Origin of the sequence: Sphaerisporangium rubeum (assembly GCF_014207705.1) — a bacterium.
GTDB lineage: Bacteria > Actinomycetota > Actinomycetes > Streptosporangiales > Streptosporangiaceae > Sphaerisporangium > Sphaerisporangium rubeum.
In genome coordinates this window covers 5,377,879-6,300,624 of record NZ_JACHIU010000001.1, presented here as the reverse complement: position 1 = coordinate 6,300,624, position 922,746 = coordinate 5,377,879, and the positions used below count along the sequence as shown (strand labels likewise).

General features: G+C 70.7%; 722 protein-coding genes, 6 tRNA genes, 3 rRNA genes, 1 pseudogene and 2 riboswitches (1 of these 734 only partly in view). Of the genes and pseudogenes, 389 read left to right on the top strand and 343 right to left on the bottom strand.

The window, feature by feature from the left end; translation table 11 throughout:
* Window positions 1–120: 120 nt before the first annotated feature.
* The 4 genes from BJ992_RS26555 (at window position 121) to coaD (ending at window position 7,199) form a co-directional block, all read left to right on the top strand.
* The gene (locus tag BJ992_RS26555) at window positions 121–1,854 is read left to right on the top strand and encodes a DAK2 domain-containing protein (protein ID WP_184985551.1); all 1,734 of its coding nucleotides are present in this window, start codon (window positions 121–123) and stop codon (window positions 1,852–1,854) included.
* A 452-nt stretch (window positions 1,855–2,306) separates the two neighbouring features.
* Window positions 2,307–4,634: an ATP-dependent DNA helicase RecG gene (gene recG, locus BJ992_RS26550; RefSeq protein WP_184985549.1), complete on the top strand. Its 2,328-nt coding sequence runs from the start codon at window positions 2,307–2,309 to the stop codon at window positions 4,632–4,634.
* A 1,064-nt stretch (window positions 4,635–5,698) separates the two neighbouring features.
* The gene (rsmD, locus tag BJ992_RS26545) at window positions 5,699–6,259 is read left to right on the top strand and encodes a 16S rRNA (guanine(966)-N(2))-methyltransferase RsmD (RefSeq protein ID WP_184985547.1); all 561 of its coding nucleotides are present in this window, start codon (window positions 5,699–5,701) and stop codon (window positions 6,257–6,259) included.
* 463 nt (window positions 6,260–6,722) lie between these two features.
* On the top strand, window positions 6,723–7,199 hold the full coding sequence (coaD, locus tag BJ992_RS26540; protein ID WP_184985545.1) for a pantetheine-phosphate adenylyltransferase: 477 nt from the start codon (window positions 6,723–6,725) through the stop codon (window positions 7,197–7,199).
* A 53-nt stretch (window positions 7,200–7,252) separates the two neighbouring features.
* On the opposite strand, the gene BJ992_RS33330 is transcribed toward coaD, so the two are convergent.
* Window positions 7,253–7,393, bottom strand: a complete 141-nt coding sequence (locus tag BJ992_RS33330) for a hypothetical protein (protein WP_246497733.1) — start codon at window positions 7,391–7,393, stop codon at window positions 7,253–7,255.
* On the opposite strand from BJ992_RS33330, the gene BJ992_RS26535 reads away from it, so the two are divergent.
* From BJ992_RS26535 to ftsY, 8 genes are all read left to right on the top strand, one after another.
* Window positions 7,341–7,823 carry a YceD family protein gene (locus BJ992_RS26535; RefSeq protein WP_246496777.1) on the top strand — a complete coding sequence of 161 codons (483 nt, stop codon included), beginning with the start codon at window positions 7,341–7,343 and terminating at the stop codon, window positions 7,821–7,823. The two genes, BJ992_RS33330 and BJ992_RS26535, sit on opposite strands and share 53 nt — an antisense overlap.
* A 1-nt stretch (window position 7,824) precedes the next feature.
* A complete protein-coding gene (gene rpmF, locus BJ992_RS26530; protein ID WP_184985541.1) occupies window positions 7,825–8,004 on the top strand; it encodes a 50S ribosomal protein L32 in 180 nt (59 codons plus the stop codon).
* 230 nt (window positions 8,005–8,234) lie between these two features.
* On the top strand, window positions 8,235–8,981 hold the full coding sequence (gene rnc, locus BJ992_RS26525) for a ribonuclease III (RefSeq protein WP_425503706.1): 747 nt from the start codon (window positions 8,235–8,237) through the stop codon (window positions 8,979–8,981).
* 4 nt (window positions 8,982–8,985) lie between these two features.
* Window positions 8,986–9,861 (top strand): bifunctional DNA-formamidopyrimidine glycosylase/DNA-(apurinic or apyrimidinic site) lyase, encoded by an 876-nt coding sequence (gene mutM, locus BJ992_RS26520; RefSeq protein ID WP_184985539.1) that lies wholly within the window; start codon window positions 8,986–8,988, stop codon window positions 9,859–9,861.
* Window positions 9,858–10,145 (top strand): acylphosphatase, encoded by a 288-nt coding sequence (locus tag BJ992_RS26515; RefSeq protein ID WP_184989042.1) that lies wholly within the window; start codon window positions 9,858–9,860, stop codon window positions 10,143–10,145. The genes mutM and BJ992_RS26515 overlap by 4 nt, the downstream gene beginning before the upstream one ends.
* A gap of 189 nt (window positions 10,146–10,334) precedes the next feature.
* Window positions 10,335–10,529 carry a hypothetical protein gene (locus BJ992_RS26510; RefSeq protein WP_184985537.1) on the top strand — a complete coding sequence of 65 codons (195 nt, stop codon included), beginning with the start codon at window positions 10,335–10,337 and terminating at the stop codon, window positions 10,527–10,529.
* 243 nt (window positions 10,530–10,772) lie between these two features.
* Window positions 10,773–14,453: a chromosome segregation protein SMC gene (gene smc, locus BJ992_RS26505; protein WP_184985535.1), complete on the top strand. Its 3,681-nt coding sequence runs from the start codon at window positions 10,773–10,775 to the stop codon at window positions 14,451–14,453.
* A gap of 248 nt (window positions 14,454–14,701) precedes the next feature.
* Window positions 14,702–15,814, top strand: coding sequence for a signal recognition particle-docking protein FtsY (gene ftsY / locus BJ992_RS26500; protein ID WP_221475751.1), 1,113 nt, complete (start codon window positions 14,702–14,704; stop codon window positions 15,812–15,814).
* 117 nt (window positions 15,815–15,931) lie between these two features.
* On the opposite strand, the gene BJ992_RS26495 is transcribed toward ftsY, so the two are convergent.
* Window positions 15,932–17,002: a PLP-dependent cysteine synthase family protein gene (locus BJ992_RS26495; RefSeq protein WP_184985531.1), complete on the bottom strand. Its 1,071-nt coding sequence runs from the start codon at window positions 17,000–17,002 to the stop codon at window positions 15,932–15,934.
* A gap of 285 nt (window positions 17,003–17,287) precedes the next feature.
* Between BJ992_RS26495 and BJ992_RS26490 the strand changes: the two genes are divergently transcribed.
* Entirely contained in the window at window positions 17,288–17,881 is a 594-nt protein-coding gene (locus BJ992_RS26490) for a sigma-70 family RNA polymerase sigma factor (protein ID WP_184985529.1), read from the top strand.
* 114 nt (window positions 17,882–17,995) lie between these two features.
* Here BJ992_RS26490 and BJ992_RS26485 read toward each other — a convergent pair whose 3' ends face one another.
* Entirely contained in the window at window positions 17,996–18,850 is an 855-nt protein-coding gene (locus BJ992_RS26485; protein ID WP_343072861.1) for an EamA family transporter, read from the bottom strand.
* Window positions 18,851–18,931: 81 nt separating this feature from the next.
* Between BJ992_RS26485 and BJ992_RS26480 the strand changes: the two genes are divergently transcribed.
* The 3 genes from BJ992_RS26480 (at window position 18,932) to BJ992_RS26470 (ending at window position 20,852) form a co-directional block, all read left to right on the top strand.
* Window positions 18,932–19,513 carry a helix-turn-helix domain-containing protein gene (locus BJ992_RS26480; protein WP_184985527.1) on the top strand — a complete coding sequence of 194 codons (582 nt, stop codon included), beginning with the start codon at window positions 18,932–18,934 and terminating at the stop codon, window positions 19,511–19,513.
* A 136-nt stretch (window positions 19,514–19,649) separates the two neighbouring features.
* Window positions 19,650–19,952: a hypothetical protein gene (locus tag BJ992_RS26475; protein WP_184985525.1), complete on the top strand. Its 303-nt coding sequence runs from the start codon at window positions 19,650–19,652 to the stop codon at window positions 19,950–19,952.
* A 24-nt stretch (window positions 19,953–19,976) separates the two neighbouring features.
* Entirely contained in the window at window positions 19,977–20,852 is an 876-nt protein-coding gene (locus BJ992_RS26470; protein WP_184985523.1) for a polysaccharide deacetylase family protein, read from the top strand.
* A gap of 39 nt (window positions 20,853–20,891) precedes the next feature.
* Here the strand turns inward: BJ992_RS26470 and typA are convergent, their stop codons facing one another.
* The gene (gene typA / locus BJ992_RS26465) at window positions 20,892–22,745 is read right to left on the bottom strand and encodes a translational GTPase TypA (RefSeq protein WP_184985521.1); all 1,854 of its coding nucleotides are present in this window, start codon (window positions 22,743–22,745) and stop codon (window positions 20,892–20,894) included.
* Between the two features lie 441 nt (window positions 22,746–23,186).
* Here typA and BJ992_RS26460 point away from each other — a divergent pair, with 441 nt between their 5' ends.
* Window positions 23,187–23,969 (top strand): alpha/beta hydrolase, encoded by a 783-nt coding sequence (locus tag BJ992_RS26460; RefSeq protein ID WP_184985519.1) that lies wholly within the window; start codon window positions 23,187–23,189, stop codon window positions 23,967–23,969.
* 95 nt (window positions 23,970–24,064) lie between these two features.
* The gene (locus BJ992_RS26455; RefSeq protein WP_343072860.1) at window positions 24,065–25,189 is read left to right on the top strand and encodes an acetate/propionate family kinase; all 1,125 of its coding nucleotides are present in this window, start codon (window positions 24,065–24,067) and stop codon (window positions 25,187–25,189) included.
* A 273-nt stretch (window positions 25,190–25,462) separates the two neighbouring features.
* On the opposite strand, the gene BJ992_RS26450 is transcribed toward BJ992_RS26455, so the two are convergent.
* Entirely contained in the window at window positions 25,463–26,899 is a 1,437-nt protein-coding gene (locus BJ992_RS26450; RefSeq protein ID WP_184985515.1) for an aldehyde dehydrogenase, read from the bottom strand.
* A gap of 518 nt (window positions 26,900–27,417) precedes the next feature.
* Between BJ992_RS26450 and BJ992_RS26445 the strand changes: the two genes are divergently transcribed.
* On the top strand, window positions 27,418–28,317 hold the full coding sequence (locus BJ992_RS26445; RefSeq protein ID WP_184985514.1) for a coiled-coil domain-containing protein: 900 nt from the start codon (window positions 27,418–27,420) through the stop codon (window positions 28,315–28,317).
* Window positions 28,318–29,045: 728 nt separating this feature from the next.
* Here BJ992_RS26445 and BJ992_RS26440 read toward each other — a convergent pair.
* Entirely contained in the window at window positions 29,046–30,371 is a 1,326-nt protein-coding gene (locus tag BJ992_RS26440) for a GH1 family beta-glucosidase (protein WP_184985512.1), read from the bottom strand.
* A gap of 71 nt (window positions 30,372–30,442) precedes the next feature.
* Between BJ992_RS26440 and BJ992_RS26435 the strand changes: the two genes are divergently transcribed.
* Window positions 30,443–31,099, top strand: coding sequence for a TetR/AcrR family transcriptional regulator (locus tag BJ992_RS26435; RefSeq protein ID WP_184985510.1), 657 nt, complete (start codon window positions 30,443–30,445; stop codon window positions 31,097–31,099).
* A 220-nt stretch (window positions 31,100–31,319) separates the two neighbouring features.
* Here BJ992_RS26435 and BJ992_RS26430 read toward each other — a convergent pair whose 3' ends face one another.
* Window positions 31,320–32,252 (bottom strand): aldo/keto reductase, encoded by a 933-nt coding sequence (locus BJ992_RS26430; RefSeq protein ID WP_184985508.1) that lies wholly within the window; start codon window positions 32,250–32,252, stop codon window positions 31,320–31,322.
* Between the two features lie 423 nt (window positions 32,253–32,675).
* Here BJ992_RS26430 and BJ992_RS26425 point away from each other — a divergent pair, with 423 nt between their 5' ends.
* Window positions 32,676–33,092, top strand: coding sequence for a MerR family transcriptional regulator (locus BJ992_RS26425; RefSeq protein WP_246497588.1), 417 nt, complete (start codon window positions 32,676–32,678; stop codon window positions 33,090–33,092).
* A gap of 246 nt (window positions 33,093–33,338) precedes the next feature.
* On the opposite strand, the gene BJ992_RS26420 is transcribed toward BJ992_RS26425, so the two are convergent.
* The 3 genes from BJ992_RS26420 to BJ992_RS26410 all read right to left on the bottom strand — a co-directional run bounded on the left by BJ992_RS26420 (window position 33,339) and on the right by BJ992_RS26410 (window position 37,347).
* Window positions 33,339–35,720: an ABC transporter ATP-binding protein gene (locus BJ992_RS26420; RefSeq protein ID WP_221474991.1), complete on the bottom strand. Its 2,382-nt coding sequence runs from the start codon at window positions 35,718–35,720 to the stop codon at window positions 33,339–33,341.
* Window positions 35,721–35,854: 134 nt separating this feature from the next.
* A complete protein-coding gene (locus BJ992_RS26415) occupies window positions 35,855–35,998 on the bottom strand; it encodes a hypothetical protein (RefSeq protein ID WP_184985504.1) in 144 nt (47 codons plus the stop codon).
* A gap of 557 nt (window positions 35,999–36,555) precedes the next feature.
* The gene (locus BJ992_RS26410; protein WP_184985502.1) at window positions 36,556–37,347 is read right to left on the bottom strand and encodes an IclR family transcriptional regulator domain-containing protein; all 792 of its coding nucleotides are present in this window, start codon (window positions 37,345–37,347) and stop codon (window positions 36,556–36,558) included.
* 421 nt (window positions 37,348–37,768) lie between these two features.
* On the opposite strand from BJ992_RS26410, the gene BJ992_RS26405 reads away from it, so the two are divergent.
* Both BJ992_RS26405 and BJ992_RS26400 read left to right on the top strand, forming a co-directional pair.
* Window positions 37,769–39,283: a thiamine pyrophosphate-dependent enzyme gene (locus tag BJ992_RS26405; protein ID WP_184985500.1), complete on the top strand. Its 1,515-nt coding sequence runs from the start codon at window positions 37,769–37,771 to the stop codon at window positions 39,281–39,283.
* Window positions 39,284–39,531: 248 nt separating this feature from the next.
* Window positions 39,532–40,704, top strand: a complete 1,173-nt coding sequence (locus tag BJ992_RS26400; protein ID WP_343072859.1) for an MFS transporter — start codon at window positions 39,532–39,534, stop codon at window positions 40,702–40,704.
* Between the two features lie 104 nt (window positions 40,705–40,808).
* Here BJ992_RS26400 and BJ992_RS26395 read toward each other — a convergent pair whose 3' ends face one another.
* Window positions 40,809–41,318 (bottom strand): cysteine dioxygenase, encoded by a 510-nt coding sequence (locus BJ992_RS26395; RefSeq protein WP_184985498.1) that lies wholly within the window; start codon window positions 41,316–41,318, stop codon window positions 40,809–40,811.
* 14 nt (window positions 41,319–41,332) lie between these two features.
* Window positions 41,333–42,241 carry an amidohydrolase family protein gene (locus BJ992_RS26390; RefSeq protein ID WP_184985497.1) on the bottom strand — a complete coding sequence of 303 codons (909 nt, stop codon included), beginning with the start codon at window positions 42,239–42,241 and terminating at the stop codon, window positions 41,333–41,335.
* Between the two features lie 252 nt (window positions 42,242–42,493).
* On the opposite strand from BJ992_RS26390, the gene BJ992_RS26385 reads away from it, so the two are divergent.
* Entirely contained in the window at window positions 42,494–43,462 is a 969-nt protein-coding gene (locus BJ992_RS26385; RefSeq protein ID WP_184985495.1) for a substrate-binding domain-containing protein, read from the top strand.
* A gap of 17 nt (window positions 43,463–43,479) precedes the next feature.
* Here BJ992_RS26385 and BJ992_RS26380 read toward each other — a convergent pair whose 3' ends face one another.
* Complete coding sequence (locus BJ992_RS26380; protein ID WP_184985493.1) at window positions 43,480–43,857, bottom strand: phage holin family protein; 378 nt, start codon at window positions 43,855–43,857, stop codon at window positions 43,480–43,482.
* Window positions 43,858–43,995: 138 nt separating this feature from the next.
* On the opposite strand from BJ992_RS26380, the gene BJ992_RS26375 reads away from it, so the two are divergent.
* The 4 genes from BJ992_RS26375 to BJ992_RS26360 all read left to right on the top strand — a co-directional run bounded on the left by BJ992_RS26375 (window position 43,996) and on the right by BJ992_RS26360 (window position 46,920).
* Window positions 43,996–44,271 carry a hypothetical protein gene (locus BJ992_RS26375; protein WP_184985491.1) on the top strand — a complete coding sequence of 92 codons (276 nt, stop codon included), beginning with the start codon at window positions 43,996–43,998 and terminating at the stop codon, window positions 44,269–44,271.
* Between the two features lie 94 nt (window positions 44,272–44,365).
* A complete protein-coding gene (locus BJ992_RS26370; protein ID WP_184985489.1) occupies window positions 44,366–44,764 on the top strand; it encodes an OsmC family protein in 399 nt (132 codons plus the stop codon).
* 961 nt (window positions 44,765–45,725) lie between these two features.
* A riboswitch (cyclic di-AMP (ydaO/yuaA leader) is annotated at window positions 45,726–45,875 on the top strand.
* Between the two features lie 349 nt (window positions 45,876–46,224).
* Window positions 46,225–46,785, top strand: a complete 561-nt coding sequence (locus tag BJ992_RS26365; protein ID WP_343072858.1) for a hypothetical protein — start codon at window positions 46,225–46,227, stop codon at window positions 46,783–46,785.
* Between the two features lie 58 nt (window positions 46,786–46,843).
* Window positions 46,844–46,920, top strand: a tRNA-Lys gene (locus BJ992_RS26360).
* 126 nt (window positions 46,921–47,046) lie between these two features.
* Here the strand turns inward: BJ992_RS26360 and BJ992_RS26355 are convergent.
* From BJ992_RS26355 to BJ992_RS26325, 7 genes are all read right to left on the bottom strand, one after another.
* Entirely contained in the window at window positions 47,047–48,435 is a 1,389-nt protein-coding gene (locus tag BJ992_RS26355) for a ricin-type beta-trefoil lectin domain protein (protein ID WP_184985487.1), read from the bottom strand.
* A gap of 488 nt (window positions 48,436–48,923) precedes the next feature.
* Window positions 48,924–50,738, bottom strand: coding sequence for a hypothetical protein (locus BJ992_RS26350; protein ID WP_184985486.1), 1,815 nt, complete (start codon window positions 50,736–50,738; stop codon window positions 48,924–48,926).
* Window positions 50,731–55,101 carry a DUF6603 domain-containing protein gene (locus BJ992_RS26345; RefSeq protein WP_184985484.1) on the bottom strand — a complete coding sequence of 1,457 codons (4,371 nt, stop codon included), beginning with the start codon at window positions 55,099–55,101 and terminating at the stop codon, window positions 50,731–50,733. The genes BJ992_RS26350 and BJ992_RS26345 overlap by 8 nt, the downstream gene beginning before the upstream one ends.
* A gap of 14 nt (window positions 55,102–55,115) precedes the next feature.
* Complete coding sequence (locus BJ992_RS26340; protein ID WP_184985482.1) at window positions 55,116–56,759, bottom strand: ComEC/Rec2 family competence protein; 1,644 nt, start codon at window positions 56,757–56,759, stop codon at window positions 55,116–55,118.
* Between the two features lie 12 nt (window positions 56,760–56,771).
* Complete coding sequence (locus BJ992_RS26335) at window positions 56,772–59,444, bottom strand: LamG domain-containing protein (protein WP_184985480.1); 2,673 nt, start codon at window positions 59,442–59,444, stop codon at window positions 56,772–56,774.
* The gene (locus BJ992_RS26330) at window positions 59,441–59,620 is read right to left on the bottom strand and encodes a hypothetical protein (RefSeq protein ID WP_184985478.1); all 180 of its coding nucleotides are present in this window, start codon (window positions 59,618–59,620) and stop codon (window positions 59,441–59,443) included. The genes BJ992_RS26335 and BJ992_RS26330 overlap by 4 nt, the downstream gene beginning before the upstream one ends.
* Window positions 59,617–63,144 carry a hypothetical protein gene (locus tag BJ992_RS26325; RefSeq protein ID WP_184985476.1) on the bottom strand — a complete coding sequence of 1,176 codons (3,528 nt, stop codon included), beginning with the start codon at window positions 63,142–63,144 and terminating at the stop codon, window positions 59,617–59,619. The genes BJ992_RS26330 and BJ992_RS26325 overlap by 4 nt, the downstream gene beginning before the upstream one ends.
* Before the next feature lie 395 nt (window positions 63,145–63,539).
* On the opposite strand from BJ992_RS26325, the gene BJ992_RS26320 reads away from it, so the two are divergent.
* Window positions 63,540–65,045 carry a S1 family peptidase gene (locus tag BJ992_RS26320; protein WP_184985474.1) on the top strand — a complete coding sequence of 502 codons (1,506 nt, stop codon included), beginning with the start codon at window positions 63,540–63,542 and terminating at the stop codon, window positions 65,043–65,045.
* 86 nt (window positions 65,046–65,131) lie between these two features.
* On the opposite strand, the gene BJ992_RS26315 is transcribed toward BJ992_RS26320, so the two are convergent.
* On the bottom strand, window positions 65,132–65,344 hold the full coding sequence (locus BJ992_RS26315) for a hypothetical protein (RefSeq protein ID WP_184989490.1): 213 nt from the start codon (window positions 65,342–65,344) through the stop codon (window positions 65,132–65,134).
* Window positions 65,345–65,685: 341 nt separating this feature from the next.
* Here BJ992_RS26315 and BJ992_RS32330 point away from each other — a divergent pair, with 341 nt between their 5' ends.
* Window positions 65,686–66,192, top strand: a complete 507-nt coding sequence (locus BJ992_RS32330) for a hypothetical protein (RefSeq protein WP_221474989.1) — start codon at window positions 65,686–65,688, stop codon at window positions 66,190–66,192.
* Window positions 66,193–66,868: 676 nt separating this feature from the next.
* Here the strand turns inward: BJ992_RS32330 and BJ992_RS26305 are convergent.
* From BJ992_RS26305 to BJ992_RS26285, 5 genes are all read right to left on the bottom strand, one after another.
* Window positions 66,869–67,015, bottom strand: coding sequence for a hypothetical protein (locus BJ992_RS26305; protein ID WP_184985471.1), 147 nt, complete (start codon window positions 67,013–67,015; stop codon window positions 66,869–66,871).
* A 269-nt stretch (window positions 67,016–67,284) separates the two neighbouring features.
* On the bottom strand, window positions 67,285–67,650 hold the full coding sequence (locus BJ992_RS26300; RefSeq protein ID WP_184985469.1) for a hypothetical protein: 366 nt from the start codon (window positions 67,648–67,650) through the stop codon (window positions 67,285–67,287).
* Between the two features lie 495 nt (window positions 67,651–68,145).
* The gene (locus BJ992_RS26295) at window positions 68,146–69,030 is read right to left on the bottom strand and encodes a carbohydrate ABC transporter permease (protein ID WP_184985467.1); all 885 of its coding nucleotides are present in this window, start codon (window positions 69,028–69,030) and stop codon (window positions 68,146–68,148) included.
* Window positions 69,031–69,034: 4 nt separating this feature from the next.
* The gene (locus BJ992_RS26290; protein ID WP_184985465.1) at window positions 69,035–69,970 is read right to left on the bottom strand and encodes an ABC transporter permease subunit; all 936 of its coding nucleotides are present in this window, start codon (window positions 69,968–69,970) and stop codon (window positions 69,035–69,037) included.
* Complete coding sequence (locus BJ992_RS26285) at window positions 69,967–71,325, bottom strand: extracellular solute-binding protein (protein ID WP_343072857.1); 1,359 nt, start codon at window positions 71,323–71,325, stop codon at window positions 69,967–69,969. Before BJ992_RS26285 ends, BJ992_RS26290 begins: the two co-directional genes overlap by 4 nt.
* 349 nt (window positions 71,326–71,674) lie before the next feature.
* On the opposite strand from BJ992_RS26285, the gene BJ992_RS26280 reads away from it, so the two are divergent.
* The 5 genes and pseudogenes from BJ992_RS26280 to BJ992_RS26260 all read left to right on the top strand — a co-directional run bounded on the left by BJ992_RS26280 (window position 71,675) and on the right by BJ992_RS26260 (window position 77,248).
* Window positions 71,675–74,098, top strand: a complete 2,424-nt coding sequence (locus tag BJ992_RS26280; RefSeq protein WP_184985463.1) for a glycoside hydrolase family 3 N-terminal domain-containing protein — start codon at window positions 71,675–71,677, stop codon at window positions 74,096–74,098.
* 223 nt (window positions 74,099–74,321) lie between these two features.
* Entirely contained in the window at window positions 74,322–75,446 is a 1,125-nt protein-coding gene (gene hppD, locus BJ992_RS26275; protein ID WP_221474988.1) for a 4-hydroxyphenylpyruvate dioxygenase, read from the top strand.
* Window positions 75,447–75,626: 180 nt separating this feature from the next.
* Window positions 75,627–75,893: pseudogene (locus BJ992_RS34590) on the top strand (histidine kinase dimerization/phospho-acceptor domain-containing protein); the annotation flags it as partial.
* 202 nt (window positions 75,894–76,095) lie between these two features.
* A complete protein-coding gene (locus BJ992_RS34585; RefSeq protein WP_425503704.1) occupies window positions 76,096–76,356 on the top strand; it encodes an ATP-binding protein in 261 nt (86 codons plus the stop codon).
* A gap of 88 nt (window positions 76,357–76,444) precedes the next feature.
* Window positions 76,445–77,248: a hypothetical protein gene (locus tag BJ992_RS26260; RefSeq protein WP_184985459.1), complete on the top strand. Its 804-nt coding sequence runs from the start codon at window positions 76,445–76,447 to the stop codon at window positions 77,246–77,248.
* Here BJ992_RS26260 and BJ992_RS26255 read toward each other — a convergent pair.
* Together BJ992_RS26255 and BJ992_RS26250 are read right to left on the bottom strand one after the other, a co-directional pair.
* Entirely contained in the window at window positions 77,184–79,130 is a 1,947-nt protein-coding gene (locus BJ992_RS26255; protein ID WP_184985457.1) for a tetratricopeptide repeat protein, read from the bottom strand. The genes BJ992_RS26260 and BJ992_RS26255 overlap by 65 nt on opposite strands.
* A 116-nt stretch (window positions 79,131–79,246) precedes the next feature.
* Window positions 79,247–79,402, bottom strand: a complete 156-nt coding sequence (locus BJ992_RS26250) for an FXSXX-COOH protein (RefSeq protein ID WP_184985455.1) — start codon at window positions 79,400–79,402, stop codon at window positions 79,247–79,249.
* 205 nt (window positions 79,403–79,607) lie between these two features.
* Here BJ992_RS26250 and fxsT point away from each other — a divergent pair, with 205 nt between their 5' ends.
* The gene (fxsT, locus tag BJ992_RS26245; RefSeq protein WP_184985453.1) at window positions 79,608–82,136 is read left to right on the top strand and encodes an FxSxx-COOH system tetratricopeptide repeat protein; all 2,529 of its coding nucleotides are present in this window, start codon (window positions 79,608–79,610) and stop codon (window positions 82,134–82,136) included.
* Here fxsT and BJ992_RS26240 read toward each other — a convergent pair whose 3' ends face one another.
* From BJ992_RS26240 to BJ992_RS32325, 5 genes are all read right to left on the bottom strand, one after another.
* Window positions 82,137–84,665 carry an FxsB family cyclophane-forming radical SAM/SPASM peptide maturase gene (locus BJ992_RS26240; protein WP_184985451.1) on the bottom strand — a complete coding sequence of 843 codons (2,529 nt, stop codon included), beginning with the start codon at window positions 84,663–84,665 and terminating at the stop codon, window positions 82,137–82,139.
* A 619-nt stretch (window positions 84,666–85,284) separates the two neighbouring features.
* Window positions 85,285–86,190, bottom strand: a complete 906-nt coding sequence (locus BJ992_RS26235; protein ID WP_184985449.1) for an SIR2 family protein — start codon at window positions 86,188–86,190, stop codon at window positions 85,285–85,287.
* Window positions 86,191–86,676: 486 nt separating this feature from the next.
* On the bottom strand, window positions 86,677–87,372 hold the full coding sequence (locus BJ992_RS26230) for a response regulator (RefSeq protein ID WP_184985448.1): 696 nt from the start codon (window positions 87,370–87,372) through the stop codon (window positions 86,677–86,679).
* Window positions 87,373–87,446: 74 nt separating this feature from the next.
* A complete protein-coding gene (locus tag BJ992_RS34420; RefSeq protein WP_221474987.1) occupies window positions 87,447–88,553 on the bottom strand; it encodes a histidine kinase in 1,107 nt (368 codons plus the stop codon).
* A complete protein-coding gene (locus tag BJ992_RS32325; RefSeq protein WP_221474986.1) occupies window positions 88,550–88,726 on the bottom strand; it encodes a hypothetical protein in 177 nt (58 codons plus the stop codon). Before BJ992_RS32325 ends, BJ992_RS34420 begins: the two co-directional genes overlap by 4 nt.
* A 169-nt stretch (window positions 88,727–88,895) precedes the next feature.
* Here BJ992_RS32325 and BJ992_RS26220 point away from each other — a divergent pair, with 169 nt between their 5' ends.
* From BJ992_RS26220 to BJ992_RS26205, 4 genes are all read left to right on the top strand, one after another.
* Complete coding sequence (locus BJ992_RS26220; RefSeq protein WP_184985444.1) at window positions 88,896–89,834, top strand: ABC transporter ATP-binding protein; 939 nt, start codon at window positions 88,896–88,898, stop codon at window positions 89,832–89,834.
* The gene (locus BJ992_RS26215) at window positions 89,828–91,240 is read left to right on the top strand and encodes an ABC transporter permease subunit (protein ID WP_184985442.1); all 1,413 of its coding nucleotides are present in this window, start codon (window positions 89,828–89,830) and stop codon (window positions 91,238–91,240) included. Before BJ992_RS26220 ends, BJ992_RS26215 begins: the two co-directional genes overlap by 7 nt.
* Entirely contained in the window at window positions 91,237–92,025 is a 789-nt protein-coding gene (locus tag BJ992_RS26210; protein ID WP_184985440.1) for an ABC transporter permease, read from the top strand. Before BJ992_RS26215 ends, BJ992_RS26210 begins: the two co-directional genes overlap by 4 nt.
* Window positions 92,026–92,486: 461 nt before the next feature.
* Window positions 92,487–93,320, top strand: a complete 834-nt coding sequence (locus tag BJ992_RS26205; RefSeq protein ID WP_184985438.1) for a ParB/RepB/Spo0J family partition protein — start codon at window positions 92,487–92,489, stop codon at window positions 93,318–93,320.
* A gap of 699 nt (window positions 93,321–94,019) precedes the next feature.
* Here BJ992_RS26205 and BJ992_RS26200 read toward each other — a convergent pair.
* Complete coding sequence (locus tag BJ992_RS26200) at window positions 94,020–95,678, bottom strand: AfsR/SARP family transcriptional regulator (RefSeq protein ID WP_184985436.1); 1,659 nt, start codon at window positions 95,676–95,678, stop codon at window positions 94,020–94,022.
* 533 nt (window positions 95,679–96,211) lie between these two features.
* On the opposite strand from BJ992_RS26200, the gene BJ992_RS26195 reads away from it, so the two are divergent.
* Window positions 96,212–109,762, top strand: a complete 13,551-nt coding sequence (locus BJ992_RS26195; RefSeq protein WP_184985434.1) for a non-ribosomal peptide synthetase — start codon at window positions 96,212–96,214, stop codon at window positions 109,760–109,762.
* A gap of 214 nt (window positions 109,763–109,976) precedes the next feature.
* On the top strand, window positions 109,977–119,162 hold the full coding sequence (locus BJ992_RS26190; protein WP_184985432.1) for a non-ribosomal peptide synthetase: 9,186 nt from the start codon (window positions 109,977–109,979) through the stop codon (window positions 119,160–119,162).
* A 49-nt stretch (window positions 119,163–119,211) separates the two neighbouring features.
* On the opposite strand, the gene BJ992_RS26185 is transcribed toward BJ992_RS26190, so the two are convergent.
* Entirely contained in the window at window positions 119,212–119,589 is a 378-nt protein-coding gene (locus tag BJ992_RS26185) for an ATP-binding protein (RefSeq protein WP_184985430.1), read from the bottom strand.
* Between the two features lie 332 nt (window positions 119,590–119,921).
* On the opposite strand from BJ992_RS26185, the gene BJ992_RS26180 reads away from it, so the two are divergent.
* Window positions 119,922–121,139, top strand: a complete 1,218-nt coding sequence (locus tag BJ992_RS26180) for a helix-turn-helix domain-containing protein (RefSeq protein ID WP_484592959.1) — start codon at window positions 119,922–119,924, stop codon at window positions 121,137–121,139.
* Between the two features lie 17 nt (window positions 121,140–121,156).
* The gene (locus tag BJ992_RS26175) at window positions 121,157–121,468 is read left to right on the top strand and encodes a 4a-hydroxytetrahydrobiopterin dehydratase (protein ID WP_184985428.1); all 312 of its coding nucleotides are present in this window, start codon (window positions 121,157–121,159) and stop codon (window positions 121,466–121,468) included.
* 57 nt (window positions 121,469–121,525) lie between these two features.
* On the opposite strand, the gene BJ992_RS26170 is transcribed toward BJ992_RS26175, so the two are convergent.
* Window positions 121,526–122,059 carry a hypothetical protein gene (locus tag BJ992_RS26170; RefSeq protein WP_184985426.1) on the bottom strand — a complete coding sequence of 178 codons (534 nt, stop codon included), beginning with the start codon at window positions 122,057–122,059 and terminating at the stop codon, window positions 121,526–121,528.
* Between the two features lie 664 nt (window positions 122,060–122,723).
* On the opposite strand from BJ992_RS26170, the gene BJ992_RS26165 reads away from it, so the two are divergent.
* Window positions 122,724–150,308: a non-ribosomal peptide synthase/polyketide synthase gene (locus BJ992_RS26165; RefSeq protein ID WP_343072856.1), complete on the top strand. Its 27,585-nt coding sequence runs from the start codon at window positions 122,724–122,726 to the stop codon at window positions 150,306–150,308.
* Between the two features lie 265 nt (window positions 150,309–150,573).
* On the opposite strand, the gene BJ992_RS26160 is transcribed toward BJ992_RS26165, so the two are convergent.
* The 4 genes from BJ992_RS26160 to BJ992_RS26145 form a co-directional block, all read right to left on the bottom strand.
* Window positions 150,574–151,401 (bottom strand): M55 family metallopeptidase, encoded by an 828-nt coding sequence (locus BJ992_RS26160; protein ID WP_184985422.1) that lies wholly within the window; start codon window positions 151,399–151,401, stop codon window positions 150,574–150,576.
* 251 nt (window positions 151,402–151,652) lie between these two features.
* Window positions 151,653–151,955: a hypothetical protein gene (locus BJ992_RS26155; RefSeq protein WP_184985420.1), complete on the bottom strand. Its 303-nt coding sequence runs from the start codon at window positions 151,953–151,955 to the stop codon at window positions 151,653–151,655.
* The gene (locus BJ992_RS26150; protein WP_184985419.1) at window positions 151,952–152,239 is read right to left on the bottom strand and encodes a hypothetical protein; all 288 of its coding nucleotides are present in this window, start codon (window positions 152,237–152,239) and stop codon (window positions 151,952–151,954) included. Before BJ992_RS26150 ends, BJ992_RS26155 begins: the two co-directional genes overlap by 4 nt.
* 322 nt (window positions 152,240–152,561) lie before the next feature.
* Entirely contained in the window at window positions 152,562–153,752 is a 1,191-nt protein-coding gene (locus tag BJ992_RS26145; protein WP_184985417.1) for a helix-turn-helix domain-containing protein, read from the bottom strand.
* A gap of 202 nt (window positions 153,753–153,954) precedes the next feature.
* Here BJ992_RS26145 and BJ992_RS26140 point away from each other — a divergent pair, with 202 nt between their 5' ends.
* Window positions 153,955–154,992, top strand: a complete 1,038-nt coding sequence (locus tag BJ992_RS26140) for an NsdA family TPR-like regulatory protein (RefSeq protein WP_184985415.1) — start codon at window positions 153,955–153,957, stop codon at window positions 154,990–154,992.
* Window positions 154,993–155,306: 314 nt separating this feature from the next.
* Window positions 155,307–156,593 carry an MFS transporter gene (locus BJ992_RS26135; protein WP_184985413.1) on the top strand — a complete coding sequence of 429 codons (1,287 nt, stop codon included), beginning with the start codon at window positions 155,307–155,309 and terminating at the stop codon, window positions 156,591–156,593.
* On the opposite strand, the gene BJ992_RS26130 is transcribed toward BJ992_RS26135, so the two are convergent.
* Entirely contained in the window at window positions 156,586–156,954 is a 369-nt protein-coding gene (locus tag BJ992_RS26130; RefSeq protein WP_184985411.1) for a DoxX family protein, read from the bottom strand. The genes BJ992_RS26135 and BJ992_RS26130 overlap by 8 nt on opposite strands.
* Window positions 156,955–157,045: 91 nt before the next feature.
* On the opposite strand from BJ992_RS26130, the gene BJ992_RS26125 reads away from it, so the two are divergent.
* Entirely contained in the window at window positions 157,046–157,453 is a 408-nt protein-coding gene (locus BJ992_RS26125; protein ID WP_246496775.1) for a winged helix-turn-helix transcriptional regulator, read from the top strand.
* Between the two features lie 100 nt (window positions 157,454–157,553).
* Here the strand turns inward: BJ992_RS26125 and BJ992_RS26120 are convergent, their stop codons facing one another.
* From BJ992_RS26120 to BJ992_RS26105, 4 genes are all read right to left on the bottom strand, one after another.
* On the bottom strand, window positions 157,554–159,269 hold the full coding sequence (locus tag BJ992_RS26120; protein WP_343072855.1) for a SulP family inorganic anion transporter: 1,716 nt from the start codon (window positions 159,267–159,269) through the stop codon (window positions 157,554–157,556).
* Window positions 159,266–159,595: an ArsR/SmtB family transcription factor gene (locus BJ992_RS26115; protein WP_184985409.1), complete on the bottom strand. Its 330-nt coding sequence runs from the start codon at window positions 159,593–159,595 to the stop codon at window positions 159,266–159,268. The genes BJ992_RS26120 and BJ992_RS26115 overlap by 4 nt, the downstream gene beginning before the upstream one ends.
* Window positions 159,595–159,792 (bottom strand): DUF3073 family protein, encoded by a 198-nt coding sequence (locus BJ992_RS26110; RefSeq protein ID WP_184985407.1) that lies wholly within the window; start codon window positions 159,790–159,792, stop codon window positions 159,595–159,597. Before BJ992_RS26110 ends, BJ992_RS26115 begins: the two co-directional genes overlap by 1 nt.
* 233 nt (window positions 159,793–160,025) lie before the next feature.
* Entirely contained in the window at window positions 160,026–161,207 is a 1,182-nt protein-coding gene (locus BJ992_RS26105) for a DUF418 domain-containing protein (protein ID WP_184985405.1), read from the bottom strand.
* A 257-nt stretch (window positions 161,208–161,464) separates the two neighbouring features.
* Between BJ992_RS26105 and vioD the strand changes: the two genes are divergently transcribed.
* Together vioD and gntD (BJ992_RS26095) are read left to right on the top strand one after the other, a co-directional pair.
* On the top strand, window positions 161,465–162,592 hold the full coding sequence (vioD, locus tag BJ992_RS26100) for a capreomycidine synthase (protein WP_184985403.1): 1,128 nt from the start codon (window positions 161,465–161,467) through the stop codon (window positions 162,590–162,592).
* Entirely contained in the window at window positions 162,585–163,616 is a 1,032-nt protein-coding gene (gene gntD, locus BJ992_RS26095; RefSeq protein ID WP_184985401.1) for a guanitoxin biosynthesis L-enduracididine beta-hydroxylase GntD, read from the top strand. The genes vioD and gntD (BJ992_RS26095) overlap by 8 nt, the downstream gene beginning before the upstream one ends.
* An 80-nt stretch (window positions 163,617–163,696) precedes the next feature.
* Here gntD (BJ992_RS26095) and BJ992_RS26090 read toward each other — a convergent pair whose 3' ends face one another.
* The 7 genes from BJ992_RS26090 to hppD (BJ992_RS26060) form a co-directional block, all read right to left on the bottom strand.
* On the bottom strand, window positions 163,697–163,903 hold the full coding sequence (locus BJ992_RS26090; protein ID WP_184985398.1) for an MbtH family protein: 207 nt from the start codon (window positions 163,901–163,903) through the stop codon (window positions 163,697–163,699).
* 48 nt (window positions 163,904–163,951) lie between these two features.
* Window positions 163,952–165,736: an ABC transporter ATP-binding protein gene (locus BJ992_RS26085; protein WP_184985397.1), complete on the bottom strand. Its 1,785-nt coding sequence runs from the start codon at window positions 165,734–165,736 to the stop codon at window positions 163,952–163,954.
* The gene (locus BJ992_RS26080; RefSeq protein WP_184985395.1) at window positions 165,729–167,645 is read right to left on the bottom strand and encodes an ATP-binding cassette domain-containing protein; all 1,917 of its coding nucleotides are present in this window, start codon (window positions 167,643–167,645) and stop codon (window positions 165,729–165,731) included. The genes BJ992_RS26085 and BJ992_RS26080 overlap by 8 nt, the downstream gene beginning before the upstream one ends.
* A gap of 45 nt (window positions 167,646–167,690) precedes the next feature.
* Window positions 167,691–168,710, bottom strand: coding sequence for a guanitoxin biosynthesis L-enduracididine beta-hydroxylase GntD (gene gntD, locus BJ992_RS26075; protein WP_221474984.1), 1,020 nt, complete (start codon window positions 168,708–168,710; stop codon window positions 167,691–167,693).
* Window positions 168,711–168,917: 207 nt separating this feature from the next.
* Window positions 168,918–170,237, bottom strand: coding sequence for an aminotransferase-like domain-containing protein (locus tag BJ992_RS26070; protein ID WP_184985393.1), 1,320 nt, complete (start codon window positions 170,235–170,237; stop codon window positions 168,918–168,920).
* Complete coding sequence (locus BJ992_RS26065) at window positions 170,231–171,334, bottom strand: alpha-hydroxy acid oxidase (protein ID WP_184985391.1); 1,104 nt, start codon at window positions 171,332–171,334, stop codon at window positions 170,231–170,233. The genes BJ992_RS26070 and BJ992_RS26065 overlap by 7 nt, the downstream gene beginning before the upstream one ends.
* A gap of 2 nt (window positions 171,335–171,336) precedes the next feature.
* Window positions 171,337–172,380 (bottom strand): 4-hydroxyphenylpyruvate dioxygenase, encoded by a 1,044-nt coding sequence (gene hppD, locus BJ992_RS26060; protein WP_221474983.1) that lies wholly within the window; start codon window positions 172,378–172,380, stop codon window positions 171,337–171,339.
* 470 nt (window positions 172,381–172,850) lie between these two features.
* Here hppD (BJ992_RS26060) and BJ992_RS26055 point away from each other — a divergent pair, with 470 nt between their 5' ends.
* Genes BJ992_RS26055 through BJ992_RS26025 form a run of 7 tightly spaced genes read left to right on the top strand, consistent with a single transcriptional unit; the run spans window position 172,851 to window position 179,270 of the window.
* Window positions 172,851–173,105: an acyl carrier protein gene (locus BJ992_RS26055; protein ID WP_184985387.1), complete on the top strand. Its 255-nt coding sequence runs from the start codon at window positions 172,851–172,853 to the stop codon at window positions 173,103–173,105.
* On the top strand, window positions 173,102–173,692 hold the full coding sequence (locus tag BJ992_RS26050) for a ferritin-like domain-containing protein (protein ID WP_184985385.1): 591 nt from the start codon (window positions 173,102–173,104) through the stop codon (window positions 173,690–173,692). Before BJ992_RS26055 ends, BJ992_RS26050 begins: the two co-directional genes overlap by 4 nt.
* The gene (locus BJ992_RS26045; protein ID WP_184985383.1) at window positions 173,689–175,341 is read left to right on the top strand and encodes an AMP-binding protein; all 1,653 of its coding nucleotides are present in this window, start codon (window positions 173,689–173,691) and stop codon (window positions 175,339–175,341) included. The genes BJ992_RS26050 and BJ992_RS26045 overlap by 4 nt, the downstream gene beginning before the upstream one ends.
* Before the next feature lie 38 nt (window positions 175,342–175,379).
* Window positions 175,380–176,273, top strand: a complete 894-nt coding sequence (locus tag BJ992_RS26040; protein ID WP_184985381.1) for a branched-chain amino acid transaminase — start codon at window positions 175,380–175,382, stop codon at window positions 176,271–176,273.
* Window positions 176,270–177,487, top strand: coding sequence for an acyl-CoA dehydrogenase family protein (locus BJ992_RS26035; protein ID WP_184985379.1), 1,218 nt, complete (start codon window positions 176,270–176,272; stop codon window positions 177,485–177,487). The genes BJ992_RS26040 and BJ992_RS26035 overlap by 4 nt, the downstream gene beginning before the upstream one ends.
* Before the next feature lies 1 nt (window position 177,488).
* Window positions 177,489–178,745 (top strand): DUF418 domain-containing protein, encoded by a 1,257-nt coding sequence (locus BJ992_RS26030; protein WP_184985377.1) that lies wholly within the window; start codon window positions 177,489–177,491, stop codon window positions 178,743–178,745.
* A gap of 12 nt (window positions 178,746–178,757) precedes the next feature.
* Window positions 178,758–179,270 carry a hypothetical protein gene (locus BJ992_RS26025; protein WP_184985375.1) on the top strand — a complete coding sequence of 171 codons (513 nt, stop codon included), beginning with the start codon at window positions 178,758–178,760 and terminating at the stop codon, window positions 179,268–179,270.
* Between the two features lie 90 nt (window positions 179,271–179,360).
* Here the strand turns inward: BJ992_RS26025 and BJ992_RS26020 are convergent, their stop codons facing one another.
* From BJ992_RS26020 to BJ992_RS26005, 4 genes are all read right to left on the bottom strand, one after another.
* Window positions 179,361–180,698 (bottom strand): SpoIIE family protein phosphatase, encoded by a 1,338-nt coding sequence (locus BJ992_RS26020; protein WP_184985373.1) that lies wholly within the window; start codon window positions 180,696–180,698, stop codon window positions 179,361–179,363.
* Between the two features lie 161 nt (window positions 180,699–180,859).
* A complete protein-coding gene (locus BJ992_RS26015; protein WP_184985371.1) occupies window positions 180,860–181,576 on the bottom strand; it encodes a thioesterase II family protein in 717 nt (238 codons plus the stop codon).
* A gap of 171 nt (window positions 181,577–181,747) precedes the next feature.
* Window positions 181,748–183,445, bottom strand: coding sequence for a serine/threonine-protein kinase (locus BJ992_RS33310; RefSeq protein ID WP_281390718.1), 1,698 nt, complete (start codon window positions 183,443–183,445; stop codon window positions 181,748–181,750).
* Between the two features lie 149 nt (window positions 183,446–183,594).
* The gene (locus tag BJ992_RS26005; protein WP_184985367.1) at window positions 183,595–184,776 is read right to left on the bottom strand and encodes an MFS transporter; all 1,182 of its coding nucleotides are present in this window, start codon (window positions 184,774–184,776) and stop codon (window positions 183,595–183,597) included.
* A 165-nt stretch (window positions 184,777–184,941) separates the two neighbouring features.
* Here BJ992_RS26005 and BJ992_RS26000 point away from each other — a divergent pair, with 165 nt between their 5' ends.
* From BJ992_RS26000 to BJ992_RS25975, 6 genes are all read left to right on the top strand, one after another.
* The gene (locus tag BJ992_RS26000) at window positions 184,942–185,439 is read left to right on the top strand and encodes a GNAT family N-acetyltransferase (RefSeq protein WP_184985365.1); all 498 of its coding nucleotides are present in this window, start codon (window positions 184,942–184,944) and stop codon (window positions 185,437–185,439) included.
* A gap of 73 nt (window positions 185,440–185,512) precedes the next feature.
* A complete protein-coding gene (locus BJ992_RS25995) occupies window positions 185,513–186,484 on the top strand; it encodes an ArsR/SmtB family transcription factor (RefSeq protein WP_184985363.1) in 972 nt (323 codons plus the stop codon).
* Between the two features lie 46 nt (window positions 186,485–186,530).
* Window positions 186,531–187,856, top strand: coding sequence for a DUF3696 domain-containing protein (locus BJ992_RS25990; RefSeq protein WP_184985361.1), 1,326 nt, complete (start codon window positions 186,531–186,533; stop codon window positions 187,854–187,856).
* Window positions 187,846–188,790, top strand: a complete 945-nt coding sequence (locus BJ992_RS25985) for a hypothetical protein (RefSeq protein ID WP_184985360.1) — start codon at window positions 187,846–187,848, stop codon at window positions 188,788–188,790. The genes BJ992_RS25990 and BJ992_RS25985 overlap by 11 nt, the downstream gene beginning before the upstream one ends.
* 14 nt (window positions 188,791–188,804) lie before the next feature.
* Window positions 188,805–190,469 carry a GmrSD restriction endonuclease domain-containing protein gene (locus tag BJ992_RS25980; RefSeq protein WP_221474982.1) on the top strand — a complete coding sequence of 555 codons (1,665 nt, stop codon included), beginning with the start codon at window positions 188,805–188,807 and terminating at the stop codon, window positions 190,467–190,469.
* 185 nt (window positions 190,470–190,654) lie between these two features.
* On the top strand, window positions 190,655–191,530 hold the full coding sequence (locus tag BJ992_RS25975; protein ID WP_184985358.1) for a bile acid:sodium symporter family protein: 876 nt from the start codon (window positions 190,655–190,657) through the stop codon (window positions 191,528–191,530).
* 78 nt (window positions 191,531–191,608) lie between these two features.
* Here the strand turns inward: BJ992_RS25975 and BJ992_RS25970 are convergent, their stop codons facing one another.
* Together BJ992_RS25970 and BJ992_RS25965 are read right to left on the bottom strand one after the other, a co-directional pair.
* Window positions 191,609–194,740: an ATP-binding protein gene (locus BJ992_RS25970; RefSeq protein ID WP_184985356.1), complete on the bottom strand. Its 3,132-nt coding sequence runs from the start codon at window positions 194,738–194,740 to the stop codon at window positions 191,609–191,611.
* 264 nt (window positions 194,741–195,004) lie between these two features.
* Window positions 195,005–195,220 carry a 2TM domain-containing protein gene (locus tag BJ992_RS25965; protein ID WP_184985354.1) on the bottom strand — a complete coding sequence of 72 codons (216 nt, stop codon included), beginning with the start codon at window positions 195,218–195,220 and terminating at the stop codon, window positions 195,005–195,007.
* 120 nt (window positions 195,221–195,340) lie between these two features.
* Here BJ992_RS25965 and BJ992_RS25960 point away from each other — a divergent pair, with 120 nt between their 5' ends.
* From BJ992_RS25960 to BJ992_RS25950, 3 genes are read left to right on the top strand one after another with little or no spacing between them, the layout of a single operon-like run.
* Window positions 195,341–196,138, top strand: coding sequence for an alpha/beta fold hydrolase (locus BJ992_RS25960; protein WP_184985352.1), 798 nt, complete (start codon window positions 195,341–195,343; stop codon window positions 196,136–196,138).
* 39 nt (window positions 196,139–196,177) lie between these two features.
* Window positions 196,178–197,455, top strand: coding sequence for an MFS transporter (locus BJ992_RS25955; protein ID WP_184985350.1), 1,278 nt, complete (start codon window positions 196,178–196,180; stop codon window positions 197,453–197,455).
* Entirely contained in the window at window positions 197,452–199,071 is a 1,620-nt protein-coding gene (locus tag BJ992_RS25950) for an FAD-dependent oxidoreductase (protein WP_221474981.1), read from the top strand. The genes BJ992_RS25955 and BJ992_RS25950 overlap by 4 nt, the downstream gene beginning before the upstream one ends.
* Before the next feature lie 27 nt (window positions 199,072–199,098).
* Here BJ992_RS25950 and BJ992_RS25945 read toward each other — a convergent pair whose 3' ends face one another.
* Window positions 199,099–199,605 carry a monooxygenase family protein gene (locus BJ992_RS25945; RefSeq protein ID WP_184985348.1) on the bottom strand — a complete coding sequence of 169 codons (507 nt, stop codon included), beginning with the start codon at window positions 199,603–199,605 and terminating at the stop codon, window positions 199,099–199,101.
* Window positions 199,606–199,855: 250 nt separating this feature from the next.
* Between BJ992_RS25945 and BJ992_RS25940 the strand changes: the two genes are divergently transcribed.
* Window positions 199,856–200,977, top strand: coding sequence for an MBL fold metallo-hydrolase (locus BJ992_RS25940; RefSeq protein ID WP_343072854.1), 1,122 nt, complete (start codon window positions 199,856–199,858; stop codon window positions 200,975–200,977).
* Between the two features lie 13 nt (window positions 200,978–200,990).
* Here BJ992_RS25940 and BJ992_RS25935 read toward each other — a convergent pair whose 3' ends face one another.
* Window positions 200,991–201,245, bottom strand: a complete 255-nt coding sequence (locus tag BJ992_RS25935) for a hypothetical protein (RefSeq protein WP_184985346.1) — start codon at window positions 201,243–201,245, stop codon at window positions 200,991–200,993.
* Between the two features lie 471 nt (window positions 201,246–201,716).
* On the opposite strand from BJ992_RS25935, the gene BJ992_RS25930 reads away from it, so the two are divergent.
* Complete coding sequence (locus tag BJ992_RS25930) at window positions 201,717–201,860, top strand: hypothetical protein (RefSeq protein WP_184985344.1); 144 nt, start codon at window positions 201,717–201,719, stop codon at window positions 201,858–201,860.
* A gap of 149 nt (window positions 201,861–202,009) precedes the next feature.
* Window positions 202,010–203,068 carry an alkaline phosphatase family protein gene (locus BJ992_RS25925; protein WP_184985342.1) on the top strand — a complete coding sequence of 353 codons (1,059 nt, stop codon included), beginning with the start codon at window positions 202,010–202,012 and terminating at the stop codon, window positions 203,066–203,068.
* Here the strand turns inward: BJ992_RS25925 and BJ992_RS25920 are convergent.
* The 4 genes from BJ992_RS25920 to BJ992_RS33300 are packed head-to-tail and all read right to left on the bottom strand — an operon-like array spanning window position 203,065 to window position 209,262.
* Window positions 203,065–204,309, bottom strand: a complete 1,245-nt coding sequence (locus BJ992_RS25920) for an MFS transporter (RefSeq protein WP_184985340.1) — start codon at window positions 204,307–204,309, stop codon at window positions 203,065–203,067. The genes BJ992_RS25925 and BJ992_RS25920 overlap by 4 nt on opposite strands.
* On the bottom strand, window positions 204,306–206,162 hold the full coding sequence (locus tag BJ992_RS25915) for a DUF4910 domain-containing protein (protein ID WP_184985338.1): 1,857 nt from the start codon (window positions 206,160–206,162) through the stop codon (window positions 204,306–204,308). The genes BJ992_RS25920 and BJ992_RS25915 overlap by 4 nt, the downstream gene beginning before the upstream one ends.
* Window positions 206,159–208,060: an aminotransferase class I/II-fold pyridoxal phosphate-dependent enzyme gene (locus BJ992_RS33305; protein WP_184985336.1), complete on the bottom strand. Its 1,902-nt coding sequence runs from the start codon at window positions 208,058–208,060 to the stop codon at window positions 206,159–206,161. Before BJ992_RS33305 ends, BJ992_RS25915 begins: the two co-directional genes overlap by 4 nt.
* Window positions 208,057–209,262: a hypothetical protein gene (locus BJ992_RS33300; RefSeq protein ID WP_184985334.1), complete on the bottom strand. Its 1,206-nt coding sequence runs from the start codon at window positions 209,260–209,262 to the stop codon at window positions 208,057–208,059. Before BJ992_RS33300 ends, BJ992_RS33305 begins: the two co-directional genes overlap by 4 nt.
* 228 nt (window positions 209,263–209,490) lie before the next feature.
* On the opposite strand from BJ992_RS33300, the gene BJ992_RS25900 reads away from it, so the two are divergent.
* Complete coding sequence (locus tag BJ992_RS25900) at window positions 209,491–210,402, top strand: GNAT family N-acetyltransferase (protein WP_184985332.1); 912 nt, start codon at window positions 209,491–209,493, stop codon at window positions 210,400–210,402.
* Window positions 210,399–211,511 (top strand): GNAT family N-acetyltransferase, encoded by a 1,113-nt coding sequence (locus tag BJ992_RS25895; RefSeq protein WP_184985331.1) that lies wholly within the window; start codon window positions 210,399–210,401, stop codon window positions 211,509–211,511. The genes BJ992_RS25900 and BJ992_RS25895 overlap by 4 nt, the downstream gene beginning before the upstream one ends.
* 3 nt (window positions 211,512–211,514) lie before the next feature.
* On the opposite strand, the gene BJ992_RS25890 is transcribed toward BJ992_RS25895, so the two are convergent.
* The 3 genes from BJ992_RS25890 to BJ992_RS25880 form a co-directional block, all read right to left on the bottom strand.
* The gene (locus BJ992_RS25890) at window positions 211,515–212,372 is read right to left on the bottom strand and encodes a nucleoside-diphosphate kinase (protein ID WP_184985329.1); all 858 of its coding nucleotides are present in this window, start codon (window positions 212,370–212,372) and stop codon (window positions 211,515–211,517) included.
* 681 nt (window positions 212,373–213,053) lie between these two features.
* Window positions 213,054–214,274: a M16 family metallopeptidase gene (locus BJ992_RS25885; protein WP_184985327.1), complete on the bottom strand. Its 1,221-nt coding sequence runs from the start codon at window positions 214,272–214,274 to the stop codon at window positions 213,054–213,056.
* Window positions 214,271–215,482, bottom strand: a complete 1,212-nt coding sequence (locus BJ992_RS25880) for a nucleotidyltransferase family protein (protein WP_184985324.1) — start codon at window positions 215,480–215,482, stop codon at window positions 214,271–214,273. Before BJ992_RS25880 ends, BJ992_RS25885 begins: the two co-directional genes overlap by 4 nt.
* 143 nt (window positions 215,483–215,625) lie before the next feature.
* Here BJ992_RS25880 and BJ992_RS25875 point away from each other — a divergent pair, with 143 nt between their 5' ends.
* Both BJ992_RS25875 and BJ992_RS25870 read left to right on the top strand, forming a co-directional pair.
* The gene (locus tag BJ992_RS25875; protein ID WP_184985322.1) at window positions 215,626–216,276 is read left to right on the top strand and encodes a pentapeptide repeat-containing protein; all 651 of its coding nucleotides are present in this window, start codon (window positions 215,626–215,628) and stop codon (window positions 216,274–216,276) included.
* A 132-nt stretch (window positions 216,277–216,408) separates the two neighbouring features.
* Window positions 216,409–216,855 (top strand): SPW repeat protein, encoded by a 447-nt coding sequence (locus tag BJ992_RS25870; protein WP_221474980.1) that lies wholly within the window; start codon window positions 216,409–216,411, stop codon window positions 216,853–216,855.
* A gap of 66 nt (window positions 216,856–216,921) precedes the next feature.
* Here BJ992_RS25870 and BJ992_RS25865 read toward each other — a convergent pair whose 3' ends face one another.
* Window positions 216,922–217,266, bottom strand: a complete 345-nt coding sequence (locus tag BJ992_RS25865) for a helix-turn-helix transcriptional regulator (protein WP_184985321.1) — start codon at window positions 217,264–217,266, stop codon at window positions 216,922–216,924.
* A gap of 97 nt (window positions 217,267–217,363) precedes the next feature.
* On the opposite strand from BJ992_RS25865, the gene BJ992_RS25860 reads away from it, so the two are divergent.
* Complete coding sequence (locus BJ992_RS25860; protein WP_184985318.1) at window positions 217,364–217,777, top strand: STAS domain-containing protein; 414 nt, start codon at window positions 217,364–217,366, stop codon at window positions 217,775–217,777.
* 74 nt (window positions 217,778–217,851) lie between these two features.
* Window positions 217,852–218,880 (top strand): alpha/beta hydrolase, encoded by a 1,029-nt coding sequence (locus BJ992_RS25855; protein ID WP_184985316.1) that lies wholly within the window; start codon window positions 217,852–217,854, stop codon window positions 218,878–218,880.
* A 46-nt stretch (window positions 218,881–218,926) separates the two neighbouring features.
* Here BJ992_RS25855 and BJ992_RS25850 read toward each other — a convergent pair whose 3' ends face one another.
* The 3 genes from BJ992_RS25850 to BJ992_RS25840 form a co-directional block, all read right to left on the bottom strand.
* Window positions 218,927–219,241 carry a putative quinol monooxygenase gene (locus BJ992_RS25850; RefSeq protein ID WP_184985314.1) on the bottom strand — a complete coding sequence of 105 codons (315 nt, stop codon included), beginning with the start codon at window positions 219,239–219,241 and terminating at the stop codon, window positions 218,927–218,929.
* Window positions 219,242–219,344: 103 nt separating this feature from the next.
* On the bottom strand, window positions 219,345–220,007 hold the full coding sequence (locus BJ992_RS25845) for a 4'-phosphopantetheinyl transferase superfamily protein (protein ID WP_184985312.1): 663 nt from the start codon (window positions 220,005–220,007) through the stop codon (window positions 219,345–219,347).
* A complete protein-coding gene (locus BJ992_RS25840) occupies window positions 220,004–220,834 on the bottom strand; it encodes a metallophosphoesterase family protein (protein ID WP_184988994.1) in 831 nt (276 codons plus the stop codon). Before BJ992_RS25840 ends, BJ992_RS25845 begins: the two co-directional genes overlap by 4 nt.
* Window positions 220,835–220,941: 107 nt before the next feature.
* Here BJ992_RS25840 and BJ992_RS25835 point away from each other — a divergent pair, with 107 nt between their 5' ends.
* Window positions 220,942–222,588, top strand: a complete 1,647-nt coding sequence (locus BJ992_RS25835) for an ABC-F family ATP-binding cassette domain-containing protein (RefSeq protein ID WP_184985310.1) — start codon at window positions 220,942–220,944, stop codon at window positions 222,586–222,588.
* A 120-nt stretch (window positions 222,589–222,708) separates the two neighbouring features.
* On the opposite strand, the gene BJ992_RS25830 is transcribed toward BJ992_RS25835, so the two are convergent.
* Complete coding sequence (locus BJ992_RS25830) at window positions 222,709–223,683, bottom strand: sporulation protein (protein ID WP_184985308.1); 975 nt, start codon at window positions 223,681–223,683, stop codon at window positions 222,709–222,711.
* A 162-nt stretch (window positions 223,684–223,845) separates the two neighbouring features.
* Between BJ992_RS25830 and BJ992_RS25825 the strand changes: the two genes are divergently transcribed.
* The 9 genes from BJ992_RS25825 (at window position 223,846) to BJ992_RS25785 (ending at window position 229,350) form a co-directional block, all read left to right on the top strand.
* Entirely contained in the window at window positions 223,846–224,829 is a 984-nt protein-coding gene (locus BJ992_RS25825) for a C40 family peptidase (RefSeq protein WP_343072853.1), read from the top strand.
* Window positions 224,830–225,056: 227 nt separating this feature from the next.
* Window positions 225,057–225,221 (top strand): hypothetical protein, encoded by a 165-nt coding sequence (locus BJ992_RS25820; protein WP_184985306.1) that lies wholly within the window; start codon window positions 225,057–225,059, stop codon window positions 225,219–225,221.
* Window positions 225,218–226,282, top strand: coding sequence for a winged helix DNA-binding domain-containing protein (locus BJ992_RS25815; RefSeq protein ID WP_184985304.1), 1,065 nt, complete (start codon window positions 225,218–225,220; stop codon window positions 226,280–226,282). Before BJ992_RS25820 ends, BJ992_RS25815 begins: the two co-directional genes overlap by 4 nt.
* A 70-nt stretch (window positions 226,283–226,352) precedes the next feature.
* Window positions 226,353–226,970, top strand: coding sequence for a TetR/AcrR family transcriptional regulator (locus tag BJ992_RS25810; RefSeq protein ID WP_221474979.1), 618 nt, complete (start codon window positions 226,353–226,355; stop codon window positions 226,968–226,970).
* On the top strand, window positions 226,967–227,635 hold the full coding sequence (locus tag BJ992_RS25805; protein ID WP_184985302.1) for a VC0807 family protein: 669 nt from the start codon (window positions 226,967–226,969) through the stop codon (window positions 227,633–227,635). The genes BJ992_RS25810 and BJ992_RS25805 overlap by 4 nt, the downstream gene beginning before the upstream one ends.
* A 92-nt stretch (window positions 227,636–227,727) precedes the next feature.
* Window positions 227,728–228,009: a DUF6458 family protein gene (locus BJ992_RS25800; protein ID WP_184989487.1), complete on the top strand. Its 282-nt coding sequence runs from the start codon at window positions 227,728–227,730 to the stop codon at window positions 228,007–228,009.
* Window positions 228,010–228,124: 115 nt separating this feature from the next.
* Entirely contained in the window at window positions 228,125–228,517 is a 393-nt protein-coding gene (locus BJ992_RS25795) for a ChaB family protein (RefSeq protein ID WP_184985300.1), read from the top strand.
* A 135-nt stretch (window positions 228,518–228,652) separates the two neighbouring features.
* The gene (locus BJ992_RS25790) at window positions 228,653–229,090 is read left to right on the top strand and encodes a hypothetical protein (RefSeq protein ID WP_184985298.1); all 438 of its coding nucleotides are present in this window, start codon (window positions 228,653–228,655) and stop codon (window positions 229,088–229,090) included.
* The gene (locus BJ992_RS25785) at window positions 229,087–229,350 is read left to right on the top strand and encodes a DUF4235 domain-containing protein (protein ID WP_184985296.1); all 264 of its coding nucleotides are present in this window, start codon (window positions 229,087–229,089) and stop codon (window positions 229,348–229,350) included. Before BJ992_RS25790 ends, BJ992_RS25785 begins: the two co-directional genes overlap by 4 nt.
* Window positions 229,351–229,520: 170 nt before the next feature.
* Here the strand turns inward: BJ992_RS25785 and BJ992_RS25780 are convergent, their stop codons facing one another.
* From BJ992_RS25780 to BJ992_RS25765, 4 genes are all read right to left on the bottom strand, one after another.
* Window positions 229,521–230,519 carry an SDR family oxidoreductase gene (locus BJ992_RS25780; protein ID WP_184985294.1) on the bottom strand — a complete coding sequence of 333 codons (999 nt, stop codon included), beginning with the start codon at window positions 230,517–230,519 and terminating at the stop codon, window positions 229,521–229,523.
* 11 nt (window positions 230,520–230,530) lie between these two features.
* The gene (locus tag BJ992_RS25775; protein ID WP_184985292.1) at window positions 230,531–230,785 is read right to left on the bottom strand and encodes a hypothetical protein; all 255 of its coding nucleotides are present in this window, start codon (window positions 230,783–230,785) and stop codon (window positions 230,531–230,533) included.
* Window positions 230,786–230,849: 64 nt separating this feature from the next.
* Window positions 230,850–231,725 carry a glycosyltransferase family 9 protein gene (locus tag BJ992_RS25770; protein ID WP_221474978.1) on the bottom strand — a complete coding sequence of 292 codons (876 nt, stop codon included), beginning with the start codon at window positions 231,723–231,725 and terminating at the stop codon, window positions 230,850–230,852.
* Window positions 231,722–233,011: a glycosyltransferase gene (locus BJ992_RS25765; RefSeq protein ID WP_184985290.1), complete on the bottom strand. Its 1,290-nt coding sequence runs from the start codon at window positions 233,009–233,011 to the stop codon at window positions 231,722–231,724. Before BJ992_RS25765 ends, BJ992_RS25770 begins: the two co-directional genes overlap by 4 nt.
* A gap of 332 nt (window positions 233,012–233,343) precedes the next feature.
* Here BJ992_RS25765 and BJ992_RS25760 point away from each other — a divergent pair, with 332 nt between their 5' ends.
* On the top strand, window positions 233,344–233,622 hold the full coding sequence (locus tag BJ992_RS25760) for a BON domain-containing protein (RefSeq protein WP_184985287.1): 279 nt from the start codon (window positions 233,344–233,346) through the stop codon (window positions 233,620–233,622).
* Window positions 233,619–234,347, top strand: a complete 729-nt coding sequence (locus BJ992_RS25755; protein ID WP_184985284.1) for a metallophosphoesterase — start codon at window positions 233,619–233,621, stop codon at window positions 234,345–234,347. Before BJ992_RS25760 ends, BJ992_RS25755 begins: the two co-directional genes overlap by 4 nt.
* A 125-nt stretch (window positions 234,348–234,472) precedes the next feature.
* On the opposite strand, the gene BJ992_RS25750 is transcribed toward BJ992_RS25755, so the two are convergent.
* The 4 genes from BJ992_RS25750 to BJ992_RS25735 all read right to left on the bottom strand — a co-directional run bounded on the left by BJ992_RS25750 (window position 234,473) and on the right by BJ992_RS25735 (window position 236,171).
* Window positions 234,473–234,622, bottom strand: a complete 150-nt coding sequence (locus BJ992_RS25750; protein WP_184985282.1) for a GPGG-motif small membrane protein — start codon at window positions 234,620–234,622, stop codon at window positions 234,473–234,475.
* A gap of 165 nt (window positions 234,623–234,787) precedes the next feature.
* On the bottom strand, window positions 234,788–235,408 hold the full coding sequence (locus tag BJ992_RS25745) for a DUF6328 family protein (RefSeq protein ID WP_246496773.1): 621 nt from the start codon (window positions 235,406–235,408) through the stop codon (window positions 234,788–234,790).
* Window positions 235,405–235,653: a hypothetical protein gene (locus tag BJ992_RS25740; protein ID WP_184985280.1), complete on the bottom strand. Its 249-nt coding sequence runs from the start codon at window positions 235,651–235,653 to the stop codon at window positions 235,405–235,407. Before BJ992_RS25740 ends, BJ992_RS25745 begins: the two co-directional genes overlap by 4 nt.
* Window positions 235,650–236,171 carry a DUF1360 domain-containing protein gene (locus tag BJ992_RS25735; protein ID WP_184985278.1) on the bottom strand — a complete coding sequence of 174 codons (522 nt, stop codon included), beginning with the start codon at window positions 236,169–236,171 and terminating at the stop codon, window positions 235,650–235,652. The genes BJ992_RS25740 and BJ992_RS25735 overlap by 4 nt, the downstream gene beginning before the upstream one ends.
* A gap of 93 nt (window positions 236,172–236,264) precedes the next feature.
* Between BJ992_RS25735 and BJ992_RS25730 the strand changes: the two genes are divergently transcribed.
* Window positions 236,265–236,867 carry a nucleotidyltransferase family protein gene (locus tag BJ992_RS25730; RefSeq protein ID WP_184985276.1) on the top strand — a complete coding sequence of 201 codons (603 nt, stop codon included), beginning with the start codon at window positions 236,265–236,267 and terminating at the stop codon, window positions 236,865–236,867.
* A gap of 519 nt (window positions 236,868–237,386) precedes the next feature.
* On the opposite strand, the gene BJ992_RS25725 is transcribed toward BJ992_RS25730, so the two are convergent.
* The gene (locus BJ992_RS25725; protein WP_343072852.1) at window positions 237,387–237,692 is read right to left on the bottom strand and encodes a PRC-barrel domain containing protein; all 306 of its coding nucleotides are present in this window, start codon (window positions 237,690–237,692) and stop codon (window positions 237,387–237,389) included.
* 266 nt (window positions 237,693–237,958) lie between these two features.
* On the opposite strand from BJ992_RS25725, the gene BJ992_RS25720 reads away from it, so the two are divergent.
* The 4 genes from BJ992_RS25720 to BJ992_RS25705 all read left to right on the top strand — a co-directional run bounded on the left by BJ992_RS25720 (window position 237,959) and on the right by BJ992_RS25705 (window position 240,642).
* Window positions 237,959–238,032 (top strand) — tRNA-Lys (locus tag BJ992_RS25720).
* Window positions 238,033–238,277: 245 nt separating this feature from the next.
* Window positions 238,278–239,054 (top strand): methyltransferase domain-containing protein, encoded by a 777-nt coding sequence (locus tag BJ992_RS25715; RefSeq protein ID WP_184985272.1) that lies wholly within the window; start codon window positions 238,278–238,280, stop codon window positions 239,052–239,054.
* Window positions 239,055–239,067: 13 nt separating this feature from the next.
* Window positions 239,068–239,841, top strand: a complete 774-nt coding sequence (locus tag BJ992_RS25710) for an HAD family hydrolase (RefSeq protein ID WP_184985270.1) — start codon at window positions 239,068–239,070, stop codon at window positions 239,839–239,841.
* Window positions 239,842–240,024: 183 nt separating this feature from the next.
* Window positions 240,025–240,642, top strand: coding sequence for a bifunctional 4-hydroxy-2-oxoglutarate aldolase/2-dehydro-3-deoxy-phosphogluconate aldolase (locus BJ992_RS25705; RefSeq protein WP_184985268.1), 618 nt, complete (start codon window positions 240,025–240,027; stop codon window positions 240,640–240,642).
* 165 nt (window positions 240,643–240,807) lie between these two features.
* On the opposite strand, the gene BJ992_RS25700 is transcribed toward BJ992_RS25705, so the two are convergent.
* On the bottom strand, window positions 240,808–241,626 hold the full coding sequence (locus tag BJ992_RS25700; protein ID WP_184985266.1) for an SDR family NAD(P)-dependent oxidoreductase: 819 nt from the start codon (window positions 241,624–241,626) through the stop codon (window positions 240,808–240,810).
* 221 nt (window positions 241,627–241,847) lie between these two features.
* Here BJ992_RS25700 and BJ992_RS25695 point away from each other — a divergent pair, with 221 nt between their 5' ends.
* The 9 genes from BJ992_RS25695 to BJ992_RS25655 all read left to right on the top strand — a co-directional run bounded on the left by BJ992_RS25695 (window position 241,848) and on the right by BJ992_RS25655 (window position 251,525).
* The gene (locus tag BJ992_RS25695; RefSeq protein WP_343072851.1) at window positions 241,848–243,344 is read left to right on the top strand and encodes a xylulokinase; all 1,497 of its coding nucleotides are present in this window, start codon (window positions 241,848–241,850) and stop codon (window positions 243,342–243,344) included.
* A gap of 335 nt (window positions 243,345–243,679) precedes the next feature.
* The gene (locus BJ992_RS25690) at window positions 243,680–244,834 is read left to right on the top strand and encodes an ABC transporter substrate-binding protein (RefSeq protein WP_184985262.1); all 1,155 of its coding nucleotides are present in this window, start codon (window positions 243,680–243,682) and stop codon (window positions 244,832–244,834) included.
* 86 nt (window positions 244,835–244,920) lie between these two features.
* Window positions 244,921–245,796, top strand: coding sequence for an ABC transporter permease subunit (locus BJ992_RS25685; RefSeq protein ID WP_184985260.1), 876 nt, complete (start codon window positions 244,921–244,923; stop codon window positions 245,794–245,796).
* A complete protein-coding gene (locus BJ992_RS25680; RefSeq protein ID WP_184985258.1) occupies window positions 245,796–246,659 on the top strand; it encodes a carbohydrate ABC transporter permease in 864 nt (287 codons plus the stop codon). The genes BJ992_RS25685 and BJ992_RS25680 overlap by 1 nt, the downstream gene beginning before the upstream one ends.
* 25 nt (window positions 246,660–246,684) lie before the next feature.
* Window positions 246,685–247,509 carry an MBL fold metallo-hydrolase gene (locus BJ992_RS25675; RefSeq protein ID WP_184985256.1) on the top strand — a complete coding sequence of 275 codons (825 nt, stop codon included), beginning with the start codon at window positions 246,685–246,687 and terminating at the stop codon, window positions 247,507–247,509.
* A gap of 39 nt (window positions 247,510–247,548) precedes the next feature.
* The gene (locus BJ992_RS25670; RefSeq protein WP_184985254.1) at window positions 247,549–248,814 is read left to right on the top strand and encodes an MFS transporter; all 1,266 of its coding nucleotides are present in this window, start codon (window positions 247,549–247,551) and stop codon (window positions 248,812–248,814) included.
* Window positions 248,815–248,902: 88 nt separating this feature from the next.
* On the top strand, window positions 248,903–249,886 hold the full coding sequence (locus tag BJ992_RS25665) for an NAD(P)-dependent oxidoreductase (RefSeq protein WP_246497560.1): 984 nt from the start codon (window positions 248,903–248,905) through the stop codon (window positions 249,884–249,886).
* 31 nt (window positions 249,887–249,917) lie between these two features.
* Window positions 249,918–250,739, top strand: coding sequence for an SDR family NAD(P)-dependent oxidoreductase (locus tag BJ992_RS25660; RefSeq protein WP_184985250.1), 822 nt, complete (start codon window positions 249,918–249,920; stop codon window positions 250,737–250,739).
* Window positions 250,740–250,787: 48 nt separating this feature from the next.
* Complete coding sequence (locus BJ992_RS25655; protein ID WP_184985248.1) at window positions 250,788–251,525, top strand: GntR family transcriptional regulator; 738 nt, start codon at window positions 250,788–250,790, stop codon at window positions 251,523–251,525.
* A 121-nt stretch (window positions 251,526–251,646) separates the two neighbouring features.
* Here the strand turns inward: BJ992_RS25655 and BJ992_RS25650 are convergent, their stop codons facing one another.
* Both BJ992_RS25650 and BJ992_RS25645 read right to left on the bottom strand, forming a co-directional pair.
* A complete protein-coding gene (locus tag BJ992_RS25650; protein ID WP_221474976.1) occupies window positions 251,647–252,381 on the bottom strand; it encodes an SDR family oxidoreductase in 735 nt (244 codons plus the stop codon).
* 152 nt (window positions 252,382–252,533) lie between these two features.
* Window positions 252,534–253,310 (bottom strand): FadR/GntR family transcriptional regulator, encoded by a 777-nt coding sequence (locus tag BJ992_RS25645; RefSeq protein ID WP_221474975.1) that lies wholly within the window; start codon window positions 253,308–253,310, stop codon window positions 252,534–252,536.
* Window positions 253,311–253,637: 327 nt separating this feature from the next.
* Here BJ992_RS25645 and BJ992_RS25640 point away from each other — a divergent pair, with 327 nt between their 5' ends.
* From BJ992_RS25640 to BJ992_RS25615, 6 genes are read left to right on the top strand one after another with little or no spacing between them, the layout of a single operon-like run.
* Window positions 253,638–255,065: a 2-oxo acid dehydrogenase subunit E2 gene (locus BJ992_RS25640; protein ID WP_184985246.1), complete on the top strand. Its 1,428-nt coding sequence runs from the start codon at window positions 253,638–253,640 to the stop codon at window positions 255,063–255,065.
* The gene (locus BJ992_RS25635) at window positions 255,062–256,072 is read left to right on the top strand and encodes a thiamine pyrophosphate-dependent dehydrogenase E1 component subunit alpha (protein ID WP_184985244.1); all 1,011 of its coding nucleotides are present in this window, start codon (window positions 255,062–255,064) and stop codon (window positions 256,070–256,072) included. The genes BJ992_RS25640 and BJ992_RS25635 overlap by 4 nt, the downstream gene beginning before the upstream one ends.
* Window positions 256,012–257,058: an alpha-ketoacid dehydrogenase subunit beta gene (locus BJ992_RS25630; RefSeq protein WP_221474974.1), complete on the top strand. Its 1,047-nt coding sequence runs from the start codon at window positions 256,012–256,014 to the stop codon at window positions 257,056–257,058. The genes BJ992_RS25635 and BJ992_RS25630 overlap by 61 nt, the downstream gene beginning before the upstream one ends.
* Window positions 257,055–257,918 (top strand): fumarylacetoacetate hydrolase family protein, encoded by an 864-nt coding sequence (locus BJ992_RS25625; RefSeq protein ID WP_184985242.1) that lies wholly within the window; start codon window positions 257,055–257,057, stop codon window positions 257,916–257,918. The genes BJ992_RS25630 and BJ992_RS25625 overlap by 4 nt, the downstream gene beginning before the upstream one ends.
* Window positions 257,915–258,796, top strand: coding sequence for a glucose 1-dehydrogenase (locus BJ992_RS25620; protein WP_184985240.1), 882 nt, complete (start codon window positions 257,915–257,917; stop codon window positions 258,794–258,796). The genes BJ992_RS25625 and BJ992_RS25620 overlap by 4 nt, the downstream gene beginning before the upstream one ends.
* Window positions 258,797–258,827: 31 nt before the next feature.
* Window positions 258,828–259,919 (top strand): Ldh family oxidoreductase, encoded by a 1,092-nt coding sequence (locus BJ992_RS25615; protein WP_184985238.1) that lies wholly within the window; start codon window positions 258,828–258,830, stop codon window positions 259,917–259,919.
* Between the two features lie 72 nt (window positions 259,920–259,991).
* Here BJ992_RS25615 and BJ992_RS25610 read toward each other — a convergent pair whose 3' ends face one another.
* Window positions 259,992–260,855, bottom strand: coding sequence for an amidohydrolase family protein (locus tag BJ992_RS25610; protein ID WP_184985236.1), 864 nt, complete (start codon window positions 260,853–260,855; stop codon window positions 259,992–259,994).
* 124 nt (window positions 260,856–260,979) lie between these two features.
* Between BJ992_RS25610 and BJ992_RS25605 the strand changes: the two genes are divergently transcribed.
* Complete coding sequence (locus BJ992_RS25605) at window positions 260,980–262,947, top strand: ATP-binding protein (RefSeq protein WP_184985233.1); 1,968 nt, start codon at window positions 260,980–260,982, stop codon at window positions 262,945–262,947.
* Window positions 262,948–263,011: 64 nt separating this feature from the next.
* On the opposite strand, the gene BJ992_RS25600 is transcribed toward BJ992_RS25605, so the two are convergent.
* The gene (locus BJ992_RS25600) at window positions 263,012–263,527 is read right to left on the bottom strand and encodes a winged helix-turn-helix transcriptional regulator (protein ID WP_184985231.1); all 516 of its coding nucleotides are present in this window, start codon (window positions 263,525–263,527) and stop codon (window positions 263,012–263,014) included.
* 87 nt (window positions 263,528–263,614) lie between these two features.
* Here BJ992_RS25600 and BJ992_RS25595 point away from each other — a divergent pair, with 87 nt between their 5' ends.
* Window positions 263,615–264,175, top strand: coding sequence for a dihydrofolate reductase family protein (locus tag BJ992_RS25595; RefSeq protein ID WP_184985229.1), 561 nt, complete (start codon window positions 263,615–263,617; stop codon window positions 264,173–264,175).
* Window positions 264,176–264,263: 88 nt separating this feature from the next.
* Here the strand turns inward: BJ992_RS25595 and BJ992_RS25590 are convergent, their stop codons facing one another.
* Window positions 264,264–265,667, bottom strand: coding sequence for a helix-turn-helix transcriptional regulator (locus BJ992_RS25590; RefSeq protein WP_484592958.1), 1,404 nt, complete (start codon window positions 265,665–265,667; stop codon window positions 264,264–264,266).
* A 434-nt stretch (window positions 265,668–266,101) separates the two neighbouring features.
* Between BJ992_RS25590 and BJ992_RS25585 the strand changes: the two genes are divergently transcribed.
* The 5 genes from BJ992_RS25585 (at window position 266,102) to fabD (ending at window position 273,609) form a co-directional block, all read left to right on the top strand.
* Complete coding sequence (locus BJ992_RS25585; RefSeq protein ID WP_184985225.1) at window positions 266,102–268,318, top strand: SNF2-related protein; 2,217 nt, start codon at window positions 266,102–266,104, stop codon at window positions 268,316–268,318.
* A 94-nt stretch (window positions 268,319–268,412) separates the two neighbouring features.
* Window positions 268,413–269,318: a DUF6039 family protein gene (locus tag BJ992_RS25580; RefSeq protein WP_184985223.1), complete on the top strand. Its 906-nt coding sequence runs from the start codon at window positions 268,413–268,415 to the stop codon at window positions 269,316–269,318.
* Between the two features lie 4 nt (window positions 269,319–269,322).
* Window positions 269,323–270,546 carry a hydroxymethylglutaryl-CoA synthase family protein gene (locus BJ992_RS25575; protein WP_343072850.1) on the top strand — a complete coding sequence of 408 codons (1,224 nt, stop codon included), beginning with the start codon at window positions 269,323–269,325 and terminating at the stop codon, window positions 270,544–270,546.
* A gap of 2 nt (window positions 270,547–270,548) precedes the next feature.
* On the top strand, window positions 270,549–271,262 hold the full coding sequence (locus tag BJ992_RS25570; RefSeq protein WP_184985221.1) for an enoyl-CoA hydratase-related protein: 714 nt from the start codon (window positions 270,549–270,551) through the stop codon (window positions 271,260–271,262).
* A gap of 16 nt (window positions 271,263–271,278) precedes the next feature.
* Window positions 271,279–273,609 carry an ACP S-malonyltransferase gene (gene fabD / locus BJ992_RS25565; protein ID WP_184985219.1) on the top strand — a complete coding sequence of 777 codons (2,331 nt, stop codon included), beginning with the start codon at window positions 271,279–271,281 and terminating at the stop codon, window positions 273,607–273,609.
* 12 nt (window positions 273,610–273,621) lie between these two features.
* Here fabD and BJ992_RS25560 read toward each other — a convergent pair whose 3' ends face one another.
* A complete protein-coding gene (locus tag BJ992_RS25560; protein WP_184985217.1) occupies window positions 273,622–274,419 on the bottom strand; it encodes a thioesterase II family protein in 798 nt (265 codons plus the stop codon).
* A 246-nt stretch (window positions 274,420–274,665) separates the two neighbouring features.
* Here BJ992_RS25560 and BJ992_RS32310 point away from each other — a divergent pair, with 246 nt between their 5' ends.
* The 10 genes from BJ992_RS32310 (at window position 274,666) to BJ992_RS25490 (ending at window position 316,436) form a co-directional block, all read left to right on the top strand.
* Window positions 274,666–287,991 carry an amino acid adenylation domain-containing protein gene (locus BJ992_RS32310; protein ID WP_221474973.1) on the top strand — a complete coding sequence of 4,442 codons (13,326 nt, stop codon included), beginning with the start codon at window positions 274,666–274,668 and terminating at the stop codon, window positions 287,989–287,991.
* Between the two features lie 4 nt (window positions 287,992–287,995).
* A complete protein-coding gene (locus tag BJ992_RS25530) occupies window positions 287,996–310,300 on the top strand; it encodes an SDR family NAD(P)-dependent oxidoreductase (protein ID WP_184985215.1) in 22,305 nt (7,434 codons plus the stop codon).
* Window positions 310,297–311,250, top strand: coding sequence for an LnmK family bifunctional acyltransferase/decarboxylase (locus tag BJ992_RS25525; protein ID WP_184985213.1), 954 nt, complete (start codon window positions 310,297–310,299; stop codon window positions 311,248–311,250). Before BJ992_RS25530 ends, BJ992_RS25525 begins: the two co-directional genes overlap by 4 nt.
* Window positions 311,237–311,473 (top strand): phosphopantetheine-binding protein, encoded by a 237-nt coding sequence (locus BJ992_RS25520; protein WP_184985211.1) that lies wholly within the window; start codon window positions 311,237–311,239, stop codon window positions 311,471–311,473. The genes BJ992_RS25525 and BJ992_RS25520 overlap by 14 nt, the downstream gene beginning before the upstream one ends.
* Window positions 311,470–312,717 carry a hydroxymethylglutaryl-CoA synthase family protein gene (locus BJ992_RS25515; RefSeq protein WP_184985209.1) on the top strand — a complete coding sequence of 416 codons (1,248 nt, stop codon included), beginning with the start codon at window positions 311,470–311,472 and terminating at the stop codon, window positions 312,715–312,717. The genes BJ992_RS25520 and BJ992_RS25515 overlap by 4 nt, the downstream gene beginning before the upstream one ends.
* Entirely contained in the window at window positions 312,714–312,959 is a 246-nt protein-coding gene (locus BJ992_RS25510) for a phosphopantetheine-binding protein (protein ID WP_221474972.1), read from the top strand. The genes BJ992_RS25515 and BJ992_RS25510 overlap by 4 nt, the downstream gene beginning before the upstream one ends.
* Window positions 312,956–314,236, top strand: a complete 1,281-nt coding sequence (locus BJ992_RS25505; RefSeq protein ID WP_221474971.1) for a beta-ketoacyl synthase N-terminal-like domain-containing protein — start codon at window positions 312,956–312,958, stop codon at window positions 314,234–314,236. Before BJ992_RS25510 ends, BJ992_RS25505 begins: the two co-directional genes overlap by 4 nt.
* Window positions 314,237–314,269: 33 nt before the next feature.
* Entirely contained in the window at window positions 314,270–314,671 is a 402-nt protein-coding gene (locus tag BJ992_RS25500) for a DUF3224 domain-containing protein (RefSeq protein ID WP_184985205.1), read from the top strand.
* Between the two features lie 137 nt (window positions 314,672–314,808).
* The gene (locus BJ992_RS25495) at window positions 314,809–315,891 is read left to right on the top strand and encodes a flavin-containing monooxygenase (protein WP_184985203.1); all 1,083 of its coding nucleotides are present in this window, start codon (window positions 314,809–314,811) and stop codon (window positions 315,889–315,891) included.
* A 2-nt stretch (window positions 315,892–315,893) separates the two neighbouring features.
* Window positions 315,894–316,436: a DUF1697 domain-containing protein gene (locus BJ992_RS25490; protein WP_184985201.1), complete on the top strand. Its 543-nt coding sequence runs from the start codon at window positions 315,894–315,896 to the stop codon at window positions 316,434–316,436.
* 14 nt (window positions 316,437–316,450) lie between these two features.
* Here the strand turns inward: BJ992_RS25490 and BJ992_RS25485 are convergent, their stop codons facing one another.
* From BJ992_RS25485 to BJ992_RS25475, 3 genes are all read right to left on the bottom strand, one after another.
* On the bottom strand, window positions 316,451–317,098 hold the full coding sequence (locus BJ992_RS25485) for a pyridoxamine 5'-phosphate oxidase family protein (RefSeq protein WP_184985199.1): 648 nt from the start codon (window positions 317,096–317,098) through the stop codon (window positions 316,451–316,453).
* Window positions 317,099–317,166: 68 nt separating this feature from the next.
* Window positions 317,167–317,877: an alpha/beta fold hydrolase gene (locus tag BJ992_RS25480; protein ID WP_184985197.1), complete on the bottom strand. Its 711-nt coding sequence runs from the start codon at window positions 317,875–317,877 to the stop codon at window positions 317,167–317,169.
* Window positions 317,878–318,040: 163 nt separating this feature from the next.
* Complete coding sequence (locus tag BJ992_RS25475) at window positions 318,041–318,556, bottom strand: P-loop NTPase family protein (RefSeq protein ID WP_184985195.1); 516 nt, start codon at window positions 318,554–318,556, stop codon at window positions 318,041–318,043.
* A gap of 281 nt (window positions 318,557–318,837) precedes the next feature.
* Between BJ992_RS25475 and BJ992_RS25470 the strand changes: the two genes are divergently transcribed.
* Window positions 318,838–320,178 (top strand): NsdA family TPR-like regulatory protein, encoded by a 1,341-nt coding sequence (locus BJ992_RS25470; protein WP_184985193.1) that lies wholly within the window; start codon window positions 318,838–318,840, stop codon window positions 320,176–320,178.
* Between the two features lie 598 nt (window positions 320,179–320,776).
* On the opposite strand, the gene BJ992_RS25465 is transcribed toward BJ992_RS25470, so the two are convergent.
* The 4 genes from BJ992_RS25465 to BJ992_RS25450 form a co-directional block, all read right to left on the bottom strand.
* Entirely contained in the window at window positions 320,777–322,702 is a 1,926-nt protein-coding gene (locus tag BJ992_RS25465; protein WP_184985190.1) for a DUF6571 family protein, read from the bottom strand.
* A gap of 236 nt (window positions 322,703–322,938) precedes the next feature.
* Window positions 322,939–324,369: a class I adenylate-forming enzyme family protein gene (locus BJ992_RS25460; RefSeq protein ID WP_184985188.1), complete on the bottom strand. Its 1,431-nt coding sequence runs from the start codon at window positions 324,367–324,369 to the stop codon at window positions 322,939–322,941.
* 229 nt (window positions 324,370–324,598) lie between these two features.
* Entirely contained in the window at window positions 324,599–325,501 is a 903-nt protein-coding gene (locus BJ992_RS25455; RefSeq protein ID WP_184985186.1) for an alpha/beta fold hydrolase, read from the bottom strand.
* On the bottom strand, window positions 325,498–326,196 hold the full coding sequence (locus BJ992_RS25450; protein ID WP_221474970.1) for a TetR/AcrR family transcriptional regulator C-terminal ligand-binding domain-containing protein: 699 nt from the start codon (window positions 326,194–326,196) through the stop codon (window positions 325,498–325,500). The genes BJ992_RS25455 and BJ992_RS25450 overlap by 4 nt, the downstream gene beginning before the upstream one ends.
* Before the next feature lie 289 nt (window positions 326,197–326,485).
* On the opposite strand from BJ992_RS25450, the gene BJ992_RS25445 reads away from it, so the two are divergent.
* The 8 genes from BJ992_RS25445 to BJ992_RS25410 all read left to right on the top strand — a co-directional run bounded on the left by BJ992_RS25445 (window position 326,486) and on the right by BJ992_RS25410 (window position 336,367).
* Entirely contained in the window at window positions 326,486–327,988 is a 1,503-nt protein-coding gene (locus BJ992_RS25445; RefSeq protein ID WP_184985182.1) for an MFS transporter, read from the top strand.
* A gap of 141 nt (window positions 327,989–328,129) precedes the next feature.
* Window positions 328,130–329,341 carry a cytochrome P450 gene (locus BJ992_RS25440; RefSeq protein ID WP_184985179.1) on the top strand — a complete coding sequence of 404 codons (1,212 nt, stop codon included), beginning with the start codon at window positions 328,130–328,132 and terminating at the stop codon, window positions 329,339–329,341.
* Between the two features lie 6 nt (window positions 329,342–329,347).
* Complete coding sequence (locus tag BJ992_RS25435) at window positions 329,348–330,721, top strand: acyl-CoA carboxylase subunit beta (protein ID WP_184985177.1); 1,374 nt, start codon at window positions 329,348–329,350, stop codon at window positions 330,719–330,721.
* Window positions 330,722–330,803: 82 nt separating this feature from the next.
* A complete protein-coding gene (locus tag BJ992_RS25430; RefSeq protein WP_184985175.1) occupies window positions 330,804–331,721 on the top strand; it encodes a DUF6039 family protein in 918 nt (305 codons plus the stop codon).
* A complete protein-coding gene (locus BJ992_RS25425; RefSeq protein WP_184985173.1) occupies window positions 331,718–333,472 on the top strand; it encodes an amino acid adenylation domain-containing protein in 1,755 nt (584 codons plus the stop codon). The genes BJ992_RS25430 and BJ992_RS25425 overlap by 4 nt, the downstream gene beginning before the upstream one ends.
* A 14-nt stretch (window positions 333,473–333,486) precedes the next feature.
* Entirely contained in the window at window positions 333,487–334,434 is a 948-nt protein-coding gene (locus tag BJ992_RS25420) for a chlorinating enzyme (protein ID WP_184985171.1), read from the top strand.
* Window positions 334,435–334,439: 5 nt separating this feature from the next.
* The gene (locus tag BJ992_RS25415; RefSeq protein ID WP_184985169.1) at window positions 334,440–335,603 is read left to right on the top strand and encodes an alpha/beta fold hydrolase; all 1,164 of its coding nucleotides are present in this window, start codon (window positions 334,440–334,442) and stop codon (window positions 335,601–335,603) included.
* Between the two features lie 80 nt (window positions 335,604–335,683).
* The gene (locus tag BJ992_RS25410) at window positions 335,684–336,367 is read left to right on the top strand and encodes a Crp/Fnr family transcriptional regulator (RefSeq protein ID WP_184985167.1); all 684 of its coding nucleotides are present in this window, start codon (window positions 335,684–335,686) and stop codon (window positions 336,365–336,367) included.
* Between the two features lie 69 nt (window positions 336,368–336,436).
* Here BJ992_RS25410 and BJ992_RS25405 read toward each other — a convergent pair whose 3' ends face one another.
* The 3 genes from BJ992_RS25405 to BJ992_RS25395 all read right to left on the bottom strand — a co-directional run bounded on the left by BJ992_RS25405 (window position 336,437) and on the right by BJ992_RS25395 (window position 341,650).
* On the bottom strand, window positions 336,437–337,150 hold the full coding sequence (locus BJ992_RS25405; protein ID WP_184985165.1) for a PIG-L deacetylase family protein: 714 nt from the start codon (window positions 337,148–337,150) through the stop codon (window positions 336,437–336,439).
* 291 nt (window positions 337,151–337,441) lie between these two features.
* Window positions 337,442–340,306, bottom strand: coding sequence for a helix-turn-helix transcriptional regulator (locus BJ992_RS33990; protein ID WP_184985163.1), 2,865 nt, complete (start codon window positions 340,304–340,306; stop codon window positions 337,442–337,444).
* A 138-nt stretch (window positions 340,307–340,444) separates the two neighbouring features.
* Entirely contained in the window at window positions 340,445–341,650 is a 1,206-nt protein-coding gene (locus tag BJ992_RS25395) for a S1 family peptidase (RefSeq protein ID WP_184985161.1), read from the bottom strand.
* 220 nt (window positions 341,651–341,870) lie between these two features.
* Here BJ992_RS25395 and BJ992_RS33985 point away from each other — a divergent pair, with 220 nt between their 5' ends.
* The 6 genes from BJ992_RS33985 (at window position 341,871) to BJ992_RS25365 (ending at window position 352,081) form a co-directional block, all read left to right on the top strand.
* On the top strand, window positions 341,871–346,259 hold the full coding sequence (locus BJ992_RS33985) for a M48 family metalloprotease (RefSeq protein ID WP_184985160.1): 4,389 nt from the start codon (window positions 341,871–341,873) through the stop codon (window positions 346,257–346,259).
* A gap of 53 nt (window positions 346,260–346,312) precedes the next feature.
* Window positions 346,313–346,855: an RNA 2'-phosphotransferase gene (locus BJ992_RS25385; RefSeq protein ID WP_184985158.1), complete on the top strand. Its 543-nt coding sequence runs from the start codon at window positions 346,313–346,315 to the stop codon at window positions 346,853–346,855.
* 186 nt (window positions 346,856–347,041) lie between these two features.
* Entirely contained in the window at window positions 347,042–348,868 is a 1,827-nt protein-coding gene (locus tag BJ992_RS25380; protein ID WP_425503702.1) for an IlvD/Edd family dehydratase, read from the top strand.
* 128 nt (window positions 348,869–348,996) lie between these two features.
* Window positions 348,997–350,040, top strand: coding sequence for a substrate-binding domain-containing protein (locus tag BJ992_RS25375; protein ID WP_184985156.1), 1,044 nt, complete (start codon window positions 348,997–348,999; stop codon window positions 350,038–350,040).
* 152 nt (window positions 350,041–350,192) lie between these two features.
* The gene (locus BJ992_RS25370; RefSeq protein WP_184985154.1) at window positions 350,193–351,089 is read left to right on the top strand and encodes a fumarylacetoacetate hydrolase family protein; all 897 of its coding nucleotides are present in this window, start codon (window positions 350,193–350,195) and stop codon (window positions 351,087–351,089) included.
* Window positions 351,086–352,081, top strand: coding sequence for a Gfo/Idh/MocA family protein (locus BJ992_RS25365; protein ID WP_184985152.1), 996 nt, complete (start codon window positions 351,086–351,088; stop codon window positions 352,079–352,081). Before BJ992_RS25370 ends, BJ992_RS25365 begins: the two co-directional genes overlap by 4 nt.
* A gap of 90 nt (window positions 352,082–352,171) precedes the next feature.
* Here BJ992_RS25365 and BJ992_RS25360 read toward each other — a convergent pair whose 3' ends face one another.
* The 3 genes from BJ992_RS25360 to BJ992_RS25350 form a co-directional block, all read right to left on the bottom strand.
* Window positions 352,172–354,487 carry a beta-glucosidase gene (locus BJ992_RS25360; protein WP_184985150.1) on the bottom strand — a complete coding sequence of 772 codons (2,316 nt, stop codon included), beginning with the start codon at window positions 354,485–354,487 and terminating at the stop codon, window positions 352,172–352,174.
* 13 nt (window positions 354,488–354,500) lie between these two features.
* Window positions 354,501–355,382: an SMP-30/gluconolactonase/LRE family protein gene (locus BJ992_RS25355; protein WP_184985148.1), complete on the bottom strand. Its 882-nt coding sequence runs from the start codon at window positions 355,380–355,382 to the stop codon at window positions 354,501–354,503.
* Window positions 355,383–355,773: 391 nt separating this feature from the next.
* On the bottom strand, window positions 355,774–357,291 hold the full coding sequence (locus BJ992_RS25350) for an alpha/beta hydrolase family protein (RefSeq protein WP_184985146.1): 1,518 nt from the start codon (window positions 357,289–357,291) through the stop codon (window positions 355,774–355,776).
* Window positions 357,292–357,715: 424 nt separating this feature from the next.
* On the opposite strand from BJ992_RS25350, the gene BJ992_RS25345 reads away from it, so the two are divergent.
* From BJ992_RS25345 to BJ992_RS25325, 5 genes are all read left to right on the top strand, one after another.
* Window positions 357,716–358,576, top strand: a complete 861-nt coding sequence (locus BJ992_RS25345; RefSeq protein ID WP_184985144.1) for an aldo/keto reductase — start codon at window positions 357,716–357,718, stop codon at window positions 358,574–358,576.
* 204 nt (window positions 358,577–358,780) lie between these two features.
* Window positions 358,781–360,538 carry a fatty acyl-AMP ligase gene (locus tag BJ992_RS25340; RefSeq protein WP_184985142.1) on the top strand — a complete coding sequence of 586 codons (1,758 nt, stop codon included), beginning with the start codon at window positions 358,781–358,783 and terminating at the stop codon, window positions 360,536–360,538.
* Window positions 360,538–363,402 carry an FAD-dependent oxidoreductase gene (locus BJ992_RS25335; protein WP_184985140.1) on the top strand — a complete coding sequence of 955 codons (2,865 nt, stop codon included), beginning with the start codon at window positions 360,538–360,540 and terminating at the stop codon, window positions 363,400–363,402. The genes BJ992_RS25340 and BJ992_RS25335 overlap by 1 nt, the downstream gene beginning before the upstream one ends.
* 81 nt (window positions 363,403–363,483) lie before the next feature.
* Window positions 363,484–363,843 (top strand): YciI family protein, encoded by a 360-nt coding sequence (locus BJ992_RS25330; protein ID WP_343072849.1) that lies wholly within the window; start codon window positions 363,484–363,486, stop codon window positions 363,841–363,843.
* Window positions 363,844–365,064 (top strand): sigma-70 family RNA polymerase sigma factor, encoded by a 1,221-nt coding sequence (locus tag BJ992_RS25325; RefSeq protein WP_184985136.1) that lies wholly within the window; start codon window positions 363,844–363,846, stop codon window positions 365,062–365,064.
* A 44-nt stretch (window positions 365,065–365,108) separates the two neighbouring features.
* Here the strand turns inward: BJ992_RS25325 and BJ992_RS25320 are convergent, their stop codons facing one another.
* The 6 genes from BJ992_RS25320 to BJ992_RS25295 form a co-directional block, all read right to left on the bottom strand.
* Entirely contained in the window at window positions 365,109–366,083 is a 975-nt protein-coding gene (locus tag BJ992_RS25320; protein WP_184985134.1) for a zinc-binding dehydrogenase, read from the bottom strand.
* Between the two features lie 10 nt (window positions 366,084–366,093).
* Window positions 366,094–366,456: a hypothetical protein gene (locus tag BJ992_RS25315; protein WP_184985132.1), complete on the bottom strand. Its 363-nt coding sequence runs from the start codon at window positions 366,454–366,456 to the stop codon at window positions 366,094–366,096.
* Complete coding sequence (locus BJ992_RS25310) at window positions 366,453–367,316, bottom strand: DODA-type extradiol aromatic ring-opening family dioxygenase (RefSeq protein WP_184985130.1); 864 nt, start codon at window positions 367,314–367,316, stop codon at window positions 366,453–366,455. The genes BJ992_RS25315 and BJ992_RS25310 overlap by 4 nt, the downstream gene beginning before the upstream one ends.
* A 90-nt stretch (window positions 367,317–367,406) precedes the next feature.
* Window positions 367,407–368,225 carry a citryl-CoA lyase gene (locus tag BJ992_RS25305; protein ID WP_184985128.1) on the bottom strand — a complete coding sequence of 273 codons (819 nt, stop codon included), beginning with the start codon at window positions 368,223–368,225 and terminating at the stop codon, window positions 367,407–367,409.
* A complete protein-coding gene (locus BJ992_RS25300; RefSeq protein WP_184985126.1) occupies window positions 368,222–369,409 on the bottom strand; it encodes a CaiB/BaiF CoA transferase family protein in 1,188 nt (395 codons plus the stop codon). Before BJ992_RS25300 ends, BJ992_RS25305 begins: the two co-directional genes overlap by 4 nt.
* 114 nt (window positions 369,410–369,523) lie before the next feature.
* Window positions 369,524–370,351 (bottom strand): IclR family transcriptional regulator domain-containing protein, encoded by an 828-nt coding sequence (locus tag BJ992_RS25295; protein ID WP_343072848.1) that lies wholly within the window; start codon window positions 370,349–370,351, stop codon window positions 369,524–369,526.
* Between the two features lie 166 nt (window positions 370,352–370,517).
* On the opposite strand from BJ992_RS25295, the gene BJ992_RS25290 reads away from it, so the two are divergent.
* Together BJ992_RS25290 and tsaA are read left to right on the top strand one after the other, a co-directional pair.
* Complete coding sequence (locus BJ992_RS25290; protein ID WP_184985124.1) at window positions 370,518–371,978, top strand: amidohydrolase family protein; 1,461 nt, start codon at window positions 370,518–370,520, stop codon at window positions 371,976–371,978.
* A gap of 97 nt (window positions 371,979–372,075) precedes the next feature.
* Window positions 372,076–372,486, top strand: a complete 411-nt coding sequence (tsaA, locus tag BJ992_RS25285; protein ID WP_343072847.1) for a tRNA (N6-threonylcarbamoyladenosine(37)-N6)-methyltransferase TrmO — start codon at window positions 372,076–372,078, stop codon at window positions 372,484–372,486.
* 29 nt (window positions 372,487–372,515) lie between these two features.
* Here the strand turns inward: tsaA and BJ992_RS25280 are convergent, their stop codons facing one another.
* A complete protein-coding gene (locus BJ992_RS25280; RefSeq protein ID WP_184985120.1) occupies window positions 372,516–373,235 on the bottom strand; it encodes a CDP-alcohol phosphatidyltransferase family protein in 720 nt (239 codons plus the stop codon).
* A 110-nt stretch (window positions 373,236–373,345) separates the two neighbouring features.
* On the opposite strand from BJ992_RS25280, the gene BJ992_RS25275 reads away from it, so the two are divergent.
* From BJ992_RS25275 to BJ992_RS25255, 5 genes are all read left to right on the top strand, one after another.
* Window positions 373,346–374,326 carry a zinc-dependent alcohol dehydrogenase gene (locus tag BJ992_RS25275; protein ID WP_184985118.1) on the top strand — a complete coding sequence of 327 codons (981 nt, stop codon included), beginning with the start codon at window positions 373,346–373,348 and terminating at the stop codon, window positions 374,324–374,326.
* Between the two features lie 6 nt (window positions 374,327–374,332).
* Window positions 374,333–374,731, top strand: a complete 399-nt coding sequence (locus BJ992_RS25270; RefSeq protein WP_184985116.1) for a 6-pyruvoyl trahydropterin synthase family protein — start codon at window positions 374,333–374,335, stop codon at window positions 374,729–374,731.
* Entirely contained in the window at window positions 374,728–375,801 is a 1,074-nt protein-coding gene (locus tag BJ992_RS25265; RefSeq protein WP_343072846.1) for a glycosyltransferase family 4 protein, read from the top strand. The genes BJ992_RS25270 and BJ992_RS25265 overlap by 4 nt, the downstream gene beginning before the upstream one ends.
* A 73-nt stretch (window positions 375,802–375,874) precedes the next feature.
* Window positions 375,875–376,684 (top strand): class I SAM-dependent methyltransferase, encoded by an 810-nt coding sequence (locus BJ992_RS25260; protein WP_184985114.1) that lies wholly within the window; start codon window positions 375,875–375,877, stop codon window positions 376,682–376,684.
* Window positions 376,681–377,748, top strand: a complete 1,068-nt coding sequence (locus tag BJ992_RS25255; RefSeq protein WP_246496771.1) for a lysylphosphatidylglycerol synthase transmembrane domain-containing protein — start codon at window positions 376,681–376,683, stop codon at window positions 377,746–377,748. The genes BJ992_RS25260 and BJ992_RS25255 overlap by 4 nt, the downstream gene beginning before the upstream one ends.
* Here the strand turns inward: BJ992_RS25255 and BJ992_RS25250 are convergent.
* Complete coding sequence (locus tag BJ992_RS25250) at window positions 377,662–378,390, bottom strand: creatininase family protein (protein WP_184985112.1); 729 nt, start codon at window positions 378,388–378,390, stop codon at window positions 377,662–377,664. The genes BJ992_RS25255 and BJ992_RS25250 overlap by 87 nt on opposite strands.
* Before the next feature lie 137 nt (window positions 378,391–378,527).
* Here BJ992_RS25250 and ribA point away from each other — a divergent pair, with 137 nt between their 5' ends.
* Both ribA and BJ992_RS25240 read left to right on the top strand, forming a co-directional pair.
* Window positions 378,528–379,148, top strand: a complete 621-nt coding sequence (ribA, locus tag BJ992_RS25245) for a GTP cyclohydrolase II (protein ID WP_184988951.1) — start codon at window positions 378,528–378,530, stop codon at window positions 379,146–379,148.
* On the top strand, window positions 379,141–379,938 hold the full coding sequence (locus BJ992_RS25240; protein ID WP_184985110.1) for an inositol monophosphatase family protein: 798 nt from the start codon (window positions 379,141–379,143) through the stop codon (window positions 379,936–379,938). The genes ribA and BJ992_RS25240 overlap by 8 nt, the downstream gene beginning before the upstream one ends.
* Here the strand turns inward: BJ992_RS25240 and BJ992_RS34415 are convergent.
* The 3 genes from BJ992_RS34415 to BJ992_RS25225 all read right to left on the bottom strand — a co-directional run bounded on the left by BJ992_RS34415 (window position 379,935) and on the right by BJ992_RS25225 (window position 384,038).
* A complete protein-coding gene (locus BJ992_RS34415) occupies window positions 379,935–381,983 on the bottom strand; it encodes an AAA family ATPase (protein WP_184985108.1) in 2,049 nt (682 codons plus the stop codon). The two genes, BJ992_RS25240 and BJ992_RS34415, sit on opposite strands and share 4 nt — an antisense overlap.
* A gap of 117 nt (window positions 381,984–382,100) precedes the next feature.
* Window positions 382,101–382,541: a hypothetical protein gene (locus BJ992_RS25230; protein WP_184985106.1), complete on the bottom strand. Its 441-nt coding sequence runs from the start codon at window positions 382,539–382,541 to the stop codon at window positions 382,101–382,103.
* 108 nt (window positions 382,542–382,649) lie between these two features.
* A complete protein-coding gene (locus tag BJ992_RS25225; protein ID WP_184985104.1) occupies window positions 382,650–384,038 on the bottom strand; it encodes a S8 family peptidase in 1,389 nt (462 codons plus the stop codon).
* Window positions 384,039–384,144: 106 nt separating this feature from the next.
* Here BJ992_RS25225 and BJ992_RS34410 point away from each other — a divergent pair, with 106 nt between their 5' ends.
* From BJ992_RS34410 to BJ992_RS25210, 3 genes are all read left to right on the top strand, one after another.
* Window positions 384,145–386,754, top strand: coding sequence for a CHAT domain-containing protein (locus BJ992_RS34410; protein WP_221474968.1), 2,610 nt, complete (start codon window positions 384,145–384,147; stop codon window positions 386,752–386,754).
* A 132-nt stretch (window positions 386,755–386,886) separates the two neighbouring features.
* On the top strand, window positions 386,887–387,561 hold the full coding sequence (locus BJ992_RS25215; RefSeq protein ID WP_246497544.1) for an RNA polymerase sigma factor: 675 nt from the start codon (window positions 386,887–386,889) through the stop codon (window positions 387,559–387,561).
* A complete protein-coding gene (locus BJ992_RS25210; RefSeq protein ID WP_184985100.1) occupies window positions 387,558–388,142 on the top strand; it encodes a hypothetical protein in 585 nt (194 codons plus the stop codon). The genes BJ992_RS25215 and BJ992_RS25210 overlap by 4 nt, the downstream gene beginning before the upstream one ends.
* Before the next feature lie 36 nt (window positions 388,143–388,178).
* Here the strand turns inward: BJ992_RS25210 and BJ992_RS25205 are convergent, their stop codons facing one another.
* On the bottom strand, window positions 388,179–388,904 hold the full coding sequence (locus BJ992_RS25205; protein WP_184985097.1) for a hypothetical protein: 726 nt from the start codon (window positions 388,902–388,904) through the stop codon (window positions 388,179–388,181).
* Between the two features lie 142 nt (window positions 388,905–389,046).
* Between BJ992_RS25205 and BJ992_RS25200 the strand changes: the two genes are divergently transcribed.
* From BJ992_RS25200 to BJ992_RS25170, 7 genes are all read left to right on the top strand, one after another.
* Entirely contained in the window at window positions 389,047–389,409 is a 363-nt protein-coding gene (locus BJ992_RS25200) for a VOC family protein (protein WP_184985095.1), read from the top strand.
* Window positions 389,410–389,433: 24 nt separating this feature from the next.
* Window positions 389,434–389,556 carry a CBS domain-containing protein gene (locus tag BJ992_RS25195; protein ID WP_343072845.1) on the top strand — a complete coding sequence of 41 codons (123 nt, stop codon included), beginning with the start codon at window positions 389,434–389,436 and terminating at the stop codon, window positions 389,554–389,556.
* A gap of 80 nt (window positions 389,557–389,636) precedes the next feature.
* Entirely contained in the window at window positions 389,637–390,191 is a 555-nt protein-coding gene (locus tag BJ992_RS25190; RefSeq protein ID WP_184985093.1) for a cysteine hydrolase family protein, read from the top strand.
* 58 nt (window positions 390,192–390,249) lie between these two features.
* Window positions 390,250–390,828, top strand: coding sequence for a GNAT family N-acetyltransferase (locus BJ992_RS25185; protein WP_221474966.1), 579 nt, complete (start codon window positions 390,250–390,252; stop codon window positions 390,826–390,828).
* 4 nt (window positions 390,829–390,832) lie between these two features.
* Window positions 390,833–391,306, top strand: a complete 474-nt coding sequence (locus BJ992_RS25180; RefSeq protein WP_184985091.1) for a low molecular weight protein-tyrosine-phosphatase — start codon at window positions 390,833–390,835, stop codon at window positions 391,304–391,306.
* A gap of 110 nt (window positions 391,307–391,416) precedes the next feature.
* The gene (locus BJ992_RS25175; protein ID WP_184985089.1) at window positions 391,417–391,626 is read left to right on the top strand and encodes a heavy-metal-associated domain-containing protein; all 210 of its coding nucleotides are present in this window, start codon (window positions 391,417–391,419) and stop codon (window positions 391,624–391,626) included.
* Window positions 391,623–393,878: a heavy metal translocating P-type ATPase gene (locus BJ992_RS25170; protein ID WP_246496770.1), complete on the top strand. Its 2,256-nt coding sequence runs from the start codon at window positions 391,623–391,625 to the stop codon at window positions 393,876–393,878. The genes BJ992_RS25175 and BJ992_RS25170 overlap by 4 nt, the downstream gene beginning before the upstream one ends.
* Before the next feature lie 3 nt (window positions 393,879–393,881).
* Here the strand turns inward: BJ992_RS25170 and BJ992_RS25165 are convergent, their stop codons facing one another.
* From BJ992_RS25165 to metE, 3 genes are read right to left on the bottom strand one after another with little or no spacing between them, the layout of a single operon-like run.
* Window positions 393,882–394,280 (bottom strand): PIN domain-containing protein, encoded by a 399-nt coding sequence (locus BJ992_RS25165; protein ID WP_184985087.1) that lies wholly within the window; start codon window positions 394,278–394,280, stop codon window positions 393,882–393,884.
* Window positions 394,277–394,525 carry a hypothetical protein gene (locus BJ992_RS25160; protein WP_184985085.1) on the bottom strand — a complete coding sequence of 83 codons (249 nt, stop codon included), beginning with the start codon at window positions 394,523–394,525 and terminating at the stop codon, window positions 394,277–394,279. Before BJ992_RS25160 ends, BJ992_RS25165 begins: the two co-directional genes overlap by 4 nt.
* Before the next feature lie 47 nt (window positions 394,526–394,572).
* Window positions 394,573–396,813, bottom strand: a complete 2,241-nt coding sequence (gene metE / locus BJ992_RS25155) for a 5-methyltetrahydropteroyltriglutamate--homocysteine S-methyltransferase (protein WP_184985083.1) — start codon at window positions 396,811–396,813, stop codon at window positions 394,573–394,575.
* A gap of 92 nt (window positions 396,814–396,905) precedes the next feature.
* Between metE and BJ992_RS25150 the strand changes: the two genes are divergently transcribed.
* The 3 genes from BJ992_RS25150 to BJ992_RS25140 all read left to right on the top strand — a co-directional run bounded on the left by BJ992_RS25150 (window position 396,906) and on the right by BJ992_RS25140 (window position 399,176).
* A complete protein-coding gene (locus BJ992_RS25150) occupies window positions 396,906–397,820 on the top strand; it encodes a LysR family transcriptional regulator (protein ID WP_184985081.1) in 915 nt (304 codons plus the stop codon).
* Between the two features lie 129 nt (window positions 397,821–397,949).
* A complete protein-coding gene (locus BJ992_RS25145; RefSeq protein WP_184985079.1) occupies window positions 397,950–398,546 on the top strand; it encodes an Rv1733c family protein in 597 nt (198 codons plus the stop codon).
* An 81-nt stretch (window positions 398,547–398,627) separates the two neighbouring features.
* Entirely contained in the window at window positions 398,628–399,176 is a 549-nt protein-coding gene (locus tag BJ992_RS25140) for a hypothetical protein (protein ID WP_184985077.1), read from the top strand.
* Window positions 399,177–399,180: 4 nt separating this feature from the next.
* Here the strand turns inward: BJ992_RS25140 and BJ992_RS25135 are convergent, their stop codons facing one another.
* Window positions 399,181–400,377, bottom strand: a complete 1,197-nt coding sequence (locus BJ992_RS25135) for a sensor histidine kinase (RefSeq protein WP_184985075.1) — start codon at window positions 400,375–400,377, stop codon at window positions 399,181–399,183.
* A complete protein-coding gene (locus tag BJ992_RS25130; RefSeq protein WP_184985073.1) occupies window positions 400,374–401,039 on the bottom strand; it encodes a response regulator transcription factor in 666 nt (221 codons plus the stop codon). The genes BJ992_RS25135 and BJ992_RS25130 overlap by 4 nt, the downstream gene beginning before the upstream one ends.
* Window positions 401,040–401,192: 153 nt before the next feature.
* Between BJ992_RS25130 and BJ992_RS25125 the strand changes: the two genes are divergently transcribed.
* Genes BJ992_RS25125 through BJ992_RS25115 form a run of 3 tightly spaced genes read left to right on the top strand, consistent with a single transcriptional unit; the run spans window position 401,193 to window position 404,232 of the window.
* Window positions 401,193–402,272 carry an efflux RND transporter periplasmic adaptor subunit gene (locus tag BJ992_RS25125; RefSeq protein ID WP_184988939.1) on the top strand — a complete coding sequence of 360 codons (1,080 nt, stop codon included), beginning with the start codon at window positions 401,193–401,195 and terminating at the stop codon, window positions 402,270–402,272.
* 5 nt (window positions 402,273–402,277) lie between these two features.
* Window positions 402,278–402,988, top strand: coding sequence for an ABC transporter ATP-binding protein (locus tag BJ992_RS25120; protein WP_184988933.1), 711 nt, complete (start codon window positions 402,278–402,280; stop codon window positions 402,986–402,988).
* Window positions 402,985–404,232, top strand: coding sequence for an ABC transporter permease (locus tag BJ992_RS25115; RefSeq protein ID WP_425503701.1), 1,248 nt, complete (start codon window positions 402,985–402,987; stop codon window positions 404,230–404,232). Before BJ992_RS25120 ends, BJ992_RS25115 begins: the two co-directional genes overlap by 4 nt.
* 6 nt (window positions 404,233–404,238) lie before the next feature.
* Here the strand turns inward: BJ992_RS25115 and BJ992_RS25110 are convergent, their stop codons facing one another.
* From BJ992_RS25110 to BJ992_RS25100, 3 genes are all read right to left on the bottom strand, one after another.
* Window positions 404,239–404,571: a cupin domain-containing protein gene (locus BJ992_RS25110; RefSeq protein ID WP_184985071.1), complete on the bottom strand. Its 333-nt coding sequence runs from the start codon at window positions 404,569–404,571 to the stop codon at window positions 404,239–404,241.
* A 61-nt stretch (window positions 404,572–404,632) separates the two neighbouring features.
* Window positions 404,633–405,736, bottom strand: a complete 1,104-nt coding sequence (locus BJ992_RS25105; protein ID WP_184985069.1) for a Gfo/Idh/MocA family oxidoreductase — start codon at window positions 405,734–405,736, stop codon at window positions 404,633–404,635.
* Window positions 405,733–406,479 carry a sugar phosphate isomerase/epimerase family protein gene (locus BJ992_RS25100; RefSeq protein ID WP_184985067.1) on the bottom strand — a complete coding sequence of 249 codons (747 nt, stop codon included), beginning with the start codon at window positions 406,477–406,479 and terminating at the stop codon, window positions 405,733–405,735. The genes BJ992_RS25105 and BJ992_RS25100 overlap by 4 nt, the downstream gene beginning before the upstream one ends.
* A 185-nt stretch (window positions 406,480–406,664) precedes the next feature.
* Between BJ992_RS25100 and glpK the strand changes: the two genes are divergently transcribed.
* A complete protein-coding gene (gene glpK / locus BJ992_RS25095; protein WP_184988931.1) occupies window positions 406,665–408,182 on the top strand; it encodes a glycerol kinase GlpK in 1,518 nt (505 codons plus the stop codon).
* A gap of 143 nt (window positions 408,183–408,325) precedes the next feature.
* Here the strand turns inward: glpK and BJ992_RS25090 are convergent, their stop codons facing one another.
* The gene (locus BJ992_RS25090) at window positions 408,326–408,901 is read right to left on the bottom strand and encodes a hemerythrin domain-containing protein (RefSeq protein WP_184985065.1); all 576 of its coding nucleotides are present in this window, start codon (window positions 408,899–408,901) and stop codon (window positions 408,326–408,328) included.
* 196 nt (window positions 408,902–409,097) lie between these two features.
* Here BJ992_RS25090 and BJ992_RS25085 point away from each other — a divergent pair, with 196 nt between their 5' ends.
* On the top strand, window positions 409,098–409,949 hold the full coding sequence (locus tag BJ992_RS25085) for a DUF4253 domain-containing protein (RefSeq protein ID WP_343072843.1): 852 nt from the start codon (window positions 409,098–409,100) through the stop codon (window positions 409,947–409,949).
* Between the two features lie 21 nt (window positions 409,950–409,970).
* Here BJ992_RS25085 and BJ992_RS25080 read toward each other — a convergent pair whose 3' ends face one another.
* Window positions 409,971–410,312 (bottom strand): ATP-binding protein, encoded by a 342-nt coding sequence (locus BJ992_RS25080; protein ID WP_184985063.1) that lies wholly within the window; start codon window positions 410,310–410,312, stop codon window positions 409,971–409,973.
* A gap of 218 nt (window positions 410,313–410,530) precedes the next feature.
* Here BJ992_RS25080 and BJ992_RS25075 point away from each other — a divergent pair, with 218 nt between their 5' ends.
* Both BJ992_RS25075 and BJ992_RS25070 read left to right on the top strand, forming a co-directional pair.
* A complete protein-coding gene (locus BJ992_RS25075) occupies window positions 410,531–411,382 on the top strand; it encodes a helix-turn-helix domain-containing protein (RefSeq protein WP_184985061.1) in 852 nt (283 codons plus the stop codon).
* A 25-nt stretch (window positions 411,383–411,407) separates the two neighbouring features.
* A complete protein-coding gene (locus tag BJ992_RS25070) occupies window positions 411,408–411,611 on the top strand; it encodes a DUF397 domain-containing protein (protein WP_184985058.1) in 204 nt (67 codons plus the stop codon).
* A gap of 96 nt (window positions 411,612–411,707) precedes the next feature.
* Here BJ992_RS25070 and BJ992_RS25065 read toward each other — a convergent pair whose 3' ends face one another.
* On the bottom strand, window positions 411,708–412,289 hold the full coding sequence (locus BJ992_RS25065; RefSeq protein ID WP_184985056.1) for an HD domain-containing protein: 582 nt from the start codon (window positions 412,287–412,289) through the stop codon (window positions 411,708–411,710).
* A 24-nt stretch (window positions 412,290–412,313) separates the two neighbouring features.
* A complete protein-coding gene (locus tag BJ992_RS25060; protein ID WP_184985054.1) occupies window positions 412,314–412,478 on the bottom strand; it encodes a hypothetical protein in 165 nt (54 codons plus the stop codon).
* A 219-nt stretch (window positions 412,479–412,697) separates the two neighbouring features.
* On the opposite strand from BJ992_RS25060, the gene BJ992_RS25055 reads away from it, so the two are divergent.
* Window positions 412,698–412,898: a DUF5302 domain-containing protein gene (locus BJ992_RS25055; RefSeq protein ID WP_184985052.1), complete on the top strand. Its 201-nt coding sequence runs from the start codon at window positions 412,698–412,700 to the stop codon at window positions 412,896–412,898.
* Between the two features lie 22 nt (window positions 412,899–412,920).
* Here BJ992_RS25055 and BJ992_RS25050 read toward each other — a convergent pair whose 3' ends face one another.
* From BJ992_RS25050 to BJ992_RS25040, 3 genes are all read right to left on the bottom strand, one after another.
* The gene (locus tag BJ992_RS25050) at window positions 412,921–413,892 is read right to left on the bottom strand and encodes a hypothetical protein (RefSeq protein ID WP_184985050.1); all 972 of its coding nucleotides are present in this window, start codon (window positions 413,890–413,892) and stop codon (window positions 412,921–412,923) included.
* Between the two features lies 1 nt (window position 413,893).
* Complete coding sequence (locus BJ992_RS25045) at window positions 413,894–415,156, bottom strand: hypothetical protein (RefSeq protein WP_184985048.1); 1,263 nt, start codon at window positions 415,154–415,156, stop codon at window positions 413,894–413,896.
* A gap of 186 nt (window positions 415,157–415,342) precedes the next feature.
* On the bottom strand, window positions 415,343–415,651 hold the full coding sequence (locus tag BJ992_RS25040; protein ID WP_184985046.1) for a helix-turn-helix domain-containing protein: 309 nt from the start codon (window positions 415,649–415,651) through the stop codon (window positions 415,343–415,345).
* A 481-nt stretch (window positions 415,652–416,132) separates the two neighbouring features.
* On the opposite strand from BJ992_RS25040, the gene BJ992_RS25035 reads away from it, so the two are divergent.
* Complete coding sequence (locus BJ992_RS25035; protein ID WP_184985044.1) at window positions 416,133–416,579, top strand: ATP-binding protein; 447 nt, start codon at window positions 416,133–416,135, stop codon at window positions 416,577–416,579.
* Window positions 416,580–416,850: 271 nt separating this feature from the next.
* Here the strand turns inward: BJ992_RS25035 and BJ992_RS25030 are convergent, their stop codons facing one another.
* From BJ992_RS25030 to BJ992_RS25020, 3 genes are all read right to left on the bottom strand, one after another.
* On the bottom strand, window positions 416,851–418,014 hold the full coding sequence (locus BJ992_RS25030) for an acyl-CoA dehydrogenase family protein (protein ID WP_184985042.1): 1,164 nt from the start codon (window positions 418,012–418,014) through the stop codon (window positions 416,851–416,853).
* A gap of 71 nt (window positions 418,015–418,085) precedes the next feature.
* The gene (gene secA2 / locus BJ992_RS25025; protein ID WP_343072842.1) at window positions 418,086–420,317 is read right to left on the bottom strand and encodes an accessory Sec system translocase SecA2; all 2,232 of its coding nucleotides are present in this window, start codon (window positions 420,315–420,317) and stop codon (window positions 418,086–418,088) included.
* A 92-nt stretch (window positions 420,318–420,409) separates the two neighbouring features.
* Window positions 420,410–421,939 carry an MDR family MFS transporter gene (locus tag BJ992_RS25020; protein ID WP_184985040.1) on the bottom strand — a complete coding sequence of 510 codons (1,530 nt, stop codon included), beginning with the start codon at window positions 421,937–421,939 and terminating at the stop codon, window positions 420,410–420,412.
* Window positions 421,940–422,062: 123 nt separating this feature from the next.
* On the opposite strand from BJ992_RS25020, the gene BJ992_RS25015 reads away from it, so the two are divergent.
* Together BJ992_RS25015 and BJ992_RS25010 are read left to right on the top strand one after the other, a co-directional pair.
* The gene (locus tag BJ992_RS25015) at window positions 422,063–423,655 is read left to right on the top strand and encodes a phytoene desaturase family protein (RefSeq protein ID WP_184985038.1); all 1,593 of its coding nucleotides are present in this window, start codon (window positions 422,063–422,065) and stop codon (window positions 423,653–423,655) included.
* 89 nt (window positions 423,656–423,744) lie between these two features.
* Window positions 423,745–424,626 (top strand): DMT family transporter, encoded by an 882-nt coding sequence (locus tag BJ992_RS25010; protein ID WP_184985036.1) that lies wholly within the window; start codon window positions 423,745–423,747, stop codon window positions 424,624–424,626.
* Here the strand turns inward: BJ992_RS25010 and BJ992_RS25005 are convergent.
* Window positions 424,623–425,741: an FAD-dependent oxidoreductase gene (locus tag BJ992_RS25005; protein ID WP_184985034.1), complete on the bottom strand. Its 1,119-nt coding sequence runs from the start codon at window positions 425,739–425,741 to the stop codon at window positions 424,623–424,625. The genes BJ992_RS25010 and BJ992_RS25005 overlap by 4 nt on opposite strands.
* 130 nt (window positions 425,742–425,871) lie before the next feature.
* Here BJ992_RS25005 and BJ992_RS25000 point away from each other — a divergent pair, with 130 nt between their 5' ends.
* The 4 genes from BJ992_RS25000 to BJ992_RS24985 are packed head-to-tail and all read left to right on the top strand — an operon-like array spanning window position 425,872 to window position 430,346.
* Window positions 425,872–426,843: a phosphotransferase family protein gene (locus tag BJ992_RS25000; protein WP_184985031.1), complete on the top strand. Its 972-nt coding sequence runs from the start codon at window positions 425,872–425,874 to the stop codon at window positions 426,841–426,843.
* A 1-nt stretch (window position 426,844) separates the two neighbouring features.
* Entirely contained in the window at window positions 426,845–428,062 is a 1,218-nt protein-coding gene (locus BJ992_RS24995; RefSeq protein ID WP_184985029.1) for an acyl-CoA dehydrogenase family protein, read from the top strand.
* Window positions 428,059–429,237: an acyl-CoA dehydrogenase family protein gene (locus tag BJ992_RS24990; protein ID WP_184985027.1), complete on the top strand. Its 1,179-nt coding sequence runs from the start codon at window positions 428,059–428,061 to the stop codon at window positions 429,235–429,237. Before BJ992_RS24995 ends, BJ992_RS24990 begins: the two co-directional genes overlap by 4 nt.
* Window positions 429,234–430,346, top strand: a complete 1,113-nt coding sequence (locus BJ992_RS24985; protein WP_184988922.1) for an acyl-CoA dehydrogenase family protein — start codon at window positions 429,234–429,236, stop codon at window positions 430,344–430,346. The genes BJ992_RS24990 and BJ992_RS24985 overlap by 4 nt, the downstream gene beginning before the upstream one ends.
* Window positions 430,347–430,372: 26 nt before the next feature.
* Here BJ992_RS24985 and BJ992_RS24980 read toward each other — a convergent pair whose 3' ends face one another.
* On the bottom strand, window positions 430,373–430,987 hold the full coding sequence (locus BJ992_RS24980) for a TetR/AcrR family transcriptional regulator (protein ID WP_246497538.1): 615 nt from the start codon (window positions 430,985–430,987) through the stop codon (window positions 430,373–430,375).
* A gap of 217 nt (window positions 430,988–431,204) precedes the next feature.
* On the opposite strand from BJ992_RS24980, the gene BJ992_RS24975 reads away from it, so the two are divergent.
* Window positions 431,205–431,975 carry an NERD domain-containing protein gene (locus BJ992_RS24975; protein ID WP_184985023.1) on the top strand — a complete coding sequence of 257 codons (771 nt, stop codon included), beginning with the start codon at window positions 431,205–431,207 and terminating at the stop codon, window positions 431,973–431,975.
* Between the two features lie 174 nt (window positions 431,976–432,149).
* Window positions 432,150–432,734, top strand: a complete 585-nt coding sequence (locus BJ992_RS24970) for a hypothetical protein (protein WP_184985021.1) — start codon at window positions 432,150–432,152, stop codon at window positions 432,732–432,734.
* 106 nt (window positions 432,735–432,840) lie between these two features.
* On the opposite strand, the gene BJ992_RS24965 is transcribed toward BJ992_RS24970, so the two are convergent.
* From BJ992_RS24965 to BJ992_RS24935, 7 genes are all read right to left on the bottom strand, one after another.
* The gene (locus BJ992_RS24965; RefSeq protein WP_184985019.1) at window positions 432,841–433,425 is read right to left on the bottom strand and encodes a tellurium resistance protein; all 585 of its coding nucleotides are present in this window, start codon (window positions 433,423–433,425) and stop codon (window positions 432,841–432,843) included.
* 14 nt (window positions 433,426–433,439) lie between these two features.
* Complete coding sequence (locus BJ992_RS24960; RefSeq protein ID WP_184985017.1) at window positions 433,440–434,597, bottom strand: DUF475 domain-containing protein; 1,158 nt, start codon at window positions 434,595–434,597, stop codon at window positions 433,440–433,442.
* The gene (locus tag BJ992_RS24955) at window positions 434,594–435,175 is read right to left on the bottom strand and encodes a TerD family protein (protein ID WP_184985015.1); all 582 of its coding nucleotides are present in this window, start codon (window positions 435,173–435,175) and stop codon (window positions 434,594–434,596) included. The genes BJ992_RS24960 and BJ992_RS24955 overlap by 4 nt, the downstream gene beginning before the upstream one ends.
* A gap of 10 nt (window positions 435,176–435,185) precedes the next feature.
* A complete protein-coding gene (locus BJ992_RS24950) occupies window positions 435,186–436,514 on the bottom strand; it encodes a hypothetical protein (protein WP_184985012.1) in 1,329 nt (442 codons plus the stop codon).
* A 31-nt stretch (window positions 436,515–436,545) separates the two neighbouring features.
* On the bottom strand, window positions 436,546–437,418 hold the full coding sequence (locus tag BJ992_RS24945) for a hypothetical protein (protein WP_184985010.1): 873 nt from the start codon (window positions 437,416–437,418) through the stop codon (window positions 436,546–436,548).
* Entirely contained in the window at window positions 437,415–438,071 is a 657-nt protein-coding gene (locus BJ992_RS24940; protein WP_184985008.1) for a hypothetical protein, read from the bottom strand. Before BJ992_RS24940 ends, BJ992_RS24945 begins: the two co-directional genes overlap by 4 nt.
* Before the next feature lie 323 nt (window positions 438,072–438,394).
* Window positions 438,395–440,647 carry a terpene synthase family protein gene (locus tag BJ992_RS24935; RefSeq protein ID WP_184985007.1) on the bottom strand — a complete coding sequence of 751 codons (2,253 nt, stop codon included), beginning with the start codon at window positions 440,645–440,647 and terminating at the stop codon, window positions 438,395–438,397.
* A gap of 350 nt (window positions 440,648–440,997) precedes the next feature.
* Here BJ992_RS24935 and BJ992_RS24930 point away from each other — a divergent pair, with 350 nt between their 5' ends.
* Window positions 440,998–441,216: a hypothetical protein gene (locus BJ992_RS24930; RefSeq protein WP_184985005.1), complete on the top strand. Its 219-nt coding sequence runs from the start codon at window positions 440,998–441,000 to the stop codon at window positions 441,214–441,216.
* Window positions 441,217–441,365: 149 nt separating this feature from the next.
* Window positions 441,366–442,097: a PIG-L deacetylase family protein gene (locus BJ992_RS24925; RefSeq protein ID WP_184985002.1), complete on the top strand. Its 732-nt coding sequence runs from the start codon at window positions 441,366–441,368 to the stop codon at window positions 442,095–442,097.
* 7 nt (window positions 442,098–442,104) lie between these two features.
* Here the strand turns inward: BJ992_RS24925 and BJ992_RS24920 are convergent, their stop codons facing one another.
* From BJ992_RS24920 to BJ992_RS24890, 7 genes are all read right to left on the bottom strand, one after another.
* The gene (locus BJ992_RS24920; RefSeq protein WP_184985000.1) at window positions 442,105–443,388 is read right to left on the bottom strand and encodes an MFS transporter; all 1,284 of its coding nucleotides are present in this window, start codon (window positions 443,386–443,388) and stop codon (window positions 442,105–442,107) included.
* Complete coding sequence (locus BJ992_RS24915; protein ID WP_184984998.1) at window positions 443,373–444,476, bottom strand: GNAT family N-acetyltransferase; 1,104 nt, start codon at window positions 444,474–444,476, stop codon at window positions 443,373–443,375. The genes BJ992_RS24920 and BJ992_RS24915 overlap by 16 nt, the downstream gene beginning before the upstream one ends.
* 86 nt (window positions 444,477–444,562) lie before the next feature.
* Entirely contained in the window at window positions 444,563–446,206 is a 1,644-nt protein-coding gene (locus BJ992_RS24910) for an FAD-dependent monooxygenase (protein WP_184984996.1), read from the bottom strand.
* A complete protein-coding gene (locus BJ992_RS24905; protein WP_184984994.1) occupies window positions 446,203–446,724 on the bottom strand; it encodes a truncated hemoglobin in 522 nt (173 codons plus the stop codon). Before BJ992_RS24905 ends, BJ992_RS24910 begins: the two co-directional genes overlap by 4 nt.
* A gap of 25 nt (window positions 446,725–446,749) precedes the next feature.
* Entirely contained in the window at window positions 446,750–447,271 is a 522-nt protein-coding gene (locus BJ992_RS24900; RefSeq protein WP_184984992.1) for a DUF6879 family protein, read from the bottom strand.
* 206 nt (window positions 447,272–447,477) lie between these two features.
* The gene (locus tag BJ992_RS24895; protein WP_184984990.1) at window positions 447,478–448,035 is read right to left on the bottom strand and encodes a hypothetical protein; all 558 of its coding nucleotides are present in this window, start codon (window positions 448,033–448,035) and stop codon (window positions 447,478–447,480) included.
* Window positions 448,032–449,759: a PHP domain-containing protein gene (locus BJ992_RS24890; RefSeq protein ID WP_184984988.1), complete on the bottom strand. Its 1,728-nt coding sequence runs from the start codon at window positions 449,757–449,759 to the stop codon at window positions 448,032–448,034. The genes BJ992_RS24895 and BJ992_RS24890 overlap by 4 nt, the downstream gene beginning before the upstream one ends.
* A gap of 423 nt (window positions 449,760–450,182) precedes the next feature.
* Here BJ992_RS24890 and BJ992_RS34405 point away from each other — a divergent pair, with 423 nt between their 5' ends.
* A complete protein-coding gene (locus BJ992_RS34405) occupies window positions 450,183–452,840 on the top strand; it encodes a glycoside hydrolase family 6 protein (RefSeq protein WP_184984986.1) in 2,658 nt (885 codons plus the stop codon).
* Between the two features lie 193 nt (window positions 452,841–453,033).
* On the opposite strand, the gene BJ992_RS24880 is transcribed toward BJ992_RS34405, so the two are convergent.
* Both BJ992_RS24880 and BJ992_RS24875 read right to left on the bottom strand, forming a co-directional pair.
* On the bottom strand, window positions 453,034–454,068 hold the full coding sequence (locus BJ992_RS24880) for a family 2 encapsulin nanocompartment cargo protein polyprenyl transferase (protein ID WP_184984984.1): 1,035 nt from the start codon (window positions 454,066–454,068) through the stop codon (window positions 453,034–453,036).
* Between the two features lie 63 nt (window positions 454,069–454,131).
* Window positions 454,132–455,541, bottom strand: coding sequence for a family 2B encapsulin nanocompartment shell protein (locus BJ992_RS24875; protein WP_343072841.1), 1,410 nt, complete (start codon window positions 455,539–455,541; stop codon window positions 454,132–454,134).
* A 596-nt stretch (window positions 455,542–456,137) separates the two neighbouring features.
* Between BJ992_RS24875 and BJ992_RS24870 the strand changes: the two genes are divergently transcribed.
* From BJ992_RS24870 to BJ992_RS24790, 18 genes are all read left to right on the top strand, one after another.
* Entirely contained in the window at window positions 456,138–458,081 is a 1,944-nt protein-coding gene (locus BJ992_RS24870; RefSeq protein ID WP_184984982.1) for an erythromycin esterase family protein, read from the top strand.
* A gap of 20 nt (window positions 458,082–458,101) precedes the next feature.
* Complete coding sequence (locus BJ992_RS24865; protein ID WP_184984980.1) at window positions 458,102–458,755, top strand: dienelactone hydrolase family protein; 654 nt, start codon at window positions 458,102–458,104, stop codon at window positions 458,753–458,755.
* Between the two features lie 113 nt (window positions 458,756–458,868).
* Entirely contained in the window at window positions 458,869–459,495 is a 627-nt protein-coding gene (locus tag BJ992_RS24860; protein WP_184984978.1) for a D-sedoheptulose-7-phosphate isomerase, read from the top strand.
* On the top strand, window positions 459,482–460,180 hold the full coding sequence (locus BJ992_RS24855; RefSeq protein ID WP_184984976.1) for a D-sedoheptulose-7-phosphate isomerase: 699 nt from the start codon (window positions 459,482–459,484) through the stop codon (window positions 460,178–460,180). The genes BJ992_RS24860 and BJ992_RS24855 overlap by 14 nt, the downstream gene beginning before the upstream one ends.
* A 16-nt stretch (window positions 460,181–460,196) precedes the next feature.
* The gene (locus BJ992_RS24850; protein ID WP_184984974.1) at window positions 460,197–461,264 is read left to right on the top strand and encodes an NADH-quinone oxidoreductase subunit B family protein; all 1,068 of its coding nucleotides are present in this window, start codon (window positions 460,197–460,199) and stop codon (window positions 461,262–461,264) included.
* 27 nt (window positions 461,265–461,291) lie between these two features.
* Complete coding sequence (locus BJ992_RS24845; protein WP_184984972.1) at window positions 461,292–463,085, top strand: nickel-dependent hydrogenase large subunit; 1,794 nt, start codon at window positions 461,292–461,294, stop codon at window positions 463,083–463,085.
* Window positions 463,066–463,707, top strand: a complete 642-nt coding sequence (locus BJ992_RS24840; RefSeq protein ID WP_184984970.1) for a NifU family protein — start codon at window positions 463,066–463,068, stop codon at window positions 463,705–463,707. The genes BJ992_RS24845 and BJ992_RS24840 overlap by 20 nt, the downstream gene beginning before the upstream one ends.
* Window positions 463,704–464,372, top strand: a complete 669-nt coding sequence (locus BJ992_RS24835; protein ID WP_221474965.1) for a DUF5947 family protein — start codon at window positions 463,704–463,706, stop codon at window positions 464,370–464,372. Before BJ992_RS24840 ends, BJ992_RS24835 begins: the two co-directional genes overlap by 4 nt.
* Window positions 464,365–464,994: a DUF6084 family protein gene (locus tag BJ992_RS24830; protein ID WP_184984968.1), complete on the top strand. Its 630-nt coding sequence runs from the start codon at window positions 464,365–464,367 to the stop codon at window positions 464,992–464,994. The genes BJ992_RS24835 and BJ992_RS24830 overlap by 8 nt, the downstream gene beginning before the upstream one ends.
* Window positions 464,991–466,346 (top strand): hypothetical protein, encoded by a 1,356-nt coding sequence (locus BJ992_RS24825; RefSeq protein WP_343072840.1) that lies wholly within the window; start codon window positions 464,991–464,993, stop codon window positions 466,344–466,346. The genes BJ992_RS24830 and BJ992_RS24825 overlap by 4 nt, the downstream gene beginning before the upstream one ends.
* Window positions 466,343–466,834 carry a hydrogenase maturation protease gene (locus BJ992_RS24820; protein ID WP_184984966.1) on the top strand — a complete coding sequence of 164 codons (492 nt, stop codon included), beginning with the start codon at window positions 466,343–466,345 and terminating at the stop codon, window positions 466,832–466,834. The genes BJ992_RS24825 and BJ992_RS24820 overlap by 4 nt, the downstream gene beginning before the upstream one ends.
* A complete protein-coding gene (locus BJ992_RS34580; RefSeq protein WP_425503700.1) occupies window positions 466,816–466,920 on the top strand; it encodes a DUF6893 family small protein in 105 nt (34 codons plus the stop codon). Before BJ992_RS24820 ends, BJ992_RS34580 begins: the two co-directional genes overlap by 19 nt.
* Window positions 466,921–466,969: 49 nt before the next feature.
* Entirely contained in the window at window positions 466,970–467,353 is a 384-nt protein-coding gene (locus BJ992_RS24815) for a hydrogenase/urease maturation nickel metallochaperone HypA (protein ID WP_184984964.1), read from the top strand.
* A complete protein-coding gene (locus tag BJ992_RS24810) occupies window positions 467,343–467,588 on the top strand; it encodes a HypC/HybG/HupF family hydrogenase formation chaperone (protein WP_343072839.1) in 246 nt (81 codons plus the stop codon). Before BJ992_RS24815 ends, BJ992_RS24810 begins: the two co-directional genes overlap by 11 nt.
* Window positions 467,589–467,596: 8 nt before the next feature.
* Window positions 467,597–468,724, top strand: coding sequence for a hydrogenase formation protein HypD (gene hypD, locus BJ992_RS24805; protein WP_184984960.1), 1,128 nt, complete (start codon window positions 467,597–467,599; stop codon window positions 468,722–468,724).
* A 55-nt stretch (window positions 468,725–468,779) separates the two neighbouring features.
* Window positions 468,780–469,880, top strand: coding sequence for a hydrogenase expression/formation protein HypE (hypE, locus tag BJ992_RS24800; RefSeq protein WP_184984958.1), 1,101 nt, complete (start codon window positions 468,780–468,782; stop codon window positions 469,878–469,880).
* Between the two features lie 63 nt (window positions 469,881–469,943).
* Window positions 469,944–470,303 carry a hypothetical protein gene (locus tag BJ992_RS24795; protein WP_184984956.1) on the top strand — a complete coding sequence of 120 codons (360 nt, stop codon included), beginning with the start codon at window positions 469,944–469,946 and terminating at the stop codon, window positions 470,301–470,303.
* An 86-nt stretch (window positions 470,304–470,389) separates the two neighbouring features.
* Complete coding sequence (locus tag BJ992_RS24790) at window positions 470,390–471,265, top strand: alpha/beta fold hydrolase (RefSeq protein WP_184984954.1); 876 nt, start codon at window positions 470,390–470,392, stop codon at window positions 471,263–471,265.
* 63 nt (window positions 471,266–471,328) lie between these two features.
* Here BJ992_RS24790 and BJ992_RS24785 read toward each other — a convergent pair whose 3' ends face one another.
* The gene (locus BJ992_RS24785) at window positions 471,329–471,700 is read right to left on the bottom strand and encodes a hypothetical protein (protein ID WP_184984952.1); all 372 of its coding nucleotides are present in this window, start codon (window positions 471,698–471,700) and stop codon (window positions 471,329–471,331) included.
* Between the two features lie 40 nt (window positions 471,701–471,740).
* A complete protein-coding gene (locus BJ992_RS24780; protein WP_184984950.1) occupies window positions 471,741–472,268 on the bottom strand; it encodes a hypothetical protein in 528 nt (175 codons plus the stop codon).
* Between the two features lie 262 nt (window positions 472,269–472,530).
* Here BJ992_RS24780 and BJ992_RS24775 point away from each other — a divergent pair, with 262 nt between their 5' ends.
* Entirely contained in the window at window positions 472,531–473,034 is a 504-nt protein-coding gene (locus BJ992_RS24775) for a 2-thiouracil desulfurase family protein (protein WP_184984948.1), read from the top strand.
* 50 nt (window positions 473,035–473,084) lie between these two features.
* On the opposite strand, the gene BJ992_RS24770 is transcribed toward BJ992_RS24775, so the two are convergent.
* Entirely contained in the window at window positions 473,085–474,335 is a 1,251-nt protein-coding gene (locus BJ992_RS24770; protein ID WP_184984946.1) for a DUF4032 domain-containing protein, read from the bottom strand.
* 368 nt (window positions 474,336–474,703) lie between these two features.
* Here BJ992_RS24770 and ngcE point away from each other — a divergent pair, with 368 nt between their 5' ends.
* From ngcE to BJ992_RS24740, 6 genes are all read left to right on the top strand, one after another.
* Complete coding sequence (gene ngcE, locus BJ992_RS24765) at window positions 474,704–476,155, top strand: N-acetylglucosamine/diacetylchitobiose ABC transporter substrate-binding protein (RefSeq protein WP_184984944.1); 1,452 nt, start codon at window positions 474,704–474,706, stop codon at window positions 476,153–476,155.
* 33 nt (window positions 476,156–476,188) lie between these two features.
* Window positions 476,189–477,112, top strand: a complete 924-nt coding sequence (locus BJ992_RS24760) for a carbohydrate ABC transporter permease (protein WP_184984942.1) — start codon at window positions 476,189–476,191, stop codon at window positions 477,110–477,112.
* A complete protein-coding gene (locus BJ992_RS24755; RefSeq protein ID WP_184984940.1) occupies window positions 477,113–478,018 on the top strand; it encodes a carbohydrate ABC transporter permease in 906 nt (301 codons plus the stop codon).
* A 48-nt stretch (window positions 478,019–478,066) separates the two neighbouring features.
* The gene (locus BJ992_RS24750) at window positions 478,067–478,363 is read left to right on the top strand and encodes a 4a-hydroxytetrahydrobiopterin dehydratase (protein WP_184984938.1); all 297 of its coding nucleotides are present in this window, start codon (window positions 478,067–478,069) and stop codon (window positions 478,361–478,363) included.
* A 333-nt stretch (window positions 478,364–478,696) separates the two neighbouring features.
* The gene (locus tag BJ992_RS24745; protein ID WP_184984936.1) at window positions 478,697–479,989 is read left to right on the top strand and encodes a Fic family protein; all 1,293 of its coding nucleotides are present in this window, start codon (window positions 478,697–478,699) and stop codon (window positions 479,987–479,989) included.
* 293 nt (window positions 479,990–480,282) lie between these two features.
* On the top strand, window positions 480,283–481,317 hold the full coding sequence (locus BJ992_RS24740) for a glycoside hydrolase family 10 protein (protein WP_184984934.1): 1,035 nt from the start codon (window positions 480,283–480,285) through the stop codon (window positions 481,315–481,317).
* A 263-nt stretch (window positions 481,318–481,580) separates the two neighbouring features.
* Here BJ992_RS24740 and BJ992_RS24735 read toward each other — a convergent pair whose 3' ends face one another.
* The 3 genes from BJ992_RS24735 to BJ992_RS24725 form a co-directional block, all read right to left on the bottom strand.
* Entirely contained in the window at window positions 481,581–482,189 is a 609-nt protein-coding gene (locus tag BJ992_RS24735; protein WP_184984932.1) for a hypothetical protein, read from the bottom strand.
* A 529-nt stretch (window positions 482,190–482,718) separates the two neighbouring features.
* Window positions 482,719–483,189, bottom strand: a complete 471-nt coding sequence (locus BJ992_RS24730; protein ID WP_184984930.1) for a hypothetical protein — start codon at window positions 483,187–483,189, stop codon at window positions 482,719–482,721.
* Between the two features lie 39 nt (window positions 483,190–483,228).
* Window positions 483,229–483,372 carry a hypothetical protein gene (locus BJ992_RS24725; RefSeq protein ID WP_184984928.1) on the bottom strand — a complete coding sequence of 48 codons (144 nt, stop codon included), beginning with the start codon at window positions 483,370–483,372 and terminating at the stop codon, window positions 483,229–483,231.
* 114 nt (window positions 483,373–483,486) lie between these two features.
* Between BJ992_RS24725 and BJ992_RS24720 the strand changes: the two genes are divergently transcribed.
* Together BJ992_RS24720 and BJ992_RS24715 are read left to right on the top strand one after the other, a co-directional pair.
* Entirely contained in the window at window positions 483,487–483,849 is a 363-nt protein-coding gene (locus BJ992_RS24720; RefSeq protein WP_184984926.1) for an NYN domain-containing protein, read from the top strand.
* Window positions 483,850–483,926: 77 nt separating this feature from the next.
* Window positions 483,927–484,334, top strand: a complete 408-nt coding sequence (locus BJ992_RS24715; protein WP_184984924.1) for a PASTA domain-containing protein — start codon at window positions 483,927–483,929, stop codon at window positions 484,332–484,334.
* Window positions 484,335–484,454: 120 nt separating this feature from the next.
* Here the strand turns inward: BJ992_RS24715 and BJ992_RS24710 are convergent, their stop codons facing one another.
* The 3 genes from BJ992_RS24710 to BJ992_RS24700 all read right to left on the bottom strand — a co-directional run bounded on the left by BJ992_RS24710 (window position 484,455) and on the right by BJ992_RS24700 (window position 485,768).
* Complete coding sequence (locus BJ992_RS24710) at window positions 484,455–484,655, bottom strand: DUF397 domain-containing protein (RefSeq protein ID WP_184984922.1); 201 nt, start codon at window positions 484,653–484,655, stop codon at window positions 484,455–484,457.
* A gap of 103 nt (window positions 484,656–484,758) precedes the next feature.
* Window positions 484,759–484,959: a DUF397 domain-containing protein gene (locus BJ992_RS24705; RefSeq protein WP_184984920.1), complete on the bottom strand. Its 201-nt coding sequence runs from the start codon at window positions 484,957–484,959 to the stop codon at window positions 484,759–484,761.
* On the bottom strand, window positions 484,947–485,768 hold the full coding sequence (locus BJ992_RS24700) for a helix-turn-helix domain-containing protein (RefSeq protein ID WP_184984918.1): 822 nt from the start codon (window positions 485,766–485,768) through the stop codon (window positions 484,947–484,949). Before BJ992_RS24700 ends, BJ992_RS24705 begins: the two co-directional genes overlap by 13 nt.
* Window positions 485,769–485,902: 134 nt before the next feature.
* Here BJ992_RS24700 and BJ992_RS24695 point away from each other — a divergent pair, with 134 nt between their 5' ends.
* From BJ992_RS24695 to BJ992_RS24680, 4 genes are read left to right on the top strand one after another with little or no spacing between them, the layout of a single operon-like run.
* Window positions 485,903–486,349, top strand: coding sequence for a hypothetical protein (locus BJ992_RS24695; protein WP_184984916.1), 447 nt, complete (start codon window positions 485,903–485,905; stop codon window positions 486,347–486,349).
* Window positions 486,337–486,720, top strand: a complete 384-nt coding sequence (locus BJ992_RS24690; protein ID WP_184984914.1) for a hypothetical protein — start codon at window positions 486,337–486,339, stop codon at window positions 486,718–486,720. Before BJ992_RS24695 ends, BJ992_RS24690 begins: the two co-directional genes overlap by 13 nt.
* A 34-nt stretch (window positions 486,721–486,754) precedes the next feature.
* Window positions 486,755–487,876 (top strand): helix-turn-helix domain-containing protein, encoded by a 1,122-nt coding sequence (locus BJ992_RS24685; protein ID WP_184984912.1) that lies wholly within the window; start codon window positions 486,755–486,757, stop codon window positions 487,874–487,876.
* Window positions 487,873–488,424 (top strand): PIN domain-containing protein, encoded by a 552-nt coding sequence (locus BJ992_RS24680; protein ID WP_184984910.1) that lies wholly within the window; start codon window positions 487,873–487,875, stop codon window positions 488,422–488,424. The genes BJ992_RS24685 and BJ992_RS24680 overlap by 4 nt, the downstream gene beginning before the upstream one ends.
* A gap of 71 nt (window positions 488,425–488,495) precedes the next feature.
* On the opposite strand, the gene BJ992_RS24675 is transcribed toward BJ992_RS24680, so the two are convergent.
* Complete coding sequence (locus BJ992_RS24675) at window positions 488,496–489,620, bottom strand: HIRAN domain-containing protein (protein ID WP_184984908.1); 1,125 nt, start codon at window positions 489,618–489,620, stop codon at window positions 488,496–488,498.
* Window positions 489,621–489,626: 6 nt separating this feature from the next.
* On the opposite strand from BJ992_RS24675, the gene BJ992_RS24670 reads away from it, so the two are divergent.
* From BJ992_RS24670 to BJ992_RS24660, 3 genes are all read left to right on the top strand, one after another.
* Complete coding sequence (locus BJ992_RS24670) at window positions 489,627–489,785, top strand: hypothetical protein (RefSeq protein ID WP_184984906.1); 159 nt, start codon at window positions 489,627–489,629, stop codon at window positions 489,783–489,785.
* Window positions 489,786–490,023: 238 nt separating this feature from the next.
* Window positions 490,024–490,449, top strand: a complete 426-nt coding sequence (locus tag BJ992_RS24665; RefSeq protein WP_184984904.1) for a hypothetical protein — start codon at window positions 490,024–490,026, stop codon at window positions 490,447–490,449.
* A 41-nt stretch (window positions 490,450–490,490) separates the two neighbouring features.
* Complete coding sequence (locus tag BJ992_RS24660; RefSeq protein ID WP_184984902.1) at window positions 490,491–490,919, top strand: hypothetical protein; 429 nt, start codon at window positions 490,491–490,493, stop codon at window positions 490,917–490,919.
* 108 nt (window positions 490,920–491,027) lie between these two features.
* Here BJ992_RS24660 and BJ992_RS24655 read toward each other — a convergent pair whose 3' ends face one another.
* Window positions 491,028–491,318 (bottom strand): hypothetical protein, encoded by a 291-nt coding sequence (locus BJ992_RS24655; RefSeq protein ID WP_184984900.1) that lies wholly within the window; start codon window positions 491,316–491,318, stop codon window positions 491,028–491,030.
* Window positions 491,319–491,389: 71 nt separating this feature from the next.
* On the opposite strand from BJ992_RS24655, the gene BJ992_RS24650 reads away from it, so the two are divergent.
* Window positions 491,390–492,615, top strand: a protein-coding gene (locus BJ992_RS24650; RefSeq protein ID WP_184987567.1) for an IS3 family transposase whose coding sequence is annotated in 2 segments (ribosomal slippage) — window positions 491,390–491,702 and window positions 491,702–492,615 — 1,227 coding nt in all. Because the reading frame shifts where the segments join, the coding sequence is not laid out codon by codon here.
* Window positions 492,616–492,778: 163 nt separating this feature from the next.
* Here the strand turns inward: BJ992_RS24650 and BJ992_RS24645 are convergent.
* Both BJ992_RS24645 and BJ992_RS24640 read right to left on the bottom strand, forming a co-directional pair.
* Entirely contained in the window at window positions 492,779–493,195 is a 417-nt protein-coding gene (locus tag BJ992_RS24645; RefSeq protein ID WP_184984898.1) for a helix-turn-helix domain-containing protein, read from the bottom strand.
* A gap of 122 nt (window positions 493,196–493,317) precedes the next feature.
* The gene (locus BJ992_RS24640) at window positions 493,318–494,508 is read right to left on the bottom strand and encodes a methyltransferase domain-containing protein (RefSeq protein ID WP_343072838.1); all 1,191 of its coding nucleotides are present in this window, start codon (window positions 494,506–494,508) and stop codon (window positions 493,318–493,320) included.
* A 352-nt stretch (window positions 494,509–494,860) separates the two neighbouring features.
* Between BJ992_RS24640 and BJ992_RS24635 the strand changes: the two genes are divergently transcribed.
* Together BJ992_RS24635 and BJ992_RS24630 are read left to right on the top strand one after the other, a co-directional pair.
* Window positions 494,861–495,652, top strand: coding sequence for a class II aldolase/adducin family protein (locus tag BJ992_RS24635; protein WP_184984895.1), 792 nt, complete (start codon window positions 494,861–494,863; stop codon window positions 495,650–495,652).
* Between the two features lie 297 nt (window positions 495,653–495,949).
* On the top strand, window positions 495,950–497,437 hold the full coding sequence (locus BJ992_RS24630) for an endo-1,4-beta-xylanase (protein WP_184984893.1): 1,488 nt from the start codon (window positions 495,950–495,952) through the stop codon (window positions 497,435–497,437).
* Window positions 497,438–497,494: 57 nt separating this feature from the next.
* Here BJ992_RS24630 and BJ992_RS24625 read toward each other — a convergent pair whose 3' ends face one another.
* Window positions 497,495–498,346 carry a spermidine synthase gene (locus BJ992_RS24625; protein ID WP_343072837.1) on the bottom strand — a complete coding sequence of 284 codons (852 nt, stop codon included), beginning with the start codon at window positions 498,344–498,346 and terminating at the stop codon, window positions 497,495–497,497.
* A gap of 63 nt (window positions 498,347–498,409) precedes the next feature.
* On the opposite strand from BJ992_RS24625, the gene BJ992_RS24620 reads away from it, so the two are divergent.
* A complete protein-coding gene (locus BJ992_RS24620) occupies window positions 498,410–499,699 on the top strand; it encodes an NTF2-like N-terminal transpeptidase domain-containing protein (RefSeq protein WP_184984889.1) in 1,290 nt (429 codons plus the stop codon).
* Window positions 499,700–499,705: 6 nt separating this feature from the next.
* Here BJ992_RS24620 and BJ992_RS24615 read toward each other — a convergent pair whose 3' ends face one another.
* The 4 genes from BJ992_RS24615 to BJ992_RS24600 all read right to left on the bottom strand — a co-directional run bounded on the left by BJ992_RS24615 (window position 499,706) and on the right by BJ992_RS24600 (window position 504,259).
* A complete protein-coding gene (locus BJ992_RS24615) occupies window positions 499,706–500,698 on the bottom strand; it encodes a hypothetical protein (RefSeq protein WP_184984887.1) in 993 nt (330 codons plus the stop codon).
* Window positions 500,699–500,727: 29 nt separating this feature from the next.
* Entirely contained in the window at window positions 500,728–501,750 is a 1,023-nt protein-coding gene (locus tag BJ992_RS24610; protein WP_184984885.1) for a transporter substrate-binding domain-containing protein, read from the bottom strand.
* 320 nt (window positions 501,751–502,070) lie between these two features.
* Window positions 502,071–502,919, bottom strand: coding sequence for a TauD/TfdA family dioxygenase (locus tag BJ992_RS24605; protein ID WP_184984883.1), 849 nt, complete (start codon window positions 502,917–502,919; stop codon window positions 502,071–502,073).
* Between the two features lie 137 nt (window positions 502,920–503,056).
* Window positions 503,057–504,259, bottom strand: a complete 1,203-nt coding sequence (locus tag BJ992_RS24600) for a M20 metallopeptidase family protein (RefSeq protein ID WP_184984881.1) — start codon at window positions 504,257–504,259, stop codon at window positions 503,057–503,059.
* Window positions 504,260–504,453: 194 nt separating this feature from the next.
* Here BJ992_RS24600 and BJ992_RS24595 point away from each other — a divergent pair, with 194 nt between their 5' ends.
* Complete coding sequence (locus BJ992_RS24595; RefSeq protein ID WP_184984879.1) at window positions 504,454–505,032, top strand: HdeD family acid-resistance protein; 579 nt, start codon at window positions 504,454–504,456, stop codon at window positions 505,030–505,032.
* Window positions 505,033–505,145: 113 nt separating this feature from the next.
* A complete protein-coding gene (gene lat, locus BJ992_RS24590) occupies window positions 505,146–506,444 on the top strand; it encodes an L-lysine 6-transaminase (protein ID WP_184984877.1) in 1,299 nt (432 codons plus the stop codon).
* Between the two features lie 82 nt (window positions 506,445–506,526).
* Here lat and BJ992_RS24585 read toward each other — a convergent pair whose 3' ends face one another.
* The 7 genes from BJ992_RS24585 to BJ992_RS24555 form a co-directional block, all read right to left on the bottom strand.
* A complete protein-coding gene (locus BJ992_RS24585) occupies window positions 506,527–506,769 on the bottom strand; it encodes a helix-turn-helix domain-containing protein (RefSeq protein ID WP_184984875.1) in 243 nt (80 codons plus the stop codon).
* Window positions 506,770–506,953: 184 nt separating this feature from the next.
* A tRNA-His gene (locus BJ992_RS24580) sits at window positions 506,954–507,029 on the bottom strand.
* Between the two features lie 72 nt (window positions 507,030–507,101).
* Window positions 507,102–507,698 (bottom strand): oligoribonuclease, encoded by a 597-nt coding sequence (gene orn, locus BJ992_RS24575; RefSeq protein ID WP_184984873.1) that lies wholly within the window; start codon window positions 507,696–507,698, stop codon window positions 507,102–507,104.
* Between the two features lie 21 nt (window positions 507,699–507,719).
* Entirely contained in the window at window positions 507,720–509,144 is a 1,425-nt protein-coding gene (locus tag BJ992_RS33970; protein WP_184984870.1) for a DUF2510 domain-containing protein, read from the bottom strand.
* A gap of 215 nt (window positions 509,145–509,359) precedes the next feature.
* Entirely contained in the window at window positions 509,360–510,850 is a 1,491-nt protein-coding gene (locus BJ992_RS24565; protein ID WP_184984868.1) for a protein kinase family protein, read from the bottom strand.
* A complete protein-coding gene (locus BJ992_RS24560) occupies window positions 510,851–512,575 on the bottom strand; it encodes a serine/threonine-protein kinase (RefSeq protein WP_221474964.1) in 1,725 nt (574 codons plus the stop codon).
* Window positions 512,576–512,694: 119 nt separating this feature from the next.
* Entirely contained in the window at window positions 512,695–513,324 is a 630-nt protein-coding gene (locus BJ992_RS24555) for a pyridoxamine 5'-phosphate oxidase family protein (protein WP_184984866.1), read from the bottom strand.
* Between the two features lie 68 nt (window positions 513,325–513,392).
* On the opposite strand from BJ992_RS24555, the gene pdxR reads away from it, so the two are divergent.
* Window positions 513,393–514,856: a MocR-like pyridoxine biosynthesis transcription factor PdxR gene (pdxR, locus tag BJ992_RS24550; protein ID WP_184988902.1), complete on the top strand. Its 1,464-nt coding sequence runs from the start codon at window positions 513,393–513,395 to the stop codon at window positions 514,854–514,856.
* 5 nt (window positions 514,857–514,861) lie between these two features.
* On the opposite strand, the gene BJ992_RS24545 is transcribed toward pdxR, so the two are convergent.
* The 3 genes from BJ992_RS24545 to BJ992_RS24535 form a co-directional block, all read right to left on the bottom strand.
* A complete protein-coding gene (locus tag BJ992_RS24545; RefSeq protein ID WP_221474963.1) occupies window positions 514,862–516,034 on the bottom strand; it encodes a DegT/DnrJ/EryC1/StrS family aminotransferase in 1,173 nt (390 codons plus the stop codon).
* A 108-nt stretch (window positions 516,035–516,142) separates the two neighbouring features.
* Complete coding sequence (locus BJ992_RS24540; protein ID WP_184984864.1) at window positions 516,143–517,225, bottom strand: GNAT family N-acetyltransferase; 1,083 nt, start codon at window positions 517,223–517,225, stop codon at window positions 516,143–516,145.
* Between the two features lie 118 nt (window positions 517,226–517,343).
* A complete protein-coding gene (locus BJ992_RS24535; RefSeq protein WP_184984863.1) occupies window positions 517,344–517,889 on the bottom strand; it encodes a hypothetical protein in 546 nt (181 codons plus the stop codon).
* Window positions 517,890–518,191: 302 nt separating this feature from the next.
* Between BJ992_RS24535 and BJ992_RS24530 the strand changes: the two genes are divergently transcribed.
* Window positions 518,192–519,574 (top strand): GH39 family glycosyl hydrolase, encoded by a 1,383-nt coding sequence (locus BJ992_RS24530; RefSeq protein ID WP_184984861.1) that lies wholly within the window; start codon window positions 518,192–518,194, stop codon window positions 519,572–519,574.
* 125 nt (window positions 519,575–519,699) lie between these two features.
* Here the strand turns inward: BJ992_RS24530 and BJ992_RS24525 are convergent, their stop codons facing one another.
* The 11 genes from BJ992_RS24525 to BJ992_RS24475 all read right to left on the bottom strand — a co-directional run bounded on the left by BJ992_RS24525 (window position 519,700) and on the right by BJ992_RS24475 (window position 534,421).
* Entirely contained in the window at window positions 519,700–522,444 is a 2,745-nt protein-coding gene (locus BJ992_RS24525) for a hypothetical protein (protein ID WP_184984859.1), read from the bottom strand.
* Window positions 522,441–523,862 (bottom strand): lipopolysaccharide biosynthesis protein, encoded by a 1,422-nt coding sequence (locus tag BJ992_RS24520; RefSeq protein WP_184984856.1) that lies wholly within the window; start codon window positions 523,860–523,862, stop codon window positions 522,441–522,443. The genes BJ992_RS24525 and BJ992_RS24520 overlap by 4 nt, the downstream gene beginning before the upstream one ends.
* 23 nt (window positions 523,863–523,885) lie before the next feature.
* Window positions 523,886–524,686: a polysaccharide deacetylase family protein gene (locus BJ992_RS24515; RefSeq protein WP_184984854.1), complete on the bottom strand. Its 801-nt coding sequence runs from the start codon at window positions 524,684–524,686 to the stop codon at window positions 523,886–523,888.
* 4 nt (window positions 524,687–524,690) lie between these two features.
* Window positions 524,691–525,677: a glycosyltransferase family 2 protein gene (locus BJ992_RS24510; RefSeq protein ID WP_184984852.1), complete on the bottom strand. Its 987-nt coding sequence runs from the start codon at window positions 525,675–525,677 to the stop codon at window positions 524,691–524,693.
* A gap of 5 nt (window positions 525,678–525,682) precedes the next feature.
* Window positions 525,683–526,522 (bottom strand): glycosyltransferase family 2 protein, encoded by an 840-nt coding sequence (locus BJ992_RS24505; RefSeq protein ID WP_184984850.1) that lies wholly within the window; start codon window positions 526,520–526,522, stop codon window positions 525,683–525,685.
* A 138-nt stretch (window positions 526,523–526,660) separates the two neighbouring features.
* Window positions 526,661–527,773, bottom strand: coding sequence for a GNAT family N-acetyltransferase (locus tag BJ992_RS24500; RefSeq protein ID WP_221474962.1), 1,113 nt, complete (start codon window positions 527,771–527,773; stop codon window positions 526,661–526,663).
* A gap of 2 nt (window positions 527,774–527,775) precedes the next feature.
* A complete protein-coding gene (locus BJ992_RS24495; RefSeq protein WP_184984844.1) occupies window positions 527,776–528,147 on the bottom strand; it encodes a hypothetical protein in 372 nt (123 codons plus the stop codon).
* A gap of 441 nt (window positions 528,148–528,588) precedes the next feature.
* Window positions 528,589–530,934: a sigma-70 family RNA polymerase sigma factor gene (locus BJ992_RS24490; protein WP_246496768.1), complete on the bottom strand. Its 2,346-nt coding sequence runs from the start codon at window positions 530,932–530,934 to the stop codon at window positions 528,589–528,591.
* 482 nt (window positions 530,935–531,416) lie between these two features.
* The gene (locus BJ992_RS24485; protein WP_343072836.1) at window positions 531,417–533,123 is read right to left on the bottom strand and encodes a substrate-binding and VWA domain-containing protein; all 1,707 of its coding nucleotides are present in this window, start codon (window positions 533,121–533,123) and stop codon (window positions 531,417–531,419) included.
* Window positions 533,124–533,381: 258 nt separating this feature from the next.
* Window positions 533,382–533,783: a hypothetical protein gene (locus BJ992_RS24480; protein ID WP_184984838.1), complete on the bottom strand. Its 402-nt coding sequence runs from the start codon at window positions 533,781–533,783 to the stop codon at window positions 533,382–533,384.
* A complete protein-coding gene (locus BJ992_RS24475; RefSeq protein WP_184984836.1) occupies window positions 533,771–534,421 on the bottom strand; it encodes a cation diffusion facilitator family transporter in 651 nt (216 codons plus the stop codon). The genes BJ992_RS24480 and BJ992_RS24475 overlap by 13 nt, the downstream gene beginning before the upstream one ends.
* 123 nt (window positions 534,422–534,544) lie before the next feature.
* Here BJ992_RS24475 and BJ992_RS24470 point away from each other — a divergent pair, with 123 nt between their 5' ends.
* The gene (locus BJ992_RS24470; RefSeq protein ID WP_184984834.1) at window positions 534,545–535,399 is read left to right on the top strand and encodes a DUF4184 family protein; all 855 of its coding nucleotides are present in this window, start codon (window positions 534,545–534,547) and stop codon (window positions 535,397–535,399) included.
* Window positions 535,400–535,591: 192 nt separating this feature from the next.
* Window positions 535,592–536,407 carry a TrmH family RNA methyltransferase gene (locus tag BJ992_RS24465; RefSeq protein WP_184984832.1) on the top strand — a complete coding sequence of 272 codons (816 nt, stop codon included), beginning with the start codon at window positions 535,592–535,594 and terminating at the stop codon, window positions 536,405–536,407.
* 128 nt (window positions 536,408–536,535) lie between these two features.
* Here the strand turns inward: BJ992_RS24465 and atzF are convergent, their stop codons facing one another.
* The 5 genes from atzF to BJ992_RS24440 all read right to left on the bottom strand — a co-directional run bounded on the left by atzF (window position 536,536) and on the right by BJ992_RS24440 (window position 542,371).
* Complete coding sequence (atzF, locus tag BJ992_RS24460) at window positions 536,536–538,377, bottom strand: allophanate hydrolase (protein ID WP_184984830.1); 1,842 nt, start codon at window positions 538,375–538,377, stop codon at window positions 536,536–536,538.
* 25 nt (window positions 538,378–538,402) lie between these two features.
* Window positions 538,403–540,007 (bottom strand): SulP family inorganic anion transporter, encoded by a 1,605-nt coding sequence (locus tag BJ992_RS24455; RefSeq protein WP_221474961.1) that lies wholly within the window; start codon window positions 540,005–540,007, stop codon window positions 538,403–538,405.
* A gap of 4 nt (window positions 540,008–540,011) precedes the next feature.
* On the bottom strand, window positions 540,012–540,692 hold the full coding sequence (locus tag BJ992_RS24450) for an isochorismatase family protein (protein ID WP_184984828.1): 681 nt from the start codon (window positions 540,690–540,692) through the stop codon (window positions 540,012–540,014).
* Window positions 540,693–540,838: 146 nt separating this feature from the next.
* Window positions 540,839–541,480, bottom strand: coding sequence for an FCD domain-containing protein (locus BJ992_RS24445; protein ID WP_221474960.1), 642 nt, complete (start codon window positions 541,478–541,480; stop codon window positions 540,839–540,841).
* Window positions 541,481–541,549: 69 nt separating this feature from the next.
* Entirely contained in the window at window positions 541,550–542,371 is an 822-nt protein-coding gene (locus BJ992_RS24440; protein WP_184984826.1) for a D-alanyl-D-alanine carboxypeptidase family protein, read from the bottom strand.
* A gap of 134 nt (window positions 542,372–542,505) precedes the next feature.
* Between BJ992_RS24440 and BJ992_RS24435 the strand changes: the two genes are divergently transcribed.
* The gene (locus BJ992_RS24435; RefSeq protein ID WP_184984824.1) at window positions 542,506–543,015 is read left to right on the top strand and encodes a hypothetical protein; all 510 of its coding nucleotides are present in this window, start codon (window positions 542,506–542,508) and stop codon (window positions 543,013–543,015) included.
* On the opposite strand, the gene BJ992_RS24430 is transcribed toward BJ992_RS24435, so the two are convergent.
* The 6 genes from BJ992_RS24430 to BJ992_RS32300 all read right to left on the bottom strand — a co-directional run bounded on the left by BJ992_RS24430 (window position 542,987) and on the right by BJ992_RS32300 (window position 550,145).
* Window positions 542,987–546,373, bottom strand: coding sequence for an ATP-binding protein (locus BJ992_RS24430; RefSeq protein WP_343072835.1), 3,387 nt, complete (start codon window positions 546,371–546,373; stop codon window positions 542,987–542,989). The two genes, BJ992_RS24435 and BJ992_RS24430, sit on opposite strands and share 29 nt — an antisense overlap.
* 372 nt (window positions 546,374–546,745) lie before the next feature.
* Window positions 546,746–547,861, bottom strand: a complete 1,116-nt coding sequence (locus BJ992_RS24425) for an ImmA/IrrE family metallo-endopeptidase (RefSeq protein ID WP_184984822.1) — start codon at window positions 547,859–547,861, stop codon at window positions 546,746–546,748.
* A 25-nt stretch (window positions 547,862–547,886) separates the two neighbouring features.
* Entirely contained in the window at window positions 547,887–548,213 is a 327-nt protein-coding gene (locus BJ992_RS24420) for a type II toxin-antitoxin system RelE/ParE family toxin (RefSeq protein WP_184984820.1), read from the bottom strand.
* A gap of 177 nt (window positions 548,214–548,390) precedes the next feature.
* Window positions 548,391–549,455, bottom strand: coding sequence for a lysylphosphatidylglycerol synthase transmembrane domain-containing protein (locus BJ992_RS24415; protein WP_184984818.1), 1,065 nt, complete (start codon window positions 549,453–549,455; stop codon window positions 548,391–548,393).
* 115 nt (window positions 549,456–549,570) lie between these two features.
* Complete coding sequence (locus tag BJ992_RS32305; protein WP_221474959.1) at window positions 549,571–549,969, bottom strand: ATP-binding protein; 399 nt, start codon at window positions 549,967–549,969, stop codon at window positions 549,571–549,573.
* Entirely contained in the window at window positions 549,966–550,145 is a 180-nt protein-coding gene (locus BJ992_RS32300) for a hypothetical protein (RefSeq protein WP_221474958.1), read from the bottom strand. Before BJ992_RS32300 ends, BJ992_RS32305 begins: the two co-directional genes overlap by 4 nt.
* Before the next feature lie 243 nt (window positions 550,146–550,388).
* Between BJ992_RS32300 and BJ992_RS24405 the strand changes: the two genes are divergently transcribed.
* The 3 genes from BJ992_RS24405 to BJ992_RS24395 are packed head-to-tail and all read left to right on the top strand — an operon-like array spanning window position 550,389 to window position 551,585.
* Complete coding sequence (locus BJ992_RS24405) at window positions 550,389–551,210, top strand: helix-turn-helix domain-containing protein (RefSeq protein WP_184984816.1); 822 nt, start codon at window positions 550,389–550,391, stop codon at window positions 551,208–551,210.
* Complete coding sequence (locus BJ992_RS24400; protein ID WP_184984814.1) at window positions 551,201–551,395, top strand: DUF397 domain-containing protein; 195 nt, start codon at window positions 551,201–551,203, stop codon at window positions 551,393–551,395. Before BJ992_RS24405 ends, BJ992_RS24400 begins: the two co-directional genes overlap by 10 nt.
* Before the next feature lies 1 nt (window position 551,396).
* Window positions 551,397–551,585: a DUF397 domain-containing protein gene (locus BJ992_RS24395; RefSeq protein WP_184984812.1), complete on the top strand. Its 189-nt coding sequence runs from the start codon at window positions 551,397–551,399 to the stop codon at window positions 551,583–551,585.
* 118 nt (window positions 551,586–551,703) lie between these two features.
* Here BJ992_RS24395 and BJ992_RS24390 read toward each other — a convergent pair whose 3' ends face one another.
* Both BJ992_RS24390 and BJ992_RS24385 read right to left on the bottom strand, forming a co-directional pair.
* Entirely contained in the window at window positions 551,704–552,069 is a 366-nt protein-coding gene (locus tag BJ992_RS24390; RefSeq protein ID WP_184984810.1) for a hypothetical protein, read from the bottom strand.
* A 214-nt stretch (window positions 552,070–552,283) separates the two neighbouring features.
* The gene (locus BJ992_RS24385; RefSeq protein WP_184984808.1) at window positions 552,284–553,108 is read right to left on the bottom strand and encodes a PIG-L deacetylase family protein; all 825 of its coding nucleotides are present in this window, start codon (window positions 553,106–553,108) and stop codon (window positions 552,284–552,286) included.
* A gap of 169 nt (window positions 553,109–553,277) precedes the next feature.
* On the opposite strand from BJ992_RS24385, the gene BJ992_RS24380 reads away from it, so the two are divergent.
* Window positions 553,278–554,384, top strand: coding sequence for a glycosyltransferase (locus BJ992_RS24380; RefSeq protein ID WP_184984805.1), 1,107 nt, complete (start codon window positions 553,278–553,280; stop codon window positions 554,382–554,384).
* Between the two features lie 132 nt (window positions 554,385–554,516).
* On the opposite strand, the gene nrfD is transcribed toward BJ992_RS24380, so the two are convergent.
* The 3 genes from nrfD to fdh are packed head-to-tail and all read right to left on the bottom strand — an operon-like array spanning window position 554,517 to window position 559,691.
* A complete protein-coding gene (gene nrfD / locus BJ992_RS24375; protein ID WP_425503735.1) occupies window positions 554,517–555,545 on the bottom strand; it encodes an NrfD/PsrC family molybdoenzyme membrane anchor subunit in 1,029 nt (342 codons plus the stop codon).
* A gap of 43 nt (window positions 555,546–555,588) precedes the next feature.
* A complete protein-coding gene (locus BJ992_RS24370) occupies window positions 555,589–556,425 on the bottom strand; it encodes a 4Fe-4S dicluster domain-containing protein (protein ID WP_184984801.1) in 837 nt (278 codons plus the stop codon).
* A complete protein-coding gene (gene fdh / locus BJ992_RS24365) occupies window positions 556,425–559,691 on the bottom strand; it encodes a formate dehydrogenase (protein WP_184984799.1) in 3,267 nt (1,088 codons plus the stop codon). The genes BJ992_RS24370 and fdh overlap by 1 nt, the downstream gene beginning before the upstream one ends.
* 161 nt (window positions 559,692–559,852) lie before the next feature.
* On the opposite strand from fdh, the gene BJ992_RS24360 reads away from it, so the two are divergent.
* The gene (locus BJ992_RS24360; protein ID WP_184984797.1) at window positions 559,853–560,464 is read left to right on the top strand and encodes a methyltransferase domain-containing protein; all 612 of its coding nucleotides are present in this window, start codon (window positions 559,853–559,855) and stop codon (window positions 560,462–560,464) included.
* A gap of 505 nt (window positions 560,465–560,969) precedes the next feature.
* On the opposite strand, the gene BJ992_RS34400 is transcribed toward BJ992_RS24360, so the two are convergent.
* From BJ992_RS34400 to BJ992_RS24340, 4 genes are all read right to left on the bottom strand, one after another.
* Window positions 560,970–561,527 (bottom strand): Pycsar system effector family protein, encoded by a 558-nt coding sequence (locus tag BJ992_RS34400; protein ID WP_184984795.1) that lies wholly within the window; start codon window positions 561,525–561,527, stop codon window positions 560,970–560,972.
* 85 nt (window positions 561,528–561,612) lie between these two features.
* Window positions 561,613–562,632 carry a TerC/Alx family metal homeostasis membrane protein gene (locus BJ992_RS24350; RefSeq protein ID WP_184984793.1) on the bottom strand — a complete coding sequence of 340 codons (1,020 nt, stop codon included), beginning with the start codon at window positions 562,630–562,632 and terminating at the stop codon, window positions 561,613–561,615.
* Between the two features lie 90 nt (window positions 562,633–562,722).
* Window positions 562,723–563,901, bottom strand: a complete 1,179-nt coding sequence (locus BJ992_RS24345) for a hypothetical protein (RefSeq protein ID WP_184984782.1) — start codon at window positions 563,899–563,901, stop codon at window positions 562,723–562,725.
* Between the two features lie 115 nt (window positions 563,902–564,016).
* A complete protein-coding gene (locus BJ992_RS24340) occupies window positions 564,017–564,316 on the bottom strand; it encodes a hypothetical protein (protein WP_184984775.1) in 300 nt (99 codons plus the stop codon).
* A 240-nt stretch (window positions 564,317–564,556) separates the two neighbouring features.
* Here BJ992_RS24340 and BJ992_RS24335 point away from each other — a divergent pair, with 240 nt between their 5' ends.
* A complete protein-coding gene (locus tag BJ992_RS24335; RefSeq protein WP_184984773.1) occupies window positions 564,557–566,071 on the top strand; it encodes a helix-turn-helix domain-containing protein in 1,515 nt (504 codons plus the stop codon).
* A 5-nt stretch (window positions 566,072–566,076) separates the two neighbouring features.
* Window positions 566,077–566,967, top strand: coding sequence for a phosphotransferase enzyme family protein (locus BJ992_RS24330; RefSeq protein WP_246496766.1), 891 nt, complete (start codon window positions 566,077–566,079; stop codon window positions 566,965–566,967).
* A 70-nt stretch (window positions 566,968–567,037) separates the two neighbouring features.
* On the opposite strand, the gene mnhG is transcribed toward BJ992_RS24330, so the two are convergent.
* The 6 genes from mnhG to mbhE all read right to left on the bottom strand — a co-directional run bounded on the left by mnhG (window position 567,038) and on the right by mbhE (window position 572,580).
* Window positions 567,038–567,385, bottom strand: coding sequence for a monovalent cation/H(+) antiporter subunit G (gene mnhG, locus BJ992_RS24325; protein WP_184984769.1), 348 nt, complete (start codon window positions 567,383–567,385; stop codon window positions 567,038–567,040).
* Window positions 567,382–567,639, bottom strand: a complete 258-nt coding sequence (locus BJ992_RS24320; RefSeq protein ID WP_184984767.1) for a monovalent cation/H+ antiporter complex subunit F — start codon at window positions 567,637–567,639, stop codon at window positions 567,382–567,384. Before BJ992_RS24320 ends, mnhG begins: the two co-directional genes overlap by 4 nt.
* Entirely contained in the window at window positions 567,636–568,016 is a 381-nt protein-coding gene (locus BJ992_RS24315; RefSeq protein WP_184984765.1) for a Na+/H+ antiporter subunit E, read from the bottom strand. Before BJ992_RS24315 ends, BJ992_RS24320 begins: the two co-directional genes overlap by 4 nt.
* 72 nt (window positions 568,017–568,088) lie before the next feature.
* Complete coding sequence (locus BJ992_RS24310) at window positions 568,089–569,546, bottom strand: monovalent cation/H+ antiporter subunit D family protein (RefSeq protein ID WP_343072834.1); 1,458 nt, start codon at window positions 569,544–569,546, stop codon at window positions 568,089–568,091.
* The gene (locus tag BJ992_RS24305) at window positions 569,543–569,863 is read right to left on the bottom strand and encodes an NADH-quinone oxidoreductase subunit K (protein WP_184984763.1); all 321 of its coding nucleotides are present in this window, start codon (window positions 569,861–569,863) and stop codon (window positions 569,543–569,545) included. Before BJ992_RS24305 ends, BJ992_RS24310 begins: the two co-directional genes overlap by 4 nt.
* Window positions 569,860–572,580: a hydrogen gas-evolving membrane-bound hydrogenase subunit E gene (gene mbhE, locus BJ992_RS24300; RefSeq protein WP_221474956.1), complete on the bottom strand. Its 2,721-nt coding sequence runs from the start codon at window positions 572,578–572,580 to the stop codon at window positions 569,860–569,862. Before mbhE ends, BJ992_RS24305 begins: the two co-directional genes overlap by 4 nt.
* A gap of 143 nt (window positions 572,581–572,723) precedes the next feature.
* On the opposite strand from mbhE, the gene pcaB reads away from it, so the two are divergent.
* The 5 genes from pcaB to BJ992_RS24275 all read left to right on the top strand — a co-directional run bounded on the left by pcaB (window position 572,724) and on the right by BJ992_RS24275 (window position 578,324).
* Window positions 572,724–573,893, top strand: a complete 1,170-nt coding sequence (pcaB, locus tag BJ992_RS24295) for a 3-carboxy-cis,cis-muconate cycloisomerase (RefSeq protein WP_184984761.1) — start codon at window positions 572,724–572,726, stop codon at window positions 573,891–573,893.
* Between the two features lie 53 nt (window positions 573,894–573,946).
* Window positions 573,947–575,068, top strand: a complete 1,122-nt coding sequence (gene pcaDC / locus BJ992_RS24290; protein ID WP_343072833.1) for a bifunctional 3-oxoadipate enol-lactonase/4-carboxymuconolactone decarboxylase PcaDC — start codon at window positions 573,947–573,949, stop codon at window positions 575,066–575,068.
* A 312-nt stretch (window positions 575,069–575,380) separates the two neighbouring features.
* Window positions 575,381–575,584 carry a cold-shock protein gene (locus tag BJ992_RS24285; RefSeq protein ID WP_184984759.1) on the top strand — a complete coding sequence of 68 codons (204 nt, stop codon included), beginning with the start codon at window positions 575,381–575,383 and terminating at the stop codon, window positions 575,582–575,584.
* Window positions 575,585–575,702: 118 nt separating this feature from the next.
* A complete protein-coding gene (locus BJ992_RS24280) occupies window positions 575,703–577,412 on the top strand; it encodes an alpha-amylase family protein (protein ID WP_184984757.1) in 1,710 nt (569 codons plus the stop codon).
* 270 nt (window positions 577,413–577,682) lie between these two features.
* Window positions 577,683–578,324 (top strand): DUF998 domain-containing protein, encoded by a 642-nt coding sequence (locus tag BJ992_RS24275; RefSeq protein ID WP_184984755.1) that lies wholly within the window; start codon window positions 577,683–577,685, stop codon window positions 578,322–578,324.
* Window positions 578,325–578,488: 164 nt separating this feature from the next.
* On the opposite strand, the gene BJ992_RS24270 is transcribed toward BJ992_RS24275, so the two are convergent.
* On the bottom strand, window positions 578,489–579,493 hold the full coding sequence (locus BJ992_RS24270) for a malate dehydrogenase (RefSeq protein ID WP_425503697.1): 1,005 nt from the start codon (window positions 579,491–579,493) through the stop codon (window positions 578,489–578,491).
* 199 nt (window positions 579,494–579,692) lie between these two features.
* On the opposite strand from BJ992_RS24270, the gene BJ992_RS24265 reads away from it, so the two are divergent.
* Window positions 579,693–580,667, top strand: coding sequence for a phosphotriesterase family protein (locus BJ992_RS24265; RefSeq protein ID WP_184984753.1), 975 nt, complete (start codon window positions 579,693–579,695; stop codon window positions 580,665–580,667).
* Between the two features lie 231 nt (window positions 580,668–580,898).
* Here BJ992_RS24265 and BJ992_RS24260 read toward each other — a convergent pair whose 3' ends face one another.
* Window positions 580,899–583,253 (bottom strand): Tex-like N-terminal domain-containing protein, encoded by a 2,355-nt coding sequence (locus BJ992_RS24260; protein ID WP_184984751.1) that lies wholly within the window; start codon window positions 583,251–583,253, stop codon window positions 580,899–580,901.
* Between the two features lie 180 nt (window positions 583,254–583,433).
* On the opposite strand from BJ992_RS24260, the gene BJ992_RS24255 reads away from it, so the two are divergent.
* Window positions 583,434–583,637, top strand: a complete 204-nt coding sequence (locus tag BJ992_RS24255; RefSeq protein WP_221474955.1) for an SHOCT domain-containing protein — start codon at window positions 583,434–583,436, stop codon at window positions 583,635–583,637.
* A 150-nt stretch (window positions 583,638–583,787) separates the two neighbouring features.
* On the opposite strand, the gene BJ992_RS33240 is transcribed toward BJ992_RS24255, so the two are convergent.
* A complete protein-coding gene (locus tag BJ992_RS33240) occupies window positions 583,788–586,061 on the bottom strand; it encodes a glycosyl hydrolase family 18 protein (RefSeq protein WP_184984747.1) in 2,274 nt (757 codons plus the stop codon).
* A gap of 204 nt (window positions 586,062–586,265) precedes the next feature.
* On the opposite strand from BJ992_RS33240, the gene BJ992_RS24245 reads away from it, so the two are divergent.
* Window positions 586,266–587,024, top strand: a complete 759-nt coding sequence (locus BJ992_RS24245; RefSeq protein ID WP_184984745.1) for a maleylpyruvate isomerase family mycothiol-dependent enzyme — start codon at window positions 586,266–586,268, stop codon at window positions 587,022–587,024.
* 7 nt (window positions 587,025–587,031) lie between these two features.
* Here BJ992_RS24245 and BJ992_RS24240 read toward each other — a convergent pair whose 3' ends face one another.
* From BJ992_RS24240 to BJ992_RS24205, 8 genes are all read right to left on the bottom strand, one after another.
* Window positions 587,032–588,723: a SpoIIE family protein phosphatase gene (locus tag BJ992_RS24240; protein WP_184984743.1), complete on the bottom strand. Its 1,692-nt coding sequence runs from the start codon at window positions 588,721–588,723 to the stop codon at window positions 587,032–587,034.
* A 273-nt stretch (window positions 588,724–588,996) separates the two neighbouring features.
* Entirely contained in the window at window positions 588,997–590,049 is a 1,053-nt protein-coding gene (locus BJ992_RS24235; protein WP_184984741.1) for a cation diffusion facilitator family transporter, read from the bottom strand.
* Window positions 590,042–590,446 (bottom strand): ArsR/SmtB family transcription factor, encoded by a 405-nt coding sequence (locus BJ992_RS24230; RefSeq protein WP_184984739.1) that lies wholly within the window; start codon window positions 590,444–590,446, stop codon window positions 590,042–590,044. Before BJ992_RS24230 ends, BJ992_RS24235 begins: the two co-directional genes overlap by 8 nt.
* A gap of 132 nt (window positions 590,447–590,578) precedes the next feature.
* Window positions 590,579–591,163 (bottom strand): carbonic anhydrase, encoded by a 585-nt coding sequence (locus tag BJ992_RS24225; protein ID WP_184984737.1) that lies wholly within the window; start codon window positions 591,161–591,163, stop codon window positions 590,579–590,581.
* Between the two features lie 63 nt (window positions 591,164–591,226).
* Window positions 591,227–591,613, bottom strand: coding sequence for a hypothetical protein (locus BJ992_RS24220; RefSeq protein ID WP_184984734.1), 387 nt, complete (start codon window positions 591,611–591,613; stop codon window positions 591,227–591,229).
* 270 nt (window positions 591,614–591,883) lie between these two features.
* Window positions 591,884–594,229 (bottom strand): sialidase family protein, encoded by a 2,346-nt coding sequence (locus tag BJ992_RS24215; RefSeq protein WP_184984732.1) that lies wholly within the window; start codon window positions 594,227–594,229, stop codon window positions 591,884–591,886.
* Between the two features lie 285 nt (window positions 594,230–594,514).
* Window positions 594,515–595,627, bottom strand: a complete 1,113-nt coding sequence (locus BJ992_RS24210; RefSeq protein WP_184984730.1) for a lytic polysaccharide monooxygenase auxiliary activity family 9 protein — start codon at window positions 595,625–595,627, stop codon at window positions 594,515–594,517.
* Between the two features lie 403 nt (window positions 595,628–596,030).
* Window positions 596,031–596,660, bottom strand: coding sequence for a nucleoside/nucleotide kinase family protein (locus BJ992_RS24205; protein WP_184984728.1), 630 nt, complete (start codon window positions 596,658–596,660; stop codon window positions 596,031–596,033).
* A 108-nt stretch (window positions 596,661–596,768) separates the two neighbouring features.
* Between BJ992_RS24205 and asnB the strand changes: the two genes are divergently transcribed.
* The 13 genes from asnB (at window position 596,769) to BJ992_RS24140 (ending at window position 612,878) form a co-directional block, all read left to right on the top strand.
* On the top strand, window positions 596,769–598,661 hold the full coding sequence (asnB, locus tag BJ992_RS24200) for an asparagine synthase (glutamine-hydrolyzing) (RefSeq protein ID WP_343072832.1): 1,893 nt from the start codon (window positions 596,769–596,771) through the stop codon (window positions 598,659–598,661).
* 134 nt (window positions 598,662–598,795) lie between these two features.
* Window positions 598,796–599,218 (top strand): Fur family transcriptional regulator, encoded by a 423-nt coding sequence (locus tag BJ992_RS24195; protein ID WP_184984724.1) that lies wholly within the window; start codon window positions 598,796–598,798, stop codon window positions 599,216–599,218.
* Between the two features lie 89 nt (window positions 599,219–599,307).
* Window positions 599,308–601,038 carry a lysine--tRNA ligase gene (gene lysS / locus BJ992_RS24190; RefSeq protein ID WP_184988877.1) on the top strand — a complete coding sequence of 577 codons (1,731 nt, stop codon included), beginning with the start codon at window positions 599,308–599,310 and terminating at the stop codon, window positions 601,036–601,038.
* Window positions 601,039–601,258: 220 nt separating this feature from the next.
* The gene (locus BJ992_RS24185; RefSeq protein WP_246496763.1) at window positions 601,259–603,046 is read left to right on the top strand and encodes an ABC transporter substrate-binding protein; all 1,788 of its coding nucleotides are present in this window, start codon (window positions 601,259–601,261) and stop codon (window positions 603,044–603,046) included.
* Window positions 603,047–603,049: 3 nt separating this feature from the next.
* Window positions 603,050–604,081 carry an ABC transporter permease gene (locus BJ992_RS24180; RefSeq protein ID WP_184984719.1) on the top strand — a complete coding sequence of 344 codons (1,032 nt, stop codon included), beginning with the start codon at window positions 603,050–603,052 and terminating at the stop codon, window positions 604,079–604,081.
* A 22-nt stretch (window positions 604,082–604,103) separates the two neighbouring features.
* Window positions 604,104–605,006: an ABC transporter permease subunit gene (locus BJ992_RS24175; RefSeq protein ID WP_184984718.1), complete on the top strand. Its 903-nt coding sequence runs from the start codon at window positions 604,104–604,106 to the stop codon at window positions 605,004–605,006.
* Between the two features lie 4 nt (window positions 605,007–605,010).
* Window positions 605,011–606,093 (top strand): ABC transporter ATP-binding protein, encoded by a 1,083-nt coding sequence (locus tag BJ992_RS24170; protein WP_184984715.1) that lies wholly within the window; start codon window positions 605,011–605,013, stop codon window positions 606,091–606,093.
* Window positions 606,090–607,205 carry an oligopeptide/dipeptide ABC transporter ATP-binding protein gene (locus tag BJ992_RS24165; RefSeq protein WP_184984713.1) on the top strand — a complete coding sequence of 372 codons (1,116 nt, stop codon included), beginning with the start codon at window positions 606,090–606,092 and terminating at the stop codon, window positions 607,203–607,205. Before BJ992_RS24170 ends, BJ992_RS24165 begins: the two co-directional genes overlap by 4 nt.
* Window positions 607,202–608,107: a GNAT family N-acetyltransferase gene (locus tag BJ992_RS24160; protein WP_343072831.1), complete on the top strand. Its 906-nt coding sequence runs from the start codon at window positions 607,202–607,204 to the stop codon at window positions 608,105–608,107. Before BJ992_RS24165 ends, BJ992_RS24160 begins: the two co-directional genes overlap by 4 nt.
* Window positions 608,104–609,072 (top strand): N-acetylmuramic acid 6-phosphate etherase, encoded by a 969-nt coding sequence (murQ, locus tag BJ992_RS24155; protein WP_184984711.1) that lies wholly within the window; start codon window positions 608,104–608,106, stop codon window positions 609,070–609,072. Before BJ992_RS24160 ends, murQ begins: the two co-directional genes overlap by 4 nt.
* 77 nt (window positions 609,073–609,149) lie before the next feature.
* On the top strand, window positions 609,150–610,148 hold the full coding sequence (locus BJ992_RS24150) for a pyridoxal-phosphate dependent enzyme (protein WP_184984709.1): 999 nt from the start codon (window positions 609,150–609,152) through the stop codon (window positions 610,146–610,148).
* 89 nt (window positions 610,149–610,237) lie between these two features.
* Window positions 610,238–611,512 carry a cytochrome P450 gene (locus BJ992_RS24145; RefSeq protein ID WP_184984707.1) on the top strand — a complete coding sequence of 425 codons (1,275 nt, stop codon included), beginning with the start codon at window positions 610,238–610,240 and terminating at the stop codon, window positions 611,510–611,512.
* Between the two features lie 418 nt (window positions 611,513–611,930).
* The gene (locus BJ992_RS24140; protein WP_184984705.1) at window positions 611,931–612,878 is read left to right on the top strand and encodes a hypothetical protein; all 948 of its coding nucleotides are present in this window, start codon (window positions 611,931–611,933) and stop codon (window positions 612,876–612,878) included.
* A gap of 99 nt (window positions 612,879–612,977) precedes the next feature.
* Here BJ992_RS24140 and BJ992_RS24135 read toward each other — a convergent pair whose 3' ends face one another.
* Window positions 612,978–613,757, bottom strand: a complete 780-nt coding sequence (locus BJ992_RS24135) for a WHG domain-containing protein (RefSeq protein WP_184984704.1) — start codon at window positions 613,755–613,757, stop codon at window positions 612,978–612,980.
* A 61-nt stretch (window positions 613,758–613,818) separates the two neighbouring features.
* Here BJ992_RS24135 and BJ992_RS24130 point away from each other — a divergent pair, with 61 nt between their 5' ends.
* The 3 genes from BJ992_RS24130 (at window position 613,819) to BJ992_RS24120 (ending at window position 615,646) form a co-directional block, all read left to right on the top strand.
* Complete coding sequence (locus tag BJ992_RS24130) at window positions 613,819–614,406, top strand: hypothetical protein (protein WP_184984702.1); 588 nt, start codon at window positions 613,819–613,821, stop codon at window positions 614,404–614,406.
* Window positions 614,407–614,622: 216 nt separating this feature from the next.
* Window positions 614,623–615,237, top strand: a complete 615-nt coding sequence (locus tag BJ992_RS24125) for a helix-turn-helix domain-containing protein (RefSeq protein ID WP_184984700.1) — start codon at window positions 614,623–614,625, stop codon at window positions 615,235–615,237.
* Window positions 615,218–615,646: a hypothetical protein gene (locus tag BJ992_RS24120; protein ID WP_184984698.1), complete on the top strand. Its 429-nt coding sequence runs from the start codon at window positions 615,218–615,220 to the stop codon at window positions 615,644–615,646. The genes BJ992_RS24125 and BJ992_RS24120 overlap by 20 nt, the downstream gene beginning before the upstream one ends.
* Window positions 615,647–615,806: 160 nt before the next feature.
* On the opposite strand, the gene BJ992_RS24115 is transcribed toward BJ992_RS24120, so the two are convergent.
* Both BJ992_RS24115 and BJ992_RS24110 read right to left on the bottom strand, forming a co-directional pair.
* On the bottom strand, window positions 615,807–616,019 hold the full coding sequence (locus BJ992_RS24115; protein WP_184984696.1) for a DUF397 domain-containing protein: 213 nt from the start codon (window positions 616,017–616,019) through the stop codon (window positions 615,807–615,809).
* Window positions 616,010–616,831, bottom strand: a complete 822-nt coding sequence (locus BJ992_RS24110) for a helix-turn-helix domain-containing protein (protein WP_184984694.1) — start codon at window positions 616,829–616,831, stop codon at window positions 616,010–616,012. Before BJ992_RS24110 ends, BJ992_RS24115 begins: the two co-directional genes overlap by 10 nt.
* Before the next feature lie 781 nt (window positions 616,832–617,612).
* Between BJ992_RS24110 and BJ992_RS24105 the strand changes: the two genes are divergently transcribed.
* Complete coding sequence (locus BJ992_RS24105) at window positions 617,613–618,044, top strand: ATP-binding protein (RefSeq protein WP_184984692.1); 432 nt, start codon at window positions 617,613–617,615, stop codon at window positions 618,042–618,044.
* A gap of 51 nt (window positions 618,045–618,095) precedes the next feature.
* Here the strand turns inward: BJ992_RS24105 and rox are convergent, their stop codons facing one another.
* The 3 genes from rox to BJ992_RS24090 form a co-directional block, all read right to left on the bottom strand.
* A complete protein-coding gene (gene rox, locus BJ992_RS24100; protein WP_184988870.1) occupies window positions 618,096–619,523 on the bottom strand; it encodes a rifampin monooxygenase in 1,428 nt (475 codons plus the stop codon).
* A 394-nt stretch (window positions 619,524–619,917) separates the two neighbouring features.
* Window positions 619,918–620,598: a response regulator gene (locus tag BJ992_RS24095; protein ID WP_184984690.1), complete on the bottom strand. Its 681-nt coding sequence runs from the start codon at window positions 620,596–620,598 to the stop codon at window positions 619,918–619,920.
* Between the two features lies 1 nt (window position 620,599).
* On the bottom strand, window positions 620,600–621,850 hold the full coding sequence (locus BJ992_RS24090) for a histidine kinase (RefSeq protein ID WP_184984688.1): 1,251 nt from the start codon (window positions 621,848–621,850) through the stop codon (window positions 620,600–620,602).
* 238 nt (window positions 621,851–622,088) lie between these two features.
* On the opposite strand from BJ992_RS24090, the gene BJ992_RS24085 reads away from it, so the two are divergent.
* On the top strand, window positions 622,089–623,198 hold the full coding sequence (locus BJ992_RS24085) for a hypothetical protein (protein ID WP_184984686.1): 1,110 nt from the start codon (window positions 622,089–622,091) through the stop codon (window positions 623,196–623,198).
* A gap of 147 nt (window positions 623,199–623,345) precedes the next feature.
* Complete coding sequence (locus BJ992_RS24080; RefSeq protein ID WP_184984684.1) at window positions 623,346–623,906, top strand: dihydrofolate reductase family protein; 561 nt, start codon at window positions 623,346–623,348, stop codon at window positions 623,904–623,906.
* Between the two features lie 221 nt (window positions 623,907–624,127).
* Here BJ992_RS24080 and BJ992_RS24075 read toward each other — a convergent pair whose 3' ends face one another.
* Entirely contained in the window at window positions 624,128–625,093 is a 966-nt protein-coding gene (locus BJ992_RS24075) for a 1-aminocyclopropane-1-carboxylate deaminase/D-cysteine desulfhydrase (RefSeq protein WP_343072829.1), read from the bottom strand.
* A gap of 134 nt (window positions 625,094–625,227) precedes the next feature.
* Here BJ992_RS24075 and BJ992_RS24070 point away from each other — a divergent pair, with 134 nt between their 5' ends.
* The 3 genes from BJ992_RS24070 to BJ992_RS24060 all read left to right on the top strand — a co-directional run bounded on the left by BJ992_RS24070 (window position 625,228) and on the right by BJ992_RS24060 (window position 627,511).
* Window positions 625,228–625,953, top strand: a complete 726-nt coding sequence (locus BJ992_RS24070; protein WP_184984682.1) for a Sir2 family NAD-dependent protein deacetylase — start codon at window positions 625,228–625,230, stop codon at window positions 625,951–625,953.
* 126 nt (window positions 625,954–626,079) lie between these two features.
* Window positions 626,080–626,412: a WhiB family transcriptional regulator gene (locus BJ992_RS24065; RefSeq protein WP_184988865.1), complete on the top strand. Its 333-nt coding sequence runs from the start codon at window positions 626,080–626,082 to the stop codon at window positions 626,410–626,412.
* 142 nt (window positions 626,413–626,554) lie between these two features.
* Window positions 626,555–627,511, top strand: a complete 957-nt coding sequence (locus tag BJ992_RS24060; protein ID WP_343072828.1) for an NAD-dependent epimerase/dehydratase family protein — start codon at window positions 626,555–626,557, stop codon at window positions 627,509–627,511.
* A gap of 81 nt (window positions 627,512–627,592) precedes the next feature.
* On the opposite strand, the gene BJ992_RS24055 is transcribed toward BJ992_RS24060, so the two are convergent.
* Together BJ992_RS24055 and BJ992_RS24050 are read right to left on the bottom strand one after the other, a co-directional pair.
* Entirely contained in the window at window positions 627,593–627,889 is a 297-nt protein-coding gene (locus BJ992_RS24055) for a MoaD/ThiS family protein (protein WP_343072827.1), read from the bottom strand.
* Window positions 627,890–627,894: 5 nt separating this feature from the next.
* Window positions 627,895–628,989, bottom strand: coding sequence for a WD40/YVTN/BNR-like repeat-containing protein (locus BJ992_RS24050; protein ID WP_184984680.1), 1,095 nt, complete (start codon window positions 628,987–628,989; stop codon window positions 627,895–627,897).
* 251 nt (window positions 628,990–629,240) lie between these two features.
* Here BJ992_RS24050 and BJ992_RS24045 point away from each other — a divergent pair, with 251 nt between their 5' ends.
* Genes BJ992_RS24045 through plsX form a run of 4 tightly spaced genes read left to right on the top strand, consistent with a single transcriptional unit; the run spans window position 629,241 to window position 633,631 of the window.
* Window positions 629,241–630,281 carry a polyprenyl synthetase family protein gene (locus tag BJ992_RS24045; protein ID WP_221474954.1) on the top strand — a complete coding sequence of 347 codons (1,041 nt, stop codon included), beginning with the start codon at window positions 629,241–629,243 and terminating at the stop codon, window positions 630,279–630,281.
* On the top strand, window positions 630,281–631,750 hold the full coding sequence (locus tag BJ992_RS24040; RefSeq protein WP_184984676.1) for a phytoene desaturase family protein: 1,470 nt from the start codon (window positions 630,281–630,283) through the stop codon (window positions 631,748–631,750). The genes BJ992_RS24045 and BJ992_RS24040 overlap by 1 nt, the downstream gene beginning before the upstream one ends.
* Window positions 631,751–631,784: 34 nt before the next feature.
* Window positions 631,785–632,687, top strand: coding sequence for a phytoene/squalene synthase family protein (locus tag BJ992_RS24035; RefSeq protein WP_184984674.1), 903 nt, complete (start codon window positions 631,785–631,787; stop codon window positions 632,685–632,687).
* Window positions 632,684–633,631: a phosphate acyltransferase PlsX gene (gene plsX, locus BJ992_RS24030; RefSeq protein ID WP_184984672.1), complete on the top strand. Its 948-nt coding sequence runs from the start codon at window positions 632,684–632,686 to the stop codon at window positions 633,629–633,631. Before BJ992_RS24035 ends, plsX begins: the two co-directional genes overlap by 4 nt.
* A 12-nt stretch (window positions 633,632–633,643) precedes the next feature.
* On the opposite strand, the gene BJ992_RS24025 is transcribed toward plsX, so the two are convergent.
* A complete protein-coding gene (locus BJ992_RS24025; RefSeq protein ID WP_343072826.1) occupies window positions 633,644–634,348 on the bottom strand; it encodes a spheroidene monooxygenase in 705 nt (234 codons plus the stop codon).
* Between BJ992_RS24025 and BJ992_RS24020 the strand changes: the two genes are divergently transcribed.
* Window positions 634,323–634,925 carry a glycerol-3-phosphate acyltransferase gene (locus BJ992_RS24020; RefSeq protein ID WP_184984669.1) on the top strand — a complete coding sequence of 201 codons (603 nt, stop codon included), beginning with the start codon at window positions 634,323–634,325 and terminating at the stop codon, window positions 634,923–634,925. The genes BJ992_RS24025 and BJ992_RS24020 overlap by 26 nt on opposite strands.
* Here the strand turns inward: BJ992_RS24020 and BJ992_RS24015 are convergent.
* The 4 genes from BJ992_RS24015 to ligD form a co-directional block, all read right to left on the bottom strand.
* Complete coding sequence (locus BJ992_RS24015; protein WP_184984667.1) at window positions 634,870–636,006, bottom strand: glycosyltransferase; 1,137 nt, start codon at window positions 636,004–636,006, stop codon at window positions 634,870–634,872. The genes BJ992_RS24020 and BJ992_RS24015 overlap by 56 nt on opposite strands.
* Window positions 636,003–637,472 (bottom strand): phytoene desaturase family protein, encoded by a 1,470-nt coding sequence (locus BJ992_RS24010; RefSeq protein ID WP_184984665.1) that lies wholly within the window; start codon window positions 637,470–637,472, stop codon window positions 636,003–636,005. Before BJ992_RS24010 ends, BJ992_RS24015 begins: the two co-directional genes overlap by 4 nt.
* Window positions 637,460–638,449, bottom strand: coding sequence for a carotenoid biosynthesis protein (locus BJ992_RS24005; protein WP_343072825.1), 990 nt, complete (start codon window positions 638,447–638,449; stop codon window positions 637,460–637,462). Before BJ992_RS24005 ends, BJ992_RS24010 begins: the two co-directional genes overlap by 13 nt.
* A gap of 147 nt (window positions 638,450–638,596) precedes the next feature.
* A complete protein-coding gene (gene ligD, locus BJ992_RS24000; RefSeq protein WP_184984663.1) occupies window positions 638,597–639,547 on the bottom strand; it encodes a non-homologous end-joining DNA ligase in 951 nt (316 codons plus the stop codon).
* A 115-nt stretch (window positions 639,548–639,662) separates the two neighbouring features.
* On the opposite strand from ligD, the gene BJ992_RS23995 reads away from it, so the two are divergent.
* Window positions 639,663–640,865 carry a cytochrome P450 gene (locus BJ992_RS23995; RefSeq protein WP_221474953.1) on the top strand — a complete coding sequence of 401 codons (1,203 nt, stop codon included), beginning with the start codon at window positions 639,663–639,665 and terminating at the stop codon, window positions 640,863–640,865.
* Window positions 640,866–640,941: 76 nt separating this feature from the next.
* On the opposite strand, the gene BJ992_RS34395 is transcribed toward BJ992_RS23995, so the two are convergent.
* The 13 genes from BJ992_RS34395 to BJ992_RS23930 form a co-directional block, all read right to left on the bottom strand.
* Complete coding sequence (locus tag BJ992_RS34395; RefSeq protein ID WP_184984661.1) at window positions 640,942–644,154, bottom strand: type I polyketide synthase; 3,213 nt, start codon at window positions 644,152–644,154, stop codon at window positions 640,942–640,944.
* Window positions 644,155–644,240: 86 nt separating this feature from the next.
* A complete protein-coding gene (locus BJ992_RS23985; protein WP_184984659.1) occupies window positions 644,241–655,847 on the bottom strand; it encodes a type I polyketide synthase in 11,607 nt (3,868 codons plus the stop codon).
* Window positions 655,848–655,881: 34 nt separating this feature from the next.
* On the bottom strand, window positions 655,882–674,697 hold the full coding sequence (locus BJ992_RS23980; RefSeq protein ID WP_184984656.1) for a type I polyketide synthase: 18,816 nt from the start codon (window positions 674,695–674,697) through the stop codon (window positions 655,882–655,884).
* Window positions 674,698–674,896: 199 nt separating this feature from the next.
* Window positions 674,897–675,787 (bottom strand): alpha/beta hydrolase, encoded by an 891-nt coding sequence (locus tag BJ992_RS23975; RefSeq protein WP_184984654.1) that lies wholly within the window; start codon window positions 675,785–675,787, stop codon window positions 674,897–674,899.
* Window positions 675,788–675,790: 3 nt separating this feature from the next.
* Window positions 675,791–675,982 carry a ferredoxin gene (locus BJ992_RS23970; RefSeq protein WP_184984652.1) on the bottom strand — a complete coding sequence of 64 codons (192 nt, stop codon included), beginning with the start codon at window positions 675,980–675,982 and terminating at the stop codon, window positions 675,791–675,793.
* Window positions 675,983–676,055: 73 nt separating this feature from the next.
* Window positions 676,056–677,261, bottom strand: coding sequence for a cytochrome P450 (locus tag BJ992_RS23965; RefSeq protein WP_184984650.1), 1,206 nt, complete (start codon window positions 677,259–677,261; stop codon window positions 676,056–676,058).
* A complete protein-coding gene (locus BJ992_RS23960; protein ID WP_184984648.1) occupies window positions 677,258–678,424 on the bottom strand; it encodes an acyltransferase family protein in 1,167 nt (388 codons plus the stop codon). The genes BJ992_RS23965 and BJ992_RS23960 overlap by 4 nt, the downstream gene beginning before the upstream one ends.
* An 88-nt stretch (window positions 678,425–678,512) precedes the next feature.
* Window positions 678,513–680,177 carry a dipeptide ABC transporter ATP-binding protein gene (locus BJ992_RS23955; protein ID WP_184984646.1) on the bottom strand — a complete coding sequence of 555 codons (1,665 nt, stop codon included), beginning with the start codon at window positions 680,175–680,177 and terminating at the stop codon, window positions 678,513–678,515.
* Entirely contained in the window at window positions 680,174–681,025 is an 852-nt protein-coding gene (locus BJ992_RS23950; RefSeq protein ID WP_184984644.1) for an ABC transporter permease, read from the bottom strand. Before BJ992_RS23950 ends, BJ992_RS23955 begins: the two co-directional genes overlap by 4 nt.
* Window positions 681,022–681,972 carry an ABC transporter permease gene (locus BJ992_RS23945; RefSeq protein ID WP_184984641.1) on the bottom strand — a complete coding sequence of 317 codons (951 nt, stop codon included), beginning with the start codon at window positions 681,970–681,972 and terminating at the stop codon, window positions 681,022–681,024. The genes BJ992_RS23950 and BJ992_RS23945 overlap by 4 nt, the downstream gene beginning before the upstream one ends.
* Window positions 681,972–683,621 carry an ABC transporter substrate-binding protein gene (locus BJ992_RS23940; protein ID WP_184984639.1) on the bottom strand — a complete coding sequence of 550 codons (1,650 nt, stop codon included), beginning with the start codon at window positions 683,619–683,621 and terminating at the stop codon, window positions 681,972–681,974. Before BJ992_RS23940 ends, BJ992_RS23945 begins: the two co-directional genes overlap by 1 nt.
* Window positions 683,622–683,678: 57 nt before the next feature.
* The gene (locus BJ992_RS23935; RefSeq protein WP_184984637.1) at window positions 683,679–684,707 is read right to left on the bottom strand and encodes an LLM class flavin-dependent oxidoreductase; all 1,029 of its coding nucleotides are present in this window, start codon (window positions 684,705–684,707) and stop codon (window positions 683,679–683,681) included.
* A 67-nt stretch (window positions 684,708–684,774) separates the two neighbouring features.
* Window positions 684,775–686,232, bottom strand: a complete 1,458-nt coding sequence (locus BJ992_RS23930) for a DHA2 family efflux MFS transporter permease subunit (protein WP_184984634.1) — start codon at window positions 686,230–686,232, stop codon at window positions 684,775–684,777.
* 79 nt (window positions 686,233–686,311) lie between these two features.
* On the opposite strand from BJ992_RS23930, the gene BJ992_RS23925 reads away from it, so the two are divergent.
* The gene (locus BJ992_RS23925; protein WP_184984632.1) at window positions 686,312–686,980 is read left to right on the top strand and encodes a TetR/AcrR family transcriptional regulator; all 669 of its coding nucleotides are present in this window, start codon (window positions 686,312–686,314) and stop codon (window positions 686,978–686,980) included.
* Window positions 686,981–687,006: 26 nt separating this feature from the next.
* On the opposite strand, the gene BJ992_RS23920 is transcribed toward BJ992_RS23925, so the two are convergent.
* Genes BJ992_RS23920 through BJ992_RS23885 form a run of 8 tightly spaced genes read right to left on the bottom strand, consistent with a single transcriptional unit; the run spans window position 687,007 to window position 695,646 of the window.
* Window positions 687,007–687,507: a flavin reductase gene (locus BJ992_RS23920; RefSeq protein WP_184984630.1), complete on the bottom strand. Its 501-nt coding sequence runs from the start codon at window positions 687,505–687,507 to the stop codon at window positions 687,007–687,009.
* On the bottom strand, window positions 687,504–688,580 hold the full coding sequence (locus BJ992_RS23915; RefSeq protein ID WP_184984628.1) for an alpha/beta hydrolase family protein: 1,077 nt from the start codon (window positions 688,578–688,580) through the stop codon (window positions 687,504–687,506). The genes BJ992_RS23920 and BJ992_RS23915 overlap by 4 nt, the downstream gene beginning before the upstream one ends.
* Window positions 688,577–689,389 (bottom strand): 2-oxo acid dehydrogenase subunit E2, encoded by an 813-nt coding sequence (locus tag BJ992_RS23910; protein ID WP_184984626.1) that lies wholly within the window; start codon window positions 689,387–689,389, stop codon window positions 688,577–688,579. The genes BJ992_RS23915 and BJ992_RS23910 overlap by 4 nt, the downstream gene beginning before the upstream one ends.
* Entirely contained in the window at window positions 689,386–689,613 is a 228-nt protein-coding gene (locus tag BJ992_RS23905; protein ID WP_184984624.1) for an acyl carrier protein, read from the bottom strand. The genes BJ992_RS23910 and BJ992_RS23905 overlap by 4 nt, the downstream gene beginning before the upstream one ends.
* Entirely contained in the window at window positions 689,610–691,523 is a 1,914-nt protein-coding gene (locus BJ992_RS23900; protein WP_221474952.1) for an HAD-IIIC family phosphatase, read from the bottom strand. The genes BJ992_RS23905 and BJ992_RS23900 overlap by 4 nt, the downstream gene beginning before the upstream one ends.
* A complete protein-coding gene (locus BJ992_RS23895) occupies window positions 691,520–692,563 on the bottom strand; it encodes a 3-oxoacyl-ACP synthase III family protein (RefSeq protein WP_184984622.1) in 1,044 nt (347 codons plus the stop codon). Before BJ992_RS23895 ends, BJ992_RS23900 begins: the two co-directional genes overlap by 4 nt.
* Window positions 692,564–692,592: 29 nt before the next feature.
* Complete coding sequence (locus BJ992_RS23890; protein WP_184984620.1) at window positions 692,593–692,997, bottom strand: allene oxide cyclase barrel-like domain-containing protein; 405 nt, start codon at window positions 692,995–692,997, stop codon at window positions 692,593–692,595.
* A gap of 24 nt (window positions 692,998–693,021) precedes the next feature.
* Window positions 693,022–695,646 (bottom strand): RHS repeat protein, encoded by a 2,625-nt coding sequence (locus BJ992_RS23885; protein WP_184984618.1) that lies wholly within the window; start codon window positions 695,644–695,646, stop codon window positions 693,022–693,024.
* A gap of 232 nt (window positions 695,647–695,878) precedes the next feature.
* Here BJ992_RS23885 and BJ992_RS23880 point away from each other — a divergent pair, with 232 nt between their 5' ends.
* Window positions 695,879–698,602, top strand: a complete 2,724-nt coding sequence (locus BJ992_RS23880) for an ATP-binding protein (protein ID WP_184984616.1) — start codon at window positions 695,879–695,881, stop codon at window positions 698,600–698,602.
* Here the strand turns inward: BJ992_RS23880 and BJ992_RS23875 are convergent.
* From BJ992_RS23875 to BJ992_RS23845, 7 genes are all read right to left on the bottom strand, one after another.
* On the bottom strand, window positions 698,546–699,265 hold the full coding sequence (locus tag BJ992_RS23875) for a 4'-phosphopantetheinyl transferase superfamily protein (RefSeq protein WP_184984614.1): 720 nt from the start codon (window positions 699,263–699,265) through the stop codon (window positions 698,546–698,548). The two genes, BJ992_RS23880 and BJ992_RS23875, sit on opposite strands and share 57 nt — an antisense overlap.
* The gene (locus tag BJ992_RS23870; RefSeq protein ID WP_343072824.1) at window positions 699,262–699,987 is read right to left on the bottom strand and encodes a thioesterase II family protein; all 726 of its coding nucleotides are present in this window, start codon (window positions 699,985–699,987) and stop codon (window positions 699,262–699,264) included. Before BJ992_RS23870 ends, BJ992_RS23875 begins: the two co-directional genes overlap by 4 nt.
* A 2-nt stretch (window positions 699,988–699,989) precedes the next feature.
* Window positions 699,990–700,757 (bottom strand): AfsR/SARP family transcriptional regulator, encoded by a 768-nt coding sequence (locus tag BJ992_RS23865; protein ID WP_184984612.1) that lies wholly within the window; start codon window positions 700,755–700,757, stop codon window positions 699,990–699,992.
* A gap of 164 nt (window positions 700,758–700,921) precedes the next feature.
* Window positions 700,922–701,578: a M15 family metallopeptidase gene (locus BJ992_RS23860; protein ID WP_184984609.1), complete on the bottom strand. Its 657-nt coding sequence runs from the start codon at window positions 701,576–701,578 to the stop codon at window positions 700,922–700,924.
* Between the two features lie 78 nt (window positions 701,579–701,656).
* Entirely contained in the window at window positions 701,657–704,659 is a 3,003-nt protein-coding gene (locus BJ992_RS23855) for an AfsR/SARP family transcriptional regulator (protein WP_184984607.1), read from the bottom strand.
* An 84-nt stretch (window positions 704,660–704,743) separates the two neighbouring features.
* Entirely contained in the window at window positions 704,744–705,691 is a 948-nt protein-coding gene (locus BJ992_RS33955; RefSeq protein WP_184984605.1) for an RDD family protein, read from the bottom strand.
* A 104-nt stretch (window positions 705,692–705,795) separates the two neighbouring features.
* On the bottom strand, window positions 705,796–706,227 hold the full coding sequence (locus BJ992_RS23845; protein ID WP_184984603.1) for a PPOX class F420-dependent oxidoreductase: 432 nt from the start codon (window positions 706,225–706,227) through the stop codon (window positions 705,796–705,798).
* A gap of 258 nt (window positions 706,228–706,485) precedes the next feature.
* Between BJ992_RS23845 and BJ992_RS23840 the strand changes: the two genes are divergently transcribed.
* Window positions 706,486–707,361: a M23 family metallopeptidase gene (locus tag BJ992_RS23840; RefSeq protein ID WP_184988839.1), complete on the top strand. Its 876-nt coding sequence runs from the start codon at window positions 706,486–706,488 to the stop codon at window positions 707,359–707,361.
* Between the two features lie 122 nt (window positions 707,362–707,483).
* Here the strand turns inward: BJ992_RS23840 and BJ992_RS23835 are convergent, their stop codons facing one another.
* The 3 genes from BJ992_RS23835 to BJ992_RS23825 form a co-directional block, all read right to left on the bottom strand.
* On the bottom strand, window positions 707,484–708,761 hold the full coding sequence (locus BJ992_RS23835) for a glycosyltransferase (RefSeq protein WP_184984601.1): 1,278 nt from the start codon (window positions 708,759–708,761) through the stop codon (window positions 707,484–707,486).
* Complete coding sequence (locus BJ992_RS23830) at window positions 708,758–710,974, bottom strand: GH92 family glycosyl hydrolase (RefSeq protein ID WP_343072990.1); 2,217 nt, start codon at window positions 710,972–710,974, stop codon at window positions 708,758–708,760. The genes BJ992_RS23835 and BJ992_RS23830 overlap by 4 nt, the downstream gene beginning before the upstream one ends.
* Before the next feature lie 172 nt (window positions 710,975–711,146).
* Window positions 711,147–711,752 (bottom strand): TetR/AcrR family transcriptional regulator, encoded by a 606-nt coding sequence (locus BJ992_RS23825; protein WP_184984599.1) that lies wholly within the window; start codon window positions 711,750–711,752, stop codon window positions 711,147–711,149.
* Window positions 711,753–711,852: 100 nt separating this feature from the next.
* On the opposite strand from BJ992_RS23825, the gene BJ992_RS32280 reads away from it, so the two are divergent.
* Together BJ992_RS32280 and BJ992_RS33945 are read left to right on the top strand one after the other, a co-directional pair.
* Window positions 711,853–712,662, top strand: a complete 810-nt coding sequence (locus BJ992_RS32280) for a nuclear transport factor 2 family protein (RefSeq protein ID WP_221474951.1) — start codon at window positions 711,853–711,855, stop codon at window positions 712,660–712,662.
* Between the two features lie 272 nt (window positions 712,663–712,934).
* Window positions 712,935–713,060 (top strand): hypothetical protein, encoded by a 126-nt coding sequence (locus tag BJ992_RS33945; protein WP_281390450.1) that lies wholly within the window; start codon window positions 712,935–712,937, stop codon window positions 713,058–713,060.
* A gap of 36 nt (window positions 713,061–713,096) precedes the next feature.
* On the opposite strand, the gene BJ992_RS23805 is transcribed toward BJ992_RS33945, so the two are convergent.
* Window positions 713,097–715,895, bottom strand: a complete 2,799-nt coding sequence (locus BJ992_RS23805; RefSeq protein ID WP_184984596.1) for an ATP-binding protein — start codon at window positions 715,893–715,895, stop codon at window positions 713,097–713,099.
* A 169-nt stretch (window positions 715,896–716,064) separates the two neighbouring features.
* Here BJ992_RS23805 and BJ992_RS23800 point away from each other — a divergent pair, with 169 nt between their 5' ends.
* Both BJ992_RS23800 and BJ992_RS23795 read left to right on the top strand, forming a co-directional pair.
* Entirely contained in the window at window positions 716,065–716,418 is a 354-nt protein-coding gene (locus BJ992_RS23800; protein ID WP_184984593.1) for a VOC family protein, read from the top strand.
* Window positions 716,419–716,643: 225 nt separating this feature from the next.
* Window positions 716,644–717,276 carry a VOC family protein gene (locus tag BJ992_RS23795; RefSeq protein ID WP_184984590.1) on the top strand — a complete coding sequence of 211 codons (633 nt, stop codon included), beginning with the start codon at window positions 716,644–716,646 and terminating at the stop codon, window positions 717,274–717,276.
* 345 nt (window positions 717,277–717,621) lie between these two features.
* On the opposite strand, the gene BJ992_RS23790 is transcribed toward BJ992_RS23795, so the two are convergent.
* The 4 genes from BJ992_RS23790 to BJ992_RS23775 all read right to left on the bottom strand — a co-directional run bounded on the left by BJ992_RS23790 (window position 717,622) and on the right by BJ992_RS23775 (window position 721,771).
* Entirely contained in the window at window positions 717,622–719,013 is a 1,392-nt protein-coding gene (locus BJ992_RS23790) for a DUF4062 domain-containing protein (RefSeq protein ID WP_184984588.1), read from the bottom strand.
* A 13-nt stretch (window positions 719,014–719,026) separates the two neighbouring features.
* Window positions 719,027–719,716, bottom strand: a complete 690-nt coding sequence (locus BJ992_RS23785; RefSeq protein ID WP_184984586.1) for a RibD family protein — start codon at window positions 719,714–719,716, stop codon at window positions 719,027–719,029.
* A gap of 38 nt (window positions 719,717–719,754) precedes the next feature.
* Entirely contained in the window at window positions 719,755–721,164 is a 1,410-nt protein-coding gene (locus BJ992_RS23780; RefSeq protein WP_184984584.1) for an NsdA family TPR-like regulatory protein, read from the bottom strand.
* Window positions 721,165–721,387: 223 nt separating this feature from the next.
* Entirely contained in the window at window positions 721,388–721,771 is a 384-nt protein-coding gene (locus BJ992_RS23775; RefSeq protein WP_184984583.1) for a GntR family transcriptional regulator, read from the bottom strand.
* A gap of 112 nt (window positions 721,772–721,883) precedes the next feature.
* Here BJ992_RS23775 and BJ992_RS23770 point away from each other — a divergent pair, with 112 nt between their 5' ends.
* From BJ992_RS23770 to BJ992_RS23720, 11 genes are all read left to right on the top strand, one after another.
* The gene (locus BJ992_RS23770) at window positions 721,884–722,051 is read left to right on the top strand and encodes a hypothetical protein (protein ID WP_184984581.1); all 168 of its coding nucleotides are present in this window, start codon (window positions 721,884–721,886) and stop codon (window positions 722,049–722,051) included.
* A 204-nt stretch (window positions 722,052–722,255) separates the two neighbouring features.
* On the top strand, window positions 722,256–722,612 hold the full coding sequence (locus tag BJ992_RS23765; protein WP_184984579.1) for a WhiB family transcriptional regulator: 357 nt from the start codon (window positions 722,256–722,258) through the stop codon (window positions 722,610–722,612).
* Between the two features lie 344 nt (window positions 722,613–722,956).
* Entirely contained in the window at window positions 722,957–723,859 is a 903-nt protein-coding gene (locus tag BJ992_RS23760) for a DUF4097 family beta strand repeat-containing protein (RefSeq protein ID WP_184984577.1), read from the top strand.
* Between the two features lie 14 nt (window positions 723,860–723,873).
* On the top strand, window positions 723,874–724,965 hold the full coding sequence (locus tag BJ992_RS23755; protein WP_184984575.1) for a RapZ C-terminal domain-containing protein: 1,092 nt from the start codon (window positions 723,874–723,876) through the stop codon (window positions 724,963–724,965).
* Complete coding sequence (locus tag BJ992_RS23750; RefSeq protein WP_184984573.1) at window positions 724,962–725,354, top strand: RRQRL motif-containing zinc-binding protein; 393 nt, start codon at window positions 724,962–724,964, stop codon at window positions 725,352–725,354. Before BJ992_RS23755 ends, BJ992_RS23750 begins: the two co-directional genes overlap by 4 nt.
* Window positions 725,351–726,331 carry a conjugal transfer protein TraI gene (locus tag BJ992_RS23745; protein ID WP_184984571.1) on the top strand — a complete coding sequence of 327 codons (981 nt, stop codon included), beginning with the start codon at window positions 725,351–725,353 and terminating at the stop codon, window positions 726,329–726,331. Before BJ992_RS23750 ends, BJ992_RS23745 begins: the two co-directional genes overlap by 4 nt.
* Before the next feature lie 133 nt (window positions 726,332–726,464).
* The gene (locus tag BJ992_RS23740; protein WP_246496761.1) at window positions 726,465–728,675 is read left to right on the top strand and encodes an FtsK/SpoIIIE domain-containing protein; all 2,211 of its coding nucleotides are present in this window, start codon (window positions 726,465–726,467) and stop codon (window positions 728,673–728,675) included.
* A gap of 187 nt (window positions 728,676–728,862) precedes the next feature.
* Complete coding sequence (locus BJ992_RS23735) at window positions 728,863–729,030, top strand: hypothetical protein (RefSeq protein WP_221474950.1); 168 nt, start codon at window positions 728,863–728,865, stop codon at window positions 729,028–729,030.
* A gap of 27 nt (window positions 729,031–729,057) precedes the next feature.
* Window positions 729,058–729,558: a hypothetical protein gene (locus BJ992_RS23730; protein ID WP_184984569.1), complete on the top strand. Its 501-nt coding sequence runs from the start codon at window positions 729,058–729,060 to the stop codon at window positions 729,556–729,558.
* A gap of 53 nt (window positions 729,559–729,611) precedes the next feature.
* Window positions 729,612–730,520: a bifunctional DNA primase/polymerase gene (locus BJ992_RS23725; protein WP_184984567.1), complete on the top strand. Its 909-nt coding sequence runs from the start codon at window positions 729,612–729,614 to the stop codon at window positions 730,518–730,520.
* Window positions 730,517–731,746, top strand: a complete 1,230-nt coding sequence (locus BJ992_RS23720; RefSeq protein ID WP_246496760.1) for a DUF3631 domain-containing protein — start codon at window positions 730,517–730,519, stop codon at window positions 731,744–731,746. Before BJ992_RS23725 ends, BJ992_RS23720 begins: the two co-directional genes overlap by 4 nt.
* A 40-nt stretch (window positions 731,747–731,786) precedes the next feature.
* Here the strand turns inward: BJ992_RS23720 and BJ992_RS23715 are convergent.
* Window positions 731,787–732,592, bottom strand: a protein-coding gene (locus tag BJ992_RS23715; RefSeq protein WP_425503720.1) for an IS5 family transposase whose coding sequence is annotated in 2 segments (ribosomal slippage) — window positions 731,787–732,244 and window positions 732,244–732,592 — 807 coding nt in all. Because the reading frame shifts where the segments join, the coding sequence is not laid out codon by codon here.
* A 186-nt stretch (window positions 732,593–732,778) separates the two neighbouring features.
* Here BJ992_RS23715 and BJ992_RS34390 point away from each other — a divergent pair.
* The 4 genes from BJ992_RS34390 to BJ992_RS23695 all read left to right on the top strand — a co-directional run bounded on the left by BJ992_RS34390 (window position 732,779) and on the right by BJ992_RS23695 (window position 736,015).
* The gene (locus tag BJ992_RS34390) at window positions 732,779–732,967 is read left to right on the top strand and encodes a helix-turn-helix transcriptional regulator (RefSeq protein WP_343072823.1); all 189 of its coding nucleotides are present in this window, start codon (window positions 732,779–732,781) and stop codon (window positions 732,965–732,967) included.
* On the top strand, window positions 732,964–734,376 hold the full coding sequence (locus BJ992_RS23705; RefSeq protein ID WP_184984563.1) for a tyrosine-type recombinase/integrase: 1,413 nt from the start codon (window positions 732,964–732,966) through the stop codon (window positions 734,374–734,376). The genes BJ992_RS34390 and BJ992_RS23705 overlap by 4 nt, the downstream gene beginning before the upstream one ends.
* Window positions 734,377–734,640: 264 nt before the next feature.
* Window positions 734,641–735,363 carry a hypothetical protein gene (locus tag BJ992_RS23700; RefSeq protein ID WP_184984561.1) on the top strand — a complete coding sequence of 241 codons (723 nt, stop codon included), beginning with the start codon at window positions 734,641–734,643 and terminating at the stop codon, window positions 735,361–735,363.
* A gap of 241 nt (window positions 735,364–735,604) precedes the next feature.
* A complete protein-coding gene (locus tag BJ992_RS23695) occupies window positions 735,605–736,015 on the top strand; it encodes a hypothetical protein (RefSeq protein ID WP_184984559.1) in 411 nt (136 codons plus the stop codon).
* A gap of 328 nt (window positions 736,016–736,343) precedes the next feature.
* Here the strand turns inward: BJ992_RS23695 and BJ992_RS23690 are convergent.
* Window positions 736,344–736,417, bottom strand: a tRNA-Arg gene (locus BJ992_RS23690).
* A gap of 126 nt (window positions 736,418–736,543) precedes the next feature.
* Here BJ992_RS23690 and BJ992_RS33940 point away from each other — a divergent pair.
* The 10 genes from BJ992_RS33940 to BJ992_RS23640 all read left to right on the top strand — a co-directional run bounded on the left by BJ992_RS33940 (window position 736,544) and on the right by BJ992_RS23640 (window position 745,448).
* Window positions 736,544–737,464 carry a tyrosine-type recombinase/integrase gene (locus tag BJ992_RS33940; protein ID WP_184984557.1) on the top strand — a complete coding sequence of 307 codons (921 nt, stop codon included), beginning with the start codon at window positions 736,544–736,546 and terminating at the stop codon, window positions 737,462–737,464.
* Between the two features lie 166 nt (window positions 737,465–737,630).
* Complete coding sequence (locus tag BJ992_RS23680) at window positions 737,631–738,431, top strand: phosphotransferase (protein WP_184984555.1); 801 nt, start codon at window positions 737,631–737,633, stop codon at window positions 738,429–738,431.
* Window positions 738,394–739,425 carry a cobalamin biosynthesis protein gene (locus BJ992_RS23675; protein WP_425503695.1) on the top strand — a complete coding sequence of 344 codons (1,032 nt, stop codon included), beginning with the start codon at window positions 738,394–738,396 and terminating at the stop codon, window positions 739,423–739,425. The genes BJ992_RS23680 and BJ992_RS23675 overlap by 38 nt, the downstream gene beginning before the upstream one ends.
* 382 nt (window positions 739,426–739,807) lie before the next feature.
* Window positions 739,808–740,179, top strand: a complete 372-nt coding sequence (locus tag BJ992_RS23670) for a thiol-disulfide oxidoreductase DCC family protein (protein WP_184984551.1) — start codon at window positions 739,808–739,810, stop codon at window positions 740,177–740,179.
* Between the two features lie 458 nt (window positions 740,180–740,637).
* Window positions 740,638–740,820 carry a hypothetical protein gene (locus tag BJ992_RS23665; RefSeq protein ID WP_184984548.1) on the top strand — a complete coding sequence of 61 codons (183 nt, stop codon included), beginning with the start codon at window positions 740,638–740,640 and terminating at the stop codon, window positions 740,818–740,820.
* A gap of 57 nt (window positions 740,821–740,877) precedes the next feature.
* Window positions 740,878–741,666 carry an MOSC domain-containing protein gene (locus BJ992_RS23660; RefSeq protein WP_184984546.1) on the top strand — a complete coding sequence of 263 codons (789 nt, stop codon included), beginning with the start codon at window positions 740,878–740,880 and terminating at the stop codon, window positions 741,664–741,666.
* Window positions 741,667–741,867: 201 nt separating this feature from the next.
* Complete coding sequence (locus tag BJ992_RS23655) at window positions 741,868–742,773, top strand: ABC transporter ATP-binding protein (protein WP_184984543.1); 906 nt, start codon at window positions 741,868–741,870, stop codon at window positions 742,771–742,773.
* The gene (locus tag BJ992_RS23650; RefSeq protein WP_184984541.1) at window positions 742,754–743,554 is read left to right on the top strand and encodes an ABC transporter permease subunit; all 801 of its coding nucleotides are present in this window, start codon (window positions 742,754–742,756) and stop codon (window positions 743,552–743,554) included. Before BJ992_RS23655 ends, BJ992_RS23650 begins: the two co-directional genes overlap by 20 nt.
* On the top strand, window positions 743,554–744,621 hold the full coding sequence (locus BJ992_RS23645) for a PucR family transcriptional regulator (protein WP_184984539.1): 1,068 nt from the start codon (window positions 743,554–743,556) through the stop codon (window positions 744,619–744,621). Before BJ992_RS23650 ends, BJ992_RS23645 begins: the two co-directional genes overlap by 1 nt.
* 104 nt (window positions 744,622–744,725) lie before the next feature.
* Entirely contained in the window at window positions 744,726–745,448 is a 723-nt protein-coding gene (locus BJ992_RS23640) for an SHOCT domain-containing protein (protein WP_184984537.1), read from the top strand.
* A gap of 133 nt (window positions 745,449–745,581) precedes the next feature.
* Here BJ992_RS23640 and BJ992_RS23635 read toward each other — a convergent pair whose 3' ends face one another.
* The gene (locus tag BJ992_RS23635) at window positions 745,582–746,544 is read right to left on the bottom strand and encodes a quinone oxidoreductase family protein (protein ID WP_184984535.1); all 963 of its coding nucleotides are present in this window, start codon (window positions 746,542–746,544) and stop codon (window positions 745,582–745,584) included.
* A 251-nt stretch (window positions 746,545–746,795) separates the two neighbouring features.
* Here BJ992_RS23635 and BJ992_RS34385 point away from each other — a divergent pair, with 251 nt between their 5' ends.
* Window positions 746,796–749,204 (top strand): GH1 family beta-glucosidase, encoded by a 2,409-nt coding sequence (locus BJ992_RS34385; RefSeq protein ID WP_184984533.1) that lies wholly within the window; start codon window positions 746,796–746,798, stop codon window positions 749,202–749,204.
* Window positions 749,205–749,217: 13 nt separating this feature from the next.
* Here the strand turns inward: BJ992_RS34385 and BJ992_RS23625 are convergent, their stop codons facing one another.
* From BJ992_RS23625 to BJ992_RS23605, 5 genes are all read right to left on the bottom strand, one after another.
* A complete protein-coding gene (locus tag BJ992_RS23625) occupies window positions 749,218–751,206 on the bottom strand; it encodes a serine/threonine-protein kinase (RefSeq protein ID WP_343072822.1) in 1,989 nt (662 codons plus the stop codon).
* Window positions 751,207–751,274: 68 nt separating this feature from the next.
* Window positions 751,275–752,345, bottom strand: a complete 1,071-nt coding sequence (locus tag BJ992_RS23620) for an ABC transporter ATP-binding protein (RefSeq protein WP_343072821.1) — start codon at window positions 752,343–752,345, stop codon at window positions 751,275–751,277.
* Window positions 752,342–753,211: an ABC transporter permease gene (locus BJ992_RS23615; protein WP_184984530.1), complete on the bottom strand. Its 870-nt coding sequence runs from the start codon at window positions 753,209–753,211 to the stop codon at window positions 752,342–752,344. The genes BJ992_RS23620 and BJ992_RS23615 overlap by 4 nt, the downstream gene beginning before the upstream one ends.
* Entirely contained in the window at window positions 753,199–754,080 is an 882-nt protein-coding gene (locus tag BJ992_RS23610; RefSeq protein WP_246496759.1) for an ABC transporter permease, read from the bottom strand. Before BJ992_RS23610 ends, BJ992_RS23615 begins: the two co-directional genes overlap by 13 nt.
* Window positions 754,081–754,085: 5 nt before the next feature.
* Entirely contained in the window at window positions 754,086–755,240 is a 1,155-nt protein-coding gene (locus tag BJ992_RS23605; protein WP_343072820.1) for an ABC transporter substrate-binding protein, read from the bottom strand.
* A gap of 255 nt (window positions 755,241–755,495) precedes the next feature.
* Between BJ992_RS23605 and BJ992_RS23600 the strand changes: the two genes are divergently transcribed.
* Genes BJ992_RS23600 through BJ992_RS33935 form a run of 3 tightly spaced genes read left to right on the top strand, consistent with a single transcriptional unit; the run spans window position 755,496 to window position 761,178 of the window.
* Window positions 755,496–755,762: a DUF6504 family protein gene (locus tag BJ992_RS23600; protein ID WP_184984528.1), complete on the top strand. Its 267-nt coding sequence runs from the start codon at window positions 755,496–755,498 to the stop codon at window positions 755,760–755,762.
* Entirely contained in the window at window positions 755,762–759,172 is a 3,411-nt protein-coding gene (locus BJ992_RS23595; RefSeq protein ID WP_184988810.1) for a DNA polymerase III subunit alpha, read from the top strand. The genes BJ992_RS23600 and BJ992_RS23595 overlap by 1 nt, the downstream gene beginning before the upstream one ends.
* A gap of 47 nt (window positions 759,173–759,219) precedes the next feature.
* Window positions 759,220–761,178 (top strand): WD40 repeat domain-containing serine/threonine protein kinase, encoded by a 1,959-nt coding sequence (locus BJ992_RS33935; protein WP_221474949.1) that lies wholly within the window; start codon window positions 759,220–759,222, stop codon window positions 761,176–761,178.
* Between the two features lie 8 nt (window positions 761,179–761,186).
* On the opposite strand, the gene BJ992_RS23575 is transcribed toward BJ992_RS33935, so the two are convergent.
* Entirely contained in the window at window positions 761,187–761,867 is a 681-nt protein-coding gene (locus BJ992_RS23575; RefSeq protein WP_184984526.1) for a hypothetical protein, read from the bottom strand.
* A 231-nt stretch (window positions 761,868–762,098) separates the two neighbouring features.
* Between BJ992_RS23575 and BJ992_RS23570 the strand changes: the two genes are divergently transcribed.
* Entirely contained in the window at window positions 762,099–762,761 is a 663-nt protein-coding gene (locus BJ992_RS23570) for an alpha/beta fold hydrolase (protein WP_184984524.1), read from the top strand.
* Between the two features lie 63 nt (window positions 762,762–762,824).
* Here the strand turns inward: BJ992_RS23570 and BJ992_RS23565 are convergent, their stop codons facing one another.
* Window positions 762,825–763,844, bottom strand: coding sequence for an LLM class F420-dependent oxidoreductase (locus BJ992_RS23565; protein ID WP_184984522.1), 1,020 nt, complete (start codon window positions 763,842–763,844; stop codon window positions 762,825–762,827).
* Window positions 763,845–764,058: 214 nt separating this feature from the next.
* Between BJ992_RS23565 and BJ992_RS23560 the strand changes: the two genes are divergently transcribed.
* The 15 genes from BJ992_RS23560 to BJ992_RS23490 all read left to right on the top strand — a co-directional run bounded on the left by BJ992_RS23560 (window position 764,059) and on the right by BJ992_RS23490 (window position 780,771).
* On the top strand, window positions 764,059–764,844 hold the full coding sequence (locus BJ992_RS23560) for a (Fe-S)-binding protein (protein ID WP_184984520.1): 786 nt from the start codon (window positions 764,059–764,061) through the stop codon (window positions 764,842–764,844).
* Window positions 764,841–766,241 carry a lactate utilization protein B gene (locus BJ992_RS23555; RefSeq protein ID WP_343072819.1) on the top strand — a complete coding sequence of 467 codons (1,401 nt, stop codon included), beginning with the start codon at window positions 764,841–764,843 and terminating at the stop codon, window positions 766,239–766,241. The genes BJ992_RS23560 and BJ992_RS23555 overlap by 4 nt, the downstream gene beginning before the upstream one ends.
* Entirely contained in the window at window positions 766,238–766,861 is a 624-nt protein-coding gene (locus BJ992_RS23550; protein ID WP_184984516.1) for a LutC/YkgG family protein, read from the top strand. The genes BJ992_RS23555 and BJ992_RS23550 overlap by 4 nt, the downstream gene beginning before the upstream one ends.
* A 305-nt stretch (window positions 766,862–767,166) precedes the next feature.
* Window positions 767,167–767,610, top strand: coding sequence for a hypothetical protein (locus BJ992_RS23545; RefSeq protein WP_184989484.1), 444 nt, complete (start codon window positions 767,167–767,169; stop codon window positions 767,608–767,610).
* Window positions 767,607–767,918, top strand: coding sequence for a winged helix-turn-helix domain-containing protein (locus BJ992_RS23540; RefSeq protein ID WP_343072818.1), 312 nt, complete (start codon window positions 767,607–767,609; stop codon window positions 767,916–767,918). The genes BJ992_RS23545 and BJ992_RS23540 overlap by 4 nt, the downstream gene beginning before the upstream one ends.
* A complete protein-coding gene (locus tag BJ992_RS23535) occupies window positions 767,911–768,804 on the top strand; it encodes an ABC transporter ATP-binding protein (protein ID WP_184984514.1) in 894 nt (297 codons plus the stop codon). The genes BJ992_RS23540 and BJ992_RS23535 overlap by 8 nt, the downstream gene beginning before the upstream one ends.
* On the top strand, window positions 768,801–769,970 hold the full coding sequence (locus BJ992_RS23530) for an ABC transporter permease (protein WP_184984512.1): 1,170 nt from the start codon (window positions 768,801–768,803) through the stop codon (window positions 769,968–769,970). Before BJ992_RS23535 ends, BJ992_RS23530 begins: the two co-directional genes overlap by 4 nt.
* A gap of 90 nt (window positions 769,971–770,060) precedes the next feature.
* On the top strand, window positions 770,061–771,173 hold the full coding sequence (locus tag BJ992_RS23525) for a GNAT family N-acetyltransferase (protein ID WP_184984510.1): 1,113 nt from the start codon (window positions 770,061–770,063) through the stop codon (window positions 771,171–771,173).
* 153 nt (window positions 771,174–771,326) lie between these two features.
* Window positions 771,327–772,226, top strand: coding sequence for a sirohydrochlorin chelatase (locus tag BJ992_RS23520; protein ID WP_184984508.1), 900 nt, complete (start codon window positions 771,327–771,329; stop codon window positions 772,224–772,226).
* Between the two features lie 108 nt (window positions 772,227–772,334).
* A complete protein-coding gene (gene cobT, locus BJ992_RS23515) occupies window positions 772,335–773,435 on the top strand; it encodes a nicotinate-nucleotide--dimethylbenzimidazole phosphoribosyltransferase (RefSeq protein WP_184984505.1) in 1,101 nt (366 codons plus the stop codon).
* An 87-nt stretch (window positions 773,436–773,522) separates the two neighbouring features.
* Window positions 773,523–774,563 (top strand): agmatinase, encoded by a 1,041-nt coding sequence (gene speB, locus BJ992_RS23510; protein ID WP_246496758.1) that lies wholly within the window; start codon window positions 773,523–773,525, stop codon window positions 774,561–774,563.
* Window positions 774,564–774,609: 46 nt separating this feature from the next.
* Window positions 774,610–775,845, top strand: coding sequence for a uroporphyrinogen-III C-methyltransferase (gene cobA, locus BJ992_RS23505; protein WP_184984503.1), 1,236 nt, complete (start codon window positions 774,610–774,612; stop codon window positions 775,843–775,845).
* Window positions 775,842–778,067: a GTPase gene (locus tag BJ992_RS23500; RefSeq protein ID WP_343072817.1), complete on the top strand. Its 2,226-nt coding sequence runs from the start codon at window positions 775,842–775,844 to the stop codon at window positions 778,065–778,067. The genes cobA and BJ992_RS23500 overlap by 4 nt, the downstream gene beginning before the upstream one ends.
* Window positions 778,064–779,713, top strand: a complete 1,650-nt coding sequence (locus BJ992_RS23495; RefSeq protein ID WP_246496757.1) for a GTPase — start codon at window positions 778,064–778,066, stop codon at window positions 779,711–779,713. Before BJ992_RS23500 ends, BJ992_RS23495 begins: the two co-directional genes overlap by 4 nt.
* 551 nt (window positions 779,714–780,264) lie before the next feature.
* Window positions 780,265–780,771: a single-stranded DNA-binding protein gene (locus BJ992_RS23490; RefSeq protein WP_184984501.1), complete on the top strand. Its 507-nt coding sequence runs from the start codon at window positions 780,265–780,267 to the stop codon at window positions 780,769–780,771.
* A gap of 9 nt (window positions 780,772–780,780) precedes the next feature.
* Here the strand turns inward: BJ992_RS23490 and BJ992_RS23485 are convergent, their stop codons facing one another.
* Window positions 780,781–782,424 carry an MFS transporter gene (locus BJ992_RS23485; RefSeq protein ID WP_184984499.1) on the bottom strand — a complete coding sequence of 548 codons (1,644 nt, stop codon included), beginning with the start codon at window positions 782,422–782,424 and terminating at the stop codon, window positions 780,781–780,783.
* 444 nt (window positions 782,425–782,868) lie between these two features.
* Window positions 782,869–783,462: a winged helix-turn-helix domain-containing protein gene (locus BJ992_RS23480; protein ID WP_184984497.1), complete on the bottom strand. Its 594-nt coding sequence runs from the start codon at window positions 783,460–783,462 to the stop codon at window positions 782,869–782,871.
* A gap of 314 nt (window positions 783,463–783,776) precedes the next feature.
* Between BJ992_RS23480 and BJ992_RS23475 the strand changes: the two genes are divergently transcribed.
* Together BJ992_RS23475 and ettA are read left to right on the top strand one after the other, a co-directional pair.
* The gene (locus tag BJ992_RS23475; RefSeq protein WP_184984495.1) at window positions 783,777–785,072 is read left to right on the top strand and encodes a GGDEF domain-containing protein; all 1,296 of its coding nucleotides are present in this window, start codon (window positions 783,777–783,779) and stop codon (window positions 785,070–785,072) included.
* 10 nt (window positions 785,073–785,082) lie between these two features.
* Entirely contained in the window at window positions 785,083–786,747 is a 1,665-nt protein-coding gene (ettA, locus tag BJ992_RS23470; protein ID WP_184984493.1) for an energy-dependent translational throttle protein EttA, read from the top strand.
* A gap of 57 nt (window positions 786,748–786,804) precedes the next feature.
* Here the strand turns inward: ettA and BJ992_RS23465 are convergent, their stop codons facing one another.
* The 4 genes from BJ992_RS23465 to BJ992_RS23450 all read right to left on the bottom strand — a co-directional run bounded on the left by BJ992_RS23465 (window position 786,805) and on the right by BJ992_RS23450 (window position 790,593).
* Window positions 786,805–788,370 carry a glycoside hydrolase family 13 protein gene (locus BJ992_RS23465; RefSeq protein ID WP_184984491.1) on the bottom strand — a complete coding sequence of 522 codons (1,566 nt, stop codon included), beginning with the start codon at window positions 788,368–788,370 and terminating at the stop codon, window positions 786,805–786,807.
* Between the two features lie 47 nt (window positions 788,371–788,417).
* A complete protein-coding gene (locus BJ992_RS23460) occupies window positions 788,418–788,807 on the bottom strand; it encodes a globin domain-containing protein (protein WP_184984489.1) in 390 nt (129 codons plus the stop codon).
* Window positions 788,808–788,841: 34 nt separating this feature from the next.
* A complete protein-coding gene (locus tag BJ992_RS33160; RefSeq protein WP_184984487.1) occupies window positions 788,842–789,843 on the bottom strand; it encodes a mechanosensitive ion channel domain-containing protein in 1,002 nt (333 codons plus the stop codon).
* A 456-nt stretch (window positions 789,844–790,299) separates the two neighbouring features.
* The gene (locus tag BJ992_RS23450) at window positions 790,300–790,593 is read right to left on the bottom strand and encodes a hypothetical protein (RefSeq protein ID WP_184984485.1); all 294 of its coding nucleotides are present in this window, start codon (window positions 790,591–790,593) and stop codon (window positions 790,300–790,302) included.
* Between the two features lie 293 nt (window positions 790,594–790,886).
* On the opposite strand from BJ992_RS23450, the gene BJ992_RS23445 reads away from it, so the two are divergent.
* From BJ992_RS23445 to BJ992_RS23435, 3 genes are all read left to right on the top strand, one after another.
* Window positions 790,887–792,452, top strand: a complete 1,566-nt coding sequence (locus tag BJ992_RS23445) for a helix-turn-helix transcriptional regulator (protein WP_184984483.1) — start codon at window positions 790,887–790,889, stop codon at window positions 792,450–792,452.
* Window positions 792,452–792,952 (top strand): GNAT family N-acetyltransferase, encoded by a 501-nt coding sequence (locus BJ992_RS23440; RefSeq protein WP_184984481.1) that lies wholly within the window; start codon window positions 792,452–792,454, stop codon window positions 792,950–792,952. Before BJ992_RS23445 ends, BJ992_RS23440 begins: the two co-directional genes overlap by 1 nt.
* A 176-nt stretch (window positions 792,953–793,128) precedes the next feature.
* Window positions 793,129–795,210, top strand: coding sequence for a tetratricopeptide repeat protein (locus BJ992_RS23435; RefSeq protein WP_343072815.1), 2,082 nt, complete (start codon window positions 793,129–793,131; stop codon window positions 795,208–795,210).
* 44 nt (window positions 795,211–795,254) lie between these two features.
* Here BJ992_RS23435 and BJ992_RS23430 read toward each other — a convergent pair whose 3' ends face one another.
* The gene (locus tag BJ992_RS23430; protein WP_281390448.1) at window positions 795,255–795,707 is read right to left on the bottom strand and encodes an NUDIX hydrolase; all 453 of its coding nucleotides are present in this window, start codon (window positions 795,705–795,707) and stop codon (window positions 795,255–795,257) included.
* Complete coding sequence (locus tag BJ992_RS23425; RefSeq protein ID WP_184984477.1) at window positions 795,697–796,104, bottom strand: hypothetical protein; 408 nt, start codon at window positions 796,102–796,104, stop codon at window positions 795,697–795,699. The genes BJ992_RS23430 and BJ992_RS23425 overlap by 11 nt, the downstream gene beginning before the upstream one ends.
* Before the next feature lie 143 nt (window positions 796,105–796,247).
* Here BJ992_RS23425 and purU point away from each other — a divergent pair, with 143 nt between their 5' ends.
* Window positions 796,248–797,096, top strand: coding sequence for a formyltetrahydrofolate deformylase (gene purU / locus BJ992_RS23420; RefSeq protein ID WP_184984475.1), 849 nt, complete (start codon window positions 796,248–796,250; stop codon window positions 797,094–797,096).
* Between the two features lie 12 nt (window positions 797,097–797,108).
* On the opposite strand, the gene BJ992_RS23415 is transcribed toward purU, so the two are convergent.
* Entirely contained in the window at window positions 797,109–799,181 is a 2,073-nt protein-coding gene (locus tag BJ992_RS23415) for a prolyl oligopeptidase family serine peptidase (RefSeq protein ID WP_184984473.1), read from the bottom strand.
* Window positions 799,182–799,535: 354 nt separating this feature from the next.
* Here BJ992_RS23415 and BJ992_RS23410 point away from each other — a divergent pair, with 354 nt between their 5' ends.
* Both BJ992_RS23410 and BJ992_RS23405 read left to right on the top strand, forming a co-directional pair.
* Entirely contained in the window at window positions 799,536–800,045 is a 510-nt protein-coding gene (locus BJ992_RS23410; protein WP_184984471.1) for an HNH endonuclease, read from the top strand.
* Between the two features lie 410 nt (window positions 800,046–800,455).
* Window positions 800,456–800,938, top strand: coding sequence for a helix-turn-helix transcriptional regulator (locus tag BJ992_RS23405; protein WP_184984469.1), 483 nt, complete (start codon window positions 800,456–800,458; stop codon window positions 800,936–800,938).
* Between the two features lie 228 nt (window positions 800,939–801,166).
* Here the strand turns inward: BJ992_RS23405 and BJ992_RS23400 are convergent, their stop codons facing one another.
* The 3 genes from BJ992_RS23400 to BJ992_RS33155 all read right to left on the bottom strand — a co-directional run bounded on the left by BJ992_RS23400 (window position 801,167) and on the right by BJ992_RS33155 (window position 804,400).
* Window positions 801,167–801,373, bottom strand: a complete 207-nt coding sequence (locus BJ992_RS23400) for an FmdB family zinc ribbon protein (protein WP_184984467.1) — start codon at window positions 801,371–801,373, stop codon at window positions 801,167–801,169.
* Window positions 801,374–801,570: 197 nt separating this feature from the next.
* Entirely contained in the window at window positions 801,571–803,412 is a 1,842-nt protein-coding gene (gene ilvD, locus BJ992_RS23395; RefSeq protein ID WP_184984465.1) for a dihydroxy-acid dehydratase, read from the bottom strand.
* Between the two features lie 169 nt (window positions 803,413–803,581).
* Window positions 803,582–804,400 carry a nuclease-related domain-containing protein gene (locus BJ992_RS33155; RefSeq protein ID WP_343072814.1) on the bottom strand — a complete coding sequence of 273 codons (819 nt, stop codon included), beginning with the start codon at window positions 804,398–804,400 and terminating at the stop codon, window positions 803,582–803,584.
* 153 nt (window positions 804,401–804,553) lie between these two features.
* Here BJ992_RS33155 and BJ992_RS23385 point away from each other — a divergent pair, with 153 nt between their 5' ends.
* Window positions 804,554–805,972: an amidase family protein gene (locus BJ992_RS23385; RefSeq protein ID WP_184984461.1), complete on the top strand. Its 1,419-nt coding sequence runs from the start codon at window positions 804,554–804,556 to the stop codon at window positions 805,970–805,972.
* 3 nt (window positions 805,973–805,975) lie between these two features.
* On the opposite strand, the gene BJ992_RS23380 is transcribed toward BJ992_RS23385, so the two are convergent.
* The 4 genes from BJ992_RS23380 to pepN form a co-directional block, all read right to left on the bottom strand.
* Window positions 805,976–806,947 carry a hypothetical protein gene (locus BJ992_RS23380; protein WP_184984459.1) on the bottom strand — a complete coding sequence of 324 codons (972 nt, stop codon included), beginning with the start codon at window positions 806,945–806,947 and terminating at the stop codon, window positions 805,976–805,978.
* Window positions 806,948–806,959: 12 nt separating this feature from the next.
* Window positions 806,960–808,834 (bottom strand): DUF2207 family protein, encoded by a 1,875-nt coding sequence (locus BJ992_RS23375; RefSeq protein WP_184984457.1) that lies wholly within the window; start codon window positions 808,832–808,834, stop codon window positions 806,960–806,962.
* Window positions 808,835–808,853: 19 nt separating this feature from the next.
* A complete protein-coding gene (locus BJ992_RS23370; protein ID WP_343072813.1) occupies window positions 808,854–809,414 on the bottom strand; it encodes a LemA family protein in 561 nt (186 codons plus the stop codon).
* A gap of 205 nt (window positions 809,415–809,619) precedes the next feature.
* Window positions 809,620–812,187 (bottom strand): aminopeptidase N, encoded by a 2,568-nt coding sequence (pepN, locus tag BJ992_RS23365; protein WP_184984455.1) that lies wholly within the window; start codon window positions 812,185–812,187, stop codon window positions 809,620–809,622.
* 222 nt (window positions 812,188–812,409) lie between these two features.
* Here pepN and BJ992_RS23360 point away from each other — a divergent pair, with 222 nt between their 5' ends.
* Entirely contained in the window at window positions 812,410–813,048 is a 639-nt protein-coding gene (locus BJ992_RS23360; RefSeq protein WP_184984453.1) for a mycothiol-dependent nitroreductase Rv2466c family protein, read from the top strand.
* A gap of 153 nt (window positions 813,049–813,201) precedes the next feature.
* Window positions 813,202–814,608 (top strand): aldehyde dehydrogenase family protein, encoded by a 1,407-nt coding sequence (locus tag BJ992_RS23355; RefSeq protein ID WP_184984451.1) that lies wholly within the window; start codon window positions 813,202–813,204, stop codon window positions 814,606–814,608.
* 21 nt (window positions 814,609–814,629) lie between these two features.
* Here the strand turns inward: BJ992_RS23355 and def are convergent, their stop codons facing one another.
* Window positions 814,630–815,118: a peptide deformylase gene (gene def, locus BJ992_RS23350; protein ID WP_184984449.1), complete on the bottom strand. Its 489-nt coding sequence runs from the start codon at window positions 815,116–815,118 to the stop codon at window positions 814,630–814,632.
* Between the two features lie 132 nt (window positions 815,119–815,250).
* On the opposite strand from def, the gene BJ992_RS23345 reads away from it, so the two are divergent.
* Entirely contained in the window at window positions 815,251–815,727 is a 477-nt protein-coding gene (locus BJ992_RS23345) for a ribose-5-phosphate isomerase (RefSeq protein ID WP_184984447.1), read from the top strand.
* 11 nt (window positions 815,728–815,738) lie between these two features.
* On the opposite strand, the gene BJ992_RS23340 is transcribed toward BJ992_RS23345, so the two are convergent.
* Window positions 815,739–815,939, bottom strand: coding sequence for a hypothetical protein (locus tag BJ992_RS23340; RefSeq protein ID WP_184984445.1), 201 nt, complete (start codon window positions 815,937–815,939; stop codon window positions 815,739–815,741).
* A gap of 13 nt (window positions 815,940–815,952) precedes the next feature.
* Window positions 815,953–817,206 carry a GNAT family N-acetyltransferase gene (locus BJ992_RS23335; RefSeq protein ID WP_343072812.1) on the bottom strand — a complete coding sequence of 418 codons (1,254 nt, stop codon included), beginning with the start codon at window positions 817,204–817,206 and terminating at the stop codon, window positions 815,953–815,955.
* Between the two features lie 118 nt (window positions 817,207–817,324).
* Between BJ992_RS23335 and BJ992_RS23330 the strand changes: the two genes are divergently transcribed.
* The gene (locus BJ992_RS23330; protein ID WP_184984443.1) at window positions 817,325–818,440 is read left to right on the top strand and encodes a PP2C family protein-serine/threonine phosphatase; all 1,116 of its coding nucleotides are present in this window, start codon (window positions 817,325–817,327) and stop codon (window positions 818,438–818,440) included.
* A gap of 16 nt (window positions 818,441–818,456) precedes the next feature.
* Here the strand turns inward: BJ992_RS23330 and BJ992_RS23325 are convergent, their stop codons facing one another.
* Window positions 818,457–819,062 carry a response regulator transcription factor gene (locus BJ992_RS23325; protein WP_184984441.1) on the bottom strand — a complete coding sequence of 202 codons (606 nt, stop codon included), beginning with the start codon at window positions 819,060–819,062 and terminating at the stop codon, window positions 818,457–818,459.
* A gap of 251 nt (window positions 819,063–819,313) precedes the next feature.
* On the opposite strand from BJ992_RS23325, the gene BJ992_RS23320 reads away from it, so the two are divergent.
* Window positions 819,314–820,618: a M50 family metallopeptidase gene (locus tag BJ992_RS23320; RefSeq protein ID WP_184984439.1), complete on the top strand. Its 1,305-nt coding sequence runs from the start codon at window positions 819,314–819,316 to the stop codon at window positions 820,616–820,618.
* Window positions 820,619–820,665: 47 nt separating this feature from the next.
* Here the strand turns inward: BJ992_RS23320 and BJ992_RS23315 are convergent, their stop codons facing one another.
* The 3 genes from BJ992_RS23315 to BJ992_RS23305 form a co-directional block, all read right to left on the bottom strand.
* On the bottom strand, window positions 820,666–821,601 hold the full coding sequence (locus BJ992_RS23315; RefSeq protein WP_343072811.1) for a VldE C-terminal domain-containing protein: 936 nt from the start codon (window positions 821,599–821,601) through the stop codon (window positions 820,666–820,668).
* 29 nt (window positions 821,602–821,630) lie between these two features.
* Window positions 821,631–821,771, bottom strand: a riboswitch (cyclic di-AMP (ydaO/yuaA leader).
* 72 nt (window positions 821,772–821,843) lie between these two features.
* Window positions 821,844–822,914: a galactose-1-phosphate uridylyltransferase gene (galT, locus tag BJ992_RS23310; RefSeq protein WP_184984437.1), complete on the bottom strand. Its 1,071-nt coding sequence runs from the start codon at window positions 822,912–822,914 to the stop codon at window positions 821,844–821,846.
* Window positions 822,911–823,717, bottom strand: coding sequence for a DeoR/GlpR family DNA-binding transcription regulator (locus BJ992_RS23305; protein ID WP_184984435.1), 807 nt, complete (start codon window positions 823,715–823,717; stop codon window positions 822,911–822,913). The genes galT and BJ992_RS23305 overlap by 4 nt, the downstream gene beginning before the upstream one ends.
* A gap of 171 nt (window positions 823,718–823,888) precedes the next feature.
* Between BJ992_RS23305 and BJ992_RS34570 the strand changes: the two genes are divergently transcribed.
* Window positions 823,889–823,963: a 50S ribosomal protein bL37 gene (locus BJ992_RS34570; protein WP_425503734.1), complete on the top strand. Its 75-nt coding sequence runs from the start codon at window positions 823,889–823,891 to the stop codon at window positions 823,961–823,963.
* A gap of 82 nt (window positions 823,964–824,045) precedes the next feature.
* Here BJ992_RS34570 and BJ992_RS23300 read toward each other — a convergent pair whose 3' ends face one another.
* The 3 genes from BJ992_RS23300 to BJ992_RS23290 all read right to left on the bottom strand — a co-directional run bounded on the left by BJ992_RS23300 (window position 824,046) and on the right by BJ992_RS23290 (window position 826,385).
* Entirely contained in the window at window positions 824,046–824,597 is a 552-nt protein-coding gene (locus tag BJ992_RS23300) for a TIGR03086 family metal-binding protein (RefSeq protein WP_184984433.1), read from the bottom strand.
* A gap of 104 nt (window positions 824,598–824,701) precedes the next feature.
* The gene (locus tag BJ992_RS23295; RefSeq protein WP_184984431.1) at window positions 824,702–826,093 is read right to left on the bottom strand and encodes a dihydrolipoyl dehydrogenase family protein; all 1,392 of its coding nucleotides are present in this window, start codon (window positions 826,091–826,093) and stop codon (window positions 824,702–824,704) included.
* Between the two features lie 221 nt (window positions 826,094–826,314).
* Window positions 826,315–826,385 (bottom strand) — tRNA-Gly (locus tag BJ992_RS23290).
* A gap of 91 nt (window positions 826,386–826,476) precedes the next feature.
* Between BJ992_RS23290 and BJ992_RS23285 the strand changes: the two genes are divergently transcribed.
* Window positions 826,477–826,550, top strand: a tRNA-Pro gene (locus BJ992_RS23285).
* A gap of 163 nt (window positions 826,551–826,713) precedes the next feature.
* Here BJ992_RS23285 and BJ992_RS23280 read toward each other — a convergent pair.
* The gene (locus BJ992_RS23280) at window positions 826,714–827,223 is read right to left on the bottom strand and encodes an ATP-binding protein (protein WP_246496754.1); all 510 of its coding nucleotides are present in this window, start codon (window positions 827,221–827,223) and stop codon (window positions 826,714–826,716) included.
* Window positions 827,224–827,473: 250 nt separating this feature from the next.
* On the opposite strand from BJ992_RS23280, the gene BJ992_RS23275 reads away from it, so the two are divergent.
* The 10 genes from BJ992_RS23275 (at window position 827,474) to rrf (ending at window position 843,405) form a co-directional block, all read left to right on the top strand.
* Window positions 827,474–828,343: a helix-turn-helix domain-containing protein gene (locus tag BJ992_RS23275; protein ID WP_184984429.1), complete on the top strand. Its 870-nt coding sequence runs from the start codon at window positions 827,474–827,476 to the stop codon at window positions 828,341–828,343.
* Window positions 828,344–828,551: 208 nt separating this feature from the next.
* Window positions 828,552–829,931 carry a trigger factor gene (gene tig / locus BJ992_RS23270; RefSeq protein WP_184984427.1) on the top strand — a complete coding sequence of 460 codons (1,380 nt, stop codon included), beginning with the start codon at window positions 828,552–828,554 and terminating at the stop codon, window positions 829,929–829,931.
* Window positions 829,932–830,124: 193 nt separating this feature from the next.
* Complete coding sequence (locus tag BJ992_RS23265) at window positions 830,125–831,681, top strand: Na+/H+ antiporter (protein ID WP_184984425.1); 1,557 nt, start codon at window positions 830,125–830,127, stop codon at window positions 831,679–831,681.
* A 118-nt stretch (window positions 831,682–831,799) separates the two neighbouring features.
* A complete protein-coding gene (locus BJ992_RS23260) occupies window positions 831,800–832,444 on the top strand; it encodes an ATP-dependent Clp protease proteolytic subunit (protein WP_184984423.1) in 645 nt (214 codons plus the stop codon).
* Window positions 832,445–832,453: 9 nt separating this feature from the next.
* On the top strand, window positions 832,454–833,098 hold the full coding sequence (locus BJ992_RS23255) for an ATP-dependent Clp protease proteolytic subunit (protein ID WP_184984421.1): 645 nt from the start codon (window positions 832,454–832,456) through the stop codon (window positions 833,096–833,098).
* 180 nt (window positions 833,099–833,278) lie between these two features.
* Window positions 833,279–834,565 carry an ATP-dependent Clp protease ATP-binding subunit ClpX gene (clpX, locus tag BJ992_RS23250; protein WP_184984419.1) on the top strand — a complete coding sequence of 429 codons (1,287 nt, stop codon included), beginning with the start codon at window positions 833,279–833,281 and terminating at the stop codon, window positions 834,563–834,565.
* Between the two features lie 247 nt (window positions 834,566–834,812).
* Entirely contained in the window at window positions 834,813–837,401 is a 2,589-nt protein-coding gene (locus BJ992_RS23245; RefSeq protein WP_184984417.1) for a valine--tRNA ligase, read from the top strand.
* 581 nt (window positions 837,402–837,982) lie between these two features.
* Window positions 837,983–839,506, top strand: a 16S ribosomal RNA gene (locus BJ992_RS23240).
* A gap of 535 nt (window positions 839,507–840,041) precedes the next feature.
* Window positions 840,042–843,162: ribosomal RNA gene (locus tag BJ992_RS23235) — 23S ribosomal RNA — on the top strand.
* Between the two features lie 126 nt (window positions 843,163–843,288).
* Window positions 843,289–843,405, top strand: a 5S ribosomal RNA gene (gene rrf, locus BJ992_RS23230).
* Together the 16S, 23S and 5S rRNA genes form the textbook arrangement of a ribosomal RNA operon.
* Window positions 843,406–844,364: 959 nt before the next feature.
* Here rrf and BJ992_RS23225 read toward each other — a convergent pair.
* The 3 genes from BJ992_RS23225 to BJ992_RS23215 form a co-directional block, all read right to left on the bottom strand.
* On the bottom strand, window positions 844,365–845,840 hold the full coding sequence (locus tag BJ992_RS23225; protein ID WP_184984415.1) for a phosphodiester glycosidase family protein: 1,476 nt from the start codon (window positions 845,838–845,840) through the stop codon (window positions 844,365–844,367).
* Between the two features lie 170 nt (window positions 845,841–846,010).
* The gene (locus BJ992_RS23220; RefSeq protein WP_184984413.1) at window positions 846,011–847,129 is read right to left on the bottom strand and encodes a DmpA family aminopeptidase; all 1,119 of its coding nucleotides are present in this window, start codon (window positions 847,127–847,129) and stop codon (window positions 846,011–846,013) included.
* A gap of 9 nt (window positions 847,130–847,138) precedes the next feature.
* Window positions 847,139–848,749 (bottom strand): PucR family transcriptional regulator ligand-binding domain-containing protein, encoded by a 1,611-nt coding sequence (locus BJ992_RS23215; RefSeq protein ID WP_184984412.1) that lies wholly within the window; start codon window positions 848,747–848,749, stop codon window positions 847,139–847,141.
* A gap of 249 nt (window positions 848,750–848,998) precedes the next feature.
* On the opposite strand from BJ992_RS23215, the gene BJ992_RS23210 reads away from it, so the two are divergent.
* The 3 genes from BJ992_RS23210 to BJ992_RS23200 all read left to right on the top strand — a co-directional run bounded on the left by BJ992_RS23210 (window position 848,999) and on the right by BJ992_RS23200 (window position 853,143).
* On the top strand, window positions 848,999–850,297 hold the full coding sequence (locus tag BJ992_RS23210; RefSeq protein WP_184984410.1) for an aspartate aminotransferase family protein: 1,299 nt from the start codon (window positions 848,999–849,001) through the stop codon (window positions 850,295–850,297).
* Window positions 850,294–851,799, top strand: a complete 1,506-nt coding sequence (locus BJ992_RS23205) for a CoA-acylating methylmalonate-semialdehyde dehydrogenase (protein WP_184984407.1) — start codon at window positions 850,294–850,296, stop codon at window positions 851,797–851,799. Before BJ992_RS23210 ends, BJ992_RS23205 begins: the two co-directional genes overlap by 4 nt.
* Window positions 851,800–851,868: 69 nt before the next feature.
* Window positions 851,869–853,143 (top strand): extracellular solute-binding protein, encoded by a 1,275-nt coding sequence (locus BJ992_RS23200; RefSeq protein WP_184984405.1) that lies wholly within the window; start codon window positions 851,869–851,871, stop codon window positions 853,141–853,143.
* A 4-nt stretch (window positions 853,144–853,147) separates the two neighbouring features.
* Here BJ992_RS23200 and BJ992_RS23195 read toward each other — a convergent pair whose 3' ends face one another.
* Both BJ992_RS23195 and gabT read right to left on the bottom strand, forming a co-directional pair.
* The gene (locus tag BJ992_RS23195) at window positions 853,148–853,393 is read right to left on the bottom strand and encodes a hypothetical protein (RefSeq protein ID WP_184984404.1); all 246 of its coding nucleotides are present in this window, start codon (window positions 853,391–853,393) and stop codon (window positions 853,148–853,150) included.
* 167 nt (window positions 853,394–853,560) lie between these two features.
* The gene (gene gabT, locus BJ992_RS23190) at window positions 853,561–854,922 is read right to left on the bottom strand and encodes a 4-aminobutyrate--2-oxoglutarate transaminase (protein WP_184984402.1); all 1,362 of its coding nucleotides are present in this window, start codon (window positions 854,920–854,922) and stop codon (window positions 853,561–853,563) included.
* 105 nt (window positions 854,923–855,027) lie between these two features.
* Here gabT and BJ992_RS23185 point away from each other — a divergent pair, with 105 nt between their 5' ends.
* Window positions 855,028–856,509, top strand: a complete 1,482-nt coding sequence (locus BJ992_RS23185; RefSeq protein ID WP_184984400.1) for a PucR family transcriptional regulator — start codon at window positions 855,028–855,030, stop codon at window positions 856,507–856,509.
* Here BJ992_RS23185 and BJ992_RS23180 read toward each other — a convergent pair.
* Window positions 856,479–857,126 (bottom strand): TetR/AcrR family transcriptional regulator, encoded by a 648-nt coding sequence (locus BJ992_RS23180; RefSeq protein ID WP_184984398.1) that lies wholly within the window; start codon window positions 857,124–857,126, stop codon window positions 856,479–856,481. The genes BJ992_RS23185 and BJ992_RS23180 overlap by 31 nt on opposite strands.
* A gap of 226 nt (window positions 857,127–857,352) precedes the next feature.
* Between BJ992_RS23180 and BJ992_RS23175 the strand changes: the two genes are divergently transcribed.
* Window positions 857,353–858,780 carry an aldehyde dehydrogenase family protein gene (locus BJ992_RS23175; protein ID WP_184984396.1) on the top strand — a complete coding sequence of 476 codons (1,428 nt, stop codon included), beginning with the start codon at window positions 857,353–857,355 and terminating at the stop codon, window positions 858,778–858,780.
* Window positions 858,781–858,865: 85 nt separating this feature from the next.
* Here the strand turns inward: BJ992_RS23175 and BJ992_RS23170 are convergent, their stop codons facing one another.
* Window positions 858,866–859,846: a trypsin-like serine peptidase gene (locus BJ992_RS23170; RefSeq protein ID WP_246496753.1), complete on the bottom strand. Its 981-nt coding sequence runs from the start codon at window positions 859,844–859,846 to the stop codon at window positions 858,866–858,868.
* A gap of 60 nt (window positions 859,847–859,906) precedes the next feature.
* Window positions 859,907–861,019, bottom strand: a complete 1,113-nt coding sequence (locus BJ992_RS23165) for a trypsin-like serine peptidase (RefSeq protein ID WP_221474947.1) — start codon at window positions 861,017–861,019, stop codon at window positions 859,907–859,909.
* 331 nt (window positions 861,020–861,350) lie between these two features.
* Between BJ992_RS23165 and dxr the strand changes: the two genes are divergently transcribed.
* From dxr to BJ992_RS23140, 5 genes are all read left to right on the top strand, one after another.
* Window positions 861,351–862,562: a 1-deoxy-D-xylulose-5-phosphate reductoisomerase gene (gene dxr, locus BJ992_RS23160; RefSeq protein ID WP_221474946.1), complete on the top strand. Its 1,212-nt coding sequence runs from the start codon at window positions 861,351–861,353 to the stop codon at window positions 862,560–862,562.
* Between the two features lie 144 nt (window positions 862,563–862,706).
* Window positions 862,707–863,870, top strand: coding sequence for a flavodoxin-dependent (E)-4-hydroxy-3-methylbut-2-enyl-diphosphate synthase (ispG, locus tag BJ992_RS23155; protein ID WP_184984391.1), 1,164 nt, complete (start codon window positions 862,707–862,709; stop codon window positions 863,868–863,870).
* A gap of 304 nt (window positions 863,871–864,174) precedes the next feature.
* Window positions 864,175–865,284: a SpoIIE family protein phosphatase gene (locus BJ992_RS33150; RefSeq protein ID WP_221474945.1), complete on the top strand. Its 1,110-nt coding sequence runs from the start codon at window positions 864,175–864,177 to the stop codon at window positions 865,282–865,284.
* 219 nt (window positions 865,285–865,503) lie between these two features.
* Complete coding sequence (locus BJ992_RS23145) at window positions 865,504–867,099, top strand: alpha/beta fold hydrolase (RefSeq protein WP_184984389.1); 1,596 nt, start codon at window positions 865,504–865,506, stop codon at window positions 867,097–867,099.
* Window positions 867,100–867,325: 226 nt separating this feature from the next.
* Window positions 867,326–868,168, top strand: a complete 843-nt coding sequence (locus BJ992_RS23140; protein ID WP_184988766.1) for a GNAT family N-acetyltransferase — start codon at window positions 867,326–867,328, stop codon at window positions 868,166–868,168.
* Window positions 868,169–868,204: 36 nt separating this feature from the next.
* Here the strand turns inward: BJ992_RS23140 and BJ992_RS23135 are convergent, their stop codons facing one another.
* The 3 genes from BJ992_RS23135 to BJ992_RS23125 form a co-directional block, all read right to left on the bottom strand.
* A complete protein-coding gene (locus BJ992_RS23135; protein ID WP_246496752.1) occupies window positions 868,205–869,527 on the bottom strand; it encodes an alkyl sulfatase dimerization domain-containing protein in 1,323 nt (440 codons plus the stop codon).
* Window positions 869,528–869,639: 112 nt separating this feature from the next.
* A complete protein-coding gene (locus BJ992_RS23130) occupies window positions 869,640–872,267 on the bottom strand; it encodes an AAA family ATPase (protein WP_184984387.1) in 2,628 nt (875 codons plus the stop codon).
* 257 nt (window positions 872,268–872,524) lie between these two features.
* Window positions 872,525–872,944: an ATP-binding protein gene (locus BJ992_RS23125; RefSeq protein WP_184984385.1), complete on the bottom strand. Its 420-nt coding sequence runs from the start codon at window positions 872,942–872,944 to the stop codon at window positions 872,525–872,527.
* A 195-nt stretch (window positions 872,945–873,139) separates the two neighbouring features.
* On the opposite strand from BJ992_RS23125, the gene BJ992_RS23120 reads away from it, so the two are divergent.
* Window positions 873,140–873,997 carry a helix-turn-helix domain-containing protein gene (locus BJ992_RS23120; RefSeq protein WP_184984383.1) on the top strand — a complete coding sequence of 286 codons (858 nt, stop codon included), beginning with the start codon at window positions 873,140–873,142 and terminating at the stop codon, window positions 873,995–873,997.
* An 81-nt stretch (window positions 873,998–874,078) separates the two neighbouring features.
* On the opposite strand, the gene BJ992_RS23115 is transcribed toward BJ992_RS23120, so the two are convergent.
* From BJ992_RS23115 to BJ992_RS23105, 3 genes are all read right to left on the bottom strand, one after another.
* The gene (locus tag BJ992_RS23115; RefSeq protein ID WP_184984380.1) at window positions 874,079–874,759 is read right to left on the bottom strand and encodes a CHAP domain-containing protein; all 681 of its coding nucleotides are present in this window, start codon (window positions 874,757–874,759) and stop codon (window positions 874,079–874,081) included.
* Between the two features lie 318 nt (window positions 874,760–875,077).
* Window positions 875,078–876,343, bottom strand: a complete 1,266-nt coding sequence (locus BJ992_RS23110) for an alpha/beta hydrolase (protein ID WP_184984378.1) — start codon at window positions 876,341–876,343, stop codon at window positions 875,078–875,080.
* Between the two features lie 126 nt (window positions 876,344–876,469).
* Window positions 876,470–878,059 carry an NsdA family TPR-like regulatory protein gene (locus tag BJ992_RS23105; protein WP_184984376.1) on the bottom strand — a complete coding sequence of 530 codons (1,590 nt, stop codon included), beginning with the start codon at window positions 878,057–878,059 and terminating at the stop codon, window positions 876,470–876,472.
* Window positions 878,060–878,361: 302 nt separating this feature from the next.
* Here BJ992_RS23105 and BJ992_RS23100 point away from each other — a divergent pair, with 302 nt between their 5' ends.
* Window positions 878,362–878,826: an ATP-binding protein gene (locus tag BJ992_RS23100; RefSeq protein WP_184984374.1), complete on the top strand. Its 465-nt coding sequence runs from the start codon at window positions 878,362–878,364 to the stop codon at window positions 878,824–878,826.
* 62 nt (window positions 878,827–878,888) lie between these two features.
* Here the strand turns inward: BJ992_RS23100 and BJ992_RS23095 are convergent, their stop codons facing one another.
* From BJ992_RS23095 to BJ992_RS23085, 3 genes are all read right to left on the bottom strand, one after another.
* Window positions 878,889–879,251: a VOC family protein gene (locus BJ992_RS23095; protein ID WP_184984372.1), complete on the bottom strand. Its 363-nt coding sequence runs from the start codon at window positions 879,249–879,251 to the stop codon at window positions 878,889–878,891.
* Window positions 879,252–879,308: 57 nt separating this feature from the next.
* Complete coding sequence (locus BJ992_RS32270; RefSeq protein ID WP_221474944.1) at window positions 879,309–881,690, bottom strand: serine/threonine-protein kinase; 2,382 nt, start codon at window positions 881,688–881,690, stop codon at window positions 879,309–879,311.
* Window positions 881,691–881,849: 159 nt separating this feature from the next.
* Window positions 881,850–883,094, bottom strand: a complete 1,245-nt coding sequence (locus BJ992_RS23085) for a serine hydrolase domain-containing protein (protein ID WP_184984370.1) — start codon at window positions 883,092–883,094, stop codon at window positions 881,850–881,852.
* Window positions 883,095–883,217: 123 nt separating this feature from the next.
* Between BJ992_RS23085 and BJ992_RS23080 the strand changes: the two genes are divergently transcribed.
* Window positions 883,218–883,889: a ThuA domain-containing protein gene (locus BJ992_RS23080; protein WP_184984368.1), complete on the top strand. Its 672-nt coding sequence runs from the start codon at window positions 883,218–883,220 to the stop codon at window positions 883,887–883,889.
* A gap of 76 nt (window positions 883,890–883,965) precedes the next feature.
* Here BJ992_RS23080 and BJ992_RS23075 read toward each other — a convergent pair whose 3' ends face one another.
* The 4 genes from BJ992_RS23075 to BJ992_RS23060 all read right to left on the bottom strand — a co-directional run bounded on the left by BJ992_RS23075 (window position 883,966) and on the right by BJ992_RS23060 (window position 886,447).
* On the bottom strand, window positions 883,966–884,316 hold the full coding sequence (locus BJ992_RS23075; RefSeq protein WP_221474943.1) for a hypothetical protein: 351 nt from the start codon (window positions 884,314–884,316) through the stop codon (window positions 883,966–883,968).
* Complete coding sequence (locus BJ992_RS23070) at window positions 884,313–884,816, bottom strand: DUF6232 family protein (RefSeq protein WP_184984366.1); 504 nt, start codon at window positions 884,814–884,816, stop codon at window positions 884,313–884,315. The genes BJ992_RS23075 and BJ992_RS23070 overlap by 4 nt, the downstream gene beginning before the upstream one ends.
* A 245-nt stretch (window positions 884,817–885,061) precedes the next feature.
* Entirely contained in the window at window positions 885,062–885,694 is a 633-nt protein-coding gene (locus BJ992_RS23065; RefSeq protein ID WP_184984364.1) for a MerR family transcriptional regulator, read from the bottom strand.
* Between the two features lie 39 nt (window positions 885,695–885,733).
* Entirely contained in the window at window positions 885,734–886,447 is a 714-nt protein-coding gene (locus BJ992_RS23060; protein WP_343072810.1) for a TetR/AcrR family transcriptional regulator, read from the bottom strand.
* 165 nt (window positions 886,448–886,612) lie between these two features.
* Between BJ992_RS23060 and BJ992_RS23055 the strand changes: the two genes are divergently transcribed.
* From BJ992_RS23055 to BJ992_RS23045, 3 genes are all read left to right on the top strand, one after another.
* Window positions 886,613–887,740, top strand: coding sequence for an acetyl-CoA C-acyltransferase (locus BJ992_RS23055; protein ID WP_184984359.1), 1,128 nt, complete (start codon window positions 886,613–886,615; stop codon window positions 887,738–887,740).
* A gap of 118 nt (window positions 887,741–887,858) precedes the next feature.
* The gene (locus tag BJ992_RS23050; protein WP_184984357.1) at window positions 887,859–889,361 is read left to right on the top strand and encodes a glycoside hydrolase family 3 protein; all 1,503 of its coding nucleotides are present in this window, start codon (window positions 887,859–887,861) and stop codon (window positions 889,359–889,361) included.
* Between the two features lie 127 nt (window positions 889,362–889,488).
* On the top strand, window positions 889,489–890,397 hold the full coding sequence (locus BJ992_RS23045; RefSeq protein WP_184984355.1) for an SDR family oxidoreductase: 909 nt from the start codon (window positions 889,489–889,491) through the stop codon (window positions 890,395–890,397).
* Window positions 890,398–890,421: 24 nt separating this feature from the next.
* Here the strand turns inward: BJ992_RS23045 and BJ992_RS23040 are convergent, their stop codons facing one another.
* Window positions 890,422–890,796, bottom strand: a complete 375-nt coding sequence (locus BJ992_RS23040; protein ID WP_221474942.1) for a hypothetical protein — start codon at window positions 890,794–890,796, stop codon at window positions 890,422–890,424.
* Between the two features lie 148 nt (window positions 890,797–890,944).
* On the opposite strand from BJ992_RS23040, the gene BJ992_RS23035 reads away from it, so the two are divergent.
* Window positions 890,945–891,763, top strand: a complete 819-nt coding sequence (locus BJ992_RS23035; protein WP_184984353.1) for an ATP-grasp domain-containing protein — start codon at window positions 890,945–890,947, stop codon at window positions 891,761–891,763.
* 212 nt (window positions 891,764–891,975) lie between these two features.
* Here BJ992_RS23035 and BJ992_RS23030 read toward each other — a convergent pair whose 3' ends face one another.
* The gene (locus BJ992_RS23030; protein WP_184984351.1) at window positions 891,976–892,320 is read right to left on the bottom strand and encodes a hypothetical protein; all 345 of its coding nucleotides are present in this window, start codon (window positions 892,318–892,320) and stop codon (window positions 891,976–891,978) included.
* A gap of 152 nt (window positions 892,321–892,472) precedes the next feature.
* On the opposite strand from BJ992_RS23030, the gene BJ992_RS23025 reads away from it, so the two are divergent.
* The 4 genes from BJ992_RS23025 to BJ992_RS23010 all read left to right on the top strand — a co-directional run bounded on the left by BJ992_RS23025 (window position 892,473) and on the right by BJ992_RS23010 (window position 896,043).
* Window positions 892,473–893,222: a GntR family transcriptional regulator gene (locus BJ992_RS23025; RefSeq protein WP_184984349.1), complete on the top strand. Its 750-nt coding sequence runs from the start codon at window positions 892,473–892,475 to the stop codon at window positions 893,220–893,222.
* A 200-nt stretch (window positions 893,223–893,422) separates the two neighbouring features.
* Window positions 893,423–894,052: a GNAT family N-acetyltransferase gene (locus BJ992_RS23020; protein ID WP_184984347.1), complete on the top strand. Its 630-nt coding sequence runs from the start codon at window positions 893,423–893,425 to the stop codon at window positions 894,050–894,052.
* A gap of 108 nt (window positions 894,053–894,160) precedes the next feature.
* Window positions 894,161–894,841, top strand: a complete 681-nt coding sequence (locus BJ992_RS23015; RefSeq protein WP_184984346.1) for a copper homeostasis protein CutC — start codon at window positions 894,161–894,163, stop codon at window positions 894,839–894,841.
* A 2-nt stretch (window positions 894,842–894,843) separates the two neighbouring features.
* On the top strand, window positions 894,844–896,043 hold the full coding sequence (locus tag BJ992_RS23010) for a DUF6986 family protein (protein ID WP_184984344.1): 1,200 nt from the start codon (window positions 894,844–894,846) through the stop codon (window positions 896,041–896,043).
* 29 nt (window positions 896,044–896,072) lie between these two features.
* Here the strand turns inward: BJ992_RS23010 and BJ992_RS23005 are convergent, their stop codons facing one another.
* A complete protein-coding gene (locus BJ992_RS23005) occupies window positions 896,073–897,404 on the bottom strand; it encodes an FAD-dependent oxidoreductase (RefSeq protein ID WP_184984341.1) in 1,332 nt (443 codons plus the stop codon).
* 277 nt (window positions 897,405–897,681) lie between these two features.
* On the opposite strand from BJ992_RS23005, the gene BJ992_RS23000 reads away from it, so the two are divergent.
* On the top strand, window positions 897,682–899,424 hold the full coding sequence (locus BJ992_RS23000; RefSeq protein WP_184984339.1) for a proline--tRNA ligase: 1,743 nt from the start codon (window positions 897,682–897,684) through the stop codon (window positions 899,422–899,424).
* A 105-nt stretch (window positions 899,425–899,529) separates the two neighbouring features.
* Here the strand turns inward: BJ992_RS23000 and BJ992_RS22995 are convergent, their stop codons facing one another.
* The 3 genes from BJ992_RS22995 to BJ992_RS22985 form a co-directional block, all read right to left on the bottom strand.
* Window positions 899,530–899,721, bottom strand: a complete 192-nt coding sequence (locus BJ992_RS22995; protein WP_184984337.1) for a DUF4236 domain-containing protein — start codon at window positions 899,719–899,721, stop codon at window positions 899,530–899,532.
* A 135-nt stretch (window positions 899,722–899,856) separates the two neighbouring features.
* Entirely contained in the window at window positions 899,857–900,330 is a 474-nt protein-coding gene (locus tag BJ992_RS22990) for a ferritin-like domain-containing protein (RefSeq protein WP_184984335.1), read from the bottom strand.
* On the bottom strand, window positions 900,327–900,848 hold the full coding sequence (locus BJ992_RS22985; protein ID WP_184984333.1) for a hypothetical protein: 522 nt from the start codon (window positions 900,846–900,848) through the stop codon (window positions 900,327–900,329). The genes BJ992_RS22990 and BJ992_RS22985 overlap by 4 nt, the downstream gene beginning before the upstream one ends.
* 187 nt (window positions 900,849–901,035) lie before the next feature.
* On the opposite strand from BJ992_RS22985, the gene rimP reads away from it, so the two are divergent.
* From rimP to truB, 8 genes are all read left to right on the top strand, one after another.
* A complete protein-coding gene (gene rimP, locus BJ992_RS22980; RefSeq protein ID WP_184984331.1) occupies window positions 901,036–901,551 on the top strand; it encodes a ribosome maturation factor RimP in 516 nt (171 codons plus the stop codon).
* Between the two features lie 23 nt (window positions 901,552–901,574).
* The gene (nusA, locus tag BJ992_RS22975) at window positions 901,575–902,576 is read left to right on the top strand and encodes a transcription termination factor NusA (protein WP_221474941.1); all 1,002 of its coding nucleotides are present in this window, start codon (window positions 901,575–901,577) and stop codon (window positions 902,574–902,576) included.
* Window positions 902,560–902,853: a YlxR family protein gene (locus BJ992_RS22970; RefSeq protein ID WP_184984327.1), complete on the top strand. Its 294-nt coding sequence runs from the start codon at window positions 902,560–902,562 to the stop codon at window positions 902,851–902,853. Before nusA ends, BJ992_RS22970 begins: the two co-directional genes overlap by 17 nt.
* Window positions 902,854–903,005: 152 nt before the next feature.
* The gene (gene infB / locus BJ992_RS22965; RefSeq protein WP_184984325.1) at window positions 903,006–906,281 is read left to right on the top strand and encodes a translation initiation factor IF-2; all 3,276 of its coding nucleotides are present in this window, start codon (window positions 903,006–903,008) and stop codon (window positions 906,279–906,281) included.
* A gap of 85 nt (window positions 906,282–906,366) precedes the next feature.
* Entirely contained in the window at window positions 906,367–906,666 is a 300-nt protein-coding gene (locus BJ992_RS22960; protein ID WP_184988755.1) for a DUF503 domain-containing protein, read from the top strand.
* A gap of 107 nt (window positions 906,667–906,773) precedes the next feature.
* Window positions 906,774–907,265: a 30S ribosome-binding factor RbfA gene (gene rbfA / locus BJ992_RS22955; RefSeq protein ID WP_184988752.1), complete on the top strand. Its 492-nt coding sequence runs from the start codon at window positions 906,774–906,776 to the stop codon at window positions 907,263–907,265.
* Window positions 907,265–908,302 (top strand): DHH family phosphoesterase, encoded by a 1,038-nt coding sequence (locus BJ992_RS22950; protein ID WP_184984323.1) that lies wholly within the window; start codon window positions 907,265–907,267, stop codon window positions 908,300–908,302. The genes rbfA and BJ992_RS22950 overlap by 1 nt, the downstream gene beginning before the upstream one ends.
* Window positions 908,303–908,480: 178 nt before the next feature.
* The gene (gene truB, locus BJ992_RS22945; protein ID WP_184984321.1) at window positions 908,481–909,368 is read left to right on the top strand and encodes a tRNA pseudouridine(55) synthase TruB; all 888 of its coding nucleotides are present in this window, start codon (window positions 908,481–908,483) and stop codon (window positions 909,366–909,368) included.
* 368 nt (window positions 909,369–909,736) lie between these two features.
* On the opposite strand, the gene BJ992_RS22940 is transcribed toward truB, so the two are convergent.
* Complete coding sequence (locus tag BJ992_RS22940; RefSeq protein WP_184984319.1) at window positions 909,737–911,605, bottom strand: acyl-CoA dehydrogenase family protein; 1,869 nt, start codon at window positions 911,603–911,605, stop codon at window positions 909,737–909,739.
* A 149-nt stretch (window positions 911,606–911,754) separates the two neighbouring features.
* On the opposite strand from BJ992_RS22940, the gene BJ992_RS22935 reads away from it, so the two are divergent.
* The 6 genes from BJ992_RS22935 (at window position 911,755) to dapB (ending at window position 919,276) form a co-directional block, all read left to right on the top strand.
* Window positions 911,755–912,849, top strand: a complete 1,095-nt coding sequence (locus BJ992_RS22935) for a pyridoxal-phosphate dependent enzyme (protein ID WP_184984317.1) — start codon at window positions 911,755–911,757, stop codon at window positions 912,847–912,849.
* A 135-nt stretch (window positions 912,850–912,984) separates the two neighbouring features.
* Entirely contained in the window at window positions 912,985–913,941 is a 957-nt protein-coding gene (locus BJ992_RS22930) for a bifunctional riboflavin kinase/FAD synthetase (RefSeq protein ID WP_184984315.1), read from the top strand.
* 217 nt (window positions 913,942–914,158) lie between these two features.
* Entirely contained in the window at window positions 914,159–914,428 is a 270-nt protein-coding gene (rpsO, locus tag BJ992_RS33145) for a 30S ribosomal protein S15 (RefSeq protein WP_184984313.1), read from the top strand.
* Window positions 914,429–914,852: 424 nt separating this feature from the next.
* On the top strand, window positions 914,853–917,171 hold the full coding sequence (locus BJ992_RS22920; protein ID WP_184984311.1) for a polyribonucleotide nucleotidyltransferase: 2,319 nt from the start codon (window positions 914,853–914,855) through the stop codon (window positions 917,169–917,171).
* A complete protein-coding gene (locus BJ992_RS22915; protein WP_184988749.1) occupies window positions 917,171–918,478 on the top strand; it encodes an insulinase family protein in 1,308 nt (435 codons plus the stop codon). The genes BJ992_RS22920 and BJ992_RS22915 overlap by 1 nt, the downstream gene beginning before the upstream one ends.
* 60 nt (window positions 918,479–918,538) lie before the next feature.
* A complete protein-coding gene (gene dapB / locus BJ992_RS22910; protein ID WP_184984309.1) occupies window positions 918,539–919,276 on the top strand; it encodes a 4-hydroxy-tetrahydrodipicolinate reductase in 738 nt (245 codons plus the stop codon).
* A 9-nt stretch (window positions 919,277–919,285) separates the two neighbouring features.
* Here dapB and BJ992_RS22905 read toward each other — a convergent pair whose 3' ends face one another.
* From BJ992_RS22905 to BJ992_RS22895, 3 genes are all read right to left on the bottom strand, one after another.
* A complete protein-coding gene (locus BJ992_RS22905; RefSeq protein WP_184984307.1) occupies window positions 919,286–920,155 on the bottom strand; it encodes a 1,4-dihydroxy-2-naphthoate polyprenyltransferase in 870 nt (289 codons plus the stop codon).
* An 85-nt stretch (window positions 920,156–920,240) separates the two neighbouring features.
* Window positions 920,241–920,861 (bottom strand): GNAT family N-acetyltransferase, encoded by a 621-nt coding sequence (locus BJ992_RS22900; RefSeq protein WP_184984306.1) that lies wholly within the window; start codon window positions 920,859–920,861, stop codon window positions 920,241–920,243.
* A gap of 165 nt (window positions 920,862–921,026) precedes the next feature.
* A complete protein-coding gene (locus tag BJ992_RS22895; RefSeq protein ID WP_184984304.1) occupies window positions 921,027–922,451 on the bottom strand; it encodes an aminotransferase-like domain-containing protein in 1,425 nt (474 codons plus the stop codon).
* Between BJ992_RS22895 and BJ992_RS22890 the strand changes: the two genes are divergently transcribed.
* A protein-coding gene (locus BJ992_RS22890) for a DMT family transporter (protein ID WP_184984302.1) crosses the window boundary here: on the top strand, window positions 922,450–922,746 show its beginning. Its footprint extends 642 nt past the window's final position; the window shows 297 of its 939 coding nt (coding positions 1–297); its start codon is at window positions 922,450–922,452; its stop codon lies off the right edge, out of view. The genes BJ992_RS22895 and BJ992_RS22890 overlap by 2 nt on opposite strands.

Genomic DNA, 922,746 nt, shown 5'->3' with positions numbered 1-922,746 from the left:
CCTGCCTGGCACCACCGCGGACGAGCCGAGGCGGTCGTCGGACACACGGTGGAGGGTCGGTGTCGGTGAGTCGAGGGACGTACGTGGCTGAGTCCGGGTGCGGCCACCAGGGGAGTGTCCATGGCTTCTGAGTCCGTCGGATCGCAGGCGTCCGAGCCCGAGGGCACGGGGACCGGTCCCTGGTCCGCCGGGGACGGAACGGCCGGTGTCGCGGATGCGGAGACAGCGGCCGGGCCAGGCGCGACGGGGTCCTGGCCCGGTACGGCCGGGGTCGCGGAGACGGCGCTCAAGGTCCTGGACGCGGCGGCCGTGCGGCGGTGGTCGCGACTGTGCGCGGACGCGCTCGGACGGGCCAGAGCCGAGATCGACGCGTTGAACGTGTTCCCGGTGCCGGACGGCGACACCGGGACGAACCTCCACCTGACGATGCTCTCGGCGGCCGAGGCACTCGACGGGCTCCCCGAGGACGCCGACATCGAGGTCACCTGGCGCACCTTCGCGCACGGCGCGCTGCTCGGCGCGCGCGGCAACTCGGGGGTCATCCTCAGCCAGGCGCTGCGCGGCATGGCCGAGGTGCTCAGGCGCGCCGAAGGCGGCGGTGGCGACCTGCGGGACGGCCTGGTCAGGGCCGCCGAGCTGGCGAGGAGCGCCGTCGCGAGACCCGTCGAGGGCACGGTGCTGAGTGTGCTCGCCGCCGTGGCGGGAGCCGTGCGGAACACCTCGGGGGAACTGGCGGAGGTCGCGGGCCGCGCCGCTTCGGCCGCGCGCGCGGCGCTCACCCGGACGACCGAGCAGCTCGACGTCCTCGCGCGCAACGGCGTCGTGGACGCCGGCGCCGCCGGGCTCACCGTGATCGTGGAAAGCCTCGCCGCCGTGATCACCCGGACGTACGCGGACCGGTACGACGTCCCCAGGGCCGCCGCGAAGCTCGTGCCGGCCGGGGAGGACGGCGGCCCCGGCTACGAGGTCATGTACCTGCTGGAGGCCGAGGACGCCGCCGTGGAGTCGCTGCGCCGCGAGCTGGACGCGCTCGGGGACTCCCTGGTGGTCGTCGGCGGCGAGGGCCTGTGGAACGTCCACGTGCATGTGGACGACGCCGGCGCCGCCGTCGAGGCCGGCATGCGCGCCGGCCGGCCGTACCGTGTGAAGATCACCTACCTGGCCGCCGCGGCCCGCACCCACCGTCCGGCCGGCACCGGCCGCGGCGTCGTGGCGGTGGCCGCCGGGCCCGAGATCGCGGCCCTGTTCGAGAGCGCCGGCGCCGTGACCGTACGCCGCACCCCCGGCTCGGCCCCCGCGCTGGCCGCCGTCCTGGACGCCGTGCGCGCCGCCGGCACAGAGGTCGCCGTCCTCCCCAACGACGACGGCGCGCGCGCCGTGGCGATCGCCGCCGCCGAGATCGCTCGTGAGGAAGGCGTCGTCGTGGCCGTCCTCCCCACCAAGGCCACCGTGCAGGGCCTGTCCGCTCTGGCCGTACACGACCCCCTGCGCCGCTTCGACGACGACGTGGTGGCCATGACAGGCGCCGCCGTCCACACCCGCCACGGCCACGTCTGGATCGCCGACCGAGAGGCCATGACCAGCGCCGGCCTCTGCCACCCCGGCGACGTGGTCGGCGTCATCGAGGGAGACGTGGCCCTGATCGGCATCTCCGCCGAAAAGGTGGCTCTGGACGTCGCGTCCCGCATGCTCTCCGGAAGCAGCGAACTGATCACCTTGATCGCCGGCTCCGGCCCCGGCCCCACCCTGGCCGACACCCTCCACACCCACCTCACCACCCGCCGCCCCGACCTGGAGGTGACCATCTACAACGGCGGCCAGGGCGGCTATCCCCTCCTGATCGGAGTCGAGTGACCCCCGAGCCTGACCGCAGATATGCCGGACACTTCACTCCCTGTTCGGCCGGGGCCGGCTGTCCTCTCTTGAACGGAGTGGAGTGATCCCGAGCCTGACCGCAGCTGTCCCGGACATTCACTCCCCGTTCGGCCGGGGGACGGTTGGTCCATCCTGATCGGAGGGAGTGACTCCTGACCCCGACCGGCCACAGCCGACCGCAGGGATGGTTCAGACCCTCCACCCTCCCGGCCGGAACGGAGTGACCACGGTCCCCGAGGACCCCTGTCGATCAAAACCCGAAGGACCCACGGTACGGTCCGCACCCCTTCGAAGCTCACGCCGCTCGACCACGGCCCGCTCGCCGCAGACGGCGCCTGTTCTCGGTTCTCGGGCCTCTGAGCCCTGGAGTTGTCCACAGGTGGTGCGTTGGCGGGTGTGGTTGTCGGGTGTGGACGGTAGAACTGGGTGGCGTGACGCGTTTTGAGGAGCCGCTCGGGAAGGCGCTCGATCCGAAGACGGCCAAGCCGCTGGAGAGTTCGCTCAACCTCACCACGGTGGGGGAGCTGCTGCGGCACTACCCCCGGCGGTATGCCGAGCGTGGTGAGCTGACCGAGCTCGACGCGCTGCAGGTGGACGAGTACGTCACGGTGGTCGGCGAAGTGTCCAGGCTGATGCGCAAGCCGATGCGCAACAGAGGCGGCACCTGGCTGGAGGTCGAGGTCGTCGACGGACGGCGTAACAAGATCTATCTGTCGTTCTTCGGCAAGGTGTCCCATGTGGTGGAGACTCGCCTGAAACCGGGCACCCGCGCCATGTTCTCCGGCAAGGCGGGCCGGTTCGGTCGCGGCACGGGAGGGCGGTGGCAGCTCAACCAACCCGAGTTCGAGCTGTTCGAGGAGAGCGACTCCAGCGCCGTCGAGTTCGCCGCGGCCCCCGTCCCCATCTACCCCGCCGCGGCGGGGGTGTCCTCGTGGGTCATCCGCCGCGCCATCGGCGTCGTGCTCGACACGCTCGGCCCCCTGCCGGACCCTCTCCCGGCCGACGTCCGGTCGAGACACCAGCTCACCGGCCTGGCCGAGGCGCTTGAGGCCGTGCACCGGCCCCGTGATCACGCCGACATCGGCAAGGCGCGGAAGAGGCTCAAGTTCGACGAGGCCTTCGTCCTGCAGGCCGTCCTCGCTCAGCGCCGTCAGGCCGCGGCGGCCTGGCCCGCGACCCCCCGTCCCCGCCGGGACGACGGCCTGCTCGCGCGGTTCGACGAGCGCCTGCCGTTCAGCCTCACCGAGGGCCAGCTCGAAGTAGGGGAGCGCGTAGCGGCGGAGCTCAGCCGTGATCACCCGATGCACCGCCTGCTCCAAGGCGAGGTCGGCGCCGGCAAGACCGTGGTGGCGCTGCGGGCCATGCTCCAGGTCGTGGACGCCGGGGGCCAGGCGGCGCTGCTCGCCCCCACCGAGGTCCTGGCGCAGCAGCACCACCGTTCCATCACCCGCATGCTCGGCGACCTCGCAGGCGGCGGCATCCTGGGCGGCACCGGTGTCACCCTGCTCACCGGCTCCATGGGAGCCGCGGCCCGACGCCAGGCCCTCCTGGATGCCGCCTCCGGCGCCGCCGGCATCGTGGTCGGCACTCACGCCTTGCTCCAGGAGTACGTGCAGTTCGCCGACCTCGGCCTGGTGGTCGTGGACGAGCAGCACCGCTTCGGCGTGGAGCAGCGCGACGCTCTCCGCGAGAAGGCCGGCGGTGGCCGTCCCCACGTCCTGGTGATGACCGCCACCCCCATCCCCCGCACGGTCGCCATGACCGTCTTCGGCGACCTGGAGGTCTCCACCCTCAGCCAACTCCCCGCCGGCCGGGCCCCCATCACCACCCACGTCGTCCCCGCCGCCGACAAACCCCACTACCTGGAACGCGCCTGGGAACGCGTCCGCGAGGAAGTCGGCCTCGGCCGCCAGGCGTACGTCGTCTGCCCCCGCATCGGCGACAACGAGACCGACGACGACACCGTGTCCTCCCGGCCGAGCGGCAAGGATGCGATCTCTTCCCGGCCGTCCCACAAGGACACCACGTCATCCCGACCGTCCGGCAAGGATGCGATCTCCTCCAGGCCGTCCGGCAAGGATGCGATCTCCTCCCGGCTGTCCGATGAGGACGCCATGTTCGCTCCACCATCCGACGAGGACCGCCGACCTCCCCTGTCCGTCGCCGAGGTGGCCGCCACCCTGACCGCCGGCCCTCTCGCCGGCCTGCGTGTCGAGATCCTCCACGGCCGCATGCCCCCCGAGGAGAAGGACGCCGTGATGCACTCTTTCACCAAGGGAGAGATCGACGTGCTCGTCTCCACGACCGTCATCGAGGTCGGCGTGGACGTCCCCAACTCCTCCGTCATGGTCATCATGGACGCCGACCGCTTCGGCGTCTCCCAGCTCCACCAGCTACGCGGCCGAGTAGGCCGCGGCGGCCTCCCCGGCCTCTGCCTCCTGGTCACCGACTCCCCAGAAGGCACCCCCGCCAGAGAACGCCTGGCCGCCGTCGCCGCCACCGTCGACGGCTTCGAACTCTCCCGAGTAGACCTGGAACAACGCCGAGAAGGCGACGTCCTAGGCGCAGCCCAGTCCGGCCGCAGATCAAGCCTGAAACTGCTCCAACTCCTCCGCGACGAAGACGTCATCCACCAAGCCAGAGAAGAAGCCCAAACCCTCCTCACCACCGACCCCGACCTGACCACTCACCCCGACCTGAGAGCCGAGATCGACCGCCTTCTAGGCGACTCCAAAGCCGAATACCTCGAAAAAACCTGACCACCCACGAACCGACCGACACCGGCCACGGTGTCCTGGCCCTTCGCGAGTGAACGTGCAGACCGTGCGGTGTCGTGCCGTGCCGTGTGGTGCCGTGCCGTGTGGTGCCGTGCAGTGTGGTGCCGTGCAGTGTGGTGCCGTGCCGTGTGGTGCCGTGCCGTGTGGTGCCGTGCCGTGTGGTGCCGTGCCGTGTGGTGCCGTGCCGTGTGGTGCCGTGCCGTGTGGTGCCGTGCCGTGTGGTGCCGTGCCGTGTGGTGCCGTGCCGTGTGGTGCCGTGCCGTGTGGTGCCGTGCCGTGTGGTGCCGTGCCGTGCCGTGCCGTGTGGTGCCGTGCCGTGTGGTGCCGTGCAGTGTTGGTCGTGTCGGTCGTACTGTGCGTCGACGGGCCCTCTTTTCCGGCGCCGGTACGGCGGGAAGCGGTGTGGTGAATCCGGCGCCGTCGTACGGTGGCCGGCCCAAAGAACCAGACGGCCTGACGGCATCCGACGTGACCGAGGTGGCTGGGTGCGTCGTTGCGCTGTGACCGTGGGTTCTACGTTCTGGTGCCGTCCCTGGGTCGTGGTGTTGTGGCTCGACCGCCGAGGTGATCGGGTGTAGGGGTCTCCCATTGGGTGGGTTGACAACCACTTGAGTCGACGGGCCACCCTTTCCGGCGCCGGTAACGGCGGGAGGTGGTGCGGAGGATTCGGTGCCGCTGTACGGCGGCCGACTCAACCGGAAGCTGCGGGTGGGTCGGCGGGTTGAGGTTCCGGGGTGAGTGGGGGTCGTTCGGGCCGCCGGGGGGGTGGGGGAGTGAAATGACCCAGGGCCCAGCCGCGGGACGGCCTCCCCCCGAATGCCGTCCCTGGCTGGGCCCACCCTCGGGTCAGGTGCCGAGGGCACCGGCGCGCGGAAGGGCTCACGATCACGCCGGTCGGCCTTCCCCTGGGTCACCATGAAGGCCGCAGAACTCATCATGTGGGTTCGGGCGGCCCGGGGGAATCACCCTTGCTCATTCCTCGACGACACTTGGGGACTCTTGACCTTGGGGGACGCGGAGGGCCGGGGAGCGGTGAGAATGGGACGGTGACCAGGCTGATCGCGGGGAGTGCGGGAGGGCGGCGGATCGCGGTGCCGCCGGGGCGGGGGACGCGTCCCACCAGTGATCGTGCGCGGGAGGGGGTGTTCTCCACGGTGGGGTCGCTGCTCGGGCCGCTGGACGGGGCCCGGGTGCTGGATCTTTATGCGGGGTCGGGGGCGGTGGGGCTGGAGGCGCTGTCCCGGGGTGCCTCGCACGCTTTGCTGGTGGAGGCGGACGGGAGGGCGGCGCGGACGATCCGCGGCAATGTGGGGTCGCTGGGGCTGGACGGGGCCGTAGTGGTGTCCGACAAGGTGGAGCGGGTGGTGGCGGGGCCGTGCGAGGAGCCGTACGACTTCGTGTTCGCCGATCCGCCGTACGCGGTGGGGGACGAGGCCGTGATCCGGGTGCTCGGGTCGCTCAGGGACAACGGGTGGCTGGCTGAGGACGCGCTGGTGGCGGTGGAACGTGAATCCCGCGGCGCGGACCTGGAATGGCCGCCGGGGTACGAGGCGGAGAAGGTCCGCCGCTACGGCGAAGCCGCCGTCTGGTACGCACGCGCGCTCTGAACCTCCCACGGGTTCCCCGCCGTACGACGGCGCCGGCTTTCGCCGACCTGCTTCCCGCCGACGCGGCGCCGGTCGGGTGATCTGGGGGTGTGGGTGGTGGGGGGTCGGGGGTGGTGCCGGTCTGGTCGGCTCGGTCTCGGTGTTGTCGACTTGTGTTCCGGCGACGCGGCGTCGGTTGGGTGATCTCGGTGTGGTGCCGGTCTGGTCGGGCCGGTGTCGGTGTCGTCGATCGGTGGTTAGGTGGTGGCTGTTGGGTGATCTGGGGTGGTGTCGGTCTCTAAGTTCGAGTCTCGGCGGTTTGGTGTTGTCGGTGTGGGGTCTGGTGATGTGGTGTTGGAGAGGTGGTTTGTGGTGGGGCGGGTGGGGTGGTCGGGGGTTGGGGGTGAGGGGAGGGGGGAGGGTGAGGGAAGCTAGTGTTTGGTACGTTCGCGGCGCCGGGAACCACGGATTGTGGGGGTAGGACTTGCGTCGGGTTGTGTGTCCGGGGTCGTTCGATCCTGTTACCAATGGGCATCTGGACATCATTGGGCGGACGTCTCGGTTGTATGACGAGGTCGTGGTCGCCGTTCTGATCAACGTGGAGAAGAAGAGTCTCTTCACGGTGGACGAGCGGGTCGAGACGTTGCACGCCGTGACCAAGGAGTACGGGAACGTGCGGGTGGAGAAGTTCCACGGGCTGCTCGTCGACTTCTGCAAGCAGCAGGGCATTCCGGCGATCGTCAAGGGGCTCCGCGCGGTCAGCGACTTCGACTACGAGTTGCAGATGGCCCAGCTCAACTACCGCATGTCGGGGGTGGAGACGCTGTTCATGTCGACCAACCCGGAGTACTCGTTCCTGTCGTCGAGCAGGCTGAAGGAGATCGCCAGGTACGGCGGGGACGTCTCGGGCCTGGTGCCCGATCTGGTGCATCGCATGCTGGTCGAGCGGTTGCGCGGCTGAGTCCTGGTATTGTTTCTATTCGGCCTTGTACGACGGCGGTGATTCGCCATGCCTCATGAGAGCAGGAAGACGCTGCGCAGCCTCGACCCCCGAGCCCCCTGGGTGTTGTCCACCCATGATCTGGGCCGGCGGCCCGGGTCCATGCGGCGGATCTCACCTGTGCTCCCGGCTCCGGCGAATCTCACCGTCGGCATGATCGGCGTCCTTGAGGGTGTCGATGTCGAGCTGGAGATCCGGCTCGAGGCGGTGATGGAGGGTGTGCTCGTCACGGGCACGGCGCGGGTGCCGCTCAGCGGCGAGTGCTCGCGTTGCCTGGATCCGCTGGCCTCGGTGATCGAGGTCGGCTTCCAGGAGCTCTATTTCTACTCGGCGGAGGACGCCGCGGAGGACGATTCACTCCTCGACGGTGAACTGCTCGATCTCGAGCCGGTGTTCCGCGACGCGGTGGTGCTCGCACTGCCGTTGAGCCCGGTGTGCAGCGAAGACTGCCCCGGGTTGTGCGTGGAGTGCGGTACGAAGCTGGCTGACGCCGGCCCGGACCACCGGCACGAAAAGATCGACGCCCGCTGGGCGGCGCTGCAGGGCCTGAGAACCGATACGAACACCAACGACCAGGAGGGTTGACGTGGCCGTCCCCAAGCGGAAGATGTCGCGGAGCAACACCCGCTCCCGCCGCGCGCAGTGGAAGACCGCCGCGCCGGTGCTCGCGAAGTGCAACCAGTGCCGCTCGCCGAAGCTGCCTCACGTCGCCTGCCCGACCTGCGGCACCTACAACCGCCGTCAGGTCATCGAGCCGTCGGCCTGACGCTCTCGATCGGCCGGTGTCCCGGCCGGATGCGAGGCGTCCGGCCGGCCGGGACCGGCCCGTCGAAAGCGTGCGGTGGCGGTTCGCCCGCGGCCGTGGTGGACGCCGGGGCTGCCGCAATCTCCCGGCGTCCACCACGTTTTCGGGCCCGTGTTCCATCCGCCATCGCGAACAGTGGTCGTGACGTGCTCATTTCACGTGACGGCCGTAGATTCGTCCGAGGAGGAGACGTGGCCGCAGGTGGCAAGCCGATCGATGTGACCATCGCGAGAGACGAGCTCGACCGCGAGATCGGTGTCCGTCTGAACGAAGCACTTCTGGAGCGGGCTTTGACGCACCGTTCCTACGCGTACGAGAACGGTGGTCTGCCGACCAACGAGCGCCTTGAGTTCCTCGGTGACTCGGTGCTCGGCCTGGTGGTCACCGACACCCTGTTCCGCGGTCACCCCGACCTGCCGGAGGGTCAGCTCGCCAAGCTCCGCGCGGCGGTGGTGAACATGCGTGCGCTCGCCGACGTGGCGCGTGACCTCGGCCTCGGCCGGTTCATGCGTCTCGGCCGCGGCGAGGAGGGCACCGGGGGCCGTGACAAGTCGTCGATCCTCGCCGACACCCTTGAGGCGCTGATCGGCGCGGTGTACGTCGACAAGGGCCTCGACGAGGCGTTCCGCGTGGTCCATCTGCTGTTCGACCCGCTGATCAAGCGGTCGGCGTCGCTCGGCGCGGGCCTGGACTGGAAGACGTCCCTGCAGGAGCTGACGGCGTCCGAGATGCTCGGTGTCCCCGAGTACCACGTGGACGAGAGCGGGCCCGACCACGCCAAGTCGTTCACGGCCGTGGTGCGTGTCGGCGGCCAGGAGTACGGCTCGGGTGCGGGCCGCAGCAAGAAGGAAGCCGAGCAGCAGGCCGCGGAGGCCGCCTGGAACGCCATCCGGGCCCGCCGCCAGGCCGCGGAGAGCCTGGAGAAGGCGGCCACCTGACGTCATGCCCGAGTTGCCGGAGGTCGAGGTCGTCCGGGACGGCCTGTCGCGCTGGGTGGCGGGACGCACGGTCCTCGGGGCCGATGTGCTGCACGCGCGCGCGGTGCGCAGGCATCTGCCTGGCCCGGTGGAGTTCGCGGCCCGCCTGAGGGGCCGGGTGATCCGCTCGGCGGAGCGCCGCGGCAAGTACCTGTGGATGCCGCTCGGTGAGCCTGAGGCGGGTGGGGACGCTCTGCTGGCGCATCTCGGCATGAGCGGCCAGCTTCTGGTCACCGGCGCGGACTCCCCGGCGGAGAAGCACCTGCGGGTCCGGCTCGGTTTCACCGATGCCGCCGGCGAACTGCGTTTCGTGGACCAGCGGACGTTCGGCCATCTCATGGTCGCCACGCTGGTGCCGGCGAAGGCCGGCGGCCGGCCGGTGCCTGAGCCGATCGCGCACATCGCGGCCGACCCGTTCGAGGATGGGTTCGACGACGAGGTGTTCGCGACCCGCCTGGCGCTCCGGCAGACCGAGATCAAAAGAGCGCTGCTCGACCAGTCGCTGATCAGCGGTGTCGGCAACATCTACGCCGACGAGGCGTTGTGGCGGGCCCGCCTGCACGGGAGCGTGCCGACCCGGTCGCTGAGCCGCGCCAAGGTGGCCGAGTTGCTCGCGGCCGTGCGCGCGGTGATGTCGGAGGCGCTCGGCCAGGGTGGCACGTCGTTCGACAGCCTGTACGTCAACGTGAACGGTGAGAGCGGCTATTTCGACCGTTCGCTGAACGTCTACGGACGCGAAGGCGAGCCGTGCGGCCGGTGCGGCGCTCCGGTGCTGCGGGAGGCCTTCATGAACAGGTCCTCCTACAGTTGTCCCCGTTGTCAGCCCCGGGTGGCCGGGTGACGGGCCCCGCCGAGCGGGTCAGGCTCAACGCGTGGGTACGCGGCCGGGTCCAGGGGGTGGGTTTCCGCTGGTGGACGCGGTCGCGCGCTCTGGAGCTCGGCTTGGTCGGGTCGGCGTCCAACCTCGCGGACGGCCGGGTGGAGGTCGTCGCGGAAGGGCCGCGTGAGGCCTGTGAGCGCCTTCTCGCGCTGCTCAGAGGCGGTGACACTCCCGGACGCGTGGACGTGGTCGTGGAACGCTGGTCCCGGCCCCGTGGGGGTTTCGGCGGATTTGTAGAGCGCTAGCCGCTTCCCTGAAACCCTACAAATGCGGTATATTTGCATGTCGGGAGTGCCCATTGGCGTATTCATGGGGAGCGTTCAACTTGACCGCCTCCATCGCCGGTGCGACTCTTGAGAGGAAACACGCGCACCCCTCCCGCGGCAAGAAGTGCGCGAACCAGTTTGGTCACTCAGCGTGGAGGACCCTTAACCATGGCGAAGGCTCTACTCGGCCACGTCGGCGGTCTCGACCCTCGAATGGTCTCGGAAATGCGCCGTCTCCAGCAGCGAATCCGGGATCTGGAGGCGGAGCTCACCAGGCTCCAGGCGCAGAACGACGCTCTCGCCGCGCAGTCGCGCGATGAGGCGTTCACGCGTTTGCAGGATCGCGAGCCGGCCCTCACCTGAGGCTCGGTACGGCAGTACATCATGTCAGGGACGCCCCCCAAAGGCGTCCCTAGTCATTTGTCTTCCCTCGCGCAGGTCGTTACCCCGGTCCAGCCCTAACCAACCCTCATGAGCGGCGGTCGTCAGGCCGAATCGGCACCGCCGCTCCACAGGTTGGCCGCCTGGAGCCCCTTGACCCGATAGTCTGCCCCGCAGGGTCGCCCTGATCGGCGTCACCCGAGCATCACGGGGGGAGGCCGCGGGTTGTATCTCAAGAACCTCACCCTGCGCGGCTTCAAGTCCTTCGCGTCGGCCACCGCGTTGCGGTTCGAGCCCGGCATCACCTGTGTGGTCGGCCCCAACGGCTCCGGCAAGTCCAACGTCGTGGACGCTCTGGCGTGGGTCATGGGGGAGCACAGCGCCAAGTCGCTGCGCGGCGGCAAGATGGAGGACGTCATCTTCGCCGGCACCTCCTCACGGCCCCCGCTCGGCCGCGCCGAGGTGACGCTCACCATCGACAACAGCGACGGCGCGCTGCCGATCGACTACACCGAGGTCACCATCAGCCGGCTGATGTTCCGGTCCGGCCAGAGCGAGTACGCCATCAACGGCGACACCTGCCGCCTCCTCGACATCCAGGAGCTGCTGTCGGACTCCGGCATCGGCCGCGAGATGCACGTCATCGTCGGCCAGGGTCAGCTCGACACGGTGCTGCACGCGGGTCCCGAGGAGCGCCGCGCGTTCATCGAGGAAGCCGCCGGTGTGCTCAAGCATCGCAAGCGCAAAGAGAAGGCCTTGCGCAAGCTCGACGCCATGCAGGCCAACCTCACCCGCGTGCAGGACCTCGCCAACGAGCTGCGGCGCCAGCTCAAGCCGCTCGGCCGTCAGGCCGAGATCGCGCGCAAGGCCGCCGTCATCCAGGCCGACCTGCGTGACGCACGGCTGCGCCTGCTCGCCGACGACGTCGTGCGGCTGCGTGAGCACCTCGACCGTGAGGCCGCCGACGAGTCGGCCGTGCTCGCGCGGCGCGCTCAGGTCGAGACCGAGCTCGGCCGGGGCCAGGCCAGGGAGACCGAGCTGGAGGCCGCCGAGGCCGCGGCCCAGCCGCGTCTCGCCTCGGCCCAGGAGACCTACTACCGCCTCGCGGGCCTGAAGGAACGGCTGCACAGCGTCGAGACCCTCGCCGCCGAGCGCCATCGGCACGCGCTGGAGGCCGCCACGATCGAGCGGCGCGGCCGTGACCCCGAGGACTACGAACGCGAGGCCGGCGAGGTGCGTGAGCGCGAGCAGGCGCTCAAGGCCGAGCTCGACATCGCCGAGGAGATCCTCGATCAGGCGGTGACGCGTCGCGAGGACGCCGAGAGCGCGCTGGGGGCCGAGGAACGGCGGCTCGCCGCCGCGGCCCGCGCGGCGGCCGACCGTCGTGAGGGCCTGGCCCGGCTGCGCGGCGAGGTCGCGGCGGTGCGGGGCAGGGCCAGGGCCGCCGAGGAGGAGATCGGCCGGCTGACCAAGGCGCTGGACGACGCCGAGCGGCGCAGCGCCGCCGCGCAGGAGGAGCACGACGAGCTGGAGCGGGCCGAGCCCGCCGCCGATCCCGAGCTGCTGGCCGAGCTGGCCCGCGCCGAGGCCGGCGTCGAGGAGGCCAAGGCCGTGGCCGGCGAGGCGAAGGCCGCCGCCGACGAGGCGAGAGCCGCCGCCGAGGTTCCGCGCAAGGCCCTCACCGACGCGCGCGCCGCGCTCGGCACCGCGCGCACGGCCGACCAGGAGGCCCAGCGTGCCGTCGCGGCCCTCGAGGCCAGGCGCGAGGCACTGGAGCTCAGCCTTTCCGGCGGCGCCGACGGCGGCGCGACGCTGCTCGCGGCCGGGCTGACCGGTGTGCTCGGGCCGCTGGCCGCGATGATGACCGTGGAGACCGGGGCCGAGATCGCGGTGGCGGCGGTGCTCGGCGCCGCCGCCGAAGCGGTCGCGGTCCAGTCGCTGTCCGCGGTGGTGGACGCCGCGGAGCTGCTGCGCGCGGAGAAGTCCGGCCGCGCGTCCCTGGTGATCGCCTCCGACGCGGCCCCGGCGAGGCCCGTCCCACTGGACGGCGCACGCTGGGCCGCCGACCTGGTGCGCGTCACGGCCCCCTTCCACGCCTCCGTCGAGGCGCTGCTGCGCGGCGTGGTCGTCGTGGACGACGTGACCGTGGCGCGCAAGGTCGTGGAGGAGCGTCCCGACCTGCGCGCGGTCACCTGGACAGGTGACCTCGTCGGCATTCACCACGCCGAGGCGGGCCCCGGTGGCGGCACGTCGGTGCTCCAGGTGCGCACGGCGCTCGACCAGGCCACCGCCGACCTCCACCAGGCCCACGCCGCCGCGGCCGGCACGACGGAGGCGCTGGAGCTGGCCGCCGAGGCCGAGCGCACGGCGCAGGCCGCCGTGGAGGCCGCGCAGGCCCACGCCGCGCAGGCCCGCACGGTGGTCGACGCCGCACAGACCGGGGTGAACACCGCGCAGGCCATCCTGGACGGTGTGCGCCGCCGCCAGCGCGAGGCCGACCAGCGGGTCGCGGCGTCGGCCAGGCGGCTCGCTCAGCTCGGGGCCGCCGCGCAGGCCGCCAGAGGTGAGTGCGATCGCCTCACCGCGAGCGTCACCGCGGCCCGTGAGGCACGCGACCGGCACCTGGCCGGGGTCACCGAGATGGAGGAGAGCCTCGCCGAAGCCGAGTACGCCGACGAGCTGACCGCCGAGCCCACCACCGAGACCCGTGACGGGCTGGCCGCGGAGTGCGCGGTGACCCGCCAGGCCGAGATGGAGGCCCGTCTCGCCGTCCGCACCGCCGAGGAGCGCGTACGCGGCATCGCCGGCCGCGCCGACCAGCTCATGCGGGCCGCGCGGCGCGAGCGTGAGGAGCGTGCCGGGGCCGCGGCCCTGCGCGCGCGGCGCCGCGCGCAGGCCGAGGTCGCCGAGTCGGTGCTGCGTGGCGCTCGGCGCGCGCTCGGCGCGCTCGACTACTCTCTGGGGCTGGCCGAGACCGAGCGGGTGGCGGCCGAGACGGCACGCGGCGAGATCGACACCGAGCTCAAGGCCGTGCGCGTCCGGGTCCGCGAGCTGTCGGCCGAGCTGGACCGCCTGGTCAACCGCGCGCACGGCAACGAGGTGGCCCGCACCGAGCGCCGCCTGCGCCTTGAGCAGATGGAGACCCGGGCCCTTGAGGAGTTCGGCGTCGAGCCCGAGGCGCTGGTCCGCGAGTACGGCCCCGACCAGCCGGTGCCGCTCGCCGAGGGCGACCCCGTGCCGTACGTCCGCGAGGAGCAGGAGAAACGGGCCCGTGTCGCCGAGCGCCAGATGACCCAGCTCGGCAAGGTCAACCCGCTGGCCCTTGAGGAGTTCGCCGCTCTGGAGGAACGCCACACGTTCCTCAACTCACAGCTCGAAGACCTCCGCAAGACCCGCCGCGACCTGCTGTTGGTGGTCAAGGAGGTCGACGAGCGGGTGGAGCAGGTCTTCACCGCGGCCTACGAGGACGTCGCACGCGAGTTCGAGACCATCTTCACCCGCGTCTTCCCCGGCGGCGAGGGCCGCCTGGTCCTCACCGACCCCACCGACATGCTGACCACCGGTGTCGACGTGGAGGCCCGACCCCCCGGCAAGAAGGTCAAGCGCCTGTCGCTGCTCTCCGGCGGCGAGCGCTCCCTGACCGCCGTCGCCTTCCTGATCTCCATCTTCAAGGCCCGGCCGTCCCCGTTCTACGTGATGGACGAGGTCGAGGCGGCCCTGGACGACACCAACACCCAGCGCCTGCTCACCCTCTTCGAGGAGCTGCGCCAGAGCTCACAGCTCATCGTCATCACCCATCAGAAACGCACCATGGAGATCGCCGACGCGCTGTACGGCGTCAGCATGCGCGGCGACGGCGTCACCCAGGTCGTCAGCCAGCGCCTCAGGGACCGCGAGATCGCCTAGCGCCTGTGCGGGCCCGTCGCGCCGGCGCACACCACGGTCTCGACGGACGGGACCATGACGGGGTCGGCGGAGACGACCGGACCGGCCGGCCGTGCCGTCCGGTCCACCCGGACTTCCCGTGAGTTGTCCACAACGGTGTGGGGCGGGGAGTGACCATGGCCGGTCGTCTGGGAAACTGACGTCTTGTGGACGGGTACATCGGCATCTTTCTGATCGTCATCGCGATCGCGGTCTTCGCGGTCGGCGGCATGCTGCTGTTGTTGCGGCCGAGGCGGCGGCAGGCGCCGCCGGTGGTGCCGCCGCAGGCGCCGGAGGTCACCGACCAGCGGCCTGGTGGTACGGCCGTCGTGGAGGAGGACGCCGCGACGACCACCATCCCGCCGCCGGTGCGGCCCGCGGAGCCGGTGGCGCCGCCTGCGCCGGTCATCGAGATCCCGCCGCCGTCGGCGGGCCGCATGGTGCGGCTGCGGGCCAGGCTGGCGCGGTCGCAGACGTCGCTCGGCCGGGGCCTGCTGGACCTGCTGTCCAGGGACCGGCTCGACGACGACGCGTGGGACGACATCGAGGACGCGCTGATCACGGCCGATGTCGGTGTGACGCCGACCCAGATGATGACCGAAGAGCTGCGCACCCGGGTGAAGGTGCTCGGTTCGCGTGACCGCGCCGAGGTGCGGGGGCTGCTGCGTGAGCAGTTGCTGGCGCAGATCAATCCTGATCTCGACCGCACCCTGCACACGAGCCCCCATGGTGACCGGCCGGCTGTCGTCCTGGTCGTCGGGGTCAACGGCACCGGCAAGACCACCACCACCGGCAAGCTGGCCCGTGCGCTGATCGGCGACGGCCGCAAGGTCCTGCTCGGTGCGGCCGACACCTTCCGCGCCGCCGCCGCCGACCAGCTCCAGACGTGGGGGGAGCGTGTCGGCGCCGAGGTGGTCCGCAAGGACGAGGGGGCCGACCCCGCGTCGGTGGCGTTCGACGCCGTGAGCAAAGGCATCACCGACAAGGTCGACACCGTGATCGTCGACACCGCCGGCCGGCTCCACACCAAGACCGGGCTCATGGACGAGCTCGGCAAGGTCAAGCGCGTCATCGAGAAGAAGGCCACCGTCGACGAGGTCCTGCTGGTCCTCGACGCCACCACCGGCCAGAACGGCATGCGCCAGGCCCAGGTCTTCGCCGAGGCCGTCAACGTCACCGGCATCGTCCTCACCAAGCTGGACGGCACCGCCAAGGGTGGCATCGTGATCTCGGTGCAGCGCGAGCTCGGTGTCCCGGTGAAGCTCGTCGGCCTCGGTGAGGGCCCCGACGACCTGGCCCCCTTCGACCCCGAGGTCTTCGTCGACGCGATCCTCGGCGACTGATCCCGCGCCGGCCCGCGGTCTCACGTCACGGTGAGGTCGCGGCCGTGCGGCGGGGGCCGGTGGTCAGGAGGTCGCACCGGTCTCACGTCACGGTGAGGTCGCGGCGCGCGGCCGAGGTCAGGTGGCCAGGAAGTCGCGCAGGCTTCGCAGGCAGGGTTCGATGTCGATGTCCCGCGCCGCCAGCCAGGTGTCGTCGTCGTAGGTCTGGGTGTAGCGGTCGCCGCTGTCGCAGATCAGGGTGACGATGCTGCCGTGTTCGCCGCGGTCGCGCATCTCGCGCACCAGGTGCGTCGCGGCGGCGACGTTGGTGCCGGTCGACGGTCCCACGTGGCGGCCGGTGACCTCGCGGACCCAGCGCATGGCCGCGATGGAGTGCGCGTCGGGGATCTGGAGCATGCGGTCGATCACCGTCGGCAGGAAGGACGGCTCCACGCGGGGCCGGCCGATGCCTTCGATGCGGGAGCCGGGTGCGGTGGCCGCGGCGCCGCCGGTCCAGTACGGGTAGAAGGCGGAGCCTTCGGGGTCCACCACGGCGAGACGGGTGGTGTGGCGGCGGTACCGGATGTAGCGGCCGATGGTGGCGGAGGTGCCGCCGGTGCCGGCGCCGACCACGATCCACGTGGGCTCGGGGTGGCGTTCCAGGGACATCTGCTGGTAGATGCTCTCGGCGATGTTGTTGTTGCCGCGCCAGTCGGTGGCCCGTTCGGCGTAGGTGAACTGGTCCATGAAGTGGCCGCCGGTCTCCTCGGCCAGGCGGTGCGACTCGGCGTAGATCGCGGTGGGGTCGTCCACGAGGCGGCACTTGCCGCCGTAGAACTCGATCAGAGCGATCTTGTCGGGGGACGTCGAGGCCGGCATCACCGCGACGAACGGCAGGTCGAGCATGCGAGCGAAGTACGCCTCGCTGACCGCGGTGGAGCCGCTGGAGGCCTCGATGACGGTGGTCCTCGGGCCGATCCAGCCGTTGGCGAGGCCGTACAGGAACAACGAGCGGGCCAGGCGGTGTTTCAGGGACCCGGTGGGGTGGACCGACTCGTCCTTCAGGTAGAGGTCGACGCCGAAACGCGGCGGCAGGGGGAAGACGTGCAGGTGGGTGTCGCAGCTCCGGTTGGCGTCCGCCTCGACCCGGCGTATCGCCTCGCTCACCCAGGCCCGTGCTCCTGGGTCGTGCCGGTCCGCCTGTATCATGCCGCCTAGCACAACGTCTGTCCGTTCTGTGTGACGTTCATCACATTTTCCCAATTTTGGGTCTTTTCTGTTATTCTAGGGGGACTTGTCCGGCCTGAGGTGTGATGATGCCACCCCGGGCCAAGTCGCTTCCACGAGGTCCTGACCTGCCAAAACCCTTAACGTGGTCCTTATGGGTGAACCATGACCATGGCAGTGGCCGTCTATGGAGTAAAGCGATTACCGACCCTGCATGGGTTCATGCCGGATGGGTAGCGGGGGCAAGGCCGGATGAGGGGGGACGACATGATCTCGATGACAGACCAGCAGCGCCAGGCATGGTTCGAGTGCGACGTCATGCCTGTGGCGAGCCAGCTTTACGCGTCCGCCATGCGACTCACCCGCAACTCCGCCGACGCGGAGGACCTGGTGCAGGAGACCGTCGCCAAGGCGTTCACGTCGTACCACCAGTTCCGGCCCGGCACCAACCTGCGCGCCTGGCTCCACCGGATCCTCACCAACAACTTCATCAACGACTACCGCAAGAAGCAGCGTTCGCCGAAGCTTTCCGCCGCCGAGGACATCGAGGACTGGCAGCTGGCCGCCGCGGAGTCGCACAGCTCCACCGGGCTGCGCTCGGCGGAGACCGAGGCGCTCGAGCAGCTTCCCGACGGCGTCGTGATGAACGCTCTGCGGTCCCTGCCTGAGGACTTCCGGGTGGCGGTGTACCTCGCCGACGTCGAGGGCTTCGCCTACAAGGAGATCGCCGAGCGCATGGGGACGCCGATCGGCACCGTCATGTCGCGCCTGCACCGGGGCCGCCGCCAGCTGCGCACCATGCTTGAGGGCTACGCGCACGAGGAAGGCGCTCTGCGTTCCCAGCAGTTCCAGGCCGCCTGACCGGCGACCGGATCGGGGCCGTCCAGCCGTACGGCCCCTTCTCATCGGCCGTACGGCCGCGCGATCAGCTCTCGTCGAGCCGTGCGGCCGCCGCGATCAGCTCTCGTGCGGCCGTCAGGCCCCCGCGATCAGCGCCACCGCGCCGAGCGCCAGCCCCACGCCGGCCGTCTGCACCATGTTGAGGCGTTCGCCGAGCACGAAGCGGGCCAGCAGCAGCGTGCTCGCCGGGTACAGCGACGCGAGCACCGAGACCAGCACCAGCATGCCGCGCTGGGAGGCCAGCAGGAACAGCACGTTGGCCGCCATGTCGAGCACTCCGGCCGTCATGATCGCCGGCATGCCTCCGCCGCCGCCGGGCCGCAGCGTGCGGCGCAGGGCCAGCGCGAGCACCAGGACGAGGACGGCCGACATGAACCGCGCGCCGGCCAGCGGCCACAGCCCCGCGTCGGCCGGCACATGCTTGAGCAGCACGAAGAACGCGCCGAACCCGGCACCGGAGGCCAGAGCCCGCAGCACGGTACCGAGACCGGCCCGGCCGGTCTCCTCGCCGCCGGTGGCCCGGCTGACCAGGAGCACCGCGAGGAGCGCGAGTGCCACCCCGCCGAGCGCCAGCGGTTCGGGACGCTCACCCATCACCAGCCCGGCCGCCACCGGCAGCACCGCCGACGTGGTGGCCGTCGTCGGCGCCACCACCGACATCACGCCGTCGGCCAGGGCCCGGTAGAACAGGATGACCGCGGCCCCGCCGGCGAGCCCCGCCGCCATGCCCCAGGCCAGCCCGGCGACGCTCGGAGCGCCGGGTAGCAGCGGGAGGAGCGGCAGCACACAGACCAGTCCGGTGACCTGGGTGAGGAACACGACGGCCAGCACGCGGGATCGCCGGGTGGCGAGGCCACCGAAGAAGTCCGCGGTGCCGTACACGACGGCACAGGTCGTCGCGAGCAGGATGGCCGTCATCAAGCTTCTCACTTTCCACAGACTGTTCTGTTAGCACAATATAGTGCATTATCCGGCCAATCCATTGCATCCTCTTTTCACTACACTGCACTCATGGCGGATGCGGAGACGATCACGGCGGCCATCGCCAACAACGTCCGCGCGCAGCGCGCGCACCGGGGCCTGACGCTCGACGCGCTGGCGGCGCGGTCCGGGGTGAGCCGCGGCATGCTCGTCCAGATCGAGCAGTGCCGCACCAACCCCAGCGTCTCCACGCTGACCCGCATCGCCGACGCGCTCGGCGTGACCGTGGCCCGGCTGGTCGAGGTCTCCGACACCCCTGTCGTGCGGGTGGTCCACTCGGCCGACGTCGTCACGTTGTGGCGCGGCGACAAGGGAGGCTCGGCCCGTCTGCTGGTCGGCTCGGACGCGCCGGCGATCCTGGAGCTGTGGGACTGGCGCCTCGGCCCGGGGGAGCACCACGACGGCGACGCGCACCCGGCGGGGACCCGCGAGATGCTCACCGTGCTGGAGGGTGAGCTCAGCCTGTCGGTGTACGGCAAGCGCCACGTGGTGGGCCGGGACGAGGCCGTGCTGTTCAGCGCGGACCGGCCGCACCGCTACGCCAACGAGGGTGAGGGGCCGCTGCGCTTCATGATGGTCGTCACCGAGCCCCGCGAGGCCCTCGATTCATGACATGTCCTGGCATGACGTCGCGCGCCGGAATCACGGAAGGCTGACAGCAAAAGTCTGGTAAATGCGGGTACAACGTCAATGTGAACGTTGACATGGTGCACGTACCCGTCGGCGCGCCGCCGGCGGAGGTGAGCGCGTGACCGACGCCCGCGCGGCCATCGCCAAGCTCCGGGTGGAGCTCGAGGGCCTGGGTGTGACCGATGCCTACGAAGTATGTGAGGAAGCAATCCTTTCCGTGTGGATTGGGTTAGTTATCAGCTATAAAGATGGCTTCTACCACTGGAGGGAGGGAGTGCGAGAAACACGGCATTTGGGTACCGATGCGGTTGGATGCGCCATTCGGGTGGCGCGTCGTCACGCGGAGTTGCGAACCGACGTCCCCGCCTGGTGGGACGACCTCACCGCGACGCTGCGCGGGGACGCGGCCGACTACCCGTGACCGCGATTCGGGGGGAGTGCGCCGATGCCGCATGCTCGCAGACCCGTCCGGAGAGACGTTCTCTCCCGACCCATCGCGCTCCTGCTGCTGCTCGGCCTCACGGCCTGCGGTCACGTCGCGGCGCCGCTCGTCCGGCGCGAGAACACGTCCCGCGTCAGGTCCACCCCGCCGGTACGGCCCGCCGACCCCGCGCTGATGGCGCTGCGTCTCACGCTGGCCCAGCCGGGCTGGCGCGGACGCAGGCCGCTGGTGGCCCCCGCGCCGCGGACGCTTCCCTGTCCGCGGGTCAAGTGCGTGGCGCTGACCTTCGACGACGGGCCGTTCGACCACACCGGTGCCGTGCTCGACAATCTTGCCGCCTACAACGCGCGCGCGACGTTCTTCGTCGTCGGCCAGATGGTCACCGACCGGACCGCGCCGCTGCTGCGCCGCATGGTCTCAGAGGGCCACGAGCTCGGCAATCACTCCTACGACCACCCCGCACTGCCGGGCCTGTCCGCGGACGGCGTGCGCCGGCAACTGTCGCGCACCCAGGACGCGGTGCGGGCCGCCACCGGCGTCACGATGCACCTGTTCCGGCCGCCGTACGGAGCCACCGACGGCAAGGTGGCCGGCGAGACCCGGCGTGAAGGACTCGCGCAGATCCTCTGGGACGTGGACACCCTGGACTGGCGTGACCGCAACACCCCGCTCGTGGTCCGCCGCGCGGCCGGCGCGCCGGCCGGGTCGGTGGTGCTGATGCACGACATCCACAAGACCACCGCCGACGCCGTGCCGGCCCTGCTGCGCGACCTGCGCGCCAAGGGGTATGCGTTCGTCACCGTCTCCGAGCTGTACGGCACCCGTCCGCTGCTCCCCGGCGAACGCTACGCCGGGGAGTCCGCATCCGGACGACGCTGAGACGGCCTGAGGGGTCGAGGGACCTCGGCGGCCGGGACGTCAGCCGCCGCGCTTGGCCCTGGCGGCCGTGCGCGCGCGGGAGGCGGAGTCCAGCACGACCTTGCGGAGCCGCACGGTCTGCGGGGTGATCTCGACGCACTCGTCCTCGCGGCAGAACTCCAGCGCCTGCTCCAGCGACAGCGCGCGCGGCGGGATGAGCTTCTCGGTCTCCTCGCTGGTGGAGGAGCGCATGTTGGTGAGCTTCTTCTCCTTGGTGATGTTCACGTCCATGTCGTCGGACCTGGAGTTCTCCCCGACGATCATCCCCATGTACACCTCGGTGGTCGGCGACACGAACAGCGTGCCGCGCTCCTGGAGGTTCATCATGGCGAACGCGGTGACCACGCCGGCGCGGTCGGCGACCAGCGACCCGGTGTTGCGGGTGCGCAGCTCGCCGTGCCACGGCTCGTACGCCTCGAAGACGTGGTGCACGAGACCCGTGCCGCGCGTCTCGGTGAGGAACTCGGTGCGGAAGCCGATCAGGCCTCGGGCCGGCACCACGAACTCCATGCGGATCCAGCCGGTGCCGTGGTTGGTCATGTGCTCCATGCGGCCCTTGCGCACCGCCAGGAGCTGCGTGATCGCACCGAGGTACTCCTCAGGCGCGTCCACGGTGAGGCGCTCCACCGGCTCGTGCACCGCGCCGTCGATCACGCGGGTGACGACCTGCGGCTTGCCGACGGTCAGCTCGTATCCCTCGCGGCGCATCTGCTCCACCAGGATGGCGAGCGCCAGCTCACCGCGGCCCTGCACCTCCCAGGCGTCGGGACGGTCGGTCGGCAGCACGCGCAGCGACACGTTGCCGACCAGCTCCTTGTCGAGGCGGTCCTTCACCATGCGCGCGGTGACCTTGGAGCCCTTGACCTTGCCGACCAGCGGGCTGGTGTTGGTGCCGATCGTCATCGAGATCGCCGGCTCGTCCACGGTGATCAGCGGCAGCGGCCGGGGGTCCTCGGGGTCGGCCAGCGTCTCGCCGATCATGATGTCCGGGATGCCGGCGATGGCGATGATGTCGCCGGGGCCGGCCGACTCGGCGGGCTTGCGCTCCAGCGCCTCGGTCATCAGCAGCTCACTGATCTTGACCCGCTGGATGGTGCCGTCGGTGCGGCACCAGGCGACCTGCTGGCCCTTGGTGATGGTGCCCTGGTGCACGCGGCACAGCGCGATGCGGCCGAGGTAGCTGGAGGCGTCCAGGTTGGTGACGTGGGCCTGGAGCGGCGCGGCCGGGTCGTAGGTCGGCGCGGGGATGGTGCTCGCGATCGTCTCGAACAGCGGCTCCAGGTCCGCCGAGTCCGGCATGCCGCCGTCCTCCGGACGGGTCAGCGAGGCGCGGCCGGCCTTGGCCGAGGCGTACACGATCGGGAAGTCGATCTGCTCCTCGGTGGCGTCGAGGTCCATGAACAGCTCGTAGACCTCGTCCACGACCTCCTTGATGCGGGAGTCGGGACGGTCGACCTTGTTGATGCAGAGGATCACCGGCATCTTGGCGGCCAGCGCCTTGCGCAGCACGAACCGGGTCTGCGGCAGCGGCCCCTCGGAGGCGTCGACCAGCAGCACCACGCCGTCCACCATGGACAGGCCGCGCTCGACCTCGCCGCCGAAGTCGGCGTGGCCGGGGGTGTCGATGATGTTGAGCGTCATGTCGCCGTGACGGACGGCGGTGTTCTTGGCGAGAATGGTGATGCCCTTCTCGCGTTCGAGGTCATTGGAGTCCATGACCCGCTCGTCGATGTCCTGGTTGGCGCGGAAGGCCCCGGACTGCCACAGCATGGCGTCGACTAGGGTCGTCTTGCCGTGGTCGACGTGCGCGATGATCGCGATGTTCCGCAGGTCGTCGCGGCTGTTCAAAGGCATGATGGAGTCTCGCTCTGGGGTCGTGGAGGCGCGCCGCGGACATCGCGGCCCCACCATTTTAGGCGATCGGTGTTACCCCCGGATGCCTTCACTTCGCAAATCACCACATATCCCCTAAGAACCGGCTGGGTACCGACCCCTATGGACTAAGGCGGCACGACTCGGGCAGACAGCCAACATGGTGGACGAAGGAATCACACAACTCGCCGCCTCCGCACGCCGGGCCGTCGAGCCACTCATGCCGCACCCCTGCAGGCGCTACGCGGGGGAACGCTGCCGCCTCGCCGTCTGGACGCTCGTCGTCGGCGCGTTCGCCGTCGGGTGCGTCACCCCCATGGCCGCGAACGGGGGCCGTCTCACGGCCGGTGGCCCAGGCGTAACAGGAGTAACAGGCGGCCACACGGCCGTGTGCGCGAGGCCGTCGGAGAATAAGCTCGACGCATGCCACTCGCCACAGCTTTCCCCGCGACGCTGATGACCAAGGACGGTGTCCGGATCGACGCCGCGCACACCCCCGCGCGCGGACACGGGGACCTCGGCATCGTGCTCGCGCACGGCTTCACCGGCTCATGGCGTGACAAGACCACACGGCGCATCGCGCACGTGCTCAGCGGGTACGGCGGGGTGCTGGCGTTCGACTTCCGCGGCCACGGCAGGTCCGGCGGCAGGTCCACCGTGGGGGACGCCGAGGTGCTCGACCTCGACGCCGCCGTCGCGCACACACGCTCCATCGGCTACACCCGGGTGGTGAGCGTGGGCTTCTCCATGGGGGCCGCGGTCGCCGTCCGCCACGCCGCGCTGCACCGCGGCACCGACGCCGTGGTGGCGGTCAGCGGCCCCGCCAGGTGGTACTACCGGGACACCCGTCCCATGCGACAGGTCCACTGGGCCATCGAGCGACCCGCGGGCCGTCTCGTGGCCCGCGTCGCCAAACGCACCCGCATCAGCAACGGCCGCTGGGACCCGGTGCCGCTCGCGCCGCACGAGGCGGTGTCCAGGGTCGCCCCCACCCCGCTGCTCGTCGTCCACGGCGACGCCGACACGTTCTTCCCCCTCGACCACGCACACCAGCTCTACGACAACGCACGCGAGCCCAAGGAGCTGTGGATCGAGCGTGGCTTCGGCCACGCCGAGTCGGCCGCCACGCCGGCCCTCATCCACCGCATCGGCGCCTGGGCCGCCGCCGTGCCGGCCGGGGCCCGCACGGCCACCGCGACCGGCTAGACCCCCGCAGACCACCGACAGCATCCCCGCGCATCCGAGCGACATCGTTCCCTGCGGTGACCCCCACCGCGATTCCCGGCCGGGAGGTGGATTCAGTGATCCTGGTGATCAATTCGGGATCCTCGTCAGTCAAGTACAAACTCTTCGATACAGACGGCCTCACCAGGCTCCAGGCAGGCAAGATCGAGCGCATCGGGGAACCGGGGTCCGGCGTCCCCGACCACGAGGCGGCGCTCGCACAGGTGGCCGAGGAGACCGGCATGGAGACCGGCGACCTGACCGCCGTCGGCCACCGCGTCGTCCACGGCGGCCCGCTGTTCACCGAGCCCGTCCTCATCGACGACGAGGTGTTCAAACAGCTCTGCGACATCACGCCGCTCGCGCCGCTGCACAACCCGGCCAACCTGGCCGGCATCGAGGTGGCCCGCCGCATGCGGCCCGACGTCCCCCAGGTCGCGGTGTTCGACACCGCGTTCCACGCCACCATGCCGGCCGCGGCCCGCACGTACGCCATCGACGCGGCCCTCGCCGAGCGGTACGGCGTGCGCCGCTACGGCTTCCATGGCACCTCCACCGCGTACGTCTGGCGGGTCGCGCGCGGCCTCATCCGCAGACCCGACGCCAAAGGCATCGTGCTGCATCTCGGCAACGGCGCCAGCGCGACGGCCGTGCACGGCGACCGCTGCGTGGACACCTCCATGGGGATGACGCCGCTGGAGGGCCTGGTCATGGGAACCCGTTCCGGTGACGTGGACCCCGCGGTGATCTTCCACCTGATCCGGGCCGGCATGTCACCCGACGAGGTCGAGTCGATGCTGGAGCACCGGGCCGGCCTGCTCGGCCTGTGCGGCGACAACGACATGCGCGCGGTCGTCGAACGGGCCCACGCCGGGGACGCCGAGGCGACGCTCGCGTACGAGGTGTACTGCCACCGCCTGCGCAAGTACATCGGCGCCTACTACGCGCTGCTCGGCCGGGTGGACGGCATCGTCTTCACCGGCGGGGTGGGGGAGAACTCCGCGCTGGTGCGCCGCACCGTGCTGTCGGGACTCGGCGCACTCGGCGTGCGGCTCGACCCGCTGCGCAACGCGGCTGCCGACGGGGCCCGAGTGGTGTCCACCGAGGACTCCGCCGTGACCGTCATGGTCGTGCCGACCGACGAGGAGCTCGAGATCGCACAGGAAACTTCCGCTCTGGTGGAGCGAACCTTTTCCGGATAAAAGTCGTCTACATACGCGGAGGTAGGAGACCCCGCCAGGGCCACCGCCGCTCCTGCGGCGGCTGTGGTTCCCTGAGACGGGGGCGGTCTCCCGCGTCCATGGGGCCGGTCAAGGCCGCCACCCAGCGACGCGGGGGCTCGCTGGGTGGCGGCCTGACACCGGCCTCACGTCGGGCTCGGAGTGGGCTCACATCGCGCTCGCCCCGACCTCGCACGGGCCTCGTGCCGGCCTCGCTCCGGCTCACATCGGGCTCGCTCCGGCCTCGTACCCGGCTCAGCCGAGCCGCGCGATCGACTTGTACTCGAGGTAGGCCGACATGCCTTCCGGGCCGAGTTCGCGGCCGATGCCGCTGGCCTTGAAGCCGCCGAACGGCGCGGAGGGCTCCATAGTGTTCATGATGTTCACGCCGTAGGTGCCGGTGCGCACGCGGCGCGCGACGTCCATGCCGCGCTCGGTGTCGCCGGTCCAGACGGTGCCGGACAGGCCGTAGTCGCTGTCGTTGGCGATGCGCACCGCGTCCGCCTCGTCGTCGTACGGGATCACCGACAGGACGGGGCCGAAGATCTCCTCGCGCGCGATCCGCATGTCGTTGGACACCCCGGCGAAGACGGTCGGCGCGACGTACCAGCCCCGGTCACGCGGCCGGTCCAGGCCGCCGACGACCGGCTTGGCACCCTCGTCGATGCCGACCCGGATGTACCCCTCGACGCGGTCCTGCTGCCGCTTGGCCACCATCGGCCCGATCCCGGTGGCGGGGTCGGCCGGGTCGCCGACCACCTGGCCCGACACCATGTCGGCCACGGCCTGCACCACCTCGTCGTACCGGGACCTGGACGCGAGGATGCGGGTCTGCGCCACGCACGCCTGGCCGTTGTTCATCAGCGACGCGATGGACAAAAAGCCCATGGCGGCCCCGAGGTCGCAGTCGTCCAGGATGATCGCCGCCGACTTGCCGCCGAGTTCCAGGCTGCACCGCTTGAGCTGCTCGCCGCAGATGGCCGCGATGCGACGGCCCGCGGCGGTCGACCCGGTGAACGCGACCTTGTCCACGCCGGGGTGCGACACCAGGTGCTCGCCGGCCTCCCGACCCGCGGCCACGATGTTGACGACACCGTCCGGGACGCCGGCCTCTTTGATCATCTCGGCGAGCAGATAGGAGTCGAGCGGGGTCTCCGGCGCGGGCTTGACCACGACCGTGCAGCCGGCGACCAGCGCCGGCGCGAGCTTGGTCATGATCACGAACTGCGGGACGTTCCACGGCACCACGGCGGCCACCACACCGACCGGCTCCCGGCGCACCGTCACCGGGCCGAACAGCCCCGGACGTTCGTCCTCGACCGCGAAGGTCCTACCGAGCTCGGCGAAGTACTGCAGCATGCCGAGCGGCTGCGGGGCCTGCGCGAGCTGCGAGAACGTGATGGGGGAACCCATCTCCATGGTGATCAGCTCGGCCATCTCGGCCTGACGCGCCGCGTACAGCCCGGCCAGCCGGCCGACGACGTCCGCGCGCTCCGCCATGGTCATCCGCGGCCACGGCCCCTCGTCGAACGCCTGCCGCGCGGCGGCGACGGCGCGGTCCATGTCGGCCGGGGTGCCGTCCGGTACCCTGCCGACCGTTTCCTCGGTGTGCGGGGAGATGACGTCGATGGTCGCGGTACCCGCGGGGGTCACCCAGTCGCCACCGATGAAAAGACGGTCGTGCTGAAGCATGGTCTCGTGCCTCCTGGTCGCAGCGGGTCCTGAAGTGACCGAATGCTTGCTTGCCCAGTCTTGCCGTTCCGGACGCGTATCGCTGTGACAGAACCATGTTCTGCCCCCGATGGCAAGAGCCGGCGGCCGGCGACCGGCCCCGCCGATGAGATCGGTGTCGTCGGCCCGGCCGTTCCACCGTGATTGTGCCTGCGATGGCAGGAGCCGGAGACCGGTGAGGGTCCGCACCGATAAGATCGGCGCGCGTGGCCGGACCGTTGCCAGATGGCTGTGACTGCGATCCCAAGAGCTGGAGACCGGTGAGCGGCCTCGCCGGCAGGAATTCGGTGTCCGGTGCAGGGCCGTCCGCTACGGCTATGCCTGGTGGGTCTGGTGGGCCCAAATATGCGGAAACCGGTCTCGGTCAACTGTGTCAAGTGGTAAATAGTTCGCGTACCGGTAGATAGCTTCTTCCGATCGTGTGGCGGCTCCGAAGATCGCCTTCTATAGTTTCGGGGCGTCCGAAGTGGGGAGGGCTGATGCGTCCAGGCCGGATGGCCGCGCTGGTGGCGGGGCTGCTCGGGCTGTTCTCTCTGTTCGCCGTGCCTGCGGCAGGGGCCGAGCCGAGCCCGCAGTCCCGGCTGAACCGCCTCACCAAACAGGCGGCCGACCTGCAGAAGGCGTACCGCGGCCAGATCCAGAGCCTTGAGGACGCGCAGGAGGCCGCCAAGAAGGCCCGCCGCAAGGTCGGCGACCTGCGGGCCGAGTTGGCCGACGCGGAACAGGAGATGGGTCAGTTCTACCGGAACTCCTACATGTCCGGCACAGTGGACGGCCCACGCGTCTTCTCCTACACCGGCGACCCCGACGCCATCCTCGGCCAGGTGGCCACCGTCACCTACTTCGCCGAAGAGAAGAACCAGCGCATCAAGCGCATCAGCACCTTGATCAAGGAGTCCAAGGAAGCCAGGAAGGAAGTCGAGGCCAAGATCGCCGACCTCCGCGACGAGATCAAGAGCCTCCAGGCCAAGAAGAAGGACGTCGAGGCCCTCCTGCGCAAGTTCGGCTTCCAGTCCCCCGGCTCCTCCACCGGCCTCACCGGCCGCATGGTCGCCATCCGCGCCGCCATCATGCAGAACTTCCCCATGCCGTACGGCGTCGGCTGCCTCCGCGCCGGCGACCCCGGCGAACACGGCAAAGGCCGCGCCTGCGACTTCATGATGAGCACCGGCGGCCGCCTCCCCGACGCCGCCTCCCAGGCCCGCGGCGACGCCTTGGCCCAATGGTGCATAGAAAACGGCCGCGCCATGGGCATCATGTACATCATCTGGCGCCAGCGCTACTACGACATCCGCACCGGCGCCGGCTGGCGCACCATGTCCGACCGAGGCGGCACAACCGCCAACCACTACGACCACGTCCACGTCTCGGTCTTCTGACCCCACCAGCCGTGCGGGACCTTCCAGTCGTGCCAGATCCCGTCCCCGCGTGCCAGATCCCGTCCCGTCGTGCCGGATCCCGTCCCCGCGTGCCGGATCCCGTCCCGTCGTGTCGGTCATCACCAGTCGTGCCGTGGCCCTCATACCCCCGTCCTGTGCTGCCTTTCCCCTCGGCGCCGAGGCGGCGGGACGTGGTGCGGCGAATCCGGCGCCTCCTTACGCACGCCAACCGGCAGTACGGGGAGATGGGTCACCGTCCCCACCGTGGTCCTCACCTCCAGGCGCTGAGGCGCCTTCCGGCGCGGGCTGTGTTCCCCAGGGGCTTGGCCCTTCATGGGAAACCCCACCTGGGCTGCTGCGTCCCCAGCCCACCCATCAGAGTCACCCCACTCCAACTCGGCCACCCACCCAACCCCACCCCCCCGACCGGAACAGACATCGTCAAGCCGCCGAAGTCGTCCAACTCCTACCTGGCCACCCACCCGACCCCACCCACCCGACCCCACCCACCCGACCCCACCCACCCGACCCCACCCACCCGACCCCACCCCCCCGACCGGCACAGACATCGTCAAGCCGCCGAAGTCGTCCAACTCCAACCCGGCCATCCACCCCGACCCCCACCCCCTCCCGACCGGCAAACAGCAGGTCGCGTCTGTCTTTTCCGGCGTCGAAGCGGCCGGACGTGGTGCTGCGGATTCGGTGCCGCCGTATGGTGGCTCGCCGGGTCAGGTGGTCGGCCAGGGCTCGGAGTGGGTGGTGAGTTGGGTTCGGAGCCAGTGGTAGGAGGCTTTGGGGGTGCGGGTCTGGGTGGGGAAGTCCACGTGGACGAGGCCGAAGCGTTGGGTGTAGCCCTCGGACCACTCGAAGTTGTCCAGGAGGGACCAGACGTAGTAGCCGCGGACGTCCACGCCTTCGTTCATCGCGGCGCGTACGGCCCCGATGTGGCCGTCGAGGTAGTCGATGCGGGCCTGGTCGTCCACGGTGCCGTGGGGGGTGAGTTCGTCGGGTTGTGAGCAGCCGTTCTCGGTGATGTACACGGGGGGGAGCGCGTCGCCGTATCTGGCGGCCAGGCCGGTGAGGAGTTCGCGCAGGCCGTCGGGGACGACGGGCCAGCCGAAGGCGGTGGTGGGGTAGCCGGTGATGCCGGCGTCCTCGAAGGGGAGGTCGGCGGGGTCGGCAGGGGCCGAGATCCGGGTGGGGTTGTAGTAGTTGATACCGATGCCGTCCAACGGCTGGGAGATGGCCGAGAGGTCGCCGTCCTGGACCACGTCCAGGTCCACCCCGTAGGCCGACAGATCCGGATACTCGCCGAGCAGCACAGGGTCGTTGAACAGGCGGTTGTGCAGTGTGTCGTACGCGTCGGCGGCCCGGACGTCCGCCTCGGAGTCCGACGCGGCCCATACCGGGGTGCAGTTGTTGGTGATGAGGACCTGCCGCGCACCTTCGGCCCGCAGGGCCTGGACGGCGAGTCCGTGGCCGAGGAGCTGGTGGTGCGCCACCGGAAGCGCGTCCAGCAGGAGGGCCTGTCCGGGAGCGTGGGTCCCGAGACCGTGACCGAGGACCATGTGGACGAAGGGCTCGTTCAAGGTGATCCACAACGGCACGCGGTCCGCCAGCCGGGCCGCGACGATGCCGGCGTAGTCGGCGAGGCGGGCCGAGGTGTCGCGCGACAGCCACCCCCCTTGGTCCTGGAGGGCCTGCGGCAGGTCCCAGTGGAACAGCGTCGCGGCAGGCACGATGCCACGCGCGCACAGCCCGTCCACCAGGCGGTCGTAGAAGTCGAGCCCGGCGGCCGTCGGGGCCCCTGCGCCGGTCGGCTGGATCCGTGACCAGGAGATGGAGAAACGGTAGGAGTTCACCCCGAGACCGGACATCAACGCGATGTCCTCCTCGAAGCGGTGATAGTGATCGCAGGCGTCGTCCCCGGTGTGTCCTTCGCGTACACGGCCGGGTTCGTGGGAGAAGGTGTCCCAGATGGACGGCCCGCGGCCGTCCGCCGTGACGGCGCCTTCGATCTGGTAGGACGCCGTGGCCGTGCCCCAAAGAAACATTCGACCCTCCGCTGATATGAGTAATCCTCAGATTAGGCCGCGCACCTCGGGCTGGGGAGGATGATGGAGGCATGAGCAACGTCTCCGCAGGGACGCTCCGCCGCCGACCCGCACAGCGCCGCAGCGTGGAGCGGGTCGAGCGAATGCTGGACGAATGTGCCCGGCTCCTGGACGAGGTCGGCTACGAGGCCCTGACCACCAAAGAGGTCGCCCGCAGAGCGGGGGTCCCCATCGGCACGTTCTACCAGTTCTTCTCCGACAAACAGGCCCTGGTCCGTGCGCTGGCGCTGCGCAACCTCGACGCCTTCCTCGCCCGCCTGGCCACGCGGTACGGCTCGGCCGGCGTCGCCGACTGGACCGAGGCCGTGAACCTCACCGTGGACGAGTTCGTCGCGATGAAGCGCACCACTCCGGGCTTCGCCATCGTCGACTTCGGCGAGATCTTCCACACCCCCGGCGGCCCCCCGATCGAAGGCACGAACCGCCTGCTCGACGCCGCTCTGGAGAACAACGTCATCGTCGCCGACCGCCTCCGTGCGCTCGTCGTCGACTTCCTCGGCGCTCCACCCGGGCCGGACCTCGACCGAGCGCTCATCGTCGCCGTGGAGGCGGCCGACGCCGTGCTCAAGCTGGCTTTTCGCACCCGCCCCGGTGGCGACCCCGAACTGATCGCCGAGTGCAAAGAGCTTCTCCGCCGCTACCTGACGGAGCACATGCCGGCACAGTGACGGCCGCCACAGGGCCGCGCCGACGCCACCGGACGCGGTGCGGTGACGGAGACGCGGCCCGACGTTGTACGGCGAAGGCGGCGCGGTCCGATGTGGTGCGGTGACGGAGACGCGGTCCGATGTGGTGCGGTGACGGAGACGCGGTCCGGCGCTGTACGGCGAAGGCGGCGCGGTCCGATGTGGTGCGGTGACGGCGGCGCGGTCCGGCGGCCCGGTGTGGCTACGCCAGCGCCGGGTCGTCCAGGCGGGACCGCAGCTCGTCGTCCAGCTTCAGGTCCGCCGCGCCGAGGGTCTCCTCGACCTGCGCGAGGGTGCTCGCGCCGACGATCGGCACGATGCCCTGCGCGATGAGCCACGCCAGCACCACCTGGTTCACGGTGGCACCGAGGTCGCCCGCGACCGAACGCAGCGCCGCGAGCCGCCGCGTCGTGCCGGGATGGTCGTACGCCGGCGGGATGGGCCGGTCCTCACGGGTATAGGCGCCGGCGAGCAGGGACGTGTAGGCCCACAACCGGAGCCCCTCCGCGCGCAGGTAGTCGAAGGTCTCCTCCGAGGCCTGCACATGGCCCCCCTCAGGCATGCGCGTGCCGGGGCGAGGACGCAGGTAGGAGTGGCGCAGTTGCAGCAGGGAGTAGCCGGGACGACCGGCGGCGCGTGCGATGCTCCGTGCGCGCTCCACCCGCCAGGTGGCGTGATTGGACGCGCCGAGCTCACGGACCTTACCCGTCTCCACCAGCTTGGCCATCGTCGCCACCTGGTCCTCGAGCGGAGTGGCGCGGTCCTCGACGTGGGCCCAGTACACGTCCACGTGCTCGGTGCCGAGGCGCCGCAGGCTGCCGTCGATCGCCGCGCGGATCATGGGTTTGGCCAGCCCTTCCGGCCGGTCCAGCGTGCGGTCACCGGGTACGGCCGGGAAGGCGCCGCACTTGGTGCTCAGCACGATGCGGTCGCGCATACCCGGACGCGCCGCCAGCCACCTTCCGATGGTGGCCTCACTCTCCCTCCCTGTGGCGCCTTCCAACCAGAACGGATAGTTGTTCGAGGTGTCGATCACAGTGCCGCCGCCTTCGACGAAGCGGTCGAGAATGGCGAACGACGTCGCCTCGTCCACAGTGGTGCCGAACGGAATGGCCCCGAGCGCGATGTGAGTCATGCCGCAAACCCTGCACGCTGGAGCGCGCTCCAGGTCAAGACCATCGTTTTCGAGTCACTCGGAGAGAGCCGCCGGTTCGGGCCGCCGGTTCGGGCCGCCGGTTCGGAGTCGCCGGTTCGAGCCGCCGGTTCGGAGTCCTGTGCCATGTCACCGGTTCGGAGTCCCCGGTTCGGAGTTTCGTGCCGGAGTCCTCGGTTCGGAGTCCTGTGCCGGAGCCTCCGCTTCGGAGTTCCGTGCCGAGTCTCCGGTTCGGAACCCCCCGTTCGGAGTCGCCGGTTCGGGGCCGCCGGTTCGGAGTCGCCGGTTCGGGGCCGCCGGTTCGGAGTCGCCGGTTCGGAGTCGCCGGTTCGGAGTCCTGGATTTCCGGCTGAGCTGTCGGTCCGCATTGCGCGCATTGACCTGGAGTGTGCTCCAGGTGTCATGATGCGACCTGTGAGCGTCTACACCCCTGGAGAGGCCGCGGAGGAGTCAGGGTTCAGTCTGGACACCCTGCGGTACTACGAGCGCATCGGCCTGCTGGAGCCCGTGCAACGCAATTCCGCGGGCCAGCGGCGTTTCAGTGACGGCGACATCGGGTGGCTCGGCATGCTCCGCTGCCTGCGTGGCACCGGCATGCCGATCTCCGAGATGCTTCGCTTCGCCGAGCTGACCCGCGCGGGAGACCACACCGTGGCCGACCGCATCGCCCTGCTGGAGGCGCACGACCGCGCCGTCGAAGCGAAGATCGCCGAGCTGCGCGAGAAGCAGTCGGCCATCCAGTACAAGATCGGCTATTACCGCGACGTCCTCGCGTTGGACGACCTCGACCGCGTCCCCGACGAGGCCGACGCGAGCACCTAGACGGGGGTCGCGGGCACGGTGGTGGCGTCGCCCGTCGCATGACCCCTCAGGCGGCGCCGGCCCTCCGATCCGGCGGTCCGGCGCCGCCTGGCACAAGGTCCTCGGCCCAGGTTCGCAACAGTGCTCGGCCCAGGTCGCAATGGCTCCGGCGTAAGTCGTTACGGTGGTGCCGGCCCGGGCCGCAATGGTGTTCGGCCGAGGTCGCCACGGGTCGCCATGGTCCCGGCCAGGTCGCCATGGTCCCGGTCAGGTCGCCAGAGTGCCGGTCTCGGTCGACACGGTGTCGGTCTCGGCTTCGGTGGTGCGGTATGCCTCGGCCTGCAAGGTGTACAGCTCGGCGTAGATGCCGTCGAGACGCATCAGGTCGTCGTGGGTGCCTTGTTCGGCCACGCGGCCGTGGTCCAGGACGTAGATGCGGTCGGCGTAGCGGACGCTGGCGAGGCGGTGGGTGATCAGCAGGACGGTGCGGCCGTCGGCGTGGTCGCGGATGCGTTCGAACAATGCGTGCTCGGCGCGTGCGTCGAGCGCGGCGGTGGGCTCGTCGCAGATGAGCAGGGGAGCGTCGCGGTAGAAGCCGCGGGCCACGGCGATGCGCTGCCACTGGCCGCCGGACGGCTCCTGGCCGTCCTTGAAGCGGCGGTCGAGCAGGGTGCGGTAGCCGTGCGGCATCTCCGCGACCACGGCGTCGGCTCCGGCCACCCGGGCCGCGTCGTGCAGGGCCTGCTCGCCCTTGTCCAGGCCCATGGCGATGTTCTCGCGCACGGTCAGCGGCCACCGGGTGTGGTCCTGGGCGATGACGGCTATGTGGCGCCGCAGATCATGCTGGTCGACGTCTGCTATGTCGGTGTCGTCCCACCGCACCCGGCCGGTCTCCGGCTCGTACAGACCGGCGAGGATCTTGGACAGGGTCGTCTTGCCTGAGCCGTTCTCGCCGACCAGAGCGACCACCTCGCCGTGGTTCAGATGGATCGAGACGTGGTCGAGCACCGCGTCCTCCTTGCCGGGGTAGCGGAACGTCACGTCCTCGGCGGTGATCCGTGTGAACGACGACGGCGCGGGGCCGCGTGGCTCGCGGTCGACGGCCTCGCGCGCACGCCGGCAGAAGTCCAGGAAGTCGGTGAAGTACAACCCCTGCTCGTACAGCCGGTTGGTGGCGAACATGAAGTTGGCCAGCGACGACTGCCCGGTGCGGATCGCCAGCACGGCGGTGCCGGCCACGGCGAGGGCCACCGAGCCCACGGCCAGCAGCAGCCCGAGCGCGGCGTACACGATGGCGGTGCCGACTCCGCCGAGCGCCTCGCCGATGATCCGCGCGACGGTCTGCTTCCGCGCCGTACGCAGCACCGCGTCCTGCTCGGCCCCCGCGACCCGGTCGTACAGCCGGATGAGGAACTCGCGCATGGTGAACGACCGCACCTCGGCCGCGGTGTTCTTGTCGGCCATCAGGTCGGTCAGGATCCACTTGCGGCGGCTCACGGGGATGAGCGCGTACATCGTCGTGTACCGCAGGCGGGCCGACCGCACCGCGGCCCAGGCGTCGGGGAGGACGGCGAGCACCAGCAGCGGCAGCAGCACCGGGTGGAGGATGCCGAGCACACCCGCCGCGGCGGCGATGCCGATCAGCGCGGTCAGCACGTCGATGGTCGCGTCGACCACGCTGTCCGCCACCGCGACCCCGCGCAGGCGGGCCCGTTGGAGCGAGTCGTGGAACTCGGGGTCGTCGTAGCGGATGAGATCGACCTGACTGGTCAGCTCGTACAGCTGCCGCTCCGCGATGCGAGCGACCTGGGGCTCCAGCCGCGACTGGGCCCAGCCCGCGCCGGCCTGCAGCGCGGTGCGCAGTGTCGCGGCGGCACCGACGAGCAGCAGTGCCGGCAGCGCGGCGCGGACACGGTCAGGTGTCGGTCCCGCGGCGAACAGCGCCTGCAGCACGCCGGTCGTGGCGAGCAGCCCGAAGGCGGTGAACACCCCGCCGAGCATGCTCAGCGTGACGGCCGCGACGGTGTCACGCGGACCGGCGAGCCACGCGATGCGCACGGCCTGGGTGACGAGCGCCGGCAGCCTGCGCGCGATGGTCAGGAACCCCACCCCCGTCATCGTCCCCAGGTGGGCCTGCCAGTCGCCGAAGGTGACCTCACCGAGGTCGGCGTCGTCCTCACCGCTGCCACCCGGAGCCGGCCGCGACGTGAGCGGAGGCGACGCGGCGGCCAGGGAGACCGGCGGCGGCGCGGGAGGGGACGGCAGAGGAGGGGGAAGGTCGGACGAACCGTCCGGGGTGGAGGACGCGGCCCCGGACGAAGGAGAGGTCGGGGACGAGGACGTCTGCTCGGACGGGGACGAGGTGGTCGTCTCGGACGGGGACGAGGACGTTGTCTCGGACGGGGACGAGGACGTCTGCTCGGACAGGGTCGCGGCCGCGGCCTCGGACGGAGGCGGGGACGTCGGGCCGGACGGAGGGGAGGACGTCGGGCCGGACGGAGGGGAGGACGTCGGGCCGGACGGAGGGGAGGATGTCGGCTCAGGCGGTGGCGAGGCGGTGATCTCGGAGGGGTGGGATGACGTCGACCCGGGCCGGGGGGAGGAGGCCGGCCCGGAGTGGGGCTCGGAATCCTGGGGAAGGTCTGCCATACAGGCAGTGTGACGACCGTCACCGACAGTTTTAACCGGAGTCGGTAAAGAGCCGCATTAAGTTGAAAGTCCAATTATCGCTATTGGTGGCTTTGCTGAGGTCGCCCGGCGATGTTCACGGGGTATTCATCGCCTCACTCTCCGCGCAAGTCGATCTCCCGCGCGAACCCCGGTGCGCGGGACGGGCCGGACATGGCGAGGAGGCGTTCGGCCTCCTCGTGCAGTACGGCGATGAGGAGCAGTTCGACGTGGAGGTCCTCCAGATCGACCGTTTCCATCAATGTCTCCCGATGTGAGGTGCCTGCCAGGCCCGTCGGGTGCCTGGGACGGCGATGTTCATCGGATCTTACCTTCAGTGACGACCACTGGGGGATCTCACCGGTGCTGATCACCGCACGTATATATCGGTCGAGCCGTAACCGGACCATCGGTCGGCTCCCTCGGGTGCGCCGCTCGCCCGGCGGGGGTGTGATGCGGATTCGTCCTCGCCGCACTTCGTTCTCCCATCGCCGGACCGCACGGCTGGCGTGGCGCTCGCCGCGGGAACGTGCCATGTTTCGGACCCTCTCCCGGCGTCTCCGCCTGGCGTGGGACGTGATCTGATCAGAGTAACCAATGTGATCTTATTTACGGAAGGTGGTATTCGTGGTTAGAGCAAGATGAGTAGTGCATCTGATAACGGACGCCTGTGTTGACCGGAAGGTTCACACTCAGGCCGGTTACGTCCAACGATGCCGCTATATGAAGCGCTATTGGCGCGGCCCGCGGCGTGCGTGAGGACCCTCCCTGTCGAGCGGCACGACCATGGCCGACGCCGACAGGACGGGTACGCGGCTCAGGTCGCGAGGAGCGGCAGCCTGCGCGTGGCGCCGGTGCTGTGCAGGTCGGCCTCGATGCGGGCCGCGGTGGCGAGCAGCGGCGGGAGCAGATCGCGGCGCGCGGACTCGACGGATGTGCGGCTGGCGTGGGTGGAGACGTTGACCGCGGCGACCACCTCGCCGGTGCGGTCCCTGATCGGCGCGGCGATCGAGCGCAGCCCTTCCTCCAGCTCCTGGTCCACCAGGGCCCAGCCCTGCGCGCGCACCCGGGCCAGCTCGGCGTCGAGACGGGCCCGTGTGGTGACGGTACGGGAAGTGTGCCGCTCCAGCGTGGCCCGCGCGTAGTACGCCTCCAGGCCGGCGGCCGGCAGCCACGCGAGCAGCACCCGGCCCATCGAGGCCGAGTGCGCCGGGAACCTCGTGCCGATGCTGATCGTCACCCGCATGATGCGCGTGGCGGGGACCCGGGCCACGTACACGATGTCCGGCGGGTCGAGCACGGAGACCGACGCCGACTCGTGCACCTCGGCCACCAGGCGCTCCAGGTGCGGCAGCGCGACCTCCGGCAGGGTGAGGCCGGACAGGTAGGCGTACCCGAGTTCGAGCACGCGAGGCGACAGCGCGAAGAGCCGACCGTCGGTGCGCACGTACCCGAGCTCCACCAAGGTCAGCAGGAACCGCCGGGCCGCCGCTCTGGTCAGCCCGGTGGCCCGTGCCACCTCGCTGAGGGTGAGCTCGGGTGCGCCGGAGTCGAAGGCTTTGATGACCGCGAGCCCCCGAGCCAGCGATCGCACGAATTCCTCGGCCATATCCCCTCTCTTCGCGGGTGACCGTTCGTTTCGCGGGTGACCGTTATATCAGGGCGTGGCGTGGCCGCAACTCCCCGTCGTCAAGGCCGTCTCGCCGCACGTTCCGGCGATCGGCGCATAACGGTCGATAGGCGAACAATCATGCTTGAATTCGACGCTACTGATCGAAACAGGGGAGGTCAACGGCGGGCCGGTGTCCCTGGAGAGTCAGATTGTTGACTCCCCGTGGTCGGAGGCGTAGCTTGCACCAATACTGTTCAGCTGAAGAACTTCCGTTCGACAGCCGAACACAGTCCTCCTCTGGGGTGCTCATGCGTCGCTCCACGGCTCGGCCGTCCGCCATGCTCTCCGGTGATCCCGCTCCCGGCCGTGTGACCCCCGAGGCACGACGGTGACCGACGCGGGTGAGGATCCCGGAGCCGTGAGCGGCCCGGGGGACGTACGCGACGCCGTGTTCGACGCGGTGCGGCATGCCGGGATCACCGCCGTCTTCGGCGACCCCGGCGTGGCGGACACCCACCCGCTCGGCGGGTTACCCGGCGACCTCTCGCTCATCGCGGGAGCCAACGAGTGCATCGCCGCCGCCATGGCCACCGGCTGGGCCCTCGGTCACGACGGGCCCGCGCTGGTGCTGCCGCGCACCTCCGCCGGGCTCGGCGCGCTCGCCGCGGCACGGGCCAACCACGCGCCGCTCGTCGTGCTGGCCGTACGCCACGACCACGGCCGGCCCGCGCTCGACCCGGCCGGTGAGCACCTGGTCTGGTCGGCCAGGCCCGCGCACGCGCGTGACGTCCCCGCGGCCGTCGCGCGGGCCGCGCTCGAAGCCGTCACCGGCCGCGGCCCGGCCGTCGTCCTCGCTCCGATGGACGGCTGGGACGAGCCGTACGGCACGCGACCTCCCGTCCCCATGGACGTCCGCCGGCCCTGCCGTGTGTCCGCCGAGGACGTCGCACCTCTGGCGGCCCTGCTCGCCGCCGCGCGCTCGCCGGTGCTCGTCACCGGCGCGCTCACGGGGAACGGCCGCGCCTGGACGGCACTCGCCTCCCTGGCCGACCGCCTGAGCTGTCCCGTCTGGCAGGAACCGTCCGCCGGCCGTCCCGGCTTCCCCCAGGACCACCCGAGATTCGCCGGGGTCCTCCCCACGGACAGGGACGGCGGCGGCCGTCCGGTGCTCGACGGACACGACGTGGTGGTGGTCGTCGGGGCCCCTGCCTTCAGGGCCGCCGACCACGACGCGCTGCTACCCGACGGCGCCACCGTGGCGGTGGTCGGCGACGATCCCGGTGCGATGCACCGGGGACCGGCGGCGCTCGCGCTGCTCGCCTCGCCTGCCGCGGTGTGCGAGCGGCTCGCGGTCACGCTTCCCCAGCGGGACGACGGCCGGTCCGCACCCGCCGGCCGGCCCGGCCTCCTCGGCCGCGCCGCCGAAGGGGAGTCGTTACGGGCCGGTGTCGTGCTGGAGGAGCTCGCCGCGCGCCTGGCGCCAGAGGCGATCGTGGTGGAGGAGGCCCCCGCCGTCCGGGGAGCCCTGCACCGGTTCGTCCCGGCCCGCCGGCCGCTCGGTCATCTGTCCGCGGTGTCGTCGGGCCCGGGTTTCGCGCTGCCGGCCGCGATCGGCCTGCGGCTCGCGAGGCCGGACCGGCCCGTGGTGGCCCTGCTCGACGGAGCGGCCACCCTGTCGGCGGCGCAGGCCCTGTGGACGGCGTCCTGCCACCGGGTGGGTGCGCTGTTCGTCGTCCTCACACCGACCGGTGGAGCCGCGTGGCCGGGGTTCGCGGGGGTCGATCCGGCGTCGCTGGCGCGGTGCCTCGGTTGTCCCGCCGTACGGGTGGACGCGCGCGCGGCGCTGGCCGAGGTCTTCGACGAGGTGGTCCCGGCCCTGTGGGCCCGCGAGGAGCCGCTCCTGGTGGACGTGCTGGTCGACCCGGACACCTGACGGGTGTCACCTGACGCTTTCTTCTGGGCCCCGCGAGGAACCGCTCCCCGTGGACGAGCCGGTCGACCCCGGCATCTGAGCGGTGTCATGAGCCATCCCGCCTGACGCTCCTTTCTGATCACGGGATAACTTCTGGTGCTGTGAACAGCCCCACCCCCTCCCTGGTTCCCCCGTCGTCCGGACATCCCTCCCGTGGAACGCGAGATCTTCGCTTCTGGGCCGGGGTGTTACTGGTCGCGGGATTCGTGGTGGCGTCACTGAACCTGCGGCCGGCCCTCGCCGGGGTCTCGCCGCTGCTCGGCCAGATCATGGCGGACCTCGGGCTCGGCGCCGCCGCCGGCGGCGCGATCACCACGGTCATGGTGCTCTGCCTCGGCCTCGCGGGCCCCGCGGCCCCGGCGCTGGCCGGCCGGATCGGGCTCGACCGCACGCTGCTGGTCGGCCTGATCGTCCTCGCGGCCGGTGTGGCGCTGCGGGTGAGCGGCGGGGTGATCGCGGTGTACGCGGGCTCGGCGGTCGTCGGCATCGCGATCGCCGTCATGAACGTGTCCATGCCTGGTGTGGTCAAGGAGCACTTCCCGCGCCACGTCGGCGCGTTCACCGGCATCTACGTGTCCGGCCTGGTCGTGGGGGCCGCCGGCGCCTCGGCCGTCATGGTGCCGCTCGCGGAGGAAGGCGGCTGGCGCTTCGCGGCGCTGACCCCGGCCGCGCTCGCCGCGTTCGCCGCCGTCCTGTGGGTCCCCCAGGCGGTGCGCCGCGCGGGCCGCGCCGGCCGGAGCACGGCGGTGCCGAGGCGGTACGCCGTGCTGCTGCGGGACCGCGCGACGTGGTACATCACCGGCTTCATGGGTGTGCAGTCGCTGACCTTCTACGTGATGCTGGCGTGGCTGCCGACGATCTTCCACGACGCCGGGCTCCCGGAGGACGAGGCCGGATATCTGCTCGCGCTCACCAACCTCGCGCAGCTCGCCGCCACCCTCACCGTGCCGTGGCACGCGGGCCGCGCCTCCACACAGGCGCCGCACGTCACGGTCGCCGCCGCGCTGTCCATCGCCGGCTACCTCGGCGTGCTGCTCGCGCCGGTCACCGTCCCCTGGGTGTGGATGATCCTGCTCGGCGCGGGACAAGGCGCCTCGCTGGCGCTCGCGCTGCTCCTCATCACACTGCGCGCACCCGACCCGGCGTCGGTCACCGCGCTGTCCGCCGTGGCCCAGACGGCCGGCTACGTCATCGCCGCGCTCGGCCCGCTGCTCGTCGGTGTGGTCCACCAGATCACCGGCGGATGGACGGTGCCGCTGGTCGCCGGCACGGTCGCGTGCGGCGGTCAGCTGCTGCTCGGCCTGCTCGCCGCCAGGCCGGTGACCGCATCCGGCCACACCGCCGCGCGTGTCACACCGGACCCCGCCACCGAAGGCCCCTAACATCCCAGCGTGGCTCATCACTCCCTGGCTCGGGACCCCCAAGTCCCCGGCGCCTCCGTGCGCCGTCCCCTGCGGAGCCCCGGGCCAGGGAACCACCCGGCAGGCTAGACCAGCGCCTCCTGCGGCTCCTGCCGCAGCTCGTCGGCGTAGCTCACCGACGAGCGGCGCATCACGCCGTCGTCGCTGATGGTGTACTGACCGAGGCGCCACAGCGGCGGCGAGTACGCGTGGATCGACACGCTCGTCTCGGCGTGGCCGTTGACACGGTGGATGTGCTCGGGACCGAACGACAGCGTGTCCCCGGTGCGCACCAGGGTCTCCCTGTGCTCGCCGCCGATCCGCGGGTTCGACTCCTTCAGGGTGCCGTCGACCACGCGCAGCGCTCCGGAGGAGACGTCGTGGTCGTGCCAGCCGGTGTCGTCCTCGGGCCGCCAGCAGATCAGCCAGACGTCCACGTACGAGTCGCGGTACAGCGAGGCGTAGTGGCGGGCCTCGCCGTTCGCGCCGAAGGCGACCTGGTGCGACCACAGTTCGGGACGGTCCGCGATGTCGTCCACGAGCGACCGCAGCTCGCGCGGATCAAGGAAGCGGTCGGGCAGTGACTCCCAGCTCATCTGGGTTCGGCTCCTTAGTTCACGACGGATGTGGTGGCGGGGGTCCCGGCCGCGCCGAGGAGGCGGGCCGGGTTGGTACACCGCATCTGCTGCTCGGCGGCGGCTCCGAGCAGTGTCTTCGCGGGGGAGGCGTAGGGACGGTCGGAGCCGAGGACGACGACCTCGATGCCGGTCACCCGGGTGATCGCGTCGATGGCCTGGTGGCCGTAGGAGGAGGTCTCGAGGAACACGTCGGGGTCGACGACGCCTCTGGTGGAGCCGCCTCGTGCGATCAGGCGCTCGGTGTGCAGCGGCGCGAGGCCCGCGAGCAGCGCGAAGCACACGCGCAGGCGGGGGTGGCGCGGCCGGCCGAACGCGTGGAAGGCGTACCAGGCGGCGTGCATCTGCTGCACGTACGGCACGACCGCGGCCCACCAGGCGGGAGCGCCTGGCGCGCTCGCGGGGCCGGGGTGGACGAACAGGGGAAGGTCGCGCTCCTCCAGCAGGTCGAGCAGCGGCGCGGCGCGCTCCAGCCCTGCCGCGTCGCCGACGGCGGTGGCGGGGAGCTGGAGGCCGGCGAAGCCGCGGTCCAGTGCCGCGGCGGTACGCGCGGGGTCGATCTCGCTGACGCAGGCGCCGGCCCAGGCGCCGAACGGCGCGGGGAGCGCGAGCGCGCCGTCGTGGTAGGCGTCGATCAGGGGCCAGGCCTCGTCAGGCGGCAGGTGCTCGATCCCGAGAGGGCTGGACAGGGAGACCAGGGCCAGGTCGAGGTCCGCGTCGAGCGCGCGGCGCCGCTCGGCGTCGTGGTCGCGCGGGTCGGTCGCGAACGGCTGCTCGCCGTGCAGGTGGAGCGTCCAGCCGTCCAGGAACGGCGGGGTGTCGCGCCGGCGCAGCGCCTCTGCGAAGCCGGGGGTCCAGATGTGCTGGTGCACGTCCGTGGCCATGGTCACCTCCTGCCTCACAGTGTAACCTATAAAACCTACTCACTTAGTAGGCATTGTGCGTCTTCGCCGGTGGACCTGACGGCGTAGTGGTGAAGCGGTTCACTGATACGTTTCAGTGAACCGCTTCACATGGCATACGTCAATACGGAGGACACATGCCGGAGGTGACGCATGCCCGTCCCGCGCGGTGATTGGGCATAGGCTGGACCGGTGCCGCGCTCCCAGCCGCGTAAGCGGGCGACCATCCGTGAGGTGGCTCAGGCGACCGGCCTTTCTCCCGCGGCGGTCTCCTACGCTCTGCGTGGCATGCAGGTCTCCGAGGAGACCATCGAGCGCGTGCGCCGGGCCGCGGCCGAGCTCGGCTACGAGGCCGATCCCATCGCGCGGGCCCTCGCCAGCGGACGTACCGGCATGATCGGGCTGTTGTGCGGCTCCTTGGAGGACCTCTGGCAGCAGTCGCTCGCGGTCGGCATCGGCCGCGCGCTGCGCGACAAGGACCGTTACGCGCTGATCCTGGACGCGGCCGGCGATCCCGCGCGGGAGCGCACCCTCGCGCACCAGCTCCGCGACCAGCGTGTCGACGGCATGATCGTGCAGCCGGTGGACCCCGCCGCGGCCCTGTGGGCCGAGCTGGCCGAGACGCTGCCGGTGGTCGCGATCGGCGACGCGCTCACCGGGGCCCGCACGGCCGGGGAGGTGGTGTTCGACAACCGCCGCGGCGTGACGATGGCTCTGGAGTACCTCAAGGAGAACGGCCACCACCACATCGCCGTGCTCACGTCGACCCGGCCGAGCACCCCCGACCGGCCCGCCGACGTGTACGTCACCGCCGAGGCCGAGCGGCTCGGCCTGCGCATCGACGTGGTGACCGCGCCGCAGGGCCTCACCGCCACCACCGAGGCGGCGTGCGCTCTGCTGAGCTCCGCCGACCGTCCCACCGCGGCGTTCTGCTTCTCCGACTCCATCGCCTACGGCGTCTACGCCGCGGCGTCCGAGCTCGGCCTCGCCGTCCCCGGCGACATCTCGGTCATGGGGTACGACGACCATCCGATGTCCGGCCTGCTCACCCCCGCGCTCACCACCGTCGACTGGGACATCGACGGCATCGTGCGGGCCGCGGTGCGCCTGGTCGTGGCGGCGGCCGACGGCCGGGCCCGCAGGCGCCGCGTCATCCAGGAACCCGCGCTGCGCGAGCGCGGCTCGGTCGGCGCCCCGTCCTAGTCCTGGCTTTCGCGGCTTCAGTCCTCGCCGAGGCCGAGGAGCATGTCGAGCACCCAGGTGATGATCCCGACCAGCAGCGCTCCCCAGAAGGCGGCCCAGAAACCGTCCACGTGGAACGGCAGGTCGACCTGGTCGGCGATCCAGCTCGTCAGCAGGAGCAGCAGCGCGTTCACCACCAGGGCGAACAGGCCGAGGGTCAGCACGTAGAACGCGCAGCCGATGGTCTTGATGATGGGTTTGAGCACGGCGTTCACCACGCCGAAGATGAGCGCGACGGCGAGCAGCGTGCCGGCGGTCACGGCGGTGGTGCCGCCGGTGACGGTGATCCCCGGGATCAGCCGGGTGGCGGCCCACAGGGCCGCCGCGACGATTATGATCTTGACAATGATCTTCACGCCCTTGATGGTGGCACGTCGCACCGGTTGATCGGTAGGGCGGAAGGCCAGGTGGACGCCGGAAAACGGCACCTGTGCCACTAAGATCTGCATATCCCTCAGATCACTGGGAAAGTGGTGAAAGAGGGGTGATCCTTAATGGACCAGGATGAACTGCAGGCGCTGCCGCCGAGGGAACTGCACGACCGCGCGGTCCGCTACGCCGTCGCGCACGGTGATGTCGGCTTCCTGTGGGAACTCCTGAAAGCCATCCCCGTCGCCGAGGCCACCACCGGCCACACCGAAGAGGCCGCCAACGACCTCAGCCGCTTCTCCGCGCTGCTCAGCGACGCCATGGGAGCCGGCGAAGGCGAACTCGGCGAGGCCCTCCGCCCCGTGTACGTCGACTACCTGTCCAAACACCCCGAAGCCTGAGACCTGCCGCGGGTCACCGCCTCCCCCGGCGACCCGCACGGCACCCGGCCGGCGGCTGCCCCGGCTCGTACGCGACGGCCCTAGGCTCTGCCGTATGGCATCGGTCAATGTGGAACGCACCGACGACGGCTTCGTCGCCCGCAACGCACGCGGCGCGACCGTCCAGATCGGCAGCAGCGACACCGAAGGCGTCTTCACCCCCGTGGAGCTCCTCCTCGCCGCCGTCGGCGGCTGCAACATCGTCACCGTGGAACCTCTCACCGCCAAACGCGGCCACCGCATGGCCCGCCTGCAGATGACGGTCCAAGCCGACAAGGCCGCCTCCAACATCCTCGGCCCGGTGACCATCACCTACGAGGTCGAACTCCCCGAAGGCGACGAGAAGGCCGAGGAGGTCTTCCGCAACGTCGCGGCCCGCGTCCACGCCAACTACTGCACCGTGAGCAACACCCTGCAGAAAGGTGTCCCCGTCCACCTGGCCTTCGAGGACTGACCCCCGTCATCGTCCCGGCCCCCGCACTCCCGGCCCTTCCCCTCCGGTCGCGCCGCCATCCCCCCGGGACGAGGCCGTGAAGCCTCGCGGGTTAGACGGAATCTATACCTTCCGATGACGAGCGCCTCAGGCCCCGGTATGTAGTGTTAAGGCAGGTCAAGGGGGATGCGCCGGCGCCAGGAATGGCGCATTGGAGCTTTCTGCCACAAGGACGCGGTGGGGGACCGTGTCCGTACTGCGGGACTCGCCCCGGTGCCTTTGGGGGAAGACACCGGCGCAGGACCGTACCAGGGGCCGGGCAGGCGGGGGACTGCCCGGCCCCGACCTGTCTCCACCTCCCGGCCGCCGCCTCGCGATGTCGCGGCAGAGCGGTCCCGATGAGGCGATTTCGTCGGCCCGAAGCCGATCGGGTCCTCGGCGCCGGCCTCGCACCCGGTGTCCCGTGTCAGGGTGGTTCTGGGGAGTGTGCCGGCTTCGAATCCTGTCTACTTCCGACCTCGACCCTCCAGCGACGATCTTCCGGCCTCGACGGTCGGCCCCGGCCGCCGGCGCGGGTCCCGGGGGCTGCGGCTTTCCGGCTCTCGACCTTTTCGCGCTGGTCGGCTCGTGTCCGTCGCTTGGGTATCGTGTGGCCTTGGCCCTGGTGAGAGGCCAACGATCTCTGGTGGGGTCTCTTCTCGTCGTTCGATCGGCCGGGGATCGTGCCGTGGGGACGGGGAAGCGATGTCACCTGTACCGGCCCAGCGCTCCGGACGATCGAACCGGTGGAGGGTGGGGTGGGTGTCGCGCACCTAGGGGAGTGTCCGGTAATGCCGGAAATGTAGGTGTTTGTGGGGTTTGGGTAGATCTAATACTACTTTGTGCATACTTCGTTTGCTTTGTCCTGACTTGGGGGGTAAGGTTTTACACACAACGGATGGTGACCTGGTCTTCAGCCTGAAGGCCGCCATCCGGCGTCGAGTCCCAGATCGGGCCCTTGCGGGGCCTGTGGGAGCCGGGGACCCAAGCAACCCTGGGGTGAATCGGCGGGAAAGCGTTGCGGACCCGCGGTAGGGCGACTCTCTAGCCCGAACCCGTCAGCTAACCCGGTAGGCGTCACAGGAGAGGAGACCCGAGTGGAACAGGCCACTCCCCCCAAGCTCGTCGCCCGGGCGACCTGACCCCGGATCTCGCCGTCAGAAGCGGCGGAAGAAAGCGGCTTCAAGCAGCCGTCCACGAGGCGAGCAGTACCTCGCCCGCAGTGTGACGTGGTGGCGCATCCCGCCACCGCTGACCGGCATCACGTGACAACGCGTCTTTGTGCCGCGACCTCAAGCCAGGCCCACGAACGCCACGGTCTGAGAGCGCTGTCCCATGCCCGCACCGGTGACCCCATGCACCACCGGCTCAGCGGCTCCGTGTCTTCTGATGAAAGATCCTGTCACCCCATGACCTTTCTTCGTCGCTGTATCAACAAACGCATGGCCTGTAGCGCCGCCGGCGCCACTTTGGCCCTCAGTACCGTCTTCTGCGCGGGAGCCGTGGCCGCGCACGCACAGAAGCTCCCCCCGCCTGGGGTGTCCACCCGCATCGTCCCCCCGATGCTGCTCAAGGGTTCCACCAAAGCCTCCTACTTCTGGGACGACGCCTCCGGCCGCGCGGGCGACACCGGTCTCCCCGCCATCGGCAAGCCCATGCAGAAGGGCCTGTTCGCCAGCCCGAGCTGGCCGCTCGGCACCGAGGGCTTCATCGTCTACAAGGACAAGGAAGCCCCGTTCTTCATCGGCGACCGCGGCCCCGGCATCCCCTCGGACAACGGCGTCATGCTCGACATCGACGCCAAGACCTTCGCCGAGCTCACCGGCGGCACCTTCAACTCCACGACCCTGATGGTCCAGGGCTTCGACTCAGGTCACATCGAGGTCAGCTACATCATCACCAAGTGGGGCGAAGGACCCGGCACCAAGAACCACCCCGTCCCCTTCAGCGACGGCGCCTGGCGCCGCGTCGACAACAACCCCGCCCCCGCTCCCGCGAGCTGACCCCCGTCCGCACGATGTGCGCACATCCGCCACTACTGCTAAAGTCGGCGTAGCCGATGCGCCGCTAGCTCAGTTGGTTAGAGCAGCTGACTCTTAATCAGCGGGTCCGGGGTTCGAGTCCCTGGCGGCGCACCAAGCAGTACACCACTGGGCATCCTCCATCTGATGGAGGGTGCCCAGTGGTGTTTTCCCAGGCGGCCGAGTGCGTCAGGTCCAGGCGGCCTCGCCTGGACCTGACGTCTGTCATCGGCCAGAGGGTGGTCAGGCCCTGGTCCACCGCTGGGTGGCCTGGCCGTTGCAGGAGGCGACGGTCACGCCGGAGGTGTTGCCGGTGCCGGTGACGCTGAGGCACAGGTTGTTGGCCTGGCTGGTCACGGTGCCGTTGGAGTTGAACGTCCAGCGCTGGTTGGAGTTGCCGTGGCAGTCGTAGAGCTGGATGCGGGTGCCGGAGCCGCCGCCGGTCGGGACGTCGAGGCACTTGCCGAGCGTCACCAGGCGGCTGGAGCTGTCGTAGGTGAAGCTCTGGTTGGGGTTGGTGTGGCAGTCGTAGATCTGCAGCTGCGTGCCGTTGGCGGTGGCGCTGTTCGGCGAGTCCACACAGCGTCCGGCGCCTTCGTTACGCAGGCGGAACGTACCGCCGGGGGTCGGCGTCGCGGTGGGGGTCACCGTCGGGGTCACGGTCGGCGTCGCGGTGGGGGTCGGGTTGGGGCCCGAGGTGCTCTGGAACTGGGAGACGAACCGCCAGACCTCGTTCTTGGTCCAGGTCTGTGCGCCGTTGTCGCCGCCGCTGCCGTCGACCGGAGCGGGTCCGTGGCCGCCGTCGAAGGCGGCCCAGACGACCGGGTAGCCGGCGCGGCAGCCGGAGTACTCGGTGGTGATGTGCGTGCGGCTGCCGGCGGAGGGCTCACGCGGGTTCTGCGGCGTACAGCCGTTGTTCTGCACGAACTTGTCGCGCAGTGCGCGTCCCTGGGAGATGTTCAGGACGTTGTCGGAGATTCCGTGGAGCCCCATGTACGCGATGGGCTGGGTGCCGCCGCTGCATCCGCTGAGCTGCGCGCCGGAGAACACCGCGACCGCGCGGAACACGTTGGCGCGGCTGCAGGCGAGCGAGAAGCTCATGCCGCCGCCGTAGCTGAAGCCCATGGCGAAACGCAGCGAGGGGTCGACACAAAGGTCGGCCTCGACCTGCCGCAGGATGTCGTCCATGAAGACGACGTCCTCACCGCCGTTGTTGGCCCACCCGTTGTTGAAGCCCTGCGGCGAGATGAAGATGGTGGAGTTGTTGGAAAGCTGCCGCTGGCCGTAGTAGGCCCACGAGGCGCCTGCGCTGCCGCCGGTGTCGACGTCGTTCATGTTGCCGTTCAGCCAGTGCAGGCCGATGATCAGGCGGTAGGGATTGTTGTTGTTGTAATTCGCGGGAATCCGCAGGATGTACTGGCGGTTCTTTCCGCTGGTGGTGATGTTGCGTGTTCCGCTGGTGAGTGTGGGGTTCTTGCCACAGCCGGCGGTTCCGGCGAGCGCGGCGGCCGAGGCGGCCTTCGCGGTCCCGGTCGTGGCGGCGCTACCGCTGCTCAATGCCGCCTGGCTCGTGGCCAGGACGGCGACCGCGGCCAGCGCCACGGCACCGAGGACGGACCTATGCTTCAACATTCGCGATTCCCTTTGCTGGCCGAACAGACCGGGCCGATGGTGAAAACATTTCTGCGTTCCTCTCCATTCGCGGCATCGAATGCCCGGTGCTGTGAACCGGAGGGAGGTGTGAACGTTAACATTCAGCAAGGGTTATCAGGTGCCGCTCACGTGCTGTAGAGGGGTAATGTGAGGGAGCAAATACGACCCGATTGTGGATGTCAAGTTGCTTGACATCCGGTCCGAAGTGCCGGGGACGCGAAGACCCACTTCCACAGGTGCTGGCCAGGGACTGTTCACATCCGGCCCCGGCGCACAGGAGTGAAAGTTTCGCAGTGAACAGCTCGATCGAGGGCCGCGAGAAGTGGCGGTTCTCGGCGAGGATCATGGATTACCGCCGTCACGTGCTCGGGTACGGCACCTGGAAGTTTTGATCGTATTCCGATACTTTCGGCGCGCCGGCTCTGCTTCTGGTGCGGCGAAGAGCACGTCCGCGCCGGACATCGCCGTCACGCCAGGAACGTGACGCGTTCCGACGTCTCCACCATCTGCACGGCGAAGTCCCCCGCGGTGAACTCCTCCATGACCACGCCGAGCGCGTCGCACATGGCGGACACCAGGCCGCCGACGGGAACGGTGCGCAGGGGGCCGAGAGGCAGCCGCCGCGTACGGGACGTGGCGGGGGCATCGTCGTCACCGGCCGGCCGCAGGGCCTTGGTGAAGCTCTTCTCGTCCTCCGACAGCTCGACGGCGAAGTGCCGCGACTCGGGGGACCGGTGCAGGTCGAGCCGGGCCAGCACTCCGTCGAACAGGCACAACAGGATGTCGGGGGTGAGCCTCGCCGTGCGCGGTGACGGCAGGGGACGCGTTCCCGCCGCGTCGGCGTAGGCGTCCACGAGCAGGCCGGGGTAGCCGGACACGATGTCGGAACGGATCAGCGCACCGGTCACGGGGGTGTAGGCAAGCGGAAGGGGGTCGGCCGCGTCGAGCTCGGCGTCGGCCCGGCTCAGGCGGCCGACGCTGTAGGCGCCGTCCACCAGGTGCCGCACCCACTGCTGGTCCACCCCGAAGAACCTGATCGTCTCCACCGGCAGCAACCGCTCGTCGGGGACGAGATACGCCAGCGGCACGCCTTCCAGGCGCGCGAGCGCCGCCAGCCAGTCCAGCACCCCACGGGGAAGAGCGTCGTCGATGTCGGGGACGGCGAGCGGGTAGTCGTCGCGCTCACGCCGCCTCCGGCTCTGCGCGCGGCGGCGGCGCCACCGGTACAGGCCGGTGGCGGTGTCGCCGCTGGACAGGACGAGCAGCCGTCCCAGTTGCCACGCGGCGGCGTACCCCACATCGAACATGCCGACTTCGGGGTGGAAACGCAGCAACGCGTCCGGGTCGCGCACGGGGGTGACCGGACCGCCGTCCATCGGGCCCGTGGTGAGCGGGCCGCGGTACCACGCGACGCCGCGGGCCCCCTGGCGCAGGTGGTGCCTGGCCGGCACGAAACCCTGGTCGAGGAACGCGTCGGCGCGCGGCTCCCCGCTGCGCGGCAGCCGGAACGTCCCCCTGTCCGAACCGAGGTCGTACACCATGCGGGAGAACGTCTGGGACTCGTCGACGCACGCGAACCGCCAGTTGGCCAGCGTCACCAGGCGCACCAGCGAACCGGGGTCCCCGAAGCCGAACTCCGTCCGTCCGTCCGCCGTCACCGAGAACCGTCCCTCCAGCGAGACGAGGTGGACGACGGTCGACACCCCCGGCGCCGGCAGCCGTCCCGCGACGACGAGCGCGGCGTCGGGGCCGTCGCCGGAGCGCACGTGCGCCAGGTGACGCAGCTCGTCGTAGGACGGCAGGAGGGTGCGCAGCAGCTCGGAGGGGACGTCGATGACGGTCGCCTGGTCCCCGGCGGCCTGGTGCCGTTCCAGCGTGACGGCGGGGAACAGCGCGGGGCCCGCGCCGAGCGCGCCGAGGGTCACGACGGCGGGGACGGGACTCTCGTCGGCGGAGAACACCAGCAGCGCCAGCCACGGCGGCCGGTCGCCGGACGAGCCGCCGTGCGGCAGGACGTCACGTTCCCACGGCAACGTCGGCCGGTCCAGCACGATGTGCGGCAGCACGTCGGAATGGTCACCGAGGCTCCCGGCGGGAGGGAACACCTCGCGGATCGCCGAAGGCGGCAGGGTGAACCGGTCGCCTGACACGGTGAAGGCGCGGGTGACGCCGAACGGCACGCCGTCCAGGCTGACCTGCTGGCTGACACCGATCTCGTAGTCGCCGCTCTCCAGCGACGGCCGCCGGTACCCGGAGAAGATGACGCGATCGGACTCAGACATGGGCCGCCACCTGCGGGATCTCGACCAGGCCCGCGACGTCCAGCGCGTACGGGCCGGCCGGCGCGCCGTCCAGCACGGCGCGCGCCACGGCGGCCCGTGCCGCCAGGACCTCCGGGTCCGCCAGTGCGCGCGCGATGGCCGCCTCCCGGGGCACCGGGCCGTCCGCGCTCGCGGTGAACGGCGGCGGTGGTTCCAGGCGGATCACCCCCGGCCGTTCCGCCAGGGACGTCGAGGCCAGCAACGCGGACCTGTGCACCCAGGGCCGACGCGCGGGCTCGACCGGCGGCAGGGGCCGGATCTCGTACCCGGTGAGCATGCCGGTGACGAGCCTCGGGTCGGTCGTCGCCGGGGTGAGTTTGTCCCCCCACAGCGCGAACGGCAGGTTCTTGCGCACCGGTGTGTAGGTGAACGCCGCCTCGGCGGGGCCGTCCGGTCCGCTGATCGTGATCTGCTGCACCGACGTCACCCCGCCGGTGGGGACCCCCACGGGACCGACGCCGAACGTGGTCGCGGCGCCGTTCACCGGCAGCGCGTCGCCGCTCGCTCCGCGCGTGCCGGCGGTGCTCGGGATGGCCGAGTCGGTGACCAGCACCAGACCCGCGGCGTCCACCACCCCGAGGTCGCCGGGCCTCGGTGCCGGTCCGGGTACGGTGCCGCGCGGGGTCAGCGTGACGATCGTGTCGCGGCCCGGCAGCATGGCGGCGAGGAAACGGTCCCACGGCACGGGCTCCGGCGCCGACCGGTCGCCGGCGCCGAACGTGACGGTGAACGACGTGACCGTCAGGTCGACGGTGGCGACGCCGGTGAAGTCCGGTCCCCACAGCGTCACGTCCGCGCCGGCGTGCGCGCTCACGGTGTTGTTGCCGAAACCGGGGAGCGTGTACGTCGCACCGACGCTGACGTGCAGCGTCGCCTCGTAGTGGTACGGCTGCCAGGCGACGAGGAAGTCCATGGAGGCGTCGAACCACGCGTGCAGCGAGTCGTCCTGCCACGAGGCGTTCACCGCGCCTCCGGCCATGAGCGCGCCGGGGGTCAGCGCGAAGTACGCGGAACCGCTGAGCGACAACTGCGGCGACACCTGCCACGAGAACCCGAGCCGCGGCACGGACGGGTAGTGCGCCGGCACGGGGAACCCCGGGTGGTACCCGCCGGCGGTGACGACGAAGTCGCCGTCGTGACCGTTGTCCTTCTCGGCCGGGAACCACGTCGAGAACGCGAACCCACCGGTGAGGTGGCAGTCGCGCGACAACACGAAGGAGTCTCGCGTGAGCTGCGCGGCGACGGCCAGGTAGCCCTCTTCCGGCACGAACGTGGCACGGAGCGCGAGCTGCACCTCGGCGATGGGGGTCACCCCGGCGGCACCCGCGCCGGGGGCCGGCAGGACCAGCGTCGACAGGCCGAGGACGTCCACCTCGAACCGGTGGCCGAACACCACGGCGAGCAGCACGAACGAGTCGATCATCTCGAACGAGGTGAACCGGACGCCGAGCGCGAGGAAGTAATCGCCGGCCGACACCGGCAGGTACGGGGCGAGCGCGGCCAGCTCGTCCGCCAGGGTCGTGCCGGCACGTCCCTGACCCGACGCCTCCGCGACCAGCGGGAACGCGGCGACCGCCTCGATCGGCGGTGCGACCAGCCGCCGGTTGTAGCCGAACCCCGCCGCGAGGCCGCGCACGAAGAAGACCGGTGGGCCGCCGATGGGGTAGTCGAGGACCGCGTACACGAACAGTGACGGCTCGCCAGGCAACTGGACGTACGAGCCGATCGCGGACAGGCCGAGCGTCTTCAGCTTGACCTGAGCGCCGCCGCTGTACGCGGGGTAGGTGTGGCCTTCGTAGACGATCTCGCCGGTGAGGAACGCGCCGCCGATCTCGGTGGGACCCGACACGTAGGACAGGCCGAGCCCTCTGAGCGAGAACACCGGCACCGCGGCGGGACGCGACAACGACACCTCGGCCGCCAGTCCGTCCAGGGAGAGCGTCATCCCGGCCAGGCTGATCGAGGCGTCCAGCAGCACCTTCAGCTTGCCGTCCCGGTAGGTCATGCCGATCCGCGCGATCCGCACCGGACCGAACCCCCGCTGGACCTTCACCCACGTCACGTCGTCGGTGGTCCGCGCCTGCGTCCCCGACACCCCGGCCGTGGCCGGCACGGCAGGCGGCGCGGTACTCGGCCGCGTCCCCGGTGTCCCCGGTGTGCTCGGCGTTCCCGGAGAGCCGGGTGCTCCGGTGGTCCCCGATGTGCCGGTGGTGCCGGGGGCCGGGGCCCCCGCGCCGCCGATGCGCAGCGAGACCGGCACACTGAGGTCGCCGGCCTTCAGCGTCGCCTCGAAGGCGACCCCCGCCGGGATGTCGCGCTCCGGCAGAGGGGCCACGGTGTCCGGCAGCAGCGCGTTGAGCTTCCTGACCTGTTCCACGCCGATCGGCCCCGACGCCGCGACGAGCCGCAACGGGTCCACCCCCGCCGTGCCGAGGTGCTCTCCGGCGACCGGCAACCCGGACAGGTCCACCGTGGCGCCGAGGTCCGCCACGAACAGGTACGCCGTCGTGGTGGTGCGGTCGGCCGCGAACACCACGTCGCGCACGTCCACCGCGATCCCTTCGGGGATCACCTCGGCCGCCGACGGCCAGAACGCCGCGACGACGCTCCGCACGTCGGGGGTGGCCGCGCCTGGTACATGCGAGTAGGCCGCCGTGAACAGCTTGGCGTCGGCGCCGGTGGCGATCCCCGTGTCGAACCGCAGCGGCACGCCACCGGCGTCCACGTCGATCCGGCCGCGGAACGACACCGGACGCGGCCCGCCGGGGGTCGCGGGACGCGCCACCGCGACGTCCACGGCGAGCGTCACCGGGGCCTCGGCGATGGTCAGCCCGCCACGGCAGGCGAAGGTGAACCCTCCGTCCCCCGTCCGGTAGGCGACCCGGAGCCCGGTCAGCGCCAGGCTGGTCACCGCCTCCGGCAGGTCCCGCACCCCGAACCGGTCGCCGAGCTCGGCCACCAGGTCCCCGATCGCGAGGCGTGACCCCGGCGCGGTCTCCCCGGCGAACGACCACCCCTCCACGGGGTCGTACGCGGCGACCAGGCCCAGGCGGATCGACGCGCCGAGCGCGATCACGCCGTGCACGGCGCCGCCGAACCCCCTGCCTTCGCGGTAGGACACGACGACGCCGACCTCGTCGATGCCGATCGGCCCCGCCTGCCACACGTCGTCGGCGTCCAGCTCGGCCAGGTAGGACCCGCGCCGGGGCCGCGCCGTCAGCCCCGCCTTGTGGATCTTCAAGGTGGACGGCACCCCCGCCGTCGGCAGGCCGTACGAGGCCAGCACCTCGGTCAGCGGCACCGGGCCGCCACGCAGCGAGCCGCGGACCTCGATGTCCGGCAGCCGCAGCACGACGTCGAACTCCAGCGCGCCGAGCGTCAGCCTGCTCGCGACCTCGACGTAGTCGATCGCCGGCGCCTTCCAGTCGAACCCGGTCTCGATCCTCTCGACGGCGAGGTCGAACGCGGCGCCGTCGAACCCGGCCGCCTGGAACGCCGCCGTCACCGACGGCCCGCCGATCCACGACGCCAGCGCCGCCACCCCGGGGAAGGCACGGCCAGGCGCGGGCCTCAGGTACGCGTACCAGTGCGTCCCCGGCCGCAGGCCGACACCGACCTCCAGGGGGACGCCGTCCACGACGACCTGACCGGCGACCACGGCGGCGAACGACACCGTGGACAACTCGGCACGCACCTCCAGCCCGTCGAGCTCCAGGATCTCCGGCACGATCGGCCACCGCACGCCGGGAAGCGGCACGGTCACGGTGGAGTACGCCTCGAAGGAGGTGCCGGGGTGGAACGTCACGGCGTACCCGGTGGCCGGCACCGTACGCGCGGTGGTGAGAGCGGCGAGCCCCGACGGGACCGGCACGAGCGACGCGCCACCGGGCCGGCCGAGGGACAGCAGGTCCGTCGGTGCCACCCCTGGTACGTCACCGGCGAGCGTGAGCCGCCACGCGCCGGGCCCTTCCGCCGCGCCTCGGGTGAGCGTCACCGGCGCCGTGACCGTGGCCGTCAGCGGCAGGACGCCGGTCGCGGTCCCGGTCACCGGCGGGGTGCCGCCTTCGGTCAGCGTCAGCGTCACCCGGCTGAGGGTGACCCGCACACCGGGAAGGCCCTGCACGGGCCACACGTCACCCGAAGGCCCCGCGATGACGAGCGCCGCGCCGCCGGGGGTGACCTCGGCCGAGGTGAGCGTGATCCGCTTGCCGGGGGTGGTGACGAGCAGGTCCCGCAGCTCGGCAGGCAGCCGGGTGTCGCCGGCGTCCAGCACGACGGGGCCGGTCGTCCCGGAGACGTACGCGGCGAGCGCGGTCAGGTCCATGAGGTCTCCCGCCGTCAGAGGTGGAACTGGTCCATGACCGGGCCGCCGGTCGCGTCGCGGTGGACGACCAGGAACGACACCGGGTTCATGGAGTTGTTCTGCGAGATGATGAGCGTCACGTTTCCCCTCACACGGTTGTCGCCGTCCACCGCGGCGTTGTCGCCGCACACACGTGACTTGTTGCCGAGGACCGCCTGCGGGTTCCCGGTGCTCGCCGGGACGTGGGCCCTCGGGAAGCTGCAGTTGGTCAGGTAGAACCGTTCGACGTTCGGGTCGTTGTGCAGCCGGTCCACGACGGCCTGCGACGGCGACCGGTCGAGCGGCCCCGTCCTCCCGGCGGAGATGTACGCCACCGCCGGGGCCGCGGTGTTCAGGAAGGTCGCGCCGGTGCCGGCGTCGTCGCCGTGGACGTCGCACTTGACGGACGCGATCCTGGCCGCCGGCGGCAGCACCGGACCTCCCTGGGGGTTGGGGAGCCCGGCGCCGGTCAGGGCCGCTGCGACCCGCTCGGAACCGTCACGCGGCAGGTCACCCCCGCTGTAGTGGAAGAAGTCGTTGAACCGCACCACGACGCCGAGTCCTTCGGCCTGGGGGATCGACACGCCACCCGGTGTGACGGCCTGCGTGGTGTTCCAGACCCTGCCTTCGGCCGCCACCAGGAAGACGCCGGGTGCGCCTGCGGGTGCGGGGACGGCGGCGGGCCCGGAGTTCCACAGGATCTCGGTGCCGAGCGCCTGCGGTCCGAGCGTGGTGAGCGTGCGTGCGACACCGGGGGCCCATGCCACTCTGCCGTTGATGTCGATGGCACCGGCCGCGGCGTCCGCCAGCCACGCCGCGTTCCTCGCCGCGGCCTGCCGGGGACCGGCCTGCCCCGGGTCACCCGCCACCGGGGGGACGATGACCTGGGTCGTGGCGTAGACGCCGCCGGTGTCGAACCGGCCCCCCGGCGGCGCGGCGGGGAACAACTCGTCCAGGACGTCCTCGCGGATGGCGGTCCGCAGAGCGTTCAGCGCCGCCGGTGTCGCGTTGCCGTTGGGGAAGCCGCCTTGAGCGAGCAGCAGGTCGGCGTCGTTGGCCGCGACGAGCGCGATCTGCTCCGCGAAGGCCTGCGCGGTCGTCAGCGCCGGGTTGAGCGGTGCCACCACGGGCAGCGCGACCTGGGCTCCTGTGTACCCGAGCAGGATGGCCGTGGGGACGTCCGGCGCGTTGGCCGCGCCGTTGCGGATCGCCGTCGTCACCGGCGCCAGCCGCGCCGCCACCCCGCCGACGCCGCCGGGTGTGTCGTACCCGCCGAAGCACGCGGCGTACGCGCCGGCCGCCGCCGCGGCGGCCTGTTCCCGGTCGCTGTTCCCGAGCGCCGCCTCACGGGTCGCGACCTCGGCGATCACATCGGCGATCCGGTGGAGGTTGTCGGCGCCGAGCAGCCGCATCACGCCTTCGTAGTGCTCACCCGCATAACTGCTGACCAGCACGTGGTCCAGCGACTCCCCGGGGTTCAGCCTGGCCTCCACGGCGTCGTGCGCCGTGACGGCATGGTCCACGGACCCTCCGTCGATCAGCATTCTGCGCACCTGGCCGGTCGTCGCGTTCTCCGCGACGACGAGCGAGCTGTCCCCCTGCCGGACGTCCAGGGTGAAGATGGTCAGGTCCCACGGCATGGTCGCGCCTCCTCAGCTCGGGAAGGTGAGGCGCCAGCGGCCCTGGCTGACCCGCTGGTTCTTCTCACCCCAGGTGAAGACGTAGCGGCGGTTGTCGGTGAAGGTGTACGTCCCGGCGAAGGCGTACTCGCTCTGCGCGATGTTGTAGAGGTCGAACTCCAGCGCGCCGGCGGCCAGCCGCCGCAGGATCTTCAGCTCGTTCTCGCCGATGGTGGTGGCGCCGATGGTCAGCGAGCCGAGGGTCGCGCCTGAGGCGACCAGCGGGACCAGCGTGTCGGCGTCCATCGCGCCGGTCTTCAGGTGGAAGCCGTCGGGACGGGCCTCGACGCGGTGCCAGAACTTGTTCGAGTGGTGGAACCGGATGGCGGGGTACGTCAGGACGTTCGCGGCGGTGTCGGCCTGGTACAGCTCAAGGAACAGCACCTTGCCGGCCGTGGTCGCGTCCCTGCGCAGTTGCAGGTGCTCCGACGCCGAGCCGACCGTCAGCCGCGCGGGGACCGTCGTCGTGCCGATCCCCACGTTGTTGCCGAGCGGGTTGACGGCCAGCGGTTTGCTGTTGTGCGACTGGATCCAGCCGTACTGGTCGTGGTACCCGAGGCGCAGGTTCGTTCTCTCGGTGGGGCCGAGCACCAGCGTCGTGCCGTTGGCGTCCTCACCGGTCCCGGCGACCCGCAGGGCCGTCACCGAAGCGCGTCCGGCGGTCAGGTCGGCCGGGGTGTCGGACGCGAGGTCGCCGGACCTGAGGTGGAAGCCGTCGGCCCTGGCCTCCACACGGTGCGCGAAGCGGCCGGCGTGGGTGAAGCGGACGGCGGGGTGCACCGTCTCCAGTTCGCCGTCCGTGGCGTCCTGGTACAGGTCCAGGAACAGGAGCCTGCCGCCGCCTCCCGCGTCGGACTCGCGCCGTAGCTGCAGATGGCCGTCGGCGGCGCTGACCGTCAGCCGCGCCGACGGGGTCGCCGTGCCGATCACGACCTCGCTCGCCGTGAACAGCAGCGGCGCGCGCTCGGCCACCACGGTGCGGAAACCGTCCTGGTACCCGGGAATGTTGCGGTACGCCACGACGACAGGTGCGTGACCGGGGGAGTCGAGCGCGTACACGCCGGTGAGCGTCAGGTCCAGGAAGCCGCCTGGCGGCAGCGACGTGCCGTCGCGCGGCTTCAGCGTCCACCGCACGCGCTGACCGAGGTCCTCCCGCGTGACGTCCCAGCTCACCGCGGTCGCGCCGAGCGTGAGGTGGACGTTCCCCGCGCGGCCGGACTCCGTCAGGGCCCAGGGCCTGGCCTCCCCCTGGTGCTGGACGTCGAAGCCGACGGTGAACGCGGACGCCGCGTCACCGGCGGTGGCCTCGCCGGTGAGTGCCACCGCCGTGTCGTGGGACACGTTGACGACACGCAGCCGCAGCGACCCCGGTGTCACGCCGTCGCTGAGCACCCGGTCCCCGCCGGCGAACCCCACGTCCAGCGGGATGTCCGGCCGGCCCCGGTGGTTGACGACGTCGAGGTACCGCCGGCGTGTCCCGGTCAGCTCGCCGGGTTCGTTCGCGTACCCGAGCAGCCGGTAGGCCAGCTCCACACGCGTGCCGCGCGTGCCACCCGCGCCGTCGGCCTTCAGCCCCCGCAGGTCCACCGGCAGAGCGGCACCCGGCTTGATCACGGCCGCGGTGTCGTGCAGCAGGTACAGCGTGGCGCCGTCCGGCGCGGCGGCCATCGACCAGCCCGGGGTGACGACACCCGGCGTCGCCGAGGCGGCCAACGTGCCGGGCCGGAAGGCCAGCGCCACATGGTGGTCGGCCGCCGAGACCCGTACCGCGCCGGGGGCCCGCAGCTCCAGGTCCTGCCGTGAGGAGTTGACCAGCCGCAGCGTCATCGGCTGTCCGGCCGGGTCGTCGTCGATGTACAGCACCGGTTGCTCGCCGGCGCCGGTCAGCTCGAAGTCGAGAGGATGCGCGCGGACGAACGCGGCGAGCGCGGCCTCGTCGGCGGCCATGTCCCGCCGGATCTCCTGCTCGCTCAGCGCCGCGTCGTAGATCCGCAGGTGCGCCGTGGCGCCGTTCAGGTAGGCGCGCCGTGCCGCAGGGTCCCGTCCCACGGTCAGCGCCGCACGGCCCGGAAGCGGATCGCCGGGAAGGGTGTACCGCGCCGCCTGAACCCCGTCCAGGTAGACGGCCGCGACCTTCCCGTCGCAGGTCACCGCGACGTGCCGCCACCGGTTCCAGTCGAACGACCCCGGCTCGGTGGCGTACGCCGCCGACCGGTCGCCGTCGACCGGTACGGCGTGCCGCACGACACCGCGCGCGTCCAGCGACAACGCGAAGCCGTCGGCCTTCCCCGCGACGAAGACCGCGTCTCTCGCCAGGACCGGCGCGACGGCGCCTTTCGCGTTCTTCGGCGGGTCCGCCTTCGCGTCCCTCGGCGGCACGTCCCCCTTCGCCGGCGCGGCCATCGGCTGCGCCATGTGGACCCATACCGACACGGTGTACGCGGTGAGGCGCAGCGCCGGGTCGTCCGGCACGGTCAGCGCGTCGGCCCTGCCGTCCAGGACCAGGCAGCTGCCGAACCGCTCGTCGGCCCGCACGCCGGGGTCGCCTTCGACGTTCCCGTTGAGCCGGTTCCCCGAGGAGTCGACCGCGCGGTTCTCCGGTGTGAGGTCGTCGAGCCGCCAGTACAGCACCAGGCCGGCCGTCATGACACGCCGTCCTCGGCGCGCGCCTGCCGTCCCCCGTCGTCGCCGAGCTGTCCGGCGGCCTGCCGGTGGATGGTGTCCACCAGTTCGTAGACCCGTGCGTACGCCATCTGTCCGAGCGCCTCCAGGATCAGGTTGGTCTGCGGTATCGACAACGTCAGGGTGATCTGCTGCGTCACGGGGTTCCTTGTCCTCGGGGCCGCAAGGTGAGCCGCCCCTCTCGTACGGTCAGGCCGCTCGGGAACCGCTCCTGCGGCCGCGGCGGATCGGTGACACCGGTCCACCCCTCGGGGGTGCGCTCCAGCCACGACCACACCGAGCCGGGCTCGGCCGGCAGCGGCAGCGCGACCTGCTCGGCGTCGGTCAGGACCGGCGCGGCCGGCAGGCCGATCGCAAGGCGCGTGAGCGCGTCCCGGTAGTGCTCGGCGGCGAGCGCCGCCGACTCGGTCGGCAGCACGCCGCTGGTCGCGTGGATCGCGCCGTGCGGGTCGAGCAGCACCGTGAGACGGCGGGGCGGCAGGTCGAGACCCACCAGCACGGGGCTCGGCGCGTCGGCGTCGCCGAGGGCCTGCACGTCGTGGTAGTCCGGGCCGAGGTCGCCGGGGGACCGCTCCACCCAGTAGCCGAGCACGCCGTCGGACAGCCGGCCGTGCTCGCCGATCCGCACGGGGAACCGGACCAGGGTGAACTCGTTGGTCTCCCGTCCGGCGCGTGCCATGTCCTGCCGGAACACGTTCCAGTCCTGGTGCACGGCCGGCGGTTCCAGCGGATCGAGCGCGACCTCCGCGCGCACCACGGCGACCGGCCGGCCGAGCAGCAGCGCCACGCCGCGCAGCCCGCCGGGGTCCTCGGGCTCCACCGAGGCCTGCGCCTCGTCGAGCGCCGACAGCATCGCGCCGACCCCGTCCGCGCCGGACCGCAGCAGCCACCCGGCTACGTCCCGCAGATGAGGGTTCGCCAGATCCGTCTCGGGGTCGGTCACGTCCGACTCCGGGGCCGGCCGCCACAGCGCTGCGTCCGGTCTGCGCGGGTCGGGAAGCGCGTGGATCGACCCGGCCCAGGCTCCGTCGGCGGTGTGGACGCGCACGGCGTCCTCCAGCACGGCAGGCAGCAGCCATCCGCACACAGGGGTGCACGTAGGCAGACCGGTCAGCGGCGCCGTCTCGCCTGCGGCGTCGAGCAGTCGCAGGGCCACGCGGGCCGGCTGGGCCAGGCGCGGCGCCATCGCCACCCACCGGGGCCGGTCCTTCACGGTGAGCCGGGTCGTGGTGCGCAGCGTGCCGACGTCCACGTCGTGCGTGGTGCCGAAGTTGTCCACGATCCGCAGCCTGCGCACCCGCAGCGCTCCGGCGCGTATCGGGTTGAAGTCGCTGAGCGGCTGCGGAGCGTGCCGGTTCTCGTCCCCGATCCGTGCCGCCACCCGCGCCGTGAAGGCCCGGTCGCCGGGGAAGCCGAGCGGGTCGTCCACGGGGAGCTGCCTGGCGAGCCGCAACATGAGCAGCGCGTCGTTGAAACCGCCGAGGCTCTGGGACAGGTTGTTGTCCTGGTTGGCCGCCAGGTGCCGGTACACCATGGCGAGCGTCTTGTTCCGTTCGTCGTCGCCGTTCGCGTCGTACCAGTCCAGGACGGCCGCCGGGGAGGCACGGAAGTCCTCGGCGGACAGCGGCGCACGGCCCGCCTTCATCAAAGCCTTGTTGTACGCGGCCAGCGCGCCGCCGGACAGGTAACGCAGGACGCGTTCGGTCAGCACCGGCCGCGCCGACGGGGACAGCACCGTCGTGCCTGAGTACACGTTGGCGGCCTTGCCGGGGAAGCCGCCGCGGGGCCGCAGCTCGACGTCGGCGGCGGTCAGCGCGTAGTTCGCGGTGACGAAGTCCGGGTCGTAGTCCCGGTGGCCGGAGCCGATGTTGCCGCCGGCGGCGGTGGGGAAGAACTCGGCCTCCCACTGCAGGAGCACCGGATGCCACGGCGCGTGCGTCCACACGCGCACCGCCGGGTGCGGCGGCGCGACGCCGCGCGCCACCGCCGTCCACAGCGCGACGGCGCCTTCGGGGTCCACCGGCTCCGCCGCGGGGATCACGTCGCACGGCAGCAGCCCGTCCGGCTCCGCCGCGCCGTCCTCGCCGTACCGGTCGGACGGTGTGGCGGCCGACCCGGTGAGCAGCACCACCGGCTCGTTCGGCCGGTAGTGGCGGGGACCCGGCACCTCGCGCAGGACGTACGTCGTGCGCGCCGCTCTGGCCGTCGTCGCGTTGACGGCGGCGAGCGACGCGTCCACCGCCTCACGGGCCTTCGCCAGACGATGGGCCAGGGTGTCGCCTTCTCCCACGGCGGGGTGGACCCCGGTGCGGGCCGCCAGCCGGTCCAGCTCGTCCATGCTCCTTTCGAGGAAGAACCTCACCTCGTCGGGGGAGGGGTAGCTGTCGAGGCCCGGGTCGCTCGGGTAGGCGCAGAGCATGTACTTGTACCAGTCGGCGTACAGCCGCCTGCGCAGCCCCGTCAGCGTGCGCCGCGCCTGGTCGTGACGTTCCTGGGCCTCGTTGAGCGCGGCCAGCAGGCCGTCCAGCTCAGGCGGAGGGGTCAGCCGCTCACGGTTCAGCTTCTCCTCCGGGGTGAGCGGCGGCGTGTCCGGGGTCGCGGTGTCGTCGCGCGCGTAGACGTTCCACCGCACCCCCGCCGTGATCGGGGTGAACGCGGCGGTGTGCCGCGCCTCGTCCAGGCCGATGGACAGGTCGAGCGTGGCGTTCTCCAGGTCGCCGGCGTACGCCAGCGCCTCGAGCAGGTCCTCGAGCGACTCGGGGGTGACCCCCGGCAGCGTGGCGCCGAGGTGCGCCGCCAGCGCTCCGGTGGGGTTCTCGCCGACACACACCCCGGTCTCGGCGTCCGCGAGCAGCGGATTGACGGTGTCACGCGCCGGAGCGAAGCTCAGCCGGCCGAAGCACACCATGCGCGCCGGCCGCGCCGCGTCCGCCGGCGCGCGCCACCCGAGGCGGTCCGCGAGGGCCGCGCGCCAGCCGTCCCCGGCCGTGGCGAGGACCCGCGCCGACTCGTCCTGCGTCGTGTCGCCGTACCAGCCGAGCACGTCGTAGCTCAGGCCCGCCGGGGGAGTGCCGGTGTACGCCGGATCGTGGAAGCCGAACACGCTGTGGCAGTTCGGGTAGAACGCGGCGAACGCCGGGTCGCCGTGACCGGCGGCGGTGAGCTCCGGCAGGCGGTCCAGCGGCTCACGCGGGTCCCACCGCCGCAGCGGCACCGTGCGTCCGAGGAACCGGTAGGGCCGTCCCGCCGTCCCGGCGGGGACGTCGCCGGACACCGGGTAGGCGACCCCTCCGGTGTCGTCGTCGGACAACACGTCGCTCAGCACCAGCCACCGGCCCTCGACCGCGCCGTCCCGCGAGCGGGTCACCAGCCACCGGTTCGGCACCACGGGGACATGGGTCCCCCGCTCGCCTTTGACCACGCGGGTGAGCGCGTCGGGGAGGGCCCAGTGCAGGTGCACACCGGCCCCGAGGCGCAGGCCGGCGTCCTCGAACGGAGCGGGGAGCACGACCTCGCCGACATAGGGGAGGTCCGCTCGGACGTCGCGTCCCGTGACGGGGTCGACGTACGGCAGGCGGGTGAAGTCCGCCAGGGGACCGGCGACGTCCGCGTCGGTGGCGAGACACAGAGCGTCGACGTGAACGGGAACACAGAGCACGCTCATGGCACCATCCGCATCAGCAGGGGCCAATGGTGTGAAACTCATCGCATATTAGAACTGATCCCGGCCGAATACGACGGTACGCATGATATTGGTCCAATAAATTACGGACGGTGGCTGAGGCCCTACTGTGGCGGCTCTGACGTGGACATATGTGCTGTCGAGCGCCTTCTCAATTTGTTTATCCACTGGAATAGGGATAAGCCGGTTAACGCGAATGATGTCCGTCTCGACTGGTGAGCTCCAGGGGCGGCCGAGCTCCCCGGCCAGGACCTGAAGATCCACACGGCGTGGCGCTTCGCCGAAGGCCGGCCGGGCCGGGTTACTCTGCTGTGCGTCGCATGATCGATCAGCATGTGGCGCTCTCCCCTCACGTTGTGATTCCCGAGGGGAGAACCATGTCGTCCCGCAGGCGTGTCGTCACCGCAGGATGCGTGCTTGCGCTCGCCGTGCTGAGCCTCATGGGTCCCGTCGCCGAGGCGAAGCGCACTCCGCCGGCCGGCACCGTCGCCGTGAGCCAGTCGCCACCGCCTGGTGTCATGGAAGCACTGACGCGGGACCTCCATCTCGCGCCGGGCCAGATCATGGAGCGCCTGCGCAACGAGGCCCGGCTGACACCGGTCGCGATCGAGCTCCGCAAGAAGCTCGGCGTCCGCTTCGGCGGTTCCTACTTCTCGGGTCCCACCTCGGCCACCCTCACGGTGGCCAGTACCAGCACCGCCGATGTACCCCTGATCGCCGCCGCCGGCGCGCAGCCGAGGGTCGTCGACAAGTCGTTGGCCGAACTCCTCGGGCTCCTTGCCGTGCTCGCCAAGAAAGCGCCGTCTCCGACCGCCGACTCGATCGTCGTGCGTTTCCCCGAGGTACGGGTGAACAAGGTCGTCGTCCTCAGCCCTAGGCCCGCGATCGTGGACGACCACATCAAGGATGTCGGCTTGGACGGCGACGTGCTCGTGAGACCGTCCGACGAAAGACCGAAACCCCTGTACGACCTGGTCGGCGGCGATGCCTACTACATCCAGGGCAGGGTCCGCTGCTCCGTCGGCTTCTCCGTCCGGCGCGGCACGCAGAACGCCTTCGTCAGCGCCGGCCACTGCGGTAATGCCGGGAACGTCACCACGGGACACAACGGGATCGGCCAGGGGGTGTTCCAGAACTCGGTCTTCCCCGTCCACGACCACGCGTGGATCGCGGTGAACTCCAACTGGACACCCCAGCCTTGGGTCAGGAGCCAGATAGACGGCTCCGTGAACGTCACCAGCTCCGCAGAGGCCGTCGAAGGTGCGGTGGTCTGCCGGACCGGTTCCACCAGCGGCTGGCACTGCGGCACCGTCCAGCAGCGCGGCGCCTCCGTCCAGTACCCCGAGGGCACCGTCTCCGGGCTGACCCGCACCAGCGCCTGTGCGGAACGCGGCGACTCCGGCGGCCCCTTCATCTCCGGCCCGCAGGCACAAGGCGTCACGTCCGGCGGCACAGGTAACTGCAGTTCAGGTGGGACGACGTACTTCCAGCCGCTCACACCGATCCTCAGCGCCTACGGCCTCACCTTGACCACCGCGGCGGCCACCCCGCCTCCCCAGGAGACCGAGCCATGTACCGGCTACGCGCGGACGGTGAGAGGCTCGCTCCGCGACGGTCAGGCCCACTACCAGCCAGGCAATCTCTACTACAGGTCGGCCACGCAGGGAGTGCACAGCGGGTGCCTGTACTCCCCTGCCGGCACCGAGTTCTACCTCTACCTGCAGAGGTGGATCGGCTGGACATGGCTCACCGTGGCCACCTCGGAGAGCTCCACCAACCGTCAGACCGTCACCTACACAGGTACCCCGGGCTACTACCGGTACCGCGTCGTCTCCCATACCGGCACCGGGACCTACACCCTCGGGTTCAGCGCACCCTCATGACCGGCCGGCCGTCCCACCGGGCCTCGCCGCCGGGACGGTCACCGGGATCTCGTTCCTGCCGCCTCACCAGAGCCGTCCGTCCCACCTCATGCCGCGACAGCCTTCACCGGCTTCGCGGTGCCGATTCCCGATCCGGTGCGGGGGGCCGGCTCGAACACCGATAACCATTCGATAAACCCTTCCGGGAGAGAATGAATAGTGGCTACCTCGATGAAACGAACCCTCATGGGCGGTGCCCTGACGGGGATCGTGCTCGTCTGCGCACCGGCCGCCGCCGTCGCAGAGGCGAGCACGTCCATGTCACCTGACCAAGGTGCCTTCACCGACGCGGTGTTCCGGACAGGCCACGAGTCGGCTGCGCGCCATACCTTGTACGGCGCGGCGATCCGGGACTGCTTTTACCCGGCCGTCACCGTCCTGTGCTCGTCGCCGATCCCGCAACTGATCCCTCTGACGAGGATCCCGCTACCGATCCTCATTCCGAGTCGGCTGCCAAGCGTCGAGGCCGCTCAGCCCAACGCCATCCCACTGTGCAGATACCTGAACATCCCTCAGGCGCTCTGCAGGGTTCCGCCGGGGCCACAGGGCCCCGCCGGTCCTCAAGGCCCTCCTGGTCCTGCGGGTCCGCCTGGGTTCGACGGTGCTCCTGGTCCCGCGGGTCCTGCGGGTCTTGACGGTGCTCCTGGTCCCGCCGGTCCTCAGGGCCCTCCTGGTCCTGCGGGTCCGCCTGGGTTCGACGGTGCTCCTGGTCCCGCGGGTCCTGCGGGTCTTGACGGTGCTCCTGGTCCCGCCGGTCCTCAGGGCCCTCCTGGTCCTGCGGGTCCGCCTGGGTTCGACGGTGCTCCTGGTCCCGCGGGTCCTGCGGGTCTTGACGGTGCTCCTGGTCCCGCCGGTCCCCAAGGCCCTCCTGGTCCTGCGGGTCCGCCTGGGTTCGACGGTGCTCCCGGTCCCGCGGGTCCTGCGGGCCTTGACGGTCCTCCTGGTCCCGCCGGTCCGCAGGGTCCGCCTGGGTTCGACGGTGCTCCCGGGCCCGCAGGTCCTCCTGGGATGGACGGTCCTCCTGGCCCCGCCGGTCCGCAGGGGCCGCCTGGACCTCAGGGTCCCCCTGGTCCGGCCGGGACCAACGGTATCGCCGTCTCGCCGGTGACCACTGCTCCGTATTCGCCGCAACCGGTGCTGTACCCCTTGTGCACAGGGGTTTTCGTCACACCGGTGTGCGAGTAGCGACGAGGAAGACGAAAAGGGGTGGGCCGGCTCACGGCTCACCCCCTTTCCATTGCCGTGGCCTGCGGGAGAGTGGACCAGGCGCACGTGAGCAAGCATCGGAGCCTCCGTCAGGCAGGCGACAGCAAACCCGCCGCGGGAGAAAACGATGTGCGTACTCGCGACCTCTCGGGAGACCGCGTCCCTTTACTCTTTTCTGGCCGAGGCCACGGTGCACGCTCCGGTGAACGCCGGTCATTGAATGCGATGATCGGATCAAGTCAAGGAATCTATGTACGAGACCTCGGTATTCGATGGGCCGCAGGTCCCGAGAGTGGTATCGATCGTTGGATCAGAAGGGAATTCGGGGGATTCGTTATGGTCCGAACCGCTTTTGTCATCGCGGCCGCTGTGGCCGGTCTGACTTTCTCCACGGCCGCCGCGTCGGCCGACATGGCACGACCGGTACCGGGAGCGCCGAAGGCGCCGTCCATCTCACGGACCGCCGAACTGGCGAACCGGCCGGCTTCCTGTGACGGGTGCGCGCTGACCCAGTGTCCGCCTGGGTACACCTGCGTGTACTCACCCAGGCAGTGCTTCACCGTGCCGTGTCCGCAGTATCAGTGCGTCCCCGTGACCGGGTATCCGCCGTACCCGCCGTACCCGGCTCCGTACCCGCCGTACCCGCCGTACCGGCCGCGGCCGTACCCGCCGGTGGGCCGGCCCGGTGTCCCCGCCATCCCGGTGCCACCGCGCGCACAACTCATCCCCGCCGGTCCTGCGATAGCCGTGGCACCTGGGCAGGCGCGGGGGAGCGGCGCGGTGACCTACCCGGCCGGCCGCTAGTCGTACGCGGCCTCCTGGCGCCGGCACCGAGCGGCCTCGACGGTTGCCGGCGCCGGCGCCAGGAGAACTGGCGTGTGACACGGCCTGACTCGCACCTGGACCGGCCTTCGGCTCGTACGAGCGGGACAACAAAAGGCGGCGCCTCGCGGACCGAAGCCCGCGAGGCGCCGCCTTCGCTGTGTGGTGCGGGTCAGAGGCCGATGCCGAGGCCGAGGCCGAGACCCACGCCGAGGAGGCCACCACGGCCGTAGCCGACGCCGTAGCCGACGCCGCCGCCGCTGCCGTAGCCGGCCCCGTAGCCGACGCCGTAACCGGCGCCGTAGCCGATACCCGCGCCGTAGCCGGCGCCGTAGCCGATCCCCGCGCCGTAGCCGATCCCCGCGCCGTAGGCGCCGTAGCAACCGGCGGCCACCGGCACGCCGACGGGGACCGGCACGGTCACCGGAATGGCGGTGGTGCAGGCGGTGGTGCAGCAGGCGGCCTTGGCCGACTTGGCGCGGGTGGAGTGCCCCGCCGCGTCGGCGGACGCCATCGTCGCGGGGGCGACGACGGCCATCCCGATGCACGCCGTGGTAACCAGAAGGCGGCGAATCATATGCGAATTCTCCCTAGAGTCAACCACCGGAAAACAGATTCTTCTCTGCGAATCCTGCTGATCGGTGATTACCGACTGTGTCCGCTCAGACATTACCCAATGGCCGAACGGGTGTAAGGGTGATGAGTGGTCGGCCGCCGGTAATGATTAAAGCCCTTTGTTCTGGGGAGCGTGTGGCGTCGGTAAAGCGATTGTATTTACTCGCATAATGGACATGTCAAATATTTCTTCAATGTCTGCGGCGGCCTGCCCTTTTCCCCGGCTCGGCCGGTGGCGGCGGCGGCGGAGGCGCCGGCTCCGCGAGGCATCGGCAGGTGATCCCGCGAGCGGTGACGTCCCGTACGGGAGGAGAAGAAACCGGTGGCTGTCGGAAACGACACTGACACTCCCGTTTTCTACGGGAGTGTCAGTGAAATGGGGGATCGCCGTGGTGGCGGAGCCGCGGGTGCCGCCGGCTTACTTGCTGAACCCGGCGGTGAGCCCGCTGAGGATCTGGCGGCGGCCGACGACGTACAGCAGCAGGATCGGCAGCGTGGTGAGGACGACGGACGCGAGGACCGCCGGCACGTTGACGCTGTACTGACCCTGGAAGGTCCACAGCGCCAGCGGCAGGGTGCGCCTGCTCGGGTCCTGGGTGAGGATCAGGGGGAGCAGGAAGCCGTTCCAGATCTGCAGCGCGTTGTAGATGACGACGGTGACCACGGCGGGCCGGGTCAGCGGGAGCGCGAGGCGCCACAGCATGCTCTGCTCGGTCGCGCCGTCGATGCGCATCGACTCGAACAGTTCCTTCGGCACGTCCCTGAGGAAGTTGGACAGCACGAGCACGGTCAGCGGGATCGCGAACGCGATCGACGGCAGGATCATCCCCGTGAGGCTGTCGTACAGCCGCAGCTTGATGATGATCAGGTAGACCGGGATGATCGTCGCCTGGAGCGGGATGGCGAGACCCATCAGGAACAGTGAGTTCACCGACCGCAGGAACCGGCTCCGGCCGGCGCTGCGCACGATCGCGTAGGCCGCCATGAACGACACCGCGACCGCGGGCACGACGGCGCCGACGGTCACGATGAGGCTGTTGATGAAGTACTGGATGAAGTCCGACTCGATGACCAGCTGATAGTTGGCCAGCGTGGGTTCGCCAGGCGGCGCCAGCGGGTTGGTCGCGTAGTAGTTGCTCTGCGTCTTGAGGCTGGTGATCACGATCCAGTAGATCGGGATGATCACGACCAGCATCCACAGCAGCGAGACGAGGCCGGCGAACCAGTTGGGACGGCTCGCGACGGTGTGGTTCTCGCGGCCCCGCGCGGCACGGCGCGGCGGTGACACGGTGGTGGTGGTCATGGCGTCAGGCCCCTTCCTGCTGGCTGGCGCCGGCGTTGGCCGAGCCGCCGCCGACCCGGCGCAGCAGCAGCGCCACGGCGAGACCGACGAGGACCAGGATCAGCGCGATGGCACTCGCCGGGCCCATGAGGCTGGCCTGCCAGCCGCGCTTCCACATGTCCACCGCGAGCACACGGGTCGCGTCCGCCGGACCACCCGCGGTGAGCACGAAGATGAGGTCGAAGAACGTCAGCGAGCCGGCGATCATGAGGGTCGAGGACGTGATGATGGTGTACTTCAGCTGCGGCAGCGTGATGCTGAAGAACTGCCGTATCCGGCCCGCGCCGTCCATCTGCGCGGCCTCGAACATCGAGCGCGGGATCTGACGCACCCCGCCTTGGTAGATGAGCGAGTGGAACGGGATGAACTGCCAGGACACCACGAAGATGACGACGCCGAACGCGAGCACCGGGTCACCCAGCCAGTCCTGCACGAGGATCGGGATGTTCAGCCCGGCGCCGAGCCCGAAGTTCGGGTCGAGCAGCGCCTTGTAGGTGATGGCGATGGCGGCCGAGCTCAGCAGCAGCGGGATGAAGTACAGCACCGAGAGCACGGCGCGGTAGCGCTGCCGTCCGGCGAGGAACACGCCGAGCAGGATGCTCGCCGGCGTCTGCACCACCCAGGACAGTGCGATGACCAGGAACGTCACCCAGAGCGCGTGCGGCAGGCCCGGGTCGGCGAGCACGGTGCGCCAGCTCGTCAGGCCGCTGAAGGAGATCTCGCCGATCCCGTCCCACGTGCTGAAGCTCAGCAGCAGGACCCCGATGAGCGGGATCACCGCGAACGCGATGAAGAACAGCAGTGCCGGTACGGCAAGCCACGCGAGGCCGACACTGCGTCCGCCTCGCGTGGTGGCCGCCGGCGCCCTCCGCGTGGCGGAGGGCGCGAGCGTCGTACTCACTTGCCGATGACCGCGTTCATGTTGCTGGCGAACTGCTGCGGCGAGATGGAGAGCTGGAACAACTTGGCGATGTTGTCGAGCAGCTTCTCGGCCGCGGTCGGGCTGAGGGCCTGGTCCCACGACTGCGCGAACGACTTGGCGTTGCTGGAGATGCCGTACACGAACTGCTGCCAGGCCGCGTCCTTGACGGTCGCGTACTGCGAGTCGACACCCTTGACGATCGGCACGGCGCCGGTGTCGATCCACTCCTTGATCTCGGCGTCGCTGAGGATCGCGGTCGCGAAGTACTTCTTGGCGACCTCCTTCTGCTCGGGGGTCGCCTTGGAGGAGATCGACAGGTACTGGCCGGGGTTGCCGACGGTGTTGCTCGGGTCGCCCTTGCCGCCGTCCACCGGCGGGAAGTTCATGTAGCCGAGGTGGCCGCCGGAGACGAAGTCGCCGCCGTCCTGCGCCATGCTGCCGTAGGTCCAGCTGCCGTGCAGCATCATGGCGGCCTTGCCGGTGTACAGCAGCGCCTGGTCGGCGTTGGAGTCGGCGGTGATGGACGAGAAGCCCTTGATGAAGCCGTTGGCCTTGATGAGTTCCTGCATCTTGGTGAGGCCCTCGATGGAGGCCGGGTTGTTCCAGGCGTCCTTCTCACCGTCGAACACGGCCTGGAACACCTCGGGGCCGCCGATGCGGTCGAAGAGGAACTCCAGCCACATCATGTTGGTCCACCGGGACTGGCCGCCGAGCGAGAACGGCGCGATGCCCTTGGCGTTGAACTTCGGCACCAGGTCCATGATGTCGCCCCACGTCTCGGGGGGCTCGGCGCCGATCTTCTCGAAGGCGCGCTTGTCGTAGTACATGACGATCGGCTGCACGCCTTCGCACGGCATCGCGTAGATCTTGCCGTCGATGGTGGCCGCGCCGAACGCCGATTCGAACAGCCGGTCCTTCACCTGCGGGTTCTGCTCGAACCACGGGGTGAGGTCCTCGACCTGGTTGGCCTGCACGTAGCTGCGCAGGGTGCCGCCGCCCCAGCCGAAGATGATGGTGGGGGCCTGGTCGGCGCCGATCGCCGTCTTGATCTTCGTCTTGTAGGCGTCGTTCTGGAAGGTCGTCGCCTTGATCTTCTCGTTCGGGTTCGCGTCGTTGAAGCGCTTGAGGGTGTTGCCGCGGATGCCTTCCTGCGGCTGACCGGTGATGTACCAGTAGGTGGTGTTCGCGCCGCCGGCGCCGCCACCACCGCCGCCGGTGGCGCCGCCACCGGGGCTGGACGGCCCGGAGGTGCCGCAGGCGGCGAGCGCGGCTCCCAGGGGCAGGCCCATCGAAAGGGCGAGGAAGTTGCGGCGAGAGGTTGTCCTGGGCTCCACGCTTTTCTCCGTATTCCAGTGCCGGGGGCTGGCCGCGGCTCGTCCATCACGGTGGCCGGCGGTCCAGGATCAACTACCTCCCGTTGCCGCTACGTCCGGTCCTCTCAAAAGTTGATTTGTCGAAACATTTGCGACATGACCGCGCGGGACGCAATCTAGATTTCGACCGTGAGCGTGTCAAGACCTCTGACGGCTCTGGGGCCATGCGTGACCGATGTGCAGGTAGGAGTACGTTTGCACCGAGCTCCTTTCACCATGGTGATGGAGGAAAGGTCGCGCTCGGGTCGCTCAACGGCACCGAAATGTTTCGGAAACTCGTGCTGGATTCGTTCCTAAGGAGAGCAGCAAGATGACGGCTCTAGACCGGACACCCGCGGCGGACGAGGTCCTCCGTCCGTGGCAGGACCCCGCGCTCCCCGTGGCCGACCGGGTCGCCGCTCTGCTCGCGGAGATGACCCTGGAGGAGAAGGTCGCCCAGCTCGGGAGCCGTTGGCCTGGCAACGCGATGCAGCACGACGAGGAGCAGGAACAGCCCGCCGCACCCGCCGGCGATGATACGACGGCGATGAACGTCGCCCCCATGCAGGACGTTTTCGCGGCCTCCGGCACGGTGCCGTTCGAGGAGTCCATCCGCCATGGGCTCGGACATTTGACCCGTGTGCACGGCAGCGCGCCGGTGACCCCCGTGGAAGGCGCCGCCGAGGTCGTACGTCTCCAGCGGCAGATCGTGGCCGCCTCACGGCTCGGCATCCCCGCTCTGGTGCACGAGGAATGCCTCACCGGGTTCACGGCGTACGGCGCCACCGTCTACCCCGCCGCCATCGCCTGGGGTGCGACCTTCGACCCCGAACTGGTACGGCGCATGGCCGCCGCCATCGGCAGGGACATGCGCGCCGTCGGCGTGCACCAGGGTCTGTCGCCGGTGCTCGACGTGGTGCGCGACTACCGCTGGGGCAGGGTAGAGGAGACCATCGGCGAGGACCCCTACCTCGTCGCGACACTCGGCGCGGCGTACGTGCGCGGCCTGGAAAGCACCGGGATCATCGCCACGCTCAAACACTTCGCCGGGTACTCGGCCTCACGCGCCGCACGCAACCACGGCCCGGTCCCGATGGGCCGCCGCGAGCTGATGGACATGATCCTGCCGCCGTTCGAGGCGGCTCTGACCGTCGGCGGCGCGCGCTCGGTGATGAACTCCTACTGCGACCTGGACGGCGTCCCCGCCGTGGCCGACACATGGCTGCTGACCGACCTGCTGCGCGACGAGTGGGGCTTCACCGGCACCGTCGTGTCCGACTACTGGGCCGTCCCGTTCCTCGCCACGATGCACAAAGTGGCGGCCGACACCGACGACGCCGGTGTGCAGGCGCTCGCCGCCGGCGTCGACGTCGAACTCCCCGACACCCTGGGGTTCGGCCCCCACCTGGTGGAGCGCGTACGTTCCGGCGAGGTCCCCGAGTCCCTGATCGACCGAGCCGCCGGCCGGCTGCTCACCCAGAAGGTGGAGCTCGGCCTGCTCGACCCGGACTGGACCCCGGAGGGCTCGGTGGCTGCGGCCGGCGGCACCGACCTCGACTCGCCGGCCAACCGCGAACTGGCCCGTGAGATGGCCGAACGGTCCGTCATCCTGCTCGACGCCGGCACCGCGCTGCCGTTGCTCGGCGAGGGCCGCGAAGCGCCGGCCCGCGTCGCCGTCGTGGGCCCGGTCGCCGACGACCCGCGCACCATGATGGGCTGCTACGCGTTCCCCAACCACGTGCTGCCCCGTCACCCCGAACTCGGTCTCGGCGTCGAGGCCCCGAGTGTGCTCGCCGCGCTTCGTGCCGAGCTGCCGGACACCGAGTTCACCTACGAGAAGGGCTGCGACGTCCGCGAACCCGGCCGCTCCGGTTTCGCCGCGGCGGCGCGGGCCGCGCGCGCCGCGGACCTGTGCGTCGCCGTCGTCGGCGACCTCGCCGGACTGTTCGGCCACGGCACCTCAGGTGAGGGCTGCGACGCCGACGACCTTCGCCTGCCGGGGGTACAGGCGGAACTGCTCGCCGAACTGGCCGCCACCGGCACGCCGGTCGTCGTGGTCGTCGTCTCCGGCCGTCCCTACGCGCTCGGCGACGCGCACGCCGTGAGCGCCGGCCTCGTACAGGCGTTCATGCCGGGCCAGGAAGGCGCCGCGGCGGTCGCCGGCGTGCTGTCCGGCCGGTTGCAGCCCGAAGGCCGGCTGCCGGTCCAGATCCCCCGCGGCATCGGCGGCCAGCCCGGCACGTACCTGCAGCCGCCCCTCGGCGCGGACAGCGGCGACATCAGCAACCTCGACCCGACACCGCTCTTCCCCTTCGGCTACGGAGCCTCCTACACGACCTTCGAGGTCGGCGACCTCACCATCAGCGACACCGAGGTCCCCACCGACGGCGAGTTCACCGTGTCGGTCCACGTACGCAACACCGGCGGCCGCGCCGGCGGCGAAGTCGTACAGCTCTACCTGCACGACGCCGTCGCACAGGTCACACGTCCGGTACGCCAACTCACCGGCTTCGCACGCATCCACCTGAACCCCGGCGAGACCAAGCGGGTCCACTTCCACGTACACGCCGACCGCACCGCCTTCACCGGCCGCGACCTGCGACGCATCGTCGAACCCGGCGACATCGAGATCCTCGTAGGAACCTCCGCCGGCCACCTGCCCTGCCACGGCACCATCCGACTCACCGGCCCTCTCCGCGAGGTCGGCCACGACCGCAGGCTCAGCACCCCTGTCGAGGTGGTCGCCGCCGGCTGATCCGCCACCTGCTCACCCGCGTATCGTTACCGGCCCTCTTCTCATCAGAGAAGAGGGCCGGACCTGCATGGACGGCCGCCGTCCCTCAAGTTGGTGACGGCCGCTGTTCTGGCCCTCGTCACGGCCGTTGTTGTGAACTTCTTCTGAGGACGCGGTCACGCACACCGCCGTCCCGATGCCGGAACCGAACGGCCGGACGGCCGCGGACAGCTCCATCGATCAGATGACCACGGCCACGTACGAACGCTCCACCGCACAGAACGTGTCCAGGGAGGGCAACGCAATGGACATCACCTCGATCGACCATCTCGAGTTGTACGTGGAGGACGGCGAACAGGTGGCCGCACGCCTCCAGCAGGCGTACGGCTTCACGGTCCAGGGCCGCGGCGGGCCGGAGACCGGCCTGACGGGTCGCCGTTCGATCCTGCTGCGCCAGCGCGGCATCACACTTGTGGTCACCACCGCGGTGGACGGCCACCACGGCGCCGCCGAGTACGTGCGACGGCACGGCGACGGGGTCGCCGTCGTCGGTGTCGCGGTCGCCGACGCGCGCGCCGCCTTCACCGAGGCGGTCGAGCGCGGCGCGTACCCGATGGCCCCGCCGGTCGTCCACGGCCGGCGAGGCGCGAGCGCGACCTTCGCCTCCGTGCGCGGCTTCGGTGACGTCGAGCTGCGCTTCACCTCGCGCGACACACCGGACACGCCGTTCGACCCCGGCGTCGTCGAGGAGACGGCCGTAGCGTCACCCGGCGGCCTGCTGGAGGCGGTGGACCACCTCGCGGTCCTGGTGCCGGCGGGAGACCTCGACAAGACCGTGCGCCGGTACGTGGAGGTTTTCGGCCTCACGCAGACCTTCGAGGAGCGTATCCAGGTCGGCAAGCAGGCCATGGACTCCAAGGTGGTGGCCAACGAGTCCGGCACCGTGACGTTCACCCTCATCGAGCCGGACACCACAAGGGACCCCGGCCAGATCGACGCGTTCCTCGACGCGCACGGCGGGGCCGGCGTGCAGCACATCGCGTTCCGCACCGGCGACATCACGCGGTCGGTGTGCGACGTCTCCGCCGCGGGGGTGCGGTTCCTGGACACACCGTCGCGCTACTACGACGCGCTGGACGACCGCCTCGGCGCCGTGGGGGTGCCGCTCGCGACGCTCCGCGAACTCAACGTGCTCGCCGACCGCGACCACTGGGGTGTCATGCTCCAGATCTTCACCCGGTCCGAGCACCCGCGGCGCACCCTGTTCTACGAGCTGATCGACCGGCGCGGCGCGCGGACCTTCGGCAGCAACAACATCAAGGCGCTGTACGAGGCGGTCGACCGGTCGGCGCCTCGCGAGGACCTCTGAGGACGCGGCACTACGCGGGCCTCGCGACCCACCTGGCCGGCTGGTTCGGCGTGCTGAGCCAGGCGACGAGATGGTGCTGCGCATCCAGGGGGGGTCCGGAACCACCGGCCCCCGGGGAGGCGACGTCGGCCGTCCAGCGGGTCGTGGACAACAACATGCGGCTCGTGCAGGAATCCACCCCTGCGGTGGTCGACGGCGACCTGCTGCCAACTGAGAGAACTCGGCGACATCTTCGACGATCTCCTGGCCCGCCTGGAATCCTCCTTCCAGGCCCACCGCCAGTTCATCGCCAACGTCTCCCACGAACTCCGCACCCCCTTGGCCCGCCAAAGAGTCCTCAGCCAACTCGCCGTCACCGACCCCGACTCCCTCAAGGAGGCCCACCACCGCGTCCTGGCAGCCGGCACCCAACAGGAACGCCTGATAGAAGCCCTTCTCACGCCGGCCCGCGGCCAGAAAGGTCTCGAAACCCACACCTGTTTCGATCTGGCGGCCCTGACCGCTCAGGTCCTCAGAACGAAAATCCAAGAAGCCGATTCACGATCCCTCACTCTCACCATCACCCCGGCTCCTGCCTCCGGCGACCCGGTTCTGGCCGAACGCCTCATCACCAACCTCATCGACAACGCACTCCGCCACAACCACTCCGATGGCACTAATCACCCGCACCGCGCCGGACGGCCATCCGGTGATCGAGGTGACCAACACCGGAACGGAAGTACCGGCCGGCGCTGTGGAACGCCTCTTCAAGCCCTTCCAACGCCTGGAACCCGAACGCACCGGCCGAGCGGAAGGCCTGGGCCTCGGCCTCTCCATAGTCCAGGCCATGGCCGAGGCACACCACGCCACCATTGAGGCCCGTCCGCGAACAACCGGCAGCCGGTCCGTCCGGATCACATTCCACTATTGAATGCGATACAGACCGGGCACAGATGAGGAAGTCGAGCCCGAGGTTCTCGGCTGTGGTGAACGGTTCATTGAGGGATGAGGTGGCGATCATGAGAGCGTTGCGCAGAATCGCGTCGGACGTGAAGGCGCGCAAGAACATCGAGGCGTATGTCATAACGTGCGTGGCTGGAGCGTTCGCCGTTGTCTCGGTTGTGGAAGATGTGGTGCCGATAAGTCTTAAATGGGCTGCGCTGTTATCCGGAGTCGGATTATTGGTGTACCGGCTCACGATCCCCGACGAGCGGGATCAGAAAGCCGACTTCTTGCATGACAGGGCTGCTTTCGACTCGGTCCCGATCCCGGTGGCCTTCGCGAACGCCAGAGACGTACGGATCTTCGCGCCGTCCGCCGTCAATCTGTTGTCCGCGCATACCTGTGAGGTCCTGCGCACGAGCGTGCTCACCCGTAAAGGTGGCTCTGTGCGGGTGATAATCCTGGATGCTCGCGAGCGGGAAGCCGTGAGCATCGCCTCACGCCAGCTCGACGAGTCGGTCCGGTTCCAGGTGCAGCGGTTGCCTGCCGCTCTGGAGACCATGAGCGAGCGCCTGAAGACGATGCTCGGATGGCAGGTGTCCGGCAGCTTCGACTACCGCCTTTTTCCCTACAATCCTGGATTCAGCCTCGTGATCATCGATCCGGAGACGACGCACGGCCGGGTGATCATGGAGATACACGGTTACCGGAACCAGTCCACTTTCGCACGCATGCACCTGGAACTGACGCCGGAGCGGAGCGAGCGCTGGTACAGCCACTGGATCGAGCAGTTCGAGCACCTGTGGGAGGCGGCGGTCACGCCGAACTCCGGGCCAGTTCTCCGGCGAGCGTCCGGAGATGCGGGGGAAGCGCGGGATTGACGGCACGGAGGGCACGCCTGGCCAGTTCCTCCGCGCGCGCGCGCCGGCCGAGGTACGCGTAGACGCGGGCCGACCGCACCAGCACGGGCCCGCTGTCGGCGCCGACCGCGAGCGCGTCCAGCACCTCCTGTTCCGCGGCGTCGAGTCGTCCGTCGGCCGCGAGCGCGAGCCCACGCGCCGCGAGAGTCCCCGGCTGCTGGTGGTGCCGCACACGATTGAGATCGCGCAGGGCCTCTCCGGAGCGTCCCAGGTCGGCGAGGATCTGTCCGCGCAGCTCCAGTGCGTCCGGCGCCGGCCCCTTGGACAGGGCCACGGCGCCGTTGAGCAGCGCGAGGGCCGCGCCTGGCTGTCCGGAGCGCCACAGGGCCTGTCCCAGCGCGAGATGCGCCATCGGATGGTTCGGCATCCAGTTCAGTGCCGAGGTCAACTGGTCCATTCCCCGGCGGTAATCTCCCTGCGCCATGCACGTCCGGCCGTCGGCGACGAGCGCGTCCGCGACCTTGTCGAACTGCTGGAGGCCGGCGAAGGCCTCCGCCGCCTGCTCGAAGTCGCTCCTCGCGGCGGCGAAGTCCTTGTGCGCCACCGCGACCTCACCCTGGATGAGGTGCGCCTCTCCCTCGACCCTGGCGTCACCGAGGACGGTTCCCCGCACCGCCTCGTCGGCAAGTCTGCGAGCGGTCTCGAAGTCCGCTCGCGCCAGTGCCTGACGCGCGTCCTCCAGGATTTCCGCCGGCGGAGCTATGGTGCGGATCGCGCTGATCAGCCGGTCGTGCTGGAGTTCGTACCAGCGGATTCCGAGCCGGTACTCGCCGCGCAGGATGTGACGGCTCTCCAGAGCCGCGGCGATCTCGTTCGGCATCCCCGCGGTCTCGTGCAGTCCCTGGTACACGCTGTTGCGGGTGCCGTGCTCGGTGATGAAGGAACTGCGTAGCCAGTGCCGGATCTCACCAGGGGTGCGCTCGAACTCGGTGGCGACCTGTTCCAGCATCCGCCGGCAGAAGCCGACGAGAAAACGATCGACATCGACCCGCAGGCGCACGTGCTCGACGCTGATCTCGCGCAGGTCCGGCTCGAGCGAACTCCACAAGGCGGAGCAGACGACCTGGACCTGCACCGGTTCGACGGTCTTGGTCTCGACGCGCGAGATGGTCCCCTCGTCGTTGACGAACGTGGCCGAGCGGAGATCGTCGATGAGCAGTTCGGCCGCACCCGGCGCGAAGAACCGAGTGGTTCTCTCAAGGGGCCGCGTCACCGCGTCCAGCGCCGCCGTCCGGGTCAACGGCGGCAGATGGAACCGCGAACGTGAACCGGGGCCGAGGCTCCGCTCGTGCGGCAGGACGTTCGCGAGGTGCTCCTCCCGGAGCGCGAGAAGCAGGTGGAGCCCGTCGTTCTCCGCCACCGCCTTCGCGAGTTCCCCAAGGAACGCGTCGCGGTCGTTCTCGTGGTGCGGCGGCACGACCAGGAACTCCTCCGCCTGGTCGATGGCGATGAGCACCGGCATGGGGTCCCCGTACCGGTCCCGGCGCTCGGGCCGCGCCTTGAGGAACTCCGAGATCGTCCAGCCGGCGAGCGCTTCCATGGGCTGCTCCGGCGCGAGCCCGGACAGCAGGCCCAGCACGTACGGATTGCCCTGCGCGGTCCTGTACGGCCTGACCCTGGTGAGCGGCAGAAGATCGGCTCGGGTGGTCTCGATCCTCGGGACGACGCCGGCCTGGAGCAGCGAGGTCTTCCCGCTCCCCGACGCGCCGTACAGAACCGTCAGCCCGGTGGCCTGCCACATGATGGCCAGTTCCCGAGCCTCCCGATCACGTCCGAAAAAGAGGTCGTGGTCGGCTTCCTGATAGGGACGCAACCCGACATACGGCGCAATTGGTGGGGTCATCGGCGTCTCCTGAGGAGTGCTGCACAGGGTCAGCGCATGCGGCCGACATGGTGCCGATCGGTATGAAGTGCTTTTATGACAACCTTTTCCCGCAAAAGTGACGGAACGGTGGAGATCTATATGCTCGCGGTGAACCCTGCGACGGGGCCGCTGTCACTGCCTTTGAAGACGTGCCGCAAGGCCTGATCCACGACGGAGTCGTCCAGGACGTCGAGTTCGATGAGCGGTGAACGGTGCACGTCGATGAGGGCCTCGCCCAGCTCTTCGCCCACCTTGGAAAGATGCTCTCTCATGGGATTCTCTCGTCTTGCTAATATCTTCACACGGGATGGACGTGGCTCTAGCATCAAGGGATCTGTGAACTCGGGTCCAGATTACTGAGACTCAGAGAGACTGTCTACTTGCAGTAGTTCGCCTGGTTCATTTGGCTGGATCAAGTTAACGTCGTACCGATCAGTGAAGTGGAGGCGGTCTCACGTGTCGACCCCACAATCGACCGGACACGCGCCTGAGCCCAGGGTCTGGGGTCGCGTCCCGCAGCGGAACAAGAACTTCACTGGACGTGAGGACCTGCTCGACAAGTTGCACGAGTCGGTCACCTCCGACGTCACCGCGGTCGTCCCGCATGCGCTCCACGGGTTCGGCGGTGTCGGAAAGACACATGTCGCGATGGAGTACGCATGGCGGTTCCGCCATGAGTACGACCTGGTCTGGTGGGTTCCGGCGGACCAGATCAACCTGATCCGGTCGTCCCTGGCCGGCCTCGCGCCTCATCTCGGCCTTCCGGCGTCCATGACGCGAACCGTGTCGGACGCCTCAGATGCCGTTCTGGACGCTTTGCGGCGCGGTGACCCTTATTCGCGATGGTTGTTGATTTTCGACAACGCCGACGAACCCGAGGACATCAACGAATTGGTGCCGAGGGGCCGCGGACATGTCCTGATCACCTCTCGCAACTATCGGTGGGAAGGGGTGGTGGACACGGTCGCCGTCGACGTCTTCAGCCGTGAGGAGAGCATCCAGTTCCTGCGCAAGCGCCTGCCCGGCACGACGACCGACGAAGATGCCGACAGGCTCGCGGAGGAGCTGGGAGATCTGCCACTGGCCCTGGAGCAGGCCGGCGCGCTGCAGGTCGAGACAGGCATGTCCGTGGAGACGTATCTCGGCCTGCTCGCCCGGCAGACGGCCCGGCTGCTCGACGCCAACAAGCCGGCGGACTATCCGCTCTCGATGACCGCCGCGTGGTCCATCTCCCTGGCCCAGCTGGCGTCCCGGCTCCCGGAAGCGGTCGAGCTGCTGAGATGCTGCGCGTTCTTCGGACCGGACCCCATCCCGCGTGATGTGTTCGAAGAGCTCCCCGCCGAGCTGGCCGAGCAATCCCGGCTGAAGACGATCCTCGGCGACACGATCCTGCTGAGCAAGGCCATCCGAGTGCTGGGACGGTACGCGCTCATCCGGATCGACTCCGACAACAGGACAATCCAGTTGCACCGTCTCGTCCAGGCCCTGCTCCGCGAGGAGCTGTCGGAGGACGATCGCGAAGAGTTCCGGCACGAGGTCCACCTGCTGCTGGCCGCCTTCGCGCCGAAACACCCCGACGACCCCGCCGCCTGGCCGCGGTACGCGGCGCTGCTGTCGCACATGTCGCCTGCCAAGGTGGAACTGTGCCCGCACCCGCTCATCAGAGAGTTCGCCATCGACGTGACGCGCTACCTCTACACCTCTGGCGATTTGCAACTCGCCGGCATCCTGGCCCAGAGGTTCGAAGACCGGTGGCGAACGGACAACGGGGAGGACCATCGAGATGTCATGGTGATGCGGCGGCACCTCGGAGCGATCCTGTGGGCCCTCGGGAGTTTTCCGGACGCCTACCGCCTGAACAAGCAGAATCTCGCGCGGATGAGGGAGAAGCTCGGGCCCGACCACGCCGAGACCCTGGCGCTCGCGAACGTCCATGGGGCCGACCTGCGGGCACGAGGCCAGTTCACCGAGGCCCTCCATCATGACCAGGAGCTGCTGCAGCAGCACACCCACATGTACGGCCCCCATCACCGCCGCACGCTGCGGGTGAAGAACAACCTTTCCGTCGACTACCTTCTCCTGGCCGACTACGCGCGAGCGCAGGAGCTGCTGGAGGAGACGTTCCGGCAGTGGCGTAACAATCCGGTGGCCGGGTCCAGCCAGCTGAACGTGCTGGCGGCCTGGAACGGCCTGGCTCGCGTGCTCAGGCTCAGCGGCAACTACCTCGAAGCGTGCGACGTCGGCGAGGACGCCTACGAGTACGGGGTCAGCGAGCTCGGGGCCGATCACGTGTGGACCTTGAAGACCGCGAAAGATCTGTCGATCGCCAAACGTCGCGCCGGATTCACCGACGAGGCGCTCGACATCGCGAGGCATACGTTCGAGCGGGAGCAGCGGTTGTTCGGCCGCGACCATCCCGACACGCTCGCCGGAGCGCTGTGCCTGGCCAACGCCTTGCGGACCACCAACGCAGGCGAGGAGGCCCTGGACCTGCTGATGGACGCGGTGGAGCGCTACCCGAGGGCCTACGGCGACACCCATCCCTTCAGATACGGGTGCGACATGAATCTCGCCCTGCTGCTCCGCGTGACCGGCGACACGGCGGCGGCGCTCACCAGGGACCGCGCGGCGCTCGACGGGTTCGACGCGCAACTCGGCCGTGAGCACCACTACTCGCTGACCTGCGCCATCAATCTGGCCAGCGACCTGGCCACCATGGACGACGTGGAATCGGCACGGCGACTGGGGGAAAGCACACTGGGCCGGTTGCGCGCACTCCTCGGCGAGGATCACCCGCTCACCCTCGCGGGTGCCTCGAACCTGGTGATCGACCTGCGGCGCAGCGGTGAGAGCGAACGGGCCGACGCGCTGGCCGCCGACACCTTTGAGCGGTACCGCCGGGTGCTCGGCACCGAGCACCCGGACGTCGTGGTGGCGACCAGCGGTGAGCGTCTCGACTTCGACTTCGATCCGCCTGCCCTCTGATCACCTGTTGCGGTCGTTCCACGCCGTCAGATGCCGCTCCGCTCGCCGCATGGCGAGAGCACTGGCCGCGTCGGCGACGCTTTCGTCACGCCACGCCTCCAGTCTCTCCGCCATCAGCGACGTGAAGTGCTCGCCGGGTGCGGTGAGCCGTCCACTGCCGAGCAGCGTGCGCGTGACCGCGTGCGCCGACGCACGCCAGCGCGAGAACTCCGCCGCGGCGTGGACTTCACTCTCACCTGTCTCGACGCGACGCTGTCTGCGCCAGAAATCGGTCACCCCCAGGTACGCGTAGGCGCCTTGGAGAAGCCCGGACACCGGACGGGGGTCGTCCCGCCATGGCGCGTAGAACCGGGACCCGTCGTCGGGCTTGGTCATCGGCACCAGGTCGAGCAGCGCCGAGAGCTTCGCGTGCTGTGTCTCGTGCGCCAGCGTCACGGCCATGGTGGTGGGGTCGGGCGGGGTGGACAGCGCGATGCATCCGAACGTCTCACGCGACGTGGCACTCGACTGACCCCGCGCCGGTGGCTTGAGCGGGGTGAACACGGTGATCGCGCCGGCCACTTCCTCCGCCACTTCGTGATGGTGGTGGACGAGGATTCTCCAGGCGTCGTCGAGCAGCGTCTGCCACTGCCGCACCTCCGCCGATGTGAGCCGTCCGCCGAGATTGGCCACCCCCGGCATGCGGTACGGGTCCAGGTCGTCGATCACGATGCGCATGGCGTGGCCGTCCGCGGTGGCCGACAGGTCACGCAGCCCCGTCCATCCGGGGCCGTCGGTGTGCGGGTCCTCGGGTACGGTCACCACCATGTGGCCGCCGGTGACTTCGGCGCCGTGAGCATGGCATTGGACGGTGGCCGTGGTGACCGTGGGGGAGAGGCTGGCCTGGCCGAGTCCGGGGAGTGTCACGACGCCGTGGACCGCCGGTACGTCGATGTCGCACACCGTGCCGGACAGAATCGCCGCGGAGGCGGCGAGCCCGGCCAGTTGCGCCGGCGCGGCCGACGGGTCGTTGCCGCGTACGCCGATGATGGTCTGACGAGCCCAGGCGCCGGCCGCGGGGTGCCGCAGCACGCGATCCACCACATCGGGATGATGCCGCTGGATGGTGGCGAGAAGGTCGTAGGCCCGGCGGGTCAGGGCCGCGTCGGGGTGATCGCTCGCTCTGGCGGCGGCCATCACGGCACGGACCAGCAGGATGTGCTTGCTGTGCTGGACGTCACGGAGATGGGATATCGCGGCCGTTCCTCCGCCTCCGGTGGCGATGGCGGAGAACATCCCGGCTGAGATCCGATGTTCGGCGACTTTCATCGTGCTCCCTTTCTCTGATCGGCGGTGGTGTTCCGACCCTGCCGGGGGGTCGGCCTCGATCGTCTTCCGCACATGTCCGATGAGGTGAAGCAGGTCGGGGCAGTAGACGGACGGGTTGGCGAACCCCTGGCCCTCGCGGTAGCGGTGCGCGTACAGGCCGCCACCGCAGACGCTTTTGACAGAGCAGGCCGCACACGCCGGGCTCAGCGCCTGTTCGCCGATCTGGCGAGCGGCGAAACCCGGCAGGAGCAGTACCTCGTCGAGTGAGTTGCCGAAGATGGTGAGCCCGGTGTCGGTCGCACCCTCGTAGGCGGATCTGAGGAAATCGGACTGCTCGATGGCGCCGTCGGTCTCTATCACCACCATGGCGGCCGGGGAGAGCCCCAGCTGTTCGGTGGACGACTCGCCGCCGAGCAGCAGGTTGATGAGTTCGGTGAGCATCCTGACGCTCGTCCGCCGGGGACGGGTGCGGTGCCAGTGGTCGAAGACGGCGGTGAGCCAGTCACCATAGGGCCTCAGCTCCTGATCGGCGGCCCGGCCCGGGGGTGGTGCCGACCAGTTGCCGTGCGGGAGCAGGAAATCGATGCTCGGCGGATCGAACGCGAGAAGCGCCTCGTAGGTGGCGATCGGATCGTTGCGAAGGTCGATGGTGCACAGCAGTCCGCCGAACAGGTGGCGGTACTCGGCGCCGGTGAGCAGTCGAAGCGCCTGCGTCACGGCGGCATGGCTGCCACGGCCGCCGGCGAAACGACGGTTCCGGTCGTGCATGTCCCGATCACCGTCCAGGCTCACTCCCACCCGGATCCCGAGTTCGTCGAACAGCCGCAGATAGGCGGGACCGAGCAGTGTGCCGTTCGTCTGCACGGTGAAGTCGACGCGCGTTCGTGTGCCGTTCGCGGCCCGGACGCGGGTGACGATGTCCCGGATGGCATCTGTTCCGGCGAGGAGCGGCTCCCCGCCGTGCAGGACCACCTCGACGGAGGACAGGCCGTGTGTGCGGGTGTGCTCGGCGATTCTCGCCGCCGCCGCGGCCACGACCTCCGTCGGCATTCGCTTGGGACGGCGTTTCCAGCTGGTGTCCGCCATTTCGTACATGTAGCAGTAACTGCATGCGAGGTCGCAACGGCTGTGGATCTTGAGGATGAACTGCTGGAAAGGCGTCGGACGCCAGCCCGAGGCCATGAGTTCGCCGACGTTCAGATCGGCGGGCCATTCCGGCATGGTCGGTCACTCTCCATTACAGATGGCCCAGGACGGTCGCACGGTGAGTCCGAGTAGGCAGCCGGATCATGGGCACGCGAAGGAACGGTGGACAGCCGGAATTGTCCGGATTCTTTGAGGCCGGTGGTCATGGTGGATAGATAGACCGTTCGCCGGACCGTCGCAACATGAGTGATCGCAAAATCCTGGCAAGGCGGCGGCCGGATGACAGGGGCTCGCCGCGAAGGGGCTTCGACGGCGGGCCCTCGGCCGGAGGCGGCCTGACGCGGCGCCGATGGCGGGACTGTCCGGCGCCTGATCGCGACCGGTGCGCGGCAGGCCTGTGCTCAGAAGGCCGGGGTCAACCCGGAGCGCTCGCGTGGCCGTCGAGACGGTCGAACGTGGTCTGAGGGGTGGGGTGCGGCCCTTCAGGGAGCACCGGACAGGCGCACGGCATGGGGAAAATTTAGTGAACGACGCCTTCCGGCTGGCCGGTTTGGCGAAAAAAACACCGTGCTGTTCAGCATGTGAACGTCTCCAGTGGTCCGGAGAGCGGATACGGGGTAGTGAGGCCATAAAATACGCAGTTGATGGCGCATGACGCTTTTGTCTGTTGTGACCGATTCTTGGGAGGCATCTCCTACCCCATCCGTCGCCGCAACTCGGACACGAACTCATCGAGCGTGCCCCAATAAATGGAGATACGCCATCTCCCGTAGAACTTCGAGAAGTAATCGATGGTCGCCTGTTCGAGTTTCTGCGGTGTGCCGTCGTGCCAGGGACGTCGCTGGACACTGAGGTGTGCTCGCTGGTTGATCACCGGGACCGCGCTCTGGAGGCCTTTGAACAGGTAGCGAAAGGTGGCGTCACGCAGGCCGTAGCCGATGAAGAGAAGTGGTCTCGCGGTGAGCGCCTCGTGGATCGCCGTCGGGAGGATTTCGCGGTCCGCGGCCAGCCTGGTGATGAACTCCAGGTAGTCGTCCTCGGTCACGACCATGGACCAGGGGTGCTCGAGGCTGCCGTGGAGATGATAAACCAGCGGTTGCTCGGGTTGTGGATTCCAGTCCACGCTCGCGGCGAATGATCCGTTGACTCGATCCGGCCCCGTGTTCCACCGGCAGATGGCGTGCTGTGGCCGCTTACCGGCCTGTGTGAGCGCGCGCACGAGGAAGTCGTCGTAATTCGTCGTGAGATAGGTCGTGATGGGAAAGTCGGCCAAGAGAGCATGGGGTTCGAGCGGATCGGTGAAGTCGGGATCTTCGCCGGCCATTTCCTCAAGCTCCCTGCGCACGCGCTTCTTCACGTAGACCGCGTCGTTGCTGTTCTCCATGACCATGTACTGCGTCACGCGTGCGAGGTCGTCACGGCCGTCGGGAAAGGGATAGCCGTACTTGTCGGCGAGCCGTCGGCTGAGCTCAGAGCCGGTCGGTAGGCTCCGGCCGCATGCCCCCGCGCCGATGAACGGCGTGCAGTCGCCCTGCTGCAGCTGATCGAGGAGCCGATCCCAGTCAGCGTCGTTGAGCCCACCGGGCCCCGTGCCGCTCACGTATGCGCTCCCAAGGGGTCAACCCGGAAGTCGGGGAAGAGTGCGTGCAGGCAGCTTTGTCGCAGCGAAGTTCACGTCGTCGTCTCGCCGGTGATCGAACGAGGAATCCGATGCTTTTCCGGCGGCGGATGTGAACCGGCCACCGAGGAGGCCTCGCACGACAGATGACGTGCGGTTGATTGCTTTGTGTCGTATATGTCCTACTCGCTTGCCGTGGTGAACTCCCCTGTTCCGGAAGTCTCGATCACTGTTTAACGCCTCTCCAAATGTATTGCTCGCTTCTGTAGCGATTCTGGAGGGTGATGCCATATGTGGCAAGCGTAAACGTTAAATGCCGCATCGGTCACGTCGGAGACCGGCCGGCATGGCGGAGCGCGTTATCGGCCACGGCTTAGGCGAGACGTGAAGATCGTTCATAGCCGGCCGGCGGTGGGCCATCGGCATCGTCGGCGGCTCGCCGTCGCGGGCCGCGGCGAAACCGTGGGTTCAGCGGGTGCCGGTGTGGTTCTCCGAGCGGGGGGTGACGAGGCCGGATTCGTAGGCGGTGACCACGGCTTGGACGCGGTCGCGGAGGCCTAGTTTGCGGAGGACTCGGCTTACGTGGGTTTTGACGGTTTCTTCGCTGACCACCAGGCGGGGGGCTATTTCGGCGTTGGTGAGGCCTTCGGCCATCAGGCGGAGGACGTCGATTTCTCTTGGGGTGAGTTCGGCGAGCAGGGGGGAGGTGATGCGGGGGCGGAGGCGGGCGAACTCGCTGATTAGGCGGCGGGTGATGCCGGGGGCGAGCAGGGCGCCGCCGGAGGCGACTATTCGGACGGCGTCGAAGAGGCGTTCCGCGGTGACGTCTTTGAGGAGGAAGCCGCTGGCGCCTGCGACCAAGGCGTCGTAGACGTGCTCGTCGAGGTCGAAGGTCGTGAGGATGAGGATGCGTGGGGGGTTCTCTGTGGTGGTGTCGGTGGTGATGAGGCGGGTGGCCTCGATGCCGTCCATGGTCGGCATGCGGACGTCCATCAGGACGACGTCGGGGTGGTGTTCGCGGCACAGGGCAACGGCTTCCGCGCCGTCGGCGGCGGTGCCGACCACGGTGAGGTCGGGCTGGATGTCCAGCAGCGCGGCGAAGCCGGCGCGGACGACCTCCTGGTCGTCGGCGACCACTACGCGTACCTGGCGGTCCCTGGTCACGGCGCGACCTCCGCGCCGAGGCGGTCGTCATGGCGGGGGGTGGTGGGTCGGGGCATCGGGGTCCTTGGTGTGGGTCAGTCGTGGCCGGCTCGGGTGGTGGGGAGGGCCGCCTCCACCAGGAAGCCGGAGCCGGGGGCGGGGCCGGTGTGGAGTCTGCCGCCGACGGCGGCCACGCGTTCGCGCATGCCGAGGAGGCCGTAGCCGTTGGTCTTCTTCCTGGCGGTGGAGGGGCCGGGGCCGATGTCGCGTACGCGGACGTGCAGCCAGTCGGGGGTGTAGCGGACCTCCACGTCTATGGCGGCGCCTGGTGCGTGTTTGCGTGCGTTGGTCAGGGCTTCCTGGACGATGCGGTACGCGGTGAGTTCGACGCCGGGGTCGAGGGGGACGATCTCGCCGCGGACGATGAGCCGGGTGTTGACCTTGGCGGCGGCTCGGGTCTGGTCGATGAGGTCGAGCAGTTGCTGGAGGCCGGGCTGGGGACGGCGGGTGGGGGGTTCGTCCTCGGTGTCCTCGCGGAGCACGCCGAGCAGGCGGCGCATCTCGGTGAGCGCGGTGCGTGCGGTGTCGCCGATGGCACGCAGGCGCATCGCGCCTTCCTCCGGCATGCCGGGGGACGTCAGGCGGGCCGCCTCGGCCTGCACCGAGATCATGGAGATGTGGTGCGCGACCACGTCGTGCAGCTCGCGTGCGATACGTGCGCGTTCGCTGCGCGCGGTCAGTTCGAGGAGCCGGGTCTCCATCAGTTCGCGTTCGGTGTCGCGTTCGGCGGCTTCGGCCCGGCGGCGCAGGGCCCGGCGGCGCAGCAGGGGGAGCCACAGTGCGAGCAGCGCCGCGACGCCGGTCACGGCGGGGCCGAAGCGGTACACCAGTGCGGTGAGCAGAGTCGCGGTGGTGATGGTGGCGGCGGCCGGTGCGACGTACCGTGTGGCGAAGACCAGGGGGACGGTGGCGGCGAGGCCGAGCAGCATGGCGATGGGACGGATCACCACGTCGGTGCGGATGACGGTCTCGACGGTCGACAGCAGACCGAGCGCCACCCCGGCCACCAGCGGCCGGTCCGGCTCGTCGACGAGACCGCGGCCGATGAGAGCGAGCCGCCGTGGACCGGCCAGGAGAAGCCGCAGCGGACCGCCGGTGAGGTACCGGCGTGGCCCGGCCGCGAGACGTCCGGCCGGCTTCACGTGGTCCGTTCTCGCCGCGGCGACGGCTCGGCGTCCCCGGTGCGGGTCAGGGTCGCGGGGTGCGGCTCGGTGTCCCCGGTGCGGGCCAGGGTCGAGCGGTGTGGTTCGGTGTCCCCCTGGCGGGGTGGGGTCGCGTGGTCCGGCTTGGCATCCCCCGTGCTGGTCGGCTTCACGGGGTCCATTGTCGTCACTTCGGTGAGGGGTTGGCATCCCCCGCGCGGAGAACGGACGGCATCCCCCGTCAGGGGGACGCGGGGGCCGGGGGTCACCTCGGGCCGGGACGTGGAAGACGGTTCCGCGGCGGGACGACCGGGAGGGGGTGGGTCCGTAGCGTTCTGTGTCATGGAGGCAACCATCGAGATCAACGGGCTGCGCAAGAGCTACGGGGGCACCGTGGCCGTCGACGGCCTGTCCTTCACCGTGCGGCCTGGTCAGGTCACCGGTTTCGTCGGGCCGAACGGCGCCGGCAAGTCCACCACGATCCGCCTGTTACTCGGTCTCGACCGGCCGGACGAGGGGACGGCGCTGGTCGGCGGGAAGCGTTACCAGGATCTGCGGACCCCGCTGTGCCAGGTCGGCGCGCTGCTCGACGCGTCCGCGCTGCACCCGGGCCGTAGCGCTCGCGACCATCTGCTGTGGCAGGCCCACTCCAACGGCCTGCCGGGCCGCCGGGTGGACGAGGTGCTGGAGCTCGTCGGGCTGGCGACGGTGGCGAAGCGTGCCGCGGGGGGGTTCTCGCTCGGCATGCGGCAGCGCCTCGGCATCGCGGGTGCGCTGCTCGGCGACCCGCCTGTGCTGATCTTCGACGAGCCGGTCAACGGCCTGGACCCCGAGGGGGTGATCTGGATACGCAATCTGCTGCGGCGCCTCGGGGAGCAGGGCCGGGCCGTGCTGGTGTCCAGCCACCTGATGGGGGAGCTGGAGGGAAGCGCCGACCACCTGCTGGTCATCGGCAGGGGACGGCTCATCGCGGACACCAGTGTGCGCGAGCTGCTCGCCAAGGCGTCCGACGGCCGGGTGACGCTGCGCACCGGCCAGGTCCGCGAGGCCATCACGGTGCTCAACCAGGAAGGCGCGACGGTGGCCGCGACCGACCACGACGAGGTCACCGTCACCGGGCTGCCGGTCGCGAAGATCGTGTCGCTGCTGACCGACGCCGGAGTGTCGTTCTCCGGTGTGGCCGAGCGCCGGCCGACGCTTGAGGAGGCCTACCTGGAGCTCACTCACGGTTCTGTCGAGTTCCAGGCCACCCCCGCCGGTCAGGGGGCCCCGTCGTGGTGACGATGACGCCGTACCGCAGCACCGTGGAGAGCGCGCGGGACGGGTTCCCGCAGTTGCTGCTCGCCGAGTGGACCAAGCTGAGGTCGGTCCCCCGCTGGGGCCTGACGATGCTGGCCGCGGCGGCGGCGACCGTCCTGGTCGGCATGCTGCTCGCTTCGGGGGCAGGCGCGCAGAGCGCCGGCGGGGACGGCTCGACCGCCGGCATCTCGCCGCAGTTCCGCGACGCGGGGAGCTACGTGCATCGGCCGCTGACCGGCGACGGCAGCCTCGTCGCGCGGGTGGCGACGCAGGAGCGCAACGACCCGTGGGCCAAGGCCGGCCTGATGATGCGGGTCAGCGCGCAGCCGGGGTCGCCGTACGCGGCCCTGATGATCACGCCGGGCCACGGGGTGCGGCTGCAGTCCAACTTCGTCACCGACCTGCCGGGGACCGACAGCGGCGCGCCGCGCTGGCTGAAGCTCACCCGCACGGGGAGCTCGGTCACCGGGTACGAGTCGGCGGACGGCGCGTCGTGGTCCAAGGTCGGTACGGTCACGCTCGAAGGCATGGGGTCGACCGTGGAGACCGGTGTGTTCGTCGCCTCGCCTGACGCGCTGAAGCTGCTGCGGCAGTTCGGCGGCGAGGACATCAGCGAGACCACCAACCTCGGCAAGGCGTCGTTCGACAACGTGAAGGTCGAGCCGGCGAGGCCGCAGCAGCTCGCGCCGTGGAAGAGCAACGGCAACACCGCGGTCGACCCGAACGCCACGACGTTCTCGCTGGTCGGCGCCGGTGACATCGGCTTCTACCAGTTCGCGACCGACAAGACCAAGACGATCCTGTCCGGCGCGATGATCGGCGTGATGGCGCTGGTGGCGCTCGGCGTGCTGTTCGTCACCACCGAGTACCAGCAGGGCCTGATCTGGACGACGTTCACGGCGAGCCCGCGGCGTGGCCGGGTGCTGGCCGCGCGTGCGATCGTGCTCGGCGGTGCGGCGTTCGTGGTGGGGCTGGTGGCGTCGTTCGCGGTGTTCCTCATCGCCGCGCCGATGATCAACCAGGGGAAGGCCGCGGCGGCGTCGCTGTCGGATCCGCAGGTGCTGCGCGGGGTCGTCGGCACCGCGGCGCTGATGGGGGTGGTCGCGGTGTTCAGCCTGGCGGTCGCCGCCATCGTGCGCCGCAGCACGGTCGCGATCACCACCGTGCTCCTGCTCCTGCTCGTGCCGCTGGTGGCGAGCACCGCGCTGCCGCTGACGGTGGCCAAGTGGCTGGAGGCCGTGACACCGGCGGCCGGCTTCGCGATCCAGCAGACCATCATGCGGTACGACACGGCGATCGGGCCGTGGTCCGGGTTCGCGGTGCTGTGCGCGTACACGGCGGTCGCGCTCGGGGTCGCGATCTGGCGCGTGGGACGGCAGGAGGCATGAGGCATTCCCTGCGCGCCGAGTGGACGAAGGTCCGCACGCTGCGCGGCAACACGTGGCTGGCCGTGGGGATCGCCGTGTGCACGGTGCTGGCGGCGGCGGGAGCGACCGCCGCCGTCAGCACCGCGCAGTGCCCGACGGTCACCACCTGCTACGAGGACACGGCCCGGCTCGCTCTGCGCGGTGTGTGGCTGGGCCAGGCGCTGGTGGTGGTGTTCGCGGTCCTCATGATGAGCAACGAGTACGGCACCGGCATGATCCGCACGACGCTGGCGGTGATGCCGCGGCGGGTCGAGGTGCTGTTCACCAAGGCGGCCGTGATCCTCGGGATCGTGCTGGCCACCGGCGCGATGGGTGTGCTCGGTTCGCTGCTCGTCGGGAACGTGATCATGCCGGCGAACGGTTTCACCCCGGCCAACGGGTATCCGCCGCTGTCGCTCGCGGACGGTCCCACGTTCCGCGCCACCTTCGGCACGGTGCTCTACCTGGCACTGATCGCTCTGCTCGCGCTCGGCGTCACGACGGTGCTGCGCGACACGGCGGTGAGCATCACCGCCATCCTCGGCCTGCTGTACGTGGTGCCGGTGATGAGCACGTTCGTCACCGACCCCGAGTGGCTGGACCGGTTGCGCAGGATCTCGCCGATGACGGCGGGCCTCGCGATCCAGGCGACCAGAGATCTGGACCGGCTGCCGATCGGGCCGTGGCCCGGCCTCGGGGTGCTCGCCGCGTACGCGGCCGTGGCGATGATCATCGGAGGCGTGATCTTCGTGGTACGGGAGGCGTGAACCGGTTCGGACAGGGCAGAGGGACCGCCACCTGGTATCCCCGACCAGGGTTCCTAGCATATTGTAAGTAAGTTATTACAACTTGTAACTATTAGCAGCGAATCCTATAACCCGTATTGGGCCCGCCAGAACAACAGAGAGTGAACACCGCAGGTCGGAGGTGGTTGTCAAGACTCAGACGCATTCCCAGCAGCGGAGGAAACCCGATTCGGGCCCTGACCGGGGTGGACACCCGGCAGGCCGCGGAGGGGTACCCCCTACGAGGTTTCGGGTGGACTGTCCCTTTCGTTACGGTGGTCGGTCCGGCGGACGGCGGTCCGGCCCCGGTTTCCACAGGCCGGAGGGGGTATGGCCGTCGTCCAGCAGCCTTGAACTGGCTTTGATGGATATGTGAAGATGGCCCAGTACTCTCCCAAGATCAACGGTACGTCCCGTGATCAACGCTGCTGGGAAGGGGACTGATGCCAGCTATTCGGGCGATTCGTGAGATTCCTATTAAAAGCCTGGTACTCAGTGAGGGCCAGGCCCGTGTACGGGGGGCGGATAAGGGGATAGAGGAATTAGCGGAGAGTATCCGACGGCATGGCATGCTGGAGCCGATCGTTGTATGCCCGCATGCGCAGGACGCGCAGAAACTGGAAGTTCTCATGGGGCAGCGACGCGTGCACGCGCATCGCATCCTCGGCCGGAGCCGCATTCTGGCGGCGATCATCGACGAGGCGGTCGATCTGACGACCGCCAGAGTTCTGTCGCTCACCGAGAACCTCGTGCGGGTCGATCTCGACAGCAGGGACATCATCGACGGGTGCACCGCTCTCTACCGCAGGTACGGGAGCGCGCGGATGGTGGCTGAAGAGACCGGGCTGCCTTATAACGAGGTGCGGAAGCACATCAAATACGACCGGCTGACGCCGGTCCTGCAGAACATGGTCGATTCCGGCGAGGCGAGCCTCGACGTCGCACTGAAGGTCCAGGACCTCACCGACTCGTCGGTGCCGATGGCCCAGGACGAGGTGAAGGCGCTGGCCGCGGGCCTGTCCAACATGACGGCCGTGCAGCGGCGCAGCGTGCTGAAGTCGAAGGTCCAGAATCCGGAGACGCCGGTCACGGTGTTGCTGAAAGAGGCGTCGACGGAGAAGAAACCGCGGCAGATCATCGTAACACTGAGCCCGGAGGAACACAGAACCCTGCAACTATATGCGAAGCAGGAAAAAATGACACAAGATGTGGCGGCCCAACGTCTGCTCAGTGATGCCTTGCGGCATCTCGTGGGTTCCGAGTTGTCACACAGGTAACCCGCCGCGAAAGCGGCGCGTCGCCCCGGAAACGCCGGCGGCCGGAACGATCCGGACGCCGGCCGTGCGAGGGAAACAAGGCGTGGCGGCGTCAACGGGGCGAGACAGCACGGCCTGAAACCGGCGGCCTTTCGAAGCGGCCGGACGGCGAGGGCCACTTTCTCCGGAGCACGACGGTTGTGCGGTGCCGGAGAAATACGGGGGCAAGCAGGCTACGAGCATCGGTCAAATACTGTGCTGTCCGAAATGATTTTCCCGTGGCCGGACAGGGCCGGACGTCGCGCGCGTCCGGCCGCCGGTCACCGTCCACGACGCCGCGTGCCGCTCCGCGCGGACGGCCGGTCGGCCGGTCCGGCGGAGGTCACGTACCCGGCACGAGACCCGGCGGCTCGAAGCCGCCGGGCCGTGGGGTCCCCGTCCGCTCCGGGAAGCCTCGCGCCGGTGTCGCCGGCGGATGTGAAAGGCTTCCCGTGCAGGTGGGAGGCCCGGCGCGACGGCCGGGCCGTAATTTTAAGACAACTGCGCCGACTCATCGGCGAAACGCTCGCGGCCACCGGCCATGCCGTGCCGAGTGTTTTTAAAATCACTCCTGAGCCCCTGCGACGGCATCGTGTGCATCGGTCGCGCTTCCCCGTCTCCCCGTCGTCCCCGTTGTCCCCGTTGTGTGGGACCCGCGCCGGAGGCGCAGGGTCCCGGCGTTCACCTGCTGAGCAGCGCGCGTCCGCACTCCTCACCGGAGAACGGGAAGCCCCTGTTCGCCGCGTCCGCCAGCACGGCCGGATCGTCCTCGTCCAGCGCGCGTTCCCGGCCGAAGGCCAGGATCAGGTCGTGGCAGTAGTAGACGTTCCGATCCCCGTCCAGCTCCGCGCGGAGCAGGTGTGCGTCGGTCAGTTCGTCGAGCCTCCGCATGGCCTCGGCTTCGGACACGTCCTCCACCTCGGCGGCCATCCAGACGTCGATCACCTTGGCCCCCAGGTAACCGATCTTCCGCAGCGTCGAGCGCGCCGCGGTGCTCAGCGTCTCGTAGTCCCCCGCGAGGACCGGCCGCATGGCCCGGTCGTCGTGGCTGAGCGTGTCGAGCATCGTGGTGTGGTCGGCGAGCAGATCGGCGAGCTGCTTCATCGTCCAGTGCGGCTTGGCGGCGAGCTTGGCGGCGGCGATGTCCATGGCCAGGGGGATCCCGGCGCAGAACTCCACCACCTTTCTCGCCGCCTCGTGCTCCTGCCAGGGGTCCCCGTTGCGCACCCCTCGCGCGAGCAGTCCACGCGCGGCGTCCGCCGGCAGCGGACCGAGCGTGGTGCGGAAGGACCGCAGCGACGTGAGCGGCGAACGGCTGGTCACGACGACCGCGCTGCCGGGGTCTCCGGGCATGAGCGGCCGCACCTGCTGCACCCCCGTCACGTTGTCCATGACGATGAGCACCCGGCGTCCGGTCAGCAGGGACCGGAACAGGGCACTGCGCTCGCTGATCCCCGCGGGGATGTCCGCCGCACCCATGGCGCGCAGGAACCGTTCGAGGACGGTCGCCGGGTTCTCCGGCTCGTCGGTGAACAGCACGCCGCCGGAGAACTCGCCGGAGATTTGGTGCGCCGCCTCCAGCGCCAGCGTCGTCTTGCCGATGCCGCCGGGCCCGGTGATGACGACGAGCGGCTCACGCTGCTCAAGCGCCATGCGGACCTCCTTCAGCTCGGCGGTACGGCCCGCGATGGCACGCGGACGCGCCGGCAGCTGCCGGGGTGTCTGCGACGCGGGGGTGACGACGCCGAGCGACGGCGCCTGGCGCAGGATCTGCTCGTGCAGCGCCTGCAACGCCGGGCTCGGGTCGGTGCCGAGCTTGTCGACCAGTTCCTCACGCAGGTCGGCGAACACCTGCAGCGCCTCGCCGCTGTACCCGGCGCGGTGCCGCGCGAGCATCAGTTGCCCGTAGAACCGCTCGTTCAGCGGGTGGTCCCTGATGAGCTCGTGGAGCTCCTCGGTGACCTGAGCGTGATGCCCGAGCGCGAGCGCCGCCTCGATGCGATCGGCGATGGTATCCACCCGGAGCTGCTCCAGATGGTCGGCCTCCGCCTGGAAGTACCGGCCGGAGAAGCCCGTCAGCGCGGATCCCCGCCACGTCTGATCGGCGATCTTGAGCAGTTTGGCCGTCTCGTGGTGCCGGCCACCCTGTAACGCCGCTCGTCCCTGACGCGCCAGCCGCTTGAACTCGGTCACGTCCACGACCGTCTCAGGCGGAAGGCGGAGCACGTATCCACCGTCGACCGAGGTGATCGACACCTTGCACGGCTCCAGCGTGGCGCGGAGCCGTGATATGTGAATGCGTACCCGGTTGAGCAGTCGTCCCTCATTTATGTCGCTCATTTCTGAGTCGAAGAGGGAGTCGATAATGCGGGTCGTCGATAACACGGTGTCCGGTTTAAGGAGTAGGAGCGCGAGCACCGCTTTCGGGCCGCGGCCTGGTATCGGGACCACCTTGTTGTCGAGCTTGACTGTGAACGGTCCGAGAAGACCGAACTCCAGCATGCCACCTCCAATGAGCTGCCGGTTTCCTTCGTTGACACATCTGCCGTGTCTCCCATGGTGTGCGAATGTGTCGTGGACGGGCTTACTGTAACGCCGAGCGCGGCCGTCGCAACAGACATCACACTGAAATCAAGTTGAAATATGAACGACGTAATTTATCGTCGCGGCGCATGTGCCGTGACGTGCGGGACGACGTCACCGGGAGGGGTGGCTCCGTTCACTCGCCGCGTAATGGATGGCACACCGGCAATGGCGGTCAAGCAAAGTCAGAATCACCTGTCAGGCAAACAATCAAGTTTTTGACCATCCTGGCCGGGTGCCTCTCTCGCGGCCCGCCGTCGCTCGTCCGACCGACCCCGGGGAAGAACATCGTGTCTGAGAATTCGTATCCTGTGACGCCGGTGCAGCAGGCGATGGCGGCGGCGCTCGACGGCGCACCCGCCGGTGCCAGGGGCGCGTTCTGGGCTCAGGGGGTCCGCGAGTTCGCCGGCGGTCCGGACGCGGCGGCGTTCCGGCGGGCCTTCGAGATCGTCACAGCGCGTCACGCCGCGCTGCGGGCCGGGTTCGGCGCCGACGGGTCCGTCCTCCGTGTGCGTGACCGTGCCGAGGTCCCCGTCGAGACCCTGGACTGGCGCGACGGCGACCACGAGGCACGGCTGGCGGACCTGCTGCGCGCCGACACCGCACGCGGTTTCGACCCGGCGTGTCCGCCGCTGCTGCGCGCGTACGTGGCCGACCTCGGCGACCGGTGCCTGCTGCTGCTCGGCGCGTACCGGGGGGTGTGCGACGGGCCGAGCCTGCGGGTGGTGCTCGACGAGGTGGCCCTGACGTACGCCGCGCTGCGCCGCGACGCGATCTCGGCGCTGTCCCCGGTGTGGCCCTATCACGACGTGGTCGCCTGGCAGGTGGGCCGTGACCGCGCCGCCGACGAGCCGTTCTGGCGCGGCCACCTGGCCGGTTTCGACGCGCCGACGCCGCTGCCGGTGGACCGGCAGCACGACGGCCCCGCCGAGCGGGACCGGCGCCGCGTCGAGCTGACCCCCGAGCTGACCTCCGCGCTGGCCGGCCTCGCGCGCCGCGCGGAGGTGCCGCTCGCCACCGTGGCGCACGCCGCGTGGGCCCTGCTGCTGTCGCGGCACGCCGGTGAGAGCGACGTCGTGTTCGGCCTGACGCTGCCGTGCCGTCCCGCCGGCATGGAACCGCTGGTCGGCAGCTTCACCACCACCGTGCCGCTGCGCGTCCAGGTGCCGTCCGGCCTGCCGGTCGCGCAGTGGCTGCGCTCCTTGCGCGAACAGGAGAAGGCGGTGCGGCGCCACGGGTTCGCGCCGCTCGCCGAGATCCAGGCGTACTCGGAGATCGAGCCGGGGACCCCGCTGTTCGCCGCCGTCCTCACCGACCTGCCGGACGGCGTGACGGGCCTCGCCGCGCTGCCGTACGCCGCCACCGACCCCGTCCCGCTGCACCTGACGATCTCCGGTGGCCGGCGCCTGACCGTCGAGGCCGACTTCTCCACCGGCGCCTTCGACGCCGCGACCGTGGAGAACCTGCTGGCCCGCCTCGCCGGCCTGCTGGAGAACCTCGACGGTGAGGCGCCGGCCGGCTCGCTCGGCCTCGCGGGTGCCGCCGAGGCGGACGGCCTGCGTGCCCTCGGGGTCTCCGGCGTCGAGGTGGACGAGACGTCGCTGATCGGGCTGTTCGCGCGCGGGGTCGCCGCCGGCCGCGACGTGACCGCGGTGCGCGGCGGTGGCGCGGAACTGACGTACGGCGAGCTGGACGCGCGCGCCGGCGGCGTGACGGCGCTGCTGCGCGACGCCGGGGTGCGGCCCGGCGACCGGGTCGGCGTGTTCGTGGAACGCGGCGTGGACTTCGTCACCGCGATCCTCGGCGCCGCGGCGGCCGGCGCGTCCTATGTGCCGCTCGACCCCTCGTGGCCGCTGTCCCGGTTGCGCTTCGTGATCGACGACTCCGGCGCCGCCGTCGTGCTGACCGCCGGTCAGCCCCTTCCCGACGGCGCAGGCGACGCACGCGTGGTCGCGCTCGCCGACATGCCGCCGGGTCGGCCGGTGAGCGAGGACGCCGTGGGGACCGGCGGGGACGGCGCGCTTTATGTGATGTACACGTCCGGTTCCACCGGCGTTCCAAAAGGTGTGGAAGTAACGCAAGGCGGTGTGGTAAGGCTCTGTGTCGATCCGGTGCTCGGAATCGGCCCCGGCGATGTGGTGGCGCAATTGGCGCCGGTGTCCTTCGACGCGTCGACTTTCGAGATCTATGGCGCTCTGCTTAACGGCGCCACGCTCGTGGTCGCGACCGGCGGCCGGGTGGAAAGCCTCGACGTCGGTGCTTTCCTGAGTGAACACGCGGTCACTGTGGCGCACGTTACCGCCGGATTGTTCCATCAGGTCGTGGAGTCGGCTCCCGAGTCCTTCGACGGCTTACGGCTGTTGCTGACCGGTGGTGACGCGTTGTCGGCCGCGCATTGCGACCGGGTACGCCGCCGGCTGCCGGATCTTCGGTTCGTGGCCTGTTATGGACCGACCGAGTGCACGACGTTCAGCTCGATATTCGATTTCGGCGCCGGATTCCCCGCAGGCGACGCGGTGGTGCCGATCGGCCGTCCCGTCGTGTCCACTTCCCTGTTCGTGGTGGACCAGTGGATGAACCTCGTCCCCCCGGGAGTTCCCGGCGAGTTGCTGGTCGGCGGCGTCGGCGTCGGCCGGGGCTATGTGGGCCGTCCGGGACTGACCGCGGAGCGGTTCGTGGCCGACCATCTGAGCGGCCGTGCGGGGGAGCGGTTGTACCGGACGGGTGACCGGGTGCGGTGGCGCGCGGACGGCGTCCTTGAGTTCCTGGGCCGTACCGACGCTCAGGTGAAGATCCGAGGGTTCCGCATCGAGCCCGGTGAGGTCGAGGCCGTGCTGGCCGACCACCCCCGCGTGCGGGACGCCGTGGTGGTGGCCCGCGCCGACGGCCCGTCCGGAAAGTGGCTGGTCGGCTACGTCGTCCCCGAGGACCCCGGCGGCGTCGACGTCGCCGACCTGCGCGCCTACATGCACGGCCGGCTGCCGGAGTACATGGTGCCGTCGGTGTTCATGGTGGTGGAGGGCTTCTCGCTGACCGCCAACGACAAGATCGACCGCCGCGCGCTCCCCGACCCCGACATCCGCCTCGCCGTCGAGACCACGTTCGTGGCACCCGCCACCCCGACCGAGATCACCCTGGCCGGCATCTGGTCCGAGGTGCTCGGCGTGGCGACCGTCGGCGCGCACGACAACTTCTTCGAGCTCGGCGGCGACTCCATCCTCAGCCTCCAGATCGTGGCCCGTGCGCGCGCCGCCGGCCTCCGACTGGAGGTCGCCGACGTCTTCGCACGCCAGAGCGTCGCCGAACTGGCCCTGGCCGTACGCGACACCCCCGCCGAGGTGCTCGCCGAGCAAGGCACCGTCGCAGGACCACTGCCGCTCACCCCGATCCAGCACCGATTCGCCGCCGAGGACATCGCGCACAGGGACCACTGGAACTGGTCAGGCGTGTTCGAGCTGACCCCGGGTGTGGACGCCGCCACGCTGACCCGCGCGCTCGACGCCGTGGTCGCGCACCACGACGCGCTGCGCCTGCGGTTCCGGCACGATCAGGGGGAGTGGACCCAGGAGATCGTCCCCGCCGAGCACGCCGAACTGCTCACCGTGGCGGTCACCGCGGGCCACGACCTGGAGACCCTGGTCACCGGCCGCATGACCGAGGCACAGCACCGGTTGTCGCTGGCCCACGGCCCCGTGCTGCGCGCCGTGCTGTTCGACCGGGGCGACGACCCCGCGTGGCTCGGTCTCACCGTGCACCACCTGGTCATGGACGCGGTGTCGTGGAACGTCCTGCTCGGCGACCTCGGCGCCGCCTGCCACGCGATCGCCGCCACCGGCACCGCCGACGGCGCGTTGCCGCCGAAGACCACGTCGCTGCGCCAGTGGTCGCACGTCCTGCGCGAGTACGCCGCGTCCCCCGAGGCCCACGCCGAGCTGGACCACTGGCTGGAGCAGTCCGCGACCGGCTTCCACCCCCCGGTGGACGGCCCGCCGACCGGCGAGAACGCCGTGGCGCGCGTCTGGCTGGACGCCGGCACCACCGCGGCCCTGTTGACCCGCGTCCACCGCGCGTACCGCACGCAGATCAACGACGTGCTGCTCGCCGCGCTGCTGCAGACCCTCGGCCGCTGGGCCGGCACGAACGCCGTCACCATCGCACTGGAGAGCCACGGCCGCGAGTCCGTCGCAGAAGGCGTGGACCTGTCGCGCACCGTCGGCTGGTTCACCTCCATCTTCCCCGTCGCGCTGTCGGCCCCCGACCTTTCCGACCCCGCCGGTGTCCTGAAGTCCGTCAAGGAACTGCTGCGCCGCAGCCCGCGCCGCGGCGTCGGCCACGGCGCGCTGCGGTACCTCGGCGACCGGTCCGACCCCCGCGTGCGCGCGCTCGCCGACACCCCCGAGCCGTACGTCGGCTTCAACTACCTCGGCGGCCTCGACAGCTCCACCGGCGGCATCGTCGCGAGGCGGCTCCCCGCCGCGCTCACCGGCCCCGACGGCCAGACCAGGGCCCACGCGCTGCAGATCGAGGTCTTCCAGGACGACGACGGCCGCATGGCCTTCGAGTGGCACTACGGCGCCGGAGCGCACCGCGCGGAGACCGTCGAGCACACCGCGCGCGCCTACGTGGAAGCGCTGCGCGAACTCGTCGAGCACTGCCTGGACCCCAAGGCCGGCGGCCACACCCCGTCGGACTTCCCCCTGGCCGCGCTGGACCAGGCGGCCGTGGACACACTGACGGCCGCCGCGCGGCGGGCCGGTGGCGAGCTGGCCGACGTGTACCCGCTCACCCCGGTGCAGCAAGGCATCCTGTTCCACGCGCTCCAGGCCCCCGAGGGCTCAGGTGTGTACCTCGCGCAGGGCCTGTACGAGCTGACCGGCCGGCGCGTCGACACCGTGTTGTTCCAGCGCGCCTGGGACGTCGTCGTGGACCGGCATCCCGCGCTGCGCACCGCGTTCGTCTGGGAAGGCGTCACCGAGCCCGTGCAGGTGGTGCGCGACCACGTCACCGTGCCGTTCGAGGCGCTCGACTGGTCCACGCTTCCCGACGACGAGCAGCAGGAACGGTTCGCCGAACTGCTCGAGGCCGACCGGGCCCGCGGGTTCGACCTGGCGGTGCCGCCGCTGATGCGCGTCCACCTGATCGACCGCGGCGCGGGCCGGTCCTGGCTGGTGTGGACCATGCACCACATCTCCACCGACGGCTGGAGCCTGCCGATCCTGCTGGCCGAGGTGAGCCGCGTGTACGACGCGCTGTCCCTCGGCGAGCAGATCACGCTGCCTCCGGTGCGGCCGTACCGCGACTTCATCGCCTGGCTCGCCGAGCGCGACCTCGGCGAGGCCGAGCGGTTCTGGCGCGGATACCTCGCCGGTTTCGAGGCCCCGACGCCGCTTCCGGTGGACCGCCAGGTCACCGAGCACTGGGCCCAGGACCGCCGCCGCGTGGAGCTGTCCCCCGAGGTCACCGCCGGGCTCACCGAGCTGGCCCGCCGCGCCAGGGTGACGGTCGGTACGGTGGCGCAGGCCGCGTGGGCCCTGCTGCTGTCCCGCTACAGCGGCGAGCGTGACGTGGTGTTCGGCGTCACCGTGGCGGGCCGTCCGGCCGAGCTGGCCGGCATGGAGTCGATCGTCGGCCTGTTCATCAACACGCTGCCGCTGCGCACCGAGGTCCCCGCGGACGTGCCGTTCGCCGAGTGGCTGCGGCGGCTCCAGGAGACCCAGCTCGCGGCCCAGCGGTACGAGTACACGCCGTTGGTGGACATCCAGCGCTGCTCGCAGGTGCGCGGCGGGGTGTCGCTGTTCGACAGCATCTTCGTCGTGCAGATGACCGAGGGCCTGTCCGGCGGCATGGAGCTGCTCGACTACGTGGAACTCGGCAACTACCCGCTGAACGTGGCGATGTTCGCCGGCGGCGAGCGCCTCGGCTTCGAGGTGACGTACTCGACCGGCGCGTTCGACACCGCCACCGTGGACGGCCTGCTCGACCGGCTCGCCGGGGTGCTCGGCGCGGTGGCAGGCGACGCCGGCACCCCCGTCGGAGCGGTCGGCCTGGTCGGCGCCGCCGAGCTGGAAGGCGTACGCGGCCTCGGTGTCTCCGGCGCCGGGGTGGAGCGCACGTCCCTGACCGCCATGTTCTCCCGCAGGGCCGCCACGGGCCGGGACGTGCCGGCCGTGCGCGGCGGCGGGACCGAGCTGACGTACGGGGAACTGGAGGACCGCGCCGCCGGGGTGGCGCGGGTGCTGCGCGAGGCGCGGGCCGGTGCGCGGGTCGGTGTGTTCGTGGAACGCGGCGTGGACTTCGTCACCGCGATCCTCGGAGCGGCGGGGGCCGGCGCCTCCTATGTGCCGCTGGACCCGTCGTGGCCGCTGAACCGGCTGCGTTTCGTGATCGAGGACTCCGGCATCGGTGTCGTGCTGACCGCCGCACAGCCGATGCCGGACCAGCTGGACGGGGTGCGCGTCATCGACGTCCGCGACATCGAGCCCGCCGCGGGCGGACTCGGCCACGCGGACGCCGATGACCCCCTGTACGTGATGTACACCTCCGGCTCCACCGGTGTGCCGAAGGGGGTCGAGGTGACGCACGGCGGCGTGGTGCGGCTGTGCGTGGACCCGGTGCTGAGCATCGCACCCGGCGACGTCGTGGCGCAGCTCGCGCCGGTGACGTTCGACGCCTCGACGTTCGAGATCTGGGCCGCGCTGCTGAACGGCGCGACGCTGGTCGTCGCCACCGGCGGCCGGGTAGAAGGGGTGGACGTCGGCGCGTTCCTGCGTGAGCACGAGGTGACGGTGGCGCACGTCACGGCCGGCTTGTTCCACCAGGTCGTGGAGGCGGCCCCCGAGTCGTTCGACGGCCTGCGGCTGCTGCTCACCGGCGGCGACGCGCTGTCGCCGGCGCACTGCGACCAGGTACGCGACCGCCTGCCGGGCCTGCGGTTCGTCGCCTGCTACGGCCCCACCGAGTGCACGACGTTCAGCTCGCTGTTCGACCTCGGCGCGGGCCACGGCACCGGCGACGGCGTGGTGCCGATCGGCCGTCCCCTGGTCGCCACGTCGCTGTTCGTGGTGGACCAGTGGATGAACCTCGTCCCCCCAGGTGTCCCCGGTGAGCTGCTGGTCGGCGGCGTCGGCGTCGGCCAGGGGTACGTGGGCCGGGCCGATCTGACGGCCGAGCGGTTCGTGGCCGACCATCTGAGCGGCCGTCCGGGGGAGCGGTTGTACCGGACGGGTGACCGGGTGCGGTGGCGCGCGGACGGCGTCCTGGAGTTCCTGGGCCGTACCGACGCTCAGGTGAAGATCCGAGGGTTCCGCATCGAACCCGGCGAGGTCGAGGCCGTGCTGGCCGACCACCCCCGCGTGCGGGACGCCGTGGTGGTGGCCCGCGCCGACGGACCGTCCGGCAAGCGCCTCGTCGGCTACGTCACCGGTGACGCCGACGTCGCCGACCTGCGCGCGTACATGCATGAACGGCTGCCGGAGTACATGGTGCCGTCGGTGTTCATGGTGCTGGACGCGTTCACGCTCACCGCCAACGACAAGATCGACCGCCGCGCGCTACCGGAACCCGACGCGGCCGCCTCCGGCGGCGCCGAGTACGTGCCGCCGCGCACCGACGCCGAAGTCGTGCTCGCCGGCATCTGGTCCCAGGTGCTCGGCGTGGAACGGGTCGGCGCGCACGACAACTTCTTCGAGCTCGGCGGCGACTCCATCCTCAGCCTCCAGATCGTGGCCCGTGCGCGCGCCGCCGGCCTGCGCCTGGAAGTGGCCGACGTCTTCGCACGCCAGAGCGTCGCCGAACTGGCCCTGGCCGCCGGGGACGACCCCGTCGAGGTGCTCGCCGAGCAGGACACCGTCACCGGACCGGTGCCGCTGACCCCGGTGCAGCGCTGGTTCACCCGCCAGCCGATCGCCGACCGCGACCGCTGGAACTGGTCCGGGGTGTTCGACCTGGCCGGACCCGTGGACGCCGGCACGCTGGCCCGCGCCGTGGACGCGCTCGTCGCGCACCACGACGCGCTGCGCATGCGCCTGACGTACGACTCCACGCGCGGCGCCTGGACCCAGGAGAACGCCGCCGACGAACCCGCCGACCTGTTCTCGGTCGTGGACGCCGTCGGCCTCGACGAGCGGCGCCTCGACGAGCTGGTCACCGAGCGCATGAGCCTGCTCCAGCGGTCGCTGTCCCTCAGCGGCGGCCCGCTGCTGCGCGTCGCGTACTTCGAACGCGGCGACCGTCCCGGCCGGCTCGGCATCACCGTGCACCACCTGGTGATGGACGGCGTCTCGTGGACCATCCTCCTTGAGGACCTGCACCTGCTGTACGAGGCAGGCGGCGACCGCGCGGCCCTGCCGCGCAAGACCACGTCGTTCCGCCAGTGGGCCGAACTGCTGCGCGAGTACGCCGCGTCACCGCAGGTTAAGGCCGAGATCCCGTACTGGATCCAGCAGCTGGAGCCACGCTTCACCGTGCCGCTGGACGGCCCCGGCGCCACCGGCAAGGGCGACCAGCTGGTGGTGCGCACCTGGCTGGACGCCGGCACCACCGCCGCGCTGCTGACCCGCGTCCACCGCGCGTACCGCACGCAGATCAACGACGTGCTGCTCGCCGGCCTGCTCCAGGCGCTCGGCCGCTGGGCCGGTACCGACACGGTGACGATCGACCTGGAGAGCCACGGCCGCGAACCCATCGCCGACGGCGTCGACCTGTCGCGCACCATCGGCTGGTTCACCTCGGTCTTCCCCGTCGCGCTGTCGGCCCCCGACCTGTCCGACCCGGCCGGTGTGCTCAAATCCGTCAAGGAACTGCTGCGCCGCAGCCCGCGACGCGGCGTCGGCTACGGCGCGCTGCGCCACCTCGGCGACACCCGGCGGCTCGGCGACAAGCCCGAGCCGTACATCGGGTTCAACTACATCGGCGCCGCCGGCGACACACCCGGCGGCCTGGTCGCGCGGCGCCTCCCCGCCGCGCTCGCCGGACCCGACGGCCAGACCCGCGCGCACGGCCTGCAGATCGAGGTGTACCAGGACGCCGACGGCCGCATGGCCGTCGAGTGGCAGTTCAGCGCCGGCCTGCACCGCGAAGGCACCATCGAGCGGGTCGCGCAGAGCTACATCGACGCGCTGCGCGACCTCGTCGAGCACTGCCTGTCCCCCCGCGCCGGCGGCCACACCCCGTCGGACTTCCCGCTGGCCACGCTCGACCAGGACACCGTGGACCGGCTCACCGCCGCCGTCCGCGACACCGGCGCGGAACCGGTCGACGTGTACCCGCTGAGCCCCGTCCAGCAAGGCATCCTGGTGCACGCGCTCCAGGCCCCCGAAGGCTCAGGCGTCTACCTCGCGCAGGGCCTGTACGAGCACACCGGGCCGCTGGACGCGGACGCGCTCCACGCCGCCTTCGACGCCGTCGTGGCCCGGCATCCCGCGCTGCGCACCGGCCTGGTCTGGGAAGGTGTCGCCGAGCCGGTGCAGGTGGTGCAGGACACGGCGCGGGTGCCGTTCGAGTTCCACGACTGGTCAGGCGACGGCGGCGACCACCGCGCGCGGCTGCGCGACCTGCTCGACGCCGACCGCGACCGCGGCTTCGACCTGGCGCGGCCCCCGCTGATGCGGGTCACCCTGGTCGGCAGAGGCGGCGACCGGTACTGGCTCGTGCTGACGTTCCACCACATCTGCACCGACGGCTGGAGCCTGCCGATCCTCGTGGACGAGGCCACCCGGCTGTACGAGGCGCGCGATCTTCCCGCGGCGCGGCCGTACCGCGACTTCATCGCCTGGCTGGCCGGCCGCGCCGACGACGCCGAGGACTTCTGGCGCGGTCACCTCGCCGGTTTCGAGGCGCCGACGCCGCTGCCGGTGGACCGGCAGGTCACCGACCACTGGGACCAGGACCGCCGCCGCGTCGAGCTGTCCCCGGAGGTCACCGCCGGCCTGGTGGAGCTGGCGCGGCGTGCTCGTGTCACCCCCGGCACGGTGGTGCAGGCCGCGTGGGCCCTGCTGCTGTCGCGGCTCAGCGGTGAGCGTGACGTGGTGTTCGGCCTGACCGTTTCCGGCCGGCCCGCCGAGCTGGCCGGCATGGAGTCCATCGTCGGCCTGTTCATCAACACGCTGCCGCTGCGCGCGCGGGTCCCGGCGGACACGCCGTTCGCCGAGTGGCTGCCACGTGTGCAGGACGGCCAGGTGGCGGTGCAGCGGCACGAGTACACGCCGCTCGTGGACATCCAGCGGTGCTCGGAGGTGCCGCGCGGCAGCGCGCTGTTCGACAGCGTCATGGTGTTCGGCAACTACCCGCAGGCGCAGGGGGCCGCGCTGTTCGAGTACGCCGAGTCGTTCGAGCAGGGGAACACACCGCTGATGCTCGCGGTCAACCTGCGCGACCGGCTGGAGGTCGAGGCGGAGTTCTCCACCGCGGCCTTCGACGGCGTGACGATCGACCGCCTGCTCGGCCGGTTCGCCGGTGTGCTCGGCGCGGTCACGGCCGACCCCACACTTCGGGTGCGGGACGTGCCGGTCACGCTGCCGGGTGAACCCGAGCTGCTCAGCGGCCCCTGGGCCCGTTCGGCCGGCGCCGGCGCGCTGTCCCAGGCGCACACGCTGGTGGCGGACTGGGCCCGGCGCACCCCGGACGCGGTCGCCGTGGTGTGCGGCACCGAACGGCTGACGTTCGCCGAGCTGGACTCCCGCGCCGGCGCGATGGCCGCGTGGCTGCGCTCGGCCGGGGTGACGGCCGAGGTGCCGGTCGGCGTGGTCCTCGGCCGCGGTGCGGACCTGGTCGTCGCGTTCATGGCGGTGCTCAAGGCCGGTGGCGTGTACGTGCCGCTGAACGCCGGCCAGCCGGTGGAACGCCTCGGCTTCATGCTGGAGGACTGCGGCGCGAAGGTGCTGATCGGCACGACCGCGCTGGAGCAGGACCTGCCGCCGTTCGACGGCCCTGTGCTCATGGCCGACCGCTTCCACGGTGCGGGTGCCGCGCCGGACCCGGCGGACGTGCCGCTCGACGGCCTGGCGTACATGGCGTTCACCTCCGGCTCCACCGGCCGGCCGAAGGCCGTCGGCGTCACCCACCGGGGCCTCGCCGGGTACGTCGCCGGGTGGGGTGACGCGTTCACGCGGCTCGGCGGGCCGGGGTCGATGCTGTCGATGGCCGGCGCCGGGTTCGACGTGTCGGTCGGCGACATCGTGCGCGCGTTGTGCTTCGGCAAGGCCGTGGTGTTCACCCCGCAGAGCGACTTCGTGTCGGTGGCCGAACTGCACCAGGTGCTCGACGACAACGACATCGAGGTCGCCGAGATCGTCCCCGGCACGCTCCTGCGCGAACTCGCCGGGTACTGCCGCGAGAACGGCGGCCTGGACAAGCTGCGCCTGGTGATCTCCGGTACCGACATCTGGCGGCACGAGGCCCTGGTGGCGGCCGTCGCGGACGTCGCGCCGCAGGCGGTCCCGGCCAACGTGTACGGCGTCACCGAGGCCGCGATCGACTCGCTGCTCATGCCGCTCACCCCCGGCGGCCTCCCCGCCACCGGCCCCGCGCCTGGCGGCTTCGCCGAGGCGCCGGTGGACGGCGCCGGGCTGATGGTGCCGGTGGGCCGTCCGCTGGCCGGCGCGCGGGTCCACGTGGTGGACGAGTGGCTGAACCTCGTCCCCGTCGGGGTGGCCGGTGAACTGCTGATCGGCGGCGTCGGCGTCGCACGCGGCTACGCCGGACGGCCGGGCCTGACCTCTGAGCGGTTCGTCGCGGACCACCTGAGCGGTCTGCCGGGGGAGCGGTTGTACCGGACCGGTGACCGGGTGCGGTGGCGCGCGGACGGGGTCCTGGAGTTCCTCGGCCGTACCGACGAGCAGGTCAAGATCCGTGGGTTCCGGGTGGAGCCCGGGGAGATCGAGAACGTGCTGGCCGAGCACCCGTCCGTGCAGGACGCCGTGGTCGTGGCCCGCGAGGACGGCCCCAACGGCAAACGCCTGGTCGGCTATGTCGTCGCCGTCCCCGGCGCCGTGGCCGACGTGCCGGAACTGCGGGTCTTCCTGCGGACCCGGCTGCCGGAGTACATGGTCCCGGCCGTGCTCATGGTCGTCGAGGCGTTCACCCTCACCGCCAACGGCAAGATCGACCGGAGAGCGCTGCCTGAGCCGGAACTCGGCACGACGGTCGGCGCGGCGTACGTGCCGCCGAGCACCGAGGCCGAGCTGGTGCTCGCCGAGATCTGGTCGCAGGTGCTCGGCGTCGAACGCGTCGGCCTGCTGGACAACTTCTTCGAGCTCGGCGGCGACTCGATCCTGAGCCTGCAGATCGTGGCCCGTGCGCGCGCCGCCGGCCTCCAGCTCGACGTGGCCGACGTGTTCGCACGCCAGAGCGTCGGCGAACTGGCCATGGCCGTACGCGACGCACCCGCAGGCGTCCTCGCCGAACAGGGGGTCGTCACCGGTCCGGTGCCGCTCACCCCGATCCAGCACTGGTTCACCGAGCAGGACATCGCCGACCGCGACCACTGGAACTGGTCCGGCGTGCTGGAGCTGTCCGCCGCCGTGGACACCAAGGTCCTCGGCCAGGCCGTCGGCGCGCTCGTCGCGCATCACGACGCGCTGCGGATGCGCTTCTCGCACGACGGCGGCGCGTGGGTCCAGGAGAACGCCGCCGACGAACCCGCCGAAATCGTCTCGGTGGTCGACGCGGCCGGCCTCGACCGGCCGGAGCTGGAGCGGCTCGTCACCGAACGCATGACAGCGCTGCAGCACTCGCTCTCTCTGGCTCGCGGCCCGCTGCTGCGCGTGGCGTACTTCGACCGCGGCGACGAACCGGGCTGGCTCGGCGTCACCGTGCACCACCTGGTGATGGACGGCGTCTCGTGGAACGTCCTGATCGAGGACCTGGAGCAGGCGTACCAGGCCGTCATCGCCGCCGGCACCGCGAAAGGCGCGCTGCCGGCCAAGTCCACGTCGTTCCGCCAGTGGGCCGGCCTGCTGCGTTCCTTCGCCGCCTCCGCCGAGGTCCGCGCCGAGCTCGGCTACTGGCTGGACCAGCTCGGCTCCGGCTTCCAGGTGCCGCTGGACGGCGCCGGGGACGACAGCGAGGCGTCCACCCGTTCGGTGCGCGTCACCCTGGACGCCGAGACGGCCGCCGCGCTGCTCGGCCGCGCGCACAAGGCGTACCGCACGCAGATCAACGACCTGCTGCTCGCCGCGCTGCTCCAGGCGCTCGGCCGGTGGGCCGGGACCGGCGAGGTGACGATCGACCTGGAGAGCCACGGCCGCGAGGCGATCGACGACCGGATCGACCTGTCGCGCACCGTCGGCTGGTTCACCTCGATCTTCCCCGTCACCCTGTCGGCCACCAGCCTCGACGACCCCTCGGCCATCGTGAAGGCCGTCAAGGAGCAACTGCGCCGCACCCCGCGCCGCGGCGTCGGCTACGGCGCGCTGCGCCACCTCACCGACGATCCCACCGACCCGAGGCTGGAGCGGCTGCGTGCGCTTCCCGCGCCGCAGGTGCTGTTCAACTACATGGGCCAGATGGGGGACGCCGGTGGCGACGGCCTCGTCAAGGCGACCCTGCCGGCGCGGCTGGCCGGGCCGGCCGAGGGGAAGGACCAGGCGCGGTCCCACGTGCTGCAGATCGAGGCGGCGCAGGCCCCCGGCGGCGGCATGGTGTTCGACTGGTACTACAGCGCCGGCCTGCACGACGCGGCGACCGTGGAGCGGGTCGCGCGGGACTACGTGGCGGCGCTGACGGGCCTCGTCGAGCACTGCCTGTCCCCGGACGCCGGGGGGCTCACGCCGTCGGACTTCCCGCTCGCGGGCCTCAACGACGCGACCCTCGCGGCGATCATGAAGCAGATGGGGGGCCGCTGAGCGGCATTTGTCGTAAAAGGAAAAGCGGCCGAGTCGTTCGGTCGCTTTTCTGTTTTCTCCGCTATTTATAAAGGTATGCGGACATCGCACTGAAAACACCTTGAAATGCGATAACCGTAGCCTGGACGGTGGGGTCGAATAGGCGGCAGATACGCGGGCTGGCATCACATCTCTCCATGTGAGAGCCCTGCGACGACGATATTTGGGGCGAGCCGTGATCGAAGACGTTTATCCGCTGGCGCCGATGCAGCAGGGCATGCTCTTCCAGGTGCTCGAAGCGCCGGCGGACATCGGGGCCTACTGGGCCCAGAACCTCTACGAGTTCGCAGGCGGCCTCGACGTCGCGGCCCTTCGCGGGGCCTTCGAGCTGGTGGTACGGCGGCACGCCGCGCTGCGCACCGGCTTCGTCTGGCAGGGGGTGGACGAGCCGCTGCAGGTCGTCATGGGTGGCGTCACCCCGCCGTTCGAGGAGCACGACTGGTCCGGCACCACCGACGACGACCGGCGCGCCAGGCTGGACGACCTGCTGCGCGCCGACCGGGACCGCGGGCTCGACCTCACCGCGCCGCCGCTGATGCGGCTCTACCTGATCCACCGCGGCGGCGGCGCGTACTGGCTGGTGTGGGGCATGTACCAGGGGCTGTGCGACGGGTGGAGCCTGCCGGTCGTCACCGACGAGATCTCCCTGGCGTACGAGGCGCTGCGCCGCGGCGCCGAACCCGCGCTGCCTGCCGTACGGCCGTACCGCGACTTCATCGCCTGGCTCGGCCGCCGCGACCTCGGGGACGTCGAGGACTTCTGGCGCGGCTACCTCGACGGCCTTGAGGCGCCGACCCCCCTGCCGGTCGACCGGCACGCCACCGGCCACTGGGACCAGGCCCGGCGCCGGGTCGAACTCGGCCCCGAGGCCACCGCCGGGCTCGAACGGCTGGCGCGCCAGGCCCGCGTGACGCTCGGCACGGTCGTGCAGGCCGCCTGGGCTCTGCTGCTCGCCAAATGCTCAGGTGAGTCCGACGTGACGTTCGGCCGCACCGTGTCCGGCCGTCCGGCCGAGTTGACCGGCATGGAGTCCATGGTCGGGCTGTTCATCAACACGCTGCCGATGCGGGTGCGCGTGCCGTGGGACGTGACCTTCACCGAGTGGCTGCGGTCGTTGCAGGACGACGTGGTGCGGCTGCAGAAGTACGAGCACACGGCGCTGCACGACATCCAGCGGCATTCGTCCATCCCCCGGGGGACGGCGCTCTTCGGCAGCCTGGTGAGTTTCCAGAACTACCCGGGGCTCGACGAGGGGGCCGGGCTTTTCCAGCCGTCCGGGTTGCTGGACTCCATCGAGCTCGGCAACTTCCCCATCAGCGTCGCGTGCCTGCCGGGTGAGCGCATGGCGTTCGAGGTGGAGTTCTCCACGGCGGCGTTCGACGGGGTCACCGTGGACCGGCTGCTCGGACGCTTCACCGGGGTGCTCACCGCGGTCGCGGCCGGTGGTGACGTGGTGGTCCGCGACGTGCCGGTCACCCTTCCCGGCGAACGCGAACTGATCGTGAACGAGTGGGCCGCCTCCGACGTCCCGGTCGAAGGGGACGTCGTCGGGGGCCGGCGGCTGACCCCGGCTCATCTCCAGGTGGCCGAGTGGGCCAGGCGCGCGCCGGGGGAGCTCGCCGTGGTGTGCGGGACGGAGCGGCTGACGTTCGCCGAGCTGGACGCGCGGGCCGGGTCGCTGGCGCGGTGGCTGCGGTCCGCGGGGGTCACGGCCGAGGTGCCGGTGGGGGTGGTGCTCGGCCGTGGCGTGGATCTCGTGGTCGCGTTCATGGCGGTGCTCAAGGCCGGTGGCGTGTACGTGCCGCTGAACGCCGGCCAGCCCGCCGAGCGGCTCGGGTTCATGCTGGCGGACTGCGGGGCCCGCGTGCTGGTCAGCAGTACGGCCCTCGCGGCGGGGTTGCCGGCGTTCGACGGCGCCGTGCTGATGGTGGACGAACAGGGGGACGCGCCTTCGGCGGAGCTGCCGGAGACGTCGCTGGACGCGCTGGCGTACGTGTGCTTCACCTCGGGTTCCACCGGCCGGCCGAAGGGTGTGGCGGTCACGCACCGAGGGCTGGCCGGGTACGTCAGCGGGTGGAGCGAGGTGTTCGAACGGCTCGGTGGCGCCGGGTCGATGTTGTCGATGGCCGGTGCCGGGTTCGACGTCTCCGTCGGTGACATCGTGCGGGCCCTGTGCTTCGGCCGGGCCGTGGTGTTCACCCCGCAGAGCGACTTCGTGTCGGTGGCCGAGCTGCACCAGGTGCTCGACGAGCATCAGGTGGAGGTCGCGGAGATCGTGCCTGGCACGTTGCTGCGTGAGCTGGCCGGGTACTGCCGGGACGCCGGCGGGTTGAAGCACCTGCGGCTGGTGATCTCCGGGACCGACATCTGGCGGCACGACGCGCTGGTGGCGAGTGTCGCCGACGTGGCGCCGGTGGCCGTCCCCGCCAACGTGTACGGCGTCACCGAGGCGGCGATCGACTCGCTGCTCATGCCGCTCGTCCCCGACCAGGGGCCGGTCGGCGAGACCGCCGGGGACGGGTTCGGCGCGGTCGCGGTGGACGGCGGCGGGCTCATGGTGCCGGTCGGCCGGCCGCTCGCCGGGGTGCGGGTGTACGTCGTGGACGACCGGCTGAACGTCGTCCCCGTCGGGGTGGCCGGTGAGCTGCTGATCGGCGGCGTCGGAGTCGCGCGCGGGTACGTCGGTCGTGCCGGGCTGACGGCTGAGCGGTTCGTCGCGGACCACCTGAGCGGACGGCCGGGGGAGCGGCTGTACCGGACGGGTGACCGGGTGCGGTGGCGCGCGGACGGGATGCTGGAGTTCCTCGGCCGTACCGACGAGCAGGTCAAGATCCGTGGGTTCCGGGTGGAGCCCGGCGAGATCGAGAACGTGCTGGCCGAGCACCCGTCCGTGCAGGACGCCGTGGTCGTGGCCCGCGAGGACGGCCCGAACGGCAAGCGGCTCGTCGGGTACGTGGTGCCGGTGCCGGGGATCTCGGCCGACGTGGCGGAACTGCGGACGTTCCTGCGGGCCCGGCTGCCGGAGTACATGGTCCCGGCCGTGCTCATGGTCGTCGAGGCGTTCGCGCTGACCGCCAACGGCAAGGTGGACCGGCGCGCGCTTCCGGAGCCGGACGTGGACGTGCTGGCCGCGGGGGTCGAGTACGTGCCGCCGCGCACCGACGCGGAGATCACGCTGGCCGGCATCTGGTCCCAGGTCCTCGGCGTCGAGCGGGTCGGCCTGCGGGACAACTTCTTCGAACTCGGCGGCGACTCGATCCTCAGCCTGCAGATCGTGGCGCGTGCGCGCGCCGCCGGTCTCCAGCTCGACGTGGCCGACGTGTTCGCACGGCAGAGCGTCGGCGAGCTGGCGCTCGCCGTCCGCGACGTCCCCGTCGTGGTGCTCGCCGAGCAGGGGACCGTGACCGGGCCGGTGGACCTCACCCCGATCCAGCACTGGTTCACCCGGCAGGACGTGCCGGACCGCGACCACTGGAACTGGTCCGGCGTGTTCGAGCTGATCCCCGGCGTCGACGCCGGCCGCCTGGCCCGCGCACTGGACGGCGTGATCGCGCACCACGACGCGCTGCGCCTGCGCCTCACCCACGACGACGGTGTCTGGACGCAGGAGAACGCCGCCGACGAGCCGGCCGAGGTCCTCACGGTGGTCGACGCCACAGCGGGACGGCTTGAGGCGCTGGTCACCGAGCGGATGACCGCCGCGCAGCGGTCCCTGTCGCTGGCGCGCGGGCCGCTGCTGCGTGCCGTGTACTTCGACCGAGGCGACCAGCCGTCCTGGCTCGGCGTCGCCGTCCACCACCTGGTGATGGACGGCGTCTCGTGGAACGTCCTGCTCGAAGACCTGCACCGGCTGTACGACGGCGCGACGCTGCCGGACAAGACGACCTCGTACCGGCAGTGGTCCACCGCGCTGCGCGAGTTCGCCGCCTCCGACGAGGTGCGCGACCAGGCCGGTTTCTGGCTGGACCAGCTCACCCCCGGTTTCACCGTCCCCGTGGACCGGCCCGGCCGGTTCGGCGACGCGCCGGTGCGTTCCGTACGAGCCGAACTCGACGCCGACACGACCTCGGCACTGCTCACCCGCGCGCACCGCGCGTACCGCACACAGATCAACGACGTGCTGCTCGCCGCGCTGCTCCAGGCGCTCGGCCGCTGGGCCGGCACCGACACGGTGACCATCGACCTGGAGAGCCACGGCCGCGAAGCCGTCGCCGACGGCGTCGACCTGTCCCGCACCGTCGGCTGGTTCACCTCGATCTTCCCGGTGGCACTCTCGGCCGCCGACCTCTCCGACCCGGCCGGTGTCCTGAAGTCGGTGAAGGAACGGCTGCGGGCCGTGCCGCGTCGCGGCGTCGGCTACGGCGCGCTGCGGTACCTCACCGACGCCGGCGACGACACCGCTCTCGCCGCCACCCTGGAACGGCTGCGGGCCGCCGAGGGGCCACAGGTGCTGTTCAACTACACCGGCGGCGCCGACGCCGGGGGACCCGACGGCCTGCTCGGCCGCGAACTGCCGCACGAGCTGTGCGGCCCGACCGGGGAGACCGGCGCGCACCCCCTGCACGTCGAGGCGTACCAGACGCCGGACGGCCGCATGGCGTTCGACTGGTACCACAGCCCTGACCTGCACGATCTCGCGACCGTCGAACGTGTCGCACGTAACTACGTCCAGGCGCTGCGTGACCTGGTCGAGCACTGCCTGTCGCCGGACGCCGGCGGCTACACGCCGTCGGACTTCCCTCTCGCGCGGCTCGACCAGGCCGCCGTGGACCTGCTCGCCGACGGCCTCCCCGCAGGACGCGTCCAGGACGTCTACCCGCTGGCCCCCGTGCAGCAAGGCATGCTGTTCCACGTCCTTGAGGCCCCCGCCGACGGCGCCGGCGTGTACTGGGCCCAGGGTCTCTACGAACTCGGCGGCCACCGGGTCGACCCCGACGTGATGCGCCGCGCCTGGGACACCGTGGTCGAACGGCACGTGGTCCTGCGTACCGGCTTCGTGTGGGAAGGCGTCGCCGAGCCGGTGCAGGTGGTGCACGACGGGCTGCGTGCGCCGTTCGAGCACCTCGACTGGTCCGGCCTGGCCGACGACGACGCGCGGCAGGCGGCCCTCGACGACCTGATGCGCGAGGACAGGCGCCAGGGCTTCGACCTGGCCCGGCCGCCGCTCACCCGCGTGTACCTCATCGACCGCGGCGGCGACCGGTACTGGCTGATGTGGGCCCTGTTCCAAGGCATCTGCGACGGGTGGAGCCTGCCGGTCGTCGTGGAAGAGGTCGCCAAGACCTACGAGGCCCTGCGACGCGGCCGGGACGCCGGCCTGCCCGCGGTCCGGCCCTACCGCGACTACATCGCATGGCTCAAGGGCCGCGACACCGCGGAAACGCAGGAGTTCTGGCGGACCCACCTCGCCGGCTTCGAGGCCCCGACGCCACTGCCGCTCGACCGGCAGGCCGACGACCACTGGGCCCAGGACCACCGCCGGCTCCGGCTGTCGGTGGACGTCACCAACGGCCTCATCGACGTGTCCCGCCGGGCCCGCGTCACCCTCGGCACCGTCGTCCAGGCCGCGTGGGCCCTGCTGCTGTCCCGCTACAGCGGCGACCGGGACGTCATGTTCGGCCTCACCGTGTCGGGTCGTCCCGCCGAGCTGACCGGCATGGAGTTCATCGTCGGCCTGTTCATCAACACGCTGCCACTGCGCGTCGAGGTCCCCGGCGACGTGCCGTTCGTGGACTGGCTGCGGCGCATCCAGGACAACCAGGTCGCGATCCAGCGGTACGAGTACACACCGCTCATCGACATCCAGCGCGCCTCGGCCATCCCGCGCGGCACCGCGCTGTTCACCAGCATCATGGTCTTCGGCAACTACCCGCAGGAGGAACTGCCTGAGGACGGCCTGCCTACCGGGGAACGACTCCTGTTCGACCCCGTCGAGAACGTCGAGCAGGGTCACTACCCGATGACGGTGATGGTGGACCTGGAGGACCGGCTCGGGGTGGAGATCGCGTTCTCCACGTCCGTGCTGGACGCCGCGACCGTGGAACGGGTACTCGGCCACCTCTCACGGGTCCTCGGCGAGGTCGCCGCCGACCCGGCCGTGCTGCCGGACACCGTGGAGTTCCTCGACCCCACCGAGCACGCGACCCTCACCGCACCGGTCGCCGTCCCCGAACCCGCCGGCACCGACGAGACGATCGTGTCGCTGTTCGCACAGCGGGTCCGTGAGACACCGCACGCCGTGGCGGTCAGCGGCGACGGTGGATCGCTCACCTACGCCGAGCTGGACGCGCGGGCCAACCAGCTCGCGCACCTGCTGGTCTCGCGCGGCGCGGGCCCCGGCACAATGGTCGCCGTCACGTTGCCTCGCACAGTGGACCTGATCGTGGCACTGCTCGGCGTGGTCAAGTCCGGTGCGGGCTACCTGCCGGTGGACCCCGGGTACCCGGCGGATCGGGTGGCGTTCATGCTGGACGACGCGTCCCCGGTCGCCACGGTCACCGAGGAACTGCTCGCGCAGTCCGTCTCCTCCCCCTCCCACGCGACCGACGTGGTGGTCGGTGGCCGGGATGTGGCGTATGTGATCTACACCTCGGGGTCCACGGGTCGTCCCAAGGGGGTGATGATCGAGCACGCGAACGTGGCCCGGCTGCTGACCTCGACGCAGAAGTGGTTCTCGTTCGGTCCCGACGACGTGTGGACGATGTTCCACTCGGCGGCGTTCGACTTCTCGGTGTGGGAGGTGTGGGGTGCGCTGCTGTGGGGTGGCAAGGTCGTCGTGGTGCCGTTCGACACTTCACGTTCCCCTGCCGCGATGCTGCGGCTGCTGGCCGATGAGCGGGTCACGGTGCTGAACCAGACGCCGTCGGCGTTCTACCAGCTCACCGCGGCCGACGCCGACCAGGCCGACGTCCCTGACCTTGCGCTGCGGTACGTGGTGTTCGGTGGCGAGGCTTTGGAGGTGGCGCGTCTGGCCGGTTGGCGTGAGCGGCACCCCGAGGTCGCGCTGATCAACATGTACGGCATCACCGAGACCACTGTCCACGTGTCCTACCTGGTTGTGGACGAGGCGGTGGTGGACGGCGCCTGGCGTGGTTCGCCGATCGGTGTGCCGATCGAGGACCTGGCGGTGTACGTCCTGGACGAGCACCTGCGTCCGGCCCCGATCGGCGTTCCCGGCGAGATGTACGTCGCCGGCGCCGGGCTGGCCCGCGGCTATCTGGGCCGTGCGGGTCTGACCTCGACGCGTTTCGTGGCCGACCATGTCAGCGGCCGGCCCGGTGAGCGGCTGTACCGCACCGGTGACCGGGCCAGGTGGCGCGCCGACGGCACCTTGGAGTACCTCGGCCGTACCGACGACCAGGTCAAGATCCGCGGTTTCCGCATCGAACCCGGTGAGATCGAGAACGTCCTGGCCGAACACCCCGATGTCGCGCAGGCCGTGGTCGTGGCCCGTGACGAAGGCACCCTCGGCAAACGCCTCATCGGCTACGCGGCCCCCAAGACCGGCATGACCCTCGACATCGCCGACCTGCGCGACTTCGTCCGAGCCCGCCTCCCCGAGTACATGGTCCCCGCCGTCTTCATGACCGTGGACTCGTTCTCCCTCACCACCAACGGCAAGGTCAACCGCCGCGCTCTCCCCGAACCCGACGCACGTCCCGCCGTGGCCACCCCCTACGCGGCCCCCACCACCGACGCCGAGATCACCCTCGCCGCCATCTGGTCCGACGTCCTAGGCGTCGAACGCGTAGGAATCCGCGACAACTTCTTCGAACTCGGCGGCGACTCCATCCTCAGCCTCCAGATCGTGGCCCGCGCACGCGCCGCCGGCCTCCACCTGGAAGTCGCCGACGTCTTCGCACGCCAGAACGTGGCCGAACTGGCGATGGTGGCCCGGGAAGCCGAGGCGACCCCCCGCGCCGAACAAGGAGCCGTGACCGGCACCGTCCCCCTCACCCCCATCCAGCACTGGTTCACCGGCCTCGACCTCGCCGACCGCGACCACTGGAACTGGCCCGCCGTCCTGGAACTCACCCCAGGCACCGACCCGGCCACCCTCTCCAAGGCCTTCGACGCCGTGGTGACCCACCACGACGCACTCCGCCTCCGCCTGACCCACGACGGCGACACCTGGACCCAGGTCAACGCCGGCCACGAGCCCGCCGAGATCTTCACCGTCACCGACGCCAAGGGCCTGACCGGTGACCAACTGGAAGCCCTGGTAGTCGACAGGATGAACGACCTCCACCGTTCCCTGTCCCTGTCCACCGGCCCGTTGCTCCGCGCCACCTACTTCGACAGAGCCGACCGACCGGCCTGGTTAGGCGTGACCGTCCACCACCTGGTGATGGACGAGGTCTCCTGGAACATCCTCCTCGACGACCTCAACCGCGCCTACCGCGCCATGACCGAGACCGGCACCACCGAAGGCGCTCTCCCCGAGAAGACCACCTCCTACAAGGAGTGGTCAGAACACCTCCAGACCTTCGCCACCTCAGCAGCGACCCAAGCGGAACTCCCGTACTGGCTCCGCCAACTCGACACGACCTTCACCCTCCCGGTGGACCCCCCCACCACCTCGGACCGCGAGACCCGCACCATCAAAACCTGGCTCGACGCCGATCGCACCGCGTCCCTCCTCACCACCGCACACAAGCCGTACCGCACCCAGATCAACGACCTCCTCCTCGCCGCCTTGCTCCGCACTCTAGGCACCTGGACGGCGACGACCACGGTCACCATCGACCTGGAAAGCCACGGCCGCGAATCAATAGCCGAAGGCATGGACCTCTCCCGAACCGTCGGCTGGTTCACCTCCATCTACCCGGTGTCCCTCTCAGCCCCCGACCTCGACGACCTCGCAACCTTGATCCCCGAAGTCAAAGAACAACTGAGAGCCACCCCCAACCGAGGCGTAGGCTACGGCGCTCTCCGCCACCTCACACCCCCCACCACCCCAGACCTCCGCCGCCTACGCTCCCTCCCCACTCCAAGCGTCAGCTTCAACTACCTGGGCTCCCAAGCAGCCACAACCCCATCCCCCGAAACCCTGATCACCCAAGAACTCCCCTCCCACCTGGCGGGCCACAACGTAAGCGAAGAACGCACCCGCCCCCACACCCTGGCCGTAGAAGCCACCCAAACCCCCGACGGCCGCCTCCTCTTCGAGTGGTACTACACCCCCACCCTCCACCGCGCGGACACCATAGAAACCCTCGCCACCCGCTACGTGGACTCCCTGGAACAGGTGATAGCCCACTGCCTCAACCCCGAAGCCGGCACCTTCACCCCATCGGACTTCCCCCTCGCCGGCCTCGACGCCGACAGCCTGGCCGCCATCCTCCGCCAGTCCCAGACCTGACCCGCCACAGTTGGTGAGAGATCCCAGAGGACCAGCCCTCTGGGATCTCTCACCAACACTTGGTGAACCAGACGACCTTGCCAACCTCGGCGGGGTCCACACCCCATCCGGTGGAGTACGCGGCGACGATCCGCAGTCCGCGGCCGTGCTCCTGGTCATCGTCGGCGGGTAGCTGCGGCGGTACGAAGAGTGGCCCATGGTCGGTGACCTCGCCGCCGAGGCAGCGGCCCGCCACCCGCAGGCTGAGTGTGTAGGGTGCGACGCCGTGACGCAGCGCGTTGGTGTACAACTCGCTGACGATCGTCTCGGCATCATCGATCAATTCGTCCAGGCCCCACTCGCGGAGAACGGCCCGTACGATCTCCCGGCCCTTGCACACCGCGCCGCGATCATCCGGAAGATCCCACTGGACCTCACGCGGCCGCATAGCGCGTCCCGGCGAGTACCGGATACAGCGGTGGCGGAACCGCGGTGACCGCAAGGTTGATGGGACGGATCATGGATCGTGGCCTCCAGTACGCGGTCAAGGGTGCGTCCAGGCATTCGTGCTATCCCTGCACGCTTGTTCCATAGAGGGATTTATCGGGGCCGAGTACAGCGATCCGCTCAAAGAATCCATTTATCCCGTCTCGCCGCTCCAGCCTCTCTGGCCACATCCAGTGAACTGCTGCGCATGCCGGTGCGGCAGTCGGAGAATCTAGGAGAACACCCGGAGACTCTGACTCGCCGGGGAGCTCCAGCCAGGCGATTGGTGTACAAATGGGCCAGCAGCGGTGTCCCGCATGGGCGATACGGTTACAAGCCGAGCGTGAGGCGCGCGGCTGGAACAAGTCCGAGATGGCACGCAGGTTGCGGCGGGAAGCAGGTCACGAGCACGGCCCTGTGGAGTCTCTCGTCCGGCAGATCCGGGACTGGGAGAAAGGCCGGCATTTTCCTCGTGATTGGGCATATGCCTACGCCGGAGCTTTCGGGATTCCCCAAGATGAGCTGTTCCGTGCATACAGACCAAATCAGTGCGAAGTACTGAAGGCGGCTGCCGACCTTATCACCATTGGCCCCGCATCCCCCCCACCCCATCGGGGACACGTAGCTCCGGAGGTCGTGATGTATTTCCTTGAGCAACTACCAGGGCACTACCGGGCCGATATGTGGCTCGGCCCTCGTCATCTGATCCCGACCGTCACCACGCAGGCGCAGCTCATCAAGGAACTCGCCAGTGCTGCCGATGCCCCGGTGCGTCGCGGCCTCCTGGGGGCCGGTGTCGCGTACGCGACGCTGCTCGGCTGGCTGTATCAGGACGCCGGTGACATCGCCAGGTCGGGAGCATGGCGCACTCTGGGTCTGGACATGGCCCACCGTTCGCAGGACCCTCAGCTCATCGGTTACGCACTGACCAACAAGGCGATGCACGCACTCGACCTCGGCGACGGAAGCACGGTGGTCGACTACGCCGAAGCCGCGCTGGCCGACGAGCACCTTCTATGTCCGAAGGTACGAGTGCTGGCACTGGTCCACTGCGCGCACGGCCATTCCATGCTGCCGTCCCGGGACAAAGGCCTGGTCGACCGGCTGCTCGACCGCGCGGCCGGACTGGTGGACCAGGTCGATGACGAGCATCCTTGGGGCAACGCCTGCCGACGGACCCCCGGATACATCGACGTCCAGCGGGCCACCGCGTACGTACGTCTGGGTGCTCACCACAAAGCCGTCGAAATGTGGGACCGCATCCTTGGCACCGCACCTGAAACGGCACGCCGCGACAACGGCGTCTTCTTGGCGCGTCAAGCATGCGCTCTCGCCATGGTCCCTGAACCGGAGCGGGTGGTTCAGATAGTACTGGCCACCGCAGTGATTGCTCGCGACACCGGTTCAGCGCGATTGCGCAATGATTTGCGGGCAATCCCCCGCCGTGCGACCACCTGGAGGGACACTCCCGCAGGCCGGGACCTGACTGAGATCATCGCAAACATCGCCTGATCCGCCTGGAGGCCCTGATGCCGTCCCTTCACCCACTGACCGAAGATGAGATCGCCACCCGGCTAGCAGCCCTGCCAGGCTGGGACCGCGATGGCGAGGCGATCACACGGACGTTCAAGCACACCTACCACGAGTGCCTTCACCTCGCGATGTACGTGGGTGCGAAGGCCCGAGAAATCGGCCACCACCCCGACATCCACATCACCTGGCAGCGCATTCGCTTTTCGATCACCACACACGACGCCGGCCGCCGTCTGACATCCATGGACTTTGAGCTGGCACGCCACATCGACTCGATTGCTGTCGGACAAGGCGCCGAGCCCGCTTGAATGATCGTCGTCACCTCGATACACCCGGGACGTCTGTGTGTTTCCAGCTCTAATAACCTAGGAAGCGAGTAGGTCGAAATGGAAACCGACCAAGAGGCACAGTGCCGCAACCTTCAGCAGTACCTTCGATTTTTGCGGGTCACTAAATGCTTTGACCAAAGAAGACTCTATACTCTCGATCAGTGCATAGGCGGCGCTTATCAGTATAGGGCCACTCACCAGAATCACCGGCAAAAGCAGCATTCCAAGCGCAAAACGCACCACATAGTTCAGAAAATTTGTACCTGCCGGGATGTTGAATAGAGTCCACACGGGCGAATCTTCATTGAAAACCAATAAGAGAGTTAGTAAAACGGTGGGGATGGAGAGGCAGCCGCAGGTGTTCGTAACTTTCCGGATCGCCGGAACATACTTTCCAAGGTTTTCGACACCGACGATATCAATCAGTATCGTAAGGCCTCCAAGAAATGAAACGATTTTCCCTATTCGTCCCACCCAAACCATAGAGATGACACCGAACAGGTCGTGCCCGAGGGTGGAGCGACCGGATAACCAAATTTCCCATGCTTCGAAGTAGCTTATGTCGGCCATCTTCTAGACCAGCACCCATCAGTAAAACTGGATATAGCTCTCACGTGTCAGTCCGTTTGTGGTTGAACGGTGGGCTGGTGCAAAGTGGGGCGTACCCATAGGCTGAGCACCTTTGCGACCGAGCGCGGACCTGCGTGGCGGCGAGGCGTCAAGACGTGGGGAGGGTGCTGTGACTTCGTATGGTTGCGCGGTCATGGCTTGCTCCCTTCCCTCTCAGCAGAGAGTACAGAAGAAGCCCGGCAACCTCGGCATCCTTCAGGGAACGGGTCCTCTCATGAGGTCCAAAGCGGCAGGCACAGAAGCGGTACATTGATCTTCGGTATCGGTCGCTGCCGGTAGCGTGCGGAACAGGAATCGCCATCACGGTGATTCCTGTTTTTGTTTTCCATGCGTCTGTTTCTTGGACAGCGGACTGAAAACCGGCTGAAAGATCATTGGCGTAGCGTGGTGGTCGCAGCCAGATTGAACACTCGTAGGTGAGCGGGGGACGCAGGGCGATGTTGTCGGCCGGCGTTCTTCGTTGCGAAGGCTATTGGGGATCTTCCCAGGTCGGCGGGTGTCGGCTCTTTGGAGCTTCTGGTGTTCTAGGACTCTGGGAAACGGTTTCGAGGGTGCTTTCCTCTTTGAGTCCGGGGCCTCAAATGGATGAAACGGGGAGCAAGCCGTGATTGAAGACGTTTATCCTTTGGCGCCGATGCAGCAGGGGATGCTGTTTCACACGCTGGAGGCTCCGGACGGCGCCGGGATGTATCTGGCGCAGGAGGTTTATGAGTTCTCCGGCGGGGTGGACGTCGCGGCCATGCGGCGGGCCTGGGAGCTTGTCGTGGGGCGGCATGCGGCTTTGCGTACCGGGTTCATCTGGGAGGGGGTCGCGAAGCCGGTTCAGGTGGTGCATGACCGGGTCGCGGTGCCGTTCGAGGTGGTGGACTGGTCTGCGGGGGAGGGGACTCGGGAGCGGCTGGACGCGTTTCTGAGGGAGGAGCGCGAGCGGGGGGTCGCTATCGCGGTGCCGCCGTTGATGCGGCTGCATCTGATCGACCTTGGGGCCGGCCGGTTCTGGCTTGTTTGGACGTTCCATCACATCGTGGCGGACGGGTGGAGTGTGCCTGTCGTCGCGGGGGAGGTGGCGGAGGCTTACGAGGCGTTGCGGGTCGGGAGGGAGCCTGAGCTGCCGGCGGTGCGGCCGTATCGGGACTTCATCGCGTGGTTGCAGGGGAGGCGGCCGCGGGACGTCGAGGGGTTCTGGCGGGGGTATCTCGCGGGGCTTGAGGCTCCTACGCCGTTGCCGGTGGATCGGCAGGTCAAGGAGCACTGGGCTCAGGCTCGGCGGCGGGTGGAGCTGCCGGTGGACGTCACGCGTGCGCTTTCCGGGCTCGCGCGGCGGTCGCGGGTGACGCTGGGGACGGTGGTGCAGGCGGCCTGGTCGTTGCTGCTTTCGCGGTACAGCGGGGAGCGGGACGTCACGTTCGGGCTCACGGTTTCGGGTCGGCCGGCGGAGCTGGCCGGCATGGAGTCGATCGTCGGGCTGTTCATCAACACGCTGCCGATGCGGGTCGAGGTGCCGGCGGATGTGCCGTTCGGGGAGTGGCTGCGGCGCATTCAGCTCGCGCAGGTGGAGTTGCGGCGGTACGAGCAGACGCCGTTGACGGATGTGCAGCGGTGGTCGGCGATTCCGCGTGGTACGGCGATGTTCGACAGCGTCATGGTGTTCGGGAACTTCCCTGACGACGAGGCGCCGGAGGAGGAGGTCACGCCGGGTGGCGGGTTCTCCACGATGGAGTCGGTGGAGGTCGGGAACACGCCGCTGACGTTCGCGGTGGACATGCGGGAACGGCTGGAGATCGAGGTCGAGTTCTCCACCGGGGCCTTCGACGACGCGACGGTCGAGCGGTTGCTCGATCGGCTGGTGGCGGTGCTGACCGCGGTTTCCGTGGACGGCGATGTGCTGGTGCGGGACATCGAGATCACGTCGCCGGGTGAGCGTGAGCTGCTGGCGGGGAGCTGGGCCGGGTCCGGGGACGCGCTGGGGCTGGTGGGCTTGGCCGGGTCCGGGGACGCCGAGGGGCTGACGCTCGCGCACGAGTTGGTGGCGGAGTGGTCGCGGCGTACGCCGGACGCGGTGGCGGTGGTGTGCGGGGACGAGCGGGTCTCGTTCGGGGAGCTGGAGGCGCGGGTCGAGAGGCTGGCGCGGTGGTTGCGGGCTTCGGGGGTCGGTGCGGAGGTGCCGGTTGGGGTGCTGCTGGGTCGTGGGGTGGACCTGGTGGTGGCGTTCATGGCGGTGCTTCGGGCCGGTGGGGTCTATGTGCCGCTGAACCTCGGACAGCCGGGGGAGCGGGTCGCGTTCATGCTCGGGGAGTGTGGTGCGCGGGTGCTGGTCGGCTCGACGGGGGTCGCCGGGGAGCTGCCGCCGTTCGACGGGGTTGTGCTGTTGGTGGACGAGCTCGGGGAGGCGCCTGCGGCGGAGATGCCGGAGGTGTCGGCGGACGGGCTGGCGTATGTGTGCTTCACCTCGGGGTCCACCGGACGGCCCAAGGGGGTCGGGGTCGCGCACCGGGGTCTCGCCGGGTACGTCGCCGGGTGGGGGGAACGGTTCGAGCGGCTCGGTGGGGCCGGGTCGATGCTGTCGATGGCGGGGGCCGGGTTCGACGTGTCCGTCGGGGACATCGTGCGGGCCCTTTGTTTCGGCAAGGCGGTGGTGTTCACGCCGCAGAGCGACTTCGTGTCGGTGGCCGAGCTGCACCAGGTGCTGGCGGACAACGAGGTCGAGGTCGCGGAGATCGTCCCGGGGACGTTGCTGCGTGAGCTGGCCGGGTACTGCCGCGAGTCGGGGGGACTCGAGACGCTGCGGCTGGTGATCTCGGGGACGGACATCTGGGGGTACGAGGCGCTGGTGAGCGCGGTCGCCGATGTCGCGCCTGAGGCGGTGCCGGCGAACGTGTACGGCGTCACGGAGGCGGCGATCGACTCGCTGCTCATGCCGCTGGTGCCGGAGACGCCGGTGGTCGAAGGCGCGGTGCCGGTGGACGGCACCGGGCTCATGGTGCCGATCGGCCGGCCGCTGGCGGGGGTGCGGGTCTATGTGGTCGATCCGTGGTTGAAGGTCGTGCCTGCGGGGGTGGCCGGTGAGCTGCTGATCGGTGGGGTCGGGCTCGCGCGGGGGTACGTGGGTCGTGCGGGGCTCACGGCCGAGCGGTTCGTCGCGGACCATCTCAGCGGGATTCCCGGCGAGCGGTTGTACCGGACGGGTGACCGGGTCCGCTGGCGGGCCGATGGGATGCTGGAGTTCCTCGGCCGTACCGACGAGCAGGTCAAGATCCGTGGGTACCGGGTGGAGCCCGGGGAGATCGAGAACGTGCTGGCCGAGCACGCGTCCGTGCAGGACGCGGCGGTGGTGGCGCGGGACGACGGGCCGAACGGCAAGCGGCTGGTCGGGTATGTCGTTCCGGCGCCGGGGGCCGCGGTCGAGGCCGGCGAGCTGCGGACGTTCCTGCGGGGCCGGTTGCCGGAGTACATGGTTCCGGCTGTGCTGATGGTGGTGGAGGCGTTCACGCTGACCGCCAACGGCAAGGTGGACCGGCGCGCGCTGCCGGAGCCGGATGTCGCGACCGTGGTCGGCGGGGTCGAGTACGTGCCGCCGCGTACGGACGCGGAGGTCGCGCTGGCCGGGATCTGGTCGCAGGTGCTCGGCGTCGAGCGGGTCGGCGCTCGGGACAACTTCTTCGAGCTCGGCGGCGACTCGATCCTGAGTCTGCAGATCGTGTCGCGGGCCCGTGCCGCCGGTCTCCAGCTCAACGTGGCGGATGTGTTCGCGCGGCAGAGCGTCGCCGAGCTGGCGCTGGCCGTCCGTGCGGCTCCGGTGGCCGTGCTCGCCGAGCAGGGGACGGTCAGCGGTCCGGTGCCGCTGACGCCGATCCAGCAGTGGTTCACCCGGCAGGACATCGCGGACCGGGACCACTGGAACTGGTCCGGCATGTTCCAGCTCGCCTCCGGTGTGGACGCCGGCGCGCTGGGCCGCGCGGTGGCGGCGCTGGTGGCGCACCACGACGCGCTGCGGCTGCGGTTCGCGTACGGCGAGAGCACCTGGGTGCAGCACATCGAGGCCACCGAGTCCGCCGAGGTGTTCCACGTCGTGGACGCCGCAGGTCTGGCGCAGGATGCGCTGGAGGAGCTGGTCACCGCGCGGATGACGGCGCTCCAGCGGTCGCTCAGCCTGGCGTCGGGGCCGTTGCTGCGGGTGGCGTACTTCGAGCGCGGCGGTGAGCCGGGGTGGCTCGGGATCACCGCGCACCACCTCGTGATGGACGGGGTGTCGTGGAACATCCTGCTCGAGGACCTCGACCGGGCCTACCACGCGATCGTGGACGACACCCCGGTGAAGACCGTCCTCGGCCAGAAGACGACGTCGTTCCAGCAGTGGGCCGAGGAGCTGCGTACCTTCGCCGCCTCCGACGAGGCGCGCGGGGAGACCGGGTACTGGCTGGAGCAGCTCGACACCGGGTTCCAGCTGCCGCAGGACGGCTCCGGCGTCAACAGTGAGGCGTCGGCCCGTACGGTACGGGTCGAGCTGGACGCCGGGACCACGGCGGCGCTGCTGACCCGCGCGCACCGCGCGTACCGCACGCAGATCAACGACGTGCTGCTCGCCGCGCTGCTCCAGGCCCTCGGCCGCTGGTCGCGCACCGACGCGGTGGCCGTCGACCTGGAGAGTCACGGCCGTGAGGCGATCACCGACCGCATCGACCTGTCGCGCACCGTCGGCTGGTTCACCTCGATCTTCCCGGTGGCGCTGTCGGCCACCGACCTTTCCGACCCGGCCGGCGTGCTGAAGTCCGTCAAGGAACAACTGCGCCGCACACCGAGACGCGGCGCCGGGTACGGCGTGCTGCGTTACCTCACCGATGACGACGACGCCGACCCCGCGGTGCGGCGTCTGCGCGGCGTCCCCGGGCCGCAGGTGCTGTTCAACTATCTCGGCGGCGCGGACGGCCCCGGCGAGGGACGCAGCGGGTTGCTCGCGCGTGAGCTGCCGGGCGAGCTGGCCGGTCCGGCCGAGGGTGAGGAGCAGTCCCGGTCGCACGCGCTGCAGATCGAGGCGTTCCAGACCACCGACGGCCGCATGGTCTTCGAGTGGCACCACAGCTCCAACCTGCACCACACCGAGACGGTCGAGCGGGTCGCGAACGACTATGTGACGGCGCTGCGCACGCTGGTCGAGCACTGCCTGTCACCGGACGCCGGCGGCCACACCCCGTCGGACTTCCCGCTCGCCAGGCTCGACCAGTCCGCGGTGGATCTGCTCACCGCGTCCGCCGGTCAGGCCCGCGTCGGTGACGTGTACCCGCTGGCCCCGGTGCAGCAAGGCATGCTGTTCCACGTCCTCGAGGCCCCCGCCGGCGGCGCCGGCGTCTACTGGGCCCAGGGGCTGTACGAGCTCGGCGGTCACCGCGTGGAGCCTGACACGTTGCGCCGCGCGTGGGACACCGTGCTGGAGCGGCACGAGGCGTTGCGCACCGGGTTCGTGTGGCAGGGGGTCCCCGAGCCGGTGCAGGTCGTGCACGAAGGCGTCGGGGTGCCGTTCGAGGCGCTCGACTGGTCGGGACTGCCGGACGACGACACGCGCGAGGCCCGCCTGGAGGAACTGCTCCAGGCCGACCGGGACCGCGGCTTCGACCTGGCACGTCCGCCGCTGACCCGTGTCTACCTGATCGACCGCGGCGACGAGCGGTACTGGATGATCTGGTCGCTGTACCAGGGCCTGTGCGACGGGTGGAGTCTGCCGGTCGTCATGGACGACCTGTCGGCGGTCTATGAGGCCCTGCGGCGCGACCGCCGTCCCGCGCTGCCGGCGGTGCGGCCGTACCGGGACTTCATCGCGTGGCTCGCCGAGCAGGACCTCGCGGCCGGTGAGGGGTTCTGGCGTGAGTACCTCGCCGGGTTCGAGGCGCCGACGCCGCTGCCGGTGGACCGGCAGACCGCCGACCACTGGGCTCAGGACCGGCGGCGGGTCGAGCTCTCCCCGGAGGTGTCGGCGGCGCTGGTCGAGCTGTCCCGCCGGTCCCGTGTCACGCTCGGCACGGTCGTGCAGGCCGTGTGGGCCCTGATGCTGTCGCGGTACAGCGGTGAGCGTGACGTGCTGTTCGGTCTCACGGTGTCGGGTCGTCCGGCCGAGCTGGCCGGCATGGAGTCGATCGTCGGCCTGTTCATCAACACGCTGCCGATGCGGGTCGAGGTGCCGGCGGAGCTGCCGTTCGACCAGTGGCTGCCACGGCTGCAGGACAACCAGGTCGCGGTGCAGCGGTACGAGTACACGCCGCTGTCGGACATCCAGCGGTACTCGGCGGTCCAGCGGGGTTCGTCCCTGTTCGGCAGCATCATGGTGTTCGGCAACTATCCGCAGGAGGACCTGCCGCAGGACACCACCGGCGGCCCCGGCGAGCCGGCGTTCATGCCGATGGACTCGCTGGAGCAGGGGAACTACCCGCTGACCTTCGCGGTGGACCTCGCCGAACGGCTGTCCCTCGAGGTGGAGTTCTCCACCGCCGCGTTCGACGGGCCGTCGGTGGACCGGCTGCTCGACCGGTTCGCCGGGGTGCTCGGCGCGGTCGCGGCCGACCCGTCGAGGCCGGTGCGGGACGTCGAGCTGACCCTGCCGGGTGAGCGCGAGATGCTCGTCGAGCACTGGTCGCGGTCCGGCCTCCCGGTCGCCGGTGACGTGCTCGACGGCCGGCCGCTGGTGCCGGTGCACGAGCTGGTCGAGGAGTGGGCCCGCCGCGTCCCCGACGAGATCGCGGTCGTCAGCGGCACCACGCGTCTCACGTTCGCCGAGCTGGACGGCCGCGCCGAGGCCCTGGCCGCCTGGCTGCGCGAGTCCGGCGCGGGTCCCGAGGTGCCGGTCGGTGTGCTGCTCGGCCGCGGGGTGGACCTCGTGGTGGCGTTCATGGCGGTGCTCAAGACCGGTGGCGTGTACGTGCCGCTGAACGTCGGACAGCCGGTGGACCGGCTGGCGTTCATGCTGGACGACTGCGGCGCCGGGGTGCTGGTGAGCTCGACCGCGCTGGCCGGTGGCCTGCCGGAGTTCGGCGGGCCGGTCCTGATGATCGACCGGCTGAACGACTACTTCGCGCAGCGGGCCGCGACGACCGGCGCCGTGAAGGCCGCGCGGGTGTCGCTCGACGGGCTGGCGTACGTGGCGTTCACCTCCGGCTCCACCGGCCGTCCGAAGGGGGTCGCGGTGTCGCACCGGGGCCTCGCCGGGTACGTCGCCGGGTGGGGTGAGGTGTTCGGCCGGCTCGGTGGCGCCGGGGTCATGCTGTCGATGGCCGGGTCCGGGTTCGACGTGTCCGTGGGTGACATCGTGCGGGGCCTGTGCTTCGGCCGGGCCGTCGTGTTCACGCCGCAGAGCGACTTCGTGTCGGTCGCCGAGCTGCACCAGGTGCTTGAGGAGCACCAGGTGGAGGTCGCGGAGATCGTGCCGGGGTCCCTGCTGCGTGAGCTGGCCGGGTACTGCCGGGACGCGGGTGGGTTGAAGCACCTGCGGCTGGTGATCTCCGGTACCGACATCTGGCGGTACGACGCGCTGGTGTCCAGCGTCGCGGACGTCGCGCCGGTCGCCGTCCCCGCGAACGTGTACGGCGTGACCGAGGCGTCCATCGACTCGCTGCTCATGCCGCTGGTCGCCGGTGAGCGGCCCGAGCCGCCGGCCGGCGCGGTGCCGGTCGACGCGTCGGGGCTGATGGTGCCGGTCGGCAGGCCGCTCGCCGGGGTGCGGGTGTACGTCGTGGACGACTGGCTGAACGTCGTCCCGGTCGGCGTGGCCGGTGAGCTGCTGATCGGCGGCGTGGGCCTGGCCCGCGGGTACGTGGGCCGCGCCGGGCTGACGTCGGAGCGGTTCGTCGCCGACCACCTCGGCGGCGTCCCCGGTGAGCGGCTGTACCGCACGGGTGACCGGGTCCGCTGGCGGGCCGATGGGATGCTGGAGTTCCTCGGCCGTACCGACGAGCAGGTCAAGATCCGTGGGTTCCGCGTGGAGCCCGGTGAGATCGAGAACGTCCTCGCCGAGCACCCCGACGTCCAGGAGGCCGCCGTCGTGGCCCGCGACGACGGCCCGAACGGCAAGCGCCTCGTCGGCTACGTGGTGGCCGAGTCCGGCACCACGGTCGAGGTGTCCGAGCTGCGGGTCTTCCTGCGGGCCCGGCTGCCGGAGTACATGGTCCCCGCCGTGCTGATGGTGGTGGAGGGCTTCACGCTGACCGCCAACGGCAAGGTGGACCGGCGCGCTCTCCCCGAGCCGGACGTCGCCACGATCGTCGCCGGGGTCGAGTACGTGCCGCCGCGCACCGAGGCCGAGCTGGTCCTCGCCGGGATCTGGTCGCAGGTCCTCGGCGTGGAGCGCGTCGGTGTGCAGGACAACTTCTTCGAGCTCGGCGGCGACTCGATCCTGAGCCTGCAGATCGTGGCGCGTGCGCGTGCCGCCGGTCTGCGGCTCGACGTGGCCGACGTGTTCGCGAGCCAGACCGTCGGCACGCTGGCCGCCGCCGCGCGCAAGGCGCCGTCGGCCGTGCTCGCCGAGCAGGGCACCGTGACGGGTCCGGTGGAACCGACCCCGATCCAGCACTGGTTCACCAAGCAGGACGTCGCCGACCGCGACCACTGGAACTGGTCCGGCGTGTTCGAGCTGGCCCCCGGCGTGGACGCCGCGACCCTCGGCCGCGCGCTCGGCACGGTCGTCGCGCACCACGACGCGCTGCGCCTGCGCTTCCGGTACGAGAACGACACCTGGGTCCAGGAGAACGCCGCCGAGGAGACCACCGGCCTGCTCGACGTCGTGGACGCGGCCGGCCTGCACACCGAGCGGGCCGAGGCGCTGGTCACCGAGCGGATGACCACCCTGCAGAAGTCGCTGAGCCTCGCGGACGGGCCGCTGCTGCGCGCCGCGTACTTCGACCGCGGCGACCAGCCGTCCTGGCTCGGCGTCACCGTCCACCACCTGGCGATGGACGGCGTGTCGTGGAACATCCTGCTCGAGGACCTGGACCTCGCCTACCGCGCGATCCGCACGCAGGGATCGGCCAAGGGTGCGCTCGCGCCGAAGACCACGTCGTACCGGCAGTGGGCCGGCGAGCTGCTGACCTTCGCCGCGTCCACGGACGTCCGCGACGAGCTGGGGTACTGGCTGGCGCAGCTCGGCTCCGGCTTCGAGGTCCCCGTGGACCGCCGGGGGACGTTCGACGGCGACGCCGTCCAGATCGTCCGCGTGGAGCTGGACGCCGAGGCCACCTCGGCGCTGCTGACCCGCGTCCACCGGGCCTACCGGACGCAGATCAACGACGTGCTGCTCGCGGGTCTGCTCCAGGCGCTCGGCCGGTGGGCCGGCACGAACACCGTGACCATCGACCTGGAGAGTCACGGTCGTGAGGCGATCAGCGACGGGGTGGACCTGTCGCGGACCGTCGGCTGGTTCACCTCGATCTTCCCCGTCGCGCTGTCCGGCGCCGACCTGGACGACCCGGCCGGGGTGCTGAAGTCGGTCAAGGAGCAGTTGCGTGCCGTCCCGCGCCGAGGCGTGGGGTACGGCGCGCTGCGGCACCTGACCGAAGGCGACGACGCGGCGCTGCGGCGGCTGCGGAACCTCCCCGGCCCGCAGGTCCTGTTCAACTACATCGGCGGCGCCGACGTCGCGGGGGACGAGTCCGTCGGCCTGGTGGCCCGCGAACTCCCCGCCGAGCTGGCCGGTCCGACCGGTGAGACCGGCTCGCACCCGCTGCAGATCGAGGCGTTCGCCACCGCCGAGGGCCGCATGGCCTTCGAGTGGTACTACAGCCCCGAGCTGCACGACACCGCGACCGTGGAGCGCGTCGCGCACCGCCACGTCGAGGCGCTGCGCGCGCTGATCGAGCACTGCCTGTCGCCGGAGGCCGGCGGCCACACCCCGTCGGACTTCCCGCTCGCCACGCTGGACCAGGACGCCGTGGACACGCTCACCGCGTCGGCGGCCCCCGCCAGGATCGAGGACGTCTACCGGCTGGCCCCGGTGCAGCAAGGCATGCTGTTCCACGTCCTGGAGGCCCCCGAAGGCGGCGCCGGCGTCTACTGGGCCCAGGGGATCTACGAGGTCGGCGGTCACCGGGTCGACCCCGAGCTGATGCGCCGCGCCTGGGACACCGTCGCCGAGCGGCACACCGCGCTGCGCACCGGGTTCGTCTGGCAAGGCGTGCCGGAACCGGTGCAGGTCGTGCACGACGGTGTGCGGGTGCCGTTCGAGTACCTCGACTGGTCACGCGCCGCGAGCGACCGCGATCGGCAGACCATGCTGGAGCGGCTGCTCAACGAGGACCGCGCCAAGGGCTTCGACGTGGCACGGCCGCCGCTGACCCGCGTCTACCTGATCGACAGAGGCGAGCAGCGGTACTGGATGATCTGGGCCCTGTACCAGGGGATCTGCGACGGGTGGAGCCTGCCTGTCGTCATGGAGGACGTCGCCAAGGTCTACGAGGGCCTGCGTGACGGCACCCCGGCGCGGCTCCCGGCGGTGCGGCCGTACCGCGACTTCATCGAGTGGCTCGGCCGCGGCGACGCAGGCGAGGTCGAGGGGTTCTGGCGGGAGTACCTCGCCGGGTTCGAGGCCCCGACGCCGCTGCCGGTGGACCGCCAGGCCGCAGACCACTGGGCCCAGGACAAACGCCAGGTCGTGCTGTCGCAGGACGAGACGGCGGCCCTCACCGCGCTGGCCCGCCGGGCCCGCGTCACCCTCGGCACGGTCGTGCAGGCCGTGTGGGCTCTGCTGCTGTCGCGTCACAGCGGCGAGCGGGACGTCATGTTCGGCCTCACCGTGTCGGGTCGTCCCGCCGAGCTGACCGGCATGGAGTCGATCGTCGGCCTGTTCATCAACACGCTGCCGCTGCGGGTCACCGTGCCGGCGGACACGCCGTTCGTGGAGTGGCTGCGGACGCTGCAGGACAACCAGGTCGCGGTGCAGCGGTACGAGTACACGCCGCTGTCGGACATCCAGCGGTACTCGGTGGTGCCGCGCGGCGCGTCGCTGTTCCACAGCATCATGGTCTTCGGCAACTACCCGCAGGAGGAACTGCCGGCCGACCTCGACACCGCGCCGGCCGACGACGGCTTCCTGCCGACCGAGTCGCTTGAGCAGGGCAACTACCCGCTGACGTTCGCGGTCGACCTCGTGGACCGGCTGTCGCTGGAGGTCGAGTTCTCCACCGCCGCGTTCGAGGGCACCACCATCGACCGGCTGCTCGACCGTTTCGCCACGACGCTGCGCCTGGTCGCGGCCGACGCGACCCTGCCGCCACGCGAGATCGGCATCGTGCTCCCCGGCGAGCGTGAACGCCTCACCGGGCCGTGGTCGCGCTCCGTGCCGCTTCCCGACGGGGCCCTCGTCCCGGCGCACGAGCTGGTACGCCGCCACGCCGCGCGGAACCCCGGCGGGCTCGCCGTGGTCTGCGGGGACGAGAGCCTGACGTTCGCCGAGCTGGACGCGCGGGCCGACCTGCTGGCCAGGTGGCTGCGTGCCTCCGGTGTCACGGCCGAGGTGCCGGTCGGTGTGGTGCTCGGCCGCGGCGTCGACCTGGTGGTGGCGTTCATGGCGGTGCTCCGGGCCGGTGGCGTGTACGTGCCGCTGAACCTCGGCCAGCCTGCCGAACGGCTCGCGTTCATGCTGGAGGAGTGCGGGGCCCGCGTACTGGTGAGCGGCACCGGCATGAGCCTTCCGCCGTTCGACGGGCCGGTCCTGATGACGGACCGCCTCGACGAGCAGGACCTCACCGAGGCCGTACCGGTCGATGTCTCGCTGGACGGGCTGGCGTATGTCTGCTTCACCTCCGGGTCCACCGGCCGGCCGAAGGGGGTCGGGGTCACGCACCGGGGCCTGGCGGGTTACGTCGCCGGGTGGGGTGAGGTGTTCGAGCGGCTCGGCGGTGCCGGGTCGATGTTGTCGATGGCCGGCGCCGGGTTCGACGTGTCCGTGGGTGACATCGTGCGGGCCGTGTGCTTCGGGAAGACGGTGGTGTTCACGCCGCAGAGCGACTTCGTGTCGGTGGCCGAGCTGCACCAGGTGCTGGCCGCGCACGAGGTGGAGATCGCCGAGATCGTGCCTGGCACGTTGCTGCGTGAGCTGGCCGGGTACTGCCGCGAGTCCGGCGGGCTCGACCGGCTGCGGCTGGTGATCTCCGGTACCGACATCTGGCGGTACGACGCGCTGGTGAGCGCCGTCGCCGAGGTCGCGCCGTCCGCGATCCCCGCGAACGTCTACGGTGTCACCGAGGCCGCGATCGACTCGCTGCTCATGCCGCTGGTGTCCGGCGCCGGCCTGCTCACCGGCGCGACGGCCGTGGACGCCGCGGGGCTCATGGTCCCCATCGGCCGTCCGCTCGCCGGGGTGCGGGTGTACGTCGTGGACGAGTGGCTGAACGTCGTACCGGCAGGAGTCACCGGCGAACTGCTGATCGGCGGTGTCGGTGTGGCACGCGGGTACGTCGGCCGCGCCGGTCTGACCTCCGAGCGGTTCGTCGCCGACCACCTGAGCGGCATCCCCGGGGAGCGGTTGTACCGCACCGGTGACCGGGTCCGCTGGCGGGCCGACGGCATGCTGGAGTTCCTGGGCCGTACCGACGAGCAGGTCAAGATCCGTGGCTTCCGCGTGGAGCCCGGTGAGATCGAGAACGTCCTCGCCGAGCACCCCGACGTGCAGGACGCGGCGGTCGTGGCCCGCGACGACGGCCCCAACGGCAAGCGCCTCGTCGGCTACGTCGTCACGGACACCGGCCTGGACACCGGTGAGCTGCGCGCGTTCCTGCGGGCCCGCCTGCCGGAGTACATGGTCCCCGCCGTCCTCATGGTCGTCGAGGCGTTCACCCTCACCGCCAACGGCAAGGTGGACCGCCGCGCGCTGCCGGAACCGGACGTCGCCACCGTCGCCGCGGCCGTCGAGTACGTGCCGCCGCGCACCCACGCCGAGACCGTCCTCGCCGGCATCTGGTCCCAGGTCCTCGGCGTCGAGCGGGTCGGCGTGCAGGACAACTTCTTCGAACTCGGCGGCGACTCGATCCTGAGCCTGCAGATCGTGGCGCGTGCGCGCGCCGCCGGCCTCCAGCTCGACGTGGCCGACGTCTTCGCACGCCAGAGCATCGAGGCCCTGGCCGCCGCCGTACGCCAGGCCCCGGCCGTGACGCTCGCCGAGCAGGGAACGGTCACCGGCCCGGTGCCGCTCACCCCGATCCAGCACTGGTTCACCCGCCAGGACATCGCCGACCGCGACCACTGGAACTGGTCCGGCATGTTCGAACTGGCCCCCCGCACCGACGCCGGCCTGCTGTCGCGCGCCGTGGACGCGCTGGTGGCGCACCACGACGCGCTTCGCCTGCGCTTCTCCTACGACGCCACGCTCGGCGAGTGGACGCAGGTCAACGCCGCAACCGAGCCCGACGAGGTGTTCCACGTCGTGGACGCCGCGGGGCTCGACCAGAGCACGCTTGAGGACCTGGTCACCACCCGCATGACGGCGATCCAGGGATCGCTGAGCCTCGCCGGCGGGCCGCTGCTGCGGGTCGTGCTGTTCGAACGCGGACCCGAGCCCGGCTGGCTCGGCATCACCGCGCACCACCTGGTGATGGACGGCGTGTCGTGGAACATCCTGCTGGAGGACCTGCACCGGGTGTACGAGGTGCTGGCCCGCGGCGGCCGGCCGCAGGACGCGCTCGGGCCGAAGACCACGTCGTTCCGGCAGTGGGCCGAGGAACTGCGGACCTTCGCCGCGTCCCCCGGTGTGCGGGCCGAGGCCGGGTACTGGCTGGAGCAGCTGGAGTCCGCGGCCGACATCCCTCTGGACGGCGACGGCGTCAACAGCGAGGAGTCGGGCCGCACGATCCGGGTCGAGCTGGACGCCGAGACCACGTCCGCGCTGCTCACGCGGGTCCACAAGGCGTACCGCACGCAGATCAACGACGTGCTGCTCGCCGGCCTGCTGCGCGCGCTCGGCCGATGGGCCGGCGCGGACGCGGTGGCCGTGGACCTGGAGAGCCACGGCCGTGAGGCGATCACCGAAGGGGTGGACCTGTCGCGGACCGTCGGCTGGTTCACCTCGATCTTCCCCGTCGCGCTGTCCGGCGACGACCTCGACGACCTCGGCGGCCTGCTGAAGTCCGTCAAGGAGCAACTGCGCCGCACCCCGCGCCGCGGCGTCGGCTACGGCGCGCTGCGCTACCTCACCGACGCCGACGCGTCGCTGCGGCGGCTGCGTGACCTGCCGGGCCCGCGTGTGCTGTTCAACTACACCGGCGGCGCCGACGTCGCCGGGGACGACTCCGTCGGCCTGCTGACCCGCGAGCTGCCGGCTGACCTGTGCGGACCCACCGAAGGCGAGGAGCAGTCCCGGTCGCACGCGCTGCAGATCGAGGCGTTCCAGACCGCCGAGGGCCGCATGGCGTTCGAGTGGTACTACAGCGTCAACCTGCACGACGCCGCGACCGTCGAACGCGTCGCGCGGGACTACGCCGACGCGCTGCGCGAACTGGTCGAGCACTGCCTGTCGCCGGAGGCCGGCGGCCACACCCCGTCGGACTTCCCGCTCGCCACGCTCGACCAGGCCGCCGTGGACATGCTGACGGCCGGCACCCCGGACGAGAACGCGCTCACCGGCCAGGTCGTGCGGATCGGCGACGTGTACCCGCTGGCCCCCGTGCAGCAAGGCATGCTGTTCCACGTGCTGCAAGGCGACAGCACCGGCGTGTACTGGGCCCAGGGCCTGTACGAACTCGCCGGACACCTGGTGGACCCGGCCGTGCTGCGGCAGGCGTGGAACACCGTGCTCGACCGGCACGACGCGCTGCGCACCGGCTTCGTCTGGCAGGGGGTGCCGGAGCCGGTGCAGGTCGTGCACGACGGCGTCGGGGTGCCGTTCGAGGTCCTCGACTGGTCGGCGACGACCGGTGACGCCGAGCGGCAGGCCCTGCTGGACGACCTGCTGCGGCAGGACCGCGAGCGTGGCTTCGACCTGGCACGGCCGCCGCTCATGCGGGTCTACCTGATCGACCGGGGCGACCAGCGGTACTGGATGATCTGGGCCCTCTACCAGGGGATCTGCGACGGGTGGAGTCTGCCGGTCGTCATGGACGAGGTCTTCCTCGCGTACGAGGCGCTGCGCTCCGGTGAGCCGGCCGGCCTGCCGGCCGTGCGGCCGTACCGGGACTTCATCGAGTGGCTCCAGGACCGGCGGCCCGGCGAGGCCGAGGAGTTCTGGCGCCGCTACCTCGCCGGGTTCGAGGCGCCGACGCCGCTGCCGGTGGACCGGCGGGCCTCGTCGCACTGGGCCCAGGACAAGCGGCGGGTCGAGCTGCCGGTCGACGTGACGTCCCGGCTGGTCGAGCTGTCGCGCCGCGCTCGCGTCACCCTCGGCACGGTCGTGCAGGCGGCGTGGGGGCTGATGCTGTCGCGGTTCAGCGGCGAGGCGGACGTGATGTTCGGGCTCACCGTGTCGGGCCGTCCGGCCGAGCTGGCCGGCATGGAGTCGATCGTCGGCCTGTTCATCAACACGCTGCCGATGCGCATGGACGTGCCGGGGGACGTGCCGTTCGAGGAGTGGTTGCAGCGGCTCCAGGACAACCAGGTCGAGCTGCAGCGGTACGAGTACACGCCGCTGGTGGACATCCAGCGCTACTCCTCGGTGCCGCGCGGGTCGTCGCTGTTCGAGAGCATCATGGTGTTCGGCAACTACCCCGAGGAGGCGGTCTCCGACAACGCGCAGGAGACCGGGGACGCCGACGGGGACGCGTTCGCGTCGATCGAGTCGTTCGAGCAGGGGAACTACCCGCTGACGTTCGCGGTGGACCTGCGGGCCCGGCTGGAGATGGAGGTCGAGTTCTCCACCGCCGCGTTCGACGGCGAGACCGTCGACCGGCTGCTCGACCGGTTCGCGCAGGTGCTCGGCACCGTGGCCGACGACCCCTCCGTCCTGGTGCGCGACATCGACGTCGTGCTGCCTGGTGAGCGGGACGTGCTGGTCGCCGAGTGGTCCCGGTCTCTTCCCGTCGCCGACGACGCGCTGGTGCCGGCGCACGAGCTGGTGCGGGACTGGGCCCGGCGCACGCCGGACGCGGTCGCCGTGGTGTGCGGGGAGGCGCGGCTCACGTTCGCCGAGCTGGACTCACGTGCCGGCGCGCTCGCCTCGTCGCTGCGGTCGGCCGGAGTGACGGCCGAGGTGCCGGTCGGGGTGCTGCTCGGCCGTGGCGTCGACCTCGTGGTGGCGTTCATGGCGGTGCTCCGGGCCGGTGGCGTGTACGTGCCGCTGAACCTCGGCCAGCCGGCGGACCGGCTCGGATTCATGCTGGAGGAGTGCGGGGCCCGAGTGCTCGTCACCTCCGGTGAGCTGGCCGGCGGGGTGCCGGCGTTCGACGGGACCGTGCTGCTGGCCGAGCGGGTCGAGGCGGCGGACTTCGTTCCGGCCGAGGTCTCGCCGGACGGGCTGGCGTACGTGTGCTTCACCTCCGGGTCCACCGGCCGGCCGAAGGGGGTCGGGGTCACGCACCGGGGCCTCGCCGGGTACGTCGCCGGATGGGGGGAGAGGTTCGAGCGGCTCGGCGGCGCCGGGTCGATGCTGTCGATGGCCGGCGCCGGGTTCGACGTGTCCGTCGGTGACATCGTGCGGGCCGTGTGCTTCGGCAAGGCCGTGGTGTTCACGCCGCAGAGCGACTTCGTGTCGGTCGCCGAGCTGCACGACGTGCTCGCCACGCATTCCGTGGAGATCGCGGAGATCGTTCCTGGCACGCTGCTGCGTGAGCTCGCCGGGTACTGCCGCGAGAGCGGCGGGCTCGACAAGCTGCGGCTGGTGATCTCCGGGACCGACATCTGGCGGTACGAGGCCCTGGTGAGCGCCGTCGCCGACGTCGCGCCGGAGGCCGTCCCCGCCAACGTGTACGGCGTCACCGAGGCGGCGATCGACTCGCTGCTGATGCCGCTGGTGGCGGAGACCCTGGACACCACCGGTCTCATGGTGCCGATCGGCCGGCCGCTGGCCGGCGTCCGGGTCTACGTGGTCGATCCGTGGCTCAAGCTCGTCCCCGCCGGGGTGGCCGGTGAGCTGCTGATCGGCGGTGTCGGTGTGGCACGCGGGTACGTCGGCCGCGCCGGTCTGACCTCCGAGCGGTTCGTCGCCGACCACCTGAGCGGCATCCCGGGGGAGCGGTTGTACCGCACCGGTGACCGGGTCCGCTGGCGGGCCGATGGGATGCTGGAGTTCCTCGGCCGTACCGACGAGCAGGTCAAGATCCGTGGCTATCGGGTGGAGCCCGGGGAGATCGAGAACGTGCTGGCCGAGCACGCGTCCGTGCAGGACGCGGCGGTCGTGGCGCGCGACGACGGCCCCAACGGCAAGCGCCTGGTCGGCTACGTCGTCCCCGAGCCCGGCGCGACCGCCGACACCGCCGAGCTGCGCGCGTTCCTGCGGGCCCGCCTGCCGGAGTACATGGTCCCCGCCGTCCTCATGACGATGGACACGTTCCCCCTCACCGCCAACGGCAAGGTGGACCGCCGCGCGCTGCCGGAACCGGACGTCGCCACGATCGTGGCAGGCGTCGAGTACGTGCCGCCGCGCACCGAGGCCGAGCTGGTCCTCGCCGGGATCTGGTCGCAGGTCCTCGGCGTGGAGCGCGTCGGTGTGCAGGACAACTTCTTCGAGCTCGGCGGCGACTCGATCCTGAGCCTGCAGATCGTGGCGCGTGCGCGCGCCGCCGGTCTCCAGCTCGACGTGGCCGACGTCTTCGCGCACCAGAGCATCGGCGCGCTGGCCGGCGCCGTACGCCGAGCTCCGGCCGTGACGCTCGCCGAGCAGGGGACCGTCGAAGGGCCGGTGCCGCTCACCCCGATCCAGCACTGGTTCACCCAGCAGGACATCGCCGACCGCGACCACTGGAACTGGTCCGGCGTGTTCGAGCTGGCCCCCGGTGTCGACCCGGCCGTGCTGTCCCGCGCCGTGAAGGCCCTGGTGGCGCACCACGACGCGCTGCGCATCCGGTTCGCCTACGACGCCGACACCTGGACGCAGTCCAACGCCGCCGACGAACCCGCCGAGATCTTCACGGTGGTCGACGCCACAGCGGGACGCCTGGAGGCGCTGGTCACCGACCACATGACCGTGCTGCAGCGGTCGCTGAGCCTCGCCGAGGGGCCGCTGCTGCGGGTCGCGTACTTCGACCGAGGCGACGCGCCGTCCTGGCTCGGCGTCACCGTCCACCACCTGGTGATGGACGGGGTGGCGTGGAACATCCTGCTCGAGGACCTGCACCAGATGTACGAGGTGCTGGCCCGCGGCGGCACACCGGACGGCGCGCTCGCGCCGAAGACCACGTCGTTCCGGCAGTGGGCCGAGCAGCTCCAGATCTTCGCGGCGTCCGGGAGCGTGCGCGGCGAGCTGGACTACTGGCTCGACCAGCTCGACTCCGGCTTCCAGGTCCCGGTGGACGGCGCCGGCGTCAACTGCGAGTCCTCGGGCCGTACGGTCCAGGTCGAGCTGGACGCCGAGACCACGTCCGCGCTGCTGACCCGGGTGCACCGGGCCTACCGGACGCAGATCAACGACGTGCTGCTCGCGGGTCTGCTGCAGGCGCTCGGCCGCTGGGCCGGGACGAACGCCGTCACCATCGACCTCGAAAGCCACGGTCGTGAGGCGATCACCGACGGGGTGGACCTGTCGCGTACCGTCGGCTGGTTCACCTCGATCTTCCCCGTCGCGCTGTCCGGGACCGATCTGAACGACCCGGCCGGGGTGCTGAAGTCGGTCAAGGAGCAGTTGCGCGGCATCCCAAGGCGGGGTGTCGGCTACGGCGCGCTGCGGCACCTGACCGAGGACGGCGACGCGGCGCTGCGGCGGCTGCGGAACCTCCCCGGCCCTCAGGTCCTGTTCAACTACACCGGCGGCGCCGACGTCGCAGGCGACGACTCGGTGGGCCTGCTGGCCCGCGAGCTGCCGGCTGACCTGGCCGGACCGACAGAAGGGGACGAGCAGACCCGGTCGCACGTCCTGCAGATCGAGGTGTCGCAGTCCGCCGAGGGCCGCATGGTCTTCGAGTGGTACTACAGCGCCAACCTGCACGACACCGCGACCGTCGAGCGGGTCGCGCAGGGCTACCTGCAGGCGCTGCGCGAACTGGCCGCGCACTGCCTGTCCCCGCAGGCCGGCGGGAACACCCCGTCGGACTTCCCGCTCGCCAGGCTCGACCAGGCGTCGGTGGACCTGCTCGCCGCCGGTCTCCCCGTGGCGCGCATCCAGGACGTCTACCCGCTGGCCCCCGTCCAGCAGGGCATGCTGTTCCACGTCATCGAAGCCCCCGCCGACGGCGCCGGGGTGTACTGGGCCCAAGGTGTCTACGAGCTCGGCGGCCACCGGGTGGACCCCGAGGTCATGCGCCAGGCCTGGGACGTCGTGGTCGAACGGCACGACGCGCTGCGCACCGGGTTCGTGTGGCAGGGGGTCGCCGAACCGGTACAGGTCGTGCACGAAGGGCTGCGTGCGCCGTTCGAACACCTCGACTGGTCCGGCCTGGACCACGACGACGCGGCACGGCAGGCCCGGCTGGAGCGGCTGCTCCAGGTGGACCGCGACCGCGGGTTCGACCTCGCACGGCCGCCGCTCATGCGGGTCTACCTGGTCGACAGAGGCGACGGCCGGTACTGGCTGATCTGGTCGCTGTACCAGGGGATCTGTGACGGGTGGAGCCTCCCCATCGTCATGGACGAGCTGTCGCTGGTGTACGAGGCGCTGCGGCGCGGCGAGCGGGCCGAACTGGCGGCCGTGCGGCCGTACCGGGACTTCATCGCGTGGCTCCAGGGCCGCGACGCAGGAGAAGTCGAGCGGTACTGGCGTGAGTACCTCGCCGGGTTCGAGGCGCCGACGGCGCTGCCGCTGGACCGGCAGGCCGGGGAACACTGGGCCCAGGACCGCCGCAAGATCGACCTGACGCCTGAGGTGACCGCCGCGCTCGTGGACGTGTCCCGCCGCGCGCGGGTCACCCTCGGCACCGTGGTGCAGGCCGCGTGGGCCCTGCTGCTGTCGCGCTACAGCGGCGACCGGGATGTCACGTTCGGCCTCACCGTGTCGGGTCGTCCCGCCGAGCTGACCGGCATGGAGTCCATCGTCGGCCTGTTCATCAACACGCTTCCCATGCGCGTGGACGTGCCGGACGACGTGCCGTTCATCGAGTGGCTGCGGCACCTGCAGGACAACCAGGTGGGGCTGCGGCGGTACGAGTTCACGCCGCTGGTGGACGTGCAGCGGTACAGCGCCGTGCCGCGCGGCACCGCGCTGTTCGACAGCATCCTCGTCTTCGGCAACTACCCCGAGGAGGCGTTCGACGAAGGCACCGACCCCGCCGGTGAGGAAGGCGGGCTGCTCGCGCCGGTCGAGAACGTCGAGCAGGGGCACTACCCGATGACGGTGATGGTGGACCTGGAGGACCGGCTCGGGGTGGAGATCGCGTTCTCCACTTCCGTGCTGGACGCGGCGACCGTGGAACGGGTGCTGGTGCACCTTTCGCGGGTGCTCGGCGAGGTCGCGGCCGACCCGGCCGTGCGGCCGGCCGGCATCGACGTGCTCGAACCGGGGGAGCGGGCCACGCTCACCGCGCCGGTGGCCGAGCCTGCTCGGTCGGACGAGTCGATCGTGTCGGTGTTCGCGCGGCGGGTCCGTGAGCGGCCGGACGCGGTGGCGGTCGGCGGGGACGGTGGGTCGCTGACGTACGCGGAGCTGGACGCGCGGGCCAACCGGCTGGCGCACCTGCTGGTCGCGCGTGGCGCGGAGCCGGGTCGTCTCGTGGCGGTGACGCTTCCTCGTACGGTCGATCTGGTGGTGGCGCTGCTCGGCGTGGTCAAGTCCGGTGCCGGGTATCTGCCGATTCCGCCGGACTATCCGGCGGATCGGGTGGCGTTCATGCTGGAGGACGCTGCTCCGGTCGCGACGGTCACCGAGGATCTGCTTGCGGAGTCGGCTTCCTATCCGGCGCAGGCGCCTGAGGTGGTGGTCGGTGGCCGGGACGTGGCGTATGTGATCTACACCTCCGGTTCCACCGGTCGTCCCAAGGGGGTGATGATCGAGCACGCGAACGTGATCCGGCTGCTGACCTCGACGCAGAAGTGGTTCTCGTTCGGTGCGGACGATGTGTGGACGATGTTCCACTCGGCCGCGTTCGACTTCTCGGTCTGGGAACTGTGGGGTGCGCTGCTGTGGGGTGGCAAGGTCGTCGTCGTCTCCTTCGACACCTCGCGGTCCCCGTCGGCCATGCTTCAGTTGCTGGCCGATGAGCGGGTCACGGTCCTGAACCAGACGCCGTCGGCGTTCTACCAGCTCACCGCGGCCGACGCCGACCAGGCCGACATCCCCGACCTGGCGCTGCGGTACGTCGTGTTCGGCGGCGAGGCCCTGGAGGTGGCCCGCCTGTCCGGCTGGCGTGAGCGGCACCCCGACGTGTCGTTGATCAACATGTACGGCATCACCGAGACCACCGTCCACGTGTCCTACCTGGTTGTGGATGAGGCGGTGGTGGATGGTGCCTGGCGTGGTTCGCCGATCGGTGTGCCGATCGAGGACCTGGCGGTGTATGTCCTGGACGAGTGTCTGCGTCCGGCGCCGATCGGCGTTCCCGGCGAGATGTACGTCGCCGGCGCGGGCCTGGCCCGCGGCTATCTGGGCCGTGCGGGTCTGACCTCGACGCGTTTCGTGGCCGACCATGTCAGCGGCCGGCCCGGTGAGCGGCTGTACCGCACCGGTGACCGGGCCAGGTGGCGCGCCGACGGCACGCTGGAGTACCTCGGCCGTACCGACGACCAGGTCAAGATCCGCGGCTTCCGCATCGAACCCGGCGAGATCGAGAACGTCCTGGCCGAACACCCCAATGTCGCGCAGGCCGTCGTCGTGGCCCGCGACGAAGGCACCCTCGGCAAACGCCTCATCGGCTACACCGTCCCGAGGCCCGGCACGCAGCTTGAGGTCGCCGACCTGCGCAGCTTCGTGCGCGGCAGGCTGCCGGAGTACATGGTCCCCGCCGTCTTCATGATCGTGGAGTCCTTCTCCCTGACCTCGAACGGCAAGATCGACCGGCGCGCTCTCCCCGAGCCCGACGCGGCGCTCGTCGGCGCCATCGTCGAGTACGTGCCGCCGCGCACCGAGGCCGAGCGCACCCTGGCCGGCATCTGGTCCGAGGTGCTCGGCGTGGAACGGGTCGGCGCGCTCGACAACTTCTTCGAGCTCGGCGGCGACTCGATCCTGAGTCTCCAGATCGTGGCCCGCGCACGCGCCGCCGGCCTCCAACTGGAGGTCGCCGACGTCTTCGCGCACCAGACCATCGGCGAGCTGGCCGCCGCCGTCCGCGACGCGCCGGCCGCCGTACTGGCCGAGCAGGGCAGCGTCACCGGTCCGGTCCCGCTCACCCCGGCCGCACGGTGGTTCACCGCACAGGAGAGCACCGGCCGCGACCACTGGAACCGTTCCGGCGTCCTGGAACTGACCCCCGGCACCGACCCGCGCATCGTGGGCCGAGCGCTGGAGGCGGTGGTCGCGCACCACGACGGCCTGCGGCTGCGGCTGGCCTACGACACCGCGCTCGGCGAGTGGACCCAGTCCAACGCCGACGCCGAGCCCGTGCCGTTCACCTTGGTGGACGCCACCGGCCTGGACCAGGCCGCTCTGGAAGAACTTGTCACCGGCACCATGACGGGCCTCCAGCGGTCCCTCAGCCTGACCGAGGGCCCGCTGCTGCGGGTCGCCTGCTTCGACCGTGGCGACCAGCCCGCGTGGCTCGGCGTCGTCGCGCACCGTCTGGTGGCGGACGCGACCTCATGGGGCCTGCTGCTCCAGGACCTCGACCGCGCCTACCAGGGGATCCTGGCCGTCGGCACCGCCGAAGGCGCGCTGCCTGCCAAGACCACCTCGGTCAGGCAGTGGTCGGAGCACCTGCGGGGCCTGCCGGAGCCGCAGGGTCCTGACCAGGTCAGCACCGGCTTCGCCGTCCCGGTGGACTCCACCGGTGACGACACCGAGGGCTCCTCCCGCACGGTGCGCGTGTGGCTGGACGCCGGGACCGTGGCCGCGCTGCGCGCCGAGGCCCACCAGGCGTACCGGACGCGGGACGACGACCTGCTCGTGGCCGCGCTGGTGCAGACGCTCGGCGCGTGGACCGGCACCTCCGGCGTCACCGTGGACGTCGCCGGTGACGGCAGGGACGCCGCAGTGGACGGCATCGACCTGTCCCGCACGACCGGCTGGTTCCCCACGGCCTTCCCGGTGCGCGCGTCGACCGGCGACCCCGCCGCCGTGCTGAAGTCCGTGAAGGAGCAAATGCGCGCCGCCACCCCGTGGCGGATCGTCACCGGTGACCGCCAGGTCCTGTTCAGCCGCGCCGCCGCGCACGAGCCGTCCGGCATCGTGGCCCGCGTCCTCCCCGGCACGCTCGCCGGCCCGGACGCCGCGGAAGGCCGCCGCCGCACCCACGTCCTGCACGTGGAGGTCGTGGAGACCGCCGGCGGCGTCGCGCTCGACTGGCACTACTCCGGTCACCGGCACAACGCCGGCACCGTCCAGCGCCTCGCCGACCAGTACGCCGAGGCCGTGCGACGCCTCGTCGAGCACTGCCTGACGCCAGGCGCCGGCGGTTACACCCCGTCGGACTTCCCGCTGGCCGGTCTCACCCAGGCCGAGCTGGACACGGTCGCCGCCGGTTCGCCGCCGATCGCCGACATGTACCCGCTGACCCCGGTGCAGCAAGGCATGCTGTTCCACACCTTGGAGGCACCCGAGGACGCCTCCGGCGTGTACTGGGCCCAGGAACTGCGCGAGTACAGCGGGGTCCGCATGGACGCCGACGCGATGCGCCGTGCGTGGGACACCGTGGTCGAACGGCACGCTGTGCTGCGCACGCGCTTCGTCTGGGAAGGTGTCGCCGAACCGCTCCAGGTCGTCCACCCGCCGATGCCGGTGCCGTTCGAACTGCTCGACTGGAGCGACACCACCGACACCGACGTGCATCAGCGGCGCCTTGAGGACCTGCTGCGCGCCGACCGCGACCGCGGCTTCGACGTCACCACCGCGCCGCTGATGCGCGTGTACGTCATGGACCTCGGCGGCGAGCGGTACTGGATGGTGTGGACGTTCCACCACGTCGTCATGGACGGCTGGAGCGTGTCCATCGTCATGGACGAGGTGTCGCAGGCCTACGAGGCGCTGCGCCAAGGCGAACCGGCGGGCCTGCCTGCGGTGCGGCCGTACCGGGACTTCATCGCCTGGCTGCGCGACCGCGACCCGGCCGAGGCCGAACGGTTCTGGCGTGAGTACCTCGCCGGGTTCGAGGCGCCGACGCCGCTGCCGGTGGACCGGCAGGTCGCCGAGCACTGGGGGACGGACTACCACATCGTGGACCTGTCCGCCGAGACGACCGCCGCGCTGGAACGCCTGGCCCGGCGGGCCCGCGTCACCGTCGGCACCGTCGTCCAGGCCGGCTGGGCCCTGCTGCTGTCCCGCTACAGCGGAGAACCGGACGTCATGTTCGGCCTCACGGTCTCCGGCCGGCCCGCCGAGCTGTCCGGCATGGAGTCCATCGTCGGCCTGTTCATCAACACGCTGCCGCTGCGGGCCACCGTCCCGGCCGACGTGCCGTTCATCGAGTGGCTGCGGCGGCTGCAGGACAACCAGCTCGCGGTGCAGCGGTTCGAGTACAGCCCGCTGCTCGACATCCAGCGGTACTCGCCGATCCCGCGTGGCGCGTCGCTGTTCGACAGCATCCTCGCGTTCCAGAACCTCCCGGTCGAGGGCTCGGAGATCGAGGGCCAGCAGGACATGTCGGCCGCCGACGCCGAGGGCTTCGACGCGCTGCTGATGTTCGAGCAGGGCCGCTACCCGCTGATGTTCTCCGTCGACATGGAGGAGCAGCTCGCGTTCGCCGTCGAGTTCTCCACCTCGGCGTTCGACAAGGCGACCATCGTGCGGCTGTTCGACCAGTACCTGCGGGTCCTCACCGTCGTCGCCGACAACCCCGAGATCCTCGTACGGGACGTGCCGCTGCAGTCGAAGGAGGAACAGCGGCGGATGCTGGTGGCCTGGAACGAGACCGCGACCGCGAAGGTGCCGCGCGCCACGCTGCCGGAGATGTTCCAGGAACAGGTCCGCCTGTACCCGGACAAGGTGGCCGTGCGGTCCGCCGGCGAGGAGATCACCTACGCCGAACTGGACCGCCGCGCCGCCGCCGTGGCCGGCATGCTGCGCCGCACCGGCGTGGCCGCGCTGGACAAGGTCGGCCTGCACTTCGAGCGCGGCATCGAGTACATCGTCGCCATGATGGGTGTCACCAAGGCCGGCGCGGTGTACGTGCCGCTCGACCCGTCGCAGCCGGACTCCCGCCTGTCGTACATGGTCGGCAACTCCGGCATCGGCACCGTCATCACCAACGTCGGCTGGCCCGAGGCGCTCACCGACGCCGTACGCCGCGTCCACGTCCTGGACGACGTGCGGGACGGCGACGAGGACGCCGCGACCAGCCGGTGGTTCGCCGAGCCCGACGACCTGCTGTACGCCATGTACACCTCCGGCTCCTCCGGCCTGCCGAAGGGAGTCGAGGTCACCCACGAGGCCGTGGCACGGATCTGCCGCGACCCGATCGTGGTGGTCGAACCCGACGACGTGCTGTCGCACATCGTGCCGATCTCGTTCGACGCGTCGACGTTCGAGATCTGGGGTGCACTGGCGAACGGCGCCACGCTGGCCATCGCGTCCGCGGACCAGATGGCCCGCCTCGACCTGGTCGGCATCCTGTGGGAGAACAAGGTCACCGTCTCGGTCGTCACGTCCGGCCTGTTCCACCAGGTCGCCGAGACGGCCCCCGAGGTGCTGTCCGGCCTGCGGATGGTGCTGTGCGGCGGCGACGCGCTGTCGGTGGCCCACTGCCGCAAGGTCAAGTCCCTGCTCCCCGACCTGAAGATCATCAACGCGTACGGCCCGACCGAGACCACCATCGCCTGCACCATGTACGACATCAACGCCGGTCTGCCGGACGGCGAAGGCGTCGTCTCCATCGGCGGCCCCCTGTCCGGCCGCCGGGTCTACGTCCTCGACGAATGGATGAACGTCGTCCCCGTCGGCGTGGCCGGTGAGCTGTTCGTCGGCGGCGCCGGTGTGGCCCGCGGCTACGTCGGCCGGCCCGACCTCACCGCCGAACGCTTCGTCGCCGACGTCGTGTCCGGCGTCCCCGGCGACCGGCTGTACCGCACCGGCGACCGGGTCCGCTGGCGGGCCGACGGCATGCTGGAGTTCCTCGGCCGTGTCGACGACCAGGTCAAGATCCGCGGCTTCCGCATCGAGCTCGCCGAGGTCGAGGCCGCGCTCAACGGCCACCCCCGCGTCCGCGACTCCGTCGTCGTGGCCCGCGAGGACGGCGCGTCCGGCAAGCGCCTCGTCGGCTACGTCGTGTACGAAGAGGCCGACGGTGAAGGCGACGTCCTCGGGTACATGCGGCGCAAGCTGCCGGAGTACATGGTCCCCGCGCTGATCATGCCGATCGCCGCCATCCCCGTCACCCCCAACGGCAAGGTCGACCGCCGCGCGCTCCCCGAACCCGACTGGACCCTGGAACAGGCCGCCGAGTACGTCCCCCCGGTCACCGAGGTGGAAGTGGCGCTCGCCGAAGTCTGGGCCCAGGTGCTCGGCCTGGAGCGCATCGGCCTCACCGACAACTTCTTCGAACTCGGCGGCGACTCGATCCTGAGTCTCCAGATCGTCGCCAAGGCCAAGGCCGCCGGCCTGAAACTCAAGGTCGCCGACCTGTTCACCCACCAGACCATCGGGGAACTGGCCCCCGTCGTCGAACAAGGCGCCACCGCCGTCGAAGCCGACCAGGGTCAGATCACCGGCGCCGTCCCCCTCACCCCCATCCAGCACTGGTGGGCCGGTCACGACATCGCCGACCGCGACCACTGGAACTGGTCCGGCCTGTTCGAACTCACCCCCGGCACCGACTCCCGCGCCATGGAGGCGACCCTCGCCACCCTGCTGGAGCACCACGACGCGCTGCGCATGCGCTTCACCCAGGACCCCGGCACCGGGACCTGGTACCAGCACAACGCGCCGCACGAGGACGCCGCGGTGTTTGCGGTGTACGACGCCGCCGGCCTCGACCAGGCACGCCTCGAGGAACTGGTCACCGAACGCATGACCGCCGCGCAGACCTCACTCGACCTCGCCGGCGGCCCCGTCGTCCAGGCCGTGTACTTCGACCGCGGCGAGGCCCCCGCCTGGCTCGGCATCGTCGCACACCACCTGGTCATGGACATGGTGTCGTGGAACGTCCTGCTGGAAGACCTCGACCTGGCCTACCAGGCCATCACCGCCACCGGCACCGCCGAAGGCGCACTGGCCCCCAAGACCACGTCCTTCCAGCGCTGGGCCGAAGCCCTCACCTCGTACGCCGCGACCCCCGAGGTCAAGGCCGAACTGCCGTACTGGACCGACCAGCTCGGCACCGGCTTCACCCTCCCGGTCGACGACCCCACCGGCACCAACACCGAAGCCACCACCGACGTCGTGGAAGTCGAACTCGACGCCGAATCCACCACGTCCCTCCTGACCCGGGCCAACCGCGCCTACGGCACCCAGACCGCCGAACTCCTCATCGCCGCCTTCGCGCACACCCTCGGCGAATGGACCGACTCCGACAAGGTGACCCTCGACCTGGAGAACCACGGCCGCGAAGACATAGCAGGCGACCTCGACCTCACCCGCACCGTCGGCTGGTTCACCTCCGTCTACCCCGTCACCCTGACCGCCACCCCCGACCTCGCGACCCTCATCCCCACCGTCCGCGACCACCTCCGCACCGTCCCCCACCGCGGCGTAGGCTACGGCACCCTCCGCCACCTGACGGACCCCGCCGACCCCGAGGTGGCCGCCTTCCGAGCCCTCCCCGTCCCATCGGTCAGCTACAACTACCTAGGCGGCTTCGACGCCGTAGAGGACGACACCGTAGGCCTCCTCGCCGAAGAACTCCCCGGCGACCTCTGCGGCCCCACCCTCTCCGGCAACCAGGCCAGAGCCCACATCCTCCAGATCGAAGCCACCCAATCCGGCGAAGGCACCATGGTCTTCGAGTGGAACCACAGCACCTCCCTCCACACCACAGAGACCATCACCCGGATAGCCACCCGCTACATAGAAACCCTCAAGTCCCTGATCACCCACTGCCTCACCAAGCCAGACGAGAACAACTGACGTCCCCCGCCGGGGCGGCCCAGCCGCCCCGGCACTCGTCGAACCACTCGCCGCCAGCGCATGGTCCTCACCTCCAGGCGCCGAGGCGCCTTCCGGCTCGGGCTGTGTTTCCCGGGGCTTCGCCCCTTCGTCTTGAAACCCCACCTGGGCTGGCGCGTCCCTGGCCCACCCACCAGAGTCGCCCCACTCCAACTCGGCAACCCACCCAAACCCCCACCACGTCCGACCGGCGCACAGCGCGCCGCCTCACGTTCTCGGCCCGCACCTACCCGGGCTTGATCGTGCCGAGTTGCACAAGCAACTGGACAAGCCGGTAGACCTCTCCGAAGTCGGCCACCGTGAAGGCGACCGTACGACCCCCTCCGGCGCGTGACACCCCCGGCACCAGCATCGCCAGGTCGACCGTGACCGGACTGTACAGGTCTACCTCCACATCCACCGGCCCGCCGACGACGAAGGGAACGATCTCCGCATGCCGCCGCACGGCATCGGCCGCGGCCGGACGCAGGCGTTCGCGGGCCTCCTCAGGATGCAGGGCCACGGCGGCGGCCTGGCCGAGTGCCTGCTTGACCGGTACGGTGACCGCCGACGGTACGAGGTCACGCAGCTCACCGCACGCGACGTCATCACCGCTGAGCAGCACCACCGGCACCCCGAAATGGCCGGCCAAGGCTGCGTTCATCCCGATCTCACCGAGTGACCGGCTCCACACCCGCACATCAAGGATCGCGTCGCTCATGGTGTGCGCGAGCACGGCAGGCCCGGACGCGGCCCGAGCGTGGTAGCCGACGAACAACACAGCGTCGGTCTGCTCGTCCAGTCCTCCGAGCATCCCAAGCGGACGGGGCTTTCCGCGTACCAGCCGCGCACGCCGGTCGAGCTCCTCCGGCAGGATGTTCTTGAACGGCCCGTGCGCGTCCGCGACCCATACCGTGGCGTCGGGCTCGGCGTCCAGCACCCCCGCGATCACGGCATTGGCCTCAGCCGTCATCAACCTCCGGCCTCGCTCGTAGTCGTACCGCTCCGGATTCGTCTCAACGGGATGAACGACCCCCGAGATGCCCTCCATGTCGACCGAGATCAGTACCTTCATACTTCCCGGAGCGTACGCGTATCCCCCGACACAACATCTCACCCCCGCCGACCGGCCCGCCGCCTCCGGTACGAACGCCACAACCGGACCCCGCGACGCCACCAGCGCGACAGATCGCCACTGTCCCACAGCCAGCCGGCCAGGACGATGCTCAGCACCACGCCGAGCCTGATCACGTCAAACCCTCCGGACACGCGCACGTACCACCGATCCAGGTCCCGCCGCCTGACCACACCGACCATCGAGCCCCCTCATGGACCGTCCCCCCGGCCGGCCTGCCGAGGCACACATCCCATGGCCCGTTCGATCTCCCCCTGCACCTCCAGCGCGACCACCAGATCCACGGCGTCATCCCGAACCAGATCCCGCAACACCCCGGCGACTCTCTGCGAGTGCGTCACCGCCGTACGCCTCCTGGCCAGCCACCCCCCAGGCACCCCCTCGCGTGTCATGAGCCGAGTGATCTCCCACCCCGGATATCGCCGCTCCAGCATCGCGACCTGAATCTCGATGAGCCGTAGAACCGCATGCGGCAGCGGCGGCGGCCCGGTCACGCGACCCCCGTCCACCGAAGCGCCGGAACCATCCCGGCCAACTCGGCCTGCCGCATCAGCCCGCGAAGCTCCTCAGCCGTACGCGCGTCCAGCAGCACAGGACACGGAGCCTCCCAGAGCGCGATCGCGTAGAACCGCCGGCTCCACGTCCCGTACAGCACCAGCCACCCCGGCTCCAGCCGGTCCAACTCCTCGGCCGCGGCCCGTTTGGCCGTGTCCCAATGAACGGATCGGACCTCGGTGACCGGAGCACCTTCGGCATGCCGGCCCCCTGTCCGGCTCACGTGGCGGACTCTCGTTGGGACGGAACGTACTTGCACAGCAGAGCGGGGACCGGCGACCCCGAATCGTCGAATTCACGACGGAGCCGAGGAGAGGGGACACACTGCTTCGATATCTCCACAGGTCAGAACTCCTGTTTCTGACTGGGGACCGTGCGGCGCCTCATCGCCGACGGATCCCGTCACGGGTCTGTGACGGAACGTTATGAAGCCTTCGGTGGGTGTTCCACGGACATGATGTCCGGCTGTTGGTGCGGGACTTCTTCCGGCTGGGACGGATCGTCCGGAACGGAATCGCCGAATCGTGACGCTAGGACATGTCGTCCTACTCAAGCCCTATGTCGCGCGCCAGTCTCCGGATCGTCGCTGACGGCCGGGTTTGCTGTTCCCGTACGTCCGCCACGATCGAGTGCGCGGCCAACTGGTGCCGGAACCACACAGGGGACAGACTCCGTGCCAGATCCAGGCGCTGTTCCGCAGAGCTGAAGTGCCGCATGTCGGTGTACGCCTGAGCGAGGTCGAGCAGATGGTGGCCGTAGGCGATGCGCGGAAGTTCCTCGGTACGGACCTTCCTTGCGGCCTTCAGCGCCTCACCGGGCCGCTTGTGCATGGTGAACGCGTGCACGGCGTTCGCCGCGACCTTCGAGGAGCCGAACGTCGTCCGGTAGGCGGTGACGACACGACCGATGCGCTCGGCGCCTGCGGACGCCAGGCTCACGTAGCCGGACACGTCCTTACCGGCGATGGCGGCCGTGTCGATCGCCGAGATGAGCAGGTTGCCCCATGTCGCCACATGAGGGACAGGCGCGGAGAACGACGGCTCGATCCTGGCCGCCACGTCCACGGCAAGGCTTTCCGACTCGCTCAGCCGACCCTGATACATCAGCACCCACGCGAAGGTGGACACAACGCTGGCCCACTGCCACTGGTCGTCCCCCTGAGCCGCCGCATTGATGCCACGCTCCGCACTGATCGCCGCCAGGTCCGTCTTCCCGAAGTGCAGCAGCAGGCACGCCGCGAGCTGGAAGCACTGAGCCAGAGGACCTGCGGCTTCCGCGCCGACGGACCGCTGGGAGAGCCGCGCCTCCGCGATCAGCCCCGGTACAGCCGCGACCAGAGCCCCGAAGTCACCACCCCAGTAGTCCGTCCACGCGCGGGATATCGCACGTTCGAGTTCAGGCAGAGCCGTCGGCTCCTCCGCGTCGCCGTCATCGAGACCGGCCAGCCCATTCATCAGCGACGGCGACAAGATCGCGTCCCGGATCGCCAGCACCGACCCGCCGTCCCTCTCGCCTCTCAGTCGCTCACGTTTGCCGGCCAGCTCAGAGAGGTCGATGTCCAGAGCGTTGGACAACCGCATCAGCGACGTGATGCGACAAGAGTTACGCCGTCCCTGCTCAAGCTTCGCGATCAGATCCTTGGACAGCCCGGCCTTCTCCGCCAGCCCTTCCTGCGTGAGCCCTCGATCACGCCGAGCCGCCTTGAGCCGGTCCCCGATCGCACACCCGTCCGTCATGGCCCCACCCCCTGACCCGTCGCCGCTACCAGGCTAGATCCGCAGCCTTCGCTCATGCCAGCAGTCGCCACAACCCACAGGACATCGACTTGAACTTCGCTGCGGTGAACCCATCGGAACGCTGTGCGAGGACAAAGCAGTGGACGATGAGGACAGGACGCAGACTCCGGTGCGTCTGTCCGGCCGTCATGCGAGGTATCTCATGGAAGACGACGTTCCGGTGTCGGCCCCTCGGCTACAGACGGAACGCCGTTCCCGCTGCGCGGCCGGCGACACCGACGACGAGTTCGACGCGCTGGACCTCGCGCGGCGGGCCGAGGCGAGCGACGTGGGCCGTGAGACCGTCGGACGCCTGGAGGCCGCCGTGGACGAGTTGGCTGTCGCCTACCCCGGTACGCCGCCTGGCGTGTTGCTGACCCGGGTCGGCCGCCATCTCGGCTACGTGTCCACGCTCCTCGACGCGCGGAAGACCTTGGACGAGCACCGGCGCCTGCTCGTCGTCGGCGGGTGGTTGTCGCTGCTCGCCGCGACCTGCCACATCGACCTCCACCAGTTCCCCGCCGGACACGCGCGCCTGCGTACGGCCTCCCATCTGGCCCGGCACGCCGACCATCCCGAGATCGCCGCGTGGTGCCTGGAAACGCAGGCGTGGCAGGTCCTCACCGTCGGTGACTACCGCCGTGCTCTGGAGCTGTCCCAGGGTGCGCAGCGAATCGCACCGAAGACCGGCTCCGCGTACATCCAGGCCACCGCGCAGGAAGGCCGCGCCTGGGCCCGGCTCGGCGCCGCCAGGGAGACACGCGACGCACTCGACCGCGTGGCCCGCCTGGTGGCTCCTCTCCCCACACCGGACAGACCTGAGCATCACTACCGTTACGACCCCGCCAAGTCCGATGCCTACACGGCGACCACCTTGTCATGGCTTGGCGACCCGGCCGCCGAACCGTACGCGCGCGGCGTCCTCGACCGCCTGGAGTCCGCCACCGACGGCCCACCCCGTCCCCGCCGCGCCGTCGCGGCCCGCCTTGACCTGGCTTTCGCTCTCCTGGCCACCGACCAGCCCGACGAAGCGGCCCACCTCACCCTCAACGCGATGACGAGCGGCCTTCTGGTGCCGTCGAACTACTGGCGCGCGGCCGAGGTCGTCACCGTCGTGGAAGCCCGGCACATTCCAGAGGCGGACGAACTCCGCGAGGCGTACCGAGAACTATGCGGACCGCCAGAGCCGGGACCGGCTTGACCGGTTCGTGGCTCCACCTCGTCTTCGGGGGTCGGCTTTCCTACGTGGTACGTCGGTCACAATGCGTGCACGGCGGAGTTCGGGGGAGGAAACGGGGGTACAACGGACGCCCTGTATGCGGGAGGTGCGCGCACATGCTGTCTGATGGTCCGTTACGACGTCGGCCCGTCGGCCGCTTGCGACGAGGCTCAGCGGGATCATGCTTCTAGCGAGGTCGGTCCAGGCTGTTTGGACTGATGTATAGCGTCGGCTAGCAGTAACTGCGCTGATAGCCTTCCTTGTCCCCTTTTTGCATCTCTGCGTTCGGAAGGCTCATGTCCGCTTCCATTCCTGGCGTCGCCTCGCCTGGTACGCCGACCCGTCAGGCGCGGCTGGCTCGTGCCGCTGTCGCCGGGTTGTTCCTGACCAACGGGGCTGTGCTGGCGAACGTGATTCCCCGGTATCCGCAGATCAAGGCGGAGCTCGGGTTGAGCAACGCGGTGTTCGGTACGGCGGTGGCGGCGTTGCCGTTGGGGTCGTTGCTGGCGGGGTTGTTCGCGGCGGCGGTGATTCGGCGGTTCCGGTCGTCGCGGGTGGCGGCGTACGGGATGGTGGTGTTCGCGGTGGTGATGCTGGTCATTCCGTTTGTGCCGCACTGGGTGGCTTTTGCGGCGGTGTTGTTCGTGGTGGGTGCGTTGGACGCGGTGATCGATGTCGCGCAGAACACGCATGGGTTGCGGGTGCAGCGGATCTACGGGAGGTCGATCGTCAACTCTCTGCACGGGTTGTGGAGTGTTGGTGCGGTGCTGGGTGGGTTGATGGGGTCGGCGGCGGCGGGGCTTCGGGTGCCGCTCTCGCTTCATCTGGCTGTGTCGGGGGTGCTGTTCTCAGCGGTCGCGTTGGTGGCGTACCGGTTCATGTTGCCTGGGCCGGATGAGGCGGGGGGTGGGGGACGCAAGGCGGAGGCCGGGGGTGAAGGGTCGGCTTTGCGGCGTATGAGGCGGCGGATCTTCGGTGGGGGTGCGGTGGGGATGCTCGCGGCGCTCGGGGTGATCGCGGCTTGTGGTGCCATCGTCGAGGACGCGGGGGCGTCCTGGGGGGCCATTTATCTCAGTGGCGATCTGCGGGCCGATGCCGCGACGGCGGGGCTGGCGTTCGTGGCGTTCCAGGTCGCGATGACGGTCGGCCGACTCAGCGGGGACCGGGTCGTGGACCGGTTCGGGCAGCGTGCGGTGGTCCGTGGGGGAGGGGTTCTGGCGGCCGTCGGCATGGGGGGCGCACTGGCGGTGCCGTCCGTGGGGACCACGCTCGCCGGGTTCGCGTTCGCGGGGCTGGGGGTCGCGACGCTCGTCCCGGCGGCCATGCACACGGCCGACGAATTGCCGGGGCTGGCTCCCGGCACGGGCCTGACCATCGTGAGCTGGCTGCTGCGTGCAGGGTTCCTGCTGTCGCCGCCGCTCGTCGGAGCGGTCGCGGACCTCGTCGGACTCCGGTTCGGACTGCTTTCGGTGGTTCTGGCCGGTGCCGTCACCGCGGTACTCGCGCGTGTCCTCGTGAACCGGACGGCCGGCCGGCGGGGTCCTGCCGGAGAGGGGACGGGTCGCGTGCGGTCGTCTAATTGAGCCAGGTGGTGCTCAGCCAGGCCGTGGTGATGGAGATGGCCAGCAAGATGATGTTCAGGGGGATCTGGCGGGTTTCGCCACGGGAAAGGTGGAGGGCTGCGCCGCCTACCTGGATCAGGGACAGGCCGATGGCGGCGGCCAGTGCCAGCCAGGGGGCGATGCCGGTCAGTGGGGGGAGGATGAGGCCGGCTGCGCCGAGGAGTTCGAGCACGCCGATGGTGTGGACCAGGGGCATGGGGATGGTGTCTACCCAGGCCATCATGGGCTGGAGTTGTTCCTTGGTCTGGATGGCCTTCTTGCCGCCGGCGTAGAGGTAGAAGACGGCGAGGAGTGCGGCGACGATCCAGTAGGCGACGGTCATGGCGGGGGCTCCTGGCTTGGATGGTTACCGTTGGTAAGTTGCCCCATGATGCGGCACTATTGGGGGGCTTACAAAAGGCACATGTGTGTGCTTGAGGCACAGGGAGGTGTCGGTGTCGGGGTACGAGCACACCTGCATGATCCGTGGAGACGGCGGCCGGACGATCCGTACGATCCTTGACCGGATCTGCGACAAGTGGACGTTGCTGGTGGTGGCGACCCTCGATCGGAAGCGGCTGCGGTTCACCGATCTGCAGCGGCAGATACCCGGGGTCTCGCAGCGGATGCTGACACGGACGCTGCGGAACCTGGAGCGGGACGGGCTGGTGTCGCGGACGGTGTACGCGGAGGTGCCACTGAGGGTCGAGTACGCGCTGACCGGTACCGGCCAGAGCCTCATTCCGCCGGCGTTGGCGCTGGCAGAGTGGGCTATCAAGCACATCCCGGACATCGAGGCCAGTAGGGCCGCGTATGAGGAGCGTGCCGACAGCGCGGAGTGAGGAGGTGTCCTTCTCGTCGGGGTGAGGTGTGTTCCGGAGGCGCTGGATTCGCCGTGCCTGGTGCCGTGGGTCTCGTGCGGGTCCTGGTGTGACGCGCCGTCTACCGGCGGGGGTCGGCTTCGACTGGTTGCTCGGCCTGCGGGGTGGTGGCGGTGAGCAGGCCGTGGTGGTGCAGGAGGGTGCGGGCATGGGTGATCGCGGTGGGGGTGTCGGGGAAGACGAGGCCGTCGCGGTGGAGGTGGTCGGCGACGCCGAGAGCGGCGAGGACCTGGGTGTGGCCGGGTTTGATGCCGGAGATCATGACGATGATGCCGCGGTGTTCCATGCGGGTGATGGCGTCGCCGAGGATGCCGGCGCCGGTGGCGTCCAGGGTGGTGATCCGTGACATGCGCAGGATGACCACGCGGACGTCGGCCACCTCGGACAGCTCCAGCAGGAAGCGGTGCGCGGCGGCGAAGAACAGCGGACCGTCGAAGCGGTAGGCGACGATGTGCTCGCTCAGCAGTCGCTGTTCCTCGGCGCTGTGGTCACCGGCTTCGAGCGGGACCTGCTCCAGCAGTGAGGTCCTCGCGACGGCGCGGAGCGCGAGGACGACGGCCAGGCCGAGGCCGACGGCCACCGCGGTGACGAGGTCGAAGACGACGGTCACGGCGAACGTCAGGGTGAGCACGACCGCGTCGCCTCGGGTCGCGCGAGCCAGCGCGCGCAGGGAGCCGACCTCGACCATGCGGACGGTCGTGGCCAGCAGGACCCCGGCGAGTGCCGCGAGCGGGATCCGGGAGACCAGGGGGCCGGCCGCGAGCACGATGCCGGCGAGCACGGCGGCGTGGGTGAGCGCGGCCAGCCGGGACCGGGCCCCGGCGCGCACGTTGACCGCGGTACGAGCGATGGCGGCGGTCGCCGGTATGCCGCCGAGGAGCGGGGTGGCGAGGTTGGCGATGCCTTGTCCGAACAGTTCCCGGTCAGGGTCGTGCCGCTCGCCGACGCTCATCGCGTCGGCGACGGTGGCGCACAGCAGGCTTTCCAGCGCGGCGAGCGCGGCCACCGCCAGCGCGGACGGCAGGAGCGTGCCGACGGCGGCGGGGTCGAGGAAACCGAGCGACGGAGCGGGTAGTCCGGCCGGCAGGGCCCCGATCGTGGCGACGTCGAGCGAGAACAGCTGAGCGGCCAGCGACGCGACGGCGACGCCGAGGAGGGAGAAGGGGACGCCGGGCCGTAGCCGAGCGCCGGCCAGCATCAGCGCGGACACGGCCAGGGCCAGGACAGGTGAGACCAAGGTCGGCTGAGCGACGAAGCGTGCCACGGCGTCGGCCGCGACCTGCCAGACCTTCTCCCCGTCTCCGGCCGCCACGCCGAGCGCCGCGGGGACCTGCTGTAACGCGATGACGACCGCGATCCCCGCGGTGAACCCCTCGACCACCGACATCGGCAGGAACTGCGCGAACCGGCCGACCCGCAGCGCGGCCAGGGCCAGGAGAACCAGGCCGGCCATCAGGCCGACCATCAGCACTCCCTGAGTGCCGTGGCTGTGCACGATGGGGACGAGGACGACGGTCATCGCGCCGGTGGGGCCGGACACCTGCAGGTTGCTGCCGCCGAAGATCGCCGCCAGTGCTCCGGCGACGATCGCGGTCACCAGGCCGGCCTGCGCGCCGAGCCCGGAGGAGACCCCGAACGCCAGCGCCAGCGGCAACGCCACGACCGCGACGATGAGCCCGGCCACCAGGTCCCGGCCCGGTGACCGGCGCGCGGCGACCCAGTCCGACCGTCCAGGCAGCAGATCAGGAAGCGAACGCGCCACCTCCCGCAGGTTCACCTCGCCTGCTCCAGCTCGGCGAGGAGCTCGTTGCGGTCGGCCAGCAACTCGGTGAGGATCCGGCGAGCCGACCGCATCAGCTCCGACACGTCGGCCCCGGCCAGCTCGTAGACCACGGTCGCGCCGTCCCGCCTCGCGGTGACCAGCCCGGCCCGGCGCAGCACCGCCAGTTGCTGCGACAGGTTCGGTGCCTCCACGTCCATGGCGGCCAGCAGCTCGCGGACCTGCTGAGGTCTCTCGCACAGCAATTCCAGCACGCGGATGCGCAGCGGATGGCCGAGCGTCTTGAACAGCTCGGCCTTGGCCTGGTACAGCGGGACCGGCATCACTCGCTCCCGTCCTCGGCCCTCCCGGCGGCGGGACCGGCCGCCGCGTCAGGGGCCACGTCGTCCGGCTCAGCGTGCGGGGAAGGCGTCCTGTCGGCGTTGAGCTCTCGCCGCAGTGCCTCCAGGTCGCCACCACCGCTGTACTTCAGCGCGCGAGCGACCTTCACCTGCTTGGCCTTGGCCCGGCCACGTCCCATCCGTCATCGCCTCCTCGACGGCACACTATTGCGCACATGAATAATTGCGCAAAACTGCAAGCAGTCTAGTGTGTGACGCGACCGGATCCGCCAGGAGGGTGGCAGTCGGACAGATCGTACTTTCGCCGGCCGGTCGGTTCCACGGTCCGGGACCGGCCTGGCGGGGGTGGCTTTGTGCTTACATGGCCACTCTCTCGCGCAGGCCGGGGAACTCGCGGTCCTGATCAGGCGGGTCAGCGGCGCATCGACGGGGGACGGCCGTAGGTGGCGAGGCGCAGGAGCCATTCCAGGGGGCCGTAGCGGTAGTGGCGCGTCCACCAGGTGCTGTAGGCGACCTGTGCGGCGCAGATGACCATCGTGATGCCGAGGAGGCCGAGGGGGGAGATCTGGCCGGCCAGGGAGAAGCCGTAGGCGGTGAAGATCAGGCACATGAGGACGGACTGCATGATGTAGTTCGTCAGGGACATGGCGCCGGCGGGGGCCAGGGTGCGCAGGATGCCGTTGCCGGCGCGGGACATGCGCATCAGGGTGGCGGCCATGCCGGCGATGAGGAACGGGACGCCGATCTGGCCGATCAGGCCGGGGATGGTGGTGAAGTCGCCGCCTTGGGCTTCGGCGTAGCCGAGGGCCACGGCGGTGGGGATGCCGACGACGAGGCCGATGAGCTGCACCTTGGGGAGCCAGCGGTCGAGGACGGCCTCGTTCTCCAGCCAGCGGACCTTGCCGGCGGCGAGGCCGAGGAGGAAGACGGCGATCATGGGGGGGACCTGGAGCGGGGAGAAGTACAGGTCCTCCAGGGAGAAGGAGTCCAGGTTCAGGGAGATGTAGTCGCCGATGCCGCTCCGGGTGGCGTCCAGCGCGGCCTGGCCGGCGGCGAGCGCCTCGGGACCGAGGGGTTCGGCGGGTTCGGCGGTGAGGACGTTGTACGCCGTGTACAGCACCGCGAGCGCGGTCAGCGCGAGCGAGGTGATCAACGCCGCTCTCGGCCGAAGGCCGCTCAGCGCGAGGAGCACCAGGCCCAGCAGGCCCCACAGCATCAGGATGTCGCCGCGCCACAGGAACACCATGTGGACGGCGCCGATGGCGATCAGCGCGACCAGGCGGCGCAGGGTGCGGGGGACGACGCTGGAGTGCTCGGCCTCGGCGCCGGCCTTCTGCAGGGTGAAGGAGTAGCCGAACAGGAACGCGAACAGGGTCAGGAACGTGAGCTGACCGGCGCCGATCACGAAGGCCCGCACGGCGGTGTCCAGGGGGCCGGTGAAGGCGGTGGCGCCTTCCATGCGGCCGGGGTCGGCCAGGTCGAGCATGTTGACGGCGAGGATGCCTAGGACGGCGAAACCCCGCAGGCCGTCGACATCGGTGATCCGCCTTACCCCCGACGAGGTCGTCGCGCCGGCTCGTGTCGCGCTGTCCATCCGTCATCCCTTGCATTACCGGTCGAAATCAGATAGCTCGAAACGTACTATGGCCGCCGCGCGCGCCGAAAGAGAGAAAAGAGCGTCCGGCGGCCTTTTCTCTCTTCAGCACCCAGAGTTTTTCTGGGACGATCTGAAAGGCGTCCGAGGCGGGCCGTGAAACGTGCCGGCCCGCAATGGCACGCGTATCGCCAGCGACACACACGAACGCGCTCGTGCTGGCTCATGAAAATCACGGCGGGAGGGGAAGCCGGCGCATGAGGTATGAATCATCGGCGCTCGAGGACTGGATGCGGCGCTATTACTTCGATGTGGACTTCGACATCGGCAGCAGCGGTGTCGAGGACTACTCGGTGGCCGACGTGCGGCGCCTGCTCGGCATCCCGCTCGAGGCCTTCGACGAGATCGTGCTGCGCGACAGCACGACGCTCGGCGGGGACGAGGTGCGGGCCGCGATCGCCGATCAGTGGGGGAACGGCGACCCCGAGCGGGTGATGGTCACGCACGGGGCCAGCGAGGCGATCTACCTGATGATGTGCACCCTGCTGGAGCCGGGTGACGAGATCGTCGTGGTGGAGCCCGCGTACCACACGCACTACTCGATCGCGCGCAGCCTCGGCTGCGACGTGGTGTCGTGGCCGCTTCTCGCGGCCGACGGGTACGTGCCGGACCTGACGCTGCTGCGCAAGAAGATGAGCGACCGCACCAAGGCGATCGTGGTGAACTTCCCGCACAACCCGACGGGGTCGTCGCTCACCGAGGAGCAGCGGGACGAGCTGGTCGGCATCGCGGCCGACGCCGGAGCGTACCTGATCTGGGACCAGGCGTTCCGCGAGCTGACGTACGGCACCGAGCCGCTGCGTGACCCGGTGCACGACTACCCGGCGCGGTCCATCTCGATCGGCACGCTGTCCAAGGGGTACGGCCTGCCGGGGCTGCGGGTCGGCTGGGTCATCGCGCCGCCTGAGCTGCTGCGTGCGACGTTCGACCTGCGTGACCGCATGACGCTGCACCTGTCGCCGCTGGTCGAGTTCGTCGCGGCGCACGTCGCGCGCGGCGCGGAGACCCTGGTCGCCGGACGCAGGGAGCAGGCGCGGCACAACCTCGGCGTGCTGCGCGACTTCGCCAAGGCCAACGAGGACGTGTTCGACCTGCCGGATCCGCTCGGCGGGGTGACGACGTTCCCTCGTTTCGTCGGCATCGAGGACACGACCGATTTCTGTCACGAGCTGGCGCGGCGCGACCGCGTGCTGCTGGTGCCAGGCGTCTGCTTCGGCGACCCGGAGCGGGTGCGTCTCGGCTTCGGCGGCCCGTCGGCGGGCTTCGCGGCCGGGCTCGACACACTGGCCCGCGCGTTGCGGGACAACAGGGGGAAGCATGTTTAACGTCAACCTGTCCGAGAGCGACGTCAAGGCGATCCGCGCGCTCACCGACGAGCTGATCGCCAGGTACGACTCCGTGGAGGACCCGGAGTTCGTCGCCGACGCCGCCATCTACGCGCACGAGCTGCCGCGCGACCTGCGGCTCCAGCTCAACCACTTCCGGCTCACCGAGCCGGACGCCTTGTGCGTGATCAGCGGTTATCCCATCGACGACCGGCGCATCGGCCCGACGCCGCCGCACTGGCGTGACTGTGTCGGCAGCAAGACGGCGCTGCCTGAGGAGTTCTTCTTCTACCTGTGCGCGTGCCTGCTCGGTGACCCCATCGCGTGGGCCACCCAGCAGGACGGCCGGCTGCTGCACGACGTGATGCCGATCGAGGCGCACAAGCACGAGCAGCTCGGCTCCGGCAGCGAGCAGCTGCTCACGTGGCACACCGAGGACGCGTTCCACCCGCTGCGCACCGACTACGTCGGGCTGATGTGCATGCGCAACCACGACGGCATCGAGACGACCGCCGCGTCGGTCGACGACATCCGCATCGAGCCGGACCTCGCCGAGGTGATGCGCCAGGAACGGTTCCCCATCCGGCCCGACCGCTCTCACCTGCCGCACAACCGGGCCGGGGGAGAGGACACCGACCCCGAGACCAAGAAGCTGCTGGAGCGCAGCTACGAGTGGATCATGGGGCTGGAGGAGGACCCGAAGCCGATCGCCATGCTGTTCGGCCACCCCGACAAGCCGTACCTGCGGCTCGACCCGTATTTCATGCACGTGCCGGAGGACGACCCCGAGGCCGCCGCGGCGCTTGAGGCGATCACCAAGGAGATCGACGCGAGCATCGGCGGCGTTGTGCTCAAGGCGGGGGACGTGCTGTTCCTGGACAACTACCGCGCGGTGCACGGCCGCAAGGCGTTCACGGCGCGGTTCGACGGCACCGACCGGTGGCTGAAGCGGCTGAACATCGCGCGTGACCTGCGCAAGTCGCGGGCCGCGCGGCGTACGGCGGACTCGCGCACCATCTTCTGACGGATCACAGGCGAGAAGGGGGCCCGCCGGTCGGCGGGCCCCCTTCTTCGTGTCGCGGACGAAGCGCGGGTTGAAGACTGTCAGGCGTTCATGCGCTCGACAAGGCTCTTCGGCCGCATGTCGGTCCAGTTCTTGTTGACGTAGTCGAGGCACGCCTCGCGGGTGTCCTCGGGGTGGGCCACGTCCCAGCCGGCGGGGACCTTCACGAAGGCCGGCCACAGCGAGTGCTGGCCCTCGTCGTTCACCAGGACGAGGAAACGGCCGTCGGGGTCGTCGAACGCGTTCATTGGTTTCTCCTGCTCGGTCGGTCTGCTGTAGAGAATGTACGGAAAGGATCAGCGGTAGGCGCGGGACTGGAGTTCGTACAGTTCGGCGTACAGGTCGCCTCTGGTCATGAGCTGGTCGTGGTCGCCGATCTCGCGGATGCGGCCGTCCTCCAGCACGATGATCAGGTCGGCCATGCGGACGGTGGAGAACCGGTGCGAGACCAGCAGCGTCACCGTGCCGTTCTGCCGGCCCGAGCGGGCCGCCTCGGCGAACCGTTCGAACAGCGCGTGCTCGGTCTGCGGGTCCAGCGCCGCCGTCGGCTCGTCGAACACCACGAGCAGCGGGTCCTCGCGCACCAGGCCCCGGCTGAGCGCCAGCTTCTGCCACTGGCCGCCGGACAGGTCCACCCCTTCGCTCCACGTGGTGCCGAGCTGGGTGTCGAGGCCCTGTGGCAGCGCCTCGACGACCGTGGTGGCGTCGGCCCTGGTCAGTGCGCCGTTCAGCACGGCGTCGTCGCCGACCTTGGCGGTGTCGGCCACGCCGACGGTCTCCCTGGCGAGGAACTCGAACTGCGCGAAGTCCTGGAACGCCGTGCTGACCCGCTGGTGCCAGCGCCTGGTCGGCACTCGTGCCAGGTCGTCGCCGTCCACGAGGATCTGGCCGCCGTCGGGCTGGTAGAAGTCGCACAGCAGCTTGACCAGCGTCGTCTTGCCGGCGCCGTTCTCGCCGACCAGCGCGACCACCGAGCCGGCCGGCAGGTGCGCCGACACGTTCGCGAGGATCGGCCGGTCGGTGCCGGGGTAGTGGAACGTCACGTCGTCCAGGTCGATGCCGTGCCGCAGCCGCTCCGGCACCGGCAGCGGGTCGGGGGTCGGCTTCACCGCGGACCTGGCGTACTGCTCCAGCCACAGGAACCGGCGGGCCTGCTTCAGCGTCCACAGGAAGTCGCCGCCGTACCCGACGGTGCCGGCCACGACCATCCCCATCTCGACCGCGAGCTGCACGACGAGCACGACGTCGCCGACGCCGGCGCGGCCGTTCAGCGCGAGCGTCAGCACCAGCGCGATGGCGCCGATGAACGCGCCGGCGTTGACCAGCGCGTCGATGCCCTTGAGCCGGGCCGCGCGCCAGTCGGCCTCGTTGCGCGCCGACAGCACCTCGTCGGCGGCGACGTGGTGGCGGCGCACAATCTCGTCTGTGAGGCCGAAGACCCGCAGCTCCTTGCCGGCGCCTGCGGTGGTGCCGACGTCGTACAGGTGACGGCGCAGCCGCTCGGGCTCGCTGGTGTCCTCCTGCGCCTCGACGCGGATGTCGTTGGCCTTGCTGCTGATGAACATCGAGACGCCGGCGACCAGCGCCAGCGACAGCAGCGCGGGGTGCACCTGCGCGAGCAGGATCGAGGTGGTGACGAACGCCACGATCGCGGCGACGAAGCCGGCGGAGGCGTTGGTCATCTCGGCGAGGCTCTCGCGTTCCTCACGCAGCCGGTAGATCTGGTCGAGGTACTCGGGCCGCTCGTGGTGCGCGAGGCCGTCGATGCCGCCGATGAGGTTCATCAGCTTGCGGTCGGCGAGGGCCTGCGTGCGTTCGATGACGGTGAAGATGCAGTGCGCGTTGTAGTACATGCCGACGAGCAGCACCGCGATGGTGGCGCTGAGCACGGTGCCGGCGACCAGCGCCTGGTCCAGGTCCTTGGCGATGGCGGCGTCCACCAGCAGTTTGCTGCTGTACGCCATGAACGGCCCGACCAGGCCGAGCGCGACCTCGGTGACGATCTGGAAGGCGGCGTGCCACGGCGCGGCGCGGAAGCCGAAGCCGATGGTCGTGACGAACGCGCGGTAGGTGTCACGCATCAGGGGCTCCTTCGCGCGTGTGGAAGCGGCCCGCCTGCAGGTTGAACATGTGCGCGTACCGGCCGCCGAGGGCCAGCAGCTCCTCGTGGGTGCCGTCCTCGGCCACCTGGCCGTCGCGGACCACGATGATGCGCTCGGCGCGGCGCACCGTGGAGAACCGGTGCGAGATGAGGATGGTGGTCAGGCCCTCGGTGAGGTCGATGAACCGTTCGTACAGGTCGGCCTCGGCCCGCACGTCGAGCGCGGCGGTCGGCTCGTCCAGCACCAGCACCCTGGCGCCGGCCTCGACGGCGAACAGCGCGCGGGCCAGCGCGATGCGCTGCCACTGGCCGCCGGACAGGTCCACGCCGTTCTCGTACTCGCGCGACAGCACGGTGTCCCAGCCGTGGGGGAGGGCCTCGATGACGTCGAGCACGCCGACCTTCTCGGCGGCGGCCCGCATCATGTCCAGATCGCCGGCGTGCTCGGGTGCGCCGAGGCCGATGTTGTCGCGTACCGGCAGGTGGTAGCGGGAGAAGTCCTGGAACAGCGCGGCGACCCTGCGGCGCCACTGCTGCGGGTCGAGGGTGGAAAGGGCCGCGCCGTCCACGGTGATCCGGCCGCCGGTCGGCTCGTACAGGCCGCTGAGCAGCTTGACCAGGGTGGTCTTGCCGGCGCCGTTCTCACCGACGATGGCGAGCGAACGGCCGGCGGCGATCTCCAGGTCGAAGTTCTCCAGCACCGGACGCTCGGAACGCGGGTAGTGGAACGACACCCCTTCGAACCTGATGGCCTTGGCCGGCGCGTCCGGCGCCACCACGGCCGTCAGCGCACGCGGAGCACGTTCGCCTTCCGTGGCGTTCGCCGTCAGGCGTTCCTCAAGGCTGAGGAGCTTCGGCACGGTGACCGAGGCGTAGGACAGGTAGAAGTGCTCGTCGCCGACGGCGTAGGAGTTGGCGCTGATCAGCGCGTTCAGGAACACCGCGAGCGCGCCGATCTCCAGGTTCCCCCGGATGGCGGCGAACGCCAGCAGGCCGAACGACGCCGCGTTCAGCGCCAGGATCGCGCCGCTGGAGGCCAGCACCACCAGCGGACGGGGACGGCGGGCCGCGGCGACCGGGCCGATGGCGCGGCGCCAGCTCCGGTCGAACCGGTCGACCAGCCAGTCCTTGATCCCCCAGACCCGGATCTCCTTGGCCGCGGGGCCGCTGAGCGCCAGGTCACGGGTGTACTCGACGCCGCGCAGCTCGGTGCTCTGCTTGTACCCCTCCTCGCCGATGCGCGCGTAGTCCCGCTGCATGCGGTACACCACGAGCGGCCAGGCGATCAGCCACAGCAGGCCGAGCCACCACTCGAACGCGAACAGCACGACGACCGAGCCGAGCGCACCGAGCCAGTTGGCGAGCACGGTCGGCAGGGCCTCCACGGTCTGGCTCGGCCGGTAGGCGCTCATGCCGAGGCCCCGCACGATCCGGATCTCGTCCTGGATCGCCGGGTCCTCGAGATGCGCCACACCGCCGGGTCTGTTGACCGCGGTCAGCACGCGTTCCTGCAGGTAACGGTCGAGGTCGCGGCCGAGTGTGGCGGCCGAGGCCGCCATCACCGGCACGACGGCACGCTCGGCCACCACCAGCGCGCCGATGGCCACCAGCAGGCCGGTCGCCGTGCCGGCCGCGGCCGACCCTGGACCGGCCTTCACGGCGTCCACGATGGTCCCGATCAGCAGACCGGTGGTCACCGCGATGGCGATGGGAAGGACGGCGGCCAGCACGACGCTGACCCCGAGCGTCCAGGTGCGTGCCCTGCCGACCTTCGGCAGGACGCGCAGGACGATCAGGATGCTCCGCGCCGTCTCAGGCAACCGCCAGGGGGGGCGGGTCCCGCCCCCCTGGCCGGCGCTCGCTGGCGCGGCGCCTTCTCGTGTGTTCACGGTCTCACGCACTTTCGCTGATGGGGCTCGAAGGAGTGTTCCGTGTCAGATCAGTCGTGCGGTCGCGAGGCCGCGCTGCGCGCGGGACTTGCGGAAGTCGGTGGTCACGCTCACCCGCTTCAGCCACCGGTCCCGGCCATCGTACGACGCGATGAACGCGCGCCTGCCGTGCGCGAGACGGTGGTTGTTGATGATGAGAATGTCCCCCGGTTCGAGCACGACGTCGGCGACGTTGCGCTCCAGCATCTCCTCGGCGGCGGAGAAGGCCTCCTTGGCCTCCGGGTCGTCGTCGGGGACCTCCATGAAGTACGGGTCGATCCTGATGTACGGCTTGCTGCGGTCACCCCACAGCACCGCGACCCGCACGTCGTCCTTCTTCAGCCGGTCGATCTCACTGAACTTGGCACCGTCCTCGTGACCGGTGAGGTTGTTCTCGGCCAGGTGGGAGTCGTCGGGACGGATGATGAAGCGGTCCTGCATCAGGATGTCGATGTGCTCGTCGGAGAGCTGGTCGACACGGATGTCGGCCACGATGGACGCGATCCCCTTGAGGTTGCGCAGGCAGCCGAGCAGCAGGAAGTCCGCGCGGTACGGGTGGAAGGCGTCCTCGGTGTGCAGGGTCAGCAGCTCGGTGCTGCCGATCCCCATCTGCTCGGTCTCGTACCCCTTGATGGGGAAGATGTCGTGCACGAGCCTGCCGTCCTGCTGGGTGCGCCACGCGAACGGCTCACCGAGCAGGGCCCCGTGCAGCAGCATCAGGATCTCCTCGGCGAACTCCGGGGACGGCGTCGGCCGGCCCCGCCAGTGCGCGGGGGTGTCGCCGATGCGCTCGTCGTCGATCTTGTGGCCCCGGATGACGCAGTAGCCGTTGTGGTCGTCCAGGGCGAAGTTGCGGATGTACCTGCGCTGCGCGACCGGCAGGTCGGCGGCGATGACGGGGAGCTCGCGCAGCAACTCCTCGTCCTCGGGGCCGCTGTACTGCTGGGCCAGCTTCAGCGTCAGGTTTTCGATCATGTCCGCCTCGTCGGCGGAGATGACGTGGATCGGGTCGTTCGCAGGCGTCATCATGGTCTCCGATATCGAGTGCTGCCGATGTTTCTAAAAATGAGCAGGCTCTCGACCGCCGAATTTCACCTGCCCGGCCCCGCGGCGGCCAGAACGGCACTCGTCGCGCGGGGCACTCGGTTTCTCTCGTTGTTTATCTCTGAACAGGCCGGCGTCGGCTGAAAGCCCTCGCCGGTGGAATTCCTCCGTCCTCCCGGTTTCCTTTTCTCAGGTCGCCTGGTTCATCGCACCGGTCACGAATTCGGCGAACCTGTCCAGCCCTTCGTCGATCAGCGCGGCGTCCAGAGCACTGCAGGAAAGCCGTATCTGTCGCGTCGGGGTCTGGCCGTCGTAGAAGTGGTGCATGGGGACCCACAGCACGCCGTGCTCACGAGCGCAGCGTTCGAGGTGCTCGTCGGTCACGGTGAACGGCACCGTGAGCACGACGAAGAACCCGCCACCCGGCGTGTTCCACGTCACCTCGACCGGACCGCCAGGGGGGAAGCGCCGCGCGAGGCCGTCGAGCAGCCGCCGGAGGTTGTCGCGGTACACCTGCCGCAGTCCGGCGTTGGCGGAGTTCAGGCTGTAGTCCGATTCGATGAGCTTGCCGGCCACCAGTGCCTGCGCGAACGCCGGCGTGTTGACGGTCAGCATGCTCTTGATCTTGGAAAGCTGGTCGGCGAACAGCTCGGGCCGTTCCGCCTGGCCGTCCCACACGTACTGGTCGGCCACCGCGAACCCGACGCGCGCGCCGGGGAAGCAGGTCTTGGCGAACGATCCGAGGTACACGACCCGGCGCCGGGTGTCCAGGGACTTCAGCGTCGGGGGCCGCTCGTCGTCGAGGGAGAACAGGCCGTACGGGTTGTCCTCCAGCAGCAGCAGGTCCTCGCGTTCGGCGATCTCCAGCAGCCGGTGCCGTGTGGCGGCCGACAGGCTGTACCCCGACGGGTTGGAGAAGTCCGGCACGAGGTACAGCGCGCGTGGCCGCAGGCCGCCGGCCCGTGCGCGGTCGATCACCGCCTGGAGGTCGGTGAGGTGCTCGGCGTCCTCAACCCCGAGCACCGGCATGTCGACGAGCTTGGCGGCGCCGGTGATGCCGACGTACATCGGCGACACCGCGAGCAGCACGTCGCGCTCGTCGGCGCGCAGCGCGCGCAGCACCAGGTACATGGCCTCCTGGCAGCCGACCGTGACCACGATGGACTCGGGGTCGGCCTTGATGCCTTCGTCCACGGCGAGGTTGCGCGCGATGAACTCGTGGATGACCCCCTTGGTCCTGCCGTACTGGAACAGGGTCCGCACGACCTGCTCGGAGGTCTGGCCGAGTTCGTCCGCGAGGTATTCGCAGTACGTCCGCAGGTGCCGGTGCAGGTCCTCGACGCGGAAGAACCCCTCGAAGGGCCGGCCCGCGGCGAACGAGATGGCGCCGGGGAAGCGCATGACCAGCTCGTTGAGCAGGTTCATGCCTTCGAGCGCCGGGTCGGTCAGCGACGCGTGCAGCTCGGCCGTCAGCAGGTCCGCCAGCGGTGCCTGGCCCGGTGTCAGCATGGACGGTCCTCCCGCACGTGCGTGACCCGCAGGTCGCGTGCCGCCGCCGGGCCGGCGCAGCCGGTCAGCGCCAGAGCGTGGGTGAACTCCTCGCGCAGGATCGTCAGCACGGTCTCCACGCCGCGCTCGCCGTCCGTCGCGAGCCCCCACATGACGGGACGGCCGAGCAGCACGCCGTCCGCGCCGAGCGCGAGAGCCTTGAGCACGTCGGTGCCGTGCCGCACCCCGCCGTCCACGAGCAGTTCGCAGCGGCCCGCGACGGCCTCGGCGACCGCCGGCAGCGCGGCGACACCGGCCGGCGCGCCGTCGAACTGACGGCCCCCGTGGTTGGACACCACGACGGCGTCGGCGCCGTGCTCCACCGCGAGCACCGCGTCCCTCGGGTCGAGCACGCCTTTGAGCACCAGGGGGAGCCGCGTGTTCTCCCGGACCCACGCGACGTCGCGCCAGCTCAGCGCCGGATGCATGATCGCGTCGGTGTGGGAGGCGATGGCGGAGGCCGCACCCGGCTCGCCGGCGCGCGCCACGTGGCGGTGCGGGTCGGCGAGGTTGGCGGCCACCACGTCGTGCGGCAGACGGAACCCGTTGCGCACGTCACGCAGCCGCCTGCCGTACGGCGGACAGTCCACGGTCAGCATGACGCAGCGGAAGTCCAGTGCCTCGGCGCGGCGCAGCAGGTCCACGATCTGGCCGCGGTCGCGCAGCCAGTAGAGCTGGAACCACAGCGGGCCGCCGACGGCCGCGATGTCCTCCAGCCGGTGGCTGCTGAGCGTCGCCACCGTCAGCGGGACACCGAGCGTCTTGGCTGCGCGGGCCACGGCCAGCTCGCCGTCGGGGTGGTACAGCCGGTGGTAGGCGATCGGCGCGACCGCCATCGGCAGGGTCGAGTCGGTGCCGGCCAGCCGTGCCGACGTGTCCGGTGCGGTGACGCCGGTCAGCACCCGGGGGGTCAGCGCGATCCGGTCGAACGCGGCGCGGTTGGCGCGCAGCGTCACCTCGGCGTCGCTGCCGCCGGAGACGAAGTCCCACGTCTCCGGCGGCAGCGCCGCCTCGGCGGCCTGCTCGACCTCACCGATGGTCAGTGGTCGCACCGGCATGGTCAGGACTTTCCGCGCGACTGATCGAGTTCGACGGCTTCGTAGAGCGCCTTGATGTTGCCGCTGCCGAAGGTCGTGGCGCCGGCGCGCTCGATGACCTCGTTGAAGTACGTGCGGCGCGCCGTGGTGGAGCGGGTGAAGCTCTGGAACAGCAGCCCGTCGTGGTCCTGGTCGGCGAGGATGTTGAGCCGCTCCAGCTCCTCGAGGGTGTGTTCGCGCAGGACCGGCACCCGGTCGCCGACCATCTCGTAGTAGCTGGCAGGCGGGTCGAGGAACTCGACGCCGCGTTCCTGCAGCGCGGCCGCGGTGGTCACGATGTCTTCGCACGTGAAGGCCATGTGCTGCACACCGGGGCCGGCGTTGGACTTGACGAACTCGTCGATCTGGCCGGGCTCGCCGCTGGTGTGGCCGGGTTCCAGCAGCACCAGGGTGACGTCGCCGCCGGCGTTCTGCACGACCTTGGAGTCCATGACCTGCTCGCCGGCGACGGTGCGCTCCTTGAAGATCATCGTGAAGCCGAGGACCCTCTCGAAGAACCGCACGTGCGGGTCGACGCCGCCTGGCGGCAGGCAGACCGCGAAGTGGTCGAGCACCTTGAGCCCTGTGCCGTGGCCGCCGGGGTCCGCCACGACCGGCAGCCACGGCACGGGGTTGTCCCCGGCGTCCGCGGGGAGCTGCACGAAGCGCAGCGCCACGTCGCCGAAGCCCTGGATGGCGGCGGTGACGCCGTCGCCGAGCGGCGCGGGGGCCGCGATCGGCCGCGCGCCGCGCCGCACGGCGCGGTCGAAGGCGCCTCTGGCGTCGTCCACGCGCAAAGCGATCGAGGAGACGCCGTCGCCGTGCGTTTCCACGAATTCGGACACCGGGTGGCCCGCGGACGCGGCGGAGGTCACGACGAGCGTGATTTCACCCTGCCGCAGCGCGATGGAGCGGACGCTTTCACCGTCCCCGGTGCTCGCCACGGGCCGGAAGCCGTATCGGGCCGTGAGGCCACCGGCGAACGCGTCCGCGTCACTGACATAGAACTCGACATGATTCAAATTCACGGCTTCGACCACGTCACCGTGTGGCGTTTCTCTCATAGCGGGTCTACGCCTCCGTCCTGTGGTGCACCTGGCTCTGCGACCGTCAGGCTATGAAGATCACTTTTCAATCTATTTTCAGTGTGCTGTCCGGGGTCTGTGCCGAGCTGGACTCATCTTGTGCGGAGTGGTTTTAAAATCACTCCGCCGGGCATCTCCAGTGGCATCCGCACTGGTAGACGGCTTTCAAGATCGTCTCCCGGCTTCGCCGGCCGTGATGTAACGGCATTGAGGTCCAGCGCGACATCCTTATTGGATGCGTCCGGTAAACGCGGTTCCGCAGGGTAATGCAAACCCCTTTCAATACGATTTCATCTCGCTTTCTCCAGGGCTGTGATGTATATCACTCCGGTGCGGGAAAACCAGCTTGACCCGTGGCGCTCCGCTATGGAACTCTGTGCCTGAATTGCTTCTCTATGCGAGGAAGTCGGGACATGACCGAGGCAGACGCAATCGAGCTCGTTTCGAAGCTGATAAGCCGAGGGCGTTCCATCGCGCTCAAGGACATATCCCCCTCCACTCATCTGGTCAACGATCTCGGGCTGGATTCGCTGGACGCCGCGGAACTCCTCGCGGCGCTGCACATGGAGACGGGGAAACAGCTGGATTTCACTTCTATGGAGGACTTCCAGACGGTGGGGAGCGTCGCGGACGTCCTGGTTCGTGTGCACGAGGGGAGCCACGCGTGAACACGAACACGACGACACGGGAGTACGGGACGCCGGGGGCGTACGCGGCTCCGGACGAGCACGACCCGATGTGGCTGCTCAACCAGTACCGCGCCGCCGAGGTGCACGGCGCGGGGGTCATCCTGCGCCTCAGCCGGCTCGCCGACAACCTGCAGCTCAAGAACGACCTCACCCGCCACCTGCGGGACGAGGCCGTGCACGCGTGGCTGTGGACCAAGGCGATCCACGACATCGGCGGCGACATCATGCCGGTGGACGAGCCGTACCAGACGCGGCTCGGCCACCACTTCGGCATCCCGCGCACGCTGGAGGAGATCCTGGCGCTGACCTGGGTCTCCGAGCGGCGCGGCTGCGCGCAGTACGTCGAGCACCTGGACGTGCAGGAGATCCCCTCGATCATCCGCCGCACGCTGCGCGGCATCATCAAGGACGAGACCTGGCACGTCTCCTACATCCAGGAGGAGCTGGAGCGCCGGGCCCTCGCCGACCGTGCGGTGCAGGACGTCATGGACCGCGCGCTGATCGCCGACCAGCGCGCCATGGAGGACATGACGGCCGTCGGCGCAGAGGCGGTCCGATCGACATGACGGCCCCGGCGGTGAGCGCCGGCCACCTACAGGTGGCCGGCGGGGAGCTGATCCTGGAGTCGCCCGCGCCGCCGCGCGGGCACCTCTCCTTGGAGGAGATCGTCCGGCCGTTCTCCGTGGAACGGCGATCGCTGACCGTCGTCGACCGGAATTCCGAGGTACGCCTCGGTTACGCCGACCTCGCCACGAGGGCCGCCGCCGCCGCCGAGCGGTTGCGCAAGGCGGGGGTCGAGCCGGGCACACCGGTCGCCATGACGATCTCCAACACCCTGGAGTCCATCCTGTCGGTGCTCGGGGTCTGGATGGCCGGCGGCTGCGTGGTGTCGGTGCCGCCGCCGCCGCGCGCCGCGGCGCTCCAGTGGTACCGGAGCAACTTCGTCCCGGTGCTGGAGACCATCGACTGCCGTCACTTCGTCTCCGCCGAGGACCCCGCCGACCTGCCGATGCCGGCCAAGGCCGTCGCGATCGACTCGGCCGTGCTGACCGCGGACCCGGGGGAGCGGCGCACGGTCCCCGACATCGCGATCCCGGACCGCGCGCTGGTCCAGTTCACCTCCGGCAGCATCGGCGCACCGAAGGGTGTCGTCATCCCCGCCGACCGGCTCGCCGGCCACCTCGCGATGATCAGCGACGGCATGGGGGTCACCGACGGCGAGGGTGAGTCGCTGGTGTCGTGGCTGCCGCTCTACCACGACATGGGCCTGGTGGCCATGTTCCTCACCGGCCTGTACGGCCGGGTGGACATGACCATCGCCGCGCCGAGCACGTTCGCCGGCAAGCCGTCCAACTGGCTGACCATGCTGTCGAAGTACCGGGCCACCATGACGGCCGCGCCGAACTTCGCCTACCGGCTCGCCGCGTCGGTGCCGTACGACGACGGGCTCGACCTGTCGCGCCTGCGGGTGGCGCTCAGCGGCGGCGAACGGCTGCACTGGCAGACCCTGCTGGACTTCCACGCGGTCGCGGGCCCGCTCGGCTTCCGGTGGGAGGCCATCCGGCCGAGCTACGGCCTCGCCGAAGGCATCGTCGGCAGCGCCAGCAGGCCGCTGCTGCACGGACCGGTACGCGGGCCGGGGGGTCACGTGTCGGTCGGGCCGCTGCTGCCGGGGAACCGGGCCCGGGTGCAGGCGGGACTGGAGCCGACCCCGATCCACCTCGGCGGCGAGTGGCTGCTCTCCGGCTACCAGACCGCCGAAGGTTTCCAGCCCCGGCAGGGGGAGTGGTGGGACACCGGCGACGCGGGCTTCGTCCACGACGGCGAGCTGTACGTGCTCGGCCGGCGCAACGAGGTCATCTCGCTGGCGGGCCGCAACATCTTCGCCGAGGACGTCGAGGCCATCGGCCACGACGTCGGCGCCGGCCTGGTCGCGTCCTGCGCGGCGTTCCGCGACTCCGGCGGGGACCACCGGTTCTCCGTGGTCGTCGAAGGCGGCAAGTCGCTGACCGCGTCACCCGAGGACGCCGCCGAGCTCGCGCGCAAGATCCGCGCCACGGTCACCGAGCTGCTCGGCACCCGCCTGACATCGGTACGGATCGTCCGCAAGGGCTCGATCCCGGTCACCACGTCCGGCAAGGTGCAGCGGGCCCAGTGCCGTCGGCTCCACGACGACGGAGAACTCGACCGGCGCACGCTGGCCGAGCTGAGGTAAGTCGAATTCCGACAAAGGAGAAGGGAGGCGCGTCCCACATGAGCGGCAAGATCTGGTTCGACGGCGAACTGAAGGCATGGGAAGACGCGACCGTCCACGTCAGCACCCTGGGCCTGCACTACGGCATCGGGTTCTTCGAGGGCATCCGCAGCCACGCCACGGACCGGGGGACGGTGGTGTTCCGGCTGACCGACCACCTGGAGCGGCTGCGGCGCTCGGCCGCGATCTACGGCGTGCCGGCGCCGTACTCGGTGGACGAGCTGCGGCAGGCGACGTTCGACGTCATCAAGGCCAACGGCTTCGAGGACTGCTACCTGCGGCCGATCATGTTCCTCGGCCAGGGGGCCGACCCGCTGCGCGCGCCGTTCCACACCGCGGTGATCGCGTTCCAGCACGGCCCGCTGGTCGGTGCGCCTCCCACCGGCGGCGTCAAGGCCAAGATCTCCAGCTTCCACCGGTTCACCGCCAACTCGATGCCGCCGGCCGCCAAGGCCACCGGCCAGTACCTCAACGCGATGCTCGCGCAGACCGAGGCCAGGGCCGCCGGGTGCGACGAGGCGCTACTGCTCAACAAGGACGGCTACGTCGCCGACGGCTGGGCCCACAACGTGTTCGCCGTGCACCGCGGCGAGCTGCTGACCCCGCCGACCACCAGCGGCGCGCTGCCCGGCATCACGCGGGAGACGGTGCTGACCCTGGCCGCCGAGCGCGGTATCCCGGCACGCGAGACCGACCTGGTGCGCAGCGACCTGTACCTCGCCGACGAGGTGTTCCTCACCGGCACCGCCGCCGGGATCGTCCCGGTGTCCTCGGTGGACGGCCGTCCCATCGGCGGCGGCGACCGCGGCGACGTCACCGCGACGCTCATCAAGGACCTGCACGACACCGTGCACTCCGCGAGCCACAAGGAATGGCTGGAGCCGGTGGAATGAGCCTGCAACGGGGGTACGCGGGGACGGAGAGCGACGACGTGGCCGGCTTTCGCGAGCAGGTCCGCGGCATGCTCTCCGCCTTCGACGAAAAGGACTTCGAACGCTGGGAACAGGACCGGCACATCCCGAAGGAGGTCGTCGCGTCCTTGGGGGAGGCGGGCCTGTTCCGCCGCCGCTGGGAACAGGGGGCCGAGCGGGGGGTGCCGCGGCTCGTGGCCATGTGCCAGGAGATCTGCGACGTCAGCAGCGGCCTGTCGCTCGTCGCGATGGGCCACAGCGAGATCTTCATCGGTGCGCTCCAGTGGCTCGCCAAGGGTGAGCGGCAGCAGGCCCTGCTGGAGGACGCGCTCGAAGGCCGCGTCATCGGCTGCTTCGGCTCCACCGAGCCGCGTGGCGGCTCCAGCCTCGCCGGCCTGCGGACCACCGCGGTCGCCGTCGAAGGCGGATGGCGGCTGACCGGCTGCAAGCGGTACATCTCCAACGTCGGACGCGCCGACCAGATCCTGGTGCTCGCCAAGATGGAGAACCCCGCGCACGTCGGCGACCTCAGCCTGTTCCTGCTGCCGCTGGACCACCCCGGTGTCACCCTCGACGGGTTCTTCGACACCATGGGCCTGCACGGCTGCGACGTGGGACAGGTGACGTTCGACGCCGAGCTGCCGGCCGACGCGCTGCTCGGCAACCACGGGGTCGGCCTGCTGTACGCCACGCACCTGCTGCAGTTCGAACGGCTCGCCATCTGCGCGCAGCTCATCGGCTCGGCCGCCACCGCGCTGCGCCTCGCCGTCGCGTACGCGCGCAGGCGCAGCCTCGGCCAGGACCGCATCATGGACAAGCAGGCGATCAGGCACCGCCTCGCGGCCTGCCAGGCCGAGCTGTGGAACCTCGAGAGCCGCCTGGCCCAGCTCGTCGAGACCGCGCGCACCGACGGCCGCATGCCGGCGCACGGGATCGCCGCACTCAAGCTCACCGCGGGTGAGAGCTCCTGCCGCATCATCGACACGGCGATGCAGGTGTTCGGCGCGCGGGGATATTCGAAGAACTTCCCACTCGAACGATTCTGGCGGGACGCCAGGCTCTCCCGCCTCGGTGGCGGGACCGATGAGGTGCTGGCCGACATGGTCGCCTCCGGGATCGACCGGCAGGACCCGCACGTCGATGACCTCATCGGTCGCCTGAGCTCAAGCGATCTGCCACGTCTGGACGATCGGTGACATGACTGAACAAGCCAGCCCCAAAGCGCCGGACCGGCTCCGGCCACTCGGACGCCTCCTCGGCCTCGATGCCGTCCGCGCGATCGCGATCCTCGCCATGGTCTACGTCCACGTCCTGCCGACCGGCTGGCTGACGCCGATCCTGCCGCCGGCCGAGCCGGGCCCGGTGCTCGGCTGGCTGGCGGTGAACATACCGAGCCGGCCGATGAGCCTGTTCGTGACCTGCGCCGGTGTGTCGGCGGCGCTGCTGACCGGCGGCATGAAGCCGCCGTCCGGCCGCGACATGACGCTCACGCGGCGCAGGCTCGCCATGCGGTCGGTCGCGCTGCTGCCGTTCGCGCTGCTCATGGACGGCATCGGCGAACCCATCCTGATGTGGTACGTCGTGTGGTTCCTCATGCTGATCCCGCTGCTGCGGCTCAGCGTCAAGACCCTGCTGACCATCGCCGGCGTCATGACGGTCACCAACCCGATCATCACGCTCATCGTGCTGAACTACGCCGGCGGCTTCGCCAGGGAGTTCTACACCTACCCGCCGGTGATGGGCTTCGACGTGCTGGTCAGCCCCATGGACTGGCCCGCGTTGCTGCTGTTCTACGTCACACACCCGCAGATGCTGTACGCGCTGCCGCTGCTGATCACCGGTCTCGCGATCGGCCGGATGAACCTCCACGTGCACGCGCTGCGCATCCGCATGATGAAGCTCGGCGCCATCGGCATCGCGGCGTCGCTCGTGGTGGGCTGGTTCGTCGCCACGCCGCTCGGCGTGCTGCGCGAGCTGCGTCCCCCGGGTTCCGGCACCCCCGGCACCGCCGACAGCGGACCCGTGCCGTGGGCCTCGCTGCTCATGGGGCCGCCGCACCAGCTGTACGCGCTCAGCATCCCCATGGTCGTGATGAGCATCAGCATCGCGTCGTTCCTGCTCGGCGCGTTCCTCATCATCATGGACAAGCAGCCCTGGCAGCGGATCCTGTGGCCGCTCGCCGCCACCGGCAGCCTCGCGCTCACCATCTACGTCGGCCACTTCATGGCCCTGATCCCGTTCGGTGAGCCGCCGTTCTCGTTCCACCTGTTCGTGAGCTTCCTGCTCTTCGGGTTGATCTTCTCGACGATGTGGCGCAGCTGGGCCAGACGCGGGCCGCTGGAGTGGGTGACGCACCAGGTCCTGATGCTCACGGTGCCGTACAAGAAGAAGGAGCCCGCGGAGCCCGCGCCTGCTGTGGTGCGCGAGCAGACCGACCAGCCGGCGCAGGCGTAAGGAGTTTTCCGGGTGATCACCCTCGGCAAGAAGACCACGACCGTCCTCCAGGTGGTCGCGCTGGTCGCCATCGCGGGCCAGGCCCTCGCGTTCAGGTACGAGTTCAAGGCCCCGTACACCTGCCAGATCCCGAACGTGGGACCGCTGGAAGGCAGCACGACCGGCTACACCACCCTCACCCCCGGCACGGTCAAGGTGGGGACCCCCACGTCGATCGCGCTGGCCGTGAAGGCGCCGATCGACTCGCCTGAGGACATCAACAGCTGGCACGCCGCCATCGACATCGACGTCACAGGACCGGAGAACGTCACGGTGACGACCGAGGCGAAAGGCGGCCACTTCTCCGGCGGCGACCTGATCAGCATGCAGCTGAACGGCACGTGGACCCCCACCAAGCCCGGCACCTACGAACTGCGGCCCGGCAAGGCCACGGTCACCGGTGACGTCCAGGTGTACGGCCAGGTCACCATCAACTGCACGCCTGACGACCCCGGCACGCCGTTCAAGGTCGTGACGGTCGGCTGATCCGTGGACGGTGTGCCGGGCCCCCTCCGGCACAACGTTCATCACGAGCCCGCGAGGCGTGTGCCGCGCGGGCTCGTGCCGTGAGCGGCTTCAGGCGCCGGCGGCGCGTGCGAGCAGCAGCGCCACGTCGTCGCGCTCGCCGGCCTGGCGGCGCAACTCGGTGATCGCGTCGCAGAGGTGCTCGAGGTCACGCCGCGGGCCGCCGAGCAGCGAGCACAGCACACCGATGCCGACGTCGATGCCGCGGTCCCTGGTCTCCACCAGGCCGTCGGTGTACAGCGCGAGCGTCGCTCCTGGCTTCATGACGGTCTCGCACACCCTGACCCGCTCACCGCCGCCGACCCCGAGCGGCGGGCCCGGCGCGATCGGCAGCGGCACCGGCGGGCCGTCCGCCGGCATGAGCACCGGCGGCACGTGACCCGCGCTCGCCACCGCGAGCACACCTGTGGCCGGGTCGTACGTCGCGTACGCGCAGGTGGCGATGTGGTCGGGATGCAGCCGGTGGACCACGCGGTCGAGCTGGTACAGCGTCTCCGACGGGTCCAGGTCGAGCATGGCGAGGGTCAGCGCCGCGGTGCGCACCTGCCCCATGGTGGCGGCGGCGCCGACGCCGTGGCCCATCACGTCGCCGACCACCAGCGCCGTGCGGTCGCGCGGCAACGAGATCACGTCGTACCAGTCGCCGCCGACCTCGGCGAGGTCGCCGGCCGGCAGGTAGCGGTGCGCCACCTCCAGCCCCGGCCTCCGGTGCGGCGGCGCCGGCAGCAGACTGCTCTGCAACGTCAGCGCCGTGCGCCGCTCCTTGTGGAACAGGCGCGCGTTGTCGATGCAGGTGGCCGTGCGTTTCGCCAGCTCCTCGGCCAGTGCGGCGTCGGTCTCCTGGAACGGTTCGCTGGACGACTGGCGCACCAGCACCAGGAAACCGAGCACGATGCCGCGCGCACGCAGCGGGGTCACGAGGAACGACGAGCCGCTGAGCACCTTGGCGATGACGGGACGGCCGAAGGCACGCGCGTTCTCCTCGGCGACCGCCTGGTCCAGGCGGGGGAAGAACACCGTCTTGGCGGTCGCCATGGCCTGCGCCTGCGGCAGGTACGGCGGGTAGACCGTCAGCTCACCGGCGGGGAAGGCGACGTCCCAGTCGTCGGGGTTGGTGACCGCCGTCGCCGTCGCGAGGCGGCGCACCAGCGCGCCGCTGTCGGTGGGGTGGCCGGGGAACTCGGCGTCGGTGATCAGCCCTTCCTGGACCATCAGGCCGCTGGCGTCCGCGAGACGCGGCACCGCCACGTCCACCACCTCGATGCAGGTCTGCTCAAGGTCGAGGGTGGTGCCGATGCGCTCGCTCGCGTCGTTGAGGAACGCCAGGCGATCCTCGACGGTCGCGTCGGAGGGCAGCCGTGCCTCGGCCCGGCCGCGAAAATCTTTCACGATGAACGCGCGAGTCAATGGACGCCGTCCTGTCGATAACCGTGAAGCATCGCTGGCCACGTCACGAATATAAGCCGCTCTGGACGTACAGCATAAGTGAACGCCGTTTTAATAGCGATTGTGGCGATAAATGCGGACTGGTGGAACTAACGGGTCCGACATCAGCCAAGGCACCCGGCGATATCGGACAGTAGCCGCCGCTGCTCCGCGCGAAGGAAGAAGTGGTCCCCCGGCAGCACACGCAACGCGAACGGCGCACTGGTGTGCGCGGCCCACGCCGCCATCTCCGCCTCGCGGGTCGTCGGGTCGTCGGCGCCGTGGAACGCCGTGATCGGCATGTCGAGCTTGTGCTCGGGCCGGTAGGTGTGGTCCTCGCTCATCGTGAAGTCGGCACGCAGCAACGGCAGCAGCAGTTCCAGCAGCTCGGGATGGTCGAACAACTCGGGGCTGATGCCGTCCAGCTTGCGCACCCCCGCGAGGAACACGTCGTCCGGCATGTCGTGGATACGCTCCTCGCGCGACGGCAGATGCGGCGCCTGCCGGCCGGAGACGAACAGGTGAACCGGCAGCTCACCCCCTGTGCGCCGCAGATGGCGCGTCAGCTCGAACGCGACGCCGGCCCCGAGACTGTGGCCGAACACCGCGTACGGCTTGTCGAGCAGCGGCGCGAGCCCGTCGGCGAGCGGCGGCACCAGGTCCGCCATCCGCGTGAACGGCTTCTCGGCCATCCGCGTCTCACGGCCCGGCGGCTGCACCGCGAACACCTCGATGTGCTCGGGAAGCTGCTCGTGCCACGTGCGGTAAACAGAGGCGCCGCCACCCGCGTAGGGGAAACAGAAAAGGCGTAACCGCGCCGTGGGCCGCGCGGCCCACCTCATGACCCACGGGTTTCCTCTGTTCACGGAACCTCACACATCGAGACACATCGAGACAGGCCGGTGCGTACGGAGGTTCGCCAGCCTAGCAGGGGCCCGCCGGTCACGCCGATACGCGAAAGTCCCGCCGAGGAAGGTGATTCTCGCCTCTTTTAAAATCACTTCCACGCCAGGTCAGCGGAAGGTTTCGAGCGCGCGGTCGATCAGCGCGGCGGCCTGGTCGGCGCGGGTGAATCCGGGGGAGCGCAGAGTGAAGTAGACGTTGACCGTCAGATTGTCCTCGCGGAACAGGATCGAGGTGCGGTGCACCCCGATCTCCGGCTCCTTGCGGGTGTAGCTGATCGCCTCGTCGCCGACGTCGGGGCCGTTGCGCAGATAGGTGCCGGGGCTGCGTTCCGGCTCCTCCTCGGTGGTGGCGCGCATCTGCTTGAAAGCCAGACGGGAGATGGCGACGTCGTTGAACTTCGCGATCTGCACACTGAAGAACGACCCGTCGGTGCGCTGCCACATGCAGGACCCGCGCGTCATGAACTGACGCTTGGCCGCGCCGCCGAGAAGCAGCGCCGCCTGACGGTCGGTGACCAGCGAACAGGCCCGCGGCTCCTCGGCGAACAACTTCCTCGCCGCCGGCGCCTGCGTGCCACCCGACGCCGCCGGAGTCGCTCCGCGCGCCGTGGCCACCGTCGCCGGCGCACCCGTGGCCGGCCCGCCGCCGTCCACCGGCCCGTCCCGCTGTCCGTACTTCCACACGGCCACCCCGGTCACCGTGACCAGCAGCGCCGCCAACGACGTACCGATGATCACCGGCGCCTTGTTCTTCCCGCGCACCCCGGCGGGACCCGTAGGAGCCTGGTGCGACCCGCCGGCAGGCGCGGCGGGGTCCGTGGGACGGTTCCCGGGGTGCGCGGAGGCACGGTTCCCGGGGTGCGCGGAGGCACGGTTCCCGGGGTGCGCGGAGGCGGCGAACGGTGCCGCCGGACCGCCGGGGCCGGTCGCCGATCCTCCCGGCACCGCCGACGGAGCGCGGCCGGCGAGGCGCGGCCCCGCGCCGTCCGGGGACAGCAGAGCACGCAGGTGCCAGGCGGCCTCCGCGGCCGGCATGCGGTGCGCGGGTTCCCTGGCGAGAAGCCCGCCGAGCACCGGAGTCAACGGACCCGCGAGGCGCATCGGGTCGGGATCACGCAGCAGCACGGCCGCGAACATCGCCGCGGGCTGCTCACGCGAGTACGGCGAACGTCCCTCCACAGCCGTGTACAAGGTGGCCCCGAGCGACCACAGGTCGGACTCGGGCCGGTCGTCCTCGCCGCGCAGCCGCTCAGGCGCGATGTACCCGGGAGACCCCGCCACCGCGCCGTTCTGCGTCAGCACCACGTCACCGGCGAGGCTCGCGATGCCGAAGTCGGTGAGCACCACGCGACCGTCCCCGGTCAGCAGCACGTTCGCCGGCTTCACGTCGCGATGCAGGATCCCGGCCTGGTGCGCCGCCGCGAGCGCGTCCAGCAGGCTGAGCCCGATACGCGCGACCTCGTGCGGCGGCAGCGGCCCCCGGTCCCGCACCACCTGATGCAGCGAGTCCCCGTGCACCAGCTCCATGACGATCCACGGCCGGCCGTCGTCCACGACCACGTCGTGCACCGTCACGATCGACGGATGGGCCCGCAACCGGGCCGCGGCCCTGGCCTCCCGCAGCGACCGCTCGCGCAGCTCGGTCCGTGCCGCCTCGTCCAGATCAGGCGGCAGCCGCACCTCTTTGATCGCCACGTCCTGCCGCAGCAACTCGTCGGCGGCCCGCCACACGGTCCCCATCCCACCCCGGCCGAGGGGAGCGACAAGCCGGTAACGGCCTATCAAGACACGCGGCGAAGGCGTCATGGTCACCGAGCGAACATAGCGCCTGAATCACCCGTCCCGCAGTCCTCTCCGGCCAATCCGGCACCGCCACGCCAGCGGCGACCCCGCGCGCGGCACCGGCGTCAATCCGCCGTCCCCACGCCAGCGGCGACCCGCGCGCCGCACCGGCGTCAATCCGCCGTCCCCGCGACCGCCGCGACCTTGGCGCGGCGCGGTACCAGGGACGTCGTGGTGAGCAGCGACAGCACCGCCATCACGGCCATCGCGACCCCGGTCGCCACGTGCTGCGCGACCAGCCCCGCGATCGCCGCACCGACCGCCTGCATCGTCATCATCCCCGAGGACTGCAACCCGAGCGCCTGTCCCCGCAGTTCCTCCGGCGTCAGCGCGACCAGCCGCTCCTGCAGCAGCAACCCGGCCCCGAACCCCACCGAGGCCACCGCGGAGGCCGTCGCCGCCACCGGCAGCGGCAACGGCAGCGCGAACAACAGGTACGGCACCGCCAGCAGCACCCGCAACGGCATGGTCAGCCGTCCCCGCCACCGGCCCGGCAGGAACCGTCCCACCAGCGTGTCCCCCGCCAGCATCCCGAACGCCGCCGCCATGAACAGCACCCCCGCCGCCTCAGGCGCGTACGGGACGAACAACGCCTCACACCCCACGACCAGCCCGTTCGGCACCCACATCGCGAAGTACACCCGCCTCCGCTCCGCCGACGCCAGCAGCCGCGCGTTCCCCCGCCACGTCTCCCGCAGCGACGGCCTCCCCGCGGCCCGAGGCGCACGCCTGCTCAACCCGAACCGCAGGACGAGCGCCGCCACCACGTCCAGCCCCGCCGCGACGACCAGCGCCACCCGCGGCGACAGCACCGCCACCAGCGTCCCCCCGATCCCGAACCCCAGGATCTGCATCACCCCGACCGACATGTTGAACACCGACCGGCCGAGGATGTACCCCCCTTCCGGCAGGATCTCCGTCAGCAACCCCCACCGCACCCCGCTCCCCGCCGCCTGCGCCAGCCCCATGACGACGATCACACCGAACATCCCCCAGACCGGCATCCCCGGCAGCGTCATCACCAGCGTCCCCACCGCGAACATCGAGGCGAGCCCCGCCAGCATGGCCCGAGGCGCCACCCTGTCCGCCGTGGACAGGAACACCATCGCCCCCGCCACCTGCGCGAACGACGGTCCGAACATACTGAGCGCCGACAACAGCGGCGACCCGGTGCTCGCGTACACCAGCGACCCGAGCGCCAGCCCCGCGACCGTGGACGCGGCCACCTGCGCCGACGCACCGGCGAACAACGGAGTGAACTCAGGCGCGCGGAACAGCTCCCGATAGGTACGCATGCGGGAAGTCTCCGGCGTCCCCCACCACTCGGCCACAGTTTCGGCCCCAGCCGAAACCTGAGCCCGCCGACGGGCCGGCGTGACGGAAACCCTTCGGAATCCAGGCCGGCCGGCGTGGTGGAAAACCCTTTTGAACCCACGCGGCCCCGAAGGCAGGCTGCGTCCATGCGTTCTGATGTCTCACTGCGGCCACTGGACGAGAATCTGCTGCAGGAACTGCTGGCGGCCGCCGCCGCCGACGCGGACCCCGTGGAGGTGATGCCGCCGGTGGCCGGGCCCGGGGGCTGGACGGACGAACGCCGGGAGGCGTTCCTGCGGTTCCACCGGTCGCGGTCGTTGTGCGCCGAACCGGTGGAGAGCACGTACGCCGTCGTCGTGGGGGAGACTGTGGTGGGGGCCGCTCGGCTGTTCCCTCTCACCGACGCGCGGCGCGCGGTCGAGGCGGGTGTGTGGATCGGACGTTCGTACCGCGGTGGTGGAGTCGGCCGTGCGGTGCTCAGGGGGCTTGTGGACCTTGCTCGCGCCGGCGGCGCCGAGCGGCTGTTCGCGAGCACGACCGCCGGCAACATGGCCGTTCGGCGGCTGCTCGCCGAACTCGGCGCCGAGCCGGCCTGTGACGGCGGTGACGAGGTGACGGCCTGGGTGGACCTCGCCGACGGCTGATCACCTCACGTCCGTCGAGGTCGGTCCGCACCAGGAGGCGTAGCGTCGGCCCGGCGGGAAAGGGGAGCGTGACATGGGGATCTGGCGGATCGGGCCGGACGTGCTGGCGCGCGGCCGGTTCGCGGTGTCGCCGCTGACGCAGACCGTGGCGGCCCTGAACGCGCTGCACCAGGGCCACGCCGGTCCGGGACGGGAGGAGTGGCTGCGGCGGCACGGTCCGGCGTACCGCGAACGGCTCGCCGGGGACCGGGTGGCGGCGCTGCTGGTCCGGGCCGCGCTGCGGCCCCGATGGCTGGCGGACTTCCTCGTCACGCCGCCGCACGACGACGACCGTACGTTCCACGACGAGGTACGGCGCGTCAGGCGGACCCCGGCCGACGTGGTCACGGCGGACCTCACCACAGCCGCCGGAGCGCCACTGCCACCGGAACTGCGCGTCCCCGACCTGCCGGACCGCGCCGCCGTCCTGCTGGAATGGGTCTGGACCGAGACCGTCGAACCGGAGTGGCCCCGCCTGCGCCAGGTCTTCGAAGCCGACATCCTCTCCCGTACCGGCCGCCTCAGCACCGGCGGCTGGACCGCCGCACTCGCCGGCCTGCGACCCGGCCTGCGCTGGCTCGGCGACGGCCGCCTGCGCATCAACGCCTACGACAACCCCCCGAGGGACCTGCACCCCGAGGCCCGCCTCATGTTCATCCCCACCGTCACGACCTCCGGCTGGGTCACCTGGGACATCCCGCACCGCTACGCCGTCGTCTACCCCGCCACCGGCCTCCTGGCCGACCCCACCCCGCACGCGGCAGCCGATCCCCCCGCCGCGGTGAGCGCTCTGATCGGCCCCGTCCGCGCCGACATCCTCGCGCGCCTCGGCGAACCACGCACCACGACCCAACTGGCCGCGCTCACCGGCCACAGCCTCGGCTCGGTGAGCGGCCACCTGGGAATCCTCCTGGCCGCACGACTGCTCCACCGCCGCCGCTCCGGCCGTTCGGTCCTCTATTACCGCACGTCACTCGGCGACGATCTCATCAACCCCCGGGCTTGAGCGACCACCGGAGCGGGTCATCGCGCTTGGTCGGCAGGTGACGTGCGTGGTGATCGAGTCATCCGTACGTCGTCAGGCAGCTCTGACTAAGCTGAGCGCCATGCCCTTGGTGCGACTCTCCGTCGAGAACTACCGCTGCTTCTCCAAGCGGCAGGAACTGGAGCTACCGTCTATCACAGTGGTGCTCGGCAAGAACAATTCAGGGAAAAGCGCCTTGGTGCGCGCACCATTGGTGCTGTCCACCGGCATCCGGGGTGAGTCGACGCTTCCGCTGGACCTTGGCATGCTCGGCGATGACGCGCCAGAGTTCGTCGATCTCGTCCACAGGCGTCTGGAACATGGCAATGTGACGCTGAGTTACGAGTTCGTCGTCGGGTCTGAGCCGCCGGTCAGGCTCCAGGTGACCGTTCAGAACATCGCCGAATGGCATACACAACTGGTCAGCCGCTGGCATCTCCGCGTGGGAGACACCACGGCGGAGCTCGAATGGCTTTCAAACGAGGCGTTCGCGGACCCCGACGGGCAGGTTTATCGGCTTACGCTCCCCGGCATCGCCGAGCAGGTGGTCATGCAAAGATTCGAAGGCCTGTTCCCGGACGTCGCGGGGCCCGAATGGCGAACGTTCCGCATCGGAATGGACCGCATTCGTGCGGGTTTCGATCAGATTCGCCTGATGGGACCGTTCCGCGTCCGCCCGAGCCGGTTCGGCAGAGTCCCTGCCAGGGCTCCGGAGGAAGACGGCGAGTTGGGGAGGAACACGGCGGCCACGTTGATTCATGACCATGTCCGCCGAGGTGGCCGGCTCCTCGCTAAGGTCAACGAGTACCTCAGTGCGCACCTCCCTGGCTGGGAACTGGAGGTGGTTCCCCGCTACGACGCCTACTCGGTGGGGTTGAAATCGACCGTGACCCGGGGATTGTGGGTGCCTGCCACGGACACCGGAACCGGAGTGGCGCAGGTGCTTCCCATCCTTGTGCGCAGAGCACAGGACGAACTTGATCCTCCGGGCCGGGACATCCTGGAGATCGTGGAAGAGCCGGAACTCCACTTGCATCCCTCGGCCCAGGCATCGCTGGCGGATCTCTATCTCGCCGCCGCTAAGAAGACCTCCGTCCGTTTTTTGATCGAAACGCACAGTGAGACCTTTCTGCTGCGCCTCCGGCGAAGAGTGGCCGAGGGAGGACTTGATCCCGGCATGCTGGCCCTGTACTTCGTGGAGAGTACGGGAGACACGGCGACGGCCCGTCGCATCAACGTTGATTCACTCGGCAATGTCGACTACTGGCCGCAGGGCATCTTCGCCGAGGACTTCGAGGAGACAAGAGCGCTCCTCGCGGCCCAACTCGACCGCCAGGGTCCGAATGCGCGTTGAAATCGCTGCGGCGATCTTCGTTGGAGACGATCACGCGCATGGTGCTCTGCGACTCCTCGCACTCTTCGTGCGCGGCCGCCACGTCTGGGCGGTGGATCCCCGCGACGTCCCCGTACTGGACGTGTTCCTAGATCGTCAAGTCCCCTGCCTCGCGGATTCATACAGAGACCTGGCCCGGTTGAGTGCCGTCCAGTTCGGCGCCTATGCGGTGGACGATGCATCGCCTCCGGTCAGGGTCTCGCCGGACGATTTGGACGATCACGTCGCGGACCTGGAGCTTCCAGCGGTCGTGGTGGTGGAAAACAGTGGCTCCGACGGGAGTTTCCTCAAAGCTCTGTTCTCGCTGTTCGGAGGACGGGAGCTGCTCAAGGCGATGGACGAGAACTGGCTCATCGTCGGTCATGGAGGTGGCGGTGACACCTATCGCAGAGCCGAAGAGGAGCACAGCAGGTTCCGGCGCCTCGACCGGGTGGCGGTGGTGTTCGACAGTGACCGCATGTCACCCGGCGATCCGGTGAAGAACGCCGCACGCATCGAACAAGTGCGGAAACGCGTTCCGCATGTGCATGTCCTACGGCTACGTGAGGCGGAGAACTACCTTCCGAACAAGCTCCTTCGCTGCGCGAGGCCTTACCGGGAATCCTCCACCCGCATCGACTTCCTCAAGCGGTTATCTTTCGACCAGCGTGGTCACTTCGACATGAAGAACGGCTTCGGACCGAATGGTGTGCCTGTGACCCAGGAGGCGCTCTACGACGGGGTGTCTCCAAGGACCATAGCCGGGCTGACGAACGGCTTCGGCAGGGACGTCATCAGGCTCTTCGAGGAGGATGCGGCCAAGACGCTGACGGATGCCGACTTCGAGAATGACGTGGGTACGGGTGTGCCTGATGAGCTGCGTGGCATCGTCGCCATGCTGCGGAAGATCGTTTAGGGGTGGGTGGTCGTGTGACCGCGGACAGTTATGACATCGACGTCAAGCCTGAGATCCAGCTGATGGAGCAGGTCCTGACCCCCCTCGCCGCCGGTGAGCTCCGTATACCGAAGTTCCAGCGGCCGTTCGTGTGGCGGCCGGAGCAGATCCTGGATCTGTTCGACAGCATCGAGCGGGGATATCCGATCGGAAGTCTTCTGTTCTGGGAAACCTCACTGAGCCTTGCCAGCCTGGACTATATCGGGGACCTGCCTGTGCCTCGGCCTGGTGAGGGACGGCCGGTGGCGTATGTCCTAGACGGTCACCAGCGACTCTCCGCACTCTTCGGAACGCTACGCCGACCCGCGACCGCACGCCGTTCCACAGAACAGAGCGACTGGATGTGGTGGCCATATCGTGTTCTAGGAGACGTGGACGATGGTGGTAGTCGGTACCGGCACTGGAAGCGTGCGGAAGCGCCACCTCCACACTATCTCCCCATGCGCTCGGTGCTGCGAACCATAGACTTCCTGGCGTTCGCCAGGGAACTGGCGGCAAAGGCGACCCCGGATATGGATGTCGACAGGCTCATCAGCGAAGCGGAACTCGTGAGCCAGCGGATCAAGTCCTACAAGCTTGCCGTGGTTCGGCTGGTAGGAGGCTCCCTTGACGTCGCAGTAGAGGTCTTCTCCCGCGTCAACAGTACGGGTCAGCCCATGCGGCCGGCTCAAATGGTCTCGGCGCTGACATACCGGACTAGTGATCAGCCGAGTCTGTCTGACCGAATCGATGAGATGGTCGAGCTCGTCGCGGATACCGGATTCGGTGAGATCTCTTCGGACGCTGTGTTCCGTGCTGTCCTGGCCATCGCGGGAGAGGAAAACGTCCAGGAGGCCCGCTGGGATGTGCTGGCCCGCAGAGTGCAGAACCAGCTTCAGGACGCAGTTGACGCCACGGAAGTCGCACTGGTGCGAGCCGTCCTGTTCATTCGCGATCAGATCGGCGTGCCGCTCGCGCGTCTTATCCCGTATGACGCGCAACTGATGCTGCTGGCTACCTTCTTCCACAACTGCCCTGTTCCGGATACCAAGCAGATCGATCGACTCACCCGGTGGTTCTGGGTGACATCCTGGTCGGGATATTTCGCCGGAGCCAATACCACGCAGATCAGGCAGGCCCTGCAGGAGATGAAGGAATTCGCTGGTGGGAGGAGATCCTTGTCTGTCGCGGGTGAGCGGTCGCGGCCGTTCCCCGACCGCTTCGACCTGCGCAGTGCTCGCGTCCGTGCCTTCATCATCTGGGAACTCCAGGAATTCCCGGAGCGGCTGACGGCAGAAGGAGCGAGGATTCCCGCCGTCGAAGTGCTGGCGCGTGCGGCCAACGCGGCGTACCGGCACGTCGTCACGAAACGTGGAGCGCCGGCGGTGTCCAGTCCTGCGAACCGGCTGATCATGCCGACCGCCCCCCGAGTCTCAGTACGCAACACTCTGTTGAACCTTCCCGATCACCTCAGAGACGTTGTCCTCGCCAGTCACGGGATCCCTCTTCAGGCATGGGAACTGCTACGAGTGAACGACGACGAGGGTTTCGTCGAGATGAGAAGGACGACGCTGGCGGCACGCGAACGTGCGTTCATGGCCACGCTCGGGTTGACGGCCGGTGTCGATGTCGTGGGCGAGGCGGATATCGACACGGAATGAGGGGAGCGCGGCACGCGAGGGAAGCGAATCTTCTGTGGCCGCGTGCGGTTCAGGTGCCGGCCCCGGCCATTGGCAGGTGAGCTGATCAGCCGTGACGACGGAGACCGTGATAGGCACCTTGATCGATGACGGTCGGCTCCTGAAGTATTACCAGGGCTGGAAGAATGTGGTAGAGAATGTCCGTCATGGGCTCCCCGTTGATCTTGGCCAGTCTGCCTTTCGCCATCGGTGTGGTCATGCTCGGCCTGGGGCTCAGCCTGACCCTGGACGACTTCCGGCGGGTGGGACGGTATCCGAAGGCGGTCGTGGTCGCGCTGCTGTGCCAGATCGTGCTGCTGCCGGTGATCTGCTTCGGTCTGGTGCTCGTGTTCCGGCTGCCGGCGGAGGCGGCGGTCGGGTTGCTGCTGGTGGCGGCGGCGCCTGGTGGGCCGACGGCCAACCTGTTCAGTCATCTGTTCGGGGGGGACGTCGCGCTGAACGTCACGCTCACCGCGATCAACTCGGTGCTGGCGGTGGTCACGCTGCCGGTCGTGGTGAACCTCTCGGCCGGGTACTTCCTGGCCGGCGAGGCGGCGGTCGGGTTGCAGTTCGGCAAGACGGCGCAGGTCTTCCTGATGGTGATCGTGCCGGTCGCGGTCGGGATGTTCGTGCGTTCGCGCGCGCCTGAGCTGACGCGGCGGCTCAACATCCCCGTCCGGGTCTTCTCGATCGTGGTCCTGGTCACGGTCATCTACGCCGTGCTGTACGGGGAGCGGGAGAACCTGGTCGGCTACTTCGTCGCGGTCGGGTCGGCCGTGCTGGCGTTCAACATCGTGAGCCTGCTGGCCGGGTACGGCGTGCCGCGCCTGACCGGTGTGGACCACCGTGGGGCCACGGCGGCCGGGTTCGAGATCGGCATCCACAACACCGGGCTCGCCATCACGGTCGCGTTGAGCCCGACGCTGCTGAACAGTCCCGAGATCGCGGTCCCCGGTGCGGTGTACGGCATCGTCATGTTCTTCACCGCGACCGGGTTCGGCTGGTTGATCGGCCGACGGGCCCGGGTGAGCGCGACCCCCTGACCGGCGCCGGGCCGTTCTGACGGGTCCGGGCTTCGCGTCGATCACGGCGTCAGGACGCTGCCACCGGTCCGGCCGCGATCAGGTGTCCGGGTGCTCCAGGTCGGCGAGGAGCCTTTCGGCGCGGCCGGCGAAGAGGTGGGACCCATGTGCGGCGGATCGGTCGCGGGCCCTCTCCGCGGCGGCTCGTACGGCTTCGGCCGGTTCGCCGCGCGCCTGGAGCAGGCACGCGTGCAGCAGCAGGACGAGTCCTTCCGCGTAACGCTGGCCGTGGGACTCCATGGCCTTGTCCGCTCGGCCGAGAGCGGCGGCCGCCTTGTCCGGCATGCCGGCGGCCAGCCACATCTCGGCGATCAGCGCGTGGTGGTAGGCGACCCCCCATCGCGGCGGGTCGGCCAGCGTGCCGTCGAGAAGGCGCTCGGCCTCCGCCGTGACACCGGCGGGGTCGTCGCCGGTGAGGGCCCTGGCCCACGACCAGATCAGTCGTACGTAGTGCTCCTGCTGGACGGCGGTGCGGCCGGTGCCGACGGTCATCCACCGGTCGATCGTGCGCAGCACCCAGTCCGCGTCACCGGCCTTCGAAGCGATGATCGAGGTGTAGTAGGCCCAGGTCGAGATCGCGAACGCGTCGTCGGAGCCGTTCCACTCGTCGATCATGGCGCGTGCCGCCTCGACGTCACCGTGCATCGCCGTCATGACGGCCCGCCAGCCGGGCCACTCGCCGGAGACGTCACGCCGGATGGCGCTCTCGCTGTGCGAGGCGACGACCCCGTCGAGAAGGGCCGGGTCGTTGGCGACGAAGACGCGGTACGCCTCGCCGATGGCGCCGATGTCCCACTGGTGCAGGCCCCAGGCCTGCCGGCCGTACACCCGGACCACCGGATCGGCGGACGCCTCGCCTTGTTCGTACAACCGGCGGACCAGGCCGAAGCGGTTCCACTCCAGGAAGGTGTAGGCCCCGAACAGGCGCGCGAACAGCAGACCGGCGGCCTCGACCTCGCGGCCGAGCTGACGTGCCAGGTGTTCGGCGCGCTCCAGCAGATCGGCCGTCGTGCCGCCGAACCCGGCCTGCCGGCGCGGCGCGACGGCGATCAGTGACAGAGCGGAGAGCTCCAGCTCCGGGAGACCGGCGGTCCGCGCGATCCGCGCGGCCGACTCCAGGTGCCGGTCGGCGGCGGCGAACGCGAGCTTGGTCATCGCGCGCCGGCCGGCGCGCTTCAGCGCCTCCACGGTGCGGACCGGGTCGGCCAGCGGTCCTGCGGCACTCAGGTGGAAGGCGAGGCGTTCTGTGACGGACTCGTCGTCCGCCTGGGTTGCTTCGAGCGCGTCCGCGACACGCAGGTGCAGCCGTACCGCCAGGAGCTGCTCCGTCGTCTCCATGATCGATTCACGGACCAGGTCGTGCGCGAACCGCCACGAGAACGGGTCCTCCGGCGCTGTTTCGAGCAGGCCGAGCGCACGCAGCGGTTCGAGGCGTTCGAGGCAGTTCGCGACCTCGACACCGGCGGCGCGGGCCAACAGGCCGAGATCGACGTCGCGGCCGATCAGCGCGGCGACCCGCAGCAGATCGCGAGCGTCGGTGTCGAGGCCCGCCATCCGATCGCGGACGACGTCCCGCACGGTGGACGGCACCCCGGCCGGCGCCGATGTGCCGGCGTCGCCGAGCGCGCCGCGGTCGCTCAGGAGCCGCGACAGTTCGCGGACGAAGAAAGGATTGCCGGCGGTGCGCGCGTGGATGTCGCGGGTGATGTCCGCGCCGGGTTCCTGGCCGGTCTCGCGGCGGATGAGCTCGGCCACGTCGACCGGGCTCAGCGGGCCGAGCCGGATCCTGCGGTGGGCCGGCCGCCGGCTGGCGGTGGCCAGCACCCGGGAAAGGTCGGGGCCGGGTGTGGGGGCTCTGTCGCGGAGAGCGGCGATGATCGCGGTGCCGGCGGGGAGCCGGCCCACCAGGTGGTTCAACAGCTGCAACGAGGTGGCGTCGATCCACTGGAGATCGTCCATGACGAGCAGCGTCGGACGTTCGGCCGAAGCCTGGCCGATGAAGGTGACGACCTGCTCGAACAGGCGGAACTGCGCACGGCCGCCGGAGACCGGTGGCGCGGCGGCGTCGTCCCGGGACTCGATGATGCGGCCGAGTTCACCGCTCAGCCACTTCTCGCGGGCCGGCGCGCGCAGGCTGTCGAGGACGACGGTGAGCGCCTGCTCCCACGGCCACATCGACGGTGTCCCGTCGCCTTCCATGCAGGAGGCCCAGGCGACGAGCGCGCCACGCCGGTCGGCGACGGCGGCGGACTCCTCCAGCAGGCGCGTCTTCCCCGACCCCGGTTCGCCTTCCACGATGACGAGCCCGCTGCGGCCGGTGACCGCCGCCTCGACGGCCTGCCGCAGCACACCGGCCTCGTCGTCCCGGCCGACGAGGCCGGCCGCCGGCCGCACGGGTGCACGGCCACTGTCGCCTTCCATGCTCGGCACCGGCGGCGAGGCCGGGGCCTGCGTCAGAACGCGCAGGTGCGCGGCCCGCAACGCCGGTCCGGGGTCGATGCCGAGCTCCTCGGTGAGGCGGTCACGGACCAGGTGGAACGCCGACAGCGCCTCCGCCTGCCGTCCCGCGGCGCCGAGGCAGGCGATGAGGCCGGCGTGCACGGGTTCGTGGAACGGCGCCATCGACGCGGCCAGGTGCAACGGCGGGAGCACGCGCTCGGGCCGGCGTGACGACACGGCCAGCTCGGCCGCCGCCACGCAGGCGGCGTAGAACTCGTCGTCGAGAGCGGCGAGGATCGGCGTCGCGGGGGACTCGAAGGACAATCCGTCCCCGGCGGGGCCGCGCCAGAGGCCGAGCGCCTCGACGTAGTGGCCGAGCGCCGCCTCTGGGTCCTGCCGGGTGAGAGCCGCCTCGGCCGCCGCGACGAGCTGCCGGAACGTGACGAGGTCCAGGGTGCCGGCACCGGCGTCGAACACGTACGCGTTGCCGCGGCGGTGCAGATGCGTGCCGGACGCGCGGGCCGGGACCTCGGGTTCGAGCACTCGGCGTAACCCCCCGACGTACTTCTGGATGAGATTGAGCGCGCTGGCGGGGGCGTCGTCGGCCCACATGAGGTCGATCAGTTCTCTGGTGCTGACCGGATGGCCCGCGCGCGCCAGGAGCAGAGCCAGCAGTTGCGCCTGCTGCCGAGGGCCGGGATCGATCTCGATGCCGTCGCGCCACAGCCGCAACGGGCCGAGGACCTGCAGACGCAGCGAACCGGTGCCGGTCGGCGGCCCTTCGCCGTCGGGCCGGACGGGAGGTGCTGGCCCAGAAACGTCGACTCCCGGATGCGCATGACAGATGTACCCGCGCGGTCCGTGCCGGACCGGCGACGCGCATCGAGTGTACTGGTCCGGGTTCGCCGCCAGAAGAGGCCGTGGCGCGGGTGACGTCGCCGGATCGGCTCGCCGTCCACCGCGGTGCCGGAGAGGCCTCGGAGGGACGGCGCGGGTTCAGGACGCGGTGCTCGATCGGGCCGGCGAGTAGACGCTCCAGGCGTGGAAGCCCAGTCCGATGCCCCAGAAGACGATCGACCAGATCGGCCAGAAGTGGTGTGCGGAGTCGTAGACGGCCCACACCACGACCTGCGCGACATTGGACAGGACATAGAACAGCGCGTGAATCCACAGACCCCACTTACGGGCCGCCTCGCTCATGTTTGTCGTCATGGCCGCACGTTAGATCGGCGCAGTTCCTGAAGACTGAATCGCCGGGTTCAGCGAACGTCAAGCAGCCGGAATCTACGGTGACCTCGAAGTTTCCGGCCTTGACGTCGAGAGGACCCCGATATGACGACGACCCGCAGAGCGGTGCTGGCCGGCTCCGCCGCCGCAGTGACCACCGCCGTGCTCGGAGCGACCGCGGCGCAGGCGAGCCCCCGGCCGAAGACCGGGCCCAAACCCACCGTGGTGCTCGTGCACGGCGCCTTCGCCGACGCCTCCGGCTGGAACGACGTCATCGCCAAACTCGTCCGCGAGAACTATCCGGTGATCGCACCGGCGAACCCTCTACGCAGCGTGGCCGGCGATTCGGCCTATCTGGCCTCCGTCCTCGCCACGCTCAGCGGCCCGATCGTCATCGCCGCGCACTCCTACGGCGGGATCGTCGTGACGAACGCCGCGGCAGGAAACCCGGACGTGAAGGCGCTGGTCTACGTGGCCGCGTTCGTCCCCGACGAGGGAGAGTCGCTGCTGGGCCTGCAGACGAAGTTCCCCGGAAGCAGGCTCAACGAGGCGGCACTGGATTTCCGTCCCTACGCCGAGGGCCTCGTCGACGGATACATCAAGAAGGACGTGTTCCACGACGTCTTCGCGCAGGACGTCCCGAGGCCGACGACCGACCTGATGCACGCCGGCCAGCGTCCCGCCGACGCGCGCACGCTCGGGGAACCGTCCGGCGCGCCGGCGTGGAAGACCATCCCCTCCTACTACCTCGTCGCCAGGAACGACCGGGTGCTGCCGGCGGCGGCGCAGCGGTTCATGGCGCGACGTGCCGGTTCGACGGTCCGCGAGGTCGACGCCTCACACGTCGCGATGATCTCGCAGCCCGCCGCGGCGGCCGACCTCATCAAGCAGGCCGCGCGCTGACGTCCCGGCGGCCGATCGTCTGGAAGGACGAGAGAGACGATGCACCAGCGTGCGTACGAGCCCCAGTGCCTCGCCGAAGAGGACCGGCACTCCTCGGCGAAGTCACCGGTCCGGAACCCGAGGCCGGTGCTTTTCGCGCTGGCGCTCGGCACCTTCGCGATCGGCACCGGCGAGTTCGGCAGCAACGGCGTCATCCAGTTGTTCGCGTCCGACCTCGGGGTGTCGATCCCCGTCGCGACCCACGCGATCACCGCGTACGCCTTGGGGGTGGTGATCGGCTCCCCGGCGATCACCCTGCTCGCGGCCCGCGTCAACCGGCGCACTCTGCTGCTCGGACTGATCGGGTTGTTCCTCGCCGGCAACGCGCTGTCGGCGCTGGCGACGGACATCGGGCCGCTCGTCGTCTTCCGGTTCCTCGCCGGCAGTGTGCAGGGTGCGTACTTCGGCGCCGGGGCCGTCGTCGCCGCGTACCTGTACGGCCCGGGGAAAGGCGGCAAGGCGTTCGCCACCGTGATGGGTGGCCTGACCGTCGCCACCATCGCCGGGTCGCCGCTCGGCGCCTTGATCGCTCAGCACGCCGGGTGGCGCGCCATGTACTGGTCCGTGGTCGGCATCGGCCTGCTCGCCGGCGTCGCACTGCTGGTCTGGCTGCCTCGCACCGGTGACCTGCGCGGCGGCCCCGTCATGAGCGAGCTGCGTGCCCTCCGGCGGCTCGGCGTGTGGGTGATGGTCGTCGTCGCGGCGCTCGGCATCTCCAGCATCTTCGCCGTGTACACGTTCATCGGCCCCTTCGTCACCGACTCCGCGCAGCGGGACGCATCCCTCATCCCGATCGCGCTGGCCGTCTTCGGTCTCGGCATGCTGGTCGGCAACCAGCTCGGCGGACGTGTCTCGGACCGGTACGAGCACCGCGGGCTGACGTGGGGTTACGGCGGGGTGCTGGTGTTCCTGGTGCTGATCGGCGTGGCCGGCGACGACATCAGGGTGCTGCTGCCGTGCCTGTTCGGCGTCGGCGCGACCATGATGTTCGCGATCCCCACCATCCAGGTGCGGCTGACCGGCCTCGCGCCGGACGCGCCGACCCTGATGGGTGCGCTCAACCTTGCCGCGCTCAACCTGGCCAACTCGCTCGGCGCGATCGGCGGCGCGGTCACCATCGAGGCCGGCTGGGGAACCCTGTCCACCGTGTGGGCCGGCTTCGTCCTCACCGCCGCCGGCCTCCTGCTGTACCTCGTCACCGTCGCCAGGCGGAGTCCGGCGGCCGGGCCCGATCTCCGGCCGGCTGTGCCGGCCCGTTCCGACGGAGGCACCACGTGACCGACGGCATGCCGCGCGGGCCGGTCCTGAGCGAGGAGCAGTTCCGCAGGCTCGCCGCGTACGGGGAGGTGGAACACGCCGAGGCCGGCCGTGATCTGTACGTGTCCGGTGACGACGCCTACGACTTCTTCCTGCTCCGGACGGCGGCCGTGGACATCGTGCGGGACGCGACGGCCGTCGAGCCGGAGCGGCTGATCTTCCATGGCGGCCCCGGTGACTTCCTCGGCGAGCTCAATCTGCTGACCGGACAGTACGTGTACCTGACCGCTCGGGTGGTGTCCGCCGGCACGGTCGTGCGGATCGGTGAGGCGAAGCTGCGCCGGGCCCTCGCGGAACAGGACGACATCGCCGACCTGGTGCTGGCGGCGTTCCGGGAACGGCGTGAGGTCATCCGCGCGGCCGCCGGCGCCGTCCTCGAACTCGTCGGCCGGCCGGAGAGCGCGCAGACCCTGGACCTGCGCGCCTACGCGACACAGTTGCTCCTGCCGCACACCTGGCACGACGCCACCTCACCCGGGGGACGTTCGCTGATGACGGCGGCCGGGCTCACGGCGGACGACCTTCCCGCCGCGATCGCCGGCGGCTCGGTGCTGCGGCGCGCGACACCGGCGACGGTCGCGGAGACGCTCGGCCTCACGTACCGGGCCGGCGACCTTCCGGTCGATCTGGTCGTGGTGGGGGCCGGTCCGGCGGGGCTGGCCGCCGCCGTGTACGGCGCGTCGGAGGGCCTCGTCACCGTGCTGCTGGACCGGAGCGGGCTCGGCGGCCAGGCGGCCAAGAGCGCGCGGATCGAGAACTACCTGGGCTTCCCGCACGGGGTCAGCGGCTCCGACCTGACCCGCCTGGCGATGGTCCAGGCACTCAAGTTCGGCGTGCGGTTCCACTCGCCGTGCGCGGTGACCGGTCTCGACCTGTCCGACCCGCGACGTCCGGTGGTGCTGCTGCAGGACGGCGTGCGCATCCCGTGCCGCGCGGTGATCGCCGCCACCGGGGCCCGGTACCGGCGTCTCGACATCCCGCGGTGGACGAGGTTCGAGAACTCCGGCTGCGTCCGGTACGCCGCGACCCGGCTCGACGTCGCCGGGTACGAGAACCGGCCGGTGACGGTCGTCGGCGGGGCCAACTCCGCGGGCCAGGCCGCGCTGTCCCTCGCCGCGGCCGGCGCGACGGTGGACCTGGTCGTCCGCGGCGACGATCTCGGGGCCGCGATGTCGTCCTACCTGACCGACCGGGTTCGGTCCCATCCCCGGATCGGGGTCCACACCGGCACCACGGTCCGCGAACTGGCCGGGGACGACACCCTCACGTCGATCCTCGTCGAGAGGCGGGACGGACGGCGGCAACGGCTGGCCTCGTACGCGCTGTTCTGCTTCATCGGCGCCGACCCGGTGTCGGGCTGGCTGTCCGGCGTCGCCAAGGCCGGCGACGGCTTCGTCCTCACCGACGGCCTGCTCCCCGCCGACGCGTCCGGCACGCGCCTTCCGTTCCAGACGAGCGCTCCGCGGGTCTTCGCGGTCGGGGACCTCCGCTCGGGTTCGGTGAAACGCGTGGCCACGGCCGTCGGGGACGGCGCGAGCGCGATCTCTTCCGTGCACGTGGCCCTCGGCCGCGACTGACGCGGCCACCGGCGGGAGGACTGCCGGTCAGGACTTGTAGAGGTCCGTCTCGCTCAGCGCGGGTCTGCCGGTGTCGGAACGTCCGAGGCGGGACGCGGAGCCGAACATGGGTCCGCGAGCGCGCTGGAGGCCGGTGATCCGGCCGAAGCCGAGCGGTTCCGGCACGTCGTCGTAGACGGCCTCCATGCCACCTCGCATCGAGTACGTCTCGTGCCAGAAGCCGGTGCCACCCGAGTCCCGCAGGAAGCTCAGCCACCAGTCGCGATGGGGCTCCGACCGCGCGTATTCGAGCAGCGACGGCAGGTCACGCCAGTACTGGCGCATCCCCATGTTCATCGGGAAGATCGAGTAGTACACGGGCTCGTGCAGCAGCAGCCCGTCCGGCCGGTCCGCGACCGACGCGTTGATCTTGCGGCCGAAGCTGAAGAAGGTCCGGATCCCGTACAGGTGGTTCACCCGCATGCCGAGGTAGAGGACGATGAGATCGGGATAGGCGGACAGATCGACGGTCTGCCTGTTCACGCGAGTCGGCATTCGATGCTCCTGGTGGCTCGGCCTGGGTTCGTTCCCCGCCGACCCAAGCTACGAATGCGGACTTGACCGGCACTGAACCCCGGACCCGGCGGCAGTGAACGGTGACTTCCTCTTCGGCGGCCGGCGCGACGGCCGTGCCGCGCGGACCGCTAAGCCGCGATATATCGTCTGATGTGTCCTCCGGTGGAGATCACTCATCCGGGTGGTGGTCCGTACGGGCCGGTGGCCGATCGGGGAGAGGTGGGAGACCGTGGGGAGTCGGCTGGTGCGGGGCTTGCTGGCGGGTGGGGTGCTCGCGGCGGCGGGGTGGGGGGTACGGCAGGTGCGGGCCGAGCTGGGGGTGCGGCCGTTGACGGCCGGGGGGTCGCGGGCCGAGCGGATGCGGAGGTCGGCGCTGTTCGACGGGACCGGGTTCGTGAATCCGATGCCGGGGAGCACCGTGGCGCCGAGTGGGCCGCCGGCCCGGTTCCTCCGGGATCTGCTCACCGGCCGGGAGGTCCGGCGGCCGGGTGGGGTGGTGCCGCTCGGGGTGCCTGCCGGGGGTGCGGCGGGGGACCTGCGGGCCGTGTGGCTGGGACACGCGACGACGCTGGCGGAGATCGAGGGACGGGTCGTGTTGTTCGATCCGGTGTGGAGCAGGCGCGTCTCGCCGGTGGCGTTCGCGGGGCCGAAGCGGTTGCATCCGGTGCCGGTGGGCCTTGCGGAGTTGCCTGCCGTCGACGCGGTGGTGATCTCACACGATCACTACGACCACCTGGACATGGCCACGGTGCGGGTGCTGACGCGGATCTCCGAGGCGCCGTTCCTCGTGCCGCTCGGCATCGGCGCTCATCTGGAGCGGTGGGGGGTGCCGCCGGAGCGGGTGATCGAGCTGGACTGGGAGGAGGAGGCCGAGGTCGCCGGGTTGCGGTTCACGGCCACGGCGGCACGGCACTTCTCGGGGAGGACGCTCACCAGGAACGACACACTCTGGGGGTCCTGGGTGGTCGCGGGGGAGCGGCGGCGGGTGTTCTACGCGGGGGACTCGGGCTATTTCGAGGGGTACGCGGGGATCGGCGCGGCGCACGGGCCGTTCGACCTGACGATCCTGCCGATCGGGGCCTACAGCCCCGCGTGGCCGGACATCCACATGAACCCGGAGGAGGCGGTGAACGCGCACCTCGACCTCGGGGGCCGCACGTTGCTGCCGGTGCACTGGGGGACGTTCACGCTGGCCCTGCATCCCTGGGGGGAGCCACCGGACCGGCTGTGGCGCGAGGCCAAGGCCCGGGACGTGCGGATCGTGGTGCCGCGGCCGGGGGAGACGGTCGATCCGCACGCCGCGCCGCAGGTGGACGGGTGGTGGCAGGCGCTGGGGGTCACGCGCTCGTAGCTTCCAGCGGCGCTCACGCGGCCGGAGGCGGGCCGGTGCGTCCGGTCCTCCCGGACCGGCCGGCGCGGGTGCGGCGTTTTCTCCAGGCGGTCATGCGCAGGAGGATCCCGCCGGTCAGCAGGGTCAGGGACACGGCGGTGATCAGGATGCCGGCCCGTTGGATGGACGTGCCGGTGAGCGGGGACCCGACGGCGTGGGGGACGGCGAGAGTCGCGTACAGGACGAGTGCCGTGCGGTCGGTCAGGATGCGTGGGAGTCGTTTGTCCACTGGTGTCCCCCGAAAGGCGAAGTATCAGGATGAGCGGCCGGCATGGCCGCCGTCGCCGTGCGCTATCCGGATTTACCCTGGTTCTTCGCGGGAATCACGGCAAGATCCACCTGAGTCCGGGTAGGAAAGGGTTGTCGCCTGGCCATGGATATGCGTCGCGCTTGAACAGGTCTTCATGGTGCGGGAGGTGTCACCGGACGGCTCCGCGTGAATTGTTTCCGCGCCAGGCACGCGTACGCCGCTCGCGAACGAGCGGGCCGGGGAACGAGCAGGCCGGATCTTTTTTCTCGGCGCGAGGGTGGCGGCCGGCCGGCGCTGCCACCTGCGGGTATGTGCGCACGGGTCGCGGCCTGACGGATATCCGCAGGTCATTGTCTGGTTCGTTACTGGTTGACGGCTATCTAGGCATATTTTACGCTGTGTGAGCGTTTCGCTAGCGGCGTTGTGAATTCCCGCGACAGGAGGCTCGTGATGACACCCGAACTGACGAGGACCACGACCGAAACCCCCGTTATGCTCACTCCGGATCTGGTCCAGAAGATGCTCACCGCGCGTCAGGCGGTCCAGGTGATGAAGTTCCGTACCACCTGCACCGACTGCGTGCCGAACTACTGACCGGAAATCAGCCGGAAACGTCCCGTACCGGTTCGAAACCGGTTTCGGTGCCAAGCCGAAATCGGAGTTAAGGGACTCTTGTGGTGTAGCGGGTGAAAAACCACAGGATGGTGTCCGGGGGTGCTGACCACCCGCATCCCCGGCTATCATTGCGCGCCGTCCCCGGCCACATCCTCGGGACGCTCGAACGCGCCGGCCGGGGGGTCGTCGTCCTCGCGGTGGACGGCCTCTCCGCGCGCGCCGCGGCCGAGACCTGGACGGCCGCCGAGACCGTCGTCCTGACGTCCACCTTCCCCAGCACCTCCGCCACGGCGTGGATGACCGCCGTCACCGGCGCGGCGGTGCACGGCCACCTCGTCGTCGGCGCCGTCTACCGGTCACCCGCCGAGGACGTCCTCGTCGACGTCATCACCGGCGATCCGCTGGCCGCCGCGCCACGTCCCCTCGACACGCTGCGCGCGCTCCCCACGGTCTTCGAGGCCGCGGCGTCCCGCGCACGCGTCGTCGTCGCCGGACGCGAGCTGGACACGCTCACCGGCCCCTGGGTGACCGCTCTGCTGCGCGGCGCGGAACGCGGGCCGAAACCCGATCCGCAGGCACTGGACGCCGAGGCCGGCGACCCGGCCTCGCTGGCCGCCGCCGTCGGCCGCGACGTCGGCCGTGCGCTCGCCGCGCACCGCGACGACCGGCCGCTGCTGCTGTGGATCTACGTCAACCTCGACCTCCACCTGCACCGCCACGGGTACGACACCCGCGCGCTCGACGCGCTGCGCGCGCTGGAACGCCACGCGCTCGGCTGGGTCGAGCGCGGCTGGACGGTGCTCGCGCACTCCGACCACGGCCACGTCCGCTGCGTACGCGACACCGCGCTCGAAGAGGCGTGGGCCCGGGTGGACACCCCCGAGCTGTGCGCGCTGCCGGCGGGAGGCGCCGGCCGGGTCCGGTGGCTGTACCCACGGGAGGAACGGCGGGCCGAGGCCGCCGACCGGCTGCGTGACGCGCTCGGGGACCACGCGCTCGTCGTGGACGCCGAGGAACTGCCGTCGCTCGGCCTCATGGACCTCACCCCGGCCGTACGCGAACGCCTCGGCGGCGTCGTCGCCGTCGCCACCTCCCCGCGCTTCCCGCTGCCGGTGCCGGGCTTCGCGTACGAGCACGGGGGCCGCACCGAGGACGAGACGGCCGTGCCGCTCGCCACCTGGGGCTAGACCACCGCGGCCCGGTCGCGGCGCGGCAGCAGCACGAACAGCGCGACCACCGCGAACGCCAGCGCGCTGAACGCGTACACCAGGCGGTACTCCACGAACTGGATGATGAACGACCCGAGCGCCAGGGACCCGACGAACGGGATGTCGATCAGCGCGTCCATCGCGGTGAGAGCCCGTCCCTGGAGTTCCTTGGCCGTGCTGCGCTGCACCAGCGTCGTCGTCGCCACCATGAAGACCGGGATGGACACCCCGACGAGCACCCCGGCGGCGCACATGCCGGCCTCGCTCGTGGGGATGACCAGCACCAGGCCGACCGTGCTGAACAGGAACCCGATCGCGGCCGTGCGCCGCTCGCCGAACCGGCGGATCAGCGTGCCGACCATGAGACCCCCCGCGATGGACCCCGCTCCCTGGAACGCCGCGACGACCCCGATGAACGCCGACGAACGGTTCAGGCCCTGGTCCACGGCCGCGAACATCGCCGGGTTGATCAGACCGGCCGCGCCGAGCGCCAGCCCGAGCGCGACGACCGCGCCACGCAGTTCCCGGTCCCCGATGATGTGCCGCACCCCGGCGGTCAGGTCACGCCACAGGTGGCCCTTCTCACCGTCGCCGGACCGCACCAGGTCGGGGGTGCGGCGCAGCAGCAGCAGGACCACCACCGACAGCAGGAACGTGCCGGCGTCGAGGATCGCCACCGCGCCGAGCCCGAGCGCCACGAACAGGCCCGCGCCGAGCAGCGGGCCGAGGATGCGCAGGCCCTGCGCGAGCGAGCCGAACAGGCCGTTGGCGTCGCCGAGCAGCTCGGCGGGGACCATGGAGTGCAGCAGGCCGCCGCGCGCCGCGTTGAAGATCGCGTTCGAGATGCCGTACCCGAGGGTGACCGCGAACACGATCCAGATGTCCCCGGGGCCGCGCACCAGCAGCAGGCACAGCACGAGGGCCGCCGCCACCAGGTCGTTCACGATGAGCGTCGCGCGGCGCGGGAACCGGTCCACGATCAGGCCGGTCACCGGGGCCAGCAGCGACGGCACCGCCAGCAGCACGAAGATCACACCGGCCAGCGCGTCCGAGCCGGTCAGCTCCTTCACCCAGATGGCGAGGACGATCAGCAACGCGCGGTCGCCGAACATGTTGATCGCCTGGCCGGCGAACAGCAGCACGAACCGGCGGTCACGCATCAGCCGTCGCATCGGCCGTGCCGCGCTGTCCTTGGGTGTGGCCGGTGTCGCGGACGTCACGGGCCCTCCTTCGGTGTCGGGGGTCGTACGGCAGGCGCGACCGCCGCAGGGGACGTGGTCCCGTCCTCCTCGGCCCAGCCGGCGGCCACCAGCAGGTCGATGAACTCGCCGGCGAAGCCGTCGCCGATCGGAAGGCCGGAGGCCAGTGTGGCGTACCCGGCCACCTGTGCGCGGTCGCGCACGTCGTCGACGGCGTGCGCCAGGGCCAGCATGCGCGTGTAGCCTCCGGCGCGGTCGGCGGTGAGCCGCGCGTCCACCCAGGCCCGGCCCGCGTCCCCCGCCGCCTCGGCGAAGCCGCGCACGTTGAACGGCCCCGGCCAGCACCGGCGTACCGGCGGGCCCGCCGGTACGTCCTGCGGCGCGCCGGACGGCAGCAGTGTGCCGACGTGCTCGGCGAGGCCGGTGAGCCACCGCCGCGCCTGCTCGTCCCCGTGGCCGCCGCACACCTCGTCCAGCCAGCCGAGCGCGGCGAGCCCCACCTCCGTGCGGTGCCGCAGCGCGGCGAGCCCCACCTCCGTGCGGTGCCGCGGCGGCGCGGCCCCGGGGGAGGGGACGCACTCCATCAGGCGCGCCGCGGCCCAGCGCAGCGCGATGCCTTCGAGCTCGGGCCGGTCACGCGGGGTCGCCTCGGCGAGCACGGCGGCGGTGGCGGCGGCGACCGTCGCGGTGCGGCGCAGCTCGGCCGGGTCGACCTTGTCGAGGGTGTCGCCTGAGCTGTGGTTGAAGCGGTCCGGCCAGTGTCCGAGCGTCACGACCGGTGTGCCGACCGAGCGATCCACCAGCAGGCTGTGGTCGGAGGCCCCGACGAACGGTGTGGCGCGCCAGGCCCACGTGTCGCACTCCACCGTCCCCGCGTACGAGCGCGCCGCCTGCGGCAGACAGGCCACCACGTGCTCGGCGAGCGCGCCGACGAACCCCGGCAGGTGGTCGGGACACCGCTCCACGATGAGCGGCCCCCCGCACAGCCGCTGGTCCTCTCCGGCCATGTCCACGTTGACCGCCGCGAACGGCGCCTGCTCCGCCACGTCGTGCAGGTACGCCGCCATCCCCGTGAACTCAGGACCCCAGACGAACCGCACCGGCCTGCGCCGCGCACGCGCCGCCAGCACCCGCGCGGCCCCGAGCAGCGCCGCCACCCCCGTGGCGTTGTCGTTGGCGCTCGGCCGGGGGTGGCACAGATGCGCGTACAGCAGGATCTCGCCGCCGTCCCCCGGCAGCACCCCGGTCACCACCGGCATGGCCGCACCTCGCTCCACCGCGACGGCCACCCGCACCCGTCCCGCTTCGGCCAGCCGCCGCACCGCGCCACGCGGCACGCTGAACGCGAACGACGACCCCCCGGCCCGCAGCTCGACCCGGCCGATCCCCCCGCCGGGGGAGACCTGCTCGGTGACCACCCCGGCGGCACCGTGCCGCTCCGCGAGGCCGAGCACCTCGCTCAGCGGCACCGCCACGTCGTCGTGCAGCACCACCGCGCCGCGCGCCTCCGCGACATCCGCCACCCCGTACACGGCGAGTTCGCCGCCGCCACCACCTGAGTACGCCGCGAGCGTGAACGGCTCCTCGGGGTACCGGACCGTCACCCCGCCGCCTTGCAGCACCCCGGAGACCGGGCTCCACCCCACCGGCGCGCGGAACGACCACCACCGCCGCGCCCCGTCGGCCGGGAACTCGTGGACCCGCACGTCGCGCAGCCCCGCCTCCTCGGCCCGCGCCGCGACGTACCGCGCGGCCTCGGCGATGCCGTCGGACGCCTGGTACCGGTCGGACCCGCACAACGCCGCGACGTCCGCCATGGCCGCCTCGGCGCCGAACCCGGCGGACAGGTCCCGCACGACCTCCCGGACGTTCACCGGCCCACCAGGCGGGAGAACGCCGCGCGCCGCTCCGCCGACAGCGGCACGCTCACCCTCGTCACAGCGGGGCCGCCGGTCAGGGGACGGACGGGCTTGCCGGTGACGCCGTCCGGCGGCGTGCCTTCGACGACGACCCAGGGGAGTGCCGGATGACCGGGGACGACCGTGGCGCCGAGGTCGCGCAGGCCGTCCACGAGGGCCGGTTTGGCGGTGGCGAGCGCGGTGCGCAGGGGGGTGAGCAGGTCGCCACGGGACAGCAGGCGCAGCGCGAACCGTAAGGAGAGCGACGCGACCGCGAGCGGCGGCGCGACCCGGCGCAGGGCCGGTGCCGCGCCGGCGGAGCAGACGGCGAAACCGGCGCGCAGGCCGCCGCAGCAGTACCCCTTGGAGAGGCTGCGCAGCACCACGAGGCCCGGGAGGCGGGACGTCAGGGGGACGGCGCTCGCCTCCGGTCCCGCGTAGGCGGCGCAGGCCTCGTCGAGCACGAGCAGGGACCCCGCCTCGGCGGCGGCCTCGGCCAGCGCCGCGACCCGCTCGGCAGGCAGCAGGTCGCCGAGCACCCCTGGCCGTTCCACCACGATCAGGGACGGCCGGGCCGCGGCGACGACCTCGGCGGCGTCGCCGGCGGCCGGGTCGAAGACACGCAGTTCCGCGCCGTGCGTGGCGGCCCAGCCGAGGAGGTCGGGGTGCGCGTACGGGGTGCACAACACGGTGCCAGGCGCCGCGAGCGCGCTCAGCGCGGCGAGCAGTCCGGTGGTACCGGCCCCCGCGACAACCCGGTCAGGGGTGATCTCGGTCCCGAAATGCCGCGAAAGCACGGGGGCCGCGCGTTCCCCGCCGTAGGGGTCGCGCAACGCGTAGTCCCTGGAGAGGTCGAGCAGATCCCCGCCGACCGCGCTTCCGGCGGAGGACACAGGCGTGGCCGCCGAAGAAGGCGCGGCAGCGGCTACCGATGCGGCGGTCGGCGGAAGAAGCGCGGCCGGGGACGCGGCGGTCGCCGGAAAAGGCAGCGCAGGGGACGCGCCGGTGCCGAGTCCGGACCAGACCTCGGTGAGGACGTCCTGGACGTACTCCACCTCGTCCGGTGCCGAGCGCAGGTCGAGCGTGCCGGAGGCCGGGGACCGGTGGTCGAGAACGGCGGGCCGGGGGACCTCGCGGCGCCGGGCCACGAACTGCACGTAGCGGGTGTCGAGGTCCACGGCGGCGCCGGAGGTGAAGGCGGCGTCGGCGCGCAGCACGTCGAAACCGGCGGCGGCCAGCAGCCCGGCCACTTCAGGGGGCCGGTACAGCCGCACGTCGTCCAGCAGTCGCGCCACCTTCCCGCCGGCGTACGTCACCCGCAGCTCTCCCCGGCTCCGGCCGGACAAGGTGTCGTAGGAACGGAAGAAGTCGAACACCGTCCCCTCGGCCTCGAACCGCGCCGTCGGCCGGTAGTGCCGCAGGATCGCGTCCACGTTGGAGTGGTCCAGCACGAGCAGCCCGCCAGGCGCCAGCGCGTCCCGCACCCGGCGCAGCATCCGGAGCTGCTCGCCGTCGTCCCCCCAGCCGAACGCCTGCAGGCAGATCACCGCGTCGGCCTCAGGCAGCGGCCCCCCGCCGAGCAGGTCGGCCTCCACCAGCCGCAGCGGCACCCCGGCGCGGCCCGCCGCCGCGCCTGCCTGGTCCAGGGCCCAGCGGCACACGTCCACGCCGGTCACGTCGTGGCCGTGCTCGGCGAGCGGCACCGCGTGCCGTCCGACGCCGCAGCCGAGGTCGAGCACCCGGCGGCCAGGCGCGTGTTCCGCGAGGGTCTTGAGCAGGTACGCGACCTCGCCGGCGGTGCGCTCCGCGGTGTACTCGTGCCGTGCGAAGCTCCAGTAGTCGGCGGTGAAGTAGTCGGCGTACCAACGGGTCACGAGAATTCCTGGCGGCCGAAGAAGTCGCACACGTCGCAGAGGTCGGCCGGGTTCGGCACGCCTTCCTGCAGGATGTAGACCCCTTCGCACACCCGGCACTTCTGCTCGACCAGCGGGAACATGTACCGCTGCATGGTGGCGAACGACTCGAACAGGTAGTAGTCGATGCCGGGCCACAGGCCGTACAGGTGGTCGGCCATGGCGTACGCCATCGACCGCTCCTGCGGCCCCGTGGTGAACCGGCCCGGTGTCCCCTGGCGGTTCAGCTCGGGGGCCACCAGCTCCAGGTACAGCATCAGCTCCTTCTTGGTGATGCGGTACAGCGGGAAGATGTACCGCAGCCCGCCGAGCTCGCGCACCGGGATGCCACCCATGCGGTACCCGCTGGTCAGCCACGTCACCATGCTCGCCACCAGGTCGTCGGCGTTGAAGCCGAACGCCACGGTGCCGGCGCCGATCTCCTGCGCGTGGTTCTCCAGCATGCGCCGCAGCACCTGGTGGCCGACGACCATGTTGAGGTGCCGGTTCTCGCCGGACACGACGCTGTTCATGGCCTCGACGAACGGCTTGCGCAGCCGGAACACGCGCTCGATGTCCGTGGCGGTCACGATGACCTGGTCGATGCCGAGCCCGGCGGCCGACGCGCGGGCCGCGGCGAACGTCGCGGGTTCCTCCCAGTCCGGCAGGCCGGTGATGGTGACCGACGTCATGGAGAAGTCCGGTAAGCGGCTGCCGGTGCGTTCGAGCAGTTTGAGGAACGCCACGCTGTCGCGTCCGCCGGACAGGCCGATGACGACCGAGTCCCCGGCGCGCAGCACACCGTGGCTGAGCACGCTCTGCACGAACGCCTCCTCGACGTACCGCACGAAGCCTTCGGCGTCGAACTGCTCGACGCGTTGCTCCAGCCGTCCCGAGATGTCGAAGAGCACGGTCTTGGCGTAGATCGGGTCGGAGGTGCCGTAGACGGTGCGCGCGGGACGCCGGGTGACGTCCATGTCGTAGTGGCGCACCTGGCGGATCTCGATGACGTCGTCGGGGCCGACGGTCGTGGTCTCCTCAGGTGCGATCTTGCCGTTGACCGTGGTGAGTACGGCGTTGACCGGGATGCCGTGCGCGGTGAGCACCTCGGTGAGTGGCCGTCCCGGTGTCGCGTCCAGTGTCTCGGATCCACCGACTTTGTTGTGGAAGACCACGTGAGCCACGACTTTTCTCCCTCGCTAGGGCGGCGACTTCGGCTTAGTATGGGGTCATTTACGGCATTCGCGTCAAGCGTTGACAGGCGTGCACTTCGGCCACGTGAATCTCGGGGGTACGCGTTGAGCTCAGCTTTGACGGTCGACGTTCACAAGTCCATCGATGCCGTTGACTTGACCGAATGGGATGATGTTGTATCTGAGGCGGGAGCGCCGGTTTTTTATCAGGCGCACTATTTGCGTACCTATGAGCGTTTTCCGCTGACCGACATCGAGTCCTTCTCCTATTTCGTGGTCCGCGACCGGGGCCGTGCCGTCGCGGTGCTCCCCGTTTCCCTGCTGCGCGGCCTGGACCCGCTGCGCCAGCTCCGCGCGCGCTACCCCGTGACCGGTGAGGAACGCGGCCTGCTCAGCCACGTGTGGCACTGCTACGACGCCTGGATCCCCGGCGCGTCCACACCGGCGCACGTCGCCGCGGTGACCGGCGCCATGTGTGACCTCGCGCGCGACCTCGGCGCCGCCTGGTACGGCTTCGTCAACGTGCCGGCCGGGTCGTGGCTGCGCGAGGCCCTGCTCGCCGAAGGCTTTCCCGCGCACCACATCGAGGACCGCTACCAGGTGGACCTGCGGGGGATGACGCGGGTGGACGACTTCATCGCCGGCGCGCGGCCCACCGGCCGCAAGAACTACCGCCGCAACGGACGCCGCGCCGCCGACGCCGGGGTGCGCGTCCGGGTGGCGCCGCCGCGGGACGTGGACCTGGCGGCGGTCACCGCGCTGTGCGCCGCCACCTCCAAGCGGCACGGCACCGGCGGCTACTACCCAGAGGAGCTGTTCACCGGGTTCGTCACCGCGCTCGGCGACGCCGCCTGCGTCATCGAGATCCATGAGGAGGAACGCCTGGTCGGGGTGGCCGTCTCGTTGCGCGACCGCACCCGGTTCCACGCCTGGGCCTGCGGCGTCCACTACGACGTCGGCGGCAACTACAGCCCCTACCCGCTGCTGTACACCACCTCGGTGGCCCAGGCGCTCGCCGAGGGCCGCGACACCCTGGAAGGCGGTCGCGGCAACCACGTCTTCAAACGCCGGCACGGCCTCACGCCGCTGGCGCTCGACGCCTGCCTGCTTCCCGCGCGTCCGGCCAGGTGACGCGGCGCTTCACGGCGCACCCCGGCCGTCCCCCCGAGTGGGCCGCGCTCGCCGAAGGCGGTCCGCTCTTCGCCACCGAACGCTGGCTTGCCGCCATGCGCGGCCGGATCCCCGGCGCCGCGTACACCTTCACGCTCCACGACTCCGGCACCCCGGTCCTCGCTCTGTACGGCACGGTGCCGGACGCCGGAGGCCGCCGCGAGGTGTTCAGCCTTCCGTACATCCTCACCGGCGACCCGGTGGAGCTGCCGCTGGCCGCCGCCACCCGCGCGCTGCGTCCCCTCGCAGGCGCGCCACCCGACGCCGCCTGGCACCCCTACCTGGTCGTCATGCTCCCCGGCTACGAGTGCCACCCGCTCGGCCCGCTGGCCGGCGACCCCGCGGCGCTCGGGGAGCTGTGCGACGCGATCGTGGCGTGGGCCGGGGAACGGTCGCTGCGGGCCGTGGCGTTCCTGTACACCCCGCCGTCGGCCGGCGCGCTTCAAGGCGAGCTGGCGGCCCGCGGCTTCCTGCGGGTCCCCCTGGCGTACACCTGCGAGCTGGCGCCGCTGGGGGACCGGTTCGAGGACTACCTGGCGTCCCTGCCGCGCAAGCGCCGCACCGAGGCGCGGCGCGAACTGCGGCGGCTCGCCGAGGCCGGCATGACCGTGCGGGCCGCCGAGGTGACCCAGCCGCCGCAGGACGTGGTGGAGCTCAAGCGCGGCCACTCGGCCAAGTACAACGGCGTCCCCTCCGGCCGTGAGGGGATCCGTGCGCGCCTCGAAGGTCTGTGCGCCGGCGGCGCTCTGCTGTTCCGCGCCGAGATCGCCGGTGCTCTCGTCGGCTACGCGCTGTTCGTCACGCACGGCGGCGTCTGGTACTGCGTGAGCACCGGTATGGACTACACGCGTCCCGACGCGCGCCATGCCTACTTCGCCACCGTCTTCTACGAACCCGCGCGTCTCGCGTACGGCGCCGGTGTCCGCCGCCTCCACTACGGCCAGGGAAGCACGGAGGCCAAGACCGCGAGGGGCTGCACGGCGACCGAGCTGCCGGGCTGGATCCTGCCGCTGGACGGCCGCCTCGCTCCCGCGGTGACCGAGAGCGCGCGGACGACCCGGCTGGCCTAGGGCCTAGGTGGAGCGGCGCAGCGGCGGGAAGAGCATGGAGGTCTGCAGGACGACGTTCTCCCAGCGGTCCAGAGGCAGGCCGTGGACGGCGAGCTTCGCCGCCGCGCGCTTCAGGTCGACCCTGGGGTGATCGGGGAGGAACTCGCAGGCCACGATCTCCGCCAGCGGATGCGCGTCGCCTCCGGGGAGCAGTGCGGCCAGCTCGGCTCCGGCGCCGGGCCGCGGGTCGGCGACCAGGCCAGGCGCGAGCTTGCGGCCGAGCTCCCCGAGCTCGGGCCACAGCGCCGCGACGATCTTGGCGCGCAGCCCGACGCGGACGTCGTCGTACTCGCGGGTCTCCTTCGGGACGCCGGCCTCCAGCAGGCCCACGAGGTCGCGCAGCTCGGCCAGGCCGCCGTCCAGCGGCCTGCCGAGGCCGGGGCCGAAGAACACCGAGGCCTCGTGCTCGGAGTCCTCGGGGCTGTCGGAGGTGTGCACGATGTCGAGCATCACGTTGATGCCGCGCAGGTCCCGGCGGATCGTGCCGGGGGCCGCCTCGGCGGGATCGCTGGCCCCCTTGAGCGCGCGCAGGCGCTCGTGGGTGGCGCCGGACGGCCGCCTGTCCTCTACCAGCAGGGCGATGGTCGGCCCGAGGTCGAAGACCAGATCGACCTGCCGGTAGAAGTAGGCCTTCCACACGGAAGTGATGTTGCGTTCCTGCCATGCGTCCTGGCCGGGGGGCCGGTGCCACAGCACCTCGTGGCGGACCGGCGTGAAGCCGTGCCGGTCCAGCATGTCCAGGACGGGGGAGCAGAGGTGACGTTCGAGCGCGTCAGGCGGCAACAGCATGAGAGCGGTCCGCTGCCAGTCGATCGTCGTCACTCATCGCTCCTGTCGTTCGGTCGGTCCCGCGCGGCGGTCAGCCTTTGCGGACGCGCGGCCTGCGGGCCGCCTTGCCTTTACGGTCCATCGTCCCTACTTGGGCTTGCGCACTGTGGGACGGCGGAGCAGTCGGCGTGCGCGGTCCATGGTCAGCCCTTCTTCGTGCGGGTACGGGGACGGCGAAGTGCGACTCGTGCGCGGTCCATGGTCAGCCCTTCTTCGTGCGGGTACGGGGACGGCGAAGTGCGACACGTGCACGGTTCATGAGCGGCCCTTCCTCACTCGTGGCCGGCGGCTGTTGCGGTGGTCTCGGTCCATGGGTCACTTCCTTGCGACGTCGCGGGGCCGGCGCTGCTCAGCCCTTTTTGGACTTACGTATTTTCGGACGGCGTAACTGGACATAGCCGCGGTCCATGGTCAGCCTTTCTTGGTCTTCCTGGTTTTCGGACGGCGCGATGCGAGCGCGTGACGGTCCATTTCTCAGCCCTTCTTTCCGTTGATCTTCGGACGGCGCAGTGCCTTCTTGTGACGGTCCATGCTCACCCCCTGCGTGAACCCGTACGCCGAGACCCGCGGTCACCCATGGGCTCGGCGAGGACCACCATTCATGAAACCTGGCGAATGGCGCTATTTACTGAGTTTTCGGGGATGGTGGCGCATTAGTCAATGGCTGGCGCCGCATCATTCGACTCCGGCCACCGACACGATCATCGGGTCGATCGCCATGCGCAGGCAGGACAGCACGTCGTCCGCCGTCACCGCGCGGATCGCGGCCACCTGTCCGGCCAGGGTCCACGAGGGGTGACCGGGGATCAGGCCGTAGCGGCCGTAGAGCAGCGCCTCCTCGAGCGACTGCTCGGTCTCCAGCTGCAGCAGCCCCGCCGTACGCCGGGTGGCGACCTCGACCTCCTCGGCGCTCCAGCCGCGCTCGGCCCGTTCCCGCAGCAGCGACGTGCCGAGCGCCACGACCTCCTCGGCGTGCTCAGGCGCGGTGGCGACGAACGCGCGCCACACACCGGTGTCGCGGTAGGCGTTGGTGAAACCCCACATCTCGTACGCCAGGCCCCTGCGGTTCCTGATCTCCTCGAACAGCAGCGCCGAGCTGGCCCCCGCGACGAGGTCCATCAGCACCTGCCACGCCGGCAGCAGCGGATGTCCGTACGGCACGGCGGGCCCGCCGAGCACCACCCCGGCCGAGTCGTTGTTGAGCGCCAGATCGCGCCGGCCACCCGACACCCGCGGTGTGCCGTGACCGGCGGCCGCGGCGGCGGGGGGAAGTGAGGCGAGCGGCCCCGCCGACAGCACCGCGAGCACCGCCTCGGTCGTCATGTCGCCGCACACGATCACCCCGGCGGACCCGGCGCGCACCCACTGCTCATGGAAGGCACGCAGGTCGGCCAGACCGACGTTCTCCACGCTCTCCGCGGTACCGCCGACCGGCCTCGCCAGCGGGTGGCCGGAGAACGCCACGTCGTAGAACACGTCGTGCACGATGTCGAACGGGTCACCCGCCGCGAGCCGCAGCTCCTCCTGCACGACCTTGCGCTCGGCCTCCAGCACGTCCTCGGTGAGCGACGGGGTGGCGAGCGCGCGGCCGAGGATCTCCAGCGCGGCCGGCGCCTCAGGCGACGGCACCCGCGCGTACAGCACCAGGTGGTCGCGACTGGTGATGGCGTTGGCCTCGCCGCCGAGCCCTTCGAGCAGGTCCACCGGCCGGCCTTCCGGCAGCGGCGCCTGCATCAGGATGTGCTCGAGCAGGTGCGTGCCACCCGCCACCCGCTCCGGCTCGTACCGCGACCCGGTGAGCAGCCACGTCGTCACCGACGTGGCGGTGGCCCCCGGCCTCCTGAGCACCCACACCGGCACCCCGTTGTCCAGCGCGGCCCGCTCGGGCTCCCTCATCGGTCCTCCTCACCGTCCGTGGCGCCTCTGGCGGCCCTCGCCTCCTCGGAGTCCCCGACGTCACCGGTGGCCTTGGCGCCGTCGAGCGCGTCCTCGTCGATCTCGTCGCCGTGCACCAGGACGAAGCTGCCGACCGGCGTGTCGGCCCACAGCGTGCCGCCGCGGTCGTACAGCTCGGCGCGCGGAGCCCGCCGGCCGGTGTCCACCGGCAGCGCGAACAGCAGCAGGCCCGCCTTCAGCGCGGCGCGCGCGTCCAGCCTGCGCTCGGCCAGGCCCCAGGCACGCCGGGACAGCAGGCCGGAGCCGCCGGTCATCATGTGGTTCTGCAGGCCCTTGAGCGCGAAGTCGAGCGGCCGGCGCAGCGCTCCGGCCGTCGTGGCCCGCCGCCTGGCGCGCGCCGCGACGCTCAGCGTGCGCAGGTCACCCGGCAGGCGCGGCACCTCGAGCGGCGTGCGGCCGAGCAACTCCACCAGCTCCGCGTACTCGGGCCACAACCCGAGCTCGTGCACCGCGAGCGCGCAGGACTTCACCGACGCCGGCGGCGCGTCGCCGAGCAGCACCGAGGCGTCCACCAGGTCACGGGCCCGGAACGGCTGCTCGAACCGCTCCATCAGCATCGCCACCAGGTTCTTGGCGACCGGATCGGCGCACGGCGCCGGCAGCCGCATCCGCGTCGGCACCCCGAGCCGGTCGCCGAGCAACGCGGGGGTGCCGATCTCCACGCCGTACGACAGCGCGTAGGGATCCTCGGGGAACCGCCGCATGCTCACGATGACGTGCAGCTCGCCGTCGTACCGCAGGAACGTCGCGCTGTGCACGGCCCATCCGTCGTCGACCAGCCGGCGTGCCATCCCCCAGAGCCGCTCCTGCTCCGGCACCCAGTAGTCCAGGTCGTTCATGTACCGCAACAGCGGCGCCGGGTACCGGTCGGCGACCTCCAGTCCCTTCAGCGAGACCGGATCATCCCACTCCCGCGCCAGCCGGCCCCGGACCTCCTGGTAGAACTCCGTGCGCCGCCGCAGCTGCGTGAGCTCGTACGTCAGGCCGGGCCCGATGTCGCGTCCGTCGCGTTCCCACGCGCTCAGCAGCGTGGCGAGGAACGACGGCTGTTCCCGCCGGGTGACGTGCAGGATCTCCCCTGGCGTCTCCACCTCCTGGCCGGTGACCGCCACCAGCACGTCCTCAAGCTCACCTGACGTCAGCGACACGTGACCCCCGTCCGTCCACGGCGAATCCCTGCCGACTCTGACAGATCACCAACTTCCCGACAAGACGCTCCAGCAATGGGTCAAGCGGCCGGCGAGCGGTAGGGTCGGGCCACCGGGGAAGCGGGAACGGGGGAGGTGCCGTCATGGCGGTCCGTGAGTTCGACGACCTGCCGTACGCGCGGTACCTGGAGGATTTCTCCGGCCCGCTCACGCGGGAGGGCGACTACGACACCGTCCATGTGCGGGATGTGGAGTTCGGCGACGTCGACGCCGGGAACGGCCGGTTCCTGGAGAGCGCGCTGACCTCCGTGACGTTCGAGGCGGGCCGTTACCGTCGCACACGGTTCAACGACGTGTGGATGCGCTCGGTCCGCTGGGTCGGCTCCGATCTCGGCGAGACCGAGTGGCTGCACACCGACGTGGACGGCGGAGCGCTCTCCGGGGTGCGCCTGGACGGCGCGCTCCTGCGCCAGGTCGTCTTCCAGGGCTGCAAGTTCGACTCGGTCAACTTCCGCGCCGCCAAGTTGCGCGAGGTCACCTTCACCGGCTGCGTCCTGCGCGCCGCCGATTTCGCCGAGGCCACCCTCACCGACGTGACGTTCGACGACTGCGTGCTCAACGAGACCCGCCTCGGCCGCGCCGAACTCAAGAACGTCGACCTGCGCGGCGCACGCGAACTCGGTCTCACCGACGGCGTCGCGTCCCTGCGCGGCGCCACCATCACCAGGCTCCAACTCCTGGACCTGGCCCCCGCGATGGCCGACCTGCTCGGCATCACCGTCGACAAGCACTGACCGGCCTGTACCGACGGGTCTGGCGCTATGTCCAGCAGACGTAAACATTACGACGTTTATGGTGGTCTGCCTGTTTTGCAGGGGTATGTCGGGAATAGGTAGGAATCGCCAGTCGGAAGGGTGGTGGAAGCCATGGTCAGGCCCACGGGCATGGAACGGCATCCCGACATCCAGGAGATGCGCGCGACACGCGAGCGCGCGGGCTCGATGCCCGTGGCACAGGTGACCGAGGGACTCAACATCGTGTCCGGTCTCTACCTGGCCATCTCGCCGTGGATCGTCGGTTTCAGCGGGTTCTCCCGCCTGGCGGTCAACAACCTCATCACCGGGCTGGCGCTCGCCGTCCTCGCCATGGGGTTCGCCTCGGCCTACGGCCGCACCTACGGGCTGAGCTGGATCGCGCCGGTCATCGGACTCTGGACGATCATCGCGCCGTTCGTGCTGCGTTCCGTCAGCGCCTCGACGGTGTGGAGCAACGTGGTCATCGGGACGATCATCTTGCTGCTCGGCCTCGGCGCCATGGCCTTCGGGATGATGCGCCGCAAGCCGCAGAGGTTCGGCGGCGACGGCCACCGCTGAGCGGCCGGCACCGGCGCCCGCGACCGCCTGGAAGGCATCGCGGGCGTGCGCCGTGTCTCGCGGGGGTCAGGTGGACGGCTCGGAGTCCTCGTGCTGGGTGAACAGGGCCAGCAGGCCCTCGACGCGGTGGTCGGCCTCGGCGGGGTGGCGCAGGCGGCGGCTCGGGTCGACGGTGTAGTGGTTGCGGCGGCCGACCCGGGTGCGCTGGAGGTAACCCGCGGCCTCCAGATCGTTCACGATGAGCTGTGCCGAGCGCTCGGTGATGCCGGCCCGCTCCGCCATGTCACGTAGCCTGGCCTGCGGGTTCCTGGCGACCTCCAGCAAGATGCGCGCGTGGTTGGTGAGGAAGGTCCAGCGGCTCCCGCCGGCCGGCTCCTCGCGCGCCTTCACCGTGTCCTTCGGATCCTGCATCACAGTTTTCTCTCTACGCGAAGAGAAGTGCGGGGTCGACACGCTATCTTGGCTGTCAGATAGGCGAATCGCAATTCAGGTATCATAATACCTTTGTGTGGGCGGCGGCAGGGGCTTCCGGACGCTGCGCCGAGATCCGGCCGAGTGGACCAACGAGCTTACGGCGGGAGCAATGGCGGTGGACGTGCTCTATGAGGATGCTCACCTGCGTGTCACCCGGACGTCGGACGGCTGGGTGCGTGTCACCGGCGAGGTCGACCTGTCCAACAGCGCCGCGTTCGGCGCCGCGCTCACCCGCCTCTCCGCGCTGCACGGCCCGCTGGACGTCGACGTCGCGGGCCTGCGTTTCGTCGACCTGTCGGGCCTGCGGTCCCTCGTCCAGCCCGATTCCTCCGCGGCGGAAGGCCCGGCCCGGCTGCACAACGTCCCGGTCCACGTGCGCCGCCTGATGTCCCTGCTCGGCTGGGATCCCGCCGGCGCCAACGGCTCCGGGCTCCCCACGATGCCTTGAGGGTCCCGCCGCGGCACGAGGAACGGCAGAATGCCTCGGGGATCTTTGACGGAACATCGGCGGATGGAGGACTCATGCTTCCCTGGCGGGCCGACCTCGAAGGACGCCTCGACGAGCACGTGATCGACAGCGCGCTGCTGCGCGGCAACCCCCTGGGTGACCCGCACGAACGGCCGCTGTGGGTGTACGTGCCGCCGGGGTACGACGACGAGCCCGGCCGGCGCTACCCGTCGATCTACGTCATCCAGGGGTACACGGGTCACCTCGCGATGTGGCGCAACCGCTCGCCGTACCGGCGGCCGTTCATCGAGACGGCCGACCAGGTGTTCGCCGGCGGGTCCGCGCCTCCGGCGATCGTGGTCTACGTGGACGCCTGGACCGCCTACGGCGGCAGCCAGTTCGTCGACTCGGCCGGCACGGGGCCGTACCACTCGTATCTGTGCGACGAGGTCGTGCCATGGGTGGACGAGCACTACCGCACACTGGCCGGCCGCGACCACCGCGGCATCACCGGCAAGTCCAGCGGCGGCTTCGGCGCCATGATCACCCCGATGCTCCGGCCCGACCTGTTCGGCGGGCTCGCCACCCACGCGGGGGACACGCTGTACGAGTACTGCTACCTGCCGGAGTTCGCCAAGGCCACCCGGCACCTGCGTGAGTACGGCGGCGACATCCGGCGCTGGTGGGAGGGGTTCCGGTCCCGTGTGGCCTTCACCGACCCCGCCGACGAGGTCCTGCTGATCGTGCTCGGCTGTTCGGCCGCCTTCTCACCCGGCCCGGACGGCGTCCCGGAACTGCCGTTCGATCCCGAGACCGGCGCGCTGCGTCCGCAGGCCTGGCAGCGGTGGCTCGACTGGGACCCCGTGCGCATGGTCCCCGAGCACGCCGAGGCCCTGCGCTCCATGCGCGCCATCTGGATCGACGCCGGCAAACGCGACGAGTTCTACCTGGACCTCGGCGCGCAGGCCTTCCACAAGGCCCTGCTGGCCCACGGGGTCGGCGAGGACGCCGTCCACTTCGAGCTCTTCGACGCCGGACACGGCGCCATCGACTACCGCTACCCGCTCTCCCTGGCGTGGCTGGCCGAACGCCTGTCCGCCTGACGGCGCCACGCCGTCCGTGCTCGTGGCACGGCGCACGGACGGCGGGTCACCGGGCCATGGGCTCCGGCAGTTTCGCGGCCAGCAGGTCGACCTTCTCGATCGTCGGGGGACGGGTGAAAAGCTCGTCCGCGCGGTGCAGCAGCGCGGACTGGATCTTGCCGAGCAGGTAGCAGCGGCGTCCGTCGTCGCTGTCGAAGGTGTCGAACAGGCCGAAGGTCCCACTGTCGATGCGCAACGTGAACCATGCCGCGCACGCGGACTCGTCCTCGATGAGGCCGATCTCGTCCCGCAGCAGTTCCTCGATCTCGTGTTCCTTGCCGGGCCGTGCGTGGATACGCACCAGCAGGCCGACGGTCACCATGGACGATCACCCCTCGGATGCTGGAGTACCCGTCGCGCTGATCGGACGAACGCTGACAAAAGCGAAATTGGATGATTTATGACCGCAGGCTGATGGGCCGCGCTCAGGGACCGGCGGACGGCAGGACGATCGCGGTGACCACAAGGCCCCGCTCGGCCAGCCAGCGGCCCGCGAACCCGGTGACCTTGGTGCCGTCCACCACGGGTCCGGGGACCAGCAACCGCGCCTCGAACGACCCCGCGGCGGGGTCGAGCGCCACCACGGCCTCCTCGAAACCGAGCCAGCGGCCCGTCAAGGGGAACCACGTCTTGTAGACCGACTCCTTGGCGCTGAACAGCATGCGGTCCCAGTGGACGCCGGGCCGGGACGCGGCCAGCGCACGCAGGTGCTCCTGCTCCTCGGGGAGCGCGATCTCGCCGAGGACACCGGGAGGAAGCGGGCCGTCCGGCTCGGCGTCGATGCCGACGGACGTCACGTGCTCGGCGCGGCCGAGCACCGCGGCGCGGTAACCGTCGCAGTGGGTCATGCTCCCCACCACGCCGGCCGGCCACTGTGGCGCGCCGCGCGGCCCCGGCAGCACCGGCGCCGCCGGCACCCCGAGCGCCGCCATGGCACGCCGCGCGCACAGGCGCGCCGTCGCGAACTCCTTGCGCCGCTTGTCCACGGCGCGGCTGATCGCGGCCTCCTCCTCGGGGAACAACTCGGCCGGCGGATCGTCGAACGACTCGGCCGCGACGACGGCCGGGGGGAGGATGGCGTCGATCACGCGCGGCCTCCGTCGGCGGCGGGGAGGACGCAGCGCAGCGCCTTGGCGCCGTCGAAGCCGTACATGCGCCGCTCCCTCGGGTAACCCAGCGAGACCTCCTCGAACCGCACGCCGTCGTGCCACGTGGTGCGCGGGATGTGCAGGTGGCCGTACACGACGGCGGCGGCGTTGTACCGCACGTGCCAGTCGGCGGTCTCGACCGAGCCGCACCACTGCGCGAACTGCGGATAACGCAGCACCTCGGTGGGGTGGCGGGTGAGCGGCCAATGGTTGATCAGGACCGTGGGGAGATCGGGGTCGCGCGAGTCGAGCCGGATCTCGGTCTCCCGCAGCCGGGCCCGGCACCAGGCGTCCCTGGTGGGGTGCGGGTCGGGGTGGAGCACGAACTCGTCGGTGCACACGATGCCGGTCTCCTGGGCCCACGCCATGGCCTCCTCCTTGGAGAGGTCAGGCGGCCGGAACGTGTAGTCGTACAGGGTGAACAGCGGCGCGACCGTCACCGGGCCCCCGGGGCCGTCGTACACCACGTAGGGGTCCTCGGGGGTGACCACGCCGATGCTCCGGCACATGTCGACCAGCATGCGGTACCGCTCCACACCGCGCGCACGCACCGGATCGTCGCGCACCGTCCACAACTCGTGGTTGCCAGGCGACCAGATGACCTTGGCGAACCGTTCCGCCAGCAACCGCAGAGCCCACTCGATGTCGGCGAAGAACTCCCCGACGTCCCCGGCGACGATGAGCCAGTCGTCCTCGGACTCGGGACGCAACCCCTGCACGATCTCGCGGTTCTCCGGATAGGCCACATGAAGGTCGCTGATCGCCATCAGCCGTCCGCTTGCCCGTCCGCCGATCGTCACACGGCGATCGTAACCGCGCCGGGACGGCCATGGGTACGAGCCCTGGAACCGGTGCGGCCGGATACCGTTTGCACATGAGCGCCACCCTCGTCGCCAAGGAACTCGCCGCGGGCCACGGCGACCGGTCCCTGTTCTCCGGGCTCGATCTCGTCGTCGCACCCGGGGACGTGATCGGCCTGGTCGGAGTGAACGGCGCCGGCAAGTCCACGCTGCTGCGCATGCTGGCGGGCCTGGCCGCGCCGGAGCACGGCACCGTGCGACTGACCCCCGCCACGGCCGTCGTCGGCTACCTGCCGCAGGAGCCCGACCGCCGTCCGGGGGAGACCGTCGAGGCGTTCCTCGGCCGCCGCACCGGGGTCACCGCCGCGCAGCGCGACCTGGACGCCGCCACCGAGGGCCTCGTGGCCGGCACCCCCGGCGCCGACGACGCGTACTCGGTCGCTCTGGAGCGCTGGCTGGCCCTCGGCGGCGCCGACCTCGCCGAGCGCGCCGCGCAGGTCACCGAGGAGATCGGCCTGGACGTCGGCCTCGACCGGCCGATGACCGCGCTGTCCGGCGGCCAGGCGGCCCGCGCGGGCCTCGCGTCGCTGCTGCTCAGCCGGTACGACGTGTTCCTGCTCGACGAGCCGACCAACGACCTCGACCTGGAGGGGCTGGAACGCCTGGAACGGTTCGTCTCGACCTTGCGTCCCGGCACGGTCGTGGTCAGTCACGACCGCGAGTTCCTCGCGCGGACCGTCAACTCCGTCGTGGAGATCGACCTTCCCCAGCAGCAGATCAACGTGTACGGCGGCGGCTACGAGTCCTACCTGACCGAGCGCGAGGTGGCCCGCAGGCACGCGCGCGCCGAGTACGACGAGTACGCCGAGACCCGCGCGTCCCTGGAGGCCAGGGCCCGCACCCAGCGTGCCTGGATGGAGAAAGGCGTCAAGAACGCGCGCCGCAAGGCCCCCGACAACGACAAGGTCGGCAAACGCTTCCGCACCGAGTCCACCGAGAAGCAGGCCGCCAAGGCGCGGCAGACCGAGCGCATGATCGAACGCCTCGACACGGTGGAGGAACCCCGCAAGGAGTGGGAACTGCGCATGCAGATCGCCATGGCACCCCGCTCCGGGGCCATGGTCGCGACCCTCCGCGACGCCGTGGTGACCCGCGGGTCCTTCACGCTCGGCCCGGTGAACCTCCAGATCTCCTGGGCCGACCGGGTGGCCGTCACCGGCGCCAACGGCTCAGGCAAGACCACGCTGCTGTCGGCGTTGCTCGGCCGCACCCCGCTGACCGGCGGCGCCGCCGCACTCGGCGCCGGGGTGACGGTCGGTGAGATCGACCAGACCCGTGCGCTGTTCCTGGACGACACCCCGCTGCTCGACGCCTTCGCGAGCCACGTGCCGGACCTCACCCCCGCGGACGTCCGCACACTGCTCGCCAAGTTCGCGCTGCGCGCCGCGCACGTCCTGCGTCCCGCCGCCACGCTCTCCCCAGGCGAGCGCACCCGTGCGGCCCTGGCCCTGCTCCAGGCCAGAGGCGTGAACCTCCTGGTGCTCGACGAGCCCACCAACCACCTGGACCTGGCCGCCATCGAACAGCTCGAAGCGGCCCTCGGCACCTACGAGGGCACTCTGCTGCTGGTGACCCACGACCGCCGCATGCTCAAGGCCGTCCACACGACCCGCCACATCCGCGTCGACGCGGGGACCGTCACCGAGGTCACCCCGGCCTGACCCGCCACCCCGGCCTGACCCACCTGACCCGTCACACCGGCCACCTGGCCACGGCAGCCGATCCGCCACACCGGCCAGGCCGGCCACCTCGCATGGCGGCCGGCCCGCGCGACCCTCGGGTCAGTCCTCCTCCTCGCCTTCGAAGAAGTCACCGATCTCGTCGACGGCCTCGGCGGCGAGGAACCCGCCGGCCACCCCGGCCGCACCCGCGGCGACGACACCGCCGACCCCCGGCCCGCCGTGGTGACCATGGTGGTGCGGGTCGTGGTACCCGTCGTGTCCCTGGTAGGGGTGGTTGTCCTGGTACGAGTGGTGGCCGCCGTGTGAGTTCTGCCGCAGCCCGCCGAGCCAGGCGTTGATCTCGGCGGCCCAGTCGCGGCCCTCGGCGTCCGCGTGGGTGGTCTGCCAGCGAGCTGTCGCGTCGCCGCCGCCGAACGCGCCGCCGCGCCGGTCGGCCTCCACGATGACGTCCATGCCGCCTGGACCGGCGACGAACGTCAGCTCGACCTCGTTGACCTGACCCTGGTAGGCAGGAGGGGGATAGAACTCGATCTCCTGGTAGAACGGCAACTGCTGGCTCACCCCGAAGATCTGCCCCACCTCCAGGTCGGCGCTCCTGAAGGCGAACCCGAGCCGGCCGAACCCCTGCAGCACGGCCTCCTGCGCCGGCAGCGGCTCCACCTGGAACACGTCGAGGTCACCCTTGTCGACGGCCTTGGCGATGGCCAGCTCGGTCCGCACCCCGAGCGACATGCCGCGCAGGTGCTGTCCCATCACCTCGGTGACCGGCGTCTCCCACGGCACGTGCAGCTCGAACGGCAGCATGCGGTCCTCGCCTTCGCGCAGCGTGAACGGCCCCGAGACCTGGCCGCGGAAGAACTCCACCACGCCGACCTGCTCGTCCGCGCCGTGCTCGGCCTCGACGCGGCTCACCAGGCCGAGCGTGATGTGCTCGATCTCGGCGTCCACGTCGCCGCCTTTGAGCCGCACCTCACCGCTCAGCGTCCCACCCGGCCGTACTCGCGTGGTGGCGAGCACGGTGTCCACCGAGGGGGCGCCGACGCCGAAGGCGCTCAGCATGCGTTTGAAGACCACGGTTCCTCTTTCTCGTGTCGAGGGTGCTGGGAATCGCTCCTGGAACGAGCGGCATCCGGCGGCGGTTCCCGTTCCACGGCGGCTCGGCGCGCCTTTTTCTGACACGGGAATTTCCTGGTTCCGGGGTTGAACCGGCGCGCCACGTGCCGCGTACCTCTGTTCGTGTTCGACGTCAGGAACAGGCGGATCCCGGCGGCGGCCGGGCTGGCCGCCGCGCTGCTGCTCGTGTTCCAGGCGGGTGCCGCCGCCGACCCGCGTCCCACCGTGGCGCAGGCGCGCGCGAGGCTCGCTCAGCTGAACGACAAGGCCGACGCCACGGTCGAGCGGTTCAACGCCATCAGTGAGAAGTACAAGGCGTCCAAGAAGAAGTACGAGCGCCTGAACCAGGAATACGCCGCGGAACAGGCCAAGGTGGACGATCTGCGGGAGAGCGTGGTGTCCGCCGCATCCGGCATGTACCAGTACAACGGCCTGTCGTCAGTCGTCGGCATCGTGTCGGACGCCGACCCGGACGGCCTGCTCGCCGGCCTCGCCGTGGCCGGCCAGGTGTCGGCCGGCCAGGCGCAGACCCTGACCGACTTCGACAAGGCCACCAAGGGCCTGCGGGTGCGCCGCGCGAACGCCAAGACCGCGTACGACGAGCTCGGCGACCTGCTCGGCGACGTCGCCAAGGAGAAGAAGAAGGTCGAGAAGCTCGTGGGGGAGCAGGAGGCCCTGCTGCGCCGCCTCAACCAGTTCAACCCCGGCAACCCCAGCAGCAAAGGCGTGACCTACGACGGCCCCGCCTCCGGCAGCGCACGCAAAGCGCTCCAGTTCGCCTACGCGCAGGTCGGCAAACCGTACCGCTACGGCGCCACCGGCCCCGGCGCCTACGACTGCTCGGGTTTCGCGCAGGCCTCCTGGGCCGCCGCCGGCGTGAAACTCCCCCGCACGACCTACCAGCAGTGGGCCTGGGGAGCCTCCCGCCGCGTCTCCATGAACGCGCTGGAACCCGGCGACCTCATCTTCAGCAACGGCCTCGGCCACATGGGCATCTACGCCGGCGACGGCAAGATGGTCCACGCGCCCCGCACCGGCGACGTCGTCAAGATCGTCACCCTCTCCTCCTACGGCACCAGCCGCTTCGTAGGCGCCGTCCGTCCCTGACCCACCCGACGGGATCCGCTCGACGTCCGCTCCTGACCCATCACCTCCGGCACGCGGGAGAGCGCCACCCGGCCCCCGCCTCAGACGCGTATCCCCGCGATGAAAGCGCCGCTCGGCGTCCGCCGTCGATCCGCAGGGGAACCTGCCGCGTCCCCGCTCACCCGCCGCGTTCCGGGCCTAGACTCCAAACCGGTCACCACCGGACCCCGGCCGGAAAGGGGAGAACCTTGACGTCACCCACCGCCGTACGCGGCACCCCGAGCGCAGGCCCCATCACCCCACCCCCCGTCAAACCCCCGTCCCCCCTCACCCCCGGCCCGATCGCCCCACCGCCGATCAAGCCGCCGTCCCCGCTGACCCCCGGCCCCACCACCCCACCCAAGCAGGCATGACGATCACCTCACGCGAGATCGGCCTGCTGCGCCTCGTGGCCCAGCGCATCGCCGGCCCCGGCGAGGCCACCCCCGCGGCCGTGGTCCGCATGCTCGGCGCCATGCAGGCGCAGGACCCCGCCGGAGCCCTCACGTCGGTCGCGCTGCGCACCGAAGGCGGCACCCGGCAGGCCGTGAAGGCCGCCTACGACGCCGGAGAGATCGTCAAGACCTGGCCCATGCGCGGCACCCTCCACCTGATCGCCGCCGAGGATCTCCCCTGGTTCCTGCCGCTCACCACCCCCCGCGTGACCGCCGCCTCCGCGGCCCGCCGCGCCGTGCTCGGCATCGACGACGCCACGCTGCGCAAGGCCCGTGACCTCGCCGAGCAGGCGCTCACCGGCGGCCGCCTGAGCCGGGCCGGCCTGCTGGACACCTGGCGGCGTGGCGGCGTGGAGGTCGACAGCCACCGTGGCTACCACCTGATCGGCCACTTCGCGCAGACCGGCGTCATCTGTTTCGGCCCCACCCTGGACGGCGGCGACCAGGCCCTCGTCCTGGCCGAGGAATGGATCACGGCCCCCCGCCACCTTGACCGCGACGAGTCCCTGGCCGAGCTGGCCCTCCGCTACTTCCGCAGCCACGGCCCCGCCACCCTCAAGGACTTCGCACGCTGGACCCACCTCCCCATGAAGGACGCCAGAACCGCTCTCACCCTGGCCCGTCCCCACCTGGCCCACCTGAGGTCGGACACCACCGAGTACTTCCTGTCCCCCGAGACCGAGGACCGCCTGTCCGCGCACCGCGACCACGCCGAGGCCGTCCACCTCCTCCCCGGCTTCGACGAGTACGTCCTCGGCTACCAGGACCGCTCCGCCGTCCTGGACCCGGAGTTCGCCACCCACATCGTCCCCGGCGGCAACGGCATCTTCCGTCCCACCGTCGTCGCCGCCGGCCGCATCGTCGGCACCTGGAAACAGACGGTCCGCACCAAATCCCGCACCATCACCCCCACCCCCTTCACGACCTTCCCCACCGGCGTCCCCGAGGCCATCGAGACCGCCTACGCCGCGCTTCCCTGACGGTCACCGTCCGGACGAGCGGCCGGTGTCGAACCTTGCCGGAGTTACTTGGCTGAGGTAATTTTTACTCATGCGAGTAACGGGGGAGCGCGGTGGACGCAGGAGCACGGTCGCGGGGGCGGCGCGCAGAGCGCAGATCGTGGCGGCGGCGATCGAGGTGATCGCCGAGGTGGGGTACAGCCAGGCGTCGTTCGTGCGGATCGCGGAGCGGGCCGGGGTGTCGAGCACCCGGCTGATCTCCTACCACTTCGAGGGGAAGGACGAGCTGATCACGCAGGTGCTCGGCGAGGTGTACCGGGTCATGGGGGAGTTCATGGCCGAGCGGGTGCGCGGGGCAGGGTCGGCGGGGGAGGCGCTGGAGGCCTACGTCAGGGGGCTGGTGGAGTTCATCGGGTCGCATCGTGCGGAGATGCGGGCCCTGATGGAGATCTTTCTGAACTTCCGGGGGGAGGGGGGCTACGGGCCCGTGATGGATCTCGGGGTGCTGAGGCATGTCGAGGAGATCCTGCGGTGGGGGCAGCGGAACGGGGAGTTCCGGGAGTTCGACGTACGGGTGATGGCCGTCGTCGTCCAGCGGTCGCTGGACGGGTTGCCGTTCCTGCTGGAGGCCGAGCCGGAGCGTGACCTCGGTGGGTACGCCGACGAGCTGGTGACGACGTTCCGGCTGGCCACGGGGAGCGCGCGATGACGCGGTACGCGGGACGGCGGGACGGGGTGGTGTTCCTGGTCGACATCGCCGTCTCGGTGGGGTTCTACTACCTGTTACGGCTGTGCGGGGTGGGGTACGAGGCGGCGCTGCTGGTCAGCTCGCTGGCGCCGGGGGTCAGCACGGCCGTCGAGGTGCGCAGGAACGGCCGGCCCAACACCATGACGGTTTTCATGATCACGATCGTGCTGCTCGCCGCGGCGATCGCGCTGATCAGCGACAACGCGCGGGTGCTGCTGGCCAGGGACGGCGTCTGCACGGCGGTGTTCGGCGCGTGGATGCTGCTCAGCCTCCGCGGGCCCCGGCCGCTGGTCACGGTGTTCACCCGCATGATGCTGGACGGCAGGCTCGGGCCGGGCCGGCCGCCGTGGGACGAGCTGTGGGAGAGGCTGCCCCGGTTCCGGCGCGCCTGGCGGGGAGCGACCGTCATCTGGGGGGTGGGGCTGCTGCTCGACTCCGTCGTGCGGATCGTCATGGCGGTCACCTTGCCGGTGGATGTGGTGCCGGGGCTCAACGCGGCGCAGTACGCCGTGTTCATGATCCTCATGCAGGTCGCGGTCAACATCTACCTCGTGCCGACCGGGGTCTACAACCAGTGGTCGGCCATGTACGAGCCGTTGCGTGAGGCCCCTGCCGAGGCGGCCTGATGCGCCTTCGTCCAGAAGTCGCCTGGACCTGGCACGTTTGAGATTCGTACCAGGGAAAGAGAGGGGGGCGAGGAGCGAAGGAGGCAAATCAAATGACCATAGCCGGAAGCATTTTCCTGATCATGCTGGGTGCCATCCTCACCTGGGCCGTCGAGTTCGATCTCGCCGGTGTCGACATCAACGTCGTCGGCGTGATTCTCATGCTCGGCGGTATCGCGGGCCTGCTGTTCGGCATCTGGCGCCTCACCAACGCACGCCGCACCGTCACCCGCAGCACCACGACGCCTGAGGCCTACGCCACCCCGGTGACCCCCGTGGACCGGACGACGACCCGCGTCTACGAAGAGCGCCGGTACGACGACCCGATCGTGTGACGCCGAAGTCACGACACAGTCGGCCGTAGTGACAGGCTTCGTCAACGTTCTGGCAGGTCGCGTCGGATAACTGCCACGCTGAACGTATAAGGCCGGCGGTTCGAAGGAGGTAAGCATGCCTGGGAAGCAGGAACTCCCCTCGACGCTGGAGCGCTCGCCGAAGAAAGCCCAGGAGACCTGGATCAAGGCGCACGACTCCGCGGTGGAGACGTACGGCGAGGGACAGCGCGCGCACCGCACGGCGTTCTCCGCGCTGAAGCACTCGTTCGAGAAGGTCGGCGACCACTGGGAGCCCAAGGGACGCAAGGGACCGTCCGACAAGCAGGCGGCCCGCAGCACCCCGAAGCCCGGCAAGACCGCTGAAGGCGTGGACGCCAACGCCTCCAAGAAGCACCTCTACGAGGTCGCGGCCAAGCTCGACATCCCCGGTCGCTCCAAGATGGGTAAGAGCGAGCTGGTCGAAGCCATCATGAAGGCCAACCGCAGGGCCACGGCCAAGGCCCGCTGAGGTCACCGTCATCAGCCCGCGGGTGGCGCGCGAACCGCGCCACCCGCGGGTTTTCGTGTGCGAAACCCTGCGTGGCGGGTCGTTAGATCCCTTCTACCTGGGGTAGCGGAAGGTCCAAGGTGAAGGAGGACAACGATGGCGGATATCAAGGACAACACCCAGGACGCCGTGAACGGCGTCAGGAGAAACGCGGCGGACCTCGGTTCCGTGGCCGGCGAGAAGGCCGGCGAACTGGCCTCCAAGGCACAGGCCAAGGCCGGCGATCTCGCCGCCGTGGCGGGGGAGAAGGCCGGGGACCTGGCCGCCAAGGCCGGCGACAAGGCCGGTGAGCTCGCGCACAAGGCCGGGGACAAGGCCGGCGTGATCGTCTCGCTCGCCGGCGACAAGGCCGGTGAGCTGGCGGGCAAGGCCGGTGAGCTGGCGGACCGGGCCAAGACGAACATGCCGCCGGAGGTCAAGGACACCGCGGACAAGGTCGTGGCCCAGGCCAAGAACCGTCCGTGGGTGACGGCCGGTGTGGTGGCCGGTGTCCTGTTGTTGTGGCGCATCGCGCGGAGGAAGAAGACGTCGTGAAGAAGCTCGCCTACAGGGGTGTGTCCGCGCTGACCGGTATCACCGGCGGCTACCTGTCCGGCGTGATCTTCAAGCAGGTGTGGAAGCTCGTGTCGGGTAAGGACGACGCGCCGGAGGCCAGGTCCCGCGAGTACGGCTGGGGCGAGGTGCTGGTGGCGGCGGCCGTACACGGCGCGATCTTCGGGGTGGTGAGGGCGGCACTCGACCGGGCCACCGCTCAGTCGATCGAGGACAACACGGGAACGTACCCCGACGCGTAGACGGACACCGCTGGGGGTCGCCGGACGGCGACGCGAAAGGGGCGGGTGGCGGAGAGAGGGACCGCCACCCGCCCCTTTTCGCGGCGTCAGGAACGGTTATGGGAAAGGCCCATCCCGGCGAGCGGGACGGGCCTTGTACGGACGTGTCGGTGGCGGCTGTGCGGAGGTGCTCAGCGACGCCGGCCGAGCGCGGCCACGGCCGCCGCGGCGATGCCGCCGGCCCCGGCCGCCAGCAGGTGGTTGCGATGCTGCGACAGCCACACCTGAGGGCTGCGCGTCTTGGCCTCGGCGTCGAACTCGCCGTGCGCGCCGTAGTCGGTGTCCTCGTCCGCGGGACTCCAGAGGTTGGACACCCCGCTCGGTTTCTCGTCGGTGAGCTGCGACTTCACCCCGAACGCGCCGAGATACCTGTCGAGCAGGCCGGGGATGAGCCGTTCGCCGAGGATGGTGCCGACGGTGCTGCCACCCACCCAGTACTCGCGCCGGGACGGGTGCTCGGCGGCGTACACGATGGCCCGTGCCGCGACCTCCGGCTGGTAGATCGGCGGCACCGGCTGCGGGTGCTTGCGCAGCCGCGACAGGACCCAGTCGAACTGCGGCGTGTTGAGCGCCGGCAGATGGACCATGGTGACCTTGATGTCGCTGCCCTCGTCGAGCAGTTCGGTGCGCACCGACTCGGTGAAGCCCTTGATGGCGTGCTTGGCGCCGCAGTACGCCGACTGCAGCGGGATGCCGCGGTAGGCGAGCGCCGACCCGGTCTGCACGATGACGCCGCGGCCCCTCGGCCGCATGCGCCGTAGCGCCGCACGGGTCCCCCAGACGTAGCCGAGGTACGTCACGGCGGTGGTGCGCTCGAACTCCTCGGGTTCGATGTCCTGGAACCTGGCGAAAACCGAGGAGAACGCCACGTTGATCCAGATGTCGATCGGCCCGAGGTCCCGCTCGACGCTGTCGGCCGCGGCCTCCACCTGCTCGTGGTCGGCGACGTCGGCCGGGTAGACCTTGGCGGTGCCGCCGAGGGTGCCGACCTCCGTCGCCGCGGTCGCGAGACCCGTCTCGCCGCGCGCGACGAGCGCGACCTTGGCTCCTTTCTCACCGAGCAGGCGTACGACCGCACGGCCGACGCCGCCGCTGGCGCCGGTGACGACGACGACCTTTCCTTCGAGCACGACGTCTCCCCTCAGGTCATGGACTGGGTTCCGCCGCCGAGGCGGCGCTGCCGCCGTACCGCGAGGACGACGTCGACCGCCGCCGCCACGGCGAGGACGGCGAGCACGATGCCCGCCACGGTGAAGCCCGCGACGAACGCGAGCACCCCCAGCGCCACCGCAAGGAAGATCGCGAAGGAGCCCAGCCGGATGTGCACCACGTCCCGCGGCGTCGACCGCACCATGGGCTTACCCGTCTCGGACCGCTGTTCTGGAGTTTCACTCACTTTCCGGCCCCCTTTCCCTTATCAGGGTCAGCTACCGTTCTCATCGGCTTCCAAACCCCGCAGGTCACCTGGACAGCACCTGCTTGATCGCGTTGAGCACCGCAGGCACGCCGGCGTCACCGCCGAGCACCCGGTTCCCGGCCAGGTACGGCGGCGGCCCCCACGGGCCGGACGGCTCGCCACCCGCGACCGTCACCGACGGCACGCCGTAGGCGGGTGCGAGGTGCGCGGCTCCGCAGTGCGCGCTCACCAGCAAGGAGGCGCCTGACACGGCCGCGCACAGGTCCATCAGCGACGACCGGCCGGCCAGCACGCTCTCCGGCGGCAGACCGGCGAGGCCCGCGACCAGCAGCCCGAGGGGCCGTTCCCTGCGGTTCCCCGTCACGACCACCCGCATGCCGTCGGCGACCAGGGCCCGCGCCACCTCGGCGAACCGCTCAGGTGGCCATCGGTACGCGGGGTCGGCGGCGCCGGGGTGGATCAGCGCGGTGCCGGAGGCAGGAGGCGGGTGACCCGGTGGTGGCGGCAGCCGCAGGTCGGCGGGGTCGGTCCTGGCGCCGTACCACTCGATGAGGCGGCAGCACCGCTCCACATCGTGCTCGTCGTCCCGCCATGGGGGGCCCTTCAACCGTGGGAACACCGGGTGCGCGAAGGCCCATAATCGCTGGGGCCGCAGGTCCATGAGGCGCAGATGGCTCTCAGGTCCCGGGCCGTACATGTCGATCGCGACGGTGGGGCGGTGGCCACCCCAGGCGAGGCGGTCCAGGCCACGGGTGGGGAGCACGGCACGGACCGCGCCGGTCAGGTCGGCCAGCTCGGTCAGTTCCTCGGGAACGGCCAGCACCACGCGCAGGCCGCCGGCGTACAGCGCGCGCAGCGCGGGGACGGCGGTGAGCAGTTCGCCGACCCCCGGTGCGCGGAGAACCAGCGCGGCGGTCATCGCCTCGCGACACGAGGACGGTGACCCGCGGCCGGTCGGAGCGCCGCCGGCCTGCGCCGCTCCTCCAGGACCTCGACGGGCCTGCGCGGCGTCACGCCATGCCGTTGCCGCAGCACTTCCTCGTAGACGGCGCAGGTCTCCGCCGTGATCCGTGGCCAGTTGTACCGTGTCCGCGCACGCTCACCGGCGGCCATGCCGTACGCGGTCAGGCGCATCGGGTCGCCGAGCAGGTCGTTGACCGCCGCCGCGACCGCCTCGGGGTCACGCGGCGGGACCAGCGTGCCGGTCACGCCGTCGATCACGGTCTCCTGGTGGCCGCCGACCGCGGACGCCACCACCGGCAGGCCGCACGCCATCGCCTCGAGGGCCACCATGCCGAACGGCTCGTACCAGGGCAGGCAGAGCGCGAGGTCGGCCGAGCGCATCAGCGTCGGCACGTCACCATGGTGCACCTGGCCGGTGAAGCGCACCCGGTCGGCCACCCCGGCCTCGCACGCGAGCAGCCGCAGCCGCCGTACCTCGGGGTCGCGGTCCAGCGCGTACGCGGGTGGCCCGCCGGCGACGACCAGCTCGGCGTCCGGGATGAACGGCAGGGCCTCGATGGCCGTGGCGACACCCTTGCGCGGCACCAGGCGGCCGATGGACAACAGCCGCGCTCGTCCCGTACGGGGAGCCGCGGGCCCCGCCGGGGTGAACCGCGTGCTGTCCACGCCGCACGGCACCACGCGCAGCGAACGGCGCGGCACCTCCATGCCGATCAGCTCGGCCACCTCGTCACCGCAGGTGGCGACGACCCGGGCCGCGCCACGCGCGACGGCGGCCTCGGCCCCCACCCGCCACGCCGGGCTGGTGTCGTCCACCCCCTGGTGGCGGCGCTTCACCACGCCGAGCGCGTGGAAGGTGTGCACGACGGGGACGCCGCTCTCCTCGGCGGCGGCGAGGGAGGCGAGACCACTCATCCAGAAGTGGCTGTGCGCGATGTCCGGCCGCCGCAGCCGCCAGTGGTCGCGCATCCAGCGGCCGAACTCGGGGATCAGCGGCAGGAGCTCGTCCTTGGGTATCCGCGCCGGCGGCCCCGCGGGGACGTGCACCACCGTCACACCCGGCGCGAACGCCACTTCCTCCGGTACTCCCGCACGTTCGCGCCGGGTGTAGACGGTGACCTGGTGGCCGAGAGCGCCGAGGCCCCGGGCCAGTTCCGCCACGTGCACGTTCTGTCCTCCGGCGTCCACTCCGCCGAGTGTGGCCAGAGGACTGGCGTGCTCTGAGACCATCGCTACCTTCACCGGAATCCTCCAGGTGCCTTGACCTCCCGGTTCAAGATTCAGGGAACCGGATGAGTGAACGAACCGCTGCCGGCAGACGCACGGGCTCAGGGTGCGCCTTCGAGCGTTTGGTACGGGTTCGTGCACGGGGTCCGGGTGCACGAGAGAGGGATGCGCCGTAAGCGCTTTCCCGATGCCGGCGAGGCCGCAACAGCACCTCGCGCGGACAGGTAGGACTGACTGTTCCGGTCAGACGTGCGTTCTATCCTCAGAATGACGGACCAAACCTCTCCGGTTTCGTCACCCGTGGAGACGGGCAGGCGGGACCCCGTACCCGATCGGAGGGGGAGACGATGGCCGACGCCGTGCATCACGACGAGACGCACCACGACGCGCCGCACTACATCGCGGCCCGCGTGCAGAGGGCCCTCGCGGAGGACGACCGCACCAACGAGCTCGGGATCCGGGTCGACATCCGCGGAGACCAGCTCTTCCTGCGCGGCACCGTGGAGTGCGACGAGCGCAGGCGGCAGGTGGCCGCGGTGGCGGGGGAGACCGCACCCGGCCTCAAGATCCACAACGAGGTCGGTGTGGTGGACATCCGGGAACCCGGTGAGGAGGAATCCCTGTGAAGATCAGAGTCGCGGCCGTCGGGGACGTCCACCTGGGGGAGGACCTGCGTGGCCGGTACCGACCGAGACTCGACCGCATCGGGGAGCTGGCCGACATCCTGCTGCTCGCCGGTGACCTCACCCGCCACGGCACCCCCGAAGAGGGACGTGTCGTGGCGGACGAGTTCCGGGACCTTCCCGTGCCTGTGGTGGCCGTGCTCGGCAACCACGACTACCAGTCCGACGCCGAGGACGACATCGTCGGCATCCTGCGCGACGCCGGCATCAAGGTGCTCCAGGACGACGGCCTGACGATCCGGATCGGCGAGGCGACACTCGGCCTGGCCGGCGGCAAGGGCTTCGGCGGCGGCTTCGCCGGCAAGTGCGCCAGCGAGTTCGGCGAGCCGGAGATGAAGGCGTTCGTCCGGCACACCCGTGAGATAGCGGACCTGTGGCGCAAGGCGCTCAAAGGCCTGGAGGCCGACCATCGCGTCGTGCTCAGCCACTACTCACCGGTCAAGGACACCCTGATCGGCGAACCGCTGGAGATCTACCCGTTCCTCGGCAGCTACCTGCTCGCGGAGGCGGTGGACGCCGAAGGCGCCGACCTGGTGATCCACGGCCACGCGCACCACGGCGGCGAGAAAGGCGTGACCCCCGGCGGGGTCCGCGTGCGCAACGTGGCACTACCGGTGCTCGGCCGCGCGTACGCGGTGTACTGCCTCGGCGGCGACGACCCGGACTGAACCGGTTTCGACGACACCGGCTCGAAGACCCCGGGAACGCGGCGGCCGGCGGATCGCCATTGATCCGCCGGTTCCGCGGGACGTGATTTTCGTTTATGTGGACGGTGCTGCCGTGGGATTACGCGTTACGGGTTGAAAATGCTCACACCACCCGGCCCGACGAGCAGCCCGACGACAATGAGGACGATCCCCCACAGGAGATCGCGACGAGCCAGGATGACGTAGATCCCGGCGATGACCAGCACGACGGCGATGAGCCAAAGAAGTGTACCCATGGGCATCCATCTGCCCTGACAAATCAGCCTTTAACATCTAGGCGGATCAAGTTTTCCCCGACGGACGCCAACGGCGAGGCAATGGAGATCCTCCCAGGTGAACGGCGACGGGCCCCCTCCCCGAGATGGGAAGAAGGCCCGTACGTCACGCCGTGACCCGCCGCTTCAGCCGTCCGCGACCGGCTCCTCCGCGGAGCGACGCCGGTCGAGGATCGGCTGCAGGAACCACAACCACCCGCTCATCCCCGCCACGCAACCGGCGAGCAAAGCCGCCGGCCACACCCCGAGGAACGACTCCACCACCAGACCCGTCGAGCACGCCATGGACAACGCCAGCGCGATCCCACCGGCCACACTCAACGCGTTGGCACGCCGGAGCATCTTCTCCTTCAACGCGCTACGGAACAGGATGCGGTGCTGCGTCGCCGGAGTGATCAGGCAGATCGAGGCCACCGCCGCACTCAGCATCGCGATGTAGAACAACCACCGTCCGAACTCGTCGACCCGGCCGAACCCCGCCGAGAACGGCAACGTCAACAGAAAGGCGAACAGCACCTGCACACCGGTGGCCGCGACCCGCAGCCCCTGCAACAGCTCACCTAACTCCCGGTTCACCCGCTCCCGGTGCGTCTCCCCGGGAATCGGCCCGGTCTCCCCAGGCGCATGACGCGGCTCCTCGGAGCTGGAGCCGCTCTCTCCGGAGCCGGACCGGTCCTCCTCGGACGCGGAGCCGGTCACCCCAGGTGCCGGTCCGGTGTCCCGGTCCGACATGTCGCTTACCGTCATCGATACATCCCGACCCTTTCCCTTCGTCGTGCGCGCACCATCCGGCGGGCCGCGGCGAGGCTTCCGGCGAGCGCCACGTAGGCCAGCAGACCCAGAAGCACCGTCATCCACACAGAGCCCGCTTCGGCGACGGGAACGATCAGGAGCGTGCAGGCGACCAGCGCCGCCACCGCGGCGGCCAGCCATTTGGCGTACTTGCTCCGCTGTAAGGCCCGTAACGCCGTCATCACAGTCGGCTGAGTCACGAATCCTCCTCGGTCGCCTGCATCAGCCGCGCGTACGCCAGCTGCATCCAGTCCGACACCGCGACCGCCGTCATGGTGGCCCCCGCCAGCCGCGTCAGCCGCGGCGCGAAGACCATCCCCGCCGCGTACGCCGTCGCCACCCACTGCGACAGGCAGAACGGGCACGTCACCAGCTCGCCGACCGCGTGCTTCAGCCCGTGCCCCCGCACCTCCTCGTGCAGCTCGGCCGGCCCGCTCACCCCCTCGTACCGGGTGAACGGCGCACGCAGCGGACTCGTCACCGGGTCCTTGCTGAGAGTGCGCGACAGCCGATGCGTAGCCATCCCCATGAGCGCGAGATCCATCAGGCGGATCTTCTCGGGGATCTGTTTACCCGTCACCTTCCCGAGCGCCACGAGCCCCGCGACCGCACCGCCGTACACCCCGAGAACCCGCACATACGACCCGAGCGGCCGTTCCGTACCGTTCTTGTAGGCGCGCTCCTCTCGGCGCATCGCATCCGTGAGATTGTTGGTCATAACGGCCCGTCTACCCAGGGTGAGCCCCCGCATGCCCCAGGTTTGGCGCTGATCCGGCCGGGTATGCGCTGGTCCCGACATGGGGGTGAGGGAGTGGCGAGCCACACACACGAAGTAACCGAGGGCATCATCGAGACCCTCAAGCGAGCAGGATCGGCCCTGAAAAGCCAAGGCGTCCGCTTCGCCCTGGCCGGCGGCTGCGCCGCCTACGCCAGAGGCGCCGCACCGTCCCTGCACGACGTCGACTTCGCCTTGGTCGAGGAAGACGTCCCCCGCGCACTGGAGACCCTGCGCGCCGTAGGCTTCCGCACCGCCACCCCACCCGAGGACTGGCTGGTCAAGGCCTTCGACGAACAGGACCGCCTCGTCGACCTGATCTTCCGCATAGACGAACGCCAGGTCACCCCGGAGATGATCGAACGCTCCGACATGATCAACACCGCGGCCCTGACCCTCCCGGTCCTGAACGCCACCGACCTGGTGATCTCCTGGATCCTCCCCATGAGCGAGCACAGCTGCGACTACGGCTCGATGCTCCCCCAGGTAAGAGCCCTGAGAGAACAAGTCAACTGGGACCAGGTAGCCGAGGTCGTAGCCGTCTCCCCGTACGCCTCAACCTTCCTGACCCTCCTGGACCGCCTGGGCATAGCCTGCGCCAAACCCCCCGCGGAAGACGCCACCCCCCACTGGCCCTGACCCCACCACCATCCCTCACACACCCCGGCAGCGTGCACTCCGCCAGGGAGCGTGTACTCCGGCTGGTTGGTGAACCCCGTGCTGGTCGGTGTGGTTCTGGCCCACCCATCGGAGTCGGCTCACTGCGACTTGGCCACCCACCCACCTCCGCACCACCTCTGGCCGCGTGAGCGGTCCGTGGTCGGTCGGCAGGGATACGTGCCCCGGCAGCGTGTACTCCGGCAGGTTCGCAGACCACCACTCGGAGGTTCGCAATCCACCATGCCGGTCTCCACCACCCCGACCGCGGAACGCTTTCTCCCCGCGTCGCTGTCTGAACACCCGGCGCCGGCGCGGTGCGTTGGTGTGCGGTGAATCCGGCGCCGCCGTACGGCGATCAAGGCTGGTCCGCGGTCGGGTCGCGCGGGGAGACGCGGAGGGGTCCACCTAGATCGCACAGGAAGACCCGATAGGTGATGCTTGCGGGAAAACGCGGAAGGCCGCGCCAACCGGCGCGGCCTTCCAGGTGCGGGCGTCCCGCTAGATCGTGCCGGGGCCGTGCGGGAAGCGACCGTAGTAGTCGCCGACCTGGTCCCGGTAGGCAGGCTCCTTGTAGCCGACCTCGTCGAACTCTGGGGCGTCCTTGATCTCCTGTTTGGTGCGGCTGACGAAGACCTTCCGCTCCTGCGGATCGATCTGCGTGACCGTGCTGGCCGGCAGCAGCACCTTCTTCCCGAAGATCCAGGGCCCGGTGTCCACGACCAGGTAGCTGTCGCCCACCTCGTAGGTGGCCTCGTCAACCGACCCGATCTTGCCGTCCGTGGCCTCGACGTGATATCCCGCCACGTCAAGGGTCTGGTGCCCCTCGGAAGCAGTCGGACTGTAGGTCCAAAGATCCCGGTTAACCATGAGTGATCTCTCCCTTCGATTAGCGTCGTCGGGCAAGACCCCAAGTACCCAACCCCCTCCCACCAAACGTCCGCACTCATCGCCATCCCGCTCCACACCAGCTCGACCCCAGAAAAAAATCCCCCCAAACCCTCCCAACTCCCCGCCACCCCCACCACATGGCGCAGGCACCCCCCAGCTACCGCTACGCTGGACACAGTCAAGCGCCGCTAGCTCAGTTGGTTAGAGCAGCTGACTCTTAATCAGCGGGTCCGGGGTTCGAGTCCCTGGCGGCGCACAGAGCAGTACGCCGTAGGTCTGGGCATTCCCCACATGTGGGGGATGCCCAGTGGTGTTTCATGCCGGTGGGGCAGGGAGCCGGCCGCGCTCGGCCTGGCCGACCCGCCGAGGTCGAACGAGAGACGACGATCTCGGCTTCGGTGACGCCGTCGAGAACGCCGCGATCTGATTCCGGCACACATCACCGGCCCGGTCGGCCCGACAACGTGTCGTGACCTCCAGCGTTGTGCGTATGGTGATCGTGTGACGCGGGATGACCGGCGAATTCTCGGCTCGTCGTTCGGTGCGGCGGCGGTCCTTTACGGTGAGCACCGTCCGGACTACGCGCGGGCCGCGGTGCGCTGGACGGTCGAGTCCGGGCCCGGGCCGCGGGTGCTCGATCTCGGTGCCGGCACCGGCAAGCTGACGGCGACGCTGGTAGCTGTGGGAGCCGACGTCGTCGCGGTCGAGCCTGACGCGGCGATGCTCGCCGAACTGCGCCGCGTGCTGCCGGGGGTCCGTGCCGTGTCAGGTGGCGCCGAGGCGATACCGCTGCCGGACGCATCCGTTGACGTGGTGCTCGCCGGTAACGCCATGCACTGGTTCGACATGGATGCCGCGGGACCTGAGATCGCCAGGGTTCTCGCACCTGGCGGTGTGCTGGCCGGCCTGTGGAACGTCCTTGACGACCAGGTCGACTGGGTCGCCGGGCTCGCACGTGTCAGCGGAAGCGCGGTCATCGGCCCCCGCGACACACCCGCCGGGTGGCGCGCGGAAGCGGCGGCCATGCTTCCCGGGATATGCGGGGCCGGCCGGTTCGGTTCGGCGGAGCAGGCGGAGTTCCCTCACGGTCAGCGTCGCACCGCCGGTTCTCTCGTCGAGACGTTCGCGACGAGAGCGGGAATGCTGGTCATGTCCGGAAAGGAACGAGAGGCCACGCTCGGTGAGGTCCGCGCGTACCTCGCGAGCCGGCCTGAGACAGCCGATGGTGAGTTCACCCTGCCGATGCGTACCTGCGTGCTGCGCGTCCGGCGGCTGTGAGCGGGAGGCGGGGATGGGTGGCGGGGGGTATCTGGGGGCGATCTTCGATGTCGATGGGGTGCTGGTGGACTCGCCGCATGAGAGAGCGTGGCGAGAGGCGTTGCGGTTGTTGATGGAGGGGGAGTGGGCCGGGGTTCGCGGGGGGACGAGGTGGTCGGCTGAGGGGTTCACCGGGAGGGTGTATCAGGAGGTTCTCTCCGGGAAGCCGCGGATTCGTGGAGCGCGGGACTGTCTTGCTTACTTCGGGGTGCCGGATGTGGAGGGGCGGGCCGAGGTTTTCGCGGAGTGCAAGCAGCGACTGCTTGCCAGGTTCGCTGAGGCGGGGGAGTTCTCTGCCTACCCGGACGCGGTGCGGTTCGTTCTGGCTGTGCGGGAGGCGGGGATCGCTACGGCGGTGGCTTCGTCGTCGAGGAACGCGGGGTTCTTTCTCCGGCGGATCGGTGTGGGTGGGTCTGCCGGGGAGGGAGGAGGATCTTCAGCGGTGGTGTTGCTGGACTGCTTCGACGTCGATGTGTCGGGACGGTGGGCCGGGCCGGGTAAGCCTGATCCGGGGATTTTTCTCATGGCGGCCGAGGAGCTCCAGGTGGCGCCGGGGGATTGCTTCGTGGTGGAGGACGCGGTCAGTGGGGTGCGGGCCGCGAAGAACGGGGGGCTGGCGGCGCTCGGGGTGGCGCGGGCCGGTGAGAGGGAACTGCTGGAGGCTGCCGGTGCCGATCTCGTGGTCGCCACTTTGGACGAGGTGGATGTCGCGGTTCTCCCTGTCCACCGGCTGACCTCGCGGGAGTGAGGTCCGGTCGTTCACCTGGTCGGTGGTCGGTGGTGAGGTCAGGTCTGGTCGTTCACCGGTTGCTTGCGGTGTCGAGTTCTCGTCGTCGACCGGCCGGCCGTCGGCGATGGCTTCCCTTTCCTGGTGTGTTGATGGTTTATTGTTGACAATCGTTCGCTCGCAGCACAGTTGGGTGGAAAGACCATGGCAGCTACTCTTCCGCGTGGGGTCCTCGCGGTTATCCGGACCACGAGTGCTGAGCATGCGCTCACCATCGGACGGGCTCTCGCGGGGACGGGGGTCGGGGCCGTCGAGGTGACGTTCACGGTTCCTGATGCGGCCGGGGTGATCGCGCGGTTGGTGAAGGAAGGGGTGCCGAACGTCGGTGGGGGGACGGTGCGGACTGTGGGGCAGGTGCGGGAGTGTGCGGAGGCGGGGGGTGGGTTCGTGGTGTCGCCGCACACCGATGCGGAGGTGGTACGTGCGGGGGTGGAGGCGGGGCTTGTGGTGGTTCCTGGTGCGTTGACGCCTAGTGAGGTGGTGGCGGCGGTCGGGATGGGGGCTCATGCGGCGAAGGTGTTTCCCATCGGGGCCGTCGGTGGGGTGGGGTATGTGCGGTCGGTGCTGGAGCCGTTGCCGGATGTTCCGCTGGTGGTTTCGGGGGGGATCGCGCCTGAGGAGGTGCCGGAGTATCTGGCGGCCGGTGCGGTTGCCGCGTGTCTTGGGAAGGCGTTGTGGCGGGAGGAGGACGTGGTGGCGGGGGATGTCGAGGCGGTGCGGCGGTACGCGGACGCGGTGCTCGACGTGGCGGCTCCCCGGTAGGCGTGGATCGGCGGTGAACCGGCGCGGCTCGGGGTCGCGCCGGCTTTCCTCGTCTCACCAAGGGACGGTGAGACGAGGAAAGGGGTGGGGGGACGGCGACGCTCTGAGGGCCTTCGCGATGTGGTCGTGGCCGGGATGTGGATGATCTTGCGGGGAGGGGGCGGGTCAGAGGGGGCGGGGGGCGGAGAAGTCGGTGGGGGGGCCTACGGAGGCGGTCCAGCCGCCGTCGGCCACCAGGCATTCGCCGGTGACGTAACCGGCGGCGTCCGAGAGGAGGAAGAGGATGGGGCCGGTCATTTCCTCGGGTTCGGCGCGGCGGCCGAGGGGGGTGCGTTGTTCCAGGTGGCCCAGGGTGAGGACGCCGCGGGTTATGGCGCGGTCGGTCATGGGGGTGCGGACGAAGCCGGGGGCCACGGCGTTGACTCTTACGCCGGTGGCTCCCCATTCGGCGGCGAGGGTGCGGGTGAGGCCGATGACGCCGTGTTTGGAGACGCCGTAGGCGGTGCGGCCGGCGAAGCCGCCGAGGCTGGTGAGGGAGCCGATGTGGACGATGCTGCCGCGGCGGTTGGCGAGCATCACGCGGCCGGCGGCGCGGGAGACGCGGAAGGCTCCTACCAGGTTGATGTCGATGACGTGCAGGAAGTCCTCGTCGGTCAGGTCTTCTGTGGGGCCGAAGCGTGCTACGCCTGCGGCGTTGACGACGCCGTCGAGGCCGCCTTGGCGGGTGACGACGGCGGCGATCAGGTCGTCGACCGAGGCGGTGTCGGACACGTCGGCGATCTCGGTGTGCAGGTCGAGGCCTTCCGCGGCGGCGGTTTTGGCGGTGTCGTCCAGTACGTCGCGGCGGCGGCCGCTGATCGTGACCCGTGCGCCGTGCCGGGCCGCGGCGAGCGCGACGGCCCGGCCGATGCCGGTGCCGCCGCCGGTGACGAGCAGCGACGTACCGGTGATGCCCGCGACCGCGGTCCCGGCTGAGGAGTCCATCAGGTGTGCCTTTCGAGTGGAACCGTAATCGGTAGATTGTTGACAATAGGCTGCTAACTGGTGACCATCAAGAGGCGTGCGGCGGCGGCCGGCTCCGAGTGAGAGGCCGGGTGCCAGGGTCGACCTGGTGCGGCCGTGCGCGGGAAGTCGGACGTGAGGGCCGGTGCGAGCCGGCCCTGCCGTCCGGTCGTAAGAGCGCGACGTCGGACGTCGAGGGCCGGATGAGAGTCCGGTTCGGTCGTGCGGCCATGAGGAACGGCACGGAGTTGGCTGTGTGGCTCGGGTTGGATGTCGGGACTTCGTCGGTGAAGGCTGTTCTGCTGGATGACGGCGGGACGGTGCTGGGCCGGGGGAGTGGGGCCGTCCGTACGGTGCGGGACGGGCCTGATCGGGCCGAGCAGGCGCCTGAGGACTATGTCGGTGCCGCCGCCGCGGCCACGGAGCAGGCGTTCCGGGGGGTCGGCGATGTGCGGTTACGGGGGATCGGGTTGTCGGGTCAGACGCCGACGCTGGTCGTCGTGGACGACGGCGGGGAGGCGGTGCGGCCGGCGATCGGCTGGCAGGACACGCGCGCCAAGCGGCAGGCGGTGGAGCTGGAACGCGAGCTCGGCGATCCGTTACCACTGATCGGCACGTCGCTGCCGTGGTCGGCGTCGGCGTGTCCGGCGAAGATGCGGTGGCTGGCCGAGCACGAGCCGGAGACGGTACGCAGGGGCCGCACGCTGCTCCAGCCCAAGGACTACCTCGGTCTCGTGCTGACCGGGTCGGCGATGTCGGATCCCTGGTCGAGCAAGGGACTGTGCCACGTGCTGACGGCCTCTCCCGCCTCGGCGGTCGTCGAGGCCACGGGCTGGCCGGTGTCGGCGGTGCCGGTGCTGGCGCAGGGCTGGACGGCCAGGGGGACGCTCACCGAGGCCGGTGCCAAGGCGCTCGGGCTCAAGGCGGCCGGGGTGCCGGTCAGCGTGGGGTGCTCCGACGCCATGTCCGGCATGCTGGCGCTCGGCGCGCTGACCGAGCCGGCGTCGTTCGTGCTGACCGGCACGTCGTCGATGACCGGGACGAGTGTGCGCGCGGGGCCTGACCAGGCGCACCCGTTGTACGTCATCCCCCCTGAGTGTTCGCCGATGACCGTGGTCTACGGGCCGACGCAGTCGAGCGGCGCCTCGGTGGAGTGGGCCGGCCGCATGCTCGGCCGCACTCCGGACGAGGTCGTGGCGCTCGCGGGCCAGGCGCGGCGGCGGCCGGTGTTCGTGCCGTACCTGTCGGGGGAGCGCGCACCGGTCTGGCGTGGTGACGTGCGGGCCGTACTGGCGGGGCTCGGCGCGGACGACGGGCCGGCGGAGCTGGCGGCGGCGGTGCTCGCCGGGGTGTCGCTGGCGGACCGGCATGTGCTCCAGACCGCGGCGACGCTGCTCGGCGCGGCCGGTTCCGGGCCGGTGCGGCTCGGTGGCCACGCGGGCCGGGACCGGCGGTGGTGGGAGGTGCGCGGCCGGACGCTCGGCGTGGACCTGGAGGCGGTGGACGACACCGATCCGCCGTCGCGTGGCGCCGCGATGACGGCCATGGCCGCGAGCGGCACGGACCTCGCGGCGGCCGTCGGACGGCTGGCGGCGCCGGTGCACCATGTGCCGGTGACGGCCGAGGCGCGGCGTGAGGCGGAGCGCGCGTACGCCGTCTACCTGCGGTGGGCCGGTCACACTCTGGACTCTGACTACTAAACAAGGGCAAGTCAGGCAACATTGCCGTAACGCGCAGGACCCGGACTATTGACATCAGAAGTCCCACGCACGACCCTGTGGGAACCCGCTGATTGTCAACAATCAGCAAGTCCCCGGTCGGTCTCGGACCGTTCCCAGGAGGTAATTCAATGGGCGAAACCCCCAGGTCGGAGACTGTTCAGATACCAGACGCGGGACGGCGTGGCTTCCTGAAGGGACTCGGTCTCCTCGGTGCGGCCGCGGCCGGAGCTCCACTGCTCGCCGCGTGCGGTGGATCGTCGTCGCCGTCCAGCACGGCCAGTGGAGGCAAGACCCAGCTCAAGATCGTTTCATGGATGGGCTTCGAGCCCGGCCGCAAGGAGGCCTGGAAGGCCGTCTGCGACGCCTTCAACGCGCAGAGCAAGACCATCGAGGTCAGCATGACCGGATGGCCGTTCGCGCAGTACTCCAACAACGTCCTCACCCAGATCCAGTCCGGCGCGCTGGACGGCGACCTGATCACCGCTCCGCCGGACCTCGCGGCGCGGCTGCTGTCGCTGAACCAGCTCCTGCCGGCGACCGAGGCGATCAACGCCGCCAAGGTCACCCCCGACCCCAAGCTGCACGCGTTCATGCAGAAGGACGGCGCGCTGTACGGCGTCAGCACCGTGACCGTCGGCTTCGGACTGCTGTACAACGAGAAGATCCTCACCGAGGCGGGCCTCCAGCCGGCGACGACGCCGGAGGAGTGGATCGAGCAGGGCAAGAAGCTCACCAAGCGGCCGGACAAGTTCGGCATCATCCAGGCGAACACCCTCGCCGAAGAAGGCAGCTTCTGGTTCAACCTGCAGAACACGGTCAACGCCTACGACGGCAAGTGGGCCGACGGACGCACTCCGCTCGTCACGAGCGAGCCGGTGGTGAAGTCGCTGGAGCTGTTCAAGTCGATCTACGACACCAGCATCCCCAAGGGCCTCAACGACGCGCAGATGATGAGCCTCATGGGTGACGGCCGCGCCGCCATGGGTGTCGTCGTCTCGGCCACCGTCAACGTGCTCAAGTCCAACAGCCCCGACATCTACAGCCAGTTGCGCAGCGCCGCCTCGCCGTGGCAGGGCAAGCGCGGCACCTCCCGTGTCCACCCGATCGGGATCTTCAAGAACACGGAGAAGAAGGAGGCCGCCACCGAGTTCATGGCGTGGCTGCTCAAACCGGAGAACATGGCTTTGCTCACGATGAAGTCGCTCGACGCGATCCCGCCCTACCCGGAGCTCAACGAGGTTCCGGAGTTCGCCACGTACCTCAAGGATCTGCCGTGGCTCAGCGGGTACCAGGACGTCAACCCGGTGACCCCGATGGACCTCATGGGTGACTTCATCACGGCCAACGACGAGTTCGGGAACATCGTGCTGAAGAACTTCCAGGAGTCGCTCACCAAGGGTGTGCCGGTGGCCGAGAGCATGGCCAAGGCGCAGACGCAGCTCGAAAACCTGGCGTCCCGGCTCAAATGACGACCTCGACAGCGCCGGCCGGCGCCGATGTGGCGGAGGCCGGCCCGAAGGGCCCGGCCTCCGCGCCTCGCCGTGTACGCCGCGGCGTGCGTACGTATCTCCTCGCGTACATGCTCGCCGGGCCGATCCTCATCTACGAAGCCGTGTTCGTGCTCTACCCGATCTTCCAGAGCGTCCGGCTCAGCCTGACCGACACCTCGCTCGGCGCGGAGGACGCGTCGTTCGTGGGGGTGAAGAACTACGACCGGCTGTTCCACGACCCCGACTTCTACGGCAGCCTGTTCAACACGCTGACGTACGCGTTGTCGGTGGTCGTGGTCGCGGTGGGGTTCGGGCTGGCGACGGCGCTGCTGGTGAACAGGCGGATGCGCGGCCGGGGCCTGATCCGGGGCATCATGATGACGCCGTGGGCCTTCCCTGAGATCGCCACGGTCCTGATCTTCATCTGGATCATGAACCCGACGTTCGGCGTCATCAACATCATCTCCGACCATGTGCCGGGGCTGGACGCGTCCGGCGGCTGGCTGACCTCCAGCCCGCTGGCCATGGTGTCGATCGTGCTGATCTCGACGTGGAAGACGTTCCCCTTCTACAGCATCGTGATCCTCGCGTCGCTGCAGACGGTCCCCGAGTCGCTGGAGGAGGCGGCACGGGTGGACGGCGCCAACGTGTTCCGGCGGTTCTGGCACGTGACGCTTCCGTCGATCAGGCCGACTCTCGTCCTGCTGTCGCTGCTCGCGTTCATCTTCGCGTTCCGGCAGTTCAGCCTCATCTGGCTGACCACAGGCGGCGGCCCGGGACGGGACACCGAGACGCTGGTCCTCGGGATCTACAACAGCGCCTTCAAGTTCTACGACTATTCGTACGGCACCACCATCGGCGTGGCGAGCCTCGTGGTCACCCTTCTCGTGACCCTGGTGATCCTCGGCATCCAGCGCCGGTACGGGGAGGACACAGACTGATGACCACGACTTCCGCACCGGCCGGGGACCGGTTCCAGCTGGCACGGCTGCGCGTCGCGGGACGCTACCTGTTCATCACCGTGGTGTGCCTGGTCGTGCTGTTCCCGATCTACTGGATGGTGCTGACCGCGATCCAGTCGCCGGCCTCCACGCTGCACTACCCGCCGAGCCTGTGGCCGACCGAGCTGGACCTGTCGGGGTTCGCGAAGGTCTTCCAGGACCTGCCGATCGGCGGCTGGCTGGTCAACTCGACGCTGCTGTCGCTGGCGGCGACCGTCGTGACCACGCTGCTCGCGACGATCGGCGCGTACGCGCTGTCGGCGCTGCGCTGGCCCGGCCGCGCGCTGTTCGGTGTGCTGCTGATGACCACGCAGATGATGCCGGAGGCGATCGTCATCATCCCGATCTACCAGCTGTACAGCCGGGCCGACATGGTGAACAGCCTGCTCGCGCTGTCGCTGCTGCACGCGGCGTTCGTGCTGCCGATCGGCGTGTGGATCCTGCGGTCCGCCATGTCGGGGGTGCCGCGCGAGATCCGCGAGGCGGCGCTCATCGACGGGTGCAGCCACATCGGCGTGCTGCGCCGCATCATGGTGCCGCTCACGTCGCCGGCGATTGTCGCGGTCGCGGTCGTGGCGTTCTTCGCGAGCTGGGGTGAGTACCTGTTCGCCACCACCATGATCACCAGTCCGGAGCGCTACCCGGCGGCGGTCGGCCTCGCGACCCTGATCGGCCAGCTCGACACGCAGGTCGACGTGCTGCTCGCCGGCGGCCTGATCTACGCGCTTCCCCCGGTCGTGCTCTACATGCTGATCCAGCGCTTCATCATCTCCGGCCTCACCGCCGGCGGCGTCAAGGGCTGACCGCCGCGCTACGTAAGGAGTGAACGTGACAGGCCAGGAAACCACGGTGACCGCGACGTCCGTGTGGCCGGACATCAGGGACACGGCGGTCCCCGAGGGGACCGTCGGCATCTGGTGGCTCTACCAGGCGGGTTTCGTCATCAAGAGCCCCGGCGGCACGACGGTCGCCATCGACCCCTACCTGTCGGAGTCGGTGGTGGCGTCGTACGGCATCTCGCGCGGCGTCCCGGCGCCGCTGACGGCCGAGGAGTCGGAGTTCGACATCGTGCTCGCCACCCACCCGCACGACGACCACCTCGACCCCGACTGCGTGACGGCGTTCGCGGCGCACCCCGGTACGGCGTTCGGCGGGCCGCCGTCCGCCGTGAAGATCGCACGCGGCGGCGGCTTCCCGCACGACAGGACGCACGCGCTGCGGCGCGGCGACACCGTCGGCGTCGGCGACGTGACGATCGAGGCCGTCATGGCGCGGCACATGTTCGAACAGGAGCCCACGCCGGACGCCGTCGGCTACATCATCACCGCGGGTGGATGGCGGATCTACCACTCCGGCGACACCGAGTACGACGCGCGGATCGTCGACGACACCGAGGACCGGGTCGACATCTCGCTGATCTGCATCAACGGGACCGCCGGGAACATGGACGCCGACGAGGCGGCGCTGCTCGCGTTCCGCCAGCGGCCGAGGCTCGCGGTGCCGATGCACTTCGGGTTGTGGCACGACGAGGACTACGGCCCCGGCGCGACCCTCGACCCGCGGCGGTTCGTCGACATCTACCACCGGCTCGCGCCGGACGCCGACGTCGCGATCCCGCGCATCGACGCACCCATTGTGTTCCCCCGTGGATAGTTCCCGGCGCCTGCGGTCCGGGGAAGGTCCCGGCGTGCCATGAGCGACGACCGACAGCCGGCCGACGGGTCACGTGAGGGACGGCGGTTCACCGCCTACCTCGCCACAGCCGCACTCGGCCGCACCGGCGTCGAGGCGATGACCCCCGCGCTGCTGCTCGCGGCGCTCACCCTCGGCCGTCCACCCCTGGACGGCGTGCTGCTCGTGGCGGCGGCGACCGCGTCCGCCGCGCTCGGCGGGCCGTTCGCCGGCGCCGTGCTCGACCAGGTGCGGCGACCGGCCCTGGCGTACGCGGGGGTGCTCTGCCTGACGTGCGGCGGCCTCGCGCTGCTGGGCCGGTTGATGACGTTCGCGCCGCTGCCGCCGCTCATGGCGGTCGCGGCGGTCATCGGCATCGGTCACCCCATGCTGAGCGGCGCGCTCACCGCGCAGCTCGCACGCATCCTCCCCGCGTGGCGCCTGCCGCGCGCGCTGTCGCTCGACGTGGCCGTGTTCAGCGTCGCCGGCATGGCGGGTCCCGCGCTCGCGGGCCTCGGCGTCACGTTCACCGCGGAGGGGCAACTGCTGCTGGTGGGTGCGCCGTTCGCGCTCGCGCTGCTGCCGCTCGGCGGCATGCGGCTGCCGAGGCGAGCGGCGGGTCGCGGCGCGGGGTGGCCCGCGATCGGCTCGGGACTGCGCGCCATGGTCGCCGACCGGGTGCTGCGCGAGGTGACGGTGCTGACGTCGTTCACCGCCTTCGCGCAGGCCGGGCTCGTCGTCGCGGCGCCGCTGCTGTCGGTGGCACTGACCGGCGGCCTGCGGTGGACCGGTGTGCTGCTGGTGACGCTCGCCGCGGGCAACCTGGTCGTGTCGGTGGTGACGGCCCGCTGGCCGCTGCGGGGCCGGCCCGAGGTCGTGGTCCGCGCCTCGGCCGTGGCGTACGCGGCGCTGCTGTGCCTGCTCGGCCTGGTGAAAGGCCCCCCGCTGACGCTCGTGGTGATGTTCCTCGCGGGGACCGTGACCGCGCCGCTGTTCACCGGGCTGTTCCGCACCCGGTTCGAACGGTCGCCGCTCCACGTGCAGTCGGGGGTGTTCGGCACCGGCGCCGGGCTGCGCAGCTTCTCGTTCGCCTGCGGGGCCGCCACGCTCGGGGTGGTCGCGCAGTACGGCGTGGTCTGGTGCCTGCTCGCGGCCGGCCTGGCGCAGCTCGCCGGCCTCGCGCTCGGCTTACTCACCCATGCGCCGTGGCGGCCCGCGCCGCCTCCCCGCGAACCCGGTGTGGCGCAGGACGAAGCACCGGTGCCGGGCCCCGCAGGGGCTCTGTGACGGACCGGATGACGGACCTACGAGGCATCTCCCTCAGTGATTGTTGTTGACAATTGATTATCGACAAAAATGGAGGATCAGCGTGGCGATGAGGATCGCGGTGGCGCGTGGCGCGCTCGCCGTACTCGACGAGCTCGCGGACCGGCTGCGTGGCGAGGTCGACTTCGTCACCGGGCCCGCCGACACCCCTGGCGAGATCGCCGAACTGACGGCGGGGGCCGACGCGCTGGTGGTGACCCTGCACCGGCTCGACGACCCGTGTTTCGCCGCGATGGCGGACTCGGTGCGCGTCGTCGGCCGGGCCGGCGTCGGCCTCGACACGATCGACCTGGACGCCGCGCGCGCGCACGGCGTGGCCGTGGTGTACCAGCCGGCGTACGCCGTCGGCGAAGTGGCGACGCACGCCGTGGCGATGCTGCTGGCACTGCAACGCAGGCTCAGCCAGTCGGACGCCGTCGTACGCGGCGCCGGATGGGGTGGCGGCGCCGAGATCGGGCCGATCTTCTCGCTCGGCGACGCGTCGGTCGCGGTGCTCGGCTGCGGCAGGATCGGCCGCGCCGCCGTCGAGCGGCTCGTGCCGTTCGTCGGCGAGGTCCGGGTCTTCGACCCGCTGGTGACCGAGCCGATCCCCGGTGCGCGCCTCGTCGCCGACCTCGGCGAACTGCTCGACGACGCCGACGCGCTCTCCCTGCACGTCCCGCTCACCCCGCAGACCCGGCACATCATCGGCCGGCGGGAGATCCGCCGCATGCGCCAAGGCGCGCTCATCGTCAACGTGTCGCGCGGCGGCCTCATCGACGAGGACGAACTCGCGCTCGCGCTCGCCGACGGCCACCTCGCAGGCGCCGGTCTCGACGTCTTCGAGACCGAACCGCTGCCGCAGTCGTCCCCGCTGCGCACCGCACCCAACATGCTGCTGTCCCCGCACAACGCGTGGAACTCCACCAGCGCCGCGCGGCGGCTCAGCGAGTGGACCGTCGCCGACGTCATCGCCTACATCGCCACGCACGAGGTGAACCACGGCCGTCTCGCCGTCGAGCCCGCGGTGCGCGTCACGTCCGTCCCCGAATAGACACCCCCGCACACGGAGAAAGAGGTACCCCATGGCCGGTGGCAACGACGTTTTCGACATGACGGGAAGGGTCGCGCTGATCACCGGCGGCGCCGGGGGGATCGCACGCGCGGTGAGCGAAGTCCTCGGCGCGCGTGGCGCGGCCATCGCACTGGTCGACGTACGCGAACCCGACCTCGACGCGGCGGTCGCCGAGCTCACCGCGCGCGGTGTGCGGGCCTTCGGCGCGGTCGCCGACATCACCGACGAGCAGGCCGTCGAGGACCTGGTGGACCGCGCGTCCGAGGCGCTCGGCACGGTGGACATGCTCGTCAACAACGCCGCCATCGGTGTGCACACCGCGCCTGAGCACCTGGCGGCCGGCGACTGGCGCAGAGTGCTCGATGTGGACCTCACCGGCGGTTTCCTCGTCGCGCGCGCCGTCGGCCGGCGGCTCATCGAGCACGGCAGAGGCGGCGCCGTCGTCAACCTCAGCTCGATCGCCGGCAGCTCGGCGCTCGGCCGCGGCAACTTCGCCTACAGCGTCGCCAAAGGCGGGGTGAACCAGCTCACCCGTGAGCTGGCCGTCGAATGGGCCCCGTGCGGCATCAGGGTGAACGCGATCCAGCCGTGCCAGGTCAACACCGCGCTCTTCCGCACGCTCGTCGACACACCGGGCCCCGAGGGCCCCGAACTGCTCGCGCACATGCTGCGCGGCATCCCGCTCGGCCGGCTCGCCGAACCCGCCGACATCGCGCACGCCGTGCTGTTCCTGCTGTCGGACGCCTCAGCCATGGTGACCGGCGCGATCCTGCCGGTGGACGGCGGAAACCTGAGCCTGAACGCCGGAGGAAGCCTGAGAGCGATCTCCTGACACTTGTATAGTCATTGTCGACAGTTGGAAATCAACAGGAGACCCCACATGGCGCAGCCCCTCGCCGTACTCGGCCCCGCGCGCCGGCGCCTTCTCACCGACGAGGTCACAGACGACGTGCGCCGCGCGATCGTGTCCGGCGAGCTCAAAGCCGGTGAACGGCTCCGCGAGGACGAGCTCGCCACCCGCAAGAAGGTCAGCCGCGGCCCCGTACGCGAGGCGCTGCTCCGCCTGGAGCAAGAAGGCCTCGTCGTCATCGAACGCCACCGCGGCGCACGCGTGCTCACCCTGTCCCGTGAGGACCACGAGCACATCTACAGCACCCGCCGCGCGATCGAACAGGTCGCCATCGAGTACGCCTGCCGCAACGCCACCGACGACGACTTCGAACGCATGGAAGAGGTCCTCCGGGACTTCCACGCCACGGCCCCCGACGCGCGCACCCCCGCCGCCGTGGCCGACTGCGACATCCTCTTCCACGACGCCGTCTACCTGGCCGCACACAACGCACCCCTGTACCGCGCCTGGGAAAGCCTCCGCTCCCAGATCCACTGGGTCCTCATGACCCGCATGACCCTGCGACCGGACTACAACATCGACTGGGAGAGCGACCACCGCCAACTCCTCGACGTCCTCCGCCGCCGCAAGAAACTCGAAGCCCAAAAAGCCTTCCGAGCCCACGTCCAAGGCGGCTACGAACGCCTCGTGACCGCCCTCAACGACCCTCCTGGCCCGACCCCGCTGCCGGCACCGGCTCCGCAGAGCGCCACAGCCGGGACCGCGTGAACCTCGTCCGTCACGGTCACGCTCGCGGGTACGGTCCCACACACCGTGCTCCTGGCACCGCGATGTCGGCGCCGGTACGGCGGGAAGTGGTACGGCGAATCCGGCGCCGCCGTACGGCGGTTCACCGGGCCAGCAGGCCGCCGTCGATGACGAGTTCGGTGCCGGTGATGAAATCGGCGTCGTCGGAGGCCAGGTAGAGAGCGGCTTCGGCGATCTCGGCGGGTCGGCCGAGGCGGCCCACCGGCTGGCGGGCCACCAGGTTCTGGCGGGCCGTGGCCGGGTCGGCGGAGGCGTCGAGGAGGCGGCCCACCCAGGGGGAGTCGACGGTGCCGGGGACGAGGCAGTTGCAGCGGACGCCGGTGCCGGCGTACTGGACGGCCACCTGTTTGGTGAAGGCGATGACGGCACCCTTGCTGGCGCCGTACGCGGTGCGGTCGACGAGGCCGACCTGGCCGGCGGCCGAGGCGGTGTTGACGATGGCGCCTTTGCCTTGAGCGAGCATGGCGGGGAGCGCGTACTTGGTGCCGAGGAAGACGCCGCGCGCGTTGACGGCGAAGACGTGGTCCCACTCCTCGGCGGTGCAGTCGACGGGGCCGGTGGTCGAGCCGACGCCGGCGTTGTTGCACAGGACGTCGAGGCGGCCGGTGCCGGCGAGTACCCGGTCGATGGTCTCACGGATCTGCGACTCCGAGGTGACGTCGAGAGGCAGCGCGGTGGTGCCGTCCGGACAGCCGCCGGGGTTGAGGTCGGCCGCGTACACGACGGCTCCTTCTTCGCGGAACCGGGACGCCATGTGGAACCCGATGCCGGACCCGGCGCCGGTGACGAGCACGGTACGGCCCTCGAATCGACCCACGCTGATCTCCTTCAGAGGCAGACAGTTCGGATATCAGACGTCTGATGTCCTGATGCTAAGGATCGCCGATAACCGGGTCAAGGGGAGACCGTTTCGGCGAGTGCTCGTGCATCTCGCCGAGGCGGTCGACGGTATCGAAGATCCAGACGGCCTCAGGAGCCGCTCTGAGCCTCGTGCTCGACCGTGGCGGCCGGGTTCAACCAGGCGTGCGTTCCGACGAAGTGCTCGCGCATGGCCATTTCCGCACCCATCGGGTCGCGGAAGCGGAGGCGTTCCAGGATCAGCCGGTGGTGGTGCGCGTCCTCGGCGGGGGAGGACCTGCGCGAACCAGGCAGCTCGGGACGCAGCTCCTCAAGGACCTCCCAGAACGCGCGCAGCAGCTGCATGACCAGGCGGTTCCCGAGAGGCGCGTAGAGCTCCTCGTGGAAACGCCGGTCCTCGGCGACGATCGGCTCGCCGCGCCGGCCGAGGTCCTCCATGCGCTCGACGATGGCCTCAAGGCGCGCGATGCCGTCCTCGTCGATCGTGGTGGCGATACGCCTGACCAGTGCGCACTCCAGGATGTCGCGGACGTCCACGAGGTCGACGGCGGCGCCGACGTCCTGGCGCTGGTTCAGCAGGCCGTGGAAGACCAGGCCGTGGACCAGCGCGTCCATCGACATGCGGCCGACGAACATGCCGTGGCCGTGCCGCACCTCGACGATCTCCAGGGCCTCCAGGGCCTTGAGCGCCTCGCGCAGCGACGCGCGGGACACGTCCAGCTCACGCAGGAGGTCGCTCTCGGTCGGGAGCGCGTCGCCGGGCCGCAGGCCGCGGTCGAAGATGAGCTCCTTGACGCGCTCCTGGATGAGCCGCTGCTGTCGCGTGCCCGTGCGAGGCCGTGCCGTCACCATCTTGACCTGCTCCCCTGGGATCCCTACGGTAGACATCAGACCTTCGACATCCTATGTCTCGCTCGCTCGTGTGGTCATTGTGACCCGCATTCTGCTGCGGCCGGTAGTCCGCCATCAGACAAACCCACCGATCCACACCCCCGTCACGGAGGTTTCTCCCATGTCGCCGCCATGCCGGCCCGTCACGGACGGTGCCCCCGACCTCACAGGTGAGCAGGTCAGGTCCGACCGCCGGCCACACGCCGGCCTTGGTACCACCGCCTGGCCGCGTCCCGCCGCGATTCCCGGTGCCACTGTCCGGCCGCGTCCGCACTCCCTCCGTGCCGCCGGCTTCTCCGGTGTGGCCGCCGTGAGGAGCGCGCGATGACCGAGATCTACATCCCGGTCCTCGGCATGGCCCCCGACGAGGTCCTCCTGGTGAGCTGGCTCAAGAATCCCGGTGACGAGGTCGCCGCGGGGGAGCCGGTCGCGCTGGTCGAGACCGCGAAGGCCGAGCTGGAGGTCGAGAGCCCGGAGGACGGCGTACTCGGGCCGCACCTCTACCCGGCTGCCAGCCACATCCAGCCCGGCGCGACGATCAGCCACGTCCTGGCCCCTGGCGAGAGCCCTCCGCAGGAGACCCCTGCCGTGCCGGAGACGGCCATGTCCTCCGGTACGGCCGAGGCGCCGGCGGAGACCGAGGCCCCGGTGGTGGAGACACCGGCCGTGGCGGTGGAGGCCCCCGCCGAGACGGCGACGGAGACCGTCGCCGAGGCGGTCACAGAGATCCCCGCCGAGGCGGGAACGCGGACATCGTCCGCCGTGAACGGCGACGCCGGCGGCCGGCGTCCCCATGAGCTGAGTCCGCGCCGGCGCCGTCTGGCCTTCGAGGCCGCCGCGGCCGGCCCCGCCACGGCGGGGACCGGTCCGGCTGCGGAGACCGGTCCGGCCGTGGCGGCGACCGCCGCGGCGGCGCACACTCCTGCTGCCGCGGCGACCGGCGCGGGCTCTTCGGCCGTCCAGGCGCCGGCCGCGACCGGAACCGTCCGACCCCCCGCAGGGACAGCCGCGACCGGAACCGTCCAACCCCCGGCGGCGACCACCGCGACCGATGCCGGGACGCCGGCCCCCGTGGCCGCGAAGCAGGACGTGCCGCAGGACCTCGACCGGCACCGGGCCGCCATCGCCAGGTCGGTGTCCCTCTCCTGGCAGACCATCCCGCACTTCACGGTCACCCGCGAGATCCGCATGGAGCCGGCCCTGGACACCCTCAAGGGCTGGAAGATCGTCCTCCCCCGCCTGACCCTGACCGACTTCCTGCTCCGCGCCTTCGCACTCGCGCTCACCGAGCGGCAGGGAACCACCGACGTCGCACTCGGCCTCGCCGTCGCCACCGAGCGCGGCGTCGTCATCCCGGTGCTGCCGTCGGTCCCGCACCAGGACCTCGCCGCGCTGTCCACCGCACGCTGGGCCGCGGCCGAGCGCGCGCAGCAGGGCCGCATGGTCGCGAGCGACGGCCTGACCCCCGCAGGCACCCTGTCCAACCTCGGCAGCCGCGGCGTGGACAGCTTCACCGGCGTCGTCCCGTACGGCCAGAGCGCGCTGCTCACGGTCGGCCGCGCGGCGCAGCGTCCCGTGGTCCAGGACGGCGCGCTCGCGGTCGGCACCACCATGCAGGCCACCCTCAACGTCGACCACCGGTACTGGGACGGACACCACGCCGCCGAGGTGCTCGAACGGCTCGCCGCGATCCTCGCCACCCCCACGCTCCTCACCGGATCCGGCATCGTGCAAGAAGGAAGGCAATCATGACCATCGCGACGTCCGGCCCGGACCTGGACGGAACCCCGCAGGCGGAACTGCTCGACTGGCTGTCCGACATGCTGCTCATCCGCCGCTTCGAGGAGGTCGCCGACGAGCTGACGCTGCGCGGCAAGGTCCCCGGTGGCATGCACGCGGCGATCGGCCAGGAGGCGGTGGCGGTCGGCGCGGTCCGTGGGTTGCGGTCCGACGACATCGTGTCCGGCACGCACCGTTCGCACCATCACGCGCTCGCCAAGGGCCTGCCGGTCGGCGGGGTGCTCGCCGAGCTGTTCGGCAAGGCCACCGGTGTGGTCGGCGGTCGCGGCGGCTCGATGCACCTGGCCGACTTCGAGCGCGGCATGTGGGGCAGCAACGGCATCGTCGGCGCGGGGCTCGGCATCGCCATGGGTGCGGCGCTCGGCCAGGTCGTCAAGGGCTCCGACCAGGTCGCGCTCGGGTTCTTCGGCGACGGCGGCGCCAACACCGGCCGCGTGTGGGAGTTCGTGAACCTCGCCGCGGTGTGGAAGCTGCCGCTCATCGCGGTCTGCGAGAACAACGTGTACGCGGTGGAGACCATGTCCAGCCAGGTCACCGGCGGCGAGTCGGTCGCCGCGCGGGCCGCGGGCTTCGGCCTGCCGTCCCACCAGATCGACGGCCAGGACGTGGTCGCCGTCTACCACGCCGTACGTGAGGCCGCCGAGCGCGGCCGGTCAGGCGGCGGCCCCACCTTCCTGGAACTGCTCACCTACCGCTACCGGGGACACAACAGCGGCGAGGTGATCAGGTACCGCACCGAGGACGAGGTCACGCGGTGGCGTACCTCCAAGGACCCGATCGAACGATTCTGCGCCAGGCTCACCGAGCAGGGCCTGCTGGACCCCGACGAGCTCGACCGCCGTACATCAGCCGCGCACGCTCAGGTCGACGACGCCGTGCGCTTCGCCGAGGAGTCACCATGGCCGGACCCCTCCACCGCCGCAGAGAACGTCTCCGCGTGGACCAGGAGCGGACGATGAGCGCCGACGTCAGTTACTCCACCGCGTTCCAGCAAGGTGTGCGCGAGGAGATGCAGCGCGACAAGACAGTGTTCGTGCTCGGCACGGACCTCTTCGACAGAGGCGGCCACTTCGCGCAGGTCAAGGGCCTCGGCGACCAGTTCGGCCGCACCCGCGTGCGGGACTCGCCGATCTCCGAGGCGGCCATGGTGGCGGCCGGCGTCGGCGCGGCGCTCGCCGGCACGCGTCCGCTGGTGGACCTCAACTTCATGGACTTCGCCTACGGCGCCATGGACGAGATCGCCAACCAGGCCGCCAAGCTGCGGTACATGTGGGGCTCGCCGGTCCCGCTGGTCATCCGCGCCACCTCCGGTGTGGCGCAGGGCGGCGCGCAGCACAACAACAGCCTTGAGCCGTGGTTCTCCGGTCTGCCGGGCCTGAGCGTCGTGTCGCCGTACCGGCCGTACGACGTCAAGGGCCTGATCAAGTCGGCGCTGCGCGGCAGCGACCCGGTGATCTTCATGATGCACAAGAAGCTCACCGGGGCCCGTGGCCCGGTCGGCGACGACACCGAGCTCGTGGACATCGGCTCGGCGCACGTCGCGCGGCGCGGCACCGACGTCACCGTGGTGAGCTACAGCTACGGCGTGCGCCTCGCGACGCAGGCCGCCGAGGCGCTCGCGCAGGACGGCGTGTCCGCCGAGGTCATCGACCTGCGCACGTTGTACCCGCTGGACACCGCCACCATCGTCGAGTCGGTCCGGCGCACCGGCCGGGTCGTCGTGGTGGACGAGGCCCCGCGGTACGGCGGCATGGCCGCCGAGATCGTCACCAGCATCACCGAATCGGCGTTCTGGTACCTGGACCAGCCGGTCCACCGGGTCACCGGCGCGCACACCCCCATCCCGCACAGTCCCGCTCTGCTCGACGCGATCCTCCCCACCGAGGCCGACGTGGTGCGCGCGGTGCGGCAGGTACTCGCCGACGGACCTCAGGAGGCCCGATGAAGCTCGTCAGTTTCCGCACCGCGCAGCAGGAGCGGTACGGCGTGGTGCGGGAGGACGGCACCGTGGCCGACCCGCGGCTCGCCGACCCGTCGCTGCCTGCGGACCTTTGCGACCTGCTCGCCGACCGGGACGCGCTGCGCCGCGCCGCCGACGCCGCGGCCGGCGCCGACAGCGCCGGCAAGCTCGCCGACCTGGACCTGCTGCCGGCGGTGCCGCACCCTGGCAAGATCATCTGCATCGGCGTCAACTACGCCGAGCACGCCGCCGAGACCGACACCGAGGCGCCGCCGTACCCGACGGTGTTCGCCAAGTTCACCAACGCGCTCAGCGCGCACGGCAGCCCCATCGTGGTCCCCGCCGAGTCCGGCGAGATCGACTACGAGGCCGAGCTCGCCGTGGTGATCGGCGCGACCGCGCGGCATGTCTCCGAGGACGACGCGCTGGACCACGTCGCCGGCTACGCGCCGTTCAACGACGTGACCGCGCGCGACTGGCAGGTGCGCACCACGCAGTGGGACCTCGGCAAGAGCTTCGACACCTTCGGCCCCATCGGGCCGTACATCACCACCGCCGACGAGATCGGCGACCCGCAGGACCTCACGCTGCGGCTCACCATCGACGGCGAGGTGCTCCAGGAGGCCAGCACCAGCGACATGATCTTCCCGGTGCGCACGCTCGTGTCGTACCTGAGCAGCGTCATCACCCTCAACCCCGGTGACGTCATCGCCACCGGCACCCCGTCAGGTGTCGGCATGGCCCGCGACCCGAAGCGCTGGCTGCGTCCCGGTGACGTGGTCCGTGTGGAGATCAGCGGCCTCGGCGCGCTGGAGAACCCCGTGGTGGACGGCGGTACGGCGTGAACGGCGGCTCTGTCAACGGCGCAGGCGGCGACGGCTTGCTCGGCTGCGGCGACCCGTTCCGCCTCGACGGCCGGGTGCTCGTGGTGACCGGCTCGGGTCAAGGCATCGGCCGTGCGATCGGGGCCCGCGCCGCCGAACGCGGCGCCACCGTCGTCGGCCTGGACCGCGACGCCGGCCACGGCCAGAAGGCGGCCGACGCGCTCGCCGCCACCGGCGCCGAAGCCGCCTTCCTCCAGTGCGACATGGCGGACCCGGACCAGATCGAGGCCGCGTTCGAGCGGATCGCCGACCGGTACGGCCAGGTCGACATCCTCGTGAACAACGCGGCGGCCGGCAGTCACACCCCGCCGGCCGACCTGACGCTCGACGAGTGGCAGCACGTCGTGGACGTCAACGTCACCGGCTACCTGCTCGCCGCGCAGGCCGCCGGAGCACTGATGATCGCCGGCGGCCGTGGCGGCTCGATCGTCAACATGAGCTCGATCGGCGGCTCCAGCGCGCTCGGCCGCGGCAACTTCGCCTACAGCATCACCAAAGGCGCGGTGAACCAGCTCACCAGGGAACTCGCCGTCGAGTGGGCCGCGTACGGCATCCGCGTCAACGCCATCCAGCCGTGCCAGGTCCGCACCGAAGGCATCGGCTCACTGCTCGCCGACCAGCGCTTCGACGGCGGCAAGGTGGAGAACCGGTTCGTGGCCGGCATCCCCCTCGGCCGGCTCGCCGAGCCGTCCGACATCGCCGCGGTCGCGGTGTTCCTCGGCAGCGACGCCGCCGGTTTCGTCACCGGCGTCATCCTCCCGGTGGACGGCGGCAACCTGGCACTCAACGCCGGCGGCACCATCGGCTCGGCCCGCACGGCCGAGAGCGCCACCCGATGACGACCGCCATCCAGATCGGAAGCGTGGCCCGATGACGACCGCCATCCCCCCGGGGTCAGAAACCCCGGGGGCCCCCGCGCCTGACCCTGTGGTGCTGACCGCCGACCGGCTGACTGCTTTCTCGGCAACCCTCATGGAAGGCCTCGGCACCCCCGGCGACCTGGCCCGCCAGGTCGCCGAGTCCTTGGTCTCGGCCAACCTGGCGGGTCACGACTCGCACGGCGTGATCAGGCTCCCCTGGTACGCCGAGTTCGCCGACCGCGGCCTCGCCGTACCGGACGCGCGTCCGCGGGTGGTCAGAAGCGAAGGCGCGACCGCCGTGGTGGACGGCCACCGCGGCTGGGGACAACCGGCCGCGTTGTTCGCCGTGGATCACGCCGCCGACCTCGCCGGCCGGTTCGGCGCCGCCGTCGTCACCATCAGGAACTGCAACCACGTCGGCCGCATCGGCGAGTACGTCGAACTGCTCGCGGCGCGCGGCCTGCCGTCCGTCATGTGGTGCAACGCCGACCCGGCGGTCGCGCCGTACGGCGGCGCGCGCCGCATGCTCGGCACCAACCCGTTCGCCGCAGGCGTCCCGACCGGCGACGGCCCTCCCGTGATCGTCGACTTCGCCACCGCCGCCGTCGCCGAAGGCAAACTCCGCGTCGTCCGCGCCGCCGGCGGCACCGTCCCGGAAGGCCTCATCCAGGACGCCGAAGGCCGTCCGTCCACCGACCCCGAAGCCTTCTACGCCGGCGGCTCACTCCTGCCGTTCGGCGGACACAAGGGCTTCGGCCTGTCCGTCCTCGTGGAACTGCTCGGTGGCGCGCTGTCCGGCAACCACCCCTCCTGCCTGCCGGAGTACGTCTGGGGCAACGGCGTCGTCCTGATCGTCATGCGACCCGGAGCCTTCGTCCCCGAGCACGACTACACGGCCGACGCACACGACGCCACCGAGGCCCTGCGCGCCACACCCCCGGCCCAGGGCTTCGACACGGTCCGGCTTCCCGGCGACCCCGAACGCGCCACCCGTGCGTCTCGTGAGAAATCCGGCATCCCGATTCCCGCACCGGTATGGCATGAACTGCGCGCTCTGGCCGTCCGGCTCGACCTCACCGAGAGCGACCTTCCCGGCATCTAGCCGCGAACGGTGTCGCGTACGGCCCCCGGCGCTCAGGGACGCCGGGAGCCCTCCCGCGACACCGGCACACGCTCAGCCGCCGAGCCCCAGCAGCCGCACCGCGTTGTCCTTGAGGATCCGCGGCCGGACCTCCGGCTTGATGTCAAGCGTGTCGAAGTCCGCCAGCCACCGATCAGGCGTGATCAGCGGATAGTCCGACCCGAACAGCACCTTGTCCTTGAGCAACGTGTTCGCGTACCGCACGAGCTGCGGCGGGAAGTACTTCGGCGACCACCCCGACAGGTCGATGTACACGTAGGGCTTGTGCGTCGCCACCGCCAGCGCCTCGTCCTGCCACGGAAACGACGGATGCGCCAGCACGATCCGCAACTCAGGAAAATCCACCGCGACGTCATCCACCAGCATCGGATCCGAGTACTTCAACCGCACACCCCCACCCCCCGGCACCCCCGCCCCGATCCCCGTCTGCCCCGTGTGGAACAGGGCAGGCACCCCCGCCTCCTCGATGGCCTCGTACAACGGATAAGCCACCGGATCGTTAGGCGCCATCCCCTGCAGACTCGGATGGAACTTGAACCCCCGCACCCCGTGATCCCGGACCAGCCGCCGCACCTCCCGAGCCCCACCCACCCCCTTCCAGGGATCCACACTCGCGAACGGGATCAACACATCGGCATGCTCCGCGCAACTCTCCGCCACCTCTTCATTGGAGATCGCCGGATGCCCCGTAGCGTGCTCCGCGTCCACCGTGAACACCACCGCGGCCATCCGCCGCTCCCGGTAGTACGCCGCCATCTCAGAGATGGACGGCCGCGCGGCCCCCTTGAAGTACTTCGCCGAAGCCTCGAACAACTCATCACTCAACGACCTGTGCCCCTCCCGCGAAACCTCCGCATGAGTGTGCACATCGATGGCGACCAACCCGGCGACATCCATACCCACCATCCCGCGTCCCACCTCTCCCCGAGCCACGTCCAGAAGACCGTACAAGTTACCTGCAAGACGGCAGCTCTCCACAAGTACCCACCTGCCACGACGCCTCTCGCCGCAACGACGCCTGGTGAGCTACTCGATCTGCGATAGTGACCGCGTGCGGACCGTTCACATCGAAGCCAAACCCGACCACCTGCTGCGACTCGCTCGCCTCAAGGACCCGGCAGGGGCCGTGGCGGAAATGATCTGGAACGCGTTGGACGCGGAGGCGCACAACGTCAGCGTCGAGGTCGAGGTCAACGAGATCGGTGGCGTGGAGTCGGTCGTCGTCACCGACGACGGCCACGGCATGCCGAACGCCTCGTGCGCGCACTACTTCGAAGGGCTCGGCGGTTCGTGGAAGGCCACCGCCAAGGTTTCCCCTGATCTGCGACGCGGACTGCACGGCCACAGCGGCCAGGGACGGCTCCGGGCCTTCGCGCTCGGCGAGCAGGTTCAATGGATCACCGTGGCGCAGGCGGCCGACGGCCGGATGCAGCGCACGGTCATCAGCGGCGTGGCGGACCGGCCCGCGGACTTCGAGATCTCCGAACCTGTCCTCGTGTCCGGCGCGACCGGGACGAGAGTGGAGGCTTCCGTCCCCGCCGGTTACGTCAACCGGCTCACTCAGGACGACACCGCGCAGCAGCTCACCTCGACGTTCGCTCCCTTCCTAGCGGCCAATCCCGGGGTGCGGATCAGCTACCAGGGTGATGTCCTGGACCCTGCCACCGTCTGGACCGACACAGCCGAGTATCCGGTGCCTTGGTCAGGTTCAGGCGGTTATCCCGAACCGCTGCTGCGTGTCATCGGGTGGCCGAAGAACGTGGGACGTGTGCTGGCGCTCTGTGACGCCAACGGTGTCGTGCTCGACGAGTCCTCCCCAGGCATACAGGCACCGGGCTATCACTTCACGGCCTATCTGCTGTGGGACGGCTTCGTGGAGCGGCGTGACGATCTGCCGCTCGCTGAGATGGACGAGCTCAGTGGGTTGCTGGAGTGCGCACGGGAAAGGTTGCGTGCGCACTTCAAGAAACGCGACATGGAGCGGCGGGTCAGGCTCATCCAGGAGTGGAAGAACGAGGGCACCTATCCGTACTCGGGTGAACCTGTAGAGCCGGCGCAGGCCGTCGAACGAGAGATGTTCGACGAGGTGGCGACGAGGATAGCGCGGCGCCTGCCGGGGGCGGCTCAGAGCAAGCGGACCACGTTGCGGCTGCTTCGTGCGGTTATTTCACGGGACCCTGGCGGGCTGTATCCGGTGCTGGACGAGTTGTTCCGGCTGCCGCAGGCGGAGCAGGACGAGCTCAAGCGGATCCTTCAGCGGACCAGTCTGTCGCAGGTCATCAAGGCGACCGGGGAAGTGGGGGATCGGCTCGACTTCCTTGCCGCTCTGCGGAAGTTGGTCTTCGAGCCGGACGTGAGCAGGACCGTGAAGGAACGGAGCGAACTCCACAAGATCCTGGAACGCGAGACTTGGATCTTCGGCGACGCCTATGCACTGATGATCAGCGACCAGAGCCTCGACGCCGTACTGAGGCGTCACCTCAAGGAACTGGGACGCGAGCCGGAGGATGGTCGGCTCGATCCGGTACGGCGAGAGGACGGCAGAAGAGGAATCGTCGACCTGCTTCTCGGTCGCGCTCACCGGGGTAACTCTGGCAGGGAACACCTCATCGTCGAACTGAAGGCTCCGAAGGTGAAGATCGGCCAGGTGGAGGTCGCGCAGATCAAGAGCTATGCGCAGGCGGTCGTCAACGATCCTCAGTTCCGTGACCCGCGTGTGCGCTGGGACTTCTGGGTCGTCTCCACCGAGATGGACGACATCGTGAGACGCGACGCCAGCGCGCCGAACCTGCCTCCGGGATGTATCGCCGAGTGGGAAGGCGGAGTCCGCATCTGGGCCCGTACCTGGAGCGAGATCATCGACGACTGCGAGGATCGCCTCCACTTCTACCGTGACCGGCTGAACCAGGATCCGGCGTCCGAGCATGCCATGGAGTACCTGCGTCGGGTCCATGGTGCGGCGGCGCCGGAGACGGTCATGGCCGGATAGGACGACTCGTGGAGGAAGGGGAAACTCGCGGGACACCGGACGTGCGGCGTCGGTGGTCGGCGAGTCACGGTTCCGGGTGTGAATGTGCCTCAAGGGTGCGCTGGTAGGCGGCTTGTAGTTGGTCGCGGACGGTTTGGCCGGCGGGGGGTGGGCCGGCTGGGGTGCCGAGGTGTTCTTCGCGTAGTTCGGTCATGAAGCGGGTCCACATCGGGGGGCCGCCTTCGGAGAGGGCTGTCGCGCGGATCGACATTTCCTTGGTGACCGGTAGCCAGCGGGTTCCCCAGGTGCCGAGTGCGGCCAGGACTGGGACGAGGTCGATGGATGCCTCGGTCAGGCTGTAGACGACCTTTTGTTTGTGGGTCTCGTCGGCGTGTTTGGTGAGCATTCCTAGGTCGACGAGGTGTTTGAGGCGGGCCGCGAGGATGTTGGACGCTATGTGCTCGTCGGAGGCGGTGAGGAGTTCGCGGAAGTGGCGGCGGCCTCCGAAGATCATGTCGCGGAGGATGAGGAGGCTCCAGCGGTCGCCTAGGACTTCCAGCGACAGGTTGATGGGGCAACCTGAGCGGTGAGCTTCGAGCATTGAGCCTCCTACCGGTTGCGTTTTGCAATCAGTTTAATCTAGGTTGGAACCGATTGCATAATGCAACCGCGTCATGGAGGAGGAGTCATGGGGAAGCTGATCCACGTCGACATCGTGTCCCTGGACGGTCGGGTCAACGATGAGAACGGCAAGTTCGGCTGGGCCGAGCCGGTCGAGGAGGTGCACCGGTTCATGAACGATCTGGCTCGGCCGCTCGGCACTCATCTGAACGGACGACGGATGTATGAGGTCATGGTCTTCTGGGAGACGGTGCATGAGCAGCCGGACGTTCCCGACTACATCCTCGACTACAGCGAGATCTGGCGGTCCGCGGAGAAGGTCGTCTACTCCACGACGTTGGCGGAGCCGCGCAGTGCGCGGACGCGCATCGAGCGGACCTTCGATGCGGAGGCCGTGCGTGCGCTCAAGGAGTCGTCGGCGAAGGATCTGTCGATCGGTGGTGCGAACCTCGCTGCTCAGGCGCATCGGGCCGGTCTGGTCGACGAGGTCCACCTGGTCGTCTGTCCGGTTATCGTCGGCAGCGGTACACGTTCACTTCCCGAGGGGGTTCACAGGAACCTGAGGTTGCTCGATCAGCACACCTTCTCCAAGGGGACGCTCTACCTCCGGTACGCCGTGGAGAACTGAGTGGTCGTGTGGCGTGTCAGGTGGCGATCGGAGGTGCGGCGTGAACCGACCGTTCGCGACTCCTGCCGGTGATCGAGGACCGGGGACGCTAGGCGGCGAGTTCCTGTTTCACGTGGTCGCGGAATTCGCGGACGGCGATGGTGGTGCTGTGGGGGTCGAGGCGGGTCGTGAACGACTTGACGAACTCCACGGAGCGCTTGGAGCTCAGGGTTTTGGCCTGGCGGACGGCGGGACGTGCGGTGGCGAGGGCCTGGTCGAGTTCACCCAGGTTGAGGTAGGCGTCGGCGGCGTGCATGCGGTTGAACTGTGCGGAGCGTGGCAGGCGGCCTTGGAACGTCTCGGCTGCTGCTTCGGCGCAGGCCGCCGCGCGCTGATGCTCGCCGATCAGTCCCCATGACCTGCCGGCTTCGGCGTGCAGCTCCGCCGCCTCGTACGTGATTACCCACGCCGGGTCGCTGTCGCTGAGGCCTTGTCCGTACGCGCGCTCGGCTTCACCGAGCAGCCGTTGAACCTGCCTGGCGGCGTGCTTGTCGCCGGACTCGCCTGGCTTGGCGTGCAGCGCGGTCGTCCAGGCCTCGCGTGAGATCAACAGGGACATGACCCGTGGTGACGCCTGCGCCTGCCGTGCGGTCTCTCTGGCGGAACGTGCTAGGCGCAGAGACCAGAGTGGTTGATCGATGTGGATCGCCTGCCGGGTCATGGCGGTCAGGATCCATACGGCCGTCAAGGGATCGTTGGCCGCTTTGGCGAACCTGAGCGCCTGGCCGAAGTGCTGCTGCGCCGGGCCGTGCAGGTTCATGTCGAAGGCGGTCCAGCCTGCCATCCGGCTCATACCGGCGGCGGCGCTCATCAGTGCCGCTCCGACCTCGTCGTCGTAGCGGCCGTGGAGCAGCGGCGTGACGTTGGTGTGGAGGTAGCGCAGGACCACGGGACGGACCAGTCCGGCGCCGAACTGGTGATCCATCTGGCTGAACATCTGCCGAGCCTCGTCGATGCGCTGAACGTCGGTCATGCCGACTGCGCGTCCGGTCCCGGTGTGCGCGGCCGACGCGGCGGGGTTGTCGTACGTCCACGAGGTCAGCCACTCCGCCAGTGCTGCCGGGACGAACGGCAGGGTGGCGAGCATGTGTCGGCGGGACTGATCCATCTCGAACCTCCACAGCAGGTCGGCCGACTTCACGGTAGCCGTGACCGAACCGTCGCCACAGTCGGCGAGTGGCCAGGAAGGTGTCTCCGGGAGGGTCCAGCCGTCTACCCACCGCTCGACGTCCGCGTGGGTCGCGCCGAAGACCGCGGCGAGGCGAGCGCGGTGGCGTGCGCGTACGCCTTGTTCGCCTCGTTCCCAGCGGGCCCAGGTCGTGAGCGACACGCCGAGTGCTTCGGCCGCCGCCTCCTGGCTCATGCCTCTGCGGCGTCGTGCGCGGACCAGTTCGGGACGTGCCGTCTGCTTTTCGCTTGCCTCCACCATCAGCCTCCGTAATCGGACGACCACTGAGCGTGATGAACGATGGCACTGGTCAGGGCCGCGTGCCAAGCGTTTCCGGTGAAACGACCAGGGATCGACCGGCTGACGGCATGCGCCGCCCCGTGGTGCGGTCCCGGGGTGACGTCGGGTCAGGTCGTCCGGATCTCCGCGTAGCCGAGTTTCTCGAAGGTCCTGAGGTACTCGGCGAGGGTCAGGGTGAATACGCCGTTGTTGGGTTCGGGGGTGAAGTCGCCGGCCCGTCTGCCGTGGGGGTTGTAGAGGGTGATGGTCGACCTAGGCGGGGCTGGATGGCACGCGCGGACGTCGTCATGCTGGTGCCGAGCACGATCCGGCCGCTCTGCGACACATAGGCGTCGAGTTCGGGTCGCCGGGTTGGTTGTTCAGCGCACGTCCACACAGGGCAGAGGCGTGGTTCGCGATCAGGAAGGGACGGAGGTGGGGTGCGGGTGGGACGGCGGGTCAGGGAGTTGTGCCGGGATGCCGAGGGGTTGCTCGGGGAGGCTCGGGGGCTGCTTGAGGAGTATGCGGGGGTGCGGCGGGGGGTTGTTGAGGCGTTGGCCGCGGTGCGGGGGGAGGTGGCGCGGGGGGAGCTTGCGGGGATTCCGGTCGCGCGGATCAATGATGTGACCGAGGGGCGGTTGCGGGTGGGGGTGTTGGAGCGGAACGGGTTTTCCACGGTGCTCGATGTGCTGGACGCGTCCGCGTATGAGTTGCAGTTGCTGCCGGGGGTCGGTGCGGGGACGGTGCGGCAGGTGCGTGCGGCGGCGGAGACGATTCGGCGGGCCGCTGTCGAGGCGGCGGGGATCAGGATCGACGCGGAGCGGCGGGATCGGCTTTCCGGGGAGCTGGTCGTGGCGTTGCGGCGGCTGGTCGAGGCGGGGCCGGAGCTGCCGCGGGCTGTCGAGGTGGCTCGCGGGGTGGTGGGTCAGGTGGAGGGGTTGCTGGAGGAGGCTCGGCCGGCGCGGGGGTTCGTGCGGATGTTGTTCGCGGACTCGGGGAGGAGGGAGAGGGCTCGGGATGCCGTTGAGGAGATGGCGGGGGTGCTCGCGGGGGCTCGGGAGACGCGGCTGTCGATCGCTCAGGCGACGGCGGATCTGTTGCGGCCGGCGGGGTCGGAGTTCGAGGCGTGGACGGATTTCGAGTTCAGGAGTGCGGAGTATTACAGCTTGCTCGCGGAGATCGCGGGGGAGCCGGTTGAGAGTGGACATGGGGTTCTGCCTGGGGATCTGGTGGCGAAGGTCGAGGCGCAGGAGCTGGATGACGCGGAGCGGCGGGTTTCGCTCCGGGGGTATCAGGCGTTCGGTGCGCGGTTCGCGTTGGCGCAGGGGAGGGTGATTCTCGGGGACGAGATGGGGCTCGGGAAGTCGGTCGAGGCGGTGGCGGTGCTGGCGCATTTGAAGGCGCGGGGGGAGACGCATTTTGTGGTGGTGTGTCCGGCCAGTGTGTTGGTGAACTGGGTTCGGGAGATCGAGGGTCGGAGCACGCTGGCGGCTTATCGGGTGCATGGGGAGGAGCGGGAGGCGGCTTGGGAGGTGTGGTCGCGGCGGGGTGGGGTCGCGGTGGTGACCATGGACGGGTTGTACCGGCTGGAGGTGCCGGGTGGAGTGGCGGACGGGGTGCGTGACGGGGTGCCGGGTGGGGTGGTGGACGGGGTGCGTGACGGGGTGCCGGGTGGGGTGGTGGACGGGGTGCGGGTTGGGTTGTTGGTGGTGGATGAGGCGCATTTTGTGAAGAATCCGGAGACTCGGCGGGCCAAAGCGGTGGCGGCTTGGTGTGCGCGGGTCGAGCGGGTTTTGTTTCTCACGGGGACGCCGATGGAGAACCGGGTCGAGGAGTTCCGGGTGTTGGTGTCTTATCTGCGGCCTCAGATGGCGGAGGAGTTGCGGGGGGAGGAGGTGGCGGCGGGGGCCATGGCGTTCCGGCGGGCTGTGGCGCCGGTTTATCTGCGGCGGAATCAGGAGGATGTGCTCGCGGAGCTGCCGGAACGGGTCGATGTGGACGAGTGGGTGGAGTTCAGCGGTGCGGACATGGCGGCGTACCGGGAGGCGGTGGCGGCGGGGAACTTCATGGCGATGCGTCGTGCGGCCTATGCCGAGCCTGCCACCTCGGCCAAGTTGAAGCGGCTGCTGGAACTGGTGGAGGACGCGCGGGCCAACGGGTTGAAGGTTGTCGTGTTCTCGTACTTCCGTGCTGTGCTGGCGGCGGTCGAGGCGGCGTTGGACGGCCGGGTGCACGGGCCGCTCACGGGGGCCCTGCCTGCGGTGCGGCGTCAGGAACTGGTGGACGAGTTCTCGCGTGCCGCTGGTCACGCGGTGCTGCTCAGTCAGGTGCAGGCCGGGGGGACGGGGCTGAATCTGCAGGCCGCGTCTGTGGTCATCATGTGTGAGCCGCAGGTCAAGCCCACGTTGGAGGCGCAGGCGGTCGCTCGTGCGCATCGGATGGGGCAGGTTCGCACGGTTCAGGTGCATCGGCTGTTGTCGGTGGACGCGGTCGATCAGCGGATGCTCGCGATCCTGGCCGCCAAGGACGACCTGTTCGACGCGTACGCACGGCGGAGCGATCTCGCGGACGCGACGGCCGGTGCGGTGGACGTCTCCGAGCAGTCGCTGGCGCGGCGGATCGTCGAGGAGGAGCAGCGGCGGCTCGCGCTTTCCTGATTCCGGCCTGATTCGAGGGCTGCTCAAGATTGAGCGGACGTCCCCCGGCCTTTCGGTGAAGGTCGGACAAGGACGAATCTCGGAGAGGGGAGTCATGGCGGAGACGGGAGTATGGGAGGCGGAGAAGTCGGCGCAGCATCAGACGACGCTGCCGGCGGACCAGTTGCTGCATTCGGGGAACGCGGGGCTGATCATCCACCGGGTCGGCCAGCTGGAGTACGAGATGGCCGAGGAGGGCCGGGACTTCAGCGTCGAGCTGGTGAACTACATGAACCGGGCCCAGGTGGGGGTGGCCACGACCTTCCTGTACGAGGAGGTGTTCGGGGTCAAGGACCGGGTGCACTGGTTCGTGCACATGAAGTCCCCCGAGCTGTACAGCAGGCTCCTGGAGATGGTCGACCACGACGCGGCGTTCCAGGACATCTCCCAGCGGGACCGGCTGCCGAAGAAAGGCGGCGGGAACTGGGAGAAGATGTTCGTCTACGGCAGCCTGCGCGAGAAGATCATGTGTCCGCAGCACGGGTTCGCCGAGCACGGCCACCACGAGGAGCCGACCGATCCGCGTGAGCGGCGTGAGTCGTTCGTGCCGCCGGCGACGCACCAGACGTCGCAGCCGCCGGAGCAGCAGCTCAACTCGGCGAACGCCGGCGCGATCATCCTGCGGACCGGGGACGTGCGGTACGAGTTCCGCGAGGAGGGACGGCAGTTCCTCTACGACTGGTCCAACCACATCAACAACGCGCTGCCGGGTCAGGCGACGGCCTTCATCTACGAGCAGACGTGGGGTCAGCAGGACCAGGTCCACTGCCTGATCCACCTGCGCAGCCTCGAGGACTACCGCCTGGTCCAGGAGGTCGACCGCAGCGAGGCCATGGAGAAGGAGGTCTACGACGCCGAGCGGGTGCCGGAGGCCAAGGGTGGCGGCAAGTGGGACCGGCTGTTCGTGCCGACCAGCATCAACGACACGGTGATGGTGCCGCATCTCGCCGGCAGGCGGTGAGGTCGTGGCGCTGGGAATCGAGGCGATCAGCGCGTACGTGGGCCGTGCGTTCCTCGACGTGCGCGGCATGTTCCAGGCCCGCGGCCTGGACATGAGCCGTTTCGCGAACCTCATGATGGAACGGCGCTCGGTCAACGTGCCGTGCGAGGACCCGGTCACCAACGCCGTCAACGCCGCCAAACCGATCGTGGACGCGCTCGACCCGGCCGAACGCGACCGCATCGAGGTGCTGGTCGTCGGCACCGAGTCGGGGCTCGACTTCGGCAAGCCGATCAGCACGTACGTCCACCACCACCTGGGGCTGAGCCCGAACTGCCGGTCCTTCGAGGTCAAGCACGCCTGCTACGGCGGCACGGCGGCACTGCAGACCGCGGCCGGCATGGTCGCGGCGAACCCGGTGCCGGGGGTGAAGGCGCTGGCCGTCGCGACCGACGCGGCCAGCGCCACCGTCAAGGCGTCGTACTGGGAGCCGTCCGAGGGGGCCGGCGCGGTCGCCATGCTGGTCGGCGACGAGGCGAAGGTGCTGGAGATCGACCGGGGGGCCAGCGGGTTCCACACGTTCGAGGTGATGGACACGCTGCGGCCCCGGCACGACATGGACTCGGTGGACCCGGACCTGTCGCTGCTGGCGTACATGCGGTGCGTCGAGGAGAGCTTCGCCGCGTACCAGAAGCGGGTCGCCGGGGCCGACATCGTGGACACGTTCACCTACCTCGCGATGCACACGCCGTTCGCCGGCATGGTCAAAGGCGCGCACCGCAGCCTGCTGCGCAAACAGAAGAAGTACGGCCCGCGTGAGATCGAGGCCGACTTCACCGCCAGGGTCGTGCCGACGCTGACGTACGGCATGCGGGTGGGGAACACGTTCTCCGCCGCGCTGTACCTGGCGTTGTGCTCGCTGCTCGACCACGGGGACTTCACCGAGGCGCGGCGGATCGGGTTGTTCTCGTACGGCTCCGGCTGCGCGTCGGAGTTCTACAGCGGTGTCGTCCCCGCAGGCGCGCGGCCCGCCGTGGACATCGGCAAGGCCCTCGATGACCGGCGGGAGATCACCGTGGACGACCTCGATCTGATCACCGACCTGAGCGCCGACCGGATCTTCGGGGTGCGGGACGCGGTGTTCGACCCCAAGCCGTACGCGGACCTGTTCGAGGACAAGTTCGACGGCCGGGGCCTGCTCGTTCTCGACCGCATCGCGGAGTTCCACCGCGAGTACCGCTGGAGCTGACCATGGCGACGACACTGCGGCTCCAGATCCGGCCCTCCATCGACGGGGTCGCCATCAAGGAGATCCACGACGCGCTCGACGAGGCCGAGGCGACCCCCGACTGCCGCATCCTCGTGCTCGAAGGCGGCGGCGACGGCGTCTTCTGCACCGGACTGAACCTCGAGAGCGCCGCGGGTGAGGACGCCTCCGACGGCGGCGCCGCGTTCTTCGGCCTGCTCAAGCGGCTCACCACCACGCCGCGTGCCGTGGTCGCGCGGGTGGACGGCCGGGTCGCCGGCGGCGGCGTGGGACTGGCCGCGGCGAGCGACTTCGTGTACGCGAGCGAGCGCAGCACGTTCAGCCTGCCGGAGGCCTTGTGGGGGTTGCTGCCGTGCTGCGTGCTGCCGTTCCTGATCCGGCGCACCGGGTTCCAGAAGGCGTACACGATGACGTTCAGCACGCAGCCGGTGGACGCTGTCGAAGCGGAACGGTTCCACCTGGTGGACGCGGTGGCCGACGACCCCAAGGCACTGGTCAACCGGCTCGCGTACCGGCTCACCAAGATGGACGAGTCGATCATCGGGGACATGAAGGGCTACTTCCGCCAGATGTGGATCCTCTCCGACGAGGTCGAGGCGACGGCCGTCAAGGAGTTCAGCCGCCTGATGTCCACCCCCGAGGTACGGCGGCGGCTCACCGACTACGCCACGCACAAACGCTTCCCCTGGGAGCGGTAGAAAGGACGCGCTGCCGATGTCTGTCGTCTGGGCCTTCCCCGGTCAGGGTTCCCACCGCCGCGGCATGGGGGACGGGCTGCTCGAACGCCACCCCGACCTGTGCGCGCGCGCCGACGAGATCCTCGGCTACTCGATCGCCGAGCTGTGCCGCGACGTGCGCCGCCTGCGCGACACCCGGTATGTCCAGCCCGCGCTGTACACGGTGGACGCGCTGACGTACCTCGCGCGGACGGAGGACGACGGGGAACGGCCCGACTACCTGGCTGGACACAGCCTCGGGGAGTACGCGGCGCTGTTCGCCGCCGGATGCTTCGACTTCGAGACCGGCCTGCGGCTGGTGATGCGGCGCGGCGAGCTGATGGGGGAGGCGAGCGGCGGCACCATGAGCGCCGTGCTCGGCGTCCCGAGGGAACGGCTGGAGGAACTGCTCGCCGGCACCGGGGTGGACGTGGCGAACGACAACTCGCCGGAACAGGTGGTCGTCGCCGGTCCCAAAGAGGAGATCCAGGCGGTTTCCCAGGTCATCACGGAGGCCGGAGGGAAGTGCGTGCCGCTCAACGTGCGGACCGCGTTCCACTCGCGGTACATGAAGGACGCGGCGGAGGCGTTCCGCCGGACGCTGGAGTCGGTGGAGTACGCCGAACCGCGGGTCCCGGTCATCGCCAACGTGACCGGCCGGCCGCACGTCGCCGGGGACATCGCCGAGTCGCTCCGCAGGCAGATCGACAGCCCGGTGCGGTGGCTGGACGGCCTGCGGTACCTCATGCGGCAGGGGGTGGACCGGCTGGAGGAGATCGGCCCGGGGGACGTGCTGACCAAGCTGTGGCAGGTCACGCGGAAGTACCCCGTGCCGGACGAACCGGCACAGGTCCCCGGCGCCGCGTCACCGGACGTCCCGACGCGGGCGGCGTCACCCGCGCCGGTCGCCGCGGCCGTACCGGCGCAGCGTCCCGCACCCGCGCGCGGCGCCGAACCCTCGCGAGCATCCGGCACGGACCTCGCCGCGCGGCTCGGCTCGCCGGAGTTCCGTGCGGACTACGGCCTGCGGCACGCGTACCTCGCCGGGTCGATGTTCAAAGGCATCGCCTCCACCGACCTGGTGGTCAGGATGGGGAAGGCCGGCCTGATGGGCTTCTTCGGCGCCGGTGGGCTCAAGCTCGCCGAGATCGAGGACGCGATCCAGGCCATCCGGCGCGGACTCGGCACCGGCGAGGGCTTCGGCATGAACCTGCTGTACGGGTTCGACGAGAACGGCCTCGAACGGGACACCGTGGAGCTGTACCTCAAGCACGACGTCCGCCACGTCGAGGCCGCCGCGTACCCGCACGTCACCGCGCCGCTCGTCCGGTACCGCTTCACCGGGGCCCACCGCGACTCCCGCGGCCGTCCGGTGGCCGTGCGCCACGTCCTCGCCAAGGTGTCACGTCCCGAGGTCGCCACGGCGTTCATGAGTCCACCCCCGGAGCCGGTGCTGCGCCGTCTCGTGGAACGCGGCGAGCTGACCCCGGACGAGGCGGAGGCCGCCGCGTCCCTCCCCGTCAGCCAGGACGTCTGCGTCGAGGCCGACAGCGCGGGCCACACCGACGGCCGTTCCCCTTACGGCCTGATGCCGGCCATGCTGGAGCTGCGCGACCGCGCCAACCGCACCCACGGGTACGCGGGGCCGATCCGCGTCGGCGCCTCAGGCGGCCTCGGCGCGCCTGAGGCGGTGGCCGCGGCGTTCGTCCTCGGCGCCGACTTCGTCGTCACCGGCTCGGTGAACCAGTGCTCGGTGGAGGCCGGGACCTCCGACGAGGTCAAGGACATGCTCGCGGGCCTCGACGTGCAGGACACCACGTACGCGCCGGCCGGTGACATGTTCGAGCTCGGCGCGCGGGTGCAGGTCGCGAGGAAAGGCACCCTGTTCCCGGCGCGGGCCAACAAGCTCTACCAGCTGTACCGCAACCACGGCGGCCTCGACGACCTCGACCCCGCCACGGCCCGCACCGTCCAGGACAAGTACTTCCGCCGTTCCTTCGCCGAGGTCTGGGACGAGACCGCCGCCTACCTGGCCGCGAACAAGCCCGGCGAGCTGGACCGGGCCGAGGCCAACCCCCGCCACAAGATGGCCCTGGTCTTCCGCTGGTACTTCGTCCACTCCATCCGCCTGGCCCTGTCCGGCACCCCCGGCCGCCGCGTCGACTACCAGATCCACTGCGGCCCCGCGATGGGGTCGTTCAACCACTACGCCAGGACCATCGGCCTCGCCGACCGGCGCGACCGCCACGTGGACCTCATCGCCGACCACCTCATGACGGACGCCGCCGCCGTCCTGCACTCCCGCCTGCGTCACCTCTCCGCGCGCTGACCCCCCCGGGGGTCAGTGGACGAAGGGGGTCAGCAGCACGCGGTCCAGGTCCTCCTGGATGGCGTCGAGGACCTCGGGACCGGGCCCCTTGAGGTAGAAGTGGTCGCCGGGGAAGACACGCAGGGAGAAGCCGCCTTCGCCGGCGTCGCGCCACGCGGTGATCTCGTCGGGGTCCACCTCGGGGTCGGCGTCGCCGTGCAGGCCCGAGATGGGGCAGGTCAGCGTGGGTGCGTTCAGCGGGGTGTAGAGCTCGTTCAGCTCGAAGTCGGCGCGCAGCGTGGGGAGGAAGACGTCGAGCAGGCCGGGCTGGTCCATGACGGCCGACGGGGTGCCGTTGAGGGTGGCGAGCTCGGTGAGCAGGTCGTCGTCGGTGAGGTCGCTGAAACGGCGGCGCGCCGTCGGCAGGTGGGGGGCCCGGCGGCCGGAGACGAACAGGATCAGCGGTTCGCCTGGCGCGGTCGCCGCGTTCCCGCCGGTGGTCCGCGCGGAGTGGTGTGCCTTCAACGCGCGTGCGACCTCCCACGCGACGGCGGCCCCCATGCTGTGGCCGAACAACGCGTACGGCCGGTCGGTGTGCGGGGCCAGGACCTCGGTGAGGACCGGGATCAGGTCGGCCATGCGGTTGTACGCGGGCTCGCGCAGGCGGCCCTCGCGGCCGGGGAGCACGACGGGACAGACGTCCACCGAGGACGACAGGTGGTCCTCCCACTGGCGGAACAAGGCGGCGCCACCGCCGGCGTGCGCGAAGCAGAACAGGCGCACCTCGGCGTCCTCGCGGGGGGCTCCTCCGGCGATCCATGCCTTCGACATGCCGCCGAGGCTAACCGGGGGCCGCGGGGGGTCGCTGCTCAGTCTTGAGCAGGCGTGATCCGCCGGGTCCCGGCCGGTGGGGGAGCGAACTTGTGCCGGTGCGGCAGGGGGGGTGGAGCCGGGTCTGACCTGCGATGCCGGGGCCGGTGGTTTTGAGCTGATGTGAGCGCACTGATGGGGGACTGCTCAGTCTTGAGCAGGCATGTCGGGGTCGCGTGATTAGCGTCGGTTACCGGGAGGAGGACCATGGTGTCGAACGAGAGTGTCCTTGAGACGGTGGTCCGGCTGCTCACCGATGTGCTGCCGGGTGAGGACGAACTGACCCCGGAGTCGGTCCTCCGGGATCACGGGCTGGACTCGATCTCCGCGGTGCGGGTGTGGTTCGAGATCCAGCGGGTGTTCTCGCTGGACCTCCCGGTGGAGCGCCTCGGCGAGTGCGTCACGGCGGCCGACCTGGCGGACCGCGTCGCCGAGCACATGGAAGCCGGAGGTACGGCCGGTCACGCGACCGCCGGCACCGGTGCGGGGGCCGGGCCCGTGGTCACCGCACGGCCCGAGGACCGCTTCGCGCCGTTCCCGCTCACCCCCATCCAGCAGGCGTACATGCTCGGCCAGGACGAGGACCTCACCGACGACCCGGTCGGCTGCCACGTGTACCGCGAGTTCGAGGTGGCGGACCTCGACACCGGCCGCCTCGAAGCCGCCTGGCGACGCGTCGTGGACCACCACGACGCGCTGCGGCTCGTCATCGGCGACGACGGCACGCAGGCCGTGCTCGAACAGGCCCCCGGCTGGTCCCTGCCGGTCCACGACGGATCGCCGGAGCAGGCACGCGAACGGCTCACCGGCCACGTGTACGAGCCCGGCGTCTGGCCGCCGTTCTCCGTCGAGGTCACCCGGCCCGGCACCGTCCACTTCGGCATCGACGCGAGCGTGACCGACGGCCGCGGCCTCGACATCCTCCTGCGCGACTGGTGGCGCTGCTACCGCGACCCCTCCCACGAGCTCACCGCCGCCACGCTGTCGGCACGCGACTGCGTCATCGCCTTGGACGAGTACCGCGACGGCCCCGGCGCACACGGGGACCTCGACCACTGGAAGGACCGGCTGCGGGACATGCCGCCGGGTCCGCCTGCCGCCTCCGGCGCCGCCGAGAGCGTGGAACGCACCGCCATCACCGGTGAGCTGACGCCGGACGAGTGGAGCGCGCTGCGCCGCGTCGCCACCGGCCTCGACGTCTCCCCGACGTCCCTGGTCCTGACGCTGTTCGCGGAGGCCTTCGGCGGCTCCTGCTCGCTGGCGCTCACCACCACGGCACGCGCGTGGCTGCCGCGTGAGGTGGACGAGGTCGTGGGCCCGTTCACCTCGACCGCCGTGTTCGTCGCCGACGACACCCGAGGCGAGCCGCTCGACGAGGCGATCCGCGACGTCCACCACCGCCTGTGGACCGACCTCGGCCACGCCGCGGTGTCCGGTGTGACCGTCATGCGGGAACTGCGGGCCTCGGCGCCGCTGCCGGTGGTGTTCACCAGCCTGCTCGACGCGCGGCCCGACGACGCCGTGCCGCCGGTGACGTACGCCGTCAGCCGCACCTCCGGGGTGGCGCTCGACCACCAGATGTGGGAGGACGACGGGGCCCTGCGGTTCCGCTGGGACGTCACGCCGGACCGGTTCACCCCCGGCGCGCTCGACGTCGCGTACGCCGCGTTCCTCAACTCGCTGCGCGCGCTCGCCACCGACGGCGACGCCGTGGAACGGCCGCTCAACGAGCTGCAGAAGGCCTACTACGTGCCGCGCGCCGGCGGCCCCCGCGACTACGACGGCTGCCAGGTCTACCACAGCTTCCACGTCCGCGACCTGGACGTGGACCGTCTCGCCGCCGCGTGGACACGCCTGGTCGCCACCTACGACGCGCTGCGTTCGGAGGTCACGCACGACGGCCGCCTGCGCACCCGGCCCCGCGCGCCGCGTACGTGGACCGTGCCGATGGTGGACGCCGTCACCCCCGACGAGATGACCGCGTCGGCGTACCCGCTCGGCCGCTGGCCCCAGTGGGACGTGCGCGCGAGCCGCGACGGCATGGTGCACGCCGCCATCGACCTGTCCGTGCTGGACGGCAGGAGCATCCACGTCGTCCTGCGCGACCTGTTCCGCCTGTACGCCGACCCCGAGGCGACCCTCCGCGAGGCGGCACCCCCCGAGGAGCACACCCCGGCGTACGACGCGGACTACTGGACGCACCGCTTCGACGACATGCCACCCGGCCCGCCGCTCGACGCGCCGCCGGCCCCCCGCGTACGGCTCGACGGCGCCGTCGAGGAACGGCCCGGCGCCGAACTGCCGGACGAGGTGGTGCTCGCCGCGCTCACCGAAGCGCTGTCGCAGCAGTTCACCGACCCGTTCACCGTGGCCGTCGTCCGCTGGACCGAGGAGTCCGAACGGCACCGGCCCGGCGAGTACACCGCGCTGAGCTGGGTCACCGGCCCCGGCACACCGGCCGAGTACCGCCGCCAGATAGACACCGACCTGGCGCACGGCACCCTCGAAGGTCTCGGCGCGCTGCGCGGCATCACCATGAAGCAGCGCCGCACCCGTTCCTACGGCTTCCCCGTCGTCTACACGAGCACCCTGGAACTCGGCGACCACCCCCTGCCGGACGGCGTCGAACTCGGCCCCTGGATGACCTACACCCCCGACGTCGCGCTCGACTGCATCATCGCGCGCGAAGGGGGACGGCTGCGGTACTGCTGGGACGCGGTCGAGGCCGGCTTCCCCGACGGCCGTCTGCGCGAGCTGTTCGACGCGTTCGAGCGGGCCCTGCGGCGCGGCGCCGAGGAGCACGCCGGCCGGGACACCATCCTGTACACCTGGAACGACACCGCGCGCGAGGTCCCGGAAAGCCGGCCCGCGCACCTGCTGTTCGAGGAAAAGGCACGGGAACGGCCCGACGCCGTGGCCCTGCGCACGCGCGCCGGCACGACCACGTACGGCGAGCTGAACCGCCAGGCCAACACCATCGCGTGGCGGCTCAGGAGCATGGGGGTGACGCCGGGGACCGTCGTCGGCATCCGGCTGTGCCGGGGGGCCGACATGGTGGCCGCCGTGTTCGGCATACTCAAGGCCGGCGGCGCGTACCTGCCGGTCGAGCCGACGCTTCCCGCCGAGCGCGCCAAGGTCATGCTGGACGACGCCGGGGCCGGCATCGTCGTCACCTGCTCCGGCACGGCTGGCTGGCCCGTCCCCGAGCACGTGCGCACCGTCGAGATCGACCTCGACCTCGACCTCGACGACGCCGGCGTCGGCGACCCCGAGCCGGTGAACGGCGCCGACGACCTCGCGTACGTCATCTTCACCTCCGGCAGCACCGGCAAGCCCAAAGGCGTCGAGGTGACGCACCGGCCGCTGCTCAACCTGCTGAACTGGTGCGACCGCACCTACGGCTTCGGGCCGGACGACGTCGGCCTGTGCGTCACGTCGCTCGGGTTCGACCTGTCGGTGTTCGACATCTTCGGCCTGCTCGGCCGTGGCGCGTCGCTCTACATCGCCGACGAGGAGCAGCAGCGCGACCCCGAACTGCTGCTCGACGTGCTGCTCACCGAGCCGATCACGTTCTGGAACTCCGCGCCGACCACCCTGAACCAGCTCTCGCCGCTGTTCGCCGACCGGCGGGGCCACGACGGCACAGGGGACCTGCGGCTGGTGTTCCTCAGCGGCGACTACACGCCGCTGCCGCTGCCGGACGCCGTACGCGGGCTGTTCCCCAACGCGAGGATCGTCAGCCTGGGAGGTGCCACCGAGGCCACCGTGTGGTCCAACTACTTCGAGGTCGGCGAGATCGACCCCGACTGGCGCAGCATCCCCTACGGCCGGCCCATCGACAACGCGCGGTACTACATCCTCGACGAGGACCTCGAACCGTGTCCCGTGGGGGTCGAGGGTGACCTGTACATCGCGGGGGACTGCCTCAGCCTCGGGTACCGCAACCAGCCGGAACTCACGCGGGAACGGTTCGTCCGCGACCCGTTCGTGGACGACCCCGAGCAGCGGATGTACCGGACCGGCGACCGGGCCGCGTTCTTCCCCGACGGGGTCATGACGTTCCTCGGCCGCGCCGACACACAGGTCAAGATCCGCGGCTTCCGGGTGGAGCTCGGCGAGATCGAGCACCGGCTGCGCACCCACCCCGGCGTACGGGACGTCGTGGTGCTCGCACGGGACGACCAGTCGGGGGAACGCAAACTCGTCGGCTACGTCATCGCCGAGACCACTCCGCCGCCGTCCGTGGCCGACCTGCGGCGGCACGCCGCCGAGACGCTACCGGCGTACATGGTGCCGAACTACGTCGCCTTCGTGCCGACCTTCCCCGCGACGTCCAACGGCAAGCTGGACCGCGCGGCCCTGCCGTGGCCCCTGAACGACGACTCCTCCGAGACCGCCGAGAACCCGGCCGCCTCCGCCGGGTCCGCCACCTCTGAGCAGGCGACGCCTTCAGCGGCCGCCGCTGAACCTGCCGGGTCCGCGCCGGTTCCGGCGTCCGGCGAACCGGAGACCGTCGTCTCGCCTGAGCTGGTCGCGGAGATCTCGGCGCTGTTCACCGACCTGCTCGCGGTCCCCGAGATCGACCCCGACGCCGACCTGTGGGACCAGGGTGCCACGTCGTTCACGATGGTCCAGGTCTCCAAGGCCCTGCGCAAGAAGCACGGCCGCCGCGTACCGGTGTCGTCCCTGCTGGACGAGCCCACCGTCAACGCCATCGCGGCCGTCGTCGCCGGTACCCTCCCCGCCGGTCGGACCCCGGCCGGGCCTCCGGCTCCGAGCGAAGCCTCGACCGGGACGACGGGGGACGCGGAAGGCAAGGCCCCGGTCGAGACCAAGGCCCCGGTCGAGAGCGAGGCCCGGGTCGAGAGCGAGGCCCCGGTCGAGAGCGAGGCCCCGGCTGGGACCAAGCCCCCGGCCGGCGCTCAGGCGGCACCGTCGCAGGACGGTCCCGGGGAGGTCGAGTTCTTCTCGCCGGAGGACCGGGCCCGGTTCAAGGACGGCGCGTGGAACCTGCGGCCCCTGGAGCCCACCGCCAGCATCGTCCGCCTCGACCGGCTGGACGTCGCGGACGAGCACTACGACTGGCGTGCCAGCAGCCGCGAGTTCGAGGACGGCGGCATCCCGTACCGCTCCTTCTGCAAGCTGCTCGGCCTGCTCCGCGAGGCCACCGTCGGCGGCAGGGAACGCCACCTGTACCCGTCGGCGGGGGACACCTACGCCGTCCAGGTGTACGCGCAGGTGAAGCGCGGCGCCGTGGACGGTGTCGCGGCAGGCGTCTACTACTACAACCCGCGCGAACACGTCCTCCAGCTCATCGACGACCGGCCCGACCCCGGCAGGTCCATCCACTTCGTCTACAACCGTCCCCTGTACGACCAGGCCGGTTTCAGCCTGTACCTCGTCGGCCAGACCAAAGGCATCCAGCCCCTGTACGCCGAGCAGAGCCTGCGCTACCTCACCCTTGAAGCCGGCTACATGGGCCAGCTCCTGATGTCCGGCCAGGCGGCCTGCGGCATCGGCCTCTGCCCCATCGGCGACGTCTCGTTCGGCCCGCTGCGCGACCGGCTGGCCCTCGACGACGGCCACCACTTCCTGCAGGCCTTCCTCGGCGGCCCCGCGCGCTTCGCGACCCGCGCCGTCGAGACCGGCGAGACCCCCATGTTCACCGCTCCGGTCCCCGCCGCCGCCGACGGCCCCCGCGAAGGCGTCGCGGTCGTCGGCCTCGCCGGCCGCTATCCCGGCGCCGACGACCTGGACACCTTCTGGCGCAACCTCACCGAAGGCGTGTCCACGATCGCCACGGGAGAGCTCACGGAAGGCGGGTCCTCGGCCGGCACCGGACCACGCGGCGAGACCGCGGCCGGGTCCTCGGGACCGCGCGGCCATGGCGTACCAGGTGGCTACCTCGACCACATCGACCGGTTCGACAGCCTGCTGTTCCACACCGCGCCACGTGAGGCCGAGACGCTCGACCCGCAGCTGCGGCTGCTGCTGCACAGCGTGTGGGAGTGCCTGGAGAACGCCGGCCACACAGCCGCGTCGCTGCACCGGGCCGCACCGCGTGTCGGGGTGTTCGTCGGCGCGATGTGGCACGACTACCAGCACGCCGGCGCCGCCGCGTGGCGCGACGGCGGGGACGCCGTGGTGTCGGCCACCGCGTCGGAGACCGCCAACCGGATCTCGCACTTCTTCGGCTTCACCGGCCCGAGCCTCGCCGTGGACACCTCGTGCTCGTCGTCCCTGACGGCGCTGCACCTGGCCGTGGAGAGCCTGCGCCGCGGCGAGTGCGACGCGGCCGTCGTCGGCGGGGTCAACCTCGTCGCCGACGACTACCACACCGGTGTGCTCGCCGGACTCGGCCTGCTCGCCGAGAACCCCGCGAGCCGCGCCTTCGACGCGGACAACCCGGGGTGGACGGTCGGCGAAGGCGCCGGGGTGGTGCTGCTGCGCCGCGTCGCCGACGCCGTACGGGACCGCGACGTCGTCCACGGCGTCATCGAGGCCACCTGGACCGCGCACGCCGGTCACGCGGGACGTTTCACCGCGCCGAGCGCCGGCGCGATGGCCGCGTCCATGCGGGAGACCCTGGACCGCGCCGGGGTGGACCCGGCCGACGTCTGCTACGTGGAATGCGCCGCCGCCGGGGCCGGGCTCGCCGACGCCGCCGAGATCGAGGCGCTCACCGAGGTCTTCGGCGGACGCGAGGAACCGGTCGCGGCCGGGACCGTCAAGCCGAACATCGGCCACCTGGAGGCGGCGTCCGGCATGTCGCAGCTCACCAAGGTGCTGCTGCAGATCAGGCACGGACGGATCGCGCCGACCCTGCTGTCCGGCCGGACCAACCCGCTGGCCGAGCTGGACGGCACCGCCGTGGAGATCGCCGACCGGCTCGGCACCTGGGAACACGAGCCGCGTATCGCTCTGGTCAACGCGTTCGGCGCCACCGGCACGCACGCGCACGCCGTGCTCCGCTCACCCGCGCGGCACGAACGGTACGCACCGGCCCGCGCCGACGGCAGGCCGCACGCCGTCCTGCTGTCCGCGGCCGGCCCCGACCAGCTCACCACCTCGGCCCGCCGCCTGCTCGACCACCTCACGCAGGAGCCGGCCCCGGCTGTGGCCGACATCGCCTTCACCACCCAGACCGGCCGCGCCGCGCTGCCGCACCGCCTCGCCGTCACGTGCGCCGACCTCGACGGCCTGCGCGCCGCGCTGCGCGCCTACCTGGCCGGCGAACCCTGCGACGCGCTGACCACCGGCGTCGCCGACCGTCCCGCCGCCGCCTCGGCCGAACCCCCGGCCGCCGAGCCGGACGCCGCCGCGGCATGGGTCTCCGGCCAGGACGTGCGGTGGGAGAACTACTGGCCGGTCCCCGGGTCCCGGGTGTCCCTGCCGCCGTACCCGTTCGCCGCGGAACCGTACTGGATCAAGGGCCCCGGCGGACGGACCGGCACCGCTCAGGACCGGCGGCCCCTCGCCGTACGGCACGAGACCTCCGCAACCGAGGCGACGCATGCGGTCGAGCCGACGCCGGCCGACGAGCCGACGCGTGCCATCGAGCCGACGCGTGCCGCCGAGCCCGTGCGCGCCGGCGTCGCGGAGGTACGGCCGGAGGTCGACGACGACCACGGTCTGTGTGACTACCTCAAGAGCATTTATGCGGAGGTGTCCGGGATCCCGGCCGAACGGCTCAGCGAGTACACGCCGCTGGAGCAGTACGGCCTCACGTCCCTCATGGTGACGCAGCTCAACACACGGCTGCATGAAGATCTCGGCGAACGCTCGCGTACTCTCTTCTACGAGCACACCGACCTCGCCGGCGTCGCCTCCGCTCTCGCCGCCGCAGGCCGGCGCGCTCCCGCCGACCAGAACGCACCGACCCCCGACCAGGCCCCCGACCAGGCCTCTCACCAGGCCCCCCACCAGGCACCGTCCCGGCCGGACGTCACCACCGCCGCTCCCCGGCCCGTACCCTCCGGGGACGCCGTGCGGGACGACAGAACTCCGGTCCGGGACGGTGTCGGGGCCCTCCTCGGGGACGGGATCGCGATCATCGGTATCGCGGGCCGCTACCCGGACGCGCCGGACCTCGACACGCTCTGGGAGAACCTCGCCGCAGGCCGTGACTCGACCAGGCGCGTTCCCGACGAACGGGTCCGCGAGGGCTGGCCGGCGGAGATCATGCGCGGCGGCTTCCTCGACGGTGTCGACGAGTTCGACCCGTACCTGTTCGGCATCACCCCGCGTGACGCCGCACTCATGGACCCCCAGGAACGCATCTTCCTCGAAGTCGTCTGGGAGACCCTGGAGGACGCCGGTTACCCCCGCACCCGGCTGCGCGAACGGCACGGCTCGAACGTCGCCGTCTACGCCGGTGTGATGCACAACGAGTACCCGTACTTCGGTGTGGAGAGCACCCTGCGCGGCGCTCCCCAGGACACCGGCGCCACCCCGGCCGGGATCGCCAACCGTGTCTCGTACCACCTCGACCTCATCGGCCCCAGCATGTCGATCGACACGATGTGCTCCTCGTCCCTCACGGCCCTGCACCTCGCCGTACGGTCGCTGCGCCACGGCGAGTGCGAGCTCGCCATCGTCGGCGGCGTCAATCTGTCCCTCCACCCGAACAAGTTCATCCAGCAGAACCGCATGAAGATGTCCGCCGGGGACGGCGTCTGCCGCAGCTTCGGCGCAGGCGGCGACGGTTTCGTCCCCGCCGAGATGGCAGGCGCGGTGCTGCTCAAGCCGCTGTCCCGGGCCGTCGCGGACGGCGACCGCGTGCACGCCGTCATCCGAGGCACCGCCGTGCTGCACACCGGCAGGACCAACGGCTGGGCCGTCCCGAGCGCCGCCATGGAAGGCGAGGTCGTCCGCCGGGCCCTCGCCGACGCCGGCGTCCCCCCGGCCGGCATCGGCTACATCGAATGCCACGCTCCGGGAACCGACCTCGGCGACCCCATCGAGGCCACCGCGCTCACCCGCGCCTACGCCGCCACCGGCCTCGAACCCGGCAGCATCCCCATCGGCTCCATCAAGTCCAACTTCGGCCACGGTGAACCCGCCGCAGGCATCGCCGGCCTCACCAAGATCGTCCTCCAGCTCCGCCACCGCGAACTGGCCCCCAGCCTCCACGCCGACGACCTCAACCCCAACATCGACTGGCACCAGATCCCCTTCCGCCTCCAACGCCACCGCACCCCCTGGCCGACCACCCCCGGCACCCCCCGCCGCGCCGCCCTCAGCTCCTTCGGCGCCGGCGGCACCATAGCCCACGCCGTCATAGAAGAACACCTCCCGACCGCCACCAAGAACCCCTCAACCAGGGACCACCTCCCCACCTCCACCAGGGACCACCTCCCCACCTCCACCAGGGACCACCTCCCCACCTCCACCAGGGACCACCTCCCCACCTCCACCGAAGCACTCCTCCCCGACCCCACCTCTGACCCCGGCCACCCCGAACTGATCGTCCTGTCCGCACGCGACGAGGACCGCCTGCACGCCGTCTGCACCCGCCTCGCCGCCTTCCTCCGCCGAGACCACACCTCGTCCGACCCCGCGACCCTCCTGAACGAACTCCGCCGCATCGCCTCCGGCGAGACCTCCACCCCCCTCACCGCCGCCGAACTGGCCACCCACCTCCTGCGCACCCACGCCGACCAGGGCCCGTCCCTGCGCGACATCGCCTACACCCTCCAGGTAGGCCGCGAACCCCTCCGCGAACGCCTGGCCCTCATCGCCGCGTCAACCGACGACCTCGTGTCCCGACTGACCCGTTACACCAACGGCGACCCCACCCCCGTGATCCGAGGTCGCGCCACCACCGGCAACCCCGGCCACGAACCCCAGACCTGGCAGACCACCCCACCCGACCTCCCCACCCTGGCCCACCACTGGGTGACCGGCGGCCACATCGACTGGGACTCCCGCCGCCACCCCTCCTCCCGAATAATCCCCCTCCCCACCTACCCCTTCACCCGCCTCCCTTGCCGCCTCCCGTCCCCCACCGACCACGCCGACCGGACCGACCACGCCGACCGGACCGGCTCTGCCGACCGCACCGAAGCGGCCGCCACCCCCTCCCGCCACGACGGCCCCACTCTTCGGCGCCGCGACGGCGGGACGTGGTACGGCGAATCCGGCGCCGTCGTACGGCGGGGAACCCGCGCCGGGGACGGTCGTGGAGAAGAGATCCCCCTTTACGAGAAGACCTGGGTGGAGGCAGGAGACTTCACCGGGACCGGGATAGCCGGCGCCGGCACGGTCCTCGTCCTCTTCACCTCGCAGAAGGAACTGGCGGAGCGACTCGCAGCAGAGATCGGCCCCGACAGGGCCGTTCTCGTCGAAAGCCCCGGCCCGGAGGTCGACCTCCCGGCGGACCTCGTCGGCTGGATCGACCTGTGCGACCTCGGCAGTGAGGACCCCGCAGGGGAACTGGGACGCCTGGAACTGCTCCAGCGAGCCCTCGGGGGACGCGCCGACCTTCGGGTCCTGCACGTCACCAGAGGGCTGCTGGACCTGGACGGCCCCAGGCCGAGCATGGCAGGCGGCCGTATGGCCTCCTTCGTCCGCATGATCTCCGCCGAGTTCCCCGGAGTGGCCGCCACCGTCCTCGACATCGACGAGCCCACCGCGGAGGCCGTTCTCCACGAGGCCGGCACGACCGACCACTACAGCGAGGTCTGCCACAGGAACGGCACGCGCCACCGTCCGGCCCTGCGTGAACTGACCACCGACCACACCCCACTGAACATCGACCCGGACGGCGTCCACGTCGTGACCGGCGGCACCCGAGGCCTCGGCGCACTGGTGGCACGGCACCTGTGCACGAGCGGCGCCAGGAAGCTGGCCCTGCTCGGCGAACGGCCGATCCAGCCAGGCGAGCAGACCGACGCCATCGAGGCCCTGGAGCAGGCCGGAGCGCAGGTGATGGTCCACACCGGACCCCTCACCGACAGACCAGCCGTCGAGCGCTTCCTGGCAGACGTACGCCGCGACCTCGGCGACATCGCCGGCGTGGTCCACTGCGCCGGCCGAGGCAGCCGTGGCCGTCCCTCTCTCGCGCACAAGGACCCGAGCGACATGGAGACCGTCCTGGCCCCCAAGACCGACGGCCTGGAGACCCTGGCGGAAGCCTGCGCAGGCGACCACCTGAGATTCTTCGTGACGTTCTCCTCCATCAGCGCCGCCGTCCCCCGCCTCGCCGCAGGCGTGTCCGACTACGCCGCCGCGAACGCCTTCATGGACCTCTACACCGGCTACCGGAGGCGCTCCGGCGACCAGCGGTTCCGCTCGATCGACTGGCCGCAGTGGCGCGAGACCGGCGGCGCGAAGGGTGCGCCGAACCCCTGCGCGGCCATCGGCATCGACACGATCGGCGACGAGGACGGCCTGCGGGTGCTCGACCGCGTGCTGACCCTGCGGGACGGCGCCACGGTCGTCCCCTGTCCTCCCCGCGACGGCACCGTTCCCGACCTGGACACACTGCTCACGACCACCGGCGCGGCCAGAACGGCTGGAGCTGCCAGAACGGTCGAACCCGCACCGCGTCCAAAGGCCGTGGCACGCGCGCCACGTCCGAGGACCGAGGACTGGCTCACCGAGATCTTCTCCCGAACTCTCGGCATCCCCAGAGCCGACCTCGACCCCACGATGGAGTTCGGCGACATGGGTGTCGAGTCGGTGATGCTCGCCGAACTCGTCCAGCGCATCGAGGAACGCCTCGGCGCGAGCCTGGAGCCGTCCGCGCTGCTGGAGCACCCCACCCTCGACCGCCTGCGCGACCACCTCGGCCTCGACGACCCCGCAGCCGCGGACCACCAGGACGACCCCGAAGTCACGGACGACGAGCTCGAAGTCACGGACGACGACACGTCCGAGGTCACCGACGACGAACCGGTGGGAAGCCACAGCGCACCCATGATCGTGCCGAGCCGCGCGACCCCGTCCGGCACGAAGACCCGAGCGACCCCGTCCGGCACCGAGACCAAGGTGGCGATCGTCGGGATGGCGTGCCGCCTCCCTGACGCCCCCGACATCGCCACCTTCTTCGACAACCTCCTCGCCGGCCGCAGCGCCGTCCGCGAGGTCCCGCCGTCCCGTTGGGACCACCGCGAGCTGTACTCACCGGAACCGCAGGTCGGCCGCAGCATCAGCAAATGGGGTGCGTTCGTCGACGGGATCGAGGACTTCGACCCCGGCTACTTCGGCATGAGCGACGACGAGGCCCGCGTCCTGGACCCCGCGATCAGGCTGGTCCTCGAATGCTGTGCCACCGCGATCAGCGACGCCGGGTACGACCAGGAGGAACTGCGCGGCGGGAACCTCGGCGTGTTCATCGGGGCCCGCATGTCGGACTACGGCCGCCGCGCCGGCGTACGTCCAGGCGGTCTGGCCGCGGACCAGAACTTCATCGCCGCGAGGGTCGCGCACCACTTCGACCTGCGTGGCCCCAACCTCGTCGTGGACAGCGCCTGCTCGTCGGCGCTCGTCAGCGTGAAGCTGGCCTGCACCAGCCTGCTGGCCGGTGAGGCCGACCTGGCGCTCGCCGGCGGCGTCGAGGTGCTGCTCGACGAGAACGACTACCTCCAGCTCAGCGCGGCCAAGGCGTTGTCGCCGACGGGCCGGTGCCACACGTTCGACGCGAGCGCCGACGGGTTCGTCCCCGGCGAGGGCTGCGGCGTCGTCCTGCTCAAGCCGCTCGCGGCGGCGATCGCGGACGGCGACCGTGTCCACGCGGTCATCGACGCGGTCGCGGTGAACAACGACGGCCACACCATGGGGATCACCACCCCGAACCCCAAGGCCCAGGCCGAGGTCGTACGGCGTGCGCTGGCCGCCGCCGGACGGACCGCGCGGGACATCGGCCTGATCGAGGCGCACGGCACCGGCACGCTGATCGGCGACCCGATCGAGCTGCGCGCACTCACCGAGGTGTTCCGCGAGACGACCTCTGACACCGGGGTCTGCGCCATCGGCAGCGTCAAGACCAACATCGGCCACACCCTGACCGCCGCCGGCGTCCCCGGCCTGCTCAAGGCGGCGCTCGCCGTGGAGACCGGCCGGATCCCCGCGACGCTGGACTGCGACAACCCGAACCCCCGGTTCGACTTCGCCGCCTCCCCGTTCCGGCCCGCCACCGAGACCCGCGACTGGCCCGCGACGGGACGGCCGCGCGTCGCCGGAGTGAGCTCGTTCGGCCTCGGCGGCACCAACGCGCACCTGATCGTGAGCGAACTCCCGCCAGGCGCACGCGACGGCGCGCCACCACCACGCGACCCGCGACCCGCACCGGCCTTCACCCGCAGACGCCTCTGGCTCGACAAGCCGGAACGGCCCACGGGACCTGAGAGCGCCGAGCGGCCCGAGAGCGCCGAGCGGAACGGCGGCGCCGAGCGGCCCGGTGGCGAGCGGCCCGGCACGGCGGTGCCGTCCCGACGGCCAGAAACCGGCGGCCGTACCGCGAGCAAGCCGCTCTCGATCCTCGACCTCGAACTCACGACGAACGGCGACCGAGCGAGAAAGGGTGCCTGAACACATGCCGGCGATCGAAAGTCAGACCCTGCTCACGCACGCCGACTTCATCATGCGCAACCACCGCGTGCACGGAGTGTCCGTCATGCCAGGCGTGGTGTTCTTCGACATCATCTACCGCACCCTGGCCGCCGCCGGGTGGGACCACGACCGCGCCGTGCTGCGTGACGTGCTGTTCACCGAGGCCGTCGCCACCAACCAGGACGCCGACCGCGAGCTGCGCGTCACGGTGGAGGAGGCGCGCGACGGCGAACACGAGATCACGACCGAGAGCCGCTGGGTGAAGGACGGCACCCCCCTGTCGGGGTGGCGCAGGAACCTCGTCGGCAAACTCGTGTTCACCGACCACCCCGAGCCGGCCCCCATCGACCCGCAGGCGCTGAAGGCCGCCGCCGAACGGACCGGCGACATGGAGGACCTGTACGAACGCGCCAGGGCCGAGGACATCAGGCACGGCGACGCGATGAAGTGCGCCGGTCCCCTGCATCACGGCGGCGGCGGCCTCCTCGCCGAACTGCGGCTCGCGGCCCCCGAGCCGGGCCACGAGCGGTTCCACCTGCACCCCGCCGCGCTCGACGCGTCCACCATCGCGGGCCTCGGCCAGACCAAGGCGTCCGGCGAGGAGCCGTTCATCCCGGTGTACGTCCGCGAGTTCCGCGCACCGCACCGCCTCGGCCCGTCCTTCTACGTGTACGCGCGCCGTCCCGAGACCCTGGCCCCGTCCGGCGACGTCATCACCAACGACTACGAGCTGTACGACGAGGAGGGCCGGTTCGTCGCCGGGTTCACCGGCCTGTCCTGCAAGCGCATCAGGCACCCCGGACTGATGGAGAAGCTGCTCGTCATCGAGTCCACCGACTCGGCCGAGTCGGCCGGACCCGAGGAGTCCGCCGAGCGGTCCGCGCCGAAGGCGCTCGTGACGCGCCTGCGGGAGATGGTCGCCGAACGCCTCGGCAGGCCGGCCGCCGAGATCCCCGCCGACCTGGGTTTCTACGACCTCGGCCTGGACTCGGTCACCCTCGTCCGCCTCAGCGAGGAACTGGAACGGCTCGTCGGCCGGAGCCTCTACCCGACGCTGCTGTTCGAGTACAGCGACATCGAGAGCCTCGCCGCGCACCTGGCCGAGACGTACGACGGCCTGGCGGACGCCGAGCCGCGGGACGTCCCGTCGGCGACCGAGCACGAGCCGGCGAGCGTCCCTGAGACGTCTCCGGTGTCCGGACCCGAGCGCACGGTGGCGTACCGCGAGGTGTGGGTGCCGGAACCCGGCACACAGGACGGCGACCTCGGCGACGTCTTGGTCATCGCACCTCAGGTCGCCGGGTCCGCCGGATCCGGGGGCCCGGCCGGGTCCACGGGGTCCACTGGCTCTGCCGGGCCGGCTGGGTCTGCCGGTTTCGCCGGTCTGCGTGCCGCCACCGTCGTGCGGGCCGAGCACGGTGACGACTTCGAGCAGACGGGGGAGCGGACCTACCGTCTCGATCTGCGTGACCGCGACCAGGCGGCACGGCTGCTCGCCGGCCTGACGCGGACGGCGCCGCTCCCGCGTCACGTCGTGCTCGCCGCCGGCGCCGGGGACGACGCCACCGGTGTGTGCCTGCGGATCCGGTCCCTCGCCTGCGCGATCATCGACACCAGACCGCAGGACCCGGTGACCCTGACCTACGTGCACGACGGCACGGACCCCGCCGGGGACGCCGCCGGAGCCCTGGCCCGTACCATCTCGGCGGAGACCCCCGTCCTGCGCTGCCGCAGCGTCAGGGCCGGTGCGGACGACCTGGCGCGAGCCCTGCGCGACACGTCCCCGGAGGCGGAGATCCGCTACGACGGCGGTGTCCGCACGGTGCGCCGCCACGTCGAGCACGAGCTGACCACCGGCACCGTCCCCGTCAGGAACGGCGGCGTGTACGTGATCGCCGGTGGCGCCGGCGGCATCGGCAGGCTCCTCGCCGAGCACCTGGAGACCGAGTACGAGGCACACGTCGTCGTGCTCAGCCGCGGCACCGGCACCGACGTCACGGACCTGGCCGAGGTGGAACGCGCCGTGGCCGGCGCGCGCGACCGGTACGGCCGCGTCGACGGCGTCGTGCACTGCGCAGGCGTGCAGCGGGACGGCCTGTACTTCCGGCAGGACGCCGGGGACGTCGAGGCCGTGCTGGCCCCGAAGACACGCGGCGTCACCAACCTCGACACCGCCACCAAGGACGACGACCTGGACTTCTTCCTCGTCTTCTCGTCGCTCGCGGCGACCCTGCCGAACGCCGGCCAGTCCGCCTACGCGTACGCCAACGCCTACCTGGAGTCCTTCGCTCGCCGCCGCGCCGCGCGCCACGACCGCACCGGCACCACGCTCGCCATCGGCTGGCCGTACTGGCAGGACGGCGGCATGCGCATCGACGCCGCCGCCGTGGACCGCTCACGCCGTGACACCGGTCTCACCCCCCTGCCGACCAAGGAGGCCTTCTCGGTCCTGACCCGCGGCCTCGCCACCGGCGGCCCCGGCTTCGTCGTCCTGCACGGCGACGAGGACCGCGTCCCCCACCTGCTACGCGCACCGGAGCAGACCGAGCAGCCCCCCACCGATGGCGTACCCGCCGAACCGGTCCACGCCGAGCGGACCACCGCCGAGCCGGCCCACGCCGAGCGGACCGTCACCGGACCGGCCACCGCCGGACCCGACGACGACGCGATCGCCGTCATCGGCCTCGCCGGACGGTACCCGCAGGCCCCCGACCTGGACACGTTCTGGCGCAACCTCGCCGAAGGCCGCGACTGCGTCACCGAGGTGCCGGCGGAGCGGTGGGACCACGACGCCTTCTACGACCCCGACCAGGACCGCGAAGGCAGGACGTACGGCCGCTGGGGTGGCTTCCTCGACGGCGTGGACCGCTTCGACCGCGCGTTCTTCGGGGTCTCACGGCGCGACGCCGAACGGATGGACCCGCAGGAGCGGCTGTTCCTCCAGACCTGCTGGCACGCGCTGGAGGACGCCGGGTACCCGCCGGAGGCGCTGACCGGTGAGAGCGTCGGCGTGTTCGCCGGCGTCATGTGGAACCACTACCAGCTCGTCGAAGGCGGCGAAGGCGGCGTCGCTCCGCTGGCCATGCACGCCTCCATCGCCAACCGTGTCTCCTACACCTTCGACTTCGACGGTCCCAGCATGGCGCTCGACACGTCCTGCTCCTCGTCGCTGACCGCCGCGCACATGGCCGTCGAGAGCCTGCGCCGCGGCGAGTGCACGGTGGCCCTGGCCGGCGGGGTCAACGTGAGCGTGCACCCCCAGAAGTACCTGCAGCTCGCTCAGGGCCGCTTCCTCTCCCCGGACGGCCGCTGCCGCGCGTTCGGCAAGGACGCCGGAGGCTACGTACCAGGTGAGGGTGTCGGCGCCGTCCTGCTCAAGCCGCTGGCGGCGGCCCGCAGGGACGGCGACCACATCTACGGCGTGATCCGCGCCTCCGCCGTCAACCACACCGGCCGCACCAGCGGCGCCACCGTCCCGAGCCCCACCTCCCAGGCCGCACTCATCGGCACCGCACTGCGCCGCGCCGGCTGGTCCCCCTCCACCGTCGGCTACATCGAGGCCCACGGCACCGGCACCTCCCTCGGCGACCCCATCGAGGTCGAAGGTCTCCGCAAGGCCTTCGACGACGGCACGTCCAATGGTCGTTCCGACGTCGATGGTCCGCGCTCGGCTTCCGGAGAGCCGGAGGCCGGCTGCGCGCTGGGTTCGGTGAAGTCCAACATCGGCCACCTGGAGGGAGCCGCCGGCATCGCCGGGCTGACGAAGGTCCTGCTGCAGATGAAGCACCGCCACCTGGTGCCGTCTCTGCACGCGCGGGAGCCGAACCCGCACATCGACTTCACCGCCACCCCCTTCCACGTCCAGCAGACCCTCACCCCGTGGACCCGTTCCGGCGACACCCCCCGCCGCGCCGGCGTGAGCGCCTTCGGTGCAGGCGGCGCGAACGCGCACCTCCTGGTGGAGGAACACGACGCTCCTCCCGCACGCTCGTCCGCAACCGGCCCGTACCTGTTCCTGCTGTCGGCACGCGGCGAGAAGGCCCTGAGGGACTACGCGCAGGCGTACGTCCGGTTCCTGGACTCCACGACCGGCGCGACCGGTGCGACCGCCACGTCCGAGCCACCGCAGGCGCCGGTCGGCCGGAGCCACGTCGCCGAGCGTGTGGCCGATCTCCTCGGCGTCCCCGCCGACCAGATCGACCCCACCGAGACCTTCGGTGACCTTGGCCTGGACGCCGCCTCGCTCATGCGCCTGACGGCCGTCCCCGGCATCACGCTGGACAGCACCGTGGACGACCTGGCGGCCATCGAGGCCTCCACCGGTGAGCAGCCGAGCGAGGACCGGCACAGCCGGGACCGCGAGTCCTCGGACCAGGTCCACGGATCCGCCGTCTCGCCGGCCGACCTGGCCTACACGACCCAGGTCGGCAGGGCCGCGCTGCCGGTGCGACTGGCTCTCGTCGTCCCGGACGCGGCCACGCTGCGCGACCGGCTCGCGGCGTTCGCCGCAGGCGACGACCCAGGCCCCGGCGCGTACACCGGCACCGCCGGTACCGACGCACCCGAGGACGGCCCCACCCCCGACGAAAGCGTCCGCCTTTTCCGCGACGGCCGCCTCGGCGACCTCGCCGCGTACTGGACGGCAGGTGGCCGCGTCCCCTGGCAGCGGTGCCACACCGCCGAGGACCGGCCCCGCCGGGTCTCGCTGCCGACGTACCCGTTCCAGGAGGAACGCTGCTGGATCGGCGGCTGGCGCGGCAACCGCAAGGACCCCGGCACGCCGCTCGTGACCACGGCCCCCACGGACACCGGAGCGGACACGACGCACGCGGAGACTCCACACATGAACAAGGCGCATGCCGACGACCCGTACAGCGACACGGCGATTCCCGCGGACGTCACTCACGCGGACACGTCGAAGGCGCCGGACGCCGAACCCGCCGTCTCGTACCCGGTGGAACAGCAGCAGCCGCAGGAACAGGAGGACCTGCGGTTCACCGTCCAGGACGGTGTGGCGCTCGTGACGATGAACTCCGGGCCGAACATGTTCACCGAGGGGCTGATCACGGGTCTGCGGGACGCGTTCGCGCGGATCGCGGAGCGGGACGACGTGAAGGCCGTCGTGGTGACCGGCGCAGGCAAGGTGTTCAGCATGGGTGGCACCCCGGAGGCGCTGCGCACTCTGTCGGAGGGCCAGGGCCGCTTCACCGACGTGCCGTTCCTGTACGAAGGCATGCTGAAGTGCGACCGGCCGGTGATCGCCGCGATCCAGGGCCACGCGTCCGGTGGCGGCCTGGCGTACGGCCTGTTCGCGGACGTCGTGCTGATGGCCAGGGAAGGGGTGTACAGCGCCAACTTCATGAAGTTCGGCTTCACCCCCGGCATGGGTGCGACGTACGTCCTGGAGGAGCGCTTCGGCCGGTCGCTGGCGCACGAGATGCTGTACACGGCGCGTTCGGTCAGCGGTGAGGAACTGGAACGACGCGGCGCCGGTGTCACGATCCTCCCGCAGCAGGACGTCCTGAAGGCCGCGCTCCGCCACGCGCGCTCCATCGCCGCGCTTCCCCTTCCCGCCTTGCGCGCACTGAAGACCGAACTCGCGGGCCGGACCCTCGGCCGCCTCACCGAGGTCGTCGCCAGGGAGGTCGACCTGCACCAACGCGTCCTCGGCGAGCAGTCCGCGTCTCTGGTCCAGACCCACCTCGACAAGATCGGCAACTTCCACGGCCGTCCCACGACCCCACAGCCCTCCGCGACCCCCGAGCCTGTCGCCGAGACCGTGGCCGAGACCGTGGCCCCGGAGCCCGCCGTCGCCGCGCCGTCGCCGGACGCCGCCGCGGTGCGCGAGGTCGTGATGGCGACCCTGTCGTCCCACCTCTATCTGGAGGCGGACGAGATCGACGAGACCCAGAGCTTCAGCGAGATGGGTCTGGACTCGATCGGCGCCGTGGAGATCGTCCGCGACGTGAACCGCCGATTCGAGGTCGACCTGGACTCGGTGGCCGTCTACGACCACCCGACCATCCCCGCTCTGGTGGACTTCGTCCTCACCACGGCCGCCACGCAACACGCTCCGATGACCCCCGGGCCCACTCCGGCCGTCGCGGAAGAAACCACGGACCAGGCCACCGGTTCCCCACCGTCCCCGGCCGCCGACCCGACGGCCGGAGTCGTCGCACCGGACCCCGGCCCTTCCCCGGTGGCCGCGCCGACCACCTCGAACGGCTCGGCCCCGGTGGACGAGATCAGCGCATCCCCTTCGTCCCTGTTGACGGAGAACGGCCAGATCAGGCTCGGCAAGCCAGGCGCACGTTCCGTGCCGTCCGCGTCCACCGGCCCTGACCAGGTCCGACTCGACCTCCGTCCAGCCACCGAGGCGCGGAACGGCGCAGCGGGACCCGGCACCAAGAAAATAGGCGCCACCGGACCCGACATCACTACGGGACCCGCCTCCAAGGGACCCGGCGCCACCGGACCCGGCGTGACGGTGGCCGGACCCGAGCCGGTCGAGGCGGCACCCGCGCCGGCCGGGACGACCACGGCCGAGATCGCCGTCATCGGCATGGCGGGCCGGTTCCCGGACGCGCCGGACCTGGCCGCGTTCTGGGAGAACCTCGCCGCCGGACGGTGCAGCATCGGTGAGGTTCCCGCCGGACGGTTCGACGTGGACGCCGTGTACGACCCCGAGCGCAGGACGCCGGGGACGACGTACAGCAAGTGGGGAGCGATGCTCTCCGACGTGGACGCCTTCGACGCGGGCTTCTTCAACGTCTCGCCGCTGGAGGCCGAGGCCATGGACCCGCAGCAGCGGCTGTTCCTGGAGGAGGCGTGGCACGCGCTGGAGGACGCCGGGTACGCGGCGCGTACGGGGGAGCGGCGGCCGTGGGGGACGTTCGTGGGGTGCGCGGCGGGGGACTACTCGCGGCTGCTCGCGGCGGCGGGGGAAAGTGACAGCGGCCACGCGTTCCTCGGGAACGTGTCGTCGGTGCTGCCGGCGCGTATCGCGTACCTGCTGAACTTCAGCGGCCCCACCATGGCGGTGGACACGGCCTGCTCGTCCTCGCTGGTCGCGGTGCACCTGGCGTGCGAGAGCATCAGGCGCGGCGAGTGCGAGGCGGCCATCGCCGGTGGGGTGGCGGTCATGACGACCGCGCAGATGCACATCTGGTGCAGCAGCGCCGGCATGTTGTCCCCGACCGGCCGGTGCGCGCCGTTCGACGAGTCGGCCGACGGCATCGTGCTCGGCGAAGGTGTCGGCGCCGTGATCCTCAAGCGGCTCGACCGCGCGCTCGCGGACGGCGACACCGTTCACGCCGTCATCCGGGCCAGTGGCACCAACGGCGACGGCGCGACCAACGGCATCACCGCGCCGAGCGCCGCCTCCCAGGCCGAACTCCTGACCGCCGTGCACCGCCGCGCCGGCATCCGTCCCGAGGACATCGACTACGTGGAGGCCCACGGCACCGGCACCGCACTCGGCGACCCCATCGAGGCCAAGGCCCTGACCCAGGTCTTCGGCCCGCGCACCGAGGACCGCGATCACGCGGCGGTGAGCGGGGAAGAGGGAGGAGGATCCGGTGTCCGCGTCCACGGTCACTCGGCCGGTGACGGAGACGGCACCCGTGTCCAGGGTCTCGGCTCGCTGAAGGCCAACGTCGGTCACACCACGACCGCGGCCGGGATCGGTGGCCTGTTGAAGGTGCTGCTGGCCCTCGGTCACCGGCGGCTGCCGCCGTCCCCCGGCTACACGACGGCCAACCCGAAGATCGACCTGGAGAGGTTCCCGCTGAAGGTCGTCACCGAGCTGTCCGACTGGCGTCCCGGCCCCTCCGGCCGCCGTACCGCCGCCGTCAGCAGCTTCGGCTTCAGCGGCACCAACTGCCACATCGTGGTCTCCGAACCGGCCGGCACCCCGCCGGCTCCTGACCCGGCCCCCGCCGCCGAGGTGGTGGTCCCCGTGTCCGCGGCCACCGAGCAGGCCCTGGACCGCCGCCTGAGCGACCTCGCCGACCACCTCGCCGCACACCCTGGCCTCGACGTGCGCGACGTCGCCTACACCCTCGCCGTCGGCCGTCCCCACCTGCCGGTCCGCACGGCCGTGGTCGCGCGCGACCTCGACGGACTGCTGGCCGCGCTCCGCGCTCCGGCCGGCGCCGGCACAGGTGGCGCGTCGGCCGACGTCGTCCGCCGGTACCGCGCCGGTGAGGACGTCGACTGGCCCGGCCTGTTCGGCGACCGTCCCGGCCGCAGGGTCCCGCTGCCTGTCTACCCGTTCGCACGCGACCGCCACTGGGTCGCGGCGCCGCGCGGCACCACGGCGGCCACCGGCACGGCCGCACGACCCGGCGGCACGCCTCCGGTGACGCCGGACCGGGTCGCCGGCGACGCGGCGGCCACCGCGGACCCGAGCCGGGACGACACGGCATCGGCCACCCCGGACCTGATCCGTCCCGAGGACTGGATCGTGGCCGACCACCGCGTCATGGACACGCCGGTGCTGCCGGGTGTCGCGTCCCTGGTGATGGCCGCCGGCCGGTCCGGTCTTCCGCTGCCGCTGACCATCTCGAAGGTCCGCTGGCTGCGGCCGTACGAGATCACCGAGCCGCGTCAGGCAGGTTTCTCCTTCACCGAGGAGGACGGCAGGACGTCGTTCACCCTGGAGGACGGCGCGGTCACGTACGCCAACGGTGTCATCCGGCCCGGCGCGCAGGACGTGGAACCGCTCGACCTGGCCGCCATCGCGGCTCGCTGCACGCGGTGGATCGACGGCGCGGAACTCTACACCGCGTTCGACGAGGCGGGGCTGCGCTACGGCCCGGCGTTCCAGGTGCTGCGCGAGCTGCGGACCGGCGAGGACGAGGTGCTGGCGGAGCTCTGCGCGCCGCCGCGCCGGTGGGGGACCGAGGCGCCGCAGCCGGCGCTGCTCGACGGAGCGTTGCAGGCGATCGCGGCGGTGCGCGGCGGGGACGACCCGGCGCCTGCGGTGCCGTTCGCCGTGGAGTCCGTGGACCTCCTGCGGCCGCTCACCGGCGCCGGCCGCGCCTACGCGCGCGCGCACGGCAGGGACCGGTACTCGGTCTGGCTGGCCGACGAGCGCGGTGAGGTCTGCGCCAGGTTCACCGGGGTGACGCTACGCGTCCGGCAGGACCCGCAGATGATCTTCGTTCCTGCGTGGCGCGCGGCCGAGCAGCTCACCGAACCCCCCGCGGGAGGAACCGCGCTCATCCTGCACACCCCGGCCGACGAGCCGGTGGCCCGCGCGCTGGCCGACCTGCACGGGGACGGCACGACGGTGGCGCCGCTGGGGGAGACCCCCGACCTGACGGGGACGGCGTACGACACCGTCTACGTCCTCGCGCGCACCGCCGACCCGCAGTCCCCACCGGAGGACGACCCCACCACACCGGCCGTGTTCCGCCTGGTCAAGCAGCTCATCGCCGCCAAGTACGGCGGCCGCGCGCTCACGCTGAAGGCCGTGGTCGCCGGAGCGCTGCCGGTGCCGGACACCGGCGCCGGCATCTCGGCCATGGTCGAGCCGACCGCCTCGGAGACGGGTGAGCCGGCCATGGGTGAGTCGATCGGCCCGGACGCGAGCAGGCCGATGATCCCCGCGGCCGGCGAACCGGTCGTCCCGCACGCGGCGGGGCTGATCGGCCTCATCCGCAGCGCCGGTGCCGAGTACTCGCGCTGGAAGACCTGCTGTGTGGACGTGGGACCGGCCCCGGCCGACCCCGGGGAGCTGGCGCACCGGCTGCGTGCGGAGGACTGCGCCGAGCCGCTGGTCGCGTTGCGCGATCAGCGGCTGGTCCGGGTCCTTGAGCCGCACACCCCTGGCACGGCGCGCGCCGGGGACGTGTTCCGGGACGAAGGCGCGTACCTGATCGTCGGCGGCACCGGCGGCATCGGCCAGGTGCTGGCCCGCCACCTCGCCACGACGGTGCGCGCACGCCTGGCCCTGGTGGGACGCGAACCCGCCACCGAGGCCGTCACCCGCCAGATCGCCGAGATCGAGTCCCTCGGCGGCCAGGCCGTCTACCTGCGGGCCGACGTGGCCGACCGGGACGCGTTCCGCGCGGCCGTCACGGCGGCGGCGGACCGGTTCGGCCCCCTGAACGGCGCCTTCCACGCGGCCCTCGTGCTGCGCGACAAGAGCCTCGCCAACATGGACGAGGCGACCTTCGCCGAGGTGCTCGCCGCCAAGGTCACCGGGGCCGCGTCCTTCGCCGCGGGCCTGCACGACCAGCCGGTGGACTTCCTCGCCTTCTTCTCCTCGGCGGCGTCGTTCGTGGCCGCCGCCGGCCAGGCCAACTACGCCGCCGCCGGCACCTTCGAGGACGCCTACGCCCTGCGCCTCGCCGCGGAGGGCCGTAAGGCCGTCGTGGTGAACTGGGGTTTCTGGGGCAGCGTCGGCGCGGTCGCACGCGAGGGTTACGCCGACCGGTTCGCCGGCCTCGGCATCGGCTCCATCGAGCCGGAAGAAGGCCTGGCGTCCCTGACCCGCGTCCTGAAGGACGGCCTGCGCCAGGCCGTCGTCGTGAAGGGCTCCCCCCGGGGACTCGCCGACATGGGGGTCCGGCGGCGGACCGCGCCGGCCGGGCCGAACGAGCTGGACCGCGCGCGGCAGGCGTTCGCCGCTCTGGACGAACTGGCGCGGGACCTGGCGTTCCGTGCGCTCACCCCGGTGCTCCCCGCACCCGGCGAGCGGATCGCGGTGAGCGACCTGCGCGGGGAACTCCGGGTCCGGCAGGACCGGGGACGGCTGTTCGACGCGGTGACGCACATGCTCGCGACGTCGGGCAGGATCCACCTGGAGGACGGCACGCTGACCGTCCAGGCGGACGGCACGGCGACGGCGGGACCTGAGGGGCTGCTCGCGCGGTTCCCCGACATGGAGCCGCACGTCCGTCTGCTCACGACGTGCGTGGACGCGCTCACGGACGTGTTCGCCGGCGACCGGGACCCCATGGAGGTCATGTTCCCCGGCGGCAGCGTCGAGCTGGTGGAGCAGGTGTACCGGGGGCAGACGGCGTCCGACTACTTCAACCGCCTGCTGGCCGGGGAGGCCGCCGAGGCGGCGCGGCGCGTGTACGCCGAGACCCGGCGGCCGGTGCGCATGCTGGAGGCCGGCGCCGGGACCGGTGCCGCCACGGCGTTCGTGCTGCCGGCCGTCGCGGCGACACGCGTGCCGGTCGAGTACGTCTACACCGACGTCTCCTCGGCGTTCCTGCTCCACGGTGAGGAGACGTTCGGGGAACGGTTCCCCTTCGTCTCCTACGCCTTGTTCGACGTGGAACGCGAGCCCGCGGACCAGGATCTCTCCGCCGGAGGGTTCGACGTCGTACTCGCCACGAACGTGCTGCACGCGACCACCGACATCGAACAGTCCGTGCGGAACGCGGCCACGCTGCTCGCGCCGGGTGGTGTGCTGCTGGTCAACGAGGTCACCCGCGCGGCGGACTTCCTCACGCTGACGTTCGGCCTGACCCCCGGCTGGTGGCGCTTCACCGACCCCGAGCGCCGCCTCCCGCACGCGCCGCTGCTCGGCTCCGGCCAGTGGCACGACGTCCTGCGCGCCACCGGCCTCACCCCGGCCCGCACCCACGGCATCCCCGGCACCCCCGTCGAGGACCTGGACCAGTGCGTCCTGGTCGGCGCACGCCGGACCGCGCCGGTGCCGCCGTCCGCTCCGGCACCCGGGGCCGCGCCTGCGTCCCTGGACAAGCCGGTGCGCGCCTACATCAAGCAGGTGTTCGCCGAGGTGCTCAAGTACCGGAACGCGGACTTCGGCGAGCAGCTCACGTTCGACAACTTCGGCATCGACTCACTGGTCACGCAGAACATCGTGCAGCGTTTCGAGCAGGACCTCGGCACCCTGCCGGCCACGTTGCTCTTCGAGAACCTCACGATCGACGAACTGGCGAACCACCTCCTCACCGAGTACGAGGACCGGCTGCGTCCCCTGCTCCAGCCCGAACCCGCAGGCGTGCCGTCCGCGGAGATCACGCAGACCTCCACCCAGGTCACCGAACCGGCTCAGGAGCCGTCCCCCGGCCCGCTGCCGGTGCCGGCGCAGGCCCCCGTCGCGGACGTCCAGGAGCCAGGCGGCACCGGCCCGCTGGACATCGCCGTCATCGCGGTCACCGGCCGCTACCCGCGTTCCCCCGACCTCGACACCTTCTGGCGCAACCTCGCCGACGGCGTCAACTGCGTCACCGAGATCCCCGAGGACCGATTCCACCTGAACGGCCTCTTCGACCCCAAGCGTGGCCGCAAGGACCGCACCTACAGCCGATGGGGCGGGTTCATCGAGGACGTCGACCGGTTCGACCCCGCGTTCTTCGGCATCCTGCCGAGGGACGCCGCGGCCATCGACCCTCAGGAGCGCCTGTTCCTCGAGACCGCGTGGACGCTGCTCCAGGACGCCGGCTACCTCGGCGAGCACACCAGGGAACCGAGCACCGGCGTGTTCGTCGGCACCATGTACGGCTCCTACGGCCGCATGGCCGCCGCCGAGGGCTGGCCGCGCGGCCGGTACGCGGGGGCCCACTCGGCGTACTGGTCGATCGCCAACCGCGTGTCGTACGTGCTGGACCTGCGCGGCCCGAGCTTCGCGGTCGACTCCGCCTGCTCGTCGTCGCTGACCGCGATCCAGCTCGCCTGCGAGAGCCTGCGGCGCGGCGAGTGCGCCATGGCCGTCGCCGGTGGGGTGAACCTCATCCTGCACCCGGCGCACCACGTCTCGCTGTGCTCGTTCAACATGCTGTCCGCCGGCGACACGTGCAAGGTGTTCGACGAGGCCGCCGACGGGTTCGTGCCGGGGGAGGGGGTCGGCGCCGTCCTGCTCAAGCCGCTGGCCGAGGCCGTGGCGGACGGCGACCGGATCCACGCCGTCATCAAGGGTGCGTTCGCCAACGCCGGCGGCCGGACCTCCGGCTACACCGTGCCGAACCCGAACGCGCAGGCCGAACTGGTCGCCGAGGCGATACGCCGTTCCGGTGTGGACCCGGCGACCATCTCCTACGTCGAGGCGCACGGCACCGGCACCGCGCTCGGCGACCCCATCGAGATCGCCAGCCTGACCAAGGCGTTCCGTTCCACCGCGCGGGCCCCCGAGCGGTGCGCCGTCGGCTCGGTGAAGGCCAACATCGGCCACCTGGAAGGCGCCGCCGGCATCGCGGGCCTCACCAAGGTCCTGCTGCAGATGCGGCACGGCCAGGTCGCGCCGTGCGCCGGCCTCACCACCCCCAACCCGAAGATCGACTTCGCGGGTTCGCCGTTCCACCCGGCTCAGGCCGCCGAGTGGACCCGTCCCGTCGTCGAGGTCGGCGGCGTCCCGCGCACCGTCCCCCGTCGCGCCGGCATCAGTTCCTTCGGCGCCGGAGGCGCGAACGTGCACATCGTCGTGGAGGAGTACATGCCGCAGGACACACCGCCGCCGCCGTCCACCGCCGAAGAGGAGATCGTCCTGCTCTCCGCACGCACCGGGGACCAGCTCAGGACCCTGGCGGGCCGGGTCGCCGACCTGGCCGAGCAGCCCGGCGCGCCGACGCTGCGAGCCCTCGCCTACACGAGCCAGGTGGGCCGCGCCGAACTGCCGGAACGTCTCGCGGCCCGCGCCGGCGACCTGGCCGGGCTGGCCGCCGCGCTGCGCGAGTTCGCCGCCGGCGGCGACCCCGCCGGCGTCACGACCGGCACCGCCGGCGCGTCCTCCGACGACCTCGACCTCCTCGGCGACGACGACGGCGCGGCCTTCGTCACGTCCCTCATGGAACGCCGCCAGCTCACCAAACTCGGCCGCCTGTGGGTCAAGGGCCTCCCCGTCGACTGGCGACCCCTGTGGCCGTCCCCCCACCCGGCCCGCGTCACCATGCCGGACTACCCCTTCGACCGCCGCCGCTACTGGCTCCCCGGCCCCGACGTCCCCGCCTCGGCGGACGAGACACGGGAACCGGCGCACGAGCAGACCCCGGTGGAGGAGACACCCGAGCCGGTGCGCGGAGAGAACGCGCAGGCGTTCGTCACGACCACCGTGGACGAGGACGCCGACGCGCGCTGCACCTACCTGCGTCCGGTCTGGGAACGCGCTCCGCTCACCGGCCAGGGCCCGCTGCCGCGCACCGTCCTGCTGCTCGGCGACGACGAACGGGCCGTCGCCGCGTTCGCCGCGCGGCTCAGGGAGGCAGGCACACGCTGCCTGATGGCCGTCCACGGCACCACCTACGCCGCCGACGACGACCTCTACATCCTCGACCTGGCCGGCGGCCCCGCCGACACGCGGCGGCTCGCCGCCGAGCTGGCCGAGCGCGACACGGCCCCCGAGGCCGTGGTGCAGCTCCTCACCGGCTCGTTCCCGAGGCCCGACACGGTCGGCACGCAGCTTGACCGGAGCTTCTACCCTCTGCTGTGGACGGCCGCCGCGCTCCTCGCGACCCCCGGCCGCGACCCGCTGCGCGCCGTCGTCGCGCACACCGAGGACGACACCGGCCCCCGTCCCCACCACGCCGCACTCACCGCCGTACTGCGCACCCTCGCGCTCGAACACAGCCGTTTCGGCGGCGTGACCGTGGCGCTGCCTGCCACCGGCTACGAGCAGCCGATCCTGGCCGAACTGCGCGACCCCGCCGAGGCCGCCACACCCGAGGAGCAGGTCACCGAGGTGCGGTACCGCGACGGCGTCCGGGAACGCAAGGTCCTGGCGCCGTTCCAGCCGGGCCAGGCGGGCCTGCGGCTGCGGCGCGGCGGGACGTACCTCATCACCGGCGGCGCCGGGGCCATCGGCCTCGCGTTCGCCGAGCACCTCGCCGCGCACGGCCCCGTGAACCTCGTCCTGACCGGCCGTTCATCCCTGGACGACGACCTGCGGTCCCGTGTCGAGGCGCTGCCCGCCACCTACGTCCAGGCCGACGTCCGCGACCCCGGCGACCTCACCCGCCTCGTCGGGGACACCCGGCGCCGCTTCGGCCCGATCAACGGCGTCATCCACGCCGCCGGCGTCCACAGGGACGCCAGAGCCGCACGCAAGGAACGCGCCGACGCCGACGCCGTACTCGGCCCCAAGGTCCTCGGCACGATGCTCCTCGACGAGGCCCTGCGCGACGAACCCCTCGACTTCATGGCCCTGTTCTCGTCGGTCGCCGCCGAGACCGGCAACCTCGGCCAGGCCGACTACACCTACGCCAACGCCTTCCTCGACCGCTTCGCCGAGACCCGCGAGGCCCGCGGCGCCGGCCGGACGATCGCCGTCTGCTGGCCCCTGTGGGAAGAAGGCGGCATGACCGTGGACGACGTGACCCGGCGAATGTTCGCGCGCCGCTGGGGAAGCGTCCCCATGGCGACACGCGCGGGCCTCACGGCGTTCGCAAGGGGATTGGCCGGCCAGGAACCCTGCCTGGTCGTAGTGGAAGGCACCGGCCGGACACAGCGAAGGGAGACCCCGGACGTGGACACCCCCGCGAATCACGATTCCGGCCACCTCGACCACACCACCCCGACCGGTGACGGCCACGACGTCCAGGACGCGACGCGCACCGGCGACGCCGACCGGAACGCCACGACCGGCACTGGCAACGACGCGGCGGCCGGCACCGGGGACGACGCCACGACCGGCACCGGCAACGACGCGGCGGCCGGCACCGGGGACGACGCCACGACCGGCACCGGCAACGACGCGGCGGCCGGCACCGGGGACGTCGACCCCCACGAGGCCGTCCGTGCCGACCTCCGGCGCATCGCCGCCGGGTTCCTGCTGGTCGACGAGGACGACGTGGACCTTGACGGCGACCTCACCGACAGCGGCTTTGACTCCATCTCCATCGCCGAGCTGGTGGACAAGGTCAACGAGCTGTACGGCATCGATCTCCTCCCCACCGTCCTGTTCGAGGCCGCCGACCTGAGCGGCTTCTGCGCCTACCTGGCGGAGAACCACAGCGGCGCGATAGTGGCCGCACGACGCGACGACCCGGAACGGAACCGTCCGGACGGCGCTTCGCCGGGCCGTACAGAAGAACCGCCACAGAGCCGCGCAGAGGAACCGGCGGACAGCCGTCACCACGACCTGGCGCGGACCCGCGCCGAGGAACCGGCGGACAGCCGTACCGAAGAACCGGCGAAGACCTTCACCGAGGAACCGGCGCGGATCCTGGGGGACGGCCACACCGAGGAACCGGTGGAGACACACGCCGTGGCACCGGCATCCAGCGGGACTCAAGGAATCGCGATCATCGGCATGGCCGGGACGCTGCCTGGTTCGGAGGATCTGGACGCGTTCTGGCGGCACCTGGTCGCCGGGGACGACCTGGTGCGGCCGGTGCCGCAGGACCGGGCCGAGCTGCGGGAGAACCCCGGCACGGCCGGTGTCCGGGCCGGGTTCATCGACGGCGTGCGGTCGTTCGACGCGGCGCTGTTCGGCATCTCGCCGAAGGAGGCGGCGACGATGGACCCGCAGCAGCGGCTGTTCCTGCAGACGGTGTGGCGGACCGTCGAGGACGCCGGCTACCGGCCGTCCGACCTGGCCGGCACGGTGACCGGCCTGTTCGCCGGGGTGTCGGCCTGCGACTACGACGACCTGCTGCGTGAGCACGGCGTCCCGGTGGAGGCGCACACGGCGAGCGGTGTCGCGAGCTGCATCCTCGCCAACCGTGTGTCCCATGTGCTGGACCTGCGCGGCCCGAGCGAGGCCATCGACACGGCGTGCTCCAGTTCCCTGGTCGCGCTGCACCGCGCCGTCCGCGCCATCGAGGACGGCGAGTGCGACATGGCCGTCGCCGGCGGCGTCAACCTCACCCTGAGCCCCGGCCTGTACGTCGCGTTCACCGAGTCAGGCATGCTCAGCACGGCCTGCAAGACCTTCGACGAGCGGGCCGACGGGTACGCGCGCGGCGAGGGCTGCGGCGCCGTACTGCTCAAGCCGCTCGCCGCGGCCCTGGCCGACGGCGACAACGTGCTCGCCGTCGTCAGGGGCACCGCGGTCAACCACGGCGGCCGCAGCACCTCGCTCACCGCGCCGAACCCCGAGGCGCAGGCCGACGTCCTCGTCCGGGCCTACCGCAGGGCCGGTGTCGACCCCGCGACGGTGACCCACATCGAGGCGCACGGCACCGGGACCCGCCTCGGCGACCCCATCGAGATTGAGGGTCTGAAGAAGGCGTTCGCACGGCTGTACGACGAGTGGGACCGACCGGCCCCCGCCGAGCCGCATGTGGCGGTGACCTCGGTGAAGACCAACATCGGCCACCTTGAGGCCGCCGCCGGCATCGCCGGCCTGCTGAAGGTCCTGCTGTGCATGCGCCACGGCGAGCTGCCGCCGACCATCAACTACGAGCAGCCGAACCCGTACCTGCGCCTCGACGGCACCCCCTTCTACGTCAACGACCGGCACCGTCCCTGGGACGCCGTCCCCGACGCCTCGGGTGTCCTGGTCCGGCGTGCCGGAGTGAGCTCCTTCGGCTTCGGCGGGACCAACGCGCACGTCGTCCTGGAAGCGTACGAACCGTCCGGCCGGGAGACCGGCGACGGCTCGCACGTACGGACACCGGCCGCCGGGTCACACGAGACGACCGGCGCACACGAGAGGACCGGGTCGCTTGAGCCACGGACCGCCGGCCCCCGCCTGCTGGTGCTGTCGGCGCGCACCCCGGCCGCTCTGGAGGAGTACACCCGCCGTCTGGCCCGCCACCTGGCACACCACCCGGACGCCGACCTGGACCAGGTCTGCTTCACCCTGCAGGCCGGCCGCGAACCCATGGCGGAACGTCTCGCCGTGGAGGCCGCCACCCTGCAGCAGGCCATCGTGGCACTGACCGGCGGCCCCGGCACCCCCGGCGTCCACCGAGGCACCGTGCGCAAGGGAAGCACCGCCACGGCCCCGGCCTCCGGCGACCTCACCGAACTGGCCCGCGCGTGGGTCGACGGCGCCGACATCGCCTGGCACGACCTGTGGCCGGCCCCCCGGCCACGCCGGGTCTCCCTGCCGAGCTTCCCCTTCGAACGCACCGAGCACTGGTTCACCATCCCGTCCCGCTCACCGAACGGAAAAGCCACGACCCCGGCCGCCGGCAGCGCCGCCACCCCGGTGGCGGACCGTCCCACGACCCCGGCGGACCGTCCCGCGACCCCGGCCGCCGAGCGTCCGAAGACCCCGGCGGACCGTCCCACGACCCCGGCCGCCGAGCGTCCGAAGACCCCGGCGGCGGACCGTACCGAGTCCTCGCCGGCGACCCGAACGACCAGGACGAAGGTGCGCCTGCGTCCCAGCTCGTCACGGCCGGAGCGTCCTTCGGGGAAGGAGCGGCCGAGCGGGTTGAGGCTCCGCGAATCCACGGGCTCCCGGACGGCGGCGCCGATCACCACCCCCGAAGCGGTCACCGCCACCGAGCCGGCACCGCACACCGATCCCGCCCCTGGCACAGGGGTCGAGGAGATGCTGCGCGAACGCCTTTCCGGCATCCTCGGCACCGACCCGGCGGACGTCTCCCCGGACACGCCGTTCGCCGACCTCGGCCTCGACTCGATCTTCAGGATGGAGCTCGTCAAAGGCGTCAACGCCGCGTACTCCCTGGACCTCCAGGCCTCGGAGCTGTACGAGTACGACACGTTGGAACGCCTGAGCCGCGCCGTGGAGCAGGCCATCCCCGGCCATCAGGCCGCCGCACCGGCGTCCGTCGTCCCCGACGCGGCCCCGGAGCCGGCGGACCCCGACGACCCGGTCGTCTCGGAACGAGTGATCACCAAGCAGGCCTCGGACGCCGGGACCACCGAGGAGCGGGTCTCGCGGATCGTCACCGAGGTCGTGGAACGGGACGTCGACCCCGCACGTACCTTCGCCGACAACGGCCTCACCTCCTTCGAGATGCTGCGGGTGGTCAGCGCGCTGGAGAAGCGCGTAGGCGCGCTGCGCAAGACCCTCCTGTTCGACCACCCCACCGTCGCCGACCTGGCGGCGCACCTGGACGGCGAGTACGGCGCGGGATCGCTGGAGGAGACCCGCCGCGCCGAGACCGTCGCGGAGGTGGCCGGCACGGACGTGGACGTACGGGACGGTGAGCCGCTGATCATCGCGAAGCGGCGGGTCGCGGAGCACCCGGACCTGCGTGAGACGTTCGCCGAGATCGACCGCCGGCACGCCAAGGAAGGCGGCCTCGCGGGCCGCGACATCGCGCCGCTGGCGTTCCTCGGGGCCGAGCGCGAGGGGTACCTGAACTTCTCCGAGAAGGACGGCAACCTGCTGGCCTGGAGCTATGTCGGCTCCGAGGAGTACTTCCCCGTGCTGGTCGAGCAGTACGACGCCTACGCGCGCCGCAACGGCCACAGGCCGAACTTCTTCTCGCTGATCCCGGTGGACGAGGTGGCGGGCCGGCCGTACACGGCGACGCCGTTCGGCGCGGTGCAGCGGCTGGACGACCTGGAGAAGTTCACGCTCAAGGGTGGCCGCATGGAGCGGCTGCGGTACATGGTGCGCCGCTTCGCCAAGAACGCCGAGTGCCGCACCGTGGAGTACCACCCGGGTGCGGACGCGGCGGTGGACCGTGAGGCCGCCGAGCTGGTGGACCGCTGGGGTCACGGCAAGCAGATGGTGAACCCGTACGTCGCGGTGGTGCGGCGCGAGATCGAGCACGGGTCCCTGGACACCGGCAGGCACCGCATGTTCCTGACGTACCGGGACGACGCGCTGACCAACGCCGTCATCATCACCAAGATCCCGTCGGAGAACGCGTACCTGCTGGACGCCGAGTTCTACCCCAAGGACATGCCGCTCGGCGGCCTGGAGTACGCCATCACGAAGATCATCGAGATCCTCGTCGCGGAAGGCGTCTCGATGTTCAGCTTCGGCGCGAGCTTCGGCGTGCAGATGGACGGCGACGCGGGGAACGCCGCGCGGGACGTGGCCGAGGCACTCGGCGAACTGCGCTCAGTGGGGATCTTCGGCGAGGGAAACTTCCAGTTCAAGAACAAGTTCCGTCCGGTGAACGTCCCCATCTACCTGTGCCAGCCGGCCGGCCGGGACCGCACGTCGGTGGCCGACGTCATCCTCATGATCGCCGACCCGCACATGGAGGCGACCCCAGAGGCCCACGCGTCCCCCGAGGCCGAGCAGATCGCCGGGACCAAGCCGACCGCCGGGGCCAAGCCGACCGCCGGGGCCAAGCAGCGCAAGCCGAAGGCCGCTCGCACGGCCACGAAGGAGCGCCGGACCACGGCACCGCGCGAGACCGTCCCGCCGGACGCCGCCGTGGCGGCGCGCGACGAGCTGCTCAAGGCCCACGGCTTCAACCCCATCCGTGTCCCCGCCGGCCGCGTCGAGACCGACCTCGTCACCGACTCCTGGGCCGAGCTGGACTCCCCGTTCATCCAGGGCCGCATGCGCGACCTCACCTCCCGCGCCACCGGCATGCCGGACGAACTCCCGCACGTCGACTGGCTGCCGTTCCCCCTGGTCGTCCCCACCGCCTCCGGCCGCTCCGCCGAAGCCCTGCTGTGCCGGTCGTGGCGCGGCAGACGCGGCACGGTCCTCCACAACGGCCTGTTCCCGACCTGGTACCTGAGCCTCGTGGACGCCGGTTTCGAGCCGGTGCGCATCCCCGGCACCGAGGAGTCCGGCGACATCGACGTCGAGGCCCTGCGCACGGCACTGCGCGACCACAAGAATGTCGCGTTCGTCTGCGTCGAGCTCAGCGACAACGCCGCAGGCGGCCACCCGATCTCCCTGGCGAACCTGCGCGAGGTGAGGACCACCGCCGCCGGCTTCGGCGCACCGCTGGTGCTCGACGGCGCACGCGTCATGGAGAACGCGATGGCGATCACCGACAGCACCGGCGGTGACGAGTGGGACGTCGTGACCGGCATCCTGGAGCTCGCCGACCACGCCACCATCAGCCTGACCAAGGACTTCGGCCTCACGAGCGGCGGCCTGCTCGCGACCAGGGACCCCGGCGTGGCCGAGGCCGTCCGGGAACGCGTCGCCACGTACGGCAGGGACACCGGCCTGCACGACCGCAAGCTCATCGCCGCCGCGCTGACCGACCGTGCCGCCGTGTCGGCGCAGGTCCGCACCCGCATGGAGGCCGTCGCGACCCTGTGGCAGGGCCTGGACGACGCCGGTGTGCCGGTCGTCGCACCGGCAGGCGGCCACTGCGTCCTGCTGGATGTCTCCCGCATGGAGATGTTCACCGGCCACGACCACCCGGTGATGTCGTGCCTCGCGTGGCTGTACCGGGAGACCGGCGTCAGAGGCGGCCCGCACCTCGGCCGCGACGGCTGCGTCCGGCTCGCCGTCCCTGTGGGGTTCGGCGTGGTGGACGCCAAGGACGCCGCGGCGCGCATCGCGTCGGCGTACCACGAGGCAGGCGGCGGCGTGATACGTCTGGTCGCCGACGGCGCGCTGACCGGCGCGGCGGCGGCGCAGGCCGAGTACCGTCCCGCCGAGAGCGTCCCCGAGGACGTCCAGCAGGCGCTGCGTGAACGGCACCGGCCCCGCAACGAGAACCTCGACGTGCTGCGCGAGCACAACCCGCAGGTCACCGACCATCTGGTGCGCACCCCGGACGGCGACGTGGAGGTCTTCACCGCCGGCTCAGGCCCGACCCTGCTGCTGATGCATCCGTTCAACATCGGCGCCGGGGTGTACGCCGAGCAGTTCGCGGCGCTCGCGGAGTCGTACCGCCTGGTCAGCGTGCACCACCCCGGTGTCGGCCGCACCACCGCCGCGGCGGACATCACGCTGGACGGCATCGCGCGCCTGTGCCACGACGTGCTGGAAGAGCTCGGGGAACCGTTCCCCGTGCACGTCGCCGGCTGGTCGTTCGGCGGCCTGACCGCGCTGTCGTTCGCGCTGCGGTACCCGCAGGACACCGCGTCGCTCACCTTGATCGCCAGCTCGCACCGCATCGGCAACCGCGTCGGCGAGATCAACCGCCTCGAAGTGGTGGCGAACGAGGACTTCGACCACGTCATCGCCGAAAGCGGCTCCAAGCGCCTCACCGCCGAGCGCGAACGCCTCACCGCGACGCTGCTGCGCGCCGAGAGCATGGACCCGCAGATCGGCCTGCGGTACCTGGACGTCTTCGCCGACCGGCCCGACCTGCTCGCGAGCCTCCCCGACGTCACCGTCCCGACGCTGATCGTGCAAGGCGCGCACGACACCGTCATCCCCGCCAAGACCGCGCACCTGCTGCACGGCGCGATCCCCGACGCGACCTACGCCGAGATCCCCGAAGCGGGCCACTTCCCCGGCCTGACCAGCCCGGCCGAGGTCAACACCGTCATCGCCGAGTTCCTCGGAGGTGTGTCATGACCGTCCACACGACCGCACCCGGCGAAGCCGGCACCGCGCACCGGTCGGTGCTGGTGAAGCCCGGCATGTGCGGCCACAACTCGCTGTTCGCCGGCAGCCTCGGCGACTGGACGTGGGACACCGTCAGCGAACTGTGCGGGATCAACGCGTTCGACGCCACCAACCCCGACGGCGCGCCGACGTACCTGTCGTTCTACTACTTCCACATCAGGGCGAGCCGCCGGCTGCACGTCAACAGCCTCACCTTCGGCGACCGCCTCGACGTCCGGTCCCGCCTGTTCGACTTCGGCAGCGAATCCATCCTGACCCTGCACCAGGTGCGGCGCGAAGGCGCGCGGTCCGGCGCCGTGGACCCCGACGCGTTCTACCGGTTCGACGACCCCGACTGCATCTACGTCGAGAACTACAACCGGTGGATCACCAGGAGCCGTCCCGGCAGCAACGAGGACCTGGTCAAGTCGTCCCCCGTGGGGTTCCGGCACGACCACCTGCCGCGCCTGCCGGACGCGTACTCACCGCGCCGCGTCTACAACCACGCCAGGACCGCGCTGACCTTCCTCGACGGCACCCCGGCCGGCCGCGTGCCGCTCGGCCACGGCTTCACCGTCGACTACCCGGTGGAGCCGTCCCGCGACCTCAACGGCGTCGGCCTGCTGTACTTCGCCTCGTACTTCTCGATCATCGACTGGGCCCTGCTGCGGTTCTGGCGGCACCTCGGCCGTGGCACCGCGGCGTTCCTGGACCGGGTCGTGCTCGACCACCGCCTGTGCTACCTCGGCAACGCCGACGCCGACGCCGTGCTGCGCGTCTCGGTGGACGCCTGGGAGACGGCCGGCGAGCCCGGCGACGAGATCGTGAACCTCGTGATCCGTGACCGGGACTCCGGAAGGACGCTCGCGGTCAGCACCCTGCACGTGCTCTCAACCGGAGGTGCTCATGACGACGCGTGACGACGTCGAGCTGGTGGTGCGCCAGCAGATCGCCGAGATCCTCCCCTCGGTACCCATAGAAGGTGACCGGCACCTGAAGGACCTCGGTGCCGACTCCGTCGACCGCGTCGAGATCCTCCTCGGCGTGCTCGACCGGCTCGGCCTGCGGGCCCCGCTGTCGGACTTCCGTGACGTGCCGAACGTCGACGCGCTGGTGGACGTCCTCGCCGAGCGTGTCTCATGACGGCCGGCATCGAGGCGCTGAACGTCTACTGCGGGGTGGCGCAGATCCCGGTACGCACCCTGTTCGAGGGTCGCGGCCTGGACACCGACCGCATCGGCAACCTGATGATGCGCAACCGGTCGGTCGGCCTGCCGTTCGAGGACCCGGTGAGCAACGCCGTCAACGCCGCCAAACCGGTCGTCGACCTGATGGACCCGGCGGACAAGAGCCGCATCGAGCTGCTGATCACATCCACCGAGTCCGGCCTGGACTACAGCAAGTCCGTCGCCTCCTACGTCCACGAGTACCTGGGGCTGCCGGCCACCTGCCGGGTCGTCGAGGTCAAACAGGCCTGCTACGCCGCGACCGCGGCCGTGCAGATGGCGGTGGCGTACGTCGCGTCCGGCATCTCACCCGGCGCCAAAGCCCTGGTCATCGCCACCGACGTGGCGCTCGTCGACGAACGCGGCCAGTACGCCGAGCCCGCCACCGGCGCAGGCGCCGCCGCCGTGCTCATCGGCGAGGACCCCCGGGTGCTCACCGTCGACCTCGGCGCGTTCGGCAACCACAGCTACGAGACCCTGGACTCGGCGCGGCCCACGCCGACGTTCGACATCGCCGACTCCGACCGGTCGCTGTTCGCGTACCTGGACTGCCTCAGCAACTGCTTCGAGGACTACCGGTCCCGCGTCGAGGACGTCGACTTCGCCACGACCTTCGACTACCTGGCCATGCACACGCCGTTCGCCGGCATGGTCAAGGCCGCGCACCGCAAACTCATGCGCGAGTTCGCCGGCATCCCGCCGGCGCGGGCCGAGGAGGACTTCACCCGCCGCGTGCTGCCGTCGCTGGCGTACCCGAGCGTCGTCGGCAACCTGTGCTCGGGGTCGGTGTACCTGGCGCTGTGCAGCCTCATCGACCACGCCGAACTCGCGGAGCTCGACGGCGGGGCCCGCGTCGGCCTGTACTCCTACGGCTCGGGCTGCTCCTCGGAGTTCTTCAGCGGACTCGTGGACCAGCGCTCCGCCGAGGCGCTCGCGCCGATGCGGATCGGCGAGCACCTCGAAGGACGCTGCGAGCTGACCTTCGAGGAGTACGCCGCGGTGCTCCCCGCCAACCTCACGTGCCTGGTGCCGGAGCAGGACAGAACCGTCGACGTCACCGCGTACGACGACATCCTCGGCCGAGCCCGTATCGACCGGGACCTGCTCGTCAACACCGGGACGAAGGACTACCACCGGACCTACGAATGGCTGAACACATGACGATGAACGAAGACGACATCTTCACGACCGTGAAGACCAACGTGCTCGCCGTGCTGCCGGACCTGGACCCCGACCAGGTCACCATGCACGGCACCCTGACCGACCTCGGCGCCAACAGCGTCGACCGCGCCGACGTGGTCACCATGACCATGGAGGACCTCGGGCTGGTCATCCCCATCTCGGAGTTCCAGGAGGTGCACGACATCGCCTCGCTCGTGGCCCTGCTGAAGAGGCATTCGTGAAAGTCGTCGTCACCGGCATGGGTGTCGTGTGCTCCGTCGCGGGCTCGGTACCCGAGTTCGCGGTGGCGCTGCGCGAGGGCCGCTGCGGCATCGAGCCGGTCGAAGGCGACGGCGACGGCGGGCCGCGGCTCGCCGCGACCGTGAAGGATTTCAGCTTCCCCGACGCGGTCGCCGCGCTCACCGGCCTGCCGGAGACGCTGCGCCAGGAAGCGGTGCGGGCCGCGCACCGCTCCCCCGAAGCGCTCCAGATGGACCTCGTGTCGGCCATGCAGGCGTACGGCGACGCGGGGCTGCACGACACCGCGCCGGCCGCCGACCGCATGGGGATCGTCGTCGCCGGCCACAACCTCAGCTCCGGCTACGTGCAGCAGATGTTCCCCAAGTACCAGGACCACCCCGAATACGTCCCGGCGAGCTTCGCGCTGCAGTACATGGACACCGACCGCGTCGGCCGGATCAGCCAGGTCCTCGGCATCAAAGGCGAGGGCTACACCGTCGGCGGCGCCTCCGCCAGCGGCAACGTCGGCATCGTCAACGGCAGCCGCCTCGTCGAGGCCGGCGCCGTGGACCTGTGCCTGGTCGTCGGCGCCACCACCGACCTGTCCCCGATGGAGAAACGCGGCTTCGCGACCCTCGGCGCCGTCGCCGGAGCCGGCACCGACGACCCCGAGCACGTGCGGTGCCGTCCCTTCGACGTACGGCACGAGGGGTTCGTCCCCGGCCAGGGCTCGGCGTGCGTCGTCCTGGAAAGCGAGGAGTCCGCGCGGGCGAGGGGCGCGGAGATCCTCGCGGAACTCGCCGGGTACGACCTGAAGCTGAGCGCCACCAGCCTCCCCGAACCCGACGAGGACGGCGAGGCGACCGTCATGACCGGCGCCATGGAGATGGCCGGCGTGAAACCCGCGCAGATCGGCTACGTCAACGCGCACGCCACCGCCACACCCCTCGGCGACGAGATCGAGGTGCGTGCGCTGACCCGTGTGTTCGGCGACGACATCGGCACACCATGGGTGAACGCCACCAAAGGCCTCATCGGCCACTGCATGTGCGCCGCCGGCGTCGTCGAGGCCGTCGCGTCCGTCATCCAGCTCCGCGACGGATTCGTGCATCCCAACCTGAACCTGCGGCGGCCCATCGACGACGGCTGCCGCTTCGTCCGAGGCGCGGCACAGCCCGCCGACATCGAGTACGCGCTGTCCAACAGCTTCGGCTTCGGCGGCTTCAACACGAGCATCGTGCTCCGCCGTCCGCCGCATGCCTCCGTGCGCCACGGGTAGCGGACAGGACGCGACCAACGGAAAGGAGAGAGTATGTCGACCCAGAGCAAGGGCACCTACCAGATCACCGGCTGGGACGAGAAGCCCTATTCGCAGGAGAAGGGCCAGGCCACGCTCGCCAAGGCCCGCGTCACCAACACCTTCGACGGTGACATCCAGGGCGAAGGCGTCGCCGAGTACCTCCTCGTCTACCCCAAGGGGGAGGGCGACGCCAGCTTCATCGGCCTCCAGGAGGTCAACGGCACCGTCAACGGCCGCAAGGGCTCGTTCGTCCTCGCCATCGACGGCACCTTCGCCAACGGCCAGGCCAAGGGCGACTGGACCGTCGTCGACGGCTCCGCCAAGGGCGAGCTGGAAGGCCTCAAGGGCAAGGGTGGCTTCGTGTCCACCTCCGGCGGCGCCGTCGAGCTGCACCTCGGCTGGACCATCGTCTAGACGCCTGCGCATCGGATACGCGGGGTGGCACGGCCACCCCGCGTATCGGCGTCTCCGGGGTGCTCAGTGTTGAGCAGCCCTCTCACCTCCACCGCGCGACGATGGCCTGGACGACCGTACGAAGGGAAGCGTTGACCATGGCTGAGCGCACAGAGGTGATCGTCGTCGGTGGCGGCCAGAGCGGGCTCGTCGCCGGCTACTACCTGAAGAAGGCCGGTATCCCGTTCGTCATCCTCGACGAGGAGACCCGTCTCGGGGAGGCCTGGCGGCGGCGCTGGGACTCGCTGAAGCTGTTCACCATCGCCGAGTACTGCGCGCTCCCCGGCCTCCGCTTCCCCGGCAACAAGAACCACTTCCCCGGCAAGGACGAGATGGCCGACTACGTCGAGGCCTACGCGCGCGAGCACGACCTCCCTGTCCACCTCGGCACCAAGGTCACCTCCCTCGATCCGATCGAGGACGGCTACCGCCTCCAGACCAGCCGCGGCGTCTACGAGGCCCCGCAGGTCATCATCGCCACCGGCGCCTACCGCCTGCCGAAGGTCCCCGACCTCGCCGCCGGCCTCAGCGACGACGTCTTCCAGATCCACACCGGCGCGTACCACAACCCGTCCCAGATCCCCGGCCAGACCGTCGTGGTCGTCGGCGCCGCCAACTCCGGCGCGCAGATAGCCCCCGAACTCACCCGAACCCACCGCGTCCTGCTCTCCCAGGGCTCCCACCTGCCGGCCTTCGGCCGCAAGTTCCTCGGCAAGGGCCTGCACTGGTGGGGCGACAAGTTCGGCCTCATCTCCAAGCCCCTGATCGGCGAACGCGACCGCCTGCACAAGAAGACCATCCTCGTCGGCCCGAGCCTCAAGAAGATCTCCCGCAAGTACGGCGTGGAGCTGGTCGGCCGCACCATCGCCTGCGAGGGGAACACCGTCCGCTTCGAGGACGGCCGCTCCGTGGAGACCGACGCCGTCGTCTGGGCCACCGGCTTCCAGTACGACTACTCCTGGGTCCACGCTCCGATCCACGACCAGGCAGGCACCCCCGTACAGGAGCGTGGCGTGACGCAGGCCCCCGGCCTGTACGTCCTCGGCATGCAGTGCCAGTACTCCTACGGTTCGGCTCTCATCTGGTGGGTAAAGGACGACGCGTCCTACCTGGTAGACCAAATAAAGGCGTACCGCCCCCGCCACACCGCGACCGCAGGAGCCCGACCCCAGAGAGGCTGAGCATGGCCACAACCCGACAAGTCGCCCTACTCCGCGGCATCAACGTCGGCAAGAACAAACAGGTCCCCATGCCGGCCCTCCGCGACCTGATCGAATCCCTGGGCTTCGAGGACGTCAAGACCCACCTCCGCAGCGGCAACATCGTCTACACCACCGACAAGTCCCCCGCCACCGCCGCCAAGAAAATAGAGACGGCCCTGGAAAAAGACATGTCCGTGAAGTCCGCCGTCCTCACCAGAACCCACGACGACCTGGCCGCGATAATAAAGTCCAACCCCCTCGGCGACGTGGCCGACAACCCGTCCCTCTACCTGGTCACCTTCCTGGCGGAGAAGCCGAAGGCCAAACCCCTGAAGGACCTCGACCCCGAAGACTTCACCCCCGAGGTCTTCAAACACGAGGGCCAGGAAATCTACACCTGGTCCCCCGACGGCGTCCGCAACGCCAAACTCACCTACCAGTACTGGGAGAAACTCCTCGGAGTGACCGCCACGGCCCGCAACTGGCGCACCGTGACCAAACTCCTGGACATGACCTCGACCTGACCCCCGGTCCGGCCTCAGCCCCCGCCGCCGGCGAGCTGTTCCCGCAGGCGGCGGTTCTCCTCACGCAGCTCCTCGACCTCCGTGTGCAGCTGCTCAAGCACCGGCTTCAGCTCGTCCGCCGTCCAACGCCGCGTGATGTGCTGCGGACAGTTCCAGTCGAACCCGGCCACTCGCACGGTGACGACCCGCTCGACGCGTGAGTGGTAGCCAGGCAGCGCGACCTGCTCCATGAGCAAAGCCGCCTCCTCCGCGCGCGCGTCGAGAATACGGGCCTCACCCAGGATCTTCAGCCGCTGCCGTCCGGCGTAGTCCATGAGGAATAGCGACACACGATCCGAAGCCCTGAGATTGCCGGCCGAAATGTACTGCCTGTTCCCGCGGAAGTCCCCCCACCCCAGCACACTCGCACCGTCCTCGACGCCGAGCACCTTCAAGAACCCCGGCGGACCCCCGCGATACTGGACGTACGGCCACCCGGTCTCGCCGACCGTGCCGAGATAGAAGCCGTCCCGCTCACCGATGAACTCGATCTCCCCCTCGCCGAGCACCCCGTCGGTATGCCAGCCCGCCATCATGCGCCGCATGGCGCTACGGCTGCCGTACTCCTCCTGCACCGCCTCCACCGACGGTGTGGTCAACTCGGCCAGATAACGGTGCGGCATGTGACGGCCTTCCCTCGGCGATGTACACCCCTGGCGGCGCCGAGCCGGGGGAGGCGACAACAAGCCGCTCAGACGCCGGCGGCCCGCAGAATCAGGTCAGCGGTCTCGTCCGGACGAGAGGCGAACACCGCGTGCGAAGCGCCTTCGATACCGACGACCTCGCTACCGGCACGCTCCGCCATGAAACGCTGCGCGTCCGCCGGAATGTTCCTGTCCGCACCGGCCACCAGAAAGAAACTCGGCAGCTCGGCCCACGCCTGCGTCCCCTCAGCCGCCTCGTACAGCGCCGCCCCCGTGATCGGCCGCTGCGTGGCCGCCATCACCCGCGTCACCTCCTCAGGCACATCCGCAGCGAACTGCTCCCCGTAAAGCTCCTGCGCGACATACAGATCCTGGCCACCGTCCCCCAACGGCACCGGCCGCAACGTCTCAGCCAGCGTGCTCCCAGGAAACTTCCCCGACAGACTCGCCGCACTGTCCCCCGCCTCCGGAACGAACGCCGCGACGTACACCAACGCCACCACGTTCCCGGCCCCCGCCGCGGCCTTACTGATCACCATCCCCCCATAGGAATGCCCCACCAGCACAACATCCCCCTCGACCGCGTCCACCAGAGCCCGAACCTGCGCGGCGTCATAAGCCACCGACCGCAACGGATTGGCCGCCGCCACCACCTGAACCCCCCGAGCCTGCAACCGCTCGACCACGGGCCCCCACCCCCCCGACTCCGCGAACGCTCCGTGCACCAGAACAACGGTCGGCTTCGTACCAGCGGTCATGGCTTTCCTCCTGGGATTTCCCGTCTTCGTGCTGACAGGCCCCATGGTCACCTGAACACACCGGCACCGACATCAGTCAAATGACCGTCATTCCACCCCGTCCCCGTCCGCGACGAGTGGCCCGACTAGGGGGACATCTCGCCACCGGCCAGTGACCCAGCCCTCATCGCCAGGCCGCTTCCATGACCTGGTCGAGCAACCGGTTGATCTCCGCTCGACTGCGGCAGATGTGTACAGACGCATGTCCGGCGTGCTGGTCGATGAGTGCGCGGACCCGCGGAGCCATGGTGCGCCGGTAATTCCACACGTATTTCACGAAGTCCCAGGTGATCCGGTCGTAGACACCGATGCTCCTGTGCTGTCCTCTGCCGTGCCGTAGCCGACGTCGCAGAATTCCCCAGAGACAGGTCATCGCGGACAGGTCCAGAAACATGACCGTGTCGGCGGCCTTGAGGCGGATGCTCAAGGTAGAGGCGTAGTTCCCGTCGATCACCCACGCGGACGCGGAGACCAGTTGCTCCTGCACGGCAGCGAACCGTTCCTGCGAGAGACCCCGCCACTCGTCGTCGTAGTACACGACATCCAGGTGCGTGACAGGAACATCGAGTAGCGCACCGAGCCGACGGCCGACGGTGGTCTTACCGCTACCGCCACAGCCGATGACCACGACCCTGCGCATGGTGCGTCACGCTACCGAACCCGTCGAACCCACCAAGAGGCCCGTTCCGGGCTCATCCGCATCAGGAACGGCTACGCGCCGGCTGTCACCCACCTTCCTCCGCCTCCCTTCGACACTCCGCCGATATCCCGCGACGCCGGTCACCAGTCGCCGCGAGGTGGTCGCCAGTTCGTCATCCCACCGTCTCCTGCGTGAATCCTCTCCCCGACCGGTCTCCGATCCGTAACGTAGTCGAGTGAACCCATAAAGTGATCACCGCTGGTCAACGGGAGGAGTCGCGCATGTCCGGCCGGCTGACCTTGCTGAAAGCACTGCTCATGAAGCGCCACCAGGTGACCCACCGCGCGTTCTGCCTGGAGTACGACAAGGCGGCCCGGAGCATCGACCGTTCCCTGGTCGGCTCCTCACCCAGCAAGGAGGCCTTCAACCGCTGGCTGAACGGCCGGGTGAGGACCAAACCCCATTCGGACCACTGCCGCGTCCTGGAACGAATGTTCCCCGGCCACACCGTTGCGGAACTGCTCGCCCCGTACGACCCTGGAACCAACGACCCGAGCACTCGTGACACCCGCCCCAACCTCCAGGAGGCGACCACGAACCGCCGCGAAGTCTTCCACCTCGGCGCGGCCACCATGGCGCTGGGCTTGACCGAGAGCCTCACCCGCGGACCGGACCTGCTTGAGCAGGTTCTGGATACGCGCAACGTCAGCGAAGGTCGGCTGACGTATCTCGAGGACGCGGCTGATCGGCTTGGGGAACGTGTCGTGAAGACCCCGCCAACGGACTCGCTCTCCACGACGTTGGTGCACTTGGGGAGTATCCGGGAACTGCTGGCTCATCGTCAGCCGATCGAAGTGCAACGCCGTCTGGTGCGTGTCGGCGCGAAACTGTCGCTGGTCATCGGCGAGATCATGTTCTGCGCCAACCAATGGCCGTCGGCCCGACGCTGGTACACGAGCGCCGCGCGAGCAGCGGAAGAGGCAGGGGATCGATACCTCGCGGACATCGCGCTTGCGAGCGCCGCCTACCTCCCCACGTACTCGGCAGACCCCCAAGGTGTCCTATCCCATGTCATGCCAAGGCTGGAGAGCGCGACGAATGCCACTCCCGCGATCGCCTGGATGTGGGGATTCGCTGCGATGGCGCACGCCGCTCTCGGCGATCGTGCCGCCTTCGAACGGACGAACCACAAGTCACGCGTCACCCTCGAACGCTGCGCCGCTGACATGCTGCGTCCAGGGATCTTCTCCTTCCAGCCGGAGAAGCAGGCTTTCTACGAAGCGCGTGGATGGGCCGACCTGGGAGAAGCAGTGGGAGCCGAGGACGCGGCGACCAGAGCGCTGGTGGCCTTCGATCCGGCCCTCACCAGCAACCCCGCACTGGTTCGCTTCTCGTACGCGACCGCACTGGCCAAAGCGGGACAGGTCGAGCAGGCATGCCACATCGCCAGCGCCGCCATCCACGACCCGCACACATTCCCCACTATGGCCGTGGTGCTACGCGCACACGAGTTCGACGCGCTACTGACCCGCGCCGCCGCTCCTCCCACTATTCAGTGGCGTGAAGCGCTGGCCGGTCTTCGCAGCCCTGACTTCGCGGTGGCGCCTCATCGGAACGGGTGACGCGGTCACCCGTCGTCGCTTCTCGTCGAAGTATCTTGATCCGCAGAGATCTTGCCATGCGGACAGGGGATACTGGAGGCGCACAGTTCTAGCGGAGCTTAGTAGGGCTTGAGTGCGCCATGCCAGAGGCGGAGGCGGGAGCTTGTTCGCCATGTTCAGATTCGTGAGGGGTTTTCGTAACGCTTTGCCACTCGCGCTATCTCTGATGGTTCTAGCCGGCTGCGCATCCGATGACGGTCCTACCGCAGCTGAAGCCGGTCGGGTCTTGAAAAATCACGTTATGCAGCTCCTCAAGGAACGTAACGCGCAGAATGTGACTATCCTCGATCAAGGCGAGGAAAGCCGTGAATGCTCTGATGGTCGATTCAAGCGGACTTTTGCAGCATCGGGAACTGATGTGGCGAAGGACACAAGCCCTGAGAATATAAGAGCTGCTCTTCTTGGGGCCCTGAATCGTGTTGCTGCCTACGTGGTCGTAGACGCGGGCCCTCTGTCCAGTCCCGTGACAGTGATGAACAGCACCACGCGGACGCGCCTCGTTCTCGACTCGCCATCCAAGGGTGTGTACAAGATCACCGGTGAAACCGACTGTCTGAGCTCATGAGAGTGAATCGTCAAAGAGGCGTGCACGTGCGTAGGCATTGGCCTTCCGGCCGTCGTAGATGTCTCCGGTTTTCTGTGCGATAGCCCCTAAGGATCCGTCGTCGTTTCCTCCCAAGCCGTTCGCTATCAACCATCCGTCGAAATCGTCGAGCCCTTGCTTTCCTGACTTAATGATCTCGGGAAAGGGCTGCAGGCGGCCATCGGAGTCCGCTATCGGCGTTACAGGTCGGCTCTTGGATTGATAATCCTCAGGAGCAGTGCCAGGAGGAAATCCTGCGTCCAACAGGGCTTGAGCGATAGTGTGCTGGCGGCCCAGGGTTTCTCGTGCGTCGGAGGCGCGGATTTTGTCGACCTCACTCTGGGGTGCGGCTTTGGTGGTGTCGTAATAGGACCATGCGGCGCTGAGGCCGGTGTAGACGACCGCTCCTACTCCGCTGAAGGCTAGGCCGACTCCGCCGGCGGCGTTGCCTATGAGGAGGCTTTGTAGTTGTCGGGACTCTTCTGCGGCCTGGTCTTGTGCGTTGCCCCAGGTCTCTCTGGCGGCGAGTTCCAGGCCGCGGACGTTTCCCAGGGCTGCGAAGGTGTCGTCGAGGCGGTTGGGGTCCTTGGATTTGAGCATCTGGGGGACGGCTTCTTTGATCAGGCGGGTGGTCAGTTGGCCCATGGCTGCTTGGAAGGGGGCCTGGTTGGGGAGGGTGTCGGTGAAGGTTTTCAGGTAGTGGTAGGTGTCTTCCGGGTTCAGGTGGAAGGCGGGGTGCAGGCCAGGGATGGAGGACTTCACGGGTGTGTTGGAGCTGGGGAGTATGTGGTTTCTGTCGGCTAGGTTGGCGCCTTCCAGGATTTCGGTGGCGTAGGAGGCGGCGATTTCTGCGAGGTGGATTCTGGTGGCTTGGCCGACATTTGTTTGGGGGAGGGTGGTCATTATGGTGAAGGCCACGGTGGCGGCGTCTTTGGAATGGTGGCCGTCTTTTTCGTCGTAGGCGCCTGCGGCGGCGGCGAGCATGCGACCGAAGGAGTCTGCTTCTGGGGTGAGGCCGTCGCCGCGGCTTCGGGTGGCGAGGCGGGTCAGTAGGGTCGCCAGGTTGGTGCTGTTTTTTGTGTAGTCGCCGGCGGACAGGCGTAGGGTCAGGCGTGCGGCGGTGGGGTTGTTTCCTAGTGCGTACAGGAAGCCGGCGATGGGGTTGGTGGTGAGGTTGGAGGTGTTGATGGCTACTACCTGAGCCAGCCAGTCGGCGGGGAATCGGCCGGTGAGGACGAGGAGGCTGGTTCCGAAGCGGTTCAGGCGGGTTGCCGGGGTGGTGCGGAGGGCTTCTTTGATGGCTGCCATGCCGGGGATGTGGGTGCCTGCGGTGATAGCGGTGGCGAAGGCGTTGCTGATGGTTGTCAGTACTTTGTCGGACGGGTCGGGGGGTTGTACGGTGCCCACGCCGTTCGGCATGCCGATCTTCTTGCGGGCCAGTACGGGGAGCAGCAGCGTGGCTTCGAGGCCGAGGGCGGCGAAGAAGGCGGCGGTGAACTCGGGGTCGTTGACGTGGTCGGCGAGGGTGTCGATGATCTGCTGGTATTTCTGGTCCAGCAGGGGGTCCATGAGCGCGTCGGGGTTGATGCGTTTGTACTGGCCGGCGAGTTCGGTGCCGAGGAGGCGGGACTCGGCCGGGGTGGTGGACGCCTGGGCTTCGGCGTAGGGGATCAGGTGGGGGGTGCCGGCGGGGGACCAGTCGGGGAGGTTGCTGGTGGCGCGGGCTATTTGGTGGCGGCGGCGGAGGTCGGGGAGTTTTGTGTCGATCCAGTGTTCTATTTCGGATATGGGATTGAGGGATGTTGTCGGGACGGCGTTGGCGGTCAGGACGCGGCGGATGGCTTCGGTGTGTTCGCTGATCTGGTTTCTGGCATGTTCGAGGGAGTTTATGAAGGCGTCCATCTGGGGTGGGTCCATGCCGGTGAAGTCGGGGGACAGGGGGCCGGTGCCTGGTTGTGGTTCTCCCATGCCGTGGTCGCCCCCCGCGAATGTGCCGATGGCCCCGTGATCACGCTCTGCGGATCTGGTGATGTCCCCGTCCTCACGGTAACGCAGGTGGGGGTGGGTGGGGCTGCGGTGAGGAATTCGGGGGAGTGCCGGTCCGGTTCGTGGGGGATTGTGGGGGGATTTTCGGATGGTTACTTCTTGGGGGTGGCCTGGTGGCGGAGTTCGCGTTTCAGGGTCTTGCCTATGGGGCCGCGGGGGAGGGAGTCCACGAGGATGATTTTGGAGGGGTGTTCGTGGGGGGACAGGTGGTCGGCGGCGGTCTTCTTCAGGTCTTTCACGTCGGCGGCGGCGCGGAGGACTATGGCGGTGGTTATGCCGTCGGGGGTTTGGAAGGCGGCGGTTTCTGCTACGGCGGGGTGCCAGAGGAAGGCCTGTTCCACTCGGAGGGAACTGACCGGGGTGCCGTCGGAGGCGGTCAGAGCGTCGGCGGCTCGGTCGAAGAAGTGGAGGTGGCCCTGGTCGTCCACATGGCCCAGGTCACCCATGCGGGTCCAGCCGTCCTGCCAGACTTTCGCGGTTGATTCGGGGTCTTTGTAGTACTGGCGGCTCGGAGCTGCGGAGCGGAGGCGGATCTCGCCCAGTTCGCCTGGGGGGACGGGGTGGCCGTCGGGGTCGGTGATGGTCAGGTCTGTGCCGGGGCTCGGGGGGCCCAGGTGGCCGTCCAGTGGGGTGCCTGGGGGGAGGGGACGGCTGACGAAGGCGGGGGCTGATTCCGTGGAGCCGTAACCCAGGACGATCGTGGTTGTGGGGAGGGCTTCTGCCAGGGCTTTCACGGTGGGGGTGGGGACGGGGGCCGAGCCGAGCATGAGGATCTTGAGGGATGTCAGGTCGTGGCGGTGGTGGAGGTCGAGGGCCACCATGCGGGTCGCGGTGGAGGGGGCGACTATGGCCATGGAGACCTTGAGTTTCTCGATGGCTTGCGCGACGGATTTGGGGTCCTGGCGGCTGAGGACGTGGACGGTCGTGGGGGCCGTGATGGCGGTCATGATGGCGCTGTGGCCGGCGTTGGTGCCGATGGGGACGGCGGCCAGCACGCCGTCGACGCCGGTGAACAGGCGGCCCCGGCCTTCGTGGCCGAAGGTGAGGTTGGCGAGGGGGACGGCTACCGGCTTGGGGGTTCCTGTGGTGCCGGAGGTGTAGATGATGTCGGTGACGTGGTCGTCGGAGGGGGACGGCGGGTGACCGGCGCCGGGGACGTCCAGGGTGCCGAGGGTCTCGGGGGACGCGGTCCACGCGGTGGTCGCGGGTGGCTTGACGTCGTCGCCGTGCAGGAGGCCGGCCACCTCGCAGCGCTCCATGCGGGCTCGCAACTCGGCGCGCGGGAGGTGGGGGGAGAGGCCGACCACCGTGCCGCCGGCCATGTGGACGGCGAGGCTCGCCACGGCGTGGGTGAGCCAGTCGGCGTCGTCGTGGAGGAGGGCGGTGCGGGTGGCGGGGAGGCGGGCCGCGGTGGCCTCGGCGGCGTGGAGCCATTGACCGGCGGTCAGTGAGCGGGTCCCGTCCACGGTGAGGGCCACGAGGTCCTTGTCGCGAGCGTGGGCCATTTCGGGGAGGGTCGTCATGCGGCCGATGGTAAGGAGCGAAGGGCCGGGGTGATGCTCAGTGTTGAGCAGGGGAGTGCCGGCCGGGTTCGGCCACGTCGGGGAGCGCCAGGCGCGCTGACCGGAGAGGTCGATCAACCGTGAGAAGGGTGGCTGGTCGGCGCGCGCGGTGTGGGGCCGGTGGTGGTTGTATCGGTGATGGTTGTGGTGGTGCGGCCGGCCCGGGAGCGCGTCCCGGCGTTCGGGGCGATCAGTGGTTCCGCGCGGTCGGACGCGTCGCGAGGGTGGTGATGAAGGTGACGATCTCCTCGGGGTTCTCTTCGGCCATGAAGTGCCCGGACGTGGTCGGCTGGTAGGTCAGGTCCGGAGCCCAGGCCCGCCACAGCGATGCGGCGTCGAAGCCGAGCCGGGAGCCCCAGTCCTGTGAGATGACGCCGACCGGCATCGTGAGCTGCTCGCCACGCTCACGGGTGGCTCGATCCATCTCCAGATCGATGCTCGCGGTGGCCCGGTAGTCGGCGACGATGGAGTCGATCGCGGCGACCGAGCTGTCGATGTAGTAGGCGCGCTCCTCATGGGTGAACGTCGTGCCGGCGGGGTCCCATGCGTCCAGGAAGGAGCCGAAGAATTCCGGAGCGACCGCGCGGATCATCTTCTCCGGAAGCCCGATGGGCTGAGCCATCAGGTACAGGTGCCAGGCGACCTTGGCGTCGACTCCCCGCAGAACGGCCCACGTGTCGAGGGTCGGCAGGACGTCGAGGATCCCCAGGTAGTCCACGACGGCGGGGTGGTCCAGGCCCGCGCGGACGGCGACCAGTGCACCGCGGTCGTGTCCGACGAGCCCGAAGTGGTCCACGCCGAGCGCGGACGCTGCCGTCACGATGTCCTGAGCCATCGTGCGTTTGGAGTACGTGGCGGGGTCACTTCCGTCCGGCTTGTCGCTGTCGCCGTATCCGCGCAGGTCGGGGACGATGACCGTGTGGTCGGCGGCTAGCCTCGCCGCGACGTGGCGCCACATGTAGTTGGTCTGCGGGAACCCGTGCAGGAGGACCACGGCCGGCCCGCTCCCGCCGACGGCGACGTTGAGGGTGACGCCGTCGGCGCCGGGGAGGGCCTGGTAGTCGAAGCCGTTGATCGTCGGTCGGCTGGTCATGCGTTCTCCTTCGCGTCAGGCGCGGTGGTCTCAGGGGTGGTGGGGGCCGGACGGCCGGAGAAGATCCCGGCGGGTAGGGGGGCTCGTCCGGACGATGCCTTCAGGGCTGGGATGACGATGGTGTCGACGAGTGCGGACAGGTACTCCTCGTCGACGGCGAGGTCGTTGACCCGTCGCAGCAGGAGGGCGGCACCGACCACCTCCTCGAAGGCGAAAGGGTCCGCGCCGTCGGGCAGCTCGCCGCGTGCGATCGCGGCGTCGATGACCTGTCGCGGTAACCGGGCTCCTGTCGGGCCGACGGCGTTCTCGATGGCCTCGCACAGGTCCGGGTCCTCCAGGCCCGCCTGCAGGAGCAGCATCGCGGTCTGACTGTCCGCGGCGCGCATGGTCTGGTCCAGGCGCCGGCACAGGCTCAACAGGTCCCCGCGCAGGGTACCTGTGGCGATCGGCTCGCCGGCCTCGCGCTGTGCGGGACCGGCCTTGACCGCGGCGATCACCATCTCCCGCTTGGAGCCCCACCGTCGATACAGGCTCGCCTTGGAGGTCTGGCACCGTCGAGCGACCTCCTCGAAGGACACCCCCTCGTAGCCGGACTCCGCCAGCACCTCCAGTACGGCGGCGGTGATCCGCTGATCCAGAGCCGCGTCACGGGGACGGCCGCGCGCGGCCTCCTCACCACTATTTCTATACGACACGCCTCGTATCGTAAAGCACAGGGCTGAGTGCATCAACCAGTGTCTCCGGCCGGTACGGCCAGGTGCGGGTCTGTGGCGGACAGCGATCGATGCCTGGTTCGCGCTGTGCCGCGGTGCGGGGCCGGGTGATGCTCAGTGTTGAGCAGACGCGGACCGGGTGGGGGGGTTGGCTGGGGCTTGGATACGGCTGCGTGTGCGGATCGGCGTGCACGGCGCGTACTCGGACCACAGGAGATACAGGCAGACACGGAATCGTTTAGGGAGGCGATGGCCGGTGAGCCAGTCCGATATGAGTAGAGGCGGGAACGCGGCGCCACAGGAGTTGCCGCCGCGGACCCAGCTCATCGCGACGATCGGCGCGATCCTGGCGCTCGCCCTCGCGTCGATCGACGTTTCCGTGGTGGGTGCGGCGATGCCGCGCATCGCCGACGAGCTGAACGGGCTCGGGCTGTACGCCTGGGTCGGGGTGTCGTACGCGGTCGCGGCGGCGGTGGTCGTGCCGATCGCCGGCAAGTTCGGTGACATGTTCGGCCGCAAGCCGGTGCTGCTCACCGGGCTCGCGGGGTTCGTGGTCGCGTCGTGGCTGTGCGGGTTCGCGCAGACGATGCCGCAGCTCGTCGGGTTCCGCGGGCTCGCGGGGCTGTTCGGCGGCATCCTGATGGCGAACATCTTCACGATGCTGGCCGACATCTACACTCCGGAGCGCCGCACCCAGATGCAGGGGGTGTTCTTCGGTGTCGCGGGCCTCAGCATGGTGATCGGGCCGCCGATCGGCGGGCTGATCACGGACGCGTGGAGCTGGCGGTGGGTGTTCTACGTGAACGTGCCGCTCGGGCTGCTCGCGATCCTCGCGGTGGTCGTCGGGGTGCCGTACGTGCGGTCCAGCGCGAGCTGGCGTGACATCGACTTCGGTGGTGTCGTGACGCTGATCGCCGGTGTGGTGCCGATCCTGATCGGGCTCACGCTGACGGGTCAGGGGCACGCGTGGACGTCGCCTGAGGTGCTTGCGCTGGTCATCGGCGGTGCGCTGATGCTGGTGGTGTTCTTCCTGGTGGAGACGCGGAAGGCCGCCAATCCGCTGGTGCCGTTCCCGATGTTCCGCCAGAACCAGTTCGCGGTGATGGTCGTGGTGGCGTTCTTCTCGGCGTTCGCCATGATGGGGGTCACGTTCTACGTGCCGCTGCTGTACCAGGGTGTGCTCGGGGTCTCCGCGACGCACTCCGGCACGCTGCTCATCCCGATGACGCTCGGGCTGATGCTGGTCGGGCCGATCGCCGGCAAGGCGATGACGGCGATGACGCATTACCGGTACCTGGCGGTGTTCGCCATGCTGGCCATCGTGGCGGGGCTGTGGATGTTGTCCACGGTCGGCACGCACACCGGCCAGGTCGTGCCGATCGTCGCGATGGTCCTGATCGGTGTGGGGATCGGGATCGCGTTCCCGATGGCCACGGCGGTGGTGCAGAGCGCGATCCCGATGAGCCAGATGGGGGTCGGGACGAGCCAGATCCAGTTCTGGCGCATGTTCGCGGGGCCGGTGTCGCTGGCGATCCTCGGTTCCATCCTGACCGGCCAGGTCGGGGTGCGCGGCCAGTCCGGGGTGTTCGGTGGCGGCGGCGTGTCGCCTGAGCAGCTCGCGGGTGCGCTGCACGACGTGTTCCTGACGTCGGCGATCGCGGTGTGCGTCGGTCTGGTCGCGACGTTCTTCCTCAAGGAGGTCCCGCTGCGCGACATGTCGATGGCCAAGAAGGCCGCCGGCAAGGGACACAAGGGCAAGACGGTCACCGCCTGACCGAAGTGGCGTGTGGCGGGACGACCGCGGTCGTCCCGCCACTGTCGTGTCCGGGGGACTGCTCCGCCGGGCCGCCGTCGTGTCCGGGGCCTGCTCAGTGTTGAGCAGACCGGCGGACGCGTGCGGCGGATGCTGAGGAACATGGACGCCGCCGACATCGATGCGAGACTTCCCGACACCTATCCCATGGAGAGGGCCAAGGCCTGTCCTCTCGACCCGCCTCCCGCGTACGGCAGGTTCCGCGCGGAGCGTCCCATCACCCGCATCACGCTGGACTTCGACGGTGGCGAGGTGTGGCTGGTGACGCGGTACGAGGACGCGCGGACCATCCTCGGTGACCCCCGGTTCAGCTCCGACTTCTCCACCCCGGGTTTCCCGGCGCGGCTCACCGCGCGGCCACCGGGGCCGGGGACGTTCATCCGCATGGACCCGCCGGACCATTCGCGGTTGCGCCGCATGTTGCAGCCGGAGTTCACCCGCAGGCGCGTGGAGGCGCTGCGGCCCGCGATCGACGGCATCGTGACGAAGCTGGTGGACGACATGGCGAGCCGCACACCGCCGGTGGACCTGGTGGACGCGCTCGCGTTGCCGTTGCCGTCGATGGTGATCACCGAGCTGCTCGGTGTGCCGTACGAGGACCGTGAGTACTTCCATGAGACCACCAAGGTCATCGGCAACCAGAGCGTGGACCCCAGACGCCGTATCCAGGTGCGCGACGACCTGAAGACGTACCTGGACAAGCTGGTCGCGGCGAAGGAGGCGGAACCCGCGGACGACCTGCTGAGCCGCCTCGGGGAACGCCGCGAGGCGGCGGGGGTGAGCAGGGAGGAGGTCGTCGGGATCGCGACGCTGCTCATGGTCGCGGGCTACGAGACGATCGCCAACCAGATCGGCGCGGGGACGGTGGCCCTGCTGGAGAACCCGGAGCGGATCGCCGAGCTGCGGGCCGACCCGGCGAAGCTGCCTGCCGCGGTCGAGGAGATCATCAGGCACCAGACCGTCATCGACTACGGCCTGCGCCGCGCCGCCACCGCGGACGTCGAGGTGGGTGGCCGGCTCATCAGGAAGGGTGACGGCGTCGTCGTGGTGGTCGCGTCGGCCAACCGCGACGAGTCGGTGTTCGAGTGTCCCGACCGGCTGGACTTCGACCGGGAGCAGCACGACCACTTCTCGTTCGGGTACGGCCTGCATCAGTGCATGGGGCAGATCCTGGCCCGCGCGCAGCTCGAAGCCGTCTGGTCCACGTTGTTCGACCGCATTCCGGGCCTGCGGCTCGCCATCCCGGTGGACGAGGTGAAGTTCCGCTTCGACATGTTCGTGTACGGCGTGCACGAGCTACCCGTGACGTGGTGACCCGCCATGGAGGAACGTGACCCGAAGGCCCGGCTGCGCGCGTTGTTCGACCACGGCACCCTCGAACCCCTGCCTGGCGACGACGCCTGCGGTGTCACCGGCGCCAGAGGACGCGTGGCGGGCTGCCGGGCCGTCGCCTTCGCCACCGATCCGTCCCGCATGGGTGGCGCGCTCGGCCCCGAGGGCTGCGCGCGCATCGTGGAGACCATCGACCTCGCCGCGGCCGAGCGCGTCCCGGTCGTCGGGGTCTGGCACTCCGGCGGCGCGCGGCTCGGCGACGGCGTCACGGCCCTGCACGGCGTCGGCCAGATCTTCGCGGCCATGGTGCGCGCGTCCGGCGTGGTGCCGCAGATCTCCCTGGTGCTCGGCCCGGCCGCCGGCGGCGCCGCGTACGGGCCGGCGCTCACCGACATCGTGGTCATGAGCGAAGGCGGACGCATCTTCGTCACCGGCCCCGACGTCGTGCGCGAGGTCACCGGCGAGGACGTCGACATGGAGGCGCTCGGCGGCCCCGACACGCACAGCCGCCGCAGCGGCGTCGCGCACGTCGTCACCTCGTGCGACGACGAGGCGATGGCCGAGACCCGGCGCGTCACCGCGCTGCTCGCCGACCAGGGGACGTTCCGGCCCGAGCGGGTCACCGACACCGACCTCGGTGTCCTGCTGCCGGACCGGCCGCGCCGCGCGTACGACGTCCGACCCCTGGTGGACGGCCTGGTCGACGCGCCAGGCGTGGAACTGCATCCCCGCTGGGCCCCCAACATGGTCACCACGCTCGCGCGGCTCGCGACCCGCACGGTCGGCGTGCTCGCCAACAACCCGCTGCGCAAAGGCGGCTGCCTGGACGCCGCCAGCGCCGAGAAGGCCGCACGTTTCGTCCGCATGTGCGACTCGCTGGGGGTCCCGCTGGTCGTCGTCGTGGACGTCCCCGGCTACCTGCCAGGAGTGAAGCAGGAATGGGACGGCGTGGTGCGGCGCGGCGCCAAACTGCTGCACGCGTTCGCCGAGGCCGTGGTGCCGCGCGTCACCCTCGTGACCCGCAAGTCGTACGGCGGCGCGTACGTCGCCATGAACTCCCGCGCGCTCGGCGCGTCCGCGGTGTTCGCCTGGCCGTCCGCCGAGGTCGCCGTCATGGGTGCCTCCGCGGCGGTCGACATCCTGCACCGCAGGAAACTGCGCTCGGCCCCCGCCGACCGGCGCGAGGAGCTGCGCCGCACCCTCATCACCCAGCAGGAACGCGAGGCAGGCGGCGTCGCCAAGGCCGTCGAGATCGGCGTCGTGGACGAGGTCATCGACCCCAAGGAGACCCGCCGCAGGATCGCGGACGCGCTGCTCGAAGCCCTGCCTTCGCGCGGCCACCACACCAACATCCCGCTGTGAGAGGCCTGCTCAGTTTTGAGCAGGCGGCTCGCGCGGCCCGGACTAGCGTGACGAACAACCGAGAAAAGACGGAGTCCTAGCGATGACAAATCCGAGTCCGGTCATTCCGCCGGCCGAGCAGCAGACCTCGGTCCCCGCAGCGGATCTCCTCAATTCCGGTAACGCCGGAGTGATCGTCGAACGCACGGCCCAGCTGAAGAACGGCTTCCACGCCGAGGGCCGCAAGTTCGCCCGCATGATGGCCGAGGTCGTGACCGCCAAGCAGGTCGGGGTGGCCAGCGTCTACGTGTACGAGGAGACGTTCGGCACCAAGGACAAGCTGCACTGGCTCATCCACCTCAGCTCACTGGACGCCTACGAGGCCATGGTCCACATGGGGACCGCCGACGAGGAGTACCGCGAGAACGTCGCCAAGCCCGGTCCCGCCGAAGGCGCCGGCTGGGAGCAGATGTTCGTGGACGGCAGCATGCGGGAGACCGTCCTGCTGCCGCAGTTCTGGGGGATGTACGGCACCAAGGTCGACGGCGAACGCGAACGCAGCACCGCGCAGTACACCCAGCAGGGCCCCATCAGCGGCCTCCCCGGCGCGCGCGAGCAGGTGCCGCTGCCGTCGGAGCAGATCCTGCACTCCGGCAACTGCGGCCTGCTGCTGCACCGCACCGCGGTGCTCGACTACGACTTCCGCTCCGAGGGCCGCACCTTCGCGCGCGAGGCCGCCGAGTCCATCAACGAGAACCTCCCCGGCGAGGCCACGGTCTTCGTGTACGAGGAGGCCTTCGGCACCGCCGACCGCATCCACTGGCTCATCCACCTGAAGTCGCTCGCGACCTACTACAAGGTCCTGTCGCTGCACGTGAAGGACGAGAAGGTCCGCGACCTGTACTTCCAGGAGCGCATCTCCGCCGAGCGCGGCGGCGGCACCTGGGCCCGCATGTTCCTGCCGGCCAGCATGGAGGACGTCGCGCTCACCCCGCACCACTGGGGGATGTACGCGACATGACCGGCCGATGCCTGCACCAGATCTTCGCCGAGCGCGCCGCGGCGCACCCCGGCAGGATCGCCGTGTCCACCCCCGGTGAGGAGATCTCCTACGGGGACCTCGACGCGCGCGCCGACGGCCTCGTGCCGAGGCTGCGCGCACTCGGGGTCGGGCCCGGCGTCCTCGTGGGGCTGTGCGCCGACCGGAGCGTCGAGATGATCGTCGGGCTGCTCGGCATCCTGAAGGCCGGCGGGGCCTACGTCCCCATCGACCCCACATATCCGGACAAACGCATCGAGTACCTGCTGGCCGACAGCGGCGTCACGACCGTCGTCGCGGTGTCACGGGTCGCCGCAGTGCTCGAAGACCGGCCGGTGCGCACCGTGTGGATCGACGAGCCCGGTGAGCCCGGCGAACCCGCCGATGACGTCACCGACGGCGACCTCGCGTACGTCATCTACACCTCGGGTTCGACCGGCGCGCCGAAAGGCGTCCTGGTCGAGCACCGCAACGCCGTGCGGCTGTTCGAGCGGACCGAGCAGTGGTTCGGGTTCGACGAGAACGACGTCGTGACGATGTTCCACTCGGTGAGCTTCGACTTCTCCGTGTGGGAGATCTGGAGCGCGCTGCTGTACGGCGGCCGGCTCGTCATCGTCCCCGCGCACGTCGCGAGGTCCCCCGAGGCGTTCCGCGAGCTGCTGCTCACCGAGGGGGTCACGGCGCTCAGCCAGACCCCGTCGGCGTTCCGCCACCTGGTCGCGGCGGACGCGCGCCGGCGCGAGCCGTCGCCGTTCCGCCTGCGGCACGTCGTCTTCGGCGGCGAACGGCTGGACGTCGAGGTGCTCGGATCGTGGATCGAGCGGTACGGCGACGAGAAACCCGAGCTGGTCAACATGTACGGCATCACCGAGACCACCGTGCACGTGACGTACCGGCGGGTGCTCGCCGACGACCTGCGGCACCCGGAGATCAGCCCGATCGGGGTGCCGATCCCCGACCTGTCGCTGCGGCTGCTCGACGCCGCGGGCCGCGAGGTGCCGGACGGCGTGGCCGCCGAGCTGTACGTCGGCGGAGCGGGCCTCGCGCGCGGGTACCTCGACCGTCCCGAGCTGACGGCGGAGCGGTTCGCCGAGGACGCCGGCGGCACCCGGCTGTACCGCACGGGTGACGTGGCGGTGCGGCTGCCAGGCGGCGAGTACGCCTACGTCGGCCGGGCCGACGACCAGATCAAGGTGCGTGGTTTCCGCATCGAGCCCCGCGAGGTCGAGCTGTGCCTGCTCGGGGACCCGCGGGTCACCGGCGCGGTCGTCGCGCCACGCGACTTCGGCGAAGGCGACGTGCGCCTGCTCGCGTTCGTCGTGCCGTCGGACGGCACGGACCACGAGGAGCTGACGAAGGCGCTCACCGCGCGTGCGGCCGAGGAACTGCCGGTCCACGCACGTCCATCCCAGATACACACCATTGCGGAGATACCCATGACCCTGCAGGGAAAGGTGGACCGCGGCGCTCTGATCGACCAGGCGAAGCGGCCCGACACATCCGACGAGGTGCCGCCGGAACGGGTCGTGCGGCGCATCGTCGCCGACGTGCTCGACCGCGACGACATCCCGCTCGACACCGACCTGTTCGACCTCGGCGCGACCTCGCTCGCGCTGACCCGCATCATCGCGCAGATCAACGACCGTTACGGTCTCGCGCTCACCGGCGCGGAGACGGACGAGGCGACGGTGCGCGGCCTGGCCGCCTGTGTCGAGGAACGACAGAACGCGTAAGGAAGGGATCACCGATGCAGGACATCCGGACACAGGCCGGTTTCGCCATGACCCCCGACGAGCTGAAGACCTTCCACACGCAGGGATACTTCGGGCCGTTCAAGGTGTACGAGATCGACGAGATGAAGGCCGCCTGGCGGCGCGAGCGGCTGCGGCTCATGGACCGCAGCAACGCCGTGTACCAGGAGGAGGCCGCGTCCTCCGGCAACACCAACATCTCCAACTACGACCGGCACCTGGACTCGACGTTCCTGGCCGACCACGTCAGCCGGCCCGAGATCGTCGACCGCGTCTCCAGCGTGCTCGGACCGGACGTGCTGTGCTGGCGCACCGAGTTCTTCCCCAAGTACCCCGGTGACGAGGGCACCGACTGGCACCAGGCCGACACGTTCGCCAACGCGTCGGGTCAGCCGCAGATCGTGTGGCCCGAGGACGAGGAGTTCGGCGGCACCATCACCGTCTGGACGGCGTTCACCGAGGCCAACGAGGAGACCGGCTGCCTGCAGTTCATCCCCGGCACGCATCAGACGATGTTCTACGACGAGACCAAGAAGATGCACTACGACCCGGACAAGATCAACGCCGAGGAGAAGGACGGCGTGCGGCGCGGCTTCTTCGGCTATGACTACCGGGAGCTGCAGAAGGATCCCGACTGGAAGCCCGACGAGTCGCAGGCCGTCTCGATGGTCATGCGGCCGGGTGAGGCCATCCTGTTCTGGTCGACGCTGATGCACGCGTCGTTGCCGCACTCGGGCCGTACCGACGAGATGCGGCTCGGCTTCGCGTCCCGGTACGTGCCGACGAAGGTGCGGGTGTACCCCGACACCGACGTGATCGAGGAGTACGGCGGCCGGGTCAGCCTGGACCGGTACGGCTCGGTGCTGGTCGCGGGACACAACGGCAACCCGCACAACCGCATCGCGACGGCCACCACCACCGGACACCCGTTCGTCACGCGGTGATGCCGGTGACCGCCGAGACGACGGAACTGACACGCCTCGCGGAGGCCGTGCTGTCGGCGCGGCCCCTCGCGGGGGTCCTCGATCATCCGGTGCGCGTGGCCGGTCCGGCTGAGGTCGCCTCCCTGCTCAACCGGATGGCGGAGCGGCTTCGCGCACCGGAGTTCCGGCTCACCGGTGACACCGGTGAGCTCGGGGTGTTCGAACGGGTGCTGAGCGAGCACCTGGACCTCCGGCGCCGCGCGCTGGACCCGGACGTGCCGCTGGAGGTGGTCGAACGCACCGCGGCCGAGGTCACCGGGGCCGCCTTCGAGGGGTTCGCCACCCGTGAGGAGGTCCCCGTGCCCGGTGGCGGCCCGCCGCTGCCGGCGTACACGGCGGGCCGGCGCGAGGACCCGGCCGTGGTCATCGTGACGCCGTGCGGCATGCCGGCCCGGCTGTCGGAGCAGTGGATGCGGTTCCTGGCCCGCGACCGTTTCGTGGTCACCTGGGAGAGCCGCGGCCTGTTCGGCCACATCGACGCCGGTGGCGCGCTGCCGGCGGACATCGACGCGCAGGCCGGCGACCTGCTGGCCGTCATGGACCACTTCGGCGTCGGGGCCGCGCACCTGATGTGCCTGTGCGGCGGCGCGGTCATCGGGCTGGCCGCCGCGCGGCGCGACGCCGCGCGAGTCGGGTCGCTGAGCCTGTGGCACGGCGACTTCGCCGGGGTGCCGTCGGCGGAGAAGACCTCACACCAGCAGAACCTCGTGGCGCTCATGGAGATGGGGGCCGCGGCGCCGGAGAAGGCCGCCATGATCCACCCGGTGCTGTGCCAGACCATGCTGTCGGCGGTCCCGCCGGACCTCGCGCACCTGGTGGTCTACCCGTATGCCACGCCGGGGCTGCTGCACCGGTACTGCAAGCTGAACGGCGCGATCATGAGGACCGACGTGACGCCGTGGCTGGCGGGTCTCGACCGGCCGGTGCTGGTGGTCACCAGCACCGACGACGCGACGGCGTCCCCCGACGGATCGAAGGTGGTGGCGCACACGCTGCCGGACGCGACCCTGCATGTCCGGCGGCACGGTGATCATATTTCGCTCTTCAAGGGTGACCCGGATTTGATGTCCCTGCTGGGGGACTTTATCGACTCCCTGTCTGCCTTCAGTCGTACGAGTGACCGTACTTGATTTTACTCTCCCCGTTTCTTTTGTGATGTGCGGGTATAGGGGTCTTTGGTAAGGGGAGGCCAAAGTCACGAGGTGCGGGCATGACTGCAGTGCGGACTTCGCAGTTCAGGGACGAGCTAAGGTCATTCGCGGCGAGCGACGCGCTCGGCGCCACATCGATCCGATATCCGAAGAGAACGAATATCTACAACTGCGGAGAGCGTGACTCGCACCTCTACCTCGTCGAGAGCGGCCAGGTCAAGACCCAGACCTACGCGCGCTGCGGCAAGGAGTGTCTATTATCGATCTACACCGCCGGGGACATCTTCGGGGAGTCGTCCCTCCTCGGGGCCGAGCGCAGCGAGACCGCGACCGTGATGCGCACCTCCTGGGTCAGGCGCATCCCCGTGGCGGGCTTCCGCGCCGCCATGGCCGACCAGAAGCTCCTGGACGGCTTCATCGACCACCTCGCGGCGCGGCTCACCGAGCAGCAGCAGGTGATCACCACGATGGTGACGATGGACAGCGAGCAGCGCCTCGCCGCCGTGCTGCTGCGGCTGTCGAGGAAACTCGGCAAGAAGCGCGCCGACCACCTGCTCGCCATCGAGGACCGCATCACCCAGGAGGAGCTGTCCGGCATGGTCGGCACCACCCGGTCCCGCGTCGGCTACTTCCTGAAGAGGTTCAAGGACGCCGGCCTGGTGATGCCGGTGTCGGGACCGTTCCTGCTGGTCAACGAGAAGCGGCTCACCGAGTACGTCAACGGCGTCGGCGGCTGGTTCTGACGTCCCCCGACGAGCCCTGGAGTCCCGGAACTCCAGGGCTCGTCGGCGTTTCCGGGATGTTCGCGCACGTCAGAACTTCACCAGCTCGAACGGGATCGCGGGCCGGCCGCCGAACCGCTCGCCGGTGGCCCGGGTGAAGCCCTCCAGCGGGCCGCGTGCCGCGCCTTCGGGAAGACCGAGACCCGCGAGGTACGCGGCGTGGGCCTCGACCGACGCCACCGCGACGTCGAGGGAGTCGGTGACGTCCACGGCGTGCGTCGGGCTGGTCGAGCCGGCGACGGCGGCGTACTTGACGCCGTTCCACGGCTCCCCGGCGTCGGGGAAGATCCACCGGTTGCCGGCGTCCAGCGCCGCGTCGAGGGCCGCGCGGCCGGTGTTGCGGTGGTCGGGGGAGTTCCACTTGCCGGTGTAGGTGATGTCGTGGTGGGTGAAGGTGATCAGCAGCTCGGGCCGGTGCCGCCGGATGGCCGCGACGAGGTCGCGCCGCAGCCCCACCGAGTACTCGATGGTGCCGTCGGCGTAGTCGAGGAACTCCACGGACTCCACACCGCAGATCGCCGCGCTGGCCCGCTGTTCCTCCTCGCGCACCTTGACCGCCTCGTCGGGGGACATGCCGTCGATACCGGCCTCGCCGCGGGTCAGCAGCAGGTAATCGACGTGTTTACCGGCCGCCGTCCATGCCGCCACCGCGCCGGCGCAGCCGAACTCCATGTCGTCGGGATGCGCCACAATGGCGAGAGCCCTCGACCAGTCATCGGGAACGGGTTGCAGGTTTTCGCTCATGCGTTCTCCTCTGACCGCTTCGAACGGTGGCAAACCTGGGAATTTGCAGGGGAGAGGCCGGTTGTTGTGCCGGGTTCGAATAAAAGGTTCCGGTGCGGGTCGGCATTCTCCGGCTGCTGTGGAGAACGCCTGGAAAAGTGCGGATTTCTCGCCGTGGTGTGACGGCCGGACCGTTTCTGGTCGCGCGGTGGCCGTGATGAAAACAAACCTCATGGGTAGGGAGTGTCAGGTTCCGTCACCTCGCGCGGCCGGTTCGCGGCGCGTCGTGCCGACGTCCCTGGCCGGTTCGCGCTATGTCGTGCCGCCGTCCCCGGCCGGTCCGCCGTGCGTCGTCCCACCGAGCACAACGGCCAGGTCGCGGCGCGTCGTGACACCGAGCTTCGTGTAGACCTTCTGCAGATGGTTGTCGACGGTGCGCACCGACAGCACCAGCGTCCGCGCGATGTCCTTGCTCGGCACCCCGCCGGCCGCCAGCAGAGCCACCTCACGTTCGCGCACGGTCAGCGGAACGGCTTCGTGGCCGGCCGCGAGCAAAGGAGTGTCCGCTCCCTCGCACCGCGAGCGCAACTCCACGGCGCGGGCCGTCGCGGCGGCGGCCTGACGGGGAGAGCCCTCGCGCCGCCACGCCGCGGCGGCCACGGTCGCGGCCTCGGCGGCGTGCAGATCGGCCCCGAGGCCCGCGAGCGTCTCGGCCACGTGCGTGAGCCCGTCCGGGTCGTTCGCCGCCAGCGCGTGCGCCAGCCGCGCGTGCGCCGCCGTCAGCGCGCCGTCGCACACTTCGGCCAGCTCGGCCAGCCGCTCGGTCACCTGCCTGGCGCCGCCGAGACGTGCCACGTCGGTGAGCAGCAACGCCTCGGCCCCCGGCCGTCCGGCGTCCCGCGCCGACGCGGCGGCACCGGTCAGAACGGCCCGCGCCTCGGCGAGACGGCCCTCCGCCGCGGCCAGCCACGCCTCCCCGAGCAGGTCCTCACCGGCGAACAGCGGCGTGGCCGGGTACGCGCGCAACTCCACGAGCGCGGCTCGCGCCGCCTCGACGTCACCGAGCACCGCCGCCGACGCGCACAACCCCGACAGGACGAGCCGCATCGGCGGCACCTGACCGCGTCCCCGCGCCAGCGCCGCCGCCTCCGCGTACCAGCACCGCGCCGCCGCCACCCGCCCCGCCAGCCACTCCACCCGCGCACGCACCGTGGCGGCCCACATCGCATGCCCCGTACCGATCCACGTCCGCGGCTCCCCACCGGCCACGACGTCGTCCCCGGGGCTCTTCGTCCCACGGACCGCGATGTCCCGCGCCTCAGCCAGCCGTCCGTCCTCCGCCGCCGCCAGCACGAGCGGCACCAGCGGGGTGAGCGCCGCCGCCGGATGCGGCGCCGAACCGGCTCGCTCCGCGACGGACATCGCCGGAGTCCCGATTCCGGACGCCACGGTGGCGAGGTTCCAGGCCTCACGGGTCCGGCTCAGCAAAGCGAGGCCGGTCGCCTTCGCGGTCGCGGCCCACAGCCAGCCGGCCGGGTCGCCGTCCCGCGGCGGACGCGGCGGCAGCGCGTCCAGCAGGGCCACCGCCTCGGCGGGACGGCCCGACATCGTGAGGATCGCGGCCCGGTCGGCCAGCAGCAGTTCACGGCCCATCCCGCCGGGGACGCGGTCCAGCGCCTGGCCGTTGAGCCGCAGGGCCACCTCGGTCCCCGCGCCGGCGCGCAACAGGTTGCGGGCCCGCAGCCGCAGCGCGGCATGCCGTTCCTGCTCCGTGGCCCGCTCGCACACATCCGCGAGCACCGCCTCGGCCTCGTCGCCGCGGCCCGACTCCAGCAGCGCCTCGCCGTACAGCAGGCCGAACGCGCCGGTGCGCTCCGCCTCGGGGACCTCGGCCAGCAGACCGGCGGCCCCCGCGTGGTCCCCGGCGCGGCACGCCTCCTCGGCGGCCCGTATGAGCAGACCGGCACCGGCCGTGCCGGTGGCCGCGAGCCGCCACGCGGCGACCCGCCGCGCGTCCCCCGGCCGCCGGGCCCCGCAGGACTCCAGCCGTTCCGCCTGGCGCAGCAGCGTGGCCCGACGGCGGATCAGCGGGGTCCGCGACCGCAGCACCGTGCCGTACAGCGGATGGGCCAGGGCCACCGACACCCTGCGGCCCTCGGCGCGGGCCCGGACCAGGCCCGACTGTTCCAGCTCGATGAGGGTCCGCGGGGGAGCGGGAAGGTCCAGCGGCCCGAACGGCCCGCACAACGCCAGGGTCTCCAGCACCGGCCGCGCCGTCTCACCCGCCGCCGCGAGCCGCGCGCCGACCAGCTCGGCCAGCCGCGGCGTCACCGGCCACGGGTCACCGGCGAGTTCCCACAGCGTCCCGTCGCTGGTGAGCGTCCCGGCCCGCAGTGCGCCGAGGACCAGTTCCCGCAGGTAGAGCGCGTTGCCACCCGACAGCGTGACCAGCTCGTGCAGCGTCCGCCGTCCCACCGGCCCGCCGAGGACGGCCCGCAGCAGTTCGTCCACCGCGTCCTCGCCGAGTTCCGCGATGTCGGCCCGGTGCACCCCGGCGTCCCACGGCAGCGCCGCCACCGCCTCCGACGCGGGGCCGCCGGAGGTGACCGCGCCGACCACGAAGATCAGGCCGACGTCCATGAGCTGCCGCATCAGCACCACCGACGCCTGGTCCAGCAGGTTCAGGTCGTCCACCAGCACCACGAGCCTGTCCCGTGTCCCCGCCAGCGCACGTGAGACCGACATGAACCCCGCGACCGGGTTGGCGGGATGCACGTCCGGCGGCAGCAGATGAGCCACCGCGCCGTACGGCACCGTGGACGCCGCCTCGCTCGTCGCCGCGCGCACCGCCTGGTACCCCTGTGCCTCCGCCGCGACGACGAGCTCCTCCACCAGCCGCGACTTGCCGGCCCCCGGCGGGCCGCACACCACGAACCCCTGACTCCACCGGTCCGCCAGCGCCTCGGCGAACCGGCCCAGCTCCGCGTCCCGTCCGACGAGCGGCCAGCGTCCCGTCAGCGGATACGAACCACCCCGCTGCACGACCGGCGAACGCTTCGGCTCGCGTCCCGCCGACGGGTACGACCCGGCCCGCGCCTCCTGAGTGACCACCGACGAACGCTTCGGCCCGCGTTCCACCGGAACCCCGGCGGAACGCGGGTGCACGACCTTGTTCATCACCCTTCGCCTTTCCCTGGGCAACCTTCCCAAGGGTGCGGAAGCCCGATCAGCGAATGGTTGTCGTTCACTTGGCGAACGCTCACCGGCCGCCGGTTCCCCCGCCGTACGGCACGGGGGACCGGCGGCCGGCGCGGCTCACTGACCTTCCGGCCCCTGGCCCGGCATCCTGGTGACCCAGTGGGACTCCACGGTCCGGAAGTCGGTGAAGAACACCCGGGTCGAGCACCGGCTGGAACGGTAGGTGCAGGTCGCGGGACGGCTGTCGTCCCCGCCGATGATGACGCCGGCCGCGAGCACACTGCTGAGATCGCTGGTCAGGGTGAACACCGGCCCACCGCTGTCACCGCCACCCGCGGCGAGGGTGTTCTGCATCTGGTCGCCGATGGACACGGCCTTCGACACGTGCGTCCCCCAGTCCAGCGTCGAGTCCGTCTTGGTGATCTTGATGTCGCAGTGCACACCGCTCCACGCGCCGGACGTGCACACCAGCGAACCCTTGCGCGCCTGCGACGTGCCGACGACCGGCTTGGTGTACTCCGACCCGTCCAGCACACCGCCGTCCCACATCCAGCCCGTGACGAACTTGCCGGGGTCCACCGCGATGAGCGCCGTGTCGAGCTCCGGGTACACCGCCTGGACCTGGCCGACGATCACGACTCCCGTGCTGGAGTTCCCCGTGGTCACCCAGTCGCCGACCTGGTAGCAGTGCGCCGCAGTGACGAGTTTCGGCAGGAGCTTGAAGGTGAAGAAGGACAACTTCATCACGCTGAACGACGTGCTGCACGAACTGATCTGCATACCCCCCTCGAACGGCGAGCCCCCACCCCACCGTCCGTCATAAGGCGCCGGCGTCTCGACCTCGGCCCGCACCACCAGCGGCTCCGCCGACACCGCCGCGACCGCGGCCCGCGCCGTCACCCCGACCTCAAGCCCGCTCCCGTCCGGCAACGGCGTCACCCGGTGCACCGCACCCCCGGCGCTGAGCCCCTGTGTCCTGATGACCTCATCGGCCCGCTCCCGCAACTCGACGGCCGTGTGCTCCGCCGGATGCACCTCGACCCTGACCCCCTCAGGAGCGCCGGACACCAGCGAAGCCACCGTCCGAGGCGCGTCCCCCTTCCAGTACAGATGCACGACCCCCGCCGCCACATCCAGCTCGACCCCCGCGTACCCCGACTCCTTACCGGCCCCCGCCTCCTCCAGCCGATCCGCCATCTCCAGCATCGGCACCTGCCGACGAGCCAGCTCCGCGTCCTCCCCCGAATACCGTCCAGGCTCCGCCGAGGCCCCCGGCACCGGCCCCATCACAGCCGCCACGACCAGCGCTCCAACCAGAAGCACCGACCTCCGGCCCAACCTCACACCACGACCAGCCATCTCTCTCGCCCCGTCCACTTCCACGACACCCCACCGGCGCCGTCCACGCCAGAAATCCTCACCCCGGCCCCACCCCCACCGAATGAGCAGTCACTACTCATCTCCCACGACACCGATACGCATCCCGCCGCACACAGGTACATCGGGTAGCGCGGCCCGGACCCTACGTGCATGATGTCGTCCCATGGGTGGACGGCGCACGCGGCGATGGCGTGCGGCCGCGGCCGGCGCCTTGGCGGTGGCGTTGACCGGTTACGTCACGCTGTTCCTGGTACGCACGTGGATGGCGTCGGACACCGAGGACCTCGATCGGCTCGTCGGCTACTCCAACGTCTACGCGTTCGTCCTCACCGTGGTGCCGCTGGTCGGCGGGCTGTGCGTCTTCGCGTTGCGGGGACCGCGTACCGCGGACCAGGCGGGGGGCACCGGGCCGGAGGTCGTCGAGCGTGCGGCGCAGCGGCTCGCCGCGGCGGTGGCACGGCAGTGGCGGCGGGAGCTGGTGGCCCGAGGGGTGCCACGGGCTCATCCGCTCACGGTCACCTGGGTCCCCACCGCGCGGCCGGTGACGGCGCGAGCGGGGATGCCGTTGCCTGCCGAAGGGCCGCCGGGGGAGACCGGGCCGGGAGGTGGGCTGGGGGAGCTGGCCGCGTGGTTCGGCGCGTTGCCGTACCGGCAGCTCGTGGTGCTCGGTGAGCCGGGGGCCGGCAAGTCGGTCGCGGCGATGCTGCTGGCCGCCGAACTGGCCGAAGAGGCGCAGCCGGGTGCGCCGGTGCCGGTGCTGCTGGCGTTCGCCGGCTGGGACCCGGCGGAGCCGTTCGACGCGTGGGTGGCGCGGCGGACAGGGGAGGAGTACCCCGATCTGGCGCCTGAGGTAGCAGCGGCGCTCGTGGCGGCGAGACGGATCATGCCGGTGCTCGACGGGCTGGACGAGATGCCGGTCGCGGCGCGGGTGAGGGTCATCGAGCGGATCGACGCCGCCTGCGACGGATGGCCGTTCGTGCTCACGTGCCGCAGCGAGGAGTACGAGGCCGCCGTGGTGGGGAGCGAACGGTTCCTGTCGTCGGCAGCGGTCGTCGAACTCGAACCGGTCGGCGCGCGAGAAGTGGTGGCCTACCTCGAGGGCCGCGTCCGAGCAGGGGACGCGCGCTGGGAGGCCCTGTTCGCCGCGATCGGCGAGGAGCCGGAACTGTCGGCGGCGCTGTCCACCCCGTTGATGATCTATTTGCTGCTCGTCGTGTACAGGCAGCCGGGCACCGAGCCGGGGGAGTTGTGCGGGCTCGGCAGGAACGAGATCGAGGAACGTCTGCTCACGGCGTTCCTGCCTGCCGTGTATGCGCCGCTCGGCGAGGACGAAGCGGCGCCGTGGCCCGGGGTGGAGCGGGCCGGCCGCTGGGCCGGGTTCCTCGCGTGCCGGCTACGGCACGACGGTGAGCATCGCCTCGCCTGGTGGCGGCTGGTGGAGCTCGACCCCCGCCTGAGCGACCCACGCCGGGTGGTGCCGGCGACCCTGGCGGTGGTGGCGCTCGCGGTGGCCGTGGTGACGGCAGTGACCGGCCGTGCTCTCATCGGAATCGCCGCGGGAGTCTGCACAGGCGTGATCGCCGGGACGGCAGCGGCCGGCTTGCTGTCCGGCCCCACGCCGCCTGTGTACGCCAACCTGACTCTGCGCGGCCGGTCAGGCCACTTGGCCCGTGCGGTCCGCGTCCACTTCACGTCGTGGTTCACGGCGGGCTTCGCGGCAGGGGCCGCCGCCGGACTGGTGATCGTACTCCTGGCCGACCTGCTCGCCGGTACACCGTCATCCCTGACCGGCTGGCTGCTCGGCGGCGTCATGCAGGCGGTCCTGGTCGGCGTGACCGCAGGCCTGGTCGCCGGTGTGTGCGGCGGCCTCGTCGGCTGGCTCAAGGAACCCGCCGACGAGGTCCGCGCTCGCGACCCCGCCTCGGTGCTGCGCGCCGACCGCGCCGTCGCGACCCTCAACGGCGCCGTGGCGGCGGTCGTGTGCGCCGCGGTGGCCGGGTTACCCGTGACGGCCTACGCCGGTCCGTACCTCGGCGCCGCGTACGGACTGGCGGCAGCCGTCACCGCCGGACTCGCAGTGGCGCTCGGCACGACCGCGTGGGGCCGTTTCTGCGTGGCCCGGCTCTGGCTGGCGTCGCGCGGCGTTCTCTCCCTGCGCCTCATGCGATTCCTCACCGACGCGCACCGCCGCGGGATGTTGCGTCACGCCGGCGGCGTCTACCAGTTCCGCCACGCCAACCTGCGCGACCGGCTCGCGGGAGAGGAGACGGTGCGGCCGGAGGCCCTTCGGCCGGTGACGTCCGGTGAGAACAGCCGCGGTCAGGAAGAAAGCGGCGGCAGTGGGGAGAGGCCCGGCGGCCCACCGGTCGGCCACGGCGGCTTCACGACCCTCGCCATGCTCGCCGGCGCGGTGCTCGCCACGAGCACGACCACGTTCCTCACGCTGTACCTGGCGGTGTCGGCCAACGGCGACGCCGTCCGGCGTGCTGTCGGGTGCGAACTGGAGATGGAACGCCGCTGGGGGGTCACGTGGCCTGGCGCGTTCCTCACCTGCTCCGGCCCGATCTATGCCGACCAGGCACGATGGGTCGTCTGGGGCCTGGTCGCGCTGGTCGTCGTGGCGGGCCTGGGGTTCTTGCTGCACCCGGTGTGGATCATCAGGCGGAACGGTTACGTCCCGCTCTCGTCGCCGCAGGACCGCGCGCTCGCCGACATGGTCGGCAGGCTGTCGCGGCAGGTGGGCCTGGCCCGCGCGCCGCGACTACTGCTCTCCCCCCACATGTGGACGACGGCACGGGTCTTCGGCCGTCCCGGCCGCCGTTATCTGGCCGTTGACGCCCCCCTGACGTTCCACCTCAGCACGGACCCGCGCGCCGCCGAGGCCATTCTCCTGCACGAACTGGCACATCTCCGCAACGGCGACGTCGACCGCACCTACCTGACCATCGCCATCTGGCGTTCGTTCCTCCTCCTCGGCCTGCTGCCGTTCGTCCCGGCTCTCCTCCTGGTCGCCGACGACTGGACACAGACGGTGCGGGCCGCCGCCTCCGTCGCAGCACTCACCGCGCTGGTCCTGCTGACCCGCGCCGCGGTGCTGCGCCGCTCCGAGCTGCACGCCGACGCCGCCGCGGGAAACGCCGAGCTCCTGCGCGCTCCGCTCAGCCGGTTCCCCTCGCCTCGCCGCGGCCTGCTCGCGTGGACGCGCGTCCACCCGGACATCGGCCGCCGGATCGCGCACCTCGATGCTCCCGCCGACATGCTCCCGGCCGGCACCTTGGAGCTGACAGGGGCCGGTATGACGGCCGCGATCATGACAGGCAACCTCCAGAACTTCCTCGGCGGTCCCGCGTTGTTCTCCCTGCTCGGCGTCGCACTGGCCGGCCTGCTGTGCGTGCCGGCTCTTGTGGTGGCCATCGTCGAAGCCGTCTGGGCCGAGTCGTCGGTCCCGTCCCCGCGCGTGTACCTGCGGCCTGCCGCCGCCGTCACCGCCGGTTACCTCGTCGGTGACCAGCTCGTCCTCGCGCACATCTTCGACAAGGGCCAGTTCCCGTCGTCCCCCGGACGGTACGTCCTCGCCGCGCTGATGTTGCTCGCCGGTACCGCGTTCCTCGGCGCCTGGGCCGCGTCCGCGACCCGGGGGCTTCTCCACGTCCAGCGCCGCACCCGGCGCCGCGCACTGGCAGTGGTCGTGACCAGCGGGACCCTGGCCGCCGTGCCGTGGTTCGTGGTGTGGCACGCCTTCCGCGGCAAGGAGCTGTTCACCTTGCTGCGGAGCACCTTCCCCCACGGCGTGGTCGAGAGGTGGTCAGAGCCCTGGTCCACGCTGGTGACCCTGCACTACGGCCCCCTGGAATACGTTCTCGTCAACCCTCTGACCCTCCCCGGCCTGCTGCTCCTTTGCCTTGTCCCCCTCACCTTCACCCGCCGCCGCGCCAGTGCCGGTCCGCGAACCGACCTCGCCAGGGTGACCGGCCTGGCCGGTGGCGTCACCGTACTTCTCGCCACCACAGCCCTCGTCCTCCTCACCGCCGGCCATGTCCCTGACGACGTGCGGACGGCCCCGGAGCTTCCTCGGCTCTACATCGAGGCGTACGCGTTCGTGATCGTCCTGGCCCAGGCCGCCGTGGCCTTCCTCGTCGCCGTACGCTCCACGACGTCCCGCCTCGCACTCGCCCTGTTCGCCGCGCTCCTCACCGGCGTCATGGCCGCGAGCGGCTTCCGCTTCCTCGACATCTTGGCGGGCTGCGCCGGCCTGTACGCGGCCCCCTGCGCCGCCGTCCCCGCCGACTCCCCGCACATCGCCGCGCTGCTCCAGTCCACCCTCATCAAGGGGGCTGTGGCCGCCGTCCCCGCCACCGCACTCGGCATCGCCACCGGCACCGTGTGGCGTCACCTGCGTCCACCGAAACACTCCACCCCACAGGTCTCCGTGCGCCGCACGAGGCTGACCCAGGTGACCACAGTGATCACCGCCGTCGTACTGGTCGTCGCCGCGATCGAACGCCTTCCGTACTTCGTGGGTGTGTGGATGATTTATATCTACGGCCCCTGAGTCCTGAGGAAATGGAGTGGCCCCCGCGGACGGCCCACCGGAACACTGACCGCATGGACCAACGCAGACTGGTACGCGTCTCCAAATATCTCTCCAAGCATCTCCGCCACGACCCCGGCCGCATCGGCGTCACCCTGGACGGTGCCGGCTGGGTGGACGTCGACACGTTCCTCGACGCCGCCAGGACCCACGGCTTCCCCATCACCTCCGCCGAACTCCAGCAGGTGGTCGTCGCCAACGACAAACAGCGCTTCACCCTCGAAGCGGGCCGGATCCGTGCCAACCAGGGCCACTCAGTCGAGGTCCACCTGGACCTTCCCGCCGTGGCACCCCCGCCGGTCCTGTATCACGGCACGGTGTCCCGCAACCTCGGAGCCATCCGCACCGATGGTCTGCGCCGCATGAACCGCCACCATGTCCACCTCTCCCCGGACCGCGAGACCGCGGTCCGTGTCGGCTCCCGGCGCGGAGCACCGGTCGTGCTCGTCGTGGACGCCGCCGCCATGCACGCCGCCGGTCACGAGTTCATGGTCAGCGCCAACGGGGTGTGGCTGGTGGAGCACGTGCCGCGAGAGTTCCTGCGTTTCCCGGAGTGAGGGCTCGGCCGATCGCGGTCACCTGTCGCCAGCCTGATGGATCGGGGCAGTTTCGACGGCTGGCAGGGAAGTTGCGAAACTGTTGACGAGATGTGTTCGTGACATTACGGTGGCAGCGACCTGGTTCGGTCCCGGTGACGCTCGATGTGGTAGGTCGGTGGTTCCGGGAGGGGGGAGTGGTGTCCGGTGGACGGTGCGCAGCGGGACGGACAGCAGGATCCGCCGGATCAGTTCGAGCGGCAGGAAGGGGTTGGCGCGGAGGCCGGTGGCGGGGGGCACGGTGTGGCCGGGGTGCGGCATCGGCGGAGTGCGCATTGGTTCGGGGCCGAGGGGCGGGCCGGGATGTTGTACCGGTCGTGGATGCGGAATCAGGGGTTCGGGGCCGAGGTGTTCGACGGCCGGCCGGTGATCGGGATCGCCAGTACGTGGTCGGAGCTGGCGCCTTGTAATGCTCATCTGGATCGGGTGGCGGAGGCGGTCAAGCGTGGGGTGTGGATGGCGGGGGGGTTTCCGCTGGAGTTCCCGGTGATGGCCACCGGGGAGACGCTGCTGCGGCCGACGGCCATGTTGTACAGGAACATGCTGGCCATGCAGGCGGAGGAGCTGATCAGGGCCAATCCGCTGGACGGGGTGGTGTTGCTGTCGGGGTGTGACAAGACGACGCCGGGGTTGCTCATGGGGGCCGCGAGCGTGGATCTGCCGGCGGTCATGGTGACCGGGGGGCCGATGCTCAACGGGAAGTTCCGTGGGGGGGACGTCGGGTCGGGGACGCATGTGTGGAAGTTCGAGGCCGAGATCAAGGCCGGTCGGATGTCGGTGGAGGAAGGGCATGTCGCCGAGGGGTGCATGGCGCGGTCCAACGGTCACTGCATGACGATGGGTACGGCGTCCACGATGGCGTGTGTGGCCGAGGCGCTCGGCATGCAGCTTCCGGGGTCGGCGGCGTGGCCGGCGGTGGACTCGCGGCGGTTCGAGGTGGCGCAGGAGGCGGGGAAGCGGATCGTCGCGATGGTCGAGGAGGATCTGCGGCCGAGCGCGATCCTCACCCGGGAGGCGTTCGAGAACGCCGTCAGGGCCAACGCGGCGATCGGCGGGTCGACCAACGCGATCATCCACCTCACGGCGCTCGCGGGCCGGGTCGGTGTGGACCTTCCGCTGGACGACTTCGACGCGCTGGTCAGGGACGTGCCGACCATCGTGGACCTGATGCCGTCCGGCCGGTTCCTGATGGAGGACTTCTGTTACGCCGGTGGCCTGCCGGTGGTGCTGCGTGAGCTGGACGACGCCGGTCTGCTGCACGGCGGCGCGGTGACCGTCACCGGACGCGGCGTCGGGGAGAACGTCGCGGACGCGGTGTGCTGGAACACCGAGGTGATCCGGCCGATCGGCGAGCCGTTGCAGCCGGCGGGGAGCGGCACGGCGGTGCTGCGCGGCAACCTCGCTCCCGGCGGTGCGGTGATCAAGCAGTCGGCGGCGTCGCCTGAGCTGATGCGCCACACCGGCCGCGCGCTGGTGTTCGACTCGCCTGAGGAGTACCACGCGGTCTGCGACGACGACGATCTCGACGTGTCCCCCGGCGACGTGCTGGTCATCCGGGGTGCGGGGCCGAAGGGCTACCCGGGGATGCCGGAGGTGGCGAACGTGCCGCTGCCGGTGAAGCTGCTGCGCGCCGGTGTCACCGACATGGTGCGGATCAGCGACGGCCGGATGAGCGGCACCGGGTTCGGCACGGTCGTGCTGCATGTCGCGCCGGAGGCGGCGGTCGGGGGGCCGCTCGCGCTCGTACGCACGGGGGACCGCATCGAGCTGGACGTGCCGGGCCGCCGGCTGACGCTGCTCGTGCCGGACGAGGAGCTGGAACGGCGCCGCGCCGCGTGGGTGCCGCCTGAGTCCGAGGACGACGGCGGGTACCGCTGGCTGTACCGCGAGCATGTGCTGCAGGCGGACGGCGGCGCGGACTTCGGGTTCCTGCGGGGGTCACGCGGCAGTGAGGTGCCGCGCGATTCGCACTGAGCACGTGACGTACCGGTGAGGTGGTCCGGCGGCTCGGCGTTCGGCCGATCGCCGGGTCCGGATCACCGTGACGTCTTACCATGATGTCGAGACAGGAAAGCCGAGTTTCGGTGATGGAGCAACGGTTGGTGTCCGATTCGATGGACCGGCGCGTCACTGTCGCCGACATCGCCGCCGAGGCCGGGGTGTCCCGCGCGACCGTGTCCAAGGTGCTGAACGGCCGTTCCGACGTCGCGCAGTCCACCCGCGTCCAGATCGAGGCCATGCTGGTGGCGCGCGGGTACGTCCCGACCAGGCGCACCAAGCGGCCGGTGATCGCCGAACGCGGCGGCGGCCTCATGGAGATCCTTTTCAACGACGCCGGCACGCCGTGGGCCGCCGAGATCATCCGTGGCGCCGAGGAGGCCGCGCGGGGCTCGCGCATCGGTGTCGTGGTGTCGGTGCTCGAGCGCGGCGCAGGCGGTGGCCGGCGGTGGCTCGAGGACCTGACCGCACGCGTGCCGCGCGGCGTCATCCTGGCGGTCACCGACCTCACGGCCGCCGACCAGCGGCGCATCGCCAAGCTCGGGGTCCCGGCCGTCATCGTGGACCAGGTCGGCGACGCCGACGGCGACATCCCGTCCATCGGCGCCGGCAACTGGGGTGGCGGCATGGCGGCCACGCAGCATCTCATCGACCTCGGTCACCGGCGCATCGGCATGATCACCGGGCCGATGCGCTACCTGTGCAGTCAGGCGAGGCTCGCGGGGTACCGCGCGACCCTGGAGCGGGCCGGCGTCGAGGCCGACGACTCCCTGGTGGAGCACGGCGACTTCCACTACTCCTCCGGCCACGAGCTGGGCCTCGCGCTGCTCGACCGGCCCGACCCGCCTTCGGCGATCTTCGCGGCCAACGACGAACAGGCGCTCGGGGTGTACGCCGCGGTGCGGCAGCGCGGCCTGCGCGTGCCTGACGATCTCAGCGTGGTCGGCTTCGACGACGTGCCGATGTCCCAGTGGGTGACGCCGCCGCTCACCACGGTGCGCCAGCCCATCGCCGAGCTCGCCGCGCTGGCGGTCCGCACGTTGCTGGCCCACAAGGATGGCGTCGACATGCCTGAGGGCCGGGTCGAGCTTTCCACGAAGCTGGTGGTGCGCGACAGCACGGCGCCGCCGGCCGAGCGCGACAACTGAACAAACCGGTCTGGAGTTTCGAAGGTCACTCCGGCTAGTTTTCGCGGATTGACCTGTGGAATCACCCGGAACGCTACCATTTCGGACAGCCACAGATTTCGAACTCCCTCGAAACTCCGTCGGCGCGGGAGCCGGCGAGAGTAAGGAGTCCCGTGAACATCGTCAGGTACCGAACGCGACAGGCAGGCCCGCGTGTCGGGCTGCACGAGGACGGCGTGGTGGCCGAACTGACCGGCGTCGCGTCCCTCGCGGAGCTGTGGACGCTGCCGCTCGGCGAGCTGCGTGACCGCCTCGGCGGCCCGCGCGGCGAGGCCGTGCCGCTGGCGGACGTCGAGCTGCTGGCCCCGGTGGACGGCCGCACCGAGGTGTGGGGGGCCGGAGTCACGTACGAGAGCTCCCGTGAGGCCCGCGTCGAGGAGAGCGAGCGCGCCGCCACCGTGTACGAGCAGGTGTACGACGCCGAGCGGCCCGAGATCTTCTTCAAGTCGGCCGGCTGGCGTGCCGTCGGGCCCGGCGGCGACCTGTCCGTCCGTCCCGACTCGGTGGTGGACGTACCCGAGCCCGAGCTGGCCCTGGTGGTGAACGCGCACGGCGAGATCGTCGGCTACTCGGTGTGCAACGACATGTCGTCCCGGAGCATCGAGGGGGAGAACCCTCTCTACGTGCCGCAAGCCAAGATCTTCTACGGCTCGTGCGGCCTCGGCCCGTGGGTCACGCCGGTGTGGGAGGTCGAGGATCCCTACGATCTGCCGATCACCATGACGATCCACCGCGACGGCGCCCCCGTATGGCAGGGTGAGGCGAACACCGGACGGTTACACAGGCGGCTCGACGGCCTGGTGGCCTACCTGATGCTCGGCGACGTCCACCCCGACGGCGTCGTCCTGTCGACCGGCACCTGCCTCGTCCCCTCGCCGTTCACGCTCGCCGCCGGCGACGTGGTCGAGATCGGCATCGGCGGCGTCGGCGTGCTGCGCAACCCCGTGGTGCGCGGCAAGCCAGGCGGCCCCCGTGAGTACACCCCTTCACTGGAGACATCGCTGCGATGACCACCCCGACCCCTGAACCTCTGCGCTGGGCCGTCATCGGCACCGGCGGCATCGCGAAGGCCTTCTGCGAGGACCTGCGCCTCACCGGCACCGGCACGCTCGTGGCGGTCGGCTCCCGCACGTCCGCGCGCGCCGAGGCGTTCGCGGCCGAGACCGGCGCGTCCCGGAGCTACGGCGACCAGGCCGAGATGCTGGCCGCCGACGACATCGAGGCGGTGTACGTCGCGACGCCGCACACCGGCCACAAGGACGCGGCCCTCGCCGCCATCGAGGCCGGCAAGGCCGTGCTGGTCGAGAAGCCGTTCACCATCAACCGCGCCGAGGCCGAGGAGGTCGTCAAGGCGGCGCGGGCCCGCGGGGTGTTCCTCATGGAGGCCATGTGGACGCGGTTCCTGCCCCACATGGTGCGCGTACGCGAGCTGCTCGCGCAGGGACGTCTCGGTGACGTGCGGCTGGTGAACGCCGAGCACGGCGTGTGGTTCCCCTTCGACCCGGCGCACCGCCTCTTCGACCCGGCACTCGGCGGCGGCGCGCTGCTCGACCTCGGCATCTACCCGGTGTCGCTGCTGTCCATGGTGTTCGGCACCCCCGACTCGGTGGTGTCGTCGACGCAGTTCGGCGCCACCGGCGTGGACGGCCACACCTCGGTGGTCACCGGGTACGCCGGCGGCCGCCAGGGGGTGGCGGTGACCACCATGGAGGCGTTCCTGCCGAACCGCGCGTCCATCGCCGGCACCGAGGCGCGCATCGACATCGACCCCTGGTGGTACCGTCCGACGTCGTTCACCCTGACCGGCCGCACCGGCGCCGTGGAGCGGTACGAGTGGCCCGTCCCCGGCAACGGCCTGCGCTTCCAGGCCGAGGAGGTCGCGCGCCGCGTCCGCGAAGGCGCGCTGGAAAGCCCGGTCCTCACTCTCGACGAGACCTGCGAGATCATGGGGACGATGGACGAGATCCGCGCGCAGGCGGGGCTGCGTTACCCCGGCGAGTGAAGCCGGGGCGGGGGTGGCCCGCCGCCGCGGGGCCACCCCCTGCCGCCGTACGCCGTCACCTGAGGGTGACGGACATCTGCAGGCGCGGTGTCACGTGGTCGTGACGGCCGCCTCCATGACGCGGTCGAAGCCGACGTGGCGCCGCGGACCGGTCATCGTGACGGCGAGGGCCCGCCTGATGTCGGCGCTGGACGCGCCGACCCGCAGCTCCACCTCGCCGGGATCCACCTGACGCCGGAACGACGCGCCGGTGTAGGACGTCTGGTCGGCGTGCAGGGTGAACGTCACCTCGCGGGTCTGACCGGCGGCGAGGTCCACGCGGTGCGCGGCGATCAGCGCCTGCGCCGGCCGCGCCACCTCGGCCACCGGGTCGTGCAGGTACACCTGCACGACCTCGGACACCTCGCGCTCGGAGTCGTTGCGCAGCGTGACCCGTACGTCGTAGGTGCCGTCGGTGGCCCATGACGTGCCACCGGTGACCTCGGCCCAGGTGGCCGGCGCGTACGACAGGCCGTGGCCGAACGGGAACAGCGGCGTCGGGTCGATGACGCTGACCTCACCACGCCGGGTGAGCGGCGCGCCGAGGTACGTGGAGGGCTGGCTGCCGCCGTCCCCGGGGAAGCTCACCGGCAGACGGCCCGCCGCGTCGGCCCGGCCCGACAGCACGTCGGCCAGGGCCGGCGCGCCTTCCTCGCCGGGGAAGAACCCGCACACCACGGCGGCGAGCCGGTCGATCTGCCGGCCGAGCTCGTAGGGCCGGCCCACCAGCAGCACCAGGACCACCGGTGTGCCGGTGGCGAGCAGCGCTTCGAGCAGTTCCTCCTGGCGGCCCGGCAGCCGCAGGTCCGCCGCGTCGCAGCCCTCGCCTGAGGTGCCGCGTCCGAACAGGCCGGCCTGGTCGCCGAGCACGGCCACGCACACGTCGGCGTCCCGGGCCGCCGCGACGGCCGCCGCGATGCCGTCGTCGTCACCGCCGAGGACCGGCACCCCCTGCTCGTACCGCACGTCGTACCCGCCGGCTCGAAGCGCTTCGACGACGGTCGGCACTTCGACCCCGATGCCGGCCTCGGGATGGTGGACGCCGACGTGCATGGGGAACGAGTAGCAGCCCATCATGGCCTGCGGCGTGCCGGCGCGCGGCCCCACCACGGCGAGCGTCGCGGCCGGCGCGAGCGGCAGCGCTCCGGTGTTGCGCAGCATCACGATCGAGCGCCGGGCCAGCTCGCCGGCGAGGGACCGCACCTCGGCGTCGTCCAGCACCTCGCCGCCTTCGGTGAGCACCGGCGGCTCCGGGGACCAGCCGTCGTCGAGCAGGCCGAGCGCGCATTTCTGCAGCAGCACCCGGCGCAGCGCGCGGTCGATCAGCGCGACGTCCACCTCGCCGCGTTCCACGGCCTCCAGCAGCGGCGGGCCGAAGCAGTTCACGGTGGGAAGCTCGACGTCGATGCCGGCGGTGAGCGCGAGCCGCGCCGCGTCCGCCGGGGACGCCGCCACGTTGTGCAGCGTCTGGAGGAACGCCACCGAGAAGTAGTCGGCGACGACCGTGCCGGTGAAGCCGTAGGTGCCGCGCAGCAGGTCGGTGAGCAGCGCGGGGTCGGCCGCCGCCGGGACGCCGTCGACGTCGGTGTAGGAGTTCATCACCGAGCCGGCGCCGGCGCGCAGGGCCATCTCGAACGGCGGCAGCAGCACGTCGGCGATCTCACGCGGCCCCGCGGACACCGGCGCGAGGTTGCGGCCGGCCTTGGACGCCGAGTACCCCACGAAGTGCTTCAGCGTGGCGATCACCCCGGCGGACTGCACGCCGCGCACGTACGCCGCGCCGATGGCGCCGACCAGCACGGGGTCCTCGCCGATGGTCTCCTCGACCCGGCCCCAGCGCAGGTCGCGGACGACGTCGAGCACCGGCGCGAGGCCCTGGTGCACGCCGAGGCGCCGCATGGTGGCGCCGATCTGCGCACCCATGCGTTCCACCAGCGCGGGGTCGAACGTCGCACCCCAGCACAGCGGTGAGGGGTACACGCCGGCCTTCCACGCGGCGAGCCCGGTCAGGATCTCTTCGTGCACCAGCGCCGGGACACCCCACCGGCCGGCCGTGACGATGGCGCGCTGCGCGGCGGCGAGGGTCGCGGCGCCGCGCGCGACGTCCACCGGCCTGGTGCCGAACGGCCGGGTGAGCTGGCCGAGGCCGCTCTTGACCAGCTCGTCCCACTCCATGGGGAGCGCGGTGAACTCGTGCTGGTGCGGCGCCATCTCGCCGTCACCGTCGTCGATGCCGACCCACACGCCGTACAGCTGAGCGATCTTCTCCGCGAGGCTCATGCGGGCCGCGAGCGCCTCGACCCGCTCCTCGGGGGACCGGCCCGCGTCCCTCCAGACCTCCGGCGCGGCGGTGCTCACGGTGGTCATGTGTCACTCCGTTTCATGCGGCGAACCTGTTCGAGGGTCGGCCACGGTGGCCGGGTTCGGCACGGAAGAGCGCACCGGCGGCGGGCTGTTCGCTCAGCTCACCCGGTGACAGGCCCTCTGTGGAGGTGGTGATGTAGAGCTGGTCGAGGCCGGGGCCGCCGAACGCGCAGGACGTCACCTGCGTCACCGGCAGGCGCACGACCAGGTCGGCAGTGCCGTCCGGCGCGTAGCGGACCACGCGGGAACCTCCCCAGAACGCCACCCACACCCCGCCGTCGGCGTCCACCGTCATGCCGTCCGGCATGCCGGGTCCGTCAGAGGTGTCGGCGAACACGCGGCGGCCCGACAGGGCTCCGGTGGTCACGTCGTAGTCGAAGACGTCCACGCGGCGGGTCGGGGTGTCGATGAAGTAGCACAAGGCGCCGTCGGGGGACCAGTCGATGCCGTTGCTCACCGTCAGGCCGGTCAGCAGCGTGTGCAGGGAACGGTCCGGGTCCAGCCGGTACAGGCAGGCGGCTCCCGGCGTGGAGTCGTACGCCATGGAACCGGCCAGGTAACGTCCCGCCGGGTCCACGTTGCCGTCGTTCATCCGGATCTCGGGCCGGCCGGCCAGCGGCGCGGCGAGCCGCTCGGTGAGCTCGCCGCCGGAGGCGAGGGCCATGCCGTCACCGTCCGCGACGAGCAGGGTGCCGGGTCGCGTGGTGGGGTGCACGGCGGTGATCGGAGCCGGCAGGTCGGCGTGGCCGGCCTCGGCGGTGGCCGGGTCGGCATGAAAGACCCGACCTTTGGGTATGTCGACGAACCGTACGAGCCCCGCGTCGCCGTCCCACACCACCCCTTCGAGGTGAACGCCGGAGACCTCCAGCCACACCTCGGCCCGCAGGTCGACCGTCATCCGCCGGCCCGCCCTGCGGGTGAACGTTCCAGGTCGACACGCGCCACCGGCGGACTCCTCAGCAGACAGAAAAGGGCTTGAAAGTTTCGGAAAATATCCGAAACTTCAGAGGTCTGTTGCCAAGGTAGAACGACGGCTCTCCGGCGTCAAGGTCACGCGCCTCCCGACCGCCGCGTGAGTGGTGTCGTCGCTCCTCAGCACCGTACCGGCCCTGAAACCGGACACCGCGGTATTTCGGCGACTTTCGGACAACCGGTTCGCCACAGCCGGCCAGCGCGCCATCAGGTCGGGTGCGGAAGCCCGGTGTTTCGAAACTATCCGGAAAGTCCGGCCCTTCCCCGGCGGGGCCGGGGAAGGGCCGGTGGCAACCGGGACGACCGGGCCGCGCGGGTCAGCCGACGATCAGGTTGGCGTTCTTGGCCCACCAGGCGCGGATGGTCCCACGATCGGCGGCCTCGGCGATGACGGCGATGCGCTCGGAGTCGAAGGTCCAGATGGCCAGGTAGTTGTCGTCGTCACCGGGCTTGCAGACGAGCGTGCCCTTGACGGTGCCTTCGTGGTTCCAGGCCGCGGCGGAGTCGCCGTTGCTGCAGCCCGCGTCGGACAGGCCCTTGGTGTGGCCGTCGAGCCAGGTCTTCAGGGAGTCGTCGGAGGAGAATCGCATCACCAGGGGACGCTTGGCCGGGCCGGTGCGGGTGGCGGTGCAGTTGACGGCGGCGATCACGCCGTCGTTCTCCTCGTCGGGCCGCGGGTCGCAGCTCTTCAGGACGCTGGTCTTCAACCGGCCGACCAGGGCCTGCTCGGCGGGGGAGAAGGCGGTGGGGGACGGGACGGGACGCGTCACGAGGTAGGCGTTCTTGGTCCACCACTTCCAGATGGTCTTGCGGTCGGCGGCCTCGGCGATGACGCCGATGTTGTCGTCGGGGAACGTCCACAACGCCAGGTAGTTGTCGTCGTTGCCGGGCTTGCAGGTGAGGATGCCGACGTCGACCTTGTCGTGCTGCCAGTCGCCGGTGGAGTCGCCGTTGCCGCAGCCGCGGTCCGGCAGGCCCACCGAACGCGTGCGGATCCACCTGTTCAAGGCGTCCTTGTCGGCGAACCGCATCACCAGCGGCCGTTTGGACGGGCCGTTGCGCGCGGCGGTGCAGTTGACCGCCGCGACGATCTCGTCGGTCTCCTCGTCACGCGCCGGGTCACAGTCGATCATGACGTTGGTGCTCAGCATCGCGACCAGCGCCTGCTCCGGCTCGGTGAGGCCGGTACCCGAGGGGGACGGCGTCGGCTCGGGGGTCGGCTCGGCGCTCGGCGGGGCCGGGGTCGCCGGAGGCGCGGACGACGGGGTGGACGGCAGGTCGCCTCCCATGATCACGAGGCACGGGGTGAGGCCGAGCCGCCGCGCGCCGGCGATCCACGAGGGCAGTGTGGTGGCGGTCAGCTTCTGCATCGTCGAGGTGGTCTTCTGCAGGTCGCCGGTGCTGACCTGCCCCACCTGGTAGTTGACGAGCGTCGTGGAGATGGCGCTGAACGTGGCCGCCACGTCCTGGTTGGCGGAGAGCAACGCGTCGATGTCGGCCTTGCTGGCCTCCTCAGGCACCGGGATCTCCCGGATGTCGGCGTTCAGGACGCGGAACGCCGAGGCGATCTGGTCGATCGAGTGGAGCACGTTGGTGAGCGCGGGGTCCTGCTTACCCGCCGGCGGCGGCGACTTGACCAGCGGCGCCACCTGCAGGAGCGCCGTGTGCAGCGACACCTGCGCGCTGCCGAAGTTGCGCTCGCAGGCCGCGCCGGCCTTGGCCTTCCACTCCTCGACGGTGGGCTTGGCCGGCCGGTCGACGAGCGCGAAGTAGAACGCCACCACGGTGATCGCGAACGTGATCGCGCCGACGACGAACTTGCCCGCCAGGATCAACTGCTCCCGCCGCCCCCGCTTCGGGGATAACCTGCCAGGCCCCTGCTCCGGATACATACACCCCTCACCCGTTCGCGGTCACCGGCCCCGTCGCCGGCAGGCCACGGCCGGTGAACGAAGGCCACCGTAACCACGGGAAACCGTTCCGGAGTGCGAAGTAACCGTATCGTCACCACTGGTAATATCTTATGCTTTCGGCAGTCGCCGCCGCGCGCGTCCGCCGCCTCCTCACGCCGCATTCTGCGCGGCTTCGCTTGCACATCGCTTGCACGTTCCCCACCGCCTCCTCCTGGCCGAGGGGCCCGTGCGGCGTGCGCTCCCCACCCGCTTAGGGTGAAAAAAGAACAAACCCGGCGCTGGTGGCGTAAGGACCTGTTCGCTGGTTATGGGTGGCTTCTGATGATGGCTTTGAGGAGGATTCGTCATGCAGACACGCCGTATCGGTGACGTGCAGGTGGGGGCGATCGGACTCGGCGGTATGCCGATGTCCATCGAGGGACGACCGGACGAGACGCGGTCGATCCGGACGATCCACGCGGCGCTCGACTCGGGGATCACCCTGATCGACACCGCGGACGCCTATCACCTGTACTCCGACGACATCGGCCACAACGAGGTGCTGATCGCGCAGGCGCTGGCCCAGTACGGCGAGGACACCTCCGGTGTGCTGGTCGCCACCAAAGGCGGCCACCTGCGTCCCGGGGACGGCTCCTGGACGTTGAACGGCTCGCCGGACTACCTCAAGCAGGCCTGCGACGCCTCGCTCAAGCGCCTCGGCGTGGAGACGATCGGCCTGTACCAGTTCCACCGGCCCGACCCCAAGGTCCCGTACGCCGACTCGGTGGGGGCGATCAGGGACCTGCTGGACGCCGGGAAGATCCGCTTCGCCGGCATCTCCAACGCGAACCCCGAGCAGATCCGCCTCGCGAACGAGATCCTCGGCGGCCGTCTGGTGAGCGTGCAGAACCAGTTCTCGCCGGCCTTCCGGTCCAGCGAGCCCGAGCTGGAGCTGTGCGCCGAGATGGACATCGCGTTCCTGCCGTGGAGCCCGCTCGGCGGCATCACGCGGGCCGGCGACCTCGGCGACCGTTTCGCCGCCTTCACCGAGGTGGCCCGCGACCACGGTGTCAGTCCCCAGCAGGTCTGCCTGGCCTGGATGCTGGCCAAGGCCCCCGTGGTCATCCCCATCCCCGGCTCCTCGCGTCCCGAGACCATCCAGGACTCGGCCAAGGCCGCCGACCTGCGGCTCTCCCCGGAGGAGCTGTCGCGTCTCGACGCGGGCTGACGCGCCGCTCCGCGCCGGCCCCTGATGTCAGGGGGCCGGCGCGGAGTCGTGCCGGAGCCTCCCACCTCGGAGTGGCCGCCTCGGAGGTGTATGGAAGTATGTAGCTAAATGTCCGATTCATCAGGGGGCTGACTGAGGGGGACGTAGCCGGTGACCGCTTCCGGGGGGATGGCGAGAAGTCAGGCGGCAGGGGTGGTGCCGGGGATGCCACCAGGGGAGTGGACGCTGCTCGCGGCGTTGCGCGCGCTGTACGAGCGGGTCCCCCGGCGGGTGCTCCTGGTGTACGTCGACGAGGCAGGACGGGACGCCGGCTCGCTCGACGTCACGGGCCTGGTGGCCGAGACCGAGCGGATCCGCGGCCTGCTGCTCGATCACGGGCTGCGGCAGGGTGACCGCGCGGTGCTGCTGTACCTGCCGTCGCTGGACTTCGTGAGCGCGTTCCTCGGCTGCCTCGCCGCAGGCGTCGTACCGGTCCCGGTGGCGCCGCCGAACCCGTTCCGGCCGGGATACGACGCCGAGGTCCTGTCCGCCGTGGTCGCGGGTTCCGCAGCGGCGGCCCTGCTCACCCACGACGACTACCGCTCGCTCGTCACACCGGACAGCCGGTGGCCCGCCGTCCCCTGGGTGTCCACCCACCCGGGAACCGCGGCCGAGGCCGCCACCGACGAGGTGTTCGGCCGGTGGTACGAGCCGGCGGACCTCGACGAGCCGGTGTTCCTGCAGTACACCTCCGGGTCCACCGGGACCCCCAAAGGGGTGGTGGTCAGCCACCGCAACATCCACCACGAGCTGATCGCCATCGCGCGCGACCTCGGCCTCGGCGACGACACCGTCGCGGTGACGTGGGTGCCGCACTTCCACGATCTCGGGCTGGTCAGCTTCCTGCTCGACACCGTCGTCGGGTTCTCCTCGCGCACCTACGTCATGTCGCCGCTGACCTTCCTGCGTGATCCCGCGCTGTGGCTGGAGGTGATCTCACGGGTGCGCGCCACGCACACCGCGGCGCCGAACTTCGCGTTCGACCTGGTCGTCCGCAAGACCACCCCAGAACGGCGCGCGCGGCTGGATCTGCGGTCGCTGCGGGTCGTCGGCTCGTCAGGCGAACTGATCCGGCCCGGCACCGTCAGCCGGTTCCTGGAGGCGTTCACCCCCTCCGGGTTCCCGCCGCGGGCCTTCTACCCGACGTACGGCATGGCCGAGCACACCTTGAGCATCACCATGGGAGGCAGCGGGCCGCTTCGGGTGGACGCCGAGGCGATCGAGAAGGGGAAGGCCGTGCCGCTGGCGGACGACGACGGCCGTCCGGCGGTGGCGTACCACGCCTGCGGGTGGGTGACCAAGCCAGGCGCACGGCTGCGGATCGTCGACCCCCGCACCATGGAGCCGTGCGGCCCGGAGGAGGTCGGCGAGATCTGGGTGGACTCCGTCACGAAGGCCCGCGGGTACTGGGGCCTGCCTGAGGAGACCGAGGCGACGTTCCGCGCCGTGGTGGCCGACGGCGACCCGCGGCGGTACCTGCGCACCGGCGACCTCGGGTTCGTCCACGACGGCGAACTGTTCGTCACCGGCCGCTACAAGGACCTCATCATCATCAGGGGCCACAACCACTACCCGCAGGACATCGAGGACAGCCTGCGCGACGCGCACCCGGTGATCCGTCCCGGCGGCGTGGCCGCGTTCTCGGTGCCGGCCCCGCGGGACGAGGCCGCCGGGGAACGGATCGTCGTGTTCGCCGAGACCAACGGCGACGCGCCGTCCCTCGAGGAGGCCGCCGAGATCACCCGCGCCGTCCGCGGCGTGGTGAGCCGTGACCACGGCGTCGCCGCCGAGGTCGTGCTCGGCCCACGCGGGCTGGTGCTCAAGACCACCAGCGGGAAGATCCGCCGCTCCGCCTGCCGCGAGGCGTACCTGAAAGGCGAGGCCGCCGTCTGGCCGGTGACCCCCGAGGAGCGTGACACCTGATGGCGGGCCGGGACGTTGCACCGGGGGTGCGCGGGTCGACCGGCCCCGGCGACCCGGAACTGCATGCGGTGGACGAGGAGTTCGGCCGGCTGATCGGCCGGTACGGCGCGGCGATCAGGCACAGCCGGATCACGGGACGCCGCGTCATGTACGCGGACGCGGTCGGCGTCCAGGGGGAGATCGAATTCACGCCAGGCGCGTCGCCGCACCCGTTCCTCACCGGCACTTACCCGGTGTACACGCGGTTCAGCAACTCGGCGTCCTCCGACGACGTCGCGCCGGACACACGCGGCATGTCGCTGATGCTCCTCGACCCGCAGGCCCCGCACGACCCGTCGCGGTCGCCGTTCAACCTCACCATGAGCACCGGCCGGCTGCTGTTCGTGCCGCACGCCGCGGCGTACACCCGCTACATGGTCGGCGGCGACGAGGCGCGCGAGGAACTGGCCAGGGAGTTCCCCGGCATGCGGGACGCCGTGTGGGACGGCGTGCGCGAGCCGGTGTCGTACGCGGCCTACCACTACTACTCCAAGGCGCCGCGCCTGCACGTGACCGGCGAGGGCCCCGAACTGATCCGGTACCGGGTCGTGATCTCCGAGCACGCCATGGACGTCGGGTTCCACGACCCGCACGGCCGCCGCTTCCCGCCGGCCCCGCCTGACTCCTTGGAACGCGACCCGGCGGACGACCGGCCGCCGTCGCTGCTGTGGAACGATCTGCGGTCCAGGGTCGCCGAAGGCGGCTTCACGCTGCTGCTCCAGGCGCAACGCCACCCGCTGGGGGACGACGCGGACGCCAACCGGTCCGCGCTCGACGCGTCACTTCCGTGGCTTCCGCACCGGTACGCGTACCGGACCCTCGCGACGCTGCGCTTCCACGGCCTGCTGGACGGCGTCACCGCCGAGCAGTTGCTGTTCGACCCCGCCGTGGCCCCGGAAGGCCTCGGCATCGCGCTCGCCCGCACCCCGTACGAGCCCGCCTCCATCAACCATCTGCGGGCCCTCGTCTACGGCCCGGCCCACGAGGCGCGTTCCGGCCTCACCGATGGACGTCCGCGCCACACCCCCGTCACGGTGCGCGAGCCCGCGGCGGAGGGGGCACAGGAACGGCGCACGGTGTGCGTGGTCGGCGCGGGGCCGAGCGGTCTCACCGCGGCCCGTGAGCTGGAACGCCTCGGCCACCGGGTCGTGGTGCTGGAGAGCGCGGACGAGGTCGCGGGCAAGTCCGCCTCGGTGCGGATCGACGGCCGGGTGTACGACCTCGGCGCGCACATCTGCACGACCCGGTACACCGAACTGCTCAGCCTGGCCTGCGAACTCGGCGTCGAGACCGAGCCCACCACACCGGCGTTCGTGTACGACATCCCGAACTGCCACGTGGAACCCATGCCGCTGCCGCCGCCTGAGGTGATCAGCCGCTACCACCATCTGCGCGCGGAGTTCTTCCCCGAGGTGGCGAGGCCCGGCCTCGCGCACAGCGCCGCCGCGCTGGCCCGTCCCACGTCCGAGCTGCTGAACGAACTCGGCGTCACCGGCCTCGCGACGGCACTCGGCGTCGGCTACACCAGCTGCGGATACGGCTCGCTCGACGAGATGCCGGCGCTGTACTTCCTCAAGTTCGCCGAGCACACCGGCCTGATCCCGGTGAACCGCTCCCTGCACCGCCGCTCAGGCACCTTCACGATCAAAGGCGGCTTCGCCAGGCTGTGGCGACGGGTCGCCGAGGAGCTGTCCGACGTGCGGACCGGTGTGCGGATCGAGTCGATCGAACGCCGGCCGGACGGCGTCACCGTGAACATCGCCGGCTCAGGACCCGTCGAGGCCGACGACCTGCTGCTCACCGTGGCACTCGACCGCGTGCTCCACCTGCTGCGACCCACCGACCTGGAACGCGACGTCGCCGCGCGGATCCGCACGATCGACTTCCGCACGGTCGTGTGCCGCGTCTCCGGCGTCCCGCGGCACGGCTTCTACATGTTCCCCGGCCCGGCGCGGGGCCTCAGCGCCTACCACAGCAGGTATCCCGACCAGGACGTCTGCACCTGTTACTGCTACGGCGCCGAAGGCATGGACGACGACGCGCCGGCGGTCCTCACGGCGGAGAGCATGGAACGGCTCAACGGCCGCGTCGACGAGGTGCTCCAGGTGTGCCGCTGGGACTACATGCCGCACTTCGGCCCCGCCGACCTCGCGTCCGGGATCATGGACAGGATCGAGCGGTCGCAGGGGGCCGAGCACACCTACCACGCCGGCAGCCTGGTCGCGGCCGAGCTGATCGAGACGAACATCGCGTACGCGCGCGACCTGGTCCGCCGTTTCTTCACCCCGCAGGAGCGGCCGGCGGCGCAACCGTTCACCGGCGGCCCCGGACGGCAGAAGCCCGTCACCGGCCACGACCCCGCCAGGACCCCGGGAGAGGTCCGGGGGGACGGCATCCGGTGGGAGATGGGGGCCGGGCACGACAGGAACGTCACCGTCGACTGCGTCATACGGGACCTGCGGGCCGAGCAGGACATCGTCGCCGAGGCGGACGGCCCGGCGGCGTCCGAGCCGCTTGACGGACAGGTCTGCTCGCCGGCGGCGCGGGTCTCTCCGGTCGATCAGGCGGCGGCCGTGGCGTCCCATCCGTCCGCCGACGAGATCAGCGCGTGGCTGGTGTCCCACGTGGCCGGGCACCTCAACTGTCCCGCTCGTGAGGTTGACCCCGACCGTCCCATCGACGAGCACGGCCTGGACTCCCTGGTGCTGGCCGAACTGCACACCGAGCTGACCGGCTGGCTCGGCCGTCCGATACCGCTCGCCACGCTGTACCGTCTCCCCACCCTGGCCGCACTGGCCCACTATCTGGAAGGCGTGGCGCGATAGATTTCCGCCGCGCGGCTGTCGATGCGGCCGTCTCCCGTTCGTGTAGGAGGTGAAGACACACCTCGCACCCGTGGAGGGAACGTGGACACGCAGTACTACATGCTCACCATCTACCAGCCCGACGGCCCGGCCCCCGGCCCCGAGGTGCTCGGCCCCGTCATGCGGCGGCTGGACACGCTGAACGCCGAGATGAAGGACGCCGGCGTCTGGGTCTTCACCGCCGCGCTGCACGACCCCGGCACCGCCACCGTGCTGCGGCCCGAGGAAGGCGAGGTGCTGATGACCGACGGGCCGTACACCGAAGGCAAGGAGCACATCGGCGGCTTCACGGTCATCCAGGCGGCCGACCTGGACGAGGCCCTCGCCTGGGGTCGCAGGCTGACCGAGGCGATCGGCCTGCTGCCGGTCGAGGTACGGCCCATGCTGCGCGCCGGCGGCTGAGTGGAGGTCACCTCCGAGATCGGCCGGGTCTTCCGCGCCGAGTACGGCCGCGCGGTGGCCGTCCTGGTCCGCGTCCTCGGCGACATCCACCTCGCCGAGGAGGCGGTCCAGGACGCCTTCGCGACGGCCCTGCGCACCTGGCCGGCCACCGGCACCCCGCCGAGCCCGGCCGGCTGGATCATCACCACGGCACGCAACCGCGCGATCGACCGGCTGCGCCGCGAGGCGACCCGCGACGACCGGCACGCCGAGGCCGCGCTGCTGCACGCCGGGGAGGAACCGCTGGAGGAGGGCCCCGTGCGCGACGACCGGCTCCGGCTGATCTTCACCTGCTGTCACCCCGCGCTCGCACCCGCGGCCAGGGTGGCGCTGACGCTCCGCCTGCTCGGCGGGCTCACCACCGCGCAGATCGCGCGGGCCTTCCTCGTGCCTGAGCCGACCATGGCGCAGCGCCTGGTCCGCGCCAAAGCCAAGATCCGCGACGCGCGCATCCCGTACCGCGTGCCGGCGGAGGCCGACCTGCCTGACCGGCTGCGCGCCGTGCTCGCCGTCATCTACCTGATCTTCAACGAGGGGTACGTGGCCGGTTCCGGTGACGACCTCACCCGGGCCGAGCTGTGCGCGGAGGCCGTGCGGCTCGGCAGGGTGCTGGTGGAACTGATGCCGGACGAACCGGAGGCGCTCGGGCTGCTGGCCCTCATGCTGCTCGTCGAGGCGCGCCGTGCCGCGCGCACCGGCCCGGACGGCGCGCTCGTGCCGCTCGCCGAGCAGGACCGGGCCCGGTGGGACGGCGCGCTCGTCGCCGAAGGCCAGGACCTGGTGCGCCGGTGCCTGCGGCGCGACCGGCCGGGGCCGTACCAGGTGCAGGCCGCGATCAACGCGGTGCACGCCGACGCGCCGATCGCCGCGGCCACCGACTGGGATCAGATCCTGCGGCTGTACGACCTGCTGCTGTCCCTGACCCCGACCCCGGTGGTGGCGCTCAACCGCGCGGTCGCGGTGGCGGAGGTGGACGGCCCGGCCGCGGGCCTGGCGGTCACCGAAGGGCTCGGTCTCGACGGCTACCACGTGTGGCACGCCGTGCGTGCCGACCTGCTGCGCCGCCTCGGCCGCGCGGAGGAGGCGGCGCGGGCCTACGACACCGCGATGACCCTCACCGCCAACACCGCCGAGCGGGGCTTCCTGCGCCGCAGGCGCGACACGGTCACGCGGCTTCCGTGAGGACCGGGGAGCGCCGGCGCCACCGGGGGCCGCCGCGCTCGCCGTCAGGGGACGACGACCAGGCGGCTTTCCGCCTCGCCGCGCGCCTGCCGTGACCAGGCGTCGGCGACGTCGTCGAGCGGTACGGCCTCGAACGCCACCCGCAGCCGGCCGGCGGCGGCGTGGGTGAGGACCTCGCGCAGCACCTCGCCTTTGCGTGCCGCCGTCAGGTCGTTGTTGGTGTAGCCGAGCACGGCGGCGGCTCTGCCGCGCAGCACGGAGGACTCGAACGTCGCGCCGTCCCCGGCGGAGCCGCCGAGGTTGACCAGCCGGCCGTGCGGCGCGAGCAGCCGTGCGGCGGCCGTGGCGGGGACGCCGAACACCGGGTCCACCACCACGTCGGCGCCGCCGTCCAGCTCACGCGACAGGCGCTCGGCCAGCGCCGAGGCGTCCTCGCCGGGGACGAGGGTCACCACGGCGTCCGCGCCGGCCGCCGTGGCGCGTTCCGCGGCGGCCCCGGGACGGCACACGCAGACCACCCGCCGTGCGCCGAGCAGCCGCGCCGCCTGCGCCGCGACCTGACCCACCACGCCACCCGCACCGAGCACCACCACCTGCTCACCGCGCCGGAACCCGGCACGCCAGGTCAGCGCGGCCCACGCGGCCACGGCCGACAGGCCGAGCGCGGCGGTCAGCCGGTCGTCCACCTCGGCCGGCAGCACCACGAGGTCGCTCTCCGGCACCGCGCACCGGCCGGCCATGCTGCCGTCCCCCGGACGCATCCCGGCGTCCGTGGGGAACCACACCCGCGTGCCGGGAGCGAGCCCCCTGGCCTCCTCGACGACGCCGACCCCCTGCGCACCCGGCACGTACGGCAGCGCGGGCCGGCCGAGGTACGACGTGCCGGTGGCGCACAGGACGTCGAGCGGCGTGATCGGCGCGGCCGTCACCGCGACGACGGCGTCCCCGTCACGGCGTACGGCCCGGTGCGCGGCGACCCGCGGCGGCCGTCCGCACTCCTCGATGAACGCGGCCCGCATGCCGGCTCCTTCAGGTGGCGATGTCCGGGTACGGCAGGTCGAAGTGCGCGAGCCGCGCGGCGTACGCGAGCTGGAAACCGAGCGGCTCGTCGTAGTCGCGCTCGAACATCGCGATGAACAGCGTCAGCGTCAGGAACGGGTGTGCGCCGAGCTCGAACAACTTGACGTAGTCGTGCGCGGCCAGTGCCTCACGCTCGTCGTCCTCGAACTTCAGCCACGTGCTGGCCTCGCCGCTGTGACAGTTCAGGATCGAGTTGGCTCGTTCGGCCTCCCACCAGGTGACGGTGCCGCGCGGGTCCTCGCGGTACCGCTCCACCAGGTCGGGGTCGCGGTCCACGGTGAACAGGAACTTGTCGATCAGGTACTTGCTCATTCCGGCGCTCCTGCGGGATACCAGGTGAAGTACGCCTCCATGGTGTGGAACAGGTCGAGCGTGTCCACGTGGTCGGCCTTGGCCCCCTCACCCGCGACCCCCATCATCAGCATGAAGTCCATGAAGCCGTGCGTGGCGTTCCCCGGCGTCCACAGGCTGTCCAGCGTCACCTCGGCGAGGCTCGCCTCGATGTCGCCGCTCGCGATCCACTCCACCGCCTTGCGGTCGAACTCCGGATCAGGGCCGTGCGGCCCGAACTGACGCGGCCCGCCGAGCTCCAGCGACAGATGACCGGTGCCGACCACCGCCACCCGCAGGTCGCTCGGCCACGACTCCACCAGCTCGCGGATCATGCGGCCGAGCTGCACGAAGCGTTTCGGCTGCGGCAACGGCGGCGCGAAGATGTTGGTGTACACCGGCACGATCGGCAGGTCCGCCTCCGGCCGCAGCGTGATGATGGGACACGTGATGCTGTGGTCGATGCGCAGCTCGTTGCTGAACGCCAGGTCGAACCCCCCGTCGATGCCGCCGCGCAACATGTGGGCCGACAGGTCCTCCTGGCCGCGCAGCAGCATGCGCGGCAGGCCGAACTCACGTTCCTCGTTGTAGTAGCCGGCGTCGTAGAACGGCGCCTTGCCGATGAGGAACTGCGGCATGTTGTCCAGCCACAGCTGGTGGAAATGGTCCGAACCCACCATCACCAGCACGTCGGGCCGCGCACGCGTGAGCGTCTCACGGAACGCCATGATCTTGGCCACCCACTCGTCGGCGAACGGAGGCCGTTCCTCGGGTGGCGCCGTGCTGGCCTTGTAGTAGAACGGGTGATGCGTCGACGCGATCACCGCGGCGAGTGTTGCCATCGGACCTCCGGAAGGCCGGGGACGTGCCGGTCTGGGATGTGGTGTACGGAGAGGTTCCGGTCTAGGCCTTGGTGTCTGAAAGATGCCGGTCTAGGACGCGGTGTGCGGAGAGGTGCCGGGATCGGCGGTGTACACGGCGTTGCGGTCCACCGCGAGGTACACGTCCATGCCGATCGGCCGGCGCCGTTCCTCCGCGATGTGACCGAGCAGCCCCGCCGCGCGGGCCAGCAGCGCGAACCCGCGCAGCAGATCCACCGGCAGTCCGAGATCGGCGAGCGCCGCACCGCACACCCCCGCGCCGTTCAGCGGCAGCGCACGGCCGAGCACCTGCGGATGCACCCGGCCGACCGCCTCGAAAAGCCGCAGGTGAGGCCCGCGCAGCCCTTCCTGCTCGGCGATCTCCAGCAGCACCGGCGTACGCGGATCCCGCTCCTTGTGCACAGGATGACCGAGACCAGGCACGAACGAACGCGCCGCACGCGCCTCGGTGACGGCTTTGAGCGCAAGCGCGTCGTACCCCTCGTCGTCCCCCGGAGGCGGCCCGTCGTGCGCCGCGAGCACCCCCGCGAGGAACCGGCCACAGTCCTCGGTGACCCCGAGAAATCGCGACCCCCCGCCGAGCAGCCCCGCCGCGAGGGCCCCCTGCACCGAATCAGGCGCACTGAGATACGTCAGCCGCGCCGCCACCGCCGTCGGCGTGAACCCATGATCGGCCAGCGCCACCAGCACGGCCTCGAACACCCGCGTCTCCCGCGGAGTCGGCCGCCGTCCCGCCACCAGCCAGAACGCCAGCTCACCGAACCCGACCTTCCCCATGAGATCGGCCGCGAGATCCTGTCCGAGCAGCCGGATCGAATCCCGGTCGGACGTCCCGATGGACGTGGGGAAACTCAGTCCTTCGCCACTCATGAGGTCTCTCCTACCGGCCCGGCCAGCCACTCCCTGATCTCCGCGCCGTGCTCGCCGAGCCGCGGCGGTGGCAGGTCGTACCGCGCCTCGGTCACCGAGAAGCGGATCGGGTTGCGGATCGACGGGACCATGCGGTCGCCGTCCCCGACCTCGACCACCGGTTCGAGACCGATCTCCTCGCCGAACGCGACCCCCGCGTCCACCGTGTTGATCGGCCCGCACGGGACACCGGCCGCGATCAGCTCGCGGAACCACTCCATCTTGGGCCGCGTCCGCAGCCGCTCCACCAGCAGCGGACGCAGCTCCTCACGGTTGGCCGTACGGTCCTGGTTGCGCGCGAACCTCGGGTTGTCCACCAGCTCAGGCATCCCGAGCACCCCGCACAACCTGCGGAACTGGCCGTCGTTCCCCGCCGTGACGATCAGATCGCCGTCGGCGGCCGGCAACGGCTCGTACGGGAACAGACTGGGATGCGCGTTCCCCATCCGGAACGGCACCACGCCACCCGCGGCGACCGCACTGGTCTGGTTGACCAGCCCCGACAGCGCCGACGAGAACAGATTGACCTCGACGTGCTGACCCTCACCCGTCGCGGCCCTGTGGTGCAGCGCGGCCAGCACACCGATGGTGGCGTGCATGCCGGTCATGACGTCGAACACCGATATCCCGGCCCGGTACGGCGGCCCCTCGGGATCCCCGGTGAGGCTCATCAGGCCGGACATCGCCTGCACGATCAGGTCGTACCCCGGTATGGACGCACCGTCCCCCGACCCGAAACCACTGATCGAGGCGTACACCACGGCGGGGTTGCCTTCGCGCACCGTGTCGTAGTCCAGCCCGTACTTGCGCAACCCGCCAGGCTTGAAGTTCTCCAGCACGATGTCCGCACGCCGCGCCAGCTCCCGCGCCACCTCCACATCGGCGGCATCGGTCAGATCCAGCGCGATCGACCGCTTGTTGCGATTGACCCCGAGGTAGTACGTCGACACCCCGTCCCGCACCGGAGGCATCCAGGTCCGCGTGTCGTCCCCACCGGGACTCTCCACCTTGACCACCTCGGCCCCGAGATCGGCCAGCAGCATCGTGGCGTACGGCCCGGCGAGCACCCTGGAGAAATCCGCCACAAGCAGCCCCGCCAAGGGCCCGCGTGGCGTACCGTCACCGCTCTCGCCGAGGGAGGTCATCGTGGCTGCCGCTTCCTCTCGTCCACCAGACGGACAGTAGTCCGTTTCCGGCAGTCTCTTGCCGCCGACGCACCGATGTCAAGCGCACCTCGGACCTCGTTCACCTCGGTCGGCTCAGGAGGCCGTCCCCATCGTGACCTGCGGTACCGACTGGTGGCGCGTCCAGTCGGCGCTGATGGCCCCCGCCGTCTGGAGCAGCAGCGGCAGGTGCTCGTCGTGCAACTTCTCGACCGTCGTCTCCGCGGCGTGCGCGTTGACGTTCAGCGCCGCGACCACCCGGCCGTCCCCGTCCCGCAGCGGCGCCGCCACCGACCTGATCCCGAGCGCCAGCTCCTGGTCGGTGATGGCCCACCCCCGGGCCCGCACCTCGCGCAGCGCCGCGTCCCGCTCCTCCGCGCACGGCGCGCGGCGCGGCGCGACCCCCGACCGGCTCGGCTCGGCGAGCACCCGCTCCACCTCCGCCGGCGGCAGCCCCGCCAGCAGCACCTTGCCGAGCGACGTCTGCAACGCGGGGAACCGCGTGCCGATCCCCACCGACAACGTCACGATCTTCGGCACCGCCACCCGGGCCACGTACACGATGTCCGACCCGTCGAGCTGCGCGATCGAGGACGACTCCCCGGTCCGCTCCACCAGCCGCTCCATGTGCGGCCGCGCCACCTCCCACAAGCTCATCGACCGCACGTACGCGACCCCGAGCTCCAGCACACGAGGCGTCAGCGCGTACCCCCCACGCTCGGCCCGCGCGTACCCGAGCTCCTGCAACGTCAGCAGAATGCGCCGCGCCGTAGGCCGCGCGAGCCCCGCCGCCGTCGCCACCTCGGTCAGCGACATCACCGGCCGTCCCGCCTCGAAGGCCCTGATCACGTCGAGCCCACGCGCGAGCGCCTCGATGAAGTCGGGCCCGGTCTGCTGGCGCGCCATGGCGGCTCTCTCGTTCACTCGGGGGTGGGACGCGTACGACTCTAATTCGCCGACGGCCGGATGTCCGCACGGCGGCAGGACGTGGGTAGATGACCCTTGACAGACAAATCCCCCCGCCTCATTGTTACATCACCATTTCTTGACCGCTGTACGGACGTATGTCCGTTGAGGAGCGTGGGGCGGCATGAGCGCTGCGACGACCCCTGACCCCGAGAACCTCGGCCCCGGCAGGCCGGTCCTGTTCCGCCACGGCACCGTGCTCACCATGGACGACAGCCACACCGTCCTGCGCGACGCCGACGTCCTGGTCATCGGCGAACGCGTCGAAGCAGTCGGCCACAACCTGTCCGCTCCGGACGACGCGCTCGTCATCGACGCCACCGGCGGCATCGTCATGCCAGGCATGATCGACACCCACCGCCACCTCTGGCAGACCGCCATGCGCGGCTACGGCGCCGACTGGACCCTCACCCAGTACTTCGTCTGGTACTACCTCGAATGGGGCAAGATCTTCCGTCCCGAGGACATCCACGCCGGCAACCTGCTCTCCGCCATAGAAGCCCTCGACGCCGGCGTCACCACCCTCGTCGACTGGTCTCACGGCCTGCGCACCATCGACCACGCCGACGCCGCGCTGGACGCACTGGAATCCGTCCCCGGCCGCCACGTCTTCGCCTACGGCAACATCCAGGCCGCTCCGTGGGAATGGTCCGCCTCCCCGGACTTCCGCGACTTCGTCACCCGCCGCCTCCACGGCAAAGGCGACATGCTCGGCTTCCAACTGGCCTTCGACGTGACCGGCGACCCCGCCTTCCCGGAGAAAGCCGCCTTCGAAGCGGCCCGCGACCTAGGAGCCCCCGTGACGACCCACGCCGGCGTCTGGGGAGCCACCAACGACGACGGCATCCGCCTGATGCACGAACACGGCTTCATGACCCCCTCCACCATCTACGTCCACGCCGCCACCCTCACCCCCGACTCCTACAACCGGATAGCCGCCACCGGCGGCTCGGTATCCATCTCCACAGAAAGCGAACAAAGCGCCGGCCAGGGCTACCCCCCGAGCTGGCGACTCCGCCGCCACGGCATCCCCGCGTCCCTGTCGATGGACACCAGCGTCTGGTGGAGCGGCGACCTCTTCTCCGCCATGCGCTCCACCCTCAGCGCCGACCGCTCAAGAGAACACCTCGAAGCCCACGCCAGAACCGAGACCGTCACCCACTGCGTCCTCAGAGCGGAAGACGTCGTCGACTGGGCCACAAGAGGCGGCGCCAAGGCCCTGGGCCTCGACTCGGTCACCGGCAGCCTGCAACCAGGCAGGAAAGCCGACGTCATCCTCATCAAGAACGACCAGAACCCCGCCATGTTCCCCTTGCTCAACCCCTACGGCCACGTCGTCTTCCAGGCCCAGCGCGCCGACGTCCACACCGTCCTGGTGAACGGCCGCGTGGTCAAACACGACCACCACCTGGTGAACATCGACCTCACCCCCGCACGCCAGGCCGTCGGCGACACCGTCGACTACCTGATGACCACCATGGGAGAGGAAGCCTGGACCACCGGCATGAACCCCGAGGTCCCCAAGGTGACCGTCCACGACAACCCCTACACCTACACCGACTGGTCCGCCGCCGGCTCCGACTGACGACCAGCCTCCGATGTCCGCTCATCCGGCCGGCGAACCGGCGCACAGCGTGCGACAGTATTCGTCTGTTCGAGGTCGGCGCGGTGGAGGAGGAGACGTGGACGGTGCGGGGTTCGAGGTTCGGCCGGTGGGGTGGGTCGAGTCGGAGTTGGCGGATCGGGCCGAGGCGCCTCGGCAGGGGGACGAGGGGGCTCCGGACGCCTGGGTGGTGTTCTCGCCAGAGGTGGTGGAGGCCGCGCGGGATCTTCGGGTGGGGGACGATGTCTTGCTGTTGACGTGGCTGGATCGGGGACAGCGGGATGTGCTGGTGGTGCGGCCTCGGGGGGACGCTTCGCGGCCGCCTACGGGGGTTTTCAGCACGCGGTCGCCTGACCGGCCCAATCCGATCGGGGTGCATCGGGTGACGGTGCTGGCTGTGGAGGCGGGGAGGGTGCGGGTGAGCGGGCTTGAGGCGCTGGACGGGACGCCGGTGGTGGACGTCAAGCCGGTGCTGGGGGACGAGCGGTGAGGCGCGTCGGGTGACTGTTCCCTGAGAGGTCAGGGGGTCGCCGGACGGTTGCGGTACAGCCAGAGGATGTCGCGGGTGAAGGACCAGGTGAGGGTTGCGAGGGCTGTGGCCAGGAGGAGGGTTGTGGCGGGGAGCACCTCGGAGGCGGCGGTCACCAGGAGGATGCCTTGGAGGGCCGCCACGGTTTTTCTGGCCATGCTCGGGGGGAGGGGGGATTTGAGCCAGGGGGCTGTCCAGGAGGCGGCGACGAAGGCGTAGCGCATCAGGCCGATGGCCAGGACCCAGGGGCCGGCGGTGGCGGCCAGGTGGATGCTCAGGACGAGGATGAGGAAGGCGTCCACTTCCATGTCGAAGCGTGCGCCTAGGGGGGACGCGGTGCCGGTGCGGCGGGCCACGTGGCCGTCCACGGCGTCGAGGATCAGGGCCACGGTGGCGAGGGTCACCAGGAGGGCCGCGGGGGTGGGGTTTCCCAGGTAGGACATGGTGACCAGGGCTGTTACGGCGCCTACCAGTTCGGCGCGGGCCAGCGTCACCAGGCCGGCGGGGCCGAGGGTGCGGGTGCGGGAGCGGAGGAGCGCGTAGGTGAGGATGGCGGAGAGGATGACGGCGTACGTGGTGCCGGCCACCCAGGCGGCGGGGCCGAGGCCTACGGCGATGTAGAGAGCGCCTAGGAGGACCACCTGGGTGGCCAGGCCGATGGCGGGTTCCTTGAACGTGATGCTTGTGTCGCGCCAGTCGAGTGTCGCCATCCGCACCTCCAGTCGCACACGCCCCGGTCCAGGCGTGGCCCATATCATTGCCGGAGACCTGCCCGAAATTGGGTGATTTCCGAGAAACTCATGATTGCCGAGGACTGCCCATGGAGCGCGAGGCACGCGCTTTCTGGTTGCGCGAAACCGGCGCCGGGGAGATCCGGACGGTCGCCGTGCCGCCGCCAGGAGACGATGACGTGCGGGTCCGTACCCTGTTCTCCGGGGTCAGCCGGGGTACGGAGACGCTGGTGTTCGGCGGTGGCGTGCCGGAGAGCCAGTACGAGGTGATGCGTGCGCCGTTCCAGGACGGGAAGTTCCCGGCGCCGGTGAAGTACGGGTATCTCAATGTGGGGGTCGTCGAGGAGGGACCGCCGGGGTGGCCCGGACGGGTCGTGTTCTGCCTCTATCCGCATCAGACACGGTACGTGGTGCCGGTGAGCGCGGTGACGCCGGTGCCGGGGGACGTGCCTGCGGCGCGTGCGATCCTCGCGGGGACGGTGGAGACGGCGGTGAACGCGATGTGGGACGCGGCGCCGCTGGTGGGGGACCGGGTCGCGGTGGTGGGGGCCGGCATGGTCGGGTGTTGCGTGGCTCGTTTGCTGGCGGGTGTGCCGGGTACACGTGTGCAACTCGTGGACGTGGACCCCGGTAGGGCCGGGGTCGCGGACGCGCTCGGGGTGGGATTCGCCACGCCGGACGCCGCGGAGGGGGAGTGTGACCTGGTGGTGCACGCCAGCGCGAGCGAGGCGGGCCTTGCCAGGTCGCTGGAGCTGCTGGCCCCGGAAGGCACGGTGATCGAGCTGAGCTGGTACGGCGACCGCCGTCCCGCCGTGCCGCTCGGGGAGGTGTTCCACTCGCGGCGGCTGACCATCCGGGCCAGCCAGGTCGGCACGGTGTCCCCGGCGCGCCGGCGCACGTACGCCGAGCGCATGGCGCTGGCGCTGCGGCTGCTGGCCGACCCGGCGTATGACGCGCTGGTCACCGGCGAGTCACCTTTCGATGAACTGCCCGCCGTTCTGGCGCGTATGACCGGTGGGGGCATGCCTGGCCTGTGCCACCGCGTCCTGTACGACCCTGCTGGAGGTTGACCGAATTTGTTCGGCATCACCGTCCGCGATCACCTGATGGTGGCGCACAGCTTCCGTGGCGAGGTGTTCGGCCCCGCGCAACGCCTGCACGGCGCGACGTTCGTCGTGGACGCGACGTTCCGTCGTCCCGAACTGGACTCCGACGGCATCGTGGTGGACATCGGGCTGGCCACCCGTGAGCTGTCCGCCGTGCTCGCCGCGCTGAACTACCGCAACCTGGACGACGAACCGGACTTCGCGGGGGTGAACACCACCACGGAGTTCCTCGCACAGACGATCGCCGACCGGCTCGCCACCAGGATCCAGGCCGGGTATCTCGGCGAGCAGGCACGCGGCCTGACCGGCCTTATGGTCACCCTGCACGAGTCGCATGTCGCCTGGGCCTCCTACGAGCGCGACCTGTGACGGACGCCGGGGCGGTGCACGTCGTGCTGCCCGGCGACGTGGACGACGACCGGGTGCCGAGCGGCGGCAACGTCTACGACCGGCGGGCCTGTCAGGGGCTCGGCGCGCTCGGCTGGACGGTGCGGCAGGTCCCGCTGCCGGCCGCGTGGCCGCTGCCGGGGGACCCCGGCGGGCTGGCTCGCTCGCTCGCCGCGCTGCCGGACGGCACGGTGGTGCTGCTCGACGGCCTGGTCGCGTGCGCGATGCCGGAGGTCGTGGTGCCGGAGGCCAAGCGGCTGCGGGTCGCGGTGCTCGTGCATCTGCCGCTGGCCGACGAGACGGGCCTGCGGCCAGAGGTGGCCGCCGCGATGGACGCCGCGGAACGTGACACGTTGCGCGCCGCCGCCGCCGTGATCGCCACGAGCCCGCACGCGGCCCGCGACCTGGCCGCGCGGCATGGCCTGCCGCAGGTGCACGTCGCGCCCCCCGGCACCGATCCCGCGCCGCCGGCGCGTGGCACCGACGGCGCCTCACGGTTGCTGTGCGTCGCGGCCGTCACGCCACGCAAGGGCCACGACCTGCTGGTACGGGCCCTCGGCGCGCTCGCGGACTGGCCCTGGACGTGTCACTGCGTCGGCGCGTACGACCGGGACCCCGGCTTCGTGGCGCACCTGCGGGGCCTCATCGCGAGCCTCGGCCTGGAAAGGCGTGTCGTGCTCACCGGCCCGCGTTCAGGCGCCGCGCTCGCCGCCAAGTACGGCTCCGCCGACCTGCTGGTCCTGCCGTCCCGGCAGGAGACCTTCGGCATGGTCGTCACCGAGGCGCTCGCACGTGGCGTCCCCGTGCTCACCACCACCGCCGGCGCACTGCCGGAAACCCTCGGCCGGGCCCCCGGCGGCGAACCGCCAGGCCTGCTGGTCCCCCCGGGGGACCCGGCGGCACTGGCCGGCGCGCTGCGCCGCTGGCTCGACGAACCAGACCTGCGCCGGCGTCTGCGGACGGCGGCGGAAGAAAGGCGTGCCATGTTGACCACCTGGGAGACCACCTCACGACTCCTCGCGGACGTCCTGCACGGGCTGGTACGGCGATGACGGACGCCGCGGGAGGCTCGTACCCGCGAGGTGGCGCTGTCGTGAAAAAGATCTCGTGTTCGGGGGTGGCGCGATGACCGCCGCCGCGGCCGAGACCCGCTACCCGCCGGAATGGCTGGCTCTGCGTGAGCCCGCCGACGCCGCCGCTCGCGCGACGGACCTGCTGCCTCCGCTGCTCGCGGCTCTCCCCGCCGGTCCGCTGGTGGTGCGCGACCTCGGCTGTGGCACCGGCGCCATGGGCCGCTGGCTGTCCCCCCGCCTTCCCGCGCCGCAGCACTGGGTCCTGCACGACCGCGACCCGCACCTTCTGGGCCTGGCCGCCGCGAGCCTGCGGGGGTCCGGCGTCGCCGTGACCCCCGAGCAGGGGGACGTCACGGCGCTGCGTGCCGACGACCTCGCCGGGACGTCCCTGGTCACCGCGTCCGCGCTGCTCGACCTGCTCACCGCCGCCGAGATGGACGCTCTCGCCGCCGCCTGCGCCGGCGCGGGGTGCGCCGCGCTGCTGACCCTCTCGGTGGCGGGCCGCGTGGAGCTGGACCCGTACGACCCGCTCGACGACGACGTCATGGCCGCGTTCAACGAACACCAGCGCCGTACCGTCGACGGCCGCCGTCTGCTCGGCCCGGACGCGGTCGCCGCCGCCATCAGGGCCTTCACGGTGCGCGGTGCGAACGTGCGCACGCAGCCGAGTCCGTGGCGGCTCGGCCCCGAGCAGCGGGGACTCACGGCGGAGTGGCTGCGCGGCTGGGTCGCCGCCGCCGTCGAACAGGACCGGGATCTCGCGCCGCACACCGAGGACTACCTGCGCCGCAGGCTCGGCACCGCCACGCGGGTCGTCGTCCACCACGACGACCTGCTCGCACTGCCGGAGGTGCGCGCATGACCCGGCTCGCCGTACTGCACCGGTGGGAGATCCCGCCGGCCCCGCGCCTCCCCGCGATGTGGCGGCGCGCCTGGCCGTCGCTGCGGCCGTGGGTGCGGGCCGTCGCGGGGGCCGGCATCCTCGTCGTGCTCGTGGCGCGGCTCGGCACCGGGGCCTTCGTGAACGCGTTCGGCCTGATCGGCGTGCCACAGGTGCTCGCGGCGCTCGGCATCGGCCTGTTCACCACCGTGCTCAGCGTGTGGCGGTGGTCCCTGGTGACCCGCAGGCTCGGCCTGCCGCTGCCGCTGACCACGGCGCTCGGCGACTACTACTGTTCGCTGTTCCTCAACGCGGTCCTGCCTGCGGGGGTGCTCGGCGACGCGCACCGCGCGGTGACGCACGGCAGGAGCGCCGGCGACGTCGCGCGTGCCGTACGCGCGGTGGTGCTGGAACGCACCGGCGGCCAGATCGTGCTGGTCGCGGCGGGTCTGGTCACGCTGGTCGCCGAGCCGTCGCTGGCCGATTCCGTGCTCGGCGGCCTCGCACCCGGCGCCGCGGTCGTGACGGCCGCGCTCGCGGTGGCCGTGGCGGTGGTCGCGCTGGTGGTCCACTCCGGTGGCCGCGCGGCCCGCGCGCTCACCGCGTCCCTGGTGGACGTGCGCCGCGGCCTGCTCGCGCGGGACGCCTGGCCGGGGGTGCTGGCCCTGTCGGCGGCGGCGCTCGCCGGGTACGTGACGCTGTTCCTCGTCGCCGTGCGGGCCGCGGGCTCGGCCGCGCCGGTCGGTGAGCTGCTGCCGTTGCTGTTGCTCGCGCTGCTGGTGATGGCGCTGCCGCTGAACGTCGGCGGCTTCGGGCCGCGCGAGGCGTTCTCCGCGGCGGCGTTCGGCGCCGTCGGGCTCGGCGCGCAGCAGGGCCTCACGGCCGCCGTGGTGTACGGCCTGCTCACCCTGATCGCGGCCCTCCCCGGCGGCGTGGTGCTGGTGCTGCGCCGAGGCGGGTCAGGCCGAAAGGACGGCGAGGTGACTGCCGAAGGACGCGACCAGGGACGCGAGGACGTGCTCACCCTTGCGCGCCGTGGCGAGTGACGGCCGGCCGATGACGCCGGACTCGGTGTACGGGGCCATGCCGAGGGTGAGCAGATGAGGCCGGTCGTCGGCGACGTGGTCGGCCGTCTCCTGGCCGGGCCGCACCAGGTGGGGATGCGCGTGCAGCAACAGGGACGTCTCCAGCTCACCGGCGTGCATGTCGGTCCACGACGAGGTCTCGAGGCCCGCCGCCGCGCGCGCGGTCTCCCAGTCGACGGGCCCCGGGAACAGGCCCATGCGGCGGCCCTTCCCGGCGGCCTCCTGCACGGCGTTTCCGAGCACATAGTTCCCGCCGTGACCATTGATGATGAACAGCCGGTTGATCCCGGATCTGGCAAGCGAGTCCGCAATGTCATAAATGACGGCGTAAAGTGTCGTGGCAGAGATGCTGACCGTTCCGGGCCACGCGGCGTGCTCGTGCTCCTGCGAGCACGAGATGGTCACGGGTGGCAACGGCCGCAGGCCCGGATACGCGGTGGCGAGCGCACCGGCGATCGTGCACGCGACGACGGTGTCGGTCGCCAGGGGGAGGAAAGGCCCGTGCTGCTCGAAGCTGCCGACCGGCAGCAGCGCCACACGTGCGTCCCTCTCCCGTTCGTCGGCGGTCGTGGTCGGCGGCAGCGGATAAACGGAGTCGTTCATAGTGCGCCAGCCTGCGGCGTCGCGCTCGAACACGCAAACCAGGAAGCCGCAGGGAAGTGAGCGTGGACGTGACGAGACGCGGCGAACACCTGGCGGACGAGACGGACGACGGCGAGGACGGCACGGCGGGACACGGCCTGGCCCCCGAGGACGTCGCGGAGGCCGACCTGGTGACCCGCCGCGGCACGTTCCGCACTGTGGCGTTCCGTTCCGGCGGCCATGAGCACCTCGCCATGGTGTACGGCGACGTCGCGCGGCGGCGTGACGTGCTGGTGAGGGTGCACTCCGAATGCGTGACCGGCGACATCTTCGCCGCGATGCGCTGCGAGTGCGGCGACCAGCTCGACGCCGCGCTGACGTCCATCGTCCGCGAAGGCGCCGGGGTGCTCGTGTACCTGCGCGGCCACGAGGGCCGGGGGATCGGCCTGGTCGCCAAGGTCCGCACCCACGTGCTGCAGGACGACCAGGGGCTCGACACGGTGGACTCGGCGACCGTGCTCGGCTTCCCCGTGGACGTCCGCGACTTCGCTCCGGCGGCCGTGGTGCTGAAGTACCTCGGCGTCACGTCGGTCCGGCTGATGTCCAACAACGCCGACAAGATCCGTTCCCTTGAGGAGCACGGCGTCGAGGTGAGTTCCCGGGTGCCGCTGCTCGTGCAGGCCACCGACCACAACATCCGCTACCTGACCGCCAAACGCGACCGCCTCGGCCACGACCTGCCGCACCTTCCCGCACGCGCCGGCGGCGCCGGTGGCTGAGACGTACGCCGACCTGCTGCCGATCGCACGCGAAGCCGTCGCCATAGCGCGCCGCATCATCGTGAGCCGCGTCCCCGACACGGTGATGACCAAAGGCGACCGCGACATGGTCACCGACGTCGACCTGCGGGTCGAGGAGGCGGTCCGGGACTTCCTGACCGTCGAGACCCCCGGCGTCGGCATCCTCGGCGAGGAGCGGGGCCGCACCGGCGGCGACGCGCTGTGGTGGGCCCTCGACCCGGTGGACGGCACCGCCAACCTCTCCCACGGCAGCCCGCTGTGCGGGGTGTCGCTGGCCCTGGTGGAAGGCGACCAGGGAGTCCTCGCCGCACTCGACCTGCCGTTCGTCGGCACCTCCTACAGCGCGGTCACCGGCGGCGGCGCGTACGCCGGCGACGAGCGCATCGCCGTCTCCGGCGCCACGGAGCTGATCGACGCCATGGTCTCGGTCGGGGACTTCGCCGTCGGCCCCGGCGCCGGCCCCAAGAACCGGCTGCGGCTGGCGCTGCTGGCCCGTCTCGGCGAGCGCGCTCAGCGCGTCCGCATGTTCGGCAGCGCCGCCATCGACCTGACATGGGTCGCGCACGGCAAGCTGGAGGCCTGCGTCATCCTGTCCAACCTGCCGTGGGACACCATGGCCGGCGCTCTGCTGGTCCGCGAGGCCGGCGGCCTGACCCTCGACCTCGACGGCACCCCGCACACCACCGCCTCCGCCGCGACCATCGCCGTCTGCCCCGGCCTGCGCGACACCCTCATGGACGTGCTGCGCGAGGCCGCGGCGGCGTCCTAAGGCTGCTTCCGCAGGCGGGCCGCGAGCGCCGTGCGCGAGTTGACGCCGAGCTTGGCGTAGACGTGGCCGAGGTGGTACTCGATCGTCTTCACGCTGAGCCCCATCGTCCGCGCGATCTGCTTGTTCGCCATCCCGGTGAGCACGAACCCCGCGACGGCGCGTTCCTGCGGGGTGAGCGCCGCGACCGGCCCGGGAACGGGACCGGCGCGGCCGCACGCGGCCAGTTCGCGGTCGCACCGATCGAGGAACGGTACGGCGCCGAGCCGTTCCAGTGTGCTCCGCGCGGACGCCAGCCGTGCCGCCGCGCCGTTCCTGCCGTGCGTGCGCCGCAGGAACTCCCCGTACGTCAGCTCGATCCAGGCGCGCTCGAACGGCATCGCCGTGCGGCCGATGTGGTCGAGCGCCTGCTCGAACGACGCCACCGCGTCCGCGGTGCGGCCCCGCGCGGCGAACCACGTGCCGCGAGCCCGTGCGGCACCGGCCGGCGGCTGGTCGCGTCCCGCCTTCTCGTACGCGACCAGCACCGCCTCCGCCTCGTCGTACCGTCCGAGCGCGGTCAGCGCGTCGGCGAGCAACCCCCGCCATGGGATCACCTCCGCGTCCATGAGCTCCGCGGGCCCGTTCGTCTCGGTGAGCGGAGCGAGGACGGCGACCACGGCCTCCGGGTCACCCGCCACCGTGGCGATCCAGCCCTCCGCGTGCGCGACGAACCAGGCCGCCGCGACCGTCAGCGGGTGCCGTCTCGCGGCCTCCACCTCGGCCCGGGCCGGGCCTAGTTCTCCTCGCGCCGCGTACGGCAGCGCGCGGGTCGCGTGGACGTACGGCGTGAGCCAGACCTGGTCGTGGTCCTCCTCGGCCGACAGCACGGCCGCACCGAGCGCGATCGCCTCGTCCCAGCGGCCGAGGCGGTACTCGGTCGCCGACAGCAGCGCCGTGGCGAGCAGCCGGTGCGGCACCGAGCGCTCGCGCGCGACGGTCTCCGCGAGTTCGCGCCGTGCCTCCACCAGGTCGTCACCCCATGGTCGCGGCCCACCCCGTCCGGTCAGCGCCGCCGCCACCCAGTGGGCCCGTGACCGTTCCCGTGGCCCGAGCGACTGGCGCACCGAGGCCCGCACCAGTGGATGCGGGAACCCGGCACGCGTCTCACCTCCGGCGTACCCGCAGGTCAGCAGCCCTCGTGCGACGGCTTCCTCAACCGCGTCCATCGGATCGCGCAGGCCCGCTACCCACGCGGCGTCCCGCAACGCGCACGACTCACCGAACACGCTCGCCGCGCGCACCAGCCGCCGAGCGTCCTCACCGGCGGCGCCGAGCGCGGCCAGCACGGCACGCGCGTACGCGTCAGGTGCCGGCAGGTCCGCATCGGGGTCGGCGAGCACGTCCGGCGGGGTCTGCCGCAGCACGGCGGTGGCGTACAGCGGGTTGCCCCCGGTGTGCGAACGCAGCCGCGCCAGCGCCGAAGCGTCGAGGCGGCCGTGGCCGAGCAGCGCGCCGAGTTCCCCGAGCTCGTCCGTGGTCAGCCCGGCCGGCCTGATCCGCAGCGACGCCTCGCGGGTGAACAGACGCCGTGGTCCCTCCGGCAGGTCGGCAGCCTCCGGCACGACGACGACCGTGAGGACGCGGCCGGTGCGCAGGCGACGCAGCGCGAAGGTCAGCGCCTGCAGGGACGTGCTGTCGGCCCACTGCGCGTCGTCCACGACCACGGCCACCGGTGCGTGCTCCCCGTGCTCCCCGGTCGCGCCGAGCGCGCCGAGCAGCGCCGTCCCCACCGCCGCCGCTCCCGCCTCCGTGGGGAACGGCGTGTCCGTGAGCTGCGACGCGACGCCGTAGGCGATCGCCTTCTCGGTCTCGTCCCCGCCGGCACGCAGCACGCGGAAGCCGGCCGCCCCGTCCAGAGCGCGCCGCACCAGAGCGGACTTCCCGATGCCGGGTGGTCCCTCCACCAGCACGAGCCGGGGCCGGCCGGTCCGGGCCAGGTCCGTCTCCGCTGTGATCGCGGCGATCTCCGGGCCGCGTCCCACGAATACCTGGGTGGTGATTGTCACGCTTCATTACGAGGGACGAGGGCCCGTCCTGATACATGCCGTGCCGGATCCGGCCAGGAGACGCGGGAGGCGGGTGGCCGTCCTGCCGGCCACCCGCCTCCTTGGTGCGCGGTCACGTCACTGCTGGATGGCGACCAGGCCGCAGTTGACGTTGCCTCCCATGCCTCCCGGTGCGCCGGCCGCGTTCAGGTAGCTCAGCGACGCGACGATCTGGTACGAGCTGCCGCCAGGCGAGGCGGGCAGACCGGCGGGGAAGTTGATCGTGCTGCTGTAGGTGCCGTTGGCCGGGGTGAGGGGGACCTGCAGCGGCGGCGAGGGGACGAAACCGTCGTTCGGCCCGCCGATCTCGTCGAACAGGACCCGCAGCACCCAACGACCGGTGATCATCGAAACCGCGCCTCCGCTGAGTTCCCAGCGGTACCGCACCCCGAAGGGCTGGTTGGCCTGGATGACGTCGGTCGGCGGGTTGCCGTTGGTGTCCACCACCTGTGCCTCGATGATCCCGGACAGCGCCGTGGGGGCGAAGCCCGGCGGGATCTGGAAACTGCCTGTTGCCATGACCTTCTCCTCCTTGTCGCGATCGAACGGTTCGACGGTAACGAGGCAGGTCAGTGGCGCGGACCGGGTGTGGTCCCGGGGAAACCCCTGGCGACCGTCACCCCGGGGTCAGGGAGAGCCGGCGGCCGGCCAGCCGGGTGGGAGGAGCACCGGTTCGCCTGTGGCGGCGCGCCGGCCGGGGGCCTCGGCCTTGGCGAGAAGCTCGTTGACGGCCTTGACGGCGGACATGCCGGAGGTACGGGACATGGTGGCGGCGATGAGGCCGGCGACGACGGGTGCCGCGAAGGACGTGCCGCTCCACCTGGCCATGCCGTCGAATGTGGTCTGCGTGTACTGGCCGGGGGACTCCACGCAGGTGCAGCCGGCGTAGGACGGGACCGGAGGCCGGAGATGGAGGCAATGGTCGCTGTACGGCTCCTTGTACGCGTACCGGCCCCAGCCGAAGGCGTTGACCAGCCATTCGCCGGGGGCGAAAACCGTTACCCAGTCTCCGTAATTCGTGAAACATGTTCGCTGCTGACGTCCGACGGCATATCTCCGCAAGGCACCCACCGCTATCACTTGCGGATATTGCGCTGCATAGGCGGCAGGCCAGAAGAGGTTGGTGCTTCCGTCGTTCCCCGCGGCGGCCACCAATACCGTGTCGGGGTGTTTCTCCAGTTCCTGGATAAACCTCTCCAGCCCAAGAGGAGGAAGTGACAATCGCGTCGGGGAACCCCATGAGAGATTGACGATGTCGGGCCATGCGTCGTTGTGCGCGAGCTGCCATCCGGCGAGCGTGGGAAGCAGTATGTCCACCAGGTTGTCCTCGCAGATGCCTCCGGCGTTGAGCAGCGCGTTGGACACGCCGAACTTGACGCGTGGCGCCACGCAGCGCAGCACTCCGGCGATGAAGGTGCCGTGGCCTTCGTACTGCTGGATCCCGGGTCGCGGGTCGTCGAGCGACAGCCAGGGATCCGGGCCGCCTTTCAGCCATGGGTGCTCGCGTTCGTAGCCGTCCACGAGACCGGTGTCGATGATGAGCACGGTGACACCCTCTCCGGCGCACCGGTCGCAGTTCCACTCCGGCAGCGGGTCCGGACATCCGCACACGACCTGCGGTTCACCGGAGGGACAGGCGGCCACGGGGGAGATCGAGAAGATGTGGTTCGGGGTCGCCTTCCCGGCCCCGATGAGCGTGTCCAGCCGCTTGAGGAGGTACAGCACATCGCCGTGGACGCGCATGCGCACCACCGTGCGCTCCGCGGAGTCCGGGGTGAGGACCTCGTCGAGCCGGTCCTGCCGGGGGACGTCGTCGGACCGGTAGATCTCCTGCAGGGCCCTGCGGACCTGAGGCAGGTCGATGCGCCGGGTGAGCAGATGACCCGGCTCGTACAGGAATGTGGCCTTGCCGGACCCGTTCGTGGCGATGCCGACGTGGTCCTCGCCGAACGCTGTTCGGATTGTCTCGACCTGTGCCTTCAATCGCGCCTCGGCGGGGTCCAGGGGGTGTGCCATGTGCGCCTCGCAACCGGAAAGGCGGGAAATTCATGTGGACGCTCAGGATTCAAAGTCATACCATGGCGTGGTGTCGGGGACAAATATTAATATCAGTGGGATCGGTGTGACTGCGGAGAAATTACTGACTCTCGCCTATTCACGTCCACGGGAGGCGCTGTCAGCCGCGCGGTCGTTCCTCGGCACCCTTCCCGGCCCTTATGACGCGTCCATCGCGCACCAGGCGATCGGCATCGTGCTGCGTGAGTTCGGCGATTCACGCGCCGCCGCGAAAGAAATCCGACGCGCTTTACGACTGGCCCGCGCCGCACACTGCCCCGACCGCGAAGCCGACGTGCTGGCCACCCTCGGCGTCGCGCTCACCGCCTCCGGCGACACCGCCGGCGGGCTCGCCGCGCTCGACGCGGCCGTGGCCACCGGCGGCGGACACACGGCCGCGCGTGCGCTGTACCGGCGCGGTTACGTGTTGCGCGTCCTCGGACGGCACCGCGAGGCGCTCGCCGACCTCAGCCGTTCCGCGGTCGCGCTCGAAGCGGCGGGGGACGGGCTGTGGACGGCCCGCGCGCTCACGGCCCGCGCGCTGATCAACCTCGCGCTCGGCGCCACCGGCCGCGCCGACGCCGACCTGCTGGTCGCCGACGCACTGCTCGCCGCCACCGGCCAGGAACTCGAGGCGGCGTTCGCCGTGCACAACCGGGGCCTCGTGGCGTTCCGCGCCGGGGACCTGCCGTCGGCTCTCGACCACCTGGACGAGGCCGGTCGCCGCTACCAGGCGCTGCACACCCCGATGCCGGATCTCGCCATCGACCGGTGCGCCGTCCTGCTCGCCGCCGGCCTGACCCGCGAAGCCGCCGAAGGCTCCGCCGAGGCCGTGCGCGTGCTCGACCGCGAGAACGGCCAGGCGACCAAGCTCGCCGAACTGCGCCTCGCCGCCGGCCGCGCCGCGCTCGCCGCCGGCGACCCCGCCGCCGCGCTCCACCACGCCACCGCCGCCACCCGCCTCTTCACCCGCCAGCGACGCGAATGGTGGTCCCTGCACGCACGCCTCCTCACCTACCAGTCCCGCTTCGCGATGACCTGCGGCGGGGGCACCGCGGTCACTCCACGCATGGCGCGTGCGGCCGCGGCGCTCGGGGAGCGGCTCGCCGCCGCCGGGTCGCCGGACGCGGTGCAGGCGTACCTGCTCGCGGGACGTGTGGCGCTCGCGGCCGGTCGTGACGCCGAGGCCGACCGGTACCTCGCGACCGCCGCGCGCGGCCGCGCCGCCGGCCCGCCGCTCGCACGGGCCGGCGGCTGGCTCGCCGAGGCGCTGCGTGCCGGTGGCGGCACCCGCCGCACGCTGGCCGCGTGCCGCCGCGGCCTGGACCTGCTCGACGCGCACCGCCTCACCTTCGGCTCGGCCGAGCTGCGGGCCGGCGCCACCCTGCACGGCACCGAGCTGGCCGCGATCGCGTTGCGCGCGGCGGCCCGCTCCGGCCGTCCCCGCGCCTTACTGGCGTGGAGCGAACGCTGGCGGGCCACCGCGCTCACCACCCCCGCCGCGCGTCCCCCCGACTACCCCGAACTGCGCGCCGACCTCGCCGCCTTCCGCGAGGTCGCCTGCCTGGCGGACGCCGCGCGAGCCGGCGGCGCGACCGCCACCGTCCTGGAACGCGACCGGCGCCGCCTGCAGCAACGCATCCGCGCACGCCTGCTGAAGCTGCGCGGCGACCCACGCGACGGCCCCCGCCGCCTCGACCCCGGCGCGCTGCTGCGCGAACTCGGCGAGGCGACCCTCGTCGAGCTGACCGATGTCGACGGCGTGCTGCACGTACTGGTGTGCGGCGGCGGACGGGTCCGCCACACCGTCGCGGGGCCGCTCGCCGACGCCGAGCACGAGCTGAGGTTCGCGAGGCTCGGCCTGACCCGGCTGGCGTACGACGGCGCGTCCCGTACGCGGGTGCACGAGCTGCGTCTCCTCGACAGTGCCGCGGGCCGCCTGCAGACGCTGCTGCTCGGCGGCGCCGTACGGCACCTCGGCGACGGTCCCGTGGTGCTCGTGCCGCCGAGCAGCCTCGACGGCGTGCCGTGGCCCATGCTTCCGGCGCTGCGCGACCGCGTCGTCAGCGCCGCGCCGTCGGCCCTGGCGTGGATGCGCGCCAGGCGCACGCCGCCACCCGCCAACCGGGACGTCGTCCTGGTGCGCGGGCCGGGTCTTTCCACCCGCGGCGCCGAGGTGGACCGCATCGCCGAGGCGTACGGCCACGCCACCGTGCTCGGCGACGGCAAAGCCACCTCGTCCCTGGTGCTGCGGGCCATCGAGGGCACCTGGCTCACCCACATCGCCGCTCACGGGGACTTCCGCGCCGACAGCCCCCTGTTCTCGTCCCTGCGTCTCGACGACGGCCCGCTGATCGCGCACGACCTGGAACGCCTCGGCCAGGCCCCGTACCGCCTGGTCCTGCCGTGCTGTGACTCCGGCCGCCTCGCACGCGCCGGCGCCGACGAACTCCTCGGCCTCACCGCGGCCCTGCTGCCACTCGGCACCGCCGGTGTGATCTCCCCGGTGGTCCCGGTGAACGACGCCGCCACCGTCCCCCTGATGATCGCCTTGCACGACGCACTGAGAGAAGGCCTCTCCATGCCTGCCGCCCTCCACCGTGCCAGGAACACGACCTCCGAGAACGCCGTCGACCACGTCACCGCCTGGTCGTTCGCCGCACTCGGCGCCGGATGACGAGCCGTTCCGCGGGACGGCCGGACGTACCGGCGACGCCGGTGAAGCGTTTCCCGCGACGGCCGGCCGGACCACGGACGTATCCCAGGACGGGGCCCCTTCTCTCCTTCTATGACGAAGGAGTCGAACGTGATGATCGTGGACGGCGGCGAGGCCGTGACCTCCCCGTTATGCGGCAGGCGTATCGGTGAAGTGATGGACGGCACCCCCACCATGCCGGCCGGGACCGCCGGTCGCGGCGCCGAGCGCCGTACCCGCCTCGCGGACCTGCTCACCCAGGCCAGGGACGGCGACCGCGACGCACTCGGCCACATCGTCACCGAACTCACCCCGGTTCTGTGGCACACCGTCCGAGCCCAGGGCCTGACCTACCAGCAGGCGCAGGACGCCGTACAGCTCACCTGGCTGGCCCTGGTCCGCCACCTGCACACCATCAGGACCCCCGCCGCGCTCGTCGAATGGCTCGTCACGACGGCCCGCCGCGAGGCCTGGCACCTGCGCTCGGCGAGCCGGGAGACCGAACTGACCGGTGACGCCGTCTTCGCCGCGATCCCCGACCCCGCCGAGTCCCCCGATCACCACCTCCTGCGTGACGAACGCGACCGGCTCCTGTGGTCCGCCGTCTCCCGCCTCCCCGCACGCTGCCGCGACCTGCTCCGCGTCGTCGCCTTCGTCCACCGTCCCGACTACGACGCCGTCTCCACGGCTCTCGACATGCCACGCGGCAGCATCGGCCCCACCCGATCCCGCTGCCTCACCAAACTCCGCACACTCCTCACCGAGGACCCCCGCTGGACCGCGTCATGACTCCTCACGACCCCACCCCTGACCACCCCGGCGATGACGCTCCTCGCGACGACATCTCCTGCGACCCCTCCCCGCGCGACGACCGCGACCCACCCGCCGACCCTGGCCCCGTCCCCGGCACCTCTCCGGACATCGACGACGTCCTTCTCCTCGACGAGATACGCCGCCTCTACACCGCCGCCGACCCCGTCCCCCCGGACCTGGCCGACCTCAGCCGCTTCGCCGTGGACCCCCACCCCGCCGACGCCGACCTCCTCCGTCCCCGCGAGTCCCTCCCCCTCCCGGCCGCCGCCGTACGCGGTCCGAACGACCTGCGCACCCTCACCTTCGAAACCTCCACCCTCACCATCGCCTTGACCATCGCCCCCCTGACCCCCACCACCGCACGCCTCGACGGCTGGATCGCCCCCGCCACCCCCTGCCACCTGACCTTGCGCACCCCCACCGAAACCCTCACCACCACAGCCGACCCCCACGGCCGATTCCTCTTCGAACACACCCCCCGAGGACCGGCCCAGCTCACCGTCCACGACCTCGGCGACGAGGCCCCTGCGGCGGTGAGCCCGGCACTGGTGCTCTGAAGGTCGGTGACCGAGTCTGCCGGTCGAGCTTGCGGACTAGCGGAGCTCGGCGAGTTCGTGGCTGACGAAGGTGTACTTGTGCAGGAAGTTGTAGCCGTCGTCGAGGAAGGCGTAGAAGTTCAGGTCCCAGAAGGGGCTGTCCGAATCCGCCGAGAGGTCCTTGACGGGGGAGGTGCCGGGGGCTTTCGACTGCTGACGTGCGTACCAGACGTCGATGACGAAGCAGTCCGGGCCGTAGGTCTTCAGGTTCTTGTAGTCGCCGTCGGCGCGGCCGACCACCACGTAGGCGTGGCCGCCGCCGCCGAGGTCGGGGAGGTTGAGAAGCTCGACCTTCACATCGCGGCCGAGGAGATTGGGCTGGTCGGCCAGCATGCCGATGACGCAGCAGGCGAAGAGGGTGCAGTTGGCGCTTTCCAGGCTGCGGTAGTTGGCGCGGCCGACCTGGACGTACTTCTTCCTGAGCGCCTTCTTCGCCTCGGCCAGGTTCTCCGCGGTCACCGCGCCGCCGAGACCGGCGGCCGCTCCCAGGCTGATGAGTTGCGCGCGCTTCAGCTCGGAGAAGACCTGGTTGTCGGGAAGGACCTCGGGGACGCTTGAGGACCCCACCGGGGCCGTGATGGCCGCGAGGTCGACATCCTTGTCGGCGACGCCGTCCGGCCAGGGGTTCCAGACCTTGGCCGTGACCATTTTCGTCCTCTTCAACGCCTCCTGGACGGCCGCCATGCGTTGCTGCTTGGCGTTGGCGAAGGAGTTCTCGGCCATGAACATCTCCTCGGGGTTCCGGGTGAACTCCGATCGTCGCGTTGGATCGCTCCACAAAACAATGAAATGACCTTATGTGGCCATTCAAGCCACCAAGGTGAACCTGACAGCCCCTGACAGGTACGTCAGTGAGGATGCTCGTATGACGACTAGAGCGACCTTCGTCGCGGTGACCCTGGACTGTGCCTCTCCGAAGGAACTGGCCGGGTTCTACGCCGCGATCACCGGATACGAGACCCAGTACGCCTCCGACGACTACGCCTACATCGGGGACGAGACGCACGCCATCGGCTTCCAGCGGGTGGACGAGCGCAAGCCGGCCGCGTGGCCGGGGCCGGACAAGCAGTTCCACCTGGACTTCCGGGTGCCGGACGTGGAGCAGGCGGTGCGTGACTACGTCGGGCTCGGCGCGACCAGGCCGGACTTCCAGCCGGGGGACGGGGCCTGGGTCGTGCTGGCCGATCCGGAGGGACATCTGTTCTGCGTGTGCCCGCCGCGTACCTGACAGCGGTGTGATCCTGCGCACCAGGTGCGCCGGCTTCCCGTCATCGACGGCCACAAGCTCGTCGGCATCGTCGCGCTCGCCGATGTGGCGCGCGCGCTTCCCGACCGGCCCGTCGGCGAACTGGTGGACGCGCTCACCGAGAAGTGATGGGGTCTCTCGGGGTTCCGGCCGCGGCAGGCGGCCGGGCCCCGGGTGAGACGTCCGGGACTTCGGGTAAGGGGCTGAGCATGGGGGCGACAGCGCTGATCGTCGTGGACATGCTCAACCCGTACGACCACGAGGACGTGGACCTGCTCGTGAAGAGCGCCGAGCGGGTCGTGCCGCCGCTCGCGCGGCTGGTGCGGCAGGCCCACGACCGGGACGACATCGATCTGATCTACGTCAACGACAACCACGGCGACTTCACCGCGTCCCGCGACGAGATCACCGACCGTGCGCGCGAAGGGGAACGGCCCGACCTGGTGGAGCCGTTGCTGCCGCCGGCCGACTGTCCTTTCCTCCCGAAAGTCAGGCACAGCGCCTTCTTCGGCACATCCCTGGAGTACCTGCTCCACCACCGCGAGGTCGAGACGATCATCCTGACCGGCCAGGTCACCGAGCAGTGCGTCCTGTACACGGCGCTCGACGCCTACGTGCGCCACTACTCGATCATGATCCCCCAGGACTGCGTGGCCCACATCCACCCGGACCTCGCCGACGCCGCGCTGCGCATGATGGAACGCAACATGCGCGCCGTCATCACCGCCTCGGAGGGCTGCCTCGACGAGGACTGCCTCAGCTGACCCAGCGCCTGCCGCGTACCGGGAAAACGTTTGCGGTCCCCACGTCGCCGATGGTCGGATGCACGACGTGACCGCGTACCTGGAAACCGCGCGACTGCGCCTGCGCCGCCTCACCGAGGCCGACGCGGAGGCGCTCGCCGCCTTGCACGGCGACCCCCGCGTGATGCGCCACATCGACGACGGCCGTCCCGTCCCCCGCCACGTCGTGCTGTCGGAGACCCTCCCCGCACTCCTGCGCGAATACCGGGAACGACCTCCCCGGCTCGGCTGCCTGGCCGCCGTGGAGAAGACGACCGGCGATTTCCTCGGCTGGTTCTCGCTGCGTCCCGCCACGACCCGCGGCCTGCACGACGGCACCGAGCTGGGTTTCCGTCTCCTCCCCGCCGCATGGGGTCGCGGTTTCGCCGCGGAAGGCGCACGGGCCCTGGTACGCGAGGCCTTCACCGCTCTGGACGCCGATCGCGTCGTGGCCACCACCATGACGGTCAACCACGCCTCCCGCCGCGCGCTGGAGAAGGCGGGCCTCAGACTGGTCAGGACCTTCTTCGAGGAGTGGCCGGAGTACATCGAAGGCGCCGAGCACGGCGACGTGGAGTACGCGCTGGACCGGGAGGAATGGACGTTGCAGCAGACTTGAGTGCATGAGTCATCGTGTCTGCCTGGTGTGCCTGGGGAACATCTGCCGATCACCCATCGCCGAGGTGGTCGTACGCAGGGTGCTTGAGGAGCGCGGCCTGGGTGAGGTGGTCACCGTGGACAGCGCGGGGACCGAGGGGTGGCACGCGGGGCGGCCCATGGACGAGCGGGCCGCGGCGGTGCTGTCGCGCCATGGGTACGACGGGTCGTCGCATCGTGCGCGGCGGTTCGAGGCGGGCTGGTTCGCGCGCACCGATCTGGTGCTGGCCATGGACGCCGAGAACCTCCGCGCGCTTCGCCGGATCGCTCCCGTCGGGGCCGACCTGCGGCTGTTCCGGTCCTTCGATCCCGCGGCCCCGAGGGACGCAGAGGTGCCGGACCCGTACTACGGCGGGCCCGAGGGGTTCGTCGAGGTCCTGCGCATGGTGGAGGCGGCGGCCGAGGGGCTGGCGCTGCATCTGGAGCGCGTCGTGCGCTGAGGCGCGTACGGTCGCATCGCTGTTCCGGGGACGCCGGCCCCTCCGGTCGATATACCTAGGGGGGGTAGGGTGTATGGTGGTGAGACAGCCGATGGAAGGAATGATCCCCGATGACCGCCACGTACACCGTCAAGGGAATGACCTGTGGTCACTGTGTCAGCTCGGTGCAGGAGGAGGTCGGCGCCGTCCCCGGTGTGACCGGTGTGCGGGTCGATCTCGCGACCGGCATGGTCGTCGTGGAAGGGGACGCGGCGGACGACCATGCCGCGATCACGGCCGCCGTCGAGGAGGCCGGCTACCAGGTGGTAGACCGGTCATGAGGGAAGCGGCGCGGGAGGTGACGAGGATGGCGGGGGACCCCGGCACGGTGGAGCTGGCGATCGGCGGCATGACCTGCGCGTCGTGCGCCAACCGCATCGAGCGCAAGCTCAACAGGCTCGACGGCGTCACGGCCACGGTCAACTACGCCACCGAGAAGGCCAGGGTCGAGTACCCCGGCGGGCTCGACCCGCGCGACCTGATCGCCGAGGTCGAGAAGGCCGGGTACACCGCCACCCTTCCCGCGCCGCCGGAGAGGACCGGCGAACCGGGGGAGCCGGAGGACGAGCTGCGGCCGCTGCGGCAGCGCCTGATCGTCTCCCTGATCCTTTCCGTCCCCGTGATCGCCATGGCGATGATCCCGCCGCTGCAGTTCACCTACTGGCAGTGGCTCTCCCTCACGCTCGCCGCGCCGGTGGTCGTGTACGGCGGGTGGCCGTTCCACCGTGCGGCGTGGACCAACCTGCGGCACGGCGCCGCCACCATGGACACGCTGGTGTCGCTCGGCACGCTCGCCGCGTTCGGCTGGTCGCTGTGGGCCCTGTTCCTCGGCGACGCCGGCCTGCCCGGCATGACCCACGGCTTCGAGTTCACCGCCGAGCGCCTGTCGGGGGGCTCCAACATCTACCTGGAGGCCGCGGCAGGCGTCACCGCGTTCATCCTGGCCGGCCGCTACTTCGAGGCCCGCGCCAAACGGCGCGCCGGTTCCGCGCTGCGCGCGCTGCTCGACCTCGGCGCCAAGGACGTCGCGGTGCTGCGTGACGGCGCCGAGACCCGCGTGCCGAGCGACCTGCTCGTGGCCGGCGACCGGTTCGTGGTGCGTCCCGGTGAGAAGATCGCCACCGACGGCGTCGTCGAGGACGGATCCTCGGCGGTGGACACCTCGATGCTCACCGGCGAGCCGGTCCCCGTCGAGGTGGGGCCGGGTGACGCGGTCACCGGCGCCACCGTCAACTCCGGCGGACGCCTGGTGGTGCGCGCCACCCGGGTCGGCGCCGACACGCGGCTGGCGCAGATGGCGCGGCTCGTGGAGGAGGCCCAGTCGGGGAAGGCGCAGGTGCAGCGGCTCGCCGACCGGGTGTCCGGTGTGTTCGTGCCGGTCGTGATCGCGCTGGCCGTCGGCACGCTCGGCTACTGGCTCGGTGCCGGGGCCGGCGCCGCCGCGGCGTTCACCGCGGCCGTCGCCGTCCTCATCATCGCCTGCCCCTGCGCACTCGGCCTCGCCACCCCGACCGCCCTGCTGGTCGGCACCGGCCGCGGCGCCACCCTCGGCATCCTCATCAAGGGCCCGGAGGTCCTGGAGTCCACCCGCCGCGTCGACACCGTCGTCCTCGACAAGACCGGCACCGTCACCGAGGGCCGCATGACCCTCGTCGAGACCGTCCCCGCCGCCGGCGAGGACCCCGCCGAGATCCTCCGGCTGGCCGGCGCGCTGGAACACGCCTCCGAGCACCCCATCGCGCAGGCCGTGGCCCGCGCCGCCGCCGACGCCGGACCGCTCCCCGTCCCCGAGGACTTCACCAATGTCGAGGGCCTAGGCGTCCAAGGCGTGGTCGACGGCCACGCCGTCCTGGCCGGCCGTCCCCGCCTGCTCGCCGAGTGGTCACAGCCCTTCCCGCCTGAGCTGGAGCGCGCCGTCGCACAGGCCCACGCCACCGCACGCACCGCCGTCGCCGTCGGCTGGGACGGCCGGGCCCGCGGCGTGCTCGTCGTCGCCGACACCGTCAAACCCACCTCCGCCGAAGCCGTCGCCTCTCTGCGCTCCCTCGGCCTCACCCCGTACCTCCTCACCGGCGACAACGAGACCGCGGCCCGCACCGTCGCCGCGGCGGTAGGCATCCCCGCCGGCCACGTCATCGCCGAGGTCCTTCCCGCCGACAAGATGGACGCCGTCAAACGCCTCCAGTCCGAAGGCCGCACCGTCGCCATGATCGGCGACGGCGTCAACGACGCCGCCGCACTGGCCCAGGCCGACCTCGGCCTCGCCATGGGGACCGGCACCGACGCCGCCATAGAGGCCTCCGACCTGACCCTGGTGAGAGGCGACCTCACAGTGGCCGCCGACGCCATCCGTCTGTCCCGCCGCACCCTGGCCATCATCAAGAGCAACCTCTTCTGGGCCTTCGCCTACAACGTCGCCGCTCTCCCCCTGGCCGCCGCGGGCCTCCTCACCCCCATGATCGCCGGCGCCGCCATGGCCCTCTCCTCGGTCTTCGTCGTCACCAACAGCCTCCGCCTCCGCCGCTTCACCTGAGATCTACGGCTCGATGACATGGACAGCGCACCGTGGGCCGATCGCCCGGCTCAGCCGCACATCCATGGTCACCAGAGGGCACCCGAGGGCTTCCGCGGCGGCCACGTAGGTGGCGTCGTAGGCCGTCAGGTTGCCGCGAAGCTCCCATGCCCGTGGTATCAGGCAGTCCTCGGCGATCGTGTCCACGACCATCGCGATCAGGTCGGCGACGGCCTCGTCCGCGGCCTCCTGCGTGATCTTCTTGCCGAGCAGCCGGCCTCGTATCACCGACAGAACTTCGGTCTTGAGCATCGGCGGCCCCGCCCAACGCGAGTCACGCTCCAACACGTCCCACGCGGCTTCGGCCACCGGCCCGGATCCCGTCAGCGCCTCGGCGAGGACGGAGGCGTCGACGACGATCACTCGCCGCCGCCGGGACGTTCCCGCCTGATGTCGTCGAGTTCCGCGACGACGTCACCCGGACGCGCCACGTGACCTCCGGCCCGCCGCCTGGCGCGGGCCAGGACGGCGAGGTTCTGCGCTCGCCGGGCCTCTGTGGTGACCAACTCCAGCAGCAACCCTTGCAATGACAACCCACGCGCTCGGGCCTGTGCCGCGAGAGCGTCCCGTACGCTCTCGGGCACGTCCCTGATCTGCAATGCCACCATGCATGCATTTTACATGCAACGGATCGGCGGACCCACTGTGGACCGGCTCAGCCGCGGGACCGGCTTGTCTCTCCTTCGATGGCGTCACGCAGGTGGTGGGTGGCGGTGACGAGGTTGGTGAGGGCCTCTTCGACCTGGGGGTAGGTGCGGGTCTTGAGGCCGCAGTCGGGGTTGGACCAGACGCGGTCGGCGGGGAGGACGTCCAGGATGGCCCGGAGGGATTTCTCGATCTCTGCGGAGGTGGGGACGCGGGGGGAGTGGATGTCGTAGACGCCGGGGCCGAGGGCTCTGGGGAAGGTTCGCAGGGTGGGGAGGATCCTGCCGGCGGAGCGGGCCGATTCGATGGTGGTGACGTCGGCGTCCAAGGCTTCTATCGCGGTGAGGATCTGGTCGGCCTGGGAGTAGCACAGGTGGGTGTGGATCTGGGTGTGGTCGGCGGCGGACGAGGTGGCGTGGCGGTAGGACTCCACGGCCCAGGTGAGGTATTTCCGCTGGTCGGCCGTGCGGAGGGGAAGGAGTTCCCTCAAGGCGGGCTCGTCCACCTGGATGATCGAGATGCCTGCCTGCTCCAGGTCGCGGACCTCTTCGCGTACGGCTTCCGCCACCTGCATGGTGACGTCGCGCAGGGGGATGTCGCGGCGGACGAAGGACCAGGCGACGATGGTCACCGGGCCGGTGAGCATGCCTTTGACCGGTTTGGGGGTGAGGGAGTCGGCGTACGAGGCCCAGCGCACGGTGATGGGGGCCGGACGGCGGACGTCGCCGTGCAGGATGGGGGGCCGGGTGCACCGTGAGCCGTACGACTGGACCCAGCCGTGGCGGGTGACGGCGAAGCCGTCGAGGTGTTCGGCGAAGTACTGGACCATGTCGTTGCGCTCGGGCTCGCCGTGGACCAGGACGTCCAGGCCCAGGCGTTCCTGCAGGCGGACGACCTGCTCGATCTCGGCGCGCACCCGCTCGTCGTAGGCGGCCTCGTCCAGGCGGCCGGCGGTCAGCTCGGCGCGCGCGGCGCGCAGTTCGCCGGTCTGCGGGAAGGAGCCGATCGTGGTGGTGGGGAGCGGCGGCAGGCGCAGGTGGCGGGCCTGCGCGGCGGCACGCGTCTCGTAGGGGGTGCGGACGGCGGGTGCGGGGGCCGGCGTGGCGGCCGGCGGCGCGGTCACGCGCGGCACGGCCGGGACGGCGCCGGACGGCAGGACGGCGAGGCGGGCCGCGAGGTCCACGACCTCGGCGACCTTCTGGTCGGCGAACGCCAGCCGGCGTACCAGCTCGGGGGAAAGATCGGTCTCGGCGTCCAGGTCGTACGGCACGTGCAGCAGCGAGCAGGACGTGCTCACGCTCACCTGTGCGGCGCGTTCGCGCAGGCCGGCGAGGGTGGCGAGCGCGGTGTCGGCGTCGGTGCGCCACACGTCCCGGCCGGACACCACACCGGCGACGACGGTCTTGCCGGCCAGCGCCTCAGGCAGGTCGCCGAGGTGGTCGTCGCCGCGCACCAGGTCGAGCCCGATGGCCTCCACCGGGGTGCCGGCCAGCACCGGCAGCGCCGGGCCGATGCCACCGAAGTACGTCGCCACGAACAGGCCGGGACGTCCGGTGAGCGCGCCGAGGCGCCGGTACGCGTGCCGTACCGCGTCGAGCTCGGCCTCGGTGCGGTCGGCCGCGAGCGCCGGCTCGTCGAGCTGCACCCAGTCGGCGCCTTCGGCGGCGAGCGCGGTGAGCACGGTCTCGTAAGCGCCGAGCACGTCGTCGAGCCGGTCCAAAGGCACGTCCATGCCTTCGGCGAGCAGCAGGAACGTCACCGGGCCGACCAGCACCGGCCGGGTCGCGACGCCGAGGTCGCGGGCCTCGCGCAGCTCGGCGACCGGCTTGCCGGGGTCGGCCGTGAAGACGGTGTCCGGCCCGATCTCCGGCACGATGTAGTGGTAGTTGGTGTCGAACCACTTGGTCATGCGCAGCGGCGCCACATCGCCGGTGCCGCGCGCCATCGCGAAGTACACCTCGCCGGGGGCGGCGTCCCGGTACCGCCGCGGCACCGCGCCGAGCATCACGGCCGTGTCCAGCACGTGGTCGTACGCCGAGAACGTGTTGGACGGCGGCCGGTCGAGCCCCAGCTCCGCGAGCCGGGTCCACGCGTCGCGCCGCAGTTCCCGTCCGGTGCGCCGCAGCTCGTCGGCGGTGGCGCGGCCGTCCCAGTACGCCTCCAGCGCGCGCTTCAGCTCGCGGCGGCGGCCGATCCTCGGGTAACCGAGCACCGTGGCGGCCGGGAACGGCGAGATGCGTGGCGTGGTCATGCGGACTCCCTGCGACGTGAGGCGGAACGTGACCACGGCATCGTGCCTGGAGACGATCAGCAGCCGATGACATCTATCGACAGCGCTTATGAATGACCGGGTCATACTGGAGCGTGGTCCCGACCCTGCGTGACATCGAATGCTTCGCCGTCGTCGCGAGGCACCTCGGCTTCTCCCGCGCCGCGGCGGAGCTCGGCATGTCGCAACCCGCGGTGAGCCAGTCCGTCGGCCGTCTGGAACGGCAGCTCGGCGTCATGCTGTTCGCACGCACCAGCCGCGCGGTGCGGCTCACCCCCGCCGGCGCCGCGCTGCTGCCGTACGCCGACACGGTGATGGAGACCGCCGCCGCGTTCACCGCCGAGGCCGCCAGGCTGGCCGCGCCACCCCGGCCGTCCATCCAGCTCGCTTATGCACCGCTGGTCGGCGGTCTCGCCGCGCGAGCGGCCCGGCGGCTGGCGGGACGGGAACCCGCCATCGACGTCGAGCTGCGTCCGCTCGGGTGGCGGGCCGCCACCGAGGGCCTGGTGCGCGGGGAGATCCCCGCCGCGCTGCTCAGTGCACCGTTCCCCGTCGGCTGCGCCACCGGCGCGCGTTTCCACGTGACCGTCGCGCATCTGGCCGTGCCGGCCGGTGACCCGCTCGCCGCGCTGCCTCGCGTCACCCCGGCCCTGCTCGGCCGCCACAAGATCCTCCTGCCGCGCGTACGGCCACCCGGCGGCATGTGGGCCCGTCTCGCCGTCACGTTGCGCGGCACGTACCAGCACCACGAGGTGGCCGACGACGTCGACGACTTCGCCGCGCTGCTCGACCTGGTGGCCGCCGGGATCGGTCTGCTGCCGGCGCCTCGCCTGCTCACCGCGTCCATCCGGCGGCCCGATGTCAGATATGTGCCGTTCGACGCGGGGGATCTGCGACTGACCTTCGGCCTCGCGTGGCCCGCCGGCCGTGCGTCGGCCGAGGTCACCACCCTGGTTCACGCCGTTCAGGAAACCCTTTGGACGAGATAGTCCCGGGTTCGTCAGAGGCGGCCCGGAACAGCACTTCAAGGGGAGGTTGCCGTTTCGGCGTGGCAATGCCGCCGATCGGGGAAGGGGACAGGCTGAAACGCGAAAGACCGCAGGTAGGAGGTGGTCCCGATGCGGGACGTGGGCCGATGGGTGATGTGCCGCGTGCGGCTGTACCGGCCGGACGGCAATCCCCTGCGCCGGCGCACCGACCGCGTCGAGGCCCTCGCCGCGCTGGCGTGCGTCCTGATGTTCACCGCGAGCCTGGCGCTGGCGTTCCTCACCGGTAACGCGCTGTACCGCGACGGCCTCGCCGCCGAGCGGTCCGGCCAGTGGGTCGCGGCGCGCGTCCTACGTGACGCGCCGGTGCCGCGCACCTCCATCGACACCGTGCGCACCGAACTGCGCACCCCGGTCTCGTGGGTCGACACCCACAACCGTCAGGTCATCGCCGACGCGCCGGTGTTCCTCGGCACCAAGGCCGGCACGACGGTCCGGGTGTGGCTGGACGCCAAGGGCCGGCCAGGCGGCACGCAGCCCGACCGCGCCATGACGGTGGCCCGCGCGCTCGCCGGCGCGACCGGCGCGGTCACCGTCGCAGGCGGCCTGCTGCTCGGCTGTTTCGCGCTCGTCCGCCGCTCGCTCGACCGCCGCAGGTACGCCGAGTGGGACGTCGCCTGGCTCGCCGTCGCCGGCAAGACCCGCGGCGCCAACCCCGAGACGTCGTGACGCTTACTCCTCGCTAATCCGTGTCTCCGTAGACATGGTGCCTGTCGCCGGGTGCGTGGCCCGGCGCAGGAGGAGGACGAGATGAGGCTCCGGTCCGTGGCGCTCGCCGCGGGAACGCTGCTCGCGCTCACCGCGTGCGGCGCGGCACAGAAGCCCCCGGGGGTGGCGTCGGCCGGCACCCCGGCGGCCGAGGCGTCGGCGTCAGCGACGGCGAGCCCGGCCACGTCGAGCGACCCGCTGAAGTTCGCGCAGTGCATGCGTGAGCACGGCGTCGACATGAAGGACCCCGAGCCTGGCGGCGGGATCACCGCCAGAATCAAGGGTGACCGGTCGAAGATGGAGAAGGCCCAGAAGGCGTGCGGCAAGTACATGCAAGGCGGCATGCTCGGCGGCAAGGGCCCCGAGGACCCGGCGATGCGGGACGCGATGCTGAAGTTCGCGCAGTGCATGCGCGAGCACGGCGTCCACATGGACGACCCCAAGCCCGGTGGCGGCATCATGATCCGCAAGGACAAGAACGCCGACGACAAGGTCGTCGAGAAGGCGCACAAGGCGTGCGAGAACCTGCTGCCGGGCCGCGGACCCAGCCAGGTCGGGGAAAGCGGACCCAGCCAGACCGAGAGGAACTGACGGCTCAGGGGACGGGGAGCCGCATGGTGACCACGAGGCCGCCTTCGGCGCGCGCGGCGGCCTCCACCTCACCTTGGTGCGCGGTCACGATCGCACGGACGATCGACAGCCCGAGACCGGAGCCCTGCGCGCCACCCACCCGGTTCTGCAGCCTGCGGAACGGCTCGAACAGCTCACCGACCTCGTACCCCGGGATCGCCGGCCCGGTGTTCTCGACCCGCACCACGACCGCCTCGGTCTCCGCCGTCACGGCCAGCTCGACGGTGCCGCCTTTGACGTTGTACTTGAGCGCGTTCTCCAGGAGATTGAACACACACCGCTCGATGAGCACCGGATCACCCGCCGCCACCGCGGGGCTCAGCCGCCGCGTCACCTGGACGCGGCGGCGCCGCGCCGTCGCCGCCAGCTCGTCGGCGACCGAGCCGGCCAGCTCGTCCACCGGCACGGGCTTGCGGGTGATCACCTCCTGCTCGGACCGCGAGAGCAGCAGCAGACCCTCGATCAGCCGTTCGTGGCGCGCGTTGGTGCTGAGCAGCGCCTTGCCGAGCCGTACCATCTCCTCCGGCGGGTCGGGTTCCTCCAGCGCCACCTCCAGCAGCGTCCGGTTGATCGCGAGCGGGGTGCGCAGCTCGTGCGAGGCGTTCACGGTGAAGCGGCGCTGGGTGTCGAACGCGCGCTGCAACCGGTCGAGCATCCCGTCGAAGGTGTCGGCGAGGCGCTTGACGTCGTCGTTCGGACCGGACAGCGCGATGCGTTCGTGCAGGGTGCTCTCCGACAGGCGCCGCGCGGTCGCGGTCACCCGGTGCAGGGGACGCAGCGCGCGGCTCGCGACCAGGTGGCCGAGCACGATGGCCAGCGCGACGACGGCCAGCATGATGAGCACCGAGTTGTTCAGCAGGTCGATCAGCACCTGCTCCTTGGCGCTGTCGTACCGCTCCACCAGGGTCTTGGCCAGGATGGCGACCTTGGGTCCCTCCCCCGGCGCGACCGGTTCGCGTATCAGCACGTCGGGGCCCGGCATCGTGGCCCCCGCCACGTAGAACTCGCGGTTCAGCGCGTTGGCCGTCAACAGGTACGTGGCCCACAGCAGCACCGATCCCGCCACGAGGAACAGGCCGCTGTAGATGAGGGTGAGCCGCGCACGCAGCCCCGGCCCCCGCCGCGCACGCGCCAGCAGTTCCCGTACCGCCACACCTCTCATGACGGCTCCCCGCAGATGCGGTAGCCGGCACCCGGCACGGTCTCAATGACGTCCGGCCGGCCGAGCTTCTTGCGCAACGTCGTGATGGTGACCCGTAGCGCGCCGGTCCCCGACTCGACGTTCTGGTCCCAGGCCCGCGCCACCAGCTCCCGCGCCGACGCCACGCCGTCGGTCCGCATCAGCTCGGCCAGCACGGCGAACTCCTTGCGGGTCAGCGCCACCGGCCTGTCCTGCCGCGTCACCAGCCGGGCCGCCAGGTCCACCCGCACGTCCGCGCGTTCCAGCACCGTCGGACGGGACGGCCCGGTGCGCCGCGCCAGCGTGCGGACCCGCGCCACCAGCTCGGTGAACGCGAACGGCTTGGTGAGGTAGTCGTCGGCGCCGAGCGACAACCCGTCCACCCGGTCGAGCACCTCACCCGCCGCGGTCAGCATCAGCACCCGGCCGGCCGACCCGCTCGCCGCCAGCCTGCGGCACACCTCGTCGCCGTGCAGCTCCGGCAGGTCACGGTCCAGCACGATCACGTCGTAGTCGACGTAGGCCGTGCGCTCCAGAGCGTCGGCGCCGTCGTAGACGACGTCCACCGCGATGGCCCGGCGGCGCAGCCCGTGCGCGATGGCCTCGGCCAGCCGGTCCTCATCCTCCACCACCAGCACCCGCATCCCTGTGTCCTTTCGGCCTGCTGTGGCGTCCAGCCTGGTCCAACGGGTGTTAGGCACCGGTAAACGCCGCCGCTTATCCGCCGCTAACCGGCACCTGACTACAAATCAGCCGTGCCAGGGGCGACCGACCCCGAGGCACGGAGGTGAACGGTGATGCGGATACGGCGGCCGGGGTTGCCGGCGGCCGGGATCGCGGTGACGGCGATCCTCGCCGGGACGGCGGCGGTGACCATGACAGGCGGCGGCAGGGCCGGGCCCGCCACCCCTTCCGCCACCGCGCCGCCGGCGACGACGGCCACCGTCGAGCGCGGCGACCTGACCGACACCGTGTCGGTCGACGGCACCCTGACGTACGAGGGGGAACGCAAGGTCTACGCGGGTGCCTCCGGCACGGTCACGTCCGTCGCTCGCGAAGGCGCGGTCGTGACACGGGGCCGGTCGCTGGTCAAGGTGGACCGCCGGCCGCAGGTCCTGATGTACGGCTGGCTGCCGGTGTACCGGACGCTCCAGCTCGGGGTGTCCGACGGCACGGACGTCGAGCAGCTCGAACGCAATCTCAGGAAGCTCGGGTACGGCGACGACATGACGGTGGACACCGAGTTCACCTACGCGACGTACCGGGCCGTACTGGACTGGCAGGAGGACCGCGGCCTGCCGGAGACCGGGGCCGTGGACGCGAGCCAGGTCGTGTTCCTGCCGGGGCCCGTGCGGGTCGCGCAGGCCAAGGCCGAGGTGGGGGACCGCGCGGCCCCCGGTCAGCAGGTGCTCACCGTGACCTCGACCCGCCGCACCGTGCACGTCGACCTGGAGGCCGACATGCAGGCCCTGGCCCGCAAGGGTGCCGCGGTGACCGTCGAGCTGCCGAGCGGCGCCGAGCTCAAGGGAAAGATCAGCGGCGTCGGCACGGTCGTGGACAGCGGCAGCGACGAGCCGGGCAACGAGTCGGAGCCGACCGTCGGCGTGGAGATCACGCTGTCGTCGCCGAAGAAGGCCGGACGGCTCGACCAGGCGCCGGTCAGTGTGACCCTGGTCAGCGAGAGCGCCGAGAACGTGCTGTCGGTGCCGATCGAGGCGCTGCTCGCGCTCAGCGAAGGCGGCTTCGGGGTCGAGGTCGTCGACGGCGGCGCCTCACGGATCGTCGCGGTGGAGACCGGCGCGTACGGCAGGGGCCGCGCCGAGATCTCCGGCTCCGGGATCACGGAAGGCATGAAGGTCAGGGTGCCGGCACGGTGAGCCCCATCGTCGAGATCACGGACGTGCGCAAGGTGTACGGCGGCCAGGTCGAGGCGCTGCGCGGCGTCAGCATGGCCGTCGAACCGGGGGAGCTGCTGGCCATCGTCGGGCCGTCCGGGTCGGGGAAGTCCACCTTGCTGCACATGATCGGCACCCTGGACCGTCCCACGTCCGGCGGGGTGCGCATCGCCGGCTACGACGTCGCGGCCCTGCGCGACCGCGAGCTGTCCGCGCTGCGCTCACGGCACCTCGGTTTCGTGTTCCAGCAGTTCCACCTGGCCGCCGGCACCACGGCCCTGGACAACGTCGCCGACGGCCTGCTGTACACCGGCCGTCCCGCACGCGAACGCCGCGACCGGGCCGCCGCCGCGCTGGAACGTGTCGGCCTCGGCCACCGCCTCGGTCACCGGCCCCACCAGCTGTCCGGCGGTGAGCAGCAACGCGTGGCCGTGGCCCGCGCCGTCGCCGGCGATCCCGGCCTGCTGCTGGCCGACGAACCCACCGGCAACCTGGACTCCGCCGCCGGCGCCGACGTGCTGTCCGTGCTGTCCGGCCTGAACTCCGCCGGCACGACCGTCGCGATCATCACCCACGACATGGAGATCGCCGCCTGGGCCCCCCGCCGTGTCCGCATGCGCGACGGCCTCATCGCCGCCGACGACGGCCCGGCCGCCGCCGTACCCGGCCGCGGCACCGGCGAGAGGAGCGAGCCGTGACCGAGACGACCCCCGTGGACGGGACACGGCGCAGGTCCCGTACCGGCGGTGGCCCGCCGCGGCTGGTCCCCGCGCGGCTCGGCCCGGGTGACGTGCTGCGCGTCGGCGCCGCGGGGCTGCGCACCAGGCCCATCAGGGTCGTGCTGTCGGCGCTCGGCATCGCGATCGGCATCGCCACGATGGTCGCCGTCGTCGGCATCTCGGCGTCCTCACGGGCCGCGCTGCTCAGCCGTCTCGACGCGCTCGGCACCAACATGCTGACCGTCCAGCCGGGCCAGACCATGTTCGGTGAGGACGCCAAGCTGCCGCTCACGTCACTGGAGATGGTCCGCCGCATCGGCCCGGTGGAGTCGGTGTCGGCGACCGGGTCGGTCGACGCGACGGTGCGCCGTACCGGCAAGATCCCCGACGCGGTGACCAGCGGCATCGCCGTGCAGGCGGCCCATGAGGACCTGCTCGCCACCCTGCGCGGCACGGTGCGCACTGGCACCTGGCTGAACGCCGCCACCGCGCGGGCCCCGGCTGTCGTCCTCGGTTCCGTCGCCGCCGAACGGCTCGGCATCACCCGCACCGGTATCCAGGTCTGGCTCGGCGACCGCTTCTTCACCGTGATCGGCATCCTGGACGCCATGCCGCTGGCCCCCGAGATCGAACGGTCCGCGCTGGTCGGCTGGCCCGCCGCCGAGCGTCACCTGGACTTCGACGGCCACCCCACCAAGATCTACGAACGGTCCCCCGACGAGACCGTGGTGGCCGTCGGCGAGGTCCTGGCCCGTACCGTCAACCCCGAGCAGCCCGACGAGGTGGAGGTGAGCCGTCCCTCCGACGCGCTGGAGGCCAAGGCCGCCGCCGTGGGTGCCTTCACCAACCTGCTGCTCGGCCTCGGCGCGGTGGCCCTGCTGGTCGGCGGAGTCGGGGTGGCCAACACCATGGTCATCTCCGTGCTGGAACGCCGCAAGGAGATCGGCCTGCGCCGCTCTCTGGGTGCGACCCGGGGCCAGGTGCGGCTCCAGTTCGTCACCGAGTCGCTGCTGCTGTCCACCCTCGGCGGCGCGGCCGGCGCGGTGCTCGGCGCCGCCGCCACCGTGGCGTACGCGCTGTCCCGGGACTGGCCGGCGGTGATCCCCGCCTGGTCGGTGGGTGCCGCGCTCGGCGCCACCCTGATCATCGGCACGCTCGCCGGGCTGTACCCCGCCATGCGCGCCGCACGCCTGTCCCCGACCGTGGCCCTGGCCACGACCTGACGGCGGTCAGCGGGGGAGGGCCACCGTGAGCAGGATGGAGGAGTCCTCGACGGCCTCCACGCGGTGCCGTTCCTGCGGCACGATCACCAGGTCGCCGGCGAGCGCGTCCCAGGACACCTCGCCGGCCACCACGCGGACACGGCCGGACAGCACGTACACGGTCGCCTCCCCGTTGCTCTCGTGGTCCGCCTGCGCCGACCCCGCGGTCAGCCCGATCACCGTCTGCCGCAGGACCCGCTCATGTCCCCCGACGACCGTGTCCGCGGCCTGACCGCCGGTGGACCGCTCGGCGCGCGCGAGCTGTTCCCGTGATACGGCCACCAAAGAGAACTTGTGCATGACGCGGCTCTCCTTCGACTCAGACGGTCCCACGTCCTCATGCCTACCCGCCTGGACCCGCTCACACCTCCAGCGTCGCCGCGTACGGATCCCAGTGCGCCGGCAGCGGCTCAGGCGGCGGCGCGTCGGTCTCGATCCGCCGGAACTCGCCACGCTCGGCCGACTCCGTGATCGCCGTCATGGCCTCCAGCACGTGCAGCCCGAGCAGGCCCGTGGCCCGGTGCGGCTCCCCCGACCGCAGGGCCCGCGCCATGTCCAGCACCCCGAGTCCCCGTCCCGCCGTCGCACCCTCCACCGGCAGGTCACGCCAGCCGTCGTCCTTGGCCGACCGCACGCGCAGCGGGCCGCCGAACGTGTTGGGGTCCGGCAGGGACAGCGTCCCCTCCGTCCCCAGGATCTGGATCATCGCCAGCCCCGCCGAGGAGTCGAAACTGAACGTCGACGAGGCGCTCGGCCCCGCCACGAAGTCGATCAGCGCCATCACGTGCGTCGGCACCTCGACCGTGAACTCCGTCCCGCCTTTGGGCCCCGACCCGATCACCCGGCGGGCCCTCGCCTGCCGCGCCGTCGCCGCGACCTTGGACACCGGCCCGAGCATCGCCGCCAGCGCCGTCAGGTAGTACGGCCCGATGTCGAACAACGGCCCCGCACCCCGCTGGTACAGGAACTCCGGGTTCGGGTGCCACGACTCGGGCCCCGGGCTCTGCATCACCGCCGTCGCCGCCACCGGCGTCCCGATCACGCCGTCCGCCAGCGCGCGCGCCGCCGACTGGAGGCCCGCGCCGAGGAACGTGTCCGGCGCGCTGCCGACCCGCAGGTTCCGCAGCCCCGCCTCGGCCAGCACCTCCCGTCCCTCCTCAGGCGTCATCGCCAGCGGCTTCTCGCCGTACACGTGCTTGCCGGCGCGCAACGCCGTGATCGCCACGTCCGCGTGCGCCGCCGGGATCGTCAGGTTGACGACGATCTCCACCTCAGGCAGTTCCAGCACCGTCCCGACGTCCCCGCCGACCGGCACGTCCCATTCCCGCGCCACCTCGGCGGCCCGCGCGGCGTCCAGATCGGCCACCCCGAGCACCCGCACGTCGGGGAACGACGTCAGGTTCCGCAGGTACTCGCCGCTGATCTTCCCGGCCCCGACCAGCGCGACCCCGACCGCGCCGCTCACACCCGCTCCAGGCCGGACAGGTAGGCGTACCCGGCGGCCAGCGCGTCCAGCATGTCGGTGGCGCAGTCGTCCAGCTCGACGATCCGCCACGCGTCGGCGGGGGCCGCCGCGAGGATCTCCGGCACCGGCATGACCCCCGACCCGACCGCCGTGTGCGGCTCCCCCTTGACCCCTGGCCCGTCCTTCACGTGCAACGCCGCCACCCGGTCCCCGAGCCGCGTGAGCAGTCCCGGCACCTCGGCCCCACCCACCGCGGCCCAGTACGTGTCGATCTCCAGGAACACCCCCGGCGCCAGCTCGTCCGCGAGCACCTCGACGGCGTGGACGCCGTCGATCCGCGGCTCGATCTCCCACCAGTGGTTGTGGTACCCGAGCCGCATCCCGTGCGCCGAGGCCTTCTCGGCGAGCCCGTTCAGCAGCTCCGCGGCCCGCCGCACCCCGTCCCGCGTCGTGAACTCCTCCTCGGGGATCCCGGCCGGCACGATCACCGAGTCCGTCCCGAGCGCCGCCACCGCGTCGAGCACCTCACCGGTGTCCTTGCGCAGCAGGTCGAACGCGTGCGTCCCCGACACCACCAGCCCGAGGTCGTCGGCCACCCGGCGGAACCCCTGAGGGTCGTCCAGCGGGTCGTACGGCTCCACCGCGCCGTACCCGATGTCCGCTATCCGCCTCAGCACCTCGTCCCGGCCGTCCTTCATCCGGTCGCGAACCGTGTACAGCTGCACGCCGAGCGGTCTCACCATCGGGATGTGTCCTCCTCAGGGGTGGCGGCTCCAGGCCGCGGCTCACTAGTTCCGTTATCGGCGGGTTAAACGCTAGATCGACGCATTTGGAATGACAACGGGTCGGCCGCGCCGCCGCTGCGCCGACCCTCAGGAGCGGTACCGTGCTACGGCGGGTACGCGGGCCGTTCGAGGAGGCGACGTCCATGGCCGACTTCGTGGGAGCCGTCGATCAGGGGACCACGAGCACCAGGTTCATGATCTTCGATCAGGGTGGCGAGGAGGTCGCGCGCCACCAGCTCGAACACGAGCAGATCCTGCCGCGCGCCGGCTGGGTGGAGCACGACCCGGCGGAGATCTGGGAGCGGACCAGGACGGTGATCGAGGCCGCGTCGCGCGAGGCCGGCCTCGGGCCGTCCGACCTGGCCGCCGTCGGCGTCACCAACCAGCGGGAGACCGCCGTGGTGTGGAACCGGCGCACCGGACGGCCGTACCACAACGCGATCGTGTGGCAGGACACCCGGACCGACCGCATCGCCGCGGCGCTGGAGCGCGACGGCAAGGGAGAGGTCATCCGCCGCAAGGCAGGTCTGCCGCCGGCGACGTACTTCTCCGGCGGGAAGATCCAGTGGATCCTGGAGAACGTCGACGGCGTGCGCGAGGCCGCCGAGGCCGGCGACGCGATCTTCGGCACCATCGACACCTGGATCCTGTGGAACCTCACCGGCGGAACCGACGGCGGCGTGCACGTCACCGACCCCACCAACGCCAGTCGCACGATGCTGATGGACCTGACCACGCTCGACTGGGACGACGAGTTGCTGTCCCTGTTCGGCGTGCCGCGGGCCATGCTCCCGGAGATCCTGCCGTCGTCCCACCCCGGCCTGTACGGCACGACCCGCCCCGACGGCCCGCTCGCCGGCGAGGTCGGCCTCGCCGGCGACCTCGGCGACCAGCAAGCCGCCACCGTGGGCCAGGTCTGCTTCACCCCCGGCCAGGCCAAGAACACCTACGGCACCGGCAACTTCCTCCTCCTCAACACCGGCACAGAGCTGGTCCGCTCCTCCCACGGCCTGCTCACCACCGTCTGCTACCAGTTCGCCGACGCGCCACCGGTGTACGCGCTCGAAGGCTCCATCGCCGTCACCGGCTCCGCCATCCAATGGCTACGCGACCAGCTCGGCCTCATAGAGACCGCCGCCGACACCGAACCCCTCGCCGCCTCCGTCCCCGACAACGGCGGCGTCTACTTCGTCCCCGCCTTCTCCGGCCTCTTCGCCCCGTACTGGCGCTCCGACGCACGCGGCGCCGTCGTCGGCCTCTCCCGGTACAACACCAAGGCCCACATCGCACGCGCCACCCTGGAAGCCATCTGCTACCAGACCCGCGACGTCGTCGAAGCCATGCGCGCCGACTCCGGCGTCGAGCTCGACGTCCTCCGCGTGGACGGTGGCGTGACCGCCAACGACCTGTGCATGCAGATCCAGGCCGACATCCTCGGCGTCCCCGTCTCCCGTCCCGTCGTCGCCGAGACCACGGCCCTGGGCGCCGCGTACGCCGCCGGCCTCGCCGTAGGTTTCTGGAAGTCCACCGACGACCTGGCCCGCAACTGGCACGAATCCAAACGCTGGCACCCCACGTGGGACCACGACCACCGCGACAAGTCCTACGAAACCTGGAAAAAAGCCGTCACCCGCACCCTGGACTGGCACGAGCCCGACTGACGTACGCACCGCCTGGAAAGCACTCCGCGGCGCGATACGTCCCAACATGGCGGGCCACCCGGCGACGTACCCGACTTCACGCGCCTGAAGACCGGCCCGCCTCGGTGACCGGCGCGGCCACGCCGGTCACCCGGAAACTCTCCCTAGTGCCGTGCGCGGCCCGTCACCAGATCGCGCAGACGATCGGCGGCACCGACCAGCGGAGAGGTGGCCTTCAGCAGCCGTGGGTCCGGCGGGGTGTGCGGGTGCGGACGCGTCGGTGCCATGCGCTTGGCGCGCTCCAGCCTGGCCCCCAGTTCGTTCGAACGCTCCGGGCTGATCACCAGCCGCAGCTCGGGGAAGACCCGTTCCTCCTCGAACGCGATGTGCGCTCTGGCCTCCGCGATGAACCCGCGCAACATCTCCTCGTACCGGATCTCCCCCGGCTGGTAGGTGATCAGGTCCTCCAGCGTGAACTTCGCCTTCTGCTCCTGCCGGATCGCCTCGTCGGCCAGCTCGTCCCCGTTCGGCACGAGTTCCCGCACCACCGGCCAGAAGTACTGCTCCTCCACGGCCTCGTGCTTGGACTCCTCGGTGATGAGCTGCTCCACCAGGTGCTTGCGGCCGGGAGTGCTCTGCCGTTCCCCCTCTCGTACCGGCGCCACGCCTCGCTCCAGCGCGTTCATCATGTCCTTGACCTCTTCGTGATCCCTTCTCAGGACCTCGAACACGTTCGCCATGGTTTCCCTCCGTTACCGATGGCGTTCTCCCCCCTCCAAGCCGTTGCCTGCATCGCCGCAGGTAAACATGCCGCCTCGACTCCGCAGAAGAGAGATCATGGTGGGAGTGCGGACAGAACGGGTGGTTGTGCGGTACGACGTAGACGTGGTGGATCCTCCTCGCAGTACCATCTCGGCGATCCGAGATCCTATGGGTGTGATCGGCACCGGACCGGCGGAGATGGCACAAAGGCAGCCGCGGCGGCTCCCCCCAGAGCTGAGGGGGCTCTTCGACGACGGCGGACACGACCGCGTCCTGTCCGTCGACCTCCCCCCGGGCGAGGTCGTCTGGCCCGACCCCACCTACGTCCGCTGGCCCGCCAACCGCCGAGCCGCCTTCTGGCTGACCGACGACCCCGTCCCCGCCGCGTTGTGGACGGCCTTACGCCGCGAACACCCCGCCTCAGGCCTGTGGCCCGTCCTGATGGAGGACTCCGTCCAGCCCTGGTCCGTAGGCCAGGTGGCCCCCGACGCCGCCACCGAGATCGACCACTTCCACGTAGGCGCCTTCATGGAAGAGGTCTGGTCCGACTGGATCGACCGAGCCACCGAGGACCAACTGGAACTCCTCGACCCCTTCGGCCCCCACTGCCCCGGCCCCGCCGACCCCGCACAAGTACGCTGCGACCCCGACGACCTGGCCGACCGCTACGCCGCCGTACTGGCCGACCAAGGCATGCCCCTGGCCCTGACCGCCGTGACAAGACCCGCCGACGCCATAGCCGTGATGGGCTGGCAAGGCGCCGTCCACCACAACGAATGGAACGTCCCCCTGGCCGCCGTCGTCAGAAGCTGGGAAGACCGCTACGCCACCCGCCTGGTAGCCATGGGCTTCAACACCCTGGAACTCTCCGTGGCCGCCCCACCCGCCACCCCCCAGCACGCACTCCACATAGCCGCCGAACACTGGACCTTCTGCCCCGACGCCATCATCCAGGGAGCCGGCACCCTCCTCGACTACGCACACGAACTCATCGACAAGCCGACCTGGTCCTTCTGGTGGGACTAGGAGAGGCAGGCGTTCACGGTTTCACCTCGAACCATACGATCCTCCCATGGGGTGCGGTTCCCAGCCCCACGACGAGGACAGTTCCTGGACGAGCCACAAGCCTCGGCCGTCTTCACTGAGTGGGTCGACCGATTTGGGGATCGGAGGAAGAGGCGTGGCCGGGCCCTGGTCGAGGACGAGGACCTGGATGGTGGGGCCGGTGTCGAAGACGTGGAGTCTGACTAGGCCGTTCGGGGTGCGGCCTGAGTAGGAGTGCTTGACGGCGTTCGCGACGAGTTCGCCGGTGAGGAGTTCGATGTCGTTGAGGGTGGGGTGCGCGGTGGCCGGTAAGAGGGAGCGCACGTAGGTCCGGGCTTTCGTCACGGAGCCGGGGTTCCTGGGAGGTCAACGGTGCCGAGGAGGCGCCGGTTGTCCTGCGTGCGCGGGACTGTCATGGGGTTCACCCTTCGGAGGCGTGGTGTATAGGAATGCGAGATGACCATTCGCCGACCAACGCACTGTCATCGTCTGTACACTCATTGTGACTGAGGAGGACTGTACTACCGCCGGAAGATTCCGGCTGGAGATTCGAAGGAGAACCCATGGCCACAGGTGCGAGTCCGACCGTCCGCCGTCGCCGCTTGGCCTCCGAGTTGCGGAGGTTGCGAGTCGAACGGGGCATGAGCATGCAGGAAGTGGCCGACCACATCGAGATAACCGCCGCGTCCCTCAGCCGCCTGGAGACGGGACGCAGAGGGATCCGACCGCGTGATCTGCGCCACTTCCTCGATCTGTACGAGGTGGGGACGCACGAGCGGGAGGCCCTGCTGGCTCTGTCGAGGGAATCGCAGCTCCGCGGGTGGTGGCAGACCTACGGCACCATGCTGAACAGCGAGTACACGACCCTGATCGGGCTGGAGGCGGAGGCGCTCACGGTCAGGAACTACGAGCAGACGCTGGTGCCGGGGCTGCTGCAGACGGAGGAGTACGCGCGAGCGGTCATCGAGGCGTTCCGTCCCGGAGACTCCCGCGACGAGGTGGATCGGCGCGTCGCGGTCAAGTTGGAGCGGCAGAAGCGCCTCTCGGGCGAGATGCCGCTGGAACTTTCCGTGGTCATCGGTGAGGGGGTCACGCGTCAGTTCGTCGGTACGGCGGAGATCATGGCGGAGCAGCTTCGGAGGCTGGCGGTCCGGCGGCCGAACGTGATGGTGCAGGTCCTACCGTACGGTGCGGGTGCGCACCCCGCATTGACCGGGTCGTTCGCCATCGTGGGGTTTCCCGCGCGAAGCGCGATCGATGTGGTCTATCTGGAGAACATGTTGAGCGCGCTTTATCTTGAAGACACGGAAGATGTTCGGCAGTACGGATCGGTGTTCGACTACCTGCGCGCTGCGGCGCTCAGTCCGAGTGATTCCGCGGACGTGCTGATAGAGGCCGCCGAGAGGTTCACGTAGGGGTTCACGTGGAGGGAGAACTGGGATGTCCGGCGCGACTCTGGCCTGTGTGACGTGGCGGAAGAGTTCACACAGCGGCGGTAATGGGAATTGCGTCGAGGTCGCGTCGCCGGCGGACGAACTGGTTGCCGTCCGTGATTCGAAGACGCCAGGCAAGGCGGTGGTGATAGTTGGCCGGGTGGAGTGGGTCGCTTATCTAGGAGCGGTCAAGCGGGGAGATCTTCGCTGAACATTTGCTTCACCCTGTTCCCTTTGGTGTGTCCGGAAGCATGCGGGCCGGAGCGGGCCCAGGTATGTTCCACACGCCACCTGGGCTGGAGTGGCCCTACTCGGGATGGTGATTCTTGGCGCGCTCCAGCCAGGCCAGGGTGTTCTGGGTGAGAGCCTCGGTGGCGATGGCCTTGGCGGTGCCGGTGTTGAGGTTGCCGATGGAGCTGTCGATCCAGGACTGCACGTTGGCGTGGCCCTGCTCCTCGTACTCGCGGGCCTGGAGGAGGCATTCGAGTTTGTCGGCGTCTCGTGCGCAACGCGCCTCGAGGGTCTCGCCGGCCTCGTACTCGGCCACGGCGGCGCTGATCGTCTCGGCGACGGAGGCAGGCAGTGGACGCACTTGATCGGCGGTGACATTGAGGTTGGTCTGGACTGCGACGTAGCGCTTGGTCAGGTGCGGAATGTCGGTGGTCCGGGTCTCCTGGGAGTCGTGCCACAGGGCGAGGAACGAGGCGCGCTGTGGGTCGGCGCCTTCGAGCGCGGCGATCACCGAGGCGATGACGCTCACCCGGAAAGAGTGGTCGGCGATGGACTCAGGCAGCGGCACCCCTACGGTCGACCAGCCTGTCCGCTTGAATCGCTTGAGGAGCCCCATCTCGTACAGGAACCCGGTGACGTCTCGAAGTTCGTCTCCCATGTCCGCCTCCATCGTGTCCGTGTGTCACCGCCATGCGGCGATCGCGACGCCGTACCGGAGGGTTCGGGCTCGCGGCGCGTGCGCGGACACCAGGTTCTCACTGAGGAGCTCTTCGATTTTGAGGACGCGGAAGCTGGTCTTGGTGAGGTCGGGTGGGTGGAGAGGGTCGCGTGTCCGGAAGGTGGTCATGCGGGGGATTTGGGGTGAGCCACATGCTTCACCATGTTCACTCTCGGCGTCTCAGGGAGGGATGTGGGGGTGGTGGGGTGGCGTGAGATGATGGGGCCGCTTCGCCGGATTCGGGGGCGTGGGGATCTGTGGTGGGCCTGGTTCGGGGCTGCCGTTGGGCAGGCTGTCGCACGCGCCTGAGAGGCTTAGTGGTCACCCGTCCATACGCAGGAGGTTCGTATGACTGCCGAGGAAGCGGAGCCGGAGGCCGAGGCCCCGGACGATGAGGATTTGAAGCGGAAGTTCCGCGAGGCGCTGGATCGGAAGCGGCAGGCTCAGGCGGAGACCAATGCCGCCGGTCGTGGGAAGGGCGGCTCGAAGATCCCCGGGGCTCATGGGCCTGCGGCGGGTAAGCGGTCCTTTCGCCGGAAGAGTGGCTGACGCCGGCCGGTGGAGTGCTCGGTTACTGTTGGAGTTCGTCTTCCTTGTCCTTCGCGGCGCAGTCCGCTGAGGTCTTGCCGCTCCCTTGGGCCTTCGGGGCCGGGGGAGCGGTTTCGTCTTGTCGGGGTGTGGTGGGGGAGAGGTGTTGTGCGGCGGTGGAGCGGAGGGGTGGGCATTCGGGGGGTGCGGGGTTCGACCGGACGAGGAGGTAGAGGAGGAGGGCCAGGACGGCGAGGGTGCCGGAGATGGCGTACAGGGTGAGGACGTGGCGGCGGGTGGGGGTGCTGAGAGGGGCTGATGACGGGTGAACCGCGGAGGGGGGTGGGGTGTGGCGGTCGTACGGGGAGGCGGTGTGGCGATCGTCGCGGAGCGTGGGTGTGGTGCGGAGTGTGGGGGTGGTGGAGTGGCTGCCGGTGGTGGGTGGGTGGTGAGGGGTGGGGATCTGGAAGGACGTGGATGTGGTCAGGGGGTGGTCGTCCTCGTTTCTCAGGAAGTCCCGGTAGGTGGTGAGGGCTGTTCGGCGTGCGTGGGTGAGGTCCTCCAGGCGGGGGGCGACAGGGAGGTGACTGAGGCAGAGGTAGCCGTACAGGAGTTGGAGGGGGCGGCTGTGTTCGTCCTTCGGGGTTTTGGGGGGTGGGGGGGCGCCGGGGGTGGCGAGATCGATGGCTTTGACCACGTGGGTGGCGTGGACGATGGTCAGGGGGCGGCCGGAGCGGGTGGTCACGTGGAGGACGGAGGGGGTGTCCTCCTCGTGGCTCGGGACGACGGTGTCGTCCAGGACGCCGTGGTCGTTGACGAGGACGTCCGGAACGAGGATCACGTGGTAGCCGCGGTGGCGGCCGCGGGCCACGAGGAACGGCCAGGCGGGGACGGTGGCCGTTGCCGCGCCGGTGGCATGATCGTTCCTCGACGGCGTGCCGGAGGTCGCAGAGGACGCGGATTCGGTGGGGGGAACCGTTTCGGGGGCCGGGTCGGGGGTGTGGGGGTGGGTCATGTCAGTGCTCTTGGGAGAGGTGGGTGTGGGGGAGGCGGCCTTCGAGGATGTGGACTTTTCTGCGCATGTCGTGGAGGACGCGGCGGCGGGCCGTTGTCAGTTCGTCCAGGTGGCGTTCGGCGGCGGTCAGTTCCTGGGTGATGGGGTCCTGGCGGTCGGGGCCGCGGGAGTCGAGGAACAGGCCGAGGAGGGTGTCGCCGAGGGCCACGGCGGCGGTGGGGCCGAAAGCGGCCAGGAGTGCGCGGCCGGCTATTTGGCCGCCGAAGGCGGTCAGGGACGCGAGGGCCTCCAGGGGGCCCTGTTGGCGGCGTCGGCGGGCCTCGGCGTCCAGGGCTGCCAGGTTCTCGCGGGTCAGGCGGGCCTCTACCTGGTCGAACAGGTCGGGGACCACTGCCGAGAGGGGGACGTCCACATTGGTGGGGTGGACGGCGGTGGCGGCGGTCTTCACTATGTCGCCGTCGTGGTCGATGGTGGCGAAGCCGTGGCCTACGGCGCTCACCGGGACCAGGCGCATGATCCTTGTGGCGCTGTGCAGGTGGATGAGGGTGCGGAAGTGCGCGTTGGACATCAGCAGGTCGTGGACGACGCTCAGCCGGCGGGTCTCGTCGGGGTAGCGGTCGGCGAGCAGGTCCCACTTGGTGATGACGAAGCTGATGGGGCAGGACGCCTCGATCATGGCCGGCAGCAGTGCGTTGAGTGTGCGTTCCAGATGCGCGGCGCCTGCGGGGTGGCCGTCCAGGTGCTGCCTGAGACGGTAGCCGTCGATCACGCCGAGCAGCGCGTCGGCGGCTCTGATGTGCGCGAACAGTTCGTCCTGTTTTCCGGAACCCTCGGTCTGGGGGTCGCTGAGCAGCTCACCGGCGTACTCCAGGTACTTCAGGTGGAACATCGGCCGCGGTGTGCCGCCGACCGTCGTCTTCACGGTGAAGAGGAAATGCCGGGTCTCCCCTTTGGCGGTTCCCCGGGGCCAGAGGTCCGCCGTCCCGGTGTCCGCCATCTCGGCGTACCACTGGTTGAGCTGCAGGACGTCACGGTGAGGCGCGTGCAGGAAATAGGACTGGCCCGCCGGCACGCGTAGGCAGTGATACATGCTCGCCAGCAACAACGTCTTGCCCGACCCCTGTAACCCCAGCGCGACGACCTGGAACTCCGGCACCTTCTCCTCGACCGTTATCGGAGCCCGGGTTCTCTTCTCACTCATGCGCCGCGCCACCACGGCGAACACGATCGCTCCCACCACGACCACGAAAGCGATCCCAAGCATGACTCTCCGTCCCACGCACTGCGGACCAGACCGCGAGCATGAAGAAACCCTGCGGGCACACACCATTCATGTGCTCCTGATGAAATGCTCCTGGCGCGGAACCACCTCCACATGAGTAGAGGCGTACTCAAATCAGACGACTCACCGTGCCCTGCGGACATCGAAGGCGGCTGTCGCGGGGGATCCTTATGCCGCGTGGGCTTCGAACCAGAGCGATCCGACGTCGTGCCCCGAGGTCATCCGCACATCCGCGTCCAAGGCGGCCGCCAGACGGCGCAGCAACGGGACGGTCGGCGACGTTCCGCCTTCCTCGATGCACTCGATCTCGTCCACCGTCATACCGGCTCTCTCGGCGAGGCTCTCAACGGAGAGACCAAGGGCCGTGCGCCGGTCGTACAGGGCTTTTCCGAATGCCAAGGCTTCGCGGATGGCGATCCGTTCCGGATCTTCGCCCGAGTCCTCGGTACGCACCCAGCGGGTGTGGTAGCCGGCCATCACACCTGCCTCTCGAAGCTCTCGGTCGCCGACTCGCGATGATCACGTGCACAGAGTCTCTGCGCACGCACCGCACGGTCGATCTGCCGCTGGTCATGTTGCGCCGCACGCGAGATCCCTTCGAGACCCGGCATCAGCTCGGCGCGCAACCCGCGCAAGACGCAGACCCGATCTTACCTAAAGTGGTCGGTCGATTACTCAAAGATGGGGAAGTGGATCGGCTGCCGTGGGGCTTCTGTGATGTGTGGCCTTGGTGGACACCTGATGCGGCTCGCTGTTGGGAGCGCTCCCAATAATCGCTGCGAGTGATCATAGGGGTGCGGTCCGAAATGTGGCGCTTTGAGCTGCGGTAATGCATTGTCCGAAGTGTGGGGGGGTCGTTCTGGCTTGCCGGAGGGGCAAACAATCATGTTTCGAGTGATTCACATGGCCGACGTATTGCCGTAATCTGAGTGGGAGCGCTCCCACCTGAGGAGGAGCAGTGTGCCTGACCTTCCGCGCGAACCGCTCGTCCAGCGGCTTTCTCGGTGTGCTGCCGGTACGGACGGCCGAGTGGATCCTGTCCGCTGACACGCAGAGTGTTTGTGCCGCGCGCACCTTGGTGCGTGAGGAACTGGGCCGGTGGGGGACCGCCGGATTGGTCGACGACTGCTGTCTCATCGTGAGCGAGCTGGTGACGAACGCCATCCGGCACGGTGGCACGGCGTTCGCGCTCAGGCTCGGCAGCGATGGACGCTGGGTGTACGGAGAGGTGTTCGACGCCGGAGACGGGTTGCCTTGCGAGGTGCCGGACGACCTTGACGCCACCGGCGGGCGAGGACTCGTCATCGTGGGAGCGCTGTCGGACGACTGGGGGGTCGTGCCGGCCGATGGAGGCGGCAAGACCGTCTGGTTCGTCGCGGGGCTGGAGGCCGCGCAGGCGAGCTGATGAGACCGACCTCGCGGCTCGGGGGTCTGTGAGGTCTCGCCGGGGCACGATCACCGGGCGGTGCGTGCTCCGGCGGCTAGGTACGGCTCGCGCCGGGTGAGCGCGTGGCCCGCCCGAGGAGTGCGAGTCCTGGCGCGAGCCGTACCCTTCACCCGTGCGTCCTTGAGACGGCGCCGGATGACGCGACGGGGGACGTCGCAGAACCAGGACCTTACGCTGGGGGGCGAGCCGGTCGCAACGTGAGCGGACGGCGGCGAGGCCGGTCGTGCCGTCAGCGGAAGGCGTCGAGGCCGGTGACGGCGCGGCCGAGGGTGAGCGCGTGGACCTCCTCGGTGCCTTCGTACGTCGCGACGGTCTCCAGGTTCATCATGTGCCGCATCACCGGGTACTCCAGTGTGATGCCGTTGGCCCCGTGCACGCTTCTCGCCTTGGCGGCGACGCGCTGCGCGGCGCGGACGTTGGCGAGCTTGCCGAAGCTGATGTGCGCGTGCTTGGCGAGGCCCTCGTCCTTGAGCCGGCCGATGCGCAGCGCGGTGAGCATCGCGTGGTTGACGTCCACCAGCATGTCGGCGATCTTGAGCTGGGTGAGCTGGAAACCCGCGATGGGCCGGCCGAACTGCTCGCGCTCCTTGGCGTACTCGACGGCCGAGACCAGGCAGTCCCTCGCGGCCCCCGCCACCCCCCACACGATGCCGTACCGCGCCTCCGACAGGCACGACAGCGGCGCCTTGAGGCCTTCCGCGCCTGGCAGCAGCGCGTCGGAGGGGAGGCGCACGCCGTCGAGCACCAGCTCCGAGGTGATGGACGCGCGCAGCGACAGCTTGCCGTGGACGACGTTGGCGGTGAAGCCGGGGGTGGAGGTGGGGACGAGGAAGCCGCGGATGCCTTCGTCGGTCGCGGCCCACACGACGGCGCAGTCGGCCACCGACCCGTTGGTGATCCACATCTTGGTGCCGTCGAGCACCCAGTCTGAGCCGTCCCGCCGCGCGCGGGTGCGCATGGATCCGGGGTCGCTGCCGGAGTCGGGCTCGGTGAGGCCGAAGCAGCCGAGCGCCTCGCCGGTCGCCATGCGCGGCAGCCACTCCTGGCGCTGCTCCTCGGTGCCGTACCGGTGGATGGCGGTCATCGCGAGCGACCCCTGCACCGACACGAAGCTGCGCAGGCCGCTGTCCACGGCCTCCAGCTCGCGGCACGCCAGTCCGTAGCTCACCGCGCTGGTGCCGGCGCAGCCGTAACCGGTCAGGTGCATGCCGAGCAACCCGAGCTTGCCGAAGCCTTTGGCGAGGCCACGGGGGTCGGGGATGGTGCCGGAGTCGTACCAGTCCGCGACGTGCGGCAGCAGTTCGGCGGCGGAGTAGTCCCTGACGGTGTCGCGGATCGCGCGTTCCTCGTCCGAGAGGTCCCGGTCGACGTCGAGAAAGTCATGCGGGTTCATGGGTCCACCGTCTCACCCGCAGGCGGCCGGTCGTGCGTCCGCACTCCCGGCGCGCCGTCGCGAGGGTTCTCCTAGTCGTCTTCGTCGCGGCTCTTACGGCCCGACATGCGCCTGAGCATGCGGTCCATGGCGTTGCCGAACGGGTTGTCCTGCACCAGGTACGTCCAGGTGGTCGTCGGCCGCTTCAGGCCGCCGTCCAGCGGGTCGAAGCCGTCGGCGGTGATCGGCATGGTGTCCAGCGTCTCGACCGAGCGGCTGCGCACCTCGTCCATGAGCCGCTTGTACGCCTCGACGCCTTCGCGCTGGAACTCGTCGATCGGCACCAGCCGGTGGCCGAGCGCGCGCAGGTGGATGCCTTCGCGTACGTCCGCCATGAACGCCAGGTGCTCGGTCCAGCAGCGGTCCAGGTGGTACAGCACGATCTGCCGCGCCGCCTCACGCAGGACGGCCTCGCCGGCGGTCTCCAGCAGCTCGGCCCACCGCTCGGGTGCGGCCCGCTCCAGCGCCTCGGCGGCGGCGTCGCCGGTCAGCACCTTGGCGCGCTGCTCCAGCACCAGGTCACGCTGGTTCTCCAGCAGACGGGTGTACCGCCAGGTGTTGCGGTGGATCTCCATGTTGGCGCCTTCGGCGACCCGCTGCGCGTGGCCGACGACGTACACGGCGCGCTTGTGCCGCACCCGGCCGTCGTGGTCGGCCGGCGGCAGCCACTCGTCCGGCGCGAACCGCTGGATGAGGTCGTCCTCGAGGCTCACCATGAAGACCGACCCGCCGGGGTCCCCCTGACGGCCGGCCCGGCCGCGCAACTGGTCGTCCAGGCGGCTGCTGGAATGCCGGCCGGAGCCGATGACGTACAGCCCGCCGAGCTCGGCGACGCCGTCACCGAGACGGATGTCGGTGCCGCGGCCCGCCATCTGCGTGGAGACGGTGATCTGGCCGTGCTCGCCGGCACGTGCGATGATCGCGGCCTCTTCGGCGTCGTTCTTGGCGTTGAGGACGACGCACTCCAGGCCCTCCTTCTCCAGCTCTTTGGCGAGGCGCTCGGACTCCGACACGTCGAGTGTGCCGACGAGGATGGGACGGCCGGTGGCGTGGACGGCGGCGATCTCGTCGACCAGCGCTTGTTCCTTGTCGGTGGCCGAGCCGTACAGGCGGTCCGGTTCGTCCTCGCGGACGCAGGTCTTGTTGGAGGGGATGACCGCGACCTTGAGGTCGTAGAACTCGCGGAAGTGCTCCTCGACGGCGACCGCCGTGCCGGTCATGCCGCACAGCGTGGGGTAGCGCCGGATGAGGCCCTGGATGGTGATCGAGTCGAGCACCTCACCCGACTCGGTCGGCGGCAGCGCCTCCTTGGCCTCGACCGCGGCCTGGAGGCCGTCGGGCCAGCGCTGGAGGGTGGCGACCCGGCCGCGTGACTGGTTGACGAGCTGGATGCGGCCGTCGCGCACGAGGTAGTCGACGTCCCGGACGAGCAGCGCGTGCGCGTGCAGCGCCAGGTTGATCTGGGTGAGCACATCGGGGGACTCGTACAGGTTGATCCCGCCGAGTGCCTTCTCGACGGCGTCGGTGCCTTTGGCGGTGAGGTGGACGTTGCGCCGCTGGTCGTCCATCTCGTAGTGGTAGCCGCGGGACAGCCGCCGCACGAGCTCGGCGGTCTCCTCGGCGCCGGTGCCGGTGTCGGCCGCGCCGGCGAGGACCAGCGGCACACGGGCCTCGTCCACGAGCACCGAGTCGGCCTCGTCGACGAGCGCGACGTCGGGCTCGGGGACGATCATGTCGGCGGGGTCGGTGGCGACGCGGTCGCGCAGCACGTCGAAGCCGAGTTCGCTGACCGGCCCGTAGGTGACGTCCTTGCCGTACGCCTCGCGGCGCTCCTCGGGGGAGGAGTCCTGGCCGATCCACCCGACGGTGACGCCGAGGGCCGTGTACAGGGGCTCCATCCACTCGGCGTCCCGGCGGGCCAGGTAATCGTTCACCGAGATGACGTGGACCCGTTTTCCGCGCAGAGCGTAACCGGCGGCGGCGATGGCGCCGACGAGTGTCTTGCCCTCACCTGTCGCCATCTCGGCGACATATCCGGACAACAGGGCCAGCGCACCGGTGAGCTGCACGTCGAACGGACGCATGCCGAGCGTACGGTCGGCCGCCTCACGTGCGATGGCGCAGAACTCCGCGAGATCCTCGATCCGCGGCTGCGGCAGCTCCTCAAGAGCCTTGACCCGGTCCTCCTGGGCACCGGCCGCCGCGGTGATGCGCTGAAAAGGGGAGATATTCGCGCTACCCGGGCGATCCAGGAGATTTCTCACTAACTGCGATATCGACGCCACATCGCCTCCAACGCTTCCCACTGTAGCGGCGTTCCCGCACAGATCCCGTCAGCGATTGTGCGGCACGTCGGTCAGCGGCTGTGCGCGGCCACCCCGGGAGACGGCGCGGCGAGGCGCTCCGACAGAGGGATCTCCTTGACGAAGAAGGCGAGCACGAACCCCACGGCGACGATCGGCGCCAGGTACAGGAAGATCGGCGGAAGCGCTGCTGCGTAGGCATGCGCGACCGCCGAGCGCACCGGCGGCGGAAGCTGGTGCACCATCTGCGGCGTGATCGAGCTGACCCCCCGCACCGGCAGCCGGGCCCCGCTCGCCGCCAGTTCCGTGGTGAGCCGATGGATGAAAATTGCACCGACGAGCGAGGTGCCGAGCGAGGCGCCGGTCTGCCGGAAGTAGTTGATCGCCGACGTGGCGGCGCCGACGTCGCGGTACTCCACCGCGTTCTGCACGATCAGCACCAGCGTCTGCATCATCATGCCGAGCCCGAGGCCCGTGACGAACATGTAGACGCTGTTCAGCACCATGGAGCTGTCGGCGGTCATCCGCGACAGCAGCACCATGCCGGCGGTGAGCAGGCCCGTGCCGAGGATCGGGAAGATCCGGTACCGGCCGGTGGCGGCGATGATCCGGCCCGAGCCGATCGAGGTCAGCGTCATCCCCGCGACCATCGGCAGCATCAGCAGGCCGGACTGCGTCGGGCTCGCGCCGTTCACCATCTGCAGGAACGTCGGCAGGTAGGCGACGGCGGCGAACATGCCGAGACCCACGAACACCGAGATCGCGGCCGGTACGGCGAACAGGTTCTGCCGGAACAGGTGCAGCGGGATGATCGGCTCGGCGGCCCTGCGCTCGGCGAACACGAACGCCACCGCGAGCACGACCGCGAGCACGGCGAGGGAGACGATCGGCGCCGAGCCCCAGGCGTACTCGGTGCCTCCCCAGCTCGTCACGAGCACCACGCACGCCGAGGTCCCCGCGAGGAGCACGGTGCCGAGGACGTCCAGCCGGGGACGCGACCGCGGCCGCGGCAGTTTGAGCACGACGGCCGTCAGCACGAGCGCGAACAGGCCGAGCGGCAGGTTCACGTAGAAGCACCAGCGCCAGTCGGCGCTCTCGGTGAGGAACCCGCCGATCAGCGGCCCCGCCACCGAGGACAGGCCCCAGACGGCCCCGATGATCCCGGTGTACCTGCCGCGTTCCCTCGGGCTCACCAGGTCCGCCACGATGGCCTGCACGCCGATCATGAGGCCGCCGCCGCCGAGGCCCTGCAACGCGCGGAAGCCGATCAGTTCCGGCATGTTCCGCGCCAGCCCGCACAGCACCGAGCCCACCAGGAAGATCGCGATGGCGGACTGGAAGACGACCTTGCGGCCGATGAGGTCGCCGAGCTTGCCGTAGATCGGCAGCCCGATGGTGGACGCCAGCAGGTACGCCGTCACGACCCACCCGATGTGCTCGACCCCGCGCAGGTCGCCGACGATGGTCGGCAGGGCCGTGGACACGATCGTCTGGTCCAGCGCGGCCAGGAGAAGGGCCACCATGAGCCCGGCGAACACCAGGTTGACCTGCCGGTGGCTCAGCCGTGGCGGCTCGATGTCCATGGGTGTCACCTTTCTCCCAGCTGTGGGGTTTCCCGCAGGTCCCCTGCGAAACCTCCAGGGGATCCCTTGCGTACTGACTGGTTATCCAGTCAGGCTAGGCCGGGGAACGCGAAGGAGTTTGCCATGAACGACATCGCCGAGCGGCTCGGCGTGGTGGGCCTGCCTGAGCCGGTGGCCGAGCTGGCCGCGCGCCGCTTCGACGTCATCGTGGTCGGCGGCGGCCACAACGGCCTCACCTGCGCCGCCTACCTGGCACGGGCCGGCCGGTCGGTGCTGGTGCTGGAGGCGCGCGACCGGCTCGGCGGCGCCTGCACGCTGGACCGGCCGTTCCCGGACGACCGGTACGTGATCAGCCCGTGCGCGTACGTGATCGGTCTGCTGGACGAGACGGTCATCCGCGACCTGTCGCTGAACCGGCGCGGGCTTGAGGTGTACCTGGCCGACCCGCAGCTGTGGGTGCCGTTCGACGACGGCACGGCCTTCGGCCAGTGGCTCGACGACGGCCGCACGCTGGAGGGACTGCGAGGGCTGGGACTGAGTCGACGCGACATCGCCGGATACTTCGCCTACGAGGATCTTTTCGACCAGATCAGGATCCGGCTTCGCAAAGGGGCCAGGGACACCTGGGCCGGTGACGCGCCGTCCCGTGCCGAACTGGAGGAACTGCTGGCCGGCGAGGACCTGATGCGGGACGTGGTCTTCCACGCCTCCATCGCCGACGTGCTGGAGGAGTTCGTCACCGACCGGCGGCTCAAGGACGCGTTGTTCGGCCAGGGGATCATCGGCACCTACGCCGGTCCGTACGACCCCGGCACCGCCGCGGTCAAGCTCATGCACTTCGCCGGGGAGATCGACGGAGAAGGCGCCGTGTGGGGGTACGTGCGCGGCGGCATGGGGGTGGTGAGCTTCGCCATCGCCGACGCCGCGCGCGAGGCCGGCGCCGTGCTCGCCACCGGTGTGCCGGTCGGCGAGGTGATCCCCGGCGAGGGGGTGCGCCTGGAGGACGGCACGTTCATCGCCGCCGGCACGATCGTCTGCAACGCCGACCCCAAGCGCCTCATGACGATGCTCGCCGCCGGCGCCGCGCCTGCGGACTACCGGCGGCGCGTCGAGGAGTGGGACATCCGCAGCCCCGTGGTGAAGTTCAATGCGGCGCTGCGCGCGCTGCCGTCCTGGACCGCGGCCCCCGGCGCGACGTTCATGGCCAAAGGGGTGGTGAACGCCACCACGGGCCTCGCGGACGCGCAGAAGGCGTTCGAGCGCTGCGACGCGGGGGAGCCTGCCGTCGGCTTCGGCGAGATCTACGTGCAGACCGGCCACGACCCCTCGCCGGCGCCGGAGGGACGGCACCTGATGAGTGTCTTCGGACAGTACGCTCCGTACGCGATGAACGGCGGCTGGGAGGCGCGGCGGGACGAGGTGGCGCGGCAGTTCATCGACCTGATCGGCCGGTTCGCTCCGGATTTCGGCGACTGCCTGGAGAGCTACGAGGTGCTCGGGCCGCCGGACATCGAGCGGCGGGTCGGGCTCACCGGAGGCCACATCTTCCAAGGTGAGGTGCGGCCGGACCAGATGTGGGAGAACCGGCTGACGCCGCGCACCCCGATCCCCGGGCTGTACCTGTGCGGCGCGGCCACTCACCCCGGCGGCAGCGTGATCGCGCTCAACGGCAAGAACGCCGCGGCGGCCGTCCTCGCGGACGAAGTGCCTACATAACGGGTAAACCTCTCTTAAGCTTGCAAGGTGCCTCCGCTCACATCACTCTCGCACCGCCATGCCCGCAGCCACGTGACCGGTGACCGCTCATGATCTGGGCCGGGATCACCGTCGCGCTGGTCGGCGCGCTCGGCTACGCCGTCGGCGCGGCGCTCCAGCAGTACGAAGTGGTGCGCGGCGGAGCCTCGTTCAAGCTGGTCCGCCGTCCCCGGTGGTTCATCGGCGGTGTCGTCGGACTCGCGGGGGCCGGCCTGCACGCGGTCGCGCTGGCGCTCGCGCCGCTGGTGATCGTGCAGCCGGTGAGCGTCACCACCCTGGTGTTCGCCGTGCCGCTCGCCGCCGCGCTGCACGGCAGGCGGCCGACCAAGGCCGAGGTCATCGGCTCCGTCGCCGTGGCGGGTGGCCTGCTCGGCCTGATGATGCTCATCCCGCACGACGACACCAGGCCCGTGCTGTCCACCCCGGACGCGCTGTGGTTCCTCGCCTGCGTCGGCGTCGTCGCCGCCGTCTGCGAGCTCATCGCCAAACGCCTGCGCGGCCCCGCCAAGGCGCTGGTGCTGTCGGTCGGCGCCGGCACGGTGACCGCCGCGGTGTCGACGTTCGTGCGCGTGGTCGGCGGCGGGCTCGGCGGCGACCTCGGCCGCCTGGTCCACTGGTTCACCCTGGCCATCCCGGCGCTGCTGCTGGTCGCGATCGTGCTGCTCCAGCGTTCCTACGCCGTCGGGTACTTCGGCATCGCCTACGCCGGTGTGCAGGTGGTGGACCCCATCACCTCGATCATCGCCGGCGTCACCATGCTCGGCGAGCCCGTCCCGGTGGCGGCGCACGTCGTCCCCGCGCTGCTGTTCGGCGCCGTCCTCATCGCCGGCACCATCACCCTCGGCCGCCTCGCACCCGACACCAAACACGCCGTGCCACCCCCGGCGCCGGTCCCTCCACTGCCGGTGGGGGTCACCCGGACCTCCGGCTAGGGCCGCGGCGGCCGCCAGGCGAAGACGTCGTCGAACGACCGGAGCGTGGCGCCTGACCGTCCCGCCATCGCCATGACCGCGTCGCGCGCGCGGACGGCCACCGGGTTGGACCAACGGGTCAGACGGCAGATCGACCAGGAACGCCGCATGATCGCCGACGTGCGGGCCAGCCGCGCCTCGGTGTAGGCGGCCGGGTCGGCGACGGCGGCCAGCACGACCGCGTCCTCGATGGCCTGGCAGGCGCCTTGGCCGAGATTGGGGGTCATGGCGTGCGCCGCGTCGCCGAGCAGGACGACCCGGCCCGAGTGCAGCGCCGGCAGGGGACGCGCCAAGGCGTACAGGTCGTGGCGCAGGACCGACTCCTGCGGGGCCGCGGCCAGCAGGCCGGGGATGGGGTCGTGCCAGCCGCCGAACAGGCGCAGCAGCTCCGCCTTCTCGGCCGCCTGGCCGCCTCCGGCTCCGGCCGGCGCGGGTGCGGTGGCGTAGCAGTACACCTGGTCGCCGGCCAGCGGCATGACGCCGAAGACCTGGCCGGGGCCCCATGATTCGCCGCCGGTCACGGCGGAGGGCCACGGGGTGATCAGGCGCCAGCTCGTGACGCCGGCGTAGACGGGGCCGGGACGGCCGGGGAACAGGGCCTGGCGGGTCCTGGAGTGGATGCCGTCGGCGGCCACCACCAGGTCGGCCGTGAGGTCGCCGGCCGAGGTGGACACGCGGCCGGTGACCGGGTCGACGCTCTCCACGGTCGTGCCGAGGCGCAGCGACTCCTGCGGCACGCGGCTCGCGATCAGGTCCACCAAGGTGCCGCGCGGCATCAGGACGGTCGGGTCGCCGAAGCGCTCGCTCGCCGCCTCCGCGCTGGTGCGCACCAGCCAGCGGCCGTCGGAACGGCGGATGCCGGCCTCCCCCTGGATCGCCGACAGCTCGCGGACGTCGTCACCGGCGCCGATGGTGTCCAGCGCGGCCAGTGCGTTCGGAGCGATGGCGATGCCGGCCCCCACCGGTTCCAGGGACGGGGCCCGCTCGCAGACCGTGACCCGCCACCCGGCCTTCGACAGGGCCGCGGCGGCGGTCAGCCCGCCGATTCCGCCGCCGATCACCACGGCTTCCGGCATCACGCCTCCTCCGGCATGTCCATCTGGTCGCCGATCATGTCAGCCGGGGTGGCCGGTCCCGCGTCCGGAGGGTGTGTCGACAGACATACCGGCCGGTCGGTACGCTCCAGCCACGAGCGCAGGGGGGACGATGGCCGTACGACCGGAGACCGGCCCGCCGGGTCTGGATCTCAGGCGCCTTGAGGAACACCTGGTCACGCGGGGGGTCGCGCGCGGCACGCTGACGGCCGAGGTGATCCACGGCGGCATGTCCAACCTGACCTACCTCGTGCGCGACGAGGAACGGCCGTTCGTGGTGCGCAGGCCCCCGCTCGGCCACGTCCTCGCCACCGCGCACGACATGGGACGCGAGTACCGCGTGCTGACCGCGCTGCACGGCACCGGGGTGCCGGTGCCGCGCACCTACCTGCTGTGCGAGGACGACGACGTCATCGGGGCCCCGTTCTACGTCATGGAGTACGTCGACGGCGAGCAGCCCCCGGCGAGCGAGGAGATCGACGTCAAGCTCACCGACGTGCTCGCGCGCCTGCACGCGCTCGATCCCGCCGCCGTGGGCCTCGCTGACTTCGGCCGGCCGGAGGGGTTCCTCCAGCGCCAGGTGCGCCGCTGGAAACGGCAGCTCGACGTGTCCCGCAGCAGGGACGTGCCGGGGATCGACACCCTGCACGACCGCCTGGCCGCGTCGGCGCCGGTCACCCAGCGGGACACGATCGTGCACGGCGACTTCAAGCTCGGCAACACCCTCATCGCCGGCGGCGAGGTGCGCGCGGTGCTCGACTGGGAGATGTCCACCCTCGGCGACCCCCTCACCGACCTCGCGCTGTTCCTGCTGTACACCGAGTTCACCGCACTCGAAGGCCAGGCAGCCGCCGGTGGCCATGTCCCGTCGGGGGAGCTCGCCGAGCGGTACGCCGCAGGCGCGGGCCTCGACATCTCACGGCTCGGCTGGTACCTCGGCCTGGCCTGCTTCAAGCTCGCGGTGATCGCCGAGGGCATCCACTTCCGCCACACCAGGGGCCTCACCGTCGGTGAGGGCTTCGCCGACGTCGGCGCCAACGTCGCGCCGCTGGTCGCGCACGGCCTCGGCGCACTGGAGGACTGAGATGGACTTCGGCTACGACGCCGCCACCGAGGAACTGCGCGCGCGCCTGACCGCGTTCATGGACGAATGCGTGTACCCGGCGGAGGCGGAGTTCGAACGCCAGGCCGCGGAAAGCGGCTGGCGCACGCCGCCGATGATGGCGGACCTCAGGAGCGAGGCGCGCGCTCGCGGCCTGTGGAACCTGTTCCTCCCCGGCGAGCACGGCGCGGGCCTGACCAATCTGCGGTACGCGCCGCTCGCCGAGATCATGGGCCGCAGTCCCCGCATCGCGCCGGCCGCCACCAACTGCGCGGCGCCGGACACCGGGAACATGGAGCTGCTCGCCATGTTCGGCACCGAGGCCCAGCGCCGCGACTGGCTTTCGCCCCTGCTGGACGGCCGCATCAGGTCGGCGTTCGCCATGACCGAGCCGGACGTCGCCTCGTCCGACGCCACCAACATCGCCACGTCCGTCGTGCGCGACGGCGACGAGTACGTGATCAACGGCCGCAAGTGGTACGCGTCCGGCGCCATGAACCCCGACTGCGCGATCTTCATCGTGATGGGACGGACGTCGCGGGACGCGCCGCCGCACCGCAGGCAGAGCATGATCCTCGTACCGCGCGACACCCCCGGCCTGACCGTGGTGCGCGGCATGCACGTGTTCGGCTACACCGACGGCGACCACGGCGGCCACGCCGAGGTGCTGTTCGAGGACGTCAGGGTGCCGGCGGCCGGCCTGATCGGCGAGGAAGGCGGCGGGTTCGCCATCGCGCAGGCCCGGCTCGGCCCCGGCCGCATCCACCACTGCATGCGCCTGATCGGCATGGCCGAACGCGCCATCGAGCTGATGTGCGCACGCGCGCTGTCGCGCACCGCCTTCGGCAAGGCGGTGGCCGAGCAGGGGGTCGTGCAGGACTGGATCGCCGAGTCACGGGTCCGGGTCGAGCAGCTGCGCCTGCTGGTGCTGAAGACCGCGTGGCTGATGGACACGGTCGGCAACCGCGGCGCGCACACCGAGATCCAGGCCATCAAGATCGCCACCCCGGCGACGGTGGAGTGGATCCTCGACAAGGCCATCCAGGTGCACGGCGCCGGCGGCGTCAGCCAGGACTTCCCGCTCGCCGGCCTGTGGACCGCGGCCCGCGCGCTCCGCCTCGCCGACGGCCCCGACGAGGTGCACAAACGGTCGCTCGCCCGCCGCGAGCTCAAGAAGCACACAGCGAAGGACGACCGGTGACGGCAGACGAGACGACGATCGTGGAGCGGGCCCGCGAGTTCCTCGCGGGCCACGACCCGGACGCCATGGGACGGGAGGCGTTCCTGCGCGCGCGGTACGACGCGGGCCTCGCCTGGGTGCACTTCCCGCCGGGTCTCGGCGGCCTCGGCGCGCCGCGCGGGCTGCAGGCCGTCGTGGAGCGTGAGTTCGACGGCACGCCGCAGCTCGACGTGGGACGGCAGGCCATCGGGCTCGGCATGGCGGCCCCGACGCTGCTGACCTTCGGCACCGAGGAGCAGAAGCGGCGCTTCCTGCGTCCGCTGTGGACCGGCGAGGAACTCTGGTGCCAGCTGTTCAGCGAGCCAGGCGCCGGTTCCGACCTCGCGACCCTCGCCACCCGCGCGGTGCGCGACGGGGACGACTGGGTGGTGGACGGCCAGAAGGTCTGGACGTCGGGGGCCCACATGGCGCGCTGGGCCATCATGGTGGCGCGCACCGACCCCGATGTGCCGAAACACCAGGGTCTGACGTACTTCGTCTGCGACATGCACGCGTCCGGCGTCGAGGTGCGTCCGCTGCGGCAGATCACCGGCGAGGCCGAGTTCAACGAGGTGTTCCTGACCGGCGTACGGCTGCCTGACACGCTGCGGCTCGGCGCGGTCGGCGAGGGCTGGCGGGTCGCGCAGACCACGCTGATGAACGAACGGGTCGCCATCGGCGGCACCCCCGGCCGGCGCGGCGGCGGCATGATGGCGCTGATCACCGAGACCTGGCGCACCCGGCCCGAGCTGCGCACCCACGACCTGCACCGCCGCCTGCTGGAGCTGTGGGTGGAGGCCGAGGTGACGCGCCTGGCCGCGGTCCGGCTGCGTGAGCAGCTCGCCGCGGGGACCCCGGGACCGGAGGGCTCGGGGATGAAGCTCGCCTTCGCGCGCCTCAACCAGGCGCTGTCCGGCGCCGAGGTGGAGTTGCTGCGTGAGGAGGGCCTGGCGTACGACGACTGGACGTTCCGCCGCTCCGACACCGTCGACTTCGTCGGCCGCGGCCCCGGGTACCGGTACCTGCGGGCCAAGGGGAACTCCATCGAGGGTGGCACCTCGGAGATCCTGCGCACCATCGTCGCCGAGCGGGTGCTCGGCCTGCCTGCCGAGCCGCGCGCCGACAAGGACGTCCCGTGGAAGGACCTGCCGCGATGACCCTGCTGTACTCGGACGTGGAGGAGGAGCTGCGGGCCGCCGTGCGCGCGCTGCTCGCCGACCGGTGTCCTCCGTCCGCCATGGCGGCCCGCGCCGGGGAGGAGCCGCTGTACGACGCCGGGGTGTGGAAGGCGCTCGCCTGCGACATCGGCGTCGCGGGGCTGCTGGTCCCCGAGGAGCTCGGCGGGGCCGGCGCGTCGCCGCGTGAGGCCGCGGTCGTGCTGGAGGAGCTCGGCCGAGGTGTCGCTCCTGTGCCGTTCCTCACCAGCTCCGTCATGGCCACCAAGGCGCTGCTCGCCGCCGGCACCGATGCCGCGACCGAGCTGCTCGGGCCGCTGGCCGAGGGACGCACGACGGCCGCGCTCGCGGTGTCGTTCGCCGCCTCGCCGTACGCCGCCGCGCCTGACACCGTGACCGCGTCGCCGCGTGCCGCCGCGCGTGACACCGTGACCGCCGAGGACGGCACGCTGACCGGCCGGGTGACCGCCGTGGCCGGCGCGGAGGCCGCCGACGTGTTCCTCGTGCCGGCCTCCGGCGCGCTGTACGCGGCCGAGGCCACCGGCGTACAGCCGTCGGTGTCGCTCGACGTGACCCGTCCCGTCGCGGTCGTCACGTTCGACGCCGCCGCGGCGACCCTGGTCGCGCCTGATCTCGGGCCGCTGCGCGCGGCCCTGGAGCTCGGCGCGGGGCTGCTCGCGTCCGAGCAGCTCGGCGTGGCCGAGTGGTGCCTGGCGACGACCGTCGGCTACGTCACCGAACGCCGCCAGTTCGCCAGGCCCGTGGGCTCCTTCCAGGCGATCAAGCACCGCCTGGCCGACCTGTGGCTCGCGATCGTGCAGGCCAGGGCCGCCGCGCGCAACGCCGCCGACGCCGCCGCCACCGGCGCCGACACCGCGACCGCCGCGGCGGTGGCGCAGGCCTGGTGCGGCACGGTGGCCGTGCGCGCCGCCGAGGAGTGCCTCCAGCTCCACGGCGGCATCGGCATGACGTGGGAGCATCCCCTGCACCTGTTCCTCAAGCGGGCCAAGGCCGGCGAGATCGCGCTCGGCACCCCGGGGGACCACCGCGACGCGCTCACCGGCGCGGCCGGCCTCCCCGCGCCGGCCTGACGCCGGGCCGGTCCGATCCTTGCCGGTCAGGGACGCAGGGAGGCCAGCAGCAGGCCGGCGAAGTGGTCGCCGATCTCGCGCGCCGACAGCGCGCCGTCCGGCCGGAACCACGTGCCGAGGTGGTGGACCGAGCCGAAGAAGTAGTCCACCACCAGGTCGGCGGGGACGTCGTCGCGGAACACCCCGGTGCGCCGTCCCTCGCCGATCAGGTCGCGGAACCGCTCGTGGTAGCGGCGCCGCTCGGCGCGCACGGACCGCTGGGTCTCCGGCGCGAGCTGGTGCATCGACCGGAAAAAGATCTTGAAGTCGTCGAGGTTCTCGATGGTCGTCACGATGACGTCGGCCGCCGCGGCGCGCACCCGGTCCGCCACCGGCCCCGGCGCGTCCGCGAACCGGTCGAGGCGGTCGGTCTGGAGCCGCAGCACCCGCGCGTAGACCTCGTGCAGCAGATCGTCCTTGGAGTCGAAGTAGTGGTACATCGCTCCTTTGGTCACCCCGGCGGCCGACACGATCTCCTGCACCGAGGTGTTCTCGAACCCCTTGGCGGCGAACAGCCGTGTCGCCTCGGCGAGCAGCCGCCGCCGCACCGGCTCCTCGCGCCGCTCACCCGCGCCTCCGGGGCCACGGCCGCCGTCATCCATGGTCCGGTCCCGGACGTCGCCGCGCGCCATCGCACGCCTCCCTGAAGTCACCTGCCGCCAGCGTACCGACTGGTCGGTAACCGATGGCGCGTCCGTCCGGCGCACGTGGTGGGTATCGCGGGTGTGTTATTTCCGTCACCTTCGCAAAGTTGGAGCTCCCGATTGGGTATCCCCCTGGTTAAGTCGACTGAGCTACCCGAAATCGTGGGGGTTTCCGGTGCCCAACGGGTCTATCTACGTGCCGCCTGACGACAAGTTCGCCTGGGGCTCGCCGTCCGTGATGTACGAGCTCCGCTGGCGCGAGACCAGATCGGAGCGGCGCCGCAGACGCAACGTCATGGCAGGCGCGGGGTTCGTCATCATCACCGCGCTCGCCATCTACCGCGGCTTCCCGCTTCCCCTGCTCATCGGCGTGCTCGGCGGCGCGGCCGTCTGGGCCGTCGACGGGTTCGTCTCGTGGCGCATGTTCGAGGCCACGGCCGTCTGGCGCGGCAAGCGCAGCGGTGCCACGCGGACCGGCAAGTCGTTACGGCGCGCGCTCGCCAAACAGAGCTACAACGTGCTCGACGGCCGCGCCGTCCCTGGCAAGGCGTCCATCGACCACCTGGTCATCGGGCCGGGTGGCGTCTGGATCGTCGACAACGAGGCATGGCAGCCGGACTGCCACATCGCGGCGTACGGCGGACGCCTGTTCCTCGGCGAGCGCTCCGGCTCCAAGGTGGCCAAGGACCTGGTCGACGCCGCCGCCGCGCTGCAGGAGGTCCTGTCCCGCGAGGCCGGCGAGCCGATCGAGATCCGTCCCCTGCTCGCCGTCCACGGCGGCAAGGTCAAGGACGGCCTCGTGATCGCCGAGGGCCTGACCCTGATGCCGCCTCGCCGCGTCGCCAAGTGGGTGCTCGCCAACGCGTACGCGTCCCACACCCCGGAGGACGTCGAGTTCCTGTCCCGTACGGCGGCCCGCATCCTGCGCCGTATGACGACGATCTGAGACCCGCGCGCAACGCCGTGCGGCGCCACCGGTGCGCCGCACGGCGTTCCGCTGTGCCGCCGGTACGGCCGCGCGAATCAGCGGAATCCCGCCTGAATACGGGGTGTTGCCGAGCGCTCCGGGTGACAGTGGTGGAGCTGACAGAACACACCTGACCTGGCGGGGGAGTGGCTCATGGACGTGCTGGACCCGTTGACCGATCCGTTGACCGGCCCGGTGCGGCGGCTCTGCGTGGCGGTGGAAGGCGAGGGACCGCTACGCGGCGATCCGCGGTCCCGGCTGGCCGAGGTGGTCGAACGGGCCGGCGTCGCGGCCGGGCTCGACCACGCGACACTGCAGATCCAGCCCACAGGGGTGCTGCTGGTGCTGACCTCCGGGGTGGACGAGGCCCGGGTCGTGGCCGGTCTCACCCGTGAGCTGTGCACGACCCTGTGGCACCGCAACCGCGACCGCGCCGGCGACCGCCGCATGCGCTGCCGCCTGTCGTTCCACCAGGGGCTGGTCCGCATCACCGACGACGGCTTCACCGGCCAGGCGGTGACCGCGGTCGCGCAGATGTGCGCGAGCGACGACCTGCGCGCCGAACTGGCCGGCAGCCCCGCGAGCGACCTGGCGATGATCATCTCAGGGCCGTTGCTCGACGACCTGGCCTACCCGGAGTCCCCCGACCTGCACAAGACCCGGTTCCGTCCCGTGGTGGTCACCACGCCGACCCGGTCCATCCCCGCCTACATCCACGCGGTCGGCCCACCCGGGTGACCGCAGACGGGGCCCCCGGGCCGCCTGCCCCTCGCGGCCCGGGGACCCCGGGTGAGGACCGCCCCGGCGCCGCGTGGGGAGTGGCGCCGGGGCGGGGATCGGGGGGTCAGGGGGTTCTCTTGATGCCGGGCCGCCAGGTGAGGCCCCACTTGTAGGTGGCGTCCATCTGACGGTGGCCCCGGGTGAAGTAACGGACCTCTCTGCGGATCGCCAGCCGGCCCCCGGTGTTGCGGAGCATGAACATCGCGCACACCCGCGCGCGGGGGTCCGCGCCGTCCAGCGGCACCTCGATCGGCGGGCCGCTGACCGGGTGGATCGTGGCGACCCCGTTCGCGGCGGCCCAGTTCGGCACGCCGTGGTAGATGTAGGCGAACACCAGGACCCGGCTGATCAGGTGGGCCCGCGCCATGTCGATGGTCATGTTCTCCCCCTCGGGGCCGCCGGCGCGCTCGTCGCGGTCCAGGGCGATGACGGGGTCGTCGCCGTCCCTGGGGACGCGGAACTTGCCGCCGAGCGCCTGCACGCAGCCCCGGGACCCGTCGGTCAGCTCCCACAGGCAGCACAGGTCCAGGTCGATGGGGGAGGAACCGGTCGAGTTCCAGGTCAGGTTGACCCGCATCCGGCCGTTCTCCCGAGGTATGTCCATCCTCGGGGCGTCCTTGGTGAGCGTCACCCGGCGCTGCTCCGCCATGGCCGGTCCTTTCGTCACTGCCGTGTCTCGGCGGGTTCGGGGGTCGCCTCGCCGGCCTCGGCGGCGGCGGCGAGGTCCCGGTCCCTGGCGCGGTTGCGGAGCGTCGAGGAGATCATCGCGGTGACGATGAATCCGAGGCCGATGAGCCCGGTGACGATCTCCGGCACCTCACGGCCGAGGCTGACCAGCATGATCGTGGCCAGCACGCCGATGGCCCAGTGCGCGCCGTGCTCCAGGTACACGTACTCGCTCAGCGTGCCCCTGCGCACCAGGTAGATCGTCAGCGACCGCACGTACATCGCGCCGATCCCGAGGCCGAGCGCGATGATCAGCAGTTCGTCGCTGATCGCGAAGGCCCCCACCACGCCGTCGAACGAGAACGACGCGTCGAGCACCTCCAGGTACAGGAACAGGAAGAACCCGGCACGTCCCGCGGCCCCCACCACGGCGGACGGCCGGCGGCGCACCGGCGCCTCCTGCGGCTCGGCGTCCCTGGCGAGCGCCGGCAGGCCCGTGCCGATGCCTTCCTCCTCGGCCCCCGCGACCCGCTGTCCCGCCTCGAACAGCTCGCCGAGGCTGTTGACCAGCAGGTACGTCACGACGCCGAGCACGCCGGCGGTGAGCACGCTGCCGGTGTCCACGTCGGCGACCGCGGTGGCGCCGACCAGCACCGACAGCGCCACCACGACCGACAGCTGATCCAGCTTGCCGATCTTGGCGAGCGGACGTTCCAGCCACGCCAGCCACGCGAACTCGCGCTCCTCGAAGATGAAGTCCAGGAAGATCATCAGCAGGAACATGCCGCCGAACGCCGCGATCAGCGGATGCGCCTCCTGCAACCTCCTGCCGTACTCGGTGGCGTCGTTCACCGCGAGGCTGATGGCCTCCGCCGGGCTCAGCTTGGCGGTGATCCCCACGATGAGCAGCGGGAACGCCAGGCGCATGCCGAACACCGCGATCACGATGCCGACGGTGAGGAACATCCGCTGCCAGAACGGGCTCATCCGCTCGATCACCTTGGCGTTGACCACCGCGTTGTCGAACGACAGGGAGATCTCGAGGACCGCGAGGATCGCCACGAGCACCAGAGCGCGCGGGCCGCCGAACAGCAGCGCCGCGAGGAGGCCCACCCCGGTCAGGGTGAACGACCAGCCGAAGATTCTCCCGATCATGAGCTGACGTTCACCCCGTAGCCGACGGCGATGGCCCGCAGGCCCTGCGAGTAGCCGTCCCCGACCGCGCGGAACCGCCACTGGTCGCCTTGGCGGAACAGCTCACCGAAGATCACCGCCGAGTCCTTGGCGTAGTCCTCCGTCAGGTCGTACCGGACCACCTCGTCCGCGGTGGCCTCGTCCACGACCCGGATGTACGCGTCGCGCACCTGACCGAACGTCTGTCCCGTCCGCTCTCCGTCGTAGATCGACACGGGGAACAGGATGCGGACGCACCGCGGCGGCACCGCGGCCAGGTCGATCAGGATGGTCTCGCAGTCCTGCTCGGCGGCCCCGGCGCCGACACGGTTGTCACCTTTGTGCTCGACCGACGTGTCCGGGCTCTTGAGGTTGTTGTAGAAGACGAAGTGCTCGTCGGACAGCACCCGTCCGCTGCGGCCCACCATCAGCGCCGAGGCGTCCAGGTCGACGTCCCGGCCGGTGACGTCCAGCGACCGCCAGCCGAGAGCCACAAGGACCTTGCTCAGGTGCGGTCCGGCGAGCGGAGCGTCGCCGCCTTTGGTCAGGCTCACTCCCATATCGGTCTCCTCAGGTGTCGGACTGGTTGTGGTCGTGCCGGCGGCGCTGGTGCCGGTCCAGGACCGACGGCCCGAACAGCGACGCCTTGGGGTCGTCGACCCCGCTGATCAAGGCGTCCATGTAGACGGTCTCCACGTGGTCGTAGCCCCCCTCGATCCGCGTGGTGTACCGCTCACGGGTCTCGTCGACGGTGGAGAGGAAGTGGTCCAGCTCCATGGCGTACGCGTCGCACTCCTCCTGGCGTGCCTGCGCGGCGGCCAGCGTCTGGCCGGTCCGGTGCAGATGGGCCCGGTGCTCGGTGAGCGCGCGGTCGTTGGGGTTGCCCATGCGGCGGCCGAGCTCGGTCGCGATCAGCGCCGTGAAGATCATCAGCGCGGTGACGAGGATGACCGTCGGCACCAGGCCCCAGCCGTCGATCGCGCTCGGCATGCGCTGCTCGTTGCCGTCCGCGTCGATGTAGACGACGTCGCCGATGAGCAGCAGCCGCAGCGACGCGACCGCGCCGATGGCGAGCAGCCAGATCACCGGGATGAGGAACAGGATCACCGGCCGGCCCGCCAGCCCGCGCCGCCGGGTGTCCTCCTGGCCGTGCCTGCGCCGTCCCCGGAACTCCTGCCACTCGCGGAACTTGCGGCCGTACATGTGGGGGCCGAAGACGAACACGAAGATCGCGCCGATGGCCAGCGCGTACGTCATGACCGTCGTCTCACCCCAGTTCAGGAACGTCGCGTAGTAGATGGGGACCTCGACGGTGAGGAGCACGAGCAGCAGGAGGAACGGCACCCCCCACGAGCGCAGCGCCTCCCGCCACCCGCCGCCGAGCGCGATCGAGCTCGGCTTGCCGTCACCCGGCCACTGCGACGGCCCGATCTCCAGGCTCTCGACCCGGCCCCTCGCCACCTCGTGCACGGCGCGGGTGCGGACGTAGTCCTCCGCCACCGCCTCGGCACGCTTGCCGTGCGCCGCGCGCGCGGCACGGGCCTCGTGCTCCTGACGGGCCAGGAGCGCGTGCACGTCCTCGATCGCCTGCTGCCGCTGCGCGTCCAGCACCAGCAGATGCGGCGGCTCGTACCCTTGCGTCTTCAACGTGACCGAGTCGAAGCCCGGACTCTTGGCGTCCGCCGCTCCCTTGGCGACGGCCTTCGCCTCAAGCTCCCCCCAGTCCGGCAGGTCGAGGGGACCCGGACGCCACCGGTCCGGCGGCTCCACCGCCACCGGGGCCTTCGACGGGGCCTTCGACGGGGCCTTCGACGGGGCCTTCGACGGGGCCTTCGACGGGGACTCGGGTAACTCCTCGTGCCTGACCCGCTTGCGCGGTATCAACTGCTTGACGGCCATGGATGTGTTCCGATCTCGTGAGGTCGTGGAGTCACTGCTGGATGTTCAGGCCGCCGTCCGGCACACCGGCCGCGGCGAAGATCGCCGTCCACAGCAGCTTCAGAGGTGGCACGCAGTCGGGCCGGCGTTCGGACAGCAGGTTGAACCCGTAGACGTCGACGGACACGTCGTCCAGCCGGGGGAGGAGGTTCTTCTGCTTCAGCTCGTCGACCTTCGCCTTGCGGGCCGACTCGTCGTCGAACGCGCACGTCTCCAGGTCCAGCACGCCGACGTTGCTCATCATGTCGCTGAACACCACGACCCGCCGCTCGCCGTCCGGCGCCGGCGACCCGTCGAACTGACCGCCGATGACCCGCAGCCCCCCGAGCACGTCCGACCCGCGCGCGTCGTCCTTGGTGCAGGTCAGCAGGTTCTTGGTACGGCTGATGGCCTCGGCCAGATGCGCCTTGCGCACGGTCTTCTCGATGACCGGGTTGTCGTTGGGGTTCTCCTCGGGCAGCACGAACAGCGGCACCGGCGCACTCCCGCACGGCGACCCCTCGGAGTTCCCGGTGATCGCCGCGTACCCCACCCAGTCGCACCCCTTGAGGAAGTTGCGCAGCCGCTGGTCGACATACCGCTCGGCCTCCGGGTATCCACGGAACCCGGTGATGTCGATCACCGCACCGCACATCGCCTTGGTCGGCCCGTCGGCCCCACCCGTACACCCCGCCGCACACGGCAGCAGCAACAGCACCGTGGTGAGCACCCACACCGCCGTCCTGGCCGGCCCCTGAGCGGCGACCACGCGACCGGCCGACCCGGCCCGCCTCCGAGCGGCGACCACGCGACCCGCCGACCCGGCCCGCTCCCGAGCGGCGATCGAGCGGCCCGCCGTCCTGACCCACTCCCATGCGGCGCTCATCCGGTCCACCGTCCCCGCGGCGCGTCGCGGCCCTCGATGGGCCGCGGCATGTTGTCCGACCGCCACAGATCGAGCCACTGTTCCCACGCCTGGGTCGCGCTGTCGCGCACTCCACGCGGGATCGCGTCCTGCAGCCGGACCAGAGGATCCTGCGACCACTCCTCCCGCAGCCGGAACACCGGCGGACGCCACCGGCGCGCGATCTCCTCCGCGTGCTGATGCGTGTCGAGCAGCCCCTCCTTGTAACAGGCCCCGAGGCCGTTCGCCGTCTCCAGCGCGAGCTGCGCCTGCTCCTGGAACGCGGCCCAGCACTGCAACCAGTTGCCGCTCACCGACGTCAACGACGTGACATGCGCCTCGATCTGCGCGTGATGCCGCCGCAGATCGCGCACCAGCCTCTCCTGATCGGCCTCCTCATGCGTGAGCGGCCGAGGCTCCCCCCAGGCGTCCTCCCCGCTCCCCCCGGCCCTTCCGAGCGCCACCCTCTCCGGCCCGAAAGCCATGGTGATCGCCTGCAGTTCGTTGACCCGCCGCGTCAGGGACACCGACGACCCGTGCGCCTGCTTCTCGATCGCGCTGAGCGCCTCCCCACGATCGATCAGCAGCCGGCTCTGCACCGCGTTGAGATAGGCGTCGATCCGCTCGAAGAACACCGGCCGATAAGAAGGATCAATCACAAACACCGGACAAAGCGCCTGATTTCTTCCATCAGCCGCGCCGGCTCTCCGAGCTTCCTCAGAGCTGACCCCGACATCCGAATCACTGCCGTTCCGCACCTGGCGCAACCCCCTCCAGCACTGCGCCTACTCCGACGCTCCTAAGGGTCCGCCAAACGAGATCACCGAACCCCCGATAAATACGGGTTTCACCTCCCTTGAATGGCGGCGGGGAAAGTGAGCCGGTGCGCGGCGTCCGGACCGAACAAATCGGCCCAGTGCTCACCTCGCCGGTGAGCACTGGGCCGATGAGGTGGTCGTCAGACGGCGGGGATCCGGGCCGGGACCGGGAGGGGGTGGACGGCGGTGGTGCCGTGGCCGGTGGGGAGGAAGGCGTAGGTCTGGGGGGTCTGGGATCTGCGGAGGCGGTGGAGTTCTTCGGAGGTGTAGCGGGGGACGCTTCTGTGCCACTGGAGGATGCCGGACATCCAGTCCTTCAGCAGGGAGGCGTGGCGGGTGAGGGTCTCCTGGGTGAGGGGGTCCAGGTCGAGTTCCTTGCAGAGCTTGGGGAGGGCCGTCGTGGTGATGTGGTCGAACTGGGTGATGCGTGCGGTCATCAGGTCGGCGACCATGTCGCGTGCGGTCCAGCGGTCGACGTCCATGAAGTGCTGGATGACCAGGACCATGTTGTGGAGCTCGCCTTCGAACTCGATCTCCTTCTGGTAGGAGAACAGGTCGTTGGTGAAGCAGGCGTAGTCCTGGGCCGCGGTGTCGAGCTCACGCAGAGTGCGGTGGTGCCAGAGCTCGCCGGGGAGGTCGATGGGGGCCGACAGGCGGGCCAAGGCGATGGTGAGGTCGGAGCCGAAGGTCTTGCGGCGCGTCTCGACGTAGTCGACGGGGTCGGGGATGCGGTTGGCGGCCTGGTTGGCGAGCTCCCAGAGCCAGCTCGCGGTGCAGTCGAGGACGGCGGTGCGGAAGGTCTGGCGGTGGGACGGGGACATGGGGGCGGCGGTGCGGCGCCACAGGTCGGCCAGGCCGCGCTCCAGCGGGGTCAGCGGCTCGGGGGTGGGACCGGCGTCCAGGGGGACGAACAGCGACAGGCGGTCGTCGCAGGCCTTGGCGGCGGCGAGGTCGCGGGTCGTGCCGAACACGGCGGGGTAGTAGTCGTCGCCGTAGGTGCCCCAGGTGAGCCAGCAGGCGGAGATGTCGAGGGCCTCAGGGGTGGCGTCGGCGTGGATCATGGCGGCGCAGTAGGCGAGGTCCATGCCGTGGAAGCGGCGCTCGTCCCACAGACCGCCGTGCTCGACACCGGGGAGTGAGTCGAACAGGCCCATGGCGCGGGACCACTCCAGGGAGTGCCGGCGCGCGTCCTCCAGGTGGGGGCTGGTGCGCACGGCGTACGGCATGTGGAGCGCGGGGAGGGGGAGGTGGCCGACGGGTTCGAAGGGGACGTAGGCGTGTTTGCGCGCGCGGCGCGGCAGGCCGGTGCGCACGGCGGACCTGGCGAGTCTCGCCAGGGACGTGCCGACGCCGGTGGGGCCGTCGAGGACGCCGGGGGAGTCGTCGGCCAGGGCTCCTTGGTTCATGTAGCGGCTGGAGCGCGCGTGCCATTCGTGGCCGCCGGCCTGCCAGTCCTGCAGGCCCTTGGTGTAGGCGGCCACGGCGGCCTGCTCGTGGGGCGGGACGGCTCGGTCGGCGAGGAGCGCGGGGATCTCGGTGAGCGCGGTGTCCTCGAACTGCTGCAGGCGTGAGGTCAGCAGGTCGTTGACCAGCTCGGCGGCCTCCTGGGTGGAGCAGCCGAAGAAGCGCTCGAACACCAGCACGGCGTTGGAGTTCTCGCCTTCCTCGCGGACCTCGCGCTGGTAGGAGAACAGGTCGTTGCGCAGGTGGACGGCGTCGGAGAAGGTGTCGCACAGCACGCGCAGCGGCCGGGTGGCGGCCAGCGCGTCGGGGACCTCGGCGCCGGCGGCGTACTCGACGAGGCCGGCCGACCAGGGGGCTCCGCCGACCCTGCGCCGCATCTGGACGTACTCGATGGGGTTGGCGACGCGGCCGCGGTCGATGTTCTCCAGCTCCCACATCGACTCGACCATGAGGTTGTGGGTGCTGGTGACGAACCGGCGCCGCCAGCCCGGTGACATGGACGGCACGGTGCGGGCCCACAGGTCCTTGAGCCCGGCCTCCGCGGGGTTCCCGGGCTCGGGGGGCTCCTCACCCGCGCCGGTCATGAACAGCTCCAGCCGGTCGAGGTGCGCCTTGGCGCCTGCGAGGTCGCGGGAGTACTTGAACAGCTCAAGGAAGTGGTCGTCGAAGAAGAACACCCAGACGTACCAGTCGGTGATCAGGTCGAGCGCGGGCCCGTCGCAGTCGGGGTGGGTGTAGGCGCACATCAGCGCGTAGTCCATGCGTGCCAGGGACTCCTCGGTCCAGACCACCCCGCCGTCCGGTGTGGGGCTGTCGAGCATGCCCATGCGCCGGGCCCAGGCCATGCTGTGCGCACGGGAACGTTCCACATGAGGGTTCAGGCGGGGTGGATAGGCGAGATAGAACTCAGGCAGCGTGAAGGCCTGCATAGGGGGGCGCCTCCCTGTGGCGATTCGACCGATATGTCTAACCGAGGGTGAGCGGAACATCGCCCAGAGTACCGCACCCGGACCCGTCCCAGGCCGGCGCGCGGTAGAGACCTTCGACCCGGGTGCGATTTCGTCCCCGCCTCGTCGTGGTCGTTTTCCCCCGCCGCCGGAGAAGGCAGATCGACTCAATCCCGTGACCCCGCGAGCGTCAAGTTCCCCGCTGGCAGGAAGCGGATTCCTCGGGTCAGCTTGATGACTTTCTTTTCCCTGTATCCGGTTCGCGGCCGGCCGCACAGTTGATTGTGCGGAGACGACTCCGCCGCCGGAAGAAAGGCCACGAGAAAGGGTTCATGCCGATGGCACAGAAGGTCTGGGACGAGCTCGAGGTGTGGGACCGCCAGGAGGTGTGGGACCGCCACGAGGTGTGGGACCGGTACGAGGTCTGGGACCGCGCCGAGCTGCGCCGCGTCTTCGACGAGTTCGAGGTCTGGGACGAGCTGAAGGTGTGGGACGAGCTGAAGGTCTGGGACCGGCTGGAGGTGTGGGACGAGGCGAAGGTCTGGGACTGACGCCGGCGACACCGTCCGCGGACCGGGTCCGCCTGGCCGGGGCCGGCGGCGTGCCACGCCGCCGGCCCGCGGTCGGGTCACCCGGCCCCACCAGCCAGGACGCGATCCGTGCCGCCTCGCGCGGACGAAAGGAAAGGAGAAGGTGAGACATGGCAGAGCCGTACGTCCCGATGCCGGACGACTGGGGGCGGGCCCTGGCGGTCGTGGCCCATCCGGACGATCTGGAGTACGGGCCGGCGCTCGCGGTGGCGGCCTGGACCGCCGCGGGGAAGGAGGTCGTGTACGTCATCGCCAGCCGCGGCGAGGCGGGGATCGACACGATGACCCCCGAGGAGGCGGGACGGGTGCGTGCGCGCGAGCAGATCGAGGCCGCCGCGGTGGTCGGGGTCGACAAGGTCGATTTCCTCGGTCACCGCGACGGCGTCATCGAATACGGATTGCCGCTGCGCCGCGACATCGCCGCCGCCATCCGCACGTACCAGCCCGACATCCTGGTGACGCTGAACCACCACGAACGCTGGCGCAGCGGCGACTGGAATTCCGCCGACCACAGAAATGTCGGCACCGCCGCGCTCGACGCCGCGGCGGACGCGGGAAACCGCTGGATCTTCCCCGAGTTGCTGGAGAAGGGCCTGCGGCCGTGGTCCGGTGTGCGGTACGCGGCCGTCGGCGGTTCGCCGTACGCGCGGCACGCCGTGGACGTCACCGGCACCATCGACCAGGGGGTCGCCGCGCTGGAGGCCCACCGGTCCTACCTGCCGGCCCTCGGCGAGGACCACCCGATGGCGGACGCGCGCGGCTTCCTGCTCGCCAAGGTCGAACGGTTCGGCCGCAGGTTCGGCGGCACCCCCGCCATCGCGTTCGAGATGATCGGCGTGTGACCGGTGGTCAGGCGGCCACCGGACGGGTGCGCTCGGCCCAGCGGATGACCGGGCCGCTGAGCAGCAGGCCCGCGGCGAACAGCACGGCGAGCACGGCCCAGCCGCCGAGGCCGAACCGCTCAGGCAGCAGGGTCACCAGCGTCGGGCCCGCCACGGCGGCGAGCGCGTCACCGGTGGAGAACAGGCCGCCGTACCGGCCCTGCGCGTGGTCGGGGGCCAGTTCGTACCGCAGGCCCCACCGCGCGCCTTCCCCCCAGATCTCGCCGAGCGAGAACACGACCATGGCCACCACCATGATCACGGTGGCGGTCACCGCCGGCACCCCCGCCGCGAGGCCGGTGATCACACAGGCGGCGGCGAGCCCGAGGAACGTCCAGCGTTGCAGCCGGGCCGCACCCGCGACGGTGTCCGCGCCGCGCGCCGCGCGGACCTGCAGGAACACCACCATCAGCGTGTTGATGGCCATGAGCCACGCCGCGAGCGCGCGCGGCGCCTCGGTCTGGGTGACCAGCCACACCGGCAGGCCCACGGCGGCGAGCACCGGGCCGAGACGCGCGATGCCGGCGACCTGCGCGACCGCCAGGTACGGCCAGTCGCGCAGCGACAGCCAGCCGCCGTCGCCGTCCCGCGCCTTGTCGCCGCGCGTGCCGGGGACCCTCGGCAGCCGCAGGTACAGCGCCGCCGCCACCAGCATCGCGAGCGCGTTTCCCCACATCAGCGACAGATACGCGGGCCGCGTGTCGATGGCGATCACGACGCCGGCCGCGAGCACGCCGAGCGTGAAGCCGGCGTTGAACACCGACCGCAGGTACGCCGACAGCTTCACCCGGCCCTCGCGGCCCATCAGGCCGGAGATGAGCGCGCCGCGTGACACCTGGCCGCCGCTGTCGGCGATGCCGAGCAGGCCCACCACCAGCAGGTACGCGGGGAAGTTCGCGACCAGCGTCACCAGGCCGAGCGCGACGACCTTGGCGAGCGTCAGCGCGACCGTGACCTCGCGGGGGCCGAACCGGTCGGCGAGGTGACCGAGCGGCACGTTGATCGGCAGGCTCGCCAGGCCGATCAGGGACAGGCCGATGCCGACCTGGCTGGACGACAGCCCGACCTCGCGGATGAAGTACACGGCCGACCCCGACAGGTACAGCCCGTTGCCGACGCTGGACACGGCCGAGCAGACGACGAGCAGCCGGCCGGGACCCGCCGGCGGCAGCAGCCGCGACAGGCGGTCGCGCAACGACGACGGCGGGGACGCGGCCTCGTTCTCCTTGGTGACGGTCAAGACGTCTCCCATCGTTGATTCGTCCGGACGGCCGCGTAGAGGGTGTCCGTCGTGCAGCCGCGTGACTTCTTGGCGGCGACGGTCCCGATGCCGTAGCCGATGGTCCGCACGCCGAGTGCGGGGGCGAGCTCGGCGGGACGGTAGAACATCGTCGCGAAGTAGACGAACGAGGCGTCGGGGTGGTCGTGGTCGGTGCCGTTCATCAGGACGGTCAGGCTGTCGCCGTCCCTGATGAACAGACTGAAGGCCAGCATCCTGCCGTCCTTGCGCGCCTCGACCACGAGCAGGTCGCCGCCGCCGAAGTGGTCGCGCAGGTAGCGCAGCGAGGTCGCCTCGCGCTCGGGGTCGGGGGTGCCGCCGTACTTGGCGACGAGCTTGCAGCGCAGGCCGATCAGCTCGGCCTCCTCGTCGCCGAACGGCCGTTCGGTGACGGTGATGCCGCGTTCGGCGATCTCACGGAGCTCGCGGCGTACGGCGGTGCGCTTGTTGCGGGAGAGGGTGCGCAGGTAGCCGTCGAAGCCGGTCCAGGTGACCGGCATGTCGCACCGGTCGATCATGGGGACGAGGGTGTGGCCGGTCTCGGCGAGGGCCCCGGCGAACTCGGGGTGGTCGCTGCGCAGGTACAGATAGACGACGGTACGGATGCCGTTGTCCTCGGCCCAGGTGTTCAGCGCGCCGATGAAACGACGCGCCGCCTGGGGGTCCTTGGCGTCGGGGCCGGCCGGCGCGGTCTCGTAGTTGGGGAACATGATCAGCAGGCAGGGGAAGAGGTCCGCCGGGTCGGCGTGGCGCCAGGGGTGCGGGCCGTGCTCGGCCACCCCTTCCGGGGCCGACGCGCCGGTGAGGATCATGTGGGGGTCGAAGCGGGGGTGGCCGTTCGGCGCGTCCTGGACGCCGCCGGTGAAGGCCACCGAGAGGCGGTCGTCGTCGTAGAGCGCGAACGTGCGCAGGCCGCCGGGGAGTCGCGGGGCCGCGAGGCCGATCCATCTGGCGCTGAGCGTCGCCGGGCCCGCGCCGGCCTGGTCGTCCCAGTCGTCCGGCAGGCCGTCCCGCACGACGAGCCCCGATCGGGTTCTCCGTTCCATGACGATGTCCGTCACTGACCCTCCTGGATCCGACCGGCCGCATCGATCCCCACCACTGTTCCGCTTCGCCGGTCGCGGAGCATCTTCGAGAGTGCGGCGTGTCAACGGGCCGGGATGCGCGCCATGTCCCGCGGGCCGATCGTGGCCACGAGGTCGATACGGCCCGCGGCGATGAGCGTGTCGATCTCGTCCTGCGGAAGCTCCTGCGGGGTGAGGAGCAGGACCGGGATCCGGTGGTCGTACCTGAGCCGGTCGGCCAGTCGCGTCCGCTCGACCCGGCCGCTGCCCGGCTGGACCGGCACCGCGAGAAGGTCCGCGCCGTGCGGCTCCTTCAACGGCACGTCCTCGCGGACGAGCAGCCCCACCGCGCACGCGCCCGCCGCGCGGTACGCGCGCACCAGTTCCCCGACGTCACTGCGGTCGTTCACCTCGACCAGGACACACGCCGGCACGGAGGCCGCCTCGCCGGGGGGCCCGTCCGCGACCGCGCACCGGACGTCTCCCGCCGTCGTGGGGAGCACCACCTCGGCGGCGCCGTCCACGGTGGCCGTCCGGCCGGTGAGGTGGAGAGGGCCGACGGTCAGGGGGAGGTTCGCCGGGGTGGTGGGGTCGTCGGTGAGGGTTCTCAGGAGGGCTGTGGTGAAGGCCGGGTCGTGGGAGCTGAGGCGGGAGTAGGTGTTGGCGGTGCGGCGGCTGCGCAGAGCGAAGACGGTCTGGTGGCCGTTGAGGCGGGGACGGAGGCTGAGGGTCTCGAACCACTGGCGGCTCTCGCGTGCCTCGGCCTGGGCCGCGGTGACGACGGGACGGCGGGTGGACTCGTAGTCGGCCAGCGCCGTGGGGAGGTCGCGGCAGGTGGCCAGGGAACGGGCCAGCGTCAAGGCGTCGTCGATGGCGAGCGCGGTGCCGGAGCCGATGGAGAAGTGGGTGGTGTGCGCGGCGTCGCCGATGAGGACGGTGTGGCCGTCGTCCTGCCGGGTGTGCCAGCGTTCGTTGACGATGGTGGGGAAGGCACGCCAGCCCCACGTCTGCGAGTGCAGGGGAGCGCCGCCGAGCTCGCCGGCGAAGATGGCGGCGAGTTCGCGCTCGATCTCGGGGAGCGGCCGGTCCAGCAGGCCGAGCGCGTCCAGGGTGCGGGGGTGGGCCTCGACGATGAACGTGCTCTCGGCGGCGCCATGCGGGTAGGAGTGCACGATCAGCAGGCCGGGGCCACAGGAGCGCAGCACGAACGTCGGGTCGAGGACGGCCGGGGTGCGCATCCACAGGAAGACGGTGGCGCCGGGTGTGCCACGCGTGCCGAACGGGCCGCCGTACCGGCCGCGCAAGCGGCTGCCGGCGCCGTCGGCCACCACCACGAGATCGGCGCCGGCCGGCCGGCTGCGCACGTCGTGCCGCAGGAAACGCACGTTCGGCAGCCGCGCGGCGAGCTCGGCGGCGTGCCGCCGGAACACCCGCCGGGTCAGGCCGAACATGCCGTACGCGCCGGACCAGATGCGTTCGTCCCCCACCACGGTCAGCGTGCGGTCCCAGGTGGCCATGGCGGCGTCCGGAAGCGCGAACGCCTCCGGGTGCGCCGCCTTGACCTTCTCGGCGTACTCCCACGACATCACGATGCCGGCCCCGGGGGAGCGTTCCGCGCGGTCGTACAGCTCGACGGTCGCCTCCGGCAGCAGACGCGCCAGTTCCAGGGTGAAGAACGCGCCGGCGGCCCCCGCGCCGACGACCGCGACCCGGGCCGGCGGCGTCATCGGGGTGAACCGTCCCAGTGGAAGCGCTGGCCCCTGGCGATGGCCGCGCCGCGCGACACCGCCATCATCTCCCCGCTGGCGATCTTCATGATCGTCATGAACTCGGTGAAGTACGGCTCAGGCGCGGCCAGCGACGTCCCGGCCTCCCGCATCAGCGCGAGCCACCGCAGCCGGTGGTCACGGCTGATGAGCATGTGCGCGTGCGCCTGGTGCATCCGCGGGTCCCACGCCGCCGTCAGGTCGTTCTCCCCGTAGATCCGCAGGTAGTGCTCGGCCAGCCGGTCGGCGTGCCGCGTCCAGTCGTGCACGGGGAACAGCGCCGGCAGCAGGTCGTCCTTGGAGACCAGTTCGTAGAACCGGGTGGCGAGCGCGCGGAAGAACGCCGCGCCACCGATCCCGGTGTAGAAGTCGTCGACCTTCGCGTCCACCTCGGACGCGGTCATGTGCTCGGCCGGCTTGACGCCTTGGTCGGCGACCAGCAGGACCTTCCCGTCGTGCGCGGGCACCTGTGACGGCATGGGACCTCCCGTTCGGCGGACGTCCTCAGGCGGAGACCGGCTCGTAGTCCTTGTGGTCGATCGCGCGGGCCCACACGGCCTCGAACGCCTCGAGGCACGCCTTGACGATCCTCGGGTCGTCGGTCAGCTCGTGCGGCCCGTACGCGCCGTCCCCGGTGAAGTGGGTGAACCGCACCAGCTTCTCGTCGAACACCCAGAAGTCGTTGCCGGGCAGCAGCAGGTCGGAGGCGAACCGCCGCGGCAGCCACCGCACGTTCTCCCCGGCGGGGACGTTCACGATGGTGGTGGTCTCGTGCTCGTACCGGATGAACTCGGTCACCGGCTCCGACACGATGCGCGCACGGCGCCAGTCCACCCCGCGTCCGATGGTCTCACCCACCAGGTCGACCCACGCCTGGTGCCGCTCCAGCTCGATGGGGACGCCGGCCTTCCAGTCCACGAAGACCGCGCCTTTGGGGGTGTACTGGTCGCGCATCTCCAGGTGCAGCGCCGAGAAACGGGTCTGCGCGATGAGGTCCTTGAACTCTGGGACCGTCGTCGTCGTCATGATCGACCTCCGTGACGAGCCCCGCGTCCCGCCACGCCGGATCACCGGCACGGCCCGCTGGGAGCTTGAGCCGGGGCAGCCTGCTCGATGAGACCTCATCGTCGCAGGACCGCGGGCCACCCCGCTTCTCCGAGCGTGCGGACCTGTGGCCCGCCGCCGGGACGCACGCCGGCCGCTGAAGGCGTCCCGGCGGCGGTGTCCCCGCCTCAGCCGTGGTCGGCGCAGCAGGGGGTCGGGTCCGGCACCTCGGCCGGCATCAGGCGGCCGTCGGCGGCGGGCATCGTGAGCAGCACGATCTTGCCGTCGCACCACTGCGGCCGTACGAAGTCGCGGGTCACCACCGGGGTGTCCGGCGCCGGGTCGCCGGTGTGCGCCAGCACGACGACGCGCTCGATGCCGGAACGCGCCATGATCTCCGCCACGCCGAGGGTGCCGGTCAGCGCGCCGTGGCCGGGGAAGAGCACGAGGCGTCCCCCGGTGCCTGTGGCGTGCGCGATGGCGGCGAGGGCCGCGCCTTCCGCGAGGTCCTCGGGACCGGTACGGCCGGCGCCGGACGCCGTGCCGGCTCCGTCCGGCAGGGCCGCGGGGCCCGGCAGGTGCGGCACGGTCAGCGAGCAGGCCACGTGCGGCGGGCCGTCGCCGGTGCGGACGAAGTGTGTGCAGGCCACAGTGTCCTCACCGAGGCCGAGCGCCTTCACCAGGTCGTGGAGAAGGTGCTCGGCCTCCGTGAGCGTCCGCGTGCCTGTGTCCAGGCCGAGGATCATCCGCGGGGCACGATCCAGATGGGGTTGCTGTAGAACCACAGGTCGTTCCACGGGTCGGCGTCGCCGTACACGTCGATCGCCGGGCCGTGCGGGTCCACGGCCGCGCCGAGCAGGCCCGGCGCGGACCGCTTGCCGTCGGTGCCGCGCAGCCGCACGTACACCGGACGGTCCACGGCACCCACCTTGTAGGTGAACGTCACGGTGCCGCTGTTCTTGCCGACCTCGTAGGACGACACGACCTTGGTGGACGGCGTGGTGAAGGCGTCGGGGTCGGTGACCGGGCCGGTCACGTCACCCTGGATGACGTCCACACGGGCCAGCGCCGGCACGACCTGGGCCCAGTTGGGGACGCCGGCGAGGGTGATCTCGATGGAGACCTCCACCTTGGCCCCCTTGCGCACGTGCAGCGTGTCGCCGAGGCTGACGCCGAGCTGTCCGGTGCCGGACTGGCGGGCCCGTACGACGAGCGCGCTGATCAGGCCGCCGTGGTCCACCCACACCCGGCCCTGGCGGATCGCCTCCATGACCGCGAGGTAGTCGAACGACCGTGCGCCGACGTGGGTGCGGCTGTAGAAACCGGGCCAGAAGTCACCCGCGTTGACGTTGAGCGTGCCGCCGTAGGCGGGGTCGTCGTAGCGGCCGTCGGCGTTGAAGTCGCCGCCGCCGCGCACCGTGGTGTCGGCGTGGATCGCGTGCGCGTCGGAGTTGGCGGTGATCCACCAGCCCTTGCCCTCGGCGAGCAGGCTGTCCCACAGACCGCCGACGGTCGAGGTCATCCAGTCGAAGCCGCCGAACGTCTTGTAGCTCTCCGGCGGGTAGCCCGGCCAGGAGTCGGCGCCGGGGGTGCTGTCGTAGAAGCCGCGGCCGGAGCCGGGACCGGCGGGCCTGGGGATGCCGGCGGCCTGGTGGCCCGGCGCGCCTTCCATGCCGACCGCGATGCCGGGCTGCGCGTCGCGCCAGCCGCGGATCTCGTGCGGGGAGTCCAGGCCCTTGCGCGAGGGGTGGTTGGCGAGGAACAGCGCGCCGTCGACGCGGCGGCGGCGCACCGAATCGGCCAGGAAGTTCAGGCCGGCGATGGCGAGGGCCTCGTTCTGCGGGGTGCTCGCGCCGGCGTTCTTGACCGAGCCGTCGTAGCCGTTCTCGAACTCCTTGAGTGTGGACACCTCGTTGCGGCCGGGGGCCACGAAGACGGTGCCGTGCTCGGCGCCGGGAATGTTCCACTCCAGGCCCTGGAAGACCAGGGTCTCCTTGTGGTCGCGGCGCGCGGCCACGATGTCGGGGTTGACCTTCTCCACACCGATCTTGGCGTGCGCGACGCTGCCGTGGTCGGTGATGACCATCCAGTCGAGGCCGTACGCGGCGCCGTGGCCGACCTGGTCGCTCACCTTGTACATGCCGTCGGAGCTGTGCTGGGTGTGGATGTGGTGGTCGCCGGCGAGCCACAGGTAGCCGCCGCGCGGTTCCCTGCCGCCTCCGGTGTGCCGCGGTGTGGCGGCCGACGCGGCGGCGGGGGTGCCGAGCACACCCGCGGCGGTCAGACCGGCGCCGAGGAGCCCGGCGCGGCGGAACATCTGGCGCCGGGACACCTGACCGGGGGAGAGCTCCGCGTCGGGGATCGCCATGTCGACGACGGCGGCCAGGTCACCCTGGTCGAGTGCGGCCTCGCTGCGCGGGTGCTCGTGCGGATGATCGTGTGGGTGACCGTGAGAGGAGCCGTGTCCCATTTCCTGCCTTTCGTCCCGCCGGACGACGTCGTGCTCCGGCTACGCACGGCACCCTGGCGAACCGGGCTGAACCGGTTATGAACACGCCAGATCCGTACGGGGACGATTGCCTTGCGATCTTTCGGCAGGTGACGGGTGGTGCGGGTCCGGTCGGGACACGTACCAGATGAATGTTTCATCGGATGTCGCAGGAGGGTCCGCGGCTCCGGAAGTGCGTTTGTCGAGGCCACGGCCCGGCAGGTGGCCGTGGCGGACATCGGGCCGTCGCCGTCCGGGGCGGTCGTTCGCAACGTGCTGTACATCCTCCGGAAACAACCGGACTATGGGAGCGCTCCCACGCCGCGTGTCCGAGCTGGGTGCTGCTTGGCCGTCAACAAGAAGGCGGCGACCCCCCGACATTTACGTGAGGGAGATTTACAAACGATGGGACCCCACAAGAGCTTCTGGCGCAGAGCCATGGCGGGGGCGGCGGTCATGTTCGCCACCGCCGTCGGGCTCGTCGCCGGTCCGACGGCCGCGCACGCGGCGGTCAACTGCCAGGTCACGTATACGAAGTCGTGGGAAGGCGGCGGCGGCTTCGGCGGCGAGATCTCCATCCGCAACACCGGCGACCCGCTCAGCAACTGGACACTCACCTTCCCCTTTCCGAGCGGTCAGCGGGTCAGCAACGGCTGGAACGGCGAGTGGTCGCAGTCCGGCTCCAACGTGACCGTGCGGAACGCGTCGTACAACGGCAGCCAGGGCACGGGAGCCACCTTCAGTGTCGGCTTCAACGGCACCTACAGCGGCACCAACACCAACCCGAGCTCGTTCGCCATCAACGGCACCCCGTGCAACGGTGGCCAGAACCAGACCCCGAGCCTGGTCGTCACCCCGACCAGCGTCACGGTCCCCGAGGGTGGCACCGCCACCTACTCCGTGCGCCTGTCCTCCGCGCCGAGCAGCAACGTGACCGTCACCACGACGGCCGGCTCCGGTGACTCCGACCTCTCCGTCGCCAGCGGCGGCAGCCTGTCGTTCACCACGTCGAACTGGCAGACCGCGCAGACGGTGACGCTGCGGGCCGCGCAGGACTCCGACACCACCAACGGCACGCGGACCTTCTCGGTCGCGGCCAGCGGCATCACCCCGGTCACGGTCACCGCGACCGAGGCCGACGACGACACCAGCCAGGGCACCCAGTCACTGTTGGTCTCCCCGACCGCCGTGCCGGTCCCCGAGGGTGGCACCGCCAGCTACACCGTGCGCCTGGCGATCGCTCCCACCGGCAACGTGACGGTGACCAACACCGCCGGTTCCGGTGACTCGGACATCACCGTCAGCAGCGGCGGCAGCCTGACGTTCACCACGTCGAACTGGCAGACCCCGCAGACGGTGACGCTGGCCGCGGCGCAGGACTCCGACACCACCAACGGCAGCCGTACCATCACGGTCGCCTCCTCCGGCCTGAACTCGATCTCCGTGACCGCGACCGAGGCCGACGACGACACCAGCCAGGGCACCCAGTCGCTCGTGGTCTCCCAGACCGCCGTGACGGTCCCCGAGGGTGGCACCGCCAGCTACACCGTGCGCCTGGCGATCGCCCCCAGCGGCAGCGTGACGGTGACCAACACCGCCGGTTCCGGTGACACCGACATCACGGTCAGCAGCGGCGCGAGCCTGACGTTCACCACGTCCAACTGGCAGACCCCGCAGACAGTGACGCTCGCCGCGGCGCAGGACTCCGACCAGACCAACGGCAGCCGCACCATCAACGTGGCCTCCTCCGGTCTGACCTCGGTGGCGGTCACCGCGACCGAGTCCGACGACGACGGCGGCACGACCCCGACCCGCGTGGACAACCCGTACGTCGGCGCCACCGGCTACGTGAACCCCGACTGGTCGAGCAAGGCCGCGGCCGAGCCCGGCGGCACCCGCGTCTCGAACTACTCCACCGGTGTGTGGATCGACCGCATCGCCGCCATCGCCGGCACCAGCACCGCCATGGGTGTCAAGGCACACCTGGACGAGGCCGTCCGCCAGGACGCGGCCAACGGCAGCTCGGCGGTGACGATCCAGTTCGTCATCTACAACCTGCCGAACCGTGACTGCTCGGCTCTCGCCTCCAACGGCGAGCTGAAGATCTCCGAGAACGGCCTGGCCCGGTACAAGGCCGAGTACATCGACCCGATCGCGGCGATCATGGCGGACCCGGCCTACCGGAACCTGCGGATCGTCAACATCATCGAGATCGACTCGCTGCCGAACCTGGTCACCAACACCAACATCGCCGCCTGCGCCGAGGCGCAGAGCTCCGGTGCCTACGTGCAGGGTGTGCAGTACGCGCTGAACAAGCTGTACCCGCTCGGCAACACCTACAACTACATCGACGCCGCGCACCACGGCTGGCTCGGCTGGGACACCAACTTCGGCCCGTCGGCCGAGCTGTTCGCCTCGACCATCCGCGGCACCACCGCCGGCTTCAACAGCGTGACCGGCTTCATCACCAACACCTCCAACTACTCCGCGCTCACCGAGCCGTACTTCACGGTCAACGGCACGGTGAACGGCCAGCAGATCCGGCAGTCCCGCTGGGTCGACTGGAACATGTACATCGACGAGCTGACCTTCGCTCAGGCCTTCCGCACCCGCCTGGTGTCGCTGGGCTTCCCCAGCACCATCGGAATGCTGATCGACACCGGCCGCAACGGCTGGGGCGGTTCGGCCCGGCCGTCCGGTCCGAGCACCTCGACCGACCTGAACACCTTCGTCAACCAGTCGAAGGTCGACAGGCGCATCCACGCCGGCAACTGGTGCAACCAGAGCGGTGCCGGCATCGGCGAGCGGCCGAGGGCGAACCCCGCCACCGGTATCGACGCCTACGTGTGGATCAAGCCCCCGGGTGAGTCGGACGGCGCGAGCCAGGAGATCCCCAACGACCAGGGCAAGGGCTTCGACCGGATGTGTGACCCCACCTACGGTGGCAACGCGCTCAACGGCAACAACCCCACTGGTGCGCTGCCGGACGCTCCGATCGCCGGTGCGTGGTTCTCCGCGCAGTTCCGCCAGCTCATGGCGAACGCCTACCCGGCTCTGTCCTGATCCGCATCTGAGCAGCGGGCCCCGTCACGGCTGATCGATCAGTCCGAGGCGGGGCCCGCCCCCAATTCGCCGTCGCCTCACTCCCGGGGCAGGGGTCCCGCCGGAAACGGCACCGGGAGAGATGAGGCAACTGTCGCACCGCCGTCCCCACGGCGGTGCGACGGTCGTTTTCCCGCGCACCTTCCCTGAACGCTCAGTGGTCGCGGTGTGCGATCAGGTGGGCCAGTGCGTGGAGTTCGGCGGCGGGCCGGGAGGCCGGGTCGGCCGACGAGAGGTGGGTGAGGGCCTCGTGAAAAAGTTCGTCCACACGGGTCCGGCTCCATGACCGGGCACCCGCCGCCTCGATCAGCGTCGCGGCCCTGGTGAGGTCCGCGGCGTCCAGCTCATGTTCACCGCGGTAGAGCGCGGCGAGGTCGTGTCCGGCCGGGGTGCCGGACGACAGGGCCGCCACCACCGGCAGTGACTTCTTGCGGTTGCGCAGGTCGGAGTGCGTGGGCTTGCCGGTCACCGTGGGATCACCCCAGATGCCGAGCAGGTCGTCCACGAACTGGAAGGCCAGCCCCAGCCGGTCGCCGAACGCGCGCAGCCGCTCCACCCGGCCGGCGTCGCCGCCGCCGAGCAGTGCGCCGAGCGCGCACGCGCCGCCGAGCAGCGCGCCGGTCTTGCGCTCGGCCATGCGCACGCACTCCTCCAGCCCGACCTCCTCACGTGTCTCGAACGACGTGTCGGCCCCCTGGCCCTCGACGAGGTCGAGCACCGCGCCGGCGAGCCCGCGCGCCGCGTCACGCATGCCGGGGTGACCGCTGTCGGCGAGCACCTCGAAGGCGAGCGTCAGCAGCGCGTCCCCGGCGAGGATGGCGTGGCTGACCCCGAAGACCCGCCAGGCGGTGGGCCGGTGGCGGCGGGTCGCGTCGCCGTCCATCACGTCGTCGTGCAGCAACGAGAAGTTGTGCACCAGCTCGACCGCGACCGCCCCCGGCACGGCGTCCGCGGCCCGGCCGCCTGCCGCCTCGGCGGCGAGCAGGACGAGCGCGGGCCTGATCGCCTTGCCGCCGCCTGCGGCCGCCGGACGTCCCTGCTCGTCCAGCCAGCCGAAGTGGTAGCCCGCGATCTCCCTGACGGACCCGGGGAGGGTCTCCACGGCGGCGCGCAGGGCGGGCCGGACCAGGTCGCGGCTCCACGCCAGCACCTCAGGTGCCGGTCGTGCGCCGGTCATCACCCCGCTCATGCGCACCGCCCTTCGCGTCGTGCCGGTTTCCTGTGGTTCCGTTCGATCCCCGTCGCGGCCGGGTCAGTGGCCGATCTCGACGTGCTCCAGCACGCCGAGAGCGTCCGGCACGAGCACCGCCACCGAGTAGTAGGCGCTGACGAGGTAGGAGATGATCGCCTGGTCGTCGATCCCCATGAACCGCACCGACAGGCTCGGCTCGTACTCGTCCGGCAGACCGGTCTGGTGGAGGCCGATGACGCCTTGGTCCTCCTCGCCGAGCCGCATGGCGAGGATGGAGCTGGTGCGGGTCTTGCTGATCGGGATCTTGTTGCACGGCAGGACCGGCACGCCACGCCACGCGGGGATGGCGTGGCCGTTGAGCTCGACCGTGTCGGGGTACAGGCCGCGCTTGTTGCACTCGCGGCCGAAGGCGGCGATGGTGCGCGGGTGCGCGAGGAAGATGTTGGTCCTGCGCCGCCGCGACAGCAGCTCGTCCATGTCGTCCGGCGTCGGCGGGCCGGTGCGGGTCTGGATGCGCTGGCGCAGGTCGGTGTTGTGCAGCAACCCGAACTCGCGGTTGTTGATCATTTCGTGTTCCTGACGCTCGCGCAGCGCCTCGACGGTGAGGCGGAGCTGCTGGTGCGTCTGGTTCATCGGCTGGTTGTACAGGTCGGCGACCCGCGAGTGGATGCGCAGCACCGTCTGCGCGACGCTGAGGTCGTACTCGCGCGGCGAGGTCTCGTAGTCGACGAACGTGCCGTCGAGCAGGGGCTCGCCGTAGTGGCCGGAGGTGATGGCGATCGCCGCCTCACCGAGCTTGTTGTGCGGCGGCCGGTGGCCCGCGCGCTGCGCGGCGACGTGCTCGCGCAGCGACTCCGACTGTCCCATGAGCTCCTGGAAGTCGGCACGCGACAGGCTGAGCGCGGTGGTCGCGGTGACCGCCTTGACGGTGTGCTCGTAGGTGCCGGGGTCGGTGGAGGCGATGGCCTCCTGGCCGTAGTACTCGCCGTCGGCCATGACGGCGAGGATGGTCTCCTCGCCGTACTCACCGGCGCCGATCTTGCTGGCCTTGCCGTGCGCGATCAGGACGACGCGATCGGCGGCCCCGCCGCGCTCGACGATGACGTCGCCGGGCTCGTAGGTTTCCTGCGTGAAGCGGTCGGCGAGCGCCTCCAGCGCCGAGTCGTCGTCGAAGCTGCGCAGCAGCGCGAGCTCGCGCAGCTCCGGCGGCACGACCCGCACGTCGCCGCCCTGCACGGTGAAGCTGAGCCGGCCGTCGCCGATGTCGTAGGTGAGGCGGCGGTTGACGCGGTAGGTGCCGCCGGCGACGTGGACCCAGGGCAGCATGCGCAGCAGCCATCTCGAAGAGATGTTCTGCATTTGCGGCTGCGATTTGGTCGTGGTCGCCAGATTGCGCGCCGCCTCAGGCGCGAGGCTTCGCTGCTGCCGGCCGTTCTGCAGGTTCTCATGCGCGTCGAGCGTCTCTGTCACGAGCCGCACCACCAATCTTTATCGCGTTGCACGAAAATCGCGGGGTACCCGGGATGCCGCCTGCCGTTGGTTCCGGCGCGCCGCCATGGGTCGTACACCTGCCTCGGGAATGCCTGAGGCAGGAGGGGACGATGACGGCGCCGGTCGAGAAGCGAAGACAGCAGAAAGCGGATTGTGAAACTTATTTCGCATCGCCGGGGGGACGAGGAATGCCGTGGAAACGGGGGGTGCCGACTGCTGCCTGACGCCTGGCCGGGGGCCGGACAGCAGCAATTATGCGGCGCTCACTTTGGGGTGTCAATTAAGAATTTCCTCCACCTGTCCCTCCTCTCGTATTAAAGATTTCCCCCGCCTTGAAAAATGCCCGGCTATATGAATGATGCCCTGGTTAAAGGCCGATGAAGGCTTTCGTAGATTTTGGGAGGTTTTCGATAGCTGAGTGCCGTACCGGTGCCGGGGTGGCGCGAGGGAAGACGCGGACCTCGGCGTAGGCTCGCAGGTGACCGCGAGGCCATGGCGGCCCGTCAGCGGGCCCATGTCCGGGACCGCCGGGACGCGCCGCGCACGACCCGCCGCGCCGCACGTGAGGCAGCGTCATGCCCGAGCATCTCTTCCACGACCGCCGGGACGCCGGCCGGGGACTCGCCGCGCTGCTCGGCGCCTACCGGGGACGCCGGGACGTGGTGGTGCTCGCCATGCCGCCGGGTGGCGCGGCCGTGGCCGCCGAGATCGCCGAGGCGCTGCACGCTCCGCTGGACGTGCTCGTGGTCCGCGAGCTCGGCGTGCCGGGACAGGAGGACCTGGTCATGGGTGCGGTCGCCGCCGGCGGCCTGATCACGCTGAACGACGACGTCATCCGGGGCCTGTCGGTGGAACCGGAGGTGGTGGAGCACGTCGCGGCCAGAGAGGGACGCGAGGTGCGGCGCTTCGAGCGGCACTACCGCAGGGGCCGTCCACCGCGGCCGGTCGAAGGCGGCGTCGCGATCCTCGCCGACGACGGCCTCGGCACCGGCGCGCGGCTGCGGGCCGCCGTCCAGGCGCTGCGCCGCCTCGGCCCGGCCCGCCTGGTGGTGGCGCTGCCGGCCGCCTGCGAGCCGTCCGTGCGTGAGCTCTCCGCCGAGGCCGACGAGGTGGTGTGCGCCGTCGGCCCCGCGGCGTTCCTCGCGCCGGAACGCTGCTACCGCAGGGCCGCCGGGACCGGCGCCGCAGAGGTGCGCGAGATGCTGGACCGCCGCGCCGCCGGCCGTTCGGTGGGCCGGGCCCCCGGTGACGAGGCGGTCGCCGTGGAGCCGCTGGCCGGCCGCGCGAGGACCGAGGCGCTGCTCGATCTGGTCGGCGACGCACGCCTGGTGCTGGTCGGCGCCGCGTCGCACGGCACCCATGAGTTCCACGCGGCACGGGTGGAGCTGACCAGGGCTCTGATCGAGGAGAAGGGGTTCGCCGCCGTCGCTCTGCTCGCCGACTGGCCGGACGCCTGCCGCGCCGACCGCTACGTCAGAGGCGCCGGCGGGGACGCCGACGCCGAGGAGGCGCTGCGCGGTTTCCGCCGTTTCCCCGCCTGGGCCTGGCGCAACACGGAGGTGCTGGACTTCGTCGAATGGCTGCGGCGCCACAACGACGGCCTGGCCCCCGGCGTCCCCGCCACCGGTCTGTACGGCCTCGACCTGTACGCGCTGCACCGCACCGCCACCGAGATCGTCGCCGCGCTCGACGCCACCGACCCGCCGGCCGCCGCACGCGCGCGCGCCAGGCTGGCGCGCGGCCACCTCGGCTGCGGCTGCGGCGAGGCCGGAGACCCGGTGTTCGACGCCGCCTGCGGGGCCGGCGAGCGGCGTGAGGCCGAGATGGTCACGCGGCTGGCCTGGCTGCGCCGCGAGACCCTGCGGCGGGCCAGGGAGCAGGGCCTGCCGGCCGAGGACGAACTGTTCTACGGCGAGCATGTGGCGCGGGTCGTCGAGACCGACGGTGAGTACGACAGAGCGCTGTTCCGGGGCCACGTCTCCTCCTGGAACGTCCGGACCCGGCACATGGCCGGCACGCTCGACGCGCTGCTCGATCATCTCGACCGGCGCCTCGACCGTCCGGCACGGATCGTGGTCTGGGGCACCATCCCGCATCTCGGCGACGCCTGCGCCACCGAGGCCGCCTGCCGCGGCGAGCTCAGCGTCGGCCGCCTGGTTCGCGAGCGCCACCCCGGCGCGGCACGCCTGCTCGGCCTCACCACCTACTCCGGCACGGTGACCGCCGCCCCCCGCTTCGGTGCGCCACCCGCCGCCGTCCGGCCGGAGCCCGCGGTCCCCGGCAGCGTGGAGGCGTTGCTCCACGAGACGGGGGCCAAGGACTTCCTCGTCACCTTCCCCGGTGAGGGACCGCTCGACGTGTCCCGGCCCGAGCGGGTGCTCCCCGACGTCATCCCGCCGGACGGCCTCGCCGGCGGCCACGTCCGCGCCAGGATCGGCGGCCAGTTCGACGCGGTCGTCCACTTCGACGAGACCCACGCGGTGCGGCCCCTCGACCTCGCCGCCGCGTTCACCCGCTGAACCACAGAAAGGAGCAGGTGATGGCCGTCAGCCAGAGCACATTGTTCTCCGCGGCGGGTGTCACACTGGAAGGCGATGTCGTGGTCCCCGGCCGGGCCGCCGGTGTGGTCCTGTTCGCGCACGGCAGCGGAAGCAGCCGCATGAGCCCGCGCAACCGTCACGTCGCCGAGGGTCTGCAGCAGGCCGGTCTCGCCACCGTCCTGGTCGACCTGCTCACCCCCGAGGAGGAGCGGGACGAGTCCCGCGCGTCCCTGCGTTTCGACATCTGCCTGCTGGCCTCCCGCCTGATCGCGGTCACCTACGACCTCGCCGGCCGGCACGCCGTGGCCCGTCTCGGCGTCGGCCTGTTCGGCGCCAGCACCGGCGCCGCCGCGGCCCTGGTGACCGCCGCCGAGTGCCCGCGGATCGTCCGGGCCGTGGTGTCGCGCGGCGGCCGTCCCGACCTCGCGGGGAACCACCTCGGACACGTGCGGCAGCCGACCCTCCTGATCGTCGGCGAGCGCGACCCCGTGGTGGTGGGCCTCAACCGGGAGGCGCTCGCGCGGCTCCCCGGCTCCTCGCGGCTGCGGATCGTCCCGACGGCCACTCACCTGTTCGAGGAACCCGGCACCCTCGACCAGGTCACGGACCTGGCCGCCGACTGGTTCTCCCGCCACCTGCCGCCGGGTCCCTGAGCCCCGCCGTACCGCCGGGCTGAAGCCTTTACTGCTGGTTGTCCTGCTTGAGGTGACAACGGCATGTGTACGGGTCGTAACCTGGCGGTCACGGTATATGACGGAGTGTGGTCATGGGTGTGACATCCACCGCGCGGACGGCGGTCGACGAGGCCTTCCGCCGGCGTGACGCGGCGGGGGTGCGGCTCGCCGAGGACGCCGAGCGGATCGCCACCGCGTGCCGGCGGATGGCCGAACGGTTCCGGAGCGGCGGCAAGCTCATCGTCTTCGGCACCGGCGGCGCGGGCACCGACGCCTCGCATGTGGCCGTGGAGTTCATGCACCCTGTGGTCGTCGGCACGCGCGCGCTGCCGGCCATCGCGCTCGGCAACGACGCCACCACCGTCACCGGCGTCGGCGGCCGTGCCGGCCTCGCCGAGGCGTTCGCGCACCAGGTGCGCCGCTACGCCGAGCCGCAGGACATGGCGCTCGGCATCTCGCAGGACGGCCACTGCCCGGCGGTGCTGCGCGGCCTTGAGGCGGCGCATGAGCTCGGCCTGTACACCCTGGCCCTCACCGGCGGGGACGGCGGCCCGATCGCACGCAGCCCTGCCGTCGTCCACGCGCTCGTCGCGGACTCACCCGACCCCGCCGTCGTGAAAGAGATCCACGTGACCGCCTACCACGTGCTGTGGGAACTGGTCCATGTGTTCCACGCGCGCGCCGGCGCGGGGAGGCCGGGTGCCGATGCGCACCACTGAGGAGGACGGCGCGCGCCACGGCACCGACGAGCTGTACCCGTTCCTCGGGTCGAGGCCCTCAGGGAACGGTGACGAGCTGATGGCCGCCGCGGTGGCGTCCACGCGCGAGAAGGTCGCCGAGATCACCGAACTGCGGCGGCGGGTCCGCGTGCTGCACGCCGAGCGCCTGGTGGCCTGCGCGCGGGACATGGCGGGACGGTTCGCCGCCGGCGGACGCATGTTCACGTTCGGCAACGGCGGCAGCAGCACCGACGCGCAGCAGGTCGCCACCGCGTTCCTCGCTCCGTCCACCGGCCGTCCGCTGCCGGCGCTCTGCCTGACCTGCGACGTCGCCGTGATGACGGCGTTGTCCAACGACGTCGGCTTCGACGTGGTGTTCGCGCGTCAGCTCGCCGCGCTCGCGAGGCCCGGCGACATCGCGCTCGGCCTGTCCACGAGCGGCGGCTCGGTCAACCTCGTCGGCGCGTTCCAGGAGGCCAGAGCACGCGGTGTGCTCACCGTCGCGCTCGCCGGCTACCACGGCGGCAGGCTCGCCGAGCCCCCCATGGCCGGCGTCATCGACCACCTGTTCGTCATCCCCTCGTCCTCGGTGCACCGCATCCAGGAGGCGCAGACCACCGTCTACCACGTCCTGTGGGAGGCCACGCAGCACGCTTTGCGCGATTCGACGCCGATCGGCACCTAGCGGAACGGGAGGCGGCATGGCCGTACAGAGCGGGCCGGCGGACACCGCCGGGGAGGAACCCGTCGTCCACATCCTCTGGCTCAACGCCGGCATGAGCTGCGACGGCGACTCGGTGTCGCTGACCGCCGCGACGCAGCCGGCCATCGAGGACATCCTGCTCGGCACGCTGCCGGGCCTGCCGCCGGTCAAGGTGCACTGGCCGCTGCTCGACTACGACAGCGGTCCCGCCGGCGGCGCCGACAGCATGATCGACTGGTACTTCCAGGCGGCGCGCGGCGGCCTGGACCCGTTCGTGCTGGTCGTCGAGGGCTCCATCCCCAACGAGTCCATCAAGCAGGAAGGCTACTGGTCGGGGTTCGGCAACAACCCCGACACCGGCCAGCCGATGACGCTGCCGGAGTGGCTGGACCGCCTGGCGCCGCAGGCGACGGCGGTCGTCGCCACCGGTACCTGCGCGACGTACGGCGGCATCCACGCCATGGCGGGCAACCCGACCGGCTCGATGGGCCTCGCGGACTACCTCGGCTGGAACTGGCGGTCCAAGGCCGGCGTGCCGATCGTCAACGTGCCGGGTTGTCCCGTGCAGCCGGACAACATGTCCGAGACCCTGGTGTACCTGTTGCACCAGCTCAACGGCCAGGCGCCGATGATCCCGCTGGACGAGGCGCTGCGTCCCACGTGGCTGTTCACCCAGACCGTCCACGAGGGCTGCGACCGCGGCGGCTACTACGAACAGGGCCAGTTCGCCTACGAGTACGGCTCGCCGACGTGCCTGGTCAAGATCGGCTGCTGGGGCCCGGTGGTGAAGTGCAACGTGCCGAAACGCGGCTGGATGGCCGGTCTCGGCGGCTGTCCCAACGTCGGCGGCATCTGCATCGCCTGCACCATGCCGGGTTTCCCCGACAAGTTCATGCCGTTCATGGACGAACCACCCGGCGCCTTGCTCTCCACCACGGCGAGCACCGTCTACGGCGGCGTCGTCCGCCGGCTGCGCGGCATCACGCTGCACACGGTCGACAAGGAGCCGAAGTGGCGGTCCAAGGGCCGCGCGCTGCTCACCGGTTACCAGGCTCCCTGGAGCTGACATGGCTGACATGAGGACGGAGCGGAGATGACGACCTCCAAGGAGCGCGGCGAGAGCCGTGAGCTGGTCGAGATGGCCTGGGACCCGATCACCCGGATCGTCGGCAGCCTCGGCATCTACGCCAAGATCGACTTCGCGCGCAAGGAAGTGGTGGAGTGCCACAGCACCTCGTCCATCTTCCGCGGCTACAGCGTCTTCATGAAAGGCAAGGACCCGAGGGACGCGCACTTCATCACCAGCCGCATCTGCGGCATCTGCGGCGACAACCACGCCACGTGCTCGGTGTACGCGCAGAACATGGCGTACGGCGTGCGGCCCCCCGCGCTCGCCGAGTGGATCGTCAACCTCGGTGAGGCCGCCGAGTACATGTTCGACCACAACATCTACCAGGAGAACCTGGTGGGGGTGGACTACTGCGAGAAGATGGTCGCCGCCACCAACCCCGGCGTGCTGGAACGGGCCAACGCCACCGAGGCGCCGCACGCCGCCGAGCACGGCTTCCGCACCGTCGGCGACATCATGCGCTCGCTCAACCCCCTGGAAGGCGAGTTCTACCGCGAGGCCCTCACCATGAGCCGCGTCGCGCGCGAGATGTTCTGCCTCATGGAAGGCAGGCACGTGCACCCGTCCACGCTGTACCCCGGCGGCGTCGGCACCGTGGCCACCGTGCAGCTGTTCACCGACTACCTGACCCGCCTCATGCGGTACGTCGACTTCGTGAAGAAGGTCGTGCCGATGCACGACGACCTGTTCGACTTCTTCTACGACGCGCTGCCGGGGTACGAGCAGGTGGGCCGCAGACGGGTGCTGCTCGGCTGCTGGGGCAGCCTCAACGACCCCGAGTACTGCGACTTCACCTACCAGAACATGAACGACTGGGGCCGGCGCATGTTCGTCAGCCCCGGCATCATCGTGGACGGCGAGCTCATCACCAACGACCTGGTGGACATCAACCTCGGCATCCGCGTCCTACTCGGCAGCTCCTACTACGACGACTGGGCCGGCCAGGAGCCGTTCGTCACCCACGACCCGCTCGGCAACCCGGTCGACATGCGGCACCCGTGGAACCAGCACACCATCCCGCGGCCCCAGAAACGCGACTTCACCGACAAGTACAGCTGGGTCATGTCGCCGCGCTGGTTCGACGGCACCGACATGCTTCCGCTGGACACCGGCGGCGGCCCCATCGCGCGCCTGTGGTCCACCGCGTTGTCGGGCCTGGTGGACGTCGGCGGCTACGTCCGCTCCACCGGCCGCAGCGTGCTCATCAACCTGCCGAAGAGCGCCACCAGGCCCGAGACGACGTTCGAGTGGAAGATCCCCGAACGCGACGGCGAGCTGTTGTCCAACGCGCTGGAACGCAACCGCGCGCGCAGCTACTTCCAGGCGTACATGGCGGCGTGCGCGCTGCACTTCGCCGAGCAGGGCCTGAACGAGGTGCGGCAGGGCCGCAGCCAGACGTGGAAGCCGTTCGAGGTGCCGGACGAGGCCATCAGCTGCGGCTTCACCGAGGCGGTGCGCGGCGTGCTGTCGCACCACATGGTGATACGCAACGGCCGGATCGCCAACTACCACCCGTACCCGCCGACCCCGTGGAACGCCAGCGTCCGCGACGTCAACGGCGTGCCGGGGCCGTACGAGGACGCCGTGCAGAACACGCCGATCTTCGAGGAGAACCCGCCGGACACCTTCAAGGGCATCGACATCATGCGCACCGTGCGCAGCTTCGACCCCTGCCTGCCGTGCGGCGTGCACATGTACCTCGGCCGTGGCAAGGAACTGCGGAAACTGCACAGTCCCCATGCCTACGCCACCGGCTGACGGCTCCCGGTGGCGTACCGATGTGCACGCCACCGGTGAACGCGTCGAGACGCTGATCGACGAACTCGGCCGGCTCGCCGGCCCGGCGGCCCGCTCCACGGCCGAAGACCTCGTGCGCGCGCTCGGCGACCTGTACGGCGCGGGCCTCGAACGCGTCATGGAGATCGTCGTGGACGGCGAGGCCGCCGGGGTGCTGCGCCGCCTCACCGAGGACGAGGTCGTGTCCGGCCTGCTCGTCCTGCACGACCTGCACCCGCTCGGCACCGCGGAACGGGTCCGCGCCGCGCTCGACCGGGTGCGGCCCATGCTCGGCCTGCACGACGGCGGCGTGGAGCTCCTCGGCGTGAGCGTGGACGGCGTCGTACGGCTGCGGCTGGTCGGCGGCTGCGACGGCTGCGCGTCCTCGCAGGCCACGGTGACCGGCGGCATCGAAAGGGCCGTACGGCAGTCGGCGCCGGAGGTGACCCGCCTGGAGGTCGAGGGCCTCCCCGACGACTCGGGCCTGCTGTGGATCCGCAACCGGCCACCCGGCCCGTGTCCGGTCCCGCAGGACACCCCTCAGGACCCGGTTCATCAGGACCCGGCGTCTCGGCAGCCCGCACATCAGGACACCACGCCGTGACCCCCGGCGAGACCCGGCCGCGTGTGCCGGCGCGCGGCCTCCTGCGGTTCAGGGAGCCACGGCCGGTCACCGCGCAGCGGTGCGAGCTGTGCGGCGAGCCCGCAGGGGAGCCGCACGGCCATGTGACGGAGACGGGCCGGCGGTCGTTGCTGTGCGCCTGCAAGGGCTGTCACCTGCTGCTCCTGCGCAACGGCGCGAGCGGCGCCGGCCGGTACCGCGCCGTACCGGACCGCTATCTCACCTTCCCCGGCTTCGCACTCGACCAAAGGGACTGGGACGCGCTGTGCGTGCCGGTGCGCACGGCGTTCTTCTTCCACAACTCCGAGCTGGACCGGGTCGTCGCGTTCTACCCGAGCCCCGGTGGCGCCACCGAGGCCCCCGTGCCGGCCGACGCGTGGGACCGGGTGCTCGCGGCCGTCCCCGCGCTCACCGCCGCCGGTCCGCTGCCGGACGTCGAGGCGTTCCTCGTCGACCGCGACCCCGGCACGGGTTTCACCTGCCATCTGGTGCCGGTGGACGCCTGCTACGAGCTGACCGGTCTGCTGCGCACCCGCTGGCGGGGCTTCCACGGCGGACGCGAGGCATGGGACGCCATCGAGGGGTTCTTCGCCGGTCTGCGGCAGCGGTGCGCGGACTTCGAGGGAGAGGAGGAAAGGGGTGCTTGACATCCGGTTCGAGTGCCGGGGGGTGCGGGCCGACCTGTACGCGGCCTGCCCCACGCTGGCGTTCCGGCTCGCCGTCACGGGACCGGGGACCGGCGCCGTGCACGCCGTGGCGCTGCGCTGCCAGATCAGGGTGGAGCCGCAGCGGCGGACGTACACCGCCGGGGAGGCGGACCTGCTCGGCGACCTGTTCGGCGACCCCACCCGGTGGGGGGAGACGGTGAAGCCGTTCCCGTTCGCCACCGTGCCGGTGCTCGTGCCGAGGTACACCGGCGCCACCGAGATCGACGTGCCGGTGCCGTGCAGCTACGACCTGGAGGTCGCGGCCGGCAAGTACCTGGCGTCACTGCGCGGCGGCGAGGTCCCGATGCTGATGCTGTTCAGCGGCACCGTGTTCGCGCGCACCGGTGACGGCCTCACGGCCACCCCGGTGCCGTGGGACCGCGAGGCGCGCTGCGGCCTGCCGGTCGCGGTGTGGCGTGAGCTGATGGACCGCTACTTCCCCGGCTGCGGCTGGCTGCGGCTGCGGCGCGACACCCTGCGCTCGCTCCAGCGGTACAAGGCGGGCCGGGCCCTCGCCACCTGGGACGAGGTCGTCGAGGCACTGCTGAAGGAGGCGACGTGAGGAGCGTCCCGATGGAGGCGGCCCGCGCGGTGGCCGACGCCGTGCTGTACGAGGGGTACCTGCTCTACCCCTACCGTGCCTCGGCCCCGAAGAACCGGCTGCGCTGGCAGTTCGGTGTGCTGGTGCCTCCGGCGTACCAGGAGACCGCCGAACCGTCGGCCAGCGTCACCGAGTGTCTCCTCGACGGCGGCGCCAACGCGCTGCTGCGGGTACGGCTGCGGTTCCTGCACGTGCGCGAACGCCGCGTCGAACGCGCCGAGGACGGCCGGTTCACGCCGGTCGCCGAGCTGCGGTGCGGCGACACCACGCACCTGTCGTACGACGACGCCACCGAGCGCGAGACCGAGGCCGTGCTCGCCGTGCCGCACCTGATCGGCGCCGAACGCACCGTCGTGATCCGGATCCCCGGCGACCGGGCCGAGGAGACCGTCACCGGCCCGTCCGGCGAGACCGTCGGCCGCGTCGTCACCGCGCACCGGCCCCTGCACGCCGTGCTCGGCGTGCGCGCCGAACGTCCCCCCGGTCCGTACGGCCTGCTCAAGCTGCGTGTCCACGTGGAGAACCGCACCGCGTGGCTCCCCGGCGGCGACGCGCCGCCGTGGGAGACGATGCGGGCCACCACCTGGCGGCAGGACACCGGTGCGTGGGTGGCGCGCGGCGACGGACGCGAGGAGGCGCTGCGGCACTCGCTGGTCGCCGCGCACCTGCTCATCGGCGCCACCGCCGGGTCGTTCCTGTCGCTCGCCGACCCGCCGGAGTGGGCCCGCGCCGCGGCGCGCACCTGCCGCAACCGGCACACCTGGCCGGTGCTGGTCGGCGACCCCGGCCGTCGCGACGTGGTGCTGTCCGCGCCGATCATCCTCGGCGACCATCCCCGCGTGGCACCCGAGAGCCCCGGCGCGACGTTCGACGCGACCGAGATCGACGAGATGCTGCACCTGCGCGCGCTCACCCTCACCGACGAGGAGCGACGCGAGGCCGCCGCCACCGACCCCCGCGCCGCCGACCTGCTCGACCGAGCCGCCGACCTGCCACCTGAGCTGCTGGAACGCCTCCACGGCGCCATCCGTCACCTCGGCCCCGCCGCCGACGTCACGGTGAACGGCCGCGCGATCGGCAAAGGCAGCCGGGTGCGGCTGGTCCCCGGCAAACGACGCGCCGACGCGCACGACATGTTCCTCACCGGCCGCACCGCCGTCGTGGAGGCCGTGCTGACCGACGTGGACGGCGCGCGGCACCTCGCCGTCACCCTGGAGGACGACCCCGGCGCCGACCTGCGCCGCTCGCACGGCCGCTACCTGTACTTCGCGCCTGACGAGGTGGAACTCCTGCCGAAGGAGGCCGGGACGTGAAGACCCTGGTGGCCGGTGTCGGCAACGTGTTCCTCGGGGACGACGGCTTCGGTGTCGCCGTGGCGCGCGAACTCGCCGGCCGCGACCTGCCGGACGGCGCCGTCGTCGCCGACTTCGGCATCCGCGGCGTGCACCTGGCGTACGAGCTGACCGGCGGCGGGTACGACGCCGCGATCCTCGTGGACCTCGCACCTCGCGGCGACCCCCCAGGCACCCTGTACGTGCTGCGTCCCACCGAAGGCGACCTCACCGGCGCGCTGTTCGACGCGCACGACATGAACCCCGAGGCGGTGCTGGCCCTCGCCGGCACGCTCGGCGAGATGACGATCCCCGTGCTGCTCGTCGGCTGCGAACCCGCCACCACCGCACCCGGCATGGACCTCAGCCCGCCGGTCGCCGGCGCCGTGCCGCGCGCCGCCGGCCTGGTGCTCGAACTGCTCCGCCAGTCAGAACAACCGGAGGTATCCCGATGCGACGACACCTGGTGAAGCTCGCCGTCCTGACGGCCGCAGGAGTCCTGGTCTACCGCTCCCTCCCCGACATCAAGCGCTACCTGAAGATCCGCCAGATGTGACCTTTGACCAGGACCGGGACGAACACAGAGACGACGGGGGGTAGGGATCGTGCATGAGTTCGGGATCGCGGAGTCGATCCTCGCGGCCGTGGAGAAGCGAGCGGACGGCCGGCGGGTCTGCCGCGCGCGCGTGCAGGTCGGCGCGCTGCTACGGGTGGCGGAGCCGTCGATCGGCGACGCCTTCGCGCTGGTCAGTGAGGGGACGGTGGCCGAGGGGGCCCGCCTCGACCTCGTCACCCTGCCGGTGCGGGTGACGTGCGCCGAGTGCGGGGCCGCGACCCTGTCGGCCGACCCGCACACCGTCTGTCCCGCCTGCGGGTCCGCCGACGTGGACACCGAAGGCGGCGACGACCTCGTACTCGAATCCATCCAGCTCGCGGAGGCGACCTATGTGCCTGGGGATCCCCGGGGAGATCGTGGAGATGCCGTCTGACCGTCCCGACCTCGCGCAGGTCGACGTGAGCGGCGTACGGCGCGCCGTCAACATCGGCCTGCTGGAGGGGGAGGACCTGGCGCCGGGGGACTGGGTCCTCATCCACGTCGGCTTCGCGCTCTCCAAGATCGACGAGGTGGAGGCCAAGGCGGCGCTCGACTTCCTGGAGAGCATCGGCCAGGCGTACGACGACGAGATGGCCGCGCTGCGCGAATCCATGATCGGCGAAGGGTAGGGTCCGGGATGCGTTTCGTCGACGAGTACCGCGACGCGGCGACGGCCCGCGCGCTCGCCGCCGGCGTCGCCGCGCTGTGCGAGCCGGGACGGCGGTACAAGTTCATGGAGGTGTGCGGCGGCCACACGCACACCATCTACAAACACGGCCTGGAGGACCACCTCCCCGAGGCGATCACGCTGGTGCACGGCCCCGGCTGTCCCGTGTGCGTGATCCCGATGGGCCGCATCGACGACGCCATCCACATCGCCGAGCGGCCTGGCGTCATCATGACGTCGTTCGGCGACATGACCCGCGTCCCCGGCGGCCGTGGCTCCTTCCAGGACGCGGCGGCACGCGGCGCCGACATCCGCGTCGTGTACTCACCGCTGGACGCGCTCAAGATCGCTCGCGACAACCCCGACCACCAGGTGGTGTTCATGGCCGTCGGTTTCGAGACCACGGCCCCGTCCACCGCCATGACGCTGCTGCGCGCCGAGGCCGAAGGCATCGCCAACTTCTCGGTCTTCTGCAACCACGTCACCATCATCCCCGCCATCAAGGCCATCCTCGACTCACCCGACCTGCGCCTCGACGGCTTCATCGGCCCCGGCCACGTGTCGGCGGTCATCGGCTGCCGTCCGTACCGCTTCATCGCCGAGCAGTACGGCAAACCCCTGGTCGTCGCCGGTTTCGAACCTCTCGACGTCCTCCAGGCCGTGCACGCCGGCCTGACCCAGTTGTCCCGTGGCCACGCCGCCGTCGAGAACCAGTACTCCCGCGTGGTCCCCTGGGACGGCAACCCCAAGGCCCTGTCCGTCATCAACCAGACCATGGAACCCCGGCCGCACTTCGAGTGGCGCGGCCTCGGCTTCATCTCGCACTCGGCCCTGCGCCTGCGCGACCGCTATGCCGCCTACGACGCCGAACGTCTCTTCGACCTCCCCGCCACCCGCGTCGCCGACCCCAAGGCCTGCCAGTGCGGCGAAGTGCTCAAAGGCGTACTGAAACCCTGGGAATGCAAGGTCTTCGGCACCGCCTGCACCCCGGAAACCCCCATAGGCACCTGCATGGTCTCCTCAGAAGGCGCCTGCGCCGCCTACTACAACTTCGGCCGCTTCTCCCGCACCCGCGTCAAAGAGGCCACCCGAACATGACCACCGCTCCAGTGGCCCCCCGCACACTCACCCGCGCGAACGAGGCCACCCGCACATGACCACCGACGACCCTTCTGCGGACCCCCGCACGCTCACCCGCGAGGAGCAGGTGCTCGACCGCATCCAGCGGGCCCGCCGCCGCAAGGCGAAGGTACGCGACGAGCTGATCACCCTGGCCCACGGCGCCGGCGGCAAGGCCACCCGCACCCTGATCGAGGACGTCTTCCTGGACGCGTTCAGGAACCCCCTCCTCGAACCCCTCGCCGACGGCGCCGTCACCGGCGAACTCGCCTTCACCACCGACTCCTTCGTCGTCACCCCCCTGTTCTTCCCCGGCGGCGACATCGGCGACCTGGCCGTCAACGGCACCGTCAACGACCTCGCCATGTGCGGCGCCACCCCCGCCCACCTCTCCGCCGGCTTCATCCTCGAAGAGGGCTTCCCCCTGGCCGACCTGCGCCGCATCACCGCCAGCATGGCCACCGCCGCTCGCGCCGCCGGCGTCACCATCGTCACCGGCGACACCAAGGTCGTCCAGAAAGGCAAAGCCGACGGCTGCTACATCACCACAGCAGGCGTAGGCGTGGTGCACCCCGGCCTCACTCTGACCGCCACCGCGGCCCGCGCCGGCGACACCGTCATCGTCTCCGGCCCCATCGGCGACCACGGCGTCACCGTCATGCTCGCCAGAGGCGCCTTCGACATCCAAGCCGACGTCACCTCCGACACCGCCCCCCTGAACACCCTCACCGCACGCCTCCTGGAAACCTGCCCCGAAGGCGCCGTACGCTGCCTCCGCGACGCCACCAGAGGCGGCGTCGCCACCGTGCTCAACGAGATCGCCGAATCCTCAGGCACGGCGATCGTCCTGACGGAGACCCAGATCCCCGTCCGCCCCGCCGTACGCGGCTGCTGCGAACTCCTCGGCATCGACCCCCTGTACGCCGCCTGCGAAGGCCGCATGATCGCCGTGGTCGACCGCGACACCACCGACACCGCGCTGTCCGCACTCCGCTCCCACCCCCAAGGCGCCACCGCCACGGTGATCGGCCGCGTGGCCCCCGACCCCCCGGGCCTCGTCCTCCTCCACACCGCCTTCGGCGGCACCAGAATCGTCGACGTCCTGGTAGGCGACCCCCTGCCTCGCATCTGCTGACCCCGAGCGGGGAACAACCAGAAATGACCCAGAGAAGACACCGTACCCACGGGGGTGGTACCGATGACCGATCTCCCCAACAGCCCAAACAAAAAGAAAATCCGCCAACAGGCCCACCAGGACGCCATAAAAGGCACCAAACTCGCCTTCCAACACCCCCCACCCGGCGACCGCCGTCCCCCAAGAGAAATCTCGGAAGCCGAACGCCACGGCGTCCCCCCCACCGACACCCACGCCACCAGCGCTCTCGACGTAGGCCAGAGCATGACCACCCGCCCCGAACGCCTGTCCCGCGAGAAACACCGGCCCGGCCGCGTCCCCGCAGGCGAACACCCCCGCACCGGCCGTCCCGCCGGCGCCGCCGGCCCGGACCACTTCACCGGCGTCGGCACCGACCGCGGCGGCCCGGTGACACGCCGCTGACCGGCAGGTCCTGGCGCGTGCGTCCCTGGTGGCCGTGGTCCCGTGGCGGGCTTGTGGGCCAGGGAACCGAATGGAATTCTGTCGGCATGGATCGTGTGCGGGTCAACGGGATCGAGATCGCCTACGACACCTTCGGGGACGCCGGGGGGAGGGTGTTGGTGCTGATCATGGGGCTCGGGGCTCAGATGATCAGTTGGGACGAGGAGTTCTGCGCGGAGCTGGCCGCCGCGGGGCATTACGTCGTGCGGTTCGACAACCGGGACGCGGGGTTGTCGACGCATCTGCATGAGGCGGGGGTGCCGCGGCTTCCGGCGGCGCGTGGCGAGGGGGTGCCGGAGGCGCCGTATCTGCTGAAGGACATGGCGGCCGACACGGCGGGGCTGTTGGACGTTCTTGGGCTGGACGCGGTGCATGTGGTGGGGGCCTCGATGGGGGGGATGATCGCGCAGGAGTTCGCGATCAGGTACCCGGGGAGGACGCTCAGTCTCACGTCGATCATGTCGACGACGAGTCCGGATGTGGGGGCTCCTACAGAGCTGGCGCTCGGTGCGCTGCTGGCGCCGGCGGCTCCTGACCGGGAGTCGGTGGTGCGGCGTGCGGTCGAGTCGTGGAAGGTGCTGGGGTCGCCGGCGTATCCGGCGGACGAGGCGCGGGTGCGGGAGATCGCGGGGCAGGCCTATGACCGGTCGTTCGACCCGCCGGGGTTCGGCCGGCAGTTCGCGGCGCTCCTCGCGTCGGGGGACCGGACGGCGGCGCTGCGCGAGTTGTCGGTGCCGGCGCTGGTGATCCACGGGGAGGCCGACCAGCTTGTCCAGCTCGCCGGTGGGGTCGCCACCGCGGACGCCATCCCGGGGGCCAAGCTGCTGACGTTCCCCGGGATGGGCCACGACCTGCCGCGTGCGCTCTGGCCCGACTTCGTGGCGGCGATCACCGAGCTCACCACCCGCGCCGCCGTGCTGTAGCCGCCGGGCCGCGGGCCTCTCGCCGGCGTGCCGTCGCGGTTCCCGGTCGCCGGGTGGGACGGGTCAGACCTCCAGTGCCTCCTCGATGCTCCGCAGGGAGTGGCGGGCCAGGGCCAGGTTGGCGCGCTGGCGGTCGAGGGCCAGGTAGAGGAACAGGCCCTTGCCGCTGCGGCCGGACAGGGGGCGGATGATGTGGTACTGCGCGCTCAGGGTGATGAGGATGTCCTCGATGCCCTCATGGAGGCGCAGGGCCTCCATGGTGCGGAGCTTGGCCTTGATGACCTCGGTGTTGCCGGCGGCGGCGACCTGGAGGTCGAGGTCCTTGGACCCGCCTAGTGTGCCGAGTGCCATGCCACTGCCGTAGTCGACGACGGCGGCGCCGATGGCGCCGTCGACGGACATCATCTCCTTGAGCGTGACGTCGATGTTTGCCATGTTTCCTCCTGGTTGACAGTGATGAGGGGAGAAGGAAGAGCTAGAGAAGGCGTTCCAGAGCGTCGCGGAGCCGTACGAGCACTCCGATGTCGGCGGAGCCGTCCGGTGGGGGGTCGCCGGTCCGCGCGTGACGCCTGGCGCGGCGGGGGAGTGCGGGCTGGACGTCCGGTGCCGGGGGTGGGGCGGTGAGGAGGCCGGCGGCGGCCAGTTCCGCCAGCCGGACGGTGACGGCGCGCAGCCGGTGCAGGGCCAGTGCGAGGTTGGCGCGTTCGCCGTCCAGCCGCAGGTACACCAGCGCCGAGGGGGAGAAGGGACGCAGCAGGTGGTGTCCCCTGTCGGTGGTGACGACGAGCTCTTCCAGCCCCGCGTAGCCGCCTGGCGCGCTCGGCGCGAGAGCGTCGAGGGTGGCACGCAGGCTCGCGGTGAACGCGTCGGCCGTGGCGCGCGGGCCGGGGGAGGCCGGTGAGCCGGACGCGGCGACCAGGCCGCAGGCGTCCTCGGCCACGAGTGCTTCGATCGCGCCGGGGACGGCCAGTGCCTCGGTCAGGCAGCTTTCGATGTCGAGCACGGTGCACCCCTCGCCGGATACGGTCCGTAACGGAACCTGGCCGACTCTAGGGAGATCACCGGGTCGTGTCGGCTTCGGTCAATGGGACGGTAAAGTCCTCGGATATAAGGATCTTTTACTGCGTGGAATGCTTGACCGACCAGGTGGCAGAGCTGCCGTCGAATATCGCTCGGTATATCTCTGCTGATTTACTCATAAAGCGACATATGCGGATGCAACGACGCCGTCACCATCCGCGTCCGTTGCGCGTTACCGTGGGGGAATGGAAAGGATCCTGGTCAGCGCGTGCCTGATGGGGCGTCCGGTGCGTTTCGACGGCCAGGCGAAGACCGTGCACGACGCGCTCCTCGCCACCTGGCGCGCCGAGGGCAGGCTCGTGCCGTTCTGTCCTGAGGTCGAAGGCGGCCTGCCGGTGCCGCGTCCTCCCGCCGAGATCGAAGGCGGGGTCGGCGGGCCGGCGGTGCTGGCCGGCAGCGCGCGCATCCTCACCGCCGAGGGGGCCGACGTGACCCGCCACTTCCTCGCCGGCGCGCAGGCCGCGCTCGCCGTGGCACGCTCCATGAACCTCAAGCTCGCCGTGCTCAAGGACGGCAGCCCGTCCTGCGGCACCCTGCGCATCCACGACGGCACCTTCCGCGGCCGCGTCACCCCCGGCTCCGGCGTGACGGCGGCCCTGCTGTCGGTGCACGGCGTGCGCGTCTTCAGCGAGGCCCACCTGGCCGAGGCCGCGACCTACCTCAAGGAGCTGGAGGCCGTGAAGGGCTGAGACCTCGTCGGCGGGTGGGGTCGTACGGCCGGAGGTTCCGATCCCCCTCGTCAGAGGGTCAGGTCCGGCACCTGCTCGGTCCCCGGCACCGCGTCGTCCCCGATCAGTGCCTTCTCGTCGGGTTTGTGCACCAGCACGGTGTCGATGTACGACCGCAACGCCGCGTCCAGCCCGACGTCCCGGCCCTCGGCCTCCGACATGTACCACCGGTGGTCGAGCACCTCGTGGAACAGCTGCGCGGGTTCCAGCTTGCCGCGCAGGTCCGGCGGGATGGCGAGCACGGTCGGCTGGAAGATCTCGGCCAGCCACAGGTGCGCGACGATCGCCTCGTCCTCGTGCCGCAGGCCGCGGGCCACGCGGAAGGAGTCCAGGTCGTTGAGCAGCCGGCGGGCCTGGTTCTCCTCCACGTCGAGGCCGGTGAGCCGCAGCAGCCGGCGCTGGTGGTGGCCGGCGTCCACGACCTTGGGCTTGACCATGAGCCGCGCCGTGCCGGCCTTGCGGCGGATCATCATCTCGGCGACGTCGAAGCCGAGCGAGTTGAGCCGCCTGATGCGCTGGTCGATCAGGTGCCACTCGACGTCCTCGACGATCTCCTCCTGCGTGAGCTCCTCCCACAGCCGGTGGTACCGCGCCACGAGCTGGTCGGCGAACGCCAGCGGGTCGATCGAGGGGTGGAGGAACCCGCCGGCCTCCAGGTCGAGCATCTCGCCGAAGATGTTGACCCGCGCGACCTCGATGTCCTGGTCGCGCTGGCCCCGGCTGAGCACCGGGTGCAGCTCACCGGTCTCGGCGTCCACGAGGTAGGCGGCGAACGCGCCGGCGTCCCTGCGGAACAGGGTGTTGCTCAGCGAGCAGTCACCCCAGTAAAACCCGGCGAGGTGCAGGCGCACCAGCAGCACGGCGAGCGCGTCGAGCAGGCGGATGAGCGTGTCGGGCCGCAGCGAGCCCGACAGCACGGCGCGGTACGGCAGGGAGAACTGCAGGTGCCGGGTGATGAGCGCGGAGTCGAGCGGCTCGCCGTCGGCGGTGGTGCGGCCGGTGACGACGGCGACCGGTTCCACGGAGGGTGCGTCGTGGCGGCCGAGGTCCCACAGAAGCTGGTACTCGCGCCTGGCGAACCGGCTGTTGATCTCCTTGATGGCGTAGACGCGTCCCGACAGCCGCGCGAACCGCACGATGTGGCGGGAGATGCCTCGGGGGAGCGTGACCAGGTGGTGTTCCGGCCATTCCTCCAGCGGGGTCTCCCACGGCAGGCGGATGAGGTCGGGGTCGCTCGGCGCGCCGGTGATCTGGAGCGGCAAACCCGTGCTCCTCGCTACTAGGGCTACTTGGGGACGTCCGGTAAGTGACGCTAGTCGCTCTTTGCCGTTGAATGCAGGCGATGTCCACTCTTCGGATGGTTTCCCGCTCACTGGTCTAGACCGGGTCAAAGGTCTGTCAATCCTGTGGCGTTGTGTGTCATCATCGGCCGGTGACCTGTGGCGTTGGCGGGTTACGCAGGCGTTTCCGGAGGCGGTGCATGTGCGCGTCGGTCGCGGTCCCCTTGCTGGTCGGCTACAGCTCGATCACGGGTTGGCCTATACCACTTGACGGTGCACGGCGTTGGACGTACGTTCCTCAAACGTTTAGGAAACTTTCCTAATTGATAACTCCCTTCCTGGAGGGTTGCATGGCCTACTCCGCCGGCACGCCGAAAGACATCACCCGGCGGCAGATGCTCCGCCGTATCGGCCTCACCGCTCTCGTCGCGGGCCCCGCGGCGGGGTTCCTCAGCTCCTGCGCCACCAGCGGCGCCGGTGGCGGCGACGCCGCGCCGGCCACGTCCGCCGCGGCGCCGACCTCGGGGGCCAACCCGTTCGGCGTGAAGGCGGACGCACCGCTCGAAGTCGTCATCTTCAAAGGCGGCCTCGGCGACTCCTACGCCACCGACGTGCACGAGCCGCTGTACAAGAAGGAATTCCCCAACGCCTCGGTCAAGCACGTCGCCACGCAGCAGATCTCGCAGACCCTGCAGCCCCGCTTCGCCAGCGGCGACGTGCCGGACTTCATCGCCAACTCCGGCTCCGACCTGATGGACAACGGCGCGCTGCAGACCGAGGGCCAGCTCCTGGACCTCACCCCGCTGTTCGACGCGCCTTCCATCGACGACCCGAGCAAGAAGGTACGCGACACGCTGGTCCCCGGCACGGTCGAGTCCGGCCTGATCGCCGACAAGCCGTACATCCTCAACTACGTCTTCACCGGCTACGGCCTGTGGTACAACGCCAAGCTCTTCCAGGAGAAGGGCTGGACCCCGCCGAAGACGTTCGACGAGTTCAAGACGCTCTGCGGCACCATCAAGGACGCGGGGCTGACCCCCTACGCGTACGCCGGCAAGAACGCCTCGTACTACCAGTACTGGATGATCCTCATCACGGCCGCCAAGATCGAGGGCAACCAGGTCCTCATCGACATCGACAACCTCGCCGACGGCGCGTGGACCCGCGACTCGGTGAAGCAGTCCGCCGCCGCCTGGGCCGAGATCGGCAAGTTCATGGACAAGAGCTACGAAGGGCTCATCCACACCGAGGTGCAGACCCGCCAGAACCAGGACAAGGTGGCGCTGTACCCGTCGGGTTCCTGGCTGGAGAACGAGCAGAAGGACAACACCCCCGGCTCCTTCGAGTACGCGGTGACCCCCACCCCGAGTCTCACCGCGAGCGACAAGATGCCGTTCGAGGCGATCCGCGCCGCCGCCGGCGAGCCGTACATCATCCCCGCCAAGGGCAAGAACACCGCCGGGGCCCTGGAGTACGCGCGCATCATGCTCTCCAAGGAAGGCGCCAAGGGCTTCACCGAGAAGTCCGGCAGCCTCACCGTGGTCGTCGGCGCCGCCGAAGGCCTGTCCCTCACACCGGGCCTGAAGAGTGTCGCCGACGCGCAGACGGCCGCCGGGAACAACATCGTCACCTACAGCAGCTTCGAGAACTGGTACAAGGAGCTGGAGACCGAGCTGCGCAAGCAGACCAACTCCCTGATGTTCGGCCGCATCACCGCCGAGCAGTTCTGCGCCAACATGCAGAAGAAGGCCGACGCGGTCAAGGCCGACTCCTCCATCACCAAGCAGAACCGGACGGTGTAGCCGGATGCGGCATGGCGACCAGGGAGGCCCGGGATGCTGACCTCGGCCAAGACACGGATGTACGGGTTCGTCTTCTCCTTCCTCGTGATTCCCGTCGCGCTGTACGCGGTCTTCGTGATCGGCCCGTACGCGCAGGCGTTCTACATCTCGCTCACCAACTGGCGAGGCATCACGGGAAACCCGCAGTACATCGGGTTCGAGAACTTCACCCGCCTGTTCTCCGACGAGGTCTTCTGGGCCGCGGTGCGCCACCACGCGCTGCTCCTGGTCGCCATGCCGCTGATCACCATCGCCATCGCGCTGTTCTTCTCGTTCCTGCTGAACCTCGGAGGAGGCAGCAAGGGTGGCCGCATGACCGGCGTGTTCGGGTCGCGGCTGTACCGCGTGGTGTACTTCTTCCCGCAGGTCCTCGCGGTGGCCGTCATCGGCGTGCTGTTCCAGGCCGTGTACCGTCCCGACGGCACCGGCATCATCAACGGCCTGCTCGACCTCGTCGGCATCGCTCCGGTCGGCTGGCTCATCGCGCCGGACCTCGCGCTGTGGTCGATCATGGGTGTCCTCGTCTGGCAGTCCGTCGGCTTCTACGTCGTGCTGTTCTCCGCCGGCATGGCCGCCGTGCCGAAGGACGTCTTCGAGGCCGCCGCGCTCGACGGCGCCGGCCGGTTCCGCCTGTTCTTCAGCATCACGCTGCCGCTGATCTGGGACACCATCCAGGTCGGCTGGGTCTACCTCGGCATCGCCGCCTTCGACTGCTTCGCGCTGGTGCAGGTGCTCTCGGTCGACCGCGGCGGCCCCGACAACGCCACCACCGTGCTGCCGCTGGAGATCTGGCGCAACGCCTTCACCTTCTCCAAGTTCGGCTACGCCTCCGCGATGGGTGTGGCCCTGTTCTTCCTGACCCTCACGTTCGCGGCGCTCAGCCTCCGCGTGACACGCCGCGAGAGGATCGAGCTCTAGATGGCGACCTCCACCGACACGGTACGGCGGGCCGCCCCGCGCACCGCCACCCGTCCGGCCCGTCCGAAGAACCCCCTCGGCGTCTTCGGCGCACTGTCCCACCTGGCCCTCGTCGTCTGGCTGATCCTCGTCGTCGGCCCCATCCTGTGGACGTTCCTCGCGTCCTTCAAGACCAACGCCGAGATCGTCGGCGACGCGCCGCTCGCGCTGCCGGCCACCTACTCGTTCGACGCCTGGGTCCGCGCCTGGGACAAGGCCCACATCGGCCGCTACATGCTCAACACGGTCTTCGTCGTCACGATCAGCACCGCCTTCACGATGCTGTTCGGCGCCATGGCCGCGTACGTCCTCGCGCGCTACCGCTTCTTCGGCAACCGCCTCGTGTACTACATGTTCGTCTCAGGCCTCGCGTTCCCCGTGTTCCTCGCACTGGTCCCGCTTTTCTTCGTCGTCCGCAACCTCGGCCTGATCGACACCCACCTCGGCGTCATCCTCGTCTACATCGCCTACTCACTGCCGTTCACCGTCTTCTTCCTCACCGCCTTCTTCAAAACCCTGCCGACCTCGGTGGCCGAAGCCGCCATGATGGACGGCGCCTCCCACACCCGCACCTTCTTCCAGATCATGATGCCGATGGCGAAACCAGGCCTGATCAGCATCACCATCTTCAACATCCTCGGCCAGTGGAACCAGTACCTCCTCCCCATCGTCCTCCTCTCCGGCGGCGTGGAGGACAAATGGCTCATCACCCAAGGCATAGCCAACATCAACACCAACGCCGGCTACGAAGCCGACTGGCCCGGCCTCTTCGCGGCCCTGAGCATGGCCATCATCCCCATGCTCATCGTCTACATAATCTTCCAACGCCAGATCCAGTCCGGCCTCACCGCCGGCGCCGTCAAGTGAGTGCTCGCACACGCGACAACGCCGCCACCACGTGAAATGATGATCGGCATGGAGAGGCTGGACGACGACGCGATCACCGCACGCCTTCGTGAGATCCCCGACTGGCACCGCGAAGGCGACGAGATCCGCCGCACCATAGTGGCCCCGGACTTCCGCACCGCCATAGCGGTTGTCAACGACATCGCCGAGCAGGCCGAAGCCCTCAACCACCACCCCGACATCGACATCCGCTGGCGCAAACTCCACCTCACCCTCACCACCCACGACGCCGGCGGCCTCACCCAGAACGACTTCGTCCTGGCCCTCCGCATCGACACCATCGCCGCCGACCACGCCGCCTCCTGACCTTCAACGTCCAACTCCCAGAACTGGGAGATCCTGGGAGTTGACTGGGAGTACGTACCGGCCGTCCGCGCACACCCCTCAGACGCTGGGGATTCACCCGGCTCAACTCCCAACTCCCAGAACTGGGAGAAGCTGGGAGTTGGCCGGGAGCAGGGACTACTCTGGGTCAGGACCTGAGCGGACCGGCGCCGTCGACGGCCCCGGTCCGCAGCGGACCAGACTTCCGGCACCCTCCTCGCGAGCCGAGAACTCCGCTCCGATCCTGGAGCACACATTGGAGATCGAATGCGCAGGCCAGAGACCCCACCGCCACTAGCTGAACTGTTGCAGCGCATGCTGGCGAACGATTCTCTGGCCGGAGCCATCGATCACCATCTGCTCGCCGCCAACCAGACGCCTTACTACCACTGGGACGAGATCCGTCATCGCTCCGCACCCGACCACCTGACCCGGGAGGACTGGTGGGCCGTGATGAAACTCGCTCGCCGGACCATGGCCCGACGGGTCCCGTTGCTCGATGTCCGTGGAAGACATTTCACCTATGCGTTGCCGGACGATGTGCTTCGTGAGAACGAGTTCGTCAGCATCAACACCGGAGGACACATAAGCCTGAGTGAGGAGGTCACCAACCCCGCCACACGTGACAGATATCTCGTCAGTTCTCTGATCGAGGAGGCGATAACCTCAAGTCAGCTCGAAGGCGCGAGAACAGAGAAGCGCGTGGCGACCGAGATGATCCGCTCCGGCCGGGAACCACGTGATCGTAGCGAGCGCATGATCCTGAACAACTACCATGCGATGGAATTCGTCGGCGAGATTCGCTCTGAAATCCTGACACCGGACATCATCTGCCACATCCATCGCATCGCGACCGAGGGCACACTGGACACCCCCGACGCGGCGGGACGGTTCCAATCACCCGCAGTTCCCAGAGTGGGTGTGTACGACAACACGGGGGAGCTGCTCCACGAGCCGCCACCGGCCGAGCAGCTTCCCGAGAGGATGCGGCGTCTCTGCGACTTCGCCAACGGCGCCGACGGCGGAGGCTACCTTCCTGGCGTCGTCAGGGCCATCATCATTCACTTCATGATGGGGTACGACCATCCTTTCGAGGACGGCAACGGCCGGACGGCCCGGTTGCTTTTCTACTGGTCGATGCTGAACCAGGGATACTGGCTCACGGAGTTCATCTCGATATCGAGCGTCATCAAGAAGTCCCACGCACAGTACGGCCGCGCCTATCTGTTCACCGAGTCCGATGAGAGTGATCTGACCTACTTCCTGCTGTTCAACCTCAAGGTGCTTCATCAGGCCATCGACGCGCTCAACCTCTATCTCGAACGCAAGATGGCCGAAGTCAGGGAACTACGCACCAGGCTGCGCCGCGACGCCGGCCGCTTCAACACCAGGCAGCTCGCCCTACTGCACAACGCGCTGAAGAACCCAGGAGCGACCTACTCGGTGCAGTCCCACCGCGCATCCCATCGCGTGTCGGCGGAGACCGCGCGTCAGGATCTGATCGAACTGGAGAAACACGGTCTCCTGGAGAAAGTGCGTGTGGACAAGCGGTTCATGTACCACCCGGCACGCGATCTGAACGAGGCCATCAAAGGGCTTGAGTCCTAGCGCCGGTCCTCATCTCCACGACACCGGCGGCCGCACTCCACGAGACTTCACCCTGGCCTTGCGCATCGACACGATCGCCGCCGACCACGTCGCGTCCTGAACCTTTCGGCGGTTTCGGCATGGCCGCAGGCTTTCGCCGCAGCGTGATCCCCGTGTGCCTCTCCAAGGCGCCGATCACCGGTTGACACCACTCGCTGTGCTTCGCACACTCCGCTGTGAGATCTCCCGTACAGCACTTCATGGATGACGCACGTCCCCTGCTCCTCGCACGGTGTCCCTCCGGAGGAACCACCATGGCCGTCCATCCCTTGCGCCGCGTCCTGGCCGTCACCGCGGCGGTCGTCTGCGCTGCCGCTCTCGCCGTCACCGCCACCCCCGCCTCGGCCACCGACGTGACGCTCGGGTCCGCCGCCGCCGCCACCGGCCGTTACTTCGGCGCCGCGGTCCAGGAGCGCCTCCTCACCGTAACGCCGTACACCACGATCCTGGACCGGGAGTTCACCTCGGTCACTCCCGAGCTGGAGATGTGGTGGAACGTCATCCAGCCGACCAGGAGCTCCTGGAACTTCGGACCCGCCGACCGTGTCGTCGAGTACGCGCAGGCCCACGGCATGCGGGTCCGCGGCCGGCTGATCACCTCGTACGGCCTCCCCGCCTGGGTGAACAGCCTCCCCACGGCGAGTGACGTCAACGCGGCGCTCGTCACCTTCATCAGAACCGTGATGACCCGCTACCACGGGAAGATCGACACCTGGGACGTCGTCGGTGAGGCCTTCTCCGACAACGCGAGCGCCACCCGCAGGCCCGGTATCTTCCAGAGCCGCCTCGGCGACAGCTGGATCGAGCAGGCCTTCCGCGCCGCACGCGCCGCCGACCCCGAGGTCAGGCTCTGCTACAACGACTACGGCATCGAGGACATCGACAAGCGCAAGTCCCAGGCCGTCTTCAGCCTCCTGCGTGACTTCCGCGCACGCGGCGTCCCTGTCGACTGCGTCGGTCTCGAATCCCACTTCACCGGCAGCTTCCCGTACCCCGCGAACTTCCGCCGCACCCTGGAGACCTTCGCCTCCCTGGGCCTGGACGTCCACCTCACCGAACTGGACGTCGCCGGCACCGCTCCGGCACAAGGAGAGACGTACCGCTCCGCCATCTCGTCCTGCGTCGCCGTCCCCCGCTGCAAAGGCATCACCGTCTTCGGCGTTTCCGACCAGCACAGCTGGCGCTCCAGCGAAACCCCACTGCTCTTCGACCGCTACTACAACAAGAAGCCGTCGTACTACGCCGCACTGTCCGCCTTCCCGATGCCGGTGACCCCCACGACGCCGTAGCCCGGCCGCACACCGTCCTGACCCGGCCGCTCACCTCCGAGCGGCCGAGACCGGGTCGCGTCCGCGGAGCCGGTGAGCGGGACGGCCAGGGAGGACGAGCCGGGAACGACAGATCCCTCCCAGAAATGCGGAGATACCGGCACAGGAAGGTGAAAGGTAACCGAGGTCCGTGGACGCAGGTGGAACGGTGGTCTAGGCTCTGACGTCGCCGGTCCCGGACGACGGGGAACCGCCGTCCGGGACTTCTGCCCGCTCGGTGTGGTTCAGCAGATGATCTGTCCAGGACCCCGCTGAACGTCCACCGAGTCGGCGATCGCACCACCCGGGGGCATCGCGGCCGATGTCCACCTGGCCACCGCCGCGCTGCCTCCGGCCGTGCCACCGGAGGCGCCGTGCGCGCCTACGGAGGCGAGATAGTCGGTCAGTTCGGCGCTCAGCGTCACCGCTCTGACCTTGAACCAGCCGTCCGGCGGCCCCTCAAGCGGCACCGTCGCCTGCCAGTCGCCGCCGACGACCCGCACGACCGGGAAGAACGTGATGGCGCCGTCCTTCGGATAGGTCTGCTGGACCGCGAGGACCAGCCGGTCACCTTGTTCCGGGACACCGTGACCGCGGACGGCCAGGCAGGGTGCCGCCTTGGCGTGCGTACCCTCCGGCGGGTGCTCTATGGTGACGTCGCCGGTCGGGGGACCTGCCGAGAGCACCGGGCCGAGCCAGGACGCGGTGACCGCGACGGCCACTCCACTGACGAAGGCCCCGAGGTGCCGGCCGACGTACCTGGCGAACGTCTTGCCGCGCCGTATCCATGGCGGGGGTGGTACCGCGGGCTCGCTATTGGCAGGCTCGCCTCCTTGGATGCGAGTTTCAACCATATCGCGGCTTATCCCTCCCTAATCGCTTTTACAGTGGTCTTGTGAGGCCACAGCGTATGGCATGCAGCAGGGACAGAAGGAAACTATGAAGATTTTTCGCGAGAGGTTCGCACTTTTACCGGCTGGCCAGGTCGAACAGCTAGTCTAGCTAGTTCCCAACGTGTCGTACCATCGTGCCTTATGGCACGCTATGACCGATTTGTCGGGAAGAATCGATCAGGCTAGCGATCTCCAGAGTAGTCCCGCAATTGCGAGAACGTGCAGGTGTTGCTGCAAATGCACGTGCAGATGAACGGGCTGACACGGACGGTAATGGGGCAGGCTGCGGTGTTTGCCCGGCCTCGCGGATGCATCCGGAGGAAGCGGGCCAACTACCCCTAATCCCTCACATGTCAGAGCGCCTGAGTTGTTTTCGCAGCTCAGGAAAGCAGCCTTACCAGATGTTGCATATGCACACTCGTTCAGCGCAACCCACATAGCTCACTTAACGGACAAATAGGCAGGACGGCCAGAGCCACCACGCGCGCGATCAGCTCTCGACACCGCCGAGGAGCTCGACGACCCGCGTGGTGGCGGCGTGGTCGGAACCGAAGAGTCTGACCAGATCGTCACGGAGAGTGGACAAGGTTCGCTGAGCCTGACCGGTGTGGCCGGCGCGTGCTTCGAGTTCGCCGATCTGGCGGCGCAGCACCAGCAGGCGTGGGTCGTCGGCCGGCCAGCGGGTCAGTTCGTCGGCCAGCAGGTCGCGCAGCACGTGCAGCGCGAGATCGAGATCCTCCGTGTGGTCATGGCATGCCGCTTCCTGCAGCCGGCGCTGGAAGACCCGCTCCAGGTCCGGCTCCGGCAGCGCGAGCAGGTCGTCGGCCACCCTGTGGTACTGCTCGGCGGCGGCGTGGTGGTCGCCGGAATCCAGCAGGACGTCCGCGAGGCGCACGCGCAGGTCGGCCGTCTCGTCGGGGTCGAGCCTGCCGTCGGCCCACCGGACGGCCTCGCGCGGCACCTGCGCGGCGTCGTCGTACTGTGACCGCCTGAACAGGGACTACGCCTGGCGGCGCGCGAGTGCGACGTCGTCACGGGTGGCGTCGTCGGCGCGCACGACGGGAGCCGAGGTCGGGCCGCCGGTGAGGGTGCGAGCCGCGGCGTGCGCGTACACGCGTGCGGGGTTCGGACGAGGGTCGGTCATGTCGCCGAGCGGTCCGGTTCCGGTGAGGTACGTGAAGGACGGTCCATCCATCTGCTGGACATCGAGAACCTGACGGCGTCTCCCAGGCCGACCACGGCCGAGGTGACCAGGACCATGGCCGAGTACCAGGACCTGGTGCTCATCGGCCCCATGGACCAGTTCGTCGTCGCCGTGAATCCCCGGTCCATGGTGAACGTCGGCGTCGCGCTCCACGGCGCGCGACTGCTGATCCGTTCCGGCCTCGACGGCGCGGACAGCGCTCTCGTCGACACGGCCGTGGCCGACCGCATCGACCTGCGTTTCGAGCGAGCCGTCATCGGCTCCGGAGACGGCTATTTCACCAGCCTCGCCATCTGGCTCACCGAGGCCGGCCTGCACGTCACCGTGGTCAGCCGTCCCGAGCGCCTGAATCGCCGCCTGCACGCCACGACCGGCGACGTGACCTACCTCCCCCCTACGGTGGCCCTGGCCGCCTGACCCCCAAGGACCGACATGACCTATCCGCCGCAGCCGCCGACCCCCCCCGCCGGGGGGTCTCCGGCCTCGCGGTCATCTTGATCGCCGTCCTCGCGCTCGGCGCCGGCTGCCTCGGCGGCATAGCCCTAGGCGCCGCCGGCTCCGCCCCGTCCGCCACGGCCCCGCTGGTGGCCGCCACGGCCACCAAGTCCCGAGCCGAGGTCAAGCAGCCCCGGCCGGACGACACACAGCTACCGGACCCCGCCGAGCCGAAGCCCCGGTACGTCAAACTGCCGGACTTCACCGGCCAGAACGCCGCCGTGGCCAAGGAATGGTTCGCCGACCGCGGCTGGGACGAATGGGACGACATCAAGCTCGGCTCACAGGACCGCTACGACACCTTCGTCGTCCTCCCGGAGAACTGGACCGTCACCAAACAGTCCCACCGTCCGGGAACCAGGGTCAAAGTCGGCACGACCATCGTCCTCACCTGCACCAAGCAGTAGAGACCCCGTACCGTCCTCTTCTCTCGCCGGAACGAACCACCGTCCCGGCCAGGCGACGCGCCTCGGAGCCCACGAGAAACCGGCGACCCCCGAGGCGCGCCGTCTCAGTACCTCACCCGGTCAAGCCAGACCACCGTCCCGCACACCCCTGCGGAACGCGTGCCATCCGTCCGTCCCGACCACAAGCACCGGTCCGGCCGGATCCTTACTGTCCCGCACACCTCGGCGTCCGCCGGCCAGCGAAGCGATTTCCACGCAGTTGCCGCCATTGCCGCCGGAGTACGAGGACTTGGTCCAGGTGGCGCTGGTCAGGTCGTCCATGAGGTGTGGCCCTCCTCGTCGCGTAGAGGTGCGGTATGTCACTCGGAACGGATGTGTCTCGGAGACTGCTCGAAAGAGCCATCCGGGACCTTGTGCCTGGGCCTCAGATCAGGCTGCCGTCCTTCACCACGGCGCAGAACGCCGTCCAAGCGACCGCGTCGACCATGAAGGCAGGTCCTGCGGGGTTCTTGCTGTCGCGTACGCCGCGGCGTCCATCAGTGAGGGATGCCACCTCCACGCAGTCACCGCCGTTGCCGCCGGAGTACGAGGACTTGATCCAGGTGGCCTTGGTCAGCTCATCCATTTTTGTGCCCACTCCTTAATCAACTGTTTCGATCCAGCTTGTGGAAGTGCGTGGATCCTGATCGCGTCGTACCTTGTACGCAGATTACGGACATCCTCTGGCGATGCGATGACCTTGCCTTCGTTGGCGGATTCCAGGTAAGCGACATCTTGGCCTTGGACGTTGGCCAGTATGAACGCTCCTAGCAATCCTGGGGTGCAAGCTGCCTCGAATGGGACTATCTGGATCGCGATACATGGGTGATCCGACATGGTCACGAGATGTTCGAGCTGCTTGCGCATGACCGAGGCTCCGCCGATGGGTCGCTGGAGGACGACCTCATCCAGTACGGCCCACATCATAGGGGGATCTTCGCGCTCGAAGATGGTCTGCCGATCAAGTCGTGCGGTGACGGCTTGATCGAGCTTGGAGCGTTGGAATTGGGGCTCACCCTGGAAGAGAGTTCTCGCGTAATCCGGAGTCTGGAGCAGTCCCGGGACCAGGGAGTGCTGCCAGGAGTGCAGAGTCGTGGCCTTCAGCTCCGCCTCCAGCCAGGGGATGAACCAGAGCTGTACGCCGTCCGCTCTGCACTCGTCCCACATCCGGAGAAGGACGCCGTTAAGTTGCAACTGGTCGTCGACGCGCTGAGCGAAGTCCGCTTTAGGCATTCGGCGGCCGGTTTCCACCATGCTTACCAGACCTCCGGAATATCCGATTTTTTCGGCTAGTCCCTCCTGGGTGAGGTGAGCCGAGAGCCGACGTCGCCGCAATTCGTACCCGAATCGGTGGACAGGGGAGGTCTCGGGGTTGTGCTCGTGCTTGTCGGTCATGTCGTCTCCCTATAACAGGACTCAACGAGCGACATACGAAAGTGCCGAGTGTTGGTTGTAGTCGTTCCCTTACGCAGCGTAGGGGAAAAGTTCACTCTGGGAGGGTCGTTTAAGAAGACCGGAAGGCATTCACCGTGGGACGACAACCTCAGGTGCAAATAGCGCCACAGATCAACCCGCAACGTCCCTACTCCGCTCTCATCGCGGCAGAACGGATACGCGAAGAACTGCGCCGGTACGGCATCGTCAGCGACGTCAACGGCGACGCCACCGCCGCCTGCGTCGCGATCCAGGCCGGCCTGGTCGTCTGGGTCCGACCCGGCGCCGGCTTCTCCTGGTGGTCAGGCAACTGGTCGACCAGAGGACGCAAACGCTACGCCTGGGGCCCGCCACACGACCCGATCTCAGCGGCCCGCCGCGTGGCCCAGCGCTACGCCGAGGCGTACGCCGACCACCCCCACGCCACCCTGATCATGGACCTCCTCCACAACACCGACCCCACCGCCGACCCCCTCCAACTCGCCACCGACAGCACCCTCACCCACCCCACCCCCCGCGAGGTCCTCGTATGGCCGCTCTGAACGAGGACCGCCCCTCGGTCCGCACCACCCCGATCTCCGCCACCACCGCCGCCGACGACGCCGAACTCCTCAACATCCTCAAACGCGAACTCGACCCCTACAACATCCCCACGACCATCACCATCCGTCCCATAGACCCCACCACCAACCCCCGTCCCGGCCGCACCCACCTCCCCACCGAACTCCAGACCCTCGCCGCCGACCACCGACCCTGCGCCTCAGTAGTAATAGCCGACATGCCAGAAGGCCGCTTCTACTGCGTAACCCCCACCGACCGCCCCTGGATCCGCTTCCCCCTCCACCACGTGGTGGAAGCCGCCGCCTACATCCGCCTCATCGCCTGGGACCACGACCGACCAGGCCCACGGTGACCACGAGACCAACTGGCTGTTCTATTATCGAACAATGGGCTCTGTGGAGAGAAACGAGCTGGGTGAGCGCGTCGCGCTCGCGCGGCAGCGTGCCGGAAAGACGCAGGCAGAGCTTGCCGCCGAGGTGGCGCTCGACCGGTCCAGCCTTGCGAAGGTGGAAAACGGCACGCGCCGCGTCTCCGCTCTGGAGTTGGCGCGCATCGCGGAGGCCGTGCACGAGCGGATCGAATGGTTCTTCCGGCCCGCACCGCCTGCTGTGATCTCCCATCGCAACCAGCAAGAACCTGGCGCGGCGAGTCCTGCCATTGATCGGCTGATCGAACGAGCCGCGCGGCACGTCGAATTCGTCAACAAGCGTGCCGGACAGGCACTGCGAGACATCGGCACGCTGCCTCGTCCCGGCAGCTTGGCTGAGGCGGAAACTTCCGCAGCCAAGGCTCGCACCCTCCTGGGGGTCGAGGCAGACGGTCCGGTTTCGGCGCTCGTCGATCGCATGGCCGCAGAGGTGGGCTTGTTCGCCTTCTCCTTCGACCTTGGCGCCGATGCCGCGGATGCCGCCTCCATGCTGCTCCGGGAAGGCGGCATCGCGATCGTCAATGGTGCGCGCCAGGTCGGCCGTCGCAGACTGGCCTTGGCGCACGAGCTGGGCCACTACCTGTTCGCCGACGAGTACACCGTCGACTGGCGGGTCGCCGAACAGGACGGTGTCGAAGGCTGGGAGGCGCGCCTGGACCGGTTCGCTCGCGCGTTCCTGGTGCCGGCGGCCACCCTCCGCAAGGATCTCGACCGCCTGACCAATGACGACGCCGACCTACGTACCATCGCGGTGATGCTAGGCAGCCTCTATCAGGTGGACATGGCGACGCTGGCGCGACGGCTGACCGAGGTCGGACTCTTGTCCTCCTCTGATGCCGACTTCGTCCGTTCGGTACGGACAGGAAAAGCCGACATCATCGACCTGAACCTCGTCCCCAAGAACGAACTCGAACCTCCCTGTCTGCCGAAGCCTTACACCAAGTCCGTTCTGGCCCTCTACCGCAAGTCTGACATCTCCGCTGCCCGCGCGATCGACCTGCTGTTCGACACCTGGACTGAGGAAGAGCTACCTCCGATACCGCAACTCCCAGAGAACGCCATCTGGGAGTTCGTGTCGTGAGCGAGAACGCGAGCGAGATTTTTGTTTTCGATACGGGTCCGCTGAGTGCCTTCGCCGCCAATAACTGGCTTGGCGTGCTGAAAGCCGTGGTCGGCAAGCGCCGTGCCGTCATTCCGGATGTCGTCGCCATGGAACTGAGGGAAGGCATGGCCAAGGACTCGCGTATCGGCGCCGCGCTGACCGCGGACTGGATCGAGCACCGCGAGCTCACATCCGATGCCGAAAGGGACGCGTTCGCCGATTTTTCTGAACTGCTGGTAGTGGGTACCAGAAACATCGGCGAAGCGGCCGTCCTGGCCATAGCTCGCACGATGCGGGCCACGGCGGTTGTAGACGACAGCGCCGCGCGAAAAGCCGCTGCGTCGTTCAACGTCAAGTACTGCCCTACACTGCGCTTGTTGTGCTGGTCCATCAGAGATGGCTTGCTCACCGTCCCGCTTGTCGCGGAATTGGCTGACGACCTTCTTGCCAGCAAGTATCACTATCCGTTCCCATCTGGGGGCTTCGAACGCTGGGCTAAGGAAAACGGACTTCTCGACGGTAATTGAGCCCTGGTATGTCCTGGAGACACACCCGGTGTTGCGGGGCCGCCGGAGACGGCGCAAACGAGATGAGGTCGTCACTCAGCGAGCCAGTAGATCCAGTCGTCCGGCGCCACGGGCCAGGACGGATCCGGCTGCCAGCCAGGAGGCGGCTCCCAGCCTGTGGGGGCTTGGGGCCAGCCCGGCGGTACGGCGAATCTGATCCGGGTCGGCCTCGGTGGGATGGGTGCGTGTGACCTGACGCTTGAGGAATCGGTGGACGAGATGTCCGCTTGGACGGCTGCTCGTCTTGCCGGAGGACCGTCCCCGATCGGGCCGGGCCAGCCGTTGGGGAGTTCGTGTGCGCGTGCGCAGTAAAGAGTGACTTCCGCTTTGAGGTGGTTTCCCTTCAGCTTCGCTTTGGCAACCGTCACATGGCCCATGCTGTCCAGAAGACGGATCGCGGGAAGGAGTTCGCCGCTCATCTTCGGTGTGAGTTGACCGACTCGGTTCTCGTCGAGACGAACCTCGACGAAGTGTTTGACGGTTCGCCCGGTGGAGTCGGTCACTTCGTGAAGTGTCGCGAACGCGTAGGACTCCCCTTCCGTCCGCAGTAGCGGTTTGATATTCGATAGGTGATGCTCTTCGCCGCTCACCTGTATGGCCCCGCCATGAGGTAGAACGACATGTGGTCCCTGCGGTGCGGTGTTCACGGGAAGGCAGAGGTGCGGTTCGGCCAGCGCGATCTTGACACTCGCTATGAACCGTTCGTTCAGCCTGGTGCGTCCTGCCTGGTCATACTCATGATCGGTGACCATCCCTCCCCAAACTCGGCATGGGACGCGGGCCGCGAAGCCGGAGGCGGCCATGTGATCGAGCAGGGATCGATATCGCGTGGCGTCTTCGCGCGGGAGATATCCGACGGTCTCCTGTTGGATCAGGACCGCCACCGCGTTCGGATCGTGGCGGTTGTGCGGTTCGCGGATCAGGATCGCGGTCGTCTCCAACTCACGTGCGCCACTCGTCCGCAGCACTTTCTCCAGCGCAGGGAAGTAGTGGCTCTCTCCTGCGACTTCCTGGTTGCACCAGTTGTTGTGGCCCCAAAGATCGTAAGGAGTCAGGCGTGCGTCGTGGGGATGGGTGTCGCTACTTCTCCTGCCTATTACCACCGCATGTTCCCGTTCGTTCAGATCCCAGTCCCCGAGCCGAACCAGAATAGGCACTCCTGGGTGGAGCTATCAGCGATACGCGAACTCGAGCCCTACAACATCCCCACCACGATCACCATCCGCCCCATAGGCCGTGGCACGCCGGACTCGCGGCTACCTCACGGACTGGTCGTGGACAAGCGGCACAGTCGCGTCGTCATCTCCTGGGGCTTGGCCTGACACTTAATTTCATTGCTTTTCATGGTCGTCTAGGTCGGCGGGTCAGGAGTCCAGGGACGTGCCGGCGCCGGTTCGGACTGGTTGATCAGGCCGGGGTCGTGGGTGAAGGGCCGGAGGCGGCCGGTTGGTGGTGTGTACGGGATCGGCCGGGGCTTGTCCGGATGCGGTCGCCGCGTCATGGTCAGTTTAGCCTTCAACTACTTGGTTGGAGGGTTCGCTGTCACGGATGAGGAGAGGCATGAAGCGCACTATCTCCGTTCTCGCCGTCGTCACCGGTCTCATCGGCGCCATGGTCACCGGCATCGGGCCCGCGTCCGCCTCCGCGGTCGACTGCGCCGCCGGCGGATACACCCGCGTTTACAACAGCTACGTCCCCACCAACGTCCAGCGGCCGGCGGTGGACGGTTACAGCTACCACATCGGGGGGTCGCCGGGGTACTCGTACGAGATCTGCCTCGACATCCCGGACGGCGAGACGTTCACCGTCGAGGTGCGGAGCTGGACCAACACGGTCCCCAGCGTGTTCGTGGACGACCGGCCCGGCGACAAAGTCTTCCGCTACTCCGTCCCCGGCGACAGCTTCTGGCAGGTCTACGGCACGCTGACCGGCCCCGGCAGTACCTACATCTACTACACCTGGTACGAGAAGCGACTCCCTGCCTGATTCGACCGGACCGTAGGGTCATTTCACCGATGAGGAGAGGCATGAAGCGCACCATCTCCGTTCTCGGCGTCGTCACCGGGGTCCTCGGCGCGATGCTCACCGGCATCGGGCCCGCGTCCGCCTCCGCGGTCGACTGCGCCGCCGGCGGTTACAGCTGGGTCCGCAACAGCTACGTCCCCACCAACGTCGAGCGGGGGGCCATCGACGGCCGCAGCTACAACATCAGCGGTGCGGCCACCTACACCTACGACATCTGCCTCGACATCCCGGACGACGAGACGTTCACGATCGTGGTACGGAGGTTGGTCGACGGCGAGATGCGGACCGTGTTCGTCGACGACCGGCCCGGCGACAAGGTCTTCACCTACTCACTTCCCCCCAGCAGCTTCTGGCAGGTCTCCGGCACGTTGACCGGCCCCGGCAGCACCTACCTCTACTACACCTGGTACGAGACACGAACCGTAGGCTGACCTCGGAACGGCCCGGCCGCCTCGCACCCCGAGAGCGGCCGGCGCCTCCACCGGTTCGCGCTGATCAACCGTCTCTGACCACGAGCGAGGTCAGGGAAACCGTGTCGGCTACTTGCGAACCGCGAAGCTTGTCGATGCCAGTTCCTCGCCTTCTACCTCAAAGCGCCACGCGTAGCATTCGCCTTGGCCAAGCGGAAGCGATCCGATATTGAGCGCGATGTTGCCGTGGAAATCGGTCATGCGGGTGTACTCGTCGTCAGCGGACCCCGTATCGCTCAGATCGCCGATTTGGCCGCGGAACTCGACGGGCCGGTCATCGTGGATCTTCACGGAATCGCCGGCGCTGTCGGTAAGTCTCAGAGTGAAAGAACGCTCGATGCCGGCTTCATCCCACGGCACGCGGGCCTTTCCCCCTGAACGTGGACACCTTGGAGACTGGATCTTGAGGTCCAGGGGAAGAGATGTCTCTGATGGTGATGAAGAACTATCCGGCCGAGTTCAAGGCCGACGCGGTGGCGCTGGTGCTGTCGAGGCCGGACCGGACGATCACGTCGATCGCGCGGGATCTGGGGGTCAGCCGCGAGACGCTGCGGGTGTGGGTACGCGCCGCGCAGGCTCGGGGTGAAGGCGGGCAACGAGCGGCCGGCGGGGGCAGGACCGGCAAGGACACGCCGGCCGGGCACCTACCCTCGGACGACGTGCTGGAACAGGAGAACAAGCAGCTCAAGGCGCGGATCCGGGAGCTGGAGCAAGAGCGGGACATTCTGCGTAAGGCGGCCAAGCTTTTCGCGGGCGAGACGAACTGGTGAACCGCTTCCAGTTCGTTGAGGATCACAAGGCGCTCTACGGGGTGAAGCGGTTGTGCCGGGTGCTGCAGGTGTCACGCTCGGGCTTCTACCGATGGTTGAAGGGCGCCGCGGCGCGGCTGGCCCGCCGCCAGGCCGATGAGCAGCTGGCCGAGCAGGTACGCAGGATTCATGCCGAGCATGACGGCACCTACGGCTCGCCTCGGATGACGGCCGAGTTGCGTGCGGCCGGGATCGTGGTCAACCACAAGCGGGTGGAACGGGTGATGCGCGAGCACGGCATCGCCGGGCTGCGTCTGCGCAGAAAGGTCCGCACCACCATCCCGGAGCCGGATGCGGCACCCGTGCCGGACCTGATCCAGCGCGACTTCTCCGCCGGGCTGCCGAACACCCGCTACGTCGGCGACATCACCTACCTGCCCGTCGGTGGCGGCCGGTTCCTCTACCTGGCTACCGTGGTGGACTTGTGCTCACGCCGGCTGGCGGGCTGGTCGATCGCCGATCACATGCGCACCGAGCTTGTCGTGGACGCGCTGCAGGCCGCGGCGCACACCCGGGGCGGCCGTCTGGACGGCGCGGTGTTCCACAGCGACAACGGGGCACAGTACTGCTCGCGGGAGTTCGCGCGGGTCTGCAGCCGGCTCGGCGTCACCCGCTCGCGCGGCGCGGCCGGGACCAGCGCCGACAACGCCGCCGCCGAGTCCTTCAACGCGAGTCTGAAACGCGAGACGTTGCAGGGCGCGCACCACTGGCCCGACGCCCGCACCGCCCGCCTGGCCGTCTTCCGCTGGATCACCCGCTACAACACCGTCCGGCGGCATTCCAAACTCGGCCAGCTCAGCCCGATCGCCTACGAGAAGACGCCAGATAACCTGAAGCCTGCCGCCTGAAATCGGTGTTCACGTTCATGGGGGAAGCCCCCGCGAAGGAAGACGACCACACCTGCAGGCGTGATGGCAGGACCTGTGACTGCCCAGTCCGCGCCTAGCATGTGCACTTTTCCGGTCGCCGTATCTTGCTGCACGGAGTCACATAGCAGGATGAATGCCTGCATTACTCGCCCAATCTGACCAGATCGGCGGATGCGTTTGTTGTGGTCCCACTGCACAGGCTCGCAGAGAAAACGCTACCCATGGTGCTTGTCACACGGATCGTCGGCGGGGTGGCACGCGTCGGCGATGCCTCCATCGATGCCTGCCGCACGATGTGATGGACCGTTGCACCGAGAGCCAGAGCGTAGCGTCGAATGGTGGACAGGTGGGGATCACCACCGAGACGCTCGAAGTCGGACACAGCGGCCTGACTTCGTCCCATCCGCTCGGCTACCTGGGTCTGTGTCAGTCCTAGCTTCTTGCGCAGATGGACCAGTTGCTCGATGAGCCGCATGTCGCGGTCGATCGCAACGTTCTCGCGGTGCACCTCAGGGTCGCTCAGGTCGATGCCGAGCAGTTCAGCGACGTTGGGATCCATCACGGCCTCCTCGTATCGGCTTAACCTTATATTCTGCGTAGCCAGTCGGCCAGTCGCTTCCGTGCGATGACACCCCCTTGTCCTTCGTGACGACCAAGGATCGGGGTTGCCGTACTAGACGTTCAAGAAGATCGCTTACTCTCCGTTGTGGATTTGTTTCCCAAATGGGTATTCGAGAAGTATGAGGTGCACTGGGGTGGCGGTGTGATGGGGTTGGCGGGGTGGTGGAGCCAGATGTGCCGGCCTTCGGGGGTGACGGTCATGCCGAAGTGGTCCTTGGTGGGGGTGCCCCAGGAGACCCAGCGGAGGTAGGCGTCTTCTACCTCGTCCCACAGGTCGTGGGGGCCTCGTTGGAGGACGGCCACGCGTTTGTGGCGGGGGGAGTAGTGGACCTGTGCGTCGGAGTCGTCGGACCAGAGGGAGAGGTGGAAGGCGCCGTTCTCCTGGTCGGCGTGGGTGGCGTACACGTGGGGGAGTTGGGCCGCTATGGCGATGTCGGCGCCGTAGGAGGTGCGGAGGACCCGGCGGGGGTCGAGGGTGGTTGAGGAGCTTCGGTAGTCGGTGTTCAGGCGGGGGAGGGGCCAGCGTTGCGAGCGTAGGGGCATGAAGCCGGCGCGGCCGTGGAATCGGCCGGTGGCGGTGCCGGTGCCGGTGGGGGTGAGGACGGTCAGGTGGCCGGCTTCCTCCCAGCGGGGGGTCCAGGGGAAGACGATCCTGCCGCCGGGACGGGTCTGGGGGATCCAGGCGTAGGGGACCTGGTCGATGCCGCAGGTGACGTGGATCTGGTCGTACGGTGCGCCTTCCGGGTGGCCGGCGGAGCCGTCGCCGAGGATGAGGTGAGGGGAGCGGCCGGCGGTGGCGAGATTGGCGGCGGCTGTGGCGTGGACGGACCGGTCGATCTCGATGCTGGTGACGTTGTCGTCGCCTAGGCGGTGGGAGAGGAGTGCGGCGGTCCAGCCGGTGCCGGTGCCTATTTCGAGGACTTCGTCGCCTTCGTAGGGTTTGAGGAGTCCTAAGGTCGCGGCTACAGCGCTCGGTGCGGAGGACGACGAGGTGTAGTCACCTTTTCCTTCTGCTATGTCGGTCGCGCCGTCGTCCAACTGAGTGACGATCGCCGTGTTCGAATACACGGCGTCGAGCCATGCGTCGGGGTCGGTCTCGCGGTCGATGAGGTGACCGGGGCCTTCGGAGTCGCACCAGGCTCGATCAGGGATGAACAGGTGGCGCGGTACCGCGTGCAGTGCGCCTCGCCACCTGTCGTCCAAACCCGTGAGTTGATCGACGAGAGCGGTGATGCGCTGGTCGACGTTCACTTCTCGTCGGGCTTTTCATGCTTACCGGGATCGTCGGGACGAGAGCCGTCGGAGCTCGGCTTCGGCTTGTCCACCGGTTTGTGCGCCGGCTCTTCGCCGTCGTGTTTACCCATTGATCGCACCTCCATTGCCGTGGCAGATGAACTTGCGTCCTGGATGAAATCATTGTCGCACGGCCGTGGCGTCGAGGCGCAATTTTCTACGTGACAAAATACGGCTAAGGATATCGATATATGTGGTGTTTTCTGGTCTGATCGCGGCCCAACCCAGATGCGGGCCCTGGCACGTGCACGAGAGGCGCGGCATACTCGCTGGTAACAGACGGATGTTCGGCATGGTGAGGAGACGGTGGATGGGGCTCTCGGATCTGCGGCCGGTGCCTAGTGGGTCGCTGGAGTTCCGGTTTCCTCGGCGGTTCGACGATGTGGCCGAGGAGCGGCGGCATCGGATGGAGCGGCTGGCGGCGGCGCTGCGTGTGTTCGGGAGGCTCGGGTTCGAGGAGGGGGTGGCGGGACACATCACGGCGCGCGATCCGGAGCACACCGATCACTTCTGGGTGAATCCGTTCGGGATGAGCTTCCGGCACGTGCGGGTGAGTGACCTGATCCTCGTGAACCATCAGGGGGAGGTCGTGGAGGGGACGCGGCCGGTGAACCAGGCGGCGTTCGCGATCCACTCGATGATCCACCAGGCGCGGCCGGACGCGGTGGCGGCGGCGCACAGTCACTCGGTGCACGGGAAGGCGTTGTCGGCGCTCGGTCAGACGGTGGAGCCGTTGACGCAGGACGCGTGCGCGTTCTACGAGGACCACGCTCTGTTCGACGACTACACCGGGGTGGTGCTGGACGTCGAGGAGGGCCGGCGGATCGCGCAGGCGCTCGGGTCGCACAAGGCGGTCATCCTGCGCAACCACGGGTTGCTGACCGTGGGGGACTCGGTGGACGCGGCGGCGTGGTGGTTCATCACGATGGAGCGGTCGTGCCAGGCGCAGTTGCTCGCCAAGGCGGCGGGGAGGGTCGTGCCGATCACGCACGAGAACGCGAAGCTGACGCACGGCCAGATCGGCAACGACCTGGTGGGGTGGATCAACTTCCAGCCGCTGTACGACCAGGTCTGCCGGACCGATCCGGACCTGTTCGACTGACCCGGAGTCATGAAACTAGCGCGCTAGTTTCCCGGAGATTTCGGCGATCTTCCTGATGTCACCGCAGGATGACGGGGTGTTCACGGCGCGCGCCTCCGAAATCTTTAGGTGAATTATTGACAACTTTCGGGGTGATCCCCAGACTTGGGCCGCAAGTGGAGACCTCCCATGTCACCAACCGGGTGATAGGTGGTCTATCCGCAGGTCACAGCGGTGCGCGACCGGTTGCTGCGGCTTTCGCGGGTGGGCCGCTCCACGTCCCCCTCCCCCGATCGGTGTTCCACTGGAGGAACAAAGATGATCGACAACGCCGTCCCCGTCGGCAGAGGTAGACGTCTCCTAGGGGTCCGGAACAGCCTGGTCGTCGGCGCGGTGGCCGCACTCGGTGCGAGCCTGTTCGTGGGTGTCACGACGACGTCGGCCGGCGCGGCGGAGAGCACGCTCGGCGCCGCCGCCGCGCAGAGCGGCCGGTACTTCGGCACCGCCATCGCCGCAGGCAAGCTCGGCGACTCGCAGTACACCACCATCGCGAACCGCGAGTTCAACATGGTGACCGCCGAGAACGAGATGAAGATCGACGCCACCGAGCCGAACCGGGGGCAGTTCAACTTCACCAACGCCGACCGCATCTACAACTGGGCCGTGCAGAACGGCAAGCGCGTCCGCGGCCACACACTGGCGTGGTACTCGCAGCAGCCCGGCTGGATGCAGTCGCTGTCCGGCAGCAGCCTGCGCCAGGCGATGATCGACCACATCAACGGCGTGATGAACCACTACAAGGGCAAGATCTACGCCTGGGACGTGGTCAACGAGGCCTTCGCCGACGGCAACTCCGGTGGCCGCCGCGACTCCAACCTGCAGCGCACCGGCAACGACTGGATCGAGGTCGCGTTCCGCACCGCGCGCGCCGCCGACCCCGCCGCCAAGCTCTGCTACAACGACTACAACATCGACAACTGGTCCTGGGCCAAGACGCAAGGCGTCTACAACATGGTCCGCGACTTCAAGCAGCGTGGCGTGCCGATCGACTGCGTGGGTCTCCAGTCCCACTTCAACAGCGGCAGCCCGTACAACAGCAACTACCGCACCACCATCCAGAGCTTCGCGGCGCTCGGCGTGGACGTGCAGATCACCGAGCTGGACATCCAGGGTGCCTCCGCGCAGACCTACGCGGCCGTGGTGAACGACTGCCTCGCCGTGGCCCGCTGCACCGGCATCACGGTGTGGGGTGTGCGCGACCAGGACTCCTGGCGCAGCGGTGACACCCCGCTGCTGTTCAGCGGAGGCAACAAGAAGCCGGCCTACGACGCGGTGCTCAACGCGCTCAACAACGCCAGCCCCAACCCGACGCCGACCGTGACCCCCACGGTGACCCCGACGGTGACCCCCACCGCGACGCCGACCCCCGGCGGCACGTTCCGTCTGCGTAACGAAGGCGCCGGACGCTGTGTGGACTCGCCGAACAGCGCCACCGCCAACGGCACGCAGCTGCAGATCTACGACTGCCACACCAACCCCAACCAGAGCTTCACCTACGACAGCTCCAGCCGCCTGGTGACGCTCGGCAAGTGCCTGGACGTCCCGACCGGCGGCGGCTCCGGCACCCGCATCCAGCTCTACGACTGCCACGGCAACTCCAACCAGCGCTGGACGTTCAACTCCAACGGCACCGTGACCAGCCAGGCCAACAACCTGTGCCTCAGCGTCACCGGCACCGGCAACACCTCCGGCGTGACCGTCGCCTCCTGCAACGGCCAAGCCACCCAGCGGTGGACCAGAGCGTGACCTCGTGACACAGCGTGGCCCGGCACCCCGCGTGCCGGGCCACGCTGTCGTCTCAGGTCAGGTGAACAGCTCCGGCGGAGGCACCGGGACGATCACCGGGCCGCCGTCACGGATCACCGGCGCGCCGGCGATGAAGTTCACCAGGTCGTTCTCACCGACGTACCGGGCCTGCGTGAGGCCGCCGGCGGCCTTGCGGGACAGCACCTCCACCGGCAGCGGCGCGGGGGACGCCACCGCGATCAGGTTGCCGAAGCGGCGGCCACGCAGCACACCGGGCTCGGCGAGCAGCGCCACATGGCGGAACGTGCCGCGTACCGTGGCGGCGACCCGGCGCGCGAAGGCCAGGCCCTTGCCGTCCGCGATGTTGATCAGCAGGGTGCCGGACGGCTTGAGCACCCGCGCGAGGTCCGCCATGTACTCGGCGGTGACCAGCTCGATCGGGATGCTGGCGCCGTTGAACGCGTCGAGCACGATCAGGTCGGCGGACGTGTCGCGCAGCCCCGTCGCGCCGGATCGGCCGTCGGCGACGCGGACCTTGAGCCGGGGGACCGACGACAGCCTGAGCTGGTCGCGTACGAGCTGCACCAGCGCCGCGTCCGGCTCGATCACGATGTGCCGGGAACCCGGACGGGTCGCCGCGACGTAGCGAGGCAGCGTGCAGGCGCCGCCGCCGACGTGCACGACGTCCAGGGGGCCGTCCGGCACCGCGTCGATGACGTCGGCCATGAGACGCACGTACTCGAAGTCGAGGTACGTCGGGTCGTCCAGATCGACGTACGACTGCGGGACCCCGGACATGGTGAGGAGCCAGCCTCCCGGCCGGTCGAGGTCCCGCAGCAGCTCCACCTCGCCGTGGCTCACCGGGTAGCGGCCGGACACGGGGTTCGCCTCGACCTTACGTTTGGCCACACCATCTCCTTTTGTATCTGGTATATCCGTTTGTGCCATCCCCGGCATCTTTGGGAGTACGGTATGCGGCGCCGCGGAGTGCTCGTCCTGGTCGTGGTGACGCTTGTCATCGTCTCGGCCGCCGTGGTCGGCCTGTACATCGACTCCCAGCGGGTGCGCGGCACACCGGAGGCCGTGGGGAAGGCCTACCTCACCGCGTGGGCCGCCGGCGACCTGGAAGGCATGCGCGACCGGGTGGCCACACCGCCGGGTGACTTCACCGAACGGCACCGCGACCTGAGCGACGAGCTCCAGATCATCTCGACGAAGCTGACCCCCGAGACCCTGAAACGGCAGGGTGAACGGTCGGCGGAACTGGCCTTCAGCGGGGTGCGGCAGATCGGGGAACTCGGCCGGTGGCCCTTCAGCGGAGTGCTGCACCTGGCGGTGCGGGCCGGTGAATGGAAGGTCATCTGGACCCCCGCCACCCTGACCCCGGGGGTCGCGCCGAGCGAACGGCTGCGGCTCACCGAGATCCCCGTGCCGGGGACCGAGCTGCTGACCCGGCAGGGCCGGGAGATGCCGCGCGACAGCGGCGCCGAGGCGTACGTCGAGCACCTGGTGGGGGAGATCGACGAGCTGGACGAGACCCCGCCGACCGGCTGGGCCGTCGAGGCGGTGCCGCTGACCGGCAAAGCACGGCGCCTTGTGGTGTTCCGTCCTCCTATGGAACGGCGGCTGCGCACCACCTTGGACTGGTGGACCGAGGCCGCGGCCGGTCGGGCCCTGGACGGCGTGGCCGGTCCCGCGGCGATCGTGGCCGTCCGGCCCGCCACCGGCGAGGTGCTGGCGGTCGCCGACCGGCTGCGCGCACCGGGGGCCTTCTCGGCCGCCTACGCGCCGGGGCCGTCGTTCGCGAAGATCGCCGAACCGGCCGTGCTCAGGGACACCTTGGGCTTCGGCGCGCGCTTCAAGTCCGGCATGGGAGGCCGCTGCGGCACGGCCCGCGACTCCGGCGACCCCACCGCGACCCCCCTGTGCATGGCGCTGCTCGCCGCCGCCGCGCAGAGCGGCACGTGGCGTCCCCCGCGCCTGATGTCCGAACGCGCCGTCAACCGCCTCGAAGGCATCGGCGGCCCCGAACCCAAGCCTCTCCCCGAACCCGTCGCCGTCCAGCTCCGCACCCTCCTCACCCCGTCCACGGACCTCCCCACCGGCGTCTCCGGCGCCGCAGGCACCGCTCCGGCCACCTCAGGCACCGACCACGCCTGGTTCGTCGGCCACCGGCGCGGCCTCGCCTTCGCGGTCTTCGTCGAGCACGGCACCCCGGACGTCGCCACCGCCACGGCCCTGCGGTTCCTGCGCGCGCTCTGACCACGGTCAGGAGGGGTCGCCGGAGCTTCTGCCGAGGCAGCGGGAGTCCATCGGCGTGTACGGCTTGCTGGGGGCCATCCAGCTCAACGGGGTGCGTTCGACGTGCCATCCGCGCACCTCGATGGCGCTGTAGGGGGGTTGCCGGGACCCCGGACACAGGGTTTTGCTCAGCAACCGTGCGTTGGGGACGAACCGTACGTCTCCTTGGCTGTCGATGAGCGTGGTCATCGTGTCGTCGACCGAGACCACCTGGCCGATCAGCACCGCGGGGCCGTCCCCCGGGTCCTTCAGCTCCAGCGCGACGGTCGGCAGGACCGGCGCGTCGAGGAAGCTCACGCTGATCAGCAGTGGCGCGAGCAGCGCTCCGGCGGCGGCGGTCACGTGCGCGACCGGCCGTGCCGTCCTCGCGGGGATGGGGCCGTTCAGCAAGGGGGCCAGGAGCAGCGGCAGCAGGATCGTCAGGCCCAGCAGCGGCTCGCCTTGGGTGAAGGCGTCCACGACGGCGGGGGCGAACCAGATCAGCGCCGCCACCGCGACGGTCAACGGCACGGTCAGGCAGACGAGCCGGACCAGCGCGGGACGGTCGCCGTGCCGGGCCCGGACCTCGAAACCCGCGATCGCGAGGACGAGCATGGCGAGGGCCGGCAGGAAACGGAGCTGCCAGGCCAGTGCGGCCGTCACCGCGGCGAGGACCACCGTCCAGTACGGGATCCGCGTGCTGACCCGGACGACCCACGAGTCGGCGGGGTCGTCCACGCTGACCCGCACCAGGCCGCCGAGCGCGCGGCCCACGAGGACCATCACGGGGATGCCCCAGATCAACGTGATGATCAGTGTGCTGATCAGCCCGAGCGGGCTGACGGACTGCACCAGCACCAGCATCGTCGGCAGGTCCTGCCGGCTGAGGTACCACAACCGGAGGATGAGCAGGGCCAGCGGAAAGCCGGGGAGCGCGGCCAGCAGCCATTGTCCACCGCCGCCTTCCCGGCGTTCCGCCACCTCTCACCTCCAGGCGCACGACATGCGGGTCACAGGGGACAGTGGTCGGTCGGCGTCAGCGCGCGCTTCTCCCACGGCCACTCACGGATCTCCACCTTGGGGACGCAGGGCTGCTCGGCGATGGCGATCTGCTGGACCCCGGCCGTTCGCTGCGCCGGTGCCATGTACTTCGCGAACGCCTTCTCCCACGTCTGGTCGTTCGGGTCGTGCAGCGACTCGTACAGCGACAGGTTCACGAGTGCGGTGAGCGCGGGGTTGTCGCCGGTGTTGACGCCGTACAGCTCGTCGTCGGACAGGCCGATGTCGTGGAGGTCGAAGAGATCGGGTTCCTGGCGCACGAAACCCGCCAGGATGGCCGCGTCCGAGGCCACCGCCTCGAACGCGCCGTCGCGCAGCCCGTCCACGCACTTCTTGGCGCTGTTGCGGCTCGTCAGCAGGACACCCGCCTTCGCGGCCACGCTCTCGTTGGTCGACGTGGCCGTGGTGCACACGACCTGGCCCTTGAAGTCGGCCACGGACTCGGCGTCGGCGTACTGGCCCTCGCGCGTCATGATGGTCTGCTCGGTGGCGAGGTAGGGGGCGGAGAAGCTGACACCGGGCTGTTTCTCGCGCTCGGGGGTGATGCTGTAGGTGGCGATGACCAGATCGACGGTGACGAAGGTGCCGTCCGGCCGGCGTGCCTGCCGGCGAGCACGATCCTCGGTCTCGATGGGCACGAACTCCACCTGGTCGCGGTGGAAACCCAGGTCGGCGGCGATCATGTAGGCGATTTCGATGTCGAAGCCGACATATTCGCCGGTCGACGGGATGAAAAGCGCTATTCCCGGATGATCGTTCTTCACGCCGATCGTGAGCTGTTTCTTACCGGTCAGCCGGGCCTGGTCGAGAAGCTCCTCTCGGGACGGCGCGCCTCGCCACTGCACCGTCACCGTGACGACGACCGTGGCGACGACCAGGATGATCGCGAGAGCGGTGAGTCGCAGCCCGCGCATCCCCGGCAGCAGCCGGCGAAGTCCCCCGCGTCGCGTGCTCCGTGCCGGCGGGGCCGTCATGCCGGCGCTTTAATCGAGATGTGCCACGTGCCTGATCCGCCAATAGTGGCATATGTGACAAATCGACCAAATGGGATGTAGGGATTTGCGTGCCGTGCGCAGGTCATGGGTTCGATCGGCATCACGGGAACCAGCTCCTTTACCTAGAAGCTGCGAAAACCATAGCAAACTCAAAAGATGAAGCAACAGGCAAATTTATCCGCTTTTATGGTCGGCGAAGTGGCACCGCCACCGGTGCCGGGACGGTGACGGCCATAAAGATCGCGGTCCGTATTCGATTTCGCGCCGGCCGCGGAAGGCGCGCGGGCCCGAGGTCCCGGTCAGGCCGGGACGTACGCCTCCGGGGCCCCGCCGGCGGTGGTGGTCCGGTACAGGATCCGCGCCGGCCCCGGCGTCAGCGTCCCGGCCCGGTGCATCACCCGGCAGTTGTCCCAGATCACCAGGTCTCCCGCGCTCCAGGCATGCCGGTAGACCGACTCCGGCCGGGTGGCGTGCGCGTGCAGCTCCTCGACCGAGACGTCCACCGAATCACCGGCCCCGGGTTCGATCCGCGCCAGGCACAGCTCGCTGAGGTAGAAGGCCGCGGTGCCGGACTCCGGATGCAGCCGGACCAGCGGATGACGGACCGGTGGGAACAGGCGCGCGTAGTCCGGCTGCACAGGAGCGTTGTGGATCGCCGCACGCATGTGGGCCAGCTTGTCGTAGGAATGCACACCCGTCGCTCCGCGCAGCGTCCGCCGCCACGCCTCCGGCGCGCCGCGGTAGGCCCCGGCCATGTCGGCGAACAGCGTCTCGCTTCCCGACGCCGGGATCACCTGTCCCGACAGGACGGTGTAGCGGGTCGGTTCCGGCAGGAACGACCGGTCGGAGTGCCAGCACTGGTTCCCCACCACCGGGGTGGTGCCGGAGTTGTCCACGACCATGACGTCGGTGCTGTCGGGATGGTGGTTGCGCATGTCCGAGGCCGGCTCCAGCGGCCCGAGCAGCCGGGTGAACGCCGCCTGCTCCAGAGCCGACAGCCCCTGCTGTCCCCGGATGACGATCACGGCGTGCGTGCGCAGCGCCTCCTGGACACGTGTGACCACCGCGTCGTCGTGCGGCGGCCTGCCGTGCGGTGTCACCTCGGCCACGAATCCGTCCCGTAGCGTGGATATCTCTGCCGCGACCACGCGTCTCCCCTTCCTGCCACGCACCCGGCGGAAAGAAACACACGCAACGTACTCGCGGGGGGAAACGGGCTCAAGAGTCGTCGTCGCGACAGGGACCGTATGGGGTTTCGGGCCGGAGGCCGGTGGACAGGCGCAGGTCAGGGGGTGTGGGTGAGGCGGCGGGTGGCGAGTTCGGCGTACAGGGCGGCGCCGGTGGGGAGAGCGGCGTCGGAGAAGACGGCCTCGGGGGAGTGGTTGTAGGCGGCCGTCGCGGGGTCGCGGTCGTCGGGGCAGGCGCCGAGCGCGATGAAGGCCGAGGGGATCTCGTCGCAGACGAAGCTGAAGTCCTCGGCGCCGGTGAAGGGCTGGGGGGACTCGATGTAGCGGCCGTCGCCGAAGACCTCGCCGACGGTCCGCGCGGCGAAGGCGGCCTCGGTGTGGTTGTTGACGGTGACGGGGTAGCCGGCGTCGAACACGGCCTCCACCTCCAGGCCGTGCGCCGCGGCGATGCCGTTGAGGAGGGTGACCGAGCGGGACAGGAGGCGTTCGTGCGCGGCGGCCGAGAAGGAGCGGAAGGTCGCCTCGAAGCAGGCCTCCTCGGGGATGATGTTGTCGGCGGTGCCGGCGTGGAAGCTGCCGACGGTCACCACGACCGGGTCGAAGACGTCGAAGCCGCGGGTGACCATGGTCTGCAGCGCGAGCACCATCTCGCACGCGGCGGGGATGGGGTCGTTGGCGTGGTGCGGGGTGGAGCCGTGGCCGCCTGAGCCGCGCACGGTGACCAGCAGCCGGTCGGCGGCGGCCATGATGGGGCCGCCGCGGCTGACGAAGACCCCCTGGGGGAGGACCGAGCTGATCACGTGGAGCGCGTAGGCGGCGACGGGACGGCGGCCCGCGGCGTCGAGCACCCCTTCGTCGATCATGAGCTTGGCGCCGCCTGAGCCCTCCTCGCCGGGCTGGAACATGAAGACGACGTCGCCTGCCAGGGTGTCGCGGCGGGCCGACAGCAGGTGCGCGGCGCCGGCGAGCATCGTGGTGTGCAGGTCGTGGCCGCAGGCGTGCATGACGCCGGGGATCTCCGACGTCACGGGGCCGCCGGCGCGCTCGGTGAGCGGCAGCGCGTCCATGTCGCCGCGCAGCAGCACCACGGGGCCGGGACGGCCGCCGCGCAGGACCGCGGTGACGGAGCTGAGGGCCTTGCCGGTGGTGATCTCGAGCGGCAGGCCGTCGAGGGACGCGAGGACCTTCTCCTGGGTCCTCGGGAGGTCCAGGCCGAGCTCGGGTTCGCGGTGCAGAGCATGGCGGAGCCGTGCCAGCTCGTCGCGCATGTCCTCGGCCGCTTCGCGAAGTGACACCGGCATCGCTTCGATCCTCCTGGATGTCGCCTGGCTGTCCTCGCATCCTGCCAGGTGCGTCCGACCGATGTCCTGCTTCGCGAAGGTGAGCAGCATTTGACCCTGCCATGGGCCGCCGTCGAGTGCCGAGGAGATAGAACCGAAATCGAGAGAGTGGCGGGTTTTGCAGGCCTTCCTGTAGGCCCGGAAAGGAGGAGGCCATGCGTCTCATCGCGGAGGAGACCACCCGGCACTGGTGGAGCTACGCGGTGCGCGGTGTCGCCGCCGTTCTGTTCGGCGTGCTCGCCATCGTCTGGCCGCTGATGACCCTGCTGACCCTCGTGGTCCTGTTCGGAGCGTTCGCCGTGATCAGCGGCGTGGTGACCCTGGTCAGCGCCATGCGCGGCGGCGACCCCGCCGAGTCCCGTCCCTGGGCCCTCGCCTCAGGCGCGCTCAGCATCGTGGCCGGGGCGGTCGCCTGGCTGTGGCCCGGCATCACGACGTTCGCGCTGCTCATGCTGATCGCGGCCTTCGCCGTGCTGGTCGGCGCCGTGGAGATCGCGGCGGCGCTCCGGCGGCGCGGCAACGGCGAGACCGAGTGGATGTACCTCGCGTACGGCGGCCTCGCCGTGCTGTTCGGCATCCTGATGTTCCTGTGGCCGGGGTCCGGCGCACTGGCGCTGACCTGGCTGATCGGCATCTTCGCCATTGTGTACGGCGCGGCGCTGCTGGTGCTCGCGTACCGGATCCGCGACGTGCGCCACAAGGGCACCGCGGGGACGGCGCCGCACGCCGTCTGAGTCAATTACACAAAATCATCGTCGAAAATGGAGAAAAGCCGGAAGATATGTATATAGAAAATGCCTGTACGGGAAGGTTGCCGGTGTAGCGTCCGATCCCCCTGGGAGGCGACATGAGTGCGATCGACCGTCTGTCCCGCCACCTGCTCGTCGACGGCTACCACCTCGAACCCGACCTGGAGCGCAGCCACGGGTCCTGGCTGGTGGACGCACGCACAAACCGGACCTACCTGGATTTCTACACGTTCTTCGCCTCGGCCCCCCTCGGGGTGAACCCGTTCGACGACGATCCCGCGTTCGTCGAGCTGCTCGGCCGGGTCGCGGCCAACAAACCGGCCAACTCCGACCTCTACACCGAGCACCTGGCCGACTTCGCCGACACGTTCTCCCGCGTGCTCGGCGATCCCGAACTGCCGCACCTGTTCTTCGTCGAAGGCGGCGCGTTGGCCGTAGAGAACGCGCTCAAGTGCGCCTTCGACTGGAAGAGCCGCCACAACGAGGCACGGGGCCGGTCACGCGACCTCGGCACCAAGGTGCTGCACCTCACCCGAGCGTTCCACGGCCGCAGCGGCTACACGCTGTCCCTCACCAACACCGACCCGGTGAAGACCGACCGCTTCCCCGTCTTCGGCTGGCCCCGCGTCGACGTCCCCGCCGTTCACCTCGGCGACGTCGAGGCCGCCGAGGCCCGCGCGCTCGGCCAGGCACGCGCGGCGTTCGAGCGCCACCTCCACGACATCGCCTGCTTCATCGCCGAACCCATCCAGGGGGAAGGCGGCGACAACCACATGCGGCCGGAGTTCCTGCAGGCGATGCAGAGGCTCTGCCACGACCACGACGCGCTGTTCGTGCTGGACGAGGTGCAGACCGGCGTGGGGCTCACCGGCACGGCCTGGGCCTACCAGCAGCTCGGCCTGGCGCCGGACATCGTGGCGTTCGGCAAGAAGGTGCAGGTCGGCGGGATCATGGCCGGACGCAGGGTGGACGACGTGCCGGACAACGTGTTCCGGGTCAGCGGCCGGATCAACTCCACCTGGGGTGGGGGCCTGGCCGACATGGTGCGCTCGCGCCGCATGCTGGAGATCATCGAGCGGGACGGGCTGATCGCGCGGGCCGCGGAGCTCGGTGAGCGCCTGCTGGCCGGCTTGCGGCGGCTCGGGGAGGACTTCCCCGGTCAGGTACGTCATCCGCGGGGCCGCGGCCTGATGTGCGCGTTCGACGTGCCGTCCGGCCGGGAACGGTTCATCGCCGCGCTGCGTGACGACGAAGGTGTGCTGGTGCTGCCGTGCGGCGAGCGGAGCGTGCGGTTCCGGCCCGCGCTCTCGGTCACCGCCGAGGAGATCGACCACGGGCTCGCGGCGATGGCGCGGACGTTGTCCGCGCTGGCCAGCCCGGTGACCGTACCCGCCTAGAACAGCCCGGTGACCGTACCCGTCCAGAACGGTCACCGTCGCCGCGGATCACCGGCGCCGTCCCCACGACGCCGGCCGCCGGTCAGGCGTGCGGCCCGCCAGGGGTGTCCCCTCGCCACAGACCGATCGCGGTCATGCGGCAGTCGGCACCCAGTTTCGAGTAGATGCGGTTGACGTGGTTCTTCACGGTCTTCTCACTCAGGAACAGCCTCTGCGCGATCTCACCGTTGGAGTGACCCGTCGCGATGAGCTCCATCACCTCCGCTTCGCGTTTGCTCAACTCTGCGTGCGCGTGCTCCTTGTACGTGGCGTCATCGACACTCATCCGGCCTCCGTGGCACGAATCATTGTCAGATCGCCGAGCCCCCCGCGCCTGCGGCGTAGCGGTATCGGAGCGAGCATAGCCCGCTGATCCCGGCTTTGGGGGGCATGCCGCCGCAGAAAGGACGTTTTTCCGAAACATCAAGGAAAAGGGAGAGGGCCGGTCCGATCGGACCGGCCCTCTCACGTGGGGTGAGTGATGGGACTTGAACCCACGACATCCAGGACCACAACCTGGCGCTCTGCCAACTGAGCTACACCCACCGCGTCCGGGTTGTTCACCGCGGCACAAAGAAGAGTGTAGCGGGCTTTGGGGGGTTCTGACGCCGCCACCGGTCAAGATCCGGTTATGGCCTCCGCCACCTCGCGCGCCGTGGCCGAGTCGGGGCCGGGCTGCGGTACGAAGACGGCGGCCCGGTAGTACCGCATCTCGCGCACGCTCTCGGTGATGTCGGCCAGCGCGCGGTGGCCCCCCTGCTTGGCGGGGGAGGCGAAGTACACCCTCGGGTACCAGCGCCGCACCAGCTCCTTGACCGACGAGACGTCCACCATGCGGTAGTGCAGGTAGGCGTCCACCGCCGGCATGTCCCGCGCGATGAACGCGCGGTCGGTGGAGATGGAGTTGCCGCACAGCGGCGCCTTCTTGGGCTCGGCGACGTGCCGCTTGATGTAGTCGAGGACCATCGACTCGGCCTCGGCCAGCGTGACCCCCTCGGCGAGGGCCGTGAGCAGGCCGGAGGTGGTGTGCATCTGGCGCACGACCTCCGACATCTGCTCCACGGCCTCCCGGGGAGGCTTGATGATCACATCGATGCCCTCGTCCAGTTGGTTCAGATCGCCGTCCGTGACGACGCACGCAATTTCGACGAGCGCGTCCCGGCCGAGATCGAGCCCGGTCATCTCACAGTCGATCCAGACCAACAGGTCACTCATGATGCTCAGCGTAGTGCCCGCTCACGACGCCTTGAGAGAGTCCAGTACGCGATCGATCAGTGAAGTGTCCAGATTGTCGGGAACGGAGACGTAAAGCATGGAAGGTCGCTGTCCAGGACCCTGGTCCACCACGACGAACGCGCCTTCCTCCGTCTTCCACTTCCACCCGGCCTTCTTGGCCTCCTCGGTGAAGTCCATGCGGAACCGCAGGACCCACCCCTTCTTGCCGCTGACGTCGATCGCCTCGTCCTTGAGCCCCTTGCGCTTGTGCGGCGGGCTGTAGAACACCGGCTCGTACGCGAGCAGCAGCTCACCGGTGGTCTTGCGCAGGTCCGCAGGACCGGAGTACTCGAACGCGTCCGGCAGCCGGCCCGACAGCACCGTGCCGAGCCAGTCGTTGCCCTGGCCGTCGTAGTTCTCCTGCGAGGGTGCCTGGTAGCCGCCGGTCCAGCGGGGGAAACGCGGGTCGGCCGGCCCGTTGCCGTTGACGTCGGCCCAGCTCGGCACCGTGAAACTGCCGCCGGGGTAGTAGAACTCCAGGCCCGAGCGCGGGTCCTTGATCTTGTCGCCGTCCGGCTTGGCCAGCTCGGCCGGCAGCGAGTCCGACGCGCTCGGCGCGGGGGAGGGGTCCTGCTCAAGCGGCGGGGTGACCTGCGGGTCCAGCGGTTCGAGCGTCTCGATGTCGCTCGGCTCCGGCGTCGCTCCCGTTCCCGCCGTCGGGGTGCCGTTGTTGACCAGGCTCAGGCCGATGACGAGCGCCACCACCAGCAAGATCACGACGGCGCCGCCGCCGAGCACCCACGGCAGCGGGCTGCGCTTCTTCGGCGGCGGCGGTGCGCCGAAGTGCGGCGACGGCAACTGCGTGGTGCCACCGCCACCCCACGGCTGCTGGTTCTGCTGACCGGCGTACGACGGCAGGCCCGCCGCGCCGTACTGCTCGGTGCGCTGCTGACCGTACGGCCCCGGCCCGCCGTACTGTGCCGTCCCCTGACCCGGTCCGCCGTACGGAGCGGTCCCCTGGCCGGGCTGTCCGAACTGGCCGGGGCCGCCGTAGGGCCCGGTCGCGGGGGACTGGCCGGACGGGCCCGGCTGACCGGACGGCCCGGTCTGGCCGCCACCAGGCAGCGGATACGACGAAGCGCCGGGGTTCGGCTGGAAGCTCGGCTGCGGGCCGGTGTTCTGCGGGCCGGTGCCCGGCGAGACGGACTGCTGCGGCCCGGTACCCGGCGAGTCCTGCGGCGCCTGCTGCGGCCCGGTGTCCGAACGTCCCTGCGGCGACGCCTGCGGCCCGGTGCCGGGCTGGGCCCACTGTCCCGTCGACACCGGACCCTGGCCCTGCGTCCCCTCGACGGGATGCGTGGCGTCGGTCCACTGCGTGCCGTCCCACCAACGCAGTTGGGGGGTTCCGTACGGGTCGGGGTACCAGCCGGCGGGGGTCTGCGTCATGTCCGCCAGAATAGTGACATCCCGTTTCTTTCGCGCATTCGTCAACCGAGAGAAACCTGTGGGTTCGCGGACAGGAGGCCCTTCGGCGGCCCATCCCGGACATCGGCGGACCCGGTTCGCACTCAGGTCACCTCAGGGCCGGTGTAATTTTCCCTGAACACCGGGTCCCGGCCATCGGCGCGCCACCGCGCCACCGGGACCTTCGAGGACTTGCGTCAGCACTTGTAGGTGAAGCTCGCCTTGTCCTCAAGCGGTCCCTGATCGGAGACGGGGGACAGCACACGCAGGCGCGCGGTGAGGCGTTTGGTGCCTTCGCCGCCGATCTCCCACTCCAGCTTCACCTCGTGCGTGGTCTTGCCGGACTCCACGGTGTCGGTGTGCCGCACCGGCTTGCGGCCGCTCGGCAGCCACTCGTAGGTGACCTCGCCGGAGGAACCGTTGGTCGTGATCACACCGATGACGTTCACCGTGACGTCGCAGCCTTTGGCCTTCGGCGCGCGCACGTCGACCGCGGTGACCGCCAGGGGGTCGCCGCGCTGGAACCACAGGTAGACGGCGGCGGCCAGGATGAGCAGGAAGATCAGCCCGGAGCCGAGCACACCGCCGCGGCGCTTCTTGCGCCGCTTGCGGTCCACACTGTGGACGGTCGCCTGGTCGCGGCCGGACCGCCAGATCTGCGCGGCCGCGGTGTCGACCGGGACACCGGGACCGAAGCGCAGCCCCTGGCCCTCGCCTCCGGCGGGAACCGTGCTCGCGGCGGGCCGCACGCCGTGCGTGCCGTACGTGCCGGAGGACCCCGACGGCGGGTGGAGCAGCGTGACGACCTCTCCGGGGTCGGCGGCGAAGCCCCGCGCGGGGGAGGGGTCATGGGTCGGCACGTCGCCGGCCGACCACTGCTGGATGGTGCGGACCAGCCGTTCCCGGGTCGTGAACCCGGCCGGCAGCAGGTCACGGCCCTCAAGCAGCACGTCACGCGCGCCTCCGAGGCCGTGCGAGGACGCGGTGGCCGCCGCGCGCTCGAACAGCCGCGCCGCGCCGGCGTCCCCGGCGGCCCACGACCCCGCGAGCGTCCGGGCCAGCACCGACCAGGCCGCGACGTCGCGCCGCGGGTCGGCCTGCTCGCCGCGCAGCGCCTCGGCCAGGCCCCGCTCGGCCAGCAGCGTCGCGCCGTCCTCGCCGATCACCACGGTGCCGGGCCGCAGCGCGCCGTGCGACAACCCCGCCGCGTGCACCGCGATCAGGGTCTGCGCCGTCTCCACCAGCACGGTCGCCGCGCTGCCGGCGTCGGGGCCGGGTGCGTCCCGCCGGCCGTTCATCAGCTCCTCGAGGGACGGCGTGCCGGGCCGCGCGGTGAGCAGCCAGATCTCGTCCCTGGCGGCGACCAGGTCGTCGATCGGCATCAGCCCGCCGAGCCCGCTCTGCGCGAGCCGCCGGTCGGCGCCGACGGCCGCCACGACCCGCTCACGCGCTCCCGGCAGGGCCGTCCCCGCCGGGTCGAGCCGCAGCGCGCCGGAACGCACGCCGTCCGGCGCCACGGCGTCGAACCACACGCCGGCGTCCCCGGCGCGGTGGCGGCCGGTGAGACGGTACCCGGCGATCGAGGCCGCGCCGGGGATCTCTGTGTGACCGGTGTGACCGGTGTGACCGGGACCCGGGCCGGCGGGGACGCCGGCGCCTCTCGTCCCGCCGGTGTCTTCGCCAGGCATCTAACGCCTCCGGTGCCGTCCAGCCATGCGCTTCCTGAGCACAAGTGTGGCGGGAACGACGCCGGTCGTCACCAGGCCGGCGGCGAGCAGGCCGACGTCACCGCCGGGACCGGACGGGCCCGGAGTGGGGGTCTTGCCACCGCCGTCCCCTCCGTCCGCGGGGCCCTCGGAGCCGTCTCTCGGCGGCGGGGAGGAACTCTGCTCGGGTGAGCTGCCGGTCGAACCGCGCGGCGTCTCCTTCGGGGTCTCCTCCGGCGAAGGCGACGCGGGAGGCGTGCGCGTACGGGTCGGCGAAGGGGCCTGCGTGGTCGGCGGCGGAGGCGGCGCCGGGGTGCTCGGCTTGGGCTTCGGCTTGCCGGACGGCAGGTCGTTGTTGATGTCCGGGTCGGAGTCCTGCTTCGGGTCGTCGGACTTCTTCGGCGACGGGACGGCCGTGCGGGACGCCACCGGGCTCCTGGTCGGCCTCTTGCTCGGTGTCGGCTTCGGCGGGGCCGCCTGCGTGGGGGCCGCTCCGGTCGGCGGCGCGGCGGCCGACGACGCGGGGACCGGGGTGGTCGGCTCCTCGGTCGGCTCTTCCGTCGGCTCCTCGATGGGGGACTCGTCGATGGCCGGTTCCTCCGACGGGCTTCCCAGCGGCGTGCTGGCGATGGCCGGCTTCGGGGTCACCGGTGACTCCTGGGCCTGGAGCTCCGGGCTGCCGAGCGCGCCGACCAGCACGGCCGAGACGGCCGCGACCACGGCGATCCCCGCCACCCCCGCGACGATCTTCACGCCGAGCTTGCGCGCGGCGCCGCCTACGCCGAGGTCGGTCTCGGCCAGCGACGTGCTCGCGTCGGGGGACTCGCCGCCGAGCGGGAACAGCAGCGCGAGCAGCGCGGCGAGCCCCGCGAGGCGGCGCCGTCCGCGCTCCTCCCAGTCGGGCCCGTACGCCTCGGCGGCCACGGCCTCCAGCTCCACGAGGAACGCCTCAGCGGTGGACGGCCGGTTGGCCGGGTGCTTGGCGAGGCCGCGCTCGACCAGGCCGCGCAGCGGCGCCGGAACCTGCTCCACCGGCGGCGGCATCGACTGGTGCTGGCGCGCGAGCGCCGCGATGTTGCGCGACTGGAACGGCCGGGTGCCGGTGAGGCACTCGAAGAACGTGATGGTGGCCGCGTACACGTCGGTGCTCGGCCCCGCCGGTGCGCCGGCCCACTGCTCAGGCGCCATGTACGGCGGGGTGCCGGCGCCGCTCACGCCGTCCCCCTGCCGCACGGCGATGCCGAAGTCCAGCAGTTTGCTGTGGCCGCTGGACTCGATCATGATGTTCTCGGGCTTGAAGTCCCGGTGCACCACACCGCCGGCGTGCGCGGCGGCGAGGCCGAGCAGCGACCCCTTGAGCAGCGTCAGCGCCGCCTCGGGGCCGGTCGGCCCTTCCGAGCGCAGCATGGCGCGCAGCGAGACGCCGTCCACCAGTTCCATGACGATGGCGGCGCCGCCGGCGCTCTCCACGTACTCGTAGAAACGCACGCAGTTGGGGTTGTCGACGAGTTCGAGCAGGCGGGCCTCGTGCCGGAAGCGCACGACGAAGCCGGGGTCGGCACGGAGCTCGTCCGAGAGGTATTTGATGGCGACCGGTGTGTCGTCCTGGTCGTGGCGCGCCAGCACGACGCGGCCGGAACCTCCCGTCCCCAGCTCGCGTATCTCGGTGTAGCCGGGGACTCGCCATTCCCCCATGTGGGTGTCCATTCGGTCTCCTTATGTGGCCGGGCCCCCACCCATGGCGAGACCGAAGCATAACGACGCACCTCCCTGCCTTGTGGCGTTTAACGAGATATTCGCCATTTTGTCGTGACCGCAGTCAGCCGTCACCGATTCTCGATGTGAGGAGGCACGGGGATCCCGGCACGCAGCCGCGGGTCGGGGACCGGAGTGCCCCACTCCACGCGCAGCGGCAGGACACCGGCCCACACCGGCAGCGCGTAGTCCTCCTCGTCGTCGTTCGGCGGACCCGTGCGGACCTTCACCGACGCCTCCGCCAGCGAGATCGCCACCACGGCCGTCTTGGCGAGCTCCTTGCGGTCCGGCTCGCGCACCACGTCCCACTGGCCCGGTGCGAGCTGCTCGGTCACCGCGCGCAGGCCGGCCAGCCGCTCCTCGGGGTCCTCGACCAGGCGCGCGGTGCCGTAGATCATCGCGGAGCGGTAGTTGACCGAATGGTGGAACGCCGACCTGGCCAGCACGATGCCGTCGAGATGCGTCACGGTCACGCACACCTGCGTGGCGGCGCGCAGCGACGACGCGCCGGTGGAGCCGTGGACGTACAGGGTGTCCTCGATGCGGCCGTACCCCGTGGGGATCACCATCGGGTACCCGTCGACCACCAGGCCGAGGTGGCAGATCAGGCCGGCGTCCAGCACGGCGTGCAACTCGGCGCGATCGGTGCGGCCCCGGTCCTTGGACCGGCCCAACGTGGTGCGAGGAGTCGTGGAGAGCATGCCGCTACCGTAGGGACGAAGTGGACGCCAGGTGTACGTCCACTTCCGACCACTTCCAGGAGACCACTTTGCCGGGCCACGTCGACCTGCCGCTGGATCTCGACCGCGGGTCCGCCGTGCCGCTGGCCGTGCAACTCGGCGACCAGTTGCGCGCCGGGGTACGCGACGGCGCGCTGCGGCCCGGCGAGCGCCTGCCGTCCAGCCGCTCCCTGGCCCGGCTGCTCGGCGTCAGCCGCACCGTCGTCACCGAGGCCTTCCAGCAGCTCTACGCCGAGGGCTGGCTGGAGGGCCGGCACGGCTCCGGCACGTACGTCACCGACATCCCCGGCCGCGTCCCCACCGCCGCACCGGCCACCGGGACGAGCCCTGTGCCGACATCTGGGCCGACATCTGTGCCGGTCGCCGTGCCTGCCGCCGGACCGGTCCGCGTGCCGCCGGCCGTGCGGATGACCGGCCTCGGCGAGGCCGCGGACGAGGTGCCGGTCCCGCCGGGGACGATCGACCTGCGGCCGGGACGGCCATGGGTGCGCCACTACGACGCGGCGGCGTGGCGGCGCGCCTGGCGCGCGGCCGGGGAACGACCGCCGTCCGACCTCGCCAACCCCTACGGCCTGCCGCGGCTGCGTGAACTTCTCGCCGAGCACCTGCGCAGAGCCAGAGGCGTGCCGGCCGGCCCGGAGAACGTCATGGTGACCCGCGGCACGGCGCACGGGCTCGACCTAATCGCCACGGCACTGCTGCGGCCCGGCGACGCCGCCGGCGTCGAGGACCCGGGGTACCGCGCCGCACGTGAGGTCTTCGCCGCGCGCGGCGGCCGCGTCGTCCCCTGTCCCGTGGACGAGCAGGGGGTGCTTCTCTCCGGTATCCCCGGCAGGCTGCGGATGCTGTACACGACCCCCGCGCACCAGTACCCCCTCGGGGGCCGCCTGCCGATCGCGCGCCGCGAAGGCCTGCTCGCCTGGGCCCGCCGCACCGGCGCCACCGTCGTGGAGGACGACTACGACGCCGAGTTCCGCTACGACGTGGCCCCCCTGCCGGCGCTCTACGGGCTCGACCCCGAGCGGGTCGTGCTGCTCGGCACGCTGTCGAAGTCGCTGGCCCCCGACGTCGGGGTCGGCTGGCTCGTCACCACCCCGGCGCTGCTGCACGAGATCGCGCGCGTCCGCTGCCGCCTCAACGACCGCACCTCAGGACCCGTGCAGGCCGCCGTCTCGGTGCTGCTCGAACGCGGCGACCTGGACCGCCACCTGCGCCGTATGCGCCTTGAGTACGCGCGCCGCCGCGCCGCCGTCGTGGCCGCGCTCGGCGGCCGCGTGCGCGGCGACTCCGCGGGACTGCACGTCTTCGTCCCTCTGCCACCGGACCGCGTCGAACCCGTGGTGGCCGCCGCCGCCGAGCGCGGCATGCTGCTCGACACCACGACCCGCCACCACTACGGCCGCACGCGCGTGCCGGGCCTGGTCATCGGGTACGGCTCGGCGTCGCTCCCCGACGTGCGCAAGGGCTGCGCCGTGCTCGCGAGCCTTCTCTGAGAGGGTCAGGCGGCCTCGGTGCCGCGCCGGGAACGCGGGACGGTCGGCGTGGCCGGCGGCGGCGGCGCGGGGGCCAGGGTCGCGAGGACCGGCAGCGCGCGGTCGGCGTACATGGGGTCGACCGGCAGCACATGGTCGGCCCACCAGCGCGCCGGCCGCGGGTCGGACGAGGGGACGACGAACTGCGCGGCGTAGTCGTCGTACGGCGGGTCGTACAGGTAGCCGGTCGGGATGCCGCGCCTGGCGAGCGTGCCGAGCGCCGCGTCGCGGTCGGCGACGAGCAGCGGCACGCGGAACAACGGCTGGTCGGCGTGGTCGAGCACGGCGGGGGCCACGGTCGGCAGCTCGGCGAGCCTCGCGACGCCGGCCAGGCGCCGCGGCCGGTCGGCGGGGAGACGCGCCAGGCAGCGGGCCTGGTACCAGCGGGCCAGGTGGCGCCGCCGGTCGCGGTAGTCGTGCAGGTCGGCACGCACCCAGGGGTCCATGGCCGGCAGGTCAGGCGCGCGGTCGAGCGCCGCGCGCAGCTCCTCGGGACGCAGCGCGATGCGGTGACCCTCACGGGGCTCGGTGAGCCGCAGCAACCGTGCGAGACCCATGGCGGGACGTGCCATGTCCAGCCGCAGCGCCGCGCGCCGCGCCATCGACGTCGCCACCCCGGCCAGCTCCTTGCGCAGCACACCGGGCCGCAGCAGCAGGTCGCGCTCGGCGGTCAGCCGTCGCGCGGTGGCGGCGTCCTCGACGGCGAGCACGCCGCCGGAGCCGGCCCCCGCGTGCTTGGACAGGCTGAACACCCCCGCCACGCCGAACGTGCCGAGCGGCTGTCCGGCGACAGAGGTCTCGGCGGCGTGCGCGACGTCCTCGACGACGATCAGCCCCGCCATGCCGCGCACGTCGTCAGGCAGGCCGTACAGGTTGGTGGTGAGCACGGCGTCGACGCCGCTGAGCAGCGCGCGCGCCAGCTCGATGTTGCCGTCCAGGACCGACACCGGCGCGATCACGGGGATGAGGCCCGCGGCGAGCACCAGGAAGAGGATCTCGTCCGCCGAGATGGGAGACATCAGCAGCCGCTGGCCCGGTGTGCACCAGTGGCGCAGAGCGAGGAACAGCCCGAGCCGGTTGGACGGCAGGTAGACCGTCTGGCGGCCCGTGCGGGCGGCTATGAGTTGCTCGGGGCTCACGGCTCCTCGTTTCGCCCCGCCTTCGGCGGTGGGGTGGACGGACAGAGCAGCAAAGGTAGCGCACCGGCAGTGACCTGTGGTGCGGACGTGACGATCGTTCACCAGTGTTTACGAGGCGATGGAGGTGCGGATCTTCCCGTAGGTCTTGAGCGCGAGGTCCGCGGTCTCCCGCAGCATCGAGTTGGCGAGCACGGTGCCGCGCGCCTTGCGCACCGGCACCCGGACCAGCCAATGCATGCCGGCACCCGGGGTGGGCCGCGCGATCCGGCCCTCGGTGACCCACAGCTCGCCGGTCTTCAGCTTCTCCTTGTACTCCTTCTCGCCGCGGCCCATGTCGATGAGCCTGATGCCGGCGGCGGCGGCCTTCTCGGCCATCGCGAGGTGCTGGATCAGCCCGGGGGAGTACTTGGCGAACGCCGTGTCGTACGCGGGGAACCAGCCCGCCAGAGTGGTGGCGGTACGCAGGCCGAAGTGACCGGCGACCGGCCGGTCGTCCACGTAGATCATGTCGAGGGAGCCGCCGAAGTCCGGGCCGTCCGCGCGCAGCAGGTTGCGCACCAGGGTCAGGATCCAGGGCCTCGCGAACCGGTCGGTGCGGCCGGTGCGGCGGTACTGGTCGGTCTTCCAGTCGAGCAGGGTGCGCAGCGCCGCCTCGTCGGTGACGCCGTACTCGTGGCGCAGCTCGCCGAAGTCGCGCTGGAGCTTGCGGCTCTTGTACGCCGTCGACTTGTACGTCTTGCCGGAGACCTGCTTGAGCACCTCGGTGTAGGCCTCGTAGCCGTCGGACAGGTCGATCACCGGCGACGGGTGCCGGGTGTGCCGCACCGGCACCAGCGGCTGACCGGCGAGCAGGTGGTCGAACTCGAACACCCCGAGCCCGCAGGCCTTCATCAGCGCGAACGGATCGACCTCGACGTCCTTGGCGTGCACCATGCCCTGCGCGTCGGTGAGGCCGGCCGCGACGGGCCTGCCGATGCCGAGGGGGTGCCGCTCGAAGGGGAAGAAGCCCACGATGTCAGGACCGTCGTACAGCACGGCGACCCGCGCCTGCTCGCGCACCTTGCCGGTCTCTATGGTGAACTCGGGAGACAGGAAGGGGCTGTCCAGTGCGGGGTCGGCGTTCTGGAGCGTCCGCCACCGTTCCGTCTCGGAGGTTCCGAGTTCACGGGGGTGGACGACGGAGATGCGCATGGGCTCCTACTGGTGTCATGACGGGCATAGGCCCGCTCCCTCATCCAGCTTGGGCCCTGAGCTGTAATAATAGGATAAAGATCAGATCACGGTGGGGTCAGATCAGGTGTCATCTTCGTCACCGTTTTCCGGTCATTAACCGATCAGACCTGTCTCGCGGCATCGGCACTCCCAGGTCCGCGGCGTACTCACCGACGATGCGGTGCACGTCGATCGGCCCGGGGTCGCCTTCCTGGTTTCCCGGTACCTGGGAATTTCCGAAGTGTCCCCCCTTGGCCCACACCCGCAGGCTCCCCTTCTCGGCGAGAGAGTCCGGGTACGGCAGCGGCGGACCGGCGGGCCAGCGCCGCGGCACCTGCCAGGAGTCGAGCCACGCCAGGATGTCGTCGAGCCCGTCCAGCTTGCTCTCGGTGAACGGCTCGTCCACCGAGCCGAGCACCCTGATCTGGACGCACACCCTGCCGTGCCGGTTCAGGTCCCCCGGCAGTCCGCACGCCGCCCTGGTGGGAGGCAGCGACTGCGCGATCTGTCCCGTCACCGGGTTCCACACCAGGTGAGCGGGACGTTTCAGCTGGTTGAGCCGCTGGGCCACGGATTTCGCCGACACTCTCTGCGGGTCGGTCTGGAAGATCGACCAGACCACCCGGGGGGCTCCACCCCCCATGATGCCGGCGTCCTCTGGAGCGGGAATTCGACTGGCGACGGGCAGCCATGCTTGGGCCACGGTAACCCCTCAAATCCTCGGTCGTCCGGATTTATACCCCTTTCTGGAAGGTGTCCACACCTTAGGGGTGTTGTTTGTTGGCCGATCTCTGAGCTGCGCACACGGCTCCGTGGCGCGGCGGATCGGGTCCATGACGCATAGACAAGATCTTTTGGGGGAGTGCGGTGCGAGTTCCCGTCACACAGTGAACAGTGGGAGCATTAAAGGGTTCTGCAAGCGTCAGTAGATACGGTGACTGTGTAGTGGAAAGCACTGGTCGGCACGCACGCCGTCGCTACGTCCCCAAGGGTCCGCTGGCCCTCGGGGCCGGTCTCGTGGCGCTGCTCCTGGTGGTCGGCATCCTCGCCTACGGCGCGCGCCGCGGTTCGGAACGTGCCGACGGCGCGCCGGCCACGATCCTCGCGACCCCCGAGCCGCCGCCGGTGCTGAAGTCGCCGCCGGTGGTCGAGAGCTGGCCGCGCTGGGGAGTCACCCACACCCAGTACAGCGCCGACAACGACACCGACCGCGCGGCCGGCCGAGCGCGCGACCTGTTCAGCCGGGTCCCCATGCTGCAGAACCAGCACATCATGGGCTGGGGCGCCGGCAACCCCCAGCCGTCCCCCGGCAAGTACGATTTCCGCGACCTGGACCGCCGGGTCAAGCTGATGGCGACCACCGACGCGCAACCCGTGCTCACCCTGTGCTGCGCACCCGACTGGATGAAAGGCGGCTCCGAGGGCCGCACCAACTGGGGCAAGATCGAGGTCGCGCCGCAGCGTGAGCACTTCGACGACTTCGCCAAACTCGCCGCCACCGTCGCCAAGCGGTACCCGACCATCACCCACTACATGGTCTGGAACGAGTTCAAAGGCTTCTGGGACGACGTGCACAACAGCTGGGACGCCGAGGCCTACACCGACATGTACAACCGGGTCTACGACGCGCTGAAGGCCGTCAACCCCAAGATCCAGGTCGGCGGGCCGTACGTCCCGGTGGACAGCCACGTCAGCTCGGCCAACTCCTCCGACCTCAAAGGGCCCTGGGGGGCCATCGACACACGGCCGCTCGCCAGCATCGAGTACTGGCTGAAGCACAAGAAAGGCGCCGACTTCATCGTCATCGACGCCTCATCGGCCACCAACGACAAGGGCCTGGTCCCCGACGAGTTCGCCGCGCTGCAGAAGTTCTCCGTCCTGACGACCTGGCTGCGGCAGAAGAGCGGCGACCTGCCGGTGTGGTGGGCCGAGTGGTACATCGCACCCGACAACATCGACTGGGACGAGCCCCACCGCACCGCCGTCCAGGTGGCCGCCATGATGGAGTTCGCCAAGAGCGGCGCCGCCACCGCGCTGTACTGGAACCCCCAGCGGCGCACCGGCGACGACTGCCCCGGCTGCATGTGGACCCCCGGCACCGGCGACGAGATGCCGATGGCCGGCGTGCTGAGCGGCTTCACGCGATGGTTCAACGCCGGCGCGAAGCTCGTCGACGTCACGGTCTCCGACCAGCGGGCCCGGGTGCTCGCGGTCGAGAAGCAGATGGTCATCGTCAACACCGCACCCGAGCCGCTGTCGGTCACCGTGGACGGCAAGCCGTTCGAGCTCGACCCCTACGCCGTCGAGTGGAGCGACCGGGGCCAGTAGAACCGGCCCGGCCAGGAGCGGACCGGCGGGACCGGCCGCGCGCGGGGCCCGCGGTGAGCGGACCCCGCGTTCTCAGACCGGCGTGCCGATCCCGCACTCACAGACCGGCGTGCGGCCCCGCGCTCTCAGACCGATGTCAGGGTCAGGAAGCGTTCGACGATCACCGCCAGGGCCGCCGCCGTCATCAGCAGGCCGATGAGCACCAGGCGGCGTCTGCCTCTGGTGGCCGTCTCGGGGCCGCGCAGGCGGGCCAGTTCGGCGCTGAAGAGTGTGCCGACGGCCAGGGCCAGCGCCACCAGGCCGACCGGCGTCCACGGTGTGCCGCGGTCACCCACCAGGGTCATGCCGGACGGCGGCGGGATCTCCGCGCCTCTCGGGTACGTCCGCAACGTGTACAGCGCGGCGTCACCGTTGGCGTACACCTGTCTCAGGTACCGCGAGGAGTCCAGGGTCGCGCGGAACCGCGTGCCCCAGTCGGCCGAGAAACCGTGGTTGAGCTCAAGGTACGCCGCCTGGCCCCTGCTCATGATCACGAAGCTGTTGGGAGGCTGGGACCGCAGCGCCGTGAGCACGCCTTCGATGTCACCGGGATCGGGGGTCACCAGCGCCTGGAAATAGTCCACCCGGTCGATGTCGCGCTCACGCCACGGCACCGTGGGGGTCACCTCGTCGCCGAGGATCGGCACCAGGTACAGCAGCCGCGCGCTCGGCTGGTCCTGCTCGTAGACGTACCGCACCGCCGCGACCTCGCCGGTGGTGATCCACTCGAACTTCTCGTTGCCGTACCGCGCCACCAGGAACGCCACCGACAACACCAGCGCCGTGGCCGCCGCCAGCACCGCCGACAGCCGCCGCGTCGTCTCAGGCGGCAGCCACACCCGGCGCCGCCGCACCGGCACCGTCTCCTCCTCGCGCGCCGTGCCGGTGTGCGCCGGCAGGTTCGGGAAGAAGGCGTACGCGCCGAGGATGCACGCGGCCGGCAGCGCGAACAGGTACACCCGCAGGCCGATCTCGCCGCCGTAGCTCTGCAGGCCGAGCGCCAGCGCGGGAACGCACAGCAGCAGCACCGCCACCCGGTCGCCGACGCCGCGGCGCAGCCGTCGCACCAGGCCCACCGCGGCGAACAGCAGGATCAGCCCGCAGATGCCGAGCCGCACCTGCAGCACGAGCGCGTGCTCGGGGTCGGTGCCCTGCAGGCGGTCACCGGTGTTCTCCTGGAGGTTGGCGAAGATCCGGCCGATGCCGCCGAACAGCTCGTCGATGCGGCCGCTCCAGAACGGCGTGGCCTGGTAGTTGATCCACGCCAGCACGATCAGGCCGAGGAACACCGGCAGGGTCAGCGACAGCGTGCTGCGCCGCAGCAGGATCAGGCCGGCCAGTGCGCCGAGCATCATGAACGGCGTGATCTGGTGGGTCGCGGTCGTCGCGATGAACAACCCCACCAGCAGCGTCAGCAGCACCACCCGGTCGGTGACGGTCGTCGGCCGCGACGGCAGCTCACCGGGGGACAGCCGGTCGAGCCTGGCGAGCAGGCGCCGCAGGAAACCCTTCTTCGGCAGCGGCGCGGTACGCGGCTCGGCCTTGCCGAACCACCGCAGCAGGATCGCGATGAACACCAGGTACAAGGCGTACGTGAAGCCCTGTGGTGAGAAATAGTCCTGGCCGATCCACTGCACGAGGATGAACAGCAGCGCCGCGAACCACCTGGCGCGTGTGGTGGCCACCAGGCGGCGCAGGATCAGCACGAACGGCAGCAGGTACAGCAGGTTCGACACGAACGGCGTCCACTGCAGGATCGTCGTCATGTCGTCGACCCCGGCGGCGCGCAGCACGAAGCCGAACAACGCGAAGAACCCCGGCCAGGCGAACCGCGCGTCGAGGCCCGGCAGCGTCTCACCGGCCCGGCCGATGTACTCGGCGAAACCCGCGTGCACCCAGGCCGTGGCGAACCTCGGCTCCGGCTCCACCAGCGCGGCGGCGCCGTGCAGCGTGAACGTCACCGCGGCGAGCTGGAACAGCAGCAGGCCCTTGCGGTCGGTGTTCTGCGTCAGGGTCACGAAGAACGACACGATGATCAGCGCGATGGCCGCGTACGCCGTCACCGGCAGCACCGACACCAGGCCGAGCCCGTCGAGCTGCCGCAGGTCCACCCCGCGCATGGGGCCGTGCGGCACACGCAGCGCCAGCACGTACATGACCAGGCCCTCGACGGTGAGCAACGGCGGCAGCCACGACGCCGCGCTCCCCGCGAGCCGCGTGGCCCACGAGACACGCGCGTCCCGGGCCGGCGCCTGACCGATGCGCAGCGGCACGATCGGCTCGGGGTCCGGTTCGGGGTCCGGTTCCGGCTCGGGGTCCGGCTCGGAACGGGGAGGCAGGACAGGTGCCGGAGGCCTGCGCACCTCGACGGTGCTGTCCTCCAGCTCCGGTTCCTCTTCGGGCTCGGCCTCCGCGGCGGACTCGCGTGCCTGCGCCGGCTCAGGAGCCGGCTTCGGCTCGGCCCTCGGCTTCGGGGCAGGTCCCGGTGCCGGCTTCGGCTCGGCCTTCGGCTTCGGTTCCGGTTTCGGCTGGGACTTCGGCTCGGGCTTCGGCTGGGACTTCGGTTCCGGTTCCGATTTCGGCTCGGGCTCCGGCGCGGACTCGGACCCCGGCTCCTCCGCGTCCGGCTCGGCCGTGGGTTCGGGTTCCCGTTCCGTCGTGGGGGACGCGGCGGCGTTCCTGGCCGCGACGACGACAGGAAGCGGGATCACCTGGGTGGCGTCCTCGTCCGGCGGGTCGGCAGGGCCGGAACCGGTGTCGAGATCCACCTTTTCGGCGTCGCCGGTGACGGCCGCCTGTTCTTTCACCTCGTCGCCTGTCCGTCGCCTCACGTAGACCATGATGCGGCCTCGGCCGCCTCTCGCGCGTTCGCCGGTCCCGGCGGCCCGGTCCGACTCAGTATTCTGCGCAGTCCCGGAAGGATCAGCAACGCCACCAGGATCTCGCTGAACAACAGGCCGTACCCGACCGCCGCGCCACCGGCCACCGGCAGCAGCAGCACCGACGACGTCAGGACCAGCACCGCGAGCCCGATCTGCACCACCGCGAGCGTGCGCGGCCGTCCTTCGGCCCGGGTGCCGCTCAGGTAGATCTCGATCAGCACCCGCGGCAGCACGGCGAGCGCCATGAGCCGCAGCAGCAGCGTGCCGTGCTCGGCGAAACCGGGCCCGAACACCGACAGGATCAGCGGCGCCGCGGCGAACGTCACCAGCGACACCGGCGCGATGATCAGGTACGACCGTCGCATCGCCTGTTTGCAGTTGGCCGCGAGCCGCGACCGGTCCGACGAGCCCTCCACGGTGAGCGACGTCGCCATGTTGATGGCCAGCAGTTCGATCATCGCGCCGAGGGTCTGCGCCATCGCGAAGTACCCGAACATCTCGCCGCTGATCCGCGACGCGACGTACACCGGCAGGAAGTACACGATCGCCAGGATCGAGAACGCACCTGGATAGTCACCGGCGAGGAAGCGGCCGACCTCACGGAGCTTCGGCGGGCTCGTCCCGGCGGGGGCCGCGCGTCTGGCGTGCCGGGGCACCAGCACGCCGAAGATGAACAGGTTGACCGGGATCAGCGCCAGCGCCGTCGGTATGATCCACGACACGTAGATGCCGTCGTCCGGCAGCGCACCCGCGAGCGCCACCAGCAGCCCCATCTTGATCAGCCCGAAGCACAGGCTGTTCACCGGCACCCACACGGCCTTGCGTAATCCGGCGAGCACCACGTCCTGCAAGGTGAAGACACACCAGATGGCCACCGACGCGACGAAGAACACCCCGGGCCCGACACCGGCGAGCGTCGCGTAGTTCTCCCCCCACACCGGCAGGGTGAGCAGGAATCCCACGGCGGCGGCCACCGCGGTCAGCGTGGCCACGAGGTACCCGCGGCCGATGAGCGCGCCGGTACGCCGTCCCGCGATGGGGACGAACCGCGCGAGCGCACCGGTCAGGCCGAGCGCGATCAGGCCGGCGAACAACCGCATCGCGGTGATGAGGGCCTGGCTGCGGCCGAAGTCCTCCGGCGAGTACATGCGTGCGGCGAGCAGCCAGTAGCCCATGCCGAGCACCGCCGTGAGGCCGGTGTTGGCCATCAAGGCGTAGCCGTTGAGGAAGAGCGGATTGCGTAGATCGCGAAGCAGGCGGCGCCGCAGCACCGCCAGCCGTCCGTCCGTCCCGCGCTCGTCCGGCCGTCCCGGCTCGTCGTGCGCGGCGGTCGTACCCAAGGCCGCGTCACCCCCCCTCGTCGACACGCGGCGTCGCCTTCACGGCTACGTCACTCACGGCCTGCCATGTGGCGCAGACCGTACCGTGTCCGGCGCACCACCGCGTATCCCTTCGTCAGAGCGCGTTCCTTCAGGTAGATCATCGGTACGCCGCGACCCTCGACCGCTCGGCGGAAACGGTCCATGGTGGTGGACCGGCCCACGGTGAGACGCGGCAGCGCCATCACGTCGGCGCCGTCGTCGGCGAGCGCGTTCGCCACCGCGCAGGCGGCCCAGTACCCGGCCTTGCGCACCTCGCGGCGCACCCGCGCGCTGGAGTAGCCGTACGGGTACGCCATGGTGGCGACCGGACGGCCGACCTTGTCCTCCAGCAGCCCCTTGTTGCGGCGTAACTCCTGGCGCAGGTCGGACTCCGGCAACTGGTCGAGCTGCGGATGGCTGTGGCTGTGGCCGGCGATCTCGACGCCGCACGACGCCGCCTCGCGGACCTGGCTCCAGCTCAGCATGCGGTCCAGCGGCCGGCCCGCGGCGTCGGGACCGGCGTCGTCGAGCCACCCGCTCGTCACGAACACCGTGGCGGGGAAGCCGACGCGGTCCAGCACCGGCAGCGCCTCGGCGTGGAAGTCGGCGTACCCGTCGTCGAACGTCACCACGACCGGCCGCTCGGGCTCAGGCGCGCCGCCGGTGCCGTACAGGGAGGCGACGAGATCGCCGAGGGTGAGCGGCGTGAAGCCTCGGTCCTTCAGGTACGTCATCTGTGACTCGAACATCGACGGACGGACCGCGAGCGGCCTCGTCGCGCCGTTCGGCCGGTCGCTGACCGAGTGGTACATCAGGATGGGAACACGCATGTGATCACTGTTCCTGGTGGTCCGGGGTGTCCGCACGGCTTCCGCGCAGCCGCAGCCGGGCCGACCCGACCGCGTACCCCCAGGTGGTCCAGGCCAGCCCGACGACGATCGCGCCGGCCCTGGCCAGGCCCGCGGGGTCTCCTCGCAGTGCCTCACCGGCTCCGCGCAGCACACCCATGGGCAATGTCTTGAACGCGTGGGCCCGCTCGCTCGACAACCCGTCCCCCGCGCCGACGCTCCGCGCCACCAGCGCCTTGGACAGGCCCTCGGCGTAGCAGCGGGAACGGAAGTAACGGAACGTGGCCCGCGCGGCGGGGACCCGGTGGCCGATCATCGCGTCCGGCTCGAACATCATGATCGAGCCGGGCCTGCGCTGAGCGAGCCTGATGCAGAACTCGGTCTCCTCACAGCCGAGGGGACGGCTCTTGCGTCCCTGCACGCTGCGGCCGAGACCCGAGTGGAACCCGCCGACCGACAGGACGGCCTCACGGCGGAACGCGGCGTTCCCCCCCATGACGTTGCGTATGGGTTTGCGTTCCGCCGCCAGGCCCCGGTAGGTGCACCCGACGGTCCAGTCGAACTCCTCGGGGAACCACCGCGGACGTGCACCCGTGCCCCAGAGCGGCTCGGTCAGCCCGCCGACCCCCACGACGGCCGGGTTGGCGCCTCGCCGTTCTGACATGGCCTGCTCGAACGCCTCCAGCCACCCGGCGTCCGCCACCGCGTCGTCATCGAGGAACGCCACGACGTCACCCGTCGCGGTCTCCGTCCCGGTGTTCTTACCGCCGGACAACCCCTGAGCGTGGGTGTTCTCGACGACGATCGCGTCGGTGTACTCACGCTTGAGCCGCAGGTGCAGATCGGGGTTGTGGTCGACGACGAGGATGAGCTCCTCCGGCGGACGCCGCTGACCGCGCACGGAGCGCACGGCCGCGCCGATGTCGTCCCACCGGTCCTCGGTGTAGACACAGATGACGACGGAGATCCTCATGACGGTTACGCCGCGCCTTGGTCCGCGGCGGGCTGACGCTCGGCCGGCATGCGCTCGACCGGGACCAGGGGACGCCGCCACTCGCGCATGATCGTCTTGAACACACGCCAGCCGTCGCGCACGACACGCAGGTTGCTCTCGCCGTGGATGCGGCACCGCTCGTGACTCGGCACCTCGTGAACCTTCAGACCGGCCCTGGCCGCCCTGATGTTCATCACGGTCTCCACCTCGAAGCCCGCGCAGTCCAGGTCGAGCGCGTCGAGGTGACGGGCCCAGAACGCGTTGTAGCCGTAGCACAGGTCGGTGTACTGCGTGCCGTAGATGCGGTTGACCATGGAACGCAGCACGCTGTTGCCGAGCCTGCGGCTGAAGGTCAGGTCGTCGCTGCCGCCGCCGCTGGCGTACCGGGAGCCCTTGACGAAGTCGGCTCCGGCGACCAGCGCGCTGACGAACTGGATGATCTCACGGCCGTCGGTGGAGCCGTCCGCGTCGATCATCACGATGATGTCGCCGGTGCAGGCGGCGAAACCGGTGGACAAGGCGTCACCCTTGCCCTTGCCGCGCTGCTGCACGACACGCAGGCCGGGACGCAGCCTGCGGGCCACCGCGACGGTGTCGTCGATGGAGTTGCCGTCCACGAGCACGACCTCGTGGATCCAGTGCGGCAGCGTGGCGAAGACGTGCGGAAGGTTCTCCGCCTCGTTCATGGCCGGGATGACCACGCTGACAGTAGGGGAAATGGCCATATGCGGGGTGAGGGGGGTGAAACGGTCCACAGTGGGAAGTGGTCTCAGGGTGCCGAGCTGAGACTTCCCGTTGTGCTTGGTGGTGATCTCGGGACTCATTTTCGAGGGATGTCCTTCCGGGCGGTCTGACATCGGCGGCGACTGCCAACTGGGACCGGCGCGACTGGACGGAGAGGGGTTTCTCCGTCCCGGTCGTAGCAGCTAGAGGGTGTCGGCTTCAGCGGAGGGGGAGAGCGATCAGCTCGCCCCCGAGGGTTCCTTCTCCATGGCGTCGGGCTGGAGCGTGGTCCGGACTCGTCCGAAGCCCTTCAGTAACCGGTCGGCCAGCCGGTACAGCGAAGGACGATCGACGACGATGCTTCGTGCCTTGTTGACGGGTGTCCGGCCCATCCAGTGAACGGCGGCCGTCGCCGACGGACGGGAGACCCGGCCCTCGGAGACGTGGATGACGCCGCTCTTCAACCAGCCCTTGTACTCCCGGCCCCCCTTGCCCATGTCGACCTGGCCCAGACCGTGGGACGCGGCCTGCTCCGCCATGTGCAAGTGGTGCATTATCCCGGGGGAGTACCGGGCGAACTCGGGGTCGTAGGCGGGGAACCAGCCGACCAGCGTGTGGTGCGTACGCAGGCCGAAGTGCCCCGCCACCGGGGTGTCTCCGGCGTACAACATGGTGAGCACGCCGCCGAACGACGGTGTGTCGGTGGCGTGCATCTGCTCGATCAGCTCGACGATCCAGGGCTGGGCGAAACGGTCCACCCGTCCTGTCCTGCGGTACTGATCGGACTTCCAGGCGGTCAGGGTGCGCATCGTCCCGGCATCGGTGGCACGCCACTCCAGCCGCACCTCGCCGTGCTCACGTGCGAGCTTGCGCTCCTTGTACCGGATGGTCTTGTAGTTCTTCGGTGAGTGTTCGCGCACGTGCGCGACATAGGTCTCGAACCCCGAGGTCAGGTCCATGATCGGCACCGGCCGCACCGCCGACTCGAACGGCGCGAACGTGGGCTGCCCCGCGACCATGTGGTCGAAGTCGAACACCGAAAGGCCGCAGGCCCGCAGCAGCGTGCGTCCGCACAGCTCAAGGCCGGGCTCCGCGATGAGACCATGGCAGGTGGTCAGCCAGCTTCCGAGCGGTTTGCCGATGCCGAACGAATGCCGTTCGAAAGGCAGGAAAGCGACCACCTTGCCGGCGTCCTCGACGACGGCGACACGTGCGTAAGAACGGAGCCGGTCCACCGCGAGCGCGAATTCGATGGAAAGGAATGGATTGTCCAGGGTGGGGGTGGACAGTTGGAGGTCACGCCAAAGAGCGACCTCGGCCTCTCCTAAGTCCCCCGGCCGGACCACTGTCACCTTCACCTTGACCGGGCCCCCTGTTCGGTGTGCAGACTGCCGTTCCCCCGGTACAGAGACCGAAGCACCCACATGAACGCACCGAGAACCGCGACCGTGGCTACCCCGGCGCGGGGAGACCAGGCGTCGAACAGGAGCATGGCCTCGGCTAACAGAACATTTATAACGAGACTCGCCGCGGCACCCACCGTTAGGGCGGCGAGTGGGTCACGATCACGCAACAGTCCGACGACCGATGCCCCCGGGACAACCAGCATGAACAACGGAGTCAGCACCAGACGCGCGGGAGTGTCGATGTCGGCGAGCGCGATCACCGCTCCAGCGGCGCACGCGATCGCCAGCACCCATCCGAGCACTGTCCGGTTGGTACGCATGTCTCCTGGCTCCGGGGGTCATGGGGGTACTGATACCTGGCTGATCGTTGTCCTCATAGGACCAACCACGAGATCCGGTCGTCAATGCCGACGCCTCAACTCCGCCGCGGGTTTACCGCCAGAAGGCGACAACCCATTGTCGGAACCGGACAGGCCATCAACGCCGAATAGCCGATAGCCCCGAAACCTGTGGGGTTTCAGGGACCGGCGATACCCAAGGTACCGGTGCCATGCCCGGAGTGTGATGCCGAGGGGCCAATTAGTACAGATTCGCCCTTCCGCCCCCGCTCAAAGCCTCCTCAACCCCGCCGGTCCCCCGCGCCGCCTCGGGCCACGGATGTCTCCGCGCCGCCTCCGGCCACTGATGTCGCCTCCTGTGCGCCGGCGGGAGAATCTCCGCCTTCCGCCGCGGCCGTGTCGCAGGCGCCGGATCCGGTGGGTTCACGAAGCCCCCGTCGCGTCGTCGGACGGGGTGTCGGACGGGACCGGATCGGGTGGTGACGTGGGATCCGGCGGCGGCTCCGACTGCGGCGGCTGCTCCTGGCCGTCCCAGGTGACCGGGCACACGGCCTGTCCCGCGGCCGAGCTGAACGTGACCGACCCCGCTCCGGCCTTCCCCGGCTCGGCCGCCACCACAGAAAGCCGCACCTTCTCACCCACCGCCAGCACCCCACGTCCCGGCGACACCGACACACCCCCCGACGCCGCGGCCGACCACTGGAGCGCCGCGTTGCGCGCTGAGATAAGGATCACACCCGCGCCGTTCTCCCCGAGCACCCCCGGACAGGACAGCACCAGCCGCGCCGCAGGCGCCGGCACCCCCCGCGACGGCGAACGGGTGACCGTGGGCCGCGCCGCCGGGCTGTCCGCAGGCGCCGAGGCCCGCTCCGGCGTAGGCGTGGCCCGAGGCCTCTCGGCCGCCGCCGTCCTGCTCGCGGACGGCACCGCCTCCGTCGGGTCCGGATACGTGATCCGCAACTCTCCGGGAGTCTTGCTCGGAAACCGCAACTCCGCCGTAGGCGGCGTAGCCGAATCCTGCCCCGCCGCCACCACCATCGCCCCCGTGGCCACCAGCACACAGGCCACCGCCGCCAGCACCGGCGCGGACTTCCCCCGTCTCCCCTTCTTCCGTCCCGCACCGCCGTTACGACTCACCCCGCCACCACGTCCGGCACCGTCGCCACGTCCCACCTCGTCCCCACCCCGCCGGCCCCGCCTGCCACCCCGCGGCGCCGTCACCTCATCCCCATGACCACCACCGGCAGGCTCCGTCTCCCACTCGTCATGACCAGGATCGGGATCGTAGAAATCGTCGGCCCCCACGGCGTACAGATGACCCGTACGGTCCACCCCGGCCGCCACGCCACGCCGGCCGCTCACCCCAGCCGCAGGCGTACCGTCCACCACGCCGTGCCGGCCGCTGATCCCAGCCGCAGGTGTGCCGTCCGCCACGCCGTGCCGGCCGCTCACCCCATGGGCCGGCGTCCCCTCCGGCACCCCATGCCGACTACTCATCCCCCGCGCAGGCGTGCCACTCGGATCTTCGGATCCGCCGCCGTGCCGGCCGCTCACCCCATGGGCCGGCGTCCCCTCCGGCACATAGAGATCGACACCGCGCCGGATGCGCGTCCCATGAGCCGGCGTACCGGCCCCACCGTGGAGTCCGCTCATGCCGGTGGCAGGCGTGCCCCCCGCCTTCCCCCTCCTCTGCCGGCCGACGTGGTCCGTGTCCGCGTCCGCGTCACGCAGGCCGGGAACGACCGTGACAGCCGTGTCCCGGTCCCCTCGACCCCGCCGGGACGAGCCGCCACGATCCCCCCGCATCCGCCGGTCCGAACTCACCGGCGGGAACCCGTTCTTGTCGAACCGATCCGTCGCACCGAGGATCGCCGCACGCGCCGCGTCGTCACCCACCCCCGAGCACGACTCGGCAACCCTCCGCCGTAACGACAACGGCGGAAACGCCACCGGCACCTCGTCCAGCAGCCGCTCGGACGACACCCGCCGCCCCCGGCCCTCCGTACACTCCTCACACCCCGCGATGTGCCGCGTCAACCGCCGCCGCACCGCCTGCGGAAACGGCCCCTCCATGGAGTCCACCAACGCCGACAGATCCGGACAGTGCGCTCGCCCCGTCCGGGCCAGGATCACCCCCGCCCCCGCGACGTCCAACTGCTCCTTGGCCCGCGCCAGCCGGTTCCCCGCCTGCCGCGAACTGAGCCCCAGCACCACCCCGATCTCCGCGGTCGTCAGCCCATGCCGTACGGCCAGCAGCAGCACCTCCCGCTCCCGCTGCCCCATCTCGGCCAGGGCCTCCCGCACCACCCCCGTGAGCTCAGGATCGGCCACATCATGATCATGCTCATGCGCCTGCCCCGCCGTGAACCCATGAGCCGGCGTCCGCCCCACCCGCTCATACACATGAAACCGAGTCAACGCGTACAACCAGGCCCGCAACCGGGAGGTCTCCCGCAGCAGGTCGGCCCGCCCGTGCGCCGTGACGATCGCCGCGTGCACCGCGTCCGCCGCCGCATCCATCTCCTGCGCCAGCGAGTAAGCGAAATCGGTCAGCCGATCGGCGTAAACGTCATACAGCCCATCCCCGGCCCGCTCCTCAGCCCGCCGAGCCGCCTCCACCAACCGCTGGTCATCCAGCCGACCACCAACCGGCCATTCAGGCACGAGTCTTTCCTCCCCGCAGTACGGACCCCGACAAACCGTCCAAGAACAGCTCCGCGAGGACAATTCCTCCTCACGCCCGGCCCCACACCGCGTAAGACGTCTCATTCCCCACCCCGGTTGACCCCACCTCGTCCAATAATCATTAGGTATGACCTGGTAAAACAGCGTTTACTGCGCCTCCTGAAACCAGTGTGATCAAAGAGTAGACCCACCAACCCCACCGATCCCAAAAGACCCAAAAGTCCCACTTTCCGGCGCCGCCACGAGGTGATGGACTATGTCGCAGCCTCACTCCGCGTCACGACGGAAGGTCGATGGCCTCGGCGGCGTGGACGACGTCGAAGACCGAGCGGCCACTGAACGCCGAGGCGGAGGAGCACCCGAGCACACGTGCCGTCCGGGACATGGATCCAGGGGACAGGCTGCGTGGAGCAGGGATCGCGCGGCGTCCGGCGCAGGCCGAGGTCGCCAGGCGGGACTGTCTGAGCGGTTACGCGGGAGACGGCGCACGCACCTGTCGTCCGCACCCGGCTTCACGGTCGGTGCGGACGGGTGGGTGGTGGCCAGGGTCCACCCACCCGGTTGTTCTACTGGCTGCTGTTGCAGTTGGGGGCGCAGAGGCGGCGGGAGATTCCCTCCAGGAAGACCTTGCGGATTTCCAAGGCGTTGTTGGGGAAAAAGGCTTCGCCTTGGGTGGCTTTGGCCAGGTTCTGCATTTGGCGGCGGCCGGCGGCGTCTTTGGCGCCTAGGGCGACGATGATGACGCTGATGGGCTGGGTCTCGTCGAATTCGTCGCGGAGTTTGCGGAGGATTTCGGCGTTGGTTATGCCGCCTTCTGGGTCGTCGTTGCCTACGCCGTCGGTGAAGATGAGGATGGTGTTGATCTTGTCGGCTTCGTATTCGGCCTTCATCTTGTCGTAGGCGGCGGCGAGGGTGTCGTTGAGGCCGGTGTCGCCGGTCGCCTTGGCTTTGATGTTCGCCAGGGAGCGGCTGATGACCTCGCGGCGCGTGGTGCCGTTCAGGGAGGCGCCGATGGGGCCTATGGGGACGGCTTCCTTGTAGTCGACGCCTTTGCCGTTGAGGTTGGTGGAGAAGATCCAGGTGCCGATCTCGGTCTTGTCGGGGAAGAGTTTGAGGCCCTCGATGGCGGTCTGGGAGATGAGGCGCATGCGGTCGCCTGGCGCGCCTACGGCGGGGAGGGCCATGGTGCCGGAGATGTCGAGGAGGGCCAGGATGCGGCCGCCGAGTTTGAGGCGGGACCAGGCCTGGGCCAATTGGTTCACGGTCTCGGCGTCGGGGACCTTGAGGGACCTCGGGGCCTTGGGGTTGAGGCCGTTGGCCTGGCTGATGGCGCCGCCTGGTTTGCCGTCGGGGGTGCGGAAGCCGTTGTCGCGGATGGTCTTGCGCGCGGCGTTGCCGGTGAGGGCCGTGGCGAAGGACTTGGCGGCGTCGCGGGTGGCCTGGTCCTTGGCGGTGATCAGCACGGGGTAGTCGAGGCTGATGGTGCCCTCGGCGGGGTACAGGCCGGCCAACTGGCCGTCGTCGCTCTTGTTGAAGGCCCAGATGCTCTGCTCGGAGGCGATGCCGATGGGGGCCCGGGTCGACTGTTTGCCCATGGTGGCGAACATGTTCTCGGGGCTGCTGACGGCGGTCTCGGAGAGCTGGCGCAGGACGCCGACCAGTTGCTCGTCGCCGGCGCCTGACGCCTTGAGGATGCCGGCGCCGGCGAGCAGAGCGCTCAGACCGGCGGCGTTCTGGGTGGGGTCGAGGGGGAGGACCCGGATGCGGCGGCCGAGGCCGTCGGGGGTGGCGGCGTTGGCGGCGGACATCAGGCCGCTCCAGCTCGGCTCGCCGAACTCGCTGCTCAGTTTCTCGATCACCGGCTTCGGCGCGGCGAGGATCACGGGGGAGCGCGCGATGCTGGGAACGGCGGGTGCGGAGATGCCGGAGCCCTTGGGGGTGGAGCGGAGCTTGGCGACCCACAGGCTGGAGTCGGGGATCCACATGTCGGCGTCGAACTTGCCGGCCGTGGCGCCGGAACCGGCGATGGAGTTGGTGACGCTCGCGGGGTCGCCCTCCTTGACCGAGACCGCGACGCAGGCGCCGTTCGCCTCGGTGGAGCTCTTGCCGTACGCGGCGGCGATCTTGGTGATGGCCGGTGCGATGTCAGGTGAGGCGACCACCCGCAGCGCGGCCTTGCTGTCGCCGCAGCCCTGGTCCCTGCTCATGATCACGTAAGCCGCGACGCCGAGCAGCACGGCCAGCGCCACGGCCCCCGCCAGGGGTACCAGCACCTTCCCACGGCCCGCCCGGCGGCGGCTCGACGGCTCCTGATAAGGGTTGTAGCCGCCGTCAAGCTCGTCAGTGCGGTGACGTCCGCCCACGGTTGTTCCTCTTAAAGTGTCGATCTATCCGGAATCCGGCCCGCTGTCCAGCGACCATATAGGGAGATCCGGGGTAATGCGTACGGAACCGTCGGGGTCGTGGATTCGGGGGCAAAACCGATCTTTTGGTGGGTTGATTACCTAAAGTGACGTCAGTGAAGGCCGCTGTCACCACCCCTGGGGCGACTTGGGGAGATAGACGCGATACATCTTGACACGAAGCTGTCGCGATGTATCGTAACCGCCATACCGAAGCCTGTCCGGGGGTGAACGGGGGAGGCGGCCATGTCGACGCTTGTGCGCCAGCGGTCCGTGGGGACGGCCGTGGTGGCGCGGGACCGTGCGGGGCCCGCGCGGACGCGGCCCGATCTGCTGCTGGTCGAGCTCGGCGGGCCCGAGTGCCTGGACGTGGTCCGGCGGGTGCTGCGTGAGTGCGGCGGCGTGCGGGACGTGCTGGTCGGCGGACGGGTGTGCCGGGTGGTGGCCGACCCCGGCGCCGGGCCCGGAGTCGCGGGTGATCTGCGTGCGCAGGGGCTTGAGGTGGCCGTGGTCATCCTTCAGTGGGGACATGACTCGCCACGCCACGCCTTGCCGCCTTCCCTCACCGCGACGCCTGCGAGGACCAGCGCCACCGCCGGGTCCAGCCACCACCAGCCGTACGACGTGGCCGCGAGCCCGGCCAGCACCCCGCCGGCGAGCACGGAGCACAGCACGTTCTGGGTGCCCTCGCCTGTGGTCGCCGCCGAGCCGAGCCGTCTGCCGAGCCTGCGTTTGGCCACGCCGAGGAGCGGCATGCTGACCAGGCTGATCGTCGTGACCACGATGCCGAGCACGGTGGGTGCCGGTCGCTGACCCGCGACCAGGTCGTACGCCACGTGCAGCGCGAGGTACGGCGCGAGCACCCAGAAGCTCACGGCGACGGCCTTGCGTGCGCGCTCCTCGGCCGTGTGCGAGTGGAGCCTGCGGCCCGTGAAGCGCCAGATCACGATCAGGCTGGCCAGCGCTTCCACCAGTGCCGACCAGCCCCAGCCGATCAGGGCCACCGAGTGGGCCTCAAGGCCCGCGGCGAGGCCGAGCAGGCTCTCGGCTCCCAGCCAGGCCAGGGTGCCGAAGGAGAGGGCTCGTGCCAGGCGTGCGTCTCTTAGGTAGGTGTTGGCCTGGTGTGTTGTGGTATGCGGGGTGACTGGGGGTGTGGTGGGATCTGGCACGATGACTTCCTGATCGGTCGGGGATCGGCTGATGACTTGACGTAGCGTACCTGTCACTAACAGTGATGGTGCTGGGCTCGCCTCGGCCTGTGGATAACTTGCTTTTGTTCGTGAGGAGAGCTGGTGCCGTTCACTCCCGCGCATGTGGCGGCGGTGATACCGCTGGTGCGGTGGACGCGGGTGCGTGCCGTGCTCGATCCGTGGGCCCTCGCGGTCGGGGCGATGGTGCCTGATCTGCCGCTGTTCCTGCCTTATCTGCAGGACTACACGGGGTGGCACACGCCTGCGGGGGTCGTCACCGACGATCTGGTGGCTGTGGTCGTGCTGCTCGCCGTGTTCCAGTTCGGCGTGCGGGATCCTTTGACGGCGTTGCTGCCGCCGTCGCTAGCCGGACGGGCCGCGGCGCTTCCCGGGCCTGCTTGGCGGCGGTTTCACGCTGTCGTGCTCGGGGCCGTGGCGGGGGCCGCCACCCATGTGCTGTGGGACTCGTTCACCCATGACTGGGGGGCCGTGTTCTGGGGGTGGTCGTGGCTGTCCGAGGCGGTTGTGCCTGGGTTGCCAGGGTTCCGGGTGGCCCAGTACGTCTCGTCCGTGCTTGGTCTGGCCGCGACCGGTTGGTGGCTGGTCCGTTCGCTGCTCGCCGCGCCGCCGGGTGTGCTGCCGGACCGGCTGATCCTTCCGGCGGCCGTGCGTTGGAGCGTTCTCGGCGGCGCCGTCGTCGCGGCCTGTGGGGCCGCCGCCGTGTGGACACTGGTCGACCCTCCCAATCCGGCCTTCGGCTGGGCCGGGGCCGTCACCAAGACCGGGGTCGGGGTCATTGTCGGCTGGTGTGCGGTAATCACCGTGTATGTCGTGGTGTGGTGGCTGGGCCGCGCCATGCGTCTGAGGAGGACGGCCGGCTCGCCTCGGGGACCGGTGGACCGCCGTACAGAGGCGCCGGATTCGCCGCACCACGTCCCGCCGCGTCGGCGCCGTTGAGTGCAGCGACGGCGGGTGGGGAGAGAGGGGTGCCGCGTCGGGAGAGGCGGTGCCGGGTGGGGCGGGGTGGGTGCGGCTTGGGAGGGGTGGTGCAGGTGGGGGTGGTGCGGTATCGGGAGGGGTGGTGTCGGTGGTGGGTTGGGGGTGAGGAAGCGATGTCGGGTGGGGGTGGGGGAGGCCTACGCTGGGGCTGTGCCGGAGATTGTGTGTGTTGAGGATTCTGCCGATCCCAGGCTTCGGGACTATCTGCATCTGCGGGAGGTGGAGCTGCGGAAGAGTCTTGAGGCTGAGTTCGGGTTGTTCGTGGCGGAGGGGGAGAAGGTCATCCGGCGGGCTGTGGGGGCGGGGTATCCGGTTCGGTCGGTGTTGACTACTGAACGGTGGTTGGCGGGGTTGGTGGATGTGGTGGGGGATGCTCGGGTTTATCTGGTTTCGCCGGAGGTGATGGAGGGGATCGCCGGGTTCGCGGTGCACCGGGGGGCTTTGGCTTCCATGGGGAGGGTCGCGTTGCCTTCGGTGCACTCGGTGCTGGGGGACGGGGTGCGGCGGGTGGTGGTGCTGGAGGATCTTGTCGATCATGGGAATGTGGGGGCGGTGTTCCGGTGTGCGGCGGCGCTGGGGGTGGATGCGGTGGTGTTGTCGCCTCGGTGCGCGGATCCGCTTTACCGGCGATCGATCAAGGTGGCCATGGGGGCCGTGTTCGCCGTTCCGTACGCGCGCATGACGAACTGGCATCACGGGCTGGGGGAGTTGCGTGCGGCGGGGTTCCAGCTGCTGGCGTTGACGCCGGATCAGGACGCGGTACCCATGGGTGAGGTCGTGATGAAGGAACGGGTCGCGTTGCTGCTGGGGTCGGAGGGGGACGGGTTGTCGTCGCGGTGGTTGCACGCGGCGGACCAGGCGGTGTGCATTCCCATGAGCCCGAAGGCGATGGACCTCGGGGTCGACTCGTTGAACGTGGTCGCCGCCGCGGCCATCGCCTGTCACGGGCTGGTGGGTGGCAGGTAGGAGCGGGTTCTGTGCGGGCTGGCCCGGGGGGCACGTGGCCGGGTCGGACCGGTCCGGCAGCACGTGGCGTGGCCGGGTCGGACCGGTCCGGCAGCAGGTGGCGTGGCCGGGTTCGGGGGGGTCCGGGGTCAGGTGCGGGAGAGCAGGTAGGCGGGCCAGCTTCCGTGGGTGCTGATGTCCAGGGAGGTCGTGGTGGCGTGGGCCTCGCAGAGGAAGCTGTGTACGGTCCGGCCGTCGTCGAGTTCCAGGGTGCCGAGGCCGAGGGGTGCGGCGATGGTGGTGAGCAGGGTGCCGAGACCGGGGGTGCCGATCTCGTACAGTTCCACTTCGATCGGGACGCCTCCGGACGCGACCCGCACCAGGCCGGCGCGGGCCACGGGGCCGCCGTCGAGAGCGTAGAGGCGGTAGTGGGGTGCGGTGAACGCGGTGCCGAGCGGGGTGGCTCCCAGCGAGACGAGGTCCCCGTTGAGCGGCTGTCCCGATCGGTGGGCTCCGACGACGGCCAGCACCGGACCTGTTCCGGTCGGTGTGGAGGTGGCCGAGAGGGTTGTCGCGGCGCCGGAGGTCGCGTCGGGCCCGATGAGCGAGGGAGAGCTGCGGGCCGTGAGGGACGGAGCCGCCGCGCCGCCGGGGGACGGGGACGGGTAGGTGGCGCCGACGGCGGCGAGGAGGGGGTCGGAGCCGGCGGGGCCGAGGAGGGTGATGCCGTGGGGGCGGCCTGTTGAGGTCAAGCCGGCGGGGATGGCGAGGGCGGCCAGGTCGAGGAGGTTGGTGAAGGTCGTGTAGTGGCCGAGGACGCTGTTGAGGGTGATGGGGTCGGCCAGCATCTCCTCGACGGTGAACGTCGTCGGCACGGTCGGTACGGCGAGGACGTCCATCGACGTCCATTCGCGCATCGTGCGGGATCGCAGTTCCGCCAGACGGTACAGGCCCTCGAAGGCGTCGACGGCGCTGAGCGACCGGCCGCCGTTCAGGATGCGCAGCGTCACGGGGTGCACCATGTCGGGGTGACGTTCGGCGAAGTCGCCGACGGCGGCGAGCCGTTCGGCGACCCAGGGGCCTTCGTACAGCAACCGTCCCGCCGCGAGGAACGGCTCCAGGTCGATCGGCACCAGCCGGTGGCCGAGGCGCGACAGTGCGGCGACGGCGTCCTCGAACGCGGCCCCGGCGGCGTTGTCGCCGTAGAACTCGGGTTTGCGCGGCACCCCGATCCGCAGCGGCCCGGCGGCCGGCGGCACCGCAGGAGGCATGGGGAACGGCCGCGACCAGGGGTCATCGGGTTCATGGCCGGCGATGACGGACAGCACGGCGAGGCCGTCGGGGACGTTGGTGGCGAAGACGCTCGCGCAGTCGAGCGACGCGCACGCCGGCACCATGCCGAGCGTGCTGACCAGGCCCCGTGTGGGTTTCACCCCGACCGTGCCGGTGAGCGCGGCCGGCACCCGGCCGGAGCCGGCGGTGTCGGTGCCGATGGCGAACGACACCAGGCCGGCCGCCACCGCCACGGCCGAGCCGGAGCTCGAACCGCCGGAGATGAGCCCGGGGACGAGCGGCGACTCGCACGCGCCGTACGGGCTGCGGGTGCCGGACAGGCCGGTGGCGAACTGGTCGAGGTTGGTCTTGCCGATGAGCAGCGCGCCGGCGGCGAGCAGCCGGTCGACCAGCGGCGCGTTGCGTTCGGGGACGTAGGCGAAGCCGGGGCATGCCGCCGTGGTCGGCATGCCCGCGACGTCCACGTTGTCCTTCACCGCGAACGGCACCCCGTGCAGCGGCCCTCCGGTGAGCGCCGCCGCGTCGGCCAGCACCTCCTCGGGCCGCCGCAGGGTGATCCACACGTGGTCGTCACCCCGTGCCGCGACACGTCGCAGCACCTCCTCGGCGACGTCCACGGGTGTGGCCGTCCCGGTGCGGTAGCGATGGCCGAGGGTCGCGAGGTCAAGGGTGCCGAGGGTGCCGAGGGTGCCGTCCACGTGCGGTTCCTTCCTTAGGCGGGGGTCAGGACGCCGCCGGGAGGTCGGCGGTGGCGGGGGCCGGTGCTACCGGTTCCTCACCGGCGGCGTCGGTCGTGCCGGTTCCGTCGGAACCGGTCTTGATGAGGGGGAACAGCAGGAGGATCACCCCGGCGAAAAGGTAACCGAGAGCGATCTGCGGATTGGCACCCCATTCGACCTTCTCACCGTGGATGAGGCCGATGAAGGCCAGCGCCGCGCCTGCGGCGGCGTACCCGGCGGCCCACAAAAACGACCGGTCGATGACGAACGCCGTGATGGAGCCGAGGATGAGCCCGGCGAGCACCGCGCCGCCGCCGAGGAGCATCGTGCCTTCGTACACCGTGCCGCTCGCCGCGATCGCGTCGAACCCGACCTGGCGCGCACTGGTCCCGGCCGCCGCGAGGGAGTTGTCGATGTACCCCTGGGCCCAGGCCGCGATGTTCGGGATGATCGCCATGACCACCGCCACCGCGTGCGCCTTCGGCACCGCCTGGAACGCCTGCGCGCCGATCAGCAGGCCGATGTACAGCAGGATCGGCACGATCGCCGGCGCGGGGAGCAGCGCGCCGAGCAGCGCGAACATGCCGAGGAAGCAGAAGATCGCGATGACGACGCCGCTGGCCATGGAGTAGCTGCCCCGGCCGCCGGCGGCCTTCCACCCGGGGTGGCCGATGTACACGGCCGGCGGGAACGGCGAGCCGAGCATGGAGCCGACCACGGCGCCGGCGCCGTCGGCGAGCAGCACCGACCGCAGGTTGTACGCGTCACCGGCCGCGGCGGCGCTCTCGACGTTGCTCATGCCTTCGGTGAAGTTGTAGATGCCGAGCGGGATGGCGGTGGCGAGCAGAGGCGACACCTCGCGCAGCCCGTCGATCAGCAGGTCGAGGTTGAGGGACGGCACGCTGATCGCGATGTTCGACGCGGCGGCCCCGACGTCGGCGGGGTCCATGTAGCCGCCGATCCACGCGATGGCGCTGCCGACCAGCAGCGCGGCGAGGCCGACCGGGATGTTCCCCGGCAGCCGCAGGTTGGTGAAGAACCCGACGAGGATGATGACGAACACCGGCAGCGCGATCCACAGCGCCTCCCACATCTGCGCGGCGGGCCGCATCGAGATGAAGGCGATCGAGATGCCGGCGAGGGTGCCGAGCATCGCGGCCCGCGGGGTGAAGCGGCGGATGTACGGCCCGACGAACGCGCCGAGGAGCACGATGAGCCCGATGATGAAGCACCACGCGAGCCCCGCGGCCCACGCCTGCACCGGGTTCTTGGTGGCGAGGTACGTCGGCAGCATGATGACGAACACCACGATGAACATGTGCGGCACACTCGGGCCGTACGGCATCGCGCAGACGTCGGTGCGTCCCTCGCGGCGGGCCAGCCGCCGCGCGAGGTAGGTGTAGTACACGTTGCCGATGAGCAGCTGGATGCCCATGGCCGGCAGGATCACGCCGAACACGTCGGAGCCCGGCAGGTGCACGACCCCGAGACACAGGCCGCTCAGCACGAGCACGTTCACCATGACGTTGAAGCCGAGCCCGAAGAAGGCGTTGGTGTCCCCGGAGACCCACCAGGAGAGTCTGGTCTCGGGGCCGGTTGTGGTGGTCATCGGTTCAGCTCCGGGTTTCTAGGGCCTTGATGTAGTGAGCGGCCGGTGCGACCCAGCCGAAGATGCCGCCCTGCGCGGCGATCATTTGGAGGCCGTACCGCTGGAACTCCTCGAAGTAGGAGCCCACGCAGTCCGACAGCACGAGGCATTCGTAGCCCCGGTCGTTGGCCTCGCGGACGGTGGTGTGCACGCAGACCTCGGTCGTGACCCCGGTGACGACGAGGCTGCGTATGCCGGCTTGTTTGAGCGTCTCGTCCAGGCCGGTGGCGTAGAACGAGCCTTTGCCGGGTTTGTCGACGACGAGTTCGCCGTCGACAGGGGCGAGTTCGTCGATGATGTCGTGGCCGTACTCGCCTCTGATGAGGATGCGGCCCTTCGGCCCCGGGTCGCCGATACGCAGGGACGGCGCGCCGCGGTTGAGCTTGGCCGGGGGGCAGTCGGAAAGGTCTGGTTTGTGACCTTCGCGGGTGTGGATGACGGTGATGCCGGCCGCGCGGGTGGCGGCCAAGGTGTCGCGCAGCGGCGGGATGACCCGCCGGAGCATGGTGACGTCGTTCCCGAGGGTCTCCCCGAATCCCCCGGGCTCGACGAAGTCGCGTTGCATGTCGATGACCAGCAGTGCCGTGTGTCTGGGGTCGAATCCGTAGGCGTACGGCTCAGCCTCGACGAGAAGCGGATCGGACACGTGGGCTCCGTTCTCTCAGATCCTCCATTCGTCGATTGTCGACAAAAATGTGTCCGCCGCCGGTCCCCCCGGTTACGGCTCTGTTAGAGACAGTCATCACCCGCCGGGGTGACGCCGTGCGGAGACAGGGGAGCGGTAGGGGGGCCTCAGCCGATGTACGTCCGCGCGCCGTGCCGGGCCAGCCCGTCCAGCGCGAGCGCCGGGTCGCCTGAGGCGATGGCGTCGAACAGCCGCTGGTGCCGCTCCACACCTTCCGACGGCGCGCGGACCTCGGCCTCACGCCGCAGGTTGGCCGCCATGTACAGCTGGAGCTTGAGGATGACGGGCTCGTACACCAGCAGCAACTGCCGGTGCCCCGCCAGCGCCACCAGCGCCACGTGGTAACGCCGGTGCGCCTCGTTCTCCGAGTACGGATCGTCCTGCTCGACGGCCGTCGCCATGTCGTCCAGCGCTTTGGCCAGGTCCCGAAGGTCGGTCACCCCCGGCAGCGCGGTCTCCACCGCGTACCGCTCCAGCACGTCACGAAGGCCGAACAGCTCGTCCACGTCCGCGCGGGACAGCTCGGCCACCCGTACACCCCTGCGCGGCAGGTGCTCCACCAGCCCCTGCTGGCCGAGCAGGCGCAACGCCTCGCGCAGCGGCGCACGGCTGGTGCCGAAACGCTGGGTGAGCTGCTCCTCGATCAACCGCTCGCCGGGGGCCAGCGTGCCGCTGAGGATCTCGTGCCTGATCCGCCGCATCGACAGCTCGACCAGGCTGTGGGGACGCAGCACCCCCTCCGGTTCCACCCGCGCACCTCCTAGAGCGTCGCCGGACCCGGACGGCGGGTCCCGTCTACATTTTGTGCGACGGCGGGCTCAGGTGGCCGCCGAGGCGTCCAGCAGTCGCCGCGCGGTCCGGAACCGCGCCTTCTCGCCGGTGTCGCCGAGCAGCACGCCGACCAGTACGTGCCCGTCCCGTTCGGCGGCGAACATCAGGCAGTGACCGGCGGCCTTGGTGTAGCCGGTCTTCACGCCGAACGCCTCACCGGGGACCAGTTCGTTGGTGTTGCGCCACACATGCGACCGATGTGCCTTCGACTTCGGCACCGCGTACCGCGCCGTGCCGGCGACCTGCGCGATGACCGGGTCGCGCAGCGCGGCCTGGGCCAGGAGCACCTGGTCGCGGGCCGTGGAGTGGTCCCCGCCGGGACGCGGCAGGCCGTCGGCGTTGACGTACCAGGTGTCCCGCATGCCGAGCGAACGCGCGGCGGCGTTCATGCGCGCGACGAAACGCCGCACACCGGGGCCGTAGGTGCGGGCCAGCGCCTGCGAGGCGTCCGCGCCGGACGGCAGCATCATGCCGTACAGCAGGTCGCGCACCGTCAGCCGTTCACCGGCGCGCAGTCCGGCCCTGGTGGCGCCGCCGGCGACGGCGTGCCGCACGTCGGAGGCCGACACCGTCACCACGTCGGACAGCGGCGCGGTCTTGCGCACGACGTACGCCGTCATGACCTTGGCGAGGCTCGCCACCGGCACCCGGCGGGTCTCCCGTTTGGCGAACCGCACGGTGCCTTCGGTGGCGTCGACGAGGTACACCTCGGCGGCGCTGACCTTGAGCGCGCGTTCCGCGTGAGCGGTGGTCGTGAGTCCGGCGACGGACAGCACGGCGACCGTCACGGCGGTGATCAGCAGGCGCATCAGGTCATGATCCCACGTTCCATGCGATGCGCCTGGATATCCCCCCGAACGGCGCTGCCGGGGACTGCAAGCGGACGGCAAGCAGGGAGCAACTGACGAGGCGTACACCTGGGATGACACAAAGGGGAGGCAGCATGGACGCGCGAGGCGGACTGGTACCGGCGCTCTGGAGCGGTACGTCCACGGCGGTGAAGCTGCTGATCGCCAGCCTCGCGTTCGCCGGCGCGTACAGCGGCGTCGAGGCCACCCGCGGCGACGCCGCGCCACCGGTGTCCGCGCACGCGCCGCGCACCGTCGTGCTGTCGGCGCGGGCCATGCCGGCCGAGGAGACCCGCGTCCCCGCGACCGGTGTCATCAGCGTCGCCGCCGAGCCGGGGACCGGATGCGTCCGCACCTACCGCGCGCAGAGCGTCGTCGAGTCAGGCGGCGGGGACGCCGTGCTGTACGGCTGGCGGTTGCAGCGCTGGAGCGCCACCGGCCGCGAATGGCTGCCGTACACCGCCTCCGCCACCGCCGGGTTCGCCGGCGGCGACCGCGCCGTCACCTGGCAGCCCCGCATCGTCGACAACCCCGGGCTGTACCGGGTGCAGCTCGCGGTGAACGGCAAAGCCGTCGTCAGTGAGAAGTTCCGGGTGAGCTGCTGAGCGACTTGCGTGCCGCCGCCACCCAGCGCGGCACGCCGACCCGCTCGGCCACCGCAAGTGCCTTCTCGTAGTGCGCGTGGCCCTCCTCGGGCTGGCCGAGCCACACCGCGAGGTCGCCGAGGGTCTGCGCCACCGGCCACAACGCCACCACACCCGTGCCGGCCCCCGCGATGCGGTCGGAGAACGGGCCGAGCGTCGAATAGGCGTCCTGCATGCGGTCCCTGTCGTTGAGCAGCATGCCGGCCAGGGCCCGCCACATCATCGCCAGCTCGTACAGGAAGTCGGGCCGCACCGCCGTGCGGGTCGCCGCGACCGCGCGCGCGTCCTTCAGGTGACCGGCCGAGGCCAGCGCCACCGCGTACGCGTCGAGCGTCCACTTGGCGCCGCGCCGATGCGCCTCCTCCAGGGGCTCCACCATGTCGGCCGCCTTGCCCTCGACCAGGCGCAGGCAGAACGTCGTGATCAGCGGCAGGTCCTGGCGGCCCTCCAGCATGCCGGCCCGCGCGGTGAGCCGCGCCGCGTTGCGGTACGCGCGCTCGGCACCCGCGAAGTCACCGGCGATCATCAGCCGCTGGCCCGCGTACCAGGCGCCGACCGCCGACGGGGCCGGCAGGTCGTACCGCCTGGCGAGCCGCTCGGCCGCGTTGATCTGCGCGTCCGCCTCGGCGAAGTCGCCGCGGGCCGCCGCGCACTCCATCAGCACCAGATGCGCCAGCGCCTGCACCGCGATCTGACCGGACGCCTGGCCGACCTCCAGCAGCTCACGGCCGATGGCCTCCCGCTCGTCCACCACGGTGATGACGTACGACTGCCGCAGCCGGCCGCTCAGCGCGACCGCCAGCAACGCCGGGTCGCCGCTGCGCCTCGCCAGCTCCTCGGCCTCCAGCGACGCCTCGTACCCGCGTCCGGTGGCCGAGCCCTCAAGCTCCAGGGCCAGCGTCGCGAGCAGGCTCGCGCGCAGCGACTGCTCACTCGGCGGCAGCTCGATGAGCGCGCGCTCGGTGACGTCCACGATCTCCCACGCCGTGCGGGTCAGGTCGCGCGCGATGCCCTTGTACGGCACCGCGACCGAGGCGGCGATGCGCGCCGTCAGCTCCAGGTCGCCGAGCGGCAGCGCGGCGTCCATGGCCTCACGGCGGCGGGCCCGCGCGGCCGTCATGTCGCCGCACAACGCCAGCGCCTTGATCAGGCGCAGTTGCAGCAGCAACCGCTCCTTGGGGGCACCGGCCTCGGGGTGCGCGCGGTCGAACGCCGCGATGGCCCGCTCCCACAGCGTCGCGGCCTCGCGGTGCGCGAACCGGCGCTCGGCCTGCTCGGCGGCGAGCCCCGCGTAGTGCACCGCCTTGGCGGCGGTCTCGACGGTGCCGGCGGCGTCGTAGTGATGCGCCAGCGCCGCGACGTCCGACGGGGACAGCTCCTCGATCACGTACGCCACGGCCGCGTGCAGCCGCGAACGGCGCAGCCGGGACGCGTCGGAGTACAACGTGTCGCGCACCAGGTCGTGGTCGAACCGCAGCCGGCCGGGCCCCGGCTCGGTGACGAGGCCCGCGAGCAGCGCCGCCTCGACCGCGTCCACCACGGCGTCCTCGTCACCGGAGATGCCGACGAGCACGTCGATGTCGACGTCCCTGCCGATCACCGCGGCCTGCAGCAGGATCTGCTGCGCCGTGGACGGCAGGCGCGTGATGCGGCGGCGCAGCACGTCACGCACACCGGAGGGGACCTCCGACATGACCTCGGCGGCCGTGGCCTTGCCGGTGCCGGGCTCGGAGTCCAGCAGGCGCACCGTCTCGCGCACGAAGAACGGGTTGCCGCCGGTGCGCTCGATGATCGTGCCGACCGCGTCCTCGTCCACCTCGCGCACGCAGGTGGCCCGCACCAGTTCGGCGACGGCCTCCTCGCTCAGGCCCTCCAGCTCCACCCGCACCGGGCCGAGGCGCGCCAGCGCCGCGAGCACGTCGGACTGCTGGTCGTTCAGCTCGCCGTCCCGGCAGGTCACCACCAGCAGCACACGGCTCGTGGCGAGCAGGCTCGGCAACGCGCGCAGCAACGCCAGCGTCTGGTCGTCGGCCCAGTGCAGGTCCTCGAGCACCACCAGCACAGGAGCGTCCCTCGCGATGCCGGCGATGTAGCCGCCGACCGCGCGGTGCAGCCGGAAACCGCCGGACGCCTGATCGTCCTCGTCCACCGGGGCCGCGTCGTCCAGCAAAGGAGCCAGCAGCGGCCCGTACTCGCCGGTGCCGCGCACCGACGCCAGCGACCGCAGCACCTCGACCCAGGCCCAGCCCGGCGGCGTGGCGCTGCTGTCGGGACAGCCACCGGCCGTGGTGATCCACCCCTGGCCGCCGAGCGTCTCGGCGAGCCTGCGGATCAGCGTGGTCTTCCCGGCCCCCGGGTCACCGGCCACCACGGCCGCGGTGAACCGGCCCGACCGCGCGTGCGGCGCCGCGCCGGTCAGCCGGGCCAGCTCGGCGTCCCTGCCGACGAACGGCTCCGGCGACAGAGGCGGCATGTCCGGCTCTTCCGGACGCGGCGGCCAGGTGCCGCGCACCTCGGCCCGTGGCCTTTGATGCGGCACGAGCTCCAGGCCGGGGTCCTGCGACAGGATGTCCGACTCGATCTTGCGCAGCGCCGGCCCCGGGTCGATGCCGAGCTCGTCGGCCAGCGTCGTACGGGCCCGCCGCAGCGCCGCGAGCGCGTCCCCCTGCCGTCCGCAGCGGTACAGCCCGAGCGCCAGCAACCGCCAGCCCTCCTCGCGCAGAGGGTTCTCCCCGGTCAGCGCCTCAAGATCAGGCACCGTCTCGGCGTGCAGCCCCAGCCGCAGCCCCGCGTCCGAATGCCGCTCCCGCGCCACCAGCCGCAGCTCCGCCAGCCTGCTGACCTCCGCCTCGGCCCACTGCTGCTCGGCGAAGTCCGCGTACGGCGTGCCGCTCCACAACCCGAGCGCCGTCTCCAGCGCACCCCGCGCCGCGTCCGGATCGTCGTTGTCGAGGAACTTCCCCGCCGACCGCACCAGCGACTCGAACCGCAGCGCGTCCACCTGGTCAGGAGCCGTACGCAGCGCGTACCCCGAAGCCACCGTCACCAGCAGCCGGTTGGGCCCCCCACGCGGCCGCCCCGGCTCCAGCACCCGCCGCAGCCGCGAAATGTACACCTGAAGCCCCGACTGAGCACCCTTGGCCCCTTCGTCGGCCCACAAGTCGAAGAGCAGCGTGTCAACCGGCACGACCTGCCCCCGCGCGACCAGTAATCGCGCGAGAACCGCACGCTGCCGCAGCCCCCCGAGGTCCACCTCGTCATCGCCGTCGTACGCCTCGACCGGCCCCAAAACCCGGAACGTCACCATCTCAGCCGCCACGGTATGCGGGCCCATCAAACCCACACAAGATATACGTCAAGGCCCACCATCCTTTCCTGCCCATCCGGAAAACAGGGCCTCGACGCGATCCTTCAGACTGCTGAGGCTACAGGTCCCGGCCCCAGCACCATAACGATGAATCCCCCCACACCCCCCGAACTCCCCCCAACAGGTTCCTCCCAGTCACCCCGACGTGGCGCGTGGCCACCCGCGGATCCGTCGAAGAGGGCGCGCGTACCCACGAAACGGCCCTTGCGAGAGGCGCTTCGCGCGAACGACGCAAGGACTGTCCTATGTGGGGGACACCCCCACACCCCCGAGGCTGCCGCGCTCACGCGTGCGGCACCGAGTCACTGTGGTCACTGTGAACCGTCACGTACCCTTGGAGAACTCGATCTTACGTTTGAGCCCGTTCCCGTCCTTCCAGTCCCATGATGGGAACTGCGGATCGCGCTGCAGCCGTGCCACTACAATCCCCGGCGCTATGCCGATCTTGTCGGCGAAGCGTACGACGTCCACCTTGGACTTCAATGTGCGCAGCTCGTCCACGTAGTCGCGAGGGATGAGAAGCTCACTTGCGAAGGCGTCCGCCTCCAGCTCTTTGGCATCCTTCTCCTGCGCGCCCTCGACGTCTATGCGCACCTTCTCCTCTTGGTGGTTGAGGACGTGGCCGATCTCGTGGAAGAGCGTGAACCAAAAGTGATCGTCTGTCTTGTATCGTGAGCTGAGGATGATGATCTTCTTCGCTCCACGATGCAGGGTGGCACCGCTCGCCCGGCATCCTTGGATCTCATCGACGAAGACCACCGCGACACCGCACCTGGCACAGATCTCTTGTATCTGGTCCTTGAAGACTGCGGGATCCCGCAGAGTGAGTGCTCGCAGCTCCGTCAGCGACCGTCTGAGTCCTCTGGCGTCGTAAGCATCACACACGACTTCCTCAGCCTGAAGCTCACCCATCCTCAGCCACGCCGGCAACGCATGCGCCTTCGACGACAAGGTCGTCGATTTCCGGAACGCGACCGCTGGAGCACCGTACAGCTCTTTCCATGCCTCGAGGTTGGCCACGGCGAAGAACGCGAGCAGTTGCTCGATGCGACTGTGATCGTCGACCTTGCCGTCAGGCAGCACTCCGCGCTTGATGAGCTCCCTGACCGGCTGGTTCTGCAGCCACTCCATGTATTCGGAGGTGTGAAGCCCAGGCCGTAGGCGGATCAACGCCGTCCGGTACTCGGCCTCCAACCGGTTCCAGAGCCGGGCAGGTGTCCCGGTCACCAGTTCCAGACGGTGAGCCATATCGGATGACAACGGAACCAGCCCTTGAATGAGTTGGTTGACGTGCTTAGGGCTCATGTCCAGCCGAGTGGCGAGATCCCGTTGCGTCATGTTCCGCTCGTCGAGCAGCTCACGCAGAGTATCGCCGGGTGGAATGGCCTGGTCGAGGTCTCCGGCCGGGTAGAGCCGGGGTGCGTCGTTCCCGGTTGTCATGCGGTTCACTCCCTCTGCCTCTTCCTCAGTGGTAGTCCTCAACAGCCACGATCACGACAGCGGTCACAGCCTTCCAGTCCAGTCCGCCGACGGTGTGCTCGACCCACTCCAACGGCCGGAAGACCAATCGCATCCCTCCCGCAAGGTCCATCGCGAGGTGGCCGTTCCGGTCGTGTTTCAGTTCGTGGCACCGGCCTGTCATGTAACGCAGGTCGTCCAGCGTCTCGGCGGCGGACAGCGCGGTGAGCCGTTGAGCGAGGCGCTTCGCGTTATCGAACCCCCACTGGCGCCGGCGATCTTTATCGTTCCGGCACGTGTCCCCGAGCCTAGGATCGTCGTAGAACACCTCCAAGGATCGACCTGCCTCCTACATCCAGTATTAACCCATGAGGTAAACGTCCGATTCCATCAGGGAGTCATGTTGCCATCGCCGTGAAACCGGCGCAGGGGTATCGTGACCTGGGGCTCCAGACATTTCCGATGTCTGCAATGGCGTCGCACTGGACCCGCCGACTGGACGATGAGGGCCTCAGCCGCGGGTCGCGGGTTCCGGGGTGGAGGAGTCGGCGGTGGGGGTGCGGCGGCGGAGGAGGGTCCAGGCGCCGAAGGCGAGGCCGCCCCAGGGGATTTCTATGGTGTAGGTCCAGAAGCCGAAGAGGATGGCGGCGGCGGTGGCGGGGGCCGGGGGCTGGCCGAAGGCGATGAGGAGGGCCGCTACGCCGCCTTCCATGATGCCGGCGCCGCTCGGGGTGATCACGGCGCTGGTCAGGACGCGGCTCAACGCGAAGACGGCCACGGTTTCCGCGGGGCCGGGGGAGGAGCCGGTGGCGGTCAGGCAGGCGGACATGATCAGGCACTGGAGGGTGAGGAAGGCGATCATGCCGAGGGACAGGCCGGGCCAGCGGGTGTGGACGATGTCGGCGGTGTCGGCGCGGAGGCGGTGGATGGCGTCCCTGGCGAAGCGTTCGGACGGCCGGAACCTGCGGGGGAGCACGCGCAGTGCGCCGTCGGCGGCGCGGCCGAGCAGGTCGGCGGCGCGTTCCCAGTAGAGGGCCGCCGCGACGACGGCGACGAGGACGAGGATCGAGACGGCGCCTCCCCACGCGGCGGTCGTGACCCGCGAGTCGGGGATGCGACCGGCGAGCAGCAGCCCCACGATGCCGACTGCGGGGAGGATGAACCGGAACAAGGTGTTCCAGATGCCGGTCACCAGCGTGTACACGACCACCGGCCGCGTCGCGAATCCCCACCCCTTGGTCATCGCGAACGTCAGCGCCACCCCCGCCGCTCCGCCGAACGGCAGCAGGTTGCTCACCGCGCTCCCCGCGCCGTTCAGCGTCAGCGCCTGCACGTGGCCGAGCCCCGGCAACGCCGACGTCATCACGTACGTGTAGGCCCAAAGGCTGGCCAGCCACAGGACGGTCATCAGCAGCACCATCGGCCAGCTCAACGCCGCGAACTGCGCACCGATCCCCTGCCAGCTCACCGTGGCCCCTGTGAGCGCGTGCACGATCTGCGGCAGGAACACCACAAGCGCCACCGCCAGCACCAGCGAAACCGCCGACGCTCCGGCCCGCACCCACTTGTTCCCCATCCGCACCCCTTTGCCGTCCCCCGGTCACCGCCACCCCCGGCGGCCCCTCCAGTCTGCTCGGCCGTCACACCCGCCGCGCACCATCAACTACGGCCCACCGTACCGGCCCTGCCACTCACGGCGTCACCTCGAACCAGACCACCAGCCCGGCCCCGTCCCTCTCCCAGCCCCAGGAGGAGGACAGCGTCCGGACCAGCCACAGCCCTCTGCCGCTCTCGCTCAGCGGATCCACGTGGGCCGGAACGTCTGGAAGATCCCCTGCCGGCCCGTCGTCACCCACCTCCACCCGCACCCGCCGTCCGTCGTCGAACACCTTTACCCGAACCGCTCCGCCGGCCCCCGAGCTGGAGTGCCTGACGGCGTTCGCGACGAGTTCCCCGGTCAGCAACCCGGCGTCGTCCACGGCGTGTCGACCGGCCGATCGGAGGACCACCGTCACGTAGGCACGCGCGAGCGGCACCGAGGCGGTGACACCGGGGAGTTCGACGGCGCCGGCAAGTCCCGCTGTCTTCACTGCGCCACCTCCCAGACCCGTTCCGCCGCGTCCTCGGCCAGCGCGTGTGTCCGCTGGTCGCGTCCGCGTCCCCAGGTGAAGAACCAGCGTCCCTCCTGGAACGACGCCATCACCGTCAGCGGGACAGGCACCCGGTACAGCAGGAGGACCGGTTCTTTTCCTCGTGACAGGTCCACCGCACCGTTTAATCCGCGCTTGTGGAGATCCCAGGCCAATCGGACAAGATGAATGAATTGCTCCTGTTTTGCGTCTCGCGCTTTCATGGGGCCTCCCGTGGCCTTTCATCCGCGGAATTCGTTCCCCAAGCGTGCAGGTCATCGGGTATTTTTGGCGGTGGAAACCATTCACGGTCCTCACACATCATTCGTGAGACCGTCCCCACCTCCGTGAGATCAAGTGAGATCGCTGGAGAAACGGATATGCCTAACCCCATAGAGGTCAACCCCGAGGAATCCCCCCTGGCGCGATTCGCCTACGAGGTCCGACGGCACCGCCTGGCCGCCGGATGGACCCAGCGGCAACTGGCCCGCGTGCTGACCGTCTCCACGAGCGCGGTCGGCATGCTGGAAACCGTCAGACGCAAGCCGGACCGCCACTTCGCCGACGCCTGCGACAAGGTCTTCAAGCTGGACGGCGTCTTCCACGAGCTGTGGAGAGAGACCCGGTGGGAGATGGCTCCCGAGCACTTCCGCGACTTCATGGAGTTGGAGGCTCAGGCGTCCGCACTGCGGATCTGGGATCCCATGCTCGTGCCCGGACTCTTCCAGACCGAGCCGTACGCGAGACGGATCTTCGAGACCGAGCCGGGTATCACCTCGGAAATAGTGGAACAGAGGGTTTGTCACCGCATGCAGCGACAAGCTCTGCTGGCACGGGACAGCGGGCCCATGGTCTGGAGCGTCATCGACGAAGGGGTACTGCGACGACCTATGGGTGACGCGGGCCTGATGCGCGACCAGATGGGACGGTTACTGGAGATGGTGAAGAATCCACGAGTAACGATCCAAGTCGTCCCGTATTCCGCATGGTGCGCCGTAGGGCTTCAGGCGTCGTTCACGATCGCCGAACTTCGTGGGTCACCGCACAGCGTGTACGTCGAAAGCGCACCATCTGGTCTCACGATAGGAGAGCGTGCGACCATAGCGACATTGGTAGGGCGTTTCGATGCTCTACGCTCTGCGGCTTTCCCGCAGAGTCTCTCGCTCGGCATCGTCGAGGAAGTGATGGCGCAGTGGACTTGACCGGTGCGAAGTGGCGCAAATCCTCTTGGTCCAGTGGCGATGGGGGAACATGTGTCGAAGTAACCACTGACCTGCCGGATGTTGTCGCCGTACGCGACAGCAAGAACCCGAGGGGGCCCGTTCTCGTCGTGACTCCGGCCGGATGGCGGACATTTCTTCGGAAGACGAAGGACGGATGGAGCTGAGATGGTCAGGAGTGGGTGGCAGTGGCGGAAGTCCTCTCGTTCCAGCGGTGACGGAGGCCAATGTGTGGAGGTGGCCACCAACCTGCCGGGTGTCGTCGCCGTACGGGACAGCAAGAACCTGGACGGGCCCGCGCTGGTCGTTCCCGCTGCCGAGTGGAGGGTGTTCCTGCGGAAGGCGTCCGGCGCCTGAGGCGACGTCTTCGTCATCCGCCGGGCCGGGGAGACGCGCAGAGCCGGGAGGGGACTCCCGGCTCTGCTGGGGTTTCGGGTACCTGGCGAGCGTTTTGGTCCGGGTCAGGTGGGGGTGGTCAGACCCGGGGGACCAGGCGGTAGCCGCGGTATCCGGGGCAACTGCCTGACGGGGCCCATCTGCCGGTGTTCATCCGGATCTCGACGGTCACGCCTTCGCAGTAGACGAACAGCGTGTTCGGTTCCTTGAGGTCGCAGTAGAAGGTCATCTTCACGCCTGGTCCGGCCACCGGGATGCAGTAGCTCGTCTCCGCGGCCAGCGTCGTCTCCGGCGCGGTGACGTCCTTCGGCAGGGTCTTCCAGGCGGTGGTGCGGAAGTCGCCGGCCGCCGCGGTGCTCGACGAGGCCCACGCCGTGCCGAGCGGGGTCACCAGCAGGACGGACAGTGCCAGCGCGGTGAGGAGGAATCGATGAGCGGATCTCATGGCTTCCCTTCTGTTCAGGCGCGCAAAGGACTCACGCGTAGAGGGGTGTCATCGACGTCCGGCCGATCTTCGCCGGGGTCACCTCACGATTGACGGCGCCTATCAGTGCATTGTCAATATTGCGCTGAAATGGGATGTCCGAAATGAGGAATAATCTTCACTTCCGCAGCATGAATCACGGGGCATGCCAGAGCTCTCGCGAAAGTTTCAGGTTCTACGAGGGGTCGCCAGGAGAAGGGGAGAAGGGGTGTTTCAGGTGGGTTTTAGGGGGGAGGTCGCGGCGGACGTACCACTCGGTGCCGAAGATGAGGCGGTACAAGGGGGGTGGGATTCTCAGCATTACGGCGAGGGTGCGGTCGGAGGTGCCGCCGGTGGCCTGGCTGGTGTGGGCCGACATGCTGGCGCGTTTTTGTTTGATGTATTTACGGACGTTGACGCGGTGGGTGATGGACTCGGCGGGGGAGTAGGCGAGTTCGAAGGAGCGCATGTCGAACTCGGGAGGGAAGCGGTAGAACTTCTGGGCCAGGCGGAGGGCTTTGACCAAGGGGTCTCGGTTGACCGTCGCCTCCAGGACTATGGGGGTGCCGGCCAGGACGGCGGCGCGGGTGCCTACGCGGTAGACCTGGACGTGGTCGGGGTGGCCGTAGCCGCCGGCGGGGTCGTAGATGGTGAGGAGGTCGGCGTTCTCCTCTTTGAGGATGGTGGCCAGGCGGTGCGCGGCCTCCTCTATGTCGGTGTCCATGAAGGCGTTGTCGGGACGGTCCTCGCCGCCGTCGCCGGCCTGGGTGAGACCGGAGTCGCCGTAGCCGAGGAGGACGACGCGGGCCACGCCTAGGACGGCGGCGGACGCGTACAACTCGGCGGTGCGCGCCTCGGCCAGTTGGTCGCCGTGGGGGAGGTCGGCGAGGCCGCGTTCGCCGGCGGTGGCGACGACGAGGACCACACGGTGGCCCTCGGCCGCGAGCATCGCCATGGTCCCGGCCGTCAGCAGGGCCTCGTCGTCGGGATGAGCGTGGAAGAACACCGCGGTGCGTGCCATCGCTCAATGATCCCACGGCGGGTTCCGGCGGAATGCGGGGGTCTCCTGGTGGGGGTCGGGTTCTTCTTCGGCCGCCTCCGGTCGCACGAAGGCGGGAGGCCTCCTGGTGGGGACGGGTTTTTCTTTTGTCGCGTTTGATGCGGGGGGAGGGCTCTGACAGGCTTGAGGGGTGCGGATCCTCCATGTCAGTGACTGTTATCTGCCTCGGCTCGGTGGGATCGAGGTGCAGGTGGCCGATCTGGTACAGGCACAGGGTGAGGCCGGGTACGAGGTCGAGGTGGTGACGGCCACGCCGGGTGAGCCCATCGCCGGGGTGCATCGGGTTGTGGCGCCTATGCCGTTCGATCTTCCCGTGCATCCTCGGGGGGTGGTGCACATGCTGCGGCTGATGACGGCGCGGCGGCCTGACGTGGTGCATGTGCACACCGGAGCGGTGTCGCCGTTCGCGTGGATGGGGGTGCGGGCCGCGGTGCGGGCCGGGGTGCCGGTGGTGGTGACGGTGCACAGCATGTGGGATCCGGTGACGCGGGTGCTGTATCGCGGGCTGGATTCGGTGTTCGGGTGGAGCCGGTGGCCGGTGGCGGCCACGGCGGTGAGCCGTGCGGCGGCGCGGCCGGTTCGGGCTGTGGCGGGGCCGCGGGTGCCGGTGGACGTGGTGTCGAACGGGCTCGATCTGTCGTCGTGGCGGCCGCGGCCCGGTGAGGTGCTTCCGGTTCGCGGGGACGAGGTGCACATCGTGGCGGTGGGCCGGCTGGCGCCGAGGAAGCAGCCGGTCCGGTTACTGAAGCTGCTGCACGAGGCCCGGCAGCGGGTGCCGAGGTCGATTCCGATGCGGGCCACGTTGGTGGGGGACGGTCCCGCGCGGGGGGCCATGGAGCGGTTCTCCCGGTCGCACGGCATGGACGGCTGGGTTTCGCTGCCGGGCCGTTACACCCGTGAGCAGATCCGGTCCCTGCTCATGTCGGCCGATGTGTTCGTCGCGCCGGCGCCTCGTGAGTCCTTCGGGATCGCGGCGCTGGAGGCGCGCGCGGCCGGTGTGCCGGTGGTCGCGCGTGCGCAGAGCGGGGTCGCGGACTTCGTACGGCCCGGCAAGGAGGGGCTGCTCGGCCGGAGTTTCCATGAGCTGGTCGTGGCGGTGGCGCGGCTCACCCGGGACCGTGATCTGCGCGAGTCGATCGCCGGGAACAACCGTGCCACGGAACCCACGCGCTGCGCCTGGCCGAACGTCCTCGCGGGTTTCGAGCAGTCGTACAAGCTCGCCACCGGACAGGCGTGAGCCTGTCGGCGAGCACGGCACGGAGATCGTGACGGTCCTCGTGCGCGGGTTGCCTCAGGCGGCCGGCGAGGCAGGCGGCGGCGCAGGTCGCGAGGACGAACGCCGCGAACGGCAGGTATGACGCGATCTTCTTCATGGGGTGGCTTCCTCCTCGGTGGCTTCGGTGAGGCGGCGGCGCTGGGGGCCGACCGTGTACTTGGGGTCGCGGGCCGAGGCGAGGCCGGCGTGGAAGACGCCGAAGCGGGTGCAGACGGCGCCGGCGAGGAGGGCCACGCCGGCGGCGGCCGTGGTGGCGCGGTCACGGGGGCCGGCGAGGGCCGCGGCGGCGACCCCGGTGAGGGACAGTGCGGTGCCGAGGCGCAGGAGGCGTCCACCGGTGCCGTGCCGCAGGGGTTCGGCGATCGGGCCGAGGCGGCGTTCCATCCGTTTGAGCGCGGTGAACTCCAGGGCCAGACCGGCGACGGCGGCCCGGCGGGCCGGGCCGGTCTCGGCGGGGGGAGCGGCCAGCAGGCCGAGGCCGGCGGCGGACGCGGTGGCGGAGCCGGCGAACAGGTACGGCAGCTCACGGTGGCCGTCGTGCCACACCGGTACGGCGGTGTCGGCGATCAGGACGGCGGTGTACGTGGCGACGGCGGTTCCGAGGAGCCCGGCCCCGATGGTCGCGGCGCGGCCCGTTCGCGGCAGGCGGCCGGTGAGGGCCGTGGCCGCCGCGGCGGCGGCCTGCGGGCCGTACACGGACAGGAGCCAGCTTCCGACGCTCATGGGGGAGGTGATCTTGAAGACGCGCAGCATGTTGAGGAAGCGCTCCGGACGGCCGAGGTCGTGGACGAGGCCGTACAGCGAGCCGCCGAGGGCCCCCATGGCTCCTGCCTTGCACGCGCGCGCCAGGTGGGGCCGGCCGGTCAGGTCGGCGGCGGCGGCCAGCGCCGAGGAGGCGCCGGCGAGGCCGCCGAGGAACAGGTACGCCGCGATGTCGGCGTCCTTCCAGGTCGGCGGGTTGAGCACCGGCAGGCCGTAGTAGGAGCGGAAGTCCGGCTCAGGGGCCAGGATCCGCTCGCGGGGCCCGCGCCGCCGCTCCGGCCGTCCGGCCGACCCGATCAGCGCGTCCCGTTCCGGCCGCACCGCCGGGGCGTCGTCCAGGCGGACGTCGGTCTGGTTCACGGCGTCCATGCGCACCTTCTCCGGGACGTCGCGGCGCCGGTGGTCATCGGCGCCTGATCAGGGTCGCCAGGGTGACGCAGGCAGCCAGGGTGGCGGCGGCCACGGCGGCGTGGCGCCACATGGCGGGGAGGTCGCGGGTGGTGACCACGGGGTCGGGGGGGAGGCCGTACACCTCGGGGTCGTCGAGCAGGAGGAAGAAGGCGCCGGTGCCGCCGACGCCGTCGGCGGGGTCGTGGCCGTACAGGCGTGCGGAGGTGACGCCGGCGTCGTGGAGGTCGCGGACGCGGCGGTCGGCGCGTTCGCGCAGTTCCGCGAGGTCGCCGAACTGGATGGAGTCGGTGGGGCAGGTCTTGGCGCACGCCGGTTCCTGGCCGGCCGAGAGACGGTCGTAGCACATGGTGCACTTCCAGACCCGGCCGTCGTCCTTGCGCTGGTCGATCACGCCGTAGGGGCAGGCGGGGACGCAGTAGCCGCAGCCGTTGCACACGTCCTCCTGCACGACGACGGTGCCGAACTCGGTGCGCAGCAGCGCACCGGTGGGACACACGTCCAGGCAGGCGGCGTGTGTGCAGTGTTTGCAGACGTCGGACGCCATGAGCCAGCGGAACTCGGTCTCCCCGGCCTCCTGGTGGCCGAGCCTGCGGGGCTGCTCGATGAACGCGACATGCCTCCAGGTGTCGGCGCCGAGGCCGATGCTGTTGTCGTACGACATTCCGGTGAACGTCAGCCCGTCGTCGGGGATGCCGTTCCACTCCTTGCAGGCCACCTCGCACGCCTTGCAGCCGATGCAGATGCTCGTGTCGGTGAAGAACCCCACACGTTCGGGGTGATCGGTGTGTCCGGCCGCGGTGGCCGGGTCGAACAGTTCCGGCGGAGTCATCACATCTCCATCCCGGTGCGATCGGTGACGCCGGCCTGGCGCCGGTACTCCCGCACCAGGGCCGTACGCGCGGCGCCGCGGGGCCGCCGGCCCGGCAGGATGTCGGCGGAGAACGCCTTGACCTCCTGGATGTGCGAGTTCGGGTCCAGCACGATCGATGACAGCTCGTTGGCCGCGTCCCCGCTGGTCATGCCGTTCGGGCCCCAGTGGAACGGCAGCCCGATCTGGTGCACCACCTGGCCGTCGGCACGCAGCGGCGTCATGCGGCGCGTCACCAGCACCCGAGCCTCGATGGCGCTGCGCGCGGTGACGATCGTGGCCCATCCGCCGTTCTCCAGGCCGCGTTCGGCGGCCAGCTCGGGAGACACCTCGCAGAACATCTCCGGCTGCAACTCGGCCAGGTACGGCGTGTTGCGGCTCATGCCGCCGGCGGTGAAGTGCTCGGTGAGCCGGTAGGTGGTGACGACGTACGGGTACATGCCGGCGCCGGGTTCGTCCCCGCTCGGGTGGTACCGGTTGTCCTCGCGGGGGAAGAGCATGCGTGCCGGGCTGCGCTGCCGCCGGTACAGCGGGTTGGCCACCGGTGAGTCCTGCGGCTCGTAGTGGACCGGCAGCGGGCCGTCCACCACGCCGGCCGGCGCGAACAGCCATCCCTTGCCGTCGGGTTGCATGATGAACGGGTCGATCCCCGACAGCGCGTCGCTGCCGGTCGCGTCGTCAGGCGGACGGTAGTCCGGGTGCTTGCGCGCGTCGAAGTCCGGCACGTCGTAGCCGGTCCATTCGGAGGCGGCCTCGTCCCACCAGACGAGCTTCTTGCGCTCGCTCCACGGCCGGCCGTCCGGCCGGGCCGAGGCGCGGTTGTACATCAGCCGCCGGTTGTCCGGCCAGGCCCAGGCCCATTCGGCGGCCAGCCAGTCCTGCTGGTCGCCGGGCTTGCGGCGCGCCGCCTGGTTCACCCCGCCGGCGTACACGCCGCAGTAGATCCAGCAGCCGCAGGCGGTGGAGCCGTCACCCTTGATGTCGGTGTACCTGCGCAGCGGCGTCCCCGTGGCGTCCCACCCGTTGATCTCCGCGAGTACGGCCTCGGCGACCGGCTCGTCGTGCGGGCCCTCGGTGGGGTAGTCCCAGGTGAGGTCGAGCAGCGGCGCGTCCATCGGGTCGGTGGAGCCGGCGAGCTTGCCGCGGATGATCCGGCCGAGGTGGTACATGAACCACAGGTCGCTGCGGGTGTCGCCGGTCGGCTCGACGGCCTGGTGGTGCCACTGGAGCATGCGGTTGGTGTTGGTGAACGAGCCGCTCTTCTCGGTGTGCGCGGCGGCGGGGAAGAAGAAGACCTCGGTGCCGATGTCCGCGGTGCGCGATTCGCCGGACTCGATCTCCGGGCCGTCCCGCCACCAGGTGGCGCTCTCGATCAGGCTGAAGTCGCGCACCACGAGCCAGTCGAGATTCGCCATGCCGAGCCGCTGCGTCCTGGCGTTCGCCGACCCGACCGCCGGGTTCTCCCCGAGCAGGAAGTAGCCCTTGCACACCCCGTCGAGCTGCGCCATGACCGTGTCGTACGTGCTGTGGCTGCCGGTGATCCTCGGCAGGTGGCCGAAACAGAAGTCGTTGTCCGGCTGCGCCTTCGGCCCCCACCACGCCTTGAGCAGGCTCACCATGTACCCGCGCATGTCGGCCCAGTAGCCCTTGTGGGGGCTGTCGGCCCGCAGGAAGTCGTCGAGGGTCTCGTGCGTGTGCGCGTGCGGCATCGGGATGTAGCCCGGCAGCAGGTTGAACAGGGTCGGGATGTCACTGGACCCCTGGATGCTCGCGTGGCCGCGCAGCGCCTGGATGCCGCCTCCCGGCCGGCCCATGTTGCCGAGCAGCAACTGCAGGATGGACGCGGCCCTGATGAACTGCGACCCGTCGCTGTGCTGGGTCCAGCCGACGGCGTAGACGAACTCGGCGGTGCGTTCCGGGCCGGAGTTCTCGGTGAGGTGGCGGCAGACCTCGGCGAACAGGTCCGGTGAGATGCCGCAGATCCGTTCGACCATCTCGGGGGTGTAGCGGGAGAAGTGCCGTCTGAGTATCTGCAGGACGCAGCGAGGGTCCCGCATGCTCTCGTCGCGCCTCGGGGTGCCGCGCATGGTGGCCCCGCCGGCGCCGTGCGTCTCGCTGACACCGGCCGACCGGATCGAGCTCTCCCGGCCGGTGCGTTCGTCGTACGCCTCGTCGCGCTCCCCGGACGCCGGCACGACCTCCATGCCTTCGTACTGCCAGGTGCCGAAGTCGTAGTGCCTGGTGCCGGCGTTGTAGCCGGAGAACAGGCCGTCGAGGTCCTCGGTGTCGCGGAAGTCCTCGTTGATGATCACAGCGGCGTTGGTGTAGTTCAGCACGAACTCACGGAAGTACAGGTCGTTCTCCAGGACGTGCCTGATGATGCCGCCGATGAACGCCACGTCGGTGCCGGCCCGGATCGGCACGTACAGGTCCGCCAGCGCACTGGTCCTGGTGAACCGCGGGTCGACGTGGATCACGACGGCCCCGCGCGCCTTGGCCCGCGTCACCCATTGGAAACCCACCGGATGCGCCTCGGCGAAGTTGGAACCCTCGATCACGATGCAGTCGGAGTGCTGCAGGTCCTGCAGGAACGTCGTGGCGCCGCCTCTGCCGAACGACGTGCCGAGCCCGACGACGGTGGAGCTGTGGCAGACCCGCGCCTGGTTCTCGATCTGCACGACGCCGAGCGCGGTCAGCAGCTTCTTGATGAGGTAGTTCTCCTCGTTGTCGAGCGTCGCGCCGCCGAGGCTCGCGATCCCCATGGTGCGTGCCGTACGCCTGCCGTCGTGCTCCCATTCCCAGGTCGCGCGCCGGGTGGCGATGACGCGATCGGCGACCATGTCCATCGCGGTGCCGAGGTCGATCTCCTGCCACCCTGCCGCGTGCGGCGCGCGATAGAGGCACGTGTCGAGGCGGCCCGGGCCGGTGGTGAGCTGGAGCGTGGCGGCGCCTTTGGGACAGAGCCTGCCGCGGCTCACGGGGGAGTCGGGGTCGCCTTCGATGTGGACGACCTTCTCGTCGCGGACGTACACGTTCTGCGCGCAGCCCACCGCGCAGTACGGACATATCGACTTCACGACCCGGTCGGCCGTGGCGGTCCGCGCGGTCAGCGCACGGGTCCGCGCGGACATGACGGCGGCGCCGCGGCCGTACCGGTCGCGGCCGGTGAGCTGCCGCAGGACGGGCCACGCGGCGATCAGCGCAAGGGTCCGCTGGTTGGTCGGCATGGCATGCTCCCGGTGATCGTCCGGTGGAGCTGTCCCCGGCGGCCGCGCGACGGAAAACCGGCGCGGTGTGCTGATCAGGCAAAACCCGGCGGTCCTGGTCCCGCGTCCGACGTCACGGATCCGTAAGGATCAACGGCCGTGATCGCCGATAGCGTCGCATCGTGATCGGGGCCTTCTACGAGGACGCGCTGAGAGGCGGGGACGTCGACATCGAGTACGCCGACGGCCGGGTACGGCCGCTGGCCGCCGAGCGCTGGACGCGGCCCATCCCCGGGGACGAAGAGGTGCTGGCCAGATGCGCGGCGCCGACGCTCGACGTGGGTTCGGGGCCCGGCCGGCTGACCGCGGCGCTGGCGCGCAGAGGCGTCGCGGCACTCGGCGTCGACATCTCCCCTGTCGCCGTCGCGCTGACCCGGCGGGCCGGGGGGACGGCGCTGTGCGCGAGCGTCTTCGAGCCGCTGCCGCGCACCGGCCACTGGGCCGTGGCGTTGCTGGCCGACGGCAACATCGGGATCGGCGGTGATCCCGCGGCCCTGCTGCTGCGGCTGCGTGAGCTCGTGCGGCCCGGCGGCACGGTGATCGCCGAGCTGGCGCCACCGGGGTCACCGGCGGCCGTGCACCGGGTGCGGCTGCGCAGCGGAGGACAGGCGGCCGAGTGGTTCCCATGGGCCACGGTCCCGGCCGACGGTGCCGGCGTGCTCGCCAGGCGGTGCGGCTTTCCTTCGGCCGACCACTGGGACGAGGCTGGACGGTGGTTCGTGGCCCTCAGCTGACAGGCCTGGCCCCGTCGGGGGTACGGCGGGGGTGCGGCAGGTCAGAAAGGTCAGAAGGGGAGGACCCGGCCCGTGGGGGTGCGAAGGTCCAGGGGGGCGGGGGAGCTGGTGGGCTTGGGTCGCTGGGTGATGAGGATCCGCTTCATGGCCTGCTCCTTTGGTACGGGTGCACGCTTCCCTCGTTCCTCGTCGGCGATCGGGTCGGCGGACGGCGCGGCGAGCCGAGGTTGGGTGGACCCGGCCTCACCTCCTGTTTACCCTTTACCGCCCTATCGCAGACGTTCGCGACCCCAGTTTCTTCGATCTTGATGAGGGTGGTAACCCCTACGGGTGGCCACCTGTCGGCAGGCTGGGGGGCGGGTGGGGGTGCCCCTGCCTGGAGTGGTGCGGCGGGTCGGCATATCGGCAGAGTAAAAAGCTCATGTTTCGAAAAGTGTCATGGTTTGTTGCAATCTCACACTTCGGTAAGCGGCCCGGGTAGGCCATCGGACGTCACGGCGCGTGATCACACCCCCCGGATCAGCAGGTCCAGGGCCACCGCCGTCATCGTCGACAGGATCGCCCCCGACAGCAGCCAGAAACCCCAGCGGATCAGCAGGTACTTGCGGCTCACGATCTGACCGACCCGCCGTACCTGGCCGGAGAGGCGCCGCAGTTCATGGCCGCGGGCCGCGAGCAGGGCCGCGGCGAGCGCGTCACCGCTCTCGTACCGCACGACGTCACCGAAGTACTCGACGGCGTCCCCCGGTGGCCCGCCGAGGCGCGGGTACACCGCGCCGGCCAGGCACGCCAGCGTGGCCAGCGCCATGGCGACGCCGGCCCACCACAGCCACTCCACCGTGTCGGACAGCTCGAACGGCGACCAGCCCCCCGCCGCGAGGCCTCCCGCGACGGCGCCGATGGCGATCCCGACGATGCCGAGGAGCACCTGCGCCTTGCCGTCCGCCTTGCTGATCTCGTCGCGCGCGTCGGACAGCAGCCGCTTGGCGTACGCGACGGCCTCCTCCTCGGGACTCGCGACGGGACGGTGTGCGCCGAGGGCCCTGCTCAGTTGACGTAGCACGCTTCGTTTCCACTCCCCACGGTGTACGAACTCGTGAGGTGAGGATGACACCCGCGCCGCGGCTGATCCACGGCTAATTACGCATTCAGTGACGCGAGGTCTCGTCACCCTGCTGCTGCTGTTGCCTGCGCCGCAGCCCGATGCGGCCCGCGTGCGCACGCTCCTCGGGGTGCTCGCGCACCCGCAGCAGGCTCGCCACGACCGTGACGAGCAGCACCAGCAGGATCACCAGGAGCGAGATCGGGGTCGGGATCTCGGGGACCGACTTCCACACGTCCTGGTGCAGGAAGGCCATCACCAGCTTGATCCCGATGAACGCGAGGATGACCGACAGGCCGATGGACAGGTACACCAGCCGTTCCAGCAGGCCCTCGATGAGGAAGTACAGCGCGCGCAGCCCGAGCAGCGCGAACGCGTTGGCGGAGAACACGATCAGCGGCTCGCGCGTGATCCCGAAGATCGCCGGGATGGAGTCGAGCGCGAACAGCAGGTCGGTGCCGCCGATCGCGACGAAGACCAGGAAAAGCGGCGTGGCGACGCGCTGGCCGTCCTCCTTGACGAGCAGCTTGCCGTTGTGGAGCTCCTCGGTCACGGGAAGCCGCTTGCGTGCCCAGCGGACCACCCACGTCCCTTCGACGTCGGGATCGTCGTTGCGGTGCCGGATGAGCTGCACCGCCGTCCACAGCAGCAACAGGCCGAACAGCAGGAACGTCGGCGAGAAGGCGCTCACCGCGGCGGCGCCGACCAGGATCAGCACGGCGCGCAGCGCCAGCGCGGCGGCGATGCCGAACAGCAGGGCTTTCTGCTGGTGCTCGGGAGGGACGGCGAACTTCGCCATGATGATGACGAAGACGAAGAGGTTGTCCACCGACAGGCTTTTCTCCACGACCCAGCCGGCGAAGTACTCGGTCGCGACGTCGTGGCCTTCCATCAGGAACAACGCGGCGCCGAACGCGAGCGCCACCGCGATGTAGAACACGCTCCACAGCGCGGCCTCGCGCAGGTGCACGGTGTGGGGCCGGCGCGCGGCGATGACGAAGTCGAGGACGAGCAGCGCCACCACGATCCCGACGACGGCCAGCCATCCCCATGGTGAGTGGATCATATGCTGGCCTTTCGTGCGGTGGACCGTCGTGCCGGGCGAAGGTCTCGGGTCCTTACCCGATCAGCTGACCCGCATTCCTCCAGGAAAGGGTCATCCACGACCCAGGAAGAAGCCGTCCTCGTCGTCACCCCAGCCGACCGCACCCGCCACCCACAGGCGGGAGGTGCCGGGGACCGGCGCGATGGTGGCCCGGCCCACCTGGTCGGACTCCGGGTACTGCTGCTCCTCCTGCTCGCGCCGCATCAGCGGGCCGTACGAGGTGGTCCACGCGCCGCCGTCGAACCGCAGGATCAGCACCTGACCGGGGTGCGCCGCGTCCACGCCGCTGATCCAGACGTCGTCGTCGGCGAGCGCGGTGACGCCGCCGAGGACGCCTGCCGCCACCGGCAGGGGGACCCGCCACCAGGCCTCGCCGTCCGAGCGCAGCACCAGCGGCGTCCTGCTGACACCGTCCTCGGCGGTCACCGTCCCCACGGCCCACACCTGCGACGGCGACACGGCCCAGACCGCTTGGAGCACCCCGCCGGGGATGTCGGGGGTGCGGCCGCGCTGCCAGGAGTACGCGCCGCCTCGCTCGGCCTTGCCGTGCCACACCATCGGGGAGCCCCGCTCGGCTCCGGCCGCGTCGGTGCCGACGGCCCACACGTGGCCGCCGGTCGCGGACACCCCGAGGAACTGGCCGTCGGCCTGGAACGCGAGGCGGAACCGCCGGCCGTCCCACCCGACCACCTGACCCCGGGTGCCGTTGTGCGCGGTCATCCAGGTGACGTCCTTGGTGACCGCCACGCCGGTCAGGAAGTGCTCGGCGGCCACGCCGAACGGCTGGTAGGCGGTCCAGCGCTCACCGTCCCAGTGGGCCGCGTAGCCGTAGCTGCCGTGGCCGACGACCCAGGCGTCGCGGGGGCCGCGCGCGGCCACGCCGGTGAGGCGCACGGCGCCAGGGGGTGGTTTGACGCGTTTCCACCGCTCGCCGTCCCAGTGCTGGAGCGCGGGGCCACCCTCGTTGTCCTCGGCGGCCCGCTCGTACCCGGCGGCCCACGCGTCGTCGGGCCCGGTCGCGGCGACGTCGAGCAGCGCCGAGGCCGGCCGCGTGCGCGCACGCGGCACGAGACGCCACTCCGGCGAGGCGGCGATCTCGCCGCTCGGCGCCGGGCCGGCCGTCGCGCCGGGGGACGCCGAGCGCGACGGACCGGCCGACGGCGTGCCGGGGCCGCCGCAGGCCGCGGCCATCGCGAGGCAGGCCGCGGCGATCGGCAGGCGCGTCCTCATGGCACGCCATGGTCGCAGGTGGCGCCGCCACGCCGCCACCTGCTCGGACATACGTACGGCTCGCGCCGGGGCACGGAGGCGCGAGCCGTACGAGCTCGGTCAGGAAGCGCGGCCGTCAGCGCCGGATGACGTGGAGCACGCTCGCGATGCGCTCGGCGGCCGTCACGATGTCGGAGGCGTGGCCGATGCGGCCGGCCCAGGACAGCCAGAACCACCACTCGCCGTCGGCGGCGTTGGCCGCCAGCACGTCCTCCGTCACGGCGGGAGCCATGGGGTTGATCACCCGAAGACGCGGATACAGGCCGGTGCGCGCGGTGAGGCGCACCTGGAAGGCGTGCGCCTCCAACTGTGCGGCGAGTCGTTCCAGGTGGTCGATGGCTTCGGCCGTCTGGGTCCTCGAATCTATCGTCTTCATCGTGGTCTCCAGCGGGGACGTCGGGGCCGGACGGGACAACACTGAACCCGCATGCGGCTACCGGCAATCCGAGCAAATCCACTGATAAGTGGAATACCGAGGGTTGGGCCTGGGGTTTACGTGGAAAGGCCGCGAATGGCAAAGCATCAGTCCCATAACGCTCTGGGCCATTAGGTGCCGACTGGTTAACATCGGGGAAACATCCGTAAGGCCGAACACACCCAGTGGCGGAGGGCAGACATGGCCCGAGGAGAACATTCCCCGGCGTGCGCACGACGCTGGCGTGAGCAGGCGGTGTCCCGTCAGTGGTCGCTGTGGCAGACCTCCCAGGCCATCCACAGCTGCTGCGGGGTGAGCTTGCTCAAGGCCCACAGACTCGCTCGCGGATGGTCGGCCCGTCAAGCCATCGAGGAGCTCGAGCGGCTGTGCGAGACGCACGCGCTCGGCCTGCCGCGCGCCAGCATCGACCTGCTCAACGCCTGGGAGAACAACCGCGCGAGGCCACGGCCCCAGACCATCGACCAGATCGCGCGGCTGTACTCCGCCAACGCCGTGCGTCTCGGCCTGGCCGCCGACTTCTCCGACGACGGTGACGCCGGCAACGTCGTGATCGTCGCGCCGGCCCGCACCGAGCAGGACACGCCGTCGCCGCAGTCCCGCGCCGTCACCGTGCCGTCGCAGCCGGCCGTCCCCGGCCCCGTCCAGGGCTTCGTGCAGGACTTCGACGACGAGACCGAGCGGCGCGCGCTGTTCCACCACGCGCTGCTCAGCTCCGGCATCCCGCTCAACGGCCGCCTGCTCGCCGAGGTGGAGCGCACCCGGCAGGACATGGACCGCACCCTCGCCACCGGGTCGGTCAACGAGGACCAGCTCGACCGGCTCGACGAGCAGGTGCTGCGGTACCGCCGCGAGTACATCAAGAGCGCGCCGCTGCCGATGCTGTACCGCCTCATGCTGGAGATCTCCGACGTGCGGCGGCTCGTGTCGGTGCGCCAGCCCGCGCTCACCCAGCGCCGCCTGCTCAACGCCACCACCATGCTCGCGCTGCTGTCCGCCGACGCGCTGATGAAGCTCGGCGACACCCGGCAGGCCCACGCCTGGTACGGCACCGCGCGCACCGCGTCCGACGACGTCGGCGAGGTGCGGCTGCGTGCGCTCGTGCGCGCGCAGGAAGCCATGCTTCCCTACCATTACGGCGATCTCACCGAGACCCTCCGGCTGGCGCGCGAGGCACGCATGCTCGCAGGGAGCGCTCCAAGCTCCCCCGCCGCGCTCGGCGCCGCCGCCGAGGCGCGCGCGCTCGCGCGCATGGGGGAGCACCAGGCGGCCAGGGTGGCGCTCGCCGAGGCCGAGCGCATCTTCTCGCGCATGCCGCCGGAGGACGACCACCTGGCGTTCCGGTTCTCCGAGCGGCGGCTGCAGTTCTACCGCATGGGCACGCTCATCGAGCTCGGCGAGACCGAGCAGGTGCAGGAGTGGATCGCGCGGCCCGCGAGCCCCTACACCATCGACCCCGCGCTGGTGCTGCTCGACCAGGCGGCGCACGTCGCGCGCGAAGGCGGCTACGACGAGGCGTGCCGGCTCGCCGAGCAGGCGCTCGTGCAGGTGCCGCCTGAGCATCGCACGTCCATCGTGGTGAACCGCGCGCGAGCCCTGCTGTCCAGCGTGCCGCCGAACCAGCGCCGCATCCCGGCCGCGCGTCACCTGCACGACCTGGTCGCCGAGGCCGGACCGCAGCTCGTGGTGGACCGTTGAAAGGCATGCTGGCGGACGAGGCCGCCGCGATCCTGGGGGAAGTCTGCGAGAGCGTCGGTCTCGACGCGACGGGGGCCCAGCTCCTGCGGGTGCGCAGCAACGCGGTCTTCAAGCTCCGCGACGAGATCGTCGTGCGCATCGCCACCGCGCCTGACGCGCTGACCCGCCTGCCGGTCGTGCTCGCCGTGGCGCGCTGGCTCGCCGAGCAGGGGTTCCCCGCCGTGCGGCCCGCCGACGAGCTGTGCGACCAGCCGCTCGTGTACGACGGCCGCGTCGTCACGTTCTGGCACTACGTCCCCGCCTCGGGTCGTCCCACCACCACGCAGCTCGGCGACATCCTGCGCGACCTGCACCGGCTTCCCGTGCCGCCGTTCGCGCTGAAGCGTCTCGCCGACCCGCTGGCGGAGGTCCGCGACTCGGTGGAGCGCCGCAATGAGGTCCTCACCCCCTGCCAGCGCGCCTGGCTGCGTGACCGCATCGCCGAGCTCACCAGCCGCTGGGACTCGCTGGACTCCTCAGGACCCCACGTGCTGCTGCACGGCGACGCCTGGATCGACAACCTGCTGCGCTGCCAGGACGGCCACGCCGTGCTGTGCGACTGGGACGGCGTCGCCGTGGGCCCGCGCGAGTGGGACCTCGTGCACACCTACCACGGCCAGCGCCGCTTCGGCCTCACCGAGGCCGAGGTCGACGACTTCGCCGGGGCCTACGGCAGCGACCTGCGCCACTGGGGCGGCTACCCCACGCTGATGGAGATCCGCGACATGTACGCCGTCGGCATCCACATCCGCAACGCGGCCCGCGACCCCTTCTCGCGCAAGGAGCTGCCCCGCCGCCTCGACAGCCTCACCCGAGGCGACGGCCGGGCCCGCTGGTACCTCGCCGAACCCGCCTGACCGCCGTCCGGCACAGCGCGGCACACCGTCCGGCCACGGTCCGGCACACCGCGCGGTGGCCGGTCGTGGTTCACGGCGCGGTTCCCCGGGGGCCGTCACGAGGGCCGGCGGCCAGGTCGTCCCGATGGGTGGCCTCGGTGAGCGGGGCCCCGCTGCGGTAGGACGCGCGGCCGATCGCGTACGTGCCGAACGGTGAGGTGAGGACCTGCAGCGCGACGCCGACGAGGAGGACGGCGGCGGTGTCCAGGCCCGGCAGGAGCAGCAGTGTGCCGAGCAGGACGCACATCACGCCGGAGACCGCGGCCTTCGCCACCGCGTTGACCTTGTTGTAGGCGTCGGGGAGGCGGAGCAGGCCGACGGCCGCCACCACCATGAGGCCGGTGCCGAGGAGCGCGAGGACGGTGCCGATCGCCGTCATCGCGACCGCCGGTCCAGCAGGTGCGCCACCGCGACCGTGGCGAGGAACCCGACCAGCGTGGCGGCGAGCACGAGGATCAGCATCCAGGGGGCACGCTGCCGTACCGCGAGCAGGGCCACGGCCGCCACGAACACGACGAACCCGAGGTCCAGCGCGACCAGGCGGTCGGCGTCGGACGGCCCGGTCACCAGGCTCCGGAGCGCCACGAGGAAGATCACGGCGAGGACGCCGAGCATGAGGTCGACGACGGTCACGAGAGCTCGCCTCCTGCCGGTCGCAGCACGGCGAGCAGCCGGCGCTCCAGGTCGCCGAGCGTGGCCAGGAGCGCGCCGGGGTCGGCGGCGTGCATGGCGTGCACGAACAGGGTGGGTGGGTCGGTGCGCACCTCGATGACGAGCGTGCCGGGGGTCAGCGCGACGAGGTGCGCCATCGCGACTATCTCGAACGGTGTACGCGCGCGCAGCCGCAGCTCGACGATGGCCGGGGCGAGCCCGCTGCCGGGGGTGACGATCTCCCAGGCGACGGTCAGGTTGGCCACCAGGAAACTCCGGCCGTAGTGACCGAGGAACGCCGCCGCACGTGCGGCGCGTACGGCCGCGCGCCGCACACCGCCGAGGGCCGGCCCGGTCACGGTGTCACCGCCACTTCATCGAGTACCGGCCCGGTCACGGTCTCACCGCCATGCTGCCGAGGACCGGCCCGGTCACGGTGTCACCGCTCTCACGTACGCCGAGGTGTCGACGAGCCCGGCCGCGGCCGCGCCGGCGACCGTGAGCAGCGGCTGGGCCCCGGCGCCGAGCACCAGGGACGGCACGGCGAGCGCGAGCGCCGGCGCGGTCAGCGCGAGCCGTCCGCGCGGCGGTGCGGAACCGGGAGGGGGTGTCCCCCGGAAGACACCGCTCCAGATCTTGATCATCGACGTCAGGGTGATCAGGCTGACCGCGACGGCGGTGGCGGCGGCGAGGTGCTCCCCGGCGGGGACGGCCGCGCGTACCAGGCTCAGTTTGGCGACGAACCCGGACAACGGCGGCAGGCCGGCCAGGGAGAGGGCCGCGAGCATGAAGGTCGTGGCGAGCAGCGGGTCCGCCGAGGCCACGCCGCCGAGCGCGCCGAGCCTGCCGGTGCCGCGTGTGGTCTCGACGGCACCCGCACAGGCCAGCAGCGCGGCCTTGACCAGGATGTACTGCGCCAGGTAGAAGATCGCGGCGGCCAGCCCGAAAGCGGTGAACAGCGCCAGGCCGAGCAGGATGTAGCCGATCTGGCTGACCATGTGGAACACCAGGATGCTCCGCATCGTGTCCTCGCCGACGGCGCCGAGGACGCCGATCACCATGGTCAGCAGCGCCGCCGTCATGATCACCCAGCGGACCTCGGGGGCCCCGGCGAAGACCACCGCGTAGATCCGGATGATCGCGTACAGGCCGATCTTCGTGAGCAGGCCGGAGAACAGCACGGTGACGGCAGGCGGCGCGCAGGGGTAGCTGCGCGGCAGCCAGCCGTGCAGCGGGACCACGGCCGTCTTGACCGCCAGCGCCAGCAGCACGACCGCGCCGGCCGCCGCGGCGGCCCCGCTGTGCCGCGCCGCACCGGCCAGCTCACCGAGGTTCACGCTGCCGGTGACCGCGTACAGCAGGCCGATCCCGGCGAGGAGGGTCGTGGACGCGAACAGGTTGACCGTCACGTAGACACGACCGGCCGCGACGCGCCGCGCGCCGCCACCCATGACCAGCAGCGCGTACGACGGCACCAGCATGACCTCGACGAACACGAACAGGTTGAACAGGTCCGCGGTGAGCAGCGCGCCGTACATGCCGGCCGACAGCAGCAGGACGAGCGGCACGAACCTCGGGTCGGCGTCCTCGCCGGTCGCGGCGGCCATGGCGAGCCCGGCGAGCACCAGCACCGCGCTGACGCACACCATGAGCGCGCTGAGGACGTCGGCGGCGAACACGATGCCGTGACCGGCCCAGCCGCCGACGTCCTGCGCGGGAACCGCGCCGTCCAGGGTGGCGGCCAGCAGCGCGCCGCCGGTCAGCAACGCCACCACGCCGGCCGCGGCGCCGGTCAGGCGGTGCAGCGCGCGGCGGCCGGGGACGGCGAGCAGCAGCCCGGCGGCCGGCAGCGCCAGCGCCGTCGGCAGGACGAGCGCCGCGCCGATCACGAGGAAGGCTCCTCAGGGCCGGTGGGCTCCCCGTGGTGCTCGGCCCCGGCGAGCGCGAGCAGGTACACGGTGATGCCGAACGTGATGACGATCGCGGTGAGCACGAACGCCTGCGGCAGCGGGTCGGCCATCTGTGCCGGGTCGCCTGAGCCGGCCAGCGGCGCGGCCCGCCGCGTGAGGCCCCCCGAGGTCACCAGCAGGATGTTCACCGCGTGGCCGAGCAGCACGAAGCCGAAGGTGACGCGCACCAGCCCCGGACACAGGACCAGGTAGACGCCACCGGCGACCAGGACCCCCACCGCGACGGCCGCCGTCACCGCGCGCTCACCTCGCTCGCCACGCTCATCTCGCCGCCGAGCCTGCCGACGGCCGTGACCAGCAGGCCGAACACCAGCAGGTACACCCCGAGGTCGAACAGCAGCGACGAGGAGAGCCCCACGGCGCCGAATGGCGGCACGGTGAAGGTCGCCGTGAGCGGGGTGAGGAACGGGCCGCCGAGCGCCATGGCGAACAGGCCCACCGCCGAGCAGAGCAGCAGACCGGCCGACAGGAACGGCATGGCCCGCGAACGCGGCGGGCCGACGCGGCTCCGGTGGCCGACCAGCGCGCCGAACGCGATCGCGATGCCGCCGACCAGCGCGGCGGCGAACCCCCCGCCTGGCTCGTTGTGGCCACGCAGGAACAGGTAGGCCGACAGCACCCCGATGACCGGCACGAACAGGCGGCGGGCCGGCCCGAGCACCGGCCCGGGACCGAGGCCGGCCCGCGCGCGGGCCACGCCGGGGAGGAGCAGCAGACCGAGCGCGGCGGCGGCGAGCACGCTCGTCTCACCGAGGGTGTCCAGGCCGCGGAAGTCCACCAGGATGGTGTTCACGACGTTGCGTCCACCGGTCCGCGGCTCGGCGGCCCGCAGGAAGAACTCCCCGGCGGCCGACGGCTCGCCGCGACCGGTCAGCGCCGCCGTGCCGGTCGCCGCGGCGAGCCCGGCGAGAGCCGCCGCCACCCCGGCGGCGAGACGCACGCGGCGCGTGGTGCGGGGGAAGCGGCGCGGCAGGTCACGCAGCACGAACGCCGCGATCATCGCGGTGAGGATCTCCACCAGCAGCAACGTCAGCGCCACGTCCGGTCCACCGGCGAGCAGGAACCACACCGTCACGACCAGCCCCACCGCGCCGAGCAGCGCCACCGCCGCCAGCGCGGAACGCGCCGCCGCCACCCCGATGACCGAGGCCGTGAGCAGCGCGAGCACCACCCGGTCCGCCGGCCCGTCCGCCACCCTGAGGTCCGGCGGCGCGCCGAGCAGCACCAGGCCGGCCGCGCCGAGCAGCACGACCCCGGCCACCGGACGCGCGAGGAACGCCGCCACCGAGTCCCTGCGGTCCGGTCGGCCGACCACGTTCCCCAGCCTGATCAATGCCTGGTGGATGCTGTCGAACACCTTCTCGCCGACCGGCGAAGGTAGGCGTTGCAGCGCTCTGTCGACCGGCGCACGCGCCAGGAAAAGCACGAGGCCGATCCCGATGGTGACGCCGGACATGAGCAGTTCGGCGCTGAAGCCGTGCCACAGCGAGAAGTGCGGCGGACGCTCCCACGGCTCGACGTCGAGCGTGGCCCGCCGCACCAACGGGTTCAGCACCGTCACCGCGGGGCCGAGCACCGTACCCGCCACCGCGGCCACCGCCGCAGGCGCGAGGAAGGCCCAGGAGGGCTCGTACAGCCGTTGCAGCGTGGGCCCGGCGAACGCGCCGTAGAAGATGCGCACGCCGTAGCTGAACGTCAGCGCCGACGCGGCCACCGCGAGCGCACCGGTGACCACACCGCTGCCGGGGAAGACGCGCGCGCCGGCGAACCCCTGGAACAGCGACTCCTTGCTCACGAACCCGATCAGCGGCGCGACCCCCGCGAGCGACAGTCCGGCGAGACCGGTCAACGTGGCGGTGACCGGCATGACCCGCATCAGTCCCGACAGCCGCCGGATGTCGCGGCTCCCCGCCTCCCGGTCGATGATGCCGACCAGCATGAACAGGGTCGCCTTGAACAGCGCGTGCGCGAACGTGTGCAGGATCGCCGCCGCCAGCGCGACCGTCGTGCCGACGCCGATCGCGGCGACCAGCAGGCCGAGCTGGCTGACCGTGGAGTAGGCCAGCAGCGCCTTGAGGTCGTGTTCACGCAGCGCCAGCACGGCGCCGAGCAGAGCGGTGACCAGGCCGGTGCCGATCAGCACCAGGGCCCAGCCCGTACGGCCCGCGAACAGCGTGGAGAACCGGGTCAGCAGGTAGATGCCGGCCTTCACCATGGTCGCCGCGTGCAGGTAGGCGCTGACCGGGGTGATGGCCACCATCGCGCCGGGCAGCCAGAAGTGGAACGGCACCTGCGCCGACTTGGTGAACGCCGCGAGGATCAGCAGTCCCCCGATCGCCGGCGCCACCGGCGAGGCGAGCACCCGTAGCCGTGCCGCGAGCACGGTCTCGATGTCGGTGCTCCCCACGGTGGCCGCGATCAGCACCACCGCGAGCAGCAGGGCCAGCCCACCCGCGCCGGTGACGAGCAGGGCCCGCGTGGCGGGCCGCTCGCCTTTGCCGCCGGCGCTCGCGATCAGGAAGAACGACAGGATGCTGGTCGTCTCCCAGAACACCAGCAGCAGGACCAGGTCCCCGGCGAGCACCAGGCCGAACATCGCGCCGCCGAACGCGGTCAGCAGGAAGTAGATCTCGCCGTGGCGGCCGTCCGGCGTCAGGTAGCGGGGACAGTACGCCATGATCAGCGCACCCACGACGAGCACCAGCAGGCAGAACAGGGAGGCCAGCCCGTCGAGCCGCAGCGTGAAGGACACACCGAGCGCGGGGAGCCACGGCCACGACACGCCGGGGGGACGTCCGGCCAGGACGTCCGGCCACTCCGTGGAAAGCAGCGCCGCCACCGCGACGAAGCCCGCCGCGATCACGTAGCCGGCGTTCCTGCCGAGGCGCCGGGCCAGGACAGGAGCCGCGACGGCCAGCGCGCTCATCGAGACGAGCGCGACGAAAACGATCACCGGTGGCTCCTACCCGGCCCCGTGAGCGGGGACACCGCCGGAACCGGTGACCGCCTGGTGTACCCGGCGGCCGGATCAGGCAGAATATGAGCCGCCGCCGGGACCACCCGGTGTCCGTCTCGTGACGATGCGAGGAAATCTCCGTGCACGCCGAGCCACCGCACCTCCCCGACCCGGACGCCGGTCTGTTCTCACCGGTCCGCGCCGGCACGGCCGTCGAGTCGGTCACCACGGAGCGTGCGTTCCTGCGCGCGATGCTGGACGCCGAGGCGGCGCTCGCGCGGACCCAGGAACGCCTCGGGGTGCTGCCGCGCGGCGCCGGGGAGGCCGTCACCCGGCTGTGCGCGGCGGCCGGCATCGACGTGGCCGACCTGGCGCACCGCGCACGCGCGGCGGGGAACCCGGTCGTGCCGCTGCTGGCCCGGCTGCGCGCGCCGGGGGGAGACGCCGCCGCGTACCTCCACCATGGCGCGACAAGTCAGGACATCGTCGACACGGCGCTGATGCTGACGGCCGCCAGAGCCAGGGACGTCATCCTGGCCGACCTGCGGCGCGTGCTCGACGCGCTGGCCATCATCACCGCCGACCACGTGGCGACCCCCATGCCGGGCCGCACCCTCGGCAAACACGCCGTCCCCATCACGTTCGGCCTGAAAGCCGCCAACTGGCTGCTCCTGGTCCTGGACGCGCGCGACATGCTGCGCCGCACCCACCCCCCGGTGCAGCTCGGCGGCGCGGCCGGCACCCTCGAAGGGCTCGGCCCCGCGGGCCTCATCGAGGCGTACGCGGCGGAGCTGGGCCTCGCGACCCCGGCCACCCCCTGGCACACCCGCCGCACCCCCGTGGCGGCCCTCGGCGCCGCGCTCGCCACCACGACCGGAGCGCTGGGGAAGATCGCGGCGGACGTGACCCTGATGACCCAGGACGAGGTGGCGGAACTGGAGGAACCCCCCGCTCCTGGTCGCGGCGGGTCGTCGGCGATGGCGCACAAACGCAACCCCGTGCTGTCGGTCCTCGTCGCCTCGGCCGCCGCTCAGGTCCCCGCACTGTCCCAGATTCTCCACACATCCCTCATCTCGGCACACGAACGGCCGACCGGCGCGTGGCACGCCGAGTGGCTGCCGCTGCGCGAGTGCCTGCGCCTGACCGGCGGCGCGGCGGAGACGGCGGCGGAGCTGTGCGCCGGGCTGAGGGTGTCCGCGGACCGCATGCGGGCCAACATGAAGATCACCGGTGCGCTGGACGGCGGACTCGGCGCGTCCGGTGATCTTGTGGCCCGTGCGCTGGAAGAGTACCGGGCGAGCCCCGCCTGAGCGCGGCGGCGGCGTCCCGGCCGTCACCCCCCAAGACGATCGAAGGAGTCGGCGTGGAGCTGCGCCACCGGATCGACGGGCCCGACGACGCACCCCTGCTGGTGCTCGGTCCCTCCCTCGGCACGACGACGCACCTGTGGGACCCCCAGATCCCCGAGCTGGCCCGCACCTGGCGGGTCCTGCGGTACGACCTGCCGGGCCACGGCGCCTCACCCGCGGCCACGGAGCCGTTCGGCGTCGCCGACGTCGCCGACGCCGTGCTGGCCCTCGCCGGTCCCGGCAGGTTCGCCGTCGGCGGCGTCTCGTTCGGCGGCGCCGTCGCCCTGTCCATCGCGGTGAACCACCCCGGACGGGTGTCGGAGCTCGTTCTGTGCTGCACCTCCGCGCGGTTCGGCGACCCGGCGACCTGGCGGCAGCGGGCCGCGCGGGTGCGGGCCGAAGGCATGGGATGGCTGGCCGGCATGGTGACCGCGCGCTGGTTCACCCACGGCGCGGAGTCCGCGGTGGCCGAGCCGATGCAGTCGTCCCTGCTCGGCACCGACGCCGAGTCGTACGCGCTGGCCTGCGACGCGCTCGCCACGTACGACCTGCGCGACCACCTGCCCCGGGTCACCGCGCGCACCCTGGTGATCGCGGGGGACCGCGACCCGGCCACCCCGATCGAGCACGCCGAACTGCTCGGCGAAGGCATCCCCGGTGCGCGGCTCGCCGTGGTGCCGGAGGCCGCGCACCTGGCCAACGTCGAGCGGCCCGCCGTGGTGGCCGGGCTGATGTCGCGTTTCCTCGGCCACGGCCGCGGCATGAAGGCCCGCCGCGAGGTGCTGGGGGAGGAGTACGTCGACCGGGCCCTGGCGTCCGGCGCGGCCTCCGGCCTGACCGCCGACTTCCAGGAGTTCATCACCCGGTACGCCTGGGGGGACATCTGGATCCGGCCGGGACTGGACCGCCGCACCCGCAGCGTCATCACGCTCACCGCTCTGGTCGCGCGGGGCCACCTGGACGAGCTGGCCCTGCATGTGCGTGCCGCGCTGCGGGTCGGCCTGACCCCCGACGAGATCGCGGAGGTGCTGCTCCAGACGGCGGTCTACTGCGGCGTCCCGGCGGCCAACGCGGCCTTCGGCGTCGCCTCGCGGGTGCTGCGCGAAATGGACGCGCAGAGCGATGACAAGGAGTGACGACAGCGGGTCACCTGGGTAGGACGAAACGTGGCGGAGGCGTCCTGTCTTTTGCCGGTCGCGAGCGTGAAACTCGGGAGGTCAAGACACGCGTAACCCGTTTGTGATCGGAGGTGCGAGGGGTTATTGTCGTGCTGTTGCGGTCGTGGTTCTCTCGTTCGGCATTACCAAACGCTCGCGGGAAGTTTCCTGACGTGCGGTCGCGATCCGGCGCCACCGTGGCTGCCACGGCGAGCCGGTTCGTTCCGCCGCGCAGCCCCGCGTCGCCGACCTGGCGACCCGGTGTGTCACCCCATACCAGGGAGAAAGCAGTTGTCTGAAGGCACCGTCAAGTGGTTCAACGCCGAGAAGGGCTTTGGTTTCATCGCCCCTGACGACGGTGGTGCCGACGTGTTCGTGCACTACTCCGCTATCAGCGGCCGTGGCTACCGCAGCCTGGACGAGAACCAGCGCGTCGCTTACGTGACCGTCCAGGGGGCCAAGGGGCCCCAGGCCGAAGAGGTCACGATCCTCTGACGTTCGTTCCGTCTGGGCCCGTGCCGCCTCGCCGGTGCGGGCCCGACTGCTTTCCACGTACGTGGCGTAGTGGCGAAATGGTCCGATAGTCCGGCGTGCCGCTGGGTAGTCGCGGCGCATGAGACTGAGCACGACCTCGGACGTATGGTGGAAGAACGCCGTCATCTACTGCCTTGACGTCGAGACCTACGCCGACGGCAACGGCGACGGCATCGGAGACTTCCGCGGCCTGGCGCAGCACGTCGACCATCTCGACCGGCTCGGCGTCACCTGTATCTGGCTGATGCCGTTCTTCCCGAGTCCCGACCGGGACGACGGGTACGACATCACCGACTTCTACAACATCGACCCCCGGCTCGGCACTCTCGGGGACTTCGTGGAGTTCATGCGGGTCGCGGCCGACCGCGGCATCAAGGTCATCGCCGACCTCGTCGTGAACCACACCTCCGACGAGCACCCGTGGTTCAAGGACGCGCGGTCCAGTAAGGACTCCACGTACCGCGACTGGTACATCTGGTCGGACAAACCCGAGCCGGACGACCCGAGCGGCGTCGTGTTCCCCGACGAGGAGGACAGCCTCTGGGAGTTCGACGAAGGCAGCGGACAGTACTACTACCACCGGTTCTACCGGTTCCAGCCGGACCTCAACACCGCCAACCCCGAGGTGCGTGACGAGATCGCGCGCATCCTCGGTTTCTGGATGGAGCTCGGCCTGTCGGGGTTCCGCGTCGACGCCGTGCCGTTCCTCGTCGAGGACATGGGTGGCGACTCCGAGGAAGGGGACGGCAAGCTGCCGGACGTGCACACCTTCCTGCGGGAGACGCGCGCGTTCATGAAGCGCAGGAACGGCGGCGCCATGCTGCTCGGCGAGGTCAACCTGCCCTACCCCGACCTGCGCAAGTACTTCGGTGACGACCTCGGCGACGAGGTCACCATGTGTTTCGACTTCATCGGCATGCAGCGCATGTACCTGTCGCTGGCGCGCGAGGACGCGAGCCCGCTCGCCGAGGCGCTGCGCGAACGGCCGGCGCCGCCGAAGGACTGCCACTGGGCCACGTTCGTCCGCAACCACGACGAGCTGACGCTGGACAAGCTGACCGACGACGAACGCCAGGAGGTCTTCGACGCGTTCGGCCCGGACAAGGACATGCAGGTGTACGGCCGTGGCCTGCGCCGCCGGCTGCCGCCGATGCTGGACGGCGACATGCGGCGGATCAAGATGGTGTACAGCCTGCTGTTCTCCCTCCCCGGCACTCCCGTGATGTTCTACGGCGAGGAGATCGGCATGGGGGAGAACCTGAGCCTCAAGGGCCGCGAGGCGGTCCGCACCCCCATGCAGTGGACCCCGCACCGCAACGCCGGTTTCTCCACCGCCGACTCCCTGCCGGTCCCCCTGGTCGAAGGCCGCTTCGGCCCGAAGAACGTCAACGTCAGCGCGCAGCGCCGCGACCCCGACTCGCTGCTCACCTGGATCAGCACTCTGGTCGAGCGTTACCGCGAGACCCCCGAACTGGCCTGGGGCGACTACCAGGTCCTCGACAGCGGCACCCCCGCCGTCCTGGCCCACCGCGCCGACATCGACGGCGAGACCATGGTGGTCCTGCACAACTTCTCCGGCCAGGACGTCACCTGCGAAGTCCTCATCGAGGGCCTCGACGAGGACGAGGTCCTGACCGACCTCCTCATCGAAGGCACCGTGAAGGTCCCCTCGGACGGCCGCACGAGGTTCGACATGGCCCCGTACGGTTGCCGCTGGCTGCGCGCCTCGTCCCCGGAGGAGGCCCCGGCCGACTCCGCGGACATCGCCGACACACAGTCCCCCGACTGAGACCGCCGGCAGCGTGACCACCGCAGGCAGTCCCATGGCAGGGGCCGCCTGCGTCGCGTTCCCGGTCCGCCGCCGGTGAGAGATCCGGGTCCGCGGGCCGGGTGTTCGCGGTGCTCGGCGGTGGTGGACCCTGAGGGGAACTCCGGACGACCCTGAGCGGCGCGGGCCGCGCCGCCAGGGGGGTTCGGGGTCGGGCCGGGGGTCGGCTCAGGGGGGTGCCGGGGCCGATCTCCGATGCCGGGGAAGGGGGTGCGCCGGGAAAGTCGGATTATGACGAATCGACTTTCCTCCTGGGGTTTCGTGGCGATCACGGCCGGTGCGGGGGCCATGACCGCGGTGCATGTGATGTCGGACGTGAACCCGCTGTACGGCATGATCAGCGAGTACGCGTTCCACCCGTACGGCGTGCTGCTCGCGGTGTCGCTGACGGCGTTCGCCGGCGGGTCGGCGTTGTTCGCCATGGACCTGGCGCGGCGGGGAGCGCCGGCGGCGGTGGTGGGGCTGGTGACGGTGTGGAGCTGCTGCATGCTGATGATCGCGGCCTTCCCCACGGACCGGCCCGGGGTGTCCCTGTCGATGGCCGGAGGGATCCATAGATACGCGGCGTTCGCGGCTTTCGTCGTGATGCCGGCGGCCGGGTTGCTGGTGGCGGCACACGGCGGACGGCACGCACGCCTGCTGCGCCGGCTGAGCCTCGCGGCCGGCGTCTTCCTCGTGCTGGTGCTGATCCCCTACGGCCTGCGGATGGCCGGCGCCGACACCCTCACCGTCCCCGCCGGCCTCACCCAGCGCCTCGTGGTCGTCACCGAGGTCGGCGTGCTGGCCCTCATCGGCCTCGTCACCACCACGGGCCGCCTCGGCGCCGCACCGGCCCGCCTCACCCGCCGCGTGTCCGCCGCGGCGGCTCGATGACCACCACGCCGGCGCCGGACCACAGCGGACACCGGTCGGCGGAGCGGCCACGCGGGGGCGGGCCGCTCCACCACACCGGCATGCGAACCAGGGCTGTGACCAGCGGCCACGCGTAAGGCGGGCCGTTCCAGCACCCCGGCGTGCGAACAGCCGGGACGGGTTCGTCAGATCAGGCCGAGCTCCTTGACGGCGTCGCGCTCCTCGATGAGCTCGCGGACGGAGGTGTCGATGCGCTCGCGGGAGAAGGGGTTGACCGGGAGGCCCTGGACGATGTGCCACTCGCCGCCACGGGAGACGGCGGGGAACGACGAGATCAGGCCCTCGGGGACGCCGTAGGAGCCGTCGGAGGACAGAGCCACGGAGGTCCAGTCACCCTCGGGGGTGCCGTTGAACCAGTCGTGCACGTGGTTGAGCGCGGCGTTGGCGGCGGAGGCGGCGGAGGAGGCGCCGCGCGCCTCGATGATCGCGGCGCCGCGCTTGGCCACGGTGGGGATGAAGGTGTCGCGCAGCCACGCCTCGTCGACCTGCTCGGCGGCGATCTTGCCGTTGACCTCGGCGTTGTACAGGTCGGGGTACTGGGTGGCGGAGTGGTTGCCCCAGATCGTCATCTTGGTGATGGCGGTGACCGGGACGTCGAGCCGTGCCGCGAGCTGGGACAGGGCCCGGTTGTGGTCGAGCCGCGTCATGGCGGTGAAACGGTCGGCGGGGACGTCGGGTGCGTGGGAACGCGCGATCAGCGCGTTGGTGTTGGCGGGGTTGCCGACCACCAGGACGCGGACGTCGTCGGCGGCGTGGTCGTTGATGGCCCGGCCCTGCGGGCCGAAGATGCCGCCGTTGGCCTGGAGGAGGTCGCCGCGCTCCATGCCCTTGGTGCGGGGACGCGCGCCGACGAGCAGGCCGACGTTGGCGCCGTCGAACGCGCGGTTCGCGTCGTCGGTGATGTCGATGCCGGCCAGCAGCGGGAACGCGCAGTCGTCCAGCTCCATGGCGGTGCCCTCGGCGGCCTTCACGGCCTGGGGGATCTCCAGCAGGCTCAGCCGCACGGGGACGTCCGGGCCGAGCAGGTGCCCTGAGGCGATGCGGAACAGCAGCGCGTAGCCGATCTGGCCGGCGGCGCCGGTGACGGTGACCTTGACGGGACGACCCTGCGACATGACGTTCCTCTTCATGGGCTCTCGACTGTTATCCGAACAGCCGAAGGCTATCCGTTCGACGGCCCGCATCCATCACGCAGGTCCGGTGCCTGTGGACAACCCCTCGTCATCCACAGGAATCATCACCGTGATCACCTTGGCGCGTCCGTTGACGACCGGGCCCGCCGGTCCTAGGGTTCGGGCACCGCACCTCGGCAAGCTCCGGAGGTCACCCATGCCCATGGTAGAAACCGTGCGCGGACCGGTCGACGCGGACACCCTCGGCCGCACACTCATGCACGAGCACGTCTTCGTGCTGTCCCCTGAGCACGTCGACAACTACGGACGTGGCGCGTGGTGGGACGAGGAGGCCCGCGTCGCCGACGCCGTCGCGAAGCTGCGCGCGCTCGTCGCCAAGGGGGTCACCACCATCGCCGACCCCACGGTCTGGGGCCTCGGCCGGTACATCCCGCGCATCCAGCGGGTCGCCGCCGAGGTGCCGGGCCTGAACATCATCGTGGCGACCGGCCTCTACTGCTTCGACGAGGTGCCGCACCAGTACACCCACCGAGGCCCCGGCCTGTTGTTCGACATGCCGGACCCGATGATCGAGGACTTCACCCGCGACATCACCGACGGCATCGCCGACACCGGCGTGAAGGCCGCGTTCCTCAAGTGCGTCGTCGAGAGCAAAGGCATGACCGAGGGGGTCGAGCGGATCTGCCGTGCCGTGGCCCGCACGCACGTGCGCACCGGGGCCCCCATCACCGTGCACACCGACGCCTTCGCGTGTTCCGGCCTGCCGGCGCTCGACCTGTTCGCCAAGGAAGGCGTCGACCTCACCAAGGTCGTGGTGGGCCACGCGGGGGACTCCAACGACCTGGACTACCTGATGCGCATGGCCGACACCGGCGCCACCCTCGGCATGGACCGCTTCGGCCTGGACCTGTACAACCCCACCGCCGACCGCGTGGCCACCGTCGCGGCCCTGCACCACCGCGGCTACACCGACCGCATGGTCCTCAGCCACGACACGGCGTGCTTCATGGACTACTTCGGCCCCTCCTGGGACGACCTCCCGCTGGTCGCCCCCAACTGGCGCTTCGACCACATACTCGACGACGTCCTACCGGCCCTGAGAGCCGAAGGCGTCCCCGACGCCGCGATCCACCAGATGATGGTCGTCAACCCACGCCGATACTTCTCCTGACCCGGCCGTGCGCCACACCCGGCCGTGCGCCACACCCGGCCGTGCGCCACACCCGGCCGTGCGCCACACCCGGCCGTGCGCCACACCCGGCCGTGCGCCACACCCGGCCGTGCGCCACACCCGGCCGTGCGCCACACCCGGCCGTGCGCCACACCCGGCCTGGGTGCGGCGCACGGCCGGCCTCGGCTGAGGCCCTTGTCGCGGCCGGCCGGGGTGCGGCGCACCGGCACGTCAGCGCGGGCCCTTGTCCAGGCCGGCCTTGCGCAGGGCCTCGGCCAGAGCGCCGCTCGGCGGCGGGTCCTGCCTGGCGGGACGGCCACCGCCGCCGCGCCGCTGCGGCCCGCCGGAGCGGCGGTCGCCGCGGCGCTGGCCGTCGTCGGCACGGCCGGCGCGGGGGCCGCCGCCTGCGGGCTTGGTGTCGTCGTCCAGGCGCAGGGTGAGGGAGATGCGCTTGCGGGGGATGTCGACGTCGAGGACCTTCACGCGGACGATGTCACCGGGCTTGACGACCTCGCGCGGGTCCTTCACGAAACGGTCGGACATCGCCGAGACGTGCACCAGGCCGTCCTGGTGGACGCCGACGTCCACGAACGCGCCGAACGCCGCGACGTTGGTGACGACCCCCTCAAGGAGCATGCCGGGCTCCAGGTCGGAGATCTTGTCGACGCCTTCCTTGAACGTGGCGGCGCGGAACGCCGGACGGGGGTCGCGGCCGGGCTTCTCCAGTTCCTTGAGGATGTCGGTGACGGTCGGCAGGCCGAAGGTGTCGTCGGCGAAGTCCGACGGCCTGAGCGAACGCAGCACCGCGCCGTTGCCGATCAGCTCACGAAGCTGACCTCCGGTGCCGGCCAGGATGCGGTGGACCACCGGGTAGGACTCCGGGTGCACGCTGGAGGCGTCCAGCGGGTCGTCGCCGCCGGGGATGCGCAGGAACCCCGCGCACTGCTCGAACGCCTTCGGCCCGAGCCGCGGCACGTCCTTGAGCGCGCGCCGCGTGCGGAACGGGCCGTTGGCGTCGCGGTGGAGCACGATGTTCTCGGCGAGGCCGGAGCCGATGCCGGAGACCCGGGTCAGCAGCGGGGCCGAGGCGGTGTTGACGTCCACGCCGACGGCGTTCACGCAGTCCTCGACGACGGCGTCGAGCGAACGGGACAGCTTGGTCTCGGCCACGTCGTGCTGGTACTGGCCGACGCCGATGGACTTGGGGTCGATCTTGACAAGCTCGGCCAGCGGGTCCTGCAGGCGCCTCGCGATGGAGACCGCGCCGCGCAGCGACACGTCGAGCTCAGGCAGCTCCTGCGCGGCGTACGGCGACGCCGAGTAGACCGACGCGCCGGCCTCCGACACCACGATCTTGGTGAGGGACAGATCGGGGTGGCGCTTGATGAGGTCGGCCGCGAGCTTGTCGGTCTCGCGGGACGCGGTGCCGTTGCCGATGGCGATCAGCTCCACGCCGTGCTCGCGCGCCAGCCGGGCCAGGACCTCGACGGACTCGTCCCAGCGCCGCCGCGGCTCGTGCGGGTAGATCGTGGCGGTGGCGACGACCTTGCCGGTGGCGTCGACCACGGCGACCTTCACGCCGGTGCGCAGCCCCGGGTCCAGGCCCATGGTCGCGCGCGTGCCGGCCGGAGCGGCGAGCAGCAGGTCGCGCAGGTTGGCGGCGAAGACCCGCACCGCTTCGTCCTCGGCGGCCTGCCACAGCCGCATGCGCAGGTCGATGCCGAGGTGCACGAGCACGCGGGTGCGCCAGGCCCACCGCACGGTGTCGAGCAGCCACCGGTCCGCCGGCCTGCCGCGGTCGGCGACGCCGAACCGCTGCGCGATGCGCGTCTCGTACCCCGTGGGGCCCTCGACGGGCTCCTGCTCGGGCTCCAGCGTGACGGTGAGCGTCTCTTCCTTCTCGCCGCGGAACAGCGCGAGCACGCGGTGGGACGGCAGCTTGGTGAACGGCTCGGCGAAGTCGAAGTAGTCGGAGAACTTGGCCCCCGACTCCTCCTTGCCGTCACGGACCTTGGACACCACCCGGCCGCGCGTCCACATGCGCTCGCGCAGCTCGCCGATGAGGTCGGCGTCCTCGGCGAACCGCTCGATCAGGATGGCCCGCGCGCCTTCGAGCGCCGCGGCGGCGTCGGCCACTCCCTTTTCTGCGTCCACGAACATGGCGGCGGCGGCCATCGGGTCGCGCGAGGGGTCCGCCAGCAGGCCGTCGGCCAGCGGCTCAAGGCCCGCCTCCCGCGCGATCATGGCCTTGGTGCGGCGCTTCGGCTTGTACGGCAGGTAGATGTCCTCAAGGCGCGCCTTGGAGTCGGCCGCCATGATCTGCGCTTCCAGCGCGTCGTCGAGCTTGCCCTGCGAACGGATCGACTCCAGGATCGCGGCGCGCCGGTCCTCCAGCTCACGCAGGTAGCGCAACCGCTCCTCGAGCGCACGCAACTGCGTGTCGTCGAGCATCTCGGTCGCCTCCTTGCGGTAGCGAGCGATGAACGGCACGGTGGCGCCGCCGTCGAGGAGCTCGACGGCGGCCCGCACCTGCCGCTCACGCACGCCGAGCTCGCCGGCGATCTGCTGGTGGATGGAGGTCGTCACGATTGCTGGCCCGCCTTCATATCGAGGACGTCGAAGGTCCGGGGAAGATTCTGCATGCTCGCGGGCCCGCTTGTCGCGCCGGACGCCTAGCCTGTGGACGACCGCGGCCCTGACCTCGCCGCCGGAGACGATCGGCGTCCGGCGGGATAGGCTGCGGTACGCGGGGAAGTGGAGGATGTAGTGAAGGTTCTGCTGGCACTCATCGGGATCATCGTGATCCTGAGCTGCGTCCTCATCCTGGTCCGCACGTGGATACCGGCACGCCGCGCCGCACCGGCCCCCACGAACGACCCCAAGGAGATCCTCAGGCGGCGCTACGCGGCCGGTGAGATCGACGAGGACGAGTATCTGCGCCGGATGTCGGGTCTGTCCCAGGACTGGTAGGCGTCCGCCACCCTGTTCTCGCGTGACCGTCACGGTCACCCGCTGCTCGTCCACCGTCCGGCGCGCGTCCACGAGGCCCTTCGGACGCGTGAATCGGACACACGAACGGGGAGCCGGGACGAGCCCCGGCTCCCCGCGCCTGCCATGGCGTCAGCCGAGGCCGTTCTTCATGGCCGTGATCAGCTCGCCGCCGGTGGTGTCGCCGGACAGTTCCCAGAAGAACGCGCCGCCGAGGCCCTGGTCACGGCTGTAGCTCATCTTGCCGCCGATGGTGCTCGGCGTGTCGTAGCTCCACCACTGGTTGCCGCAGTACGCGTACGCGGTCCCCGCGACGGTGCCGGTGGCGGGGCAACGGGTCTTGAGCACCTTGTAGTCCTCGATCCCCGCCTCGTACGTGCCAGGCGCCGCACCGGTCGCCGAGCCACCCGGCGTGCTCTGCGTGACGCCGGTCCAGCCGCGTCCGTAGAACCCGATGCCGAGCAGCAGCTTGCTCGCCGGCACACCCTTGCTCTTGAGCTTCTGGATCGCCGCGTCGGAGTTGAACCCGGCCTGCGGGATGCCGGTGTAGGACGTCAGCGGCGAGTGCGGGGCCGTCGGGCCCTGCGGGGCGAAGGCGCCGAAGTAGTCGTAGGTCATGACGTTGTACCAATTGACGTACTGCGCGGCGCCGCCGTAGTCGGCCGCGTCGATCTTGCCGCCGTTGGAGCCGTCGGCGGTGATGGCCGCGGTGACCAGGTAGTTCTGGCCGAACCGTGTGCGCAGCGCCGACATCAGGTTGCGGAACGCCGCCGAGCCGCTGCTGTCACAGCTGAGACCGCAGGCGTTCGGGTACTCCCAGTCGATGTCGATGCCGTCGAACACGTCGGCCCAGCGCGGGTCCTCCACGAGGTTGTAGCAGGAGTTGGCGAACGCCGTGGGGTTGGCCGCCGCCTGCGCGAAGCCGCCGGACCAGGTCCAGCCGCCGAACGACCACAGGACCTTGATCCCCGGGTACTTGGCCTTGAGCTTGCGCAGCTGGTTGAAGCTGCCGCGCAGCGCTCCGGCGTCCCAGGTGTCGGCCACGCCGTCCACGCTCTCGGCCGCGCTGTAGGCGCGGTCGTAGTCGGCGTAGGAGTCGCCGATGACGCACTGTCCGTTGGTCACGTTGCCGAAGGCGTAGTTGATGTAGCCGAGCTTGGCCGCCGAGCCGCTGGTGTCGATGTTCTTGACGTGGTAGGCGCGCTGGTACACCCCCCACTGGACGAAGTAGCCGAGCAGCTTGTTGCCGCCGCCACCCCCGCCGTTCTGCGTGGTCGCGCTGATCTGGTTGCTCGCGGCCGACAGGTTCCCGGCCGCGTCGCGGGCCCGCACGGTGTAGGTGTAGGTGGTGGAGGCGCTCAGGCCGCTGTCGGTGTACGTCGTGCCGGTGACGGTGGTGACGAGCGTGCCGCCTCGGTAGACGTTGTAGCCGGTGACGCCGACGTTGTCGGTGGAGGCGTTCCAGGCCAGTGACACGCTGGAGGACGTGGTCGCCGTGGAGCGCAGGCTTCCCGGCGTGCTCGGCGCCGTGGTGTCGCCGCCGCCGGTGCTCTGCGTGGTCGCGCTGATCTGGTTGCTCGCGGCCGACAGGTTCCCGGCCGCGTCGCGGGCCCGCACGGTGTAGGTGTAGGTGGTGGAGGCGCTCAGGCCGCTGTCGGTGTAGGTGGTGCCGGTGACGGTGGTGACGAGGGTGGAGCCTCGGTAGACGTTGTAGCCGGTGACGCCGACGTTGTCGGTTGAGGCGTTCCAGGCCAGTGACACACTGGAGGACGTGGTCGCCGTGGAGCGCAGGTTCCCCGGCGTGCTCGGCGCCGTGGTGTCGCCGCCGCCGCTGCCGCCGGTCACCGCGACGGCCGACACGGTGGCGTAGTTGGCGCCGCCGTTCATGTTGAACTGCAGGTTGAGCTGGCCGTCGCTCACCGTCACCGAGAACGTGCGGTCGCAGGCGGTCAGCGCGCCGCAGGAGGCGAAGATGTCGAACGCCGTGAGCACCGTCGTGCCCTCGGCCCGCACGTCGAAGCGCCGCTGGCCCGCGGCGTTGGCCCAGTCCTCGACCATCTTCAGCGTCACCTGGTAGGTGCCGTTGGCCACGTCGAACTTGTAGCCGGTCCACCCGTTGAAGGTGTTGTAGTTCTGGTACAGCGCGTCGTCGGTCGTGCCGGCGATGGCGCCGCCGGTGGACCCGGTGCCGTACGAGGTGTCGTAGCCCCAGTTCCCGCTGCTGTAGGCCTTGTCGGCCACCCACGAGTTCCCTGATCCGTCGGTGAACGCGGGCCCGCCCGCGTTGGCGCGTACCGGCACGGTGACCGCGCCGAGCGCGCCTGGCGCCATCGCCACCACCGCGCCGAGCGGCATCAGCAACGTCGCCGCCGCCGCGAGGAACCTCGCGAGGAATCTTCTCTTCATGTGCTGCTCCACGTCCGTCTGGCTGGGTTGAGATGGGGGGTCGTTCAGGACGTCGTGTACGGGACGTGGTCCCGCGTCAGAGACTTAATTTTTAAGAAGCTTTCCTTTTAATTAACGCGAACGTACATCTGTCCGGATCGCCAGTCAATGTCCGGCCGCACGCCTCGTTCCGGTACGGCCCGGCTGGATCTACGATCGGAACCCATGAGCCGGACGCACCAGGACCACTGCACCGAACTCGAAGCCGAACTCCACCGCTTCGCCGCCGTCGCGGCCTCGGCCGACCCGGCGGCGCAGGTGCCGACGTGCCCCGGCTGGACGGTCGCCAAGCTGCTCAAACACGTCGGCATCGCACACCGGTGGGCCGAGCACATGGTGCGCAACCGGTCGGCGGAACCGGTGCCGCCGCGTCAGGTCCCCGCCGGCGTCCCCGGCGACCCCGCGGACTACCCCCGGTGGATCGCCGACGGCGGCGCGGCCCTGGTGGACACCCTGCGCACGGCGCCGCTCGACGCGCCGATCTGGTCGTGGGGAGGTGGACACGGCGCGGCCTTCTGGTCCCGGCGCATGCTGTTCGAGACGGCCGTGCACCGCGCCGACGCCGAGTTCGCGCTCGGCGCGGAACCCCGGGTCGAGGCCGCCGTCGCGGCCGACGGGGTGGACGAGTTCCTCGGCAACCTCGCCGCGGCCGGCCGGTCCTTCACGGCGCTCGCCGACCTGGACGACACCGGCACGCTGCACTTCCACGCCACCGACACGGACGGCGGCGAATGGATGGTCACGGCCGAGCCCGGCGGCATGAGCTGGACCCACGGCCACGGCAAAGGCGACGTCGCCGTGCGCGGCACGGCGAGCGACCTGCTGCTCCTGCTGTACGGCCGCGTGCGGCCCGGCGACCCTCGCTACCAGGTGTTCGGCGACACCGGCCTGCTCGGCCGCTGGCTGAGCAAGACGTCCTTCTGAGCGCGCCTCACCGGGCCACGCGGGCCAGCAGCAGCGCCACGTCGTCGTACTGAACGGGAAGCGCGTCGATGACGGCGGCGCAGGTCGCGTCCAGCGTGGGACCCGGTGACCGCAGGTGGTCGCGCAGCGTGGCGATGCCGGTGTCGATGTCCTGCTCGCGGCTCTCGACCAGCCCGTCGGTGTACAGCGCCAGCGTGGCGCCGGCCGGGACGGTGACGTGGGTCGTCTCGAACACCAGGGAGTGCTCGGGGTCGCCGACACCGAGCGCGAGACCGGCCGGCAGGTCGAGCACGGTCGCGGTGCCGTCGGGGTGGACCAGGATCGGCGGCGGGTGACCCGCGCGCGACAGCGCGCACGTGCGGGCCGGCAGGTCGATGACCGCGTACAGGCAGGTCGCGCACTGGATGGCGTCCAGGTCGCCGGCCATGAGGTCGAGCCGGCGCAGCACCTCGTCCGGCGGCAGGTCGAACCCCGCCAGCGTGCGGACCGACGCGCGCAACTGCGTCATGGCCCCGGCCGCGACCGCGCCGTGGCCCATTGCGTCCCCCACCACGAGCGCCACCCGGGTGTCCGACAGCGAGATCACGTCGTACCAGTCGCCGCCGACCGTCATCGCGCTCACCGGCAGGTAGCGGTGCGCGACCTCAAGGCCCGGCGGCACGTGGAACGACTGCGGCGCGAGGTTCTGCTGCAGGGCCCGCGCGGTGCGCCGCTCACGGCTGTACAGGCGCGCGTTGTCCAGGCACACCGCGACCCGGCCCGCGACGTCCTCGGCGAGCTTGATGTCGTCGCCGGCGAACCGCGGACGGCCGGGGCCCCGGATGAACGACAGGAAACCGAGCACCATGCCGCGCGCCGTCAGCGGCACGGCGAGGAACGTGGTCTCGTCCAGCAGCCCGGGCCTCGCGCCGCCGAGGACACCGGCGATGCGGCCGGCCTCGGCGGGGTCGAGCTCCTCCACGGTGTAGACGACCGGCCGGCCGGTCGCCATGCAGCGGTGCGCCGGGTGCCGCGCGTAGTAGCGGACGATCTCGCCGGAGGGGAAGGCCGTCGGCCAGCCGGTGACCTGGAGCTCGCGCGGGGTGAGACGCAGCGCGAGCCGCCGCAGCGCCAGGGAGCCGTCGGCGTGGTCGGGGTAGGTCTCGTCCCGCAGCAGGCCCTCGGCGACGTACAGCCCCGCCGAGTCGGCGAACCGGGGCACCGCGACGCTCACGGCGTCCTCGGCGACGCGCAGCGGGTCGAGCGTGGCGCCGGCCCTGGTGCTCAGCTCGTGGAGCAGCGCGAGACGCTCGGCGCCTGGCCCCGCCGTCTCACGGGCCTGCGCCGTGGCGGCCGCGGTGACCAGCACCGCACCCCACGGCCCCGGCCGGTGCAGCGGCTCCCACGTGAAGGCGATCTCACGCGCTCGGCCGTCCCCGGACTCCACCTGCAGCAGGTCGCTGCCAGGCGTGCCGCCGACAGCGTCCGCCACGGCGCGCAGCACGGTCTCGGCGCGCGCGCCTGGCAGCAGCTCGGCGAGATGGCGGCCGACGGCCCGCTCGGGAGGCCGTGCGAACAGCCACGCCGCGGCCCCACCCCACTGCGTGACCCGGCCCTCCTCGTCGAGGAGGACGGCGGCGACCCCACTCAGATGCGGGGCCCATGGCCGCGGACGGCGCAGACCACCCGTCCGCGGCTCCGATCCCGTCGCGTGCGCCACCGGACCCCCTGCGTCATCGACGAACGACATGTCGGCCCGTGCGGCCGGGGGATCGGGACCGACCGCCGACGCGATCTCGGCGTGCCGCCTCCGGCCGTGGCTACCGTGGGTGAATTATCGCCTACTCATCGGCCCGATTCCCGGAAATCGCCTGATGCGCCGCCGGCGGGAACCCGCGGGGTGGAAGATCTGCGTCGCGGAGGTGCACGGTACGGCCGAAGTGGTGCTCGCGCACCTCTCGGTGGAGTCCGGTGCCGCACGGCGCGGCCCGGATCACTCCCCGGCGTGCTCGCCGGGGCCGGCGCGGTGCACCGGGCCGTGCGGGTCGGCGCAGTGGCCCTCGTCGCGGCCGATGGTGAGCAGCTCCGGTGTGGCGTGGTCCACCTGGAGGGTGGTGTGACCGATGCCGTACTCGTCGTGGAACATGCGCTCGGCCCGCACGCGCACGGCGTGGCAGTCGGCGCCGGGTGCGACGAGGACGTGCGCCGACAGCGCCGCGTACCCGGAGGTGACCTCCCAGATGTGCAGGTCGTGCACCTCGACGACCTGGTCGAGCGCCGCCGTGCGCCTGCCGATCTCGGCGGGGTTCATGCCGGCGGGTGCGGCCTCCATGAAGACCCGGCCCGAGTCGCGCACCAGGCCCCACCCCGCCTTGAGCATGAGCCCCGCCACCACGAGCGCGGCCAGCGCGTCGGCGCGGTTCCACCCGGTCACCCAGATGACCGCACCCGCGGCGGTGGTGGCGAGGAACGCGTACAGGTCGTTGAGCACGTGCTGGAACGCGCCTTCGACGTTGAGGCTGGACCGGTCGGCGCGGCTCAGCAGCCAGGTGGCCCCGATGTTGACCACGATCCCCGCGAGGCCGGTGACCACCACGTAGACGGCCTGCACCTGCGGCGGGGAGATTAGGCGGCTGATCCCCTCGTAGACGAAGAACACGCTGAGCAGCAGCAGGGTGATGCCGTTGATCTGCGCGGACACGATCTCGGCCCGCTTGAGCCCGTAGGTGAACCCGCCTTGCGGCGGACGCTGCGCGATGCGCATCGCGATCAGCGCGAACGCGATGGCGACGGCGTCGGTCAGCATGTGGCCCGCGTCGGAGATCAGCGCCAGCGACCGCGCGACGACGCCGACGACCACCTCGGCCGCCATGAACCCGACGATCAGCGCCAGCGCGCCGAGCAGGTACCGCCGGTCGGCCCCCGCCGAGACCCCGTGTCCGTGACCCGCACCGCCGTGTCCGTGACCCGCGCCGCGACCGGCTCTCGGGCCGCCTCTGAACGGGTTCCACGACCGGCGGCCGTGGTCCACGCCGGTCTCACCCATCGGACCGGTCCTCCTCGGCGTGGCGCGCGTGCGTGATGGCCAGGTCGAACAGCATGCGGACGTGGCCGTCGGCGAGGCTGTAGTAGGCCATGCGGCCGGACCTGCGGACCTTCACGACGCGGCGCATGCGCAGCAGCCGCAGCGCGTGCGAGGCCCCCGACATGCTCTGCCCTGTGGCGGCGGCGAGATCACAGACGCACATCTCGCCGCCTTCGAGGAGCGCGGCCATCATGCGCAGCCGGCCCGGGTCGGCGAGAAGGCCGAACACCTGCGCGAGGTCCTGCACCGTCTCCTCGGCCGGCAGGCTGCGCCGCACCGCCGAGACCCGCTCGGCGTCCACGACCGGCGCCGGACAGGTGGCGGGGTCCAGCGCCACAACAGTTGAACGACTCTTCATATGTCGAAGTGTAAGAACTCGTCGGCCTGCTGTCGAGTCACGGAAACGCATGTCCCCGGGCCCTGGACGCACGCGGTCCCCGGGCCCCTCGGACACGCACGGTCTCGTGGACGTGCACGGTCCCCGTGGGCCTCACAACGGGGTGAAGGAACCGGTGTCGGGCCGGTAGTTGGAGACCTCCCCGGTGTCGACCTGGTAGAACCAGCCGTGCAGGCGCAGACGGCCCGAGGCGAGGCGTCTGGCGACGCGCGGGTAGCGGCGCAGCTTGTCGAGTTGCGCGACCAGGTGGCTGCGGCCGGGGTCCTCGTCGCCGCAGCCGGGCCACTCGCGCCAGCGGTGGGTCTGCAGCAGCCACCAGCGGGTGGTCGGCGCCGAGCGCAGCGTCCAGGAGCGTACGCGGCCCTGCACGGCGCCGCAGCGGGTGTGGCCGCAGACGATGACATCCTCGACGCCGAGGATGTTGACGGCGTACTCGATGGTGGCCGCCTCGGCGGTGAGGCGGCCGATGCGGTACGGCGGGATGACGTTGCCGGCGGTGCGCAGCTCCACCAGCTCACCGGGCCTGGCCCCGGTGATCAGCGAGGGGATGACGTGCGCGTCGGAGCAGGTGATGAACATGGCCTGAGGGGAGACCCCCTCCCCGGGGACGGCCGTCCGCTCCCGGTCGCCGCTGAGTCTTTGGTGGAACGTGCGGGCATGGTCGATCAACGACTGCATGACGGAGGACTCCTTCGTGCTGAGGACGAAAAGGAAGGCAGGACCCGATGTGGCGCCTGCTCCTCAGCAGCGGAAGACCGAAAGCAGCGACTCCGAGCGGCGGCCGGGGGACCCCGTGGCCCCGGTGGACCCGGTGGACCTGATGGCGGCGCGGCCGGCTGAACCCGGCTCGCCGGCCGACGCACGGCCGCAAGACCGCCGGCAGTGGTCGCGGCACTGCTGCGACGGCGGCCGTACGCAGCCCGCCTCGCCGGTCTGCTCACCCTGCTCGGGGCAGCCGTCGTGGTCGGACGCCGGCCCCGAGCCGTCCCCAGGCGCCGCGTCCGCCGGCACCGGCAGCGCGGCGCCGAGTGAGGTGTGCGCTCCGAGACCATGCAGGAGCAGCAGGACGACGGCGGCCGACACCAGGACGCGAAGCACCACCCGCCAGTCGCACCAGCGCTCCGCCAACACACCACCCCGCTACCCGCAGCATGCAGATGACTACATATAGTAGTCGAAGCGGTGTGGCTCGTACATCGGTGTCTCGGTAAAACCGCTGGTCACCCTATGCGGTAGAGAGATCCGTCATGACCGGCGGCCCCGCAGGGGAAGGTCATCGGGTGCCATCGGCCCGGCACCGGCGGGTCATCCGGTGCCGGAGCCGGACGACGACGTCCCGTTCTCCTCCGGCCGCACCCCGGCAAGCCGGAGGACGACGAGTTCATCACCCTCCGCCTGTCACACCGTCTCGGGGCCGACCCCCGCGTCCTGCGCCGACGAACCTCGCGTGGCCGTGACCCTGGTCCACTCGACCAGGGCCTCGGCCGCGTTGCCGCCGGGGGTCCCGGTCACCCAGTGGGTGATCTGCGGGCTCTCCCTGCTGTTCTGCACGGTCCAGGTGGCGCCGGTGTCGGTCCCGTCGCGCCGCAGGCGGGCCACGCCGGCGCTGTCCACCCGCACGTGCCAGGTGGACGGCGCGCCGGCGGTGGGGGAGGAGTAGACCTTCTCCCAGGTGGACGAACCCTTCTTGATGGTCCACACCCCGGATTTCTGCACCGTCAGCATGAGCCGCATGTAGCCGTTGGCGACCTTGGTGCCGAGGCTGACGCCGTCGCCGTCGGCGGGGTTCAGCGCGCTGTCGTCCAGCACGGAGCCGCGGAACTCCAGGGTGAAGTCGCAGCCCTCGGCGACGTCCAGCCCGAGTGACGCGCGCGCGGCGGTGCGGCCGATGCTGCGCAGCCGCAACCGGCCGTCCTCGACCTCGGCGGCGCCGCCGGAGCGGTCGAGCGTCCAGTCGCCGAAGGTGTCCCAGGTGCTGCTCGCGACGTTGTCGGCCACCTCGAACCGCTCCACGACGGCCGCGGCGGGGGCCGCGCCGGTGCCGGAGCTCCACACCGCCACCTGCGGGGTGTCAGGTGACGACGCGACGGTCCACCGCGCGGCGGTCTCGGCGCCGTCGAGGTACAGGGCCGCGGCGCCGTCGCCGCCGACCGACACCTGCCACACATGGACGGCCGTGTCACCCGGCCGGGTGTGCACCCGGGTCCAGCCGGCGGTGCCCTGCACGAACGAGTACACGCCGTCCTGCTGGAACGCCAGCATCAGCCGGCGGGCCCCGGTGGCGACCTTGACGGCGAGCGTGGCGCCGGCGCCGGTGGCGGGGTCCAGCCGCGAGTACGCGGTGACCCGCGCGCGCACGGTGAGCAGGAAACCGCCGGAGGGGCCGTAGGGGTGCGTCACCCCCGAGAAGCCCGCCGCGCCTCCGACGGCGGCCGGTCCGGCGTTCGCCAGGCGCAGGCTTCCCGCCGCGCCGGCCGCCGCGGTGCCGCCGCCGGGGGTCACCGTCCAGCCGCGCAGGTCGCCGAAGCCGGGGCCGACACCGGTGAAGGCGTCGGAGACGTCCAGCCGCGCGACCTTGATGTTGATCTGGTTGTGCTCCCAGGTGACATGGAAACGGCCGGGTTCGTACTCGTCGGCGCTGGCGTAGACGTCCCAACCGCGCGCGTTGCCTTTGGTGAGGCGCGTGCCGTCGGCGAACAGCCGGCCGGGGCCCCACGGAGCGCCGGGACGCTTGAGCTTGTAGCACAGCACCTCCCGGTACTGGTCGGGCTTGGCCGGCGCGGACCCGGTGAACGGCCCGGCGAGCGTGTTGTAGATCGTGAGGTAGCGGCCCTCGGCGTCCTTGGCGAAGAACGGCTTGACGTAGTAGTTCGGCAGTTCCCTGTCGAGGGTCATCGGGGCCCAGGTGAGGCCGCCGTCGGTGCTGGTGGTGACCGCGGCGTGGACGGGGTTGGCCCGGTAGTAGGCGTCCTTCTGCTCCGCCGAGGAACCGCCGGTGAGGTCGAGCGTGCGGGCCACCATGAGCAGCGTGCCGGGGTCGTCCTGCGAGACGACGAGTTGCGGCTCCTCGGCCCGCACGCCGGGAGGGTTGGCGGCGAGCGCTCCGGAGGTCCACCGGGACAGGCCGGCCGAGCGCAGCACACCGCACCGGGTCACGCCGCCGGCGTCGCGCCAGTAGGGCAGCAACCACAGGCCGTCGTGCCACAGGGGCTTGCCGGCGAGCACCACCCCGGCACGGTTGGCGGGGACGTCCACGCTGACGGGGAAGTCCGACCATGTGCGTCCCGCGTCCACGCTCCGCTTGGCGGTCAGCGTGACGGGGAAGCCGTTGACCTGGCCGCTCGCGTCACGGTCCTCGGCGACGGTGATCCGGCCGAGCAGCGCGTACAGCGTGCCGCCGTCGTTCAGGAAGATCACGTAGTGGTAGCGGTGCGTGGCGGTGGCCGCGGCCAGTGTGCCGGTGCGCCACGTCCTGCCGCCGTCGGCGGACCGCGCGAACAGGATGGACCCCTGGTCACCCGGCGAGGGGTCGCGGGAGTCGGCCACCCCGGCGCGCCAGGCCACCACGAGCGTGCGCGGGTCCAGCGCCACGATGTCCGGCACGCGGTTGCCTTCGTGCGGCAGCTCACCGGCCGGGGTGCGCTCGGTCTTGCCGTAGGCGATCACGGGTTCGCTCACCGCGGGGCCGACGGCGTCCACGTCGGGCCAGGAACGCGCGCCGGCGCGGTCCGGAGTCGGGCTCATGCCGCCAAGCGAACCCGACCGCGGTGCGGGACCGCAGGCACTCCACCGTCACTTCATCGGGAATTCACGCGCCACTCACCGTGTCCCCGTGGACACCGCCGTGAACACCGCCGTGAACACCGCCGTGGACCCAGGTGGACGCAGGTGGACGCAGGTGGACGCAGGTGGACCTAGGTGGACACCGCCTCCGGACGTGGATCGGGCGGCACCCGGCTCCGGTCGATGCCGGAGCCGGGTGCCGCCCGGGAGTCACTCACGACCCCGTCGGCTCACCGATGGTGAGCGTCAGGGGCTGGTGCAGGTGAGGGTCGGCGTGCCGGCGGTGCCCTGCGCCACGTACCCGAAGGTCGTGGTGGCGCCGGCGCCGAGGCTGCCGTTGTGCGGAGCGTTCTTCACCGTGATGGCGGTGCCGCTCAGGGTGTAGTTGCCGTTCCAGAGGCTGTTGATCGTCGTGCCGGAGTTGAGGTTCCAGCGCGCGGTCCAGCCGCTGATGGAGCTGTTGCCGGTGTTGCGGACGGTGACCTCACCCTGGTAGCCGTTACCCCACGAGCTGATGGTCTTGTAGGTGGCCGAGCAGCCGCCGGGGCCGCTGGTCGGGGTGACGGTCGGCGTCGCGGTCGGCGTCGCGGTCGGGGTGGCCGTGGGGGTGACGGTCGGGGTCACGGTCGGCGTCGGGTTGGGGCCGGTGCCGCGGATGCCGGTGACCTCGCCGTTGCCGCCGTCGAAGACGACGTCGGAGCAGTTGTAGAAGGTCTCGTTGCTGTCGGAGCGCTGCCACACCGAGTAGATGATGTGACGGCCGCTCTTACCGCTCGGCAGACGCGCGTTCCAGTAGTAGTAGCCGTCCACGGTGCCGACGTTGCCGACGCTCGGCGGGTCGGTCGCGGCGTAGAACGGCGTGGACTCGAGGTCGCTCCAGGCCAGCGAGCGGGTCGGGCTCCAGGAGTCCTTGGTGATGTAGGTGCGGAACGTGCCGGGGTGCGCGGCCCACTTGTTGTACCGGAACTGGATGTTGGCCCCGGAGGTCAGGTGGGTCACCGGCCAGTCGTTGCGGGCCAGGTCGTAACCGCTGAAGTCGTACACGACCGCGCCGCCGCTGCACAGCTTGCCGTCGGGGATGAAGCCGCTCATGCGGCCGGCGCCGTCGGAACGCAGCACGGCGAACCAGTTGTAGATCGAGTTGGTGCCGCTCTGGGCCACGGCGGCCTGACAGGCGGGGTTGGTGGGGTTGGCCGCGCCGTTGGAGCCGACGCTGTCCAGCCAGCACAGGTAGGTGCGGCTGCCCGGGATCATCATCGCGCCGTGGGCCGACGCCGAACTCGGCAGGAGTACGACCATCAGCATGGCCGCGATCAGGGCGGCCCCGCCGGTGAGTGAGAACTTCCGTCTCTGTCTCATCAAGTACCTTTCGAGGGGTTACGTCTGGAGGTCCTCGGCGGCCCTCCAAGGGCACGTCCATCGCGGCAGCACGTCAGGCACGCGTGAAGCGAGCTTGAACGACAAGCACGTGTGGGGGTCGCCGGGGACCCATGAAGTAACCGGTCGCCGCCGTGGGGCGAACAGCCGCCGACTGCCGACCAGCGAATGCGAAAGCGCTCACGCGGGAAAAACTGTAAGTCGCCGCTCACCCCGGAGGAAACCGTGCGGTGCGGGGGCTAAATGGACGAACGTCGTGGGAGCGATCCCACTGCAGGTAGAAGCCATGATCGGCGGTTTTGTACCGATTCATCGGATGAAACGGCAATGAAATTTTCGCGAAACGGTCACTGGACGTCGCCGCGGCGACGAGTCAAGGGCCGAGTCAGGGACGGACGACCAGGGCCGGGTGCCGTGGATCGTCCATCCGGACCACCAGATCGGCCGTGTCCGCCGGCGCGACCTCCTCTTCGTACCGCGCGAAGGCCGGCAGCGTCCACCGCTCGCCGGCCGGGGTGCGGCGGGCCAGGGCCCCCGGCGACATCCACAGGTGGGCCGTCACCTCGAACGGCAGCCAGTGGCCGAGCAGCAGCGTGCCGGACAGCAGCAGCACCGCGCCGGGAGGCAGCGTGACGTACGGCGCACGGGTGGCGCGGTCGGCGGCGGCGTCCCACAGCGACGGCAGGACCTTCCCCGTGCCGCCGGGGTCGAGCGGGCCGAGCACCTCACGGAGCAGGCCGCCGTGGTCCAGATGGTCGGAGAAGTAGGCGTCGGGGTCGGTGCGGCCGTGCTCGAACCGCAGTGAGGCCGGACGCAGGAAGTCGGCGGCCGAGACCCTGAGCACCTCACGGCCCCGCAGCCGCAGCGGCCCCACCAGCGCGTCGGCCAGCTCGTCCGGCCCGGTGGCGGGTGCGCCGTCGATCGCGGCCCGCACCCACGAACCGCCGCCGGCACCGGCGATGCGGTCGGCGAGGAGGTCCACCAGGGCAGAGGGGGAGACCGGGCGAACGTTCACCCGACCATCTTGACCCGCCGCGCGGGCCGCCGCGAAAACGGGGGCCGCCGTCGGGGCCCGCCGGGGAGAGGCGCAGTCTGGAAGGAGTCCGACCAGGCAGAACGGCGAATGTGCCGCCGGGGAGACGTGGGGCCTTCGAAGATGTGCGGAATCTGTGGCTGGGTGGATTTCTCCGGAGATCTACAGGAATCGCGGGACGTGCTGGCGGCGATGACCGCCACCATGGCCTGCCGGGGACCCGACGACGAGGGGATGTGGATCTCCCCGCACGGCGCGGTGGGACACCGGCGACTGGCGATCATCGACATCGAAGGCGGCCGCCAGCCGATGACCGCCGAGGAGGACGGCGCCACGACCGCCGTGCTCACCTACAGCGGCGAGGTCTACAACTACCGTGAGCTGCGCGAGGAACTCGCCGCTCGCGGTCACGCGTTCCGCACGCGCAGCGACACCGAGGTGGTGCTGCGCGCCTACCTCGAATGGGGCTCCGACCTCGGGTCCCGGCTCAACGGCATGTACGCCTTCGGCATCTGGGACACCGTGAGCGAGGAACTGCTGCTGGTGCGCGACCGCATGGGGATCAAGCCCCTCTACTACTACCCGACCCCCTGCGGCGTGCTGTTCGGCTCCGAGCCCAAGGCCATCCTCGCCAACCCGGCCGCCGAGGCCGTCGTGGACGCCGAGGGGCTGCGCGAGCTCATGGGGTTCGTCAAGACGCCGGAGTGCGCGGTCTACCGCGGCATGTACGAGGTGCGGCCCGGCGGTGTGGTGCGCGTCGGCAGGGACGGGATCGCGCGGGACCGGTACTGGCGGCTGGAGGCGCGTGAGCATCCCGACGACCTGGACACCACCGTACGCACCGTGCGTGAGCTGCTGGACGACATCGTGCGGCGCCAGCTCATCTCCGACGTGCCGCTGTGCTCCCTGCTGTCCGGCGGCCTGGACTCCAGCTCCGTGACCGCGCTCGCGGCGCACGCGCTGCGCGAGGAGGGGAACGGCGGCGCGCTGCGGTCGTTCTCGGTGGACTTCGCCGGGTACACCGAGCACTTCAGCCCCGACGACATGCGTGACACCCCCGACGCGCCGTTCGTGCACGACCTGGCCGCCTACCTCGCGCCGCTCGGCGTCGAGCACCACGACATCGTGCTCGACTCGGCCGACCTGATGAGCCCCGCGGTGCGGGCGGCGGTGCTGCGGGCCAGGGACCTGCCGATCGGCATCGGCGACCTGGACACCTCGCTCTACCTGCTGTTCCAGGCGATACGGCGCCAGTCGACGGTCGCGCTGTCCGGCGAGTCGGCCGACGAGGTGTTCGGCGGGTACCGCTGGTTCCACGACCCTGAGTCCGTCGGCGCGGACACCTTCCCGTGGCTGGCGGGGGCCGCGGCGCCGCGCTTCACCGCGCTCGAGGAGGTGCTGCGCGACGACGTACGCGCCGAGCTGGACCTGCCGGCGTACCGGGCCCGCTGCTACCGGCAGGCCCTCGACGAGGTGCCGCGCATCCCCGGCGAGACCGGCCTCGAGGCGCGGATGCGGGAGATCAGCCACCTGCATCTGACCCGGTTCGTGCAGGTCCTGCTGGATCGCAAGGACCGGATGAGCATGGCCGGCGGCCTGGAGGTCCGCGTGCCGTTCTGCGATCACCGCCTGGTCGAGTACGTCTTCAACGCACCCTGGGCCATGAAGACCTTCGACGGCAGGGAGAAGAGCCTGCTGCGGGCCGCCGCGCGCGACGTGCTCCCCGCCGCGATCCTCGACCGCCGCAAGAGCCCCTACCCGGCCATCCAGGACCCCGGCTACGAGAAGGCCCTGCGCGAGGAAGCCGCCGGCCTGGTGGACCGGGGCCATGTCCCCGGCGGGGTGATCGACCTCGCCAAGGTGCGCGCGCTGCTCAACCGTCCGCAGGACCCCTCGGTCACCGACGACGTGCGGCCCGCGCTGGAGGGGTTCCTCCAGTTCGCCATGTGGGCCGGCCGCGACGGGGTCCGGGTCGCCGTCTGACCGCGCCGCCGGCGGAGGACCCGGGAGAGATCGGGGTGCTTGGTAGTGTTCTTCCTGACGCCGGGGGGACGCGCGCGCCCTCGCCGCGTCAGGCACGCAGGGCCGCGTAGCGAAGGCGGGTGACGACGCTCAGCATGACCACGCCATCACCTCAGTCATCCCCCGCTCGGGGCACACGGGTGCGCGGCACCCGGCAGGCCGAGGCGCTCGTGTCCGTCCTCGGCAACCTCACCGGTTTCCACAGCGCGCAGGACATCCACGCCGAGCTGCGCCGCAGGGGCGAGCGTGTCGGCCTCACCACGGTGTACCGCCACCTGCAGGTCCTCAGCCAGGGGGACACGGTGGACGCGATACGCGACGAGAACGGCGAGACGCTGTACCGCCGCTGCAACACCGGCGGCCACCACCACCACGTCACGTGCCGCGCCTGTGGCCGCAGCGTCGAGGTCGAGGGCACCGCCGTGGAGCGCTGGGCCGAGCGGGTCGCGGCCGAGGCGGGGTTCGTGGACGTCGACCACACCGTCGAGATCTTCGGCCGCTGTCCCGACTGCGCCTAGACCCGCCGTCCACAGGTGGGACTCGCCACCCCGGCGGGTCCGGGACAATAGGCAGGGTCAGCTTTCCGAGGAAGGAACCGATCGTGGCTATGAGTGCTGAGGCCGACTGGGTCTCACGATTCGCGGACGAGGTCATCGCCGAGGCGGAGCGTCGCGCGCCTGGCAAAACGATCGTCTGCGCGTCGGGGCTCAGCCCGTCGGGTCCCGTGCATCTCGGCAACCTCCGCGAGGTCATGACGCCGCACCTGGTGGCCGACGAGATCAGGCGCCGGGGTCACGACGTCGTCCACATCGTGTCGTGGGACGACTACGACCGGTTCCGCAAGGTCCCCGCCGGCGTCGACTCCTCGTGGTCGGAGCACATCGGCAAGCCGCTGACGTCGGTGCCGGCCCCGCCGGGGAGCGAGTACCCCAACTGGGCCGAGCACTTCAAGGCGCCGATGATCGCCGCGATGCGTGAGATGGGCATCGAGGTGCGCGGCATCAGCCAGACCGAGCAGTACACCTCAGGCGTCTACCGCGAGCAGATCCTGCTGGCCATGCGCGAGCGGGCCCGCATCGACGAGATCCTTGCGCGCTACCGCACCAAGGACAAGCCGGCCCCTGAGAAGCTCGCCAAGCCCGCCAAGCAGGGCCCGATGGACGAGGCGGACGCCGCGGCGGCGGCCGAGGCCGCCGAGGGCTCGGGGGCCGCGAGCGAGGACGACGGCACCGCCGCGGCGGGGTACTTCCCGTACAAGCCGTACTGCTCGGTCTGCGAGCGCGACCTGACCACGGTCACCGGGTACGACGACGCGACCACCGCGCTGTCCTACACCTGTCCCTGCGGTCATTCGGAGACCGTGCTGCTGTCGGAGCACAATCGCGGCAAGCTGGTGTGGAAGGTCGACTGGCCGATGCGCTGGGCCTACGAGGGTGTGGTGTTCGAGCCGTCCGGCGTCGACCACCACTCGTCGGGGTCCTCCTGGGTGGTCGGCGGCCAGATCGTGCGCGAGATCTTCGGCGGCGAGCAGCCGATCGGCCCCATGTACGCGTTCGTCGGCATCAGCGGCATGGCCAAGATGAGCAGTTCCAAGGGGGCCGTGCCGACCGCCGCCGACGCGCTGCAGATCATGGAGGCGCCGCTGCTGCGCTGGCTGTACGCGCGCCGCAGGCCCAACCAGTCGTTCAAGGTCGCCTTCGACCAGGAGATCCAGCGCATGTACGACGAGTGGGACACCCTCGGCCGCAAGGTCGCCGAGGGTGTGGCCCAGCCGGCGGACGTCGCGGCGCACACCCGTGCGTCCTCCACCGCCGCCGGCCCGCTGCCGGTCACCCCGCGTCCCCTGCCGTACCGCACGCTGGCCTCCATCGTGGACGTCACCACCGGCGACCCGGCGCAGACCCTGCGCATCCTGCGCGAGCTCGACCCGGCCGACCCGATCACGTCCCTCGACGAGGCCCGGCCCCGGCTGGACCGCGCGGCGCACTGGATCACCACCCAGGTCCCGGCCGAGCAGCGCACCCGCGTGCGCGACGAGCCGCACGCCGAGCTGCTCGCCTCGCTCGGCGAGCGCGACCGCGAGTCGCTGCGCCTGCTGCTCGACGGCCTGGACGACCACTGGTCCCTTGAGGGCCTGACCACGCTGGTGTACGGCGTGCCGAAGGTCCAGGCGGGCCTCAGCCCCGACGCCAAGCCGACCCCCGAGCTCAAGGTGGCGCAGCGTGAGTTCTTCGCACTGCTGTACACCCTGCTCGTCGGCCGCGACACCGGCCCCCGCCTTCCCACGCTGCTCCTCGCGGCCGGCGCGTCCCGCGTCCGCGGGCTTCTCGGGGGCTGAGCCCGCCGCTGCCGTGACCTGACACGGCGTGTTCCCCTCCACGAAGGACCCCGGCCACCGCCGGGGTCCTTCGCCGTGTCTTGGGGTCCTCGCAGGTGCGTTTGTGCAGGTGAACAGGGGTAGGTAAAAAAGCTTCATGCTAGGATGGCATAGAGAAAAGATTTGACCGGTCCACCCTGGCGCCCGTATGGTCTCGGCAATCGGGGACCTGGAGCACACTTTGAAGCGACGACTCGCAGCGGTCGCGGCCTTCGCCGCGCTCGCCACGGCCACCGCGGCATGTGGCGCCACGGAAAACGGCGCCGCCGGTCCTGGCGGCATCTACACCACCATCGACGGATCGAAGCAGATCGACGCGACCGCGCCGATCAATCCGTTCAACCCGCAGGGCAGCACCTTCGCGGGCTACGACGCCATGTCGCTGGCCTGGCCGAAGAACAGCCTGCTCGACGCCGACCAGTTCTACCCCGGCATCGCCGAGAGCTGGACGGTCACGCCGGGCCAGGGGGAGGTGGTCATCCACCTGCAGCCGGACGCACGCTGGTCGGACGGCAAGCCGGTGACCAGCGAGGACGTCCGGGTGTCCGTCGGGCTCGCCTACACCCAAGGCGGCAGCGCGTACACCGTGAACGCCGGGGCCGCCGGCGCGGCGGCCGACATCACCGTCGTGGACGGCAAGACCATCAAGGTCACGCAAGGGTCCAACCGCAGCAACGCGTTCCTGCGCAACGTGCTGTCCACCATCGTCGTCCCGGCCCACGTGTTCGGCCACCTGCTGCCGTCCGATTTCTGGCAGACGCTCACGGCCGCCAGAGGCACCGGCCCCGCCGCCGAGCAGGCCAAGGCCGCCATCACCGGCCTCGGCCAGCGCGTCATCGCGTTCGCGCCGGCCAAGGACGTCTCCGCCGGGCCGTTCGTGCTGGAACGCGTCAACCCCGGTGCCGCGCTGCTCACCAAGAACCCCTACTTCTACGACGCGGACCGCATCGCGCCGAGCAAGGTGAAGGTCCTCAACTACACCGGCAACGAGCAGATCTGGAACTACCTCGTCTCCGGCAAGCTCGACAGCGCGCCGTTCACCGCCGTGCCGGCCGCCGTGATGCACCGCATCGAGCGCACCCCCGGCAACGAGGTGCGCAAGGGCTATTCCCCGGTGGCGGCGGCGCTGGCGTTCAACCAGTCGCACAAGCCGTACGACAACCTGCACGTACGCCGCGCGCTCGCCTACCTCATCGACCGCGGCCAGGTCACCAAGGTCGCGTCCCCGGAGGCCGGCACACCCGCCGTCACCACCTCCGGCATCCACGCCAGCGCCGCCAAGGCGTGGCTCGGCGACGGCCTCGCCACGCTCGACCCCTACAAGGTCGACCCCGCCGCGGCCGACCGCGAGCTGAAGGCCGCCGGCATGGTCAAGCAGGGGGGGTTCTGGGCCATGCCGGACGGCTCGCCGTGGACGGTGCGCATCAACGTGCCGGCGTCGTTCTCCGACTGGGTGGCCGCCGCCAAGTCGGTCGCCAGCCAGCTCGGCGACCACGGCGTGCGCGCCTCGGTGGTCACCTCGGCCGACTACATCCTGTACCTCGACGAGCTCGCCGCCGGCAAGTACGACGTCGGCTTCTGGCTGATGGGCCTCGGCCCGTCGCCGTACAACATCTTCCAGCGGCTCTACGGCTCGGCCAACGGCTGGCAGCTGCTCGCCGGCCGCCTCACGCACGTGCCGGCCGGCACGCAGGGAAACTGGATGGGGGGACCGGAGACGGCCGGCGGGGTGAACCCCGGCGAGCTGACCAACCGGCTCAACCTCGCCACCCCCGAGGAGCAGAAGCGCATCGTCGGCGACCTGGCGAAGTTCACCAACGAGCAGCTTCCGGTGATCCAGATCTACGACTACGTCAACACGCAGTTCGTCAACACCACCCGCTACACCGGCTGGCCGCCGCCGGGCAGTGAGGCGCTCCGCCTGCCTGCCGGCGTGTGGATGCAGCTCGGCATGATCAAGAAGAAGTAGCGCATGAAGACACCTCCGCCCCGGGGCCGGCTCCGGGCGAACGCCGTCACGCGACGCGTCATGGGCCACCTGGCCCGCGCGCTCGCCATGATCTGGGTCGTCACCACGATCAGCTTCGTGATCATCCGCAGCATCCCCGGCGACCCCGTGCGCGGCCAGTACGAGAAACTGATCGAGCGCGGCATGTCACCGGACGCGGCCGAGCGGGCCACCGCCGCGTTGTACGGCTTCCTGCCGAAAGGCACGTTGTGGGAGCAGTACACGCAGTACCTCGGCGCGCTGCTGCGCGGCGACTTCGGCCAGTCGCTCAGCACACCGGGTACCGAGGTCACCACGCTCATCGGGGCCGCCGCCAAGTGGACGATCCTGCCGGTGCTCGGCGGCACGCTGCTCAGCTTCCTGCTCGGCGTGACGTTCGGCGTCTACGCCGGCATCAAGCGGTCCGGCAAGCTCGGCGACCTGCTGTCCATCTCGGGTTCCCTGCTGCACGGCGTGCCGCAGTACGTCATCGGCCTGCTCATGCTGGCGATCTTCACCACGTTGTGGCCGATCCTGCCGGCCGGCGGGCCGGTGGACGTCGAGTTCGTCCCCGGGTTCAACGGGCCGTACCTGGCCTCGCTGGTGCAGCACGCCACGCTGCCGGTGCTGACGTACGCGCTCGCCAGCTACGGCGGCTGGGTCCTCGCCATGAAGTCCAGCGTGGCGACCGTGCTCGGCGACGACTTCATCCTCGCGGCGGAGCTGCGCGGCCTGTCGCGCGGCGTGCTGTTCCGGTACGTGGCGCGCAACGCGATCCTGCCGCTGTTCACCATCCTCGCGTTGTCGCTCGGCATGCTGTTCGGCGGCGCGATCTTCATCGAGCGCATCTTCAACTACCCGGGCCTCGGGCTGCTGCTCGTCAACAGCATCGGCGCGCGCGACTACGCGCTCATGGGAGGCACGTTCCTGATCACCACCGTGGCGATCATCGTGGCGAACATCGCGGCCGACCTGCTGTACGCCGTGATCGACCCCAGGGTGAGGACGGCGGCGTGAGCCCCCGTGGAAAGGAGGCGCCGTGACGGCGATCCTGGAGAACACCGCACCGGTGCGGGTGTCCACCCGGCGCGACTTCTGGCGCGGCGTGCGCCGCGTGCTGCGCCGCAAGCCGAGCCGCATCGCCGGCGTGGTGATCCTCGCGCTGTTCGCGCTCATGGCGATCTTCGGGCCGATGGTCTACCCGTCGCCGCTGCCGAGGGACGACGACGCGCTGTACGCCGCGCCGAGCCTCGCGCACCCCTTCGGCACCGACTTCGAAGGCACCGACGTGCTGGCCCTGGTCGTCACCGGCGCCAGGTACGTCATCCTGACCGGTGTCGCGACCGCGGTCATCGCCGTCGCGCTCGGCACCGCGCTCGGCCTGGTCGCCGGCTTCCACCGGGGCCGCTGGGACTCGGTGCTGATGCGCCTCACCGACCTGCAGCTCACCATCCCCGGGCTGCCGCTGCTGCTGGTGCTCACCACGATCTGGAAGTTCGACAGCCCCCTGGAGATGGGCCTCGTGCTCGGCCTGCTCGGCTGGGGAGGCGTGGCGCGCGCCGTGCGGTCCCAGACCCTGTCGCTGCGCGAACGCGGCTTCATCGAGGCCGCGCGGGGCCTCGGCCTGTCCACCCGGCACATCGTCATCCGCGAACTCCTGCCAGGCATGGCGCCGTACATCGCCATGAACGTGCTCATCGCGGTCACCGGCGCCATCTACGCACAGGTCGGACTGTTCTTCCTCGGTGTGCTGCCGTTCGACTCCAACAACTGGGGTGTGATGCTCAACCTCGCCGTGTTCGGCGGCGGCGCGCTCACCAGCACGGCCGCGCTGCCGTACCTGCTGGCCCCGCTGCTCGCCATCCTGCTGCTCACGCTCGGCATCGTGCTGATCGTGGACGCCATGGACGAGATCTTCAATCCCCGGCTACGTGAGGACTGACGCGATGACCACCACCAGCCGCGTCCCCGTCACCCTCGTGACCCGCGCCGCTCCCGGCGTCGAGGTACGCGACCTGACCGTCGTCTACAAGACGCCGCTCGGCGAGCTTCCCGCGCTGCGCGGCGTCAGCATGATCGTCGAACCCGGCACCATCACCGGCATCGTCGGCGAGTCCGGTTCCGGCAAGTCCACCCTGGCGTTGTCGCTGCTGAACGCCGTGCAGCCCCCCGGCAGGATCGCCGGCGGCAGCGTCGAGATCGACGGCCTCGGCGACGTGCTCACCCTCGGCGGCGAGGAACTGCGCCAGGCACGCGGCCGGCACCTCGGGTACGTCTTCCAGGCCGCGCAGAACTCCCTGAACCCGCTCAAGACGGTCGGCAAGCAGTTGCTCGACCTCGGCCGCTCGCACGGCGTGCGGGACGGCCGGGCCCTGGTGCGCGACGCCATGAGCCTGCTGGAACGCATGGGCCTCGACGGAGCGCGCGTCCTGGACTCCCACCAGCACCAGCTCTCCGGCGGCATGCGGCAGCGCGTCGGCATCATGCTGGCGCTGGTGCTCAACGCGCACCTGGTGATCCTCGACGAGCCGACCACCGCGCTCGACATGATCACGCAGGCGACGATCCTGCGCATCGTGCGCGAGGTGCACCAGGAGCGCGGCCTCACCACCTTGATGGTGACCCACGACATCGGTGTGGCCGCCGAGGTCACCGACCGCCTCGCCGTGATGTACGGCGGCCGGCTCGTCGAGCACGGCCCCACCCGCGAGGTGCTCGGCGCACCCCGCCACCCCTACACACAGGGCCTCATCCAGGCCATCCCGCGCCTGTCGGGGGACATCACGCAGGCCCGCGCGCTGCCGGGCCGGCCACCGACGCTCGGCACCCTGCCGTCCGCCGGCTGCGTGTTCCGCGAACGCTGTCCCCGGCGCATGGACGTCTGCGAGACCGACGACCCGCTCGCCGTGGCGCACGGCGACCGCAGCGTCGCCTGCCACGCCGTCGAACTCCCCACCCCCGGGGTCCGGGTGGAACGCGCCACCCCGGCCGCGCGGGTGCCGTCCGGAGCCGAGGAGGACCATACGTGATCAGCGGAACCGGTATCACCAAGACCTACCGCCGCAAGGGCGACCACACCGGGCCGCAGACCGTGCCGGCGCTGCGCGGCGTCGACTTCACGGTGCCGAAAGGCGGCGCGGTGTCGTTCATCGGCGAGTCCGGGTGCGGCAAGACCACACTCGGCCGTATCGTCGCCGGTCTGGAGACGTACGACTCCGGCGACATCGTCATCGGCGGCGTGCCGATGACCCCGCTGCGTCCACGCAAACGGGAACCGTACTTCCGCCGTATCCAGCTCATCCACCAGGACCCCTACTCGGCGCTCAACCCCAACCGCACCATCCAGCAGACCCTGCGCGCGCCGCTCACCCTGCGCGCACGGCAGACCGGCCGCTCCGGGTCGTGGGTCGACGAGCGGGCCGCCGAACTGCTGGCCCTGGTCGGCATCGACCCCGGGTACGTGCTGCCGCGCTACCCGCACCAGCTCTCCGGCGGCATGCGCCAGCGGGTCGTCATCGCGCGGGCCCTCACCGTGGACCCCGAGATGCTCGTCGCCGACGAGTCCGTCTCCATGATCGACGTCTCCATGCGCCTGAGCATCCTCGCTCTGCTGAAGGACCTGCGCGAACGCCTCGGCGTCAGCCTGCTGTTCATCACGCACGACATCGCCACCGCGCGCTACATCGGCGACGGCAGCGAGCTGTACGTCCTGTACCGCGGCCAGGTCGTGGAACAGGGCCCCACCGAGACCGTCATCACCGGCCCCATGCACCCCTACACCCAGGCCCTGCTGTCGGCGATCCCCGTCCTGCACGGCCTGGAACGTCCGGGTGCCGACCGCGTCGTCCCCACCGAGGCCCTCGACGAACGCCGTCCCGACACCGGCTGCCTGTTCGCGCGCCGGTGCCCCTTCAGCACGCAGCGCTGCTACGACGAACACCCCGAACTGGCCCACTGCCTCGACCCGGCCCACGAACACGCCTGCTTCCACCCGCACCGCCGCCAGGTCATCCCCCTGGAACTTCACGCCGGCACCCCCGTCCACCGGGGACCCGCCGACGGGGGATGCGGCGCGGCCGGAACGGCGACCGGCGACGCGACCGGCGCGGGGAGCGCCGGCCGTGTGAGGACCACCGCGTGACCGGTATCCGTCCCATGGCGACCGGCGAGCTCGACGCGGTCGCCGGGCTCGCCTGGTCGGCCCTGAGCCTGGACGCCGGCGAGGCCGGGGCCCTGGTCACCCACCTCGCCGCGCCACCGCCGGACCGGGACTGGGCCGCGCTCGTGACCCCGGACATGGACGGCGTGGCGTTCGTCTCGACCTCCGCCACGACCCCCGGCGCCGGCCACGTGGACCTGCTCGCCGTCCACCCCGCCGCACGCGGCCACGGCCTCGGCAAGGCCCTCGTCCACGCCGCCGAGGACTGGCTGCACGACCGCGACGTCCACGAGGTACGCCTCGCCGGCAACCCGCCGTGCTACGCCTGGCCCGGTGTCGACGTCCGCTACACCCCCGCCGTCTGCCTCGCCGAAAGCCTCGGCTACCAGCGGTACCGCACCGCGTGGAACATGACCGTGGACCTCACCGCGCTCCCCACCGCGCAGGAACCCGACCTGGCCCGCCTCGCCGAGGCCGGGGTGGAACTGCACTCCGCGCACGACCCCGGCGACCGCGCGTCGGTGGCCGGCTTCGTCCGCGACCACTGGAACGACTCCTGGGCCTGGGAGGTCGAACAGTCCACCGGCTGCCACTACGCCGTACGCGACGGCGAGATCCTCGGCTTCGCCGCCTGGGGCACCCGTCCCGGCTGGTTCGGCCCCATGGGGACCGCCGAACAGTCCCGCGGCCTCGGCGTGGGCCGCGTCCTGCTGCGCCGCTGCCTCAACGACCAGGCTGCCACCGGCCAGCGGGAGGCCCAGATCGCCTGGGTCGGCCCCATTCACTTCTACGCCAGGGCCATCGGCGCACGCGTCGAACGCGTCTTCTGGTCGTTCCGCCGTTCCCTGACCGACCCCGGCCTCCCGGAAACCGAGGAGTCATGACCCGACCCGCCACCGACGCCGTCCGCCACCACGCGACCGACCCGGGCCGCCGCGCGACCGAGCAGACCGACCCGGGCCGTCGCGCGACCGAGCAGACCGACCCGCGTTACAGAGCCATCGACCGCCTCCCCACCGAGGAGATCGCCGGCCTGATGAACGCCGCCGACGCCACCGTCCCGGCCGCCGTCGCGTCCCAGCTCCCGCAGATCTCCGCCGCCATCGACGAGATCACCACCCGCCTCCGCCAAGGCGGTCGCCTCCTGTACATCGGTGCGGGCACCTCCGGCCGCCTCGCCGTCCTCGACGCCTCCGAATGTCCCCCGACCTTCGGCACGTCCCCGGAAACCGTCCAAGGCGTCATCGCCGGCGGCCCCGAGGCACTGATCCGCTCCGTGGAAGGCGCCGAGGACGACGCGGAAGCCGGTAGGACCGCGATCGCCACTCACGCCGTCGGCCCCGGCGACGCGGTCGTCGGCATCTCCGCCGCAGGAAGGGCCCCGTACGTCGTGGCCGCCGTCACAGCGGCCCGTTCCCGAGGCGCCTACACCGTGGGCCTGTCGTGCAACGAGTCCACCCCGCTGTCCGCCGCCGCCGACCAGCCCATCGAAGTGATCACCGGCCCCGAGATCGTCACCGGCTCCACCCGCCTCAAGGCAGGCACGGCCCAGAAGCTCGTCCTCAACATGATCTCGACCATCACCATGATCAAATGCGGCCGCACCTTCGGCAACTACATGATCGAAGTCTCCGCCACCAACAACAAACTCGCCGACCGCGCCACCAGAATCGTCGCCGACATCACCGGCACCGACCCCCAGACCGCCAAGGAAGCCCTCGAAGCCGCCGACAACGAGGTCAAGACCGCCATCCTCATGATCGAGCACACCCTCCCTCCGCAAGCGGCCCGCCACCACCTGGCCGCCTCCGGCCACAACCTCACCACGGCCCTCACGACCCGCACCTGACCGCCGCCTCCGGTCCCAACCTCACGACCTCACTCGCGACCCGCACCCGACCGCCGACGGCACTACGCTGTCGTACCGTGCAGGAGACGCGCCTCGACACCGATCGCATCCTGGCGGCGTGCGAGGTGATCGACCCCGTCTTCCTCAACACCCCGCTGTACCGCTGCGAGGCGCTGGAGCCGCACCTCGGCTGCGCGGTGAGCCTCAAACTCGAAACGGCGAACCCGGTCCGCAGCTTCAAGGCCCGCGGCACCGAGCTCATCACGAGCCTGATCGCCGACGCCGGAGCGAGTGCCGTGGTGTGCGCCAGCGCGGGAAACCTCGGCCAAGCCCTCGCCTGGTCCGGCCGCAAGCGCGGCATCGTCGTCACCGTCGTGGCGTCCCGCTCCGCACCCGCCGTCAAGCTCGACCGCATCCGCGCGCTCGGCGCCAGACTGGAACTCGTCCCCGGCGACTTCGACCAAGCCCGAGAACGCGCCACGGCCTTGGCCGAGCACTACGGCTTCCGCCTGGTGGAAGACAGCCTGGACATCGAGACCTGCGAAGGCGCGGCGACCATCGGCCTGGAACTGGCCGACACCTCGCCTTCCTTCGACGCCGTCCTGATCGCACTAGGCGGCGGCGCACTGGCCACCGGCGTGGGCCACGTGCTGAAAGCCCTCGCACCCGGCGTCGAGGTGATCTGCGTACAGCCCCAAGGCGCACCCGCGATGACCCACTCCTGGCACAGCCGCCAGGTCGTCACCACCGACGCCACCGACACCATCGCCGACGGCGTAGCCGGCCGGAACCCCATCCCCGCCGTGCTCGACGACCTCCTCCTCGTGGCCGACGACGCCGTCCTCGTCCAAGAGGCGTCGATCACCACCGCCATGCGCCTCCTCCTCCACCACGCCGGCCTGGTCGTCGAACCCTCCGCCGCACTCGGCATCGCCGCGATCCTGGAGAACCCCACCCGCTTCGCCGGCCGCCACGTCGCCACCATCATCTGCGGCGGCAACGTCGACATCGACGCCTACCATCGCTGGGTCGGCGCGACCCCCGGCCGCCGCGACCGGTCACGGCCATGCTCATGATCACTCCTTACTTGTCGATGCGCTCGGCCGACGAGACGATGATTCGGTAGCCGGGACGGCTCTGGGTGACAGGGGCTGATCAGAGTGTTATGACCGACACGACGACAGTCGACCCGCAGGAGGACGAGCCGTCCATGGCCGCTACGACGCCTCTCGACGCGACCCCCATCAGTCACCCCTTCGACCGGGACGCCACCGGTGAGAACCGGCAGCCGATGTTCAAGAACCCCAGATACCACGAGATCAGGGAGGCCGGCACCGGAGTGATCGACATCGTCAGGGCGAACGGCACCGCGGCGAAGCTGGTGACGCGGTACGACGACGTCACGGCAGTCATGCGGGACCAGCGCACGTTCTCCCGGCACGCCGCACTGGACGTCGACGACGTCGATCTGGAAGGCACCTTGCTCGGCCTGGACGGAGTGGACCACGCCGCGGTCCGTGACGTCGTCAAAGCCGTTTTCACACCGAACGCCATCGCCCCGATGCGTCACCTGGTGGAGGAACGAGCGGCTGCGCTGCTGCGCGACATGACCGCCGGCGGTGACACGGCGGACCTGGTCACAGCGTTCGCGCTGCCGTTGTCGCTCGGTGTGATCGCCGACATGCTCGGCCTGCCTGAGGCCGACCGTTCCCGGTTCCGTGAATGGGTCGACCCGTTCCTCGCGACCAGCACCGCCACCAGGGAGACCACCGAGGCGGCGCAGAAGGAGCTCGCCGGGTACTTCGTGGCGCAGGTCATGCGGCGTCACAGCACCCCCGGCCCGGACCTGCTGTCGACGATCGCGGCCGCCGGCGGGTCCCTGCCGCCGGACCGTCTGATCAAACTGCCGATCGCGTTACTCGTCGGCGGCTGGGAATCGGTCGCCGCGTCCACCGCCACGTTCACCGAGGTACTGCTCACCCAGCCGTACGAAGGCCACGACACCGCGTACGCCTACCTGACCGAGCACCCCGGAGCCGTACCCGGAGCCGTCACCGAGCTGGAGCGAATGTTCTCCACGACGGCCGCCGACAACATGCCCCGCCGGGTCCTGCGCGAGGTCATCCTCCCGAGCGGTGCCGCTCTTCACCCCGGCGACGTGGTGATCACTTCCCATGACGCGGCCAACCACGACCCGAGGGTGTTCCCCGACCCGATGCGGATGGACTTCGGCCGCACCCCCAACCGCCACCTGTCGTTCGGCCACGGCGCACACCACTGCATCGGACGCCACCTCGGCCACATCGAGCTCACCGTCGCGGTCGGCCTGCTGACCGCCGAACTCCCCGGCCTGCGACTGGCCGTCCCCGCCGACCAGGTCCCCCGCAGATCCGGCCACCTCATCCCGGGCCCGGCCGAGCTCATGGTCACCTGGGCCTGACGCTGCCGTTCCCGACGTCGATGCCGAACTGCTGACGGACCTCGCCGTCGCTGTACGCGATGACATGGCGGGGATCGCATGTAGATGCCGACCAGACCCGTGACATGTCTCCAGGAATGGGTCCCGCGCTCGGCCGTGTCGCCGTGATACCGGCCGGTGACGTGGCGTGAGGCGTCGTGAAGGTCACTGTTTCGTTCCCCTGCGGCGGCGTATTGGCGAAGTCCCGGGCCGGACGGATCCTGGAGATCGTCGGGTTCGACATCGTCGTCGCCGGGCCTATGGCCGGCTGCGGCCGCACACCTCCGGATCGTCGTCCGGCGTTGGCCTGGAGACCCCCCGGCGGGCCGCTCCTCGGCCTTCTTCGAGGGGCCGGCCCCCACAGGCAGGGCAAAGGGCGCAACGAAAGGGAAACCGCACAATGGTCGAGATCGCGTCCACACCTCTGAAGGCCCCGGAAACCACCTCTCCCTACCCCAGAAGGCGCGCACTGATCGTCGCGCTCAGCGTGCTGGCGGGCTTCCTGCTCACCGTGGTCTGGTCGGCGACGTTCGTCGACTCCGTCATCGGCGACAGCGTCGCCAACTCCCTCCTCGGACACGACGCCAAGGAGGTGCCGATCGCCGGTGTCGCGGCCGGCCTCGCGTTCGCCCTGGCCACCGGCCTCGCCGGCAGCTTCACCGCCTGCAACGTCGCCGTCTTCGGCGCCGTGGCCCCGCTCATGGGCCAAGGCGGCAGCCTGGGTGGCCGCATCAAGGCGGTCCTGCTCCCGCTGCGCTGGCTCATCGCCGGCATGGTCGCGGTCTCCGCCGTGTACGGCGCGATCGTCGGCTTCGTCGGCACCAGCATGCCGCAGTTCGACACCGCGCCGACCGCCGCCGGCCTGTCCCCGCGCAGCATCCAGTCCATGGTCGTCTTCGGCGTCATCGGCCTGGTCTTCGTCTGGCTCGGCCTCGCCGCACTCGGCCTCGTCAAGGACCCGCTTGAGCGCGTCTCGCAACGCTTCCCCGGCGCTCGCATGCTGGTCATGGGCATCCTGATCGGCGGCTTCCTCATCGGCCGACCCTTCGGTCTCTTCCGCCAACTCTTCCGCGACGCCGCCGAAAGCGGCAACCCCCTGTACGGCGCCGGCGCCTTCGTCCTCCAGTCCCTCGGCAACATCGTGATCATGGTGGTGCTCGCCGTCATCATCGCGATCGTCGCCGGCGGCCCCATCGGCCGCTGGATCGCCGCCAAACCAAGCAGAGCCGCTCTGATCGTCGCCGTCTCCTTCATCGTCGTCGGCGTCTTCACCTTCATGTACTGGGACATCCGCCTCCTGGCCCGCCGCGAGATCATCCCCTGGTACCCCGTGGCCCCCTGGGCCTGAGCCGACCGTGTCCGCGAGCCCACCCCGGGCTCGCGGACACGGACACGCACGTTCGCTCGGTGCCGCCGCCACGCGAGTGTGGCGTGGTGGCGGCACGTGCTAGCGCAGACCGGAGAGCAGGAGGGAGAGTCCGTCGGTGAAGAGGTGTTCACCGGCTTCGGGAGCACCGAGGAGCCAGCCCGGCAGGGAGCCGCGGGTCGTGTGGGTGAGCTCGATGCTGACCATGCCGTGGATGGCGGTCCACAGCAGGTAGCCGGTGCGGCGCGGGTCGGGGGTGCGCAGGGTGCCGTGGGTGACGGCGTTCTCGATCTCGGTGACGAGGAACGGGAAGGTCATGCCGATGGCGCGCAGGCGCAGTTCGGGAGGTGGGTCGAAGTCGGGGATGGGTCGTTCGAACATCAGCGCGTACAGCGGGGGATTGCGCAGGGCGAAGCCGCGGTAGGCGAGGGCCAGAGCGGTGATGCGGCGGGCCGGGTCAGTGGCGGAGGTTCGCCGGACGGGGCCGGAGGCGGAAGGTCGCCGGACGGGGTCGGCGGCGGATGCGCGCCGGGCCGGGTCGGAGGCGGTGGTCGGCTCGGCCGGCGTGAGGTCGGCAGGTGTGGTCCCGTCGTCGCGGTGGTCGCCGGCGGCGTGGGTGAGTGCGGCACGCAGTTGCTCGAAGCCGTCGAGGTAGACGGCCTCCAGCATGCCGCCGCGGCCGCCGAAGTGGGTGTAGATCCCCATGGTCGAGGAACCGGCGGCCTCGGCGACACGGCGCACGGTGAGTTCGGCGGGACCGTGCTCGCGCAGGACGCGCTGACTCGCCTCGACGAGGCGGCGGCGCAGGTCGGCGACCGCTGCGGGAGTTTCTTTCGGAGTGCTTACGTCTCTTGCCGCCACCGGATCCACCGTAGTTGCATAACGAGCGATATAACGTACGTTATCCAGCCTTGGAGGCCCAGTGACCCCCCTGCCTCTCTACCGGTACGCCGGCGTCGCCGCCGTCACGTGCGCGGTACTGCTCGTCCTCAACGCCGCTCGCCGCGGCGGCCTGGTGCCGGAGAACGCCGTCACCCACGCGATCGCCCCGTTCGCCGCACTGATCGGCCTGCTCGCCTTCGTCGGCATCTACCTGTGGCAACGCAAGGAGACCGGCCTACTGGGCCTAATAGGCTTCGTGCTCAACGCCGCCGGCCTCGCCGGTGCCTTCGCGATCGAGTACATCATCCACTTCGTCTTCCCCTACCTCACGTCCGCGCAGGTCACCGCCATCATCACCGGACCGACCGCACGCGCCTTCCTGGTCACCGCGGCCTGCCTGATCGCAGGCGTCCTCCTGTTCGGCATCACCGGCCTACGCGCCGCCGTACTCCCCCGCCCCGCACTCACCCTCTACATCGCCGGCATGATCCCCGGCGCACTACGCAACCAGATACCCGAGCCCCTCTACCTGTCCGGCCTCGTCCTGGCCGCCGTCGGAGTCGCCTGGCTCGGCGTCACCCTGTGGCGCGCCTCAACCGTCCCCCGCGCGATCGCAACATCCCACTGAAACCACCCGAACGACTCGGCCGGGACGGCGGCGACCCTCCCGGCCGGTGCAGGTTCCCGCCATGGCGAGCGGACAGTGTCATCCCTAGGGCAGCGTGGTCCCAGAACTCCGCACCTTGTAGGAAGGCATCAAGTCGAGTCCAACGTTCGACTGGAACGGGCCGCTGACAGGCCAGCTCGCTTCCATTCCCAGATTGCGCAAGTTATCGTCAGCAATGTGGGAACGTCAGCACCCGACCTACTGCCCATCTTCCGATCCCGGTTCCAAGCCGATCTGCTGACCAGGGTCTATCTCTCCCCTGAACGCGAATTCTCGATCACCGAGCTGTCCGCACTGCTCGACCACCCGATCAGTACGACGCAGCGCGAGGTGGACCGGCTGGTGGTGGCCGGCCTCGTCACCGAACATCGGGTCGGTCGTACCAGGCTGATCCGCGCCAACACCGGCACGGCCGTCTACCGTCCACTGGCCCAACTGCTCGCCGCGTCGTTCGGCCCTCCGGCGATCATCGCCGACGAGTTCGCCGCCGTGAAGGACATCCACGCACTCAAGATCTTCGGCTCCTGGGCCGCTCGCTACCACGGCCACCCCGGCCCCCAGCCCGTCGACATCGACCTTCTTGTCATAGGCTCCCCCCTTCGCGGAGACGTCTACGACGCCGCCGAGCGCGCAGAGCACCGTCTGGGACTTTCCGTGAACGCTGTGATACGTACAGTCATGTCGTGGCAGTCTTCTGCTGACGGCCTGATCCAGCAGATCAAGGGATCCCCCGTCCTCGACGTAGCGACTCCCCCCGGCCCGGAGGCCCAAAGTGCGCTGGACTCTCGGTGAAGACACCATCCGACGTCTACTGACAGAGCGTGAACTTCAACGCGTCCAACTGGCTCGCGAGACAGCGAAGACCATGCTTGCGGCAGCGGAAAGTCACCTGGCGTCGGTGGGGAAGATCCGCGATGACGATCCCGAGGGTGCCTACACCCTGTGCTACGACGCCGCCAGGAAAGCCTGTGCCGCGTTGCTGCAAGCTCAAGGCCTGCGTGCCACCTCGGCGGGAGGTCATATCGCGCTCAAAGATGCCGTGGTCGCTCAATTCGCCTCCACTCCTGAGGGCCGTCCACTGCGTCGCCTGGACCAGATGCGCAGGCGCCGCAATGTGGTCGAGTACGGCTCTCAGCCAGGTGAGTCGGTCACCGCGGCCGAGCTCTGCGGTCAGGTGATGACGCGACTGGATCTGTTCTGATCAGGTCGTATCCCTCGCTTGGTTCCCCGAGGGCTTCCGGCGTGGAAGGGACGCCTTCAAGTCGAACCGGCTGTTCGACATCGAGTCCATGGGGTTCCGCCAGGTGGAGACCTGGACCGCGTTCCGAGCTCACTGACCGGACACCGCTAGAGGTGGACGCTCAGAAGTCGAACTCGCCTTTTTTGGCGCCGTCGATGAAGGCGTCCCAGACGCTTGCGGTCACTACGAAGGGGGTCTTCTCTGGGGCTTCGGTGTCCCGGAGCCCTACCCGGCCCTCGGACAGGGGAGCCACTTCGAGGCAGTCACCCTGGTTGGGGCCGCTCTTGGTGGCTTTGCGCCAGGTGGCGTTCTTCAGTTCGTCACTCAGGTCCATCGCTTCTCAGCCTCCCTGATCAACTCGATCGAGTGGGGCTGGGGCTGCGCCTCAGCCCGTACGGTGTCGTAGCTGCTCTGGATCACTTTGACGTCTTCTGGACGAGTTGAGACGTGTCCGTGAGTCGCGGATTCGATGTACACCGTATCTGGAGTGTCCGGCATCTGTGCGATGACAAATCCCCCTAGTAGTCCCGTCGTGATGCCAAGAGTGGTAGGAACAACCTGAATACCGATATGCGGGGATTCGATGGCATCCAGGAGTCGGCGGACCTGGTTACGCATGATGGTCCTTCCGCCGATCGGCCGATGGAGCACTCCCTCGTCTATCACGGCCCAGAGCATGGGTGGAGCTTCGCGAGCGAAAATCTGCTGGCGCTCCAGCCGTGCATTGACCGCTTTCTCCACTTGGGTAGTGGTTATTCCCGCTTCTCCGCGGATCACGGCCCGCGCGTAGTCCTCGGTTTGGAGCAGGCCGGGAATGACGAGTGGCTGCCAGGTGTGGAGGGTGTGCGCCTCCTCCTCGACTTCCAGCCAGGTTCGAAACCAACGAGGGCTGGCGTCTCGGGTCAGTTGGGTCCACAGGTGAAGAAGCTCTCCGTCGGCGCGCAACGCGTCGTCGCAGCGTTGGGCCAGGTTGCGGCTTGGGGTGCGCTCTCCGCGCTCGATGAAGGCCAGCAGGCTCCGGCTGAACTGGGTCATGTCCGCCAGTTGCTGTTGAGTCACTTGCGCGCGCATGCGGCGTTCGCGGAGTTCGTCACCAAAAATGGTGAGGGACTTGACGGATGGGTCATTGGATCGCCGTATGGACATTTCGACTCCGTCCGATGGGGGAGGGTTTCGGACACGGCAATGGCACAGATGCATGTACCAAAGTGTCTCGGCGGTGTGCCTGAGTTCTCGGTGCACAAGTTAGTCCGGTGGCGGCAGGCTGTGAAGCATGTTGAGGAGCGAACGTCCGGCGCTCCTCTATATGGGCTCGTGCCATAGAGATACGTCGAGAAATTCGCCGGACATGTCCGGATAAAGGGGTGCGAATTGCAGACCGAGAGTAGACCGTTGCCTATCCCCGGCATGTATGTGGCCTATCCGCCGGAAACAGCTTTGTCACTTGGCGGCAAGCCGGATCCATTGAGGCGCCGCAGAGGTGCGGTGGGGGGAGGGTGATGGCGTGAAGTGGGACTGGCCGGTCGGGGTGCGGCGGCGGGGGCGGCATCGGCCGGGGGTGGTGCCGGTACGGCGAGGTGTGCGGTGCTGGGACGTTGCGCAGAGGGCTCAGGCTCGGGGGTTGGGGCTGGTGGAGCCGGGGTGGGTTGTCTGGTACGGGGTGGGGTCCCGGCGGTTCTACGCGGTCGCGACGTGGCCGTCGCCGGGGTCGTCGCCGCTGTGCGCGGACAGCTCGGATGAACTTCGCGATCTGATGCGGGAGGCCGAGCTGGCTGCTTCGGGCCGGTCCGCGGCCGGGCCGGGGGGCTGGGGCCGGCCGGGAGGCGGTGGGACGGGCTTGTCGGCCGGGGTCGCCGAGGGCCGGACGGTGCGGCCGGGGGTTCTCGCGCTTTCCTCTGTCAGTCATACGACGCCTCATGGAGCACCGATGACCGGGACGCAAGAAGACGATCTTCGTACCGTCTGCTGGGATCTGCCTGACGATCTTTCGGTGGTCGGGAAGGCTCGCGCCATGGTGAGGGAGGTCGTCACCGGGTGGGGGCTGTCCGAGCTCGCCGACGACATTCTGCTTGTCGTGGGGGAGTTGCTCGCGAACGCGTTCACTCACGGCCGGTCGCCGGTGAGGCTGTCACTGTGGTTCACGGCTCGGGACTTTTGTGTCCGTGTCACCGACCACGGTGCGGAGTCGCCTCGCCGGCTTGAGCTCGACCCTGAGGCCGTGCACGGCAGGGGGCTGACCATTGTGCGAGCACTCACGCACGGGACCGGGGTCACGCCGCTTCCTGACGGTGGCGGCAAGACGGTCTGGTGCCGGTGGGATCTGCCGGTGCGGACGGCGGACGTCCCGGACGGTGGGTGAGACGGCCGGCCGGTGCGGGGGTGGCGCACCGGCCGGGGTCGCGGGACGTACTCAGGCGGTGGGGGTGCCGAACCAGCGGGGGAGGTGGGTGAGGAGGTCCTGCTGGTCGTCGCCGGTCCAGGCGACGTGGCCGTCGGGACGGAGGAGGACGGCGGGGGTGTCGAGTTCTTCGCTGGTGTCGGTGACGTGGTCGACGCGGTCCTGCCAGCCGGCGACCGAGAGGGTGCCTGTCTGGTCGAGGAGGAGGCCGCGGCCCTTGTGGGTCAGGTCGTAGAGGCGGGAGTGCTTCAGTTCCAGGTCGCGCAGGCGGCGGCCGAGGAGGGGGTGGCCTTCGCCGAAGTCGTAGCTGATGTTGATGGCGGTGATCTTCTCGATCAGGTGGCGGTTCACCTCGTCGAAGTCCAGCAGTTCCGACAGCAGGCGGCGCAGGGACTGCGCGGCGGGGGTGGTGGCGAGAAGGGCCATCTGGGCTCGGGTGTTGTCGAGGACGTCGGCGGCGACGGGGTGGCGTTCCGCGTGGTAGGTGTCCAGGAGGTCGTCCGGGGCCCAGCCGTTGATCTCGGCGGCCAGTTTCCAGCCGAGGTTGAAGGCGTCCTGGATGCCGAGGTTGAGGCCCTGGCCGCCGGTCGGGGGGTGGATGTGCGCGGCGTCGCCGGCGAGGAACACGCGGCCGGTCCGGTAGCGCTCGGCCTGGCGGGTGGCGTCGCCGAAGCGGGACAGCCAGCGGGGGGAGTGCGCGCCGAAGTCGGTGCCTCCGTACGCGCGGAGCTGCTGTCTGAACTCCTCCAGGGTCGGGGGGACGGCACGGTCCTCCGCCACGCTTTCCGCGGGGACGAGGACGCGGTACACGCCGTCGCCGAGCGGCATCGCGCCGAAACGGAACTGCGTCTTGCGGACCTCGGCCCCCACGGCGGCGATGGTTTCCAGCGGCGCGGTCAGTTCCATCTCGCCGAGCAGGGTGTCGGCTGTGCTGGGCTCGCCGGGGAACGGGACGCCGAGGAGTTTGCGCACGGTGCTGCGGCCACCGTCGCAGCCGACCAGGTAGCGGCAGCGCAGCCGCGTGCCGTCGGCGAGTTCGGCGGTCACGCCGTCGTCGTCCTGGGTGAGGCCGGTCAGTTCACTGCCGCGGCGGATCTCGGCGCCTGCCTCGACGGCGTGCTCGGTCAGCAGGCGCTCGGTGACGGGCTGCGGGATGCCGAGGATGTAGCCGTGCGCGGTGTCCAGGCCGCCGGGTGACGGCTTGGTGAGGCCGGCGAAGATGCTGCCGAGCGGATGCCGCTTGCCGACCGCGAGGAAGCGGTCCAGCAGGCCGCGCTGGTCCATCACCTCGATGCTGCGCACGTGCAGGCCGAGGGAACGGACGTACTTGGCCGGCTCCAGGTCCTTCTCCAGGACCAGCACGTGCACGCCGTGCAGCCGCAATTCGGCGGCCAGCATCAAGCCGGTCGGACCGCCTCCGGCAATGATCACGTCGAACATGAACCCCCCGTTCGCTTTGGTGGTGTCGTGGTTGAGACGCCGTGAGCACGCCTGCGTCGAGTGCGCCGATATGCGCAGGGCTCCGGCGTCTGCCGGGAGATTCTGCGGCATGACCGGGGTCTTGCCGCAAGGCCCCAGGTGCGCTATAGGTTGATAGTGGCGGGGAGTGGTGATGTTCCTCCCGATGCGCCACGACACGGTCGAGCGTCATCGGCCGACGTGTATTCACTGTTCGACACGCATTCACCGGCCGCCACGCAGCCACCGGACCAAGTCGATCACCAGACCGAGTCGATCACCGGCCGATCGTTAGGACGTGCCGATCACCAGCCGAGCCGATCACCGGCCGATCGCCGGCCGGGCCGATCGCTGGCCGTGCCGGTGCTGCCGGTCTCTAGTCAGGTCTCGTGTCGTGGACCACAAGGGCCAACTGCACCCGGTTGTCCAGGCCGGCCTTGGTGAGGATGCGGGATATGTACCCCTTCACGGTCCCCACGCTCATGTGCAGCTCACCGGCGATCACCGCGTTCGGCTTCCCCTGGCCGACCGCCAATGCCACCTCGCGTTCACGCTCACTCAGCCGCTCCAGCACCTGACGGGCCTCGGCACGTCGCCGGCTCTCCTCCTGCGGCACCAGGTGCGCGATCAGCTTGCGGGTGACGCTCGGCGAGAGAATCGGCTCCCCGGCCACGACTTTCCGTACGGCGTCCACGATGTCCTCCGGCGGGGTGTCCTTGAGCAGGAACCCGCTCGCGCCTGACCGCAGAGCACCGAACACCAGTTCGTCGGCGTCGAACGTGGTGAGCACCACCACCTCGGGGGCTCCTGATCTGGCCCGCAGCCGCCGGGTCGCCTCGATGCCGTCGACGCCGTTCATGCGGATGTCCATGAGCACCACGTCCGGCCGGTGCTCGGCCACGGCACTCTCCACGTCGGCGCCGTCGGCCACCGCGCCGACGATGCGCAGGCCGGCGGCGCCTTTGAGCATGAGCGTCAAACCGGCGCGTACGAGAGCGTCGTCGTCCACGATCAAGACCCGGATCGGCGCGCTCTCGTCGGCTGTCACCCGCGCCATGCTAGCCAGGCCCTCGACGCGGCCACGGCAGCCGAGCCACCAGCCGGAACCCGCCGTCCGGCGTCTCCCCGTACTCCGACCGTCCCCCGGCCAGCGACGCGCGCTCCGCCAGCCCGGCCAGCCCTGTCCCCGCTCCAGTCTCCGCCAGCCCGGCCGGCCCCGTCCCCGCTCCGGTCCCCGCGAGCCCAGTCGGCCTTTTCCCGGCTCCGGTTCCCGCGAATTCGGTCGGCCCTGTCCCGGCTCCGGTCCCCGCGAGTTCGGTCGGCTCAGTCCCCGCTCCGGTCCCCGCATGCGCCGGCAGTCCACTGTGCGGTGAATTGCGCACCTCGACGACCAGCTCGGCCCCCTCCGTGCCGGACACGAGGACCGTGACGGGTTGGCCCGGCGCGTGTTTGCGTGCGTTCGTGAGCCCTTCCTGCACGATCCGGTACGCGGCGCGGCCTGCCGTCTCCGGCACCTCGGACAGCCTTATCCCATGGTCGCGCAGCTCGACCCGCATGCCGGCCCGCCGTGACTCCGCCACGAGCGCCGTGAGGTCCACGCCACCGTCCGACGGCGGCCCGGTGTCGCGCAGCACCGAGACGACGGTCCGCAGTTCCTCCAGCGCCTGGCGAGCACTCGACCGGATCACCCCGGCCGCCTCCGCGACCTCGCCACGTGTCGCGTCCGCGTTGAACTCCAGTGCACCGGCGTGCACCACCAGCAGCGACAACCGATGAGCGAGCACGTCGTGCATCTCGCGCGCGATCCCGAGCCGTTCGGCGCGGCGGGCCTCCTCGGCACGCAGCCGCTGATCGGCCTCCGCTCGGCGGGCCCGCTCGGCGAGCGACAGCACCAGCTCTCTGCGGGTGCGCGCCAGCATCCCCCACACGGTCACCGCGACCCCGAACAGCACCCCGACCAGGGCCCACACCGGGTACGGCGCGAGCCCGGGGGGCCGCAACGCGAACCGCACCAGCGTCGCCGCCACCCCCGCGGCCCCCACCGCGACCGCGACGCGCGGCCGGCGGTACCGGGCCGCGATCAACGCGGCGATCCCCGCCGCCACCGACGCCGAGGCGGCCGGTACCGACAGCGCGATCACTCCGAGGCCCGCGGACACGGGCCATCTGCGGCACAGCCACACCCCCGCGCAGGCCGCCGCGCCACCCACGAGGTCCGCGACGACGTACCAGCCAGGGCCACCCGCCAGATCGCCGAGGACCACCGCGACCGCTCCGGCGAACGCCGGCACGAACCCGGCAAGGCCCACGACCCAACCACGCCGCGACCAGATCCAGCCGAGCCGAACGTCATCCGCGCTGGTCAGGTACACAACCGCCGATCGTAACCCGCCTCGCCACGCCGCGTGGCAACCGAAGTCACCGGTGCGCCACGACCGAAGTCGCCACCAGAGGTGTCCGAGGTTCCCCGCGGAACGAGACCATGGTGGCCACGTCCCGGCCGTCCGGCGGCAGCGGCCGGCGGCCCCTCGTCGGCACGCTGGCCGTATGAACGCATCCGACAGGCCCAAGGGAGGCCGGCGCGCCGCGTGGCTGCTCGCGGTGATCACCCCGGTCGTCGCCGAACTCACGCTGGGGAATCCGCCGCTCAGCCGGATCTGGCTGATGCTCCTGTGGATCCCGATCTACGGCGCCGGCACGGTGCTGATCCGGGAACTGGTACGGCGGCGGCGTGCCGGCTGGCCGTCGATCCTGCTGCTCGGACTGGCGTACGGCATCGTCGAGGAGGGGCTGGTACTGCAGGCGCTGAGCAGCCCCACCATGTACGGCGTGGCCGGCTGGGGACCGAGGGTCCTCGGCCTGAACAGCGCCTACGCCGAGCTCAACCTGGTCTACCACGCCGTGTTCAGTGTGGCGCTGCCGATCCTCCTGACCGACCTGGCGTTCCCGTTGCTACGCGACCGGCCGTACCTGAACCGGACGGGCCTGGTGGTGACCGCGGTGGTCTTCGTACTCGGCGGCCTGCTGCTCCGCGTCACCGTGGCGACCTCCATCGACCCCGGCTACCAGGCGCCGCTCGCGGTGATGGTTGGATGCGTGGCCGCCGTGGCACTGCTGACTGTGCTGGCCCTGCGCGTACTGCCACCCGCCGCCGCCGACATGCCGACCACGCCGAGGACCTCCAGCACCTCCACCTCAGGCACGTCCCTCGCCTCCGGCGCGTCCACCCTCAGCGCCTCCACCTCAGGAACGTCCACCGACTTGCGATCGACGCGGCCCGTGACGGTTCCGGGCCCTTGGGTGCCGGGGGTCGTCGGACTGGTGGCCGGATTCGGGTACCTGGCGCTGCTGTTCCCGTTCGGCGGGGCCGCTCAGCCTGCCTTCACCCATGGCGGCTGGGTGGCGGTGCCGATGCTCGGCGCGGCGATGGTCGCCGTACTGACCTGGTGGCCGGTAAGCCGGTGGACATCGGGCCGACAGTGGACGGACCGGCACAGTCTCTGGCTGGCCGGTGGCGCCTTGACGGGACACACCGCGTTCGGGGTGGTGGCGAACGCCGCGACCGTCGCCGACAAGCTTGAGCTGTCCGCTCTCGGGCTGGTCGTGATCGGCCTGCTGGCACTGCTCGGCCGCCGGCGGCCGGTCCCGGCCGGATAGGTCGGAAAAAGTCCGCCGCCGGATGTAGAGAACGTCACCACGACTCCGACCGACATGCGGAAGCCGAGAAGACCCAGGCACCGGACATGCGACGGCAGGAGCCGGACGCAGGCACCGGAACTGGGACAGCACACACAGGAGCCGAACATGCGCAAGATCATTTTCTGGGTGCACACGTCGATCGACGGCCACATCGACGGCCCGAAAGGCGAATTCGACTGGCCCGTCATGGGTGAGGAGTTGTCGGCGTACTCCGAGGCGCTGGCCGACCGTTGTGACACTTTCCTCTACGGCCGAGGTGTCTGGGAAGGCATGGCGGCCTTCTGGCCGGACGCCGAGTCCATGTCGGAACACCCGCACGTCCTGAAGTTCGCCCCCCGCTGGCGCCGCACCCCGAAGATCGTCTTCTCCAGGACGCTGAAGGAGACCGCCTGGGCCACCCGCGTCATCACCGACGACCTCGCCGGCCAGGTCACCGACCTCAAACGCCGGCACGGCAAGGACCTGCTCCTCACCGGCGGCTCCAGCCTCGCCGCGTCACTCACCGAACACGGCCTGATCGACGAGTACCACATCGCCGTCCACCCGGTCGTCCTCGGCGGCGGCCGACCCCTGTTCGTCCCGCGTGACGAACGGCTGGGACTGCGCCTGACCGCGTCACGCACCTGTGACTCGCAGGTCGTGATCATGAGATACGAACACCTTTAGCGGAGCACGCGGCTCATGCCGATATGCCGTAAGGAGCTCAGCGTGACAGCCCTTCTAGTGAAGGCGCCATCGAAAGACTCACAGATCCTTCGGTGCCGTGCCGGCCACCTGTGCGGCGCCGTGGTGGATCTCTCCATGTGGGAGGTGGTCAGGGCTCGGGGGGCAGCAAAGTCATATTAGCTACCTGATATACATTAAAAGCCATCGCGTCGGCCGGAGCGCTAGAACGCCGCCGGGCCGGTGACCACGGCCACGACGCGGGTGTCGCGCGCGAAGGCCCCCTGCTCCGCCAGAGCGAGGACGCCGTACATCATCTTGGCGACGTAGACCCAGTCGAGTGCCACGCCGTGGCGCCGCTCGAAGCCGGCGACGAACGCGTCCAGCTCCGGCGGCCTTCTGGCGTAGCCGCCGAAGTGGAAGCCGTGCTCGATGTGCCAGTTGGCGAAGGCGTGGCCGAAGGTCCGCTCCTGGAGGTCGCGCACGGCGGCGTCGAGGAACCCGCCGCCTCTCAGCACCGAGAACCCCACGGCCCGCTGGCCCGGACGCAGGCCCGCCGCGATGCCGGCCAGGGTGCCGCCGGTGCCGCAGGGACAGCAGATCACGTCGAAGGCGGCGCCGATCTCGCGCGGCAGTTCCGCGCAGCCGCGTACGGCGAGATCGTTGCTGCCGCCTTCGGGGATCAGGTAGAAGTCACCCCACTCGCGGCGAAGGCGTGCCACGACCTCCGGATCGGTCTTGTGCCGGTAGGTGCTCCGGTCCAGATAGGTCAGCCGCATGCCGCGGGCCGTCGCGAACTCCAGCACCGGGTTCAGCGGCAGATGCTCCTCGCCGCGGATCACCCCGACTGTGGCGAAGCCGAACCGGTGACCCGCCGCGGCGGTGGCGCGGATGTGACCCGAGTACGCGCCGCCGAACGTGAGCAGGGTCCGGTGACCGAGACCGGCCGCCGCCGTGAGGTTGTGCTTCAGCTTGCGCCACTTGTTTCCGGGGATCTCCGGGTCGGCCAGGTCGTCGCGCATCAGCCAGAGCGTGAGCCCCCGGCGGGTCAGCCGCTCATCGCGCAGCTCCACCAGCGGAACCGGCGGGCCGGTGATGACGTCGGCCACGTCGTGACCCCCGATCAGGTCGCCGTCGCCGACGACGCTACCGCACGACCAGTACCGGTGCCTTCGCGGCCGAGCGGCCACACGCCGGCCGCGGGGTCCACCGTCCCCGTCGGCCGGTCACGCCGGGCCGGCGTCTCCATCCGCCAGTATCTCGGCTGCGGAGGCTCGTGGTCCCGAGCGGCCGGCCGGGGACGAGGCGGCATAAAGTCGGCAGGGTGAACGTGACGGTGCTCACCGGGGCGGGCATCTCCACCGACTCGGGTATTCCTGACTATCGCGGGCCGAACGGGCTGTGGCGCAGGAATCCCGAGCACGAGAAGCTCGTCACGTACGACTGCTACATGTCCGATCCGGCCATCCGGCGACGGTCGTGGCTGCACCGCAGGGACAACCCGGCGTGGCGCGCCGAGCCCAACGTCGCGCACCGTGCGCTGGCCGCGCTGCCGGACACCTGGGTCGTCACGCAGAACATCGACGGGCTGCACCAGCGGGCCGGGTCACCCGCCGAGCGGGTCGTGGAGCTGCACGGCAACATGTTCGGGGTGGTGTGCACCGGCTGCGACGCGCGGTCCACCACCCGTGAGGCGATCGAGCGGGTCGAGGCGGGGGAGGACGATCCCCGCTGCCGGGCCTGCGGCGATGTGCTGAAGACCACGACCGTGATGTTCGGCCAGCCGCTCGACTCCGGGGTGCTGCGGCGGGCCATCGCGGTGGCCGAGCAGTGCGACGTCTTCGTGGCGATCGGCACGTCCCTGCAGGTGCAGCCGGCGGCGTCACTGGCGCACGTCGCGGAGCGGAGCGGCGCTCGGCTGATCATCGTGAACGCCGATCCGACGCCGTACGACCACCTGGCCGACGAGGTGATCCGGACGCCTATCGGGGAGGCCGTGCCGGCCCTGTGCGCGGTTCTCGCGGAGGGAGGCGGCAGGTCAGGGGATTGACTGATCTGTCGGTCAAAAGTCAGATAATCGGTAAATCGCCGCCATCGTTCACCAAATGTGGTGTTTAAACCTGCGGCAGAGGGCACGCGACTCTACCAACCGGTATCCGACATTCATGGGATGATCATGGCCTTCCAGACCTCTGTTGTCCTTCCGGCGGTCTCCTGGCTGCGCCGCGCCGCGTGCCGCTCGGAGGACCCGGAGCTGTTCTTCCCCATATCCGCCACCGGTCCTGGACAGCGCCAGCACGACCAGGCCAAAGCCGTGTGCGGCCGGTGTCCCGTGCGTGCCGCCTGCCTGGACTACGCGCTGCGCACCCATCAGGAACACGGCATCTGGGGAGGCACCGACCCCGACGAGCGGCGCGTCGCCGTCGGCAGGCGACCGGCGCGCGGCGGCGCCAGGCCCGCCGCGTCGTTCCCCGTGCCGGCGGGCCGCGAGCACCGCCACGCCGGGTGACGGCACCGGCCCCGGTGTTTGCCGCGAGGCGGTCCGGGGAGCGGACAGGTATGCGCGTCATCGTGGTGGGAGCGACAGGGAACGTCGGTACGAGCGTGGTGTCGGCCCTGGCCGGCGACCCGGGGTCGAGTCGATCGTCGGCGTGGCCCGGCGGCCGGCCGGGTGGACGGCCGCCAAGACCGAGTGGCACACGGCCGACATCGCGGCGGACGACCTCACCGAGGTGTTCCGCGGCGCGGACGCCGTGGTCCACCTCGCGTGGCTCTTCCAGCCGACCCGCACCCCTTCGGTCACGTGGCGGGCCAACGTGCTCGGCGCGTCCCGGGTGTTCCGCGCCGTCGCCGAGGCCAAGGTCCCCGCACTGGTCTACGCGTCGTCGGTGGGCGCCTACTCACCCGGCCCGAAGGACCACCCCGTGGACGAGAGCTGGCCGACCCACGGCTGGCCGGGGGCCGCGTACGGACGGGAGAAGGCGTACGTCGAGCGGTTGCTCGACATCTTCGAGCGTGACCACCCCGGCCTGCGGGTCGTGCGGATGCGGCCCGGGTTCATCTTCAAACGTGAGTCGGCCACCGGTCAGCGGCGGCTGTTCGCCGGGCCCTTCCTGCCGCGCCGCCTCGTGCGGCCCGGCGCGCTGCCGGTCGTCCCCGACATCCCCGGCCTGCGCCTGCAGGCCCTGCACACCGAGGACGTCGCCGAGGCGTACCGGCTGGCCGTGACCGGGGACATCGCGGGGCCGGTCAACCTCGCCGCCGACCCGGTGATCACCCCGGCCGTGCTGGCGGACCTGTGGAAGGCCCGCCTGGTGCCGGTGCCCCGCTGGGCCGCACGCGAGGCCGCCGCACTGGCCTGGCACCTGCACCTCGTCCCGGCGTCCCCCGGCCTGGTGGAGATGGCCCTCATGATCCCGGTCATGGACACCACCCGAGCGCGCACCGAACTCGGCTGGACTCCTCGCCACACCTCACTCGACGCGCTCAGCGAACTCGTCACCGGCCTGCGCGAAGGCACCGGCCTGGACAGCCCGCCGCTCCAACCGGACACCGGCCTGCGCTCACGCCTGCACGAACTCACCACCGGCATCGGCCGCCGTCCCTGACCCGGCGTGCCGGACCTGGCTTCCCTGACCGTCGTCCGAGACCTGCCGATCGAGACCTGCCGTCCCCGGCCCGACGGCCGGTCAGCCGCCGGCCACCGAGGGGATGATATGGATCTCGGTGCCGGAGGTGACGCGGGTGGCCGGGCCGTCCAGGCGGCGGCACTCCTCGCCGGCGACGAAGAAGTTGACGTGGCGCCGCAGCCGCCGCCGCTCGTCGCGGAGCCGCCGGTCCAGCAGCGGATACCGCTGCTCCAGCACGTCGAGCACCGCGCCGAGTGTCGCCTCCTCGCCGACCTCGACGTCGAGCCGCGCGGACCCGCCGGCGTTCTCGCGCAGCACCCCCGGAAGCAGCACCGTCACCGTCATCGCGTCTCCCACGGCCGTCAGGAGATCGCGGCGGCGCGGACGCACAGGACGTCGGGGAGGTGGGTGACCACCTGGCGCCAGGTGTCGCCGTCGTCGGCCGAGGTGTAGACCGTGCCGGAGCGTGAGCCGAAGTAGAGACCGGTGGGGGTGGCGTCGTCGGCGCACATGGCGTCGCGCAGGACGGCCGACCAGAAGCCGTTCTGCGGCAGGCCCTCCGACAGGCCCGTCCAGGTCTCGCCGGCGTCCTCGCTGCGGTAGACGCGGCAGTGGCCGTCCGGGGGGAAGCGGGTGTGGTCGGCGGTCAGGGGGAAGGTGTAGACGACGCCGGGCCGGGTGGGGTGGACCAGGATGGGGAAGCCGAAGTCGCTCGGCAGGCCGTCGGCGATGGAACGCCAGCTTCCGCCGAGGTCGTCGGTGCGGTACACGCCGTGGTGGTTCTGCAGGAACATCTGGCCGGGCCGCGCCGGGTGCGCCGCGATCTTGTGGACGCACTGGCCGAACTCCGGCTGGGGATCGGGAAGGAAGTAGGCGCCGACCCCGGTGTTGGCGGCCTCCCAGGTGGCGCCGCCGTCGGTGGTGCGGTAGACGCCGCCGGTGGACATGGCGACCGTCACATGCTTGTCGTCCTCGGGGTGGGGGAGGATCGAGTGGATGGCCATGCCGCCGCCGCCAGGGGTCCAGTGCTCACGGTGCGGGTGGTCCCACAGCCCCCGGACCAGCTCGTACGTCGAGCCGCCGTCGGTGGAGCGGAACAGGGCCGACGGCTCGGCGCCGGCGTAGACGACGTCGGGCCCGGGGCCGGGGGCGAGCTGCCAGACGCGGGTGAGCGCGGTGCCGGTGTCCTCGGGAAAGGCGACGGGGGGCCGCTCGGGCTCCTGCCACGTGGCGCCGAGGTCGTCGCTGGTGACCACGCTCGGGCCGAAGTGCTCGCTGTGCACGGCGGCCAGCAGCCGGGGACGGCCGCGCCGCGTGTCGATCGCGACGACGTGGACGTCGGTGGTGTGGTGGAACGGGCCGGACAGCTCCCAGCCGGCGTCCTGGTCGGCGCCGTCACGGACCGCGAGCCACAACCCCTTGCGCGTTCCGATGGCGAGCAGCACTTTCCGCGTCATCTCACTGCCTCCTGACGTGCGAAGACTTCCTCACTCTCGCGGCGGTGAGGTCTCGGTTCCTGGCACTATCGCAGACCTCCCCGACAGTTCCGCGCGTCCCGGAAGAGGAATCCCGGCACGGGGCTCACAAAGTTTGCGTCAATCCGCGCGTGGCTCTCGCACCGGACTCCGATACCTGACGTATCGGTGCATCCGAGGCGGTCGTCGCCCCGAAGGTGTGTACAGCGATCAAAGGAGCTGCGCCGATGGTGATGGCGACACGGGAAGCGGTCGACCTGAGAGGCCTCGTCGACCGCCGTCTGGACGAACTGCTCGAAAGCGAGATGGGCCGGCTGGCCTTCCTCGCCGAGGAGGACCGCGAGACGCTCCGCCGGCACCTGGTGGAGTTCGTGCGCACCGGCGGCAAACGCCTGCGGCCCGCCTTCGTGTACTGGGGCCACCGCGCCGCGGGGGGTTCACCGGCAGACCAGGACGCCGTGCTCGCCGCCGGGTGCGCCGTCGAGTTGCTGCACGCCAGCGCGCTGATCCTCGACGATGTGATGGACGAGTCCGCCACCCGCCGCGGCCACCCCACGGCGCACGTCGCGCTCGCCGAGCGGCACCGCAGGTCCGGCTGGTGGGGTGACCCGGCGCGGTACGGCGAGTCGGTGGCGACGCTGCTCGGCATGCTGGCGTTCACCTGGGCCGACGCGGCCCTTCTGTCCGGTGACGGCGCCGCGGAGGCGCTCCAGGTGTTCACGCAGCTCCGGGTGGAGATCATCGCGGGCCAGTACCTCGACCTGGCGTACGCGGCACGCGGCGTGGCCGGCGTCGAGGCGGCGGCCCGCGTGTCGATCTACAAGTCCGGCAAGTACACCGTCGAACGGCCCCTGCACCTCGGCCACGCCATCGCGGCGGGTGATCCCGCGATCAAGGAGGTGCTGAGCGCCTACGCGCTGCCGCTCGGCGAGGCCTTCCAATTGAGGGACGACGTGCTCGGCGTCTTCGGCGACCCCGGCCACACCGGCAAACCGGCGGGGACCGACCTGCGGCAGGGGAAACGGACGTACCTGACCGCGGAGACCCGCGAGCGCGCCGGAGGCGGCACCCTGCTCGACGAGGTACGCGACGAGGCGGACGTCGCGGCCGCGCGCGAGCTGATCGTCGCCACCGGCGCGCTCGACGCCGTGGAGCGCCGCATCACCGCGCTGGTCGCGGACGCCGTCCAGGCGCTGGACGACGACCGGGTGCCGCAGGACGCCAGGCAGGCCCTGGTGGACCTGGCGGCCATCGCGACGAGCAGGACGTCCTGATGGCCACACGTGATCAGGTGGTGGTGGTCGGCGCGGGCCTCGGCGGGCTCGCCGCCGCGATCAGGCTCGCCGCCGCCGGCCGGGACGTCACGGTGGTGGAGGCCTCCGACGTGCCAGGCGGCTGCTGCGGCACCGCCACGCTCGGCCCGTACCGCTTCGACACCGGCCCCTCGGTGCTGACCATGCCGAGCGTGCTCGCGGACACGTTCGGCGCCGCAGGGGAGGAACTGGACGACTGGCTGCCGCTGCGGCGGCTCGACCCGTACTACCGCTTCGCCTACCACGACGGCTCGGTGTTCGACGTGGTGCGGGGACAGGAGGCGATGGCCGAGCAGGTGCGCGAGCTGTGCGGCCCCGCCGAGGCGGCACGTTACCTGCGGTTCCGCCGCCGCCTGCAGCAGATCTTCGACGTCGAGTGGCCCCTGTTCATCGACCACGACATGACGAGGCTGCGCGCCATGGTCCGGCCGTACGCGCTGGCCCGCCTCGCCGCCTCCGGGGGGTTCCGCCGGCTGGACCGGCTGGTGCGGTCGTGCCTCACCGACGAGCGTCTGATCAGAGCGCACACCTTCCAGGCCCTCTACCTCGGCCTCTCGCCGCGCAAGGCCCTCGGCGTGTACGCCTCGGTGGCCCACATGGACACCGTCGGCGGCGTCTTCTTCCCCCGGCACGGCGGCATGCACGCCATCCCCGTCGCGATGGCCGCCGTCGCGGAGAAGGCCGGCGCGGTGATCAGGTACGGCGTGCGCGCCACCAAGGTCGAGGCGGACGGCTCAGGCGTGACCGCCGTGCGGCTCGACACCGGGGAACGGCTCCAGGCGCGCCACGCGGTGGTCGCCTGCGACCTGCCGGCCGCGCACCAAGGACTGCTGCCGGACGCCGCCGCGGACTGGCGGCTGCGGCGGCCGTCGTACTCGCCGTCCTGCCTGGTGCTGCACTTCGGCCTGGACCGGCGGCTGCCGGACCAGGCCCACCACACGCTGCACCTCGGCGAGCAGTGGGATTCGACGTTCGCCGCGCTGGAGGAGGGCCGGCCGCAGCCCGACCCGAGTCTGCTGGTGACCTACCCCTCGTCCGACACCGGCGCCGCGCCGGCCGGACACGCCACTCTCACCGTCCTCGAACCCACCGCCAATCTGCGCGGCGGCCTCGACTGGGACGACCTCGGCCCGCGCCTGCGTGACCGCCTGCTGGACCGCCTCACGCGCCTCGGGTACGGCGACCTGTCCACCACGCCGAGCCTCACCATCGCGCCGCCGGACTGGCTGCGGCGCGGCCACAGCGCCGGCACGCCGTTCGCGCTCGACCACCGCTTCACCCAGACGGCCTGGCTGCGGCCCTCCGGCCGGGCCCGCCGCGTCCCCGGCCTGCACTTCGCCGGCATGTACACGGCGCCGGGGGTCGGGGTGCCGCCGGTCCTGATCTCCGGCCGGCTGGCCGCGGAACGCGTCCTGGAGGGTCGCAGATGACGCAGAAACCGCCGATGAGAAAACGGTGACATCGATGACGTTGTCCGCCAGCTACGAACACTGCCGCCTGCTCAACGCGCGGCACGGCCGTTCCTACTACCTCGCCACCTTGCTGCTTCCCGCCTGGAAACGCCGTCACGTGCACGCTCTGTACGGCTTCGCCAGGTACGCCGACGAGATCGTGGACGCGTTCGGCGTGACCGGCGACCGGGAGAAGGCCCTGGACGCGCTGGCCACGCGCCTTCGGGACGCGCTCGACGGCGAGCCGGTGGACGACCCGGTGCTTCCCGCCTTCACCCACACCGTGCGGTCCTTCGGCGTCGCGCACGGCGACATCGAGGCGTTCCTGCGGTCCATGCGCGCCGACCTGACGGTCACCAGGTACCAGACCTACGACGACCTCCTTGAGTACATGGAGGGCTCGGCCGCCGTGATCGGCACCATGATGCTGCCGGTGCTCGAAGCGATGCCGGGTGCGCTGGGAGCGGCCAGGGAGCCGGCCAGGCAGCTCGGGCTGGCGTTCCAGCTCACCAACTTCCTGCGGGACGTCGCCGAGGACCTGGAACGCGGCCGGGTCTACCTGCCGCTGGACGACCTGGACAAGTTCGGGGTCACCGTGGCCGACCTGAGCGCGGAGCGCGCGGCCCCGGCCGTGCGTGAACTGATCGCGTTCGAGGCCGCGCGTGCCGAGGAGCACTACCGGCGGGCCCTCGACGGCGTCGCCATGCTGGTGCCGTCCTCGCGGCCGTGCATCAGGGCCGCGCACGAGCTGTACGGCGGCATCCTCACCGAGATCAAGGCCGCCGGGTACGACGTGTTGGCCGGCCGGGCCCGCGTGCCGTACCGGCGCCGGCTCGCCATCTTCGCGCGCCACCTCACCGCCGCGTCCCTCGCGGCGCGCGCGGAACGCCGCGTCCCGGACGTGACGCCGCTATGACCACGGCGGCGCCTGTGGTGCTCGACGCGATGGGTGGCGACCACGGGCCGGCCGAGACGGTGGCGGGGGCCGTGCAGGCGTGCCGCGAGCACGGCGTGCCGGTGACCCTCGTCGGCCGCGCCGGTGAGCTGCGTGCCGAGCTCGCCAGGTACGGCGCCACGCATGAGATCGCCGTGACGCACGCGCCTGACGTCGTGCCGATGGCGGAACGCGGGCCCGGCGCGCTCGCGACCGGCAAGAGCAGCCTGGCAGTGGGGTGTGAGCTGGTGCGCGGTGGCGCGGGGGCCGCGCTGGTGTCGGCCGGGTCCACCGGGGCCGTGGTCTCGTGCGCGGTGCGTGCGCTCGGCCGCGCGCCGAGGGTGCTGCGTCCCGCGCTGGCCGTGGCGCTGCCGACGGTGACCGGCGGCGCGACCGTGCTGATCGACGCCGGCGCCACCTCCGACCCGACCCCCGAGATGGTGGCGCAGTTCGCGGTGCTCGGCGTGACGTACGCCGAGGAGGTGCTCGGGGTGGCGGAGCCGGTCGTCGGGCTGCTGTCCATCGGCTCCGAGCCGGGTAAGGGGAACCGGCTGGCCCGCAGGGCCGCCGAGCTCCTGGCGCTGCTGCCGCATCGGTTCCACGGGAACGTCGAAGGCCACGACGTGCTCGCGGGAACAGTAGATGTGGTGGTGACCGACGGCTTCACCGGCAACATCGTGCTCAAGAACGTCGAAGGCACCGTGCGCGCCGCGCTCGCTCAGGTCGCCGCCGCGGGGATCGCGCCACCGGACCGCCTCGCCGAGGTCGCGCGCCGCTACGACCCCGGGACCCACGGCGGCGCCGCGCTGCTCGGCCTCAACGCCACCGTGGTGGTCGCGCACGGCTCGTCCCGCGCCGCGACCATCGCGCGGGCCTGCGTCGTCGCGCGTGACCTGAGCAAGAGCCGCGCCGGGCTCCGGTCGTGAACGGCGGGACCCTCAGGAGAGCGGGTCGGCGCCGTCCCAGGTCCCCGTGCTGCCGTAGGGGACGAAACGCGCGAACAACTCCTCGCTGTACCAGTTCTCCGCGCGGGTCCGGCCGATCACGTCCCGATGCGGGCCGCCGCCGTACGCGAAGGCACGCACCGCCTCGCCGTCCCGCCACAGCGAGAACGTCGCCTGCCTGGCGAGCGGCCACTCGCCGACGCCGACCGACGCCAGCCGGCCCTCGTGCCGGTGCAGCTCGGTGTTCACCGCCGGCACCGAACGGTAGAACGCGGCGAGCCGTGCCGGCCGGATCGCCGCACGGGTCAGCACCGCCACCGGCCCGCCGACCGCGACCGGCGGCCCGGACGGCGCGCCGAACGGCGCGGCGCCGGCCCACCGGCCGTGCCAGGACACCGGACGCAGGCGAACGTGCCACGCCTCCAGCGCGGCGGTGTGCCAGCGGCGCGCGACGGGGGAGCGGCGCAGGAACGCGGACAGCGCCTCCTCGTCCCGCCACACCGCGAAAAGGGCCCAGCGCCGCAGATCGGCCCCTAGGGTCGTGGAGTCGCCTCTGCCGGTGCCGAGGAGGCGGTGGAAGGCCAGGCCGGGGGTGCGGCGCAGCACAGGACGGTCGAAGGCCATGTACTTGGCGGCGCCGCGGCCCTGATATCTGACCAGGTGGAAGGAAGCGATGGTTCCCCTGCTTGTGGCGGTCACCGGCGGCTACCTGCTCGGCTCGGTGCCGGTGGCGGTGCTGGTGGCACGGATGTACGGGGTCGACCCGCGTGACCGCGGCGACCGCAACCCCGGGTACTGGAACGTCAAGGAACTGCTCGGACCGCGCGCCGCGGTGCCGGTGTTCGCCGGCGACATGCTCAAAGGCACACTCGCCGGCCTGCTCGGGCTGCTGGTGAGCGGGTTCCACGTCACCGGGTTCGGCGTGGTGACCGGGGACAGCGTGCTGCCGGCGTACGCCGGGGTCGCGGCGGCGATGATCGGCCACGCGTGGCCGGTGTTCGCCGGGCTGCGCGGCGGACGGTCGGTGCTGGCGTTCGCCGGCGGCGTCGCGGCCCTGTGCCCCCCGGCGTTCCTGCTCGCCGTCGTGCTGCTCGTCGTGACGGCCCTCGCCACGCGGTCGTTCGCCGTCGGCGCCAGGGCCGGGGTGTTCGCGGTGCCGCTGGCGCAGGTGCCGTTCACCCCGCTCCTCCAGGTCGCCGCCACCGGAGCGCTGATGTGCCTCATCGGGCTGCGGTTCGCCGAAGCGGCACTACGACGGCGGACCGGTCGTCGCTGACCGGCCGGCCGGCGCTCGCGTACGTCCGGCCGCGCCACGTGCGTGACGGCCGCAGCACCCCGAGGGTGAGCCGCAGGGCCGCGAGCGGGTCGAGCAGCGGCGAGAGCAGCAGGCCGAGGCCGGGACGGGTGTAGCCGCGCCGGAACGCGCCGAGCAGCAGGAAACGCATGCACAGCAGGCCGAGGTCCAGCCGGGTGGGACGGCCGGTCAGCAGCCGCGCGACCGGCAGCGCGGCGGTGAGCCACACCACCGCGATGTCCCCCGCGAGGCGCGGGCCGTCGGTGACGTCGGCCAGCGACAGCGAACGGCCCCACTCGCGCCACACCTCGGCCACCGAGGAGTGCATGTCCACTTCGAGCAGGCCGCGGCCGTCCAGGAACCGCACCTCCCAGCCGTCGCCGGCCAGCGTGCGGGCCAGCGCCACATCGTCGGTCATGTTCCCGCGAACCCTGACGAAACCCCCGGAAACTCGCATCGCCTTGCGGCGGAACGCCATGCACTGGCCGTTGGCGATCACCCGGTACGGCGGCGGCGTCCTCCAGGCGCCGACCGGGCCGTACCGGTACACCAGCGTCGCGAGGAACGCCGCGTGCAGCGCCTGCTCCACGGGCCCGTCGCACACGAACCGCGGCGCCACGCTGACCAGGTCGCAGTCGTCCAGCGCCTCGGCCAGCGCAGCGAACAGCCCCGGGTCCGGCCGCGTGTCGGCGTCCAGGGTGATCACGATGTCGCCGGTCGCCTCGGAGAGGCCCTGGTGCAGGGCCCACTGCTTGCCGACCCAGCCCTGCGGCAGCGGACGACCCCGCACGACCCGCGCGCCGAGCGCGGCGGCCAGGCGCGCCGTCCCGTCCGCCGACTCGTCGTCCACCACGATCACCTCGCGGACCAGCGGATCGGCGACCGCGGCCGCGACGCACGGCCCGATCCGGCCCTCCTCGTCACGCGCCGGCACGACCACCGTGATCCCGCCAGGCGCGGTGGCCGGGGGCCGCAGCGCCGGCCGCCGGTCGCGGCCCTTGACCAGGCGGGCCGTCACCACCACGGCCGCGGCCACCTGCACGGCCGCGAGCAGCGCCTTCACCGCTTACGTCCGGGGAAGTCCTCGCCGACCAGCCCGGCGACCAGCCGTCCGCTCATCGCCACCAGCGGCAGCCCGCCACCGGGATGAGTGGTGCCGCCGACCAGGTACAGGCCACGCCGCGGCCCCCGGTTGGCGGGACGGCGGAACGGCGACAGCGCGCCGTGCGACGGCGTGCCGTAGATCGCGCCACCCCACGCGCCGTACCGGTCACGCAGGTCGGCCGGGGTGAACAGGTCGGCGAACCGCAGCCGGCCGGACAGGTCGTACCCCCGCGACGCCAGCCGCTCGAACACCAGGTCCCGGTACGCCTCCGGGCTCATCGGCCACCGCGCCGGGTCACGCGCGGGGACGTTGACGAGCACCACCCAGTTCTCCGTCCCCGCAGGCGCCTGCGTCGGATCGTCCACCGCCGAGCAGCCGATGTAAACCGTCGGGTCCTCAGGTGGACGGCCCCGCCGGAAGATGTCGGCGAACTCCTCACGATAGTCGCCGGAGAAGACGACGGAATGGTGCGGCAGCCCCTCGGTGCGGCCCTCCACCCCGGCGAGCACCAGGAACGCCGACGACGACCGGCCGAGACCCGCGACGCGCCGCAGCCGCCGCGAGTCCGGCATCAGCCGGCCGTACAGCTGGGCCGCGTCGGCGTTCACCACGACCGCGTCGGCGCGCACCCGCTCACCGGACGCCAGCCGCACACCGTCCACGCGGCCGTTCGCTTCGAGCACCCGGGTCACCTTGCTGCCGAGCCGCACCTCCACCCCGGCCTCGGCGAGCAGTCCGGCGAGAGCGTCCGCGACCCTCGGCAGGCCGCCGCGCACGTACCAGCCGCCTTCGTCGTGCTCGATCGCCGGGATGCAGCCGAGCGCCGCGGGTGCGCGGTACGGGCTCGACCCGGCGTAGGTGGCGTACCGGCCGACGTACTGCCGCATGCGCGGGTCGCGGAAGAACCGCCGCGCCAGGCCGTTCAGGGTACGGCCTGGCGCGACGGCGAACAGGTCGGCCAGCCTCGCCTCGCGCGACGGGCCGGTCGGCGGCCCGGACAAGCGCGGCAGGCTGACCGGCGGGCCGGAGAAGAACGTGCGCCGCGCCGCCGCGAGGCACTCACCGGCCCATGCGTGGAACGCCAGCCAGCGCCGGCCTTCCCCCGGCGCGAGCCTGTCCACCTCCTCGGCCATCCGCGCGGGGTCGCGCGGCGCGGTCAACGTGGACCCGTCGGGGAACCGGTACCGGCAGATCTCCGCCGGCTCCACCAGATCGAGCCGCGCGCCGAGGTCGCGGAACAGCCCCGGCAGTGTGAGCAGCGACGGCCCCACCGAGAACGTGAACCCGTCCCGCCGATGCTCGGCCAGCTTCCCCCCGAGCCGTCCCAGCTTCTCGTGCAACACGACCTCGTGTCCGTCCCTGGCCAGCAGCAACGCGCACACCATGCCGCCGACGCCACCGCCGACGACGATCACTTCCGCCATAGGTGCCGTCCATCGGGAAAGGGCCGCGGCTCATCAGGCAGCGGCGGCGGCGGATCAGGAAACGGCCCGTCGGCCGGGATCGGGGCCCCGTCGGGGGAGAACCCGAGAGTGTCAGGGGAGACGGTGTCCGCCGAGCGGGAGGAGCCGCCGTCCGAGCCGGAGGACTCCTCAGGAGCGAGGGAGTCGTCGTCCGCGCGGCGGGTGACCCCGCTCCGGGTACTCCGGGTCCAGGCGAGGACGGTGAACAGCCCCATCGCCACGCCGCCGGACACGGCGACCACGAGGTCCGGCGGGTCGAACACCGCCGCGAAACCGATCGTCTCCATGACCGCCATGACCGTGTACAGCAGGACGAGCCCAGTGCCGTTACCCGCCGCGTCCCGGCGCAGCACCCGGCCGATCAACGCCATGACCAGGAACGATACGACCAGCCACCCCACGAAGTTGCTGACCGGCACGCCGCGGTACGGCCCGTCGGCCACCCAGTCCCACAGCCCCAGCCTGAGCATCTGCGGATCGAGGAACAGATCCCAGGCCGTCAGCGCGAACGCACCTGTCACCGCGACCCCCCAGAAGGAGCGCGCCACACGGGACGCGACCGCGTACGCCGCGAGCCCCATGCCTCCCCAGGCCAGCGCCACGATCACCGGCACGCCGCCGGGTGCGGGCCACAGCACACCGGTGTAGGCGTACTCGCCGAACGGCACCCCCGTCCGCACCCCCACCCACTCGGCCACGTACCCGGCCCCCGCGGCGGCGCCGAAAGCCCCGGCGGCCCGCGCCGCGCCGTGGTCGGCCGCCGCGAACGCGATCGCACAGGCCGAGAGCAGGAGCACCACCACGCTGGTCAGCCGCACGGGGGCCGGTTGCAGCCCGGAGGCCACCTGCGCGACCAGCATCGAGGCGAGCAGGAGCCCTCCTACCGTCACGTACGCCGCACGACCGGCTACCCGGCTCTCCTCGATCACCACATCCACGTTCTTTCCTTCGGACGTCAAAGGACAGCGGATGCACCGTTTACCGTCCGCCTCCCCTGTTCCGTACCGTGATCACCGTCAGGGAAACCGCCCGGCCACGGTGAGGCCGGAACCCGCCGGACCCCCGGCCGCCTCCTGAGCGGTCGTTCACTCCCGGCGTGCGCGTGCGCGGCGTTTGCCTTCGTGCATGGCCTGCACACGGGCCACCGGGATGGTGTGGCCCTCGGCGACGAGATCGTCCGGCAGCGGCTGAGGGGGTGGCATGAGGCCGGACCAGGGGTCGGTGTCGCCGAGGAGGGACGGGACGGTGTGGACGGTGAAGTCGGCGGGGGTGGCGGATTCCAGGTCGTCCCAGGTCAGGGGGAAGGAGACGGGGGTGCCTGGACGGATCCTCGGGCTGTAGGCGGCGACCACGGTGGCGCCGCCGGCCCTGGTCGAGTCGAGGAAGACCTTGCCTTGGCGGTCCTCGCGGATGAAGGCGGTGGTCGCCAGCGCGGGGTCCAGGCGTTCGGCGCGGACGGCCAGCGCACGGGTGGCGGCGGCGACGTCCTCCACGGCGGCGTCGGTGGGGACGGGGACGAAGATATGGACGCCTTTGGCGCCGGAGGTCTTGACGGCACCGGCGAGGCCGCAGTCCTCCAGGGCCTGGCGGACCAGTGCGGCGGCCTTGACGACCACGCCGAAGGAGGCGCCTTCCGGGGGATCGAGGTCGAGGATCATGTGCGTGGGCCGGTCGAGGTGGCCGGCGGTGGCGAGCGCGGGGTGGTACTCGACGGCGCGCTGGTTGGCGAACCACAGCAGGGAACGGCGATCGTCGCACAAGGCGTACCTGATCTCGCGGTGGGACGACTCGGCCCACACGGCGACGGTGCGCAGCCACTCGGGAGCGTACTTCGGGACGTTCTTCTGCATGAACGGGTCCTGGCCCTCACGGACCCGCATGACCGACAGCGGACGGCCGCGCAGCACCGGCAGCAGGCGGTCACGCATGGCGTCCAGGTAGTCGACCAGATCTCTCTTGGTGGCCTCGGCGCCGTCGAACAACGGCTTGCCGAGATTGGTCAGCGAGACCCCGTCCCGCACCTCGTCACTGCCCATACCCCACCCTCCCACGGGCCCCGGCCGCGCCGCAGCGGGCCCGGGTTTGGTCCGCCTTCAGAACCCTCCCGCACGATGCCCCGACCCAGACCACCACCGACACTGCGAGGACCCGATGAACGGCGTAGCGGCGACCACCCGGTTACCCGGGTTCCCCATGGACCGCCAGTGCCCCTACCACCCGCCACCCGGCTACACGGACCTGCGCGCCGAAGGGCCCGCGGCACGGGTCCGGCTGTACGACGGACGCGTCGCCTGGGTCGTCACCGGTCACGCGGACACACGGCGGCTGCTGCTCGACCGCCGGTTGTCGTCGGACCGGTCCCGTGCGGACTTCCCGGTGCTCGTGCCGCGCATGGCGGCGTCCAAGCTGGTCGCGCTCGTCGGCATGGATCCTCCCGAGCACGACGTGCAGCGGCGCATGCTGGCGCCGAGCTTCACGGTGAACCGCGTCAAGACGCTGCGGCCGGCGATCACCCGCATCGTGACCGAACGCATCGACGCGCTGCTCGCCGGCGGCCCGGTCGCCGACCTCGTGCCGCGGTTCGCGCTCCCCGTCCCCTCCACCGTGATCTGCGAACTGCTCGGTGTGCCGTACGACGACCACGAGTTCTTCGAGGACCAGACCCGGCGCATGCTCATGGCGACCAGCACCGCCGAGCAGGCCGCCACGGCGAGCGGCACCCTCGTCGCGTACTTCGAGAAGCTCATCGCCAAGCGGATCGACGACCCCGGCGAGGGCCTGGTCGGCACGCTGATCAGGGAACGGCTGTCCACCGGGGAGCTCGACCGTACGCAGATCGCGTCCATCGTGATGTTCCTGCTGGTCGCGGGACACGAGACGACCGCGAACATGATCGGGCTGAGCATCCTGACGCTGCTGGAGCACCCCGAGGAGCTCAACGAGCTGCGGCAGGACCCGCACCTGATCAAGGAGGCGGTGGAGGAGCTGCTGCGGTTCCTGTCGGTCGCCGACGAGCTGCAACGGGTCGCGGCGGAGGACATCGAGCTCGGCGATGTCGTGATCAAGGCGGGGGACGGGGTCTACCTGCCGAACGCGAGCGCCAACAGGGACGCCGAGGTCTTCCCCGACCCCGACGTCCTGGACCTGCGGCGCGACGCACGGCCGCATCTGGCGTTCGGCCACGGCGTGCACCAGTGCATCGGCCAGAACCTCGCACGCGCCGAACTGGAGATCGGCCTCCAGCAACTGATCACCCGCATCCCCACCTTGCGGCTCGCCGAACCCGTCGAGACGCTCGGCGTCAAACCCGGAGGGTCGGTCCAGGGCATCTACCGGCTCCCCGTCACCTGGTAGACGGAACCCGCGAGAAGCCCCGGAGGAAGCACGACGGAGGCGGGGGAACACGGCCGTGTTCCCCCGCCTCCCACCCTCAGGAGGCCAGCCGCTCCTCCAGGTAGACCGCCACGGCGGCCGGGGTGGGGTAGTCGTACAGCAGCACGGGAGGCAACTGCAGCCCCGTGGCCTCGCACAACCTGTTGCGCACCTCCAACGCGGTGAACGACGAGAAACCGATGTGGAGGAAGTTGTCGTCGGCTCCGATCGTCTCGGGGGTGGGATGGCCGAGCACCTCGGCCGCGTGCACCCGCACGAGATCGATCAGCGTGGCCTCACCGGCCGGCGCGGCGCCGGCGAGGACCTGACCGGCCGGCGCGGGTTCGGCAGGACCGGCCGGTGCGGTGCCGCTGAGCACCCGGCCGTTCCGCGCGGGCCCGGCGGCGGCCTGGTCCGCTGTGCCGGCCGGGACGTGGCCACTTTCTCCGGACGTGCGCAGGGTTCCGTCCGGCCACCAGTAGTGCTCGTGCTGGAAGGGATAGGTGGGGAGGTCGGCGGGAGGCGTGGGACGGTCTCCGTACCAGGCGTCCCAGTGGATCTCGGCGCCTGCGACGTGCAGCCGGGCCACCGCCGCGGCGACGGCGTCCGGCTCGCGGCGGTCCCGGGCCAACGTGGGAAGGACCACGGCGCCGGACGGCAGGGCCGCCGCGGCGAGCGGTGTGAGCACGGCGTCCGGCCCGACCTCGGCGAAGGCCGTGATCCCGGTGGCGCGCAGTGCCGACAGGACGTCGCCGAACCGCACCGTGGCACGGAGCTGACGCACCCAGTAGGAGGGGTCGCGCAGCTCGTCGAAGGACGCCTCGCGGCCGGTCACCTCCGACACCAGCGGGATCAGCGGCCGCCGGTACGTGACGCGGGCCGCCGCCGCGTGGAACGGCGAGAGGGCCCCGTCCATGTGCGGCGAGTGGAACGCGTGGCTCACTCGCAGCCGCGTCGTCCTGCGGCCGAGGCCGGCGAACCGGCCGGCGACGTCGGCCACCGCGTCCGCGTCACCGGACACGACCGTCGCGAACGGCCCGTTGACCGCGGCGAGGTCCAGCCGGCCCGCGTACCCGGCCAGCAGTTCCGTCACCTCCGCCTCGCCGGCCTCGACGGCGGCCATCGCGCCGCCGGCCGGCTGCTCCTGCATGACCCTGCCGCGTGCCGCGACCAGCGCGCAGGCGTCCTCCAGCGACAGCACCCCGGCGGCGTGCGCGGCGGTCAGCCCGCCGAGCGAGTGCCCCGCCATCCGCGCCGGCGGCGCGACGAGCCGCTCCAGCAGCCGGAACAACGCGGTCCCCAGCGCGAACAGCGCGGGCTGCGCGTACTCGGTCCTGTCCAGGAGCGCGGCCGCCGCCGAACCCGGCTCGGCGAACAGCACCTCCTTGAGCGGCCGGTCGAGCAGCCCGTCGAACCCCGCGCACGCCTCGTCCAGGGCCCGCGCGAACACCGGCGCCTCCGCGTACAGCCCCCGTCCCATGCCGGCCCGCTGACTCCCCTGCCCCGTGAACAGGTAGGCGACGGCCGGCCGGCCGGCGGCACGGCCACGCACGTGCCGTCCCGACGTGCGGCCCTCGGCCAGCTCCGCGAGGGCCCGCAGCCGGTGGTCCCCGTCACCCGGCAGGACGACCGCGCGGTGGCGCTGCGCCGTCCTGCCGAGCGCCAGCGTCCGTCCCACCCGCGTCGCGTCGAGGTCCGGCCGGTCACGCAGCCGCCGGAGCAACCGCGCCGCCTGGTCGCGCAAGGCCTCCTCGGTGTGTCCCGACAACGGCCACAGCGCTGGCCATGACGCCGGCCACGACGGTCCGGCCTCGGCGGGCTCCGCCAGGCGGTCCGCGGAGATCCCCGTGGACCGCCGCTCCTCGTCCGGCCCGGCCTCCGCCACCGGTGTACGCGGCGCCTCCTCGATCACCACGTGCGCGTTGGTGCCGCTGATGCCGAAGGACGACACACCCGCGCGCCTCGGCCGGTCGTGCTCCGGCCACGGCACCGGCTCGATCAGCAGCCGCACCGCACCGGAGTCCCAGTCCACCTGCGGGGTCGGCTCGTCAACATGCAGCGTGCGCGGCAGCACGCCGTGCCGCAGCGCCTGCACCATCTTGATGACCCCGGCCACCCCCGCCGCCGCCTGCGTGTGGCCGATGTTGGACTTCACCGACCCCAGGAACAGCGGCCGGTCGCGGCCCTGGCCGTACGCCGCGATGATCGCCTGGGCCTCGATGGGGTCGCCGAGCCGGGTGCCGGTGCCGTGCGCCTCCACCGCGTCCACCTGCTGCGGCGACAACCTGGCGTCGGCGAGGGCCTCCCGGATGACCCGTTCCTGCGTGGGGCCGTTCGGCGCGGTCAGGCCGTTGCTCGCGCCGTCCTGGTTGACCGCCGAGCCGCGCAGCACCGCGAGCACGGCCCGGCCGTTGCGCCTGGCGTCCGACAGGCGTTCCAGCAGGAGCAGCCCGGCGCCTTCGGCGAAACCGGTGCCGTCGGCGGCGGCGGCGAACGCCTTGCAGCGCGCGTCGGGGGCCAGGCCCCGCTGGCGGCTGAACTCCACCAGCAGCACCGGCGTCGCCATCACCGTGACACCACCGGCGAGCGCCAGGTCGCACTCGCCGCGCCGCAGCGACTGCGCGGCCAGGTGCATCGCCACCAGCGACGACGAGCACGCCGTGTCAATGGTCACCGCCGGGCCTTCGAGCCCCAGGTGGTACGACACCCGGCCCGACGCCACACTCGTCGCGTTCCCCGTCATCAGGTGCCCCTCGTACCCGTCAGGCACCCGGCCGGGTGGCGGCGCGTACGCCTGCGACACCACACCCGCGAACACCCCGGTCCGTGAGCCGCGCAGCGACCCCGGCGCGATCCCGGCCCGTTCGAACGTCTCCCACGCCACTTCGAGCAGAAGCCGCTGCTGCGGGTCGGTCGCGATCGCCTCCCGCGGCCCCATGCCGAAGAACGCGGCGTCGAAGTGCGCGGCGTCCCGCAGGAACCCCCCTTCCCGGGTGTACGTCGTGCCGGTGCGGTCGGGGTCCGGGTCGTACAACCCCTCCACGTCCCAGCCCCGGTCCTCGGGGAACGCGCCGATCGCGTCCACGCCGTCGTCGACCAGCCGCCACAACTCCTCGGGGGAGTCCACGCCGCCGGGAAGACGGCACCCCATCGCCACGATCGCCACCGGCTCGTGGTCCCTGTCCTCAAGCTCGCGAAGGCGCCGCCGGGCCTGCCGGAGGTCGGCCGTCGCGCGCCTGAGATAGTCGCGCAGCTTCTCCTCGTTGCTCATGTCAGCTCCAGGCGTCGGGTTCCTCATGGTCACGGGGCCGGTCGACGGGGCCGTCGAGACGGCTGGTCACGGGGCCGGCGGGCCGGTCACGTCGCGTCGAACTCCTCGTCCAGCGCGCGGAACAGCTCCTCGTCCGTCGCCGACGTCAGATCCTCGGCCTGCCTCTCGCCGCCGGCGGCCTCCTCCAGGCGCCACAGCGCCGCGCGCAACCTGTCCTTGATCTTCGGCAGATCGGCGCTGTCCGCCGTGACCGAGGCCAGCAGCCGGTCCAGCTCGGCCGCCGTGTCGTCCGGCGCCAGCAGCCCGAGCAGGTGCGCGGCCAGCGCGGCCGGGGTCGGGAAGTCGAACGCCAGCGTCGCGGGGAGCCGCAACCCGGTCGCCGCCGCGACGCGGTTGCGCAGCTCCACCGACGTCAGCGAGTCGAAGCCGATCTCCTTGAACGCGCGGCCGGAGCCGACGTCGTCGGCCGTCAGGTGACCGAGCACGGCCGCGACCTGCTCACGTACCAGCGTCTCCATCGCCTCCGTGCGCTCGGCGCCGTGCAGCGCCGCCAGCCGGTCCGCCAGGGACGACGGCGACACCTGTTCCCGCCGCGCGGCCCGCCGCACCCCGGGGCCCCGCACCAGGGACCGCAGCACGGCCGGGACGTCGTCGCGCGCTCGCAGCGCCGCCTCGTCCACCACGGCAGGCACCAGCGCCGGACGTCCCGCGGCCAGCGCCGCGTCGAACAGGGCCATGCCGTCGGCGGCGTCCATCGGGACGAGGCCGCCTCTGGCGATACGCGCGAGGTCCGCCTCGCCGAGGTGGCCGGTCATGCCGCTCGCCTGCCGCCACATGCCCCACGCCAGGGACACCGCCGGCAGGCCACGGGACCGGCGGTGCTCGGCGAGCGCGTCGAGGAACACGTTCGCCGCGGCGTAGTTGGCCTGACCCGCGCCGCCGAGCAGGCCGGACGCCGACGAGAACAGCACGAACGACGCGAGGTCCAGGTCCCGCGTGAGCCGGTGCAGGTTCCAGGCGGCGTCCACCTTGGGCCGCAGCACCGCGCGGACCTTCTCCTCGGTCAGCGAGGCGAGCACACCGTCGTCCAGCACCCCCGCCGCGTGGATCACCGAGGTCAGCGGACGCTCGTCCGGGATCGTGGCGAGCAGCGCCGCGAGCGCGTCCGGGTCGGCGGCGTCACAGGCCACGACGCGCACCTCGGCCCCCGCCTCGGTCAGCTCGGCCGCCAGCGCCTCGGCCCCCGGCGCGTCCGCGCCGCGCCTGCCGGTGAGCAGCAGGTGACGCACGCCGTGCTCGGCCACCAGGTGACGGGCCACGACGGCGCCGATGGTGCCGGTACCGCCGGTGACGAGCACGGTGCCTGTAGGCGCGGCCGTGTCCCCTGCCGTACGCCTGCCTGAGTCCCCTGCCGTAGCCGTCTCAATGACCGCCTCGGTGCCGGTCCCCGGCAAGGTCAGCACGATCTTGCCGACGTGCCGGGCCTGACCGAAGTACCTGAAGGCCGCCGGGGCCTGCCGCACGTCCCACGTCGTCACCGGCAGCGGCCGCAGCGCGCCGTCGCGGAACAGCGCCAGCACCGCCGACAGCGACGCGCTCACCGACGGGACCGGCATGTCGAGCAGCTCGAACGGCAGATACGCGACCCCCGGATGGGCCGCCGCGACATCCGCCGGGTCCCGCAGGTCGGCGATCCCCATCTCGACGAACCGGCCGCCTGGGGACAACAGCCGCAGCGACGCGTCGAGGAGATCGCCGGTCAGCGAGTTCAGCACCACGTCCACGGCGGGGAAGGCCTGCTCGAAGTCGCCGGTGCGCGACGAGGCGATCCGTTCCCTCGGCACGCCGAGTTCACGCAGCGCGTGCCACTTGGCCGGGCTCGCCGTGGCGAACACCTCGGCGCCGAGGTGCCGAGCGAGCTGGAGCGCCGCGAGGCCGACCCCACCGGCCGCCGCGTGGATCAGCACCCGCTCACCCGGCCGCAGCCGGGCCAGTTCCACCAGGCCGTGGTAGGCCGTGGTGAACACCGCAGGCACCCCGGCGGCCTGCGCGTACGTCCAGCCGTCCGGTATCGGCGCCAGCAGGTCGCGCGTCCCCACCGCGACCGGCCCCACCCCACCTCGCACCAGGCCGAACACCCGGTCTCCCACCGCGAGGCCCGTGACACCGGGCCCGGTCTCCAGCACGGTCCCCGCGACCTCCGTGCCGAGCGGCACGTCCGCGGGGACCATCCCGAGGGTCGTGAGCACGTCGCGGAAGTTCAGACCCGCCGCGCGCACCGAGATCCTGACCTGGCCATCGGTGAGCGGCGCGTACGCCTCGGGGAACGCCGCCGCGTACAGGTCGTCAGGCGAGCCCCCTGACGTGGCGAGCCGCCACGCCGAACCGTCCTCAGGGGGCCGCACGACACGGGTCGTGTCCACCCTGCCGAGCCTCGGCACCAGCACCCGGCCGCCACGCAGCGCCACCTGCGGCTCCCCGGTGGCGAGCGCGCCGGGAAGCGCGTGCAGCGACTCCTCGCCGTCCACGTCCACCACCGCGACCCGGCCGGGGTTCTCGGTCGCCGCCGACCTCAGCAGTCCCCACAGTGGCGCGGCCACAAGATCGGCCACGTCACCCGGCCCGGCGGCGACCGCCTCGCGGATGAGCACGACCAGCCGTCCCGGCCGCTCGTCCGCCAGCCGTTCCCTGAGCTGTGCGAGCAGGGCCTGGACGTTTCCCGCGACCGCCTCAGGTGTGGCGCCGTCCGGTGTCTCCAGCCAGGGGAGCAGCGTCGTCGCCGCTCCGGGGTCCGGAGCGCCGAGCGATGCCACCAGGCCGGGGAACGGCGCGGCGAGATCGTAGGAAAGCGTGGCGTCCTGGACGGGGATCTCGGTCCAGCCGACCTCGTACAGGGAAGCCGGTCCGGTGGGACGGCGCGACGTCCCAGGGCCGGCGGCACGCAGGGTCAGCGACGCCGCATGCGCCACCGGGGCCCCTGCCGGGTCCGCGACGGTCAGCGACACCGTGTCGGCATCGCCGGCGCCACCGGGGCCCGGCGCGACGGTCACCCGCAGCGCCGTGGCGCCGGCCGCGTACAGCGACACTCCTGACCAGGCGAACGGCAGCCGGACCCCGTCGCCGAGGAACCCGCCGAGCGCCATCGTGTGCATCGCCGCGTCGAGCAGCGCCGGGTGGACGAGGAAACGCGCCGCCGTCTCGTGCTGCTCCTCCGGCAACGCCACCTCGCCGTACACGGTGTCCCCGTCACCCCAGGCGGCCGTGAGGTTCTGGAAGTCGGGCCCGTACTCGTACCCCAGCTCCGCGAGCCGCTCGTACAACCCGTCCACGTCGAGCGGCACGGCCCCCGGCGGCGGCCAGCTCTCCACCGGCGCCGGCGCTTCGCCGGCCTGCGGCGCGAGCACCCCCGCCGCGTGCCGCGTCCACTCCGGGTCCGTACTGTGCCGCGAGTGGACGGTGACCCGCCGCCTGCCGGTGCCGTCCGCCTCCTCCACGACCACCTGGAGACGGACGGCGCCGCGTTCCGGCAGGTACAGCGGCGCCTCCAGGGTCAGCTCCTCCACCCGCGGCGCGGACCCGGTGACCTGGCCCGCCTGCAACGCCAGCTCCAGCAGCGCCGTGGCGGGAAGCAGTACGGACCCCCGCACGGCGTGGCCGGCCAGCCAGCCGTGCGAGTCACGGGAGAGGCGGCCGGTCAGGACCGTCGCGCCGCTCTCGGCGAGCGTGGTGAGGGAACCGAGGAACGGGTGGTCGGTGGTGTCGTGACCAAGGCTGCCGGCGTCGCCGCCGATCGAGGGACCCTCCAGCCAGTAGCGGCGGTGTTGGAAGGGGTAGGTGGGGAGGTCGGTGGTGGTGGGTGTGGTGTGGGGGGTCCAGGTGGTGGGGGTGCCGTGGGTGTGGAGGTGTGCGAGGGATTTGTGGAAGCGGGTGAGGGTGCCTTGGTCGCGGCGGAGTGTTCCGGTGGTGAGGGTCGTACCGGTGGTGGTGTCGTCGATGGCGGCGGTGAGTACGGGGTGGGGGCTGGCTTCTATGTAGGTGGTGTGGCCGTCTTGTTCGAGGTGGGTGATGGTCTGGTGGAACAGGACGGGGTTGGCGAGGTTGTCGTACCAGTAGTGTGCGGTGAGGGTGGTGGTGTCGATGGGGGTGCCGTGGAGGGTGGAGTAGAAGGGGATGTCGGCTTTTTGTGGGTGGATGTCGGTGAGTTGGTGGAGGAGGGTTTGTTTGAGGGGGTGGATGTGGGGGGTGTGGGAGGCGTAGTCGACGGGGATTGTGCGGGTTTTGAGGTGGGGGTGTTGGTCGAGGAGGTGTTTGAGTTGGGTGGGGTTGCCGGCGATGACGGTTGTAGTTGGGCTGTTGTGTGCGGCGATGTGGAGATCGGTGTAGGTGGCCAGGTGGGGGTGGAGGGTTTCGGCGGGGAGGGGGATCGTGGCCATGGCACCGGTACCTGCCAGAGTCCGCAGGGTGGTTGCTCTGCGGGTGATGATGGTGGTGGCGTCGGTGAGGGTGAGGGCTCCGGCGATGTGGGCTGCGGCGATTTCGCCTTGGGAGTGGCCGATGACGGCGTGGGGGTGGATGCCGTGGTGTTGCCATAGCCGGGCGAGGCTGGTCATGACGGCGAACAGTGCGGGTTGGACGATGTCGACGCGGTCCAGGGGTGGGGCTTGTGGCTGGTTGTGCAGGACGTCGATCAGGTTCCATCCGGCTTGCCGCTGGATTTCGTCGGCGGCTTCGGTGAGGTGGTGTGCGAAGACCGGTGAGGTGGTGAGCAGGTCGGTGGCCATGTGTTCCCATTGGGAGCCTTGGCCGGGGAACACGAAGACGATTTTGCCGGGGTCACCGGCTTGGCCGTGGACGAGTGCGGGGTGTTCGTGTCCGTTGGTCAGGGCTTGGAGTGCGGTGAGGAGTTCGGGCCGGTTGTCGTGGACGATGACGGCGCGGTGGGTGAGTGCGGCGCGGCCGGTGGCCAGGGTGTGTGCCACCGCACGCAGATCCGCCTCCGGCCGTTGGAGGAGATGCTCGCGCAACCGTTCGGCCTGAGCGCGCAACGCCGCAGGTGTGTGTCCCGACAGCACCACCGGCACGGCCGCCGCCTCGTCGGCCGGAGCCGCCACTCCGGCGTCCGTCCCGGACGGTGCGGGAGGTGGTTCCTCGATGATGACGTGCGCGTTGGTGCCGCTCATACCGAAGCCGGAGACGCCGGCGCGGCGGGGGTGATCCGGGTCGGCGGGCCAGGGGACGGGTTCGGTGAGAAGGCGGACGGCGCCGTCCTCCCAGTCGACGTGCGGGGTAGGACGGTCCACGTGAAGAGTGCGGGGGAGTTCACCGTGCCGGAGGGACTGCACGATCTTGATGACCCCGCCGACCCCCGCGGCGGCCTGCGAGTGGCCGATGTTGGACTTCAGGGATCCCAGCCACACCGGCCGGCCGGCCGGCCGGTCGGCGCCGTACGTCGCGAGAATGGCCTGCGCCTCGATGGGGTCGCCGAGCGTGGTGCCGGTGCCGTGGGCCTCGACGGCGTCCACGTCGGCCGCGGTCAGTCCCGCGTCGGCCAGCGCCTGCCGGATCACCGCCTGCTGCGCGGGGCCGTTCGGCGCGGTGAGGCCGTTGCTCGCGCCGTCCTGGTTGATCGCCGTGCCACGGATGACGGCCAGCACGGGGTGGCCGTTCCGCCGCGCGTCCGACAGCCGTTCCACCAGCAGCAGTCCGACGCCTTCACCGAACGCCGTGCCGTCCGCCGCGGCGGCGAACGCCTTGCACCGCGAGTCAGGCGACAGGCCGCGCTGCCTGCTGAACCCGATGAAGATGTCCGGATTGGCCAGCACGGTCGCGCCACCGGCCAGCGCCAGATCGCACTCGCCGTTCCGCAGCGCGCGCACCGCCAGGTGCAGTGCCACCAGCGACGACGAGCACGCCGTGTCCACCGTCACCGCGGGCCCTTCCAGTCCCAGCGTGTACGCGATGCGTCCCGACGCGATGCTCCCCGCGCTGCCGATTCCGAGGTACCCCTCCATGTCGGCGGGAAGCCGCACCCGTGACCCGTAGTCGGTGTACACGACCCCCGCGTACACCCCGGTCCGTGAACCGCGCAGCGTCCCCGGGTCGATGCCGGCCCGTTCGAACGCCTCCCACGACGTCTCCAGCAGCAACCGCTGCTGCGGATCCATGCTGACCGCCTCACGCGGGCTGATCCCGAAGAACGCCGGATCGAACCGGTCGGCGTCGTGCAGGAACCCACCTTCCCGCGCGTACGAGGTGCCGGCGCGCGAAGGGTCGGGGTCGAAGAGCCGTTCCAGGTCCCACCCCCGGTTCACGGGGAACGGCGAGACGACGTCGCGTCCGGACGCGACGACGTCCCACAGGTCCTCGGGGGTGCGCACCTCACCCGGGTACCGGCACGCCATGGCGACGATCGCGACCGGTTCGTCGTCCCGCCGCTCCACCGTGACCGTGACCGCCGGGGTGTCGCCTGTGCTCAGCAGCCGGGAACGCAGGAACCCGGCGAGCGCACGCGGCGACGGGTGGTCGAAGACCAAGGTGCTAGGCAGCTTCAGTCCGGTGGCGGCGGACAGCCGGTTGCGCAGCTCCACCGAGGTCAGCGAGTCGAAACCGAGGTCCTTGAAGGGCCGCGTGGCGTCCAGGCCGTCCTGCGCGGCGTACCCCAGCACCCCGGCGACCTGTTCGCCGATCGCGTCGAGAAGCATCCGTTCCTGGTCCACCCTCGGCCGGGTGGCCAGGGACGCGAACGCCGAGACCGTCCCCTGCGGCGAGACGGCCCGGCTCCCCGCGAACGGCCGCAGCAGCGGCGACAGCAGGCCCGCCGCCGCCTGGTCGCGCAGCGCACCCACGGCCGGCCGGGTGGCGAGCAGCGAGGGCCGCGCCGACCGCAGCGCCAGTCCGAGCAGCGGCCCCGTCTGCGTGGCGGCCGAACGTACCAGGCCGGCGCGCGGCGGCCCCCCTTCGCGGGGGCCGAAGGCCACGCACACGGCGGGGAGACCGAGGTCCCGCCGGTGCCGCGCCAGCGCGTCGAGGTACGCGCCGGTCGCGGCTCGCGCCGCCTGTCCTGTGCCGCCGAGCGCGGCCGAGACGTCCGGCAGCACCAGCGCGAAGGCGCCGAGATCGACACCGAGGGTCAGCTCGTGCAGGGCCCACGCCGCGTCGCGGCTCTCCCGCAGCGCCGTGTCGAAGTCGTCCGGCGGGATGGACAGCAGCACGGCCTCGTCCGCCACGGCCGGCACATGGACGACCGCCGTCAACGGGTGCTCCGGGGGGACCAGCGCGAGCGCCGCCGCCACCGTCTCCCGGTGCGCCGCTCCGCCGCCTGCCGCCGCACCCTGGTCCGCCGCTCCGCCACCGGCGGCCGTCTCCTTGTCCGCCGCTCCGTCACCCGCGGCTTCGTCACCCGCCACCAGGACCTCGGCCCCGAGTTCCGCCAGCGTCCCCGCGTGCTCGATGACGTCGCCGAGCAGCAGCAGGCGACGCACCCCGAGCCCTGCGACGAGGTATTCGGCGGCGTGCGCCGCGAGGTCACCCGACCCCGACACGAGGACCGTGCCGCCGAAGCGCGGCGCGGACGTGAAGTCGTCCGGCGTGGAGACGGCCAGCCGGGGGACCCGTGCCTCACCTCGCCGCAGCGCGACCTGCGGCTCGCCGAGGCCGAGCACGGCGGGAAGCGCACGCGCGGACGCCTCGTCCCCGTCCAGGTCGACGATCGTGACCCGTCCCGGATGCTCGGACTGCACGGCCCTGACCAGGCCCCACACCGAAGCCGGCGCCAGATCCGGCACGTCGTCCGGCGAGGTGGCCACCGCGTGCCGGGTCACCACCATCAGGTGGGTGCCGTCGTCGTCCCGGTCGGTGAACCAGGCCCGCAGGTCGGTGAGCAGATCGGCCGCCGAGGAGGCGTGCCAGGTCACGACGTCCGGGACGTCACCGCCGGCGGTGTCCCGGACGGGGACCGGCTGCCAGTCCGGTCCGAGCAGCCAGTCGGGACGGGCCGCCGCCGGGGCCAGGTCGCGCACCGGCCGCAGCTCCACCGACCTGATCGTGGCCACAGGGAGACCGGCCGCGTCGGCGATCACGGCCCCGTACCGCACGGCGGGGGTGCCGTCGTCCGCCTCGGTCGCCGGGTCGCCGGAGGGCAGGCGGGTGAGGCGTACGCGCAGACCTTGTGGACCCGGTGTTCCGGCGGTGTGCGGTACGGCGTCGTGCCACTGCGCGGGGACGGCGACAGGGCCGGCGACCGGAAGGAGAGGCTGGAGCGCGGCGGTGAGGAGCGCGGGGTGCAGGTTGTGGCGGGAGACGTCCAGGCCGTCGGGTGCCGCCACCTCGGCGAAAAGCTCCTCGTCCCGCCGCCACAGGCGCGTGAGACCCTGCAAAGCCGCGCCGTGGTCGTGGCCCAGCGCGGCGAGGTCCGCACGGGTCTCCACCACGTCCAGCTCCTCCGCGTCCGCCGGCGGCCAGGCCGTGAGCGCATCCGGCACGGCGGCCGGCGGTGCGAGCACCCCCGAGGCGTGCTCCGTCCACGGCGGATCAAGGGCCTCGTCCTCGGAGGACTCGTCGTACGGCCGCGCGTACAACGTGAAGACGCGCCTGCCTTGGTCGTCCGCCGCGCCTACCGTGAGCTGCAGGTCCGCGCCACCGGCCGCGTCCAGTGCCAGCGCGGGTCCCGCGCCGAGCTCCGCGACACCGAGCCCGCCGAGTGCCTGGCCCGCCTGGAACGCCAGGTCCAGGTAGGCCGCCGCCGGGAACACCACCGTGCCGTCGATCGCGTGGTCGGCGACCCAGCGGTGAGCGTGCGCGGACACCCGTCCCGTCAGCAGAAGCGTGTCACCTCCCGCTACCGTCGTGGCCGCCGCGAGCAGCGGATGCCGCGTCGTCCGCAGACCGAGACTCTCCGGGTCACCGGAGGTGGCGCCGTCCTCCAGCCAGTAGTGGCGGTGTTGGAAGGGGTAGGTGGGGAGGTCGGTGGTGGTGGGTGTGGTGTGGGGGGTCCAGGTGGTGGGGGTGCCGTGGGTGTGGAGGTGTGCGAGGGATTTGTGGAAGCGGGTGAGGGTGCCTTGGTCGCGGCGGAGTGTTCCGGTGGTGGTGGCGTTGGGGGTGGTGTCTTGGATGGCGGTGGTGAGGACGGGGTGGGGGCTGGTTTCGATGTAGGTGGTGTGGCCGTCGTTGGTCAGGCGGGTGATGGTTTGGTGGAAGTGGACGGGGTTGGCGAGGTTGTCGTACCAGTAGTGTGCGGTGAGGGTGGTGGTGTCGATGGGTTTGGTGTGGAGGGTGGAGTAGAAGGGGATGTGGGATTTGGTGGGGGTGATGTGGGAGAGGGTTTGGAGGAGGGTTTGTTTGAGGGGGTGGATGTGGGGGGTGTGGGAGGCGTAGTCGACGGGGATTGTGCGGGTTTTGAGGTGGGGGAGGGTGGTGAGGAGGTGGGTGAGTTGGGTGGGGTTGCCGGCGATGACGGTGGTGGTGGGGCTGTTGTGTGCGGCGATGTGGAGGTCGGTGTAGGGGGTGAGGTGGGGGTGGAGGGTTTCGGCGGGGAGGGGGATGGTGGCCATGGCGCCGGTGCCGGTGAGGGTGCGCAGGGTGGTTGCTCTGCGGGTGATGATGGTGGTGGCGTCGGTGAGGGTGAGGGCTCCGGCGATGTGGGCTGCGGCGATTTCGCCTTGGGAGTGGCCGATGACGGCGTGGGGGTGGATGCCGTGGTGTTGCCATAGCCGGGCGAGGCTGGTCATGACGGCGAACAGTGCGGGTTGGACGATGTCGACGCGGTTCAGGGGTGGGGTTCCTGGTTTGTTGTGCAGGACGTCGATCAGGTTCCATCCGGCTTGCCGCTGGATTTCGTCGGCGGCTTCGGTGAGGTGGTGTGCGAAGACCGGTGAGGTGGTGAGCAGGTCGGTGGCCATGTGTTCCCATTGGGAGCCTTGGCCGGGGAACACGAAGACGATTTTGCCGGGGTCGCCGGTCTGGCCTTGGACGAGTGCGGGGTGTTGGCGTCCGTCGGCGAGGGATTGAAGTGCGGTGAGCAGTTCGGGCCGGTCCTGGTGGACGATGACGGCGCGGTGGGTGAGTGCGGCGCGGCCGGTGGCCAGGGTGTGTGCCACCGCACGCAGATCCGCCTCCGGCCGTTCGGCCAGGTAGTCGTACACCTGTCCCGCCTGAGCCCGCAGCGCCTCGGGAGTGTGTCCCGACAACACCACCGGCACCGGCCCGTCGTCGCGCGTACGCACGGCCTCGGTCACCGATCCGGCCTCGTGGCCGCCGTCGGCCGGGACCGGCGAAGGTGAAGGCTCCGAGACAGGAGGCTCTTCGATGACGACGTGCGCGTTGGTGCCGCTGATGCCGAACGACGAGACGGCGGCGCGGCGGGGGTGATCCGGGTCGGCGGGCCAGGGGACGGGTTCGGTGAGAAGGCGGACGGCGCCGTCCTCCCAGTCGACGTGCGGCGTGGGACGGTCCACGTGCAGGGTCCGGGGGAGCAGGCCGTGGTGCAGCGACTGCACGATCTTGATGATGCCGCCGACTCCTGCGGCGGCCTGCGTGTGGCCGATGTTGGACTTCAGGGACCCCAGCCAGACGGGACGGTCCGCCGGACGTGCCTGGCCGTACGTCGCGAGCAGGGCCTGGGCCTCGATGGGGTCACCGAGACGGGTGCCGGTGCCGTGGGCCTCGACGGCGTCCACGTCGGCCGCGGTCAGTCCCGCGTCGGCCAGGGCCTGCCGGATGACGCGCTGCTGCGCGGGGCCGTTCGGCGCGGACAGCTGGCCGCTCGTCCCGTCCTGGTTGACCGCGGTGCCACGGATGACGGCCAGCACCGGGTGGCCGTTCCGCCGCGCGTCCGACAGCCGTTCCACCAGCAGCAGTCCGACCCCCTCACCCCAGCCGGTGCCGTCCGCCGCGGCGGCGAACGCCTTGCAGCGGCCGTCGGGGGACAGGCCGCGCTGCCGGCTGAACTCCACGAACAGGCCAGGGGTGGCGATGACGGTGGCGCCGCCGGCCAGCGCCAGCTCGCACTCGCCGTTCCGCAGCGCGCGCACCGCCAGGTGTAGCGCGACCAGAGACGACGAGCACGCCGTGTCGATCGTGATCGCCGGGCCCTCCAGCCCGAACACGTACGACAGCCGGCCCGACGCCACCGACCCGGCGCTGCCGGTCCCGATGTACCCTTCGAGCTCCTCGGGTGCCTGCCGGATCCGGCCCCCGTAGTCGCTGTACATCACCCCGGCGAACACCCCGGTCCGTGAGCCGCGCAGCGTCCCCGGGTCGATGCCGGCCCGTTCGAACGCCTCCCACGCGGTCTCCAGCAGCAACCGCTGCTGCGGGTCCATGCTGACCGCCTCACGCGGGCTGATCCCGAAGAACGCCGGATCGAACCGGGCCGCGTCGTGCAGGAACCCCCCTTCCCGTGCGTACGTCTTCCCGGTGCGTGCCGGATCGGGGTCGTACAGCCCTTGTGTGTCCCAGCCACGGTCGCCGGGGAACGGCGAGATCGCGTCGACGCCGTCCGCGACGAGACGCCACAGCTCCTGCGGTGACCGGACGCCGCCGGGGTAGCGGCAGGCCATGCCGACGATCGCGATGGGTTCGTGCCGTGCCGCCTCCACCTCCGACAGCCGTTGCCGGGTGTGCAGCAGGTCGTTGGTCACCCGCTTGAGGTAGTCGCGCAGACGCGCTTCGTTCCCCTTGGTCGCATCGGTGGTCATGCGGCGTTCGTCCCTCCTGCGTCGTGCGTGTGGGTCACTCGGAGCCGAGCTGCGTGTCGATCAGCCGGAACAGTTCGTCGTCGGTCGCCTCCTCCACCGCGGTGGTCACCGTGTCGTCCGGTGGCGCGGAGACCAGCGTGAGCAGCGCGGACAGCCGGGTCGTGAACAGGTCCCTGTCCTTCGGGGTGAGCGTGCCGGGGAGCGCCTCGGCCAGCTCGTCGAGTGCGGCCAGCGCCGCCGAGGTGCCGCCGGGAAGCCGCGCGGCGGCCTCGCCGAGCAGATGACCGGCGAGCGCGGTGGCCGTCGGATGGTCGAAGAGCAGCGTGGTCGGCAGCCGCAGTCCGGTCTCCTCCGCGAGCCTGTTGCGCAGCTCCACCGCGGTGAGGGAGTCGAACCCGAGGTCCAGCAGCCCGCGTTCCGCCGGTACGGCCTGGCCGGACGGCAGCCTGAGGACCTCGGCGACCGTGCCGCGCACCAGGTCGAGCGCGATACGCGGCCGGTCGGGCCCGGCGGCCTCGGTGAGTTTCCGCATCCAGGGTCGCGGCCCGTCCCGTCGCGCCGGTTCACGCCTGACGGGGATGCGGACCAGTGAACGCATCAGCGGCGGCACCTTCTCGGGGTCCCCGGTGGCACGCAGACCGGCCGTGTCGATGCGCGCCGGGACGGTCACCGGATGCTCGCCGCGTAGTGCGGCGTCGAGGAGGGTGAGTGCGTGGTGGGGGTGGAGTGGGGTGATGCCGGTTTTGTGGAGGCGGTGGTGGTCGGTGGTGGTGAGGTGGGTGGTGAGGGTGGTGGGTTGTTGCCAGAGTCCCCAGGCGAGTGAGGTGGCGGGTTGGTGGTGGGTGTGGCGGTGGTGGGCGAGTGCGTCGAGGTAGGTGTTGGCGGCGGCGTAGTTGGCTTGTCCTGCGGTGCCGAGGGTGCCGGCGATGGAGGAGAACAGGATGAAGGCGTCGAGGTTGTGGGTGAGGGTGTGGAGGTGGTGTGCGGTGGTGGCTTTGGCGTTGAGGACGGTGTGGAGGCGTTGGGGGGTGAGGTGGGTGATGGGGGTGTCGTCGAGGATGGCGGCGGTGTGGATGACGGCGGTGAGGGGGTGTTCGGGGGGGATGGTGGTGAGCAGGTCGGTGAGTTGGGTGGGGTCGGTGGTGTCGCAGGCGATGAGGGTGGGGTGTGCGCCGAGGTCGGTGAGTGTGGTGAGCAGGTCGTCGGCGCCGGGTGCGTCGGGTCCGCGTCGGCTGGTGAGCAGGAGGTGGCGGATGTTGTGGTGGGTGGTGAGGTGTTCGGCGACGAGGCGGCCGAGTGATCCGGTGGCGCCGGTGATCAGCACCGTCCCCTCCGGACGCATCCTGTGCCTGAGGGGAGCGATGCCGGTGTGCTCGTCGGGTGCCGTGGCACCGTCGCCGGTCGCCGCCGCGTCGAGCCGTCCGGCCGCGTCCCGTACCGGGACGAGCCTCGGGACCAGTGCGAGTCCGTCGCGCAGCGCGAGCTGCGGTTCGCCGGTGGCGAGCGCGGCGCCGACGGCACGTTCTGACTCGGCGCCGCCGTCGGTGTCGATGAGGACGAACCGTCCGGGGTGCTCGGTCTGCGCCGAGCGCACCAGGCCCCACAGCGCGGACTGCGCGAGGCCGGTGAGCGGTTCACCGTCCCGTACGGCGACGGCGTGCCGGGTGACCACGGCGAGCCGGACGTCCGGCGGGTCGGCGGCCAGCCAGGCCTGGATCACAGCGAGCACGTCGGCCGTGACCTGCGTGAAGCCGGCTTGCTCGCCGTCCGGGACGGCGAGCACGACGTCCTCGGTGACGTCCGCCGCACGGATGTGCTCCTGCGCCTCCCCGGCCGACCGCAGCACCACGTACGACCCCGGCGCCGAGGCGCCGTTCGCCGGCGACCAGGCCACCCGGTACAGCCCGCCACCGGCCGTAGGCGCGAGCGCGGCCAGGTCGGCCTCCCGCACGGTCAGCGCTGCCACCGACAGCACCGGCTCCCCGGAGGACCCGGCCAGCGACAACGCCACCTGTCCGTCCCCGGCGGGGACGATCGCGACGCGCAGCGGCCCGGTGGCCGTCCCGTGCGCCTGGACACCGCTCCACGAGAACGGCAACCGGACACCGTCCCCCGCCAGCGCCAGCGGATGCAGCGCCGCGTCCAGCAGCGCCGGATGCGGGCCCGGCCAGTCCCCTGCGCCGTCCGGCGGCTCGACCTCGGCGAACAGCTCCTCGCCGCGCCGCCACACGGCACGCAACCCCTGGAACACGGGTCCGTACACGTACCCGAGCCCCGCCAGCCGCTCGTACACCCCGTCGAGCTCGACGACCTCGGCATCCGGCGGCGGCCACACCCCGGGTACGGCAGCCGCCGGGCCGGCGGCCGGGGTGAGCACACCTGAGGCGTGCAGCGTCCAGGTCCCGGACTCCTCACGGGAGTGCACCGACACCGTCCGGCGGTCGTCCTGATCGGTGGCGGCCACGGTGACCTGGAGCTGGAGCGCGGCGTCCTCGGGGATCGGCATCGGAGCGAGGAGGGTCAGTTCCTCCACCACAGGGGTGCCGGTGTGCCGTCCCGCCGTGAGCGCGAGGTCCAGCAGCGCGGTGGCCGGCAGCAGCGTGGTGCCGGCGATCACGTGGCCGGCCAGCCATGGGTGGGTACGCGGGGAGATCCGGCCGGTGAACACGGTGCCGTCCGCGTCGGCCAGGTCCACGGCCGCGGTGAGCAGCGGATGACCGGTGGTGTCCAGCCCCGCGGCCGGCCGGGTGGACGCGGGGACGTCGAGCCAGTGGCGGGTGCGCTGGAACGGGTACGTCGGCAGCTCCACCGGAACGTCACGGCCCGCCGGCGGGAGGAGACGGCCCCAGTCCACCGGTGTACCGGAGACGTGCAGCGCGGCCAGGGCCCGGGTGAACGCCACCGGTTCCGGCAGGTCACGGCGCAGCACCGGGACCGTGCGCGCATCGGGGAGGGTCTGCGCGGCCATGGAGGAGAGCACCGCGTCCGGCCCCACCTCGACGTACAGATCGATGCCTGACCCGGCCAGCGCGCGGACCCCGTCGGCGAACCGCACCGGCTCGCGGACGTGCCGCACCCAGTAGCCGGGGGACGCCAGTTCCTCGGCGCCGGCGAACGTCCCGGTGTGGTCGGACACGATGGGGATCCGCGGAGCGGCGAACGTCAGGCCCGCGACGACCGCGTGGAAGTCCGCCAGCATCGGGTCCATCAGCGACGAGTGGAAGGCGTGGCTCACGGTGAGCCGCCTGACCTTCGCGCCGCCGGCCGCCGCGCGTTCCATCACCCCCAGCACGGCGTCCTCCGCGCCGGAGACCACCGTCGAACGCGGCCCGTTCACCGCGGCCACCGAGACCTCCCCGTCCAGCAGCGCGGCGGCGTCGGCCTCGCTCAGCGACAACGACGCCATGGCACCCCCGGCAGGCAGTGCCTGCATGAGGCGGCCACGCGCGGTGACCAGGGTGGCGGCGTCGTCCAGGCTCAGCACCCCCGCGACATGGGCCGCGGCGATCGAGCCCACCGAGTGGCCGAGCAGTGCGCGCGGCGGCGGGCCCGCGTGGCCGAGCAGCCGGAACAGCGCCGTCTCCATGGCGAACAGAGCGGGCTGGGTGTGGCGGGTCTCGTGCAGTGACGCGGCGTCCGGGGTGCCGGGGTCGCTGAAGAGGATGTCGCGCAGGGGCCGGTCGAGATGCGGGTCGAGCGCGGCGCAGGCCTCGTCGAGCGCGGCGGCGAAGACCGGGTAGGTGCGGTAGAGGTCCCGTCCCATGCCGGGGTGCTGGCTGCCTTGGCCGGTGAACAGGTACGCGGTGCGCGGCACGCCGTTCACCTCGCCGCGTGTCACGGCCGGGTGGTGGCGGCCGTCGGCCACGGCGTCCAGGGCTTCACGCAGTTCTCCGGGCCCGGAGGGGACGGCGGCGGCGCGGTGGGTGAGCGCGGCGCGGCCCGTGGCCAGGGTGCGCGCGACGGACGGAAGGTCCAGGCCGGGGTCGGCCGCCAGGTGATCGCTCAGCCGCCGTGCCTGCGCTCGCAGGCCTTCTGGGGTGTGTGCGGACAGCAGCCACGGCACGGGGCCGGTGTCCTCGACCGGCTCGGCGGCGGCGGGGGGAGGGGGCTGTTCGATGATGACGTGTGCGTTGGTGCCGCTGATGCCGAAGGAGGAGATGGCGGCGCGGCGGGGGTGGCTGGTGGTGGGCCAGGGGGTGGGGTGGGTGAGGAGGTGGAGGGGGGTGGTGGTCCAGTCGATGTGGGGGGTGGGGGTGTCGGCGTGGAGGGTGGGGGGGAGGGTGGCGTGGTGGATGGCTTGGATCATTTTGATGATGCCGGCGGCTCCGGCGGCTGCTTGGGTGTGGCCGATGTTGGATTTGAGTGAGCCGAGGTAGATGGGTTGCGTTCGGTCGCGGTAGGTGTTGTGGAGTGCTTGGGCTTCGATGGGGTCGCCGAGGGTGGTGCCGGTGCCGTGGGCTTCGATGGCGTCGATGTCGGTGGGGGTGAGTCCGGCGTTGGTGAGGGCTTGGGTGATGACGCGTTGTTGTGCGGGTCCGTTGGGTGCGGTGAGTCCGTTGCTGGCGCCGTCCTGGTTGACGGCGGTGCCGCGGATGACGGCGAGGACGGGGTGGTTGTTGCGTTGTGCGTCGGAGAGGCGTTCGACGAGCAGGAGTGCGGCGCCTTCGGCCCATCCGGTGCCGTCGGCGGTGGCGGCGAAGGCTTTGCAGCGGCCGTCGGGGGACAGTCCCCGCTGCCGGCTGAACTCCACGAAGACCGACGGGCTCGCCATGACGGTGACGCCACCCGCGAGCGCCAGATCACACTCGCCTTGCCGCAGCGCCTGCGCGGCCAGATGCAGCGCGACCAGCGATGACGAACACGCCGTGTCCACCGTGACCGCCGGGCCCTCCAGCCCGAAGGTGTACGCCACCCGGCCCGAGGCGACGCTTCCCGCGCTGCCGCTGACCAGGTAACCCTCGAACCCCTCCGGCGCCTCGCTCGCCTGGTGCAGCCGTGCGCCGTAGTCGTTGTACATGACGCCGGTGAAGACGCCGGTGCGTGAGCCGCGCAGTGAGTCGGGGGCGATGCCGGCGCGTTCGAAGGTCTCCCAGGCGATCTCCAGCAGCAGCCTTTGCTGCGGGTCGATCGCGGCGGCCTCACGAGGGCTGATGCCGAACGCCGCGGCGTCGAAGTCGGCCGCGTCGTAGAGGAATCCGCCTTCCCGCGTGTAGGACGTACCCGGATGCTCGGGGTCGGAGTGGTACAGCGCGTCCAGGTCCCACCCCCGGTCCTGAGGGAAGGGGCCGATCGCGTCGGTGCCGGAGCTGACCAGCCGCCACAGGTCCTGCGGTGAGGTCACCCCGCCGGGGAGCCGGCACGCCGTCCCCACGACGACGATCGGATCATCGACGGGAGACGCGGAGACCCGTGGCCGTACCTCGCGCGGCGCCTCTTCCTCACCCAGCAGCTCTTCGACGAGCAGCGTCGTGACGGCCCCTGGGGTCGGGTGGTCGAACACCAGGGTCGTCGGCAGCTTCAGTCCGGTCGCCGCGTTCAGCCGGTTGCGCAGGTCCACAGCGGACAGTGAGTCGAAGCCGAGCTCGGTGAAGGCCCGGTCCTCCGCCACGGCCGCGCCGGTGGCGTGTCCGAGCACCGTGGCCGCCGTCTCCCGCACCAGGTCCGCCACCAGGCGTTCCGCGTCCTGCCGGGACGCGCCGGCGAGCCGTTCCGCCAGCCGGGCCTCGGTTCGTCGAGCGGACGCGAGCCGTGGTGCCTGCCGTACGAGCGACCGCAGCGGTGCGGGGACCGCGTCGCCGGACAGGGCCGAGGTGTCGAGCCGTGCGGGGACCAGCACGGGGTGGTCCGACCAGTCGGTGCGTAGTGCGGCGTCGAGGAGGGTGAGTGCGTGGTGGGGGTGGAGTGGGGTGATGCCGGTTTTGTGGAGGCGGTGGTGGTCGGTGGTGGTGAGGTGGGTGGTGAGGGTGGTGGGTTGTTGCCAGAGTCCCCAGGCGAGTGAGGTGGCGGGTTGGTGGTGGGTGTGGCGGTGGTGGGCGAGTGCGTCGAGGTAGGTGTTGGCGGCGGCGTAGTTGGCTTGTCCTGCGGTGCCGAGGGTGCCGGCGATGGAGGAGAACAGGATGAAGGCGTCGAGGTTGTGGGTGAGGGTGTGGAGGTGGTGTGCGGTGGTGGCTTTGGCGTTGAGGACGGTGTGGAGGCGTTGGGGGGTGAGGTGGGTGATGGGGGTGTCGTCGAGGATGGCGGCGGTGTGGATGACGGCGGTGAGGGGGTGTTCGGGGGGGATGGTGGTGAGCAGGTCGGTGAGTTGGGTGGGGTCGGTGGTGTCGCAGGCGATGAGGGTGGGGTGTGCGCCGAGGTCGGTGAGTGTGGTGAGCAGGTCGTCGGCGCCGGGTGCGTCGGGTCCGCGTCGGCTGGTGAGCAGGAGGTGGCGGATGTTGTGGTGGGTGGTGAGGTGTTCGGCGACGAGGCGGCCGAGTGATCCGGTGGCGCCGGTGATCAGCACCGTCCCCTCCGGACGCAACCGGCTCTCCCCACCCCCGACGGCGAGCCTGGCGAGCCGCGGCAGCAGCACCCGGCCCTCTCTCAGCGCGAGCTGCGGCTCGCCTGCGGCCACCGCGAACGGCAGCGCCTGCTCCGACTCGGCGGTGCCGTCGGTGTCGACCAGCACGAACCGTCCGGGGTGCTCGGTCTGCGCCGAGCGCACCAGCCCCCACACCACCGCCGTGGCCGGGTCCGCGATCGGCTCCTCGCGGTGGGTGGCGACGGCACCGGAGGTGACGAGGACCAGCCGCCGGTCACCGTCGTCCTCGACGTGCCGCCGCACCAGCCCGAGCGCCAGCTCCGCCACCGCACGCACCGCCTCCGGCCCCGCGATCGCCACCCCCTCACCACCGGACGCGACCGGCGACCCCGGTGTCCCGTCCGGTGCCGAGATCGGCACGCCGTCACCACCGGACGCGACCGGCGGCACATCGATCCGGACGATCTCGACGTCCTCGGCGGCCTGTCTCCCCGCGGCCCCCGGCACCCAGTTCAGCTCGTACACCGGCGCCGTGCGTGTGCCGGTGGAGCCCGTGAAGGGCCGCAGGGTGATCTCCTCGACGGAGCCCACCAGGCCACCCGCCGGGTCCGACAGCACCAGCGAGGCGGAGTCCGTACCCGACAGGTCGAGCCGCACCCGTACCGCACCGGCCCCGGTGGCGTGCAGCCGCACCCCCGACCAGGTGAACGGCAGGCGCAGCCCCATGCCGTCCCCGATCCCCGGTAGCGGGTGCAGCGCCGCGTCCAGCAGCACCGGGTGCAACGGGAGACCGCCGGCGACGCCATCCGGCAGGACGACCTCCGCGAACAGCGTGTTCTCCGCACGCCAGGCCATCCGGACACCGCGGAACGCGGGGCCGTAGTCGTAGCCGAGTGCCTGAAGGTGGTCGTACATCACGGCGGCGTCCACCGGGGCCGCGCCGGGAGGTGGCCACGCGGCGTCGGGGACGGCGGTCACCGTGGTCTCCGGTGCGAGGTACCCGGCGGCGTGCCGTACCCATGGTTCGTCCTCGCCGGCGCGCGCGTGGACGGTCAGCGCACGCCGGCCGTCCGCGCCGGCGGCCTCCACCAGGACCTGCACCTCGGCCGGCAGCGCGAGCGGCGCCTCCAGGGTCAGCTCGTCCACCACAGGTGTGTGCGCACGGACCCCCGCCTGGAGTGCCAGCGCGACCAGCAACGCACCCGGCGCCGTCGCGGTCCCGCCGACACGGTGGTCGGCCAGCCACGGGGACGCCGCCGGTGACAGGCGTCCGGTGAACAGCAGCCCGCCGTCCCCGGCCAGCTCGGTCCCCTCCTCGAGGAGCCCTTCCCGCGTGGCGTCGATCCAGTACCGCTGCCGCTGGAAGGCGTAGGTCGGCAGCACCGCCGGAACGCGCGGGCCGGCCGGGACGAGCCGGGACAGGTCGGCCGGTGCGCCGGCGGCGTACGCTGCGGCGACGCCGCGCGCGAAGGTCTGCGGCTCGGGATGGCCCTTGCGCAGCAGCGGAGTGCCGTTCGCGACGAGTGCGCTGAGGACGGCGTCGGGCCCGAGTTCGAGGAGCGTGGTGGCGTCGTGCAGGTGCCGGGTGGCGTCGTGGAACCGGACGGGTCTTGCGATGTGCTCGGTCCAGTAGGCGGGGTCGGTGAGCTGCGCCGCCGTGGCGACCTCACCGGTGAGCGCGCTGACGACCGGCGTCGCAGGAGGATGGTAGGTGACCGTCCCCGCGATGTCGGCGAAGGCGTCGAGTATCGGGTCCATGTGCGGCGAGTGGAACGCGTGGCTCACGGTGAGCTCATGCGTGCGCCTGCCTCGCGCGGAGAAGACCCCGGCGACGCGTGCGGCGTCACGACGGTCGCCTGAGACGACCACACCCGCGGGGCCGTTGATCGCGGCGATGGCGACGGTGCCGGTCAGATGGGGAAGGATCTCGTCCTCGGTGGCCTGGACGGCGATCATCGCACCGCCTGGCGGCGCGCCGAACATGAGCCGGCCGCGTGCGCAGACCAGGGTGGCGGCGTCCTCCAGCGTCAGCACCCCTGCGAGGTGGGCCGCGGTCAGCTCGCCGATGGAGTGGCCGGTGAGGACGTCGGGATGTACGCCGAGGTGGGCCAGCAGGTGGAACAGCGCGGTCTGCGACGCGAACAAGGCCGGCTGGGTGTAGTCGGTCCGGTCGAGCAGCGCCGCCAGGTCCGAGCCCTCGCCGGCGAACATCACGTCACGCAGCGGATGGTCCAGATGGGGGTCCAGCGCGGCGCAGGCCTCGTCGAGCGCGGCGGCGAAGACCGGGTAGGTGCGGTAGAGGTCCCGTCCCATGCCGGGGTGCTGGCTGCCTTGACCGGTGAGCAGGAACGCGGTCCGGGGCTGCGCCGCCGCGTGACCCCGGACGAGGGCCGGGTGCTCGGCGCCGGAGGCGAGGGCCGCCAGCGCGCCGAGGAGTTCGTCGTGGTCGCCGGTGACGGCGACGGCACGGTGCGGAAGGCCGGCGCGGCTGGTCGCCAGGGTCCGCGCGACGGAGGTCAGGTCCGCGCCGGGGTGGCCGACCAGATGGTCGCGCAGGTTGCGCGCCTGGTCGCGCAGGGCTTCGGGGGAGTGGGCCGACAGCGGCCACAGGAGGGGAGCCCCTGCCGGGGGTTCGGTGGCCGTCGCGCCGGCCGGAGCGAGGGACGGCGCACCTGTGGTCTGCGCGGTGTCCGCCGGTGGTTGTTCGATGATGACGTGTGCGTTGGTGCCGCTGATGCCGAAGGAGGAGATGGCGGCGCGGCGGGGGTGGCTGGTGGTGGGCCAGGGGGTGGGGTGGGTGAGGAGGTGGAGGGGGGTGGTGGTCCAGTCGATGTGGGGGGTGGGGGTGTCGGCGTGGAGGGTGGGGGGGAGGGTGGCGTGGTGGATGGCTTGGATCATTTTGATGATGCCGGCGGCTCCGGCGGCTGCTTGGGTGTGGCCGATGTTGGATTTGAGTGAGCCGAGGTAGATGGGTTGCGTTCGGTCGCGGTAGGTGTTGTGGAGTGCTTGGGCTTCGATGGGGTCGCCGAGGGTGGTGCCGGTGCCGTGGGCTTCGATGGCGTCGATGTCGGTGGGGGTGAGTCCGGCGTTGGTGAGGGCTTGGGTGATGACGCGTTGTTGTGCGGGTCCGTTGGGTGCGGTGAGTCCGTTGCTGGCGCCGTCCTGGTTGACGGCGGTGCCGCGGATGACGGCGAGGACGGGGTGGTTGTTGCGTTGTGCGTCGGAGAGGCGTTCGACGAGCAGGAGTGCGGCGCCTTCGGCCCATCCGGTGCCGTCGGCGGTGGCGGCGAAGGCTTTGCAGCGGCCGTCGGGGGACAGTCCCCGCTGCCGGCTGAACTCCACGAAGGTGTTCGGCGTCGACATCACCGTCACACCGCCGGCGAGCGCCAGGTCGCACTCACCTTGGCGTATCGCCTGCGCGGCCAGGTGCAGCGCCACCAGCGAGGAGGAGCAGGCGGTGTCCACCGTGACGGCGGGCCCCTCCAGGCCGTACGTGTACGCGAGCCGTCCCGAGACGACGCTGGAGGTGTTGCCGGTGAGCAGATAACCCTCGAACTCCTCCGGCGCCTTCCCCAGCCGGGACGCGTAGTCGTTGTACATGACGCCGGTGAAGACGCCGGTGCGTGAGCCGCGCAGCGAGTCGGGGGCGATCCCGGCGCGTTCGAAGGTCTCCCAGGCGACCTCCAGCAGCAGCCTCTGCTGCGGGTCGATCGCGGCGGCCTCACGCGGACTGATGCCGAACGCCGCGGCGTCGAAGTCGGCCGCGTCGTACAGGAAGCCGCCTTCCCGCGTGTAGGACGTACCCGGATGCTCGGGGTCGGAGTGGTACAACGCGTCCAGGTCCCACCCCCGGTCCTGAGGGAACGGCCCGATCGCGTCGGTACCGGAGATCACCAGCCGCCACAGCTCCTCCGGCGAGGTCACCCCGCCGGGGAGCCGGCACGCCGTCCCCACGACGACGATCGGATCGCCGTCCGCCGCGCCGGCCGGTCGTGCCGCCGCGACGATCGCCGGTCGCCGCGCCGCGCCACCTGGCAGCAGGCCGAGCAGGTACGTGGTCAGCGCCTCGGCGGACGGGTGGTCGAAGGTCACCGTGGCCGGCAGCCGCAGACCGGTCGTCGCGGCCAGCCGGTTCCGCAACTCCACCCCGGTCAGTGAGTCGAACCCGAGATCCTTGAACGCACGGCCCGGGTCGATGCTCGTGGACGTGGCATGGCCGAGCACGGCCGCCACAGCCGTCCGCACCGTCTCGGCGACGGCACGCACACGCTCGGCGGCCCCGAGACCCGCCGTCCGCTCGGCCCACGACCCGGCCCCCGGCACCGCCGCACGCCGCCGGGGGACCAGGTCGCGCAGCGGCGCGGGAAGCGGCTCGGACTCCGCGCGTGCGCGCAACGCCGCGAGGTCCACCCGCACCGGCACCAACACCGCGTTGTCCGCCGCTCCGAGCGCCGCATCGTCCCCGGCTCCGAGCACCCCGCCGTCCGCCGCTCCGAGCGCCGCGTCCAGTGACGCGAGTGCCTGCGCCTGCGTGAGCGGCGCCAGCCCCGACCGTGACCACCGCGCCAGATCCGCCGTCCCGAGCGTCCCCGCCATGCCGGCCTGTTCCCACAACCCCCAGGCCAGGGACGAGGCGGGCAGCCCCCGGGCCCGCCGATGCGCGGCGAGCGAGTCGAGTACGGCGTTCGCCGCGGCGTACCCCGCCTGGCCGGCCGTCCCGACCGTCCCCGTGACGGACGAGAACAGCACGAACGCATCCAGTGCGAGCCCTTCGGTGAGCTCGTGCAGCAGGAACGCGGCATCGGCCTTCGGCCGGAGCACCGCGTCGAGCCGTTCCCCGCTCAGCGACTCCACCGTGCCGTCGTCCAGCACCCCCGCCAGGTGGAACACCGCGCCGACCGGCGGGTCCGCCGACGCCAGGACCGCCGCCAGTGCCGCGCGGTCGGTCACGTCACACGAGACGAACCGCGCACGCACCCCCGCCTCGGCGAGCCACCGCGGCAGTTCCCCCGCCGCCTCGACCCCACTCCTGCTGACCAGCAGCAGTTCCCGCACCCCGTACCCGGTCACCAGGTGCCGCACCAACGGCCCGGCCAGCCCTCCGGTCGCGCCGGTGACCAGCACCGTACGCTCTCCGAAGTCACGCCGCTCCCCGACCGGCACACCGGCCCGCGTGAGCCGCGGCACCAGCACCGCACCGTCCCGCACCGCGACCTGCGGCTCCTCGCCGGACAACACCGCCAGCCGTCCGAGTGGAACACCGCCGGCCGTGAAACCCGAACCGGACGACTCCGGTGGCCCGGACCGGACACCGGACGGCACCGGGTCTCCGGCGCCTGGCGCGGCATCCCCGCCGGACGGCGCCGGCACGTCCGCCACCGCGAACCGGCCGGGATGTTCCGACTGCGCCGACCGCACCAGCCCCCACGCGGCGGCGGCCCACGGGTCGCCGACCGGGTCGCCGTCAACCGCCGCGACCGCTCCTTCGGTCAGGAACAGCAACCGGCCCGCACCGGTCCGTTCGTCCTCAAGCCACCGCCGTACCGCACCGAGTACGTACTCCGCGGCATCCCGGCCGGCCGGCACCCGCACGGCGACGACCTCAGGCGGCGGCTCCTCACCGGTCAGCGCCGCCACGTCCGCCACGACCCGCACGTCGTCGCCGGCCTCAGGCACCGGCACCGGTGACCACGCCACCCGGTACAGGTCCCGCGCGGCACCCCCGAAACCGCTCGGGGCCACCGGCCGCAGCACCACCGACTCCGCCGTCAGCACCGGCCGTCCACCGGCGTCCACAGCCGTCAGCGCGGGATTCCCGGCCGCCGACCATCGCACGCGCAACGTCGCCGCGCCGGGTCCGGACACCTCCACACCGGTCCACGAGAACGGCACCGGCAGGCCACCTTCGGCCGACACGACCTCGCGTCCCACCAGCGGATGCAGCGCCGCGTCCAGGAGCGCCGGATGCAGCAGGAACCCCTCGCCGTCCTCGGTGAGCTCCACCTCGGCGAACAGGTCGCCGCCGTGCCGCCACGCCGCGCGCACCCCCTGGAACGCCGGCCCGTACGCGTACCCGGCCCCGGCCAGTTCCTCGTACAGCACCTCCACGTCCAGCGGCTCCGCGTCCGCCGGAGGGGCCGTGTCCGCAGGTGCGGGAACGGCTTCGGCCGGGGACAGCAGTCCGGTCGCGTGCCGGTGCCACGTGCCGTCGCCGGGCCGGTCCAGCCGCGCGTGCACGGCCAGCGGACGCGTCCCGTCCCCGGCACGCGCACCCACCGACACCTGGAGCGACACGGCACCGTCGTCCGGCACCACCAGCGGTGCCTCGGTGGTCAGCTCCTCCACCCGCGGACACCCCGCACGCTCACCCACGGCCAGCGCGACCTCGACGAACGCCGTCCCCGGCAGCACCACCGCACCCGCCACCCGGTGTCCCGCGAGCCACGGATGCGCCGCGAGCGACAACCGGCCGGTGAACAGCACACCTTCGTCGTCAGGCAGTTCCACGGCCGCGCCGAGGAACGGATGTCCGCCACGCGACAACCCGAGCCCTTCCGGCCCGGCGTCCCGCTTCGCCGGCAGCAGCCAGAACCGGCTCCGCTGGAACGGGTAGGTCGGCAACTCCGAAGGGTCGGCATGCCTCGTCTTTCCGTGCAGACGCCGCAGATCGGCCGGGACCCCCGCCGTGTAGAGGCCGCCGAGGGCCCGCAGCAGCGTCCCCCGCTCGGACCGGTCACGTCGCAGCACCGGCCACGGCACCACCCCGGGGAGGATCGCGGCCGTCATGGAACTGAGCACGGCGTCCGGGCCGAGCTCCACATACACCCCGGCCCCGTGACCGGCCAGCGCCTGCACCCCGTCGGCGAAGCGCACCGGCTCACGCACATGGCGCACCCAGTGATCGGCCGAGGCGAGTTCCCCCGGCTCGGCGAGCAGACCGGTCCGGTCCGCCACGACAGGGATGCGCGGCGCACCGAAACGCAGCCCGGCGACCACCTCGCCGAACCCGGCCAGCATCGGTTCCATCAGCGGCGAGTGGAAGGCGTGACTCACGGCGAGCCGCCGGCCGCCGGTCCCCGCCGCCGCGGCCCGTTCCAGCACCAGCGCCACGGCCCGCTCCGTACCGGAAACGACGGTGGAACGCGGCCCGTTGACCGCCGCGACGGAGATCTCCTCCACGGGGAGCCCGTCGAGCAACCCGGCCAGGTCCGCCTCACCGACCGGCAGCGACGCCATCGCGCCACCTGCCGGAAGCGCCTGCATCAGCCGGGCCCGCGCCGCGACCAGCGTGGCCGCGTCCTCCAGGGTGAGCACCCCCGCCACGTGGGCCGCCGCGATCGACCCGACCGAGTGGCCGAGCACCACCTGCGGCCGCACCCCGAAGTGGTGCAGCAGGTGGAACAAGGCGGTCTGCAGCGCGAACAGAGCCGGCTGGGTGTACCCGGTCCGGTCGAGCGCCGCGGCCTCCTCGGTTCCCGGACCGGCGAACATGACGTCCCGCAGCGGACGGTCCAGATGCGGATCGAGCGCCGCACAGGCCTCGTCGAGAGCCGCCGCGAACACCGGATACACGGCATACAGCTCACGTCCCATCCCGGCGCGCTGACTCCCCTGACCGGTGAACAGGAACGCGGCCCGTGGTTCGGCGGCGGCCTGCCCCTGGACGACCGCCGGATGATCGTCCCCACGGGCCAGCGCGTCCAGCGCGTCCATGAACCCATCGCGCTCGGCCGCGACCACGGCGGCCCGATGACCGAGGAAGGCCCGTCCGGTGGTCAGGACCCGTGCGACGTCCCGCGGCTCCGCGTCGGGACGCTCCTCCAGGTGACCCCGCGTCTTGCGCGCCTGCTCACGAACCGCCTCCGGCGTGTGAGCGGAAAGCGGCAACAGAACGGGGGCCGCGGCCGTGGCGGCCGTGTGGTCGGTGTGGCCGGTGGGGTCCACTTCTTGGCCGCCGACTCCGGCGTCGCGGACGTCGTCGGTGGTGGAGCTGTGAGAGATGGGGGCCGGTGGGGGTTCCTCGATGATGACGTGTGCGTTGGTGCCGCTGATGCCGAAGGACGAGACGGCGGCGCGGCGGGGACGCGGGCCGGCGGGCCAGGGGACGTCGGTGGTGAGGAGGCGCAGGGAGCCGGCGTCCCAGTCGACGTGGGGGGTCGGCGTGTCGATGTGCAGGGTGCGGGGGAGAGTGCCGTGGCGCAGGGCCTGCACGATCTTGATGACGCCGCCGGCGCCGGCCGCGGCCTGGGTGTGGCCGATGTTGGACTTCAGGGACCCGAGCCACACCGGACGGCCGCCGGGCCGGTCGCGGCCGTACGTCGCCTGGAGCGCACCGGCCTCGATGGGGTCGCCGAGCCGGGTGCCGGTGCCGTGCGCCTCCACCGCGTCGACGTCGGCCGGGGTGAGCCCGGCGTCGCGCAGGGCCTGGCCGATGACGCGTTCCTGCGCGGGGCCGTTCGGCGCGGTGAGGCCGTTGCTCGCGCCGTCCTGGTTGATCGCCGTGCCGCGGACCACGGCCAGCACGGGGTGACCGTTGCGGCGCGCGTCGGAAAGACGCTCGACCAGCAGCAGACCGGCGCCTTCGGCCCAGCCGGTGCCGTCCGCGGCGGCGGCGAAGGCCTTGCACCGGCCGTCGGGGGACAGCCCACGCTGGCGGCTGAACTCAAGGAACATCCCCGGTGTCGCCATGACGGTGACCCCGCCGGCGAGCGCCAGGTCGCACTCACCGTGCCGCAGGGCCCGCACGGCCAGATGCAGCGCCACCAGCGACGACGAACACGCCGTGTCCACCGTCACCGCGGGCCCTTCCAGCCCGAACGTGTACGCCAGCCGGCCCGACGCCACGCTCACCGTCGTACCGGTGAGGAGGTACCCGTCGAACCCGTCCACCGGTTCGGCCGTCCGCGGCCCGTAGTCCTGCGCCGTCCCCCCGACGAACACCGCCGTGGCGCTGCCGCGCAGCGCGTCCGGCGCGATCCCGGCCCGTTCGAACGCCTCCCACGCCGTCTCGAGCAGCAGTCGCTGCTGGGGATCGATGGCCGCCGCCTCACGCGGGCTGATCCCGAAGACGTCCGGGTCGAACGCCGCCGCGTCGTACAGGAACCCACCGGCGCGCGCGTAGGTCGTGCCGCCATGATCGGGGTCCGGGTCGTACAGCCCGTCCAGGTCCCACCCCCGGTCGGTGGGGAACGGTCCGGCCGCGTCGGCGCCGGAGGCCACCAACCGCCACAACTCCTCAGGTGAGGACACCCCACCCGGATACCGGCACGCCATGCTCACGATCACGATCGGGTCGTCGCCGGGAACGGCGCGGACCGGCACCGCCGAGCCGGCCGTACCGGCGGTCGATCCGTCCACCAGCAGCCGGACGACCGCGCGCGGCGTCGGATGGTTGAACACCAGCGCCGCCGGCAACGCGACCCCGGTCGCGCTCTGGAGCCTGTCCCGCAGCTCCACCCCGGCCAGCGAGTCGAACCCGAGGTCCTTGAACGACCGGTCGGCGTCCACGGCGTCCCCGGTGACGTACCCGAGCACGATGGCCGTCTGTGTCCGCACCAGATCCAGCAACTCCGCCGCCTCCGGCACCCGCCGGCCCGGCTCGGCGGCGGTGACCGGTGCGGGAGTCGCAGGTGACGGGGTGAGGGCCGGCGCCGCCGGGCCGCTCGCGGCGGTCCGCGGCACCGGGACGGTCTCCGGGGCCGCCGTGTCCAGCCAGTGGCGTTCCCGCTGGAAGGCGTACGCCGGCAGGGGGACCGCGCGTCCGCCGTGTTCCGCGAGCAGCCGCGCGACGTCCACCTCCACACCGCGCACGTGCGCCTGCGCCAGCGCCGTGAGCAGCGTAGGCACCTCCGGCCGGCCGCGCCGCAGCGTGGAGGGGGCCGTGACCGGTACCGCCGAGGACGTGCGCACCAGGCCGGACAGCACGGCGTCCGGGCCGGCTTCGAGGTACACGGTGGTGCGCCGCGCGGCGAGGGTCCGCACGGCGTCGTGGAAGCGGACAGGTTCTCTGATGTGAGAGGCCCAGTAGCCGGGATCGGTGAGCCGGTCGGCGGTCGCGACGTCGCCGGTGACGCCGCTGATCAGCGGGATCGCCGGCGGGTGGTAGGTGAGGCCGGCGGCGACGGCGTGGAACGCGTCGAGCACCTCGTCCATGTGGGGGGAGTGGAACGCGTGCGAGACGGTGAGCATGCGCGTGTGGCGGCCACGCGCCTGGAAGATCGCGGCGATCCGGGTGGCGTCCTCGTGGTCACCCGACAGGACCACCGAGGCAGGCCCGTTGACGGCGGCGACGGCGACCCGGTCCGTCAGGAGGGGGACGATCTCCTCCTCGGCCGCCTGCACGGCGATCATCGCACCGCCGGCCCGCGCGCCGTACATGAGCCGTCCCCGCGCGGCGACCAACGTGGCGGCGTCGTCAAGATCGAGCACCCCGGCCAGGTGAGCCGCGGTGACCTCCCCGATGGAGTGGCCGGTCAGCACGTCGGGCCGCACCCCGAGGTGGCCGAGCAGCCGCGCCAGTGCGACCTGGAGCGCGAACAACGCGGGTTGCGTGTAGTCGGTGCGGTCGAGCAGCCCCGCCTCCGGCGTCCCCTCGCCGGCGAACAGCACCTCGCGCAGCGGCCGTCCGAGATGGGGATCGACGACGGCGCAGACGTCGTCGAGCGCCGCCGCGAACACCGGAAGGCTCGCGTACAGCTCACGTCCCATCCCGGCGTACTGACTCCCCTGACCGGTGAACAGGAACGCCGTCCGCGGCTCGGCGTCCACCACCCCCGTCACCACCGCCGGATGGTCCCGGCCCTCCTCCAGAGCCGCGAGTCCGTCAAGCAGTTCGTCGCGGTCTCCGGCGACCACCACCGCGCGGTCCTCGAAATGCGTGCGGGTCGCGGCCAGCGAGAACGCCACGTCAAGCGGCCGTTCCTCATGCGGCCCGCGCAGATGCTCCTTCAGCCGTCCCGCCTGCGCGCGCAGCGCCGCCGCTCCCCGGCCGGACACGAGGAACGGCACCGCCTCGTCCCACGACCCGCCGTCCGGCCGTCCTGCCTCGTCGTCGCCTCCGGCCGGCGCGGCGGTCAGCACGGCGTGCGCGTTGGTGCCACCCATGCCGAACGAGCTCAGCGCCGCCGTGGCGGGGGCCCCGGCGGGCCAGGGAACGGGTTCGGTGACCACCTCCAGGTTGAGGTCCGGCAGGGGGATGGCGGGGTTCGGGGTCGCGAAGTTCAGGCTCGGGGGGATCAGCCGGTGGCGGATCGTCAGCGCGGTCTTCAGCAGACCGGCCAGGCCGGCGGCCCCTTCCAGGTGGCCGATGTTGGTCTTGACCGAGCCGACCAGTAAAGGGGTGGGACGGCCGGCGCCGAGCGCCGCGCCGAGCGCGGCGGCCTCGACGGGGTCGCCGACAGGGGTGCCGGTGCCATGCAGCTCGGCGTACCGCACGTCGGCCGGGGTGGTCCCCGCGCGGGTGTGCGCCTCGCGGATCACCGCCTCCTGCGCGGCGGGGCCGGGGACGGTCAGGGCCGGGGTGGCGCCGTCGTTGTTGACGGCCGTGCCGAGGATCACGCAGTGGACGGGGTCGCCGTCGGCCACGGCACGGGACAACGGCTTGAGCACGACGGTGACGCCGCCTTCGCCGCGGACGTAGCCGTCGGCCCGCGCGTCGAAGGTGTGGCACCGGCCGGTGGGGGACAGCGCGCCGAAACCGCTGCTGCGCGCGCTGCTGTCGGGGGACAGGATCAGGTTCACCGCGCCGACCAGCGCGAGCTCGGACTCGCCGCGCCGCAGGCTCTCGCACGCCAGGTGCACGGCGACCAGGGACGACGACTGCGCCGTGTCGACGGTGATGCTCGGCCCGGTCAGGCCGAGGACGTACGACAGGCGGTTGGCGAGGATGCCGCGGTGCAGCCCGGTGACCGAGTGGCGGCCCGGTGCGGCGCCGAGGCGGTGGTGCAGGGTGGCGTAGTCGTCCCAGATGGCGCTCGCGTAGACGGCGGTACGGCTGCCGGCGAGCCGTGCCGGCACGATCCGCGCGTCCTCGAGCGCCTCCCAGCCGAGTTCGAGGAGCAGCCGCTGCTGCGGGTCCATGGCCGCCGCCTCACGCGGCGAGATGCCGAAGAACTCCGCGTCGAACCGGTCCGCGTCGCCGATGAAGGCCCCGGACCGGGGTGCCTCGCCTGACCACCGATCCGCCGGAGGTTCCCCGACCGCGTCGCGGCCCTCGATCAGCAGGCGCCAGAAGGACGCCACGTCCGGCGCCTGGGGGAGGCGGCACGCGAGCCCGATGACGGCGACGGGTTCCGCCTGAGGTGGGGTGAACGGGACAGAGTGATCGTCGCGCATCGTCTGCAGCTATCTCTCTCGTCGAGGACACACGGCATGCGGTTCCTGGACACCCTCATCGGAAGCGCTTAGTGCGGACTAAACCGGACAAGTGGTTTTCGGTCCGATTCGAACAGGAGTCAAGCGGGCCCGTTACGACGGCCGGCATGGCGAAGCCGCGGTCAGAGCCGGCATGGCCAGACCGCGGTCCCTCGCGGCGCTACGACCCGTGCAGTCCGCGCCGGAGGCTCTCCAGATGCTCGGCGGCGATGCGCCGCTGGTCCTCGGGCCGGTGCGGCGCGCCGAACGCGTGGTACAGGCCGGGGTAGTTGTGCAGCTCCACGGGGACCCCGGCCTCGGTGAGGCGCAGCGCGTACAGGATGCCTTCGTCCCGCACCGGGTCGAGCCCGGCGGTGGAGATGTAGGCGGCAGGCAGACCGGTGAGGTGCTCAAGACGGGCCCGCGCGGGGGCCGCGTAGTGGGAGACATCGGACAGGCCGGGCCCGAGGTACATGCGCCAGCTCTCCTCGGCCAGCGGCCGGCTCCAGATCGGCGTGCCGGTGTACTCCAGCATGGACGCGGTCCCGAGGCGGTCGTCCAGCGCGGGAGTGGTGAGGTGCTGGAAGCACACGGCAGGCCCGCCTCTGTCCCTGCTCAGCATGGTGACCCCGGTGGCGAGCGCGGCCCCGGAGCTCGCGCCGGACACCCCGATACGCGAAGGGTCCACGCCGAGACCGGCGGCGTTCGCGGCGAGCCACGTCAGCGCCGCGTAGGTGTCCTCAAGGCCGGCGGGGTACGGATGCTCAGGCGCCAGCCGGTACCCCACGGCGACGATCACCGCCGAGGCGTGCGCCGCCGACCGGGCCGCGGCGTCATGCACCGCGTCCAGGTTGCCGAGCACGAACGCGCCTCCGTGCAGCAGCAGCGCGGCCGGCGCGGGGGACGGCAGGACACGGGGCCGGTAGACGCGGACCCGCACGTCCGGGGCCCCAGGCGGCCCCGGCGCCGTGCGTTCGGTCACCGTCACCTCGTCGTACCGCGGCAGCTCGCCGAGGGAACGCAAAGGTGCGCGGACGCGGACCGCGTCGGCGAGGGTGCCGGTGATCGGCATGGGTCACGCCTCCAGGGTGAGGGCCTGCGACGGGCACAGCGACAGGACGAGGCGGATGTCGTCCGCGTCCCGGTCCGGCACATCGTCGTCGAGCACGACCACCAGTCCCTCGTCGGACTGGTCGAACCGCTCCGGTGCGGACAGCACGCACTGTCCGGCCCCGAGGCAGCGGTCCTGGTCGGCGCTGATACGCATGGTCTGTCTCCTCTCGTCGGTGACGCCGGGACGGGCCGTCTCACCCCGGCAGGCGCGGCCCGTCCCGACGGGCTCACCAGGTGACCGGCAGCTTCCAGATCCCCTGCACGCCGCCGGCCTCCTTGATCGGCAGCGTCCCCGGGTCGGCGGCGGCCCGCAGTCCCGGCAGGCGGCGGAACAGCGTGCCGAGCGCGATCTCCATCTCGGCGCGCGCCAGGTTCTGGCCGATGCACTGGTGCACGCCGTGGCCGAACGAGATGTGGTGCCGCGCGCCGCGTTCCACCGTGAAGTGGCCGGGGTCGGGGAACGCCTGGCCGTCGCGGTTCGCCGTGGCGATCACCACGACGACGCCGTCCCCGGCCTGGACGCGCCGGCCCGCGATCTCGGTGTCGGCGGTGGCGAACCGCGCCACGCCGTCGGCGATCGCCATGTACCGCAGCAGTTCCTCCACGGCCGTCGGCAGCAGCCGCTCGTCGGCGCGCAGCGCGGCCAGCTCGCCGGGGTGTTCCAGCAGTGTCAGCACGCCGAGCGCGATCGCCGACGCCGTGGTCTCGTGTCCCGCGACGAGCAGCAGCAACGCGATGTCCACCAGTTCACGCCGCGTCAGGGCCCCGCTCCGGACCTGCTCGGCGATGAGCGTGTCGAGCAGCCCGTCCCCCGGCTCGTCCTGCTTGCGGCGGATCAGCCCGTCCAGGTAGGTGCTGAGCTGCGCGAACGCGTCCGCGCTGTCCTCCAGCGTGGTGTTCCCCGTGACGACGCGCCGCGACTGTTCCTCGAAGAACCCGTGGTCGGCGTACGGCACCCCGAGCAGTTCGCAGATGACGATGGACGGCACAGGCAGCGCGAAGTCCGGCACGAGGTCGGCCACCGGCCCCGCGGCCTCGATGCGGTCGATCAGGTCGTCCACCAGCGCCTGGATGCGGGGACGCAGCGCCTGCACCTTCTTCACGGTGAAGCTGGACAGCAGCATGCGACGCTGCACCGTGTGGTCCGGCGGGTCCATGCCGATGAAGTTGCGCACCTTGCGCGCCGACTCGAACCGCGGCGCGAGCGCCGGGTAGTGCGGATGCACCCGGTCGGAGGAGAACGTGACCGGGTCGAGCAGCACCTGCCGCGCCTCGGCGTGTCCCGTGACGGCCCAGACCCGCCGTCCGTCGTACAGCCGCACCCGCGACACCGGGCCCTGCTGCTCGTAGCCGGCGTATCCGTCCGGCGGCTGGAAGGGACAGCCGCGCTGCTGGGGGTACTCGGGGATCTCGACGGTCGCGGTCTCTGTCATTCTTTGGCCTCCAGAACTGTCACGGGAACGGGAGCCGTGGGTGGGGCCGCCGTCGTCCGGCGGCTGCCGAACCGGCGCACGGCCGGCGACTCGACCCAGGTGAACAGCGCGTACGCGAGCAGCAGGCAGAGCGCGAGCGCGAGGACCAGCAGCCCGATCCTGGACGCGGCCCCGAGGTCGCGGCCCTGCACGAGCCACAGCGGCAGGTAGGTCACGACCAGTCCGTGCACCATGTAGAACGCGAACGACCACTCGCCGAGCCGCACCATCGTCCTGCCGCGGAACGGTGAGCGTGTGGCCCGCAGGTCGGTCACCGCCGCGGCGGCGACCAGCGGCGTCAGCCACAGCGCCGCCAAGCCTGCCACGCCGAACAGGTAGGGGACCGACGAGTTGACGGCGTACCCGGCGACGGCGACGAGCAGCGCGGGCAGCAGCGGGATCGGCGGCCGGTGGCCGGCGATGACCAGCCGCGCGGCGACCATGCCGAGCACGAACTCGGCGGCCCTGACCGGCGGGAAGAAGTACACGAACCAGATCTGCTCGAACGACAGTGAGCCGTCGGCGATGAACGGCAGCGGCGTGCCGCCGATCGCGAACGTCGACACCACAGGCGCCACGAGGATCACCGCGACCATGGCGGCGGCCGTCAGCCACAGCCCCCGGGCCCGCACCCTGTTCAACGCGCGCAGCAGCCACGGGAAGCACAGGTAGAAGAGCAGCTCGCACGACAGCGACCAGCTCACGAAGTTCATCGTGTTGGGGTAGACGACGTCCGGCACCCACGACTGCACCAGGAACAGGCCGGCCAGCGTGGGCCACGGCGCGAGCTGCTGCGCCGTGAGCAGCAGCAGCGCGCCGGCCACGACGAACGTCACCAGGTGGTTGGGGTAGATCTTGACGAACCGCCGCCGCCACACGCGCGGCGCGGTGTCGCCGGGCCGTGCCGACCAGGTCAGCACGAAACCGCTGAGCACGAAGAAGAAGCTGACGCCGTAGAAACCGGCGTGGCCGAAGACCGACCCGAGTACGTCTCCGGCGGCGCCGTCGATGAAGGTGTGCTGCCAGGTGCTGTGGAAGGCGAAAACGAGGAGGGCCGCGGCGAAGCGCAGGCCGGTGAGAGAGGGCAGCCTGGCGCCGCGCGGTGTTTCCGGTGAGCTCGTCATGAGCGCTGTTCCTTGGGGCTGGAAGGGCTCTGGCCCGTCGCGGGCCTGTGCTGGCGCGACGAGGCTGGCAGCCGGTTGTTGGCCCGTTCTAAAGTCGATCATGCACGGGTTCTCCGGGCCCGCCATGGGTCTCGGCCGGCACGCGGGCCTGCCTGGCGCGGCGGGGCACCGCGTCGAGCAGCGCGCGGGTGTAGGGGTGGCGGGGGTTCGCGAACACGTCCTCCACGGGGCCGGACTCCACGACCACGCCGTCCTTCATCACCAGCACCCGGTCGCAGACCTCGCGGACGACGGCCAGGTCGTGCGAGATGAACAGCATCGCGAGCCCGAGACCGGCCTGGAGTTCACGCAGCAGCGCCAGCACCTGGGCCTGTACCGACACGTCCAGCGCGGACACCGGCTCGTCGCACACCAGCAGCCGCGGCCGTGCCGCGAGCGCACGCGCGATCGCGACCCGCTGCCGCTGGCCGCCGGACAGGGCCTTCGGCCGCCGTTCCAGCAGCTCCGCGCCGAGACCGACCCGTTCCAGCAGCTCGGCGGCACGGCCGGCGCGTTCGCCGCGCGGCACCCGCGCCGCGGCGAGGGCCTCGCCGACGATCCTGGACACGCGCCAGCGTGGGTCGAACGCGCTCAGCGGGTCCTGCGGCACGAGCTGGAGCGCGCCGCGCCGCGGCCGGCGCCGCCGTTCGGGGACCCCGCTCCACGGCAGGCCGTCGAGCAGCACCGTGCCGTCGTCGGGTTCCAGCAGCCCGAGCACCATGCGTGCCAAGGTGGTCTTGCCGGACCCCGACTCGCCGACCACGCCGAGCGTCTCGCCTGCCTCCAGGGTGAGGCTCACGTCGTGGACGGCGGTGCGCCGCGTCCCGCCGTCCCCGGCGAAGCGCTTGACGACCCCGCCGACCCGGAGCAGCGGCTCCCCGGCGTCCTCGCTCGCCGGGGGCCGCGTCTCACGCGGCGGCCGGGGACGGCTTCCCGGTACCGCCGCGAGCAGTTCCTTGGTGTAGACGTGCCGGGGCTCGTCGAGCACACGATCGGCGGGGCCGTGTTCCACGATCTCGCCGTGGCGCATCACCGCGACGTCGTCGGCGAGCGCCTCCACGACGGCCAGGTCGTGCGAGATGAGCAGCAGCGCCGTGCCGCCGCGTTTGAGCTCGCCGAGCAGGTCGAGGATGCGGGCCTGCACGGCCGCGTCGAGCGCCGTCGTCGGCTCGTCGGCGACGAGCGTCCCGGGTCCGGCCGCGATGGCCGAGGCGATGAGCGCGCGCTGCCGCAGTCCCCCCGACAGCTGGTGGACGTACTGCCTGGCCCTGACCTCGGGTTCGGGTACCGCGACGCCGGCGAGTAGTTCGACGGCGCGCTCGGTGGCCTTGCCGCGCGGCACCACGCGGTGCGCGAGCAGCGACTCGGCGATCTCGTGGCCGACGGGCCGCAGCGGGTCGAGCGCGACCAGCGCGTCCTGCGCGACCAGCCCGACGTGCCGGCCGCGCACCTTGCGCCACTCGCGCGGCCCGAACGTCCGCGCGTCCCGGCCGCCGACGACGAGACGCTCTGCGGTGACGGTGGCCGTGGGCCCGGCCAGGCCGAGCAGGGCCCGCGCCAGCGCCGACTTGCCGGACCCGGACTCGCCGACCAGCGCGAGGCACCGGCCGGGGCGCAGGGTCAGTGACACCGACCGCACGGCGCGCACCGCGCCGGGGCCGGAGCCGAAGGTGACGTCGAGCCCGGCGACGTCGAGCGACGGCAGGCCCGTCATGACACGTACCGTCCTTCTGATCGGGCCTGCGCGTGCCGGCCGAGCACGGTGACCGCGACGACCGTGACGACCAGCATCAGGCCGGGGAACAAGGCGATCCACCACGCCAGGTGCAGGAAGCCCTGGCCTTCGGTCAGCATGGCCCCCCACTCCGGCGTCGGCGGCTGCGCGCCGAGGCCGAGGTAGCTGAGCGCGGCGCCGGTGGAGATCGACGCGCCGAGCGTGACCGTGCCGACGACGAGCAGCGGCCCGACGGTGTTCGGCAGCACATGCCGCAGCACGATCAGCGGACGCCGCACGCCGAGCGCCACCGCCGACTCGACGTACCCCGACCGGCGCACCACCAGGGCCTGGGCCCGCACCACGCGCGCGAACCCCGGTGCGATGCCGGCCGCGACCGCGATCGTCGCGCCGTTGACGCCTTTCCCCGCGATGAGCACCACCATCAGGGCCAGCAGCAGACCCGGCAGCGCCAGCAGCGCGTCCGCCGTGCGCATCAGCACCGCGTCACCGAACCGGCCGGACAACGCGGACGCCAGACCCCAGACCAGCGCCACGGCGAGTCCCGCGCCGGTCGCGGCGGCGCCGATGGCGAGCGAGTACCGCGCGCCGTGCACGACGCGGGTGAAGACGTCCCTGCCGAGCTGGTCGGTGCCGAACGGATGCGCGGCGTCCGGCGGGGCCAGCGCGTTCAGCGCGTCGGTCCCCGACGGGTCACCGGCGGCGAGCAGCCCGGGACGTACCGCCGCGAGCAGGATCAGCCCGAGCGCCGCCGCCGACAGCAGCACCGCCGGTTTCGGCAGCCGCACCGCGCGCACCCGCGACGCCACGGAGATGTCGGCCGTCATGCGGCGGTCACCCCCGTACGGCGGCGCAGCCGCGGGTCCACGACCGCGTACAGCACCTCCACCAGCGCGCTGACGGCCACGAACACCACCGCCGACAGCGCCACGACCCCCTGCACCACCGGCAGGTCCCGGTCGGCGACCGCCTGCAGCGTGATGCGGCCGACACCGGAGCGGGCGAAGACGTTCTCGACGACGACCGCGCCGCCGAGCAGCGTGCCGGTGAACCAGCCGGCCAGTGTCAGCGCCGGCAGCGCGGCGTGCCGCAGCGCGTGCCGTGAGCGGACCGTGCGCTCGGGAAGGCCCCGTGCGCGCGCGGTCAGCACGAACGGCTGCTCCAGAGCGCCGAGCAGGCCTTCGCGCATCACCTGGCTGAGCACGGCGGCGATCGGCAGCGCCAGCGTGAACGCCGGCAGGATCAGCGACCGCGCGTCCCCGCTGTCGGACACCGGCAGCCAGCCGAGCCGGAACGAGAACACCGTGAGCAGCATGATGCCGAGCCAGAACGACGGCGTGGACACCACCAGCAGCTCCACGACCCCCGACACCCGGCGCGGCCACGCCGCGCGACCTGAGGTCGCCACGGTCACCGCGACCGACAGCACCAGCGCGAGCACGGTCGCCGCGAGCGCGAGCTGCGCCGTCGGCCCGAGCTGACCGGCGATCACCTCGGAGACCGGCTGCTGCAACTGGTAGGAGTCCCCGAGCCGGCCGGTGGCGAGCCGGCCGAGGTAGGCGAGGTACTGCGCGGCGAACGGCAGGTCCAGCCCGTACTGGTGCCTGATCTCCGCACGCTGCTCGGGGCTCACCAGCGCGTTGGAACCGATGATCGAGTTCACCGGGTCACCGGGGATGAGCTGGAGCACCAGGAAGGCGCACGTGGCGGCGGCCCAGACGACGAGGATGCCTCCCGCCACCCGGGCCGCCACCGTACGGACGGCGGAACCCATCAGGAGGCCTCGACCGACGCGGCGGCGAACTCCGGCCACGAGGCGATGTTCAGCCGCAGGCCGTGGACCTTCTTGCTGAACCCGACGGTCTGCGTCGTGACGTACGCGGGGACGGCCGCCGCGTTGTCCAGGGCCCACTTCTGGACCTTCGCGTACAGCGCGGCACGCTCGGCCGGCTCACCCGTCGTCTGCGCGCCGGTCAGCCACTTGTCCACCTCGGGGTCGGCGACCTTGGCGAAGTTGTGGCCACCGCCGACGGAGGACTCGGTGGAGAAGAAGAAGTGGCTGAGGATGTCGCCGTCGGCGCGGGCCCACGACAGCTCCACCACGTCGTAGCGGCCCTCGTCCAGCATCGTGGACACCTCGGTGGCGTCGGTGGACGCCTTGAGGTCGAAGTGGATGCCGACCTTCTTCAGGTCACCCTGCACGGCCTGCGAGAACGTCGACGCCTCGCCGTACACCGGTGCGACGACGCTGAGCCGCCTGCCGTCCTTGGTGCGGTACCCCTCGGCGTCGCGTCCGGTCCACCCGGCCTCGTCGAGCAGCCGCTCGGCGAGCGCGCGGTCCGGAGGCCACGTCCCCTCGAGCGAGGCGTCGTAGCTGTCGGGGGTGGTGGGGGACAGCAGGCTCCAGGCACGCGCGTTGGCCCCCTGGAACACCGACTTCACCAGCGCGTCCAGGTCGATGGCCCGCTGGAACGCCTCACGCACCCTCTTGTCGGAGAACAACGGGCTCTTGGTGTTGAGGTAGAACGCGTCCACCGCGCCGGGCACCTGGCCCTCCAGCACGGAGAGCCGCTGGTCGCGTTCGATCAGCGCCTTCTGCGTGGCGGGGATGCCGTCTGCCGAGTCCACCTGGCCGGACGTCAGCGCGCCGACCCGCGTCGCCGCCTCGGGGATGAACCGCACCTTGACCGAGTCCAGCGGCGCGGGACCGGTCCGGCCGGTCGCCTCGGGTCCCCAGCGGTAGTCCGGGTTCCTGGTGTACAGCCGTTGCTGGCCCCGCACGTAGTCACCGGCCTTGAACGGCCCCGACCCCACCGACTGACCGGCGCACAGCTTGTCGGCCCCGGCCTTCAGCGACGCCGGGGAGGCGATGCCGAGGAACGTGGTGCTCGCGGCCTGCAGGAACGGCACGTACGGCCGGCTGAACCGCACCTTCACCTCGTACGGCCCGCTCACCGTGATCCCCTCGTAGGGGCCGAGCAGCCCGGCCGCGTACTGCGACTGGGTCTTCTTGGCGGTGATGTGGTCGAAGTTGGCCTTCACCGCCTCGGCGTCGAGCTTGCCGCCGTCGTGGAACGTCACGTCCTGCCGCAGGGTGAAGGTGTACTCCTTGCCGTCCGCGCCGACCTTCCAGCCGGTGGCCAGCCACGGCGACAGCTTGCCGTCGGGGGCCTGGTAGACCAGCGAGTCGTACACCGGCCGCTGCAGGTACGCGGTGACGTCCTGCGCGCTCGCGTGCGGGTCCCAGCAGTCGGGTTCCTTGCCGGTGGCGTGGGTGACGGCGCCGCCGGCCCTGGGCTCGGCGGCCCCCGTGGCGCCGGAGCCGGAGGGGTTCGCGGGGGCGGCGGGGGAGCCGCACGCCGCGACGGCCAGGGAGAGAAGCGACAAGACTGCGGCCGTGACGGCGGTACGACGCGGGGACATGACTGCTCCAGCGGTGCTCGGGGTCGTGCGAAGTACGTCGTACTGTCGGCAGGGGTGCTAAAGCCGCGCTGAAACGTTCACGGCGGGCCCGGCGGTCGCCGCCACCTCGGCGAGCAGCGTGAACGACCGCAGCCGGTCCTCCTGCGACGGCACCACGGTGAGTGCCATCAGCTCGTCCGCGCCGGTGCTCTCCACCAGCCGCGCGAGCTTCGCGCGCACCGTCTCGGGACCGCCGACGAACTGCGGCTCCACCAGGTCCTCGACGAACCGCCGCTCCAGGTCGCCGTACACGTGGCGGGCGGCCGCCTGCGCCGAGGGGAACGCGTCGAACCGCGGCGACGTCCGCATGCGGATCTTGCCGAGCAGGTACGACGCCGCCGCCTCCATGGCCTGCGCGTCGGTGTCCGCGACCGTGACGAGCGCGGCGACCAGGGTGCGCGGCCGCTCGCAGATCGGCGAGGGACGGAACGCGGCGCGGTACCTGGCGAGGGCCTGCGCGGTGGCGTGCGGGTTGATCTGGTGCGCGTAGGCGTACGGCAGGCCGAGTGACCCGGCGAGCTCACCGCTCCCCGGGCTGGACCCGAGGACCCAGAGGTCGGGCCGGGCCTCGGCCGCGGGCACCGCGACGATGCCGCCGACGTGACCGGTGGGGGCGAAGTAGCCGCGCAGCTCGGTGATCTGTGCCGCGAAGTCGTCGCCTCCCTCGGCGCTCCTGCGCAGCGCGCGAGCGGTGAGCGGGTCGGTGCCGGGGGCCCGGCCGAGGCCGAGGTCGATGCGGCCGGGGTGCAGCGCCTCCAGCGTGCCGAACTGCTCGGCGACCACCAGCGGCGCGTGGTTCGGCAGCAGCACCCCGCCGGAGCCGACACGCAGCGTCGAGGTGGCGGCGGCGAGCCGGCCGGCGAGGACGCCGGGGGTGGAGGTGGCGAGGCTCGTGGTGTTGTGGTGCTCGGCGACCCAGTACCGCAGGTAGCCGAGTTCCTCGACCTTCGGTGCGATCGCCACGGTTTCGCGCAGCGCGCCGGTGGCCGTGCCGTCCTCGAAGACGGGGACGACGTCCAGCACGGAGACGGGTAAGCCGCTGGTCATGGTGCTTCCTCCGGGTGGTGCGCGCCGCCGGACCGGAGCGGGCCGGTCCGGCGGACAGGGTGCGGGGTCAGGCGTTGCCGCCGACCGGCTCGGCCGGCGCGGCTGCGGGGACGTCGGGGGCCGGCTCCTGCCTGCCGGGAAGCAGCAGGCCGGCGAGGAACACCACGAGGCCGGCGGCGAACGGCCACCAGAAGGCGTCGCCGAACGACTCGGTGGTGGGTGTGGCGTGCGCGCCGCCGCCTTGCAGGATGAGCGCGACGACGGCGATGCCGAGCGAGGCGCCGATCTGGTTGAGGATGAACACCGCGCCGGTGGCCCCGGCGACCGCGTCACCCGGCACCGTCCGGTACACCGACCCCATGGTCGGCGCGCCGACCAGCCCGAGGCCGAAGCCGATGGCGAGCTGCGCGGCGGTCAGCAGCACCTGCGACGTCTGCGGTCCCGAGCCGGTGAACACCAGCGCGCCGCCGGCGATGAGCAGCGCGCCGACCGGCACCAGGCGCCGCGGCCCGAACTTGTCGGCGAGGTTGCCGGCCACCGGCATGCCGATCAGCGTGCCGACGCCGAGAGGCGCGAGCAGCAGGCCCGACTGCAGGATGGAGAGCCCGCGCACCTGCTGGTAGTACAGCGGCAGCAGGAACAGCAGCGAGAACAGGCCGCCGCCGATCAGGAACATCGTGGTGACGCTCGCGGTGAACCCCTTGCTGCGGAACAGCCGCAGGTCCAGCAGCGGCGTGCCGCGCGTGGCGAGCGCGTGCGCGATGTACGCGGCGAACAGCACCACTCCGGCGACCAGACCGCCGATGACCGTCGCGCTGCCGAAGCCGTGTCCCGCCGCCTGCGACAGCGCGAACACCAGCGCCGCGAAGCCGGGGGGAAGCAGGAGGACACCGAGCCAGTCGACCGGCACGGGGCCGCCTTCACGCGGCGGGTCGGCGGGGAGCACCACGACGGCGAGGATGATCGCGGCCAGCGCGAACGGGATGTTCACCAGGAACATCCACTGCCACGAGAGGTTCTCCAGGATCAGGCCGCCGACGATGGGGCCGATGACGGGGCCGAGGGTGATCGGCACCGAGATCAGGCCCATCACCCGGCTGATGCGCTGCGGCCCGGCGGCGCCGGCGACGACGCCGATCATGATCGGGTCGACCATGCCGCCGCCGAAGCCCTGCAGGACGCGGAAGGCGATGAGGCTCTCGGCGTTCCACGCGAACGCGCACAGCGTGGAACCGGCGAGGAACAGCGACAACCCGAGCAGCCACATGCGCTTGGCGCCGAAGCGGACGGTGGCCCAGCCGGCGAGCGGGATGGCGACCGCGACCGCGAGCAGGTAGCCGGTCGTCACCCACTCGATGGTGGAGAGGGTGGCCTGGAACTCGCCGCTGAGCGTGCTGATCCCGACGTTGACGATGGTCGCGTCCAGGTAGGACATCATCCCGCCGAGCACCATCACGCCGATCAGCGTCAGCAGCGCGGAGTCGAGCCGTGCGGGCCCGCTCCCCGCCGCGGTCGTGTCGGACATGACAACTCCCTTTAACTGTAAGGGCAAGGCATTTGAACTGAGTAGTTCAATTCGATGCTTAGGACGGTAGCATGGCGAAATGAGCGTTGGCGAGACCGAGAAGAAGACACCGCCGCCGGCCGACCGCGGGAGGCTCGACAAGCGCCGGGCCATCCTGGAGGCGGCGCTCCGCGTCTTCTCGCGGGTCGGCTACACGCAGGCGAGCCTCGACATGATCGCCACCGAGGCGGGGGTGGCCAAGCCCACCATCTACAACCACCTCGGCTCCAAGGAGAACCTGTTCCGCCACGTGATGACCGACACCGCGGCGCGGTCCAACGCCAAGAGCCTCGCGGCCCTGGAGTCGTTCCCCGGCGACGACGAGGCCTTGCGCACCGGCCTCGAGGAGGTCGCGCACAAACTGGTCGCCTGCTACGTCGACGAGAGCTCGCAGGCCGTGCGCCGCCTGCTGTACGCCGAGGCCGTGCGCTTCCCCGACCTGCTCGACGCCGTGCGCGCCAGCGGCCCCGACCAGTTCATCGAGGCCCTCGCCGGCCGCCTCGCGCGCCTCGCCAACGCCGGCCACCTGCGCATCGAGGACCCGGTACGGGCCGCCAACCAGTTCATCGCGCTGGTCTACGAGGAGCTGCCGACCTACGGCGGATCCCGGCCCCTCGACTCCGGCGAGCTCTCCGACGTCGTCGTCGCCGGCGTGGACACGTTCCTGCGGGCCTTCGGCACCGGCCGCACGGATCGCACAGGGAAGTGACGCGGCCGGCCGGGGGCCCCGCGGCGTCACCTGCTGAGCCGGCCGTAGGCGCCGCGGAAGAACAGCAGCGGGTCCCCGTCCGCCTCGGCGTCCAGCCGGTGCACCCGCGCCACCACGATGTCGTGGTCCCCGGCCGGGTGCTCGGCCTCCACCGAGCACTCCAGCCAGGCCAGCGCGCCGTCCAGGATCGGCGCGCCGCCGGGTGAGGTCACCCACGGCATGCCGCGGAACTTGTCGCTGCCGGTCACCGCGAGCCGTACCGCCGCCTCGCGCTGCTCGAACCCGAGGATCGTGATGCCGATCAGCGGCGCCGTGCGGATCCGCGGCCAGCTCGTGCTGGTGCGCGCCACGCAGAACGACACCAGCGGCGGCACCAGTGACACCGAGCAGAACGAGTTCGCCGCGAGCCCCGCGCGCCGGCCGTCGTCGTCGAGGGCCGCCACCGCCACCACGCCGGTGGCGAACCGGCCGAGCACGTTGCGCAGGCACCGGGTGCCGTCCGCCAGGTTCAGCTCCACCCCGTTCACGCCGCTCGCCTCCGTCGCAGCCTGGCGAACTCGCGGGTGAGCGCGATCCGCTGGTCCCGGTACCCGCCGTGCATCCGCAGCACCGACAGCAGCGTCCACAGCCGGGTCAGCGCGAAATGCGACGGCGCGCCGTGCACGTCGTCGTGGGCCAGCAGCCGCAGCCGGCCGACCCGTTCGGCCAGCAGCGCCGCGTCCGCCGGCGGGATGATCTCGTCGCGCAGGCTCGTCACGTGCGCGACCGGCACTCCGGGGGCCGACAGCTCCTCAGGCGTCAGGGCCCAGTCGCGCATCAGCGGGTAGACCTTCGCCGCGTCCACGCCGGTCAGGTGGGCCAGGGTGCCGGTGGTGATCCGCGGCACCCGCCGTTGCCACCCGGTGTCGGTGAAGAAGTGCCGCACCGGGGTCCCCGCGCCGACGACGCCGGCGATCCTGCCGTCACGCGCGGCGGCGCGCAGCGCCAGGTGGCCGCTGAAGCTCAGCGCCAGCAGGTAGGACCGCGCCGTGTCGGCCCGTCCCTCCACCGCGTCGAGGATCGCGGGGAACACCTGCCAGGCGTCCACGTCGTACGGCACGGTGTTCTCGCCGACCCCCGGCATCTCGGTGACCACCCCCGCGAAGCCGAGCGCGTCGAGCTGCGGCAGCACCGGGGCCCACTGCTCCTTCACCGAGATGATGCCGCCGGTCATGACCAGCAGCGGCCGGGGCCGCGGCGCGTCCAGGCCGATCGTCCAGCAGCGCACCCGGCCGCGCGGCAGCTCGACGTCCAGCGCGTGGATCGCGGGGAACCCCGCGCGCCAGCGGCCGAACGTCTCGCGGCACCGTTCCATGGCCTCCTGGCGCGCCGGGCCGTCCACGAAGGGGAACCGCGCCATGGTGTAGTGCGCGGACGCCTCCAGCAGCCGTCCCTCGTCCGCGATCCGCGCCGCCTCGTCGCTCCACTCGCGGGCCCACGACCCCGGCCCCTCGCCGTCGTGCCGCACCCGGTCGAGGACCGCGGTGTAGCGCTCGGGGGCCATGCCCTGCGACCGCGCGTGCGCCACCACGAAGTTCTTCAGTTCCGCGACGTCGTTCATACGCTCTCCAGTGCCTGTTTGACCTCGGTCAGCACGTCCGCGGCCTCCGCGCCGTCGATCACCCGGTGGTCGAAGGACAGGCTGAGCCGCATCACCGGCGCCACCGCCGGCGCGCCGTCCCGTACGACGACGCGGTCGGTGATCCGGCCGACGCCGAAGGTCGTGGTCGTGCCGCCGACCGAGTGGAACGCGTCGACGGCGCGGTGGCCGAGCGAGGTGACCGCGAAGGTTCCGGTCAGGTGGGGCCGCAGCACCAGGGAACGCGCCGCCTTGCGGAACCGCGCGCGTCCGGTGAGCCACGGCGCCTGGTGCAGCCGCCGCACCCCCGCGAAGTCCGGCAGCGTCTCGGGGTCGCCGTCCCGCACCCGCGCCAGATGGGCCTGCACGTCGGCGAGCGCCGCCTCGTGCAGGCCGGGGATGACGGCGCCGAGCACCACCCGCTGACCGCCGAGCGTGCGGTCCAGGGCCACCTTGCCGTTGACGAACGGGTAGCGCGCGATCCTCGGCCGCACCCGGCCCGCGATGGCCGCGTTGGCGTCCGGGTGCCTGGCGAGCACACGGCCCGCCGCGTGCAGCACGTACGCGGTGATCGAGTACCGCAGGCCTTCGCTTTCGCTCGCGGCGGCGCGGTGCGCGAGCACGCGGCTCATGTCCACCTCGGTGTCGAGGAACACGGGGGAGAAGTCGCGGATCACTTCGAGGAAGAACAGCGTGTGCCTGCGCTCGCGCGGCGGCGCGGCCTCCCCGGCGGCCCGCGCCGTCCCCGTACGCGGGCTCGTGATGGTGCGCAGCGCGCTCACGACGCTCATGACGCCGTGGCCAGCCGGTACACGGCTTCGAGGCTCGGCGCCTCCAGCACCTTGGCGAGGCTCAGTGAACGGCCGGTCTCGCGTTCCAGGATCGTGCACAGCGTGAGCAGATGCACCGAGTCCCACGAGTCCACGGCGTCCAGGTCCTTCGCCAGTTCGTCGGCGGTGACGGCCAGGGCCATCTCGTCGCGCAGCAGGGTGACGAAACGGTCAACGGTGATCATGGCGTGTCCTGTTCTGCGGTGGTGGCGTGGAGCCCGGGGTCCCCGAAGTCGGCGGTCAGGCGCACATGCGCCACCGGCGGCGGAGGTCCGGCGAGCACGTGACGGAACTCGGCGCCGTCCGGGCCGTCCCGCACCGTCTCGAACCCGTTCCCCGGGTAGAAGGCCGCGACCTTGCCGTTCCTGGCGGTGGGCCGGTACGACGCGCGCACCTGCCTGGCGCCGGACTCGCCGGCGTGCCGCAGCACCGCGCCGAGCACGGCCTGCTCGATGCCGCGCGAGAACACCCGGCAGCTCAGCAGGAAGTTGTCGATGCGGAGCGTGTCGCCGTCCCGCCGCAGGAACACCGCGCCGACCAGGCCGTTGTCGCCGAACCTGTCGGAGGAGGCGATGGTCAGCACCCGCGCGCCGGGGTCGGCGGCGAGGGCCGCCACGTCGGCGGGCTGCAACCGGCGGGTGGTCAGGTTGAACTGGTTGGTGCGCAGCGTGATCTGCGAAACCCTGGCGAACCGTTCCGGGGTGGCGGGTGCGAGCCGCACCTCGACACCGAGCTCGTTCAGGTAGTCCTCAAGGGAGTCGAACGTCGTGAGGAAGTCCTGGCGGGTCCGCTCCTCGCGGTAACGCGCCGGACGGGCCACGTCGTCCTCGGTGAGCCGCGGCACGTCGAACCACCCGTCGCGCAGCAGCCGTTCGACGTGCAGAGCCGGCTCCTCGGTCACCCGCACCACCGCGACCCCCGGCAGCTCACGGCGCACCAGGCCGCACTCGAAGGCGCTGTCGTCGGCGAAGACGAAGCTGTCGGTGCCGAGGTTGAGGTCCTTCGCCAGCTCGGCCAGGTTGTCGTGCTTGGGCCGCCAGTTGGCCCGCACCTGCACGAAGTCCTCCTCGCGCAGCAGCATGCCGGGGTGTTCGCGCAGCGTCCTCAGCACAGGTTCGGCGTCGTTCTTGCTGACCGCCGCCAGCAGCACCCCCTGCGTGCCGATCTGCTTCACGACCTTCTGGAACCGCAGGAACGCCTCACCTCGGTACCCCTCGCCGGCCTCGATCCCCTCCGGCCCGACCTCGCCGAGCACGCCACCCCACACCGTCTCGTCCAGGTCCAGCACCAGGCACTTCTTGGCCAGGCCGTACGCCTGCCGCGCCACATGGCCGGTCTCGCGCGCGTACGCGGCGAGCAGAGCGTCCGACAGGCCCGCCTTGGCGTACACGCTCTGCCGCGGCTCACGCGCCGGCACCCCCTCGGCGATGAGCGGATCGAGGTCCACGACGACCACCTCGGGCCGCGAAAGGCGCAGCAGCCGCGCGTTGGCCTCACGCCACACCGCGCCGAGCCGCGCGCGTTCCCGCAGGTCCACGAGCTGACCGGTCAGCTCTCTCGGCAGCGGCAAGGTGTTGAGCACCAGCGTGGCGCCGCGCGCCGTGGCGGCGAACACCTCCGCGAGCCGCTCCACCAGCGTGACCTTCTCGTCCAGGATCCGCCGCACGTCCCCGGCCCGCCACGGCGGCGCCGGCTCGCCGGTCACCAGCGCCGGGTCCAGCACGCACAGCGCGAACGCGGGCCCCGTGGCGGCGGCGAGCCCGGCGTACAAGGCGCTGCCGGGGTCGCCGAGCTCGAAGACCCACGAGCCGAAGTCCGACGGCGTGACCCGCGCCAGCAGGCCGTGCCGCGCGAACTCCGCGGTCAGCGCCGGTCCGAGCGCGGCCAGTGTGCCGTTCCCGGTCACCCGGACGACCGGGGCCGGGGTCGCGGGATGCGCGGCCAGCACCTCGGCGGGATCCAGCCGCGCCAGGTGCCGGCCGGCCCGCAGCAGCGCCGCGTCGTCCCCGTCCAGCTCCGCGAGCAGCCCCCGCACGGCCGGCCACTCGGCGGCGAGCCTGCCTTCCTGGTGCAGCGTCGTCAGGGGGCCGCTCACGCCGCGTCCCCTCCGTCACCCTCCAGCGCGAACCCCGCTTTGATCCACTTGCTGGACTCGATGGACACCCCGGCCGCGCGCCGGCCCCCCGCGAGCAGCGGCAGCGCCTGCTCCAGTTGCAGGAACACGATCGCGTTGCCGCAGTTGCCGGCCTCGTCCACGCAGGAGACCTCACGCGCCTCAGGCAGCCCCAGCCGCTCGGTGATGAGCCGCGTCATCCGGCCCGACAACTGCGGCGGCAGCAGCAGGTCGACGTCGCCGTCCTTCCAGCCGGTCCGCTCCAGCAGTTCCCGCAGCACCTCCCCGGTCATCTCCGGCACGTGCCGCTCGATCGCCTTGTAGTCCTCGGTCGCCGCCGGCCGATCGGTGTCCCGGTCCGCAGGCGCGTACCACTCCAGTACCGCGCCGGGTTCCCTGCCGAGTCCCACCAGGCGGGTGAACAGGGTCCGCACCGTCGCCGAGCCCGGCCCCGGTCCGGCCGACAGCACGGCCGCGCCTGCCGCGTCGCCGAACAGCACGTAGTTGACGAGTTCCTGCGGCGCGGCCGCGCGCAGGTCCCGGTGGACGTCCCAGAACCGCGCGACGACGTCACCGCCGAGCACGAGCACCGTCCGCGCGTCCCCCGCGAGCAGGATGTGCCGCGCCACGTCCAGCGCCTGCACCGCACCCGAGCAGCCCGACTGGAGCTGGAACGAGCGGACCTGGTCGATGCCGAGCCGGTCCGCCACGACGTTCACCGTCGCCGGCATCAGCTTGTCGGGGGTGGCGGTGGCCAGCACCACGGCGTCCACCTCGGCAGGCGCGACCCCCGCCGCGGCGAGGGCCTTGCCGCCGGCGTCGGAGGCGAGCTCGGCCAGCGTCGAGGTGACCGTCCCCGACGCCAGGTCCAGGGCCAGGTGCCGTGACCTGGTCCCGATGAACACGTCGACCCACTGCTCCCACAGCGCGTCCATCCCGAACCGGCCGGCCAGCGCCGCGTTGTCCACGGCGGCACCGGGCAACGACGAGGCGGCCGACAGTATGTGCACGTCACGGGGCATGAGCGTCCCTTCTCAAGGCGGCGGCGCTGTCAGTCGGACAGCAGGATGCGCGCCTCCGCGGACGCGCGGACCCCGGTCATCCGCCACTTGCGGAACCCGGTCAGCCCCTCGTACCTCCCGCCGGTGCCGGTGGCGGGGTAGAAGACCCACTCGCTGGTGCGCACGTCGTTGAAGTCGGCCCAGCCCTCGGCGTGGATCGTGCCGTCCTCCAGGGTGATGTCCTCGGTGTAGTACGTCATGAGGCCTCCGTCGCCGGGCCGGACGTACTCGATGCGGAACGAGCCGTGCGACGTGCCGATCAGCTTGCCTGCCTCGTCGAACAGCTCGTCGTCGAAGGTGCCGGTCTGACCGATCTGCGGGTCGGGGACGTTCACGTCGTCGACCACCTTGACCACGATCTCCTTGGGGACGCGAACCACGACCTGGTCGGCCATGGGTTCTCCTCTCTTCGCGGTGTCTTAGGAATGGAGCGGGAAACGACGCGGGGACGCACCGGTGATCAGGGGAAGGCGGTCCGGCGCCACGCCGGGTGCCGCGGAGCGTCCCGGCTCCGGCGGCGCGCCGTCCGCCGGTTCCGGTGGCGTGGGGAAGAACGCGGCGGTGACGCGCTCAGGCGGCCCGGCGAGCGCCGTCCAGAGGCCGGCGCGGGTCCACGTCCCGGCGTTGACCGGGTCGTTGTCGCCGAAGGTGTACGGAGCGTAGGCCTGTCCGGTGGGGTCCGGCTGGGTGAACCGGCCCCATCGGCCGTTGTAGAGGTGGTCGTCGAGGACATAGGCGCTGCGCAGGAGCTGGTAGGCGCCGCGGAACCGGAAGGGGTTCGCGGCGGCGGCGTCACCGGTCGCGGTGACCGCGCCGTGCGGGGTGTACCGGTACCGCGCGGCGATCTCGCCTTTCTCGTCGACGAGCGCGAGCACCGAGCCGTGCTGGTCGGTCACGGCCCAGTGGTGCCGGCCCGCCGAGGTCACCACGGCGAGCAGCGCGCCGTCCGGCGTGCGCACGAATCCGGTGGCCACCCCGTCGTCGAGCACGCGGATCGCGCCGAGCTCCGACCAGGTCAGCACATGGGTGACGGTGCGGCCGTCCACCGTGGTCTCGGTGATCCGGCGCGGCGTGCGCTGGTCCAGCCCGTCGTAGGCGACGTCCACGACCTTCTGGCCGCCGAAGACGCCGGTGACGGTCTGGCCGGTGGCGCTGTAGGTGAACGAACCGGTGGGGTTGACCTCCTCGGCGAAGTGCCCCGCGCCGTCGTAGGTGAACTCCGTCTCGCCGAACAACGTCACCTGGCCCGCCGCGTTCACCGTGAACCGGACGTCGCCGAGTCGCACCAGGTTGTGCGCCGCGTCGTACTCGTAGGTGACGTCACCGGCACGGGCCAGCCGCTTCAGCCCGTCGTAGGCGTACTCGGTGACCTCGCCGTCCACCACGGCGCGCAGCAGCACGTCATGGTCCGCACCGGCCGTGCCGTAGCCGTACTCGGCCGACAGCGGCGTGCCGCCGGGCCCCGTGACGGTCAGCCCCGTGCGGCGGCCCGACGCGTCGTAGGTGATCTTCTGGATCGCCGCGCCGAGATCGACCTCGGTGACCCGGCCGGCCGCGTCGTGGGTGAACCTCGCGACCTGTCCACCCGGCGCGGTGACCGTCGCGAGCCGTCCCGCCGGGTCGTAGGCGTAGCGCGTGGTCTCCTCGGCCCTGGTCAGCGCGGTGAGCGTGGTGAGCGCGGTGAGCTCGCCGTCCGGGCCGTACTCGTAGCGCACCTCCTCGGCCGGTTCCCCCGGCGCGGTGCGCACCGCGCGCGTGAGCCTGTTCCCGCGCGCGGTGCGGGTCCAGCGGTACTCCTGCGACCAGCCGGGGCCCGACCGGCGGCTCACCCGGCCGAGCGCGTCGTACGACAGCGACACCAGCACGTCCCCGGAGTCCTCGTCGGTCACCTCCGTCAGCCGTCCGGCCGCGTCGTGCCGGTACCCGGTGCGGCGGCCGTCACCGGCGGTGACCCCGGTGACGCGCGACAGCCGGTCGTACCGGTAGCGGACGGCCCCGAGCGGTTCCGGCGGTGTGACCGTGACCAGGTTCCCCGCGTCGTCGTAGGCGTACGTCGTGGTGGCGCCGTTGCCGTCGGTGCGCGCGGCGAGGCGTCCGTGCACGGGCTCGTAGGCGCGGGTCTCCAGCGGCTCCGCGCGTCCCGGCGCATCGATGCGCACCGGACGGCCCGCCGTGTCGTGAGAGAGGCGCACCTCGGCACCCGCCGGGTCGCGCAGGGCCGTCGGCAGCCCGGGGACGGCGCCGTACCCGGCGGACACGCGTGCCGACGTCGGCAGCCGCAGCCCCGTGAGGTTCCCCGCGTCGTCGTACTCGTAGGCGGTGCGCCGGCCGAGCGGATCGATGGACGACGTCAGCAGGTCACGGTCGTCCCACTCCCAGCGCCACACGTCCCGCGCGGGCCCGGCCACGCCGATGAGCCGTCCGCGCACGTCGAACCGGTGGACCGTGACGCGTCCCCCGGCGTCGGTCACCGACGTGCCTCCCTCGGCGTAGCCGAAGGCCAGCCGTCCCGCGCCGCCGTCACCGCGCCACTCCACGCGCGTGACGGCGTGCCGCGCGTCGTAGGCGAACTCCAGTGAGCCACCGGCCGGGTCGCCGAGGCCGGTGAGCCGGCCGTCGTCGTCCCACGTGAACGTGTACGGGTGGCCGGCCGCGTCGGTGTGCCGCACCAGCCGGCCCCGCCGGTCGTAGGTGAGCGCGGCGGCCTGCGCGCCGAGCGGGTCCACGATCTTGGTGATCAGGCCGTCCTCGTCGCCGTGCAGCGTGACCACCCGGCCCTGGTCGTCCACGAGCACCGACGGCTCGCTGCCTTCCGGCGCGGCCGGGGCGACCAGGCGCCATCCGGCGCCGACCCCGGCACGCAGCCGCGACCGGCTCCGGTACTCCCGCAGCAGCCGCACGGGCCGGCCCGCCGAGGCGTACACCAGGTCCAGGTGCCGCACCGCCAGCTCGCCGCCGTCCAGGCCGACCAGCACCTCGAGCAGGTCGCCGACGGGTACGCGCCGCACGGCTCGGCGTTCGTGGACGTCGCGGAGCGTGGGCACGGCGGTCGACTCCTCGGCTCGGTGACCTGCGTTCCGTCCTCGGGGGGCAGAGGACTGAGGATCATCGTCGGACCGGCCCCTAAAGCTGGACTTAACGCTCCAGGCCCTGTTCACCGCGCTCCAAGCTCCCCGCCGCCGGATTCCCGCGCATCCACCCCTGAGTACCGACGTGTTGTGAAGGTAAATTAGGTAGGCGCATGCGACCCGGCGACCAGGGGAGGCACTTGCGAAGATGACCGTCACCACTCTGCACAACGAGTCCGGACGGGCCACCGTCGTCCGGAGCTCCGAATACGACCGCCTGGCACAGCTCGCCGCCTCCGCGCGCGAGCGGTGCGGCGCCGTCGCCGAGTTGACCGGCGACCCCGGCACCGGCAAGACATGGCTGCTCACCACCCTGGCCGAGCAGGTACGCCGCGAAGGCGGCACCGTGCTTCGTGGACGCTGCGCCGAAGCCGAGGCCGAAGCGCCGTTCCACCCGTTGCTGCACGCCTTCGGAACCTGGCGCGGCGAGGGCGGCAGGATCGTGCCGGAGGCCGCGGCCCTGCTCGACACGCTCGGCGCGACCACCTGCACCGGCGCGATGTCGTTCGCGGAACGCCGCCGGTTCCACGGCGCCGTGCGCACCGCGCTCGCCGGCTGCCTCGGCGCCGCACCGGGCCAGACCCTCCTGCTGCTGCTCGACGACTTCCACTGGGCCGACCCGTCCTCGGTGCACCTGGTGGAGACCCTGATGCGCCGTCCCCTGGAAGGGGCCCTCACTCTCGTCGTCGCGTACCGGCCCCGGCAGGTCCCCCTGCGGCTGCGTTCGGTGCTCGAACACGGCGCCGAGCTCGGCACCGTCGGATCGGTACGGCTCGGGCCGCTTCCCCTCACCGAGTCGGCGGCCCTGCTCGGCGACCTCGTCACCGCCGACGTGCGGCGGCTGCACGAACAGGGGACAGGCAACCCGCTCTACATGACCGCGCTCGCCGTGCCGGGCGGCGGCCCGGACGACACGGGCCCCTGGTCGCACGGCGGCCTCGGCGCGCGGCTGCTCGTGGAGACCGAACTGCTGCCGGCCCGGACCCGCACCGTGCTGCACGCGGCGGCCGTGCTCGGCGACGTCTTCGACATGGAGTCCGCCGCCGAGGTCGCGCAGCTCGACCGCGCCGAGACGTGCCGGCTGCTCAGCGACCTGCGCACCCGCGACCTCGTCCGGTACGCCGGCACCGACCCCGGCGCGCTGACGTTCCGGCATCCACTGGTGCGGCGCGCCGTGTACGAGACCATCGACTCCTGCTGGCGCGCCTCCGCGCACCGCCGCGCCTTGGACCACCTGGCACGGACCGCCGCGTCCGCGACCCGGCTCGCCTGGCACGCCGAGCGGTCCGGCGCCGAGACCCGGCCCTCCGACGCCGGCGTGCTGGCCGCCGCGGCGCACGACGCGCTGCACGCCGGCCACCCCGCCGAGGCGGCGCACTGGGTCGGCGCGACCCTGCGGCTGCGCCGCGCCACCGCCGGCGACACCACGCCGGAACCGGGGTTGTGGCAACCCGTCGCACGCGCCTTCGCGGCCACAGGCGACGCCGCCGGCCTCCGGCGTCTCGGCCGCGACGTCCTCGGCGGCCGGCAGGACCCGCGGGCCCGCGCCGAGGCGGTGGCGTTCCTGTCCACCGCGATGGCCGCGGTGGGTCACGGCGAGGACGCGCTCGGCGTCATCGCCGCCGAACTGAACGGCGCGCACGGCGCCGACCCCGTCACCCGCACGCTGCTGCTCGGCCAGGCGCAGCTCGTCAAGGTGATCGGCGGCGCGATACCGGCCCGTACCGACGTCGAGGCGCTGGCCCGCAACGCCGGCTACGAAGACCCGGTGACCCGCGGCGGCAGGCTGGCGCTGCTCGGCATGTGCGCCGCGATCACCGGCGACACCCGCGACGCCGAGACCCCGCTGCGCCAGGCCGCGCACGCGCTCGTCCCCGGCGGCCCCATCCGGCCCGCCACTCCGCGCGAGGCCGCGCACCTGCTGGTGCTGAGCTGGGCCGAAGCCATGATGGGCTGGTACGAGGACGGCCGCGCGCACGCCGGACACGCACTGACCGCCTCACGTGAACGCGGCGACGTCCACATGCTCCCCATGCTGCTCAACACCCTCGGCTACACGCTCTACCACCTCGGCCGCACCGCCGACGCGCTCAGCGCCACCCTGGAGGCCAGAGCCACCGCCGACCGGACCGGCCGTCCCGACCAGGGGGGCCTCGCCGACGCGGTGACCGCCGCCGCCTGGGCCATCCAGGGCCGTCCCACCATGGCCCGCTACGCGCCGCCACACCCGGTGTCGCCGTCGATCGTCTCACGCACGCCGCTCAACGCGTTGCTGTTCGCCGAGGCCGCGCTCGCCGGCGGCGACCCCCAGCGGGTCGTCGCGCTGCTCCTCCCCGACGGCGACGTCAAGGTCAGTGAACCGGTTCCCGTGCTCGCCGCCAGGTGCTACGAACTGCTCGCCGCCGCGTGCCTGCGCACCGGCGCGGAGACCGGCGATCGTATCGAGGAGTGGGCCGTACGCGCGCAGCGCGCCGCCGCCGCCGTCGGCCTGCCGGAGGCCGGCGGACACGCCTCGCTGGCCCGCGGTCACGCGCACAGCCGCGCGCAGCGGTGGGACCAGGCGGTCCGCAGTTACGAAGACGCACTCGGCCTGCTCGGCGACACCGGCCCCGCCGCGGCACGGGCCCGCGACCACCTGCGTTCCGCGACCCGAGGCGGCGTGCAGGGTTCGCCGGGCGGACTCGCCGACCTCACCGTGCGCGAACGCCAGGTCGCCGACCTCGCGGGGGAGGGCCTCAAGACCAAGGACATCGCCGGCCGCCTGCGCATCAGCCCCCGCACCGTGGACGTCCACCTGACCCGCGTCTACACCAAACTAGGCGTGGGCTCCCGCGCGGCCCTGGCCCGCCTCCTCGCCGGCACCCCGGGCTGACACCTCCGGCCGGACGCGCCACGCGGGGACCGTGACCACCGTGGCCAGCAACCCCGAGCCGGCCCCCCACCGGCCGCTGAAGTACCGCGGTTCCCGGCCGCCGGTCACGGCCGTCCGCGCGAGGAACGTCCCGGTGCCGGGGTCGAACTCGACGGACGCGTCGGGGAAGTCCAGCCGGCGGCCGGTCAGCGGGAACCACGCCTTGTACACCGCCTCCTTGGCGCTGAACAGCAGCCGGTCCCACCGCACCCCGGGAATCCGCTCGAGCAGGTCGTCGACGTGCCGTTGTTCGCGCGGTGACGCGATGGCCCGCAGGATCCCCGGCGGCACCGGTTCACCGGGCTCGGCGTCGATGCCGATCGACGCCGCGTGCCGCCGCAAGGACACGGCCGCCGCGCGCAGCCCCGCGCAGTGCGTCATGCTGCCGACGACCCCCGGCGGCCACAGCGGCGCGCCTCTCGGCCCCGGCAGCAGTGGACGCCGTTCCACCCCGAGTTCACGCAGCGCCGCTCGCGCGCAGTGCCGCACCGTGGTGAACTCGCGGCGGCGCGCGTCCACCGCTCCGCGTACGACCGCCGCCTCCTGCGGGTACAGCCACGCGTCCGCCGGGTCCTCACCGGTCTCCACGGCCACCACCCACGGCGGCAGCAACTCCCTGATCACGACACGGCCCGGGGGAGCAGCCCCGCGACGACATCGGCCACCTCACGCAGACGCTCGGCGACGAAGAAATGGCCGCCGGGGAACACCCGCAACGTGAACCCACCCGTGGTGTGATGCCGCCACGCGTCCACGTCCTCGACCGGCGCCTCGGCGTCGCCGTCCCCCGCGAGCCCCACCACAGGACACGGCACCGCACCCGGCGTGTCCCGGTACGCCGCCAGAGCCCGGTGGTCGGCACGCAGCGCCGGCAGCACCATCTCCAGCACGTCGGGGTCGGCGAGCCGCGCCGCGTCCGTGCCGCCGAGCGCACGCACCTTGGCCACCAGCTCCACGTCGTCCAGGTGCTCGGCCGGCCGCCGCCGCGACGGCGCGCGCCGTCCCGACACCACCAGCACGTCCGGCGGCGTCGTGAGCCGCAGTGCCACCTCGTACGCCAGCGACGCACCCATGCTGTGACCGAGCAGGACACGCGGCCGGGACGCCGGGCCGAGCTCCTCGGCGATCAGGCCGGCCATCACGTGCAGGTCCTCCAGCGCGGCCTCCTTGTACCGGTCCTGCCGTCCCGGGTACTGCACGGCGAGCACCTCGGCCGCCGGCGCGAGCAGCGCCGACAACGGGAACCAGTACGCCGCCGCGCCACCCGCGTGCGGGAGGCACACCACCTCCGCCGCCGCGTCCGGGCCCGGATGGAACCGCCGCACCCACGTCGGCCCGCCAGGCACGGTCAGCTCGCCGCGGGCAGATCGAGAAGGTCGTCCGACGTCAGGATCGCGTGATGCAGCCGCCGCAGCGAACGGCACGGCTGCACCCCGAGCTCCATCCTCAGCACCTGGTGCGCCGACCGGTACACCGCAAGCGCGTCCGCCTGCCGCTCCGACCGGTACAGCGCGACCATCAGGTGCCGGTAGAGCGACTCACGCAGCGGATACTGCGCGATCAGCGTGTTCAACGGCCCGATCACCTCACGGTGGCGGCCGAGCGCGTTGCGCGCCTCGATCGACAACTCCAGGCAGTCCAGCCGCTCGGTCTCGACCCACGCCGCGAACGCGCTCAGCACCGGCCCCTCCGCGAGGTCCTCGAGCACCGGCCCCCGCAGCAACGCCAGCCCCTTCTCGAACTCCGCCAGCGCCTCGGCGTACCGTCCCGCCTGCAGGTGCAGCCGGCCGTGCTGGACGGCCCGCTGGAACTCCGCCACGTCGTACCCGGCCCCCTGCAGCCGCAACACGTACCCCGGGGCCTTGGTGACGATGGCCGCGCGTTCCCCGGCCGCCGCCAGGAACTTGCGTAACTGCGAGATGTACACATGTAACGCCGCCGAGGCGCAGCGAGGCGGATGCTCCCCCCACAGTTCCTCGACGATCTGTTCCTTGGTGGTGACCCGTTCCGCTCTCACGAGCAGTGTGGCCAGCGTCATCTCCATCTTGGGAGCGCTCAGCGCATGGAACTCCCGTCCATCGAAAACCCGGAGCGGCCCCAGCAGTTCGTAACGCATCTGCACCTCGTGCGACTGGTATGGACGACAACTCCGCTCACGCGAGAGCCGTACTCCCCACCCTGTTGGGCCCATGGAAGCCGCACATCAGAGAAATTACCTACATAAAGGTAATCAGCATGTTTCGCGGCTTTCGCCGCGCCGGGAACCGCCAGGTCACCGGCTCACCCCTCGAAGGCCGCCGGTCCGTAACGCGCGTGCGCGGCCCCCTCGACGAAAGCCCAGTAACGATCACCGTACGACCAGTGCCACCATTCCGCCGGATGATTGACGAACCCCGCGGCCGTCAACGCGGAGGCAAGCATCCGCCGGTTGGCCCACGCCTCCTCCGAAGCCAGCGGCGACCTCGTGAACCGCGGGTCGACGTATTCCGGCGGCGTGGCGTGCACCTCCGTCCCCATCGGCATCTCGGTGCCGTCCACGGTGCACAACGTGACGTCCACGGCGCCGCCGGACACGTGCGGCGCCACGTCCGGCGGTGAGACGAACCTCCCCGCCTCGGCGCGCAACCGCTTCTCCGTCCACCCCGGACGCGCGCGCCGCATCCTCGCCACACGATTGGCGAAGTGGCTCTCCTGCAGCGCGTACGGCCGGTACCCCTCCACCAGCAGCAGCATCAGGCCGCGGGGGAGCCGCGCCTGCGCCTCCGTCAGCCGGTCGGCGACGCTCAGCCTGACATGCGCGTACGCACCCGTGAGGTCGGCCAGCCGTGAATCCACCCGGATGACCTTCTCGTGCCTGAGGTCGACAAGCGGCTCGCCACACTCCTTCACCGGAACGGCGGCGATACGCGGGTCGGACAGAAGCACGTGCTGCGCCATAGGGGCCACTCCATGAGGCTGTCGGCGGATGATCGTCGCAGCATGGACCGGGCCCCTGGAATTTCTCTGTAATCCCGCTTACAGCGTCATCTCGCCGTACTCCCGCGACCCGTGCGACCGGAACGTCTCCACGGCCGCCGTTCTGGCCCGCGCCGCCGCCGCGGCGTCGCCGAGCGACTCGTGCACCTCGGCCAGGTCGCGCAGCGTACGCGCGCGGAACAACGCGGCCCCCAGCCGTTCCCAGATCAGCAGCGACTCCTCCAGCCGCTCCCCGGCCCGCAGGAACCTCCCCTCCGCCAGGTGCAGCTCGCCGAGCGTACGCAAGGTGCACGCCACCCCGAACGAGTCGTGCAGCGTCCGCAGCACCGTGAGCGACTCACGCAACGGCGGCCCCGCCTCCTCGAACCTCCCCTGACGCAGCAGGGCCTTGGCCAGCGCGCGCACACAGTACGCCTCCATCATGCGGTCGTCGGCCGCCTGGAAGATCCCAAGAGCCCGACGCGCCAGCTCCTCGGCCGCCGTCCACTCACCCCTGGCCCGGTGGTACAGCGACATGCTGCGCAGCGTCAGCCCCCGGCCGCGCCGCGACCCCGCCGCCGTGAACAGCGCCAGCGCGTCCCGCAGGTCGTCCCACGCCGCCGGATACTCCCCCGTCTCCAGCCGCACCGTACCGGCCAGCCGCCGCACATGACCGAGCGCCGAGGCGTCGCCGAGCCCCGTCAGCAGCTCCCTGGCCCGGTCGAGGAAATGCAGCGCCTCCGGCAGGTACCCCTGCTCCCGGCACGCCGCGCCGAGCGACGCCAGTGTGGCCCCCTCACCACGGACGTCCTTGGCGGCACGGAACATCGACAACGCCTGACTGAGATAGGCCCGCGACTCGGCGAACATGTCACGCTCGTAGTGCAGCTGACCGAGCCCCGCCAGCAGCGTCGCCTCCCCGTGCGCGTTCTCCATGCGCCGCACCGCCGACAACGCCGCCTCGTGCGTACGGCGCCAGCTCGCGAACGGGTCGTCGAAGACGTACTGATGACCACCGAACACCGTGCACGACAACGCCGTGGTCAGCTCGACGGCCAGCTCGTCCAGGCCGGCCCCCGCCGCCAGCTCCACCCCCGCGATCAGCGCCTCCTGCTCCACCCGGAACCACACCCGTGGCGCCGCCACCACCTGCGCCGCGACCCGCTCGTCCACCGGGCACGCCAGCCGGTACGACGCCGGCACCGAGATCAGGTACGGTGGCGCCGCCTCGTCGACCCGCTCCACCAGCCAGATCCACCCGCCGAGCACCCGCGCCACCACCGCGTTCCGCTCGGCCGCGCCGTCCTCCACGACGGCACGTTCCTTCGCGAACAGCCGGATCAGGTCGTGCATCCGGTACCGCAGCTGACCCGCCGGATCCACCCCCTCGACGTCCACCAGCGACACGTCCACCAGGTGCTCGAGGACCCGTTCCGCCTCGTCCAGATCGGTGTCCAGCGCCGACGCCGCCACCCACGCGGGGAACGAGGGCAACCCCAGCAACCCGAGCCGCCGCAGCGCCGTCCGCGCCGCCGAGGGCAGCAACGCGTAGCTGAGGCTCATACCGGCACGCACCTGCTGGTCGCCGACGGTCAGCTCGTCCAGCCGGCGCTTCTCGTCGTCCAGCCGGCCGAGCAGCCGCGCCAGCGGCCACCGGCGGCGCGACGCCAGCCGCGCACCCGCGATCCGCACCGCCAGCGGCAACCCCCCGCACAACCCGACGATGCCGTCCGCGGCTCCCCGCTCCGCCGCCACCCGCTCCGGTCCCGCGATACGTATGAACAATTCCATCGCCGTGTCATGCGGCAGCACACCGAGCTCGGCGAACACGGCCCCCGCGAGCCCCACCAGCCGGTAGCGCGACGTGATGAGCACCGCGCACCCCGACCCGCCGGGCAGCAACGGCCGTACCTGCGCCTCGGTCGCCGCGTCCTCCAGTACCACCAGCTTGCGCCGGCCCGCCATCAGCGTCCGGTAACGGCCCGCGCGTTCCTCCAGCGTCGCCGGCGGCCGTGCCGTACCGGGGTCCAGCTCACGCAACACCCTCCCGAGCACCTCCTCGGGTCCCGCAGGCGCGTCACTGGTCCCTCGCAGGTCGACATAAAGCTGACCGTCGGGAAAGTCCCCCGCCACCTCGTGCGCCACCCGCAGCGCCAGCGCCGACTTCCCCATGCCGCCGGCCCCCGACACCACGCAGATCGGCATCGCGTCCGGCCTGGTCAGCGCCGTGCGCAGCGACGCCACCTCGTCCTGCCTGCCGACGAAGTCCGGCGGCGGGGGAGGAAGCTGCCGCGGCCCGCGGCCCCGCGGCGGGCCCGGCAACGCCGGATCGGACCGCAGGATCGCCTCGTGCGCCTGCCGCAGCTCCACCCCCGGCTCGACCCCGAGCTCCTCGACCAGCACCCGCCGGCCTTCCCGGTACACCGCCAGCGCGTCCGCCTGCCGATCCGCGCGGTACAACGCCACCATCAGGTCCCGCCGCAGCCGCTCCCGCGCCGGATACGCCGCCACCAGCGCCGCCAGCTCGTCCAGCAGCCGCTCCTCCTCCCCGAGCGCCAGGTCCGCCGCGACGCGCTCCTCGACCACCGTGAGCCGCAGTTCCTCCAGCCGCGCCGCCTCGGCCCGCAGGAAACTGTCCCCGATCCCCCCGAGCGCCGCGCCTCGCCACAGCCCGAGCGCCGCACGCAACCGATCCCGGCCCTCGGCATGCCGCGCCTCCACCACATCCCGCCGGCCCTCGGCCACCAGCCGCTCGAACACCCGCAGGTCGATCGCCTCCACCGGCACCTGTGCCACGTACCCGGCACGATGCGACACGATCACCCCCGTCACCCCCACCTCTTCGAGCGACCGCCGCAACGAAGCCACATACGTCTGCACCACAGCCCGCGCCGTAGCCGGGAAATACGACCCCCACACCGCCTCGATCAGCCGCTCCACCGCCACGACCCGCCCCGCCTCCAGCAGCAACGCCGTCAGCAGAGCCCGAGGCTTGGCCCCTCCGAGCCGCGCCTGCCGCCCCCCGTTCCACACCTCGACCGGTCCGAGCAGCCGGAACTCCATACCCCACCCTCCGCGTCGACACCGGCGACCACCGGCAACGGCTCCACACGAACGCCAAAGCGACCAGGCGAGTACCCCGGCCGCTCACCGATACCGGCCACTCCTCGCCGCCGCGACCTCGGTCCCGGCCACCCGGTCATGCGGCAACCGGCCCTGAGGATCGACGAGTACCGCCAACCCCGCCGCCACCAGCGCCACCGGCCCGGCCCACGGCACCAGCACCAGCCCCGGGAACACCACCGTCCGCAGCGCGAGCCTCCCCGCCGTGACCGGCCTCCCGCCGTCCACCGCGACCACCCGCACCGCCAGCAGCCGCTTCCCGAGCGTCCGGCCCCACCGCAGGTGCTGGCCCCAGAAGTACACGAACATCAGCCCGGCGACGGCGAACACCATGGGATCCGGGGGGGACGTCAAGAGGCAGATCGCGTTCAACAGCCCGCTCCCCAGGTAGACCTGATCGCCGCCGAACAGCTCCAGCACCGGCTGAACGGCGAAAGAGAAGACCACGAGAAGGATCACGTAGTCCACGATCAGCGCCGTGACCCGTCGCCACTCCGCCGCGCCGGCGGCCGTACCCTTCTCACGTGCCGCCCCGCTCGCCGTCACGACCAGCGCCGCCGCACCGAGCAGGCACACCTGCGTCCACCCCAAGGCGTTCACCACACCGGCGATCCACTCACGGCTGAGGATCGGCAGCACCCCACACGATTCCGGCTTGCCGTAGACCGCCACCACCGGCAGTACGACCGCCACCACCCCGAGGCAGGCCGCTGCGCGCCACCCCGTCCGCCGCGCGTCCCCCCGTCCCACGCACCCGAGGAACGCCGCCACGACGACCAGCGCGGGAACCGCGAACGCCTCCACGTCACCGACCAGAATGCCGAGGTCCCCGCGGACCGGCGACAACAAGGCGTCCACCGTCCCCGGGTGCTCGGACCCCCCGAGGCAGGAGTACAGCTGTGACGCCTCCGGGCTCAGCCGGTACCGCCACTCCTCCCACGTCGGCCAGGCCGCGAGCCCCAGCGCCGCCATCCACGCCAGCGAATCCCCCTGCGACAAACCGGGAGAACTCGATAAGGATGCTTCTTCCACCCGGCAAACCCTAGCGATCACCCCCGATCGCGGGGAGGACATCGTCAGCCGAGCCTGGCCCCGTACACGTGACCGACCGTCATCACCATGAGCACCCGCCGGTCCGCCACCATCACGGCCCGGTACTCCTCCCAGTCCGGATGCTCCCCGGCGGCACTGCGGTAGTAGTCCACCAGCGCCTGCACCTCCGGTCCCTGCGGATCGGTCCCCGGCCCGACGAGCTGGGCCACCCCCTCCGCCGTGGCCCACGACCGTCCGTCCGGCGCCGTGACCTGCAACGTGGCCCGGGGGTCCCGCCGCAGATTCGCCGTCTTGGCCCGTCCCTCGGTCATCGACACATAGATGACCCCGGCCTCCCGGTCGTAGAACGGCGTCACCGGCGACATCTGCGGCTGTCCGTCCGCCTTGATCGTCGCGAGCACCCCGAGCCGGCTCTCCGCGAGCAACGCACGCGGGTCGAACTGTGTGGTCGTCATACCCACCATCAATCCCCGCGTGGATCATCACTATTCCCGCGTCTCCTGCTCCACCATGCCGGACCGGCCCTGTTCCCCGCGACCCCATCGGCGCGTCCCCCCGCCTCACCGGTCGACCGGACCACGCGCTGTTCTCTCGGCCCCACCGCGCGGGGGAATCGTTCAACCGCCTTTCAGCCCAACAGGCCTTGATGAAGAGAACTTTCACGTTTATCAAGGAAAGCGGCACCCCATACCCACCTGTCCAGAGAGGTGAGCATGCCCCGCCACACCACCCTCCGTTCCGCCGTCCTCTCCCTGACCCTCGCGGCAGCCCTCCTACCCCAGGCCCCCGCGGCGCACAGCGCGACCTTCGCGTCCCACAAGAGCCCCTTCAACTGCGGCAAGACCTTCTACGCCAACAACTGGTCCCCCGGACACAACCCCTCGGGCTCCATCGACTGGCAGACGTACGGCGGAGACGAGATCAACGGCGAAACGGTGCGCGCCACCGCCGCCGGCACCGCCTACTTCAACGACGCCGGCAGCACCAGCTACGGCAAATGGGTAGAAGTCCGCCACGGCGACGGCACCCGCACCCGCTACGCGCACCTGGCCACCATGGTCCGCGCCGCCGGCGCGACCCTCTCCGTCGGCCAGGGCACCGCCATCGGCACCGTAGGCTCCACCGGCGGCTCGTCGGCCCCCCACCTGCACTACGAGCAGCGCACCTCCTCAGGCACCGTGGACACCAGCCCCACCGTGGACGGAGTGACCGTGTCACTCGGTCAGAAGAAGGCCGTGACCAGCACCAACTCCTGCGGCGGCAGCGGCAACCCGTACACCCCCGAGGAGATCTGCGGCGCCGGCTACACGACCATCGACTCCGCCGCGCTGACCGGCGGCCGCACGTACCTGCTGTACAACTCCGCCAACGGCAACAACTGCGTCACCACTCTCAAGACCACCGCACCCGGCACCGAAGCGTCCATGTCCGCCTTCCTGGAACCGCAAGGCGCGAGCCGCACCACCGACTCCGGCAGCTACGGCTACTACGCGGGCCCCGTGAAGCGCACCGCCGCCGGCCAGTGCGTCAAGTGGGGCGGCTCCATCGGCGGCAGCTCCTACACCAGCCCCTTCGAACACTGCGGCTAGCGCGGCACACCGGCCGAAGGCCACCTCCCCACACCGGAAGTGGCCTTCCCCGCCGTCAGCCGCCGCGGCCCCCTTCGGACGGCCAGAGCCCCGGAGCAGCCCCGGCAGGCAGGTCGGCCTCCTCAGGCGACCTCGATGGCAGGCGCCTCGTCCGCCGGGAACAGGTCGTCGAACACCGCGGCCCGGTCGAACCGCATGGCCCGCGTGCGCGCACGCAACTCCAGGTCCTGCCGTTCACCCGGCGACATGTCCAGCACCACACGGTCCACCGTGGCCGCCAGATCGGCGATGTCCCCGGGCTCCACGAAGACGGCGGTGTCACCCACCGCCTCCACCGTCCCCCCGGTGGTCGTCGTCACGATCGGCCCACCTCCGGTGAGCATCTTCTCCGCCAGCGCGATGCCGAACGTCTCCACGAAGTCAGGTTCAGGCTTGGTCGGCAGCGTGTACGCCGCGCACCCCCGCATGAGCAGCGCCTTCTCGTGGTCGTCCACATCGGTCAGGAAGACGACCTGGTCGTCCTCCTTGGCCATGGCCCGCACATGATCGAGCGCCGGACCCGTCCCCGCCACCACCAGCTTCATCCGCGACCGGCACCGCATCTGGCCGAACGCGATCAGCAGATCGTAGATCCCCTTGGCCCGCGCCACCCGCGACAGGAACAGGATGTACCCGTCCCGCTCCAGCCCCCGCCGCGCCAGCGCCGCGTCCACGTCGTCCGGATCCAGATTGAGGAACGCCGACGAGTCGATCGGCGGATAACTCACCGTCACCCGTCGCGCGCACTGCTCCGCGAACGACGTGCCGCACTGCTCGTCCACCTGCTCGGCGGACGAGATGATCTCGTCCCGCGTGTACTCCGACACCGCCACGACCTCGTCGTTCGCCAGGAACGTCGTGAACAGCGCCGTGGCCGCGCCGAACGTCCCGTTCCGCAGGCACGACTTGATCACATTGGTGACGTCCGACCCGACCGCCTTGGCGAAAGTACGCACATCCGGCGCGAACCCCGCCGCACGTGCCGCGGTGACCGCGTCCACCACCACATTGGTATGCGGTGCCAGATACATGGACAGACAGGTCGTACGCACCGGCTCGGCCAGCAGTTCCACCAGCCGTCCCGTGAGCCCCGCCTGGAACCTCCCGTCCGGCACCCGGTAGTCCCCGACCGGCTCCGGCCGTTCCACCGTGATCCCCGGACTGTACGGCAGCAGCCGATCGAGCGGCTTCAGCGGCAGCCCCGCCGCCTGCAGCGCCGGGATCGGCCACGTGAGCAGCCGCACATCGTCGTACCCGCGAGTCAGCGCCACCTCGGCGAGGTTCCGCGCTTCCCCTGAATGACCGCAGATGACCGGATCGGCCCTGACCGCGATGACAAGACGCCGACGGGGGTGGTTCATGACTTTTCCCTCGATGTAGCAGGTGGATCAGAAAGAGACGGCGGCCGATGGCCCCGTCCCCAGCCCGACGGCTCCGGCCCGAGCCGCAGGTGCAGCACACCGCCGCGATGAACGTCGGCGGCACTCAAATGTGTGGCGTGCAGCGGCACCCCGTTGAGCGTCGCCGACTGCACGTACTGCGCCGCCGGCTCCCGCTCGATCCCGTCGACACTGATAGGCGTCTCCCGGTGTCCACTGGTCTCGATGACGAACTCGTTCCCCCCGGCCTTGAGCACGGCCCGCTCGAACGCCGGCGCGTTGACCAGGAACATGCTCTGCCCCGCGATCGGGAACAGCCCGAGCGAGGCCCACACGTACCAGGAACTCAGCCCTCCCGAGTCGTCGTTCCCCGGCAACCCGCCGGGCCCCGTGCCGAACTGCCATGTCAACGCCGAATGCACCACCTCGGCGGTGCGATCAGGCCTCCCCGCGTAGTGATAGGCCCACGGCACCTCCATGTCCGGCTCGTTGTTCAACCCCTCGAACCGGTTGAGCGCGTACCCCGCCGCCATCTCCGCCAGCCGAGGCCGCAGCCCCGGCTGTTTCACGGGCTCGGCCCCGTACCCGAAGAACCGGTCCAGTTTGTCGATGAACGCCTCGTCACCCCCCGCGAGCGCGATCCGCGCCGCCATGTCGTGCAGCAACCGGAACGAGTAGTTCCACTTGCCTCCCTCGTAGAACTCCGAATCCCGCAACAACCCCGTCGCCAGATCGAACGCATTCGGCCACAACCGGCTCCGGTTCTCCAGATCGTCGGCCAGTCGCCGGTCATTCAGAGCCCGCGCCACCTTCGCCGTGCAGTGATGCGCATAAGCCAGATCGAGCGTGTGACTGATCGGATGCACGACGCCATGCTCGAAGAAATCCTCCCCGTACATCCGCCGCAGATCATCGGCCATATGCACCAGGGCCCAGTTCCAGTCGAACTGCGTCCACCCCAGCGCGTGCGCGTCCGCCAGCGCCGTGTGCGCCAGCGCACTTCCCTGCCGGAAGAACCGATCGGCACCCCGTGCCATCCGATACCCGATCGGAAAATTCCCCTCTTCCTCACAGACCCGAATCAACGACTCAAGCAACCCCGCGGCCTTGTCCGGCACGATCGCCGACAACAACGGCAACTGCGTCTTGTAGATGTCCCACATCGTGCAGACATCGAACGCGTACGGCCCCGGCGTCGGCCAGAACGGACTCTCGTCGTCCGCGACACACGGCTTGATCAGCGAATGATAAAGCGCCGTGGTGAAAACAGTCCGCCGCGACTTCGTCCCCCCCTCGACCCGCACCCGATCGAGATGATCCCCCCACCGCACCCGGGTCCGCGCACGCACCACGTCGAACGACTCCCGGCCCACCCCGCACTCCGCCTCGAGGTTCTCCCGCGCCTGCTCACACCCCCGCAACGAGAACCCCAGCCGCACCTCGACCGTCTGCCCCGCCGACACCGGCCCCATGAACAACATGCCGAACGGCCGCAAATTGGTATGCCGAATACTGTCGAAATCGAGCCGCGTCCCGCCTTCGATAAGCCGCCGGTCGTACCAGAGCATCTGCCGCCACCCAGGCGCGTCGACGTCCACATGAACCGACAGCGGCACCCCCTCCATCACCACCGTCCCCTGAACCCGTCCTCGCCCCATATTCTCCACCTGAGCCCGCAACGGCACAGTGCGGCCATGCTCGATACCCAACCCACCACAGGAAAGATCAATGACCACCCGGGCACTACGATGCGCGGGAAACGTATACCGATGCACGGCCACCTTGGCCCCCACCGTCAGCTCACACCGAACCCCGGTGTCAAGCGTGGCCGCATAATATCCCGCCTCGGCCACTTCGTCACGCAGCCCCCAAGCCTCTCCCAGCACATCCAAAGGCTGAACCATAGGCGTGACCCGCACATAGTTGTAGTACTTGCGTATAGCCCCTGTCCCCGACTGCTGAAAATGCGTGAAACCAGAAGCCTGTACCTGGCCGAACATCTCCTCAGGCACACCTTCGGTGTTCTTCGTATAAAGCCCGTACCCCGTCGGATAAGCCCCCGAGTAAGCACAGGCCGACACCATCCCCAGCGGCGACGTGGCCCCCGGATGCGTGTTCCCCACCTGAGGCTTCGGCCACCACCAAGTCCCGGCGAGACCACGAGCCCGAGGCAGGTCGGTCGCCGCTGTACCGATGAATGGATCAACGTTGTCTAGGATGCCGGGACTCTATCCGACAGACCTAACACGGTGGGTTTCCAGGAGATGAACTACTGTCCGTGTGTCGTCACCTGCGCAAACGCACGAACCGCGAGGCCGGCGCTACGTGCGGCCGCCGCGCCGCCGTACCCCCTGCGAGGCCGGCGCGCTACTGGGAACCGCCGCGCCGCAGCCCGTCCACGAGAAGCCCGAGCAGCCGGTCGGCCTGAGCCGACCGGTCCGGCGCGTCCTGAGCGGCCCAGGCGATCGCACCGACCATCCTCAGCACATCCGCGTCGTCCGCACCGCTGACGATCACCCCTGACGCGCGGCCCCGCGCCAGCAACGCACCCCCCACGTCGAATATCTCCGCATGCCAGCCCGCCACCAGTTCCTCCCCCCGTCCGAGCGCCGAGTTCATCACCGCCGCCGCCAGCCCTCGATAGCTCAACGCATGCGCCACCGCGGCCCGCAACCACGTCACCAACGCACCGAACTCGTCCTCGTCCGCCAACAGTCCACGTCCAAGCTCCACCAACTCGCCTATCTGCTCAGCGAGCACCGCCTCCACAAGATCAAGCCGGCTGGGAAAGTGCCGGTACAACGTCCCGCTGGCCACCCCGGCCCGCCGCGCGATCTCATCCAGAGACGCCTCCACCCCGAACTCGGCGAACGCCACCTTCGCCTGCTCGACCAGCCGCTCACGGTTACGCCGCGCATCCGCACGCCTCGGCCGCGCGCCGCGCGACCCCGCCTCCCGATCCGCCACCCCCATCACCCCATCCTTGCTAAGGGGGGACACAGTCCGTTACCGTGCCCCTCTAACCGGACCATGCCTCACCTTATGGCATCCACCCCCAAGGAGAGCCACCCTCATGGCGCTATCAAACCAGGGCAAAGCAGACATCATTGATCTGATCAACCGCCACGGTCACCTGACAGACGCCGGCGAACTCCACCGGTACGGCGAGCTGTTCACCCCGGACGTCACCTACGACATGGAGAACTTCGGCCTCGGCTCATTACACGGAATCGAGGCCATCCGTGAAGCCGCAGGCGCACTCGGCGACGCCAACCCGGTCGCTCACCACGTCACCAACATCGTGATCACCGAGATCGACGAGAACTCGGCCCAGGTCCGGTCCAAAGGCCTAGGCATCAAAGCCGACGGAACAACCGGCAGCGTCACCTACGACGACATCGTCACCCACCACCCCGACGGCTGGAAGATCACCCATCGCAAGGTGACCCTCAGACGATCCCCTCTGGACCACCAAGCCCTCACCGTCCACGACGTCCTGGCCCGCTTCCGCCAAGCCGCCATCACCCAGTCCGTCGACGGCATGAACCACGTGTACGCGGCCGACGCGATCCACGAATTCCCCTTCACCCGTCCCGGCCTGCCGTCCAGGCTGGAGGGCCGGGACGAAATCGTGACCTGGATCGCCGCAGGGTGGAAAACCCACCCCCTGAAGTACGAGCGCTACCGAACCCTCGCTCTGCACGACACCGCCGACCCGCGAACGATCGTCGTCGAACAAGAGGCCATCGGAACCAGCCCGTCCGCCGGCGATTTCACCCTCCCCAACATCATCGTGCTCACCGCTCACAACGGCCGGATCACCCACCTGCGCGACTACGTCGACATCATGGCCGCCACAGCCGCCATGGGCCACGATCTCTGAACCCTCCGGCGCACCGTCCCCACGCGTGGCGAGGCGGATCCCGATGTCGCGCGGGGGACCGCACGCCTTGAGAAAGAGGCCGTGGTTCGCGTGGCGGTGGCGGCAGTACGGTCTCAGTGCGAGCGTTTGGCTCGTTTCATGCCGCCGCAGGGCGCATACTGGCACAAATGAGACGCAACCAAGCCGGGGTCCGGCGAGTCCTGCCTGGAAGCCCCTTCAACGTACCTGTGCCACCTTCCCCTCCTGTCGAGTGTTTCGTCGTGCAGGACCTCGTGAGCCACGACAGATACGGCCTCGGCCGGGTCATCGGTGTCGATGACGACATCGCTGTCGTCGTCGACTTCGGGACGAAGACGTATCGCATCAGCGCTCCATACGCCAAGCTCGTCAAGCTCTGAAGCCCTTCCACGGGTTCCGTGGGGATCTGCTCGCGGTCAGGTGGCGGCCGAGGCGCCTCGGAGGTCCGGCAGGACCATGGGGGCGAGGCCGAGCCCGGCCAGGTCGGCGGCGCCGCGGGAGGCGCCGGCGAGCAGGCGGGTCCGGGCCGACTGGTAAGGGCAGCCAGCGGTGTCGAAGGCGTCCGCCGTGGCGAGCAGCCGTTCCTGGTCATGGTCGAGCAGCGCCTGAGCCCGTTCCACGAGGGCTGCGGCGACCGGATTGCCGGCCACGACGGTCCGGGCCTCGGCCAGGCGGTCACGTGCGTCGGGACTCCCGGCGAGGACGGCGGCCTCGGCGCGCAGGGCGACGTACCAGTGATGCCAGATCCAGGTGACCCACTTCCACACCTGCCTGGGCTCGGGGGCCGTCCGCTCCAACGCCTCCGCCGCCTGCCCACGATGCAGCAGGAGAATCGCGTCGAAGACCGCCCCGTAGCCGTAGGTGTGCTCCGGCGGGGTTTCGAGCTCGTCCAGGACCCCCAGCCAATCGCGCCGCGCGTCCCCGTCGTCGCGCAGGCCGTGGATCATCGCGACGGCGGCCACCGCTGGACGCAGGAGCGTCCGGGAAGGGCTGCCGGCCCGCCGCCAGGCGTCGAGGAACCGGACGCTGCCGGTGAGCACCTCGTCGGCATGGCCCGCCAGCGCGTCGACCATCAGCAGCCGGCAGGTGGCGCGGTGCCCCACCTCCGCCAGCGACGGGTGGCCGGCCAGCCGGCGTCCCCAACGACGGGCCGCCGGTATGTCACCCGCGCCGAGTGCGGCCTCGGTGGCGATGGCGAGCGCGTCGATCAGCTCATGGGTGGCGGCGGGAGAGACCGGCAGGGATGACAGGAGCGTGATGCGGCGCCGGGCCGTGGCCGCGGTGGCGAACGTGTCGCCGGCCCAGCTCTGCGCGCCGGTGAGCGCGTCGAGCGCGGCCGACTCGGCGAGCGGGTCGCCGGTCCGGCGGGCCAGCTCGACCGCGTGCTCGGCACGCGCGACGGTCTCGGGTACCTGATTGTCGGACGGGCCCTGAGCGGCGCCGAACGCGTCGGTGAGCACCGCGGCCTCTGCCAGTGCCACCGCGGCCCGCGCGACCGGATCGTCGCCGGCCGGCTCGCGCGCCTCGGTGAGCAGCGCCAGCGCCTCCTCGCGGGACGGAATCCGGACGAACATGGTCGAGAACCGGAACGCGATGGTGGCGGCACTCGCCAGATCGGCGGCCGCGCCGGCACCGTCGCCGGACGCGCGGGCCGCGTCGGCGGCGGCGCGGCGCAGGCGGTACATGTCATCGCCGATGCTCCGGCAGCCGGCCACGGCCGCGGCCCGCCGCAGCAGCGACGCGCAGGCGGCGGGGTCGGTGGCGAGCGCGGCCGCCTGCTCGTAGCGTCGCTGGGACTCGCCGGTCAGGTTGCGGACGAAGGTCAGCTCCGCCAGGCGCCGGGCGAGTTCACAGGCGTCGCCACGCCGCTCCGGCCGGTCGGCCACCCACGCCAGGGCGGCGCGCAGGTCGTCGGCGACCAGGTCGAACCGGGCCCGCCAGTCCGGTCCGCTCACCCCCAGGCCGGCGGCCTTGGCCAAGCACCAGCGAAGGTGCCGGGAACGTGCGTCGGCCAGCTCCCCGGCCTCGTCGAGCCGCTCGGTGCCGTACTGACGGATGGTCTCCAGCGCGCGGTACTCGGTCCCTCCCGGCGACGCGGTCACCACCAGCAGGCTCTGTTCGGCGAGCCGGGCCAGTCCGTCGGCGACGATGCCTTCCTGGCCTCCGGCCACCTGCGCCGCCGCGGCGGCGGTGAACGGCGCCACGAACACCGACACCCGGCGCAGCAGCGCCTGGTCGGCCGGCTCCAGCAAGGCGTGGCTCCAGTCGAGCGCCGCTCGCACCGAACGGTGCCGCTCGTCGGCGCGGGAGCCACCGGTGAGCATGCGCAGCGGGTGGGACAGGGCGGCGGTGATGCCGTCCATCCCGAGCGTGGGGTAGCGGGCCGCGGCCAGTTCGATCGCCAGGGCCATCCCGTCCAGCCGCTCGCAGATCCCGGCGATCTGTGCGTGCGGCGCCGGATCCAGCGGCCGGCCGGCCGACACGGCACGTTCCAGGAACAACGCGACCGCGTCCGACTCGCCGGTCAGCGACAGCGGCGGCACCGGATAGACCCGTTCGAACGGCACCATCAGCCGGGACCGGCTGGTCGCCAGCACCGTCACCCGGGGACACGCCGCGAGCAGCCGTTCGAGGAACAGCGCCACGCCGTCCACGACCTGCTCGCAGTTGTCCAGCACCAGCAGCGCATGGCGGTCGGCCAGCGCGGCGACCACCGACCCGGTCATGTCGCGACCCGGCTGCTCCCCGAGGCCGAGCGCGCCGGCGACCGCGGTAGCGATCATGCTCGCGTCGGTGACCGGAACCAGGTCGACGAACCACACCCCGTCGGAATAGGCACCGGCCACCTCGGCGGCCACCACCGACGCGAGCCGCGTCTTCCCCACACCGCCAGGACCGACGGCGGTGACCTGCCGGCACGCCGTGACCAGCTCGATCAGCTCGGCACACTCGTTCACACGTCCGACGAACGAGGTGAGCGTGGCGGGCAGGACCGGCGCCGGCCGCGCCGGCGCGGCGTCCACCGGCTCCGGCACACGCCGGGCGAGCGCTCGCCGATCCGGTGCCTCCAGCTTGCGCAGCAGCGAGGAGACGTGACTCTCCACGGTCCGCACCGAAATGCAGAGCCGGGCCGCGATCTCGGCGTTGCTGAGATGAGCCCCGACGAGCTCCAGCACCTCGACTTCCCGAGGCGAGATCTCTGCTTCCGCCGCCATCACCCCAGTTTGCCGCATTCCCTCCGTGTCCTATCCATGTCCTCTCCGTGGCCGTATCCGTGCCACCGATCCGTGCGCGATTCCGTGGCGACCACGGATGTGGGCCGGCGGCCCGCGAGAAAGGCTGTGACCACGCGAACAACGCGACCCACGATCACAGGAGCCGACCATGACCGACCCCACCACCCCGGCGATCAAAACCGTCCTGCACCCCGTCTCCGACCTGGCCAAGGCCACAGCGGTCTACACAGCCCTCCTCGGCATCCCGCCGCAACACGACTCGTCCTACTACGTCGGCTTCGAATCCGGCGGCCAGCACATCGGGCTGGTCCCGGGCGGCGGCCCGCAGGACATGACCTCACCGGTGGCCTACTGGCACGTACCGGACATCGAGACAAAGCTCACCGAACTGACCACCGCCGGAGCCACCATCAAGGAACCCGCACACGACGTCGGCGGCCGCCTGGTCGCCACCGTCACCGACCCCGACGGCAACACCCTCGGCCTCCTACAGAACCGCTGACCACCCCCTCCACCCGACCGCAAGATCACCCCTCCACCCGACCGGACGATCACCCCTTCCACCCGGCCGGACGATCACCCCTTCCACTCGACCGGACGATCACCCTTCCACCCGGCCAGACGATCACCCCTTCCACCCGGCCGGACGATCACTTCTTCCACCCGGCCGGACGATCACTTCTTCCACTCGACCGGACGATCACCCTCTCCCACACAAGGACCTCCCATGACCTCCCTCGAATCCATCACCCTGGAAGTCTCCGACCCCCCAGCCGCGGACGCCTTCTACCAAGCCGTCGGCCTCGCCCCCTACGTCCACGTACGCGCATCCGACGCACCGACGACAGGCTTCCGCGGCTTCGCACTGTCCCTCGTGACCGCACAGCCCGGCAACGTCGACGCCATCATCACCGCCACCCTCACCGCCGGCGCCACGACGCTGAAACCGGCCACCAAGACCTTCTGGGGCTACGGCGGCGTCGTCCGCACCCCCGACGGAACCATCTTCAAGATCGCCTCTTCGACCAAGAAGGACACCACCCCCGTCACCCCGCACATCGACCAGGTCGCGCTACTGCTAGGCGTAGCAGACGTCAAGGCCAGCAAACGTTTCTACGTCGAGCACGGCCTGGCTGTAGCCAAAAGCTACGGCAGCAGATACGTAGAGTTCGACACCCCGTCGTCACCCGTCACACTGGCCCTGTACCCCCGCCGAGCCCTCGCCAAGGACACCGGCATCCCCCAGGAAGGCACCGGCTCCCACCGCCTAACGCTCACCGGCGCCACCGGCCCCTTCACCGACCCCGACGGATACACCTGGGAAACCCAATCGAACGGCGGCCCCCAGACCAGCCGCTAGCCACACCGCGGCGTCACAAGAGGGGGACGAGGCGACTTAGCCTCGTCCCCCTCTTGGCCGATGAGGACAACAGAAGCGTTCTCACGACCACCACCCTCATCCCCGTCCCGTCCTGCACCGCAATCCTTCGGCAACCAAATGGCGCGCCCTGCAGGATTCGAACCTGCGACCGTCGGATTAGAAGTCAGACGTGCAGTCGATGGGAATCCTGCCGCTTACCTGCCTAATCTTCCTCCGAGCTCTTGCCCAAGGCTCGGTGTGGGAACGTATTGGGAAACCGCGCCCCCTTCCTGCTATGAACAGAGGCACGGGTCGGCAGGGTCATCGTTCATCTGTTTTCACATTTTACTGCTGAAGTCCATGGATTTCGCCACTAACGATATCGATCCCGAGATTTTCGTCCCGGACGGCCCTCTTTGCGATTTTTAAGATGTCAATATAGGACATTACGCTTTTTGTGAGCCCTATCTCAAGCTGCGTATGTAGCGAATATGGCGGTGCGTCGCTGGAGTAAACAGTGCCTTCTATGGAGAACGCACAGTCGCTGTCCACACGGAGATAAAGCCGGTCTGGAATAACGAATGTTCTTTGGGTCTGAATGGCGGTGGCCTCTATTTCAATGAGCCATTCACTTTTCTCCTTTGTTGATCTCAGGGACAACGACGACTTCCTGGGCGCGTCGGATCCTATAAAAAACTCTCCCATATTGAAGTCGCCCACAGCGAAAGGTCTTGTGAATGGTAGGCGGTTTACAATATCTGCTCCTCCACTGCTAAGGCTTAGCCTCAGTTCTAGGAACAAATCTTTTACGCCGCTGGTTGATGGAGCCGTCACGGCGAATCTGATTGGACGATATGCTTCCTCATTGCAGTGGTAGTCGACAAGTTGCCTAAGGTAGTCTTTATTGTAGCCCTGCGTACGTCTAGCAGTGCGGCCGATTCGTAGCCAATCGCGAGCGACCGTCAATGAATCCGGGTTAGTCGAGTCCACATCGGCCAGGTCATCGTGCGTAGAGGGCTGAGGGTCCGCTTCGTTCTCATCCGGAGAGTCGTTGAGCGTTTTGGCGACAAGGTCAGGAATTTTGTCCTCGTCACGACATACGGTCCGTGTGAAATGCAGCCTGGCGGGCAATCCGCTTATCTCCGAGGTGCTTTGATCTGCAACCAGGATGCCTAATGTAATGGGATCTCCGCCAGCCGTATTGCCGGGTCTTCGGGTGCTGTCCATGGCAATCACGTCGCGAATTGAAATGGATAGTTGCTTGGAGAACTTTTCCCGGAATTCGGAAAGTGTGTTGTAGTGCTCCACTAGACCGTGTGGATACGTTTTCTCCTTGAAACTTTTTAGTCTGGCGTATTCATTGAGATCGACTTTATCAAGTTCAGTTGCAGCACGTGAAAAGTAGAGCATCACAGGCTTTCCTTGTGCTCCTACTCTTTCAATCTCCTCCGCTGTCCCGCTCTCTGCTTCGGATGTTTCTGTGCCGAGGCGTGTCCAGAAGACTCCAACTGCAAGATCGCACTGGTCGACAACCTGACGATTTATGACAGCTTGAGGGCGCGTTCCCATCTCGGGGGACGAGTGTGTCTCCCATCGCAAGGGTATTAACACTATGCGTCGATCGCGGGAATTTAGGTAGTTCCATTCATGGATGATCTCGGCAACAATTTCCCTCTCCGGCTGAACGTCGCCAGGGGAAGCTACAAGTATTTGAAACACTCGCGCATCGAAGGACATGTGTGTCGCCTTTCTAGCTGACTTGTGTAAGCCGATTGCGAGGTAGGTATCTAACTAGTACGATGTCTCCAATTTGTCGAACTTCTGCTACCTTCATACGACGAGCCGAGTCCTGCGGGAATGTTCCTGGATGAACAAACCGAGGGGCGTCGAGTTCGCCGACGAAGAAGGGTGCGACGGCGAGATGAATCTCATCCACAAGACCTTGTGTAAGAAACTGGGTGTGAATCATCCCTCCCCCTTCGACCATAAGACGACGGATACCACGGCTGCCCAGGTCGTCGAGCATTACTGGAAAGGAGACAGGATCACCAGCGGGGATGATATCGGCCAGACCGTCTAGCTCGTCTCGGACTTTTCCGAGAGCTGTAGGGGTCGTATAGACCAACTTGTCTCCGCCCGTGTTGAAGAACTTACACGTGCAATCTAGGCTGCTCGACGTTATGGTTACTTTCGTCGGATATGCGGGGAGTCCGCGCCGTACCCTGTCTTCCCGCCGCTGCTCGGAATTAACGAGCAATCGAGGGTTATCGCGGCGTATGGTATTCGCACCAATCAGGATGGCATCACACCCGGCGCGCACCTCATCAACTCGGTCAAAGTCCTCAGCATTCGACAGCAAAAGCCGATCGGGGCTGGTGTCGTCGATATAGCCGTCGACGGACATTGCCACGCTAAGAAGCACGTACGGCCGCTTGCTCATCAGGGATTCCATTCGATCGTGATTGCTGCAATGGGTCGCTACTGCTGGTCGGCAAGCTGGGCAAGATCCGACATGACGGACTTCACTGAGGGAAGCTCTTGCCACCGTTCGAGAGTGCTTCTCAAAGGATTGACTTCTGTCACGATGCGGGCTGAGTTGGTGCGGCGGGCGATGCTCAAAGCCGTTGCTGCGCTCTTCGCTGACTGCTCCGGCTCGCCGGCTGCGGCGTACGCCTGTGCCAGCCGACCAAGGTAGACGCCCTGATCGCGCTGAAATTCGCCGGACCACGCCCCTAGGGCATCCTCGTAGGCGATGATTGCCTTACGCGGGTCTCCGAGTCGCGTCCATCCCGCCGCTTCGTGGATGTCGATGTAGGCAGGTGTACACCAGGGCGCCCAGTCACCCGGCACTAGCTGAGGTGCGTCCGCCACCAAACCCCGCGCCGTTTCGATTGCCGCTCTGAACGCCGTTTCGTCGCCGGCCAACGCATGACCTTGCGCTTCGAACTGAGCCGCGGCCGACCGTATGCGGTGAGTGGCTTCTCCCTTACGTTGCACTGCCTGGCCGAGACTGATAGCCGAAGCCACGTCGCCAGTCTCGCCAGCGCGCTGGGCCTGTCGCATGAGCACATAGCTGACGAAGAGCTCGTCACCGGCCTCGTGTGCCCATTGAAGGGCATTGGTGATCCAGTGTTGTCCGGCGTTGCGGTCGCCTAAGTCGTCGGCAAGCCACCCGGTGAACTCGGCATATGCCGCCTGCACATCCATGACGGCGGCCCGGGAGCGACCGTTCGCAGTACGGCTCAGCTCGCGGAGAATGGCGACCTGGTGAACCGCGGTCGGAGCTACCGCGCTCGGCCCCAAGATGTTGTCCTGTGCGGCCAGCACGCCGAAGAGCTTCCGCATGTTGGTCAACACGTCGCGTAGGTCGCCGTCAGCGACCATGGCAGGTAGCCCCGCTTTGCCCGTGAGGCCCTGGTCGACCCAAGCGACTGCCGGCAGGGCAGCAATGCCAGACATGAACGTTCTGCGATCCATGGACACAGCGACCGGCTCCCCTGTGAGGTTCATCATCTGAACCACAATGCTGCCCTGATCGTCCATACCGCTCATAGCGACTGCTTGCCTGTCGGTACCGACAAACGATCTGTCGGTATGGGTGCCGTTTTCGGCAGCCCTCATGCTCTGACGTCGCTCTTCCTCGACGGTCTCCCACAGCCGTACGAGCGCTCCCACGGTGTCGAGCGCTTGGTCACACCGTTCCGCGAAGTCTCGTGTAGGCCACCGCTCAGCTACCTCGATAAGCCGTACCAAGTCCCCGCTGACGTGGACTTTCGCCCCGAGTCTCGTCTGTGAGAGCCCGCGGGCTTTGCGCCATGAGCGCAGCTCAAACCCGAAACGGTCCCTGGCTGAGCGCTGCGGGTGCAGTTCAAGTTCCGGGCGGGCCATGGGCTTCGCACCTTCCTAGCAGATGCCGCTGTTACCGACGCTCCCCGTGTCGGCTTGAGAACCCTTTTGCTGATGGCCAGCACCGAGCACCATGGGAGATGTCCAACCTAACGGGCTGGCATGACCCAAGTCGATAACTGCGAAAGGAGGTGACGATATGACCGGAAAGGAACGGTGCCTCATCAGCACGGCCCCGGCTGTACGGAGAAACGACGGAAAGCCGTCAATTAAGCGTAAGTCGGTCCAAAAGGCTGGAAACTGCCTCTTCTGTCGCGGCCAACGTCTTACGGACCTCTTTGAGCTGGTCTCGGACCTCCGTCAGTTCTTCGCGAAGCTGCCCAGGTGTGCTGGTCAGAGGTTCTTCCGTCCGATCCCGCACGTAGGCGCCGCTCGCGGCACGGATGGTGACCAGCCCTTCCGACTGGAGCATGCGGACGGCCGCCTGTGCCGTGTTGTGCGCAACCCCGTGTAGCTCGGCGAGCGTCCGGTAGGACGGAATCCGAGCGCCCGCCCTCAGCCTCCCGCTCTCGATATCCGCTCGAATGACGGCCGCCAGTCTGCGGCTCGCGTGGACCTTCTGCTCATCTGCCCCGGCTTTATCTGGCACGCCGCAAGCGTACCCAACCGACTTAAGCCAGTGGGTTGACGCTGCCCACCCGTTGCCCTACTGTCATGAGTCAGCGAGACTGACTTAAGGCGATTCTCCTCAAGGAGTCACTGTGCTTCCTGTCAAACCTCGCCGCATCCTGCCCACGATCTTCGCCGTGTTCGCAGTTCTCTACATGGTTCGCGATCCCAAGGGCGCCGCGGTCGCCGTCACCACCGGCTTCCACGCGCTCATGGGGTTTATGGACGCCATGACCACGTTCTTCAACGGACTCGGCTGATCACGAAGACGGGGCGGCCCTCATCCGCCAAGACTCCGGGCCGCCCCTCACTCCCCATCAAAGGAGCTACACCATCATGTCCCACCTGATGTTCCCGGCCAATGTGTTCCGGGACCCCTGTCACTGCTGCGGCGGTGAGGGTTGGATGACCTCCACCCAGCAGTGCGGCGTGTGCGAGGGCACCGGCCAGTGCGGTCATGGCCGATGAACGCCCCCGCCCTGCGTCTGGTCACCGTCCATCCCGCGTTGCGGCTGTTCGATCTGCTCACCGGCGACATGCCGGCGGAGCTGGCCGAGGGGGCGCTGTGCGGGTTTGACCCCGAGCTGCACACCGGCCCGGACGCCTTCACCGGCGAGTCCGCCGATGAGCAGGCCGCGCGTGAGCAGGTGGCCAGGGAGGTGTGCGGCGAGTGCCCGGCCAGGGTCGCGTGCCTGCGCCGCGCGCTGCGCATCCGTCCGGAGACCGGTGTGTGGGCCGGTTTCACCGCCGCTGAACTGTCCGACCTGGCCGAACGGCTGGACATCTTCGGCTCGACGCAGGACCGGGCGGGGGTGGCCTGAGTTGGGCCGTTATCAGTGCCCGCTGTGCAACGGCATCCACCGGCATGAGGACACCCCGCGCTGTGCGGTGCATGGCCTGGGTTCGGCCCATGGCTGCGCCGACTGCGCCCAGGTGGCCGTGCTGGTGCCGTGCGGGGGTGGCCGCTGATGAGCCGCTTTCAGTGCATCGAGTGCGAGCACGAGCACGGCACCGCGACCGGTTGCCCGCGTTGCCAGGTGCAGGGTGCCCAGGTGGAAATCTGCGGCTCCCACGGCGCCCGGCACGTGCACCGTTGCCCCGCCTGCCGCACCCTCACCCGTTCCCAGTCCGGCATCTGACCAGGCGCAAAGGACCCGCAGCCATCATGACCAACATCAGCACGCGGACCCTGTCCGCCCCGATGCCCGGCCCCGTCGTATTCGACCTGACCATGCCGCACGGCCAGATCAGCGTGAACGTCTGCGGCACCGACCGCGCCGAGATCACCCTGACCGGCCCCGTAGACGGCCCTGGTAACACGGCCCTGACCGGCGCCACGCTCGCCGCTGAGGCCCGCGTGGTCACCGTCAATGTGCCCACCCTCGACCAGCCCGGCGTGACCATCGTGACCGGCAACGGTGGCCGCACGATCGTCGCCAACAACATCAACTGTGGGGTGATCGTCTCCGGCGGGAGCGTCCACATCTCCGGCAGCGTGATCAACGGGCAGCCGATCTCCGGTATGAACGTCACGCCCGGCGTGCGTGCCGAGATCCGGCTGCCGCACGGTTCGGCCCTGCGTATCCGGACCAAGTCCGCCCCGGTGACAGCGCGTGGTGAGCTGGAGTGGGTGGACTTCGCCTCGGTATCGGGTGACTTGGACGTGGGCGGCTGCGGCAAGCTGACCGCCCGGACCACCTCCGGCGACGTCCGCGCCGAGTGCCCCGATCAGGCCACCGTGCGGACCGTTTCGGGAGATGTCCGGCTGGGCCGTACCGAGACCGTCACCGCCTCGACCACCTCCGGTGACATCCACATCGCCGACTTCGGCGGATCGGGACGGCTGACCAGCGTGTCGGGTGACATCACCGCTTACGCCACCGACGCCGGCCACCTGACCGCTTCGGCCACCTCCGGCGACATCACCGTCAACGCCCCCGCCGAGCTGGCTGCCTCCGGCGCCCTGTCGGTGGACGCCCGCTCCGTCTCCGGTGACGTGCGTACCCCGCGCCCGCCGGCCACCACCGCCCGTCCGCGCCGCGCCCGCCGCCCCTACGGCGACCGGTGAAGGGAGAGCACACCATGACCAGCAACATCGAGTACACCCACCCCGACGTGTTGACCATCGGTGTCCGCGACGGCTGGGCCGACCCGCAGACCGACCCGGCCCGCATTGACTGGGCTCCCCGTCAGGCCGCCGCCGTGATCCCCTTCGCCGTGGTGGACGGCCGCCCGGTCAACCCGCACGCGCCGACCGGCATCCGCTACGGCCGCAACGAGCTGGGCCACTGGGGAGAGCAGGTCTGCGCGGACGCCATCGTGACCGCCACCGACGAGCACGGGTATCGGTGGCTGGTCATGGTGCAGCGTGGCGACGGCCACGGCTGGGCGCTGCCGGGCGGCACGGTGGACCCCGGCGAGGACCCGGCCGACGCCGCGGTCCGGGAGCTGGGCGAGGAGACGGGCCTGTTCCTGGGCACCGGCGGGAACTTCCAGCCCCTCCCGGCCCGGTACGTCCCCGACCCCCGCGCCTCCGATGAGGCATGGATGGTGACCGTGCCCGCCCTGTGTGACCTGGGGAGCGTTGCCCCCAGCAACCTGCCTGCGGTGGTGGGGGCCGACGACGCCGCCCGCGCCGCATGGGTGCGCGCCGACAGCTACACCGGCCTGACGCGGCACCTGGCCGACGTCTACGGCGACGCCGTAGGGGTCGTGTTCCCCGCACACGTGGACCTGCTGCGCGATGTCCTCGACCGGCCCGTCCCCGCCCCGGCCGTCCCCGCCGAGATCACCATCGTCTCTTTCGGCTACGGCCACGCCGCGCCGCCGGTGGCGGACATCACCCTCGACGTGCGCCGCTCACTGCGCAACCCGCACCACGACCCGTCGATGCGCTACCGGACCGGGCTCGATGAAGCCGTTGCCGCGCACGTCATGGCCACACCCGGCGCCACCGAGAACATCCGCGGCCTGGCCGTGCTGGTGGCCGGCATGCTGCCCGGCACGCCCACCAAAGACGCGGTGACCGTCGCCATCGGCTGCGTGGGGGGCCGTCACCGTTCGGTGGCCCTGGCCGTCGCCCTGGCCGCCCGGCTGGAAGGCATGGGCATCGGCGCCGCGGTGGAACACCGCGACGTCGCCAAGCCCGTGCTGTCGAAGGGACAGCACCGATGAGCCGGTTCCGCGCCGCGTTCTTCGACCCCACCGGCTCCCGGTACGGCATCCCCACCTGGCCGTGGCGGATGGCCCCGCCGCACCTGATGACCATGCGCCAGCTTGCCGCTGCTGGGCGTCGGCCCGGTGGCCAGCAGGTACAGGCACAGGTGTTGTGGCGCTCTGGCCGGTACCGCGCCCCCGGTGGGGTGCGTGTGGCCTACCTGTACGACGTACGGCTGTCGCTGCCCAAGCGCACCCCGACCGCCGCTCAGCTCGAAGCGCTGGCCAAGGCCAACGCCGCCCGCCGCACCTGCCCGGACTGCAAGACCGACGCCGGTTACGTCCTGCCCCGCCACCTCGGCACCTGCCTGGACTGCGCCGACCACACCGAAAGGAGCGCCGCGTGACCACCGCGACCCCGGCCCCTGAGCCGACACCCGAGGACATCGCGCGCGGCCTGGCCGACCTGGAACACCACCTCGCCGTCAACACCCCCGCCCCCTCGGCCACCAGCCCGGCCGGCGCGACGCGGGAGACCCGGCGCGTCCAGCGGTTGCGCGCCGAGGTCGCCGAAGCCCACCAGCTCGCCCGGCTTCAAAGCGACGACGCGCCGCTTCTGCTGGACACGCCCAAGGTGCGCAAGCGGCGCCGCGCCGCGCACGAGGCCGCCCGGCTGCACGCGCTGGGGCAGGACCCGGCCATGCGCGCCTGGCAGGCCGCCCGCATGCGCCGCGTGGTGGTGTGCGCGGCCATGGTGTCGCTCACTTTGGCGCTGGCCTGGTCCACCGCGGGTGTCCAGCACTTCGCCGCCGACGGCGCCGGCGCGTGGTCGCCGTCGTGGGTGTTCGCCTGGCTGGTGGAACCGTTCATGTCCCTGGCGTTGCTGGTGGTGGTCGGCTCCCGCGCCTACCTGGCCACCCGTGGCCAGCCCATCGCCTCCCGGACGCTGGTGCGGATCGAGTGGCTGTTCCTGGCGCTCACCCTGGGCATGAACGCCTGGCCCTACCTGCCCTGGGTCGCCGAGGAGTTCAGCCTTTCCCGGCTGGTGCTGCACGTGCTGGGGCCGATCGTCGCCGTTGCCGTCGTGACCGCCCTGCCCATCATCCTGGCCGCGTTCACCGACCTGCACCACGGCACCGACGACAGGCTTACCGGCCTTACGTACGGCGAAAACACCCATGATCCGGTAAGGCCACCCGCGACCGACACGGCGTGGCCGTCCGTGATCGAGATGCCCGCTTTGGTGCAGCGGGCACGGGCACTCATCACCGCCGGAGAGCTGCCCGCGACCCCGAGCGCCTACAAGCTTCGACAGGTTCTCAGGTGCGGGATGGACGACGCCCGCGCCGTCCGTGACGCCCTGCTGGCCGAGGGGATGGCGTGACGGGCCTGCGCATCACCCCCACCGCCATGCCCCTCACCATCCCCGCAACGACGCGGGACGCGGCCCCATCCGCCAAGACAACGGCCGCGCCCCGCCACCCCGCCCGCTTCAACACGTACGAGGTGACCCCATCATGACCCCGCCCAACCAGCCTGGCGACCGACCCGCACCAGATCGGGACCTGTTCCCCGACAACACCGCGATGGACCGGACCGACGACGGCCCCGGCGCTGAGGTCGTCTCGATCGAGACCGCCCGCGCCGGACGCCACCCCTACCCACCCGCCGCGCCCGCCGCGGACCAGGGCCAGGAGGACAGCGACGGCCCGGCGCCGCGTGTTGACCCGCCCGGCACCGATGGCCGTGACTGGCGTGCCGAGCTGGCTGACAAGGTCAAGGCGCGCCGGGCGATCGTCCCGATGTGGCTGCGTTCCCGTGCCGAAGCGGTGGACACCCTGGCATGGGCCGGTGGCCACTACCTGCACGTGACCGGCTACCACGCCGCGCGCTCCCCGCTGTATGCCGGACGGCTGGCCGCCCGGTCCCCGCGTGGCCTGGCCCGCACCGTCGCCAGCTTTGTCCGCTGGACTTTCGATCTGGAGGGCGAGCCGATACGGCTGGCGGCAGTGCGCAGGGAAGACCCTGAGTCCTACCTGAAGTTGTCGCGGCAGCGCGATGCCCGGGTGCGGCTTCGCCTGCCGGTGGCGATCCTGGCCGCGATCGTGTTCGGCATCTCGTCTTTGCTGCTGGCCACCGCCGCCCCGACGTCGGCCCAATGGGGCGCGGTGGCCGCGCTGGTGGCCCTGCTGGGCATGCTCGGCGCGCCGGCGGACCGGCCGCTCATCGACCGCGCCGTGGTGGCCACGAAGGTGGAACGGCTGACCTCGACCGTCGTGATCGATGCCCTGGCCGCGCTCGGTATCGCCGAGATCAACAAGGCGACCGGCAAAGGCGGACGCGGCATCGGTTTCCCCGCACCGATCACCCGTGACGGCCCCGGCTGGCGCGCCGATGTGGACCTGCCGCTCGGCGTCACCGTGACCGACATCATGGAACGCCGTGACCGGCTCGCCTCCGGCCTGCGCCGCCCCCTCGGCTGCGTATGGCCAGAATCGGCCCCCGGGCAGCACGCCGGACGGCTGGTGCTATGGGTCGGAGACCAGGACATGTCATCGGCCAAGGCCCCGGCCTGGCCGCTGGCCCGGACCGGCACCGCCGACCTGTTCAAGCCGGTGGTGTTCGGCCACGACCAGCGCATGCGCCCGGTCACCATCCCCCTGATGTACGCGAACGTGTTGATCGGCGCGATGCCCGGCGCCGGCAAGACCTTCGCCCTGCGCGTGCTGCTGCTGGCCGCCGCCCTCGACCCCACCGCCGAACTGCGGCTGTTCGAACTCAAGGGATCAGGTGACCTGTCGGTGTTCGAGTCGGTTGCCCACCACTACGGTTCCGGCCCCGACGACGACACCATCTATGCCTGCCTGCTCAGCTTGCGGGAGGTCTACAAGGACCTGGAACGCCGCGCCAAAACGATCTCGAACCTGCCTCGCGACATCTGCCCCGAGAACAAGGTCACCCCTCAACTCGCGGCTAAGCGATCGCTTGGCCTGCACCCGCTGGTGTTCGCCGTCGACGAATGCCAAGAGCTGTTCTCCCACCCCGAGTACGGCAAGGAAGCCGGGGACCTGGCCACCGCCATCATCAAGCGAGGCCGCGCCCTGGGCGTGATCCTGCTGCTGGCCACCCAGCGCCCCGACAAAGACAGCCTCCCCACCGGCGTGTCGGCCAACGTCGGCATCCGGTTCTGCCTGCGGGTCATGGGCCAGGTCGAAAACGACATGGTGTTAGGCACGAGTGCGTACCGCAACGGCATCCGCGCCACCACGTTCACCGTGCGGGACAAGGGCATCGGCTACCTGGTCGGCGCCGCCGAAGACGCCCAGATCGTCCGCTCGGCCTACCTGGATGGACCCGCCTCCGAACGGATCGTCACCCGCGCGCACGCCGCCCGCACCGCCGCCGGCACCCTGTCCGGCCACGCCATCGGCGACACCGAACCCGCCGCGCCGGCGTTCGATCTGCTGTCGGACATCCTGGCCGTCGTCCCCGCCGGTGAGGGCAAGGTGTGGTCGGAAGTCGTGGTCACCCGCCTGGCCGAGCTGCGCCCGCAGATCTACGGCGGATGGGAGAGCGACCAGTTGGCCGCCGCGCTCAAACCGCACGGCATCGACACCGTGCAGATCAGCCGACGCATCGACGGAAAGCAGATCAACCGGCGCGGCATCGACCGCGACCGCATCACCGAACTCGTCACCGAACGTAACCGGGATCGTCCCGCCGGATGACCCCATCGCAGCGCTACCGGTAGCGGTTCCCCCCGCTACCGGTAGCACCCCCGCTAGCACCCCAAACGCTGATCTACCAGCCGACTAGCACGCTAGCGCCCACCTGCACAAAGCCCCGGAAACGGCCCAGGAGCCACCCGTGACCCTCCTCATCACCGCGCTACTGCTCTGCCTACCCATCGTCACTGTGTGCTACATCGCCCGGTGCCTGCTCTCCCCCTGGGGCACCTGCCGACACTGCCGCCCCGGCAAGAACCGCACCTGCCGCACCTGCTCCGGCACCGGCATGCGCCCCCGCATCGGCTGGCGCCTGTACGTCTACGCCCGCCGCCTCCACCGCGACGGCACCCGCTAACCCCACCTCCAAAGGAGCATCCCCACCATGCCCACACCTGACACCGACCGCCCGACCATCCCCACCCGGCAACAGATCGGCACCCACGACCTCCAGACCTGGCGCGTCGTCCCCGCCGAATGCAACCCCGCCGGACACCCGTTCGGCCGATGGGCCATCGCCGCCGGCGACGAGGAATGGGACCTGTACATCGAAGTGGCCGACGCCGAAGACTGCCGCGCCGTCGCCGAGTTCATCGTGACCGCCGTCCACGACCACGCCCAAGACCGCCGCCACGCCGCCGCTACACACGACATCCGAACCGAGATCGAACGCCTTCGCGCTGCCCGGCACGACGCCGCCACCCCCTACCACTTCGACAGCGCTCGGCTCACTGAGGCGACCGCCGCGCTCGGCGAGATCGCCCGGCACATCGCCACCGCCCGCCAGCACCGGCGCCACCCCCGCGACCACGCCTTACGCCGCCACGTCACCCACCTGGCCGCGCTGCTGGTGCTGTGGCTGCACGCCGACAGCGCCACCGACTGACCGCATGACCGCATGACCGCCACAACGTCCGACCACAGGAGGTCACCGGCGTCATGAGCACCAACCCGACCCTGCGGTACGCCCTGGCCGCCGCCGCCCGCGGCTGGCACGTCTTCCCCCTCACCCCCGGCGACAAGGTTCCCCCGCGTGGCTTCGACTCCTGGGAGGAACGCGCCACCACCGACCCCGCCACCATCCGGCGATGGTGGGCACGCGGCCCGTTCAACATCGGGATAGCGTGCGGCCCTTCCGGCCTGGTCGTGCTGGACCTGGACACCCCAAAAGGAGGGGCTACGCCCCCGCCTTCTCTCGGCCTGCCGGGCGACGCAGACGGCGCCGATGTCCTGGCACTGGTCTGCGAACGCGCCGGCCAACCCTTCCCCACCCTCGAAACCTTCCAGGTACGCACCCGCCGGCGTGGGACCCACCTGTACTACACCGCCCCTGCCGACGGCCCGGCGCTACGCAACACCGAAGGCGACAAGGGCAACGGCCTGGGCTGGCTCATCGACACCCGCGCCGCCGGCGGCTACGTCGTCGCCCCCGGCAGCTTCGTCAACCTGCCCGACGGCACCGGCGCCTACGAGGTCGTTCACAACGCGCCCCCGGCCCCGCTGCCCCCCTGGCTGTCCAAGCGTCTTTCAACCCCACCCGCGGCGGCGCCCAAACCCGTCCGCCTGGCCCTGCCCGAGAACCGGCGCGGCAACTTCCTGCGCGCCGCGATCAACGGCGAGCTTGACCACCTGGCCGCCGCCAAAAAGGGACAGCGCAACCGCACGTTGTACCTGGCTGCCACCGCCCTGGGCCAACTGGTGGCAGGCGGCGCCCTCGACGCGAGCGAGGTCACCACCTTGCTTGAACAGCAGGGGGTCGCCATCGGCCTGACCGCCACCGAAACCCGCCTCACCGTCGCATCCGGGCTCAGAAACGGCACCCGGCGCCCCCGCACCGTCACCGCATGACCAACCCACCCGATCACCCGGGAGATCGTTCCATGACCCAACCCGACACCAGGCCCGACGGCGCCGCCCTGCTCGACGCGCTGCGCGACGCACTCACCCGATACGTGATCCTGCCATCGCCCGAGGCCGCCGACGCGGTCACCCTGTGGATCGCCGCCAGCCACGCCCAACCCGCATGGGCGCACGCCCCCCGCCTGGTCATCCGCGCCCCAGAAAAGCGCTGCGGCAAGTCCCGTCTGTTGGACGTGACCGAGGCCACGTGCCATGACCCGTTCATCACCGTCAACTCCAGCAGCGCCGCCGTCTACCGCTCCATCAGCGAGGACCCGCCCACGATGCTGGTCGATGAGGCCGACACCATCTTCGGTCCCAAAGCCGACGGCAACGAAGACCTCCGCGGCCTGCTCAACGCCGGCCACCAGCGCAACCGCCCCGCAAAGAGGTACGACGCCAACACCGGCCGCGTCGAGTCCATCCCGACGTTCGCCATGGCCGCGCTCGCCGGAATCGGCGCCATGCCCGACACCATCGAAGACCGCGCCGTCGTCATCCGCATGCGCCGCCGCGGCCCCGGAGAGTCGGTAGCGCCTTACCGGCACCGCCGCGACCGCCCCGCCCTGCGCCAGCTCGCCGAAGACCTTCGGCTATGGCTGCGCGCCGACCTGGAAACCCTGGAGAAGGCAGAACCGCCCATGCCCGTGGAAGACCGCGCCGCCGACACCTGGGAACCCCTCATCACCGTCGCCGACCACGCCGGCGGCACCTGGCCCGACCGCGCCCGCGCCGCCGTACTCGCCCTCACCGCCGAAGCCGACGACAACACCGAAATCTCCAACCGCGTCCGCCTGCTGGCCGACTGCCGCACCGCGTTCGGCACCGACCCCGCCCTAGCCACCGTCACCCTGTTGGAGCGGCTCAAGGCCGACCCCGAAGCGCCGTGGGCCGACTACGGACCCAATGGGCTCACCGCCATGAAGCTCGGCGTCATCCTTCGCGAATACGACATCCGCTCGGCCAACATCCGCTTCACCGACGGCACCCAGGCCAAGGGCTACCAGCGCGCCGACTTCACCGACGCCTGGGCACGCTACTGCCCCGCCCTCGACACGCCGCCGACCACGGGAAACGCCGACATCCCCCTGTTCGAGGGGGGAAGCCGTCCCAGCCGTCCCAGCCTCGTCATCGCAGGTCAGCGCGGGACGGCTTCCAACCGTGGGACGGCTTAGCCGTCCCAGCGAACACGCCTCGTGGGACGCCTAAGAGCACCTAACGCAATGAGGCGAGGCGTCGCCAGCAGATGAGTGCGCAGGCGAGCTTGAGGAAGGCTTCGTGGATGTCGGCGCGGATCTCCCAGCGGATGCGCAAGCGCCGGAAGGCGTGCAGCAGGGCGAAGGTCTGCTCGACGACCCACCGTTGTTTGCCCAGGCCGGAGCCATGCTCGGTGCCGCGTCGGGCGATCAGCGGGCGGATCTGCAGCTCGCGGACCAGGCGGCGGTACTTGTCGTGGTCGTAGCCGCGGTCGGCGAGTACCGCATCGGGGCGTTGCCGGGGGCGCCCGCGCTTGCCACGGACTTTGGGGATGGCGTCCAGCAGCGGGCGAAGCTGGGTGACATCATTGCGGTTGGCGCCGGTCAAGATGACGGCCAGCGGGACGCCGCCTGCATCGGTGATCAGATGGTGCTTGCTGCCGGCTCGCCCTCGGTCGACCGGGGACGGGCCGGTCTGCGGCCCCCTTTTAACGCCCTGATCTGCGAGGAATCCACCGCGGCGCGGGAGAGGTCGAGCGCGTCAGCGGCGCGCAGCCGATCGAGCAGCACTTCGTGCAGCCGCTGCCAGACGCCGGAGGCGTTCCACTCGGCCAGGCGCCGCCAGCAGGTCATGCCCGAGCCGAAGCCCAGTTCCTGAGGCAGGTGTTCCCAGGCGATCCCGGTGTGCAGCACGAACAAGATGCCCTGCAACGCCAGCCGATCATCCAGCCGCTTACGCCCCGGATGCCGGAACCGGCGCTGACGCTGAGGCAACAGCGGCTCGATCACCGCCCACAACTCGTCGCTGACCTCCCACGGCTTCAGCTTGGCCACCCGTGGTCCTCTCACTCGGCTACAGCGAGAGATCAAAGCACAACAAAGATCATTCTGTTAGGAGCTCTAAGCCGTCCCAGCCAGACAAGCCGTCCCAGCCTGACCAGCAGAAATGACCCTGGGACGGCTGGGACGGCTACCCCTCCCCAATCCGCCGAATTGCAAGGAGAGACACCCGTGGCCAGGGCCGAAAAGCTCACGATCGCGGACATCTGCGAAGACCTCGGCATCAGCCGCTCAACCTTCTACGACTGGCGGCAGAAAGGCCGCGCGCCCAGGTGCATGCGACTTCCGAACGGCGACCTGCGCGTGCGTCGCGCCGACTATGACCGTTGGCTTACCAGCCTGGAGGACCTGACCGGATGAACGGCACCACATACAAAGTCCGAATTTACAAGACGGAAAAGCGGAAGAACGCCAAGGGTGTGGTCACCTCCTATCGCGTTCTTTGGCAGACCGATGGAAAGTCACGGAAGAAGGCATTCCAGAAGACAGCACAAGCGGATGCCTATCGCAGCGCCCTGGTAACCGCCAGCCGCAACGGTGAAGCATTCAGCATGGCCACTGGAGAACCCGTCTCGTGGGCACGTGAGGACAAGCCCGAGATGAGTTGGTACGACTTCGCCTGCCGCTTCGTTGACATGAAGTGGAAAGCCGCATCCGCGAAGTACCGACAGGACATCTCACGGGCACTCACCGCTGCCACGCCGGCCTTGCTGGCTGACGGCCCTGGAAAGCCGGATGCGCTCGCCCTGCGTACCGCCATGCGACGCTGGGGGTACAACACCAAGCAGCGCGCCGACGCTTCGCCCGAGGTGGCCGAGGTTATCCGCTGGCTCGCTGAGAACTCGCAGCCCGTGGCAGTGCTTGCCGACCCGGCAATTCTTCGTGCTGTGCTGGACACCGCAACGTCCCTGCTGAATGGCAAGCGAGCCGCCACGAGCACGGTCATCAGAAACAAGACCATTCTCCAGAACGCCCTTGATTACGCCGTGGAAATCGGCGTTCTCGCCGAGAATCCCATCAAGAAACTCAAGTGGAGTCCGCCAAAGGTTGCACACGAAGTGGACCGGCGAAGTGTCGTCAACCACGCGCAGGCACGTGCACTGCTCAAAGCGGTTGGTGAGCAAACACGTAGCGGTCCCCGTCTCGTGGCCTTCTTTGCAGTCATGTACTACGCCGCACTTCGCCCAGAAGAAGTTGTCAATCTCCGGGAAGACAACGTCATCCTCCCAGCCCTGGTGCTCAACGAGGAAACCGGCGAGTGGGAAGAACCGGCGAACGGTTGGGGTGAGCTGCATCTCGCCGCGGCGGCCCCGTTCGCCGGCCGCGAGTGGACCGATGGCGGCACGCTCCGCGAGGAACGTGCCCTGAAGCATCGCGCGGACGGGCACACCCGCGCCGTCCCCTGTCCGCCCGCCCTGACGAGAACTCTGCGGGCTCACATGGCCGTCGCGTACGGCAGGGGACCGGACGGACGTCTGTTCTTTGGAGAGCAGGGCGGGGAGTTGCCTGGTATCACCTACCGGCGCGCATGGAAGAAGGCGCGTCGGACGGCTCTCACGGACAGGGAGTACGCCTCACCGCTGGCCCGGCGCGTGTACGACCTGCGGCACGCCTGTGTCTCAACGTGGCTCAACGCCGGCGTCCCTGCTACCCAGGTAGCCGAGTGGGCAGGGCACAGCGTGGAAGTCCTCCTGCGCATCTACGCCAAGTGCATCGTGGGCCAGGACGAAGCGGCCAAGCGCCGGATCTCCGAAGCGCTCGACGGCTGACGAGCACGCCGGGGCCGCAGGGAGATGTTCGGAAGAACGTCCCGAGCCTCGATCACGGCGGGACGCAGCCGGAGATGCACGAGAGAGCCCCTGACCGCGAAGCCGCTGGTCAGGAGCTCTTTTGGAGCAACGGGGGCACGATTTGCAGGATTCGAGCCCTGCAACCGTCGGATTAGTTGTTGCTGAGAGATCTCCATGGTCGGCTCTACCCTTGGCTTTATGCAATCATCAGGCCCTATTGAGCGAGTCGCTACGTCGACAGCCATGACCATCATTAGCATCGTCGCCGACGCTGCGGCCGTCGCGGCCCTCCTGCTCTCTGACGACGTGCGTGACTGGGTAAAGCAGAATCCTTTCGTTCTTTTCTGGGTCACTGCTGGACTTATTGTGGTTTTTGCAGTGTTCGCCAATCGAGCTGCCGCGAGGTTGCGAAAGTGTGAGGGGAATAGAATCGCCGAGCTGCAAAAGCGTGACGATGAGCACGCTTCCGCGCTGCGGACGCGCGACGAGCAACTAGACGGGCTAAAGGTCGAGATTCAGAATCTTGAGCGGCGGCTACATCCCACTCTCCGCGACAAGGATACATTCGCCGAACTGCTAAAGCTATTTCCTTGGGAAAAGGGCGCCATGATGTTTCTGGAGCATGGATTCAACGCCAAGAAGTGGAGGGGGGTACGGGTTGACGATTTGTACGGGTTTACTGATGGATGGCGGGAGCGGTTTTTTGATGATATGGAAGTCCAGGATGTGTTCATTGAGTTCCGTTCATGCTGCGAAAATCTGACGGTCTGGCTTGGTGCAAATGGCTTCGCATGCTCGGATGCCCTGCCAAATGGGGACTATGTGTATGAAATTGTCCCTGCAAGTGAGCGTCAAGGAGGATGGGCGGAGTACGACGCGGTCCGCGATGAAGGGCTTGAGGCAGCAAGAAATATGCTTGAAGTGAGGCGAAAGATTGAAAGGGTCGGACGTGCACGCGGACTTTGAAGCCGAACCTGTCATGATTCGCAATGGTTCCCGCAGTTCTAGCCCAAGGAGATCGATTCGATCCGGCGGCGTGCTGGCGGGGAGCGCGTGTCTCGGTATGGTGCGGCAGTCTTATGGCGATGCCCCCGCGCGGCGCCTATGCCGGAATCGGCGACCCTGCGTTGTCAACACAGGGTCGCGTTACTTGCCGTCATTGATGTCTCTCTATCCCATCGTCCTCACCCGTCGGTACGGTCCGTGAGTGGCCCAGACGAAGAAGAACAAGGGGTTCATCGCGAAGTACTGGGGATACGCGCTGCTCCTCGGCCTAATGGCGGCTTGGTGGCTAGTGGACGACAAAGTCAAAGTCGCGCCCTTCATCATCGCTGGCTCGCTTCTGGCGATCTACTACTTCCTGTTTCGGGTGCCTCGCCCCTGCGGAGCGCAAGGTAGGGATGGTGCATGTAGGAACAACGCCTACGGGCTGATGGCCGGCTGCCAGCTTCAGCAGCACAAGCGGCAGAACTTCTTTCGCCGACTGGGCTCGGAGAAGCTCCGCCGTCTCAATCACGGCTTGTGGACCTCACCCAAAGAGGGTCTAGCTTCCATTGCAGCCCTGGCATCCGCGGTGTCCTGTCTCGCAGCCATCGTTGCCCTGTTCCTCCCCAAGTAGCCGGGGTGCCGCATCTAAGATCTCCGGCGCCGCGCCTCCACGGGCTCAATGCTGGCGTCCCTGCTACCCAGGTCGCCCAGTGGACAGGGCACAGCGCGGAACTCCCCTGCGCATTTACGTCAAGTGCATCGTGGGTCAGGACGAAGCGGCCAAGCGCCGGATCTCTGAAGCGCTCGACCACTGAGGACCCGTAGCCGGAGCCGTGGGAACGCATTGGGAACAACGTGCCGTAGATCCTCGGTGACAACCGGACACAGCCGGACAGCAACGCAAGAGCCCCTGACCGTGAAGCTGCTGGTCAGGGGCTCTTGCGACTGGTTGTGGAGGGCGCGCCCTGCAGGATTCGAACCTGCGACCGTCGGATTAGAAGTCCGGTGCTCTGTCCGGCTGAGCTAAGGGCGCTTGGTTTGGGGTGGTGAACTGGGGGTTCACGGGTCATGGTGGAAGGTAGCATATTCGGTCGGCGGTTGAACAGTATCGGATTTGGAGATGGTTGGGGTGCGGGGTCGAAGATCTGAGGTGCGGGTTGTGCCGTTGTTGGAGCTTGTGGGGTCCTGGGAGATGGCGTTGCGGGCGGCGGGGCGGTCGGAGGGGACGGTGCGGAGTTACCTGGACAGCGTACGGGCGCTGGCTGGGTTTCTGGCGGAGCGGGGGGTGTCGGCGGATGTGGAGGGGGTGGGGGTTGAGGATGTTCGGGGGTTTTTGGAGGTCTGTGCGGTTGAGACCAGTGCGGGGAATGCTCATAAGCATTTTCGGAATCTTCGGGTGTTTTTTAACTGGTTGATAGCTGAGGGGGAGCGTGTTGCGGGGTCGCCGGTGGAGGGGGTTGAGGCGCCTGAGGTGGGGGTGCGGGGGGTTGAGGTGTTGGGGGAGGGGGAGTTGGCTGCGTTGGTGGAGGTGTGTTCGGGGGGGTCTTGGGTGGATCGACGGGATATGGCGATCATTCGGATCTTGATGGACAACGGGATGCGGGTCTCGGGGCTGGCGGGGTTGCGGTACCGGCCGGATGACGAGAGTCAGAATGATGTGCGGTTGGAGGAAGGGGTGTTGCGGATCGATCGGGGGGTGGGGAGGGAGGCGCATCTGGCGCCGGTCGGGGCTCAGGCGGTGGGGGCCATTGATCGGTATCTGCGGGCTCGTGCTCGGCATCCGCATGCGTCGTCTCCCTGGTTGTGGTTGCCGATGCGGGGGGTCACGGCTCGGGGTGGGGAGCGGAGGCTTACGGCTTCGGGGATTCAGCAGATCTTGGAGCGGCGGGGGAGGGAGGCGGGGATCGCGGGGCGGCTGCATCCGCATCGGTTCCGGTACACGGTGGCGGAGGGGCATCTGGCGGCCGGGGGGGATCCGCTTGAGTTGATGAGGATCACGGGGTGGAGGTCTACCGAGATGGTGCGGCGGTTCGTTCAGACTCGGGGTGGGGAGCGGGAGGGGGAACAGGGGCCTGCTTGAGGTCGGATTCGGGGAGCAGGGGCGGAAGTACGTAGGTGGCGGAGTGGTCGACGCTGTGTCGGGGGCGGATTTCGGGGGTTCTTGAGGGGGCGGAGGTGGGCTGTTTCGGGTGAACTCGCACTTCAGGACATGTGATCTTGGTGGGGTGGGGCTATGGTTGGGTGGCATGGGTTTGCGTACGGCCGATGTGGAGATCGGGCTTCCTGGTGGGGATGTGACGGGTGGGGTCGTGCGGGTCGGGGATACCGTGCGGCGGAGGATGGGGCGGTCGGCTGAGGCGGTTCATGCGTTGTTACGGCACCTGGAGGATGTGGGGTTCGAGGGGGCGCCTCGGGTGCTGGGGGTGGATGAGTCGGGGCGGGAGGTGCTTTCTTACTTGCCGGGGGAGGCGGGGGTTTGGCCTCTGCCGGCTTATGTGGTGCGGGATGACGTGTTGGAGGAGCTTGGGGGGTTGGTTCGGCGGTATCACGATGCGGTGGCTTCGTTTCGGGTGCCGGCGGGTGCTGTTTGGGAGGACGGGTCGGGGGATGACGGGGTGCCTGAATTGGTGGGGCATTGCGACATCACTACGGAGAATGTGATTTTTCGGGATGAGCGGCCTTGGGGGTTGATCGACTTCGATATGGCGCGGCCGGTGACGCGGGTGTACGACATCGCCACCACCTTGCGGCACTGGGGGCCTGTCGCTGATCCGATCGATCGGGATCCTCGGCAGCGGGGGCTTGATGTGGGGAGGCGGCTGCGGCTGTTCTGTGATGCCTACGGATTGGAGGCCGGGGAGCGGCGGCGGTTGCTGGAGGTCAGTCGGTTGCGGTTCGGGCGGTCGTACGAGCGGATGCGGGTGCGGGCTGTTCGTGAGGGTGGGGGGTGGGCTCGGATGTGGGACGCGGGGGCGGGGGATCGGATTCGGCGGGCCGCGGCTTGGCTTGATGCCAACTGGGATGAGCTTGCTTTTTGTCTGCGGTAGTACCGTTTGTGCTTGCTTGGTGATCGGTGTTGGGGAGGGGTGTGTTGTGCGGGGGCTGGGGATTTTGCTGGGGGTCGCGGCGGATGGTTTGTTCGGGGATCCGGAGGGGGTGGGGCATCCGGTGGCCGTTTTCGGACGGTTCGCGGGGTGGGTGGAGCGGCGGGTTTATGGGGGGTCTCGGGGACGGGGGGTTGTGCATGTGGTCGTGTGTGTGGGGGCGGCGGGGGGTTTGGGGGTCGTCGCTGAGCGGGTGAGCCGGAGGAGTTCGGTGGGGCGGACTGCTGTCACGGCGCTGGCTACTTGGGCTGTGCTGGGGGGGACCTCTCTCGGACGGGAGGGGGTGTTCATGGCTCGGGCCCTTGAGGGTGGGGATCTGGAGGCGGCTCGGGGGAGGTTGCCGCATCTGTGTGGTCGGGATCCTTCCGGGTTGGGGGAGGGGGAGTTGGTTCGGGCCACGGTGGAGTCGGTGGCGGAGAACACATCGGATGCTGTGGTGGCGCCGTTGTTCTGGGGGGCGGTGGCGGGGGTGCCGGGGTTGCTTGTTTATCGGGCTGTCAACACGTTGGATGCGATGGTGGGGCATCGGTCGGAGCGGTACGAGCATTTTGGGTGGGCGGCGGCTCGGGTGGATGACTTGGCTAATTGGGTGCCGGCGCGGGTTACGGCGGGGTTGGCTTGTCTGCTGGCGCCTGTGGTCGGGGGGTCTCCCCCGGAGGCTTTGGCTGTTTGGATTCGGGATGGGCATCGGCATCCGAGTCCTAACGCGGGGCGGTGTGAGGCGGCGTTCGCGGGGGGGTTGGGGGTTCGGCTTGGGGGGCGGAACGAGTACGGGGGGCGGGTGGAGTATCGGCCTGAGTTGGGGGATGGGGGGCGGCCTGAGGTTTCTGACATCCGGCGAGCTGTGCGGCTTGCGCGGGTTGTGGGGGTGGCGGCGGGGGTGCTGGCCGTGGGGGTGTCCTGGGGGCTGCGGGGACGGCCGACTGTCCGCAGGTGAGGTGGCGGGGGCCGTAGGGCGGCGCCGGGTTCGCCGTGCCACTGCTCGCCGTCGCGGCGCCGGTCGAGATGGTGTCGAGGTGGGAGGACGGAGGGGTGTGGTGCCGGGTATGCGGGGAGCCCGCTACCGGGTCGAGTTTGGAGGGTGACGCGTCGCGTGGTAATCGAGCCGGGTCTGGAGGGTGACGTGTCGCGTGGTTACCGAGCCGGGTCTGGAGGGTGACGTGTCGTGTGGTTACCGAGCCGGGTCTGGGATCACGTTCGGCATGATGCCTCCGGCGTCTGGGGACATGGGGCCGGAGATCACGGTATCCATGTGTAGGGTCGCGTGGTCGCGGAATGTAGGGGTTCAGGTCGGATCCACGGTGCAGGGGGCTACGAGCATGCTGCTGGTCTATGACGGCGATTGTGGTTTTTGCCGGCTGTGCCTGGATTTCGCGCGTAAGTACCTGCCGTTCATGCCGAGGGTGTCGGCGTGGCAGGGGCTCGATCTGGCTCGCCATGGGCTCACCTTGGCTCAGGTCAACGCGTCCGTGCAGCTGCTCGGTCCGGACGGCATGCGTGCTCATGGTGCTCGCGCGGTCGGCATTCTCCTGGCTGTGCAGCCGTCCTTGCCGTGGCGGATCCTCGGAAATGTCGCCCTGACACCGCCGATCAGCTGGGTCGCCGAGGTCGTTTACCGGTTGGTCTCCAGGTATCGTCATCGTCTTCCTGGAGGTACGGGGGCCGGCACCTGTGGCATCGGTGCCAAGTGACACGCTGTACGGCGGCGCCGGCTTCGCCGTAGGTGGTGCGGGCCGCGTCGGCGCCGGGGAGGGGTGCGGAGGTGGTGGTGGGTGTTTCGTTCCGTGGTGCGCGTTGCGATCCGTGGTGGGTGCGTGAATGTGCCGTTCGTGGTGGGGTCGCGATTCGAGGTAATGCGATCAATGGTGTGGATGTCGCCGTTCGTAGTGGATGTGCTGTATGTGCCGTTTGTGGTGGGGTTGCGGTCCGGGTGGGTGTTGTATGGGCGATGAGTGTTACGACTCCCGTGCGGCCGCTGTTCGTGGACTCGGTGGTGCTCGCCGATGTGGCGGAGGGGCACCGGGTGGGTCGGTGTGTCGGTGATGTGGTTAGTCTGCAGCGCTTGGTGTCGGGGATGGGGGTTGTGTCCGCAGCGGTTGGTGTGTCGGTGGGTGTGGTGTCTTGCAGAAGGTGGGGTTGAAGAGGGTGGGTGACTCGCAGGTCGGGGGGTTCGTTGTACTCGGGGACCCTAGGTCCCCACCAGGTCGTCCACGAGCGTGCGGCCCGGTTCCTCGTCAAGGACATCGAGCCGGAGGACTTCCTGCGCATAGAGCTCGACGTCGGCCGCGGCCCAGGGCACGTCGACCGGCGGCAGTATCAGGCACGGTCTTGAGGCATTGGTGATTCGTTGAGAGAGCGCTCTCTGGGGGGTTGCTTTTATTCTTGGCGCATGGAGTTAGCGGAGATTCGCATCTATCCCGTCAAGTCCACCAAGGGGATTTCCTGTCGGTCCGTCCAGGTCCTGCCGTGGGGGCTGGAAGGTGATCGACGGTGGGGTGTGGTGGATCCGATGGGGAAGCTGATCTGGGTCGGTGAGTATCCTCGGCTTCTTTCGGTCTCGGCGGTGGAGACTGCTGAAGGTGGGGTTTGGCTGTCGGCGGAGGGGATGGGGGAGCTCAAGGTTCCTCCGGCTGCCGGGGGGACGATCCGGTTGGGGGTCTCCAACCTTGATCGGGCTGTGCTCGCTCATGACGACGCGCATGAGTGGTTCACGCGGCTGCTTGGAGAACCGGCGCGGCTTGTCTGGTTGGATGATCCCGGACGCCGGGGCAAGGAAGAGGACGGGCTCTGGGATGGGCCGCTGCTGCTGGTTTCCAGGAGCTCGCTTCGGCGCTTGGACGACTGGATCGCGGACGGGGCCATGGAACGGCAGGAGCATGTGCCGGGGCCTCTTGATGTGGCGCGGTTTCGGCCGAATGCCGTCATTGACGGTGCGGAGCCGTTCGCGGAGGACGCCTGGACGTCGGTTCGGATCGGGGAGATCGACTTCGGGGTCTCGGAGTTGTGTGATCGTTGCGCCGTGACCATCTTGGATCCGGGGACTCAGGAGCGTGGCAAGGAGCCGCTGAGAACGTTGGCCAAGCATCGCCGGTGGGACGGGAAGACGTGGTTCGGCATCCGGCTGGTGCCGAGGAACCTTGGTGAGCTGAGGGTCGGTGACGAAGTCCGGCCAGGGTGAACCGTCCGGGGACGCCGGTGTGACCGTTGCGCTGGTTGTCCCAGCCGCGCACGCCGAGCCGTGCACGGAGATCGGCCAGCTCGGGGTGCTGGTCGTGCGGCCCTTCGATGCGGTGGTTGCCGGGTTCGGGAAAGGAAGGGGCCGGTAAGTGTGGGGGATGTGTGATGTCGGTGCGGGGTGGGTGGGGGTCACCATGTCGGCATGACAGTTGTGGTGGAGGCCGAAGGGCTGACGAAGTTCTACGGGGAGCGGCGGGGGCTGGAGGATCTCACGATGGAGATCCGGCCGGGGGAGGTGTTCGGGTATCTCGGGCCCAACGGGGCTGGGAAGACGACGACGATCCGGCTGCTTCTGGATGTGATACGGCCGACGCGCGGTGTGGTGCGAGTATTGGGAATGGATCCCCGGGATGCCGGCGTCAGGGCCAGGATCGGGTATCTGCCGGGGGAGCTGGCGCTCGAAGGCAGGGAGAAGGCGGGGGACTATCTGCGGTTCCTCGCGGGGGTGCGGGGCGGGGTGGGTCGGAACAGGATCGATGAGCTGGCGGAGCGGCTGGAGGCTGATCTGTCGGTACGGATGGGGCAGCTGTCCAAGGGGAACCGGCAGAAGGTCGGGCTGATCCAGGCGTTCATGCACGAACCGGAGTTCCTGATCCTGGATGAGCCGACGAGCGGGCTCGATCCCCTGGTACAGCAGGAGTTCCTCGCCATGGTGCGGGAGGCGAGGACGGCGGGACGTACGGTGCTGATGTCCTCGCACGTGCTGGCCGAGGTGGAGCATGTGTCGGACCGGGTCGGCATCGTGCGCAAGGGGCGACTGGTCGCGGTGGAGGATGTCGCGGCGCTCAGGGAGAAGGCCGTCAGAAGGGTGGAATTCCACTTCGACGCGCCGGTGCCTGAGGAGGCGTTCCGGGATCTGCCGGGGGTGCGGGACCTGAAGGTCGAAGGCGCGAGCGTGCGGTGCACCATCGACGGCCGTCCGGACGCGCTGGTGAAGGCGGCGGCGAGGTTCACCGTCGTTCACATGGTCAGCGCGGAGCCGGACCTGGAGGAGATCTTCCTCACCTACTACAGCGAGGAGGAGCACCATGCCCACGCTCATGCGTAAGACGCTGCGCGACTACCGCCGCGCGCTGATCGGCTGGACCGTCGGGATCTGCCTGTTCGCCGGGGGATACACGTCGTTCTTCCCGCAGATCCGCGACAACCCGGGCCTGTACTCGCAGGCGGCCATGACGAAGTACCCCGACAGCATCCGTAAACTGCTCGGCGGTTTCGAGGACATCACCAGTGGCGCCGGTTTCCTCCAGGCGATCCTCTACCAGTTCTTCGTGCCGTTGCTGTTCATCATGTGCGCGGTCGCCATCGCCAACCGCGCGATCGCCGCGCCGGAGGAGTCCGGCACGCTGGAGCTGACCCTCACTTTGCCGATCACCCGGGGCCGGTTGCTGCTGGAGCGGTACGGGGCGCTGGCGCTGGCGTTGTTCGCCGTGGCGGTGGCGTCGTTCGTGTTCGTCATCCTGGCGGCGAGCGCCGTGGATCTCGGGGTGCCGGTGGGCCGGATCCTCGCGGCACATCTCGGCCTGTTCCTGCTGGTCCTGCTGTTCGGCACGATGACGCTCACCGTGGGGGCGATCACGGGACGCAAGTCCCTGGCCCTGGCTGTGACGGGTGTGTACGCGGTGGCGTCGTACGTCGTGAACGCGCTGGCCAAGGACGTCCCGGTGATGGACTGGCTCGCCTGGCTCTCGCCGTTCCGTTACTACAGTGAGGGGTCCCCGCTGTACGGCGGCGTCCCGGTGGCCGACTACCTCGTGCTGCTCGCCGGCACCGTGGTTCTGGTCGTGACCGCCGTCCTCTCCTTCGACCGGCGTGATGTAGGAGTCTGATGAACGTTCTCGCTCAGGTGAGCGAGGCGACCGGGGTGCCCGCGGATCTGCTCGGCGGGTATCCGGCGGTTCTGGAGGCGGCCGACGCGACCGGCCGCCTGCCTGCCAGGGACGCCATCGACGAGTTACGCGCCAGCGGTGCGTCCGCCGCGGAGCGGGGGGTGCCGATGCGTGCGCTCGTGGACGCCTGCCTGCTCACCGCCGAGCTCACGTTGACCTCGGCCGGCGCGCCGGCGCTCGGGGCCCTGCGCCGTGCGGTCGCCGCGTACGCCGAGGGGTACGAGGGAGCGCAGCACAAAGCCCTGCGTGAGCAGGAGGCGGCGCGGCGGTCGTTCGTCGACGATCTGCTCCAGGGACGCGCGGACCGGCTGGCCGAGCGGGCCGAGCAGTTCGGGTTGCGGCTGGCCGAGCCGTACGTCGTGGCGGTGGCGAGGGACGCCAAGGCCGTGGTGGACGGCGATCCGCTGGTCCGCCGGGTCGAGCAGGCGCTGGTGACGCGGTTCGGGTCGCACAACATCCTGGTGGCGGCCAGGGACGGGTTGCTGGTGTGCGTGGCGCCGGGGGCCCTGACGGCGGCGACGGGGGAGTTCACCCATCACGTACGGTCGGCGCTGGCGGCGGACTGGCGGGTCGGTGTGGGACGGCCGCATCGCGGGCCCGGCGGGGTCGTGACGTCGTACCGTGAGGCGGCGGACGCGATCAGGCTGGGGGACGCGCTGGGGTTGCGGCCGCAGGTGCTGAAGGCCGCCGACCTGCTGGTCTTCCCGGTGTTGCTGCGGGACAGGGAGGCCATCGAGGACCTGGTGGGGACGGTGCTCGATCCGCTGGCGCGGGCCAGGGGCGGTCCGGGGCCGCTGCTCGAGACGTTGGAGGCGGTGTTCGCGTCGCAGGGCAACCAGACGGCGGCGGCGCGCAGGCTCGGCATCAGTCCGCGCGCGGTGACGTACCGGCTGGAGCGGATACGGCGGCTCACGGGGTTCTCGCCGGATGATCCGACGCAGCGGTTCACGCTGGAGACGGCGGTGCTCGGCGCCAGACTGATCGGGTGGCCGCCGGAGACGTCATGACAATTCCGGTTAACCACCTGGTCGACTCATTTGTGGAAAAAGGGATGGATTATCAATTCAGATAGTTCGTTCCTTAATCCGGGGCCGTGACCTAACATACGGGCGTGATCAACCCCCGCCGACTGGCCAGGAAGTCACTGGGAACACTGCTCGGGCTGGCCGGCCTGGCGTGCTGCCTGACGTTGCTGTTCCTCGGCTCGCGTGCCGTGATGAGCGTCGGCGGGAGCTGCGGCTCCGGCGGGCCGTACGTCGTGGCGACGCCGTGTCCCGACGGGATCGCCTGGATCATGCCGGTGTCCATTTTCGGAGGTATCGCGGCGCTCGGGATTTATCTGGCGAGCTCGCTGCCGGTGGGGCCGAGGCTGACGCCGCTGGCGTGGCCCGCGCTGTTCCTCAGCCTCGGGTGGGCCTTCCTGGAGTCGGCGGTGGCCGGGCCGGGGATCGAGTGGGGCTTCATGATCTGCGCGGTCCTGTTCCTGCTCATGGGTGGCGCTCCGCTGGCGTTGCTGTTCAACCGGCAGGCGGCGCGAGCGGTCTTCTGGGGTACGGCGCCGAAGGCCGCGCCGCCGGCGCCGGGGCCCGGTGGGGTGCGCTGGACGACCAGGGTGACCCTCCCCGGTGAGGACACGGCCCCGCAGGACGCGCCGCCGCCGCGGCCGGCCTCGCGGTTCGTGGAGCTGCGACCGCAGGATGTGGCGTCCTCGGGTGGCGGCGACCTGGTGGGTCAGCTCGAACGGCTGTCGGCGCTGCACCGCACGGGACGGCTGGACGACGCCGAGTACGCCGCCGCGAAGGCACGCCTGCTGAACGGCTCGGGAGGTCGTTGATGAGCGAAGAGACCGCTTTGCGTGTGTGGTCGATCGTGCTGCACGTGGTGGCGATCGCCGGAGGGATCTACCTCGGTGTCGTGCTGTTCGGCCTCGCGACGACCTGATCCGTGATCACCACCACGGCCACGCGTCACGGGATCAGCAGCAGCTTGCCTGTGGTGCGGCGGCCCTCCAGGGCCTCGTGGGCCCGTGCCGCGTCGGCCAGCGGGTAGCGCTCGGAGACGTGCACCTTCAGCGCACCGGACTCGACCCAGCCGAGCACGTCGCTCGCGCGCCACAGCAGCTCGTCGCGGGTGAGGGTGTAGTGCGCGAGGGTGGGCCGGGTCAGGTACAGCGAACCACCCTGGTTGAGCCGCTGCGGGTCGATCGGCTCCACCGGGCCGCTCGCCGCGCCGTACAGGGCCAGCATGCCGCGGATCCGCAGTGACGCGAGGCTGCCGTCGAAGGTCGCCGCGCCGACGCCGTCGTACACCACGTGCACACCCTTGCCGTCGGTCAGTTCGCGGACCTTGTCGGCGAAGCCCTCGTAGCGCAGCACGTCGTCGGCGCCGGCCTCGCGAGCCGTCTTCTCCTTCTCCTCGGTGGAGACGGTGCCGATCACCCGGCCGCCGCGCAGCTTCACCATCTGGGTGAGCAGCAGGCCCATACCACCGGCCGCCGCGTGCACGAGCACGTCGTCCCCAGATCTCACCTCGTACAGCGAGTGGGTCAGGTAGTGCGCGGTGAGGCCCTGCAGCAGGACGGCCGCCGCGAGGTCCGCGGCGAGGCCGTCCGGCAGCGGGATGGCCTGGGAGGCGGGGACGACGACCTTCTCCGCGTAGGTGCCGAGGGAGTTGACCCAGCCCACCCGGTCGCCTGCCGCGATGTCGTCGACGCCTTCCCCCACGGCGGAGACGGTGCCGGCGCCTTCCAGACCCAAGGTGAACGGTGTCGGCAGCGGATAGCGACCCTCACGCTGGTAGACGTCGATGAAGTTCACACCGGCCGCCTCGACCTCGACGAGGACCTCGCCGGGACCGGGGGACGGAGCGGGCACCTTCGTGTGCTGGAGTGCGGACCGTCCGCCTGGGGTCGAGACGACGATGGCATGCATGACGCGTGGCTCCTTTGTCGATGGGACGGTCCTCATACGATCATGGCCAACTTCGGCCACCTGCTCGTTGTTCCCCGCACGCGTCCGTTTCCTCCGGTCTCCCCGCGCCGGTTTCCCGAGTTGTCCACAGGGCCTGGTCGCGGCCCTGCCCGGGTCCTCATCCGTCGTGTACAACGTTGGTGAGAAAGGCCCGGAAGGACGGGACGGCACCGGCGCCGTCCCGCGGGCCGGCCACGAGGAGCTGCAGCACGATGACCGCCACCACCATGGCCGCGCGCGGGAAGACCCTCGTCTTTCCCGAGGGGTTCGTCTGGGGGGCCGCCACCGCCGCCTACCAGGTGGAGGGTGCCGTGGACGCGGACGGCCGCGGCCCCTCGATCTGGGATGTCTTCGGCAGGCGGCAGGGTGCCATCCTGCAAGGCCATACCGGCGAGATCGCGTGCGACCACTACAACCGGTACGCCGAGGACGTCGGGCTGATGGATCGCCTCGACCTGATGGCGTACCGCTTCTCGGTGTCATGGCCGCGCGTCATGCCGGCCGGCGCGGGGGCCGTCAACGCGGCGGGGCTCGGCTTCTACGACCGCCTGGTCGACAGGCTGCTCGCCGCCGGCATCACGCCGTACGTCACGCTGTACCACTGGGATCTGCCGCAGGCCCTGGAGGACGCCGGGGGGTGGGCCTCCCGGGACACCGCGTACCGGCTCGCCGACTACGCGCGTGTGGTGTACGAGCGGCTCGGCGACCGGGTCGGCACGTGGATGACGGTCAACGAGCCCTGGGTGTCGGCGTTCATCGGGTACGGCATCGGCGCGCACGCGCCGGGCCGCACCTCCATGGCGGACGCGTTCCGTGCGGCGCACCACCTGCTGCTGGCGCACGGGCTGACCGCGCAGGCGCTGCGCGCCGACGGGGCCGCGACGATCGCGCTGATGCTCAACCTCGCGCCGGTGATGACACCGGGTCAGGTCAACGACCCCGCAGCCGAGCTGTCGCCTGAGGACGCCGAGGCGGTGGAACGGGTCGACGCGCTGCTGAACCGGCAGTTCCTCGACCCCGCGCTGCGCGGTGAGTACCCCGCGCGGCTGCTGCCGATGATCGAGCGCACCGCCGGGCTCGGCCACATCCGCGACGGCGACCTCACCACCATCAAGCAGCCTGTCGACCTGCTCGGCATCAACTACTACACGCCGTGCGTGGTCCGTTACGGCCCCGGTGAGCCGGCCAACGCCGCCTACCCCGGCACCGAGGACATCGAGTTCTGCGGTGCGTACGCGCCGACCACCGCCATGGGGTGGCCCATCGTGCCGACCGGCCTGTCCCGCATGCTGGAGCGCCTGACCCGCGACCACCCGGGTGTGGGGTTGCTCGTCACCGAGAACGGCGCCGCGTTCGACGACGTGGTCACCGAGGGCCGGGTGCGGGACGCCGACCGCGTCGCCTACCTCGACGCGCACCTGCGTGCCGCGTACGACGCGATCCAGGCCGGGGCCGACCTTCGGGGGTACCTCGTGTGGTCGCTGCTGGACAACTTCGAGTGGGCCGAGGGGTACACCAAGAGGTTCGGCATCGTGCACGTCGACTACGCCACCCAGCGGCGGCTGCTCAAGGACAGCGCGCTGTGGTACCGCGACGTGATCCGGCGCAACGGCCTGCACAACGAGCGCGCGCGGCGACCCACGCTGGAGGCCGTGGCGGCGCGGGCCGGGGTGTCGCGCTCGACCGTGTCACGGGTCATCAACGGAGAGGCCACGGTCAGCGACGAGTTCCGCGCCACCGTCATGCAGGCGGTGGACGAGCTCGGGTACGTCCCCAACTCGGCCGCGCGCAGCCTCGTCACCGAACGCACCGACGGTGTCGCGCTGATCGTCCCCGACGCGCCGTGGACCCGTGGCGAGGACCCGGCGTTCTCGGTCGTGGTCCGTTCCGCCGGACACGCGCTGGAGGAGGCCGGCAAGCACGTCACCCTGGTCCTCGCGGGGTCCAGCCGCAGCCGCAGCCGCGCGGAGAGTTACGTGGCCGGCGGTCAGGTCGACGGCGCCGTCCTGCTGCCAGGCCCGGCCGGTGACCCGTTACGCGCCGCGTTGCTGCGCACCGGGGTCCCGGTGGTGGCGCTCGGCCGCTCCGCCTCCCCCGGCGCCATGCCGTACGTCGACGCCGACAACACCGGCGGAGCCGTGGCCGCCGTCCGTCACCTGCTGTCGGCCGGCCGGCGCCGGGTCGCCATGATCGGTGGTCCGCTGGACAGCGTCGCCGCTCAGGACCGGCTCACCGGCTACGAGCAGGTGCTCGCCGAGCAGGACCGCCGGCCCATGATCGCCTTGGGGTCCTTCAGCCGGACCTCAGGCGCCGAGGCCATGCGCCGGCTCCTTGAGGACGACCCCGAGCTGGACGCGGTCTTCGCGGCCAACGACCTGATGGCCATCGGCGCGCTGAGCGTGTTGCACGAGACCGGCCGCCGCGTCCCCGACGACGTCGCAGTGATCGGCTTCGACGACATCGACGCCGCCGCGTTCACCATCCCGCCGCTCACCACCATCCGCACGTCGATGCACGATCAGGCACGGGCCGCGATCCGCCTGCTGCTGCGTCACATCGAAGGCGGCCCGGCGGGCTCCGTCATCCTCCCCACCGACCTGATCATCCGCTCGTCGGCATGAGGCCGGTGTGACGTCAGGGGGTCGAGGTCGCGGCGGGGCCCTGCACGGTGAAGTCGTCGAAGGACGTCTTGAGCGCGGGACCGGCCTTGTCCGGGGGGACTCTGGCGAGCACGCCGACGTCGCCGTTCGGGAGGGGAGACGGGTCGGTGTAGGAGTGCAGTTCCTGGCCGTTGATCCACATGGTCAGGCGGAGGCCCTCCGTGGTGGCGGCGCATTCGGCCTGGAGCAGGGAAGGAGAGGAGAGGTTCTTGACGGCGACAGGAGGAGTCAGGTTGCCCCCGGCTCCCTTGGTGACGCGGCGGATCCTCGCCTGGCCGCGGCCGTCGACCAGGAACTCGTAGCGGCTCAGGTGGTACTCCTGGTCGGCCCGGCAGAACAGGCCGTACTCGCCGTCCGCGCGGGCCCGGCGGGTGCCGGCGGTCACGCTGATGAGGAGCCGGTCGGGGGTCGTCGGGGTGGGGGTCGCGGACGGGTCGGGGGAGGCCGGTTGCTTCGGCAGGTAGGGGATCGGGGCCTTCTCGGCGCGTTCGGGGTGGCCGCCGTCCACGTCGATGGCGTAGTAGCCGTCGGGTGCGTAGCCGTAGGTGCTGTAGTCCACGCCGGTGTACGTCGAGCCACCCCAGCCGGTGCCGCTCTGGTTGAAGTCGTCCCGGTAGAGGTAGGCGAGGTCGGTCGGAGGACCGGACGGCGCGAGCAGGGCCCGCACGCCGAAACCGGCGACCACGGCCAGCACCACCGCGGCGGCGGCGATGCCGATCAGCCGTGTCCGACGGCTTCCGCCGGAGCGGCCACCGGCCAGGGCCGGCCCGCCTCCGTGAGCTGTGGGGCCGGGGTGGAGGGACGCGGTCGCGGCGGGGTTGTGGTGCGCGGCGGTGGGGCCGTACCCGGGGTGGCCTTGTGCCGGGTCGCCGGGGTGCGGCGCGGTGGGGTGACCGGCATACGGGCCGGAGTACGGCGCGGTGGGGGGTGGGCCGGCGCTGTGATGGGTGGTCCCGGTGTGGCCGGTCGATCCGGCGTACCGGGGAGCTGCGGCCTCAGGGGGGCCGGCGTACGGGGGAGGCGTGGTTCCGGGGGGATGCGGAGTGGTGCCGGGGCGGCCGGTGTAGGCCGGGGTGGTGTTTCCGGAGGGGGCCGGGTAGGGAGGTGGGGAGGAGTGTTGCCAGGCTTCGGTCACCGAGTGGTGCGCGTTCTCCGGGGTGGTGCGGCCGATCAGTTGGTCGAGGATCTGCTGGGAGGTGGGGCGGCGGGAGGGGTCCTTGGCGAGGGTGGCGGTGATCAGCGCGTGGAGGGAGGGGTCGAGGCCGGACAGGACGGGGTCGGCGTTGAGGATCTGGTAGACGATGGCGGGGAGGGCCTCGGCGGTGAACGGGGGACGGCCGGTGGCGGCGAAGGCCACAAGGCAGCCCCAGGAGAAGACGTCGCAGGCGGGGGAGACCGGTTCGCCGCGCAGCGTCTCGGGGGCCATGTACCGGGGGGTGCCGACGAGCTGGCCGGTGCCGGTGAGCGCGCTGAGGGTGTCCATGGCGCGGGCGATGCCGAAGTCGATGACCCGGGGGCCGACGGGGGACAGCAGCACGTTGGACGGCTTCAGGTCGCGGTGCACGATGCCGGCGCCGTGGATGGCGGTGAGCGCCGTCGCCACCCCGACGGCCAGCGCGTCCAGGCTGGAGCCGCGCAGGGGCCCGCCGGTGCGCACGGCGTGTTCCAGGTCGGGGCCGTCGACGTACTCGGTGACGACGTACAGCTGGTCGCCGTCGAGGTCGGCGTCGAGGACCGCGGCCGTGCAGAAGCGGCGGACCCGGCGTGCCGCCTCGGCCTCCCGCCGGAACCGGTCACGGAACAGGTCGTGCCGGCTGTACTCCGGGTTGATCACCTTGATGGCGACCCGCTGCCCCGTGTCGTCCAGCCCGAGGTAGACCGTCCCCATACCGCCCCGGCCCAGCCGGCCGATCACCTGGTATCGGCCGATCTGGGAGGGGTCACCCGGACTCAGGTTGTTCACCACGTCGCCTAACCGCTATGTACCCGTTCGCGAGTGCCTACCTTATCGACAGGGACTCCCGCGGCCGGTCATTCGGCGGCGACGACCTCAGGCACCGAGGCCGCGGTGCGGGCCGCGACCAGCACCGGCCGTTCCACGAGCCGCACGTCGACCCGGTCCCCGAGCGCGTACCGCGTGGCGTCGTGTCCCGGCAGGTCGGCGAGGAACTCGGTGTCCCCGGCGCGCAGTCGCAGCCGCACCGACGCGCCGCGGAACGACGACGCCACCACCTCGGCCGCGCCGTCGGGAGCGGGGCCGACCAGCACGGTCTCCGGCCGCACCAGCACGTCCACGTCCGCCGTCCCCGGCAGCGGCCCGTGCACCGGCAGCCGCCGGCCGAGCACCTCGACCTCGGCGCCGGACAGCCGTCCCGGCAGGTGGTTCATGGTGCCGACGAACTCGGCCACGAACGGTGTCGCCGGTGTGTCGTACACCTCGGCCGGCGTGCCGGACTGCTCGAGGCGTCCGTCCTTGAGCACCGCGACGTGGTCGGCGACCGACAGCGCCTCCTCCTGGTCGTGCGTCACGAAGATCGTCGTGATGCCGAGCGACTGCTGCAGCCGCCGGATCTCCTCGCGCAGGGAGACCCGCACCTTGGCGTCCAGCGCCGACAGCGGCTCGTCCAGCAGCAGCACCCGCGGCTCCAGCGCCAGGGCCCGCGCCAGCGCGACCCGCTGCTGCTGGCCGCCGGACATCTGGTGCGGGTACCGGTCGCCGTGCACCGGCAGCCCGACCAGTTCCAGCAGCTCGGCGGCCCGCGCGTGCCGCCTTGCGGTGGGTACCTTACGCACCCGCATGCCGAACGCCACGTTGTCGCGCGCGTTGAGGTTGGGGAACAGGCTGTAGGACTGGAACACCATCCCGGCGTCGCGCCGGTTGGCCGGCACATGCGTGATGTCGTGGCCGTCGACGAGCACGGCCCCCGCGTCGGGGGTCTCGAACCCGGCGACGCACCGCAGCGCCGTCGTCTTGCCGCATCCGGACGGCCCGAGCAGCGCGATCAGCTCACCCGGCGCGACCGTCAGGTCCAGCCCGGCGAGCGCGGTGGTCGCGCCGAACGTCCGGCGCAACCCACGGAACTCCACTCGCGCGCCGTTCACGACCGACTCCTTCTGTTGGTTCCCGCGGTGGACAGGACGAGCAGCAGCAGCCATGTCAGCAGCAGGCTGAAGATGGACACGGCGACCGACATGGCGGCGTCGGACCCGGAGATCGTGACGATCCACACCGAGAACGGCTGGAACCCGAGCAGCCGCGCCACGGTGTACTCGCCGAGCACCAGCGCCAGCGTCAGGAACGACGCGCTCGCGAGCCCGGACGCGAGGTTCGGCACGACGACCCGCAGCAGTACGTGCGGCCATGAGGCGCCGCAGTTGCGTGCCGCCTCCACGAGCGTGCGCACGTCCATGGCGCCGAGCCCGGAGTCCAGGGCCCGGTACACGAACGGCAGCGCCAGCACGACGTACGCGATGACCAGCACCACCGGGAACGCCGGATCCTGGACGGCGATCACGGTCTGGTAGAACGGCGTGGCGGCCAGGTGGTCGGGCCCCCACCGCAGCACGGTGCCGATGCCGGCCACGAACGTGATCGGCGGCACCACCAGCGGCAGGGTGCACAGCACCTCCATGACCGGCCGCAGCCGCGGCGCGGTGAGCCGTACGGCGAGCATCGCCGGCAGCGTCAGGACCAGCACCACCACGATGGTCGCGGCGGCGAGCCCGAGCGACAGCAGCAGACTCGGCACGAAGCCCTCGGCGCCGAAGATCTCCAGGTAGGCGTCGAGCGTGAACCCCCGCACGGGGTCGTTCACGGTGAACACGAACGACGCGAGCAGCGGCACCACGAAGTACAGCCCGGCGAGCGCGAGCACCACGCCGCGCCACCCCCGCACCCGGCGGGGCCGGGCCGTACGGGACGCGGGGGCCTCGACGTCGGGGAGGACGGTGGGGGTCAGCGCAGCCATCGCGCGCTCCTGCGCTGGAGGGGCAGGTAGACGGCCATCACCAGACCGGCCACCACGATCATGTCGAAGCTGAGCGCGAGCGCCACGTTCTCGTGGCCGATCAGCACGTTGCCGGTGAGCGCGTCCGCGATCTGCAGCGTGACCAGCGGCACGACCGTGCCGACCATGGCGGCGGCGGTGGCGTACGCGGCGAAGGCCCCGCCGAACAGCAGCACGACCCCGCCGAGCAGCGCGGGGGTGAGCACCGGGACGCCGACGTACCGCCAGAACTGCCACGCCGACGCGCCGTTGCCGCGCGCCGCCTCCCGCCACTGCGGACGCAGGCCGTCCAGCGCCGGCACCATGACCAGCACCATCAGCGGGATGGAGAAGTACAGGTACACCAGCGCGAGACCCCAGAAGCTGTACAGGCTCCACCCGGCGTCGCCGAGGCCGAGGCCGCGGGTGAGCACGCCGGAGTTGCCGAGGGTCGCGATCCACGCGAACGCCAGCGGAACGCCACCGAAGTTGGCGAGCACCCCGGACGCCGTCAGCACGGCCTCACGCAGCGCGCGGAACCGCGACGTCACGACGGCCTGCGCGAGGAACGTCCCGAGCACGGCGCCGGTGACGGCGACCAGCACGGAGAGCTTGACGCTGCCGAGCAGCGCCGTGAGGTAGGCCCCCTGGAGCGACTCGGTGAGGTTGGCCGTGGTGAACGAGCCCTCGGAGGTGAACGCGCCGCCGAGCAGGGCCGCGGCGGGGACGCCGAAGGCGAGCCCCACGAAGATCAGCAGAGGCAGCGCCGCGGCCCAGCCCGGCGCGCCGAGGCGCCGTCCGCCGGCCCTGCGGGGCAGGCGGACCGGCGCCATGGGGGAGATGTCCGTCATGGACGTCAGCCCGAGACCGCGGCGCCCCAGCCGGTGGCCAGGACCTCCTTGGCCTTGGTGACCTGCGCGTCGGTCGGGAACTGCGGCGTGCCGTCCACGGCGGGGAGCTTGGCGACGAGGGTCGCGTCGGCCGAGCCGTCGGCCTGCATGGCCGGCAGCAGCACGGGACGCGCGTAGCCCTTCAGCCACAGGTTCTGGCCCTCGGGGCTGTACAGGAACTCCTGCCACAGCCGCGCGGCGGCCGGGTGGGGTGCGTCCTTGTTGATGGCCTGCGCGTAGAACTGCGCGTACTTGCCGTCGGAGGGGACGGCGATCTTCCAGTCGACACCCTTGCCGGTGAACTCGTCGGTGTAACCGGCGTTGAGGTAGTCCCAGTCGATGCTGATCGGGGTCTCGCCGCTCTGCACGGTCGCCGGGGTCGACTCGACGGGGTTGAAGTTCCCGGCGTCCTTGAGCTTGCCGAAGAACTCGATGCCGGGCTGGATGTCGTCGAACGAGCCGCCGTTGGCCAGCGACGCGGCGTATACCCCGGCGAACGCGGCACCCGCCTTGGTCGGGTTGCCGTTCAGCGCGACCTGGCCCTTGTACTCGGGCTTGAGCAGGTCGGCGAACGACTGCGGGCAGTTGCCGACCTTCTTGGCGTCGCAGCCGATGGAGACGTAGCCGCCGTAGTCGTTGTACCAGGCGCCGTCCGCGTCCTTCTGGCCCTCGGGGATCTTGTCCCAGGACTGCACCTTGTACGGCGCGAACAGGCCTTCGGCGGCGCCGCTCAGCGCGAACGCGGTGCCGAGGTCGAGGACGTCGGGTGCGCGGTCCTGGCCCTTGCGGGTCTTGACGGCGTTGATCTCGTCCTGGCTGGACCCGTCCGGGTTCTCGCTGTTGACCTTGATGCCGTACTTGGCGGTGAACGCCGAGATGATCTCGCCGTAGTTGGCCCAGTTCGGCGGGAGGGCGATGACGTTGAGCCGGCCTTCCTTCTTCGCGGCCTCGACCAGTTCGTCCAGGCCGCCGAAGTCGGCCGCCGAGGTGGCGGTCTTGCCGGCACCGGCGGCGGTGACGCCGGTGCCCGCGGTCGGTGCGGCGCCACAGGCGGCGCCAAGAGAAGTGGCGACGGTAAGGACGGCCGCCAGGCCGACCATACGCGTACGGGATGAATGCACGTTTAGCTCCCGCTATCGGAGGTACGGGAGGAAGTTACGCGGCCCCGGACAACAAACAGTGGCCAGTCCGCTGCGTTCCGGTGCGGCTGTGTGAACGACCCATGAAGTGATCGCCGTCGCCGGCCGATCACGTACAGAACACTCCCGGCTCGTCTGGATTTGCCGTCCAAGCTCTGGGAACATATGTTCGAAGCAGCACCGCCCGTCTTCCCCCGGGTGCTCCACAGTTCCAAGGACCCAGGGAGAAGAACCGCCTTGAGCAGAATCTACGGCGATCCCATCGAGGTGTGGACGCGGGAGGACGACCCCGTCCGCTTCGTCTGGCGGGACCGGCTGTACGTCGTGCGCCGCGTCCTCGACCACTGGGTGACCTCCCGCGAGTGGTGGAAGATCGCCGACAGCGACCCGGGTGAGCGGCGCTTCTGGCGGGTCGAGGCCAGCCCCGGCGGCCAGGCCGGCACCTACGAGCTGCGGTACGACACCGCGAGCGAAGGCTGGCTGCTGCTGAGAGCGTGGGACTGATGTTCCCCCACCTGCACGTCGCCTCCGCCTATTCCCTGCGGTACGGCACGGCGTTCCCCGCCGCACTGGCGGCCCGCGCCGCCGAGCGCGGCATGGACATGCTCGCGCTGACCGACCGTGACGGCATGTACGGCGTCGTCAAGCACGTCCAGGCGTGCGCCGCCGCCGGTGTCGCCCCCATCGCCGGCGTCGACTTCGCGCTGGACCGTCCCGGTGACGACGCCTGCCGCGTGACCGTGCTCGCCAGGTCCGGCGGGTGGGCCCACCTGTGCCGGCTCACCACCGAGGCCCACCAGGCGGGGGAGCGCGGTGAGCCGTACGTCACCCGCGCCATGATCGCCAGGCACGCCGACGGCCTGGTGGTCCTGCTCGGCCCGAGGTCCGACGCCGGTCACGCGGTCGCCGAGCGCCGCGACCAGCGGGCCCGCGAGCTGCTGGCGGCGTGGCGCGCCGCCGTACCCGACCTGGTGGTGGAGGTCGTCGACCACTACGGGCAGCGAGACGCCGTCGTCGCGCGCCGCATGCTGGCCCTGGCGAAGGCGGCGGGCCTGTCCGCCGTGCTGACCAACGCCGTACGCCATCTGGACCCCGGCGACTACCGGGTGGGGGACGTGCTCGACGCGGCACGCAAACTCGTGCCGCTGCACCCCCGCCACCTGGAGCACTCCGCCGCGCACGCCTACCTCAAGGACGGCCGCGAGATGGCCCTGATGGCGAGACGCGTCTGCGGCGACGGCGCCGCCGAGCTGCTCGCCACCACCCGCCGCGTCGCCGAGCGCTGCGTGCTCGACCCACTGGAGGTCCTCGCGCTCGTCGGCGACCCGCAACGGCTGCACCTGCCTGAAGTGGACGCCGACCCCGTGCCGCTGCTGCGCCGCCGCTGCGAGGAAGGCCTGGCCCACCGCGGCATGGAACGCTCCAGTCAGGCCCGCGACCGCCTCGCCGACGAGCTCGCCGTCATCGAGCGCAAACGGCTGTCGGGGTACTTCATCGTCGTCGCCGGCATCACCGACATGATCCGCGAGATGGGGGTGCGCTGCGCCGTACGCGGCTCGGCGGCCGGCAGCCTCGTCACGCACCTGCTGCGCATCGGCGAGGTCAACCCCCTCGACCACGGCCTGCTCATGGAGCGCTTCCTGTGCGACAGCCGCAGAGGGCTGCCGGACATCGACGTGGACGTGGAGTCCGCGCGGCGCCTCGACTGCTACCGTGCCATCCTCGGCCGGTACGGCGAGAGCCGCGTCGCGTGCGTGTCGATGATGGAGACCTACCGGGCCCGCAGCGCCATCCGTGACGTCGGCGCCGCCATGGGCCTGCCGCCGCACGAGATCGACACCATCGCCAAGGCGTTCCCTCACGTACGGGCCCGCCAGATCCGTACCGCGCTCACCGATCTGCCGGAACTGCGCGGCAGCGGCCTGAACGACCGCGCGCTGTCCACGATGTTCACGCTCGCCGAGAGACTCGACGGCCTGCCACGGCACATCGCGCTGCACCCCTGCGGCGTCCTCGTCGGCAACGCCGGGCTGCGCGACCGCACCCCCGTGGAACGCAGCCTGCTGGAGTTCCCGATGAGCCAGTTCGACAAGGAGGACGTCGAGGAGCTCGGGCTGCTCAAGCTCGACGTGCTCGGCGTGCGCATGCAGTCCGCCATGGCGTACACGCTGAAGGAGATCGAGCGCGTGGACGGCACGCGCGTCGACCTGGAGCAGGACGTGCCGAGGGACGACACCCCCACCTACGACATGATCCGCACCGGCCGCACGCTCGGCTGCTTCCAGATCGAGTCCCCCGGTCAGCGTGAACTGGTCGCCAAGATGGAACCCCGGCAGATCCACGACCTGATCGTGGACATCTCGCTGTTCCGTCCCGGTCCCGTCAACTCCGACATGGTCACCCCGTTCCTGGAGGCGCGGCACGGCTGGCGCGAACCGGCCTACCCCCACCCGCGGCTGCGCGACGCGCTGGCCGAGACCCACGGCGTCGTCGTCTTCCACGAACAGGTGCTGCGGATCATCGACATCATGACCGGCTGCGGCCTGTCGGAGGCCGAGCGTATCCGCCGCAAGCTCGGCGACCCCTCGGCACGGCAGGAGATCATGACGTGGTGGGAGTGCAACGTGCTTCCCGAGTACGACCGCGCCGCCACCGACCACGCCTGGCACATCCTCGACGCCTTCGGCTCCTTCGGCTTCTGCAAGGCCCACGCCGCCGCGTTCGCGCTGCCGACCTACCAGTCGGCCTGGCTGAAACGCCACCACACCGCCGCGTTCTTCGCCGGACTCCTCACCCATGAACCCGGCATGTACCCCAACAGGGTGCTGCTGGACGACGCGCGCCGCTGCGGCGTGACCGTCCTGCCGCTGGACGTCAACCGCTCGGCACGGCACTGGCAGGTGGAACGCCGCACCGGCGCACCCGGCGACGACCTCGACCACATCGGCCAGGGTTACGGACTGCGCGTCCCCTTCTCGTCGGTGAAAGGCGTCAGCGAGGCCGAGATCGACCGCATGGTCGCCGGACAGCCGTACACCTCACTCGCCGATTTCTGGGCCAGGGCCCGGCCCTCCCGTCCGGTCGCCGAACGCGTCGTCGAGGTCGGCGGCCTCGACGACCTGCACGACGTCCACCCCGGCGGCCCCCGCTGGCGTCCCGGCCGGCTGACCCGCCGCGACCTGGTGGCGCACATCGGCACCCTGGAACGCGCTTCGGCGACCGGCACCGTCACGGCCGCGCGGGCCGCCGCCGTGCAGATCCCCATGGCGTTCACCGAACGCATCGAACCCGGCGAGTTCCCCGAGATGACCGAAGCCGAGGCCGTGCAGGCCGAACTGGAGATCCTCGGCATGGACGTCAGCCACCACGTCCTGGACTTCCACACCGAACTCCTCGACGCCATCGGCGTGGTCCGCTCCCGTGAACTGCTCACCATGCGCGCCGGCGCCGAGATCCTGGTGGCAGGCGTCAAGGTCGCCACCCAGACCCCCGCCGTCCGCTCCGGCCGCCGCGTCATCTTCACCACCCTCGACGACTCCACCGGCCCCGTCGACCTCACGTTCTTCGAGAACGTCCAGGGTCACTGCGCCGCCACCGTCTTCGGCTCCTGGCTCCTGGTCGCCAAAGGCGTCGTACGCCGCGCCGGCGGCCGTGCCGTCACCCTGCGGGCCCTCGACTGCTGGAACCTGGTCGACCTGGACGAACTGTGGCGCACCCGGGGCACCGCCGAACTCCGCCGCCTCCTGCTGACCCCCCGTCCCACCACCCCCGGCGTCACCGGCGTCCCCCTCACCTACGCCAACGGCTTCCGCGTCTCCCCGTACGCCGACATCGGCGCACCTCCCGGCATCCGCACCCCTCCGAAGAAGCTGTGGCACTCCAGCCCCGGCAGCTCCGGCCCCACCGCTCCGTAACCACTGGATCACAGCCGGGACGACCGGGGTGTTCGCGTGATTTGCTGATGATTGTGGCGGAGGACGTCGGAACGGTGGTGGCCGGCCGGTACCGGCTGGTGCGATTACTCGGCGAAGGCGGCATGGGCTCCGCCTGGCAGGCGGTGGACGAACGGCTGCGGCGTGATGTCGCCATCAAACAATTGCGGCTGCCCCACGGCATCCGCTCCGAGGCGCGCGGCCAGCTGGTGGCCCGGGTGGAACGCGAGGCCCAGGCGGCGGGACGGCTGCGCCACCCCGGCATCATCACCGTCCACGACCTGCTCACCGACGAGCGGGGCCTGCCATGGATCGTCATGGAACTCGTCGCGGGTGCCTCACTCGACCAGATCGTGGAGGAAGGCGGCCGGCTGTCCCCCGAGTGGACCGCTCGCATCGGCGCACAGGTCGCCTCCGCACTGGCCGCCGCGCACGCCGCCGGCATCGTGCACCGCGACGTCAAACCGGCCAACATCCTCCTGGAAGGCGACCGGGTGGTCCTCACCGACTTCGGCATCGCCTCCCTGGAAGGCGACACCACCCTCACCCCCACCGGCCTCATGATCGGCACTCCGGCGTACATGGCCCCCGAGCAGATCGACGGCGCCGCCGCCACCGCCGCCTCCGACATGTGGGCCTTGGGGGCCACCCTCTACAAGGCGGTCGAAGGCCGTCCCCCGTTCGAGGCCCCCACCCCCGCCGCACTGCTGATGTCCGTCAACCGCGGCAAACCCGCCCCCATGACCCACGCCGGCCCGCTCCACCCCCTGCTGCGGGCTCTGCTGAGCAAGAATCCCGCCTCCCGTCCCACCGCCGCCACCGCCGCCGCGTCCCTGACCGAACTGACCACCCCCGCCGAACCGACCCGCCCCATCCGCCGTGACCGCACCGGCGAGCCGGCCAGGACCCTCCCGCCGGTCCGCCGGCCCGCACAGCCCCTCATGCGCCGTCCCGTCGTCACCCGCCGCCGTGTCCTGCTCGGCCTCGGCGCCGCCGCTGTGCTCACCGCCGTCCCCACGACCTACCTCCTCACCCGCCGCACCGGCCCCGATTGGAGCACCCCCGCACCCTTGGCCGCCGACTTCCCCGGCCACAGCTCCACGATCACCTCTCTGGTGTTCACCTCCGACGGCAAGACCATGATCAGCGCCAGCGCCGACGACGTCGTCCGCTGGTGGAACGTCCTCGACGGCAAGCCGGTCGGCCGTCCGTTCACCACCGGAGCGGGGCCCACACCGAAACTGCTGCTCAGCCCGCAGGGCACCGTGCTGGCCGTCAACGGCGTGATCCCCGCCACGAGCGACACCAGTGAGAAGCACTCGCTGCGGCTGTGGACGCCTGACCGCCGGCTCATCGGCGATCTCACTCTGGAGGACTCAGGGGACTACGCACGGCGCATGGCGTTCAGTGCGGACGGCAAACGGCTGGCCGTCTTCCACAACTACGACTTCCAGCTCCGCGTCTACGACACCGCCACCCGTGAGCGGCTCATCGGATTCCCCCGTAAAGGCAACGACGCCGACGCCTTGGCCTACAGCCCCGACGGCAAACTCCTCGCCAGCGCCAGCAGACTTGGCGACGTGAGCGAACTGCAACTGTGGGACATAAGCTCCGCGACCCCCATCGATCCGCCGGTGAAGCACCCGTCCCTCATCACCGCGCTCGCCTTCGACCCCAAAGGCCGCGTCCTGGTCTCCGGTGACGACGACTCCATCGTCTCCCTCTGGGACCCCGCCACCGTCACCGCCATCACCAAACTCCCCAGACGCCACGCCGCACCCGTCCAGGCGATCGCCTTCACCCCCGACGGCTCCGTGCTCGCCACCGGCGCCACCGGCGTCGTCTGCCTGTGGGACATGACCTCCCGCCGGCTGATCGGCAATCCCCTCCCGCACCCCGGCACCGTCTCGTCCCTGATGTTCCACCCCAACGGCGACCTCCTCGCCACCGGCGGCACCGACGGCAAGATCCGCCTCTGGCAGCCGTGAGCCGGGAACTACTCTCCGGCCGGGTAGGTGTGCCGGGGTAGGGAGCGCAGCACCGGCAGCAGCTTGAGGCGGGGGGCGAGGCCGGAGGGGCGTGCGTTCCACTTGGCGCGGGTGACCTCGCGGACGGTGGCGGCGCACAGTACGGCGGCGAGGACGGCGACGGTGAGTTCGGTGGGGCCGAGGCCGGTCAGGGAGTGGGTGGTGGAGGGGCGGAAGACGGGGAGGTGGGTGACGATGAGGAACAAGGTCACGAGCCAGGAGGCCCACCAGGCGGCGAGCAGGGCCAGCCAGGAGACGCGGCGTGCGTCTCGGATGCCGGTCGCGTCCTCGCGCAGTTTGTACAGCAGCAGTGCGGGGGCGGCGAGGTTGAGTACGGGGACGAACCAGGCGATGGCGATCGTGCCGGGGGTGGCGCCGGCGTGGCGGAGCCAGGAGAAGTACGAGCAGCCGGCGGCCACGGTGGCGGCGAGGGCCAGCAGGACGAGGACGGCGAACCACGTCACCGCGCCGACCAGGGGCTGGGTCTCCGGGACGCGGGGGTCGGTGCCGAGGACCGCGACCTGGCGCGCGAGTTGCCTGCCGCGCACCTCTTCGAAGACGACCAGGCACGTCAAGGTCGCGATCTGAGCGGCGAGCGCGAGATAGACGCCGATCGCCGCCCTCCCCACCGCGTACCGCGCGTAGCGCATGTCGGTCTCCTTTCGGCATGCGCGGGCACAGCCAATCCGCGTGAAGCGGCGCGACGCCTGATGGACTTGTATCCACTCCTGAAGCGGCCTAATCGACCCCGGAGCTCAGAAGATCCCCATGCTCCGCCGTCGGCGGAATCCCCGGTCGTGCGGGGCCTGGACCTGTCCAAACGGCAGAGACGCTTACCTTGGGTAATGAAATGTCAGGTACGTGGTGATTACCATGAGCGGATGCTGATCACGGCACACGTCAACGGCGTCGGCCTGGCCTACTGGATGGAAGGCACCACCGGCCCACCGCTGATCCTCCTGCACGGCCGCACCGCCAACCACACCGACTGGGGCACCTCCATCCCCTACTTCGCCGGCCGCCACCGCGTCTACGCCGTCGACCTGCGCGGCCACGGCGCCAGCGAGCACACCGGCGACTACAGCTTCCCCACCATGGCGCAAGACCTCCGCGCGCTCCTCGACCACCTCAAACTCGACCGCGCCACCGTCATCGGCCACTCACTCGGCGGTGTGGTGGCCTACCACTTCGCCATGACCCACCCCCACCGCCTGGACCGCCTCGTCCTGGAGGACCCCCCACCCCCCTTCCCCATGATCCGTCCCCCGGTGGAGGAGGACGACTCCACCGGCTTCGACTGGCAGATGGTCCACCAGACCGAAGCCCAGTTCACCACTCCGGACCCCACCTGGCCCAAAGCCCTGTCCCAGATCACCACCCCGACCCTGATAATCTCCGGCGGCCAGAGAAGCCACGTCAGAGCCGAACTCCTGGCCCCTCTGATCCCCGGCTCCCACCTCACCACCCTCGACACCGGCCACCTGGTCCATTCGACCGACCCGAATGCCTTCCACACCACCGTGGACGCGTTCCTCGGCGCCTGATGTGAGCGTCGTTCCCTCCGTCGTTCCACGCTTGCGTGACATGGATTCTCCGCGGGGTTTCCGTCAGCCGAGTACCAGGTCGCGGACGGTGCGGAGTGCCGGCTCGTCGTGGGGGCCCATGGCGAGCAGGGTTGTCACCGGGGAGTCTCGCCATAGCCGGAGGCGTTCGCGGATCCTGGCGGGAGGGCCGAGGAGGGAGATGTCGTCCGCGAGGGTGTCGGGGATGGCTTTGAAGGCTTCGTCTTTCTTGCCGGTCAGGTAGAGGTGCTGGATCTTCTCGGCTGCTTCGGCGTAGCCCATTCTGCTGATGATGTCGGCGTGGAAGTTCTTGGATCTGGCTCCCATGCCGCCGATGTACAGGGTCAGCATGAGTTTCACGGTGTCCAGGGCCTCGCGGAGGTCGTTGGTGACCATGACGAGGACCATGGCGGCGATGTCGAAGCCGGGGGAGGCTTTGGCCAGGGAGTCGCCGTACAGGGCCGGGATCTGCTGGGGGATGGTGAAGAGGGGAAGCCAGCCGTCGGTGAGTTCGGCGGCGAGGGCCACGTTCTTGGGGCCTTCCGCGCCTAGGTAGACGGGGATTTCGGGACGCAACGGGTGGGTGATGAGTTTCAGGGGTTTGCCGAGGCCGGTGCCGCCGGGGTACGGAAGGGGGTAGTGGGGGCCGTCGTTGGTGACGGGGGCCTCTCTGCGCCAGACCTTGCGCATGATGTCGATGTATTCGCGGGTGCGGGCCAAGGGGTAGGGGAAAGGCCGGCCGTACCAGCCTTCGACGACCTGGGGGCCGGAGGCGCCGATGCCGAGCAGGAGGCGGCCACCGGTGAGGTGGTCCAGGGTCATGGCGGTCATGGCGGTGGTCACGGGGGAGCGTGCGGAGATCTGCGCGACGCTCGTGCCGAGTTTGATGCGGGTGGTGCGGGCTCCGTACCAGGCCAGAGGGGTGAAGACGTCGGAGCCGTAGGCCTCGGCGGTCCAGACCGAGTCGTAGCCGAGGCGTTCCGCGGCCTGGACGAGGTCGGTGGCGTCGGTGGCGTGGCGTTGCCAGTAGCCGAGGTTGAGGCCGAGTCGCAGGTCGTCGCTCATGTCCGCTCCCTGGGTGCCTTGGTGGCGCTGCGGGTAATTAGAACACGTTCTAGATCGAAGGGGTGAGAGGTGGGGCCGAGGACGGGGGAGATCGGTGGAGTAGGGTCGGGGACCGTACGGTATGTCCCGCGCCGTCCCGGGCTTTGGATGCGTGCTCACGGCGGTGGGTCTCCGCGGGTGGCGGCCGGGACGGGTTCCAGGAAAGGGCTGCGGGATGCGGGTCGCCCTGTTCGTCACATGCGTCAACGACACATTGTTCCCAAACACCGGCAAGGCGGTCGTCTCGCTGCTGCGGCGGCTCGGGGTGGACGTGGACTTTCCGCAGGAGCAGACCTGTTGCGGGCAGATGCACGTCAACACCGGGTACCGCGACGAGGGGGTACGGCTGGCGCGCGGCTTCCTCTCGGTGTTCGGTCGGTACGACGCGGTGGTCTCGCCGTCAGGGTCGTGCGCGTCGATGGTGCGCGAGCAGTACCCGAAGCTGGCGGCCGGCATGGGGGCCACAAGAGCGAAGGCGTTCACGCGGGTGCACAGGGGACGCACGCGGTTCGCTGAGGCGGTGGCCGAGGTGACGCCTAAGGTGTACGACCTGTCGGAGTTCCTGGTGGACGTGCTCGGGGTGACCGATGTGGGGGCCTGTTTTCCGCATCGGGTGACCTATCACCCGACGTGCCACTCGTTGCGCGGATTGCGGGTGGGGGACCGGCCGGTGCGGCTGCTTGAGGCGGTGCGGGGGCTGGAACTGGTGCCGCTGCCGCAGGCGGACGAGTGCTGCGGGTTCGGCGGGACGTTCGCGGTGAAGAACGCGGCGGTGTCGGCGGCGATGTGCGCCGACAAGATCGGTCACGTGATGGACACCGGGGCCGAGGTGCTGTGCGCCGCGGACAACTCGTGCCTGATGCACATCGGGGGAGCGCTGCGGCGGCAGCGGTCCGGGGTGCGGGTCATGCACCTGGCGGAGATACTCGCGAGCACGGAGGACCTGGGGGCACGGCGGTGAGCAGGACGTTCGTCGGGATGCCGGCGTTTCCCCGGGCCGCCGAGGAGGCCGTGCAGGACTCGCAGCTGCGGTTCAACCTGCGTAAGGCCACGCACACCATCCGGGGACGGCGGGCCGCCGTGGTGGACGAGGTGCCGGACTGGGCCGCGATGCGCGCCGCGGGGAAGGTCGTCAAGGACGACGTGCTGCGCAACCTGGAGCGGTACCTGCTGCAGGTCGAGGAGGCCGTCACGCGGGCCGGCGGCCACGTCCACTGGGCCGCGGACGCGGCCGAGGCCAACGCCATCGTGACGCGGCTGGTCGAGGACACCGGGCACCGCGAGGTGGTCAAGGTCAAGTCGATGGCCACGCAGGAGATCGGGCTCAACGAGGCCCTGGCGCAGGCGGGGATCACGGCGTACGAGACGGACCTCGCCGAGCTGATCGTGCAGCTCGGGGACGATCTGCCGTCCCACATCCTGGTGCCTGCCATTCATCGCAACCGGTCGGAGATCAGGGAGATCTTCCAGGAGAACATGGCCCGATGGGGACGGCCGGCGCCGGACGGGCTCACCGACGAGCCCGCGACGCTGGCGGACGCGGCGCGGCTGCATCTGCGGGAACGGTTCCTGTCCACCAAGGTGGGGATCTCCGGGGCCAACTTCGTCATCGCGGAGACCGGCACGCTGGTGGTGCTGGAGTCCGAGGGCAACGGACGGATGTGCCTGACGCTGCCGGAGACGCTGATCAGCGTGGTGGGGATCGAGAAGGTGCTCCCCACCTGGCGTGATCTCGATCTGTTCCTGCGGTTGCTGCCGCGTTCGTCCACCGGGGAGCGGATGAATCCGTACACCTCCACCTGGACGGCCGGAGTCGAGGGACAGGAGTTCCATCTGGTGCTGCTGGACAACGGCCGCACGCGGGTGCTGGCGGACGAGGTGGGACGGCAGGCGTTGCGGTGCATCCGGTGCTCGGCCTGCCTGAACGTCTGCCCGGTGTACGAGCGGGTGGGGGGCCACGCGTACGGGTCGGTGTACCCGGGGCCGATCGGGGCCATCCTCACACCGCAGCTGCGGGGGACGGCGTCGGAGCTGGACGCGTCGCTGCCGTACGCGTCCAGCCTGTGCGGGGCCTGTTACGACGTGTGTCCGGTGGCGATCGACATTCCCGAGGTGCTGGTGCATCTGCGGGCCAGGGGGCCGCATCCTGCCGGGGAACGGGCCGGGATGCGCGCCGCCGGGTGGGTGTTCTCGCGGGCCTCGCGGCTGCGGGGAGTTCAGCGAGTGATGTCCCGGATGCGGCGGTTCGTACCTCGGCGGTGGCTCCCGGGGCCGGGGTCGGCGTGGACGCAGACGCGGGACGTGCCGGCGGTGCCGGCGGAGTCGTTCCGGGAGTGGTGGGAGCGTGAGGGCCGATGAGTTCGTCCAGGGACCGGATCCTCGCGGCCGTCCGGGCCGCGGTCGCCGGGGCTCCTGAGGTCCCCTCTGCCGGGCCGCATGAGTGGGTCCGGCCGTCTGGCGGACTGCTTGAGTTGTTCGTCGAGCGGCTACGGGACTACCGGGCCGTCGTGCACGTGGTGCCGGCCGAGGAGGTTCGCGCCACGGTCGCCGAGGTGCTCGGGGAACGGCGGGTCGTCGTCCCTGAGGGCTTTCCTCCTGACTGGCTGCCTTCGTCGTTCCTGCGCGACGAGCCGCCGTTGAGCGTCGTCGAGCTGGACCGGGTGGACGGGGTCGTCAGCACGTGCGCCGTCGCGGTCGCGGAGACCGGCACGATCGTGCTGGACGGAGGCCCCGGCCAGGGCCGGCGAGCGCTGACCCTGCTCCCCGACTACCACCTGTGCGTGCTCACCGACAACCAGATCGTGCCAAGCCTCTCCGAGGCCGTCGCGGCCCTCGACCCTCACCGGCCGCTGACCTGGATCAGCGGCCCGTCCGCCACCAGCGACATCGAACTCAACCGCGTCGAAGGCGTCCACGGTCCCCGCACCCTGAATGTCATCGTGGCGACCCGCCGTACGACGGCGCCGGATTCGCCGTAACCGGTTCCCGCCGTCGCGGCGCCGGTATCGGTGGCGGTGGGTGAGGTGGCGTCGGGTGGCGTCGGCATTGGCGTCGGCGTTGGCGGCGCTGTGTGGCGGGGGGTTGCTGTGTGGTGGGGGGATTTTCGGTGGCTTGGGGGCTTTGTTCGGCGCCGGTACGGCGAGGGGTGGTTCGAGGAGATCGGCGCCGTGGTACGGCGGCTCACCCGTCACTTTCAGGTGGCAGGGTCTGGGCCGGTGGAAAGTACTTGAATGGGAGTTGAGTGCTTGATAGCGTGTTGAGCGGTCGAACGGGAGGACAGCCCATGAACATGGGTGAGAGCTTCAGTGCGGGTCAGGCGCTCGAAGAGATCGAGCGGATGCGGGGGAAGGTGCGGCGGTCGAGCCGGTGGGTCGGGTGGCTGTACCTGTTCTGGGGGGTCTCGGCGGTCGTCTACTGGAGCCTGATGTTCCTCGGCGGGAGCACGGTGCGGATGGCGGCGGCGATCGCGTGGCTGGTGCTGACAGCCGGGTCGTTCGTCTTCATCCATCGGCAGCGGGTGCACGGGTCCGGGATGGACCGGTTGCAGTACGTGATCACGTTCACCTGGCTCGGGACGATGGTCGGCGCGGCCCTGGCCGGGTCGTACGTGCTGCCGGACGAGCCGACCGGCTGGTGGGTGGTGGCGGCGGTCGCGGTGGCGGGGGCCGCGGCGGTGCCGGTGCTGTACGGGGCCTGGCGGTTGCGGCCGTGGGCGGGGGAGCGGTGACCGGAGCGCATCCGCGGCACGGGCTGGACCCGCTCATCCACACGCCGGTGCGCTTGTCGATCATGGCGGCCCTGGCGGCGGCGGACCGGGTCGAGTTCCGGTTCCTGCGCGACACCATCGAGGTCAGCGACTCCCTGCTGTCCAAGCACATGCTCACGCTCGAAGAGGCCGGCTACGTGAAGGTCGAGAAGGTCTTCATCAGCAAGAAGCCCGGCACCTGGTACTCGCTGTCCCCGGAGGGCCGCGCGGCCTTCCAGGAATATGTCTCCGTCCTAGAGATGATCATGAAGGGATCCCCCCATGCTTGAGGTGAGACGACTCAAGAAGAGATACGGCGACAAGATCGCTCTGGACGACGTCAGCCTGTCCGTCGGCGAGGGCCAGATGTTCGGCTTCGTCGGCGCCAACGGCGCCGGAAAGACCACCACGATGCGCATCATCATGGGTGTCCTGTCCGGCGACGGCGGCGAGGTCGAATGGCGCGGCAAGCCGGTCGGCTTCGAGACCCGCAGACGGTTCGGCTACATGCCTGAGGAGCGAGGCCTGTACGCCAAGATGCGGGTCGCCGAGCAGATCACGTACTTCGGTCAGCTCGGCGGCATGGCCCCCGCGGCGGCCAGGAGCGCCGCGGACGCGCTGATCGAGCGGCTCGGCCTCACCGAGCGCCGCGACGACGACGTCGACAGCCTCTCGCTCGGCAACCAGCAGCGCGTGCAGCTCGCCGTCGCGCTGATCCACGATCCGGAGCTGCTGGTCCTCGACGAGCCGTTCTCCGGCCTCGACCCGATCGCCGTGGACGCGCTGGCCGAGGTGCTCGCCGAGCGCACCGCCAAAGGCGTGCCGGTGGTGTTCTCCAGCCACCAGCTCGACCTGGTGGAACGGCTGTGCGACTCGGTCGGCATCATCAAGGCCGGCACGATGATCGCCGGTGGCACGGTAGGGGACCTGCGCGCACGGGAGTCGCGCAAGCGCCTGCGCATCGTGGTGAGCGGCGCGGACCCCGGCTGGGCCGACCGCCTCCCCGGCACCGTCGTCGCCAAGAGCGCACAGGACGGCGCCGGCCGCGACGAGGTCGTCCTCATGCCGTCCGACGACCAGGAGGCCCTGCGGGTCGCCGCCGGAGCGGGCCGGGTGGAGCACTTCGGATGGCAGGAGCCGTCCCTGGCCGAGATCTTCCGTGAGGTGGTCGCGTGAACACCGTCCTGCTGGTGGCCCGCCGCGAGATCAGCGTGCGGGGCCGCACCAAGGGTTTCCGGTACGGCCTGCTCGTCACCGCCGTGCTGATCGGCGTCCTCGCCTCGCTGCCGAAGATCCTCGGCGGCCCGTCCGAGTACGTCGTGGGCCTTTCCGGCCCGAGCGCCGAGCGCATGGCGGAGGCACTGTCGGCGCAGGTGTCGCAGCGCGACGACACGACCATGCGGTTCGAGCGCTACCCCGACGAGACCGCGGCGCGCGCGGCCGTACAGGACGGCAAGGTCGAGGCGGCCGTCACCGGTGACAAGGTCATCTCCAAGAGCGTGCTCGACGGCGACCTGTCGGTCATGCTGGACACCGCGCACCGCGTGGTCGCCACCGAGGCCGGCCTGGTCAGCGCCGGGCTGGACCCGGCCAAGGTCCAGCAGGCCCAGCAGGTGACCCCGCTGACCCCGGTGATGCTGAACGGCACAGGCGAGGAGGCCGGTGTCCGCCTGGTGTTCGCCATGACCATGGTCGTCATCCTGTTCATGCTGCTGATGCAGATCTGCACCTGGGTCGCCATGGGGGTGGTCGAGGAGAAAGGCAGCCGCATCGTCGAGATCCTGCTGACCGCGGTACGGCCGTGGCAGCTCCTCACCGGCAAGACCCTCGGCCTCGGTGTGCTCGGCCTCGCGCAGCTGCTGGTCATCGCCGTGGTGGGTCTCGGCGCGGCCCAGGTCACCGGCGCCGTCCCTGACATGCCGGCCGGCATGTACGGCGTGGTGGCGAACGCCGTGCTGTGGTTCCTGCTGGGATACGTCTTCTACGCGGCGATGTTCGCGGCCATCGCGTCCACGGTGTCGCGGCAGGAGGAGCTCAGCGGCGTGCTGACCCCGGCCACCATGCTGCTGATGGCGAGCTACCTGATCGGCTTCTTCGCGGCCCGCACGCCGGAGGCGCCGCTGACCCGTGTGCTGTCGATCGTGCCGCCGTTCTCCGGCATGGTGATGCCGGTCCGCACGGCCGTGATGGCGGTCCCGGTGTGGGAGACGGCGCTCGCCATGGGCCTGATGGTGGTGGCCGCCGCCGCGGTGCTGGCGCTCGGCGGCAAAGTGTACCAGCGCGCGGTGCTGCGCACCGGCGCGCGGGTCCGCCTGCGCGACCTGTTCGGCACGGCCGCGTGACCTCTCCGGCGGGTGCCGCCACGGGCCCGCCGGGTTGCGGAGCACCCCCCATGTGCGGTGAGCTGATATGTCCGCACAGGGGGGATTGCCTTGACCGGTTTCGATGAGCACTTGACGATCACCACGCGACGGCTGGTCCTTCGGCCTTTCGGCCCCAAGGACGCCGACCGCATCCGGGTCATCGTCGAGTCGGGGGTGCAGTTCCTGCCGCCGGGGGCTCCGGGGCACGTCGCGGGGATCTCGCAGTGGCTGGCGTACGGCGTGCACGAGCTGTGGCGGTCCGGCCAGGGCATCCATCTCGCGATGGTCGCGGACGGCACCGTCATCGGGGCGATCAGCCTGTTCCGTACGGTCTGGGGCATCGGCACCACCGAGGTGGGGTACGGCGTCCACCCCGCCTACCGGGGCCGCGGCTTCGCGCCGGAGGCCGTCGCCGCGCTCACCGAGTGGGCCCTCACCAAGGGGGGCCTGCGGCGGGTGGAACTGCGGGCCAACCTCGACAACACCTCGTCGCTGCGGGTCGCGGAGAAGGCCGGCTTCACCCGCGAGGGTGTGCTGCGTGGCGCCGGCTACGAGGACGACGGCCCCCACGACCTGGTCATCTTCGGCCTGCTCTCCGGTGACCTGTCCATGGGGCCGCCGACGATGAACGGCCGCGGCTTCGGCACCGGTGTCCGCATGGAGAGCGAGCGCCTCGTCCTGCGTCCCTTCACCGGCACCGACGCCGCCGACGTGCTCGCCGCCGTCGAGCACGACGCCGAGATCCGCCGCTGGATGCCGTGGGCCGAGGGGTACGACATGCAGCGCTCGTACGACTGGTGCACCCGGTACGCGCACGCCGACTCGGTGAACGGCGTGCAGTTCGCGATCGAGCCGAAGACCGGCGGCCGGCTGGTCGGCTCGGTCGGCGTGCAGCGTGCCGACTGGGAACGCGGCGACGTCGAGATCGGCTACTGGATCTCCCCGTGGGCCCGCCGCCGCGGCTACGCCAGCGAGGCGGCCCGCGCGGTCAGCACCTACCTCATGATGCGCGGCTTCCACCGCGTCACGCTCCTCGCGGCCGTCGGCAACGTCAACAGCCAGGGGGTCGCCAAGAAGGCCGGTTTCACCGAGGAGGGGGTGCTGCGGCGGGCTCTCCCGGTGGGGGACGGGCTGTCGGACGCCGTGCTTTTCAGCCTGCTCAAAGAGGAACACCGCTGGTGACCCTGTGACGTCAGAACACTCCAGGTGAACCAGGGAAACGCCGGCGGATCGTTCGGGCCCATTACTGGGCAAAGGCAGGCCCATGAGCTGGCAGATTCCGATATCCTCGCGACCCGACCCATCGTTTTCGCAGGTCAACGTATCGGAGATCATATGAAGCCGCCGCTTCTGCTCATCGGGCACGGGGCCCACGACGACACCGGCGCGGCAGAGTTCGGCCGGTTCGTCCATCGCCTGCGGTGCCGGCTGGACGGCGTCGCGGCCGATGTCTCCGGCGGTTTCATCGCCAGGGGCCGTCCCACGATGAGCGACTCGGTGGCCTCCTTGGTGGCGCGCGGTCACCACCGGCTGGTCACGATCCCCCTCACGCTGTACGGCACCGGCGACGTCGAGGCGGCGGTGCGGCGGGCCCAGCTCGCGCACCCGACCCTCACCTGCGACCAGGGCCGCTCGCTCGCCGCCTCGCCGCGCGTGCTCGCCCTGATGGGGGAGCGGCTGGCCGACGCGCTCGCCGAGATGCCGCGCCTGGCCGCCGTCGGCGACGACCACGGCGAGGCGCACCGCGAGCCGGTGTCCCCGGCCGAGACCGCCGTCGTGCTGGTGGGCCACGGTTCGGCCGACACCGCCGAGAACGCCGAGGTGCACCGGGTGTCGCGGCTGTTCTGGGAGACCCACGCCGCCGGTCTGCTGACCGTCGAGACGGCGTACGTGTCGGACGCGCCGCCGAGCGTCGCGCAGGGCATCGAGCGGTGCCGCCGCCTCGGCGCGCGGCGCGTCGTCGTGCTGCCGTACCTGCTGTTCGCCGGCGGTGTGCTGGAGCGCATCTGGGCCGAGGCGCTGGCGTACGCCGCGGGCCACACCGATCTCGACGTGCGGTTCGCCGAGGTCATCGGCGACTGCGAGGGCCTCGCCGACGTGATCATCGAGCGGTACGAGGAGACGCTGGCCGCCGAGCCCGCCGGCTCCGAGTGGACCGCGCGCGACGCCGGCCTGCTCGCCGTGGTCCACCGGCTGCCGCGCGAGGAGCCGACACTGGCGGAGGGCCTGGTCTGACGGGGCCGGCCCGGCGTCACGCCACGCGCGCGGGGCCGGGGTACGGCGACCCGGAGGTAGATCGTTAGAGTTCGCCGGGACGACGCCGGGAAGGGGCTGGGCTGCTTCATGGGACTGCTGGAGACGACGCTCGCGAAGATCCACCCCGCCGACCGGAACGCCAGAGCGCTGGCGGTCGCTCACCAGGACCGGCTGACCAAGCCGCGCGGCTCCCTCGGCGCGTTGGAGGACGTCGCGGTACGTCTGGCGGCGGCGGCCGGCACGTGTCCCGCGCCGTTACCGGTTCCCGCCGCGCTCGCCATCTTCGCCGCCGACCACGGTGTGCACGCTCAGGGGGTCACCCCGTGGCCGCAGGAGGTCACCGGCCAGATGGTGGCCAACTTCCTCGCCGGTGGCGCGGTCGCCAACGCCTTCGCCGCGCAGGCCGGCGCGTCGGTCACCGTGGTCGACGTCGGCGTCGCCACCGAGCTGCCACCCGGCCCCGGCCTGGTCGTCCGCAAGGTCGCCTCCGGCACCGCCGACATGACCCTCGGTCCCGCCATGACGCTCGACCAGGCGCGTGCCGCGGTCGAGACAGGCATCACGGTGGCAGGCGACCTGGTGGCGGCCGGTGCGCGGTGCCTGGTCACCGGTGACATGGGGATCGCCAACACCACGGCGTCGGCCGCGCTGATCTGCGCCTTCACCGGCAGCGACCCCGCTCGCGCCACCGGCAGGGGCACCGGAGTGGACGACGCCACCCTCACCCGCAAGATCGAGACCGTGCGCCGCGCGCTGACCGTGAACGGCCTGCCGCCGGACGGCGCCGGCGACCGTCCCGCCGGGGCCGCCGAGGCGCTGCGCCTGCTCGCCGCCGTCGGCGGGCTGGAGCACGCCGCGCTCGCCGGGTTCGTGCTCGGCGGCGCCGCGGCACGGGTCCCCGTCATCCTCGACGGGGTCATCGCCGGTTCGGCCGCGCTGGCCGCCGCCGCGTTCTCCTCCGCCGCGGCCGACCACTGCGTGGCGGGCCACCTGTCGGCCGAGCCCGGTCACGCCATCGCCTTGGCGCACCTCGGGCTGACCCCCCTGGTCGACCTCGGGCTGCGCCTCGGCGAGGGGACCGGCGCGCTGCTCGCCTACCCGCTCGTCGCCGCCGCGGCCCGGGTCATGCACGACGTCGCCACCTTCGACTCGGCCGGCGTCACGGACAAAGAAGCCCAGGCGACCTGACCGGGAGAGTGTCGGCGCATGACCAGAAGGCTTTACCCGGTCGCGGCGATATAGTGACAACTCGCCGTTAAGGATGATTGGACTGCGATGCGCTACGGCCCGATGTTCGGCCCCGACATCACCTTCCTCGGCGTGGAGCGCTGCGATCTCGCGGAGCCCGGGACGTACGCGGACGCGGACGTCGTCATCCTCGGCGCGCCGTTCGACGGCGGCACCAGCAACAGGCCAGGCGCACGGTTCGGTCCCATGGCGCTGCGGCAGGCGTGCTACCTGCCGCACGACGGCTCACGGCCGAGCCTCGCCATGCGCACCGACGGGCTGCGCGACCTGAAGGTGCTGGACGCCGGGGACGTCGAGTGCTACTCCGGCGACATCGAGAAGTCGATCGCCGACATCGAGGAGGCCGTGTACACCGTCGCGGCCTCCGGCGCGATCCCGCTGGTGCTCGGCGGCGACCACACCATCGCGCTGCCGGACGCGCGCGGCGTGGCGCGCCACCACGGGTACGGCCGCGTCTCCATGATCCACTTCGACGCGCACGCCGACACGGGGAACATCGACTTCGGCCACCTGCACGGCCACGGCCAGCCCATGCGCAGGCTCATCGAGTCCGGCGCCATCAGAGGCGACCGGTTCCTGCAGATCGGCCTGCGCGGCTACTGGCCCGGCCCCGAGACGCTGGACTGGATGGCGGGGCAGGACATGCGGTCGTACGAGATGACCGAGATCGTGGAACGCGGCCTCGCCGAGTGCCTGACCGAGGCCTCCGCGCGGGCCCTGGACGGCTGCGACGCCGTCTTCCTGTCGGTGGACATCGACGTGTGCGACCCCGGCCACGCTCCCGGCACCGGCACCCCCGAGCCGGGAGGCCTGAGCGCCAGGGAATTGCTCGACTCGGTGCGGCGCCTGTGCTACGAGCTCCCGGTGGCCGGCATGGAGGTCGTCGAGGTCGCCCCGCCGTACGACCACGCCGACATCACGGCGTTCCTCGGCAACCGCGTGATCCTGGAGGCGCTGTCGGCGATGGCGCGCCGCCGTGCGGTCGCCGCCGGGGGAGAGCCATGGGATCCGCGCCTGCCGCTCCTTTCCGGCAGACTTTCCACGCCTCAGGCGAGCGGGGGCCGGTAGGTTTGCCTCGCATCGCCACAACCCGGGGAAAGGGAACACGATCCTGATGTCGTCGCCCTATCTGCTCGGTCTGCGCCTCAACGGCAAGCGTGCGCTCGTCGTCGGCGGCGGACGCGTCGCGCAGCGCAGGGTGCCCACGCTTCTCGACGCCGGCGCGTCGGTCGTCCTGGTGTCCCCGGACGTCACCCCCGCACTCGACGACCTCATCGCGGCGGGCCGCGTCACCTGGGTGAACCGTCGGTACGAGGTCGGCGACTGCGACGGCGCGTGGCTCGTGCAGGCCTGCACCAGCGACCGCGACGCCAACGCCGCGATCGCCGCCGAGGCCGAGGCCAAGCGCATCTGGTGCGTCCGCGCCGACGACCGCGAGGCGTCCGCGGCGTGGACCCCCGCCAGCGGCCGGGTCGGCGAGATCAGCGTCGCCGTCACCGCCGGTGGCGACCCGCGCCGCGCCGCCGGCATCAGGGACTCCGTCGTCGACGCGCTGCGCGACGGGACCGTGGACGCGCGGCGCAACCGCGCCAAGCCCGTCGGGGTGGCGCTGGTCGGCGGCGGCCCAGGCGACCCCGGCCTCATCACGGTGCGCGGCCGTCAGCTCCTCACGCAGGCCGACGTGGTGGTGGCCGACCGGCTCGCCCCCCGTGCCCTGCTCGACGAGCTGGCCCCCGACGTCGAGCTGATCGACGCCGCCAAGATCCCGTACGGCCGTTACCTCGCGCAGGAACGCATCCACGAGCTCCTCATCGAGCACGCGCGCAAGGGGAAGTTCGTGGTGCGCCTCAAAGGCGGCGACCCGTTCGTGTTCGGCCGCGGCGGTGAGGAGATGCTCGCCTGCGCCAGGGCCGGCATCCCGGTCACCGTGGTCCCCGGTGTCACGAGTGCCGTGGCCGTGCCGGCCGCGGCGGGGGTGCCGGTGACCCATCGCGGGGTGAGCCAGGAGTTCCACGTCATCTCGGTGCACGTGCCGCCGGACGATCCGAGATCAACTGTTGACTGGGCGGGACTGGCGAGATCACCGGGAACCCTGGTACTTCTGATGGCTGTTGAACGTATCGCCGTGATCGCTGACACACTGCAACGAGATGGACGTTCGCCGGAAACCCCCGTGATGGTGGTACAGGACGGTACTCTTCCCACCCAGCGCGCTCTTTACGCCAGCCTCTCCACGGTGGCGGAGCGCGTTGCCGCCGCGGGCACACGGCCTCCGGCGATCGTCATCGTCGGCGACGTCGTCAGGGTCGGCCAGGAGATCCAAATGGTACGAGCGGAGCGGGTTCCGTGAAATCGACTGCGAACAAGGCCGGTCGCGTGGACGAGCACGCGGCACGGCCTGCCGACGCGGCGGTCGAGGGGGTGGACCCCGAGTCGCCGGAGGAGCAGACGATGACGTTCCCGGCCGTCTCCGGCACCGGGCCACCCGAGAGCCAGGAGACCGGCGACCTGTCCGAGGCCGAAAAGAATCCACAGCCCCCGGCCGGTGACACACCCGACGCACAAGAGAGCGCGGAGGCTCCGGCTGGCGACGCACAGCAGAGCGCGGAGGCAGAGGCCGGCGACGTCCCCGAGCAGAGCGAGGACGAGAGTCCGCCTACCGCCGTGCCGGCGCCGTCCGAGGACACCGCCGCGACCGCCGTCGAGGACACCGCCGAGGACACCGCCGAGGACACCGCCGAGGACACCGCCGAGGACACCGCCGAGGACACCGCGTCCACGCGGGAGGACGCCGTGGAGGACGCGGCCGAGCCGCCGGCCGCCGCGGACGACGACGGCACGCCTCCGCAGGCGGACGAGGCCGTGCCGGAGCGCACCCGCGAGGTGCCGCTGCCGCGTCCCGTCTCACGGGCCCTCACCACCGCTCTCGCCGGGCTCAAGAACAGCGTCACCGGCCTGCGGCTCGGGCTGGACGTCCCCGGCGTGGCCGAGGCGCGCAAGGCGCAGGCCGAGATCCTCACCCAGCTCGAGGACTACGTCATCCCGCGCGTGCACATGAGCACCGCACCCGCACTCATCGCCGTCGTCGGCTCCACAGGCGCCGGCAAGTCCACGCTGGTCAACACCCTGGCCGCCGCCAAGGTCAGCCAGACAGGCGTGCGCCGTCCCACCACGGCCACCCCCGTGCTCGTGTGCCACCCCGAGGACCGCGACTGGTACGCCAAGGGGGACGTGCTCGGCGGCATGGTGCGGGTCGACCGTCCCACCGGCGACGCCTCTCTCGACACCCTCGTGCTCACCGAGAGCGAGCGGCTGCCGAACGGCGTGGCGCTGCTCGACACCCCCGACATCGACTCGGTGGTGGAGCGGCACCACGACATCGCCAGGCGCATGCTCGACGCCGCCGACCTGTGGATCTTCGTCACCACCGCCACCCGGTACGCCGACGCGCCGGCCTGGGAGCTGCTGCGCCTCGCCAAGGAGCGCGGCGCACGGCTCGCGATCGTGCTGTCCCGGGTGCCGGAGAAGTCCAGCGAGGTGATCGAGAAGCATTTCGCGCGCATGCTCCAGGAGTACGGCCTCGGCGACGTCGAGCGTTTCGTCATCGAGGAGTCGACGGTCACCGCGGGACGCCTGCCGGACGCCGACGTCGCCGAGCTGCGCATGTGGCTGACCGACCTGTCGGTCGACGACCAGCGCCGCGACCAGGCCGTACAGGCCACACTCGACGGCGTGATGAACAGCTTCCGTGCCCGCGTGCCGGCCCTGGCCCGGCACCTGGAGGCACAGGTCGCCTTCCGCGCCGAGCTGCGCACCGACGTGGACGCCGCGTACATGGGTGCGCTCGCCTGGATCGACCAGGTCACCGGGGACGGCTCGCTGCTGCGCGGCGAGGTGCTGGCCCGCTGGCAGGACTTCGCGGGCTCCGGCGACCTCATGAAGATCGTCCACGTGCGCCGTCCCGGCCGCTTGGCCTCCAAGGCGGGCCAGCAGGCACCGGCACGGCTGCGCGCCTTCAAGACCGCGCTGCGCGCCGGGCTCGAGTCGCTGATCGTCACGGCGGCCCAGCGTGCCGCCGAGGAGGTCGTCAACCGGTGGCGGCAGCGCGACGGCGTCGGTGACCGCCTCGCCGCCACCCCTGGCCTCGGACGGCCGTCGGAAGAGCTGGTGCGCCGCGCGGGACGCATGGTGGGGGCCTGGCAGGAGCACGTCGTGGCGCTCATCCGGTCCGGCGGCATGGCCAAGCGGTCGGTCGCCAAGGTCGTCGCCTTCGACGAGGAGGCGCTCTCGCTGGTGTTCATGGTCGGCCTGCTCGGCTACGGCAACTCCGACGTGGCGGCGACGTCCGGCACGACCACCCTTCCCGAGCGGCTGCTGCGCGGCGTGCTCGGCGCCGAGGCGCTGCGCAGTATCGGCACGAGGGCACGCACCGACCTGCGCGCGCGGGTCAGCGTGCTGTTCGACGAGGAGACGCTGCGGTACGTGCAGGTGCTCGACGAGGTGGGGATCCCCGACGAGGCCGCGGCCAAGCGGCTCTACCAGGCAGCGTACAACCTAGAGGTCGCCCGATGACTGTCAGCGGCGCACGTGCCGGGACGATGGACAAGCGCAACGACCTGGGGTACCGGCTGTCGGCCCTCGCCAGGGTCGCCGAGCTCGGACCCGGCCGGGTCGACCCCAAGTTGCTCGCCGAGGCGGGGCAGTTGCTCCTGCGGGCCGGTGACCGGCTGAAGCTGTCCGGCGACCACACCGTCGTGGCGCTCGCCGGCGGCACCGGCAGCGGCAAGTCCTCGCTTTTCAACCGCATCTCCGGGCTTGAGCTGTCCCCCATCGGGGTGCGGCGGCCGACGACCGCGCGAACCCACGCCTGCGTGTGGGGCCTCGACGGCGCAGGGCCGCTGCTCGACTGGCTGCAGATCCAGTGGCGCCACCGGTTCGCGCGGGCCAGCGCGCTCGACCGCGGCGAGAGCCAGCTGCACGGGCTCATCCTGCTCGACCTTCCCGACCACGACTCGATCCGCGCGATCACCGACCACGAGGCCGACCGGCTGATCAAGATGGCCGACCTCATCGTGTGGGTGCTCGACCCGCAGAAGTACGCCGACGCCGCCACCCACACCCGGTACGTCCGCGAGCTCGCCGGCCACGAGGCGGTCACCGTCTTCGCGCTCAACCAGGCCGACCGGCTGGCCCCCGAGGAACTCGCCGAGTGCGTCGTCGACCTGTCGGACCTGCTCAAGAGCGAAGGCGTGGCCCGGCCGCGCATCGTGCCGACCTCGGCGACCACCGGCCGCGGCGTGAACAGCCTCAAGAGCGTGCTGGCCGAGTCGGTCGCCGCGCGCCGGGGCGCCGTGCAGCGCCTGGAGGCCGACCTCGACCGCCTGATGGTCAAGCTCACCAAGGTCATGCCTCCGGCCGAGGTCATGTCGGTGCCGCCGGCCGTCGACCCGGCCCGCCAGGAGGGACTCACCGACGCGCTGTGCGACGCGGTCGGCGTGTCCGCGGTCGGCGAGGCCATGGAGAACGTCTACGCCGCGCGTTCGGCCGCCTGGGTCGGCTGGCCGTACGGACGGTGGGCCGCGCGCCTGCGTCCCGACCCCGTGAACAGCCTGCGCCTCGGCAGCTTCCGCGACGAGATCAGGGCCGTCACCGCGGCCTCGATCAGCGCACAGCCCGCCGAGGTCGAGAACGCCGTCCAGGCCCTCGCCGACGGGCTCACCCCCGGCATGCCGGACGCCTGGCGCGACGGCGTACGCGACGCCGCGCGAGCCAACCTCGGCCGCCTGCCGCAGGTGCTCACCACCGAGGTCGCGGAGATCGCTCCCCGCCTGGACCGCGTCCCCACGTGGTGGCGCCTGCTCAAGGTCTGGCAGTTCTTCCTCGTGCTGCTCTTCGTGGCCGGTGTCGCGTGGGCCGGCAGCATCCTCTTCTACGGCGTCCTGCGACCCGCCGAGTCCGCTCCCGAACTGCTGAGCGACGTGTCCGTGCTGCCATGGGTCGCCTTGATGATCGCCAGCGTCCTCGGCCTCGGCCTGCTGTCGGCGATAGCCAGCCGCAACTTCGTCGTCCTCGGCGCGGCCAGGGAACGCGAGTCGCTGGAGCGCGAGATGCGCCGCCGCATCGCATCCGTCGGCAAGGAACAGGTCGTCAACCCCGTGGAACAGTCCCTACGCCACTACAACGACTTCTTCACGGCCCTGACGTCGGCACGCCGCTGAGCCGTCCAAGGAACTGTTCGTCCTCCCTGGTGGGGTCGGCGCGGCAACCACTTCAGCGACCTTCTTCACGGCCCTGACGTCGGCACGCCGCTGAGCCGTCGAAAGAACTGTTCGTCCTCCCTGGTGGGGTCGGCGCGGCAACCACTTCAGCGACCTTCTTCACGGCCCTGACGTCGGCACATCGCTGAGCCGTCCAAGGAACTGTTCGTCCTCCCTGGTGGGGTCGGTGCGGCAACCACTTCAGCGACCTTCTTCACGGCCCTGACGTCGGCACATCGCTGAGCCGTCCAAGGAACTGTTCGTCCTCCCTGGTGGGGTCGGTGCGGCAACCACTTCAGCGACTTCTTCACGGTCCTGGCATCGGCGCATCGCTCAGTTGTCCAAGGAACCGTACGTACCCCTGGCGGAGCAGGCGCTGTGCCACTGCAACGGCTTCTCATTCACCGGTGCCGGCCCGCCGCCGGGTTATCCACAGAACGCGGTTCGGTTGACACGCCAGGTGACGATGTGCCGCATGCTGGCCTCCACAGCGACGTTTCACGGAGGCCTGCATGGAAGACACCTACCTCACCGTCAGCGGCAACGTCATCACCGCACCCCGGCGATTCAGCCTGAAGGACGGCACCACCACCGCCTTGTTCCGCCTGGCCGCCACCCCCCGCTATCTCGACCGCCGCACCCAGACCTGGCGCGAGGGCGAGACCGCCTACTACAGCGTCTGGTGTCAGCGAGCCCTCGCCGAGAACGCTCTGGCCTGCCTCCACCCCGGCCACCCTGTGGTGGTCCACGGCCGCCTGCGTATCCGCGGCTACGAGAAGGACGGCGTGCGCCACCTGTCCGCGGACATCGAGGCCACGACCCTCGGCCACGACCTCCGCCGCGGCACGACCGTCTTCACCAGACATCACTCCGCCGCACCACCGGCGGCCTCCGAGCCCTCATCGGCCTCCGCCGGCTCCGGCCCACCTGACGCGCTGCCTGCTGCTCCTGACGGGTCCATTCATCGTGAGCCGCCAGAGGACCCCGAGGAGACCACCTCGCTGCCTCTGGCGGCCTGACCCATGGCGCTATCGCGGCAGTTCCGCGCGCCGCACGTGGCCGGAGACCAAGGTGATGACGACGCCGAAGGCGGCGAACACGCCGCAGCCGACGAACACCGGGGTCGCACCCCACGCTCCGATGGCGGCGCCGACCAGAGGGTAGCTCAGCGGTGCGAGCCCGACCACGGTGAGCATCACGACGGAGGTGACGCGGCCCAGATAGGCAGGGTCCGCCGAGGTCTGGATGAGTGTGTTGCTCACACCGCCATGCACACCGGCCGCCAGGCCGACGACAGTCGCGGCGACCACGGCCAGCGGCAGCGTCGGCACCAGACCGATCATAGCCGCTCCGGTGCAGCACACGAGCATCGTGCCGGACAGCACCCCACCGGCGCGCGGCAACCGGCGTGCCACGGTGAGCAGCGCCGCACCGGCCGTCGCACCGGTACCGAAGCCGCTCACGATCCAGCCGTACCCCGAGGGCCCCCAGCCACGCTCCCCGTTGAGCAACACCAGGCCGACGTTGAGCGTGCCGGTCAGCCCGAGCTCCGTGATGGCACCGACGGCGACCAGCGGCAGGATCAGGCGATGACCGCGGATGTACCGCAAACCGTCGAGCAACTCCTGCCACCCGGTCCGCCTCGCGGCTGCCGTTTCACCCCACCGACCCCTACGTGTCGCGGGTGCTGTCTCGTGTTGCGGACCGGTGCGTGTCGCGGGTGCTGTCTCGTCCTGCCGACCGGTGCGTGTCGCGGGTGCCGTTTCATCGTGCCGACCCGTTGTTGTCGTGGGTACGGCTTCGTCCTGCCGACTGGTGCGTGTCGTGGATGCTGTCTCGTCCTGCCGACCGGTGCGTGTCGCGGGTGCCGTTTCATCGTGCCGACCCGTTGTTGTCGTGGGTACGGCTTCGTCCTGCCGACCGGTGCGTGTCGTGGGTGCTGTCTCGTCCTGCCGACCCGCTGGTGTCATGGGTGCCGTTTCGTCCTGCCGACCCGTCGGTGTCGTGGGTGTCGTCTCCTCATGGTCTGTGAGCGGACGTAGTCGTACGAGAATCAGCAGCGGGAGCGAGAGCGCGAACAGCAGCCCGGCGACGGTGAAGGTCGCCGCGGTGCCTCCGTGCGCCATGGCCAGGCCGCCGATCGGCGGGCCGGCTATCTGGCTGAGGCGCATCGACAGCGTCCGCATGCCGGTGACCCGCGCCAGCTGTCCCGCGCTGGTGATGCGCGGCGGCAGCGCACCGACGGCGGGTACGAAGAGCGCGTCGACGGCGCCGAAGACCAGAGCCACCGCCACCAGGAGCCACGCCGCCGGCGTGGTCAGCGCGATCCCCGCCGCCACCCCCAAGATCAGCACACACCGCACCGCGTCACTGCCGATCACCACCCGCCGCGGCCCGAACCTGTCCGCGACCACTCCACCCCCGAGCATGAGCAGAGCCCGCGGCAGCGCTCCCGCCGCCATGATCAGTCCGACCTCGGCGGCCCCCGCGACCTGCTGTGCCGACCAGCCGAGCGCGACGAAGTAGACACTGTCCCCGACCAGCGAGGCGGTGTAAGCGGCGAGCCACCGCAGCACGTTCCCGTCCCGGTAGGCGGGAACGGCGTCGGCGATGTCCGTGTCCGGCGGAGCGGTGACGGTGACGTTCGTGGCCGGCGGATCGGTGGCACTCACCGGCGGTGAGTCGCCGGCGCGCGAACCCGGCGGTTCAGTGTCACCGATGCGCGCGAAGTGCGTGGTGCTCGCAGTTGCGGAGTCGGTGTCCGTGTGCAGGGAGGAGTGTTCGGTTGCCATGTGCATCTCCAAGAGCCAGGCGGACGAGAGCCGTATCCGGGAGGAGTCCGGACCAGGGTCGTGACCGGATCGAGCGAGCCCTTCATCCGGAGGGCTCGAAGGGGGGCGGATCCAGATGAGAACTCGTCTTGGGATCGAGAACGTGAGCCGGGAGAGGCACAGCGAGAGGGTTGATCCGGAGAGGAGCCGGAAGTGGCGGACGTGGGGATGTGGTCGGGGTCGGGTTCTTGGGGGAGTCGGGAGGGGTCGGAAGTGGTGGAACGGTGGGGATGTGGTCGGGGTCGGGTTCTTGAGGGGGTCGGGTTCTGGGGGGATGGGGAGGGGTCAGATTCGGAAGGGGAAGCCGTAGAGGTGGGTGGCGACGTGTTCGCGGTTTTGGGTGTGGCCGGCGGCTTTGGCGGATTTGCCGTGTTCGCGCCAGCGGCGGGTCACGGCGGCGAGTTCGGCGCTCATCTCGGCGAGTTCGTCGGGGGTCAGTTCCATGAGCCATTCGGAGCTGAAGGCGGCGTCGGTCCAGTCCTTGGCCCAGGCGGCGGTCTGGTCGAGGTAAGTGCGGTACTGGGTCACGCGGGTCTCGAAGACGCCGCGGGCCACGGTGACGGCGGCTGCAGCGCCTTCGGGGGTGGCGCTGAAGTCCGAGTCGCGGAAGGACCAGCCGTCCTCGGAGGCCACCTGCCACCACCGCTCCCTGCCGTCGGAGCCGTGCTCGCCTGCCTCGGCGACGAAACCGTGGTCAGCGAGTTTGCGCAGGTGGTAGCTGACGAGTGACGGGGTCTGGCCGACCTGCTCGGCCAGTTGGGAGGCGGTCGCGGTGCCTGCGGCGTACAGCAGGCGGTAGAGCCTCAGCCGCAGCGGATTGGTGAACGCCTTCAGCCGGGTCAGGTCGGTGATCCGCTCGGGTTCGCGCTCTGGTCCCATACGTCGACCCTAGATGCGAAGGATAATTTTCGCAATTTTATTTTCGGATTTTGAGGATCAGGTGCGCGAGATCGAGGTGCGCGAAGCGGGAGGTGCGTCGTGTCGTGGGGTGCGCTTCTGGCGGTGGCCGGGGTTTCCGGGTCGGACGGGTGGGGACTGTGGGGCAGAGGTGGTGGAGGGGGTTGGGTGGCTGGGTCGGTGTAGTGGTTCTCTTCGCAGGGGGCACAGTCTGCGACTATTGTGTTACTCATCGTGAGGCGTAAAGGTAGAGATCGCGGACAATCCAGGTCGGACACACTGCCTTGGGGGATGTGATGACGGCGCCGAGAGAGAGCTCGATCGACGTGCGGCGCGGGGGAGTGGCGCTGGCGGACCGGTGGCCGCTGCTCAGGCAGCCGGGCACGCTGGTGCTCTATCTCTGCGGCACGGTGGGGCTCGCGGTGGCGGCAGGGGTGTGGCTGGCGCGGGCCACGCCGTTCCGGTGGGAGGACGTGCTGACCTTCCTCGCGCTCATGGGATGCGGGGCGGTCTGCATCGAGGCGACGCGGCGGCTCGGCCTGCCGGCGGGGGTTTCACGCGACCTGCTGTCGGCGTGGTGGCTGCCGGTGGCGTTGCTGCTGCCACCGGTGTACGCGTTACTGGCGCCGCTGCCGCTCCAGTTCCTGCTCCAGGTCCGGGTGAAGCCGACCGTGGTGTACCGCCGGGTCTTCAGCGCGGCGGCCATCGGGCTGGCCGCCGTGGCGGCCTCACTGTGCTTCCACGGCATGGGTCGCGGGCCGGGCCATCTGGGGACGGCCACACTCCTGCTCGCGGTCGCGTGCGCGGTGTTGTTCACGGTGCTGAACACCGCGCTGGTCGCCGCGGCCGCCGTCCTGTCCGACCCTGACACCCGCCTGCGCGACGTCCTGTGGGACCGCGAGCGGGTGCTGCTCGACGTCGTGGAGCTGTGCCTCGGGGTGCTGGTGGCCATCGTCTGCGGCATCAGCCCCTTGCTGCTCGTGCTCACTCTCCCGCCGGTGGTGCTGCTGCAGCGCAGCCTGCTGCACGCGCAGCTCAAGGCCGCCGCGCGCACCGACGCCAAGACCGGCCTGCTGAACGCCACGGCATGGCAGCGCGAGGCCGACACCGAGATCGTCCGGGCCCGCCGCACCGGCGAGACCCTCGCCTTGCTCATCGTCGACATCGACCACTTCAAGCGGGTCAACGACAACCACGGCCACCTCATCGGCGACCAGGTGCTCGCCGGCGTCGCCACGGCCGTCCGCAGCCAGCTCCGCGACTACGACGTCGTCGGCCGGTTCGGTGGCGAGGAGTTCGTGGTGCTGCTGCCGAGGGCCGACGTCGCCGAGGCCCGCCGGGTGGCCGAGCGCCTGCGGGGCCGCGTTGGCCGCATGGCCATCCCGGTCGAGGAGGCCCTGATCACCGTGACCATCTCGGTCGGGGTGGCCATCTTGAGCGTGCACGGCGACGATCTGATCGAGTTGCTCGCCGCCGCCGACCTGGCCCTCTACCGGGCCAAGGAGCTCGGCCGCGACCGCATCTGCCTGCCGGTCGCACCGGTGCCCCCCCAGCGCGGCAGGGAGGACAACTCCCAGGGCGGAATCCCCTAGGCTTAAGGACATGCCCGAGTACATCTACACCATGCAGCGCGTGCGGAAGGCGCACGGCGACAAGGTGGTCCTTGACGACGTCACGCTGCACTTCCTGCCCGGAGCCAAGATCGGTGTGCTGGGCCCCAACGGCACAGGCAAGTCCACCCTGCTGAAGATGATGGCAGGCCTGGAGCAGCCCTCCAACGGCGACGCGCGCCTGATGCCAGGCTTCACCGTCGGCATGCTCCAGCAGGAGCCCCCGCTCAACGAGTCCAAGACCGTCCTCGGCAACGTCCAGGAAGGCGTCGCCGAGACCCTCGCGATGCGCGCGCGCTTCGAGGAGATCGCCGAGCTGATGGCGACCGACTACAGCGACGAGCTGCTCGACGAGATGGGCAAGCTCCAGGAGCAGCTCGACCACCGCAACGCGTGGGATATCGACAGCCAGCTGGAGCAGGCGATGGACGCGCTGCGCTGTCCCCCGCCGGACGCCGAGGTGACCAAGCTGTCAGGTGGCGAGCGGCGCCGGGTGGCGCTGTGCAAGCTCCTGCTCGAACAGCCCGACCTGCTGCTGCTCGACGAGCCCACCAACCACCTGGACGCCGAGAGCGTGCAGTGGCTGGAGCAGCACCTGGAGAAGTACCCCGGCACCGTCCTCGCCGTCACCCACGACCGCTACTTCCTGGACAACGTCGCCACCTGGATCCTCGAGCTCGACCGCGGCCGCTGCTACCCCTACGAGGGCAACTACTCCACCTACCTGGAGGCCAAGGCGGCCCGCCTCAAGGTCGAGGGCCAGAAGGACGCCAAGCGCAAGAAGCGCCTGGAGGACGAGCTCCAGTGGGTGCGCTCCAACGCCAGGGCCCGCCAGACCAAGAGCCGAGCTCGTCTGCAGCGGTACGAAGAGATGGCCGCCGAGGCCGACAAGTACCGCAAGCTGGACTTCGAGGAGATCCAGATCCCGCCGGGCCCGCGCCTCGGCACCACGGTCATCAAGGCCGACGGCCTCACCAAGGGTTTCGCCGATCGCCTGCTGATGGAGAACCTCACGTTCGACCTGCCGCGCAACGGCATCGTCGGCATCATCGGCCCGAACGGCGTCGGCAAGACCACCCTGTTCCGCATGATCATGGGTGAGGAGTCCCCGACCGGGGGCGCCATCACCATCGGCGACACCGTCAAGATCTCCTACGTCGACCAGAGCCGCGCCAGCATCGAGCCCAAGAAGAACGTCTGGGAGGTCGTCTCCGACGGGCTGGACCACATCAAGGTCGGCCACGTCGAGATGCCGTCCCGCGCCTACATCGCGGCGTTCGGCTTCAAGGGCGCCGACCAGCAGAAGCCGTCCGGCATCCTGTCCGGTGGCGAGCGCAACCGGCTCAACCTGGCGCTCACCCTCAAGCAGGGTGGCAACGTGCTGCTGCTCGACGAGCCGACCAACGACCTCGACACCGAGACGTTGTCCAGCCTGGAGAACGCTCTGCTGGAGTTCCCCGGCTGCGCGGTCATCACCTCGCACGACCGGTGGTTCCTCGACCGCACCGCCACCCACATCCTCGCGTGGGAAGGCGGCTCCAACTGGTTCTGGTTCGAGGGCAACTTCGCCGACTACGAGAAGAACAAGGTCGAGCGCCTCGGCCCTGAGGCGGCGCGTCCCCACAGCGTCACTTACCGCAAGCTCACCCGCGACTGACCGCGTCCGTCCGGGTCCGTCCGGGTCTCCCGCGCGGGGGACCCGGACGGGCCAGGGTCAGGCACGAAGCCAGACGGCCGTGTCAGGCGGCAGTGCGTCCGGCGCGTATCCGCCGCTGCTCAGCAGCGGCTCGCGGTGCGGCGGCAGCGGCACGGTGTCCTCGCCGCAGTTGACGGCACAGATCAGGTCGCCTCTGGAGAAGATCAGTGCGTCCTCAGGCGACTCCAGCCAGGTGATCGTGCCTGGCAGCGACGCGCGCAGGGTGCGGCGCAGCGCCAGGACCCGCCGGTAGAACGCCAGGGTCGACACCGGGTCGGCCTCCTGATGTTCGGCGGTGAGCGCGGCCCACGAGGCCGGTTGCGGCAGCCACGGCCGGATGCCTTCGGGGGAGAAGCCGAACGGCTCGGCCGTGCCCGACCACGGCAGTGGCACCCGGCAGCCGTCCCGTCCGGGTAGTTCGCCGCCGGACCGCGCGAAGATCGGATCCTGCCGGGCCTCCGGTGGAAGATCCTTCACCTCCGGCAGGCCCAGTTCCTCACCTTGGTACAGGTACGCCGACCCCGGCAGCGCCATCATGGTCATCATCGCGGCGCGGCCTCGTGCCGGGCCGGCCTCCGGGTCGAGGGACCCCTCGCCGTACCGTGAGATGTGCCGCACCACGTCGTGGTTGGACAGCACCCAGGTGGGTGCCGGCACCGCGGCCAGCGTCTGGTCGATCACGGTGCGGAACGCCGTGGCCGACCACGGCGCCTCCAACCAGGCGAAGTTGAAGCTCTGGTGCAGCTCGTCGGGCCTGACGTAACGCGCGAGGTCCTCGGCGCTGTCGGTCCACACCTCACCCACGGCGGCACGGTCACCGGGGTAGGAGTCCAGCACCTTGCGCCACGCGCGGTACACCTCGTGCACCTCGGGCTGGCTCCAGATGGGGGAGCGGGACCGGAAACCCTCCTCGGCTTCCGGTATGTCCGGCAGGCCGATGTCCTTGTACAGGCCCATCGCGACGTCGATGCGGAACCCGTCCACGCCGCGGTCGAGCCAGAAGCGCAGCACGTCGAGGAACTCCTCGTGCACCTCGGGGTTGCGCCAGTTGAAATCGGGCTGCTCGGGTGCGAACAGGTGCAGGTACCACTGGCCGTCGGGTACCTGGGACCACGCGGGGCCGCTGAACACCGACGTCCAGTTGTTCGGCGGCCGGTCGCCGTCCCTGAAGACGTACCGGTCGCGGGCCGGCGAACCCGGCGGAGCCGCGAGGGCCTCCTGGAACCACCGGTGCGCCGACGAACTGTGGTTCGGCACGATGTCCACCATCACCCGCAGTCCCAGCTCGTGCGCGTCCGACACCATCGCGTCGAAGTCGTCGAGCGTGCCGAACAGCGGGTCGACATCGCGGTAGTCGGCCACGTCGTAGCCGCCGTCGGCCATGGGGGACGGCTGGAACGGCGTCAGCCACACCGCGTCCACGCCGAGCGCGGCGAGATAGGGGAGACGGGAACGGATGCCTCGCAGGTCGCCGACGCCGTCTCCTGAGGCGTCGGCGAAGCTCCTGACGTAGATCTCGTAGACGACGGCGTCACGCCACCAAGGGATAGGGGAATGTGTCACAAGTGGTGGGGTCCCCCTCATCGGCCCACTTATGCGTCGATCACCCTGGTGAACGGACGCGGGGTCGCCTAGGAGTTCACCAGCGACTGCGCGGCGTACTCCAGGTACTTCCACAGCCGGTCACGCTGATCGGCGGCCAGGCCCAAGGAGTCGACGGCGTCGCGCATGTGGCGCAGCCACGCGTCGCGCTCGGCCTCGCCGATGACGAACGGCGCGTGGCGCATGCGCAGCCGGGGGTGACCGCGGGTCTGGCTGTAAGTGCCGGGCCCGCCCCAGTATTGGATCAGGAACAGCCGCAGCCGCTCCTTGGCCCCGGTGAGGTCCGGCTCGGGATACAGCGGGAGGAGCAGGGGATCCTCGGCGACCCCTTCGTAGAAGCGCTCGACGAGGCGCTCGAACGTCTCGGCGCCGCCGACGGCGTCGTAGAACGACTCGGATTCCTGCGGAGTAGCGGACACGCCTCCAAGGGTACCCACGCTCCGGTGGTCCTTCTCAGACGCCGGCCAGCGGGACACCCGCGCGGTCCAGGGCCCGCTTGACCCGCATGCGCAGCTCGCGCGCCACCTCGGCCTGGTGCGCCGGCACCGCCTTGGCGGTGATGCGGAAGATCATCGCCTTGTCGGAGAGCTGCTCGAGGGAGTACACCTGCGGCTCCTCGACCAGGGACACGTCGCGCAGCTGCGGGTCTTCCCACATCTCGGTGGAGATCTGCTGGAGCAGGTCGAGCACGCCGTTCACGTCGGCGTCGTACGCCACCGGCACGTCGAGCAGCGCGCGGGACCAGCCCTGCGACTCGTTGCCGACCCGTGTGATGGTGCCGTTGCGCACGTACCAGACCCGGCCGTCGGCGTCACGCAGCCGGGTGATGCGCAGCGTCACGGCTTCGACCGTGCCGACGGCCGAGCCGGTGTCGACATGGTCACCCACGCCGTACTGGTCCTCCAGCAGCATGAACATGCCGGCGATGAAGTCCTTGACGAGCTCCTGCGCGCCGAAGCCGACGGCGACCCCGAGGATGCCGACGCTGGTCAGCACGGGGGCCAGGTCCAGCCCGAGCCGCGCGAGGACCATCAGCGCGGCGGTGCCGAAGACCACCACCGAGACAAGGCTGCTGAGCACCGTGCCGAGTGTCTCGGCCCGCTGGCGGCGGCGCTCGTTGAGCAGCAGCGCGGTGGGGGACATGTCCTGATCCGCCTGCCGCTGGCGCGCGCGGTCCGGCCGCAGGCCCTCGGCGGCCCGGCGGATCACCCGGTCGATCAGCCGCTGGAGGACGGCCCGCACCAGAAGCGCGACGATGATGATGATCACGAGGCCGACCAGCCAGGCCACCGGCGAAGCCCAGCCGGCCGGAAGCCAGTGGAGCAGCGCCGCACAGATCGGGTCGTCCTTGCCACTACCGGTCTCGCAGCCGCTCAACGCGTTCTCAAGTCCTTTTTCGAGGTTGAGCGGGGACGGTTCGGGTGTCGGCGAAGGGTCCGGGACGAGCGGGGACACGCGGGTGAATCCTCCTTGTGGATCGGACCGGCCGGCGGCTCAGTCGCGGGTCTTGACCTAGAGAAAACGGTACTTGACCAGACTGCGCTCGCCGACCGGCCCGGCCGCCGTCACGGTGCGCCGGGGAAGACGGGAGTACCCGGGCCCGGGGCCGCGGAGGGCGGGCCGGGGAACCCCGGTGACGGCGGACCCGGCGCGGGACACGCACCCGGAAGCGTGTCTCGTGCCGTCTCCGGCCGGGGACGGATCCCCGGCCTCCTCCGGACCCGGATGGAGGTTCGGGCCCGGTGGTTCTCTTCGCCGGGAACCGGCGGGGTGCCCAGCGGCCGTACGCGCGTGTCGCCACGCCGTACGACCGCTCCGCACCGGGCACCCCGCCGGCCCGGATAGCCGCGGTGGACGGCCAGGGGGCGGGACGCGGTTGGAGGCGGGCGGCCTGCCGGTCCCGCGCGCTGCCTAGTCGGACACCGCGGCCAGCACTCTGGCGACCTTGGTCGCGGCTCCCGCGGGATCGTCGGCGCGGTGCATGCGCTCGCCCCAGGACCACCAGTAGTAGACGGGGGAGGCCTGCGGCCGGCAGGTGACGTTCTCCGCGAGGCTCGTGGCCCTCGGGTTGATCACCCGGACGAAGGGCCGGCCTGACTGTGTGCGTACGACCCGGGCGAGAAGTCCCCGTGCGTCGAGTTCGTCCACCAACCGTTCCAGGTGCCGGAAGCCGTCGTCCACATCGAGCCTTCCTTGTGCAGTCATGATTCGGGAGGGTGATTCGCGGGTGCGTGGCCAAATCTGACCGACCCCGCCGACGCGGTCAACGAACGGCCGTCATCCGATGGGTAAGGAGTTATTTCAAGTGGGTTGAAAGAAGGTCCCCGGCGGGGGACGATTCTATGCCAGTGGCTCTAACAGTCCATTCACGCTCAGTCAAATCTGGTCCATCATTCTTAACAGGACGCGGCAAAACCCGGGCTAGTCGCCGTGTCGCCGCAGGTGGGACCGGTCGGAACAAGTGGTCAGGCGTGCCTGGTCACGAAGGAGGGGCCGGTATGTCCGGCAGACAGCACAAGGAAACGGAGTTGGCGCGGCGCACCCGGGCGCGTGGGCTCGCGGTGGGTCGGACCACGGCGCGAATCGCCGAGGAGATTCACGAAGAGTGTGGTCCCCATTTCGGGACAACACGCATTAAATCTCACCGGCTGGCTCATGGTATCGCGCTTGCCGACGTCATCGAGCAGGTCCGTGCGTTGTTCGAACGCGACGGCAAACCGATGCCCGGCATCGGCGAGACGCTCCTCAGCGCGTACGAGAGCGGTCTCAAGAGGCCGGGTCCCGAGTATCTCCACTATTTGTGCTCCGTCTACCGGGTCGAACCGGTCGCCCTCGGCTACGACGGGCCATGCATCTGTGGTCACGGCCACCGCATGCCCGGCGTCGTGCGGGGCGGCCTCCAAGAGGCCAAACCCGACAATTCCCCCGATTCTCGCGAGCTTTGGGTGAAACCACCCGGCGATCCGTCCGCGGACGGGGGTGAGGAGGACGAGAACGTGTTACGCAGGACTTTGCTGGGGGTCATCGCCGGCGCCTCGGTGCCGCTGAACCCCGAAGTGATCAATGCGGCCGAGAACATCAGGCGCCGCATGGACGAGACCCTGGTCTCGACGACCGTTTCGCCGGCGATGCTGGACCACTGGGAGGAGTCGGCGGCGTCCTTCGGCCGCCAGTACATGAACACCCCGCCGATGCGCCAGCTGTGCGACGTGCTGCTGGAGTTCAGCACCGTCCGGCAGGCGATGGAGCGCCACCAGCCCATCGACCTCCAGGAACGCCTGTGCGCGCTCGCCGCGCGCCTGTCCGGCCTCGCCGGCATCATCATGATCGACCTGGGTGACCAGCGCCTGGCCCGGTCGTTCTTCCGCACCTCGCGCAGCGCCGCCGACGAGACCGGCGACCGCGCGCTGCGCGCCTGGGTCACCGCGCGGGAGGCCCTGGTCCCGCTGTTCTACGGCGACCCGCGTGAGGCGCTCACGCTCGCCAAGAAGAGCCGCGACCTGGCCGGCCAGACCCCGTGTGCCGCCAAGGCCATGGCCCCGGTCGTCGAGGCGCGTGCCCTGTCCATGCTCGCCAACGCCGGCGGCAAGAAGGACGTCGTCGACCAGGCCAAGCGCGCACTGGCCCGCGCGCGGGCCGCGTTCGCGCAGATGGCACCCGCGCAGCAGGAGGACACCGTCTTCGGCTACACCGAGCGCCAGCTGTACTTCCACCAGGGAGACGCGCTGGCCAGGCTCGGCCAGACCCTGGAGGCCGACCTGATCCTGGAGCAGGCGCTGGAGAAGTACGACGGCGACCTGCTCGACCAGACCCTGATCCGGTTCGACCGCGCGCACTGCCGCCTGCTGGAGGGGGACGGCGAGGAGGCGCTGCGCATCGGTGAGGACGCCATACGGCGGGTCGGTGACTCCTTCCGCACCGACATCATCATCCGGCGCGCGGTCGACCTGGCCCGCGCCATCCAGCTGCGCTGCGGGGACATCCCCGGCCTGAAGGAGTTCCAGGCCAAGGTCACCGCACCCAAGGAGCCGGAACCGCAGAACCCCATGGGAGCCGAGGTTTGATGACGATGCGGCTCAGGCGGTATCGCTGGTCGGACCTTGACGCCGTCTGGGAACTGCACCGCACATGCCTGGCACAGGTCGGCATCGTCGCCGGGGACGGCGTGTACTACGAGGACGACATGCCGCGCATCATCGAGATCTACCTGGCCGACCGGGGCGAGTTCCTGGTCGGCGAGGTGGACGGCCGGATCATGGCGATGGGTGCGCTGCGGCGGGTCGACGACGAGACCGCCGAGGTGTGCCGGCTGCGGGTCCATCCCGATTTCCAGCGGCGCGGGTTCGCCACCCGCATGCTGGAGGCGCTGGAGGAGGCCGCGGCCCGGCTCGGCTACACCTGGCTGCGGGGCGACACGACCCTGGCGCAGGGGGCGGCGCTCGAGCTGTACCGCAAGTTCGGCTGGCAGGAGGTCCGCCGCGAACAACAGGGTGGACTTATGGTGGTTTACGGTGAGAAGCCGGTGACCACGCGATTCTCGTCGGAGGTCTTGGGGCACCATTGATAATTCGGTTATCAGGCCGTCCATAATGATGCTTGCGAATTATCCGCGATCGGGGTTAATTGGGTCTTTCGGCTCATATGAGCGATCGACCCGAGGAGGCCCGGGATGAAAAAGATCGTTATTCGCAAGCCAGGTATGGCCCGCTTGAGCGGCGCGGCCAGCGCGATTCACAAAGGGTGAGCCCTCACCCTGACCACACGTGGATCCACAGCGGATCGTCCGGTGCGCGGCTGACCCTGGCCGCGGGCCTGGACCTTCCCGCTCCGGTCCTCGTCGTCGACGCGCACCGCCGGCGGCGAGGGCCCTACACGTTCGGTGGAACCCTGCTCCGCGCCATGTTCCCGGCCTGCGCGGAGCAGGCGCCGGAGGTGGTCGCGGCGCACGACATCGAGATCAGGGCGGCGGCGCTGGACCTGCGCGGCCAGGTGGCCGCGCGGCACACTCCGCTGCACGAGATGCTGCCTGAGGACGAGCGCATCCTGGTGCCGGGTGCGCGGCGCACGTCACGCATCGCCAATGGAATAGCCGAATTCGTCCGGGACTGCCGGGTGCCGCTCGGCGCCGTCGTCGTCACCGACATGCATGAGGCCGACGCCACCGACCGTGAACTGCTCGCCGCACTCCTGCGGCGTTTCGACCCACGGCGATTGACGATTGCCGTCTGTTCCCTCGCACCCGCGCCGGATTCATTCAAAGGCCATCGGATATCGGCCATATCGTCCCTCCGGGAGAGCGCGGAGGACCTCGCCGAGCGTTATGTGGCCTCCGACGGCACTTCCGACGACCCGCGCGCCGTCGCGGCGTACCGTGCGCTTCCCGCCGCCGAGCGGGCCCGGCTGCACGACCGGCGTGCCGACGAGCTCGCCGCAGGTGATCCCTCCCACACCCTCGGCGCCATCCCCTACCACCGTGAGCACGGCGCCGACCCGCGCGGCGCCGGAGCGCGGGCCGTGCTCGCGGCGCTCACCCACTGCCTCGCCGAGGGCTTCCTCGACGCCGCCGCCGACCTCGGCAGGCGCGGCCTGCGGCTCGCCGAGCCCGGCACCACCCGCTGGTGGACGTTCGTCCAGTCCGCCGCGACCGCGCTGGCCGGCCTCGGCCAGATGGACGCGGCACGCGACCTGTACGACGCGGCCCGAGGGGCGAGCGTGGACCCCGAGGTGCACTCGGCCGCCGCCTACGGCACCGCCATGCTGGACGCTCGCCACCCGGACCCGGCGCGGCGCGACCTCATGCGGGCCGAACGGTGGGTCAACGCGGCCATCGCGATCTCCAGCCTGCTGCCGGACCCGGTGGTCCGCGCGTTCAAACTGGGCTTCGACCTCAACGGCAAGGCGCTCATCGAGACGCGGCGCGGCAACGACGAGGCGGCGCTCGCGCTGGTGGACGAGGCCGTCCGGCTGGCGGACGGGGATTTGCCGCCGGGACGTCACCCGCTCCACCGCATGGTCCTACGCGCCAACCGGGCCCAGGTGCTCGCGGGCATGGGCCGCCGTACCGAGGCACTGGCCGAGATGGACGCCGCGATCGGCCTCGACCCCGGTCACCCCGACACCTACCTCGACCGAGGCACGCTTCTGTTCCGCATGGGACGGCCGCAGGCCGCGCTCGCCGACTACGAGGCGGCGCTGCGGCTGAGCCCGCCGCTGCCGGAGGCGCACTACAACCGCGCTCAGGTGCTGCTCGACCTGGACGACCTGCCGGGAGCGCGTGCCGACCTGGACCGCGTGCTGGAGCTGGACCCCGGCTGGCTGGACGCCTGGATCAACCGTGCCGGGCTGCTGCTGCGGCTGGGTCTGGCGGACGAGGCACGCGCGGACGTCGAGGCCGGGCTGGCCCTGGCCCCCGGCGACCCCCACCTGTGCTGCGTGCTCGGCCAGCTCGAAGCGGCAGCGGGACGGCAGGAGGCGGCCGAGGCGGCGTTCGCCACGGCGCTGGCGGCCGATCCGGCGCTGGCGCAGGCCTGGGCCAGCCGCGCCGGGCTGCGCTACGACAGCGGCGACCTGGAGGGGGCCGTCGCCGACCTGACCCGCGCCATCGAACTCGGCGCCGGGGCCGAGGCGCACTTCAACCGCGCCATGGCCCTGCGTGCCCTGGGCCGCGCAGGGAAGGCACTCGACGACCTGCGCCGCGCGCAGGCCCTCGACCCCGCCGATCCCGACATCGCCGCGGCCCTCGCCGAGGGCCCGGCGGACACCGCCAGGCGACGTGACGCGGCACTCGGAGAAGGGCCAGGAGAGACCGGCGAGGCGACGTGACGCGGCGCTCAGCGAGTCGCCGGTCCGGCTCCGTGCCGCGGCGTTCAGTCCCCGGCGAGCCGCAGCAACTCCGCGGTGATCTCCACGACGTGCGGCGGCCGGATCGGGTCGGGCAGCGTGGCCAGCTCGGCCGGTGACAGCCACGCGCTGCCGAGGTAGGTCCCGCTCTCCTCGGCGGTGAGCATGGCGGGGTCGGCGCGCGGGACCACGGGGAAACGGGCCAGGTAGAACGGTTCCACCTTGACGTAGTGCACACCGAGCCAGTGGAAGTCGCGCGGCACCGGCACCCAGACGTCCAGCACGGCCCGCCCCGGCAGCCCGGTCTCCTCGGTCAGCTCCCTGCGGGCCGCGGCCAGCGGCGTCTCGCCGGGGTCCATCCCGCCGCCGGGCGGCTCCCAGAACACCTCGCCGCTCACCGTGTCACGCCAGTGCATGAGCAGCACCCGGCCGAGCCCGTCCACGCACATGACCCGCGCCGCGGGCCGGTCATCGGCCAACGTCGTCCGGCGGGTCCGGCCAGGTGTTGGCGTTGACGATCTCCCAGAACTCGTCCGTGCGGCCCTTCGGCCGCCGGCCCCCCTGGCGCTCCAGCTCGGCCGCGATGGCCCGCTGCTCGGGGTAGGCGCCTTTCATGGCCTCCAGCCACTCCACGGGGTCCACACCGGCCGCACCCGCCGCTCTGATCGCCATCTCGGCGTACTGCTCCGGCGTGGCGTTGAGTATCCAGCCGGTGCGCTCCATCAGCTGCTCGTCGGTGAGCTCACCGCGCTGCCAGGCGATGGCCTCGGCCAGGTGCTCGGCGACGAAGACCGCGTTGACGTACCCGGGGAGCATCGCCGCCAGCGCGACGGCGGCCCGTTTCTCACCCGGTGAAAGCGTGTGCCATTTCAGCACGCTCCGGCTCCTTCCCGCTCGCCAGGCGCCACTGTACTGGGCCTTCGCGGCGGGTGCGCCGCCGCCGCGTCCAACCTGTGGAAGAAACGGCGACTATCACACCTCGGAGCGGTAACCTTCCTCAGGGCGAGGTGGAGGGTGAGATGAGCTCCGAATACGTGCTGACGCTGTCCTGCCAGGACCGGCCGGGGGTGGTGGCCGCCGTGTCGGGCCTGCTGGCCGCGCACGGCTGCAACATCACCGAGAGCCAGCAGTTCGGTGACGCCGGTGCGGGCCTGTTCTTCATGCGGGTGCAGTTCACCTCCGACCTCACCGAGGCCGCTCTGCGCGGGCTGTTCGCCGGTCTCGCACCCGAGCTCGCCATGGAGTTCCGCCTGCACGACCTGGCGGTCAGACCCCGGGTGCTGGTCATGGTGAGCAAGCTCGGCCACTGCCTCAACGACCTGCTCTACCGCACGCGCTCCGGCCTGCTCGACATCGAGATCGTCGCGGTGGTGTCCAACCACCCCGACCTGCGGCCGCTCACCCAGTCGTACGGCATCGACTACCACCACCTGCCGATCACCCCCGACACCAAGCAGCGGCAGGAGGCAGAGGTCCTCACCCTGGTCGACCACTACCGCGTCGACCTCGTGGTGCTGGCCCGCTACATGCAGGTGCTGTCGGAGGACCTGTGCGCCAAGCTGGCCGGCCGGGTCATCAACATCCACCACTCGTTCCTGCCGTCGTTCAAAGGCGCGCGGCCCTACCACCAGGCGCACTCGCGCGGGGTGAAACTGATCGGCGCGACGGCCCATTACGTGACGGCCGACCTCGACGAGGGCCCGATCATCGAGCAGGAGGTCGCCAGGGTCGACCACACCCACTCACCCGAGGACCTCGCCGCCATGGGCCGTGACGTGGAACGCCTGGCCCTGGCCCGGGCCGTCCGCTGGCACGCCGAGCAGCGCGTGCTGCTCGACGGCCACAAGACCATCGTCTTCCCGCGCTGACCCCCGCCGGCCTCAGCCGGTGAGACCGGTGTGGCGGGCCAGGAAGGCGAGCTGGTCGGACAGCATCTCGACCGAGCGGCTCACCGCACGTGCGCCGTGGCCGACCTCGCTCTCGTTGCGCAGCAGCACGGGCCGGTCGGGGTCCGTCTGCGCATGCTGCAACGCGGCGCACATCTTCCACGCGTGCAGCGGGTGCACGCGGGTGTCGGACCCGAACACCAGGAACAGCGTGGCCGGGTAGCGCACGTCCTCGCGCACGTGGTGGTAGGGGGAGTAGCCCCACAGCCACTCGAACTCCTCGGGCACCGACGCCGAACCGTACTCGACGTTCCAGGTGGCGCCGAGGCCGAACAGCTCGTACCTGACCATGTCGAGCAGCGGAGCCGCGCAGGCCACCGCGGCGTACAGGTCGGGACGTTGCGTGAGCGCGGCACCCACCAGCAGGCCGCCGTTGGAGCCGCCGGAGATGGCGAGCTGATCGGGTGTGGTGACACCGGTGGCGATCAGGTGCTCGGCCGCGGCGTGCAGATCGTCGAAGACGCGCTGCTTGCCGCCGAGCATGCCGGCCCGGTGCCACTGCTCGCCCTGCTCGCCGCCGCCGCGCAGCTGTGCCACGGCGTACACCCCGCCGGCCTCCACCCACGCCAGGGTGCCGGCGGAGAAGCCGGGGACCATGGACACCCCGAAGCCGCCGTAGCCGTACAGGATGGTGGGCCGCGGGCCGTCCCCCGGACGCGACGTGACGATCATGTGGACCTCGGCGCCGTCCGCCGAGCGGAACACCACCTGCTCGGTGGTCACCTCGGGCACCTCGACCGCGCAGGGTGCCGCCTCCCACAGGGTGGTCTCACCGGTGCGCGCGTCGTAGCGCCTGATGCTGGTCGGGCTGGTCTGGTCGGTGTAGCCGAACCACGCCTCGTGGCCGCCTTCGGGGTGATCAGTGATCGCGCCGATGCTGCCGAGGCCCGGCAGAGGCACCTCGCCGATCCGCTCGCCGGTGGCGAGGTCGTGCACGGTGATCTCGCTGATCGCGTGGCGGGTCCAGCCGGCGAGCATGATCGGACGCTCCAGATCGTCCAGGATCGCGAAGTCCGACAGCACGGCCTCGGCGTCCTCGTCGATCAGCTCGCGCCAGTGCTCGGCGGTGAGCCGGCCGGGCTCGGTCACGCAGACCCGGCCGCGCGGCGCGTCACGGTCGGTGAAGACGTAGACCAGGCCGTCCCTGCCGAACTGCAGCACGGTCTGCGCGTCGACGTCCTGCTGCACGGTGACCAGCTCGGGGGCCTCCAGGGACGAGGTGGACAGATCGGCCACCCACAGGTCGTTGCGCGGCGCGGTGCCACGGGAGGCGGAGACGGTGAGCCAGCGGCCGTCCATGGAGACCGCGACGCCGTAGTAGTTGGTCTTCTCCAGCCCCTCGCCGAAGATCATGACGTCCTGCTCGACGGGGGTGCCGAGACGGTGGAGGTACACCCTGCGGTGGTACTGCTCCTCGCCGGCCGGCACGTCACCCGGCGCGAGCCTGCGGACGTAGTAGAACGCCTCGCCGCCGGGGAGCCACGCCACGGGGGAGTAGCGGCACCGGTCGATGGGGCCGTCCAGCAGCTCGCCGGTCGCCACGTCGATCACGTGGAGCTTGGACTCCTCGTCGCCGCCGACGGAGATCTGGTAGGCGAGCGCGCGGCCTTCCTTGTCGGGCTGCCAGGAGTCCACCGTGGTCAGGCCGGAGGGGTCCATGGCGACCGGGTCGAGCAGGGCACGCTCGGCGCCGCCGGGGTCGGCGGTGTAGAGCACGGCGTGCTCCTGGTCGGGGGTGCGGCGCATGGCGAAGCGCCGCTCACCGCGCCACACCGGCGCGCCGACGGTGCCGGAGCGGACCAGCTCGGTGATGCGGTCACGGAACGCGTCCCGCCGGGGGGTGGCGGCCATGTGTTTGGCGAACAGATCGCTCTGCGCGTCGAGCCATTCCCTGGTGGCGGGATCATCGGGATCCTCGAGCCAGCGGTACGGGTCGGGCACCGGCGTGCCGTGGAGATCGTCCACGATGTCGTCACGGCGGGCGGTCGGGTACGGCTCTCGCGTCATGATGGCGAGCTTATGGCACCTTCGTCATGATGGATGGACCGAACGTGTCCGGCTTCGCCGTGGGCTGATCCGACGGGGAGAAGAGTGATCTTTCCCGGAAAGGTTTGCTTAGCGGGTACAACCGGACATAAACCGAAAGGCGGGGTCTGGAAGACACGACCGTTAATTGGGGTGGCGGGAGAGTCGACCGAAAGGCCACACTTGCTGAGGGCGGTGCCGTGGAACCCATCCACCGGACCGTCCGGCGGAGGTGCTTGTGACGGAATCATCCGGGGCCCAATCCGACGGGCCGCAACCCGGGGTGTGCACCGGCGCACCCCCCTTCCGAACCTGCGCGGCGGGAAGGCCCCGCTGATGCGCCAGGTGCTCCTGCTCAACGCCACATTCGAACCGCTCACCACCTTGAACCTGCACCGCGCCGTGGTGCTGGTGATCATGGAGAAGGCGGACGTCGTCCATCGTGACGGCCGGGGCGCCGTGCTGCGCTCCGCGTCCTGCACGCTGGAGGTCCCCTCGGTGATCCGGCTACGGCGCTACGTCCGAATCCCGTACCGCTCACGCATCCCGCTCACCCGGGCCGCGCTGATGCGGCGGGACGATTACCGATGCGCCTATTGCGGTCAGCGCGCGGAGACCATCGACCACGTGCTCCCCCGCTCACGCGGCGGCCCGCACACCTGGGAGAACTGCGTCGCCTCGTGCATGACCTGCAACCACCGCAAGGCCGACCGCCTCCTCGACGAGATCGGCTGGACCCTGCGCGTGGCCCCTGTCGTCCCGAGAGGCGCACACTGGCGCCTCATCGGCGCGCAGTTCGACGGCGACCCCCAGTGGGCCCCGTACCTGACCGAGACCGCGGCCTGAGCTCTGCCGTCCCCGCGCGCACACTGCGCGCGGGGACGGCAGAGGTGGGACAGCACAGTGAGAGAACCGTCGTCCGTCACGCGCACATGGCGCTCGGCGGAGGAGTGGCAAAGCGCGGCGACAGAATCGTCGTCCTGCGCACGGCGCTCGGCGGAGTGGTGGCGAGAGGCGCGGCGAGAGAGCCGTCGTCCTACGCGTGCGCACGGCGCTCGGCGGAGGGGTGCGAGCAGCGCGGCAAGGGAACTGTCGTCCTCCGGGGGAACACGGCGCGTGGAGGTGGCCGGGTGCCTGCTGACCTGGCCGGACAGGCAGCACGGCGTTACAGGCGGGCAAGGAAACGTCACCATACCGAGGTCGAGTTCCAGATCTGGTGTTCGAAAAATGTCGGTTCCGGCGGGTACTGTAGTGGTATGGCAAACGTCACCACGCCGCTTCTGACGACCGCCGAAATCGCCGCTCTCGCCCTCTCCCTGGCCCACCTCGGCGAGGGGCCGCAGGCCGCCACGGCCCGCCTCGGCCTGCGCCGCGTGTTCGACATGCTCGACCTCGATGACGAGGTGACCGCTTCCACCCTCGACACCCTGACCACCCCACTGCCCCCCGACGTGGCCCGGCGCGCACGCACCATCGCGGGTGCCGTCACCGGCCGCCAGGTGATCCGCCTGCACTACCGCGACGCCGGCGGCCGCGTCAGCTCCCGCGACGTCGAGCCCGTCACCTGCCTCGTCCACCGCACTCACTGGTACCTCGTCGGCTGGTGCCGCACCGCTCTCGGTGTGCGTGCCTTCCGCTTCGACCGCATCGTCGCCGTGGAACCCACCCTGGTCCCCGCACGCCCCCACCGAGCCGAGCGCTACCTGCCGTTCCAGCGGCGCGCCATGACCGCCGCCTGAAGACCCCGGCGCACACCGGAAAGCCCCGGGGCCGGCCTCCGGCCCCGGGGCCCCTACACCTTCGCGGCCCGCGGCCCCGGAGCCCTGCGGGTCGTGACCCGCGCGGTCAGGCGCCTGGTCCGGCGAGGTCGTGACCCGCAGGTCAGATGCCTGGGTCCGGCGAGGTCGTGACCCGCGGGGGTAAGTGCCGGGTCCGGTGCCTGGGAACGGCGAGGTGTTACGGCGTCGTCAGCCGCAGCAGCCGCCACCGCAGCAGCCGCCCCCACCGGACGGCCGCGGCGCCGCCGCGCCGCCAGTGACGGCGACGGTGGAAAGAAGCTTCACCGTGTCGTCGTGCCCTTCCGGACACGCCACGGCATCTCCGGAGGCGGACATGGGCCGGGACACCTCGAACGTCGACCCGCACGCACGGCAACGATAGTCATAACGCGGCATGCCTCAAGAGTACGACGTCCCACCGCACCTTCCCGCCTCGATCCGGCGGAGCCGCCGGCTCTCCGCGTCGATCCGGCGGAGCCGTCGTGCTCTGCCACGTCGACCGTGCGAGCCGTCGTGCCGTCCCGCCTGGACCCGGCGGCGCCGCCGATGCTCGGCGGGCCCGCCGGGGTGGTGGGAGGCGCCGCGTGGCCGTGTCAGCGGGCCAGTTGGCTGAGGTCGCGGGAGGCGCCGGTGGAGGCGCTGGTGGTGAGAGCGGCGTAGGCCTGCAGCGCGGCGCTCACGGGGCGTTCGCGGTTCTCGGGGCGGTAGCGGCCGAGGGCGGCGAGCAGGGTATCGCGGCGGGAGGCCAGCTCGGTGTCGGGGACGCGCAGCTCGATGGTGCGCGACGGGATGTCGATGTCGATGCGGTCGCCGTTCTGGACCAGGGCGATGATGCCACCCTCGGCGGCCTCGGGGGAGGCGTGGCCGATGGACAGGCCCGAGGTGCCACCGGAGAAACGGCCGTCGGTGACCAGCGCGCACGCCTTGCCGAGGCCCTTGCCCTTGAGGAAGCTCGTCGGGTAGAGCATCTCCTGCATGCCGGGGCCGCCCTTGGGGCCCTCGTAGCGGATGACCACGACGTCGCCTGCGGTGACCTTGCCGCCGAGGATGCCTTCGACGGCGTCCTCCTGCGACTCGAACACCACGGCGGGGCCGCTGAAGCGCAGGATCGACTCGTCGACACCGGCGGTCTTCACGATGCAGCCGTCGGGGGCGATGTTGCCGTAAAGCACGGCGAGGCCGCCGTCACGGCTGTAGGCGTGGTCGAGGTCGCGCACGCAGCCCTCGGCGCGGTCGAGGTCCAACGACTCCCACTGCGCGCTCTGGGAGTAGGCCTTCACAGTGCGCGCGTTGCCGGGGGCGGCGTGCCACAGCGTGAGGGCCTCGTCGGTGACCGCGGGGGACTTGGGGTCCCAGGCGTCGAGGAACTCGGTCAGGGAACCGGCGTGGATGCTGTGGGTGTCGCGGTGCAGCAGCCCGGCGCGGTCCAGTTCGCCGAGGATCGCGGGGATGCCGCCGGCCCGGTGGACGTCCTCGACGTGGTACTTGGCCGTGGCGGGGGCGACCTTGCACAGGCACGGCACCCGCAGCGACAGCTCGTTGATCTCCTTGAGCCCGAAGTCGACGCCGCCTTCGCGGGCCGCCGCCAGCAGGTGCAGGATCGTGTTGGTCGACCCCCCCATCGCGACGTCCAGCGCCATGGCGTTCTCGAACGCGTCACGGGTGGCGATGGCCCGCGGCAGCACCGACGCGTCGTCCTGGTCGTAGTAGCGGGTGGTCAGCTCGACGATCTGCCGTCCGGCCTTCTCGTACAGCGCCTTGCGCGCGGTGTGCGTGGCGAGGGTGGTGCCGTTGCCGGGCAGGGCCAGGCCGATCGCCTCGGTGAGGCAGTTCATGGAGTTGGCGGTGAACATGCCGCTGCACGAGCCGCAGGTGGGGCAGGCGTTCTCCTCCATCTCCAGCAGCTCGGCGTCCGACACGCTGTCGTCGGCGGCGGCGATCATGGGGTCGATGAGGTCGAGCTTGCGGCCCGCGGGGGCCTTGCCGGCCTCCATGGGACCGCCGGACACGAAGACCGTCGGGATGTTGAGCCGCAGCGCCGCGAGCAGCATGCCTGGCGTGATCTTGTCGCAGTTGGAGACGCAGACCAGCGCGTCGGCGCAGTGCGCGTTGACCATGTACTCGACCGCGTCGGCGATCAGCTCGCGGGACGGCAGGGAGTAGAGCATGCCGCCGTGGCCCATGGCGATGCCGTCGTCGACCGCGATGGTGTTGAACTCGCGCGGGATCCCCCCGGCCTCGCGGACGGCGCCGGCGACCACGTCGGCCACCTCGCGCAGGTGCACGTGACCCGGCACGAACTGGGTGAAGCTGTTGGCCACCGCGACGATCGGCTTGCCGAAGTCGGACCCGGCCACCCCCGTGGCGCGGAGCAGGGCCCTCGCTCCCGCCATGTTCCTGCCGTGAGTGACCGTACGAGACCTGAGGGCCGGCATGCCGTTCTCCCATCCGATGACAGCTCGGTCTTCAAATGGTACGGCCGCCGCCCGGCACGTGAGACCAGAGGTCCACGAGCCGGACACAGGAGAACGGGGAACCGAGATCCTTCGGGGCTCCCGGGGGCAGTGGTGGATGACGGGAAGCCCCGAAGGACCCTTGCGACGGTCAGTGCTCGGGATAGCGCGCCGGCAGGACCTCCGCGGCGACCGCGTAGATGTCCTCGATCTCCTCAGGGGTGAGGGAACGTTCCCGGTTGGTGATCCACCTGCGCACCCGCCCGCCGTCGAACACGTCGACCTCGCGGATGTTGAGGATCTTCCACGGGATCGCCGGACCGTAGATCGCCAGGGACGGCACGACCGATACCTCGTGGCCGAGCGCCTTGGAGATGAGCTCGCTCGCCTGGGACGCCTCCCAGCGGGCCTCGTCCAGCCGCGGCTTCTGGTTGAACGGCCCGTGGAACAGCTTGCGATGCGACTGGACGCGCACCGGCAGCCTCTTGTCCCACTTCTCCGAGTCGACGGCGTACACGCCGGTCGGGCCGATGACCAGGTGGTCGATCTGCGCGTCGCTGCCGGGGATGGCCCGCGCGTGCAGAGTGAGGTAGCCGTTGCGTTCGAGCTTCTTCAACTGGGCCTCGGTGCGGCGTTCCGCCACCGAAGCGCGCCGCCACGGGGCGACGGAGGAAACCGTGCGTGCGCGGTAGATCGTGTCCGCGATGGCCGCGATGATCGCCGCGATCAGCCCGAGCCGCCAGCTCCACAGCGGGATGCCGACGACCAGCCCCGCCCCCACCGCGATCAGCGCGCGCAACCGCAGCGGCCGGTACTTGGGCTGCTGGAGCAGGCCAAGCAGTGAAGCGCGCTCGACAGGCGCGTAGGTCTCCTCGGGAGGCGCGGGCTGAGATCGCGGCTCTGAGGAGCGGTCACTCACCCAGATGGGTGACGTATTGTGACCGTCGTCGGGGTCTAGGCCGGAATCCACGCTACTCACGGTAGTTGACGCCCCAGACGGTGCCTAGTGTTGGCTAGTTCACATTTTTGTGGCCGTGCGTTCCCGCTTCGTGCGGCGAAAGCCGGGTATCTACGCGTTTTCTCTCTAGATAACTCCCGGCCGCACACTTTACTGTGCGGAGACGTGGCGCACATACACGATCTCACAGCTCTGGAGCTCGCCGCGGCCGTCCGTCGCAAGGAGCTGTCCCCTGTCGAGATCACCGAGCACTATCTGGAACGCGTCGGCCGGCTCAACGACGACGTCGGCGCGTTCGTCACGCCGACCCCCGAACTCGCCCTCGACCAGGCACGGGACGCCGAGGCGCTGCTCCTGTCGGGGGCCGAGCCGCCTCCGCTGCTCGGGGTCCCCGTACCCGTCAAGGACCTGAACCTCGTCAAGGACGTGCCGGTGCTGTTCGGCTCGGCCACCTACGAGGGGTTCGTCGCGCCGGTGGACGACAGCATGGTGGAGCGCCTCCGAAAGGCCGGCACCGTCATGCTGGGTAAGACCGCAACCCCCGAATTCGGCCTGCCCTGTTACACCGAGACGTACGTCTCCGCGCCGTCGCGCACACCGTGGGATCTGTCACGTTCGGCGGGAGGGTCGAGCGGTGGCGCCGCCGCCGCGGTCGCCGCCGGGCTCGCCCCGGTCGCGCAGGGCAGCGACGGCGCCGGGTCCATCCGCATCCCCTCGTCGCTGTGCGGCCTGTACGGCATCAAGCCCACCCGCGGACGCGTGTCGTTCGCCCCGATCCTGCCGGACCTCGCGGGTCTGTCCACCAACGGCCCCATCGCGCGCACGGTGGCCGACGCCGCCGCTCTGCTGGAGGTCATGGCGCACAACCAGCCGGGGGACCTGTACCTCGCGCCGCCGTCACCGATGCCGTTCACCGAGGCCGTCACCCGGGAACCCGGCCGGTTGCGCATCGGCCGCGACGCGACGCCGGTCGTGCCGGGTTCCGAGGTGCACCCGGAGGTGCTCGCGGCGTACGAGAAGGCGTCGGCGCTGCTCGAGTCGCTCGGCCACGAGGTGGTCGACATGCCACCGGCGTTCGACGCCTCCATCGTCGCCGATTTCGAGAAGCTGTGGTTCTGCTTCGCCGGTGTGCACCCGGTGGACCCCGAGATGGAGCCCAAGCTGCGTCCGGTCACGCGGTGGCTGCGTGAGCGCGGCTTCGCCACGCCGGCGCCGGAGTTCCTGCGGGCCCAGTCGGCGTTGCAGACCGCGACCCGCTTCGCGTTCCTGGTGATGAACGAGTACGACGCCATCTTGTCGCCGACCGTCACGCGGCCGCCGGTCCCGGTGGGCTGGTTCGAGGACGTCGAGGACCCGGAGGAGACGTTCCGGCGCATGGAACGCTTCGCGCCGTTCGCCGCGATCTACAACGTCAGCGGCCAGCCGTCGGTCAACCTCCCGCTCCACTGGACGCCGGAGGGCCTGCCGGTCGGGGTGATGCTGTCGGGCCGCGTCGGCGGTGAGACCACGCTGATCTCGGTGTCCGCGCAGGTCGAGGCCGCCGTCGGTGGTTTCTGGGGGGACCGCAGGCCCACGATGTGGTGAAGCTCAGGGTTCCTCGACGAGGCGCACCAGGTGAGCCGCCACGTCGGCCAACAGCGTCGCCGGCGCGATGGATGCGGCGGCCACCGCGGTGAACAGGGCCGGCAGGCCGGGGAGCGGGAAGCCGTCCTCGGTGAGGACCGTGGCGCCGGTCTCACCGCGCGCCAGGCTGAGGCGGCTGCGCGACCAGGCCTCCTGCACCTCCTCCGGCGACGGCACACCGAAGCCGTGGCCGACCGGGGCCGCGTGCCTGAGCCGCACCAGCGGGGTGTCGGCGAACGCGCGCGCGGTCGCGCTGCGGGCCACCACGCCGTCCCGCGCGTCCACGGGGATCCAGTCCATGGCGGTGCACGGGTTGCGGCAGCGGGACACGCAGGTCGCGAGGGCCCCGGCGAGCTGGCTGTGCTGGCGGTCGAAGTAGGCGCGCCAGCCCGTCGCCGGTTCCTGCGCGACGCGCAGCGTGCGCTCGGCGGCCGACTTCTCCGGCTTGGTGTGGCAGCACTCGCGGTCACCGATGGCGCCGAACCTGCTGCCTTCGGCCCGCAGGCCCGGCGGCCACAGCACCGGGTCACCGGCGTGGCCGAGCACCGGCTCGAACGCCAGCAGCGGCAGGTACTCCGCGGCGATGTGCACGGCCGCCATCATCGAGCTGAGCTCACGACGCTCCCACCGCACCTTGATCACCTCAAGGAGCAGCCCGTACGCCGGCCGCAGCGACGCCAGGGCCCCCCGGGGCTGTTCGCGCGCCGTCTGCGGCATGTGGCAGTCCCGGGCCCGCCGCCGCAGCCCCGCGGGAACGGTCCTGGCGTCCACCTCGGCCGCGAAGTCCTCGGCGTCCAGCGTGAGGAGCCGCTGCCCGAACTCGCACAGCGGCGGGATCAGCACCGCCTCCGGCACGACCTTCGGCGCCAGCGCGCCGAGGTCGGCGAACGCGTGACGCCGCGCCAGCTCGGCGAGCAGATGTCGAGGCGAATCCACCCCGACACCCTCTCACGCCACCGGTGATCTGCCTCCCATCCGTCTCGCCACCGTGCGGGCCAGCGCGACCATCGCGTCCGGTGGCGGCGGCCCGGCGGGGGAGTGGACATGGACGGCGAACGTCCCCTCACCGCTGCGTGCGGCGATCACCCCGGGGTACAGCATGGCGCCGGTCCCGACGCCGTTCACCGGGCTGCCCTGGACCCGGGTGAGCAGGTGCCCGATCACCATCAGGTAGCCGCCACGCTTGCCCTTCGCCGCGTACAGGTCCACGGTGACCTCCGCGCCGGCGAGCCCGGTGCCGCGGAACCGGCAGGACTCGGTGGCCAGCCAGTCCGGGGTGGCCGGCCGTTCCGGGTTCGCCTCCGCCGGCCCGGTGTCGACGCCGAGCACCCGGCGCAGATCGGCCGGCGTCAGCAGCGTCGCGAGCCACGCCGGCACCGCCGGCTGCCTGCCGCGGCTCGCCGCCGCCGCGAACGGCCCCGCCTCGGCGAGGTCGCGCGGCGCGTCGAGTGTGTGCTCCCCGGTGTCGTCGTACGACGCGGTGCCGCGGTGCCGTGAGCGCCGCAGGATGTGCGCCTCGTGGATCCACCCGACCCGGCGCGCGGCACTCACCCGCACGACGTCGCCTTCGGCCAGTTCCCGCCACGTGGCCTCGCTGGTGCCGTACGCCATGACCTCGCGGGCCCGGCCGTCGTCCAGCGCGACCCAGTAGACGTACTTGGAGTTGCCGTTGTCGTCGGAGCTGACCGTGACACGGCGCAACCGCACGACCTGCCCCTCCAGTTCCGTCTTTCCCGCGAGATCGGCCACGGCCCGCGCGAACGGCAGCGCCGCGACGGCGGCACCCACGAGGTAGGCACCCGGCAGCACCAGGCCGGACGGCCACAGGTCGAAGGCGCTCGCCGCCACCCCGGCGATCCAGCTCCAGAACCCGGCGAACAACCCGGTCACCAGCGCGCGGAACGCCACGGTGCCAGGGGGCCATCCCCGCACGATCCGCCGCGGGTAGCGCACGTCCACCACGTGCCACATGCCGCCGTAGTCGGACCAGGCGCGGCGGTCGTCGGCCGGCACGCTGACCGGCAGCCCGGCCACCGCGCGCGGCGCGAGGCCGAGCGCGGCGGCGTACGCCAGGTGCCGTCCCCAGATCGTCACCGAGGCGGCGGGCCGCTCGGTGTAGGCGTCCCCGGCGGCGAGGTGCTCGCGCACCCCGAGCCAGTACCCGGCGGCCTCCGCGCCTTTGGCGGTGCCACGCTCGCCGTTCAGCTTGCCGACCAGCGCGGTGAGGAACGCGAACCCGATGACGGCCACTCCGACGCCGGCCCCTTTGTCGTCGGCTTCGGCGTTCACCTCGACCGCGATGGCCGCCGCGACGGCCGGCACCGCCGCGGTGAACGTCAGCAGCGTGGCGTGCGCCTTGCTCCAGCGTGCGCGGGACAGCCCCTGCTCGCGTGCCTCGGCGATCACCTTGCGGCGGAAGCTCTTCCACCACCGGCCGAGGCTGCGGGCCCCCTCGGCGAGCGCGCCGGTCGCCACCACCCCGTCCACGGCCAGCGACCGCACGTGGTCGTGCACGAGCTTCTCGTACGGCGTGAGCGGCCCGCGGGGCTCACGCACCCGCACCAGCGACAGCTCTGGACCGATCTCGTCGATCTCCACCGCTCCCTTGGCGGCCAGATCGATCAGGGTCGCCGAGGCGGCCTCGTCACACAGCCGCCAGTCCCCGGTGATCAGGTCGACCACCGCCGGGGACTCCGGCCGCAGCTCACCGGTCGCCGGCCCCGGCCGCACCGAGGGGTTGCGGGTGGCGTACGCGAGCACAGCCACCAGCAGCCCCCACAGCGCGAGCGCGACGGCCGCGGCCACCGCGAATATCGTCACCATGGCGCTGACCCTCGGACGTTCAGAAACGGACCTGGACCGGGCCGCGCTCCTGGCCGGGGGCCTCGAAGTACGCGCGCGGCGTGAAACCGGTCATGCCGGCCACGATGTTCGCCGGCACGGTCTGGATGCCGTTGTTGTAGGTCAGCACGGAGTCGTTGTAGTACTGCCGCGCGTACGCGATGCGGTTCTCGCTGGTGGCGAGCTCGTCCTGCAGGGCCAGGAAGTTCTGGTCCGCCTTGAGTCCCGGGTAGGACTCCGACACGGCGAACAGGCTCTTCAGCGCGCCGCTCAGCATGTTCTCGGCGGCGGCCTGGTCCTGCGGACCCTGCGCGGCGACCGCCTGCTGACGGGCCGCGACCACGGCCTCCAGGGTCTGCCGCTCGTGCGCGGCGTACCCCTTGACGGTCTCGACGAGGTTCGGGATCAGGTCGTGGCGGCGCTTGAGCTGCACATCGATCTGGGCCCACGCGTTGTCGACGGCGCCGCGCCTGCGCACGAGGCTGTTGTAGGTGGTGACGGTGAAGAGGACGAAGAGGATGACGAGGAGGGCGACGACGCCGACGACGACGAGGAATATCACGGGGGCCTCCGGGGCGTACGGTGACAGCGCGCACAGTAGACCTCGCCTGGTCCATGTGTAAACGAGCTGCCGGTGGTGCTACGCCACCATCACAACGCGGGCCCCTTGCAGGGTGCTTACAGGCCGCCGGATCGGCCGTGACGGACCGGCCCGCCTGACGCGCGACCGGACTCGCGCGTCAGGCGGGCGGGGCTCGCGGGCCGGGTCAGGCGGCCGAGGCGTCCTTGGCCCTGGCGCGCAGCGCACGGCTGACGCCGTCGGCGCCTTCCAGCAGCAGGCGCCGCAGCGCGTGGGGCGGCTCGGTGGCCGAGATGTGGTCCTGGGTGCGGGCCACGATCACCGGGTCCACCAGGATCGCCGGGTAGCAGCCGATCGCGAAACGCTGCGCGCTGTCGGACGACCACGCCGACCAGACGCGGCCCACCTCGTCGAAGTACCGCTCGCCGTACGGTTCGAGCAGCTCAGGGTGGGACGGGTCGGCGAACCCGACGATCGTGGCGCGCAGCATCGCGCCGCTCAGCGTGCCGCCGAGTATGGCGGCCCAGGCGGCGGACTTGGCCTCGGCGGTCGGCACGGACGCCTGGCACATGGCCGCGGAGCGCTCGCCGGTCGCCGTCGGGTCGCGCCGCAGCTCGGCCGCGATGTCGTCGGGGCCGAGCACGCCGCCGCTCACCAGCGCGTGGATCAGCGACCATCGCAGGTCGGCGTCCACGGTCAGGCCCTCAGGCACCGCCGTGCCGGACAGGATGTCCTGGATGAACGCCAGATCATCGGGTGAGGTGGCGACGCCGGTGAAGGCGTTGACGTAGGAGAGCTGGTGGTCGGAACCCGGCTCCGCGGTGCCGATGAGCCGGCGCAGCGCCGCCGCCAGGTCCGCGAGGCCCTGCGCGCGCCACGCCGGGTCGGCGTACAGCCGGACGGCCTGGGTGGCCTGCCGCAGCACGGTCTGCAGGACGGTGATGTCGGTGATGGAGTGCACGCCGGAGACGACGAGCGACACGTAGTCGCGGGTGGCGGTCTCGGCGTCCCGCGTCATGTCCCAGGCGGCCGACCAGCACAGGGCCCGCGGCAGCGACTCGGTGAACGCCGCGATGCCGCCGTCGACCAGCGTGCGCAGCGAGCGCTCGTCCAGCCGGATCTTGGCGTACGTCAGGTCGTCGTCGTTGAGCAGCACCAGGTCGGGCTGGGTCTCGCCGACGAGCTGAGGCACCGCGGTGCGGGCACCCACGATGTCGAGCTCCACGCGGCGCACCCGCACGAGGCTGCCGTCCGACCAGGAGTACAGGCCGATCGCGATGCGGTGGGACCGCAGGGTCGGGTGGTCGGCCGGGGCCTCCTGCAGCACGTCGAAGGCCAGGAACCGGCCCTCGTCGTCGACCGTGAACGACGGCCGCAGCGTGTTGACCCAAGTGGTCTCCAGCCACTCCTTGGACCAGGACGACAGGTCGCGGCCCGAGGTGCGCTCCAGCGCCGACAGCAGGTCCTTGAGCTCGGTGTTCCCCCAGGCGTGCTCGCCGAAGTAGTCGCGCACCCCCGCGAGGAAGTTGTCCAGCCCGACGTAGGCGACGAGCTGCTTGAGCACCGAGGCGCCCTTGGCGTACGTGATGCCGTCGAAGTTGACCTCGACCGCCTGCATGTCGGGGATGTCGGCGGCGATCGGGTGGGTGGACGGGAGCTGGTCCTGGCGGTAGGCCCAGGACTTCTCGACGTTGGCGAAGGTGGTCCACGCGGACTGGCCCCAGCGGGTGGCCTCGGCCTGGCACAGCACCGACATGTAGGTGGCGAACGACTCGTTCAGCCACAGATCGTCCCACCAGCGCATGGTGACCAGGTCGCCGAACCACATGTGGGCCATCTCGTGCAGGATGGTCTCGGCGCGGCGCTCCACCATGGCGTCGGTGACGCGGGAGCGGAAGATGTAGTCCTCCAGCAGGGTCACCGCGCCGGCGTTCTCCATGGCGCCGGCGTTGAACTCCGGCACGAAGAGCTGGTCGTACTTGCCGAACGGGTAGCGCAGGCCGAAGACCTCGTGGAAGAAGTCGAAGCCCTGCTTGGTGACCTCGAAGACGTTGCCGGCGTCGAGGTGCTCGGCCAGCGAGGCGCGGCAGTAGACCCCGAGCGGGATGCCGTCGTGCTCGTCGCGCACCACGGAGTAGGGCCCGGCGATGAGCGCGGTGATGTAGGTCGACATCACCGGTGTGGCGGGGAAGTGCCACCGCTTGGCCTGCTGGAGCGTGCCGTGACGGCCCTGGTGCTCCTCCAGCTCCTCCACCGTTTCGGGAGCGGCGTTGGAGACGACCTCCCAGTCGGACGGCACCAGCGTGGACAGCTCGAAGGTCGCCTTGAGGTCGGGCTGGTCGAAGCAGGCGTACATGCGGTGCGCGTCGGCCGTCTCGAACTGCGAGTGCAGGTAGACCTTCTGGTCGACGGGGTCCACGAAGCGGTGCAGGCCCTCACCGGTGCGCATGTAGACGAGGTCGGCGTCGACGCGCAGCTCGTTGGCCGCGGCGAGGCCCGGCAGCGGCAGACGGCCCTTGGCGGGGTCGTAGGTGGAGACGTCCAGCTCGGCGCCGTTGAGCGTCGCGGAGCGAAGCTTGGCCTCGGCGAGGTCGATGAAGGTGGTGGCGCCGGGCTCGGCGCAGGAGAAGCGGACCGTCGTGATGCTCTCGAACCGCTCCTCGCCCTCGGTGAGGTCGAGTTCGACGGAGTAGGACTCGACGTCGAGCAACCGGGCTCGCTCGCGGGCCTCGTCGCGGGTCAAATTACCTGCCACATCCACTCCTCGTCCTGGCGCACCTCCCGCCTCCTCGCGGAAGGGATGCATGAATCCTGCCACGTCGGACGCCGTGATGGCGCACGGGTTTCTCCCCGCGGGTCCCACCGGGATATCCGTATTTCATACTCTTTAAGACTGGAATAGAACGGCGTCCGGGGTGGGTTAGGGGTTGTGTCGCGGATCGCCGCGGCGACGGACCCCGCAGGGAGCATGAGTGCCATGACCGAAAGAACACCGGTCGATTTCTGGTTCGACCCGCTGTGCCCGTGGGCCTGGATGACGTCCCGCTGGATCCACGAGGTCCAGAAGGTGCGCGAGATCGAGCCCCGCTGGCACATCATGAGCCTCGCCGTCCTGAACGAGGACAAGGACATCTCCGACGACTACCGCGCCGTCCTCAAGGACGCGATGGCCTCGGTGCGTGTCCTGCAGGCCGCCGCCGAGAAGTACGGCGACGACGTCCTCGGCGACCTCTACACCGCGATCGGGACCCGGTTCCACAACGAGGCCGCGCTCGGCGACACCAAGGGCGAGGACCGCGTCGCCGCGGTGCGCCGCACGCTCGGCGAGGCGCTCGAATCCCTGGGCCTCGACCCCGGGCTGGTCGCCGCCGCCGACTCCACCCAGTACGACGACGCCGTGCGCCGCTCGCACGAACGCGGCATCACCCTGGTCGGCCAGGAGGTCGGCACCCCCATCATCAGGGTCGGCGACGTCGCCTACTTCGGCCCGGTCGTCAGCCCCGCACCCAAGGGTGAGGCCGCCGGCAAACTGTGGGACGGCGTGCTGCTGGTCGCCGGCACCGACGGCTTCTTCGAACTCAAGCGTTCCCGCACGCGCGAGCCCGTCTTCACCTGATCCGCACCCATCGGCGACGCGGCGCGAGCATCCCTCAGGTTACGACTTGTCAACAACCGGAATCAGGGAGTGACCATCGCGCGCGCCGCGCCGTAACGTCGTCCGGGTAGGGTCCGCCGGGGGGAGGACGCCGCCACGGCGCGAAGGCAGGGCATGCGGCAGCTTTACGTGCGCGGCACCTGGGTCCCGTCCTCCTCGGGGGACGGGACCGACGTCGTCGATCCGGCCACCGAGCGGGTGATCGACCGGGTGCCGTCCGGGTCGGCGCACGACGTGGACCGCGCCGTCGCCGCCGCGCGCGAGGCGTTCCCCGCATGGTCGCGCACCCCGGCCGCCGAGCGCGGCGCGCTGCTGCGGGCCGCCGCGCGGCTGCTGCGCGAGCGCGCCGAGCAGGTCGCGCGCATCATCGCCGCCGACATGGGTGCGCCGTACGCCATGGCGCTCAAGGTCCAGACCCTGCTGCCTCTCGCCGTGCTGGAGGACCACGCGCGCATGGCCGAGGAGCTGGACGAGACCGGCCGGCGCGCGGGCCGTTCGCTGATCGTGCGCGAGCCCGCCGGTGTCGTCGCCGCGATCACCCCGTGGAACTACCCGCTCCACCAGGTCGTGTGCAAGGTCGCGCCGGCCCTGGCCGCCGGGTGCACCGTGGTGCTCAAACCGAGCGAGATCGCACCGCTCGCCGCGTACGCGTTCACCGAGATCCTCCACGAGGCCGGGCTGCCTGCCGGCGTCTTCAACCTGGTCAGCGGTCACGGCCCCGTGGTCGGAGAGGCGCTCGCCGCTCACCCCGGCGTCGACATGGTGTCGTTCACCGGCTCCACCCGGGCCGGCCGGAGAGTGGCGGCGCTGGCCGCGCACACCGTCAAACGGGTCGCGCTGGAGCTCGGCGGCAAATCGGCCAACGTGATCCTGCCGGGGGCCGACCTGCGGGCCGCGGTCAGGGCCGGTGTGGCGAACGCCTACCTCAACTCCGGGCAGACCTGCTCGGCGTGGAGCCGCATGCTGGTGCACCGCGACCACTACGACGAGGCCGTGGAGCTCGCGGTGGCGGCCACGGCCCGGTACACCGTCGGCGACCCGTTCGACGAGGCCACCCGGCTCGGCCCCCTGGTGTCGGCCGCGCAACGCGATCGGGTGGTCCGGTACGTCAACCGGGGGCAGGAGGAAGGCGCACGGCTGGTGACGGGGGGCACCGACCCGCCTCTGGAGCGCGGCTTCTACGTCGAGCCGGTGGTCTTCGCCGGGGTGGAGCCCGGCATGGCGATCGAGCAGGAGGAGATCTTCGGGCCGGTGCTGGTCATCGTGGCGTACCTCACCGAGGACGAAGCCGTCGAGATCGCCGACGGCACGCCGTACGGCCTGGCCGGCGCGGTGTGGGGCGAGACCGAGGAGGCCGCGGTCGCCGTGGCCCGGCGGCTGCGCACCGGCCAGGTCGCGATCAACGGCGGACGTTTCGACCCGTCCGCGCCGTTCGGCGGCTACAAGCAGTCGGGGGTGGGCCGTGAGCTCGGCGAGCATGGTCTGCGGGAGTACCAGGAGGTCAAGGCACTCCAGTTCTGAAGGGCTCCCGGGTTCCGGAGGTCAGGGGGCCTGGAGCAGGATCCCGCGAGCGGCGTCCTTGGCGAGGCGGTCGACGTACAGGACGCCGTCCAGGTGGTCGCACTCGTGCTGGAAGCAGCGTGCCGTCAGGCCGCGGGCCTTCAGCGTCACCGGTCTGCCGAGGCGGTCGACGCCGCGCACGGTGACGCCGGCGGCGCGTGGCGTGGCGGCGTACAGCGGCTTGCCGGTCGCGCGGCCGGGGACCGACAGGCAGCCCTCCTCGTCCAGGACGGTCTCGGGGTCGTCGACCGTCAGCTCAGGGTTGACGACGTGCCCCTTACGGCCGCTCACGTCGTACACGAACAGCCGCTTCGGCACGCCGATCTGCGGCCCGGCGAGACCGACGCCGTCCGCGGCGTACATGGCCTCCGTCATCTCGTCGATCAGCCGCCGCAGGTCCTTGCCGAATTCGGTGACCGGCGCGGCGGGAGTGCGCAGCACCGGGTCGCCGATCACGCGGATGTCGCGCATACCACTCTCCTGTAAGGGGTCTGTTCGCCAAGTGCCTCTTACTCTAGCGGACGAGCGGCAGGCCGGCGTCTCCTGCGGCGTGGCGGCCCGCCCGGTTGGACCCGCCGGGCACGTGGCTGCGATGATGAGCCCGTGCGCGTCTACCTCGCCGCCGACCACGCCGGCCACGAACTCAAGAACCACCTGGTGACCTGGCTCAAGGACCAGGGTCACGACGTCGCCGACCACGGCGCGTACGTCTACGACGCCGAGGACGACTATCCCGTCTTCGTGCTGCGCGCGGCCGAGGCCGTGGCCGCCGACCCCGACGGGCTCGGCGTCGTGATCGGCGGTTCGGGCAACGGCGAGCAGATCGCCGCCAACAAGGTGGTCGGCATCCGCGCCGCGCTGGCCTGGAGCGAGGAGACCGCCGCGCTCGGCCGCAAGCACAACGACGCCAACGTCGTGGCCATCGGCGCGCGCATGCACACCGTCGAGGAGGCCACCCGCCTGGTCGAGGTGTTCCTGAGCACGCCGTTCTCCGGCGACGAGCGCCACCGCCGCCGCATCACGCAACTCGCCGACTACGAGACCACAGGCGCCGTGCCGCCGCTGCCCGCCGGCGACTGACGCCGGCCGCCTCAGCCGCCGCGCCGCCGGGTCTCCGGCTTGCGCCGCGGCGGCTGGGCCTCGGAGCGGCGCGCCGGCGTCTCTGCCTTGCGAGGCGTCTCGTCACGCAGAGGCCGCCGGTCGGCGGCCTCCTGGTGTTCGGCGTCCGGACGTGACACGTCCCGTGCGCGCATCGCGGTGATCGTGGTGATCTGCAAGCTTTGCAGTGCCATGACCGGATCCTACTCAGAAGGTGAGGCCGCCCCAGGGGGCGATCTCCCACAGCATCGCGGCGGACAGCTCACGCAGCGCGCCTCTGCGGTGCTCCTCGGCGATCCCGGCGGAGTGGAACGTCCCGAGCGGACGGCCGCCGAGGTACGCCGCGCCGAGCACGCTGACCGGCAGGGTGAGGTCGGCGGGGTCGGTGGTCCGCGACCACGTGGCACCCTCGCGGTCGCACGACAGCCGCCACCGGCCCTGGTTCCACGGGCACACGGGGTCCTCGACCTCGATGACCACGTCGGCCGCCGCCGAGTACGCGCGCATCGGCATCGCGCGCTCCAGGTCCACCACCCGGATCCACATCTCGTCGAGCCAGCCCGCGTTGAGGTGCCGGGGCTCGGCGAGCAGGTGGATGATCGGGTCGTCGGCGGGCCGGTTGTACGCGAACACGCTGGAGCACAGGTCCCGGTCGAGCACGTGGCCCCACACCGTCGTGTACGCGGCCGGGTCCACGGCGAACAGCTCCATGAGCAGGACCTCGCCGTCCGGCACGTCGTGGTCGGTGAACTGCGCCTTGACGCGGAACAGCGCGTAGCCCCTGACCCCGGCGTCGTCCTCGGCGACCACGCAGCGCAGCGGCCCGTCGCCGCGGCGGGCGGTCTCGTCGTCGGCCAGCAGCGCGCTCCAGCGCTCGGCGGACCGCGCGTACAGGCCGGGCCGCGTGGGCCGCACGGCCTCGAACACGCGCTCCAGGTCGTCGCGCACCTCCGCGGGCCTCGCCACCCGCAACCGCAGCGCCGGGTCGGACGGCGCGTGCGCGGCGAGCCGCGCGCCACGGCGCGGGATGCGGAAGAAGAGATTGTCCACGGCCCTTCCGTAGCCGAAGCGGCCGTAGATGCCGGCCTCCGAGGCGTACAGCGCGGCGAGCGCCTCACCGCGCTCGTGCAGGTCGTCGAGCTGGCGGCGCATCAGCGAGGACAACACCCCCCTGCGCCGGTGTGACGGCAGCACCGAGACGGCGGTCACACCGCACACCGGACGCGGCCCCCCGGGGACGGTCATGGAGAAGGACAGGCCGGCGGTGGTGCCGACCAGCACGTCGCCGTCGAAGGCGCCAAGTGAGCGGTCGAACTCGACCACCGACTTGAAGCGCGCGTCGCGGGACGGCGCGAACTCCTGGTTGAAGGCCTCCTGGAACACGGCCATCCAGAGGGGCCACTCCGACTTGTCGAGGGTGCGTATGGCAGGGCTGAACCGGGGACTTGGCTGAGACGTCACGGAGTCACGGTAGGACCGGGCAAACCGGATCGGCCACCTAATATACCCGTTTAATGATCAAGGTCTTGGTCAAGTAGGCTGCCCAAAGGGCATCGGGCCAGATAGAGTCGGCTCCATCATGAGTTCCCGTCCGGCGCCGCTGATCCCCCCGCGGCTCCGCGCGATCTTGGTGCGCATCCCTTTTCTGGTGCGGATCGTGCGATTCCTCCGCAGGGGGCCACTGGCACGTGACCGCAATCTCTTGATCACCTTGAGCCTGCTCACGCTGACGCTCGGCTTCCTCTCCGCGCGGGTCTCCAGCGAGTGGTTCTCACCCAGCCTGTTCATCCTCGTGACGCTGGTCGGCGGCCTGCAGCTGCGGCTGCGCAGCCTGGCGGTGCTGCTGTGCTCGGAGTTCGTCGCGCTCGGCACCATCGCCGTGCTGCTCGGCCCGCGCCACCTCACGCCGGGCACGCTGGTCACGCTCGGCTTCACCATGGTGCTCGCCGTCCTCATGGCACGCACCCGCGGCGTGCTCGGCGTGCAGGGCCTGCGCGGCGACGTCATGCTGCTGGAGCTGCGCGACCGGCTCAAACGGCAGGGTGACCTGCCCGCGCTTCGCAAGGACTGGGGCTCCAAGGTCGTTCTCAAGCAGGCCGGCGGGTCGTCGTTCGGCGGCGACTTCCTGGTGTCCACCCGCAACGGCGACATCCTGGAGATCGCGCTCGTCGACGTGTCGGGCAAAGGGGTCGACGCCGGCACCAGAGCGCTCATGCTGTCGGGGACGTTCGGCGGGCTGCTCGGCTCGGTCGACGCGTTCCTCCCCGCCTGCAACGCCTACCTGCACCGCCAGCCCGAGGGCGAGGGTTTCGTCACCGCCGTCCACCTGCGGCTCGACCTGTCCACCGGGGCCTACCAGATCACCTCGGCCGGGCATCCGCCTGTGGTGAAGTTCGACGCCGGCACCGGCACCTGGCAGGTCTCCGCCGCCAAGGGAGTGGTGCTCGGCGTCGTGCCGGACCTGCACTGCGAGCCGGACAACGGCGTGCTGCACAAGGGCGACGCGCTCATGCTGTACACCGACGGCCTGATCGAGCAGCCGGGACGCGACATCGACTCCGGCCTCGACCGGCTGCTCGGCGAGGCCGAGCGGCTGGTGCCGTCAGGCTTCCTGAGCGGGGCCCGGCCGCTGGTCGACTCCATGTCCGCCGGTCACAACGACGACTGCGCGCTCATCCTCATCTGGCGTCCCTGACCGGCAGGCCACCTTCCTACAGCCAGCCGGCCTCGCTCGCGATGCGCACGGCGTCCAGGCGGTTGCGCGCACCGGTCTTGTACATCACCCGCGACAGATGGTTGCGGACCGTTCCCACGGACAGGTACAGCTTGGCGGCGATCTCCTTGGAGGCCGAGCCTTGCGCCGCGAGCCGCAGCACGTCCATCTCTCTTGGCGTCAGGGGGTTGTCCGCCGACGTCAGCGCGGCGATGGCGAGATCGGAGTCGACGGCCTTGCGTCCGGAGGCGACCTTCCTGATGCCGTCGGACAACTGCTCAGGGGCCACGTCGATGCTCAGGAAACCCAAGGCGTGCGCGGCGAAGGCACGGCGCACCTGGCCCGGGTTGGGCTGCGCGGACAGCAGCAGCACCCTGCACCTCGGCGCCTTGTCGTGCAGCCGGGTCGCCACGGTCAGGCCGTCGAGGTCGGGGAGGTCCACGTCCATGACGGCGACGTCAGGGTCGAGCTCCAGCGCCGCCGGCACGACGTACTCGCCACAGGCCACATCGGCGATCACCGCGAGATCCTTCTCCGCGTCCAGCGAGGCCACCAGTCCCCGCCGGACGAGGGGGAGATGTTCGGCAACCAGGATGCGTATCAAGGTTCTCCTAGGGGGCATTGGCGCAGAATCCGGCAAATGTTACTTAACCGAGTCATATCCCACGGTGTCGAGATGATTGCGTACCGTCAATGCAGTCTCTCGATTCGCTGCATCTCGCGCAAGTCACTCCTGCGGTCGGTCAGTGTGAGGATGATTAACCCGCCTGGTCCGGGGCGTGCCGGAGTTCGGTTAGTCTCGTCACAGGGCAATCCGAACCCAACGCACTTCTCCGCATGTGGGAGGCCGCACCTATGAGCTGGCTCGTCGTGGCCGGGTTTCTCATCTTCTTCCTCGGCTTGATGGCGTCGATTGCCCTGCACGAGATCGGCCACCTGGTCCCCGCCAAGTTCTTCGGCGTGAAGGTCACCCAGTACATGGTCGGATTCGGCCCCACCCTGTGGTCCAGGCGGGGCAAGGAAACCGAATACGGCGTGAAATGGATTCCGCTCGGCGGCTACATCCGCATGATCGGGCCGCTTCCGCCGCGGCCCCAGGACCACGGCAAGCTGCGCAACCTGTCCACCGGCTACTGGCAGGGCCTGATCGAGAGCGCGCGCCAGGCCTCGCTCGAGGACGTCAGGCCCGGTGACGAGGACCGCGTGCTGTACCGCAAGCCGTGGTGGCAGCGCCTGATCATCTTCATCGGCGGCCCCGCCATGAACTTCGTGCTGGCCTTCCTGCTGTTCGCCGTCGTCTTCATGGGCTTCGGCATCCAGGTCGCCAAGCCGATCGTGGCCACGGTGTCCCAGTGCGTGATGACGGTCCAGGAGCAGCAGCAGGGCAAGCAGTGCACCTCCGCACACCCCAAGTCACCCGCGGCGCTGGCCGGCCTGCATGTCAACGACAAGATCGTCGCCGTCGGCGGCACCCGCATCACCACCTGGGAGCAGGCGACCGGGCTGATCCGCGCGCACGGCGCGGGACCGATCACCCTCCAGATCGAGCGCAACGGCCGGCCGGTCACCCTCACCCCCACGCTCATCGGCCGCGACGCTCCCTCCCCCGATGACCCCACCAAGATCGAGAAGAACGCGGGCTTCCTCGGTGTGAGCTCGGTGATGGTCGTCGAGCGGCAGGGCATCGGTTACGTCTTCAGCACCATGGGCGACATCACCGCGCGCACCGCCGCCGCGCTGGCCAAGTTCCCCGAGCGCCTCGGCAACGTCTGGGACGCCGCCTTCAGCGGCGCCAAGCGCGACCTCGACAGCCCCGCCAGCATCGTCGGCGCCGGCCGCATCGGCGGTGAGATCGCCGCGTCCGCCGCACCGCTCGACGCCAAGATCATCTCGCTGATCCAGCTCGTCGCACTGGTGAACCTCGCCATCGGCCTGTTCAACCTTGTCCCGCTGCTCCCGCTGGACGGCGGCCAGATCGCCGGCGCGCTGTGGGAAGGCATCAAACGTGCCTACGCACGCGTGCGCCGCCGCCCCACCCCCGGGTACGTCGACATCGCCAAGGCCCTGCCTCTGACGTACGCCGTGGTCGCCGTCCTGCTCGTCACGAGCACGCTGCTCATCTACGCCGACATCGTCAACCCCATCCGCCTGTCGGGCTGACCCACGCCGCCGGCCCGGGTCCCGGGCCGGCTCGGCCGGTGCCACGATCAGTACATCGAGATGTGCACGTGGTCGAAGTGGTTGGCCGTGACGCCGCCGCGGTCGGACATGGCGCGCCAGCCGGGGAAGCCCAGGTTGTAGATGCGCTGGCGGTAGATGACGTACTTGACGCCGAGTTTGCCGCCGTTCTTGATGGCCCAGGCGGCGAGCTCGTCGCCGAGGGCGGCGTCCGCGGCCGAGGGCATGGCGCCGCCGGAGCTCATCATGAAGTCGCAGGCCCGGCCGAGCGGGTGTTCACCGCTGTTCTCGGCCCGGTAGCAGCCGACCGGGAAACGCAGGGTGAAGTGGTCGCGCACCTCGGCGCGCAACAGTCTCATCCGTGGCGTGATGTTGTCGCTGCCGGACGGCAGTTCCGGAGCCCAGGCCCCGTTGGCGCGCTTGCCGGGAGCGGTGGGGACCAGCCGGTCGAGCTTGTCCTTGATCTCGCCGATCAGCTTCTCGGCGTCCTTGCGCCTGCCGCTCAGCTCGGTCATGTCGTCGCGCAGCGCGGCGGTGAGCCGTTCGGCGTCCCCGGCGGCGCGCTTGCGCGTGTCGCGGGCCGTGGCGAACCCGCTGAGCCGTGCGCTCTGCTCGGCCTGGAGCTGCTCGACCATCGCCGAGCCACCGGGGGTCACCAGTTCCCGGATCAGGCCCATGCCGCCGGCCTGGTAACTCAGCTGCGCGATGTCGCCGACGTCGTCGGCGGCCACGGCGTACGCCTCCTCGGCGGCCTTGAGCCGGTCACGTGCCGCCTTCTCCGCCGCCTTGGCCTTGGCGACGGCGGCACGCTTGGCGCCGTACTCGGCGATCAGCTTGTCGACCTTCTTGTTGAGCGACGCGAGCTGCGCCTTGAGCTCCTTCTCCGTGGGTTTGGGAGCGGTTGCCCCCGCCACGGCCTGACCGGGGACGAGCCCGGTCATGAGCAGGACACACGCGGCCGTCACCACGGAACCGCCGAAAGTGCGCGGCAGGGCCTTCTCCTCTCGTGCGCCGACCGGGTTAGCTGACGGGTTCGGGCCGGAGTCGCCCTACCACCACATGGGTGGATTCACCCCAGAGAAGCACGGGTCCCCGGTTCCCTGGCGAGGCGCCTGGGATTTGGCGTTACCGCCGTGACCGGCGGGTTCGATGGGATGGTAGTACTCTGCCGCCACTTGTGGCGACTCATCGGACAAATTGGGCGAAACTACTCGCCTCTGAGCATGCGTGCCGCTTCCTCAGGCAACACGTCGTTGACGAACGCCCCCATCGCCGACTCCGAGCCCGCCAGGTACTTCAGCTTGTCCTTGGCCCGCCGCACACTGAACAGCTCCAGATGCAGGTACGCGAGGTCCCGGCCCTCCCGCACCGGCGCCTGGTGCCAGGCCGCGACGTACGGCATCGGCACCCCGAACAGCCCGTCGAGCCGCCGCAGGACCCCCGTGTACAGCGGCCCGAACTCGGCACGCTCCTCCGGCTCCAGCGCGCTCAGGTCCGGAACCTGCCGGTTGAGGTAGACGTGCACCTCGAACGGCCAGCGCGCCGCCGCCGGCACGAACGCCGTCCAGTGCTCCCCGGCCGCCACCACCCGCGTCCCCGCCTCCCTCTCGGCCGCAAGCACGTCGGCGAACAGGTTCTCGCCGGTGCGCTCGCGGTACCGCGCCGCCGAGCCGAGCATCTGCCGGGTGCGCGGGGTGACGTACGGGTACGCGTAGATCTGGCCGTGCGGATGGGCCAGGGTGATGCCGATCTCCGAGCCGCGGTTCTCGAAACAGAAGACCTGCTCCACGCCGGGCAGCGCGGACAACTCGGACGTGCGGTCGGCCCACGCCTGGAGCACGAGGTCCACCTGGCCGGGGGAGAGCGCGGAGAACGACGAGTCGTGCCGGTCGGTGAAGCACACCACCTCACAGCGGCCGGCCCCCGGCCGTACCTCACTGAGCCCGCCGACCCGCGGAAGCTCCACCGGCGCGAGGCTGAACGACGGGAAGCGGTTCTCGAACACGGCGACGTCGTAGCCGGCGGCGGGGATCTCGGTGGCGTTCCCCGGCGTCGAGGGACACAGCGGGCACTGGTCGGCCGGAGGGAGGAACGTCCGGGTCTGCCGGTGACCGGCGACCGCCACCCACTCGTCCAGCAGCGGGTCGTACCGCAGTTGCGACGCCGGCGGACGTGGCGGCAGGTCGCGGGAGTCGTGCGCGCCGCGGTCGGCGTCGTCCCGGCGGTCGAAGTAGATCAGCTCGCGGCCGTCCGCCAGATGGGTGATGGTCCGTTTCACGGTCGTACCGCCTCGTCGTCGTTCTCGTCGGCCGCGGGCTCGGCCAGGATCAGCGTGCCGACGCGCTCGGCGAGGGCCTCACGCGCGTCATCCGGCAGGCCGGTGTCGCTGACCACCACGTCGGCCTCCTCCAGTCGCGCGATGGTGCTGAAGCCCACCGTGCCCCACTTGGTGTGGTCGGCCAGCACGACCAGACGCTGCGCCGCCGCCACGAGCTCACGGTCGGTCTCGGCCTCCAGCATGTTCGGTGTGCTGAAGCCGGCACGGGTGCTCATGCCGTGCACGCCGAGCATGAGTGTGTCGACGTTCAGCGACCGCACGGCGGCCACCGCCACCGGCCCCACCAGAGCGTCGGAGGGGGTGCGCACACCGCCGGTCAGCACGACGGTCTGGTCCTGCCGTCCGTGGTGGAACACGTCGGCCACGCGCGGGGAGTTGGTGATGACCGTCAGCTTCGGCACCTCGGCCAGGTGGTGTGCCAGGGTCCAGGTGGTGGTGCCGGCCGACAGCGCGACCGCCGTACCGGGCCCGGCGAGCTCGGCGGCGCGCCGCGCGATGGCTTCCTTCTCGGCCTGCTGGCGCATCGACTTGGCGGCGAAGCCGGGCTCCTCGGTCGAACCGGCTCCGACGGCCGTCGCGCCGCCGTGGACCTTCTCGACCAGCCCCTGCTCGGCGAGCACCTCCAGATCGCGGCGGATCGTCATGTCCGACACCCCGAGATCACGCACCAGCTCGGCCACCCGGGCCGCCCCGTGCTTTCGCACGCGCCGCAGGATCGCCTGCTGCCGCTGCTGGGCCAGCATCAGTTCTCCTTTTCCACAGATTCCAGCAAATCATCCCACATTGGCACACTCTGGCTGTTGGAACATGGGGGAACCGTGGGATCGAGACGCTTTTCTCAAGATCGAGACTTGTGGGACCGCGGCGCCGGCGGGCATCGTGGGGGAGGAGACCCAAGGGAAAGGTGATCCGAGATGGGCAGACGAGCACGCAAAGGCCGGGCCCGCAAGAAGAAGAGGGCCAACCACGGCCGGCGGCCCAACAGCTGAGACGCCGAGTTCTCAAGCACCTGGCGCACCGGCCCTCCAGGCGCCGCCACGCCACCCCGCCGACGGCTTTTGCCGGCATCGGTCAGCCGTGCCGGCCCCAGGCGGCCAGCAGGCGTGTCAGAGGGTCGGTGCCGGGGTGCTCGCCGAGGGCCTGCGTGTCGTCGGCCTCGGCACCCGCGAACCACTCGGTGCACAACCGCACCAGCTCGGGATCGAGCCGCACCGGCCGGCCGACGGCGGTCGCGACGTCCCATGTGTGGATCAGCGCGTCCGCGAACAACTCGGTCAGGTACTCCTCGCACGGGACGTCGCCGAACGATAATCGCACCACGCGGCCGAGTACGTCCGGTGGCGCGGTGGCCCGCACGGCGGCCGCGGCCGCCACGTCGAACGCCTTCACCGGGTCGTCGCCGAGCAGGTCGCCCTCGAAAAGGTCGCCGACCTCCGCGACCGAGCGGCCCGACAACAGCTCGGGGACGAACAGGCACTCCTGCACGAGGTGGTTGACCAGGGTGCGCACGTCCCAGCCCGAGCACGGCGTGGGGTCGCGCCACTGCCCCGGGCCGACCCGCTGCACCTGCGCCGCGCAGCCGTCGAGCGCACGCCGGTACGCCTCGCGGATGCCCACCGTCATCTGACCCTCCCGCGTCGTCGCCTCCGACGTTAGCCCGTCGGGAAGATCTCTACACCGAGCGGCACTGGCCGGACCCGGTCAGCGCGGACGCGTCCCCGCCGAGGTCAGTCCATCTTCTTCAGCGCGTCCCCCACTGCCCGGTGGAATGTCGGATATGCGTAGATCATTGACTTCAGCTCCCGCACCGGCACCCGCGCGTGCACCGCCAGAGTGAGCATGCCGAGCACCTCACCCGCGTACGGCCCCGCCGCGCTCGCCCCCACCAGCACCGGGTCGGCGCCGTCCTCGGCCACCAGCTTGACGAAGCCCTCCGCCTGGTGGATCCACCCCCGGCCCGACAGGTCACCGGTGACCACCCGCACCGGGACCCCCGCCTGGCGCGCCTTGGCCTCGGTCAGTCCCACACCGCCGACCTCGGGGTCGGTGAAGGTCACCCGCGGCACGGCGTCACGCCGCCACACCGGACCCGCCTCGCCGAGGATGTCCGCCAGCGCGACGCCTGCCTGGTAGATCGCCACATGCGTGAACGCTCCCTCCCCCGTGACGTCGCCGATGGCCCACAGCCCGTCCGCGGCCCGCATGTGGTCGTCCACCTCGATGGCCTTCGCGGACTCGTCGAGCCCCATCGCTCCCGCTCCGACGGCCGCGAGATCGACCCGGCGGCCGGTGGCGACCAGCAGCCGCTCCGCGCGGTAACTGCCGTCCTCGGTCATGGCGGTGAACGCCGACCCGTGGTGGTCGACCCGCGTCACCTTCGTCCCGGTGCGCACCGTGATGCCTTCCGCGGCGAACGTCCTGGCCAGCAACTCACCCGCCTCGGGCTCCTCACCCGGCAGCAGCCGCTCGGCGGACTCCACCAGCGTGACCTCGGCGCCGAACCGCGCGAACGCCTGCGCCAACTCCACCCCGACGGCGCCGCCGCCGAGCACGATCAGCGACTCCGGCACCCTGTCGGTACTGACGGCTTCACGGTTGGTCCAGTACGGGGTCTCCGCGAGCCCCGGGACCGGCGGAATCGCCGGCACGGTGCCGGTGGCGACCACGACCCCGCGCCGCGCACGCAGCACCCGGGCCTCCCCGCCGCTCCCCGAGGGCTCCACGGTCACCTCACGGTCCCCGGTGATCCGTCCCCTCCCACGCACCAGCGTGGCACCCGTACCCGCGAAACGCTCCGCCGCGACCTTGTCGTTCCAGTCGTCGGTCGCCTCTTCCCTGATCCTGCGCGCCACCGGCCCCCAGTCCGGCTGCGCGTGCGACGTCCCCGCCAGCCCGGGAACACGCCGGCACTCGGCCAGCACCTCCGCCGCGCGGAGCATCATCTTGGACGGCACACAGGCCCAGTACGGGCACTCCCCACCGACCAGCTCGGCCTCCACCCCCGCCACGGCCAGCCCCGCCTCCGCCAGCCGCTGACCAAGATCCTCGCCACCGGGCCCGAGCCCCAGCACGACGACATCGAACTCGTCTTTCCTCTTGCCTTCTTTCTCCGTGCCCATGAGTGCCACCTGCCCCGTGCCCCGAGCTCCAACCCATGGCCGGGCCCGTACGCGCCGGGGCCGTGCTCGCCGCACTCGCCGACGCGGGTGCGGGCTGGAGCCACGCCGACACAGGGCCGAGGAGGGCGAATCGGAGAACGGGCACGAAATCGAATTCAGGCCGGAGACGAACAAGGCCCGGGATCGGAGACCATGTCCCCGGCCTGGGCCTTCGTGGTGAGAGCGGACGACGGGAATCGAACCCGCGTAGCCAGTTTGGAAGACTGGGGCTCTACCATTGAGCTACGTCCGCGCGAGCCGGTGTTGGTCTGGTCTAGACTTCTGCCGGTCCGTCAGGACGTAAGCGTACCGGAGATTCCAGGTGCGCGAGCGGCCGGCGGTCGCGGGGTGTAGCGCAGCTTGGTAGCGCGCCTGCTTTGGGTGCAGGAGATCATCGGTTCAAATCCGGTCACCCCGACAAGGCGGTTTTCGGGCGGCGGGCCCGGGTGGAAAGTTTCACCTGGCGCCGCCGCCGGGAGGTCGCCGGCGGGGGTGCCGAAAAGGGTCCTCGCGAGGCCCGAAATTCCCCGCCGTACGCCACTCGAGGGCTTGTCGGCCGCGAAACAGGCCGTTCCGGGCCGTCAGTTACGGGTGCGGAACAGGGCCCAGACGGCTTTGCCGCCTTCATCCAGGACGTCCCAGCCCCAGCAGGTGCTGTAGGTGTCCACGATGTACAGGCCGCGGCCGTGCTCTGAGACGAAATCGGGCTCTTTGGGCCGGGGGATGTCGTCGCTCGGGTCGGAGACCGCGAGCAGCACGTGCGGGGTGAGCCTGAGAAGCATCAGGACGATCGGGTGGGAGTCGAGACGCCGCGCGGCGTGGGGGGCGTAGCGGACGGCGTTGGTCACGAGCTCGGAGACCACGAGTGCGGCGTCGTCGCCGAGGTCCTCGAAACCCCATCGGCGCAAGGTGCTGCGGGTGACGTCCCTGGCGGTGCGCACCGAGTCGGCCTGCGGGCGGAGAGGGCAGGTGGTGGTGTCCTCCCTGCCGCTGGAGCGCAGCAGTCTCTGGAACCCGATCTCGCGTGTCACTTCCAGGCAGTGGGCCGCGGACACGGGCTCCAGCATGGTGCCGATACCTCCCGCTGTCATCTCACGTCTCCGCGGTCACATGGCTGCTATATGGGTCGGTGCACGTTTAACCCAATATGCACTAGGCCATCATGGGTGAGTATTCGGTTCGGTGCAAGACCCAAATGCACGTGCATGTGTAGCGTGCAGACGCACACCTCCCGGTGGTGCGTCCGGAAAAACGCCAGAGTGAGCAGGCCTTGTCACGAGGGCCGGAAGTGGTGACACTGTGTTGGCTGGCCCGAGCGAAGCAGAAGAAAGGAGGGCGCAGATGACCGCATTCCAGACCGGATCGGGACCGACGGCCCTCCGCATTATGCTGGGGTCGCAGTTGCGCCGCTTGCGGGAGAACAAGGGCATCACTCGTGAGGAGGCGGGTCACCAGATCCGCGGCTCCGAGTCCAAGATCAGCCGCATGGAGCTCGGCCGCGTCGGCTTCAAGGAGCGCGACGTCGCCGACCTGCTCACCTATTACGGTGTCGCGGACATCGAGGCGCGCACCGCCGTCATGGACCTCGTGGAGCGGGCCAACGAGCCCGGGTGGTGGCACCGCTTCAACGACCTGCTGCCGTCCTGGTTCCAGGCCTACGTCGGCCTTGAGGAGGCCGCGACCCGCATCCGCACCTACGAGGTGCAGTTCGTGCCGGGCCTCCTGCAGACCAAGGAGTACGCGCGCGCGGTCATCACCGCCGGCGCGGCCGGCATCGGCCCCGCCGAGATCGCCCGCAGGGTCGACCTCCGCATGGAGCGCCAGCGGGTGCTCGACCGTCCCGACGGTCCGGTCTTCTGGGCCGTCATCGACGAGGCCGCGCTGCGGCGGCCCATCGGCGGCGCCGAGGTGATGCGGGGCCAGCTCCAGCACCTCCTGGAGCTGATGAGGCTGCCCGGCATCACCATTCAGGTGATGCCTTTCAGTTACGGCGGCCACAGCGCCGAGGGTGGCGCGTTCAGCATCTTGCGCTTCGGCGACAAGGAGCTGCCTGACGTCGTCTACGTCGAGCAGCTCGCCAGTGCGCTCTACCTGGACAAACGCGAGGAGGTCGACCGTTACGGCGAGGTGATGGAGCGGCTGTGCGCGGTCAGCACCACCCCCGAGGCGACCGTTGAAATCCTCCAGAAGATCATCTCTGATAGACTCTGACGCCTGTCGATGACGCCGGAGCCGCCCACCTGCCCTAGACTGGCATGCGGCGCTGGACACCCGCCGCGGTAGCGCATGCCCCTCAGGATGTGCCCGTTCGTCCCGTGCACTGAGCCGCCCATGTGGGCGCGGCGCGCGAGCATGTCGCGGTGGCCGTACGGCATGACGCGCCCGCGATCACCAGAAGCTTGATCAAGGAGACCACCCCGTGAAGACCGCTGTCGAGGAGCTGAGCCCCACCCGGGTCAGGCTCACCGTCGAGGTGCCGTTCGAGGAGCTCGAAACGAGCATGCAGGCGGCGTACAAGAAGGTCGCGCAGCAGGTGCGCGTTCCCGGCTTCCGCCCCGGCAAGGTTCCCGCCCGCATCATCGAGCAGCGCTTCGGCCGCGCGGTGGTTCTGGAGGAGACCCTCAACGAGGCCCTGCCCAAGCTTTACGGCCAGGCCGTCGACGAGAGCGACGTCTTCCCGGTGAGCCAGCCCGAGATCGAGGTCACCAAGATCGATGACGGCAAGGAGGTCGAGTTCACCGCCGAGGTGGACGTCCGGCCGTCCTTCGACGTCCCCGACTACTCCGGCATCGAGGTCACCGTCCCCTCGGCCGAGGTCACCGACGACGACATCGACACCCAGATCGACGCACTGCGTCAGCGCTTCGCCACCCTCACCGGGGTCGAGCGGCCCGCCGCCACGGGTGACTACGTCGTGATGGACCTCACGGCCACCATCGACGGCAGGAACATCGAGGAGCAGCAGGCCTCGGACGTCTCCTACGAGGTCGGTGCCGGCTCGGTCCTGCAGGGCCTGGACGACTCCCTCGTCGGCATGGCCGCCGGGGACGAGAAGACCTTCACCACGACCCTGGTGGGTGGCGAGAACGCCGGCGAGGAAGCCGACGTCACCATCCACGTCAAGAGCGTCAAGGAGAAGGTGCTCCCCGAGTTGGACGACGAGTTCGCGGGTCTCGCCAGCGAGTTCGACACCCTTGAGGAGCTGCGCGAGAGCCTGCGCGGCCAGGCCCGCCGCAACAAGCTCATCGACCAGGTCGTGCAGGCCCGTGAGAACGCCGTGACGGCCCTGCTCGACCAGATCGACATCCCGCTCCCCGAGAGCGCGCTCACCGCCGAGGTCGACGCGCGCAAGCACAACCTCGAGCACCAGATCGGCGAGAGCGGCCTGAGCCGTGAGGCGTACTTCCGTCTCTACCAGACCACTGAGGAAGAGCGCTTCGCCGAGTTCGAGACCAACGCGCGCAAAGCCATCAAGACCGGTTTCGTCCTCGACAAGATCGTCAAGCAGGAGGAGCTGGGGGTCAACGAGCAGGAGCTCACCGAGTTCGTGGTGCGCCGCGCCGCGCAGCTCGGCGTCGCCCCCAACACGCTGGCCCAGCACCTCGCGGACAACGACCAGCTGACCCTGGCCATGGTCGAGATCGTCCGTGAGAAGGCCAAGACCGTGGTCGGCGACTCCGCCAAGATCACCGACGAGGCCGGCGCCGACGTCGACCTCAAGGCCATCTACGCCGAGCTCAACCCCGAGCAGGAGGGTGCCGCTCCGCCGCCGGAGCCCACCGTTCAGCCCGCTCAGTGATCTGAGGTCCCCGCCTAAGGGCCGTCGGCACAGCGACACGAGGGCCGTTCGGCGCGTTCCATGCGCGCCGGACGGCCTTCACGCGTTCAGACCTCGCGAATCCCGGCTCACCACAAATAAGTGAGCTTTAGTGTGTTTTTTGCTGATTCATGGGCAATCTGAGCGGCTGTGATCTGCGCAGACCGGCTCCTCGATGCTTGAGCAATATCTGTTCATCGCAATGCTCATCGCCGTCCTCATGCTGGCAGGACGGGTGACGGCCCGCCGCCTCGGCGTTCCCGAGGCGATTCCTCTCGTACTGCTCGGCGTCGGCGCCAGCTTCATCCCCGGCATGGACGCCGCGATCCCGCCGCCGGAAGTGGTGCTCAACATCTACCTCCCGCTGCTGGTCTACCGTGCGGCCTTCCTCACCGCACCACGCGAGAGCAGGGAGGACGCGGTCCCCATCTCGGTCCTGGCCTTCGGCTTGACCTGTGTGACCGCCGTGGCGGTGGCGGCCGCACTCAACTTCGCCATCCCCGAGGTGGGGTGGGCCGCGGCCCTCGCCATAGGCGCCGCCGTCGCCCCCACCGACCCCGTGGCGGCCACCTCGGTGATGCAACGCCTAGGCGCTCCGAGGCGCCTGGTGACCATTCTTGAGGGTGAGAGCCTCGTCAACGACGCCGTGGCCCTCACCCTCTTCGGACTGGCTCTCGCGGCCCTTGAGGACCCGGTGAGCCTCTCCGAGGGAGCCCTGACGCTGCTGCGGGTCGTGGCGGGTGGCGTGCTGTACGGGCTGGTGCTCGGCTGGGTGATCGCTCGCGTGCGCCTGCGGATCAAGGACGTCGGCGCGCAGATCGTCGTGTCGCTGCTCACGCCGTTCCTCGCCTACCTGCCGGCCGAGCACTTCGAGTTCTCCGGCGTGCTCGCCGTCGTCACCACCGGTTTCTACCTCGGTGTCCGTGCCGAGGGCATGCTCCCGCCGGTCTCCCGGCTCGCGGGCAAAACGTTCTGGGACATGCTGGCGTTCCTGCTGGAGTCGAGCCTGTTCGTCCTGCTGGGTCTGGAGATCCGGCACGTCGTCGCGAGTGTCGCGGACTACCCCGTGTTCGTGCTCGCCGGTGTGGCGGCACTGGCGGTCGCCGCCGTCGTGCTGGCGCGGATCGGTTGGACCCTCGGGGTGTTCCCCCTGGCACGGTGGCTGCCTGGCCGCCATCTGTCGTTCGACGAGATCGGCCGCTCGGAGCGATTGGTGATGGGCTGGGCCGGCATCCGAGGCGCCGTGACCCTGGCCATCGCCCTGTCCATCCCCCTCGACGTGCCACATCGGCCCCTGTTGATCTTCATTGGCGCCGTGGTCGTCCTCGTGACGCTCCTCGGCCAGACCACCACCCTGCCGCGTCTCATGCGCCGCCTGAAGCTCGGCGAATCGGACGAGGAGGCCGCCGAGGAGGCCGAGGCCCGCCGCGAGACCACCGAGGCCGCTCTGGCCAGGCTGGACGAGCTCGCCGCCGACGACACGGTGGACGAACGCACCGCGGACGTCTTCCGCCAGTTGCTCGAACTCCGCCTCGACCGGGTACGCGCGCTGCTGGACGACGAGGACGACGAGAGTACGGAAGGCGCGCGCGAGGTGCGTGAGGAACTCGCCAAGGCGCAGCGCGAGAAGCTCGACCAGCTTTACGAGAGCGGCCGCGTCAGCGAGGAGATCCGGCGGCGGTTGACGCATGAACTGGACCTGGAACACCACCGCCGATCGAGTGCCTCGTGACCGTCCCCCAGACATGCGCCGTCAGCGAACAGGATGGGGACGAGGCGTAACCGGTCGGTGTGCCGGGTTAAGGTCACAAGCAAAGCCCATCGATTACGACGCATCGGAAGGTGACGCTGTGACCAGCCCGCCGACCTCACATTCGCCCTTCGGCCAGGGGCCGCAGGGGCGCGGCCGTGAAAACGGCGCGTATCGTCTTGAGGACCAGCTGTACAACCGTCTGCTGCGCGAGCGCATCGTGGTGCTTGGCACCGCGGTGGACGACGAGGTCGCCAACCGCATCACCGCCGAGCTTCTTCTTCTCGCCGCGGACGACGCCGACCGGGACATCTGGCTTTACATCAACTCCCCGGGCGGTTCGGTGACGGCCGGCATGGCGATTTACGACATGATGGAGTATGTGCCGAACGATGTCTGCACGGTGGCCATGGGACTCGCCGCCTCCATGGGGCAGTTCCTGCTCTGCGCCGGCGCGCAGGGCAAGCGGTACGCGCTGCCGCACGCGCGCATCATGATGCACCAGCCCTCCGGCGGCATCGGCGGCACGGCCGCGGACATCGCGATCCAGGCGGAGCAGATGCTCTACGTCAAGAAGACCTTGGCGGAGCGCATCGCCTTCCACACCGGCCAGCCGCTCGACCAGATCGAGAAGGACTCCGATCGGGACCGCTGGTTCACGGCCGAGGAGGCCAAGGACTACGGCTTCATCGACCACGTCGTGCGCAGCGCGCGGCAGGTGCCCTCCGAGGGCGCCGTCTCCTAAGGGGCAACAGTGAGCGACTTGATCCGGCCGGGGGACATCAGCGGCCGATACATCATCCCTTCGTTCGTCGAACGCACGACGTACGGCGTGAAGGAGATGAACCCATACAACAAGCTCTTCGAGGACCGGATCATCTTCCTCGGGGTGCAGATCGACGACGCGTCGGCCAACGACGTCATGGCGCAGCTGCTGACGCTGGAGTCCCTCGATCCCGACCGGGACATCAGCATCTACATCAACTCGCCAGGCGGCTCGTTCACCGCGATGACGGCGATCTACGACACGATGCAGTTCGTCAGGCCCGAGATCCAGACCGTCTGCCTCGGGCAGGCGGCCTCGGCGGCGGCCGTGCTGCTGGCCGGCGGCACCCCTGGCAAGCGCTTCGCGCTGCCGAACGCGCGGGTGCTGATCCACCAGCCGTCCACCGAGGGCGGCGGCCAGGGCAGCGACATCGAGATCCAGGCACGCGAGATCCTGCGCATGCGCTCGCTGCTGGAGGAGATCGTCGCCAGGCACTCGGGCAAGGCGCCTGAGGAGGTCCGTCGCGACATCGAGCGCGACAAGATCCTCAACGCCGACGAGGCCAAGGCATACGGCCTGATCGACGACATCATCCCCTCACGGAAGAAACGCGCTCAAGCCGTGGCTTCCTGAGGACGCGGATCGCACCGGAACGGTGCCCAATTGGGCACGTTCCGGTGCGACTCACCGCTAGGGGGCGCACTGAGGGCCCAGAAGACGGTAACGTCGAAACCTGAGCGGGATGACTTTTCGGACCGAGTCCGCAAGATTCGGATCGCGGAGCAGGCGGTCCCACGCAAAGGAGTATCTGGGGTGGCACGCATCGGCGACGGCGGAGACCTGCTGAAGTGCTCGTTCTGTGGGAAGAGCCAGAAGCAAGTCAAGAAGCTCATCGCCGGACCCGGCGTATACATCTGCGATGAGTGCATCGATCTCTGCAACGAGATCATCGAGGAGGAGCTCTCCGAGTCCTCCGAGTTGAAGTGGGACAGTCTCCCCAAGCCTCGTGAGATCTACGAGTTCCTGGACGCCTACGTCATCGGCCAGGACAAGGCCAAGAAGGCGCTCTCGGTGGCGGTGTACAACCACTACAAGCGCGTGCAGTCCGGTGAGCGTGGCCGCGACGACGGCATCGAGCTGGCCAAGTCCAACATCCTCCTGCTCGGCCCCACCGGGTCGGGCAAGACCTTGCTGGCACAGACACTGGCCAAGATGCTCAACGTCCCGTTCGCCATCGCGGACGCCACGGCGCTCACCGAAGCCGGGTACGTCGGTGAGGACGTCGAGAACATCCTCCTGAAGCTCATCCAGGCGGCCGACTACGACGTCAAGAAGGCCGAGACGGGCATCATCTACATCGACGAGGTCGACAAGATAGCCCGCAAGAGCGAGAACCCCTCGATCACCCGGGACGTCTCGGGCGAGGGTGTGCAGCAGGCGCTGCTGAAGATCCTGGAGGGCACCACGGCCTCGGTCCCGCCGCAGGGCGGCCGCAAGCATCCCCACCAGGAGTTCATCCAGATCGACACCACCAACGTGCTGTTCATCTGCGGCGGCGCGTTCGCCGGCCTCGAGAAGATCATCGAGTCCCGGGTCGGCAAGAAGGGCATCGGCTTCAACGCGATCATCCACTCCAAGGACGAGATCGACGCCTCGGACATCTTCTCCGACGTCATGCCGGAGGACCTGCTGAAGTTCGGCATGATCCCCGAGTTCGTCGGCCGCCTCCCGGTGATCACCAGCGTGCACAACCTCGACCGCGAGGCGCTCATCCAGATCCTCACCGAGCCGAGGAACGCGCTGGTCAAGCAGTACCGCCGCCTGTTCGAGCTGGACAACGTCGAGCTCGAGTTCACCGACGACGCGCTGGAGGCCATCGCCGACCAGGCGATCCTGCGCGGCACCGGCGCGCGCGGCCTGCGGGCCATCATGGAGGAGGTCCTCCTCTCGGTGATGTACGAAGTGCCGTCCCGTCAGGACGTCGCGCGGGTCGTCATCACCAGGGAGTCGGTCCTGGAGCACGTCAACCCGACGCTGGTACCCCGTGACCAGCTGAACGCCACCAAGCAGCAGCGCACGCCGCGAGAGAAGTCGGCCTGAGCTCCGCACAGGGGGCGTGACCCTTCGTATGATCATGGCCCGTCCGGCGCTCGCCGCGACGGGCCGTGTCATGTGCCGCCGGTCCGCACGGGAGATGACGATCCGTAGTGAGGCTCCCTTTGTGCCACACAGAAAGTGGTTTTTGGGGACAGATCACCGCTAACAGGTGGCATGTCCGAATAGCGGATTAAGGGCGCACTACGGCACACGGGCTCAGACAGAGCCGGGACGTCCCTAGAATGTCGCTGTGACAACGCCTGATCTGCCGACACAGTACGCACCCGCAGACGTCGAGACCCGCAGCTACGAACGCTGGGTCGCGGAGGGCTACTTCACGGCGGACGTAGGCGGCGGCGGCGAGCCCTACTCCATCGTGCTACCGCCCCCCAACGTGACCGGTGTCCTGCACATCGGCCACGCGCTCGACCACTCCATCCAGGACGTCCTCACCCGCCGTGCCCGCATGCGCGGCCACCAGACGCTCTGGCTCCCCGGCATGGACCACGCCGGCATCGCCACCCAGAACGTCGTCGAGCGCGAGCTCGCCAAGCAGGGCCTGTCCCGCCACGACCTCGGCCGCGAGGCGTTCGTGGAGCGCGTCTGGCAGTGGAAGGAAGAGTCAGGCGGCCGCATCCTCGGCCAGATGACCAAGCTCGGCGACGGCGTCGACTGGACCCGCGAGCGCTTCACCATGGACGACGGCCTGTCCCGGGCCGTCCAGACCATCTTCAAGCACCTGTTCGACGACGGGCTGATCTACCGCGCCGAGCGCATCATCAACTGGTGCCCCCGCTGCCTCACCGCACTGTCCGACATCGAGGTCGACCACTCCGACGACGAGGGCGAGCTCGTCTCCATCCGGTACGGCGAAGGCGACGCGTCCATCGTGGTCGCCACCACCCGCGCCGAGACCATGCTCGGCGACACCGCCGTCGCCGTCCACCCTGCGGACGAGCGGTACGCGCACCTGGTCGGCACCATGGTCGAGCTGCCGCTCACCGGCCGCATGATCCCCGTCGTCGCCGACGAGCACGTCGACCCGTCGTTCGGCACCGGCGCCGTCAAGGTCACCCCCGCGCACGACCCCAACGACTTCGAGATCGGCCGCCGGCACGGCCTCCCCTCGCTCACGGTCATGGACGACCGCGGCGTGGTCACCGCGCACGGGCCCTTCCTCGGCCTCGACCGTTTCGAGGCCAGGCCCGCCGTCGTGGCCGCGCTGCGCGCCGAGGGCCGTGTCGTCGCCGAGAGACGCCCCTACGTCCACGCCGTCGGTCACTGCTCCCGCTGCAAGACCGTCGTCGAGCCGCGGCTGTCCCTGCAGTGGTTCGTCAACGTCCAGCCGCTCGCCAAGGCCGCCGGTGACGCCGTCCGCGACGGACGCACCCGCGTCCACCCGCCGGAGCTCGCCAAGCGCTACTTCGACTGGGTCGACGACATGCACGACTGGTGCATCTCCCGCCAGCTGTGGTGGGGCCACCGCATCCCCGTGTGGTACGGCCCCGAGGGCGAGGTCGTATGCGTCGGCCCCGACGAGGAGCCGCCGACGGGCTACACCCAGGACCCCGACGTCCTGGACACGTGGTTCTCCTCCGCGCTGTGGCCGTTCTCCACGCTCGGCTGGCCGGAGCGCACCCCCGAGCTGGAGCGCTTCTACCCGACCACGGTCCTGGTGACCGGGTACGACATCCTGTTCTTCTGGGTCGCGCGCATGATGATGTTCGGCCTCTACGCCATGGACGGCGAGCCCCCGTTCCGCACGGTCGCGTTGCACGGCATGGTGCGCGACCAGTTCGGCAAGAAAATGTCCAAATCCTTCGGCAACGTGGTCGACCCCCTCGACTGGATCGAGCGGTACGGCGCTGACGCCACCCGCTTCACCCTGCTGCGCGGCGCGTCCCCCGGCTCGGACGTCGCCATCAGCGACGACTGGGCCGCCGGCTCGCGCAACTTCTGCAACAAGATCTGGAACGCCGCCAGGTTCACCCTGCTCAACGGCGCAACCGTCGCGGCCCCCCTGCCGGCCCCCGGCGACCTCACCGTCGCCGACCGGTGGATCCTCTCCCGCCTGCACACCGTCATCGAGGCCGTGGACACGGCATACGAGGACTTCGAGTTCGCCAAGATCTCCGACCAGCTCTACCACTTCGCGTGGGACGAGGTCTGCGACTGGTACGTCGAGCTCGCCAAGATCCAGATCGCGGAAGGCGGAGACCGCGCCGAGCGCACCCGTATCGTGCTCGGCCACGTGCTCGACGCGCTGCTGCGCCTCCTGCACCCCCTCATGCCGTTCGTCACCGAAGAGCTCTGGCGCGCACTGACCGCGCGACCCTCCGTCGTCGTGGCGTCCTGGCCCACCCTCGACCCGGTCTACGCCGATCCGGCAGCCGAGCGCGAGATCCTGGCCGTCCAGGACCTTATCACCGAAGTGCGGCGCTTCCGCTCCGACCAGGGCCTCAAACCCGGCCAGCGAGTCGCCGCGCACCTGGTGCTCGAGGGCTCTCTCGCCACACACGAAGGCGCCGTCCGCACCCTCCTGCGCCTCGACCCACCCGGCCCCGCCTTCTCCGCCACAGCCCGCCTGGCCGTAGGCACCTCCGTGGTGGAGCTCGACACCGCCGGCACCATCGACGTTGCCGCAGAGCGCAGACGTCTCGACAAGGACCTCGCAGCCGCACGCAAGGAGGCCGCACAGGTGGCCGCCAAGCTGGCCAACGAGCAGTTCATGGCCAAGGCCCCGGACGACGTCGTCACCAAGGTCCGCACCCGCGCCGCACAGGCCGACGCCGACATCGCCCGCCTCGAAGCCCAGCTCGCAGCCCTCCCCGCCGGCTGAGCCCGCCTCTCCTGGTGAGCCCGCGACCGGGTTACCGGTCGCGGGCTCACGTCATGTCCGACAGGCTCCAGAGATTGCCTGAGGTTCCATGTTTGGGACCCACCCCGCAGGGAAGGACTAGGAGTCCGGCGAAGATGGTCATGGCACCGCCTCACCGGTGCTACAGTTTTATCCGCAGGGTGATCGCGGCCCCCGCTCGACAGAGCGGAGACCGGGAGCCGGCCAGGTTTCATCGGCGATCGACCTCCTGCACATCCGAAGACTCATCTGAGTTTGAGAGCTCTGCGTCGCGGTTTGACCAGACTCAAGGGCCTGGGTAAGTTTGAGGAGTTGCTCTTACACAGAGCGAACGGAAATGAGCCCCGGCGGGGCCGGATCTGAGATCCGAATCGGCCGGTGTACGCGTCCGTTTCTTGAGAACTCAACAGTGTGCTAAAAGCCAGTGCATGAAGTTCATGCATAACCCCGTCCCCTTGGGGTTCCTCGCCGTGTTCGGCAGGGTGCCTGGGGATGGTTTCCTTTGATGAGGGGTTCCCCTTTTAGCGGGGGGGATCTTTCGCTGGGGTTCTCTTTTCAGACATTGTTTGGAGAGTTTGATCCTGGCTCAGGACGAACGCTGGCGGCGTGCTTAACACATGCAAGTCGAGCGGAAAGGCCCTTCGGGGTACTCGAGCGGCGAACGGGTGAGTAACACGTGAGTAACCTGCCCCTGACTTCGGGATAAGCCTGGGAAACCGGGTCTAATACCGGATATGACCTGCCACTGCATGGTGTGCGGGTGGAAAGTTTTTTCGGTTGGGGATGGGCTCGCGGCCTATCAGCTTGTTGGTGGGGTAGTGGCCTACCAAGGCGACGACGGGTAGCCGGCCTGAGAGGGCGACCGGCCACACTGGGACTGAGACACGGCCCAGACTCCTACGGGAGGCAGCAGTGGGGAATCTTGCGCAATGGGCGGAAGCCTGACGCAGCGACGCCGCGTGGGGGATGACGGCCTTCGGGTTGTAAACCTCTTTCAGCAGGGACGAAGTTGACGTGTACCTGTAGAAGAAGCGCCGGCTAACTACGTGCCAGCAGCCGCGGTAATACGTAGGGCGCGAGCGTTGTCCGGAATTATTGGGCGTAAAGAGCTCGTAGGTGGCTTGTCGCGTCTGCCGTGAAAGCCCATGGCTTAACTGTGGGTCTGCGGTGGATACGGGCTGGCTAGAGGTAGGTAGGGGCAAGCGGAATTCCTGGTGTAGCGGTGAAATGCGCAGATATCAGGAGGAACACCGGTGGCGAAGGCGGCTTGCTGGGCCTTACCTGACGCTGAGGAGCGAAAGCGTGGGGAGCGAACAGGATTAGATACCCTGGTAGTCCACGCTGTAAACGTTGGGCGCTAGGTGTGGGGTCCTTCCACGGGTTCCGTGCCGTAGCTAACGCATTAAGCGCCCCGCCTGGGGAGTACGGCCGCAAGGCTAAAACTCAAAGGAATTGACGGGGGCCCGCACAAGCGGCGGAGCATGTTGCTTAATTCGACGCAACGCGAAGAACCTTACCAAGGCTTGACATTCATCGGTAACATCCGGAGACGGGTGCCCCCTTTTGGGCCGGTGGACAGGTGGTGCATGGCTGTCGTCAGCTCGTGTCGTGAGATGTTGGGTTAAGTCCCGCAACGAGCGCAACCCTTGTTCCATGTTGCCAGCACGCCTCTAGGGGTGGTGGGGACTCATGGGAGACTGCCGGGGTCAACTCGGAGGAAGGTGGGGATGACGTCAAGTCATCATGCCCCTTATGTCTTGGGCTGCAAACATGCTACAATGGCCGGTACAGAGGGTTGCGATGCCGTGAGGCGGAGCGAATCCCGTAAAGCCGGTCTCAGTTCGGATTGGGGTCTGCAACTCGACCCCATGAAGTCGGAGTCGCTAGTAATCGCAGATCAGCAACGCTGCGGTGAATACGTTCCCGGGCCTTGTACACACCGCCCGTCACGTCACGAAAGTCGGCAACACCCGAAGCCCGTGGCCCAACCCACTTGTGGGGGGGAGCGGTCGAAGGTGGGGCCGGCGATTGGGACGAAGTCGTAACAAGGTAGCCGTACCGGAAGGTGCGGCTGGATCACCTCCTTTCTAAGGAGCACCGGCCAACGGCAACACCCCGGCGCGGAGGTCGCTGGTCCACCCGGACCCGCACCACCGCACACCGGGACGCCGAAGGTCCACCGCTGGTGTCGGTGAGCGTACGTCTCACCCACCGGCACGCTCATTAGTGGAGCACTGGCTACTCCGATCATCGGCCTGTCCGGTGCGGCTGGTACCGCCACCACCCCCCTGGGGTTGGTGGAGTGGGAACGTCGTCCTGGCGGTCTGGGGGTTGGAGCACACTGTTGGGTCCTGAGGAAACGGACCGTTGGACGCGCCCCGCGACCTGATCCCTGTCACGCACGTTGGTGTGTGAGCGGGTGTGGAAGCGGGGTGTGCTTCGACAGGAGTGTTTTCTCGTCTGCGGGACCGTCCGCCTGTCATACCGGCTCAGTTTCGTGATTGAGGGTTCGGCCCTTGTGGTTGATCTTCTTCTCAGAGACATGGGTGTTTGGTGACGGTGTTGGTGCGGTTGTCTCGTTTGTTGTTTGTGAATTGCATAGTGGACGCGAGCATCTTTTGTGGCCAAGTTTTTTAGGGCACACGGTGGATGCCTTGGCATCAGGAGCCGATGAAGGACGTGGGAGGCTGCGTTAAGCCTCGGGGAGTCGCCAACCAGACGTTGATCCGGGGATGTCCGAATGGGGAAACCTGGCACCAGTCATGTGGTGTCGCCGCCGTCTGAATGTATAGGGCGGTTGGTGGTAACGCGGGGAAGTGAAACATCTCAGTACCCGTAGGAGAAGAAAACAATAGTGATTCCGTGAGTAGTGGTGAGCGAAAGCGGAGGAGGCTAAACCGGGCGCGTGTGATAGCCGGCGGGCGTTGCGTGTCCGGGGTTGTGGGACCTTGCTTGCAGTTTCTGCCGGGGCTGCGGGGAGTGATAAATCTGTGGGGTAGCCGAGCCTGCTGGGATGCAGGGCCGTAGACCGTGATAGCCGGGTAGGCGAAACCTTATGGACTTCCTTGTGGGTGTTCCCAAGTAGCACGGGGCTCGAGGAATCCTGTGTGAATCTGCCAGGACCACCTGGTAAGCCTGAATACTTCCTGATGACCGATAGTGGACCAGTACCGTGAGGGAAAGGTGAAAAGCGCCCCGGTGAGGGGTCGTGAAATAGTACCTGAAACCGTGTGCCTACAAGCCGTGGGAGCGTAATCCGCCTTCGGGTGGGTTGTGATGTGACCGCGTGCCTTTTGAAGAATGAGCCTGCGAGTCATGGTGTGTGGCGAGGTTAACCCGTGTGGGGGAGCCGTAGCGAAAGCGAGTCTGAATAGGGCGTTTTTAGTCGCATGCTGTGGACCCGAAGCGGAGTGATCTACGCATGGGCAGGTTGAAGCGCGGGTAAGACCGTGTGGAGGACCGAACCCACCAGGGTTGAAAACCTGGGGGATGATCTGTGTGTAGGGGTGAAAGGCCAATCAAACTCCGTGATAGCTGGTTCTCCCCGAAATGCATTTAGGTGCAGCGTTGCGTGGTCCTTGCCGGAGGTAGAGCACTGGTTGGCTGATGGGCCTTACCGGGTTACTGACGTCAGCCAAACTCCGAATGCCGGTGAAGTGTAGCGTGGCAGTGAGACTGCGGGGGATAAGCTTCGTAGTCGAGAGGGAAACAGCCCAGATCGCCGACTAAGGCCCCTAAGGGTGTGCTAAGTGGGAAAGGATGTGGAGTCGCAGTGACAACCAGGAGGTTGGCTTAGAAGCAGCCATCCTTGAAAGAGTGCGTAATAGCTCACTGGTCAAGTGATTCCGCGCCGACAATGTAGCGGGGCTCAAGCACACCGCCGAAGTCGCGGCATCTCCGTCCGGTTCGGATGGTGATGGGTAGGGGAGCGTCGTGCGTGCTGTGAAGCGTTCTGGTGATGGGGCGTGGAGTGCGTGCGAGTGAGAATGCAGGCATGAGTAGCGATTCGAGGGTGGGAAACCCTCGCGCCGAATGACCAAGGGTTCCTGGGGCAGGCTGATCCGCCCAGGGTAAGTCGGGGCCTAAGGCGAGGCCGACAGGCGTAGTCGATGGATGACGGGTTGATATTCCCGTACCCGCGGGTTCGCGCCAATACTGAGGCCGGTGATACTAAGACTTGCCTGATCCATCTTCGGCTTCGGCTGGGGTGGTGAGGGGGGTTGGCCTGATCTGGTAGTAGGTAAGCGATGGGGTGACACAGGAGGGTAGCCCAGCCCAGGCGATGGTTGTTCCTGGGGTAAGCATGTAGGGATGGAGCGCAGGTAAATCCGTGTTCCCGTTAGGAAGTCCTGAGATGTGATGCCGAGCCGATTGTGGCGAAGTGGGTGATCCCATGCTGTCGAGAAAAGCCTCTAGCGAGTGGACCGGCGGCCCGTACCCTAAACCGACTCAGGTGGTCAGGTAGAGAATACCGAGGCGATCGGGTGAACTGTGGTTAAGGAACTCGGCAAATTGCCCCCGTAACTTCGGGAGAAGGGGGGCCTCTGCTGGTGATGATACTTGCTGTCTGAGCTGGTGGGGGTCGCAGTGGCCAGGGGGAAGCGACTGTTTACTAAAAACACAGGTCCGTGCGAAGTCGTAAGACGATGTATACGGACTGACGCCTGCCCGGTGCCGGAACGTTAAGGGGACCGCTCAACTCAGATTCGTCTGGGTGAAGGTGAGAACTTAAGCGCCGGTAAACGGCGGTGGTAACTATAACCATCCTAAGGTAGCGAAATTCCTTGTCGGGTAAGTTCCGACCTGCACGAATGGCGTAACGACTTCCCCGCTGTCTCAACCGCAGACCCGGCGAAATTGCAGTACGAGTAAAGATGCTCGTTACGCGCAGCAGGACGGAAAGACCCCGGGACCTTCACTACAGCTTGACATTGGTGTTTGGGACGGCTTGTGTAGGATAGGTGGGAGACGGTGAAGCTGTCACGCTAGTGGTGGTGGAGTCATTGGTGAAATACCACTCTGGTCGTTTTGGATGCCTGAACCCGCGCCCGTGGATCCGGGTGGGGGACAGTGTCTGGTGGGTAGTTTAACTGGGGCGGTTGCCTCCTAAAGAGTAACGGAGGCGCCCAAAGGTTCCCTCAGCCTGGTTGGCAATCAGGTGGTGAGTGTAAGTGCACAAGGGGGCTTGACTGTGAGACCGACGGGTCGAGCAGGAGCGAAAGCTGGGACTAGTGATCCGGCGCCGGCGTGTGGAAGCGGTGTCGCTCAACGGCTAAAAGGTACCCCGGGGATAACAGGCTGATCTTCCCCAAGAGTCCATATCGACGGGATGGTTTGGCACCTCGATGTCGGCTCGTCGCATCCTGGGGCTGGAGTAGGTCCCAAGGGTTGGGCTGTTCGCCCATTAAAGCGGTACGCGAGCTGGGTTTAGAACGTCGCGAGACAGTTCGGTCCCTATCCGCTGCGCGCGCAGGAGACTTGAAAGGAGCTGTCCCTAGTACGAGAGGACCGGGACGGACGAACCTCTGGTGTGCCAGTTGTACCGCCAGGTGCATGGCTGGTTGGCTACGTTCGGCAGGGATAACCGCTGAAAGCATCTAAGCGGGAAGCTCGCCTTGAGATGAGGTCTCCCACCCCGTTGTGGGGGTAAGGCTCCCAGGAGATGACTGGGTTGATAGGCCGGAGGTGTACACGCTGTAAGGCGCCCAGCCGACCGGTACTAATAGGCCGAGGACTTGACCACAAAACTTTTATCCGACCTTGCATGCTGCAGTTGCTGTGTGTGTGTTTGGTTGGGTGATGCTCGCGTCCACTGTGTGACTCAGAGACAGCAAACCTCCCCGCAGGGGTGGTGGTTGTTTCATGGGGTTACGGCGGTCATAGCGGATGGGAAACACCCGGTTACATTCCGAACCCGGAAGTTAAGCTGTCCAGCGCCGATGGTACTGCACCGGGGACGGTGTGGGAGAGTAGGACACCGCCGGACAAACATTCACAGCACACTGCTGCTGTCACGATAAAGCCGCTCAGGCACTGCCTGGGCGGCTTTTCGCGTTTCCGGGGGGATCCGCTTTGTGCCGGGGTTCCCGCGCGGGCCGTGGGGTTGTCCTGCTGGCGATGCTGGTGGGGGGGGGGGGGGGGGGGGGGGGGGGGTAGGGGGGCCGGCGTTGGTGTGGTGTTGGCGTGTGGGACCGGGACCGGGACCGGGACCGGTTACCGGGTTGGCCGCTGTGGGCCGGTTTGGCCGCCGTAGAGCGGCGCCGGGTTCGCCGACCTGCGTCCCGCCGTCGCGGCGCCGAACAACGGCGATCATCGTGATGGGTGAGTGGGCCGGCGATCATGCTGATGTAGTGAGCCGGTCGGCAGACCTCGTGACGAGGTGAGCGGGTCGGCAGACCTCGTGACGAGGTGAGCGGGTCGGCAGGCCTCGTGACGAGGTGAGCGGGTCGGCAGGCCTCGTGACGAGGTGAGCGGGTCGGCAGGCCTCGTGACGAGGTGAGCGGGCCGGCCGTCCTGTGATGGGATGAGCCGGTCGGCAGTCATACCGATCGGGTGAGCAGGCCAGCAGTCATCGTGATGGGGTGAGCCGGTCGGCAGTCCTCGTGACGAGGTGAGCGGGCCGGCCGTCCTGTGATGGGGTGAGCCGGTCGGCAGTCATGCTGATGGGGTGAGCGGGGTGGCGGTTGTCCTGATGGGTGGGTGAGGGGTGGCTGGGGGATGGGTGGGTCAGAGGTGGTCGGGGTGTTGGTCGGTTGGTTGGTTGGTGCTATCGGTTTGTGGAGAGTTTGTTGGCGTTGGGGGGTTGGCCGTCGTGGGGTGGGGTCGGGTTGGTGATGCTGGGTTTTACTGTGTGCGCGTTGCGTCTTGGTGCGCGGGCCATGAGTCAGAGGGGCCTTGGATGTTGTCACCGCGCCGCGGTGGTGTCGGCGCGGTGACAGGGGGCCGTCAGGGGGTGATGAGGAGGGCGTCGCCTACGCCGCGTTCTGTGCCGTCGGAGGGGTGGTTGGCTGGTTTGTTTTTTACGATCATGGTGCTGGAGCCGCCGCCGTCGAGGTTGATGGCCTGGCGGGCGCCTAGCCAGAGCATGAGCTGGGCGGCTTCGATCATGGAGGCGCCTACGGTGGTGCCGGGGCGGCGGCCGTCGACGGTGGCGAGGATGAGGGTGCCGTTTCGGGTGACGCCGGCGAGGGTTCTGGGGTGGCGGCGGAGGATCATGTTGACGTTGGCGTGGCCGTCGGCTTTGGCGGTGACGTGTTCGCGGCCGTTGCGTACCAGGCCGACGCCGCCGCCGATGACGCTGGTGTCCTTGGTGAGGGGGATGGCCTTGCCGGTGCGCAGGTCGACGACCTTGGTGTTGATCTTGACGGTCCACTGCTCCCAGGCGTGGGACCAGATCCAGTCGGCCATGATGCCGGTGCCGTGGAGCACCCGGGTGCCGGGTGCGACCTTGCCGCCGGAGGGCCGGAGTTCCAGCACGGCGCCGCGTGCGTCGAGTACGGCTTCCGCGCCGTCGTCCTTGGGGGTCTTGACGCCGTACTCCTCGGTGTAGAGCAGGAGCTCGTCGGGGAGCGCGGCACGGTTGACGCCGGTGACGGCGGTCTTCTCGCCGTCGGCGGAGACGACGGAGATGTCGGTGCGTACCTCGGTGATGCGAGCGGTGCGGCCCTTCAGGATGAGCGCGCTGCGTCCGGCGACGGCCTCGCTGAGCAGTTTGCCGTCGACCACGGAGACGCCGACGGGTTCGCCGCGCAGGTTCTTCGCGGTGTGGATGTTGAAGAATCCGCCGTTGACGGCGGCGATGGCTCCGGCGCGTTTCGCCATGGACGAGGTGGTCTCGCGAGCGGCGACGGTCTTGCCGATGCTCGCGTGGTAGGAGCCGCGGAAGGCCTTGGGGTCGACGGTCAGGACCCGGACGTCCCAGGGGCCGGTGGTCGGCGTGCCGTCGTCCCCGAGGAAGTCGACTTTCGAGGCAATGCCGGCGTCCTTAAGGCTTTTCACCATTTTGGCGGCCTCGTCGCGCTTGCTCAGCGACCACGACCCGATGCGCGCCATGTATCCGGTGCCTTCCGGATGGTCGGCGACCCCGGGACGGACGAATTCGGATACGACCACGGGGAATCCGGCGTCTCGCGCGCTCTGCGCCACGGCTTCGGCGTTGGCCCGTGACCCGGAGTCCTTGCCCTTCATGAGCAACGACACCGTGTACCCGTCGCTCTTCTTGCCGTGCCGCAGGGTGAACATGTCGATGCCGGCGGCCACGGACTTGTGTTTCTGCTTGACCTGGCCGGCCTCGCCGAGCGGGAACGCCTTCTGCGGGACCGTCCACCGGGCCGACTCGGCCGTCGCGGTGGCCGTCAGCGCCGGCACGGTGGCCGAGGTGAGGCAGACAACGGCGAGACCTGCGAGTAGGCGACGTGGCATCAGGGGCTCCCGTGGGTGGTTCGGTCCTCGGTGCACCATCGTGCGTGGAGTGACGGGTCCGCCGCCGGTGAACACGCCAACGTCTATGAGAATGTAACCCGGCATATAGGGCATGCTTCATCCCTTGTCGCCCGACAGAGAATGCCTTTAACGGTAAATGCCCAGGTAAATCAGGAATTCCTGAGGAGCGTGGCCAGCCGTTCCCCGTCCAGGCCGTGCGCCGTGACGCCGTCCGCCCCCGTCATGCTCTCGCCGGCCACCAGCGCGTTGACGATGGCCTCCTCGGTCGCCTCGATCACCGCGTAGAACAGCGGGTCGATGTGCTCGTCGGCCAGCACGGTGACCTGATAGGTGAGCGGCGGGACGGCGTCCATGGTGTTGGCGGGGAGGTTCCTGTTGGCGGTGGAGAAGCACAGGAAGCCGTCGCCGCTGGAGTTCTCACCGGCCCCGCCGGTACGCGCCACGCCGAGCCCGGCGCGCTGCGCCAGGCGGCGGCACTGGTGGGGCAGCAGCGGCGCGTCGGTGGCGACGATCCCGATGATGGACCCGGCACCTTCGGGTGCGGGGGAGACCGGCAGCGGTACGTCGGTGAACGACGGCCCCACCGGCACGCCGTTGACGGCCAGCCGGCCGCGGCGGCCGTGGTTGGCCTGGACGAGCACGCCGACGGTGTAGCCGCCGTACTGTTCGCCGAGGACCCTGGACGCGGTGCCGATGCCGCCTTTGAAGCCGTGGCAGATCATGCCGGTGCCGCCGCCGACCCCACCCTCGGCGACCGGGCCGCCGGACGCGGCGGCGTAGGCGGCCTTGACGTGCGCGGGCCGTACGTGCTGGCCGTCGATGTCGTTGAGCGTGCCGTCCCAGGTCTCGCCGACGACCGTCAGGGACCACGCCTGCCGTCCCCGGGCCAGCGACGCCACCTCGATCTCCACCAGCGCGTCGCGCACCGTGCCGACCGACGCGGTGTTGGTGAGGCCGATCGGTGACCCGAGGATGCCGAACTCCGCGAGGTAGGCGAGGCCGGTGATCTCGCCGTTGCCGTTCAGCCAGTGGTACGACGCGTACACCGGCTCGTCGAACGCCGACCCCGCGTGCGGCAGCACGACGGTGACGCCGGTGCGGACGGGCCCGGTGCCGACCACACGCGGGCCTTCGCCGTCGATCAGCGTGGTGTGGCCCACCCGCACCCCGGCGACGTCGGTGATGGCGTTGTACGGCCCCGGTGTGCCGTCGCCGATGACGATGCCGAGGTCGCGCGCGCGTCGTGGCGCGGTCGTGCCGCTGGTCAACGGGTCTCCTCAGCGGATCTCGCGCCGGAACGACTCCAGCGCCAGCAGCGCGACGTGCAGCGACAGGCACGCCTCGACGTCGTCGAGGTCGGTGTCGAGTATGCGCTCAAGGCGCCGCAGCCGGTCGTAGAACGCGGGCCGCGACAGGTGGGCCCGCTGCGCGGCCACCGCCTTGTTGCGGCCGGACTCCAGGTAGGTCTTGAGTATGCCGGTGAGGTCGCCGCCGCGGTGCGCGTCGTGCGCGAGCAGCGGCCCGAGCTCGCGCTCGGCGAACGTCTGCAGCCGCGCGTCGTCACGCAGCAGGTGGAGAAGCCCACGCAGCCGCAGGTCGGGCAGCCGGTAGAAGGGACGCCGGTCGGGCTGGCGCGCTGCGGCCTCCGCCACCTGCTCGGCTTCGAGGAAGCTGCGCCGCACGTCGCGCACCGACTCCACGACCGACCCGGCGGCCAGCACGAACGGCGTGGTGAACGCGGTGCGCAGCCGTTCGGCGAGCGCGGTGAGCGCGCCTTCGGCGAGCATGCGTGGCGGCAGCGGAAGCAGCACGCCGACACGGTTCTGGTCGAGTGCGCCGACCAGCGCCAGCAGCCGTGCGTCGCGGCAGGCGGCGGCGGTGGCCTCGGCCAGCTCGCCGAGGCGGGCCTGGAGGTTCAGCGCGGTGTCGTCGTGGTCGGTGAGGCGCAGCACGACGCTGATGAGCTTGCGGCCGGTGAGCGGCACGCCGACGGCGCGGGCCCGTGCGGCGGCCTCGTCGGGGTCGGCGTAGGCGTGGGTGAGGATGCCGGTGAGTATGGTGCCGTGGGCCTGGCGTTCCAGGCTCTCCTGGTGGCGTTCCAGCAGGCGGCCGAGCGCGAGTGTGGTGGCGGCGCGTTCGGCGAGCACGACGTCACGGGGGCCGGGTGGCGCGTCGCAGACGACGATGAGCCGTCCCCAGTCGTGGCCGCGCGCGCCGACCATGGTGACCAGCCAGCCGGAGGACGCATCGTACGCGGTGCGCTCGCGCGGTGCGACGGCACGCGACCTCGCCTCCCAGCCGGCGAGCAGCGTGCCGGTGTCCCGGCCCGAGCTCTCACAGGCAAGCACCTGGTGAGCGAGGTTCTCCAGCAGCACGGGACGCGACGACAGCCGCGACACCTGGCGCAGCACCTCGGCCGGCGGGGCCCCCTCGACCGACAGCTCGGTGAACACCTCGTGCAGATGCTCGGAGGCACGCAGCTCCTGGAGCTGGATGTCGATGATGCGTGCGTGCACCGACTCGGTGATCTGCACGAACGGCGTCTCGCGTGCCAGGGTGACCACCGGCAGGCCGTGGGTCTCGGCGGCGTCGACCACCTCACGCGGCAGTTCGCCGACGAACCGGCGGCCGAGCTCGACGATCAGGCCGGAAACGCCGACCCCCGCGAGGTCGGCGACGTAGTCGGCGAGCTTGCCGTGGTCCTCGGGGAGGGCGACGCCGGTGGTGAGGATGAGCTCGCCGCCGCGCAGCAGGTGAGCGATGTCACTGACCTCCCCGACGTGAACCCATCGCACACGGGTGTTCAGCCGGTCGGCGCCCGCGACCACCCGCGGGCCGCCCCGGTGAACGGCGTCCAAAGCCAAGACGTCGGCCAGGGTCGGTAGCACGAAAATGAGCCTATCCGATCAGAATGTAAAGTCGGCTGGCCAGTCCTTGACACATCGTCGAACGACCGCGCCGACGTGCCGGAAGATCGGCCGGACACGCGAACCGTCGGCGTGTCTTACGTCCGGACATGCGCACGTGAGGACAGCAGGAGGTCGTACCTCCACCGATGGCAGGATGTAACGCTTTCGCGGGATTACCCGACACTGTGCCCTTAGGAGCGGCCGTCGTGAGCAGCCATAATCAGAGGCATGTCCGACCTTCTCGCGCGCCACCGCGCGGTACTGCCGAACTGGTCGCCTCTCTACTACGAGCAGCCTATCGAGATCGTCCGAGGTAAGGGCAATCGCGTCATCGACGCCGAGGGCCGCAGCTACCTCGACTTCTTCGCCGGCATCCTCACGAACATGATCGGCTACGACGTCCCCGAGGTGCGTCAGGCGGTCGAGCGCCAGATCGCCACCGGCGTCGTGCACACCAGCACGCTGTACCTGCTGCGCGGCCAGGTCGAGCTGGCCGAGAAGATCGCCGGACTGTCCGGCATACCGGACGCCAAGGTGTTCTTCACCAACTCCGGCACCGAGGCCAACGAGACCGCGCTGCTGCTCGCGACGTTCGCCAGGCGGTCGGACCAGGTGTTCGCCATGCGGCAGAGCTACCACGGCCGCAGCTTCGGCGCGATCGCGGTGACCGGCAACCGCGGCTGGACGAACAGCTCACTGTCGCCGCTGAACGTGCACTTCCTGCACGGCGCCGACCGGCACCTGCCGCAGTTCCGCGGCATGTCCGACGAGGCCTACATCGAGGCGTGCGTCGCCGACCTGCGCCATGTGCTCGCCACCGCCGCCGCGCCTGACGTGGCCGCGCTGATCGCCGAGCCGGTCCAGGGGGTCGGCGGCTTCACCATGGCGCCGGACGGGCTGTTCGCGGCGTACAAGGAGGTGCTGGACGAGTCAGGCATCCTGTTCATCTCGGATGAGGTGCAGACCGGCTGGGGCCGCACCGGCGAGGCGTTCTTCGGTATCCAGGCCCACGGTGTGACTCCGGACATGCTGACCTTCGCCAAGGGCCTCGGCAACGGCTTCGCCGTCGGCGGCGTCGTCGCGCGTGGCGACCTGATGGACGGCCCGAAGGCCATCGGTCTTTCCACCTTCGGCGGCAACCCCGTCGCCATGGCCGCGGCGAACGCCACCCTCGACTACGTGCTCGACCATGACCTGCGCTCCCGCGCCGCCGTCACCGGGGCCATCCTCATCGAAGGGCTGCGCGAGGCCGCACCGCGCCTGCCCGTCGTCGGGGGTGTGCGCGGCAAGGGCCTGATGGTCGCGGTGGACCTGGTGGACCCCGCGACCGGCGAGCCGTCCCCGCCGCTGGCCGGCCGGGTGCTGGAGGAGACCCGGAAGCTCGGCCTGCTCGTCGGCAAGGGCGGCCTGTACGGCCACGCGCTGCGTGTGGCGCCGCCGCTCACGCTCACCGACGACGAGGCGCGCGAAGGGCTCGGCCTCCTCGTCGCCGCGCTGGAGACCGTCAACGAGGAGGCGACGGGATGAAGAAGGCCGGCCACTGGATCGGTGGAGCGGAGGTCCACGGCGAGGGCCGGCGGACCGAGATCTTCGATCCGGCCACCGGGGAGGTCACCGGACATGTCGGCCTGGCGGACGCCGCCGAGGTGGACGCCGCGGTGACCGCCGCGCGTGCGGCGTTCCCCGCCTGGCGTGACGCCTCGCTGTCCCGGCGCTCCAAGGTGCTGTTCGCGTTCCGCGAGCTGGTGGACCGGCACCGCGACGAGCTCGCCGGGCTGATCAGCGCCGAGCACGGCAAGGTGCGCTCGGACGCGCTCGGCGAGGTCGCGCGCGGTCTTGAGGTGGTGGAGTTCGCCTGCGGCATCCCGCACCTGCTCAAGGGGGGTTTCTCCGAGAACGTCTCCACCGGTGTGGACTCCTTCTCCATCCGCCAGCCGCTCGGTGTGGTGGCGGGGATCACGCCGTTCAACTTCCCGGTGATGGTGCCGATGTGGATGTTCCCCCTCGCCATCGCCTGCGGCAACACGTTCGTGCTGAAACCGTCCGAGCGCGACCCCTCGGCGTCGCTGCTGATGGCGAGATTGTGGCAGGAGGCGGGCCTGCCGGACGGCGTGTTCAACGTCGTGCAGGGGGACAAGGCGGCGGTGGACGGGCTGCTGGCGCACCCGGACGTGCGCGCGGTGTCGTTCGTCGGTTCCACCCCGATCGCGCGGTACGTGTACACGACCGGCACGGCCGCCGGTAAGCGGGTGCAGGCGCTCGGCGGCGCGAAGAACCACATGCTCGTGCTGCCGGACGCCGACCTGGACCTCGTGGCCGACGCCGCGGTGAACGCCGGGTTCGGCTCGGCGGGGGAACGTTGCATGGCGATCTCCGTCGTGCTCGCCGTGGACCCGGTCGGCGACACGCTGGTGGACAGGATCGTGGAACGGGTCGAGGGGCTGACCGTCGGTCCCGGCGACGACCCCGAGTCGGACATGGGGCCGCTGGTCACCGGGCCGCACCGCGACAAGGTGGCGTCCTACATCGACGTCGCGCTCGCCGAGGGGGCCAAGCTCGTGGTGGACGGTCGTGAGACACCGGTCCGCGGCGGCGGCACGGCGTCCGGCACTCCGGGATTCTGGCTCGGCCCCACGGTGATCGACCACGTGCGGCCGGGCTCCACCGCGCACCGCGAGGAGATCTTCGGGCCGGTGCTGTCGGTGGTGCGGGTCGGCTCGTACGAGGAGGGCCTGCGGATCATCAACGAGACCGAGTACGGCAACGGCACGGCGGTGTTCACCAACGACGGCGGCGCGGCCCGGCGCTTCCAGAACGAGGTCGAGGTCGGCATGATCGGCGTCAACGTGCCGATCCCCGTGCCGATGGCCTACTACAGCTTCGGCGGGTGGAAGTCGTCGCTGTTCGGCGACACCCACGTGCACGGCACCGAGGGGGTGCACTTCTACACGCGCGGCAAGGTCGTGACGTCCCGCTGGCCGGACCCGGGCCACGGCGGGGTGAACCTCGGATTCCCCACCAACGGCTAGGTACGGCCCCCTGCCCCGCCGTGGCCGATAGGCTGCGAGCAGCGTGAGGAGCTAGGGGGTGGCGCACAGGTGAGGCGGTGGCGTTCCGCCGCGACGGCCCTGGTCGCGGCGGTGGCGGCCTGCGTGGCGGGCTGCGCGGCTCCGGCGGGTTCCACCGGTGTCGCGGTCCGCGCGCACTCCGCGCAGGAGGCCGGTGCCGCGCCGTCCGCGCCGTCCGCGCCGTCCGGGACGCCTGGGCCGTCCGGGCCCGGTACGGCGACGCCGTCCGTCAGCGCCTCGCTCTCGCCGTCGCCGTCGCCGAAGGCGCTCGGGCCGGGTGAGGGGTCGCTCACGGTGCTCGCGCCGCGCGGGTACGCCGAGTACGGCGGGTACGACCCGGCGGTCAACTGGGTGAAGGGGTTCGAGAGCGAGAGCGGGTGCAAGGTCAACCTGCGCTATCCGCCGGCACCCGCGGAGATGGACGCCATGGCCCGCCGCGTGCCGTACGACGCGATCGCCGCGCCACCCGATGTCGCCGGCCGGCTCGTCGCCGAGCGCAGGGCCGCACCGATCAACACGTCCCTGCTCACCCACTACGACGACATCCCCGAGTGGCTCCGTGAGCTGCGGCCGGCCGCACCGGGGGACGGCGCGGAGCACGAGGTGTACGGGGTGCCGTACCTGTGGGGGTGGTACGCGACCCTCACCACCGGTGACGTGCGCGGACTGGACGCCGCGTCCCTCTACAAGGAGCCCGGCGCGGTCACGCTGCCGGACGGCCCGTTGTCCATCGCGGACGCCGCGCTCGCGCTGCGCCTGACCCGTCCCTCGCTCGGCGTCGGCGACCCGTTCGCGCTCACCCCGGACCAGCTCGACGCCGCCGTGGCGCTGCTCGCCGAGCGGCGCGCGGAGCACACCTACTGGGAGGAGCTCATCGAGCCGCTCCAGGGGCTCGCCGGTGGCGCGGCACGCCTGGCGCGTACCGTCCCTTATCAGCAGGACCTGCTGCGCCGCGCCGGACGCAAGGTGCGCGCCGTGCAGGACGGCGAGACCACCGGCTGGGTCGACAACTGGATGCTGGCCGCACGGCCCGCCAGCCCCAACTGCGCCTACCGCTGGCTCGACTGGATCGGCGGCAAGGACGCGCAGCGGCAGGCCGCCGAGTGGACGGGCCTCGCCCCCGCGAACGAGAAGGCGTGCACCGGCCGCGCGGCCCGTGTCTGCTACGCCTACCGCATGACCGACACGGGCTGGCTGAAGAAGGTCCGGTTCGCCGTCCGTCCCTCCCGTGCCTGTGGCGAGGACGGCGGCTGCACCGACTACACCGAATGGGTGACCCGCTGGCGCGATCTCGTGGCGGGCTGACCCGTCAGGGGGCCGTGGCGCGCCGGGAACGGGGGTCGCGGCGGGGAGAGGAGGCGGTGGCCGGGAGAGCCTTGGCGCAGTCCTCGCAGGCCATCACGGGGGAGCCGTCAGGCAGGCGGCCGGCCCTCACCCGAGGACGCGGCCACTTCTTGTGGCAGACCACGCAGGCGTCGCCGTCGCGCTGCGGGACGGTGAGGTCGGCGGGGTCGAAGGTCGGGGTTCGGCGGGCCGCGGCCGGGTCGCAGCTCATCACGCTCCAGTGGTGTGGACGCCTCGTACGCGAACCGTTATAACCGGACTACCGGCCGTGATCGGCCAGATGAATGCCAAGGAGCGGTTAAATCGCCGGCATGGTGTCCGGCAGCGGACGACAAAAGGGGCACCCAGCAGCAAGCCGGGTGCCCCTCCGTGGAACGACTAAACGGACGAAAGTGCCTTCTCCAGGATAGAAAGCCCCTCGTCCAGGAGTTCGTCCGAGATGGACAGCGGCGGCAGGAAGCGCAACACGTTGCCGTACGTCCCGGCGGTCAGCACCACCAGCCCCTCGGCGTGGCAGCGCCGCGCCACCTCGCCGGTCACCACGGGATCGGGCTCGGTGGTGCCGGGGACGACCAGCTCGATGGCCGTCATCGCGCCTCGGCCCCGCACGTCGCCGACCACGCCGTGCCGCGCCGCCAGCGCGCGCAGCCGCGGCAGCATCAGGTCGCCGATCCGCCTGGCCCGCTCCACCAGGCCGTCCGCCTCGATGGTCTCCAGCACCGCGAGCGCCGCCTCGCACGCCAGCGGGTTGCCGCCGTACGTGCCGCCGAGCCCGCCGGCGTGCACCGCGTCCAGCAACTCGGCCCTGCCGGTGACCGCCGCGAGCGGCAGGCCGCCGGCGATGCCCTTGGCCGTGCAGATCATGTCGGGTACCACACCTTCGTCCTCGCAGGCGAACATGTGGCCGGTGCGCGCGAAGCCGGTCTGCACCTCGTCGGCGACGAACACGATGCCGTTGGCCCGCGAGTACTCCAGCAGACCCGGGAGGAAACCCCTGGCCGGCTCGATGAAGCCGCCCTCACCCTGGATCGGCTCGATCACGATGGCGGCGACGTTGTGCGCGCCGATCTGCTTGTCGATCGCTTCGGTCACCTGCGCGAGCGCCTCGTCCGCGCAGGTGCCGGGGCCGGTGGGCCAGCGGAACGGGTACGCCATCGGCATGCGGTACACCTCAGGCGCGTACGGCCCGAAGCCCTGCTTGTACGGCATGTTCTTGGCCGTCAGCGTCATGGTGAGCAGCGTGCGACCGTGGTAGCCGTGGTCGAACACCACGACGGCCTGGCGGCCCGTCGCGAGCCTCGCCACCTTCACGGCGTTCTCCACCGCCTCGGCGCCGGAGTTCACCAGGAACGACCGCTTCTCGTGGTCGCCAGGCGTGAGCGCGTTCAGCCGCTCGCACACCTCGACGTACGACTCGTACGGCGTGACCATGAAGCACGTATGGGTGAAGTCGCCGACCTGCCGGCGTACCCGCTCCACCACGCGCGGCGCGGCGTTGCCGACGGTGGTCACGGCGATGCCGGAGCCGAAGTCGATCAGCGAGTTGCCGTCGGCGTCCACCACGACCCCGCCGCCGGCGTGCGTGACGAAGACCGGCAGCGTGGTGCCGATACCCGGCGGGACGGCCGCGCGCTTACGCGCGAACATCTCCTGCGAACGCGGTCCCGGGATGGCCGTGACCAGACGCCGTTCCTGCGGCAGGGAGGGCCCGCCCTGGGTGATGGGCTGCTCGATGCTCATGCTTTCGACGGTACGGCGGCCGGTCCCCGATGCCGACCCGGCGACATGGCACAATATGGACATCCCGTTTGTCCAGGATGTACAACGACGCCGGGGAGGTTCGCGATGGCGCCGACCCTGCGGCGCGTGGTGGCGATCACCTCGCTGCGGCTGCGGGTCCTCGCCGGAGCGGCGGACCTGGACCGGCCGGTGCGCTGGGTCGCGGTGAGCGAGCTGGAGGACCCCACCCCCTTCCTGGAAGGCGGCGAGCTGGTCCTCACCACCGGCATGCGGCTCACGCCGCCGGACGCCGGGCCGTACGTCACCCGGCTGGTCGAGCGCGGCGCCGCGGGGCTCGGCTTCGGGGTGGGACTCGGCCACGACGACGTGCCGGAGGAGTTCGTCGCCGCGGCGGCGCGTGCCGGGCTGCCGCTGGTCGAGGTGCCGAGGCAGACGCCGTTCATCGCGATCGGCAAGGCCGTCAGTGACCTGCTGGCCGCGGAGCGGTACGAGGAGCTGAGCAGCGCGTTCGCCGCGCAGGAACGCCTCACCCGCGCGGCGCTGCGGCCCGGCGGCGTGGCCGCGGTGATCGACAGCCTCGCCAGGGAGATCCACGGCTGGGCCGTATTGCTCGGCCCGGACGGCGAGCCGCGGCACCTCGCCGGCGACGGGGCCGACGCGGGGACCGGACTGGTCCAGGCCGAGGTCGCCAGGCTGCGTTCCCCCCGAGCGCCATCGAGCCTCGCGCTGTCCGGGCCCGCGCGGCACGTCGTCGTACGGCCGCTCGGGGAACGCGAGCGCCTGCGCGGGTTCTTCGCCGCCGGCGCGGACCGGCCGTTCACGCCGGTGGCGCACACCATCGTGAACACCGCCGGATCGCTGCTCGCCTTGTCCCTGGTACGGGGCCGTGACCAGCTCGCCGCGGCCCGCCAGGTGCGTGCCGCCGTGCTGGAACTGCTGCTCGCGGGAAGACACGAGGCGGCGGAACGGGCCGTCGCGGCACTCGGCGACGCACCGCCGTCCGGCCCGGTCGTGGTGCTGGCGTGCGACCCGGCGGACGCCGAGGCCCTGTACGACGCGCTGCCCGGTTTCACCGCTCCGTTCGGCGACCTGGTGGCGGCGCTCGTCCCGGCGAGCGAGGCCGAGCGGGCCGCCGCGATCGCCGGGACCCACGGCCGTGCGGGGGTGAGCGCGCCGGTGCCGACCGGGGAACTGGCCACCGGACTGGACCAGGCCAGGCTGGCCCTCGGCTCGGCGGACCCCGTGACCCGGTTCGCCGACCTCGCCGGCCAAGGGCTGCTGTCGCTGCTCGACCCCGGGCTGCTGTCCGGTTTCGCCGCCTCGCTGCTCGCACCCTTGCGGGACTACGGCTCACGGGCCGACCTGGTGGAGTCGCTGCGCGCCTACCTCGCCTGCAACGGACACTGGGACGCCGCCGCGCAACGACTCGGGGTGCACCGCCACACCCTGAGGTACCGCATGCGCCGCGTCGGCGAACTGCTCGGCCGCGACCTGGACGATCCCGCGGTGCGCGCCGAACTGTGGGTGGCGCTGTCGGCCCGCTCGCACACCGGACGTCACAGCGAGACCGGCAGCGCGTCCTTGTAGACGAGATAACGGCTGATGGCGGCCAGGGTGACCGACTGGTAGACCTGGTCGTCACGCAGATGACCGGCCCGCTCCAGGCTCACCGCCCCCTGCGCCGCCGCCCACAGGCAGTCGGCGATCTTGCGAGGCTGCGTCGGCACCATGTACCCGGCGGTGATGCAGTCGGCGATGGCGCGATCCAAGATGTTGACCGCCGCGCGCGCCAGCGTGCGCGCGCGCTCGCTCGGCTCGAAGCCGGGGATGGCCTTCTCGAACATCACGCTGTAGAAACCCGGCTCGGCCAGGCACGCCTCGCGGTACGCCGGGCCGAGCGAGGCGAGGTAGGTCAGCGGATCCGGATGGCGTGGCACGGCGGCCAGCCTGCGGCGGAACCGCTCGAAGCCCTCCAGGTAGATCGCCTCGGCCAGGCCTTCCTTGTTGCCGAACATCGTGTACACCATCGTGGTCGAGCATCCGGCCTCGGCGGCGATCCTGCGGACGGTCAGGCTGTCGGCGCCGTGCGTGAGCAGAAGCTGGCCCGCCACCGCGATGAGACGGCCACGCAACTCGTCCTGCGAGGTCTGGCCCGCCGCCGAGTACGCACCTTGAAGACCGAGCGGCGGCGCCGGCGTACCCATGAGAGACCTGACCCCTTCTCCACGAGGGTCCCGCGCGGACCCGCATGGTGACTTAACCAAGCGACAAGAGCTTCAAACCGCTCAGCAATGAATCATCCACAATTCGCGGCATGTCTGTTACAAAAAAGGGAAAGAGGATGCCTTATGCGCGTTGTAGCGGTCGCCTGCGGAGCTTGTCCGCACTGGAGTGGCACCGCCTCAAGCGTCCTGGCATACGGTCGGAAGCATGGACGTAAGCCCCTTCTGGCTCGCCGGGTCGCCTGCGACCGGTGACGCCGAACTCACGGTGACCAACCCGCACGACGGCCGGGTCGTCGGCGTCGCGTCGGTGCCGGCCGCCGGACAGGTGGAGGAGGCGGTGGCCGCCGCGCACGCCGTGCGCAAGGAGGCCGCCGGCCTGCCGATCCACGTGCGAGCCGAGGCGCTGGCCCAGGTCTCGCGGCGGCTGGCCGAGCGCGCCGAGGAGATCGCGAGGCTGATCAGCGCGGAGAACGGCAAGCCGATCTTCTGGGCCCGCGGCGAGGTGGCCCGCGCGGTGTCGACGTTCCGGTTCGCCGCCGAGGAGACCCGCAGGTTCAGCGGGGTCGCGCAGCGGCTGGACACCGAGCCCGCCGCGGCCGGCCGGCTCGCCTACGTGTCGCGGCAGCCGTACGGGCCCGTGCTGGCCATCACGCCGTTCAACTTCCCGCTCAACCTGGTGGCGCACAAGGTGGCCCCGGCCATCGCGGTCGGCGCTCCCGTGGTGGTCAAGCCCGCGCCTGCCACGCCGCTGTCGGCGCTGCTGCTCGGCGAACTGCTCGCCGAGACCGGCCTGCCCGCCGGGATGTTCTCGATCCTGCCGGTGCCGAACGACCGGGCCGGAGCGCTCGTGGACGACCCGCGGCTGCCGGTGGTGTCCTTCACCGGGTCCGGGCCGGTCGGCTTCGCACTGAAGGACCAGGTGCCGCGCAAGCACGTCACCCTGGAACTCGGCGGCAACGCCGCGGCGGTGGTGCTCGCCGACGCCGACCTCGACTGGGCCGCGACCCGGATCGCGCTGTTCTCGAACTACCAGGCGGGCCAGAGCTGCATCGCCGTGCAGCGGGTGATCGTGGAGGAGCCGGTGCGCGAGGAGTTCACCGCCAAGCTGGTCGCGGCGGTGGAGAGCCTGGTGGTCGGTGACCCGGCCGACGACAAGACGCAGGTGGGGCCGCTGGTGTCGGTCGAGGCGGCCGAGCGGGTGGAGCGGTGGATCGCCGAGGCCGTGGCCGGCGGCGCGCGGGTGCTCACCGGCGGCGGCAGGGACGGCGCGACGCTCGCTCCCGCCGTGCTCGCCGACGTGCCGGCGGACGCCAAGGTGGTGTGCGAGGAGGTCTTCGGGCCGGTGATGGTGCTCCAGCCGGTGGCCTCGGTGGACGAGGCGCTCGCGACGGCCAACGACTCGAGGTACGGCCTGCAGGCGGGGGTGTTCACCCGGGACATCGGGGTGGCCTTCCGTGCGGCCAAGGAGCTGGAGGTCGGCGGGGTGATCATCGGGGACGTGCCGTCGTACCGGGCCGACCAGATGCCGTACGGCGGCTTGAAGGAGTCGGGTGTCGGACGCGAGGGGCTGCGGTCGGCCATGGAGGACTACACCTACGAGAAGGTGATGGTGCTCACCGGGCTGGCCTTGTAGGGACCCGCGTGCCGGCTCCTGCGGCAGGACCCGGCGGCCGCGTGGCCGCACGGTTCCGATGAGCACAGGTGCGGTGGGGGGTGGCTCAGGCACTCTGGGCCGCCTCGAACAGTTTGCTCGCGTGGTCGCCGAAGTAGGGGCCGTACATGGTGGTGGCGTCGTCGCTGTACTTGAAGCTGCTGACCGATGTCACCACGCCTCTGCCGGTGGCGGGATCGAAGGAGCTGAGCCAGGGACCGCCGCTCGACCCGGCGGTCAGGTCGCAGCGGATGCCTTGGTCACGGGTCTGCCGGTGGGGGTCCGCGTGCGGGTCGCCCGCGCAGTAGACCAGATGCCGGCCGTCGTACGGCGCGTCGGCGGGGAAGCCGAACCCGAACGTGCGGGTGCCGCGCGGCCGGTTGAACGCGATGTCCTGGCCGCCGACCACCTCGGCGAGGTGCCGCCCCTCCGACGGCGCGACGGCCACCATGGCGAGGTCGTAACTGTCGTCGGCCTTGGCCGACCATGGCTCGGGGACGAACATGCGGCGCGCGGTGAAGGCGCCGTACGGCCGCCGCCCCTCGTCGTACCCGGGGACGAACGTCCAGTTGCGTGCCCACGCACCCGTGCCGTCCTTGACGCAGTGGCCGGCGGTGACGACGACATCCATGTTGCGGCTGCGCACCGCTCCGGCCGAGCAGACGTAGTCGGAGCCGCGCATCGTGAGGAAGACCCGCCCCGTGGTGCGCGACACCGCTCCGCCGGCGGCCCAGCGCGACCCTTTGGTCACCGGCTTGGCCAGGCGCCGCGGCGGCGCCGGCGGCAGCAGCGCCGCGCGTGGCACGTCGAGCAGAGTGGCGGGGAGCGCGCGGGCCATGCGCTCGGGGGTCCAGTAACCGAGAGCGCGGCGCAGGTCGGCGGTCGTGGCGGCCGCGGTGTGCTCGGCCACCACACGCCGGGGAGCCACCTGGCCGGCCCCCCGGCCGGTGCCGCCGCCGTGGAGGGCCGGGTCCTGATCCGCGGGGACGGCCGCCAGCAGCCCGGCGACGAGCGGCACGGTGGAGATCAGCGGAAGGATCGGGGTCATGGCTCCCGAGTCTGGACTACCGAGAGTGTCCACGCCGACGCTTTCGGTAAATCCGCAGGGTCAGGTGACGTTCTCGTTCTGCGCGGCGTTGTAGACGGCCTGCGCCTCGTTGCCGAAGTAGGGGCCGAACATCCAGTAGGACGCGAAGTTGTACTTGAAGCTGTTCACCGAGTTGACCGTGCCGGTGCCGGTGCTCTCGTTGAAGTTGACGAACCACCCGCCGCCGCTGGAGCCACCCGTCATGTCGCACGTGAGCCCGTGGTCGCTGGACAACAGGAAGTCGTCGAAGGCCCTGCCGCTGCAGTAGGTCAGCCGGGAGCCGTCGTAGGGGCTGGCCGCCGGGTAGCCGAAGGCGTACATCTGCTTCCTGCGGCCCTGGTTGAACGCCACACCCTGGCCGCCGACCACGTCCACCAGGCGCTTGCCGTCGAGGGGTGCGACGACGGCCGCGGCCATGTCGTAGTTCATGTCCTCACTGGAGTTCCACTGCGGCGTGGTGAGCAGGCTGGTGGCCACCCACGTGCCGTGGGGGCGGCTGCCGGCGTTGTAGCCGGGGACGAAGACCCAGTTGGTGTGGAAGGCGCCGCCGAGCTTGACGCAGTGGCCGGCGGTGACGACGACGCTCTTGTTGGCGCTGCTCACCGCGGTGCCCGAGCACGACGCCGTACGGCCCTGGTAGGTGAAGAACACCCGTCCCTCGGTGCGCACGATGGCGCCGCCGCCGGTCCAGGGGGCGCCGCCTGAGGAGCGTGAGGCGAGCAGGGGGGCCGACGGGGACGGACTGGGGGACGGTGTGGGGGTCGCGGTGGGTGACTCGCTGGGGGAGGGGGCCGGGGTCGGCTCGTCGGCGGCGGCCGCGGCGCGGCGTACGGCGGCCGGGGCCACCGGCTTGATCATGACGGCCTTGCCGCCGGTGCTCGGCGCGGCGGTGGTGCGGCCGTTGCGGTTCCTGGTGAGGATCAGCGGCTTGGCGGCGGCCATCTTGGCGGCGGTCCAGTAGTGCTTGACGTCCCGCTGCTCCACCTTGGTGTCCGCGGCGTCGTGGACGATGGGGCGGGGAAGGGCCGGCCTGGCCGCGCTGTCACCGGAGGCGGGGGCGGTCAGCAGGACGCCTGCGGCCGCGATCGGTACGACGGCGGCGACGGGGAGCAGGCGTCGAGTCTTCGGGTGCATTCGGTCCTCCGTGCTGTGGGGTTTGCTCGGCGGGGACGTGTTCGCGCGTGCGCGCGTCGGCGCGCACGGCACGTCGTCCCGTGCCGGTCCCGGGGGTGGGGTCGGGGCCATGTCCTGTCGGGGGACCGTAGTTGGGTCTATCGCCGCATTTCTCGTGATTCGCCGAGACGGATATGACGGGATTCGGGCATTTATCTGCTGGTTTCTCACCCGTCGCTGTGGTGACGCGGACGCGTACCGGCGGGGCCGCACGCGGACGGGGCTAAGGGAATCGGTGGGGTGCCGCTCCTGGACGGGACGGCACGGCGGGCCTGACGGGATAATGGGTGGCATGCAGACGCCACTCGCCGCACCCGGCGCGCTCGCCGGTGCCGTCCCCTCCGGTCCGAGAGCCGTCGTCGTGCTCGGCTCCACCGGTTCCATCGGCACGCAGGCGCTCGACGTCATCGCGCGCGAGCCCGAGCGGTTCCGCGTCGCCGGGCTCGTCGCCGGTGGCGGCCGGACCGAGCTGCTGGCCCGGCAGGTGGAGCGGTTCCGTCCCGAGGTGGTCGCCGTCGCCGACGAGGGATGCGTGGCGGCCGTGCGCGACGCGGTCGGGGGGTCGGTGCGGGTGCTCGCCGGGGCCGAGGGGGTCGCAGAGGTCGCCGCGTGGCCCTGTGACGTCGTGCTGAACGGCATCACCGGAGCGGTCGGGCTCACCTCCACGCTCGCGGCGCTCGAAGCGGGACGGGTGCTCGCGCTGGCCAACAAGGAGTCGCTGATCATCGGCGGACCGCTGGTGAAGCGGCTCGCGGGGCCGGGACGCCTGCTGCCGGTCGACTCCGAGCACTCCGCGCTCGCTCAGTGCCTGTGGGCCTCCGGGCCGGCCGGCTACGACCCCGAGGCGGTGCGGCGGCTCGTCGTCACCGCGAGCGGGGGGCCGTTCCGCGGCCGCAGGCGTGAGGAGCTCGCCGACGTGACCCCCGAGCAGGCGCTGCGCCACCCCACGTGGGACATGGGCACGATGATCACGCTGAACTCCGCGACGCTGGTCAACAAGGGCCTTGAGGTCATCGAGGCCAGCCTGCTGTTCGACATCCCCTTCGACCGCATCACCGTGGTCGTCCACCCGCAGTCGGTGATCCACTCCATGGTCGAGTTCGTCGACGGCTCCACCGTGGCGCAGGCGAGCCCGCCGGACATGCGGCTGCCGATCTCGCTCACCCTCGGCTGGCCCGAGCGCGTCGCCGGAGCGGCGCGGCCGGTCGACTGGACCGTCGCGCACACCTGGACGTTCGAGCCGCTGGACGAGGAGGCGTTCCCCTCCGTCGCGCTCGCGCGGCACGTCGGCACCCAGGGAGGCACCGCGCCTGCCGTGTACAACGCGGCCAACGAGGTGTGCGTCGCGGCGTTCCTCGCCGGCCGGCTGCCGTTCACCGGCATCGTGGACACCGTGGCGGCGGTCGTGGGGGAGCACACGGTCACCCCCGCCGACTCGGTCGCCGAGGTGCTCGCGGCGGACGCCTGGGCACGGGCCCGTGCCGGTGAACTGGTGGTGCCGTGAGCGAGCGTGCGCGGGCCGTGCCGCCGGGAGCGCGCGGTGGCCTGAATCGGCCGGGTCGGCGGGGTTCCGGCGTCGTCCGGTCCGGTGGGGTACCTAGACTGGGGACGTCTCAGCGTGTCGCCGAACACCAAGGTGCTGGAAAATATGACATCTGTTGATCTGGGGATTCCGTCGATCCGGACCAAGCCGATCGCCGAGCGGCGGGTCACCCGGCAGATCATGGTGGGCTCGGTGCCCGTCGGCGGTGACGCGCCGGTGTCGGTGCAGTCGATGACCACCACGGTGACCGCCGACGTCAACGCCACGTTGCAGCAGATCGCGGAGCTGACCGCCTCCGGCTGCCAGATCGTGCGGGTCGCCGTGCCGTCCAACGACGACGCCGAGGCGCTGCCGATCATCGCGCGCAAGTCGCAGATCCCGGTGATCGCCGACATCCACTTCCAGCCGCGGTACGTCTTCCAGGCCATCGAGGCCGGGTGCGCGGCGGTCCGGGTCAACCCCGGCAACATCAAGCGGTTCGACGACAAGGTCGCCGAGATCGCGCGCGAGGCCGGCCAGGCCGGTGTGCCGATCCGCATCGGCGTCAACGCCGGGTCGCTGGACGAGCGGCTCATGGCCAAGTACGGCAAGGCCACCCCCGAGGCGCTGGTGGAGTCGGCGTTGTGGGAGTGCTCGCTGTTCGAGGAGCACGGCTTCACCGACCTCAAGATCTCCGTCAAGCACCACGACCCCGTGGTCATGGTCCAGGCCTACCGCCTGCTGGCCGCGCGCTGCGACTACCCCCTGCACCTCGGGGTCACCGAGGCCGGGCCCGCGTTCCAGGGCACGGTCAAGTCAGCCGTGGCGTTCGGCGCGCTGCTCGCCGAGGGCATCGGCGACACCATCAGGGTGTCGCTGTCGGCCCCGCCGGTCGAGGAGGTCAAGGTCGGCATCGCGATCCTTGAGTCCCTCAACCTCCGCAAGCGCGGCCTGGAGATCGTGTCCTGCCCCTCGTGCGGCCGCGCGCAGGTCGACGTGTACACCTTGGCCCAGCGCGTCCAAGCGGGCCTGGACGGCCTGCCGGTGCCGCTGCGCGTCGCCGTCATGGGCTGTGTCGTCAACGGTCCCGGCGAGGCCCGCGAGGCCGACCTCGGCGTCGCGTCCGGTAACGGCAAGGGCCAGATCTTCGTCAAGGGAAAGGTCGTCAAGACCGTCCCCGAGTCCCAGATCGTGGAGACCCTCATCGAGGAGGCCATGCGCCTCGCCGACGAGATGGGTACCGACCTGGACACCGAGGACGGCCCCGGCCCCCAGGTCGTCGTCAGTTGACCCGCTGAGCCGGCTTTCCGATCACCGGCGGTGGCCGGTCCGGGCCCTCAGGTCGTCGCCGGCCATGGCCGCAGACGGTCCACTCGTGCGCGTGCCGTCCGCCGGCCGGAGGTGGCCGATCGGAGCGGAGAACACGCCGCGTACGGGGATGGGTCCCCGGCATCGGACACCCGCCGTGCCCCTGTACTGACGGCTATGGTCGCAGTCGCATACCCTCTGTCGTGTTATGTGCGTTTCGTGCACTTTGACCGATTTGGCGGAAACGGTCTTCCTGCGCGACATGCGGGGGGTGTAAGCAGGAAAGGTGCGGCCCCGGGTTCGCATGCCAGGCAAGCACCCGGTGTGGCGGTCGAGCCACGCTCTGGTGGTGATCCCGCTCGCGCTGATCCTGTTGATCACCGTGCTGGAGCTGGTGACGCCGCGTGAGGTGCGCCTGACATCACTGCTGGTGACGGCACCGGCGATCACCGCGTCGTTCGCCGGTCCGCGGCTCACCGCGCTGGTCGGCGGTCTGGCCATCGTGGCCCACCTGATGCTCGACCTGCTCAACAACCTCATCGGCACGCTCATGACGCGAGGAGAGCTGCTGGCGCTGATCGTGGTGACGGTGTTCCTCGTCGTGTACTCCTACGTACGCGACCGGCACAAACAGGAGCTGATCCGGGTGCGGTCGGTGTCGGAGGCCGCGCAGCACGCACTGCTGCGGCCGCTGCCGGACCGGCTCGGACCGCTGCGGGTGGCCTCGATCTACCTGGCGGCCGAGGAGGAGGCCCAGATCGGGGGAGATCTGTACGCCGCGGTCCGGACCCCCTCCGGGATACGGCTGGTGATCGGGGACGTGCGGGGCAAGGGGATGATGTCGGTGGCGGACGCGGCCCAGTTCCTCGGCGCGTTCCGTGAGGCCGCGCGGCGGCGGCGGACGCTGGCCGAGGTCGTGTCGCATCTGGAGGAGAGCGTCGCGGCCGAGCACGCCGAGCGCGTCACGCAGTGCCCCGACGTGATCGAGAACTTCATCACGGCGGCGGTGCTCGAGGTGCCGGACGAGCGGCCCGTCCTGTACATGATCAACTGTGGTCATCCGCCGCCGCTGCTCCTGCGTCCCGGCGAGATCACCTACCTCGGCGTGTCGCGGCCGACCGTCCCCCTCGGTCTCGGTGAGCTGTCGCACCTGTCGTGCCAGGTGGCGATGTTCCCCTTCGAACAGGGGGACACGCTGCTGCTGTACACCGACGGGGTCGTGGAGGCCCGCGACCCGGCCGGCATGTTCTATCCCCTGGCCGAGCGGGTCGCCAAGTGGCAGGGAGACGGGCCCGCGGACCTGCTCGACCACGTGCGCGCCGACCTGCTGGCGTACGTCGGGGGCACACTCGGCGACGACGCCGCCATGGTCGCGCTCCAGCGCGCCACGCTCTGACCCTCCGGCCCGCCTGACTCTTTCCCGGTCTCGTCCGACCTGCCTGGCCGGATGCGGCCGCACCCCGCCGCCTGTCCACAGGTCGGCCTGAGCAGGCCGGGGCCGGTGATAGCGTAGCCGTCACTACTCCTTGTGGTCGTATGACTACAAGACGCTGTGATGGATCGATGCCGGTCGGCAGGCCTCTGCGGGGTGCCGGCGGCGGTGGGGGAGTGACGGGTGAAGCGGGTTATCGGTGTCGTGGCCGGTGTGGCGCTGCTGCTCGGCGGGCTCACCGGCGGGGCGCGGGCTCAGGCCACGCGGCCGGGGGACGGCGTCTCGTGGGGTGCGTGTCCGGGGGTCAAGGTGGCGGCGGTCGAGTGCGCGATGGTGCGCGTGCCGCTCGATCACACCAGGCCCGACGGGCCTTCCCTGTCCTTGGCGATCAACCGCGTCAAGGGTGTCGCGTCCGGCACGGCCGCACACCTCGGCGTGCTGCTCGTCAACCCCGGCGGCCCCGGCGCATCCGGCATCACCCTCGCCAGGTACGTCGCCGCGGCCCTGCCGAGGGACGTCGCGGCGCGCTACGACGTCATCGGCTTCGACCCGCGCGGCGTCGGTCAGAGCGAGCCCGCGCTGAGCTGTGTCGACTACAAGAAGCTCTTCGCGACGCCGCGCCTCGACCAGGTGCCGAGGAACACGGCGGCCCAGGGCCCGCTGCTCGCCAAGGCCAAGGAGTACGCCGCCGCGTGCGGCGCCAGGTGGGGCTGGCTGCTGCCGTACATGACCACCGAGAACTCCGCCAGGGACATGGACGTCATCCGGCGCGCGCTCGGCGAGGAAAAGATCAGTTACCTCGGTTACTCCTACGGCACCTACCTCGGCGCCGTCTACGCCACGCTGTTCCCCCAACGGGTCAAGCGGCTGGTGCTCGACAGCGTGGTCGACCCGCAAGGGGTCTGGTACGACTCCAACATCGCGCAGGACCACGCCTTCGACCAGCGCCATCGCGACTTCCTGGCCTGGGTGGCCCGCCACCACGACGTCTACCACCTCGGCCGCAGCGAGGCCAAGGTCTCCACAGCCTGGTACGGCATGCGGGCCAAGCTGGCGACCAAGCCGGCCGGCGGGGTCATCGGCCCGAGCGAGCTCGACGACATCTTCACCGTCGGCGGCTACACCGACATGGTCTGGCCGGCCTTCGCGTCGGCCTTCGCCTCCTATGTGCGCGACGGCCGGGCACTCGGGCTCGTGCGCGCCTACCAGCGGCACGTCGATCACGACGCCGCCGCGGAGAACAACTACGCGGTGTATCTCGCGGTGCAGTGCCGCGACGCCGAGTGGCCGCGCGACTGGTCGCGCTGGGTGACCGACACCACCGAGGTGAACGCCAAGGCGCCGTTCATGGCCTGGGCCAACGCGTGGTACAACGCTCCGTGCGCCTTCTGGCCCCAGCGCGGCGGCACTCCGGTGCGCGTCGGCCACGTCGCCGGCCTGCCACCCATACTGCTGGTGCAGTCCCGCCACGACGCGGCCACCCCGTTCGGAGGCGCGCTCCGGGTCCGCGACCGCTTCCCCACCTCCCGCCTCGTCGTCGAAGGCGGCGGCAACCACGGCGTGTCCCTCGGAGCCAACGCCTGCGTCGACGAACACCTGGCCGCCTACCTGCGCGACACCACCCTCCCGGGCCCCGCGTCCCGCTCCCGCACCCGCGGCGCCGACGCCACCTGCCCGGCCGCCCCGGGCCCGCGTCCCATCCCTCCGGCCCTTGCCGCCGGGACCGGGCCGAGCAAGTCCCTCCTGCGCCTCATGCCTTCGGGTCTCCGAGGAGCCTGACCCGCTTCCGGGACCGCGAGGCCTCGGCCTCGCGGTCCCGTACGGGTGAGGGGTGAAGCGGCAGCCCTCTGCGGCTGTCGCAAAGGACGCTCGCGGTCCCGTACGGGTGAGGGGTGAAGAGAGAGAAGCCCGGTGGGTGAGGGATAAATCAAGGCCGGATCGTAATGGGAGGGGGGCGGGGTCGGTTCGTTCAAAAATCAAGAAGGTCGCGTAGGCTGGGCGCGTGATGCTGCGTACATCGGCGTCGCGCGTGCTCGACGATCACGATCGTGAAGAGGTGCTCGCGCTCCTCGACACCGATCCCGTCGCCAACGTCTTCGTCGCCTCCCGGGTGCGGTCCGTCGGGCTCAATCCGGCGCGGCTCGGCGGTCAGATGTGGGGGGTGGGCCCGCGTGGCGGGTTGACCTCACTCTGTTACGCCGGCGCCAACCTCGTGCCGGTCAACGCTGGAGCCGAGGCGGTCCAGGCGTTCGCCGAGCGTGCGCGCAGGCAGGGGCGGCGCTGCTCGTCCATCGTGGGGCCGGCCGACGCGGTGGAGAAGCTCTGGGAACGGCTGGAGCCCTACTGGGGGGCCGCACGCGCCATCCGCTGGGCCCAGCCTGTCATGGCGACGTCGGCGCCGTCACCGGTCCCGGCGGATCCGCTGGTGCGACAGGTCAGGCCGGACGAGTTCGCCACGCTGCTCCCCGCCTGCGTTGCCATGTTCACCGAGGAGGTCGGCATCTCGCCGGATCTCGGTGACGGCGGCGCACTGTACCGTTCCCGCGTGGCCGAGCTGATCCGCATCGGCCGGTCGTTCGCCCGCATCGAGGACGGCAAAGTGATCTTCAAGGCCGAGGTGGGTGCCGTCACCCCGCAGGCCTGCCAGATCCAGGGTGTCTGGGTGCACCCCGACCACCGCGGCCGCGGCCACGCCGTCGCCGGCATGGCCGCCATCGTCGACCTCACCCTGCGCCACTTCGCCCCGACCGTCTCCCTCTACGTGAACGACTTCAACACCCCGGCCCGCGCCGCCTACCGCCGCGCCGGCTTCCGCGAGGTCGACACGTTCATGTCCGTCCTCTTCTGAGCCGGGTGCTCGATTCCTGCCCGGCGTGCCGGCGGGTCACGAGTCGGACGGGGGGAGCCACCAGAGCTCGCCGGCGGCCAGCTCCTGGTAGACGTCCAGAAGGTCGGCCTGGGTGGTGGCGCTGCGGGACTCGGCGGCGGCCCAGGTGAAGAGCGTCCTGGAGATCATCGAGGTTTCCTGCTGGACGCGCAGCATGTAGACGCGCGCGCGGACCTCGTGGACCTGGGGGTCGGCGGGGTCGGCCTGCGTGGCGAACTCGGCGAGCTGGCAGGCCAGGCGCAGGTCGCCGTCGGCGGCGGCGAGCGCGGCGCGGGCCGCCATGGGACGTGCGCCGCCGGCCAGGTCGGCGAGTGCGGTGGCGAGCACCGTGTCGGACGGGGGCTTGAGGTGGGCCGGGTTTCCGTCGTGCCAGCCGCCGTACAGGCGCCAGATGTTGCGGACGACGAACTCCGGTTCGTCGTAGTACGGCTGGAGGTAGGTGCGGCAGGCCAGTTCCTCGGGGGGCTTCACGGTGCGCAGGATCTCGTCGAGGCGGGCTCCGGCGTTCATCAGGTCCAGCGTCTGGTCCACCAGGCTGTCCAGGTAGTCGGCGGTGTCGATCAGTGCCTGCCGTACCCTGGCGGCCCCGACCACGGGAAGGCCGTGGCCGGGGAGCAGCACCTCGGCGTCCACGGCCGCCATGGCACGCAGCGCGGCGGCCCACTCGTCGGGGTACCGCTGTACCTTCTGCGGGTTGCCGGAGTTCGGCGTGACCCACACGAACAGGTCGCCGGTGAACAGCACCCCGCGTTCCGGCAGGTAGGCCCACGTGGCGTCGTCGGTCTCACCTCTGGCGTGGCGCATCTCGACGGTCACGTCGCCGAGCGTGACGGCCAGCCGGTCCCGGTAGGTCAGGTCGGGGTTGCGGTACGTCGTGGGCCAGGCCAGGGTGCTGAAGCCGAACTGGCGCTGGTTGATGATCGTGTTGTACCCGGCCGTCCTGGCGTACCTGGCGAAACGCGCGGCGACGTTCTCGTGCGCGATGACGTTCGGCCGTGGACCGGGGTCGGCGTCGAACGGCGCCATCCCCGCCACGTGGTCGAAGTGCCCGTGCGAGAAGATCGCGTAGCGGACCGGCTCGTCCGACCACCCCCGGATCGCCGTGTGCGCGTTCGGCGCGTCCACGACGTTCCCCGTGTCGAACAGAGCCAGGCCGCCCTCGCCCCTGACGCCGTAGACGTTGCCGAAGGCGGGCCACATGACCACACCTTCCGCCACCTCCTGTGCCCCCCTCGAGCGCAGGTCGCGCAGCGGCATCTCCCTCGGTGACACCGACCCGCGCCAGACGTCGTCCGCGAGGTCGAGGATCGGCGATGTCATGCCTCCACCCTGTCGCGGAACGGCCCCCCGCCGTCAGTAGGGAGTTCCCTACAGCTGCCGCGCACGGCCGGCACGCGAGGACAGGACCGGCCGCCACCGGCGTGGCCGCGGGTCACACCTCGCCGCGTTCGTGGGCCAGCGCGAGTTCCACCCGCGAGCGCAGCCCGGTTTTGGCGTAGATGCGGGTCAGGTAGACCTCGACGGTCTTGCGGCTGTAGTGGAGTTCCTCGGCGATCTCGGGGTTGGACATGCCGGCGGCCACGAGTTCGATGACGCGGCGGTCCGCGGGGGTCAGCGGCGCCACGGTGGCAGGCGCGAGGCCCGCGACCTTCAGCGCGGCGGCGGCGCGGGTGAGCCACGGGGTGGCGCCGAGCTCGGTGAAGAGCGTGTGAGCGCGGACGATGTGGGACGCGTCACCGAAGTGGCCGAGGATCAGGCGCGCGCGGGCCTCCTCGAACCGCAGGCCGTCCGCTCGTGCCGCCTCCAGCGCGGACTCCGCGCGGTCCCGGTCCTGGAAGGCGGCGGCGACCGCCAGGTCGGCGACCAGGCGCGCACGCGGGGTGCCGGTCTTGGCCACCTCGTCGAGCGCGGTGGCCGCCTCCTGCGCGTGGCCGATCTCCCCGGCGACGGCGTGCATGATGACCCTGGTGCCGTACGCGCGGTGGAGCACGTCAGGCGGGCCGGTGGCGATCGCCTCGTCCAGCAGGCGCGCGGCGGTGACACGGTCGCCGCGGCCGACGGCGCACCTGGCGCGGAAGACGGCGCGCAGGGAGAGCTGGAGCACGCACCCCGGCGGAGGGTCGGCGAGCAGCCGTTCCGCCTCGTCGTAGCGGCCCTGTTCGAGCAGGATCTCCAGTTCGATGTTGCGCAGCAGCGCGAGGTTCTCCCACAGCCCCGCCTCGGCGAGCGCGACGGCGTCGGAACGGATGTCGCGCAGCGCCTGCTCCCAGTCGCCGCCGAGGCGCCGCACCACCGCCATGGTGCGCACGTGTAGTCCCGCGATGTCGTGCCAGCCGAGCCCCCGGTAGATGGCCTCGGCCTGCGCGAGCAGGTCGAGTGCGCGGCCACGCACACCGCCGGCGGTGAGCAGGTGCGCGGCGGACTCCAGAGCGGACAGCCGCGCGGCCGGCGGCAGCGCGGCGGCGGCCGACAGCATCGTGTCGAGCGCGCGCTCGGTCTCCTCCCAGCGTCCGTTGATGAGCGCGGTGCCGGCGAGCGCGCTCAGTGCGATCACCAGGTCCTGGGGAGGGCACGCCGGCAGTGCGCGCCACGCCTCGGCGGCGAGTTCGGTGGCGTCCAGGCCGAGCTGGGTGCTGATGACGGCCTGCTGCGCGAGCAGCGCCGTACGGTCGTCGGCCGCGGGGAGCTGCGCCGCGGCGATCGACACCGCCAGTTCGTACTGGCCCATGGAGTGCGCGGCGTTCACCGTGGTCTGCGCGGTCCTGGTGTGGCGGCGGCCAGGCGCGAGCACCGCCAGCGCCTCCTGACCGGCGCGCAGCGCGTCCTTGGGCCGGGACCCTTTCCAGTACGCCACGGCTTCCCGTGACAGCAGCACTCCGCGTTCCTCCGGCGGTGCGAGCTCGGCCGCTCTGCCGTACCAGTGGCCGGCCGACAGCGGCGCCGTCCAGCGGGTCAGCTCGGCCGCGCGCAGGGTCGCGGCCAGCGCCTCGGAGCTCGGGCCGCCGGCCGCCATGTGCGTGGCCCACTCCAGCACTCCACGGGTCCCGCCGAGGCCTCGGCGTTCGAGGAGTCCGGCGATCCTGGCGTGCACACGGCGCCGCTCCGCCGGGCCGAGGTCGGCGTACAGGGCCTCGGCGACGAGCGGGTGCGCGAACTCGAAGGCGCCGTCGCCGGTGGCCGTGACGATGCCGTCGCGCACCAGCCCGTCGAACGCGCGCTCGGCCTCGCCGGCGCGAAGACCCGCCACCTCGGCGAGCGCGTCGAGGTCACCCGGCCCGGCGGGACGGGTGCGGCGCAGCGCGGCCAGCACACGCGCGAGGCTCCTGCCGCCTTTGTCACGCTGGAACAGCCGGGTGAGGATGGCGCCGCGCCGCGACGCGGGGTCCTCGGAGCGTACGGCGCCGCCCTGTACCAGGGTGAGCACGGCCTCGCGCGCGAACCACGGGTTGCCGCGGCTCGCCTTGTGCACCTGGCGCACGACCGACTCGCTCGGCGTGCGGCCGAGCACGCCGGTCACCAGGGTGGTCACCTCGCCGAGCGACAGCGGTTCCAGCCGCAGGACGAGGTCGGCGTCCATGGCGGGCGGCCGTCGCGCGGTGCCGGCGACCGTGAGGTCGCGCACCCGGCGCGGCAGATAGGACAGCACGCCGAGCGTGTCGGCGTCGGCCAGGTGCAGGTCGTCGATGGCGAGCAGGGTGCGGCCCGGCAGCCGTTCGAGCAGTTTGGCGGTGCGCACGGCGGGGGCCGACCCGGCGGCGCCGAGCGCGGCCCTGTCGATCGCCTCCAGCAGTTCGCCGAGGGGTTCGCGCGCGTCAGGGTCGTCGTGCAGCGCGCCGAGCGCGTCGGTCAGCGAGGCGTACGCCAGACCGCTGCCGAAGTCGCGCGCCTGGCCGTGCAGCACCCGGTATCCCATGCCTTCGGCGAGGGTCTCGGCCTCGGCGAGCAGGTGGGTCTTGCCGATGCCGGCCTCACCGTGCAGCAGGATGCTGACCGGTGGGCTGAGCAGGGCCGTCTCTATGGCGCGGAGCATGGCGGGACGTCCGGAACCGTGCTCGACCACCGCTCATCGCCCCCCGCGGCCGGTGGTTCTCCGGCGGGCCGCGACGTCTTCGGTCGGGCCCGTCAGGGCGGCGATCTCTGCCGGCACGCGTCGTACGGTATCGGGTGTCATTTGTGACGCCAATCCCTGGATTCCGGGATAGTGCCCTGCTCATGCACCCCGTCGGCTATACGGATTATTACCTTCTATGTGGTCGTCCGTCCGCTGCATCGGTGACGGGTCGTCGCCACCGGGCTTCCCGGCCGTTCCCGCAGGCCTCAGAAGGGGACCTCGAACCACGTGCGGGTGCCGGTGCGGTTGCGGGTGGCACCCCATTCCTTGGCGAGGGCCTCCACCAGGAACATGCCGCGGCCGCATTCGGACATGGGGTCGGGTGCGCAGATCTCGGGGATCGAGCCGATGGCACCCTGGTCGAGCACCTCGACGCGGAAGGTGCTCTCCGTGGCGAGCACGCGGAGGCGGACCTCGCCGCCGTCGAGGCCGGAGACGGTATGGCGCAGCGCGTTGGTGATGACCTCGCAGGTGAGTAGTTCCACCGTGTCGAGCACCGGACGGCGCGTCGTGTCCGGCACGCGCAGATGCGCCGCCGCGGCGCGGCGCACCGCACGGCGGGCCGGCGGGATCTCGTTCACGGTGCCGGGAAACGTGAAGTCTCCGAGCAGCTGAACCGTCGCCATTGACGTCCTCGCTCTCTTGTCTCCACCGGCGGCCGGTGGAACCGTCGGCGGAGCGTCCATTGGTCGAAACTCTACGCAGTCATCTGATTACTTTGCGATGATGACCGTGGTGTCGCTGGATATAAGGCGGTGCTGTCGGAACGGTTCCGAGCTCCTTGGTTCTTTGAGACGGTTCGCCCCTTCAGGAGGCCCATCATGGCAAGCAGAACGAGCCCGACGGTGCGCCGCCGCAGATTGGCCGCGGAACTGCGGCGGCTGCGGCAGGGCACCGGCAGGACGCGTGAGGAGGTCGCGGAGTGGGTCGGCTGTGCCCCTGCCACCGTCACCAAGATCGAGAACGGCTCGGCAGCCGCGAGGCCCGCGGACGTGTCCCTGCTGCTTGAGCTGTACGGAGTCACCGGCGCGGCGCGGGACGAGTTGATGACGCTCGCGCGCGAGGCCCGCAGACGCGGCTGGTGGCACGAGTACGCTGACACCTTCCACCCGGGTTTCGACGTCTACGTCGGCCTTGAGGAGGAAGCATCCTCGATCAGCGTCTACCGGTCGGAGACCGTCGGCGGACTGTTCCAGACCGAGGCGTACACCCGTGCGCTGTTCGCCGCCGAGACGCCGGCCGTCGCGGAGCGGGACGTCGAGCGGCACGTGGCGGTGCGCGCGAAGCGGCAGGAGCGTCTCGCCGCCGCGGACGCGCCTTCGACGTGCGCCGTGCTGAACGAAGCCGTGCTGTGGCGTGAGGTCGGCGGCCGGGACACGATGCGCGAGCAGTTGTGCCACCTGGTCAAGGTGTCACGGACGCCGGGGACGACCGTCCAGGTGCTGCCGTTCGCCGCGGGCTCGCATCCGGGGATGCACGGCGCCTTCACCGTGCTCGGCTTCCCCGAGGCCGGCGACCGGGACATGGTCTACATCGAGTATCGGCAGGGAAGCCTGTTCCTCGAGAAGCAGGCCGACAAGGACGCCTACGTCCGGTTGTTCGACCACCTGCGGGCCAAGGCGCTCGGCCCTGAGGAGTCCCGCGCGCTGATCACGCGGGTGGCCGGCCAGATGGCGTGACGGCCGCAGGCGCCGGCGGCGCGTGGCCGGTCCTTCCATGGGGGGTGAAGACGTGCCATGGGGGGTGAAGGCCGGGGGAGATCACCGGGTGAGGTGGGCCTTGAGGCAGGCGGCGACGGCCAGCAGGGCGATGAGGATGCCGATGAGCAGCGCGGCGCCACCGGGGATCGCCTGGCCGGCGCCGGGGGTGTACGCGGCGGCGGCGACGCCGGAGGGGCCCGCGCCGATGACGGTGTGCGTCGCGGGGGTGTAGGTCGCGTGCACGGCCTTCAGCACGCCGGGGGCCGGGGAGGGGGCGATGGCCATCGTCTCGGCCTCGAGCCGCGCCTTGATCTTGTCGGGGTAGCCGTAGCCGACGACGATGCTCTGGTCGCGGGTCTTCTCGCGGACGTACTGCCCGTCCACGTTGCCTTCGATGGTGTGGATGGTGTCGCCGTCCACGTCGATCACCATGCCGACGTGGTCGATGCCGTCCACGCTGTCGCCGCCGCTCCAGTCGAAGAACACCACCGCTCCCTGTTCCGGCGTGGTGCCGAAGGCGTCCTGCGCGATGAACCAGTCGGCGTGGGCCACGGTGTGCGCGAACTGGCCGAACCATTCGTCGTAGCCGAGTTGGTGCGCGGCCCACGACAGGAACATGTCGCACCAGGGCTGGGTGGAGTAGTCGGAGTCGAACTCGACGCTGTTGTACCAGTCGCCGAACTTGGTGTAGCCGCCTGCCTGCTCGCTGTACCCGACGTAGGACTTGAGCAGCTTGATCATTTCTTGCAGTTCTGGTGACACGGGAAGTCGAGGGATCCTTCCATGTGTTGCCGGCGCCGGGGCCGCGCCAGGGGGAACAACAGGTTGGAAGGGCACGTTAGCCAGGAAAAGCGCAGGTCAAAAGAGTGCCAAGTCGGGAATGGGCTCGCCGGGGTGCGGGTGGTGCGAGGCGCGGGGGGCCGGGAAGCCCTGTGCCGCCGGGGTTCGCGGCCCGGTGCGCCGCGGCGCCGCTCGTCACCGTCGGGTGGAAAATTTTACCCAGTCATGACTAAACCGGACATCTTCTGACAAGGCGGACGATCGTCATCCCAGGTCGCGTCAGCTCGTCGGACCCGGCCGTCGTGGTGGCGGCGCCTGCTCGGGGACCGCGGGGCCCGCCGGAGAGCCGGAGCGGTGGCCGGCGTGTGCGGTGAGGCGGTTGGCGAGCCACGGCAGGGTCTGGGGGAGCTCACGGCTCCAGGTGGTGAAGTTGTGGCCGCCGCTCGGAAGGATCAGGGACGCGGCACGCATGGGAGGACGGACGGTGTCGAGGAAGCGGAGCGTGGACAGGTAGTTGGACTCGCCCTGCTTGCTGCTCGTCACCAGGACCGACACCGGCGGGCTCGGCAGGTGGGTGAGACGCCACATGAGGTCGTTCTCGCGGCGCAGTCGCGCGCTGCCGCCGAACAGGTCACCGGTGGTCGCGTCCGCCGGCGGCTGGAAGTACCCCGACAGCGACACGGCCGCGGAGTACGCCTCCGGGTGACGCATGGTGAGCTTGAGCGCGCAGTAGCCCCCGGTGGATCCGCCGAGCACCCCCCATCCGGCGGACGTGGCGGCGACCCGCAGCGACCGGGTGACCGCCTCCCTGAGGTCCCTGGTGAAGAACGTCTCCACCTGCGGGCCACGTGGCACGTCCATGCACTCGGTGTCACGCGGCGGCGCGACCGTCGGCCGGGTGAGCACCAGCACGGTCGGCGGCATGCGGCCCTCCGCGATGGCGTGCGCGGCGACCGCCGGCATGTTCATGCGGCTGATCAGGTTGCGCGGGTCCCCGGGATATCCGGTCAGGCCGACGATCACAGGAAACCGGGTGTGCGCGTATTCTTCGGCAAAATACTGCGGAGGGAGATAAACATAGGCGAGGGTGCTCAATCGCGTCGATCCGCCGGCGATGAGCACTTCTTTCAGTTGGCCCGCGGACTGCCGGAAATTTCCATTGATATGGACGTCGGCCGTGCGGAGTACCTGCAGACGATCCGGCATCCGCTCCTGTGCCGGATCCCGCGCCTGATCCTGTGCCGGGTCCTCGGGCCGCACCTCCCGGCCGGGGGCCGGTCCGGCCTCCTGCACGGCCGGCACCTGTGCGGAACCGATGCCGAGCAGGTCGTCCCACGAGCCGTAGAAGCCGAAATAGTTGTTGACCAGCAGGCCGATCGCCGCGAGCGTGAGCACCTGCATGCCCGCGAGCACCCCGGCGCGTCCCATGACGGCGCCGAAGGTGCGAGCAGTGAGCCGCGGCCAGATCCACAGGGCCGAGCCCGCGAGGCCACCCACCGCGAGCGCGATCACCACGATCAGCAGAGTTGTCGATGTGAGACCCATTCTCGCCCTCTCCGATTCCCCCCTGAGCGGCCCGCGATCAGCACGCCGTGTCAGGAAAGTTATCCAGTCGAGATAAGGGCCGGATAAGAGGGCGAATCCGGGAAAACCGCTCAGGTAATCGGATGGTCAGGCGATGAGGCGGACCGCGTGCAGCCGCTCGTCGAGGGCCGCCACACTGCCGGTGCGCTGCCACGGGCTGAGCTGCTCACGGGTCTCCACGACCGCACGGACCAGCCGCGGCGAGGTGTTGTGGCGCGCCAGCCGCGCCGCCTCGCCGAGCTCCTCGCACGCCTCCTCTATCTGGCGAAGCGCGAGATGCGCCTGCGCGGTCTTCAGCCTGGTGAACGCCACATTGCGGACGAACGACGGGTCGATCCCCTCCGCCGCGGCGGCCCCGACGGTGAGGGCCCGCGCCGGGTCCCCGGTGTCGAGCAGGCACCCGGCCCTGGTCGACAGGTGCTGACCCTCGCCGTAGAAGGGGACCAGCCCGGCCGCCGGGTCGTCCGCGTCGGCGCTCGCCATCTCGCGCTGCGCCTGGTCCATCGAGCGGAAGCACCGCACCTGGTCCTTGCGCCGCTCGCTCTTGTGCGTACGCCGCACCACCGCGGCGTACGCGCGCGCGCCGACGTCGCACGCGTAGGCCATCAGCATCTTGCTCCCGGCCCGCTGCCCCCAGGCGAACGCGCCGAGCGCGTGCTCCACCCCGAGACGCGGGTCACCGCGCCAGGTGGCGAGCTGACTCCAGTTGGACAGCACCATGCTGCACATCGCGTCGTCGTCACCCTGGTGCGCGGCGTTCCTCGCCTGCGCGTAGTAGTAGTCCGCGCCGCGGAAGTCGTTGAGGTTGAACAACATCCACGCGACGCACCGCCGGATGTCGGCGAGCAGCGACAGCAGCCTGCCGCGCATGCGGTCGTCCACCCCCGCCGACAGCAGCGACGTGACGAGGTGCTGCTGGGCCAGCACGGTGGCCACGATGGCCTGCGGCCCGAGCGCGTCCTCCTGGCGCATGCAGTGGCGCAGCGCCGCCTCGATGTGGCCGACCGTCGCGTCGTCCACGCGGCTCGGGTCCGCCGCCGCCAGCGTGAGCCGCTGCGACTCTTCGCCGTTCGCCCGGTCGAGCGAGGGTGCGGCGTATGCGGAGGTGGCGGCCGCCCCGATCAGGGCGAGCACGTCACGTCGATTCATCTGGGTTGCCCAATCCGTGAATGCGTGGACGAGCTGTTGGAACTCCCGGTCACGCTGTTCTCCTGGGGGCATCGCGCCGGTGAGCGGCTCGCCCGGCAGGACGCCCCTGATGTCACTGAAGGAAATGCCGGTGAGAGCCGGCGGCGCCGCGCGTCCGCGCGTCACCACGAGGTTCTCGTCGGCGGCGGTGTGGTCCTCGCCGTCCACGAGGTCGGAGGTGCGGCACCGGTAGATGCGGGCCAGGCGGTTCAGCCCCGCGAGCGGCGGCTCGTTCCCGGTGACCCCGGGCCAGGCCTCCCAGGAGCCCAGCTTGCGCACGCTGAACGGCTCGGCGGGCCAGCGTGCCCGCCACTCCTCGACGACCCGTTCCTGGGTGTACCGGTGCGCCTCGCGGAATGCCTGCCTGGCGTTCAGGCGGAAGCGCCTGCGGTACTCCTCGGCGATCTCGGTCCACGTCGCGCCGCGTTCGCGGAGCTCGGCGGTGAGGCGGTCCATCTCCTCTTTGAGACTGCGTGGCTTACGTGGCATCGCGTACCCTCCGACCCCCGTGGATGCGTACTGCCGACACCGAGAGTAGCCAAAGGATCGTGCTCGCTACTGAGGGTTGCCGTTAATCGGCGATCAGACCACCGGTTTCTGTCACGACCGGCCGTGTGGACGCCGGAACGGGGCCCGGCGTGACAGACGCACCCCACGTGAGCGCCTGTTGGCGCGCACGCCACGCACCGGAAGGTAAAGGTCCGCCACGTCACCGGGCCGACGCCGCCCGGTGACGGAAGGCCGTCATGCGGCCGAGCCGTCCTGAGCGTGAAAGGGCCCGGGAGATCATGATGACCAGCACTCCGCCCCGCCAACGTGAGGTCCGCTGGGAGGTGCCCGCCGACCCGAGCGTCACGGCCAAGTGCCGCACGCTGGTCCGCGAGACGCTGACCGGGTGGCAGATGCCCGGCCTCGTCGACGACGTGGTGTTAGTGGTGTCGGAACTGCTCGGCAACGCGCTCGTCCACGGTGGCCCGCCGATCCTGCTCACCCTGAGCGCGGCCGGCGGCGTGCTGTACGGCGCGGTGACCGACCGCGGCCCGGGCTGGCCGCGGATCCGCGAGGCCGGCACCGACCGCGAGCACGGCCGGGGCCTGCGCATCGTCGCCGCGCTCACCGACCGCTGGGGGGTCGACCCCGTCGCGACCGGCACCGGCAAGACGATCTGGTTCTCCCTGGCGCACGCGGCGCCGGGCCGGCGTCCCCTGCCGGTCGGCGGGCCCCGGCCGGTCGCGGGCCCGCTGCCTTCCCCCTGACCCGCGGGCCGGCCCACGACGTCGCGCGGGTCTCCACCGGTCCGCGGCCTGAGGTCACCCGGTCACGCGGGTGCCAGCGGGGAGTACAGCACCAGGACGTTGCCTGAGGGATCGCGCAGCACCGCGCGGGTCTCGTGCGGCCCGGCCTCGGGGCCGTCGACCAGCTCGGCGCCGGCGGCGGTGAGGTCGCTCACCGCGGCCTCGATGTCACCCACCTTGTACGACGGCGCGGTGATCGCCCCCGCGACCTGCTCGGGCCCGGCCACCAGGGCCACGGTGACCCCGCCGCCGTCCAGCGCGGCGAAGCGGTCGCCGTCGCGGAACTTCACGGCGAGACCGAGGGTCTCGGCGTAGAAGGCGATCGCCTTGTCGAGATCGTCGACCGGGATGAGCACGTTGCCGACCTTCTGAGCGTGCTGCGGCACACTGTCCTCCGTCGTGGGGTCGCCGCCGGGTGCGGGGGCTTGTCCGTGTGGTGGGTCCTACTGGGTGAGCTGGAGCTTGACCTTCAGTTTGAGGGTCAGGACCGGTCCGTCATCGCTTTCGGGGCTCGGGCTGCGTGTCGGCTCCCTGGTGGGTTCCGGCGACGGTTCCCTGGTGGGCTCGCGCGTGGGCTGCGGTGACGGCTCGGGGTCGGGGTCGGGGCACGCGGGGCCGCGCCGGGAGAAGCTCCCTGAGTCGCTGCCGGAGCCGAGACCGGAGGAGACCCGCACGGTGACCCGGCGGGTCTCGGAGTAGCCGCACGACGGCACGGCGAACCGCACGCTGAACGAACGGGTGTAGGAGGTCGCGCCGGACAGCGTGGCCGAGCGGGACGCCTCACGCTTGGTGGTGCGCTCGCCGGCGGTGACCGACTGCGTGATCGCCGCGCTCAGCGCGACCGGGTCCTTGGTGGCGCTGGTGACCCGCACGGTGAGCGTGCTGCCGTCGAACCCGGTGACGGTGACCGACGGGGGAGCGCACTTGGGCCCGGACACCTTGGTCTCCTTGACCACCGTGCCGTTGGCGGCGGGCCGGTCGGTCGTCACCCGCACCCCGAGCGTCGCGGTCGTGCCGCAGGCCACCTCACCGAAGTCGCCTGACACGCTGAACGCGTACGAGGTGTCGCCGGTCAGAGTGCGCGCGGCCTGGTCGACCACGCGCGGCGCGGCCTCACCCTCCCTGCGGGTGAACTCCACCGTGACCTTCACCGGGCCGGGGCCGGCGGCACGCACGCCGATGCCGGCGCTGCGGCCGTTCCAGTCGACCGAGACGTTCTCGACCGCGGGGGGCGGGCACTCGGGGCCCTTGACCTCGGTCGTGCGCTCCGCCGAGCCTCCTGCGGCACCCGGGCTCGTGGACACCGTGACCTGGCGGACGACGGTGGCGCCGCACGGCGCGGCGGCGAAGCCGCCGTCCACGACGCGCGAGTAGGTGGTGGCGCCGGTCAGCACCACGGTGCGGGTGCTGACCGGGCTCAGCGAACTCTTCGACGAGCCCTGCGCGAAGCGCGCGGTCAGGGTGACGTTCTGCGCGGTCGACGCGCGCAGGCGCACGGTGGCGGCGTTGCCGTCGAAGCCCGCGACGGTGAGGCCGCTCACCCGCAGCTGCCCGGGTGACGGGCCGGGTGGTGTCGCGGACGGCGCGGAGGTGGGGCCCGTGGTGGGGCCGGTTGTCGGGCCGCCGGTCGAGGGGGCCGTGGGAGGCGTGGACGGGCCGGGGGTGCCGTCGCCGGGGTCCGGCGTGACGGCCTCGGCCGGGGTGGGTCCGGAGCTCGCCGTGGGGGTGGCGGCAGGCTCCGTGGCGGGATCTGTGGTGGTCTCGACGACGGCCGGGGTCGGCTTGGGTGAGGTGGCGAGCGACACCCCCGTCACCGGGGTGCCGCGGCTGGCGGCGAGCACCGCGATGATGACGCCGGCCGTGATGACGCCGGTGCCGGCGAGCACACGCGGCGCGTACCTGAGGGGGTTCCTGATGACGGTGCGGGCCAGGCTGGTGCTGGTGTCGGGAGCGGGACGCGCCAGGGGGAAGCCGAGGGCCAGCAGGGCCGCGAGCTCGGCGAGGTGGCGCCGGCCGCGCTGCTCCCAGTCCTGGCCGTACGCGGCGCGCGCGGCGGTCTCCAGCTCGCCGACGAACGCCTGCGCCGTGGCGGGCCGGTCGGCGGGGTGCTTGGCCAGGCCGCGGGCCACCAGGGTGCGCACGGAGGCGGGTACGGCGTCCACGGGGATGCCGGCGTTGAGGTGCTGGTGGGCCAGCGCGACGGGGGTGTCGGCGCGGTAGGGCTTGCGGCCGGTGAGGCACTCGTAGAAGACGCAGGTGGCGGCGTAGACGTCGGTCGCGGGGGACGCGGGGCCGCCGTTCCACTGCTCGGGGGCCATGTAGGTGGGGGTGCCTGCCGGGGATCCCGGCACGCCGGCCGGGGTGGCGATGCCGAAGTCGGCGAGCTTGCTGACGCCGTCCGCCTGGACCAGGACGTTCTCGGGTTTGTAGTCGCGGTGCACGATACCCGCGGCGTGCGCGGCGGACAGGCCGAGCAGCGAGCCCTTGAGCACGACCAGTGCGGCCTCGGGGCTGGTGGAGCCGTGTTCCAGCAGGACGCGGCGCAGGGCCACGCCGTCGACGAGCTCCATCACGATGGCGGCGCCGAAGGGGCTCTCGACGTACTCGTAGAAGCGCACGATGTTGGGGTTGTCGATCTCGACCATCGTGCGGGCTTCGTCGCGGAAGGCTGCGAGGAAACGGGGGTCGGAGCGTAACTCGTCGGATAAGTACTTGATGGCGACGTGTGCGCCGGTCTCCTCGTAGGTGGCCAGCACGACCCTGCCGCTGCCACCCGTTCCGAGCACGCGTTCTTCCCGGTAGCCCGGAACGGACCAGGAGTTCATCGTCGTCCCCTCGACAGTCGCCTTCCCAGACGAAGGTCTCATTGCATGGGCGGATTGTCACGGGAATAGCTGATCGGGCCGGTGACGATTCGGTTACAGAAGGTAGGTCGGATTGGCATACCACCTGGTTATGGCGGTATTTTTTGTGCTCCTCCACGGTCAGTCACGGCCGAGACTGCGGTAAACGGCCTCGACCAGTCTGTAGGCGCGCATGCTACCCGTGATCACCTGAGAAAGCCTGTTCATGGTGTAGGCCATGCCGAGGCCGTGCCTGGTGTCCCCGAGACCGAGCGACCCCCCAAGACCGGTGTGACCGAACGCGGTGTCCCTGGCCGCGCCGGGAACGGGATAGGTGAGCGCGGGCCGCATGTATCCGAGCCCGAACGAACTGTCCAGCATCAAGACCCGGTCGGGTCCCCGCACCCTCCGCCGCACCGCGTCCCGCAGAGTCCCGAGCCCGAGGAGTTCTCCCGCCACCAGATCCCGGTAGAAGGCGGCGAGCCCGGGTGCCGTCGTGACAAGGCCCATGGCGGGCCAGCCCGCGGCCATGACGAGCGGATGGTTGGCGCCACCCTTCAGCAGATTGGGGTTCGGGTTCCCCATGGCCCGGTTCATGAGGCTGCCGGTGTCGAGCGCCGCCAGCGCCGCCGCATACCGCGGGTCACCACCCGGGCCTGGATCCTCTGAGACGGCCATAGGGCCTCCGCGGACGCGGCTTTTCGCCGCCGGACGCGTGAAGCGGTCGCCGGCCGACAGTCTGGCCGCGCGTGACACGACGTCGTCCGGTGCGCCGAGCCAGATCTCCAGGCCGCCTGGACCGGCGATCTCGTCGGCGACCAGCTCGCCGACGCTCGTGCCGGCGACCCGGCGGACGACCTCACCTACCAGGAAGCCGTAGGTGAGAGCGTGGTAGCCGTGCGCGGTACCCGGGGCCCACAGCGGGGGTTGCGCGGCGAGCCGGGCCGCGATGCCGGGCAGGTCGCCGAAGTCCTCCGGCGGCACCGGCTGCTCCAGCACAGGGAGGCCGGCCTGATGAGTGAGCAGGTGCTCGACGGTCACCCCGCTCTTGCCGGCGGCGGCGAACTGCGGCCAGACCTCGGCGACAGGGGCGGTGACGTCCACAGCTCCCTGCTCGGCCAGCCGCAGCAGGACCGTCGCGGTAATGGCCTTGGTGCACGAGTACGTGAGTACAGGCGTGTCCCGCTGCCACGGCCTGCCGGTGTGCCGGTCCGCCACGCCGCCCCACAGGTCCACGACCGGTTCCCCGTCGAGATAAACGGCGAACGCCGCACCCAGTTCCTCGCCGGTCGCGAAGTTGTGTTCGAAGGCGTCGCGGACGCGCAGGAAACGAGAATCGGCGTACCCCTGCACCGGCGGTTCCTTCGTGGGTCCCTGTCCGGTCATCGGGACCTCCATGGCGAGGCGTTCACTTCTCGTGAGCCTAACAATCCACACCCTGGGTGGTGGGGGTGCCGGTCCGTGAGACGGGTGTGGCGATCGGGACCGGACCATGATGAGGTGGGGCCCGTGGCGAGGAACTTGATCCTTTCCGGAGGAGTCGCTCATGACTTCCCGGCCACCTCGGCGGCCCTGGCCGAGGTGATGGCCGAGGCAGGTGTGGAGTCCACCGTCACCGAGGACATCGAGGGAGCGCTGCGTGAGCCGCCTGATATCGAGCTGATCACGGTGAACGCGCTCCGGTGCTGTATGGACGGCGGCTGGTCGGCCACGCAGGGCGGCTCGGCCTTCCGGCTGCCTCCGGTGGCGCGCGCCACGCTGCTCGGCCACATCGAGCGTGGCGGCGGCGTGCTGGCCATGCACTCGGCACCCATGTGCTTCGATGACTGGCCGTACTGGCGCCACATGGTCGGCGCCGCCTGGTGCTGGGGCAAGTCCCACCACGCGCCGGTCGGCCCCGCCGAGATTCACCTGCACGGCGACGACCCCATCATCTCCGGCTTGACCGGCTTCACCCTCACCGACGAGGTCTACACCGACCTCGCCACCATCCCCGGCATCCGTCCTCTGGCCAGCTCACAGGGCCAGCCGCTGTTCTGGACCCGTCAGTTCCCGCGAGGACGCCTCGTCTACGACGCTCTGGGCCACGACTCGCGCTCCTACGAGAGCCCCGTTCACCGCGAGATGCTCCGCCGCGCCACCGCCTGGCTGACCGGGAAGCCGACCTCCGTCTCACCTTGAGAAAGCTCCCCGCCTGCAGGCGGGGAGCTCGGTGAGGTCCGGCCCGACGGCCGCGCCGTCCGGTGGCCTGGCCGGACTAGGAACTCGAAAATAGGCTCAGAAGCTCTTTTATCGCGTTTATCACAGGAACTCCGACATCTCCGACAACCGTAGCGATTCCTGCGATTTTTCCCAGAGGTTGTCTGAGTTCCACAGCGGTGCTGTCCGGTCGGAGCTGTTCGACCGCTTTGTTGACCTCGGCTTGATCGTGGTCGTCCAGGTGATTCCTCAGTGCGTCGATCGCCAGGAGCAGGTTCTCGAGCGCGGTGGACCTCAGCTCTGGATCGGATGCGAATTTTCCTCCAGCCACGATGTCGCCGATGCCTTCATGAGTCGCCTTGCCTATGCTGCCCTGACCGAACTGGGTGATACGGTCACGGCTCATCATTTGCCTGCCAAGATGTCCCCGGAGCCGTCATGGCGCGCCTTGCCGATGCTTCCCGATCCGTACTGCTGGATGTAGTCGCCCTGGACGGCGTGAGCGACGTTGATGACCATCTGTGCGGAATCAGGGTGACCTATCGCCTTGGTGATCTCGTGGACCAGATGCGCGACCTCACTGGCCGCGGTGCTCCATACGGCGTCGCGCTGGGTGCCGGAGGTGTTGATGACCAGGCCGTGGAGAGGTGGCTGATTGAGTACCGTGACCAGGCGCCAGATCAGCAGTGCCGTCACGCCGAGAATGACGATGAGCGCGAGGGTGTCGCTGAACGCCGAGAGAATCAAGCCGGCCAGCAATGTGATCAGGACCCGAATGCTGAACCGTTTCCACGCGGCTCCCTTGTTGACCTCCAGTACACGCTGTCCGACGTGCGCGATGTTTCTCAGCGGATAGGCCTCGCCACCGACCCACAGGACGCCTTCGCTGATCCGGACCTGAACCACCATCGGCTGCTCTTTTCTGAAGCGCTGATCAGGTGCCGAGGAGCCCTTCTCCCGAAGCTCCCGGACATTGGGAGATTATGCACCTCAAGGCTCATGATCGTAATAGTTACCATAGATTTCCGCCGATTGTCGGCGGGGAATGGGCTGCAGAAGGCGCCAACGATTGCTACCGGAGCGGTTTATGACGGCTTATTGGTGGAATCCCGGGGTTTTGCCCTTTTTGCCAGGCGCAGGGGTGAGTGTCCGGGTCAGAGGTTGAGGAGTTGTGCGGAGGCCGACTCGTGGGCCAGCCTGCGCAGCACGTCGAAGACCTTGCCGTAGAGGACCGTGCCGACGACCAGGGACTCCACCGCGGCCTCCCTGGGGCCGTCGAAGGAGACCTTGGTCATGTCGTGGATGGTGACCAGCTCCATGACGGTGGCCGCGTAGCGGCGCAGGTCCTCGTCGTCCGCCGGACGGCCGAGCCGGCTGAGGCGCGCGAGCACCCAGGCGAGCTCGGTGCGGGTCGGCGCGTCGGGGGTGATCTGCCAGCCGAGCTCGTCGATCAGGTCGTCGACCCGCGCGAGGGCCGCGCCGAACTCCTCGTCGTCCGCCGGGGTCTCGACGGCGGGTGCCAGCGCGTAGTGCGCGGTGCCGAGCATCGTGTGCACCGGCACGGTCTCGTCCTCGACCGCCGCGACGATCTTGGCGATGGCCGCGACGGACAGGCCGCCGACCTCCAGCAGCGCGCGGATGAGCCGCAGGCGGCGCAGGTGCGCCTCGCCGTACTCGGCGCGGGTGGCGGACGTCGGCGTGCCGTGGGGGAGCAGGCCCTCACGCAGGTAGTACTTGATCGTGGGGACCGGGACCCCCGAGGTGGCGCTCAGTTCGGAGATGCGCATACGACGAGCGTATCCTAATTGGATAGTGTGGCTATCTGATCAGGTCTGGCCGGTGCGCTCGCCGGTGCCGAGGCCGTCGAACAGGACGGTGATGTAGTGCTCGGCGAGCGTGGCCGTGTTGAGGCGTCCGCCGGGGCGGAACCAGCGGACCGCGACCCAGATCGTGTCGCGGATCATGCGGTAGGTGAGCTTGGGGTCGGCGTCCGGCCGGAACAGCCCCTCGGCCTGGCCGCGCTTGATCTGCTCGATCCACATGCGCTCGACCTCGTCCTCGGCCTTGATGAGGTAGTCGAACCGGTCGCCTGGCAGTGAGCGCAGGTAGTTCCAGTCGTTCTGCATGACGGTGATGGCGGCGCGGTGGGGCTCCAGCGTGCTGAAGCCGATGCGCACCATCTCGGACAGCACGGTGCGCGCGTCGGAGCTGTCGTCGAGCGCCGCGCGGTAGCGGCCGATGAGGTCCTTGAGGAAGGTGGACAGGACCTCGTCGACGATGGTCTCTTTGGAGTCGAAATGGTGATAGAGACTGCCGGAAAGGATGCCCGCCTCGTCGGCGATCTCGCGTACCGTGGTCGCCTGGAAGCCTTTGCGCGCGAAGAGCTCGGCGGCCAGCTTGACCAGATGGTCGCGGCGCTCGGAGGCGGAGCCGCTCGACCCCGCACGCCGGGTGCCCCCCTGGCGCTTCGGTGCCCCCGGTGAAGAGGTGGCATCGGCGGTGTCCGCGACCGCGCCTCCGGCGTTCTTTCGCGTGTTCACGTCCCCCATTATGAGCCTCCACGCAATCGCTTGTTCGCCTGTTGACGGGGAAGAGGCGGCAGCTCATCCCCGGGATCAGAGGCTACCAAGCGCTTGTTACGCTGATATTGACCGATATGTGGAGCCGCGCGCCGCGCGGCCGGAAGATCCGGAAGGCGGCGCGTGATGACGGACGCGTACATCGTCGGCGCGGTGCGCACCCCCACCGGCCGGCGTGGCGGCGGGCTTTCGGCCGTGCACCCGGCCGACCTCGCGGCCCACGTGCTGCGCGCGCTGATGGATCGTACCGGTGCCGATCCCGCGGCCGTGGACGAGGTCGTGCTCGGCGGCGCGGACACCGCGGGCCCGCGCGCCGGGAACGTCGCGCGCGTCGCCTGGCTGGCGGCGGGGTTACCCGAGGCGGTACCCGGCGTGACCGTGGACCACGGCGCGGGTTCGGGTTCGCGCGCGGTGCGCTTCGCCGCCGAGGCGGTGCGCGCCGGCGACGCGCACCTGGTGGTGGCCGGAGGCGTGCAGAACATGAGCGCCGTCCCGGCGGGGACGGACGAGCCCTCGCCGGCCGCGGGCTCCAGGGGCTGGGCCGCCAGGTACCGCGGCAAGGACACCTCCGAGTGGCGCGCCGCCGAGCTGGTCGCGCGGCGCTGGGAACTGTCCAGGGGCGACATGGAGGAGTACCTCATCGAGTCGCACCGCAGAGCGGTCGCCGCCACCGACGAGGGCCGCTTCGCGCGCGAGATCGTGCCTGCGCTCGGGATGCGGTCGGACGAGGTGCCGCGCCGCGACGTCACCGCCGAGAAGCTGGCGGCCGTGGCGCCGCGCCGTGAGGGTGATCGCACCACGGCCGCGCTCACGGCCCCGCCGGCCGACGCCGCCGCGGTCGTGATGATCGCCTCGCGGGAGGCGGTGCGCGAGCACGGGCTGACCGCCAGGGCCCGGCTGCGTCACATGTCCGCACGAGGCGGCGATCCCGCCGCGCCGTTCGCCGCGCCGATCCCGGCCACCGTGCGCGCGCTGCGCGCCGCGGGGCTGACGCTCGACGACATCGACGTCGTGGAGGCCGACGAGGCGTACGCGCCGCTCGCGATGGCGTGGCTGCTGGAGACCAGGGCCGATCCCCGGCGGGTCAACCCCTCCGGCGGCGCGCTCGCGCTCGGCCGTCCGCTCGGCGCGCACGGCGCGCGGCTGCTGACCTCGCTGCTGCACGAGCTGGAGCGCGTGGACGGCCGGTACGGCCTGCAGGTGGTGTCCACAGGACTCGACCAGGCGGCCGTCACCATCATCGAGCGGCTGTGAGTTCGGCCGCGCCGGGAGACGCCATGGTCGGCGCTATGGAAAATAGGAAACTTTCCTATTAGATTGGCGTGCGTCCCGCACCGGCGAGTCCGGCGGCCCCGACCTGGCGAGGAGAGTGATGAAGCGCAGCCCCGAGCTTCTGCGTCTAGCCGATTCGGTCCTGTTGCCGGGGTTCGAAGGTGAGACGCCGCCTGAGTGGCTGCGCCGCCGTCTCGGGGAGGGGCTCGCCGGTGCGGTGCTGTTCTCCCGCAACATCTCGGACCCGGGACAGGTCACCGAGCTGACGGCCGCGCTGCGCGCCGAGCGGCCGGACGCCGTCATCGGCGTGGACGAGGAGACCGGTGACGTGAGCCGCCTCGAGGCCCGCACCGGCAGTTCACGGCCGGGCAACTACGCGCTCGGCGTGGTGGACGACGTCGCGCTCACCGAGGAGATCGCGCGCGGGCTCGGCGCCGACCTCGCGGCACTCGGGGTGAACGTCGACTTCGCGCCGTCCGCCGACGTCAACAGCAATCCCCGCAACCCGGTGATCGGGTTGCGGTCCTTCGGCGCGGATCCCGTGCTGGTGTCGCGGCACACCGCCGCCTGGGTGCGGGGGCTCCAGGCGGCGGGGGTCGCGGCGTGCGCCAAGCACTTCCCCGGACACGGCGACACCGGCATCGACTCTCACCACGGTCTCCCCACGTTGCCGGCGAGCCCCGAACGGCTGCGCGAGGTGGAGCTGCGGCCGTTCCGCGCGGCGGTCGAGGCGGACGTGCGCATGATCATGACGGGCCACCTGCTGGTCGCGGCCTGCGATCCCGGCATGCCGGCCACGCTGAGCCGCGCGGTGCTGACCGGGTTGCTGCGCGACGAGATGGGCTTCGGCGGCGTCGTCGTCACCGACGCGATCGAGATGGCCGCGGTGGCCGGCCGGTACGGCATCGGCGGGGCGAGCGCGCGCGCCGTTGCGGCGGGGGCCGACCTGGTGTGCGTCGGCGGGGAGCACGCGGGGGAGGACGTGGTGGTCGCCATCCGCGAGGCCGTCGCCGACGCGGTCACCGAGGGACTGCTCACCGAGGAGCGGCTGACCGACGCGGCCCGCCGCACGGCGGAGCTGACCGCCTGGGCCGAGGCGGCGCGCACGACGGCCGTCCCCGGCCGGTCGCTCGGGCTCGTCGCGGCGCGGCGGGCCGTACGGGTGACCCGGCGGCGATGGGACGTCCCGCCGGGTGGCGTCGCGCCGTACGTGGTGGAGCTGGCGCCGGTGATGAACCTGGCCATCGACCGGCACACACCGTGGGGAGTGGGGGAGCCGCTCGCCAAGCTGCTGCCGGGCACCTCGGTCGCGCGCTTCGAGGAGGACGACTGGACGGCGCTCGGCCCCGCCGCGGCCGGGGACGCGCTCGTCCCCGCCGCGGGCCGGCCGCTGGTGATCGTCGTCAGGGACGCGCACCGGGTCCCCTGGCTGGCCGGCGCGCTGGACCGCCTGCTCGCCGCGCGGCCGGACGCCGCCGTCGTGGAGATGGGCCTGCCGGGCCGCACCGACCTCGGCGCCGTGCACATCGCCACCCACGGCGCGGCCCGCGTGTGCGGCCAGGCCGCGGCGGAGGTCCTGGCCGGTCTTCTCGACGGGTCCTGACCCGGCTTCTTCCGGCGGGGCCGGGCAGGCGGGGATGGTCGCGGGCCTCGGCACATTCCTTGCACATGCATAAATCGTGATTTATCGGGAAACTTTCTCACGATCTTTTGGGGAAGAGGAACGGTGAATGAGCGGTATCTGTGCGGGGCGGATCGTCGTGGTGACCGGAGCGGGCCGGGGGATCGGACGGGCACACGCACTGGAGTTCGCGCGTCACGGTGCCAAGGTGGTGGTGAACGACCTCGGGACCGGGCCCCACGGCGGCGGCCGGTCGGGGGAGCCCGCACGTGAGGTGGTCGAGGAGATCAGGGACCTCGGCGGCGAGGCGGTCGCGCACCACGACGACGTGGCCGACTGGGACGGCGCGGCGCGGCTGGTCAAGACGGCCGTGAGCGCCTTCGGCGGTCTCGACGTGCTGGTGAACAACGCGGGGTACGTCAGGGACCGCATGATCGTCTCGATGACCGAGGACGAGTGGGACGACGTGGTGCGGGTCCACCTCAAAGGTCACTTCCTGCCGTTGCGGCACGCCGCCGCGTACTGGCGTGAGCGCTTCAAGGCCGGCGACCCGGTGGACGCACGGGTGATCAACACCTCGTCCGGCGCCGGGCTGCTCGGCAGCGTCGGCCAGGGCAACTACGCCGCCGCGAAGGCGGGGATCGTCGCGCTCACCCACACGGCCGCGGCCGAGCTCGGCCGGTACGGGGTGACGGTCAACGCGATCGCGCCGGCCGCGCGCACCCGTATCACCGAGGAGGCGTTCGCCGACATGGTGGCGCCGCCTGAGACGGGGTTCGACGTCATGGACCCCGCGAACGTCGCCCCGCTCGTCGTCTGGCTGGGGTCGCGGGAGTCCGCGCACGTGACGGGACGGGTGTTCGAGCTGGAAGGCGGCATGATCTCGCTGGCCACCGGCTGGCGGCACGGTCCCGGTGTGGACAAGGGAGCCCGGTGGCGTCCAGAGGAGGCGGGGGTGGCGGTCGCGAAGCTCATCGCCGAGGCCCCGATCGCCGAACCGGTGTACGGCACCAGGTGATCGCCGGCCGGATCAGTAGCCGGATCAGTAGAAGGCGTAGCACTCGACCTCGGCGCGGCGGGAGGTGAGCCCCCTGGCCACGGCCTGGCGTACGCAGGCCTGCTCGCGGACGCTGAGGGTGAGTTCGCCGCAGACGGTCACGCCGGAGTAGGTGCGGCAGTCGAGGGATTCGAGTGCCCGCGTCCCGACGGCGTATCGCTGCTCGGTGCGGGTGCGGCAGTCCGCGCGCATGACCGGGGTGTCGGCGTACCGGCACTGGGCCAGGAGCACCCGGTACTGCTCGCGGCTGACGTAGATCCTCCCGTCCGCGCCTGGCGGCCCCCCTGCGGGGGCCGCGGTACCGAACGCGCCGGACAGGGCGATGCCGGCCAGCGAGACCACCATGGCGACGTTCTTCATGACATCCCCCCCATCATGACGGTTTTCTACCCACACCACCGCCTTTCCAAGAACCCGGTCATTCGGTCCGCATAGACCACGAATACACATGTATCCGACATGTCCGTACGATGCTGACGATGCTGACAGATCACTGAGTGGGAGAGCCGTGCTGAAGGTCGCGTATGTCACCTACGACGGTCCGGACGACGACCGGCCGGTCCTGCTGGAGGCCTGGTCACGGGCCGGGATCGACGGCCGGGCCGTCCGCTGGGACGACCCCGCCGTGGCCTGGGAGCGTTTCGACGCCGCGGTGGTGCGCTCGACGTGGGACTACGTCTACCGCCGTGACGCGTTCGTGGCGTGGGCCCGCGAGGCGGAGAGCGTGACGCGGCTGCTCAACCCGGCGGCGCTGCTCGACCGCAACTCCGACAAGTCCTACCTGCGCGACCTCGGCGTGCCGACCGTCCCCACCGCGTGGATCGGGCCAGGCGAGCCGGTGGAGCTGCCGGACCACGCCGAGTACGTCGTCAAGCCTTCGGTGTCCGCCGGGGCCCGCGACACGATCCGCACCGCCGGCCGCGACACGGCGGCGCGGCACGTCCGCCTGCTGAACGCGGCGGGCCGGGTGGCGATGGTCCAGCCGTACCTGCCGATGGTCGAGGCAGAGGGAGAGATCTCCCTGGTCTACTTCGGCGGCGAGTTCAGCCACGCGCGCCGCCGTACCCCCATGCTCACCCCCGTCGCGCCGGAGGGAAGACACCTCGGCACATCGCCACGCGACCCTGACGCCGACCAGCTCGCCCTGGCCGCGCGGGTCCTCGCCACCGTGGCGCGGCCCCCGTTGTACGCGCGCGTGGACCTCGTGCGCCTGCCGGACGGCGCTCCGGCGGTGATCGAGCTGGAGCTGGTGGAGCCGTACCTCTACCTGGCCCACGCGCCGGGCTCGGCCGACCGGCTGACCGCCGCGCTGCTCCGCCTGCTGTGACGCCGGCCCCCGCAGGGCCGCGTGTGCCGACACGCCGGACCGTCATACCGGTTGGCGATGGCGGGGTGTCCGCGCGGGTCGCCACGGGGAATGGTGGAGATCGGCCGAAATAACGGAAACGTGTCCTGGCGGGCGTGGGGGACCCGCCAGGACACGTTCCGCCCCGGCGCGACCGCCAGGACCCCGGCGAGGGTTGGGGTCCTGGCGGTCGTTTACCGCACGGAGCTCTGAGGCGGCCGTCCGGAGGAGTCGTCCACCCAGGTGTCCTGGGGGTCCTCCTCGGCCGGCCTGCGGAGATGACGCTTGATGAGCTGGGCCGCTCCGGCGGGGTCGCCGGACGGGTGGGTGACGGTGAGGCCGTCCTCGGTCCAGACGAAGGAACCCTTCCTGCACCACACGGTCAACTCGGTGGTCACCGACAGGACGGACATCCCGGTGCCGCTGCTCTGGTACGTGTGCGTGAACCCCTCACGGTGCAGCGCGTAACGCAGTAGGCGTGTCGCCTCGCGTGGATCGTGCCACGGCAGGTACGCCGTTCCCGCCCGGACCGCCAGCACAGCCCCGCACTCCCCTCGCCGACTCTCTTTGATGTATTTGTACCAACGTTTGGATAATGCGGGTCCGCGCGTCCCGGGTCAAGGGGTTGTTTGCTGTCAGATCGAGATCGTCTAGATTCGTAGGTACAAAAGGACGCAACCGTAGGTGAGATTTGGCACGGTCGACGCTGTATCAGCAGGTGGCCGGCGAGCTGCGCAGGGCGATCTACAGCGGCGAGCTCGGGCCGGGTGCTCAGCTGCCTACGGAGATGGACCTGATGGACAGCCACGAAGTCAGCCGCAACACCGTGCGCCTGGCGCTCGCCGAGCTGGAGAACGAAGGCCTGATCACCCGGATGCGCCGCCGCGGCAGCTTCGTGCGCGACCGCCGCGCGCTGCTCATGCGTCCGCAGGACGAGTTGAACGCCGCGCCGGGTGCCGCGCGCAGGGAGGCCTTCGCCGAGGCGGTCGGCAAGGAAGGCCGCAAGCCCAGCCAGGAGATCGAGGTCTCCATCGTCGAGCCACCCGAGGACATCGCCACCCGGCTCCAGCTGGAGGAGCGCGCCGTCGCCGTGGTACGGCGGCGCCTGCGGTTCGTCGACGACCAGCCCTACAACACCAACGACTCCTACTTCCCCTACACGCTGGTGCATGACTCGGAGATCGCCCGTCCCGCCGACATCACACGCGGGGCCAACCGCGTGCTGGAGGAGCTGGGGCATCGGCAGGTCCGGGTCGTCGACGACATCTCCGCGCGCATGCCGACTCCTGAGGAGGCCGCGCGGCTGCAACTTGAACCTGGTACGCCTGTTGTCGTATATGTCCGAGTCGGTTTCGACTCCGACGACCTGCCGGTCAGGGTCGCCGTCTCGGTCCTGCCCGCCGACAAGCATCTGATCAGGTACGAGCTCGCGCTGAGCTGACCTGAGCCCGGCCCCGACCGGCCCCTGTGGGGGTGGCCGGTCCCCTCTTCACGGACGCGCCGCGCCTCGCCGTGGCCGGACACACCAGTGACGCGTGCGGTGGCCGCACTTCACCCGGGCTTTGACTGAGAAAACCGTACGCCTTGTTCGAGCACGTTCCGTGTTCGAGGCGACACCAACGGTCACGAAAGGAACTCTCCATGTCTCCCCACACCCTCCAGCAGGCCAGGTCGCTCACGCTCCGTACCGCCACCCCCGCCGACCTCCCCGGCGTACTCGGCCTGCTGGCCGACGCGGCCGGCTGGTTGAACGGACGCGGCATCCGGCAGTGGCCGGCCGCCGGCTTCCCCGCCGCGCGGATCGAGCCGCTGATCGACGCGGGCACCCTGTTCGTCCTGGACGGCGCCGAGGACGGCGGCAGGAACGTCGTGCCGGCCGCGACGCTCGCCCTCGACGGACACGCCGACCCCGAGTTCTGGACCCCGGCCGACCACCCCGAGTCCGCGCTGTACGTGCACAAGCTCGCGGTGGGCCGGACGTTCGCGGGACGCGGTCTAGGCGAGACGCTGCTCGACTGGGCCGCGCTGCGCGTGGCCGCCGCCGGGCTCGGCTGGCTACGGCTGGACTGCTCCAAGGACAACCCCGCGCTCCAGGGGTACTACCGGCGGGTCGGCTTCCGCCACGTGCGCACTGTGGACCTGCCGCACCGTGCCTCCGGAGCGCTGTTCCAGCGACCCGCGGACCTGACCGGCACGGCCGGGCCCGCGCCACGCTGGAGCAGGGTCGCCGCCGAGGCGCAGGTCCTTCAGCCGTCCTACTCACCGGCCTGAGCGAGGCCATGGTCAGATGCGGTCCCAAGTGGCAACTCCGGACAGCAGCCAGGTTCTATCCGGTAGCGGTCCAACCCCGGACAGGACGGTCGGATAATCTCTGGACCCATGACCGGATCGCTGCTTGAGGTGATCGCGCTGGACGTGCGCGACGCCGTGGCCGCAGAAGACGGCGGCGCGGACCGCCTGGAGATCGTGGCCGACATCTCCGCGGGGGGGCTCACCCCCGCGCCGGAGACCGTCGAAGCGATCACCAAGCAGTCCGCGCTGCCGCAGATGGTGATGCTCCGGTCCAACTCCGGGTACACGGTCACCCCGGACGAGCTGGAAAGCCTCGGCCGCGCCGCGCGTACGCTCGCCTCCGCCGGCGCGGCCGGTTTCGTCTTCGGGTTCCTCGACGCCGCCGGCGCGGTGGACCTCGCCGCGACCGAGGCGCTGATCCACGCGGTGACGCCGCTGCCGTGGACGTTCCACCGCGCCGTCGACCACGCGGCCGACGTGCAGGCGGGCTGGCGGGCCGTCCGTCTGCTGCCGAACCTCGCCACCGTCCTCACCTCGGGCTCCTCCTCCGGCATCGCCGGCGGTCTGCCGGTGCTGCGGGCCCGTGCCGAGGCGGGGGACGCGCCGCTGATCCTCGCCGGCGGCGGCCTGGAGCCGCACCTGGTGCCTCCGCTGCTCGACTACGGCGTGCGCGCCTTCCACGTCGGCAGGGCCGTGCGCGGGTCGTGGTCCGCGCCGGTCGATCGCGAACGTGTGCGGCGGTGGCGCGACCTGGTGGACACGGTCTGACCGTGCGCACCACACTCGGCGGCCACGACGACGTCCCCGGCTTCGCGGCGGCGTACCGGGAGCAGTCCGAGCGCTTCCCCGGCCCGCCTGCCGGGTGGCAGCCGGTGCACACGGTCTACGTGCCGGCCGGCGCGTTCGGTCCCGGCACCGCGCGGGAGTGGGGTGACGCGGCGCTCGTCCTGCTGGAGCGCCATCTGCCCGCCGCGTCCCTGGCCGAGGTGTTCGGCCTGCCGCGCGACCTCGCGGCCGACATACGCGACCGCGTGGCGCGCAAGCTGGCCGCCGAGCCCGTCGAGGACCTGCGCGTCGACTTCGAGGACGGCTACGGCGTGCGGCCGGACGCCGAGGAGGACGCGCACGCCGTCGCCGCCGCGGAGTCCGTGGCCGCGGCCCACGGGGACGGCACACTGCCGCGCCGCTGGGGGCCGCGGGTGAAGTCGTTCGCCGACGGGGACCCCGGCAGGTCCCTGCGGACCCTGGACCTGTTCCTCACCGGGGTCGTGGACCGGGCCGGCGGGCTGCCGCCGGGGTTCACCGTGACGTTCCCCAAGGTGCTGATGGAGGCCTACCTGCGGCAGTTCGCCGACCGGCTCGCCGCGATCGAGGCCGGGCTCGCGCTCGGCGGCGGCGCGCTGCGGTTCGAGATGCAGGTCGAGGCGCCGCAGACCGTGCTGTTCCTCCAGCGCTCACCGGACCTGGTGGCCTCGCTCGGCGGGAGGCTCGCGGCGGCGCACTTCGGGGTCTTCGACTACACCGCGGCCTGCGGGCTGCCGCCGGCCGAGCAGCGGCTCGACCACCCGGTGTGCGACCACGCGCGTGAGGTCATGCGCACCACGCTGGCCGGCACCGGCGTGGAGTTGTCGGACGGCTCCCTGGCCGCCGCGCCGGCCTCGGACGCCACGGCCGACGTGCACGCCTTGTGGCGCGCGCACGCCACGACGGTGCGCCACTCGCTGCGCAACGGCTTCCACCAGGGCTGGGACATGCACCCCTCCCACCTGGTGAGCCGCTACGCCACCGTGTACGCCTTCCACCTCGCCACCTACGCGCCGTACGCCGCGCGGGTCGCCGCCTGGCAGGCGAGGAGCGAGGCCGGGGGTGGCGTGCTCGACGAGCCCGCCACCGTCAAGACCCTCACCGCGGCCCTGCACCGCGCCGAGTCGGCACTGGACGGCACCGAACCGGACGACACGGGCCTCTGACGTCCCCGCCGCCTGATGTGCCCCGCAGGTCAGAGCGCGGGGCCCGGCAGCCCGGCGCGGCCGAAGGCGGCGAGCATGGCGGAGCGGCCGGTCAGCTTGACGTGCTCGCCCCGGCCGAGCGCCACCGCGAGCGCCGCCTCGGCGGCCTCGATGGACAGCCACTGCTCGTACGTCACCGGGTGGACCCTCCGCGCGGCCAGCACATCGTCCAGCCGGGACGGCGGCGCGGCACGCTCGCCTCGGACCGCGAGGTCGGCGAGCAGGGTGCGCACGGTCTCGGCCGCGTCGGACTTGTTGGTGCCGATCACCCCGCTCGGCCCGCGCTTCAGCCACCCCGCGACGTACTGGCCCTCGCCGACCCGGCCCGCGACGTTCGGCACGGTCATGGTCGTGCCGTCGAACGGCACCCCCGGCAGCGGCACGCTCTGGTACCCCACCGAGCGCAGCACCATGCCGGCGGGGACCACCTCGAACTCCCCGGTGCCGGTGACCCTGCCGTCCACCAGCGCGGTGCGCTCCAGCTTCAGCCCCTCGACGCGGATCGTGCCGAGGATCTCCACGGGACGCAGCCAGAACCGCACGTCCAGGCGCCGCGGCCGGCCCGCCGGCGTACGGCCGCACCACGACCGCAGCACCTCGACGTTGCCGCGCACCTGCCGCGACAACGCGCTCACATCGCCGTCGCCGGCCTCGTCGTGCCGCACCGACACATCACAGTTGGACAGGTCGCCGAGCTCACGCAGCTCCTTGAGCGTGAACTTGGCGTGCTCGGGCCCACGCCTGCCGATCATGTGCAGTGTGCGCACCTGGCTCTTGGCCAGCCGGTCGAGCACCTCCTGCGGCACGTCGGTGGCCCGCAGCTCGTCGGCGGACCGGGCCAGCACCCGCACCACGTCCACCGCGACGTTGCCGACGCCGATCACCGCGACGTCCGTGCTGTCCAGCGAGAACGTCTCCGGCGGCACGTCGGGGTGGCCGCAGTACCAGTTCACGAAGTCGGTGGCGGCCACGCTGCCCGGCAGGTCCTCACCGGGGATGCCGAGCCGCCGGTCCACCATGGCACCGGTGCAGTACACCACCGCGTCGTAGCAGGCGGCCAGGTCGGCGGCCGAGACGTCCCTGCCGAGCTCCACCCCCCCGAGGAACCGCACCGAGGGCAGTTCGAGCACCCGGCGCAGGTATCCGGCGATCGACTTGATCGACGTGTGGTCGGGGGCGACGCCGTACCTCACCAGTCCGTACGGCGTGGGCAGCCGGTCCAGCACATCGATCTCGACCGGCTCGCCCGCCTGCTTGGTCAGTGCCTCGGCCGTGTAGATGCCGGCTGGGCCGGATCCCACGACCGCCACGCGCAGTGGCATGCGGCCTCCTTGCGGCCTCCTGTCGCGGGGTTCACCTGCCCCGCGGGGTCGTTGTGCAGATTGTCGTCCACCCCGGCCTCCCCGGCCAGTCGCGCGCCGTGAAGGCGACGAGATAATCCGGTACCGTTACTTTCTTCTCTCCTTCGGGTCCCGCTCCGGCGGCCCGCGACGCGGACGGCGACCGCCTCGGACTCGATAACCTGGAGAACCATCCGTAGGTTTCAACCGCCGGAAGGCCGCGAACCCTTCCCACGACCCCCGCGACCGAGGAGTAGCCGTGCTGCTGCGTATGTCCACCCTGTTCCTGCGCACCCTGCGTGAGGATCCGGCGGACGCCGAGGTGCCGAGCCACAAGCTCCTCGTCCGCGCCGGCTACATCCGCCGCGTCGCCCCCGGCGTGTACTCCTGGCTGCCGCTCGGCAAGATCGTCATGGAGAACGTCACCCGTGTCGTGCGCGAGGAGATGAACGCCATGGGGGGCCAGGAGGTGCTGTTCCCCGCGCTGCTGCCCCGCGAGTACTACGAGGCCACCGGCAGGTGGGCCGAGTACGGCGACACGCTGTTCCGCCTCAAGGACCGCAAGGGTGCCGACTACCTCCTCGGTCCCACCCACGAGGAGATGTTCACCGACATGGTGAAGGGTGAGTACTCCTCCTACAAGGACTACCCGGTCACCCTCTACCAGATCCAGACGAAGTACCGCGACGAGGCGCGGCCGAGGGCCGGCATCCTGCGGGGCCGCGAGTTCGTCATGAAGGACTCCTACTCCTTCGACCTGGACGACGACGGCCTCAAGCGGTCCTACGAGCAGCACCGCGAGGCGTACATCAAGATCTTCGACCGGCTCGGCATCGAGTACAAGATCTGCTTCGCCATGTCGGGGGCCATGGGTGGCTCGGCGTCCGAGGAGTTCCTCGCTCCCGCGCCGAACGGCGAGGACACGTTCGTGGCGTGCCGCGTCTGCGGGTACGCCGCCAACGCCGAGGCCGTCGTCACCCCCGCGCCTCCGGCGGTGACCGCGACGCAGCCGCCGCTCCGGGTGCTCGACACCCCCGACACCCCGACCATCGAGTCGCTGGTGGCGTACGTCAACGAGCACCACGGTCTTGACGTCACGGCCGCCGACACCCTCAAGAACGTCGTCGTCAAGGTGCGCACCCCCGGCGTCAAGGAACCCGAGACGCTGGTCGTCGGGGTGCCGGGGGACCGTGAGGTCGACTTCAAGCGGCTGGAGGCGTCACTGTCCCCCGGCGTTCCCGAGATCTTCGAGGCCGCCGACTTCGAGCGCCACCCCGGCCTGGTGCGCGGGTACATCGGCCCCCAGGTGCTCAAGGAGCTCGGCATCCGCTACCTGGTGGACCCGCGTGTCGTCGCGGGCTCCTCCTGGGTGACCGGCGCCAACGAGCCCGGCAGGCACGCGGCCCACGTCGTCGCGGGCCGCGACTTCGAGGCCGACGGCACCATCGAGGCCGCCGAGGTCCGCGCCGGCGACTCCTGCCCGCAGTGCGGCAACCCGCTCGCCATCGACCGCGGCATCGAGATCGGCCACATCTTCCAGCTCGGCCGCAAGTACGCCGACGCGGCAGGCCTCGACGCGCTCGGTCCCGACGGCAAGCCGATCCGCGTCACCATGGGTTCCTACGGCGTCGGCGTCTCTCGCGCGGTGGCCGTGATCGTCGAGCAGCGCCACGACGAGCTCGGCCTGGTCTGGCCCCGTGAGATCGCCCCCGCCGACGTCCACATCGTCGGCACCGGCAAGGACAACCAGATCGAGGTGGCCCTGGGGCTCGCCGAGGAGCTGGCCGCCAAGGGGGTCCGCGTCCTGGTCGACGACCGTCCCGGCGTCTCTCCCGGCGTGAAGTTCAAGGACGCCGAGCTGCTCGGCGTCCCCACCATCCTCATCGTGGGCCGCGGCCTGGCCCAGGGGGTCGCGGAGCTTCGCGACCGCGTCACCGGCGACAAGCAGGAGGTCCCGCTCGCCGAGGCCGCCGGCCGGGTGCTGGCGGCCGTCTCTTCCTGAACCTGCCTTTGGACCCGCCCCCCGCCGGGTCGACCCGGCGGCCAGGGCGGGGAGGAAAGGACCGGCCGGCCCGGGCAGGACGGGCGGCCGGTCGGCTCGTGGGGGTCAGCGCCTGCTGCTGCCGATCGTCTTCTTCCAGTGCAGACCACCCGGCAGGTTGACGGTGATCGTCCGCCGTCCGTCGGCCGTCTTGGTGACGCGGAAGCCACGACCGCCGTAGCTGTGTCCGACACCGCCGCGCGAAAGGTTGAGCCTGAACGGCCCCATCTTTATCGACTTCCGGTAAGTCCAGCCCATTTGTGATCCTCCGTGGTATCCGGTCACCCCGAACTACCCGTGTCACGTACTGCAAACATGGAGCTATCCCGAAAAGTCCCTATAGATAGGGGACTTTCACCACCTACGGCGCACGGTGCGGAAATCGGCGGGTCGTCACTGGCTCAGGGACACCGGGGGAGAGGTGCTCGGCCGGGCCGATGAAGGGGTCGGCGGGCCGGCCGGCCAGCCGGGGAGCGGCTGGATGGTGGGACGCCAGCTGTAGGCGCGGACGGCGCACTCCTGCATGGCGAGGGCCGCGAGGCGGCGCAGCGACGGCTCGTCCACCGAGGCCAGCTCCAGGTAGGCGGAGGTGACGCGGTCCTCGACGTGCGCGGCGAGACGGCCGGCGTCGGCCGGGGTGACGACGGGGAACGGCAAGGTGTAGCCCGGCGCGGCCTCCGACGGGGTGGCGTTCCGCGCGGTGACGAGGCCGCGGAGCTGGTCGCGCCGTGCGCGGTGCGCGTTGAAGGCCGCGGTGGCGGCGGAGCGCTGGGAGGAGGCGCCGCGCGCGCCGATCACACCGTAGGCGTAGACGGCGGCGTGCTCGGCGTCGAGCACCTTGTTCAGCACGGCGGCGGCATCGCTCATGACGTCCTCGCCAGGGCCACGGCGTGCGCGGCCTCACAGGCGCCGATGCAGGCCAGGAGCTGGGCCAGCGAGGCGGACACGCCGCCGATCTGGCGGGGACGGGTCGCGGCGGCCTCACGCTCCAGCTGGCGCAGCCGGCCCAGGGAGACCTTCTCCGCCGGCGGCGACGCGCCGGGGGACGACGGACCCGGCGACGGCTGTGGGCCCGACGGGGAGGCCGGTGCGGTGGCACGGGGAGGGAGGCGGCGGCGCAGCTCGGCCAGGTGGGCCTCGTGCCGCTGCTGGAACGGCCGCAACTGCGCGGCGAGGCCCGTGCCGGGCTCGGCGGCGCGGCCGTACAGCGCCACCATCTCCTCCTTGGCGGCGATGACCTTGGTCAGCAGCACGGTCTCCGGGTCGGGACGCGCGGGCTCACGCGGCGCCGGCGCGGGTGCCGAGCAGCCGGCGGCGACCGTGACGGCCGCTCCGGCGGCGGTGCCACGCAGCACGGCGCGCCGGGTCAGGGCACGCTGAGGCACGGTGCGGCCTCCCGAGGGTGACGTCTGGTCCTGGACTCGCACATAGCATCGTACGGCTCGGCACCGGGTGGGTGGCCGAGTGACGCTCCTTCAACGTCCCGGTGTCGATAGGCTTGATAACCGTTGGGGCGAGGTACGCCTTCGGCCGCCATGCGTGGTGGCCGACAATTTCACCTGGGAGGTCAGCATGGGCGCCGATGCTCGACGTGACCGCCTGATCAAGCTTCTGGCACCCGTCGCCGCCGCAGAGGGTCTCGATCTCGAAGACGTCACGATCACACCCGCGGGCAGGCGACGCCTCCTGAGAGTCGTCGTGGACGGCGACGGCGGGGTGAGCCTCGACAAGGTCGCCGACGTCAGCCAGCTCGTCTCCAAGACGCTCGACGACTCCGACGTGATGGGTGGCAGCCCGTACGTCCTGGAGGTCACCTCGCCTGGTGTCGACCGGCCGCTGACCGAGCCGCGCCACTGGCGCAGGGCGACCGGCCGGCTGGTCAGAGCCGATCTGCGCGACGGCGATTCGATCGAGGGCCGTGTGTTGTCGGCCGACGACTCCGGCGTCGAGCTGGAGATCGACGGCGCCTCGCGCCGGCTTGAGTGGGAGCGGATCGGTAAGGGGCGGGTGCAAGTGGAGTTCCGCCGGCTCGACGACGAGGACCGGTTCGACGAGGAAGACGCCGGCGACGACGGCGGCGAGGGCTAGGGGGGATCCTTGTGGACATCGACATGAGCGTCCTGCGCAGCCTGGAGCGAGAGAAGGACATCTCCTTCGACCTGGTGGTCAAGGCCATCGAGGACGCCTTGCTGATCGCGTACTTCCGCACGGAAGGCGCGGCGGCCAAGGCGAGAGCGGAGCTGGACCGCGGGTCCGGTCACGTGAGCATCTGGGCCGCCGAGCTCGACGACGAGGGCCGGGTGCTGCGCGAGTACGACGACACGCCTGGCAACTTCAGCCGCATCGCGGCGACCACCGCCAAGCAGGTGATCCTCCAGCAGCTGCGGGACGCCGAAGACGAGATCAACTTCGGTGAGTTCGCGAGCCGTGAGGGTGAGCTCGTCGCCGGCGTGATCCAGCAGGGCAAGGACCCCCGCGTCGTCCTGGTCGACCTCGGCAAGATCGAGGCGATCCTGCCGCACAACGAGCAGGTGCCCGGTGAGGAGTACGTCCACGGCGAGCGGCTGCGCTGCTACGTGGTCCAGGTGAAGAAGGGGCACAAGGGGCCGTCGGTCACGCTGTCGCGCACCCACCCCAACCTGGTCAAGAAGTTGTTCGCGCTGGAGGTCCCCGAGATCGCCGACGGCACCGTCGAGATCGCGGCCATCGCGCGCGAGGCCGGCCACCGCACCAAGATCGCGGTGCGGTCGCGGCGCGGCGGGGTCAACGCCAAGGGGGCCTGCATCGGCCCGATGGGCTCGCGCGTGCGCAACGTGATGACGGAGCTGCACGGCGAGAAGATCGACATCATCGACTGGTCCGACGATCCCGCCGAGTTCGTCGGGAATGCTTTGTCGCCGGCCAGGGTTTCCCATGTGGAAGTGATCGACCCCGACGCTCGCGTGGCCCGGGTGACGGTTCCCGACTACCAGCTCTCGCTGGCGATCGGCAAAGAGGGCCAGAACGCGCGACTGGCCGCCCGTCTCACCGGATGGCGCATCGACATCCGGCCCGATACCCAGGCGACGGCGGCGGGGGACGCGGTCGGCCCCGCCGATGCTTCCACAAGGTAAGCTTGAACATGGTGGCCGGGCGGCCCCGCTGAGAACATGCGTGGGCTGCCGGGTTCGCACGGTAAAGTCCGAGCTGCTCCGCCTGGTGGTGGTCGAGGGTGCAGTCGTCCCCGATCACCAGGGCAGGTCGCCGGGCCGTGGTGCTTATGTGCATCCCGACCCGCGCTGCCTTGAGCTCGCAGAACGCCGCCGGGCGTTCCCGCGTTCGTTCCGTGTCGCGGGGCCGCTCGACATGTCTTGTCTGCGGGTTCATCTCGCGGGGGTTGACGCAGAGTAGGACCGGGTGAATGGTTACCAACTGTCATGTAGGACGCCGAGTCGATAGGCGGGTCAGATAGCGATGAGCGCCTGATGAGCATGCGGCGATGAGTACGTCCACGTAGCGACGGTCCGGCGGCACCTGCCTCCCGGGCCGAGTAAGGGAGTGCAGTGGCGAAGGTCCGAGTCTACGAGCTCGCCAAGGAGTTCGGAGTAGAGAGCAAGGTCGTGATGGCCAAGCTCCAAGAAATGGGCGAGTTCGTGCGATCGGCGTCTTCAACGATAGAGGCGCCGGTGGTCCGAAAGCTTACGGAGGCGTTCAACCGAGGATCCTCCGATTCCAGGGGCGGCGACAGGTCGTCCAGAGGGCCGGCCAAGCCGGGCCCGCGGCCGTCGCACGGCCAGCAGGGCAACGGCCAGGCGGTTCCCAAGCCGGGTCCGCGACCGGGTCCGGGTCCGCGACCCGGCCCGCAGCCCGGCCCCGTGCAGCAGCAGGGGCCGCGTCCGCCGGTTCCGATGCCCCACGTCAACCAGCAGGCCAACCAGCAGGTCACCTCGCAGCCGGCGCAGCCGGTGCAGGAGACCCCGCGTCCGCCGGCCCCGCGTCCCGAGGCGCCGCGTCCGGTGCCGCCGCGTCCGGAGCCGGCCCGCACCGAGGCTCCTCGGTTCGAGGCGCCGCGCACCGACGTGCCGCGGTCCGACGCGCCGCGTCCCGACGGGCCGCGTGACGGCGGTCACCGCGCCGACGCGCCGCGGCCGTCCGCCGGCGGCCGTCCCGGCCCCGGCCCGAAGCCGGGTCCGCGTCCCGGCCCCGCGCCGCGTTCGGCCCCTCCGGGTGGTTCCGGTGCCGGTGGTCCCGGCGCGCCGCGTCCGGCGGGTCCTGGAGCCGGTCGTCCCGGTGCGCCGAAGCCCGGCCCGCGTGGCCCGCGTCCCGGCAACAACCCGTTCTCCTCGAACGCGAGCGGCATGGGTCAGCGTCCGCCGCGTCCGGGCCGTGAAGGCGGTCCCGGTCGTGACGGTGGTCCCGGTCGCGAAGGCGGCCCCGGCCGTGACGCCGGTCCTCGTGACGGACGTCGCGAAGGCGGCCCCCGTGAGCCGCGTCGTGACGGCGCGCCGCGCGACGGAGGCATGCCGCGTCCGCCTTCGGCCCGTCCCGGCCCGCCCGGAGCGGCCGGTCCGCGTCCGGGTCCCGGCGCCGGCGGCCCGCGTCCCGGCCCTGGTGCCGGTGGTCCGCGTCCCGGTGGTCCGCGTCCCAACCCGATGATGATGCCTTCACGTCCGGCCGGTCCCGGCCAGGGCGGCGGCGGTGGCCGTCCGGCCGGCGCGGGCCGTCCCGGCGGTGGCGGCGGTGGCCGTCCCGGCGGCGGCGGTGGCGGTGGCCGTCCTGGTGGCGGCGGCGGCTTCGGCGGTCCTCGCACCGGCACCGGCGGCCGTCCTGGCGGCGGTCCCGGAGCGGGTGCCGGCGGTGGCGGCGGCTTCGCCGGCCGTCCCGGTGGCGGCGGCGCGCGTGGCCGTGGCGGCACGGCGGGTGCCTTCGGGCGTCCCGGCGGCCGGCCGACCCGTGGCCGCAAGTCCAAGCGCCAGAGGCGTCAAGAGTTCGACAACATGCAGGCGCCGTCGATCGGCGGCGTGCAGGTCCCTCGTGGCAACGGCCAGGTGCTGCGCCTCCCGCGCGGCGCGTCGTTGTCCGACTTCGCCGACAAGATCGGTGCGAACCCCGCGTCGCTGGTGCAGATCATGCTGCACCTCGGCGAGATGGTGACCGCCACCCAGTCGGTGAACGAAGAGACGCTGCAGCTGCTCGGCGCCGAGCTCAACTACTCCATCCAGGTCGTCAGCCCGGAGGAGGAGGACCGCGAGCTTCTCGAGTCCTTCGACATCGAGTTCGGCGAGGACGAGGGCGACGAGAGCGATCTGGAGTCCCGTCCGCCGGTCGTGACCGTCATGGGTCACGTCGACCACGGTAAGACCAAGCTGCTCGACGCGATCCGCAACACCAATGTGGTGGCCCGTGAGGCCGGCGGCATCACCCAGCACATCGGCGCCTACCAGGTGTCGACGGTGCACGAGGGCGCCGACCGCGCGATCACGTTCATCGACACCCCGGGTCACGAGGCGTTCACCGCCATGCGTGCCCGAGGCGCGCAGGCCACCGACATCGCGGTGCTGGTGGTCGCGGCGGACGACGGCGTGAAGCCGCAGACCATCGAGGCGCTCAACCACGCTCACGCGGCCGACGTGCCGGTGGTCGTGGCGGTGAACAAGATCGACAAGGAGGGTGCGGACCCCACCAAGGTGCGGGCCCAGCTCACCGAGTACGGTCTGGTCGCCGAGGAGTTCGGCGGGTCCACGCTGTTCGTCGACATCTCCGCCAAGCAGGGGGTCGGCATCGACAACCTGCTCGAAGCGATCCTGCTCACCGCGGACGCCGAGCTGGACCTGCGGGCCAACCCGAGCATGGACGCTCAGGGCATCGCCATCGAGGCTCACCTCGACCGGGGTCGCGGCCCCGTGGCGACCGTCCTGGTGCAGCGCGGCACGCTCCGGGTCGGCGACTCCATCGTCTGTGGCGAGGCCTTCGGCCGCGTCCGTGCGATGCACGACGACACCGGCGCCACCGTCAGCGAGGCGGGGCCGTCGGCTCCGGTCCAGGTGCTCGGCCTCACGGCCGTGCCCGGTGCCGGTGACAACTTCATCGTGGTCTCCGACGACCGCATGGCCCGGCAGATCGCACAGCAGCGGGCCGCGCGTCAGCGCACCGCCGACATGGCCAAGTCCAGCCGCAGGCGCACGCTTGAAGAGCTGTTCAAGGACATGGAGAAGGGTCAGGTCGACGAGCTCAAGCTCATCATCAAGGGTGACGTCTCCGGTTCGGTGGAGGCCCTTGAGGACGCGCTGCTCAAGATCGACGTCGGCGAGGAGGTGCGCCTGCGGGTGCTCCACCGCGCGGTCGGCGCGATCACCGAGTACGACGTCAACCTGGCGATCGCCGACGACAACGCCGTCATCATCGGCTTCAACGTGCGCCCGGAGGTCCGGGCCCGCGACCTGGCCGAGCGCGAAGGCGTGGACATCCGGTACTACTCGGTCATCTACCAGGCGATCGAGGAGATCGAGGCGGCCCTCAAGGGCATGCTCAAGCCGGAGTTCGAGGAGGTCCAGACCGGCACCGCAGAGGTCCGCGAGGTCTTCAAGGTCCCGAGGATCGGCAACGTCGCGGGCTGTCTGGTCCGCGCCGGCACGATCACCAGGAACAGCAAGGCCAGGATCATCCGCGACGGTGTCGTGGTGGCCGACAACCTCACCGTGTCGTCGCTGCGCCGCTTCAAGGACGACGCGACCGAGGTCCGCGAGGGCTTCGAGTGCGGTATCGGTGTCGGGTACAACGACATCAAGATCGATGACCTCATCGAGACGTTCGAGATGAGGGAGAAGCCGCGCGCCTGACGCGAGGCCGAGGCATCCGGTGCCCGCGGGTCCGTCCCGCGGGCACCACGCCGTACACCCGCCGATGACGTCCGTGGCGACCGCCATGTACATAGGTGCTCTGACCTTGGACCTCCTGCTCGGCGACGTCCGTTCGCTGAAGCAGAAGCGCTCGGTCGTGCGTCCGATCGTCGCCGAGGTGCGCCGCCGTTTCCCGGCGGTCGCCGTGGCGGAGACCGGGCATCTCGATCTGCACCGCCGCGCCGAGATCGGCGTGGCGGTCGTCTCGGCCTCCCCCGGCAACTGCGGTGAGGTGCTGGAGGCATGCGAGCGGATGGTCGCGTCCCGGCCGGAGATCGAGCTGCTGTCCGCACGGCGGTCGCTCTTCAACGGAGACGAGGATTAGGGACCATCGGGAAGCACCGGGAAGCATCGGGAAGCATCGGGAAGCCTGGTCTCCCGCTGGTCGTTAAGCGTGTTAAGCGAGTAAAGAGGGCATAGAGGGGGAGCGCGATCGTGGACGCAGCACGCGCACGCAAACTTGCGGACCGCATCCAGCAGGTTGTCGCCGAGATGCTCGAACGCCGGATCAAGGATCCGCGTCTGGGCTTCGTGACGGTGACCGACACCCGGATCACCGCCGACCTCCGCGACGCGACGGTGTTCTACACCGTGTTCGGCTCCGAGGCCGAGCGCGCCGACACCGCCGCGGCCCTGGAGAGCGCCAAGGGGATCATCAGGTCGGAGGTCGGCCGCCAGACCGGTGTGCGCCACACCCCGACACTGACCTTCAGCCACGACCCCCTTCCCGACAACGCGCGCCACATGGACGAGTTGTTCGCCGAGGCTCGGGCCAGGGACGAGCTGATCGCCAGGCAGGCGGAAGGCGCCGTGCACGCCGGCGAGGCGGACCCCTACCGCAAGCCCGACGACGAGGACGACTTCGCCGACGACGACCTGACGGAGGAGGCCGGGACGTCGCACGTACGACCGGCCGCGCCGTGATGGACGGCCCGGATCCCCGCACCCCCATGCCGGCGGCCGGCTGGGAGCGGGCCGTCGAGCTGATCGGCGACGCCGGGGACGTGGCGCTGGTGTGCCACATCTCCCCGGACGGCGACGCGCTCGGCTCGATGCTCGCCTTCGGCATGGCGCTTCGTGGCGCGGGAAAGCGTGTCGTGGCGTCGTTCGGCGACCGGCGGTTCGAGGTGCCGCGGCTGCTGCGGTTCCTGCCTGGCCAGGAACTGCTCGTGCCGCCGTCCCGCTACCCCGCCGAGCCCGACCTGATGATCAGCTTCGACTGCCCCACGGTGGACCGGCTCGGCCTGCTCGCGCCGAACGCCGGCAAGGCGGCCGAACTGATCGTGATCGACCACCACCCGTCCAACACCGGTTTCGGCACCGTGTCACTGGTGGACCCGTCCGCGGCGTCCACCGCCACCCTGGTGGAGCAGCTCATCGGCCGCCTCGGCCTGCCGATCGGCCGCGACGTCGCCACGTGCCTGTACACCGGCCTGGTCACCGACACCGGGTCCTTCCGGCACTCCTGCACCACCCCGGCCGTGCACCACATGGCGGCCCGCCTGGTCGCCGCCGGCCTGCGCACCGACGAGATCGCCCGCGAACTGTGGGACCGCTCACCGTTCGGCTACCTCAAGGTCCTCGGCGCCGCGCTGGACCGCTGCGCACTGGACGAGGACGCCGCCGGAGGCCTCGGCATGGTGTGGACGTTCGTCCCCCGCGCCGACCGCGCCGCCTACTGCCTGCCGTACGACGAGGTCGAAGGCATCATCGACGTGGTCCGCCGCACCGACGGCTCCGACATCGCCATGGTCCTCAAGGAAGACGACGAGGGAGCCTGGCAGGTCTCCACCCGCTCCAAGGGAGGCGTCGACGTCGGCCGCGCCTGCACCCACCTAGGCGGCGGCGGCCACACCCTCGCCGCCGGCTACACCTCCCACGACCCCCCCGACCGCACCGTCTCCCGCTTCCGCGAGGTCGTGGCCGAACTCGGCCCCCGCACCACCCGGGGCTGCACCTGACCTCCGTCCCGTGGCCGGCCCCCGTCCCGACCCGAAGCCCCAGCAGCCGAGCACCGGCTGTTCCCACCGCCTCGTGGCCGACCGGCGTCCCCTCCCCACGGCGGCCGGACGCCGGCCGTTCCCGCGGCCTTATGGCCTGCCTCCGTCCCCTGACGACGTCTCACAGGAGCGAACGACGATGACCAGCGCGCGTCCGGTGCCGCCGAGCGGCTTGATCGTGGTGGACAAGCCCGCCGGGTGGACGTCCCACGACGTGGTCGGCAAACTGCGCCGCCTCGCCGGCACCCGCAGGGTCGGCCACGCCGGCACGCTGGACCCCATGGCCACCGGCGTGCTGGTGGTCGGCGTCGAGAAGGCGACAAGACTCCTCGGCCACCTCGCCCTCACAGAAAAGGTCTACGAGGCCACGATGCGCCTGGGGGCCACCACGACGACCGACGACGCCGAAGGCGAGCCCCTGGCGAAATGCTCGGCCGCTCATGTGGCGGACCCCGTCATCCTCTCCGCGGTCGCCACGCTCACCGGCCCCATCACCCAGATCCCCCCACAGGTGAGCGCCATCAAGGTCAACGGCGAGCGCGCCTACAAACGCGCCAGAGCAGGTGAGGAGGTCGAACTCAAGCCCCGCCCCGTGACCGTCCACTCCTTCGACATCACCGCCATCCGCCACACCGCCGACATGATCGACGTGGACGCCGTCATCCGCTGCTCCAGCGGCACCTACATCCGCTCCCTGGCCCGCGACCTAGGCGCCACCCTGAACGTAGGCGGCCACCTCACCGCCCTGCGCCGCACCAGAGTGGGCCCCTACGACCTCCAACTGGCCCGCACCATCGACCAGCTCACCACCGACTGCACCATCCTCCCCATAGCCGAAGCCGTATCCGCCGCCTTCCCCCGCCTGAACGTCACAGAAGCCCAAGCCAAACAGATCTCCCACGGCGCCCCCCTCCCGGCCCCCGGCCTAGGAGCGGGCCCCATCGGCGTCTTCGCCCCCGACGGCACCCTCCTGGCCCTGGTCGAGGAACACGGCCACACCGCACGGCCTCTGGCGGTCTTTGTCTGACCTCATGAGCTGAGACCGCGGACGGCCCTTTTTTACCCGTGCGGGGTGGGTCCGTGTTCGGGTGGGAGTTCCTTTGCCAACCTGCTGGTCGTCGTCTCCAGGGGAGCGTCCGGGCCCGCTCCTGCGGTCAGCTCCGGCGGGAGGGAGCCCGGCACCCCTGCCCCGCTTCTGCGGTCGCTTGCCCCGCTTCTGGTCGCTTCCGGCGGGTAAGACAGGGCCGTTCAGGGGCTTGTCCGTTCGCTTGGCTGTTGTTTTCGGAGGGTTGTGGGTGGGGTTCTGCCGGCGGAATGCTGGTCGCGGTCCGTTGGTGTGTGTTGGGAACCCCACCCGTACTTGCCGTTGCTCGCGGTGGGTGAGAACAGGGCCGTTCAGTGGATGGGGCGGTGGACGTTGGTGCCGGTGGGGTTGGTGGTGGGGGCGATCCAGGGGCCGTCCAGGGACGGGTCTATCACGCCGTCTTCGACGTAGGTGTGGCGGCCTTCCAGGATGTGGCGGGAGAGGCGGACGTCGGTGGTGTCGGAGTTGGTCCACAGGTGGGACAGGAGGGTTTCCGCGCGGAGTCTGGACTGGTGGCAGAAGGCGTCCGCCAGTTCCACCGGGGCCGGGCCGTGGGTGCGGGAGTCTTCCTGGGCTCGGACGCAGGTGGCGGTTATGGCGAAGAGTTCGGCGCCTATGTCGACTATGCGGGACAGGAAGGCTTGTTTGTGTTCCAGGCGGCCCTGCCAGCGGGACATGGCGTAGAACGTGGCTCTGGCCAGTTTGCGGCTGGTGCGCTCCACGTAGCGCATGTGGGGGGCCAGGGTGCCGAAGGCCTGGTAGGACGTGGGGAACTGGCCGGGGCCGGTGGTGAGGGCCGGGAGCCAGCGTGCGTAGAAGGCTGTCGCCTGGGTCAGGGCCTTGCCTTTGGCCTTGAGGTCGGCTTTGGGGTCGATGAGGCCGCCGGCCACGGACAGGTGTGCGTCTACGGCCTCGCGGGCGATCAGCAGGTGCATGATCTCGGTGGAGCCCTCGAAGATGCGGTTGATGCGGAGGTCGCGCAGGACCTGTTCGGCGGGGACGCCGCGTTCGCCGCGTGCGTGCAGGGACTCGGCGGTCTCGTAGCCGCGGCCGCCGCGGATCTGTACCAGTTCGTCGGCCACGCGCCACGCCATCTCCGAGCCGTACAGCTTGGCGAGCGCCGCTTCGATGCGGATGTCGTTGGTCTCGTCGTCGGCCATGCGGCTGGCGAGGTCGACGACGGCCTCCAGTGCGTACGCGGTGGCGGCGATGAAGGCGATCTTGCCGGCCACGGCCTCGTGCTCGCCGATCGGGTGGCCCCACTGGACGCGCGCGGCACTCCACTCGCGAGCGATCTTGGTGGCCCACTTGGCGGCGCCGGCGCAGGTCGCCGGCAGTGAGAGGCGGCCGGTGTTCAAGGTGGTGAGCGCGATCTTCAGGCCCTGGCCCTCGCGGCCGATCAGGTTCTCGGCCGGGACCCGGACGTCGCTGAGACGGGTGACGCCGTTCTCGATGCCACGCAGGCCCATGAACGCGTTGCGGTGCTCGACCGTGATGCCGGGGGAGTCCGCCTCCACGACGAACGCCGAGATCTTGGCGCCGGTGCGGGCCATGACGACGAGCAGGTCGGCGACCACGCCGTTGGTGGTCCACAGCTTGACGCCGTTGAGCACGTACGAGTCGCCGTCGCGTACCGCGGTGGTGGCCAGCCGCGCCGGGTCGGACCCGACGTCCGGCTCGGTCAGCAGGAACGCGGAGATCTCGCCGCGCGCGCACCGCGGCAGGAACCGCTGCTTCTGCTCGGGTGTGCCGAACAGCCGCAGCGGCTGCGGCACGCCGATGGACTGGTGGGCCGACAGCAGCGCGCTGAGCGCGGGGGAGCAGGAGGCGGCCATCATCAGGGCTCGCGTGTAGTACAGGTGGCTGAGCCCGAGCCCGCCGTACTCCTCGTCGATGGTCATGCCGAACGCGCCGATCGAGCCGAGTCCCTTGATCACCTCGTCGGGGATCTGCGCGGTCCGTTCGATCTGCAGGGGGTCCACATGTGTGGTCAGGTAGCGGCGCAGTGACGCCAGGAACTCCTCGCCTTTCTTGGTCTCCCGTTCGCTGAGCTTCGGCGCGGGGTGCACCAGGTCGGGACGGAAGTCGCCGAGGAACAGCTGCCTGCCGAAGCTGGGCCGCGTCCACTCCTGCTCGCGGGCCTGCTCGGCGACCTCTCGCGCCTTGTCGTAGTCGCTCATCGCCACCTCCACGGGTCCTGCCATCGGTGTCTCGCCACATAGCTACCCGCGAGTAGCCTTCGATATCCGACTCACCGGAAGAATGTTCGGCTCCGGTGGCCCCTAGGGTGGTCCGCGTCCCGTGGCTTCGGCGAGGAAGGGCTTTCCGCATGCGCGACGCGCTCCCGCACTACACCTGCGCCTGTGGCCGCTCCTATGTGCCGGACGCGGCACGCTGGCGGTGCGACTGCGGCGGCCCGCTCGACCTCGCCGCCGTCCCCTTCACCTGGCGGCCGCGTTCCACCGAGGAGGGGCTGTGGCGGTACGCGGACGCGCTCGCCGTCCCGTCCCTCGGCCTCACCCTCGGCGAGGGCCTGACGCCGCTGATCAGGGCCTCACCGGACGGCGACCCCGGTCTGCTGCTCAAGGTCGAGTACGCCTCGCCGACCGGATCGTTCAAGGACAGAGGCGCGGTGACGCTCGCCACCGTGGCGAGGCTCCTCGGCGCCGAGCGCGTGGTGTGCGACAGCAGCGGCAACGCCGGCACGGCCATGGCGGCGTACGCGGCCAGAGCGGGCCTGCGTGCCGAGATCTTCGTGCCTGAGGGGACCAGCGCCAAGAAGGTCCAGCAGATCGCGGGCCACGGCGCCGAGGTCACCGTGGTGCCGGGGTCCCGTGAGGACACCGCCACGGCGGCGGCCGAGCGGGTCGAGCGCACCGGCGCCTTCTACGCGAGCCACGTGTACAACCCGTTCTTCCACGACGGCGTCAAGACCTACGCGCTGGAGATCTTCGAGCGGCTCGGCACGGCCCCGGACACGCTGGTGCTGCCGGCCGGCAACGGCACCCTCGTCATCGGCGCCTACCTCGGGTTCGCCGCGCTGCGCGACGCCGGACTCGTGGACCGCGTCCCCCGCGTCGTCGCCGTGCAGGCCGAGCGGTGCGCTCCGGTGGCCGCGGCGTACACCGCAGGCGCGCGCGAGGTCACCGCGGTACGGCCGGGCCGGACGGCCGCCGAAGGCATCGCGATCGCCGCACCCGTGCGCGGCCCGCGCGTGCTGGAGATCGTCCGCGACACCGGCGGCACTGTGGTGACCGTCTCAGAGGACGAGATCGCCGCCGCGCACGCCGCGCTGGCCTCGCGCGGCCTGTGGGTGGAACCCACCGGCGCGGTCGCCTACGCCGCCGTGAGCGGCCTCGGCACGGCCCCCGGCGAGGTCGTCGTGGCACCCCTGTGCGGCTCCGGCCTCAAGGCGTCACTGTGACCCCTCAAGAACACGTCCCCATGACCGGCGGAGGCGGCCGCTCGGCTACCCTCGTGCCGGGGGCGCATGGAACCCGGCGCTCATGGCAGGCTTGAAGGCGGTGAGCGCGGCCGTCAGCACAGGAACGAGGTCGAGGTGCAGGGTTGGCACGGACTCGACGACGTGCCCGGGGACTGGGGCAGGTCCGTCGTCACGATCGGGGTGTTCGACGGTGTGCACCGCGGCCATCAGCGCATGGTCGCGCACGCGGTGGCCATGGCGCGGCGCATCGGTGTGCCCTCGGTCGTGATCACCTTTGATCCGCATCCGGATGAGGTGGTACGGCCCGGCACGCATCCGCCGCGGCTGACCACCGCCAGGCACCGCACCGAGTTGCTCGGCGCGCTCGGCGTCGACGCGGTGTGCGTGCTGCCGTTCACGCTGGAGTTCTCCCGCATGACCCCCGACGAGTTCGTGCAGGCCGTCCTGGTCGACCGCCTGCACGCCGCCGGGGTCGTGGTGGGGGAGAATTTCCGCTTCGGCCACAAGGCGGCGGGAAACGTCGAGACCCTGCGCGAGCTCGGCGAGAAGTACGATTTCGTGGCCGAGAGCGTGCCGCTGGTCAGCGACGGCGAGGCGATCTCCTCCAGCCTGGTGCGCGAGCTGCTCGCCGCCGGCGACGTCGCCGGCGCGGCCGACGCGCTCGGCCGGCCCCACCGGGTCGAGGGTGTGGTGGTGCGCGGCCACCAGCGCGGCCGTTCCCTGCTCGGGTACCCCACGGCCAACGTCGAGTCGCCGTCGTTCACCGCCATCCCGGCCGACGGCGTCTACGTCGGATGGCTGGAGTGCACCCAGTCGCCGTCCCCGTACGAGGGGGAGCGGTGGCCCGCGGCGATCTCGATCGGCACCAACCCGACCTTCGAGGGTGTGGAGCGCACCGTCGAGGCCTACGCGCTCGACCGCGACGACCTCGACCTGTACGGCGTGCACGTCGTCGTGGACTTCGGCGCGCGGCTGCGCGACACCGTCAAGTTCGACTCCATCGACGCGCTGATCGAGCAGATGCACCGCGACGTCGCACAGGCCCGCCGGTTCACCGGCGGCGAGTCCTGACACCGGCGCCTGTGACGCGGTTCCGGTAACCGGGTCCTGTGGCCGGGTCCCTGTGGCGCTGTGCGGCGAAGCCCTCCACGGCGGTGGTAGCCTGACGTGTCGGCCCGGTTCCGGCGCTGCTGAGCGCTGCCCGCCGGCCGGTCACGGCGACTGTAGGCACACATGGTCGCTCGTGCCAGTCGTGTCTCGTGTGCCCGTAGCCACGAAAAGGAGAGCCGTGTCGCTCGACACCGCAGCCAAGAAGCAGATCATCGCCGAGTACGGTACCGGCGACGGGGACACCGGGTCCCCCGAGGTGCAGGTCGCCCTGCTGAGCAAGCGCATCAGCGAGCTCACCGAGCACCTGAAGACCCACAAGCACGACCACCACAGCCGCCGCGGGCTGCTGTTGCTCGTCGGCCGTCGGCGCCGCCTGCTCAAGTACCTCGCGAGCAAGGACATCACGCGCTACCGCAGCCTCATCGAGCGTCTCGGCCTGCGCCGATAGCACACGGCCGATAATGTGGGGAGGGAGCGGCGAGCAGCCACTCCCTCCCACATCAGGGCAAGGCCTCCCTGGCTAGGACCGCGAGGAGACGGCGCGTCGCGACGCGCACGGGCCCGCCGGTGAGCAAACTGGCCTACCAGACAACTGAACAACAGCCGAACCAGTGCCCCGCGTCCGCACAGTACGAGCGTCCCCGTGACGCCTGCGGGCCGGTCCTCGGTAGTGGCTTCCGGATGTCGACGGCGTGCCGCCGCGACCCGGGTGCTTCGATCGAAGACCGGCGCTGCACATGACGGGGAACCGGCACGACGGAGCCGGGCACCGCCTCGCCTGAGCGCGGCGACCGCCGCCCGGCCCGGCGCGTGCCCCCAGCGAGTGTGATCAAGCGCATGGACGCGGGCGACCGACCAAAAGGAGGTCCCCCGTGGAGGGTGTCCACAGCACAGAGGCCGTGATCGACAACGGCTCTTTCGGCACGCGTACCATCCGGTTCGAGACCGGGCGGTTCGCGCGCCAGGCGGCGGGAAGCGCCGTCGTCTACCTCGACGACGAGACGATGGTCCTGTCCGCCACCACCGCGTCCAAGCATCCCAAGGAGAGCCTGGACTTCTTCCCCCTCACCGTGGACGTCGAGGAGCGCATGTACGCCGCGGGCCGCATCCCCGGCTCGTTCTTCCGCCGTGAGGGCCGGCCGTCCGAGGACGCCATCCTCACCTGCCGCCTCATCGACCGTCCGCTGCGTCCGTCCTTCGTCAAGGGCCTGCGCAACGAGGTGCAGGTCGTGGCGACCATCATGGCGCTGAACCCCGACCACCTGTACGACGTCGTGGCGATCAACGCCGCGAGCCTGTCGACGCAGCTCGCGGGCCTGCCGTTCTCCGGCCCGATCGGCGGCGTGCGCGTCGCGCTGATCAACGGCCAGTGGGTCGCCTTCCCGACCCACGCCGAGCTGGAAGGCGCGACCTTCGACATGGTCGTGGCCGGCCGGGTGCTCGACGACGGCGACGTCGCGATCATGATGGTGGAGGCCGAGTCCACCCGCGACACGCTCAAGCTGGTCGCCGACGGCGCCGTCGCGCCGACCGAGGAGACCGTGGCCGAGGGTCTCGACGCCGCCAAGCCGTTCATCAAGGTGCTCGTCGAGGCGCAGAACAAGATCGCTCAGGCCGCCGCCAAGGAGACCCAGCAGTTCCCGATCTTCCTGGACTACCAGGAGGACGCCTACGACGCCGTCGCCGGCGCCGTCCGGAGCGAGCTGGCCTCCGCGCTCACCATCGCGGGCAAGAAGGAGCGCGAGGCCGAGCTGGACCGCGTCAAGGCCCTGGCCGCCGAGAAGGTCGCCTCCGACTTCGAGGGCCGCGAGAAGGAGATCTCCGCCGCGTTCCGCTCGCTCACCAAGAAGCTCATGCGCGAGCGCGTGATCAGCGAGGGTGTGCGCATCGACGGCCGTGGCACCAAGGACATCCGGCAGCTCAGCGCCGAGGTCCATGTGGTGCCTCGCGTGCACGGGTCGGCCCTGTTCGAGCGTGGCGAGACCCAGATCCTCGGCATCACCACGCTCAACATGCTCCGCATGGAGCAGATGATCGACACGCTGAACCCCGAGCGCACCAAGCGCTACATGCACAACTACAACTTCCCGCCGTACTCCACCGGTGAGACCGGCCGCGTCGGCTCGCCGAAGCGCCGCGAGATCGGCCACGGCGCGCTCGCCGAGCGCGCGCTGATCCCGGTGCTGCCGAGCCGCGAGGAGTTCCCGTACGCCATCCGCCAGGTGTCGGAGGCCCTCGGGTCCAACGGCTCCACCAGCATGGGGTCGGTCTGCGCCTCCACGATGGCGCTGCTCGACGCCGGTGTGCCGCTCAAGGAGATGGTCGCCGGCATCGCGATGGGCCTGATCGGCGAGGGTGACCAGTACGTCACGCTGACCGACATCCTCGGGGCCGAGGACGCCATGGGTGACATGGACTTCAAGGTCGCCGGCACCCGTGACGTCATCACGGCGCTCCAGCTCGACACCAAGCTGGACGGCATCCCCGCGACGGTGCTCGCCTCGGCGCTCAAGCAGGCCAGGGCCGCACGTCTCGCCATCCTCGACGTCATGCGCGAGGCGATCGACTCCCCGGCGGAGATGAACCCGACCGCGCCGCGCATCATCACGATCAAGGTCCCGGTCGACAAGATCGGCGAGGTCATCGGCCCGAAGGGCAAGATGATCAACCAGATCCAGGACGACACCGGCGCCGAGATCACGATCGAGGACGACGGCACCATCTACATCGGCGCGACCGACGGCCCGTCCGCCGAGGCGGCGCGCAGCACGATCAACTCGATCGCCAACCCGCACATGCCGGAGATCGGCGAGCGCTACCTCGGCACGGTCGTCAAGATCGCGGCGTTCGGCGCGTTCGTCAGCCTGCTGCCCGGCAAGGACGGCCTGCTGCACGTCTCGCAGATCCGCAAGCTGCACGGCGGCAAGCGCATCGAGAACGTCGAGGACGTCATGAACGTCGGCGACAAGGTCCAGGTCGAGATCGCCGAGATCGACGCGCGGGGCAAGCTGTCCCTGGTGCCGGTCGAGGTCATCGAGAAGGAGAGCGCGGCCAGGGCCGAGTCCGGTGGCGGCGACGCGGCCGGCGACGCCGAGCCGCGCGAGGCCGAGCGGTCCGAGCGGTCCGAGCCGCGCGGCGACCGGCCGCGCCGTACCCGCACCCGCGGCGGACGGGACGACCGCAACTCGTGATCACCACCACTCTGCACCCCGGTAAGGACGGTGCCGGCGTCGTACGCCGCACCGTCCTGCCCGGCGGGCTCCGCGTGGTGACCGAGACGATGCCGACCGTGCGTTCCGTCGCGGTCGGCGCCTGGGTCGGCATCGGATCCCGTGACGAGGCGTCCGAGCACATGGGGGCCACCCACTTCCTTGAGCACCTGCTGTTCAAGGGCACCCCCACCCGGGACGCGCTGGAGATCTCCGCGGCCATCGAGGGCATCGGCGGCGAGATCAACGCGTTCACCGCCAAGGAGTACACCTGCTACTACGCGCGGGTCCTCGACGAGGATCTGCCGCTCGCCATCGACGTGCTCGCCGACGTGGTGACCTCGTCGCTGGTCACCGCCGAGGACGTCGAGTCCGAGCGCGGCGTGATCCTCGAAGAGATCGCCATGCACGACGACGACCCCTCCGACGTGGTGCACGAGCAGTTCTCCGCGGTGCTCCACGGCGACGCGCCGCTCGGCCGGCCGATCCTCGGGTCGGTGGAGTCGATCCAGGCGCTCTCGCGCGACCGCATCGCCGAGTACTACCAGCGGTACTACCTGCCGCCGTACACCGTGGTGTCGGTGTGCGGCAACATCACCCACGAGCGGGTGGTGGAGCTCGTGGCCGCGGCCTACGAGCGCGCCGGCGCGCTCGGCGGGTCCGCCGAGCCCCGGCCGCCGCGGTTGTCCGGCGACGGCGCCGAGCCGCGCTCGGGGGTGAAGGTCGTGGACCGGCCCACCGAGCAGGCCAACCTCGTGCTCGGCACCGTCGGCCTGTCCCGCACCGACGACCGGCGCTTCGCGCTCGGCGTGCTGAACGCCGCGCTCGGCGGCGGCATGTCGTCCCGGCTGTTCCAGGAGATCCGCGAGAAGCGGGGCCTCGCCTACTCGGCGTACAGCTTCACCGCGCAGTACGCCGACACCGGCCAGTTCGGTGTCTACGTCGGCTGCCTCCCCGGCAAGATCGACGAAGTGCTGAAGATCTGCCGCGAGGAACTCGACCGCGTCGTCGCCGAGCGCCTCACCGACGAGGAGATCGCGCGTGGCAAGGGCCAGATGCGCGGCGGCCTCGTGCTCGGCCTGGAGGACACCGGGTCGCGCATGTCCCGCATCGGCAAGAGCGAGCTGGTGTACGACACCCTGATGTCGGTGGACGAGGTCCTCGCCAGGATCGACGCGGTCACCCCCGAGGAGATCGACGCCGTGGCCCGCGAGATCATCGCTCAGCCGATGAGCCTCGCCGTGATCGGCCCGTACTCCGGCAAGGACTTCTCCGCGCACATCGCCTGACCCGCGTACGCGCCTGGTCCCCGGTCCGCGCGACCGGTGGCCTGGCGCTACGCTTGGTCCGTGATCAGGGTAGGAGTTCTCGGCGCCAAGGGGCGCGTGGGTGTCGAGGTGTGCAAGGCCGTGCACGCGGCCGACGACATGGAGCTCGTGGCGGCGATCGACGCCGGCGATCCCATCGACGCGCTGTCCGCCGCCGAGGTCGTGGTCGACTTCACCCACCCCGACGTCGTCATGGACAACCTCAAGTGGTGCGTCGAGCACGGCGTCCACCCCGTGGTCGGCACCACCGGCTTCGACGGTTCCCGTCTGGACACCGTCCGCGGCTGGCTGGCGGACAACCCCGGTGTGAACGCGCTGATCGCCCCCAACTTCGGCATCGCCGCCGTCCTGATGATGCACTTCGCGCAGCAGGCGGCCCGCTTCTTCGAGTCGGTGGAGATCATCGAGCTCCACCATCCCAACAAGGCCGACGCACCCTCAGGCACCGCGCGCCGCACCGCCGAGCTGGTGGCCGAGTCCCGCCGCAAAGCCGGCCTCGCTCCCATGCCGGACGCCACCACGAGCGAGCTCCCCGGCGCACGCGGCGCCGACGTCGACGGCGTCCGCGTCCACGGCATCCGTCTCGCCGGCTTGATCGCTCACCAGGAGGTTCTCCTCGGTGGCGACGGCGAGACCCTCACCCTCCGCCACGACACCATGAACCGCTCGTCCTTCACCCCCGGCGTCCTCCTCGGCGTCCGCCGCGTCCGGGACCTCCCCGGTCTCACCGTGGGCCTGGAGCACCTCCTGGATCTTTGACCCCCGGCTCTACAGGGCCAGGCCGACGGCCAGGAGCAGGCCGTAGACGAGCTGGATGCGGCCGGTCTGCTTGAGGGTGGTCACCAGCGCGACGCCGGTGGTTCCGGTGAGGACGGCGCGCGCCGGGGGGACGGCCAGGGGAAGCGCGAGCAGGGTCAGCGCGGCGAAGGGCCGGGCCGGGGTCAGGGCCAGGGCCACGGCGAACGGCAGGAGCATGCAGGCGGCGTAGAGGGTGCGGGTGCGGGGGTCGCCGAGCACCACGGCCAGGGTGCGTTTGCCCGCCGGTTCGTCGGTGGTGAGGTCGCGCAGGTTGTTGACCACCAGGAGCGCGCAGGCCAGCAGGCCGACCGGGACGGCCGCGGCCGCCGGCAGCCATGGCAGGCGTTCCATCTGCACATACGACGTGCCGGTCACCGCGACGAGACCGAAGAACACGAACACCGAGATCTCGCCGAGCGCGCGGTACCCATAGGGCCGCTCTCCTCCGGTGTAGAACCACGCCGCCGCGATGGCGAGCGCGCCGACCACCAGCAACCACCAGACCCGCGTCACGACCACCAGCACCAGCCCCGCGACGGCGGCCCCGAGGAAGCACACCAGCGCCGCCGTCAGCACGGCACGAGGCGTGGCCACCCGCGACCCCACGAGCCGCAACGGTCCCACCCGGCCCTCGTCGGTCCCGCGCACCCCGTCGCTGTAGTCGTTGGCGTAGTTCACCCCGACCTGCAGCAGCAGCGCCACCACGAGCGCCAGCAGGGCCCGCCACCACACGCCGTCCCCGTACGAGACCGCCACCCCGGTCCCGACCGCCACCGGCACCACCGCCGCAGGCAACGTGCGAGGCCGCGCTCCCGCGACCCACTGACCCGCTGTAGCCACTCTCACCCTCCGCGCTCTCATCTCACCCCAAACCGCCCAGCAGGCTAACGGACGCCGGAGGTCGCCGTTGCCTCGCGGTCCGGGGTCAGCTGATGTCGGTGGTCAGACGGATCATGCGGATGGGCCGTCCCATGTCGAGGACCCGCTCGGCCTCGTCGGGAGCCCAGCCCGCCGAGGAGAGGAAGCCGTGCATCGCCTGGTCCTCGGCGAAGATCCACGTGACGACGGTGGAGAAGCCGTCCTCACGCAGATGATCGACGGTGGCGTTGAGCAGGCGGCTGCCGTGGCCGCGGCGGGTGTGGCCGGGCTCGACGAGCAGGGTGAGCAGTTCGGCGGCCTTGGCGGAGTCCAGGTCGGGATCCTCGGCGGGGGAGTGGGACGCCAGGCCGACGACGTACTGCCCCGGTGCGACGGGCTCCAGCGGAGGCCGGCCGAGGTCGTCCCCCTGGAACGGGCCGGGATCGAGGGAACCCAGCAGGTCCAGGGTCTCGACGGCCACCAGCAGGCGGTGGCGCGGGCTCGGCGGGGCGACCACGGCGTCCTCCCACTGCTGGTGCCACAGCGCCTCGGACGAGGGACCGGTCATCTGTTCCAGCGGACCCTCGGGGAGGAACCCGGCGAATCTTGACCTCCACGCGCGGATCTGGGTGGCGGTCACCGCCGTGACGTCCTCACGCCGCGCGGCACGCACCCCCACGTCTGCCATCTCGCCGACCCCTTTCCGGTCGTCACGTTCCCGTCGAGCGATCCGGCCCTGCGTGCGCCTGGCCGGACATCCACGACAAGGAACGCACGTAAGAACCGCACGTAGGCGGGACCCACCCCCACCGTATCGGCATCCCGCGGACCGGGACCCCTCTGCCTGGCGGGGTCAGCGGTGCGCGGACCCGGGATGCGTGGTGATGTGGTGATACGCGGCGGCGAGCCGGCGCACCCCTTCCGCCAGTTCGCCGGTGTGCGCGGCGGCGGTGTGCGTGAGACGCAGGTGCGGGGCCGGCGGTTCGGCGGGGTGGTACATGGCGCCGGGACTGACCAGCGCGCCTTCACGCTGCGCACGCTCCACCAGGGCCGTCTCGTCGGTCTCCCCCGGAAGCCGCACCCACAGGTGCAGGCCGCCGGAAGGCAGGAGCCGCACCCGCGCCTGCGGCAGATGCCGTTCCAGCGCGGCGGCCAAGGCGTCGCGGCGGGGGAGCAGCTCGGTGGCGATCGTCGCGCGGTGGCGGCGCCACGCGGGGGAGGTGAGGAACTCCAGCGCCGTCTCCTGCAGGGGCCGGGGGACGAAGAACGACTCCACGAGCTGCGCGGCACGCAGCCGCCGGGCCGCGGGGCCGCGTGCGGTGATCCCGGCCACGCGCAGGCTCGGCGCGGTGACCTTGCTCAGGGAGTTGACGTGGACGACGGTGCCGTGGACGTCCATGGAGATGAGCGACGGCGGGACGGCGCCGGCGGCGAGGTAGCGGCCGTAGTCGTCCTCGATGACGAACGCACCCGCCGCGCGCGCCACGGCGAGCACCTGCTCGCGGCGCGGGGACGGCTGGGTGGCTCCTGTGGGGTTGTGCAAGGTCGGCTGGCAGTAGAACACCCTGGCGCCGGTGACGGCGAACGCCTCGGCCAGCAGGTCGGCGCGCACCCCCTGCTCGTCCACCGGCACCCCGACGACCCGCAGCCCCGCGGTCCGTGCCGCCGCGAGCGCGCCGGGGTAGGTCGGCGTCTCCACCAGCATCGGCCTGCCGGGTCCGGTCAGCGCGCGGAAGGCGTGCGAGAGGGCCGCCTGGCCGCCGCTGACCACCAGCACGTCGGCCTGCGTGGCGTCGCCTCCGGCCTCGGTGGCGAACCACCGCCGCAGCCCGTCGACCCCGCCGAGCGGCGGAACCCCCCACACATCGGCTCGGCGCACGGCCCGCGTGGCCGCGCTCGTGAGCCCCTTCAGCGGCTGCAGGTCCGGGTGCGGGTAGCCGCCGGTGAGCGCGATCACCCCTTCAGGCGCGGGGCTGAGCAACGTCGCGACCTCGGCGTCCCCCACCGCGCGGTCCTCGAGCGCGACGGCCTGCCACGAGAAGTCGGCCGCGTCTCCCTTGGCGGCGGTGTCCCCGGCGGCGAAGGCGCCGCTTCCCGGCCGCGTCACCACGCGTCCCTCGGCCGCCAGCATCGCCAGCGCGCGGGACACGGTCACCGGGCCGACGCCGTACCGGCGGGAGACCTCGCGCATGGACGGCAGTCGTCCGCCGGCGCCGGCGCGGTCGGCCTCGTCGCGCAGTATCGCGGCGATCCTGGCGATACTGCTATCGTCATTCATGAGAAATAACAATAGCGCTATCACCTCCGCTGAGATACCGCTTCCCCGTGCGGAACCCGCCGCCGCGCGTGGCTCCCTGCGGTGGGGGACGGCCCTGGCCGCGACCGGGGTCGTCTCGTTCTCGATGACCCTTCCCGCCACCGCGTTCGCGCTGCGCGGCCTCGACCCGTACTTCGTGGCGATCGGCAGAGGAGCGCTGGCGGTGGTCGCGGCCGTCGCGTGCCTGGTCGCCACCGGAGCCCCCGTGCTGCCGCCGCGAGCCCGCCTCCGGTCGTACGCCGTGATCTCGCTCTGC

What these genes read in the sequence shown, in the direction of transcription:
- BJ992_RS26430 (WP_184985508.1), bottom strand. Translation starts at nt 32,252, where the DNA reads ATGACTCACATCGCGCTCGGGGCCATTCCGTTCGGCACCACTGTGGAC.
- BJ992_RS24095 (WP_184984690.1), bottom strand. Translation starts at nt 620,598, where the DNA reads ATGGCGCGGGTGACAGCCGACGAGAGCGCGCCGATCCGGGTCTTGATC.
- BJ992_RS26450 (WP_184985515.1), bottom strand. Translation starts at nt 26,899, where the DNA reads ATGCTTCAGCACGACCGTCTTTTCATCGGTGGCGACTGGGTGACCCCC.
- BJ992_RS23660 (WP_184984546.1), top strand. Translation starts at nt 740,878, where the DNA reads ATGGAGTTAGCGGAGATTCGCATCTATCCCGTCAAGTCCACCAAGGGG.
- BJ992_RS26510 (WP_184985537.1), top strand. Translation starts at nt 10,335, where the DNA reads ATGGCGAAGGCTCTACTCGGCCACGTCGGCGGTCTCGACCCTCGAATG.
- BJ992_RS24935 (WP_184985007.1), bottom strand. Translation starts at nt 440,647, where the DNA reads ATGCAGGCCTTCACGCTGCCTGAGTTCTATCTCGCCTATCCACCCCGC.
- BJ992_RS26260 (WP_184985459.1), top strand. Translation starts at nt 76,445, where the DNA reads ATGAGAGCGTTGCGCAGAATCGCGTCGGACGTGAAGGCGCGCAAGAAC.
- BJ992_RS23120 (WP_184984383.1), top strand. Translation starts at nt 873,140, where the DNA reads ATGGCAAGCAGAACGAGCCCGACGGTGCGCCGCCGCAGATTGGCCGCG.
- BJ992_RS25060 (WP_184985054.1), bottom strand. Translation starts at nt 412,478, where the DNA reads ATGACCACCTTCCGGACACGCGACCCTCTCCACCCACCCGACCTCACC.
- BJ992_RS25425 (WP_184985173.1), top strand. Translation starts at nt 331,718, where the DNA reads ATGACCGGCCGATGCCTGCACCAGATCTTCGCCGAGCGCGCCGCGGCG.
- BJ992_RS23845 (WP_184984603.1), bottom strand. Translation starts at nt 706,227, where the DNA reads ATGACGACCACACAGTTCGACCCGCGTGCGTTGCTCGCGGAGAGCCGG.
- BJ992_RS24065 (WP_184988865.1), top strand. Translation starts at nt 626,080, where the DNA reads ATGGCCTTCCAGACCTCTGTTGTCCTTCCGGCGGTCTCCTGGCTGCGC.
- BJ992_RS23950 (WP_184984644.1), bottom strand. Translation starts at nt 681,025, where the DNA reads ATGACGGCCGACATCTCCGTGGCGTCGCGGGTGCGCGCGGTGCGGCTG.
- BJ992_RS26005 (WP_184985367.1), bottom strand. Translation starts at nt 184,776, where the DNA reads ATGCGTACCTATCGGGAGCTGTTCCGCGCGCCTGAGTTCACTCCGTTG.
- BJ992_RS26105 (WP_184985405.1), bottom strand. Translation starts at nt 161,207, where the DNA reads ATGGACAGCGCGACACGAGCCGGCGCGACGACCTCGTCGGGGGTAAGG.
- BJ992_RS24810 (WP_343072839.1), top strand. Translation starts at nt 467,343, where the DNA reads ATGCCGTCTGACCGTCCCGACCTCGCGCAGGTCGACGTGAGCGGCGTA.
- BJ992_RS23205 (WP_184984407.1), top strand. Translation starts at nt 850,294, where the DNA reads ATGAAGAAGGCCGGCCACTGGATCGGTGGAGCGGAGGTCCACGGCGAG.
- BJ992_RS26335 (WP_184985480.1), bottom strand. Translation starts at nt 59,444, where the DNA reads ATGACGGCCGGCCTGGTGCTGTACTGGCGGCTCGACGACCTCACACCG.
- cobT (WP_184984505.1), top strand. Translation starts at nt 772,335, where the DNA reads ATGGGACTGCTGGAGACGACGCTCGCGAAGATCCACCCCGCCGACCGG.
- BJ992_RS24505 (WP_184984850.1), bottom strand. Translation starts at nt 526,522, where the DNA reads ATGAGTCCCGAGATCACCACCAAGCACAACGGGAAGTCTCAGCTCGGC.
- BJ992_RS24920 (WP_184985000.1), bottom strand. Translation starts at nt 443,388, where the DNA reads ATGGGAGACGTCTTGACCGTCACCAAGGAGAACGAGGCCGCGTCCCCG.
- BJ992_RS25665 (WP_246497560.1), top strand. Translation starts at nt 248,903, where the DNA reads ATGAGGATCGCGGTGGCGCGTGGCGCGCTCGCCGTACTCGACGAGCTC.
- hypE (WP_184984958.1), top strand. Translation starts at nt 468,780, where the DNA reads ATGACCACCGACGACCCTTCTGCGGACCCCCGCACGCTCACCCGCGAG.
- BJ992_RS25145 (WP_184985079.1), top strand. Translation starts at nt 397,950, where the DNA reads ATGCGGGACGTGGGCCGATGGGTGATGTGCCGCGTGCGGCTGTACCGG.
- BJ992_RS25610 (WP_184985236.1), bottom strand. Translation starts at nt 260,855, where the DNA reads ATGGATGTCGCCGGGTTGGTCGCCATCGATGTGCACACTCATGCGGAG.
- BJ992_RS26135 (WP_184985413.1), top strand. Translation starts at nt 155,307, where the DNA reads ATGTCCGCTTCCATTCCTGGCGTCGCCTCGCCTGGTACGCCGACCCGT.
- BJ992_RS34585 (WP_425503704.1), top strand. Translation starts at nt 76,096, where the DNA reads ATGGCACTAATCACCCGCACCGCGCCGGACGGCCATCCGGTGATCGAG.
- ftsY (WP_221475751.1), top strand. Translation starts at nt 14,702, where the DNA reads ATGCTGCTGTTGTTGCGGCCGAGGCGGCGGCAGGCGCCGCCGGTGGTG.
- BJ992_RS23905 (WP_184984624.1), bottom strand. Translation starts at nt 689,613, where the DNA reads ATGATCACCGTTGACCGTTTCGTCACCCTGCTGCGCGACGAGATGGCC.
- BJ992_RS23065 (WP_184984364.1), bottom strand. Translation starts at nt 885,694, where the DNA reads ATGCGCATCTCCGAACTGAGCGCCACCTCGGGGGTCCCGGTCCCCACG.
- BJ992_RS25385 (WP_184985158.1), top strand. Translation starts at nt 346,313, where the DNA reads ATGGACCAACGCAGACTGGTACGCGTCTCCAAATATCTCTCCAAGCAT.
- BJ992_RS23105 (WP_184984376.1), bottom strand. Translation starts at nt 878,059, where the DNA reads ATGCCACGTAAGCCACGCAGTCTCAAAGAGGAGATGGACCGCCTCACC.
- BJ992_RS25215 (WP_246497544.1), top strand. Translation starts at nt 386,887, where the DNA reads ATGATCGTGGACGGCGGCGAGGCCGTGACCTCCCCGTTATGCGGCAGG.
- BJ992_RS23930 (WP_184984634.1), bottom strand. Translation starts at nt 686,232, where the DNA reads ATGTCCGACACGACCGCGGCGGGGAGCGGGCCCGCACGGCTCGACTCC.
- BJ992_RS25090 (WP_184985065.1), bottom strand. Translation starts at nt 408,901, where the DNA reads ATGGCGAACGTGTTCGAGGTCCTGAGAAGGGATCACGAAGAGGTCAAG.
- BJ992_RS23925 (WP_184984632.1), top strand. Translation starts at nt 686,312, where the DNA reads ATGAGCGTTGGCGAGACCGAGAAGAAGACACCGCCGCCGGCCGACCGC.
- BJ992_RS24900 (WP_184984992.1), bottom strand. Translation starts at nt 447,271, where the DNA reads ATGACGACGACGACGGTCCCAGAGTTCAAGGACCTCATCGCGCAGACC.
- BJ992_RS25560 (WP_184985217.1), bottom strand. Translation starts at nt 274,419, where the DNA reads ATGTCGAAGGCATGGATCGCCGGAGGAGCCCCCCGCGAGGACGCCGAG.
- BJ992_RS33970 (WP_184984870.1), bottom strand. Translation starts at nt 509,144, where the DNA reads ATGACGCAGACCCCCGCCGGCTGGTACCCCGACCCGTACGGAACCCCC.
- BJ992_RS26345 (WP_184985484.1), bottom strand. Translation starts at nt 55,101, where the DNA reads ATGGACCTGACCGCGCTCGCCGCGTACGTCTCCGGGACGACCGGCCCC.
- hypD (WP_184984960.1), top strand. Translation starts at nt 467,597, where the DNA reads ATGCGTTTCGTCGACGAGTACCGCGACGCGGCGACGGCCCGCGCGCTC.
- BJ992_RS24795 (WP_184984956.1), top strand. Translation starts at nt 469,944, where the DNA reads ATGACCGATCTCCCCAACAGCCCAAACAAAAAGAAAATCCGCCAACAG.
- BJ992_RS25310 (WP_184985130.1), bottom strand. Translation starts at nt 367,316, where the DNA reads ATGGCAACACTCGCCGCGGTGATCGCGTCGACGCATCACCCGTTCTAC.
- BJ992_RS24385 (WP_184984808.1), bottom strand. Translation starts at nt 553,108, where the DNA reads ATGGCACGCACCGCGGTGTTCTTCCACGCTCATCCCGACGACGAGGCC.
- BJ992_RS24600 (WP_184984881.1), bottom strand. Translation starts at nt 504,259, where the DNA reads ATGCCGGTGTCACTTCGCGAAGCGGCCGAGGACATGCGCGACGAGCTG.
- BJ992_RS26340 (WP_184985482.1), bottom strand. Translation starts at nt 56,759, where the DNA reads ATGCCGTGGGACCTGACCATCTTCACCCTGGACGTCCGGCAGGGGGAC.
- BJ992_RS34395 (WP_184984661.1), bottom strand. Translation starts at nt 644,154, where the DNA reads ATGAGCAACGAGGAGAAGCTGCGCGACTATCTCAGGCGCGCGACGGCC.
- BJ992_RS26255 (WP_184985457.1), bottom strand. Translation starts at nt 79,130, where the DNA reads ATGACCCCACCAATTGCGCCGTATGTCGGGTTGCGTCCCTATCAGGAA.
- BJ992_RS22935 (WP_184984317.1), top strand. Translation starts at nt 911,755, where the DNA reads ATGCGCGACGCGCTCCCGCACTACACCTGCGCCTGTGGCCGCTCCTAT.
- BJ992_RS24390 (WP_184984810.1), bottom strand. Translation starts at nt 552,069, where the DNA reads ATGAGATCCGCTCATCGATTCCTCCTCACCGCGCTGGCACTGTCCGTC.
- BJ992_RS24860 (WP_184984978.1), top strand. Translation starts at nt 458,869, where the DNA reads ATGGGTGTGACATCCACCGCGCGGACGGCGGTCGACGAGGCCTTCCGC.
- BJ992_RS25445 (WP_184985182.1), top strand. Translation starts at nt 326,486, where the DNA reads ATGAGTAGAGGCGGGAACGCGGCGCCACAGGAGTTGCCGCCGCGGACC.
- BJ992_RS26015 (WP_184985371.1), bottom strand. Translation starts at nt 181,576, where the DNA reads ATGAGGTGGGCCGCGCGGCCCACGGCGCGGTTACGCCTTTTCTGTTTC.
- BJ992_RS25510 (WP_221474972.1), top strand. Translation starts at nt 312,714, where the DNA reads ATGACGATGAACGAAGACGACATCTTCACGACCGTGAAGACCAACGTG.
- BJ992_RS25955 (WP_184985350.1), top strand. Translation starts at nt 196,178, where the DNA reads ATGCACCAGCGTGCGTACGAGCCCCAGTGCCTCGCCGAAGAGGACCGG.
- BJ992_RS22960 (WP_184988755.1), top strand. Translation starts at nt 906,367, where the DNA reads ATGTACATAGGTGCTCTGACCTTGGACCTCCTGCTCGGCGACGTCCGT.
- BJ992_RS24635 (WP_184984895.1), top strand. Translation starts at nt 494,861, where the DNA reads ATGGGGCTCTCGGATCTGCGGCCGGTGCCTAGTGGGTCGCTGGAGTTC.
- BJ992_RS25030 (WP_184985042.1), bottom strand. Translation starts at nt 418,014, where the DNA reads ATGAACCCGCATGACTTTCTCGACGTCGACCGGGACCTCTCGGACGAG.
- BJ992_RS24630 (WP_184984893.1), top strand. Translation starts at nt 495,950, where the DNA reads ATGATCGACAACGCCGTCCCCGTCGGCAGAGGTAGACGTCTCCTAGGG.
- BJ992_RS26130 (WP_184985411.1), bottom strand. Translation starts at nt 156,954, where the DNA reads ATGACCGTCGCCTACTGGATCGTCGCCGCACTCCTCGCCGTCTTCTAC.
- BJ992_RS25985 (WP_184985360.1), top strand. Translation starts at nt 187,846, where the DNA reads ATGCGCGTTGAAATCGCTGCGGCGATCTTCGTTGGAGACGATCACGCG.
- BJ992_RS26410 (WP_184985502.1), bottom strand. Translation starts at nt 37,347, where the DNA reads ATGGCCGAGGAATTCGTGCGATCGCTGGCTCGGGGGCTCGCGGTCATC.
- BJ992_RS25680 (WP_184985258.1), top strand. Translation starts at nt 245,796, where the DNA reads ATGACCACGACTTCCGCACCGGCCGGGGACCGGTTCCAGCTGGCACGG.
- BJ992_RS24970 (WP_184985021.1), top strand. Translation starts at nt 432,150, where the DNA reads ATGGACGTGCTGGACCCGTTGACCGATCCGTTGACCGGCCCGGTGCGG.
- BJ992_RS25630 (WP_221474974.1), top strand. Translation starts at nt 256,012, where the DNA reads ATGGCCGGACCCCTCCACCGCCGCAGAGAACGTCTCCGCGTGGACCAG.
- BJ992_RS26030 (WP_184985377.1), top strand. Translation starts at nt 177,489, where the DNA reads ATGACTGAACAAGCCAGCCCCAAAGCGCCGGACCGGCTCCGGCCACTC.
- BJ992_RS23330 (WP_184984443.1), top strand. Translation starts at nt 817,325, where the DNA reads ATGAGTTCCCGTCCGGCGCCGCTGATCCCCCCGCGGCTCCGCGCGATC.
- BJ992_RS23675 (WP_425503695.1), top strand. Translation starts at nt 738,394, where the DNA reads ATGCCAACTGGGATGAGCTTGCTTTTTGTCTGCGGTAGTACCGTTTGT.
- BJ992_RS23730 (WP_184984569.1), top strand. Translation starts at nt 729,058, where the DNA reads ATGCCCACACCTGACACCGACCGCCCGACCATCCCCACCCGGCAACAG.
- BJ992_RS26295 (WP_184985467.1), bottom strand. Translation starts at nt 69,030, where the DNA reads ATGACCACCACCACCGTGTCACCGCCGCGCCGTGCCGCGCGGGGCCGC.
- BJ992_RS25275 (WP_184985118.1), top strand. Translation starts at nt 373,346, where the DNA reads ATGGAGCGCGAGGCACGCGCTTTCTGGTTGCGCGAAACCGGCGCCGGG.
- BJ992_RS24965 (WP_184985019.1), bottom strand. Translation starts at nt 433,425, where the DNA reads ATGGCGGAGCAGCGCCGGGTGACGCTCACCAAGGACGCCCCGAGGATG.
- BJ992_RS25745 (WP_246496773.1), bottom strand. Translation starts at nt 235,408, where the DNA reads ATGACGGTAAGCGACATGTCGGACCGGGACACCGGACCGGCACCTGGG.
- BJ992_RS23790 (WP_184984588.1), bottom strand. Translation starts at nt 719,013, where the DNA reads ATGTCCTTCGATGCGCGAGTGTTTCAAATACTTGTAGCTTCCCCTGGC.
- BJ992_RS23970 (WP_184984652.1), bottom strand. Translation starts at nt 675,982, where the DNA reads ATGCGTATCAGCGCCGACCAGGACCGCTGCCTCGGGGCCGGACAGTGC.
- BJ992_RS25530 (WP_184985215.1), top strand. Translation starts at nt 287,996, where the DNA reads ATGCCGGCGATCGAAAGTCAGACCCTGCTCACGCACGCCGACTTCATC.
- BJ992_RS25315 (WP_184985132.1), bottom strand. Translation starts at nt 366,456, where the DNA reads ATGAGCAAGTACCTGATCGACAAGTTCCTGTTCACCGTGGACCGCGAC.
- BJ992_RS23355 (WP_184984451.1), top strand. Translation starts at nt 813,202, where the DNA reads ATGCGGCAGCTTTACGTGCGCGGCACCTGGGTCCCGTCCTCCTCGGGG.
- BJ992_RS26300 (WP_184985469.1), bottom strand. Translation starts at nt 67,650, where the DNA reads ATGGCCGTCGTCGCCCCCGCGACGATGGCGTCCGCCGACGCGGCGGGG.
- BJ992_RS23915 (WP_184984628.1), bottom strand. Translation starts at nt 688,580, where the DNA reads ATGAACGACGTCGCGGAACTGAAGAACTTCGTGGTGGCGCACGCGCGG.
- BJ992_RS23375 (WP_184984457.1), bottom strand. Translation starts at nt 808,834, where the DNA reads ATGGTGACGATATTCGCGGTGGCCGCGGCCGTCGCGCTCGCGCTGTGG.
- BJ992_RS24045 (WP_221474954.1), top strand. Translation starts at nt 629,241, where the DNA reads ATGGCGACACGGGAAGCGGTCGACCTGAGAGGCCTCGTCGACCGCCGT.
- BJ992_RS25670 (WP_184985254.1), top strand. Translation starts at nt 247,549, where the DNA reads ATGAGCGACGACCGACAGCCGGCCGACGGGTCACGTGAGGGACGGCGG.
- BJ992_RS25140 (WP_184985077.1), top strand. Translation starts at nt 398,628, where the DNA reads ATGAGGCTCCGGTCCGTGGCGCTCGCCGCGGGAACGCTGCTCGCGCTC.
- vioD (WP_184985403.1), top strand. Translation starts at nt 161,465, where the DNA reads ATGAGGTATGAATCATCGGCGCTCGAGGACTGGATGCGGCGCTATTAC.
- BJ992_RS25430 (WP_184985175.1), top strand. Translation starts at nt 330,804, where the DNA reads ATGACAAATCCGAGTCCGGTCATTCCGCCGGCCGAGCAGCAGACCTCG.
- BJ992_RS23755 (WP_184984575.1), top strand. Translation starts at nt 723,874, where the DNA reads ATGACCAGCAACATCGAGTACACCCACCCCGACGTGTTGACCATCGGT.
- BJ992_RS25655 (WP_184985248.1), top strand. Translation starts at nt 250,788, where the DNA reads ATGGCGCAGCCCCTCGCCGTACTCGGCCCCGCGCGCCGGCGCCTTCTC.
- BJ992_RS25055 (WP_184985052.1), top strand. Translation starts at nt 412,698, where the DNA reads ATGACTGCCGAGGAAGCGGAGCCGGAGGCCGAGGCCCCGGACGATGAG.
- BJ992_RS24735 (WP_184984932.1), bottom strand. Translation starts at nt 482,189, where the DNA reads ATGGTTGAAACTCGCATCCAAGGAGGCGAGCCTGCCAATAGCGAGCCC.
- BJ992_RS24265 (WP_184984753.1), top strand. Translation starts at nt 579,693, where the DNA reads ATGCCCATGGTAGAAACCGTGCGCGGACCGGTCGACGCGGACACCCTC.
- BJ992_RS26090 (WP_184985398.1), bottom strand. Translation starts at nt 163,903, where the DNA reads ATGAACGCGTTCGACGACCCCGACGGCCGTTTCCTCGTCCTGGTGAAC.
- BJ992_RS23165 (WP_221474947.1), bottom strand. Translation starts at nt 861,019, where the DNA reads ATGCACCCGAAGACTCGACGCCTGCTCCCCGTCGCCGCCGTCGTACCG.
- BJ992_RS34385 (WP_184984533.1), top strand. Translation starts at nt 746,796, where the DNA reads ATGACCGCCACCACCATGGCCGCGCGCGGGAAGACCCTCGTCTTTCCC.
- BJ992_RS24725 (WP_184984928.1), bottom strand. Translation starts at nt 483,372, where the DNA reads ATGACCGACCCTCGTCCGAACCCCGCACGCGTGTACGCGCACGCCGCG.
- BJ992_RS23085 (WP_184984370.1), bottom strand. Translation starts at nt 883,094, where the DNA reads ATGACCGGACAGGGACCCACGAAGGAACCGCCGGTGCAGGGGTACGCC.
- plsX (WP_184984672.1), top strand. Translation starts at nt 632,684, where the DNA reads ATGACCACGGCGGCGCCTGTGGTGCTCGACGCGATGGGTGGCGACCAC.
- BJ992_RS23175 (WP_184984396.1), top strand. Translation starts at nt 857,353, where the DNA reads ATGGACGTAAGCCCCTTCTGGCTCGCCGGGTCGCCTGCGACCGGTGAC.
- BJ992_RS23115 (WP_184984380.1), bottom strand. Translation starts at nt 874,759, where the DNA reads ATGATCAAGCTGCTCAAGTCCTACGTCGGGTACAGCGAGCAGGCAGGC.
- BJ992_RS24540 (WP_184984864.1), bottom strand. Translation starts at nt 517,225, where the DNA reads ATGCGCATCTCCGTCGTCCACCCCCGTGAACTCGGAACCTCCGAGACG.
- BJ992_RS23965 (WP_184984650.1), bottom strand. Translation starts at nt 677,261, where the DNA reads ATGACAGAGACCGCGACCGTCGAGATCCCCGAGTACCCCCAGCAGCGC.
- BJ992_RS26445 (WP_184985514.1), top strand. Translation starts at nt 27,418, where the DNA reads ATGCGTCCAGGCCGGATGGCCGCGCTGGTGGCGGGGCTGCTCGGGCTG.
- BJ992_RS25355 (WP_184985148.1), bottom strand. Translation starts at nt 355,382, where the DNA reads ATGACGGTCGACCTGCGGGCCGAGGTGTGGCTGGAGGTCTCCGGCGTT.
- BJ992_RS23545 (WP_184989484.1), top strand. Translation starts at nt 767,167, where the DNA reads ATGAACATGGGTGAGAGCTTCAGTGCGGGTCAGGCGCTCGAAGAGATC.
- BJ992_RS24930 (WP_184985005.1), top strand. Translation starts at nt 440,998, where the DNA reads ATGCCGATGGCACAGAAGGTCTGGGACGAGCTCGAGGTGTGGGACCGC.
- BJ992_RS25190 (WP_184985093.1), top strand. Translation starts at nt 389,637, where the DNA reads ATGGGGGCGACAGCGCTGATCGTCGTGGACATGCTCAACCCGTACGAC.
- BJ992_RS23725 (WP_184984567.1), top strand. Translation starts at nt 729,612, where the DNA reads ATGAGCACCAACCCGACCCTGCGGTACGCCCTGGCCGCCGCCGCCCGC.
- BJ992_RS26240 (WP_184985451.1), bottom strand. Translation starts at nt 84,665, where the DNA reads ATGCCGGAATGGCCCGCCGATCTGAACGTCGGCGAACTCATGGCCTCG.
- BJ992_RS24515 (WP_184984854.1), bottom strand. Translation starts at nt 524,686, where the DNA reads ATGCGTGTTCCCATCCTGATGTACCACTCGGTCAGCGACCGGCCGAAC.
- BJ992_RS23320 (WP_184984439.1), top strand. Translation starts at nt 819,314, where the DNA reads ATGAGCTGGCTCGTCGTGGCCGGGTTTCTCATCTTCTTCCTCGGCTTG.
- BJ992_RS26070 (WP_184985393.1), bottom strand. Translation starts at nt 170,237, where the DNA reads ATGCTGACACCGGGCCAGGCACCGCTGGCGGACCTGCTGACGGCCGAG.
- metE (WP_184985083.1), bottom strand. Translation starts at nt 396,813, where the DNA reads ATGACCACGCCACGCATCTCGCCGTTCCCGGCCGCCACGGTGCTCGGT.
- BJ992_RS24340 (WP_184984775.1), bottom strand. Translation starts at nt 564,316, where the DNA reads ATGAAGACGATAGATTCGAGGACCCAGACGGCCGAAGCCATCGACCAC.
- BJ992_RS24495 (WP_184984844.1), bottom strand. Translation starts at nt 528,147, where the DNA reads ATGCGTACCAACCGGACAGTGCTCGGATGGGTGCTGGCGATCGCGTGC.
- BJ992_RS25515 (WP_184985209.1), top strand. Translation starts at nt 311,470, where the DNA reads ATGACGGCCGGCATCGAGGCGCTGAACGTCTACTGCGGGGTGGCGCAG.
- fabD (WP_184985219.1), top strand. Translation starts at nt 271,279, where the DNA reads ATGTCTGTCGTCTGGGCCTTCCCCGGTCAGGGTTCCCACCGCCGCGGC.
- BJ992_RS24585 (WP_184984875.1), bottom strand. Translation starts at nt 506,769, where the DNA reads ATGAGTGTCGATGACGCCACGTACAAGGAGCACGCGCACGCAGAGTTG.
- ligD (WP_184984663.1), bottom strand. Translation starts at nt 639,547, where the DNA reads ATGGGCAGTGACGAGGTGCGGGACGGGGTCTCGCTGACCAATCTCGGC.
- BJ992_RS25070 (WP_184985058.1), top strand. Translation starts at nt 411,408, where the DNA reads ATGTCCGGCGCGACTCTGGCCTGTGTGACGTGGCGGAAGAGTTCACAC.
- BJ992_RS26490 (WP_184985529.1), top strand. Translation starts at nt 17,288, where the DNA reads ATGATCTCGATGACAGACCAGCAGCGCCAGGCATGGTTCGAGTGCGAC.
- BJ992_RS26440 (WP_184985512.1), bottom strand. Translation starts at nt 30,371, where the DNA reads ATGTTTCTTTGGGGCACGGCCACGGCGTCCTACCAGATCGAAGGCGCC.
- BJ992_RS26110 (WP_184985407.1), bottom strand. Translation starts at nt 159,792, where the DNA reads ATGGGACGTGGCCGGGCCAAGGCCAAGCAGGTGAAGGTCGCTCGCGCG.
- BJ992_RS24180 (WP_184984719.1), top strand. Translation starts at nt 603,050, where the DNA reads ATGAAGACACCTCCGCCCCGGGGCCGGCTCCGGGCGAACGCCGTCACG.
- BJ992_RS23400 (WP_184984467.1), bottom strand. Translation starts at nt 801,373, where the DNA reads ATGCCGCGTTATGACTATCGTTGCCGTGCGTGCGGGTCGACGTTCGAG.
- BJ992_RS24235 (WP_184984741.1), bottom strand. Translation starts at nt 590,049, where the DNA reads ATGGGTGAGACCGGCGTGGACCACGGCCGCCGGTCGTGGAACCCGTTC.
- BJ992_RS25700 (WP_184985266.1), bottom strand. Translation starts at nt 241,626, where the DNA reads ATGGACTCCTCAGCCGGGACCGCGGTCGCGGGCATCACCGGTACGTCG.
- BJ992_RS25280 (WP_184985120.1), bottom strand. Translation starts at nt 373,235, where the DNA reads ATGGCGACACTCGACTGGCGCGACACAAGCATCACGTTCAAGGAACCC.
- BJ992_RS25130 (WP_184985073.1), bottom strand. Translation starts at nt 401,039, where the DNA reads ATGCGGGTGCTGGTGGTGGAGGATGAGGACCGGCTGGCCGAGGCCATC.
- BJ992_RS25065 (WP_184985056.1), bottom strand. Translation starts at nt 412,289, where the DNA reads ATGGGAGACGAACTTCGAGACGTCACCGGGTTCCTGTACGAGATGGGG.
- BJ992_RS23305 (WP_184984435.1), bottom strand. Translation starts at nt 823,717, where the DNA reads ATGCTGGCCCAGCAGCGGCAGCAGGCGATCCTGCGGCGCGTGCGAAAG.
- BJ992_RS23960 (WP_184984648.1), bottom strand. Translation starts at nt 678,424, where the DNA reads ATGACGAGCTCACCGGAAACACCGCGCGGCGCCAGGCTGCCCTCTCTC.
- BJ992_RS25480 (WP_184985197.1), bottom strand. Translation starts at nt 317,877, where the DNA reads ATGACCGCTGGTACGAAGCCGACCGTTGTTCTGGTGCACGGAGCGTTC.
- BJ992_RS26000 (WP_184985365.1), top strand. Translation starts at nt 184,942, where the DNA reads ATGCGTTCTGATGTCTCACTGCGGCCACTGGACGAGAATCTGCTGCAG.
- BJ992_RS25420 (WP_184985171.1), top strand. Translation starts at nt 333,487, where the DNA reads ATGCAGGACATCCGGACACAGGCCGGTTTCGCCATGACCCCCGACGAG.
- dxr (WP_221474946.1), top strand. Translation starts at nt 861,351, where the DNA reads ATGCAGACGCCACTCGCCGCACCCGGCGCGCTCGCCGGTGCCGTCCCC.
- BJ992_RS23860 (WP_184984609.1), bottom strand. Translation starts at nt 701,578, where the DNA reads ATGGCGCAGCACGTGCTTCTGTCCGACCCGCGTATCGCCGCCGTTCCG.
- purU (WP_184984475.1), top strand. Translation starts at nt 796,248, where the DNA reads ATGAGCTCCGAATACGTGCTGACGCTGTCCTGCCAGGACCGGCCGGGG.
- BJ992_RS23445 (WP_184984483.1), top strand. Translation starts at nt 790,887, where the DNA reads ATGTCCGGCAGACAGCACAAGGAAACGGAGTTGGCGCGGCGCACCCGG.
- BJ992_RS23615 (WP_184984530.1), bottom strand. Translation starts at nt 753,211, where the DNA reads ATGGCTGCGCTGACCCCCACCGTCCTCCCCGACGTCGAGGCCCCCGCG.
- BJ992_RS23140 (WP_184988766.1), top strand. Translation starts at nt 867,326, where the DNA reads ATGCTGCGTACATCGGCGTCGCGCGTGCTCGACGATCACGATCGTGAA.
- BJ992_RS25110 (WP_184985071.1), bottom strand. Translation starts at nt 404,571, where the DNA reads ATGCACAAGTTCTCTTTGGTGGCCGTATCACGGGAACAGCTCGCGCGC.
- BJ992_RS23995 (WP_221474953.1), top strand. Translation starts at nt 639,663, where the DNA reads ATGAACGGCGTAGCGGCGACCACCCGGTTACCCGGGTTCCCCATGGAC.
- BJ992_RS24280 (WP_184984757.1), top strand. Translation starts at nt 575,703, where the DNA reads ATGAGACTGAGCACGACCTCGGACGTATGGTGGAAGAACGCCGTCATC.
- BJ992_RS23785 (WP_184984586.1), bottom strand. Translation starts at nt 719,716, where the DNA reads ATGAGCAAGCGGCCGTACGTGCTTCTTAGCGTGGCAATGTCCGTCGAC.
- BJ992_RS24610 (WP_184984885.1), bottom strand. Translation starts at nt 501,750, where the DNA reads ATGACGGCCCCGCCGGCACGGAGCACGCGACGCGGGGGACTTCGCCGG.
- BJ992_RS25455 (WP_184985186.1), bottom strand. Translation starts at nt 325,501, where the DNA reads ATGACCAGCCGACCGACGATCAACGGCTTCGACTACCAGGCCCTCCCC.
- cobA (WP_184984503.1), top strand. Translation starts at nt 774,610, where the DNA reads ATGTCGTCGCCCTATCTGCTCGGTCTGCGCCTCAACGGCAAGCGTGCG.
- BJ992_RS26280 (WP_184985463.1), top strand. Translation starts at nt 71,675, where the DNA reads ATGACGGCTCTAGACCGGACACCCGCGGCGGACGAGGTCCTCCGTCCG.
- BJ992_RS26325 (WP_184985476.1), bottom strand. Translation starts at nt 63,144, where the DNA reads ATGAGCGTGCTCTGTGTTCCCGTTCACGTCGACGCTCTGTGTCTCGCC.
- hppD (WP_221474988.1), top strand. Translation starts at nt 74,322, where the DNA reads ATGACCACGGCCACGTACGAACGCTCCACCGCACAGAACGTGTCCAGG.
- BJ992_RS25290 (WP_184985124.1), top strand. Translation starts at nt 370,518, where the DNA reads ATGAGCGCTGCGACGACCCCTGACCCCGAGAACCTCGGCCCCGGCAGG.
- BJ992_RS25135 (WP_184985075.1), bottom strand. Translation starts at nt 400,377, where the DNA reads ATGAGAGGTGTGGCGGTACGGGAACTGCTGGCGCGTGCGCGGCGGGGG.
- BJ992_RS22970 (WP_184984327.1), top strand. Translation starts at nt 902,560, where the DNA reads ATGCTTCCACAAGGTAAGCTTGAACATGGTGGCCGGGCGGCCCCGCTG.
- BJ992_RS24595 (WP_184984879.1), top strand. Translation starts at nt 504,454, where the DNA reads ATGCGTCTCATCGCGGAGGAGACCACCCGGCACTGGTGGAGCTACGCG.
- BJ992_RS24700 (WP_184984918.1), bottom strand. Translation starts at nt 485,768, where the DNA reads ATGACCGACAAGCACGAGCACAACCCCGAGACCTCCCCTGTCCACCGA.
- BJ992_RS26365 (WP_343072858.1), top strand. Translation starts at nt 46,225, where the DNA reads ATGGCCTGTAGCGCCGCCGGCGCCACTTTGGCCCTCAGTACCGTCTTC.
- BJ992_RS25660 (WP_184985250.1), top strand. Translation starts at nt 249,918, where the DNA reads ATGGCCGGTGGCAACGACGTTTTCGACATGACGGGAAGGGTCGCGCTG.
- BJ992_RS25595 (WP_184985229.1), top strand. Translation starts at nt 263,615, where the DNA reads ATGGGGAAGCTGATCCACGTCGACATCGTGTCCCTGGACGGTCGGGTC.
- BJ992_RS25760 (WP_184985287.1), top strand. Translation starts at nt 233,344, where the DNA reads ATGGCCGACGCCGTGCATCACGACGAGACGCACCACGACGCGCCGCAC.
- BJ992_RS24620 (WP_184984889.1), top strand. Translation starts at nt 498,410, where the DNA reads ATGCGGCGCCGCGGAGTGCTCGTCCTGGTCGTGGTGACGCTTGTCATC.
- BJ992_RS23465 (WP_184984491.1), bottom strand. Translation starts at nt 788,370, where the DNA reads ATGAGGGGGACCCCACCACTTGTGACACATTCCCCTATCCCTTGGTGG.
- BJ992_RS34405 (WP_184984986.1), top strand. Translation starts at nt 450,183, where the DNA reads ATGGGACCCCACAAGAGCTTCTGGCGCAGAGCCATGGCGGGGGCGGCG.
- BJ992_RS25615 (WP_184985238.1), top strand. Translation starts at nt 258,828, where the DNA reads ATGACGACCGCCATCCCCCCGGGGTCAGAAACCCCGGGGGCCCCCGCG.
- BJ992_RS25865 (WP_184985321.1), bottom strand. Translation starts at nt 217,266, where the DNA reads ATGCAGGATCCGAAGGACACGGTGAAGGCGCGCGAGGAGCCGGCCGGC.
- BJ992_RS23360 (WP_184984453.1), top strand. Translation starts at nt 812,410, where the DNA reads ATGACCGAAAGAACACCGGTCGATTTCTGGTTCGACCCGCTGTGCCCG.
- BJ992_RS24080 (WP_184984684.1), top strand. Translation starts at nt 623,346, where the DNA reads ATGCGCAAGATCATTTTCTGGGTGCACACGTCGATCGACGGCCACATC.
- BJ992_RS26180 (WP_484592959.1), top strand. Translation starts at nt 119,922, where the DNA reads ATGGGCCAGCAGCGGTGTCCCGCATGGGCGATACGGTTACAAGCCGAG.
- BJ992_RS24665 (WP_184984904.1), top strand. Translation starts at nt 490,024, where the DNA reads ATGAAGCGCACTATCTCCGTTCTCGCCGTCGTCACCGGTCTCATCGGC.
- BJ992_RS24790 (WP_184984954.1), top strand. Translation starts at nt 470,390, where the DNA reads ATGGATCGTGTGCGGGTCAACGGGATCGAGATCGCCTACGACACCTTC.
- BJ992_RS25945 (WP_184985348.1), bottom strand. Translation starts at nt 199,605, where the DNA reads ATGCCGACTCGCGTGAACAGGCAGACCGTCGATCTGTCCGCCTATCCC.
- mutM (WP_184985539.1), top strand. Translation starts at nt 8,986, where the DNA reads ATGCCCGAGTTGCCGGAGGTCGAGGTCGTCCGGGACGGCCTGTCGCGC.
- BJ992_RS23655 (WP_184984543.1), top strand. Translation starts at nt 741,868, where the DNA reads ATGACAGTTGTGGTGGAGGCCGAAGGGCTGACGAAGTTCTACGGGGAG.
- BJ992_RS25175 (WP_184985089.1), top strand. Translation starts at nt 391,417, where the DNA reads ATGACCGCCACGTACACCGTCAAGGGAATGACCTGTGGTCACTGTGTC.
- BJ992_RS25230 (WP_184985106.1), bottom strand. Translation starts at nt 382,541, where the DNA reads ATGGCAACAGGCAGTTTCCAGATCCCGCCGGGCTTCGCCCCCACGGCG.
- BJ992_RS26160 (WP_184985422.1), bottom strand. Translation starts at nt 151,401, where the DNA reads ATGAAGGTACTGATCTCGGTCGACATGGAGGGCATCTCGGGGGTCGTT.
- def (WP_184984449.1), bottom strand. Translation starts at nt 815,118, where the DNA reads ATGCGCGACATCCGCGTGATCGGCGACCCGGTGCTGCGCACTCCCGCC.
- BJ992_RS26470 (WP_184985523.1), top strand. Translation starts at nt 19,977, where the DNA reads ATGCCGCATGCTCGCAGACCCGTCCGGAGAGACGTTCTCTCCCGACCC.
- gabT (WP_184984402.1), bottom strand. Translation starts at nt 854,922, where the DNA reads ATGAGCATCGAGCAGCCCATCACCCAGGGCGGGCCCTCCCTGCCGCAG.
- BJ992_RS25100 (WP_184985067.1), bottom strand. Translation starts at nt 406,479, where the DNA reads ATGGTGAGACCGCTCGGCGTGCAGCTGTACACGGTTCGCGACCGGATG.
- BJ992_RS24560 (WP_221474964.1), bottom strand. Translation starts at nt 512,575, where the DNA reads ATGGACACCCACATGGGGGAATGGCGAGTCCCCGGCTACACCGAGATA.
- BJ992_RS25320 (WP_184985134.1), bottom strand. Translation starts at nt 366,083, where the DNA reads ATGCGGGCCGCGTTCATCGAGGAGTGCGGACGGCCGCCGCGGGTCGCC.
- BJ992_RS23300 (WP_184984433.1), bottom strand. Translation starts at nt 824,597, where the DNA reads ATGACGGTGGGCATCCGCGAGGCGTACCGGCGTGCGCTCGACGGCTGC.
- BJ992_RS23700 (WP_184984561.1), top strand. Translation starts at nt 734,641, where the DNA reads ATGACCATCATTAGCATCGTCGCCGACGCTGCGGCCGTCGCGGCCCTC.
- BJ992_RS25000 (WP_184985031.1), top strand. Translation starts at nt 425,872, where the DNA reads ATGGCCGTACGACCGGAGACCGGCCCGCCGGGTCTGGATCTCAGGCGC.
- BJ992_RS24685 (WP_184984912.1), top strand. Translation starts at nt 486,755, where the DNA reads ATGGGCTCTGTGGAGAGAAACGAGCTGGGTGAGCGCGTCGCGCTCGCG.
- BJ992_RS26040 (WP_184985381.1), top strand. Translation starts at nt 175,380, where the DNA reads ATGAGCGGCAAGATCTGGTTCGACGGCGAACTGAAGGCATGGGAAGAC.
- BJ992_RS23265 (WP_184984425.1), top strand. Translation starts at nt 830,125, where the DNA reads ATGCTTGAGCAATATCTGTTCATCGCAATGCTCATCGCCGTCCTCATG.
- BJ992_RS24960 (WP_184985017.1), bottom strand. Translation starts at nt 434,597, where the DNA reads ATGATCGGGAGAATCTTCGGCTGGTCGTTCACCCTGACCGGGGTGGGC.
- BJ992_RS23985 (WP_184984659.1), bottom strand. Translation starts at nt 655,847, where the DNA reads ATGACCACCGATGCGACCAAGGGGAACGAAGCGCGTCTGCGCGACTAC.
- BJ992_RS24645 (WP_184984898.1), bottom strand. Translation starts at nt 493,195, where the DNA reads ATGGATCCCAACGTCGCTGAACTGCTCGGCATCGACCTGAGCGACCCT.
- BJ992_RS23760 (WP_184984577.1), top strand. Translation starts at nt 722,957, where the DNA reads ATGACCAACATCAGCACGCGGACCCTGTCCGCCCCGATGCCCGGCCCC.
- BJ992_RS33955 (WP_184984605.1), bottom strand. Translation starts at nt 705,691, where the DNA reads ATGGCGGCGCTGGGGCTCGCGGCCTGGCCGACGTGGGAGGAGTGGCGG.
- BJ992_RS26170 (WP_184985426.1), bottom strand. Translation starts at nt 122,059, where the DNA reads ATGGCCGACATAAGCTACTTCGAAGCATGGGAAATTTGGTTATCCGGT.
- BJ992_RS23980 (WP_184984656.1), bottom strand. Translation starts at nt 674,697, where the DNA reads ATGCGCGACGATCACTCTGTCCCGTTCACCCCACCTCAGGCGGAACCC.
- BJ992_RS24170 (WP_184984715.1), top strand. Translation starts at nt 605,011, where the DNA reads ATGACCACCACCAGCCGCGTCCCCGTCACCCTCGTGACCCGCGCCGCT.
- murQ (WP_184984711.1), top strand. Translation starts at nt 608,104, where the DNA reads ATGACCCGACCCGCCACCGACGCCGTCCGCCACCACGCGACCGACCCG.
- BJ992_RS25815 (WP_184985304.1), top strand. Translation starts at nt 225,218, where the DNA reads ATGACGATCACCTCACGCGAGATCGGCCTGCTGCGCCTCGTGGCCCAG.
- BJ992_RS25335 (WP_184985140.1), top strand. Translation starts at nt 360,538, where the DNA reads ATGGCGGGCCGGGACGTTGCACCGGGGGTGCGCGGGTCGACCGGCCCC.
- BJ992_RS33240 (WP_184984747.1), bottom strand. Translation starts at nt 586,061, where the DNA reads ATGAAGAGAAGATTCCTCGCGAGGTTCCTCGCGGCGGCGGCGACGTTG.
- BJ992_RS25800 (WP_184989487.1), top strand. Translation starts at nt 227,728, where the DNA reads ATGACCATAGCCGGAAGCATTTTCCTGATCATGCTGGGTGCCATCCTC.
- BJ992_RS26115 (WP_184985409.1), bottom strand. Translation starts at nt 159,595, where the DNA reads ATGCCGGTCCCGCTGTACCAGGCCAAGGCCGAGCTGTTCAAGACGCTC.
- BJ992_RS25635 (WP_184985244.1), top strand. Translation starts at nt 255,062, where the DNA reads ATGACCATCGCGACGTCCGGCCCGGACCTGGACGGAACCCCGCAGGCG.
- BJ992_RS24145 (WP_184984707.1), top strand. Translation starts at nt 610,238, where the DNA reads ATGACCGACACGACGACAGTCGACCCGCAGGAGGACGAGCCGTCCATG.
- BJ992_RS23835 (WP_184984601.1), bottom strand. Translation starts at nt 708,761, where the DNA reads ATGAACCACCCCCGTCGGCGTCTTGTCATCGCGGTCAGGGCCGATCCG.
- BJ992_RS25735 (WP_184985278.1), bottom strand. Translation starts at nt 236,171, where the DNA reads ATGACCAACAATCTCACGGATGCGATGCGCCGAGAGGAGCGCGCCTAC.
- BJ992_RS23125 (WP_184984385.1), bottom strand. Translation starts at nt 872,944, where the DNA reads ATGGCGACGGTTCAGCTGCTCGGAGACTTCACGTTTCCCGGCACCGTG.
- BJ992_RS25640 (WP_184985246.1), top strand. Translation starts at nt 253,638, where the DNA reads ATGACCGAGATCTACATCCCGGTCCTCGGCATGGCCCCCGACGAGGTC.
- BJ992_RS24855 (WP_184984976.1), top strand. Translation starts at nt 459,482, where the DNA reads ATGCGCACCACTGAGGAGGACGGCGCGCGCCACGGCACCGACGAGCTG.
- BJ992_RS23575 (WP_184984526.1), bottom strand. Translation starts at nt 761,867, where the DNA reads ATGCGCTACGCGCGGTACGCGGTGGGGAGGGCGGCGATCGGCGTCTAT.
- BJ992_RS23070 (WP_184984366.1), bottom strand. Translation starts at nt 884,816, where the DNA reads ATGGTGGTTCAGGTCCGGATCAGCGAAGGCGTCCTGTGGGTCGGTGGC.
- BJ992_RS24210 (WP_184984730.1), bottom strand. Translation starts at nt 595,627, where the DNA reads ATGAGACAGAGACGGAAGTTCTCACTCACCGGCGGGGCCGCCCTGATC.
- BJ992_RS25870 (WP_221474980.1), top strand. Translation starts at nt 216,409, where the DNA reads ATGGTCAGGCCCACGGGCATGGAACGGCATCCCGACATCCAGGAGATG.
- BJ992_RS33330 (WP_246497733.1), bottom strand. Translation starts at nt 7,393, where the DNA reads ATGCCGACGGTGAGATTCGCCGGAGCCGGGAGCACAGGTGAGATCCGC.
- BJ992_RS23405 (WP_184984469.1), top strand. Translation starts at nt 800,456, where the DNA reads ATGGCAAACGTCACCACGCCGCTTCTGACGACCGCCGAAATCGCCGCT.
- BJ992_RS26200 (WP_184985436.1), bottom strand. Translation starts at nt 95,678, where the DNA reads ATGAGCGACATAAATGAGGGACGACTGCTCAACCGGGTACGCATTCAC.
- BJ992_RS24955 (WP_184985015.1), bottom strand. Translation starts at nt 435,175, where the DNA reads ATGGGAGTGAGCCTGACCAAAGGCGGCGACGCTCCGCTCGCCGGACCG.
- BJ992_RS25075 (WP_184985061.1), top strand. Translation starts at nt 410,531, where the DNA reads ATGGCCACAGGTGCGAGTCCGACCGTCCGCCGTCGCCGCTTGGCCTCC.
- asnB (WP_343072832.1), top strand. Translation starts at nt 596,769, where the DNA reads ATGTGCCGCCGGGGAGACGTGGGGCCTTCGAAGATGTGCGGAATCTGT.
- BJ992_RS24880 (WP_184984984.1), bottom strand. Translation starts at nt 454,068, where the DNA reads ATGAGCGGGGTGATGACCGGCGCACGACCGGCACCTGAGGTGCTGGCG.
- BJ992_RS23415 (WP_184984473.1), bottom strand. Translation starts at nt 799,181, where the DNA reads ATGACGCGAGAGCCGTACCCGACCGCCCGCCGTGACGACATCGTGGAC.
- BJ992_RS24105 (WP_184984692.1), top strand. Translation starts at nt 617,613, where the DNA reads ATGACCGGGACGCAAGAAGACGATCTTCGTACCGTCTGCTGGGATCTG.
- BJ992_RS25500 (WP_184985205.1), top strand. Translation starts at nt 314,270, where the DNA reads ATGTCGACCCAGAGCAAGGGCACCTACCAGATCACCGGCTGGGACGAG.
- BJ992_RS23670 (WP_184984551.1), top strand. Translation starts at nt 739,808, where the DNA reads ATGCTGCTGGTCTATGACGGCGATTGTGGTTTTTGCCGGCTGTGCCTG.
- BJ992_RS22895 (WP_184984304.1), bottom strand. Translation starts at nt 922,451, where the DNA reads ATGAATGACGATAGCAGTATCGCCAGGATCGCCGCGATACTGCGCGAC.
- BJ992_RS24755 (WP_184984940.1), top strand. Translation starts at nt 477,113, where the DNA reads ATGGCGACCTCCACCGACACGGTACGGCGGGCCGCCCCGCGCACCGCC.
- BJ992_RS24415 (WP_184984818.1), bottom strand. Translation starts at nt 549,455, where the DNA reads ATGGGGAACAAGTGGGTGCGGGCCGGAGCGTCGGCGGTTTCGCTGGTG.
- BJ992_RS23880 (WP_184984616.1), top strand. Translation starts at nt 695,879, where the DNA reads ATGACCGTCACCACTCTGCACAACGAGTCCGGACGGGCCACCGTCGTC.
- BJ992_RS24215 (WP_184984732.1), bottom strand. Translation starts at nt 594,229, where the DNA reads ATGAGCCCGACTCCGGACCGCGCCGGCGCGCGTTCCTGGCCCGACGTG.
- BJ992_RS25260 (WP_184985114.1), top strand. Translation starts at nt 375,875, where the DNA reads ATGACCGCCGCCGCGGCCGAGACCCGCTACCCGCCGGAATGGCTGGCT.
- BJ992_RS23680 (WP_184984555.1), top strand. Translation starts at nt 737,631, where the DNA reads ATGGGTTTGCGTACGGCCGATGTGGAGATCGGGCTTCCTGGTGGGGAT.
- BJ992_RS24705 (WP_184984920.1), bottom strand. Translation starts at nt 484,959, where the DNA reads ATGGATGAGCTGACCAAGGCCACCTGGATCAAGTCCTCGTACTCCGGC.
- BJ992_RS23475 (WP_184984495.1), top strand. Translation starts at nt 783,777, where the DNA reads ATGACGGCGCCGAGAGAGAGCTCGATCGACGTGCGGCGCGGGGGAGTG.
- BJ992_RS23610 (WP_246496759.1), bottom strand. Translation starts at nt 754,080, where the DNA reads ATGACGGACATCTCCCCCATGGCGCCGGTCCGCCTGCCCCGCAGGGCC.
- BJ992_RS24350 (WP_184984793.1), bottom strand. Translation starts at nt 562,632, where the DNA reads ATGATCCACTCACCATGGGGATGGCTGGCCGTCGTCGGGATCGTGGTG.
- BJ992_RS23595 (WP_184988810.1), top strand. Translation starts at nt 755,762, where the DNA reads ATGTTCCCCCACCTGCACGTCGCCTCCGCCTATTCCCTGCGGTACGGC.
- BJ992_RS24745 (WP_184984936.1), top strand. Translation starts at nt 478,697, where the DNA reads ATGCTGGCGAACGATTCTCTGGCCGGAGCCATCGATCACCATCTGCTC.
- BJ992_RS25040 (WP_184985046.1), bottom strand. Translation starts at nt 415,651, where the DNA reads ATGGCCGGCTACCACACCCGCTGGGTGCGTACCGAGGACTCGGGCGAA.
- BJ992_RS26045 (WP_184985383.1), top strand. Translation starts at nt 173,689, where the DNA reads ATGACGGCCCCGGCGGTGAGCGCCGGCCACCTACAGGTGGCCGGCGGG.
- BJ992_RS25960 (WP_184985352.1), top strand. Translation starts at nt 195,341, where the DNA reads ATGACGACGACCCGCAGAGCGGTGCTGGCCGGCTCCGCCGCCGCAGTG.
- BJ992_RS22940 (WP_184984319.1), bottom strand. Translation starts at nt 911,605, where the DNA reads ATGAGCGACTACGACAAGGCGCGAGAGGTCGCCGAGCAGGCCCGCGAG.
- BJ992_RS25205 (WP_184985097.1), bottom strand. Translation starts at nt 388,904, where the DNA reads ATGGCCGAGAACTCCTTCGCCAACGCCAAGCAGCAACGCATGGCGGCC.
- BJ992_RS23565 (WP_184984522.1), bottom strand. Translation starts at nt 763,844, where the DNA reads ATGAGCGACGACCTGCGACTCGGCCTCAACCTCGGCTACTGGCAACGC.
- BJ992_RS24845 (WP_184984972.1), top strand. Translation starts at nt 461,292, where the DNA reads ATGACGACCTCCAAGGAGCGCGGCGAGAGCCGTGAGCTGGTCGAGATG.
- BJ992_RS24335 (WP_184984773.1), top strand. Translation starts at nt 564,557, where the DNA reads ATGGCCCGAGGAGAACATTCCCCGGCGTGCGCACGACGCTGGCGTGAG.
- BJ992_RS25805 (WP_184985302.1), top strand. Translation starts at nt 226,967, where the DNA reads ATGACGCGGTACGCGGGACGGCGGGACGGGGTGGTGTTCCTGGTCGAC.
- BJ992_RS25855 (WP_184985316.1), top strand. Translation starts at nt 217,852, where the DNA reads ATGCTTCCCTGGCGGGCCGACCTCGAAGGACGCCTCGACGAGCACGTG.
- BJ992_RS23450 (WP_184984485.1), bottom strand. Translation starts at nt 790,593, where the DNA reads ATGACTGCACAAGGAAGGCTCGATGTGGACGACGGCTTCCGGCACCTG.
- BJ992_RS23825 (WP_184984599.1), bottom strand. Translation starts at nt 711,752, where the DNA reads ATGGGGGTGGCGGATCGGGAGGCGGGGTCGCGCGGCGCGCGGCCGAGG.
- BJ992_RS23560 (WP_184984520.1), top strand. Translation starts at nt 764,059, where the DNA reads ATGCGGGTCGCCCTGTTCGTCACATGCGTCAACGACACATTGTTCCCA.
- BJ992_RS26435 (WP_184985510.1), top strand. Translation starts at nt 30,443, where the DNA reads ATGAGCAACGTCTCCGCAGGGACGCTCCGCCGCCGACCCGCACAGCGC.
- BJ992_RS26555 (WP_184985551.1), top strand. Translation starts at nt 121, where the DNA reads ATGGCTTCTGAGTCCGTCGGATCGCAGGCGTCCGAGCCCGAGGGCACG.
- BJ992_RS25170 (WP_246496770.1), top strand. Translation starts at nt 391,623, where the DNA reads ATGAGGGAAGCGGCGCGGGAGGTGACGAGGATGGCGGGGGACCCCGGC.
- BJ992_RS25875 (WP_184985322.1), top strand. Translation starts at nt 215,626, where the DNA reads ATGGCGGTCCGTGAGTTCGACGACCTGCCGTACGCGCGGTACCTGGAG.
- BJ992_RS24775 (WP_184984948.1), top strand. Translation starts at nt 472,531, where the DNA reads ATGGAAAGGATCCTGGTCAGCGCGTGCCTGATGGGGCGTCCGGTGCGT.
- BJ992_RS23650 (WP_184984541.1), top strand. Translation starts at nt 742,754, where the DNA reads ATGCCCACGCTCATGCGTAAGACGCTGCGCGACTACCGCCGCGCGCTG.
- BJ992_RS24660 (WP_184984902.1), top strand. Translation starts at nt 490,491, where the DNA reads ATGAAGCGCACCATCTCCGTTCTCGGCGTCGTCACCGGGGTCCTCGGC.
- ilvD (WP_184984465.1), bottom strand. Translation starts at nt 803,412, where the DNA reads ATGCCGGCCCTCAGGTCTCGTACGGTCACTCACGGCAGGAACATGGCG.
- BJ992_RS24905 (WP_184984994.1), bottom strand. Translation starts at nt 446,724, where the DNA reads ATGCCGTCACAGGTGCCCGCGCACGACGGGAAGGTCCTGCTGGTCGCC.
- BJ992_RS25050 (WP_184985050.1), bottom strand. Translation starts at nt 413,892, where the DNA reads ATGACCCACCCCCACACCCCCGACCCGGCCCCCGAAACGGTTCCCCCC.
- BJ992_RS23740 (WP_246496761.1), top strand. Translation starts at nt 726,465, where the DNA reads ATGACCCCGCCCAACCAGCCTGGCGACCGACCCGCACCAGATCGGGAC.
- fdh (WP_184984799.1), bottom strand. Translation starts at nt 559,691, where the DNA reads ATGCCGACCAACCAGCGGACCCTTGCGCTGATCGCCGCGTGGCCCGTC.
- BJ992_RS26320 (WP_184985474.1), top strand. Translation starts at nt 63,540, where the DNA reads ATGTCGTCCCGCAGGCGTGTCGTCACCGCAGGATGCGTGCTTGCGCTC.
- BJ992_RS24270 (WP_425503697.1), bottom strand. Translation starts at nt 579,493, where the DNA reads ATGAAGAGGAACGTCATGTCGCAGGGTCGTCCCGTCAAGGTCACCGTC.
- BJ992_RS25250 (WP_184985112.1), bottom strand. Translation starts at nt 378,390, where the DNA reads ATGAACGACTCCGTTTATCCGCTGCCGCCGACCACGACCGCCGACGAA.
- BJ992_RS23910 (WP_184984626.1), bottom strand. Translation starts at nt 689,389, where the DNA reads ATGAGCGTCGTGAGCGCGCTGCGCACCATCACGAGCCCGCGTACGGGG.
- gntD (WP_221474984.1), bottom strand. Translation starts at nt 168,710, where the DNA reads ATGACGCCTGCGAACGACCCGATCCACGTCATCTCCGCCGACGAGGCG.
- glpK (WP_184988931.1), top strand. Translation starts at nt 406,665, where the DNA reads ATGGCCGACTTCGTGGGAGCCGTCGATCAGGGGACCACGAGCACCAGG.
- BJ992_RS26305 (WP_184985471.1), bottom strand. Translation starts at nt 67,015, where the DNA reads ATGAGTTGTGCGCGCGGTGGCACCGGGATGGCGGGGACACCGGGCCGG.
- BJ992_RS25365 (WP_184985152.1), top strand. Translation starts at nt 351,086, where the DNA reads ATGACCACCCCGACCCCTGAACCTCTGCGCTGGGCCGTCATCGGCACC.
- ispG (WP_184984391.1), top strand. Translation starts at nt 862,707, where the DNA reads ATGACATCTGTTGATCTGGGGATTCCGTCGATCCGGACCAAGCCGATC.
- BJ992_RS25965 (WP_184985354.1), bottom strand. Translation starts at nt 195,220, where the DNA reads ATGACGACAAACATGAGCGAGGCGGCCCGTAAGTGGGGTCTGTGGATT.
- BJ992_RS23645 (WP_184984539.1), top strand. Translation starts at nt 743,554, where the DNA reads ATGAACGTTCTCGCTCAGGTGAGCGAGGCGACCGGGGTGCCCGCGGAT.
- nusA (WP_221474941.1), top strand. Translation starts at nt 901,575, where the DNA reads ATGAGCGTCCTGCGCAGCCTGGAGCGAGAGAAGGACATCTCCTTCGAC.
- BJ992_RS24895 (WP_184984990.1), bottom strand. Translation starts at nt 448,035, where the DNA reads ATGATCCTCGGCCTGGACACAGGCACGCGGACGCTCACGGAGGCCGAG.
- BJ992_RS25525 (WP_184985213.1), top strand. Translation starts at nt 310,297, where the DNA reads ATGACCGTCCACACGACCGCACCCGGCGAAGCCGGCACCGCGCACCGG.
- lysS (WP_184988877.1), top strand. Translation starts at nt 599,308, where the DNA reads ATGAGTGCTGAGGCCGACTGGGTCTCACGATTCGCGGACGAGGTCATC.
- BJ992_RS24890 (WP_184984988.1), bottom strand. Translation starts at nt 449,759, where the DNA reads ATGGGACACGGCTCCTCTCACGGTCACCCACACGATCATCCGCACGAG.
- BJ992_RS23135 (WP_246496752.1), bottom strand. Translation starts at nt 869,527, where the DNA reads ATGACATCGCCGATCCTCGACCTCGCGGACGACGTCTGGCGCGGGTCG.
- BJ992_RS23840 (WP_184988839.1), top strand. Translation starts at nt 706,486, where the DNA reads ATGCCCCGCCACACCACCCTCCGTTCCGCCGTCCTCTCCCTGACCCTC.
- BJ992_RS26145 (WP_184985417.1), bottom strand. Translation starts at nt 153,752, where the DNA reads ATGACGGACGGGTGTGCGATCGGGGACCGGCTCAAGGCGGCTCGGCGT.
- ettA (WP_184984493.1), top strand. Translation starts at nt 785,083, where the DNA reads ATGCCCGAGTACATCTACACCATGCAGCGCGTGCGGAAGGCGCACGGC.
- BJ992_RS25705 (WP_184985268.1), top strand. Translation starts at nt 240,025, where the DNA reads ATGGCAGCTACTCTTCCGCGTGGGGTCCTCGCGGTTATCCGGACCACG.
- BJ992_RS26375 (WP_184985491.1), top strand. Translation starts at nt 43,996, where the DNA reads ATGGACCAGGATGAACTGCAGGCGCTGCCGCCGAGGGAACTGCACGAC.
- BJ992_RS23800 (WP_184984593.1), top strand. Translation starts at nt 716,065, where the DNA reads ATGACCGACCCCACCACCCCGGCGATCAAAACCGTCCTGCACCCCGTC.
- BJ992_RS26495 (WP_184985531.1), bottom strand. Translation starts at nt 17,002, where the DNA reads ATGATACAGGCGGACCGGCACGACCCAGGAGCACGGGCCTGGGTGAGC.
- BJ992_RS26425 (WP_246497588.1), top strand. Translation starts at nt 32,676, where the DNA reads ATGCGACCTGTGAGCGTCTACACCCCTGGAGAGGCCGCGGAGGAGTCA.
- ngcE (WP_184984944.1), top strand. Translation starts at nt 474,704, where the DNA reads ATGGCCTACTCCGCCGGCACGCCGAAAGACATCACCCGGCGGCAGATG.
- BJ992_RS24085 (WP_184984686.1), top strand. Translation starts at nt 622,089, where the DNA reads ATGAACGCATCCGACAGGCCCAAGGGAGGCCGGCGCGCCGCGTGGCTG.
- BJ992_RS23705 (WP_184984563.1), top strand. Translation starts at nt 732,964, where the DNA reads ATGAACGGCACCACATACAAAGTCCGAATTTACAAGACGGAAAAGCGG.
- BJ992_RS24535 (WP_184984863.1), bottom strand. Translation starts at nt 517,889, where the DNA reads ATGGGGGGTGGAGCCCCCCGGGTGGTCTGGTCGATCTTCCAGACCGAC.
- BJ992_RS23490 (WP_184984501.1), top strand. Translation starts at nt 780,265, where the DNA reads ATGGAAGACACCTACCTCACCGTCAGCGGCAACGTCATCACCGCACCC.
- BJ992_RS23480 (WP_184984497.1), bottom strand. Translation starts at nt 783,462, where the DNA reads ATGGGACCAGAGCGCGAACCCGAGCGGATCACCGACCTGACCCGGCTG.
- BJ992_RS24230 (WP_184984739.1), bottom strand. Translation starts at nt 590,446, where the DNA reads ATGAAGAGTCGTTCAACTGTTGTGGCGCTGGACCCCGCCACCTGTCCG.
- BJ992_RS23935 (WP_184984637.1), bottom strand. Translation starts at nt 684,707, where the DNA reads ATGACCAGCGGCTTACCCGTCTCCGTGCTGGACGTCGTCCCCGTCTTC.
- BJ992_RS32310 (WP_221474973.1), top strand. Translation starts at nt 274,666, where the DNA reads ATGGTGTCGAACGAGAGTGTCCTTGAGACGGTGGTCCGGCTGCTCACC.
- BJ992_RS24035 (WP_184984674.1), top strand. Translation starts at nt 631,785, where the DNA reads ATGACGTTGTCCGCCAGCTACGAACACTGCCGCCTGCTCAACGCGCGG.
- BJ992_RS23055 (WP_184984359.1), top strand. Translation starts at nt 886,613, where the DNA reads ATGACGGACGCGTACATCGTCGGCGCGGTGCGCACCCCCACCGGCCGG.
- BJ992_RS25200 (WP_184985095.1), top strand. Translation starts at nt 389,047, where the DNA reads ATGACGACTAGAGCGACCTTCGTCGCGGTGACCCTGGACTGTGCCTCT.
- BJ992_RS23895 (WP_184984622.1), bottom strand. Translation starts at nt 692,563, where the DNA reads ATGCCCCGTGACGTGCACATACTGTCGGCCGCCTCGTCGTTGCCCGGT.
- BJ992_RS25600 (WP_184985231.1), bottom strand. Translation starts at nt 263,527, where the DNA reads ATGCTCGAAGCTCACCGCTCAGGTTGCCCCATCAACCTGTCGCTGGAA.
- BJ992_RS24370 (WP_184984801.1), bottom strand. Translation starts at nt 556,425, where the DNA reads ATGACTCCGCCGGAACTGTTCGACCCGGCCACCGCGGCCGGACACACC.
- BJ992_RS32270 (WP_221474944.1), bottom strand. Translation starts at nt 881,690, where the DNA reads ATGAACTCCTGGTCCGTTCCGGGCTACCGGGAAGAACGCGTGCTCGGA.
- BJ992_RS23975 (WP_184984654.1), bottom strand. Translation starts at nt 675,787, where the DNA reads ATGCCGATCACCGGCACCCTCGCCGACGCGGTCCGCGTCCGCGCACCT.
- BJ992_RS25300 (WP_184985126.1), bottom strand. Translation starts at nt 369,409, where the DNA reads ATGACCTCCCTCGGCGAGAGCGGTGACGGTACGCCACGCGGGCCCTTG.
- BJ992_RS25360 (WP_184985150.1), bottom strand. Translation starts at nt 354,487, where the DNA reads ATGACCACCGTGAGCACCGCCGCGCCGGAGGTCTGGAGGGACGCGGGC.
- BJ992_RS25305 (WP_184985128.1), bottom strand. Translation starts at nt 368,225, where the DNA reads ATGAGTGGCGAAGGACTGAGTTTCCCCACGTCCATCGGGACGTCCGAC.
- BJ992_RS23570 (WP_184984524.1), top strand. Translation starts at nt 762,099, where the DNA reads ATGCTGATCACGGCACACGTCAACGGCGTCGGCCTGGCCTACTGGATG.
- BJ992_RS25460 (WP_184985188.1), bottom strand. Translation starts at nt 324,369, where the DNA reads ATGACGACCCTCCCCGAAATGGCCCACGCTCGCGACAAGGACCTCGTG.
- gntD (WP_184985401.1), top strand. Translation starts at nt 162,585, where the DNA reads ATGTTTAACGTCAACCTGTCCGAGAGCGACGTCAAGGCGATCCGCGCG.
- BJ992_RS26390 (WP_184985497.1), bottom strand. Translation starts at nt 42,241, where the DNA reads ATGGCCACGGACGTGCACCAGCACATCTGGACCCCCGGCTTCGCAGAG.
- BJ992_RS25005 (WP_184985034.1), bottom strand. Translation starts at nt 425,741, where the DNA reads ATGCCGGAAGCCGTGGTGATCGGCGGCGGAATCGGCGGGCTGACCGCC.
- BJ992_RS24510 (WP_184984852.1), bottom strand. Translation starts at nt 525,677, where the DNA reads ATGAGGATCTCCGTCGTCATCTGTGTCTACACCGAGGACCGGTGGGAC.
- BJ992_RS23170 (WP_246496753.1), bottom strand. Translation starts at nt 859,846, where the DNA reads ATGACCCCGATCCTTCCGCTGATCTCCACCGTGCCGCTCGTCGCCGGG.
- BJ992_RS24910 (WP_184984996.1), bottom strand. Translation starts at nt 446,206, where the DNA reads ATGACGCCGCCGGCCCGGGTCGCGGTCGTCGGCGCGGGGGCCGCCGGC.
- BJ992_RS33985 (WP_184985160.1), top strand. Translation starts at nt 341,871, where the DNA reads ATGGGTGGACGGCGCACGCGGCGATGGCGTGCGGCCGCGGCCGGCGCC.
- BJ992_RS23180 (WP_184984398.1), bottom strand. Translation starts at nt 857,126, where the DNA reads ATGGGTACGCCGGCGCCGCCGCTCGGTCTTCAAGGTGCGTACTCGGCG.
- BJ992_RS34580 (WP_425503700.1), top strand. Translation starts at nt 466,816, where the DNA reads ATGCGACGACACCTGGTGAAGCTCGCCGTCCTGACGGCCGCAGGAGTC.
- BJ992_RS24225 (WP_184984737.1), bottom strand. Translation starts at nt 591,163, where the DNA reads ATGCAGTCGTTGATCGACCATGCCCGCACGTTCCACCAAAGACTCAGC.
- BJ992_RS24710 (WP_184984922.1), bottom strand. Translation starts at nt 484,655, where the DNA reads ATGGACGACCTGACCAGCGCCACCTGGACCAAGTCCTCGTACTCCGGC.
- BJ992_RS23955 (WP_184984646.1), bottom strand. Translation starts at nt 680,177, where the DNA reads ATGACGGGCCTGCCGTCGCTCGACGTCGCCGGGCTCGACGTCACCTTC.
- BJ992_RS24455 (WP_221474961.1), bottom strand. Translation starts at nt 540,007, where the DNA reads ATGACCACCACAACCGGCCCCGAGACCAGACTCTCCTGGTGGGTCTCC.
- BJ992_RS24995 (WP_184985029.1), top strand. Translation starts at nt 426,845, where the DNA reads ATGGACTTCGGCTACGACGCCGCCACCGAGGAACTGCGCGCGCGCCTG.
- BJ992_RS24405 (WP_184984816.1), top strand. Translation starts at nt 550,389, where the DNA reads ATGCCTAACCCCATAGAGGTCAACCCCGAGGAATCCCCCCTGGCGCGA.
- mnhG (WP_184984769.1), bottom strand. Translation starts at nt 567,385, where the DNA reads ATGACGGCGATCGGCACCGTCCTCGCGCTCCTCGGCACCGGCCTCATG.
- BJ992_RS24840 (WP_184984970.1), top strand. Translation starts at nt 463,066, where the DNA reads ATGCCTACGCCACCGGCTGACGGCTCCCGGTGGCGTACCGATGTGCAC.
- BJ992_RS23720 (WP_246496760.1), top strand. Translation starts at nt 730,517, where the DNA reads ATGACCAACCCACCCGATCACCCGGGAGATCGTTCCATGACCCAACCC.
- BJ992_RS24425 (WP_184984822.1), bottom strand. Translation starts at nt 547,861, where the DNA reads ATGACAACCGGGAACGACGCACCCCGGCTCTACCCGGCCGGAGACCTC.
- speB (WP_246496758.1), top strand. Translation starts at nt 773,523, where the DNA reads ATGCGCTACGGCCCGATGTTCGGCCCCGACATCACCTTCCTCGGCGTG.
- BJ992_RS23225 (WP_184984415.1), bottom strand. Translation starts at nt 845,840, where the DNA reads ATGCCACGTCGCCTACTCGCAGGTCTCGCCGTTGTCTGCCTCACCTCG.
- BJ992_RS24275 (WP_184984755.1), top strand. Translation starts at nt 577,683, where the DNA reads ATGACGAATCGACTTTCCTCCTGGGGTTTCGTGGCGATCACGGCCGGT.
- BJ992_RS25180 (WP_184985091.1), top strand. Translation starts at nt 390,833, where the DNA reads ATGAGTCATCGTGTCTGCCTGGTGTGCCTGGGGAACATCTGCCGATCA.
- BJ992_RS26315 (WP_184989490.1), bottom strand. Translation starts at nt 65,344, where the DNA reads ATGGACGTGCTCGCCTCTGCGACGGCGGCGGCCGGTGCGCAGACGAGC.
- BJ992_RS26065 (WP_184985391.1), bottom strand. Translation starts at nt 171,334, where the DNA reads ATGCCGGTGCGACCACTGACCATCGGTGAGGTCGAGCAGGCCGCCGAG.
- rimP (WP_184984331.1), top strand. Translation starts at nt 901,036, where the DNA reads ATGGGCGCCGATGCTCGACGTGACCGCCTGATCAAGCTTCTGGCACCC.
- BJ992_RS23535 (WP_184984514.1), top strand. Translation starts at nt 767,911, where the DNA reads ATGCTTGAGGTGAGACGACTCAAGAAGAGATACGGCGACAAGATCGCT.
- BJ992_RS24245 (WP_184984745.1), top strand. Translation starts at nt 586,266, where the DNA reads ATGAGCCGGACGCACCAGGACCACTGCACCGAACTCGAAGCCGAACTC.
- BJ992_RS26055 (WP_184985387.1), top strand. Translation starts at nt 172,851, where the DNA reads ATGACCGAGGCAGACGCAATCGAGCTCGTTTCGAAGCTGATAAGCCGA.
- BJ992_RS25475 (WP_184985195.1), bottom strand. Translation starts at nt 318,556, where the DNA reads ATGCGCAGGGTCGTGGTCATCGGCTGTGGCGGTAGCGGTAAGACCACC.
- BJ992_RS25710 (WP_184985270.1), top strand. Translation starts at nt 239,068, where the DNA reads ATGGGTGGCGGGGGGTATCTGGGGGCGATCTTCGATGTCGATGGGGTG.
- BJ992_RS22900 (WP_184984306.1), bottom strand. Translation starts at nt 920,861, where the DNA reads ATGGCAGACGTGGGGGTGCGTGCCGCGCGGCGTGAGGACGTCACGGCG.
- BJ992_RS22995 (WP_184984337.1), bottom strand. Translation starts at nt 899,721, where the DNA reads ATGGGCTGGACTTACCGGAAGTCGATAAAGATGGGGCCGTTCAGGCTC.
- BJ992_RS25835 (WP_184985310.1), top strand. Translation starts at nt 220,942, where the DNA reads ATGAGCGCCACCCTCGTCGCCAAGGAACTCGCCGCGGGCCACGGCGAC.
- BJ992_RS25995 (WP_184985363.1), top strand. Translation starts at nt 185,513, where the DNA reads ATGGGGATCTGGCGGATCGGGCCGGACGTGCTGGCGCGCGGCCGGTTC.
- BJ992_RS25210 (WP_184985100.1), top strand. Translation starts at nt 387,558, where the DNA reads ATGACTCCTCACGACCCCACCCCTGACCACCCCGGCGATGACGCTCCT.
- BJ992_RS23100 (WP_184984374.1), top strand. Translation starts at nt 878,362, where the DNA reads ATGACCAGCACTCCGCCCCGCCAACGTGAGGTCCGCTGGGAGGTGCCC.
- BJ992_RS24020 (WP_184984669.1), top strand. Translation starts at nt 634,323, where the DNA reads ATGGTTCCCCTGCTTGTGGCGGTCACCGGCGGCTACCTGCTCGGCTCG.
- BJ992_RS33990 (WP_184985163.1), bottom strand. Translation starts at nt 340,306, where the DNA reads ATGAACAAGGTCGTGCACCCGCGTTCCGCCGGGGTTCCGGTGGAACGC.
- BJ992_RS23050 (WP_184984357.1), top strand. Translation starts at nt 887,859, where the DNA reads ATGAAGCGCAGCCCCGAGCTTCTGCGTCTAGCCGATTCGGTCCTGTTG.
- orn (WP_184984873.1), bottom strand. Translation starts at nt 507,698, where the DNA reads ATGAGTGACCTGTTGGTCTGGATCGACTGTGAGATGACCGGGCTCGAT.
- BJ992_RS25185 (WP_221474966.1), top strand. Translation starts at nt 390,250, where the DNA reads ATGCACGACGTGACCGCGTACCTGGAAACCGCGCGACTGCGCCTGCGC.
- BJ992_RS26355 (WP_184985487.1), bottom strand. Translation starts at nt 48,435, where the DNA reads ATGTTGAAGCATAGGTCCGTCCTCGGTGCCGTGGCGCTGGCCGCGGTC.
- BJ992_RS23440 (WP_184984481.1), top strand. Translation starts at nt 792,452, where the DNA reads ATGACGATGCGGCTCAGGCGGTATCGCTGGTCGGACCTTGACGCCGTC.
- BJ992_RS25790 (WP_184985298.1), top strand. Translation starts at nt 228,653, where the DNA reads ATGGCGGATATCAAGGACAACACCCAGGACGCCGTGAACGGCGTCAGG.
- BJ992_RS24345 (WP_184984782.1), bottom strand. Translation starts at nt 563,901, where the DNA reads ATGAGGACGCGCCTGCCGATCGCCGCGGCCTGCCTCGCGATGGCCGCG.
- BJ992_RS24440 (WP_184984826.1), bottom strand. Translation starts at nt 542,371, where the DNA reads ATGCGCCTGCTGATCACCGCCGTGACGGTCGCCGTGCTGTCCGTCGCC.
- BJ992_RS24865 (WP_184984980.1), top strand. Translation starts at nt 458,102, where the DNA reads ATGGCCGTCAGCCAGAGCACATTGTTCTCCGCGGCGGGTGTCACACTG.
- BJ992_RS23765 (WP_184984579.1), top strand. Translation starts at nt 722,256, where the DNA reads ATGAACGCCCCCGCCCTGCGTCTGGTCACCGTCCATCCCGCGTTGCGG.
- BJ992_RS23210 (WP_184984410.1), top strand. Translation starts at nt 848,999, where the DNA reads ATGTCCGACCTTCTCGCGCGCCACCGCGCGGTACTGCCGAACTGGTCG.
- BJ992_RS24980 (WP_246497538.1), bottom strand. Translation starts at nt 430,987, where the DNA reads ATGGATGACGGCGGCCGTGGCCCCGGAGGCGCGGGTGAGCGGCGCGAG.
- BJ992_RS25840 (WP_184988994.1), bottom strand. Translation starts at nt 220,834, where the DNA reads ATGGCGATCAGCGACCTTCATGTGGCCTATCCGGAGAACCGCGAGATC.
- BJ992_RS23520 (WP_184984508.1), top strand. Translation starts at nt 771,327, where the DNA reads ATGAAGCCGCCGCTTCTGCTCATCGGGCACGGGGCCCACGACGACACC.
- BJ992_RS25770 (WP_221474978.1), bottom strand. Translation starts at nt 231,725, where the DNA reads ATGACCGCCGCGCTGGTTCTCCGCGCACCGGGGGTCGGCGAACTGCTC.
- BJ992_RS33310 (WP_281390718.1), bottom strand. Translation starts at nt 183,445, where the DNA reads ATGACGCCTTCGCCGCGTGTCTTGATAGGCCGTTACCGGCTTGTCGCT.
- BJ992_RS24750 (WP_184984938.1), top strand. Translation starts at nt 478,067, where the DNA reads ATGGAGAGGCTGGACGACGACGCGATCACCGCACGCCTTCGTGAGATC.
- BJ992_RS25160 (WP_184985085.1), bottom strand. Translation starts at nt 394,525, where the DNA reads ATGGTGGCATTGCAGATCAGGGACGTGCCCGAGAGCGTACGGGACGCT.
- BJ992_RS24740 (WP_184984934.1), top strand. Translation starts at nt 480,283, where the DNA reads ATGGCCGTCCATCCCTTGCGCCGCGTCCTGGCCGTCACCGCGGCGGTC.
- BJ992_RS25570 (WP_184985221.1), top strand. Translation starts at nt 270,549, where the DNA reads ATGGCGACGACACTGCGGCTCCAGATCCGGCCCTCCATCGACGGGGTC.
- BJ992_RS23855 (WP_184984607.1), bottom strand. Translation starts at nt 704,659, where the DNA reads ATGGAGTTCCGGCTGCTCGGACCGGTCGAGGTGTGGAACGGGGGGCGG.
- BJ992_RS26205 (WP_184985438.1), top strand. Translation starts at nt 92,487, where the DNA reads ATGCCAGCTATTCGGGCGATTCGTGAGATTCCTATTAAAAGCCTGGTA.
- BJ992_RS26535 (WP_246496777.1), top strand. Translation starts at nt 7,341, where the DNA reads ATGCGGCGGATCTCACCTGTGCTCCCGGCTCCGGCGAATCTCACCGTC.
- BJ992_RS25410 (WP_184985167.1), top strand. Translation starts at nt 335,684, where the DNA reads ATGACTGCAGTGCGGACTTCGCAGTTCAGGGACGAGCTAAGGTCATTC.
- BJ992_RS24010 (WP_184984665.1), bottom strand. Translation starts at nt 637,472, where the DNA reads ATGGCGGAAGTGATCGTCGTCGGCGGTGGCGTCGGCGGCATGGTGTGC.
- BJ992_RS24040 (WP_184984676.1), top strand. Translation starts at nt 630,281, where the DNA reads ATGGCCACACGTGATCAGGTGGTGGTGGTCGGCGCGGGCCTCGGCGGG.
- BJ992_RS24140 (WP_184984705.1), top strand. Translation starts at nt 611,931, where the DNA reads ATGGTCGAGATCGCGTCCACACCTCTGAAGGCCCCGGAAACCACCTCT.
- BJ992_RS25015 (WP_184985038.1), top strand. Translation starts at nt 422,063, where the DNA reads ATGAACGACATCGCCGAGCGGCTCGGCGTGGTGGGCCTGCCTGAGCCG.
- BJ992_RS23795 (WP_184984590.1), top strand. Translation starts at nt 716,644, where the DNA reads ATGACCTCCCTCGAATCCATCACCCTGGAAGTCTCCGACCCCCCAGCC.
- BJ992_RS24050 (WP_184984680.1), bottom strand. Translation starts at nt 628,989, where the DNA reads ATGACGCGGAAAGTGCTGCTCGCCATCGGAACGCGCAAGGGGTTGTGG.
- BJ992_RS25750 (WP_184985282.1), bottom strand. Translation starts at nt 234,622, where the DNA reads ATGGGTACACTTCTTTGGCTCATCGCCGTCGTGCTGGTCATCGCCGGG.
- BJ992_RS23075 (WP_221474943.1), bottom strand. Translation starts at nt 884,316, where the DNA reads ATGATGAGCCGTGACCGTATCACCCAGTTCGGTCAGGGCAGCATAGGC.
- BJ992_RS26415 (WP_184985504.1), bottom strand. Translation starts at nt 35,998, where the DNA reads ATGGAAACGGTCGATCTGGAGGACCTCCACGTCGAACTGCTCCTCATC.
- BJ992_RS24720 (WP_184984926.1), top strand. Translation starts at nt 483,487, where the DNA reads ATGGCCGAGTACCAGGACCTGGTGCTCATCGGCCCCATGGACCAGTTC.
- BJ992_RS33935 (WP_221474949.1), top strand. Translation starts at nt 759,220, where the DNA reads ATGATTGTGGCGGAGGACGTCGGAACGGTGGTGGCCGGCCGGTACCGG.
- BJ992_RS23410 (WP_184984471.1), top strand. Translation starts at nt 799,536, where the DNA reads ATGCGCCAGGTGCTCCTGCTCAACGCCACATTCGAACCGCTCACCACC.
- BJ992_RS25930 (WP_184985344.1), top strand. Translation starts at nt 201,717, where the DNA reads ATGACACCCGAACTGACGAGGACCACGACCGAAACCCCCGTTATGCTC.
- BJ992_RS23195 (WP_184984404.1), bottom strand. Translation starts at nt 853,393, where the DNA reads ATGAGCTGCGACCCGGCCGCGGCCCGCCGAACCCCGACCTTCGACCCC.
- BJ992_RS23280 (WP_246496754.1), bottom strand. Translation starts at nt 827,223, where the DNA reads ATGACAGCGGGAGGTATCGGCACCATGCTGGAGCCCGTGTCCGCGGCC.
- BJ992_RS25405 (WP_184985165.1), bottom strand. Translation starts at nt 337,150, where the DNA reads ATGAGCGAAAACCTGCAACCCGTTCCCGATGACTGGTCGAGGGCTCTC.
- BJ992_RS25470 (WP_184985193.1), top strand. Translation starts at nt 318,838, where the DNA reads ATGTCCGGCCGGCTGACCTTGCTGAAAGCACTGCTCATGAAGCGCCAC.
- BJ992_RS26220 (WP_184985444.1), top strand. Translation starts at nt 88,896, where the DNA reads ATGGAGGCAACCATCGAGATCAACGGGCTGCGCAAGAGCTACGGGGGC.
- BJ992_RS24950 (WP_184985012.1), bottom strand. Translation starts at nt 436,514, where the DNA reads ATGGCCGTCAAGCAGTTGATACCGCGCAAGCGGGTCAGGCACGAGGAG.
- BJ992_RS23275 (WP_184984429.1), top strand. Translation starts at nt 827,474, where the DNA reads ATGACCGCATTCCAGACCGGATCGGGACCGACGGCCCTCCGCATTATG.
- BJ992_RS25020 (WP_184985040.1), bottom strand. Translation starts at nt 421,939, where the DNA reads ATGGACATCGAGCCGCCACGGCTGAGCCACCGGCAGGTCAACCTGGTG.
- BJ992_RS24480 (WP_184984838.1), bottom strand. Translation starts at nt 533,783, where the DNA reads ATGTCCCCACTGAAGGATGACCACGGCCACCTCAAGCCCCTGCGCACG.
- BJ992_RS25495 (WP_184985203.1), top strand. Translation starts at nt 314,809, where the DNA reads ATGGCTGAGCGCACAGAGGTGATCGTCGTCGGTGGCGGCCAGAGCGGG.
- rox (WP_184988870.1), bottom strand. Translation starts at nt 619,523, where the DNA reads ATGTTCGACGTGATCATTGCCGGAGGCGGTCCGACCGGCTTGATGCTG.
- BJ992_RS25440 (WP_184985179.1), top strand. Translation starts at nt 328,130, where the DNA reads ATGGACGCCGCCGACATCGATGCGAGACTTCCCGACACCTATCCCATG.
- BJ992_RS25690 (WP_184985262.1), top strand. Translation starts at nt 243,680, where the DNA reads ATGGGCTTCGAGCCCGGCCGCAAGGAGGCCTGGAAGGCCGTCTGCGAC.
- BJ992_RS23805 (WP_184984596.1), bottom strand. Translation starts at nt 715,895, where the DNA reads ATGGCGGCGGAAGCAGAGATCTCGCCTCGGGAAGTCGAGGTGCTGGAG.
- BJ992_RS24945 (WP_184985010.1), bottom strand. Translation starts at nt 437,418, where the DNA reads ATGAGCGCCGCATGGGAGTGGGTCAGGACGGCGGGCCGCTCGATCGCC.
- BJ992_RS25850 (WP_184985314.1), bottom strand. Translation starts at nt 219,241, where the DNA reads ATGGTGACCGTCGGCCTGCTGGTGCGTATCCACGCACGGCCCGGCAAG.
- BJ992_RS25885 (WP_184985327.1), bottom strand. Translation starts at nt 214,274, where the DNA reads ATGAGGGAGCCCGAGCGGGCCGCGCTGGACAACGGGGTGCCGGTGTGG.
- BJ992_RS25255 (WP_246496771.1), top strand. Translation starts at nt 376,681, where the DNA reads ATGACCCGGCTCGCCGTACTGCACCGGTGGGAGATCCCGCCGGCCCCG.
- BJ992_RS22990 (WP_184984335.1), bottom strand. Translation starts at nt 900,330, where the DNA reads ATGAGCGATGCCGCCGCCGTGCTGAACAAGGTGCTCGACGCCGAGCAC.
- BJ992_RS24110 (WP_184984694.1), bottom strand. Translation starts at nt 616,831, where the DNA reads ATGTCCATACGGCGATCCAATGACCCATCCGTCAAGTCCCTCACCATT.
- BJ992_RS26370 (WP_184985489.1), top strand. Translation starts at nt 44,366, where the DNA reads ATGGCATCGGTCAATGTGGAACGCACCGACGACGGCTTCGTCGCCCGC.
- BJ992_RS23295 (WP_184984431.1), bottom strand. Translation starts at nt 826,093, where the DNA reads ATGGGCACGGAGAAAGAAGGCAAGAGGAAAGACGAGTTCGATGTCGTC.
- BJ992_RS23015 (WP_184984346.1), top strand. Translation starts at nt 894,161, where the DNA reads ATGACCGGATCGCTGCTTGAGGTGATCGCGCTGGACGTGCGCGACGCC.
- BJ992_RS25435 (WP_184985177.1), top strand. Translation starts at nt 329,348, where the DNA reads ATGGAGGAACGTGACCCGAAGGCCCGGCTGCGCGCGTTGTTCGACCAC.
- BJ992_RS26035 (WP_184985379.1), top strand. Translation starts at nt 176,270, where the DNA reads ATGAGCCTGCAACGGGGGTACGCGGGGACGGAGAGCGACGACGTGGCC.
- BJ992_RS25490 (WP_184985201.1), top strand. Translation starts at nt 315,894, where the DNA reads ATGGCCACAACCCGACAAGTCGCCCTACTCCGCGGCATCAACGTCGGC.
- BJ992_RS25810 (WP_221474979.1), top strand. Translation starts at nt 226,353, where the DNA reads ATGCGAGTAACGGGGGAGCGCGGTGGACGCAGGAGCACGGTCGCGGGG.
- BJ992_RS26460 (WP_184985519.1), top strand. Translation starts at nt 23,187, where the DNA reads ATGCCACTCGCCACAGCTTTCCCCGCGACGCTGATGACCAAGGACGGT.
- BJ992_RS26210 (WP_184985440.1), top strand. Translation starts at nt 91,237, where the DNA reads ATGAGGCATTCCCTGCGCGCCGAGTGGACGAAGGTCCGCACGCTGCGC.
- BJ992_RS23945 (WP_184984641.1), bottom strand. Translation starts at nt 681,972, where the DNA reads ATGGGTTCCGCCGTCCGTACGGTGGCGGCCCGGGTGGCGGGAGGCATC.
- BJ992_RS25580 (WP_184985223.1), top strand. Translation starts at nt 268,413, where the DNA reads ATGGCGGAGACGGGAGTATGGGAGGCGGAGAAGTCGGCGCAGCATCAG.
- typA (WP_184985521.1), bottom strand. Translation starts at nt 22,745, where the DNA reads ATGCCTTTGAACAGCCGCGACGACCTGCGGAACATCGCGATCATCGCG.
- BJ992_RS26420 (WP_221474991.1), bottom strand. Translation starts at nt 35,720, where the DNA reads ATGGCAGACCTTCCCCAGGATTCCGAGCCCCACTCCGGGCCGGCCTCC.
- BJ992_RS24435 (WP_184984824.1), top strand. Translation starts at nt 542,506, where the DNA reads ATGGACGCGCGAGGCGGACTGGTACCGGCGCTCTGGAGCGGTACGTCC.
- BJ992_RS23110 (WP_184984378.1), bottom strand. Translation starts at nt 876,343, where the DNA reads ATGGGTCTCACATCGACAACTCTGCTGATCGTGGTGATCGCGCTCGCG.
- BJ992_RS32280 (WP_221474951.1), top strand. Translation starts at nt 711,853, where the DNA reads ATGGCGCTATCAAACCAGGGCAAAGCAGACATCATTGATCTGATCAAC.
- BJ992_RS25625 (WP_184985242.1), top strand. Translation starts at nt 257,055, where the DNA reads ATGAAGCTCGTCAGTTTCCGCACCGCGCAGCAGGAGCGGTACGGCGTG.
- BJ992_RS26395 (WP_184985498.1), bottom strand. Translation starts at nt 41,318, where the DNA reads ATGAGCTGGGAGTCACTGCCCGACCGCTTCCTTGATCCGCGCGAGCTG.
- BJ992_RS25225 (WP_184985104.1), bottom strand. Translation starts at nt 384,038, where the DNA reads ATGGCACACCCCCTGGACCCCGCCGAGGCGCGATTGAAGGCACAGGTC.
- BJ992_RS25125 (WP_184988939.1), top strand. Translation starts at nt 401,193, where the DNA reads ATGCGGATACGGCGGCCGGGGTTGCCGGCGGCCGGGATCGCGGTGACG.
- BJ992_RS25010 (WP_184985036.1), top strand. Translation starts at nt 423,745, where the DNA reads ATGATCTGGGCCGGGATCACCGTCGCGCTGGTCGGCGCGCTCGGCTAC.
- BJ992_RS25795 (WP_184985300.1), top strand. Translation starts at nt 228,125, where the DNA reads ATGCCTGGGAAGCAGGAACTCCCCTCGACGCTGGAGCGCTCGCCGAAG.
- BJ992_RS23550 (WP_184984516.1), top strand. Translation starts at nt 766,238, where the DNA reads ATGAGTTCGTCCAGGGACCGGATCCTCGCGGCCGTCCGGGCCGCGGTC.
- BJ992_RS25340 (WP_184985142.1), top strand. Translation starts at nt 358,781, where the DNA reads ATGCCACCAGGGGAGTGGACGCTGCTCGCGGCGTTGCGCGCGCTGTAC.
- BJ992_RS23340 (WP_184984445.1), bottom strand. Translation starts at nt 815,939, where the DNA reads ATGGCACTGCAAAGCTTGCAGATCACCACGATCACCGCGATGCGCGCA.
- BJ992_RS23940 (WP_184984639.1), bottom strand. Translation starts at nt 683,621, where the DNA reads ATGTCCCCGCGTCGTACCGCCGTCACGGCCGCAGTCTTGTCGCTTCTC.
- BJ992_RS24395 (WP_184984812.1), top strand. Translation starts at nt 551,397, where the DNA reads ATGGTCAGGAGTGGGTGGCAGTGGCGGAAGTCCTCTCGTTCCAGCGGT.
- lat (WP_184984877.1), top strand. Translation starts at nt 505,146, where the DNA reads ATGAGTGCGATCGACCGTCTGTCCCGCCACCTGCTCGTCGACGGCTAC.
- BJ992_RS26185 (WP_184985430.1), bottom strand. Translation starts at nt 119,589, where the DNA reads ATGCGGCCGCGTGAGGTCCAGTGGGATCTTCCGGATGATCGCGGCGCG.
- BJ992_RS23495 (WP_246496757.1), top strand. Translation starts at nt 778,064, where the DNA reads ATGACTGTCAGCGGCGCACGTGCCGGGACGATGGACAAGCGCAACGAC.
- BJ992_RS26175 (WP_184985428.1), top strand. Translation starts at nt 121,157, where the DNA reads ATGCCGTCCCTTCACCCACTGACCGAAGATGAGATCGCCACCCGGCTA.
- BJ992_RS23040 (WP_221474942.1), bottom strand. Translation starts at nt 890,796, where the DNA reads ATGAAGAACGTCGCCATGGTGGTCTCGCTGGCCGGCATCGCCCTGTCC.
- BJ992_RS24870 (WP_184984982.1), top strand. Translation starts at nt 456,138, where the DNA reads ATGCCCGAGCATCTCTTCCACGACCGCCGGGACGCCGGCCGGGGACTC.
- BJ992_RS25645 (WP_221474975.1), bottom strand. Translation starts at nt 253,310, where the DNA reads ATGTCTACCGTAGGGATCCCAGGGGAGCAGGTCAAGATGGTGACGGCA.
- BJ992_RS26480 (WP_184985527.1), top strand. Translation starts at nt 18,932, where the DNA reads ATGGCGGATGCGGAGACGATCACGGCGGCCATCGCCAACAACGTCCGC.
- BJ992_RS23865 (WP_184984612.1), bottom strand. Translation starts at nt 700,757, where the DNA reads ATGCGTTACGAACTGCTGGGGCCGCTCCGGGTTTTCGATGGACGGGAG.
- BJ992_RS25465 (WP_184985190.1), bottom strand. Translation starts at nt 322,702, where the DNA reads ATGGACGCCTTCATAAACTCCCTCGAACATGCCAGAAACCAGATCAGC.
- BJ992_RS25695 (WP_343072851.1), top strand. Translation starts at nt 241,848, where the DNA reads ATGAGAGTCCGGTTCGGTCGTGCGGCCATGAGGAACGGCACGGAGTTG.
- BJ992_RS25150 (WP_184985081.1), top strand. Translation starts at nt 396,906, where the DNA reads ATGACCGGGTCATACTGGAGCGTGGTCCCGACCCTGCGTGACATCGAA.
- BJ992_RS26350 (WP_184985486.1), bottom strand. Translation starts at nt 50,738, where the DNA reads ATGTCTGAGTCCGATCGCGTCATCTTCTCCGGGTACCGGCGGCCGTCG.
- BJ992_RS25975 (WP_184985358.1), top strand. Translation starts at nt 190,655, where the DNA reads ATGGGCTCCCCGTTGATCTTGGCCAGTCTGCCTTTCGCCATCGGTGTG.
- BJ992_RS23635 (WP_184984535.1), bottom strand. Translation starts at nt 746,544, where the DNA reads ATGCATGCCATCGTCGTCTCGACCCCAGGCGGACGGTCCGCACTCCAG.
- BJ992_RS24195 (WP_184984724.1), top strand. Translation starts at nt 598,796, where the DNA reads ATGACCACGCCATCACCTCAGTCATCCCCCGCTCGGGGCACACGGGTG.
- BJ992_RS24115 (WP_184984696.1), bottom strand. Translation starts at nt 616,019, where the DNA reads ATGGACCTGAGTGACGAACTGAAGAACGCCACCTGGCGCAAAGCCACC.
- BJ992_RS24690 (WP_184984914.1), top strand. Translation starts at nt 486,337, where the DNA reads ATGGCCGCTCTGAACGAGGACCGCCCCTCGGTCCGCACCACCCCGATC.
- BJ992_RS25520 (WP_184985211.1), top strand. Translation starts at nt 311,237, where the DNA reads ATGACGACGCGTGACGACGTCGAGCTGGTGGTGCGCCAGCAGATCGCC.
- BJ992_RS25485 (WP_184985199.1), bottom strand. Translation starts at nt 317,098, where the DNA reads ATGCCGCACCGTTATCTGGCCGAGTTGACCACACCGTCGGTGGAGGCG.
- BJ992_RS24925 (WP_184985002.1), top strand. Translation starts at nt 441,366, where the DNA reads ATGGCAGAGCCGTACGTCCCGATGCCGGACGACTGGGGGCGGGCCCTG.
- truB (WP_184984321.1), top strand. Translation starts at nt 908,481, where the DNA reads ATGACCAGCGCGCGTCCGGTGCCGCCGAGCGGCTTGATCGTGGTGGAC.
- BJ992_RS24565 (WP_184984868.1), bottom strand. Translation starts at nt 510,850, where the DNA reads ATGCCTGGCGAAGACACCGGCGGGACGAGAGGCGCCGGCGTCCCCGCC.
- BJ992_RS26085 (WP_184985397.1), bottom strand. Translation starts at nt 165,736, where the DNA reads ATGCGTGACACCTACCGCGCGTTCGTCACGACCATCGGCTTCGGCTTC.
- BJ992_RS22950 (WP_184984323.1), top strand. Translation starts at nt 907,265, where the DNA reads ATGGACGGCCCGGATCCCCGCACCCCCATGCCGGCGGCCGGCTGGGAG.
- BJ992_RS25045 (WP_184985048.1), bottom strand. Translation starts at nt 415,156, where the DNA reads ATGCTTGGGATCGCTTTCGTGGTCGTGGTGGGAGCGATCGTGTTCGCC.
- BJ992_RS24490 (WP_246496768.1), bottom strand. Translation starts at nt 530,934, where the DNA reads ATGAGACGTCTTACGCGGTGTGGGGCCGGGCGTGAGGAGGAATTGTCC.
- BJ992_RS23045 (WP_184984355.1), top strand. Translation starts at nt 889,489, where the DNA reads ATGAGCGGTATCTGTGCGGGGCGGATCGTCGTGGTGACCGGAGCGGGC.
- BJ992_RS24555 (WP_184984866.1), bottom strand. Translation starts at nt 513,324, where the DNA reads ATGCTCTCCACGACTCCTCGCACCACGTTGGGCCGGTCCAAGGACCGG.
- BJ992_RS23890 (WP_184984620.1), bottom strand. Translation starts at nt 692,997, where the DNA reads ATGGCCGACCAGGTCGTGGTTCGCGTCCCCAAGGAGATCGTGGTCAAG.
- BJ992_RS23750 (WP_184984573.1), top strand. Translation starts at nt 724,962, where the DNA reads ATGAGCCGGTTCCGCGCCGCGTTCTTCGACCCCACCGGCTCCCGGTAC.
- BJ992_RS25345 (WP_184985144.1), top strand. Translation starts at nt 357,716, where the DNA reads ATGCAGACACGCCGTATCGGTGACGTGCAGGTGGGGGCGATCGGACTC.
- BJ992_RS23185 (WP_184984400.1), top strand. Translation starts at nt 855,028, where the DNA reads ATGGCGCCGACCCTGCGGCGCGTGGTGGCGATCACCTCGCTGCGGCTG.
- BJ992_RS24330 (WP_246496766.1), top strand. Translation starts at nt 566,077, where the DNA reads ATGCTGGCGGACGAGGCCGCCGCGATCCTGGGGGAAGTCTGCGAGAGC.
- BJ992_RS23005 (WP_184984341.1), bottom strand. Translation starts at nt 897,404, where the DNA reads ATGCCACTGCGCGTGGCGGTCGTGGGATCCGGCCCAGCCGGCATCTAC.
- BJ992_RS24850 (WP_184984974.1), top strand. Translation starts at nt 460,197, where the DNA reads ATGGCCGTACAGAGCGGGCCGGCGGACACCGCCGGGGAGGAACCCGTC.
- BJ992_RS23780 (WP_184984584.1), bottom strand. Translation starts at nt 721,164, where the DNA reads ATGGCCCGCCCGGAACTTGAACTGCACCCGCAGCGCTCAGCCAGGGAC.
- BJ992_RS24785 (WP_184984952.1), bottom strand. Translation starts at nt 471,700, where the DNA reads ATGGCAAACATCGACGTCACGCTCAAGGAGATGATGTCCGTCGACGGC.
- BJ992_RS24985 (WP_184988922.1), top strand. Translation starts at nt 429,234, where the DNA reads ATGACCCTGCTGTACTCGGACGTGGAGGAGGAGCTGCGGGCCGCCGTG.
- BJ992_RS23020 (WP_184984347.1), top strand. Translation starts at nt 893,423, where the DNA reads ATGTCTCCCCACACCCTCCAGCAGGCCAGGTCGCTCACGCTCCGTACC.
- BJ992_RS24760 (WP_184984942.1), top strand. Translation starts at nt 476,189, where the DNA reads ATGCTGACCTCGGCCAAGACACGGATGTACGGGTTCGTCTTCTCCTTC.
- BJ992_RS26140 (WP_184985415.1), top strand. Translation starts at nt 153,955, where the DNA reads ATGGAAGACGACGTTCCGGTGTCGGCCCCTCGGCTACAGACGGAACGC.